Below are 903100 nucleotides of genomic sequence, written 5' to 3'. Positions count from 1 at the left end.
CGCTCGGCACGGTCGTCAAGATCCTCGACGACGACGGCAAGGAGGTGCCGACGGGGCAGACCGGCCGGATCTTCTGCGGCAACGAGCTCGTCTTCGACGGCTACACCAACGGCAACACCAAGGACTTCGTCGACGGGCTCGTCTCGACCGGCGACATGGGGCACGTCGACGACGGGCTCTACTTCGTCGACGGTCGCGATGACGACATGATCGTCAGCGGCGGGGAGAACGTGTACCCCATCGAGGTCGAGGGGCTGCTCGCCGAGCACCCCGCGGTCCGCGAGGTCTCCGTGATCGGTGTCCCCGACCCCGACTTCGGGCAGCGGCTCGCCGCCTTCGTCGCACTCACCGAGGGCCACGAGCTGACCGCCGACGAGATCAAGGAGCACGTCCGCGCGCACCGCGCCCGGCACTGCATCCCCCGCGAGGTCGTCTTCATGGACGAGCTGCCCCGCAATGCCACCGGCAAGATCCTCAACCGGGAGCTGCGCAAGCACTTCGCCTGACCCCCGCCCTTCGCCTGACCCCCGCCCTTCGCCTGCTCCGGGTCGATGTGTCCGGGTGAGCTGGAACGCACCCGGATACATCGATCCGGCGGGCGAAGGGGGATCAGAGCCACTGGCCGAAGGCCAGCGGCTCCCGGGTGAAGCGGTAGGTGGCCCAGTTGAGGTGGGTGACGGTGCCGGAGGCGTCGCGGTTGACCCGCAGCAGCTCACCGCGCTCGTGGCCGGAGACGGTGCGGTAGCGGTCGGTGCCCTCTGCGGTGAAGACCGCGGGCGGCAGCTCCTTGCGCTGGCCGGCGATGCGGGCCTCCAGGGCGCCCTCCCGCACCGACAGCACCCAGTGGGTGCCCTCGGAGTACCAGTGCCCGAGCAGCGGGACGAGGTCCTCGGGCAGCTCGGTCCCGGGCTGCCAGGGCTCGGGCTGCACCGGCTCGCGCTCGATGGCGATCGTCCCGAGCTCGATGGCGGCCGCGGCGGGCGGGACGGGAGCGGAGTTGTTCATCAGGATCAGCCCCGTCGTGGCAGAAGAGCGCTCGGTGAAGACGCCGGTGATCGAGCCGGGCCAGCCGCCGGTGTGGCCCACCCAGGTGCGCCCCTCGTGCCGCACGAGCTGGAAGCCCAGCCCCCAGGCGGAGGTCCACGAAGTGAGGTCGGCCATCACCTGCGGCTGGCACATCTCCTCGAGCGTGTCGGGGGAGAGGACCTCCTCGACCGGGTTGGCGACGAAGCCACCCCACCGGGCCAGGTCGGTGGCCGTCGACCACAGCCCGCCGGCCGGGTCGAGGGCCGCCGCCTCGATGACCGGCTCCTCCCGGGGAACGTCGGCGAAGGGCGGGACGTAGTACCCCTTCGCCCGGCGGCCGGAGGGGGTGGTGCCGGTGCGGGTCAGCTCGAGCGGGTCGAGGATGCGGCGACGGATCGACTCCTCCCACGTGCACCCGTCGAGGCGGCCGATGATCTCCCCGAGGACGCCGTAGGCGAGGTTGGAGTAGTGCCAGCGGTCGTGGGGCCGCCCGACGCGCTCGGCCTGCGACCAGCCGGCGAGCAGGTCCTCGCGGGAGGGCATGACCATGGTGTCGAAGACGTCGCCGACGGGTTCGCGCTGCATGCCGGAGGTGTGCGACAGCAGCTGGCGGATCGTGACGGAGGCATGGGTGCTGTCGGTGAGGTGCTGCTCGACGGTGTCGTCGAGGTCGAGCCGGCCCTCGTCGCGCAGCGCCATGACGGCGACGGCGGTGAAGGTCTTGGAGTTGCTCGCCACGGGGTACTGCGTCTCGTCGTCGGGCGCCTCGCCCGGCGTCGCGACGTCGACCGTGCCGATCCCCGTGGACCACTCCAGCCGGCCGTCGCGGGCGACGCCGGCGACGAGCCCGGGGACCCTCCCTTCGGTCTGCGCGGTGAGGGCGCGGGTGGTGAGGGCGCGGTCGGTCTCGGAGCTGAAGGTCATGACACGACCATAGGGAGGAGCGAAGGGGATGTGGCTCGGGCGGTGCCGTCAGCGCACCGGCGAGGCCTGGTAGACACCGTCGCCGAAGCCGCCGCGTGCCCCGACGATCGAGCGGACGTGGCGGGCCCGGGCCGCGTAGGAGCTGCGGGCCGACGACGACAGCGAGGGGTCCTGCGCGGCGGTGACGAGGTCGACCCAGCGATAGGGCGCGACGTTGGGCGAGTAGCCCGGGATGACGGCGACCGAGCGCACCCGCCACGTCGTGCCGTACTGCCGCTCGAAGTTGAAGCGGGTCATCACCTGCTCGCCGGTGCTCTTGTTGTACTTCGTCGTGCTCGTGGCGAAGGTGTTGCCCAGGCCCCACGCCACCCAGCGGTAACCGACCTTCTCGACCGGCTCGACGACGTGCGCGTGGTGGAAGTAGACGGCGTCGACGAGCCGCGTCGCGTGCAGCCACGAGCGGATCTGCTCCTGCTGCGCGTTGGGCACGTGGCTGTACTCGGTGCCCGCGTGCACGGCGACGACGACGATCTCGGCGCCGGCGGCCTTGGTGCGCTTGACGTCCTCGACGAGGGCCGTGCGATCGAGGGTGTTGACCGACCACCGCCTGTCCCGCGGCACGGGGATGCCGTTGGTGGAGAAGGTCGTCGAGACGATGCCGACCTTGACGCCCTGGACCGTGCGGACGAGCGGCCGGTTGCGCTCGGTCGAGGTGCGGGCGGTGCCGGTGTGCCCGAGCTTGTTGGAGTCGAGGACGTCGAGCGTGCGCGTGATGCCGCGCTGGCCGTCGTCGAGCGAGTGGTTGGAGGCCGTCGTGCACGCGTCGTAGCCGACGCGACGCAGGCTGGTGACGACGTGCGCGGGCGCCTTGAAGAGGGGATAGCCGGTGTAGGGCCCGCCGGCAGGGGCGATCGGCGTCTCGAGGTGGCAGATCGCGAGGTCGGCGGTGCTGATGCGCGGCTTCTGCGCGGCGAGCATCCGGTCGAAGTTGAGGCTCGGGCCGCCGGCCACCGCATCGCGCTTCGCCTGGGCGACGAGGGTCGTGTGGACGAGGACGTCGCCGCTCATGAGGACGGACAGGCGGTCGGTGCGCCCGGTCGTGCCGCTGGTCGTCGCGGAAACCGCCGCCGACGACGCGGCGGGTGCGGCCCCCTTCGCCGTGGCGGTGCCGGTGGTCACGGCCGCAGCCAGGACCGTCGTGATCATGGCGGTGACGAGCAGCCGCCCCCTGCGTCCCCCGAGGCTCATGCCCGCAGGCTAGACCCGCGGGCGCCCCCTGTCACCGGATCGCGGTCAGGCCTTGATGAAGCCGGCCTCCCGCAGCCACGCGATGGCGACGTCCGCCGGGTCCTCGCCGTCGACGTCGACCCGGGCGTTGAGGTCGATGAGCACGTCGTCGGTGAGCTTCTTGACGACCGGGTCGAAGAGGTCCCGGACCGCAGGGTGCTCCTCGACGACCGCCTCGGTGAGCACCGGCGCGACGTTGTACTTCGGGAAGAAGGCCTTGTCGTCCTCGAGCACGGTCAGGTCGAGCGCCTTGATCCGCCCGTCGGTGGTGAAGACCTCGCCGAAGGTGCACGTGCCCTTGTCGGTGGCCTGGTAGATGGCGCCGGTGTCGAGGACCTTGACGTTGCTCTCGGGGAAGCTCGTGCCCTTGGCGAGCCCGTACTTCTTGAGCATCGGGTCGAAGCCGTCGTTGCGGTTGTTGAACTCGGACTCGACGCAGAAGGTCAGCTCGGCCTTGGGGACCTTCGCCAGCTCGGAGAGCTTGGTGATGCCGAGCTTCTTGATCGTCTCGGTCGGCCCGGCGAAGCCGTAGGTGTTGTTCATCGGCGCCGGGTCGAGCCAGACGAGCTGGTGCTCCTCGAGGTCGCGGTCGCGGACGGCTTCGTACTGCTTGCGCTCGTCGGGGATCGGGGTGGTCTCGCCGAGATAGGCGATCCAGGCGGTGCCCGTGTACTCCCACTGCATCTGGACCTGGTCCTCGATCATCGCCTGGCGGGCGCTGGACGAGCCGGGGATGTTGGTCAGGTCCGCCGCCTCGGCGCCGGTCGCGCGCAGCAGGATGACGGCCATCTTGCCCAGGATGAGCTGCTCGGTGAAGTTCTTCGACCCCACCCCGATCGAGGCGCCCGACAGGTCGACGTCGGCGATCGGCCCGGCCGGCTCCCCGGAGGGCACGAAGCCACCGCTCGTGCCCAGGCCGCACCCGGCGAGGGCGAGGCCGAGCGTGCCGGCCCCGCCCAGGAGCAGGGTGCGTCGGGTCAGCTCGGTCGAAGGGAGGTCACGTCGCGTCGTCATGAGGTCCCCTTGGGAGTGAGGAGGAGCTCGAGCACCCGGCCCGCCCAGTCGATGAGCAGCGCGACGACCGCGATGATCACGGCGCCGCTGACGAGGATGGGGTAGCGGAAGAGCGTGATGCCCGTGACGATGAGCGCGCCCAGACCGCCGGCGTTGACGAAGGTCGCGAAGCTCGCGGCGCCGACGACGAGCACGAGCGCGGTGCGCACACCGGCCATGATCACCGGCATGGCGAGCGGCAGCTCGACCCGGCGCAGGACGTCGACGGGGGACATGCCCATGCCGCGGGCGGCCTCGACGAGGGTCTGGTCGACCTGCTGGAGGCCGACGATCGTGTTGCGCAGCACCGGCAGGAATCCGTAGATCGCCAGGGAGATGACGGCGGTGCGCACGCCGAAGCCGAGCCACATCGCCAGGAGCACGATGAGGCCGATGACCGGCGCGGCCTGGCCGGCGTTGGCGACGGCCGTGATCGGCCCGGAGAAGCGGCGGGCCGGGCCGCGGGTGAGCAGGATGCCGATGGGGATCGCGGTGACGAGCACGACGGCGGTCGTGATGAGGGTGAGCGTGATGTGCTCGCGGGTCAGCGTGAGGATCGTGCCCCACGCCAGCTGGCGGGCCTCGATGTCGTCGAGGTCGGCGGTCTGCCGCCAGATCGCCCAGCCGCCGAGGATCGCCGCGCAGAGCAGCGGCAGGCCGACGAGCAGCCCGATCGTCGTGCGGCGGTCCTCGACCCCGGTGTCGGCGGTCGAAGGGGAGGTCCTCACGTCGGTCATGACGTGGCCTCCTGCGTGTCCGGGTCGGACGCGGCGCGGATGTGGTCGGTGACCGCCTCGAAGGTCACGACGCCGAGGAACTCGTCGCGCCGGCCGGTGACGAGGACGCCGCCGTGGGTGCTCGCGAGCATCGAGTCGAGGGCGTCGTTGATCGTCGAGCGCCGGTCGATGACCGAGATGTCCTGCTCGGTGTGGTCGGGCAGGCGGGCCATCCTGGCGGCCTCCTTGAGGCTGTACCAGCCGACCGGCCGCCGTCGGGAGTCGAGCACGATGACGTCGTTCTGCCCGCCGGCGCGGGCGGCGTCGGCGGCTGCCTTCCCTTCGTCACCGACCGCGGCGAGGACCGGGCTCTGCAGCTCGAGCTCGTCGACGCGCGAGAGGCTCAGCTGCTTGAGCGAGGACCCGGCACCGATGAAGTCCTCGACGAACTCGTCGGCGGGGTTGGCCAGGAGGGTGGTCGGGGTGTCGTACTGCGCGATCTGCGCGCCCTCGCGCAGCAGGAGGATCCGGTCGCCGAGCTTGACCGCCTCGTCGATGTCGTGGGTGACGCAGACGATCGTCTTCTGCAGCTCCTCCTGGATGCTCATCAGCTCGTCCTGGAGCCGCTGCCGGGTGATCGGGTCGACCGCGCCGAAGGGCTCGTCCATGAGGAGCACCGGCGGGTCCGCCGCGAGGCCACGAGCGACGCCCACCCGCTGCTGCTGCCCGCCGGAGAGCTCCTTGGGGTAGCGGTCTCGGTAGCGCTTGGGGTCGAGCCCGACGAGCTCGAGCAGGTCGTCGACGCGCTCGGTGATGCGGCGCTTGTCCCACTTGAGCAGACCCGGGACGAGGGCGATGTTGTCGGCGACCGTCATGTGGGGGAAGAGCGAGCCTCCCTGGATGACGTAGCCGATGGTACGGCGCAGCTCGGTCGCGTTCTTGCTGCGGATGTCCTCGCCGCCGATGGTGATCGTCCCCGAGGTCGGCTCGTGGAGACGGTTGATCATCTTCAGGGTCGTCGTCTTGCCGCAGCCCGAGGGGCCGATGAACATGACGATCTCGCCGGCGGGCACGGTGAGGGACAGGCCGTCGACGGCCGGCACCTTCTGCCCCGAGTAGGTCTTGGTGACGTTGTCGAAGACGATCTCGGCGCCGCTCACCCCCCGGTCGGCTGCGTGGTGCTCGGGTGCGGGCTGCTGGTCTGCGGTGGTGGACATCAGGCGCGGATCCCCTTCGAGGTGGTGAGTCGGCTGACGAGCAGCAGGGCGGCGTCGAGGACCAGGGCGAGGACGACCACCCCGAGGGTCCCGACGAGGGCGTAGTTGAGGGCGTTGGCCCCGCCCAGCTGGGCCAGGCCGGTGAAGATGTAGCCGCCGAGACCGGGGCCGAGGGTGTATGCCGCGATCGCGGCCACACCCATGGACATCTGCGCGGACACCCGCAGACCGGCCATGATCACCGGCCAGGCCATCGGCAGCTGCACGCGCAGGAAGCGGGCCGTCGACCCCATGCCCATCCCCTTCGCCGACTCCAGCAGGGTGGGGCTGACGCCGGCGAGGCCCACGACGGCGTTGCGCAGGATCGGCAGCGTCGCGTAGAAGGTGACGGCGACGAAGGGCGACACGGGCCCGATGCCGAAGAGGGGCAGGAGCAGGCCGAGGAGGGCGAAGGAGGGGATCGTCAGGCCGACGGCGCTGATCATGTTGGCCGCGGGCTTCAGCCGCGGCACCCGGGTGACGAGCACCGCGAGGGCGATGGCGATGATCGTCGCGAGGAGGACGGACTGCACCACCAGCGAGAGGTGCTGGAAGGAGCGGAAGAGGATGTCCTGCCACTTGTCTGCGACGAAATCACCCACGGGCATCCTCTCCTCGGCCCCGACTCTCGGGACCAGTCGTCCACTCAACCCCGGGAGGGTGCGGGGCGTGCAGCCCAGCGGCCCTTCGCGACCGACTTGTGACCTTTGCACACACCCTGCCCGGCGCCCGGACTGGCGTGTCGGCACGGTGCCTTAGGGTCGACGGCGTGAGCGAGCACGGGTACTTCATCGCCTTCGAGGGCGGCGACGGGGCAGGCAAGTCGACGCAGGTCGGCCACCTCGTCGAGGCGCTCGAGGCTGCGGGCCGTGAGGTCGTCGTGACCCGCCAGCCCGGGGGGACCTCCCTCGGCGCCGCGCTGCGCGATCTCGTGCTCCACGGCGAGGCGATCACCCCGAGGGCGGAGGCGCTGATCTTCGCCGCCGACAAGGCCCAGCACGTGCAGGAGGTGATCCTCCCTTCGCTCGCCCGCGGAGCGGTGGTCGTCACCGACCGCTACACCGACTCCTCGGTCGCCTACCAGGGCGCCGGCCGCTCCCTCGGGGCCCAGGAGGTCGCCGACCTGCAGACCTGGGCCGTCGGCGGGCTCGCCCCCGACCTCACGGTCCTCGTCGACGTCGACCCCGCGACCGGACGGGCCCGACGCGGCGGCACCCACGACCGGATGGAGTCCGAGGCCGACGGATTCCACGCGGCGGTGCGCGAGCACTTCTTCGCCATGGCGGCAGCGGCGCCCGAGCGCTATCTCGTCGTCGACGGCGGCGCCCCCGCCGACGAGATCGCGGCCGCCGTCCGAGCCCGGCTGGCGCACGAGGGCCTGCTGTGACCGCGGTGGCCGGGTCCGGCCAGGCGCCGATCTGGCGCGACGTCGTCGGTCAGGCCGAGACGATCGCGACCCTCGAGCGGGCCGTCGCCGACCCGGCGGCCATGACCCACGCGTGGCTCTTCACGGGGCCACCGGGGTCGGGGCGCTCGACCGCGGCGCGCGCCTTCGCCGGGGCGCTGCTGTGCCCGACCGGTGGCTGCGGCGAGTGCCGTGAGTGCCGCACCGCGCTCGACGGCACGCATGCCGACGTCGACGTACTCGCGACCGAGGCGCTGTCGATCGGCGTCGCCGCGACCCGCGACCTCGTCCAGCTCGCCGGCCGCTCACCGAGCGTCGGGCGCTACCGGATCATCCTCGTCGAGGACGCCGACCGGCTCACCGAGCAGTCGGGCAATGCCCTGCTCAAGGCGCTCGAGGAGCCGACACCACGCACCGTCTGGCTGCTCTGCGCGCCGAGCCTCGAGGACGTGCTCATCACCGTCCGCTCGCGCTCGCGGCACGTGCGGCTGCGCACGCCGCCCGTGCCCGAGGTGGCCCGCCTGCTCGAGCGCCGCGACGGCGTCGACATCGGCATGGCCACCTATGCCGCCCGCGCCGCGCAGAGCCACATCGGGCTGGCCAAGCGGCTGGCCACCGACGAGGGCGCGCGCATCCGTCGTCGCGACACGATCGCGATGGCCGGGCGCATCCGCGGCGTCTCCGACGCGGTCGGTGCTGCGGCCGACCTGCTGCAGATCGCCGAGCAGGAGCGTGACCGCACGCTCGAGGCGCGCGCCGCGGCGGAGAAGGAACGCCTCCTCGAGACCCTCGGCGCCGACCCGAGCGCCCGAACCCAGCCGCCGCACGTGCGCGCCCAGATCACCTCCTTGGAAAAGGAGCAGAAGACCCGCGCCACCCGGTTCACCCGCGACATGATCGACCGTGCTCTCGTCGACCTGCTGTCGGTCTACCGCGACGCGCTCGTCCTGCACGCCGGCTCGCCCGTCGCCCTGGTCAACGAGGACGCCCGACCGGTCGTCGAGGAGGTCGCGCGGGCCTTCGGCGGCGAGGGTCTGCTCGTGGCGATGGAGGCCATCGCCACGGCCCGCGAGCGCATCGCGGCCAACGTCGCCCCGCTGCTCGCGCTCGAGGCGATGGCGATCTCGCTGCAGCTGCCGACCCGCTGAGCGACATCAGGGGCGAAAGGTAGCGTCTGCGCCATGAGTCGTGCCCGTCGCCCCGTCCGTGTCCTGGCTGCCGCGGCGGCGCTGCTCCTGCCGGTGGCGGGCTGCTCGCTGCTCGAGCCCGACACCCAGCCCACCGGGCTCGGCCCCGGCAACACCGCGCCGCCGGCGGGGACCACGGGGCTCGAGCGCTTCTACGAGCAGCAGCTCGACTGGGGTCCCTGCGAGCGCGGCGACGGCGAGTGCGCCGAGCTCGAGGTCCCGATGGACTACGAGCAGCCCGACGGCCGCACCCTCGAGATCGCGGTGCTCCGGGTCCCGGCGAAGGACGAGGCCGCGGGCTCTGTCGTCGTCAACCCCGGCGGCCCGGGCGGCTCGGGCGTGGACTACGCGGCCGCGGCCGACTTCATCGTCAGCGACCAGATCCGGCGGCACTTCGACGTCGTCGGCTTCGACCCGCGAGGCGTCGGGCGCTCCGAGCCGATCGACTGCCTGAGCGATGCCGAGATGGACGACTACCTCGCCAAGGACCCGACGCCCGACACCCCGGAGGAGAAGGCGGCGGGGGAGCGGGCACAGCAGGACTTTGCCGACGGCTGCGAGGCCAAGAGCGGCGAGCTGCTCGGCCACGTCTCGACCGCCGACGCCGCCCGCGACATGGACGTGCTGCGGGCCGTGCTCGGCGACGGCAAGCTCACCTACCTCGGCAAGTCCTACGGCACCTATCTCGGTGCGACCTATGCCGACCTCTTCCCCGACCGCGTGGGCCGGCTCGTGCTCGACGGCGTGCTGCCGCCCGACGCGACATCGGAAGAGGTCGCGATCGGTCAGGCCAAGGGCTTCGACACCGCGACCCGGGCGTGGGCGCAGGACTGCGTCGACGACGACTGCCCGCTCGGGTCGAGCGCCGACGAGGTCGTCGAGCACGTGCAGGACCAGCTCGAGGCGCTCGACGCCAAGCCGCTGCCCGCGAGCGCCGGGATCAAGCTCACCGAGGGGTGGGCGACGTGGGGCATCGCGCAGGCGATGTACGACCAGGGCATGTGGTCGCAGCTGACCGACGCGCTCGTCGCGGCGAAGGACGGCGACGGTGGTCCGCTGAGCGAGCTCGGCCGCAGCTATGCCGGTCGTGACGCCGGCGGCGTCTACCAGAACAACATGCTCGAGGCCCTGCCCGCCGTCTCCTGCCTCGACACCCCGGACGGACCCGGCGACCCCGACGACCTCGTGGCCCGCGCAGAGAAGGAAGCGCCCATCTGGGGCCGCGCGCTCGCCTCCGAGTCACCGTGCGCGCAGTGGCCGGTCAAGGCCACCAACACGCCGCACGAGGTCGAGGCGAAGGGAGCCGACCCGATCCTCGTCGTCGGCACCACCCGCGACCCGGCGACGCCCTACGAGTGGGCGAAGCGGCTGCACGAGCAGCTCGCCGACTCCGCGCTCGTCACCCACGAGGGCGACGGGCACACCGCCTACATGCGGCAGAACTCGTGCGTCGACAAGGCCGTGGACCAGTACTGGCTGACGGGCGCACTGCCCGATGGTGGCGAGCTCACCTGCAAGGAGTGAGCTTCCCGGTCCCTGAGGAGGTCGGGAAGCGACCGTCTCGAAGGGTCAGCTGGTGACGGTCACCGTGTCGCGCCAGCTCGGCAGCCACGCGCCCGAGCTCGTGTCGCGTCCGCTGAGCACGACCTCGTAGCTGCCGGGCGTGGCCCAGCTGCCGTCGGGCAGCCGGCCGTCCCACGGCACCTCGAGCGTGCCGTCATCGGTGCGCGTGCCGGTGGAGTCGGCGACGACGCCGTGCTCGTCGCTGCTCACCCGCACCCGCCAGGTGATGTCGCCGGTCGTCTGGGCCCGCAGGGTCGACCCGCCGGTGCCCCGCTCGATCCTGCGGGGGCTGGTGCTCGGCTTGTAGATCGCGGTGCCCTGACGCTCGCGGGCGCCGGCGCGGATCTCGCCGAGCCGGGCGTAGAGGTACTGCCCGGGGCAGTCCGTCTGGCCGACGTTGCGGTGCCCGAGCACCGTCGGGCGCCACACGCCACCGATCGTCGCCTTCGCGGTCGGGTCGACGTGGTGGCGGGCGAGCTTCCATGCCGTGAATCGCTCGATGCTCGTCTCCATGACGTCCGGCGCGGCGACGACGTCGTAGTCGCCCATCGCGGAGATGCCGAAGGTCTGGCTGTTGACGCCCTGCGCGTGCGCGCCGATGACGGCCTTGTCCAGGCCACCCGCGCGTCCCTCCCACAGCCGGCCGAAGCGGTCGACGAGGACGTTGTAGCCGATGTCGTTCCACCCGCGGCCGTTGACGTGGAAGTCGTAGATGCCCCGCAGGATCGCCGGGACCTCCTCGGCGGAGTAGCCGTTGACCCCGGCGGTGTGGTGGACGACCGCGCCCCGCACCTGGCCGTACTCGGGGTCGCCCTTGCGGATCGACTCGTCCGCGCCCCACTCGGCCCGGCTGTGGACGGTCGGCTTGGCCTGGGGGTTGGTGCTGGTCGTCGAGCTCGTCGACGTGGCGCTGTCGGCGCTCGACGTGCCGGGCTCGACGAGGTCGACCTCGAGGTCGTGGGGTGCGCCGCCGGCCGACTCGACGCGCACCTGGATCCCGTCGGAGGAATCCGCGATGAGCGGCTGCGTCCCGCCGCGTGTGGCGGCCGCCTCGCTCGTGCCTGCGTCGGGCCCGGCCTCGGCCTGGAGGAGGCTCCAGCCGCTCCACCGCCCGGTCTCGGCGTCCCGGGTGCGCACGAAGGCCTCGACGTCGGAGCGTTCGCCGCTCCACGTGACCCCCGCGACGCGGAAGTCCTGCGTCGCCAACGCATCGGTCATGCCGACCACCCGGTCGCCGGAGCGGCCGGCGGAGGGGACCGTCGGCGCGGCCGACAGGGCGGCTCGGTCCACGCCCCGGATCGGGATCGAGTCGCGTTGCGCCGCAACGGGGCTGGGGGCGGCGGAGGCTGGCGCCGAGCCCATCAGGGAGGCCGCGAGAGCGGCGCTGGTCAGGCAGGGCAGAGCACGACGAAGGGAGCTCACGGGGACACCTCGCAGGGGGTTTGGGTCCGATGGGCCCGGCCCACGCTAGCCGCGGGTGGACGGCCCTGCAGGACGAGCCGGACCCGTTGCGGCACAGGGGAAGCGCCCCCTTCGCCCGGGTCGAGGCCGTGCGAAGGGAGGAGCCTGGGTACGAGTACTCCGGGAGAGCGCGCGGGGTGGGGCCCACAATGCGGAGGTGACCACTCCACGGCAGCTGCTGAAGAACGCCACCGGCTTCGCGCTGGTCTGGGCGGTGGCGAAGCTGGCCCACCGGGTGCGCTTCCGCACCGCGGGGGCCGTGCCGCGCACGGGGCCGGTGATCCTCGTGGCCAACCACCTGACGATGTCCGACCCGCTGGCCGTGGCGCGGGTGGCGATCGGGCACCGGCGCTTCCCGCACTTCCTGGCGATGCAGGAGGTCTTCGGCTGGCCCGTGGTGGGCTCCCTCGCCCGGGCCACCGGCCAGATCCCCGTCGCACGTGGCTCGGCGTCCGCGGCCGGGGCGCTCGACGCGGCCTCCGACCGGCTCGCCCAGGGGCAGCTCGTCGCGCTCTACCCCGAGGGGCGCCTGACGACCGAGCCCGACAAGATGCCCGGCCCGGCACGGACCGGGGCTGCGCGGCTCGCCCTGCGTCACCCCGAGGCCCCGGTCATCCCGGTCGGGACGTGGGGGCCGCAGCAGGGCCACCGGCACCTGTGGCACCGGCACACCGCCTGCCTGTCGGTCGGCGACCCGGTCGACCTGTCGGCGTGGGCGGGGCGGACCGACGACGCCGCGGCCAGAGAGGTCACCGACGCGATCATGGCGGCGATCCGGGCCGAGATCGGTCACGCCCGGCAGATGTGGGAGACCCGCTGACCCCTTCGCCGCGGGTCCCAGCGTCGCCTGGCGTCGTTGATGTCACCCGGTTGCCCGGAGAAGGGGGACCAGGTGACACCAACGACGCCGGGCTCCCAGCACTGAGCCCCGGCGCCCTCGAGAGGCTCGCGTGGGATGGGGTACCAGAGGGGTACCAACCCACGAGCAGTCGTGACCGGACGGGACCCGGAAATGACGAAAACCCCCGATTTCTCGAGGGTTTCGCGTGGAGCCGCCTGTCGGAATCGAACCGACGACCTTCTCATTACGAGTGAGACGCTCTAGCCGACTGAGCTAAGGCGGCATGCGCCCGTGGACGCGAGGCACGAGTATACGGATGAGTGCCCGTGGCGCGTAATCGGCTCAGAGGTCGAAGTGAGCGTCGAGGTCGTCGGTCGTCGTGTTGGCTCCCGAGGACGGCGCGACGACCTCGGTGGTGAGCACCCGCGTGGCCGAGTCGCCAGCGGGATGGGCTTCCAGGCGGACGAAGGCCGAGCGCACGTCGGCCTGGTCACGGTAGGTGCGGGCGACCGCCTCGAGCACGTGCTCGAGCGACGCGGCGACGGCCGTGCGATCGGCGCCCTGCAGGGTCAGCACCCCGCTGATCGTCGTCCCCGCCGAGGCCGAGTCCTGGTACTGGACCTGGCCGTCGACGTACACGGGCAGGGCCTCGACGGCGGACTGCAGCGCCGCCCGCACCGCACCCACGTCGCTGCGACGGCCGCACGCCGCGAGCGACAGGGCGAGCCCGCCCACGAGGACGGCCCGGCGCGTGGCGCGCATCAGCCCGCGAGGGCCTCGGAGCGCCGGGCGCCGACCCGCTCGAGGACGACGTCGGCGATGACCTCGGGGTGGGTCTCCATGAGCCAGTGGCCGGTCTCGAGCGGCCGGATGATCGCCAGCTCGGGCTGGTCGCCGGCACGGCGGCGCAGCTGCTCGACGGTGCGCTCGGTCGCGACCTCGCCGAAGGCCGGGTCCTTCGTCCCCCAGACGTAGGCGGTCGGGATGACCCGGCGGTGCACGCTGCGGCGGGGACCCCCCTTCGACCGGCGCTTGCGCCAGATGAGGGTGGGGGAGAGGGCGGCCCGGTACCACGCGAAGGTGCCCTCCGCCGCGCCCGGCGTCTTGAGCCGGCGGGCGTCGTGGGCGGCGCGGTCGCGGGGCATGCCGATCCGCTCGAGGACCTGCTGGGCGAAGAGCCGGAAGAAGAGCACCGGCAGCACCGGCAGGGCGAAGAGCGCCATGTACCAGGAGTGCTTGAGCTGGTCGCCGGCCCGCATGCCGGCCGCCATCCCGGCCGGGCTGGGCGTCGACAGCACGGTGAGCGTCTCGACGCGGTCGGGCTCGCGGGCCGCGACGGCCCAGGCGAGCGCCCCGCCCCAGTCGTGGCCGACGATGTGTGCCCGCTGCGCTCCGACCTCGTCGAGCAGGGCGATGACGTCGCCGACGATCTCGGTGATCACGTAGTCGAGGTGGTTGCCCGGACGGGCGCCGGGGGAGTAGCCGCGCAGGTCGGGCGCCAGCACCCGCAGCCCGGCATCGGCCAGGCGCGGCGCGACGGAGTGCCACGCCGTGCGGTCCTGCGGCCAGCCGTGGAGCAGGACGACGACGTCACCCTCCTGCGGGCCGAGGTCGTCGATGTCGAAGGTCAGTCCGTCGCGGGAGTAGTAGCGCACGGGGCCAACGTAGTTGACGTGCCCGGGCGGGGAGCAGGATGGGAGCGTGACCGCACCGCATTTCACCTTCCACCACGAGTGGGTGCTCGATGCGCCGCGGGAGGCGGTGGTCGCGGCGCTCGCGGACCCCGAGGGCTATCCGCGGTGGTGGGCGCAGGTGCGCGGCGTCGAGCGCCTCGACGAGACCTCGGGTCGTGCGCGGATCCGCAGCGCGCTGCCGATGACCCTGCACCTCGTGCTCACCCGCGAGATCGAGGACCGCGAAGGGGGTCACCTGCGGGTCCGCCTGGACGGTGACCTCGACGGGTGGGCCGGGTGGACGGTCGTGGACGACCCGCGGGGCGGGGTGCGGGCGACCTTCGACCAAGAGGTGAGGGTCGCCGCCCGGTTGTCCCGGGCGGCGACCCTCGCTCCTGTCGTGCTGCGCGCCAACCACGCGTGGATGATGCGGCAGGGCCGCAGCGGGTTGGCGCGCTATCTCACTCGCTGTCGCTGAGCGGCTTGTCCTTGGTGGCCAGCTCCTCGTGGGCGCGGGCGGACGCGGCCTCGATGTCCTCCGGCGAGTGCGAGGCGTCGGGGTGGGCCTGCGAGTGGCTCGAGCTCGGCATCGTCCAGCGGGCGGTGCTCATGCCGGCGGCCTTGGCGCGCTCGATGGCCTCGGTGACCGTCTTCTCGGCCTCCTCGCGGCCGACCCAGTGGGCGCCCTCGACGGACTTGCCGGGCTCGAGGTCCTTGTAGGTCTCGAAGAAGTGCTGGATCTCCAGGCGCCAGAACTCGCTGATGTCCTCGAGGTCCTTGATGCCCTCCTTGCGCGGGTCGCCCGCGGGGACGCACAGGACCTTGTCGTCGCCGCCGGCCTCGTCGCGCATGTGGAACATGCCGATCGGCCGCGCCCGCACGAGGCAGCCGGGCCAGGTCGGCTCGTCGAGGAGCACGAGCGCGTCGAGCGGGTCGCCGTCCTCGCCGAGGCTGTCCTCGACGTACCCGTAGTCGCTCGGGTAGGCCATGGAGGTGAAGAGCATGCGGTCGAGGCGGATGCGACCGGTCTCGTGGTCGACCTCGTACTTGTTCTTCTGGCCCTTCGGGATCTCGATGGTGACGTCGAACTCCACAGTCGTACCTCTTGTCTGTGACGGGTGAACTATTCTCGGGCACAGTGTTCCACCACCACCGACAAAACACCGCAGGGGGCCGCGCGTGCGACGCACTCTGATCGCCGTGACGTCGGTCGCAGCACTCGCCGTCGGTTACGGCGTGGCCGATGCCTACGACCGCGTGCCGGGCGTCCTCACCATCGACGAGCCGGTCACCGAGCAGACCCCCGCCCCGCGTGAGCCCACCGCGGTCCTGCCCGCCGCCTCGAAGCAGGCGCCGGTCCCGACCGCGTCCGGTCTGGCCCGCACGGTCCGTGACGACGTCGGCGCCTCGGCCCTCGGCCCCCGCGTCGGGGTCGTCGTCCGCGATGCGCTGACCGGCGACACCCTGTGGTCCCAGGACGAGGACCGCCCGCAGACCCCGGCCTCGACGGCGAAGCTGCTCACCGCCGCCGCCGTCTCCGAGACCACCGACCTGTCGACGACGATGAAGACCCGCGTCGTGCAGGGCGAGGGCGACGAGATCGTCCTCGTCGCCTCGGGCGACACGATGCTGGCGAAGGGGGCCGGCGACCCGACCGCGGTCGAGGGCCGCGCGGGTCTGGCCGACCTCGCCGAGCAGGTCGCGACGTCCCTGGGGTCGGACGCGAAGGGGAGGCACTCCCTTCGCCTCGATGCCACCTATGCGGCCGGGGAGCGCTATGCCCCGACGTGGAACATGGCCGACGTCGCCGCCGGCTACACCCAGGGCGTGTCGATGATCGGGCTCGCCGGCGACCGGCCGGAGCCCTTCAAGCCCTCACCCGCGGTGCCCGAGCGGACCGTGCTCAAGGCCTTCGCCAGCCAGCTGAAGAAGGCCGGCGTCAAGGTCACCGTCGACGACTCCTCCCGCACCTGGCGGCAGGCCGCGCCGCAGGGCGCCGAGGAGCTGGGCTCCGTCGAGTCGGCGCCGCTCGGCGACGTGCTCGCCCTCGCGCTCGACGACTCCGACAACGCCCTGACCGAAAACGTCGCCCGCCAGGCCGCCCTCGCCGACGGCGCGGGGACGAGCTTCGCCGAGGTGAGCCGGTGGGTCCACTCGACCCTGCGGGACGCGGGCGTCGACATGACGGGCGTGAAGCTCAAGGACAACTGCGGGCTCAGCTCCGGCCAGGTGATCCCGGCCCGGGTGACCTCCGACGTCATGCAGCTCGGCATCACCGGCAGCGCCCGGAGCATGACCCGCGTGCTGTCCGACCTGCCGATCGCCGGGCTGACCGGCACCCTCCACGACCGCTTCCTCGTCGCCGACTCGCGCGGTGCCTCCGGCATCGCCCGCGCCAAGACCGGCACGCTCACCGGCACCTCGGCGCTCGCCGGCACGACGACGACGCAGGACGGGCGGCTGCTCACCTTCGTGCTCGTCGCCGACCGGGTGCCCTCGACGACCGGCACGCTCGGCGCCCGCGCCGCGCTCGACGCGATCGTCGCCGACATCACCGCCTGCGGCTGCCGCTGAGCCCGCAGCGTCCACGGGGCCAGTCCGTAGGGTGACCTCGTGACCAACTACGTCGACTGGAAGTTCGCCGCATCGGCCGGTGCCCGGCTCGTCCCGCCCGGCCCGGACGTCACCCCCGACGAGGCCGTCGAGGTCGTCGAGGAGATCCGGGCCCTCGCGGCCTCGGCCGTCGAGCCGGTCGCCACGACCGCCCGACTGCGCGCGCCCGACGCGGCCCGCGCCCCGCTCGTCGTCGACCGGCGCACGTGGATCGACGTCAACGCGACGTCGATGTCGGGCATGCTCGACCCGGCCCTCGAGGCGGCCAACCGGCGCAAGGGCAAGGAGCCCTCGGCGGCCGCCCAGGCCGTCGGCTCCAAGATCACCGGGGCCGAGGCCGGCGGCATGCTCGCCTTCCTCTCGACGAAGGTCCTCGGTCAGTACGACCTCGCCCCCGACGGCGACCCCGCGCTGCTGCTCGTCGCGCCCAACATCGTCGCGACCGAGCGCGACATCGAGGCCGTGCCCCGCGACTTCCGCCTGTGGGTGTGCCTGCACGAGGAGACCCACCGGGTGCAGTTCGAGGGCGTGCCGTGGCTGCGCGAGCACGTCATCGACAGCGCCCGCGCGCTGACGAGCGATCTCATGCCCGACGGCGAGGCGCTGCGCGCCCGCCTCGAGCAGATGGCGACCCAGCTGCCGCGCCTCTTCTCCGGCGACAGCCAGGGCCTCACCGAGCTCGTCATCACCCCGGCCCAGCGCGAGCGCCTCGCCGACGTCACCGCCGTGATGTCGCTGCTCGAGGGGCACGCCGACGTCGTCATGGACGACGTCGGCCCCGAGCACGTGCCGACCGTCGCCTCGATCCGCGAACGATTCACCAAGCGCCGCAAGGGTGCCGGTGCCGCCGACCGCCTGTTGCGCCGCCTCCTCGGCCTCGAGGCGAAGATGCGCCAGTACCGCGACGGAGCGGCCTTTGTCCGCGCGGTCCAGGAGCAGGTCGGCGTCGACGGCTTCAACGCCGTCTGGACCTCGCCCGAGACCCTGCCCACCGCCCTCGAGATCACCGACCCCGCCGCCTGGGTGCGGCGGGTCCACGGCTGACGTGGGCGCCGGTCACCCCTCCCAGGCCGACTGCCGAAGGGGGGTCCGCGCGGCCCTCGCAGGTCTGCCGGCCGGCTCGCTGGCGCTCGCCGCGGTGAGCGGGGGAGCCGACTCCCTCGCCCTCGCCGCGGCCCTCGCCGCCGAGGCCCCGGCGCACGACGTGACCGCGGGCGCGATCATCGTCGACCACCAGCTGCAGGAGGAGTCCGCCGACGTCGCGCTGCTCGCGGCGCAGCACTGCGCCGACCTCGGGCTGGCGCCGGTCGCCGTCGTGCCGACCCTCGTGACCGCGAGCGGCGAGGGGCTCGAGGCCGCCGCCCGCGAGGCCCGCTACGCAGCCCTCGCCGAGACCGCCGCCGCGATGGGTGAGGGTCACCCCGCCCACCTCGTCCTGCTCGGGCACACCCGCGACGACCAGGCCGAGCAGGTGCTGCTCGGCCTCGCGAGGGGCTCCGGTGCACGATCCCTCGCCGGCATGGCCGTGCTCGTGGTCCGGGAGGGGACTCCCTTCGCCCGGCCGCTGCTGCACCTGCCGCGGGCCACGACCCGGCGGGCCTGCGAGGAGTGGGGCCTGATGCCCTGGGAGGACCCGATGAACTCCGACCGGGCCCATGCCCGGGTCCGTGCGCGCCAGGCGCTCGCCGGCCTCGAGGGCGACCTCGGGCCCGGCCTCGCCGAGGCGCTCGCCCGCAGCGCCGACCTGCTGCGTGACGACGCCGACCTGCTCGACGACCTGGCCGCGCAGGCCACCCCCGACGACGACCCGGCCGACGGCGTGGCCGTCGCCGACCTCGGGGACCTGGCCCCCGCCCTTCGCTCACGGGTGTGGCGTCGCCTGCTGCTGCGGGCCGGCGCCCCCGCCGGGGACCTCACCGCCGGTCACGTCGCCGCCTGCGACCGGCTCGTCACCGACTGGCACGGGCAGGGTCCGCTCCACCTGCCGGGCGACCTGCGGGTCCGCCGTGACCGCGACCGGGTGCACATCGCACGTGCGCCTGGTGGACAATGAGATCCGCCCGACCCGAGCAAGGAGAGCTGTGGACTCCCAGGACATCCAGGACGACCTCGTCGAGGTGCTCCTCACCGAAGAGCAGATCCAGACCCGACTCGGCGAGCTCGCCGCCGAGGTGTGGGAGCACTACGAGGGCAAGGACGTGCTCCTCGTCGGCGTGCTCAAGGGCGCGGTCATGGTCATGGCCGACTTCATGCGCCACCTGCCCGGCTCCGCCCCGATGGACTGGATGGCGGTGAGCTCCTACGGCTCCGGCACCAAGTCCTCCGGTGTCGTGCGCATCCTCAAGGACCTCGACGCCGACATCACCGACAAGCACGTGCTCATCGTCGAGGACATCATCGACTCCGGCCTGACGCTGTCGTGGATCCGCGCCAACCTCGAGTCGCGCTCGCCGGCCTCGGTCGAGATCCTCACCCTGCTGCGCAAGCCCGACGCGGCGAAGGTCGAGATCGACACCCGCTGGGTCGGCTTCGACATCCCCAACGAGTTCGTCGTCGGCTACGGCCTCGACTTCGCCGAGGGCTATCGCAACCTGCGCGACGTCGCGACGCTCGCGCCGCACGTCTACTCCTGAGGCCCTTCGACACGCTCGTTCCTCGCTCCTGCGGGAGCGGGGGTGGAACGGGGGTGGGCCACGGGGCGGTCGTGCGGGAACACCGCGCTCCGAGTGGTCGTTGACCAGATGGCCGCCGAATGGCGGTGTTCAGGTAGTTTCGTCCTGATCGCCCCGGCCCTGCCGGTGGCCGCCACGTCGTCGAGCCAGGAAGTCCGGGAAGCCCCCGTACCCGTATGAACGCCAAGAAGATCTTCCGTGCCCCCGCCTTCTGGGCGCTGCTGCTCATCGCAGTCTTCGTCCTGATGTTCACCACCCGCGGTGGCGGCGACTACGCGCGCGTGGACACCTCCGCGGCGGAAAAGCTGGTCACCGACGGCAAGGTGGACAAGGCCCACTTCACGACGGACAACCTCCTGCAGCTCGACCTCAAGAAGGGCGAGACCTACTCGGACGGCGAGGCGGTCAAGGACGCCGACAAGGTCGAGACCGAGTTCATCGACGCCCGCGCGGCCCACATGCTCAAGGTCGTCGACGACAACGTCGACGGCGTGCAGAACGACACCGTCGAGCAGCCGAGCGTCTGGTCCAGCCTGCTCCTGTCGCTGCTGCCGCTGCTGCTGCTCGTCGGTCTCTTCTGGTTCATCATCAGCCAGGCCCAGGGCGGCGGCTCCAAGGTCATGCAGTTCGGCAAGTCCAAGGCCAAGCTCGCGAGCAAGGACACCCCCAAGGTGACCTTCGCCGACGTGGCCGGCGCCGACGAGGCCGTCGAGGAGCTGCACGAGATCGTCGAGTTCCTCCGCGACTCCGGCAAGTTCCTCGCCGTGGGCGCCAAGATCCCGAAGGGCGTGCTGCTCTACGGCCAGCCGGGTACCGGTAAGACGCTGCTCGCGCGCGCCGTCGCCGGCGAGGCGGGCGTGCCCTTCTACTCGATCTCCGGCTCGGACTTCGTCGAGATGTTCGTCGGTGTCGGTGCCAGCCGTGTGCGCGACCTCTTCGAGCAGGCCAAGGCCAACCAGCCGGCGATCATCTTCGTCGACGAGATCGACGCCGTCGGTCGCCACCGCGGCGCCGGCCTCGGCGGTGGCCACGACGAGCGGGAGCAGACGCTCAACCAGCTGCTCGTCGAGATGGACGGCTTCGACGTCAAGACCAATGTCATCCTCATCGCGGCGACCAACCGCCCCGACATCCTCGACCCGGCGCTGCTGCGCCCGGGCCGCTTCGACCGGCAGATCGCCGTCGAGAACCCCGACATGCTCGGCCGGCACCGCATCCTCGAGGTGCACGCCGCGGGCAAGCCGATGGCCCCGGGCGTCGACCTGCTGGCCGTCGCCCGCCGCACCCCGGGCATGACCGGTGCCGACCTGGCCAACGTGCTCAACGAGGCGGCGCTGCTCACGGCCCGCTCGGACAAGCAGTTCATCGACGACGCGACCCTCGACGAGGCGATCGACCGCGTCATCGCCGGCCCGCAGAAGCGCACCCGGATCATGAGCGCCCAGGAGCGCAAGATCACCGCCTACCACGAGGGCGGTCACGCGCTCGTCGCCGCGGCGATGAACCACACCGACCCCGTCACCAAGATCACGATCCTGCCGCGCGGTCGGGCCCTCGGCTACACGATGGTGCTGCCCGTCGACGACAAGTACTCGACGACGCGCAACGAGATCCTCGACCAGCTGGCGTATGCCCTCGGTGGCCGCGTCGCGGAGGAGATCATCTTCCACGACCCGTCGACCGGCGCGTCCAACGACATCGAGAAGGCCACGTCGATGGCCCGCAAGATGGTCACCGAGTTCGGCATGAGCGAGCGCATCGGTGCGGTCAAGCTCGGCCAGTCGCAGGGTGAGGTCTTCCTCGGCCGCGACATGGGCCACCAGCGCGACTACTCCGAGACCATCGCCGGCATCGTCGACGAGGAGGTGCGCCGCTTCATCGAGGACGCCCACGACGAGGCCTGGCACGCGCTCAACGACAACCGCGACATCCTCGACCGGCTCGTCCTCGACCTGCTCGAGCACGAGACGCTCAACGCCAAGGAGCTCGCCGAGATCTTCGCCGACGTCGTCAAGCGCCCCAAGCGCCCGACCTGGTTGAGCAGCGAGCACCGCACGATCTCGACGATCCCCCCGGTGCTCACCCCGGCCGAGCGGGAGGCCGTCGCGGCGCGCGAGGCCGAGCAGACGCCTGCCGGCGACAGCACGGTCACCGAGGCGATCGACCGGGCCGCCGAGGAGGGTGCGAGCCTCTACCCGCAGGAGCACCCGACGACCGAGGTGCGCGAGGTGCCCCCGGGCGAGCAGGTCGACGGCGACGGGCACGCCTGAGCCATGACCGACGTCGACCTGCCGCGCATCGAGGCAGCCGTCCGCGAGATCCTCGTCGCCGTGGGGGAGGACCCCGATCGTGACGGGCTCGTCGACACCCCCGCCCGGGTGGCGCGGGCCTACGCGGAGACCTTCTCGGGGCTGCGGGCCGACCCCGCCGAGCTGCTCGCCACGACCTTCGACATCGACCACGACGAGCTCGTCCTCGTGCGCGACATCCCGCTGTACTCGACGTGCGAGCACCACCTCGTGCCCTTCCACGGCGTGGCCCACGTCGGCTACCTGCCCGGTGGCAGCGGCAAGGTGACCGGCCTGTCGAAGATCGCGCGTCTCGTCGACCTCTTCGCCAAACGTCCCCAGGTGCAGGAGCGGCTCACCTCGCAAATCGCCGACGCCCTCGTCGAGCACCTCGACGTCGGTGGCGTCATCGTCGTCGTCGAGGCGGAGCACCTGTGCATGTCGATGCGCGGGGTGCGCAAGCCCGGCGCCCGCACGATCACCTCCGCCGTGCGCGGCCAGCTGCGCGACTCGACGACCCGGGCCGAGGCGATGGCCCTGCTCACCGGGGCCGCCCGGTGACCCACCCGGTCCTCGCGCAGCTCGCGGCGACCGCCGACCGGCCCGGGCCGGTCGTCATGGGGGTCGTCAACGTCACGCCCGACTCCTTCAGCGACGGCGGCCGCTGGATCGAGAGCGACGCGGCCGTCGCCCACGGCCGGCAGCTCGCCGCCGACGGCGCGCTGGTCGTCGACGTCGGCGGTGAGTCCACCCGGCCCGGCGCCACCCGCCCCTCCACCGACGAAGAGCTGCGCCGCGTCGTGCCCGTCGTCGAGGCCCTCGCGGCCGAGGGCGTCGTCGTCTCCGTCGACACGATGCGCGCCGAGGTCGCCGAGGCGGCCCTGGCGGCCGGTGGCGCGATCATCAACGACGTGAGCGGCGGACTGGCCGACCCACAGATGCCCGACCTCGTGGCCCGCAGCGGTGCTCCCTTCGTCGTCATGCACTGGCGCGGCCACGCCCACGACATGCAGACCCGGGCCCACTACGACGACGTCGTCGGCGAGGTGTGCTCCGAGCTGACCGAGCGCGTCGACGCCCTGCTCGCCGCGGGCGCCGACCGGGAGCAGCTCGTCCTCGACCCGGGCATCGGCTTCGCCAAGACCGCGGAGCACAACTGGCAGCTCCTCGCCGGCCTCGAGCAGGTCGTCGACCTCGGCTACCCGGTGCTGCTCGGCACCTCGCGCAAGGGATTCCTCGGCAAGGTCGGCCGCGCCGAGGGGCAGGAGCGCGCCCTCGACGCCCGCGCCGTCGTCACCGCCGCCACGAGCGCCCGCGCCGCCCGCGCGGGGGTGTGGTGCGTGCGGGTGCACGACGTCGTCGCGACGGTCGACGCCATCGACGTCGCTGCCGCGCTGGGGGAGGTCCGGTCCCTTCGAGACGGTCGCTGCGCGACCTCCTCAGGGAACGGGGAGAGCGGTCAGGGAGAGCGCCGATGACCGACCGGATCAGCCTCCTCGGCGTGCGGGCGCGGGGCTTCCACGGCGTCCTGGCCGACGAGAAGCGGGACGGCCAGGACTTCGTCGTCGACGTCGTGCTCCACCTCGATCTCGCGCCTGCGGGCACGAGCGACGACCTCGAGCGCACCGTCAGCTATGCCGAGGTCGGCGCGGACGTCGTCGCGCGCATCGAGGGCCCCTCCCTCGACCTCATCGAGACCCTCGCCGAGCAGATCGCCGCCGACGCGCTGGCCCGACCGCTCGTCCGGGCCGTCGACGTCACCGTGCACAAGCCCTCCGCGCCCGTGGGCGTGCCCTTCGGCGACGTGTCGGTGACCGTGAGCCGCCGTCGTGAGGTGCCCGTCGTCATCGCGCTCGGAGCCAATCTCGGCGACGCCGCCCGCACCCTCGACGCCGCCCTCGACGACCTCGGCGACGCCCTGCACGACGTGCGGCGGGCCCCCTTCGTCACGACGGATCCGGTGGGCGGGCCCGACCAGCCGCGCTACACCAACTCCGTGGTCGTCGCGACGACCTCGCTGGGCCCGGCCGAGCTGATCGCGCGGCTGCACGCCGTCGAGGCCCGCCACGGCCGCGTGCGCGAGGTGCGCTGGGGTGCCCGCACCCTCGACCTCGACCTCGTCCAGTACGGCGACCCGGTCACCGGAGACGACGTCGTGAGTGACGACCCCGCCCTGACGCTGCCGCACCCGCGGGCGCACGAGCGGGGCTTCGTCCTGCAGCCGTGGTCGCGGGTCGACCCCGACGCCGTGCTGCGCGTCGGCGACGCGGCGACGCCGGTCGGCGACCTGCTCGCCGCCCTCGACACGAGCGACATCGAGGAGCTGTGATGCTCGACCGCGGCCTGCGCCTCCACACCGTCCTCGCGGCACTGGCCCTGGCGGGTGTGCTCAGCTGGGGCTTCGGTCGCTGGTGGGTTGCCGGCGGCCACGCACCGCTGCGCATCGGCTGGCTCACCGCCGTGCTGCTCGTCGGCATGGCCGTGATCGTCGTCGCCGCCGGTCGACGGATGTGGCGGATGCGCCGCGGCCGCGCCCACGTGCCGCCGATCGTCGCCGAGCGCATCCTGCGCCTGTCGCAGGCGAGTGCCCTCACCGGCGCCGTCATCGGCGGTCTCTACCTCGGTCAGGCGGTCACCCTCGCGCCGGACATCGGCTATGCCGGTCGCGGCCACCTGGCCCTCGTGTGGGCCGTCGCGGGGCTGGCCGCGCTCCTGCTCACCGGCGCCGGTCTGCTCGTGCAGTCGTGGTGCCGCGTCGACGACGACCGGGAGGACGACGAGGAGTCGTCGGTCAGCTGACCATCTGGTCGGCCCAGACGACCCAGTTGCCCTCGTAGTGACCGGCGTTGATCGGGGTGTCGGGGTCGCAGGTGATCAGGCGCAGCACCGGCTGCGGGTTGTCCCAGTCCCAGATCGAGTCGTCCTGCGGCACGCCCTTCTTCGACGCGGCCTCGGAGCGGGTGATCTTGAACTTCACCGTCCGCCCGGACCCGTAGGTCACGGTGACGACGTCACCGATGCGCACCCGCGGCAGGTTCCAGAAGACGTCGGGGTTGCCGCCGTGGTTGATGTGGCCGACGAGGATGCTCGCACCGGTGTAGCCCGGTTTGGGCCAGCCCGGCTCGGCGTACCAGCCAGCCGTGCCGAAGGGGGGAGCCAGCACCTTCTGCGCGTCGAGCCGCGTCGCCTGGAGCGAGGCGTCGACGATGTCGCGTCCGCCGGAGCGGACCTGGACCCGGGTGGGCTCGCCGGCGGGGGCCTCGGCGGACGTGGGCTGACTGCGCTGGGCGGCAGAGGGGGTGGACGAGGGCGTCGTCGTGCTCGAGGACTTCGAGGAGGTCGACGACGAGGTGGACGAGCGCTTGCGCGTCGTCGAGGAGCTCGTCGGCTGGTAGGAGGGCTCGGTGATCTCGCTCGGCGGGACATAGGTGCCGACCGGCAGGGAGGCCTGGTCGTCCTCGCGCTGGGTCCACCACGCACCGGCCGCGGCTCCGCCGCCGATGACGAGCGCGACGGCTGCCGCGATGAGCCACGTCGTGCGGCGGTAGAGCGCGCGCTCGCGGCCCTTCTGTCGTCGCGTCGGCGGGGTCGTCACACGGTCCTCCCAAGTACATGTGTCGGCGTGTCGTGGTCAACGACGGGGGAGTGCCGGCGGTTCCCCCTGGTGACAACGGTACGGGCCGCCGGGTGGGAGGTGCTCCCGACCCGACGGCCCGTGGCCATGATCACCGACCGTGGCCGGTGGTATCTCAGTGCTGTGCGGCCTGACGGCGGCGGACGAGGACGACCGAGCCGGCGCCCGCACCGGCGAGCAGCGCACCGCCGAGCAGGAAGGCGGCGGTGTTGTCGCCCTCGGGCTGCGCGACCCGGCTGAAGCCGTCGGTCTGGACGACGCCCGGGGTCTCGGGGCCGGAGGAGCCGGTGCCCGCACCGTCGTCGTCGCCGGAGTCGTCGTCGGAGTCGGGGTTGACCCAGGGGGCGTAGTACTCGACGTTGCAGCCGCCGGGGACCGAGCCGTCGTTGCCGTTGGCGTCGACGCAGTCCTCGGAGACCAGACGCACGTAGTCAGTGCCCTCGGCGAAGGGGAAGTCGCGGGTGTTGCTGCCCTCCGTCACGTTCCACTCGATGGTGCGCAGGACCTTCTTGTCGCCGTCGAGCAGGACGACCGTGACGACACCCGCCTGGTCCGCGGTGCCCTTGACGGTGAAGCTCTTGCCGTCGGAGGTGATCGGCAGGCTGGTGGGCTCGGTGAACCAGTCGTTGACCTCGGGAGCCGGGGTCGAGGTGGTGGGCTCGGACGTGGTCGGCTCCGAGGTGGTCGGCTCCGAGGTGGTCGGCTCCGAGGTGGTCGGCTCGGACGTCGTGGGCTCGGACGTCGTGGGCTCGGAGGTGGTGGGCTCTGAGGTGGTGGGCTCCGAGGTGGTCGGCTCGGAGGTCGTGGGGTTGCCGATCGTGACCGTGCCGACGGTGGCGTCAGCGGGCGCGGTGCACGAGACCTTGAGGACGAAGCCCGTGTCGGTCGTGAGCGCAGCGGTGAAGTCGCCGGCCGTGATGTCGAGCTCGGTGTCCTCCATCGGAGCAACCTCGTCGGCGCCGGTGCCGGTGGCGACGACCGTGACGTCTCCAGTCTCCGGCACGTCGACCTTGGCGACGCTCAGCGTGGTGCTGCGCTCGGTCTCGCCGAAGGTGTAGCCGGCGTCGGCGGTGCCCTCCAGGGACTTGATGCTCAGGCTGCGCATCTTCTCGTGCGCGTCGGCGCCCGGGGTGACCTCGGCCGTGATGCTCGGCGCGGTGATGGCGGCCCCCTGCTCGTAGGTCTCGTCGACCCCGAGGGTGAAGGCGACCTGCCACGGGTCCGCGAACTGGATCCCCTGGTCAGGGACGGAGCAGCTGTATGCGAGCTCCCCCGTGACGTCGGCATTGGCCGGGACGCTGACGGCGATGCCCGCCAGCCCCAGCCCGGTGACGAGTGCGGCGCCGGCCGACAGGCGGGCGGTGAGGCGCTTGGCCATGTGAATTGTCTCCCCGAGTTGCGGCGCCATCCCCTTGAAGGCGCCTCCGCCCGGCAACTTACCGATCCGTAGGTGGCCTCACAACCCTTTCCCAGCCACGTTTCACCCGTCGGTCAGGCAGGTGTGGCAGGTCGGGCGGCAAACATTCGGACCCGGTGTCGAACTCTGCAGGACCCTAGGGTCTTGCGGAGTTGGGCCCCGGCGGGCAGGCGGAAATCGGACCCGGCGGACGCGACGAGGCGCCCCGGGCGGATCCCCGGAGCGCCTCGTCGTGGAGCCGCGTGCGGCTGCCCGGCGTGCTCAGCCCTGCGTGCGGCGACGCGCGACGACGACCGTCGACGCGCCGGCAGCGGCGAGCAGGAGACCGCCGAGCGCGATGGCCGTGGGGCTCGTCGCGGACTGGACCGCGTCGTCGGTCTGGACGACACCCGGCACCTCGGGCTCGCCGGCGGGGGCGTCGCCCGCGGGCTCCTCGGCCGGGGCGTCGTCGGCCGGCGCGTCGCCGGAGCCGGCGCCGTCGTCCGTGGCCGGGTCGTCGGTGGCCGGGTCGTCGCCACCGTCGGCCGGGGGCTCCGGCTCCTCGGCGGGCGGCTCGGCGTCGCCGACGGCGACGGTGCCGACCGTGGCGTCCTCGGGCGCGGTGCACTCGATCTTGAAGATGAAGCCGTCCTGGTTGGCGAGCTCGGCGGTGAAGTCGCCCGCCGTGATCGGGACGTTGACGTCCTCGGCGGGGGCGGTCTCCTCGGTGCTCTCACCGGTGGCGTCGACGGACACGGTGCCGGTCGCCGGCACGTCGGTCTTCGGGACGGTGAGGGCCACGTCGCGGGCCTCGCCCCCTTCGCCGAAGGTGTAGGTCGTGGCGGCGGTGCCCTCGAGGGTCTTGACCCCCAGGCCCTGCATCGTCTGCGTGGCGTCGGCGCCGGGCGTGACCGTGGCCTTGATGGCGCCGGCCGGGATCGTCTCGCCCTGCTCGACGGTCTCCGGGACGTCGAGGGTCAGGTCGACGGTCCACGGGTCGGTGAAGGTGATGTTCTGCCCGACCTCCTTGCACGAGTAGTCGAGGCTCCCCGTGACCTCGGCCGAGGCGGGCGTCGCGGCGGCGATCCCGATCATCCCGAGGCCCGTGACGAGGGCGGCACCGGCGGACGCGCGGGTCCTGAAGCTGGTCATGGAACTTCCAATCTCCGATGGTCGTGCCCCCGAGACCGAGGGCGCGGTCGTCCCTGCAACCTACCTGCGGGTAGCAACGAGTACCGGACGAAGGGAGAGGCTGTGGCCCGGCTCACGCCCGGTGCCGGCGGCGGTGCCGCGGGACTACTTGTCGATGTCGCCGACGACGAAGAACATCGAGCCCAGGACCGAGACCATGTCGGCCACGAGGCACCCCGGGAGCAGCTCGCCGAGGACCTGCACGTTGTTGAAGGAGGCCGAGCGCAGCTTGAGCCGCCACGGCGTCTTCTCGCCCCGCGAGACGAGGTGGTAGCCGTTGAGCCCCAGGGGATTTTCGGTCGCGGTGTAGCGCTCGCCCTCGGGCACCTTGAGCACCTTGGGCAGGCGCTGGTTGACCGGACCACGGGGGAGCGAGCGCAGTCGCTCGACGCAGGCGTCGGCGAGGTCGAGGCTCACGTGGGTCTGCTCGAGGAGCACCTCGAGGCGGGCCAGCGAGTCACCCGCGGTGCGGGTGACGACCCGCCCCGGGCCGCCCTCGTCGAAGAGCTCGCCGTAGGCGAGATAGGGCGCGTCGCGCCGCAGGTCGAGGTCGACCCCGCTGGCACGGGCGATGGGGCCGGAGACGCCGTAGGCCTCGGCGAGCGAAGGGGGGAGCACCCCGATCCCGCGGGTGCGGGCCTCGAGGATCTCGTTGCCGACGAGCAGCGCCTCGAGCTGCGGCATCCGGCCGCGCACCGCGGCGACGGCGGCGGTGACGCGGTCGAGCCAGCCCGCTGGCAGGTCCTCCTTGAGCCCGCCGACGCGGTTGAACATGAAGTGCATCCGGCCGCCGGAGATCTCCTCCATGACGGCCTGGATCTCCTCGCGCTCGCGGAAGGAGTAGAAGATCGGCGTCATCGCCCCGAGCTCGAGGGGATAGGAGCCGAGGAACATCAGGTGGTTGAGCACGCGGTTGAGCTCCGCGAGCAGGGTCCGCGCCCACGTCGCCCGCTCGGGGACCTCCATGCCGAGCATCGCCTCGACACCGAGGACGACGCCCAGCTCGTTGCCGAAGGCCGAGAGCCAGTCGTGGCGGTTGGCCAGGACGGTGATCTGCCGGTAGTCGCGGACCTCGAAGAGCTTTTCGGCACCCCGGTGCATGTAGCCGACGACGGGGTCGGCGGAGACGATGCGCTCGCCGTCGAGGACGACCCGCAGCCGCAGCACGCCGTGGGTCGCGGGGTGCTGGGGGCCGATGTTGAGCACCATGTCGGCGCTGGCCAGCGACCCGTCGCCCACACCGACGTCGAGGGTCCGCGTGCCGCGCGTGCCCGGGCTGCTCGTCATGCCCGCCAGTATGCGCCAGCCGGTGCGGCCGTGGCCCTTTGGCACCATGGACGGGTGCCGACCCGACGTGTGCGACGAGCGGGCGCGGGGCTCGTGGCCCTCGCGCTCGCCGCGGCGACCCTCGCCGGCTGCATCGGCGAGCCCGAGGAGCCCTACACCCCGTCCGGGACGGCCGCCGTCGAGGGCGAGGCCGTGCTCGACCCGTGGTTCGAGGCCGTGCGCGGCGACGCGGACGACGCGGCCGACGTCGTCGTCCTCGGCGACTCGGTGAGCGAGGGCTCGGGGCTGCGCGACCACCTCGAGCGGCGGTGGGTCGACCGCCTCCAGGCGCAGCTGCGCGAGCGCTCGGGCACGCCCGACTGCCCGACGACGCCGGGCGGGTGGCAGGGCACGACCTCGCTCGTGCCGGCGTACTACCAGGCCTCGTCGTTGCCCGACCCACAGGTGCGTGGCATGACCACCCTGACGCCCGACCTCGGGCCGGGCGGGCGGGGCATGGCCCTCGAGCCGGGGGCCAGCATCACGTGGAAGGTCCGGGCCGAGTCGGTCGACATCGGGTACCGCACCCGCTTCGGCGGCGGCCCCTTCGAGGTGCGCATCGACGGCGAGATCCCCTACGACGGGCTCGCCGTCCCCACGGACGCCGACGGCGGCGCCGAGCGGCGCACGTGGTCCTCCGGTGACCTCGGCCCCGGCACCCACACGATCACCGTGCGCAACGACGTCAAGGGCAGCACCGCCCGGCGCGCGGTCATCACCGACCTCATGCCCTATCGCGGCGACCGCGACCGCTGCGTCCACGTCCTCGACGCCTCGCGCTCGGGGGTCTCGGCGCGCACCATCTCGCAGACGCCGGGCTACCTGCGCGACTCCCTCTCGCTCGAGCCCGACCTGCTCCTCGTGCCGCTGGGCTTCAACGACCGCCGGACCGGGTCGAGCGCACGTGACTTCGGCGAGAGCCTCGACAGCGTTATCAGCCAGGCGAGGGAGTACGGCTACGACGGCCCGATCCTGCTCGTCGGGTGGTTCACCCCCGCGCCGGTCCGGGGTCAGGCGTCCTGGACCGGGTACCTGCGCGTCATGCAGGGGCTCACCCGGCGCGAGGGCGTCAGCTTCATCGACCTGTCGCCCGTGCTGCCGGCGGCCGACCCGTCGTCGCGCTACTTCCGCGACGGACTGCACCCGTCGGAGCAGGGGCAGCCGCTCATCGCGGACGTGCTGACCGAGGTGCTCGTGCCGCCCGGTGACGGCACCCCGACGACGTCGGGGTCGGCGACCCCTTCCAGCACCTCGGGCACGTCGTCAGCCGACCCGGCGCAGCGCCCAGAGGAATCCTCCGGGACCCCCTGACGTCAGGGCGGCCGCCTGAGAGGCGCGGGAGAGCGCGGCGAGGTAGCCCGCGGGGTCGCTGCGGGCCAGGTCGAGCGGTGGCCGCGCCCCGTCGACCCCCAGCTCGCGCAGCGCCTCGCGCTGGGTGAGCAGCCGGTCGGGCCGAAGGGAGTCCATGGCCACATGCGCGGTGAGGTCGCAGCCACCGTCGGGCACCGGCGTGCAGACCGACCCGTCGACGAAACCGACGAGGCTCCCCGCAGGTGGACGGTCGCCGAGCACGTGGCCGTAGTCGACGGCGACGACGAGGCCGGACCCGGTGCGCCGCACGAGGTCCTCGAAGGCCACGTCGCGAGCTCGTCCCACCTCGACCCGGTCGCCGGGGGAGCCGGGCCCGGGCCACCAGCGGTCGCACCAGTCACGGTTCGGCCCTGTCAGCGGGTCGCCGAGCGACTCGCTGCCGTCGGGCGCGACGTGGACGACCCGCAGGACGCCCTCGTCGTCGACCTCCGCGATGGGGCACGGGACGACGTCGAGCCACTCGTGCGCGAGGATCAGCGCCGCGGTGGGGGAGCCGAGGTCGGGCAGGTCCGCTCCTCCCGGGGAGACGACCCACTCGACTCGCGCGGGCAGGTCGTCGGGGCGGGGCACGACATCGACGCCGACGAGGCGGATCGACGGATCCGCCTGTGCGGCAAGGGCGCTCAGCAGCTCGCCGCGGCCGCAGGCGACATCGACGACGGTGGTGAGGCCCTCCCTTCGCGCCAGCTCGAGGAGGGCTCCGGCGAACAGCTCGGCGGCCGCGCCCTGCGCGGAGGTGGCGAAGTGGCCCGCCGGCCCCTCCGGCCGCCGGTAGAAGCCCTCGGGGCCGTAGAGCGCCGCGTGCCAGGCCTGCTCCCACGTCGGGTCCATGCGCACGACCTTAAGGAAATGCGGCGGGGGGTGCGCACGACCTCAAGCAGATGCGAGGGGGAGATGGGGCGCGGGTAGCGTCGGGCAGGTGAGCCTCCCTGACCTGCCCTCCGGCCGATCGCCCGCGCCCGCTCGGCCGACCCTGCGGGTCGGTGTCGTTGGCGCCGGACGGGTCGGTGCCGTCCTCGGGGCCGCGCTGCGTGCCGCCGGCCACGAGGTGGTCGCCGTCTCCGCCGTCTCCGAGGACTCCCGTGAGCGGGCCGAGGCCCTGCTGCCCGGGGTGCCGGTGTTGCCGGTGCCCGAGGTCGTCGCGGCCGCCCAGCTCGTGCTGCTCGCCGTGCCCGACGACGCCCTGACCGACCTCGTCGCCGGGCTGCACGCGACCGGCGCGTGGCGCCCCGGGCAGCTCGTCGTCCACACCTCGGGCCGGCACGGTCTGGCCCCCTTCGCCCCTGTCGCGGACACGGTGGTGCCGATGGCCATCCACCCCGCGATGACCTTCACCGGCACCAGCCTCGACCTCGCCCGGCTCGCCGAGTGCTGCTTCGGCATCACGACGCCCGAGGCGCTGCGACCCGTGGCCGAGGCCCTCGTCGTCGAGATGGGCGGGGAGCCGGTGTGGGTGCCCGAGGAGGCCCGCGGTCGCTACCACGCGGCCCTGGCCCACGGCAGCAACCACCTCGTCACGCTCGTCGCCCAGGCCATGGAGATCCTGCGCTCGGCGGGCATCGACCCCGCCGACCGGGTACTGCGCCCGCTGCTGCAGGCGAGCCTCGACAACGCCCTGTCCTCCGGTGACGCCGCCCTCACCGGGCCGGTCGCCCGCGGCGATGCCGGTACCGTGGCCGCGCACCTGACGGAGCTCGCCGACCTGCCGGACGACGTCGCCGCCGCCTACCGCGCGCAGGCCCGGGCCACCGCGCTGCGCGCCGAGCGGAGCGGCCGCCTGCGGGCCGACGCCGCCGAGAGCATCCTGACCACCCTCGACGAGGAGACCCGATGACCACCGCCCCCGTCGTCGCCCGCACGCGCGACGAGCTCGTCCCGGCCCGCGCCGCCCTCACCGACGGCGACGTCGCGGTCGTCATGACCATGGGCGCCCTCCACGAGGGCCACGCGCGGCTGATCCGCACCGCCCGCGAGCGGGCGCGGCACGTGCTCGTGACGATCTTCCTCAACCCGCTGCAGTTCGGGCCCAAGGAGGACCTGTCGCGCTACCCGCGCACCTTCGACTCCGACCTCGAGATCTGCACGCGCGAGGGCGTCGACGTCGTCTTCGCCCCCACGCCCGACGTCATCTACCCCGAGGGCGACCCCGGCGTGCGCATCTCGGCCGGCCCGCTCGGCGACGTCCTCGAGGGGCAGTCGCGCCCCGGGCACTTCGACGGCATGCTCACCGTCGTCGCCAAGCTCATGCACCTCACCCGCGGTGACCTCTTCTACTACGGGCAGAAGGACGCGCAGCAGCTGCTGCTCATCAAGCGCATGGTCCGCGACATCGACTTCCCCGGCAGCGTCGTCGCCGTCCCCACCGTCCGTGAGGAGGACGGCCTGGCGATGAGCAGCCGCAACACCTATCTCTCGCCGAGCGACCGCGAGACCGCGCTCGCGCTCTCCCGCGCGCTGCGGGCCGGCGCGGCGCAGGCGGTCGAGGGCCCCTCGGCGATCCGACGGGCCGCGCGCGAGGTGCTCATCGAGGAGCCGCTCGCGCTCGTCGACTACCTCGTGCTCGTCCACCCGACGACGCTCGAGGACGTGCCCGAGTGGTACAAGGGCGAGGCCCTGCTCGCCGTCGCCGCCCGGGTCGGCACGACCCGCCTCATCGACAACGTCCCGGTGCTCGTCGGCCCCGGGGGCGGGGCGCGGGAGACCTTCGCGGAGACGTCCGCCGGCTGATCCCAGTGCGCGGCGAGGGGCACGCACGCGACAGTGAGAGACTGGGGAACGCTCACCCGCCGCCACAGACGAAGGACACTCGCGTGCAGCGCTTCATGCTCCACAGCAAGATCCACCGCGCCACCGTCACCCAGGCCGACCTGCACTACGTCGGCTCGCTGACGATCGACATGGACCTCATGGACGCCGCGGGCATGCTCCCGGGCCAGCAGGTCGACGTCGTCGACATCGACAACGGCAACCGTCTGACGACCTATGCGATCGAGGGCGAGCGCGGCAGCGGCATCGTGTGCATCAACGGCGCGGCCGCCCGGCTCGTCTCGCCCGGCGACCTCGTCATCATCATCGCCTACGCGGCGATGGACGACGACGAGGCGCGCACCTTCGAGCCCAACGTCGTCTTCGTCGACGGCGACAACAAGATCGTCGAGCAGTACCACGACGCCGGCGACGTGCCCGACGGCTACGGGCTGAAGACCTCGGCCGTCACCCACCGCGACGACCGTGCCTGAGACCGCGGGCGCCCCCGCGCCCGTCGTCGTCCCCCGCCGCCTCGGCGCCCCCGAGCCGGGGTGGACGACCCAGGCCGATGTGCTCGTCGTGGGCTCCGGCATCGCCGGACTGACCTGCGCGCTACGGCTGCGCGAGCACGTCGACCGCGTCCTGCTCGTCACCAAGACCCGCCTGTCGGAGGGCTCGACGGCGTGGGCCCAGGGCGGCATCGCCGCGGCCCTCGCCCCCGAGGACTCCCCGGGCGAGCACCTCGACGACACCCTCGTCGCGGGCGTCGGCCTGTGCGACGAGGACGCCGTCGAGGTCCTCGTCACCGAGGGCCCAGCCCGGGTGCGGGAGCTCATCGACCTCGGCGCGCAGTTCGACCGGGACGCCGCCGGTGAGATCACCCTGACGCGCGAAGGGGGCCACCACCGCGACCGCATCGCGCACGCCGGCGGCGACGCCACCGGCGCCGAGATCTCCCGGGCGCTCATCGCCCAGCTCGAGGCCGTGCAGGCCGACCCCGGTATCGAGGTCATCGAGCACGCCCTCGTCGTCGACCTGCTCACCGCGACCGACGGCAGCGTGTGCGGTGCGACCGTGCACGTCATCGGCGAAGGCGAGATCGACGGTGTCGGCGCCGCCCGCGCCCGGGCCGTCGTCCTCGCGACCGGCGGGCTCGGCCAGATCTACTCCGCGACGACCAACCCCTCCGTCGCCACGGGCGACGGCATGGCGGCCGCCCTGCGTGCCGGTGCAGCGCTCGCCGACCTCGAGTTCGTGCAGTTCCACCCCACCGTCATGCACCTGGGCGAGGGCGCGACCGGCCAGCAGCCGCTCGTGTCCGAGGCCGTGCGCGGCGAGGGCGCCGTCCTCATCGACACCTCGGGCGAGGCCTTCATGGCCGGCGTGCACCCGATGGCCGACCTGGCCCCGCGCGATGTCGTCGCCCGGGCGATCCTCGAGCGGATGGAGGCGACCGGCACCGACCACGTCCTCCTCGACGCGCGACACCTGGGCGGCGACTTCCTCGAGCGCCGGTTCCCCACGATCGTCGCCCGCTGCCGCGAGCTCGGGATCGACCCGGCGACCGATCCGATCCCGGTCGCGCCGGCGCAGCACTACGCCTCCGGCGGCGTGCGCACCGACCTGCGCGGTCGCACCAACCTGCCCGGCCTCTACGCCTGCGGCGAGACCTCGTGCACCGGGGTCCACGGCGCCAACCGGCTCGCGAGCAACTCCCTGCTCGAGGGCCTCGTCTTCGCCCACCGCATCGCCGAGGACCTCACCACGCGGCTGGCCGCGGGCGAGCTGCCGCTGCTGGAGCCCGAGGACCCCACCACGACGAAGGGCGCCTCCGGCCTCCTCGACGCCGCCCACCGCCGCGAGGTGCAGCAGGTGATGACCCGTGGCGTCGGCCCGCTGCGCTCCGCCGAGTCGACCGCGGGCGCGCTCGCCGGGCTCGCGGAGCTCGCCGCCCGCCCGACGACCGACGCCGAGCCCGGCCCGCAGACCTGGGAGACGAGCAACCTGCTCCACCTCGGGCAGGCGCTCGCGACGGCTGCGCACCTTCGCGAGGAGACCCGCGGCGGCCACGTGCGCCGCGACCACCCGCACCACGACGACGAGACCTGGGCTGCGCACCTGCTGCACGTGCGCGACCCGCACGACGGGGAGCTCGCGGTCATCAAGCTCGACGTCGAGCTCGCCTGGCCGCAGGACGACGAGCTTGATGACCGCGACGAGGAGCAGGAGGGCGAGCAGTGATCGACGAGCACTTCCCGGACGAGGCCGTGCGACGGGTCGTCGCGACGGCGCTCGACGAGGACCTGGGCCCGCAGTCGCTCGACGTGACGAGTACCGCGACGATCCCGGCCGACCAGCAGGGCGTCGCGCACGTCGTCGCCCGCGCGCCGGGGGTGCTCGCCGGTGGCCCGGCGATCGCGCTCGTGCTCGACGAGGTGGCGGCGCGCACGGAGGGGGCCACCCCCTTCGCCTCCCGTCCCGAGCTCGACCTGCGGATCGCCGACGGGACCGTGCTGGAGCGGGGCGATGTCGTCGCCGAGCTGCGCGGCCCGGTGCGCCAGGTGCTCATGGCCGAGCGGACCGTGCTCAACATCCTCTCCCGCGCCTCCGGCGTCGCCACCCACACGCGGCGGTGGGCCGACGCGCTCGCCGGCACCGGCTGCACCGTCCTCGACACCCGCAAGACGACGCCCGGCCTGCGTGCCCTCGAGAAGTACGCCGTCCGCTGCGGCGGTGGCACCAACAAGCGCATGGGGCTCTACGACGTCGCCATGGTCAAGGACAACCACAAGATCGCGGCCGGGGGAGTGGGTGCGGCCTATGCCGCGATCCGCGAGCAGTTCCCCGACGTGACGATCGAGGTCGAGGTGACCACGACCGCCGAGGCGATCGAGGCGCTCGAGGCCGGATCGCGCTTCCTCATGTGCGACAACATGTCCGTCGACCTGCTGCGCACGACGGTCGCCGCCGCGCGCGAGTGGGCTGCGGCGCGCAGCGAGAGCGTCGAGATCGAGGCGACGGGCGGGCTGACCCTCGAGGTCGCCGCCGACTACGGCGCCACCGGCATCGACTGGATGAGCGTCGGTGGCCTCACCCACTCCTCGCCGATCGTCGACCTGGCGCTCGACCTCGTCTGACGTGCTGCGCGTCCGTGGACTGACCAAGGCCTATGGCGGGCGGACCGTCCTCGACGGCCTCGACCTCGACGTGGCGGCCGGTGAAGTCGTCTCCCTCGTCGGACCCAACGGCGTCGGCAAGTCGACCGCGCTGCGCTGCATCGTCGGGACCGAGTCGCCCGATGCCGGGCAGGTGGACCTCGGCGAGACCCGCCTCGACACCCGGGTGCCGCAGACCCGCCGGGCGCTGTGCACCGTGCTCGGCGACCTCGGGGTCCTGCCCGACCTCACCGTCGCCGAGCACCTCGACCTGCTCGCCCGCGCGCACGGCGTCGACGGGGTCGCGCAGGTCGTCGCCGGGGCCCTCGACGAGGCCCGCATCGAGCACGTCGCCGACCAGCTGCCGAGCACCCTGTCGTCGGGTCAGGCCCAGCGCTTCGCGCTCGCCTCGGCGATGGTGCGGCCGTGGGCGCTGCTGCTCGCCGACGAGCCCGAGCAGCGTCTCGACGACGCCGGCCGCGCCTGGCTGGGTGACTGGCTGGCCGGTCACGCGGCGACCGGGCGTGCCGTGCTCGTGGCCAGCCACGACCCGGAGGTGGTGCGGCGCAGCGGTGCTCGCGTCGTCACCCTGCAGGGCGATGCCTGAGGCGAAGGGAGGTCCCGGGCTCGTCGGTGACCGCGCCGCGGCCCGGGTCGCGCTGCGGGCCCTGCGTGGTGGCGAGCACGCGGCGAGCTGGGGGCAGGTGCTGCAGGACTGGTACGTCGGCCTCTTCGTCGCCGGCACGCTGCTCACGATGGTCTTCGCCGCGACCGGGCCCTCGATCCTGCGGCCGGAGTGCGCGACGACGACCTGTCTCGGTCGCGGCGACCACCTCTGGCTCGCGGGGGGCATGGCGCTGCTCGGTGCCGTCGCGACCTTCGTCGCGCTGCGGGCCGCCGGGCCGGCGTGGGCCGACCGGGGGCGGATGGCCTGGCTGGCCTCGACCCCGGCCGACCGCGGCGTGCTCCTGCGCGGCGGGGTGCTGCGGGTCGGCTTCGTCGCGGTCGTCGCCACGGGCGCGTGGGGTGTCCTCACGGGCTTCGCCCTGGCCGTCGGGCTGGGGCGGGCGGGGGTGCCCGTGCCGACGATCGTCGGGTCCGCGGCCGTCGGCGCCGGGCTCGCCGTGCTGCTCACCGCGGTGACGCTCGCCCGGCAGGGGCGTGGGCGTCCGCTCGCCGCTGCCGTGCGTGGCGTGGCCGATGTCGACCTGCTGCGTGCCGGCGAGGTCACCGGGGCCGTCGGCGCAGCAACCGTCATGCTCGACGGTGCCGCGCTCGAGGTGCTCGGCACCCGCCGGCGGCTGGCCCGTCGGGGGAGCTTCGCCAGTCGTGGCGGTGCCGGGGGAGCGCTCACCGGGATGCTCGTCCACGAGTGCCGGGCGGTGCTGCGCCGATGGGTCCGCTGCCTCGTCGCGCTCGCCGGGTGCCTCGCCGCGCTCGTCGTCGGGCTCCTCCTCGGCCGGCTCGCCGGCGTGGTCGTCACCGCCGTCGCCGTCCTCGCCCTCGTCCGGGCGGTCGGCGGTGGCCCGTCGACCTGGGTGTCGTCGCCGGGGCTGCGCCGGGCCGTCCCGGCCCACCCCGCGGCCGTGGCTGCGGTCCTGGCGGTCCCTCCCTTCGTCATCGGGGTGGTCGGGGCGACGGCGCTCCTCCCGCTGGGCCTTCCCTGGTGGGCACCGCCGGCCCTGGCCCTCGGGGTGACGGCCGCCGCGGTCCGGGCCACCGAGCCGCCGCCCGCGGAGCTCGGGGTCGTCCTCGCCACGCCCGCCGGGCCGCTGTCGAGCGGACTCGTGCGCTCGGTCGTCCACGGCCCCGACCTCGCGATCGCCGTCGGCCTCGCGGTCCTCGCCGCCCACGCCACGGGGGCGGGGCTGCTCGCCGTGGCTGCCACCGCCGGCCTGCTCGTCTGGCAGCTGCTGCGCCCGCGGGACTGACTGCCGGCGCGGGGCCGGGATTCGGGGAAGGGCGGGGCGCGCGGATATCGTGGACCACCGTGAGCGACGCCCCCATCGAGACCCCTGCCGACGACGAGCTGCCGGAGCAGATGCGCATCCGCCGCGAGAAGCGGGACCGGATCCTCGCCAGCGGCCGACAGGCCTACCCGGCCGGCGTCGCCCGCACCCACACCCTCGCCGAGGTCGTGCAGGGCTGGGAGCACCTCGAGACCGGTGAGGAGACGCAGGACGTCGTCACCGTCGCCGGACGCGTGATGTTCGTGCGCAACACCGGCAAGCTCGCCTTCGCGGCGCTGCAGGAGGGCATCGGTACCCGCCTGCAGGTCATGCTCTCGCTCGCCGAGGTCGGCGAGGAGGCCCTCGCGATGTGGAAGGCCGATGTCGACCTCGGTGACCACGTCACCGTCACCGGCCGGGTCATCCGCTCCCGTCGTGGCGAGCTGTCGGTCATGGCGACGAGCTGGGAGCTGGCCTCCAAGGCGCTGCGCCCGCTGCCGGTCCTGCACAAGGAGCTCTCCGAGGAGAGCCGCGTGCGCCAGCGCTATGCCGACCTCGTCGTGCGTCAGGAGGCGCGCGACATGGTGCGCACCAAGGCGGCTGCGCTGCGTGCGGTGCGTTCGACGCTGGACGGCGAGGGATTCATCGAGGTCGAGACGCCCGTGCTGCAGCTCGTGCACGGCGGTGCCGCGGCGCGTCCCTTTGGCACGCACATGAATGCCTTCTCGCAGGACATGTCGCTGCGGATCGCGCTGGAGCTCAATCTCAAGAAGGCCGTCGTCGGTGGCGTCGACAAGGTCTACGAGATGGGCCGCATCTTCCGCAACGAAGGCGTCGACTCCACGCACAGCCCGGAGTTCACGATGCTCGAGGCCTATGAGGCCTATGGCGACCAGCGCACCATCGGTGAGCTGACCCGGCGCATCTACCTCGCGGTCGCCGACGCCATCGGCTCGCGGGTCGTCGAGACCCCGCAGGGCAGCGTCGACCTCGATGGTGAGTGGCGCTGGCTGCCCGTCCACACCGGCCTGTCCGAGGCCGTCGGTCGCGAGATCACCCCCGACACCCCTGTCGACGAGCTGCTCGCGATCGCCGCCGAGCGCGAGATCGAGGTCGACGCCGCGCTGCCGCAGGGCAAGCTCGTCATGGAGCTCTTCGAGGAGCTCGTCGAGCCGACGCTGCTGCAGCCGACCTTCGTCTGCGACTACCCCGCAGAGGCCCAGCCGCTGGCCCGGCGCCACGACGAGGACCCGCGCCTCATCGAGGCCTGGGACCTCATCATCGCCGGCGTCGAGCGGGCGACCGGCTTCACCGAGCTCGTCGACCCGGTGGTCCAGCGCGAGGTGCTCACGGAGCAGTCGCTCGCCGCCGCGGCGGGTGACCCCGAGGCGATGCAGCTCGACGAGGACTTCCTGCGGGCCCTCGAGTACGGCGCCCCGCCGATGGGCGGTATCGGCATCGGCATCGACCGGATGGTCATGTTCTTCACCGGTGTCGGCATCCGCGAGACCATCCTCTTCCCGCACCTCAAGCCCGAGGCCTGATCATGGACTTCATCAACGACTGGTGGCCCTATGCGGCGGCATTGTTGCCGACCGTCGGCGTCGCCTTCCTCTTCTACTGGATCATCCGCTACATGCTCGAGGCGGACCGGCGCGAAAGGAAGGCACTCGCACAATGGAATGCCGAGCACCGGAAGAATGCCGAAGAATCCACAAAGGACAGCGACTGAATAGGTCATTCACGTCATGAATGACTATCGTGGGAATGACATTTCCCCACGAACGGAGAATTCCCATGGCACAGCGCGTCCAGGTCATCCTCGAAGATGACATCGACGGCGGCGATGCGAGCGAGACCGTCACCTTCGGTCTCGACGGAGTGACCTACGAGATCGACCTCAACGACCGCAACGCCGCCGCCCTGCGCGACGCCGTCGCCCCCTATGTCGGTGCCGGCCGCCGCGTGTCGGGCCGCCGCTCGACCGGGTCCGGCTCCGGGTCGCGCACGAGCAGCTCCGAGCTGGCCAAGATCCGCGAGTGGGCCCGGGCCAACGGCCACGAGGTCTCCGACCGCGGTCGCATCAGCCAGAAGGTGCGCGACGCCTACGCCAAGGCCAACGGCTGAGCGCGCTCACGACCGACGAGCTGCAGGCCCTGGCCGTGCAGCTCTCCGGGCATCTCGCCGTCCTCGAGGTCCGGGTCGCCGACACCGGTGACCCGGACCTCGGTGTGTCCCTCTCGGCCGCCGTCGACATCGCGCCGCGGTGGATCGAGACCTATCGCGACCTGACGATCGCGCAGTCCGGCAGCGCGCCGGCGGGGATGCCCGCGGCCTTCGTCCTGCAGTACCTGCTCGACCCGATCGCGTCGACGATCGCCACGGCCGCAGCGGTCAGCCACGTGGTGCTCGACGCGGATGCCGGCCGGTGGTCGATCGGGCTCGACCCGACCTATCTCTACCCGGTCGCCGTCCAGCTGCGTGCTGCGGACGACCGGCTCCTCGTCGACCGGGAGGAGCGGCTCGAGGTCGCCCGGGCCGGCTACCTCGCGACGGCCACCGACATCGCGACGCGGCTGCCGACGCCGACCCGGATGAGCAGCCGGCAGCGCCTCGGCATGGCCGAGGACCTCTGGCAGATGGCCCTCGCCAGGGTCGCGGGCGAGCCTCCGCCGCAGCGGCGCTCGTGCTGCCTGATCTACGCGCTGCCCGGATGCGCCCCGTGCGCGGGGTGCCCGCGTCTGCGCTGAAGAGGCGGCGGCTTCCGCGTGTGCGGGCCCAAGGTTGTGTGTGCAACTGGTAGCTCAGCGGGCCGGCGCGCGCTGAGGAGCGTCGCTGGCGCGCAGGACTACCGGTTCAACACACCTGCATCCGTCGGCGCTGTCTCGGCGGAGGAGGGGCCGCGTCCCGAATGTACGATCTGGGGTACATTCTGAGCGCAAGCGGGCGACAGAACGTCCGTGAGCGCTGGATCTGTACGTCGAGCTGCATCCATGGAGGCTGCTGTGCGCATCGCGATCGTCGGCTGCGGCGAGGTCGGGACGACCTATCTGCGCGCCCTCGCCGAGCACGGCGAGCACGACGTGGTCGTCGTCGATCCGGCACCCCGCGACCCGCTCCGCGAGATCGTCGCCGCCGGCGGGCCGACCCTGCTCGCCGAGCCGGGTGAGGCGCTGTCCGGTGCCGACGTCGTGTGGGTGTGCGTCGCCGGCGACATCGCCCACGAGGTGCTCGCCGGACTGCGCCCGTGGCTGCGGCCCGGTGCGAGGGTGCTCGACCTGACGACCGCGTCGCCCGACGACAAGCGTCGCTCCGCCGGGCTCCTGGCCGACCACGCGACCTATGTCGACGTCGTCATCATGGGCGCCATCGCCATGGGCGGCGTCGCCACCCCGCTCCTGGCGGCCGGCCCGGAGGCGTCGGCCGCGACTGCCGAGCTCGCCGCGATCGGCGCCCCCGCGCGGGTGCTGCCCGGTGCCGGACCCGGCGACGCCGCGGCCCTCAAGCTGCTGCGCAGCATCCTGACGAAGGGGATCGAGGCCCTCGGGGTCGAGTGCCTCGCCGCCGCAGAGGCGCTCGGGGTGCGCGAGGAGCTGCCCGTCGTCCTCGCCGACATCGACACCGGCGGTCTGACCCCCTTCGTCGAGGCGGTCGTGCGCACCCACCCGCAGCACGCCGAGCGTCGGCGCCACGAGGTGCGCCGCGCCGGCCGACAGCTCGCCGACCTCGGCCGACCCTCCGCACTCGTCGACGCCGTCGAGGCGCGCTTCGCCGAGACCGTCGACGCCACCTGACCCACCACCGACAGGAGCACCCATGGACCTCGGGATCACCGGACGGACCGCCCTCGTCCTCGGGGCCGGCAGCGGCCTCGGCGAGGCGATCGCGCACGCGCTCGCGCAGGAGGGGGTCACCGTCGTCGCGGCCGGCCGCACCCTCGCGAAGGTCGAGGCGACCGCCGCCGACATCACCGCCGCCGGCGGCCGCGCGCACGCGCTCGCCTGGGACCTCGCCGAGCTCGACGTCGTCGACGAGCGGGTCCGCGCCGCCGAGGAGCTCGCCGGGGGCAGCATCGACATCCTCGTGAACAACACCGGGGGCCCGCCGCCCGGTGGCGTCCTCGGGCACGAGCAGCAGGTGTGGGAGACGCACTTCCGCTCGATGGTGCTGTCGGTCATCGCGATCACCGACCGGGTCGTGCCCGGTATGCGCGAGCGCGGCTGGGGCCGGGTCGTCACGTCGACGAGCTCGGGCGTCGTCGCGCCGATCCCCGGGCTCGGCCTGTCGAATGCGCTGCGCAGCGCCCTCGTCGGCTGGTCCAAGACCCTCGCCGGCCAGGTCGCCCGCGACGGCGTGACGGCCAATGTCGTCGTCCCGGGCCGGATCACGACCGAGCGCACGGCCTTCCTCGACGCGAGCCGGGCGGAGCGCGAAGGGCGCCCGGTCGAGGAGGTCGCGGCCGAGAGTCGCGCGACCATCCCCGCGGGTCGCTACGGCGAACCGCACGAGTACGGCCAGACGGTCGCCTTCCTCGCGAGCGTGCCGGCCGCCTACGTCACCGGGTCGGTCGTGCGCGTCGACGGCGGCCTCGTCGCGGCGATCTGAGCAGGAGCAGACATGACCACCACCCGCAAGACCATCACCCGCGAGACAAGCGGCGTCTACGCCATCGCGCCGACCCCCTTCGAGCCCGACGGCACCGTCGACCTCACGAGCCTGGACCGGCTCGTCGACTTCTACGGCGAGGTCGGCGTCGACGGGCTGACCGTGCTCGGCCAGCTCGGCGAGGCGCCGAAGCTCGACCAGGACGAGGCCGTCGACATCGCCCGCCGGGTCATCGCCCGCACCGACGTGCCGGTCGTCGTCGGGGTGAGCTCGCCCGGCTTCGCCGCGATGCGCTCGCTGACGGCCGCGGTCATGGACGCCGGTGCCGCCGGCGTGATGATCGCTCCGCCGCGGACCCTGCGTACCGACGACCAGGTCGTCGGCTACTACGCCGGGGCCGCCGACGCCATCGGGACGGACGTCCCCTTCGTCATCCAGGACTACCCGCTGACCTTCGACGTGCAGATGACCCCGGGCGTCATCGCGCGCATCGCGCGGGACACCCCGGGCGCCGTCATGCTCAAGCACGAGGACTGGCCCGGGCTGGACAAGATCAGCGCGCTGCGCGAGCTCGAGGCGAAGGGGGAGATGCCGCGGCTGTCGATCCTCACCGGCAACGGCGGGCTCTTCCTCGACTACGAGATGGAGCGCGGCGCGGACGGCGCGATGACCGGCTACTGCTTCCCCGACCTGCTCGTCGACGTCGTGCGGATGTCGCGGGCGGGGGAGGGCGAGGCCGCGCACGACCTCTTCGACGCGCACCTGCCGCTCATCCGCTACGAGCAGCAGCCCGGCGTCGGGCTCGCCGTGCGCAAGCACGTGCTGCAGCGCCGCGGGATCCTCGCGCACGACGCCCAGCGCACCCCGGCTCGGGGGCTGTCGGCGACGGCGCGGGCCGAGGTCGACCACCTGCTCGAGCGGCTCGCGCGCCACGACCCGCGCGCCGAGCTCTGAGATGGCCCGCAGCGACGAGGTCTACGAGACGCTGCGCGCGCAGATCCTCTCCGGGGAGCGGGCGGCGGGAAGTCACGTGCCCGAGGAGTCCCTGACCGAGACCCTCGGGGTCAGCCGCACGCCGGTGCGAGCCGCCCTGCAGCGCCTCGCCGACGAGGGGCTGGTCGTCGTGCGGGCCCGGCGGGGCGCCTTCGTCGCCGACTTCACCCGCGCCGACGTCGACGAGGTCTTCGAGCTGCGGCGGCTGCTGGAGAGCCGGGCCGCGCAGCGGGCGGCGGCGCACCGCACGGACGAGCAGGTGGCCGGGCTTGGGCGGCTCGTGGACGAGATGGCGGCGCTGCCGACGCACGACCGTGACGCCCTGCACCGCAACAACCGTGACTTCCACGAGCTCGTCCTCGAGGCGGCCGCCTCCCCGCGGCAGCAGCGCATCGTCACCTCGCTCGCGCGCAGCTCGCCGACGCAGGGGACCTTCTTCGACTACGACGACGAGGACATCGCGCGCAGCCTGGACGTCCACCGGCTCATCGCCCGAGCCATCGGTGAGGGGCGCGGCGAGCTCGCGGGCGAGCTCATGGCCGCGCACATCCGGATGGCGCACGAGAGCTTCGTGCGGCGGCGCTTCGCCGAGCAGGGGTAGCGCCCGGGATAGGTCAGGCCGGGTAGACGTGAGGCCGGCAGGGGCCGCGTCGGCCGGCTCAGTCGTCGAGCAGCGGCGCGAGCAGGTCACCGTGCTCGTCGAGGCGGTCGAGCACCTGCTCGATGTCGAGCTGCTCGAGCGCCTCGGGGTCCTCGGCCCCGGCCTCGACCTCGTCCCAGGTGCGCGGCGCCGCGACCCACGGATCGTCCCGTCCGCGCATCGAGTAGGGGCACACGGTCGTCTTGGCCGCGACATTCTGGCTCCAGTCGAGGAAGACCTTGCCCGGGCGCAGCGTCTTGGTCATCTTCCACAGCACGAGGTCGGGGTGCTTGCGCGTCATCTCCTGCGCGAGCTGCTGGGTCAGGTCGCGTACCTGGTCGCTCGTGAGGTCGCCGCCGAGCCGCGCGTAGAGCTGCATCCCCTTGCTGCCCGAGGTCACGGGGTGCAGGTCGAGCCCGAGCCCGCCGAGCCGATCGCGCAGCAGGAGCGCCACCCGTGCGCACTCGTGCAGCCCGGCGGGCTTGCCCGGGTCGAGGTCGATGACGAGGCGGTCGGGGTTGAGCGGCGTGCCCTCGTCGTCGACGCGCCACTGGGGCACGTGCAGCTCGATGCTGTTGAGGTTGACGAGGTAGGTCAGCTGGGCGAGGTCCTCGACGAGCGGGTAGGTGACGTCGTGGACGCGCACCCGCGGCAGCCAGCTCGGGGCGCCGGAGGGCAGGTTCTTCTCGAAGAAGCTCTCCCCGCCCGTCCCGTGCGGCCACCGCACCCGCGTCACGGGGCGGCCCGCGAGGTGCGCGAGGACGGTCTCGCCGGCGCGGGCGTAGTAGCTGAGGATCTCCCCCTTCGTCGTCTCCGTCGCGGGGTACATGACCTTGTCGAGCGAGGTGAGGCGCATGGTGCGGCCGCCGACCTCGACGCGGGTGACGGTGCCCTTGGGGTCAGCCATCGGCGGTCTCCTGCAGGTCGGTGGCGGTGAGGTCGGCGCGCACCCGCTGGAAGGACGGCTGCCGCAGCCGCCCCCCGCTGCTGCGGCCCAGGCTCGCGACGTCGACGACGAGCTGCGGGGTCACCCAGGTGGTTCCGGCAGCGTCCTCGCGCGGCACCTCCGTGGCGAAGGGGGAGTCCGTCACCTCGAGCGGACGCAGCCGCGCCAGCAGGGCGGTGCCGGCCCGGCCCGCGAGGCCGGAGCCGACCCGCCCGACGAAGTCCCACCCCTCGGCGCCCGGCAGCCCGACGAGCACGGCACCCAGGCGGGTGCCGTCGGTCTCGGGGCGCCAGCCGCCGACGACGACCGAGATGCTGTCGCGGTGGGGCAGCTTGAGCCAGTCGGGTGAGCGCCGGCCGGGGGAGTAGGGCGAGGTGCGGCGCTTGGAGACGATGCCCTCGAGGCCCTGCTCGGCGGTCGCAGCGAGCAGACCTTCGCCGTCATCGTGGACGGGTGGGACGTGCACGCGCGGGCCGTCGAGCTCGAGCTGCTCGAGCAGGGCGCGACGGGCCGACCACGGCTGACGGGTGAGGTCCTGACCGAGGAGGCGCACGACGTCGAAGACGACGAAGGTCACCGGGTGCGCGACCGCCGCCCGGGCCGCGCGGCGCGCGTCGCCGATGTGCATCCGCTCGGCCAGGGCGCCGAAGCTGGGCCGCCCGTCGACGAGGGAGACGACCTCGCCGTCGAGGAGCATGTCGTCGTAGAGGTCGGCGAGCGGGACGAGCTCGGGGAAGGAGACCGTCACGTCGCGACCTGACCGGCTCGTCAGGGTGAGGCCACCGCCGCGGACGTCGGCGAGGACGCGCATGCCGTCCCACTTGACCTCGTGCGCCCACTCGGGGCCGCGCGGCACCGCGTCGGCGAGGGTGGCGAGCATCGGGCGCATGGGTCCATCCTGCCCGGTCCGTGGCGTCGAGCCGCGTGGGATGCTGTCGCGCATGCCGACCCACCCGACCCGCCGGATGCTGCTCGCGGCCGGTGCCGCGGTGGGGGCGACCGGCGGGGCCGGGCCGCTGCTCGGCGCGTGCGGGCGCCGGTCGTGGGATGACCTCGAGCCGGCGGAGCTGACGCTCGCCACGGGCAACCCGGGTGGGGTCTTCCACCGATACGGCGAGGCCCTGGCGAAGGCCTGGCAGGAACGACTGCCGGGCATCACCGTCCACACGCGGGGGACCAATGCCTCGGTCGACAACGTGCGCGAGGTCGCTTCCGGGGTGAGCGACGTGGGCTTCAGCCTCGCTGACACCGCCGCCGATGCCCGGCGGGGTCGTGGGGTGTGGAACGAGCCGGTCGACCTGTGGGCGCTCGCCCGTGCCTACGACAGCTTCGTCCACCTCGTCGTGCGTGCCGACTCGGACGTGCGTGCCGTGACCGACCTCGCCGGGCGCCGCGTGAGCCTGGGCGCGAGCGGGTCGGGGACGCGCGGGATCGCGTGGCGGTGCATGCGCGCGGCAGGCCTGACGAGTGATGAGTTCCGGCCCGTCGCGGAGACGCTGCAGCGGTCGGCCGATGCGCTCGCGGCGGACCGGCTCGACGCCTTCTTCTTCGTCAGCGGCCTGCCCAACACCGCTGTGCTGCACCTGTCGCAGGCGCAGGACATCCGGCTCGTGCCGCTCGGCCACCTCGTGCCGCGGCTGGTGCGGCAGCACGGCAGCGAGTTCTCCCGGTCGTCGATCCCTGCCTCGACCTACGACCTCGACCGGGCCGTCGACACCGTCAGCGTGCAGAACTACCTGCTCGTGCGCCGCGACCTCGACGAACGCCTCGTCCACGCCCTCACCCGCGTGCTCTTCGAGGCGCAGCCCCGTGTCGACGAGCTCGCCCACGGCGTGCGTCAGCCCAACATCGGCACCGCCATCTACACCTCGCCGCTGCCGCTGCACTCGGGCGCGCTGCGCTACTACCGGGAGCAGCGCGACTAGGTCGAGCGTCTCGTCGGCTGTGCCGTTGCTCCGTACGGTGAGCAGGGTCGCCGGGCTCGGGTGAGCGTCGGGGCGGGCTGGGCACTCCGCCGTTGCTCCGTACGGTGAGCAGGGTCGCCGGGCTCGGGTGAGCGTCGGGGCGGGCTGGGCACTCCGCCGTTGCTCCGTACGGTGAGCATCCGGTCCTCACCCGCGGTGAGCCAGGTGCATCGGGTCCGATCCAGCCCGGCAGCACGTCCGCCGCTCCGCGTGTGGCGGGCGGTGATGCCGTGCTCGGGGTACGGAGCAACGGCGTAGTGGCCATTTCGCTCGGCCAGTGGCGTCGTGCCGGGTGGTCGTGCTCGGGGTACGGAGCAACGGCGTAGCGGCCCATCCGCCGGCACTGATCGTGTGGGCCGGGCGCTCGTGCTCGGGGTACGGAGCAACGGCGTAGTGGCCCATCCGCCGGCACTGCTCGTCGTGCCGGGTGGCCCCGCCCCGGGCTACGGCGCCGGGAGCACGAGCGTCACGGCGAGCCCGCCGGTGGGGTTCGCGTCGGCGAGGTTCGCGCCGGGCGACGAGGCCGGGCCCACCTCGAGGTCGCCACCGCAGTCGGCGAGGCGGGCGCGGACGATGGCGAGGCCGAGGCCGGTGCCCGGCACGTTCTGGTGGGCCCGGCCGCGGAAGAAGCGCGCGCCGACCTTGGCGACGTCGTCCGGGTGCAGGCCGGGCCCGCCGTCGGCGACCCGCACTCGGACCGTGGGCACGCCCCCTTCGCCTGCGGGGGCCGGGGCGACCTGCACGCTGACGAGGACGGGGGAGCCGGGGGCGAACTTCGCCGCATTGTCGAGCAGCGCGTCCATCGCGGTGTCGACGACCTCGGCGCTGGCCAGGGCGATCGCCGACGGGGGAGTGCGCACCTCGAGCGCGGCGAAGACCGGGTCCCACATCTGGCAGCGGTGGCGCACGAGGGCGGCGACGTCGACGGGCTCGGCGACCACCTGCGTCGCCCCGACCTGGCTGAGGTGCAGCAGCGACTCGACGGTCGCGCTCAGCCGGTCGGTCTCCTCGAGGACCGGCTCGACCTGGTCGCGGTCGACCCCGTCGGAGGCCAGGCCCTCGACGCGCAGCCGCAACGCCGTCAGGGGGTTGCCGAGCTGGTGTGCGGCGTCGGCGACGAGCTCGCGCTGCTGCGCCTGCGAGGCCTCGACGCTGTCGGCCATGTCGTTGAAGGACCGGGCCAGCTCGCGCAGCTCGGGCGGGCCGGTCTCGCTCGCCCGCGCCCCCATGTCGCCCGAGCTGAGCCGGGTCGCCGTGCGGTCGAGCGCGTGCACCGGCCGCAGCACCCACCCGACGAGCGGCCGGATGACTCCGAAGACGGTCAGCAGCAGCGTTGCCAGGGCGAGCGCACCCATGAGCGCCAGGCGCACCGTCACGTCGCTGCGGACGCCGTCGGTCGGGGCGGTGACGATGACGGCGCCGAGGACCTGCGCGTCGCGCCCGACCGGGGAGCCGACGAGCATCGGTTCGTCGCGCCACGGCCACGCGGTGTCGGGTGGCACGGTCGTCGCGCCGGTGAGGGCACGCGTGACGGCCTCGTCGGTGGCCGTGGCGGCGCCTGCACCGCCGGCGCCGGCTTCTCCACCGCCGGCGGCGGCTTCCCCACCGCCGGCGGCGGCATCGCCACCACCGGCAGCCACCACGACGTCGCGGTTGGCGTCGACGACGAGGACCGAGCCGCCGTAGACCTCCGTGTAGCGCTGCAGCTCGCTCTCGAGCGTTGCCGTCTCGTCGGTCTCGATGGCGCTCTCGGCGAGCACGGCGAAGCGCGCGACGTCACCCAGGCGGCCGACGAACTGGTCCTGCGTGCGGTCGGCGGCGTGGGCCGCGAGCAGCGGCACCATGAGCGCCAGCAGCAGCATCGTCAGCAGCGGCAGGGCGATGACGAGCATCCGTCGTCGCACCGCTCACCCCTGCGCGTTGATCCGGTAGCCGACGCCGCGCACGGTCTCGATGAGCCGGGGTCGGTCGAGCTTGGTGCGCAGCGCGGACACGTGCACGTCGAGGGTGCGCGAGGCGCCGACCCACGAGGTGTCCCAGATGGACTCCATGAGCGACTCGCGGGTGACGGCGTCGCCGCCGGCGTCGATGAGGGTCGACAGCAGGTCGAATTCCTTGCGGGTCAGCGTCACCTCCACCTCGCCTGCCCACACGCGGCGGGCGCCGAGGTCGAGGCGCACGTCGGCGACGTGGTCGAGCGACTCGGGGACGCCGTGGCCGGAGCGGCGCATGACGGCGTCGATGCGCGCCATGAGCTCGGCGAGGCGATAGGGCTTGGTGACGTAGTCGTCGACCCCGGCGCGCAGGGCGGAGACGACCGAGGGCTCGTCGCGGCGGGCGGTGACGGCGATGATCGGGACGTCACCCTCTGCGCGGATGCGTCGGCACACCGACAGGCCGTCCTGGTCGGGCAGCCCCATGTCGAGGAGCACGAGGTCGGCCCCCGGCACGGCCGAGAGGGCCTCCGCGGCGGTGCCGGCGCGGGTCACCGTGAGATGGGCTCGGCGCAGGGCGGGGGTCAGGGCCGCCACCACGCGGTCGTCGTCCTCGACGAGCAGGACTCGCATGTCTCTCCGTTGAGCAGTGGTGCAGTCGTGCCGGGGCCCAAGGTCAGATGTATGTAAAGTCCGTGCGGCTCCGGCCCGGGTGTGACCCGGATCGCACCTAACTTACCCGGCATGCCAACGGACAGCGTCGCCCGTGAGCAGCAGCTCACCCCCGAGCCCGTCGACGTCGACACGATCGTCGCCGACTACGACGAGGAGAAGCCCTCGCGGCAGCTCTCGCCGCGCCTCGACCTCCTCGTCGGGGTGTGGTGCTTCCTCGTCGCCCTCTTCGTCCTCAAGCAGGTCTTCGACCCGGTCGAGCAGGGGAGCCAGTACTACCTCGTCCTCTTCCTCGCGGTGACCCTGCCCTTGGTCTTCCTCACCTACCGGATGCGCGGGCGAAGGGAGCGGGCTGCGGACATCGACCCCGGCACCGACACCGTGGGTCGGGTGCCGCAGAAGGACGACCCGGGGATCCTCGACTGGGTGCTCGCGGCCGTCGCGATGCTCGTCGGGCTCTACCCGCTGCTGCCGATCCCGCTCAACGAGCTCGGCTTCGGTGGCTACGAGGGCTTCCTCGACCGGCAGGGCTCGCTGCTGACGATGGACATCGTCGCCGGCCTGATCCTCATGGTCCTCGTCCTCGAGGCCACCCGGCGCACGACCGGCCTCGTCCTGCCCGTCGTCTGCGTCGTCTTCTTCGCCTACGCCTACTACGGCGGCTTCCTGCCCGTCGGCTGGTCGATCAGCCACCTCGGGCTCAACATCGAGCAGATCGTCAACGCGCTCTACAACGAGGCGTCCGGCTTCTTCGGCGTCCCGCTCGACGTCGCGGCGACCTACATCGTCCTCTTCACGATGTACGGCGCGGTGCTCGACCGCATGGGCGCCGGTCGCTTCTTCGTCGAGTTCAGCTTCTCCCTCTTCCGCAAGTCCGCCTCGGCCCCGGGCCGCACGACGGCCCTCTCCGGCTTCCTGCTCGGCACCGTCTCCGGGTCGGGCACGGCGACCGCCGTGACCCTCGGCTCCTTCGCCTGGCCGATCCTCAAGCGAGCCGGCTACCCGAAGGAGGCGGCCGGCGGCATGCTCGCCGCCGCCGGCATCGGCGCGATCCTCTCGCCGCCGACGATGGGCGCCGCGGCATTCATCATCGCCGAGTACCTCGGCGTCTCCTACGTCGAGGTGCTCATCTGGGCGATCGTGCCGACGCTGCTCTACTACCTCGGCATCTTCTTCGCCGTCGAGATCGACGCCCGCCGCTTCGGGGCCAGCCGCGTCGAGCTGGCGATCGTCAACCCCCTTCGCCTGCTCGTGCGCTCCGGCTACCACTTCATCAGCCTCGGCGTCATCGTCTTCTTCCTCGCCATCGACGTCCCGCCCTTCAAGGCGGTCGTCTACGCGACGGCCGTGGCCGCCCTCTTCGGCCTCGCCGAGGCGGTGCTCTCGCGCCGGCGCGTCGTCAGCGGCTTCGACGAGGTCGACGGCGAGCCCGAGCGGCTCGAGCTCGGGGCCTCGCTCAAGGACTTCGGCGTGCGCCTCTACACGGCGCTCAGCTCGGGCATCCGCTCCGCGCTGCCGGTCATCGCGGTCTGCGCCGCGGCCGGCATCATCACCTCGGTCATCGCCAAGACGGGCCTGGGCCAGATCCTCTCCGACGTGCTCGTCAAGGCGGCCGATGCCATCGCCTTCAACGACGCCTCGCTCATCATCCTCTCGGCGCTCTTCTCCGCCGTCGCGATCCTCATCCTCGGCCTGGCCGTCCCGGTCACGGCGTCCTTCATCCTCAGCTGGGTGATCATCGGGCCGGCGCTCATCGCGCTGGGTGTCGAGTCGCCGCAGGTCGCGATGTTCATCTTCTACTACGCGGTGCTGTCGGAGGTGTCGCCGCCGACCGCGCTCGCGGCCGTCGCCTCCGCGGCGATCACCGGGGGCAAGGTCATCCCGACGATGATGCAGGCCTGCAAGTACACGCTGCCCGCCTTCCTCGCCCCGATGGCCTTCGTCGTCACGGACAACGGAGCCTTCCTGCTCGCCGAGGGCGGCTTCGTCGACATCGTGTGGGCCTTCCTCGTCGCCGGCACCGCGGTCGCGGCCCTGGCCGTCGCGACGACCGGCTGGATGTTCGGCCCGACAAGCCGGCTCGAGCGGGCGCTGTGCGTGCCCGCCGCACTGCTCCTGCTCTACCTCGTCCCGCTGTCCATCGCCCTGGGCTTCGCCGTATTCGCCCTCGCCATCGTGCTGCACCTCGTGCGACGACGGGTCGCGGGCGGCTCCACCCCGACACCCGCCACCTGACCTCCCTTCGACCCCGCCACACCCACCCCCTCAGAAAGGCTCGATGATGCGCCGTACCACCACCCTCACCGGACTGACCCTGGCCGCCGCCCTGACCCTGTCCGCCTGCGGCGGGCAGCAGGACCGCAGCGGCGACTCGGGCGCCGCCGCCGACAGCTGCGAGACCGGCCAGGGCCGGCTCAACATCGCGACCGGCAACTCGACCGGCGTCTACTACGTCATCGGCGGCGGCCTGGCCAAGATCGTCAACGACAAGACCGACCTGCAGGCGACCTCCGCCGAGACCGGGGCCTCCGTGCAGAACATCCAGCAGGTCGTGGCCGGCGACTACGACGCCGGCTTCTCCCTCGCCGACACCGCCGCCGACGCGGTCAACGGCTCGGGCTCCTTCACCGAGAAGCAGGACATCCGCACGCTCGGCCGGATCTACTCCAACTACACGCAGGTCGTCGTGCGCAAGAAGTCCGGCATCGACTCGATCTCCGACTTCAAGGGCAAGACGATCTCGACCGGCTCGCCGAAGTCGGGCACCGAGGTCATCGCCAACCGGCTCATCGAGACCTCCGGCCTCGACCTCAAGGACGTCAAGCGCCAGCGGCTCGACCTGACGAAGACCGTCGACGGGATGAAGGACGGGTCCATCGACGGGCTCGTGTGGTCGGGCGGTCTGCCGACGCCGGCCATCACCGACCTCTTCACCTCGATGGGTGACGACGTCGAGTTCATCGACATCACCGACCAGCTCGGCGACATGCAGAAGGTCAACGAGGTCTACGAGGAGTCGACGATCCCCGCCGACACCTACGACCTCGACGCCGACGTGCCGACGATCGCGGTGCCCAATGTCATCGTCGTGCGCGAGGACATGGAGGACAACGTCGCCTGCGCCCTGACGAAGCTCATGATCGACGAGAAGGACGCCCTCGTGAAGGTGCACCCGGCCGCTGAGGAGATCGACGTCAAGACGATGACCGAGACCGGCCCGATCCCGCTGCACGCGGGTTCGGAGCGCGCCCTCGAGGAGGCCAAGTGAGCAACGCCGCCCAGAGCCCGCTCGGGCTCTTCGCGACCGACGAGCTGATCGGTGAGGAGGAGCGCGCGATCCGGGACACGGTGCGGCGCTTCGTCGACGACCGGATCCGTCCGGGGATCGCCGGCTGGTACGAGGAGGGTTCCTTCCCCGTGCGGGAGCTGGCGCCCGAGCTCGGCCGGCTCGGGGTGCTCGGGATGCATCTGGAGGGTTACGGCTGTGCCGGGACCTCCGCGACGGCCTACGGGCTGGCGTGCATGGAGCTCGAGGCCGGTGACTCCGGGCTGCGCTCGCTCGTGTCCGTCCAGGGGTCGCTGGCGATGTTTGCCATCTGGAAGCACGGCAGCGAGGAGCAGAAGCAGGAGTGGCTGCCGCGGATGGCTGCCGGGGAGGCGATCGGGTGCTTCGGGCTGACCGAGCCGGACTTCGGGTCCAACCCGGCGGGTATGCGTACCCGCGCCCGACGCGATGGTGACGACTGGGTGCTCAACGGCAGCAAGATGTGGATCACCAACGGGTCGGTCGCCGACGTCGCGGTGGTCTGGGCGCAGACCGAGGACAAGGTGCGTGGCTTCGTGGTGCCGACGGACACCCCCGGATTCTCTGCCCCCGAGATCAAGCGCAAGGTGTCGCTGCGGGCGTCGGTGACGAGCGAGCTCGTGCTCGACGACGTGCGGCTGCCCGCGGAGGCGGTGCTGCCGGAGGTGGCCGGGCTCTCGGGGCCGCTGTCGTGCCTCAACGAGGCGCGCTTCGGCATCGTCTTCGGTGCGCTCGGCGCGGCCCGTGACTGTCTCGAGACGGCGATCACCTACTCGCGGGAGCGGGAGATCTTCGACAAGCCGCTGGCGGCCTACCAGCTCACGCAGGCCAAGCTGGCGGACATGTCGCTCGAGCTCGGCAAGGGCATGCTGCTCGCCCTGCAGATCGCCCGCATCAAGGACGAAGGGAGGATCCGCCCGGAGCAGGTGTCGCTGGGCAAGCTCAACAACGTCCGCGAGGCGATCGCCATCGCGCGGGAGTCGCGCACGATCCTCGGTGCCGCCGGCATCACGCTGGAGCACCCGATCATGCGGCATGCCAACAACCTCGAGTCGGTCCTGACCTACGAGGGCACGAGCGAGGTCCACCAGCTCGTCATCGGGCGAGCCCTGACCGGAGAGGCCGCCTTCCGTTGATCACCCCCGGTGCCCTCGAGGGCGTGCGGGTCGCCGACTTCAGCCGAGTGCTGGCGGCGCCCTACGCGACCATGCTCATGGCCGACCTCGGGGCGGAGGTGATCAAGGTCGAGCGCCCGGACGGCGGCGACGAGACCCGTGCCTGGGGCCCGCCGTGGTCGGACGAAGGGGAGTCGACGTACTTCCTCTCGGTCAACCGCAACAAGACCTCCCGGGTGCTCGACCTGCGCGACGAGGCCGACCGCCAGGTGGCGCTCGACCTCGTCGCGGGGTGTGATGTCGTGGTGGAGAACTTCCGCAGCGGCACGATGGATCGGCTCGGCCTCGGCTACGACGAGCTGTCCGCCCGGCACCCCGGGCTCGTCTACTGCTCGGTGACCGGATTCGGCTCCGGCGCGGGCGCCGACCTGCCCGGCTACGACCTCGTCGCCCAGGCGGTCGGCGGCCTGATGTCGGTCACCGGGTCGACCGAGTCGGGCCCGATGAAGTCGGGCGTCGCGCTCGTCGACGTCATCACCGGCCTGCACGCGGCGATCGGCGTCCTCGCGGCGCTGCGTCACCGTGACCGCACCGGCGAGGGGCAGCGGGTGGAGGTCAACCTGCTCTCCTCGCTGCTGTCGGCGCTGTCGAACCAGTCGTCCACGCACGCCGTCACCGGCGCGGTGCCGGGGCCGATGGGCAACCTGCACCCGAGCATCGCGCCCTACGAGGTGCTCGCCACCGCCGACCGCCCGCTGGCGATCGCGGCGGCCAACGACAAGCTCTTCCGCCTGCTCGCGCAGGGCGTCGACCGGCCCGAGCTGGCCGACGACCCCCGCTTCGGGAGCAATGCCGACCGGGTCGCGCACCGGTCGGTCCTCGCGGCGGAGCTCGAGGACGCCCTGGCGGAGCACGGCGCGGACCACTGGTTCGACGTGCTGTCGGCGAAGGGGGTGCCCTGCGGACCGATCAACGACCTCGGCCAGGCCTTCGAGCTGGCCCGCAGGCTCGGGCTCGAGCCGGTGCACGAGATCCCTTCCGCCGCAGGCGGATCGGTGGCCACCATCGCCCACCCGATCACCCTGGCCCGCACCCCGGCCACCTATCGCACGGCGCCGCCCCCCTTCGTCGTGCCGGGGGAGGGGGCATGAGCCTGCGCGCGGCCGTCGTCGGCGGCGGCATCATCGGGGCTGCCGTCGCGCGGCACCTCGCCGCCGAGCACGACGCGCAGGTGACGCTGCTCGACAAGGAGGAGCACCTCGCCGGCCACCAGACGGGCCACAACAGCGGGGTCGTCCACGCGGGGCTCTACTACGAGCCGGGCAGCCTCAAGGCGACGCTGTGCCGACGGGGCGTGGGCCTGCTGCAGGACTTCGTGCAGCGGCACGACATCGCCTACGAGGAGTGCGGCAAGGTCGTCGTCGCCCTCGACGACGTGCAGGCGGGGCGGCTCGACGACCTCCATGCGCGCGCCGTGGCCAACGGCGTGCCCGGTGCCCGGCTCGTCGACGCCGACGGGCTGCGCGAGATCGAGCCGGCCGCCACGGGGGTGCGCGCGTTGCACTCCCCGCAGACGGCGATCGTCGACTACCCGGCCGTCACCCGAGCCCTGGGCGGCGAGCTCACCGCCGCCGGCGGGCAGGTCCGCCTCGGGCACGAGGTCGTCGGGCTGGAGGAGCAGGGCACCGAGGTGCGGGTGTCGACGGTGGCGCGCGGGGCGCGCGACACCGGCGCCTTCGACCTGGTCATCGTCTGCGCCGGGCTGCAGAGCGACCGGGTGGCCGGCCTGCTCGGCGAGGACCGTGCCCCGCGGATCGTGCCCTTCTACGGCGACTACTTCGTGCTCCCGAGGGAGCAGCGCGATGTCGTGCGGGGCATGGTCTACCCGGTGCCGGACCCGCGCTACCCCTTCCTCGGGGTGCACGTGACCCCACGCGTCGACGGGGTGCTGACGCTCGGGCCCAATGCCTTCCTCTCCCTGGGGCGGGAGTCCTACCGGCGCTCGCTGCCCGTCCCCGCCGACGTGCTCGACGTCGTGGGTTTTGCCGGCTTCTGGCGCTTCGCCGCGGCCAACCTGTCCGCGGCCGTGCGGGAGTCGCGCACCGCGCTCAGCTCACGCAACTTCGTCGCGGAGGCGCAGCGCTACGTGCCGAGCCTCGACACCTCGGGGGCGGTGCGTGGCACGCGGGGCGTGCGCGCGCAGGCCATGGGTTCCGACGGCCAGCTCGTCGACGACTTCGTCATCACCGGCACCGACCGTGTCGTCATGGTGCGCAATGCGCCGTCACCCGGCGCCACCTCGGCGCTCGCGATCGCCGAGCACGTCGTGGGTGAGGCGCTGGCGCGGCGCGGCGGGCGCTGACCTCAGGTGCAGAGCCCGGGCAGACGTCACTGGCCGTAGGCCTGGAGCGCGAAGCCGCCCTTGCCGGTCCACCCGCCGCGGATGTCGGTGCCGCGGCTGTCGGCGGCCGTGGGGTCGTAGTAGACGTACATGCGGTCGCCGTCGGTGAGGCCACCGATGGAGCGGCCCTTGCTCCCGCACGGGGCGGTCGTCAGCGAGCGGAAGTTCTGGAAGCCCGTCCAGCGCAGCGTCGCGTAGGTGCGCTGGGTCGGTGCCGAGCGCGGGACGCGCAGCTCGCGCAGGGCGCCGCTGGAGACGTTGTGGAGCAGCACGTCGATGGTCTTGCCGCTGACGGCTCCGGAGCGCTCGTAGACGATCGATCGCATGTTGCCGTAGCCCGAGCCGATGCGGGTCGCGCTGCCGACCTTCAGCGAGCCCGTCGAGGTCCAGGAGATGGGGTAACGGGTGAGGTAGCCGCCGTGCAGCCGGTAGAGGTAGCGCCCGTCGGTCGCGAGGGCTCGGGTCCCCGTCCACCCGGAGGACTTGACGGTGCGCGTGCTCTGGGAGACGGCCCACACGCCGTTGCGCTCGACGCCCTTGCGCGTGATCGTCATGAGCTTGCCGCCCTGCGAGGTGGCCACCTGCTCGTTGGTGAAGGAGCCCGTGTCGCCGTAGGCGCCCACCTGGACCTCGGCCGTCGGCCGCCATCCGATGCTGTTGGTGCTGACGCGGGTGGCGGTGGCGCGCTGGTTGGCGTAGGTGTACCAGTAGTAGGCGCCGGTGCTGGTGCTGGCGCCCCAGTGGGCCCGGCAGCTCGTGGGCACGTTGGGTGCGGCGGCCGAGGCGGGAGTGGCGGCGACGGCCGCGGTCGTGCACGTGAGTGCGGCGACGGCGAGCGCGGCGGAGATGCGGCGGGACATCGTGATCTTTTCCCCTGGTGTCGTGGCGAGGTGGCCCCCTGGCCACGGCGCGATCCTAGAGGAGCGCCGCAGTCCGCTCGCGGCGGCTCCGGAGCGCCCTCCTCGAGGACCGTGGGAGGGGCCCCCACCCGCGTAGGCTGGCCGCATGCGCGCGATCTGGAAGGGTGCCGTCTCCTTCGGCCTCGTCAACGTCCCCGTCCGCCTGTACTCCGCGACCGAGAACCACGACGTGCAGTTCCGTCAGGTGCACCGCACCGACGGCGGGCGCATCCGCTACAAGCGCTTCTGCAGCATCGACGGCGACGAGGTGGCCTACGACGACATCGCCAAGGGCTACGAGACCGAGGACGGTCAGATGATCATCCTCACCGACGAGGACATGGCCGACCTGCCGACGCGCAGCAACAAGGAGATCAGCGTCGAGAAGTTCGTGCCCGAGGACCAGATCGACCCGATGCTCCTCGACAAGAGCTACTACCTCGAGCCGGACAAGACGGCGACCAAGCCCTATGTCCTGCTGCGCGAGGCGCTCGAGGCCCAGGGCCGGATGGCGATCGTCACCGTCTCGATCCGCAGCCGGATGACGATGGCCGTGCTGCGCGTGCGCGACGGCGTCATCGTCATGCAGACGATGCTGTGGCCCGACGAGATCCGCGCGGCCGACTTCGCCACCATCGAGGACCAGGAGCTGTCGGACAAGGAGATGTCGATGGCGCGCATGCTCATCGACGAGCTCGCCGGCGACTACGAGCCCGACGAGTTCGAGGACGACTACGCCCTGGCCGTCGAGGCCCTCGTCAAGGCCAAGGTCGACGGGGGAGAGGTCCAGCAGGTCGAGGCCGACGAGGACGAGTCGGGCGAGGTCGTCGACCTGCTCGCGGCGCTGGCCAGGTCCGTCGAGAAGGCGAAGACCGCGCGTGGCGAGAGCACCTCGACGGCGAAGAAGGCGCCGGCGAAGACCTCCGCCTCGAAGGCCACGACGAAGAAGGCCGCCGCCAAGAAGACGACGGCGAAGAAGGCGACGACCAAGAAGGCTGCCGCCAAGAAGACGACGGCCAAGAAGGCCGCTGCGAAGAAGAAGGCGAGCTGAGCCCCCTTCGTCATGCCCGAAGGCCACACCCTCCACCGCATCGCCCGCGACCTGCACGCCACCTTTGCCGGCCAGGTCGTCGAGGTGTCGTCCCCGCAGGGGCGCTTCGCCACCGGCGCGGCGCTGCTCACCGGTCACGAGCTGCTCGAGGCGCGCGCCCACGGCAAGCACCTCTTCGTCGAGCTCGCCGGCGACCGCATCCTGCACGTCCACCTCGGGCTCATCGGGACCTTCACCATCGACGAGGCCGCCTATGTCGGTGAGCGGCCGGTCATCGGGCAGGTGCGCTGCCGCATCGCGACCGACGAGCACGTGGCCGACCTGCGCGGACCGATGACCTGCGCGGTCATCACCCCCGAGCAGGAGGACGCGGTGCACGCGAAGCTCGGGCCGGATCCCTTGCGGGACACCGACGGTGGGCCTGCGTGGGAGCGGATCCGACGCTCCCGCAAGTCGATCGCGGCCCTGCTCATGGAGCAGGACGTGCTCGCGGGCGTCGGCAACGTCTACCGCTGCGAGGTCCTCTACCGGCACCGGATCAACCCCGCGACGCCGGGGGAGCGGCTCAAGCGGGCGTCGTGGGACCTCGTCTGGGCGGACCTGCGGCGGCTGCTGCCGCTCGGAGTGGCCACGAGCCGGATCGTCACCGTCGACGACCAGGTCGAGCAGGTCGAGGCCGCCCTGGCGAAGGGGGAGGACGTGCACCTGACGGAGCGGACGAGCTATGTCTACAAGCGCACCGACGAGGCCTGCGTGGTCTGCGGGTCGAAGGTGCGCTCGAAGGACGTCGCCGGCCGCACCCTCTACTGGTGCGCCAACTGCCAGCGCCGCAGCTGAGCGGCGCGTCGAGCCGCTGGCCGATCGGGCCTTCCCCCGCGCCCCTCGGCGCCACTAGCGTGGTCCGGACCACATCAGGGATCGGGGGATCACATGATCACGCACCACCGCACGCTGTCCGCCACCGTCGCCGCCGTCGCCCTGGCGGCGGCTCTCGTGCCCGCCGCGAGCGCCGCACCGACGTCCGACACCGGGGCCGACGCGGCCTCGGTCGCCTCTGACGACCGGCTCGACTTCACCGAACGACGCATCGGGACGGCGTGGTTCCCGGCGTCGGTGTGGAGCGTCAAGAACTCCGTCAACCCCACCTTCGGCTGGTCCGACGAGACGAGCACCGACCGGGTCGACGGCTGCCTGAGCGACGTCACCGGCAGCACCCACTACTACTCGGCGATCTTCTGGAACGAGGGCGTCGTCGTGCGTGGGGTGTCGCAGACCAAGCCGGTCCGGCTCGACAGCTACGGCGTCTTCACCGCCGCTGCCTCGCGTCAGATCGACCTGCCCTACAAGGTCGGGGTGGGCAACTCCACGACCTATCTCAAGGCGCGCGCCGGGTGGATGCGCGTCGACGACTCGAGCGTCTTCAACGACGGCCGCATCTACAGCCGGGGCAAGGTCTTCTGGTTCATGAACAAGGCCGGCACCCGCGTCGACGAGGTGTGGTTCAACCCCACCTTCTGCGACTGACCGCCCGGTGGTCGCGCCGTCAGGGGCGGCGCGGCCGCGTCAGGCGGAAGACCTCGGGAGAGTGCCCCCACTCGTCGCGCCCGAGACGGGAGACCGGACGCAGCGCGTCGATCGTCGGGCGCCCGTCGGTCAGGGCGTCGCTGCGCACGGTGATCGCCACGACCTCGCCGATGACGAGGTGGCTGTCGCCGAGCTCGGTGCTCGAGTGCAGCCGGCACTCGATCGAGGTCGCCGAGTCCGCGACGCGGGGCACGGGCACGATCTCGCTGGGCTCGAGGCGCACGCCGAGGGCCTGCGCCTCGTCCACCTCCGGGTCGAAGGGGGCGCTGCTCGCGTTGGCGAGCTCGGCGAGGTCCTCCGAGACGAGGTTGACGACGAAGTGCTCGGTCGCGAGGACATTGCGCAGGGTGTCCTTGTGGCCGACGGAGGTGAAGCTGATCATCGGCGGTCGCGCGCACGCGACGTTGAAGAAGGAGTGCGGCGCGAGGTTGCCGACCCCGTCGGCTCCGACGCTCGTGATCCACGCGATCGGCCGCGGCACGACGATGCTCGTCAGCAGGTCGTAGGCATTCGTGTCCGGGTCGGTGGGGTCGAAGACCGTGCGCATGGCGCCAGCCTAGGCAGCGTGTCGAGTTGTCCACAGGCGGGCGCAGCTCGTCGGGCGCGCGGCCGCTCGCGTTCCTAGGTTCGAGGACATGAGCCAGCTGACGACATCTCCCGTCCCGTCGACCCCTGCCCAGCCCAGCCCGCCGGCTCCGCCCGGACCGCCCGTGACGAGCGCGCGTGTGACCGTGGTCGTCGCCGTCGTCTGGACCCTCGTCATGGTCGTGACCGCGGTCATCGCCCTCGTGGCGAAGGGGGACATGCAGGCCTGGGCCGAGGGGACCGGTGGCGACAGCGCCGGTTTCGTGCTGCTCCTGGGCTGTGCCGGCGCCGCGACGCTGTGCATGCCGACCGCGTGGGCCGCGGGGGCGATCTGGCTCTACGGGCTGCGCCGCGTCGCCGAGGCGGTCGCTCCCGGGCACTGGCACCGACGCTCCGTGGTGTGGTCGGTCCTCGGCTGGGGTGTGCCGGTCGTCAACCTGTGGTTCCCGCTGCAGGCGGTCGGCGACGCGATGAGCGCGCTGGGCGTGCGTGCGCGCGGCCTGCTGGCCATCTGGTGGGTCACGTGGCTGCTTGCCTTCTTCGGCATGAACGCGGGGCAGGCCCTCGGTGGTGACCTGATGTCGGCGCAGGACATCGAGCGGTGGGTCATCGGTCACTGCGTCGCCGCGGTCGTCATGGTGCTGGCGCTGCCCGGCTGGATCCTGGTCGTGCGGCGGGCCACGGCGGCCGCCGTCGAGCGGTCCGCGATGGCCGGCGTCCGCTGAGAGCGAACACGGCCGCACCCCCTTCGTCTCGTGGAACAGGGTCGGGGGGAGCGGCGTTGTGACCCCGTGAGAGGCTCGCCCCCCGGCTCAGGGAGCGAGCACGGTTAGCATCGAGGTCTGAGCACCACGTGAAGGGGTAGATCCCATGTTCGAACGGTTCACCGACCGGGCCCGCCGGGTCGTCGTCCTCGCCCAGGAGGAGGCACGCCTCCTCAACCACAACTACATCGGCACCGAGCACATCCTCCTCGGCCTCATCCACGAGGGCGAGGGTGTCGCCAGCAAGGCGCTGGAGTCGCTCGGCGTCTCCCTCGACGCCGTCCGCGAGCAGGTCCAGGACATCATCGGTCCCGGCCAGCAGGCTCCGTCGGGTCACATCCCCTTCACCCCGCGGGCCAAGAAGGTCCTCGAGCTGTCCCTGCGCGAGGCGCTGCAGCTGGGGCACAACTACATCGGCACCGAGCACATCCTCCTCGGCCTGATCCGCGAGGGCGAGGGCGTCGCCGCCCAGGTCCTCGTCAAGCTGGGCGCCGACCTCGGTCGCGTCCGCCAGACCGTCATCCAGCTCATCTCGGGCTACCAGGGTGGCAAGGAGGGCCAGGCCGCTGGCGTCGGCGCCGGCACCGGCCCGGCCGAGGGGCAGCCCGCGGGCTCGCTCGTGCTCGACCAGTTCGGCCGCAACCTCACCCAGGCCGCGCGTGAGGGCCAGCTCGACCCGGTCATCGGGCGTGAGCAGGAGATCGAGCGCGTCATGCAGGTGCTCTCGCGTCGCACGAAGAACAACCCCGTCCTCATCGGTGAGCCCGGTGTCGGCAAGTCGGCCGTCGTCGAGGGCCTGGCCCAGGACATCGTCAACGAGGACGTCCCCGAGCCGCTCAAGGACAAGCAGCTCTACACGCTCGACCTCGGCTCGCTCGTCGCCGGCAGCCGCTACCGCGGTGACTTCGAGGAGCGCCTGAAGAAGGTGCTCAAGGAGATCAAGACGCGCGGCGACATCATCCTCTTCATCGACGAGATCCACACCCTCGTGGGTGCGGGTGCCGCCGAGGGCGCGATCGACGCCGCGAGCATCCTCAAGCCGATGCTCGCCCGCGGTGAGCTGCAGACCATCGGCGCGACGACGCTCGAGGAGTACCGCAAGCACATCGAGAAGGACTCGGCCCTCGAGCGCCGCTTCCAGCCGATCCAGGTCGCCGAGCCCTCGCTGGCCCACGCCATCGAGATGCTCAAGGGCCTGCGTGACCGCTACGAGGCCCACCACAAGGTGACGATCACCGACCCGGCGATCGTGGCTGCCGTGACGATGGCCGACCGCTACGTCAACGACCGCTTCCTCCCCGACAAGGCGATCGACCTCATCGACGAGGCGGGCGCGCGCCTGCGCATCCGTCGGATGACGGCCCCCGCCGACCTCAAGGAGTTCGACGACAAGATCGCCAAGGTGCGCCTCGAGAAGGAGTCGGCCATCGACGGCCAGGACTTCGAGAAGGCCGCCGGTCTGCGTGACGACGAGAAGAACCTGCTCGCGGAGAAGGCCCGCCGCGAGGAGGAGTGGAAGGCCGGCGACATGGACGTCGTCGCCGAGGTCGACGAGGAGCTCATCGCCGAGGTGCTCGCCGCCTCGACCGGCATCCCCGTCTTCAAGCTCTCCGAGGAGGAGTCGACGCGACTGCTCAACATGGAGGGCGAGCTGCACAAGCGGGTCGTCGGCAACGACGACGCGATCAAGGCGCTCTCGCAGGCCATCCGACGCACCCGCGCCGGCCTCAAGGACCCGCGTCGCCCCGGCGGCTCGTTCATCTTCGCCGGCCCCACCGGTGTCGGCAAGACCGAGCTGGCCAAGGCCCTCGCGGAGTTCCTCTTCGGCGACGAGGACAGCCTCATCACCCTCGACATGTCGGAGTTCTCCGAGAAGCACACGGTCAGCCGCCTCTTCGGCTCGCCCCCCGGCTACGTCGGCTACGACGAGGGTGGCCAGCTCACCGAGAAGGTGCGCCGCAAGCCCTTCTCCGTGGTGCTCTTCGACGAGGTCGAGAAGGCACACCCGGAGATCTTCAACTCGTTGCTGCAGGTGCTCGAGGACGGCCGCCTCACCGACTCGCAGGGTCGGATGGTCGACTTCAAGAACACGGTCATCATCATGACGACCAACCTCGGCACGCGGGACATCTCCAAGGGCGCCATGGGCTTCACCTCGAGCACCGACCAGCGCACGGACTACGAGCGCATGAAGGCCAAGGTCACCGACGAGCTGAAGAACCACTTCCGCCCCGAGTTCCTCAACCGCGTCGACGACACGATCGTCTTCCCGCAGCTGAGCCAGGACGAGCTCGTCGAGATCGTCGACCTCGAGGTCGCCAAGCTCGACAAGCGCCTCAAGGACAAGGACATGGGCATCGAGCTCACGCCCGCGGCCAAGGCGCTGCTCGCCAAGCGCGGCTACGACCCGGTCCTCGGCGCTCGTCCGCTCAAGCGCACGATCCAGCGCGAGATCGAGGACGTGCTGTCGGAGAAGATCCTCTTCGGCGAGCTCGTCTCCGGCGAGATCGTCGCGGTCGACGCGACCGGCGAGGGCAAGGACGCCGAGTTCACCTTCAAGGGTGCGCCCAAGGTCGGCGAGCTGGACGTCCCGCTCGTCGAGGCGGGCGACGGTTCCGCCGACTGACCCAGCGCGGACGCTGCAGACGAAGGGGAGGTGGCCAGATCACTGGCCACCTCCCCTTCGCCATCCCCCCTATCTCCGCAAAACCCCAGGGTCTTGCGGAGATCGAGGGCGGTCCGGGCTCAGCCCGCCGGCGGCGCCCAGCGCGGGTCCCGCCCGATGAAGGCGAAGAAGCGCTCCTGGACGCTCGCGTCCTCGGGCACCGACTGCTGCTCTCCGAACTGCCCGGACGCCCGGATCATCTCGGCCTGCGCCTGCATCCCGGCCAGGGCCTCGGCGAGGTAGTCCTCGTCGAGCCGGTCGTCCTGCCCGGTGGCGCGGGCGAGGTCCCAGGTGTGGAAGACGACGTCGCTCGTGAAGAACTGGTCGAGCATCTGCGGCAGCGGCATCCGGCCGATGTGCTCGTGCTCGAAGACGACCTCCTCGGTCGCCGGGTCGTCGAGCAGCGATCGAAGCTGCGCGTCGAGACCGGCCCACGCGCCGACCGGGTCTTCCTCGGCGGACGGCACGGGGTCCAGGCGCACCTCGCAGCCGGACGCCACGAGTGCCGGCAGCCAGGTCGTCAGGTGACCGACGACGTCGCGGGCCCGCCACTGCGCCACCGGTGTCGGCGCGTCCCAGTCGGTCGTGCCGGCGACCCGTCGCGCGAAGCCGTCCGACGCCGACCGGTAGCGGTCGGCGACGGACAGCGACGACAAGGAGGTCACGCGACCTCCCCGGCATCGAGCATCGCGTCGAGTGCTGCATAGCCCTCGTTGATGCCGATCTCCATGCCGGAGGCGAGCATCATCTCGCGCGCCTCGAAGGTCGGCAGGACCGATTGGCCGTGGACGCGCGTCCACCCGTCACCGAGGTCCTCGAAGGTCATCGTGTCGAGCGAGACCCCGTCGGGGAAGCCCTCGAAGGTGAAGGTCTGGACGATCCGGTCGGGGCGCACCTCGTGGAAGCTGCCGAAGAAGTGGAACTCCTGGGTGTCGCCCTGCACGCGCCGCTCGCTGCCCTCCTTCGCGACATTGGTGAAGCGGTAGCTGCCACCGGTGCGCGCGTCCCAGTAGTCGATGATCGTGTCGAGCTCGTCGGGCCCGACCCACCGCTTGTAGAGCTCGGGGTCGGTGTGCGCGCGGTGCAGCTGCGCCGCGGTCGCCTTGAAGTCGCGGGTGATCCGCACGACGGGGACCTCGGGGTCGGCCTCGATCGTCGCGGTCGTGATGTGGTCGGTGCTGGGCTGGGTGCTCATCGGTCTGCTCCTGTGCTCGTGGTGCCCGGGTCGGGCGAAGGGAGGTCGCCGAGGACCTCCTCGAGCCGGGACATGCGTTGCTCGGCTCGCTGCTGGTGCCGCTCGATCCAGCCGGTCATCGTGGCCAGGACATCGGCCTCGAGGTGGACCGGACGGCGTTGGGCCTCCCTGCGCCGGCTGACGAGGCCGGCGTCCTCGAGGACCTTGAGGTGCTTGCTCACGGCCTGGAGGCTGATGTCGTAGGGGGCGGCGAGGTCGTTGACGGTGGCGTCACCGACCGTGAGGCGGGTGACGATGTCCCGCCGGACCGGATCGGAGAGCGCGGCGAAGGCCCGGGAGAGTCGCTCCTCGGGGTGGTCCTCCATCGCGTGCTCCTTATTCAACCAATAGGTTGAATACGACGATAGGCCGGTCGACGTGCCGGGTCAAGGGATGCTGCAGGAGAGGGCGGGGGAGTGGCGATCAGGCCCGCGCCGGGGGTGCGCGTCAGAGACGGCGCTGCATGCCCTTCATCTGGTCGATCTGCTTGGTCTGGGTGACCGAGATGTCGTCGCCGAGCTCGCCGGTGCGCTCGTCGGCGCCCTTGTCTCCCAAGGTCGTGCACATCTCGAGAGCGCCCTCGTGGTGCGCGATCATCAGGTCGAGGTAGAGCCGGTCGACGTCCGCCCCCTTCGCCGTGCGCAGGTCGCTCAGCTGTGCCGGCGTGGCCATGCCGGGCATGTCAGTGTGGTCGTCGTGGCTGCCGTGGCCGCTGCCGCTCGGGTTGCTCGCCTCGATCGGCACCTTCTCGCCCCAGGAGCGCAGGGTCGAGGCCATCCCCTTCATCTCGGGCTTCTGCTCGTCGCTGATCCGGCTGGCCATGGAGCGCACCTTGGCGTCGGTCAGGCGCCCCTTGACGATGTCGCCCATGACGACGGCCTGCGCGTGGTGGCGGATCATGTCCTGCAGGAAGGTCACGTCCGCGTCGTTGTGACTCGACGACGGCGTCGCGACGGCGTCGTCGCCGGTCAGCGACGAGTTCGACTCGCCGGGTGTGCCCGGCTGCAGGACCGGTGCATCGGGCGAGGTGGCCGAGGTCGAGGCGTCGTCGCCGCTGCCCGAGCACCCGCCGAGCACGAGGGCGGCAGCGAGGACGAAGGGGGTCAGACGTGGGCTCACGAGGGCGACGGTAACCCCCCTTCGTCCGTGGTGGGCCGTCACGGGTCGGCCGCGGGTGATCCTGACCAGATCCTGACCAAACCCCGACCCGGAGCGGGGCCGTGGGGCGGCGCCGACACGGAAGGCTTGGCGGATCCCGCGCGGGGCACACCCCGCCCCGGCGGACGCCACCCCGTGGAGGAATCATGCGCAGATCCACCCTGGCCGTCGTCGCGGCCACCGCACTGGTCATGTCGGGGGCGGGCGCCACCAGCGCCCTCGCCGACGGACCCGGTGACCGGATCGGAGTCTCCGGCACCGACCTGGGGACCGACGAGATCGGTCGCAGCAAGAACGTCCAGCACCTGGCCAACATCGCGCCGTCCGGTGCGCTCGCCGAGGGCATCGGCACCGACATCGCCTTCCAGGACGACAAGGCCTTCGTCGGCAACTACGACGGCTTCTCGATCATCGACGTCAAGAACCCGCGCCAGCCCAAGACGATCGTCCAGGTGAAGTGCCCGGGCAGCCAGAACGACATCTCCGTCTCCGGCGACCTGCTCTACCTGTCGACCGACTCCTCCCGCAGCGACGACTCGTGCGCCTCGACCTCGCAGTCGGCCACGGTCAAGGAGAGCTGGGAGGGGATCAAAATCTTCGACATCTCCGACCTGCGCAACCCGCAGTACATCAAGTCCGTCGAGACCGCCTGCGGCTCGCACACCCACACGCTCGTCCCGGGCAAGGGCGCCAACAAGGGCACCGACTACCTCTACGTGTCGAGCTACTCGCCGCGCGCCGAGTACCCGGACTGCCAGACGCCGCACGACCTGATCTCGATCGTCAAGGTCGACAAGGCCGCGCCGACCGATGCGTCGGTCATCGCCACGCCCAACCTCTTCCCCGACGGCGGCAACCCCGGTGGCCCCGGCCCCACGCCGATCGCGGGTCGCTCGGCGACGACCGGCTGCCACGACATCACCGCCCTGCCGAGCAAGGACCTCGCGGCGGGCGCGTGCATGGGTGACGGCATCATCATGGACATCAAGGACCCGGAGGCTCCCCAGGTCATCGAGCAGGTCCGGGACGACGAGAACTTCGCCTTCTGGCACTCGGCGACCTTCAACGCCGACGCGAGCAAGGTCGTCTTCACCGACGAGCTCGGCGGTGGCGGCGCCCCGACGTGCACCGCCGACATCGGGCCCAACCGCGGCGCCAACGCGATCTACGACCTGTCCGAGACCGGTCAGCTGACCTTCCGCTCGTACTACAAGATCCAGCGGCACCAGACCGAGACGGAGAACTGCGTCGCGCACAACGGCTCGATCATCCCGGTCAAGGGCAGGGACCTCATGGTCCAGTCCTGGTACCAGGGTGGCGTGAGCGTGTGGGACTTCACCGACTCGAGCAACCCCAAGGAGCTCGGCTACTTCGAGCGAGGTCCGCTGCCGGCCGACGAGGGCATCGGTGGCACGTGGTCGACGTACTACTACAACGGCCACGTCTACTCCTCGGACATCGCCCGCGGCTTCGACGTGCTGAAGTTCAACGACCCCGCCACGAAGCGGGCCGACACGATCCGGATGGGCGAGCTCAACGTCCAGTCCCAGCCGGAGTACACGGTGCGCTGACCCCCCTTCGCGCCGCCGCTCGCCGAGCGGACCGACCTGCGCCCTCGCCCTCGTGGCGGGGGCGTAGGTTTGTCCGGTGACCGTGACCATCCGCCGCGCCCGCACCCGCGACGTGCGCGACATCCGTGCCCTCGTCGCGCCCCTGGCCGAGCGGCGGGTCCTCGTCAGCAAGGACACCGTCGCCTACTTCGAGGGGCTGCAGGAGTTCCGCGTCGCCGAGATCGACGGTCAGGTCGTCGGCTGCGGTGCGTTGCACGTCATGTGGGACGACCTCGCCGAGATCCGCACCCTCGCCGTCTCCGCCGAGCACCTGGGGCACGGTGTCGGAGGCGCCCTGCTCGAGGCGCTCGCCGAGGACGCCGTCGAGCTGGGGGTCGAGCGGCTCTTCTGCCTGACCTTCGAGGTCGACTTCTTCACCCGGCACGGCTTCACCGAGATCGAGGGCCAGGCAGTCGACCCCGACGTCTACGTCGAGCTGCTGCGCTCCTACGACGAGGGCGTGGCCGAGTTCCTCGACCTCGAGCGGGTCAAGCCCAACACCCTCGGCAACACCCGGATGCTGCGCCAGCTCTGACGGACGAAGGCGCCGTCCTTGGGTCCCACGTTCCGCCTGGGAGGTGCGACGCAGGAGCCTCGAAGGGGGGTGTCCCTCACCCCGGCAGGGCGTATCCGCCGGCCACCGGCTCGACGAGACCGTCCTCGACGAGCCCGGCGAGGCATCGCTCGACCTTCGCCGGGTCGTCCGGCCACGTGGCGTCGACGTCGCGGCGCGAGACCGGGTCCGCGCTCTCGCGCAGCAGCTGCACGATGCGGCCGCGCACCTGGCGGTCGGTGCCGTGCCAGGCCTGACCGCGCCGTGGCGGCCCCTCGTGCTCCGGGCGGCCGGCGAGCTGCCAGGCGCACAGGTGGCTGACCGGGCACTCGTCGCAGCGCGGCGAGCGGGCCGTGCAGACGAGGGCGCCCAGCTCCATCGACGCGGCATTCCACCGGTTGGCCTCGTCCCGGTCGGCCGGCATCGAGGCATCGGCCAGGCGCATCTCGGCAGCGGTGAGTGCCGGTGCCGCGTGCTGCGTGCCGCTCACCGTGCGGGCGAGGACCCGGCGGACGTTGGTGTCGACGACGGTGCGCGGGTCCCCGAAGGCGAAGGACGCGACGGCGGCAGCGGTGTAGGGGCCGACGCCGGGCAGGGCGAGCAGGTCGTCGTGGTCGCGCGGGACCTCGCCGTCGTGGCGCTCGACCATCGCCGCGGCCGACTCCCACAGCCGCAGCGCCCGACGTGGGTAACCCAGGCGGTCCCACATGCGCACCGCCTCGCCGGGGGAGTCCGCGGCCAGGTCGGCCGGCGTCGGCCACCGCTCGAGCCAGCGCTCCCAGACCGGCAGCACCCGGGCGACGGGCGTCTGCTGCGACATCACCTCCGAGAGGTAGACACCCCAGGCGGAGCACCGGGGGTCACGCCAGGGCAGGTCACGACCGTGCTCGTCGAACCACGCGAGCACGGCGGTGCGCAGCTGGGCGCTCGCGGCCTCGCCCGCGCCGCGAGTGGTGTCGGGCAGAGTCATGGCAGCTCGATCTCGGCGAAGCGCGGACGGTAACGCTGCGGGTGGGTGTGGAAGTCGGGCTCGCTCGTCGGTGCCTCGCTCCACGAGACGAGGACCGTGCCCGGCGGGGTCGTGAGGTCCGGGTGGGAGAGCACGGTGTAGCGCACCGTCGACGCGTCGTTGCCGAGCGGTCGCACGCGGTGCTTCGTCCACGGCCCGGTGACCGACGGCGCCTTCCACACGGCGAGCTGGTCTCCTTGGAAGTCGCCCTCCTTGCTCACCGCGAACCACGAGCCGTCGCGCTCGAAGACCCCGAGGACGTGCGAGACGCCCTGGTCGGCGCCGACGAGCTGGGCCGCGGGGGTCTGGGCGGCCGCAGGGTCACCGGCGACCCACGAGCTGCCGTCCCAGTACTCCCAGGTGCGCGCGGAGGCGAGCGAACCGGTCGGGGTGCGGGCGACATGCAGCGACCATCCTGCCGTCGTCTTGCCCTCGTCGCTCGCGGTGCCGAAGACATAGGTCCACGGACCCTCGTCCCACATCGCGGCGCCCCACGTCGGCACCCGCGGGTCGGTGCTGCGTGCGGTGACCGCCCGGTGCGACACGAGCCGCGGCATCCGGTTGGTCGGGACCTCGAAGGTCGCCAGGCCGGTCCCGATCGTCTCGAAGTCGCGCCCGCCGAGTTCGTGCACGGTCGCGGTGAGCACCTGCACCCGGGTGCCCCCGGGCACGGGGTCGGCGCGCAACGACATCGGCCAGTGGCCGAGATCGCCGGTGTCGGGGATGACCGCACCGTCGCCTTCGACGCGCATGGCCTTGAGGCAGCCGCCGTTGGCGACGAGCACCGAGTTGCGCACCATGAAGGGGCCGACGACGTCCGTGTCCCGCACCGTGTCGCCGTAGACGAAGAGCCGTCGGCCGTCGGCGAGCATGACCGAGCCGCCGTGGTCGGCGCCCTGCAGCCGCGGCTCGCCGTCGAGCTGGGTCATGAGGGTGTTCATCCCTGCGGCGTCGGTCGGTGTGGGCAGGTCGCAGGGGCGCCCCGGATCAGTGCCACGCGTGGACAGGGCGGTCGCCGTCGGTGTGGGCGAAGGGGGAGTCCGTTGCCTCGTCGGGATGGGCGCTCCCGCCCGGTCGGCTGCACCAGCCAGCGTCGCCTCGACGTCGGCGCTGCGGGTCCATCCGAACCACGCGCCACCGATCACCAGCCCGCCGGCGAGCAGCGAGACCAGGAATCGGAGCACGTCAGACGTACCGCTCGAGGATCGAGCTCTCCGCGAGTCGTGACAGACCCTCGCGGACGGTGCGGGCGCGCAGCTCGCCGACCCCCTCGACGGCCATCAGGTCGTCGATGCCGGCCGCGAGCAGTCGTTGCAGCGAGCCGAAGTGGAGGACGAGCCGGTCGACGATGGCGCCCGGCAGGCGCGGGATCTTGCCGAGGATGCGCAGTCCGCGTGGGCTGACCGACGCGTCGAGCGACTCTCCCACGATCGCGAAGCCGAGCGACTTGGCGACGTGGCCGAGGTCGAGCAGCTCGGTGGCGTCGAGCGCCGAGAGGTTGTCCATGACCCCTTGGGCGTCGGCGACCGGCCCCTTGGGGTCGAGGTAGTCGAGGATGACCGCGTTGAGGTCGTCGTCGAGGCCAGCCGTCAGCTCCTCGAGCTGGAGGGTGAGCAAGCGGCCGTCGATGCCGAGCTCGAGGACGTACTCGGCGATCTCGGCGTGGATGCGGCGGACCATCTCGAGGCGCTGGAGGACGACGGCGACGTCCCGGACGGTGACGAGGTCCTCGATCTCGAGGGCCGACAGCGAGCCGGTGACCTCGTTGAGCCGGGTCGTGTAGCGCTCGAGCGTCTGCATCGCCTGGTTGGCCTGGGAGACGAGCTCGGGCGTCGTGCGCAGGACGTGCCGTCGGCCGTCGACGTAGAGGGCGATGATGTGCATCGACTGGCTCACCGAGACGACGGGGTGCCCGGTCTGCCGGGCGACCCGCTCGGCCGTGCGGTGCCGGGTGCCGCTCTCGAGGGTCTCGATGCTCGGGTCGGGGACGAGCTGGACCGCGGCCTTGAGGATCTTCGAGACGCCGGAGTCGACGACGACGGCTCCGTCCATCTTCGCCAGCTCGCGCAGGCGGGTCGCGGAGAACTCGATGTTGAGGTCGAAGCCCCCGGTGCACAGGCTCTCGACGAGCCTGTCGTGCCCGAGCACCACGAGGGCGCCGGTGTTGCCCCGCAGGATCCGCTCGAGCCCGTCGCGCAGCACGGTGCCCGGCGCGACCGCGGCGAGGGTCGTCCGGAAGAGGTCGTCGTCTGGGTCGGCCACCCGGCGAGTCTATGACGAGGGGAGTCGGTGGACGGTCCCTCCGGTGTGCCGCTGCCGCATCTCGGAGATCGCCTGCCCGACGTCGGTCACCTCGACGACGTCCATGCCGGCCGGGGGAGCGGCGTCGGCGAGCGCCCCGACGGGGACGAGCGCGGTGCGGAACCCGAGCCGGGCCGCTTCCGTGAGCCGCCGGGCGACACCCACGGCCGGCCGCACCTCGCCGCTCAGGCCGATCTCGCCGAGCGCGAGCAGGGTGTGCGGCACCGGCTCGTCGAGGACGGCGCTGGCGATGGCGATGGCGACGGCGAGGTCGCTGGAGGGCTCGGTGATCTTGACGCCGCCGACCGTCGAGACGTAGGTGTCCTGGGTGCCGATGGGCGCCCCGGCCCGCTTGTCGAGGACGGCGATGACCATGGCGAGCCGGCCGCTGTCGAGACCGACGTTGGCGCGGCGCGGGGTCGGGATCTGCGACGGCGAGACGAGCGACTGCACCTCGACGACGAGCGGTCGCCGCCCTTCGAGCGTGACGGTCGCGCACGTGCCCGGGACGTTGATGTGGCGGCTGGAGAGGAAGAGGCCGCTGGGGTCGGACAGGCCGATGATCCCGGCGTCGGTGAGGTCGAAGCACCCGACCTCGTCGGTCGGGCCGAAGCGGTTCTTCACCGCGCGGACCAGGCGCAGCCGGGTGTGCCGGTCACCCTCGAACTGCACGACGACGTCGACGAGGTGTTCGAGGACGCGGGGTCCGGCGATCGAGCCGTCCTTGGTCACGTGGCCGACGAGCAGGATCGCGAAGCCACCCTCCTTGGCCGCCTGGATGAGTGACCCGGCGACCTCGCGGACCTGGCTGACATTGCCCGCAGCACCGTCGACCTCGGTCGAGGCGATCGTCTGCACCGAGTCGATGACGACGAGGTCGGGCCGCACCTGCTCGATCTGCGCGAGGGCGGTCGCCAGGTCGGTCTCGGCGGCGAGGTAGAGCCCGTCGGTCACGGCCCCGATGCGCTCCGCGCGCCCGCGCACCTGCGCGGCCGACTCCTCGCCGGTGATGTAGAGGACGCGCCGCCCCTCGCCGACACGGGCGGACACGTCGAGGAGCAGGGTCGACTTGCCGATGCCGGGCTCACCGGCCACGAGGACGACCGACCCGGGGACGAGCCCGCCGCCGAGCACCCGGTCGAACTCCGGGACGCCGGTCGAGCGGTGGGTCGCCTGCTCGCCGTCGATCTCGCGGATCGGCACGGCCGGGCGCTGCACCCGGGCGGCCGCGAGGGTGCGCGTCGTCGCGCCGCCGACCTCGTCGACGCTGCCCCACGCCTGGCACTCGCCGCATCGCCCGACCCACTTGACCGTGGTCCAGCCGCACTCGCTGCAGCGGTAGGTCGGTCCGCCCTTCTTCGTCGCCATGGCCGCCAACCTACGTGCCGCCCCCGACACCCCCTTCACGACCTCAAGGAGATGCGAAGGGGGTCAGAGCTCGGCGAGCATCTTGCCGGGGTTGAGGATGCCCAGCGGGTCGAGCGCCGCCTTGACCGCCAGGTGCACCCGCCGGGAGCCCTCGTCGAGCTCGCGGGCCAGCCAGCGGCGCTTGAGGTGGCCGACGCCGTGCTCGCCGGTGATCGTGCCGCCGAGCTCGAGGCCGAGCTCCATGATCGCGTCGAAGGCCGCATCGGCCCGGGCGACGCTGTCGGGGTCGCTCGTGTCGAAGAAGACCGAGGGGTGGGTGTTGCCGTCGCCGGCGTGCGCGACGACCGCGATCGTCAGCCCCGACTCCTGCCGGATCGTCTCGAGCCGGTCGTAGAACTCGGGCAGCCGGGTGCGCGGCAGGCAGACGTCGTCGAGGAGCTGCCCGCCGCCGTGCGCCTGCGCCCACCGCTCGAAGGAGGGCTGGGCCATCCGCCGCATCGCGACGAGCGCGGCGCTGTCGGCGGGGTCGTCGGAGACGGCGACGTCGAGCGCCCCGTGCTCCTGCGCGAAGCGCCCCAGCGCCTCGACCTCGGCCTGCGCGGCATCGCGGCTGCCACCGCCGTCGGACTGCACGAGCAGCATGGCGCCGGCCTGCCCGTCGAGGTCGGTGTGTCCCGTCTCGCGGAGCATCTCCAGGGTCGTGCGGTCCATCGACTCGACGAGGCAGGGCTGCGCCCCCGAGGCCATGAGGTCGGCGACCGTCGCTGCGGCAGAACGGATGTCGGCGAAGGTCGCCACCGCGGTAAGCGGCTCCGGCAGCGTCGGCACCAGCCGCAGGGTCACCTCGACGACGACCCCGAGCGTGCCCTCCGACCCGACGAAGAGGCCGCGAAGGTCGAGGCCGGCGACCCCCTTCGCCGTCGTCGTGCCGAGGGTGGTGAGGGTGCCGTCGGCGAGGACGACGCGCAGCCGGCGCACGTAGTCGCGGGTGACGCCGTAGCGCACGCAGCACAGCCCGCCGGCGTTGGTCGCGACGTTGCCGCCGATCGACGAGATCGCGACAGACCCGGGATCCGGCGGGTAGGACAGGCCGTGCGGCGCGAGCACGTCCTTGAGGTCCTGGTTGATGATCCCCGGCTCGACGGTGACGGTGCGCTCGGCGGCGTCGACCTCGAGCACCCGGTCCATGCGCTCCAGCGAGAGCAGGATGCAGCCGGGCACGGCATTGGCCCCGCCGGACAGCCCGGTCCGGGTGCCCTGCGGCACGACCGGCACCCGGTGCCGCGTCGCGAAGCGCATCGTCGCCTGCACGTCGGCGACCGTGCGTGCCCGCACGAGGGCGACCGCGCCGTCGGCGGGGCAGAAGAGCGCCTGGTCCGTGGAGTAGGACCCCACGACGTCGGCGTCGGTGACGAGCACGCCGTCGCCGAGCTCGTCGGCGAGCTCCGTGAGGTCGAAGGGGGTCACGTCCGCTCCTCGCGTGCGGCCAGCGTGGCCGGGTGGACGAGCAGGGGCAGCAGTGCCCGGCCCGAGGGCGAAGGGCGTCCGTCTCGCGTCGTCGCGGTGGCCGCGGCCACGAGCTCGAGGTGGGCCTCGCAGCGGGCCGCGAGCTCGTCGTAGCCGGACTGCCCCATGAGCTCGATCAGGCCCGGTCGCTCGCTGACGTAGACCGGGTCGGCGGCGACGTGGGCGTCGGGGCTGCCGGAGCAGTACCAGTCGAGCTCGTGGCCGCCCGGGCCCCAGCCGCGGCGGTCGTACTCGCCGATGCTCACCTCGAGATGGCTGCTCCCGTCGGGCAGCTCGACGGTGCGATAGGTGCGGCGGATCGGCAGCTGCCAGCACACGTCCGGCTTGACCGTGTGCGGCTCGACCCCGGTGAGCATGGCGTGCTGGTGCAGCGAGCAGCCGGCGCCGGCGGGGAAGCCCGGGCGGTTCAAGAAGATGCAGGCGCCGTCGACGACCTTCGTCTTGAGGTCGCCGTCCTCTTTCTCCGTCCACGCCGACGTGCGGGTCGTGCCGGGGTGCAGCTCCCACTCGTCCTCGCCGAGCTCGTCGACGACCGCCTTGACCCGGGCGACGTCGTCCTTGTCGGTGAAGTGCGCTCCGAGGACGCAGCAGCCGAAGTCGGGCTGGTCGGCGTCGATGCCGTGGCAGCCGGAGCCGAAGACGCAGGTCCACGACGAGGTGAGCCAGGTCAGGTCGCAGCGGAAGCGCTGGCCCTCGTCGGCCGGGTCGTCGAACTCGACCCAGGTGCGTGCGGTCTGCAGGTCGGTCTCGCCTGGGTGCACGGGGTGGTCGTCGCTCACGCGCGCCACCCTATGCCCCGTCCGCTTCTGGTCGCCGGTGGATCTGCGTCTACTGTTGCCCCCGTGCGCCTGGGTGTCATCGACGTCGGTTCCAACACCGTCCATCTGCTCATCGTCGACGCCCACCACGGTGCGGCGCCGATCCCTGCGACCTCCCACAAGATCCTGCTGCGGCTGTCCGAGCACGTCGACGACGCCGGCCGCATCGACGCCACGGGCGCGGCCGACCTCTCGCGCTTCGTCGCCGAGTGCCTCGAGGTCGCCGAGGACCACGGGGTCGAGGAGATCCTCCCCTTCGCCACGAGCGCGGTGCGCGAGGCGCCCAACGGCGACGAAGTGCTCGCCCGGGTTCGTGCCGACACGGGCGTCGACCTGCGGGTGCTCAGCGGTGAGGACGAGGCGCGCCTGACCTTCCTCGCCGCCCGCCGCTGGGCCGGCTGGTCCGCCGGGCGCCTGCTCGTCATCGACATCGGCGGCGGCTCGCTCGAGCTGACCCTCGGCGACGACGAGGACCCCGACATCGCCAAGTCGCTCCTCCTGGGTGCCGGGCGGGTCACCCGTGACCTGCTGGCGGGCGACCCCCCTTCGGCGCAGGAGATCAAGGCCGCCCGCCGCGCGGTCCGCGCCACCCTGGCCAAGGAGATCCGGCCCTACGCCAAGGCGAGCTCGCCCGACACCGTCCTCGGCACGAGCAAGACGATGCGCTCCCTGGCCCGCATCGCGGGCGCCGCGCCGAGCGCCGACGGGCCCTACGTCGACCGGCGGCTGCGCCTGGAGGACGTCACCGCGACGATCGCCCGGATCTCGACGATGACCGCGCACGAGCGCGTCGGGCTGCCGGGCGTCTCCGCCTCGCGCGCCCACCAGCTGCTCGCCGGCGGCATCGTCGCCGAGGCCGCGATGGACCTGCTCGGCGTGCCGGAGCTGACGATCTGCCCCTGGGCGCTGCGCGAGGGAGTGCTGCTGCGCTACCTCGACCTGATGAGCTGACCCGACCCCGCTGGTCGAGGTGCGAGCTCGCGAGCCACCCGCCAGCGCCTCGCCCCGGGTCTACGCTCGACGCATGGCTTCACGTCACCCGCACATCCCGGTGGGCCTGTCCACCGCCTCGGTCTACCCGGAGGGCGCCGCCGCGGCCTTCGAGATGGCGGCGGACCTGGGCTACGACGGCGTCGAGGTCATGGTCTGGGCCGACCCGATCTCGCAGAGCGCCGGTGCGCTGAGGGCGCTCGCCGACCACCACGGGCTCGACATCCTCTCGATCCACGCGCCGACCCTGCTGCTCACGCAGCGCGTCCTCAGCGCCGACCCGTGGGGCAAGGTCGACGGGTCGATCGAGCTCGCGCAGGAGGTCGGTGCGCCGACGGTCGTGCTCCACCCGCCCTTCCGCTGGCAGAAGGAGTACGCCCGCGGCTTCGCCGAGGGCGTCGCCGAGCGCGAGCACGCCTCCGGCATCACCCTCGCGGTGGAGAACATGTTTCCGTGGGCCGCCCGCGGCCGGCAGGTGCAGGCCTACCTGCCGCACTGGGACCCCGTGCCGCAGCCCTACGACCACGTGACGATCGACCTGTCGCACACCGCGACAGCGCGCAGCGACGCGATGCAGATGGTCCTCGACCTCGGTGGGCGCCTCTCCCACATCCACCTCGCCGACGGCATGCTCACGACGCTCAAGGACGACCACCTCGTCCCGGGCCGCGGCACCCAGCCCTGCGCCGAGGTGCTGCAGCACCTGACGACGAGCGGCTTCGACGGCGCCGTCGTCCTCGAGGTCGGCACCCGCAAGAAGCCCCACGAGCGCGAGGCCGACCTGCGCGAGTCGCTCGACTTCGCCCGACGGCACCTCGGGCAGCTCGCGGACGAGCCGAGCCCCGCCCACGCCGAGTCGGCGTCGTGATGTCGGCCCGCGGTCGTCGGGGCGGCGAGCGGGCTCCCTTCGTCGGCGCGCACGCGATCGAGATCGACGGGCTGCAGGTGACCCGCGGTGGTCGCCGCGTCATCCCCGATCTCTCCCTCCGTGTGCCGAAGGGAGAGATCGTCGGCCTCCTCGGGCCGAGCGGCGGGGGCAAGTCCACCGTCATGCGTGCGGTCGTCGGGGTGCAGCGGGTCGATGCGGGCCGGATCGAGGTCCTCGGCCGGCCGGCCGGGCACCCCGAGCTGCGGCACCGGGTCGGCTACGTCACCCAGGCGCCGAGCGTCTACGGCGACCTCACGGTGGGGGAAAATGTCGCCCACCTCGCCCGGCTCGTCGGCGTGCGGGACCCGCGCAGCGCGGCGCGGGAGGCGATCGCCCGCGTCGACCTGACGAGCCACGTCGACGCGCGCACCGATGCCCTCTCGGGTGGGCAGCGCAGCCGGGTCAGCCTCGCAGCGGCCCTCGTCGGCTCTCCCGAGCTGCTCGTGCTCGACGAGCCGACCGTCGGGCTCGACCCCGTCCTGCGGCGCGACCTGTGGGACCTCTTCCGCGGGCTCGCCGACGACGGCGTGACGCTCCTCGTCTCCAGCCACGTCATGGACGAGGCCTCCCGGTGCGACCGGCTCGTCCTGCTGCGCGAAGGGGAGGTCCTCGCCGACGACACCCCGGCCGGGCTCCTCGAGCGCACCGGCGCCGCCGACGCGGAGGGTGCCTTCCTCGCGCTCGTGGACGAGGTGGCGGCATGAGCCCGCGACTGACCTTCGTCACCGTCGCCCGGGTGCTGCGGCAGCTCACCCGCGACCACCGCACGCTCGGTCTCCTGCTCGTCGTGCCGGTCGTCCTCATGTGCCTGCTCGCGTGGATCTACGCCGACGGCGTGCTCTTCGAGCAGGTCGGGCCGGTGCTGCTCACGGTCTTCCCCTTCGTCGTCATGTTCGTCGTGACGAGCGTTGCCACGCTGCGGGAGCGCACGAGCGGCACCCTCGAGCGGCTGCTCACCACGCCCCTGGGCAAGGCCGACCTCGTCCTCGGCTATGCGCTCGCCTTCGGGCTGCTCGCCGTCGTCCAGGGGGCGGTCGTCACGGCCGTCTCGGTGTGGCTCCTCGGGCTCGACACCGCCGCGACGTCGGCCTGGCTCGTGCTCGTCGTCGTCGCGAGCGGGGTCCTCGGGACCTCGCTCGGACTGCTCGCGTCGGCCTTCGCGGCCACCGAGTTCCAGGCCGTCCAGCTCATGCCGGCCACGGTGCTGCCGCAGTTCCTCCTCTGCGGGCTGCTCGTGCCGCGCGACCGTCTGCCGCGCGCGCTCGAGCTCGTCTCCGACGTCCTGCCGCTGTCCTACGTCGTCGACGCGGCGACCTCGGTCGCCCGGCAGCCCGACCCGGGCGGCGACCTCGTCACCCCGCTGCTCGTCATCGCCGGCTGGATCGTCGTGGCCCTCGCCCTCGGGAGCCTCACCCTGCGCCGCCGGACCGGGTGAGCGCAGGACCGTAGGCTGACGGTCGTGAGACGACTGCTCTTCATCGCCAATGCCTCTGCGGGCAGCTCCGACCGGGAGGCCCAGGAGGCCGCGCTGGCCGTGCTGCGCGAGGGCGGCGACGTCGAGGTCGTCGAGACCGAGTCGATCGACGACCTCACCGAGGCGATCGCCGCGCGCGACGGCCGCGAGGTCGTCGTCGCCGGGGGAGACGGGTCGCTGCACGCCTTCGTCACCGCCCTGTGCCGCACCGGTGACCTCGGCGAGGACCCGCCGACCGTCGGCCTGCTCCCGATGGGGACGGGCAACGACTTCGCTCGTGCGACGGGCCTGCCCAAGGACCCCGCCGAGGCGGCTCGCATCGTCCTGGCCAGCCCGGTGCGCCCGGTGGACGTCCTCATCGACGACGACGACAACCTCGTGGCCAATGCCGTGCACATCGGTGTGGGCGAGGAGGCCGGCCGCATCGCCGCCCCGTGGAAGGAGCGCCTGGGCAAGGTGCACCTGGGGATCCTCGGCTATGCCATCGGCGGCATCTCCGCCGGCGTCGGGCAGCAGGGACGTCACCTCGAGGTGATCGCCGACGACGAGGTCATCGCCGACGGCAGCCGGCGCGTGCTGCAGGTCGCGGCGACGATCGGCACGAGCGTCGGTGGTGGCTCGACGATCGCCCCCGACGCCGAGCCGGGCGACGGTCGCGCCGAGGTCGTCGTCTCCTTCGCCGTCGCCCCGATGCGTCGGCTGCGCTACGCCCTGCACCTCAGCCGCGGGACGCACACCGAGCTCGACGACGTCGTGACCCGCCGGGCCCGGACCGTCAGCGTCCGCGGGGTCAACCACGCCTTCGCCGCCAACGCCGACGGCGAGGAGCTCGCCCCGGCCAGGGAGCGGACCTGGCGGGTCGTGCCCGAGGCCTACCGCCTGCACACCCCGGAGGAGACCACGTGAGTGCCCTCAACCCCGACCACCTGCGCACGCGCCTGCTCGACGCGCTCGTCGCCCCGGGGGCCCGGCAGCGCACCGAGCGGTCGCGGCTGGTCCAGGCCGCTCGGGAGCGGTTCGTCGCCGGCGAGGACGTCGACGACGCCGTCGCCACGGCGGCCTGGCTGCGCCGCACCAACCGCCTGGCGGCCCTCCACCCGCTCCTTCCGGCCGCGACCGACGCCGCGGGTGTCGAGGCGACGGTCACCGAGGCGACGACGGCCATCGAGCGCATCGCCCCCGTCACCGCCGGCGGTGACTACCACTCCGAGCTCTACCTCGCGCCCGAGCACCTCGGCCTGGGGCAGGACGCCGCACGCGCCGAGCAGGCCCTGCGCCGGATCTGCACGGCCGGTGACGACCACCGTGTCGACGTGACCCTGCGCTCCGGCCCCGACCACGCGATGGACGCCCTGCTCGACCTCGTCCAGCGGGTGCGCCTGGAGCACCCGCGCCTGACGACCTCGCTCGTCGCGCGCCGTCACCGCTCCGAGGCCGACGCCGCGATGCTCGCCGCCACCGGCGCACGGGTGCGCCTCGTGCGCGGTGGCACCGGGGAGCCGCAGGTCAGCAGCTGGCAGGACCCGCACGAGGTGGACCTCGCCTTCGCGCGCTGCCTGGCGACCCTGCTCGGCAGCGGCGTCCACACGGTCGTCGCCACCCACGAGCCGGTGCTGCTCGACCTCGCCGACGGGCTCGCCGACCAGTCCGGTCGAGGACCCGAGGGACTGGAGTACCAGTTCTTCCTCGGCGCCGACCCGCAGCTGCAGCTGCGCACCGCCGACGCCGGCCACCGGGTGCGCATCCTCGTGCCCTACGGCCCGATGTGGCTCGAGCACCTGCACGACCTGGCCCGGCGTCCCTCGGGGCTGCGCCGTCTCGCCGAGACGCTCACCGGTCGGTCCTGACCACACCCACGACGACAGGAGCACGGATGACCACCACCGCGATCTACGGAGTCGGAGCGATGGGTGGCGCCATCCTCGACGGCCTCACCGCACACGGCGAAGGGGAGGTCCTCGCCGTCGCGCGCACCCCCGAGCGCGCCACCGAGATGCGCGAGCACTACGCCGACCGGCCCGCGGTCGAGGTCGTCGACGTGACGGCGGCCGCGGCCCGCGCTGACGTCCACCTCGTCGTCGTCAAGCCCTATGCCGTGGCGGACCTGCTCGCGCAGGTGCGCGACTCCCTTCGCCCCGGCTCGGTCGTCGTCTCCCTCGCGCTCGGCGTCTCCCTCGCCGACCTCGCCGCAGCCCTGCCGGACGGGGTCGCCGCTGTCCGGGCCATGCCCAACACCCCGGCCCGCGTCGGCCAGGGGATGACCGTGCTCAGCCCCGCCGCCGATGTCACCGACGGGCAGCTGCAGCTCGTGCGCGACGTGCTCGCGCCGACCGGCGGCACTCTCGTCCTCCCCGAGGCGCAGCAGGGCGCGGCCACGGCCCTGTCCGGGTCGGCGCCGGCCTACTTCTACCTCGTCGTCGAGGCGATGGTCGACGCCGGCGTCGCGCAGGGGCTCACGCGCGCCGACGCCCTCGCCCTCGCCGGGCAGGCGGCCCGCGGGGCGGGCGCGATGCTCGTCGAGACCGGCGAGGAGGCCGCGCTGCTGCGCGCCCAGGTCACCTCGCCGGGGGGCTCGACCGCCGCGGCGCTCGCCCGCCTCGAGGCCCACGGGGTCCGGCACGCGCTCGCCGACGCCGTCGCGGCCTGCGCCGACCGGGCGGGCTGATGGCGACCGACTGGTCGGTCCGTCGCCTCACCGGCGAGGACTGGCAGCTCTACCGAGCCGTGCGGCTGGCGATGCTCCTCGACGAGCCGGCGGCCTACGGCAGCAACTTCGCCCGGGAGGTCGCCTACGACGAGGAGAGGTGGCGCTCGCTCTTCGGGCAGGCGATCTTCCTCGCCGAGAGCGGCGACGGGCTGCCGCTCGGCGCCGCGACGCTCCTGCGGCTCGACCCCGCCGACGTCCCCGAGATCGTCGCCATGTGGGTCGCCGGCCACGCGCGCGGCCGGGGGATCGCCGATGCCCTCGTCGACGCCGCCGTGACCGAGGCAGCAGCCGGGGGAGCGGCGGAGGTGCGGCTGCACGTCATGCTCGACAACCCGCGAGCACTCGCCTTCTACGAGCGGTCCGGGTTCGCCTTCGACGGAGCCAGCGGCGACGCTCCGCGGTGCGACCGGATGAGCCGGGCCCTGTCCTGATCCGCCCGCTCGCGGTTGACGCCTCGCGGCGCGAACTGGCCCGTGGCACACCGGAGGAGGTGAATTCTCCATGACCCGGGGGAGCATTCCGCGGCCCGAGATGAGAGACTCACGCCATGAGTGAGATCACCGTGCGCGCACTGACCGAGGACGAGTGGGAGACCTACCGCACCCTTCGGCTGGAAGCGCTGCAGGAATCTCCCGAGGCCTTCGTCGCCGACCACGACACCGAGGCCGCCGAGCCCGAGGACTTCTGGCGCGCCCGCATGCACCGCAGCGTCCGCCTCGTCGCCGAGACCGAGGGCGAGCAGGTCGGCGTCGTCAGCATCGGCTCCGTGAGCGAGGACAAGGGCGAGACCGCCGGCCAGCTCTTCGGCCTCTGGGTCAACCCCCAGTGGCGCGGCCGCAGCGTCGCCGCCAACCTCGTGCGCCAGGGTGCCCGCATCGCCGCCGACCAGGGCCTGCGCCACCTCTACTACTGGGTCGGCTCGGACAACGGCCGCGCCGTCGCCTTCGCCTCGAGCTTCGGCTTCCGCCCCACCGACGACCGCCGCCCGATGCGGGTCGCCGGCGTGGACGGCGAGGCCGAGGAGGAGATCGCTCTCGTCATGGCCCTCGGCGAGGACCGCGCCTGAGCGCACTCCACGACGCACCGGCGCCCCTGCCCCCTTCGTCCGAAGGGAGCAGGGGCGCCGTCGTGCCCGGGGGGAGCGGAGCTAGGGCCGGGCCGCCATCCGCTCGATGAGCGCGGTCGGGCCGCTGACGATGATGAGGTCGCCGCTGCGCACCTTGGTCTCCGGGCGGGCATAGGTGAAGTCCTGGCCGGGTGACTTCACGCCGACGACCGTCACGCCGTACTTGCTGCGGATCGACGACTGCTCGAGGGTGAAGCCCACGGCCTCCTGCGGCGGCGTCATCTTGACGATCGCGAAGCCGTCGTCGAACTCGATGTAGTCCATGAGGCGGCTGCCGATGAGGTGGGCCAGGCGCTTGCCGGACTCGATCTCGGGGGAGAGGACGTGGTGCACGCCGATCCGGTTGAGGATGCGGGCGTGCTCCGGGCTGACCGCCTTGGCCCAGACCTTCGGCGACTCCCCGTCGATGAGGTTGACCGCGGCGAGGACGCTCGCCTCGATCGACGAGCCGATGGCCAGGACGCTCGCGGAGAAGGTGTGCGGCTTGATCTCCTCGATCGTCGTCACCGACGTCGCGTCGCCCTGGACGATGCGGCCGACGCGGCCCAGATAGCTCTCGGCGAGCCGGGGGTCGAGCTCGAGTGCGGTGACGCGGTTGCCCAGGCGGTGCAGCTCGGTGGCCACCGCCCCGCCGAAGCGGCCGAGGCCGATGACGAGGACGTCCTCGTTGTGCAGGCGCATGCGCGTCACGGTGTCTCCGATCCTCGGATGGTGGGTCGTGACAGACCCTAGCCGGGGTAGCGTCCCGTGCATGAGCTCTCAGGCGTGCGCCATCTGGGGCGAGGACTTCATGAAGTACGACTTCGGGCCCGGTCATCCCATGGCCCCCGTGCGCCTGGATCTGACCGCGCGACTGTGCCGCGAGCTCGGTGTCTTCGACGACGTCGACGTCGTCGACGCCGACGTGGCCTCCGACGAGGTGCTCGCAGGGGTCCACGACCGTGCCTACGTCGAGGCGGTCAGGGCGATCTCCGCCGACCCCACCACCGCCGACGGCACCTGGGGCATCGGGACGGACGACGTCCCCGCCTTCGCCGGGATCCACGAGGCGAGCGCACGGCTGGTCGCCGGGTCGGTCGAGGTCGCCCGGCGGGTCTGGACCGGCGAGGCCGAGCACGGGGTCAACTTCACCGGCGGCATGCACCATGCGATGCGTGACCGTGCCGCCGGCTTCTGCATCTACAACGACATCGCGGCCGCGATCCGCTGGCTGCTCGACCACGGCGTCGAGCGGGTGGCCTACGTCGACGTCGACGTGCACCACGGCGACGGAGTGCAGTCGATCTTCTACGACGACCCGAGGGTGCTCACCGTCTCGGTCCACGAGTCGGGCCGCACGCTCTTCCCCGGCACGGGCTGGCCCGCCGAGACCGGTGGCCCCGGGGCCGAGGGCACCGCGGTCAACGTCGCCCTCCCGCCGGGCGTCACCGACGGGCCCTGGCTGCGGGCGATCACGTCCGTCGCCATGCCGGTCGTGCGGGCCTTCGAGCCGCAGGTGCTGCTCACCCAGCACGGGTGCGACACCCACCGCGAGGACCCGCTGGCCCACATGGCCCTGACCGTCGACGCGCAGCGCCAGGCCGCGGTCAACCTCCACCGGCTCTCCCACGAGGTGTGCGACGGGCGCTGGGTGGCCTTCGGTGGCGGGGGCTACGACGTGTGCGGCGCCGTCCCGCGCACGTGGACCCACCTCACGGCGATCGCCGCGCACCGGCCGATCCCGGCGGCGACCGAGATCCCGGCCGCCTGGCGCGAGCACGTCGACCTCGTCTCGGGGCAGCCGGGGCCGGAGACCATGGGCGACCTGCCCGACAGCGAGCTGCCGATCTGGGTGCAGCCGTGGGCGATGGGCTACAACCCGCACAGCGGCGTCGACCGGGCGATCATGGCCGCCCGGGAGGCGATCTTCCCGCTGCACGGGCTCGACGTCTGGTACGACTAGCGGATTCTTCGCCCCATCACGGCGTGTCGGGTGGACGTGAGTGGGGAAATCTCCCCCTTCGTCTTCACAGTTGTCACATCTGCCCCTATGGTGGTCACCTGCGGGGCTCGTAGACGTCCAGCCGACAGGGGTCGGCTGTGCGACTCCGCGGAGATCGAGGTGATCATGTCGAACGATCGACTGGGTGAGGTGCGCTTCCTCACCGTGGCGGAGGTCGCGTCGATCATGCGGGTGTCGAAGATGACCGTCTACCGCATGGTCCACAACGGTGACCTTCCGGCCGTGCGGGTCGGTCGCAGCTTCCGCGTCCCGGAGGATGCGGTGCACACCTACCTCGAGACCTCGTTCATCGAGACCGCCTGATCGTCCTCGCAGCGCCCCGCGGCACGAGACGCCCGCGGGAGCGGATAGACTCTGTCGTCTGACTCGTAGCTCGGTGGGGCCTGCCCGTGCAGGATCGGCATCGCTCGAGCCACCACCGACAACATCGACCACGACAGCGAAGGACATCGCATGGGTTCTGTCATCAAGAAGCGACGCAAGCGGATGGCGAAGAAGAAGCACCGCAAGCTGCTGCGCAAGACGCGCCACCAGCGCCGCAACAAGAAGTGACCCGTACGAAGGGGGCCCGACCGGCACGATCCGGTCCGGCCCCCTTCGTCGTGCCGTGACGCTCGTCCCGTGATGGCCGTCTCCCCGGACGAGCCGCCGCAGACCGGCAGGCGTGACTAGGCTGCCGACCAGGCCACGTCCACTGTGGCCGGTGCCCACAGGAAGGTGTCCCCGGTGCCCGAGACCGTGCTCGTCGCAGGAGTCTCCCGCCACCTCGGCGGAGCCTTCGCCCGCCGTCTCAGCCGTGACGAGTCGATCGGCCGGATCATCGGCGTCGACGTCGTCCCGCCGCGTCACGGCATCGGCCGGGCCGAGTTCATGCGGGCCGACATCCGCAGCCCCCTCATCAGCCGGATCATCTCCGGCAACGACGTCGACACCGTCGTGCACATGGGCGTCATCGCCACGCCACGTGCCGGCGGCGGGCGCGCGACGCAGAAGGAGGTCAACGTCATCGGCACGATGCAGCTGCTGGCCGCCTGCCAGCGCGCCGAGTCGGTGACCAAGCTCGTCGTGAAGTCCACCGCGGGTGTCTACGGGTCGAGCCCGCGCGACCCCGCGATGTTCACCGAGGACATGTCGGCGAAGCAGATGCCGCGCTCGGGCTGGGCCCGCGACAGCGTCGAGGTCGAGGGCTACGTGCGCGGCCTCTCGCGCCGGCGGCCCGACATCGAGATCACGACGCTGCGCTTCGCCAATGTCATCGGCCCCCGCATCCGCACCGCCTTCACCGACCACTTCAGCCTGCCGGTCATCCCGATCCCGCTCGGCTACGACGCGCGGCTGCAGTTCGTCCACGAGGACGACTGCGTCGACGCAATCGCCCGGGCCGTGACGATCCCCGGCATCGGCTCGGTCAACGTCGCCGGCGAGGGGATCATCACCGCCAGCCAGGCCGCCAACCTCGCCGGCCGCCCCTTCGTCCTCGTGCCCAAGGCGACGACCGGTGCCCTGACCGACGTGGCCCGCAAGTTCGGCCTCGTCGACATCGGCTCCGACCAGCTCGACTTCCTCACCTTCGGTCGTGGTCTCGACACGACCCGCATGCGTGAGGACCTGGGCTTCGAGCCCGCCTACACGACGCGCGCCGCCTACGAGGACTTCGCGCGGGCGACCAAGGGTCGGGTCCTGGACCGCCTCCCCTTCGCGCAGCCCGGCTGGTCGGCGGTCAAGGCCGCCGAGGCCGCGATGCGCTCCGTGTCCGCCCCCGAGAGTGAGAAGTGATGGCCGACAGCACCCCCGCCCCCGGCGCGAAGAAGAAGAGCACCGCGGCGAAGACGTCGACGGCCACGAAGAAGGCCACTCCGGCGAAGACGTCGGCCGCGAAGAAGACGACGCCGGCCAAGAAGTCCACCGCTGCGAAGAAGACCGCCACGAAGAAGCCTGCGGCCAAGAAGGCCAGCGCCGTGGCCGCGGCGGCGGACCGGGCCGGCGGCGAGCGCGCTCGCCGGCGCACGACCCCGCTGCTCACCGGACCCTCCGCCCAGGTCCCCACGACCACCAGCGCGAAGGGGGAGTCCGTCACCTCCTCGCGCTCCTCGACCTCCCGGCCGAAGAAGTCGTCGACGCCGCGCACGCCGCGCCTGACCGTCGTGCCCGGCCCCGACGGCGCGCCTCCGGCGGCCACGCCGACGACGTCGCGACGTCGTCCGCCGGCCCGGCGGAGCACCTCGACCCGCACGGCCGCGACCCGCACCGCCTCGTCGACTGCCGGCTCGCGCGGCTCTCGCACCGCGACGTCGGGTCGTCGACCCGTGGCGCCCGCGGTGCAGCCGGTCCAGCCGACGTCGACCCCGGGCACCCCGGAGAGCGGGCAGGCTCTCGTGCCGGGGCTCGCGGAGCTGCTGTCCGTGCTCCTGTCCGCCGGTCAGATGACCTCGCGCACGCTCGGCCAGGCCGCCGGCGCGGCGGCGGGGGAGGACTGGGAGCGGCGCTTCGCGGAGACGCTCCACTTCCTCCAGCGCCGGGTCAAGGGCGACTACGCCGTCGACGACTTCGGCTTCGACCGCGACTTCACGACGCACACCGTCTTCCCGGTGCTGCGCCTGCTCAAGGACAAGTGGTTCCGCGTCGAGGTCCGGGGCATCGAGAACATCCCGGCCGACAGCGGTGCCCTGCTCGTGTCCAACCACTCGGGCACCGTCGCGATCGACTCGGTCATCACCCAGCTGGCGATCCACGACGCCCACCCGCAGCAGCGCTTCCTGCGCATGCTCGGAGCCGACCTCGTCTTCCAGCTGCCGGTCGTCGGTGACGTCGCCCGCAAGACGGGTGCGACCCTGGCGTCCAATGCCGACGCGGAGCGGCTGCTACGCGGCGGCGAGCTCGTCGGTGTGTGGCCCGAGGGCTTCAAGGGTGTCGGCAAGCCCTTCCGCGAGCGCTACAAGCTGCAGCGCTTCGGTCGGGGTGGCTTCGTCTCCGCGGCGATCCGCTCCGAGGTGCCGATCATCCCGTGCTCCGTCGTCGGGGCCGAGGAGGTCTACCCGATGATCGGCAACATGAAGACGGTGGCCCGTCTGATCGGCGCCCCCTACGCGCCGATCACACCCTTCTTCCCGCTGCTCGGCCCGCTGGGTCTGATCCCGCTGCCGAGCAAGTGGATCATCGAGTTCGGCGAGCCGGTCGACACGGCATCGCTCGGCCCGGCGGCGGCCGAGGACCCGATGCTCGTCTTCGAGCTCACCGACCAGGTGCGCGAGACGATCCAGCAGACGCTCTACTCGGTGCTCGTCACCCGCCGCTCCGTCTTCTTCTAGGAGGTCCGGTGCCCGCACTGCCCGATGCCCGCGTCGTCATGGTCGGCCGCGTGGGCTGCCACCTGTGCGACGAGGCCCGCGCGGTCATCGCGCGCGTCGTCGCCGAGACCGGCGACAGCTTCGCCGAGGTCGACATCGATGCCGACCCGCAGCTCGCGCGCTACACCGAGGAGGTGCCGGTGACCTTCGTCGACGGCCGCCAGCACGACTACTGGCGAGTAGACGAAGGGCGGCTGCGCGCGGCCCTGCAGCGCTGATCCGGGGGTGGTCGCCGGCGGTCCGTCCACGGACCGCGACGACTTTGTGCATTTGTTCACAAGAGCGTAATGTCGGGGCCGTTCGGTCGTTCGGCGCCGCTCGCCCCACGACCGCGAGAGGAGTCGAGCCCAGCCGTGTCCGTCGATCAGGCCGCCAAGCGGGAGATTCCCGACGCAACGGTCGCGCGACTTCCCGGATACCTTCGGGCGCTGGGTCAGCTGACCGCCCAGGACGTCCAGTCGGTCTCGTCCGAGGAGCTCGCGCACAGCGCCGGGGTCTCCTCCGCCAAGCTGCGCAAGGACCTCAGCCACCTCGGCTCCTACGGCGTGCGGGGCGTCGGCTACGACGTCGCCCACCTGACCTACCAGATCTCGCGGGCCCTCGGCCTGACCCACGACTGGCCCGTCGTCATCGTCGGCATGGGCAACCTCGGGCGCGCTCTCGCCTCCTACGGTGGCTTCGCGACGAAGGGCTTCAAGGTCGTGGCCCTGCTCGACCGCGACGAGCAGATCGTCGGCGAGAGCCTCGACGACCTCGTCATCCAGCCGATGGCGGCGCTGTCTGCGCTCGTCACCCCGGGCGAGGCGTGCATCGGGGTCATCGCGACGCCGGCCTCCTCGGCCCAGGCGGTCGCCGACCTGCTCGTCGACGCCGGGGTCAGCTCCATCCTCAACTTCGCCGCGACGGCCATCCAGGTTCCCGAAGGGGTGCACATGCGCAAGGTCGACCTGTCCACCGAGCTGCAGATCCTCGCCTTCCACGAGCAGCAGCGCGTGGGCGTCGCGGACGAGCTCATCGAGGAGGCGGCCGGCCGATGAGTCTGCTCGCCTTCGGGCTCAACCACCGACGTGCGCCCATCTCCGTGCTGGAGAAGGCCGCGCTCGACGAGGTGAGCCTCGACCGGATCCTCTCCGCCGCCGAGGCCAGCCCCGACATCTCGGAGCACCTCGTCGTCGCGACGTGCAACCGCACCGAGATCTATGCCGAGGTCAGCGGGTTCCACGGCGCGGTCGCCGACCTCACCGACGCCATGACGACCTCGACGGGCATCACGCACGACGACCTCAAGGAGCACCTCGACCTGCACTACGGGGATGCCGCCGTCGCCCACGTCTTCAACGTCGCCGCGGGTCTCGACTCGATGGCCGTCGGTGAGTCGCAGATCCTCGGCCAGCTGCGGGACGCGCTCGCCCGCGGCCAGGCGGGCGGTCACGTGGGCCCGAGCATCAACTCGCTCGTCCAGCAGGCCCTGCGCACCGGCAAGCAGGTGCACTCCGAGACGGGCATCGACGAGGTCTCCCGGTCGCTCGTCGGCGTCGGTCTCGATGCCGCCGAGCAGCACGTCGGCCCGCTCGCGCAGGCCCACGTCCTCGTCGTCGGCGCCGGCGCGATGAGCGCCCTCGCGGCGACGAGCAGCGTGCGCCGCGGCGTCGAGCGCCTCACCGTCGTCAACCGCACCCACGAGCGCGGCCTCGCCCTCGCCGAGCGACTCGAGGGCACCGCCCGCCCGCTCGACGAGCTCGCCGAGGCCCTCGCGGACGCCGACATCGTCATCTCGTGCACCGGCTCGACCGGCCTGGCGATCTCGCTCGCCGAGGTCGCCGACGCCCAGGTCTCGCGTGGCGGTCGCCGCCAGGCCTACATCGACCTCGCGCTCCCGCACGACATCGCCCACGAGGTCGCCGGCCTCACGGGCGTCGTCCGGCTGGGGCTGGCCGAGCTCGGTGGGCTGCTCGGCTCCGGTGGCGCCGTGCCCGAGGTCGAGCAGGCCCGCTCGCTCGTCGGCGACGCCGTGACCAAGCACCTGGGGGCCCGGGCCGCCCACGAGGCCGCCCCCACCGTGCGCGCCCTGCGGGCCGCGGCCCAGCAGGTCGTCGAGCGCGAGCTCGCCCGGCTCGACCAGCGGGCCCCCGACATGACCCCCGAGCACCGGACAGAGGTCGACCGCGCCGTGCACCGCATCGTCGACAAGCTGCTCCACCAGCCGACGGTGCGCGCCAAGGAGCTGGCCGTCGACGGCCGCCTCGGCGAGTACCAGGACGCCCTGCGCCAGCTCTTCGACCTGCACTCCGACGGAGGTGCGCTGTGACCTCCCTTCGCCTCGGCACCCGCCGCTCCGCCCTGGCCACGACCCAGGCCGGCCACGTCGCTGACGCCCTGCGGGCCGCCGGCCACGACGTCGAGCTCGTCGAGATCGTCACCGAGGGCGACACCAACCGCGCCTCGCTCGCGAGCATGGGCGGCACCGGCGTCTTCGCCAGTGCCCTGCGCCAGGCCCTCCACGACGGCGAGATCGACCTGGCCGTCCACTCGCTCAAGGACCTGCCGACGGCCCCCGAGCCGGGGCTGGTCATCGCCGCGATCCCGGCCCGGGTCGACCCCCGCGACGCCCTCTGCGCCCGCGACGGGCTCACCCTCGGCGAGCTCGGCGAGGGAGCCGTCGTCGGCACCGGCTCGCCGCGCCGGCGGGCGCAGCTCGCCGCCCTCGGCCTCGGGCTCGAGTTCCGCGACATCCGCGGCAACCTCGGCACCCGCCTCGACATGGTCGGCCCCGGCGACGAGCAGCTCGACGCGATCGTGCTCGCCCACGCCGGCCTGACCCGGCTCGCCATGCGCGAGCGGGTCACCGAGGTGCTCGACCCGATCCAGATGCTGCCCGCGCCCGGCCAGGGCGCCCTGGCCGTCGAGTGCCGGGAGGACGACGAGGCGGTGCTCGCCGCCCTTCGTCCCCTCGACCACGCCGACACCCGCGCCGCCGTCACCGCCGAGCGGGCGATCCTCGCCGAGCTCGAGGCCGGCTGCGCCGCGCCCGTCGGTGCTCTCGCCGAGGTCGTCGACGACGTCGACGGCCCGGTGCTCTCGCTGCGGGCCGTCGTCGCCGCGACCGACGGCACCGCCGACCTGCGTCGGTCGGCAACCGGCCCCCTCGAGCAGGCCGAGGACCTCGGCCGCAGCCTCGCCCGCACCCTCGTCGCCGATGGCGCGCCCGCCATCGCCGACCTGTCCGCCACCCACCCCACGACCGCTTCGGAGCATGCCCAGTGACCCCCCAGCGCACTGCCACCGCCGCCACCACCGCCGCTCGCCGGCCGGCCCGCGTCGCCTTCGTCGGCGCCGGACCGGGTGACGCGTCACTCATGACCGTCGCCGCCGTCGACCTGCTCGGGCGCGCGGACGCGGTGATCACCGACCAGCTGACCAACGAGGCGATCGTCGCCTCGATGACGACCGACGAGGTCGAGGTCGTCGACGCCAGCCACGGCGAACACGGTCAGCAGCTGACCCACGCCTCGCGCGCCAAGCTCGTCGTCAAGACGGCCAAGGCGCACAAGGGCGGGCTCGTCGTGCGACTCATGGACGGCGACCCGGCGACCTTCAACGGCCTCGCCGAGGAGGCGCAGGCCCTGGTCAAGGCGGGCATCGACTTCGACGTCGTGCCGGGCGTCTCCTCGGTGAGCGCCGTGCCGACCTACGCCGGAGTGCCCCTCACGGCGCGGGGGACCGGTGCCCTGCACGTCATCAGCCTGAGCGGTGCGAAGCGTGCCGACCTGTCGGCCTCGGTCTCCGACGACATCACCCTCGTGCTCCTCGGGCTGCCCGAGCACCTCGGGCCCGCCTTCGGCGAGCTCGTCGCCGCCGGCCGCGCCGCCGACACCCCCGTCGCGCTGACCCGGGGCGGCACGACGACGCAGCAGGCCACCCGCCAGACGACGCTCGAGGAGGCCGCCGACGCGCTGCACGATCTCGAGGAGCCGATCCTCGCGGTCATCGGCTCGACCGTCGCCATGCGCGAGGCCCTCTCGTGGTTCGAGACCAAGCCGCTCTACGGCTGGCGCGTGCTCATCCCGCGCACCAAGGACCAGGCCGGCCCGATGACCAAGCAGCTGCTCGGCCACGGCGCGACGAGCGAGGTCGTCCCGACGATCAGCGTCGAGCCGCCGCGCACCCCGCAGGCCGTGGAGCGGGCCGTCCGCGGCCTCGTCACCGGTCGCTACCAGTGGATCGGCTTCACCTCGGTCAACGCGGTCAAGGCGATCCGGGAGAAGTTCGAGGAGTTCGGCCTCGACGCCCGCGCCTTCTCCGGCCTCAAGATCGCCGCCGTCGGTGGCGTGACGGCCGACGCCCTGCGCGAGTGGGGCCTGGAGCCCGACCTCGTGCCGACCGGCGAGATGTCCGCCCGCGGCCTCCTCGAGGAGTGGCCGCCCTACGACGAGGTCCTCGACCCCATCGACCGCGTCTTCCTGCCCCGCGCCGACATCGCGACCGACACCCTCGTCGCCGGTCTGCAGGACATGGGCTGGCAGGTCGACGACGTCACCGCCTACCGCACCGTCCGGGCGACCCCGCCGCCGGCGCCGGTGCGCGACGCCATCAAGCAGGGCGCCTTCGACGCCGTCGTCTTCACCTCCTCCTCGACGGTGCGCAACCTCGTCGGCATCGCCGGCAAGCCGCACCCGTCGACGGTCATCGCCTGCATCGGGCCGGCCACGGCCAAGACCGCCGAGGAGGCCGGCCTGCGGGTCGACGTCCTCGCCCCCGAGGCCACCGGCGACAGCCTCGTCGAGGCCCTGGCCGAGCACGGCCGCGAGCTCGCCGCTGCGGCGGCCGAGTCCGGCGAGGAGCCCATGCGACCCAGCCAGCGGCGCAAGAAGTCCACCGCCCGGCGGAAGGCGAAGGGGTGACCGGGCCCGTCGTCCGGCCGCGACGACTGCGGGGGAGCATCCCCCTTCGTCGTCTCGTGGCGCAGACCCGGGTGCACCCGGCCGACCTCGTCCTGCCGGTCTTCGTCCGCGAGGGCATCGACGCGCCGGTGGAGATCACCTCGATGCCGGGCGTCGTCCAGCACACCCTCGAGTCGCTCGTCGACGAGGCCCGCGCCTGCGTCGAAGCGGGCATCGGCGGGATCATGCTCTTCGGCGTGCCGGAGGCCAAGGACGCCCGCGGTTCCGGCGCCGACGACCCGCAGGGGATCCTCAACATCGCCACCCGCGCCGTCGTCGATGCCGTCGGCGACCGGCTCGTCGTCATGACCGACCTGTGCCTCGACGAGTTCACCGACCACGGTCACTGCGGCGTGCTCACGACGACCCTCGACGGGCGCAGCGTCGTCGACAACGACGCGACCCTCGAGCGCTACGCCGACATGGCGCTCGCCCAGGCGGAGGCCGGCTCCCACGTCCTCGGCCTGTCCGGGATGATGGACGGCCAGGTCGCCCACGTCCGCGCCGCGCTCGATGCGGCCGGCCACACCGACACCCTCGTGCTGGCCTATGCGGCGAAGTACACCTCGGCGCTCTACGGACCCTTCCGCGAGGCGGTGCAGTCCTCGCTGAGCGGCGACCGCGCGACCTACCAGCAGGACCCGGCCAATGCGACCGAGGCGCTGCGCGAGATCGAGCTCGACCTCGCCGAGGGCGCCGACATCATCATGGTCAAGCCGGCGCAGCCGCACCTTGACGTCATCGCCGCGGCCGCCGAGGTCTCGCCGGTGCCCGTCGCGGCCTACCAGATCTCCGGCGAGTACGCGCAGATCGTCGCGGCCGCCGAGCGCGGCTGGATCGACCGCGATGCCGCCGTCATGGAGTCGGTGCTGCACATCAAGCGGGCCGGCGCCCAGATCGTCCTCACCTACTTCGCCCTCGAGCTCGCCGGGCGGCTGTGATGGACGAGGTCTGGCTCGACGACGACCAGCAGAAGCACTGGCGTGCCTACCTGCGCGGCTCGCGTCTGCTCGAGCGGGCGCTCGTCGACGACCTCGCGCCGCTCGGGATCCAGCTCACCGAGTACGAGCTGCTGTCGATGCTCTCGGAGTCGCCCGACCAGCGCACTCGCATGTCGCGCCTGGCCGACGACATCATCCAGTCGCGCTCGCGCGTGACGCACACCGCGGCCCGCCTCGAGAAGCGTGGCTGGGTCGAGCGGTGCCGGTCGACCGACGACGGTCGTGGCGTCGAGATCTCGCTGACCGACGCGGGGCGCGAGGCCCTCGAGAGCATCGCCGAGCAGCACGTCGCCTCGGTGCGCCGTCACCTCGTCGACGTCCTGACGCCCGAGCAGTTCGCCGCTCTCGGGGGCGCCATGGCCGCGCTGCGCGATCAGATGGCGCCGCAGCACCACGAGATCGGGCTCGACGACTGACCCTTCGAGACGGTTGCTGCGCAACCTACTCAGGGAACGTGGGGTGGTGGCGCGCTACCTCGTCCGGGAGCGTGCGGGTGGGGTTTGGGAGACTGGGCGCATGACGTCCTCCACGACCGCATCCCAGGCACTCTTCGACCGCGCGCGCGAGGTGATCCCGGGTGGGGTCAACTCACCGGTCCGGGCCTTCCGCGGCGTCGGCGGGGTGCCGCGCTTCATCGACCAGGCGAAGGGAGCCTGGCTCACCGACGTCGACGGCAACCGCTACGTCGACCTCATCTGCTCGTGGGGCCCGATGATCCTCGGTCACGCCCACCCCGACGTCCTCGACGCGGTGACGCAGGCGGCGGCCAAGGGCTTCTCCTTCGGCACCCCGAGCGAGAACGAGGTGGCCCTCGCCGAGGAGATCGTCGACCGGGTCGCCCCGCTGGAGCAGGTGCGGCTCGTCTCCTCGGGGACCGAGGCGACGATGTCCGCCCTTCGCCTGGCACGTGGTGCGACCGGACGATCGGTCGTCGTGAAGTTCGCCGGCTGCTACCACGGCCACGTGGACGCCCTTCTCGCACAGGCCGGTTCGGGCGTCGCGACCTTCGCCCTGCCCGACTCGGCAGGGGTGCCGGCCTCGGCCGCCGGTGAGACGGTCGTGCTGCCCTACAACGACCTCGGCGCCCTCGAGGAGCTCTTCGCGGTGCGCGGCGAGGAGATCGCGGCGGTCATCACCGAGGCATCCCCGGGCAACATGGGCGTCGTGCCGCCAGCGCCCGGGTTCACCGAGGCCCTGCGCAAGATCACCGCGACGCACGGTGCGCTGCTCATCAGCGACGAGGTGATGACCGGGTTCCGCGCGAGCCGCTCCGGCTGGTACGGCCTCGAGACGTCGGCGCAGGGCGCCCACCCCGGTGGCTACCCGAGCGGCGCCCCCGACCTCTTCACCTTCGGCAAGGTCATGGGCGGCGGCTTCCCGGCCGCGGCCTTCGGCGGCCGCGCCGACCTCATGGCGCGGCTCGCGCCCGACGGTCCCGTCTACCAGGCCGGCACCCTGTCGGGTAACCCCGTCGCGACCGCCGCCGGCCTGGCGACCCTGCGCGCGTGCACCGAGGAGCTCTACCCCCGGCTCGAGACGACGGCCCGCACCATCGCCGACGCCGCCTCCGCCGCCCTGTCCGCCGAAGGCGTCGCGCACACCGTCCAGTGGGCCGGGTCGATGTTCTCGATCTTCTTCCGCGACGAGCCGGTGCGCTCCTTCGCCGACGCGCAGGACCAGGACACGGCCGCCTACGGGCGCTTCTTCCACGCGATGCTCGAGGGCGGCGTGCACCTGCCGCCGAGCGCCTTCGAGGTGTGGTTCGTCTCCGATGCCCTCGACGCCGAGGCCCTCGACACGATCCGCACCGCACTGCCCGCCGCTGCCAAGGCGGCCGCTGCCGGCTGATGCGTCGGGTTGGGTGCCGGCAGGTGGGGCCCGGCGCTGGGCTGGGCCGGACCCCACCTCTCGTCCCGGCGTCGTCTCCCAACGCCTCCTGAGGAAGGTCGCGCGGCGCCCGCCTCGACCAGGTCTCTGCCCGCCTGACGGCGTTGGTGTCACCTGGTCCCCCTTCTCCGGGCAACCGACTGGCGCCACGCTGCCAGGTGACATCAACGCTGTCGGGGGACGCGTGCATCGTGCGAAGGGAGTTGGCCGGGAAACCTGCTGATGGCCCGGACATCCTTGAACGGGCCGAGATGTCTGGAGATGACCGCGCAATTGCCCGGCCACGTCCGTTGATCCCGGCCACGTCAGCTCTTCCCGGCCATCCAGCCAGCGGGGTCAGGTCAGGGGCTGGTGAGGTAGAGGGCGTAGGTGAGGGTGCGCCCTTCGCGCTCGACGTCGAGGAGGACCTCCTCGGTGGTGCCGAGGGGCTCCAGCGCTGCGCGGAGGTCGGGCTCGCGCTGGGCCGCCCAGATGGCGAGGGTGCCGCCGGGGCAGACCTGGTCGAGGGCGGCGCGCAGGGCGTCGGGGGAGTAGATGCGCTCGTTGCCCTCGTGGACGAGGAAGCTCGGGCCGTTGTCGACGTCGAGCAGCACGAGGTCCCACGGGCCGACGGGGGTCGCCTGCCCACGCAGGACCGGTGCGACGTCGCCGGCGTGGACGCTCACCCGGGGGTGTCTGGCCACGAGGCCGAGCGTCGGCGCGAGGCCGAGGCGGGCCCACTCGACGAGGTCGGTCTCGATCTCGACGACGTCGACGTGGCGCACGCGCTTGTCCTTGAGGACCTGCCACGTCGTGAAGCCCAGCCCGAGCCCGCCCACGAGCACCCGCTCGGGGGAGTCGGTGCGGGCGAGGGACTCGAGCGCGAGAGCCGCCTCGGTCGAGGTGTCGAGGCTGTCCATCGCGAAGACGCCGGCGACGACGAGCTCGTGGACGAGCGACCCGCTGCCGTCCGGGTGCGGACGCTCCCGCAGCGCGATCTCACCGCGCGGGGTCGTCGCGGACACGAGGGTCTGCGGGGGTGCGTCGTCCATGGGTCCACCTCTCGCTCAGGCCCGGAATTCCGGGACATTTCTGTTGTCTATTACGTGACGGTAACCGGGGCAACATCACACCGCGAGAGGCGTACCCGGGTGCGTGTCGGCGCTCACAAGGCGGTACCTTGAGCCCGTGGCTACTACGACCCTCCCCGCGAAGAAGAAGGGGGTGGCGTCCTCCTCCATCGGGCTGAAGTTCCTCATGGCGGGCACCGGCGTCATCTTCCTCCTGTACGTCCTGTTGCACATGTACGGCAACCTCAAGGCGCTGGCCGGGCAGGAGGCGTTCGACGAGTACGCCCACCACCTGCGCACCTTCGGTGAGCCGATGCTCCCGTACTCGGGTCTGCTGTGGGTCATTCGGGTCGTGCTGATCCTCGCGCTCGTCGGCCACGTCTACGCGGCGCTCAAGCTCATCGGTCGCAACAACGCCGCCCGGCCGGTCAAGTACCAGGTGAAGAAGAACCTGTCGTCGACCATGGCCTCGCGCACGATGCGCTGGGGCGGTCTGGCGCTCTTCATCTTCGTGATCTTCCACCTCATCCAGTTCACGATCGTCAAGCCGAACCTCTACGGGTCAGGCACGAGCGCGGAGGCGATCAAGGAGTCGCCCTACGTGATGATCAGCGCGGCCTTCGCGATGTGGTGGGTCCTGCTCATCTACGTCCTGGCGATGGTGGCACTGGGGATGCACCTCTACCACGGCGTCTACAGCGCGTCGCAGACGCTGGGCCTCAACGGCACCGCGGTCGCCCGTGCCCGCGCCCGTGCGATCGGGACGGTGCTCGCGGCGGTCATCGTCGTCGGCTTCCTGATCCCGCCGGTCTACATCTTCATCGACAGCCTCTGAGCAGGAGCAACGAACACATGACTGACACGCTCAGCGAGTACTTCACCGAGGGCGCCCCGATCGCGGACGCCAAGGCGCCCGACCAGCCCATCGAGACGATGTGGACCCAGCACAAGTTCGACAACGCGCTGGTCAACCCCGCCAACCGTCGCAAGCTCGACGTCATCATCGTCGGCACCGGCCTCGCGGGTGCCTCGGCCGCCGCGACGATGGGAGAGGCCGGCTACAACGTCAAGAGCTTCTTCTACCAGGACAGCGCCCGCCGCGCGCACTCGATCGCCGCGCAGGGTGGCATCAACGCCGCGAAGAACTACAACGACGACGGCGACTCGACATACCGACTCTTCTACGACACGGTCAAGGGCGGTGACTACCGCAGCCGCGAGACCAACGTCTACCGACTGGCCGAGGTGAGCACCAACATCATCGACCAGTGCGTGGCGCAGGGTGTCCCCTTCGCCCGTGAGTACGGCGGTCTGCTCGACAACCGCTCCTTCGGTGGCGTCCAGGTCGCCCGCACCTTCTACGCCGCGGGCCAGACCGGCCAGCAGCTGCTCATCGGTGCCTACCAGGCCATGGAGCGCCAGGTCGCCAAGGGCACCGTCACGGAGTACAGCCGCCACGAGATGCTCGAGGTCGTCCTCGTCGAGGGCGTCGCCCGCGGCATCATCGCGCGCGACATGGTCACCGGCGAGATCGAGACCCACCTCGCCGACGTCGTCGTCCTCGCGACGGGTGGCTACGGCAACGTCTTCTTCCTCTCCACCAACGCGATGGGCTGCAACGTCACCGCCGCGTGGCGGGCCCACCGCAAGGGCGCCTACTTCGGCAACCCCTGCTACACGCAGATCCACCCGACGTGCATCCCGGTCTCCGGCGACCACCAGTCGAAGCTGACCCTGATGTCGGAGTCGCTGCGCAACGACGGTCGCATCTGGGTGCCCAAGAAGGCCGAGGACTGCGACAAGGACCCGCGCGAGATCCCCGAGGAGGACCGCGACTACTACCTCGAGCGGATCTACCCGGCCTTCGGCAACCTCGTGCCCCGTGACATCGCCTCCCGCCAGGCGAAGAACATGTGCGACGAGGGCCGCGGCGTCGGCCCGCTCGTCGACGAGGTCGACCAGGACGGCAACAAGCGCCAGATGCGCCGCGGTGTCTACCTCGACTTCGCCGCCGCCATCGAGCGCATGGGCCGCGAGACCGTCGAGGAGAAGTACGGCAACCTCTTCGACATGTACGCGCGGATCACGGGGGAGAACCCCTACGAGGTGCCGATGCGCATCTACCCCGCCGTGCACTACACGATGGGTGGCCTGTGGGTCGACTACGACCTGCAGACCTCGATCCCGGGCCTGTACGCGATCGGTGAGGCCAACTTCTCCGACCACGGCGCCAACCGCCTGGGCGCGTCGTCGCTCATGCAGTGCCTCGCCGACGGCTACTTCGTCCTGCCCAACACGGTGCGCAGCTACCTCGCCAAGGGCCCCTTCGACAAGATCTCCGAGGACCACCCGGCCGTCGTCGAGGCCAAGGCAGCGGTGACCGACCGGATCGAGAAGTTCCTCTCGATCAACGGTGAGCGCAGCGTCGACTCCTTCCACCGCGAGCTCGGCCGCATCATGTGGGAGTACTGCGGCATGGAGCGGACCGACGCCGGTCTGCGCAAGGCCATCGGCCTCATCCGTGACCTCAAGCAGGAGTTCTGGACCAACGTCCGGGTCCTGGGCGAGGCCGACACCCTCAACCAGAGCCTCGAGAAGGCCGGCCGCGTCGCCGACTTCCTCGAGCTCGGTGAGCTCATGTGCATCGACGCGCTGCACCGTCGCGAGTCCTGCGGCGGCCACTTCCGCGCCGAGTCGCAGACCGAGGACGGCGAGGCGCTGCGTCACGACGACGAGTTCGCCTACGTCGCCGCCTGGGAGTTCGGCGACGACGCACCCGTCCTGCACAAGGAAGACCTGAACTACAAGTTCATCGAGCTGAAGCAGCGGAGCTACAAGTGAGCATGGAACTGACCCTCAAGATCTGGCGCCAGGCCGGGCCCACGGCGAAGGGCGAACTCGTCACCTACCAGGTGAAGGACATCTCCCCGGACATGTCCTTCCTCGAGATGCTCGACGTCCTCAACGAGCAGCTCATCGCCGAGGGCACCGAGCCGGTGGCCTTCGACAGCGACTGCCGCGAGGGCATCTGCGGCATGTGCGGCCTGATGATCTCCGGCGAGGCCCACGGCCCCGAGCGGACGACCACCTGCCAGCTGCACATGCGCTCCTTCCGCAGCGGAGAGACCATCACCGTCGAGCCGTGGCGGGCCAACGCCTTCCCGGTCGTGCGTGACCTCGTCGTCGACCGCAGCGCCTTCGACCGGATCATCCAGTCTGGCGGCTACATCTCGGTCAACACGGGTGCCGCCCCCGAGGCGCACTCGGTGCCGGTCCCCAAGGACCACGCGGACCGGGCCTTCGACTCGGCCAAGTGCATCGGCTGCGGCGCCTGCGTCGCTGCCTGCCCCAATGCCTCGGGCATGCTCTTCCTCGGCGCCAAGGTCACCCACCTGGGTGAGCTGCCGCAGGGTCAGCCCGAGCGTGGTGGCCGTGTCGTCAAGATGCTCGAGACGCACGACCTCGAGGGCTTCGGCGGGTGCACCAACATCGGCGAGTGCGCCGCGGCGTGCCCCAAGGAGATCCCGCTCGACGTCATCAGCACGCTCAACTCCGACCTGCGCAAGGCGGCCCGCGGCGCTCTCTGAGCCGCGACCGCCGACGATGAGGGGATCGTTGGTTGTGAGCCTGTGTGACCACGCCCGACGGCGCCGGGCCAGCATCCTGCTGGCCGGCGCCGTCGCGCTGTCCCTGACCGGGTGCGACCTCGGAGGGGAGGGGGCCTCCCCTTCGTCGTCGAGCACGAGCCAGGTGCCGCTCGAGACGACCTCGACGACGGAGCCCAGCACCGCCACCACGACGGCGGCCGGCGCGACCCCGTCGGGGACGCGCCCGGCGACGCCCGGCCCGGAGACGCTCATCGACGCGATGCGCTCCTATGCGAGTGCGTCGTCCAGCGTCACGATCACCGGCACCCTGCACGACGCCGAGCGCGACCTGCAGATGAGCATCGTGTCCGAGGGGTCGACCGGTGGTGTCACGCAGCAGAATGCCGACGGCGGCAAGTCGCACAGCACGGTGACCCTTGAGGGCGGCGGCAAGCTCGAGAGCGTCGTCATCGGGATGGAGCACTACGTCAAGGTCGACAAGGCCTGGCTCGACACCCGGGGGGTGCGCCGGGCGAGCCCCATGCGCAAGCGGGTCGGCCAATGGGTGCAGATCCCGCGGGAGCGCTCCGCGGTCGAGATCTTCAAGCCCTATCGGCTGATCAAGAGCAGCTTCTTCGGCGAGGGGCTCACCCCCATCGACGCCCGCTACAGCCCGGCGAGCACGGTCGCCCTCGACGGGGAGTGGGTGCACCTCGTCCAGCTCAACCGGGTCAGCGGGAGCCAGGGCAGCAATGCCGGGCAACGGCAGGTCTACATGACGACCGGGTCGCCGACGAAGCTGCTCGAGATGACCTACGGCCGCTTCCCGGACCGCACGACGCTGAAGTTCAGCAAGTGGGGGTCGACCGACGAGGACTACAAGCGACCCGCCGGGGCGAAGTCCGTCAAGGAGCTCGACGACGGCGACCTGTGAGGGTCACAGCCACCCGACGCGGGTGACGAGCAGGGCATAGCCGACGAAGGCGACGACGTCGATGACCCAGTGGGCGATGACCAAGGGCATGACCCGGCGCACCCGCAGGTAGACGGCGCCGAGCAGCAGGCCCATCGCGATGTTGCCGACGAAGCCACCCAGCCCCTGGTAGAGGTGGTAGCTGCCCCGGACGAGCGCGCTGACGACGACGATCGTCACGGGGCTCCAGCCGGCCTCACGCCACCGGGTGAAGAGGTAGCCGACCATGACGACCTCCTCGAGCACCGCGTTCTGACCCGCCGCGAGGACCAGGACCGGGATCGTCCACCAGGCCTGACCGAGGTCGGAGGCGGCGATCGTCGTGTTGAGGTCGAGGGCGCGGGCGAGCAGGTAGAGCCCGAGGCCGGGGATGCCGATGGTGGCGGCGAGGGCCATGCCCTGGAGGAGGTCACGTGCCGGGGCGCGCCCGTCGAGGCCGACGAGACGTGCGGGGTGCGGGTGCTGCCGAGCCAGCAGGTGCAGGGCCAGCGCGACCGGCACGAGGGCCAGGCCGATGCCGACGAGCTGGTGGGTCAGGTCGAGCCAGGGCTGGTCGGGGGTGACCGACTGGTTCATCGAGGTCACCTGCCCGGAGAGCCCCTCGTCGGCGGTGAGCTTGCGCAGCAGCGACAGTGCCGACCACAGCGCCGAGGCGCCGAGCGAGACACCCAGGACGAGGGCCGTCTCGGTGAGCGCCGTGCGGCGGGGGAGCAGGTCGAGGGCCGGGGCCATGGCCCCAGCGTAGGCGCGCGGTCCGTGGCGTCGTCGCCGGCGTGGACCGCGGGCACGGGAGGCGAAGGGGGAGCCGCGCTGGTCCCCCTTCGATCAGCCGGATCAGCCGAAGGCGACGTGACGGTAGTACGTCGGGATGCTCTCGTGGCGGGCGACGCGGACGGGGCGGTTCTCCGCGAAGAACTGGAAGGCAGCGACGCCGACCGAGACGAGGAGGACCGCCAGCGCGATGCCCACGAGGACGAGGGCGGCGGTGACGAAGCCGGAGATGGTGGCAATGCTCATGGTGTCCAATTCCCTTCTACATCTGTTGAAGACGGTTGAAAAACTACACCCGTAGAAGAGGCTCGTCAAGTCGGTTCCGGCGGGTCGCCGCACCCGCTCGGCGTCGCCCGGCGAGCGGGTACCGTGAGCCGAATGAGCGTCAACGCCACGACGGAGCTCTCGCCCCGCATGCAGCTGATCCTCGAGTCGGCGACGCGAGTCGTCGCGGCCGGAGGGATGCGGGGGCTGACCCACCGGGCGGTCGACGCGGAGGCCGGTCTGCCGCAGGGGAGCACGTCGGGCTACCTGCGCACCCGGATGGCCCTGGTCACCGCTCTCACGGAGTTCATCGCAGCGGGCCTCATCGACAGCGTCGAGGAGCTGAGCCGCCAGCAGCAGGCGGGGGAGGACGACGCGACGCTCATCGACCACGCGCTCGACCTCTTCGCGTCGTGGCTGCGCGAGCCGGAGGCCTGGATGGCCAAGGCGGAACTGACCCAGGAGGCCTCGCGCCAGCCGGAGATCGCGGCCGCCATGGCGCCCGCGCGCGACCGGGTCGACGGGATCGTCCGTCAGATCCTCACCCTCGCCGAGGTCCGTGACGTCGAGACGTCCGCCCAGGCGGTCATCGCCGCGATGGAGGGCGTGCTCACGGCGGCGCTCACCCGACCGGTGGACCAGCGTGAGCCCTTTGTCCGCGAGGTCGGCCGGCGGATCATCGAGGCCTTCCTGCCGGCCTGACTCCCGGCCAGCCCGGGCGTCGCGCGCCCGCGAGGTCGTGCGCGCGGGTCAGGTGGCCGGACGCGCCTGCCGGCGGCGGCGCAGGCGTCGCCACGCGGTGAGGACCCAGATGAGCATCGCCGCCAGGGCGATGAGCACGAGGATCACGAGCACCGGCACGAAGATCGCGACGAGCGCGATGCCGAAGGATGCCCCGTCCTCCGCGGTCGAGACGACCGGGGCGCCGATGCCGGCGGTGCCGGCGTTGATCACCGGCCGGGCCGCGGCTTTGCCGGAGTGGACGAGACCGGCGACGACGATGCCCAGGACGACCCCGACCCACGCGTGCTCCTGCATCCACGTCGACTCGTCGAGACTGCTCGCGCCCGCTGTGGCCGCGCCCATGAGCCCGCCCATGCCGGGGCGGATGAAGCTCTGGACCGCGTCGTTGATGCTGTCGATCGCCGGCACCTTGTCGAGGGTGACCTCGGCGAGCAGCAGGACGGCGCCGATGCCGATGGCCCACCACGACTCCATCCACTCGAAGCCCACCGGAAGGGTGAAGACGTCGGTGAAGCGCGCGAGGAGGGCGACGACGAGGAAGGGGATGTAGGCGTTGAGCCCGGCGGCGGCGCTCAGGCCCATCCCCGTGAGTGCGGCGATCATCGGCGACACCTCTCGCAGCGTGACGGTCACGCCCTTCGTCCTGCGCAGGCTAGCGCCGATGGCGGGCGCCGACGGGGAACCTAGGATGAGGCGCATGAAGGTTCTCTCCGCCGTCGCCTGGCCCTACGCCAACGGTCCCCGCCACCTCGGCCACGTCGCCGGCTTCGGGGTCCCCTCTGACGTCTTCAGCCGGTACATGCGCATGGCGGGGCACGACGTGCTCATGGTGAGCGGCTCCGACGAGCACGGCACGCCGATCCTCGTGCTCGCCGACAAGCAGGGCACGACCGCCCGCGAGCTCGTCGACGCGCACCACGCGACGATCGCCCACGAGCTCGCCGACCTCGGCTGCTCCTACGACCTCTACACGCGCACGACCGCGCGCAACCACTACCAGGTCGTCCAGGACCTCTTCGAGCAGTGCCGGGCCAACGGCTACTTCATCGAGCAGACCCAGCAGGTCGCGCTCGACGCCCGCACCGGCCGCACGCTGCCCGACCGCTACATCGAGGGCACCTGCCCGATCTGCGGTTACGAGGACGCCCGCGGCGACCAGTGCGACAACTGCGGCAACCAGCTCGAGCCGAGCGACCTCAAGGACCCCCGGAGCAAGATCGACGGGTCGACGCCGCAGTTCGGCGAGACGGAGCACTTCTTCCTCGACCTGCCGGCGCTCGCCGACGCGCTGCGCGAGTACCTCGAGGGTCGTGAGGCGACCGGCACGTGGCGGCCCAATGTCATCCGCTTCAGCCTCAACATCCTCGACGACATCCGGCCGCGCGCGATGACCCGTGACATCGACTGGGGCATCCCGCTGCCGGGCGAGCTGGCGACGAAGTACCCGACGAAGCGCTTCTACGTGTGGTTCGACGCCGTCATCGGCTACCTGTCGGCGTCGATCGAGTGGGCGCGCCGCCAGGGCGAGCCGGAGCGCTGGCGCGAGTGGTGGAACGACCCGGAGGCGCTGTCCTACTACTTCATGGGCAAGGACAACATCACCTTCCACAGCCAGATCTGGCCCGCGGAGCTGCTCGCGTACTCCGGCAAGGGCGCGAAGGGGGGCGAGCCCGGCCCGATGGGTGAGCTCAACCTCCCGACCGAGGTCGTCTCGAGCGAGTTCCTCACGATGGAGAGCCGGCAGTTCTCCTCCAGCCGCGGCCACGTCATCGGCGTGCGGCACGTCCTCGAGGCATACGGTCCCGACCCGCTGCGCTACTTCATCTGCGCCGCGGGCCCGGAGAACCAGGATGCCGACTTCACCTGGCCGGACTTCGTCCAGCGCAACAACTCCGAGCTCGTCGCCGGTTGGGGCAACCTCGTCAACCGCACTGCCTCGATGGTCGCCAAGAACTTCGGCGAGATCCCGCAGCCGGGCGAGCTCGAGGAGGTCGACCGGGCGGTGCTCGCGCGGGTCGCCGGGGCCTTCGCCGAGGTCGGCGGGCTGCTCGAGCGGCACCGGCAGAAGGCCGCGCTCGGCGAGGTCATGCGGGTCGTCGGCGATGTCAACAAGTACGTCACCGACACCGAGCCCTTCCGGCTCAAGGGCGAGGACCAGCGTGAGCGGCTGGCGACGGTGCTGCACACGCTCACCCAGTGCGTCAGCGACTGCAACCTGCTCCTCGCGCCCTTCCTCCCGCACGCGGCCAACCGGGTCGACGCGGTCCTCGGTGGCGACGGGCAGCTCGTCCCCATGCCGCACGTCGAGGACGTCGAGGACCTCGACGGTGGCCCCGGCTACCCCGTCATCACCGGCGACTACTCGGGCTTCCCGCGCTGGGAGCCCACGCCGGTGACGGTCGGCACGCCGATCGCCAAGCCGAGCCCGGTCTTCGTCAAGCTCGACCCCGAGGAGGTCGTCGCCACGGAGCGTGCGGCCATGTCGGGGGAGGGCTGATGGCGGATCGCGAGGGCGTCGCGCCGCACCCGGACCCGCTGCCGGTCGCGGTCGTCGACAACCACACGCACCTCGACATCCGTCGTCGTGACGTCGCCGATGCCATCGCTCCCGAAGGGGGCGAGCAGCGGTCCACGGACGACGTCGCCGCGGCCCTGGCGAGCGCTGCTTCCGTGGGCGTGGACCGGGTGGTGCAGGTCGGCTGCGACCTCGAGAGCGCCCGCTTCACCGTCGACCAGGTCGACCGGCACCCGTCGATGCTCGGCGCAGTTGCCTTGCACCCCAACGAGATTCCCGCGCTGGCGGAAGCTGGAGAGCTCCAGTCCGCGTGGGACGAGATCGAGCGTCTGGCCGCGCACCCGCGGGTGCGGGCGATCGGCGAGAGCGGTCTGGACTACTTCCGCACCGGCCCCGAGGGGCACGCGGTGCAGCAGGAGTCCTTCCGCTGGCACATCGACCTGGCCAAACGCACCGGCAAGGCGCTGCAGATCCACGACCGCGACAGCCACGACGACGTGCTGCGCATCCTCGCCGAGGAGGGCGCGCCGGAGACGACGGTGCTGCACTGCTTCAGCGGGGACCTCGCGATGGCGCGCGAGTGCGTCGAGCGCGGCTACCTGCTCTCCTTCGCCGGGACGCTCACCTTCAAGAGCGCCGGCGGGCTGCGCGAAGCGCTGGCCCACACGCCGATCGAGCAGGTGCTCGCCGAGACGGACGCGCCCTACCTGACCCCGACGCCCGAGCGTGGGCGGGCCAATGCCCCCTATCTGCTGCCGCACACGGTGCGCGTCATGGCCCGCACGCTGGGCGTCGACGTGCCGACGATGTGCGCCGCGATCTCGGCCAACAGCGAGCGCGTCTACGGCCCCTGGGCGTGACGCTCGTCGCGTGCCGTTATCAAAACTTGACCTTCGGTTGATGCGTCAGGCAAGGTAGTCCGCTGTTGGCCGGGGCCGGTTTCCCCTGATCTCTTTCGCTGACACAGGTGCCCGCCATCCCTTGGGTCCCCGTGTGCGGACCCACCGGTGCCCGGGAAGTTCAAACATCGGAGCACTGTGAGTTCACCTGCGATCCGCCGCATCACCCAGGCCGGCGTCGTCGGCGCCTTGGCCCTCGGCGTGTCTGGCGTCGTCGTCATGGACAAGTCCGTCGCCCTGTCGGTCGACGGCGAGAAGTCCACCGTCCACGCCTTCGGCGGCACCGTCGGTGACGTCCTGGAGAAGCAGGGCGTCGAGCTCGGCCCCCACGACGTCGTCACGCCGTCGGCCGAGAGCCCCGTGGACGACGGCCAGACCATCGTGGTGCGCTACGGCCGCAAGCTGACCGTCACGGTCGACGGCAAGGAGCGCGAGTACTGGACGACGGCCTCCACCGTCGGCGAGGCGCTCCAGCAGCTCGGGATCCGCAACGGCGACGGCGCCATCCTCAGCGCCTCGCGCAGCCAGACCATCGGCCGCAAGGGCCTCGACCTGCGCGTGAGCACCCCGAAGCAGGTCAAGCTCCTCGTCGGTGGCAAGCGCTCGACCGCGACCGTCACCGCGACGACCGTCGAGGACGCCCTGACCCAGGCCGAGGTCCGCTACGACGGCAACGACCTCATCAAGCCCGGCGCGAAGTCCCGCGTCACCGACGGCATGACGATCCGCCTCGACCGGGTCAACCGCACCGGCGACACCCGGACCGAGGTCATCCCCTACGAGACCGTGGTCAAGAAGGACAGCTCGCTCTACGAGGGGCAGACCAAGCTCCAGCAGGAGGGCCGTGCCGGCTCCCGCACGATCACCTACCGGGTGTCGAAGAAGAACGGCGAGGTCGTCTACTCGCGCCAGACGATGGTCAAGGTCACGGCTGAGCCCGTCGACCGCATCGTCCTGCAGGGCACCAAGGCCCGCCCGGCCCCCAAGCCGGCGCCGAAGCCCAAGGCGACCTCCACGCCGAAGCCGACGCCGACCGCGACGTCCACGCCGAAGCCCTCGACCCCGAGCCCCGAGCCGACGTCGACCCCGTCGAAGACCGCGAGCACCTCGGGTCTCGACCTCTCCCGCGCCGACATGTGGGACCGCATCGCCCAGTGCGAGTCGACCGGCAACTGGTCGATCAACACCGGCAACGGCTACTACGGCGGCCTGCAGTTCGACCTGCAGACCTGGCTCGGCGCCGGCGGCGGCGACTTCGCCTCCCGCCCCGACCTCGCCTCCCGCGAGCAGCAGATCACCGTGGCCAACCGCGTCTACGCCGACCGTGGCCTGCAGCCCTGGGGCTGCGCCCACGCGGCCTGACCGGAGCCACCCTCCGCGCGGCGCGAGCATCGCGCCTCGCCGGTCGAGCCCCCGCCACCCACACCGGGTGCGGGGGCTCACCGCTGCCGTGGCGAGCGCGGCCCCCTTCGATGAATAGAGTCACTCCCATGACGAGCGAGCACCCCACACCGCACCCCGAGGGCGGCGCAGCCGGCCTGCTCGGGGCCGCCCGCATCCGCGAGCTCGCCGAGCGTCACGGCGTGCGACCGACGAAGCAGTGGGGTCAGAACTTCGTCGTCGACGCCAACACCGTGCGCCGCATCGTGCGCGCCGGCGAGGTCACCGCGCAGGACCACGTCGTCGAGATCGGGCCCGGCCTGGGATCGCTCACCCTCGCCCTGCTCGAGGCCGCCGGGCGGGTCACGGCCGTCGAGGTCGACCCGGTGCTCGCCGCCGCCCTGCCCGGGACCGTCGCCGAGGAGGCGCCGGGTGCCGTGGAGCGCCTCGAGGTGGTCCACGCCGACGCCATGACGGTCACCGACCTGCCGGGGCCGCCCCCGACCGCGCTCGTGGCCAACCTGCCCTACAACATCTCGGTGCCGGTCGTCCTGCACTTCCTCGAGACCTTCCCGACCATCGAGCGGGTGCTCGTCATGGTCCAGCTCGAGGTCGCCGAGCGCCTCGCCGCGGGCCCGGGCAGCAAGACCTATGGCGTGCCGAGCGTCAAGGCCGCCTGGTGGACGGACGTCGCGCTCGCCGGCCGCGTCTCCCGCTCGATCTTCTGGCCGGTGCCCAATGTCGACTCCGGTCTCGTGCGTCTCGTGCGCCGCGACCCGCCGACGACGGCCGCGACCCGCGAGCAGGTCTTCGCCGTCGTCGATGCCGCCTTCGCCCAGCGACGCAAGACGCTGCGGGCCTCCCTTCGCTCCATCGCGGGGTCGGGCGAGGTGGCCGAGGCGGCTCTCCTGGCCGCCGGTGTCGACCCGCGCACCCGCGGCGAGCAGCTCGACGTCCTCGCCTTCGCGCGGATCACCGAGGAACTCATGGCTAGGGTGACGCCATGACCTCCGTCCTCGAGTCGCCCGCGCCCGTCACCGTGCGCGCCCCGGCGAAGGTCAACCTGGAGCTCTTCGTCGGGCCGCTGCGCGACGACGGCTACCACGCCCTCTCGACCGTCTACCAGGCCGTCGGCCTGCACGACGAGGTCACCGCCTCGCTCGCCGACGACTGGGGCTGCTCGGTCCGGGGTCGCGACGCCGACAAGGTGCCGACCGACGAGTCCAACCTCGCGCTGCGCGCTGCGCTGGCGCTGTCGGAGCACACGGGCGGTCAGGAGCCGGTGCACCTGTCGATCCACAAGGAGATCCCCGTCGCCGGCGGGATGGCCGGTGGCTCGGCCGACGCCGCCGCGGCCCTCGTCGCCTGCGATGCGCTGTGGGGCACCGCACTGGCGCGCGAGGAGCTCGAGGAGATCGCGGCCGGCATCGGCAGCGACGTGCCCTTTCTCCTCCACGGGGGCACCGCCGTGGGCTCCGGCCGCGGCGAGGTGGTCACGGCCGTGCTGGCGAAGGGGACGTACCACTGGGTCTTCGTGCCCTCCGCCGCGAGCGGCCTGTCGACGCCGATGGTCTACTCGGCCTTCGACCAGCGCACCGCGGGCTCCGCCCTTGACGACCCGACCCCGAGCGCCGCGCTGATGAGCGCGCTGCGGGCCGGTGACCCGAGTGCCCTCGCGCCCGTGCTCGACAACGACCTGCAGGCCGACGCGATCGCGCTGCAGCCGGCGATCGGCGAGGTCGTCGAGGCCGCGATGGGCTTCGGCGCGCTCGCGGCCATCGTCTCCGGCTCGGGCCCGACGGTCGCGATCCTCGCCGAGTCGGCGGAGGGTGCCATCGACCTCGCCGTCGCCCTGACGGCCTCCGGCGTCGCCGGTGACGTGCTGCGGGCCACCGGGCCCGTCCACGGCGCCCAGGTCCTGCCCACGGCGCGAACGACCTGATGGCCACACCCCTGCTGGGAGCGGAGTCGCTCCACCTCGAGTACCCCACGCGCGTCGTCTTCGACTCGGTCAGCCTCGGCATCGAGGAGGGCGACCGGATCGGCCTCGTCGGGCGCAACGGCGACGGCAAGTCGAGCCTGCTCGGCATGCTCGCCGGCACCATCGAGCCGCAGTCCGGCCGGATCACCCGCCGCGGCGGGGTGCGCTTCGGCGTCCTCGACCAGACCGACGACCTCGACCCGGCCGCGACCGTCGGCCACAGCATCGTCGGCGACCGGCCCGAGCACGAGTGGGCCGGCGACGCGCGCGTGCGCGACGTCATCGGCGGCCTCGTCGCCGACGTGCCGTGGGACGCGCTCGTCGGTGAGCTCTCCGGCGGTCAGCGCCGCCGGGTGGCGCTCGCCGCGCTCCTCGTCGGGGAGTGGGATCTCATCGCGCTCGACGAGCCGACCAACCACCTCGACGTCGAGGGCATCGCCTGGCTCGCGCAGCACCTCTCTGGACGCTGGCCGAAGGGGACGGGCGGCCTGCTCGTCATCACCCACGACCGGTGGTTCCTCGACGAGGTGTGCACCGAGACCTGGGAGGTGCACGACGGCATCGTCGAGCCCTTCGAGGGCGGCTACGCGGCCTACGTCCTGCAGCGGGTCGAGCGCGACCGCATCGCCGCCGCGACCGAGCAGAAGCGGCAGAACCTCATGCGCAAGGAGCTCGCCTGGCTGCGCCGGGGCGCGCCCGCCCGCACCTCGAAGCCGAAGTTCCGCATCGACGCGGCCAACCAGCTCATCGAGGACGTGCCGCCGGTGCGCAACCCGATCGAGCTGCAGCGGATGGCCGTCGCGCGCCTGGGCAAGGACGTCATCGACCTCGAGGACGCCGGCGTGGCCTTCGGCGACCGGGTCGTCCTGCGCAACATCACCTGGCGGATCGCGCCCGGCGAGCGCACCGGCATCCTCGGCGCGAACGGCGCCGGCAAGTCGACCCTCCTCGGGCTCGTCGCCGGCACGATCGCGCCGACGAGCGGGCGGGTCAAGCGCGGCAAGACGGTGAAGTTCGGCTTTCTCGACCAGCAGTTCTCCCAGCTGGCGACGATCGGCGGTGACCGGGTGCGCGAGGTGCTCGCCCGGACGAAGACGACCTTCACGATCGAGGGCCGCGACCACACGCCTGCGCAGCTGCTCGAGCGGTTGGGCTTCGCGCGCGAGCACCTGTCGGCGCGCGTCGACGACCTCTCCGGCGGGCAGAAGCGGCGCCTGCAGCTGCTGCTCCTGCTGCTCGACGAGCCCAATGTCATCGCCCTCGACGAGCCGACCAACGACGTCGACTCCGACATGCTCGCGGCGATGGAGGACCTGCTCGACTCGTGGCCGGGCACGCTCATCGTCATCTCCCACGACCGCTACCTGCTCGAGCGGGTCACCGACCAGCAGTACGCGATCATCGACGGCCGGCTGCGGCACGTGCCCGGCGGCGTCGACGAGTACCTGCGGCTACGCGCCGCGCAGGCCGGCACCACGGGTGCCCGTGACGCGGTGGCCCAGGCCACGGCGACCGCGGCGAAGGAGGCAGAGGGTCCCCCTTCGTCATCGGCGGAGCCGACCGTGGACCCGGCGACGCAGCGTGAGGCGCGCAAGGCGATGGCCCGGATCGAGAAGCAGCTGGCCAAGCTCGCGGCCCGTGAGGACAAGCTGCACCACGAGATGGCCGAGTCGGTGCACGACCACACCCGGCTGGCGGAGCTCAACTCCACGCTCGGGGAGCTCGCGGAGGAGAAGGAGATGCTCGAGCTCGAGTGGCTCGAGTGCGCCGAGCTCGTCGGCTGAGCCGGGCGAAGGGAGCGCCCGCTCAGGCCTCGAAGGGGGCGAGCAGCCGCTTGAGGGCGCGGGTGAGGGCGGCGCGCTCGTCGGCGGACATGTCATCGAGCAGCTCGCCCTCGCGGGAGAGCAGGTCGGCCATCGCGGCGTCGACCGCCGTCTGACCCCCCTTCGTCAGGCGCACGATGACGCCGCGGCGGTCGGTGGGTGAGGGGAGGCGCTCGACCCAGCCCTTCGAGGCGAGGCGGTCGATGCGGTTGGTCATCGTCCCCGAGGTCACGAGGGTCTCCTGGACCAGGCGGCCGGGGGAGAGCTGGTAGGGCTCGCCGGCGCGGCGCAGCGCGGAGAGCACGTCGAACTCCCAGCCCTCGAGCTCGTGCCGGGCGAAGGCGCTCGTGCGGTCGAGGTCGAGCAGCCGGGCCAGTCGGGAGACGCGTGAGAAGACGTGCAACGGCTCGACGTCGAGGTCGGGACGCTCGCGGCGCCAGGCCTCGACGATGGCGTCGACGTCGTCGGACGGGTCGTGGCGGCTGCTCATCCGTCAAGAATACCTGCGGTCATGAATCTTGATGTCGAGACATGTGGCCTGTCGTTGGTTAGGCTGCACGGACCCGACCGAGGAGGCACGCACACATGACGGTGACCTGGGACCCGACCCGATACGGCCAGTTCTCGAGCGAACGCTCCCGACCCTTCGTGGATCTCATGGCGCGCGTCGACGCGCGGGAGCCGGGGCTCGTCGTCGACCTCGGCTGCGGCAACGGCCCGCTGACCCTCTCTCTCGCCGAGAGGTGGCCGCAGGCCCGGGTCGTCGGGGTGGACAGCAGCGTCGAGATGCTCGACGCGGCGCGCGCCCTCGACACCGACGGGCGCGTCAAGTGGGTCGAGGCCGACCTCGCCGACTGGGACATCGCCAGCCTGGGCGCGGCGCCCGACGTCGTCGTGAGCAATGCTGCGCTGCAATGGGTTCCGCGTCACCTGCCGCTCATCGAGGGATGGGTCGAGGCGCTCGCCGCCGACGGCTGGTTCGCCCTGCAGGTGCCGGGCAACTACGACGCCCCGACGCACGCGCTCATGCGCGAGACGGCGGTCGATCACCCGCGCAGCGGCGAGCTCGAGGCCGCGAGCAAGAGGTTCGGCGCCGGCGACCCGGCGACCTACCTGCAGGTCCTCGCCGCCCACGGGCTCGCTGTCGACGCCTGGGAGACGACCTACACGCACGTGCTCGACCCAGCCGGCGAGAGCGACAACCCCGTGCTCGACTGGGTGAGTGGCACCGGGCTACGCCCGATGCTCGAGGTGCTCGAGGACGAGGACGAGCGCTCGGCCTTCCTCGCCGCCTATGCCGACAAGCTCACCGCTGCCTACCCGCGCACGCCCGCCGGCGTGCTCCTGGCCTTCCGCCGGGTCTTCGCGGTGGGCCACAAGCCCGCAAAACCCTAGGGTTTTGCAGGGTTGGGCGGGGCCAACTCCGCAGGACCCTAGGGTCTTGCAAGGTTGGCGGGTGGCTCGAGGTGGGCGGAGAGGCCGGACAGGCCGTTCCACGCGAGGTTGACCATGTGCGCCGCGACGACATCCTTGGGAGGGGTGCGGGTCTCGAGCCACCACTGACCGGTGAGCGAGACCAGGCCGACGAGCATCTGGGCGTACATCGGCGCGTAGCGGCTCTCGAGCTCGCGCTGCTCGAAGGCGTCCGACAGGAGGTGGGCCACCTCGGCGGCCACGTCCGACAGGAGCGAGGCATACGTTCCAGACGGCGCCGTGCCGCTGACATCGCGCACGAGGATGCGGAAGCCGTCGGGCGAGTCCTCGATGTAGTCGAGCAGGGCAAGGGCGGCGCGCTCGATGGTCTCGCGGTCGCTGCCGCCGGCGGTCAGGGATGCGGTCACGGCATCGGTCAGGGCCCGCAGCTCGCGGTCGACGACGACGGCGTAGAGGCCCTCCTTGCCGCCGAAGTGCTCGTAGACCACCGGCTTCGACACCCCGGCCGTCGCGGCCAGGTCCTCGACGGAGGTGCCGTCGACCCCCTTCGCCGCGAAGACCCGACGACCGACGTCGACGAGCTGCTCACGCCGGGCCGCCGCGGTCATGCGGGTGCGCCGGGGTGCCGGGTCGGGGCCGGTCTGGGTCTCGCTCATCCCGCCATTGTCCGTGACGAAGGGGGCGCAGGCGTCGACTACCCTGACCGGAGCCGCTTCGGCGGCGTTCCCCGGTTGGTCTGCCGGCAGGGCCCGCCTGACTTTGAATCAGGACTAGCGACGTAGGTTCGACTCCTACCCGGGGAGCCGCGTGACGTCACCCGACGACGGCCCCGGACCCGTGGCGGGTCCGGGGCCGTCGTCGTGGCCGGGAGGGTCAGCGCGTGGCGCCGGCGAGCTCGTCGGCGAGCACGAACTTGCGCGTCGCGTCGGTGAGCTGCTCGACGAGCGTGGTCAGCTCGCCCTCGCGGCGCTCCTCGAGCTGCAGGCCGTTGTCGCCGAACTCGGTGAAGAGGCTCAGCGAGACCTGCTGGCGCACGGCGTGCATCGAGAAGTTGGCGACGACGGTGCGCCAGTGCTCGACCGCGCGCACACCGTTGTCGGCGCCGTAGGAGACGAAGCCGACGGTCTTGCCCATCCACTCGGGGGCGAGGGAGTCGAAGGCGTTCTTGAAGGCACCGGGGATCGAGTGGTTGTACTCCGGCGTGACGAAGATGAAGCCGTCGTAGGAGTCGATGGCCTGGCCCCAGCGGACGACGCGCTCGTCGTCGTAGGCGCGGTTCGCCATGCCCGGCACGGTGGGGGAGGTGAGCAGCGGCAGGTCGAAGTCGGACAGCTCGACGACCTCGAAGGTCACGTCCTCGGTGCGCTCCGCGACGGACTTCACCCACTGGGCGACGGCGCTGGCAGCGCGACCCTGGCGGACGGACCCGACGATGATGCCGATCTTCATGCGTTCACTCCTGTGGTGGTGCGTGGTTGTTGATGCTTCAACCACCGTAAACGAAGGGAGGCCGCCCGCGCATTCCCGCAGGCACGGACGAGCGCGCGCGGGCCGCGGGGGTCCGACACAATGACGCCGTGACCGCGCCCCACGACCTCTCGCCGCAGCCCGGCCCACGCCCGACTGCCCGTGTCCTCAAGATCGTCGGGGCGCTCGTGCTCGTCGCCATGTTCGTCGCCGGCGTCGTCTCCTTCCTGCCGGGAGGGCTGGGCGGGGTCCTCGGCCGCGGCGGCCCGCCCGAGGTCGAGGGCAACATCGTCTGGGACAGCGAGGACCTGGCGGTCCAGCTCGGGCCCGACGGCTGGCTGACCCACCCTGCTGGCGGGGGCGAATACGCGGCGCGCAATGTCCGCACGGGCACGTCGTGGACGATCGGCGACCTCGCCTCGCAGATGTCCATCTCGCAGGAGGGCGTCGTCGTGCAACCCGACGGCACGAAGGTCCTCGTGCAGCGAGAGGGGTCGACCCGCACGGTGACCACGAAGGACATCGCCGACGAGCAGGGGGACGACGACCTGTGGCCGGGCGAGAACGTCGATCTCGTCGCCTTCGGCGAGGAGCACGTCGTCGTCGCGACCTGTCTGGCGCCGAGTCCCTCGCGCCTGCTCGACGAGGTCGAGGGCGGGCACGTGGTCTTCGCGGGTCTCTCGCTCGAGGACGCGTCGATCGCCTGGGTGCGCGACGTGGGTGCGCGCTGCGGCGGTGACTTCTGGCACCCGGGCAAGCCCAAGACCCTCCCGGCGCAGCCCTATGTGCTCCTCGAGCCGAGCGAGGACCACCTCGTCGTCGTCGACGTCGCGACCGGCGAGACGGTGCTCAGCCGCTCCGGTCAGGCCCGCTACAAGATCGCGGTCCACGGCGACCGCGTCCTCGTCGAGGAGGACGAAGGGGAGGTCGCGTGGCGATCGCTGCGCACCGGCAAGGAGATCACCCGGGTGCGCTGCGACGGCGCCCGCGTCGGCTCGACGGGTGACATCTCGCGGCAGGTCCCGCCGGAGGGCACGCCCTTCGTCGAGTGCGCGGACAGCGTGCGCGTCCTCGACGGTGATCGTGTGGTCGAGATCGACGCCCAGCCCCTGGGCCTGGGGGAGGGGCGGCTGCCGGAGGGCCGGGACGTGGCCGTGGGGCGCCATGTCATGCACCGCGAAGGGGAGGTCGTCACCGTGCGGGACGGGCTGGAGGACAAGGAGATCGGGCGGCTCGACGTGCCGGAGGACTTCGAGGTCGCCGGGTGGACGTCGCCGGGCCGGCTCCTCGTCTTCGCGAGCGTCGACACGGGCGGCGAGCGCCCGACCTCGGCCTACCGCGCCTTCGACGCGCGCACCGGCGAGCTCGTCCTGTCGACGAGCGGCGGCATGCGCACGGGCGCCGACGTCTCGCCCGACGGCGTGATCGTCGTCGAGTCCGACGACGAGGACCTCGAGGGCACCCGGCTGTGGGTCGCCGCGACGAAGGAGACCCCGTGAGCCGCACACCGAGCAAGGTCGGCGACCTCACCCGGCTCGTCGCGGTCGTCGTGGCGGCGGCGGTGCTCCTCGGATTCGGGCTGGTCCTCTTCAGCCGTCTGGGCGGCGGAGGTTCCGTCGACGGGAAGGTCCGCTACTCGACCTCGGACCACGCCTACGGCATCCACCTGGGGCCCCACGGGTGGTTCAGCTACACCGACGACGACGGTGACTGGGTGCAGCAGGCGACGACGGGTGACCGCTGGCGCAGCGAGGGCTTCTACGGCGACGGCGCCCTGACCTCGGACGGCACCTCCGTCAGCACGCTCGGTGGGGACGTGCGCATCGAGCGCGAGGGCCGTCAGCTCGAGGCGCGGGGTGCCGACCTGCTCGTCGCCCACGGCGACCGTAGCCTGCGGCCCGGCGAGGAGGCGCAGCTCGTCGGGATGTCGACCCGGCACGCCGCCGTCGTCTCGTGCATGTCCCCCGGCGGGGAGGCCCGTCTCGGCGAGGAGGTCGACGGCGGGCGGCTCGTCGTCTCCGGTGTCGCCCTTGAGGACGCGAGCGTGACCTGGAGCCACGACACCGAGGTCGGCTGCGATGCCGACCTGGCCACGCTCTACCCCGAGGGTCTGCCGGAGCAGCGCTACGTGCTGCTCACCCCGGACGAGGAGACGACTCTGGCGCTCGACCTCGACACGGGTACGGTGGCGCGCACCTGGCGCGACGCCCCGCGTGGGCGGGTCATCGTGCGCGAGGACGTGGCGGTCTCCCGCGAGGGCGACGAGGTGAGGGCACTCTCCCTTCACTCGGGGGACGAGGTGGCGCGCACGTCGTGCCCCGGGGCGCGGCTCGACACCCCCGGCGACTGGGGCGGCCGGCTCGCTGCGGAGGCCACCCCGCTCGTGCGGTGCGGCAGCAGCGTCCGGCTCCTCGACGGCGACCGCTTCGTCACCGTCGACGCCCCTCCGGTGGAGGAGTCGCAGCAGGTCGCCGACGGACGATCGGTCGTGCACGACCGCTTCGAGATCTCGCGCGCCGGCGACACCCTGACCTTCAGGGACGCGCTCGCCGACGAGGTCGTCGGCGACGTCGAGGTGCCCGACGGATTCCGGATCTCGACGAACGACCTGCGTGGTCGGCTCGTCGTCTTCTACCGGCCGGCGGACAAGATCTTCGGCGACGACACGGACACCGAGTTCCGCATCGTCGACACCCGCACGCCGACCCTCGTCGCGACGACCGGCGATGGTCTGTCGCCGGGCGCGGAGGTCTCGACCGACGGCTTCGCCGTCCTCACCGAGCGCGTCGAGAGGCGCCGCAGCCGGTCCTCACGCACCTATGCCTGGGTCGTCGGTGTCGACGAGGTGCGGCGCCGCGACTGACCGCGGTCGCATGGGGCCGTGCGACGGGGCCGGATCAGTCGATCTCTTCTCCCGCAAGGGCCTTCGCCGCGAGGCGCTCCTCCTCGCTCACCTCCCAGACCTCCCACGCGGCGTGCACCGCGATGAGGATGATGAGGCAGCCGAGGACGAGGTCGGGCCAGCCGGAGTCGGTCCACAGCGTGACGACGGCCATCGCGATGACCGCGAGGTTGACGAGCACGTCGTTGCGCGCCGAGAGGAAGGCCGCGCGGCTGAGCGAGCCGCCCGCGTGCCGCACGCCGGCGAGCAGCCAACCGCTCGTGCCGTTGACGACGACGGCGCCGAGCGAGGCGAGGACGACGGGCAGCACCTCGGGCGCCGTCGGGTCGGCGAAGCGCCGGACCGCCTCGACGCCCGCGACGGTCGCCGGCACGAGGATGACCAGGGCCATCGCCTTGCCCATGAGGGCGCGGCGGGCGAGCGGCCACCCCAGCGCGATGAAGATCAGCAGGTTGATCGACGTGTCCTCGAGGAAGTCGACGCTGTCGGCGAGCAGCGACACCGACCCGGCGTAGAGGGCGACGGTGAACTCCACGAAGAAGTAGGCGAAGTTGATCAGCGCGACGACGAGCACGACCCGCCGCAGGCGGTCGGCATCGAGGCGCGCGGGGTTGGCGTCGGTCATGGTCGGGACGATAAACCGCTTGCGCCGCAAGCGCGGCCGGAGCCCAATGGTCGGGTGACCACGACACGGGCCGTCGTCCTCGTCGAGGGCGAGAGCGACCGCGAGGCCCTGCACGGCCTCGCGCCCCGCCTCGGCGTGGACCTCGCTGCGGCCGGGGTCGTGGTCGTCGCCATGGGCGGCGTGACCAACGTGCGCGCCCACCTCCAGCAGTGGCGCCGGCAGGCGCCCGACGTGCACGTCAGCGGCCTCTACGACGTCGCCGACGAGCACCACGTGCGAAGGGGGTTGCTCGCCGGGGGGCTGCCCGTCACCGAGGTCGGTGGTCTCGCCGGTCTCGGGTGGCACGCGTGCGTCACCGACCTCGAGGACGAGCTCCTGCGCGCCCTCGGGCTGCCCGCGGCAGAGGCGGTCGTCGAGGCGGCGGGGGAGGGGCCCTCCCTTCGCCTCCTGACGCAGATGCCCGCGCAGCGAGGCTGGTCGCGCAGGGACCTGCTGCGCCGGTTCCTCACCTCGCAGTCGGGGCGCAAGGCCCGGTATGCGCGGCTCTTCGTCGAGGCGCTCGACCTCGACCGGGCGCCCGCCCCGCTCGTCGCGGTGCTCGAGGACGCAGTCGGGCGGTGACCGTGCGGGGCCGTCTCCCGGGTCGCCGGGGCATCGCTGCGTCATGGCGACCCCACAGCGGACCCACAACCTGCGGGGCTTGGCTTGGGTCCATGACCCGGAGGCAGCGAACGAAGGAGATGGCCATGACGACACCGCGGACCCACGAGGGGCGGGTGCTGCCGAAGCAGGACGAGGAGCTCGTCGACCAGGGACTGCAGTTCGACATCGGCACGCTCTTCGGGCGCCGCCGGATGCTCGGCCTCCTCGGGGCCGGGACCGTGCTGGGCCTCACGGCCTGTGCCGGGAGCGGCGAGGGCTCGAGCAGCAGTGCCACGTCAGCGAGCTCGGGCTCCGGCTCGAGCACGAGCGGCAGCTCGATCTCGCTGACCGAGATCCCCGACGAGACCGCCGGCCCCTACCCCGGGGACGGTAGCAACGGTCCCGACGTCCTCGAGGAGAGCGGCATCGTGCGCCAGGACATCCGCTCGAGCTTCGGCAGCAGCACGACGACGGCCGAGGGGGTCCCGGTGACCCTGACCCTGAAGATCAAGGACCTCGCCCAGGGCGGGGCCGCCTTCGCCGGGGTCGCGGTCTACGTGTGGCACTGCGACCGCGACGGCAACTACTCGATGTACTCGCAGGGGGTCGAGGGCGAGAACTACCTGCGCGGTGTGCAGGTCGCCGACGACAGCGGCACGGTGAGCTTCACGAGCATCTTCCCGGCCTGCTACTCCGGTCGGTGGCCGCACATCCACTTCGAGGTCTATCCCGACGAGGCGAGCATCACCGACGCGTCGAAGGCCATCGCCACCTCGCAGGTCGCGCTGCCCCAGGACGTGTGCACCACGGTCTACGCCACCGACGGCTACGACGCCTCGGTGGGCAACATGTCGAGCCTGAGCCTGACGAGCGACAACGTCTTCGGCGACGACGGGGGCACCAGCCAGCTCGCGGACGTCAGCGGCAGCGTGGCGAAGGGGTACGATGTCACCCTGGTCGTCGGCGTCGACACGACGACCGAGCCCACCGGTGGCGGTGGTGGTGGCGGTCAGCCCGGCGGTGGTCAGCCCGGCGGTGGTCAGCCCCCTTCGCAGGGCTGATCGACCCCGGCCGGACCACGTCCGGGAGGAGGCGCCCACCTGCGTAGCCTGCTGGTGTGCGTCTCCTCCTCATCCGTCACGGCCAGACCCCCCACAACGTCACCGGTGCGCTGGACACCGCATACCCCGGCGCGGGGCTGACCGATCTCGGGCAGCGCCAGTCCGCCGCGGTGCCTGCGGCGCTCGCCGACGAGGACGTGAGTGCGGTCTACGCGAGCCCGCTGGTGCGCACCCAGCTCACGGGTTCGCCTCTGGCGCAGGAGCGCTCGCTCCAGATCGTGGTACGCGAGGGCCTGCAGGAGATCTCCGCCGGTGACGTCGAGATGCGATCCGACCGGGAGGCGGTCGAGGCCTATCTCGGCGGCGTCGCCGCCTGGCTGCACCGCGACCTCGACCACGAGCTCGCGGGCGGTACGACGGGCCACGACTTCATGGACCGGTACGACGCCGCGGTGCGGTCGATCGCGCAGCAGCACGGACGGGACGACACCGTCGCCCTCTTCAGCCACGGTGCCGCGATCCGGGTCTACGCGACGCTGTCGGCCGGCCTCGACGCCGAGGAGGTCGAGGGGATGTGGATCAACAACACCGGCATGGTCATGCTCGACGGCCACCCCGGCGACGGGTGGGACCTCGTGCGCTGGCAGGGCGATCCGCTCGGCGGGCCCGGGCTGGCGAGCGTCCGCGCCCACGACGTGACGGGTGAGGCCATCGACGAGGAGCTCGACGCCGACGACCGGTGACGCCCACCCACTCTCTGCACTGCCCTACGGCAATGCAGCGTCTCCACCCGCTGCGAAGCGGTCGGTGGCCGCGACGAGCAGGCCGTCCATGCCCTCGGCGCCGCTGTGGTCCTCGCCCTCGACGACGTGCAGCTCCGCGAGCGGGAGCCGCTGCACGAGACGGTGGACGACCCCGAGCGGCGCGGCGATGTCGAGCCGTCCGCGAACGAAGACAGCGGGGATGTCGGCGATCGCGTCGAGGTGGCCGCTGATCCCGTCGGGTGGCAGGAACCCGTGGTGACCGAAGAACCGGGTCACGAGCCGGGCGAAGCCCAGGGCGAACTGCGGGTCGGCGTACCGCGGGTTGGGGACGGGGCCCGTGGTCAGCGCCGCGATCCGGTCCTCCCAGTCGCACCAGGCAGCGGCGGCGGGCCGGTGGACGTCGGGGTCGGGGTCCATGAGCAGCGCGTGGACCGCCGCGGGGAGGTTGCCCCCGCGCTCGACGTGGGGCACCACCGAGCGAAGGGCGTCGAAGGCCTCCGGGTACACCTCGCCCATTGTCCAGGTGAGCCAGTCGACCTCCTCGCGGGTGGTCGTCACCGCGCCCCAGAAGACCATCTCGCTCACCCGGTCGGGGTGGGCCACCGCGTAGGCCAGGCCCAGCGTCGAGCCCCACGACCCGCCGAGGACGAGCCACCTGTCCACGCCGTGCAGCTCGCGCAGGGACTCGATGTCGCCGATCAGGTGCTGCGTCGTGATCGTCGACAGATCGGCGCCGGGCTCGCCGGCGAGCGGTCGGCTGCGTCCGCAGCCGCGCTGGTCGAAGAGGGTCACGCAGTACCGCTGCGGGTCGAAGTAGCGCCGCCACCAGGCGGCCGCGCCGGACCCCGGGCCACCGTGCAGGACGACGGCGGGCTTGCCGTCAGGGTTGCCGACCCGCTCCCAGTGGACGCGGTGCCCGTCCGGGGTGTCGAGCAAGCCTGTCTCGAAGGGCTCGGTGAGCGCGTGCCGCGGATCGGTCATCCGGCGATCCTCCCAGACCGGCCGCATCCGCCTAGGTGGATGCAGGGACCCAGGAGCCGGCGCGCATCACCCGGGTGACCGCCAGGTCGTCGTCGAGGACGACGAGGTCGGCGCGGGCGCCGGCCTCGATGCGGCCGACATCGGTCAGCCCGAGCGATGCGGCGGGAGTGGCCGTCGCGGCCGTCACCGCGGCCTCGAGGGTGAAGCCGCTGGACACCGAGTGCCGCACGGCACCGGCCATCGTCAGGGTCGAGCCGGCGATGGCACCGCTCGCCGTGCGGGCGACGCCGTCACGCACCTGCACGTGGATCGGCCCGAGGTGGTAGTCGCCGTCGGCCGCGGCGGCCGCGCCCATCGCGTCGGTGACGAGCACGATCCGCCCGCGCGCCGAGCGCTCGGCCAGTCGCAGCATCGCCGGGTGCACGTGCACGCCGTCGGAGATCAGCTCCACCCACACGCGCTCGTCCTCGAGCAGGGCGGCGATCGGCCCCGGGTGGCGGTGGTGCAGCCCCCGGATCTGGTTGAAGAGGTGCGTGGCCACGGTGGCGCCCGAGTCGATCGCCGCCCGGGCCTGCTCCCACGTCGCGTCGGTGTGCCCGACGCCGACGACGACCCCCGCGTCGACGACCCGGCGCACCGCGTCGAGGGCGCCGTCGAGCTCGGGCGCGATCGTCACCATGCGCAGTGCGTCGCCGCCCGCGGCGAGCAGCCGGTCGACGTCCTCGGGCGAAGGGGGCCGCAGCAGGCTCGGCTCGTGGGCACCGCAGAAGTCCGCGGATAGCCACGGCCCCTCGAGGTGCACCCCGGCGAGCACGCCGTCGTCGACGAGCTCGCCGAGCACCCGCACCGACCGGTCGAGCCGGTCGACCTCGTCGGTGACCAGGCTCGCGACGAGGCTCGTCGTGCCGTGGGCCAGGTGCGCCCGGGCGACGGTCGCGGCCTCGTCGGCGTCACCGACGGTGAAGGACCCGCCGCCACCGCCGTGGCAGTGGGTGTCCACGAAGCCGGGCACGAGGGTGCCCGTGAGGTGGAGGGGTCTCGAAGCTCCGGCCGCGGACGGCCTGCGCTCCTCGACCTGCGCGATCGAGCTGGGGGGACCCCCTTCGCCCACCTGCGCGATGTGCTCGCCCTCGACCTGCACCCACCCCGGGGCGAGCGTGCGCCCCGGGGTGAGGACGCGGTCGGCGGTGACGATCACGCCGAGTCGTCCGCGGTGACGAGCGATTCCTCGCCCTCGTCCTCGCGGCCCGGGGTGCGCAGGTTCCACGTGCGGATGACGAAGCGGAAGAGCACGTAGTAGACGACGGCGTAGCCGAGCCCGATGAGCACGAGCAGCAGCGGCTTCGTCGCGATGTTGTAGTTGAGGACGAAGTCGAAGAGGCCGGCGGAGAAGCCGAAGCCGTCCTTGATGCCCAGGGCATTGGTCAGCGCGAGCGAGGTGCCGGTGAGCACCGCGTGGATGACGTAGAGCGGCCACGCGACGAACATGAAGGCGAACTCGAGCGGCTCGGTGACACCGGTGAGGAAGGAGGTCAGCGCGGCCGAGCCCATGATGCCGCCGACGAGCTTCTTCTGCGCCGGCTTGGCCTCCTGGTAGATCGCCAGGGCGGCGGCGGGCAGGGCGAACATCATGATCGGGAAGAAGCCGGTCATGAAGGCGCCGGCCGTCGGGTCGCCGTTGAGGAAGCGGGCGATGTCACCGGTGACCGGCTTGCCGCCCTCGGGCGTGTACTCGCCGATGAGGAACCACGGGGGGTTGTTGAGGATGTGGTGCAGGCCGGTGGGGATGAGCAGACGGTTGACCGTGCCGTAGACGAAGCCACCGATGACCTCGTTGTCGGCGACCCACTCGCCGAGGCCGGTGATCCCGGCGTCGAACCACTGGTAGACGAAGCTCGTGAGGACCGAGATGACGATCGCGGCGGTCGCCGTGGCGATCGGCACGAAGCGCCGTCCGCCGAAGAAGGCGAGGTAGGCCGGCAGCTTGATCCGGTGGTAGCGCTGCCACAGCCACGCGGCCGTCAGGCCCATGGCGATGCCGCCGAAGACCCCGTAGTTGATCAGCTCCTGCTCCTCTCCCTTCGCCGGCGTCCCGAGGACGAAGGGGGACATTGCGTCACCGACCGCCTTGAAGACGAGGTAGCCGACGACGGCCGCGAGGGCCGTCGAGCCGTCGGCCTTCTTCGCCATGCCGATGGCGATGCCGACGGCGAAGAGGATCGGCAGGTTGTCGAAGAGCGCACCGCCCGCGGCGCCGATGACCGGCGCGACCCGGGTCCAGCCCAGGCCGTCCGCGCCGAGCAGGTCGGGCTGGCCCAGGCGCAGCAGCAGGGCTGCGGCGGGCAGCGCGGCGATCGGCAGCATGAGGCTGCGGCCGAACTTCTGGAGCGGGGCGAGGTTGAGCTTGCGGCGCCCGGAGTCCCCGGACGCGACGGAGCCGTCTGCAGTGGTCACGGCGTGTTCCCTTCGTGTGGCGGTGCCGGCGGTGGGGTGTCGTCCCGGCTCAACGACATGTGCAGCTGGTAGCGGTCTCCGCGATATCGGGAGACGACGTGCTCGACCGGGCGGCCGAGGCTCGTGGACAGGCGGCGGAAGACGAGCAGCGGCGCCCGGTCGGGGCAGGCGAGGAGCTGCGCGACCTGGCCCTCGGCGCACTCGCCCCACAGGGTCTGCTCGGCGGCGTCGATGACGACGCCGTAGGCGTCGGCGAGCAGGGCGTAGATCGAGTCGCCGAGGTCGTGCCGGCCGAGGTCGGGCACGAGGTCGGCGGGGTACCAGCTCTCCTCGAGGGCGATCGGCTGGCCGTCGGCGAGGCGCAGGCGGTCCAGCCGCCAGGCGCGGCCCTCGCCGAGCCACTGGGTGACCTCGGTCGGGGGAGCGGCCAGACGCACGCCGAGCAGCCGGGTCGACGGGGTGAGCCCGCGTCGGCGCATGTCCTGGCTGAAGCTCGCGAGGTGCAGCCGGCTCTCCAGCCGCGGGCGGGCGACGAAGGTGCCCTTGCCGTGGACGCGGTGGAGCATGCCGTCGGCGATGAGCGACTCGATCGCCTTGCGGACCGTGGCGCGGGAGAGGGAGTAGGTCGCCATGAGCTCGCGCTCGGAGGGGATCGCCGCCTCGGGTCCCAGGCCGGCGGCCAGCTCGGCGATCGCCTCGCGCAGCTGGACGTGCTTGGGACGGGGCCCGTGGAGCGGTGCTCGCGACACTTCCCGATCCTCACCTTCGTTGGTACGGTCTGGTACGTACCAGTGAGGATCCACGTCGGGGTGGGAGGTGTCAAGCATCGTGACCGTGATGGCCCGCGAGATCGCCGAGCAGCCGGCGGCCGTGCGACGCGCGCTCGAGGCGCTGCTGCCGCTGCGCGCCGACGTGCGCGCGCTCTTCGCCGACCGTCGCCGCGTGCTGCTCGTCGCCCGCGGGTCGAGCGACCACGCCGCCATCCACGGCCGCTACCTCCTCGAGGCCTGCGCCGGCATCCCGGCCTCGCTCGCCGCCCCGAGCATCGCCACGCACTACCGCGCCGACCTCGACCTCGCCGACACCCTCGTCGTCGCGATCTCCCAGTCCGGCACCACCGAGGAGATCGTCGCCACGGCCGACTGGGCCCGTGGGCACGGGGCCGCCGTCGTCGCCGTCACCAATGTCGAGGGCTCCCTGCTGGCGAAGGGGGCGGACCTCGCCCTGGTCACGCAGGCCGGGCCGGAGCTGGCCGTGCCGGCCACGAAGTCGCACCTCACCCAGCTCGTCGCGGTCGCCGTCGTCGCGGACGCGCTCGGGGCGGAGGTGGACCCGGAGGGGAGCGACGACCAGTGGAGGCGGGTCGCCGAGGAGGTCGCGCTCGCCGTGGAGCGGGCCCAGCTCGTCGAGCCCGCGGTGCCGCTGCTGCAGGCGGCCGAGCACGTCGTCGTCTCCGGCCGCGGCATGTGCCTGGCGACCGCGCTCGAGACGGCGCTGAAGATCGAGGAGACCTGCCTGGTCCCCGTACGCGGCTACTCCTACGCCGACCTGCGGCACGGGCCGATCTCCGTCGTCGGACCCGACGTCGCGGCGGTGCTCGTCGCCGCGCAGGACGGGCCGATGACCGCGGCCATGACCGACGTCGCCGACGACCTGCGCCGCCGGGGGGCGCGGGTCGTCGGCATCGGTGGGGACATCCCCTTCGCCCGGGCCTGCGACGTGCACGTCCCCGGGCCCGACCTGCCCGAGCCGCTCGCGCCGATCGGGCTCGTCGTGCCCGCCCAGCTGCTCGTCGAGCGCCTCGCGCGCGCCCTCGGGCGCGACCCCGACAGCCCCCGCGGTCTGGCCAAGGTCACCCGCACCGACACACACTGATCCCCACCCACCCCACGAGAGGAACCCCCATGGCCAGCAAGGCAGAGCAGATCCTCGCCGCCCTCGGCGGCGCGGACAACGTCGTCGAGATCGAGCCGTGCATCACCCGGCTGCGGACCGAGGTCAACGACGGCTCGAAGGTCGACCAGGCCGCGCTCAAGGCCGCCGGCGCGCACGGCGTCATGGCCCAGGGCACGGTCGTGCAGGTCGTCGTCGGTCCCGAGGCCGACACCCTGGCCGAGGACATCGAGGACCTGATGTGAGCGAGGTGCTCGCCCCCAGCGCCGGTGCCGTCCTGCCGATGACGGCGTGCGTCGACGAGGTCTTCGCCCAGCAGCTCGTCGGGCCCGGGCTCGTGCTCGACCCGCCCGACGGCGAGACGACGGTCGTCGCCCCGATCGCCGGCACGGTCATGAAGGTCCACCCCCACGCCTTCGTCGTCGTGGGGGAGGGGGCCGGCGTGCTCGTCCACCTCGGGATCAACACCGTCAAGCTCGAGGGCGCCGGCTTCGCCGTCCACGTCGAGCAGGGCGCGACCGTCGCCGCCGGCGACCCGATGATCACGTGGGATCCCGCCGCGCTGCCGGGCGAGGTTGCGGGGCAAGCGATCTCGCGCCAAGTGCCCGTCGTCGTCCTCGACGTGCCGGCCGACTCTCTCGATCTGTCCGCCGCGCCGACCGAGGTCGTCGCGGGCGACCTGCTCTTCCGTCTCGCCTGAGCCCCGTCCCGCCGGCCGGGTGGCCCGGCGGGCGGGCGTGCGCTGCGCCCAACACAAACACATGTGACTATCCCTTTACTTGTGTTGTTTCGTCTTCTACGGTGGGTCGTGTTCACCACCGGCACCGGCGCCTTGGGCGCCCGGCAGGACGAGGGAGTCCACTCGATGTACGCACCCGAGCGGCAGCAGCGCATCCTCGAGATCGCGCGCACGCACGGCCGGGTCGAGGTCGTCGCCCTCGCCGACGAGCTGTCGGTGACGACCGAGACCATCCGACGTGACCTCACCGCCCTCGAGCGCCGCGGCGGCCTGCGTCGGGTGCACGGCGGCGCGCTGCCGGTCGAGCGCCTCGAGGTCGAGCCGCCGCTGGCCACCCGCTCCGGTCGGCACTCTCAGGTCAAGCGCCGCATCGCCGCCCGCGCCCTCGACGAGCTCCCCGTGGAGGGGACCGTGCTCGTCGACGGCGGGTCGACGACCCTCGCGCTCGCACAGCTGCTCCCGGACCGCCCCGGCCTGACCGTCGTCACGAGCTCCGTCGACGTCGCCGTCCTCCTCCGGCCGCACGAGCACACCGAGCTCTACGTGCTCGGCGGCCGGGTGCGCGGTCGCACCGGGACGACGGTCGGCACCTGGCTGACCTCTGCCCTCGCCGACGTGTGCGTCGACGTCGCCTTCGTCGGCACCAACGGCTACTCGAGCGCCCGCGGCATGACGACGCCCGACCAGTCCGAGGCCGATGCCAAGCGGGCCATGGTCGCCGCTGCCCGGCTCGTCGTCGTCGTCGCCGACTCCTCGAAGGCGGGCGACGACCACTTCCACCGCTTCGCCGACACGGCGACGATCGACCTGCTCGTCACCGACGACGGGCTCGACGACGAGACCGCCGCCGAGCTCGGCGCCGAGGGCATGGCGGTCGCACGCGCATGATCATCACGCTCACCCCCAACCCGAGCATCGACCGCACCGTCGACCTGGCCGCGCTGCGGCGCGGCCAGGTCAACCGCGCCACCGCCAGCCGGATCGACCCCGGCGGCAAGGGGGTCAACGTCTCCCGGGCCCTGACGGCACAGGGCTCGCCGACCCTGGCCGTGCTCCCCGAGGGCGGGCCCGAGGGCCACCTCATGGCAGAGCTCCTCGACGCCGCCGGCGTGCGCTGCCGTGGGGTCCCGGTGGCCGGTTCGGTGCGGCTCAACGTCACCGCGGTCGAGCCCGACGGCACGACGACCAAGCTCAACGAGCCCGGCCCCACCCTGGACAAAGGGGAGGTCCGTGCCCTCCTCGAGGCCGTCGCCGACGCCGTCCGGTCGGCGGGAGGCGAGCCGGTGTGGGTCGTCGGGTGCGGGTCGCTGCCGCCCGGCGCGCCGGCCGACCTGCTCGCCGGTCTCGTGACCGCCGGCCGCCGGGCCGGAGCCCGCGTGGCCGTCGACTCCTCGGGCGACCCCCTTCGACCGGCGGTGGCCGCTGGACCCGACCTCATCAAGCCCAACCGGGTCGAGCTCGAGGAGCTCGTCGGTGCCGACCTGCCGACGCTCGGGGCGGTCGTCGACGCGGCCCGGGACCTCGTCGCCGGAGGGGTCGGCCGGGTGGCCGTCAGCCTCGGCCGCGATGGTGCGGTGCTCGTCGACGGCGACGAGGTGGTCCACGCCCGGGCGACCATCGCCCGCCCGGTGTCGACGGTGGGTGCAGGCGACTGCATGCTCGCCGGCCTGCTCCACGACCTCGCCGCCGGGGCCCCCGCCGCGCAGGCGCTGTGCACCGGTGTCCGGTGGGGCGCCGCTGCCGTGACCCTGCCGGGCAGCAGCGTCCCCACGCCGCCCGACCTCGCCGACATCGACGTCTCCGTCACCACGACCCCTGACCGCTCCCTCGCCGTCCGCGACTGAGCCCCACCCCCGGAAGGACCGAGCAATGCCGCTCATCACCCCGTCGCAGGTCGTGCTCGACCTCAGCGCAGCAGACTCCCACGCCGCGACCCGGCGGCTGGCCGAGACTCTCGTCGAGAGCGGTCGCACCACCGACGTCGAGGCCTTCCTCGACGACGTGCGGGCCCGGGAGGAGGTCATGGCGACCGGCCTGCCCGGCGGCATCGGCATCCCGCACGCCCGCAGCGCGGCGATCACCGAGCCCTCGCTCGTCTTCGGTCGAGCCACCCGGGGCATCGACTGGGGCGCGAAGGACGGCCCCGCGACGCTCATCTTCCTCATTGCCGCGCCCGAGGGGGGCGGAGAGGCGCACATGCAGGTGCTGCCCAAGCTCGCCAAGGCGCTCATGGACCAGTCCTTCCGCTCGGCCCTCGAGGCCGCGACGACCGAGGCGGAGGTCGTCGCGCTCGTCGAGGAGCGGGTCTCCCTCGACGAGCCGAAGCAGGGCACCCCGCAACCCGTCGCCTCGGCTGCGCCCCCGGCCGTCGAGTCCTCCGATTCCACGCAGTCCTCGGAGCCCACTCACTCCTCGGACGAGGGCGCTGCGGACGAGGCGTCCTCGGGCGGTGCCTCCGCAACGACCGCGGGCGAGGGTTCGCATTCCCTGCACCTCGTCGCGGTGACTTCCTGCCCGACCGGCATCGCCCACACGTACATGGCCGCAGAGGCGTTGCGGACGGCCGCCGAGGAGGCGGGCCACACGATCACCGTCGAGACCCAGGGGTCCGCGGGCTCGACCCCGCTGTCCCGCAGCGAGATCCAGCGTGCCGACGCGGTGATCTTCGCCCACGACCTCGAGGTCAAGGACAAGGGCCGCTTCGCTGGCCTCCCGACCGTCGACGTCGGGGTCAAGAAGGGGGTCTCGGACGCACCCGAGCTCGTCGAGCGTGCCGTGACGCTGGCCGGGCAGTGGGCGGCCGACCCCCAGCGGGCGGCGGCGGCCGCCGCGGCCACCGACCTGGCCGACGGCACCGGGGACGAGGACCCCGAGGTGTCGACCGCGACCAGGGTGCGCCAGTGGCTGATGACCGGGGTGAGCTACATGATCCCCTTCGTCGCGGCCGGTGGGATCCTCATCGCCCTGTCCTTCATGCTCGCCCAGATCGCCATGGGCGAGAAGGGCGCCATCGAGATCACCCAGTACTCGCTGACGGCCGAGGGTGACCTCAACATCGCCAACAGCTTCAGCCCGCTGAGCCTGACCTCGTGGGCGGCGTTGTTCTTCGTCATCGGCGGCGCGGCCTTCGGCTTCCTCGTCCCGATCCTCTCGGGCTACATCGCCTACGCGATCGCCGACCGGCCCGGCCTCGTGCCCGGCATCGTCAGCGGCTGGATCGCCTCGACGATGGGCGCCGGCTTCCTCGGCGGTCTGGCGACCGGTTTCATCGCGGGCTTCGTCGCCCGGTGGGTGGCCGGCTGGAAGGTCCACGCCGGCGTGCGCGGCGTCATGCCCGTCGTGGTCATCCCGCTCCTGTCGACGCTCATCACGGCAGGGCTCTTCATCACCGCGCTCGGCCGCCCGATCACCTGGCTCATGGACTCGCTCACCGCCGGGCTCGAGGGCATGGGTGGCGGCAGCGCGCTGCTGCTCGGCGCCCTCCTCGGCGGGATGATGGGCTTCGACCTCGGTGGCCCGGTCAACAAGGTGGCCTACACCTTCGGCACGACCGGTCTGACGGTCGCGGGCACGGCCACCGACGCCATCCAGCTGAAGATCATGGCCGCCGTCATGGCCGGTGGCATGGTCGCACCGCTCGCCCTCGCCCTGGCCACGACGGTGCGCCCGCGGCTCTTCTCGGAGCCCGAGCGCGAGAACGGCCGGGCGGCGTGGCTGCTCGGTGCCTCCTTCATCTCCGAGGGGGCCATCCCCTTCGCCGCCGCCGACCCGGTCCGGGTCATGGCCAGCTCGGTCGTCGGCTCGGCGATCACCGGCGCCCTCGTCATGGCCGGTGGGGTGACCCTCCGGGCGCCCCACGGCGGCGTCTGGGTGCTGCCCCTCATGGGCAACTTCCTGATGTTCGTCGTCGCCCTCGCCGTCGGCGTCGTCGTCATGGCCGCCATCGTCATCGCCCTCAAGACCATGGGTTCGCGCGCCGCGCAGCCCGAGGGGGACCCGCAGCGGGTCGCCGCCTGACAGGCTGGGTCGCGCACCCGCGGGACCCGGCCCACCAGCACCACCCACATCACCAGAACATCCGCACCGTCCACAGCAAGGAGCCGTCATGGCCAGTCGCACCACCACCATCGCCTCGTCCGTCGGCCTGCACGCGCGACCCGCAGCGCTCTTCGTGCAGAAGGCGTCCGAGTCCGGGCTCGACGTGCAGATCGGCCGCCCCGGCGACGAGCCCGTCGACGCGACGAGCATCCTCGGCGTCATGGCGCTCGGGGCCAAGCACGGCGAGCAGGTCGAGGTGAGCGCCGAGGGCGAGGGCGCCGACGCGGTCCTCGACGAGCTCGTCGCCCTCCTCGAGACCGACCTCGACTCCCAGGAGTGATCGCGATGGCCGACGAGGTCAGCACCCGGCAGGGCATCGGCGTCTCCTCGGGCACCGCGCACGGACCCGTGGTGCTCGTCGCACCACCCGTGCGGGCACCCGAGCGGGAGCCGGCGGCCGCCGACCCCGAGGCCGCCCGCGCGGGCATCGCGCAGGCGCTCGAGGCGGTCGCCGCGGAGCTCGACGCGCGCGCCGCGCGGGTCGAGCCCGCCGCCGCGGAGATCCTCTCGGCCACCGCGCTCATCGCCCGGGACAAGAGTCTGCTCAAGGCCGCCGGTGCGCACGTCGACCGAGGGAGTGGCCCGGCCACCGCCATCGAGGCGGCCGTCGAGGAGTTCGTCACGAAGTTCGAGACGCTCGGCGGCTACTTCGCAGAGCGGGTCACCGACCTGCGTGACGTCGAGTCGCGCGCGGTGGCGGCGGTCCTCGGCGTGCCCGCCCCGGGGGTCCCGGAGCTGACCGAGCCGAGCGTCCTCGTCGCCGAGGACCTCGCTCCCGCGGAGACCGCACTGCTCGACCCCGCGCTCGTCCTCGCCATCATCACCAGCCAGGGCGGACGCACGAGCCACACCGCGATCCTCGCGGCCCAGCGGGGGTTGCCCGCGGTCGTCCGGTGCGAGGGTGCCCTCGACCTGACCCCCGGCGTGCTCGTCGCGGTCGACGGCGACTCCGGTGTCGTGACGATCGCCCCCGGGGACGACCTCGTGGCCGACATGTCTGCCCGGGCGGACCGCCGCCGCGCCGCGCTCGCCGGCAGCAGCGGACCCGGCAGCACGAGCGACGGCCACGCCGTCGCGCTCCTGGCCAACATCGGCGACGTCACCGACGCCGAGTCGGCGGCAGCCCAGGACGTCGAGGGGGTCGGCCTCTTCCGCACCGAGTTCGTCGTGCTGTCGGCGTCGACCGCCCCGACCGTCGACGAGCAGGCCGAGGTCTACCGACGGGTGCTCACCCCCTTCGGCAGCCGGCGCGTCGTCGTGCGCACCCTCGACGCGGGGGCGGACAAGCCGCTCGCCTTCGCCGACCTCGGGCCGGAGGACAACCCCGCGCTCGGCCGACGGGGGCTGCGGCTGTCCATGGCCCGGCCCGACCTGCTCGACGCCCAGCTCGAGGCGCTCGCCGTCGCCGCGCGCGACACGGGGGCCGACGTGCGCGTCATGGCGCCGATGGTCGCGACCGTCGACGAGGCGCGCTGGTTCGCCGCCCGGGTGCGTGGGCACGGGCTGCCCAGCGCCGGCGCGATGATCGAGGTGCCGGCCGCCGCCCTTCGCTCGCGGCACCTGCTCGCCGACCTCGACTTCGCGAGCATCGGGACCAACGACCTGTCGCAGTACGCGCTCGCCGCCGACCGCATGCAGGGGGAGCTCGCCGACCTGCTCGACCCCTGGCAGCCTGCGCTGCTCGACCTCGTCGCCGCCGCGTGCGACGGGGGAGCGGCGGCGGGAGCGCCGGTCGGCGTCTGCGGGGAGGCCGCCGGTGACCCGCTCCTCGCCCTCGTCCTCGTCGGGCTCGGCGTGACGAGCCTGTCGATGGCCCCCAGCCGGGTGCCGATGGTCCGGCTGGCCCTGGCGCGCCACACGCTCGCCGACTGCCGGGCGGCCGCCGAGGCCGCCCGCGGGGCCGAGACCGCAGCGCAGGCCCGCGAAGCCGTCGCCGCCCTCGCCGACCCGGCCCTCGCCGAGCTCCTCTGACCCCCCGCCCCTGACGCCCAACTCTGCAAAACCCTAGGGTCCTGCGGGGTTCACTCTGCAAAACCCTAGGGTTTTGCAGGGTTGAGGCTGCATTCCCCCGGGGGAATGCAGAGCCCGAGGTCGCACTTCCTTGAGGTCGTGCGGGCGGGTGGGGCGGCGGTGACGGGTGAGGTCGTGGGCCGCGGGCGGTGGCCGCTACAGTGGCGACGCGGCCAAGACGGTCCGCCGCGACCCCGACACCCCGGAGAACACCGCGTGAACGACATCCGTCCAGATGCAGTCATCATCCTCGCCGCAGGCGAGGGGACCCGGATGAAGTCGACCCTCCCCAAGGTCCTCCACCCCATCGGTGGGGCCCCGCTCCTCGGGCACGCGATGCGCGCGGCGTCGGGCGCGGGTGCCACGGAGACCGTCGTCGTCATCCGCCACCAGCGCGACCGGGTCGCCGAGTTCATCGAGGACTACGCCACCCGCTCGAGCATCAGCTGCCGCACCGCCGACCAGGACGAGATCAAGGGCACCGGCCGTGCGGTCGAGTGCGGCCTCGAGGTCCTGCCCGCCGACCTCACCGGCACCGTCGTCGTCACCATGGGTGACGTGCCGCTGCTCTCGGCCGAGACGATCAGCGAGCTGACCCGCGCCCACGTCGAGGCGCAGGCCGCGGTCACCGTCATCACCTCGGTCCTCGAGGACGCCAAGTCCTACGGCCGCATCGTCCGAGACCCCGAGGGCGGTGTCGAGCGGATCGTGGAGTTCAAGGACGCGAGCGACGCCGAGCGCGAGATCCGCGAGATCAACTCCGGCATCTACGCCTTCGACGCCCAGGTCCTGCGCCGCGAGCTGGCCAACGTCACGAGCGACAACGCCCAGGGCGAGAAGTACCTCACCGACGTCCTCCAGCTCGCCCGCGCCGCCGGCGGCCGCGTCGCCGCCCACGTCCTGTCCGACCTCTGGCAGACCGAGGGTGTCAACGACCGCGTCCAGCTCGCCGAGCTCGGTCGCGAGCTCAACCGGCGCACCTGCGAGCGGCACATGCGTGCCGGCGTGACGATCGTCGACCCCGCGACGACGTGGATCGACGTCGACGTGACCATCGGCCAGGACACCCGGGTCCTGCCCGGCACCCAGCTGCTCGGCGCGACGAGCATCGGCGCCGAGGCGACGATCGGGCCCGAGGTCACCCTCACCGACTGCGAGGTCGGGGACGGCGCGGAGGTCAAGCGGGCCGAGGGCAACCTCGCCGTCATCGGCGCGGGCGCCACCGTCGGCCCCTACTCCTACCTGCGTCCGGGCACCGAGCTCGGGGCGAAGGGGAAGATCGGCGGCTTCGTCGAGACGAAGAACGCCACGATCGGCGAGGGCGCCAAGGTCCCGCACCTCACCTACTGCGGTGACGCGGTCATCGGAGAGGGAGCCAACATCGGCGCCGGCACGATCTTCGCCAACTACGACGGGGTCAACAAGCACCGGACCGTCATCGGCAAGCACTCCTTCGTCGGCTCCGACTCGGTCCTCGTCGCCCCCGTGACGGTCGCCGACGGCGCCTACGTCGCGGCCGGCTCCGCCCTGACCGACGAGGTCGGCCCCGGCCAGCTCGCCGTCGCCCGCGGGCGCCAGCGCAACATCGACGGCTGGGTCGCCAAGCAGCGTCCCGGCACCGCCACCGAGGCCGCTGCGCAGGCCGCGGCGGCACCCCCTTCGTCCGACCCCACCGCACCCACCGACACCAGCGAGGACTCCCAGTGACCGGCATCAACAAGACGACCGAGAAGAACCTCATGGTCTTCACGGGGCGCACCCACCCCGAGCTGGCCGATGCGGTCGCCGCCGAGCTGGGCACCGACCTCGTGCCGTCGAGCGCCTACGAGTTCGCCAACGGCGAGATCTACGTGCGCTACGAGGAGTCGGTGCGCGGCTGCGACGCCTTCGTCCTGCAGAGCCACAGCACGCCGATCAACGAGGCGATCATGGAGCAGCTGCTCATGGTCGACGCGCTCAAGCGCGCCAGCGCCAAGCGGATCACCGTCGTGCAGCCCTTCTACGGCTACGCCCGCCAGGACAAGAAGCACAAGGGCCGCGAGCCGATCTCGGCCCGCCTCATGGCCGACCTCTTCAAGACCGCGGGTGCCGACCGGCTCATCGCCGTCGACCTGCACACCGACCAGATCCAGGGCTTCTTCGACGGGCCGGTCGACCACCTCATGGCCCGGCCGATCCTCGCCGACTACGTCAAGGACAAGTACGGCGACCGCAAGCTCGCCGTCGTCTCCCCGGACGCCGGTCGGATCAAGGTCGCCGAGCAGTGGTCGCGCCAGCTCGGCGACGTGCCGCTGGCCTTCATCCACAAGACGCGCAACATCGAGCGGCCCAACGAGTCGGTCGCCAACCGCGTCGTCGGTGAGGTCGAGGGCCGCTGGTGCGTGCTCGTCGACGACATGATCGACACGGCCGGCACGATCACCAAGGCCGCCGACGCGCTCATGGCGGACGGCGCCGCCGGCGTCATCATCGCCGCGACGCACGCGATCTTCTCCGGCCCGGCCGTCGAGCGGATGCAGGCCTGCGCCGCCGAGGAGATCATCGTCACCGACACCCTGCCGCTGCGCGACGACCAGCGCTTCGACGAGCTGACCGTGCTGTCGATCGCGCCGCTCATCTCCCGCGCGATCCGTGAGGTCTTCGAGGACGGGTCGGTCACCAGCCTCTTCACCTGATCGCCCGACGACCGGCCCAGCGCACGCACCGCGGCGCTGGGCCGTCGTCGTGCTCAGGCGCGGCGGGACCGATAGGCGGCGGCCGCCAGGCGGTTGCCGCAGCCGCCGTCGCAGTAGCGCTTGCTCCGGTTGCGCGAGAGGTCGACGAGCACGGCGTCGCAGTCGTCGGCGGCGCACACCCGCAGGCGGGAGAGCTCGCCGGCGCGGACGACGTCGACGAAGGCCATCGCGGCCTCCACCTGCATCCGCCGGGCGAAGGGGGCGTCGGTCTCGGTCGCGTGGATGTGCCAGCCGTAGTCGTCGTGGTCGACGAGCTGGGGGAGGGCGTCGCCGGTGCGCAGCAGGTCGTTGACCAGCGCCACCGTGGCGACCGGGTCGTCGGCGGCCTGCCACACGGCGCGCAGCCGGGGGCGCAGGGCCTGCGCCTGCTCGAGCTCGGCCGCGTCCCCGTCGAAGCGCCCGGTCCACCCCCACCCGACGTAGAAGTCGCGCAGCTGCTCGGGCGTCGACAGGGCGTCGCCGTCGTCCTCCCCGCCGGCGGTGTTGACGAGCGCCGCCGCGGTCTGCAGGGCGACGTCCGTGTCATGGGTGAAGACCATGTTGACTCCTGACGATCGGCGGGTCTAGCGTCATCACCAACAGGTTACGTGACTCATGACGCCAGGAGCAGCAGTGCCAGCCCCCTCCACGACCGCAGCGCGGTCGCCCTTCGCCCTCGGGCTGCTCGTCGCCCTCTTCTCCGCGGCGACCTTCGGTTCGTCGGGGACCTTTGGCGCGGCGCTGCTCGAGGCCGGCTGGACCCCCGGCGCGCTCGTCACCGCCCGCATCACCGGGGCTGCGCTCGTCATGGCCGTGCCCGCCGTCATCGCGATGCGGGGGCACTGGCAGCTGCTGCGGCGCAACGTCCCTCGCCTCCTGGCCTACGGCGTCTTCGCGGTCGCGGGCTGCCAGTTCGCCTACTTCATGGCCGTCGACCACCTCTCGGTCGGCGTCGCGCTGCTCCTCGAGTACCTCGCTCCCGTCCTCATCGTCGGCTGGGCCTGGGCCCGCCACGGGCGCCGGCCGAGCCGGCTGACCTCTGCCGGCGTCGGCGCCGCGGTCCTCGGCCTCGTCTTCGTCCTCGACGTCGCCTCCGGCGCCCGCCTCGACGTCGTCGGGGTCCTGTGGGGCCTGCTCGCCGCGGTCGGCCTCGTCGTCTTCTTCCTCGTCGCGGCCGACGAGGACGAGGCGCTGCCGCCGGTCAGCTTTGCCGGGGGAGGGCTGGCCGTCGGTGCGGTCGGACTGCTCGCGGTGGCCGCCGTCGGCTGGCTGCCGATGGCCGCGTCGACCGACCCGGTCGACCTCGCCGGCTGGTCGGCTCCGTGGTGGGTCGCCGTCGTCGAGCTGGCGATCGTCGCGGGTGCGGTGGCCTACGCCTCCGGCATCGCCGCCGCCCGCCTGCTCGGTGGCACCATCGCCTCCTTCGTCGGGCTGAGCGAGGTGCTCTTCGCGATCGTCTTCGCGTGGCTCATCGTCGGCCAGGCGATGTCGCCGGTGCAGGTGCTCGGGGGCGTCGCCGTCCTCGCCGGCGTCGTCATGGTCAAGCTGGGCGAAGGGGAGCGCCCGGGGGCGCCGCTGCCTGCGGACGACGTCGACGCGGCCATCGCGTCGGGCCCGGAGGCCGGTCACGGGACCGACTTGGCCGAGCCGGAGCGGGTCCACTAGTATCTCGGGGTTGCCTCGGCGAGGGACGCTGCACGGTCGCAGCGATCCGTGATCGACGCGGTGCCGTCCTGTGGGCTTGCCCGCGCGTCGACATCCACGTCCGCGCCACGTCCCACGTCGAGGCCACCGCCCCACGAGACACGCCCGCTCCCAGCGCGGGCATTCCCCGACCCTAGGAGCAACACATGTCCAGCGATGAGATCCGTCTGGTCTCCGACAAGCGCACCGAGTTCGGCAAGGGTGCGGCCCGCAAGCTGCGCCGCGCCGACAAGGTCCCCGCGGTCCTCTACGGCCACGGCGAGGCCCCGGTCCACCTGGCCCTGCCCTTCCACGACACCTTCCAGGCGCTGAAGAACCCCAACGCCCTGCTCACCATCGCCGTCGAGGGCGAGGGCGACCAGCTCGCCCTGGCCAAGGACGTCCAGCGCGACCCGATCAAGCCGATCATCGAGCACGTCGACCTCGTCATCGTCAAGCGCGGCGAGAAGGTCACCGTCGAGGTCCCCGTCCACGTCGAGGGCGACGCCGCCCCCGAGACGGTCGTCACCGTCGACAACGCGACCCTCGAGATCGAGGCCGACGTCACCAACCTGCCCGAGGCGCTCGTCGTCTCCGTCGAGGGCCTCGAGGTCGGCACCCAGATCCTCGCCGGCCAGGTCGAGATGCCGTCCGGGGCGACGCTCGCCTCCGACGCCGAGCTGCTCGTCGTCAACATCACCCAGCAGATCTCCGCCGAGGAGCTCGAGGCCGAGCTCGCCGAGGCCGAGGCCGAGGCCGGCATCGAGCACGACGAGTCCGACGCCGAGGCTGCCGAGGCCGCCGAGGGCGAGGGCGAGTCCACCGAGGGTGGCGAGGAGTCCTCCGAGCAGGAGTGACCCACCGGCGCGTTGCGCCATCTCGCCGAAGGGGCGGGACCTCCACCACGGAGGTCCCGCCCCTTCGTCGTGCCGAGGGTGGGCTAGCGGCGGCGATCCCACCAGCCCACGGCTTTGATGATCCGCTCGACAAGGGACCTCGACCGGTCGGGCTCCTCGGCGTCGTAGCGCTGCATCGTCGTGCGCGTGGCCTCGTCGAGTGCCGCCTGGACGGCCTTGGCGAGCTCCATCGCCTCGTCGAGGCGCCGGGTCGCCTGTGCGGGGTCCGCAGACGCTCGCGAGCGGGCTTCGTCGACGAGCCGCGCGGCCCGGGAGACGTGCGAGCGGATCTCGGGGGTGGTCCCTCCGGCCCAGGCGCTGAGGCGCCGGTCGACGCCGGCGACGTAGGCGTCGACGGTGCGCGCCCGCCGCTCGAGCCGAATGGTGGCCCGTCGGTCGCCGCTCTCGGCTGGGGTGGTCTCGGCAGAGTCGATCTCCGAGTGCTGCGTCACGTGGATCCCCTTCCGGCGGTGTCCCTCACCGCCCGCGATCACCCTGCCACCGGGCAGCCGGGTCGGCAGGACGTGCGGGGCGCGGCTGTGGACGACGAGGTGACGGGTCCTCCCTTCGTCATTGCATAGGGTGGGGCCCCGTGAGTGATGACACCTGGCTCGTGGTCGGTCTCGGCAACCCCGGCCCGCAGTACGCCGGCAACCGGCACAACGTCGGCGCGATGGTCATCGAGCACCTCGCCGAGCGCGCCGGAGCGCGGCTGCGCAAGCACAAGGCGGGCGCCGCTGCGGAGTCGGTCCGGCTGGGTCCGGTGCCCGGTAACCGCGCGATCATCGCGGTCCCGAGCTCCTACATGAACCTCTCCGGCGGCCCGACCAAGGCGCTCGCCGGCTTCTTCTCCGTCCCGCCGGAGCGCACGATCGTCGTGCACGACGAGCTCGACATCCCCTTCGGCGAGGTGCGGCTCAAGCTCGGCGGGGGCGAAGGGGGGCACAACGGTCTCCGGTCGATCTCCAGCAGCTTCGGCACCAAGGACTACCTGCGGGTGCGCGTGGGCATCGGGCGTCCGCCGGGTCGCATGGATGCCGCGGACTTCGTGCTCAAGGACTTCTCCTCGACCGAGCGCAAGGAGCTGCCCTTCCTCGTCGACGACGCCGCCGATGCGGTCGAGCTGCTCATCGAGCAGGGACTGACCGACGCGCAGCAGGTCGTGCACGCGCCGCGTCCCTGAGGGCGCGGCACCCCCTCGACAGGAGAAGCCCCCGGTGCGCAGGAGTACCGAACTCCGGCGAAGCGGGGGCTTCTCGGGTCACCCGATGATCGGGTGAGAGGTGGGGCGCCGGACTCAGCCGCCGGTGCCCATGTGGTTGTCGCGGTTGCGGAGGGTCTCGGCGGCACCCTTGCCGTAGCTGCTGTCGAGGTCGGACCCGCTCATCGAGCCGCCCCGCCGGGCGATGACGGCGACGAGCGCGGCACCCACGGCGACGAGGCCGCCCACCAGCCACCACATGGTCAGGCCTTCCCGCGCAGCGCGGCGAGCCGCGCCTCGATCTCGGCGTCCTGGCTGTGGTCCTCGAGCTCGGCGAACTGGTCCTCGAGAGTGGCCGACTGGGCCTCGGCGCGGCCCTGGACGAGGGCCTCCTGCTGGCGGATGCGGTCCTCGAAGCGACCCAGCTCGCTCGTCGGGTCCATGACGTCGATCGAGCCGACGGCCTCCTGGACCCGGGCCTGGGCCTCCGCGGAGCGGGCCCGGGCGACGAGGGCCGAGCGGCGCGCCTTGAGGTCCTCGAGCTTGGTCTTCATGCTCACCAGACCGGACTTGAGCTGCTCGACCTGCGCGTTCTGCGCCTGGATCACCGGTTCGGCCTCCTTGGCCTCGCCCTCGTGCTGGATCTGGCGTTGCAGCGCGACGCGGGCGAGGTTGGTGAACTTCTCCGCGCCGGCGGTGTCGCCCGCCGCCGTGAGCTCGTCGGCCTTCTTCGCCGCGGCGGCCGCCTTGTTGCCCCACTCGGTGGCGGCGTCGCGGTCCTCCTTGAGGTCGCCCTCGGCCATGCGCACGTGCGCGATCGTCTGGGCGACCGCCTCCTCGGCCTCGGCGATGGAGTTGGTGTAGTCCCGGACGAGCTGGTCGAGCATCTTCTCCGGGTCCTCGGCGCGGTCGAGCAGCGCGTTGATGTTGGCCTTGGCGAGCTGGCTGACGCGGCCGAGGATGGTCTGCTTCTGGGTCATGGTGCTGTCCTCCTGGCGGTGGTCCCGCCGGTCGTGGTGCGAGGTGTGCTGATCACGTGCTGGGTCGGGTGACGAAGGGGGGAGCGCCGGTCAGAAGCGACCACCCCCGCCGAATCCGCCGCCACCGCCGAGGCCTCCGCCTCCGAAGCCCCCGCCGAAGCCACCGCTGGACCCGCCCCAGCCGCCGCCGCGGCCGCTGAAGCCCCCGGAGAGAATGCCGCCGAGGACGAGCGAGCCGACGTCGATGCCGCTGCGGCGACCGCCCATGCCGCCCATGCCGCCGAAGCCGCTGAAGTCGTCGGGTCGCTGGATGCCGCTCAGGGCCCGCTCGGCGAGGACCTCGGCCTCGCCGAGCCGCTCGCCGGCGAGGTCGAGGTCGGTGTCGCGGGCGGCGCGGGCCTCGTCGACGAGGCGGGCGGCCTCACGGATCTGGGTGCGCGGGCCGGAGTCGACCCAGCCACGGGCCCGGTCGATCTCGCGCTCGACGGTCGCGACCCGGGCGCGCACGTGCTCGTGCCGGCGGTCGAACTTCGCGAGCCGGTCGGCGGCGCGGGCGGCGTCCTTGCGGTAGCGGTCGAGGGCCTGGTCGAGGAAGTGCTCCGCGCGCTCGAGGGAGCCGAGCGCCCCGATGACGTCGCCGCCGGCGCGCGCCCGGGTGCCGAGCTCGACGGCCCGGCGGGCCTCGCCCACGGCGGAGACGGTCATCTGGTCGTTGGCGCGCAGCCGCTCGGCGTCCACGAGGTCGGAGCTGATCGACGCCAGGGCGGTGTCGAGCGCGGCCGTCGCGTCGGCGAGGACGGTGCGGGCGGTGAGCACGCTCTCGAGCCGGTCGTCTGCCTGGCCGAGGGCGTCCTCGGCCGCCCGGGCTGCGGCCACCGCGGAGGGGCGGTCGCCGGCGGCGACGTGCCCCTCGCCGGTCGTGACGAAGCCCTGTGCCGAGGCGACGAGCCGTACCGCCTGGTCGATGTTGGCCGTGAGGGTCACGAGCGCCTCGCGCGGGTGGGTCGCCGACAGGCCGGCGAGCTCCTGCCGGGCGACCGGCACGCGCGCCTCGACCTCGGTGGCCCGGGTGCGCAGCGAGGCGAGGAACTGCGGGACGGTCGCCTCGAGGTCGCGCAGCCGGGAGAACTCCGCCTCCTGCGCGTCGAGCTCCTCGTCCGCGGCGCGGGTCAGCTCGAGGATCTCGGCGAGCCGGGCCCGCTCCTCGGGCTCGCCGAGCCGCCCGGCGCCGCGGGCGAGGTCGAGCTCCTGCTGGATGCGGAAGGCCTCGTTGATCCGACCCCGCGCCGACTCCAGGGCCCGGGTGAACTGCTGGGTCGCCTGCTCGCCGAACTGTGCCTGGGCGAAGGCGAGCTCCTCGCCGGAGGAGCGGATCGCGTTGTCGAGGTCGACGAGGGCACGACCGACGTCCTGCCGCATCTGGTCGGTCGTCACGCCGGCCATGACCGGCTGGGGCGTGCCCTCCGCCGCCCGGGTCTGGCCACCGCGCAGCCGGCTGACGAGCAGGGGCAGGGCGATGCCGCCGACGACGATCAGCCCGAGGACGAGGTAGATCCACGTGCTCGACGACAGCCCGCCGCCACCGGAGCCCAGGCCCTCGGCCGCCGCGGTGACCGCGCCGGCCCAGTCGTCGTCGGCGAGCGCGGGCTCGACGTCCTCGCTCTGCACGCGGGAGATGTCGTCGGGGCTCAGCCCGGAGTCCTCGGTCGTCCACATGCCGTAGCGCCGGTCCTCGACGGCGACGGCGAGGAGCACGTCGTTGCTCCCCATGCCCGAGGTCTCGTAGGTCTGCTGGGTCCACTGCTCGGGGTCGGTCCCGTCGAAGGAGTCGACGTAGACGACGAAGAGCTGCAGGTCGTGGTCGCGCTGGAGCGCGTCGAGGTCGTCCTGCAGGGTGCCGGTGTCGCCGAGGACGCCGGCGCGGTCGGTGATCTGCTCCGGCACGTCGAAGGGGGCATCGGCCAGGGCGCTCCCGCCACCGAGCAGCACCAGGCCGATGGCTGCGAGCACGGCCGCGAGCAGCCGTGCCGGGTGGAGTGTGCTGCGGGTCCGCGCCACGTGGCCCCCTGGTCCGTGTCGTGTCGGGCCGCCGACCGGCGGCTGTGGGTCGTACGTTGCCACACCGGGGGGACGAAGGGGAGGCCCCTCACCTCGCGGCTGTGGACCGTCGGTGGCATGCGGCAGAATCGAGCCCAGCATGACTTCCTCACTCGCCCCCCTCCTTCGCGCGATCGCCGGCCTGCCCGGGCTCGCCGACATCCCTCGACACCGCGAGAGCAGCGACGTCGTCGACATCGTCGCCCCGACCGGCCTGCGGGCCCCGGTCGTCGCGCTCGCCGGCGGCGACGCCCCCGACACCGCACCCCGGCTCGTCGTCACGTCGACCGCGCGCGAGGCCGACGACATCGCCACGGCCCTCGGCGAGCTCGTCGGGGACGAGCAGGTCGCGACCTTCCCCAGCTGGGAGACGCTGCCGCACGAGCGACTCAGCCCGCGCAGCGACACCGTCGGCCGCCGCCTCGCGGTCCTGCGTCGGCTGCGCCACCCCGACCCGACGGGGGAGGGGCACGCCCGGCCCGCCTTCGTCGTCGCCTCGGTGCGCGCCGTCCTCCAGCCGATCGCCAAGGGCCTGGCCGACCTCGAGCCCGTGCGCCTGCGCGTCGGTGACCAGGCCCCGCTCGAGGAGGTCACCGCCGCGCTGGCGGCCGCGGCCTACGTGCGCACCGACCTCGTCGAGCGGCGCGGCGAGTTCGCCGTCCGCGGTGGCATCCTCGACGTCTTCCCGCCGACCGAGGAGCACCCGGTCCGCGTCGAGCTCTTCGGCGACACCGTCGACGAGATCCGCTGGTTCAAGGTCGCCGACCAGCGCAGCCTCGAGCCGGCACCCGAGCTGTGGGCCCCGCCCTGCCGCGAGATCCTGCTCACCGATGCCGTCCGGCGCCGCGCCGCGACCCTCGCCGAGGAGCTGCCGGGCGTCGCCGACATGCTGCTCAAGGTCGCCGAGGGCATCGCCGTCGAGGGCATGGAGTCGCTGGGCCCGGCCCTCGTCGACGGCATGGAGTCGATCCTCGACGTCCTGCCCGACGGCTCGGGCGTCGTGCTGCTCGACCCCGAGCGGGTGCGCGCCCGCGCGCACGACCTCGTCTCGACGAGCGAGGAGTTCCTCCAGGCCAGCTGGGCCAATGCCGCGGCCGGCAATGCCGTCCCGATCGACCTCGAGGGTGTCCTCGGCACCGCCTCCCACTGGACCCTCGCCGAGGCCCGCGAGCACGCGCTCGACCTCGGCCTGCCGTGGTGGACGGTCACCCCCTTCGCCGTGGACGAAGAACTCGCGGCCATGGACGACCGGGTCGACCACGACCACGTCGGGCTGCGCGCGCCGGCGGAGGAGCCGCCGCACTTCCGGGGCAACACCGAGGCGGCCGTCACCCAGATCACCGACTGGACCCGCGACGGCTGGCGCGTGCTCGTCGCGACCGACGGTCCCGGCCTCGTCGCCCGCGTCGCCGAGGTGCTCGGCACGGCCGGGGTGGCCACGCAGACCGCCGGTCCCGACGAGCAGATCGAGCTGACCGACGGCGTCGTCGCGCTGACCCGGGCGAGCCTGGGCACCGGCTTCGTCGCGCCCGACGCGCGGCTGGCGGTGCTCACCGAGGCCGACCTGCTCGGCACGAGCGGCGCCGGCGCGTCCACCCGCGACATGCGCCGCATGCCGTCGCGGCGGCGCAAGCAGGTCGACCCGCTCCAGCTGCGGCCGGGCGACCACGTCGTCCACGAGCAGCACGGCGTCGGGTCCTTCGTCGAGATGATCCAGCGCACGGTCCAGGGCGCGACCCGCGAGTACCTCGTGATCGAGTACGCCCCCTCGCGGCGGGGTCACCCCGGCGACCGGCTCTTCGTGCCGACCGACCAGCTCGACCAGGTGACCCGCTACGTCGGCGGCGACGCGCCGGCCCTCAACAAGATGGGCGGCAGCGACTGGCAGAAGACGAAGTCGCGGGCCAAGCGGCACGTCAAGCAGATCGCCGGTGAGCTCATCCGCCTCTACAGCGCGCGCATGGCCACGCCCGGTCACGCCTTCGGGCCCGACACCCCGTGGCAGCGCGAGCTCGAGGACGCCTTCGCCCACGTCGAGACCCCCGACCAGCTCGGCACGATCGACGAGGTCAAGGCCGACATGGAAAAGACGGTCCCGATGGACCGGCTCATCTGCGGCGACGTCGGCTACGGCAAGACCGAGATCGCCGTGCGCGCCGCCTTCAAGGCGATCCAGGACGGCAAGCAGGTCGCGGTGCTCGTGCCGACGACGCTGCTCGTCCAGCAGCACCTCAACACCTTCTCCGAGCGCTACGCCGGCTTCCCCGTGACGGTCAAGGCGCTCAGCCGCTTCCAGACCGATGCCCAGGCCAAGGAGGTCATGGAGGGCATGGCCTCCGGCGCGGTCGACCTGGTCATCGGCACCCACCGGCTCCTGGGCACCGAGGTGAAGTTCAAGGACCTCGGGCTCGTGATCATCGACGAGGAGCAGCGCTTCGGTGTCGAGCACAAGGAGCAGCTCAAGGCGATGCGGACCAATGTCGACGTGCTCGCCATGTCGGCCACGCCCATCCCGCGCACCCTCGAGATGGCGGTCACCGGCATCCGCGAGATGTCGACGCTCGCGACCCCGCCGGAGGAGCGGCACCCGGTCCTGACCTTCGTCGGCGCCCACGAGGAGAAGCAGGTGGCCGCCGCCATCCACCGCGAGCTCATGCGCGAGGGGCAGGTCTTCTACGTCCACAACAACGTCGGGACGATCGAGAAGGCCGCCTCCCGCATCCGTGAGCTCGTCCCCGATGCCCGGGTCGAGACCGCCCACGGCAAGATGGGCGAGCACCGGCTCGAGCAGGTCGTCCTCGACTTCTGGGAGCGGCGCTTCGACGTCCTCGTCTGCACGACGATCGTCGAGACCGGCCTGGACATCTCCAACGCCAACACGCTGATCCTCGACCGGGCCGACCGCTTCGGCCTGAGCCAGCTGCACCAGCTGCGTGGTCGCGTCGGACGTGGGCGGGAGCGGGCCTACGCCTACTTCCTCTACCCGCCGGACAAGCCCCTGACCGAGACCGCCCACGACCGGCTGCAGACGATCGCGAGCAACACCGACCTCGGCGCCGGCATGCAGGTGGCGATGAAGGACCTCGAGATCCGTGGTGCCGGCAACCTGCTCGGCGGCGAGCAGTCCGGTCACATCGCCGGCGTCGGCTTCGACCTCTACGTGCGGATGGTCGGCGAGGCCGTCGCCGACTTCAAGGGCGAAGGGGAGACCGCGCCCGCCGAGGTCAAGATCGAGCTGCCGGTCGACGCGCACCTGCCGCACGACTACGTGCCCGGCGAGCGGCTGCGCCTCGAGGCCTACCGCAAGCTCGCGGCCGCGACGACCGAGGAGGAGATCGGCGACATCATCAGCGAGCTCGTCGACCGCTACGGCGAGCTGCCGCAGCCGGTGCGCAACCTCGTCGAGGTCGCCCGCCTGCGGATCATCGTGCGCTCCGCCGGCCTCACCGACGTCGTCGCCGTGGGCAACAACGTGCGCTTCGCGCCGGTCCAGCTGCGCGAGAGCCAGCAGCTGCGCCTGGGCCGCCTCTACCCGCGGTCGAGCTACAAGGAGGGCACGCAGACGGTGCTCGTCCCCAAGCCGACGACCGCGCGGATCGGGGGCACCCCCCTTCGCGACACCGACGTGCTCACCTGGGCCAGCGACCTGGTCCGTCAGGTCATGCTCGATGATGTCATCGTGGACCCAGGGGCGACGGCGCCCCGAGACACCTCGCGCTCGCGCTGAGGACCGGACGAAAGGACCCCCGTGCTCGGTCACCCCATCCGACGCCCCGCCCGTGCTGCCGCGCTCGCCGCGGTGGCGGCGCTCGCCCTGACGGCCTGCGGATCTGACGACACCGACGCGGCGAAGGGGGGCAGCTCGGCCCGGGCGGCGACCGTCGGCGACGAGGAGATCACCGTCGGCGACGTGCAGCGCAGCACCCGTGAGCTCACGGCCTTCGTCTCCGCTCAGGCGCAGGCCTCCGGCCAGCAGCCGCAGCAGCTCGACGCCTCGACGGTCGTCACCTATCTCGTGCAGACGCCGGCGGTGCTCGCCTACGCCGATGAGGAGGGCCTCGACGTCCCCTCGCAGGGAACCGTGCGCCGCGAGATCGAGTCCTTCGTGCCCAACCCGTCCGACATGACCGTCGACTTCCTGCGGGCCAACGACGTCGCGAGCAAGCTCGACGAGCAGGCGCAGCAGGACCTGAGCCAGCTGCTGCAGGAGAGTGACGTCTCGGTGAGCCCGCGCTACGCGAGCGCCGTCGGCGAGGCGCCCGACTGGCTCGAGCAGCTCGAGCCGGAGCAGCAGACCGGCGCCGGCCAGCCGCAGACGCCCTGACCGTGGGTCGCCTGGTCCTGCTCGCGACGAGCCCTCGGGTCTCGCCGGGGCTGCTCAGCCGTGACGCCTGGCGGGCCCTCGACGAGGCCGACCGCGTCCTCGCGGCCGACCTCGACGAGGCGCTGCCGCTGGCCCTCGTCGACGACGGCGTGCAGCTCGTGGCGGCTGACGCGGCGACGCCGCACGAGCGGGCCCGCGAACTCGTCGACGCGGCCCGCAGGGGCGTGGTGCTGTGGGTCGGTTCGCCCGACGGTGACCCCGGGCTGAGCGATGCCATCGCCGCGGAGGTCTCCCGGCTCGACGACGCGCCGGAGGTCGAGGTGCTCGTCGGCTCGTGGGACGTCGAGGGCGGCCGGCTGCTCGACGCGGTCGCCGTCATCGACCGGCTGCGCTCGCCGGGTGGGTGCCCGTGGGTGGCGGCGCAGGACCACGCGAGCCTGGCCCCCTTCGTCATGGAGGAGGCGCACGAGGTGACCGAGGCGCTCGAGGCCGTCGTCGCCGACCCCGACGACGTCGAGCGGCGCGAGGAGCTGACCGACGAGCTCGGTGACCTGCTCTTCCAGGTGATCTTCCACGCCCGGGTCGCCGCCGACCACGCCGGCGCGCCCTTCACCGTCGACGACGTCGCCGCCGCACTCGTCGACAAGCTCGTGCGCCGCAACCCGCATGTCTTCGGCGACGCGCAGGCCGAGACCCTCGAGGAGATCGAGGCGCAGTGGCAGGCGATCAAGGCGCAGGAGCGCGCGGAGCGCGACGCGGGCTGACCCAACCCTGCAAGACCCTAGGGTCTTGCAGAGTTCGGAGCCCGGAATTCCTGCAAGACCCTAGGGTCTTGCAGGGTCTCTAGGCTCGTGCGCATGGACCAGCGGATCAGCTTCGTCACCCTCGCCGTCGCCGACCTCGCGGCGAGCCGCCGCTTCTACCTCGACGGGCTCGGTTGGCGGGCGGACCTCGACGTGCCCGGGGAGGTCCTCATGATCCGCGTCGGCGAGCACCTGATCCTCTCGCTGTGGGACGCCACCGAGTTCGAAGGGGAGGTCGGCCCCCTTCTTCGTGGGGAGGGGCTGGCGCCGATCACCTTGGCGCACAACGTCGCCCGACACGAAGACGTCGACGCGATCCTCGAGCTGGCCCGTGCCGCGGGCTCGCCCGATGTCGCCTCGGCACAGCAGCGTGACTGGGGTGGGTACACCGGCTACTTCGCCGACCCCGACGGCTTCCGCTGGGAGATCGCGGTCAACCCCGGGCCGATCGGCGAGACGGTGCTGCCGCCGGCCTCCCGCGACGAGGTGCGGCTCACTCCCTTCGACCAGCCGATCGGCCCCGCGGTCGACGGCTGGACCCCGCCGCCTCGACCCGAGCTGCCGGCGACCACCGGTCGCTGGTGCACCGTCGAGCCGCTCGCGCCCGAGCACGCCGCCGAGCTGGCGCCCGAGGTCGCCGGGCCCGACCACGACGCCTTGTGGGCCTATCTCAAGGAGGAGCGTCCCGACGACGTCGCCGCCTACGTCGCCGGCCGGCTCGCCGGCGACACCGTCGAGGTGCTCGTCCGCGACGGTGACGGGATCGCCTGCGGGGTGGTGAGCCTCATGCGCATCGACCGGACCCACGGCGTCGTCGAGATCGGCAACGTCGTGCTCGGCCCGCGGCTGCAGCGCACGACCGCCGCGACCGAGGCGATGTCGCTGCTCGCCCGGCACGTCTTCGACCTCGGCTACCGGCGCCTCGAGTGGAAGTGCGACAGCCTCAACGCCCCCTCCCGACGGGCTGCGGAGCGGCTCGGCTTCACCTATGAGGGCACCTTCCGCCGGCACGTCGTGACGAAGGGGAGGTCCCGCGACACCGCGTGGTTCGCCATGACCGTCGACGACTGGCCGCGGGTGCGGGCCGCGCACGATGCCTGGCTGGAGCCGGCCAACTTCGTCGACGGCGTCCAGCAACGACGACTGGCCGACCTGCTCGCGGCGGGCTGACCTCCCTTCGCCCGCGTCCGCGGGGTGGGTCGCAGCACGAAGCGCCGTGGCCGAGCCGTTACGCTCGTGGCGACCTTCCCCGTGTATCGAGCACCACCAAGGAGCCGGCAGTGGCCAGCATCGAAGCAATTGGCGCCCGCGAGATCCTCGACTCCCGCGGCAACCCGACCGTCGAGGTCGAGGTCGCCCTCGACGACGGCACCATCGCCCGCGCCGCGGTGCCGAGCGGGGCGTCGACCGGCGCCTTCGAGGCCGTCGAGCGCCGTGACGGCGACAAGAACCGCTACCTGGGCAAGGGCGTCGAGGACGCCGTCCGCGCGATCGAGGACGACCTGACCCCGCGGCTCGTCGGCTTCGACGCCAGCGAGCAGCGCCTCGTCGACGGCGAGATGCTCGCCATCGACGGCACGGACAACAAGGGCACGATCGGCGCCAACGCGATCCTCGGCGTCTCGCTCGCCGTGGCCAAGGCCGCGGCCGAGTCCGCCGGCCTGCCGCTCTTCCGCTACGTCGGCGGCCCCAACGCCCACGTGCTGCCCGTGCCGATGATGAACATCCTCAACGGCGGCTCCCACGCGGACTCCAACGTCGACATCCAGGAGTTCATGATCGCCCCGATCGGCGCGCCCTCCTTCCGCGAGGCGCTGCGCTGGGGGACCGAGGTCTACCACTCGCTCAAGGCCGTGCTCAAGGACAAGGGCCTGTCGACCGGCCTCGGCGACGAGGGCGGCTTCGCCCCCAACCTCGAGAGCAACCGCGAGGCGCTCGACCTGATCATCACCGCGATCCAGCAGGCCGGCTACGAGCCCGGCACCCAGATCGCGCTCGCGCTCGACGTCGCCGCCAGCGAGTTCTGCGACAACGGCACCTACACCTTCGAGGGCCAGCAGAAGTCCGCCGAGGACATGGCGGCCTACTACGGCGAGCTCGTCGACGCCTACCCGCTCGTGTCCATCGAGGACCCGCTCGACGAGGACGACTGGGCCGGCTGGCAGGAGCTGACCACGCAGCTCGGCGACAAGGTCCAGCTCGTCGGCGACGACCTCTTCGTCACCAACCCCGAGCGGCTCGCCCGCGGCATCCAGGACGGCGCGGCCAACGCGCTCCTGGTCAAGGTCAACCAGATCGGCTCGCTCACCGAGACGATGGACGCCGTCGCCCTGGCCACCCGCAGCGGCTACACCTCGATGATGAGCCACCGATCCGGCGAGACCGAGGACGTCACGATCGCCGACCTCGCCGTCGCGACCAACTGCGGCCAGATCAAGACCGGCGCCCCGGCCCGCTCCGAGCGCGTCGCCAAGTACAACCAGCTCCTGCGCATCGAGGAGGAGCTCGACGACGCGGCGGTCTACGCCGGCGCCGGGGCCTTCCCGCGCTTCAAGGGCTGATCGCCGACATGGCACGCACGCCGCGCCGACGCCCCGCACGCTCCGGTGTGCAGGGCGCGGCGCGGCGACCCAGCACGACGCGCCCCGCCGGGCGCGGCGACCGGCGCACGCGTCCCCGCGGCGGCGCCGGCCGCGAGGCGCAGCAGCGCCGCGCGGTCATGTCGACGAAGCGCTGGGTCGTCGTCGGCTCGCTGCTCCTCCTCCTCGGCGTCATGCTCGTGCCGACCGGCAAGTCCTGGTACGACCAGCGCCAGCGCCTCGCGACCCTGCAGGAGCAGGTCGCGGCGCAGGAGGACAACGTCCAGGACCTCGAGCGACAGCGCGACCTGTGGGAGACCGATGAGTACGTCGAGGCGCAGGCCCGCAAGCGGCTGAAGTTCGTCAAGCCGGGGGAGAGGACCTACACCGTGATCGATCCAGCCGGTGACGACCCCGCGGTCGACCCCGAGACCGGTGCCGTGACGGCACCGTCCACGCAGCCCTGGTACGAGCAGGTCGCCTCCTCCGTGGCCGCGGCCGACGACCCCACCTCGGCGCAGTGAGCCGCGACGATCTGGGCAACGACCTCGACCGCGTCGACCCGCAGGACCTCGAGACCGTCCACCGCCAGCTCGGCCGTCCTGCGCGCGCCACGGCGGAGGTCGCCCATCGCTGCCCGTGCGGCGGCCCGACGGTCCTGCGCACCGAGCCGCGCCTGCCGGGGGGCACGCCCTTCCCCACGACCTACTACGCGACCTGTCCGCGTCTCACCGGCCCGATCTCGACGCTCGAGTCGAGCGGTCTCATGGCGGAGATGTCGCAGCGCCTGCTCGAGGACGAGGACCTCGCCGCGCGCTACCGCGCGGCCCATGAGGACTACCTCGCCCGGCGCGCGGAGCTCGGCGATGTCCCCGAGATCGACGGTATCTCGGCCGGCGGCATGCCGACCCGCGTCAAGTGCCTGCACGTGCTCGTTGCCCACTCACTGGCCGCCGGGCCCGGGGTCAACCCCCTGGGTGACGAGGCCCTCGACCTGCTGCCCGAGTGGTGGCACGCCAGCCCGTGCGTCAGCGCGGACGAAGGGAGCGACGCATGAGGGTCGCAGCGATCGACTGTGGGACCAACTCCATCCGGCTGCTCATTTCGGACGCCGACGAGCAGGGGCCTGAGGACGCGCCGCCGGCACTCACCGAGGTGCTGCGCCGCGCCGAGGTCGTGCGTCTCGGGCAGGGTGTGGACCGCACCGGCCGGCTCGACCCCGAGGCGCTCGAGCGCACCCTCGGGATGTGCCGCGAGTACGCGCAGCAGTGCCGCGATCACGGCGTGCCCGCGGGCAAGGTGCGCTTCGTCGCGACCTCGGCCTCGCGCGACGCGGACAACTCCCACGACTTCGTCGCCGGGGTCCGTGAGGCCTTCGGCGAGCTCGACGTCATGCCCGAGGTCATCACGGGTGCGGAGGAGGCCTCGCTGAGCTTCGCCGGCGCCACCTCCGGGCTGGCCGAGGCCGGCTTCGAGGGGCCCTATCTCGTCGCCGACATCGGCGGCGGCTCGACCGAGATCGTCCGCGGCACCCACGACGTCATCGCCGGCGCCTCGCTCGACATCGGCTCGGTGCGGCTCACCGAGCGGCACCACCGCACCGACCCCCCGACCCAGGAGGTCATCGACGCGGCGCGCTACGACATCGCCGAGGCGCTCGACGTCGCCGAGGCCGAGGTGGGTCTCGGCGGGGTGATGACCGTGGTCGGTCTCGCCGGCTCGGTGACGACCGTCGCCGCCCTGGCTCTCGGGCTGACCTCCTACGATCGCGAGGCGATCCACCTGGCGCGGATCCCCGTCGACGAGGTGATGGTCGCCTGCGAGCGGCTCATCCTCAGCACCCGCGCCGAGCGCGCGGCCCAGCCCTTCATGCACCCGGGGCGCGTCGACGTCATCGGCGCCGGCGCGCTCATCTGGTGGGAGGTCCTCGAGCGGGCCCGGGGCGCCAACGGCCCCGACCTCGTCGTCACCGTCTCCGAGCACGACATCCTCGACGGGATCGCCCAGTCGGTCGTGCGGCCCGTCGTCGTCGAGGACGAGTCCGCCTGACCTCACGGCCATCGGGTCGATGTACGAGGGTGACTCCCAGCGCACCCGGATACATCGATCCGGGGTGGCGGGGGAGTGCGGGCGGTGGGATTCGAACCCACACGTTCGACAGGAATTTTAAGTTCCCCGGCTCGCCAGTTGGCCTACGCCCGCGTGCGTCGCTGCCCGTGCGGGGCGGTCCCAGCCGGGGCAGCCCGGACAGCGTAGCGGCACCCCGGGACCGGCTCCCGAACCGGTAAGGGTAGCCTCAGTTCATGGCTTCTCCTGATCGTCCCGCTCGCCCCCAGCACGAGCTGACCGTCGTCTCCACCGAGCGCGTGGGCCCGCACCTCGTGCGCGTCGTCCTCACCGGCGACTCGCTGGCGGACTTCGGCGCGGCCGAGCACACCGATGCCTACGTCAAGCTGCGCTTCACCGACACCGACGGGCACCCGATCACCCGCACCTACACCGTGCGCGCGGTCGACCGCGAGGCGCGCCTGCTGACCATCGACTTCGTGACGCACGGCGACGTCGGTTACGCCGGTCCCTGGGCCCAGCAGGCGAAGGGGGGAGACCGCATCGTCCTCATGGGGCCGGGCAGCGGCTACGCCCCTGACCCGGAGGCCGACTGGCACCTGCTCGCCGGTGACCTCTCGGCCGTGCCGGCCATCGCCGCCTCGCTCGAGGCGATGCCTGCCGGCGCGAGCGGCGTCGCCCTGCTCGAGGTGGAGGACCCGGGGGACGTCATCCCCCTTCGCGCTCCGGAGCACGTCGACGTGCAGTGGCTCGTCAACCCGGCCACGGACGACGTCGACTACCTGGCCCGCGCGGTCGACGGTGTCGACTGGCGCGACGGCGTCCAGGTCTTCGCCCACGGGGAGCGCGAGTCGATCAAGGCGGTGCGCCGGGTCCTCAAGGACCGGGGCGTGCCCCGCGAGGCGATCTCGATCTCGGGCTACTGGGCGCGCGGTCGCACCGAGGACGCCTTCCAGGCGGAGAAGCGGACGCCGGTCGGGCAGATCGACTGATCGGCGGGGGCGGGGACCGCGGTGTCGGGTGCTGGTGATCCGTGCCACGATGCGGACATGCAGATCGCAGACAACATCTCCGACCTGATCGGCAACACCCCGCTGGTCAGGCTCACCTCCGTCGCCCCCGAGGGGTCCGGGCTGGTCGCGGCCAAGGTCGAGTACCTCAACCCCGGCGGCAGCATCAAGGACCGCATCGCGCGCAAGCTCATCGACGCGGCCGAGGCCTCCGGTGAGCTCAAGCCCGGCGGGACCATCGTCGAGCCGACCTCCGGCAACACCGGCGTGGGGCTGGCGCTCGTCGCGCAGGAGCGTGGTTACCGCTGCATCTTCGTCTGCCCCGACAAGGTCGGCAAGGACAAGATCGACGTGCTGCGCGCCTACGGCGCCGAGGTGCAGATCGTGCCGACCTCCGTCGCGCCCGACCACCCCGACAGCTACTACTCGGTGAGCGACCGGCTGACCGCGGAGATCGACGGTGCGTGGAAGCCCAACCAGTTCTTCAACCTCAACGGCCCGCAGGCGCACTACGAGAGCACCGGCCCGGAGATCTGGGAGCAGACCGACGGTCAGATCACGCACCTCGTCGCCGGCATCGGCACCGGCGGCACGATCACCGGAACCGGCCGCTACCTCAAGGAGATCAGCGAGGGACGGGTCAAGATCATCGGCGCCGACCCTGAGGGCTCGGTCTACTCCGGCGGCACCGGCCGCCCCTACCTCGTCGAGGGCGTCGGCGAGGACATGTGGCCCGGTGCCTACGACCCCTCCGTGCCCGACGAGGTCATCGCGGTCGATGACGCCGAGGCCTTCGCCATGACCCGCCGCCTGGCCCGCGAGGAGGGGCTGCTCGTCGGTGGCTCCAGCGGCATGGCGGTCGTCGCCGCGCTGCGCGTCGCCGAGCGCGAGGGCCCCGACGCCAAGATCGTCGTCCTGCTGCCCGACGGTGGTCGCGGCTACCTGGCCAAGATCTTCGACGACGACTGGATGGCCTCCTACGGCTTCCTGCCCGGCGACGAAGGGAGTGACGCCACCGTCGGCGAGGTGCTCCGTGGCAAGGGCGGCGAGCTGCCCGACCTCGTCCACACCCACCCCAACGAGACGATCCGCGAGGCCATCGACATCCTGCGCGAGTACGGCGTCTCGCAGATGCCCGTCGTCGGTGCCGAGCCGCCGGTCGTCATCGGCGAGGTCGCCGGGGCGGTCACCGAGCGCGAGCTGCTCACCGCCGTCTTCGAGGGGCACGCCTCGCTCGCCGACCCGGTGAGCGCGCACATGGGCGCCAAGCTGCCGCAGATCGGTGCCGCCGAGCCCGTCTCGGCCGCGACCGAGGCGCTCGAGCAGGCCGACGCGCTGCTCGTCGTCGAGGGCGGCAAGCCCCTCGGCGTCATCACCCGGCAGGACCTGCTGGGCCACCTGTCCCACCGAGCGAAGGGCTGACCATGTCCGAGCGCAAGAGCGCGGCCGACGCGCACGCGACCCAGGGGTTCGCCACCCGGGCGATCCACGCCGGCTACGAGCCCGACCCGCTGACCGGCGCGGTCAACGTCCCGATCTACGCCAGCTCGACCTTCGCCCAGGACGGCGTCGGCGGCATGCGCGGCGGCTTCGAGTACGCCCGCACCGGCAACCCGACCCGCCAGGCCCTCGAGGCCAATGCCGCGTCCATCGAGTCCGGCACCTTCGGTCGTGCCTTCGCCTCCGGCATGGCCGCGACCGACGCGATCCTGCGGGCCTCCCTTCGTCCGGGGGACCACCTCGTCATCCCCGACGACGCCTACGGCGGCACCTTCCGGCTCATCGACAAGGTCTTCTCCCAGTGGGGGATCGAGCACACGCCGGCGCCGGTCGGCGACGTCGACGCGATCCGCGCGGCGATGCGCCCGACCACCAAGCTCGTGTGGCTCGAGACGCCGACCAACCCGCTGCTCAACATCGGCGACATCGAGGCCGTCGCCGAGGTCGCCCACGCGGGCGGTGCGCGGCTGGTCGTCGACAACACCTTTGCCAGCCCCTACCTGCAGCAGCCGCTCACGCGGGGCGCCGACGTCGTGCTCCACTCGAGCACCAAGTACCTCGGCGGCCACAGCGACGTCGTCGGGGGCCTGCTCGTCACCGACGACGAGCAGATCGACGCCGACGTCGCCTTCCTGCAGAACGGCTCCGGAGGCGTCCCCGGCCCCTTCGACGCCTACCTGACGATGCGCGGCATCAAGACGCTCGGCGTGCGGATGGACCGGCACTGCGACAACGCCGAGGCGGTCGTCGACCTGCTCTCGAGCCGCTCGGAGATCACCTCGATCCTCTACCCGGGGCTGCCCGAGCACCCGGGCCACGAGGTGGCGGCGCGCCAGATGTCCCGCTTCGGCGGCATGATCTCGGTGCGCATGGCGGGTGGGCGCGAGGCCGCGCAGCAGCTGTGCGCGCGGACCGAGATCTTCACCCTCGCCGAGTCGCTCGGCGGCATCGAGTCGCTCATCGAGCACCCGGGCGCGATGACCCACGCGTCGACCGCCGGCTCGATGCTCGAGGTGCCCGACGACCTGGTGCGCCTGTCCGTCGGGATCGAGGACGTCTCCGACCTGCTCGCCGACCTCGAGCAGGCTCTCGACGGCCTGGGCTGACCCCCCTCGCACGGTCAGGTGGTCGTCGGGTGCTGCATCACGACCGGTGTGCAGCACCAGGCGACCACCTGACGGGGTGCGCTGCGGGGCTTCGCGCCCGGCCCATCGCTTGCGATCCGACAACGGCGTGTGGATCCGGGAACACTGGCCGCATGCCAACCGCTTAGTCTGGTGACACCTCAGCGGCTTCGCGGCCGCGCCAGCCCCATCAGGAGCAGACGATGAGCAACCCGATCCTCGGCCGGGTCGAGCAGGACGCCCAGCGCGGCTACGCCGGCTTCCGTGACACGGGGCAGGTGCCCCAGCAGCAGTACGGCCAGCAGCAGTACGGACAGCAGGCCTACGGCAACCAGGGATACGCGCCCCAGCAGGGCCAGCCCTACGGCCAGCCCCAGCAGTACGGCCAGCCCCAGCAGTACGGCCAGCCGCAGCAGTACGGCCAGCAGCCCTACGGTCAGCCGCAGCCGGGCTACGGCCAGCCCGGGCCCGCCGGTGGCTTCGGCGGCGGTGGCGGCGACAACCGGCCGATCACCCTCGACGACGTCCTGCTGCGTACCGGAGCGCTCTTCGCCGTGCTGCTCGCGGTCTCGGCGATCGGTTGGACCCTGTCGGCGATGGTTCCGGCGGTCGGCGGCCTGATGATGATGGTCGGCCTCGTGGGCACCATCGGCATGAGCCTGTTCATGATGTTCCGCCGCAAGCCCGTCGGCGTCGTCGTCGCGGTCCTCTACGCCGTCCTCGAGGGACTCTTCGTCGGGCCGATCAGCGGCTTCTACCACCAGATCTACGACCCGGTGGGCTCGAGCGTCTTCGAGTCGATCGTCACCCAGGCGATCCTCGCGACGCTCTGCGTCTTCGGCGCGATGCTCATCCTCTACCGCACGGGTGTCATCAAGGTGACGCAGAAGTTCCGAGCCATCGTCAGCATGATGGTCGTCGGCTACTTCGTCTTCTCGCTGATCAACCTCGGCTACATGCTCTTCTTCGACGGCTCGCCCTTCGGGTTCGGTGGCACCGGCTGGCTCGGCATCGGCATCTCGGTCTTCGGCACCGGTCTGGCCGCGGTCACCCTGGCGCTCGACTTCGACAACATCGAGACCGCGATCCGCACCCAGGCGACGGTCAGCTACGGCTGGCACCTGGCGATCGGTCTCCTTGTCACGCTCGTCTGGCTCTACCTCGAGCTGCTGCGCCTGCTGGCCCGGCTCCGCTCGGATTGATCCCCGACGACGTCGCGACCGAGCTCGGCCGCGTGGTCCGCAGGTGGCAGCAGCTGCCGCTGGACCGCGCGGCCGAGCGCGTTGCGGGCGTGCACGAGCTCATGGCCGACCTCGCGGGCGAGCCGCTGCCCGACCTCGGCCCGGCCGTGGTCATGGACCAGCTACGGGTGGTCGTCTTCGACGTCTGCCGGGCCGAAGGGGAGTCCGCTGACCTCGCGCAGCGGCTCGCCTCCCTTCGCCTGACCTGGGCCTGACCCGCGCCCACACCTTCGCATTTCCTCAAGGAAATGCGAACGTCAGGGGCCGGCCTCTGCATTGCCATTGGGCAATGCAGCCCGGTCCGCGCATTGCCGTTGGGCAATGCAGCCCGGTCCGCGCATTGCCGTTGGGCAATGCAGTCCGGCCTGCGCATTTCCTTGAGGAGATGCGGACATCAGGGAGCCGGAGGCACGGGCGGGCTCAGACGTCCGTGACCTCGTGCTCGCCGCGGCGGCGGAGCATGGCCCAGGGGCCGCGGGGGCCGTGGCTGCGGCCGCGCAGCTCGGCGGGGCCGACCTCGGTGCCGGGGGAGGAGGCCGCCCGCTCGGCGGCGTCGTCGAGGGCGCCGATGCCCTCGCCACGTGCCGCCTCCGGCTCGGAGTCGTGGGTCGCGCCCTCGGGCCATGCGTCGACCTCGGCGGCCACCGACGGCAGCAGCGCCGAGGCCACCCGGGCATAGCCCGCGGCCGAGGGGTGGAAGCGGTCCTGGCTGAACATGATCGACGGACTGGCGGCGAACTCCGGCCCGAGAAGGTCGCCGACCGACACGGTCCGTGCCCCGGCGGCGACGGCCGCGACGGTCTGGGCGGCGGCGAGCTCGCGGCTCCACTGGCGCAGCAGCTTGTTGAGCGGGAAGGGCACCGGCTCGACCGTGCCGAGATCGGGGCAGGTCGCGACGACGACCGGGACGTCGAGGGTGCGCAGGTAGCGCACGGTGCGCTCGAGGTGCTGCACGGACACCGCCCGGTCGATGCGGTGGGTGACGTCGTTGGCGCCGATGAGGATGACCGCGACGTCGGGCTGGTCGACCCGGGCGAGCGCCCTGGACAGCTGGGCGCTGAGGTCGGACGACTCCGCGCCGACGACGGCCTCGTTGGTCAGCTCCACCGGCCGGCCCATGATCGCGGCGAGACCGGTCGACAGGATCGCCCCGATGGTCTGGTAGCGGTTGTCCGCACCCATGCCCGCGGCGGTCGAGTCACCGAGCACGAGCAGCTGCACCGGCTCGCCGGGTGCAGCGCCGTAGACGCCGTCGTCGTCGGGCGCTCCGTCGAAGGGGTTGCCGACGATCTTGCGGGTGATCCTGGCCTCGGCCTGGATCAGGCCGTAGCCGAGACCGGCGAGCGTCGCGCTGGCTGCGGCGGTGCCAGCGGCCCCCAGCGCGGCCTTGCCGACGATGCGTCCCAGCTCTGCCATGACTCTCCTCGTGTGGCCGGTCGTGGGCCCAACTGTGTCATCCCGAGGTGACAAAGCCAACGAGCGCTGCGACACCCCCTTCGTCATGGGTACGGTCGGCTCGACGCACGGCACTCGCACGAAGGACCACGATGACCGACTACCCCACGCTCTTCTCGCCGCTCGACCTGGGCTTCACGACCCTGCGCAACCGCACGATCATGGGGTCGATGCACACCGGCCTCGAGGACCGGGCGAGCAACTTCGAGCGGCTTGCGGCCTTCTACGCCGAGCGGGCGAAGGGGGGAGCCGGGCTCATCGTCACCGGCGGCTTCGCGCCGAACATCGAGGGCAGCTTCTACCCCTTCGCCTCGAAGCTCACGACGAGCCGCGAGGCTCGGCGGCACCACCAGATCACCGACGCCGTGCACCGCGAGGGCGGCAAGATCGCGCTGCAGATCCTCCACGCAGGCCGCTACGCCTATCACCCCTACTCCGTCTCGGCCTCGTCCGGGAAGTCGCCGATCACCCCCTTCGCCGCACGCGGCCCGAGCGAGAAGGGCGTTCGCCGCCAGATCCGTGCCTTCGCCCGGGCCGCGGAGCTCGCCCGCTCCGCCGGCTACGACGGCGTCGAGGTCATGGGCTCCGAGGGCTATTTCATCAACCAGTTCCTCGCGCCGCGGACCAACCAGCGCACCGACGGCTGGGGCGGCACGCCGGCCAACCGACGTCGCATCGCCACCGAGATCGTGCGCGCCGTGCGCGCAGCGGTGGGCGAGGACTTCATCGTCATCTACCGGCTGTCGATCCTCGACCTCGTCGAGGGCGGCCAGACCTGGGAGGAGATCCTCGCCCTGGCCACCGAGATCGAGGCGGCCGGCGCGACGATCCTGTCGACCGGCATCGGCTGGCACGAGGCGCGGGTGCCGACGATCGTCACGTCGGTGCCGCGGATGGCCTTCACCGAGGTCGCCGAGCGGCTGCGCCCGCACGTCGACATCCCGGTCGTCACGAGCAACCGGATCAACATGCCCGACCAGGCCGAGCAGGTCCTCGCGGCCGGCCACGCCGACCTCGTCCAGATGGCGCGCCCGTGGCTCGCCGACCCCCAGTGGGGCACGAAGGCCGCTGCGGGGCAGAGCGAGCGGATCAACACGTGCATCGCCTGCAACCAGGCCTGCCTCGACCACACCTTCCAGCGCAAGGTCGCCAGCTGTCTGGTCAACCCCCGCGCCGGCCACGAGACCGAGCTCGTCCTGTCGCCCACCGCCCGTCGCAAGCGGGTGGCCGTCGTCGGCGGTGGCCCGGCGGGTCTGTCCGCTGCCGTGTCCGCGGCCGAGCGGGGCCACGCGGTCGAGCTCTTCGAGGCCGGCGACGACATCGGCGGCCAGTTCGCGCTCGCCATGCGCATCCCGGGCAAGGAGGAGTTCGCCGAGACGATCCGCTACTTCCGCGGCGAGCTCGAGCGGCGTGACGTGACCGTGCACCTGGGCACCCGGGTCGGCGCCGACGACCTCGCGGGCTTCGACGAGGTCGTCCTCGCGACCGGTGTGACGCCACGCGTCCCCGAGATCGAGGGCATCGACCACCCGATGGTCGTCACCTATCCCGAGGCGGTCCTGGGCACCCGCGAGATCGGCGAGCGGGTCGCCGTCATCGGCGCCGGCGGCATCGGTGTCGACGTCACCGAGCTGCTGACGACCGTCGAGTCGCCGACTCTGGACCTCAAGGAGTGGCAGGACGAGTGGGGCGTCGACCCGCTGTCCGCCGACCGTGGTGGGCTCAAGGAGGCCCACCCCGCCGCCTCGCCGCGCACCGTCTACCTCGTCCAGCGCAAGGAGAGCAAGATCGGCGCCGGCCTGGGCAAGACGACCGGTTGGGTGCACCGCGCGGCCATCAAGGCCAAGGGCGTCCACCAGATCACCGGCGCCGCCTACGAGCGCATCGACGACAACGGCCTGCACATCACCGTCGACGGCAAGCCGCGCCTGCTCGAGCTCGACAACGTCGTCGTGTGCACCGGTCAGGAGTCCGTGCGTGACCTCGTCGAGCCGCTGCAGGCGAAGGGGGTCGACGTGCACGTCATCGGTGGCGCCGACGTCGCCGCCGAGCTCGACGCCAAGCGCGCGATCCGCCAGGGCACCGAGTTGGCCGCCAGCCTCTGACGTGCGCACCGTCGGCCTGCTCCTCGCCGCCCTCCTCGCCCTCGCCGGGTGCGGAGGGGGCAGCGGGCCGCAGCCGCCCACGGAGCCGACCAAGAGCGTCGACGAGCGCGGCACCCGCACCGACCTCGAGCCGCTGACATCGCGATTCCCCGACCTCGGTGACCCGGTGTCGGCGACGTGGCAGTCCGGCACCCTCGGCGGCGACCGGACCGCCCCCGGCCCCTCGACCTACTGGATCGACGCCGCGGTGACCGTCGAGCCGGAGGTGGCCGACTCCCTTCGATCGCAGGCGTCGTCGGACCCCGGTCCGCAGATGGACGTCGTCGACGTGGTGCGCGACGAGGTCGACAGCGCCGAGCTCGACCCCGTGACCCTCGCCGGTCCCGAGGGATGGCAGGTCGACGCCTGGGTCGCCGCCGACCGCGACGTCGTGGTCGTCTCCGCCCGCGGGGAGTGAGCCCGGGCCACACTGGGGGCATGGGAGTACCGCCGTACGAAGGGTGGATCGAGCGTCAGATCCGTGAGGCCACCGAGCGCGGGGAGTTCGACGACCTGCCCGGCGCCGGCCGGCCCCTGCGCGGGATCGAGAGCAGCGACCCCGACTGGTGGGTCAAGGGGATGATGGCCCGCGAGGGGCTCGACAGCAGCGACGCGCTGCCGCCCGCGCTGCAGCTGCGACGCGAGGCCGCCGGCTACCCGCAGTCCCTCGTCGACGAGCGCCACGAGGCCGACGTGCGCGAGCTGCTGCGCGACTTCAACCAGCGCGTGCTCGACGAGCGCCGGCGCCCGACCTTCGGGCCGACGGCGCCACCGCTGGCCCCGACGGTCGACGTCGAGCAGATGGTCGCGGCGTGGCGCCGGCTGCGCGAGGAGCGGGCGCTCTCCCCGGAGCCGGAGGAGGCCCAGGTGCCGCCCCCTTCGCCTCGCCGGTGGTGGCGCCGGCTCCTCGGCAGGTGACCGGGGTCAGGCGTCGCGGCCCAGCACCGACTCCTGGCTGGGCACCTCGTCCTGACGCAGGATGCCGACCTGGCAGGTCAGGCCGTTGGGGCCGTGGTTGCAGTAGCCGCCGGGGTTCTTGTGCAGGTACTGCTGGTGGTAGTCCTCGGCATACCAGAAGGTGCCGGCCTCGCTCGCGGGACGCATCTCGGTGACGACCGGCGGCAGGTTGTGCCGCCGCAGCTCCTCGCCGAAGGCCGCGGCCGTCGCCTCGACGGCCGCGCGCTGCTCGTCGGTGGTCCAGTAGATCGCCGAGCGGTACTGCGTGCCGACGTCGTTGCCCTGGCGGTCCGCCGTCGTCGGGTCGTGGTTCTCCCAGAAGGCCTTGAGCAGCAGCTCCGGCCGCGTGCGCTCGGGGTCGTAGGCCACGAGGACGCTCTCGGTGTGACCGGTCAGGCCGGTGCACGTCTCCTCGTAGGTCGGGTGGGGAGTGAAGCCGCCCATGTAACCGGCCGCCGTCGTCACGACGCCCGGCAGCTGCCACATGATCCGCTCCGCTCCCCAGAAGCAGCCCATCGCGATGTGGAGCACCTCGGTGCCCTCGGGCCACGGACCCTCGAGGGGCGTCCCGAGCACCGCGTGCGTCGTCGGCACGGTGAAGGGGCGCTCCGGGCGGCCCGGCAGGGCACTCTCGGCGGTGGGCATGGGCGGGATCGCACGACCGAACATGCCCACATCCTCCCACCCGCACCTGAGGGGAGTCCTCCCCATTGGGGGCGCACGCCGGGACTGCCTAGGGTGGTCCCGACAGCGAAGGGAGGCCGGCGCGTGCGGCACATCAGCCATGGGGCGGACGTCGAGCAGCTCGACGACACCGCCGTGGCCCTGCGACGGCAGGGCGAGAGCATCGCCGCCGTCGGCGACCGCGGGGCCGTCCTGCTCCAGCGTCTGCGGGCCCTCTGGGAGGGGCCCGACTTCGAGAAGTTCGCGAAGGACTGGCGGATCGCGCACCGCAGCCTCGACGACGCCGAGGGTGCGCTGCGACAGCAGAGCCGACGGCTCGCCGACGAGGCAGAGACGCAGCGCCGCGCCTCCGGCATCTTCACCGGGGGCGGCAGTGGTCGCGGGCGAGGCCACTCCGGTGACAGCGGGCTCGCCTTCGAGCGCTACACCCCGGTGGTCCCGGCCCCGCTGCGCATCCACCCGATCGCCGTGCCCCCGGGGCTGGTCGATGACGGCGAGATCCTCGACCCGACGTCGCCGGGCGGCTCGCGCTTCGAGCCGCCGGCGCGGGTCGAGCCGTTGCCGGCCTTCCGTCGCTCCGACCTCCCCGTCGAGCCGCCGGCGCGGGTCGAGCCGCTGCCTGCGGAGAACAACGGCGCCTTCCTCCGCTCCGACGTCCCCCTCGACCCGCGGGACGTCGACCGGGCGCAGCTGCCGGACGACTGGCGCGACCCGGGCCGGTGGCTGCCGCCGCTGCCCTGACCACGACATGACGAAGGGGAGGTCCCGACCGGCTGGTCGGGACCTCCCCTTCGTGCGGAGCCCTGTGGCGTCAGGCCTGGTAGGGCTTCGCCGACAGGATCTTGACCTCGATGGTCTTGCCGTTGGGGGCGTCGTAGGTGGCGGTCTCGCCGACCTTCTTGCCGTTGATCGCGCCGCCGAGCGGGGACTGCTCGGAGTAGACGTCGATGCTGTCGCTGCCGTCGGCGATCTCGCGGGAGCCGAGGAGGAAGGTCTCCTCGTCGCCGAAGAGCTCGACGGTGACGACCATGCCGGGCTCGACGACACCGTCGTCCGGCGGGGCCTCGCCGACGATGGCGGTGTCGAGGATCTGCTTGAGCTGGCGGATGCGGGCCTCCATCTTGCCCTGCTCCTCCTTGGCGGCGTGGTAGCCACCGTTCTCCTTGAGGTCGCCCTCCTCGCGGGCGGCCTCGATGCGCTTGGCGATCTCGATGCGACCCGGGCCCGAGAGCTCACGCAGCTCGGCCTGGAGTCGCTCGTACGCCTCCTCGGTCAGGTACGACGCGGTGGACGCGGTCTGGGTCACGGATCTCTCCTTGCTGTGTAGCCGTGCAGAATCTGCTTCGACCCCCACGGACGGTGAACCGAGGTGCCCCGGATCGTCCGGTGATGCACAAAGGTCTGGACCGATCGGTCCAGACCCACGGTTGCGGTAAAGGACCAGTGTACCGCCAAGTCGACGCAGATGCAGGTGTCAGTCCACCGCGGTGCAGCCCTGGACGGTGGCCGTCACGGCCCGCGTCGTCGTGCGCACCGCGGCCCGCACGCGGGTGGTCCGCTCGTCGGCCGCGGGCACGGCCTGCTCCTTGGTCCCGACCCGCCCGTACTGGCCGTCCATCGCCGTGATCGTGCACGAGAGCGCCGTGCCCTCGGGCCGGGTGACCTCGAAGATCATGACGATCTGGCGCTCGCTCGTGCGCTCGAAGCCGATGTCGGTCGTCGTCACGGCGCCCCGCGTGCTCGAGACGCCGAACCACACCGTGAGCAGCGTCGCGACGACGACGAAGACGATCCCGATGACCCACCAGCGCCGCTGTCCCCGTGCGGGGTTGGCCTCGGCGCTGGCCTCCTCCTGCTCCGGGTCCCAGGCCGGCTGGCTCTCGGGGGAGGCGGTGGTCATGACGGCTCCTGCGGACGAAGGGGGTGGCGCCGGCTGTCGTCGGACCAGTCGGTGCGCGGTGAGAGGATGGGTCCATTGTCCGTGACTCCAGACCGCGCCGGCACACCGGCCCGCGCGGCGCACCTCCCCGGGAGGACCCCAGCAGTGGAAGCACTCAGGCTCATGGCCGTGCACGCGCACCCCGACGACGAGTCGAGCAAGGGCGCGGCGACGACTGCCCGCTATGTCCACGACGGCGCCGAGGTGCTCGTCGTGACGTGCACGGGCGGTGAGCGCGGCGACGTGCTCAACCCCAAGCTCAAGGACGACCCGCACATCCAGCGCGACATCGTCGAGGTGCGCCGCCAGGAGATGGCCCGCGCCCAGGCGGCGCTCGGCGTGCAGCACACCTGGCTCGGCTTCGTCGACTCCGGCCTGCCCGAGGGCGACCCGCTGCCGTCGCTGCCCGACGGCTGCTTCTACCGCGAGCCGCTCGACGTCGCGACCGAGGCGCTCGTGCGCGAGATCCGTCGCTTCCGCCCGCACGTGATCACGACCTATGACGAGAACGGCGGCTACCCGCACCCGGATCACGTGATGACCAACCGGGTGAGCGTCGCGGCCTTCGAGGCGGCCGGCGACCCCGAGGCCTTCCCGCACGCGGGGGAGCCGTGGCAGCCGCTCAAGCTCTACTACATCGGCGGCTTCAGCATCGACCGGATCCACGCCTTCCACGAGGCGCTCGTGGCGAAGGGGCAGGAGTCCCCCTTCGTCGACTGGATCAAGCGCGCCGAGGGGCGCCCGCAGCGCACCCTCACCACGTGGGTGCAGTGCTCCGACTTCTTCGACGCCCGCGACGAGGCGTTGCGCTCGCACGCGACGCAGATCGACCCCGACGGCTTCTTCTTCGCCGTGCCCAACGACGTGCAGGCCGACCTGTGGCCCACCGAGGAGTACGAGCTGGCGATCAGCCTCGTCGAGACCTCGCTGCCCGAGGACGACCTCTTCGCGGGGGTGCCGGCGAGCCTCGCCGAGGCCGACGCCCTGGCCACCCGCAACGACCTGACCGCGGTGCACGACACCCGGACCGCCCCGACCGTGAGGGAGTGGGAGTGAACACCCCGAGCACCGAGGTCGGCCCCGGCTGGTGGGCCTTTGTCGCCTTCTTCGTCCTGGCGCTCGCGCTGTGGCTGCTCATGCGCAGCATGTTCACCCGGCTGCGGCGGATCAACCTCGCCGAGCGTGACCGGGCCGAGGAGGCCCGGCGTCGGGCGGAGGAGACGAAGGCGACGCGCGCGGCCGACGGGTCCGACGAGGGGGAGGCCGACGCGGAGGCCGACCCGTCAGGAGTTGGCGATCGGCCCGAAGAGGGCGAGCGTCGCGGCGACGAAGTGTGAGATGAAGGCCAGCACCGTCAGCGCGTGGAAGATCTCGTGGAAGCCGAACCACCGCGGTGACGGGTTGGGCCGCTTGAGGCCGTAGACGACTGCGCCGGCGGTGTAGAGCGCGCCACCCGCGACGACGAAGGCGAGGATCGTCCAGCCGCCGTGGGTCAGCAGCGGCTTGATGTAGAAGACGGCGACCCAGCCGAGGGCGACGTAGACCGGCACGTAGAGCCAGCGCGGTGCGCCGACCCACAGCACGCGGAAGAGCACGCCGATGATCGCGCCGCTCCAGACGATGACGAGCAGCGTGATCGCCTGGGTGCGCGGCAGCATCAGCGCGAAGGGGGTGTAGCTCCCGGCGATGATGAGGAAGATGTTGGCGTGGTCCCACCGGCGCAGCGCGCCGGCGAGGCGCCCGCCCCAGCGCCCGCGGTGGTAGACCGCGGAGGTGCCGAAGAGCAGGCCAGCGGTGATGGTGAAGACCATCGCGGCGATGCGCCCGCCCTGGGTCGGCGCCATCGAGGTGAGGACGAGGCCGCCGACGAGGGCGAGGGGAGCGGTCACGAGATGGAGCCATCCGCGCAGGTGCGGCTTGACCGCTTCGACGAAGGCGTCGACGTGCTCGCCGACGTCGTCGGCGAGCTCCTTGATCTCCGCGCGGGGTGAATCCATGACGACGACGGTAACCTACGCAGCCGTAGGTTGACCATGCCGCGACCCCCGCGAGAGCGCCCCTGTGAGGGGGCACACGCACCGGCGGTAGGTTGGGCGCGACGACCCGCGCCAGGAAGGGACCCGCGAGTGCGCAACCCGCTGTACACCGCCTACGAGCGCCGCCTCGTGGCCCAGCTCGACGCGGCCTCGGTGCCGCGCCACGTCGGGATGATCGTCGACGGCAACCGGCGCTTCGCCAAGGCCCGCGGCGGCAACGCCGACGACGGCCATCGTGCCGGCGCGGCCAATGTCGGCAGCTTCCTCGAGTGGTGCGAGGACGCTGGTGTCGAGGTCGTCACGCTCTGGCTGCTGTCGACCGACAACCTCACCCGCCCGCCGCAGGAGCTCGACAAGCTGCTGCGGATCATCGAGGGGCTCGTCGCCGACCTCGCCGCCGCCGGGCGCTGGCAGCTGCACGCGGCCGGGGCGCTCGACATGCTCCCGGTCCAGACCGCGGCCGCGCTGCGTCGCGCCGAGGAGGAGACCGCCGAGGTCGAGGGGCTGATCGTCAACGTCGCCGTGGGCTATGGCGGGCGCCAGGAGATCGCCGACGCCGTCCGCTCCCTGCTGCGCACCCGGGCCGCCGAGGGCGCGAGCCTGGCCGACGTGGCCGACGAGCTGACCGTCGAGGACATCAGCGCGCACCTCTACACCAAGGGCCAGCCCGACCCCGACCTCGTCATCCGCACCTCGGGGGAGCAGCGCCTGTCCGGCTTCCTGCTGTGGCAGTCCGCGCACAGCGAGTACTACTTCTGCGAGGTCTACTGGCCCGAGTTCCGCCGGGTCGACTTCCTGCGCGCGCTGCGCGCCTACGCGGACCGGCACCGCCGCTTCGGCGCCTGACCTCCCCTTCGCCCGCCTGCCAGCTCCGCAGGACCCTAGGGTTGTGCAGGGTTACCTCGGGCCAACTCCGTAGGACCCTAGGGTTTTGCAGGGTTACCTCGGGCCAACTCCGCAGAACCCTAGGGTTTTGCAGGGTTGGGGCGAAGGGGGAGGAGTGGCGCGTGGGGCAGGTGTGACGGACGTGGGTTTCCGGCGCGTGAACTTCTCCGTCCGCGCCGCCGACACGCCCCGGACGTGCACGGTCGTGCGTCGGCGCGGTCGTACGTTGACCGTGACGGGTTGCAGACCGCAACGCGTTCGGGAGGCCTCAGGTATGGAGCTGCTGCTCAGCAGGAGGGGCCGGACCCGGCCCCGGCTCACGCCACCGGCCCGGTCCCGGCACCAGCACGGAGAGTAGGCGCGCACGCGCCGGCCGGCGCTGCGCCCAGGAGGAGCCCGACGTGGACGACCTGATCACCCAGACCGTCACCCCCTCTGCCGCGCAGCCCGACGGCGCGCCCGACCCCGTGGAGCTCCCGCCGCGCGACGAAGGCCCTCGCACCTACGTCCTGGACACCTCGGTCCTGCTGTCCGACCCGCGGGCGATGCTGCGCTTCAAGGAGCACGAGGTCGTCCTGCCGGTCGTCGTCGTCACCGAGCTCGAGGGCAAGCGGCACCACCCCGAGCTGGGCTACTTCGCCCGCACCGCGCTGCGCCTGCTCGACGACCTGCGGATCAGCGCCGGTCGTCTCGACGCTCCCGTCCCGGTCGGCGACGAGGGCGGCACCCTGCGCGTCGAGCTCAACCACACCGACCCGATGTCGCTGCCCTCCGGGTTTCGCCTGGGGGACAACGACACCCGCATCCTCGCGGTCGCCAAGAACCTCTCCCTCGAGGGCGCCGACGTCACCGTCGTGTCCAAGGACCTGCCGATGCGGGTCAAGGCCTCGGCCGTGGGCATCGACGCGCAGGAGTACCGCCACGAGCAGAGCCGTTCCGACTCCGGGTGGACCGGCATGGCCGAACTCGACATGAGCGCCGAGGAGGTCGACACCCTCTACGAGACCGGTCGCGTCGAGCACCTCGCCGCCGCCGAGCTGCCCTGCCACACGGGGCTGAAGATCCTCTCGCCCAAGGGAAGCGCCCTCGGTCGGGTCGGTGCCGACAAGCAGGTGCGGCTCGTGCGCGGCGACCGCGACGCCTTCGGCCTGCACGGTCGCTCCGCCGAGCAGCGGATCGCGCTCGACCTGCTCCTCGACCCCGACGTCGGCATCGTCAGCCTCGGCGGGCGGGCCGGCACCGGCAAGAGCGCCCTGGCGATGTGCGCGGGCCTCGAGGCGGTCATGGAGCGGCGCCAGCACCGCAAGGTCGTCGTCTTCCGCCCGCTCTACGCCGTCGGCGGCCAGGAGCTCGGCTACCTGCCCGGCAGCGAGCAGGAAAAGATGGGCCCGTGGGCGCAGGCGGTGCACGACACCCTCGGCGCGCTCGTGTCGAAGGAGGTCGTCGACGAGATCATCGACCGCGAGATGCTCGAGGTGCTGCCGCTGACCCACATCCGCGGCCGCAGCCTCCACGACGCCTTCGTCATCGTCGACGAGGCGCAGAGCCTCGAGCGCAACGTCCTGCTCACCGTGATGTCCCGCATCGGGCAGAACTCCAAGATCGTGCTCACCCACGACGTCGCCCAGCGCGACAACCTGCGGGTTGGTCGCCATGACGGTGTCGCGGCGGTCATCGAGACGCTCAAGGGGCACCCGCTCTTCTCCCACGTGACCCTCACCCGCAGCGAGCGCAGCCCGATCGCGGCGCTCGTCACGGACCTGCTCGAGGGCCTCGACGTCTGACCCCGCCGGCACGAAGGGGGGTCCGCTGGCTGGTGCAGCCGGCGGACCCCCCCCGTCGCGCTGGAGCCGGGGTGTGATCCACACCCCGGCTTTTGCACGCTCACGAGGGCATCGACTAAGGTCTCGAAAAGATAACGGCCGGGTCGATCCCCTGACGATGTCGGCACGCATGCAGCCACTCCTCGTGAGTGGCTGTTTCATGGAAGGAGCTGGTGTCGTGAAGTCGACCGACTACACGCCCAGGCACGGCGCCGCACGCGCCGAGAGCAAGGGCGCCCGACTGCGCGCCGCCGTTCGCCGTCCCGTCGTGGGCGGGGCCCTCGCGGTCGCCATGCTCGGCTCGGTCGGCGCGACCGTCGCCCTCGGCGACCCGTCGCACGATGCCACGGCCCAGGCCGTCGCCGAGACGACCTCGTCGGCGCCGGCCGTTGACGCCGTGACGGCCGACACCACGCGCCTGGCGGACGACCGCCGCGAGACCAACGTCTCCCGCAGCGCCTCCCGTGAGCAGGACCGCCTCTCGACGGCTGCCGCGAAGAAGAAGGCAGAGGCCCAGAAGGCCGCCAAGGCCAAGGCCGAGGCGAAGAAGAAGGCCGAGGCCAAGCGCAAGGCCGCCGCGGACAAGAAGGCCGCCGCCGAGCGCAAGGCCGAGGAGGAGGAGGCCAAGCCGGTCAGCGAGCGCGAGTTCACCGACGACGAGATCGCCGCGATCCAGGCCGACCCCGCGCCCTACGGCAAGGAGCTCGCCGCCGAGTACGGCTGGGGCGACGACCAGTGGTCCTGCCTCGTCAGCCTGTGGATCGGCGAGAGCAACTGGGACTACAGCGCGACCAACTCCTCGTCCGGCGCCTACGGCATCCCGCAGTCGCTGCCCGCGAGCAAGATGGCTTCCGCCGGCCCCGACTGGAAGACCAACCCGGTCACCCAGATGGAGTGGGGCATGGACTACATCAAGACCTCCTACGGCGACCCCTGCGGCGCCAAGGCCTTCTGGGACAGCAACGACCCGCACTGGTACTGAGCCACCCAGCACGAAGCCCCCGCGACCAGGAGGTCGCGGGGGCTTTGTCGTTGGCTGGATGGCGCCGGACGAAAGAAGATGTCGGCGCCCGCCGAAGTCCTTCGTTCATCGATGGCCGGCGGTTGTCGTGACTGACTTCGGCTTGATGTGCGCCGACACCATCTTTCGCCCGTCGCTGTCGCCGCCGACGTCACCATCACCCCGCCGGACCGGCAATGGGTGCCTGACCACGCGGGCTCGGTGGCCCGGCGGCGCTAGAGCTTGCGCAGGCGGATGCGACGGACCTGGTGGTCCGCCCCCTTCGTCAGGACGAGGGTGGCGCGGCCACGGGTCGGCAGGACGTTGTCGAGCAGGTTGGGCTCGTTGATCGTCTCGAAGATGTGCAGGGCGCGGGCGCGGGCCTGCTCGTCGGTGAGCCCGGCGTAGCGGTGGAAGTAGGACGCGGGGTCGGCGAAGGCGGTCTTGCGCAGGCGCAGGAAGCGCTCGACGTACCACTGCCGGATGTCGGCGATGTTGGCGTCGACGTAGACGGAGAAGTCGAAGAAGTCGCTGACGGCCAGGCCGGTGCGCCCGTCGCTGCGGATGCCCGGCGGCTGCAGGACGTTGAGCCCCTCGACGATGAGCACGTCGGGCTGGCGCACGACGATGCGCTCGTCGGGGACGATGTCGTAGGTCAGGTGCGAGTACACCGGGGCGGTGACCTCGGGCTGGCCCGCCTTGATCGCCGAGACGAAGCGCAGCAGCGCCCGCCGGTCGTAGGCCTCGGGGAAGCCTTTGCGCTGGAGCAGGCCACGCCGCTCCAGCTCGGCATTGGGCAGCAGGAAGCCGTCGGTCGTCACGAGCTCGACCTTGGGCGTGTCCGGCCAGCGCTGCATCAGCTCGCGCAGGATGCGGGCGGTCGTCGACTTGCCGACGGCCACGGAGCCTGCGACCCCGATGACGAAGGGGGCCTTGGGCGGGCGTTCGCCGAGGAAGGTCGAGGTGATCCGGTGCAGCCGGGTTGTCGCGGAGACGTAGAAGGTCAGCAGGCGCGAGAGCGGCAGGTAGACCTCCTGGACCTCCTCGAGGTCGATCGGGTCGCTCAGGCCGCGCAGGCGGGCGAGGTCGCTCTCGTCGAGGTTGAGGGGGTGGTTCTCGCGCAGGTGTGCCCAGGCCTGGCGGTCGAGCTCGACGAAGGGGGAGGGCAAGCTCGTCGTGGCGGCGGTGGACACGCACCCCATTGTGTCCCACCTTTTCAGCAGACGGTCACCGGGCGGTTAGCCTGTCCGCCATGTGCGGAATCGTTGGTTACGTCGGCCCCGATGCGGGCGCGCGCCCCCTGGACGTCGTCATGGAGGGCCTGGCCCGCCTCGAGTACCGGGGCTACGACTCGGCGGGTGTCGCCCTCGTCGCCGGTGACGAGGTCTTCACCGAGAAGCGGGCGGGCAAGCTCGAGAACCTGCGCTCGGCCCTCGAGGGCGAGACCGTGCCCGCGGCCGCGACGGCCATCGGTCACACCCGCTGGGCCACCCACGGCGGCCCGACGGACGAAAATGCCCACCCCCACCGCGGTGGCCGGGACGGCAAGCTCGCCGTCGTCCACAACGGCATCGTCGAGAACTTCCACGCCCTCAAGCAGGAGCTGCTCGCGCAGGGCATCGAGTTCACCTCCGAGACCGACACCGAGGTCGCCGCGCAGCTGCTCGCCGCGGCCTTCGCCGAGTCGGGCGACCTCACCGAGGCGATGCGCTCGGTCGTCAACCGCCTCGAGGGCGCCTTCACCCTCCTCGCCGTCCACGCCGACGCCCCGGACACCGTCGTCGCCGCCCGTCGCAACAGCCCGCTCGTCGTGGGTCTGGGCGAGGGCGAGAACTTCCTCGGCTCCGACGTCGCCGCCTTCATCGGCTACACCAAGCAGGCCGTCGAGCTCGACCAGGACCAGATCGTCACGATCACCCCGACCTCGCACACGGTGATGAACTTCGACGGCTCGCCCGCCGAGGGCAAGCCCTACGAGGTGACCTGGGATGCCGCCGCTGCCGAGAAGGGCGGCTACGACACCTTCATGGAGAAGGAGATCAACGACCAGCCGCACGCGGTCGGCGACACCCTCCTCGGGCGCACCGACGCCGACGGCCGTCTCGTCCTCGACGAGCTGCGCATCGACGAGGACCAGCTCAAGCAGGTCGACCGGATCACCATCGTCGCCTGCGGCACCGCCGCCTACGCCGGCATGGTCGCGAAGTACGCCATCGAGCACTGGACCCGCATCCCGGTCGAGGTCTCCCTCGCGCACGAGTTCCGCTACTGCGACCCGATCGTCTCCGAGCGCACCCTCGTCGTCTCGATCAGCCAGTCCGGCGAGACCGCCGACACCGCGATGGCCGTGCGCCACGCCCGCTCGCTCGGCGCGCTCACCGTCTCGGTGTGCAACACGCACGGTGCGACGATCCCGCGCGAGTCCGACGCCGTGCTCTACACGCACGCCGGCCCGGAGATCGCCGTCGCCTCGACGAAGGCCTTCCTCGCCCAGATCACCGCCTGCTACGTCCTCGGTCTCTACCTCGCGCAGCTGCGCGGCGAGACCTACGCCGACGACGCCAAGGCCGTCATGGCCGAGCTGCACGAGGTCCCGGCCAAGATCGAGGCCCTGCTCGGCACGATGGGCCGGGTCGAGGAGATCGCCCGCTTCATGGCCGACACCCGCTCGGTGCTCTTCCTCGGCCGCAACGTCGGCTACCCGATCGCCATGGAGGGCGCGCTCAAGCTCAAGGAGCTCGCCTACATCCACGCCGAGGGCTTCGCCGCGGGCGAGCTCAAGCACGGCCCGATCGCGCTCATCGAGCCCGGTCAGCCGGTCTTCATCGTCGTCCCCGGCCCGGACACCCCCAACGAGCTGCACAAGAAGGTCGTCTCCAACATCCAGGAGATCCGCGCCCGCGGTGCCCGCACGCTCGTCATCGCCCAGGAGGGTGACGACGAGGTGCTGCCCTTCGCCGACGAGGTGATCCGGGTGCCGCACACCTCGCCGCTGCTCCAGCCGCTGCTCACCGTCGTGCCGCTGCAGGTCTTCGCCCTGCACCTGTCGACGGCCAAGGGGCTGGACGTCGACCAGCCGCGCAACCTCGCCAAGTCCGTCACGGTCGAGTGACCTCGTGATCGTCGGGGTCGGCATCGACGTCGTCGACATCGCCCGCCTCGGCGAGCGGCTCGAGCGCACCCCCGCGCTGCTCGACCGCGTCTTCACCGCGGCCGAGCGCGACCTGCCGCTGCAGTCGCTCGCCGCGCGCTTCGCCGCCAAGGAAGCCGTCGGCAAGGCCCTGATGACCCCCGGCGACCTGCCCTGGCAGGGCGTCGAGGTCACCAAGGGTCGGCACGGCGAACCGGTGCTCGCGATCAGCGGCCGCGTCGCCGAGCGCGCCGAGGAGCTCGGCGCCGACCGCCTGCACATCTCCCTGAGCCACGACGGCGGCATCGCGACGGCGATCGTCGTCGCCGAGACCGCCTGACCCCCTTCGTCCACCCACCCCATCGCACAAACTGTGGCTGGCTACATCTTGGATCGTCAGCCGCAGCACGTGCTGTGGCCCACGCGCGAAGGTGTAGCCAGCCACAGTTTGTGGGGTGGTGGGGCGGCGAAGGGAGGAGCGGTAGCGTCGTCGGCGTGATCACCGGCTACTCCGCCCCGACCATCCGCGCCGCCGAGGCGGCCCTGCCCGAGCTTCTCGAGAGCGGTGAGCTGATGCAGCGGGCGGCCCGGGGCATCGCACGCGTGACCGCCGGGCGGATGCGCGAGCGCGGTGCCCGCACCGTCACGGCCCTCGTCGGCCCGGGCAACAACGGCGCCGACGCCCTCTACGCCATCGCCCGGCTGGCCAAGCGGGGCTTCGAGGCGACGGCGGTGTGCATCGACACCACGGCCTCGCAGGTGCAGACCGATGCCGCGGAGCTCGCCCGGCAGCGGGGCGCCACGGTGCTCGCCGCCGACAGCCGCGAAGCGCTCACCGCGATCTCGCGCGCCGAGGTGGTCCTCGACGGCATCACCGGCATCGGGGGGAGGCCGGGGCTGCCTCCCTTCGCCCGGCCGTGGGTCGACGCGATCCGTGACCGGGCCTGGGTCATCTCCGTCGACACCCCGAGCGGGCAGCCGGTCGAGGGCGGCGACGCGCTCGCCGACGCGGTCTTCGCCGACGAGACGGTGACCTTCGGCGCGCCCAAGCCGGTGCACCTGCTGCCGCCGACGGAGGCCGCCTGCGGGGTGCTCACCGTCATCGACATCGGGCTCGACCTCACCGAGGCGACGCCCGCCGTCGTGCGGATCACCCCCGACGACGTGCCGCTGCTGTGGCCGGTGCCCGGGCACGACGAGGACAAGTACTCGCGTGGTGTCCTCGGCATCGTCGCCGGTGGCGAGCAGTACACGGGCGCAGCGGTGCTCACGACGACCGCCGCCGTCACCGCCGGGGTGGGCATGGTCCGCTACGTCGGGACGCAGACGCCGACCGCGCTCGTGCGGGCGGCGGTCCCCGAGGCCGTCCACGGCGAAGGGAGGGTCCAGGCCTGGGTCGTCGGGCCCGGCCTCGACACGACCTCGACGAGTCCCGGCGCCGACGCCCAGCTGGCTGCCGCCCGGGCTGCCCTCGACTCCGACCTGCCCGTGCTCGTCGACGCGGGTGGGCTCGAGCTCATCACCGGCCGACGCGAGGCACCCACCCTGCTCACCCCGCACGCGGGGGAGTGCGCGCGGATGATCACCCGGCTGCGCCAGCGCTCGACCGAGCTGACCCGCGAGGAGGTCGAGGGCTCACCGCTCGAGCACGCCCGGATGCTCGCCGGGCTCACCGGCGCGACCGTGCTGCTCAAGGGCGCCACGACGCTCGTCGTCGACGCCGACGGGCCGGTCCATGTGCAGGACGACGCCCCGGCATGGCTGGCGACCGCCGGGTCGGGCGACGTCCTCGCGGGGCTCGCCGGAGCCCTGCTCGCGGGAGGGCTGGAGCCGGCCGAGGCGGGCTCGCTCGCCGCGCTCGTGCACGGCCGCGCCGCCCACGACGCCAACCCCGGCGGCCCGGTGCGTGCGCTCGCCGTGGCGCACGCGCTCGCCCCGACGGTGGCCGCGCTGCTGCGTTCCTAGCCCCGGGCCGACTCCGCCCACCAGTTGACCCCGCCGTCGACCGCGTGCTCGTCGATGCGCGCGAGCTCCTCGTCGCTGAAGTCGGTGTTGCCCAGCGCGTCGAGGCTGTTGTCGAGCTGCTCGACGGTGCGGGCGCCGACGAGCAGCGAGGTGACCCGCTCGTCGCGCAGCGCCCAGGCCAGCGCCATCTGCGCGAGGCTCTGACCGCGCTCCTGCGCGATGGCGTCGAGCGCGCGGATGCGGGCGATGTTGTCGTCGGTCAGCTGGTCGGCGATGCCGGTGCCCTCGCGCGCGGCGCGCGAGTCCTCGGGGATGCCGCCGAGGTACTTGTTGGTCAGCAGGCCCTGGGCGAGCGGGGTGAAGGCGATCGTGCCGACCCCGAGCTCGTCGACGGTGTCGAGCAGCTCGTCCTCGATCCAGCGGTTGATCATCGAGTAGGAGGGCTGGTGGATGAGCAGGGGAGTGCCCATCTCGCGCAGGATCGCGTGCGCCTCGCGGGTGCGCTCCGAGCCGTAGGAGGAGATGCCGACGTAGAGCGCCTTGCCGGCGCGCACGGCCGCGTCGAGCGCGCCCATCGTCTCCTCGAGCGGCGTGTCGGGGTCGAAGCGGTGGCTGTAGAAGATGTCGACGTAGTCCAGCCCCATCCGCTCCAGCGACTGGTCGAGCGAGGCGAGCAGGTACTTGCGCGAGCCGCCGCCCTGCCCGTAGGGGCCGGGCCACATGTCCCAGCCGGCCTTGGTCGAGATGATCAGCTCGTCGCGGTAGGGGCGGAAGTCCTGCGCGAAGATCGACCCGAAGTTGCGCTCTGCGGCGCCGTAGGGCGGGCCGTAGTTGTTGGCGAGGTCCATGTGCGTCACGCCCCGGTCGAAGGCGCGCCGCAGCACCGCCCGCTGCGTCTCGAGGGGCTCCGCGTCGCCGAAGTTGTGCCACAGGCCGAGCGAGATCGGGGGCAGCGCCAGCCCCGAGCGGCCGCACCGGCGGTAGTCCGTGGCGTCGTAGCGGGTGCGGTCGGCCTGGTAGTCGTCGGTGCGGTAGGTCATGCCTGCCAGTCTGCCCCCCTTCGCCGATCTAGACTCGGTCGGTACCCATGGACATCTCGACCCCGCACCCAGCAATGCCGTCCGTCGCGACCCCCTCGGTCCTGCCGAGCGATGCGCCGACCGACGGCCTGTCCGCGTGGGCGGACATCGACCTCGACGCGATCCGCGACAACGTCGCCCGCCTCGGCGAGCTCGCCGGCGACGCCGACGTCATGGCGGTCATCAAGGGCGATGCCTACGGCCACGGTCTCGTGCCGGTCGCCGGGGCAGCCCTCGCCGGCGGCGCCACCTACCTGGCCATCGCCCAGCTCGGCGAGGCGATGGCGGCCCGGGCGGCGGGCGTCACCGCGCCGATCCTCACGTGGCTCTTCCCGCCCGGCGCCGACCTGGCCGCCGCGGTGCGCGCCGACCTGACCCTGTCGGCCGGTGCCCCGTGGGCGCTCGCCGAGATCGCGGCGGCGGCCCGGGCCACCGGCCAGACCGCACGCATCCACCTCAAGGTCGACACCGGCCTCGGGCGCGGTGGCGCGTGGCGCGAAGATCTCGCGGGCATGCTCGTCGACGCCGCCCGGCTGCAGGCCGAGGGCGTCCTCGACGTCGAAGGCGTCTTCAGTCACTTCGCCTACGCCGACGCCCCCGACCACCCGACGGTGCGGGCCCAGCAGGAGACCTTCGGCGCGATCCTCGCCGACGCCGAGCGCGCCGGTCTGCGGCCGCGCATCCGCCACCTGGCCAACTCCGCGGCGACCCTGACCAACCCGTCCGCGCGCTTCGACATGGTGCGCCCGGGGGTCTCGATCTACGGCCTGTCGCCGGTGCCCGACATCGGGGGTCCCACCCACTTCGGCCTGCGCGAGGCGATGCGCGTCGTCGCCCGCCTCATCAACGTCAAGGACTGCCCGGCCGGCCAGGGCATCTCCTACGGCCACCGGTACACGACGAAGGGGGACACTCGCCTCGGCCTCGTGCCGCTCGGCTATGCCGACGGCATCCCCCGCCACGCCTCGGGCGTCGGGCCGATGCAGGTCCACGGTCGCCGCTACACCGTCGCGGGTCGTGTGTGCATGGACCAGATGGTGCTCGACCTGGGCGCCGACAGCCCCGCCCGGTCCGGCGACGAGGTCGTCCTCATCGGCCGCGAGGCCGACGGAGAGCCGACCGCACAGGACTGGGCGGCCGCGATCGACACGATCAACTACGAGATCGTCACCCGGCTCGGGCCCCGCGTCCCGCGCCGCTACCTCGGAGGCCAGTGATGGACGAGCAGCAGAAGATAGCCCGGGCGAACTCCATGAGCCGGGGTGCCGCAACGGGGCTGGGCCTGGCCGCCGCGGCCGTCGGTGGCGTCGCCATCGCGGGCGCCGGCTACGCCGGCCGCTCCGCGCTGCGCCGGTCGCGCGCCTACGCGGTGACCCACCAGGACGAGGCGCACGTCTTCCCCTTCGCCACGGACAAGATCATGGCCGTGCCGGCCAGCGACGGGGTCGTCCTGCACGTCGAGGTCGACGAACCGGAGGGCTGGACCCCGCAGAGCGGGCCGACCGTCGTCCTCGTCCACGGCTTCGTGCTCAACCTCAGCTCGTGGGTCTTCCAGCGGCGCGCGCTCGTCGACGCCGGCTACCGCGTCGTCAGCTACGACCAGCGCAACCACGGCACCTCGCAGGCCGGCGACCTCGAGCACTGCACCATCGACCAGCTCGGCAAGGACCTGCGCGCCGTCGTGGACGCGACGACCCCTGAGGGTGAGCTCGTCCTCGTCGGCCACTCGATGGGCGGCATGACGATCATGAGCTTCGCCGGGCGCTACCCCGAGGTGACGCGCGACCGGGTCGCCGGCGCCGCGCTCATCGCGACGAGCGCGGGCGGCGACAGCCTCGTGCACATCGGACTCGGGCGTGCTCTCGACGGGCTCATCACCCGGTTCGGCCCGAGCTTCCTCACCGGGCTCGGCCGCCGCGACGGCATGTGGGGCGGCCTGCGCGCCGCCGGCCGTGCCGTCGAGAACTCCGCCATCCAGCGCTACGCCTTCGGCACCCCCATGCCCAAGGAGATGCTGCGCAAGGTGGCGAAGATGATCTTCGGCACGCCGCTCGACGCGATCGGTGCCTTCATCCCCGAGCTCGACGAGCTCGACGTGCGCGAGAGTCTGCCGGGCCTCGTCGACACCCCGGTCATCATCGTCGCCGGGTCCAAGGACGTGCTGACCCCGCCCGCGCACAGCCAGGCGCTCGCCGACGCCCTGCCCGCGGCGGAGCACGTCGTCGTGCCCGGCGTGGGCCACCTGCTCCAGCTCGAGCGACCCGGTCCGGTCACCGACGGCGTCCTCGGGCTGCTCGAGCGCACCCGCGGCGACGACGCGCAGCGCGACGCCGAGCGCGCCGGTGCGGCCGTCGGCGACGGCGTCGGGGAGCGCGTGACGGGGCGCAGCGCGTGAGCGTGCTCCTCACCGATGCCGACACGACCGTCGCGGCCGGTCGGCGCCTGGCCGACCTGCTGCGTGCCGGTGACCTCGTCGTGCTGACGGGTGGGCTCGGGGCCGGCAAGACGACCTTCACCCGCGGGCTGGGCGAGGGGCTCGGCGTGCGGGGTGCCGTGACCTCCCCGACCTTCGTCATCGCGCGGGTCCACCCCTCGCTCGTGGGGGGCCCCGAGCTCGTCCACGTCGATGCCTACCGCCTCGGGGGCGCCGCCGAGCTCGACGACCTCGACCTCGACTCCGAGCTCGACGAGGCCGTCACGGTCGTCGAGTGGGGCGCCGGCCTCGCCGAGGGGCTGGCCGACGAGCGACTCGAGATCACCCTCGTCGCCGACCCGGAGACGGAGTCGCGGACGCTCACCGCCACCGGCGTCGGAGCCCGCTGGGCCGACGTCGACGTCGAGTCCCACCTGCAGGAGGCACCCGACGCGGGGCCCGATGCGACCGACGACGAAGGGGGAGTGCCGTGAGGCTGCTCGCGCTGGACACCGCCACGTCGGCGATCTCGGTCGCCGTCCACGACGGCGAGCGGGTGCTCGCCAGCCGCTCCGTCGTCGACGCCCGCCGGCACACCGAGCTGCTCGCGCCGCTGGTCGTCGAGACCCTCGCGGCGGCGGGCACCGGCGTCGACGAGGTGACCCACGTGGCCGTCGGCACCGGCCCGGGCCCCTTCACCGGGCTGCGGGTCGGTCTCGTCACCGCCCAGACCTTCGCCCACGCGCGCGGTGTGACCGTGCACGGGGTGTGCTCGCTCGACGCGCTCGCCGCCGCGGCTGCTGCCAATGGGTACGAGGGCGAGCTGCTCGTCGCGAGTGACGCCCGGCGCAAGGAGGTCTACTGGGCCCGCTATCGCTGCGCCGCAGGCGAGATCACCGCGCTCGACGAGCCCGAGGTGACCCGGCCCTCTGAACTGCCCGAGGAGGTACGCGCCCTGCCGGCCGTCGGCCGCGGGCCGCTGCTCTACCCGGACCTGCTGACCTCGCTCGCCGGTGGTGACGCTGACGGGCTGCTCGACGTCGACGCCGGTGTCCTCGCCGGCCTGGCCGCCCGGCGCATCGCCGCCGGGGCCGACATGCCGATCGAGCCGCTCTACCTGCGCCGGCCCGACGCGGTCGCGCCCGCGTCCACGGCGCCGAAGTCTGCGCTCAAGCCCTCACCCCGTCAGCAGCAGCGCGACCTGCGGCGGGCCGAGCAGGCCGTCCGGGCCGAGCAGGCCGGCCGGGACGCCGAGGCGAGCCAGTGACCACGGCGACGGTGACCCCCTTCGTCATGAGGGAGGTGCGCTGGCAGGACCTCGAGGTGCTGGCGGACCTGGAGCAGGAGCTCTTCGGGACCGAGGCGTGGAGCCTCGCGTCCTGGTGGGGCGAGCTCGCGGGGCGGCCGCGGCGGGAGTACCTGCTCGCGGAGGACTCCGAGGGCGTCGCCGGATATGCGGGCCTCGACCACGCGGGCGACACGAGTGACGTCATGACCATCGCGACCCTGCCGCGGGTGCGGGGCACCGGCCTGGGTCGGCGGCTGCTCGAGGAGCTCGTCGCGCGCTCGCGGGCCGCGGGCGCCGAGCGGCTGCTGCTCGAGGTGCGCGCCGACAACACCGCGGCGCGGGGGCTCTACGACTCGGCCGGCTTCGGGCTGCTGCAGACCCGGCGCGGCTACTACCCGGGTGGGGTCGACGCGCTCGTCCTCGCTCTCGACCTGACGCAGGAGGCGCAGGCATGACGGATGCACCCCTCGTTCTTGGCATCGAGACCTCGTGCGACGAGACCGGTGTCGGCATCGTCCACGGCACCGAGCTGCTGGTCGATGCCATCGCCTCGAGCGTCGACGAGCACGCCCGATTTGGCGGGGTGGTGCCCGAGGTCGCCTCCCGTGCCCACCTCGAGGCGATGGTGCCGACGATCGAGCGGGCCTGCCGTGACGCCGGCGTCGCGCTGACCGACCTCGACGGCATCGCCGTGACCTCCGGCCCGGGCCTCGCCGGCCCGCTCATGGTCGGCGTCGCCTCGGCCAAGGCGCTGGCCGTCGCCCTCGGGCTGCCGATCTACGGCGTCAACCACCTCGCCAGCCACGTCGCCGTCGACATCGTCGAGCACGGGCCGCTGCCGGAGCCGACGATGGCGATGCTCGTGAGCGGCGGCCACTCCTCGCTGCTGCTCGTCCCCGATGTCACGCACGACATCCGCAGCCTCGGGTCGACGATCGACGACGCCGCGGGGGAAGCCTTCGACAAGGTGGCGCGGGTGCTCGGGCTGCCCTTCCCCGGTGGGCCGCACATCGACCGGGCGGCGAGCGACGGGCAGATCACCATCGACTTCCCGCGGGGGCTCTCCAGCCGCAAGGACATGGAGCGGCACCGCTTCGACTTCTCCTTCTCGGGGCTCAAGACAGCCGTGACCCGCTGGGTCCAGGCCGAGCAGGCCGCCGGGCGCGACGTGCCGGTGGCCGACGTGGCCGCGTCCTTCCAGGAGGCCGTCGTCGACATCCTCACGCGCAAGGCGGTGCTCGCCTGCACCGAGCACGATGTCGCCGCGCTGCAGGTCGGTGGTGGGGTCGCGGCCAACTCGCGCCTGCGGGCGATGGCCCAGCAACGGTGCGATGACGCCGGCATCCAGCTGCGCGTCCCGCGGCCGGGGCTGTGCACCGACAACGGCGCGATGGTCGCCAGCCTCGGGGCCCAGATGATGCTCAAGGGGCGGCCGGCGAGCGACCTCTCGCTCCCCGCCGACAGCTCGCTGCCGGTGACCGACGTGCGCACCGGCCTGCCGGTGCACGTCGACCACGACCACGCGCACTGAGGGCGGGCGGCGAGGGCGCGACCGAGTGCCGTGAGCCGCGCCGGCCGCGGGTGGCGCGGCACCTGTGTGACGATCCGCCCGCCCGTGTCACTCCATGCGGTCACACAGGCGTCACCCTGGTGACACAGGTGCAGCCGGAGCCCACGGTCGAGGCCCGGATCGCTGCCTATGCCGTTGCTCCGTACTTTGAGCCGGACGCGGGGTGGATCGGTGGGGCGACGGGGGTGCGGATGACTGCCTACGCCGTTGCTCCGTGCTCTGAACCGCGGCTCGTCGTACGGAGCAACGGCGTATGGGGCGAGGTGGGCCCGGGCAGTGGGCGAAGGAACTGGCTCGTCGTACGGAGCAACGGCGTAGGGCGTCGCGCGGCACGGGGCCGTGCGGGAGCGTGGCTCGTCGTACGGAGCGACGGCGGGGGCCCATCCACCTGGCCCCGGCCACTCGGCCGCTGACCCGGCGCCACGGCCACTCGGCTCAGCCGCAGCGCAGCAGACCCATGTCCTCCTTGAGCGTGAGCACCCGGGTGACCGACGCGGTGACCTGCTTCGCGAAGGCCGGGTCCCCCTTCGCCTTGGCCTCGATGGCGGAGACCATCGTCGAGACCTGGCTCGGGTCGGCGGTGAGGACGATGTCGCCGCCGGCGGCGATGAACTTCGTGGCCCGCTCGCCGACGGGGGTGGCGGAGACAGCCTTGGCCGCGCCCACGTCGTCGGTGATGACGACCCCGTCGAAGCCCAGGTCGTCGCGGAGCATGCCGTCGACGATCTTCGAGGAAAACAGGGCCGGGGTCTCGCCGTCGATCTGCGAGTAGTGCGCGGAGCCGACCATGACGATCTGGGTGCCGCCGTCGATGGCATCGGCGAAGGGCGTGAGGTGCGAGTCGTCCCGGGTCATCACCGAGTCGGTGATGCCGGTGTCGCGCAGGTCGGTGTTGCCCGTGATCCGCCCCAGACCGGGGAAGTGCTTGACCGTCGGCTCGACGCCCGCGTCCTGCATCCCCTGGGCGAAGGCGAGCGCGCCCTTGCTCGCGGCCTGCGGGGTCGAGCCGTACTGGCGCCCCCACTTGCCGATGGGCTCGTTGGCCCGGCCGATCTCGGCGGGCACGGTGTCCGCGGTCGGGGCGAGGTTGACGTTGACGCCGGCCTGCTTGAGCTCGGCGCCCCACCCCTTGGCAGAGGAGCGCAGGTCGGGCAGCTGGGCCTGCTCGAGGCCCGAGGGCATGGACGTGAAGCCGGAACCGGTGAGCTGCTGCACCTCGCCACCCTCCTGGTCGGCGGCGACGAGCATGCCGACCTTCGTGCCGTCGACGGTCGGGGAGACGTCCTGCAGGTGCTGGCTCGCGGCCGCGACGGTCCCGCTGTCCTTCCAGCCGCCGAGGTAGAGCATCGAGCCCAGACCCTGGGCCCCGATCGGCCCGTCGAGACCGGTCGCGGGTCCCGGCTGCATCGCCGCCATGAGCAGCTGCCCGGCCTGCTGGGTCGGCGTCATCGCCTCGCGCACCTGCTCGACGCAGGCGCCCGCGTCCGGGCCGGAGGCGGTGGCGGAAGTCGTGCGCGAGGAGGAGCTCGCGGACGACGTCTTCGACGAGGACGAAGGGGAGGACGTCGCCGACGTCGAGGTCGTCGAGCTCGACGTCTTCGCACCCGAGGTCGACGAGGAGGAGGTCGAGCTGCCCTCCCCGGAGTCGGCGCCGCACCCTGCGAGGGCGAGGACGGCGAGGCCTGCAGCGGCGCGGGTCAGGTGACTGGCTCGGGTCGGCATGGGGTGCAGGCTACCCGCGGACCCTCAGGTCGCCTCGACGACGAGCACGACCTGCTCACCACCGACGCGGGTGAGCACGACGGTCGCGCTCTCGCCGTCACCGGCGCCGCGCCCGATCTTCAGCTGCTTGCGCAGCTGGTCCTCGTCGAGGCGGATGCCCCGCTTCTTGACCGTCAGACCGGTGATGCCGCGCTCGCGCAGCCAGCCGCGCAGCCCCTTGACCGAGAAGGGCATCGCCTCGAGCACCTCGTAGCGGCGGGCGTGGCCGAGGTCGAGCGCCTCGTCGCTGGTGACGTAGCCCAGCCCGGCCTCGAGCTCCATCCCGCTGACGGCGCCGGTGACCGTGCCGATGAGCCCGGCCCGGTTGACGGCTCGGTCGGCCTCGTAGAGCCATCGCCCCGTCTCGGCGAGCGAGGCGGCCGCGGCGGGGTCCTCCTCGCAGGTGCGCTGGTCCACCTCGACCGGGGGCGCGCCCTTGCGCAGGACGCGGGCGCTGCGTCCGGCCTCCTTGACGAGCGGGCCCCACCAGACGGTGCACTCCAGGACGGTGCCCTGCCACGAGGTCCACTGGGCCTCGGTGCCGAGCGGCGGGATGTCGTGGGGGAGCGAAGGGGAGAGCTTGGCGCCGGTCGCGGGCACGTCGCGGGCCACCGACAGCACGAAGTCCCACGACGGCGAGATCTCGTCGAGCCGGAAGACCCGTCGCGTGCGCCCGCTCCGGTCGGTGACGCCGGGCGTGCGGCGCGCCGGGTCGAGCCAGACACCGGTGCGCGAGTGCAAGGGGTCGAGGGGTGCCTCAAAGTCCTCGGCCACCCCCGTGCGGGCCCGGCTGTCGGGCCAGGGGCGCAGGTTGACGTCGGCGATGGCGGCAGAGAGCGGGTCGGCGTCGACCCCGTGGACGGTGACGCCGAGGGCGCTCATCGCCATCGCGTCGGAGCCGATGCCGCAGCCGAGGTCGTGGACGGTCGCCAGGCTCGCGGTCGCGTAGCGCCCGGCGTGGGTGGCGGCGACCTCGAGGCGGCTGGCCTGCTCGAGCCCGTCGGGGGTGAAGAGCATGCCCTCGGCGAACTCGCCGAACTTCTCCTGCGCGCGAGCCTGCAGACGCTTCTGCGTCAGGAGCGCGGCGACGCGCTCGGCGGAGTGGCCCGCCGCCCGCAGCCGCGAGGCCAGACCGACCGCGTCCGCCTCGCGGTACTCGGGCAGGCCGTGCAGGGACTCGTGCCCCTCGGGGGAGGCCAGCCAGCGCACGGTCGTCGGGTCCACGTGCGCCATTGTCACGCATCGTGCTCGGCACGGCGGACCTATCCGACCGGGCGCTGGCACTCGGGTTGACCGAGTGCCAAACGGCGGCCTAGATTTGCTCTTGGCACTCACCACTGGCGAGTGCCAGATGCCACGGTTGGACGACCCCCGCGACGGCGCCCGGCCCGGCTTCGCCCCAGAACTCACACATTCGTCCCCACAGAAGGAGTCACCGTGTCGGTTTCCATCAAGCCGCTCGAGGACCGGATCGTCGTCAAGGGCATCGAGGCGCAGCAGACCACCGCCTCCGGCCTCGTCATCCCGGACACCGCCAAGGAGAAGCCGCAGGAGGGCGAGGTCGTCGCCGTCGGCCCCGGCCGCTTCAACGACGACGGTGACGAGCGCGTCCCGATGGACATCTCCGTCGGCGACCGCGTCATCTACTCCAAGTACGGCGGCACCGAGATCAAGCACGGCGGCGAGGAGTACCTCATCCTCTCCGCCCGCGACGTGCTCGCGATCCTCGCCTGAGCCTGCGCACGACTCACAGCTGACGCCCCGGGTGCGGCCCTCTCCCGGGCCCTCCGGGGCGTCGCTTTTCCCCCCTTCGTTAGAACCAAAGGACAGACATGGCCAAGGAACTGGAGTTCAACGACTCCGCCCGTGACGCCCTTCAGCGCGGCGTCGACCAGCTCGCCAACGCCGTCAAGGTGACGCTCGGCCCCAAGGGCCGCAACGTCGTCATCGACAAGCAGTGGGGCGCCCCGACGATCACCAACGACGGCGTGACCATCGCCCGCGAGATCGAGCTCGAGGACCCCTACGAGAACCTCGGCGCCCAGCTCGCCAAGGAGGTCGCCACCAAGACCAACGACGTCGCCGGTGACGGCACGACGACCGCGACCGTCCTCGCCCAGGCCATGGTCAAGGAGGGCCTGCGCAATGTTGCCGCGGGCGCCGCCCCGTCCGGCCTCAAGCGCGGCATCGACAAGGCCGTCGAGGCCGTCTCGGCCCGCCTGCTCGAGACCGCCCGTGAGGTCGAGGGCAAGGACGAGATCGCCCAGGTCGCGTCGCTGTCCGCCCAGGACCAGGGCATCGGCGGGATCATCGCCGACGCCTTCGACAAGGTCGGCAAGGACGGCGTCATCACCGTCGAGGAGTCCTCGACCGCCGAGACCGCGCTCGACTTCACCGAGGGCATGCAGTTCGACAAGGGCTACATCAGCCCCTACTTCGTCACCGACCCGGAGCGCATGGAGGGTGTCCTCGAGGACGCCTACGTCCTGATCAACCAGGGCAAGATCTCCAACATCCAGGAGATCCTCCCGGTGCTGGAGAAGGTCGTGCAGTCCGGCAAGCCGCTGCTTGTCATCGCCGAGGACATCGACGGCGAGGCCCTCTCGACGCTCGTCGTCAACAAGCTCAAGGGCGTCTTCAACGTCGCGGCCGTCAAGGCCCCCGGCTTCGGCGACCGCCGCAAGGCGATGCTCCAGGACATGGCGATCCTCACCGGCGGTCAGGTCATCGCCGAGGAGGTCGGCCTCAAGCTCGACCAGGTCGGTCTCGAGGACCTCGGCCAGGCCCGTCGCATCGTCGTCACCAAGGACAACACGACGATCATCGACGGCCAGGGTGCCGCCGACGACGTGACCGGTCGGGTCAACCAGATCAAGTCCGAGATCGAGCGCACCGACTCCGACTGGGACCGCGAGAAGCTCCAGGAGCGCCTCGCCAAGCTCGCCGGTGGCGTCTGCGTCATCCAGGTCGGTGCCCACACCGAGGTCGAGCTCAAGGAGAAGAAGCACCGCATCGAGGACGCGATCTCCGCGACCCGCGCGGCCATCGAGGAGGGCATCGTCGCCGGCGGTGGCTCCGCCCTGGCGCACGCGGTCTCCGCGCTCGACGCCGTGCAGCTCGAGGGTGACGAGCAGGTCGGCGCCAACATCGTGCGCACCGCCGGTGTCGAGCCGTTGCGCTGGATCGCCGAGAACGCCGGCCTCGAGGGCTACGTCGCCGTCGCCAAGGTGCAGGAGCTGACCCCGGGTCAGGGCCTCAACGCCGCGACGGGCGAGTACGGCGACCTCATCGGCCAGGGCGTCATCGACCCGGTCAAGGTCACCCGCTCCGCGCTCGTCAACGCCGCCTCGATCGCGTCGATGGTCCTGACCACCGACACGCTCGTCGTGGACAAGAAGGAGGACGAGGACGAGGGCCACGGCCACTCGCACTGACGTCCTGACCTGAGCGAAGGGGGGCGGCGCACCAACCGGTGCGCCGCCCCCTTCGTCATGCGCCGGTGGTTGAGGTGTGATGGCCCTCTGGTGGTTGTGGTGCGACGAAGGAGCCTCGAAACCACCCCTTGACATGAGTCGGGAGAAGGTGGAGCCTCATGCCATCACACAAGACGGGGGAGGGTTCCATGAAGCGCACGTTGATTGCGGTGGTGGGCGGGGTGGGGTTGGCGCTCATCCCATCAATGGCCTATGCAGTCACGGTGTCGTCGGACGATGGTTCGGGCACCTTTTATGTCCAGGAGTGGTTCACCAAGGGGTATGAGCGCAATGGCTCGCTCAAATCAACCCACGGTGACCCGGTGTACTTCAGCGGAAAGGTTGTCTTCGACAACGAGCCCGACTATAAGTGTGGCCGTTATACACCGGCCACAAGTTCGTTGACCGCTGTCAAGCGGCAGGGTTATCAATGTGTCGTCACGGCCATCTCGACGTCGAGCGAGGGCGGGAGCGATCAGATCTGCCGTGACGTCCCATACTCGCCGGACCCTTGCGGCTCGTGGTCGTCAACGATCCGAAAGTGAGTATTGGGACCCGAGCACTCAGTGTGAGCCGTGGCGGCCGCGAAGTGCTTCGATCCGTTACCTGCGAGTTTCCGCCGGGTTGTACCGTCCTCATGGGCCCCAACGGTGCAGGGAAAACGACCCTCTTCCGGGCGCTCCTTGGTGATATGAGAATCAACAGCGGGAGCGTTCTCCGTGGTGGCCGCCCCGTAGCCTCTTCCCACGACTGGCGAGTCTTGCGCGGTGACCTCGGGTGGTTGCCCCAGTCATTCGGCGCGCCGGATCGGGCCACTGTTTCGAGCATTATCCAGTACGCCGCATGGCTGAAACGCTGCGATGTCGATGTGGAGCGCGTTCTGTCGGCCGTGGGCCTCGCCGGTGTCGCTCGATCCCCTTTTGGACGACTTTCGGGTGGTCAGATGCGCAGGGTGGGAATCGCCTGTGCGCTGGTGGGCAACCCCCGCAGCATTCTCATGGACGAGCCCACAGTGGGTCTCGACCCGGAGCAGCGCGATGATTTTCACCGTAGAATTCGTGGCATTTCTACGGACACCTCGGTGGTGATTTCGACGCACCTTCTCGAGGACGTAGCGGCAGTGGCGCAGCGACTGGTCATCATCCACGATGGCGCGGTCCGGTTTGAAGGCACCCCAGCGGGCCTGACTGGTGTGTCAGCCCCCGAGGTAGCGGACGTGCGTGAAGGGTACCTGCGTGCGATTGCATGATCGTCGATGGGTTCGGCTCGTCATGCTGGATCGTCGAAGTGCGATCGTCCTCGGGTTGACCACTGCCATCGCCTCGGGACTGGTCGCTTGGGGCCGGCGGGAAACTTGGCACGGTGTGTGGACCGAGACCGATGCGATGATCGGCCGGACATTGATCGTGGCCCTTCCCGTGGTCTTGGGGACAGCGAGTTGGCTTGCCGCGTCGCGAGCTCGGAGCGGAATTGATCAGTTGGCAGTCGGCCCGCCGCACGAGCGAGTGAGGGCAGAGCGCCGCTTCGCGGCGGAGGTTGCCGCAGTCGCGACTCTGGGACTGACGACCACGGCTCTAGCGATGTGGGCACTGACGGCTGGAACTGCCACGCACGGACGACCACAGCCACTTGTGCTCATTCCCGCGCTCGGTTGGATCGCCGTCTCCTCAGTTCTCGGAGTCGTGGTTGGGGGCCGTTGGCCTCGTCGTTGGGTCCCTGCCGCGTCCGCCGTGCTGGGTTACGCGGCTGTCGTCCTCGTGCTTTTTCGAGCGGCGGCGCCGCCCTTCGTGGCGGCGCATCCCATCGATTTTCGCTCGATGACACTATTTTTCACGCCGGGCTGGATCTATCTCGTCCAAGCCTTGGTGCCGATCAGTCTGGCCAGTGGGATTCTCGGGTTCTTCCGTTGGATCGCTGCGGGGATCATCTCGATCAGCTTGTCGGGGTCCTTCCTCCTGTCCGACGTCGAACGTCAGCCGGACTGGGCAGCTGCGCGAACGGTGTGCATGACCCGACACCACGTTGAAGTGTGTGTGCCCTCAGTGAAAAGCTACCTGGCCGAAGACATCGCATCGACCTACCGCAGAGTCGTTAACGTCGCGCCATTGGCAGCCCCCGAGCAGGTGGTCCTCGTCGATGACGAAGGCGCTGTCTTCGACAGGAATCACGCAGAGGTGGTCCGCAGCCTGGCGTCAGGGCGGAGGATCTCTTTGTCTGACGCCGGACTGGACCTGTCGGCGCAGACCCGCCCCGATCGTCGCGTTCTGGAGGGTCTGTGGCTCAAGTCGCTGGTACGTCCTGGTGGCGCGGGCGACTCGCGAGCTCAGTGGGTCGTTGAACGTCAGGCATTGCGAGACCTAGGGCTTCCTAGCGACGGCAGCCTCTACCCGGGAGCGGCACCCCTCGATCAGATGCTCGCTGATCCGGAGGTGTCGAGGGTGGCGCGGAAGTGGCAGCAGCGTGGGCCAAGGGCGAGAGGTGAGTGGTTGTCGCGCAACGCCACGGCTTGGCGTGCCGGCGACATCTCACTTAAGGACCTCGGGTGAGGAGCCCGGGCGGCCAGTGGTTGGTGCGAGGTTTCGACGGCCGCTTGGCAGTCGACCTCTTCTTGGCCCTACTCCTCGCTGCGGGGCTCGCGCGTCTGTCAGCTTCGTGGCTGTTCCCCCACGAACCGCGGGGGACCTACGTGGACTCTCTGACCATCGCGGGTGCCTTGGTACCCCTGGCCGTGATGTCCAGGGTATTGGACGAAGCGCTCCCATCGGCGGTGCTCACTCGTTGCCGCTCCCTTGTGTGGCACCGCCTCATGTGGTCCGGTGTCTTCGTGGCGACGACCTGCTTGGGGATGGCCGCGGTGGCGGGCAACGCTCACCTCCCGGTTCCGCACATCATGTTGGTCTCGCTCCTCCTGTCGGGGATGGCGACGATGGCGGCGGCCAGTATCGGAGCCCGCGCCGCGTGGATCGCCCCGGCGTTATTGGTCGCCGTCTCTTCTGTGCCCGGAGTCGTCCCGCTCTCCGCCAACGTTCTCTACTCGCTGAGGTTCGGCGAACAACTCAAGGTCGCCGCAGCCTGCACGGCGCTCGTAGGTCTGGCGCAGTACGCGGTCATGGGTGCTCGTCCCCGGGTCGGGCCCCGAGCCGGGGACTTGGGGGACGGCAACTAACCGGATCAGACCGTGACGATGACGCGGACCTCGACGGTCTCGGGCAGGTCGCGCAGGCGCTGCTCGGTGTCGGCGGGCAGGTTGCTCGCGAGGTCGGTGACGGCGTAGCCGTACTCGCCCTTGGTGCTCAGCTGCTGGCTGTCGATGTTGACGTCGCCCTCGGACAGGATCGTGTTGACCCGGGCGAGGACGCCGGGGACGTTCTTGTGCAGGTGGAGGATGCGGGTGCTGCCCGCGGCGACGGGGGCGGCGACGGCGGGGACGTTGACCGACATCGAGGTCGCACCGGTGTCGGCCCAGTCGCGCAGCTTGCCGGCGACGTAGCGACCGATGTCGTACTGCGCCTCCTCGGTGGAGCCGCCGACGTGCGGGGTGAGGATGACGTTGGGGATGCCCTGCAGGCAGTTCTCGAAGGGGTCGCCTGCCTTCTTGGGCTCGCTCGGGAAGACGTCGACGGCCGCGCCGGCGATGTGCCCGGAGACGAGGTTGTCGCGCAGGGCCTCGAGGTCGACGACGAAGCCGCGGGAGAGGTTGAGGAAGAGGCTGCGCGGGCGCATCTTCGCGAACTGCTCGGCGCCGAAGGTGCCGGCATTGCCCGCGCGACCGTCGACGTGGAGCGTGATCGTCTCGCAGGTCTCGAGCAGCTCGTCGAGGCTGTCGCACTTCTTGGCGTTGCCGAGCGGCAGCTTGTCCTCGAGGTCGTAGAAGGAGACGTGCATGCCGAAGGCCTCGGCGACGACGGACAGCTGGGCGCCGATGTTGCCGTAGCCGACGATGCCGAGGGTGCGGCCGCGGACCTCGTGGGCTCCCTTCGCCGACTTGTCCCAGACGCCGGCGTGGAGCGCGGCATTCTTGTCCGTCAGGTGGCGGGCGAGCGAGATGATCTCGCCGAGGGCCAGCTCGACGACGCTGCGCGTGTTGGAGAAGGGGGCGTTGAAGACGACCGTGCCGGCCTGTGCGGCCGCGTCGAGGTCGATCTGGTTGGTGCCGATGCAGAAGGCGCCGACGGCCTTGAGCTCCGGGCGGGCCGCGATGACGGCCTGGGTGACCTTGGTCTTCGAGCGGATGCCGAGCAGGTCGACCCCCTCGAGGGCGGAGATCAGCTCGGCCTCGTCGAGGGCCCCGGAGCGGGTCTCGACCTCGAAGCCGGCGTCGACGAGCGCGTCGCGGGCGACGTCATGGATGTTTTCGAGCAGCAGCACCTTCACGCGTGCAGGGTATGCCCGGGCCCGGTGCGGCCGGGCAGGCGCCCGCGATGCGAACCACAGGGCGGAACGAAGACCCCACGGGGACAGGGCCGCTGGCTAGGGTGTGGGCCATGCGTCTCCTCGGTGTCCTCGGCGGAATGGGTTGGTCGGCGACGGCGGAGTACTACCGCCGTCTCAACGAAGGGATCGACGCGCGCCTGGGCGGCTTGCACAGCGCCCGCGTCCTCGTCCACAGCCTCGACTTCCAGCCGGTCGACGATGCCGAGAACGCGGGTGACTGGGACGAGATGGCACGGCTGCTCGTCGAGGGCGCCCGCAGCCTGCAGGCCGGGGGAGCGGAGGGCATCATCCTCGCCGCCAACACGATGCACGTCGTGGCGGACCAGGTCGCCGATGCCGTCGACGTCCCCTTCCTCCACATCGCCGAGGCGACGGCCCGCCGGGTCGAGGCCTCCCGCCAGCGCAAGGTCGGCCTGCTCGCGACCCTGACGACGATGTCCGGCGACTTCTACACCACGCCCTTCACCCAGCGCGGCATCGAGGTGATCCTGCCCGAGGAGGCCGAGCGGCCCGAGGTCGACCGGATCATCTACGAGGAGCTCGTGCACGGGGTCATCAAGGACTCCTCGCGCCGGGCGCTGCGCACGGTTCTGCAGGGGATGACCGACCGCGGCGCCGAGTGCGTCGTGCTCGCCGGCACCGAGCTCGGCCTCCTGCTCGAGGAGGACGACTGCCCCGTGCCGCTGCACGACACGACGGCGATCCACGTCGACCAGGCGCTCGACTGGATGCTCACCGAGGGCTGACGCCTCGCACCCGGTCCCTGAGGAAGGTTGCGCAGCAACCGCCTCGAAGGGCTACCAGGGGACGTCGATCTCGGCCTCTCCGGTGACGACCTCGACCTGCTGACCGGCGAAGCCCACGACGCTGCCCGCCCGGACCTGCGCGCCACGACGGGTCTCGACCTGACCGTCGACGCTCACCTCACCGGCAGCGATGACCTCACGGGCCATGACGCCGTCCTCCACGAGCCCGGCGAGCTTGAGCAGCTGGCCGAGGCGGATGGACTCGTCGCGGATGTGGACGGCTTCGGGGGAGGTCACCCCGCCAGCCTAGGACGCGAAGGGGGCACGCTCCGCCCCCTTCGTCGGGACGTGGTTCAGCCGGCGATGCCGGCGGCGGCGATGTCGCGCTCGGTGAGCGCGACCTGGCGCTCGTCCTCGGTCATGCCACCCCAGACGCCGAAGGGCTCGCGGATGGCCAGGGCGTGCTCGCGGCACGCAGCCATGACGGGGCAGCTCGCGCAGATCTCCTTCGCGGCGGCGTCGCGCAGGCGGCGGGCCGCGCCGCGCTCGCCGTCCGGGTGGTAGAAGGACTCGCTGCCCGTCTCGCGGCACGCGCCCTCGAACTGCCACTCCCAGTGGTCCGCGACCGGACCCGGCACCTTGTCTGCGTGCGCCATGTCTACCTCCGTGCTCAGGTGCTGCCGAGGAGGCATGCACCCCCGTCTCTTCTCAGCCAACCTAAGAAGATCGGCGCAAACAGAGGTCGACGAAAAGGTATGGGTTCGCCCTAGGAATCAGCCATTTGGTCAGCAATTGGTCAGGTCCGGGAGCGCCTCGGGGGTGGCTTAGGATAGGGAGATGGATTTCGGTGACCCGACCGCCCGTGACCACACCGGGGGCGCGGCTCCCGACCCCTTCGCCAAGCTCGGCCTGACCTATGACGACGTCCTGCTGCTGCCCGGCTACAGCGAGCTGGCGCCCGGCGACCTCGACACGACGAGCCGCCTGACCCGCGAGATCAGCATCAGGACGCCGCTCATCTCGGCTGCGATGGACACCGTCACCGAGTCGCGCATGGCGATCGCCATGGCGCGTCAGGGTGGCATCGGCGTCCTCCACCGCAACCTGTCCATCGAGGACCAGGCCTACCAGGTCGACCTCGTCAAGCGGACCCAGACGGGCATGATCACCAACCCCGTCGTCATCGGCCCCGACGCGACCCTCGACGACCTCGACCAGCGCTGCGGGGAGTACCGCGTCTCCGGCCTGCCGGTCGTCGACGACGCGGGCGTGCTCATCGGCATCATCACCAACCGCGACCTGCGCTTCACGCCGGTCGCCGAGTGGGCCACGACGCTCGTGCGCGACGTCATGACCCCGATGCCGCTGATCACCGCGCCGGTCGGCATCTCGCAGGAGGACGCGACCCTCCTGCTGCGCCAGCACAAGCGCGAGCGGCTGCCGATCGTCGACGACGCCGGCCGTCTCGCCGGCCTCATCACGGTCAAGGACTTCGTCAAGAGCGAGCAGTTCCCCAATGCGAGCAAGGACGCGCAGGGCCGCCTGCTCGTCGGCGCGGCCATCGGCTACTTCGGTGACGCCTGGGAGCGCGCGACCACGCTCATCGACGCCGGCGTCGACGTCCTCGTCGCCGACACCGCCCACGGCCACGTCAAGCTGCTGCTCGAGATGGTCGAGCGGCTCAAGAGCGACCCCGCGACCCGCCACGTGCAGGTCATCGGCGGCAACGTCGCCACCCGCGAGGGCGCCCAGGCCTTCATCGACGCCGGCGTCGACGGGATCAAGGTCGGCGTCGGGCCGGGCTCCATCTGCACCACGCGCATCGTCACCGGTGTCGGCGCCCCGCAGATCACCGCGGTCCACGACGCCTCCCTCGCCGCGAAGCCGGCCGGGATCCCGGTCATCGCCGACGGCGGCCTGCAGTACTCCGGCGACATCGCCAAGGCGATCGTCGCCGGTGCCGACACCGTCATGGTCGGCTCGCTCCTCGCCGGCTGCGAGGAGAGCCCGGGCGAGCTGATCTTCGTCAACGGCAAGCAGTTCAAGGCCTACCGCGGCATGGGCAGCCTCGGCGCGATGAGCAGCCGCGGCAAGAAGTCCTTCAGCAAGGACCGCTACTTCCAGGCCGAGGTCACGAGCGACGACCAGCTCGTGCCCGAGGGCATCGAGGGCCGGGTCGCCTACCGCGGCACCCTCGCCCAGGTCGCGCACCAGATGGTCGGCGGCCTGCGGCAGTCGATGTTCTACGTCGGCGCCGGCACCATCCCCGAGCTGCAGGCGAAGGGGAAGTTCGTCCGGATCACCTCCGCCTCCCTCAAGGAGAGCCACCCGCACGACATCCAGGGCATCGTCGAGGCGCCCAACTACAGCGCCCACTGACCGTGACCACCTCCGGGCAGGCGGGGTCCGGGGCTCCCGGACCCCGCCGCGGCCCCGCCCCGGGCAGCCTCGTCTGGTGGCTGGTGCAGGTCGTCGGGCTGGCCCTGGCCATGGGCCTGATGCTCGTGCTCGCCGTCGCCCTGATGATGCTCACCCGCATGCTCGTCGAGGGCGAGACCGAGCCGGACGCGCACCTGCCGACCCTGCTCGTGTGGTGGGTGCTGTGCGGAGGCTGGCTCCTGTGGCACCTCGTCCGCGGGTCGTGGCGCGAGCTCAAGGCCGAGGAGGTCCACGTCGACCTCGCGGGCAACGAGCTCACGGTCGACCGCTGGTCGCCGCCGCACGAGCGGGAGCGCTTCGCCGAACGGGTCGCGGCCGACGAGCGGGCCCGGGAGCGCGTGGAGTCCCAGCAGGCGAAGTCCCCGGAGCAGCCCCGGCCCCGGCCCGAGCCGACCGACGACGAGCTGCGTGCCGCTGCCGCCCGTCGTCGCGAGGTCGGTCCCGGCCTGCCGGAATCGGTGCGCGCGGGCCGGTGGGCGGTTCCCCTTCGTCGGCTGCGGCTGGTCGCGGCGATCTGCCTCTACCTCTGGCTGCCGGCGATCGTCGTCGGTGCCCTCGTCTCGCCGCTGGTGGGCCGATTCGTTGCCCGGGAGTGGGCGCTGCTCCCCTTCGTCCTGCTGCCGCTCGGCTGGCTGCTCATGTGGACGCACCACCTGCTCCGGCACCGGTGGCTGCGCACCCGCGAGAGCCGCAGCGACCTCGCCGGGCTCCACCTCGTCACGGCCTTCGTGCTCGTCGTGGTCTTCGTCCTCCTGGCCTTCACCGGTCTCGTCATGCGCGACGAAGCGCTCGGGGTCACCCTCATCAGCATCCCGCTCGCTGCCCTGTGCATCTGGGTCATCCGACACGAGGCGCGGCACCACATCTCCGACGGCTCGGACGACGACGGTCCGACCCCGGACGTCGACCTGACCTTCGTCACCTCCGACTGAGCGTCTCGCGATAGCCCGGCAGGGCAGCCCCGCCGGCATCCGTGTGGTCGACCGAGGCCGCGGCGAGCACCGCCCGGGCGATGGCCCGGCTCACGCAGTCGGCTGCCGCGGTCTGCAGCTCCACGACGTCGAAGGGGGTCGGCGTCACCTCGCCGGGGGTCGACAGCGCGAAGACCGTGTCGCCGTCGAAGGCCGTGTGCACGGGCGAGAGTGCCCGGGCGAAGCCGTCGTGGGCGACGCCAGCGAGCTTCGAGCAGCCGGCCTTGTCGAGCCGGGCATCGGTCGCGACGACCGCGAGCGTCGTCGCGGTCCCCGCGCGCAGCGCCTGCGCCTCGGCCGCCTGGCGCTCCCAGTGGGCTTGCACCGCAACGGGATCGGGCTCGGGGAGGTCGACCTCGCCCGGCACGAGCAGGCGCTCGGCGAGCAGCCGACCATCGGGGGAGAGGGGCGAGCCGACGGCGTTGACCGCGACGAGCGCACCGACCGTCGCGCCCGACGACAGGACGAGGCTCGCCGACCCGACGCCGCCGCGCAGGCCCCCGGCACGGGCCCCGGTGCCGGCGCCGACACCCCCTTCGTCCACCGGACCGTCGCTCGCCGCGAGGTAGGCGGCCCGCCCCTCGTCGGGCCCCGGGTGGTGGCGCCACGCGCCGGCGCGGCCGAGGTCGAAGAGGATCGCCGCGGGCACGATCGGCACGACCTCGCCGGGCCCGGGGCCGACCGGCCAGCCGCGGCCCTCGTCCGCGAGTGCGGCGACGACGCCGTCGGCGGCGGAGAGGCCGTAGGCGCTGCCCCCCGAGAGCACGATCGCGTCGACCGCGTCGACGAGGTTGCGCGGGTCGAGCAGGTCGGTCTCGCGGGTGCCGGGCCCACCACCACGCACGTCGACACCGGCCGTGGTGCCGACTGGTGGGACGACCACCGTCGTGCCGGTCAGCCAACCGGGTTCGTCACGGGTGGCGTGACCGACGCGGACGCCGGGCACGTCGGTGATGGCGTTGTGGGCTCCGGGGCGCATGTCCCCAGCATGCACCCCGGAGCGGGTCAGCAGCCGACCTTCCAGTAGCCGGGAGCGGTCTCCTCGAGCTCGGTCGTGGTGAAGACATTCCACAGGCCCATGGCGTCGCCGGAGCCGTTGGCGAAGGTCATCCCGCCGGACTGGTGGGCGCGGCCGGCCACGGTGTGGTCGTAGTTGCTCGCGGTGACGCACGCGCCGGGCTCCGGGTCGGGGTCACCGGGGTCGCCCGGGTCGACCGGGGCGCTGATGCCGAAGAAGGCCGCGTCGTGCCGCGCGGAGCAGATCGTGTCGAGGAAGTAGGCGCCCGCCTGGCCGCACTGGTCGGCACCGCTGCCGGGGTCGACCGGCGTGCCGTGGCCCATGCCCTGCACGGAGTACTCGACGACCTCGTCGCCGTAGGCGCGTCGGGTCGTGCCACCGCTGAGTGTCGTCGTCTCGGTCGCGGTCCGCGAGACCCCGGCGACGTCGGTGAACTGGTCGACGAGCTCGCGGGCATTGGCCGGCACGACCGTCGTGTCCGACGTGCCGTGCCAGACCGCGACCTTCGGGCGGGGACCGGAGTGGCCCGGATATCCGTCCCGCGCCAGCGCGCCCCACTGCTGCGGCGTCTTGTCCGGCGGGTTGCTCATGCACCCGAAGGCGTCGACCATCGACGTCGCGCACCGGAAGGGCAGGCCGGCGACGACCGACCCGCCGGCGAAGAGATCGGGATAGGTCGCGAGCATCGCCGACGTCATCCCGCCGCCGGCGGACAGGCCGGTGACGAAGGTGTTGTCGCTGCCGAGCGAGTGCGACGAGCGCGCGTGCGTGACCATCTGCGCGATCGAGGCGGCCTCGCCCTGACCGCGCGTGGTGTCGCCGGCCTCGAAGAAGTTGAAGCAGGAGTTGGCGTTGTTGCCCGACGACTGCTGCGGGTAGACGACGGCGAAGCCGTACTCGTCGGCGAGCTGAGACCACCCGGACCCCTGGTGGTAGGCCGCAGCCGACTGGGTGCACCCGTGCAGCGCGACGACCGTGGGCGCCCCGGCCGGCAGTCCGGCCGGCACGTACTCGTACATCGCGAGGTTGCCGGGGTTGGTCCCGAAGCCGGTCACCTGGGTGAGGGACCCAGCCGCGCTCGCCGTCGCCCCGGCCTCGGCTGCCCCGGACCCGGCCGCCCCGGACCCCGCCGCCCCGGGTGGCGCGGACGAGGAGCTCGTCGCCGACGCGGCGACCATCGCCCCGCTCAGCAGGACCGAACCGACGACCACCCGAAGTGCACGCATGTGACGCTCTCCTTGATCTCGCACCGGCGGCCTCGGTGACGCCGGTGTCACTGGTGCGGACCACCGTGGCGAGGCGTCCCCCTTCGGGCAATGTGGTGGTGCCCCACACCGCAGCGGTGCCGGCTGGCGGCCCTGCACGTGTGCTCGGGCCACGATGGTTGACTGGAGCGATGACGACGAGCAGCGAGCCCATCCGCGTCCTCGACGGCCACAACGACCTGCCCTGGCACCACCGCGAGGTGGCGGCCTACGACCTCGAGGCCTGCGACATCGCCGAGCCACAGCCGCACCTGCACACGGACCTGCCCCGGATGCGCGAAGGGGGTCTGGCCGCCCAGCTGTGGTCGGTGTGGGTGCCGTGCTCGATGGAGGGTGAGGACGCGGTCGTCGCGACGCACCAGCAGATCGATTTCGTCGAGGCGATGTGCCGACGCTACGAGGAGATGGTGCCGGCGCGCACGGCCGCCGAGGTCCGCGCCGCGTGGGCCGAGGGCAGGCACGCGGCGCTCATCGGCATGGAGGGTGGGCACAGCATCAACGGCTCGCTGCAGCACCTCGCCAACTTCGCCGACCGCGGCGCGCGCTACATGACGCTCACGCACAACGACAACACCCCGTGGGCCGACTCGGCGACCGACGAGCGGGTGCACGGCGGGCTGACCGACCTCGGGCGCGAGATCGTCGCGCGGATGAACGACCTCGGGGTCATGGTCGACCTGTCCCACGTGAGCGCCGAGACGATGCACGACGCGCTCGACGCGACGCGGTTGCCGGTGCTCTTCAGCCACTCGGGCGCCCGGGCCGTGTGCGACCACCCGCGCAACGTGCCCGACGATGTCCTCGAGCGCATCCCGGGCAACGGCGGGGTCGTCATGGCCAATGTCGTGCCGAAGTTCGTCAACCAGGCCCGCGCCGACGAGGTGCTCGGCCGCACCGACGTCGTGCCGGACCCGGTCGCGACGATCGAGCACGTCGTCGCGCACTTCGAGCACCTGCGCGAGGTGGTCGGCATCGAGCACGTCGGCATCGGCGCCGACTACGACGGGGTGGACGAGACGCCGGTCGGGCTCGAGGACGTCGCTAGCTATCCGCGCCTGCTCGGCGCGCTGGGGGAGCGGGGCTGGAGCCGCAGCGACCTCGAGGCCCTCGCGCACGGCAACGTGATGCGGGTCCTCGAGGCCACGGAGGTCTAGGTCAGAGTCGGCCGTCGGGGTGGACCGTCGAGCTGCGCACGGTCTCGCTGCCGGTGAGGTTCTTCTTCGCCATGGAGGAGAAGCCGGCGATCTGGGAGGTGTACTTCCCCTTCGTGCGGCTGTCGACGAAGCCGGTGGCCGTGTCGATGAACTTGGCGGCCTGCTCGGGGTTGTTGTGCGCCCACTGACGGGCGGCCTCGGCGGCGGTGATGATCACGGCGACGTTCTTGAACTTCGGCATGCGGGGTTCCTTCCCTCGTCGTGGTGTCCATCCTGCCCAACGACGGGGGCCCGGTGTGGATTCCGGACCCCCGTCGTCGCCCCCTTCGCCGCCTGACCCGACTGCCGGGCCCAGACCGTCAGAGGCCCTTGGGCAGGTAGGGCACGTTCCAGCCGGTGTAGCGGTGGGCGATGCTCGGGCTGACGTCCTTCTTGGTGAGCACACCCATCCGGTACCAGCCGCCGTACTTCCAGCCGGCGGAGTAGGAGACCTGGGTGAAGTCGCCGTCGCGGTCGTTGTCGACGGCCTCACGGGCGATCATCTTGGGCGCACCGGATGCCGTCGTCGTGCGCTGGTAGCCGAAGTCGGACCAGACCGACCCGTCCGTGACCCAACGCCACCGGTTGCGCGGGTCCTTGAGCGTCGTCAGGCGCCCGTCGCGGTAGGTGATGACCTGGTAGTAGGCGGTGTGGGCGCCGAGGTCGGTGAGCACGACGATCTCGTAGCCGTCCACGCCGTCGATGCGCGCCGCGCCGCGGTAGTGCTCGCTCGCCGTCGTCATGCTCCGGCTCGTCTCGGTCGTGGTCTGCAGGCGCTCACCGTCGGCGGTGACCACGCGGGTGGTGACCTTGCCCGTCCCGTCGGGCGAGGTCCTCAGGCCCACGGAGTCGGCGGTGCCGTCACCGTCGATGTCGGCGCGGCTGACGATCTTGCAGCCGGCGACCCCGGCGCAGGCATCGGGCGCCGCGCCGGTCCCGGAGTCGGCGGCCTGCGCGCTGCCGGCGAAGCCGGTGGCGAGCAGCGCGAGGGTGATGGCGGTCGTCGTGGTGGTGCGCACGTGCTTCATGTGTCTGTCCCCTGATGCTGCGGTCCCCTGTGGCCCGCGTCATGTCACCAGACGTGCGTCGGGTGCGGCCGGTTGCGTGGTCTGCAAAAAAACTTCCGAGCACGGCGAAGGGGGTCGCTCCCGACACCGGGAGCGACCCCCTTCGTCTGGGGTGGGGCAGAGCCTCAGTGCATGAGGACGGGCGCGCTCTCGCCCGGCTCCTCGTCGAGCATGTGGCTCTCCTCGTGCTTGCGCGGGAGGAAGGCCGCGACGACGAGGGTCGCGAGGCACATGAAGGCGGAGACCCAGTAGGTCGCGGCGAAGGCCTCGGCCATGTCGACGCGCACGGCGTGCATGAGCGCGGCCGCGCCGGCCTGCGGGTCCGAGGCGTACTGGCCCATGATCTGGGCGACCTCGGGCAGCTTCGCGAGGAGCTGCTGGACGGCGCCCGGGCTGCTCGCCTTGGCGCTCTCCTCGGCGAAGACCTGCGCCTGCCCGATGAGCGGGCGGTCCTCGAAGCCGCGCGTGAGGACGACCGAGGCGATGGCGACGCCGAAGGAGCTCGCGACCTGCTGGGTGATGTTGAGCAGGGTCGAGCCGCGGGCCACCTGGTGGGCGGTGAGCGCCTTGAGCGAGCTCGTCATCAGCGGCATCATCGTCGCGCCCATGCCCAGGCCCATGACGAAGAGCGCCGGGATGATGAAGCCCCAGTAGCTCGCGTCGGCGGACAGCTGGGTGAAGGCAAACATGCCACCGGTGATCAGGGCGATGCCGACCGGCACGATGCGGCCGACGGGGTACTTGTCGACGAGCATGCCGGCGATCGGCATCGTCAGCAGCGCGCCCAGACCCTGCGGGATCATCAGGACGCCGGCCATGGTCGTGCTCTCACCGCGCACCTGCTGGAAGTAGGTGGGCATGAGCAGCAGGCCGCCGAAGAAGGCCGCGGCAAAGAGGAACATCGTCAGGGCCGCGATGGAGAACTGCCGGTTGGCGAGCAGCCGCAGGTCGAGCAGCGGGTGCTTGGGGCGCATCGACCACCAGCCGAAGGCGAGGATCAGCACGAGGCCGGCGAGGGCGGTGCCGTAGACCTTGGGCGAGTTGACCGTGCCCTCCTCGGGGATCGAGGAGACGCCGTAGAGGAAGAGCGCGAGGCCGGGCGACATGAGCAGCAGGCCGACGACGTCGAGCGACTCGGTCGGCTCGGTGTGGTCCTTGGGCAGCGCGATGGCCGCGTAGACGAGCGCGATGATGCCCAGGGGCAGGTTGATCAGGAAGATCCAGGTCCAGCTCGGGCGGCCGAGCCAGTGGGCGTTGTCGATGAGCCAGCCACCGAGGATCGGGCCGCCGATGGGGCCCAGGAGCATCGGGACGCCGAGGATCGCCATGAGGCGACCGATCCGGTCCGGGCCCGCCGCGCGGGTCATGATCGTCATGCCGAGCGGCATGAGCATGCCGCCGCCGAGGCCCTGGACGACGCGGGCACCGATGAGCATGCCGATCGACGGGGCGAAGGCGCACAGCACGGAGCCGGCGACGAAGAAGGCGATGGCGGCGAGGTAGAGCCGCTTGGTGCCGAAGCGGTCGGCGGCCCACCCGGTGAGCGGGATGACGGTGGCCAGGGCCAGCGTGTAGGCGGTCACGGTCCACGCGACGGTGGAGTAGTGCAGCGGCTCCGGACCGGTCGCGAGGTCGGTCTGGAAGTGCGGCAGGGCGACGTTGACGACCGTGATGTCGAGGATCGACATGATCGAGCCGAGCACCACGACACCGGCGATCTTGAGCACGGCGGCGTCGATCTTGTCGGGGTACTCCTGTGGCAGCGAGGGGTCATGGGTGGATACGGACACAGGAGTCTCCTGGGATGGTGCGAAGGGGGGAGGCGGCGGCCTCGTCGCCACCCTGGCCGCGCGCGGATAGATGCATGCGTCGGCCAAGCAAGTATGCGCCCTCTGGTCCGCAGGGCCAAGCCCTTTAGGCTGGGCGGGTGAACGAGATCGAGATCGGCCGAGGCAAGCGCGGCCGCAGGGCCTACTCCTTCGACGACATCGCGGTGCTGCCGAGCCGGCGCACGCGCGACCCCGAGGAGGTCTCCCTCGACTGGCAGATCGACGCCTACCACTTCGAGATGCCGGTCATCGCGGCCCCGATGGACTCGGTGATGTCCCCGGCGACGGCCATCGCCTTCGGCGAGGCGGGCGGACTGCCCGTGCTCGACCTCGAGGGGCTGTGGACCCGCTACTCCGACCCGGAGCCGCTGCTCGCGGAGATCGCCTCGCTCGACCCGGTGATGGCGACCGCGCGCATGCAGGAGATCTACTCCGCGCCGATCCAGCCCGAGCTGATCACCGAGCGGCTGCGTCAGCTGCGCGCCGCCGGCGTCACCGTCGCGGGCGCGCTCAGCCCGCAGAACACCCAGCAGCACTGGAAGACCGTCGTCGACGCCGGCGTCGACCTCTTCGTCATCCGCGGCACGACCGTCTCGGCCGAGCACGTGAGCAGCCGCAGCGAGCCGCTCAACCTCAAGCGCTTCATCTACGAGCTCGACGTGCCGGTCATCGTCGGTGGCGCGGCCGGCTACACCGCGGCCCTGCACCTCATGCGCACCGGTGCCGCGGGCGTGCTCGTCGGCTTCGGCGGGGGAGCGGCCCACACGACCCGCCAGGCCCTGGGCATCCACGCCCCGATGGCCAGCGCCGTCGCCGACGTCGCCGCCGCCCGCCGCGACTACCTCGACGAGTCGGGTGGCCGCTACGTCCACGTCATCGCCGACGGCGGCCTCGGCACGAGCGGCGACATCGTCAAGGCGATCGCCTGCGGCGCGGACGCCGTGATGCTCGGTGCCGCACTTGCCCGCGCCGCCGAGGCCCCGGGCCGCGGCTACCACTGGGGCGCCGAGGCCCACCACCCCGAGCTGCCCCGTGGCGCCCGCGTCGAGGTCGGCTCCGTCGCCTCCCTCGACGAGGTCCTCTTCGGCCCCAGCCGGGTCGCCGACGGCACGACCAACCTCATCGGCGCCCTGCGTCGCGCCATGGCGACCACGGGCTACACCGAGGTCAAGGAGCTGCAGCGCATCGAGGTCGTCGTCGCCCCGCACCAGCCGAGCTGACCGGGGTGGTCTGACGATCCCTGAGGAGCTTGCGCAGCAAGCGTCTCGAAGGGCGCGTGCGGACCGGTTTCGCATTTCCTTAAGGTCGTGCGGCCTTCGAGACCCTGACGTTGCTCCGTACTCTGAGCCGCATGCCGGCGATGGGCGGAACGTCGGGCGCGATGACTGCGTACGCCGTTGCTCCGTACGGTGAGCGGCGGCTCAGAGCACGGAGCAACGGCGAAGCGCTGGCCGGCCGGCCGGGTGTGCTGGGTGGGGTGAGCTGCGGACCGTTGTACGGAGCAACGGCGTAGGGCGCGGCGCCGACCGAGGGCGCTGGCGGGGGAGATGCGGTTCGTCGTACGGAGCAACGGCGTCGTGGCGTGGCGTCGGCCCGGGCGGCCTCCGTCTCGGGGACCGGGGTGGCGTGCGTCTCGCCCACGGGCCACCTCTGGCGGGTCGGGGGGCCCCCGGTTACCGTGGGGTAATGACCTCGGAGATCATCGCTGACCCTGACCTCGACCCCACCGCCACATATGCGGTCGACCCGGGGCGGGCCCGGCGGCTGGCGAGCAGGGTGGTCGCGTCGCCGACGGCCGAGACCTTCACCCGGACCTCGCCGATGACCGGGGGTCCGATCGCGGTGCTGCCGCAGTCCACCGTGCAGGACGTCTCCCGTGCCATGACCGCGGCCCGGGCCGCGCAGCCGCGGTGGGCGGCGACCTCCCACGAGGAGCGACGCCGGATCTTCCTGCGCTACCACGACCTCGTGCTGGCGAAGCAGGTCGAGCTGCTCGACCTCGTCCAGATCGAGTCGGGCAAGGTGCGCAAGCAGGCCTTCGAAGAGGTCATCGACGTCGCGCTCGCGTCGCGCTACTACGCCCGCACCGCGGAGTCGCACCTGCGCCGCCGCAAGGTCGCCGGCGCCTACCCGGTGCTCACCCAGACCCGCGTCGACCACCTGCCCAAGGGCGTCGTCGGCGTCGTCTCCCCGTGGAACTACCCGCTGAGCCTGGCCATCAGCGACGCCATCCCCGCGCTCATGGCGGGCAATGCCGTCGTCCTGCGCCCCGACCAGCAGGGCTCGGTCACCGCGCTGGCCGCCGTCGAGCTGCTCGCCGAGGCCGGCCTGCCCGAGGGTGTCCTGCAGGTCGTGCTCGGTCCGGGTCAGGAGGCCGGCCAGGCGGTCGTCGACACCGCCGACTACGTCTGCTACACCGGCTCGACCCCGACCGGCCGCCGCGTCGCCGTGTCCGCGGCCGAGCGCCTCGTCTCCTTCAGCCTCGAGCTCGGCGGCAAGAACTCCGTCTACATCGCCGACGACGCCGACCTCGACCGCGCGGTCGAGGGCGCCGTGCGCGCGTGCTTCTCCAGCGCCGGTCAGCTGTGCATCTCCACCGAGCGCGTCCTCGTCCACGAGGCGATCGCCGACGAGTTCGTCCCGCGCTTCGTCGCGGCGGTCGACGCGATGACGATCGGCACCGGGCTCGAGTTCGGCTACGACATGGGCTCGCTCGTCAGTCAGAGCCAGCTCGACACCGTCACCCGGCACGTCGAGGACGCGGTGGCGAAGGGGGCGACCGTCCTCGCCGGTGGTCGGCACCGACCCGACATCGGGCCCTATGTCTACGAGCCGACCGTCCTCGAGGGCGTCACCGCCGCGATGGAGTGCCGTGACGACGAGACCTTCGGCCCGCTCGTGGCGGTCTACCGCGTCGCCGACGACGACGAGGCCGTGCGCCTGGCCAACGACACCTCCTACGGGCTCAACTCCTCGGTCTGGACCAAGGACGTGGCCCGTGGCCGGCGCATCGCCCAGCGGGTCAAGACCGGCACGGTCAACATCAACGAGTGCTACGCCGCCGCGTGGGGCTCGATGGGTGCCCCGATGGGCGGCATGAAGGACTCCGGCATGGGGCGCCGCCACGGCGCCGAGGGGATCCTCAAGTACACGGAGGCGCAGACCGTCGCGGCGCAGTACCTCCTGCCCATCGCCCCGGCACTGGGCATGAGCGACAAGACCTATGCCAAGGCCCTGACGGCCGGGCTGAAGCTGATGAAGATGGCAGGGATGAAGTGAACGCAGAGCTGACCACCGACACCGACGTCCTGGTCATCGGATCCGGTTTCGGAGGCTCGGTCGCCGCCCTTCGTCTTGCGGAGAAGGGATATCGGGTGACGGTCCTCGAGGCCGGCCGGCGCTTCGCCGACGAGGACTTCGCCGAGACCAGCTGGGACCTGAAGAACTTCCTCTGGGCGCCCAAGGCGGGCATGTACGGCATCCAGCGCATCCACATGCTCAAGGACGTGATGATCCTCGCCGGCGCGGGCGTCGGCGGTGGCTCGCTCAACTACGCCAACACCCTCTACGTGCCGCCGGAGGTCTTCTTCCGTGACCGGCAGTGGGGGCACATCACCGACTGGCAGGCCGAGCTGCTCCCGCACTACGACATGGCGAGCACGATGCTCGGCGTCGTCACCAACCCGTGCGAGAGCGTCGTCGAGGACGCGATGCGTGACGCGGCGCAGGAGATGGGTGTCGCGGACACCTTCCGCAAGACGCCCGTCGGCGTGCTCTTCGGCGCCGACGACTCCGCCGAGGAGCAGGGCCGCACCGTTGCCGACCCCTACTTCGGCGGGGCCGGACCGGCGCGCACGACGTGCACCGAGTGCGGCAACTGCATGGTCGGCTGCCGGGTCGGCGCCAAGAACACCCTGATGAAGAACTACCTCGCGCTCGCCGAGGGCCTCGGCGTGCAGATCGTGCCGATGCGCACGGTCACCCGCGTGGGTGTCGTGCCCGGCACCGAAGGGTTCGACGAGGTCTATCGGGTTCGCCACGAGGCCACGGATGCGTTGGGGGACAAGAGCGCTCGCGTGACCACGGCGCGCAAGGTCGTCGTCGCCGCCGGCACCTGGGGCACGCAGAACCTCCTCCACGAGATGAAGGCCGACGGTGAGCTGCCGGCGATCAGCGACTTCCTCGGTCAGCTGACGCGGACCAACTCCGAGGCACTCGTCGGGGCGCTCGCCGACAGCCCGCCGGAGGGGGAGCACGACCTGACGAAGGGCGTGGCCATCACCTCCTCCTTCCACCCCGATGCGGACACGCACATCGAAAACGTGCGCTACGGGCGCGGCTCGGACGCGATGGGGCTGCTCACGACCCTGCTCGCGCCCCCGCGCACCGGCCGCGCGCCGCGCTGGGCCAAGCTGCTCGCCGACCTGCCGCGCAACCTGCCGGCGCTCAAGGCGTGGTTCCCGCCGGGGACCCACTTCGCCGACAGCACGGTCATCGGCCTGGTCATGCAGTCGCTCGACAACTCGCTGACGACCTACCTGGCGACCGGGCCGGGCGGACGCCGCCGCTTGACGTCGAAGCAGGGCCACGGCGAGGAGAACCCGACCTACATCGCGTCAGGGCACGAGGGCATCCGAGTCCTGGCCGCCAAGCTGGCCGAGCGCATCGGGCGCCCCTTCTACCCGGGAGGCACGTGGAGCGAGGCCTTCGACATCCCGCTCACCGCGCACTTCCTCGGTGGGGCCCCCATCAGCGACTCGCCGGCCACCGGCGTCATCGACCCCTACCACCGTCTCTGGGGCCACCCGGGCATCAGCGTCGTCGACGGCTCGGCCGTCTCGGCGAACCTCGGGGTCAACCCCTCGCTGACGATCACGGCGCAGGCCGAGCGCGCCTTCTCGCTGTGGCCCAACGCCGGTGACGTCGACGCGCGCCCCGCGCAGGGTGATGCCTACCGGCGGCTCGACCCGGTCCCGGCCGACACTCCGGCGGTCCGCGAGTTCACCCACACGAGCTCGAAGGTGTCGCTGCCCATGCCGGCCGTGCGGAGGGCATGAGGGGCGCCCAGATCGCTCACGTAGCCTGACCGGGTGCTCCGGACCGCCCTTCGACCCCGCTGGCTGGGGCTGCTCGTGGTGGCGCTGGCCCTTGTGGTCCTGGGCATCGTCGCCGGTCGGTGGCAGTGGTCCGTCGCCCACGACGTGGCCCGGGCCGACGCGGTCCGTGAGGTGCAGGAGCGGCCGGTGCGGCCGCTCGCGGACGTCATGGCGCCGCACGAGTCCTTCCCCGACGAGGGGTCGGGCCAGCGGGTCACGGCGACCGGCCGCTACGCCGGCGAGCCGCTCGTCGTCGTCGACCGGCGCTACGAGGGGCAGGCCGTCGACTGGGTCCTCGACCGCTTCGTCGTCGAGGGCACCGGTGCCAACCTTGCCGTCGTCCGGGGCTTCGTGCCGACGGGGGAGGACCCCCCTTCGGCCCCGCGGGGAACCATCGACCTCGTCGGCTCGTTGGCGCCACCGGAGGCCCCCGACGAGACCGGGGGCATCGAGGACGGACGGCTGACGTCCGTCGACATCGCCCAGCTGGTCAACGAGTGGCCGGGCGAGATGTACAACGGCTTCGCCTTCGCGGTCACCGAGGACGGTGGCGCGACGGCCGAGGACCTCGAGCGGGTGCCGCCGCCGCTGCCGGACACCTCGCTGCAGTTCCGCAACGTGATGTACGCCTTCCAGTGGTGGATGTTCGCGGTCTTCGCGGTGTGGATGTGGGTGAAGATGGTGCGCCAGGAGGCACGCCGGGAGCAGGCGGGCGAGCCCGCCAGGGAGTTGGAGGAGTCGACGTGAGCGACGAGACGCAGAGCCAGACGCCGAGCCCGAGCACGGGCGCCCCGAGCGCCGACCCGCGGGCGATCGCGACCGCCCTGGGTGTCTTCCGGGTGACGGCGATCCTCGCCGGTCTGGCGATGTTCGTCCTCATCGTCGAGATGGTGCTCAAGTACGGCATGGGCAACGACGCGCTCTCGTGGTGGTCGCCGGTCCACGGCCTGATCTTCATGGTCTTCGCCGTCGCGACGGCCAACCTCGGCTTCAAGGTCGGCTGGTCCGTCGGCCGGATGATCCTCACCCTGCTGCTCGCGTGCATCCCCTTCGTCGCCTTCGTCGAGGAGCGTCGGGTCGTCCGCGAGGTCACGCCGCTCACCACCTGAGGTTGACGAAGGGGGAGTGCCCTCGCCCCGGTAGCCTGTGCGCGTGACGGAATCCCTGAAGACCTCCCCGGTCCTTGTCGTCGACTACGGCGCCCAGTACGCCCAGCTCATCGCCCGCCGCGTGCGCGAGGCGAAGATCTACAGCGAGGTCGTGCCGCACACGATGCCGGTCGCCGAGATCCTCGCCAAGGAGCCGGCCGCCGTCATCCTCTCCGGTGGCCCCTCGTCGGTCTACGCCGAGGACGCCCCCTCGCTCGACGTCACGCTGCTCGAGGCCGGGGTCCCGGTCTTCGGCATGTGCTACGGCTTCCAGGCGATGGTCCAGGCGCTCGGCGGCACCGTCGAGCGGACCGGGCTGCGCGAGTACGGCTCGACCCGCGCGCAGGTGAGCGACCGGGAGTCCACCCTCTTCAACGGCCAGCCCGCCGAGCAGTCGGTGTGGATGAGCCACGGCGACTCGGTGACCGAGGCCCCCGAGGGCATGCGGGTCACCGCGAGCACCTCCGGCGCGCCCGTCGCGGCCTTCGAGGACGACGAGCGTCGCCTCTACGGCGTGCAGTGGCACCCCGAGGTGCTGCACTCGACCTTCGGCCAGCCGGTTCTCGAGAACTTCCTCGTCCGCGGCGCCGGGCTGAGCCCCGACTGGACCGCGGACAACGTCATCGACGAGCAGGTCGAGCTCATCCGCGAGACCGTCGGCGAGGACCGCGTGCTCTGCGCGCTCTCCGGGGGTGTCGACTCCTCCGTCGCGGCCGCGCTCGTCCAGCGCGCCGTGGGCGAGCAGCTCACCTGCGTCTTCGTCGACCACGGTCTGCTGCGGCAGGGCGAGGCCGAGCAGGTCGAGGAGGAGTTCGTCGCGGCGACGGGGGTCAAGCTCGTCGTCGTCGACGCCAAGGAGCGCTTCCTCGGCGCTCTCGCCGGGGTCACCGACCCCGAGGAGAAGCGCAAGATCATCGGTCGCGAGTTCATCCGCGTCTTCGAGCAGGCGGCCCGCGACGTCGTCGGCGAGGGCGACGAGTCCGGTCACCCCGTCAAGTGGCTCGTCCAGGGCACGCTCTACCCGGACGTCGTCGAGTCCGGCGGCGGCACCGGAGCGGCCAACATCAAGTCGCACCACAACGTCGGCGGTCTGCCCGACGACCTGCAGTTCAAGCTCATCGAGCCGCTGCGCGCGCTCTTCAAGGACGAGGTCCGGCAGGTCGGGCGCGAGCTCGGCGTCCCCGACCCGATCGTCGACCGCCAGCCCTTCCCCGGGCCGGGCCTGGGCATCCGGATCATCGGCGAGGTCACCGAGCACAACCTCGACATCCTGCGCCGCGCCGACGCGATCGCCCGAGAGGAGCTCACCGCAGCCGGCCTCGACAAGGAGATCTGGCAGTGCCCGGTCGTCCTGCTCGCCGACGTCCGCTCCGTCGGCGTCCAGGGTGACGGCCGCACCTACGGCCACCCGATCGTGCTGCGGCCGGTCTCGTCGGAGGACGCGATGACCGCCGACTGGACCCGCGTCCCCGGCGACGTCCTCGCCCAGATCTCGACGCGGATCACCAACGAGGTCGAAGAGGTCAACCGGGTCGTGCTCGACGTGACGAGCAAGCCGCCGGGCACCATCGAGTGGGAGTGACCCTCCCTTCGTCCGTCAGGAGCCGAGGAGGGCGCCGCCGAGGCCGCACGCGCAGATGAGCAGCACGGTGGCGACGATGATCGCGATCATCACGCCCAGCCCCTTGCGGGACTGCTGCACGTGCCCGATGGAGCCGGTCGTGAACTGGTGCCACGGCACGGCGTAGAAGCCCGGCACCGTCGTGCCCTGCTGCACGTCGACCTCCATCGAGGCCTGCCCGTAGCGCCGCATCCACTGGGTGTGCACGTCGACGCGGTGCCGCCCCGGGCGAAGGGGGAAGAAGTTGGGTCCGAAGGTGGCCGGCACGACGTAGCCGTCGATCTGGACCGTCGGCGTCAGCCCCGCGGTGAAGCCGTTGCCCTGCAGCGTGAGCAGCAGCGCCCCGTGACCCGGCGGCGGCTGCATGAAGCTCGCCTGCGGGCCGGAGACCGGCATGACGGGCTGCTGGCCGTGGGGCTGGTGCGGGGGAGGAGGCATCGTCATGGGGCCGATGCTTGCCCATGAGCCGGACGGGCGCCAGTCGGGTCCACGGGCGCTGGTTACGCTGGCCGGGTGAGCAGCAAGCCGGCGATGCGCGTCCTCGAGTGGCTCCTGCGACGGGTCATCGTGGGGCCACCGCTCAAGGCATGGCTGCGGCTCGAGGTCGAGGGCGCCGAGCACGTGCCCGAGACCGGTCCGGTGATCATCGCGAGCAACCACCTGAGCTTCGTCGACTCGATGGTCATCCCGCTCGCGGCCGGGCGCAAGGTCGGCTTCCTCGGCAAGGCCGAGTACGTCACCGGCACCGGGGTCAAGGGCTGGCTGAGCCGCCTGTGGTTCGGCGAGTTCGGCGGCATGATCCCCGTCGACCGCGACGACGCGCGGGCGGCCGCACGCTCCATCGAGGTCGCCGAGGAGCACCTCGCGGGCGGTGGCGCCTTCGGCATCTACCCGGAGGGCACGCGCAGCCGCGACGGGCGCCTCCACAAGGGGCGCACCGGCGTCGGGCGCCTGGCCGTCGCCTCCGGGGCCCCGGTCGTGCCGTGCGCGCTCGTGGGCACCGACAAGGCGCAGCCGATCGACGCCCGGGGCATCCGCCCGCACCGGGTGACCGTGCGCTTCGCCCCGCCGGTCGACGTCGCCGCCCTCGAGGCGCAGTACGTCAAGGGCAAGCTGCTGCGCGCGATCACCGACGAGGTGATGGACGCGATCGCCGAGCGCTCGCCCCAGGAGCGCTCGGCCGACTTCGCCGACCGATCCGCCTGAGCGGTGGCCGGGTCGAGCTCTCATGCCAATGCTCGAGCTGGACACAGCGGAGGCTTCGTCGTCGGGCTGACCCGGCTGGGTACGCTGACCCGGTGCTGAAGACCGCAGTCGCCGCATTCGCCGGCAAGGCCGCCCGCCGCGCCGCCCGCCTCCGAGGCGGTGGATCCGGAGGGTCCGCCCTGCCGGGCCTCGTCGCCGAGAAGATCGACCCCGGCTTCCTCGCGCACGCGCTCGGCGACGTGCCGGGCGGGATCGTCGTCGTGTCGGGGACCAACGGCAAGACGACGACGACCAAGATGCTCGTCGCGCTCCTGCGCGCCCACGGCCAGACGGTCTTCACCAACCCCACGGGCAGCAACTTCACCCGTGGCGTCATCTCCGCGCTCCTCGCCGAGCCGCTCCAGCGCGGCCGGCTCCGGGCCGACATCGCCGTGCTCGAGCTCGACGAGGCGCACGCCCTCCACTTCGCCCGGGCCGTCGCGCCGACGCACGCGCTGCTGCTCAACGTCGCGCGCGACCAGCTCGACCGTTTCGCCGAGATCGACCACACCGCAGGCCTGCTCACGCAGCTCGCCGGCATGACGACGCAGGGTGTCGTGCTCAACCGCGACGACCCCTTCGTCAACCGCATCGCCACGACCGTCGGGTCCGGCATGGACATCGCGTGGTTCGGCCTCGACGCCTCGATCGCCGACCGCCTCGGAGAGCTGCAGGAGCACGACTCCCGCGGCGGCGACGCGTGGCAGCCGCCGGCCCTCACCGCCCGCGACGCCCTCCTGCGGCCGGTCGACGAGCAGCAGCTGAGTGTCGTCTTCGGCGAGCAGGGCGAAGGGGGGACCGTCGGCCCGGTCGAGCTGCGCCAGCGCGGCCTCGCCGCGATGATCAATGCCACGGCCGCAACAGCCACGGCCCGGGCACTCCTCGGCGACGGCTTCCGCGCCGAGGCCGCCGAGCAGGCGCTGCGGACGGTGGCACCCCCCTTCGGCCGGGGTGAGGTCGTCGACGCCGACGGGACCCCGCTCGAGCTGGTCCTCGTCAAGAACCCCGCGGGGTTCACCGTGGCGCTGGGCACCTACGGCTCGTCGCCGGTGGCCACGATGGTCGCGATCAACGACGACTATGCCGACGGCCGCGACGTGTCGTGGCTCTACGACGTGAGCTTCGAGTCCTTGCGGGACAAGGGGGTTGCCGTGACCAGCGGTGTGCGCGGCTGGGACATGGCGCTGCGGCTGCAGTACGACGACGTGCCCGTGGCGGCGACCGAGGTCGACCTGGCCAAGGCGCTCGAGCGCTTCCTCGCCAACCACCGTGACGAGCCGAAGCGCATCTTCTGCACCTACACCGCGATGCTCGCGCTGCGCCGCATGCTCGGCGAGCGCTACGACCTGCCCGAGATGGGCGTCGACGCGGACGAGACCCAGGGAGCCCAGCGATGAGTGCAGCCGACCTCGACGTCCCGATCCTCGGTGAGCCGAGCGGGTCCGCGCTGCCCGCCGACCCGGGTGCCGAGGGCAAGGGCGAGATCCACCTCGTCCACCTCTACCCGCGCGAGATGAGCATCTACGGCGACCTGGGCAACACCCGCTGCCTGGCCGCGCGCATCCGCCGGCACGGCTACGTGCCCGTCGTCCACCAGCACCACCCGGGGCAGGACTTCCCCGAGCAGGCGCACCTCGTCGTCGGCGGCGGTGGCCAGGACTCGGGGCAGTCCAAGGTCGAGGAGGACCTCGCGCGGATCGGCGATCGGCTGCGCTCTCTCGCCGCCGACGGCACCCCGATGCTCATGATCTGCGGCATGTACCAGCTCTTCGGCAAGGCCTTCGTCACCGTGCAGGGGGAGCGGCTGCCCGGCCTGGGCATCCTCGACGTCACCACCCAGGGCAACGAGAAGCGGATGATCGGCCCGATCGTGCTGAGCACCGACCACGGCGACGTCGTGGGCTACGAGAACCACTCGGGATCGACCACGCTCGGGGCGGGGCAGGCTCCCTTCGGCCGGGTGCGGCACGGCATGGGCAACAACGGCACGGACGGGACCGAGGGTGCCGTCACCGGCCACGTCATCGGCTCCTACCTCCACGGGCCGATCCTCCCGGCCAACCCGCGCCTGGCCGATGCGCTCATCGGGTGGGCGGCCGAGCTGGCGACCGGACGGGACTTCGAGCCTGCGTCGCTCGACGACGAGGTGGCGCGGCAGGCGCACTCCCGTCAGGTGCGCCGGCTCGTCGGCTGAGCACCGCCCGCCCCGGCCGCGGCGCTGCGCTCAGGCGTCGGTCGCGGCGCGCTCGTCAGCGCTGGCCTTGGGCATCACGCTCCACGCGACCCAGCCGAGGGCGCCGAGGGGGATCTCCATGAAGTGCGTGAAGATCGAGAAGAGCACGACCCCGGCCATCGACGCGGCGGGGTCGGCGCCCCACGCGACGAGGGCGGCGGCGGTGCCGGTCTCGGTGACGCCGAGCCCGCCGGGGGTCACGCCGACGGCGGTGAGCAGCCGGCCGATCGCATAGGCCGCGAAGAGCTGGCCGAAGGGCAGCTCGATGCCGGTCGTCTCCGTGCACAGCAGGAAGAGCACGTAGTAGAGGCCGAAGAACCCGACCATCCCGAGCGTCATCTGGAGCCAGCCGGTGCGCACGGTGTCGGCCACGCGGGCCCGCAGCCCCGACAGGCCGTCCTCGACGGTGCTGCCGTGGCCACGGCGCACGAGCCGGACCAACCGGTCGATGCCGCGGCCGAGGACGCGCGCCCCCTTGTCCGTGGCGATCGCGAGGGTGAAGGCCGCGACGATCGCCGTCCCGGAGAGCACTGCGGCCCAGGCGGCTTCGCGCATCGCAGGCGGCAGATCGGTTGCGCCCCAGGCGAGTCCGACGACGGCGATGATCGGCAGGGCGACGCGGGCGAGGACATTCCACACCCCGGTGACGACGGCCATGGTCGTGACGCTCGCTGCCGAAAATCCCCAGGACTTGGCGATCGAGTAGGTCGCGGCGAGCCCGACGGCACCGCCGCCGGGCAGCAGGTTGGACACCGAAGACCCGCAGACGTTGAGGATGAGGGCGCGCAGGTGGCTCAGTCCCTGCATGGCCCCCGTCATGAGGAAGGTGTAGCAGTACAGCCCGGCGACGACGAGACCCATGAAGAGCGCGGCCTTCCACGCCGGCACGGTGCGCAGGACGTGCCACACCTCGCTCCACGAGGTCTTGGCGAAGTGCGGCAGCCCCCACCACAGCATCGCGACGGCCAGCCCCAGGCCGAGGGTCACCTGCAACCCCCGGACGAAGGGGGAGGTCCGCTTGGTCGCCGGGGCGGGGCCGTGGTCGGCCGGCTCGGTCGTGGCGGTCATGCCAGCCCCGCGAAGACGTCGGTGGCCGCCGTGCCGGGCGCGGCGTCGGGGTCGACGAACCACTCGCGCCCGAAGACGAGGTCGTAGAGCGGGCGGGGGATGCGGACCAGCATCCCGAGGGTGCGATCGCCGCCGCCGGAGTCTGCGGCCTGGCTCGCGTGGGCGCGCATCGACGCGCGCTTGGCCTTCGCGAATCGCCGGACCGGGATGCGGTGGGTGATCTCGGCCGACGAGGAGAAGGCCCGGTCGAAGCTGCTGCGGTCGAACTCGGGCGGGAACCGGTAGACCTTCGCGACCAGGTCGATGGCGCGGCAGATGAGGTCGCGGGGGACGGTCGCCCACAGCACCCGCACCGGCAGGCCGCGCTCGCGGGCCAGCTCGGCGGCCCGGGCGCCGACCTCGTGGACGCGCACGTGGTCGCGGTGGCCGTAGCCGCCGTGGGCGTCGTAGGTCGTCAGGACGTCGGCGCGCTCCTCGACGAGCACGTCGGCCAGGGCGGTGGCTGCTTCGTCCACCGGCACGCGGACGAAGCGTCGGCCACCCGGCGGGTCGGGCCACACCTCGGGGCCGCTGCCGCTGTCGGCGTGGCCGAGCTCGACCGTGCGGGCGACGCCGAGCGCGCGGGCGCTCGCGGCCAGCTCCCGGCTGCGGGTGGCGGCGAGGGCATCTCCCTTCGTGCCGAAGGCGCTCTCGTCGGTGAGCCCGAGCGCGCCGTCCGTGGCGACGACGAGGACGACGCGATGACCCTCGGCCGCAGCGCGCGCCATCGTCCCGGCGGTGAGCAGCGCCTCGTCGTCGGGGTGCGCGTGGAAGACCACGAGAGTGCGGGCTGCGGAGTCCATCGGTGAAACCCTCCCACACCCCGCCGTGGCACCCTTGGACCCGTGAAGGTGGCCCTGCTCTCGGACTGCTACCCGCCGCGCACCGGCGGCATCGAGTCCCAGGTCGGGGACCTCGCGGCGCAGCTGGTGGCGGCCGGGCACGAGGTCGAGGTCTTCACCGCGACGGCGGCGACGCCCGTGGGTCTGGGTGCGAGGCCGCCTGCGGCCGAAGCCTCGAGACCCGACGGGGTGCAGGTGCACCGGCTGGACACCCCGCTCGCGCTGGGCCTGCCGGTCAACCCGCTCGCGCTGCCGGAGGCTCGCCGGCTGCTCGCCGCAGGGGGCTTCGACGTGGCGCACGTGCACATGGGGGTCGTCTCTCCCTTCGCCTGGGACATGGCCGACCTGACCACCGACCTCGGTCTGCCGACGGCCCTGACCTGGCACTGCGTCCTCGACCGGGCCGCGCGGCCGCTCGGCCCGATGGTCCGGCGCTGGGCGGATCGGGGCGCGGTGCTCTCGGCGGTGTCCGGATTCGCTGCCGAGGGTGTGCGACGTGCGGCGAAGGGGGAGCCCGTCGCCGTGCTCCCCAACGGCATCGACCCCAGCCTGTGGGCACCACCGTTGGTCGAGGTGGCCCCATCCCCGTTGGTCGAAGTGCGAGCGCCAGCGAGCCTCGAGACCCGCCCCGTCCGCCTCGTCACCGCCACCCGCCTCGCCCCGCGCAAGCGGGTCGGCGCGCTGCTGTCGGTCGTCGCCGCCGCCCGTCGCCGGATCGGCCCGGGAGCCATGACCCTCGACGTCTACGGCGAGGGACCGCTGCGGCGGTGGCTGGAGGCTCGGGTGAGTGCGCTGGGGCTCGACGACGTCGTGCGCCTGCGTGGCCGCGTCACCCGCCCGGAGCTCGCGGCCGCCTGGGCTCGCGCCGACGGCTACCTGTCCCCGACCCGTCTGGAGGCCTTCGGGATCGCCGCGCTCGAGGCACGCACGGCGGGACTGCCGGTCATCGCGCGCGCCGACTCCGGGGTGCGCGAGGTCGTCACCGACGGGGTCTCGGGGCTGCTCGCCCCCGACGACGCCGGGCTCGCCGACGCGCTCGCGCGGCTCGTCGCCGACGACACCCTGCGCACCCGGATCGCCGCGCACAACCGACGCATCCCGCCCGCCCAGACCTGGGACCGCGTCGTCGCCCTCGCGGTCGACGAGTACCGACGGGCCGGCGCATGAGCGTCGTCGTGGTGGCCGACGGCCCGGACGGCGAGGTCGGGCGCTGGCCGCTCGGGCACGGGCAGGACCCGGCCGACCTGCTCGCCGCACACGAGTGGGCGGGGGAGCCGACGGGCAGCGGCCTCGTGGGCGACGACGTCGAGGTGCGCTGGCGGGTGGCCGCGCTGCCCGGCCCGGTGACGCCGCCGGCTGTCGTGACGGGCAGCCCCGGCGCCACGGTCCTGCAGCGGCTCGCCGCCTATGCCCTCGTCGTCGACGAGGGACGGCTGCTCATGTCGCAGCTCGCCGACTGGGTGGGCGGCGCCGGCGGGCTGTGGACGCTGCCCGGCGGTGGCGTCGACCCGGGCGAGTCCCCGGTCGACGGCGTCGTGCGCGAGGTGCACGAGGAGGCCGGGCAGCACGTCGTCGTCGACGAACTCGTGCAGGTGCAGTCGCGTCACTGGGTGGGCGACGTGACGGCGGGGGAGCGGCACGAGGACTTCCACGCCGTGCGACTGATCCACCGGGCGACGTGTCCGCGACCGACGCCCGCGCACGTCGTCGAGGTCGACGGCTCGACGGGCGCTGCGGCATGGGTCCCGCTGGGCGAGGTGGGGCGACTGCCGCTGGCCGAGATGGTCCGGCTGGCCTGGCCGCACGTGCCGGGCGGCGACTCCTACCCGCTGTAGGAGATGGCCGGTCGGTCGCCTACGCTGTCGGGCATGGACGCCCTGCACCTCATCCTCTACATCCTCCACATGCTCGCCATGCTGGCGATCGTCGTCGGCCCGGCCGTCGCCGGCCGCGGTCACCTGATCCAGGTGTGGGGTGCGCGCCTCCAGCTGCTCATCGGGCTGGGTCTCACCGGCCTCGCCGAGGCGGGCGACGACCCGGTCAACCACGCGAAGATCGGCACCAAGCTCGTCATCATGATCGCCGTCCTCGCCTGCGCCGAGATCGGCAACGCCAAGGCCAAGCGTGGCGAGGCCGCCGCGATCAAGCTCGCCTGGGCCGCCGCCGGTCTGGCGATCGTCAACGCCGCCATCGCCTTCCTCTGGTAGTCGCCGCGCCGGGCCGACCGCGTGTCGTCCTGCAGTTCGGCCTCCGGACCGCTCAGGATCCTCATGTCCTCGTCATGCGATGAGTGAACTGCAGGACGACACGCGCTGTCGCACGACCCAGGCGATGACCTCGCGCACCCAGTCGGGCTTGAACATCACGTGCTCCCAGGCAAACCGGAGCACGACCCAGCCCGCGAGGATCATCTCGTCGTAGCGCCAGCAGTCTCTGCGCACGTCCTCACGCTTCTTGTGGAACTCGTGGCTGTCGGCCTCGAGCGCGACGCGGGTCACTGGGTCGCCCACGTCGGCGTGCAGGGTCCTCCCGTCCCGCAGGGTGATCGGCACCTGGGGGACCCAGCCGCGGTCGTCGGCCTGGACCGCCAGTCCACGCAGCCCTGACTCGAAGGGGTTGACGGCCTTGGCCGACGCGAGGTCGAGCACCCGGCGGGCCGCAACGCGTCCCGTGCGGGGCAGGTCCGCGTCCTTCAGCTGGCGTGGACTGACCAGCCTTGACCGCAGCGCCGAGTCCGCGACAGCCAGAGCCTCTGGGAGGTCGAGGTCGCGGGCGCAGTCGACGACCGTACGCAGCGGGGTGGTCACGCGCACCCCCAGATCATCGGGCGTGAGTGGCCTGAAGCGCAGCGCCACGTCCTCGGGCGCGCTGATGCCGCGGTCCCGCCGCGTGACCATCTCCGGTCTCGTCGGTGCGTGGAGCACACCCAGACCGTGGTGCAGAGCAGCGGACCGGTGACTGAGGTGCACCCCGAGCTCGGCAGCGCGGTGGTGGTCACCGTCGAGCGGCAGCCCGTAGACGCCGCGGCGGTGTCGGACGACGACACCCTCCTCCAGCGCTCTCTGCAGAGCCCAGGGTGTGGTCGCCTCGAGGATCTCGGCGCGGGTGGCGCTGCCGCCGCGCTGGGCCACGAGCAGTGGGATGACTGACATCACCCAAGGCTGGCGCAGACCGCCCGAGTGGCCGCGGGAGTTTCCACAGGGCCACGTCAGGGGACGAGGATGACCTTGCCCGTCGTCTGCCGTCCCTCGAGCGCGCGGTAGGCCTCGGCGGCCTCGGCGAAGGGGTAGGCGTGGTGGATCGCGATGTCGAGTCGCCCGGCGGCGATGTCGGCGAAGACCTCACGCCCGCGCATCAGCAGCTCGTCGCGCTCGACGATGTAGTGGGCCAGCGTCGGTCGGGTGACGAAGAGCGAGCCGCCCGAGTTGAGCCGTTGCAGGTCGACGGGGGGCACCTGCCCCGACGCCGCGCCGAAGAGCACGAGCGTGCCCCGGAGGCGCAGAGAGGCCAGCGACGCGTCGAAGGTCGCCTGGCCCACCCCGTCGTAGACGACGTCGACGCCCGCGTCGGCGCCGAGCCGGCGTGCGGCGGCAGCGATGTCGGCGGCGAGGTCCTCGCTCCGGGCGTAGTTGATGACCTCGGAGGCGCCCCGGGAGCGAGCGATCTCGAGCTTGGCGTCCGACCCTGCGGTCGCGATGACGGTGCCGCCGCGGTTCGTGATCATCTGCGTCAGCAGCTGCCCGACGCCACCGGCCGCGGCGTGCACGACGGCGACGGTGCCCTCCTCGACGCGCACGCAGTCGGTGACGAGTGCGTGCGCGGTCATGCCCTGCAGGGTTGCGGCACAAGCGGTCTGGAGGTCGACGTCGTCGGGCACGGGGAGCAGTCGTGTGGAGTCGGCGAGGACGAGCTCGGCGTGCAGGCCCGAGGTCATCGACCAGGCGACCCGGTCGCCGACGGCCACCGATGCGCCCTTGCCGATCGCGCGCACCGTTCCCGCCGCCTCGAAGCCCGCGACGTACGGCGGCTCGGTCGGGTAGATCCCCTCGCGCTGGTAGACGTCGATGAAGTTGACGCCGCCGGCGGCCACCTCGACGAGCGCTTCGCCCGGCCCCGGCTCGGGCACCTCCCGATCCTCCAGGGCGAGGACCTCGGGTCCTCCGTGGCGGGTGACGACGAGCGCGCGCATGGTGGCCATGACGCCAGCGTAGGACCGCCCCGGTCCCTGAGGAGCGAGGCCGCCCGCGGCCGAGCGTCTCGAAGGGTCAGAGCGACCCGATGACCTCGTCGAGCATCGTCTCGGTGAGCCGGCCGGTCTGGGTGTTGTGCTGGCTCACGTGGTAGCAGCCGACGAGCTCCACCTCGCGTCCCTCGGGCGTGCGCAGCACCGCGCGGGCGCCGTGGCCGAACGTCGGCTTCGGCCGCGGCACCTCCCACCCGGCATGCCGCACCCCGGCGATGGTCGCGTCCCACCCGATCGCACCCAGGCACATGATCGAGCGGACGAAGGGAGCGCTCCTCGCCAGGTCCGCGTCGAGCCACGGTGCGCACGTCTGCTTCTCAGTGGTCGTGGGCTTGTTCTGCGGGGGAGCGCACCGGACCGGCGCGATGATCCGCACGCCGTCGAGGGTCAGTCCGTCCCCGGCCGCCCAGGACTCGGGCTGGCTGGCGTAGCCGGCCCGGTGCAGCGCGGCGAAGAGCCAGTCACCCGACCGGTCACCGGTGAAGTTGCGGCCCGTCCGGTTGGCCCCGTGTGCCGCCGGTGCCAACCCGACGATCACGACCGGGGCGTCGGGCGGGCCGAGCGCCGGCACCGGTCGCCCCCAGTAGGGCTGGTCGGCGAAGGCCGCGCGCTTGCTCGTCGCCACCTCCTCGCGCCACGCGACGAGACGGGGGCAGGCGCGGCAGACCGAGATCCGCGCGTCGAGCTCCTGGTCGGCCGCTCCCTTCGCCAGTCGTCGCACCTGAGCAGCCGTGCGGGCCACGGGCGTCTCCGCGCTCGCGAGGTCGTCCGGCCAGCCGGCCCCGGGCTCCACCGGCGAGGCGAAGGGAGTCCCCGTCACCGGGTGCGGCAGCAGCGGGTCGTCGGTCATCGGTCTGCGATCTCGGTGGTGCGGTCTTGCCGGGTGTGGAGGACCCTGACGACGAGGATGTCGCGGGTGCTCTCGACCCGGTAGAACACACCGAAGGGGATGGCGCGCAACCTGGCGCGGCGAAGACCGCGCATCCCATCGACGGGCGGGGCTCCCGACGGAAACATCAGGATGCGCTCGAACGCGACGTCGACGTCCGCCAAGAATCGGTCTCGGAGGGTCGCGCTGACATCGGCGTAGTGGTCACGGGCACGCAGCAGGTCGTCGGCGGCATGTTGCGTGAGGTGGATCGTCACGGACTGGAGTGCAGCTGCTCGCGGACAGCCTCCCAGTCGTGAACGGCTGCGGGGTCGTCGCGGTGGGCCTCGAGCGCCTCCAGCAGCTGGCGGCGCTCCTCGTCACTCGGGTGGTAGACGGGTTCGCCGAAGTGCGTGCGCAGTGCCTCCTGGACGACCTCTGATCGGCTCCGATGCTCGATCGAGCGGGCCCGCTCGACCACGTCGTAGAGCTCGTCCGGCAGGGTCACGGTCACCTTGCGCATCATCGACGCCACCTCCTGGGTATGACGAAATCATACCGAGCGCCACCTGCTCTGGCAGGGTGGAGTCATGGCCATCGACGAGCACCTCGCCACCCGCGTCCGGTCGGACCTCACCGACCGCGGCATCGAGTGGCAGGAGAAGCGGATGTTCGGCTCCCTGATCTTCATGGTCGGCGGGTCGATCCTCGTCGGGGTGCGCGGCGGGGGAGGGCTGCTCGCGCGCGTCGACCCTGCTGAGAGCGCGGACCTGCTCGCCGATGCCGGCCCGCTCTATGCGCAGGTCGCCGACATGGGTGGCAAGGACATGGGCCCGAGCTGGTTGGACGTGCACCCCGACGCCGTGGCGGACGAGGCCGGCCTGACCCACTGGATCGACGCCTGTCTGCGACGCGGGGCGTAGCCGCCCCGCCGCGATCAGTCGCCGGGGTCGGCCGGGCCCTCGTGCCCGGCGGCCTCGTCACGCTCGGCCCACTCGAGCAGCGGCGTCAGGTCGTGCGCGACGTCGTCGATGCTCGCGTGCAGGTCGCCGACCCGCGCGAAGCGCGCCGGCACGGTCGCGATCGTGCAGTCCTGCGGCTCGACGTCGGCGATCTCGTCCCAGGAGATCGGCGTCGACACCGTCCCGCGGGCATTGCCCCGCACCGAGTAGGCGGCCGCGATCGTGTGGTCGCGGGCATTTTGGTTGTAGTCGACGAAGACCGCCGCCGGGTCGCGGTCCTTGCGCCACCACGTCGTCGTCACGTCCTGCGGCGCGCGCCGCTCGACCTCACGGGCGAAGGCGAGCGCCGCCCTTCGCACGTCGGCGAACTCCCACCGCGGCTCGACCCGCACGTAGACGTGCAGCCCGGACCCACCGCTCGTCTTGGGGAAGCCGACGACCCCGAGCTCGTCGAGGGCCTCGTGGACGACGCCGGCCACCCGCCGCACCCGGTCGAAGGGAGCATCCGGCATGGGGTCGAGGTCGATCCGCCACTCGTCGGGCCGGTCGACGTCGGCGCGGCGGACATTCCACGGGTGCAGCTCGACGGTGCTCATCTGCACCGCCCAGATGATGGCGCCGAGCTCCGTCGGGCACAGCTCGTCGGCGTGCAGGTCGTACCGCGGGAAGTGCAGCCGCACCGTCTCGACCCAGTCGGGCGCGCCCTTCGGCAGCCGCTTCTGGTGGACCTTGGCGCCGCTCACGCCCTTGGGGAACCGGTGCAGCATCGTCGGCCGCTCGCGCAGCGCCCGCAGGATCCCGTCGCCGACGGCGAGGTAGTAGTGCGCGAGGTCGAGCTTGGTCTCACCGCGCTCGGGGAAGTAGACCCGGTCGGGGGAGGAGATGCGCACGTCGCGCCCCCCGACGTCGAGGTGGACGTCGTCGCCGTGCTCGCCGCGGGCCATGCCCCGACAGTACTCACGACGGTCCCTGAGGAGGTCGCGCAGCGACCGTCTCGAAGGGACCCGCCTACCCGATGAGCGCGCCCGCCGGCCGGTCGGTGACGACCGTCGGCACCCAGTAGCGCCGCTTGCCGACCCGCGAGTCCTCGTAGACCCCGCCGGCGCCCTCGATCGTGGCCCGCGAGGCGACGTTGTCCTCGTCGCAGGTGATGAGCACCCGCTCGTGGCCCATCTCGGCGGCGAGCTCCAGGACCTGACGAAGGGCGGTGCTCGCGTGCCCCTGCCGCCGCGCCGAGGGCCGGACCGAGTAGCCGATGTGCCCGCCCTGCTCGAGGAGGAAGTCGGTCAGCTCGTGGCGGAAGGAGATCGACCCGAGATAGGTGTCGCCCTCGGCGATCCACAGATAGGTGCACGGGACGAAGTTCGCCGGGCGCGGCGTCTCCGGCAGCTCGTCGGCGCGGCGGGCCTGCACGAGACGGCGGAACTCCTCGGGGTCCTCGAGCCCCTCACGGGTGAAGTCGTGGCCGGCGAAGCCGGTCGTCGGGTCGGCAGCCAGCTCGAGCATGCCGTCGCCGTCGCGGTGCGCCCCGTCGAACTCGTCGAGAGCTTCGAGGTAGGAGCGCTGGTAGCGGGCGTCGGGTCGCACGATCTGGGTCATGACGGACACCTTAGGCCGACCAATCTCCCACTATGTGAATAGGAGTTTGACGCGAGGGGTGCGCACGTGGTGGGCTCTCGGCATGGACCTCTCGACGCACACCTGGACCCCCTTCGCCGGGGTGCGTCGTCTGCACCTGGACCTCGCGCTCCACCTCGGTGCCCTCTGTCGCCGCTGCGCCTGACCGCAGCCCGCAGACCACCGCACAGAGAGCCGACCCATGTACACGACCCAGTCCACCCCTGTCCGCCCGACGCCCGGCGTCGAGGCCTTCACCCCCGTCCAGCTGTTGCGCCTGACCCAGCTCTTCGCCTCCGACCCGGCCCTGCCCGACACGCTCGGGCCGGACCCCGACCGCCCCGGCGAACGCACCTGGCGGCTGCTCGCCGACAGCCCGCGCCTGCAGGTCTGGCTCATCCGGTGGCCCGTCGGCGCCGGCACCGGCTGGCACGACCACGGCGGCGCGCGAGGCGGGTTCACCGTCGTGCGCGGCACCCTGACCGAGCACACCCGGGAGCGGTCCGTCGCGGCCTCCGAGCTGCACGAAGGGGAGGGGCGCGCCTTCGGCGGCAGCCACCTCCACGACGTCACCAACCTCGGTCGCGAGGTGGCCATCTCGGTGCACGCCTACAGCCCGACGCTGGCGCAGATGACCCACTACGACCTCGTCGACGGCGTGCTGCGGCCCTCCGGCGTCGAGCAGCGGCAGGCGTGGTGAGCGCGATGGCGGCCCAGCACGACGGCATCGACGCCCTCCTCGCCGACGCCCGCTCCCGGCTGACCCGGGTCTCCCCGGTGCAGGCCTGGCGGGAGGTGCGTGACGGCACCGCCCGCCTCGTCGACATCCGTCCGGCGGCGCAACGGCAGGTCGAAGGGGAGGTCGCCAGCGTCCTCGACCCGTGGGTCATCGAGCGCAATGTCCTCGAGTGGCGGCTCGACCCGCGGCAGGAGGCGTCCCTGCCGGGCGTCACCCTCGGTGACCGCGTCATCGTCATCTGCCAGGAGGGCTACACCTCGTCGCTGGCGGCGGACTCCCTGCGCTCCATCGGGATCGAGCTGGCGACGGATGTCGTCGGTGGCTTCGCCGCGTGGCGCGAGCTCGGGCTACCGGTCGCCCGGCTGCGCGCCGCCTGACCCGCGGTCAGGGTGTCGCCGGGTCGACCGGTGTCGGGTAGGCGCCCTCGGGCACCGGGGCGGCCACCTCCGGTGCCCGCAGGGTGCGCACCTCCCGCGAGAGCAGGGCGAGCAGGCAGGAGACGAGGATGATCGCCGCGCACACGAGCAGGGCGGTGTGCGCGCCGAGGTGGACCGCCGCCGGTCCGGCGAGCAGCACCCCGACGGGGCCGAAGAGCATCGACCCGAAGGCGTCGTAGGAGGCCACCCGCGAGAGGGCCTCGGCGGGGACCTCCCGCTGCATCGTCGTCTGCCACAGGACGGTGAAGGTGTCCATGCCCAGCCCCATCGCGAAGCCCGCGACCACGACGAGTGCCAGCGGCGCGCCCAGCCCGAGGAGGAGGTAGGGCAGGGCCGTGAGCGAGGTGAGGAGCACGCCGACGAGGATCGGGCGACGGGGCCGCAGGCGCAGGGCCACGAGCACCCCGACGAGCATGCCGATCGCCTCGCCGGTGAGGATCGCCGACCACGCACCGGCCCCGCCGAGCTCGGCCTCGGCGACCACCGGGCCGAGGACCGTGTGGGCGCCCTGCCAGGCGAGGATGAGCAGGGCGAACTGCGCGACGACCACCCACAGCCACTCGCGGGAGGAGAACTCGACCCACCCCTCCTGCAGCTCGGCGAGGACGGAGGTCCCCCCTTCGCGTCCGGGGCGTTGGGTCGAGCCGATGCGCCACGCGAAGGTGGCGGCAGCGGCGTACACGGCGGCGGCCGTGACGAGCGCCCAGCCGGGGCCGATGAGGACGACGACCGCGCCCGCGGCGACGAGCCCGCCGACGCGAGCGACGTTGGCGCCCACCGCGAGCAGCGCATTGGCCGACTGCAGCCGGTCGGGCGGGGCGACCTCGGGGATGATGCCGGACAGCACCGGCCACACGACCGCGCCGGCGAGACCGGTGAGGACGGCGAAGGCGCACACGAGCGGGATCGGCGCCCACCCGAGGAGCAGCATCGTGCCGATGCCCAGCCACGCGACGAGCGAGAGGCACTCGCCGGTGAACATCACGAGCCGCCGCGGGTAGCGGTCGGCGACGACCCCGCCGAGGAGCAGGCCGAGCACGTGTGGGATCGCCTCCGAGGCGACGACGAGCGAGAGCGTCCCGGCGTCGGCCCCGGGCAGACGCAGGATGCCGAAGGCCAGCGCCACCGGCGCGAAGGCCAGCCCGAGCATCGACAGAGTACGTGCCTCGAAGAGCGACGCGAAGCGCCGCTCCCGCAGCAGGCTCAGGTCCTCGCGCATCCCGCTCACCGGCGCAAGATACTCCGCGCCACCCGACCTCCCGGCTCCCGGGGAGGCCGGGTGACGCGCTGCCGAAGTCCTTCGTTCTCCTGTGGTGGCGTCGTCGTCCACGACTTCGGCTTGACGCCGCGTCACCCGACCTCCCCGTCCGCGGGGCCTGTCACCGCGGCGACGTACGCTGGAGGGCGAGATGAGCAGCCTCTTCGACGACCTCCCTGATGCCCTGCCCGGTGACTGGACCGCGGACGTGACCGATGCCGGGGTGCCGGCGTGGGCGATGTCCGAGGAGGGGCCCACCCGGGCCGCTCACAGCGCACACAAGCGGGCCCCGGAGCGCGACCCCGAGGAACTCGTGGCGGGGCTCAACCCCGCCCAGCGCGAGGCCGTCCTGCACGAGGGCGGCCCGCTGCTCATCGTCGCCGGCGCCGGCTCGGGCAAGACCCGGGTGCTCACCCACCGCATCGCCTACCTGCTCGCCGCCCGCGGCGCGCAGCCGGGGCAGATCCTCGCGATCACCTTCACCAACAAGGCCGCCGCGGAGATGCGCGAGCGGGTCGAGGACCTCGTCGGGCCGCGGGCCAAGGCGATGTGGGTCATGACCTTCCACTCGGCGTGCGTGCGCATCCTGCGCCGCGAGGCGACGAAGGTCGGCATGAAGAGCAGCTTCTCGATCTACGACGCCGCCGACAGCCAACGGCTCATCGCGCTCGTCATGCGCGACCTCGACCTCGACCCCAAGCGCTTCCCGCCGCGGGCCATGGGCCATCGGATCAGCAACCTCAAGAACGAGCTCGTCGACGAGGAGGAGTACGCCCGCCGGGTCGCGGCCGACGAGGACGGGCAGCAGCCGGGCGGCACCCACCAGGACCAGACCCTCTCGCAGGTCTACACCGAGTACCAGCGGCGGCTGCGTCAGGCCAACGCGCTCGACTTCGACGACATCATCATGACGACGGTGCACGTCCTGCAGGCCTTCCCCGACGTGGCCGAGCACTACCGGCGCCGCTTCCGGCACGTGCTCGTCGACGAGTACCAGGACACCAACCACGCGCAGTACCAGCTCGTGCGCGAGCTCGTCGGCGGGGCGGACGGCCAGGCGCAGGGCGAGCACGCCGTCGAGCCGAGCGAGCTTGTCGTCGTCGGCGACGCCGACCAGTCGATCTACGCCTTCCGCGGGGCCTCGATCCGCAACATCATCGAGTTCGAGGAGGACTACCCCGACGCGCGCTCGATCCTCCTCGAGCAGAACTACCGCTCGACCCAGACGATCCTCACCGCGGCCAATGCCGTCATCGAGCGCAACGAGTCGCGCCGCAAGAAGAACCTGTGGACCGAGTCCGGCTCCGGCGAGCCGATCATCGGCTACGTCGGGGACAACGAGCACGACGAGGCCTCCTTCATCGCCACGACCATCGACGAGCTCCACGACGAGCACGGCGTGCGGCCCGGCGACGTCGCCGTCTTCTACCGGACCAATGCGCAGTCTCGCGCCATCGAGGAGGTCTTCGTCCGGGTCGGTCTGCCCTACAAGGTCGTCGGTGGCACCCGCTTCTACGAGCGAAGGGAGGTCAAGGACGCCCTGGCCTACCTGCACGTCGTCGCCAACCCCGCCGACACCGTCAACCTGCGCCGGATCATCAACGTCCCCAAGCGGGGCATCGGTGACCGGGCCCAGGCCGCCGTGGCCCAGCTCGCCGACCGTGAGCGCATCCCCTTCGTCGCCGCCCTCGGCCGCGTCGAGGACGCACCCGGCATCGCGACCCGTTCCGTGACGGCCGTGCGCGGCTTCACCTCCCTCCTGGAGGGCCTGCGCGAGCTGCAGGAGGAGGGGGCCGGCATCGGCGACCTGCTCGCCGCGGTCCTCGAGCGCACCGGCTACGTCGCCGAGCTGCAGGCCAGTCGTGACCCGCAGGACGAGACCCGACTCGAAAACCTGCAGGAGCTCGTCGGGGTCGCCCGCGAGTTCGACGCGACGCGTGAGGCGACCGGCGAGGTCATCAGCCTCGACGACTTCCTCGAGCAGGTGAGCCTCGTCGCCGACGCCGACGAGATCCCCGACGACGAGGCCGACGACCAGGGCGTCGTCACCCTCATGACCCTGCACACGGCCAAGGGCCTGGAGTTCCCCGTCGTCTTCCTCACCGGCATGGAGGACGGCACCTTCCCGCACCAGCGCAGCCTGGGCAAGGAGAGCGAGCTCGAGGAGGAGCGGCGGCTGGCCTATGTCGGCATCACCCGCGCCCGCGAGCGGCTGCACCTGTCGCGGGCGGCGGTGCGCAGCGCCTTCGGCGCGCCGCAGTACAACCCTGCGTCACGCTTCCTCGACGAGATCCCCGAGCACCTCATGCGGTGGGAGCGGACGGGGCCGCCGGTCGGCCCGACCCGCTCGACCCGCACACCGGCCGTCGCCCGCCTCGCGGCCCGCCCCGGCGTGCGCTCGCCCGGCAACCGTCCGGTCATCGCGCTGTCCGACGGTGACAAGGTCACGCACGACAGCTTCGGGCTCGGCACGGTGATCCGGGTCGAGGGTGAGGGCGACAAGGCGATGGCCCACGTCGACTTCGGTGGGGAGGACGGCGTCAAGCGCCTGCTGCTCCGCTACGCCCCGCTCGAAAAGCTCTGAGGCCGCATTGCCGTTGGGCAATGCGGCCTCAGGGCGGACGCAGGTCCCGTCTGACCAACAACTCTGCAAAACCCTAGGGTTTTGCAGAGTTGGGCCCGGCTAACCCTGCAGGACCCTAGGGTTTTGCAGGGTTGGGTACGTGGGGGAGAGGGTCAGCTCAGGCCGCGCTCGGCGAGCCAGCCGGAGGGGTCGATGGCGCCGCCGCCACCGGGGTGGATCTCCATGTGCAGGTGCGGGCCGGTCGAGCGGCCGGTGTTGCCCGAGAGGGCGACGACGTCACCGGGGGAGACCTGCTGGCCGACGGACGCGCTCACCGAGCTCAGGTGGCCGTAGCGCGAGACGGTGCCGTCCCAGTACTTGATGTCGATGTAGATGCCATAACCGTCCATGGGCCCGGCGCCGATGACCTCGCCGCTGCTCATCGCCTTGAGCGGGGTGCCCACGGCGGCGGCGTAGTCCTGGCCGGCGTGCAGGCGACCCCACCGCATGCCGAAGGGAGAGGTGAAGACGGCGTTGTCGAGCGGCGTGACCCAGCCCTGGGCGCCGACCTCGGTCGCGGACTCGCCGTCGGCGGTCGTCGTCTCGCCCGTGCCGGCCGCGCCGGTCGTGGCGGACGAGGACGTCGAGGCGTCGCGCTTCTTCTTCGCCGCGGCCCGGTCGGCCGCGACCTCCTTGCGCGCCTTGTCGCGGGCGACCCGCTGGCGCTCCTGGGTGCGGCCCTGGCTCTCGGCGACGGTGGTCGAGGCGGCTTGGCGGCGCTGGTCGAGGCCGTCGGCCTCGTCGGTGGCGGTCTCGGCCTCGGTGCGGGCGGTGTCGACGACCTCGGGGTCGGACAGCAGCGAGGTGGCGCTCGCAGCGGGCGAGCCGCCGGTGACGAAGGCCGCCTTGGCCGAGTCGGCGGCCTGGCTGGCGAAGGGGGAGGACTGCGCGGCGGTCGCACCAGCAGCCGTCAGCACGAGGGTGACGGCGGCGGCGGTCGGCAGCGCGTAGGCGGGACCGAAGCTCTTGGGAAGGCGGGTGCGGCGCTGCTGGGCGCGGCGCTCGGCGCGGGTGGGCGGCCGGTGTCGACCGGAGTACTCGCTCATGGTGGATGACGTCCTTGCAGGGGATCGGACTTCTTCCCCTGGCAGCGGGGACGGACAAAAATTCGTGGTTACCCTAGCGTGACCGTTTCGTTATGCATAACCGGGGGTGCCCCCGGTCACACGCCGACGGCGCGCAGCCTCGCGTCGCCCGCACCGAGGCGGGCCGGTGGGGGCCGTCATGCGGAGAGGTCGGTGACCGAGGCGGTCTGGTTGCCCTCGCTGTCGATCTGCACGAGGCTCGTCGCGATCTTGTGCACCACCGTGGGCAGGATCGGCAGCGACAGGTGACCGATGCCGCGCAGCCGCACGTTGGTCACGTCGACGCCCTCCTGGTGGAGCGATGCGTTGACCGCCGGCACGATCACCTCGTCGGTGTCGGACCAGAAGGCGATGACCCGGGTGCGGCAGTCGGGGGCGGGGCGGTTGAGCTCCTGCATCAGGCCGCTGCCCGGGCGCAGCTGCCGGGTGAGCGAGGTGGGCAGCAGGTAGGCGGCGAGCGTGCCCGTGTGCGGGGCGCCGAGCGTCGCCAGCGTGTGCACCCGCTCGTCGCCGCCGAGGCGGGTCACGTAGTAGCGGGCCACGACGCCGCCGAGGCTGTGCGCGACGATGTGGATCCGCTCGTAGCCGGTCTCCTCGACGATCGCCTCGACCTCCTCGGCCAGCTGGGCGGCCGCGGTGCGCACGTCCTTGGTGCGCACGGAGTAGTTCATGGCGAAGACCCGGCTGAAGCCTCGACGCAGGAGGCCGCGGCGTAGCACGGTGAAGATCGAGTGGTTGTCGGCGAAGCCGTGCAGCAGCAGGATCGGGGTCCCGCTCTCGGCGAGGCCGGCGACGAGCATGCCGCGCTGCACGGGGTTGAGGTGCTCGATGCGATACCCGTGGCGCGGGCCCCCACGCCGCGGGGCGCGGGTGCCGAAGGGGTAGAGCGAGAAGTGCGTCGTCGCCCAGACGAGCTCGACGGCGGCGAAGACCATCGACTGTCGCGTCGCGAGGCAGCGGACCTGGTCGACCACGCCGAAGCCCCGGCCCGTCGGCGCCGGTGCCGAGCTGCCGTGCTGCGTGGTGCCGTCGTACGGCTGCTGCGAAGCCATGGTGACTTCACAGTAACCCCGGTCACGTGTCCCGTGCGAGACGTCGTGACGAGTCCGTGATCAAAGGCTCAATCACTTCCTCCGGCAGGGCGAAGGGGGGAGCCGCGCGGGGTCGAGACCCCGGCCGTGCGCGGACCGGGCGTGCTCCCCCTTCGTCCGGGGGCTAGTCTCGTCCCGCACCCCGTTACCACAGCAGAGGACGGAATCACCCTCGTGGATCTCTTCGAGTACCAAGCACGCGACGTGTTCGAGAAGCACGGCGTCCCGGTTCTTGCCGGCGCCGTCGCCACCACCCCCCAGGAGGCTCGAGCAGCCGCCGAGACCATCGGCACCAAGAGCGGCGGTGTCACCGTCGTCAAGGCCCAGGTCAAGACCGGTGGCCGCGGCAAGGCCGGCGGCGTCAAGGTCGCCAAGACCGTGGACGAGGCCGAGGCGCACGCCGAGGCCATCCTGGGCATGGACATCAAGGGCCACACGGTCCACAAGGTCATGATCGCCCAGGGCGCCCAGATTGCCGAGGAGTACTACTTCTCGATCCTGCTCGACCGTGCCAACCGCACGTACCTCGCCATGTGCTCCAAGGAGGGCGGCATGGAGATCGAGCAGCTCGCCGTCGAGCGCCCCGAGGCCCTCGCCCGCATCGCGGTCGACCCCAACGTCGGCATCGACGACGCCAAGGCCACCGAGATCGTCCAGGCCGCCGGCTTCGACGAGGCCGACCAGGCCAAGATCGCCGACGTCCTCAAGAAGCTGTGGGTCGTCTACCGCGACGAGGACGCGACCCTCGTCGAGGTCAACCCCCTCGTCAAGACCGAGCAGGGCGACATCGTCGCCCTCGACGGCAAGGTCACCCTCGACGGCAACGCCGACTTCCGTCAGCCGGCCCACGCCGAGCTCGAGGACAAGGCCGCGGCCGACCCGCTCGAGGCGAAGGCCAAGGAGAAGGGCCTCAACTACGTCAAGCTCGACGGCAACGTCGGCATCATCGGCAACGGCGCCGGGCTCGTCATGAGCACCCTTGACGTCGTCGCCTACGCCGGTGAGGACTTCACCGGGGGCAAGGCCAAGCCGGCCAACTTCCTCGACATCGGTGGCGGCGCCTCGGCCGAGGTCATGGCCAACGGCCTCGATGTCATCCTCGGCGACGAGCAGGTCAAGTCCGTCTTCGTCAACGTCTTCGGTGGCATCACCGCGTGCGACGCGGTCGCTGACGGCATCGTCGGCGCCCTCAAGACCCTCGGCGACTCGGCGACCAAGCCGCTCGTCGTGCGTCTCGACGGCAACAACGTCGACGAGGGCCGCCGCATCCTCGCCGAGTTCAACCACCCCCTCGTGACCGTCGAGGCCACCATGGACGGCGCCGCCCGCAAGGCCGCCGAGCTGGCCGCGAAGTAAAGGACGACTGAAACAGACATGGCAATCTTCCTCACCGCTGACTCCAAGGTCATCGTCCAGGGCATGACCGGCTCGGAGGGCATGAAGCACACGACGCGCATGCTCGCCTCGGGCACCAACGTCGTGGGTGGCGTCAACCCCAAGAAGGCCGGCCAGAGCGTCGACTTCCCGGGTGGCCAGTCCGTCCCCGTCTTCGGCTCCGTCGCCGACGCGATCAAGGAGACCGGCGCCGACGTGTCGGTCATCTTCGTGCCGCCGGCCTTCGCCAAGTCCGCCGTCGTCGAGGCCATCGACGCCGAGATCGGCCTCGCCGTCATCATCACCGAGGGCATCGCCGTCAAGGACTCCGCGGAGTTCTACAACTACTCCGTCGGCAAGGCCACGCGCCTCATCGGCCCCAACTGCCCCGGCCTGATCAGCCCCGGCAAGTCCAATGCCGGCATCATCCCGGCGGACATCGCCGGCGCCGGTCGCATCGGCCTGGTCTCCAAGTCGGGCACGCTGACCTACCAGATGATGTACGAGCTGCGTGAGTTCGGCTTCTCCACGGGCGTCGGCATCGGTGGCGACCCGGTCATCGGTACGACGCACATCGACTGCCTCGAGGCCTTCGAGGCCGACCCCGAGACCGACGCGATCGTCATGATCGGCGAGATCGGTGGCGACGCCGAGGAGCGGGCCGCGGCCTACATCAAGGAGCACGTCACGAAGCCGGTCGTCGGCTACGTCGCGGGCTTCACCGCCCCGGAGGGCAAGACCATGGGCCACGCCGGCGCCATCGTCTCCGGCTCCTCGGGCACGGCTGCCGCCAAGAAGGAGGCCCTCGAGGCCGCCGGCGTCAAGGTCGGCAAGACGCCGTCCGAGACGGCCGACCTCATGCGCGAGATCATGCAGGGCCTGGGCAAGTAACCAGCCCGATCCCACGATGAAGGGGAGGGGAGACCGCGAGGTCTTCCCTCCCCTTCGTCATGTCCCGGCAGATCCTGACGAAGGCCTGACCGGACCGGGGGGAGATCGTGGGCTGCCGGACACCTGCGTCGCCTAGCGTCCCGGCGGGCCGGATCTCCCGCCGGCCGCCCCCGACGCCAGGAGTCCCCATGCCCCGCACGACCACCGTGGCCGCGGCAGTGCTCGCCGCCACCGCCCTCGCCGCGTCCGCAGCCACCGCCTCGGCCGCACCCACCCAGGACCGCCCGACCCCCGAGGCCCGCGCGGCCGGCATCACCGAGCCCGGGCAGGCGCAGATGGGCTGGAAGGAGAAGGCGACCGGCCCGTCGAAGGCCACGAGCGAGACGACCGCGGTCACCGCGCCGTCGGGCGTCAAGGGCATCGACGTGTCCAACTGGCAGGGCAGCGTCGACTGGACCGCCCAGTGGAACCTCGGCAAGCGCTTCGCCTACGTCAAGGCGACCGAGGGCACCGGCTACACCAGCCCCTCCTTCGCCCAGCAGTACAACGGCTCCTACAACGTCGGGATGATCCGCGGCAGCTACCACTTCGCGCTGCCCAACAAGTCCTCCGGCGCCACCCAGGCCAACTACTTCGTCGACCACGGCGGCGGCTGGTCGGCCGACGGCAAGACCCTGCCCGGCGCCCTCGACGTCGAGTGGAACCCCTACGGCAGCACCTGCTTCGGGCTGACCCAGGCGAGCATGAAGACGTGGATCAACTCCTTCCTCAACCAGTACAAGGCGCGCACCGGCCGCTACCCGGTGATCTACACCAACACCTACTGGTGGAACCAGTGCGTCGGCCATGACACGACCTTCGCGACGAAGTCGCCGCTGTGGATCGCCCGCTACTCCAGCAGCGCCGGGACGCTGCCGTCGGGCTGGGGCACCTACTCCTTCTGGCAGTACAGCGACAGCCCGATCGACCAGAACGTCTGGAACGGTTCGCTCGACCGGCTGCGCTACTTCGCGAAGAACTGACGCAACCCTCCACGAGGCCCGCACCGCCAGCCGGCGGTGCGGGCCTCCTCGCGTGGTGAGACACACGGTGCCGGTGCAGTGGGGCGGGAGTAGGCTCGTCCTCGTACAGACGTCAGTCGTACGCGTGCTCCGGGGTCGGTGTAATTCCGAGCCGGCGGTGACAGTCCGCGAGCCCGTCCTCTCGAGGCCGGGTTGAGCTGGTGGAACTCCAGCACCGACGGTGAAAGTCCGGATGGGAGGCAGCACGCGACGGCGTGGGCCGTGCCGTGCGGTCACCCTCCCCGGGTGGTCCTTCGGCTGCGGTCGTCACCGGCGACCCCGGTGCGCCCTCGCCGTCGTCACGCCATCGGCGTGCCTCCCTTCGCCCCCGTGGTCCGCGTCGGACCACGGAGAGGCAGATGCAGCAGCAGGTGACCACCGAGCAGGCGATGGCCCGTGCCGTCGAGCTCGCCGCGCGCGGCCTCGGCCGCACCGCCCCCAACCCCGTCGTCGGGTGCGTCGTGCTCGACTCAGCCGGCATCGTCGTGGGCGAGGGTTGGCACGACCGCGCCGGAGGCCCGCACGCCGAGGTCGTCGCGCTCGCCGACGCCGGGGAGGCGGCCCGCGGCGGCACCGCCGTCGTCACCCTCGAGCCGTGCCGCCACACCGGCCGCACCGGCCCGTGCACGACCGCGCTGCTCGAGGCCGGCATCACCCGGGTCGTCGTCGCCGTGCCCGACCCGACCGAGACGGCCGGCGGGGGAGCAGACCTGTTGCGCCGCAAGGGCGTCGACGTCGTCGAAGGCGTCGGGCGCGAGGCCGCCGAGCACGGCAACCGCGCCTGGCTGCACGCCGTGACCACGGGCCGGCCGTGGGTCACGTGGAAGCTCGCCTCGACCCTCGACGGCCGCACCGCGGCTGCCGACGGCACGAGCCGGTGGATCACCGGCCCGACCGCGCGCGAGGCGGTCCACCGGCTGCGCGCCGAGCGCGACGCCGTGCTCGTCGGCGCCGGGACGCTGCGCGCCGACGACCCGCACCTGGCCGTGCGTGGCCTCGACGACGTCACCCAGCCGCTGCGCGTCGTGCTCGACCCGCGCGCCGAGGTGCCGCTGACCGCCCGGGTCCTCGACGACGTCGCCCCGACGCTCGTCGTCGTCGCCGAAGGCACCGACGCCGCCCGGCTCACCGACGCCGGCGTCGACGTCCTCGCTGTGCCGGCGGGGGAGCGGGGCCTCGACCTCGCGGTCCTGCTGGCCGCGCTGCACGCCCGCGGGGTGCACTCCGTGCTCCTCGAGGGCGGCGCCCACCTCGCGGCCTCGGCCGTCGCGGCCGACCTCGTCGACGAGGTCGTCGCCCACATCGCCCCCGCCCTGCTCGGGGCCGGCTCGCCGGTCCTCGCCGACGCGGGGATCACCACCATGCCCGAGGCGCTGCGCCTCACCACCACCGACGTCGCCCGCCTCGGCGACGACGTCGCCGTCACCGCCACCGTGAGGAGGGAGCGCTGATGTTCACCGGGATCATCGAGGAGCTCGGGGAGGTGGTCGCCATCGAGCCGGGCTCCGACTCGAGCCGCATCACCGTCCGGGGCACCGTCACGACGGTCGACCCCGCCCACGGCGCGTCGATCGCCGTCAACGGCGCCTGCCTCACCGTCACCGACCGCGAGGCGAAGGGGGGAGTCGTCACCTTCGACGTCATGGCCGAGAGCCTGCGCCGCACCGTCCTCGGCGACCTCGCCGTCGGCGACGCGGTCAACCTCGAGCGGGCGATGGTCCTCGGTGCCCGCCTCGACGGGCACCTCGTGCAGGGCCACGTCGACGGCACCGCGACGATCCTCGAGCGCCGCCCCGGCGACCGCTGGGAGGAGGTGCGGCTCTCGCTCGCACCCGAGCTGGCTCCCTTCGTCGTCGAGAAGGGATCGATCTGCCTCGACGGGGTGAGCCTGACCCTCAGCGCCGTCGGCGACGAGCACGTCGAGGTCGCGCTGATCCCGACGACGATGGAGCTGACGACCCTGGGCCGCAAGGGCGTCGGCGACCGGGTCAACGTCGAGGTGGACATCCTCGGCAAGTACGTCCAGCGCACGCTCGCGCTGGGGACCAAGGAGCAGTCATGAGCCACGACGAGACCCTGCTCGACCCGATCGAGACGGCGATCGAGGCGATCGCCGCCGGCCAGCCGGTGCTCGTCGTCGACGACGCCGACCGGGAAAATGAGGGTGACATCATCTTCGCCGCCGACGCGGCGACCGACGAGGTCATGGGCGCGACCGTGCGCCTGGGCAGCGGCGTCATCTGCGTCGCGATGACCGGTGAGGACCTCGACCGTCTCGCGCTGCCGCCGATGACGGCGATCAACGAGGACGCCAAGGGCACCGCCTACACGATCTCCGTCGACGCCCGCGAGGGCGTGACGACCGGCATCAGCGCCGCCGACCGGGCCCGCACGGCGCGGCTGCTCGCCGACCCGGGCACCGGCCGGCACGACCTCGCCCGCCCGGGCCATGTCTTCCCCCTGCGGGCGCGTGACGGGGGAGTGCTCGTGCGGCGCGGGCACACCGAGGCGGCCGTCGACCTCTGCCGGCTCGCCGGCCGCCGCCCCGCCGGCGTCATCTGCGAGGTCGTCGAGGAGGACGGCTCGATGTCGCGGCTGCCGCAGCTGCGCCGGCTCGCCGACGAGCGCGGCTGGCCGCTGGTGAGCATCGCCGACCTCGTCGACCTGCGCCGACGCACCGAGTCGCTCGTCGAGCGGGTCGTCTCGACGCGGCTGCCCACGGCGCACGGTGAGTTCACCGCCCACGGCTACCGCAGCGGTGTCGACGGCAGCGAGCACATCGCGCTCGTCCACGGCGACATCAGCGAGGGCACCCCCCTCGTGCGGGTGCACAGCGAGTGCCTGACCGGAGACGTCTTCGGCTCCAAGCGCTGCGACTGCGGCCCGCAGCTCGAGGCGGCCCAGTCGGCCGTCGTGCGGGCCGGGGCCGGCGTCATCGTCTACGTCCGCGGCCACGAGGGTCGCGGCATCGGGCTCGTCGACAAGCTGCGCGCCTACGCCGCCCAGGACGCCGGCGCCGACACCGTCGACGCCAACTCCGAGCTCGGCCTGCCCGTCGACGCGCGGGACTACACGCACGCCGCCCAGGTGCTGCGCGACCTCGGGCTCGGCACCGTGCGCCTGCTGAGCAACAACCCGGCGAAGGTCGAGGCGCTCACCTCGCTCGGCATCGAGGTGTGCGGCCGGGAGCCGTTGCCGCCGAGCATCACCAGCGACAACCTCCACTACCTGCGCACCAAGCGCGACCGGATGGGTCACGACCTCCCGTGGCTGCCGGAGACCCACGACGAAGGGAGCACCCGATGAGCGGGCACGGAGCACCACGGATCGACCTCGGCGACGCCGCCGACCTGAGCGTCGCGGTGGTCGCGTCGAGCTGGCACACGCAGGTGATGGACGGCCTGGTCGCCGGGGCGCAGGGCGCCCTCGCGGAGGCGGGCATCGAGCCGACGCTCGTGCGCGTGCCGGGGAGCTTCGAGCTGCCGGTCGTCGCCGCCGAGCTGGCCCGCACGCACGACGCGGTCATCGCCCTCGGCGTCGTCATCCGTGGCGGGACCCCGCACTTCGACTACGTGTGCGCCGCCGCGACCGACGGGCTCTCCCGGGTCGCGATCGACTCGGGCACGCCCGTGGGATTCGGCCTGCTGACCTGCGACGACGACGCCCAGGCGCTCGACCGCGCGGGCCTGCCCGGCTCGCGCGAGGACAAGGGACGCGAGGCCGCGGAGGCAGCCGTCTCGACGGCCCGGATCCTGCGCGGCCTGCGCGGGTGAGACACCCCGGTGCGGGTGGGTGACGCACACCACACCCGCACCGTGAGGGCCGGGGGCTACCGCCGCTCGCGCGGCGGCCCTAACCTGTCACTCGCAGCGCCGACCCGGTCGATCCCCCCTGCTCCCGGGTCGGCGCTGTCTGCACGATCAGGGCGTCGACGTGGCCGGCGAGTCGGTCGCGACCTCGGCCCGGCCGAGCGCGGTGTCGGCCACCCGCTCCATCTCGTCGACCGTGTAGGTCATGCCCTCGACCTCGGCGACCGACATGTAGGTGAGCGAGCTGCCCCGTGTGGCCTCGATCCACCAGTAGGTCGCGCCGGCGTCGTCGGAGAGGTGCCAGAAGCGGTAGCGCACGTCCTCGGACTTCGGCCGGGTGATCGTCTGGGTGACGTGGTAGGTGCCCTCGCACCGGGTGACGGCCTCGTCGACGGCCTCGGTCGGCGCCGCGGCGCCGTCGGCCGTGCCGATCCACTGGCCGGCGACGACGGTGCCCCCGGCGAGGGTCGCGGTGCTGCGGTCCCAGCTGCCGGTCGTGGGCGTCTCGAAGCACTGACCCTGCGGGTCGGTGCTTCCCTCGGTGCTCGTCACGTCGAGCCCGAGCGCGCCGGACCAGTCGCGCGAGCCGAGCATCCGGATCGGCTCCTGGCTGGTCACGGTGGTCGTCCCGGCGGGAGCCGTGCCCGTGCCCTGCTGGTCGCGGACGACGAGGGCGACGGAGGTGGCGACGACCGCGGCGGCTGCGACACCGGCGATCGCGCCGAGGACGCGGCGACGACGCGAGGACAGCGGCACGACGGTGCCGCCGGTGAGGCGCTCGCCGTCACGGCCCTCGGCGCGGGCGCGGACGAAGGCCGGCTCCGGCAGCGGCTCGGAGCGCACGTCGTCCATGAGCGACATGAGGGCAGCCCGCACGAGCTCGTCGTCCTCGGGGTCCCACGTGGGGTCGTGACGATCAGTCATCGTGGGCCTCCTTGTCGGCGAGGATCTTGGCGAGCTGCGCGCGCCCGCGGTGCAGGCGCGCCTTGATGGTGCCCGGCGGGGTGCCGGTCTGTCGGGAGATCTCCTCGACCGACATGTCGGTGAGGTAGTGGAGCGCGAGCGTCTCGCGCACGTCGGGGCCGAGGGTCCGCAGGGCAGCGACCACCGCCACCCGGTCCTCCGTGGGACCGGCTGGTGCCGGGGTCTCGCCGTGGCGTTCCATCGCCTTCGACCGGTTGGTGTCCTTGCGCCATGCAGAGATCGCGATGCGTCTGGCCACGGTTCGAACCCAGGCGCCCGGCTCGTCCGTGGCGCGGACCTGGTCCCACCGCTGCCACGCCCTGGCGAAGGCCTCCTGGGTGGAGTCCCGCGCCAGCTCGAGGTCACCCGTCGATGCGTAGACGAGGTGGACCACGCGCTGTGCCGTGGAGCGGTAGAAGTCGTCGAACTCGGCCTCCGCCGAGGCGTTGCCTCCCTTCATTCACCCCTCCAGACGCGTCAAGGGGGCACTCGGTTGCCCCCGATCCCGAAATCTTTTCGTGACCCCCGGCTTGCCTCCACCACCGGCCCCGCGTCGTCGGTGACGATGGGGGCGTGACGGTGATCGAGATGATCCGGTCGGCCACGACCGGGGAAGACGCTACCGCCCGACGCCCCGACGTGCGGGCTCTGGGCGGCGGCGCGGCGACCGCGCTCGCCGGCTGGTGCGTCACCGTCGTGCTCGTCCTCCTCGCGGGCCTCGCCGTCCCGCGGGCCTCTGCCGGCGTGGGAGAGGTGCTCGGGGCCGGCAGCCTCCTGTGGCTCGTCCTCGGCGGTGCTCGCCTGCACATCGGTGAGGGCGTCCTCGCGCTCACGCCGCTGCTCGGCCCGCTGCTGCTCGTCCTCACGGCCCGCACCGGCGCTCGCCGCCTGCTGCCCGAGGCCCCGGACCTGCGGCTGCAGGGCGCCTGGCTTGGCGGCTACGCCGGCGTCGGCCTCCTCGTGGCCCTGCTCGGGCTGCTCTCGCCGGTCGGCCCCGGCTGGCTCAGCCTGCTGCTGCCCCTCGTCGCCCTCCCGGCCCTCGGCCTGGCGCTGGCGCACGGCCTGCCCGAGCCGCTCCTCGAGCGCTGGGACCAGGCGCCGCTGTCGCTGCGGCGTGGCCTGCTTCCCGGGGCGAAGGGGGCGGCTGCCCTCCTCGTGCTCGGCGCGGCTCTCGTCGTCGTCGCGACCCTCATCCACATCGGCCGGGTGGCGCACATCCAGTCCGAGCTCGACGCCGGGATCTTCGGCGGGCTGCTGCTCGTCGTCCTCCAGATCGGGCTGCTGCCCAACCTCGGCATCTGGGCGCTGTCCCTCGCTGCGGGGCCCGGCTTCGCGACGACGGGCGGGGCGATGACGACGTGGTCGGGGGCGGAGACCGGCTTGCTGCCGATGGTGCCGGTGCTCGCCGCCCAGCCGCAGCCGGGCGATCTGCCGTGGGTGACCCACCTGCTCGTGCTGCTGCCCCTGCTCGTCGGCGGGCTCGTCGGTCGCTGGGCCCTCGCCGAGGTGCCGCGCCTGGCGCCCACCCAGACCAAGCTCGCCGCCGTGCTCGCCGCGGTCGTCGTCGCCGCCCTCGGTGTCGTCCTGCTCGACGCCCTGGGCGGCGGGTCGATCGGCGCGGTGCGCCTGAGCGACATCGGCGCCCCGGGGCTGCCGCTGCTGCTCGCGCTCCTCGTCGAGCTCGCCCTCGGCGCCCTCGCCGTCGCCGCCCGCGACTGGTGGCAGCTGCGCCGCTGAGCGGACCCCCCTTCGCGCTGGCGGGTCAGGCCCGCGTCGACGGCTGACCGACTCTGCCGCGCATCGCCCCAAGGGTCGGCAGGGTTGGTGGTCCGCAACCCTGCATAACCCCAGGGTTTTGCAGGGTTGGCGGCCCGAAACTTCGCAAAACCCTAGGGTTGTGCAGGGTTCGTGGTCCGCCGCTTCGCACACCCCAGGGGTTGGCTCGTGACCGACCCGTGATGCAACCGGACGGCGGCGACGACCGTCTGGTGGGGTGAGCGGCCCCGCAGGGGGTGCCGCAGAGACAGGGGACACTCCGATGAACCGCACGACCCGACCGATCATGACCGCCGCGGCCAGCGTCTTCGCCGCGCTCTCGCTCGCCGCCTGCGGCGGCGGGGCCGAGGGCGCCGGGGACCAGCCCTCGCAGACGACGGTGACCCACAGCTCGCAGACGACGACCTCGTCGACGACGACCGAGACGGCCGCGCCGGCGAGCACCACCTCGCCCGCGGCGCCGGACGCCAGCGCTCCGAGCAGCACCACCGCGTCGGCCGCGCCCGGCGAGGAGAGCGAGACCGGCACGCAGACCCCGGCCGGGAGCACCCCGTCGACCGGGGGCCCGGGCGAGCCCGAGATCCCGGGTGCCAACCGCCTCGGGCACAAGACCTCCCAGGCGGGCTTCGTCACGCCGAGCGGCAAGATCGCCTGCACCTACTACGCCATGGGTACCAACGAGTTCGCCCGCTGCGACCTGCGCTCCGGCAGCCTGCCCGTGCCGCAGGAGCTCAAGGACGACTGCGAGTTCGACATGGGCGGCAGCATGATCGTCGACACCAAGGGCGCCCGACCCAACTGCGTCAGCGATGTCACCGCGGTGCAGTCGACCGCGCAGGCCCAGGAGGCCCGCTGGTGGACCCCCGAGCTGGGCGCCACCGCCAACGACGAGGCGATCCTGCCCTACAACTACAGCGTCGGCGTGAGCATGACGCGCTGCGAGAGCCGGCCGACGGGCGTGACCTGCCGGGTCGGCGACCACGGCTTCCGGATCAACGACTCCTCCTACACCACCTGGTGACGCTCGCCGGAGCAGGACGAGGGGCGCTCGCCCACGCGACCTAGACTCGCGGGGTGAGCGCCCCCCTTCGTCTCGTCGTCCTCGTCTCCGGCTCCGGCACCCTCCTGCAGGCCCTGCTCGACGCCCAGACCGCCGGCACCCTGCCCGCGCAGGTCGTCGCCGTCGGCGCCGACCAGGAGTGCGTCGGCCTCGAGCGGGCGCGCGCCGCCGGGGTGGCGACCTTCGTCGAGGCGGTGCGCGACCACGCCGACCGAGGCGCCTGGGACGCGGCGCTCGCCGCCCGCATCGCCGAGCACGCGCCTGGCCTCGTCGTCACCGCCGGGTTCATGAAGATCCTCGGCCCGCAGGCGCTCGCCGCCGCGACCTTCGTCAACACGCACCCGGCGCTGCTGCCGGCCTTCCCGGGCGCGCACGGCGTGCGTGACGCCCTGGCCTACGGCGTGACCGTCACCGGGTCGACCGCCCACCTCGTCGACGCCGGCGTCGACACCGGCCCGATCATCGAGCAGCGCACCGTCGCCATCGCTCCCGACGACACCGAGGCGAGCCTCCACGAGCGGATCAAGGTCGTCGAGCGGGAGATGCTCGTCGACGTCGTCACCGCGATGGCCTCCGGCGGCTGGCGCGTCGAGGGCCGTCGGGTGCACGTCGGCTGAGGCCCTAGACTCGGGACCACACGACTGGCGAAGGTGGATCACCACCGGGGAGTGAGAGTCGGGGTGCATCGCCCGCCTGGGTGCACCCGCCGCACCGCAGCAGATCTCCAGGAGTACCTGTGTCAGACCGTCGTCCCGTCCGCCGTGCCCTCGTCTCCGTCTACGACAAGACCGGCCTGGAGGACCTCGTCCGTGGCCTCGCCGACGCGGGTGTCGAGCTCGTCTCCACCGGCGGCTCCGCCGCGACGATCGCCGGTCTCGGCCTGCCCGTGACCAAGGTCGAGGACCTCACCGGCTTCCCCGAGTGCCTCGACGGCCGGGTCAAGACGCTGCACCCGCGCGTCCACGCCGGCATCCTCGCCGACACCCGCCTGCCCGACCACGTGCGCCAGCTCGAGGAGCTGGAGGTCGCCCCCTTCGACCTCGTCGTCGTCAACCTCTACCCCTTCGCCGACACCGTCGCCTCCGGTGCCGGCATCCAGGACTGCATCGAGAAGATCGACATCGGCGGCCCGACGATGGTGCGCGCCGCGGCGAAGAACCACGCCTCCGTCGCCATCGTCACCGACCCCTCGACCTACGGCGACGTCCTCGAGTCGGTGCGCGGTGGCGGCCTCACCCTCGCGCAGCGTCAGCGCCTGGCGACCGATGCCTTCGTCCACACGGCGACCTACGACGTGGCCGTCGCCTCGTGGATGGGCTCGGTGGTCAGCCCGAGCGATGAGACGCCCTTCCCCGGCTGGGTCGGCGGCACCTATGTCAAGAAGTCGGGCCTGCGCTACGGCGAGAACCCGCACCAGTCGGCCGCGCTCTACGTCACCGAGGCCGGCGGCGGCATCGCCGGTGCCGAGCAGCTGCACGGCAAGGAGATGTCGTACAACAACTACATCGACGGTGACGCCGCGCTGCGCGCCGCCCACGACCACGGCGACCAGCCGACCGTCGCGATCATCAAGCACGCCAACCCGTGCGGCATCGCGGTGGGGGAGAGCATCGAGGTCGCCTACGAGCGCGCCCACGCCTGCGACCCCGTCTCCGCCTACGGCGGCATCGTCGCGACCAACCGTCCGGTGACCGCGGCCATGGCCCGTGCCCTCAACGACACCTTCTCCGAAGTCGTCGTCGCGCCCGACTTCGACGCCGACGCCCTTGAGATCCTCCGCGAGAAGAAGAACCGTCGCCTGCTCAAGGCCGCGACGCCCGCCCCGGGCGGCGTCGAGACCCGGCCGGTCTCCGGTGGCCTGCTCGTGCAGCAGCGCGACGCCATCGACGGCGTGGTCGAGGCGAAGGGGGACGACAAGCCCACCCAGGGCCACGGCGACGACCCGAGCGCCTGGGCGCTCGTGACGGGTGAGGCGGCCGACGAGGCAACCCTCGCCGACCTCGCCTTCGCCTGGCGCGCGGTCCGCGCGACGAAGTCCAATGCGATCCTCCTGGCCAAGGACCAGGGCTCGGTCGGCATCGGCATGGGCCAGGTCAACCGCGTCGACTCCTGCCACCTCGCGGTGAGCCGGGCCGGCGAGGAGCGGGCGAAGGGGGCCGTCGCGGCCTCGGACGCCTTCTTCCCCTTCGCCGACGGGCTGCAGGTGCTGCTCGACGCCGGCGTCAGCGCCGTCGTCGCCCCTGGTGGGTCGGTGCGCGACGACGAGGTCGTCGCCGCGGCGCAGGCCGCCGGCATCACGATGTACTTCACCGGCACCCGCCACTTCGCCCACTGACCGGCCCGGCCGACGAGACGGAAGGATGACCTCATGACCGCACAGATCCTCGACGGCAAGGCGGCGCTCGCGTCGATCAAGCAGGAGCTGGCCGCTCGCGTGGCGGCCCTCAAGGAGCAGGGCATCACGCCGGGCCTGGGCACCGTGCTCGTCGGCGACGACCCGGGGAGCTCCTGGTACGTCGCCGCGAAGCACAAGGACTGCGCCGAGATCGGCATCACGAGCATCCGGCGGGACCTGCCCGGGACCTCGACGCTCGAGGAGGTCCTCGACGTCGTGCGTGGCCTCAACGACGACCCGGCGTGCACCGGCTTCCTCGTGCAGCAGCCGACCGGCCTGGACGAAAATGCGATCCTCTCGGCGGTCGACCCGGCCAAGGACGTCGACGGGCTGCACCCGACCAACCTCGGGTGGCTCGTGCTCGGCAAGCCGGCCCCGCTGCCGTGCACGCCGATGGGCTGCATCGAGCTGCTGCGCCGCCACGACGTGCAGATCGCCGGCGCGCGCGTCGCGGTCGTCGGGCGCGGGATCACCGTCGGGCGTCCGCTGAGCCTGATCCTCACCCGCCGCAGCGAAAATGCCACGGTCATCTCGTGCCACACCGGCACGCGTGACCTCGCGGCCGAGGTGCGCCAGGCCGACATCGTCGTCGCCGCGGCCGGTGTGCCGGGCATCATCACGGCCGACATGGTCAAGCCGGGCGCGGCGGTCCTCGACGTGGGCGTCAGCCGCGTCGACGGCAAGATCGCCGGCGACGTGGCCGACGACGTCGCCGAGGTCGCCGGGTGGATCAGCCCCAACCCCGGGGGCGTCGGCCCGATGACCCGCGCGATGTTGCTGACCAATGTCGTCGAGGCCGCGGAGCAGCAGCTGCGATGAGCGAGCCCGAGCAGCCGACGGTCCCGGCCAGGCCGCCCCTCGACGTCCCCGCGCTCGCCGCGTGGTGGGTCGTGGCGGCCGGGGTCGCCGTCGCGATGCTCTTCCTCGCGACCGACCACGTGCTGAGGGCGACCCTCTGCCTCGGGGGGAGCCTGCTGCTCGCGGCCGCGCTGCGCCTGACCGTCCGCGGTTCGACGATGGGGGGCATCGCCGTGCGCGGCCCACTCGTCGACGTCATCACCCTCGTCGTCCTGGGCGCCGCGGTGCTCGTCTCGGGCTTCACCCTCGACCTCACCGCGCGCTGATCCTCGGGGGCTCCGACCCCTTCGTCCGGCGGCCGTCCCCATCGGGGGCGGCCGCCGACCTGTGTCGGCTGGGGTGCGGGCCGGGACCGACCGGCAGCCAACCGGCAATTGCCTGCCACTTCGTCAGCATCTGGTGTGCTCCGAGTCACGGAACAGTAAGTTCGGTGGGTCGGGGTACCGGTTCCCAAGGGGGGTTCTGGGACAGGGCACGTGCACATCCGCCCCGCAGGAGCACGTGTGCGCGGTGGGGGCCGCCCTCGCCGTACGTGGTCACGCAACCACGGGGAGGAACCGCATGTCTGAACGTATGAGCACCCGCACCGCCGCCTCGGCGGGCCTGGCCGCCGGCCTGGCCCTGGGAGGCAGCTTCTTCGTCGTCTCGGCCGCCTCGGCGGCACCGGCCGAGCACATCACCCTCTGCCACGCCACGGGCACCCCCGACGACAACGGCAACGGCTTCATCGTCATCTCCCCGGCGGAGACCGGGGGCGTGCGCGGCCACGCCAACTGGGACTTCAAGGCGCACGAGTACTACGACAACGGTCACACCGCCGACGTCATCCCGCCCTTCACCTACACCGACCAGGACGGCGACCACGCCTTCCCGGGCCAGAACTGGAACGACAACTGGGAGGTCGACGCCGACGGCAAGACGACGGTCGATGTAGAGGCGTCGCAGTGCGAGGCACCGACGGAGCCGACGGAGCCGACCGAGCCGACCGAACCGACCGAGCCGACGGAGCCGACCGAGCCCACGGAGCCGACCGAGCCGACCGAGCCCACGGAGCCGACGGAGCCGACCGAGCCCACGGAGCCGACCGAGCCGACCGAGCCCACGGAGCCGACCCAGCCCACGGTCACCACGACGACCGACACCCCGGTGCCGCCGGTCGACGAGCCCAACGGCCCGTCGACCCCGGGCGTCGTCCAGACCGACGGCCTCGGCGCCGACGGTGGCAACAACCTGCTGGCCGGCCTCGGAGTCGCCGCCCTGCTCGGTGCCGGTGGCGCCGTCGTGACGGTGGGTCTGCGCAACGCCGCCCGTCGCCACTGACGACAGCACGAAGGGGGCCCGTCGCACTATCTGGTGCGGCGGGCCCCCTTCGTGCTCTGGGTCGATGTATCAGGGTGCGTCAGGACTCACCCTGATACATCGACACCGAGCGGGTGCTGGCGTCAGCCCTTGATGAGGCCGAGCTTGGTGACGGCGTCGCGCTCCTCGGCGAGCTCGGCGACCGATGCGTCGATCTTGGCGCGCGAGAAGTCGTCGATCTCGAGGCCCTGGACGATCTCCCAAGCGCCGTCCTTGACGGTGACGGGGAAGGAGGAGATGAGGCCCTCCGGGACGCCGTAGGAGCCGTCGGAGCAGACCGACATCGACACCCAGTCACCCTCGGGGGTGCCGAGCGCCCAGTCACGGGCGTGGTCGACGGTGGCCGACGCGGCGGAGGCGGCGGAGGAGGCGCCACGCGCCTCGATGATCGCGGCGCCGCGCTTGGCGACGGTCGGGATGAAGGTGTTCTCCAGCCACTCCTGGTCGCCCACGGCCTCGGCGGCGTTCTTGCCGGAGACCTCGGCGTGGAAGAGGTCGGGGTACTGGGTCGCGGAGTGGTTGCCCCAGATCGTCATCTTCTTGATCTCGGTGACCGGCACGTCGAGCTTGGCCGACAGCTGGCTGATCGCGCGGTTGTGGTCCAGACGCGTCAGCGCGCTGAAGCGCTCGCGCGGGATGTCGGGTGCGTTGTTCATCGCGATGAGGGCGTTCGTGTTGGCCGGGTTGCCCGTGATCGTCACGTGGACGTCGTCGGCCGCGACCTTGTTGAGCGCCGCGCCCTGCGGGGCGAAGATGCCGCCGTTGGCCTCGAGGAGGTCACCGCGCTCCATGCCCGGGCCGCGGGGGCGGGCGCCGACGAGGAGCGCGTGGTTGACACCGTCGAAGACCTTTTCGGCGTCGTCGCCGATCTCCACGCCGGCGAGCGTCGGGAAGGCGCAGTCGTCGAGCTCCATGACGACGCCCTCGAGGGCCTTGAGGGCCGGGGTGATCTCGAGCAGACGCAGCTCGACCGGGGTGTCCGGGCCGAAGAGCGACCCGCTGGCGATGCGGAAGAGAAGGCTGTAGCCGATCTGGCCGGCGGCGCCGGTGACAGCGACCTTGACGGGAGTGGTGCTCACGAGAAGTCGTACCCCTTCGTGCGGTGGTTGGGGAGCAAGTACGGGATCGACCCTACTCCGAGGCGGTCACCCGGTGTCAGCGGTGTCCGTCAGCCCAGCTCGACGAGCGCCACCGGGTCCGTCGTCGGCTGCCGCGATCCGTCGGCGGGCTCGATGCTCAGGCCCACCCCCTTCGCGGTGGCGACGTCGCCCTCGAGAAGCATCTCGCCGTCGGTGCCCGGGACCATGCCGGCGGAGGTCATCGCGCCTGAGGCGTCCTGCAGCCAAGCCTGGTAGGCGCGACCGCTGCCGGGGTCGGCCAGGCCGGTCACCTGCAGCACCGCCTTGCCCATGCGCTCCGAGCGCACGACCCGCACGGTGCCGCCGTCGGTCGCGGTCACCTGCTCGCCGTGGGCGTCGGGGGCGGCCATGACTTCTTCGGAGATGCTCGTCGTGGCCCGGTCGACGACCTGCCAAGTGACCCCGCCACCGACGACGAGGGCGGCGGCCGCGGCCAGGCCGACCCAGCGTCGCCTCGCCCGCTGACGAAGGGGGAGCACCCGTGCCTCGTCGTCACGGCCGGAGTGCGTCCGCTCGCCGTCCTGCAGGTCGTCGTGCCGCCGGCCGTCGTCCTGTCGGTCGTCAGCCACCGGCGGGGGGTCCTGCCGGGTCTGCGCCGCCTGCCGCAGCACCTCGGCCCGCAGCGCGGGCGGCGGCGTGACGGCGACGGTCTCGGCGAGCAGGGGCGGGACCGTGCCGAAGGAGTCGACCTCGTCGCGGCAGGTCGCGCAGCGGGCGAGGTGCTCCTCGAAGTCGGCGCGCTCGCCCTCGTCGAGGGCGTCGAGGACGTAGGCCCCGGAGAGGCTGTGCAGGTCGTCGCTCATGGGGTCACTCCCAGCTGGTCCCTCAGACGGATGAGTCCGTCGCGAATACGTGTCTTGGCGGTGCCGAGGGGCAGGTCGAGGAGACCGGCGACCTCGGTGTGGGTGTAGCCGCCGAGGTAGGCCAGGCTCACGGCCTCGCGCTGGACCTCGGTCAGGCCCTCGAGGGCCGCCCGCACGCGGGCGGCCTCGATGCGGGCGGTCGCGTGCTCCGCCGTGGTGTCGAAGTCGACCTCCCGCGAGCGGGCGTGCCACCCGTCGTCGCGCACGACGGACGCCTGGCTCGAGCGCACCCGGTCGACCGCGCGTCGGTGGGCCATGGTGAGCAGCCAGCCGATCGCCGACCCGCGCTGCGGGTCGAAGTGGCTCGCCCGGCGCCACACCTCGAGGAAGACCTCCTGGGTGACCTCCTCGGACTGCGCCGGGTTGCGCAGGATCCGCAGCACGAGACCATGCAGGCGCGGTGCCGTCTCGTCGTAGACGGCGGCGAAGGCGGCCTCGTCCCCCTTCGCCACCTGCTTGAGGCGGTGGGCGAGCTGGTCGCCCCCGCGGCCGGACTCCCCGCGGGCGCCCGTGGGGGCGTCCGGGGGATCCTGCTCACGAGGAGGGGGCACGAGGTCCATGATGACGCGTCAGGTCACTTCGCCGTCGGCAGGAGCACCGAGTCGACGATGTAGACCGTGGCATTGGCGGTCTGGACGTTGCCGCAGATCACCGATGCCTTGCCGACGGTGAAGTCCTCGCCAGAGCCCTTGACGGTGAGCTTGTCGCCGGCGAGCGTCTCGTGGGTGCCGGCGAGGTCCTCGGGGGTCAGGCGGCCCTCGACGACGTGGTGGGTGAGCACGGTCGTCAGCAGGCCCTTGGGGTCGCCCATCGCCTTGTCGAGGGTGGCCTGGTCCATCGCAGCGAAGGCGTCGTCGGTCGGGGCGAAGACGGTGATGTCCTCGGCCGAGTTGAGGGTCTTGGCCAGGTCGGCCTCGGTCACGGCCTTGACGAGGGTCTTGAGCAGCGGGTTGTTGCTCGCGGCCGTGGCGACGGGGTCGGTCGACATGCCGTCGAAGGAGCCCTTGCCGTCGGTGGGCACGGATTCGCAGCCTTCGCCGAAGGGAGCGTCCGCCTCCATGGAGTCGGTGGACGAGGACATCGAGTCGTCGGACCCCATCGACTTCGAGCTCGTGGACGAGGAGGCCGAGCCCCCGGCGTCCGAGCCGTCGTCACCGCAGGCGGTCAGGGCGAAGGGGAGCGCGGCTGCGGCGAGCAGGGCGACGGTGCGGGTCGTGGTCATGCGGGACATGTCGTGCCTCCGGTCATCGTGGGTGGCTGTGCGACAAGGGATTCGGAGCCGTCGGGCGTGCGGATGGGTCAGTCCGTCACGGTCACGGCGATCGAGTGCCAGCCGGTGGCGCCCGCGGGGAAGGGGGTGGCCTCCTGACGGGTCTGCACCTCGCCGGTGCCGTCGGTGGCGCGCACGGTGAGGTCGTGCCGACCGGGGGTGGCGTCCCACGGCAGGAACCACTGGCGCCAGCAGTCGACGTCGGCCTCGGTGCCGAGGGTGGCGCGCTGCCAGTCGCCGTCGTCGATGCGCACCTCGACGCGTGAGATGCCCCGTCGCTGCGCCCAGGCAACGCCCCCGATGACGGTGCGCCCGGGGCCGATGCGGCGCAGCGCCCGCGGGGTGTCGATCCGCGCCTGGGTGCGCACCCGGCCGTCGGTCGCCCAGTCGCGGTCGGTCCAGTAGGCGCTCGCCGCGTCGTAGCGGGTGACGGTCATGCGGGTGAGCCACTTCGTGGCACCGACGAAGCCGTAGAGCCCCGGGGTGACGAGGCGAGCCGGGAAGCCGTGCTCACGGGGGAGGGGAGCGCCGTTCATGCCGACGGCGACGAGCGCGTCGCGGCCGTCGAGCAGCGCGGACAGCGGGGTGGAGATCGTCATGCCGTCGGTCGACGTCGACAGCACCTGCAGATCGGGATCCCTCGGGTCGCGGTCGATACCGGCGCGGGCGAGCAGCTCGCGGGTGGGCACCCCGAGCCACCGGGCGGTGCCGATGTAGGGGCCGCCCACCTCGTTGGAGACGCAGTTGAGCGTGATGTCGCGCTCGACCATGGGCGTCGCGAGCAGCTCGTCGATGTCGAGGGTGACCTCGCGCGGCACGTCGCCGTCGATCGTCAGCGACCACTCGCCGGGGTCGACGCGCGGGGCGAGCAGCGCGGTGTCGATCCGGTAGAAGTCGGCATTGGGGGTGACGAAGGGGGAGATCCCCGCCGTGCCGACCTCGACCCCCTTCGGCAGGGGTGGTAGGGGCCGGGCCGGCTCGGGCAGGGTCAGGGTCGGGGGCGTGGAGCGGCCGATGAGGGCCTGGCCGGAACCGCCGATGAGCAGGGCCGCCGCGCCGGTGCCGCCGAGGGCGACGACCCGGCGGCGGGTCGGCTGCGAGGGGTCGGCGTGGGCGGAGCCGGAGGGCAGCACCCGCGCGACGAGCAGGTCGAGGGTGAGCACGCCGACCACGGCGGCGACCACGGCGGGCAGCCAGGCGAGGGGGTCGGCGCTGGGCCGGAGCACGGCCGCGGCGCCGGCGAGCCCGGTGAGCAGCAGGAGCAGCAGGGTCGAGACGAGGCGGGAGCGCGGCCGGACGGCCCCCGCGACGGCCGCGAGCAGCAGCGCGACGACCGCGACCGAGCCGATGAGAATCGGCTTGTCCGCGGTGCCGAAGGTGCCGACCGCCCACTCCTTGACCGGCGTCGGCGTCGCGTCGATCACCTGGCTGCCGACGGCGAGCACGGGGGAGGAGGGCGGCGAGACGAGGGCCGCGACGAGGTGGGCGGCGGCCGTGCCGAGGCCTGCCGCGAGGACTCCGCAGGCGGCGGGGAGTGCGGACCGAGAGCTCATGGACGGGATTCGGTGCCGCCGCCTGCAGCGGATGGTCCGGTCAGACTCCCTCGACGTCGAGGTCGGCGCGGTTGACGCCGGTGATGACGGCATAGGTCGCGCCGGCGATCGCGGCCCCGATGATCGGGGCGACCCAGAAGGCCCACAGCTGACCCGCGGCGCCGTCCTGGAAGAAGGCGACGGCCGTCGAGCGCGCGGGGTTGACCGAGGTGTTGCTGATCGGGATCGAGATGAGGTGGATGAGGGTCAGCCCGAGACCGATGGCGATCGGCGCGAAGCCCACGGGCGCGCGGTCGTCCGTGGCCCCGAGAATGATGTAGAGGAAGAAGGCGGTGAGCACGACCTCGGCGATGAGGACCGCGGCGAGGGTGTAGCCGCCGGGGGAGTGGTCGGCATAGCCGTTGGCCGCGAAGCCGGCGCCGGCGTCGAAGCCGTCCTTGCCCCTCGCGACGGCGTAGAGGACGCCACCGGCGACGAGACCCGCGACGACCTGCGTGATGACGTAGGCCGGCACGTCCTTCCACTCGAAGCGCCGTCCGGTCGCCAGACCGATGGTCACCGCGGGGTTGAAGTGCCCCCCGGAGACGTGCCCGACGGCGTAGGCCATCGTCAGCACGGTCAGGCCGAAGGCGAGGGCGACACCGACGAAGCCGATGCCCAGCCCGGAGTCCTTGCCGTCGACGACGTGCTGGGCGGCGAAGATCGCGGAGCCGCAGCCCCCGAGGACGAGCCAGAAGGTGCCGAGGAACTCGGCGCCGAGTCGGTGGACGAGTGAGTGCTGCATGACCAGTGCTCCTGACGTCGGTGGCGGCCCCCGTGGCCGTCACGGACGAGCCTAGGGAGCACCGGTCACGTCCGCATGACGAGTCGGCTCAGCACGACGAAGGGGGGAGGCCGCACCGGTGTCAGGTGCGGCCTCCCCCCTTCGTGGGGACGGGCTCGGTCAGAGCGCGTCGATGATCGCGTTGAGCGTCGCGCTCGGGCGCATCGCGGCCGAGGCCTTGTCGGCGTCCGGCTTGTAGTAGCCACCGAGGTCGACCGGCGAGCCCTGCGCGCCGATGAGCTCCTCGTTGATCTTCGCCTCGTTGTCACCGAGGTCGGCGGCGACCTGGGTGAAGCGCTCCTTGAGCTCGGCGTCGGTGTCCTGGGCCGCCAGGGCCTGCGCCCAGTAGAGGGCGAGGTAGAAGTGGCTGCCGCGGTTGTCGATCGAGCCGAGCTTGCGGGCGGGGCTCTTGTTCTCCTCGAGGAAGGTGGCGATCGCCGTGTCGAGGGTGTCCGCGAGGACCTGCGCCTTGGGGTTGTCGAAGTGCGTGGCGAGGTGCTCGAGGGAGGCGCCCAGCGCGGAGAACTCACCGAGGGAGTCCCAGCGCAGGTAGTCCTCCTTGACGAACTGCTGCACGTGCTTGGGCGCCGAGCCGCCGGCACCGGTCTCGAAGAGACCGCCGCCCGCGAGCAGCGGGACGATCGAGAGCATCTTGGCGCTCGTGCCCAGCTCGAGGATCGGGAAGAGGTCGGTGAGGTAGTCACGCAGGACGTTGCCCGTGACCGAGATGGCGTCCTTGCCGGCGCGGATCTGCTCGAGGCAGAAGGTCACCGCGTCGACGGGCGCGAGGATCTTGATCTCGAGGCCCTCGGTGTCGTGCTGCGGCAGGTACTCCTTGACCTTGGCGATGACCTGCGCGTCGTGGGCGCGGGCCTCGTCGAGGAAGAAGACGGCCGGGGCACCGGTCGCGCGGGCGCGGGTGACGGCCAGCTTGACCCAGTCCTGGACGGGGATGTCCTTGACCCGGCTCATCCGCCAGATGTCGCCCTCCTCGACGGTGTGCTCGAGGACGACCTCGCCAGCCGAGGTGGTGACGGTGACGGTGCCGGCGGTGGGGATCTCGAAGGTCGTCGGGTGCGAGCCGTACTCCTCCGCCTTCTGCGCCATGAGGCCGACGTTGGGCACGGTGCCGATCGTCGCCGGGTCGAGGGCGCCATTGCGCTTGTGCTCCTCGAAGACGGCGGCGTACATCGGGCCGTAGGAGCGGTCGGGGATCATCGCGAGGGTCTCCTGCTGGCCACCCTCGGCGTTCCACATCTGACCGGAGTCGCGGATGACGACCGGCATCGAGGCGTCGATGATGACGTCGCTCGGGACGTGGAGGTTGGTGATGCCCTTGTCGGAGTCGACCATCGCCAGAGCGGGGCGCTGCTGCGCGAGGGCGTCGATGTCGGCGCGGATCGCGTCGCGGGTCTCGGCCGGCAGCGTGTCGAGCTGGGTGTAGAGCGAGGCCAGGCCGTAGCGCAGGTCGACGTCGGCCTCGCGGAAGGACTCGGCGTGCTTCTCGACGAGGTCGCCGAGCCAGGCGGCGACGCCGTGGCCGAAGAGGATCGGGTCGGAGACCTTCATCATCGTCGCCTTGAGGTGCAGCGACAGGAGCAGCCCCTCGGCGCGGGCCGCCTCGATCTGCGCGTCGTAGAAGGCGCGCAGCGCCGTGGCCGACATGAAGGTCGCGTCGACGATCTCCCCCTTCGTCACCGGGACGGAGTCCTTGAGGACGGTCTCGGTGCCGTCCTGCGCCGTCAGCGTGATCTTCAGGGTGTCGTCGGCGGGGGAGACGATGGACTTCTCGTTGCCGTAGAAGTCGCCCTCGCTCATCGAGGCGACGCGGGCCTTGTTGTCGGCGGTCCACGGGCCGAGCTTGTGCGGGTGCTTCTTCGTGAAGTTCTTGACCGCGAGCGGGGCGCGGCGGTCGGAGTTGCCCTCACGCAGCACGGGGTTGACGGCGGAGCCGAGGACGTTGGCGTAGGCCGCGGCGACCTGCTGCTCCTCGTCGGTGCTCGGGTTGTCCGGGTAGTCCGGCAGGTCGTAGCCCTGCCCCTGCAGCTCGGCGATGGCCGCCTTGAGCTGCGGCACGGAGGCCGAGATGTTGGGCAGCTTGATGATGTTGGCCTCGGGCGTCGTGGCGAGCTGGCCGAGACCGGCGAGGTTGTCGGCGACGCGCTGCTCGTCGGTCAGCCGGTCGGGGAACTGGGCGAGGATGCGGCCGGCGAGCGAGATGTCGCTCGTCTCCAGCTCCACACCGGTGCCCGAGGTGAAGCCCTGGACGATCGGGAGCAGCGAGTAGGTGGCGAGTGCCGGCGCCTCGTCGATCTTGGTCCAGACGATCTTCGCGGTCATGTGTGTCCCTCCGTGGGGTGTGGGGTGGGTCTCCCCAGATCCTCCCACGGGCGCGGCCGGTCCCGGTCTTCGGTCCGACGAAGGGGGGTCACCTCCCTTCGTCGTCGTGGACCGGTGGGATCCGGGGTGGGCCGAAGCGGACGAGGCGCAGCTGCTCGATCGTCTCCTCGAGCAGGACCCGGTTGGTCCGCTGGAGGTCGGCGATGATCAGCAGGGCGAAGGAGAAGAGGGCGCCGACGAGCAGTGCCGTGCCGAAGATCAGGGACTGGATGTGGCCGGCCGAGTCGCCCATCGCCGCGAGGACGAGGAAGCGGACGAAGGGGATGAGCCCCAGGACCATGAGCACGGCGCCGACCAGGCCGAAGAAGGCGTGCGGCTTGAACATGATGAAGGAGCGGATGATCGCCGACGCCGACTTGGCCATGTGCTGCCAGATGCTCGAGAAGAGGCGGGACTCGCGGGTCTTGGCATTGGTCACGACGGGGATCGACTCGATCGCCAGGCGCTTGTGGCCGGCCTGGATGATCGTCTCCATGCAGTAGCTGAACTCGGTGACGATGTTCAGCCGCATGAGCGAGGCGGCGGAGTAGGCACGGAAGCCACTCGCGGCGTCGGGCAGATCGGTGCTCGCGGCCCGGTTGACCACGGCCGAGCCGAAGGCCTGCATCCGGCGCTTGAAGGGGGAGAAGTGGGCGATCGTCGCCGTCTGCCGGTCGGCGACGACGATGTCGGCCCGTCCCGCGAGGATCGGCGCGACGAGGTCGCCGATCCGCTCCTGCGGGTACTGGTTGTCGCCGTCGGTGTTGACGAGGATGTCGGCGTCGTGGCGCAGCGCGAAGTCGGCACCGTCGCGGAAGGAGCGGGCCAGGCCCAGTGGGCGGCTGTGCCGGATGACGTGGGTGACGCCGAGCTCGCGGGCGATCTCCGACGTGCGATCGCTGGACCCGTCGTCGATGACCAGCGTCTCGATGACGTCGACACCGGGGATCTGCGTCGGGATCGTGGCGAGGACGAGCGGGAGGGTCGTCTCCTCGTCGAGGCAGGGGATCTGCACGATCACCTTCATGGTCTGAGCCTCCGACGCCGTCGCTGCTGGTGGTCGCAGCATCTCAAATCCGAAGGGGGTCCGGCGGCACCGGGTCGACGCGTGCGAGCGCTCCGACGCACGATCTGCGGCACGTGACCGCGGCCACGAAAAGGATTTTGGTCAAGGTATGGCAAGAATGGTAAGCGAACGGTAATGTCCCTTTTCGAGATCGTGGCCGGGGAGGTCCACGATCCCGGGGCGGAACCACCGCCCCTCGACACTTCGCTGGGGAGGCGAGTCAGTGCACGTGGAGACCTTCATGTTGCTGGGGTGGGCATCGATACCGGTCGTGGCCTACGGGGTGAGCGCAGCGGCCCTGCGCCACTCGCGGCGGCACGCCGCGCAGCAGCCGCGCACCACCGATCCGTCCGCCCGGCTCGAGGAGCTGAGGCGGCGACCCGTCGAAGGGAGTGTGTCCCGGGGACGGATGGCCGAGGCGATCCGACTGGCCGATGGTCCGGTCGCCGCGTCCCTGACCCACCCGCGGGGTTGAGGTGGCCGGCCTGGCGCGTCTGACCACGGACGTCGGCGCTGGTCGGGCGGCCCTGCGGCCGCTGCAGATCCTCCTCGCGGTCAGCGACCTGCTCGTCATCATGTGGGCGACCTTCGGGGCCCAGGTGGTGCGTTTCGGTGTCGATGGTCGCCCGGACGTCGCGGCGAGCGCCGACAGCTTCTCGATCAGCTACACGTGGTTCAGCCTCGCGCTCGTCGCGCTCTGGTGGCTGGCGCTGCGCTTCCACGGTGCCTACGAGGTGCACATCCTCGGGCACGGGGCGGCCGAGTACCGCCTCGTCACGACGGCCTCGCTGCAGGTCTTCGCCCTCGTCGCGATGCTCGCCTTCGCCCTCCAGGTCCAGGTGGCGCGCGGCTACATCCTGCTCGCCCTGCCGGCAGGGATCATCGGGCTCTGGGTGTCCCGCAGGGTCTGGCGCACCTGGCTGGGGCACCGCCGGGTCCAGGGCGACCTCAGTCACGACGTCCTCGTCGTCGGTGACGTCGCGACGGTGCGTCATCTCGTCGACAGCTTCGCCAGCGTGCCCGAGGCCGGCTACCGCGTCATCGGCGTGTGCACCGGGTCGAGCGCTGACGAGGTCGCCGAGGTCCCGGTGCTCGGCACCGAGCGCGAGGGGGCGCGCGTCGCCATCGAGCTCGGGGTCGACGTCGTCGCCTGCGCCGATGCGCACGCCCTGGGCACCGGTGGCCTGCGGCGCCTCGGCTGGGCGCTCGAGGGCAGTGGCATCGAGCTCGTCGTCTCGCCGGGGCTCACCGAGATCGCCGGTCCGCGCGTGCTCACCCGCCCGGTCGCCGGTCTGCCGCTGCTGCACGTCGAGGCGCCGACCTTCTCCGGCCCGCGGCTGGTGCTCAAGTCGACGATCGACTGGATCGGTGCCCTGCTGCTGATGCTCCTCTTCTCGCCCCTGCTGCTCGTCGTCGCGGTCCTGGTCAAGCTGTCCGACGGCGGCCCGGTCTTCTTCCGGCAGGAGCGGGTCGGCCTGCACGGCGAGACCTTCCGGATGACGAAGTTTCGCTCGATGACGGTCGACGCCGAGCAGCGCCTCGAGGACGTGCGGCAGCGCACCGCCGCCGAGATCGACCGCGGAGTGCTCTTCAAGCGCCAGGACGACCCCCGGATCACGTCGATCGGCCGCTTCATCCGCCGCTACTCCATCGACGAGCTGCCGCAGCTCTTCGACGTGCTCGCCGGCAAGATGAGCCTCGTCGGCCCCCGCCCGCCGCTGCCCTCGGAGGTCGCCCGCTACGAGGGCGACGTCGGTCGCCGCCTGCTCGTCAAGCCGGGCATGACCGGCCTGTGGCAGATCAACGGCCGCAGCGACCTCACGTGGGAGGAGTCGGTGCGCTTCGACCTCTACTACGTGGAGAACTGGTCGGTGGCGCAGGACCTCATCATCCTGTGGCGCACCCTCCACGCGGTGATCTCCAAGGACGGGGCCTACTGAGGACCCGGCGGGACCGTGCTGGTGGACCTCAGATCCGGCGGACCAGGCCGCGCTCGACGAGCTCCGCGACGAAGGCCTCGATGTCGTCGCGCACCTCCTCCTGCGGGTGCGAGGTGACGTGGGCGACCTCGCCGACGACGTCGGGTGCGCCCTCCGCGACAGCCAGCCAGATGAGTGCCGACATGTCCGGCAGCACCGAGATCGGTCCGGCCGGTACCGGCGCGGCGTAGACCACGGGCAGCCCCCACACATCGCGTGCCTCGGTCCAGGCGATGCCCGGGCTCACGGCGTAGTCGACCCCGGCGATCACTGGGCACCTCCCCGTCGCCACATCTCGAGCAGACCCCGGCGCGACCGGTCGACGAAGGCCACGGCGACCTCTCGGCGGGAGGGGCGGTGACCCAGCTGCTTGGCGAGGTGGTCGGTGTTGACCAGAGGCGCACGCAGCAGCAGCTGGAGGCGCTGGCGCCGACTGGGCGCAGCAGCGATGCGGGCACGCCACTCACGCAGGCGGCCGTGGTGGGTGACGGCTCGCCAGAGCTCCTTTTCCGCAGAGGGCGGCAGCGCGTCGAGGTCGCCGGTCCCCGCGGCGAAGGCGATCTGGGCGTGCAGCCGGTCGACCTCGTCGAGGATCTCCCGCTGACGCGCCGCGTCCACCCGGTGCCAGACGTGCTCGACGTCGGCAGCGACCTGACCCCCGTGGGGGTTGCGGCCGGCGTGCATGACGAGCACCGCGGCCTGGGCGGCGAGGGAGGGGACCGGGCACTCCACCGCGGCCAACGTGCGCGACCCGCGCTCGGCCCACAGCAGGTCGAAGGCCTCGTGCGCCGGCAGGCCGATGCCGGGGTAGTGACGGTGCACGTCGAGATAGCCCCACTGCTCGTGCCACAGGGTCTGCGAGTGCTCGAAGGGGGAGCTCGTCGCGAATCGCCCCTCGGGCCGGTAGCCGGCCGCGATGCAGGCCGCCACCAGCGCGTCGACGTGGTCGGGGCGCACGAGCACGTCGGCGTCGGTGGCGAGTCGGTCGGGGTGGGTGAGTGCTGGGTCGAGCGCGTCGCCCTTGATGTGGAGCACGTCGAGGTCGTGCAGGTCGGCAACCCTCTGGATGGCGGCATGGCCGAAGAGCGTGCGGATGTCGATCGGGACCTGGGCCTGCCCTGCTTCGTCGTGGCCGGAGACACGGCCGATGACGTCAGCCATCTCGTTCACCCGGTCCGCCCACGTCGGCACGTCGGGATCGGCGCCGTGGGGGAAGGAGTCGCTCGCCGGCAGCCAGCGAGCGACCTCAGCGGCGAAGTCCTCGGCGGGGACGACCCGGCAGCGCTCGCCGGCGGCCTCGCGGAACCCTGCGACCGGGGTGCTCACGACGGGTCGGCCGACGGCGCGGTACTCGTAGAGCTTGATCGGGTCGAGGCTGTCGGTGAATCCGTCGACGACGTGCGGCACGACGAGCACGTCGGCGTGCTGGAGGTAGGCGGGCACCACGCGGCGGTCCTTGGCGCCCAGGCGCACGACTCCGGCAGCATCGAGTCGGTCACCCTCGTCGCTGGTCAGGGCGTCGGGTCCCACGAGCACGAGGTGCCCGGTGCCCTCGAGGTCCCGGGCGGTGCTCTCGCAGAGGGCGACGTCGAGACGGTCGGAGTGGAGTGTGCCGAGGTAGAGCGCGACCGGGCCGTCGGGGAGGTCGTCGGGGCGGGCGGTCGGCCGGGTGGTCGCGGCGAGGTCGACGGCATTGGGCACGAGGGTGACCTCGCGCTGGGCGGACTTCGAGGCGACCAAACCCGTGGAGCAGACGACGACCTCGCGGGCGCCCTTCATGAGAGCGGCCTCCTGGGCGGCCAGCCGCACCGACGTCGCGGTGTCACGGTCGGCGAGCAGCCAGTCGTCGGTGATGTCGTAGAGGGTCGGCCACCCGGTCCGGTCCATGACGAGTGCGCCACGGGGGTCGTTGACCCAGAGCGTGGGTGCGGGCATGCCGAGCTGTCGTGCCGTGTCGGCGACCTGACCTGCCCACCGGTCGTCCTGCCCGGGGTCGACGCGGCGGGGGAGCAGCTTGGTCGGCTCGAGCAGCCAGAGCGCGTCGGGATCGATGCCGGGCAGGTGAGGTCCACGACGCAGGCCGCGACCCGGTGCCGGGCGGCCACCGAGACGAGCCGTGTGCAGCGGGTCCCGGCCGGGCTCGACGAAGAGGACACGCAGGTCGGGGTCCTGCTGCAGGAGGCCGTGGACCAGGTGTTGGTTGCGCCGCCACACCCGGTCCCACGGCTCGAGGGAGATGACGACGAGGTGGCGGTCCGGCGCGGCGTGCATGTCGGCGAGAGAGCCCGTCGGTGCCATTGCGTGCCGGTAGACCGCGTCCGTGGCCCGTGCCTGGGCGGTCACGGTGAAGACCTCGCGCTGCCGATCCCGCAGCCGGGTGCCGTACGCGTCGAGGCGTGCCGGGTCGTGCGCCAGCTCCGACAACAACCGACCGGCTGCTGTCGCGTCGCCGGCGTCGAAGAGCGCGGGATCAGCGGCACCGCCGACGCTTTCCAGGTGCCCCCCGGCGGCGGTGGCGATGACCGGAAGACCGGCGGCCATGGCCTCGATCACGGTGAGGCCGATGCCCTCGATCGGGCAGGGCGCGAGCAGGACGGCCGCTCTCGCCATGAGCTCGGGGACGTCGTGGCGATGCCCGAGGAAGTCAACGGCACCTGCGATCCCCAATTGGTGCGCGAGCCGACCGAGGGCTGCACGCTCCGACCCGTCGCCGGCGACGGCGAGACGCCACCCCTGCGCGGCCAGCCCCGACTCGGCGAACGCGGCGAACGCGACGTCGGTGCTCTTCTCGGGCTCCAGGCGCTGCGCGACGAGGGCCGTGCGTTCGCGTTCCGACGGTGGGGTCAGGTCGGGGCGGTCAGCGACGCCTGGCAGCACCACGGTCGCGTCGAGGTCGATGGCTCCGGCGATGTACTCGCTGACCGCAACCTGTGCTGTCACGCGTTGGGAGATGGCCGCGGACGCGATCCGTCCGAGCAGGGTCGCGCCCCGCGTCGCGGCGAAGTGCCGCGTGGTGACGAGCGGCACCTCGTGCCGCAGCGGTACGCTCGCGACGGCGGCGGCCTCGGCGGCGGTCATGTGCGTGTGGATGACCATGGGCGCCGGTCCGTCGACGAGACGGCGCAGATGGCGGACCACGTCGAGAGTCGTCCGCGCGGGATACACCGGGACGTCCTCCCGGCCGACCGCTGCAGTCATCCGCGAGGGGTCCCCTCCGATGACCGCAACCTGGTGCCCCTGGTCTCGCTGGGCGGCGGCCAGTCTGGCGACATGCGTCTCGACGCCGGCGAACCCGTCGGATCTGATGGCGTGGACGATCCTCATCGTGACGCCCAACCCCCGGGGACGGGGCGCACCCGGTCGAAGAGCTCGAGGTACGCGCGTGCGACGTCGCTCCACGTGTGCTCCAAGGCGGTGCTGCGGGCGGCCCGCGACATCGCCGTCCGGTCGGCGGTGTCTGCGTCGTGCAGCGCCGAGCGGATGGAGCGTGGGTCGGCCTCGACGACGAAGCCGTTGACACCCGACGTGACGACGTCCGGGACGCACCCCGTGGCCGTGGCCACGACGGGCAGCCCGCAGGCCAGCGCCTCGAGGACGACGAGCCCGTAGGACTCGTAGGCGCTCGGGAAGGCCAGGACGTCTCCGGCGGCCAGATGCGGTCTCGGGTCGGGTGTCGATCCCACGGTGTGCAGCCGTGGCCCCAGGGCCCGCCCGTGCTGCGAGTCGCGCAGCCGGCGCACCATGTCGGGCGTGCCACCGACGACGACGAGGTGCCAGTGATCGGGCCCAGCGGCGACCGCGTCGAGGAGTGCGGGCAGGCCCTTGCGCTCGTACTCGTGGCCGATGAAGACGATCGCCAGGTCGTCGTCGGTCAGGCCCATGTCGGCTCGTGCGCGAGCCCTGGCGTCGGGGTTCGCGGGAGTGAAGCGGTCGGTGTCGACTCCGTTGCCGATGATGGTGGTCGGCGGGATGACGCGAGGGTAGAACCGGCGCAGGTCGCGATCGTCGGCAGCGACGAGGTTGACCACGGCTGCGTGGATGTGGCGACTGCCGTAACGGAGGGTGTCGCGCGCGCCGGTGAAGAGGTGCACCGGGTTGCGCACTGTGCGCCACCACCTCGCTCCGCGAGCCTCCATGGCCGCGTGGACGATGCCGTGGTTGACGTAGACATCGCCCACGAGCGCGTCGTTGTGGCAGATGGTGACGACGTCCTCGCGGCCGGCGAGCGCTCGGCGGGCCATGAGCGCGCCGACGAGGGAAAACCAGACGACGTGCACGATGTGGGCGACCTTGGCTGCGAGCCCGCCCTTCGGGGTCGGGATCCAGCCCCCGTGCGCCTCGGTCATCGTGAAGCGCTCGGTGGCGATGCCGAGCTGCTGCCACTCCCGCTCGAGGTTGGCTGCCACGGCAGCGACTCCGCTGCCCTCCTCGATGACAGGAGCGATCTGGATGATGGTCTTCATGCGGCCGGTGCGTCCTCTCCCACGAGAGATCCGCGTGGGGCGGATTCCGCGTCCGCCGACGCCTTGGCGCCCAGGCAGATCCCGACGACGGCGAAGGCGAGGGAGATCTGGACGGCCACCCAGAAGAGGTCGAACTGGCCCTGGACGAAGCGGCTGAGGACCGCGACGAAGGCGACGGTGCCGTAGAGCGGCTCCACGCGCCAGAGGATGACGAGGGTCCCGACCATGAGGACGATGAAGCCGGCGAGACCGAGCAGGCCCGCCGAGGTGAGGACCTCCAGCTCGGCATTGGGCGGTTGGAACCGCTCGGGGGCGCGGTCGGTGTACCACCAGCGCAGACCTATGCCCGTGATGGGGCTGCTCAACCACAGGTCCCAGGACTCCGCAAACCAGGTGAGCCGCTGGCTCGTCGAGTTGTGGACGTTGCCGCTTGCCAGCTCGCTGCGCGCGAGCGAGATGACGACCCAGACCGCGGGCACTGCGGCGAGCAGGATCAGCTTCGATCGACGTCGTGCCTGGCCGGAGCGCACGACGATGACACCGACCGCGACGGCCAGGGCGATGATGGCCTGACCGGACTGGCTGAGCAGCACCGCGAGGGTGCACCACCAGAAGAGAGCCGTGGCGATGGCCCGCCGCGGGATGAGCCACGGGGGAGCGGCGAAGGCCACGGCTGCGACGATGCCGAGGGTCGTGCCCGTGAAGTTCTTGTGCATGGGGTAGGGCCACTGCACGTAGACGGCCTCGAAGGACCCCTGTCCGACGTTGATGACGAACTGGACGACGACCGCCAGGCCGATCAGGCTGGCGACGGTCGCGACGAGCGCCATGGCGGTTCGAGCCCACCCTGCGCGCCCCACACCCCATCCGACGACGAGGGCTCCGCCGGTGAGGAACCAGGCGTGCACCCACTCGACGAGATTGGCGGCGTAGGCGTTGGCGATGACCGTGAAGAGGGTGCTGGCCTGGTAGACCACGGTCAACCACATGAGGTTGCGCATCGACGGGGAGTAGGGGCGAACCCCGAGGAGAGCGGCGGGCAGGACCGCGGCGGCCAGGGCGGCGTCGGACACGGACAGGTCGACCCCGCCCAGGTCGAGCCGCGCCACCACCAGCAGCGTGGGCAGGACCAGCAGCGGGATCACCATCGGGCGGAGGGCGCTGAGCCCGATGGCGAGCACGGCGACGGCGACGACCAGGGCGGGCACGGGCTGGCGCACGGCCGCCGCTCCGACGAGGAGGGCAAGGGCCGCCAGCGCTGCGTAGAGGAGCACGACCGGCAGGCCACGTCCGAGGCGACCCGGTACGGAGGTCACGACGCACGCTCTCGGCGGACGGACTGCTCCAGGCGAAGGGGGCCGCGCACGTAGCGCACGAGCCGCGCCTTGGCGTCGTGGCCCCGCTGGCCACGCAGCACGAGCCAGCGGATGGCCGAGCCGACGATGACCGCCGCGCGCGTGACCGCCCAGCCGGACGCACCGAAGTGCTTGCGGTGGTAGCGCTCCTGCGAGGCGTGGAAGTAGGTCTCACGCAGCGTCGAGTCGGAGCTCGTGGCGCCGCCGAGGTGCTGGGCGGTGACGGTGGGCACGAGCGCGTGGCGCCACCCGAGGTCGGCGGCACGTCTCGCCCAGTCGGTCTCCTCGGCGTAGAGGAAGAAGGACTCGTCGAGGCCACCGACCTGCTCCAGTGCCTCGGCCCGCAGGAGCAGGACGGACCCGATGACGAAGTCCTCGGCCCGCCGCAGCCGGCCCAGGCCGACGGCCTCGACGACCGCACCCCACGGCGTCGGGAAGGGCCAGGCGACGCGGCCGGGATGGCCCTCGCCGTCGACCTGTCGCGGGCCGACACTGGCCAGCCGCGGGTCGGCGCGAAGGGCGGTGTGCAGCTCGCGGATGCCGGCCTCGTCGATCACCGCATCCGGGTTGAGCAGGAGCACGTCCGCTCCGGGCACGGCACGGTCAGCGAGGGCGCGGTTGACGCCGGCTGCGAAGCCACCGTTGCGGCCCGGGTCGAGGTAGCGCACGCCCACGTCCTCGCAGACCGCGCGAACCTCGGGGTCGGACGAGTTGTCGACGACCGTGACGGGCAGGTGCGCGATCTGGGTGAGGCTCTCGCGCACGAGGTCGGGCCGGTGGTAGGCGACGACGACGACCTCCGGGGGGCCGGTGGGCGTGTCAGGACCGCGCGCCGCCATGTCCTCGTACAGCTCCACGTAGTCCCCCCCGATCACGTCCCAGTCGAATTCGCGCGCTCGCGCGATCCCCTCCGAGCGCATTGTGGCCGACAGGTCGGGGTCGGTGCCAGCACGTCCGAGCGCCTCGGCCAGGGCGGCCGGGTCGCCGGGCGGGACGAGCAGGCCGGCGCCGCGCACCACGTCGGGCAGGGCGCCGCTGTCGCTGGCGACCACCGGGGTGCCGCAGGCCATCGCCTCGACAACCACCCGGCCGAACTGCTCGATCCAGCCCGGGGTCGTCAGCGAGGGCACCGCGAGGACATCGAGCCCGCGGTAGAAGTCGGGCAGCGCCGCCTTGTCGACCGGGCCGAGCAGCTCGACACGGCCCGCCAGGTCGGGGGCCCCCGCCCGTCGGCGCAGGTCCTCCTCCTGGGGACCCGCGCCCGCGATCGCCACGTGCAGCCGCGGGTCGGCAGCGGCCGCCTCGAGCAGCACGTCAACGCCCTTGTGGGCCGCGAGCCGCCCGGCGTAGCCGACCCGGATGGTTCCGGTGGGCGAAGGGGGTCGCGCCGGTCCGGGGGAGAAGGTCTCGGGGTCGATGCCCAGGCCGATGACGACGGCACGACCGCCGAGCCCCTTGCGGGTGACGATCTCGGCCGCCTGCGCGTTGCATGCGCTCACCGCGGCGGCGTGGCGCAGCGACCAGCGCTCCAGCCAGCGGAAGGGGATCGGGTAGCGCTTGTCGATGTTCTGCGCCGAGTAGAGGCAGTAGGGCGCGCGGGACCGCCTCAGGGCCCGCAGCAGCAGCACCTCGGCCGTGGCGAGGGCGAAGGGCTCCTCGTGCAGGTCGAGCACGTCCCAGTCCTGCCCGAGCAGCCGCCACAGGGGGAGGGGGTCGTAGACGAAGAGGGCGGGGTGACGGCCCAAGGTGCGCACACCGACCACGTCCTCGCCCGGACGGGGCTCGAGGGGGACGTCGCGCCCCCCTTCGTCCCAGACCTGCGCCGTGACCGACGTGACCTCGTGGCCGAGGCGGCGCGTGACCCGCTCGCGCTCACGCCAGGCATCCACGACACCGCTGTGGGAGATCCGCAGGACGCGCACCTTATACACTCCTCGCAGCGGGTGGGGGACGTCACATCGGACCTTACCTTCGGCGCACCGAGGGGGTACGTCGTCCGCCGGCGGGTCAGGAGTCGACAGTGCAGTTCAGCGAGTTGTTGGGCGTCATCAGGCAGCGGTGGCGGCTCATCGTCGCGTGTGTCGTGCTCGCCGTGGCCGCGGCGGTCGCGGTGACCCTCACGACCACCCCCGTCTACGAGGCACAGGCGCGGATCTACATGAGCGCCGAGCGCACGAGCGGGAGCTCCAACGGCAGTGTCTTCGTCCTCACCTCCGAGGACCTCGACACCTATGTCTCGATCCTCGACACCCCGGCGGTCCTCGGCCCGCTGCGCAGGGAGCTCGGCCTCGAGCCCGGCCACCCCATCCAGGTGAGCGCCCAGACCTCCGGCTCGACGTCGATCCTCAACATCACCGCGCGCGCCTCCGACGGGGAGGAGGCTGCGGACGTGGCCAACGAGGTCGGCCCGCAGCTCGGCAAGGTCGCCGGCGAGTTCTCCACCCTGCTGAAGTCGTCGGGGCAGAAGGTCGTCTCGACGCCGATCCAGCCGGCGACCGCGCCCTCGCGACCCGTCTCCCCGGACCCCGTGCGCAACATCGGCCTCGGCCTGCTCGCCGGGCTCGTCCTCGGCCTGGGGCTCGCCTTCATCCGCCACGCCCTCGACACCAAGGTCCGTGGGGAGGAGGACATCCGGGCGCACTCGGACGCGCCGATGCTCGCGGGGCTGCCCCTCGAGAGCCGCGGGTCCAAGCGCGGCCTGATCAGCGTCGAGGAGGACCCCCACGGGCGGCACGCCGAGGCCGTGCGCCGCCTGCGCACCAACCTGATGTTCGTCGACGTCACGACCGGCCGGCACTCCTTCGTCGTCACCTCGGCGGTGCCCGGCGAGGGCAAGACGACGACGGCGGTCAACCTCGCGCTCGCGATGGCCGACTCGGGCCGCCGCACCCTGCTCGTCGACGCCGACCTGCGCAACCCGTCGGTCGCCAAGACCCTCGGCATGGAGGGCAGCGTCGGCCTGACGACCGTGCTCCTCGGCGATGCCGACGTCCACGACGTCATCCAGACCTGGGGCAGCGCGGGCATGGACGTGCTGCCCGCAGGCGCGATCCCGCCCAACCCGAGCGAGCTCCTCGGCTCCGCGCCGATGGAGGCACTGCTCACGCGCCTGGTGCAGGAGTACGACTTCGTGCTCATCGACTCACCGCCGGTCGTGCCGGTCATCGACGCGGTCGTCATCGAGCGCCTCACCGGCGGCCTGCTCATGGTCGTCGGTGTCGACCGGACGAAGAAGAAAGACCTCACCGCGGCGCTCAAGCAGCTGGGCACCGTCGGTGCCCACGTGTCCGGCTTCGCGCGCAACTTCGTCGTGAGCAAGGGCAGCGACTACCGCTACGGCTACCACTCCTACGAGGAGCAGGTCACCAAGGACCGGCGCAGCGCACGGCGCGAGCAGGTCAAGTCGCGGGCGAAGTCGCGCCAGCGGGCCGGCTCTCGTTCCTGACGGGCCGTAGCGCCGGTCACCACGCCGCCGGACGACGAAGGGCGCCACCCGAGAGAGTCTCTCGGGTGGCGCCCTTCGTGCGTGGCGTCAGTCGGTCACGGTGCGGTGGTCGACGTGGGGGCCGGCTCCGCAGTGGGCGAGGTGGTCTCTATGGGCGTCGGTGCGGTGGCGGTCTTCTTGGCCGACGTCGACGTGGACGAGGAGGACGTCGAGCTCGAGGAGGAGCTCTTGGCCGCCTCTTCCTTGGCGGCGGCCGCCTTGGCCGCAGCCGGGTCGGCGGGCGGGTTGCAGTTGTCGCAGGGGATGGTGCCGTCGATGTGGATGGTCGAGACCAGCGGGTCGCTGACGTGGTCGCGGTCGCCCGCGGGGTTCGCGGTGTGGCCCCACTGGAAGCGGACGGTGAGGTCGAAGACGAGGTTGGCGCTGTCGTCCTGCCCGCTGACCCCGAGGAGGAAGATGACGGTGCCGCCGGCGGGCACCGGGATGTGCGTGCCCGGCGCGTAGTAGGTGCCGCCGATCCGGCCACCGGAGTAGACGAGCGGCAGGCCCGCGGTGTTGGTGATCTGCGGGCCGTAGTTGGGGTAGGTCCCACCCGTGTAGAGCCAGATGTCCTTGGCGCTGGTGTTGGTGATGGTGAACTTCATGACGTAGCCCTTGTTGATGCCATAGGGCTTGGAGCCGGAGTCGCAGCTGTTGCCGGGCTGCTTGCAGGCGGACCCCGGGACGATGGTCGGCTTGCCACCCGAGGCTGCGTAGGCAGGTGCGGCGACACCGCCGAGGATCACCGGCGCGGTCCAGGCGGCGCCCTTGGCCACCGTCCTGCGCGAGATGGGCTTGCTCGTTGCCTCGGTCATGGACGTTCCCCTCAGTGTGAAGTGCCGGAGTTGGACCTCCCCCGCACGTTGACCAAAACCTTACTGATGAACCTGTGATATTGGCAATATGCTGACGGTTGGATTCCAGGGACCGGTACGCAGGGGAGCGACGTCGTGGACGAGGGGGTCGTGCAGCGCCCGGGGAGGCTTGCCGCGGGGTGCGTCGTCGGGCTGGTCCTCGTCTACGTGACGGCCGTGCTCACCGTGCCGGGCCAGTGGCTGGACGACGAGGTCTTCGGCCTCGCCCAGGACCTCCCCTTCGCCCCGCTGCGGCCGATCCTGCCAACACTCGGCCGGCGGGTCGTGCCGGCTGTGGGGCTGGCCGTCGTCGCGGGTGTCGGGGTGTGGGCCCTGATGGTGCGTCGGTGGATGCAGGTCGGCCGAGCGGTCGCCGTCGTCGTCCTGGGCGTCGCCCTCGCCCGCGGCCTGCGGGTCGTGCTGCCACGACCCGACCACGGCTACTCCTACGACGCCAACACGCTCCCTTCGACGCATGTGGCCCTCGTGGCGGCCTGCGTGGTGGCCGTGCTCATCATGTGGCCCACCCATCGCCCCGGCTGGCTGGCGCTGGTGGGCACGGCTCTCGTGTGGGTGGCCTGCGTCGGCAGCGTCTTCGGGTACGCGCACCGGCCGAGCGACGTCGTGGCCTCGGTCCTGCTCGTCGGAGCCGTCGCGTGCGCGGTTCTGGCCGTGCCCACGCCGGAGGTGCCCGAGGGCACTCCCGTCTCCACCCGGCCGGAAGGGGGCAGACGGATACGCTGACCCGGAACGTCGACGGCGCTCTGCCGCACACGGGGGAGCCACGGACAAGGAGACGCAGTGACTGCAGGACTGGTGGAGGCGATGGTGCCCAAGCGGGTCATGGTGACCGGAGGAGCCGGCTTCATCGGCTCGCACATCACCGAGCGGCTCCTCGGCCAGGGGCACGAGGTGCTCGTCGTCGACAACTACTACTCGAGCACCCGGCGCAACCTCACGCACCTGCTCGACCACCCGAGCCTCGAGGTCATGCGGCACGACGTGACCTTCCCCCTCTACGTCGAGGTCGACGAGATCTACCACCTCGCCTGCCCGGCGAGCCCGATCTTCTACCAGCGTGACCCCGTCCAGACGACGAAGACGAGCGTCCACGGCTCGATCAACATGCTCGGTCTGGCCAAGCGGACCAAGGCGAAGATCCTGCTGTCGTCGACCTCGGAGGTCTACGGCGACCCGCAGGTGCACCCGCAGACCGAGGACTACTGGGGCAACGTCAACCCCATCGGCATCCGCTCCTGCTACGACGAGGGCAAGCGCTGTGCGGAGACGCTCTTCTTCGACTACCGCCGCCAGCACGACCTCGCGATCAAGGTCGCGCGCATCTTCAACACCTATGGCCCGCGCATGCAGCCGGACGACGGCCGGGTGGTCTCCAACTTCATCGTCCAGGCCCTCGCCGGTGAGCCGCTGACCATCTACGGCGACGGCAGCCAGACCCGCTCCTTCTGCTTCGTCGACGACCTCGTCGACGGGCTCATGGCGCTCATGGCGACGCCGCACGAGGTCACCGGGCCGATCAACATCGGCAACCCCGTCGAGTTCACGATGATCGAGCTCGCCGAGCTCGTCCTCGAGCTCACCGGCAGCAGCTCGCAGATCGAGCACCGGCCCCTGCCCCAGGACGACCCGACACGTCGCCGCCCCGACATCGGCCAGGCTCAGTCGGTTCTCGGGTGGGAGCCGCGGACCCGCCTGCGTGAGGGGCTGGAGCGGACGATCGCGCATTTCACGGAGTCGGCGAAGGTCTGAGGGTCGGTCAGCCGGCGACCGAGGCCCAGACCTGGGCGTGGGCGCGCAGGCTCCGCTCCCAGGTGAATTCGCTGGCTCGCTCCCGACCGCGGGCAGCCAGGCGGTGCGTCTCCGGATCGTCCGACGTGGCGTCCACGATCCCCTGCGCGATGCCGTCGGGGGTGGGATCGACGAGGAGCGCTCCGTCGCCGACGACCTCGGGGAGTGAGCTGGTGCGGGCCGCGACGACCAGCGTCCCGGCGGCCATGCCCTCGAGAGCAGGGAAGCCGAAGCCCTCGTAGAGGGATGGAACGACGACGGCCTCGGCAGCCGCCATGAGCCCGGGGACGACAGCGTCGTCGACAAGGCCGGCGAGCACCACTCGGGGAAGCCCCGCGAAGAGAGACGTCCGCCGCGGGTGGGGCGGGCCGGTCAGGACGAGGGACAGGTCGGGGCGAGCTTTGGCGACGTCGGCCCAGGCCCCGGCGAGTCCGGCGAGGTTCTTGCGCTCGGAGGCGCCGCCGGTTGTCAGGACGAAGGGGGTGGTGATGCCCAGGTCCCGGAGCTCGGCCCTGCTGGCTGCCTGGGCGTCGATGAACCGCGTGTCGACGCCGTGGTGGATGACGTGGGGTGTGTCGATGCCAAGGAGGTCGACGGCCTCGCCGGCGCTGAACGCGGACACGCAGACCACGGCTGCGGCGCGCCGGATCTCCTCGACGGCAGCGGCCACGGGGGCGGACTCGTCGCCGAACTTCCACGCCACGACGTCGTGGAGGGTGATGACGTCACGAGGGCCCGGCGGCAGCTCCAGACGCATCCGGTGGACGACCGCGTCGCGGGGGTAGATCGTGCGGCCCACGATCGAGCGGACGACCCGTGGCGCGGTGGCGACGCGAGACAGCGGGAGCCGGTGAGTCCCCTCGAGAGGTGAGCGCAGTGACCGCACCCGGACCTCGTCGGTGGTCCAGTGGTCGGGCAGCGCGTCGGCGGCCCGAGCAGACACCTGACGCTCGTAGACCCCGGTCCCGAGGAGGGACTCGGCGGCGACGCGGGCAACGGTGAGGTGCGGCACGGTGTCGACTCCTGTCGGCGGCTGCCATGATGAGCCCCGAGGTGTCGGGGCGAAGGGGGATCCGTGGGCAAGGGTAGGCCGAGACGTGTGGCGTTGGTGGCTTCGTCCTTCCACCCCCACACAGGCGGCGTCGAGACCCACGTCCGGCAGGTTGCCCGCGAGCTCGCCAGCGCGGGAACCGCTGTCGAGGTGTGGACCGTCGATCGGGGCGAACATCTCGGGACGACGACGGTCGACGGCATCACCGTGCGCTACCTGCCCACACCCCTGCCGGCTCGACGTCTCTCGTCCCTCGTGCGGCTGGCCGGCACTCTTCCACGGGCAGCACTCCGGTGGCGGGAGGCGAGCGCGTCCTTCGAGCCCGACGTCCTGCACGTGCAGTGCTTCGGGCCCAATGGTGTGTACGCGCTGGCGCTTCACCGACTGACGGGTACGCCGCTCGTCGTCACCTCGCACGGGGAGACCTTCGCCGACGACCACGGCGTCTACGACCGTTCGGCTCTGCTGCGCAAGGCTCTACGTGCGGCGATCGTGAGGGCCCAGACCGTCACGGCGCCCACGGAGTTCGTGCTCGAGGGTCTGCGCGCGCGCTTCGGCCTCGACGGGGGTGTCGTCGTGCCCAACGGGATCGAGCGCCAGGCGCCGCCCGCGGAAGCGGTGGAACTCCCCGCCGGTCGACCGCTCGTGGTGGCCGTGGGGCGAGTCGAACGGATGAAGGGCTTCGACCTTCTCCTCGACGTGCTGACGCAGCCGGGACTCGAGCACGTGCACGTGGCCATCGGGGGAACGGGCTCGCAGATCACGGCCCTTCGCGAGCAGGCTCGGGCGGCAGGCACTGCTGACCGCGTACACCTGCTGGGAGAACTGAGTCCGGGGCAGGTCGCGGCGGCCATGGCAGCCGCCGACGCGGTGGTCGTGCCGAGTCGGCATGAGGCCTTCGGAATTGTTGCGCTTGAGGCGTGGCGGGCCGGCACACCACTCATCGGCACAGTCAATGGAGGAATGCCGGAATTCGTCACGGATGGTGTTGACGGACTTCTGATCGATCCTCGGGAGCCAGATGCACTGGCGGCAGTTCTCTCGCGAGTTCTCGTCGACAGAGAGCTGACTCGCCGCCTGACGGCAGCCGGGAAGGGCGCTGCGCAACGTCTGACGTGGGGGCAGGTGACCCGACAATACGTACACCTGTATGAGTCGGCGAGGTCCGACCGCACTGGCCGACCTGACCACTGAACGCCTACGGGCCCTAGCCTTTGGTGCGTGGAAGACTTCCCCGTGGACCTGATCGTGAACGTTTTCGAGCGCACGTACCGCGATGTTCTCGTGCCCGGGTGGTTCACAGACGTGGTGCGGCAGAACGGCCGCGAGTTCGAGCGCAGGGTTGTGCTGATCAACAACGTCGACGACATGGCTGACGCGGTGGTCCGAGCAACACATCTGGTGGAGTCTGGCGAGATCACCGAATTCGTCCGGGTTGACGAGCGATTGCCGGCTGCGCTCGCGGCTGTGGGGTTGCGGCCCAGAGATCTGGGTGTCTTGCCCCACTTCACGGACTGTGCGCTCGTGGCGATCCATCTGAAAGGCAGCGACTTGCTCGTCTATTGGGACGTTGATGTGAAGCTCAGTCAACCCATCGACTGGGTGACACCTTCGGTCGAGCTCATGCGCTCGCACAGACGAGTCGTGGTGGCCAACCCGAGCTGGGACGCTGTAGAGGCTCGTGCTGAGTCGACCCACGAGGTTGGGGACTTCGTGCTCGGATACGGGTTCAGCGACACAGCTTTCCTTTGCCGCCGCAGCAGGTTCACGCACCGCGGCTACCGCAGGGTGGTCCCTGCGTCGTGGCGGTATCCCTTGGCGCACGTCGTGCCCGTATTCGAACAGCGGGTTGACTCGTGGATGAGACGCGAGCGCCTCTTGCGGGCTACATACCTTCCCGCGTCTATCGAGCACAGGGGCCCGGTCGGTACGCAGTATCCGACTGCGACGATTCGACAGCGGTTGCGGCGGTCGGTTCAGGCGCGTGTGGGACGGTGGCTGGCGATCGCGTTTCCCACAGACCCGAGATTCGCTCACTACGGACCGGATGATGCCCCGTTGAACTAACTGCGAACGTCGTCGTGCCGCACCAGCAGGGCCATGGCCTTGGTCGCTGCGGGCACCAGGCGTCGAGGGAGACTGCGAACTACGGCGTCGCAGTCCTGCGGCCGCAGTCCTGTCTTGGTCACTTTGAGGCCGATCCACAGGACCAGCGTGGACACGCAGCTCGAGAGAACGGCCGTCATCAACACCCCAATGGGCAGCCAATCGACCACGGACCAGGCGACTCCACAAGCGACGGGCGCGGTCAGCACAGGGGTAAGCATGCGGGCCACTTCCCGTCTGGAGAGGCCCAATTCCTGGCGCTCGCTCTCGAGGATGACACCCAATTGGACCAACACCGCACCGGCATTCGCGATGACGGCGCCCCACATGCCAAAAAGGGGGATCAGTGCGATGGCCAACACCAGGTCGGCGCAGAGGGCTGCGGCGTTGGCTATCAACAGGCGCCGCGCGGATAGCCGTGCCATGACAAAGGCCGAGATTGGTCCCGCTAGAACGCCGATGCCACCGACCAGTCCGAGAGCGAGGAGGGCGGTGGAGGCACCTGCGTACTCGCCTCCGTAGAGGAGTGGCACCAGGGCAGCGAGTGCCGGCAGTGCGATGACAGTGAGCGCGGCAATGACCACTGCTACGGAGCGGAGCGCGCGCTCGAATGCTTCCGCGACCTGGGCGGAACCGACTTCCTTCAAACCCGACACGGCGGGGATCAATGGGCCCGTCAACGCGTGCGCAGGGCCGAAGATGTGCGAGCTGACGCCGAAGGCGAGGGCGTAGAGTCCCACTTGCTCCGGCGAGGAGAGCCAGGTGAGGAAGACTACTTCGGTACGCGAGAGGGCTAGGTCGCCGATCAGGGCGGCGATCCCAGTGGGGACGGCGAATCGCCAGAACCCCGCCGGGAACCCCTTGGGGAGGCGTGGGCGCAGGACGGCTCGTCGGTAGTCGGACGAGATGGCCACGAAGGCCATGGCGATCACGCCTGCTGACAACACCACTCGCGCCGCCCAGACGGAGTCTGCGGTTCCCACCCACAGCACGGCACCGACGACACCGGCCTGGACGAGGACGTTGGAGACCATTGCGATCTTGGCCGCCTCCGCGCTCTTGTTCTCGATCGAGAGCGTGATCGTCGCGCCGTCCAGGGCTGCTGGGACCCAGACGCCGAAGGCCACCGCCAGCACCAAGAGAGGGATGGGGACATCCACGATGAAGACAATGAGGGCCGTGAGGATCGGGGCAACGACGAGGAGCCGGAAGCCTTGGGACGCCGACAGGATCTTTCGGACTTCGCTGGTTCTGCCAGCGGCATGGGCCCGAGCGCCGAACTGGATCATCGCTGAGGAAAGGCCTAGGGCGACGATGCTGCTGGCGATGCCGATGAGCGTGGTGAGGAAGGCCAGACGTCCGTAGCCGGCCGGAGCCAGAACTCGCGCGAGGAGGAGGTTGACCGCGAATGCGACGGGCACGGAGACGATGGTGTGGATCATTGTCCAGGCCACGCCCTTGACCGCCCGGTCCTGCAGTTGGGCACTGTTGAGAGCGGTGCGTGCCGATTCAGTCGGCTCCGTCATTAGTCTTCTCCTCGGTGGGCTCCTGGAGCCACCGGTCAGTATGGCGCGGAACTGGCAGGATGCCGGTCATGAGACCGAGGTTGGGTGCCTACCTGTTGCCAGGAGACCCTGTGTGGCTGCGTTCCAGCCTGCGGCGCTACTACGAGTTACTCGACGACCTCGTGGTGGTTGTCCCGGTGCCTGCGACTGGGTGGACTGGCCGACCCTTGCCGGTGGATCAGTGTCTGGACATCATTTCCGAGGTAGATGTCCGCGGGATTGCACGTCGGGTGGATGGACATTGGGAGGACCTCGACCAGCCGATGCGAGCCGACACAGCTCAGCGGCAGGCCGGACTTGACGCCCTCCGCGGGCGCGTCGACTGGGTGCTCCAGATCGACAATGACGAGGTGGTGCCGGATCCTGGCTTTCTCGTCGACTCGCTGCAGGCGGTCGCCGACGACGTGGTCGGCATCGAGTGGCCGCTTCGGGTGCTCTACCGGCGTCTGTCCGACCGGACCTTCGTGGCTGTGAGCGGAGCAGCCGGTGAACCTGTTGTCGAGTACCCCGGAAGCACGGTTGTCAGGCCAAACGCGACGCTCGTCGACGCTCGGCGCCCCGGCGAAGGCAAGATCATCAGACATGTCGTGAAGGGCGACAAACAGTCACTGCAGATCGCCCGCCCACCCGGACCAGAGGAACTGCGCGTCGAGGGCCTCGCCGTCGAACAGGTCATTCTCCACAACTCGTGGGGGCGGACCCCTGCTCAGATCATGCAGAAGACGCGCAGTTGGGGCCATGCCTCTGGCGCCAGGGGCCTCGTGTACTTCGCAACGCGATGGTGGCCGTCGCGATGGACGTGGCGGTGGCAGCGCAACCTGCACCCCTTCGCCGACGGGCTGTGGCCCAGGCTGGCCAAGGTCTCGGTGCCGGCAGAGTTGCTCGATGCCCACGACTGACGAGCCCGGTCAGACGAATCTCTTGGCGTAGCCCAACCGGTATCGCAGATCCTCGTTGCGCTTGCGGATCGGTCGCGCGGGGTTGCCACCGACGACGGTGAAGGGCTCGACGTCCTTGGTGACGACGGCGCCCGCCGCGACCACGGCGCCCTGACCAATGGTGACGCCGGGCAGGACGATGGCGTGGCTCGCCACCCATGCGTGATCCCCGATGGCCACTGGCCCGCCTGTTTCCGCGAAGGTGGGGGAGTCGACGTCGTGCTCTCGGGTGTAGATGTGCACTCGGCTTCCGAGATTGACGCTGTCCCCGATGCTCAGACCTGAGCGACCATCGAGGAAGCAGGTGTCGCCGATAGTCACGTTCTCACCGATGACGATGCGCTCCGGTGCGTAGAACTCCGCTCGCCAGTGAATTGCAGAGGACGTCGGCAGGCGCATTCCGCAATTGCGATAGATGACCTTGCGAGCACGGTGCGAGGGGATGCGGCCCGCGCTGGTCAGCAATCGAAGCCGAAGGTCGCCCCAGACATCACGACGCCACGCCGCCGCCCGGAGAACAGGGGCAGGTGCATGGCGCTTCAGCGTGGCCTTGAGGGTCATGAAGGGTCCTCACGGGGTGGGCGGGTCTCCTCTAGTGTGTCACCGTGGCGGAGGAACACGGGCCTACCGACGGGGGCGGGAAAGACGCTGTTGTCGTACTCAACTTCCACGGTCGCTCGGACACCGAGAGATGCGTTGAGTCGCTGGTCGCGGGCTCGCCGGATGTACTCGTCGTCGTGGTGGACAACGGGTCGTATGACGGGTGTCTTGAGGTAGTGTCGCGACGCTGGCCGCAGGTCTGGACGCTGCAAAATCGGGAGAATCTCGGCTTTGCCGGCGGAATGAACACCGGCTTGAGATGGGCTATGGATCGAGGCGCCGCTACCGTCACAGTCCTCAACAACGACACGATCGTCCCATCCGGTGCGCTTCGCCAGCTATCTGGTGTTGCCCGACGAGGCCACGCGGTAAGCCCGGTCGTGGAGTACGCGGATGGCTCCGGTCGCGTCTGGTTCGGCGGCGGCGCGATCGACGCTGAAACCGGTCTCGCGCGTCATCTCTCCGACACCGAACTGGCCGCCGACCCTGTCGGTGACGACGGACTTCGTGTTACGACCACTTTGGCTGGGTGTTGTGTCACCGCCTCGTCCGCGACCTGGCGATCGGTTGGGCTCTTCGACGAGCGGTACTTCCTGAACTTCGAGGACTCCGACTGGAGCCTGCGAGCCTCCGCCGAGGGGATCTCTCTCGTCGTCGACACCGGCGTGGTCATCGAGCATCAGGTGTCGGCATCGTTCACCGGTGCCTACTCCTATTTGGGCTTGTTCTACTACGCGCGCAACGGACTGATGTTCATCTCCCACCGACTTCAAGGGACGACCACGCAGCGATACCGATTCATTCGACGTCACGTGGTTCCCGCGGTCACACGACACCTCCGTCGTCGGGAATGGAGAGAGGCTGCACGCCGTGGCCTGATCGCGGCGGCGGCAGTGGGCTCGTGGGGGACGCGACGGTACGGGCGGGCTCCCGGGTGGCTCGAACGTCGAGCCACGGGTTGGAGCGCCCCGCGTACGTAAGCCGACCGGTCCATAGACTCCACCGCATGGGGGAGCAGCAGAGGCCGGTCCGCGTCGCGATCCTCGACCACACCGCCCAGCTCGGCGGGGTCGAGCTGGCGCTCGTGCGCCTCATGGACACCCTCGCCACGCGGGACGACGTCGACGTGCGCGTCCTGCTCTTCGCCGACGGCCCGCTCGTCGGGCGCCTGCGGGAGCGGGGGCACACGGTCGAGGTGCTGCCCCTCGACGAGGGGATCGGCACGACCACCCGCGAGCAGGCGGCGGGGCTGCGGACGGCGGCGCGGTCCGCGGTGGGGGCCGCCCCCTTCGTCCGGAGGCTGGCGGCACGGCTGCGCGAGCTCGACGTCGACGTCGTCCACACGACGACCCTCAAGGCCGACCTGCTCGGGGTGCCGGCTGCGCGCCTGGCCCGCCGCCCGCTCGTCTGGCACATCCGTGACCGCATCGCCCCCGACTACCTGCCCGCTCCGCTCGTGCGCCTCATGCGCCAGATCGCCACGTGGGGCCCGCAGCGCGTCATCGCCAACTCCCGCGCCACCGCGGCGACCCTGCCCGGGGTCGAGGTCACCGTCGCCCACCCCGGCCTCGTGCCGGCGCAGATCCGCCCCGAGCCGCGCCCCCGACCTGCCGATCCGGTCGTCGGGCTCCTCGGGCGCATCAGCCCGACCAAGGGTCAGCTCGAGCTGGTCCGCGCCGCAGCGCAGGTCGTGCGCCGCCACCCGGAGACGACCTTCCGCATCATCGGGTCCCCGATGTTCGGTCATGAGGAGCACGAAGGGGAGGTCCGTCGCGAGATCGAGCGGCTGGGACTGGGCGAGCACGTCCAGCTCGTCGGCTTCACCGACGACCCGGCCGCAGAGCTCGACGCGATGACCGTGGCCGTCCACGCGTCGCCGGTGCCCGAGCCCTACGGCCAGGTCGTCGCCGAGGCGATGGCCCGCGGGGTGCCGGTCGTCGCGACCGACGCCGGGGGAGTGCCCGAGATCGTCACCGGTGGCCCGGCGTCCGTCGGCTGGCTCGTCCCGCCCGGTGACGTCGACGCCCTGGCCGCCGCCATCACCGCAGCCCTCGACGACCCCGACGAGGCCGAGCGCCGCGGCGCCGCCGGCTGGCAGCGGGCGCGCACCGACCTCGGCATCGGCCCGAGCACCGACACCATCGTGGGGGTCTGGCGCGAGGTGGCCGGCAGGACCGGGACGAGCACGCACGAGCGCACCCGCGTGGCCATCGCCCACGACTACCTCACCCAGCGCGGCGGAGCGGAGCGGGTCGTCTTGGCCCTCCTGCAGGCTTTCCCCGACGCGACCGTGCACACGACGCTCTACGACCCCGAGGGCACCTTCCCCGAGTTCCGCGACGTCGACATCCGGGTCAGCCCGCTCAACCTCGTCGGCCCGCTGCGGCGCCACCACCGCGCGGCGCTGCCCTTCCTTCCCTTCGCCTCGAGCGCGCTGCGCATCGACGCCGACCTCGTCGTCGCCAGCAGCAGCGGCTGGGCCCACGGGTTCCCCACCACCGGCCGCACCCTCGTCTACTGCCACGCACCCGCCCGCTGGCTCTACCAGAGCGAGCGCTACCTCGGCGGCGACCCGCGGCGCTCGCCGACCGGGCTCGCGCTGCTCGCGCTGCGTGCCCCCCTTCGCCGCTGGGACCGCCGCGCCGCTGCCCGCGCCGACGCCTATCTCGCCAACAGCCACGTCGTGCGCGAGCGCATCGGTGAGGCCTACGGCATCGACGCCGAGGTGCTGCCGCCCCCCTTCGCCGTCGACACGACCGGGGAGCAGGAGGCGGTGCCCGAGGCCGCCGACTGGTGCGAGGGCTACCACCTCGTCGTCTCCCGCCTGCTGCCGTACAAGAACGTCGACCAGGTGGTCGAGGCATTCCGCGGGCTGCCCGAGCACCTGCTCGTCATCGGCGCCGGCCCGCTGCTCGCGCCGCTGCGGGCCGCCGCGCCGGACAACGTGCGCATCGCGACCGACCTCACCGACGCCCAGATGCGCTGGGCCTATGCCCACGCCCGCGCGCTCGTCGCCGCGAGCCACGAGGACTTCGGTCTCACCCCGCTCGAGGCGGGCGCCTTCGGCCGGCCGACGCTCGCGCTGCGTGCCGGCGGTTACCTCGACACCATCGCCGACGGGGTCAACGGCGCCTTCTTCGACGAGCCGACGGCCGACGCGATCCGGGCCGCCGTCGTCGCCGACCGGGGCCGCACGTGGGACCCCGCGGCGATCCGCGCCCACGTCGAGGCCTTCTCTCCCAAGCGATTCGTCGAGCGCGTGCGAGCCGCCGCAGCCCGGCTGGCATCATGACCCCCATGACCAGCCCTGCACCTGACCGGCCCCGGATCCTCTCCGGGATGCAGCCCACGAGCGACTCCCTCCACCTCGGCAACTACCTCGGTGCGCTCGTCAACTGGGTCGGTCTGCAGGAGGACTTCGACGCCTACTACTTCGTCGCCGACCTGCACGCGCTCACCGTGCCCACCGATCCGGCCGACATCACCCGCCGCAGCCGCGTCACCGCCGCCCAGTACATCGCCGGCGGCGTCGACCCCGAGCGCTCGGCGATCTTCTGCCAGAGCCACGTGCGCGAGCACACCGAGCTCATGTGGGTCCTCGCCTGCCAGACCGCCTTCGGCGAGGCGAGCCGGATGACGCAGTTCAAGGACAAGACGGCCAAGGGGCACAACGCCAACGTCGGCCTCTTCACCTACCCGATCCTCATGGCCGCCGACATCCTCATCTACGACGCGGCCCGCGTGCCGGTCGGCGACGACCAGCGCCAGCACCTCGAGATCACCCGCGACCTCGCCGAGCGCTTCAACGCCCGCTTCGGCGACACCCTCGTCGTGCCCGAGCCGCACATCCTCAAGGAGTCGGCGCGGATCATGGACCTGCAGGAGCCCACCGGCAAGATGAGCAAGTCGAGCTCCTCGGACAAGGGCCTGATCTCGCTGCTCGACGACCCCAAGCGCATCGCGAAGAAGATCCGCTCCGCCGTCACCGACGTCGACGGCGAGATCCGCTACGACGTCGACGCCAAGCCGGGGGTGTCCAACCTGCTGTCGATCCACTCGGCACTGTCGGGCACGTCGATCGCCGACCTCGAGGCCCACTTCGCCGGTCAGGGCTACGGCGCCCTCAAGCAGGAGGTCGCCGACGTCGTCGTCAGCGCCATCGAGCCCTACCAGCGCCGCATGGACGAGCTGATGTCCGACCCGGCCGAGCTCGACAGCATCGTCGCCAAGGGCGCGGCCCGCGCCGCCGAGATCGCCTCCGCGACCCGCGACCGCGTCTACGACCGCGTCGGCCTGCTCACCCCCCGGGCCTGATCGTGCCCGTCCACGGCGTGTCCATCGAGATCCCCGAGCCCTGGGGGTCGCAGCTGCAGCAGCAGCGGGAGGACGTCGGTGACCCGATGGCGCGGGCGATCCCGCCGCACGTCACGCTCATGCCGCCGACGGAGGTGCCCGAGGCCGAGCTGCCCGTCTTCGTCCACCACCTCGAGTCGGTGGCTGCCGCGCACGGGCCCTTCATGATGCAGCTGCGCGGCACCGGCACCTTCCGGCCGGTGAGCCCGGTCGTCTTCGTGCAGGTCGCCCAGGGCATCCCGATGTGCGAGCGGCTGGAGCAGGCCGTGCGTCGCGGTCCGGTCGTGCGCGACCTCGAGTTCCCCTACCACCCGCACGTGACGATCGCCCACCAGGTGAGCGACGCCCAGCTCGACCGCGCCTTCGGCGACCTGGCGACCTTCGACGCGTCCTTCGAGGTGACCAGCTTCCACCTCTACGACCACGGCGCCGACGGCGTGTGGCGCCCGCAGACGGGCTTCGAGCTCAGTGGGGAGCCTCTGCGGCCTTCATCGTGAGGTGCCCCTCCGGGTCGAGCCGGTCGAGGACCGCGGTGCAGATCTCGGAGAGCTGACCCACCTGCTCGGGCGTCAGGGCGTCGAAGACCTCCTCGCGCACGAGCGTCACGTGCCCGGGGGCCGCAGCGACGATGACCTCCATGCCGGCGTCGGTGAGCGTCGCATCGGTGGCCCGCGCGTCCGTCTGGCTCGGGCGCCGCACGAGCAGGCCGCGCCCCTCGAGGCGGCGGGCGACGTGCGAGAGCCGGGGGAGCGTCGCCTGGGTGCGCTGGGCGAGCCATGACATGCGCAGGGTTCGCTCGGGCGCCTCCGAGAGCATCGCGAGGACCTGGTACTCGAAGTGCGTCAGCTCCGCGTCGCGGCGCAGCTGGGCGTCCAGTCGCGACGGCAGCAGCTCCGCCAGGGCGATGAGGCGCAGCCACGCCGTCAGCTCGTCGTCGGTGAGCCAGCGGGGTTCCATGGCCGCAGTCTCCCAGACCGGACGGCCGGAGACCGGTCGGGCCCGGCCCGCCTCAGGCGGCGTGGGCCGAGGCCGCGCGCTCGTAGTGGCGGACGAGCTGCTCGGTGAGGCTGCTCCACGATCGGTGGGCGACCATCTCGGGACCGGCGGCGGCCATCGACGCCCGCAGGCTCGGCGAGTCGACGAGCTCGGCGACCCAGCGGGCGAGGTCGCCGCGCACCTGCGGGTCGAAGAGGTATCCCGAGCGGCCGTGGTCGACGAGGTCGAGCGGGCCGCCGACGGCGGGGGCGACGACCGGCAGCCCGGCGGCCGCGGCCTCCTGCAGCGTCTGGCCGAAGGTCTCCTTGGTCCCCGTGTGCACGAAGACGTCGAAGGTCGCGTAGGCGCGGGCCAGGTCGGCACCCGTGCGCGGGCCGAGGAAGGCCGGCGGCAGGTTGGGTCGGCCGGAGCTCGCGGCGACGGCCTCGGCGAGCCGCGCACCGAGCTCGTTGCGGCTCGGGCCCTCTCCGACGAGGACGAGCCGGGTGCCCGGCAGCTGGGCCAGCTCGGCGAGGCGGTGCAGCTCCTTCTCCGGCGCGAGCCGGCCGACGTAGCCGAGGAGGACCTCGCCGTTGGGGGCGAGCGCGTGCTTGAGGGCGAGCGTCTCCGGGTCGTCCTTCCACTCCGGGCGGAAGAGCGCGGTGTCGACGCCCCGGCCCCACAGGTCGGTGCGCGGGATGCGGTGCTCGCGCAGCTCCTCGAGCGTCGGGCGGCTAGGCGCGAGCGTGAGATCGGCCCGCTCGTGCAGCCGGCGCACCCACTCCCACGTCAGCGAGGAGGCGCCCCGGCCGATGGCTCCGGGGCCGTGCTGCTTGACGTAGTTGGGCATGTCGGTCTGGTAGATCGCGACCGTCGGCAGGTCGAAGGTCTCGGCGTTGTGCAGCCCCCGCGCCCCGACGAGGAAGGGGGAGGCGACGTGCACGACGTCGGGCCGGAAGTCGCGCAGCGCCCGGCGCACGGCACCCGTCGGCAGGCCGGCGCGGAAGCCGCGGACGGGCACCGCCGGCAGCGTCCGCACGACGTGCCCCGCATAGGTGGCCGGCGCGGGGCCGGGGGCGATGATCATCGCCTTGTGGCCCTGCTCGCGCAGGTTCTCGGCCACGCGGCAGACGCTCGTCGTGACGCCGTTGAGGCTGGGCAGGAAGGACTCGGTCGCAATAGCCACTCGCACGGTCTCCAATGTGGAGGTGCCGCCACCCCCCTTCGGTGTCGTCGAGGGGGGTGTCCGGTGATCATCAGGTGACGACTTGGTCGAAGGGGGGACCCGCCCCCGTCACGAGGCGGTCTCCTCGGGCGTGCCGGGTACGGTGCACGACATGACGACGACAGGGGATCTCGACCGCTTCTGGGCCGTGGTGCCCGCCGGGGGAGCGGGCACACGGCTGTGGCCGGTGTCGCGGGCCGGCTCGCCGAAGTTCCTCCACGACCTGACCGGCAGCGGCCGCACCCTCATCCAGGCCACGGTCGACCGCCTGCGGGTCCTCGCCGGAGAGCGGGTCCTCGTCGTCACCGGCGCCGCGCACGCCGCCGCGGTCCACGAGCAGGTGCCCGACCTGCCCGACGACCTGCTGATCGCCGAGCCCTCGCCGCGTGACTCGATGGCGGCGATCGGCCTCGCCGCGGCCGTGCTCGAGCGGCGCGACCCCGACGCGATCATCGGGTCCTTCGCCGCCGACCACGTCATTGCCGACCAGGAGGCCTTCGGCGCCGCCGTCGTCGAGGCCGTCGGCGTCGCCCGCCGCGACGACCTCGTCGTGACGATCGGCATCGAGCCGACCTTCCCCTCGACCGGCTTCGGCTACATCCAGATGGGTCCGCGGCTGCGCGCCCACCCGAGCGCCGCCCGGGTCCGCCAGTTCGTCGAGAAGCCCGACGCCCGCCGCGCCGCGTCCTACCTGGCGACTGGCGAGTTCCGCTGGAACGCCGGCATGTTCGTCGTCCGCGCCGCGACCCTGCTCGACCTGCTGGCCCAGTGGCACCCAGACCTGGCCGCCGGGCTGCGCGAGATCGCGGCCGACCCCGACCTGCTCGAGAGCCGCTGGGAGGGGCTGGAGAAGATCGCCATCGACCACGCCGTCGCCGAGCCCGCCGCCGACGAGGGTCTCGTGGCCGTCGTGCCCGGCAGCTTCGACTGGGACGACGTCGGCGACTTCAAGTCCCTCTCCTGCCTGCTGCCCCCCGCCGAGGGGGCGATGACCGTCGTCGGCGACCCCGCCCAGGTCCAGGCCATCGACTCCGGCGGCCTCGTCGTCTCCGAGTCCGGCCGCATGGTCGCCGTCGTGGGTCTCGAGGACGTCGTCGTCGTCGAGACCGACGACGCCCTGCTCGTCGCCAGCCGGGAGCGGGCCCAGGACGTCAAGCTCGTCGTCGAGGCCCTCAAGGCGGCCGGGCGCACCGACCTCGTCTGACGTCGAGCGTTCATCCGGTGGGCGCCTCCACGTCCGCAGGCGGTCGCCTCGGTAGAGTCGCACCGCCATGACTGCACCTCTCGCCCCGACGCTGCTGCGCGTCATCGACCGGCTGCTGCCCGAGCTGATCGACTTCCGGCGGGACCTGCACGCCCACCCGGAGATCTCCTTCCAGGAGCACCGCACGACCGCGCGGCTGCGCGAGCGGCTCGAGGCCGCCGGGCTCGAGCCGCGGTCGCTGAGCGAGACCGGGCTCGTCGTCGACCTCGGCGCGAGCGAGCCGCGCCGCCGCGTCGCCCTGCGCGGTGACATCGACGCGCTGCCGGTCCGCGAGCGCAGCGGCCTCGACTGGACCTCGACCAACGACGGTGTCTGCCACGCCTGCGGGCACGACGTCCACACGACCGCCCTGCTCGGCGCCGGCCTGGCGCTCGCCGAGGTCGCCGACGAGCTCGCCGCCCGCCACGTCGGCGTCCGGCTGATCTTTCAGCCCGCCGAGGAGCAGATGCCCGGCGGCGCGCTCGCCTTCGTCAAGGCCGGCGTCATGTCGGGCGTCGACACCGTCTACGCCGTGCACTGCGACCCCTCGCTCGACGTCGGCGAGATCGGCCTGCGCGAGGGGCCGCTCACGGCGGCCGCCGACCAGGTGACGGTGACCCTCCGCGGCCGCGGCGGCCACACCTCGCGGCCCTTCCTCACCGAGGACCTCACCTATGCCCTGGGCAAGGTCGTCACCGACGTGCCCGCGGTCCTCAGCCGGCGGGTCGACCCGCGGGCCGGGCTGGTCGTCGTGTGGGGCCGGGTCTCCGCCGGCGAGGCGATCAACGTCATCCCCTCCACCGGTGTCGCGCAGGGCACGCTGCGCATGCTCGACGTCGGCCTCTGGGAGGAGATCGGCCCGCTGCTCCACGAGGTCGTCGCCGACGTCGTGCGTCCCTACGGAGTGACGGCCGCCGTCGACCACATCCGTGGCGTGCCGCCGGTCGTCAACGACTCCGCCGCGGTCGCCGCGCTCGGTCGGGCGAGCATGGCCGCGGGCCTGCGCCCGGTGCCGACGCCGCACAGCCTCGGCGGCGAGGACTTCGCGTGGATGCTCCACGAGGCCGAGGGCGCCATGGCGCGCCTGGGCACCCGCACCCACGGCGGGCGCACCTTCGACCTGCACCAGGGCGACCTCGTCGTCGACGAGGGCGCCGTGCGCAACGGCACCGCCCTGCTCACCCTCGCCGCGGCGGGGGAGTGGACCCGCGTCGAGGACGCCTGACCCCGGCCCTGCGCCCGGGTGAGGGTTTTCCCCCTTCGATCCCGGTCTCATAACAGTTGGTCCCACCGATCACATCGGCCTCTGTTGGTGCCCCAACCGGGACGTAGCATCCCCCGATGGCACGAAGGTGCCCCGATACCCCTGTTGAGAAGGAGAGCGCCTTGCGTCACACCGTGAAGGTCGCATCGATCATGTCCGTCGCCGCTCTGGCCCTGACCGCCTGCGGCAGCAGCGACTCCGGTGGCGACTCCACGTCCGCCGAGGGCGGCAGCGACGTCAAGGCCTGCCTTGCCTACGACGTGGGTGGCCGTGGCGACCAGTCGTTCAACGACTCCGCCGCCAAGGGCCTGGACCAGGCCAAGGACGAGCTCGGCATCGAGACCGACGAGGTCGAGGCCAGCCAGGGCGAGAACGACGCGGCCCGCGAGGACCGTCTCAACCAGCTCGTCGACGCCGGCTGCACCAACGTCATCGGCGTCGGCTACATCTACGCCAAGGCGATCGGCGCCGCGGCCAAGGACAACCCCGACATCAGCTTCGCGATCATCGACGACGCCTCCGACGACTCGAAGGGTGACAACGTCGCCCAGCTGACCTTCTCCGAGCAGGAGGGCTCCTTCCTCGTCGGTGCGGCTGCCGCGCTGAAGTCGAAGAGCGGCAAGGTCGGCTTCATCGGTGGCGTCGACGTCCCGCTGATCAACAAGTTCGAGGCGGGCTTCAAGGCCGGCGCCAAGGCAGTCGACCCCAAGATCGACATCCAGACGAAGTACCTCGCCGAGGACGGCTCCGGCTTCGCCGACCCGGCCAAGGGCCAGACCGCCGCCGAGGGCATGTACGACAAGGGCGCGGACGTCGTCTACCACGCCGCCGGCGCCTCCGGCAGCGGCGTCTTCAAGGCCGCCGCGGCGGACAAGAAGATGGCCATCGGTGTCGACTCCGACCAGGCCAAGACCGCCGACGCGAGCGTCCGCGACGTCATCATCACCTCGATGGTCAAGAACGTCGACGTCGCCGTCTTCGACTACATCAAGTCCGCGACCGAGGGTGACCCGATCTCCGGCCCGACCGTCTTCGGTCTCAAGGACGACGGCGTCGGCTACTCGACGACCGGCGGCAAGATCGACGACATCACCGACAAGCTCGACGACTACAAGAAGCAGATCATCGACGGGAAGATCACCGTTCCCGCCAAGTGACGCAGCCCCACCCACGAGGCCCGGTCGCGCACCTCGCGCGGACCGGGCCTCGTGGCCGTCCGGGGCGTTAGTCTTCGCCTGCGTGCCCTGACGGGCCGTGGACGCACACCGGAGGAATCATGAGCAGCACCGATCCGCACCGCCCTCCCGCGGCGACCCCCTCGGCGGGCGATCTCGCGGTCGAGGTCGAGGGCATCACCAAGAGGTTCCCGGGCGTCGTCGCCAACCGCGACGTCACCTTCGGCGTGCGCCGCGGCACGGTCCACGCGATCGTCGGGGAGAACGGCGCCGGCAAGTCGACCCTGATGAAGATGCTCTACGGCGTGCAGAAGCCGGACGAGGGCACGATCCGCATCGACGGGCAGGCCGTGTCGATGTCGAGCCCCTCCGACGCGATCAAGCACGGCGTCGGCATGGTCTTCCAGCACTTCATGCTCGCCGACAACCTCACCGTGGCCGAGAACGTCGTGCTCGGCGCCGAGAAGCTCCACGGCATCGGCGGGGGTGCGCGCACGGAGATCCGCCGCATCTCCGACGAGTACGGCCTCGACGTCGACCCGGACTCGCTCGTCGCCGACCTCGGCGTCGGCGCGCGCCAGCGGGTCGAGATCCTCAAGGTGCTCTACCGCGGTGCCCGCACGATCATCCTCGACGAGCCGACCGCGGTCCTCGTGCCCCAGGAGGTCGACGAGCTCTTCGACAACCTGCGCGAGCTCAAGCGCGAGGGCATCACCGTGCTCTTCATCTCGCACAAGCTCGACGAGGTGCTCTCCGTCGCCGACACGGTCACCGTGATCCGTCGCGGCACGACGATCGACACCGTGCTGCCCCAGGACGTCACCGCGCGCCAGCTCGCCGAGCTCATGGTCGGCTCCGAGCTGCCGACCCCCGAGACCGAGGAGTCGACGGTCACCGACCGGGTCGTGCTCTCGATGCGCGGCATCACCCTCGGCGGGTCGGGGCGCAGCGTCCTCGAGGACATCAGCCTCGACATCCACGCGGGCGAGGTCCTCGGCATCGCCGGCGTCGAGGGCAACGGCCAGGCGGAGCTCGTCGAGGTCATCATGGGCATGATCGAGCCGGTCTCCGGCACGGTGCACCTCGAGGGTGACGACATCTCCGACTGGGACGTGCGGCGCATCCGCGAGGCCGGCGTCGGCTACATCCCCGAGGACCGCCACCGTCAGGGCCTGCTGCTCGACGCACCGCTGTGGGAGAACCGGATGCTCGGTCACCAGACCCAGGCTCCCGCTTCCCGCCGGGGTCTGCTCACCTCGTCGGCCGCCAAGGCGGACACCGAGCGGATCGTGCGCGACTACGACGTGCGCACCCCGAGCATCCACGTCTCCGTCGGCTCGCTCTCCGGCGGCAACCAGCAGAAGCTCATCGTCGGCCGCGAGATGAGTCACGACCCCAAGGTGCTCATCGCCTCGCACCCGACCCGCGGCGTCGACGTCGGCGCCCAGGCGGCGATCTGGGACCTCATCCGCGAGGCCCGCCGCGAGGGCCTGGCCGTGCTGCTCGTCAGCGCCGACCTCGAGGAGCTCATCGGGCTCTCCGACACGATCAAGGTCATCCTGCGAGGGCGGATCACCGGCGAGTTCGACCCCGACTCCGTGACCAGCCAGGAGCTCGGCAGCGCGATGACCGGCGCCGGGAAGGACGCATCATGAAGCTGACCCTGCGCCGTCTGGCGCTCACCCTCGCGGCGCCGCTGCTGGCCGTGCTCGTGGCCTTCGTCGTCACGTCTGCGGTGCTCATCGCCGTCGGCGACCCGGTGGGGCTCGTTTGGGAGACCCTGCTGTCGGAGCCGAAGCCGCGCACGATGGTCAACATCATCAACAGCGGCATCACCTACTACATCGCCGCGATCGCCGTCGCCATCGGCTTCAAGATGAAGCTCTTCAACATCGGTGTCGACGGGCAGTACCGCATCGCGACCTTCGCCGCGGCGATCATCGCCGGTCACGGCTGGCTCCCGGGCCCGCTCAACATCGTCCTCGCGCTGCTCGTCGCCATGCTCGTCGGTGGTGTCTGGGCCGGCATCGCCGGCTGGCTCAAGGTCACCCGCGGTGTCTCCGAGGTCATCTCGACGATCATGCTCAACGCGATCTCCGGCGGCCTGGTCGCCTGGGGGCTGCGCAGCTGGGGCGAGCGGGCCGAGGGCAGCAACACCCGCAGCACGCAGGAGATCCCGGCCTCGAGCCAGCTCGAGGGCCTCTCGCTCGTCCCCGACGCCACCAACCGCGTCTACACCCTGCTGATCCTGGCGGTCGTGCTCGGGCTGCTCTACTGGTTCATCGTCAACCGCACCCGCTTCGGCTTCGACGTGCGGGCCACCGGTGAGTCCGAGTCCGCGGCCGTCGCCAGCGGCGTCAAGGTCCCCCGCATGGTGCTGACCGCGATGGTGCTCTCGGGCGCGGTCGCGGGCCTCATCGGCATGCCGGCCTTTTTCGGGGCCGACCACTCCTACGGGCTCAACTTCCAGTCCGGTGTCGGCTTCATCGGCATCGGTGTCGCGCTCCTCGGGCGCAACCACCCGGTCGGCATCGCCTTCGCCGCGCTGCTGTGGTCGTGGTTGGAGAAGGCGAGTGACGGTCTGCAGCTGCGCGCCGACGTCTCGCCCGCCCTCGTCTTCATCATCCAGGGCGTCATCCTCCTCGCGGTCGTCATCGCCTACGAGGTCGTCCACCGCATCGAGCAGCGCATGGAGCAGCGGCAGGTCGCCCGCGAGCTCGATGCCGGCGTCACCATCGAAGGAGCCTCGGCATGACCCTCAGCGTCGGTACCGAGAGCGAGGTCGCCCCCACGCGGCCCACCCGCCGCATCCCCTTCTGGGTGTGGCCGCTCGCGCTCGCCGCGATCCTCGTGGTCCTGTCCGTCATCCGCATCGTCACCGGCCAGGGGGACATCGCCTCCTCCGGCACGCTCAGCGCGGCCCTCGCCTGGGCGATGCCCCTGGCCCTCGCCGGTCTCGGCGGCCTGTGGGCAGAGCGTGCGGGAGTCATCAACATCGGGCTCGAGGGCATGATGATCCTCGGCACGTGGGGCGCCGCCTTCGGCGCCCTCCACGGCGGCCCGTGGATGGGTGTCGTCGGCGCGCTCGTGTGCGGCGCCCTCGGTGGCCTCGTCCACGCCCTGGCGACGGTGACCTTCGGCGTCGACCACATCGTCTCCGGTGTGGCGCTCAACATCGTCGCCGTCGGTGTGGCCAGCTATCTCGCCGCCCGCTTCTTCGGCGGCCTCGAGGGCGGCAGCGACGTGCAGTCCCCGGCCCTGCCGCACCTGCCGAGCATCGGCATCCCCGGCATCGCGGACCCGCTCGCGACGATCGAGGACAAGGACTGGTTCTTCGTCTCCGAGCTCGCCGCGCTGCTCAAGGCGGCGACGACCGGGCTGTCCGCGCTCACCGTCCTCGGCCTGCTGCTCTTCGTCGGCACGTGGTGGGTGCTGTGGCGCACCCCCTTCGGCCTGCGGGTGCGCAGCTGTGGTGAGTCGCCGGTGGCCGCCGAGACCCTCGGCGTCAACGTCTACCTCTACAAGTACATCGCCGTCGTCACGTCCGGTGCCCTCGCCGGCCTCGGTGGCGGCTTCCTCGCGATGGTCGCCTCCGACACCTACCGCGAGGGTCAGACCGGCGGCCGCGGCTACATCGGTCTCGCCGCGATGATCTTCGGCAACTGGCGCCCCGGCGGCGTGCTCATGGGTTCGGGCCTCTTCGGCTACATGGACGCCCTCCAGCTGCGCGGCGGAGGCGCGGCGCTGCACGCGCTGCTGCTCCTCGTCGCGCTGCTCCTGCTCGGCATCGGGATCTGGCAGATCCTGCGCCGCCAGGCCTACGTCCAGGGCACCTTCGCGGTCGTCGTCGGCATCCTCGTCGTCGTCTACTGGTTCCTCTCCGACCAGGTCCCCAGCGAGGTCACCCCCTTCGCCCCGCACCTGACGACGCTGCTCGTCCTCGCCTTCGCCAGCCAACGCCTGCGGATGCCGGCGGCCAACGGCAAGGTCTACCGACGAGGCGAGGGGCACTGACATGGCCGGCCCCATCGCCGCAGCCGACTGGGAGCGCTTGCGCGAGAGTGCGGTCGAGGCGATGGGGCGGGCCTATGCGCCCTACTCCAACTTCCCCGTCGGGGTCGCCGGCCTCGCCGACGACGGGCGCCTGCTGAGCGGCTGCAATGTCGAAAATGCCTCGTACGCGGTCGGCCTGTGCGCCGAGTGCGGCCTGATCAGCGACCTCGTGCGCACCGGGGGCGGCCGGCTCGTCGCCGTGTGGTGCGTCGACGCCCGGGGTGAGACGCTCATGCCGTGCGGTCGCTGCCGCCAGCTGCTGTGGGAGCACGGCGGTGCGCAGTGCCGCATCCAGACGCCGGAGGGCGAGCGGGGTCTCGCCGAGATCCTGCCCCAGGCCTTCGGCGCCGACGACCTGACGAAGGGAGCACCGTGACCGAGCAGCACGACGCCGTCGACATCATCCGCACGAAGCGGGACCGCGGGGAGCTGAGCCCCGAGCAGATCGACTGGGTCATCGACGCCTACACCCGCGGGGTCGTCGCCGACGAGCAGATGTCATCGCTCGCGATGGCGATCCTGCTCAACGGCATGACCCGCCCGGAGATCGCCCGGTGGACCGCGGCGATGATCGCCAGCGGTGAGCGCATGGACTTCTCCTCGCTGAGCCGGCCGACCTCCGACAAGCACTCGACGGGTGGAGTGGGCGACAAGATCACGCTGCCGCTCGCGCCCCTCGTCGCCGTCTTCGACGTCGCCGTGCCGCAGCTCTCCGGTCGCGGGCTCGGCCACACCGGCGGCACCCTCGACAAGCTCGAGTCGATCCCCGGCTGGCAGGCCGACCTGACCAACGAGGCGATGCTCGCCCAGCTCGACGACGTCGGGGCGGTCATCTGCGCGGCCGGTGCCGGGCTGGCCCCCGCGGACAAGAAGCTCTACGCCCTGCGCGACGTCACCGGCACCGTCGAGGCGATTCCGCTCATCGCCAGCTCGATCATGAGCAAGAAGATCGCCGAGGGCACCGGCGCGCTCGTCCTCGACGTCAAGGTCGGGTCGGGTGCCTTCATGAAGACCCGGGAGGACGCGACCGAGCTCGCCCGCACCATGGTCGACCTCGGGACCGACGCGGGGGTCAACACCGTCGCGCTCATCACCGACATGTCCGTCCCGCTCGGCCTGACGGCGGGCAATGCCCTCGAGGTGCGCGAGTCGGTCGAGGTCCTCTCCGGCGGCGGTCCGCAGGACGTCGTCGACCTCACCGTCGCCCTCGCCGACGAGATGACCCGCGCCGCGGGCAAGGACGTGGGGGCCGACGAGCTGCGCGCCGCCCTCGCCGACGGCCGGGCCATGGACGTGTGGCGCCGGATGATCTCCGCCCAGGGCGGCGACCCCGACGCCGAGCTGCCCACCGCAGCCGAGACCGAGACCATCACGGCGGACGCCGACGGCTACCTCGAGCACGTCGACGCGCTCGCCGTCGGTGTCGCCGCGTGGCGCCTCGGCGCCGGGCGGGCCCGCAAGGAGGACCCGGTGCAGGCCGGGGCCGGCGTCGAGCTGCACGCCCGACCCGGTGACCGCGTCAGCGCGGGCCAGCCGCTCATGACGCTGCACACCGACACCCCCGAGCGCTTCGCGAGGGCCCAGGAGTCGCTCACCGGCGCCTGGCGGATCAGCGACGCGGCCCCGGCGCCGCGCGAGGTCGTGCTCGACCGGATCACCGCCCAGGAGGCCTGACGTGCCCGAGCTCAACGACGCCCCGTCGATCATCGACGTGCCGGGCGGCAAGGTCATCGCCGAGCACGTCGGCCGGGTCGCGACCGGCAGCGCGGCGATGTCGGTCGCCCACATGAAGGCGCCGGCCGGCTGGTCCGAGCCGGCCCAGCGGCCCGACTTCGACGAGGTGACGCTCGTGGTCGCGGGGACGGTCCTCGTCGAGCACGACGGCGGCACCACCGAGGTGCACGCCGGCCAGAGCATCGTGACCAGGGCGGGGGAGCGGGTGCGCTACTCGACCGGGGACGCCGGCGCCGAGTACGTCGCCATCTGCACGCCCGCCTTCGCCCCCGAGACGGTCCACCGGGAGGACGACGAGTGAGCCTCGACGAGGCGAGCATCCGCGCGCTGCCCAAGGTGGTCCTTCACGACCACCTCGACGGCGGCGTGCGCCCCCAGACCGTCCTCGAGATCGCCGACGAGGTCGGTCACGAGCTGCCGGTGAGCGGTGCCGACCGGTCGGCCGAGGGACTGGCGCGGTGGTTCCGCGAGTCGGCCGACTCCGGCTCGCTCGTGCGCTACCTCGAGACCTTCGAGCACACCGTCGGCGTCATGCAGACGGCACCCGCGCTGCGCCGCGTGGCGCGCGAGTCGGTCCTCGACCTCGCCCGCGACGGCGTCGTCTACGCCGAGTCGCGCTATGCCCCCGAGCAGCACCTGGGCGCCGGCCTGAGCCTCGAGCAGGTCGTCGAGGAGGTCGACGCCGGCTTCCGCGAAGGGGAGGAGGAGGCCGCGGCGGAGGGACACCCGATCGTCGTGCGGGGCCTGCTCACCGCGATGCGGCACGCCGCGAAGTCCCGGGAGATCGCCGAGCTCGCGGTGCGCTACCGCGACCGTGGGGTGGCCGGCTTCGACATCGCGGGGGCAGAGGCGGGGCACCCGCCGAGCCGGCACCTCGACGCCTTCGAGTACCTGCGCCGCGAAAATGCGCACTTCACGATCCACGCCGGCGAGGCCTTCGGCCTGCCGAGCATCTGGGAGGCGCTGCAGTGGTGCGGCGCCGACCGGCTCGGGCACGGGGTGCGGATCGTCGACGACATCGGCTTCCGCGGGGCGACCGTCACCGACGACCCGCTCGCGGCGAACCAGGCGGCGCGCGAGGACCCCTCGCAGCTTCGGCTGGGGCGGCTCGCCGCCTATGTCCGCGACACCCGGGTGCCGCTCGAGATGTGCCCCCACAGCAATGTGCAGACCGGCGCGGCGCCCTCGATCGCAGCGCACCCGATCACCCTCCTCGCGCGGCTGCGCTACCGGGTCACGCTCAACACCGACAACCGGCTGATGTCGGACACCTCGATGACCCGGGAGATGCTCGCCCTGGTCACCGAGGCCGGCTGGGACCTCGAGGACCTGCGCTGGGTGACGACGAACGCGATGAAGTCCGCCTTCCTCCCCTTCGACGAGAGGCTGGAGCTCATCGAGGGGCGGATCAAGCCCGCCTACGCGGCCCTTGCCTGAGCCCGCTGTGCCTGGTGGCCTTGGTGCCACCTGGTGGCGTTGGTGCCACCCGGCTGGCCCGAGACGGGCAACCAGGTGGCCTCAACGACGACGGGTGCGCACAGCGACACCCGCCTCGCCTCAGTAGGTGTCGCTCGGACCCGCGTCCGCGGTCTGACCCGGCTGCGGCACGACGAGGCCCGCGGGCCCGACCTGCTCGGCGCCGGCCAGCAGGGCCGCCGTGCTCGAGGTGCCGATGCGGGTGACGCCCTCGGCGAGCATCGCGAGGAGCGTGGGGATGTCGCGCACGCCGCCGGAGGCCTTGACCTCCATGCTCTCGGGGGTGTTGGCCCGCATGAGTGCCACGTCGGCGAGGGTCGCGCCCCCGCCGGCGAAGCCCGTGGACGTCTTCGTGAAGTCGGCCCCCGCGTCGGCGCTCGCCCGGCAGGCGTCGACCTTGGCGCGCTCGTCGAGCAGCGCAGTCTCGAAGATGACCTTGACCAGGGCGCCAGCCTCGTGACCCACCTCGACGACGGCCGCGATGTCGTCGCGCACCGCGGTGATGTCACCGCCGCGCAGCCGGCCGATGTTGAGCACCATGTCGAGCTCGGTCGCGCCGTCGGCCAGGGCCTGCCGCGACTCGGCGACCTTCGCCGCCGTCGAGGTCGTGCCGTGGGGGAACCCGATGACCGTGCACACCCGGGTCGGGCTGCCGTCGACCGCCGCGATGGTCTCCGCGGCGAGGGCGACGTCGCTCGGGCGCACGCAGACGCTCCAGATGCGCTGGGCCGCGAGCTCGCGAACGGAGGCGGCCACTTCGTCGGGGGTCAGCTCCGGCTTGAGCAGCGCGTGGTCGACGAGGTCGGCGACGTCCTGGACGGTGAGCGTCGTGCCGGGGGCGAAGGGGGGACGGCGAGTCATGTCCTCAGCCTAGGGCGTCGACCCAGCGCGACCCCACCTCGCGCAGCCGCCCGGAGCCGGCGGTCAGCTCCGCGACGAGGGGCGTGAGCCCGGCGACCTCGGTGGCCGGGACCCCGAGCGTCAGGGTGACCTCGGCGGCGTAGTCGGCGTCGACGACGTGCACGCCCCGCGAGCGAAGCTCGTTGTCCACGCGCCCCGCCTCGACGTGCGACACGACGAGCTCGTGCTCGACGACGAGCTCGCGCCGCAGCGTGCCCACCGACTCCAGCCCGGCGCGCACCGCGTCGCCGTAGGCCCGCACGAGACCGCCGGTGCCGAGCAGCACCCCGCCGAACCACCGGGTGACGACCGCGACGACATCGCTCACCTCGTGCCCGGTGAGGACCTCGAGCATCGGGGCGCCGGCCGTGCCCGACGGCTCGCCGTCGTCCGACGAGCGGGCCACCCCGCGGTCCGGCCCCAGGACGAAGGCCGAGCAGTGGTGCCGGGCGTCCCAGTGCTGCTTGCGCAGCCGCTCGACGACGGCACGGGCGCTCCCTTCGTCCTCGACCCGCTGGAGGGTGCACAGGAAGCGCGACCGCTTGACCTCGATCTCGACCTCGCCGTCGCGGGCGACGGTGAGGTAGGACGTCGTGGCCATCGCCGACCTCAGGCGCCGGCGAGCTCGCGCTCGGCCTGGCGGGGGGTGGCGCAGCGGGCGCCGAGCTCGACGTGCCGGGCGACGACGCGCGGCTCGTCGCGCATGAGGACCAGGCCGCGGCGCACGAGGGTCAGCGGTGGCTTGCGGCGCTCCTTGAGGTCGCGCGCCAGCCGCAGCACGAAGGTCTTGAGCCGGTGGTGACGGATGCACCAGGCGGAGTGGAGCAGACCGGCCTCGCGCAGGGCCGGGATCGCCTCGGCCGCGAAGATCCCCTCGGCGACGACGAGGTCGTCCGGCCGCGCGGTCACGGTGTGCTCGCCCGTGGCCCGCGAGACGCTGATGTCATAGATCGGCATCGCCGCCGTCCCGGTCGCCAGGAGGGTGCTCAGCGCGGCGATCGCCGCCGCCTCGTCCCAGCTGTCGGGGTGGTCCCAGTCGACCATCCCGAGCTCTTCGCTGCGGGGCAGGCCGGGGGCGTCGAGGTCCTTGTAGAAGTCGTCGAGGCGCACGACCGGCCACCCGTGGTCACGGTGCAGGCGGGCGGCGAGACGGGACTTGCCGGACCCGCTCGGCCCGGCGAGGACGACGACACGTCCGGTCGAAGGGGGCAGGGCTGGCGTCGGCACGAAGGGAGAGTCTAGAGCGCCGTGAGCGACTCCATCGCCGCCCGCACCCGGCCGAGGCGCTCGGCGGCCCGCTCACGTGCCGCCGACAGGTCGTCCGGGGAGGCGACCGGCTCGATCGCCTCGAGGTAGACCTTGAGCTTCGGCTCGGTGCCGGAGGGGCGAACGATGATCCGCGAGTCGTCGTCGAGCAGGTAGCGCAGCCCGTCGGTCGGCGGCAGCCCGCCGGCGCCGACCGAGAGGTCTTCGGCGCTCGCGACGGGGGAGTCGGCGACCTCGGTCGGCGGCTCCTGGCGCAGCCGGTCCATGATCCGCCCGATGTCGGTGAGGTCCTCGACGCGGATCGAGAAGGCATCGGTCGCGTGCACACCGAGCTGGCGGTGCAGGTCGTCGAGGACGTCGAGCAGGGTGCGACCCTCGGCCTTGAGGATCGCGGCGAGCTCGGCGACGAGCAGCGCGGCCGAGACGCCGTCCTTGTCGCGCACGAGGTCGGGGGCGACGCAGTAGCCGAGCGCCTCCTCGTAGCCGTAGTGCAGCCCCTCGACCCGGGCGATCCACTTGAAGCCGGTGAGCGTCTCCTCGTGCGCCACCCCGGACAGCCGGCACATCGCGGCGAGCAGCCGGGAGCTGACGATCGAGTTGGCCATCCGGCGGCCCTTGGGCACGCCGCGCATGATCAGGTGCGAGGCGAGCAGGACGCCGAGCTCGTCGCCGCGCAGCAGCCGCCAGCCGCCGTCGACCGCGGGGTCGGGCACGGCCACGGCGCAGCGGTCGGCATCGGGGTCGTTGGCGATGACGAGGTCGGGTGAGGTCGCGCGGGCGGCCGCCAGGGCGGCGTCGAGCGCACCGTCCTCCTCGGGGTTGGGGAAGGCGACGGTGGGGAAGTCGGGGTCAGGTGCCGCCTGCTCGGCGACCTTGGCCGGCGCGGCGAAGCCGGCCCGCTCGAAGGCGCGCTCGACCGTCGTGTCGCCGACCCCGTGGAGCGCGGTGTGCAGCACGGAGAGGTCGCGCGGGGTGTCGAGGCCGACGACTCCCGAGACGGCGTCGAGGTAGGCCTCGAGCACTTCGTCGCCGAGGACCTCCCAGCCGGACTCGGCGCGCGGCACCGACGCGACGCTCGCGACCTGGTCGATCTTCGCCGCGATCTGCGCATCGCTCGGCGGCACGATCTGGCTGCCGTCGCCGAGGTAGACCTTGTAGCCGTTGTCCTGAGGCGGGTTGTGGCTGGCCGTGACCATGACGCCCGCGTCGGCGCCGAGGTGCCGGATGGCGAAGGCGAGCACCGGCGTCGGCAGCGGCTCCGGCAGCAGCACCGCGCGCCCGCCGGCGGCGGTGACGACCGCCGCCGTGTCGATGGCAAAAGCGTCGGAGTTGTACCGCGCGTCGCGGCCGATGACGACGAAGGGAGCGGAGCTCGCCTCCTGCAGGTGGGCCACGAGGCCCGCGGCGGCGCGGATGACGACGGCCCGGTTCATGCGATGGGGGCCGGCGCCGAGGGCGCCGCGCAGGCCGGCGGTGCCGAACTGGAGCAGCCCGGTGAAGCGGTCGGCGAGGTCGGCGACGGCGGCCGGGTTCCCCCCTTCGGCAGCGGAGACGACCGTCAGGAGCTCCCCCCGGGTCGCCGGGTCGGGGTCGTCGGCAGCCCACTCGCGCGCGGCGGTGAGCAGGTCGTCGGAGACGTCGGCGGCGTGGCGGGAGGTGTAGCTCATGGGCGTCCTCAGATCTTGGCGACGATGCTGGCGAGGAGGGTGCCGCACCGCTCGGCAGCGGCCTGACCGGCGGCGACGACCTCGTCGTGCGCCAGCGGGGTCTCGCTGATGCCGGCGGCGGCATTGGTGACGAGCGAGACGCCGAGGACCTCGAGCCCGGCCTCGCGGGCGGCGATCGCCTCGAGCGTCGTCGACATGCCGACGAGGTCGGCGCCGAGGATGCCGGCCATGCGCACCTCGGCGGGGGTCTCGTAGTGCGGTCCGCGGAACTGCGCGTAGACGCCCTCGTCGAGGTCGGCGTCGACCTCGCGGGCCAGCTCGCGCAGGCGGGGGGAGTAGAGGTCGGTGAGGTCGACGAAGTTGGCGCCCTCGATCGGCGAGGTCGCCGTGAGGTTGATGTGGTCGCTGATGAGGACCGGGGTGCCCGGGCCCCACTTCGGCCGCAGCCCGCCGCAGCCGTTGGTGAGGACGATCGCGCGGCAGCCGGCGGCCGCCGCCGTGCGCACCGCGTGGACGACGGCGCGCACGCCACGCCCTTCGTAGAAGTGCGTGCGGGTGCCGAAGACGAGCGCCCGGCGGCCGGTGTCGGCGATCTCGACGGAGCGCAGCTGCCCGGAGTGGCCGGCGACGGCCGCCGCGGTGAAGCCGGGCACCTCGGCCTGCTCGACGGTGGCGACGGTGCGGCCGACCCGGTCTGCGGTCTGGCCCCAGCCGGAGCCGAGGACGAGGGCGACGTCGTGGGTCGCGACGCCGGTGCGCTCGGCGATGACGGCCGCTGCGTCGCGGGCGAGGGCGAAGGGGTCCTGGGTGTCAGCGGTCTGGGTCACAGGCGCAATCTACAAGGGTGGTTGGATGGGAGGCGTGACTCGAACGAACTCTGTTGTGATCCTCGGCGGCGGCCCGGGCGGCTACGAGGCGGCCCTCGTGGCCGCGCACCTGGGGGCGTCGGTCACCGTCGTCGACCGGGACGGCATCGGCGGGGCCGCGGTGCTCACCGACTGCGTCCCGAGCAAGACCCTCATCGCGACGGCCGACTACCTCGGCGGCATCGAGACCGCCTCCGACCTCGGCGTGCACCTCGAGGACCACGAGGGCGACGTCGCGACCGAGACGGTCGCCGAGCTCGACGCGATCAACCGCCGGGTGCGCAACCTCGCGGCCGCGCAGTCCGCCGACATCACCGCCCGGCTGCAGGAGGTCGGGGTGCGGGTCGTGCCCGGCACCGGCCGGCTCGCCTCGCCGAGCGAGGTCGTCGTCGAGGGTCCCGACGGGGGCACCGAGACGATCGCCGCCGACGTCGTCCTGCTGAGCACGGGCGCCACCCCGCGGGTGCTGCCGACGGCGCAGCCCGACGGTGAGCGGATCCTCACCTGGCAGCAGATCTACGAGCTGCCCGAGATCCCCGACAAGCTCATCGTCGTCGGCTCGGGCGTCACCGGCGCCGAGCTCGCGCAGGCCTACCTCGGCCTGGGCACCGACGTCACGTTGATCTCCTCGCGCGAGCTCGTCCTGCCGGGCGAGGACCAGGACGCGGCCGCGGTCATCGAGGACGTCTTCCGCCGCCGGGGCATGACGGTGCTCAACCGCTCGCGCATGGCCTCCGCCGAGCGGCGCGGCGACGGCGTCGTCGTCACCCTCGAGGACGGCCGTGAGGTCGAGGGCAGCCACGTGCTCATCGCCGTCGGCGCCGTGCCCAACACCCGCGACATCGGTCTCGAGGAGGTCGGCGTCGAGCTCAGCGACTCCGGCCACATCGTCACCGACCGTGTCTCGCGGACCTCGGTCCGCGGCATCTACGCGGCGGGCGACTGCACCGGCGTCTTCGCGCTCGCCTCCGTCGCGGCGATGCAGGGCCGCACGGCCATGGCGCACGCTCTGGGCGACGCGGTGACCCCCCTTCGGCTCTCGGCGGTGTCGGCCAATGTCTTCACCGATCCCGAGATCGCGACGGTCGGCATGAGCGCCGCCGACGCGGCCGACAACTCCGACGTGGAGGCCGTGATGATGCCGCTCTCGCGCAACCCGCGGGCCAAGATGCTCGGCATCGAGGAGGGCTTCGTCAAGCTCTTCGCCTACCGGGGGACCGGCACGCTGCTCGGCGGGGTCGTCGTCGCGCCGCGCGCCTCGGAGCTGATCTTCCCCGTGGCCATCGCCGTGCAGAACAGGCTCTCCGTCGACCAGGTCGCCTCGACCTTCACCGTCTACCCCTCGCTCACCGGCACCCTCGCCGAGGCAGCCCGACGGCTGCACCCCCTGCACGGGGAGTGAGCGCAGCCGGCGCGCTGGCATCGGTGCGCCGCTAGGGTCGAAGGGGGCCGATCCGCGGCCCGCGACGAAGGAGCCGAGGATGAGCAACAGCCCGCAGCAGTTCAACGGCGGCGAGTACGTCGACAAGGCGCGCGACGCGGCCCGGGACCACCCCGACCAGGCGCGCGGTGCGATCGACAAGGTCCAGGAGGCCGTCGACAAGCGCACCGGCGGCAAGTTCACGTCGATCATCGACAAGGCCGGCGACTTCGTCGAGGACAAGCTCGGCCTGCCGGAGGGGAAGAAGGCGGAGCCCAAGGCGGACTCGGCCCCCAAGGCCGACACGGAACCGAAGGCCGACGGCTCGACCGGCGGCGGGGCCCTGCCCGGCTGATCCAGCGCGCCGCGCCGGTCGTCAGTCGACCGGCGCGGTCACCGTCGCCGCCTGCAGCTGCAGGTCGGTGCGCACGGCCGACCCACCGACCACGACGGTCCGGGTGACGATGGCGCTCGTGGACCGGTCGACGGCGGTGACGACATAGGTGCCCTCCTTGGGCACCGGCAGGTCGTAGCGCCCGTCGGGGCCGGTGCGCATCCAGTCGACCGACCCACCGGCCCGGCGGGTGACGACGACGGAGACGTCGCACGCCGGCTGCCCGTCGACCCCGGTCACCGTGCCCGAGATGCTCATCCGGTCGCGCAGGACCAGCGGCGGCACCTTCGGCCCCTGCTCCAGGTCGACGTAGGCGCTCACGGGCGCCCAGCCGGGGGCGGTGACGACGAAGAGGTGCTTGATCGGGCCGCCCGTCGCCACCGAGTAGTCGCCGGCCGAGTCCGTGTGCGACCAGTCGACGTGGGAGCCCTGGCCACCGAGCACCGTGACGACGGCCCCGGGGAGAGGCTGCCCCGCAGCGTCCGTGATCCGGCCGTGGACGACGTGGTCGGCCTTCTGCTCCTCGACGTCGGGGCGGCCCGGGACCTCGGCGGAGCGCTGCCGCAGGAAGGGCAGGATCAGCCCGAGGCTGATGAGCGAGGCGGCCGTCGCCAGGCCGAAGACGGTGGCCATGCCGGTGTAGGTCGGGAACCCGGTGGCCGTGATCGTCGCCGCGAGCACAGCGGTGGTCACCGCACTCGCCGTGGACGTGCCGACGGAGCGGAGCAGCGTGTTGAGCCCGTTGGCCGCCGCGGTCTCGGTGACCGGCACCGAGCGCATGATGAGGGTCGGCAGCGCCGAGTAGGCCAGCGCGGTGCCGATGGTCACGGTGATCGTGCCGAGCACGACGAGCCCGATCGAGTGGCTGAAGGGGATGCGCGCGAGGTAGGAGACCGCCATGATCGCCGCGCCGGCACCGATCGCCATCTCGGGGCCGAAGCGGCGGGTCACCCAGCCCGAGAGCGGCGCGAGCAGGCCGAAGGCCACGGCGGACGGGGCCATCCACAGCCCGGCGTGCAGCGCGTCGAGCCCCAGTCCGTAGCCGGTCTCCTCGGGGGTCTGCAGCAGCTGTGTCGACACGAGCATGTTGACGAACATCGCGAAGCCCATGAAGACCGAGATCGTGTTGGCCGCGATGACGACCGGCTGCGAGGCGGTGCGGATGTCGACGAGCGGGTTGGGGATGCGCAGCTCGAGCGGGACGAAGAGGCCGAGCAGCAGCAGACCCGCGGCGAAGCAGCCGAGCGTGCGCACGTCGAGCCAGCCCCAGTCGCTCCCCTTGGAGACGGCGAGGAGCAGCAGCACGAGCGCCAGGCTGAGCAGGACCGCGCCGCGCACGTCGAAGGCGCCCGCGGTCCGCACGCTCGACTCCGAGACGGTCAGCAGGACGAGCGCGATCATCAGCAGCGCGAGGACACCGGGCAGCCAGAGCACGACGTGCCAGTCGAAGGCCTCGGCGAGGTAGCCCCCGAGAGGCAGCCCGACGCCGGCGCCGATCGCCAGGGTCGCGCTCATCAGGGCGACGGCGAGCGGCACCTGCTCGGGGTCGAGCTCGTCGCGCATCGTGGCGATGCCGACCGGCACGAGCGCCATGCCCATGCCTTGCAGGGCGCGGGCGAGGATGAGGAAGGGCAGCGAGGGGGCGAATGCCCCGACGAGGGCGCCGAGCGAGACGATGCCGAGCGTCACGAGGATCATCCGCCGCTTGCCGTACATGTCGGCCATGCGCGAGATGACCGGCGTCGCGACCGCCCCGGCGACGAGCGTGGCCGTGACCATCCACGAGGCATTGCCGGCGCTCGTGCCGATGAGGTCGGGCAGCTCGGGGACGAGCGGCAGCACCATCGTCTGCTGGAGCGAGACGATGGTGCCGCAGAGGGCGAGGACGGCGATGACGACGCCGCCCCCGGCACGCCGGGGAGGCGTGCCGGGGGCGGCGTCGGTGGTCACGTCCGTGGCGATGATCAGTCCTTGATCTCGGCGAGGACCGCACCGTTGCTCACGGTGGCCCCGACCTCGGCCTGCAGGCCGGTGATCGTGCCGGCCTTGTGGGCGTTGATCGGCTGCTCCATCTTCATCGCCTCGAGGACGACGACGAGGTCACCCTCGGCGACCTCCTGGCCCTCCTCGACGGCGAGCTTGACGATCGTGCCCTGCATGGGGGCGGTGAGGCTGTCGCCGGAGGCCGCGGCGCCGCCGCCACCCCCGCCGGAGCGCTTGGGGGCCTTCTTCTTGGCCGCGGCGCCACCGCCGCCACCGAGCGAGAGGCCACCGGGCAGGACGACCTCGAGGCGCTTGCCGCCGACCTCGACGGTGATCTTCTGGCGCTCGCCGTCGTCCTCGGCCGCCTCGCCGACCTCGCCGCCGTAGGGGGCGATCTGGTTGTCGAACTCGGTCTCGATCCAGCGGGTGTAGACGGAGAAGGGGGCGTCACCCTCGGGAGCGAAGGCCGGGTCGCGGACGATCGCCTGGTGGAACGGCACGACCGTCGGCATGCCGTCGACGACGAGCTCGTCGAGGGCGCGGCGGGAGCGCTCGAGCGCCTGCTGGCGGGTGGCTCCGCTGACGATGAGCTTGGCGATCATCGAGTCGAAGGCACCGGCGACGGTGTCGCCCTCCTCGATGCCGGCGTCCCAGCGGACACCGGGGCCCTGGGGGACGCGCATCCTGGTCACGGTGCCGGGGGCCGGCATGAAGTTGCGGCCGGCGTCCTCGCCGTTGATGCGGAACTCGAAGGAGTGGCCGCGGGCGATCGGGTCGTCGTAGCCGAGCTCCTCGCCGTCGGCGATACGCAGCATCTCGCGGACGAGGTCGATGCCGGTGACCTCCTCGGTCACGGGGTGCTCGACCTGCAGGCGGGTGTTGACCTCGAGGAAGGAGATGGTGCCGTCCTGGGCGACGAGGTACTCGCAGGTGCCGGCACCGACGTAGCCGGCCTCCTTGAGGATCGCCTTGGAGGCGCGGACGAGCTCGGCGTGCTGCTCCTCGGTGAGGAAGGGGGCGGGGGCCTCCTCGACGAGCTTCTGGTTGCGGCGCTGCAGCGAGCAGTCACGCGTCGAGACGACGACGACGTTGCCGTGCTGGTCGGCGAGGCACTGGGTCTCGACGTGGCGCGGCTTGTCGAGGAACTTCTCGACGAGGCACTCGCCGCGGCCGAAGGCCGTGACGGCCTCGCGGACGGCGGACTCGTAGAGCTCCGGGATCTCCTCCATCGTGTAGGCGACCTTGAGCCCGCGACCGCCACCGCCGTAGACGGCCTTGATGGCGATGGGCAGGCCGAACTCCTCGGCGAGGGCGACGACCTCGTCGGCGTCCTTGACCGGGTCGTTGGTGCCGGGGGCCAGCGGCGCGTTGGCCTTGACGGCGATGTGCTTGGCCTTGGCCTTGTCACCCAGCGCGTCGATGGCCTGGGGGCTCGGGCCGATCCAGATCAGCCCGGCGTCGAGGACGGCCTGGGCGAAGTCGGCATTCTCCGCGAGGAAGCCGTAGCCCGGGTGGACCGCGTCGGCGCCGGCGTCCTTGGCGACCTGCAGGAGCTTGTCCTGGAGCAGGTAGCTGTCGGCGGGCGTCTGGCCGCCGAGGGCATAAGCCTCGTCGGCGACCTTGACGTGCAGGGCGTCACGGTCGGGCTCGGCGTAGACGGCGACGGAGCCGATGCCGGCGTCGGCGCAGGCACGGGCGATGCGGACGGCGATCTCGCCGCGGTTCGCGATGAGGACTTTGCTGATGGCCATGGGCCGCAGACTACTGCGTGCCTGCCACCCCCGGCGGGTCGCCCGCATCGTGGCGCCGCACACCCCCTTCGCCCACCCCCTGCGGAGGCGAAGGGGGGTGCCCGTCACCTCGACCAGCCGCGGGAGTCGGTGCACCGGGTCGGGTCGTCGTAGCGCTGCCGGATCTCGTCGGCGCGGGAGCGGGCGAGGTTCCATCCGGCGAGGGTGTCCTCGTCGCCGGCGCCGTACACCTGGTGCATCGACAGCGCGCACTGCTTGATGTGCGCGGGCAGGGCGCTCGACTCGATGGTCGGCACGGCGTCGGCGGGCAGGCTGCTGAGGTACCAGGTGTCGATCTTGCCCGTGGACTGCCACCGCTCGATGTTGCGGTCGGCGACCCAGGCGCTCGTGTTGCCGACGGTGCCGACGATGGTGAGCACGGCGGCCGCGACGAGGACCGCGCGGCCGAGCCAGCGCCGGGTCGGGGTGAAGAGGGAGACGAGCACCGCGAGGACGACGAGCCCGAGCCAGATCTCGAAGAGGTCGGCGTTGATCCGCAGCGTCGTGTAGCCGTAGGCGTCCTGGTAGAGCGCCATGCGGCGCAGCGCGGAGGCGACGACGAGCAGGGTGAGGACGCACAGGGTCGCGTTCATCGCGGTCATGACCCGGCGGTCGCGGTCGGTGCTCGTGCGGCCGAGCGCTCGAACCCCGGCGACGAGCAGCAGGACGAGCGCGGTGGCGACGGTGAGCTGGCCGAAGCCCTGCCGGGCCGACTCGGCATAGGTCACGCCCGCCGTGCGCACGACGTAGTCGTGCCCGCCGACGACCGCCGCGGCCTGGGCGACGACGAAGGCGACGAAGATCGCGATGACGACGCCGAGCGGGACCTGCCACTCGCGCTCCGGGATGCGAGGCGACAGGCGTGCCCCGTCGACGGTCGGCGGGTTGATCGCGAGGTAGAGACCGGCGAGCGTGACGCCGGCGAAGAAGACGAGCACGAAGACGCGGAAGATCGCCATGTCGCTGATGTCGGGCACGAGGGCCGAGGCCCAGGAGCCGAGGACGGCGTCGGCCGAGGAGAGCAGCCCGCCGAAGACGAGGAGCAGCGCGAGGCTGACGACCCCGGTGCGCAGCACCGACCACGCGCTGCCGCGGCGGGCGAGCGTGCGGATCGTCCGGTCGAGCAGGGGCAGCCCGCGCAGCGCGGAGAGCGGCCAGGCGATGACCGAGGCGATCATGCCGGTGACCGTGCGCGCGTCGGTGCACGCGGCGGCGGCGAGCACCCCGGCGACGGCGACGGCGAAGAAGCTCATCACCGGGTCGTCACGCAGGACCGTCGTCAGGCCGAGGGGGAGGGCCAGGGCGGCGGTGACCCACGACCACGGCTTCGCCCGGCGGGCCGAGGCGAGCCACAGGGCCGCACCTCCGGCGGTGAGCACGACGAGCAGCCCGAGCCCGATCGCGTTGCCCGGCAGCAGGATCGCGGCGAGCAGGCCGACGGCGAGCGCGGCGAGCAGCAGCCGCGGCTGCCCCTGCGTGATCCGCTCGGGCCACCACCGCGACAACGAGAGTCCCGTTCCCTGCCCTTCGAGACGGCGCTGGCGCGCCTCCTCAGGACCCGGTGCGAGGCCGTTCGCGGCCGAGCCTCGAAGGGGGTCGTGCGCGGGCTGTGCAGCAGTCATGACGGTCTCCTGGGTGGTGAGCGGTGCGGGCGAAGGGGAGGTCGGCGGGGTGAGCGGGAGGCGGAGCTGGAGCCGGGCCCCGGACCCCTCGAGACGCTCGCCCGCTGCGCGGACTCGCTCCTCAGGGAGTGGGGTGGGCAGCGCCCGGATGGTGCCGCCGTGCATCGAGGCGACCCACGCGGCGATGGCGAGGCCGAGGCCGGTGCCACCCCCTTCGTCCCCGCCGGGACGGAAGCGGTGGAAGAGCCGCTCCGCCCGCTCCGGGGTCAGGCCGGGTCCGTCGTCGGCGACGGTGAGGGTCCACGCGTCGTCGCTGGCGCGGGCGGTGAGGGTGACGGTGCCGCCGCTCGGGCTGTGCCGCACCGCGTTGTCGAGGAGGTTGGCGGTGACCTGGGCGAGGCGCGCGCGGTCGCCGGTGACGACGAGGTCGGCGGGCTCGACATCGGCGACGAGTGCGACGTCCCGGCCCTGGAGGGTGGTCTCGCCGATGGCGTCGTCGAGCAGGTCACCGACGCGGATCCGGCTGGGGGAGAGGGGGATTCCCCTGCCGTCGGGCCTGGAGAGGTCGAGCAGGTCGGTGACGAGCGACCCGAGGCGCTCCGACTGGGCGAGGGCGGCGCGCAGGGTCGCCTCGTCGGGGGTGGTGACGCCGTCGGCGAGGTTCTCGAGCAGGGCCTGCTGCGCCGACAGGGGCGTGCGCAGCTCGTGGGCGACGGTGGCGACGAGACGCCGTCGGTGCTCCTCGCCCTGCTCCAGCTCGGCGGCCATGCTCGCGAAGGCACGGGCCAGCTCACCGACCTCGTCCTGGCTCGACGTCGTGATCCGGGCGCCGTAGTCCCCCTTCGCCATCCGCCGTGCGGCCTCGGTCATCTGGGTGAGCGGGGTCGTCATGCCGGTCGCCAGCCAGCGGGTGACGACGAGGGCGAGGCCGATCGTCGCGGGCAGGCCGATCCACAGGGGGACCCCGGCATCGGTGCCGACCGTGCCGACGACCGCCGCGACGACGACGCTCACGCCGACGAGGACGGCGAGGCGGGTGCGGATCGAGGTGAGCTCGAGTAGTGGAGCGGAGCGGTTCATCGGTCGTTCCCGTCGTCGAGGGCGTAGCCGACGCCGTGGACCGTGCGGATCCGGTGGCTGCCGACCTTGGCCCGCAGCGACTTGACGTGGCTGTCGAGGCTGCCGCGGCCGAGACCGTCGTCCCAGCCCCACAGGTCGGCAACGATCCGCTCGCGGCGCAGCACCGCGCCGGGCTCGCGGGCGAGGAGGGCGAGCAGGTCGAACTCCGTCGGCGTGAGGTGGACCGCGTGGCCGTCGACGGTGCACCGACGGGTGCGCTCGTCGAGGGTGAGCCCGGCGTGGTGGGTGATCGTCTCGGTGGGGCGCCCGAGCTCGGCAGCGCGCTCGACGCGGCGCAGCAGGGCCCGGACCCGGGCGACGACCTCGCGCATGCGAAATGGCTTGGTGAGGTAGTCGTCGGCGCCCACCCCGAGCCCGACGATGATGTCGCTCTCGTCGTCGCGGGCGGTGAGCATGAGCACCGGCACGGGGCGGTCGGCCTGGATCCGGCGGCACACCTCGAGCCCGTCGAAGCCGGGCAGCATGAGGTCGAGCACGACGACCGCGGGGTCGTGCTCGGCGTGGGCGGCGACCGCCCCCGGCCCGTCGTGCGCCTGCACCACCTCGAAGCCCTCCGCCGTGAAGCGGTCGGCCAGGGCCTGGTTGATCGTCGGGTCGTCCTCGACGACGAGCACGCACGGTGCGGGAGCGGTCATGGGATCAGGCTAGGGAGCCCCACCGGTGGATCCCCGGTGGGAGATCTGGAGATCCTCTGCAGATCTGGACGAAGGGGTAGTGGCCTCAGCCCACCGGCAGGCGGGAGACGAACTGCCGCAGCTGCTCGATGTTGCGCACCTCGTGCATGTCGACGACCTCGGCGTAGCGACTGGCCACGGAGTCGCCGGTGTCCCACATGCGGGCGGACTCGGGGTTGAGCCAGGCGGCGTACCGGGCACGGGAGACGAGCTCGCGCAGGGCGTCGACCTGCGGGTTGGTGCCGTTGGTCCGGGCGTCGCCGAGGACGAGGACCGTCGACCGCGGACCGATGGCGTCGAGGTGGTGGTCGACGGCGTCGACGAAGGCGGCGCCGTAGTCGCTCGACCCGTGCCAGCGCGTCATCTGCGCCTCGCGGGCGACGCGCTCGCTGATGTCCTCGCCGAACTGCGCCTCGCGCACCAGCTCGGTGATGTCGTCGCACGTGTTGACGAAGCCGATGAACCGCACCCGGCGGAAGGTCCCCGCGAGCGACTGCAGCAGCAGCATCGTGAACCGGGAGAAGCCCGCCACCGACCCGGACATGTCGCACAGCAGGACGATGTCGGCCCGGCTGCGGGTGCGGCGCTTGTAGGCCGGGCGCACCGGCACCCCACCGGTCGACATCGCCGCGCGCAGGGTCCGGCGGATGTCGATGGTGCCCCGCGACTGCCGCCGCTGGCGGGCGGCGAGCTTGGCCGCGAGCTTGCGCGACAGGGGAGCGATGACCGCGTGCAGCTCGGCCGCCTCGGTCTTGCCGGTGAGCAGGAAGTCCTTGCGCTCCAAGGGGTCTCGCACGCCGTAGCGCGAGATGCGGTCGCGTCCGCGGACCTCGGCATTGCGTCGCGCCGACTCGGTCTCGATCTTGCGACGGAAGGCGCCGACCCGGCGCCGGATCTCGTCGCGGTCGTAGCGGTCGCTCAGCTGCTCGGGCCGCCAGGCGCTGCCCGCGCCGCCGCCACCGCTGCCGGTGGCGCCGCCGCTCCCTTCGCCCGATCCGCCCGAGCCCTCGCCGGACCCGCCGGTGACGTCGCCGGCGTCGCGGGCCCGCTGCAGGGCCGCCGCGATCGCGGTCTGCGGGGCGAGCCGCTCGATGGTCTGGTTGGCCGACCAGCCGCCGGTCGACGACTCGTTGGCCAGCCGGCCCAGCTCGCCGACCGCCCGCGCGGCGAGCCGGTCGAGCTCCTGCTGGTCACCGCGCGCGAGGGCCTCGACGAGCTCCTCGCGGATCGCGGCCGCGCGCTCGCGGGCGCCCGCGGTGTCCGTCGGCTCGAGGTCGGCCGCGTCGCCGGTGCGGTGACCCACGGCAGGGGGGAAGTGGATGTCGAAGAGCTGGTCGAAGACGGCCCGGTCCGCGGACCGTCGCATCATCGTCGCGGCGAGACCGGTGCGCAGGCGCTCGCGGTCGTCGAGGCCGAGCGCCCTTGCGGCAGAGGCGGCGTCGGCCACCTCTGAGGTCCCGACCGTCACGCCGTGCCGGCGCAGCGCCCGGGCGAGGTCGACGAGCCGCTCGCCGAGCGGGTCAGGCGAGGGCACGGTCCAGGTCCAGGGTCTGCACCGCGAGCTCGATGTCCTCGCGGTGCTTGAGGACGACGCCGAGGGTCGAGCGCACGAGCTCCGGCTGCAGCTCGCCGTCGGTGCCCAGGCTGACGAGCGTGCGGGCCCAGTCGATGGTCTCGGCGACCGAGGGCGACTTGCGCAGCCGCATCTCGCGCAGCGCGCCGACGAGCCGCACGACGGAGGCGGCGAGCGTCTCGTCGAGGTCGGGCACGGTCAGGCGCACGATCCGCAGCTCGAGGTCGGACTCGGGGTAGTCGATGTGCAGGTAGAGGCAGCGTCGGCGCAGGGCCTCGGACAGCTCACGGGTGGCATTGGAGGTCAGGACGACGAAGGGGGTCTGGCTCGCCCGGATCGTCCCGAGCTCGGGCACGGTCACCTGGAAGTCGGAGAGCACCTCGAGCAGCAGCCCCTCGATCTCGACGTCGGCCTTGTCGAGCTCGTCGATGAGCAGCACCGTCGGGTGCTCGTTGCGGATCGCGGTGAGCAGCGGCCGGGAGAGGAGGAACTCGTCGGTGAAGATGTCCTCCTTGACCGACGTCCAGTCCGCCTCGTCGGCGCCCGCGGAGTCGTGGTGGGCGCCTGCGGCGGTGATGCGCAGCAGCTGCTTGGCGTGGTTCCACTCGTAGAGCGCGCGCGCCTCGTCGACGCCCTCGTAGCACTGCAGGCGCACGAGCTCGCCGTCCGTCGCCGCCGACACGGCCGCGGAGAGCGCGGTCTTGCCGACACCCGCCGGGCCCTCGATGAGCAGCGGCTTGCCGAGCTGGTCGGCGAGGTAGACGGTCGTCGCGATCTCGTCGGAGGCGAGGTAGCCGTGCTCGGCCAGGCGCTCCGTGACGTCGTCGACCGAGGCGAAGCGGGGGGTGTGCGTCATGCCCGCAGTCTGCCGGACCGCGTCCGTCGGTAGCGTGTGCCCCCATGAGCCCGAGGGTGATCCACACCGCACAGGCGCTCGTCGACGTCGTCGTCGAGGTGCCCGACCTGCCCCGCCGCGGCGGCAACTCGATGGCCACCTCCGTGGCGCGCTACGCCGGGGGAGCGGTGACGATCCTGCTCGCGGCCGTGCGCTCCGGCGCCGCGGCCGTCCATGCGGGGGCCCACGGGCGCGGCCCGAACGGTGACCTCGTCCGCGAGACCCTCACCGCCGACGGCGTCACGCTCTCGGCCCCCGTCGTCGAGGACCTCGACACGGGTGTCTGCATCGTCATGGTCGAGCCCTCCGCGGAGCGGACCTTCGTCACGACGCAGGAGGCCGAGCGGCACATCAGCGTCGAGTCGCTCGCGACGAGCGCGCCGGTCGCGGGGGACCTCGTGTGCGTCAGCGGCTACAGCCTCGTGGGCCGCACCCGCGACCCGCTCCTCGCCTGGCTGGAGTCGCTGCCCGACGAGGTCCTCGTCGTCCTCGACCCCGGTGCGGTCTTCGCCGAGCTGGAGCCCTCCCTTCGCTCCCGGGTCGTCGCGCTCACCGACGTGTGGACCGGCAACGCCGAGGAGTCCGAGGACTTCGGCGGGGCGAAGGGGATGGGGCCGGCCGCCGAGGCCGTGGCCGCACTGCTGAAGCCGGGTGCCGTCGCCGTCGTCCGTGACGGTGAGCAGGGGTGTGCGGTGCACACCGACGGCGTGACGACCGTCGTGCCCGGGTACCCCGAGACGCCGGTTGACACCAATGGCGCCGGCGACACCCACACCGGAGTCCTGCTCGCGGAGGTGGCGAAGGGGGTGGCCTGGCCCGATGCCTGCCGCCGGGCCAATGCGGCCGGGGCCATCAAGGTCACCCGCAAGGGCCCGACGACCGCCCCCACCGCGGCGGAGATCGACGCCTACCTCGCCCAGCGGGGCTGAGCGCGGGTCTCGAGACGCTTGCTGCGCACGCTCCTCGACCAGCGCGAGGGTGTGGCCCCGACCGCCGTTGGCTCAGCGCTCGTCGACGAGCTCGGCGTAGACCACGACATTGTCGACGTGGTGACCCGTCTCGCCGTCGAAGTGACCGCCGCAGGTGATCAGCCGCAGTGCGGCGTGGTCGACCTCCCCGTAGACCTCGTCGGTGGGAAAGTCCGTCTTGGGGTACTGGCCGACGTCGGTCACCTCGAAGACCGCGGTCGACCCGTCCGCGCGGGAGACCTCGACCCGCTGCCCGTCGCGCATCGAGCCCAGCTCGAAGAAGACCGCGGGCCGCTTGTCCCACGTGACGTGACCGGCGAGGACGGCCGGACCGAGCTCCCCGGGGGTGGGGCTGCCGGTGAACCACCCGGTGCTCGTGGCGTCCTGGGGCACCTCCATGGTGTCGTCCGGTTGCAGGCCGAGGTCGATGACCGAGCTGGTGACCCCCAGCGAGGGGATGGACACCGACGTCGGCCGCGAGCGGGCCATCCGTGCGGTGGTGGCCGGTGCGGCCGCGCTCGGGCTCGCCGGGCTGCTCGTCCCCGGGCCCATGTGGTGCCCCGCGTGGCCGGACCCGGAGGTCGGGCTGGCCGACGGTGACGAGCTCGTGCTCGAGCGGCCGTGCCCGGCGTGCCCGCCCTCGGACACGGCGGCCGGCGGGGGCATGCGGGTCTCCTGCTGCGACAGGCCGAAGGCCGTCAGGCTGCCCCCGACGACGGCGAGGGCCACGACCGCGACCGTCACGACCTGCGCGCGACGGCCGCGGCCCCGGGTGCGCTCACGCACGACCGGCTCAGCTCTCCCGCGTCAGGCGACGGCGGTAGGCGAGCAGGCCGACCGCGCCGACCATGGCGAAGGCGCCGGCGCCCAGGGCGCCCTTCGCCTCGACACCCTCGGTGCTCCCGCCGCCCGTCTCGACGCCACCCGTGGGCGGAGCGCCGACGGCCGCGCCGGTGACCGTGCCGCACGTCGCCGGGTTGGTGGCCTCCTCGGGGATGCCCTTGACCCCGACGGACTTCGCGAAGCTCGACTCGCCGAGCGCGTCGAGGTCGTACTTGTCGTTGCCGTTGGCGTCGAGGCCGTGCTGCACGATGTGCAGGTTCTTCAGCTTGGCGCCGGCGCCCTCGGGCAGGGTGATCGTGCGCGAGTACGACAGGTTGCCGTTCGCGTCGGCGGTCGGCATGCGGTCGACGGCGAGACCGCTGTCAGGGCTCGTGTCCCCCTTCGTCGTCAGCGAGATCATGATGTCGCCGTAGGTCGGCAGGCCCTCCTCGGTGTTGACCTGGCCGTCGCCGTCCGCGTCGGCAGCCGACGTCGGGCAGGTGAAGTCCTTGTTCTCGTCGAAGGACCCGTGGAAGTGCTGGGCGTGGGGCGAGTTGGGGGTGAACCCCGTGCCCGTGATGTCGACCGTCAGCTGGTCGCCGGCGAGCGACAGCTGTGCGGTCGACGAGGACCCGCTGTCGTTGCCCATCGTGTCGGTGAGCTTCATCGTCCACTTCTCGTCGGCGCTCGCGCCGTTGGCTCCCGCGAGGAGGATCGCGCACGCGGCCGGGGTGGCGAGGGCGGCCTTGGTGAGGGTGTGCATACCTGACTCCTTCGTCGTGGCCGGCCGATCTCGGATGACCGGAGGCCTCGTGGCAGGAGTTCGGGGCGAAGGGAGGAACGGATGGGTCAGCGCGTGCGGAGCTCGGTGCGGCAGCGCTGCTCGAAGGTGTCGAGCTCGGCGAGCGCGTCGTCGATGTCGCGCCGCCGCTGCTCCAGGTCCGCGCGGCGCTCGTCGATCTGGCCGAGCACGTACTCGAGCTGGCTGCGGCGACCGCGCGGTGCGTCGTAGAGGTCGATGATCTTGGCGATCTCGTCGAGCGGGAAGCCGAGCCGCTTGCCGCGCAGCACCAGAGACAGCCGGGTGCGGTCGCGCCGGTGGAAGAGGCGCGTCGTGCCCTGCCGCTCGGGCGAGATGAGCCCGATGTCCTCGTAGTGCCGGACCGTGCGCGTGGTGATGCCGAACTCGTCGGCGACCTCGCGGATCGTCCACGTCCGCGCGTGCTCGTCGGGAGCATCTGCGCTCGGGGGAGTCGCCCCCTTCGTCCGGCTTGTCATGACCCGAGATGATGCTTTACGTTGACGTCAACGTCAAGCAATGGTGCTGCCGGTGACCCCGGGGCGCCGGGAGAGGTCGGCCATGTTCGAGCTGTCGCAGGACCACGAGGACTTCCGCGCGAGCGTGCGCGACTTCGCCGAGCGCGAGGTGGAGCCGCACGTGGCCCAGTGGGACAAGGACCACCACCTGCCGCTCGAGGTCGTGCACCGCATGGGCGACCTCGGCCTCTTCGGGCTCGTCGTCCCCGAGCGCTGGGGCGGGTCGGCCGAGACCGTCGACGGCGTCGTCCAGTCCGACTTCACCGCCCTGTGCGTCGCGATCGAGGAGCTCGGCCGCATCGACCAGTCCATCGGCATCACGCTCTCCGCCGGCGTCGGCCTGGGCATCAACCCGATCCTCACCTACGGCACCGACGAGCAGCGCGACCGCTGGCTCCCCGACCTCGTCGCCGGGCGCGCGCTCGCCGGCTTCGGTCTCACCGAGCCCGACGCCGGCTCCGACGCCGGTGGCACCCGCACGACGGCGAAGCGCGACGGCGACGAGTGGGTCATCGACGGCGCGAAGTCCTTCATCACCAACTCCGGCACCGACATCACCTCGCTCGTCACGGTGACCGCCCGCACCGGCACGAGCGCGGAGGGTCGCCCGCAGATCTCCGCGATCATCGTCCCCAGCGGCACGCCCGGCTTCACCGTCGAAGCGCCCTACGACAAGCTCGGGTGGAACATCTCCGACACCCACGGGCTGAGCTTCGCCGGCTGCCGCGTCCCCGCCGACCACCTCGTCGGGCAGGAGGGGCAGGGTTTCCGTCAGTTCCTCAAGACGCTCGACGACGGCCGCATCGCCATCTCGGCGCTCGCCACCGGCCTGACCCAGCGGATGCTCGAGCTGGCCACCGACTACGCGCAGACCCGCACCGCCTTCGGCCGGCCGATCGGCGTCAACCAGGGCGTGAGCTTCCAGGTCTCCGACCTCGCCGTCATGGCCGAGACCTCCCGCGTGCTCACCTACAAGGCCGCCTGGCTCAAGGACGAGGCCGACCGCGGTCGTCGCTCGACGCAGGAGGTCGCCAAGGCCGCCTCGATCGCCAAGCTCTACACCTCCGAGGCCGCGGTGAGCGCGACGCGCATCGCCACGCAGGTCTTCGGCGGCAACGGCTTCATGGAGGAGTACCCCGTCGCGCGCTTCTACCGCGACGCCAAGATCCTCGAGATCGGCGAGGGCACCTCCGAGGTGCAGCGCATGGTCATCGCCCGCCACCTCGGCCTGCCGGTCTGAGCCGCCCGGACGAAGGAGAGTCCCAGTGAGCAGCTATCCGCTCGACCCCGCGGTCGAGGACGTCCGCCGCCGTATCCGCGAGGCGCACGAGGCCTCCGAGCGCCCGACCGACAAGGCCGCGGCGAAGCTCGAGTCCCAGGGCAAGCTCTACGTCCGCGACCGCATCGCACTGCTCGTCGACGAGGGCAGCTTCGTCGAGGACGGGCGCTATGCCAATGCGCTCGCGCCCGGGCTGCCGGCCGACGGCGTCGTCACCGGCCGCGGGCTCGTCGACGACCGGCCGGTCATCGTCATCGCCAACGACCCGACGGTCAAGGCCGGCTCGTGGGGCGCCCGCACGGTGGAGAAGATCGTGCGCGCCACCGAGACCGCGCTGCGCGAGGAGCTGCCGGTCTTCTGGCTCGTCGACTCCGCGGGCGCGCGCATCACCGACCAGGTCGAGATGTTCCCGGGACGCCGCGGCGCCGGGCACATCTTCCACAACCAGGTCGCCCTGTCGGGCAAGGTCCCGCAGATCTGCTGCCTCTTCGGCCCGAGCGCCGCCGGCGGCGCCTACATCCCCTCCTTCACCGACCTCGTGATCATGGTCGAGGGCAATGCGTCGATGTACCTCGGCAGCCCGCGCATGGCCGAGATGGTCGTCGGCGAGCGGGTCTCCCTCGATGAGATGGGCGGCGCCCGCATGCACTGCACCGTGAGCGGTGTCGGTGACGTGCTCGTCGCCGACGACACCGAGGCCATCGAGGCGGCCCGCCTGTGGCTGAGCTATCTGCCGCAGAACTGGCACAGCGACCTCCCTTCGTACCAGCCGGAGGAGCCGGCCGCGCCGCTCACCGCCGCGACCATCCCCGAGCGCGAGTCGCAGCCCTTCGACGTGCACGACGTCATCGACGGCCTCGTCGACGACGACTCCTTCTTCGAGGTCAAGGAGCTCTTCGCGACCGAGCTGGTCGTCGGCCTCGGCCGGATGGCGGGGGAGACCGTCGGCATCGTCGCCAACAACTCGATGGCCAAGGGCGGCGTGCTCTTCACCGACAGTGCCGACAAGGCCGCGCGCTTCATCTGGCTGTGCGATGCCTACTCGATCCCGCTGATCTACCTCGCCGACGTCCCGGGCTTCATGATCGGCTCCGAGGTCGAGCGCGGCGGGATCATCCGCCACGGCGCGAAGATGGTCTCGGCCGTCGCCTCGGCGACCGTCCCGCAGTTCTGCGTCATCGTGCGCAAGGCCTACGGCGCCGGTCTCTACGCCATGGGCGGGCCCGGCTTCGCCCCCGACGCGACGATCGCGCTGCCCACCGCCCGCGTCGCGGTCATGGGTCCGGAGGCCGCGGTCAACGCCGTCTACGCCAACAAGATCGCGCAGATCGAGGCCGACGAAGGGGAGGCCGCCCGCGACGAGTTCATCGCCGCGCGTCGCGCCGAGTACCTCGAGGACGTCGACCTCGAGCGGCTGGCCGCGGACCTCGTCATCGACCAGGTTATCGAGCCCGAGGCCCTGCGCGAGGAGCTGCTCGCCCGCCTGCGGCACGCCCGTGGTCGCGACCGCCGCTTCTCAGAGCGTCGGCGGGGAATCCCGCCGGTCTGACCGGCCGTGGCCGTGAGGTCGGGGCGAAGGGGGCGTGACCCAGGCCTCGCCGGCTCGCGCTGCGGAGGCGCCGCCTCGTCGTTACCTTGGGGTAACCAACGTTCCCTGACGAAGGACACCTCGATGAAGACCTGGACCGCCCCCTTCGCCGCCGCTGCCTGTGCGGTCGGCCTCGTCGTCACCGCCGGCTCGGCCGGTGCCGCCACCGACGATCCGCTGCGCGACAAGCTCTACGGGCTGGACCAGGTCCATGCCGAGCAGGCCTGGTCGAGCAGCCGCGGTGCCGGCACCGTCGTCGCCGTCGTCGATACCGGTGTCGACCTCGGTCACCCCGACCTGCAGGGCAGGCTCGTGCCGGGCGCCGACTTCGTCTGCGGCGAGCAGGCCGGCTCGTGCGGCGACGGCAGCTGGAAGGGCCAGGACGGCGAGGGCCAGGAGCCCGACGTCCACGGCACCCACGTCGCGGGCACCATCGCCGCCACCGCTGACAACGGGATCGGCGTCGCCGGTGTCGCCCCCGACGCCAAGGTCATGCCGATCAAGGTCCTCGAGGACGGGTCGGGCACCGCCGAGGACATCGCCGAGGGCATCCGCTACGCGGCGGACAACGGTGCCGACGTCATCAACCTCAGCCTGGGTGGCCTGCCGGGCACCCAGATCTTCTCCATCCTCGGTCTCGACACGACGATGAAGGACGCGATCCAGTACGCCCGCGACAAGGGCACCCTCACGGTGGCCGCGGCGGGCAACACCTCGACCCTGCTGTGCAACGACCCGGCCTTCAGCAGCGACTCGATCTGCGTCGGGGCCACGGACAAGAACGAGATGAAGTCCTACTTCTCCGAGCTGCCGGTCAAGCTCAGCGGCACGGGCGTCGCGGCACCGGGCGGCTCCGGCCGACTCCTCGGCGGCGACTGCTCCGAGGACATCCTCTCGACCGTGCCGCGCGGCACCGGCACCGACGAGTGCGGTGAGGGCAAGGACTACGCGGCCTTCGCCGGCACCTCGATGGCCACCCCGCACGTCGCCGGGGTCGCCGCGATCCTCTTCGGCCAGGGCCGCAGCATGGCCAACGTCGAGCAGGCGATCCTGTCGACCTCGCGGCACCCGCTGCTCGGCACCCGCGGCGGCTACAGCGCGCTCTACGGCCGCGGCATCGTCGACGCCGAGGCCGCGGTGGCCTACGCCCGCGACTGAGCCACCGACCACCAGTCGGTGCCAAGGTCGGTGAGCAGCCGACGCAGCAGGGGCAGGCACAGCCCGACGACGGTGCTCGGGTGGCCCTCGATCGACTCGACGAAGGGAGCGCCCAGCCCGTCGAGGGTGAACCCGCCGGCCACGTGGAGCGGCTCGCCCGTCGCGACGTAGCCCTCGACCTCGGCATCGGTCACCGATGCGAACCTGACGGTCGCACTCGCCGGACCCCCGGCGGTGCGGCCGTCACGCATGTCGACGAGGTGGTGGCCGGTGTGCAGGACCGCCGAGCGGCCACGCACCTGCTCCCACCGCTCGCGGGCGACCTCGGGCGTGCCCGGCTTGCCGTGGACCTGCCCGTCGACCTCGAGGACCGAGTCGCAGGCGAGGACGAAGGGGGTCTGCCCGGCCAGGCGCGAGGCGACGGCCGCTCCCTTCGCCTCGGCCAGCAGCTGCGCCAGCTGCACCGGAGACAGCTGCGGATCCCGTTGCCGCGCAAGGGACTCCACCGCGTGCTCGTCGACATCGCTGACGACGACATCAGGGGCAATGCCGCTGGCACGCAAGAGTCCCAGACGGGCGGGGGAGGCGGACGCGAGGACGAGGGAGACCATGCCCACAGCATGCACCGGTTGCCGGGATGTGACTCGTAGGTAACCATGGTCGTCGCCACACCCGAGGCCATCCCGGTCAGGCGCGCCATCGTCGGCTGGGGAAGGTCTCGTCCCTTCCCTTCCCACGACAGGACTCGCATGTTTTCAAAGAAGAAGCGTGCCGTTGCGGCTGCGGCACTCGCCGTCGCCGTCGGCCTCCCGCTGGCCGGCAATGCCGTCGCCGGACCCCACGACGTCCCGGGCACCGCTGGGGCCAAGACCCTGACCGACACCCCCGAGGCCGCTCGCCCCGCCTTCTACGAGCCGCCGGCGACGATCCCGAGCACGCCCGGCACGATCATCCGCAGCGAGCCGGCCCCGCTGCTGCTCGACCCCTTCGACCTGTCCTCGTCGGTCGTCACCGCGACCCGCATCATGTACTCCTCCACCGACGCCGACGGCACCCCGATCGCCGTCACGGGCACGGTCTTCGTCCCCAAGACGAGCTACGTCGGCGCCTCCCAGCGCCCCCTGATCTCCTATGCGCCCGGCACCCAGGGCATGGGCGACTCCTGCGCCCCGTCGCGGCAGATGGAGAGCTTCTTCGAGTACGAGGGCATCGGTGTCGGCCGGGCCGTCGCCCGTGGCTACGCGGTCGGCATCACCGACTTCCAGGGCCTCGGCACGCCCGGCTCGCACACCTACATGGCCCGCGAGCCCCAGGGCCGCGCGACCCTCGACCTGGCTCGCGCCGCCAAGAACCTGCAGGGCAGCGGCCTCGACAACAAGACCCCGATCGGCCTCATGGGCTACTCCCAGGGTGGCGGCGCCGCGGCTGCTGCGGCCGAGCTGGCGCCGAGCTACGCTCCGGAGCTGAACATCAAGGGCTCGGCCATCGGCGCCCCGCCGGCGGACCTGGCCAAGGTCGGGGCCAACATCGACGGCACGACCTACTCGCTCTTCGCCCTCTTCGCCACCCTCGGCGTGGCCACGACGGAGCACGTCGACCCCAAGCCCTTCCTCAACGCGCAGGGTCTGGAGCTCGCGAGCAAGGTGGAGAGCGCCTGCGTCTTCGACCTCTTCTCCTACGCCAATCTCGACTCCTCGAAGTACACGACGAGCGGCAAGAAGCTCTCGGAGCTGCTCGACGAGGAGCCCTTCAAGTCGGCGATCGCCGAGCAGCGGATCGGCAAGCGCAAGCCCAACGCGCCGGTGCAGATCAACCACTCGCTGGGTGACGACGTCATCCCCTACGCGGTCGGCAAGCAGCTGGCCAGCGACTGGTGCGACAAGGGCACCCGCGTCTCCTTCAACGCCGGCGTGACGCCCACCCACGTCGGTGGCTTCCTCCCGCACGTGGAGAAGTCGATGCTCTTCTTCGAGGCCCGCTTCGCCGGTCTCAACCAGGCGAGCAGCTGCTGGCGCCTCTGATCAGCGCCACGCACGGCGAAGGGGGTGGGACCGGTCGACCGGTCCCACCCCCTTCGTCATGCCGTCAGGTGAGCGAGGCCCCGGTGATGCCGTCCTCGGCGCCGAAGGAGACACGTGACGGGTCGAGGGTGAGCACGAGCGTGCCGCCCTCGCGGTCGGTGTAGGTGGCGCTCGTCGCGGTGCTCGAGGTCCGCGACCAACGGGGGCCGCCGGAGGGGTGGGCTGCGCCGAAGCCGGACTCGACGCCATCGGTGGCATAGGTCCACGCGCTCGAGTCGCCCTTGCCCCAGGCGCGCACGAAGGCATCGGCGTAGGCGGTGGTCGACGTCGGCAGCCCGGCGCCGGAGGTGTCGTCGCCGTTCTCGCCACCGTCGGTCACGTCGAGGGAGGCGCTGGTGACGGCGTGCTCGCCGCCGGAGGCGGCGGTGCCCGCGTCGATCCGCACGGTGAGCACGTCGGAGCCGTCGCCGTAGGTGACGACCATCGAGCCGCCGTCACCGGACATGCCCCGACGCTGCCAGCCGCCCCCGCCCGAGGAGCGCTGACCGAAGAGCGAGCTCACGGCGGTGGGGGTGCCGTAGGTCGAGGCGACGGCCCGGTCACCTCGCCCCCACGCCCGCACGAAGGTGTCGGCGTAGGCGCCGATGTCCTTGGGCGGGGACGACGGGGCGTCGGTGCTCGTCGGCCCGCCGGGTGATGCGTCGGGCCCGCCGGTGCTGGTGCCCGATGAGTTGCCGGGCGGGCCGTTCGTGCTCGCGGCGTCGGGCGAGGTGCCCCGGCCCCCGCCGGGGGAGGGCGAGCTGGTCACCGTCTGGGTCGTCGGTGCATTGCTCGTCGAGCTGGAGTAGGTCACCGTCACGGTGCTGGACGCCTCGCGCTCGTCGGGTCCCGACGAGCAGGCGGTGAGCAGCGCCGCGGCGGCGACGACGGACACGGTCCCCCTGATGTGCTTCACGCGAAGCATGGTAGGCCCACCGCGCGGGCTCGTGGATGGGTAGCCGTGCTCAGCGCAGGACGGCAGCGCGCAGGGTGTCGAGGCCGACGCCGCCGATGTCGAGGGCGCGGCGGTGGAAGGCGCGCAGGTCGAAGTCGGCGCCCTCGCGCCGGGCGGTCTCCTCCCGCAGCTGCAGCCACAGCCGCTCGCCGATCTTGTAGCTCGGCGCCTGGCCGGGCCACCCGAGGTAGCGGTCGAGCTCGAAGCGCAGGAAGCCCTCGTCCATGTTGGCGTGCGCCGAGAGGAATTCCCAGGCCTTGTCGTAGGTCCACGCGCCACCACCGACCTCGGCGGGCGCCTCGAAGCCGCAGTGGACGCCGACGTCGAGGACGACGCGGGCGGCGCGCAGCGACTGCCCGTCGAGCAGACCCATGCGGTTGCCCGGGTCGTCCATGTGCCCGAGCTCGGCCATGAGCCACTCCGCGTAGAGCGCCCAGCCCTCGCCGTGCCCGGAGGTCCACGACGCGAGGCGGCGCCACCGGTTGAGCAGCTCCTTGCGGTGGACGGTCTGGCCGATCTGGAGGTGGTGGCCGGGGACGCCCTCGTGGTAGACGGTCGTCAGCTCGCGCCAGGTGCCGAAGTCGGTGACCCCCTTGGGCACCGACCACCACATGCGCCCGGGCCGGGAGAAGTCGTCGCTCGGCCCGGTGTAGTAGATGCCGCCGGTCTCGGTCGGCGCGATGCGGCACTCGATGGTGCGCACCGGCTCGGGGATGTCGAGGTGGCCGTCGAGCAGCTCGATGGCCTCGTCGGCCTTGCCCTGCATCCACTCGCGCAGCGCGTCGGTGCCGTGCAGCTGGTAGCGCGGGTCGGCGTCGAGGGCCTCGACCGCCTCGCGGACGGTGGCGCCGGGTCGCACCTGCTCGGCGACGGCGGCCATCTCGGCGGTGATCCGGGCGAGCTCCTCCTGCCCCCACGCATAGGTCTCCTCGAGGTCGATCGTCGCGCCGAGGAAGGAGCGCGAGTACAGCTGGTAGTGCTCGCGTCCGCACGCGTCGGCCTCGGGCGCCCGCTCCCGCAGGGGCGTCAGCTGCGTGGCCAGGTCGCGGTAGGCGCCGGCGGCGGCCTCGACGGAGCGGCGCAGGTCGGTGGCGAGGGCCTCGGGCAGGGGAGCGCCGTCGACGCTCGCGCCGGCGAGCACCCCGGCGAAGTAGCCGTCGGGTGCGGTGAGGTCGGCGCACTGCTCGATGCACCGGTCGTACTGACGAAGGGGGGAGACCTGCCCCCGGTCGGCGGCGACGGTGAGCGACTGCACCCACTGCCCGAGGGCGGCGGGCACCTTGGCCATCCGGCTGGCGAAGGTCGCCCAGTCGTCGGTCGTCGCCGTCGGCATGATGTCGAAGACGTCGCGCACGCCCTGCAGCGGCGAGGCGATGACGTTGAGCTCACCGAGGTCGAGGCCGGCCTCGTGGATCTCCTCGGCGAGGCCGAGGCGCTCTTGCATCGCCTCGACGGTCACCCGGTCGACGTCGTCGACGGGTGTGGCGTCGGCGAGGGCGGCGAGGGTCTGGCGGCGCAGGCGCGAGTGCGCGGCATGGCCGTCGGGGGACAGGTCGTCGAGGTCGGCGTCGTGGCCCGGCAGCCCGAGGTGGGTCGCGGAGATGGGGGAGAGGGCCACCTCCGCGTCGAGGTGGGCCTCGGCGATGCGGTCGACGTCGGTCTGCGGGCGGTGGGTCTCGGCGGTCACACCGGGACGCTACCTCCCTTCGGCCGGGGGTGGGCTCACTGCACGAGGGTCTCGTCGACGAAGCACCAGCGCCACGCCTCGCCCGGCTCGAGGGAGCGCATGACGGGGTGTCCGGTGCGCTCGAAGTGCGTCGTCGCGTGCCCGTGCGAGGAGTCGCAGCAGCCGACGTGGCCGCAGGTCAGGCACACCCGCAGGTGCAGCCAGGTCGTGCCCTCGAGCAGGCACTCCTCGCATCCCTCGGGCTCGCGGGGGACGACGCACTCGGGCAGCTGCTGCTGGTGGGTGCACTCGCCGGTGACGCTCGGGGGCGCGACGAGCTGCGTGCCGCGCAGCGCCTCGGCCCGGGCGCCGATCGACTCGAGGGTGGACTCCTCGACGTCGAGGGCGGCCAGGACCGTCGTGAGCACCTCGTGGTCGACGAGCCCCTCGTCGCGGATGCGCAGCAGCTCGGCGCGCTCGGCCTGGAGCATCGGCAGCCGCAGCCGCCGATAGGTGTCGCTCGGCGACTCCGCGTCGCCGTGGCCGAGGCGTTCCCACACCCGGTTGACCCGCATGCGGGCCTGCTCGCGCAGGCGGTCGGCGACGTCCCGGTCGACGTCGGGCAGCTCGTCGAGACGACGCAGCCCGGCGCCGACGGCGGCCTGGGTCACCGTGGCCTCCTGCAGCGCGTCCTCGCGCGGGTCGGGGCCGCTGACGCCGAGGGCCCGGGCGAGGGCGGGCAGGGTCGTGCCCTGGATGAGCAGCGTGCCGATGGTGACGACCATGGCGATGAGCACGAGGGTCGGTCGGTGCGGGGTGTCCGGGGGCAGGAGCAGGGCGGCGGCCAGGGTGACGACCCCTCGCATGCCGGCCCAGCTGACGACCGCGCCCTCGCCGGCCGGGGCGAGCCGGTCGCGCTCCCGGCGGGAGGCCATGGCGCGCAGCCAGCGGAAGGGAAAGACCCACAGGGGTCGCAGCACCAGCACGGTGACGAGGATCGCCAGGCCCACGAGGAGGGTCCGGCCGAGGCCGAGCTGCGAGTCCTGCACGTCGGTGACGAGCGAGCTCAGCTGGAGGCCGATGACGAGGAAGACGGCATTTTCGAGGATGAACTGCACGCTCGCCCAGTTCCACCGCTCGGCGAGGCGGGAGCGGGCATTCTGCAGGACCGGGGCGCGGTGGCCGAGCAGCAGGCCGGTCGTGACGACCGACAGGACCCCGGAGGAGTGCAGCAGCTCGGCGGGCAGGTAGGCGGCGAAGGGGGCGATGAAGCTCAGCGTCGTGTCGGCCACCGGTGCGTTGACGTGCTTGCGCACGACGGCGAGGACCTTGTAGGCGACCATGCCGATGAGCACGCCGCCGACGGCGGCGCGCACGAAGTCGATGCCCACCGAGGTCACCGTGACCTCGAAGGCGCCATGGCTGCCGTGGCCCGCGGCCAGGCCGGCGGCGGTCAGCGCGGTGCGCAGCGAGACGAGGGCGGTCGCGTCGTTGAGGAGGGACTCGCCCTCGAGGAGGGTGACGGCCCGGCGCGGCAGCCCGATCGCCCGGGCGACCGCCGTCGCGGCGACCGCGTCGGGCGGGGCGACGATCGCGCCGAGCGCGAAGGCCAGGGCGAAGGAGATCGGCAGCAGCGCGCTCGCGACAACCGCGACGCCGAGCGCCGTGAAGAGCACGAGCCCCACCGACAGGCCCGCGATCGCCACCCGCTGCGCCTTGAGGTCGACGAGCGAGGTCGAGATCGCCGTCGCGTAGAGCAGCGGGGGCAGCAGCCCGATGAGGACGACCTCGGACGAGAGGGTGACCTCGGGGACCCACGGGACGAAGGAGGCCGCCGCGCCGGCGGCGAGGAGCAGCAGCGGGGAGAGCGCGCCGAGCCGCGAGGCCAACCCGTGGACCAGCAGGGAGGCGACGGCGACGGCGAGGAGGGTGAGGGCGAGGTCCACGAAGGCATTGTCGTCCTCCGGAGGGCGTCTCGGGATGCGACGGCGCCTCGGGCCGTCGCCGGACCGGTGCCACGATCGCTGGATGACCCGCTACCTCCACGGCCATGCCGCTCCGGTCGTGTCCTCGCACGCGGCCCGCACCGCCGAGACCTCCGCCGGCTACCTCCTGCCGCACCTGCGGCCGGGCCAGCGGGTCCTCGACGTCGGGTGCGGCCCCGGCTCGATCACCCTCGACCTCGCGCAGCGGGTCGCGCCGGGTGAGGCGGTCGGCGTCGACGCGTCGGCCGAGGTCGTCGAGACTGCCCGGGCCGCCGCCCGCGAGGCCGGGGACGAGCGCACGAGCTTCGAGGTGGCGGACGCGATGGCGCTGCCCTGGGCGGACGACTCCTTCGACGTCGTGCACGCCCATCAGGTGCTCCAGCACGTGGTCGACCCCGTGGGGCTGCTGCGCGAGATGGCGCGGGTGACCCGTCCGGGTGGTCTCGTCGCCGCGCGCGATGCGGACTACGAGGCGATGACCTGGGCGCCGGCGCACCCGGGGCTCACCCGCTGGCTCGAGCTCTACCGGGCGGCAGCGCGGGGCACCGGGGCCGAGCCCGACGCCGGCCGCCACCTGCTCGGGTGGGCGCACGCCGCCGGCCTCACCGACGTCACGGCGACGGCCTCGGTGTGGTGCTACGCCGACGACGAGGCGCGTGAGTGGTGGGGCGGGCAGTGGCAGCGCCGGGCGGTCGAGTCCGGGTTCCACGACGAGGTCCTGCGCCAGGGCCTGTCCGACGCAGCGGGCATCGCCGACGTCGTCGAGGGGTGGCGGGCGTGGACGCACTCGCCCGACGGGTGGTTCGTCGTCGTGCACGGCGAGGTGCTCGCCCGGGTGTCTGCCGCCGACTGACGACCCCGGTGCGATACTCGGGGCCGCCCGTGACCCCCCTTCGTCCTCCTGGAGTGCCTGCATGACGATCACCGCCGCCGTTGACGGCTCCGCCCTCGGCAACCCCGGCCCGGCCGGCTGGGGCTGGTACATCGACGAGGACCGATGGGCGCGCGGAGGCTGGCCGCACGGCACCAACAACATGGGCGAGCTGACCGCCGTCCTCGACCTGCTGCAGCAGACGGCGCACCTCGACGAGGAGCTGCACGTCATCTGCGACAGCAAGTACGTCATCAACTCGATCACCCAGTGGATGCCCGGCTGGAAGCGCAAGGGCTGGCGCAAGAAGGACGGCAAGCCGGTCCTCAACGTCGAGATCATGCAGGCGCTCGACGCGGCGATGCAGGGCCGGCGGGTGAGCTTCGAGTGGGTCAAGGGGCACGCCGGCCACGAGCTCAACGAGCACGCCGACCGGCTGGCCACGAGCGCCGCCGCTGCCTGGTCGAAGGGGGCTGCCCCCGAGCCCGGCCCCGGCATCCCGGGCGCCGGGTCGGGTCCTGCGACGCCGGCTCCCTCGGCCGAGCCCACCACCACCGAGGCGCCGGACGAGCCGCTGTCGCTCTTCTGAGGGTCCGGGGTCAGAGCCGGCCGAGCAGCTCCTCGCGGCGGTGCTCGGCGAGGGTGCCGGAGTCGATGGCGAGCCGGGTGGCGTCCCGGTCACCGAGGAAGGCGCGCAGCAGGGTCGGCACGTCGAGGCCCGAGCCCGACGGGGTCACGGTGATCTGGTCGCCCGGTCGGATCTCGCCGGATTGCACGACCTGAAGGTAGGCGCCGCTGCGGCCGTGCGCGGCGAAGCGCTTGACCCAGCCCCGCTCGCCCATCCGCTCGGCGAAGGTCGCGCAGGGCACGCGGGGCCCGCGCACCTCGAGCACGGCGCTCCCGACGTGCCACACGTCGCCGATCTCGCTCGCGTCGACGTCGAGGCCGCTCGTCGTGAGGTTCTCCCCGAACATGCCATCGGGCAGCTCTCGTCCCAGGGCTGCCGCCCAGGCATCGAGCTCCTCGCGGGCGAAGGCGTAGACCGCCTGGTCGCTCCCGCCGTGGTGGCGTCCGTCGCCGATGTGGTCGCCCTCGACGCCGGAGACTCCTGCGCCGTCCTCGACGCGCTTGGGCCCGGGGTCGGCGACGGTGATGACGTCGACGGGCTGCTTGCCGATGCCGGTGGGCCTCCCCTTCGGCACGCGCTGGAGCATGGGTCGGCCGACGTTGACGCTCAGGACGCGGGGGAGGGGCACCCGTGGAGCCTACGTCTCGGGCGGTCGCCGTCCCGGCCCGACCTCGCCTCCGGGTCGAAGAAGGAACGCTCGCTCGAGCGAGCGTTCCTTCTTCGAAGGGGGATCCACAGCCCGGATCGAGGGCTGGGCGACATCCACATGTTGGTCCCCGTGGAGGACTCGGTGCGTGCCGGGGCGCCATCGTGGCGGCTGTGGGAGACAAGCCAGCGAGCCGGACGGAGACCGCGGCCGCGCTGCGGGCGGCCGCCTGCGATGCTGCCCTCGCCAGCGACGGGCTGCTCGCGCGTGCGCAGCTGCGAGAGCTCGGGATCGACCGCAACCGCGTGGCGCGTGAGGTGTCCGCCGGGCGGTGGCGCCTGCACGGGCGGCAATCGGTGGCCGTGCACACGGGCGAGCTCTCCACGACGGCGCGAGCGTGGTCGGCCGTGCACGAGAGCGGAGGAGATGCACTCGTCGACGGGGTCACCAGCTTGCAGCTTGCCGGGGTGCGGGGACTGACCGATGAGGCCGTCCACGTCTCGTTGCACCACCTGTGCCAGACGCGGCAGATCGCGGGCGTCGTCCAGCACAAGGTGTCCCGACGGGTCGAGGGCGAAGGGGTGAGCGCCGGTGTCCCTCGGACGCCACCGGCCCTGGCGGCCGTTCGCGCTGCGAGCTGGGCTGCCTCGGACCGGCAGGCGGCTCTCTTCCTCGTGATGCCCGTGCAGCAGCGCATCATCACGGGTGGCCACCTCGTCGCCGCCGCGGAGCTCTACCGGGGCAGGCGCCGGTGCGCGGTCATCCGCGACCTCGTCGCCGACATCGCCGACGGCGCCCACTCCCTGGGGGAGCTCGACATCGGGCCGTGGCTGCGCGCTCGGGGTCTGCCGATGCCCAGCCGGCAGTCCGTGCGTGCGGTCGGGGGCCGCACCAGGTACCTCGACGTGTGCTGGGACGACGTGGGGTTGGCGCTCGAGATCGACGGCGCGGCCCACACCGAGGGCCTGGAGGTGGCGCACGACCATCTGCGGCAGAACTCGCTGGTCATGGATGACCACCTCGTCCTGCGGATGAGTCTGATCGGGCTGCGCGTCGTCCGCGAGGAGTTCCTCGACCAGGTGGTCGAGGCCTACCGGATGCTCAGGGAGCGGTCGCGCAGGAGTGCCTGAATCGAAGAAGGAACGCCCGCTCGAGCGGGCGTTCCTTCTTCGAATGCGCGGCCCCTGGGCAGCAGCGGGCCGGGTGAATCGGGTGTCAGGTCAGCGGGGGAGGGCGGAGGCCGCCCAGCCGCCTCGCGAGGGGTGCACCGCCGGGCGGACCAGCCGCTCGGGCGAGGACCAGCGCGAAGGGGGACCCGCCGGGGCCTCCTCCTCGCCGCCACCCAGCCCGGACAGGACCGCGACGAGCGCCGCGACCTGCTCCGGCGAGGCGTCGCCGAGGACCTCGATGCGCGGGCCCGCGGGCGCCGCAGCCTCGGGCTGCTCGCCCTGCTCGGACGACTGCTCCTGCGAAGCCATCACAGCGGAATGTTCCCGTGCTTCTTGGGCGGCAGGGTCTCCCGCTTGGTGCGCAGGGCCCGCAGCGCCTTGGAGATGTTCATCCGCGTGTTGCTCGGCGTGATGACGGTGTCGATGTAGCCACGCTCGGCGGCGACGTAGGGGTTGGCGAGGGCGTCCTCGTAGGCGGTGATGAACTCCTGCCGGGCCGCCTCGACGTCGCGGCCCTCGGACTCGGCCGCGGCGATCTGCTTGCGGTAGAGGATGTTGACCGCGCCCTGCGCGCCCATGACGGCGATCTGGGCGGTCGGCCACGCGAGGTTGATGTCGGCGCCGAGGTGCTTGGAGCCCATGACGTCGTAGGCGCCCCCGTAGGCCTTGCGGGTGATGACCGTGACGAGCGGGACGGTCGCCTCGGCGTAGGCGTAGATGAGCTTCGCGCCGCGGCGGATGATGCCGTTCCACTCCTGGTCGGTGCCGGGGAGGAAGCCGGGGACGTCGACGAAGGTGAGGACCGGGACGTTGAAGGCGTCGCAGGTGCGCACGAAGCGGGCGGCCTTCTCCGAGGCGTCGATGTCGAGGGTGCCGGCGAACTGCATCGGGTTGTTGGCGACGATGCCGACCGACTGGCCCTCGACGCGGGCGAAGCCGCAGATGATGTTCGGCGCGAAGAGCGGGTGCACCTCGAGGAACTCGCCGTCGTCGACGACGGTCTCGATGACGGCCTTCATGTCGTAGGGCATGTTCGCCGAGTCGGGGATGATCGTGTCGAGCGCCAGGTCGGTGTCGTTGACCGCGAGGTCGAGCTCGCCGCCGAAGACGGGCGCCGTCTCGAGGTTGTTGCTCGGCAGGTACGACAGGAGCGCCTTGACGTAGTCGATGGCGTCCTCCTCGTCGGTGCCCATGTAGTGCGCGACACCCGACTTGGTGTTGTGCGAGCGGGCGCCGCCGAGGTCCTCGAACTCCACGTCCTCACCGGTGACGGTCTTGATGACGTCGGGGCCGGTGATGAACATGTGCGAGGTCTGGTCGACCATGACGGTGAAGTCGGTGACGGCGGGGGAGTAGACGGCGCCGCCGGCGCAGGGGCCCATGATGAGCGAGATCTGCGGGATGACGCCTGAGGCGTGCACGTTGCGCTTGAAGATCTCGCCGTAGAGACCGAGGGAGACGACACCCTCCTGGATGCGCGCGCCGCCGGAGTCGTTGAGCCCGACGACGGGGCAGCCGATCTTCATCGCGAAGTCCATGACCTTGGTGATCTTCTCGCCGAAGACCTCACCGAGGGACCCGCCGAAGACCGTGAAGTCCTGCGCGAAGACCGCGACCTGACGACCGTCGACCGTGCCGTAGCCGGTGACGACGCCGTCGCCGTAGGGGCGGTTGGCCTCCTGGCCGAAGGCGGTCGAGCGGTGGCGCGCGTACTTGTCCATCTCGACGAAGCTGTCCTCGTCGAGGAGGAGCGCGATCCGCTCTCGGGCGGTCTTCTTGCCGCGGGCGTGCTGCTTCTCGATGGCACGCTCGGATCCGGCATGCGCGACCTCGGCCACCCGACGCTTCAGGTCGGCGAGCTTGCCGGCCGTCGTGTGGATGTCGATGCCGTCGGGGACGTCGGTGCCACCGATCGCCTGAGCGTCAGTGGTCTCGGTGCTCTGGGACATGACGCGCAGCCTAGCCTTGCGCGCATGCTCCCTCCGATCGACGTCCAGCGTCTGACCACGGCGTTACCCACCTCACAGGGGTGGGGTGCGGTCGTGCACCGCGAGGTCACCGGATCGACCAATGCCGACGTCCTCGAGCGCGCGGTGCCGTGGTCCCCGGTGCTCGCCGACCTGCAGACGGCCGGCCGCGGACGTCTCGGTCGCGCCTGGCAGGAGGTCCCCGGTGCCGGGCTGGCGATGTCGGTGCTCGTCCCGACCGTCCCTGCACCCGGCTGGCTGCCCCTGGCCGCCGGGCTCGCCGTGCGTTCCGCGCTGACCGAGGTCGGCGTGGCCGCCGAGCTCAAGTGGCCCAACGACGTCCTCGTGCCCGCCGACGGTGACCGCAAGGTCTGCGGCGTCCTGTGCCAGATGCTCCCGTCCGGCACCGGCGTGGTCGTCGGCATCGGGATCAACGTGCACCACGAGCGCGACCAGCTGCCCGTGGCGACGGCGACCTCCCTTCGCCTCGTCGGTGCACAGGTCGACCGCACCGACCTCGCCGCCTCCGTCCTCCGCGGGCTCCGCGGGCTGCATGCCGACCTCGCGACAGGCGACGAGCGGGCGAAGGGGGTCCACCTCGCCTATCGCGAGGCCTGCGGCACCATCGGTCGCCTCGTCGACGTCCACCGGCCCGACGGCTCCGTGGTCACCGCGACGGCCACCGGTGTCGACGACGACGGGAGGCTGGTCGTCAGCGCCGACGGGCGCTCGGATACGGTGGCGGCAGGTGACGTGCAGCACATCCGCCCCGCGGGCACGTCGCCTCGTCCGTGACCGGGGGCCGGTCACGCGTCCCCCGGAGCGTGGAGGTGGCAGTGTCGAGCGATCCCACTGACGACCCCACCGCCGCGGCGGCGGCGCACGCCGACGGACACGACCCCGGGCACGACCCGGCGCTCGAGGCCTTCGAGCGGGCGATGCTCGGTCGGCCCGCGAGCATGGGGCGACGCGAGGTCTCCCGCGAGGCGGGCGTCTCGATACGCTCGGCTCGCAAGTTCTGGCACGCCATGGGGTTCCCGGTCGTCCAGGAGGGCGACACGATGTTCACCGAGGCCGACCTCGAGGCGCTCACGCGGGTGGCGACGATGGTCCGCGAGGACGACATCCCCGAGGAGTTCGCGCTCGCGATGACCCGGGCGATCGCACGCACGATGGACCGGCTCGCCGCCTGGCAGGGGCAGCTGGTCAGCGAGGAGATCGCCCGCCAGCGGCAGGGTGACGGCGAGTCGACCGGTGACGACTCCGGCCAGGCCCCGTCGGGGGCCGAGGACGACGCGACCCCGCTCGGTGCGGCCGCCGCGTCGACCCGCGATGCCGAGGCCGCCGCCACCTGGCTCGCCGACCTGTCCGACGAGCTCGAGCCGCTCGTCGTCTACGTGTGGCGCCGCCAGCTCACGGCGACGATCCAGCGCCTGCTGACCGTCGAGGAGGACGGCAGCCGTGCCTCGGTCATCGGCTTCGCCGACCTGGTCAACTTCACGTCCGTCGTGCGTCGACTCACCGAGCGCGACCTCGCCCGCATGGTCCAGCGCTTCGAGGACCTGTGCACCGACGTCGTCACCGCCCACGGTGGCCGCGTCGTCAAGACCGTGGGCGACGAGGTGCTCTTCCAGACCTTCGAGGTCGCGCCCGCCGCGGCCATCTCGCTCGACCTCGTCGAGGCGATGAGCGAGGACGACCTGCTCCCGTCGGCGCGCGTCGGCATGGCCCACGGGCCGGTCGTGCGGCGTCTGGGCGACGTCTTCGGAACGACGGTCAACCGCGCCAGCCGGCTCACCGCGGTCGCGCCGCCCGGTGGTGTCTTCGTCGACGACGCGCTGGCCCGCCTGCTGGAGCCGCTCAGCGGATTTTCGACCCTGCCGACCCGCCCGCGCTCGCTGCGTGGCATCGGCGAGGTCGCCCCCAGCCGGCTCGTGCGGGTCACCGGTGTGCGCGGCCCTGCGCATGTCACCGCGCACGTCTGAGCTGCAGTTCCTATGATCCGACCCATGACACGAGTGCTGCTGGCCGAGGACGACGCTGCCATCTCCGACCCCTTGGCCCGGGCCCTCGTCCGCGAGGGCTACGAGGTGACGGTCCACGAGGACGGGCGCGATGCGCTCGATGCGGCGATCGGCACCCCGCCCGACCTGCTGGTCCTCGACCTCGGGCTGCCCACGCTCGACGGCCTCGAGGTGTGCCGTCGGATGCGCGCCACCGGCTCCGACGTGCCGGTGCTCATCCTCACCGCGCGGGCCGACGAGGTCGACACCGTCGTGGGTCTGGACGCCGGCGCCGACGACTACGTCACGAAGCCCTTCCGCCTCGCCGAGCTCATGGCGCGGGTGCGTGCGCTGCTGCGTCGTCGCTCCGACGACACCGTCGAGCCGACCGGTCCGCTGCGCATCGACGTCGACAGCCGACGCGTGTGGTTCCACGGCGAGGAGCTGGCCCTGACGGCCAAGGAGTTCGCGGTCCTCAGCGTCCTCGTCCGGGAGGCCGGCCGGGTCGTCACCCGTGAGCAGCTCATGGGTGAGGTCTGGGAGACCGAGTGGTACGGCTCGACGAAGGCGCTCGACATGCACATCTCTGTCCTGCGCCGGAAGCTCGGTGACGACGTCGCCGACCCGCGCCACATCGCGACGGTGCGTGGCGTCGGCTTCCGCTTCGACTCGTGACCTTCGCGGGTCAGGCCCGTCGGCTCCTCCTCGCGGCGGTCATCGGGGTCGCTGTCGTCACGGCTCTCGTGCTCGGGAGCGTGGCGCTGGTCTCCGGTGACGGGGGCGAGCACGTCCTCGGTCTCGACCTCGTCGGCTGGACGGTCGTCGCCCCCTTCGTCGGGGTCGTCACCGTCGGTGGCGGCGCCTTCCTCGTCCTGCGGGTCCTCGAGCGGCGCCGGGCGGAGGGCATGGCCTTCATCGAGCGCCAGGTGGCGGCGATCCGCGACGGTGACGGAGCGCTGCCGCGCTCGGTCGTCGGGCTGCGCGACATCGACCAGGTCACCGGCGACCTCGCCCGGCTCGCCGGCGAGCTGGCGCGGCAGCGGGCCCTCGACCGCGACTTCGCCGCCGACGCCTCGCACCAGCTGCGCACGCCGCTGACGGCACTGCTCATGCGGCTGGAGGAGATCGGCCAGACCGACGACCTCGCCGCGATCCGCGACGAGGCGGCTGTTGCCGTCACCCAGGTCGAGCGCCTCACCGGCGTCGTCGACACGATGCGCACGAGGTCGAAGGGGGAGGAGGCCCAGCTGCCCGAGATCTCCCTCGACTCCGTTCTCGCCGGCCTTCAGCGCGAGTACCAGCCGGCCTTCACCGCCGCTCGTCGCGCCATGCGTGTCGACGGTCCGCCCGGGCTCGCCGTGCGCGCCTCGCCGGTCGACCTGTCGCAGATCCTGCAGACCCTGATCGAAAATGCGCTGGCCCACGGCGCCGGTCGGGTCGAGATCGAGATCCGCAGCTCGGGGACCTCGGTGGTCATCGAGGTGAGCGACGAGGGAGAGGGGATCCCTGCAGCGATCGCGCCGCACATCTTCGAGCGCTCGGTGACCTCGCACGGCTCGGGCCTCGGGCTCGGCCTCGCGCGCCAGCTCGCCGAGCGCAACGGTGGCCGTCTCGAGCTCGTCCAGGCCCAGCCGGCGGTCTTCTGCGTCTTCCTCTCCGGCCCCGGCAGCCGCTGACAGGCCCGAAGCCGTAAGACTCCGCAAAACCCTAGGGTCTTGCGGAGTTGGACCCGGTGAACTCTGCAAGACCCTAGGGTCTTGCAGAGTTGTCAGGTGGGGGAGTCGTCGCTCTCGAGGGGTGAGGTGTCGACGTCCATCGGTTCGTTGGCGAAGACGAAGCGCCGGTAGGTCCAGAAGCGGAAGAGCGTGCCCAGGCCGATGCCGATGACCGTCGCGATGTTGTCCGCGAGCCGGGTCTCGAAGCCCAGGACGTAGTGCGAGATGACGAGGCAGGCCGTCGAGATGACCAGGGCCAGGCCGTTGACGACGAAGAAGAGCGTCACCTCGTGGTGGACCGGGCGGGAGCGCCGGTGCGCGAAGGTCCAGCTGCGGTTGCCGAACCACGCGAAGAGGGTCGCCGCGACGCCGCTGAGGAGGCGGGCCGTCGTCGGCTTGCCCTCGAGGACGGTGTGGGTCAGCAGGTTCATCCCACCGAGGTCGATGACGAAGGAGATCGCGCCGACGAGGCCGAACTTCGCGACCTCGTGCCAGATCGTGTCGACGAGGCGCCCGAGGCCGCCGCGGCGGCGTGCCGGGGTCACGTCGTCCGCGGTGTCGGGGGCCGCCTGGGTGGAGTCGGGCATCTCGTGCAGGGTAATCCGCGACGGTGACACTTGGTGGCACCGTATCCTCGGCACGTGTCGATCCCCCCACGTGCCCCCGGAGGTTTCCCAGTCGTCGGTGTGATCGGTGGTGGTCAGCTGGCGCGGATGTGCGCCGGCCCCGCGGCCGAGCTCGGCGTGACGCTGGCGGTCCTCGCCGAGGCGAGCGATGCCTCGGCGGCGCTCGTCACCCCCTTCGCCCCGGTCGGGGACCACACCGACGTCGAGACGGTCCGCGACTTCGCCCGCCACTGCGACGTGGTCACCTTCGACCACGAGCACGTGCCCGCGCCGGTGCTGCAGTCCCTCGTCGCCGACGGCGTCGCCGTCCACCCGACCCCCGAGGCCCTCGTGCACGCGCAGGACAAGCTCGTCATGCGGCGGGCTCTCACCGACGCCGGCGTCCCCTGCCCGCGGTGGGCCCCGGCGGAGAGCGAAGGGGAGGTCCTCGCCTTCGCGGAGGAGGTCGGCTGGCCGGTCGTCGTCAAGACCCCCCGCGGCGGCTACGACGGCAAGGGCGTGCTCGTCGCCGACGGCATCGACGACGTGCGCGACTGGCTCGCCGCTGCGGCCGAGCGCGGCGAGCAGCTGCTGCTCGAGGAGGCCGTCCCCTTCGTCCGTGAGCTCGCGGTGCTCCTCGCCCGCAGCCCCTCCGGTCAGGCCGCCGCCTGGCCCGTCGTCGAGACCGTGCAGACCGACGGGATCTGCACCGAGGTCATCGCCCCGGCGCCGGACCTGCCGGCCGAGGCCGCCGAGGCGGCCACCCTCGTCGGGCTCGACATCGCCGCGGCCCTGGGCGTCACCGGGGTCATGGCCGTCGAGCTCTTCGAGCTCGCCGACGGCTCGGTCGTCGTCAACGAGCTCGCGATGCGTCCGCACAACTCCGGCCACTGGAGCATGGACGGGGCGGTGACCGGGCAGTTCGAGCAGCACCTGCGGGCCGTGCTCGACCTTCCGCTCGGCTCGCCGCGTGCCCGCGAGCCGTGGACCGTCATGGGCAATGTCCTCGGCGGCGAGCCCACCGACCTCTACCCGACCTACCGGCACCTCATGGCCCGCGACCCGGAGCTCAAGGTGCACCTCTACGGCAAGGCCGTGCGCCCCGGCCGCAAGATCGGCCACGTCAACGTCAGCGGCACCGACCTGGCGGACCTGCGCGAGCGGGCCCGTCACGCGGCGGACTACATCCAGGGAGTGATCACCGAATGACCAGTGACAGCAGCAGCCCGCGCGTCGGTCTCGTCATGGGCAGCGACAGCGACTGGCCGACGATGGAGGCGGCCGCCGAGGTGCTCGAGGACTTCGGCATCGCCTTCGAGGCCGATGTCGTCTCCGCGCACCGCATGCCCACCGAGATGGTCGAGTACGGGCAGCAGGCCGAAGGGAGGGGCCTGCGGGTGATCATCGCCGGCGCCGGCGGCGCCGCGCACCTGCCCGGCATGCTCGCGTCGGTGACGACCCTGCCGGTCGTCGGCGTGCCCGTGCCCCTCAAGCACCTCGACGGCATGGACTCGCTGCTGTCGATCGTGCAGATGCCGGCCGGCATCCCCGTGGCGACGATGGCCGTCGGGGGAGCCCGCAACGCGGGGCTGATGGCCGTGCGCATCCTCGCCGCCGGCGAGGGCGAGGAGGCGCAGCGTCTGCGGTCGGCCCTGGCGAACTTCGCCGCGGACCTGTCGGCCCAGGCCCATGCGAAGGGGGAGCGCCTGCGTCAGCGGGTGGCCGCCGGTCGTGCGCCGGCGCCGGAGACCTCCGAGCGGGCCTGACCCCCTTCGCTCGGGTCGGTCAGCGCGCGGCGCCCTCGTTGCGCAGCTGGCGCCACTCGATCTTGGGGCAGGTGTTCATGACGACCTGCAGGCCGGCCTCCTTGGCGCGGTCGGCCGCGGCCGGGTCCTCGACGCCGAGCTGCATCCAGATGGCGTCGATCTGGAGGCGGTCCTTGTTGGCGATCGCCTCGTCGACGAGGGCGCCGACCTCGCCGCTGTTGACGAAGAGGTCGATGACCTTGACGTCGCCGTCGGGGATGTCGGAGATCGAGGCATATCCCTGGTCGCCGTCGACCGCCTCGGCCGAGTGGTGCACGGGGATGATCGCCTTGTGCATCTCGTACTTCAGCCAGCGGGCCACGCGGTAGGCATCGCGGTCGGTGTTGCTGCTCAGGCCCACGACCACCCAGGTGCCCGGGTCCGCGATGAGGCGCCGCATGATCTCCGTGTCGTTCTTGTGCGTCAGGCTCATGTGACCCATCCAACGCCCCCGCGCCGGGGGAATCAACGGCCCACGCCACGCCGGGACGCGGAATGTCATGCCGGTCGGACATAATGCGCCCGGGAGTACACCCCAGACCCGAGCGCAGTGAGGAATCACGTGACTACCAAGATCGCCGTCGTCGGGACCGGTTATGTCGGCCTGTCCATGGCCGTCCTGCTGGCCCAGCACAACGAGGTGGTCGGTTTCGACATCGACGCACGCCGCGTCGAGATGCTCAATGCCGGCACCAGCCCGATCCAGGACGAGAAGATCATCGACTTCCTCGCCCACCGTGAGCTCGACCTGACCTTCACCCTCGACAAGGAGCAGGCCTACGCGGGCGCCGACTTCGTCGTCATCGCGACGCCGACGGACTACGACCCGGACACCAACTACTTCAACACCAGCTCGGTCGAGGGCGTCGTGCGCGACGTCATGGAGATCAACCCCGACGCCGTCATGGTCGTCAAGTCCACGATCCCCGTCGGCTTCACCGCCGGTCTGCGGGAGAAGCTCGGGACCGACAACCTGATCTTCAGCCCCGAGTTCCTGCGCGAGGGCAAGGCCCTGGAGGACAACCTCCACCCCAGCCGCATCGTCGTCGGCGAGGTGAGCGACCGCGCGCAGCGCTTCGCCGACCTGCTCGTCGAGGGCGCCGAGGACACCGACACCCCGGTGCTGCTCACCGACTCCACCGAGGCCGAGGCGATCAAGCTCTTCGCCAACACCTACCTCGCGATGCGCGTCGCCTACTTCAACGAGCTCGACACCTTCGCCGCGACGCACGGGCTCAACACCCGCCAGATCATCGACGGCGTCGGCCACGACCCGCGCATCGGCACGCACTACAACAACCCGTCCTTCGGCTACGGCGGCTACTGCCTGCCCAAGGACACCAAGCAGCTGCTGGCCAACTACCAGGACGTCCCGCAGAACCTCATGCAGGCGGTCGTCGACTCCAACCGCACCCGCAAGGACTTCGTCGCCGAGGACATCCTGCGTCGCCAGCCCAAGGTCGTCGGCGTCCACCGCCTGATCATGAAGTCCGGCTCGGACAACTTCCGCGCCTCCTCGATCCAGGGGATCATGAAGCGCCTCAAGGGCAAGGGCGTGCAGGTCGTCATCTTCGAGCCCGCCCTGCAGGAGGACGAGTTCTTCGGGTCGAAGGTCTACCGCGACCTCGAGGACTTCAAGTCCGTCTCCGACGTCATCATCGCCAACCGCCGCACCGCGGACCTCGAGGACGTCGCCGACAAGGTCTACACCCGCGACCTCTTCGGCACCGACAGCTGAGCCGTTTCGCCGTCCCCCCTTCGCTCCGGTTGCTCCGGTCGAAGGGGGACGGCTGCGCCCGCCGAAGTCCTGCGTTGCGTACATGCCTCACGGTGGCGTGACCGACTTCGGCTTGATGTGCGCAGCCATCCCCCTTCGACCTGCGCCTGATCATGACTGGCGTCGGCGTGTTGTGGGTAGGCGACAGACGTCGTCGTGGGTCTTGTCGTTGAACACCTGTGCAAGGCCGTTGGGGCGGCCGGTAGCATCACGGCCGTGAGCGCGAATCCCGACTTCGACATGTTCCGTACCTCCGAGGACCACGAGGCGATCCGTGAGGCCGTCAGGGCCGTCGCGGAGGCGAAGATCAAGCCCTTCGCCGCCGAGGTCGACGAGGAGTCCCGCTTCCCGAAGGAGGCCAACGAGGCCCTCATCGCGAGCGACTTCCACGCCGCCCACGTGGCGGAGGAGCACGGCGGCGTCGGTGCCGACGCCCTCGCCGTGTGCATCATCATCGAGGAGGTCGCCCGCGTCTGTGCGTCGTCCTCGCTCATCCCCGCGGTCAACAAGCTCGGCTCGATGCCGGTGATCCTCGGCGGGTCCGAGGAGATCAACGCCCGCTACATGCCGCGCCTGGCGAAGGGGGAGGGCTTCAGCTACGGCCTCTCCGAGCGTGAGGCCGGCTCCGACACCGCGGGCATGAAGTGCAAGGCCACCAAGGACGGCGACGACTGGATCCTCAACGGCCAGAAGGCCTGGATCACCAATGCCGGCGAGTCCGAGCTCTACACGGTCCTCGCGGTCACCGACCCCGACGGCCCGCGCGGCAACAACATCTCGGCCTTCGTCGTCGAGAAGTCCGACGAGGGCTTCGGCTTCTCGGAGAAGGAGCGCAAGCTCGGCATCAAGGGCAGCCCGACGCGTGAGCTGCACTTCGACAACTGCCGCATCCCCGGCGACCGCATCGTCGGCGCCGAGGGCGAGGGCCTGAAGATCGCCCTGCGCACCCTCGACCACACCCGCGTGACGATCGGCGCCCAGGCCGTCGGCATCGCCCAGGGCGCGCTCGACGAGGCGCTGGCCTACGTCAAGGAGCGCCAGCAGTTCGGCAAGCACATCGCCGACTTCCAGGGCATCCAGTTCATGCTCGCCGACATGGCGATGGAGCTCGAGGCCGCCCGCCAGATGGTCTACGTCGCGGCGGCGAAGTCCGAGCGCCACGACGCCGACCTGTCCTTCTTCGGTGCCGCGGCGAAGTGCTTCGCCTCGGACGTCGCCATGAAGGTCACGACCGACGCCGTCCAGCTGCTCGGCGGGGCGGGCTACACCCGCGACTTCCCGCTCGAGCGGATGATGCGCGACGCCAAGATCACCCAGATCTACGAGGGCACCAACCAGGTCCAGCGGGTCGTCATGGCGCGGCAGCTGCTCAAGGGTCTGCCCACCGCGCGCTGACTACGCGCCCCCGCGCGGGGCGAGATCCCCGGCGCCGCCCGGCGCACGACGAAGGGCCCGAGTCCATCCGGACTCGGGCCCTTCGTCGGTCTGACGGTGTGGGCGGGGCTCAGCCTTCGTAGGTGTAGAAGCCGCGACCGGCCTTGCGGCCGAGGAGGTTGGCGTCGACCATGCGCTGCAGGAGCGGCGGGGGAGCGTAGAGCGGCTCCTTGAACTCCTCGTAGAGCGACTGGGCGACGGCCATCGTCGTGTCGAGACCGATGAGGTCGGCGAGGGCGAGCGGGCCCTGCGGGTGCGCGGCACCGAGCACGAAGCCCTGGTCGATGTCCTCGGCGGTGGCGAAGCCCGACTCGTACATACGGATCGCGCTGAGGATGAAGGGGATGAGCAGGCTGTTGACGACGAAGCCGGCGCGGTCCTGGCAGGTGATGGCGTGCTTGCCGAGGTCACCGTCGACGTAGGCCCGGGCGCGCTCGACCGTCTCGTCGGCGGTCATGAGCGAGGGCACGAGCTCGACGAGCTTGAGGACCGGCACGGGGTTGAAGAAGTGGACGCCGAGCACGTTGGCCGGGCGCTTGGTGACCGTCGCGAGCTTCATGATCGGGATCGAGCTGGTGTTGGACGCGAGGATCGCCTCGGGCGAGGAGACGATCTCGTCGAGCTGCTTGAAGAGCTCGACCTTGGCCGCCTCGTCCTCGAGGATCGCCTCGACGACCATCTCGCGGTCGGCGAGCTCGGTGAGCTCGGTGACGACCCGGATCCGGCCCAGCACCTCGTCGGCCGACTCGATGCGGCCGCGCTCCTGCGCGCGTCGCAGCGACTTCTCGAGGCGGCCGCGCCCGGCGTCCGCCCGCTCCTGGTCGGACTCGACGACGACGACGTCGGAGCCGGCTCGGGCGCACACCTCGGCGATGCCGGCACCCATGAGGCCGCACCCGACCACCCCGATCTTCTGCAGCGTGTTGTCCATGCGCTCACGGTATCCGGTGTGTGACACCCCTCACCCACCGGGATCCGGGCATAGCCTGCAGGGGAGGTCACCACCGTCGAGGAGGTCAGATGAGAGTCGCCCTCATGGCCACGTGCATCGGGGACACGATGTTCCCGGACGTCGCGAAGGCCACCGTCCGACTGCTGGAAAGGTTGGGAGTGGAGGTCGACGTGCCACCGGGGCAGACCTGCTGCGGCCAGCCGATGATCAACACCGGCTACTTCGACGAGGCCGAGCCCGTCGTGCGCTCCTACGCGAGCACCTTCGCCGACTACGACGCCGTCGTCCTCCCTTCGGGCTCCTGCGCCGGAAGCGTCCGCCACCAGCACGAGATCATCGCGCGGCGCTCCGGCGACGCGGAGCTCGTCGCCGCGGTGGAGCGCCACGGACCGCGTGCCCACGAGCTGTCGGAGTTCCTCGTCGACGTCCTCGGGGTCACCGACGTCGGAGCGTCCTTCCCGCACTCGGTCGCCTACCACCCGACCTGCCACTCGCTGCGGATGCTCGGTGTCGGGGACCGGCCACGACGGCTCCTCGAGGCGGTCCGCGGCCTCGAGCTGCGCGAGCTGCCGCAGGAGCGGGAGTGCTGCGGCTTCGGCGGCACCTTCGCCGTGAAGAATGCCGACGTCTCCGCCGCCATGGGGCAGGACAAGGCGGCCCACGCCATCGAGTCCGGCGCCGAGGTGCTCGTCGCCGGGGACTCCTCCTGCCTCATGCAGATCGGCGGGATCCTCTCCCGTCAGGGGTCGCCAGTGCGCACGATGCACCTCGCCGAGGTGCTCGCCGCGACCGAGGAGGTGCCCGCATGAGCGCCACCTTCCTCGGGATGCCGCCCTTCCCGGAGGCGGCCGTCGACGCGCTGGCCGACGACCAGCTGCGGCGCAACCTGCACAAGGCCACCCACACCATCCGTGACAAGCGCGCCGACGTCATCGGCGAGCTCGACGACTGGGAGGGCCTGCGCACGCGGGCCGCGAGCCTCAAGGACCGCGCCCTGCACGACCTCGACACCCAGCTCGTGCGGCTCGAGGAGCGGCTCACCGAGCGCGGGGTGACCGTGCACTGGGCCCGCGACGCCGAGGAGGCCTGCCGGATCGTCGGCGACATCGCCGAGGGCCACGGCGTCGACGAGGTCGTCAAGGTCAAGTCGATGGCCACCCAGGAGATCCAGCTCAACGAGGCCCTCGAGGCCCGCGGGATCTCCGCGTGGGAGACCGACCTCGCCGAGCTCATCGTCCAGCTCGGGCACGACCTGCCGAGCCACATCCTCGTGCCCGCGATCCACCGCAACCGCACCGAGATCCGCGACATCTTCACCCGCGAGATGGGGCAGGTCGGCCGGCCGGCCCCCGACGACCTCACCGACGACCCGGCCGCGCTCGCCGAGGCCAGCCGGCTGCACCTGCGGGAGAAGTTCCTACGGGCCAAGGTCGCCGTCTCCGGCGCCAACTTCGCTGTCGCGGAGACGGGCTCGCTCGTCGTCGTCGAGTCCGAGGGCAACGGACGGATGTGCCTCACGCTGCCCGAGGTCCTCGTCAGCGTCGTGGGGATCGAAAAGGTCGTGCCCACCTGGGACGACCTCGACGTCTTCCTCCAGCTGCTGCCGCGCTCGAGCACGGGTGAGCGGATGAACCCCTACACCTCGACCTGGTCGGGGGTCACCGAGGGCGACGGCCCGCAGCAGTGTCACGTCGTGCTGCTCGACAACGGCCGCACCCGGGCGCTCGCCGACGAGGTCGGCCGGCAGGCCCTGCGCTGCATCCGCTGCTCGGCCTGCCTCAACATCTGCCCCGTCTACGAGCGCACCGGCGGCCACGCCTACGGCTCCGTCTACCCGGGGCCGATCGGCGCGATCCTCAACCCGCTGCTCAAGGGGGTCGGCGAGAGCGAGCAGGTGGACTCCCTCCCCTTCGCCTCCAGCCTGTGCGGTGCCTGCTACGAGGTCTGCCCGGTGAAGATCGACATCCCGAGCGTCCTCGTCGACCTGCGCGCGCAGGTCGTCGACGCCCACCGGGAGGATCGGATCCCGGGTCCCGAGGCGGCCGCGATGAAGGCCACGGCCTGGGCCTTCTCCGATGCTCGCCGGCTCTCGCTCGGGCAGCGCGCGAGCGGGCTCGCCGGCCGGGTGCTCGACCGGGTCAGCCGACGCGACAACGCCTCCGGCAGACCGATGCTCGGCTGGCTGCCCTCGGTGGGGCACAAGTGGACGCAGTCACGGGACATGCCGGTCCCGCCCCGGCAGTCCTTCCGGCAGTGGTGGAAGGGGAGGTCGCGATGAGCAGCGCACGTGAGGAGATCTTGGCCGCGGTGCGTGACGCGGTCCGCGGGGCCGAGCAGGTCGAGGCCCCCGAGCCGCAGCCGACCCTGCCGCCGCCCGACCCGGGGCAGATGCTCGACCGCTTCGCCGAGCTGGTGAGCGACTACCGGGCGACCGTCGTGCGCTGCCGCTCCCACGACGTGCCCGTGCAGGTGCTCACCGCGTTGCGCGGCGCCGAGCGGGTCCTCGTCCCCGACGGGGTCCCCGACGCCGTCCGTGAGGCGGTCGTCGGCCGGCTGGGCGAGGACGCGGTGTCGACGGGAGATGTCGACGACCACGACGTCGAGGGCTTCGACAGCGTCGTCACGACGTGCGCCGCCGGCATCGCCGCGACCGGCACCGTCGTGCTCGACCACGGCGAGGGCCAGGGGCGTCGGGCGCTCACCCTGCTGCCCGACCGGCACGTCGTCATCGTGCGCGCCAGCCAGGTCGTCCCCGACGTGCCCCACGCCGTGCGGCGCCTGGACCCCCTTCGCCCGCAGACGTGGATCAGCGGGCCCAGCGCCACGAGCGACATCGAGCTGAGCCGCGTCGAGGGCGTGCACGGACCGCGCACCCTCGTCGTCCTGCTCGTCGGCGACTGAGGCGCTCCCTTCGAGACGGCCGCGGGCGGCCTCCTCAGGGAGCGGGTGGTGACGGCCGCGGGCGGCCTCCTCAGGGAGCGGGTGGGTGACACCCGCGGGCGGCCTCCTCAGGGAGCGGGTGGGCTCAGCTGTCGTCGGGCTCGACGGTGATCGACCGGTCGTTCTTCAGGTCGTCGAAGAGCTTCGGCGCCTGCTCCTCGTCCCACTGCACCGCCGAGCCGACGGGCGTGGGCAGGTTGTTGTTGGAGATCGGCACGGTCACCGAGTTGCCGTCGCCCTTGGCGATGCTGCGGAAGGCCCAGAAGGCACGCGCCGTGCCGAACATCGAGTCGTCCTCGCCGACGGTGAGGGCGCCGGCGCTGTCCTTGCCGAGGGAGTGGATCTTCCACGGCTGCAGCACCGTCGAGGGCGTGGCGATCTTGCCCATGAGGGCACCGAGGAACTGCCGCTGCCGCTTCGCCCGCCCGAGGTCACCCTCGGGGTCGGAGTAGCGGGCGCGCACATAGCCCAGGGCGGTCTTGCCGTCCATGTCCTGGCAGCCCTTCTTGAGGTTGATGTGCGCCTTGGGGTCGTCCATGTCGTTCTTGACGCAGATGTTGACCCCGTCGACCGCGTCGACGACCTGCGCGAAGCCGCCGAAGCCGATCTCCATGTAGCCGTCCATCTCGAGCCCGGTGTTGTGCTCGATGGTCTGGCTGAGCAGCTTGGGCCCGCCGATGCTGAAGGCGGCATTGATCTTGTTCATGCCGTTGCCCGGGATCTCGACGTAGGAGTCGCGGGGGATCGACAGCAGCGTCGACTTCCCGCCGCCGGTGTGCAGCACGAGGATCGAGTCGGTGCGGGCCCCGCCGGTGTCGGAGCCGGTGCCGAGCTCGCGACGCTCCTCGTCGGTCAGACCGGCGCGGGAGTCGCTGCCGACGAGCAGGACATTGCGCCCCTCGCTGTCGGGGTGCGGCCCGGGCGGGGTGGCGTCGACCTTCGCGACGTTGGACCAGGCGCTGTTGACCGCCCAGACCATCGCGCCGCCCCACACGAGGGCGAGGACGAGGACGCAGATCCCCAAGGTGCGCAGCGGGCGGCGCCGTCGGCCGGGTCCGCCGGTGTCCGCGGGGCGGGCTGCCGGGCGGCGGGGACCTCCGGGTGCCTTCGGGCCGGCGGGACCACCGCTGGCCGGACGACGGGGGCGCTCCACCGCGGGGCGCGAAGGGGGAGTCCCGGCGGGCATGACCCGCGTCCGGGGCTCCTCGACGGGCCGGCGGGACGAGGCCGCGGCCGGGCGGGGGCGCCCCTGGGCAGCCGGCTGCTGGCGCGGGCGCTGCTGGAGGGCGGGGCGCTCGCCGGAGGCGGGGACGGGCGGCCGGGTGCGCGCCGCTTGCCGGTCGGGATGGCCCGCGCGGTCTCGTCGTCGGCACGGCCGCGACGGACGTCGAAGGTCATCGCGTCGTCGTCGGGCCGACGGCCGGACGAGCGGTCGCCGGAGGGCCGACGCGGGCGGGAGGGGCGTTCAGGCATGCCGACGAGGATAAGAGCAAAGGCTGGCAGGTCGCCGGACGAGAGCGGCGAGTCCGAGATGAAGCGACGGTGACGACCTTCATACTGGAGCGCGTGTCCCCCCGAGTCAGCGTCGTCATGCCCGTGCTCAACGAGGAGCGTCATCTCGCCGACTCGGTCCGGATGGTCCTCGGTCAGGACTGGCCCGGCGAGCTCGAGGTCGTCCTCGCGCTCGGGCCCTCCTCCGACCGCACGGACGAGGTCGCGGCCCGGCTGGCGGCGGCCGACGCGCGGGTGCGCACCGTCGCCAACCCCAGCGGCCGCACCCCGGACGCGCTCAACGCGGCGATCGGCGTGTCGACCGGTGAGGTCGTCGCCCGGGTCGACGCGCACGCCGAGATCCCCGTCGACTACCTGAGCCGGGCTGTCGCCGCCCTCGAGGAGACCGGGGCCGACAACGTCGGCGGGATCATGGACGCCGTCGGCACCACTCCGCTGGAGCGGGCGATCGCCTGCGCGATGAAGAGCCCCCTCGGCGTCGGGGGAGCGCGCTTCCACACCGGCGGTGGCGCCGGCGAGGCCGACACGGTCTACCTCGGCGTCTTCCGTCGCTCGGCGCTGGAGCGGGTCGGCGGCTACGACCCGCACTTCGCCCGTGCCCAGGACTGGGAGATGAACCACCGCATCCGCGAGAGCGGTGGTCGCGTGTGGTTCACCCCCGAGCTCGTCGTCACCTATCGCCCGCGGTCCTCCCTTCGCCGGCTGGCCGACCAGTACCTCAACTACGGCCGCTGGCGCCGGGTCGTCGCCCGCCGCCACCCCGGCACGGCCAGTGCCCGCTATCTCGCGCCGCCGACGATGGTCGCCGGCACCCTCGCCGCGACGGCGCTCGGTGCCGCGTGGCGTCCCGCCTGGCTCGTGCCGGCCGGGTACGCCGCGGCCGTGACCGTCGGTGGATGGATCATCTCGAAGGGGGAGGACCCCGCCGTGCGCGTGCGGGTCCCGGCCGCCATCGCGACGATGCACTGGGCGTGGGGCATCGGCTTCCTCACGAGCCCCGCGCACCTGTCCGAGGGTCTTCCGCCCCGGACCTGAGGGGAGGACACTCGGTCCATGGACAGGCTCGGCGCCGGCCGTACGGCACGCTCCGTGGTCGCGGCGGTGGGGTCACTCGTGATGACCGCCGTGCTCGCGACCCCGGTCGTGGCTTCCGCACGTCCGACTGGTGCCGCGACCGGCGCGGCCGGCTCGGCTGCTGCCAGGAGCGCCGCGACCTCGGCGGCCCCCGCGTCCTGGACGCTGTCGGGCAGCGGCTTCGGCCACGGGGTCGGCATGAGCCAGTACGGCGCGCTCGCCCAGGCCAAGGCCGGCCGCAGTGCAGGGCAGATCCTCGCGAGCTACTACACCGGCACGACCTACGACCAGGTGCCCGACACCCAGACGATCCTCGTCAACATCGTCAGCGGGGCGACGACGACGACCGTGAGCGGCCGCTCCACCGGCACCAACGGCGGGAAGCTGACCGTCACCGCCGGCGGCCGCACGCTCACCGCGCCCGCGGGCCAGTCGGTCACGCTGCGCCGCAGCGGCAGCGCGGTCGCCGCCACGTGCTCGACCTGCTCGACGACCTCGGTGAGCGGGACCTCGGTGCAGGTGACCTGGGACCAGTCACGCACCGACCTCGGGCTCGGCACGAGGAGGTACCGTCACGCCCCCTTCGTCGTCACGCCGACACCGGGTGCGGCCACGATCCAGGGTGTGCTGCAGCTGCGGCTGGCCGACGAGTACCTCGACCAGGTGCGCGAGGTGCCGTGGGCCTGGCCCGAGGCGGCCCTCGAGGCGCAGGCGGCCGCGGCCCGCAGCTATGCCCTGCGCAAGGTCCAGGCCGGCGTGCGAGCGGAGTGCGCCTGCCACGTCGTCGACGGCGTCGGTGACCAGGTCTACGGACCCGTGCCCGAGGGCAGCGAGGCCTCCTTCTGGCCCCGCTGGCAGACGGCGGTGCGGGCGGGCGGCAGCGCGACGACCGGCTTCGTCCCCCGCTACGGCGGGCAACTCATCGAGGCGCTCTACTCGTCCTCCTCCGGAGGCCGCACCGTCAACAACGAGGACGCCTTCCCCGGCGCGACGCCCGTGCCCTACCTGCGCTCGGTGAGCGACCCGTGGAGCACGACCGCGGACAACCCCCGGCGCCGCTGGACGACGACGGTGACCGGGGCCCAGCTCGCCCGGGCCTTCGGGCTGACCGACGTCGTGCGGCTCGACCTGTCCCAGCGCACCTCGGCAGGGACCGTGCGCACGGCCGTCGCGACCTCGTCGACCGGTGCCGTGCGCAGCCTCGGCGGTGAGGCGCTGCGCCGGGCGCTCGGCCTGTCCTCCTCGTCGATCCACCGGGCGACCGAGCGGGTGGGCGGCAGCAGCGCGAGCGACCTCGCCGCGGCCACCGCGCGGGCGGCGCCGAGCACGGCGTCGACGGTCGTCATCGCCAGCACCTACGAGGAGGACGTCGCCCACCTCGTCATGGCCCGGCCCCTGGCCGGTGCCCTGCGGGCGCCGCTCCTGCTCTCGGGGCGGGGGCAGCTGACCTCGGCGACGGTCCGCGAGCTCGACCGTCGCGGCTCGCGGATCACCCGCGCCTACGTCGTCGGGGGATCGACCCTCGTCGGGTCGCCCGTCGTCAGCCAGCTGCGGGCGCGCGGCATCACCGTCACCCGGGTCGGCCAGGCGGACAAGGACGCCACGGGTGCGGCCGTCGTCGACCTCATGCGCCAGCAGGGGCCGATCACCGTCGCGGGCGTCTCGACGCAGGCGAGCGTGCCGGCTGCCGGAGCCTTCGGCGCCGTCGCGGGGCCGCGGCGCGAGCCGGTCGTGTGGGCGGGCGCCACCCGCGTCGGGTGGCAGTCGCGGGCGGCGCTGCGCCGCGCCGGGGTGACGACGGTGCGTCTGCTCGGCCCGTCGAGCCGGATCTCCACCGCGGTCGCCCAGGACCTCACGGGTCACGGGCTGCGGATCATGCGCTTTGCCGGCGCCGGGCACGGCGACGTCTCCGCGGAGCTGGCCGAGTACTTCCGCAACTCCTACACCGGCACCCGCGTCGTGCTCGCCCGCACCTCGTCGGACCGCACGAGCGATGCCGCGCTCGCGGCGGGCTACCGCGCGCCGGTCCTCGTCGTCACGACCGCTCCGGGAGCGTCGGTCACCACCCTCGTCCAGCGCCAGCCTCAGTGGCCCACCGTCGTGGCCTTCGGTCCGAGCGCTCGGGTGGGATCGACGACGCTCACCCGGGTCAGGGATGCCTGACCCGGGTGAGCGTGGCGCGGGCCGTGCCCGCCGTGCGGGTGCGACCCGCGGTGTGTCGGTGGCTCGTCAGTCGAGCTCGATGCGCAGGGGGGCGCCCGTGCGCTCGACGACCTCGTCGACGGTGACGCCCTCGGCGACCTCGCGCAGCACGAGCCCGTCGGGCGTGACGTCGATGACGGCGAGGTCGGTGATGATCCGCTGGACGACGCCCTTGCCGGTGAGGGGCAGCTCGCACTCCTGCAGGATCTTGTGCGAGCCGTCCTTGGCGACGTGCTCCATGAGGACGAAGACCTTGCGGGCGCCGTGGACGAGGTCCATCGCGCCGCCCATGCCCTTGACCATCTTGCCGGGGATCATCCAGTTGGCGATGTCGCCGTTGGCGGCCACCTGCATCGCGCCGAGGATCGCCGCGTCGACCTTGCCGCCGCGGATCATGCCGAAGCTCGTGGCGGAGTCGAAGATCGAGGCGCCCTTGCGCAGGGTCACCGTCTCCTTGCCCGCGTTGATGAGGTCGGCGTCGACGTCCTCGTCGGCGGGGTAGGCCCCGACCCCGAGGATCCCGTTCTCGGACTGCAGGACGATCTCGACGTCGTCGGGCACGTAGTTGGGCACGAGCGTGGGCAGCCCGATGCCGAGGTTGACGTAGTCGCCGTCGGACAGCTCCGCGGCGGCGCGGGCGGCCATCTGCTCACGGGTGCGCGCCATGTCAGGCACCTTCCTTCGTCGCGTCGGTCTTCGTCGTCACGGTGCGCTTCTCGATGCGCTTGTCGGCGGCCTGCTCAGGGGTCAGGGGCACGACCCGCTGGACGTAGATGCCGGGCAGGTGGATCGCGTCGGGGTCGAGCTCGCCCGGCTCGACGAGCTCCTCGACCTCGGCGACCGTCAACCGCCCGGCCATGGCGCACAGGGGGTTGAAGTTGCGCGAGGTCGTCCGGAAGACGAGGTTGCCGTGACGGTCGCCCTTCCAGGCGCGCACGAGGGCGAAGTCGGTGGCGATGGCCTCCTCGAGGACGAACTCGTGGTCCTCGGTCACCGTCGTGCCGTCGGCCTGACGCGAGGCGACGGCGAAGCTGCGGGTCTCCTTGGCGGGGGAGGCGATCGCGATGTTGCCCGCGTCGTCGTAGCGCCACGGCAGGCCGCCGTCGGCGATCTGGGTGCCGACGCCCGTGCGGGTCCAGAAGCCGGCGATGCCGGCGCCGCCGGCGCGCAGCTTCTCCGCCAGGGTGCCCTGGGGGGTCAGCTCGACCTCGAGCTCACCGGAGAGGTACTGCCGGGCGAACTCCTTGTTCTCCCCGACGTAGGAGGAGACCATCCGGCGGATCTGGCCGCCCTGGAGGAGCAGGCCCAGGCCCCAGTCGTCGACGCCGCAGTTGTTGGAGACGCACTCGAGCTCCTTCACCCCCTTCGCCTGCAGCTGGGCGATGAGCACGCTCGGGATCCCGCAGAGCCCGAAGCCGCCCACCGCGAGCGTGGCACCGTCGGGGATGTCCGCGACGGCCTCGGCTGGTGAGGAGACGACCTTGTCCATGGTCCCGACCGTAGTCCCTCGCCACGTGGCCACGGATGGGGCCCCGCCACACCGATCCCGGGGCGAAGGGGGCTCCCGCGCCACTCGTCGTCGACGGCCGGGGTCGCCGCCGCACCCAAACCACAGGGACGTAATTAGCTCAGTGGGGCTGGCGTGTCTTGTGTGACTCGTGGAATAAGAGTGACTGGCTGTGATGTCTGGGATCGCTGTGACGAGTGTGACGAGACGGTCGGGACGAGACACCACGCCACCGCCCGTCGGGTTCCCCTGCCCGCTTCCCACCCAAGGAGCCTCCGCGTGTCACGTTCCGTCCGCCTGGTCGGTGCCGCTCTCATCCCGGCCTTCACCCTGCCCGCGGCCACTGCGGCCACCGCCCGGACCAGCGCCGTCCCGGAGCCTCCCGTCAACAACAACCTGCCGAAGGAGCTGGATGTCGCCTCGCCATACATCCCGCAGTCGGTGTGCGACCCGGACCCCAAGCCCGGCGTCACCGCCTTCGCCCGGCTCATGGCCAACCACTACGACGAGTTCAACTACGGCATCTCCCGGGCCTGCAACTACGGCCTGACCGAGCACTCCGAGGGCCGTGCCCTCGACTGGATGCTCAACGCCTACGACCCCCACGAGCGGGCGGTCGCCGATGGCGTCATCACCTGGCTGCTCGCGCCCGACGCCGAGGGCCGCCCGGCGGCCATGGCGCGCCGCTTCGGGATCATGTACATCATCTGGAACCGCCAGATCTGGGGGACCTACAACATGAGCGCCGGCTGGCGTGCCTACAACGGCGTCAGCCCGCACACCGACCACATCCACTTCTCCTTCAGCTGGGACGGCGCGATGCAGCGCACGTCGTGGTGGACCGGCAAGGCCTGGACCGGGGTGACGACGACCCCGGGTGGCCCCGCCGGCCCGGTCGTCGACCCGGACTCCTACCCGACCCTGAGGGTGGGCGCCTCCGGCCCCGACGTGCAGCTGGCCCAGGGCGTCATCGGCGTCACCGCCGACGGTGTCTTCGGCCCGGCGACCGAGTCGGCCCTCAAGACCTGGCAGAAGGCCAACGGCGTGCCCGTCACCGGCGTCCTCGACGAGGCGACGTGGAACCGCATGGTCCTGCTCGGCAAGATCCCCGCCCGCGGCGACGACAAGGGCGGCGACCTCGCGGAGCACATGAACACCTCGATCCGCCTCGGGTCGACGGGCGAGGCGGTCAAGGCCCTGCAGCGCACCCTGCGGATCACCGTCGACGGCGCCTTCGGGCCCGCGACGGAGAAGGCCGTGCGCAACTTCCAGACCGACAAGCAGCTGCGCGTCGACGGCATCGTCACCAACAACGTGTGGAAGGCGCTCGCCGGCGTCCCCTACACGAAGAACGGCACGCCCCCGGCCACCGAGGACACGACCGAGCACCCGAAGATCACCACGCCCAAGGGCTCGGCGCCGCCGGCCTCGGCGGTCGTCGTCACCAGGACCGAGTTCGCCGACCTGCGCTCGACGGTCCTGGCCACCGGCGCGCGCGGCGCCGCGGTCAAGGTGCTGCAGCGCGCTCTCGGCGGCGTGGCCGTCGACGGCGCCTTCGGCAGCGGGACGGAGCGGGCGGTCCGCAGCTTCCAGAAGTCGGCGGGCCTGCGCGAGACGGGCATCGTCGAGGAGCGCACCTGGGCAGCCCTCGAGGCGAGGCAGTACCCCTTCCTCTCCTACCGCCGCACGGTGCTCAAGCCCGGCTCGACCGGCTACCCCGTCGAGCTCGTGCAGCGCTACCTCGGACTGCCCGCGGACGGGAAGTTCGGCACCGCCACCCAGGACGCCGTGCGTGCCCTGCAGGGCCGCCACGGGCTCTCCCGCACCGGCTACGTCGGGGCCGTCACGTGGCAGGCCCTCGAGCGCGAGGTCCGCGCGCGTCGCGGCTGAGCCACGGCACGGCACCCCGACGGAGGGCGTCACCGCTCAGGCGGTGACGCCCTCCGTCTGCGCCCGGCGGGCGAGGGTCTCCTCGTCGACCGCACCGAGGTGGACGACGAGCGAGCCGCCGGCGGACCACACCGCCAGGGCCGTGACGAGCAGGGCCTGGGCCGAGGGGTCGACGAGCTGCACCCGGGCGCCGTCGTCGATCGTCGAGCCGGAGCGGGCCATGTCGACGACGTCCGCGTAGGAGGTCTCCTCGTCGGCCAGACGAAGGGCGGTGTCGTCGCCCTCGGGCTCGGCCCAGGGCGTGAAGAGGTCGCCGTGGGTCGCGAGGTCGGCGGCCTCGTCCATCACCCCGTCGGGGACCGGCGCGTCCGCGCGGCGGGCCAGGGCTGCCCGGGTCACGAGCACTGCGGGTGCGTCGTCGGGCAGCCGCTCGGGGTCATCGGTGACGACGAGGTCGGCGGGGCCGGCGCCCTCGAGGTCGACGACCGCGCCGACGGACCACGCGGCCCACGCCCAGTAGAGGAGGCGCCAGTGCGGGCGCATCGCGAGCCGCACGACCGAGCCGGGCTCGAGGTCCCACTCCTCCTGCATCGCATTGGCCGCCTTGCTCACCCAGGTGCCGAGCACGCGGCCCGACAGCTCGACCCGCTCTCCGGCCGTCGGGCCCGGCTGGTCGTCGTAGCAGGTGATCCGCGGGGCGGCGGAGTCGGTGCGGTTGACGGTGGCGAGGACCTCTGCGGGAGTGGGCATGCGCCCAGCCTACGAACCGCGCCCACCCGCGCCGGATAGCGTGGCCGCCGTGGACCCCGCCCCGCGTGATCTCGCCCCGCCGCTCGAGCGTCTCGTCGTCACCGCGGCGCTGTGGGTCCTCCTCCTCGGCTTCGCCGGGGCGGTCATCGCCTGGCTGGGTGCCTGGGTGCCGCTCGTGGGCCTGCTCACCGCGCTCATCGCCGCGGCCCTCGCCTGGCGCCTGTCGGCGCTGCTCCCGCGGCCCGGGGGGACCCCCCTTCGTCCTGCGCCGGCCGCGGCCCTCGTCGTCGGGGTGCTCGCCGTCACCGTGTGGACCGGCGTGACGCACTCCGAGCAGGTCATGCCGCGGCGCGACTCCGCGAGCTATCTGCAGGCGACGATCTACCTCGCCGAGACCGGGGTGCGGCCGGTCGCGATCGACCCCGAGACGATCGGCGGACCGCAGACGCTCGCCGACGAGGGGCTGACCCTGGAGTCGCCGGCCTTCTACGAGACCGGGTCGCCGCAGGACCCGACGGTCCAGCCGCAGTTCATGCCCGGCCCCGCGCTCGTCTACTCGCTGCCGTGGTGGGCCGGGGGAGCGACCCCGACCCTGTGGGCGCCGGCCGTCCTCGGAGGTCTCGCCCTGCTCGCGATCGGGCTGCTCGTCGCCCGGACGGTCGCGCCGTGGGCGGCGCCGGTGGCCGCTGTGCTCGTCGGGCTCTGCTTCCCGTGGTTGCACACCTCGCGCTCGACCTACTCCGAGCCGCTGGCGGGGCTGACCCTGGCCGCGGGCTTCCTCGCCCTGACGCTCCTCGCCCGCGCCGCCGACGAGCCCCACACGTCGCAAGACCCCAGGGTCTTGCGACGTTCCGGGACCACGACATCGCAAAACCCTAGGGTCTTGCGGGGTTCGGGGGCGTGGGCCGGAGCGGCGGTGCTCGCGGGCGCGCTCGTCGGCGGCACCTCGATCGTGCGCATCGACGCCCTGCGCGAGACGATGCTGCTCATCCCCGTCGCCGCCGCCCTCCTCGCCCGCGGGCGTGGCTGGGGGCGGCACCTGCTCGTCGGCGCCATCGGGACGACGCTCGCCGGCTTCGCCGTCGCCGGGGCGATGAGCTGGCGCTACCTCGGCGAGATCGGCGCCTCCCTCGTCCCGCTCGTCGGGCTCGTCGTCCTCATGTCCCTGCTGTGCTGGTGGCTGCTACGGCGCTCGCGGCGCGGCTGGTCGCTGCCGGTCGCGGTGACGTCGAGCCTGCCGGTGCTCCTCCCGGCCCTCGTCGTCCTCGTCGGGGTGGGGCTCTCCCTTCGCCCGCTCGTCATGACGGTGCGGCAGGACCCCCGCGACCCCGGCGCGATGTACGTCGCCCGGATGCAGGCCGAGCTGGGCCTGCCCGTCGACGGCGGCCGCACCTATGCCGAGCACTCCGTCGACTGGCTCGCCTGGTGGGTCGGACCCGCGGCCGTGGTCATCTCGCTCGTCGTCCTCGCCGGCCTGTGGCGTGCCCTCGGTACCTGGTGGGCGAAGGGGGTACCCCTCCCGTCGTGGGGTCCGGCCCTCGTCGTCACGACCGGCTCGACGCTGCTCACGCTGTGGCGCCCGGGGATCACCCCCGACCACCCGTGGGCGGACCGGCGCCTGCTCGTCGCGCTGCCGCTCGCGATCGTCCTGGCCGTCGCCGGCGCCGTGTGGGCCGGACGGTGGGCCGGTGCCCGGCACGGGCGAGCCATCGGCGGCGCGGTCCTCGCCGTCGCGCTCGCCGTCACCGCCGTGCCCACGGCCCTGGCGACCTGGCCGCACCGCACGGAGCGCGTCGAGGACGGGGGACTGGCGGCCGCCCGGACCTATTGCGACGCCCTCGCGCCGGGCGACGTCGTCCTCGCCGTCGACGACTGGGCGGTCAACCACTGGACCCAGATCACTCGCGGCATGTGCGGCGTGCCGAGCATCGCGACGACGGGCCGGCTGCGCGACGACCCGCAGCAGGTGCGGGCCGCAGCCGAGCGGCTCGACGAGCGGGTGCGCGAGCGGGGTGGCCGGCTGCTCCTCGTGGCCCACCGGGAGCGCGCCAGCCTGGACGACATCGGCGCGACGGACGTGCGCACGGTGCTCGACACGACCCTCATGGAGGACCCCCACGTGCTGACGACCCGCCCCGAGCGGCTGGACCCGTTGCACCTCACCGTGTGGACGGGTCGTGTCGCCCGGTGACCCGGGGGACCGTCGCATAGGCTGCCCACGACATGGATGACGCCACGTTGAAGATCGCGGTCGTCGGGCCGACGCACCCCTACAAGGGCGGCGTCGCCTCGCACACGACGACCCTCGCCCACGAGCTCGAGGCGGCCGGTCACGACGTGACGCTCGTGTCGTGGAGCCACCTCTACCCGAGCTTCTTCTACCCCGGCGAGCAGTCCGTGCCGAGCTCGGGGGACCCGGACGTGCCGCCCTTCCCCCGCACGGTGCGGGCGCTGTCGTGGGCCCGCCCCGACTCGCTCGTGCGGGCCGGGCGGCGGCTGCGCGACGTCGACATCATCGTCGTCGTGCACGTCATCCCGCCCGTCGTGCCGCTGCACCTCACCCTGCTGCGGGCCGCCGGCGTCGGGCGCACCGCGATGACCGGGCGCGGGCCGCGCAGCGTCGTCATCGCGCACAACGTCCTGCCGCACGAGCCGCACCCCGGTGACGCGGCGCTCATGCGCACCTTCTTCCGCCGGGTCGACGCGGTCGTCGTCCACTCCGCCGAGCAGTCCCGGCTCGCCCGCGAGCTCGACGCCGAGCACGTCGTCGTCACCGACCTGCCGCCGCACCTGCCGGGCGGCGAGCCCGTCGAGCGCCCCGAGCACCGCGGCCCGGCCCGGCTGCTCGCCCTCGGCCTCGTGCGGGGCTACAAGGGCATCGACGTCCTCATGCGGGCGATGCTCCGCGTGCCCGACGTGACGCTCACCGTCGCAGGGGAGATCTGGGGCGACGCCGGCGACGAGATCCGGCGGCTGGCCGAGCACCGCAGCCTGCGCGACCGGGTGCAGATCCACAGCGGCTACGTCCCCGCCGAGCGGATCGCCCCGCTGCTCGCGCAGCACGACGTGCTCTCCCTCACCTATCGCAGCGCCACCGCGAGCCAAAATGTCCTGCTCGCGCACCAGCACGGGCTGGCCGTCCTCGCCTCCGACGTGGGGACCTTCGGCGACCAGGTCGACGACGGCGTCGACGGGCACCTCGTGCCGCCCGAGGACGAGGACGCGATCGTCGCCGTGCTCGAGCGGCTGCGCGACCCCGACGAGGTCGCCCGCCTGCGCGCCGGGGTCACCCCACCCGACCTGCAGGCCCCCTGGGCCCGCTACGTCGGCACCCTCGAGGCCCTGAGCGCCCCCGACGTCCTCGCCGACCCGACGCTCGCCGCGCCCGTGCGACGCCAGTCGCGCCTGGGGCGCGTCGCCGACCGCGCCGAGGACGTCGTCGCCCTCGCCCGGCTCGCCCGCGACCGGCGGCGCCCGCGCCTCGAGCTGACCCCCGGCGACTTCCCCTCGTGGTTGCGCGCCACCGACGTCCTCGCCCACGACGACGAGGCCCGCCGCGCCCGCGAGCTGGCCCGCGACCTCGGCCTGCCGCGCGGCGCCGACGAGATCAGCGAGTGGGCCGCGCTCGGTGCCCTCGAGGTGCTCATCGGCATGCGCGACGAGGGCCGGCGCGAGGCCCTGATCATCGACGCATCCGGCAGCGGGTCCCCCTTCGGCCGCTGGGCCCGGGCCGCCGGCTACGCGCCGGTCGAGGTCGAGCTCACCGGCGCCCGCTCGTCGATGACGCTGCTCGACGTCGACACCGCGACCCTCGACGTCGTCACCCGGCTGCACCCGGACGACGCCTCCGCCGCCGACATCGACGAGACCTTCACCCAGGCCGGGTGGGCGCTGCGCTCCGGCGGCCTGCTGTGCCTGACCCTGCCCGTGGGTGGTCAGGGCGACGACGTCATCGGCGGAGCGGCCGACCTGCGGGCGGTCATCGCGCGCGCGGCCGACGTCGGCTTCGCCCTCGTCGGCGACGTCGACGGAGACCTCACGGCCCGGCTGCGGCACGCCTCGCGCGTGAGCGCCGACCCCGACGCGGCGCACGCCCTCGTCCGGCTCACCCTGCGACGCCGATGAACCGCGACGAGGCGGGGGCGCCCCCGGCGCCCGGGCGCACGACGCGCAAGCGCGCGCTCGACGTGCTGCGCATCGGCTTCCTCGTCCTCGTCCTCGTCGCCGTCGGCATCGCGCTGTGGCGCAACTGGGCCGAGGTGCGCGGCGACCTCGGACGCATCGGACCCGTGACCCTCCTCGCCGCGACCGGCCTGGCGATGCTCTCGCCCTTCTTCACGGTGCTCGGGTGGCGGGTGCTGCTCGCCGACCTCGGCTCACGGCTGCACATCGCGCCGGCGAGCGGGGTCTTCTTCGTCGGCCAGCTCGGCAAGTACCTGCCCGGCTCGGTGTGGTCGGTCGTCGTCCAGACCGACATGGCCCACCGGCTCGGCGTGCCCCGGCGACGCACGGCGATCGTCGGCCTGCTGACGATCGCCCTCTCCGCGCTCACCGGCATGATCCTCGGCCTGCCGGCACTGCCGGTGCTGCTCACCCGCGGCGACGCGGTCGTGCCGTGGTGGGTCCTGCTGGCCATCATCGCCGTCCTCGGGGTGCTGCTGTGGCCCCCGGTGCTCAACCTCGGCATCCGCACGATGCTTCGCCTGCTGCGCCGCGACCCGCTCGAGCACGACCTCACCCACGCTGCGGTCGGCCTGTCGAGCCTGTGGTTCGCCACCTCGTGGCTCGTCGGCGGCCTGTCGGTGTGGGTCATGGCGCGCAACCTCGCGCCCGACGACGCCGACGCCTCCCGCCTGCTCCTCGTCGCCGTCTCGGGCTACCTGCTCGCGGCCGGGATCGGGATGTTCAGCATCGTCGTGCCCGCCGGCGTCGGCGTGCGCGACGTCGTCCTCGTCGTGCTGCTGGCGACGACGATGCCGGTGTCCGCGGCGACGGCCGTCGTCGTCGTCGCCCGATTCCTCACCGTCCTCGCGGACGTCGTGTGGGCGGCCATCGGCTGGCTCTGGGCGAAGACGCACCATCTGCTCCCTTCGTCCCCCGGGACGGCGGGCCCCGACCCGACACCCTCCCCGCAAGGAGACTGACCATGTCCGATCCCACGACCTCCGGCCAGGTCGCGGCGCCCCCCGGCGGGCGTCTGCTGGCCGTCGCCAAGCGCGGGGCCGAGCACCTCCTGTGGGGTCGGGTCGCCGTCCAGCGACGGCTCGAGGCCCGGGCGAAGGGGGGTCGTCCCGCGCCGACGACCGTGCCGCCGACCGCCGTGCTCACCGACGGCGCGACGTGGCGGCGGGCCGTCGCCGAGGCCAAGCGCCTGCGCCTGCCGCTGCACCGTGACCTGCCGAAGAACTGGGACGCCCTCGGCGCCGTCGCCGCCGTCCTCGACCTCGCCGACGACGGCACCCGCAGCGCGCGGGTCATGGACGCCGGCAGCGCCCGCTACTCGCCGGTGCTGCCGTGGCTGCGGCTCTACGGTTTCGGTGCCGCGCCCGGCTCGCTCATCGGCATCAACCTCGAGTTCGGGTCGCAGGTGACCCGCGACGGGGTGGCCTTCCGCTACGGCGACGTCACCGACACGGGTCTGCCGACGGCCCACCTCGACGCGATCACGTGCATGTCGGTCATCGAGCACGGCGTGCCGCTCGAGGGCTTCGTCTCCGAGTCGGCGCGCCTGCTGCGCCCCGGTGGCGTGCTCGTCGTCTCGACCGACTACGACCAGGACCCGCCGGACACGACGGGCAAGGTCATCTACGGCTCGCAGGTCCACATCTTCTCGCCCGAGGAGATCCGCGAGCTCGTCGCGCTCGCCGACCGCCACGGTCTCGAGCTCGTCGGCACCGTCGACGACGCGACGCTGGCGCACAGCGAACGCCCGGTGCACTGGTCGAGGGTCGACCTCGACTACACCTTCATCCTGCTGACCTTCCGCAAGCGCTGACCAGACCGACCCGTGTCACCCTCTGCGCGCCCGCGTCACCGTTTGGGGTGACACGGGCCCGCGCGGGGTGACACGGGTCAGCGCGCACTCCTCGCGAGCAGCGAGCCGAGTGCCGACTCGTAGGCGGGCAGGTCCGCCGGTCGGTCGCTGAGGAGGCGGAAGATCGCCGCCCGCAGCATCGCCTGCCCGCGCCGACCGGTGGCCCACTCGTCCATGACGTGTGCGGGTGCGAGGGAGCGCATGACCGCGTCGAGCACCGCGACGGCCTGCGCCCACAGCGCCGGCCGCCAGTAGGGCGAGACGTCGATGACGACCGGGGCCCCCTGCGGGTCGAGCAGGACGTTGCCGGCGAGGTCGCCGTGGACGAGCTGCGCGGGCCCGAGGTCGGTGTCGTCACGGGCTGCGGCCAGGCGGGCGAGCAGGTCCCGGCCCTCCGCGTCGAGGGCGTCGTCGGGGAGCGGGCGTTCGCCGAAGGCCACCCGCTCGGCCACGGCCCAGCGTCCTATCGGTGGCTCGTCGCCGAGGGGCCACGCGGTGACCGCCCGGGCGAGCTCCGCGTGCAGCACGGCACCGACCGCGAGCGTGGCCGTGAGGTCGGTGAGCGGGAGGGTGCCGGGCTCGTAGCGCGTGGCGGCCCACCCGTCGACGACCCAGCTGCCGTCGCGCGCGGGCACCGGCATCGCGATCCGCAGGTCCCGGTGGTCCCGCCCGGGCCGGGTGTCGAGCTCGACGGCGAGCCGGGCGAGCGGTGGGCTGAGCCGGTCCTGGACGCGCGGCTCGCGGCCGGGGGAGAGGAGCAGGTCGCCGGCGCGCACACTGCGGCCCTGCCCGCCGGTCACGGGCTCGAGGGCGCCCGGCACCGCGAACATGTCGAGCACGTGCTCGGTCGGTCGCATGGCCTCACGCTATGTCACCTGCGACCGGCACAATCGTCGGCGTGACCAGCCACCCCGACCCGACGACGCGGTGCCACCGCCCGCCCGCGCCCGTCGACCTCGGACTGGTGCTGCCCCCCTTCGTCCGGGGTGGCGGTGACCCGACGAGCCACCGGGCGGGCCGCGACTGGTGGTTCGCGTGGACGACGCCGGCGGGCACGGTGACCCTGCTCCTGACCGACGAAGGGGGTGAGGTCGTCGCCTCGGCGTGGGGAGACGGTGCCGACTGGATCCTCGACCGGCTGCCGGACCTCGTCGGGGGGCGCGACGACCCGAGCGGCTTCGTCCCGCACCACGACCTCGTCGCGCGTGGGTGGCCGCGGCTGCGCACCTGGCGGGTCCCGGCCAACGGGCTCGTCGCCCAGATGCTCGTGTGCTCCGTCCTCGAGCAGAAGGTCACCGGTCGCGAGGCCTTCAGCAGCCAGCGGCAGCTGGTGCGGCGCTTCGGCTCGCCGGCGCCCGGGCCGGGGGAGGAGCTCGGTCTCGTCTGCCCGCCGACCGCCGCGGAGTGGGCCCGGATCCCGTCGTGGGCGTGGCTGCGCGCCGGCGTCGACGGCGCCCGCTCGCGGGTCGTCGTCACCGCGATGCGGGTCGCCGGTCGCCTCGACGAGTGCGCCGACCTGCCGCTGGAGCAGGCCCACGCGCGGATGCGCTCGCTCCCCGGCGTCGGCGTCTGGACCGCTGCGGAGGTCGCCCAGCGGGCACTGGGCGACGCCGACTCACCGAGCTTCGGCGACTACCACGTCGCCAAGGACGTCACCCTCGCCCTCGACGGCGTCGTCGGCGACGACGCCCGCATGGCCGAGCTGCTCGAGCCCTACGCCGGTCAGCGCTACCGGGCCCAGGTCGTCATCACCGCCACCGCCGGCCACCGACCCCGACGCGGCCCGCGCCGCTCCCTGCCCACGCACCTCCCGACGCGCTTCTGAGCCCGGGTCGGATCGGTCTCCGTCGCGGACGACGACCGGGGTGGCCCTAAGGACGAAGCCGGCGGGTCTCCCCGCAGCGTGCGTCGGTCCGTCGGCCGGCTTCGCCCATGAGTCGGGCCACCCCGGTGTCGTCCGCTCCTTCAGCTGCACCCGCGGGTCAGGCGTGCGTGAGGACGTCGGCGGGGGAGGCGTCGGCGGGGAGCCAGGTGGCGCGCAGGTCGCGGTACAGGGCGGAGACGGCGTCGGCGGTGGGCTCGAGGCCGACGGCGGCGAGGGAGGGGCCGAGGTCGGTGAGGTCGGGGGTGACGCCGACGATCTTCGCCGAGGTGCCGCGCAGGGCATCGCGGACGCCGGGGACACCGAGGACGATGCCGATCGACAGCACGGGGTCGCCGGGGGCGAGGACGACGAGGTCGGCCTCGCGGACGGCGTCGAGGACGCCGGGGGCCGCGGCGGCGCGGTCCATGCCCGCGACGACGAAGCGCGTGGCGGCGGGGCGGCCGAGCTCGTGACGCCACTGCTGCACGTGGACGGCGCTCTGGCCCTCCTCGTCGTCGAGGACGACGTGCGTCTCGACGGGGACGTCGCTCATCGGCAGCAGCCGGACCCCCTTCGCCGGGAGGCCGTGCCGCTCGGCCAGGCGTGCGGTGACCTCGCTCGGGGTGGCGCCCCGGCCCAGCCAGGCGGTGCGGGCGAGGTGGGTGGCGACCTCGCGGTCGGCGACCGGGAACCACGCCGGCAGGACGCCGAGGGCGCCGAGCTCGTCGGTGACCACGGAGGTATCGGCGGTCGACGGGACGTCGGAGAGCGCGGCGAGCAGGCCGTCGACGTCGGGGGACAGGCGCAGCCCGCCGAGCGAGATGTCGTCGCCGGTGTTGGCCACCACGGTCACCTCGTCGGCGCCGGGCGAGGTGGCGAGGTGGTCGGCGAGGCCGCGGACGAAGGGGGCGCCGGCGGGCCCGCCGGAGATCACGGTGATGCGCATGGGAGACATGTTCTCAGCCGGGCGTCGGAGGCCAGTGCAGCGGTGGACCGTTCGCCGCTCCATAGCCTGCTCGGCTTGACGACGCACGCATGACACGCATGTAATTACAGACATGTCAGGCCGCCAGACGGTGTGACGTGAAGTACAGGGTCGAGTGCCGAGGTCGAGGAGGGACCATGCACGAACTTCAGCTGATCACCGGTGGTGACATCGACGACGAGTCCACGGAGCTGTCTTGGCAGGAGCGTTCGCTCTGCGCCCAGACGGACCCGGAGGCCTTCTTCCCGGAGAAGGGCGGCTCCACCCGCGAGGCCAAGAAGGTCTGCGTCGGGTGCGAGGTGCGCCAGGAGTGCCTCGAGTACGCCCTCGAGCACGACGAGCGCTTCGGCATCTGGGGCGGCCTGTCGGAGCGAGAGCGCCGCAAGCTCAAGAAGCGCGCGGTCTGACCGTCGGCGAGGTCGTGACGCAGCCCAGCCCCACGTCAACCCCCGCCACCCCCTCTCGGCGGACGACGGCCCCACCGGCGACCGTCACCGCGGTCGTCGTCGCACGCACCCGTGAAGCCACCGGCCAGGTCCTGAGCGCCCTCCTCGCCCAGGACCGACTGCCGGACCGACTCCTCCTCGTCGACGGCGCCATCGACGGGCTCGGTGACACGAGCGACCTCCTCGCTCCGGTCGACGAGGCCGGCATCGACGTCCTGACGACGACGCTGGGCCCCCGCCGCGGTCTGCGGCGCATCCTCCCCGCGATGATCGACCGGCTCCCGAAGGCCGACGTCGGACGCGACCTCGTCTGGATCCTCACCTCGCGGGCACGCCCCCACCCCGAGGCGCTGCGCCGCCTCGTCGCGGCGACCGGCCGCGGGGTCGGCATGACTGCTCCCAAGCTCGTCGACGAGCGCGACCCGAGCCGGATCGTGCGGATGGGCCTTCAGGTGACCCGCGCCGGGCGGATCGTCCCGCACCCGGTCGCCGGCACGACCGACCAGGGCCAGCACGACGCCGACATCGACGCGATCGCCGCCCCGCTCGACGGGCTGCTGCTCGACCGCGAGACCTACGAGCGTCTCGACGGCCACGACCCCGCGCTCGGCGACCTCGGGGGCGACCTCGACCTCGGCTGGCGCTCGCAACGCGCGGGTCGACGAGTCGTCATCGTCCCCGAGGCCAAGGTCGCGGTGCGGCCCACGGCCGCGGAGCGCCGCCCGACGACCGAGCACCGCCGCCAGGCGCGACGGGCCGCGCTCACCCGCGCCCACGTGGCGACCGCGCCCTTCCTCGCGCTGTGGATCGCCCTGTCGAGCCTCGTCGTCGGCCTCGGGCTCGTCGTGCTCAAGCGGCCCGGCATGGGTGCCGACGAGCTCGCCTCGCTGCCGGCCGCCCTCGACCTGCGCACGCTGCGCTCGCGGCTGCGTGGGCGGGCGCCCCGCGAGGTCTCTCGCAGCGACCTCGACGCCCTCTTCGTCACCCCGGCCGACGCCCGACGACGCATCGTCGACGACGCCCGCAGCGGTGTCGGCCGCGACCCCGTCGTCGACGCCCGCTCGCTCGAGGTCGAGCGCAAGGGCGGCTGGCTGACCCACCCCCTCCCGTGGCTCGTGCTCCTCGCCGGCGGCCTGTCGATGTGGTCGGCACGGCACATCACCGGCGAGCTGCGCCACCGCACCGACTTCGGCCTCGTCGGCGGCGAGCTCCTCGGCGGGCGCGCGACGGCGGGCCAGCTGTGGGACAGCTGGTGGATGGCCTGGCACGGCCAGGGCTGGGGCTCCGGCACGGAGCAGAGCCCCGCGCTCGTCGTGCTCTCGCTGCTCTCGCGCCTCGTGTCGTGGATCCCCGGTCTCGGGGCCAGCCACTCGCCGGCCGGCGTCGTGCTGGCCCTCCTCGTCGTCACCGCCCTGCCGCTCGCCGCGGCCACCGCCTGGACGGCGGGCCGCACCTGGTCGACGCACCGCTGGGTGCGCGCGGCCGCCGCACTCGCCTGGGTGACGACCGCGCCTGCCGCACTCGCCGTGGGCGAAGGGCGGATCGGCGCGCTCCTCGCCCTCGTGCTGCTGCCGCGGATCGCGGCCGGTCTCGTGCGGGCCGGCCGACGCACGACCACCTACAGCGACACCGTGCGCACCGCCCTGTGGGGCGCCCTGCTCGCGACCGTCGTGCCGGTCGTGGGAGTGGTGCTCGTCGCCGTCGGTCTCGTCCTGCTCGTCGGCGGTGACTCGCGTCGCCGGGCCCGCGGGATCACGCTCGCCGTCGTGCCGCTCGCCCTCGCCGGTCCGTGGCTGCTCGCCCTGCAGGAGCAGCCGCGCCGGCTGCTCACCGGGTGGGGCATGACCGACGTCCAGCTGAGCACCTCCGCGACCGACCTGGCCCTCGGGCAGCTGCCCGGTGGCGCCCCGACCACGTGGTGGACCGCGGCCGTCCTCGCGATCGGCCTGCTCGCCCTGCTCGTGCCCGGCCGTCGTGCCGGGTCGTGGCTCGCGGGTCTCGTCGGCCTGCTCGGCCTCGCCTGGGCCCTCGGCGCGCCCCACCTCGTCCTCGGCCATCGCCCGGCTGGGGCGCCCGACCCGAGCGCAGCGCTCACCGCCTGGGCCGGCCTCGGGCAGATCGTCCTCGTCGGCGCCGCCCTCGTCGCGGTGCTCATCGCCTCCGACACGCTCCCGGACCGACTGCGCGGCAGCGGTGCTCGCGCCTGGCTGGCCCTGCCGGCCCTCGCGCTGCTCGTCGCCGCCGTCGGCAGTGGTGTCGTCGTCGGCCAGCACTCCTACGGCGACGACCTGACCACGTGGCGCGAGCCGCGGCCGCTCGTGGCCGTCGCCGCCGCCGAGGGGTCGCTCGGGTCGCGCGCACTCGTCGTCGAGCCGACCGACGAGGGCGTGGTCTACCGCCTCGTCGGCGACGAGCCCGGCGCCCTCGTGCGCGACCTGCCCGTGGTCGGCGAACCGGTCCCCGGGGAGGAGGAGGTCGCTGCTGCGGTGGCCCAGCTCCTGGGCGCGGGGGAGGGCACGCGTGCCGCGAGCGACGTCCTTGCCGAGCACGCCGTCTCGCACCTCGTCGTCGTGGACCCGACGCAGGCGCAGCGCCGCCTCGTCGACGCCTCGCCCGGCCTGAGCCGGCTCGGGTCGAGTGCCGGCACGACGACCTGGGCCGTGCGCTCCGAGGTCACCCACGAGTCGGTGCCCTCGCGGGTGCGCGTGACGACCGCGCGCACGAGCGACGCCGTGGCCGTCGAGGGTCCGCACGGCGACACCGGTGGCGACGTCGCGATCGCGAAGGCCGACATTCTCACCGTCGCCGAGTCGCTCGACTGGAGCGACCGGGTCCAGGTGCGCGCCGATGGTCGACTGCTGCGGGCGCAGACCCACAGCGCCGTCCCGACCTACGAGCTGCCCGAGGGCACCGACGAGGTGAGCGTCGCGGTCGGGGCCGGACACCCGTGGTGGAAGGCCGCCCAGGGCCTGGCCCTGCTCCTGGCCCTCTACCTCGCCCTGCCGACCGAGCGCCGTCCCGACCCCGAGGAGGAGGACGAGCGATGAGCGAGTCCCGACCGTGGGCCGCCCCCGTGGCCCGAGGAGTCGTCGTGGCGGCTGCCGCCGCCGGCCTCGTCGTCGGCGCCGACCGACTCGGCGCCGCGCCGGACGCCACCCCACCGTCCGGCGGCGCGTCCAGCGCGGCGACGACCCTGACGACGAGCTACTGTCCGGGCGACCCCTTCGCCGGCGGTGACGACGAGACCCCTGATGTCGACGTCAGCGGGTCCGTCGACGCCCACGCCGCGCCTGCGGACGTGCTCGAGGGCGTCGTGCGGCCCGCCGACGACCCCGGCCGGATCACCATCGACCCGCTGTCCAAGGCGGCCAGCGGCGTCCCGCGCGACTCCTCGACGAGCGGCCCGACCGACGTCTCCGACGACGACCTGCGGTCCGACCCCCTTCGTGTCCGTGGCACCGGCGAGCGGGCGCCCGGGCTCGTCGCGACGCAGAGCCTCACCGCGACCGACGGCGACGTCCAGGGCCTCGCCGCGCTCCCGTGCACCGCGCCGACCGCCGACGCCTGGCTCGTCGCCGGCGGCGGGGACAAGGGGCGCCAGGAGCGGCTCGTCCTGACCAACCCCGGCGGCAATGCCGTCACCGTGCAGGTCGACGTCGTGGGCGCGAAGGGGGGCGGCTCCGACGGTCCCGGCCGCTCCGTCGTCGTCCCCGCGGGCGGACGCAACGTCGTCCTCCTCGACAGCATCGGTGGGACGGCCGCGCCCCAGGCCGTGCACGTGACGAGCACGGGCGGGCTCGTCTCGCCCGCGATCGTCGACCACCACCTCGACGGCCTGACGCCGGCGGGCCTCGACGTCGTCGGCCCCACGGCGGCGCCGGCGCGCCGACTCGTCCTACCGGGCAATGCCAACGGCTCCGGGCGCGGCATCGTCATCGCCGCACCCGGCGACCGGGAGGCCGTCGTGCAGGTCCGCCGGCTGAGCGAGGACCCGGCACGCAGCGCCAAGGTCGTCACGGTGCCGGCGGGCGAGGCCGTCGACGTCGAGCTGCCGCTCGCCGACGGCATGCGCTCGTGGGTCGTCGAGTCCGACGAGCCGGTCGTGGCCGCGGCGTGGACCGAGACCACCGGTGCGGGGGAGCGCCGGGACATGGCCTGGTCGGTGGCGACACCGGCCTTCGGCTCGCTCGGCGGGGCGGCCCTGCCCCGGGTGCCCGAGGACGTCTCGCGGCGCTTCGTCGAGGTGACCGCCGCGGACGGGCCGGCGCAGGTCGACGTCCTCGTCTCCCGCGACGGCGAGGTGACGACCGAGGAGCTCGAGCTCGACGACGCGCACAGCCAGGCGCTGCCCCTGGGTGACGCGGACGCCGTGTGGGTGCGGCCGGACGAAGGCCGGGTCCACGCCGCCGTGCTCTACCTCAGCCCGCCCGGGGCCCAGACCGTCGGCGCCGCGTCGGTGCCGCTGCTGCCCTCGCGCGTCGCCGTCCGCGACGTCCCCGTCGTCCGCGCCCGCTGACGCGCGCGCCCGCGGCTCTCGGCGCTGGGTCGATGTATGGGGGTGCGCTGGGGCCCACTCGTATACATCGACTCGCGGCCCCTGGCGCTGGGTCGATGTATGGGGGTGCGCTGGGGCCCACTCGGGTACATCGACCCAGCCGCCGCCGCGGGGTCAGCGGGGCGGGTCGACCTCATCCGGGTCGACGCCGAGGAGCCGGGCCACCTGCTCGACCATCACCTCGTGGACGACCTCGGCCTGGTCGGCGCCACGGGAGATCGTCTCGACCGGGCGGCGGTAGACGACGATGCGCGCCGGCAGCAGGCCCTGCTGGGGCCACAGCCGGGCGAGCGGGACACCTTCCTCCCAGCCCTGCGGGTCGGACGGCGGGATGTCCTCGACGGCGAACTCGACATCGCCCCACCGGCGACCGAGCACCCCACGGAAGCGCTGCGCCGTGTCGATGACGAGGTCGTCGAAGGCCTCGGCGCGGGTCGCCATCGCCGGGACGACGGGGTGGGCCAGGGGCCCGCGCAGGCCCCGGCCACGACGATCACGATGACGGCTCACCCTCCCGATCGTAGGTGTCGGGCGACGGCGTGGCGTCGCGCATCGGGCCGATCGTGGCCTAGCCTGCACGGGTGTCCGTCTCTCGCCAGTGCTCCCGTGCCGCGTGCCCGCGACCGGCGGCCCGGACCCTGACCTACGTCTACTCCGACTCCACGGTGGTCCTCGGCCCGCTCGCGACCTACGCGGAGCCCCACGCCTACGACCTGTGCGACGACCACGCCGCCCGACTCACCGCCCCGCGCGGCTGGGACGTCGTGCGCCTGGCCGCCGACCAGCCCGCGCCCGCGACGCACGACGACCTCGTCGCGCTCGCCGAGGTCGTGCGTCGCCGGCCCGAGCCGACGACCGACTCAGAGCGCACCCGCCACGTCGCGACGAACGCCCGCCCCGAGCCGACGAGCATCACCGAGACGGGGCGCCGCGGCCACCTGCGCGTGCTCCGCGACCGCGACTGATCCCGCATCCGCCGCCCGCCCCTGCGCGGCATAGGCTGGCGCGGTGACCATCACGCTCTCTGACTTCGTCAAGGCCTACGACGTCCGCGGCCTCGTCCCGGACCAGCTCAACATCGACGTCGCCCACGCGCTGGGGGCCGCCTTCGCCGAGGTCATCGCGCTCGCCGAGGGCGCGCCGGCGGTCGTCATCGGCCACGACATGCGACCCAGCTCGCCCGAGCTCGTCGACGCCCTGGCCCGGGGCATCACCGCCCGCGGTGTCGACGCGATCCTCATCGGTCTCGCGAGCACCGACGGGCTCTACTACGCGAGCGGCGCGCTCGGCCTGCCCGGCGCGATGTTCACCGCCAGCCACAACCCCGCCCGCTACAACGGCATCAAGTTCTGCCGCGCCGGCGCCCGCCCCGTCGGGCAGGACAGCGGCCTGGCCGACATCCGCGACCTGGCCCAGAGCCACCTCGACGGAGGAGTGTCCGCCTTCGACGGGGTGCGCCCCGGCAAGATCACCCAGCGCGACGTCCTCGTCGACTACGCGGCCTTCCTCCGCGGCCTCGTCGACCTGTCGGGCAGCCGCCCCCTTCGCGTCACGGTCGACGCGGGCAACGGCATGGGTGGGCTCACCGTCCCCGCCGTGCTCGGCACCGGCAGCGGCCTGCCGCAGCTGCCGCTCACCATCGACCCGATGTACTTCGAGCTCGACGGCACCTTCCCCAACCACGAGGCCAACCCCCTCGACCCCAAGAACCTCGTCGACCTGCAGGAGCGGGTGCGCAGCCACGGCGCCGACATCGGCATCGCCTTCGACGGTGACGCCGACCGCTGCTTCGTCGTCGACGAGCGGGGCGAGCCGGTCAGCCCGAGCGCGATCACCGCGATGATCGCCCGCCGCGAGATCGACCGCGAGGTCGCCGCCGGGCGCGACGCCGGCGAGGTCGCGATCGTGCACAACGCCATCACCTCCGCCGCGGTGCCGCAGATCATCGCCGAAGGGGGTGCCCGGCCCGTGCGCACCCGCGTCGGTCACTCCTACGTCAAGGCGGTCATGAGCGAGCACGACGCCGTCTTTGGCGGCGAGCACTCCGCGCACTACTACTTCCGCGACTTCTGGTTCGCCGACACCGGGATGCTCGCGGCGATGCACGTGCTCGCCGCCCTCGGCGAGACCGACGCCCCGCTCAGCGAGGTCATGGCGCCCTACGAGCGCTACGTCGCCTCCGGCGAGATCAACTCCACCGTCGCGGACGCCCCGGCCGTCACCGAGGTCGTCCGGCAGCGCTGGGCGACCGACGGGGTCGACGTCGACGAGCTCGACGGCCTGACCCTGACGCATGCCGGCGACGACACGACGCCGATGTGGTGGTTCAACCTGCGCCCGAGCAACACCGAGCCGCTGCTGCGGCTCAACGTCGAGGCCGCCGACGAGGCGACCATGGCGCGGGTGCGCGACGATGTCCTGACGACGATCCGAGAGGCCTGAGATGAGCGACACCACGATCGAGCCCTGGCTCCGCGAGATCCTGCGCTGCCCCGCCTGCCGCAGCGAGCTGCGGGACGAGACCGGCTCCGCGGGCCCCGAGCTCGTGTGCACGAGCGGCACCTGCGGCCTCGCCTACCGCGTGGAGGACGGCATCCCCGTGCTCCTCGTGGACGAGGCCCGGCCGCGGGCCTGAGGCGACGATGTCCCCCTTCGACGAGACGCTGCTCGACGACGAGGGGCAGCGCCGTGCCGTCGACAGCACGGACATGCTCCGTGCGCTCGCCGGTGCCGGCGCCCAGGTGCGCCGCGCGGTCACGACGGTCGCCGAGAGCGACCTGACCGACCTGACCCGTGACCGGCCGCGGGCGGTGCACGTCGCCGCCGTCGGGGGAGCGGAGGCCGTCGGCGCGGTCCTGCGCATGCTCGTCTCCCGGGGCGGCCCGGTGCTGCTCTCCGCCGAGGGCTCGGGCCCGCTGCCGGGCTGGGTGGGCACGCTCGACCTCGTCATCGCGGTCTCCCTGTCGGGGCGTGCCGAGGGGCCGGTGCGACAGGCCCGCGAGGCCGGCCGCCGCGGCGCCCGCCTGGTGACGATCGGCGCCCCCGACAGCCCGCTCGCCGACGCCGCGGCGCACGCCCGCGGGGTCCACCTGCCGGTCGAGGTGCCCGGTGGTCACTCGCGCACCGCCATGTGGGGTCTGGTGACCGCAGCCGTCCTGGCGACGAGCGCCGCCCGCATCACCGACGTGCGTCCCGAGGTGATGGCCGGCGTCGCCGACCGCCTCGACGAGCAGGCGGAGCGGTTCCGCCCCGACGCCGAGTACTTCGTCAACCCCGCCAAGACCCTCGCGCTCGACCTGTCGCAGGTCGCGCCGGTGGCGCTCGGCGACGGCCCGGTCACCGGGGTCGCCGCCCACCGCACGAGCGCGATGCTCGCCCGCACGGCGCGCACGCCCGCGACGTGGGGGAGGCTGCCCGATGCCGCCGCCCAGGTCGTCGCCTGCCTCTCCGGCCCCCTGGCCGGGGGGCCGCGGACCGCCGACGGCGAGCGCGACGTCTTCGCCGACCCCTACCTCGACGGCCCGGCTGGTCCTCAGCTCGGGCTGCTCCTGCTGCGCGACCCCGTGCCGGAGGTCGGCGACGACCCGGCGGAGCTCGAGCGGCACAACACCGCGCAGTCGGTCGCCGACCACGCCGAGGCCACCGGCGTGCGGCTCCTCGAGCACACGGCCTCGCCCGGGCACCCCCTCGAGCGCCTCGCCGAGCTCGTCGCGCTCACCGACTTCGCCGCGACCTACCTCGCCATCGGCCACGGGCTCGACCCCGCGACCGTCCCCGGCATCTCCGACCTCCACCTGCCCAGGAAGGCCTCAGAGTGATCGACGTCGACATCGCTGTCATCGGCAGCGGATCCGGCAACAGCCTGCTCATCGACGACCTGTCGGACCGCACCTTCGCGATGATCGAAGGGGGTGCCGTCTTCGGCGGCACGTGCCTCAACGTCGGGTGCATCCCGACGAAGATGTACGTCCACGTCGCCGAGGTGGCCACCTCCGTGCGCGAAGGGGGCCGGCTCGGTGTTGACGCCACGCTCGAGCGGGTGCGCTTCACCGACGTGCGTGACCGCGTCTTCGGCCGGATCGACCCGATCTCCGCCGCCGGCGAGGCCTACCGGCGCGACGGCGAGGGGGTGCACCTGCTGCGTGGACGGGCCCGCTTCACCGGGCCGCGCGAGCTCGAGGTCGACCTGCTCGACGGCGGCACCGAGCGGGTGCGGGCCGGGCAGGTCGTCGTCGCCACCGGGTCACACGCCGTCATCCCCGACGACCTCGCGGCCGCGGCACAGCGCGAGGGCATCACGCTGCACACCTCCGACACCGTCATGCGGCTCGACGAGCAGCCGGAGCGGATGCTCGTCGTCGGCGGTGGCTACATCGCCATGGAGATGGCGCACGTCTTTTCGGCCTTCGGCACGCAGGTCGTCGTCACCGCCCGCGGCGACCGGCTCCTGCGCCACCTCGACGACGACATCTCGGCCGCCTTCACCACGGCCGCCACCGAGCAGTGGGACGTGCGGCTCGGCACGCAGGTCACCGACCTGCACCGCGGCGACACCGGCATCACGGCCACCCTCACCGACGGGTCGACCGTGGAGACCGACGTCGTGCTCGTCGCGACCGGCCGCCGACCCAGCACCCAGGACATGGGCCTCGACCTCGCCGGCGTGCAGGTGCACGACGACGACCGCGTCGTCGTCGACGAGCACGGCCGCACCACCGCCGACGGGGTGTGGTCCCTCGGGGACGCCAGCTCCCCCTTCCAGCTCAAGCACGTCGCCAACCACGAGGCGCGCATCGTCGCCCACAACCTCGCCCACCCCGACGACCTGCAGTCCTTCACCCACACGGCGGTGCCGGCCGCGGTCTTCACCCACCCGCAGATCGCCTCCGTCGGCCTCACCGAGGAGGAGGCCCGCGAGCAGGGGCTCGACGTCCGCGTCAAAGTGCAGCAGTACGGCGACACCGCCTACGGCTGGGCGATGGAGGACACGACGAGCATCTGCAAGGTCATCGCCGACCGCGCCACCGGTCGCCTCGTCGGCGGTCACCTCCTCGGGCCCCAGGCGTCCACCCTCGTCCAGCCGCTCATCCAGATGATGGCCTTCGACCAGCCGATCGCCGAGATGGTCCGCGGCCAGTACTGGATCCACCCGGCGCTGACCGAGGTCGTCGAAAATGCCCTGCTCGGCCTCGACCTCAACCCCAGCGAGGACTACGTCGAGTCGCCGCCGCTCGCCTGAGCGCACGGGCCGCCCTGCTCCCATACGCTGTCCCCGTGCTGACGACCCACGAAACCACCGGGCCCCTGCGATGAGCGGCGGCCTCTTCGCGCTCCTCGACGACATCTCCGTGCTCGCCCGCGCAGCGGCGGCCTCGATCGACGACGTCGCGGCCGCCTCCGGGCGCGCGAGCGTCAAGGCGGCAGGAGTCGTCGTCGACGACACTGCCGTGACCCCGCGCTACGTCGAGGGGCTCGACCCCAAGCGTGAGCTCCCGATCATCAAGCGGATCACCATCGGGTCGCTGCGCAACAAGCTCCTCTTCATCGTCCCGGCGATCCTGCTGCTCAACGCCTTCCTACCGTGGGCGCTGTCGCCGCTGCTCATGCTCGGCGGCACCTACCTGTGCTTCGAGGGAGCCGAGAAGATCTGGGAGAAGGTGTCTGGGCACGGCCACCACGCCGGTGACGAGGAGCAGGTCGGCGACGAGGACGCGATCGTCAAGGGCGCGGTGACGACCGACTTCATCCTCTCCGCCGAGATCATGGTCATCTCGCTCAAGGCCGTGCTCGACGAGGGACTCGACGACTCCTTCTGGTACCTGCTCGCGGTGATGCTCGTCGTCGCCATCGTCATCACGCTCGTCGTCTACGGGACGGTCGGCCTCATCGTGAAGATGGACGACATCGGCCTGGCCCTGTCGAAGCGCGAGTCCGGTCTGTCGCAGACCATCGGCCAGGGCCTGGTCGCCGGCATGCCCAAGCTGCTCACCGTGCTGTCCGTCGTCGGCGTCGCCGCGATGCTCTGGGTCGGTGGCCACATCATCCTCGTCGGCCTCGAGGAGACCGGCTGGCTGCCGCAGCCGTACGAGTTCGTCCACCACCTCGAGGAGCAGGTCCACCACGCGACCGGCGCCCTGGGCGGCGTCCTCGGCTGGCTGACCAACACTGTCGCCTCCGCGATCCTCGGCCTGGTCGTCGGCGCGATCGTCGTCGCGGTCATGCACGTGCTCCCCTTCGGCAAGGACGAAGGGGAGGTCGCCGGGGCCCACTGATGGTCACCACCATCGCTCCCCTCGTGCTCGACGATGCCGCCGTCCTCGGCCGGCTGCACAACGCCCTGTGGCGCTCCACCTACGCGGGTCTGCTGCCCGCTGCGGTCCTTGCCGCGCGGGACGACGCGAGCAACGTGCACCGGTGGCAGGAGCGGGCCCGGGCCCACGAGGAGTCGGGTGTCTCGCGCGAAGGGGGCCGGACCCTGGTCGCGCACGACCGGGCAGGTGCGCCGATCGGCTGGGCCACCGTCGGGCTCCCACGTGATGCGTCGCCCCCCACACCCGTCGAGCTGTGGTCCCTCTACGTCGCTGCGGAGCACCACGGACGAGGCGTCGCCCAGGTGCTCGTGGCAGCGGCCCTCCCGGACGCGCAGGCCGCTCACCTGTGGGTCCTCGTGGGCAACGAGCGGGCCATCTCCTTCTACCGCAAGGTGGGCTTCGCGCCGGACGGCGTGACGCAGCACGACGACACGGTCGGGGCCGACGACCTGCGCATGGTTCGAGGGGTCTGAGCGGCGTGGCGATGGGTCGAAGAAGAAGCGCCCGGAGATGCGGGCGATTCTTCTTCGACCCACCCCGCTGGGCTCCCCGGGGGCCGTCGTCGACGGTCACGCCGCCTACACTGGCGGGTGCCGGCGTGGGTGATACCCCGCGACAGACCCAGAAGGGTCGCGCCGGGTCCGATCCCACACCTGTCACAGGAGTACGCATGTCCTTCGACTACAAGGTCGCCGACCTGGGCCTCGCCGAGGCCGGCCGTCACCAGATCCGCCTCGCCGAGCACGAGATGCCCGGCCTGATGAGCCTGCGCGAGGAGTTCGGTGAGTCGCAGCCGCTCAAGGGCGCGCGCATCGCCGGCTCGCTGCACATGACCGTGCAGACCGCCGTCCTCATCGAGACCCTCACCGCGCTGGGCGCCGAGGTCCGCTGGGCCAGCTGCAACATCTACTCGACGCAGGACGAGGCCGCCGCGGCGATCGTCGTCGGCGCCGGCACCCCCGAGGACCCGAAGGGTGTCCCGGTCTTCGCGTGGAAGGGCGAGAGCCTCGAGGAGTACTGGGACTGCACCGAGCAGATCCTCACCTGGGCCGACGGCGGGCCCAACATGATCCTCGACGACGGTGGCGACGCCACGATGCTCGTCCACAAGGGCAAGGAGTGGGAGGCCGCCGGTCAGGTGCCGCCCACGACCGACGAGGACTCCGAGGAGTTCGGCGTCTTCAAGGCGCTCGTGCGTCGCACCCTCGAGACCGACCCGCAGAAGTGGACCACGGTCGCCGCCGGCATCAAGGGCGTCACCGAGGAGACCACGACCGGCGTGCACCGCCTCTACCAGCTCGCCGAGGCCGGCGAGCTGCTCTTCCCGGCGATCAACGTCAACGACGCGGTCACCAAGAGCAAGTTCGACAACAAGTACGGCACCCGCCACTCCGTCCTCGACGGCCTCAACCGCGCCACCGACGTGCTCGTCGGCGGCAAGGTCGCCGTCGTCGCGGGCTACGGCGACGTCGGCAAGGGCGTCGCCAGCGCGCTCGCCGGCCAGGGAGCCCGCGTCGTCGTCACCGAGGTCGACCCCATCTGCGCGCTGCAGGCCGCGATGGAGGGCTTCGAGGTCACGACGATGGACAAGGCCGCGACCTACGGCGACATCTTCGTCACGACGACCGGCTGCTACGACGTCATCACCGCCGAGCACATGTCGTCGATGAAGAACAAGGCGATCGTGTCCAACATCGGTCACTTCGACAACGAGATCGACATGGCCGGCCTCGCCCGCACCGAGGGCATCACCAAGACCGAGATCAAGCCGCAGGTCCACGAGTGGACCTTCGCCGACGGTCACTCGATCATCGTGCTGTCCGAGGGCCGCCTGATGAACCTCGGCAACGCCACCGGCCACCCGAGCTTCGTCATGTCGAACTCCTTCGCCAACCAGACGATCGCCCAGATCGAGCTCTTCGACAAGGCCGAGGACTACGTCGACGACGACGGCAAGCCGACGGTCACCACGCTGCCCAAGCACCTCGACGAGAAGGTCGCCCGCCTGCACCTCGACGCCCTCGGCGTCGAGCTGACCGAGCTGACCAAGGGTCAGGCCGAGTACCTCGGCGTCGACGTCGCCGGGCCGTACAAGCCGGAGCACTACCGCTACTGACTCTTCGCGGTGAGCCCACCGCTCGCCTGTCGTCGCGCGGTCCGGAGGACCACGGCGGCGCTGGGGAAAAGCCCGGACCCTTGCACTCGCTCGTCCTGAGAGGTGCTGGATCCGGGCTTTTCCTTGAGTCGCGCCGCCATGGTCTCCGGACCTCGCTGCGTCCCCGACGCTTCCCCGGTGGCTGAGGTGCGACGTAGGAGCCTCGGAGCCCCGGCCGCTCAGGGGTGGAGGGAGGCGAGGGCGGCGTCGCTGTCGGCGAGGGCGGCGCGGTCGTGGGTGGAGGCGAAGACGACGAGCTCGTCGGCGCCGGTGCGCTCGACGAGGCCGGTGAGCTGCTCGGCGACGTCCTCGCTCGTGCCGTGGACCGTGGCGGCGAGGTGCTCCTCGACCCGGGCCTGCTGGCGGGCGGTGAGGCGCATCGCCGGCTCGGGACGAAGGGGAGGGAAGGCACCTGTCGTCCGTGACTCCACCATGGCCCAGGCCTCCGGCATCGCCAGCTCGCGGGCCCGCTCGCGGGTGTCGGCGACGAGGACGTCGACGCTGACGAGCACGCTCGGGGCGTCGCCGGGGCGCTGCGGGCGGAAGCCCGCGCGGTAGTCCTCGAGGGGACCGAGGTCGCCGCGCAGGAGGGGGCCACCGACGACCACCGGCAGCCCGAGGCGGGCCGCGACGGTCAGCCCGGAGCCGGTTGCCAGCACCAGGACCGGGGGAGCGGGCACTCCCTTCGGCATGGCCGTGACGGGCGCGGTGCCCGCGAGCAGGGCGGTGAGCTCCTCGAGGGCGCGGGCGAAGTGCTCCGGCCCGTAGTCGTGCACGCCGAGCGCATCGCGCACGGGCGCGGTGAAGCCGAGCGACCGGCCCACGCCGAGGTCGATGCGGCCGGGGTGGAGGGCCGCGAGCATCTTCGCCTGCTCGGCCACGACGATCGGTCGGTGGTTGGGCAGCATGACCCCGGCGGAGCCCACCCGGATCCGCTCGGTGCGGGCCGCGATCGTCGCCATGAGCAGCGGCGGGCTGCCACTGGCGATGCCGGGGACGGCGTGGTGCTCGGCCACCCAGATGCGGCGGTAGCCGAGCTCCTCGGCCCGCCGCGCCCGCGCCACCGTGTCGTGCAGAGCGGTCCCCGCGTCGTCGCCGGCGCGGGTGCGCGAGCGGTCGAGCAGGCTGATCGGGACGGGGAGAGTGCTCACCCGCACGACCTTAGGCAGATGCGTCGTCGTCGGGGTCGGGCGAAGGGAGGAGCTTGAGTCCCACGACGGCCGCGACGATGCCCGCGATGAGCAGTGCCTTGACCGGCGACCAGGGCTCGGCGCCGGTCGCCATCGCCCACACGACGGTGAGGGCGGCGCCGACACCGGTCCAGATGGCATAGCCCGTGCCGATCGGGATCGTGCGCACGGCGAGGGCGAGGCCGCCCATGCTCAGGGCGAGGGCGACGAGGAAGACGATCGTCGGCACGGGGTCGGTGAGGCCTGCGGAGCGGCCCAGAGCGGTCGCCCACACGGCCTCGAGGACGGCACTGACGAGGAGCAGGACCCAGGGCATGTCAGGACACCGCCTTCAGGCCCGCGACGCAGGCGACGAGCAGGACGACGAGGGCGATCCGGCTGCGGGAGGCGACCTCGTCCCCCTTCGCCATGGACCACACGACGGTGAGGCTGGCGCCGATGCCGACCCACACCGCATAGGCCGTGCCGGTCGGGATGGTCGTCATCGCCCAGGCCAGTCCGGCCATGCTGGCGACGAGCGCCGCGGCGAAGAGCAGGGTGGGGCGCAGGCGGGTGAAGCCGTGCGACGCGGACAGGGCTGCCGCCCAGACGGCCTCGAGCATCCCCGAGACGATGAGCACGATCCAGGACATGGGACTCCTCCGATGAGTCCGTCTTGTCGTGGTGCGGGTACGGCTCCCTCGTCCGCAGGCCCCGGACCGGGGCCTCGTCACCCAGCGTAACCGCGGTGTCTCCCGGGTGTCGCACCGTCCCTGTGTGATGATGAGCGGGCAGTTGCACACCCCGTGGGAAGGCAAGACCGTGAAGGGACGTGTCCTCGTCGTCGACGACGACCAGGCGCTGGCGGAGATGCTCGGGATCGTCCTGCGCAAGGAGGGTCTCGACGTGGCGCACGTCGCCGACGGCGCCCGGGCCATCGACGCCTTCCACGAGACGCGACCCGACCTCGTCCTGCTCGACGTCATGCTCCCCGGGATGGACGGCATCGAGATCTGCCGCCGCCTGCGCCAGGAGTCGGGCGTGCCGATCGTCATGCTCACCGCCCGCACCGACACCGTCGACGTCGTCGTCGGCCTCGAGTCGGGTGCCGACGACTACATCGTCAAGCCCTTCAAGCCGCAGGAGCTCATCGCCCGCCTGCGTGCGCGGCTGCGCCGGGGCGACGAGCCGGAGCCGGAGCGCCTGACGATCGGCGACCTGACGATCGACGTCGCAGGCCACTCCGTCAAGCGGGGCGAGCAGGCCCTCGGCCTGACCCCGCTCGAGTTCGACCTGCTCGTCGCCCTCGCCCGCAAGCCGTGGCAGGTCTTCAGCCGTGAGGTCCTCCTCGAGCAGGTGTGGGGCTACCGGCACGCCGGCGACACCCGGCTGGTCAACGTCCACGTCCAGCGCCTCCGCTCGAAGATCGAGCACGACCCCGAGAACCCCCAGATCGTCGTCACCGTCCGCGGCGTCGGCTACAAGGCAGGGCCGTCCTGACGATGACCTCGGCCCTCGAGACCGAGGACGCCGGGGCCCAGGAGTCGGTCAGCGACGGGGCGACCGGCGAGGACGACCGTCCCCGCGAGTGGTGGCTGGTCCGGTGGGTGCGCGCACTCGTCGACCTGTGGCGGCGCTCGCTGCGCTTCCGTGTCGTCACAAGCACCCTCATCCTCGGTCTCGTCGTCGTCTCGATCATCAGCCTGACGATGTACCGCTCGATCGCCGACGGCCTCGTCGACGACCGGATCGACCGCGCCCAGGCGGAGTCGCGCGACCTGACCAACGACGCCCAGTCGCGCTTCAACAGCTATGCCGGGACCCCCGCGGCGCCGGAGCTGTCGGTCTTCGCCAACACGGTCGTCAACACGACGCTCAAGGCGCCGGCTGGTGACGACAGCCGCTACGTCGTCTTCACCCGCAGCCTCGACAACACGACGGACCTGCGCATCCCCAGCGAGGAGTCGGACGACGTCTCGCTCGAGGCGATCCCGAGCTCGCTGCGCCAGTCCGTCTCCGCAGACCCCTCCCGGCAGTCGACGATGACCATCGACCTCGAGCGCGCCCCCCAGGACGGGGTCGGCTCCGAGCTGCCCGGAGCGCAGCCCCGGTCCGACGTCGTGCCGGCGGTCGTCGTCGGGTCGCAGGTCGAGGTGCCGAGCGCCGGGCCCTACGACATCTACCTCATCTACCCGATGGACCAGGAGCAGTCGACGCTCGCGACGATCTCGCGCTCCTTCATCCTGGGTGCGCTCTTCCTCATCGCCCTGGTCTCCGCGATCGCCTACATCGTGACGAGCATGATCGTCACCCCGGTGCGCCGGGCGGCGGCAGCCGCCGAGCGGCTCTCCTCCGGCCACCTCAACGAGCGCATGTCCGCGCGCGGCCACGACGACCTCGCCCTGCTCGGTCAGTCCTTCAACGACATGGCCGACAACCTCCAGACCCAGATCCGCCAGCTCGAGGGCCTCTCCCGGGTTCAGCAGCGCTTCGTCTCCGACGTCTCGCACGAGCTGCGCACCCCGCTGACGACGATCCGCATGGCCGCCGACCTGCTGCACTCCTCGCGCGACGAGATGGACCCGGTCGCCGGGCGCTCCGCGGAGCTCCTCCACGACGAGCTCGACCGCTTCGAGGAGCTGCTCGCCGACCTGCTCGAGATCAGCCGCTACGACGCGGGTGCGGCGGTGCTCGAGCAGGACCCCGTCGACCTCTTCGCCATCGTCGACCGGGTCGTCGACTCGACGGCGTCGATCGCCGACGCCCGGGGGAGCGAGGTCACCGTCCACCAGTCCCCGGGTCAGACGGCCGTCGCCGAGGTCGACGCGCGCCGCATCGAGCGCGTCCTGCGCAACCTCGTGGTCAATGCCATCGAGCACGGCGAGGGCCGCCCCGTCGACATCTGGGTCGACGCCGACGACGAGGCGGCCGCGGTGCTCGTCGAGGACCACGGCGTCGGGCTCAAGGCCGGCGAGGCCTCGCTCGTCTTCAACCGCTTCTGGCGCGCCGACCCGGCCCGGACCCGCACGACCGGCGGGTCCGGCCTCGGCCTCGCCATCGCCCTCGAGGACGCCCGGCTCCACCACGGGTGGCTGCAGGCATGGGGAGAGACCGGTGAGGGATCCCGCTTCCGCCTGACCGTGCCCCGCTCCGCCGGCGGCCCGCTCAGCTCCTCGCCCCTGCCGCTGACCCCCCGGGAGGGGGACCTGCCGGGGAGCTCGCGGTGAGCTCGCGCGGGTGGGAGCCGGACGGTGCGAGCCGTCGCGGCGGCACGTCACGAGGCGGCACGTCACGCGACGTCACCCGGCGCGGCTTCCTCGGCATCGCGGCGGCCGGCGCGCTCGCCGGCTGCGGGCTCGGCTCCGACCCGACGATCCGACCGGGCCTCGCCGTCGACGGTGAGCCGCCCGCGCCGCTCAACCGCATCCCCAACCGCCCCGAGGACGGCGCCACGCCGCAGGAGATCATCCTCGGCTTCCTCCACGCCGGGGCGACGAGCGGCGAGCGGCTCGACATCACCCGCTCCTACCTGACCGACGACATGGCGCGCGGGTGGATCCCCGACAGCAGCACGGTCATCTACGACGACGCCGAGCCCCGCGTGCGCGCGGTCAAGGGGACGCCGCGGCTCTACCGGCTCAAGGTGCACGTCGCGGCGGTCATCGACAGCGAGGGGCGCTACTCGGTCGCGCCGCCCAACCTCTGGCAGACCTTCGAGTTCCGCGTCACCCGGGAGGACGGGCAGTGGCGCATCGACACGCTCGACGAGGGCTTCGGCCGGCTGCTGCAGGAGCAGGAGGTCGGCTACATCTTCCGCGACTTCCCCGTCCACTACCCGGCGATCGGGTGGAACACCCTCGTCGTCGACCAGCGCTGGTTCCCGCAGGACCAGCTCGCCACGCGTCTCGTGCGCGCCCAGCTCGGCCGCGTGCCCGAGTACCTCGAGGACGCGGTCTCGACGGACAACGGCGCGCGCCTCGTCGTCGACGCGGTCCCGGTGCGCGAGGGCGCCGCGCGGGTGGACCTCGACTCGGAGTCGGTCGCCGACGACCAGACGACCCGCAAGCAGCTGGCCGCCCAGCTCGTCGCCACGCTCATGTCGCTGCCGCAGGTGACCGAGGTGGTCATCACCCTCTCGGGCAACCCCCTCGAGCTCGGCATCGACGGGGCGCTCACGTCGCCCGAGCAGCTCGGCTTCGTCGACCGTAGCCAGGGCGAACCGGAGATCCTCGCCCGCGCCGGGACCAAGGTCGTGCGGGTCGGCGACCGGCTCTCGTCGGTGTCGGCGCAGCACATGGAGGCGGCCGCCACGCAGTTCGCGCCCGTGCCCTCGGACGCCCCGAGCATGGGGCTGCGGGCCGACGGCAAGGAGCTCGCGGTGGTCGACCGGCTCGGGCGCGAGCTCGCCCGCTACCGCGACGACGGCACGCACGTCGACGTCGCGCCCTTCGCCGCCGACCTGACCCGTCCCTGCTACGACTACTTCGGTGTCCTGTGGGTCGGCGGCTCCGGCCTCGGCCGCGAGGCCGGCCGTCGCCTGTGGGGGATCAACGCCACGGCCGACACGGACGACGCCACGGCAACGGCGCCCAAGCACGTGCCGACCCCGTGGCTCGGGCGTCGCTACGTGCGGTCCGCGGTCGTCTCCCCGGAGGGCAGTCGGATCGCGGTGATCTCCGAGGAGAGCCCGGGCACGGGCAGCATCCTCGAGGTCGCCGGCGTCGTCCGCCAGGCCAACGGCCTGCCGCTGAAGACCTCGCCCCGGACCTTCCGCATCGGTGCCTCGCTCGTCGAGATGGTCGACGCCGTCTGGGTCGGCGAGAGCACCTTGGCCGTCATCGGTCGACGTGACAAGCAGTCGGTGCTCCAGCCTCACCTCGTGCACGTCGGCGGCGCGGTCGAGGAGATGGCGGAGCGCCCCGGAGCCGTCCGCGTCACGACGACCGGCGACGAGCGCGACGTCGTGCTCATCACGAAGAGCGAGCGCGTCTTCCAGCGCTCCGGCGGACGGTGGCAGGAGCTGTCGGCGCTCACCGGGGTGGCCACCGGCGGGCGGTGAGGTCGCCCCCCTTCGTCCACAGCCCGAAGGGGGTGACCCGCACCGTCCACAGGTGGTCGCCGTGGGGTCCGGTCGGCGATGGCGTCGCCCAGGCTGGCGGCATGACAGGTGGTCTGGCCGGAGCACTCGGGGCGGCACGCGGTCTCGTCCTCTCCCGCACCTGCGCCGGGTGCGGTGCGCCGGACGTCGGCCTGTGCTCGCCCTGCCGGGCCGAGCTCGCCGACCTGGCGCTGGGCGTGCGCGGTCCGGTGGCCCCCTCGCCGGTGCCTCCCGGCTGGCCCGGCTGTCACGCCACCGTGCGCTACGAGGGGGTCGCGACGCGGCTGGCGACGGCCTTCAAGGACGAGGAGCGTCGCGACCTCGCCGGTCCGCTGGGCCGGCTGCTCGCCGACGCGGTCGCCCGCGCTCTGCTCGCCTCCGGCCACGCCCGGGAGCGTCCGGTGCTGCTCGTGCCGGTCCCGTCGTCCGCGGCGGCGGTCCGGCGCCGGGGAGACCGGCCCATGTTGCTGCTGGCCCGCCACGCCGCGCGTCATGTCGGCCCGGCCGTCGAGGTGGCCCCGGTGCTCTCGATGGTGCGACGGACCGCCGACCAGGCCGGTCTGGACCGTCTCGGCCGCCTGGCCAATCTGCGCGGGGCGATGGTCGTGCCCCGCTCGGGCCGGGTCGTCGGACGGCACTGCCTGATCGTCGACGACGTGCTCACCTCCGGCGCGACCCTGTCCGAGGGGCAGCGCGCGCTGTTCTCGGCGGGGGCCGCGACGGTGACGATGGCGGCCGCGATGGTCACCCCGCGCAGGTCGCCGGATGTTCACCTATCTTTCCGTCCGCCCGCGGACTAACGTGTCGTCATGGGTCCCTCGTTCGACCGGCACGGCCGGCGTGACGCAGGGGCCTTCCGCGTCCTCGGGCGGCGGCCCGACGACGACCTCGGCCCGCGACGGGAGGTGGTGCCCCGGCTGTGACGCCCTCGCCAGGCGGTCTACCCAGCACCACCCGACGTCCCCAGGAGGACTCCGTGGAAATTGCCATCACCGGACGCCATGTCAACGTCTCCGATCGACTGCGTGAGTACCTCGACAGCAAGCTGTCGAAGGTCCCGCAGCTCGACCCGCGCGTCCAGCGGATCGAGGTCATGGTGAGTCACGAGCCCAACCCCCGTCAGTCGAAGGTCAGCGAGCGCGTCGAGATCACGTGCCGGTCCAAGGGACCGGTCATCCGCGCCGAGGCCTGCCACGACGACCGGCAGGCCGCCGTCGACCTCGCCGTCGACAAGCTGCTCGAGCGCCTGCGCCGGGCCCACGACAAGCGGCACGTGCTGCGCGGCCGGCGCCGCACGTCCGTCGCGGCCGCGACCGCCGATCTCACCGAACCGCTGGCGACGGACCTCACGAACGAGAGCGGGGCCGAGGAGACCGACCAGTTCGGCACCATCGGCGACAGCCCGGTCGAGGTCCGCGAAAAGGTCCACGAGAGCGCCCCGATGCCGCTCGCCGAGGCCGTGCGCCGCATGGAGCTCGTCGGCCACGACTTCTTCCTCTTCCACGACTCCGACAACGACCGGCCGAGCGTCGTCTACCGCCGACGCGGCTGGTCCTACGGCGTCATCCACCTCGACGTCCAGGACGACGTCAACGGCACCGCCGTCAACGGCACCAGCGTCGGGGAGCCCGTCTCCGTCCGCTGACGCTCCACCGTCGAGCACGACCCGCACGGCCTCCGCGCCGTGCGGGTCGTGCTGTCTGTCGGTGGGGTACGGCAGGCTGGGGTGATGCGCACACTGACGCCGGCTGCGGCCCGACGGATCGCGCTCGCTGCGCAGGGCTTCGGCCGGGCGCGTCCCGAGAGGGCCCCGACGATGCGCGACCTGCAGCGGGTCGTCGACACGGTCGGACTCGTGCAGATCGACAGCGTCAACGTGGTGACCCGCAGCCATTACCTGCCCTTCTTCTCCCGGCTCGGGCCCTACGACCCCGCACTGCTGGACCGGATGCGCGACCGAGCGCCGCGCCGGCTCGTCGAGTACTGGGCCCACGAGGCGAGCCTGCTGCCGCCGAGCACCTGGCCCCTCATGGAGCACCCACGCATGCGCCGGGCGCTCGACGACTCCTGGGGTGGCATCCAGCGCGTGGCGCGCGAGCACCCCGAGCTCGTCGCGGCGGTGCGCGAGGAGGTCGAGGCCGGACGCCCGCGCACCGCCCGCGAGATCGAGGCCGCCCTCGGGCACGAGCGCAGCGGCGACAAGGAGCACTGGGGGTGGAACTGGTCGCTCGTCAAGCACGCCCTCGAGCACCTCTTCTGGGCCGGTGCGATCAGCTCGGCGGGCCGGACCCAGCAGTTCGAGCGTCGTTATGCCGCCCTGGCGCGCGTCGTCCCTCCCCGCGAGGCCACCCCGTGGCTCGACCCGAGCGCCCGACCGTCCGAGGAGGCGGCCTACACCGAGCTGGTGCGCATCTCCGCCCGTGCGACGGGTGTGGCGACCGAGGCCGACCTCGCCGACTACTTCAGGCTCAAGCGAGTCCACGTGCGCCCCGCGATCGAGCGTCTCGTCGCCGCCGGCGAGCTCGAGGCGGTCGAGGTGCGCGGGTGGGGGCAGCCAGCGTGGCTGCACGCCGGCGCGCGACGTCCCCGAGCCGTCGACGCGCGGGCTCTGTTGTCCCCCTTCGACAGCCTCGTCTGGTGCCGACCGCGCGTGGAGCGGATCTTCGACTTCCACTACCGCATCGAGATCTACACGCCCGCGGAGCAGCGGGTCCACGGCTACTACGTGCTGCCCTTCCTCCTCGGCGACGCCCTCGTCGGGCGGGTCGACCTCAAGGCCGACCGCGCCGCCGGCGCCCTGCTCGCCCGGCAGGTCACCTGGGAGCCGGGGCGCGGGGGAGCCGACGACCGACGCGAGCTGGGCGAGGAGCTCGGCCGGATGGCGACCTGGCTGGGGCTGACGCAGGTCGTCGGCGCCTGAGCCGTCCGAGGTCGCGGGTCAGGCCAGCCGCTCCCAGTGGACCGCCGGCCCGACCGATCCGTCGGGGGCGTCCGCAGCGGCCTCACGGCCCCACTCGGTGAAGCCGGCGCCGGCGAGGGCCCGGTTGCTCGCGGTGTTGTCGGCCGCCGTCTCGGCGACCAGCCGTCGCAGCCCGAAGCCGCCGTCGTCGACCGGCCGCAGGGCCAGGTCCGCCGCCAGCCGGGCGGCCCGGCCCGCGACACCGCGCCCACGGGCGCTCGGCCGCACGGAGTAGCCGAGCTCGGCCGTCCCGCCCACGGCGAGGCCGCCGTCGCGGACGAAGACGAGGACCTCGCCGAGCGGCTCGTCGGAGTCGGCGTCGGCGATGCACCAGTTGCTGCCGCGGCCGATCGACATCGACTCTCGGCGGCGCAGCAGCCAGTCGTCGAAGGTCTCGGGGGTCGGCACGGCGCGCGCCGGCAGGTGGTGCGGCGGGTGGTCGTGCGGCTCGGCGATCGCCGTGTCGTCGTCGCGCAGCGGGCGCAGCCGCAGGCCGTCGGCCTCGACGACGGGCGGCACGACCCACGGCTGCCGGGGGCTCAACGCGTCGTCGGGCAGCAGCGAGGCGCACCACGCGTCGGCCGTGCCGTGGCGTACCGGCACCCGCTGGGGGAGGGTGCCGTGGTGGGTGAACCCGCACGAGTGGGCGACCCGCCACGAGGCGAGATTGCCGCGGGCGGCGTACCAGTAGAGGCTCGGCGCGCCGTGCTCGAAGGCCCACCGGGCGCCCAGCCGCAGCGCGGCCGACATGATGCCCCGCCCACGGGCCGCGGGGTGCAGGGCGAAACCGACCTCCCACGGCAGCTCCGCCCGTTCGCCGGGCCGCAGGTCGAGGACCCCGGCGCAGGGCGGGCCGGCAGCGTCGTCGACCGGCTCGATGGCCCAGTAGCGCCGACCACGGGCTCTCGCCCAGCCCGCGGCGTGCTCCTCGAGGAAGGAGCGCGCGTCCGCGAGCCCGTAGGGCTGCGGGACCGTGGTCCAGCGGGCGCTCTCGGCATCACCGCACATCTCCACGACGAAGGGGAGGTCCGCTGCGGTCATCGCGCGCAGCCGCGCGGTGGAGTCCTCGAGCACCGGCACGATGCCGGGGAAGACGCCGTGCGGAACCTCGTCGGCGGGGTGCTCGTTCACCGGGTCAGAGTGCCCGGTCCGTGATCGGGCCCGCAAACGATTAGCCTGTGGGCAGACTGCTCCGGGGCGGCGACGCTGTGCCGTGCCCGGATCGACCACGTCAGGAGTTCAGGTTCGTGAAGATCGTCGAGCGCATCCTCCGCGCCGGAGAGGGCCGCACCGTCAAGCGGCTCGAAGGCATCGCCGCCCAGGTCAACGCCATCGAGGAGGACTTCGAGAAGCTCACCGACGCCGAGCTGCGGGCCGAGACCGATGTCTTCCGCAAGCGCCTCAAGGACGGCGAGACCCTCGACGACATCCTCCCCGAGGCCTTCGCCGCGGTCCGTGAGGCGAGCCGTCGCACCATCGGCAAGCGCCACTTCGACGTGCAGATCATGGGTGGCGCCGCGCTGCACATGGGCAATGTCGCCGAGATGAAGACCGGTGAGGGCAAGACCCTCGTCGCGACCCTCCCTTCGTACCTCAACGCCATCGAGGGCAAGGGCGTGCACGTCGTCACGGTCAACGACTACCTCGCCGAGTACCAGGCCGAGCTCATGGGCCGCGTGCACCGCGCGCTCGGTCTGGAGACGGGCGTCATCCTCTCGTCGATGAACCCCGAGCAGCGTCGTGCCGAGTACCTCAAGGACATCACCTACGGCACCAACAACGAGTTCGGCTTCGACTACCTGCGCGACAACATGGCGTGGAACACCGAGGAGCTCGTCCAGCGCGGCCACAACTTCGCGATCGTCGACGAGGTCGACTCGATCCTCATCGACGAGGCCCGCACGCCGCTGATCATCTCCGGCCCGGCCGACCAGCCGACGAAGTGGTACGTCGAGTTCGCCAAGATGGTGCGCAAGCTCGAGCGCGGCCACGGCGCCGACCTGATGAAGGGCATCCAGGCCGAGGGCGACTACGAGGTCGACGAGAAGAAGCGCACCGTCGGCATCCTCGAGCCGGGCATCGAGAAGATCGAGGACCTGCTCGGCATCGACAACCTCTACGAGAGCGTCAACACCCCGCTCATCGGCTACCTCAACAACGCGATCAAGGCCAAGGAGCTCTTCACCCGCGACAAGGACTACGTCGTCATGAACGGCGAGGTCCTCATCGTCGACGAGCACACCGGCCGCATGCTGGCCGGCCGTCGCTACAACGAGGGCATGCACCAGGCGATCGAGGCGAAGGAGGGTGTGGAGATCAAGAACGAGAACCAGACCCTCGCGACGATCACCCTGCAGAACTACTTCCGCATGTACGACACCCTCTCGGGCATGACGGGTACGGCCCAGACCGAGGCGGGCGAGCTCAACTCCATCTACGGCCTCGGCGTCGTGCCGATCCGCACCAACCGCCCGATGATCCGCAAGGACCAGGCCGACCTCGTCTACCGCACCGAGAAGGCGAAGTTCAACGCCGTCGTCGACGACATCGCCGAGCGTCACGAGACCGGCCAGCCGGTCCTCGTCGGCACGACGAGCGTCGAGAAGAGCGAGTACCTCTCGCAGGAGCTGAAGAAGCGCAAGATCAAGCACGCGGTGCTCAACGCCAAGCACCACGAGAGCGAGGCCGCGATCGTCGCCGACGCGGGTCGCAAGGGCGCGGTCACCGTCGCGACCAACATGGCCGGTCGAGGCACCGACATCATGCTCGGTGGCAACCCCGAGTTCCGCGCGGTCGCCGAGCTGCGCAAGCGAGGCCTGGACCCCGAGGAGACCCCGGAGGAGTACGAGGCCGCGTGGGAAGACGCGCTCGCCGCCGCCGAGGAGGCGGTCAAGGCCGAGCACGAGGAGGTCACCGAGCTCGGTGGTCTCTACGTCCTGGGCACCGAGCGCCACGAGTCGCGCCGCATCGACAACCAGCTGCGTGGTCGCTCCGGCCGTCAGGGTGACCCGGGGGAGTCGCGCTTCTACCTCTCCCTCGAGGACAGCCTGATGCGCCTCTTCAACGCCGGCTTCGTCGACCGTGTCATGCAGACGGCGAAGATCGACGACGAGACGCCCATCGCCGGCAAGATGCTCACGCGGTCGATCGAGGGCGCGCAGAGCCAGCTCGAGGGTCAGAACTACGAGACCCGCAAGAACGTGCTCAAGTACGACGACGTGCTCAACCGTCAGCGCACGGTCGTCTACGACGAGCGTCGCCGGGTGCTCAAGGGTGAGGACCTCGAGGAGCAGATCCGCCACTTCATGACCGATGTCGTCGGCGGCTACGTCGACGCCGAGACGGCGGGCGGCTTCTCCGAGGACTGGGACCTCGAGCGTCTCTTCACCGCGCTCAAGGCGGTCTACCCGACGACGATCACGCCCGAGGCGCTCATCGACGGCGCCGGGTCGCGTGCCGGCCTGACCGCTGCCGGCCTGCGCGAGGAGGTCGTCACCGACATCCACGAGGCCTACGACCGTCGCGTGGCCGAGCTCGGCGAGCCGGTCGCCCGCGAGCTCGAGCGCCGCGTCGTGCTGTCGGTCCTCGACCGCAAGTGGCGCGAGCACCTCTACGAGATGGACTACCTCAAGGAGGGCATCGGTCTGCGCGCGATGGCCCAGCGCGACCCGCTCGTCGAGTACCAGCGCGAGGGCTTCCAGCTCTTCGAGGCGATGAACGACGCCATCAAGGAGGAGTCGGTCGGCTACCTCTTCAACAGCGAGGTCCAGGTGCCGGAGGTGCCGCAGTCGGCGACCCAGCCGCGCAGCGCCGCCGAGATGTTCGGCGAGCCGAGCGAGGGCGCCCGCCCGCAGGTGACGGCCAAGGGACTCCAAGACGGCTCCCGCCAGCGCAACCTGCACTACTCCGCACCGTCGGAGGACGGCGGGGTCGACGAGCACGACGAAGGGAGCCCCACTGGGGGCACCCGCGCCGAGCGTCGCGCCGCGGCCAAGAAGTCGAAGAAGGCGGCCAAGAAGGGTCGCTGACCGTCGCCGCACGCCAGCGGCGACACCTGGAGGTGCCCCCGACCGGATCTCCGGTCGGGGGCACCTCCATGTGTGCTCGGGGGTGGGGGCCGCCGGCGGTGACCTCGCCTCAGCCGATCTGCAGCGCCTCGACGACCCAGCGGTGGTCCCGTCCGACGAGACGCAGGGCGAGGGCGCGCACCCGACCGCCGTCGACGAGCACGACCGCGGCCTCGACGACGTCGTCGGCGGGCTCGCACACGTGGACGCGCAGCACCCGGGTGCGGTGGGCGGCACCGCTCGAGGTGCGCCGTCGCCCGGCGCGGGAGCCACGGCGGGCGACGACCGCGTAGACCTCGGGCGTGGTCCACCGCATCACCTGGCTCGGCGGGCGCACGCCGTGCATGACCTCGACGAGCCCCTGGGCGATGTGGGCGGCCCACAGGCGCGGGTCGGGCAGCTCGTGCGCGCGGGTGACCTGCGGTCCGAAGACCTGCTCGTCGCTCGCCGCCGCGAAGTCGACGGCGAGGGCGTCCTGCACGTACGGCGTCGCGGCCGTGCGCGTGGACCGGCCGCCCTGCGCGTGCGTCGGCAGCGGCACGCCCGGCGGGGTGTGGCGCGGTGCGGGCAGTACCTGCAGCGGGCTGGCGGTGGTGGTCATCGGGTCCCCTCGGTGGCCGGGACGGTGCCCGGGGCGTCGTGGTCGGTCGGTGGTGCCAGGCGGACGCCGGGCAGGAGCAGGTGCGGGTCGGGGCCGATGACGGCCGCATTGGCCGCGTGCCAGCGGGGCCAGGTGGCGGCGATCTCGGCAGCTGTCGCCCCGGGGCCCAGGCGGGCGGCGACGATGCTCCACAGGGTGTCGCCACGCCGCACGACGACCTCGGACGAGCTCGCCGGTCGCGGTCGCCCCGTGAGCAGCGTGGGGTCGGTGCGCTGGCGGGCCGGGGGTCGGCTCGGGGTCCATCCGGGCGTTGGGGGCGTCACCGTCACCCGTCTCGCGGGATGCGTCGTGGGCGATGCGGTGGGTGACGTCGTCGGCGACGCCGGCGATGAGGAGGACGGCGAGGTCTCCGGGGCGGTCGTGGGAGTCGCGGCGGTCGTGGGGGAGGGCGTGGCCGTCGGACGCGGGGCCCAGCCCGGGGCCGGTGCCGTGCTGGGCCCGGACGTGGTTCCCGGCGACGCGGACGACGGTGATGCGGATGACGAGGGTGACGCAGACGGCGGTGTGGACGACGACGGTGCCGCTGCGGGGCGCCAGCCGGGGGAGGGCGGCTCGCTCGCCTCGACGACCCGGACGGCGGCGACCGCGGTGCCGGGGACGACGGTCGCCGTGACCGAGGCGCCGAGGACGATCGCCGCCCAGCGCCGCACGATCGCGGGGGTCACCCGGTCGCGGGCTATGCGGGCCAGGGCGCCGGCGCGACCGGGCAGGCCGGCCAGCAGGACGAGCGCGAGCGAGAGGGTGAGCCACCCGGCGATGATCGCGGCGATGAGGGCCGCGAGCCCGGCGATCGCAGCGGCCGGGTCACCGCCGGGGCCGCTCGCCCCGATGACGAGGCGCCAGCCCCCGGTTGAGGTGGCGACGGTGAGGGCGATGCCGCCCGGCAGCGCGGCAACCGTCACGAGGGCGCCGAGCACCCCGCGTACCGCGTCCCGGGCACCACCGGGCGCGCTGCCGGCGCGGCTGCCTCCGGCCTCGTCCACCCCGTCGCCGGGCACGCCCGCCCGCGGGCCCCTCGCCCTCGTGCCCGTCGATCCGTGCACTGCGTCCACGGTCGTCCCCCTTCGTCATCGACTTCGATGTCGGAACGTCTCATCCAATGCTCATTGATGTCGTTTGATGCTGTTTGCTGTCGAACGACAGCAAACCATGGCAAACGGCACCTGGCAACAGGTCGGGCTGCGGTGCGCCGGAGGGAGACCTAGATTGGGCGCGTGCGCTGGGACCGGCTCTTCGACGACCTCGAGGCGCAGCTGGCTGCCCGGGCGCGGCTCGAGCTCGACGCCGAGGTCGCCGAGCGGACCCGCACCGAGCGCTCGAAGATCACCCTCGGCGAGCGGGTCGTCGGTGCCACCGGATCGGCTCTCGTCGTGCGGCTGCGCGGCGGCACGGTGGTCCGCGGGGTCCTCGAGGACAGTGGTGACGGGTGGTTGCTGCTCGTCGAGCCGACCGGCCGTCAGACGATCGTCGCGACCGGCGCCGTCCTGGGCATCTCCGGGCTCCGGCGGCCCCGCGACGACACCCGGGCGCGGCGATTCGGCATCGGATCCGCGCTGCGGGGTATCAGCCGGGACCGTCGTGCGGTGGTCGTCGTCGACGTCGACGGTGGCACCGTGCAGGGCACGATCGATGCGGTGGGCGCCGACGCCTTCGAGATCACCGAGCACCCGGTGGACAGCCCGCGGCGGGCCGAGCACGTGCTGGGGGAGCGGGTCGTCCCCTTCGCGGCCGTCGCCCTCGTCGGGTCGGCCTGACCGATCAGGCCTCGCGGCCGCCCTTGGCGACGAACTCGCGGGTCTGCGCGTACATCCGCTCGATGTAGGCGTCGAGCTCGTCGACCTCGACCCGCCACTGCCCGCGGCCACCGACCTTGATCGCCGGCAGCTCACCGCTGCGCACGAGGGCATAGGCCTGTGCGGCGGAGACCCCGAGGACCTCGGAGACCTCGGTGAGCGGGACGAACTTGCGTGGCATGCGGACCAGTCTGCCACCGCCGAGGCGCACCTTCCCGCACCCCCTGTGGACAGCCGACGGGCGAGGTCGGCCCTCCCGGGGCATGATGCTGGCAGCCCGCCACCCCGAGCCGAAGGACCACCGTGAGCGCCCTGCCCACACCCACCGCGCGCCGTCTGACCAAGCCGTCGTGGAAGGACACCCGCCTGCTCGTCGGGATCCTGCTCGTGCTGCTCTCGATCGTCATCGGTGCCGTGGCCATGAGCGCGGCCGACGACCGCGTCGGCATGTGGGCCGCCGCCGGTCCGCTCACCCCCGGTCAGACGATCGAGGAGGGCGACCTCCAGCGGGTCGACGTCCAGCTCGGCGACGCGCAGGGCGACTACCTGATGTCCAACGAACGCCTGCCCAACGGCGCCGTCGTCGACCGCGAGGTCCGCGAGGGCGAGCTCGTGCCGCGCGCGGCGGTGGTCAACCCCACCGAGCTCGATGTGCAGCGGGTCGCGGTCCACGTCGACCCCGCCTACCTGAGCAACCTCGTCAAGGGGTCGCGGGTGACCGTCTTCACCGCCACCCCCCAGGCGAAGGGGGAGGACGCGCCGGCCGGCAGCGACGAGCCCGAGTACGAGGAGTTCATCCGCCGTGCCACGGTCCACGAGCTGCCCCGCAGTGGCGGTGTCATGAGCAGCGGGTCGCGCTCGTCGGTGATCATCGTCGTGCCGGCGGACAAGGTCACCGAGCTGCTCTCCCGCGACACCCGGGACACACCGATCCGCCTGGCGATCGAGGCCGGCAGCCCCGAGGCCCGCGACTGATGGCAACCACGGTCCTCACCGCCCTCGGCCACGACTGGGAGGGGCGCATGGTCGAGGTCGTCGGCCAGCTGCCCGGCGTGACCGTCGGCCGCCGCTGCGTCGACCTCGCCGACCTGCTCGCCGCCGCCTCCGCCGGACTGGGCGACGTCGCCCTCGTCTCGGCCGACCTGCGCGGCCTCGACCGCGACGCGCTGGCCCACCTGCGCGCGGCGGGCGTCGCCGTCGTCGGCGCCGGACCGGACGGGCAGGAGGCCCCCGAGCGGCACCTGCGCCAGCTCGGCATCGAGCGATACGTGCACGTGGGCACCCCGCGCGAGGACCTCGTCGACGTCCTCACCTCGGCCGCGGTGACGGGGGCTCCCTTCGCCGGTGGAGAGCAGGAGACGTGGCCGGGGGAGGACCCGCCGACCGCACCCATCGTCCCCGTCACCGAGGCGACGCCCGACCCGCAGGAGCCGCCCGCACGCGGCCGCATCATCGCGGTCTGGGGACCGACCGGGGCACCCGGGCGCAGCACCCTCGCGGTCAACCTCGCCAGCGAGCTCGCCGCCCTCGGCCGACCCGTCGTGCTCGTCGACCTCGACACCTACGGCGCCGCGGTCGCCCAGCTGCTCAGCGTGCTCGACGAGGCCCCCGGCATCGCGGCCGCGGCCCGCGCCTCGGAGCTCGGCACGCTCGATCTGCCCGCCCTGGCCCGGCTCGCGGTCGAGGTCTCGCCACGGTTTCGCGTCGTCACCGGCATCCCGACCCCGAGCCGCTGGCCGGAGGTGCGGGCCGCGGCGGTCGAGCAGATCATCGAGCTGTGCCGGTCGCTGGCTCCCTTCGTCGTGCTCGACTGCGGCTTCGGCATCGAGGACGACGAAGAGCTCAGCTACGACACCACCGCGCCACGCCGCAACGCGACGACGCTGACCGCGCTCGCCGAGGCCGACGAGCTGCTGCTCGTCGGCGCCGCCGACCCGGTCGGCCTGCAGCGCATGGTGCGGGCCGTGCAGGCCGTCGGCCAGGTCGCCTCGCCGACGCCGCGGCCGGTGGTCAACCGGCTGCGCGCGGGGTCCGTGGGCCCCGACCCGCGGCGCCGGGTCGCCGAGTCGATGGAGCGCTTCGCGGGGCTCGAGGACATCACCTTCCTGCCCGACGACCAGGCGAGCGTCGACGCCGCCGTGCTCGCCGGTCACACCCTCGCCGAGGCCGCCCCGGGCAGTCCGCTGCGGGCGGCGATCGCCGGTCTCGCCGCCGACCTGCTCGGCGTCGCGGCGCCCTCGGCGCCCGCTCGTCCGCGGCGTCGGCTGCTGCGGCGCGCCTGAGTGCGGCCGCCCGCGAGGTCGCTCCGCCCGAGCCGCGCGTGGGTACGACGCGGATCACTCGTCGTGGTCGGGCCTGCCAGCGGTGCGGCGCACGTGCCACGATGAGCCCGTGGTGAACAGACTCGGAGCCCTCGACGCGTCCTTCCTCTACCTGGAGGAGCCGACGCTGCCCATGCACGTGGGGTCGGTCATGGTCTTCGAGCCGTCCGCCGAGGGCTTCGACTACGACCGCTTCGTCGCCGTGGTCGGGGACCGCATCGCCGGGCACTCGCGCTACCGCCAGCGCATCCGCGAGGTGCCGGCGAGGATCGACAACCCCGTGTGGGTCGACGACGCGCACTTCGACATCGGCTACCACGTGCGTCGCTCGGCGATCCCGGCGCCGGGTGGCGCGGCCGACCTCGAGGACTTCATCGGCCGGATCATGGCCCGACCGCTCGACCGTGACCGTCCGCTCTGGGAGGCCTACTTCGTCGAGGGCCTCGAAGGCGGCCGCTTCGCCGTCGTGACGAAGGCGCACCAGGCGATGGTCGACGGCATCCACGCGGTCGACCTCGCCCAGCTGCTCATCGACCCCGACGCCGTGCCCGTCGACGAGCGGGCCGGCGAGCCGCGCAAGGCCCCCTCCGACGTGCGCATGGTGACCGACGCGCTGCTCGGCTCGGTCCTCAACCCCGCACGTGTCGTGCGCGGCATCGGCTCCGGCCTCCGCGACGTCTCCCAGACCGGTCGGGACCTCACCGCGACGGCCGGCCGGGTCGCCTCGACCCTCGCCCGCGTCGGGACCCGTCCCGCCCCGAGCTCACCGCTGCGCACCACCGTCGGGGCTGCTCGGCGCTATGTCATGGTGCAGACCGACCTCGACGACTACCGCAAGATCCGCAGCCGCCTCACCCGCGGCCGCTACGTCGACGACGTGTCGATCAACGACGTCGTCCTCGCGACGATCACCGGCGCCCTGCGCGCCTGGATGCAGACCCGCGGTCTGCCGGTCACCGCGACGACGACCCTGCGGGTCATGGTGCCGCTGAGCATCGTCGACGGGTCCGGCGACCCGCTCACCGACAACGCCATGGCCGCGTGCTTCATCGACCTGCCGATCGGGGAGAACACGCCGTCGATGCGGCTGCACCAGATCGCCTTCGCCATGCGCCAGCAGATCGAGTCGACCTCCGTCGAGGGGGTCGGTGCGACGTCGCTGGCCGGCATCGGAGGCTTCGCCCCGCCGACCCTGCACACGCTCGGGGCCCGGCTCGGCAGTGCCATGAGCCGACGGCTCTTCAACCTCGTCATCACCAACGTCCCCGGCCCCCAGCAGTCACTGGAGGTCGAGGGCTGCCAGCTCATCGAGACCTATCCGGTCATGCCGCTCGGTCGCGGCCAGGGCCTGTCGATCGGCCTGACCTCCTACGACGGCAAGGTCTACTACGGGCTCACGGGTGACCGTGACTCGATGGCCGACCTCGACGTGCTCGCCCGCTCCATCGACGACGCGCTCGCCGAGCTGCGCTCGGCCCCGAGGGGGCGTGCCTGATGCGCGTCTACGTGCCGATGCTCCTCGGTGAGCTCGCGGCGGTGCCGGCCCCGGGACGACTGCCGGAGCGCGCCCCCTTCGCCGTGACGGACGCGGTCCGCGCCCTCGACCCGACGGCCGACGAGGAGGACCTCGAGTTCGAGGCGATGTGCCAGGCGCTCGACGCCGCCCGCGACCTCGGCCCCGGGCGTCGCGTCGTCGCCTCGGCGGACCTGCCGGACGCGCCGGGCACCGGTGACACCGGCCGGCTCGACGCGGCCGTCGTCGTCGAGCTCGCCGACATCGTGAGCTTCCACGTCGAGGAGGACGAAGGGGAGGTCGGCGCCGGCTACGACGACCTGCTCTGGTACGACGTCACCGAGCTCACCGAGCTCGCCGCCGAGTAGGCCCCCCGCGCGACGGCGAAACCCTGCAAAACCCTAGGGTCTTGCAGGGTTTCGCCATCGTGTGGCGCGGGCGAGTCAGGCGAGGCGCTCGGTCAGCAGGCGGACCTCGGCGTCGATCGAGTCGACGACGGCCGGCTGGGCCGCCTGCTCGACCTTCTTGCCCATGAGCGGGATCGAGCAGGTCAGGTCGCCGGCGAAGGCCAGGCGCGACCCGGCGCCGGCGGGGGAGAGATCGATGGTGCCGCGCATGCGCAGCGGCACCCCGGCGACCGTGAGGTCGATGTCGGCGTGCCGCGAGCCGTCGGCGGTCGGCGGGTGCCAGGTCTGCTGCTCGTCGATCCGCAGCGTGTCGCCGACCATCGAGACGACCGGGCCCGGCATTCCGGCCGTCGGCAGCACCCGGGTGGTCTGGACGACGACGTCGTCGCCGGTGCGCGTCACCGTCGCCGTCGATCCGGGGAGCGGCTCGACCTTGGCCTCCTGGTAGTCCTGCGACTCGACGACGGCGAAGGCGTCCTCGACGCCGGCGGGCAGGGCGGCCTCACGGGTGATCCTCATGGGCACACGCTAGCGCTGCGGGCCCCGGAGTCAGGAGCGCAGCGCTGTGCTCGTCGAGCGCAGCAGCTCGCTCGCCCGAGCGCACTCGGCCGCGAGCAGCGCGCGGTGGCGGCCGAGGACCGACACGACCTGGTGGATGCGCTCCTGCAGGGACTCGCGCAGTCGCTCGGACTGCTCGACCGAGCGGGCGTCGGCGACGCCCGCGATGCCCCAGCCACGCTCGACCGAGCCGTCACGCACGGCCAGGCCAGCGGCCTGTGCCTCCTCCTCGATCGCCCGCAGGCGGGCGATCGCCTCGGCGAGCTCGGTGGCGGTCGAGTGCAGGCTGCGGCCGCACGCGTCCATGGCGTCGGCCGTGGCCGACGTGGCCTCGGCGAGCTGCTCGGCCCGCCGGCGTCGCTCGAGGGCGGTCGGACCGCGCCAGCCCGCCGAGGCATCGGCCAGAGCCAGGCGCAGGGCCTGCGCATCGGCGTGCAGCACCACGGCGCGGCTCCGCAGGGAGGCGGCCAGGGCGCTCAGCGAAGCGGGGTCGCCCAGCAAGGGGTGGCTCATCGCAGCTCCCGCACCTGCGGTCGGGCCCCTGTGTCCGTGGCACGGTCGGAGGCGCTGGCCCGGGTGGCCACCGGTCCGAGGGAGAGCGCCAGCTCGCGGCAGCCCGCCGAGATCTCGCGGAGGCCGTCGACGGCGTCGTCGACCAGGCCGTCGAGCGCCTGCTGGGTCGCGTGGTCCCCGACCGTCACGAGGTGGTCGAGCAGCAGCTCGCCGGCGGACGCAGTGTGCTCTCCCGTGGCGGACAGGGCGTCGGCGAGCACCTGGATGTCCTCGGGGCGAGGGTGCGAAGGGGGCATGGTCCGGTCAGCCTATCGACGCGCGAGGTCCCCGGGACGGAGGCCGTCCACAGGCCCGCGGCGGACCTCCCTTCGCTCCGGCGGGACGGGCCTCAGGGGGTGTACGTGACGCGCGTCATAGGGGGCTACGCTCGTCGTGAGCGGGACGACGAGGTCCCGCGACACGTGACGATGCGACCGAGGACGCCCACCCATGGCACAGCTGCCTGCCCACCCCGCCACCGACCTCGAGGGAGTGCTCGCCGACGCCGCCACCGCGGCCGGTGACGACGCCCCCTTCGTCGAGCGGTACCTGCGACATGTCGACGCGACGGCCCTGAGTGGCCGCTCCGCCGACGACCTGGTGGCGATGGCCACCAGCCATCGTGAGGTGGCGGCGACGCGGGCGCCGGGCGAGTCGATCGTCCGGGCTGCCGACGGCGTGCTGCACATCGTGACCTCGGACCGGCCCTTCCTCGTCGACTCGGTCCTCGGTGAGCTCGGGGCCGAGGGCATCGGGGTCTCCCTGCTCATCCACCCGCTCTTCGTCGTCCGCCGCGACGCCGACGGTCGGCTCGTCGAGGTGCTCGACGCCGACCCGCGCACGCCGCACCCCGACGCCGACCTGCACGACGAGTCGTGGATCCGCATCGAGCTCGCCGACCGCTGCGACATGGCGATCGTCGAGGACCGCGTCTCCGAGGTCGTCGACGCGGTCGCCGCCGCGGTCGACGACTGGGACCAGATGTCGGCGGCGGTGGGGGAGCTCGTGACCGCGCTCGACGAGGGGCGCGGCGTCGGCAGCAGCGAGTCGCAGACCGCGGCCGCAGAGTTCCTGCGCTGGCTCGTCGACGACCACTTCACCTTCATCGGCTCGCGCGACCACACCGTCGACGGCGGCGAGATCACTCCCATGGCCGGCAGCGGACTGGGCGTGCTGCGCGAGGACACGACCGCCGAGGCGATCACGCCGCTCGGGGGAGGCGGCGAGGACGTCGACTGCCTGGCGATCGGCAAGTCGCACGCCGTGCTGCCGGTGCACCGCGTGGCCCACCCCGACCTCATCGCCGTGCGCTTCCGCGACGCCGAGGGCCGGCTCGTCGAGCGCCGTCTCGCCGGGCTCTTCGCGTCCACCGCCTACACGAGCTCGGTGCTGACGATCCCGCTCATCTCCGACAAGGTGCAGCAGATCCTCGCCGACTCCGGCTGGGCCCGCGACAGCCACTCGGGCGCCTTCGCGATGCGCCTCTTCGAGACCTTCCCCCGCGACGAGCTCTTCCAGGCGCCGGTCGACCACCTCAGCCAGGTCGTCACCTCGATCCTCAAGATGGTCCACCGGATGCGCACGGCGACCTTCCTGCGTCTCGACACCGGCGGGCAGTTCGTCTCCGCGATCATCTACCTGCCCCGCGACCGCTACACGACGACGGTGCGGCACCGCGTCGAGGACGAGCTGCGCGAGGCGACGGGCGCCGACGAGGTCAGCTTCACCGCGCACGTCTCCGAGGAGCCGATGGCCCGGCTCTACTACATCCTGCGCGGCTCGCAGGGCGTCCACATGCCCATCGGCGAGGCCCAGCGCCACCTCGAGCGTGCGGTCGCCGACGCGACCCTGACGTGGGAGGAGCGCCTCGTGCGTCGCGCCGACGAGCTCGTCGGGTCCGAGGTCGCGGGCGAGCTCATCGCCCCGTGGGCCGGCGGATTCCCCGTCGACTACGAGGACGACTTCGACGCCGCCCAGGCCGTGGCGGACCTGAAGAACCTCGTCCGCCTCGGTACGGACACCCCCTTCGCCTGTGCTCTCTACGACCCCCGTCGCGGCCACGGCGGCGGCGAGGACCCGCGCATCCGCCGGATCAAGCTCTTCAGCCTCGACGAGCTGATCCTCGACGACCTCATGCCGATCTTCCGTGACCTCGGCACCAAGGTCATCGAGGAGGAGCCCTACACGCTCACCCGGGCCGACGGGGTCACCGCAGGCGTCTACGACATGAGCCTGCGGGTACCCGACGCCGCCCTGTGGGAGTCGCGCAGCCACGAGGACCTGCGCGAGCTCGTCGAGTCCACGGTCATCGCCGTGCGCGCCGGGCGCACCGAGTCCGACGGCTTCAACGCGCTCGTCATCCGCGCCGGGCTCACCTGGCGGCAGGTCGCGCTGCTGCGCGCCATCGGCCGCTACCTGCGCCAGGCCGGCGGCAGCTGGGGGCAGACCAGCCTCGAGGCCGCGCTCGTCGACAACCACGAGATCGCCCGCGACCTCGTCGAGCTCTTCGAGACCCGCTTCGACCCCGAGCGCTTCGGCGGCCTCGCCGACGACGAGCGGACCGCTGCCGAGGCCGAGGTGACCCAGCGCATCCACGACGCGCTCGAGGAGGTCACCTCCCTCGAGCACGACCGGATCATCCGGGCCTTCGTCGGCGTCATGGCTGCGACGCTGCGCACGAGCTACTTCGTCCGGGACGCGCAGGGGGAGCCGCTGCCGCGGATCTCGCTCAAGCTCGAGCCGGCCCGCGTGCCCGACATGCCCAAGCCGCACCCGGCCTTCGAGATCTGGGTGCACAGCCCGCAGGTCGAGGGCGTCCACCTGCGCTTCGGCGCGGTGGCCCGCGGCGGCCTGCGCTGGAGCGACCGGCGCGACGACTTCCGCACCGAGGTCCTCGGCCTCGTCAAGGCGCAGATGGTCAAGAATGCCGTCATCGTCCCGACGGGCAGCAAGGGCGGCTTCTTCGGCAAGCAGCTGCCCGACCCGTCGGTCGACCGCGAGGCGTGGATGGAGGCGGGCCGCTCGGCCTACCGGGCCTTCATCTCCGGCCTGCTCGACGTGACCGACAACCGCGTCGACGGCGCGATCGTGCCGCCCGAGCGGGTCGTGCGGCACGACGGTGACGACTCCTACCTCGTCGTCGCCGCCGACAAGGGCACGGCGACCTTCTCCGACCTGGCCAACTCGATCGCCCGTGAGTACGGCTTCTGGCTCGACGACGCCTTCGCCTCCGGCGGCTCGGTCGGCTACGACCACAAGGGCATGGGCATCACCGCCCGCGGCGCGTGGGAGTCGGTCAAGCGGCACTTCCGCGAGCTCGGCCACGACACCCAGACCGAGGACTTCACCGTCGTCGGCATCGGCGACATGAGCGGCGACGTCTTCGGCAACGGCATGCTGCTGTCCGAGCACATCCGCCTCGTCGCTGCCTTCAACCACCTGCACGTCTTCATCGACCCGCAGCCCGACGCGGCAGCCTCCTTCGCCGAGCGCCGCCGGCTCTTCGACCTGCCGCGCAGCACGTGGGACGACTACGACCGCTCCCTGATCAGCGAGGGCGGCGGGGTCTGGTCGCGCAGCGCGAAGGCGATCCCCGTGAGCGAGCAGGCAGCGGCCGCGCTCGGACTCGACGGGGCGACGTCGATGACGCCCACCGAGCTGATCCACCTCATCCTCCAGGCGCCCGTCGACCTGCTGTGGAACGGCGGCATCGGCACCTATGTCAAGGCCGCCGACGAGTCCCACACCGAGGTGGGGGACCGGGCCAACGACGCCATCCGCGTCGACGGAGGGCAGGTCCGTGCCCGCGTCATCGGCGAAGGGGGCAACCTGGGTGCCACCCAGCGCGGCCGGATCGAGGCGGCCGGGGCGGGCGTGCGCGTCAACACCGACGCCGTCGACAACTCCGCCGGCGTCGACACCTCCGACCACGAGGTCAACATCAAGATCCTGCTCGGCGAGGCGATCCGCCGCGGCTCCCTCGACGAGGACGCCCGCGTCGAGCTGCTCGCGTCGATGACCGACGAGGTCGCCGACCAGGTCCTGCGCGACAACTACGAGCAGAACGTGCTGCTCGGCAATGCCCGCGCCCAGCACGGCGACATGCTCGTCGTCCACGAGCGGCTCATGGAGTCCCTCACCGAGCGGGGCGAGCTCGACCGCGGGCTGGAGTTCCTCCCGAGCAGCTCCGAGGTGCACGACCGCCTCGACGCCGGTCAGGGCCTGTCCTCGCCGGAGCTGTCGGTCCTGCTCGCCTACTCGAAGCTGGCGCTCAAGTCCGACCTGCTCGACTCCGACCTGCCCGACGACCCGGCGACCGAGCGACAGCTGACGGACTACTTCCCGACGCCGCTGCGCGAGCGCTTCCACGACGAGCTGCAGGCACACCCCCTTCGTCGGGAGATCGTGACGACCGCCGTCGCCAACGACCTCGTCAACCGGGGCGGCATCACCTTCGTCCAGCGGGCCGTCGAGGAGACGAGCGCGACGTCAGCGCAGGTGGCGCGAGCCTTCCTCGTGGCCCGGCAGATCTTCGGCCTCGACGACTTCGTCGCCCGAGTCGAGGCGCTCGACAACGTCGTGCCGACGCAGACCCAGACCCGGCTCTACCTCGAGCTGCGCCGGCTCATGGACCGCGCGGTGCGGTGGTTCCTCGCCAACCGCGCGGGCAAGCTCGACGTGACCGGCGAGATCGAGCGCTTCGGCGAGCCGGTCTCGACGCTGGCGCCGCAGATCCCCGACCTGCTGCGCGGCTCCCAGGCGGAGCGTCTCGGGCGCAAGACGCAGGACCTCGTCGACGCGGGCGTGCCGAGCGACCTCGCCCGGCGCACCGCGATCCTGCTCGACCTCTACTCCGTGCTCGACATCGTCGACATGGCGCACGAGAGCGGCCGCGAGCTGCTCGAGGTCGCCGAGACCTACTACCAGGTCTCCGAGACCTTCGGCATCGACGAGCTGCTCATCATGGTCACCCGCCTGCCCCGTGATGAGCAGTGGGATGCCATGGCCCGCGGCGCCCTGCGCGACGACCTCTACGCGACCCTCCAGTCGCTGACGAGTGCCGTGCTCGAGCGTGAGGGCGGCGACGCCTCGGCCCGGCTCGCGGAGTGGTCGCGCGAGCACGACGAGGCCGTCGAGCGCGTGCAGACCCAGCTCGCCGGGATCCGCCAGCTGCCCTCGCCGGGGGTCGCCGCGCTCTCGGTCGCGCTGCGCACTCTGCGCTCGGTCACCCGCTGATCACCCGGTCCGGCAGTGTCCGCACGTCACTAGGATCGCGACGTGCGGACACTGTCGGACTTCCTGCGGACCACCCCCGGCCTCGAGGCTGCGGACACCGAGTGGCTCCACCTGCTCGTCGAGGACTGGCACCTGCTCGCCGACCTGTCCTTCAGCGACCTCGTGCTGTGGCTCCCGCGCGAGGAGGGGTGGGTCGCCGCCGCGCACACCCGCCCCATGACCGGCCCGATGGTCTTCGTCGAGGACATCGTCGGCCAGGGTGAGGCGGCGGTCTTCGGGGACCTCGTGAGCCGGGCGGTGCGCGACGGGCAGAGCGAGCACGTGCGCGAGCGCGGGCAGGACCTGCTCCACGAGCGGGCTCGCCCGGTGCGTCGGGCCGGTCGCATGATCGGCGTGCTCAGCGTGCACGACCAGCTCGACAGCGGTCGGCCGCAGACGCGCCTCGAGGAGAGCTACGGTCACATGAGCGACGAGCTCTTCCTCATGGTCGCCGAGGGCACGTGGCCGACGACCGGGTCACCGAGCGGTGCCCGCCGGGGCGCACCCCGCGTCGGTGACGGCGTCATGCGGCTCGACGTCGCGGGTGTCGTGCACTACGCCTCGCCCAATGCGCTCAGCGCGATCCGCAAGCTCGGTCACCAGGGCCCGATCGAGGGCGAGGTCCTGCTCCAGGTGATCAGCGGTGTCGCCGGGCAGCCGGGGCAGCTCGACGAGGGGCTGGCCCTCGTCGCCATGGGTCGGGCCGCGTGGCGCTCCGATCTCGCCGCCAACGGCGCTGCGCTCGCGCTGCGGGCGGTGCCGCTCATGCACGGCCGCGAGCGGCACGGCGCGATCGTCCTCGCGCGCGACGTCTCCGAGCTGCGGCGGCGCGGCGACGAGCTGATGACCAAGGACCAGACGATCCGGGAGATCCACCACCGGGTCAAGAACAACCTGCAGACCGTCGCCGCCCTGCTGCGGATGCAGTCGCGACGGGTGCCCGACGGGGTCGCCCGCACGGCCCTGGACGAGGCGGTCCGTCGGGTCGGGGTGATCGCCATGATCTACGAGGCGCTGAGCACCGGATTCGCCGAGGCGCTGGACTTCGACGACGTCGCGGTGCGCGGTCTGCGTGCGATCGTCGAGGTGGCGCGCACGACGGGGGCGATCGACTCCCGCTTCGCGGGGTCCTTCGGGATGATGCGGGCCGAGGACGCGACGGCCGTCGGGCTGATCCTCAGCGAGCTGATCCAGAACGCCGTCGAGCACGGGGTGCCCGAGGGCGGAACGGTCTCGGTCGAGGCCGAGCGCAGCACCGAGGGCGACGTCGATATCCTGCGGGTCACCGTCGTCGACGACGGGCAGGGTCTGCCGACGGGATTTCGCCCGAGCAAGGCGGGCCTGGGCACGCGCATCGTCACCTCGATGGTCCACGACCTCGGCGGGCAGATTCGCTGGGACGATGCCGAGCCCCGCGGCACCCGGGTGCGCTTCAGCGCGCGGCTGCGGCCGGTCGACGGCTGACCTGGCACCGTCGCGGACATGACGAAACCGCCCCCGAGCGGGTGCTCGGAGACGGCGCGGTCAGGGGGTGGACGTCAGCCGGCGCGGCGGGCGCGGGCCTTGCGACGCTTGAGCGCGCGGCGCTCGTCCTCGGAGAGGCCACCCCAGACGCCGGCGTCCTGGCCGGACTCGATGGCCCACTTCAGGCAGGTGTCGACGACCTCGCACCGGCGGCACACCTTCTTGGCCTCTTCGATCTGCGCGATCGCTGGGCCGGTGTTGCCGATGGGGAAGAAGAGCTCGGGATCTTCGTCGAGACACGCTGCGCGGTCGCGCCAATCCATGGGGGTGGTGCTCCTTGTCGTCGGGGAGGTCGTGCACGCTGTGTGTTGCTGGCCGGGGCCGACGTTGGGTCATGCCCGCCGGGGGCGTCCACGACCCAAAACACACATCATTGTTCACGCTACTGCGGCGTATGCCAACAGTGTGGGACGACAGCTTTGTTCCCGCACGGCGTGTGTTGGGTCACCTACGCTGCAGGACGTGACCCCGAGCAACCCCCCTTCGCGCCCCACACCACCTGCCCTCGCCGCCGCCGCGGTGAGCGCCGTCGAGGCCCTCCTGCTCCTCGCGACGGCCGCGATCTACGGGCTCGAGCTGGCCGACGGGCGGGCCGAGGACCCGAGCACCGCGTCGATGTCGATGGTCGTCGCGATCATCTTCGCGATCCTGCTCGCCGTCCTCGCCGGGGCATGGGTCAAGGGCGCGCTGTGGCCCCGCAGCCCGACGATCGTGTGGAACGTCCTGCTCCTGCCCGCCGCCTGGACCCTGGCCCAGACCAACGGCCTGTGGTTCGGCCTCGGGCTCGCGGCCCTGGCGCTCGCCGGGGCCGTCGCGGCGCTCATGGCGCCCTCGCCGCACCTGCCGGACGGGGTGGCGTGATGGGCTTCGACGTCGTCGAGGCGAGCATCGCCTCCCTTCGTGCTGCGCTGGAGTCGGGGGAGACGACGAGCGAGGAGCTGGTCCGCGCCTACCTGGCCCGCATCGAGGCCTACGACTCCGCCGGCCCACGGCTCAACGCCGTCGTCGTGCCCAACCCCGCGGCCCTCGACGATGCCCGCGCCAGCGATGCCCGCCGGGCGAAGGGGGAGACCCTCGGCCCGCTCGACGGCATCCCCTACACGGCCAAGGACTCCTACCTCGCCACCGGGCTCACCTGTGCCAGTGGGTCGCCGGCCTTCGCCGACCTCGTTGCGCAACGCGATGCCTTCACCATCGAGCGGCTGCGCGGCGCCGGTGCCGTGCTCATCGGGCTCACCAACATGCCGCCCATGGCCAACGGCGGCATGCAGCGCGGGGTCTACGGGCGGGCCGAGAGCCCCTACAACGGCGACTACCTCACCGCGGCCTTCGGCTCCGGCAGCTCCAACGGCTCCGGCACGGCGACGGCGGCGAGCTTCGCGGCCTTCGGCCTCGGGGAGGAGACGTGGTCCTCGGGTCGGGCGCCGGCGAGCAACAACGCGCTGTGCGCCTACACCCCCTCGCGGGGCGTGATCTCGGTGCGGGGCAACTGGCCGCTCGTGCCGTCGATGGACGTCGTCGTGCCGCACACGCGCACGATGGCCGACCTGCTCGAGGTGCTCGACGTCGTCGTCGCAGACGACCCGGACACCACGGGTGACCTGTGGCGGACCCAGCCGTGGGTCGAGGTGCCCGCGGCCTCGCGGGTGCGGCCGGCGTCCTATCGGGCGCTCGCCGCGGATGGTGCCGCGCCGCTGCGTGGGCTGCGGCTCGGCGTGCCGCGGATGTACCTCGGCACCGACGAGGAGGCGGGCACCGGCGTCGGCTTCGGCGGGCCGATCGGCGAGCGGATCGTGCCGCGACCGAGCTCGCTGGAGCTCTTCGCGGCGGCGAGGGCGGATCTCGAGGCGGCGGGGGCGGAGGTCGCCGAGACCGACTTCCCCGTGGTGTCCAACTACGACGGCGACCGTGCCGGTGCGCCGACGATCGCGACGCGTGGGCTGCTGCCGGAGGGCTATCTCGAGGAGGAGATCTGGGAGCTGTCGATGTGGGGGTGGGAGACCTTCCTGCGGGCCAACGGCGACCCCGCGCTGCACCGGCTCGCCGACGTCGACGGCCCGCGGATCTTCCCGCACCCGGCGGGTGCGCTGCCCGACCGGTACGGCGAGCTCGACTTCGACCTTGCCGACTACGTCACCCGGGCGCGCGAGGTCGGCGTCGTCGAGGAGGTCACGAACCTGCCCCTGCTCGAAGGGGGTCTGCGCGGCCTCGAGGAGACCCGCCGGGTCGACCTCGAGGAGTGGATGGACGAGCTCGGGCTCGACGCGGTGATCTTCCCGGCGGTCGCCGACGTCGGGCCGGCCGACGCGGACGTGCGTGAGGAGTCGGCAGACCTCGCGTGGCGCAATGGCGTGTGGGTGGCCAACGGCAACCTCGTGCCCCGTCACCTCGGGATCCCGACGGTCACCGTGCCGATGGGCACGATGAGCGACATCGGCATGCCGATCGGGCTGACCTTCGCCGGTCGCGGCTGGGACGACAACCGCCTGCTGACGATCGCTGCGGCCTTCGAGTCAACGGGTCAGCGGCGCACCGAGCCCCCGCGCACGCCGCGGCTGGAGTGAGCGCGCCGGCCCCCGGCTGAGTGGGTCGAGGTATCCCCGACCGTCTATCCGGTCGCTGTTACCTCGACCCGCGGAAGCGCGACCTGCACCTCATCCGCTGGCCCGTCGACGACGAGGTATCCCCGACCGGCCACGCGCGGCAGGGGCGGGACCCGCAGGCCGAGCGCGTCGCCGTCTGACCGGGCCGACGGCTGGAGGAGCAGGCCGGTGCGGGTGCGCGCGAGGTCGGAGACCAGCCCGCGCACCTGGCCGACGGCCGTCTGGGTGGCCGTCGCGCCGATGACCAGCCCGCGGTCGGCGTCGAGACGACGCAGGATCTCCTTGAGCACGTCGGCGACGGGTGCGCCCTCGAGCCGGTCGAGGTCGTCGGCGATGACCGCGAGGTCGGGGTGCTGCTGGCGCAGGGCGATCAGCTCGTCCCGGTCATCCGCACCGAGGACCGGGCAGTCGAGCCCGTCGGCGATCGCCCCCGAGCCGATGACGACGAGTGGCTGCCCGGAGGCGACCACCTGGCGGGCGAGCAGTGACAGCGCCGTCGATCGACCGCTGCGCGGCGGGCCGCAGACGAGGAACCGCCGCGCGCCGTCGGTGCGCCACACCACCGGGTCGCGACCGGAGCCGCCGAGCCCGAGCGGGATCCGCTCCCGCGCCGCTGCGGGCAGCACGTCGAGCGGCACCGACCCGGGCAGCTCCTCGACGACCCACGGGGGTGCGGCCGCTTCGCCCCCTCCAGAGGGGGCAAGTGACGGCAGCGCCACCTGCACGAGGTCGCCGCCCGGCTGGAGCCGAGCCCGACCGGGGACGAGCCGGTCCGAGACCTCGTTGCGGGTGAGTCCGGCCAGGGCGGCATCGCCCCGGTCGCTCAGGTGCAGCACGAGGCGGGTGCCGACGAGGGAGGAGACCCGGCCGGACAGCAGCTCGCGGCCACCTGCGACGACGACGCGCAGCCCGAGGGCGACGCCGTCGCGCATGAGCGTCTCGAGGGTCTCGGCCGTCTCACCAAGGTCGAGCGAGCCCCGCGGCCGCGTCACCCGGCCCCAGCCGTCGATCGCCAGGAGCAGGTGCGGCGGGGGAGGCGGACCCCCTTCGCGCTCGTGGGTGGCCCACCACGCGTCGAGGGTCGGGTGACCGCTGGCCCGCAACGCTGCTCGCCGCGCCGAGAGGTCGGACTCGAGGCGCTCGAGGAAGCGGCCTACGACTGTCGCCTCCTCCCCGTCGACGATGCTCCCGACGTGCGGCAAGGCGGACAGCCCGGCCAGCCGCGCGGACCCGTCACCGACGACCTGCACCTGCAGCCGGTCCGCCGACCACCGTTGCGTGGCAGCGGTGACGAGCGAGGCGAGGGCCGTGGTCCGACCGGAGCCGGGACCGCCGACGAGCATCCAGTGACCGTCGGTGGTCGCCCACTCCAGCGGTGACTGGCGCTGCTGCGCCGGCAGGTCCACGAGGCCGAAGGGAGCCCCCGTCACCTCGTCGTCGGGCAGCCGCGCCGCGTCGATGGCCTCCGGCAGCGGTGGCAGCCAGGGTCGGTGGGGTGCCGGGATGGCCAGCGACTGCGCCACCCGGGTCATCGTGCGCACGAGACGCTGCAGGTCGGTCGGCCCGAGGTCGTCGACGACGGGCGGCGTGGGCCAGGCCTCGCCGGGGCGGCGCACGAGCAGCGCCCCGCCGACACCGGCGGCGTGCCCGGCGACCCGGCCCGTCTGGAAGGCGCGCGGCGGACCGCCGCCGGTGCTCGCCAGAGCCCGGCCGGGGGCCGTCTCGGGGATCTCGGCCGCGTCGGGGCAGCCGATGACGTCGTCGCTGTCGGCGCGGTCGCGCACGCGCAGCGCGATGCGCAGGTTGACGTTGGCCTTGATGTCCGCGGAGACGATGCCGCCGGGTCGCTGGGTCGCGAGTACGAGGTGCACGCCGAGCGAGCGGCCGACGGCGGCGATGCGCATGAGGTGGGCCATGACGTCAGGCTGCTCCTCGGCGAGCATGCGGAACTCGTCGATGACGATCATCAGCCGGGGCAGCGGGTCGCCGCGGTGGTCGTCGATGTCCTTGGCCCCCGACGCGGCGAGGACGTGCTCGCGGCGGGTCAGCTCGGCGTCGAGGCTGGTCAGGGCGCGTTCGGCCGCGGCCGGGTCGAGGTCGGTGAGCATGCCGACCGTGTGCGGCAGCCGCGCGCACTCGGCGAAGGCCGCCCCGCCCTTGTAATCGACGAGGACGAAGGTCATCTCCTGCGGCGACAGGTGCGCCGCGAGGGAGGCGACCCAGCTCTGGAGGAACTCGGACTTGCCCGATCCGGTCGTGCCCGCGACGAGCGCGTGCGGCCCGTCGCGCCGCAGGTCGATGCGGAAGTCCCCGTCGCCCGCCGCCCCGACGGTGACCTCGAGATCCACACTTCGTTCCCTGAGGAGGCCACCCGCGGCCGTCTCGAAGGGTCCGTGCCACCTGTCTCGAATCGCATCCGCGTCGTCGGGGGAGAGGTCGAGCAGGTCGACGAGCCGTGCGCCGCCGGGCAGCGCCCCGCCCTGCGCGTCGGGGGTGGCGTCGCGCAGCGGGGTCAGGGCCGCGGCGAGGCGCCGTGCCCACGCATCACCGGTGCCGTCGACGACACCGCTCGCCGCCTCCTGACCGGCGACGAGCAGCCGCACCCGGTCGCCGTCGAGGGCGGCGACAGCGCGGGCCTCGTGCGGCAGCTGGTCGAGGGTGTCGGCGAGGGCGATGACGAGGACGCGGGCGGGACCCCCTTCGCTCATGATCGTGCGCAGGCCGGGGTCGGTGCGCCGGTCACCGACACCGTCGACCACGACGACGTGGGCCACGGGCACCGGGTCGCCCTCGCGACGGCGCTCGGGTGCGGTGGCGGCACGTTCGGCGGCGACGTGGGCCAGGCCGGCGAGCAGCGCGGCCCCGGACTCGCGGCCGGTGGCGACGCGTGCCGACCCGGGCACGTCGTCGTGGGCCCGCAGGTGGACCAGCCCGGCGAAGGGGGACCACCACCCGTCGTCGTCCCCGACGACGCTCACCTGCACGTCGTGGTGCGAGTGGAGCGTGGTGAGCTGGCCGAGCAGGTGCCGGGCGAGCCGGTCGCGGGTGGCCCGCGGGCCGGCGATGCCGAGCACGCCGACCTCGGCGAGGTCGACGCACAGGGGCACGTCGTCGAGCACGGGGTGCTCGCGGGCACCGGCACGGTGCTCGACCTCGATCGTCGCGGGCAGGGCGCCGAGGCCGAGCCGCAGGCACAGGTGCTCGTCGTGCTGGGGGCGCCTCTCCCACAGGCGTGCCGAGTCCCCGCGGGCCGCGTCGAGCAGCGCCGACGCGTCGGGTGCCGACCGCAGACGATGGTGTCGTTCGGCGCGCAGGGCGGCGGCGAGCCGCTCTCCCGTGGCGGCCCGGTCGCGGACCCACTGGGCGTGGGCCTCGCGGTGCTCGCGTCGCGAGGTCGTGCGGTCGGACAGGGTGGAGCCGAGGACGAGCAGCGGTGAGAGCAGGCCGAAGAGCAGCATCCGCGGCCCGAAGAAGACCGCGAGCAGCCCGGCGAAGGGCAGCGGCAGCAGCACCATGAGCCACGGGATGCGGCGGCGCGCCGCCGCGGTCGGCTCGGGCGGGACCCGGATGGTCGCGGGTGCCGTCGGCTGGGGCAGGTGCGGCGTGGGGTTGACCGCGAGGGTCCCGTCGCCGCTCGGGGTGCGTCTGGCGGGTCGGGGGCGGTGGGCCTCGACGGCGAAGGTCGTGTGCCCGGCGACCACCCGGCTGCCGGAGCGGACGCGGGCGCCGTCGGTGGGCAAGGGGGCGTCGTCGACGGAGGTGCCGTTGGTCGTGCCGAGGTCGCGGACGTGGACGCCGTCGCGGTCGACGGTCAGCTCGACGTGCTCCCGGGAGAGGGCGTCGTCGGCGACCCGCATCGTCGCGGCATCGCCCCGGCCGATGGTGTGCCGACCGGGCGTGAGCTCCAGGGTGCGTCCGGCGTCGGGTCCGCTCACCGACACCAGGCGAAGGGGGGACCGGCTCGCCTCTGCCGCAGCGGGATCCGCGGCGCCGACGATGAGCTCGGCCCCGTCGAGCAGGGGCGGTAGTCCGAGGGGAGCGTCCGGGACGAGGGCCTCGCCGCGGACGCTGGCGGTCGCGGCGGCGTGCCCGGTCGCGGCGAGCAGGTCGCCGAGCGTGTGGTGCGCCTCGGCGCGCACGTCGATCGTCTCGGGCCCCCCGCTGCCGGTGTCGATGATCGTCATCCGCAGCTGCATGACGGCACCGTAGGGCGATCCGGGTCAGCGCCGCCGAGAGTTGTCCACAGGCTCAGTCGTCGAGGCCCCGCGCGGCCAGCGCATCACCCATCGCATCCGCTCGCCGCAGCGCGCCGACGATGAGCGGCACGGCGAAGGCGCGTGGGCTGGCAGCCAGACCCCGCGCGTGCTGCGCCTCGCGCACGCGCCGCCCCAGGTCGATGACCTGCGGCACGGCGCGGATCGCCAGCTGCAGCATCAGGCCCACCCGCTCGGGGTTGACCCCGACCCGCCGCAGCGGGCCGCTCGCCCGCACGACGACGTCGATGAGCTCGCTCGTGCGCGTCGTCAGCGTCACGAGGTTGGCGAGCAGCACGAGCGCGACGAGCACCCCGACGATGACGACCGCTCGCTGCCACCCCGCCACGACCGTCTGGAAGACCGCCAGCGGCACCATGACGAGCAGCAGCGGCCGCAGCATCTGCAGCAGCACCCGCACCGGCATCCGCGCCACGGCGTAGCCGGCCAGCACGACGAGCAGCGCGCCGCCGGTGACCAGCGGCGAGCGGACGAAGGGGGAGGCCACACCCACGAGCAGCAGCGCGAGGAGCTTCGCCCCGGCCGGCAGCCGGTGCAGGAGAGAGTCGCCCTCGCGGTAGAGCCCGATCACCGGTCGTCGTCCATGAGCCCGAGGTAGTGGGCGATCGCGTCGGCGGGAGTGCCGTCGTGCACGAGCCGGCTGCGGTCGAAGACGAGCACCCGGTCGAAGTCAGCGAGCAGGTCGAGGTGGTGGGTCACGAGGACGACCTGCTGGGGCAGGCCCCGCACGACCTCGGCGACCCGCCGCGCGTTGCGGATGTCGAGCAGCGTCGTCGGCTCGTCCATGACGAGCAGGTCGGGCTCGGTGACGAGCACGGCCGCCAGGGCGAGCAGCTGCTTCTGCCCGCCGCTCAGCAGGTGCGCCGGGTGGTCGCCGCGACCGGCGAGGCCGTGGGCGGCCAGGGCCGCCTCGACCCGGGCGTCGACCTCGGTGCGGGTCAGCCCCCTTCGTCGGAGGGAGAAGGCGACGTCCTCGGCGACGGTCGGCATGACGATCTGCGCGTCGGGGTCGGTGAAGCAGAAGCCGACCCGCCGCCGCACCTCCTTGCCCTGCCGCGCGGTGTCGAGACCGTCGAGCGTCACCGTGCCCTGCTCGGGCACGACGAGTCCGTTGAGCATCCGGGCGAAGGTCGACTTGCCCGACCCGTTGGCCCCGATGACCCCGACCCGCTGCTCGGTCAGCCGCACGGTCACGTCGCGGAGCACCGGCGCGCCCCCGTCGAAGCCGTGCGTCACGTCGCGCACGTCGATCAGCATGCCTGCACCACCATCGCCACTCCCTGCCCGCCGCCGGCGGCGATCGCCGCGAGGCCGAGTTCGCCGGGGGCCAGCTGGTGGAAGAGCCGCACGACGAGCATGGCCCCGGAGGCTCCCCACGGGTGGCCCAGCGCCAGCGCCCCACCCTCGGCACACACGCGAAGGGGGTCGACGCCCAGCTCGTCGCAGCACGCCAGCACCTGCCCGGCGAAGGCCTCGTTGATCTCGATGGCGTCGAGGTCGTCGAGCCCGATCCCGCTGCGCTGCAGCGCGATCCGCGTGGCGGGGACGAGCCCGCGGCCGGGGCGGTTCGGCTCGACGCCGGCCGTCGCCGTGGCGAGGATGCGCAGCCCCGGCACGCCCAGCCGCTCGTGCGTCGCCGCGTCGACGACCGCGACGGCGGCGGCGCCGTCGCTGATGCCGCAGGAGTTGCCGGCGGTCACGCTCCCTTCGTCGCGGAAGGCCGGCCGCAGCCGCGCCAGCTTGTCGACCGTGAGCGTCGGCTTGGGCCGGTCGTCGCGGGTCACGCCGGCGACGGCGACGACCTCCGCGTCGAAGGCACCCGCATCCCGGGCGGCCACGGCCCGCGCGTGCGACCGGGCCGCGTACTCGTCCTGGCGCTCGCGGGTGACGCCGGCCTCCTGCGCGAGCAGGTCGTTGGCTACACCCATCTCGGGGTCGTCCCACCCCGCCGGCGCGAAGGGGGCCCGTTCGTAGCGCACCAGATCGGCACCGTCGACGGGCGGCCAGTGCCGCCACGGGGCCGTGCTCACCGACTCCACGCCGCCCGCGAGCACGGCGCTGGCGCCCCCGCGCACGAGCGAGGCGGCGACGTCGATCGCGGCCAGGCCGCTCGCGCACTGCCGGTCGACGGTGAGCGCGGGGACGGTGACGGGCAGCCCGGCCGCCAGCGACGCGGAGCGGGCCACGTCACCGCCGGGGCCCATGCAGTTGCCGAGCACGACGTCGCTGACGTCATCCGGTGCCAGGCCGGAGCGGGCGAGGGTCGCGGCGAGGACGGGGCCGGCGAGCTGGTCGGCGGTGACCCCGGCGAGCGAGCGCCCGGCGGTGCCGATGGCTGAGCGGGCCGCGGCGACGATCACGGGAGAGCTCATCGGGTCGCCTCCAGGGCCTCGCGGACGGCGTCGCGGTCGACCTTGTCGTGCCGGGTGCGGGGGAGCGGGTCGAGGTGCAGCCAGCGGCGGGGCCGCTGGGCGGGCGCGAGGTGCTCGCGGGCGAGGGAGGTGAGGCGCTGCACGTCACCAGCATCGGTCACGGCGGCGGCGACGACCTCACCGAGGTCGGGGTGCGGCAGCCCGACGACGACCACGTCACCGTGCGCGAGGGGACGCAGCACGCCCTCGATGTCGGCGACCCGCACGGTCGCGCCGGCCGTCGTGATCCCGCCAGCGCGTCCGTGCACGACGACGCGACCGTCGACGACCTCGCCGCGGTCGCCGACGGTGACCCAATCCCCTTCGTGCCTCAGCTCGTGGCCCCGCTCGAGGTAGCCGGCGCTGACATAGGGGGAGCGGACCCACAGCTCGCCGTCGCGTGCCTGCACGTCGACGCCGGGGAAGGGCCGCAGGTCGCCCGCGTGCTCGCCCCACGCGACGAAGGACAGCTCCGCCGCCCCGTAGTAGTGGTGCAGCCGCCCACCCGCGGCCGTCACCGCGGCGGCGGTCGCCTCGTCGACCCGGTCACCGGCGACGACGAGGGTGCGGCCGTCGAGGTCGGCCCCGTCCGCCAGCAGCCGACGAAGGGAGGTCGGCGTCAGGTGCGCATGGGTCGCCTCGGCGAGGCTCGGGGCGAGGCGCGCGCCGGCCCAGCGGGCGTGGACGGTGGCGAAGAGGTTCATCGTCGCGGTGACCGGGCCGGGCACCCACACCCGGCTCGCGGCGGTGGTGCCGGTGAGCCCGGCGACCGAGGCGAAGGAGCCGGTCCACGACGCCGTCGTCCGCACGACGGTCCGGGGGCGACCGGACGTGCCGGAGGTCGGCAGGGCGACGAGCCGCGCCTGCCGGTCGGCCTCGACGAAGGCCGCGACCGGGTCCTCCGCGGCCAGGACGTGGACCTCAGACGAGGGCATCCTCTCGGGCCGTGCGTCGGGCGCGGATCAGACCCGGGTAGGCCGCGTGCACCCCCTTCGCCACGACGGCGGCGATGACGGCCTTGGCGAGGTCACCCGGGACGAAGGGGGCCGCGGCGACGAGTGCGGCGCTCACGGACAGGTCGGCGCGCAGGACCATGCCGATGACGCCGAGGAGGTTGAGCAGGAGGACGCCGCCGAGGACGTTGATCCCGATGCCGACGGCGGTGCGATAGGGCGTGCCCATCGCCTGGGTCATCGCACCGACCGCCCACGCCGCGATCGGCCAGCCGATCAGGTAGCCGACGCTCGGCCCGGCGAAGACCGCCAGTCCGCCGCGCCCGCCGGCGAGCAGCGGCAGGCCGAGCGCGACGAGGGCGAGCAGGACGAGGACGGCCAGCACGCCGCGGCGGGCGCCGAGGATCGCGCCGGCGAGCATGATGCCCAGCGACTGCGCGGTGATCGGGACGGCATTGCCGAAGGGGGCGATGGCCGGGATCAGCCCGAGGACGGCGATGATGCCGGCGAAGACGGCGACCTGCGCCAGATCACGGCCGGTGGAGCGCTGGGTGGACACGGTGGGCCTCTCGGTCGGGGGTTCGGCGCCGATCATGGCACGGTTCGGGACCGCATTCGAACGCCGTTCAGCAGGCGGGTCGTGTGGCCTGTGGATTCTCGAGATGCGGATCGCGCTCAATTCAGTACCGTCGTGGCCCAGTGGACCGGGGAGGTCCGCGAGCACGACGCCACACGACGAAGGGGGGATCAGCCGATGGACGCTGTCAAGACGGTCGAGACCGAGGTCCGCGAGCTCATCCGCCGATCCGGCCTCGACCCGATCCGCGAGACGGCCGAGGTCGCCGACCTCGTGCGCGCCGCCGTCTCCGACTACGACGAGCGCAGCACCCTCGGTGGGCTGCCGATGCTCGGCAACCTCGAGGACGCGGTCAAGTCCGTGCTCGACACGGTCGCCGGCTTCGGGCCGCTGCAGCGCTACTTCGACGACCCCCAGGTCGAGGAGATCTGGATCAACAGCCCGAGCCAGGTTTTCGTCGCGCGCAATGGTGTTGCCGAGCTGACCTCGACGGTGCTGACCTCCGACGAGGTCCGCGACCTCGTGGAGAAGATGCTCAAGTCCTCGGGGCGACGGATCGACCTGTCCTCTCCCTTCGTCGACGCAACGCTGCCCGACGGCTCGCGGCTGCACGTCGTCATCCCCGACATCACCCGGGAGCACTGGGTCGTCAACATCCGCAAGTTCGTCGTCAAGGCCGACCACCTCGACGACCTCGTGCGGCTGGGCACGCTGACCAAGGAGGCGGCGACCTTCTTGCAGGCCGCCGTGGCCTCGGGGCTCAACGTCCTCGTCGCGGGAGGAACACAGGCTGGCAAGACCACGCTCCTCAACTGCCTGTCCGCGGCGATCCCGCCGCGGGAGCGGGTCGTGACCTGCGAAGAGGTCTTCGAGCTGAAGATCCCGCTGCGTGACGTCGTGTCGATGCAGTGCCGCCAGTCCAACCTCGAGGGCCTGGGCGAGGTGCCGCTGCGCCGCCTCGTCAAGGAGGCGCTGCGCAGACACACATGTCCAGTTCTCGCACCATGAATCCTGCGTTCGAGGGTCAGTCCGCAGCGTAAAGCGCAGGGCGCCTGTCCCGACTTCCAGGTACGGTCATGCGACCACAGAAGGGGCGGGGAAATGACCGACGGTAAGGGTGTGAGCCTGCCGGATATCCCGGGCTCGGGCGACGAGCTCGAGGACTACATCGCTGCGCTGTTCCAGGCGTCAGGGCACTTCGTTGAGAAGCAGATCGTCGAGGCCGATCCGGCTGACCTCCTCGAGCTCGACATCTTCGCGACCGACTACGCGCCCGACGAAGTGGTGCGGCGGCTAGTCGAGGTGAAAGGTGGCAAGTGGGGCTACACCGATCTCTTCAAGGTCGTCGGTTGGATGACGTATCTCGAGCTCGAGCGAGGAGCCTTCTTCCACACCAGGTGGGACGACCGCGAGACAGCCCCTACGCGCATGGGGCCACTCGGCCTCGACGTTGTCTGCTTCGACGACTTCTCGAGCGCGCCCGCTCACTTCGAGGCGCAGGGGTTCGGGTCCTTCGTAGACCCGGGACTCATCGGCCTGTGGCGACACTCCTACGGCGTCGAGCGCAAGCTCGTGAAGTTGATCCTCGAGCGAGCCAAGTCTGGTTCGGATGGCGCTAGGGAGGCCAAGACTTACTACCGACTCATCAACAACGGCACCTTCTTCGCGCGGACGCCCGAAGAGTCGCTGGCGATGCTCTACGAGGCCTACATGAACCACCCCAAGCTCACTCTCGGGTACGGGCTTGAGGTCGATGGCGGCACCTTCGACCCGCACACCCCGACGACCCCCAGCACGAGCGTTCAAGCCGCTATGAGGGACGGCGAGCATGCCGTCCTGCAGGCATGCATGTACTTCGAGCACAGGGCACGCCTCTCGATCCTCCAGGCCGCCGTCGACTACGCGATCGCCCATCCAGAGGGTCCGCCGTCGCTCGTCTCGGAGGACGGCAAGCTCATCGTCCGTGGTCTGACCTACCACAGCCTCCCCGCGTCGTTCCAGCAGGGAATGGACTGGCTCCGCGAGCAGCCCAACTTCCGCCGCTATGCAACGTTCTGGCAGCAGTTCCTGTGGGGCTGGGGCGGGTTCTACCTCGAGGACAGGAAAGACAAGGAGTTCGAGTGGATGTCCTCGTACTCCGGCATCCCGGCCGCTGAGATCCCCACAGCTCTCGAGGCCTTCGACCATTTCTTCCCGGTGCCTTCTGGATGGTTCGTGACCGCAGGGTGGACCGACGTACGCATGGTCAAGATGGTCCCGCCGGTCTTCCAAGGCATCGGCGCCCATCACCGACGGGGGCAATACGGCCTGGGCGGCAAGATCTCCGCATTGAACGCGAGCTCGCAGTACACGCACAGCGACCTTGCGAAGCGAATCAACGGCACCGTTGAGTTCTTGCTTGCAGACCTGAAGGACCTCTGAGCGTCGCCCGACGCTGGCTCGACTTCGATACCTGGGCGAAGAGTGACGGATATCGTCCGGGCATGGCCCTTGTCAGAAGTCTCACTCGCGACGCCCGATCGACCAGCAGGCCGCATCCTACGGAGGTTGACTGCCGCTGGCAGGTCATCGTCGGCCCGCACGGAGCATCGCTCTTCCAACTCAGCACCTACGGTTCCGACGGTCGCGAGTCCGAGCCGAAGGTCAGCCAGACGATCCAACTGGACCGCGACATGGCGGCCCAACTCGTGGCGAGGTTGCGTGAGACCTTCGACTTGCAGTGACCCCGGTTCGGACAGCGTGGGCCAGCCTCCCGGAACTCGGTAGTCGACTCCCTTAGTGTCGACGGGTGCCAGCGTCCGCCCACTTCGTGCTCTCGTTCACGAAGGCCATGACGGATCAACTCTCCGACCTTCTCGCCGAGTTGGAGCCCGCGCCCCTGACGCCTGCTTCCCTCGACCAGCTCGAACGGCTGCCCGGCGTCTACGAGCTACTGCAGGAGGGCTCAGACGGCGTGCGGCGAGTGATGTACGTCGGGAAGGCAGACCGTTCCCTGCCTGATCGGCTCGCTGATCACTTCCGCAAGATCAGTGCCCGACACAACATCGACATTCGCGACATGTACTTCGTCTGCGCGTACGTCGAACGAGACCTGCACGCGGTCGCGCCCGAGGCCATGCTCATCGACCATCGCCGTCGCGCTGGCGACGCCCCCTGGAACGGCCGAGTCGGCTTCGGCCCTCATGACCCTGGGCGTGAGCGAGACACCCAGGATCCGCCACCTTGGGACCTCGAGCATCCCATCCGAATCGACGACGTTCTGGGATTCCCGCGAGGCGAGTACGACCTCACCGAGTACCTGTACGCCCTGAAGGACGCCCTGCCCTTCCTGTTCCGGTTCGAGAGGGTCGACAACCGACGCGGGTCCGGCCATCCGGACTACGAGGGTCTGACCGTGCGCATCCCGGCGGATCTGACGGCGCGCGAACTCCTGGTCTTCCCATCCGTCGTCCTGCCGGTCGGCTGGCGAGTCACGATCCTTCCCGGCTACGCGATCATGTACAAGAACAGGCCGCGCTCGCCCGTGACGTACGCCGAGTACGAGTCGGGACCTGGGCCGGGTCGGCGAGCCGGGTTCCTGGACCGTCGGTGACCGTGGCTAAGAGACACGCCCGAGACGGTGTGCAGGCAGAGTTACAACGAGGTAATCTGCCCGCGTGCGCTCTGTAGAACTCTTCGCCGGTGCTGGCGGTCTCGCTCTGGGCTGTGAGCTCGCGGGCTTCGAGCCACAGATCGTGGTCGAGTGGGACCGATGGGCCTGCGACACCGTCCGCGAGAACCAGGCCCTGGGCTACCCGCTGGTGGATGGCTGGAAGGTCCACGAGGGCGACGTCCGGGCTGTCGACTGGTCCCAGATCACCGAGCCTGTCGATCTCGTCACCGGTGGCCCGCCGTGCCAGCCGTTCAGCATGGGCGGGAAGCACCGCGCCGCCGACGACAAGCGCGACATGTTCCCGGCGGCCATCGAGGTCATTCGGACCCTGAGCCCCAAGGCCTTCATCCTCGAGAATGTCAGAGGCTTGACCCGCTCCACGTTCGCGAACTACTACCAGTACATCCTGCTGCAGTTGGAGCACCCCGAGGTCACGAGCCGCGAGGGCGAGTCGTGGTTCGACCACTACCAGCGCCTGCAGGCTGAGCACACGAACGCCAGCTGTGGCGAGGCCCTGACCTACAAGGTCGTGCCCACTCTCGTGAACGCCGCCGACTACGGCGTTCCCCAGCAGCGCCACCGAGTCTTCATCGTCGGCTTCCGCTCCGACCTCGAGGCCGAGTGGTCCTTCCCCGACGCGACCCACTCGTACGACGCCCTGCTCCACTCCCAGTGGATCACCGGCGCTTACTGGGAGCGGCACAAGGTGGCGAAGAAGAACCGCCCCGAGATGAGCCCCCGCGTCGCCTCGCGCGTCGCGTCGCTTCGCCATGTCCCCGCCGAAGAACTCGCGCTGCCCTGGCGCACCGTCCGCGACGCGATCAGCGACCTGCCCGAGCCGACGCTCAGCGGGAGCCGGAAGCACCACAACCACATCCTGCAGCCCGGCGCTCGGTCGTACCCCGGCCACACCGGGAGCCACATCGACATGCCCGCGAAGACCCTCAAGGCTGGCGGTCACGGCGTGCCCGGCGGCGAGAACATGCTCCTGCGAGTGGATGGCTCGATCCGATACTTCTCCATCCGCGAGAGCGCTCGCCTGCAGACGTTCCCCGACCGCTACGAGCTCCACGGCGCCTGGGGCGAAGCCATGCGCCAACTCGGCAACGCGGTGCCCGTGCTCCTGGCGCAGAAGGTCGCTGGCAGCGTCGCTGAGCACATCGCCCTGGCCGACTTCCGGGCCGCCCATGCTGCCCAGCGAAGCGGCGACCTGCGAGCGGTGACCGCGTGACCAAGGCCTACAACCCGCTCGACATGGAGAACCTGGGGCACAGCGTCGAGAACGCGCTGCTGGCTTCCACGCCGACGCGCATGGACCAGATGCAGCGGTTCACCGGCGCGGGCGTCTACGCGATCTACTACACCGGCGACGAGTCGCCCTACGAGTCGCTCGGCAAGGTCAACCAGAACGACGCCTTCGAGATCCCGATCTACGTCGGCAAGGCCGTGCCCAGCGGCGCTCGCAGGGGTGTCGCCGTCTCCACCGGAGGGACGCCGCTCTTCTCCCGCCTCAACCAGCATGCCAACAGCCTCAGTGCCGCGACGAACCTCGACATCGAGGACTTCTACGCGCGCTGGCTGGTCACCGAGCCGATCTGGATTCCCCTCGGTGAGTCCATCCTGATCGGACGCTTCGCCCCCGTGTGGAACAGCATCGTGGACGGCTTCGGCAACCATGACCCCGGCGCCGGTCGACGAGCAGGCATGGTCTCGCGGTGGGACGTCCTCCACCCGGGGCGCGCCTGGGCGGTCAACTTCCAGCAGAGGAACGAGGCGCGCGCTGACATCGAGGCGGATGTCCACCAGTACCTCGCGGCGCGGATCGCTCTGCCCTGAGCATGGACTCCACCATCGTCGTCGCCGGGATCTCCGGCGTCTCGGGCGTCATCGTGGGCTTCCTCGGTGGCTGGTTCGGTCGACCGGCAGCCAAGGGCAAGGTCGACGAGGAGGCGCTCAAGAGGCAGCAGCAGCGGAAGATCCTTGCCGACGCGCGCCAGATGGTCGCCGAGGCAACGCAGAAGAACCTGCCGAAGCACGCCCTCGCCAACGACCCCCGGCTGCTCGCCGTGCGATCGCAACTCGACCCCGGCGTCCTGACGCCCTACAAGCACAACCCGTTGCCCGGTCGGGCTCCCCGCGTCCTCCCGATCCAGGAAGACCACACCCCCCTCCTCGCGAATCTCGACCGGCTCGAGAAGAAGTGGGAGTTGGTCTAGCGCCCGTAGAGGCGCTCCCAGGCTTCGAGGCGCTCTTCGCGGGTCGCCTCCTCGACGGCTTCGCGCCGTGGTCGTCGGGCATTGACGGCGGTCATGATCCGCTCGGCTGCCTCGTCGGGGTCGTCGTGCTCCCAGACGACGATCACGAGCCAGCCAGCCTCAGTGAGGCGACGCTCGCTGTCCTCGTCGCGGGCGATGTTGGCCTCGAGCTTCGCGTTCCACCAGGCCGAGTTCGCGGAGCCCCGTCGGCAGTGGTCGGGGCATCCGTGCCAGAAGCAACCCCGCACGTCGACCGCGACCTTGGCGCCCATGAAGACAATGTCCGTCGTACGGCGCCGGTCCTCGAGCAGTGGTCGGTGCAGGCGGTAACCGACCCGTCGGGCGGTCAGTGCTCGTCGGAGCCGCATCTCGGGCTCGGTGTCCTTCACGCGCTGCTGCTGCATCGCGCTGCGTCGCCCAGGGGTGGGCGGTGTGAGCGGTTCGGGCGTCATGCTCGCCTCGTCGCCTAGCGATCCTTCCGGCCGACGACGCCCGGCGTCTTCTCGGGCAGCCCGGCGTAGGCGATGAGGGCACGGCGGATCACATCGGACACCTTCTCGCCCTTCTCAGCAGCCTTCTCGGTGGCGGCCGTCCAGACCTCGTCACTGCACCGGAACGTGTGGGACGAGACGCCGTCGGCGGCGCGGTCGCCCGTCCGGGCGTAGCGGGTGTCTGGCTTGCTCATGGTCGACATCATCCCGCGTCGTAATGGTCGGCCGTGACCCAGACCCAGCCGGTGAGGTCGTAGAGCGGGGTGCCGTCGGCGGTCTCGCCAGCACGTGGGAACTCGTCGGCGGGCTCGTCGGAGTCGATCACCGAGCAGACCAGGGTGTCGCCGACCTCGGACGCGTAGCCCCAGATCCCGTTCGGGTCATTGGCGCGCCAGGCATCGAGGAACTCCCCGAACGCATCGGCGGTCGCTAGTGGTCGGAGCCAGCCGTTCCAGCGCTCCTCGAGCACGCGGTCGGCCTTGAGGGCGAGCTCGGGGGTGATGTTCTCGGGCGCGGAGTCGATGTAAACGTCCACGGGCACATCCTTCATCACAGGGACCTGAGAGCACGGTCCATGGCTCGATCGTGTCGCTCCTGGGCGATGGCTCGGGCTCTCGCCTGCCGGGCTCGGACGATCGCACGGCGGCGCCTGTCTAGGTGCAGGTTGAGGATCGCGAAGAGGGCGAAGGGCGCCAGAGGCGGGCAAGCGAGCGTGACGATGACGGTCACGATGACGGCGAAGGTGGGCATCGGTCAGGCCTCCTCTCGACTCGTCGGAGCGCTGCCCTCGATGAGGACGGCCTGCACTCGGGCGCTGTCGATGTCGGCGACGAAGCGGCTCGGGCCGTCGTCGGTCTCGGTGTCGGGCGAGCCGAGCGACCAGAGGCCGTCCTCGGCCTGCACGGCCATGACGTCGGCGAGGCAGTAGAGCGGGTCGAGGTAGGTCGCGACCTCGGCAGGCGTGCCCGCGACGCGGAGCCGGATCACGAGGTCGACGGTCGTCGTCTGGTTGGTCATGGTGGGTCCTCTCAGTAGGGTTCCGGGAGGCACCGGGGAGATATCCGCTCCCCGGTGCCGCTGTGTCGGGGAGCGGGTCAGAGCGAGCGGAAGACGAAGACGCCGCCGCCGGGCGCCGGGTGGGTCGTGTAGTCGTAGGCCAGGTCTCGAGCCCAGGCGCGCATGTCGAATTAGGGAGCCAGGTGCTCGGGCATCTCGGCGCCGTAGCCGAGATCGTCGAAGAGTTCGGCGGCGTAGTCCTCGAAGGTGTCCCACTCGCCCGCGTAGCGCTCCTCGAAGTCGGGCAGGCTCGGCAGGTCGCCGCGACCCTCGGCGATGTAGTCACCGGACGCGACCCAGGCGGCCAGTGCGTCGCGCTGCCACTCGTCGACCTCGGCGAGCAGGGCGCTCCACTCGCCAGCCTCGGCGGGCGACATCTCGCGGGAGATGGGCAGCCCGTCGGTGTCCATTACCCAGAGTTCTTCGCAGCCCCAGCGGACGCCGCCAGCGTGGGCGTGGACCTCCTCGAGCGTGATGTCCTCGGCGCCCTCGGCGGCGAACCACTCGCCGACGAGTCGGCCGTCGTTGTAGCAGGCCAGGCAGCCGATCCAGACGCGCGGCGTGGTGGCGGTGATCGTGTTCATGGTGGGTCCTCTCGGGTCGTGCGGGGTTGGTGGGTGTCAGTTGTCGGCGCCGGTCAGCGCCATGAGGTCGCGGGCGTTGTCGTCGCACCACGCGCGGGCTTGCCGCCAAGTGATCTCGCCGCGCTGGTACTCCCCGGCGATGGCGGCGAGCCGGTCCCACCCGTGGCCGTGGGGGTCGAGGGCGTAGGCGTCGGATCGGTAGGGATCGGCGTAGTCGAAGACGCGGGCGTAGCGGGTCGGGGTCGTCATGGCTCAGGCCTCGAGCACGATTGCCCAGAGCCGATAGGCGTAGGCGTCCTGACGCTCTCGGCACCCGTCGCAGGTGAACCCGCTCGAGGGCTGCCCGCTCTCGCCCGTGAGGACCGTGTGAGCGGGCACCGTGGGCGCTGGGTGGGTGTGGCCGTAGTAGTCGCGACATCCGCTGTCGTCGCCGTTGGCGATCACCAGGGCGCAGCACTCACACAGGCTGAGCGTGGTGTCTGAGGTGGTCATGGGGTGTCCTCTCATCAGGTGGTGTATGTACACCAGGATGGGAGGAAGGTAGTGGTGTATGTACACCATGTCAAGCCCTGGGGTCCAACTGCTTCGGCGTCAGCGTCGGCGCCGCACTGAACGGGCGCGCGAGCCGTCGGCTGCTGGGCATGCATGGGCTGACCACCTGGGGTGCTTCGTCCTGCACGGAGGGTGAACTCGTGCGACGATCCGTGACCATGAAGATTTCGGGGACCTTCATCCTGCTAGTGGCCGCACTTTGCTTCGCCCTAGCCGTGATGGTCGTCTTCTAGGGAGGACGCTCGCTCGTCCATCGTGGGAAGACGCAACAGCCACCACTCGAGCAAGCGCGCGCGATTGCGCAGCTCCTGTCGAGGGAAGCCGTGGAGGCCGTGGGCATCACGCAGCGTCCGCTGGATGATCGCCAACTGTTGATGGGCCCTCTGCCGCAGGACGGACGCACGAGTGCGGCAGGTGGTCGAGCAGTAGAGATTTGGGGGGCCCACTCCGATGTAGTCGACGGGGGAGGTGCACTCCGGATTCATACAGGGGGCAGACGTGCCTACAGGGCTGTGGTCCATCTCGAGCGACATCTGTGCGAGACGAGCCTCCGGGTCGCTGATGTCGTCCCCTGGAAGGGGGCCAATGATGCCGGAGGGATAGCGCGCCATGAGTGGACAGTAGCGAGCACTCGTCCTGCAAGGTTGCCTGACGTTGCTTAGCGTCGGTGCCCATGAGTCGTCTGTCGCGTCGGATCCGGTCAGCGATCGTGGGAGTGGGTGTGGTGACGCTGGCAGGCGGATGCTCCCAACAACGGGAGGAGCCGCCGCCGAAGCCGTCGACGACAGTGATGCCGACGGCGGCTCCGACGTCGTCGTCGACCACGACGACACCGTCGAGTTCGACCTCGAGCTCGGAGATCACAAGCACCCCGACCAAGGCGAAACCGACTGACCCGACGGTGCGCGTGAGGAAGGGTTGGCTGTCGTTCAAGATCATCTGCACCTACGTGCCGGACTCTCAGATGGACTTCACAGTCCAGAACGGTGAGTTGATGGACACGTTCGAGGTCGACGAAGACTGGGAGCGCTACAACGATTTCGGCCTCCCACTGGCCAGCTATCGAGCCCTGACCTAAGGCTTCTTCCACAGCGGACCGAGGCCGACACGTCACAGGGTCGAGGTCGATGACCTCAGCAGACTGACTTTGACCGTCACCGTCGTTGACACGCCCGAGTCATGGAATGTCTCCAAGCGGCTAGCCACCCTCTACGCCACGATGACCCAGAACGCCGGCACGATCAGACCTCCGAGGCCAGGCGTGTGCACGGCGCCTCAGTCAGCCGAGCACCTGCCTCCGCAGCGTCTGAACGTTCCCGACGACCGGAACCAGGCCGGTTAGGTCACGTCTCGCAGGCAACCCCGTCGCCGTCGCGGTCGAGGTGATCGCCAAATCCGGGCTGGCCCCTGTAGATCGGAGCGGCGCCGGCGGCCCTCACGGCGTCGCAATTCTCGTAGGCGTCTTGGACCGGAGGGGCCACCGGCGCGGGGCTCGCCGTTGTGGTCGTCGGCGCGGGCGGCGGCGTCGTCGTAGTCGGCTGCGGCGCAGGCGTGCTCGTCGAGGCCGGGCTCGGCCGCGTCGTCGTCTTCTTGGGCTTGGGCGACGATGAGCGGGTGGTGCTCGACGTCCCGGTCGTCTTCGGCGTGCGGCCGTCACCATCCTCTTCGCCATGTTCCCGGGCCTCGGCTTCTTCCAGTTCCAGATGTGACCGACCAGCACGCCACCAAGGAGAAACACCATGAACGACCAGCTCATCAAGGCGCACGTCCGCCTCACCGATGCCGTGCGGCGGGCCACTGCGCGGCTCGACGACGAGACGGGCGACGTGCCCGGCTGGGTCCTCATCACCCTCATGACCGCGGCCCTCGTCACCGGCATCTGGGCCATCGCGGGTGAGCAGCTCAAGGGCATGTTCGAGCGCGCGATCACCGGGGTCACCGGCCCCGACCAGGTCCACAATTGATCGGTGCCGCGAGGCTGCACGACGATCGTGGGTCGGCCGTCGCCGACTTCACGATGACCTCTGCACTGCTGCTCTTCGTCTTCCTCGGGGTCTTCCAGCTCGGGCTGACGCTGCACGTGCGCAACACCCTCATCTCGTGCGCCTCGGAGGGGGCTCGCTACGGCGCACGCGAGGGGTCGACGCCCCAGGAGGGCGCCGGCCGGACCGAGGACCTCATCGGCCGCAGCCTGTCCGCCCGCTTCGCGGGTGACGTGACGGCGCGGGTCGACACCACGGCCGCGGCCCTCGACGCGACGGACGACAGCGCCAAGCTCGTCTACGACCGCGGTCTGGGCACGGACCTGCCGCTCGACGACGCGACCGTGCAGGCGAGCGCCGCCGACCACCTCGCCGGGCGCTCCCGGCCCCACGGCCTGGAGAGCTGGAAGGTCGCGAGCGGGACCGGCAGCCCCGACGGCCGGACAGCGGTGGTGCGCCTGTCCGGCGAGGCGGACCTGCCGCTCATCGGGGGACTGCTGCGGACCATAAGCGGCTCTGTCACCGTGACCGTCGAGTCCCGGGCCCGGGCCGGCGTGACACCCGGGTAGCCGGGCGGGTCAGGGAGCCTGCGTGTCGGGGTGGGTTCGGCGTGCCCAGTCGGCGACGGCGGCACCGACGATCGCGGGCTGCTCGAGGTGGACGTTGTGCCCGGCCGCGTCGACGACGAGTGCGCTCGCACGCGGGTAGTGGGGGAGCAGCCGCAGCTGGTCCTCGTAGCCGACGACGTGGTCCTGCCGTCCGGCCACGAGGAGTGTCGGCCCCCGAAAGGTGGGGCCGCTCTCCTCTGGGACGGTGCCGAGCGCGTAGTCGGCGCCGAGCCGCTGCATCGCGGCCGGGTCGGCTGCGCGTACACCCGGCAGCGCCCAGCGCTCGAAGGCAGCCCACGAGTCACGGGTCTGCCGCACCGCCATGCCGGTGAACTCGTCACGGTCCGCATCCGTCAGCTCGGCGAGGAGCTCCTCGTCGCGGTCGACGACGGTGCGCTCGGGCCGGGTGCGGCGGGAGGCGTCGGGGTCGACCACGGGTGCGATCAGGGCCAGTCCGAGGACCTGGTCGCCGAACTGGGCCAGGAGGTGCCGGGCGAGCAGTCCGCCGAGGGAGTTGGCGACGAGCGCGAAGGGGGCCGAGCCGACCAGTGTGGAGGTGGTCTCGGTGAGCCACTGCGCGAGGTGGGGCAGGCCCCCTTCGCCGGTCAGGGCCGGGGTGCTGCCGAAGCCGGGCAGGTCGAGGTAGGTGCGCTCCCAGGCGCCGCCCTCGGCCAGGGAGTCGTCCAGGGCGAGGAGCAGGCGGTGGTCGACACCGTTGCCGTGGACCGCGATGAGGGGGACTCCGGTTCCGTGGCGCACAACGTGTGGGTGGGTCATGCGAGCAGCCAAGCACAGGGCCGACGGCCCGTCGTGCTCGTCGGGGGCTGACGGCCCTACTCCCATACGGCCCCCCGAGGTGACACGATGAGCCGGCGGGGAGACCGCACCATCTCGTCCAGGAGGATGCACGCGTGGAGCAAGAACGGTCGGGGGAGGACGCGCAGCCGGACGGTGTCGAGGCCGATGTCGTCGAGGCGCCCGTTCACGAGGAGCCCGACGCGGAGCCGGACAAGGTGACGGACCCCCCTTCGGATGTCGCTTCGAGACGCTCGCAGAGCGAGCTCCTCAGCGACCGGGATGGGGACTCTCAGAGCGAGCTCCTCAACGACCGGGATGGGGAGGACGAGGTCGTCCAGACCACCGACGGGGAGGTGCGGCCGGCCGACGAGGCCGACGACGACGCCGAGACCATCCCCGTCGCCGCGACGCGCACACCCGACCCGACCCATGAGCACGAGGCGCCCGAGGAGGAGTCGCGGGTGCGGGTGTCGCTGTCGCCGACCCTGACGATCCTGCTCGGGCTGGCCGCCGGAGCCGTGGCGATCTCCGGCCTGCGGGAGGTGTCGGGCATCATCGCGCCGACCTTCCTCGCGATGACCCTGATCATCGCCGTCTACCCGGTCTACAAGGTCCTGCGCCGCTTCCTCGGCTCGATCATCTCCGGGCTGCTGCTCATCGTCATGCTCTACGGGATCCTCGCCTTCCTCGGAGCGTCCATCGGCCTGGCGGCGAGCCGCTTCGCGACCGAGCTGGCCAGGCCGGAGTACACGAGCACCTTCACCGGGCTGGTGCGCGACGGACGCGATCTGCTGCTCGAGCAGGGCATCGAGGCCCAGGAGATCGACGAGGCGATCTCGAACTTCGACCTGCGCAACCTCACCGGCCTGGCGACGTCGCTCGCCAACACGATCACCGGCCTGACGACGACGATGCTCTTCCTGCTGACGGTGATGATCTTCCTCGTCATGGACGCCGGCGGCTTCAAGGGGCGCTTGTCGGCCATCCACCGGCACAAGCCCGACGTCGCCGACGCCCTCGTCGACTTCGGCTACCGGGTGCGCAAGTACTGGATCGTCTCGACCGTCTTCGGCATCATCGTCGCCGTCATCGACTACTTCGCGCTCGTCTGGCTGGGGGTGCCGTTGGCGATGACCTTCGGTCTGCTCGCCTTCGTCACCAACTACATCCCCAACATCGGCTTCGTCCTCGGCCTCATCCCACCGGCCTTCATCGCGCTGCTGTCGGGCGGGGTGTCGACGATGATCTGGGTCATCGCGATCTACTGCGTCGTCAACTTCGTCATCCAGTCGATCTTCCAGCCGAAGTTCACCGGTGACGCGGTCGGCATCAACGCGACGACCGCCTTCCTCTCCCTCGTCTTCTGGGCCTACGTCTTCGGTGCGCTGGGTGCCCTCCTGGCGATCCCGTGCACCCTGCTCGTCAAGAGCCTGCTCATCGACCGCGACCCCCGGGCGCGGTGGATCAACCAGTTCATCGCCAGCGACCCGCGGGAGAGCCGCAGCGCCCAGCCGACGTAGGGAAGCGGGCTGCTCCTGCCGTAAGGTGACCTGTCGTGGCTGTCGACTTCGAGACCGAGATCAAGCACCTGCGCACGACCATGGGGTCGGTGCGGGAGGTGTCCGACGTCCCTGCCCTCGAGGCGCAGATCGCGGAGCTCGAGCAGCAGGCCGCCGCCCCCGACCTCTGGGACGACCCCGAGTCCGCCCAGGTCGTCACCTCCAAGCTCTCCCGGGCGAACGCCGAGCTCGACCGGATCAATGCGATGGACGCGCGCATCGACGACCTCGAGGCGCTCGTCGAGCTCGGGACCGAGGAGGGCGACGCCGACACCCTCACCGAGGCCGAGGGTGAGTTGGCCAAGGTCGCCAAGGCGGTCGGCCAGCTCGAGGTGCGCACTCTGCTGTCTGGCGAGTACGACGAGCGCGAGGCCGTCGTGACGATCCGCGCCGGCGCCGGTGGCGTCGACGCCGCCGACTTCGCTGAGATGCTCATGCGCATGTACCTGCGCTGGGCCGAGCGCCACGGCTACCCGACGAAGGTCATGGACACCTCCTACGCCGAGGAGGCGGGCCTGAAGTCGGCCACCTTCGAGGTCAACGTCCCCTACGCCTACGGCAACCTCTCGGTCGAAGGGGGGACCCACCGTCTGGTGCGCATCTCTCCCTTCGACAACCAGGGCCGGCGCCAGACCTCCTTCGCCGCGGTCGAGGTCATCCCGCTCATCGAGGGCACCGACTCCATCGAGATCCCGGACAACGAGCTGAAGATCGACGTCTTCCGCTCCTCCGGTCCCGGCGGCCAGTCGGTCAACACGACCGACTCCGCCGTGCGCATGACGCACATCCCGACGGGCATCGTCGTGTCGATGCAGAACGAGAAGTCGCAGATCCAGAACCGCGCCGCCGCGCTGCGCGTCATGCAGTCGCGACTGCTCCTGCAGAAGAAGGCCGAGGAGGCCGCCGAGCGCAAGGAACTGGCCGGCGACGTCAAGGCCAGCTGGGGCGACCAGATGCGCTCGTACGTCCTCAACCCCTACCAGATGGTCAAGGACCTGCGGACCGAGCACGAGACCGGCAACCCCTCCGCCGTCTTCGACGGTGACATCGACGGCTTCATCGAGGCCGGCATCCGCTGGCGCATCGAGCAGGCCAAGTCCGAGGACTGATCCTCCCGCTCCGTGAGATGAGCGGCCGCCCGCGGCCGAGCCGCGGATGGGGAGTTCTCCCCGCTGCGTGATGCGCGCGATGCGCCTACGGTGGTCGACGGACCATCAGGGGGCGGCATGGACCCGAAGGGGACGGCCGTCAAGGCGACGGCCATCAGTCGTGAGGCCTGGGACGTCGTGCTCGACGCCGGGCGCCGGCCGGGGGCGTCGAGCGGCGTCTGGGCCGAGCTGGGTGAGCGGGGCATGGCGAAGGGGCGAGACCGGTCGACATGTCCCGAAGAAGAGCGACGACGTGTCCGAGGTCAGCGGCAGCAAGGTCGTGATCGTCAAGGATCCCAACATGCCCAAGGGCTACCGGATCCTGACCTCCCATCCCACACCGTGGAGAGGTTGCACATGTCACTGGAGGAGAAGTACCCCGCGCTGCGGAACCTGATGTCTGCCGGGTTCAACCAGGACTTCTGGGACATCGACGGGTCGCCCGAGGGCGTCGTCAGTGCCTTCACCCACAACCCCCTCTTCTGCGCCCGCATCCCCGGGGAGGTCGAGCGCCTCCTGTCAGAGTTTCGTGGCGAGGACCTGGACGACGCTCTCACGGCCATGGGCAACACCTACGACTACACCGAGGACGGCCTCACCGCGTCCCAGTGGCTGACTGCCGTCGCCGACCAGGTGAGGTCCGAAGTGCCCGATGTCGCCTACGTCGACGTGCTCTGGGGGAGGACGATCACCACCGTGGAGTGGCAGGGTCCGGTGGCCTTGGTCTCCGACGGTGTACGAGTGGTCTTCGAGTCGGGCGTGAGTTTCTACGCGGCTGATGATGGCGGGACTTCCGGCCCGGGTGAAGCAGCGCCAGGGCTGCAGCGTCTCGTCGGTGAGTCGATCTTGACCGCCTACGTGGCCGATCAGCGGTTGCGGCTCGGCACGGCCAACGTTGCGCTGGTCAGCGAGCCGTCGGAAGGGGCTGCCGGGTGGAGGATCGAACTCGATCCGGTCACCTCGTGAAGCGCCTGAAGATCAACGCGCATTGGACTGCTGCCTGACACGGTGAGGACGACACATGGATCTTGAGCTCGAGTACCCGGCGCTGGCCGACCTGCTGACGGGCGGCTTCAACCAGGACTACGAAGACATCTTCGGCGATGCGGAGGACGTCATCGCCATGTACACGGCGGACCCGGTGTTCTGCGCGCGGGTGCCTCGGGAGGTCGATCAACTGCTCTCGACCAACGCAGAGGTGCCCCTCGACGCGGTGCTTGCAGCCTTGCACAACGGGTACGCATACGAGGCCCACGGCCAGACCGGCCGAGACTTCCTTGGCATGGTCGCCGAGCGGGCTCTGGAGCGCGCGGTCGTCCCGGTCGCCCCGTATTCAGATCTGGTGGGTCAGCAGGTCAGCGCGGTGGTGGAGGGCCCGCCGGTGGGCGTGGTCGTCGGTGACACGGTGGTCGTTTTCACCTCCGGGATGATGTGCTCTGCGTCTGGGGGACGTGGTCTCACCGATGTCGACCAGGCACGTCTCGCGATCGGCCAGCCCGTGTTGTGGGTGGGGGAGAGCAACGGCAGGATCAGCATTGCCACGCCCCGGGTGCGGATGTTCACGCCAGCGGGTCCGGACGCGCCGGAGCCGTCCTTCGAGATCCGGCAGTCCGCGGGACAAGGGCTCCTGCGAAGGGAGGCGGACAACCGGTGAGGCGATTCGATGCCATGGAGGACCCCACGGTTGCAGCTTGGGTCAACGGACTCGAGCCGCCCGGGAACGTGGGCTTGTACGTCAAGTACAAGGTGGGAGTGGCTGGTCTTGTCGCTGTCGCAGACATCGCCTTCCCAGAGCTCATCGAAGTCGACGGGCTGGTGTTCATCAAGGCTCGATATTCGGGCTTCTCCCAGAAGACGCTCGATGACTGGCGTGAGCGTCTGGGAGACGATCGAGCAGCCTTGTCCCGTGTGGTCAACCACTTCGTTGTCTGGGACGAGCTCGAGGTGGAAGGGGAGGGCCCTGACGACAGCGACAACATGGCGGCTGAGTTCATCGCCGAGTGCTGGCGGGCGAGGGCAGCAGCCGACTTCCCTGACCGCAACATCGTCGTCGAAGTCATCGAGCAGTACGGGCCCACCGTGGTGATGTACGAACCGAACGCCTAGCGGGATGGGGCCAGATGCCATGAATGACGAACTCGGAGTCCTGGACAAGACATACTCGGCGCTCTTCGACACCTTCCTCAACGGTGCCGTCGAGGCTGCGGCCTTCCGGTCCCAGTTCTACGCGACGATGACATCGGACGCCCGCCTCGGGACGACGTTCGCTACGCGATCCTCCAGCGGGTCCTCTTCGGCCTCGAGGATCTCGTGCTCGATGCGGATCCTGCCCACGGCGAAGATCGCGATGACGACCAGATCGACGTGGTCGAGTTCCGTGAGATCGCGGCCAACGCCGCCCACGATCTCAAGCATCGACCCGACGACTGCGAGAGCAACCACACCGCCTGACCAGGGGCCCTAGCCTGACCTCATGCACCTGCAGCTCGCCGACGACGCCGATGGCCTGCGACTTGAGCTGGACGACGACGCCCGCCGCTTCCTGCGGGCCAACATCATCGAGGCCATGCAGGAGCTCGGCGAGGACGAGTACGACACCCGGACGGGGTTCACCCTCGAGGAGGCCCGCCAGGTCGCTGACCTTCTGCGCCCGGCCGTCCCGGGCGCCGCGAGCCCGTCCTGACCGCCACCTAACGCGCCGAGGTCACGCGGGTGTCACGGGCTCGCAGCGAAGCGACATATCCTGCAGGCGGCCGTTTGCCCCCCTTCGTCCGCGTAAGGCCCCGAGCACCTGATGATCCGTTTCGAGAACGTCACCAAGAGATATCCCAACCAGAGTCACCCCGCGCTCGACGAGATCGATCTCAACATCGACCGCGGGGAGTTCGTCTTCATCGTCGGTGCCAGCGGCTCGGGCAAGTCCACGCTCATGCGCCTGGCGATCCGCGAGGAGGTCGTCACCTCCGGGCGTCTGCTCGTCGGCGGCCACGACCTGCGCCGCATGCCGCAGCGCAAGGTGCCGCAGTTGCGCCGCCAGGTGGGCACGATCTTCCAGGACTTCCGCCTGCTGCCCAACAAGACCGTGCAGCAAAACGTCGCCTTCGCCCTGCAGGTCATCGGCCGCCCGCGCCGCGCGATCCGCGCCCTCGTCCCCGAGACCCTCGAGCTCGTCGGCCTCGCCGGGATGGAGAAGCGCATGCCGCACGAGCTCTCCGGTGGTGAGCAGCAGCGCGTCGCGATCGCCCGTGCGGTGGTCAACAAGCCGCCGGTGCTCCTCGCCGACGAGCCCACGGGCAACCTCGACCCCGCGACAAGCCTCGAGATCGTCAAGCTGCTGCGTCGCATCCACGACTCCGGCACGACGATCGTCATGGCCACGCACGACAACGTGATCGTCGACGAGATGCAGAAGCGGGTCGTCGAGCTCGAGGACGGCATCATCATCCGCGACGAGGAGGGCGGCAGCTACGTGCCCAAGGTCGTCGACTCCCGTGACCGCGACGAGCGTGAGGCCGAGCGCCACGACGACCACCACGACGAAGGGGAGGTCCCGCCTCCCGACGACCGCCCGATCGGTGAGGTGCATGCGATGGACGACTGGGACGACGACGCGGAGGACCTGCTGCGATGAAGCCCTCCGTCTTCGCCGACGCCTGGGACGGCCTGCGGCGCAACAAGTCGATCGCCGTGTCGGTGATCCTCGTGACCATGATCTCGCTCTACCTCCTCGGCGTCGGCCTGCTCGCGCAGCGCCAGGTCGATGCGATGAAGGGCTACTGGTACGACCGCGTGCAGGTCTCGGTCTACATGTGCACCGACACCAGCGCGCAGCCCAACTGCTCGACCGGCGCGGCCACCCAGGACCAGAAGGAGTCCGTCGCCGCCCAGCTCGAGGAGATGCGCCCGCTCGTCAAGGACGTCTACTACGAGTCCGAGGAGGAGGCGTACAAGCGCTTCAAGCAGGACTACAAGAACTCCCCGCTCGCCGGTCACATCCGCGTCGGTGACATCCCGCCGAGCTATCGCGTGCAGCTGTCCGACCCCGAGGAGTTCGAGACCGTCGCCTCGGCCTTCGAGGGCGCCCCGGGTGTGGCGAGCGTGCCCAACCTGCGCGAGGTCTTCTCCCCGCTCTTCCGGGCGATCAACATCATCACCGCCGTCATGGTCGGGCTCGCGGCACTGACCCTCGTCTCCGCCGTGCTGCTCATGGCGACGACCATCCGGCAGGCGGCCTTCACCCGTCGCCGCGAGATCGCGATCATGAAGCTCGTGGGTGCGTCGAACCGCACCATCCGCACACCCTTCATCATCGAGACGGTCGCGTCGGGCCTCATCGGGGCGGTGATGGCGATCGGCCTGCTCTGGGTGTCGGCCTGGGCCCTCTTCGACAGATATCTCCTGCAGGAGAACTCCGGGACGGCGTTCATCTCGTCCAACGACGTGTGGGTCATCGCCCCCTTCCTGCTCGTCGGCGTCGTCGTCCTGGCGGTCGGCACGTCGACCGTCACCCTCTGGCGCTATCTCAAGGTCTGAGTCGGGCCACGCCGAGGTCCCCCGGGGTGCTGTTCACCGGGGGACTTCGCGTCTACCGTTGGCCTCGATGCCTCGCCCTGCCCGTCGCCTTGTCTCTCGCCGAGCCCGCGCCCTCACCGGTGCGGCCCTCGTCGTGTGCCTCGCGTCCGGTGCGGGCTACGCCTTCGCCGCGGACCCCGACCCGCAGGACCAGAAGAAGGCCGTCGACGGCAAGCTCTCCGACGCCCGCGTCGACCTGCACGAGACCTCGCAGGACCTCGTCAGCGCCTACACCCGCCTGAAGTCGACCCGGGCCAAGCTGCCCGGCGCCCGCAGTGCCGCCAAGGCCGCGGAGGACGCCGAGACGACGGCGAAGGGGGAGTACGACGACGCGGTCGCCGCCTACGACCTCGCCAAGGCCAACGAGGACAAGGCGGAGAAGGACCTCAAGGAGACCAGCTCCAAGATCACCAGCTCCCGGCGCGCGGTCGCCGGCTTCGCTGGCGAGGTCTACCAGCAGCAGGGTCTGGGCAGCATGTCGGTGGCCGTGGGCAGCGAGGACCCGGGCGCCTTCGTCGACAAGATGATCATGGCCGAGTCCGTCGGCGACACGCAGAGCTCGGCTCTCGAGGAGCTGAGCACCTCGAGAGCCAACCTCGTCTCGACCGGCGACAAGCTGTCGGCCCTGCGCAAGAAGACCAGTGACGCCAAGGCGACCAAGGAGAGCAAGCTCTCCGCCGCCCGCACCGCGAGCGACCGCGCCGACCGCAAGCAGCGCACTCTCGAGACCCTCGAGAGCGACCAGACGAGCGCCGCCGCCGACCTGCGCGACGCGAAGCGCGAGGACCAGCGGCAGGTCGACAGCCTCCAGGCGCAGTCGGACAAGCTCACCAAGATCCTCGAGGAGCGGGCCCGCAAGCAGCGCATCCGCGAGGCCGCGATCCGCAAGGCCCGCGAGGAGCAGGCCCAGCGCGAGGCCGATGCCCGGGCCCGTGCCGCACGGTCGGCACCCTCGACCGACACGACCTCCGACGACACGAGTTCCGACTCCGGGGGCGCCTCGGCGCCCGACCCCAACCCGCCGGCCCCGACGAGCAGCGGTGTCCTCCAGGCGCCGAGCAATGCCCCGGTGAGCTCGGAGTTCGGCCTGCGCTTCCACCCGATCCACCAGACCTGGCGCCTGCACGCCGGCCGTGACTACGCGGGGGCGTGCGGTTCGCCGGTCTACGCCGCCGACAGCGGCACGATCATCTCCGCCCTGCCGCCGAGCTCGACCGGTGGCTACGGCAACCAGATCGTCATCGACCACGGCGTCAAGCGGGGCACCTCGCTCGCGACGACCTACAACCACCTGCAGTCCTTCGCGGTCCGCAGCGGTCACGTCTCGCGCGGCCAGGTCATCGGCTACGTCGGCACGACCGGCACGTCCACCGGCTGCCACCTGCACTTCGAGACCCGGGCCAACGGCACCCCGGTCGACCCCCGCGGCTGGCTCTGACCCCCCTTCGGGCACAAAACCGGTGGTGGACCGGTTGTCCCCTCGGGGTACCGTGACCCCTCGACCACCACGAGCAGCGAAGGGGGAGACCACCATGGCCAAGAAGACCGAGCAGGGCGAGCTCGTCGTCGCGCGCAACCGCAAGGCACGCCACGACTACCACATCGAGGACACCTACGAGGCGGGTCTCGCCCTCATGGGGACCGAGGTCAAGGCGCTGCGCATGGGCCGGGCCAGCCTCGTCGACGGCTTCGCGATCTTCTACGGCGACGAGCTGTGGCTCGAGGGCGTGCACATCCCCGAGTACGTCCAGGGCACGTGGACCAACCACACGCCGCGCCGCCGCCGCAAGCTCCTGCTCCACCGGGCCGAGCTCGACAAGATCATGGTCAAGGCGCAGGGGAGCGGGCGGACCATCGTGCCGCTGTCGCTGTACTTCAAGAACGGCCGGGTCAAGGTCGAGATCGCCCTTGCGACGGGTAAGAAGGCCTACGACAAGCGGCACACGCTGCGCGAGCGGCAGGACCGCCGCGAGGCCGAGCGGGCGATGTCCGACCAGTTCAAGCGTCGCCGCTAGGGAATGTGTTTGGACCCGGCCACCGTTGAGTCCATACTGAGTGACCACAACTGAACAGCGTGACGTGTCCATCCCATGGGGGTGATCGGTTTCGACATTGGCCGGTCCTTCAGGGGAAGCGGGTCGAGGATGCACGGTCATCTCGTCAACGCCCCGTGCAAACCCAATAGGTGCCAATTCCAAGCGCACCGACTTCGCCCTCGCCGCCTGAGCGAGCCCGAAGTCCGTTGGCCTAGGTGTGATCTCGACCTAGATCCCAGCGTCAGCTAGAGATCTTGCTGCGATGTCAGGTCACGGGACATCGCGGGACTCCTACGTGACTGGGCCTGTCGGGGAACGTGTGCGCGCGAGCCCCGGGGCCGAGAAAATCCATAGCGCACTGCACCCGGAGAAGCCCTGTTTGTCTGCCAGTGGACGCGGGTTCGATTCCCGCCACCTCCACCATCTTGGCCACGTCGCGCATCCCTTCGAGACGCTTGCTGCGCAAGCTCCTCAGGGAACGGAGGAATGCCGAAGGGCGGGACCGTTGCGGTCCCGCCCTTTGGCCATGTCTGTGGTCAGCCGATCACTTGAAGGCGTCCTTGACCTTCTCGCCGGCGGCCTTGAGGTCGCCCTTGGTCTCCTGGACCTGGCCCTCGGCCTGCAGGTCCTCGTTGTCGGTGGCGTCGCCCGCGGCACCCTTCGCCTTGCCGGCGAGCTGGTCCTTGGCGTTCTCGATCTTGTCGCCGATGCCCATGCGTCCTCCTGATGTGGTGGGTGGTCCTCCAGCCCACCACAGATCGAGGGTGCGCACCACCCCCTTCGCGCCGGATCAGGGCGAAGGGAGGTGACCTCGCGGGATCAGCCCTGCGAGGTCTCGCGGGCGGCGACCTGCGCCTTGACCTCGTCCATGTCGACGTCCTGGACGGCGTCGAGGAGCTGGTCGAACTGCGCCTTGGGCAGCGCGCCGGCGCTCTGGTGCAGCAGGATGCCGTCGCGGAAGGCCATGAGGGTCGGCACGGAGGAGACATTGGCCATCGAGGCCAGCTCCGGGTTGTCGTCGATGTCGACCTTGCCGAAGGTGATGTCCTCCCGGGTGTCCGCCGCAGCCTCGAAGACCGGGGCGAACTGACGGCACGGGCCGCACCAGCTCGCCCAGAAGTCGACGATGACCGTTCCCTCGCCGGTGACGGCGGAGCGGAAGCTCTCGAGATCCAGATCGGTGATCTTGCTCATGACTTCCACTGTAGGACGGTCCGGCGTGCGAGGCCCCATCGGCCGTGTGCTGTGCTGGCCCGATGACCTCCACGCCCACGCGCCGGCTGATCGTGCCGGCGATGCTCGTGGCCGCCCTCGCCCTCCAGGTCGCCGTGCTCTACGCACCCGAGGCGCCCGGCCCCCCGTCGCCGATTCCCCACGGGGACAAGGCGGTCCACGCGCTGGTCTTCGCCCTGCCGGTGCTCGTCGCCGGTCTGGGACGAAGGGGGTGGTGGCACCTCGTCGCGCTGGTGTGCGCCCTGCACGCTCCTGTGAGCGAGATCATCCAGCACGTCGTGCTGCCGCACCGCTCCGGTGACCCGTGGGACGTCGCCGCCGACCTCGTCGGCGTCGGCGCCGCCTCAATAGGGGTACTATTAGTGGTTCGGCGACCGCGTCGTCGCCGCCTCTAGGAACTCGCACGATCGCACTCGACCTCGGATGTCGCCCGCGCCTGCGTTGCGTGTTCGCCCATCCACCTCCCCCTGAGCGAGAGAGTCGACCCGTGCCTGCGAAGAAGAAGCCCCGCTGGACCACTGCCCAGAAGAATGCTGCCAAGAAGAAGGCCGTGACCAAGGGCCCGAAGAAGCCCTATCACCGCGGCCAGGCTCCGACCGAGGCCCCCCGGGGCAAGGACCGCTGGCGCGACCGCGACGACGTGCCCGCCGGCGACCGCCCCAAGCGGGTGCGCCGCGACGGCACCGAGGACCGGGGCCAGCGCACCTGGGAGCGCCGCGAGGACCGCGGCGGTCGGCGAGACGACCGGGGCGGCTACCAGCGCCGCGATGACCGCGGTGACCGCGGCTTCCAGCGTCGCGATGACCGCGGTGACCGCGGCTTCCAGCGTCGTGAGGACCGGGGCGAGCGCGGCTTCGAGCGTCGTGACCGTGATGACCGCGGTGGCTACCAGCGTCGTGACGACCGCTCCGAGGAGCGCGGTGGCTACCAGCGTCGTGACGACCGCGGTGACCGCGGCTTCCAGCGTCGTGACGACCGCGGTGACCGCGGCTTCCAGCGTCGTGACCGTGATGACCGTGGTGGCTACCAGCGTCGTGACGACCGGGGTGAGCGGCGCCGGGGAGCGGCCCCGCGCTTCGAGCGCGAGCAGCAGCGTCGCGGCTTCGCGCCGCGCGTCGAGCAGGTCGAGGACCCGGACGTGCTGCGCCAGGAGGCCGACACCTGGACCTCCTCCGCCCGCACCTCGCTGAGCGGACCCGTCGCGATCGCCGAGGACAACGGCTTCGCCGCGCTCGGTCTGCCCGAGGTGCTCGTGGAGCGGCTCGCCCGCGATGCCATCACCACCCCCTTCGCCATCCAGGCCGCTGCGATCCCCGACGCCCTCGCGGGCAAGGACGTGCTCGGCCGCGGGCAGACCGGCTCGGGCAAGACGCTGGCCTTCGGCCTGCCCATGCTCGCCCGCCTCGCCGGCGGTCGGGCCCGCAGCCGCAAGCCGCGCGGTCTCGTCCTCGTGCCGACCCGTGAGCTGGCCATGCAGGTGAGCGACTCGCTCGAGCCGCTCGTCCACGTGAGCGGGCTGCGGATCAAGCTCGTCGCCGGTGGCCTGTCCTACACCGGTCAGACCGCGGCGCTCGACAAGGGCGTCGACGTGCTCATCGCCACCCCGGGCCGCCTCGTCGACCTGCTCGACCGCGGCGCCCTGACCCTCGACGAGGTCGAGGTCGCGGTGCTCGACGAGGCCGACCACATGGCCGACATGGGCTTCCTGCCCGACGTCACCCGCATCCTCGACGACTGCGCGCCCGACGGTCAGCGGCTGCTCTTCTCGGCGACCCTCGACCGTGGTGTCGGCGACCTCGTCGAGCGCTACATGGACGACCCGGTGACCCACAGCACCGACGAGGCCGCGGCGAGTGTCTCGACGATGGACCACCACCTGCTGCTCATCGAGCCGAGCATCAAGAAGCAGATCACCGCCCGGATCGCCTCGCGCCCCGGCCGCACGGTGATCTTCGCCCGGACCAAGCTCGGCTGCGAGCGGATCGCCGGCGAGTTGCGCGACGCCGGTGTGGCCGCGGCGCCGCTGCACGGCGGGCTGAGCCAGTCGCAGCGCAACAAGACGATCGGTGCCTTCCGCACCGGGGCGCTGCCCGTGCTCGTCGCGACCGATGTCGCCGCGCGCGGCATCCACGTCGACAACGTGTCGCTCGTCATGCAGGTCGACCCGCCCGGCGACCACAAGGACTACCTCCACCGCGCGGGCCGCACCGCGCGGGCCGGCGAGGCCGGCGTCGTCGTGACGCTGGTCCTGCCGCACCAGCGCAAGGAGGTCATCCGGATGGCCGAGCAGGCCGGCATCGAGGCGCGGCCCACGAAGACCGCGCTCGACGACGAGTCCCTCAGCGCGATGGGTGCCACCGAGCCCAGCGGCGAGCCGATCTCCGACGCCGACTTCCGCAAGCTCGTCGACCCCAAGCCGGCGCGTCGCCACTCGGGCACCCGTGGTCCCCGCGGCGCACGCGACCACCGTGGCGGCGGCCGCGGAGGACGTGGCGGTGCCGGCGGCGGTCGTGGTGGCCGACAGGGTGGTCACCGGGGTCGCCCGCGCGACTAGGGTCGGACCATGGACTCCTCGCTCGCCGGCAAGCTGCTCGTGGCGACGCCCGACCTGACGGACGACCTCTTCGCCCGCAGCGTCGTGCTCGTCCTGCAGCACGACGACGAGACGGCCGAGGGCATCATCCTCAACCGTCCGCTCGACACCCCCGTCGACGACGTCCTGCCGGGCTGGCAGGCCGGGGCGAGCGCGCCCCAGCGCGTCTTCCAGGGCGGCCCGGTCCAGCTCGACTCGGCGATCGGCATCGCCGGGCTGCCCGGCGACGAGGAGCCGCCGCCGGGCATGAAGCGTCTCTTCGGTGCGATCTCGCTCGTCGACCTCGACTCCCCGCAGGAGATCGTCTGGCCGCAGGTGAGCGCCCTGCGCATCTTCGCCGGGTACTCCGGCTGGAGCGCCGACCAGCTCGCCGGCGAGCGGGCGCGCGGCGGCTGGTACGTCGTCGACGCCGAGGTCGGTGACGTCTTCGACGGCGAGCCGGCCACGCTGTGGCGCCGCGTGCTGCGACGCCAGGGTGGCTCGCTCGGCTGGGTCTCGACCTATCCCTCGGACCCCGACCTCAACTGACCCTTCGAGACGGTCGCTGCGCGACCTCCTCAGGGAGCGGGGAAGACGGCCAGGGACGGCTCGGCAGCGTTGCTGTCACCCGTCGGCCTTGGCGCCACCTGGTTGCCCGGATAAGGGGGACCAGGTGACACCAACGCCGTCAGGCTGACCGGGAGACCCGCGCGGCGGCCGGCGGGCCCTCGCAGGGGAAGTGGAGCGGGGCGCGTCCTACGATGGAGGGCATGAGCACGCCTGCCGACCCCAGTCAGCCCGGAGGCCCGATCGCCGAGCCCGGTGGCCCCTCGACGTCGACCTCGGTCCTCGAGCGCACCGAGCCGACGCCGCAGCTGGCCGAGCCGGGTGACCACGAGCGGTTCAGCCACTACGTGCGCAAGGAGAAGATCCTCGAGAGCGCCCTCTCCGGCGAGCCGGTCAAGGCGCTGTGTGGCAAGACGTGGGTGCCCGGGCGCGACCCGGAGAAGTTCCCCGTCTGCCCGATCTGCAAGGAGATCTACGACGGTCTGCGCGACCCCCAGGACGGCGAGGACTGATCGGCGACGTGGGCTCCTTCTACCGGCAGGTCGACGAGCGCACCTTCGACTCCCTTCGCGCCACGGCCGGTCCGTGGTCGCCGCACGCCCAGCACGCCGGCCCACCAGCCGCGCTGCTCGCGCGGGCGATGGAGCGCCACGAGCCCGCGCCGGGGACGCGGCTCGCGGACGTCCGCCTGGACATCCTCGGCCCGATCCCGGTCGCGCCGCTGACCGTCGACGTCACCGTGCTCCGCGGCGGCCGCTCGATGCAGCTGCTCGAGGCGACGGCCAGCGCCGACGGGCGACCCGTGGCGATCGCCCGCGGCTGGCGCATCGTGCGGGCCCCCGACGACTTCCCCCGGCTCACGGGTCTGCGCGAGAGCGGCACCGACCCGGTGCCCGAGGCTGCCGACGACTCGTCGCGGCTGGAGCTGCCCGGCATGCACGCCGACGGCTACCTCAGCGCCATCGAGTGGCGCTTCGTCTCCGGGGGAGTGGGCACCGGCGGCACCGCCGTGGCCTGGGGCCGGCAGCTGGTCCCGCTGCTGCCCGACGAGGAGCCGAGCCCGTGGGAGCGGGCCCTCGTCCTCGCCGACTCCGGTGGCGGCATCACCCTGACCGTCGACCCGCGGCAGCACACCTACATCAACTGCGACCTGCACGTCGTGCTCGACCGCGACCCCGACGGCGAATGGGTGCGCATGAGCTCCCAGGCGCTCGCGAGCCCCGGCCACGGCGGCACCGTCCACACGACGCTCGCGGACCAGCACGGTGACCTGGGCACCGGGGTGCAGACGATGGTGCTCCAGGACGCGCGGTCCTGACCCCGGCCGTTTGTGAGGTCGTCACCCCGGCGATCTAAGGTGACCCTGCGATGAGTCAGTCTGCTGCGTCCCACCTGTCACCCGCCTTCCCCCGGAGGGCCGCGTGGGGTACCGCCGGAGCGCTGCGCGCCTGGCAGGCCGACGCCCTGAAGAAGTACCTCTCGTCGGGCGCACCCGACTTCCTCGCCGTCGCGACGCCCGGCGCCGGCAAGACGACCTTCGCCCTGCGCGTGGCGACCGAGCTCCTGACCGCCGGCGAGGTCACCGCCGTGACCGTCGTGGCGCCGACCGAGCACCTCAAGACCCAGTGGGCCGACGCGGCCGCCCGCGTCGGCATCCACCTCGACCCGAAGTTCTCCAACACCACCGCGGTGACCTCGAGCGACTACGACGGGGTGGCCGTCACCTACGCCCAGGTGGCGTCCCGCCCTTCGGTCCACGAGGACCGGACGAAGGCCGAGCGCACGCTCGTCATCCTCGACGAGATCCACCACGGCGGCGACAACAAGTCGTGGGGCGACGGGATCCGGCAGGCCTTCGAGCCGGCCACGCGGCGGCTCTCCCTCACGGGGACGCCCTTCCGCTCCGACACCAACCCCATCCCCTTCGTCGGCTACGAGTACGGCGAGGACGGGATCCTGCGCTCCAGCAGCGACTACGCCTACGGCTACTCCGACGCGCTGCGCGACGGCGTCGTCCGACCGGTGCTCTTCATGGCCTACGGCGGGGCGATGCGCTGGCGCACCCGCGCCGGCGACGAGGTGGCCGCACGGCTCGGCGAGCCGATGACCAAGGACCTCGTGGCCCAGGCCTGGCGCACCGCGCTCGACCCGAAGGGGGAGTGGATCCCCTCGGTCCTCGCCGCCGCCGACAAGCGCCTGACCGAGGTCCGGCGCGGCGTGCCCGACGCCGGCGCCATGGTCATCGCGACCAACCAGACCCAGGCCCGCGCCTATGCCCGCATCCTCACCGAGCTCACGGGGGAGAAGCCGACCGTCGTCCTCTCCGACGACAACGGCGCGTCGCAGAAGATCGAGGACTACTCCGCGAGCACCTCGCGCTGGCTCGTCGCCGTGCGCATGGTGAGCGAAGGGGTGGACGTGCCCCGGCTGTGCGTCGGCGTCTACGCGACCTCGACGTCGACGCCGCTCTTCTTCGCGCAGGCGGTCGGGCGCTTCGTGCGGGCCCGTGCCCGCGGCGAGACCGCGAGCGTCTTCCTGCCGAGCGTTCCGGTGATCCTCGCCCACGCGGGCACCCTCGAGGAGCAGCGCGACCACGCCCTCGACCGGCCCGAGGCGGCGCAGGACGAGGCGCCGCTGTGGTCCGAGGAGGAGGGCATGCTCGCCGCGGCCAACCGTGACGAGGGCGCCAGCGACGACCTGCTCGGCAGCTTCGAGGCGCTGGAGTCGGACGCGCACTTCGACCACGTGCTCTACGACAAGCAGCAGTTCGGCCTGCACGCCGAGGTCGGCTCCGAGGACGAGCAGGACTACCTCGGGCTGCCCGGGCTGCTCGAGCCCGACCAGGTGCACGCCCTGCTCAGCGAGCGGCAGACGAAGCAGTCCAAGAAGACCGGCCGCACCCGCCAGGACCAGGACGCCCCGATCGCTGCCCACCGGGCGCTCGCGGCCCAGCGCAAGGAGCTCAACAAGCTGGTGGCCGCCTATGCGACGAAGACCGGCTCCCCGCACGCCAACATCCACATGGACCTGCGGCGTGCGTGCGGCGGGCCCGAGCTCGCCCAGGCGACGAGCGAGCAGGTGACCGAGCGGATCGAACGGATCCGCCGCTGGTTCGTCGGGCGGCGCTGACATGACCCCGGCGGCCAGGGGGCGCGCCGGCACGTGGTTCTTCCTCGTGCTCGGTCCGGTCTTTGCCGCGTCCTACGCCTGGCTGGCGCTCGACAACGCGCTGCCCGGGCTCCTCGCCGGCGTGCCGGTCGCGCTCGCCGGCACCGGCCTCCTCACGCTCGCGCAGGTGCGCTGGCACCGCATGGCCGAGCCCGACGGCCAGGGCTGGCTCAGCGCGGCTGGCATCGCGCTGGTCGTCGGCTCGATCTGGGCCGCCTTCATGACGTCGAACGCGCTGGCGTGACGGCTCGCAGCTTCTGGCGCGGCGTGTGGGCCGACGACCGGCACGGGTTCGCCTTCGTCCTGGGCATGTGCGTCTTCTGGTTCGGGCCGCTGCTCTTCGGAGCCATCGCCCTCATGGCGCCGGGCACGATCTGGACGATGCTCGGCGGCGCCGTGATGGCCTTCGCGGGGTGGGTCCTCGCGTGGGTCGTGATGATCGGCAGGGCGCGAAGGGCGGCGCCCGGGGGCGACGTGGACCTCACCCCGACCCGGCCGATGCTGCTGCCCGCGGCGCTCATGGTCGGCGGCGTGGTCGTCTGCCTCCTGTCCTTCTGACCACCCGACGTCCCCCTATCGGGGCGGTGGCGCGGGCATCATGGGGACATGACCGTCTTCGCGTGGATCCTCGTGGCCCTGGGCGTGCTCGTGCTCGTCCTGACCCCGCTCCGGCTGCGGCGCTCGAAGGGCGAGCGCGGGATGACCGACTTCTCCGGGTGGGTGCTCAACGCCCACTCGATCACGCTCTTCATCGGCCTGGGGCTCATCTCGCTCCGGCTGCTCGACGTGCACACGTCGACGGCCGCGGCCTGGCTGGCCATCATCTGCATGGTCATCGCCTCGCTCATCGGCCTGAGCTTCCTCGGCCGGTGGCGTCGGACCGGCTCGCGGCACTCCGAGGCCTTCCAGGGCGACTCGTGGACCCGCGGGCCCTGGCTGTCGCAGATCGCGCACATCGGGGTGATGGTCGGGACGATCATCCTCGCCTGGATGCTGCTCGCCGACAAGATCTGAGAGAGCGCAGCCCACGGCCGGCCCGCGCTCACTGCCGGTGCGCGGCCGCCTCGACGAGGGGGCCGGTGCGCATCTCCATGTGGGTCACGAGGCAGATCGAGGTGCTCGCCCGCACGACATGCACGTCGTCGATGATCATGTCGATGACCCGCCCCAGGTCGGCGTTGTCCGTCGCGACGATGCGGATGATGAGGTCGCCGACGCCCGTCGTGCTGTGGATCTCGAGGACCTCCGGGATCGCCGTCAGGTGGTCGACCACGGCCTGGTGGCCGAGGCGCTGGCGGATCTCGAGGGTGCACAGGGCGGTGACCGGATAGCCCAGGGCCGCCGGGTCGATCGTCGGGGCCAGGGTGCGGATCACCCCCTTCGTCCTGAGGCGGTCGAGACGGGCCTGGACCGTCCCGCGGGCCACCCCGAGCTCACGGGAGGCGCCGAGGACACCGATCGTCGGGCTCGCGGACAGCAGGGCGATGAGGCGGGCGTCGAGGTCGTCGACGACCCGGGACGGCGTGGGCACGGTGCTCATGTGCAGATTGTCCCGTGAGTCATCGTGGACTAGCAACATATTGCGCAGCGTGTGCAGACGGATGAGGTGCCGTTGCACACCCTCCGCGACGCCGTCATCCTGACGCCATGTCCAACACCGCGGTTGAACTCACCAGGCAGGAGCGCGAGGCCGAGCTCGACCTCGACCAGCTCAAGCAGCTCGTCGGGCTCGTCGAGTACGACGAGGAGCGCGATCCCTTCCCCGTCACGGGCTGGGACGCGATCGTCTTCGTCGTCGGCAACGCGACGCAGACGGCGCACTACTACCAGAGCGCTTGGGGCATGGAGCTCGTCGGCTACTCCGGCCCCGAGCACGGCAACCGCGACCACAAGGCCTTCGTCCTCAAGTCCGGCTCGATCCGCTTCGTCGTCAAGGGCGCGGTCAGCCCCGACAGCCCGCTCATCGCCCACCACGCCAAGCACGGCGACGGCGTCGTCGACATCTCCCTCGAGGTGCCCGACGTCGACAAGTGCATCGCCCAGGCCAAGGCGGCCGGCGCCACCGTCCTGCAGGAGCCCGAGACGGTGAGCGACGAGCACGGCTCGGTGCGCATCGGCGCGATCGCGACCTACGGCGAGACCCGGCACACCCTCGTGCAGCGCACCGTCGACGGCCGGACCTACGGCGGGGCCTACCTGCCGGGCTACGTCGAGCGCTCCTCGGCCTTCGTCAAGCGCGATGGCGCCCCCAAGCGGCTCTTCCAGGCCCTCGACCACATCGTCGGCAACGTCGAGCTGGGCAAGATGGACGAGTGGGTCGCCTTCTACAACCGGGTCATGGGCTTCGTGAACATGGCCGAGTTCGTCGGTGACGACATCGCGACCGAGTACTCGGCGCTGATGTCGAAGGTCGTCGCCAACGGCAACCACCGCGTGAAGTTCCCCCTCAACGAGCCCGCGATCGCGAAGAAGAAGTCGCAGATCGACGAGTACCTCGAGTTCTACACCGGCCCCGGCGCGCAGCACCTGGCGCTCGCGACGAACGACATCCTGCGCACGGTCGACGAGCTGACCAAGGAGGGCGTCGAGTTCCTCGACACCCCCGACGCCTACTACGACGACCCCGAGATGCGTGCGCGCATCGGTGAGGTCCGCGTGCCGATCGAGGAGCTGAAGGCGCGCAAGATCCTCGTCGACCGCGATGAGGACGGCTACCTGCTGCAGATCTTCACCAAGCCGCTGGGGGACCGGCCGACGGTCTTCTTCGAGATCATCGAGCGGCACGGCTCGCTCGGCTTCGGCAAGGGCAACTTCAAGGCGCTCTTCGAGTCCATCGAGCGCGAGCAGGACAAGCGCGGCAACCTCTGAGTCGTCACCGGACGTCGCTGGTGCGGGAGCGGGGAGTGGTTGGTCCACCCCCCGCTCCCGCACTGTTGTCGCCGAGACCGCGCGGATAGGATGAGGTAACCCTCACCTCACCCGGGAGACCTCATGGACCAGCCCTTGTCGACGGCCCTGCGGACCGAGACCGCGTCGGCCCACGAGGACGCCGAGGGGTCGGCCTTCGTCGAGCAGCTCATGGGCGGACTCGCCTGTCGCCCGGCCTTCGTCGCCCTGGTGGCGCAGCAGCTGGTCATCTACCGCGCGCTGGAGGAGGTGCTGTGGTCGGAGTACGCCGACCACCCCTTGCTGTCGCCCGTCATGGACCACCGCCTCGACCGCGTGCCCTCCCTCGAGCAGGACATGCGCTTTTTCGCCGGCGACGGCTTCGAGGCGCGGCTGGCGACGGGGGAGATCCACGTCGTGCCGGCGGCGGCGGACTACGCGACCGGGCTGCGTGAGGGGCACACCCCGGAGGCGATGCTCGCCCACCACTATGTGCGCTACCTCGGTGACCTCTCGGGCGGGCAGATCATCGCGCGGATGGTCCAGCGCCACTACGGCATCGCGCCCGAGGGGCTGAACTTCTACCACTTCGAGCAGATCCCCAAGCCCAAGCCCTACAAGGACGCCTACCGCGCCGCGCTCGACTCCCTCGAGGTCGACGAGCCGACCCGCCGGCGCAGCCTCGACGCGGCGGTCGACAGCTTCGAGCTCAACCGGCGGGTCTTCGCGGACCTGGGTGCGGCGCGTGCCCCGGAGCATGCTGCCGCCGGTGCCCCCACGTGACCTGGTCCCAGTTCCTGCCCACCTTCGGCGGGCTGTTCGTCATCGTCATGCTGCGGGCCAATGCCACCTACTGGCTCGGACGTGGTGCCGCCGCCGGTGGCCGCCGCTGGAGTGGGGCCGAGCGCGAGGCCGCTCCCGCGTGGCGGAAGGCCCGCGAGCTCGTCAACCGCTGGGGCCCGATCGCCGTCGTCCTGTGCTTCTTCACGGTCGGCATCCAGACCGCCGTCAACGCGACCGCGGGCCTCACGCGCATGCCCCTGCGCCGCTACCTGCCCGCAGTGACCCTCGGGTCGATCGTCTGGGCGACGATCTACGCGACCATCGGCCTGGCTGCGGCGCGGGCATGGCTCGCGGCTGCGGCCCGCTCGCCGGTCGGCGCCACGCTCGCCGCCGTCGCGGTCGTCCTCGCGGTGGTCGCGATCGTCTGGGCCCGCAGCCGACGCCATCGCGTCGACTCGTCCCACACCGCCGACTCGGGCGTGCTGCGGGACGAGTCGAGCGCCATGAGATCGTGAGGGCATGAGCACCCCCGAGCGCGCCGGCTGGTACGACGACCCCGACGACGACTCCCGGCTGAGGTACTTCGACGGCATCATCTGGAGCGACCGCACCGAGCCCAAGCAGACCCGGCAGCCGCGACCTCCGGCGGGCCCCACGAGCGGTGGTGACCCGACCGGATCGCCGTCTGCCGGCGCATCGGGCGGCCCGGCGGCCGGGCAGCCTCGACCCGGGACGGACGTCTTCGGCCGGCCCACCCCGACCGAGACCCACGGTCAGTGGCAGGGTCACGGCCAGTGGCAGGGGCAGCACCAGTGGCCGGGCCACGGTGGCCACCAGCCCGCTGGCCACGGCTACGCCCAGCCCGAACCGACGACGGCCGACGGGCAGCCGCTGGCGAGCTATGGTCCGCGGGTCGGCGCCTACATCGTCGACGGCCTGATCGTCGCGGTGCTCAACCTGCTCGTCGCCGGCTGGGCCTGGTGGCTGTGGCTGGCGGACTACTGGAACTTCGTCTACGACGCCGCCTTGCGCGGCGACCAGGGCGCCATCGAGGGCCTGACCCCCGGTGAGCTCACCGCGATGTTCGACTGGACCTACTTCTTCATCGCAACCGGACTGTCGCTCCTGGTCCAGTGCGTCTACCACGTCGGCTTCCTCAGGGCGCGCAACGCGACGCCCGGCAAGATGATGCTCGGGCTGTCGGTGCGCCGCGTCGACCAGCCCGGGCGCCTCGCGGTGGGCACGGCCTTCATGCGGATGCTGCTGCCCCTGGGCGTGGGACTGCTGTCGATGGTGCCCCTGCTGAGCTATCTCGTCTTCTTCGTCACGCTCGCCGACCTGCTATGGCCGCTGCGGGACCCGCGTCGGCAGGCGCTGCACGACAAGATCGCCGGCACCCAGGTCGTGCGGGGGCGTCAGCCGCGCTGAGCGGCGTCGGCGCCGTCGCCGTAGTGCAGCAGGACCGCGCGGATCAGCGCGCCCATGCGGCTGCGCTCGGGGACGAGCGGCTCGACCCCCTTCGCTCGTAGCGGCGCGGCGGTGACCGGACCGACGGCCGCGACGAGCAGATCCTCCTCGCGGGTGCGGCGCACGATCTCGTCGGCGACCCCGGCCTCCTCGGCGGCGGCCCACCACGAGGCGACGGCCGGTGCCGAGGTGAAGACCACGACGTCGACCCGGCCGTCCGCCGCGTCCCGGGTCGAGGCCGTCACCGCCGCGGGGTTCGGCGCGGGACCCCAGCGGTAGACGACGAAGGGAGCGACCCTGGCCCCGGCCTGTGCCAGGGCGTCGTCGATGCCGTCGGAGCCGCTGCCGTGGTGCTGGACCGCCACGGTCGTGCCGGCGACGCCCCGCTCGAGCAGGTGCTCGATGATCTCCGCGGCGGTCTCCGACTCGGCGACCCAGTCGGCGCGCAGACCGCGGGAGATGAGCGCGCCCTTGGCCTTCGGCCCGCGAGCGACGACGTAGGCGTCGGCCAGGGCCCGGCGCAGGTCCTCGTCGAGCCCGGCGACCTCGGCGGCCTCCATCCACCCGCGCAGGCCGGCCCCCGTGGTGATGACCAGGGTGTCGGGCGGGTCGGCGATCAGGGCGCGGGTGTCGTCGACGAGCTGCTCGTCGTCGCTGTGGTGGACGATCGTCATCGCGGGTGCGTGGTGGATCGTTGCGCCCCGCCGGGCGAAGGCATCGGCGAGGTCGTCGCTGCGGCGGTCGGCGGTGATCAGGACGGTGCGCCCGGCCATGACCGGGGGGAGGCCGCTCACGAGCCGTCCGTCGTGGCCCCGGCGGCCGCCATCTCCGCGAGCGCGTCGCGAGTCGTCTCGGGGGCGACACCGGCGATGGCGTCGGTGAGCAGCCGCACGGCGAATCCCTCGCGCAGCGCGTCCAGGACCGTGGCCCGCACGCAGTGGTCGGTCGCGATGCCGGCCACGTCGAGGTCGGTGATGCCGTGGTGGCGCAGCCACGCGCTCAGGCCGGTGCGACCGTCGCCGGCGCTGATGCCCTCGAAGCCGCTGTAGGCCGCGTCCGTCATCCCCTTGCGGAAGACCTCGTCGACGTGGGCCAGCGCGGGCTCGAGCGCGGGGTGGAAGTCGGCGCCCGGGGTGTCGGCAGCGCAGTGGACCGGCCAGGTCGTCGCGTAGTCGGGCTCGCCGTCGGTGGCCCAGTGCTCGCCGGGGTCGTGGTGCCAGTCGGCCGTGGCGACCACGGCCGCGTAGTCGCGGTGCCCGAGGTCGTGGCCCTGCCAGTCGTCGAGCACGCGCTCAGCCGCCCGTGCGGCGACTGCGGCTCCACCCGTCACGGCGAGGGAGCCCCCTTCGCAGAAGTCGTTCTGGATGTCGACGAGGACGAGTGCGCGGCCCATGCCAGTGAAGGATGCCATGCCGCTCAGCCGAAGAGGCTCCAGAAGCCGTCGAAGGCCGTGATCGTCGCGGGGGACTCGACCGTGACCGCCGTGGCGAGGAAGGCCGCCCTGCCCGTCGCCGGATCGGCGTAACCGATGGTGCCGAGCCCGCCGGCCCAGCCGATGACGCCCGTGGAGCGCACCTCGACGGCAAGGCCCCAGTCGCTGTCGGGCTCGACGAACCCCGCTGCGGTGCGCCGCTGCTCGTCGGTGAGCGACCCGGTGCGCAGGGCCGCGAGGGACGCGGGCGACAGGACCGTGGGTCCGCCCACGAGAGAGTGCAGGAAGGCCAGCTGGTCGGGCACGGTCGAGACGAGTCCGGTGGCGAGCGAGGCACAGGCAGGCGGCTCGACGTAGGTGCCCGCCGGGAGCTCGACGGGCTTGATCCCTCCCTCCTCGGGAGCCAGCGGTGGCGCGAGACGGCCGGGGTCGGCGGTGTAGCCCGTGCCCGTCATCCCGAGCGGCCGCAGCACGTGCTCGGCGAGCAGCTCGGGGACGCTCGACCCGGTGGCCCGGGCGAGCAGGACCCCGAGGACGTCGCTTCCCGTGTGGTAGCGCCAGGCCGTGCCCGGCTGGTCGGCCAGCGGCAGGCTGCCGAGTCGCCGCACGAAGTCGTCGGGTGACATGGGCGGGCACCAGGGGCCGGGGGCGACCTGCTCACGGGCGAGGGCATCGGCGAGGGGGCCGGGCTCGCTCACCCAGCCGAAGCCCGGGGTCATCGTCAGCAGGTGCCGCAGCGTGATCGGTCGCTCGGCGGGGACGGTGGCGGACAGATCGGCCGAGGGGTCGACGAGCACCCTCGGGTCGGCCAGCTCGGGCAGCCACGCCGCCACGGGGTCGTCGAGGGTGAGGACGCCGAGCTCGACCAGGCGCAGTGCGAGGACGCCACCGATGGGCTTGGTGCACGAGCTGAGGGCGACCTGGGTGTCCCGCGTCATCGGTGCTCCGCCGGGGGAGCGGGCCCCACCCACGCGCAGGCGGGCTCCGTCGGCATCCGCCACGCCGACCGCCCAGCCCGCGAGCTCGCCGGCACCCTGCAGCCGGTCGAGGGTGCGGGTGAGGTCCTCGAGTGCGTTCATCGCCCCACCGTGGCACGGATCTGCCGGGCGCGGCGAAGGGGGAGCGGCCCCCTTCGGCAGCACACTGGAGCCATGACCTCGTGCACGATCCCCGACCTCCCCGAGCTGCACCCGACGCTGGCCCACCGCTTCAGCCCGGTGCGCTTCCGGGAGGACGCCGTGGTCGAGCGCGCGCACGTCGAGACGATGCTCGAGGCCGCTCGGCGGGCGCCCTCCGCGGGCAACTCGCAGCCGTGGCGCTTCGTCGTGGGGGTGCGGGGGGACGACGTGCACGAGCGCATCGTGCGCCACCTGGCCCGTAGCTCAGGGGCGTGGGCGCCCGCCGCGTCGGCGATCGTGGTCAACCTCGCCGTGGTGGGCATCGAGGACGCGCCGGGCTGGGAGTACTCGGAGTTCGCGACCTATGACCTCGGTCAGGCGGTGGCGCACATGTGCGTCCAGGCGCTGACCATCGGGCTGGACAGCCACCAGTTCCGGGCCTTCGACCGCGAGGGGGTGGCGGCGGAGCTTGCCGTCCCGCCGCACCTCGAGGTCGTCTCGATGACGGCCTTCGGCGTGGCCGATCATCGCCCGGGCGAGATCCCGTCACCCGGGACCAGTCGGGAGCGGCTCGCTCTCGAGGAGATCGTCTGGCTCGAGGCCGACGACGGGGCCTGATCAGTCCCGGGCGGCCAGCTCACCGTCGGACCTCAGCACGCAAAACAGGTTGCCCTCCGGGTCGACGAGGGTCACCCACCCGGTGCCGGGACCGTAGTGCCCGCGAAGGTCGGCGTGGAGGCTCGCGCCGTGGGCGAGCAGGCGCTCGACCTCCTCGGCCTGCGTCAGGTCGGTCGGCCGCAGGTCGTAGTGCATCTTGGTCTTGCCCGGCGTGGGGTCCGGGACCTCGATGAAGAGCACCCTGTGCCCCGTGACCGGGTCGACGAGCATGCACTCCTCGTGCCCGGGGCGGTTGGGGTCGCCGGGCACGTCGGTGTAGCCGATGACGCCCTTCCACCACTCGCTGAGGGCGTAGGCGTCGCGGCAGTCGAGGGTGGTGTGCGAGATGCGGGAGGTCATCCGCTCACCCTCGCGGCAGGTCAGCGGAGCCGCAAGCGGATTGCGTCAGGCCGTCGCGAGCCGGTAGCCCCGCTTGACGACCGTCTCGACGACCCGTCGGTCCCCGATCGCCTCACGCAGCCGTCCGACGGCCACCTCGACGGCGTGACCGCTCGCGGAGTCGCCCGGCAGCACCTCGAGGACGTCGGCACGGGTGACGACATCTCCCTTCGCGTCGATGAGCAGATGGAGCACGGACAGGCCGCTCGGGGAGATGGCGAGCACCCGGTCGCCGAGGAGCGCGGCGGTGCTGCGCAGCTGCAGCGGTCCGGCGACGGTCTCGACGGCGGTGGCCATCACCGCCTCGTAGTGGCCGACCACGGCTCGCACGAGCGACCCCAGCCGGGCCCGCTCCGGGAGCAGCGGGCTGATGCCGACGTGCTCCAGCGGGCGCGCGGTGACCGGCCCGACGGCCGCGACGACGAGACGGCCGGTGCGGACCCGGCCGACGATCGACGGCAGGACGCCGGCGTCCCGAGCCGTGTCGAGCCAGGCCGCCGCAGCCGGCGCGGAGGTGAAGACGACGACGTCGATGTCACCCACGGCCGCCTGCTCGACGCCGCAGGTCACCGCGTCGGCATCCGGTGGTGGCCCCCAGCGGTAGACCACGAGAGAGGTCACCGTGGCACCGGCGGTCGCCAGATCGACGTCGAGCTCGTCGCACCCTGCGCCGTGGTGCTGGATCGCGATGCGTTGTCCCGCAACGCCTTCGGTGATGAGGACGTCACGGATCTCAGCGGAGGTCTCCGACTCGGCGACCCAGTCCGCGTCGTGCCCGGCCGCTTGGATCGCGCCGCGCGCCTTGGGGCCGCGGGCGACGATCCGGGTTCGGCCCAGGACCTCGTGCAGCTCCTCTCCGAGACCTGCGGCGTCGGCCGCCTCCACCCACCCGCGGAACCCGATCGCCGTCGTCACCACGACGACGTCGGGCGGTGCGGCGAGGAGGGTCCGCGTCCGCTCCACGAGCTCCGCGTCCGCGGTGTGGGGCACGATCGTGAGCGCCGGCGTGTGCAGCACCCGGGCACCGCGCCGCTCGAGGGCGGCGCGCAGGTCGCCGGCGCGTCGGTCCCCGGTGACGAGGACGACGCACCCGGCGAGCAGCTGCGGCAGGCTCACGTGACGCTGCGGTCGAAGGGAGGTCCCGTCACCTCGTCGCCGAACGGCTCGACCCAGACCTCGCCGTCGACGACCGTCACGGGCCAGGTGCGCAGGTCGACCGGCTCGCTGCCGGCCCCGTCGAGGCAGGTGCCGGTGCGCAGGTCCCACACCTGCTTGTACATCGGCGAGATGACGGTCGGGACCCCACCACGCGTGCCGACGAGGCCGCGGGCGATGACGTGCGCGCCGCTGTAGGGGTCGCGGTTGGCGATGCCGTGGACCTCGTCGTCATGCGTGCGGACCAGCGCGACCTGCACACCATCGACGAGGGCGACCGCGCCGCGCTCGGGAACGAGGTCGGTGAGGGCGCACAGGCGCACGCGGGCCTGTGGGGGAGCAGCGGTCATGAGCGGACCTCCAGAGTCGTGCCGGCGATGAGGACGGACCCGGAGGTGCGCTCCTCCGGGGTGGCGGGACGGGCCTGGCCGCGCTCGCCGACGTAGGCGAGCGAGTCGTCGACCGCGTCCGGGGCATTGACGAAGGACGCGAAGCGGGCCAGCTTGTCGGGGTCGGCGAGCGTGGCCGCCCACTCGTCGCGGTAGTTGCCGACGTGCGCGGCCATCGCGGCGTCGAGGTCGTCGGCGATGCCGAGGCTGTCGTCCATGACGACGGCACGGATCGCGTCCAGACCCCCTTCGTGCTCCTCGACCCAGGGGGCGGTGCGCTGCAGCCGGTCAGCCGTGCGCACGTAGTACATGAGGAAGCGGTCGATGGTGCGCACGAGCGTCTCGGTGTCGAGGTCCTCGGCGAGCAGGCGGGCGTGCTTGGGGGTGAATCCGCCGTTGCCGCCGACGTAGAGGTTCCACCCCTTGTCGGTGGCGATGATGCCGACGTCCTTGCCGCGGGCCTCGGCGCACTCACGGGCGCACCCGGAGACGCCGAGCTTGATCTTGTGCGGCGAGCGGAGCCCGCGGTAGCGCAGCTCGAGGTCGATCGCGAGGCCGACGGAGTCCTGCACGCCGAAGCGGCACCACGTCGAGCCGACGCAGGACTTCACCGTACGCAGCGACTTGCCGTAGGCGTGACCCGACTCGAAGCCGGCGTCGACCAGCCGCCGCCAGATGCCGGGCAGCTGGTCCATCCGGGCACCGAAGAGGTCGATCCGCTGGCCGCCGGTGATCTTCGTGTAGAGGCCGAACTCCCGGGCCACCTCGCCGATCGCGATGAGTCCTTCGGGCGTCACCTCGCCGCCGGGGATGCGCGGGACGACCGAGTAGGAGCCGTCCTTCTGCAGGTTGGCCATGACGTGGTCGTTGGTGTCCTGCAGGGTCGCCTGCTCGCCGTCGAGGATGTGGCCGGTGCCCAGCGAGGCGAGGATCGAGCCGATGACCGGCTTGCAGATGTCGCAGCCGCGACCGGTCCCGTGGCGCTCGATGATCTCGCTGAAGGTCCGCAGCCCCTGGACCCGGACGATGTCGAAGAGCTGGGCCCGCGACTGCTCGAAGTGCTCGCACAGCGCACTGCTCACCTCGACGCCGGCGGCGGCGAGCTCGCTCGTCACGAGCTTCTTGACCAGCGGAAGGCAGGAGCCGCAGCTCGTGCCCGCGAGGGTGCACGCCTTGACGCCGGCGAGGTCGGTGCAGCCCCCTTCGCCGACGGCACAACGGATCTCGCCCGCGGTGACGTTGTTGCACGAGCAGACGGCGGCCTCGTCCGGCAGGTCCCCGGCGGGCGCCGCCGCTGCGCCCTCGGGCAGCAGGTAGGCCGCGGGGTCGCCGCCGAGCTCACGGCCGACCATCGGGCGAAGGGAGGAGTAGGCACTGGCGTCGCCGACGAGGATGCCGCCGCGCAGGGTGCGGGCGTCGTCGCTCATGACGAGCTTCTTGTAGACCCCCGCGACCGGGTCGGAGATGACGACCTCGAGCGAGCCGGGCTCCTGCGCGAAGGCATCGCCGAAGCTCGCGACGTCGACGCCCAGGAGCTTGAGCTTGGTCGACAGGTCGGCGCCGGGGAAGGTCCCGGCGCCGCCGAGCAGCCGGTCGGCGACGATCTCGGCCATCGTGTACCCGGGGGCGACCAGGCCGAGGCAGCGACCGCCGATGCAGGCGACCTCGCCGATCGCGTGGATCGCGGGATCGGCTGTGGCACAGGCGTCGTCGACGACGACGCCCCCGCGCTCGCCGATCTCGAGGCCGGCCTCGCGGGCGAGCTCGTCACGCGGGCGGACACCCACGGCGAAGACGACGACGTCCACGTCGAGCGCGGGGCCCTCGCTGAACTTCATCCGGGAGACGGCGCCCCGCTCGCCGACGATCTTCGACGTCGCGGTCGAGGTGCGCACCGAGACCCCGAGCCCCTCGATGAGCCGCTTGAGCCCCTCGCCGCCACCCTCGTCCACCTGCAGCGGCATGAGTCGCGGCGCGAACTCGACGACCGTCGTCTCGACCTCGAGGGCTCGCAGGGCGCCGGCCGCCTCGAGGCCGAGCAGGCCGCCGCCGACGACCGCGCCGCGGACCGGCCGGTCGAGCTCCTCCCGGCGGGTCTCGACGAACTCCCGCAGGTCGGCGACGTCGTCGATCGTGCGGTAGACGAAGGCCCCGCGCAGGTCCTTGCCGGGCACGGGCGGCACGGCGGCGTAGGAGCCGGTCGCGAGGACGAGCGAGTCGTAGGGCAGGACCTGGCCGCTGCTCGTCGTCACCGTCCTGGCGTCGCGGTCGATGCTCTCGGCCCGCACACCTCGGCGCAGCGTGACGAGCGGGTCGTCCCACAGCTCCTGCCCGCCGAGGGCGAGGTCCTCGGGGTGACGCCCGGTGAAGTAGGAGGTGAGGGCGACGCGGTCGTAGGGCGCGCGCGGCTCCTCGCACAGCAGCGTGACGGCCCAGCGCCCGGCGTCGTCCCGGGCGCGCAGCGCGTCGACGAGCCGGCGGGCGACCATGCCGCCGCCGACGACGACGAGCTGCTGCGGCTCGGTGGTGGAGGTCGTGGTCTCTGGCATGGCGCTCAACTTAGGAAGCCCTCGTTTCGGCTCGGTCTTGGTCGTGTTTCCCCGGTGTGAACCCGTCCTCACCGGGCGAGGTCGCGGGCTGTGAGTGGGCCCCGTCGGCGCCGAGCCAGTCGAGGATCCCGCACACCGCGTCGGTGCACCCGCCGCAGCCGGTCGTCGCCCTGGTGCTCGCGGCGATCTGCTCCACCGTCGTTGCGCCAGAGGCGAACTCGGCGCGGATGTCCCCCTTCGTCACGCCGTTGCAGCGGCAGATCGTCGCCCGGTCCGGGATGAGCGAAGGGGAGTCCCGTCGCGTCGTCGTGGCGGCCGGCGCGATGGCCGGCAGCAGCAGTCGCGCCGGGTCCGCGGGCAGGGGAGTGCGACGGGTGTAGGTCGTGATCAGGTCGGTGCCGACGCGACCCGCGCCGACGGTCGTGGCGCCCACGAGCAGGCCGTCGCGCACGACGATCTCGAGGTGCCGGCCGGCCGAGGGGTCGCTGAGCCGCACGACGCGCAGGCCGGGGTCCTCGACCCGGCCGCTGCCGCACACGCCCATCGTCACGATGTCGACACCGTGGGTCTTGGGCTTGACGACGTCGCCGACGCCGGTGGTCACGGACCCCGGGTCACGACCGGTGAGCAGGTCGGCGAGACGACGGGCCTGCTCCCACCCCTGGGCGACGAGGCCGGTGGCGCCGCCGGGAGGTTGGGCGCAGTCACCGATGGCGTGCACGTGCGGGTCGCTCGTCGTCAGGTCGGCGTCGACGAGGATGCCGCGGTCGACGTCGATCCCGGCCGCCTCGGCCAGCTGGGTGCTGGGCACGGTGCCGGTCGACAGCACGAGCAGGTCGGCGGCGAGCACCTCGCCGTTCGTCAGGTGCACCCGTCGCAGCCGGCCCTCCTCGATGACGACCTCCTGCGCCCCGACGCCGACGCGCTGGTCGACACCGGTGCGGCGCAGCGTCGACTCGACGACGCGGCTGGCGGCCTCGTCGAGCTGACGCTCCATGAGGGCGGGGGAGGGGTGGACGACGGTGACGGCGAGGTCGCGTCGGGCGAGCCCGCTCGCGGCCTCGAGACCGAGCACGCCGCCGCCGAGGACGATGGCGCGTCGGGCGTTGAGCGTGGCCGCGATGATCTCGCGGGCGTCGTCGATGGAGCGCAGCACGTGCACCCCGCTCGGCAGGTCACCGCTGCCGGGACCGTCCCCGAGACCCGGGACCGCTGGGACCCTGGCCGCCGCACCCGTGGCGATGACGAGCTCGTCGTAGGGGACGCGTGTGTCGTCGGCGAGCACGACGTCGCGGCGCTCGCGGTCGATCGCCCGCACCGCGACGCCGCGCTGCACCGTGACGCGCGGGTGGTCGGGCGCGGGCAGGGTGATCGCCGAGAGGCCGCGCGTGCCCGCGACGACGTCGCTGAGCAGCACCCGGTTGTAGGGCTCGCAGGCCTCGTCGCCGAGCACGGTGACGAGGTGTTCGCCGGCGTGGTCGGCGGCCGTGAGGTCCTCGACGAAGCGGGACCCGACCATCCCGTAGCCGATGACGACGATGTGGCTCATGCGCTGACCTCCAGCGGCTCGGGGACGAGATCGGTGGTGCTGGCGGCGACGTCGACGGCGCACACCTTGAACTCCGGCATCGACGAGATCGGGTCGACCGCGTCGTTGGTCGCCCGGTTGACGCTCCCGGCGCCGGCGAAGTGGAAGGGCATGAAGACGGTGTCCGACCGGACCCGGTCGGTGATCCGCGCGGGAGCGGTGACCGTGGCCCGCGCGGTGCGCAGGTCGAGTGGGTCACCCTCCTCGATGCCCAGGCGGTGGGCGAGGAGCGGGTGCACCTCGACGAAGGGGGTCGGTTGCGCCGCGAGGAGCGCTGCCACCCGGCGGGTCTGTGCCCCCGACTGGTAGTGCTCGAGGACGCGCCCGGTGATGAGGAAGAGCGGGGCATCGCGCCGCAGGTCCTCGGCCGGACCGACGTGGTCGACGGGCACGAGCCGGGCACGGCCGTTGGGCGTGGGGAAGTCGTCGAGGAAGGCGCGCGGGGTGCCCGGATGAGGTGCCTCCCCTTCGCCGCTGGCGGGGCAGGGCCAGTGCAGGTCGCTCTCGCGGTCGAGGCGGGCGTGGCTGAGCCCGGAGTAGTCGGCGCGGCCGCCGGCGCTCGCCCTGGCCAGCTCGTCGAAGACCTCCGACGGGACCGTCGACCACGTGCCCGGGGCATCGAGGCGAGCGGCGAGCTGCGACCACACCCACAGCTCCGAGACGACTCCCTCGGGCGGGTCGATCGCCTTGCGGCGCCGGATGATCCGGCCCTCGAGGTTGGTCATCGTGCCCTCCTCCTCGGCCCACTGCGTGACGGGCAGCACGATGTCGGCGAGGGCGACGGTCTCGGAGGGGACGACGTCGCACACGACGAGCAGGTCGAGGGCGCGCAGTCGCTCAGCGACCGCGTCCGCCCGGGGCGCGCTCACGACGGGGTTGGCCCCGTGGACGAGGAGTGCTCGGGGTCCGCCGGGGGTGCCGAGGGAGCGCAGCAGCTCGACGGCCGGCAGGCCGGGGCCGGGCAGGTCGTCGGCGTCGACGCCCCAGACCGCGGCGACGTGCTCGCGGGCGGCCGAGTCGGCGATCATCCGGTAGCCGGGCAGCTGGTCCGCCTTCTGCCCGTGCTCGCGCCCACCCTGGCCGTTGCCCTGACCCGTGAGGGCGCCGTAGCCGCTCCCTTCGCGTCCGACGAGGCCGAGCGCGAGGGCGAGGTTGATCGCGGCGGTGACCGTCGCGGTGCCCTGGCTGGACTGCTCGACACCGCGCCCGGTGAGGACGTGCGCGCCCGCGCCGCCCCGGGAGGGGCTGGCGGCCGCGAGCAGCCGGGCGGTGGCCCGCAGGTCGTCGGCCGGGACCCCGCAGACCTGCTCGGCCCGCTCAGGCCACCACGAGGCGACCGAGCGGGCGACGTCGTCGAGCCCGCTCGTCCGCTCGGCGAGGTAGGTCTCGTCGGCGAGCGACTCGGCGAGGACGACGTGCAGCAGCGCCTGGAGCACGACGAGGTCGGTCCCGGGGACGGGCTGCAGGTGGACGCCCTGCCCGTCGTCGGTGAGGTCGGCCGTGGCCGACCGGCGCGGGTCGACGACGACGAGCCCACCGGCGGCGCGGGCTCCCGCGAGGTGCCCGACGAAGGGAGGCATCGTCTCGGCGACGTTGCTGCCGAGGAGCAGGATCGCGCCGGAGGTGTCCAGGTCGGTGATGGGGAAGGGCATGCCCCGGTCCATGCCGAGCGACCGGTTGGCGGCAGCCGCCGCCGATGCCATGCAGAAGCGGCCGTTGTAGTCGATGTGCTTGGTGCGCAGGGCGATCCGGGCGAACTTGCCGAGCTGGTAGGCCTTCTCGTTCGTCAGCCCGCCACCTCCGAAGACGGCCACCGCGTCGGGTCCGTGCTCGGCCGCGATCTCACGGAGCCGGCCGGCGAGGAGGTCGAGCACCTCGTCCCAGCCGACCGGGTGCAGCTCGCCGTCGGAGCCGCGGACCAGGGGAGTGGTGAGCCGGTCGGGGGCGCGGAGCACCTCGGCCGACGTCCACCCCTTGCGGCACATGCCGCCCCGGTTGGTCGGGAAGTCGCGGGCCGTGACCTCGACCCGCTCACCCTCTGGCTCCAGACTCATCGCGCACTGCAGCGCGCAGTAGGGGCAGTGGCTGTCGACCATCAGATGCCCTCGTCGGCCAGGCGCGCGCCGCGGCGGACGTAGACCGCCCACGTGAGCGTCGCCATGAGGACGTAGGCCGCGATGAAGACCCCGATCGCCGGCACCAGCGAGCCGAAGCCCGTCGTCGACATCGCGAAGCCACGCGGTACGAGGAAGCCGCCGACGGCACCGACCGCACCGGCGATCCCGATGCAGCCGGCGGCGCTGCGGCGCGCGATGGCGAGCTCCTCGCCGTCGCGCACCCCGGCCCGGAAGACGGCCGGGATCATCCGATAGGTCGCGCCGTTGCCGATGCCGGCCCCGGTGAAGAGCACGAGGAAGGCGAGGAGGAAGAGGACGAAGGAGTGCGCGGAGAGGGCGAGGATCGCCAGCCCCGCGGCGAGCCCCATGACGACGAAGGCCGCGATGGTCACCCGTGCGCCGCCGAGTCGGTCGGCGATGGTCCCGCCGAGCGGCCGGCTCGCGGCACCGAGGACCGCGCCGACGAAGGCGATCGACGTCGTCACCTCGGGGAACTGGCTCGTGAGCAGCGTCGGGAAGGCGGCCGAGTAGCCGATGAAGGAGCCGAAGGTGCCGATGTAGAGGAAGGAGATGATCCACGTGTGGGGGTGGGTCGCGGCCTTCGCCCAGCTGCGGTGGTCGGACCGCGCGGTGCTGAGGTTGTCCATGCCGCGCCAGGCGCCGAGCGCGGCGAGCAGCACGAGCGGCACGAAGAGCAGGCCGGCCCGCTCGAGGTGGATCCCGGCGCCGATCGCGATGACGGCGGGGACGACGAGCTGCACGATGCCGGTGCCGAGGTTGCCGCCGGCTGCGTTGAGCCCCAGCGCCTTCCCCTTCTCCGCCTCGGGGAAGAAGAAGGAGATGTTGGTCATCGACGACGCGAAGTTGCCTCCGCCGAAGCCGGCGAGTGCGGCGATGCCGAGGAGCAGCGCGAAGGGGGTCTCCGGCCGGCCCACGACCCAGGCGAGGGAGAGAGTGGGCAGCAGGAGCAGCAGCGCCGAGATGATCGTCCAGTTGCGCCCGCCGACGAGCGGGACCATGAAGGTGTAGGGGACGCGCAGGAAGGCGCCGATCAGGCTCGGCACCGCGATGAGCCAGAACTGCTGGTCCAGGGTGAGCGCGAAGCCGACGCCGTTCAGCTGCGGGACGACGACGCTCCACAGTGCCCACACGCAGAAGCCGAGGAACTCGGCGAGCACCGACCAGCGCAGGTTGCGGTGGGCTACTGCACGTGCGCCGCCCTCCCAGAAGCCCCGGTCCTCCGGGTCCCATTGGTCGATCCACCGTCCGGCCCGACGAATCGGACCGGCGGGGGCGGTGGCGTCAGCGGTGCTCGTGGGCAGCGTCGTGGTCATGCCGGGAGGCTCGCAAGGCCGTGTTTCGCGCCCGGTCTGCGGACGTAAAGCCCGCGTTACCCTGCCCGCACATCCGGGGGCGGGGTGCTGTGAGGGACGTCCTAGGGGGTGTCGGTGAGGAAGACCGTCTCCACCGCGGGCTGACCCTGGCTCAGCTGGTGCGCCGAGCGCGGCAGCTCGGCCACGGATGCCTCGTGCCGGGCACGCGCGCCCTCGAGGCTCGCGTGCTCGCGCCCGACGACCTCGCCGCCCTTGACGAGCCGCACGAGCAGGTCGCGGTCGTCGGCGTCACCGACCGGCTGCTCGCCGATGCCGAGGACCTCGGCCTCGACGACGCCGAGCGGGTTGCGCCGACGCAGCGCGTACTTGCGCCCACCGACCGACTGCTTGTCCTTGCTCTTCTTGGCGACGCCGATCATCCGCCCTTCGTCGTCCTCGCGGGCGACGAGCTTGTAGACCATCGACGCCGTCGGGTGGCCCGACCCGGTGACCACGCGCGTGCCGACGCCATAGGTGTCGACGGGGGCGGCCGCCAGCGCCGCGATGGCGTACTCGTCGAGGTCGGAGGTGACGACGATCTTGGTCTCGGTCGCGCCCAGCGCGTCGAGCTGCTCACGGACCTCGCTCGCCTGGACCACGAGGTCACCCGAGTCGAGACGCACGCCGCCGAGGGAGGTGCCGGCGACCTCGACGGCCGTCCTCACCCCTTCGGTCACGTCGTAGGTGTCCACGAGCAGGGTGGTGCCGGCACCCAGCGACGCCACCTGCGCCTCGAAGGCCTCCCGCTCGCTCTCGTGCAGCAGGGTGAAGGCGTGCGCCGCGGTGCCACCCGTGGGCACGCCGTGCCGCCGCCCTGCCTCGAGGTTGGAGGTGGAGGAAAATCCGGCGATGTAGGCCGCGCGCGCCGCCGCGACCGCCGCCTCGTCGTGCGTGCGGCGGCTGCCCATCTCGATGACCGGCCGCGACCCGGCGGCACCGGTCATCCGCGACGCGGCCGAGGCCACGGCGGAGTCGTGGTTGAGGATCGACAGGATCACCGTCTCGAGGATCACGCCGTGGGCGAAGTCGGACTCGACGACGAGCACGGGGGAGTAGGGGAAGTAGGTCTCGCCCTCCGCATAGCCCCAGACGTCGCCGTCGAAGCGGTAGTCGGCGAGGAAGCCGAGGGTGTCCTCGTCGACGACCTGGCGCTCGCGCAGGTCCCGCAGCTCCTCCGGCCCGAAGCGGAAGTCCTCGATGGCGTCGAGCACGCGACCCGTGCCGGCGAGGACCCCGTAGCGACGCCCGCTCGGCAGCCGCCGGGCGAAGGTCTCGAAGACGCAGCGCCGTGACGCGGCCCCGCTGCGCAGGGCGGCCTGGAGCATCGTCAGCTCGTAGTGATCGGTGAGCAGGGCGGTGCTGGGTCGGATCGTCACGCCGGCCACTCTAGGGTGGAGGGCGTGTCCATCGCCCCCGCCGAGCAGCAGACGAGCGAGCCCGACGTCGTCGAGGCCGTCGACACCCCGTGGATCACGTTGGTGTGGAACGACCCCGTCAACCTCATGTCGTACGTGACCTGGGTCTTCCAGACGCACTTCGGCTATCCGAAGCAGCAGGCCGAGAAGCTCATGATGGACGTGCACCTCAAGGGCCGCGCCGTCGTCGCGCACGGCCCCAAGGAGCAGATGGAAGCCGACACCGAGGCGCTCCAGGGCTACGGCCTGTGGGCGACCTTCCAGAAGGACGCCTGATGGCCACCGCCTTTGCCGCGGACGGGGACGAGCTCGTCGCGATCATGGACGACAGCGAGCGGGCGGTCGTTGCCGGCCTGTGCCTGCAGGTCATGGACCTCGTCGCCCCCGCCTCCGTGACGAAGGGGGAGCACGCCGACCCCTTCGAGGCGATCGTCGCGGGGCTGGGTGACCTCGCCACGGACACCGAGGAGGGTGCTGCGGGCGTCGGGGTCCCCGACCGGGCCTTCGGCCTCGACGAGGACCGTGACCCGGCGCTCGACCGGCTCTTCCCGACGGGCAACCGCGAGGACGAGCAGGAGGCGGCGGAGTTCCGCCGCTTCACCGAGCAGGGCCTGCGGCAGCGCAAGCACGCCGGTCTGGCGGCGACGGTGCGGCTGCTCGAGGAGGCCGAGGACGAGCGGTGGGTCGTGCCCCGCCGCGAGGCGCCCCTCGTGCTCGTCGCCCTGACCGACGTGCGGCTCGTCATGGGCGAGCGGCTCGGGCTGCGCACCGACGAGGACGCGACCCGGCTCGAGGAGCTCGTCGAGTCGCTGCCCTCCGACGACCCGGCGATCTTCGCGCTGAGCGTCTACGACTTCCTCACCTGGCTGCAGGAGTCGCTCACCCGCGCGCTCACCGGCGAGGACGTCGACCTCCTGCTGCCCGACGACGAGGACGACGCAGAGGACGACGCAGAGGACGAGGGCGAGTGAGCGACCCGTCGACCGCTGCCCAGCCGATCGGCATCTTCGACTCCGGCTTCGGGGGGCTGACCGTCGCCCGCGCCGTCATCGACCAGCTGCCCCACGAGTCGGTCGCCTACCTCGGTGACACGGCGCGAGCGCCTTACGGCCCCAGGCCGATCGCGCAGACCCGCGAGTTCGCCCTCGAGTGCCTCGACCGACTCGTCGACCACGGGGTCAAGCTGCTCGTCATCGCGTGCAACACCGCGAGCGCAGCCGTCCTGCACGACGCGCGCGAGCGCTACGACGTGCCCGTCATCGAGGTCATCCGCCCGGCCGTGAGGCGCGCGGTCCTGGCCACCCGCAACCACCGCGTCGGGGTCATCTCGACCGAGGGCACCCACCGCTCGCGCGCCTACCTCGACGCCTTCGCCGCGGCGCCGCACACGCAGGTCTTCTCCCAGCCCTGCCCGCGCTTCGTCGAGCTCGTCGAGGCCGGCACGACGTCCGGGCCGGAGGTGCTCGACGTCGCTCACGGCTACCTCGACCCCCTTCGTCGGGCCGAGGTGGACACGCTCGTCCTCGGCTGCACCCACTACCCGCTGCTCACCGGCGCCCTGTCCTACGTCATGGGCGAGGGTGTCACCCTCGTCTCATCTGCCGAGGAGACGGCCAAGGACGTCTACCGTGTTCTTGCGGACCACGACCTGCTGCGTCCCGAGTCGCTGCCGGCTCCGGGGCACGGGTTCACCACGACGGGGGACCCGGAGCGCTTCCGGTCGCTGGCCCGTCGCTTCCTCGGACCCGAGGTGGCGGACGTCTTCGGCAACATGGGGGAAGAGTCGTGAGGCTCACCGTCGTCGGGTGCTCCGGGTCCTTCGCGGGACCCGAGTCGCCCGCTTCCTGCTATCTCGTGACGGCCGAGCACGAGGGGCGCACCTGGCGCATCGTGCTCGACCTGGGCAACGGCGCGCTCGGCGCCCTGCAACGGCACATCGACCTCGCCGACCTCGATGCCGTCGTGCTCAGCCACCTGCACCCGGACCACTGCATCGACCTCACCGGCATGTACGTCACCCGCACCTACCGACCCGAGGGCGCGCTCACCGAGCGCCTGCCGGTCTACGGCCCCGCGGGCGCGGCCGAGCGACTCGCCGCGGCCTACGAGGGCATCGACGAGGCCGGGATGACCGGGGTCCTCGACTTCCGCCGCGTCTCCACGAGCGTGCCGACGCACATCGGGCCCTTCGTCGTGCGGCCCTTCCTCGTCAACCACCCCGTCGAGGCCTACGGCTTCCGCGTCGAGGCCGACGGTCGGGTGCTCGCCTACAGCGGCGACACCGACTCCTGCGACGCGCTGACCCCGCTCTTCGCCGATGCCGATCTCGTGCTCGTCGACTCCGCCTTCGTCGAGGGGCGCGACGAGGCCCGCGGCATCCACCTCACCGGGCGCCGGGCCGCCGAGGCCGCGGTCGCCGCCGGGGGAGTGGAGCGCCTCATGCTCACCCACATCCCCGCGTGGAACGACCCCGAGGTCTGCCGCGCCGAGGCCGCCGCCGTGTGGCCGGGTGAGGTCGAGCTGGCCCGGCCGGACGCCACCTACGACATCTGAGCGTGCACAACAGGTCGTCCTGATGCATGTCGCGGCGTTCATCGGCCCTTTCGTGCACGAGGACGACCTGTTGTGCACGCGCTCCCGGGCTCAGACGAGGTCGAGCAGCGGCAGCAGCGACTCCTCGAGTCGGTCGGGGTGCGCGCTGGCGAGCGTGGCCCGGTCATGGGTGGCCTCCGGGCGGCACACGGCATAGGTCTGAAGCCCCGCGGCCGCACCCGCGTGCACGTCGTGCGTCGTGTCGCCCACCATCCACGTGCCCTCCGCGTCCAGAGCGGACAGTGCCCGCTCGATGACGTCCGGCGCCGGCTTGGCGGGGAAGCCGTCGGTGCCCTGGACGTGGTCGAGGTGGTCGGCGAGCCCGAGCGCGGCGACGAGGTCGCGTGCCATCTCGCTGCGCTTCGTCGTCGTCACCGCGAGCAGATAGCCCTTGGCCCGCAGGGCCTCGAGCACCTCGATGGTGTCGACGAAGGGAGCGGATCGCTGGGTGAAGCGGGCCGGGTAGATCCGGCGGTACGACGCCGCGAGGGCGGCGACGTCCCCCTCGGGAGCGAGGGCGGTGAACATGTCCTCGAGGGGGAGGCCGACGAGCGCGCGGACCGGCGGGTCGCCCGGGTCGGGCAGCCCGTGCTCGACCATCGCGGCCGTGATGCTCCCGATGATGTCCGGCAGGGAGTCGACGAGCGTGCCGTCGACGTCGAAGCAGATGGCTCGTCGCGTCATGTGCCGCAATCTAACTCGACGCGGTGGCCGGTCACTGGTGGACTGGGGGCATGGACGCGCGCCTGCCCGCCCCCCTTCGCCCCGGTGACACGATCGCGGTCACCGCACCCAGCTCCGGGGTCCCGCCGACCCTGCAGCCCCGCCTCGACCTGGCGATCGCCGGTCTGCGGCGGCGCGGCCTCGAGGTCGTCGAGGGGGTCTGCCTGCGCGACACGACCGACACCCACGTGAGCGCCTCGCGCGAGGCCCGCGCCGACGAGCTCATGGCCCTGCTCGTCGACCCCGACGTCCACGCGGTCATCCCGCCATGGGGTGGTGAGACCGGCATCGACGTGCTGCCGTGGCTCGACCTCGACCTGCTCGCCGAGTGCGACCCGACCTGGTACGTCGGCTTCTCCGACACGGCGACGACGATGCTGCCGCTCACCCTGCGCGCCGGGTGGGCGACCCTCCACGGCAGCAACCTCATGGACACGCCCTACGCGCCCGCCCCCGGCCACCTGCACTGGCTCGACGTGGCGACCGCCGAGGGCGGCGAGCTCACCCAGACCGCCGCCACGCACCGCCGCGCCGCGGGTTGGGACGACTACGAGGGTGACCCCGGCGTCGACGAGATGACGCTCACCGAGCCGACCCGGTGGTCGCTGCTCGAGGGGGAGGCGGCCAGCTTTGCGGGACCGCTCGTCGGTGGCTGCATCGAGGTGCTCTCGCCGCTGGCGGGCACCGCCTTCGGTGACGTGTGGTCCTGGGCGCAGGTGCAGGAGCAGCCGCCCGTCGTCCTGCTCGAGGCCGCGGAGGGCAATGCCTTCGAGATCGCCCGCTGCCTGCACGGACTGCGGCTGGCGGGGTGGTTCGACCGGTGCGCCGGCGTCGTCATCGGCCGCACGCCTGCGCCCGACGCACCGACCCTGACGCAGCACGAGGCGGTACGCGACGCCCTCGACGGTCTCGGCGTGCCGGTCGTGCTCGACGCCGACGTGGGGCACCAGCAGCCGCAGATGCCGCTCGTCCTCGGCGTTCCCACTCGGGTCGAGGTCGGCCCGGAGGCGCAGCGGGTCACCCAGGAGCTCGTCCGACCGGAGTGCTAGCATCGAGAGCGGGAGATGATAGCGATGGCAGCGATCACCGTTCGCAACCTCGATGACGACGTCCGTGACCGACTGCGCCTGATGGCGGCGGAGCACGGTCACTCGATGGAGGCAGAGGTCCGCTCGATCCTGACGGCGGCGGCCGGCCACCGGCAGCAGCGGCCCAATGCCCTGATGGATCTGTACTGGGCAGGTCGTGGCGACGTGGTGGTCGAGATGGAGTCCGACCTGGAGCCGCCCCCACGTGAGTCCGACCCACCTCGCGTCGATTTCACCGACCCGGCCTTCGGATGATCGCGGTCGACACCAACGTCGTCTCCGAGCTGATGAGACTGCAGCCCGAGGCCGAGGTCGTGAGATGGGCGGCCTCGGTCGCCGACGCCGACCTCGCCGTGCCCGCCGTCGTCGTCGGGGAGCTCCTGCACGGGCTGGGGCGAATGCCCGCGGGTGCTCGGCGGCAGCGGCTGGAGGGCGCGCTCGATGCGTTCTTCCAGCGGCTCGGCGACGACCGGGTCCTCCCTCTCGACGGGCCGGCGGCCGTGGCCTATGCCCATGTCATGTCCGGCCGAGAGCTGTCCGGCCGGCCCGTGAGCACCGTGGACGCACTCATCGCCGCGACGTGCCGGGCCCACGGAGCCTCCCTGGCCACGCGCAACACCAAGGACTTCACCGGTACCGGCATCGAGCTGATCGACCCCTGGTCGGCAGGCCGGGCTCGCTGACCGGTCCGTCTGCGGTCCTCAGGGTCGTGCGCGCTCGCCGACCCGTCCGGTGACCCAGGCGGCGATCCGCTCACCGATCATCTCGGGGGAGCGGGCGAAGCTGTAGTGGTTCACCGGCTTGCCCGGGTCGCCCACCGCCTTGGCGAAGGTGAAGCGCTCGACGTCGGCACTCGCGAAGAGCCCGACCAGCTCGTCGACGGCGGCCGGCGGAGCGAGGGTGTCGTTGTCGAGGTCGACGGCGAGCAAGGGCAGCGAGCGCCCGGCGAGCCCCGCCGCGATGTCTCGGCCCCCGGGAGCCAGACGCCCGGTGCGGGAGAAGGCCGCCCACTCGCGCATCAGCGTCCGCGCCTGCGTCCCGCCGAAGCCGAGGCGCACGCCGGGCCAGTAGCCGCACAGCCGTGAGACGACCGCGATGAGCTGGGTCTGCGCGAGGGTCTTGAGTCCCTGCTGCGCGCGCCAGTGGGGCGTCCCCGACCCGATGAGCACGGCGGCGTCGACCGCGGGCGTCGGGCCGGCGAGGTGGGCGGCGAGGAGGTGGCCGCCGAGGGAGTGCCCGAGCGCCACGACGGGGCCGTCGTGCTGCTCGCGGACCCGGTCGACGACCGCCGGCAGCCAGCCGTGGGCGAGGTCGTCGTAGCCGAGGTCCCGTCCACGGCCGACGTGCGGCGTCGCATCGCCCTGCCCGGTGTAGTCGGCGACGCCGGCGGCCACGCCGTGCCGCGCGAGCTCGTCGACGAAGGGGCCGTAGTAGCCCGCCGGCACCCCCATGGCCGGCATGACGAGGACGAAGGGCGCCGACGTCGCGTCGGTCCCGGCGGCGTGCAGGGTCGTCGTCCCGCCACCGGGCAGGCTGATCTGGCTGTGCTGGTCCACGGCGGGAGCCTAGGGCGTCGAGGGGCCCCCATCGCGCAGCGACGCCACGACGGCGGCGACCTCCGAGCGCTGGTCGGCGGACTGCGGCGCCGTGAGCAGCATCCGCTTGACGAAGGGGAAGCCCGCCGCCAGGAGCGCTCGCCAGCCGTGCAGGGAGAGGTCGACGTCGAGCGGGAGTCCGAGCTCGTCATGGGTCCAGCCGCTCTCGCGGGTCAGGTCGGCGGCATCGACGGTGGTGGTGAGCCCGATCTCGTAGGCCTCGACGACCGCACGCTTGGACTCCAGCGGGCGCACCCGCGCGAAGAACCCCGCGAGCGGCTCGCGGGCGAGCGCGCCACCACGGACCGCGAGCAGATAGCTCTGCAGGTGCTCCGCCGGGTGGTGGTTGGCGGTCGCCGCCCAGACATCGCTCGTACCGGCGTCGATGCGACGGATGAGCTCGTCGAGCGGCCCGAGCGGGCCGACGAGGGAGTCGTTGGTCAGGACGACGAGGTTCTTGCGCGCCACCGCCGGCCAGGTCGCCAGGGCGTGCGCCCACGAGCCGAAGTCGTAGGCGGTGTTGCGCCGCCGCACGAGCGCGGCGCCCGCGGGCAGGTCGGGTGCGGCCAGCCGCACCCACGGGTCGCGGGCCGCGACGACGAGGACACCGAAGCCCCCTTCGGCCCAGGCCGTGGCCGCAGCCAGGGCGTCCGGCCTCACCCGGGCACCGGGAGACCACTCCGCGAGGACGACGACCCGGTCCCTCGCGAGGACGTCTGCGATGTCGCCGGCCACGACGCCCTCCCGCCCGGGCAGGCGGTCGTTGGCCGCCCCCTTCGCCCGCCAGCGCAGGTCCCGCACCCGCACCCGGGTGCGCGACTCCCACTCCTGCACCCGGTCGGTGAGCGTCGGCGCGCCGGCCTCCGGCGGGCGCTCGTGGGTGCCGCGGGCGGTCCACGCGGTGGCCTCGACCCACTTCGTCAGCTCGCCGGGGTGGGCCGCCCACAGCCGGGCGAGCCGGCCGAGCTGGGTGGCCCGTCCGCGCAGCAGCCGGGCTCGCCCCGGAGTCGCGTCGTAGCCGAGGTGGAGGTCGAAGCGCTCGGCGACGACCCGCGGGTGCACCCGCACGCCGTTGACGATGTTGGCGAGGTTGGTGCCGTGCAGCACCTGCGCCCACATGACCGGCGCGCGCACCTCGCGCAGCGGACCGTGGCCGCGGGCGCGGGCGTGCTTGGCGACGAAGACCGTGTCCGGCAGCCGGCCCTCCTCGCGGGCCTCGATGAGAGAGAGGAAGGGGCTCGAGAGGATCGTCGCCCGGTGCACGGCACCGCTGCGGTCGATCTGGATGCCGCGGGGGAAGTTGACGAAGAGCCGCTCCTGCTCGGCGAACTGCGCCTGCACCGAGGCCATGAGGTCGACCGCCATCGCGTCGTCGCTGTCGATCCGGGTCGTGATGACGAAGGGGGAGTGGCACCGGTCGGCGACGTGCTGGGCGAAGCCGTCGCGGGTGAAGGGGGCATGCGTCCAGATCGGGGTGAAGGCGCCCTCGGCGAGCTCCTCGACCTGCGTCCGGAAGTCCGCGGAGCACCGGTCGTCGAAGATCACCAGCCACTCGAAGGGCTGCGCGCCGCGCTGCGAGAGCACTGACGGCAGGCAGGCGTCGACGAAGAAGCCGAGCCGGTAGAAGAGCCAGTCCTCGTCGGGCGGCGGCGCTTCGGGGTGCAGCACCGCGCTGAAGCGGGTGAGCAGGACGTGGTCGAAGGACGGCCTCACCCGAGCCATCCTGTCGGATCGTTAGCCTTGCCCCATGACTGACACCACCCCCCGGCACGACGGACGCACCCCCGAGCAGCTGCGCGAGGTGCGCATCACCCGCAACTGGCTCGACCACGCCGAGGGCTCGGTGCTCGTGGAGTTCGGCCGCACCCGGGTGCTCGTCGCCGCGAGCTTCGAGGCGGGGGTGCCGCGCTGGCTCAAGGGGCAGGGCACCGGCTGGGTCACCGCCGAGTACGAGATGCTGCCGCGCTCGACCAACACCCGCAGCGGGCGCGACTCGCGCAAGGGCAAGGTCGGCGGTCGCACCCACGAGATCTCCCGCCTCATCGGCCGCAGCCTGCGCGCCGTCATCGACACCAAGGCGCTGGGGGAGAACACGATCGTCCTCGACTGCGACGTCCTGCAGGCCGACGGCGGCACCCGCACGGCGGCCATCACCGGCGCCTACGTCGCCCTCGTCGACGCCGTCGAGGACGCCCGCAGCCGTGGCCTGATCCCGGCCGGCGCGACGCCGCTCACCGGCTCGCTCGCCGCGGTCTCGGTCGGCGTCGTCGACGGCCGCGCGGTCTGCGACCTCGACTACCCCGAGGACTCCACCGCCGAGACGGACATGAACGTCGTCATGACCGGCACCGGCGAGTTCATCGAGGTGCAGGGAACGGCGGAGGGCGCTCCCTTCGACCGGGCGCTGCTCGGTGAGCTGCTCGACCTCGCGACCACCGGCTGCGCCGCGCTCACCGCCAAGCAGCAGGAGGCCCTCGCCGAGACCCCGCGCGAGCGTGTGCTGTGACCCAGCGGGTCGTCCTCGCGACGCACAACGAGCACAAGGTCCACGAGCTGCAGCAGATCCTCGGCGAGGCCGAGCTGGGCCTCGAGATCGTCTCGATGGCCGCCTTCCCCGAGGTCGGCGAGATCCCGGAGACCGAGGTGACCTTCGCCGGCAACGCGCGCCTCAAGGCCGAGCACGTCGCGCTGCGCACCTCGCTGCCCGCGCTCGCCGACGACTCCGGCCTGGCCGTCGAGGTGCTCGGCGGCAGCCCGGGCATCTTCTCCGCGCGGTGGTCGGGTCTGCACGAGGGGGCGGACCTGCCCCGGGCCGAGAAGGACCGTCGCAACCTCCAGCTCCTGCTCGACCAGCTCGCCGACGTGCCCGACGAGCACCGCCGCGCGGCCTTCCGCTGCGCCGCGGTCCTCGCGATCCCCGGTGGTGCCACCGTGACGAGCGAAGGGGAGGTCCCCGGCGTCGTCGTGCGGGAGCCGGTGGGGGACAACGGGTTTGGCTACGACCCGATCTTCCGTCCCGACGGCGACACCCGCACCCTTGCGCAGTACACGGACGTGGAGAAGAACGCGATCAGCCACCGCGGCCGCGCCTTCCGCGCCATGGTGCCGCTGCTGCGCGAGCACCTGGCCTGACCCGATCTCTGCAAAACCCTAGGGTCTTGCAGAGTTCAGGACGCTCAACGTCGCAAAACCCTAGGGTTTTGCGACGTTGGGTGGGGTGCCGAAGGCGGGACTTGAACCCGCACGCCCTTGGGCACGTGGACCTAAACCACGCGCGTCTGCCAATTCCGCCACTTCGGCTCGGTCAGGCAGTCTAGGCGGGTGAGCGACCACTCCTTCACCACGACCCTCGCCTGGTCGGGATCCACGGGTGTCGGCTACGACGCCTACTCCCGCGAGCACGAGCTGACGATGGCCTCGACGACGACGCGGGCGAGCAGCGACCTCGCCTTCCGGGGTGACGCATCGCTGCCCAACCCCGAGCAGCTGCTCGTCGCGGCGGCGAGCAGCTGCCAGATGCTCTCCTTCCTGGCCGTCGCCGCCCGGGCCCGGCTCGACGTCGTCGACTACCGGGACGAGGCCGTCGGGGAGATGCCGGAGGGCGAGCGGCCGATGTGGGTGACGCGCATCGTCCTGCGTCCGCACATCACCCTCGCTGCCCCGGCCCCCCGCGCCAAGGTCGAGCGGCTCGTCGAGGTCGCCCACCGGGAGTGCTTCATCGCGCAGAGCCTGCGCAGCGAGATCCTCCTCGAGCCGACCCTCGTCGGCATCAGCGACTGATCGCACCGGTCAGCCGCGCGTGCGCCCCGGCACCGACCGCGGGTCGAAGCCGTAGGGCAGCTCCAGCCGGTGCGCCGCCATGAGCTCGCCGTCCGAGAGCACCTCGCGCGTCGCGGCGTCGGCGACCATCCTCCCTTCGGAGAGCACGACCGAGCGCTCGCACAGCTGGAGGGCGTACGGCAGGTCGTGCGTCACCATGAGCACCGTGATGTCGAGGCCGTCGACGATCTCGGCGAGCTCGCGACGCGAGGCCGGGTCGAGGTTGCTGCTCGGCTCGTCGAGCACGAGGATCTCCGGTCGCATCGCGAGCACGGTCGCGACCGCGACGCGCCGCTTCTGCCCGAAGGACAGGTGGTGCGGGGGCCGGTCGGCGACCTCGAGCATCCTGACCGCGGAGAGCGCCTCGTGCACCCGCGCCTCGACCTCGGCAGCGGGCAGCCCGAGGTTTTGCGGACCGAATGCCACGTCCTGGGCCACCGTCGTCATGAAGAGCTGGTCGTCGGGGTCCTGGAAGACGATGCCCACCCGGCGCCGCACGTCGAGCAGGTGCGCGTGGCTCACCGGCACCCCCGACACCGAGATCGAGCCGCTCGTCGGGGTGAGGATCCCGTTGAGGTGCAGCACCAGCGTCGTCTTGCCGGCGCCGTTGGGGCCGAGCAGGGCGACCCGCTCGCCGGGATGCACGTGCAGATCGACACCGTCGAGCGCGCGGTGCCCATCGGGGTAGACGTGATCCACGCCGCGCAGGTCGATGACGGGAATGCTCATGCGCCCAGCCTCGCAGCCGCGAGGACGATCGTCGCGCCGACGGGCAGGAGCATCGCCACGGCCCACGTCGAGCCGGCGACAGGTGTCCGCTCGACGTGGGTCCGTCCGTCGAACCCGCGCGCGAGCATTGCCAGGTGCACGCGTTCACCCCGCTCGTAGCTGCGGACGAAGAGCGACCCCGCGGTGCTCGCGAGCGCTGGCCACGCGCGTAGTCCGCGGCCGCTGAAACCGCGCGACTCCCGGGCCACCCGCATCGCCTGCAGCTGCCCGCTGATGACCTCGGTGTAGCGGACCATGAAGCCGAGGATGAGCACGAGCTGCGCCGGCAGACGTAGCCGAGCCAGCCCGGCGACGACGTCGGAGGGGGTGGTCGTCGCCGCGAGCACCAGTGAGGCACCGACGCCGAGTGTGCCCTTGACCAGGAGGTTCCACCCGCCCCAGAGCCCCGCCTCTGACAGCGACAGCGGCCCGACGTCGACGCGGGGGCCAGTCGCGACGAAGGGCATGAGTACGGCGAAGAGGACGAAAGGCACCTCGACGAGCAGCCGAGGAGCGAGGTGCCGCAGCGGCACCCTGCTCACCAGGACGACGCCGAGCAGGAGCAGTGCCTGCAGCCCGAGCGCCCACACCGCCTCCCGCGGGGTGAGCACGACGGCGATGACGTAGAGCATCGCCGCGACGATCTTGAGGTGCGCCGGGAACGCGTGGAGTCTCGTGGGGGAGTGCAGGCTCAACGCGTGGCGGTGGGGGTTGGCCACCTCAGCCGCGACGACGGGCGAGTCGGAGCAGGACCCACATGAGGGCACCCGTGAGTAGCACGCCCACAAACCCCGCCAGACCGCCGGAGAGGAAGCCGTCACCGATTCCCTTTGTCCCGTAGTCGGCGAACGGGGAGCCGGATGCGCCGTGGTCGCCCGCGGCACCGGCGAAGCCGAGCGTCTCGGCCACGTGCTCGAGCCCGTCGGGGTGCCCGGAGGCCCAGAAGCTCACGACGGAGGAGAGGATGAGGCAGACGACCAGTCCGCCGAGGACGAAGGCGCGGGTCGAGACGCGGGCCTTCATCGGGTCGCTCTCATGCTCTCGCGGGGCACGTGTGCCGAGGGTGAGAGGTGCTCCGCACCGCGCACGAGGTCAGGCCGCACCCCGACGACCGCCGAGACGACGAGGAAGGTGATGGCCGCCTCGCCGAGGCCGATGAGCAGGTGCCAGCTCACCATGGCGGTGAGCAGGGCGCCGGCGTCGACGGACGCGGTGCCACCGACCATGAAGAGCCCGGCGAAGACGACCGCGGCGCAGGGCACGGACGCAAAGGCGCCGATCGCGGCGGCCACGGGGATGCTGGCCGGCCGCGCCGGCAGGAGGCGTCGCGCGAGGACGAAGACGACCCAGCCGACCCACACGCCGACGAGCGCCATGAGTGTGACGTTGGTTCCGAGGGCGGTGAGGCCGCCGTCAGCGAAGACGAGCGCCTGGACGAGCAGGACGACGGTGATGCACAGGGTGGCGGTCCACGGTCCCACGAGGACTGCCGCGAGTGCACCGCCGAGGAGGTGGCCGGAGGTGCCGCCGGCGACGGGGAAATTCAGCATCTGGGCGGCGAAGACGAAGGTGGCGACGAGACCGGCGAGCGGGGCCACCCGGTCGTCGAGATCGCTCGGGGTTCGTCGCAGCGCTAGGGCCACCCCCGCGATCGCCACACCCCCCGTGGCGAGGGAGGTCGGAGCATCGAGGAAAGCATCGGGCACGTGCATAGGTCACTCCTACGTGACTCTGCCCCTGGGAGGATAGGTTGGGGTGACCATACTGCATTCCGCCGAGACAGGAGATGCGATCCGTGGGCGAGAGACTCACCCCGGGCGATGCGGCCCCCGACTTCACCCTCCCCGACGACACCGGCGCGGAGGTCTCCCTGAGCGACTTCCGCGGCAAGCAGGTCATCGTCTACTTCTACCCGGCGGCGATGACCCCCGGCTGCACGAAGCAGGCGTGCGACTTCAGCGACTCGCTCGAGGCCCTGCGCGCCGCCGACACCGAGGTCATCGGCATCTCGCCGGACCAGCCGGCGAAGCTCGCGAAGTTCCGTGAGCGTGACGGGCTGACGATCACCCTGCTGTCCGATGCGGACAAGTCGGTGATGACGGCCTGGGGCGCTTATGGTGAGAAGAAGTTGTACGGCAAGGTCGTCGAGGGAGTCATCCGCTCGACGGTCGTCGTCGGACCGGACGGCGTGGTGACCCACGCCCAGTACAACGTCAAGGCGACGGGCCACGTGGCCCGCATCCGCCGCGACCTCGGCATCGAGTAAGGACGGAACCCCCACGTGAGCAACGACACCCCGAGCATGACCAAGCTCGAGAACGACATCATCACGACGCGTGACCGGCTCGCCCAGACCATCGACGAGCTGAGCGTGCGCGCCGCGCCCAAGAACGTCGTCGCCCGGCAGAAGGAGCAGGCCAAGGCCTCCTTCACCGCCGCGACCCGCACCGAGTCCGGCGAGCTGCGCATGGACCGCGTCGCGATCGCCGCCGCGGCCGTCGTCGGCCTCGTCGTGCTCAAGGTCATCTCGAGCAACCGCAAGGCCAAGAAGTGGGAGCGCCAGCGCGCCAAGCGCTCCTGGTGACGTCACCACGGCAGTGACGAAGGGGGGTGGCACCGACCGGTGCCACCCCCCTTCGGCGTCGTGGCAGGAGGTGGACCGCACCGCGGCAGGGCGCCGATCGAGGCGCCAAGAGCCCTGTCCCGGAGTCGATTTCGCCCTCCGCCATCGTGGTGCTAATGTTTCTCCTCGCGCGCCAATAGCTCAATTGGCAGAGCAGCTGACTCTTAATCAGCGGGTTCGGGGTTCGAGTCCCTGTTGGCGCACCACCCACGAAGGGCCCCACCGCACTGCGGTGGGGCCCTTTCGTCGTACCCGGGCGGTCACCCCGGCCGACCGGAGCCGGCCGGGGTCGACGGGTCAGCCGCGCCACTCCTCGAGGTCGACCTGCTCGTCCTCCTCGGCGTGGCGCCGGCGGCCCAGGAGCAGCCCGACGCCGGCGATGACGACGAGCAGGGCGCCGACGAGGACGGCCCAGCCCCAGGCGGGGAAGCCGCCGTCGCTGCTCGCGTCGTCGCCCTCGACGGGCGCGGCGGTGGAGCTCGACGAGCTCGAGGCGCTGCTGGGCTCGCTCTCGCCGTCGCCCGAGGTCGTCGACGACGAGGTCGACGAGGAGGTGGTGCTCGACGAGCTGGGCTCGGTCGTGCTGCTCGGCGCCGAGGTGCTCGACGGCTCGCCCGCGGAGCTGCTCGACGACGTCGGAGCCGTGGAGCTCGAGGCGGTGGGGGAGTCGCTGCCCGACGTGGTGCTCGAGCTGCTGCCCGACCCGCCGTCGCTCGTCGTCTCGCTGCCGCTCGGGCCGGTGTCGCCACCGGGCGGGGCGTAGGTGAAGGAGTAGGACCCACTGATCGGGTGCCCGTCGGCGCTGACGACCTTGTAGGACACCGTGTAGGAGCCGGCCGGCAGCGAGGACTTCAGCGGCTGGTAGACGGTGCCGCCGTCGACCTCGAGGTCGCCGTCGGTCGCGTCGGTTGAGCCGGTGCGCACGCTCACCTCGTTGAGCCCGGACTGGATCGGCTCGTTGAAGCGCAGCATGATCTCCGGCGGAGTCGCGGTGAGGGTCGAGCCCTCCTTCGGGCTCGAGGCCTCGAGCCGGGCGTGCGCCGAGGCGGGGGCGGCCAGGCCCACCGTCGTCGCGAGCAGCGCTGCGAGAGCGAGGATCGCGGTGGCGGCACGGGCGAAGGGGGTGGCTGTCCGGGGTGTCGTCGTCACCCGCCCATCGTGCCCGATGGGCGTGTGCGGGCGCTGGAGGTGGGTGGTCATGAGCACCCTCTCGGAGCAGGTACGATGGTCCGCGCTGCCCGATGAGGTGGCACTTGGTGGGTATAGCTCAGCTGGTAGAGCACCGCGTTGTGGTCGCGGGTGTCGCGGGTTCAAGTCCCGTTACTCACCCCAAGGATGAAGGGCCCCGGGGATCGTCCCGGGGCCCTTCGTCGTCCCCGGTCCTCAGCGTGGCGTCCATCACCGATTGGACACTATCCGGCACGTCGATTTAACCTTCGCGCCCCTTTCAGGCCATTATTGGTCGGATGCAGACCGTTCGCAGCTGGCCCTACACCGTCGCTGTGGTCGTCTCGATCCTCGTCGGGGCGACCGCACTCGTCGGGACCCACTCGCTCGGGATCCCGCTCAAGGACCCCGAGGGATTCCTCGGTCCTGCCTACGTGCGCCTCCCCGCACTCGCCCTCCTGCTCTTCGGCATCGGACTGGTCATCGCGGGCCTGCGCCGCGCCGGGTGGCGCGAGCTGCCGCGCGGCATGGCCGAGGTCGCCCGCCACGAGTGGAGCCTGCGGCGCATCGTCTACATCGCGACCGGTCTGATCACCTTCTACGTCTGCTACGTGGGCTACCGCAACCTCAAGAGCGTGCTGCCGGTCTACCGGCAGGACGTCCTCTTCGACAACCAGCTGCTCGACGTCGACCGCGTCCTCTTCGGCGGTGCCGACCCGGCGGCGGTCCTGCACACGATCCTGCCGCCGGACCTCGCGGCCCCGGTGCTGTCCTTCGTCTACCTGCTCTACCTGCCCCTCGTGCCGGTCTCGCTCATGGCGGTCCTCGTCCTGTGCCGCGACCTGTCCGTGGGCGCCTGGTACGCCACCTCGCTCAGCCTCAACTGGGTGCTCGGTGCGGTGAGCTACTACATCCTGCCCGCGCTCGGCCCGGTCTACGTGCGGCCCGACCTCTTCGCCGGCCTGCCCGACTCGGGTGTCGGTGAGCTGCAGACCGCGCTCCTGCGCAACCGTCTGGAGTTCCTCGCCGACCCGCGCTCGAGCGACGTCATCCAGGGTGTCGCGGCCTTCGCGTCGCTGCACGTGTCGGTGACCTTCGCCCTGGCGCTCTTCCTGCAGCGCACGGCCTCGACCCGCTCGCTGCGCATCGGCGCGTGGACCTTCTTCGGTCTGACCTTCCTCGCGACGATCTACTTCGGCTGGCACTACGTCCTCGACAACATCGCCGGCATGCTCATCGGCTACATCGCCGTCGTCGTCGGCGGCTGGGCCACCGGTCAGCGTCGGCGCGGCAACCAGGCCGTCGTCGTCACGGGCGAGACCGAGGGCTCGCGGTCGCTCGCCAGCGCCTGAGCACCGCCGGCGTCCGGCGCCGGACCCCGTGCAGCAGCGTCCGACGCCGGACGGCGCCTGACCTGCCGGCTGTGTACGGTGGCCGCTCGTGAGCGCACCACTCGTCACCTCGACCACCGAGGACCGCAGCGGCTACGTCGCCGTCCTCGTCTTCCCCCTGCTCATCGTCGCCGGGGGAGTGGTCGGCTACTTGGCCGCCGACACGGTGTCGGGGGCGGCCCCCTTCGTCAACCCGCTGCTCGGGCTGGTGATGTTCACGATGGGCCTGACGCTGCGGCCCGTCGACTTCGGCCTCGTCCTGCGGCGCCCGCTGCCGGTGCTGCTGGGGGTCGTCGCGCAGTACGTCATCATGCCGCTGGTCGCCGTGCTCGTGGTGACGGTGCTCAGCCTGCCGCCCGCCCTGGCCGCCGGTGTCATCCTCGTCGGCTGCGCACCCGGGGGGACGGCGTCCAACGTCGTGTCCTACCTCGCCCGCGGTGACGTGGCGCTGTCGGTGACGATGACCTCGGTCTCGACGCTGCTCGCGCCCTTCCTCACGCCGCTGCTCACGCTGTGGCTGGCCGGGCGCTACATGCCCCTCGACGGAGCCGGCATGGCCCGCACCATCGTCACGATCGTCCTGCTGCCGGTCCTCGCCGGTCTCGTCGTGCGCCTGCTGCTCGCGCCGCTCGCCGAGGCGCTCCTGCCGGCCCTGCCGTGGCTGTCGGTGGCCGCGATCTCGGTCATCGTGGCGATCGTCGTCTCGGGCAGCGCCGACGCGATGCTCACCGCGGGCCCCCCTCGTGCTCTTGGCCGTCGTCGTGCACAACGTGCTCGGCATGGGCCTGGGCTACCTGGCCGCCAGGGTGGCCCGGCTCCCGGTGCCCGCTCGGCGCACGACCGCCATCGAGGTGGGCATGCAGAACTCCGGGCTCGCTGCGGGCCTGGCCGCGCAGTACATGGAGCCGCTCTCGGCCCTGCCGGGCGCGGTCTTCTCGGTGTGGCACAACGTCTCCGGCGCGCTCTTCGCCGCGTGGTGCCGGCGCCGCGACCGCCCGTAATGACGCGAGGCCCGTGCCCGGTCAGCCGACCTGGTGGCGCGCGGCGATCTCCTTGAGCTCGGCCGTCTCGAGACCGGGCTGGGGGCGGAAGACCGCCTCGCGGTAGTAGCGCAGCTCGGCGATCGACTCCGTGATGTCGGCGAGGGCGCGGTGGCCGCCGTTCTTGTCCGGGGAGGCGAAGTAGGCCCGCGGGTACCAGCGGCGCGAGAGCTCCTTGATCGAGGAGACGTCGATCATCCGGTAGTGCAGGTGGCCCTCGAGGGCCGGCATGTCCCGCACGAGGAAGGCGCGGTCGGTCGCGACGCTGTTGCCGCCGAGCGGTGCCTTGCCGGCGTCGGGGACGTGCTCCGTGATGTGGGCGAGGACGGCCTCCTCGGCCTCGGCGAGGGTCGTGCCCTCGGCCAGCACGTCGAGCAGTCCCGAGGTCGTGTGCATGTCGCGGACGAAGTCGTTCATCTGCATCAGCGCCGCCTCGGGCGGGCGGACGACGATGTCAATGCCCTCGTCGAGCTGGTTGAGCTCGTAGTCGGTGACCAGGGCCGCGACCTCGATGAGGGCGTCGTGCTCGAGGGAGAGGCCGGTCATCTCGCAGTCGATCCAGACGATGCGCTCGGAGGAGGGAGTCGAAGAAGTCACGTCTTCCACCATATCCAGACCGCTGGATGGGTAGTCCTCCCCACCGACGCGAGGCCGTTGCCGCACTACCGTGGCGGCCATGAGCTCCACGCCGCCTCCTCCGCCCGCCGGGCAGCCCCCCGCTCCCGCCGGTCCTCCGCCGCCACCGCCCGCATCGTCCGGGAGCCAGCAGCCTCCCGCCCCGCCCGCTCCGCCGGCGCCCCCGACCACCCCGAAGCCTCCCGCGCCGCCCGTCGGCCAGCCGCCGGCGCCGCCCGCGCCCCGCTCGACGCCGTCCGAGGACACCCTCAGCCGCCGGATGCTGCGCCGCAGCGCACCGGAGGAGCCCGAGTGGTATCGCACCGCCACCCGCTCGGTCCTGCTCGCCGAGGAGGCGGCCCGCACCGACTCCCGTCAGCAGGTGCTCGCGCAGCAGCAGGCCTACGAGGAGCAGCAGCGCCTGGCCCAGCAGGCCCGGGCGCAGCAGCAGGCGCAGGCCGCCTACGCGCACCAGCAGCCCGGTGCCCAGCACGCGGGCGCCCAGCAGCAGGCCAGCGCCGCCTGGGCCCACCAGCAGGCCCAGCACGCCGCGTGGCTACAGCAGCAGAGCTACACCGCCCACTACGTGCCGGCCCAGGCGCAGGCCAACCCGACCCCGCGCCCCACGCTGCGCACCTGGCTGCTCGGCGGCACCGTGGTCGTCGGCTCCCTCGTCCTCGCCCTGATCTTCGCGCTCTACTTCGGGCTGAGCTTCGGCATCCTGACCACCCTCATCGGCCTCGTCTTCGCGCTCATCCCGCTGGCGATCGTCGTGCCGATCTTCCTGTGGCTCGACCGCTTCGAGGCCGAGCCGTGGCGCTACCTCGTCACGGCCTTCCTCTACGGCGCGCTCGGCTCGACGCTCATCTCGCTCGTGCTCAACACCATCGGCGGGGTCTTCCTGCTCGGCGTCACCGACCCGGAGTCGGCCAACGTGCTCGGCGCCGTCATCGTCGCCCCGCTCGTGGAGGAGACCTTCAAGGGGGTCTTCCTGCTCGTCATGTGGTGGTTCATGCGCAAGGAGTTCAACGGCCTGACCGACGGCATCGTCTACGCCGGCATCGTCGCGGCGGGCTTCGCCTTCACCGAGAACATCCTCTACCTCGGCCGCGCGCTCACCGAGGGCGGGACGCCGGCCTTCGTCGTCACCTTCGTGCTGCGCGGCATCATCAGCCCCTTCCTCCACCCGATGTTCACGACGATGACCGGTATCGCGGTCGGCATGGCGGCGCTGTCGCGCTCGACGCCGGTCAAGGTCGTCGCGCCGATCATCGGCTGGTGCGCCGCGGTCCTGCTCCACGGGCTGTGGAACCTCAGCGCCTCCTCCGGCACGACCGGCCTGATCCTCGGCCTGTGCTTCGGCTTCGTCGCCTTCGTCTCCTTCGTCGCCTTCGTCATCTGGACCCGCTCGCGGGAGGGCAAGGTCATCGGTGAGCACCTGCTGCCCTATGCGGACTCCGGGTGGATCTCCCGCGACGAGGTCGCGATGCTCGCGTCGATGAAGGAGCGGCGGGTGGCCCGCCGCTGGGCCCGCGCCAGCGGCGGAGCGGTCAGCCTGCAGTCCATGCGGGCCTTCCAGGACTCCGCGTCCGAGCTGGCGCTGCTGCGCTTCCGCAAGCTGCGCCACGAGGCCGACCACGATGCGCTCCAGCAGGAGCGGGTCCTCCTCGACTCGATGACGGCCAGGCGAAGGGAGTTCGCCGGCGCCTGATCGTCGGGCCGGGCAGGTGGGTGCTGCGGAGGCGTCCCACCTGCCCGTGTCCGGTCAGGCCGGCTCGACCACGAGCTGCTCGTCGGTCAGGGCGGCGACGGCGGCCCGGTGGTCGTCGGTCGTGACGTCGACGTCGGCGAGGGAGATCTGCGCGGGGCGCGGCTCCTCGGCCCGCCAGTCGACGAGCCGCGCCGGCTCGCCGGGCCCGGAGACGAGGACCTCGGAGGGGTCGACGACGAGCCCGCGGCCGGTCGCCTTGAGGACGGCCTCCTTGCGCGCCCACACCCGGGCGCGGGCGACGAGCAGATCGTGCCCGTCGAGGCTGCCGAAGCCGGCGACCTCGTCGGCCGCGAGCGTCGTGCGCGCGAAGCCCTCGAAGTCGGCGTCGGTGAGGTCCTCGATGTCGACGCCCACCTCGACGCCCTGGGCGACGGCGACGATCGCGCCGGCACCGGTGTAGGAGAGGGAGAAGTGCCAGCCGGGGGCGTTTACGAGGCTGGGCTTGCCGTGCTGGTCGCTGCCGCAGGTGGCGCAGCGCCGGGCGAACTCGAGCGCCGCCGGGTCGCGGTCGAGCAGCTCGCCGAGGACCCGCCGCACGAGGGCGTGCCCGGTGACGAAGGGAGCGGCCTCCCGCTTGCGCCCGGCGCGGGCGCGCTCGCCCGCGCCGAGGATCGCCAGGTCGTCGGGGGAGTCGGAGACCCCCGCCTCACGCACGGTGATCCGGACAGGCATGGTGCCGATCATGGCAGGTCGGGCCCCTCACTACACTGATGCCGCCCGGGTCGTGGACATGTCCCGTTCACCCGGGCGTGCCTCCGTAGCTCAGCTGGACAGAGCAAGGGCCTTCTAATCCCTAGGTCGCAGGTTCGAGTCCTGCCGGGGGCGCCGACCGTCCGCGAGGGCGACGCCGGGCCGGGTGCGACCCGCCGGGCGCATCGCCCCCGGGTGACCCTGCCGGACGCGCGTCGCTGGATAGGGTGGGCCGCATGGGTGAGATGCCGAGGGGACGCGACGACGGCAGCCTCCTGACCCGCGTGACCGCCCTGCGTGACGAGGTCGAGCGGAGCCGGCTGGTGCTCGACCTGCCGAGCACGCGGCAGGCGCGCGGGGAGCGTCAGGCGCTGCTCGACCAGCTCGACGACTACGTCATCCCCAGACTCGAGTCGATGGACGCCCCGCTGCTCGCGGTGGTGGGCGGCTCGACCGGCTCCGGCAAGTCCACGCTGGTCAACTCCATCCTCCGTCGCGAGGTGAGCCGCTCCGGCGTGCTGCGCCCGACGACGACCAGCCCCGTGCTCATCCACCACCCCGACGACGAGCGCTGGTTCCGCGACGCGCGGGTCCTCCCTTCGCTCGCCCGGGTCACCGGTGGCGAAGGGGAGCCGCAGCCCGGCACGGTGCGCCTCACCCCGTCGACGGCGCTGCCGCCGGGCATGGCGATCCTCGACGCACCCGACATCGACTCGGTCGTCTCGGCCAACCGCGAGCTGGCGACCCAGCTGCTCGCGGCGGCCGACCTGTGGCTCTTCGTCACGACCGCCGCGCGCTACGCCGACGCGATCCCGTGGCGGCTGCTGCGGCAGGCCTCCGAGCGCGGCACCGCCGTCGCGATCGTCCTCGACCGCGTCGACCGGCCGGCGATGGCCGACGTCCGCACCCACCTCGTCGAGATGCTGCGCGAGCAGGGTCTGGAGACGGCGCCGGTCTTCACCGTCCCCGAGACCGACCTGACGGCCGACGGGCTGATCCCCGATGCCGACATCGAGCGGGTGCGCAGCTGGCTCACGGCGCTCGCCGGCGACCAGCGGGCCCGCACGATCATCATCCGCCAGACGCTGCAGGGCGCCCTGCGGTCGCTCGACGGCCGGGCCACCTCGGTCATCGAGGCGGCGCAGGCCCAGCGCGAGCAGGCCAGCTCGCTCACCCAGGTCGCCTACGACGCCTACGACGCGGCCGAGCAGGGCGTCACCGACGGGATGAAGGACGGGCAGCTGCTGCGCGGCGAGGTCCTCGCCCGGTGGCAGGAGTTCGTCGGCACCGGCGAGTTCTTCCGCAAGGTGGAGACGGGAGTCTCGCGCCTGCGCGACCGGGTCACCTCCGCCGTCGCCGGTGGGCCGCCGCCGGCGGCCGAGCTCGACCAGGCCCTGCACACCGGGGTGAGCGCGCTGCTCATCGCCGAGGCCGATGCGGCGGCCGCGACGATCGCCCGCACCTGGCGGGGCACCGAGGCCGGCCCCCTCGTCCTCGAGGCACACCCCGAGCTGGCCCGCTCCTCGCGGGGCCTCGAGAGCGAGGTCGAGCGCCTCGTGCGCGACTGGCAGGGCGACGTGCTCGACATCGTGCGCTCGGAGGGCGGCAACCGTCGCACCAACGCGCGCATCGCCGCCTACGGGGTCAACGGCATCGGCCTCTTCCTCATGCTGGTCTCCTTCGCCCACACCGGCGGCGTGCTCGTCGCCCCCGAGGTGGCCATCGCCGGCGGCACGACCGCACTGGCGCAAAAGGTGCTCGAAGCGATCTTCGGCGACCAGGCGGTGCGCGACATGGCCCGCAAGGCGCGCCAGCTGCTCCTCGACCGGGTCGAGACGCTCTACGAGGACGAGCGCGACCGCTACACCGCCGTCACCGGCGAGCTGAGCGTGAGCGAGGCGCAGATCCGTCGACTCCAGCAGGCCGCCGCCGCGGTCGGTGAGGAGGCGCGATGAGCCCGCGCAACCGCCTTCGTCGTGGGACGCAGGGCGCTCTCACGGCCGACGAGCTGACCGCCCGCGCCGACGCCCTGGCCACCGCGCTCGACACCGGGGCCGACCGTCTCGACCCACGGGCCGCGGGGCGTGCCCGCGAGGTCGTCGACAAGGTGCACGAGCGCACCGCCCTCGTCGGCGGGCACACGGTCGTCGCGCTCGCGGGGGCGACCGGCTCGGGGAAGTCGTCACTCTTCAACGCACTCGCCGGTGCCGACGTGGCGACGGTGGGGCAGCGTCGCCCGACGACCTCGACCCCGACCGCCGCGGTCTGGGGGAGCGAGCCCGCGGGCGCGCTGCTCGACTGGCTGTCCGTCGGCACGCGCCACCAGGTACCTGACCCCGGCGACCTCGAGGGGCTCGTCCTCGTCGACCTGCCCGACTTCGACTCCCGCGAGTCGGCCAACCGCGAGGAGGCGCGCCGGGTGCTCGAGCTCGTCGACGTCTTCGTCTGGGTGACCGACCCGCAGAAGTACGCCGACGCCGTCCTCCACGACGACTACGTCGCCGTGCTGCGCGAGTACGGCGCCGTCACCCTCGTCGTGCTCAACCAGGTCGACCGGCTGCCGGCCGGGGGGCAGGAGCAGATCGCCGCCGACCTGACCCGCCTGCTCGAGCGTGACGGCCTCGACGAGCACGAGGTCGTCGGCACCTCGACCCGCAGCGGAGCGGGTCTCGACGACCTGCGCGCCCGCCTGCACGACGCCGTCGAGCACGCCGATGCCGCCCGCCACCGCCTCGGTGCCGATGTGCGCACCGCCGCCGGCGAGCTGCTCGACTCGGTCGGCGAGCAGGGCGCCGGGGTGTCCGACCGGGCGCGTGCCGAGCTCGTCGACGCCCTCGCCCGCAGCGCGGGGGTGCCGACCGTCGTCGATGCCGTCGCACGCGACTTCCGGATGGAGTCGTGGGCGCGTACCGGCTGGCCCTTCACCCGGTGGGTCCGCGCCTTCCGTCCCGCTCCGCTCAAGCGGCTGCGGCTCGACCGCGACGTCGCCGGGTCGCCGGACATCACCGAGCAGGACGTGCGTGCCGTGCTCGGACGCTCGTCGATCCCGCCGCCGGCACCCGCGGCCCGGGCAGCGGTCGACCTCGCGGCCCGGCGGATCGGATCGAGCGCCGGCGAGGGCCTGCCCACGCGCTGGGCCGATGCCGTCGCCGACGCCGCCCGTCCCTCCGACGCCGACCTCGCCGACGAGCTCGACCAGGCGGTGCTGCGCACCTCGCTGCGCGGACGCAAGCCGGCGTGGTGGGCGGTCTTCAGCCTGCTACAGATCCTCCTGGCGCTCGCAGCCGTCGTCGGGCTCGTCTGGCTCGTCGTCATCGCGCTCGCCGGGTGGCTGCAGCTGCCTGAGGTCCCCACGGTGGACGTCGGGCCCTTCGCGATGCCCTTCCTGCTGCTCGTCGGCGGTCTGCTCGGCGGGCTGCTGCTCGCCGCCATCGCCCGCTGGCTGGCCGGCATCGGCGCCCGCAAGCGCGCCGCGACGGTCGACAAGCGGCTGCGTCGGGCCATCGGCGAGGTCGGTGATGCTCGCGTCGTCGAGCCCGTGACGCAGGTGCTCGCCGAGCACGAGCGCACCCGCGCGGGGATCGAGCGGGCTCTCGGCCGGACGCGCTAGGCCGCCGGCGGGAGCAGCGACACGCCCTCGCCGGTCAACCCGCGTGCGGCGCGGGCCCGGCCCGCGCACACCATGAGCAGCTCGAGGACCGGGCCGGTGAGCTCCGGCCCGTCACCGCGGACCCAGTCGACGTCGGTCGCGACCATGCGCACGCTGCGCAGCAGCCGGCGGCCGCCGAGCAGCGGGCTGAGCAGACGGCACCGGTCGGCCGCCACCACGGCCGCCGTCGGGTCCGGCGAGTGCTCGAGGCCGAGGGGACGCAGGATGTCCTGGTGGTGGACGATCGCGTCGACGAGGGGCTCGACGGCCGTCGTCGTGGGCACGTGACGTGTCGACCCCCGATATCGCTCGAAGTCGGCGAGGACCGACTGCGGGGTCTGGGTCGCGCCGAGCCGCTGGACCTCGCGCTTGATCATCCCGTTGTAGCCGTGACCGAGGTTGCGGGCGACCAGGCCCGGCATCTGGGCCCAGCCGATCTGGGGGTTCGAGATGACGTGGGCGGCGACGTCCTTGACGCTCCACCCGTCGCACAGCGAGGGGTGCTCCCAGGCCTGCGGGGGCAGGGACGTCAGGGTCGCCTCGAGGGCCGCCCGCTCGGCATGGGTCCAGCGCCACACCGTGGCCGTGTCCATGGCGACGATCATCCTCGTCCACAGGCTCGCGCGCCAGACCCTCGTCGTCCACATCCTGCTCCGGGTGCGGCTGCGCCCCCTTCGCCTCGGTGAGGCTGGATCCACGGGCCCACCGACCGCGGTGGGCGGGGAGTGAGGACAGCACCATGAACGAAGTCGAGATCACCGTCGCCGGCCGGGTCGTCGCCGACCCGGAGCACCGCCAGACGACGCAGGGTCGGCAGTTCACGACCTTCCGCGTCGCGTCGACCGTGCGCCGGCGCAACCGCGAGGGCGTCTTCGTCGACGTGTCGACGAGCTTCTACAACGTCGCGGCCTTCCGCTCGCTGGGGATGAACGCGCACCTGTCCCTGCACAAGGGTGACCCGGTCGTCGTGCACGGGCGGCTGACGATCAACTCCTGGCAGCGGGCGGACGAGTCGTGGGGGAGCTCTGCGGACATCGAGGCGGTGAGCGTCGGGCACGACATGACCTTCGGCACGAGCGACTACGCCAAGGTCAGCCGCGGCGTGACCGACTCGCCCGCCCAGGAGGCGGGGGTCGAGGGGCTGGTGGCCCTTGCCGACCGCGTCGCGAGCAGCGACGAGCCGACCTGGGCGGGGTCCGCGTCGCCCGCGGAGTCGCCCGAGCACGAGGACGAAGGGGAGGAGGCTCCCGTCCCGCAGCCGGTCTGAGGTGCCGGGCGGGGCAGGGCGCGCAGGGAGGATTCGGGCGCGGGGGCAGGAGTGGATAGCCTGCCCCCATGGCCGACTACATCTACACCATGGTCCGTGCGCGCAAGGCGCACAACGAGAAGGTCATCCTCGATGACGTCTCGATGTCCTTCTTCCCCGGAGCCAAGATCGGGATGGTCGGGCCCAACGGGGCCGGTAAGTCGACCATCCTCAAGATCATGGCCGGGCTCGACCAGCCGAGCAACGGCGAGGCGCAGCTCAAGCCGGGCGCGACCGTGGGCATCCTGCTCCAGGAGCCGCCGCTCAACGAGGACAAGACCGTCCTGGGCAATGTCGAGGAGGGCGCCGGCGAGATCAAGGCCAAGCTCGACCGGTACAACGAGATCTCCGAGCTGATGACCGAGCCCGACGCGGACTTCGACGCGCTCATGGAGGAGATGGGCAAGCTCCAGGAGGACATCGACCACGCCGACGCCTGGGACCTCGACTCCCAGCTCGAGCAGGCGATGGACGCCCTGCGCTGCCCGCCGCCGGACGCCGACGTCACCGTGCTCTCCGGTGGTGAGCGCCGCCGCGTCGCGCTGTGCAAGCTGCTCCTGCAGAAGCCCGACCTGCTCCTGCTCGACGAGCCGACCAACCACCTCGACGCCGAGTCCGTGCTCTGGCTCGAGCAGCACCTCGCGTCCTACCCGGGCGCCGTCGTCGCCGTGACGCACGACCGCTACTTCATGGACAACGTCGCGCAGTGGATCGCCGAGGTCGACCGTGGCCGGCTCTACCCCTACGAGGGCAACTACTCGACCTACCTGGAGAAGAAGCAGGAGCGTCTGCAGATCCAGGGCAAGAAGGACGCCAAGCTCGCCAAGCGCCTGAAGAACGAGCTCGAGTGGGTGCGCTCCAACCCCAAGGCCCGCCAGACGAAGAACAAGGCGCGCCTCGAGCGCTACGAGGAGATGGCGGCGGAGGCCGACCGGACCCGCAAGCTCGACTTCGAGGAGATCCAGATCCCGCCGGGCCCGCGCCTGGGCAGCAAGGTCATCGAGGTCAAGGGCCTGAAGAAGGGCTTCGACGACCGCGTGCTCATCGAGGACCTGTCCTTCTCCCTGCCGCGCAACGGCATCGTCGGCATCATCGGTCCCAACGGCGTCGGCAAGACCACGCTCTTCAAGACCATCGTCGGCATCGAGGAGCCCGACGCGGGGGTCGTCGACATCGGTGACACGGTCAAGCTCTCCTACGTCGACCAGAACCGCGGCGGCATCGACCCGGAGAAGAACGTCTGGGAGGTCGTCTCCGACGGGCTCGACCACATCCAGGTCGGCCAGGTCGAGATCCCCTCGCGCGCCTACGTCAGCCAGTTCGGCTTCAAGGGCCCGGACCAGCAGAAGAAGTCGGGCGTGCTCTCCGGTGGCGAGCGCAACCGCCTCAACCTCGCGCTGACCCTCAAGCAGGGTGGCAACGTGCTGCTCCTCGACGAGCCGACCAACGACCTCGACGTCGAGACCCTCGGCTCGCTCGAGAATGCGCTGCTCGACTTCCCGGGCTGTGCCGTGGTCATCTCCCACGACCGGTGGTTCCTCGACCGCGTCGCGACGCACATCCTCGCCTACGAGGGCACCGAGGAGAACCCCGCGAGCTGGTACTGGTTCGAGGGCAACTTCGAGGGCTACGAGGCCAACAAGATCGAGCGCCTCGGCGAGGAGGCGGCGCGTCCGCACCGCGTCACCCACCGTCGCCTCACCCGCGACTGAGACGCCGCTGCACGACGACGGGCGCTCGCCCCCACCACGGGGGCGAGCGCCCGTCGCGCGTCGCTACCGCAGCTCGGCCTCGACGAGGTCGGCCGCCCGCGAGGTGCCCCCTTCGGCCCGTGCCGCGTGTGCCAGCTCGGCCAGCCGCGCGGGAACCTCGCGGTCCGCGAGGAGCTCGTCGCCGGCGGAGCGCAGGGCGGCGGCGCTCGCCTCGGCGGTGTCGAGCCGTCGGGTCACGCCGAGCCCGACGAGGGTGTCGGCATTGGCGAACTGGTCGACGTCCTGGGGGACGGCGACCATGGGCGTCGCTGTGAGCAGTCCTTCGCCGCACCCACCCATGCCGGCGTGCGTGACGAAGAGGTCGGCCTCGCGCAGGATCGCCATCTGGGGCACCCACCGGTGGACCTCGACCCCCTCGGGGATCGCGCCCAGCGCGTCGAGGTCGATCCGTCGCCCGACCTGCAGCACCAGGTGCCAGCCCGTGCGGCCGCCGAAGGCGGCGAGGCACTGGCGGTAGAAGTCCGGCTGGTCGGTGTAGCTCGAGCCGAGCGAGACGAGGACGACGACCTCGGCACCGTCCGGGCGCTGCCACGAGCCCTGGTCGACGCGCTCGCCGATGCAGGGTCCGACGAAGGTGACCCGCTGCTCGTCGACCCGGTCGGCGTGCGGCTGCATTGCCCGGGGGACCAGGGCCAGGGCCCGCGGCGGGATGCCGGCGAAGGCGTCCGGGTCGTGCGTGGTGGCCCCGGCACGCTCGAGCCAGGCGGCGAAGTCCGCTCGGTACTGCGCGGCTCCGGGCCGGGCCATCACCTGGTCGCCGACCTCCTGCGCATAACCCTCCCAGGCGACATAGGTGGGCGAGAGCTGGACGAAGGGGGCTCCCTGCGCCTCGGCGAGCACCCGCCCGCCGTAGCCGCCGATGTCCGCGAGGTACAGGTCGGCGGGGTCGCGGGTGAAGTGCTCCCGGACCTGCTCCAGACCCTGCATCGCGTCCTCGAGGAAGGTGCGCATGGCCGCGATCGGGTCGCTGGGCCAGTCACCGTCCGGCAGGGTCGAGGTGCACGGCACGAGGCGGGCCCCGGTGCCCTCGACGAGCTCGCGCTGGTGCGGGTCGTTGACGACGCTCACCCGGTGCCCGCGCGCGACGAGCTCCCGAAGGATCTCCAGGCTGGGCAGGATGTGGCTGACGGCATCGACGCCGAACATCGCGAGGTGGGCCATGCCCTCGATGATCGCCTCGGCTCGCCACGTGACGCCAGCGAGTTTCGTCCCGGCCGGTTGTCGCCACGCCTCGGTAGCGTGCCGCCATGCCCTCACTCCTGGACCAGGTCGCCGGCCGCACGAGCGTCGTCGACGAGGTGCTCACCGGTTCGCTGGACGAAGGGGAGGTCCTCACCGGTGTCGAGCTGGTCGGGTGCACCCTGCGCGGCGGGTCCCTCGCCGGCGCGAGCCTCGCGGGGGTGCGGCTCGAGGGGTGCACCGTCGAGCAGGTCGACCTCTCGCGCGTGCGGCTGCCCGACTCGGTGCTCGACGGGTGCACCTTCACCGGCTGCAAGGCGCTCGCCACGTCGTGGTCGATGCTGCGCGAGCCGGTGCTCGCGCCCGACCCGTGCACGTGGGTCGACTGCCAGCTGTCGCTGGGCAGCTTCGGCGGGCTCGACCTGACGGGCGCGCGCTTCGAGCGGTGCGTCCTCACCGACGCCGACTTCGACGGGGCGGTGCTGCGCGAGGCCGTCGTCGACGACTGCTCGCTGGCCGGGGCCCGTCTCGTGCGGGTCGACCTGCGCGAGGCCGACCTGCGCACCGCGCGCGACTACGTCGTCGATGCACGCGATGCGCAGCTGGCCGGGCTGCGCGTCGACCCCGTCGGCGCGCTCGGGCTGCTCGCTCCCTTCGGCGTCGTCGTGGAGTGATGCGCGGTCAGCCGTGGTCGCGCGCCTGCCGTGCCGACCACGCGCGGTCGGCCGCGAGCACGCTTGCGGGAGAGTCGATGTCGACGCCGGCACGAGCCGCCGCCTGGCGCACTCGAGGGCTGTCGAGGTCGGGCAGACGCACCGTCTTCGGCTCGATGGTGCGGTCGACGTCGGCACGCGCACGCTGCCGCCGCGCCTGCTCGTCGGCCCCGGCCGTGGCCCGCTCGATCGTGCTCGCGGTGACCTGCTGCGTCGCGCCGGTGATCGGGCCCGACACGAGGGGCGCGTAGCCGTCGCGGTGCCCGGCGACATTGGGGTGGTAGCTCTCGACGATCGGGTCGGACAGGCCGTTGAGCCACTCGGGGTCGTCGCAGACGGCGTGTCCGGTGAAGGCGCTCGTCGGGTTGACGAAGGTGTAGCCGGCCTCCTGTGCAGCCGTGCGCAGGCGGGAGTTGAGCAGGTCGGCCATCTCGTTGAGCCGGGTCTGCTCCTCGGGGGCGAACCACGTCAGGGCATTGCAGTCCTCGCCCATGAAGATGCGCGGGTAGCCCACGACGACGACCGCGGCATTGGGGGCCTTGCTGCGGATCGAGGAGTAGAGGGTCGTCAGCCGGCCGGGCAGCGTGGTGCTGACGAAGCTCTGCGCCCCGTCGATCGCGCCCTGGCAGTCGCTCGCCCAGCCCGGCATCGCGCACTCGGTGAGCACGTCGGCGAAGCCCGCGTCGTTGCCGCCGACGGAGATGCTCACCCGGTCGGTCCCGGTGGACAGGGCCGACAGCTGGGTGGTGGTCACGTCGGAGATCGTGGCGCCGCTGCAGGCCCGCAGGTCGAGGTCGAGGTCACCCGAGGCGGCGACGAGCGAGGGGTAGGCGAGTGTCGAGCGCAGGCACTCGGTCCCGTCGGAGATGTACTGGCGCGTCCCCGTCCCCGAGGAGTAGGAGTCGCCGAGCGCGACATAGCTGTCGCCGGGCGCGGCGGTCGCCGGCGACGGGGCCGCGACCGCGGCGAGGGCGAGGGCGATGGCGGTGGTCGCCATGGGGCGGGACGGGTGCATGCGGACTCCTCGGTGTGGGGTGGGCCACATCGCACGCTAGGGCTGGGCCGAGCCCGGTGCGTCCCGAGCTGACGAAGTCCGGTGGGAGTCCTGACGAGTTGTCGACGAAGGGGGTGGGTCAGCTGGCGCGCGCCCCGACGAGGCGCAGGGCCAGGGCGCCGTAGGTGCGCCCGATCTGCTCGGGCGTCGTGCGCTTGATGCCCGGGTGGTACCAGCGGGCGACGTCGACGACGAGGGAGAGGGCGGCCAGGGCCGTGGCGCGCACGTCCTCGACCTCGAAGTCGCCGGCCTCGACACCGGCCGCGATGATCTGCTCGACGACGCCGTCGATCTCGCGGCGCAGCGTGAGGACCTCGCGCTGGTGCTCGGGGGAGAGGTGGCGGAACTCGTACTGGACGATCCGCGCGACCTGGTGCTGCTCTGCGTGCCAGCGGGCGAAGGCCGAGATGACGTGGGCGAGGGCCTCGGTGGGGGAGTCGGCGCGGGCTGCTGCGGCGGCGAGGTCGTCACGCGCCCCCTCGTGGCCGACGCGGCTGAGCTGGAAGAGCAGGTCCTCCTTGCTCGCGAAGTGGACGTAGACACCCGCCGGGGACAGACCGGCGCGCGAGGCGATGTCGCGCGTCGTCGTCGCGTGGAATCCCTTGTCGGCAAAGGCGTCCGCGGCCGCCTCGAAGAGACGCACGACCGTCGGGTTGCTGTGCTCGGGCAGGGAGGGTGTCGGCGTCGTCACGGTTGACAGCATGCCTGCTGGGCACGAGACTAAGCAAGCGCTTAGTCCGTTCCGCACGTCACGTCCCAGAAGAGGTGGACACATGCCCCGCAACATCTACGACGAGGACCACGAGGCCTTCCGCAGCTCCGTCAAGGAGTTCGTCGACCGCAACCTCGTGCCCCGCGCCGAGTCGATGATCGCCGAGCACTCGATCCCGCGTGAGGTGTGGCTCGAGGCCGGCAAGCAGGGCTTCTTCGGTCTGACCATCCCCGAGGAGTTCGGCGGCGCCGGCATCGACGACTACCGCTTCAACGCCGTCCTCGCCGAGGAGCTGTCGAAGTTCAACGTCGCGGTCTCCTCGTGCTTCGGCATCCACGCCGACATCACCGCGCCCTACATCGTCGCGCTGGGCACCGAGGAGCAGAAGCAGCGCTGGCTCCCGCAGGTCGCCACCGGCGAGAAGATCCTGTCCATCGGCATGACCGAGCCCAACGGTGGCTCCGACCTCGCCGCCCTCAAGTCCTCGGCGGTCAAGGCCGACGACGGCTCCGGCGACTGGATCATCAACGGCTCGAAGACCTTCATCACCAACGGTCACCAGTGCGACCTGGCGGTCGTCGCGATCCGCACCGACCCGAGCAAGGGTGCCAAGGGCATCTCGCTCTTCGTCCTCGAGAAGGAGGACGAGGGCTTCACCAAGGGCAAGCCGCTCGACAAGGTCGGCCAGCCCGAGTCCGACACCTCCGAGCTCTTCTTCGACAACGTGCGCGTCCCTGCGGACCGGCTCCTCGGCCCCGAGGGCATGGGCTTCATCTCGATGATGCAGAAGCTCCCGCAGGAGCGTCTGGGCAATGCCATCGGCTGTGTCGCCCACGCTGCGCAGATCCTCGAGGAGACGATCGAGTACACCAAGGAGCGCAAGGCCTTCGGTCAGCCGATCGGCTCCTTCCAGCACAACAAGTTCAAGATCGCCGAGCTCGTCACGAGCATCGAGGTGGCCCAGGCCTACGTCGACGACTGCGTCGCGGCGCACGCCGAGGGCAAGCTCTCCGCCGTCGACGCCGCCAAGGCGAAGTGGTGGGCGGCCGAGACCCAGAGCAAGGTCCTCGACGAGTGCGTCCAGCTGCACGGTGGTTACGGCTACATGAACGAGTACCGCGTGGCACGCGCCTGGCGTGACGCCCGGATCAACAAGATCTGGGCCGGCACCAACGAGATCATGAAGGAGCTCATCGGCCGCGACCTGGGTCTCTGAGATTCTCTGACCGACGGCCGGTCGCACCAGTCCATGGTGCGGCCGGCCGTCGCGCTACCCGCCGAGTTTGAGAGACTGGACGACACGTCAACGAAGGGAGCCCGGTGAGCACGTCGCACGTCATCACCGTGTCCGATCGGGTCAGCGGCGGCGAGCGCGAGGACCTGTCAGGTCCCGCCGCCGTCGAGCTGCTCGAGGCCGCGGGCCACGACGTGACGACGAGCGTCGTCCCCGACGGCGCCGCCGAGGTCGAGGCCGTCCTGCGCGCATCCCTCGCCGCGGGCCACCGCCTCGTCGTCACCACGGGCGGCACCGGCGTGACGCCCCGGGACCGCACCCCCGAGGGGACCGCCCCCGTGCTGGACCGGGAGGTGCCCGGGCTCGCCGAGTTGCTGCGGGCCGAAGGGGCGCGGCAGACCCCCTTCGCGGCGATCTCGCGGGGTCTCGTCGGGGTCGTCGACGCCACCCCCGACCAGCCCGGTGCCCTCGTCGTCAACCTCCCCGGCAGCGCGAAGGGGGTCCGCCAGGGCCTCGAGATCCTCCTCCCGCTCGTCGACCACGTCCTCGACCAGCTGACCGGCGGTGACCACTGATGACGGCCTCCGCCTGGGTGTCCGCCGAGCCCATCGACCTGCCGGCCCTGCTCGCCCGGGTCGACGCCCCGACGCACGGCGCGGTGACGAGCTTCGTCGGGCAGGTGCGCGACCACGACCCCGAGGCCAGTGGCCGGGTCGTCGCGCTGCGCTACACCTGCCACCCCGACGCACCCGCCCTCATCGAGCAGATCGTCGCGCGGACCGTCGCCGAGCACGACCCCGCGGGCGAGGCGGACGTGGCGGCGACGCATCGCGTGGGTGACCTCGACGTCGGTGACCTCGCCCTCGTCGTCGCCGTCGGCAGCGCCCACCGTGACCTGACCTTCACGCTCTGCCGTGCGGTCGTCGAGGCGATCAAGCACGAGCTGCCGGTGTGGAAGCAGCAGTTCGAGGCCGACGGCTCCCACGCCTGGTCCGGGTTGGGGTGCTGACGGTGCGCGAGCTGCTCGACACCCACGGCCGGGTCCACCGCGACCTGCGGGTCTCCCTGACCGACAAGTGCAATCTGCGCTGCACCTACTGCATGCCCGCCGAGGGGCTGCCCTGGCTGCCCAAGGACGAGCTGCTCACCACCCCAGAGCTGCTCACCCTCGTCGAGGCCGCCGTCCACGCCGGCATCACCGAGGTGCGCCTGACGGGTGGAGAGCCGCTCGTGCGCCCCGACGTCGTCGACATCGTCGCCGGGATCAGCGCGATGGAGGGCCCGGGCGGCCAGCCCGAGGTGTCGATGACGACCAACGGCCTGGGCCTGGCCAAGGTCGCCGGCGCGCTGGCCGATGCCGGCCTGGCGCGGGTCAACATCAGCCTCGACACGCTCCAGCCGGAGCGCTTTGCGGAGATCACCCGTCGCGACCGCTTCGACGACGTCGTCGAGGGGCTCGCCGCGGCGGACGCCGCCGGGCTGCGGCCGGTCAAGGTCAACTCCGTGCTGCAGCGGGGGATCAACGACGACGAGGCCGTCGACCTCACCCGGTGGGCGGTCGAGCGCGGCTACGAGCTGCGCTTCATCGAGCAGATGCCGCTCGACGGCGGGCACACCTGGCAGCGCACCGAGATGATCACCGGCCAGGAGATCCTGGCGTCCCTGCGCTCGGCCTTCGACCTGACGGAGGTCCCCGGCCGTGGCGCGGCGCCCGCCGAGCGCTTCCTCGTCGACGGCGGCCCGGCCACGGTGGGGGTCATCGCCTCGGTGACCATGCCCTTCTGCGGTTCGTGCGACCGGCTGCGCCTGACGGCCGACGGGCAGCTGCGCAGCTGCCTCTTCGCGCGGGGCGAGACCGATCTGCGCGGCCCGCTGCGTGCGGGCGCGAGCGAGTCCGAGATCCACGCGCTCGTCCACGAGTGCCTGCAGGGCAAGCGCCCCGGGCACGGCATCGACGAGCCCGGATTCCTCCAGCCGCCGCGACCGATGAGCGCCATCGGCGGCTGAGCCGTCATCATCCCCCGGCCCGATCAGCCCCCGGCGAAGGGCGGCAGCACGTCGATCGTCGCGCCGTCCGTGACGGGGGTGTCGTCGTCGTCGACGTAGCGGCCCGCGTGCAGCACGGAGCACCGCTCGAGGACCTCGGCGAGGCGGTCGTCGTGCGCGCGGCGAGCAGCGGCCAGCACCTCGCCGATGGTCGCTCCGTCGAGCTGCTCCTCGTCGGTGCCGGCGGCCTCCGCGGCCCCGGCGAAGTAGCGGATCGTGGCCCGGCTCATCGGTGCTCCTGCGGCTCGTCGGTGTCGTCGGCCCCCGGCAGGGTCGCCTCCAGCGTGATGCGCAGGGCGTCGAGGTCGACGGGGCGGCCCTGCTCCTGCAGCCGGCCCACGGCGAGACCGAGGACGTAGGCACCGACCGGCGCCATCGGGCGCTCGAAGCCGTGGGCGATCGTCTTCGTCATGTCGAGGATGCTGCGAACGTCGACCGACTCGGGGTCGAGCCCCAGTGCGGCACAGGCTTGCTCGATCCAGTCGGCCCAGCGCTCCTGCGCCTGCTGGTCCTCGGTCTGCGGGCTCATCGCTCCTCCTGCTGCCCGGGCTCCGACGCGGGCTCCTGCGGGTGCTCGAGCCGCTCGGCCCACCGGGCCAGCTCGGCCCAGGTGTCGATGTCGGCGACGTCGTCGCGGCTCGCCGGCAGGGTGACGAGCGTCGCCTCCGCGAAGAGCTCGCGCAGCGACCGGTCGCGCGGCGAGCCGAGTCGCTCGAGCCCCTGGCGCAACGCGCTCGTGCGGTGGATGCCGAGCAGCCACTGGGGACGGTCGTCGGCGTCGGCGAGGCACCAGCCGTCGTGCTCGTCGGTGGTGACCTCGTCGCTGCGGACCGCGAAGGACCACGCCGCGAGCAGCCGCCCGAGTGCCGGGAGGGGGTTGGCGAGGTCGCACGAGGCGAGCAGCGTCCACTCGGCCGTCGAGCCGGCGGCCTCGAGCGCGGACAGACCGGCGGCGAGCCCGGCCACCGGCCCGCCCCGCGGCGGGTCCTCGACGGTGCGGTGCACCCCGTCGGGCACGTCGACGTCACCGACGACGGCGATATCCTGCGCATCGGCCACCGCGACGAGCACCCGGTCGAGCAGGCGCTGCCCGTCGAGCTCGAGGTCGGCCTTGCTCGCCCCGCCGAGACGGGAGCCGGTGCCGCCGGCGAGGATGACGGCGTCGAAGGGGGTGGGGTCGCTCATGAGTCCTCCCGGGTCCAGGTGCCGCTGCGGCCGCCGGTCTTCTCCAGCAGCCTGATGTCGGTGACGTGGGCGCTGCGATCGCGCCCCTTGACCATGTCGATGACGGCGAGGGCGGCGACGCTGACGCTCGTCAGGGCCTCCATCTCGACGCCGGTGCGGTCGGCGGTGCGCACGGTCGCGGTGATGTCGACGCCGGTGTCGGTGATCGTCAAGTCGACGACGGCGCCGTGCACGCCGATGACGTGCGCGAGAGGGAGCAGCTCGGGGTCTTCTTCGCCGCCTGGATGCCGGCGATGCGCGCGACGGCGAGCACGTCCCCTTCGGCACGGCGCCGTCCCGCAGCAGCGCGACGGTCTCGGGGGAGGTGACGACGCGACCGGCAGCGGTGGCAGCGCGCACGGTCGGCTGCTTGTCGGTCACGTCGACCATCCGGGCGCGGCCGGACTCGTCGAGGTGGGTCAGCGGGTGCTCCATCTACAGGCTCCTGATCTCGAGGAGGTCGCCGGGCGTGACGGTGTCGGTGTCCTCGGCCACGACGGCCAGCGCGTCGGCGCCGGCCAGGGAGGTCACGAGGTGCGATGCCGAGCCACGTCGGTGGGTCGGGGTGGCGACGAGGCGACCGGTCTCGTCGCTCGTCAGGTGCACGGGCACGTGCTGACGACGACCGGCGGGGGAGCGCCAGCCGGACCCGGCGACTGCCGTGGTCGGGCCGGCCACCGGCGTGCGACCGAGCAGGTGGTCGACGAGCGGCCGGCCGAAGACCTCGAAGCTGATCGCCGTGCTCATGGGGTTGCCCGGCAGCGCCAGCACCGGGACACCACGCCAGCGGGCCCACCCCTGCGGCTTGCCGGGCTGCATCCGCACGTGGCGGAACGTACCGCCGGCGTCGCGCTCGAGGACGATCCGCGAGACGTCGAAGTCGCCGACGCTCACCCCGCCGGTGAGCAGGACGAGGTCGGCCCCCTCGGTGAGCGCGTCGAGGCCGGCGACGAAGTCCTCGGCGTCGTCGGCGAGCACCTGCGTGGCGCGCACGTCGGCACCGAGCTCGGTGAGGGTGGCCGTCAGGTGGGTGCCGTTGGACTCGAAGATCTGCCCGCGCGCGAGCTCACCGCCGGGGGAGACCAGCTCGTCGCCGGTCGCGGCGACGGCGACGACCGGCCGTCGCCGCACGAGGACCGAGCCGGCGCCGGCGGCCGCGAGCGACCCGAGGACGCGGGCGGTGACGGTCGTGCCGGCGCCGGCGATCGTCTGACCGCCGCGCACGTCCTCGCCGGCGCCGCGCACGTGTGCCCCGCGCTCGCCGACCTCGTCGATGCGGACCACGTCCGTGCCCGCGTCGGTCCGCTCGACCGGCACGACGGTGTCGGCGTCGGTGGGCAGCGGGGCGCCGGTCATGATCCGGACGCACTCGCCCGGGGCGATCGCCGGGTCGTCGGGCGACCCGGCGGGCACGTCGCCGACGACCCGCAGGGTGGCCGGCAGGCTCGTCAGGTCCGCCAGCCGCACGGCATAGCCGTCCATCGCCGAGTTGGCGAAGGCCGGCACGTCGCCGCGCGCGGTCACCGGCTCGGCGAGCACGCGGCCGAGTGCCTCGGTCAGGGGCACCGTCTCGGTCTGCGCGATGGGGCCCGCCCCGGCGAGCAGGTCGGTGAGCAGCTCGTCGAGGTACTCCTCGACGGTGAGCAGCAGGCGCTGCGTCGTCATGTCGTCTCCTCGTGCGGCACGGGGTCGGGCCACGTGAGCATCCCACCATCGAGGACGAGCAGGCGCTCGTGACCCCGCGCCCGCAGCGCAGCGGCGGCGAGCCGGGCGCGGGGACCGGCACGGCAGACGAGCACGACCTCGCGGTCGCTCGGGACGTCGCGGGTCGAGGCGGGGTCGGAGAGCAGGTCGGCCACCGGGATGTGCACGGCTCCGGCGACAGTGCCCTCGGCCAGCTCGTGGGCGTCGCGCACGTCGATGACGAAGGGGGCCTCGCCCCCGGCGAGGCGAGCGGCCAGCTCGGCGGGGGAGACGTGCTCGACGTCGGTGGGCGTCGACTCCTCGACGTCGGTGGCGGCGTCGGTGGGCGACGACGCAGGGGCGCGGCGCGGGCGGTCGTGCCGGGGCAGGAGCGGGATCTCCCGCTGGGTGGCGGTGAGCACGTCCACGAAGAGGAGCCGTCCCAGCAGGGGCTCGCCGCAGCCGGTGATGAGCTTGATCGCCTCCGTCGCCATCATCGAGCCGATCTGCCCGACGAGCGGGCCGAGCACACCGGCGTCGCCGCAGGCGGGCACGCTGCCGGGTGCGGGCGGCACGGGGAAGAGGTCGCGCAACCCCGGCGCGGGGACGCCCTCGGGGGCCGCGGTCCAGAAGACGGTGACGTGGGCCTCGGTGCGCAAGACCGCGGCCCAGACGAGCGGCAGCCCGAGGGCATCGCAGGCGTCGGCGACGGCATAGCGCGTGTCGAAGCTGTCGCTCCCGTCGAGGACGAGGTCGTGACCGGCGAGGATCTCCCGGGCGTTCGTCGGGTCGAGCCTCCGGTCGACCGGGGTGACCGCCACGTCGGGGTTGAGCGCGCGCAGCCGCTCGACGGCGCTGTCGGTCTTGGCCCGCCCGATGTCGTCGGCGGAGTGCAGCACCTGCCGCTGCAGGTTGGACTCCTCGACGACGTCGTCGTCGATCAGGGTGATCGACCCGACGCCCGCGGCGGCGAGGTAGAGGAGCGAAGGGGAGCCCAGGCCCCCCGCGCCGACGATGGCGATGCGGGCGGCGAGGAGGCGACGTTGACCCCCTTCGCCGATGGCAGGCATGAGCAGGTGGCGCGAGTAGCGGGCCACCTGGTCGGCCGTGAGGGCCGGCCCGGGAGAGACGAGCGGGGGGAGCGTCATGCCGAGACCGTCACCCTGTCACGGGCCAGCGGTCTGGGCGCCGGGACGCTGCTTGATGCGGACCATCGCCTCCTGGGCGATCGTCGCGACGAGGACACCCGTCTCGGTGTAGACCTTGCCCACCATGAGCCCGCGGCCGGAGCGCGTGGAGGGCGACTCCTGCTCGTAGAGCAGCCACTCGCCGGGGTCGACGGGGCGGTGGAACCAGATCGTGTGGTCGATCGTCGCCGGGGTCAGGCCGGGCTGGGTCCAGGACAGCCCGTGGGCCCGCAGCATCACGTCGATCGGCGTGTAGTCGGAGGCGAAGGCCAGGACCGCACAGCGGGTCAGCTGGTCGTGCGGCAGCTGGGCGACGGTGCGGAACCACACCCGCTGGCGGCCCTCGTGGTCGGGCGCGGGGACCGCGAGGATGTCGCCGTCGACATAGCGGTGGTCGACGGGTCGCGTGGTGATGTACTTCGCCCGCGGGTGATCGACGCCGGCGTACTTGTCCGAGACCGACACCAGCTCGTCGGGCCCGGGGACGTCGGGCATCGGCAGGTGGTGGTCGAGACCGTCGGAGGGGTCCTGGAAGGACGCGGTCATCGACAGGATCGGACGGCCGTGCTGGAGCGCGTGGACCCGGCGGGTCGAGAAGGAGCGCCCGTCGCGCATCCGCTCGACGGCGAAGCGGATCGGCAGGCTCGAGTCGCCCGGACGCATGAAGTAGGCGTGCAGCGAGTGCGGCATGCGGTGCGGCAGCTCGTCGTTGACCGTGCGGCCGGCCGCGACGAGGGCCTGGGCGAGGACCTGCCCGCCGAAGACCCGTCCGTGCGGCATCGCGATGCTCTCACCCTCGTAGACGTCGGCCGAGCTGGCGCCGAGCTCGCCGACCCCCTCAGGACCCTCGACGCGGATCGTCGCGTGGCCGACCTCCTCGAGGTCGAGCGTGGACAGGGCGGTGCTCAGGGCAACGCGCTGGGCGTGCTCGATCGACTCGTCGGCCATGCTGCTCCTCGCTCGGGGTGGACGTCGTGAGCCTACTCAGCCGTCCAGCCCCAGGACGAAGGGGAGGACCTCGTCGACCCCGGCGCGGCGCAGTGCCCGGGCGGCGACGGTGAGCGTCCACCGGGAGTGGGCCACGTCGTCGACGAGCAGCACCGGCCCCGCGACGGACGACAGGGCCCCCGCGAGGTCCGGGCCGACGACCAGCCGCTCCCAGACATTGCTCAGGCGGTAGGCGGAGTTGCCCCCGGGCTCGCCGACGGGTCCGCCCTCGGCGAGGTCGAGAGCGCCGAGCACCGGCAGCCGCCCGATCTGGCCGAGCTGCTCGGCGAGCGAGGTGACGAGGGTCGGACGGGAGCGGGAGGGCACCGTGACGATGCCGACCGGGCGCGTCTGCCAGCCCCACTCGGCGAGCACCCGGACGCAGGCGCGCACGGCACCCTCGGGCACCGGCTGGTCGGTCGCGAGGAGCTCACGCACCCGGGGGCCCCAGCCCAGGTCGGTGACGCGGGCGAGGGCGCGGCCCTGGGACATGGCCTCCGCGGGCGGGATCTTGCCCTTGACCGGGACCCCGAGCCGGTCCATGCCGGTCGGCCACTGGGCGCGGGGGTCGAGGTCGACGCCCGCGCGGTCGAGGGTGGAGCGCGCCGAGCCGAGCGCGTCGTCGCCGACCTCGGCGTCGATCCACGCGCTCGCGCACCGGTCGCAGCGGCCGCAGTCGTGGGCGGTCGGGTCGTCGAGGGTGCGCTGGAGGAAGGCCATGCGGCAGTCGGGGGTCGAGATGTAGTCGAGCATGTGCTGCTGCTCGGCCTCACGCGCCGCGGCGACCCGCTCGTAGCGCTCCGCGTCGTAGACCCATGGCTGCCCGGTGCCGATCCAGCCACCGCTCACCCTCTGTACGGCGCCGTCGACGTCGAGCACCTTGAGCAGCAGCTCCAGCCGGGTGCGCCGGATGTCGACGATCGTCTCGAGGGCGGCCGTCGACAGGGGACGCCCCGCCTCGGCGAGCGCGGTGATGACGGCCGCGGCCTGGTCCTCGCGGGGCATCGACGCCGAGGCGAAGTGCTTCCAGATCGACACGTCGTCGTGCCCGGGCAGCAGGACCACGTCGGCCCGCTCCGTGGCGCGGCCCGCACGACCGACCTGCTGGTAGTAGGCGACGGGGGAGGAGGGCGCCCCGAGGTGGACGACGAAGCCGAGGTCCGGCTTGTCGAAGCCCATGCCCAGCGCGCTCGTCGCCACGAGGGCTTTGACCCGGTTGTGCCGCAGCGCCTCCTCCATCGCCGCCCGCTCCTCGGCGTCGGAGCGGCCGGTGTAGGCGGCGACCTCGTGGCCCGCGGACTGCAGTGCGGCGGCGACGTCCTCGGCCGCGCTCACGGTGAGGGTGTAGACGATGCCGCTGCCCTCGAGCTGGCCCAGGTGGGTCGCGAGCCAGGCGAGGTGGCGGTCCATGCCGGCCCGGGGGAGCACGGCCAGCCGCAGGCTGTCGCGCGCGAGCGGGCCCCGGACGGTCAGCACCTCGCTCTCGGCGCCGGCGGCGAGCTGCTCGGCGACGTCGTGGACGACGCGCTCGTTGGCCGTGGCGGTCGTCGCGAGCACCGGCGTGCCCTGCGGCAGCTCGCCGAGCAGGTCCTTGATCCGGCGGTAGTCGGGTCGGAAGTCGTGGCCCCAGTCGCTCACGCAGTGCGCCTCGTCGACGACGAGCAGGCCGCACCGGCGGGTGAGGTCGGGCAGCTGCTCGGCCCGAAACCGTGGGTTGTTGAGACGCTCCGGGCTCACGAGCAGGACGTCGACCTCGTCGCGGGCCAGCCGCCCGCGAACGTCGTCCCACTCCTGCGCGTTGGCGGAGTTCATCGACACCGCGCGCACGCCGGCCCGCTCGGCCGCGGCGATCTGGTCACGCATGAGCGCGAGCAGAGGCGAGACGATGAGCGCCGGCCCGGCGCCCCGCGCCCGCTGGAGCCGGGAGGCGACGAAGTAGACGGCCGACTTGCCCCACCCGGTGCGCTGCACGACGAGCACGCGGCGCCCCTCCCCGACGAGCGCCTCGATCGCCTCGAGCTGCCCGTCGCGGAAGTCGACGTCGTCACGGCCGACGAGGCGGCGCAGGACGGCGGTGGCGTCGGCGGCCAGGGTGCTGGCGGGTGAGGTGGTCATGGCCTCCACCGTAGGCGAGCGGTCCGACGACGCCCGAGCGTCGGGACGGCTGGGGACGAGCGCCCCTGCCGGTGCGAGGATGTGGACATGACGAGCGAGACCATCGAGCCGCGGGCCTTCACGGCCGAGATCTCCCTGCGCTGGGGCGACATGGACGCCTACGGCCACGTCAACAACGTGCAGTACCACCGGCTGCTCGAGGAGGCCCGCATCCGGGCCTTCGGCGAGTGGTTCCACGCCAGCGGCGGCGACAGCATGCTCCGCTCGGGGGTGCTCCTCGCCCGGCAGGAGATCGAGTTCCTCGAGCAGCTCGTCTACCGCCCGGAGCCGGTCCTCGTCGACATGTGGGTGACCTCGCTCGGCGGTGCCAGCTGGGACATGGGCTACACGATCCGCGACGAGGAGGCCGTCTTCGCCCGCGCGGAGTCGACGCTCGTCGCCTTCGACGTCGCGGCGCAGAGCGCCCGTCGACTCACCGATGAGGAGCGCGACGCGCTGCGCGCGGGGCTCGGCGACCCGGTGCCGATGCGGCGCCGGCGATGACCCCCCTTCGCCTCGCCGACGAGCAGACCGCGGCCGACCTCGTGACCTATCTGACCCGGGCCAAGCGCCTCGACGACGAGGGCGACGTCCGGCTCCAGGCGGTCGGGTCCGTCCTCGCCGCCTGGACCTGCGTGCTGCCGGGCCGCGGGCTCGGCAGCAGCGGCCTCGTCCTCGGCCTGCGGACCTGCGCCCTGGCGGAGCCGGCCACGTGGGACACCTGCGTCCCCATCGCGGCCGTGACCGATCGCCTCGCCCGGGGCAGGACCCAGCTCGAGGCGCCGCCGGTCACCTCGCAGCCGACCTGGCGTGCGCTCACCCCGCCCCGCTCGGGCTGGGAGCCCGTCGGGCTCGTCGCCGACACCGACCTGCTGGCCGTCGCCCGGGAGGGGATCGCCGAGGTCGCCCAGGGGGCTCCGGAAGGCTCCGGTGCGTCAGCCGTCGGCGACCTGCGCTCGCGGGTGTGGGGCAGGTCGACCGCCACCGTCCCGCCGGTCCCGGCGGGCACCGCCTTCGGCCTGCACGCACTGGGCTTCCTGCGGCCGGAGGCCGGCGCGCAGGCTCAGGTGCACACGATCGGGCCGTGGACGCGGGTGGCGACCGACCGCGGCTTCGTGCTCACCCGCTGACGCATAGTGTGGGGCGCGTGGACGACCATCTCACTGACCTCGACCACCTCACCGACCTCGACGACGCCGCGCTGGCCGCAGCGCTGGCCCGTGACGCGGCGCGGCTCGCCGCGCGCATGCGCACCGAGGGGCTGCAGGCACAGCACAAGACGTCGATCTCCGATGTCGTCACGGCGGCCGACCACGCCGCCGAGGAGCTCGTCGCCGGCACGCTGGCCCGGCTGCGTCCCGACGACGGGATCGTCGGCGAGGAGGGGGCCGAGGCCGAGAGCCGCTCCGGTCGCACGTGGGTCATCGACCCCGTCGACGGGACCTACAACTTCCTCTCCGGCCTGGGCACCTGGTGCAGCGCGCTCGCGCTGCGCGACCACGCCGGGCTGGCTCTCGGGGCCGTGCACCAACCTGCCGTCGACGAGGCGTGGCTCGGTGGTCGCGACCTGCCGACGGCGCTCAACGGCTCACCCGTCGGCGAACTCGCCGACCTGCCCCTGGCCGAGGTCGCCATGGCGACCTATCTCCACCCCGCGCGCCTGCCCGACGCCACGCTGCGCGAGCCCTGGCTGGCCGCGATCGAGGGCGCGGCGACGGTCCGCATGTTCGGCTCCGGCTCGTGCGACCTCGCCGCGGTCGCCGCCGGCCGCATCGGCGTCTGGGCCCAGCAGGCGGTGCCCGAGTGGGACTGGCTGCCCGGCGCCGCGCTCGTCACGGCCGTCGGCGGCCGGGCCGAGCAGGTCCAGGTCCGTGGGCACGTGTGGAGCGTCGCCGGGCGTCCCACCGCCGTCGAGCAGGTCCTCGCCGCGCTGCAGTCCTGACCTGCCGCGACTACCGGCGAAGGGGGTGACCCCGCTCCGCGAGCACGTCCCGCAGGGTGTCGATCCGGTCGGTGACGATGCCGTCGACGCCGAGGTCGAGCAGGCGATGCATCTCGTCGGCGTCGTCGATCGTCCACACGTGCACCTGCTTGCCCAGCCGGTGCGCCACCTCGACCAGCCGGGGCACGACGACCGTCACCGACCTCGGCCCGACGGCGTGGGTGACAGGGATCTGCAGCGCCTGGGCGGGGGAGTGGACGAGCCGGGAGAGCACCCCCGGGAGCAGCCGGAGCGAGGCGACGCCGACCGGGCCGGCAGACGTCGCGAGGTCGGGGCCGAGCGCGCGGCGCACCCGACGCAGCCGCGCGTCGCTGAAGGACCCGATGCACACCCGCTCGACGGCGTCGTGTCGTCGGATCGCCTCGACGAGCGGGACGACCGCGCCGTCGGCCTTGACGTCGATGTTGAAGCGCGCCTCGGGGAAGGTCTCGAAGAGCTCGTCCATCAGGGGCACGGCGTCGATCCCGTGGATCCGCGCCTGCGACACCTGCGCCCACGGCAGCCCGGCGATGGCTCCCTGCGCGTCCGTCACCCGGTCGAGGACCTCGTCGTGGAAGGCGACGAGCCGACCGTCGGCCGTCGCGTGCACGTCGGTCTCGAGGTAGCGGTAGCCCATGTCGACCGCCTGGTGGAAGGCGTGGACGGTGTTCTCACGACCGAGGTTGGGCTCGAAGGTCGACCCGCCCCGGTGGGCGAGGGCGATGGGGGTCTCGTCGCTGAAGTATGCGTAGTCGCGCGCGGGCCTCACCCGCTCACCGTACGCGCGCCCGTCAGTGGTTGGCGACGCAGAACTCGTTGCCGTCCGGGTCGGCCATCGTCACCCAGCGGAAGTCGCCCATCTGCCGCTGCGCGACGACCGTTGCGCCCACGCCGGTGAGCCGCTCGACCTCGGCATCGAGGTCGGGCGCACCGAGGTCGAGGTGCAGCCGGTTCTTGCCGGGTGTCGGGTCGTCGACCCGCTGGAAGGCGAGCAGCGGCCCGCCGGGCAGCTGCACGGTGACGAACCAGCCGTCGTTGGTCTCGACGACCTCGCCGCCGGTCTGCTCGGCCCACCAGGTGGCCAGGGCGGCGGCATCGGTCGTGTCGGTCGTGATCATGCCGAGGGTCAGAGCCATGGTGGCGACGCTAGTGCGGTCCGCCGACAGCGCACCACCCCCGAGCTGACCGTCCTCAGCGGAGGAAGGCGTCGATCCGCTCGACCGTCGCGCCGGTCGCCGCCACGTCGTAGCCGGGCAGGTCGGGGTCGGCGAAGAGGTGCCCGCGACCGGGCGTCACGTGGTCCTCGAAGGGGGCCCCGCTCGCCTCGACCGCGGCGCCGAGCACGACGACGTCACCCGGGGCGATCCACGGGTCGTCCTCGCGCCGGTGGACCTGGACGGGCACGCCCGACCAGTCGTGTCGGGGCGCGGCGACCGAGTGCATGAGGATCGCCGCCCGGGCGCGGGGCCTGCGCGCGGCCAGCCGCTGGGCGAAGAAGGACCCGAGCGACATGCCGATCAGGGCCGTCTCCGGCGGCAGCTGCGCCGCGAGCTCGCGGACCGCCTCGAAGTACTCGGGGTGGGCGTCGCGGTGCGCGATGCCGGGGGCCTCCTGCTCGAAGACGTGCCCCTCGTAGTAGTCGGGCACGACGACCTCGTGGCCGAGCGCGCGCAGGCGGTCGGCGAAGGCGTGCACCCCCGGCCGCAGCCCGAGCGCGGAGTGGAGCAGCAGGATGTCGGCCATCAGGCCAGGTCCGCCCACACCGCGGTGTCCGTCGGCACCCGGCCGTCGTCGAGGTCGCCGGATGCGACGAGCAGCCGGGCGCCCTCGGGCAGCGCCACCGGCTCGGTGCCGAGGTTGGCCACGACGAGGGTGCGCGTGCTGTCGGGTGAGGTCGCGACGTAGCCGACGACGTCCTCGCCCAGGCCCTCGACCTCCTCGAGCCCGGCGAGGCCGAGCCGGCGCTCGCGCCGCAGCGCGAGCAGCGAGCGGTAGAGCTCGAGGGTCGAGCCCGCGACGCCGGTCTGCGCGTCGACGGCGAGGTCGGAGTAGGCGGGCGGCTGCGGCAGCCACGCGGCGCCGGTGGGGGAGAAGCCCAGTGCCGGCGCCCCTTGCTCCCACGCCATCGGCACGCGGCAGCCGTCACGACCGAGCTCGAGCCCTCCGGTGCGGGCGAAGGTCGGGTCCTGGCGGACTGCGTCGGGGAGGCTGGTGTGCTCCGGGAGCCCGAGCTCCTCGCCCTGGTAGACGTAGGCGCCGCCGGGCAGCGCGAGCATGAGCGTCGTGGCCGCCCGCGCCCGGCGCAGCCCCACCTCGGCGTCCGGCTGGGGGTCGTCGGCGCCGATGCCGTTGGGACGCGGCTGGCCGACGGGCAGGCCGAAGCGGCTGGCGTGGCGCAGCACGTCGTGGTTGCTGAGCACCCACGTCGACGGCGCGCCGACCGAGTCGTTGGCCTCGAGCGAGCGACGCACGACCGTGCGCAGGTCGGCCGCCCGCCAGGTCGTCTCGAGGAAGTCGAAGTTGAAGGCCTGGTGGAACTCGTCGGGACGCACGTAGCGGGCGGCGCGGTCCGCCGGCGCGACCCACGCCTCGGCGCACATGATGCGGGCGGGCTCGCCGTAGGAGTCGAGCAGCTCGCGCCAGGCGCGGTAGATCTCGTGGACGCCGTCCTGGTCCCAGTAGGGCGCCTCGTGGGTGACCTCCATGAGCCCGCCGGGGTGCTTGCCGAAGGGCGGGAAGGTCGGGTCCTTGACCAGCCCGTGGGCGACGTCGACGCGGAATCCGTCGACCCCCCGGTCGAGCCAGAAGCGCAGCGTCGTCTCGAAGTCCTCGCGCACCTGCGGGTTGGTCCAGTCGAGGTCCGGCTGGCTCGGGTCGAAGAGGTGGAGGTACCACTGTCCGGGCGTGCCGTCGGGCTCGGTGACACGCGTCCAGGCGCCGCCCCCGAAGTTGGCCAGCCAGTCGGTCGGCGGCTGCGACCCGTCATCGCCGAGGCCGTCACGGAAGACGTAGCGCTCGCGCTCGGGGCTGCCCGGCCCGGAGCCCAGTGCCGCCTGGAACCACGGGTGGTCGGAGGAGGTGTGGTTGGGCACGAGGTCGACGACGACGCGCAGGCCGAGCTCGTGGGCCCGGGCGATCATGGCGTCGGCGTCGTCGAGGGTCCCGAAGAGCGGGTCGACGTCACGGTGGTCGGCGACGTCGTAACCGGCGTCGCGCTGCGGCGAGCGGTAGAAGGGGGAGAGCCACACCGCGTCGACGCCGAGGTCACGCAGGTGCTCCAGCCGCGAGGTGATGCCCGGCAGGTCACCGACACCGTCGCCCGAGGCGTCGGCCCACGAGCGCGGGTACACCTGGTAGATGACGGCATCGCGCCACCACGGGGCGTCCGCCGGGTCGGGGGTGTGCAGCCCGACGGTGCGGTCGAAGGGGGTCGGTCCGGTCGTCACAGTCGCTGCCCGTCCTCGTCGGAGTTGACGAGCATGTCCGCCGCCCGCCGGAAGTAGTCACGCATGGCCGAGTCGTGCGACTCGGGCAGGTCGAGCGTGTCCATCGCGGCGAGCATGTGCTGCATCCACCGGTCGCGCATGTCGGGGGTCACGGCATAGGGCACGTGCCGCATCCGCAGGCGCGGGTGACCACGCTCCTGGCTGTAGGTGCCGGGGCCGCCGAAGTACTGCTCGAGGAACATCCGCAGGCGCACCTCGGCGGGGCCGAGGTCCTCCTCCGGGTAGAGCGCGCGCAGCGGCTCGTCCTGGGCCACACCCTCGTAGAAGGCGCGCACCAGGCGCACGAAGGTCTCGTGACCTCCGACCTGCTCGTAGAAGCTGTCTCCGGGCTGGGCGAACATGCCCGTCAGTGTGTCAGGCGTCGCCCTCGTCCTTGCGGCGGGGACGCTTCCACGGCATCTCGACGAGCGGCCGGGTGTCGGCCTCGTCGCGGGCCTTGCTCTTCTTCGTGCCCGTACGCCACGAGTTGAGGATGTGGATCAGCCCGAGGGTCTCGCCCGTCGATGCGCCGGACGCGGTCCCGATGACCGCACCGACCTGCAGGTTGCTGCAACCCCGGCAGGCCGGCTTGCCGATCGTCGACCTGTAGACCTTGCCCTGGATCCTGCGTCCGCACGAGTAGCACGCGGTCATGAGCCTCCCCCTTCGTCGGTGGTGTCGACCCTACTCAGATCTGGTGCCCACCACCGGACATCGGGATCGGGGGACCCGCGATGCCCTCGCGGTCGAAGGTCTCCTTGACCCGCCGTCGGATCTCGCGCTGGATGCCCCAGTTCTCGTCGGGGGCGCAGCGGGCGAGGACGCGCACGGTGACCGTGCCGCCGGTGATCGACTCGACGCCGAGGACCTGGAGGTCCTCGCGCAGCACCTCGTGCCAGTGCGGGTCGTCGTCGATCTGCCCGACGGTGTCGCGGATGATCCCCAGGACTCGCTCGATGTCCTCGCGGTAGCTGAAGGGGATGTCGACGAGGACCGTCGACCAGCCCTGGCTGCGGTTGCCGATCCGGATGATCTCGCCGTTGCGGACGTACCACACGACGCCATCGGGGTCGCGCAGCCGGGTGACGCGCAGCGTCACTTCCTCGACGGTGCCGACGGCCTCGCCGGTGTCGATGAGGTCGCCCACGCCGTACTGGTCCTCGAGGATCATGAAGATCCCGGAGAGGAAGTCCTTGACCAGGGCCTGCGCGCCGAAGCCGAGCGCGACACCACCGACTCCGGCGGAGGCCAGCAGCGGCGCGAGCGGGATCCCGAGGAGCGACATCACGGTGAGCACGGTGATGACGGCGATGGCGAAGGTCGCGATGCTGCGCAGCAGCGAGCCCATCGTCAGCGTTCGCTGGCGATAACGCTCCTTGGCGGCGGACGCGGGGATCCCGCTGCTGCGCTCACGCTTGGCGCGGCTGGCCTCGCTGCGGGCGATCGACGCGTCGACCGCTTTGGTGATCGCCCGGTGGGCGAGCCACCGGCCGAGGAAGGCGACGACGACCGTGACGAGAATCTGCAGGGGCGCACCGAGGACCCAGTCGAGGGCGGACTCCCAGGTGAGGTCGATGGCAAGCGGGTGGGGCACGTCGATCATCCGACGGAGTCTGCGTCACGCTCCTGAGCAGCAACTGCACGCGCCACCGTGTCGCGGCTCTCGGCGACGGTGCGCCGCAGGCCGGCCGGGGCGGAGGCATGCTCGTCGAGCCACGTCTGGGTCGCGGTGAGCAGCTCGGGCCCCGCCAGCGCCATCGGGTAGAAGCCGATGACGATGCCCTCGGCGATGGCGTGGGTCCGCTCGGACCAGACCTGCTCCAGCGCCTCGTGGTAGCGCTGGACGAAGGGGGTGAGCAGCGCCGTGTCGCCGGTGCGGCCGAAGCCGAGCGCGTGGGCGTCGACGACGGAGTTGGGCGTGTCGGTGGCGACGACGCCGGCCTGCCACGCGGCCTCCTTGGCCTCGGCCGTGGGGATGCTCGCCGCGGCCCGGGCCGCGCGCTCGCGACCGGTGGCGGTGTTGTCCCCTTGGGCCTCCGTGGCCACGGCATCGGCGTCGGCGACCCCGGCCGCGGCCAGGCCGGTGAGCAGGGTCCACCGCATGTCGGTGTCGACCGCCAGGCCCTCGAGCGTCGTGCTGCCGTCGAGCAGGCCGGCGACCCACGTCGTGTCGTCGCCGGGGGCCAGGAGGTTGGCGTGGCCGGTGACGAGCTGGAGCTGGGCGTCGCTGCCCGGAGCGGCGCGCTGCGCCAGGGCGGCCAGGTGCGTGACGACCTGCTGGCGCAGCTGCTCGCGGTGCTCGGGCGCGGAGTAGGTGAGCACGGCGGTGCTGACCTGGGCGACGAGCGTGCGCAGCAGGGTCGAGTCGGACAGCCCGTCGAGCACGGGCAGGACGAGCTCGACGTAGTCGCTCGCCGGCATCTCGGCGTCACGCGTCATGTCCCAGGCCGAGGCCAGCGCCAGCGACGCCGGCAGCGAGTCCTCGAAGGCCGTCGGGTGGGCGAGCAGCGTTGCGAGGGAACGCTCGTCGAGGCGCAGCTTGGCGTAGGTCAGGTCGTCGTCGTTGAGCAGCAGCAGGTCGGGCTGGCGCTGACCGACGAGCTGGGGGAGCGGGGTGCGCTCGCTGTCGACGTCGACCTCGATGCGCTCGCGGCGCTGCAGCGTGCCGTCGACGAGGTCGTAGAGACCCACGGCGAGGCGGTGCGGGCGGATCGTCTCGAAGCCCTCGGCGAAGCTCTGCTCGATGACCGCGTCGACGTAGTGGCCGCGGTCGTCGACCTCGACCTGCGGGCGAAGGGTGTTGACGCCCGCCGTCTCGAGCCACAGCTTCGACCAAGAGCGCAGATCGCGACCCGAGGTGGCCTCGAGCTCGTCGAGCAGGTCATCGAGCGTGGTGTTGCCCCACGCGTGCTTGGCGAAGTAGGCGCGCAGGCCGTCGCGGAAGGGCTCACGCCCGACATAGGCGACGAGCTGCTTGAGCACCGACGCGCCCTTGGCATAGGTGATGCCGTCGAAGTTGACCTCGACGTCGGCGAGGTCGCGGATCGGGGCGACGATCGGGTGGGTCGAGCTCAGCTGGTCCTGGCGGTAGGCCCAGGCCTTCTCGTGGGTGCAGAAGGTCGTCCACGCGTCGGCCCACTCGGTCGCCTCGGCCTGGCAGGTCGTCGAGGCCCACTCGGCGAAGGACTCGTTGAGCCACAGGTCGTTCCACCACTTCATCGTCACGAGGTTGCCGAACCACATGTGGGCCAGCTCGTGCAGCACGGTGAGGGCGCGGCGCTCGACGAGGGCGTCGGGCACCTTCGAGCGGAAGACGTACATCTCGTGGAAGGTCACGCACCCGGCGTTCTCCATCGCGCCCATGTTGTACTCCGGCGTGAAGACCTGGTCGTACTTCGTGAAGGGGTAGGCGTGGTCGAACTCCTCCTCGAAGAAGGCGAAGCCCGCCTTGGTCAGGGCGAAGAGGTTGTCGGCGTCGAGGTACTGCGTGAGCGACTTGCGGCAGAAGATGCCCAGGGGCACCTCCTTGTCCCGCGAGGTGAGCGAGTCGCGCACGACGTCGTAGGGGCCGGCGACGAGCGCGGTGATGTAGCTGCTCATCCGCTCGGTCGGGGCGAAGGCCCAGGTCGCCACGCCCTCCTGACCCTCGACGGGGGTCGGCTCGGGGGTGGGGGAGTTGCCGATGACCTGCCAGTGGGCCGGCGCGGTGACGGTCAGCGTGAAGCTCGCCTTGAGGTCCGGCTGCTCGAAGACGGGGTACATGCGGCGGCTGTCGGGCACCTCGAACTGCGTGTAGAGGTAGACCTCGCCGTCGACCGGGTCGACGAAGCGGTGCAGGCCCTCGCCGGTGTTCATGTAGCGACCGGTCGCCGCGATCGTCACGACGTTGTCCTCGGCGAGGTCGTCGAGGCGGATCCGGTGGTCGGCGAAGATCGCCGCGGCGTCAAGCTGGGTGCCGTTGAGCTCGACGCCCTCCACGGACTCGCCGATGAAGTCGACGAAGGTGGAGGCGCCCCCCTTCGCGCTGAAGCGGATGGTGCTCGTCGTCGCGAAGGTCGTCTCCGAGGTCGTCAGGTCGAGCGTGATCTCGTGGCTGTCGACCGTGACGAGGGCCGCGCGCTCCGCGGCCTCCTCACGGGTGAGGTTCTTCCCGGGCACGTGCTGCTCCTTCGCGTGGGACGTTTTGGCGCCATGCTGTCACAGCACGACGACAGGTCTGAGACGATGGCGCCATGACGCAGACCGTGGAGATGTGGTTCGACCCGCTGTGCCCTTGGGCCTGGATGACGAGCCGGTGGCTCATGGAGGTCGAGCAAGTGCGTGACCTGGAGGTCACCTGGTCGCAGATGAGCCTGTCGGTCCTCAACGAAGGGCGTGACCTCCCCGACGAGTACCGCGAGATGATGGACCGTGGCTGGGCCCCGGTCCGGGTCATCGCCGCCGCGCGCAAGGCGCACGGCGACGAGGTGACCAAGCCGCTCTACGACGCCATCGGGACCCGCCTGCACCTCGGTGGCGAGCGCGACCTCGTCGCCGCCACGGCCGCCGCGCTCGCCGAGGTCGGCCTGCCGGCCGAGCTCATCGAGGCCGCCGACACCGACGAGCACGACGCCTTCCTGCGCGAGAGCCACGACCGCGCCATCGCCCTCGTCGGCGACGACGTGGGCACGCCCGTGATCTCCGTGGCGGACACCGCCTTCTTCGGCCCGGTCGTCTCGCCGGCGCCCAAGGGCGAGGCCGCCGGCCGACTGTGGGACGGCTGCGTCCTCGTCGCCGGCACCGACGGCTTCTTCGAGCTCAAGCGCTCCCGCACCCGCGACCCGATCTTCGACTGAGAGGCACTTCCTTGCGCGTCCACATCGGCGGCGACCACGCCGCCTTCGAGCTCCACCAGGAGCTGCTCACCTTCCTCGCCGACGAGGGCCACGAGGTCACCGACCACGGGCCCTTCGCCTACGACGCCCTCGACGACTACCCGGTCTTCGTCATCCGTGCAGCCCAGGCCGTCGCGGCCGACCCGGGCAGCCGCGGCATCGTCCTCGGTGGTTCCGGCAACGGCGAGCAGATGGCGGCCAACAAGGTCGCCGGCATCCGAGCGGCCCTGTGCTACAACGCCGAGCTGGCCCGCCTGGCCCGCGAGCACAACGACGCCCAGGTGCTGTCGATGGGTGGCCGCATGCAGTCGGTCGAGGAGGCCAAGGAGATGGTCCGCGTCTTCCTCGCCACCGACTTCACCGGCGAGGAGCGCCACCAGCGCCGCATCGACATGGTGAGCGCCTTCGAGGCCGACGGCACGGTCCCGCCCCTGCCCTGACCGCGGATCCCATAGCACCAGAGACCCGTCGCACGGTGTGTGCGGCGGGTCTCTGATTGGTCACAACCCTTCACAGACAGGCGAATCGGCGCCTAGGGTGCGGTCAACGGTCCCGGACGGGGCCGTGACGAACGACCGGGGAGAAGACGTTTGTCCGCCATCCTGCCCAGCCGGACCCTGTGGTCCGAGCGACGCCAGCCGTCGTGGGCGATGTCATCGACCAGCAGCACCCCTCTCGTTGTCGGTGTCGTCGCCGCCGTCGTGATCGTCGCGGCCGCCCACGTCGTCTGGCCGGAGGCGGTCCCGCTCGTCGCGCTCGTGCCGCCGTGCCTGCTCGCGGCCACCCTCTGCCCGATCGGCCAGGTCCGCGTCGTCTTCGCGCTCGTCCTCGCCTACCTCCTGTGGTCGACGGTCGCCTCGGGCGAAGGGGTGGCCCGGCACCTTCCCCTGCTGCTCTCGCTCGGCCTGATGTACGCCATCGCCGCCTCGCGCTCCAGCCACGGCGTCGCCGCCTTCGCCGGTGACCGCATGCTCGGCGACCTGCGCTCGCGACTGCACGGCATGGGCGCGATCCCGACCCTGCCGCGTGGTTGGCACGCCGAGCGCTCCTTCGCCACCGCCCACGGCAGCGCCTTCGCCGGCGACTTCAACGTCGCGACGACGAGCCGCTGCGGCAACACCCTCGAGATGGTCCTCGCCGACGTCAGCGGCAAGGGGCAGGAGGCCGGCACCCGCGCGCTCGTCCTCGCCGGCGCCATCGGGGGAGTCATCGGCGGCAGCGCCCCGCAGGAGGTCCTGCCGATGGCCAACGAGTTCCTCGAGCGTGACGGCTGGGACGAGGGATTTGCCACCGCCGTGCACGTGCACATGGACCTCGTGACCGGCGAGACCCTCGTCTTCACGGCCGGCCACCCGCCGGCGATGCACTACGACGCGGGCTGCGGCCGGTGGTCGGCGCTCGACGACCAGCGAGGCCCGGCCCTGGGCCTGCTGCCCGGCACGCACTACACCCCCGCCCACACAGTCCTGCAGCGCGGCGACGCGCTGCTCGTCTACACCGACGGCATCATCGAGTCGCGCCAGCGCGACCTCGACGACGGCATCGACTGGATGCTCGGGCAGGCGGAGGCCCGTGTCGCGCAAGGCTTCTCGGGTCTGGCCAAGCGGCTCGTCGCCGGCGGCCGCGCCGGGGTCGAGGACGATCGCGCCGCCGTCCTCGTGTGGCGCGACTGACCCCCCTTCGTCCCGCGTCGGCGATCTGACGGTGCCGCCGCGCCGTATCCTTGCGGCCGTGACCTCCGAGCCCGACCCGCACAAGCTGCCCCTGACCGACACCCCGCGCACCGCGGACGGCCGGTACCGGGCGACCGTGCGCACCTTCACCCCGCGCTGGCGGATGTCGCCGCGGGTCGAGGAGCTCATGGAGCGGCTCCTGCCGCGCTACGCCGTCCCGACGACGCCCCTGGACCCGATCCAGATCTTCGGCCGAGACCTGCCCGTCGTCCTCGAGATCGGGTCCGGCTACGGCGAGGCCGCGGTGGCCTACGCCCGCGAGCACCCCGAGCACGGGATCATCGCGGCCGAGGTGCACGTGCCGGGCGTGGCCACGCTGATGGAGAAGGCCGAGCGCGAGGGGCTGGACAACGTGCGGACCTTCCGCGGCGATGCCCTGGAGTACCTCATCGAGTGCGTCGGCCGCGATCAGCTCGAGGCCGTGCACCTCTTCTTCCCCGACCCGTGGCCCAAGGCGCGCCACGCCAAGCGGCGCTTCGTCCAGCAGGACACCCTCGACCTCGTGCTCGAGCGACTGCGGCCCGGTGGCCACCTGCTCGTCGCCACCGACCACGCGCGGTATGCCGAGCACGTGCGCGAGCAGCTCGCGCAGCACCCGCGGGTGGCCGTCGTCGAGGGTGAGCGTCCCGCGTGGCGCCCGTCGGCGGGCTTCGAGGACAAGGGCCGTGCGGCCGGCCGCGAGATCCACGAGTTCCGGGTCACCGAGCGAGGGTGACCGGGCCCGTGGCGGTCCGGCGGCCGGCCGGAGGCGTCACCAGGTGTGCGCGACGTCGATGACGAGACGCGAGCGGTCGCCGGGGCCGGCGAGCTCGGTGACCTTGAAGGGCAGGCGGGCCCGCGTGCCGATGCCCAGCGTGGACTGGCCCTCCCAGCTCCCGCCCCAGGCCACCTGGCGGAAGGTGCGGTAGCCCGAGGTGTCGACGAGCTCCGTGCGGTCGGCCGGCGAGTAGGTCGGGTCGAAGTCCTCGTCGTAGGCCGGCGTGCGCACGACGACCTGCAGCTTGGCCCCACCGCGAAGGGGGATGACCTTGCCGCTGCCGTCCTCGGAGAAGGTCGGGACGTAGCGGACGTCGTAGGACAGCGAGCGGCGCGGCCGGTCGACGTCGACGACGAGCCGGTCGAAGCACGTGTGCCGCCCGGAGCGGACGTCCGAGAGCGTGCCGAGGCTGTAGTGCGTGCCCCGGGCCTTGGCGAGCGAGCCCCACGTGGTGCTGCAGGCGGTGGTGGCCGAGGTCGCTGGTGCGGCCGCGGGCGCGGTGAGCAGCAGGGCCGCGGCCGCTGCGCTCACCCCGAGACGGATCCGGGTGTGCGTGCGAGTGGTCATCAGAGTCCCCCTTCGTCCGACGGGGCCGCGTTGCCCGCGTCATGGATCAAGACGCACGAGCCGGCTCGAGGGTTGCCCCGGGCCGGGTCACGACGTCGCGAAGAGCGCCTGCCCGATGTACTCGCCCTCACCAGCGCCCGGGGGCACGGCGAAGAGCGCGGAGCCGGTGAACTTCAGGTACTCCATCATCGCGTCGTTCTTGGCCATCGCCGTCTGCATCGGGATGAAGCGGGTCGAGGGGTCGCGCACGTAGGCGAGGAAGAACAGGCCGGCGTCGAGCGTTCCGAGGTCGGTCGACCCGTCGACGAAGTTGTACCCCCGGCGCAGGATGCGCACGCCGTCGTTGTGGTCGGGGTGCACGACGGCGACGTGCGAGTCCGTGGGCACGATCGGGCCGCCGCGACCGGGCATCGTGAAGTCGGGGTCGGCGTGCTCCTCGCCGCCGGACAGCGGGGCCCCCGAGGACTTGGTGCGGCCGATGACCGCCTCCTGGTCGGCCAGGCCCTGCCGGTCCCAGGTCTCGATGACCATGTTGATCCGTCGGACGGCGAGGTAGGACCCGCCGGCGAGCCACCGCGCGCCGTCGTCCTCGGGCTGGACCCACACGTGCTCGTCGAGCGCGTCGGTCTCCTCGGCAAGGATGTTCTTCGTCCCGTCCTTGAAGCCGAAGAGGTTGCGGGGAGTCGCCTGCCCGCTTGTCGTGCTCGAGGTGCGGCCGAAGCCGAGCTGCGACCAGCGCACGGCGACGGTGCCCATGCCGACTCGGGCCAGGTTGCGGATCGCGTGGACAGCCACCTGCGGGTCGTCGGCGCAGGCCTGGACGCACAGGTCGCCGCCGCTGCGCGCGGGGTCGAGGAGGTCGCCGGGGAAGTGGGGGAGCGGCTCGAGCGCCGCCGGCCTCCGGTCTGCCAGGCCGAAGCGGTCCTTGCCGTCCGCGTCGGCGAAGAGCCCCGGGCCGAAGCCGAAGGTGATCGTCAGGCGCGAGGGCGGCAGCCCGATCGCCTCACCGGTGTCGTCAGGGGGCAGGCGGTAGTCGCCCTCCACGGGACCGATCGGCCCCGCGGAGCCGCCCGCCATCATCCGCTCGGCGGCCTCGGTCCACTCCTTGAGCAGCGAGATCAGCCGCGCCCGCGACGTCGTCGTGACGTCGAAGGCCGCGAAGTGCAGCCGGTCCTGGACCGGGGTCGTGATCCCCGGCTGGTGGGCACCCCGCAGGGCGAAGGGGGAGGAGGTCGCCCCCTTCGTCGACTCGGCCGCGGTGGCCCGGCCCGCGCCGAAGCCGCCGGCGACGCCCACGGCGGCCGCGACCGCGCCCGTGCCGAGCATCGCCCGACGCGAGGGGGTGTGCCCCGCACGCTCCTGCGGCTCCTCGGGCGACTCCTGCGGCGGGTCCTCGTGCGGCTGCTCGCGCGGCTCCTCGCTCATCGTCAGACGACCGCCGCGGTGAGCTTGGACAGCGGCTCGGACAGCGCGTTGACCGCGTCGGACAGCTCCTTGACCTCGTCCTTGCTCAGGTCGGTGTAGGAGACGAAGCCGTCGCCCTTCTTGTGCTCGTCGAGCAGGTCCTGCAGCTCCGCGAAGCGGGAGTCGAGCTGCCTGGCCAGGGCGGAGTTGCCGTTGTCCATGAGGATCGGCCGGACGCCGTCGTAGCCGACCTTGGCGCCGTCGACATTGGCCTGGAAGTCCCACAGGTCGGTGTGCGACCAGGCCTCCTCCTCGCCGGTGACCTTGCCGGTCGCGACCTCCTCGAGCAGGCCTCGGGAGCCGTTGGCGATCTGGTCGACGGTGAAGCTCATCTTCTGGATGCGGCTGTCGAGGGTCTTCGTGTTCTTCAGCAGGTCGTCGCCGAAGGTCGTGCGCTCGGCGTCGGTGAGCGGCGTGTAGTCCTTGGCCTCCTGCGGCCACAGGTCCTTCTCGATCCGGTGCCAGCCGGTCCACTTCTGGCCGGGCTCGAGGTCGGCCTCGCGGGCGTCCATCTTGGGGTCGAGGTCGCCGAAGGACTCGGCGACGGTCTCGATGCGCTCCCAGTGGACCCGGGCCTGCGCGTAGAGCTCGCGCGCCTCGTCGTCCTTGCCGGCCTCGTAGAGGTCGACGAACGTCGTCGTCTTGGTGAGCAGCTGGTCGGACTGGTCCTTGACGTAGGCCGCGTAGTTCTTCTCCGCCTGGGCGACGGTGGCCTGGTCACCGGCGGCGACGGTGGAGCCCTTCGACGTCGCGACGGTGAAATCGGCGCGGATGCCCTCGCCGACCATGCCGGGCTTGCAGGCCGTCGTGTAGCTGCCGGCCGGGACGTTGACGACGAGGTCGCGGGCGAGGTCGGGCCCGATGTTCTCCACCTCGCCGACGATCCGCAGCCCGTCCTCGCCGAGCAGGTAGAACTCCGTGACCTTGGTCCCGGCGTTCTTGACCTTGAAGGTCAGGGCGCCCTCGGGCACCTCGGCGGTCGAGACCTCGCAGCCGTCGTCGGTGGACGTGACGGCGATGGTGCGCTCGTCCCCCTTCGCGTCGCCGGAGGGGGAGTTGGAGGTGCAGGCGGCCAGGGCCGACACGAGCAGGGCGACGGCGGTGAGGTGGCGGAGGGTCATCGGGCGTCCTTGGAGGGGGTCGTGGTGGCGAGCGAAGGGGAGGCCGGTGCGGCCGGGCGGATGCGTCGGCGGGCGCCGACGAGGAAGAGCGTGAGCACGGGGACGACGTAGGCGACCCAGGCGATGGCCTGCAGCACGGTCGTCTGCGGGGTGAAGTTGAAGATCCCCTTGAGCAGGGCGGCGTACCAGGTGTTGGGGTCGACGATGTGCGAGACGTCGAAGGCGAGGTCGTGCAGCCCGGGCAGGAAGCGCGCCTCCTGCAGGTCGTGGATGCCGTAGGCGAGGACGCCGGCGGCCACGACGACGAGGAAGGCGCCGGTCCAGGTGAAGAAGGTCGACAGGTTGATCGAGATGGCGCCGCGGTAGATCAGCCAGCCGAGGACGACGGCCGTGGCCAGGCCGAGCACGGCCCCGAGGAGCGGGGTCCACGTCGAGCCGCCGTCGCTGCTCGTGGCGCGGGAGGTCGCCCACAGGAAGAGCGCGGTCTCGAGGCCCTCGCGACCCACCGCGAGGACGGCGACGAGGACGAGGCCCCAGGCGCTGCCCTCGGACGCGGCGTCGATCCGGCCGCGCAGCTCGCCGCCGAGCCCCCGGGCGGTGCGGGCCATCCAGAAGACCATCCAGGTGACGAAGCCGACCGCGACGATCGAGAGCCCGCCTCCGATGAGCTCCTGGGCCTCGAAGGTCAGGCCGCGCGGGCCGAAGGTCAGCAGGGCGCCGAAGCCGAGGCTGACGAGCACGGCCGCGGCGACGCCGAGCCAGATGCGGGAGAGGAGGTGGCGTCGGTCGCTCTTGACGAGGTAGGCCACGAGGATGCTGACGACGAGGGCCGCTTCAAGGCCCTCGCGCAGTCCGATGAGGTAGTTGGCGAGCACGAAGCAGGAATGTACTCCTGCTTAGGTGAGCCTCACCTAAGGCCGGGCGAATGTCTCACGAGATGATCGCCACGGCGTGTGGAGCGGGCGACGGGAATCGAACCCGCGTAGCCAGTTTGGAAGACTGGGGCTCTACCATTGAGCTACGCCCGCGCGCTCCCCTCGAGCACGCCTGGGGCGCAGCCGTTGGAAGAGCAGGCGTTAGCCTAGTGCCCGCTCGTGGCCCGGTCACAATCGGGGCGCGCGGGGTATGGCGCAGGTTGGTAGCGCGTCCGCTTTGGGAGCGGAAGGCCGTCGGTTCGAATCCGGCTACCCCGACCATCTGAGGTCTCAGGACGACCGCTCCAGCAGCCGCTCGCGGAAGAGGTCGAGGACCTGGTCGAGGGCTGCGCGGGTCGGCTCGCCCTCGCGGTCGACGAGGTGCGTGGTCAGGACCGAGTGCGGCGCGCCGAAGCCGTCGGGGTTGGCCGCGTCGTCCGGCAGCTCGACCGCCACGAAGGCGTCGCCCAGCCGTCGCCGTAGCGTCGCGAAGCGCGACCCCGGTGAGACGCGATCTCCCTCGAAGCGCACCCCGAGCACCTGCAGCCCTGCGGCACAGCGCTGCTCGACGATCGCGAGGTCCTCCTCGCTGATGTCCGTGGTCTCGCTGCGTCGGCGGCCGACGGGCAGGGGGAGCGAGGGCTGGGAGAGCACCGGGGCGAGGACGCTCTCGTCCGTCGCCATGGCCAGGGCGAAGCCGCCGGTCAGGCACATGCCGACGGCGCCGACCCCGGGGCCACCGCACCGGGCGTGCTCGGCGCGAGCGAGGGCCCGCAGCCACGGGATCACCGGCGAGGTGCGCCCGAGCGCGAGGAGGGAGAACTCCCGGCTGACGCACACCTGCGCCGCCGTGCGGACACCACCGGCCGCGATGCGAAGGGAGGACCCGGCCAGCGCGTCGCGCCCGGCGACGCCGAAGAGGTCGGGCAGGACGACGGTGCAGCCGAGGTCGCGCACCCTCCGGGCGAAGGCCGCGACCTGCGGCGTGATACCGGGGAACTCGGCGATGACGACGACGGCCGGGCCGGTGCCCGAGCGCAGCACCGCGTGGTCGGTGCCCTCGTGGTCGAAGCCCTCGCGGGTGAAGTCGATCAGGGGGTCGTCGGCCACGTCATGCCTCGCTCGGACTCGCGCGCTGCCGCAGGTCGGCCGGTCAGTACTGCTGGACGCCGGGGGTGGCGGCGCCGCCGCCCACGACCTCGGAGAGGCGAGAGCGGCCCCCTTCGCGGTCGAGGCTGCGCTCGAGGCGGGCCGCGACCCGGCGGGTGGGCCACACGTGCCAGGCCATGGACAGCAGCGCCCAGAACCCGCCGACGAGGTAGGCCCACGCCGACCCGGTCGTGAAGGCCCAGGCGAGCGACAGGAGCGCGGGCGCCTCGATGATGGCGAAGCGGGTGATGGTCGTCTGCTGGAGGGCGTCGAGCCCGATCCGCAGGGCGGTGTCCTCGTCGGCGTCGCGGGGGACCGCCGGGGTCCGGTAGCCGACGACCTCGACGATGACGAAGGCCGCGACGTTGATCGCGAAGAGCGCCGCGGCCGTGACCGGCGACGGGTACTCCTCGAGCCCGAGGACGACGACCGCGACGACGGCGAAGATCACCAGGGCCCCGATGAGCGATCCGGCGATGATGCGCAGGCTCTGCAGGCGGGTGCGGACGAAGGACTCGCGGTCGGCGCTCATGGGGCCAAGGTAGCGGCGCATTCGGCCTGCGGGCGGGCAGCGGATAGAGTGACTGCTTGTGTCCCGGACACCCGGGACGGTGCGTGCGCGCCGGAGGGCCGTCCAGCGGACCCGACAGCCTGCGCCGCAACCCCCTTCGTCGTCCAGATCGTGTGGAGTGCCTGCAGTGAAGAGTGCCGTCGAGAACCTCAGCCCGACCCGGGTCAAGCTGACCGTCGAGGTCCCGAGCGAGGAGCTCCAGCCGCACGTCGACGCGGCCCTGAAGTCCATCGGGTCCCAGATCAACGTGCCCGGCTTCCGCCAGGGCAAGGTGCCCACCCGCATCATCGAGCAGCGGGTCGGCAAGGGCGCGGTCATCCAGGAGGCCGTCAACGAGGCCCTTCCCGAGTTCTTCGGCCAGGCCGTCGACGAGACCGGTGTCGAGCCGATCGGCCAGCCCGAGGTCGACATCACCGAGGTCCCGATGACCGACGGCGAGCAGCTGAAGTTCACCGTCGAGGTCGACGTGCGCCCCGAGGTCACCCTCCCCGACTACGACGGCATCGAGATCCAGGTCGACAACCTCGAGGTCACCGACGAGGACGTCGAGGCCAAGCTCACCGAGCTGCGCGAGCGCTTCGGCACCCTGGTCGGCGTCGAGCGCGCCGCCCAGACCGGCGACTTCGTCTCCATCGACCTCAAGGCGACGATGGACGGCGAGGACGTCGACGCCGTCGAGGGCGTCTCCTACGAGATCGGCTCCGGCAACATGCTCGAGGGCCTCGACGAGGCGCTCGTCGGCATGTCGAAGGGCGAGACCAAGGACTTCTCCGCCCCGCTCGCCGGTGGCGACAAGGCCGGCCAGTCCGCCGACTGCACCGTCACGGTCCAGTCGGTCAAGGAGCGCGAGCTGCCCGAGGTCGACGACGACTTCGCCCAGATGGCGAGCGAGTTCGACACCGCCGAGGAGCTGCGCGCCGACCTCGCGAAGCAGGCCGAGCAGTCGAAGAAGTTCGAGCAGGGCATCCAGGCCCGCGACAAGGTCCTCGACCACCTGCTGTCCAACACCGAGATCCCGCTGCCCGAGGGCATCATCGAGGCCGAGGTCAACCAGCACCTCGAGCAGGAGGGTCGTCTCGAGGACGACGAGCACCGCGCCGAGGTCGACGAGTCGACCCGCTCGACGCTCAAGACCCAGTTCCTGCTCGACGCCCTCGCCAAGACCGAGGAGATCGAGGTCGGCCAGCCCGAGCTCGTCGAGTACCTCATCATGCAGTCGCAGCAGTACGGCATGGACCCCAACCAGTTCGCCCAGCTGCTCGACCAGCAGGGCCAGGTCCAGTCGATGGTGGCCGAGGTCGCCCGCCGCAAGGCGCTGGCCGCGGCTCTCGACAAGGCCAAGATCGTCGACGCCGACGGCAATGCCATCGACCTCGACGACATCGTCCCCGAGGGCGAGCGCACCGGTGACGTCGAGGAGCTCGACGACGAGGCCACCGAGGCTCCGGCCGAGGAGACCGCCGAGACGGCCGACGAGCAGGCCTGACCCCCAGCACCACCCCGACGAAGGGGGGTCGCCGCCACGTGCGGTGACCCCCCTTCGTCCGTGCCAGAAGGGAGCCCGCCATGGCGACCACCACCGCACGCAATGCCGTGCTCGCGACCTTCGCGGTCTCCGGGCTGGCCTTCTCGACGTGGGCGGCGCGGATCCCGGCCATCCGCGCCCAGCTCGACCTCACGCCCGGTGAGCTCGGCCGCACGCTGCTCTTCGGCGCCCTCGGCTCGGTCGTCTCCCTGCCCCTCGCCGGGCGGGTCATCACGGCCGTGGGTGCCGCCCGCGCGGTGATGATCGGCGTGGTCGTCGTCGTGCTCGGCCTCCTCGGGCTGGGACTGGCCGTCGACGTGCTCGCGAGCGCGCCCACGACGGCTGCGGCGATCTTCGTCATCGCCGTCGGCATCTCGCTGTGGGACGTGTCGATGAACCACGAGGGGGCGGCCGTCGAGCAGCAGCTCGGCCGCACCGTCATGCCGATCTTCCACGCCTTCTTCTCCGGCGGCACCGTGGTCGGTGCGCTCGCCGCGGCGGGCATCGTCCGCGCCGGTGTCCCGGTCCTCGCCCACCTCGCCGTCGTCGCCGCTCTCGTCCTCGTCGTCGGGCTGTGGATCCCGCGCGGCTTCCTGCCCCGCCGGCTCGAGACGGGGGAGGAGGGCGACGTCGCGGAGCGACCCGGCAGCGCCTGGCGCGAGCCGCGGACCCTGGCCATCGGCCTCGTCGTCCTCGTCGCCGCCCTCACCGAGGGCACGGCCAACGACTGGATCGCCCTGGCGGTCACCGAGGGCCACGACCAGCCGGAGGAGATCGGGGTGCTCGCCTTCGCGACGTTCCTCGCGGCGATGACCGCCGGTCGGCTCCTCGGGGTGCGACTGCTCGACCGGTATGGCCGGGTCGTCGTGCTGCGGGTCCTCTTCGCGCTGGCTGCGGTCGGCTCGCTGCTCGTCGTCCTCGGGACGACGGCGACGGCCTTCGTCGGCGTCGTGCTGTGGGGAGTCGGCGCGAGCCTGGGCTTCCCCACCGGCATGAGTGCGGCCGCCGACGACCCGCGCCGGGCCGCGTCCCGGCTGTCGGTGGTCTCGACGATCGGCTACCTCGCCTTCATCGTCGGACCGCCCCTGCTCGGTGTGCTCGGCGACCACGTCGGCGTCCTGCGCTCGCTGCTGCTCGTCGGCCTGCTCGCCGTGCCGGCGGTGCTCGCCGTCCCCGCCGTCCGCGAGCGCGGCGCGGCGCGCGGCTGAGCTGCCCCGACCACCGACCTGAACCCGCATTACCCTAGGGTGATGCGGAGATTGAACGCGTGTTCAACCGCCACCCACGAGGAGGACGCATGACGGACGGCACCTTCCCCTCGCCTTTCCCCGTCGAGGACCCGCAGGCCCTGGCCGAGCTCGAGCGGGCGCAGGGCGACCTCGCCCGTGCCGTCGGTCGGCTCGTCGACGCGACCGTGCGCACCCGTCACGAGGGTCCGGTCCTCGACGAGGTTGCCGCCGAGGTCGACGTGCTCGTGGCCCGGCTGCTCGAGCGGTCGCAGGAGGGTCCGCTCGGCGTCGAGACAAGCAGCGACGGTCGCCTGCGCGACCACGCCAACCCCATGGTCGGCATGCGCAACCCCATCGCCCCGCCCCTCGTCATGACCGATGACGAAGGGGGAGTGGCGTGCACCTTTTCCCTCGGAGCCGCCTACGAGGGACCGCCCGGGTGCGTGCACGGCGGCTTCGTCGCCTCGGTCCTCGACCAGGTCCTCGGCACGGCCGCGGCCAAGCGCGGGGTGCCCGGCCTGACGGCCTACCTCAACACCACCTACCGCCGGCCGACGCTGCTGGGGACCGACCACGTCTGCCGCGCCCGCGTCGACCGGCTCGAGGGGTGGAAGGTCTTCGCCAGCGGCGAGATCGTCGACCCGCAGGGACGGGTGACGGCCGAGGCGGAGGCGCTCTTCGTCGTCCCGCGGTGGGCCCGTGAGCACCTGGGCACGCCGACCGGTGACGCCGGGGACTTCGACCCGCCGGCGGGTGCGTCGGTCGAGGGCAGCACCGACGCGGCGGAGGGCACCGCCACGTCGTAGCGTTGGCGGACATGAGCGATCGCGACCAGGTGTCCGCCGACCAGGTGCCCGCTGACCACGAGACCGTCGAGGTCGAGGCCCTCGAGGTCGAGGACCCGGGCGAGCCCAACTTCGCGCAGGTCTTCTTCCCCGCCCGCCCGCGGGCGCTGCGGCCCCGTGCCCGGCTGCGTCCGCAGGGCGCTCCCTCGGCAGCGCAGGTGCGCTCGGGGGAGCCGCTGGGGTCCAACCCCGTCTACGTCGAGTGGCTGCGGGGGCAGTCGATGCTCCAGGACGCCAAGGAGATCGCGGCGCAGTTCACCGGGCAGGGGTCGATGTGGCAGAACCCCTTCGCCCAGCCCGACCCCCGGGCGGCCGTGCAGACGGCGTCGGTGTGGTTCACCGCCTACCCGATCTCGATGATCACCCGCCCGGGCACCTCCTTCCTCGCCTCGCTCGCCGACCCGGTCCTGTGGCAGACCTTCCAGGAGATCGGCATCCACGCGCTGCACACCGGGCCGGTCAAGCGGGCCGGTGGGCTGTCGGGCTGGAGCCCGACCCCGAGCGTCGACGGGCACTTCGACCGGGTGGGCACGCACATCGACGAGCTCTTCGGCAGCGAGGACGACTACCGCGAGATGTGCCGGGTCGCGGCCGACCACGACGGCACGGTCATCGACGACATCGTCCCCGGTCACACGGGCAAGGGGGCCGACTTCCGGCTCGCCGAGATGGGCGTCGGCGACTACCCGGGGATCTACCACATGGTCGCCATCCCGCAGGAGGACTGGCACCTGCTGCCCGACGTGCCCGAGGGGCGGGATTCGGTCAACCTCGACGAGGCCGCCGAGGCGGCGCTGGCCGACGCCGGGCTCATCGTCGGCGAGATGCAGCGGGTGATCTTCCACGTGCCGGGCCTCAAGGACACCAACTGGTCGGTGACCGCCCCGGTGACCGGACCCGACGGGGTGACCCGCCGCTGGGTCTACCTGCACTACTTCAAGGAGGGGCAGCCGTCGATCAACTGGCTCGACCCCACCTTTGCCGGGATGCGACTCGTCATCGGCGACGCGCTGCACAGTCTCGGTGACCTCGGCTCCGGCGGTCTGCGGCTGGACGCCAACGGATTCCTCGGCGTCGAGCGCACCCTCGAGGGCCCGGCGTGGTCCGAGGGGCACCCGCTGTCGCAGGCGGCCAACCAGCTCATCGGGTCGATGGTGCGCAAGGTCGGCGGCTTCACCTTCCAGGAGCTCAATCTCTCGATCGAGGACATCCGCGACACCGCCGCGGGCGGTGCCGACCTGTCCTACGACTTCGTCAACCGACCCGCCTACCACCACGCCCTCGCGACCGGCGACACCGAGTTCCTCCGGCTGACGCTGCGGCAGGCGCACGAGCTCGGGGTGGACGCGGCCGGACTCGTCCACGCCCTGCAGAACCACGACGAGATGACCTACGAGCTCGTCCACTTCGCCAGCCGGCACCGCGACGACGAGTTCGACTTCCGGGGCGAGGTGACGACGGGGGAGGGGCTCGCCGCGACGATCCGTGAGGAGCTGACCGAGGCCCTCACCGGCGACGCGGCGCCCTACAACCTCGTCTTCACGACCAACGGCATCGCCTCGACGACCGCGTCCGTCATCACCGCCGCCCTCGGTCTGCGCGACCTCGACGCGCTCACCGACGAGGACGTCGAGCGGGTGACGCGGGCGCACCTGCTGCTCGCGATGTTCAACGCATTGCAGCCGGGCGTCTTCGCCCTGTCGGGGTGGGACCTCGTCGGGGCGCTGCCGATCCCCGCCGACGAGATCGAGCCGCTGCTGCGCGAGGGCGACACCCGCTGGGTCCACCGACCGGCCTACGACCTGCTCGACGTCGCTCCGGGGGCGACCGGGTCCGCCTCCGGCATGCCGCGGGCCCGGACGCTCTACGGCCCGATCGACGCGCAGCTGCAGGACCCGCGTTCCTTCGTCCGGCGCCTGAAGGACCTGCTCCACCTGCGCGGCTACTTCGCCATCGCGACGACCCGGCAGGTCGACGTGCCGGAGGTGGCGCACCGGTCGATGCTCGTCATGGTGCACGACTACGAGCAGGTCCCCGGTCAGCTGCAGGTGACGGTGCTCAACTTCAGCGGGGAACCGATCAGCGGCACCGTCATCAGCGAGCACCTCGAGCCCGGCTCGCGCCTGATGGACATGGGCGACGGCTCGACCTTCGGCGAGGTCGACCAGCTCCACGGCTTCCACGTCGAGCTCGAGGGCTTCGCCGGCCTGTCGCTCCTGGTGACGCCGGCGAAGGGGTGAGCTCCCCCCTTCGCCATGGTGTTGCGCTCACGGCGAACACGGCCGGGAGGCGGGAAACATGCGCGGGGAGCGGGCGTTAGGGTCAGTGAAAGTCGTGAACACGAGAGCAACCGCCGACACGGCGGAGAAGCGAGTGAGCGTGAGCAACAGCAGCGAGATCGTCGCAGCCGGCCCGCAGGGCGGGATGGGTCTCGACGACCACATCTACCAGCGCCTCCTCAAGGAGCGCATCATCTTCCTCGGCTCCGATGTGCGTGACGACAACGCCAACGCCATCGCCGCCCAGATGCTGCTCCTCGCGGCGGAGGACCCCGAGAAGGACATCTGGCTGTACATCAACAGCCCCGGTGGCTCGATCTCCGCCGGCATGGCGATCTTCGACACGATGAAGTGGATCCCCAACGACGTCGCGACGGTCGCCATGGGTCTGGCCGCCTCGATGGGCCAGTTCCTGCTGTCGGCCGGCACGAAGGGCAAGCGCTACGCGACCCCGCACGCGAGGGTCATGATGCACCAGCCCTCCGGCGGCATCGGCGGTACCGCCTCGGACATCAAGATCCAGGCCGAGCAGATGCTCTTCGTCAAGACGCAGATGGCCGAGCTCATCGCCGAGCACACCGGCCAGACCGTCGAGCAGATCCACAAGGACTCCGACCGCGACCGGTGGTTCGGCGCCCAGGAGGCCAAGGAGTACGGCTTCGTCGACCACGTCTTCGAGCGCTCCGACCAGGCCGGTCGCCCGACCGACAACCCGATCAGCGACTGAGCCGACCCCGAGCCTTCCAGGAGACACCATGAACTTCGACGCACAGCTGCGTACCCACCAGCCGGGCTCGGCCCCCCTTCGTCCCGGGCCGTCCAGCCGCTACATCCTGCCGAACTTCGAGGAGCGCACCTCCTACGGCATGAAGCGGATGGACCCGTACACCAAGCTCTTCGAGGACCGGATCATCTTCCTCGGCGTGCAGGTCGACGACGCCTCCGCGGACGACATCATCGCCCAGCTGCTCGTGCTGGAGTCGATGGAGCCCGAGCGCGACATCCTCATGTACATCAACAGCCCGGGTGGCAGCTTCACTGCCATGACGGCGATCTACGACACGATGCAGTACATCCGTCCCGACATCCAGACCTTCGTCATCGGTCAGGCCGCGTCGGCGGCGGCGGTGCTCCTCGGCGCCGGTGCCCCGGGCAAGCGCTTCGCCCTGCCCAACAGCCGCATCCTCATCCACCAGCCGGCGCTCGCCGGCGGTGAGTACGGCCAGGCCTCCGACATCGAGATCCAGGCCAACGAGGTGCTGCGCATGCGCACCTGGCTCGAGGAGACCTGGGCCAAGCACTCCGGCAAGACGGCCGAGGAGGTGCGCGAGGACATCGAGCGCGACAAGATCCTCTCGGCGCAGGAGGCCAAGGACTACGGCCTCATCGACGAGGTGCTCACCCCGCGCAAGGCCTCGCTCGAGGACTGACCGCGGCGACAGAGCCACCACGACCGCAGGGCCCCGGAGAGCGATCTCCGGGGCCCTGCGTCGTGCCGCGCCGGCCGTGGAACCGAACCAGGGTGGGAGACGTCCAAGGACCATGCGACGTCTGCTCCTGCCGCTCCTGGCGGCTCTGCTGGCCCTGCCGGTCGTGGTCCTCACCGCGCCCGCGGCCCAGGCCTGCTCGTGCGCCGTGAGCAGCCCGGCACGTCTCGTCGACCGCGCGGCGCTCGTCGCGCGGGTCGAGGTCGCCGCCCGCGACGAGCACACGAGCGCCGACGGGATGGCCGGCTCGCGCTACGACGTCGTCGTGCGAAGGGAGTGGAAGGGACCCGGGCAGCAGCGGGTCACCGTCGTCAGCCGCGACGACTCCGCCTCGTGCGGCGTGCGGCTGGGAGTCGGGCGGGAGTACCTGGTGCTGGCCACGCGTGCGGGCGACGCCTGGCGGGTCGAGCTGTGCGGCGGGACGACGGTGCTGACCTCGGGCCCCCCGCAGGGTGCGGTCACGGTTGCCGACGTCGAGGAGCGGCTCGGTGCCGGGACGACACCGGTGGCGGCCTCCCCTTCGTCCGCGCCGACGTCCGACGAGGACTCCGACGGGTGGTGGCGGCCTCGCGAGGCCGCGTGGCTGTGCTTCTCGATCGTCCTGGCGCTCGTCGTGGGCATCGCGCAGATCATGCGGGACGACGACGAGGCCGACGACTGACGGGCGGTGGGGCGGTCGGGCGGTTGCGCTGTCAGCGGAACGGCGCGACGCGCCCCCGTCGGTCGGTGTCCAATGGGAGACGACCGGCACCCACTTGGGTACGGTCGAGGCACGCGACCCACGTGGTCGACCCGGGATCGAGAGGACACCTGACGTGGCACGAGTCGGAGAGAGCGGCGACCTGCTCAAGTGCTCCTTCTGCGGCAAGTCCCAGAAGCAGGTGAAGAAGCTCATCGCCGGGCCCGGTGTCTACATCTGCGACGAGTGCATCGACCTGTGCAACGAGATCATCGAGGAGGAGCTCACCGACTCGGGTGACCTCGGCCTCGACGAGCTGCCCAAGCCGCGCGAGATCTACGACTTCCTCGAGACCTACATCATCGGTCAGGACAAGGCGAAGAAGGCGCTCGCCGTCGCCGTCTACAACCACTACAAGCGGATCCAGGCCGACGAGGGCGCGGTCGCCAAGCGCGACGAGGACCACGTCGACATCGCGAAGTCCAACATCCTGCTCATCGGCCCGACCGGCTGCGGCAAGACCTATCTCGCGCAGACCCTCGCCCGCATGCTCAACGTCCCCTTCGCGATCGCCGACGCGACCGCCCTGACCGAGGCCGGCTACGTCGGCGAGGACGTCGAGAACATCCTCCTCAAGCTCATCCAGGCCGCCGACTACGACACGAAGAAGGCCGAGCAGGGGATCATCTACATCGACGAGATCGACAAGGTCGCCCGCAAGTCGGAGAACCCCTCGATCACCCGTGACGTCTCCGGCGAGGGTGTGCAGCAGGCGCTGCTGAAGATCCTCGAGGGCACGACGGCGTCGGTGCCCCCGCAGGGCGGGCGCAAGCACCCGCACCAGGAGTTCATCCAGATCGACACGACCAACGTGCTCTTCATCGTCGGCGGCGCCTTCGCCGGCCTGGAGAAGATCATCGAGTCGCGCGTCGGCAAGAAGGGCCTGGGCTTCGGCTCCGAGCTGCACAAGGCGACCGACCTCGCCGAGGCGATCACCGACGTCATGCCCGAGGACCTGATGAAGTTCGGCCTCATCCCCGAGTTCATCGGCCGTCTGCCGATCATCACGACGGTCACCCCGCTCGACCGCGAGGCCCTCGTGCAGATCCTCGCCGAGCCCAAGAACGCTCTCGTCAAGCAGTACCGCAAGATGTTCGAGATCGACGGCGTCGAGCTGGAGTTCACCGACGACGCCCTCGAGGCGATCGCCGACTCCGCCATCGCCCGCGGCACGGGAGCCCGTGGCCTGCGCGCGATCATGGAGGAGGTCCTCATGCCGGTCATGTTCGACACCCCGAGCGACGACGGCATCAAGCAGATCGTCGTCAGCGCCGAGGTCGTGCGCGACAACGTCCTGCCGACGATCGTGCGCCACGAGGAGAGCGGCAAGCGCAAGCACAAGCGCTCCGCCTGACACCCCCCGCTGGCTGAGGAGGTCGTCCGCGGCCGTCTCGAAGCCACCACGCTGGCTGAGGAGGCCGTCCGCGGCCGTCTCGAAGCCTGACAGGATGTCGGTGTGAACGCGCCCTTCCGCCTCGTGCAGGGATCGTCCGGGCCACGGCAGCAGAGCCCGACGACGTGCGGGTCCGCGTGCGCGACGGTCGCCCGGATGCTCGTCGACGCTCCCTTCGCCCGCTGGGTCGCCACCGGTGAGGGGCACCCGGTGCCGGGCGCCGAGGGTGCCACCGCAGCGGAGCGCTTCGCGGCCTGGGAACGGCTCGTCCACGCTCGCACCAACGGCTGGCGCGGCCCCGGCGGCGGCTTCACCCTCGCGTGGCCGCAGGCGCTCGGCACGCCCCCGTGGGGCCTCGCGCACGAGCTCGAGCACGGCGGCTCCCGGCCGGGCACGCGCTATCGGATCATCTCCGTGCGAGCCCACTCCGAGGAGTCGCTGCGCGCCCGCTACCGGCGGCTGCTCGACCTCGTCGTCGACGGTGAGCCGGCCGCGCTCTACGTCGGCAGCCGCCTGCTGCCGCGGCACGTCACGCTCGTGCTCCCGGGCGAGCGGCCGGACGTGCTCCACGTCTACGAGCCGGCGAGCGGTTCGGTGCAAGTGCTCGAGGAGGACGCCTTCGCCACCCGCCGGCTGCGCCTCGGCGGCTGGGCCGTGCCGTGGATCCTCGTCCAGCCGACCGGTCACCGACGTGTGCTCGACGGATCGGCGGCCACGGCCGCCTGGCGGGTGCCCCGGCTGGCCCCCGAGCCGTCGACCGACCTGCTGCGCGAGGCTGACCCCGACACCGTCTGACGACGCAGGGCCCGCCTCCCTCGGGGAGTCGGGCCCTGCGTCGTCAGGTCGTCAGTTCTTCGGCGGCTTGACGAAGGGGATGAGCTCGACGTCGCGCAGGACGACCTCGTCGCCCTCGGCGTAGTCGAAGCTCCCCGTCAGGCGGCCGGCCGCCCGCAGGTCGGGCTCGCCCGCGCGCACCCGGTCGGCGGTCGCGGCCGGAGCCACGAGCGTCGCTGCGGTGATCTCGCTGCGCATGCCGACCTTGGCGTCGGACTTGGCCTTGCGTACCTGGCTCAGGGCCGTGCCGACGGCTGCGAGGACCTGCGGGTCACCGGCCTCCGCGAGGGCCAGCTCGGTGGCCTCGGGCCAGGTCGCGCGGTGCACCGACCCCTCCTGCCACCACGACCAGACCTCCTCGGTCGCGTAGGGGAGGAAGGGCGCGAGCAGGCGCAGCACGACCGACAGCGCGAGCCGCAGCGCGGCGCGTGCCGACGGGTCGCCACCGTGGGCGCGGTCCTTGACGAGCTCGATGTAGTCGTCGCAGAAGGTCCAGAAGAAGGTCTCGGTGACGTCGAGCGAGCGGGTGTAGTCCCACGCCTCGAAGCCGCTGGTCGCATCGCCCACGACCTGCTGCAGGGCCGCGATCATCGCCCGGTCGAGCGGCTCAGTGATCACCGAGGCCAGCCCCTGGCGGTCGTCGAGCTCGGGCTCGCCGAAGCCGAGGGCGAACTTGCTGGCGTTGAGCAGCTTGATCGCCAGACGGCGGCCGATCTTCATCTGACCGGTGTCGTAGGCCGCGTCGGTTCCCAGGCGACCGGACGCCGCCCAGTAGCGCACGGCGTCGGCGCTGTGCTCGACGACGACGTCCTCGGGCGTGACGACATTGCCCTTCGACTTGCTCATCTTCTTGCGGTCGGGGTCGAGGATCCACCCGGAGATCGCGGCGTTCTTCCACGGGGCGCTGCCGTGCTCGAAGTGCGCGCGCACGACGGTCGCGAAGAGCCAGGTGCGGATGATGTCGTGGCCCTGCGGGCGCACGTCCATCGGGAAGACCTTGCCGAAGAGGTCGCTCTCGCCACGCTCGCCCGCGAGCCAGTCGCCGGCGATCTGCGGGGTGAGCGAGGAGGTCGCCCAGGTGTCCATGACGTCGGGGTCGCCGGTGAAGCCGCCGGGCTGGTCGCGCTGGTCCTCGGTGTAGCCGGTGGGCACCTGCGCCATCGGGTCGATGGGCAGCTGCTCCTCGGTCGGCACGAGCGGGCTGTCGTACTGCGGCTGGCCATCGCCGTCGAGGGCGTACCAGACGGGGATCGGGATGCCGAAGAAGCGCTGGCGCGAGATCAGCCAGTCGCCGTTGAGCCCGGCCACCCAGTTCTTGTAGCGCGACTTCATGAAGTCGGGGTGGAAGTCGATCTCGTCGCCGCGCGCCTGCAATGCCTGGTTGAGATCGGCATCGCGGCCGCCGTTGCGGATGTACCACTGGCGCGAGGTGACGATCTCTAGGGGCTTCTCGCCCCGCTCGTAGAAGTTGGCCTTGCGCTGGGTCTTCTGGGGCTCGCCGTCGAGGTCACCCGAGGCGCGCAGCGCCTCGACGACGACCTCGCGGGCGGAATGCACCGTCTTGCCGGACATCTCCGCGAAGGTCGCGGCGCCCCCTTCGCTCTGGATCCACTCGGGGGTCTCGCCGAGGATCCGGCCGGCGCGGGTGACGACGGAGCGGGTCGGCAGCTGCAGCTCGCGCCACCAGGTGACGTCGGTGAGGTCACCGAAGGTGCAGCACATCGCGATGCCGGCGCCCTTGTCCATCTCCGCGGACGGGTGGGCGACGACCGGCACCTCGACCCCGAAGAGCGGGGAGGTGACGGTGGAGCCGAAGAGGCCCTGGTACCGCTCGTCGTCGGGGTGGGCGATGAGGGCGACGCAGGCCGGCAGCAGCTCGGGACGGGTGGTCTCGATGTGGACCGGGCCGTCGGCGCCGTGGAAGGCGACGCGGTGGTAGGCACCCGGGTAGTCGCGGGCCTCGAGCTCGGCCTGCGCGACGGCGGTCTGGAAGGTCACGTCCCACAGGCCGGGGGCCTCGGCGGTGTAGGCCTCGCCGCGGGCGAGGTTGCGCAGGAAGGCGGTCTGCGCCGTCGCGCGGGAGCGGTCGTCGATGGTGCGGTACTGGATGTTCCAGTCGAGGCTGAAGCCGAGGCGGCGGAAGAGGGACTCGAAGGCCTCCTCGTCCTTGACCGTCAGCTCGTCGCACAGCTCGATGAAGTTCTGCCGGCTGATCGGGACCTGGTCGGCGGCCTTGATGGTCTTCGTCGTGCCCTCGAAGGGGGGCGTGAAGTCCGGGTCGTAGGGGAGCGAGGAGTCGCCGCGCACGCCGTAGTAGTTCTGCACCCGCTTCTCGGTCGGCAGGCCGTTGTCGTCCCAGCCGATCGGGTAGAAGACGTTGAGCCCGCGCATGCGCTTGTAGCGAGCCATGCAGTCGGTGTGCGTGTAGCTGAAGACGTGCCCCATGTGCAGCGACCCGCTGGCAGTCGGCGGCGGGGTGTCGATGGAGAAGACCTGCTCCCGGGCACCCTCGCGGTCGAAGGCGTAGGTGTCCTGCTCACGCCATACGGCGCCCCACGTGTCCTCGAGGCCGTCCAGCGAGGGACGGTCCGGGATGCGGGCTGCGTCGGGGGCGGGGGAGTGCTCGGTCATGGGGTGGATCTTCCCATCACCGGTGTGGCGCGGACCAATCGGTCCGTGCCTGCTCCGGCGACCTACGAGACCGTAGGCTGCAGTCATGCGCCGACCCGAGCCCCTGTACCGCGCGATCATCATCGTCGCGCGGACCATCTTCCTCATCAACGGCTACCGCTTCACCATCAAGGGCGACCGCAACGTCCCCAAGCGTGGCGGCGCGGTCATGGCGATCAACCACACCGGCTACATCGACTTCGTGCTCGCCGGGCTGGGAGCACGCCGCAGCCAGCGGTGGGTGCGCTTCATGGCGAAGAAGTCGATCTGGCAGCACAAGGTGGCCGGGTTCTTCATGCGGGGGCTGAAGCACATCCCGGTCGACCGGCATGCGGGTGGGGCTGCCTTCAAGGAGGCCGTGGCCAAGCTCAAGGACGGCGAGGTCGTCGGGGTCTACCCCGAGGCGACGATGTCGCGCTCCTTCGAGATCAAGGAGCTCAAGAGCGGCACCGCCCGGATGGCGCAGGAGGCGGGCGTGCCGATCCTCCCGACGATCGTCTGGGGCGCGCACCGGATCTGGACCAAGGACGTGCCCAAGCGTCTGGGGCGCACCAACTTCCCGATCCACATCACCATCGGCGACCCGATCCACGTCGGGCCCGACGACGACGTCAACGAGATCACCGAGCGGCTGCGCGAGGTCATGAAGCAGCTCCTCGACGAGACCATCGCCGCCTACCCGCCCCTGACGGGCGACGAGCTGCGCTTCCAGCCCGCCCGCCTGGGCGGCACCGCCCCGACCTACGAGGACGCCTGGGCCAAGGACCACAAGGACATGACCCGCACCAAGGACCAGTTCACCAAGGACTGAGCCCGACGAGCGGGTATGTTGAGGGCATGCTCACTCGTCTCGAGGTGACGGGGTTTAAGAACCTCATTGATTTTTCCGTCGACTTTGGTCCGTTTACGTGCATTGCTGGCCCCAATGCAGTGGGCAAGTCGAACATATTCGACGCCATCGAGTTTCTGTCGCTCCTCGCAGACAAGTCGTTCATGGAAGCGGCTCAGTTGCTGCGCTCCGATGGTCCGGCTGGCGGTGACCCTCGTGCCCTCTTCTGGAGGAACGCTGAAGGTGAGAGCCCAGCGATGGTGATTGCGGCAGAGATGATCGTTCCTAGTGAAGTGGAGGACGATTTCGGGCGCACTACCCGACCGACAATGACTTTCCTGAGGTATGAACTCGAACTTGGCTATGTTCGGCCGCAGGGCGGAAGTTTTAGTAGACTCGGGAGAATTGAACTGCGGCGAGAGTCTTTGGTTCACATTACCCATGGTGAAGCGCCCTCGCACATTAAGTGGCCCCACAGCAAGAGGAACTTTCGCGACGCGGTGCTCAAAGGTCGCCGTTCTGGCGTCGCCTTCATCTCAACTGACCATTCGATGGATGAGGCGACCATCCGGGTGCATGCGGACGGCGGCAGTCGCGGCCAGCCGCGCACGTCTCCTGCTGCTAACGCGCCCCGAACTGTTGTAAGTACAACGACAGCGTACGACGACCCCACGATTCTTGCTGCGCGTCGTGAAATGCAGCAGTGGAGACAGTTGGCACTAGAGCCAAGTTCGATGCGCACTCCCGACTCGGCGAACGATCCGGATCACATTGCGTCGGATGGAGGCCACTTGGCGTCTAGTCTCTATCGTCTCGCACGGACGAAGGGGGAGCAGGTCTACGCAGAGATCGCAGCCTCTGCCGCCGCCCTCACCGACGTTCGAGAGATTGCCGTGGACATTGACGAACGCCGCGAGCTCTTAACTTTAGAGGCGCGGATGGGATCCGGCCTCATGTTGCCCGCAAGGTCGATGTCGGACGGGACGCTGAGGTTTCTTGCGCTCTGCATCATGGCTCAAGACGACGAGGTTGGCGGGCTCATCTGCATGGAGGAACCCGAGAACGGGATACACCCGGCAAAGATCCAAGAGATGGTCGAGCTCGTGCGGGATCTTGCAGTCGACCCAACAGAAGCACCGGGCCCCGACAACCCCTTGAGGCAAGTAATGGTGAACACCCATTCACCCCATTTCGTTCAGTTCCAAGAGGAAGCGGACCTGCTACTGGCAGTTCCGCTAACGGTGCGTACAGGCGAAGGGCCGCAAACCACCGTCGGTCTGATGCACCTGGCCGGGACGTGGAGAGGCGACAGTGTCGAGAGAACGATTTCGCGGGCCACGATAATGGACTACCTCACGCTCCCGGACGATGCGCCCCTTACGCTCGACTTCTAATCATGGCTGATCTAGAGGTTAATTTCGTCTTCCTTCGAGAAGGAACGTCGGACGACGGTCTCATTCCTCATTTGAGGTCTTTGCTATCGCGGGCCGGAGCGGATTCGGCTGTCGGAAGTTCTCGTGCGTACTCAGGGTCCGTCGCTGAACGTCTTGAGCGCGTTCTGAATGAGGAGTCTCGGCCGAGCCTGATCTTCGTACATAGAGATTCCGACAGTTCCGATGCGACCGCTAGGCGTAGTGAAATTTTGGACTCTGCTCGGAAGCTTGGACTGGCTATGCCGATTGTCCCGGTTGTGCCGGTGCAAGAGTTGGAGGCGTGGCTGCTGCTCGATGAGGCAGCGATCAGAGAGGTGGCTGGGAACCCTGCAGGTAGGGTGTCGCTCGACTTGCCCAAGATCTCTGCCATCGAAAGATGTGCATCGCCAAAAGAAGTCCTCGAGCGCGCGCTAATCGCATCCAGTGGGAAGTCTGGGCGGCGGCTGAAGAAGGAGAAGCGGTCCTTCACCTCTCGGCGGGAGGTCCTTCTACAGCGGCTGGACTTGGACGGGAACTTGCCTCAACTGCCGGCGTGGCAGCGCCTAGTCGATGATGTGAACAATGCCGTCGCTGGCCTGAGGCAGAACAGGGATTGAGCTGATCAGCCGCGTTGGCGGGGCGAGCCCGGCCCGGCACCGAACTGGGGTCACCGAATCCGGTCACGGCATAGAGGTAGGTCTGCAGATGAACCTCATGCAGTGAGGGCGAGGTCCTCCCCGGCGAGCCGGGCGTAGGCGCCGCCCCGGGCGAGCAGGGCGAGGTGCTCGCCCCGCTCGGCGACCCGCCCGCCCGCGAGCACGAGGATCTCGTCCGCGGACTCGATGGTGCTCAGTCGGTGGGCGATGGTGATCGTCGTCCGGCCGCGGGCCAGCGCGTCGAGGGCGGCCTGCAGCTCACGCTCGGTGTCGTTGTCGAGGGCGCTCGTCGCCTCGTCGAGGACGAGGACGGCCGGGTCGCGCAGCAGGGTGCGGGCGATGGCGATCCGCTGCTTCTCCCCACCGGAGAAGCGGTGCCCGCGCGCGCCGACGACCGTGTCGAGCCCCTCGGGCAGCGCCGCGACGAGGTCGGCGGCCTGGGCGGTCGCGAGGGCCTGCCACAGCCGAGCCTCGGTGGCCTCGGGGTCGGCGAGCAGGAGGTTGGCGCGCACCGTGTCGTGGGCGAGGTAGGTCTCCTGGGTGACGATGCCGATGACCTGGGTGAGGGTCTGGGGGTCGATGTCGCGCAGGTCCACCCCGTCGACGGTGATCCGCCCGCTCGTCGGGTCGGCGAGCCGGACGAGCAGCGAGGCGAGGGTCGACTTGCCGCTGCCGGTGGCGCCGACGAGCGCGAGGTGGGCGCCGGCGGGGACCGTCGCTTGGACGTCGGCCAGGGCGAGCCGGTGGCCGTCGGGATAGCGGTAGGAGACGCCCTCGATGCGCACGTCGCCGCGCACGGTCGCGGGGTCGAGGTCCACCGGGTCGGCCGGGGCGACGACCTCGGGCTCGAGGTCGAGGTAGCCGAAGACCCGGCTGAAGAGGGCCATCGAGGCCACCCACGAGGCACCGACGTTGAGCAGGCCCATGATCGGCCGGAAGATGCCCGACTGCAGCGTCGTGAAGGCGATGATCGTGCCGATGGTCATGCCGCCGCTCGTCGCGGGGAAGCCGGCAGCGAGGTAGATCAGGGCCGGGATCGCGGCGAAGACGATCGACATCGTCGCCATCCGCCAGCGGCCGGCGAGCTCGCTGCGCACCTCGAGGCCGACGAGGTCGGTCGAGGTCTGGGTGAACTCGCGGGCTCCGCGCCCGGACGTGCCCAGCGTCTTGGACAGCAGCGCACCGCTCACCGACAGCTCCTCGGTGACCTGGGCCTGCAGGTCGGACAGCCGGCGCTGCCGCTGGGAGGTGATCTCTAGCCGGGCCAGCGCCACCTTGCGGGTGGTCCAGATCGCCGGCGGCAGGACGAGGAGCGAGAGGAGCGACAGCCGCCAGCTCAGGGCGGCCATGGCGACGGCGGTGGCGACCGCGGTCGTGAGGTTGGAGGCGATCGAGACGGCCGTGCTCGTCACGATCGACTGCATGCCACCGATGTCCTGGGTGATGCGCGAGGTGATCTCGCCGGAGCGGGTGCGGGTGAAGAAGCTCATCGACTGCCGCTGCAGGTGGGTGAAGACGTCGGTGCGCAGCCGGTGCATGACGGCCTGGCCGACGCGCGTGGAGATCCACGTCTGCTGCACGCCGATGAGTGCGGTGGCGATGGTGACGAGCAGCATGCCGCCGACGGCGAGCAGGAGCAGGCGCACGTCCTGGTGGGGGAGCGCATCGTCGATGACGGTGCGCAGGAGGAAGGGGGAGGCCATCGAGATCAGCGAGCTGGCCACGATGAGCGCCACCACCGCGGCGACCTGCCAGCGGTAGGGGCGGAAGTAGGCGATGACCCGCCGCGCGCTCACGGGGCTCTCGGCGAGCTGGGCGCGGTCGCGCGGGTCGATGCGGCGGGGTCCGTGCCCGCCACCGGTCTTGGGGGATGTCGTCGGGGTGTCCATGCGGGCCCCTTTCATTCGTCTCAGTTCGTGATGCTGAGGTTACCTCACTATGAGGGAAGGGAGCAACTCGGCTACCGTGGTCGTCATGACGAAGCGGGTGGCCGGGTCGGCCTCGGAGGACCTCGGCGAGCAGCTGCTGCGCGTGGCCCGTGGCCTGCGCCGGGCGTGGATGGTCGACCTGTCGGAGCACGACCTGTCACCCCACGAGGCCCGCGCCCTGCGCGTGGCGGCGGACCGCGCGGAGGCGCCGCGGCTGCGCGACCTGGCCGACTCCCTTCGCATCGCCCCGCGGTCGGTGACCGACGTCGTCGACGCCCTCGAGGGCAAGGGGTATGTCAGCCGCGAGCCGGACCCGCACGACCGCCGGGCGAGCGTCGTCGTCGTCACCGACGCCGGGCGCGCGGTGCGCGCCGCCGTGCACGAGGCCCGCCGACGCAGCGTCGGTGACCAGATGGGAGCGCTCAGCGCCGAGCAGCGCGCGGCGCTCGCCGACGCGCTGACGACCCTCGAGGAGGGGCTGGACTGAGTCAGACTGAGCTGTGCCCCAGGTGGGCCAGCGCCTGCCGCAGCAGCGCCCCGTGGCCACCCGACATCTCGGCGAGCAGCCCGGTCTCGCCGGCCTCCTCGGGCGTCAGCCAGGCCAGGTCGAGGGCATCGTGCTGGGGCGCGCAGTCGCCGCGCACCGGCACGATGAAGCTCAGGGCCACGGCGTGCTGGCGCGGGTCGTGGAAGGGCGTGACCCCCGGCGTGGGGAAGAACTCGGCGACGGTGAAGGGCGCCGGGGAGGCCGGCACGCTCGGCAGGGCCATCGGACCGAGGTCCTTCTCGAGGTGGCGCACGAGGGCGTCGCGCACCCGCTCGTGGTAGTTGACCCGGCCGGCGATGAGCTCGCGCTCCATCGTGCCGGTGTCGGAGGCGCGCAGCAGCAGCCCGACCGACGTGACGTCGCCGTTGTCGGCGACCCGCACGGGCACCGCCGCGACGTAGAGGATCGGCACGCGGCCGCGCACGTTGTCGAGCTCCTCGCGGCTGAGCCACGCTTCCTGACGGTCGAGGTCGGTCGGCATGGCGCCATCCTCGCACGCGGTTTCGAGCCTCCGTCGGTGCGTCCTACACTGGTGCCACAGGCGTCTGAGCCGTCATCAGCGGCGAGCCTCCGGCAGAACGGGAGCGGCAGTTCCTCACTAGACCCGGACGGGTGGTCACGTCACGACCGATGGACCAAGGAGCGGTCCACTCCCTTCGTCGCGAAGGGGGTGGACAAGCGGGGTGGTACCGCGGAGGCCGACCGGCCGCCGTCCTCGTGGCAGTTGACGAGTTGACCCGCCGAGTACCCCGGAGCCGCCGCGATGACCTATCCCAAGGTCTCCACCACCGACGCGACCACCGTCGCCTCCTCCCCGAGCTTCCCCGACATCGAGAAGCACGTGCTGAACTACTGGGAGGCGGACGGGACCTTCCAGGCCTCCATCGACGCCCGTGACGCCGGCACGGACGGCAGCAACGAGTTCGTCTTCTACGACGGACCCCCCTTCGCCAACGGTCTGCCGCACTACGGCCACCTGCTCACCGGCTACGTCAAGGACGTCGTCCCGCGCTACCAGACGATGCGCGGCAAGCGGGTCGAGCGGCGCTTCGGCTGGGACACCCACGGACTGCCCGCCGAGCTCGAGGCGATGCGCCAGCTCGGGCTGAAGACGACCGACGAGGTCCGTGAGCTCGGCATCGAGAAGTTCAACGCCGCCTGCCGCGAGTCGGTGCTCAAGTACACCGGCGAGTGGCGCGACTACGTCACCCGCCAGGCGCGCTGGGTCGACTTCGACAACGACTACAAGACGCTCAACCCGACCTTCATGGAGTCGGTCATCTGGGCCTTCAAGTCGATGTACGACCAGGGCCTGGTCTACGAGGGCTTCCGCGTGCTGCCGTACTGCTGGCAGGACGAGACGCCGCTGTCCAACCACGAGCTGCGCATGGACGACGACGTCTACCAGATGCGCCAGGACCCGGCCGTCACCGTCGGCCTGCGGATGGACACCACCGGCGAGGACCCGGTGCTCGAAGGTGCCCACCTGCTCGTGTGGACGACGACCCCGTGGACCCTGCCGAGCCACCTGGCCGTCATGGTCGGCTCCGAGATCGACTACGTCGTCGTCGAGGCGCCCGTGCCCGGTGTCGAGGGTGCCACCGCGAAGTACGTCCTCGCCGAGGCACGACTGGGCCACTACGCCCGCGAGCTCGGCGACGAGCCGACGGTCCTCGGCCGCTACACCGGTGCACAGCTGCTCGGCCGCACCTACACCCCGCCGATGTCCTACTACGCCGGCCACGAGGGTGCCTTCCGCGTCGTCGCCGCCGACGACGCCGTGACGACGACCGACGGCTCGGGCCTGGTCCACACCGCCGGCGCCTTCGGTGAGATCGACAAGGAGGTCACCGACCGCGAGGGCATCGCCGCCGTCATGCCGGTGGCCAAGGATGGTCGCTTCACCGCGCCGGTCACCGACTACGAGGGCATGCTCGTCTTCGATGCCAACGGCCCGATCATCGACGCGCTCAAGGCGACGACCCGGGGGGAGCGGGCCGACTCGGTCAGCGAGGGCACGATCCTGCTGCGCCGCGAGTCCTACGAGCACTCCTACCCGCACTGCTGGCGCTGCCGGCAGCCGCTGATCTACAAGGGCGTCGAGTCGTGGTTCGTCGAGGTCACGGCGATCAAGGACAAGATGCTCGCCAACAACGAGCAGATCACCTGGACACCCGACCACGTCAAGCACGGCCAGTTCGGCAAGTGGCTCGAGAACGCGCGTGACTGGTCGATCACCCGCAACCGCTTCTGGGGCAGCCCGGTGCCGGTGTGGAAGTCCGACGACCCGGCCTACCCGCGCATCGACGTCTACGGCTCCTTCGAGGAGATCGAGCGCGACTTCGGGCGGCTGCCGCTCGGCGAGGACGGCGAGCCCGACCTCCACCGTCCCTTCGTCGACGAGCTGACCCGGCCCAACCCCGACGACCCGACCGGCAAGAGCACGATGCGGCGCGTCGAGGACGTGCTCGACGTGTGGTTCGACTCCGGGTCGATGAGCTACGCCCAGGTGCACTACCCCTTCGACAACGCGGAGTGGTTCGAGCAGCACTTCCCGGCCGACTTCATCGTCGAGTACATCGGCCAGACCCGCGGCTGGTTCTACACGCTGCACATCCTCGCGACCGCGCTCTTCGACAAGCCGGCCTTCTCCTCGGTCATCAGCCACGGCATCGTCCTGGGCAACGACGGGCAGAAGATGTCCAAGTCGCTGCGCAACTACCCCGACGTCTCCGAGGTCTTCGACCGCGACGGCGCCGACGCGATGCGCTGGTTCCTCATGAGCAGCCCGATCCTGCGCGGCGGCAACCTCGTCGTCACCGAGCAGGGCATCCGCGAGGGCGTGCGGCAGGTGCTCATCCCGCTGTGGAACAGCTACTCCTTCTTCGCCCTCTACGCCAACGCCCTCGGCGACGGCTACGAGGCGACGTGGTCGACGGGCTCCACCGACCCGCTCGACCGCTACCTGCTGGCCAAGCTGCGCGAGTTCGTCGAGGACGCCACCGCGCGGATGGACGCCTATGACATCGCCGGCGTCTGTGACAGCACCCGCAGCTTCACCGACGTGCTCACCAACTGGTACATCCGGCGCAGCCGGGAGCGCTTCTGGGCGACGGGTGCCGACCGGGCCGACGCCGAGGCTGCCTGCGACACCCTCTACACGGCACTCGAGGTGCTCTGCCGCGTCGCCGCCCCCCTTCTGCCGCTGATGACCGAAGAGGTCTGGCGCGGGCTCACGGGGGGGCGGTCGGTGCACCTGGCCGACTGGCCCAAGGCGGAGGACCTGCCGGCCGAGCACGACCTCGTCGTCGCCATGGACACCGCCCGCGCGGTGTGCAGCTCGGCCAGCGCGCTGCGCAAGGCCAACAAGCTGCGCAACCGCCTGCCGCTGCGTGACCTGACGGTCGTCGTGCCCGACGCCGCGAAGCTCGCGGACTTCGGCGCGATCGTCGCCGACGAGGTCAACGTGCGCCAGGTGAGCCTGCTCGACATCGCCGACCCGGCGGCCGCGGACTTCGGCGTGAGCCAGAAGCTCACCGTCAACGCCCGTGCGGCCGGACCGCGCCTGGGCAAGCAGGTCCAGGTCGCGATCAAGGGCAGCAAGTCGGGCGACTGGTCCGTCGCCGACGACGGCACCGTGACCTCCGGCGGCATCGCGCTGGTCGAGGGCGAGTACACGCTCGAGACCGTCGCGGCCGATGACGAAGGGAGCCACCGCGCCACCGCGATGCTCCCCGGGTCCGTGGGCGGCTTCATCGTGCTCGACACCGAGGTCACCGACGAGCTGGCGGCCGAGGGTCTGGCGCGTGACGTCATCCGCGCCGTCCAGGAGGCGCGCAAGCAGGCCGGGCTCGAGGTCTCCGACCGGATCAGTCTGACGATCACCGGCTCGCAGCAGGTGTGGCAGGCGACCGTCGCCCACCAGGGCCTGATCGTCGACGAGACGCTCGCCGGCCAGTTCGGCTCCGCTCCCAATCTCGAGGCGCTGCCGCTCGTCGACGGCGTCGTCGAGACCGAGCTCTCCGGCAGCGAGAGGGTCCGGGTCAAGGTCACGCGCCTGTGAGCCGCCGATGATCAACGGGATCCTGTGGGTCCTCGGCTGCCAGCTCGTCGGGGAGGTCTTCGTCCGGGTCCTCGGGCTGTCGATCCCCGGGCCGGTCGTGGGGATGGTGCTGCTCTTCGCGGTGCTGTCCGTGCGCCGGCCGGGGGAGGTCTCGGGGACGCTGCGCTTCTCCGACGGGCTGCTGCGACACCTGCAGCTCTTCTTCGTCCCGGTGACGGTCGGGATCATGGTGCACGCGTCGGAGCTGGGGCGGCAGTGGCTGCCGGTCACCGGCGGGCTCGTCCTGTCGTGGGGGCTCGGCCTGGTGACCGTCGCCGGCTTGGCCTCGTGGCTGCAGGGGCGCCGGGGAGTGCGGGTGCGCTCGCATGACTGAGGCGATCGACTGGCTGCGTGATTCGCCGCTCACCTGGGTCTTCCTCACCCTGCTCGCCTACCGGGCCGGTGTGTGGGTGCGTGACCGCACCGGCGGGCACCCGCTCGCGCAGCCGGTGCTCGTCGCCGCGGCGCTGCTCATCACGCTGCTCGCCGTCCTCGGCATCGACTACGACACCTACATGACCGGCGGCGCGCTCATCCATCTCGTGCTCGGCCCGGCGACCGTGGCGTTGGCGGTGCCGTTGCACCGGCAGGCGCACCACCTGCGCGAGATGGCGCTGCCGCTGGCGGTCGCCCTGCCGGCGGGTGCTCTGGTCTCGATCGGCTCGGCCGTGCTCACGGTGCGCGCCCTCGGCGGGTCCGAGGCGCTCGAGCACACGATCGCGCCCAAGGCTGCGACGACGCCCGTCGCGATCGCCATCGCCGACCACATCGGGGGAGTGCCGGCGCTCGTCGCCGCCTTCACGATGCTCGCCGGCATGCTCGGGGCGGTCTTCGGTCCGTGGCTGCTCGACCGGCTGTCGGTCCACGACCGGAGGGTGCGCGGGCTGGCCATGGGCGCGGCCTCCCACGGAGTCGGCACCTCGCGCTCGCTGCACGACGACCTCACGGAGGGGGCCTTCGCCGGCCTGGCCATGGGCCTGACCGCGCTGCTGACGAGCGTCCTCGTGCCGCTCGTCATCGCCCTCCTCTGACCCCCCTTCGTCCGCGCCCTCCCAACTCTGCAAGACCCTAGGGTTTTGCAGAGTTGGGGGAGGGCCGCACGAGGCCGGTCAGGCGGCGCCGTCGGCCGCGTGCGGCTCCATCGGGGCGCCCGTCTCGAGGACGGTCTTGATGCCCGAGAGCACCCAGGGCCAGCCGCCGCCCCCTTCGTTGCTCGGGTCGGGGTTGCCCGCCACCTGCTCGGCCGTCGTCGGCCGGCCGGTGAGGTCGTGGGTGAGGGTCAGGCGGACCGCGCCGTGGGCGCTCGGCTCGATCTCCCAGGTGAGGGTGCCCGGCTCCTCGTCCTCGATCCACACCGGTGCCCAGGTCTGGACGAGGCGGCGCGGCGGGTCGGCCTCGAGGACCTCGCCGGTGACGACGACGTCGGGCATGCCGACCACCTTCATGTCCTCGCCGGCCCGGTGCTCGAAGTGGCCACCCGGCTGCAGGTCGTAGTCGACCTCGCCGGCGTAGCCGTAGAGCCGGCTGAACTCCGGCGACGTGATGGCCGCCCACACCCGCTCGGGCGTGGCATTGATGAAGATGCGGTGGATCTGGATCTCGGTGTCGCTCATGACTCGTCGTCCTCCAGGACTCGCTTGAGATCGAGGAGCGCGGAGGTCCGCGCCGCCGTGTACTTGCCGATCCACCGGTCGTGGATCGCGCGGATGGGGACGGCGTTGAGGTGGTGCAGCCTGGTCCGCCCCTCCTTGCGGGTGACGACGAGGTTCGCTTCCTCGAGCAGCCGCAGGTGCTTGGCCACCCCGAACCTCGTCATCTCCGTGTGCTCGCGCACGACCTTCTCGAGCTCGGACTGGCTGCGCCCGTCCCGCTCGAAGAGTGCGTCCAGCAGCAGCCGGCGTATCGGGTCCGCCAGGGCCTTGAAGACGAGGTCGTCATCGCTCACCAGATCACCATAGGTGACCATATGGTCACCTATCAAGGCCTAGGGTCGGAGTCATGGACACGACTCTGCACTCCGTCTCCGGCCTCCTCGACCTCGCGCCGACGAGCGAAGGGGGTCGCCCCGGCGTCAAGAAGGCGCTCGTGGGCCACGGCTGCCGGGTGGTGATGTTTCGTTTCGCGGCCGGTCAGGTGCTCGCGGAGCACACGGCGGCCTTCCCGATCCTCGTCCAGTGCCTCTCCGGCACCGTGGAGTTCGCCGCGGGGGAGCAGGTGGTGACCCTCGGTCCCGGAGCCGTCGCCAACCTCGACGCGCGCGTCCCCCACGAGGTGCGCGGCGTCACCGACGCCGTCTTCCAGCTGGTCATGCTCGACCCGGCGGCGAGGCCGGACTGAGCTGTCGACAGGCGCACGAGTCATCGACTGCCGCACCAGGTATTTCTCGCGCCTGCTTCGATGACCCGCGCGCGAGTCGAAGTCCGGCGCGCCGTCGGGTGGCGCGGGCTGACGGGTCAGGGCGTGAGCGGCTGCTGACGCACGTGGGGGACGACCATCGGCGTGCCCGACTGCGGGTCGTCGACGACGTCGCACGCCAGGCCGAATACCTCCTCGACGAGCTCGCTCGTCAGCACCTGCGCGGGTGGACCGTCGCCGCGGATCCTCCCTTCGTGCATGACGACCAGACGTGAGGCGAAGCGCGCCGCCTGGTTGAGGTCGTGGAGCACGGCGACGATCGTGCGGCCCTCGCGGTTGAGCCCGGCGAAGAGCTCGAGCAGCTCGTACTGGTGCGCGATGTCGAGGAAGGTGGTGGGTTCGTCGAGGAGGATCACCTCGGTGTCCTGCGCGAGAACCATCGCGACCCAGGCCCGCTGCCGCTGACCGCCGGAGAGCGTCGCGACCGGGGTGTCGGCGAGATCGGTGAGGTGGGTGCGATCCAGTGCCGCGGCGATCGCCCGATCGTCGTCCGGCGACCACTGCCGCAGCAGGCTGTGGTGGGGGTGCCGGCCGCGCGTCACGAGCTCGCCCACGGTGATCCCCTCCGGGGCGATCGCGCTCTGCGGCAGCAGCGAGACCCGTTGTGCCACAGCGCGTCCGCGCATCCTGTGCAGGTCGTCGCCGCCGAGCTCGACCCGGCCATCGGACGGCTGGTTGACCCGGCAGAGCGCCTTGAGCAGCGTCGACTTGCCGCAGCCGTTGGGCCCGACGACGACGGTGAAGTCGCCGCGGGCGATGTCGAGGTCGAGCCCGCGGATCACCGGCTCCCCGCCGTAGCCGACGGTGATCTGGCGGGCGCTGACGAGCGAAGGGGAGGTCATGTCGCCTTCTTCCATTCGGAGACGAGCAGGGCGCCGAGGTAGACGCCGCCGATCGCGAGCGTGAGGATGCCGACGGGCAGCCCGTCGAAGAGCGGCACCTGCTGGGTGGCCAGGTCGGCCGCCGACAGGAGCAGAGCGCCGGTGACGGCGGACAGGCCGAGCAGCGGCCGGGCGCTGCGGGCCAGCCGCCGGGTGACGTGCGGAGCGGTGAGCGCCACGAAGGCGATCGGCCCGGCGACCGCCACCGCCCCGCCGGCGAGCAGCACCGACAGGAGCACCGCCCTTCGGCGCACGGCACCGGAGTGCACGCCGAGCGAGGCGGCCACCTCGTCGCCCATCTCGGTGAGGCCGAGGGGGACCGACAGCAGCGCGAGCGGCACCGCGGCGACCGCGAGGACCAGCCAGATCGTCACGACGTGGTCCCAGCCGCGCGCGTTGAGGCTGCCGTTGAGATAGGCCGACAGGACCGTCGCCTTGTCGCGCGCGACGACGTAGACGACGTACTGGGTGAAGGCGTAGGCCATCGCCGAGACCCCGATGCCTGCGAGGACCATGCGCATCGGGTTGGACAGCCCGGTCCCGGTGCTCACGGCGACGAGCCCGACGGCCAGCGCCGCGCCAGCCACCGAGCCGAGGACGATGGACGTGGCGCCGGGCAGGAGCAGCCCGACGAAGGCGGCTCCGGCACCCGCGCCCGCGCTCACACCGATGACATCGGGGGAGCCGAGCGGGTTGCGGGTCACGGACTGGAAGAGCGCGCCCGAAGCACCGAGCGCGGCGCCGGCACCCAGCGCGACGAGCAGGCGCGGGCCGCGCAGGTGACCGAGCACGAAGTTGGCCTTGCCCGTCGCCTCGCCACGAGCCACCTCGACGATGCCGGCCGGCAGGTCCGCCAGTGCCACGCCGAGGCCGCCCATCGTCAGTGTTGCCAGGGCCGTCGCGACGACGAGCCCCACGAGGACGAGGCCGAGCGCACTCGCCCGACGGCGGGCCGGAGCGAGGGTGCTCATGCCTGTGCCTTCCGGCCGAGCCGGCGGACCGCGAGGAGCAGCACGGGAGCCCCGACGAAGGCGGTGACGACCCCGACCATGAGCTCCTGCGGTCGCAGCACGATCCGGCCGATGATGTCGGCGCCGAGCAGCAGCGTCGGGCCGACGACGAGGCAGCCGAGCAGCTGGGCGCGCACGTCGAGCCCGACGAGGGCACGCACGATGTGCGGCACGGCGAGACCGACGAAGGCGATCGGCCCGACGGCCGCGGTCGCCGCCGCGCACAGCAGCGTCGCGGCCCCGAGGGCGGCGGTGCGCACCAGCGCGGTGTTGACCCCCAGGCCCGCGGCCGCCTCCGTCCCGAGGGCCAGCGCGTTGAGGCTGCTCGCGCAGAGCAGCGCGAGCACCAGCCCCACGACGACGAAGGGGGCGACCGCCCGCAACTGGTCGAGGCCGCCGTCGCCGAGCGAGCCGACGACCCAGAAGCGGTAGTTGTCGAAGTGCCTCGGCAGGGACAGCGCGATCGCCTGGACGTAGGCGGTGAGCACCGCCGCCACGACGGCACCGGCGAGGACGAGCCGGACCATGCTGGCGCCGGTGTCGCCGGCCGTGCCGATGGTGTGGACGACGAGGGCGGCGGTGCCGCCCCCGAGCAGGGCGACCCATGCGGAGGCGACCGTGCCGGTGGAGATGCCGAGCCACACGCTGGCGCTCACCATCGCCGCGGCGGCGCCCGCGTTGATGCCGAGCAGGCCGGGGTCGGCGAGCGGGTTGACGGTCACCGCCTGCATGAGCGCGCCGGAGACCGCCAGGGCCGCGCCGACCCCCATGGCGAGCAGGGTGCGCTCGATCCGGGCGTCGAGCACCGTCGCGAGGTAGGCGTCGGGGCGGCCGGTGAGGGCGTCGACGACCTCGGGCAGCGACGTGGACTTCGAGCCGACGGCCAGCGAGGTCAGGGCGACGAGGGCGAGCACGGCAACGCACCCCACGAGGACCAGGGCGGTCCGTGGGGTGCGTCGTGCCGTGGGGCGTGAGGTCACGCGGCGGAGGTTACTTCTTCTCGGCCTTGGCGATGGCCGCGTCGATCATGTCCGGGTACGTCTTGAGGGCGTAGGGCACGGTGAGCGGGTTGATCATCGACGAGGCGGTGACGAAGGAGTTGTCCTCGCTGGAGACGACGGCGCCGGCCTTGATCGCCGGGATCGAGGCGTAGAGCTTGTTGTCGAGCGCCTGCTTCTTCGCCTTGGGGTCGCTGTAGAAGGTGAAGATCAGGTCGCTGCCGCCCAGCTTGTCGGCGTTCTCGTAGCCGATGACCGCCGAGTCGGTGCCCTCGGTCTCCTTCATCTTGTCGATCGCCGGGTCGCTCTTGAGCCCGAGCTTGCGCACCATGTCGGCACGCTGCTCGGTCGGCTTGAAGACGCCGAGGGTGTCGGGTGTCGTGTAGACGTAGCTGAAGCTGTAGTTCTTCCAGTCCGGGTGCTTCTTCGCCTCGTCGGCGAGCTGCTTCTCGAGGTCGTCGACGAGCTTGTCGGCGTCCTCCTCCTTGCCCAGGGCGGTCCCGATCGTCTCGATCTGCTCGTCCCAGTCGATGCTCCACGCCTGGTCGGGGTAGGCGACCGTCGGGGCGATCTCGCTGAGCGAGTCGTACTGCTCCTGGGTGATGCCCGACCACGGGGCGAGGATCACGTCGGGCTCGAGCTCGACGATCTTCTCCATGTCGAGTTCCTCGCCGGCGCCGACGAACTCGGGCAGCTCGCCCCCTTCGTCCGTGACGGCCTCGTGGACCCACGGGGTGTAGCCGGTCTTGTCCGCGGCCCAGGCGTACTCCTCCATGCCGACGGGGATGGTGCCGAGGGCGATCGAGGTCTCGGTGGAGCCCTGGCCGAGCGTGACGACCTTCTTCGGCTCCTCGGGGATCTCTGCGGTGCCGAGGGCGCTCTTGATGGAGACGGGGAAGGCGTCGCTCCCGCCACCGGACGTCGCGTCGGCGTCCGAGCCGGAGTCGGAGCCGCAGCCGGCGAGGGCGAGCGGGGCGGCGAGCAGGAGCGCGGTCGTGGTCGCGCGCAGGCGGGTCAGGGGCATCGTCGTCGTCCTTGCGAAGGGGAGGCCGGTCCCGTGACCGGCTCGAACGTTAGGAGACCCTAACCTAACCTTCGGTGGCCACGACGCAGGGGGTCAGTCCGTGGCGCCATCACGTCGGTGGACCCGGTGCCCGTCCGGGTCGAAGATCATGACGACCTCGGCCGGGCCGTCGACCGCGACGAAGGCGTGCGGCGTCATCGTCTCGAACTGCGCTGCCTCGCCGGCCTCGACGCGCACGACGCGCTCGCCGAGGGTCAGCTCGACGCTGCCCTCGAGGACGAAGAACCAGTCGTGACCCGGGTGCACCCGTGGCTGCGGGCGGGGGCCGGGCTCGAGGCGCACCTTCATCGCCGTCGTCGTCGCCGTCGCCTTGGTGAGCACCCACGTGGTGCGGCCGTGCTCGCGGGTCGGTGTCGGGCGGATGACGACGTCCTCGTCGTCGTCCTCGGCGAGCAGGGTCTCGACGTCGGTGCGCAGGGCGCGGGCCAGGGGGAGCAGGACATCGAGGCTGATCGCTCGCTTGCCGGTCTCGATGCGACTGATCGTCGAGGGGCTGAGGTGGGAGCGCTCGGCGAGGTCGTCGAGCGAGAGCGACTGGGCGCGGCGCAGGCCGCGCAGTCGGGTCCGGACGGTCTGCTCGATCTCGCTCACGGTGCTCCTCGGGTGTCGATGAAGTCTTGCAGATTCTGCAAGCAAGTATGCACTATCCGTCAGACGCATCTACGGTGGACGTCATGAGCGCACAGCCCGAGCACCCCGCCGCCCACGACTCCGCCGGCCACGACCACCACGCGAGCCACCCCGTCATCGAGCGCCATGTCGACGTCGCCGTCGTCGGTGGCTCCGCCGCCGGCCTCGCGGCCGCCCTGCAGCTGTCGCGGCAGCGTCGCTCGGTGCTCGTCGTCGACTCCGGCGAGCCGCGCAACGCCCCGGCCGCGCACATGCACAGCTACCTCGGGCACGAGGGGCGGCCGCCGGCCGACTTCCTGCGCATCGCCCGCGAGGAGGTGCGCTCCTACGGGGCCGAGGTCCTCACCGGTCGGGTTCTCGAGGTCACGCGCGAGGAGGACGGCTTCCGCCTCGGCCTCACCGGCGGCCACGTCGTCCACGCGCGCCGCGTCGTCGCCGCGACCGGCCTGACCGACGAGCTGCCCGACGTGCCCGGTCTCGCCGACCACTGGGGCGGCGCGGTCATCCACTGCCCCTTCTGCCATGGCTACGAGGCACGCGACGGGCGGATCATCGCGCTCGTCACCTCGCCCATGGGGCTGCACCCGCTCCCGCTGCTGCGCCAGCTCACCCCCGACCTCACCGTGCTCGTCCACGCCGGGGTCGACGCCGACGAGCCCGAGCTGCAGGCGCTGCGTGCCGCCGGCGTGACCGTCGTCGTCCAACCGGCCGAGGCCGTCGTCAGCGACGCGACCGGTGGCCTGCGCGGCATCCGGCTCGCCGACGGGTCCGAGATCGCGGCCGACACGATCCTCGTCGGGACGCGTCTGCACGCCCGGGTCGCTCCCTTCGCCGGGGTCGGTCTGGAGGCGGTCGCACACCCCAGCGGGGTCGCGACCCACGTCGTCGCCGACCCGATGACCGGCGCCACCGACGTGCCCGGCCTCTACGCGGCCGGCACGCTCGCCGAGCCGATGCTCCAGGTGCTGCCGACCGCGGCGGCGGGCAGCCGGGTGGGCTCGATGGTCAGCTTCGACCTTGCGCAGCAGGACCTCGAGCGGGCTGCCCGGCCCAGCGCCCACGCCGCCGACTGGGACGGCCGCTACGGCGGCGACCTGCAGTGGAGCGGCAACCCCAACGGCTCGCTCGTCGCCGAGGCCACCGGGATGACCCCCGGCACCGTCCTCGACGTCGGCGCCGGCGAAGGGGGAGACGCCATCTGGCTCGCGGAGCAGGGCTGGCAGGTGACCGCCAACGACATCTCCGCTCTCGCCCTCGACCGGGTGCGGGTGGCCGCGGCCGGCCGCGGCCTCGAGGTGGGTCTGGTGCAGGCCGACGCCAACGCTGCGGCCCCCTTCGGCGCCGAGCGCTACGACCTCGTCACCGCCGCCTATGCATCGATCCCCCGCACGCCCGACGGCCGCGGCATCGCCAACCTGCTCGGCGCGGTGGCCCCGGGCGGCACCCTGCTCGTCATCGCCCACGACCAGCACGACATGGGGTTGGCGGCGGTCGCCCCCGAGCAGACCCGCCCCTTCGACCACGAGGCGTATGTCGACACGGACGCCATCGCGGCAGCCCTGGCCGGTGCGCCGGGCTGGGCGGTCGAGGGCCACGAGCAAAGGAAGCGGCCCGCCGGCGCCGTGTCGACCCACCACGTGCACGACGTCGTCCTGCGGGCCCGGAGGGTCGGCTGACGGGTGCGACAATCGGGCCCATGAGTCCCGCCCCCGACGCCGCCCAGCGGCAGGCCGCCGCCTCCCTCGAGCTGCGCAAGCGCATGCGCCTGGTCGAGGACGAGATCCTCTCCCGCGCCCCCGAGCACGACCTCGAACCGAGCCTCGACCGCATCCGCGCGGTCATGGACCTGCTCGGGGAACCGCAGCGCACCTTCCCCGTCATCCACGTCACGGGGACCAACGGCAAGACCTCGACCGCCCGGATCATCGAGTCGGTGCTGCGCGAGGCAGGCCTGAAGACCGGGCGCTTCACCTCGCCGCACCTGCAGGACATCCGGGAGCGGATCACCATCGGCGGCGAGCTGATCAGCCGAGAGGCCTTCCTCGACGCATGGGCTGACATCGCTCCCTTCGTCGACGCCGTCGACACCCGCTCGGTCTCCGAGGACGGGCCGCGGATGACCTACTTCGAGGTGCTCGTCGCGCTCGCCTACGCGGCCTTCGCCGACGCGCCCGTCGACGTCGCGATCGTCGAGGTGGGCATGGGCGGCTCGTGGGACGCGACGAATGTCGTCGAGGCCGACGTCGCGGTCATCACGCCCGTCGGCATCGACCACCAGCACTTCCTCGGCAACTCGATCGAGGAGATCGCGACCGAGAAGTCGGGGATCATCCACCCCGATGCCATCGCCGTGAGCGCACCGCAGGAGCCCGAGGTGCTGGCGATCCTGCGCGACCGCGCCGAGGAGGTCGGCGCCCGGCTGCTCGTCGAGGGGCTCGACTTCGGGGTCCTCGAGCGCGACGTCGCCGTGGGCGGCCAGATGATCTCGCTGCGCGGGATCGCCGGCGACCACCCCGACCTCCTGCTCAACCTCCACGGCGAGCACCAGGCGAGCAATGCCGCGCTCGCCGTGGCCGCGGTCGAGGCCTTCCTCGGTGGCGGCGAGCAGCCGCTCGGCGAGGAGGTCCTCGCGGCCGGGCTCGCCGCGGCGACCTCGCCCGGTCGTCTCGAGATCGTCCGGCGCAGCCCGACGGTCATCGTCGACGCGGCCCACAACCCCCACGGCGCCACGGTCCTCGCGACGGCGCTCAAGGACTCCTTCACCTTCACCCACCTCGTCGGCGTCGTCTCGATCTTCAAGGACAAGGACGTCGTCGGGATCCTCGAGGCCCTCGAGCCGGCGCTCGACGAGGTCGTCGTCACCCGCTCGACGTCGCCGCGCGCGATGCGACCGGACCGCCTCGGCGAGATCGCCGCAGAGGTCTTCGGCGACCACCGGGTCACCGTCGTCGAGGAGCTGCCCGACGCGCTCGACCGCGCCGCCCAGCTCGCGGACGACGGGGGAGTGGCCGGTGGTGTCGTCGCCACCGGCTCGATCGTCACCGTCGGCGAGGTCCGGCTGCTGCTCGGCGTGACCGACGTCGAGGCGCCCGTCGCGCCGCCGGTCGAGGTGCCCGTCGAGGTCGAGGACGAGGGCTGACCTACCCTTGTCGACCGTGACTCCCGACCAGCCACCGCGCCCGCAGGGCAAGTTCACCTGGCGGATGCTCGCCACCGTCCTCGGCGCGCAGTCGCTCGTCATCTTCTTCGGTGCCCTGACCAGCCGGGGCCTGGACCCCGACCAGGAGCCGGTGGCGGTGGGGCTGACCCCCTTCGTCCTCATGTGCGTCCTGGCCGTCGTCGCCCTCGTCGGCGCCGGCCTGATGAAGCGGCCCTTCGGCATCGCCTTCGGATGGGGCGTTCAGGTTCTTTCCATCCTCTGCGGGGTCTTCGTGCCCATGATGATCCTCGTCGGCGTGATGTTTGCGGTGCTCTACGGCTACTGCCAGCGGATCGGCCGCCGCATCGACCGTGAGCAGGCCGCCCAGGCCGCGACCCAGCAGGAGAGCTGACACCCGTGGACTTCTTCACCGCGATCATCCTCGGCCTCGTCCAGGGGCTGACCGAGTTCCTCCCGATCAGCTCGAGCGCCCACGTCTCGATCGTCGGGCAGCTCATGGGGCAGGAGGACCCCGGCGCCGCCTTCACGGCGATCACCCAGCTCGGCACCGAGGCCGCCGTCGTCATCTACTTCTGGCGTGACATCACGACGATCATCCGCAAGTGGTTCCTCGCGCTCGCGGGCAAGGTCGCCAAGGACGACCCCGACGTGCGCATGGGCTGGCTCGTCATCATCGGCACCATCCCGATCGGTCTGCTCGGTCTGCTCTTCCAGGACCAGATCGAGTCGACCCTGCGCAGCCTGTGGATCACCGCGACGATGCTGCTCGTCTTCGCCCTCGTCATCATGGCGGCCGAGCGGGTCGGCACCCAGCGCCGCGAGCTCACTGACCTGACGTGGAAGCACGGCATCCTCTACGGCCTCTGGCAGGCGCTGGCGCTCGTCCCCGGCGTCTCCCGCAGCGGCGGCACGATCGCCGGTGGTCTCTTCATGGGCTACACGCGCAAGGCCGCGGCCCGCTACAGCTTCCTCCTCGCGATCCCGGCGGTCATCGCCTCGGGTGGCCTGCAGGTCGTCAAGATCGCCGGCGGTGAGGGCACCGGCGAGACCGGCTGGGGCCCGATCCTCGTCGCGACGGCGATCGCCTTCGTCGTCGGCTACGCCGTCATCGCGTGGTTCATGAAGTTCATCGAGACCCACACCTTCACGCTCTTCATGGTCTACCGGATCGTCCTCGCGCTCGTGCTCTTCGCCCTGCTGGGTACGGGTGTGCTCGCGGCGTGACTACGCTGACCCCGTGACCGAGACTGTGCAGACCGAACGTTCCCTCATCCTCGTCAAGCCCGACGGCTTCCGCCGCGGCCTCACCGGCGAGGTGATCCGCCGGATCGAGGCGAAGGGGTACACCCTCGCGGCCCTCGCCGTCGTCACCCCGACGCGTGAGCAGCTGGCCGCCCACTACGCCGAGCACGAGGGCAAGCCCTTCTACGAGCCGCTCCTCGACTTCATGTCCTCCGGCCCGGTCGCGGCCGTCGTCATCGAGGGCCAGGAGTGCATCAAGGGCTTCCGCTCCCTCGCCGGCGCGACGAAGCCGACCGAGGCCGCCCCCGGCACGATCCGCGGCGACCTCGGTCGCAAGTGGGCGGGCACCGTGGACGAGAACATCGTCCACGGCTCCGACTCCCCGGAGTCCGCTGCCCGCGAGATCGGCATCTGGTTCCCGAGCCTCTGACGTGGGCACGGGAGCGCGAGAGGCGCGCCCGCGGGCGCGGCCGCGCTTCTCGCGCGACCTGGCCATCGACCTCGGGACGGCCAACACCCTGATCCACCACCAGGGGCGCGGCGTCGTCCTCGACGAGCCGAGTGTCGTCGCGGTGAGCGCCGAGACCGGTGAGCTCGTGGCCGCCGGGACCCGGGCCAAGGAGATGCTCGGGCGCACCCCCGGCGCCGTGCGCGCGGTGCGACCACTGCGCGCCGGGGTCATCAGCGAGCCCGACGCCGCCGAGCAGATGCTGCGGTGGTTCACCGACCGGGTGGGCATGTCGAGCGTCTTCCGCCCGCGCGTCGTCGTGTGCATCCCGAGCGACATCACCGGCGTCGAGCGGCGCGCGGTCGAGGAGGCCGCGCTGCGCGTCGGCGCCCGCCGGGTCTACCTCGTCGAGGAGCCGATGGTCGCGGCGATCGGGGCGGGTCTGCCCGTCACGGACACCGAGGCCTCGATGGTCGTCGACATCGGCGGCGGCTCCACCGACGTCGCCGTCATCGCCCTCGGCGGCATCGTCGCCTCGCGCAGCACCCGCACGGCCGGTGACGCCGTCGACGACGCGATCGTCGACCACGTGCGCCGCAACCTCTCGCTGCTCCTCGGCGAGCGCAGCGCCGAGCACATCAAGATCGAGGTCGGCTCCGCCTTCCCGCTCGCCCGTGAGGTGAGCACCCGCGTCCGCGGCCGCGACCTCGTCACCGGCCTGCCCAAGACCGTCGACGTCGGCTCCGCGGAGATCCGGCGGGCCATCGCCGGGCCGGTCGGGGAGATCGTGCAGCTCGTGCGCGACGTGCTCGACCGCTGCCCGCCCGAGCTCGCCGGCGACGTCCTCGAACGCGGCGTGACGCTCACCGGCGGCGGAGCGCTGCTGCGTGGCCTCGACGCCCGGCTGCGCCACGAGCTCGGGGTGCCGGTGCGAGTGGCCGAGGCGCCCCTGCGCGCCGTCGTGCGTGGCGCCGGCCGCTGCGTCGACGACTTCGCCGCGCTGCAGCCCGTGCTCGTCGACGGCCACCGCTTCTGATGCGACGCCGTGCCCTGCCGGCGCTGCTGGTGCTCACCGTCCTCGTCCTGCTGGCGGATCTCGCGGGCGCGCCCCTGGGTCCGGTGCGGGGCGTCGGCGACGCGGTCCTCGGTCCGGTCGAGCGGCTCGTGGCGCCCCGCCCCGACGACACCGACCGGGTGCGGGCCGACAACATCCGCCTGACCGAGGAGGTGCGCCGGCTGCGGGACCGCGAGGACACGTCGGCGCAGGCCGAGCAGCTCGACACCGGCGATCTCCCGACGGTCACCGCGCGGGTCGTCGCGCTCGACCGCGCCGGTGCCTCCGGCCCCGAGCGGATCACCCTCGACGTCGGCCGCCGCGACGGGGTGCGTGCCGGCGGTGCGGTCATCGCTCCCGGCGGCCTCGTCGGTCGGGTGGTCTCGGTCGGCGAGTGGAGCGCCGACGTCAGCGTCATCGGGGCTCCCGGCTCCGGCGTCGGCGTGCGCACCGGCTCGAAGGGGGTCATCGGCACCCTGTCGGGCTCCGACCCGACGACCGCGCACGGCGCCGACGAGCTCGTCATCACCCAGCTGACCCGTGACCGTGTGCGGCCCGGCGATGCCGTGACGACGCTCGGCAGCCCCGGTGCCCGTCCCTACCCGCCCGGCGTCGCCGTCGGCGAGGTCACCCGCGTCGAGCGGGCGCCGGGACGCCTCACCGACACCGCCGTCGTCCGCCCGGCCGTCGACCTGGCCACCGTCGACGTCGTCGCGGTCGTCACCGGGCCCGGCCGCACGAGCGGGCGCACGTCGTGACCGGGCTGCGCTGGCCGGTGCGCCTGCTGCTGCTCGCCGCGGGGCTCGTCGCCGTGCTCGCGCTCGGCGCCCGTGGGGTGCTCGCCCCGCCCGACCTCGTCGTCATCCTCGTCGTCGGGGTCGCGCTGTCGGCCGGGTCGACCTCCGGCGCCGTCCTCGGCCTCGTCGGCGGCTGGTTGCTCGACCTGGCGCCCCCGGTCTCCAGCCCGCTCGGCCTGACCGCCCTCGGCTACGCCGCGGCCGGCTGGGTCGCGGGTCTGGCCCGCCGCCGCTCGGGGCACCCCTGGTGGTGGCCAGTGCCCGTCGTCGCCCTCGCCGTGGTCGTGACCCGGGTCGCGCCCGTCCTCGTCGACCTCGGCAGCGCGCGACCGATCGCGTGGGGCTCGCTCGCCTGGCAGGTCCTCGCGACGGCCACCCTCGGCCTCGTCCTCGTCGGGCTCGTCGAGCGGCTCGAGGCCACCATGGTCACCCGCAGGTGGGCATGAGACGGCGCGGGTCGCGGCTCCAGGTGAGGATGCTCGCCTCCCTCGCGGTGCTCACCCTCCTCGCGGGCGTGCTCATCGGCCGGCTCGGCCAGCTGCAGCTCACCGACCACCCGGCCGGGGACGCGGTCGTCGCCGGCCCGGGCACCGCGACCGTGCACCTGCCCGCCCTCCGCGGGCGCATCCTCGACCGCGACGGACGCCCCCTCGTCGACAACGCCGTGCGCACGGACGTCACCATCGACCGGCGGACCCTCGCCGACGCCGAGGACGGGGGCCGGGCGACGGTGCGCCGCCTCGCGCAGGCGCTGGACCTCCCCTTCGACCGGCTGTGGGGACGCACGACGCTGTGCGGGGCGCCCGGGGCCGCCGACCCGCCGTCGTGCTGGTCCGGCTCCGCGCTCGTGCCGGTGCCGGTCGCCGAGGACGTCAGCGCGCGCGACGCGGCAACCCTCACCGAGCGGCCCGAGCTCTACCCGGGCGTCGCCGTGACGACGCAGCCGGTGCGGGCCTACCCGCGCGCGTCCGGTGGCGGCGCACCGCAGACGACCGGTTATCTGGCCCGGGCCGACCCGCAGACCGTCGAGGAGTCCGACGGTGCGATCACGGCCGACGACCTCGTCGGCGTCACCGGTCTGGAGCGGCAGTACGACGCGCAGCTGCGGGGCACGCCGGGGGAGCGGGTCGTGCGGGTCGACGGGCGCGGCGTGGCGGTCGAGGAGGTCTCGAGCACCGACCCGGTCCCGGGGGCCGATCTCGTCACGACCCTCGACCTACCCGTCCAGCGCACCACCGAGCGCGCGCTCGCCGACGGCGTGCGCGAGGCCCGTGACCGCGGCCACCGCGCCGACACGGCCGCGGCCGTCGTGCTCGACCTGCGGGACGGCGGGATCGTCGCCTCCGCGAGCGTCCCGACCTATGACCCCTCGGTGTGGTCCGAGGGGGTCTCGCAGCGGGAGTACGAGCGGCTGACGACGGGGGAGCGCAGCCCGCTCATCGACCGGGTCACCGGGGTGGCGCAGCCGCCGGCCTCGACCTTCAAGGCGGTCACGCTGCCCGGGGCGGTCGCGGCCGGCACCGACCTCGACGACGAGGTCAACTGCTCCGCCTCGCACCGCATCGGCGACCGGGTCTTCAACAACTTCGAGTCGCGGGCCTACGGCTGGATCACCTGGCGCGAGGCGCTCAAGGTCTCCTGCGACACCGTCTTCTACCGGGTCGCCGAGGACGTGTGGCGTGACCAGGGTGGCCTCTCCGCGCGGGACGACGCCGGCGACCCCCTCATCGACACCGCCCGCGACCTCGGGCTCGGCGAGGCGACCGGCATCGACCTGCCGGCCGAGGCCACCGGCCGCATCCCCGGGCGCGCGTGGAAGCGCGAGTGGTGGGAGTCGACGAAGGACGCGTCCTGCCGCGAGGCGAAGCGCGGCCACCCCGAGATCGCCGATCGCACCCGGCGTGCCTATCTCACCGCCCTGGCCGAGGAGAACTGCGAGAGCGGCTACCAGTTCCGCCCCGGCGACGAGGCCAACCTCTCGATCGGCCAGGGCGATGTGACCGCGACGCTGCTCCAGATGGCTAGGGTCTACGGCACCATCGCCACCGATGGCGACGAGCCCAGCCCGCACCTCGGACGCGCGACGGTAGCGCCCGACGGCACCCGCAGCCGCATCGACGTGGCCGACGGCCGCGAGGTCGAGCTGCCGAAGGGAGCCGGGGCCCTGCTGCGGACCGCGCTCGGCGACGTCGTCAGCGCCCCCGGCGGCACCGCCCACTCCGCCTTCGTCGGCTTCCCGCTTCGTCAGTGGCCCGTGGCGGGCAAGACCGGCACGGCCGAGGTCTACGGCAAGCAGGACACCGCGTGGTTCGTCTCGTGGGCGCCGACGAGCCGGCCGCGCTATGTCGTCGCGGTCTCGGTCTCGCAGGGCGGCACGGGCGGCGCGACGGCGGCGCCGATCGCCCGCGAGATCCACGAGGAGCTGCGCCGGCACTGAGCGGCCCCGGTCGTTCACCCGGGCATCACCTGGTCGTCCCCACCACGCCACCGGCCCGCCGGGTGCGCAGGGTGACCTCCTCCCCGTGCCCACGCCACGCCTGACGAGCCTCCTCGCGCTCGGACTCTCCGCGACCCTGACCACCGTGATGCTCCCGTCCTCGACGGCAGCGCCCTCGCCGCAGCCGGGGGGTGAGCGCGCGGACGGCCGGTCCTTCCACCGGCTGGCCACGGTCCCGGCCTATGCCAACACGTCGAAGGACCAGCAGTCGGTCGCCGAGATCTCGACCGTGACCGCCGACGGCAACACCGTCGTCTACACCGACGCCGCGTCCGAGGGCATCGGCTTCGTCGACATCACCGACCCGGAGCACCCGGCGCCCGATGGCTTCGTCGAGGTCCCGGGTGAGCCCACGAGCGTCTTCGCCACCGACGACCGGCTGCTCGTCGTCGTCGACACCTCCGAGAGCTTCACCGACCCCTCGGGCGTCGTCATCGTCCTCGACCCGCAGACGCGCGAGGAGCTCGGCCGTCTCGACCTCGGCGGCCAGCCCGACTCCGTCGACGTGACGAAGGGGGGAGAGCGCGCCTTCATCGCGATGGAGAACCAGCGTGACGAGGAGGCCGGCGACGGCGGTCTGCCCCAGGAGCCGGCGGGCGACCTGGCGATGATCGACCTGACGCAGGACGTCGCCGACCTCGCTGTCGAGCACGTCGACCTCACCGGCCTGGCCGGCATCGACACCCCGCAGGACCCAGAGCCCGAGTACGTGAAGATCTCGCCCGACGGCAGCCGGCTCGCGCTCACCCTGCAGGAGAACAACGCGGTCGTCATCCTCGACGCCGAGACCGGCGAGGTCCGCAACCACTTCTCCGCCGGCTCGGTGGCCCTCACGGGCGTCGACGACGAGGAGGACGGCGACCTGCGCCTCGACGGCTCCACCGAGGCCGCGCCCCGCGAGCCCGACGCCATCGCATGGGTCGACGACGAGCACGTCGCGACGGCCAACGAGGGCGACTGGAAGGGCGGCACCCGCGGCTGGACCGTCTTCGACGCCGCGACCGGTGACGTGGCCTGGGACGCGGGGACGAGCTTCGAGGACCTCGCCCACCGCTACGGCCAGTACCCGGAGCACCGGGCCGGCAAGAAGGGCACCGAGCCCGAGGGCATCGCCGTGGCCACCTACGACGGCACGCCCTACGCCTTCGTCGGGTCAGAGCGCGGCAACTACGTCGCGGTCTACGACGTGAGCGACCCCGCGCAGCCGGTCTTCACCCAGCTCGTCCCGTCGACGGTCGGCCCGGAGGGCATCCTGCCGATCCCGAGTCGCGACCTGCTCGTCATCTCCTCCGAGGAGGACAGCGCCGAGGACCTCGTCCGCGGCACGATCCAGGTGCACCGGCTGCAGGACGGCCCGGCGGCCTCGCCGACGCTGAAGTCCGCCGACGCGCGCCCCGCCGACTCCGGCGGCCGTGAAGGAGCGCCCATCACCTGGTCGGCGCTCGGCGCCCTGTCCGCGGTCCCGGGCACGGACGACGAGGTCTACGCGGCCCCGGACAATTTCCTCTCCCCGTCGCGGATCTACACCGTCGACACCGCCTCGCAGCGCGAGGGCGGGCCGGCGACGATCACCGACCAGCTCGTCCTCAGCAAGGACGGCGAGCCCGTCGGCTACGACGTCGAGGGCCTGTGGGCTGACGCGGACGGCAGCTTCTGGCTGGCCGTCGAGGGCACGGCCGTCAAGGGCGGCGGGTCCGAGGGCAACCGACTGGTCCACGTCGACGCGCAGGGCGCGGTGACCGAGGAGGTCGACCTGCCCGTCGGCGTGGCCGCCGGGCTGGGTGGCCAGGGCTTCGAGGGCGTGACCGGCTACGGCACCGGCGACGATGCGGTCCTCTACGCCGCGGTCCAGCGCGCCTCGTCCACCGACCCGAAGGGGGTCACCCGCATCGGCCGCTACACGGTCGCCACCGGCAGGTGGGAGTGGTTCGGATACGAGCTCGAGTCCACCGAGACCGAGGGCGACTGGATCGGCCTGAGCGAGATCACGGCGGTCGACGAGGACACCCTCGCGGTCATCGAGCGCGACAAGCTGGGCGGCCCGGACGCGAAGCTCAAGGCGGTCTACGCCGTCGACCTGCCGAAGCGCAAGAGGGCGCAGGCCGACCGTGCGCGCCTGCCCGTCCTCGACAAGGAGCTCGCGGTGGACGTCCTGCCGCGCCTGCAGGGGCTCAACGGCTGGACCCAGGAAAAGCTCGAGGGCCTGACGATCGCGGGAAACGGCAACCTCTACTCCGTCACCGACAACGACGGTGTCAAGGACGCGAGCGGGGAGACGGTCTTCCTCGACCTGGGATCGGCTGACGAGATCTTCGACCTGCAGGACGACCGCCGGGGCGGACCGGGCCGCGGCCGGGGCCCCCGGGCGCACGTCCGCTGAGCGCACCCGGGGCCCGCGTCAGCAGCAGCGGGTCCCGGGGTTGCGCTCCTGCTGCGCGTAGTGCTCCCGCCAGAAGTCGGCGCGCGAGGGCACCGGTCGCTCCGGGTGGACCCGCTGCAGGTGCTCGACGTAGCGCTCGTAGCGGTCGGCCCCGGTCACCCCGGACACGAAGCGGCCGATCCGCCGCGCCACGGCGAAGGGGGTGCCCGTCGCGGTGCTCATTAGTGGCCGCCCTTGGCGGCGGGGGAGGGCTCCAGGCCCGCCTCCCGCCACTCGGCGAGGACCTGCTTCTCCTCGGGGGTGGCGAGCGGCCCCGAGGGAGCGAAGATCCGCGAGGGCACGCCCTCGGTCTCGCTCGTCGGCAGTCCTCCGGCCCGGGCCGCGCGCACCATGACGACCACCGCGGCGACGACGACGATGATGACGAGCACGGCGAAGACGATCGACAGGGTGCCCTGGACGAGCGAGTTGAAGATGATCTTGTCCATGTCGGCCGGCGACGCGGCGCCGGTGAGCAGCTCGCCCTTGTCGCGCGCCTCCACGAAGGCGTCACGCTGCGCGAAGTAGCCGATCTTGGGGTTGCTGCTGAAGATCTTCAGCGCCGACGCCCACAGGGTGATGACCAGGTCCCACACGAGCGCGACGCCCGGGATCCACGCCCAGCGCAGGTTGCCCTGCTTGACGATCACCGTGGTGACGACCGCCAGGGCGATCGCCGCGAGCAGCTGGTTGGCGATGCCGAAGAGCGGGAAGAGGGTGTAGATCCCGCCGAGCGGGTCGAGGATGCCCATGACGAGGATCGACCCCCACCCGGCGACGACGATGAGGCTGCACAGCCAGGCGCCCGGGCGCCACGACGGGTCCTTGAAGCGGCCCATGCCGGGCACGTTGCCCAGGGCGTCGGAGAACATGAAGCGCGCGACGCGGGTGCCGGCGTCGACCGTGGTGAGGATGAAGAGCGCCTCGAACATGACGGCGAAGTGGTACCAGAAGGACTTCAGCGAGTCGCCACCGAAGACGCTCATCACCTCGCTCATGCCGAAGGCGAGCGTCGGGGCGCCGCCGGTGCGGGAGATGATCGTCTCCTCGCCGACGCTGCTCGCAGCCTGCTGGAGCGTGGCCGGGTCCACCGGCGGCACGGGGCCGCCTGCCGGGGTGCTGAGCGCCAGACCGTTGACGTAGTCGGCGGCGCTGCCCGGCTCGCCGCCGGTGAGGGCCACCGGTGCATTCATCGCGAAGTAGATGTGCTGGTCGATGCTCACCGCCGCGACCATCGCCATGACGGCGACGAAGGACTCGGTGAGCATGGAGCCGTAGCCGATGAAGCGGGCCTGGCTCTCCTTCTCGATGAGCTTGGGCGTCGTGCCCGACGAGATGAGCGCGTGGAACCCGGAGAGGGCGCCGCACGCGATGGTGATGAAGAGGAAGGGGAAGAGCGAGCCCGCGAAGGCCGGCCCGGTGCCGGTCGAGGCGAACTCGGTGACGGCCGGCATCTTCACCTCGGGGCGCGCGACGAGGATGCCGATCGCGAGGAGCGCGATCGTCCCGACCTTCATGTAGGTCGACAGGTAGTCGCGCGGGGCGAGCAGCAGCCACACCGGGAGCACCGACGCGGCGAAGCCGTAGCCGATGAGCAGCCAGGCCAGCGTGATCGGCTCGAGGGTGAAGGTCTCCGACAGCGTCGGGTGGTCGGAGACCCAGCCGCCGGCGATGATCGCCGCGACGAGCAGGACGACACCGATGAGCGAGACCTCGCCGACGGCGCCCGGGCGCAGGTAGCGCAGGTAGAGGCCCATGAAGAGCGCGATCGGGATCGTCATCGCGATCGAGAAGACGCCCCAGGGGGAGTGGGCCAGGGCGCCGATGACGACGATGCCCAGGACGGCGATGAGGATGAGCATGATGGCGAGCACGCCGACGATCGCGGCGGTGCCGCCGACCCGGCCGAGCTCGTCCCGGGCCATCTGCCCGAGGCTGCGGCCGCCGCGGCGGATCGACAGGTGCAGGACCATGTAGTCCTGCACGGCCCCGGCGAAGACCACGCCGACGACGATCCACAGCGTGCCGGGCAGGTAGCCCATCTGGGCGGCGAGGACCGGTCCGACGAGCGGGCCGGCTCCGGCGATCGCGGCGAAGTGGTGCCCGAAGAGCACCCGCCGGTCCGTCGGCATGAAGTCCTTGCCGTTCTCGAACTCCTCTGCGGGAGTGGCGCGCTCGTCGCGCGGCTTGAGCACCTTGTACTCGATCAGGCGCGCGTAGAAGCGGAAGCCGATGATGTAGGTGCACACGGCCGCGAAGACGAACCAGACGGCGTTGACGTGCTCGCCACGGACCACCGCGATCATCGTCCAGCCGACCGCCCCGAGCAGGGCGATGAGCGCGAAGACGAGCTTCTCCCTTCCGCTCACGGTGTGCGGGGTCCGCACCGCGACCGGCGGCCGATCCAGGTCGGTCCGCACCGTCGTCACGCCGTCCCGCTCCTCCATGAGGGTGCTCGACCCACTCTCTCGGCTCATCTCGTCCTTCGTCCACGTCGTCGTGATCAGGGCTGTGTGTCGAACGTAACGCAGTCATGACTAGGCTGTCGGACATGGCTGATTTCGACGTCGTTGTGCTCGGTGCTGGACCCGGTGGCTATGTGGCGGCGATCCGCGCCGCGCAGCTCGGCAACAAGGTCGCGGTGATCGAGAAGAAGTACTGGGGCGGTGTCTGCCTCAACGTGGGCTGCATCCCCAGCAAGGCGCTCATCAAGAACGCCGAGCTGGCGCACACGCTGACCCATGACAAGAAGAAGTTCGGCATCGAGGGCGACGCCACGATGTCCTTCGGCCCGACGCACGCCCGCTCCCGTCAGGTGAGCGCCGGCATCGTCAAGGGCGTCCACTTCCTCATGAAGAAGAACAAGATCACCGAGATCGACGGCTGGGGCACGATCACCTCCGCCAACACCGTCGACGTCGCCCTCAACGACGGCGAGACCAAGACCGTCTCCTTCGACAAGCTGATCATCGCCGCCGGCGCCACCACCCGCATGCTCCCGGGCGTCGAGGTCAGCAAGAACGTCGTCACCTACGAGGAGCAGATCCTCGACGACGACCTGCCGGGCTCGATCATCATCGCCGGCTCCGGCGCTATCGGCGTCGAGTTCGCCTACGTGCTCAAGAACTTCGGCGTCGACGTCACGATCGTCGAGTTCCTCGACCGCATGGTCCCGACCGAGGACGCCGACGTGTCCAAGGAGCTGGCCAAGCACTACAAGAAGCTCGGCGTCAAGGTCATGACGGGCACCAAGGTCGAGTCCGTCGAGGACACCGGCTCCGGCGTCAAGGTCACCGTCACCCCGGCGAAGGGGGGCGACGCGCAGGTCCTCGAGGCCGACCGCCTCCTCTCCGCGATCGGCTTCGCCCCGCGCACCCAGGGCTACGGCCTGGAGTCGATCGGCGTCGAGCTCACCGAGCGCGGTGCCATCGCGATCGACGAGTACTGCCAGACCAACGTCGACAACGTCTACGCCATCGGTGACTGCACGGCGAAGCTCATGCTCGCCCACGTCGCCGAGGCCCAGGGCGTCGTCGCCGCCGAGCACATGAACGGCGCCGAGACGATGCCGGTCGACTACGACTTCATCCCGCGCGCGACCTACTGCCACCCGCAGATCGGCTCCTTCGGCTACTCCGAGGAGCAGGCCAAGGAGAAGGGCTTCGACGTCAAGACGGCGACCTTCCCCTTCACCGCCAACGGCAAGGCCATGGGCCTGGGCGACGCGGTCGGCTTCGTCAAGGTCGTCGCCGACGCGGAGCACAACGAGATCATCGGCGCCCACATGATCGGCCCCGACGTGACCGAGCTGCTCCCGGTCCTCACCCTCGCGCAGAAGTGGGACCTCACCGCCGACGAGGTCGCCCGCAACGTCTTCGCCCACCCGACGCTGTCCGAGGCGGTCAAGGAGGCCGTCGAGGGCATCGCGGGGCACATGATCAACCTCTGACGACCGACGCGTCGAGCAGCCACGGCGCCCCCTTCGCCCGGATTATGGGCGAAGGGGGCGCCGCTGCTAATCTTCACGGGTTGCCGTGAAAATCGGCCGCGGATCCACAGAGCCCCGGTGAACCAGCCCGGGCGCGCCGCGCAACAACCCAGAGAAGGAGCAGTGTCGCAGCATGCCGCTGACCGCTGACGTCAAGAAGCAGATCATGGCCGAGTACGCCACCGTCGAGGGCGACACCGGCTCCCCCGAGGTGCAGGTCGCGCTGCTCACCCAGCGCATCAAGGACCTCACCGAGCACGCTCGTGAGCACAAGCACGACCACCACAGCCGCCGCGGCCTGCTGCTGCTCGTCGGTCGTCGCCGCCGCCTCCTGCGTTACCTGGAGAGCACCGACATCGAGCGCTACCGTGCGCTGATCAAGCGCCTCGGCCTTCGCCGATAACAGCTTCGTGGAGAGCGGTTCCCGCCCAAGGGGACCGCTTCTTCGCGTATCCGGGGGGAATCTCCCTTCGGCACAACTGAAGAGATCGACAACTGAAGATCGTCACCGCAGAAGACCTACCGGGGCACAACGACGATGCTCCCGGTTCGCAGAGAGAAAAGGAGGACCCGATGGAGGGTCCTGAGATCACCGCCACCGAAGCCACCATCGACAACGGCTCGTTCGGCACCCGCACCATCCGGTTCGAGACCGGTCGCCTCGCCAAGCAGGCTGGAGGCGCGGTCAGCGCCTACCTCGACGGCGAGACCATGCTCCTGTCGACCACCACGGCCGGCAAGACCCCGAAGGACCACTTCGACTTCTTCCCCCTGACGGTGGACGTCGAGGAGCGCATGTACGCCGCCGGTCGCATCCCCGGCAGCTTCTTCCGCCGCGAGGGTCGTCCCGGCACGGACGCGATCCTCACCTGCCGCCTCATCGACCGCCCGCTGCGCCCGACCTTCAAGAAGGGTCTGCGCAACGAGGTCCAGGTCGTCATCTCCGTGCTGTCGGTCCACCCGGACCACCAGTACGACGTCCTCGCGATCAACGCCGCGTCGGCCTCGACGCAGATCTCCGGTCTGCCCTTCTCGGGCCCGATCGGTGCCGTCCGCGTCTCGCTCATCGACGGCCAGTGGGTCGCCTTCCCCAACTTCAGCGACATCGAGCGCTCGACCTTCGACATGGTCGTCGCCGGCCGCGTCGTCGATGGTGGTGACGTCGCGATCATGATGGTCGAGGCCGAGTCCACCGAGTCGACGTGGAACCTCGTGAAGAACGAGGCCAAGACCGCGCCGACCGAGGAGGTCGTCGCCGAGGGCCTCGAGGCCAGCAAGACCTTCATCAAGGTCCTGTGCGACGCCCAGGCCGAGCTGGCCCAGCAGGCCGCGAAGCCGGTCGAGGACTTCCCGATCTTCCTCGACTACCAGGACGACGCCTACGCCGCCGTCGAGAAGGCCACCTCGGCCGACCTCGCGACCGCGCTGACGATCGCCGGCAAGCAGGAGCGCGAGGACCGTCTCGACGAGATCAAGGACGCCATGAAGGCCTCCCTCGCGGGCACCGAGGAGGCTCCCGGTGAGTTCTTCGGTCGCGAGAAGGAGCTCTCCGCGGCCTACCGCTCGGTGCAGAAGGCGCAGGTCCGCCAGCGCATCCTGCGCGACAAGGTCCGCATCGACGGCCGTGGCCTCGCCGACATCCGCGCCCTCGGCGCGGAGGTCGAGGTGCTGCCGCGCGTGCACGGCTCGGCGCTCTTCGAGCGCGGCGAGACCCAGATCATGGGTGTCACCACGCTCAACATGCTCAAGATGGAGCAGCAGATCGACTCGCTCGGGCCGGTCACCAAGAAGCGCTACATGCACAACTACAACTTCCCGCCCTACTCGACCGGTGAGACCGGCCGGGTCGGCAGCCCGAAGCGTCGCGAGATCGGCCACGGTGCGCTCGCCGAGCGTGCGCTCCTGCCGGTGCTGCCCCCGCGCGAGGAGTTCCCCTACGCGATCCGTCAGGTCTCCGAGGCTCTCGGGTCCAACGGCTCGACGTCGATGGGCTCGGTCTGCGCCTCGACGATGTCGCTGCTCAACGCCGGTGTGCCGCTGCGCGCCGCCGTCGCCGGCATCGCCATGGGTCTGGTCTCCGACGAGGTCGACGGCCAGACGCAGTACGCGGCCCTGACCGACATCCTCGGCGCCGAGGACGCCTTCGGTGACATGGACTTCAAGGTCGCCGGCACCCGCGAGTTCGTCACGGCGATCCAGCTGGACACCAAGCTCGACGGCATCCCGGCCTCCGTGCTCGCCGGCGCGCTGACCCAGGCCCGTGACGCGCGGATGCACATCCTCGACGTCATGAACGAGGCCATCGACGCGCCCGACGAGATGGCGCCGACCGCGCCGCGGATCATCACCGTCCAGGTGCCGGTCGACAAGATCGGTGAGGTCATCGGCCCCAAGGGCAAGATGATCAACCAGATCCAGGACGACACCGGCGCCGACATCAGCATCGAGGACGACGGCACCGTCTTCATCGGTGCGGTCGACGGCCCGTCCGCGGACGCTGCGCGCAATGCGATCAACGCGATCGCCAACCCGCAGATGCCCGAGGTCGGCGAGCGCTTCCTCGGCACCGTCGTCAAGACGACGACCTTCGGCGCCTTCATCTCCCTGACGCCGGGCAAGGACGGCCTGCTGCACATCTCCGAGGTGCGCAAGCTCGTCGGCGGCAAGCGCATCGACGCCGTCGAGGATGTCCTCGGCGTGGGCCAGAAGGTCCAGGTCGAGCTCAAGGAGATCGACCCGCGCGGCAAGCTCAGCCTCGCCGCGGTCCTCACCCCGGAGCAGGAGGCCGAGCTGGCCTCCGGTGCGAAGGGTGACGACGAGGGTGGTCGTGGCGGTCGCCGTGAGGGCGGTCGCGACGGCGGTCGTGAGGGTGGCCGCGACGGCGGTCGTCGTCGCCGTCGCCGCAGCGACAACGACTCCGGCGAGTCCTCCGAGACCGAGTCGGCCCCGGCCGACGGTGGCGAGTCGCAGGACGACTGACCACAGGTCCCTGACGCAGGGGGCCGGCTCTCCCACGGGAGGGTCGGCCCCCTTCGTCATGCCTGTGGACAACCGACGGGCGAAGGGGGCGGACCTCGCCTAGCGTGGGCGCAGCCGCCCACGGGCGGTGACCTGATCACGCCACACCAAGGGGACCCATGAAGGCACTGCGCCTGCTCACCGGACTCGTCGCGACCCTGCTCCTGCTCGGAGGGGTCGCCGTCGCCATCCTGCTCGGACCGGACGACACGTGGGGAGGTGAGCCCGCAGCACTGCCCGACAGCGCGCCGGTCATCTCGACGGCGCCGCAGCTGCTCAACGTCGCGGGCATCGACCTGGTCGTCTCGGCACGTGCGAGCACGGGGGAGGTCTTCGTCGGGGCCGGGCACCCGGTGCACGTGCAGGACTACCTCGACGGCGTCACGCACACCGAGATCGACGAGCTGTCGGCCGACGGTGTCGGGGGGAGCCAGCCGCGTGACGGTGACCGCGCCTACCCGGCGGCCCCGCCCGCAGACCTGGACGTCTGGGAGGAGCAGCAGGTGGCGCAGGACGTGACCGTGGCCGTCCCGCTCACCGAGGAGGCGCCGGTGCAGGTCGTCGTCCTGCCCGCGAAGGCCGGGGGAGCCGCTCCCGAGGTGGGCATCGGCTACGGCCTGCCCGGAGCCTTCGTCGCGGGTCTCGTCGCGGCCGTCGTCGGTCTGCTCCTGCTCGTCGGCACCGTCGTCTGGGGCCGTCGCGCGAAGCGAGCCCGTCGCACGGCACCCGCCACCGCCCCCGAGGCGCTTGCCGAGTCCGCCCCGGCGCAGGCCACCACCGTGATGCGGGGAGCGACCCGCGTCGCCGCCGTCGGCGTGATCGCCGTGCTCGCCGCCGGGTGCTCGATCCCGCAGCAGGTCGACCACGGCGAGGCGCCCGGGGTCGTCCCGCTCGAGGCCGCGGACGCGCAGGCGGTGCTCGACGACTACGACGTGCGCAACAACGCGGCGATCAAGGCCTCGCACACGGGTGACGGCAGCCGGTGGAGGGCCGCGGATACGGGGCCCGTCCTCGCCAAGGACCTGGTCGAGGCCAAGACCAATGCCGTCGACCGGCCCACGACCAAGGCGGTGACCTTCACCCACGAGGTCGAGGAGACCTTCGCCGCGCCGCAGTCGGCCTATCCGCAGTGGTTCGTCGTCTCCTACACGAGCTCCCCCGACCCCGAGTCGAAGGGGGTCGGGCTGTCCCTCCAGACCAGAGACCACGTCACGGAGCCGTGGCGCGGCTACTCGTCGGTCTGGGTGGACGAGGGCGCGCCGACGCCGCTGCCGCCCGCGCAGGCCGCGCCGAGCGCCGACGACCTCGAGCGCGCCGAGGAGGTCGACGACCTCCTGGCGACCTGGGTTGAGGAGGGGGAGGCCCCTGGGCTGCAGGTGACGAAGGAGCTGGCTGACCACCGCGCCGAGATGAACACGACGAGCCGGGGCGTGAGCCGCTTCGCCAACTCGTCCGATCCGTGGGGTGGTGCCGAGGATCGCACCGCACCCGGGGGATCGGTTCGGGCCGTGCGCGTCAAGGAGGGCCTGCTCGTGCTCACGGATCAGGAGTGGGAGAACCGCGGGTACCTCGAGGCCGACTTCCAGTGGAGGCTGGATGCGACGGACAAGAAGGTCTTCCCGCAGCAGGACGAGACCAATGTCTACGGCCGCGACTTCGCCCTGAGCGCCGCGATCCTCGTCCCCGACTCGGGCGACGCTCGTGTGCTGGGCGCTCGGGCTCCCCGGGTGCTCGGCTTCCCCCGCTGACGCTCACCTCGGGGTCGTGACCCCATGACGAAGCCCCCGGCACCGTGCGGTGCCGGGGGCTTCGTGGTGCAGGGGCGGGCGGTCAGGCCGCGCGGCGGGCGCTGCGACGGGACTCGTCGATCCAGCGCATCTCCATGCGGGTCCGGCCGTCCGCGCCGCGCACGGGGACCCAGGTGCAGGTCAACTTGGGCGCGGGACGCGCGGTCTTCATCGGTGAAACGGTCATCTCGGACACCTCCTGTTCACGTTCTGTTCACCTACGACTTTAGCAGCAAAGTGAACGGAAGGTGAACGACGCGCCGGTGGGTGCCTCACCGGAAGGGGCTTCGTAGGCTGGCCCCATGACGACGAAGGTGGCAGTGATCGGCGCCAAGGGGCGCATGGGTGCGACGGCGTGCGAGGCGGTCGAGGGGGCCGACGATCTCGAGCTCGTCGGGCGCTTCGACGAGGGTGACGAGCTGGGTGACCTCGGCGGCGCCGAGGTCGTCGTCGACTTCACCGTCCTGGCCGCGAGCGAGTCCAACGTGCGCCACTGCGTCGAGCGCGGCGTCCACGTCGTCGTCGGCACGTCGGGGTGGACCGACGAGCGCGCGGCCCGGCTGCGCGCCGAGGTCGAGGCGAAGGGGGGAGTGGGCGTGCTCATCGCGCCGAACTTCGCCATCGGCGCCGTGCTCATGATGCAGTTCGCCAAGCAGGCCGCCCGCTTCTACGAGTCGGTCGAGGTCGTCGAGCTGCACCACCCGCGCAAGGTCGACGCCCCCAGCGGCACCGCCACCCGCACCGCCGAGCTCATCGCGGCCGCCCGGGAGGAGGCCGGGCTGGGTGCCGTGCCCGACGCGACGACCGACGACCCGGACGGTGCGCGCGGTGCGAGCGTCGAGGGGATCCCGGTGCACGCCGTGCGGCTGCGCGGCCTCGTCGCCCACCAGGAGGTGCTCCTCGGCAACGAGGGCGAGATGCTGACGATCCGCCACGACTCCTTCGACCGCGTCTCCTTCATGCCCGGTGTCCTCGCCGGCGTCCGCGAGGTCGCCAAGCACCCCGGAGTCACCGTCGGTCTGGAGCACGTGCTGGGGCTCTGACCTCCCGGTCAGCTCAAGCCGGTCGGCTCAGGCAGCCCAGCCGAGGGCCCGCAGCACGGCTGCGAGGGCGGCCGCGCCGAAGATCACGACGACGAAGTTGGCCCGAAGCCACATGAGGACGACGGCCAGGGCGACGGCAGCCAGCCGGGCGTCGAGCACGATCCCGTCGCCACCGCCGACGGTCTGGGTCACGAGGAGGCCGGCGAGCAGCGCGACCGGCAGCAGCCCGATGACGCGGGAGCGGCGTGGCCCGTCGACGAGCGACTCGGGCGCGAGGTAGCCGGCGTACTTCGCGGCGAAGCCGAGCGCGCACGCGGCGAGCACGGTGATCCACAGGGCGGTGGCACTCACAGCAGGTCTCCCTCGGGCTGCTCGATGTCGTGCGCGCCGCTCGGCGTGCCGCCGAGCAGCCCGACGACGACGGCTGCGATCGCGGCGAGCAGCACCGGCACACCGGCGGGGGTGGGGACGAGGGTGATGAGGGCGATCGCCGCCGCCAGCAGTGCGGTGACCCTGCCGGTGCGGTCCTTCAGCCGGGGCCAGATGAGCGCGACGAAGGCCGCGGCGGCCGCCGCATCGAGGCCCCACACCCGCGGGTCGCCCAGGGCATTGCCGAGCACCGCGCCGAGGAGCGTCGAGAGGTTCCAGAAGACGAAGACCCCGATCCCGCCGGCCCAGAAGCCGGCCCGGCGTCCTTCCGGTGTGCTCTGGGCGAGCGAGATGGCGGTCGACTCGTCGATCGTCAGGTGCGCGGCCGCGGCCCGGCGCCATCCGGTGAGGCGCAGGATGCGGGCGAGCTGCAGGCCGTAGAGCCCGTTGCGGATGCCGAGCAGGGTGGACGTCGCGACGGCGGTGACGGGATTGCCGCCGGAGCCGATGATGCCGACGAGGGCGAACTGCGAGCCCCCGGTGAAGAGCAGCAGGGACATCGCCATCGTCTGCCACAGGTCGAGCCCGGCGGCGATGGACAGCGCGCCGAAGCTGATGCCGTAGGTGCCGCTCGCGATCCCGATCGACAGGCCCTGCTTGCGGGCCTCGGCGATCTCGCGCTCGGCGATGCTCATGGGGTCGAAGGGGGGTGGGTCACCGCCGCGGTCAGCCGCACCTCGCGTGCGGTCGCACCGTCGGGGGAGACGACCCGGTCGCGGTAGGCGCCGTCGGGCGCCAGCCCGGCGCCGGTGAGGAAGGAGCGCAGGGGCTCGTGCTCGACGAGGCACCAGACCGCGACGTGCTCGGCGCCGGCCTCGCGCAGGATGTCGACGGCGGCATTGACCAGACGCGAGCCGTGCCCCTGGCGCCGGTGGCCGGGGTGCACGCCGAGCGCGGTGATCTCGCCCGTGGTCTGCCCCGCGTCGGGGTCCTGGCTCGGTCCGATCGCGGCGAAGCCGACGACCTCGTCGCCGGCGCACGAGACGAGCAGTCGGTGCACCCCCGCGGGAGGAGTGCGAAGGGAGTCGCGCCAGGCGGCCTCGAAGGCCCGCGGGTCGAAGGCGGCGTGGACCTCGGGCGGGACGATGCCGTCGTAGGCCTCCTGCCACACGAGGGCCTGCACCCGGCCGACGGCGGTCGCGTCGTCGGCAGCGGCGGTGCGCACGCTGGCGTCGGCGGAGGTCATCAGCGCCCCACGAACTGCGGGGAGCGGCGCTCGCCGAAGGCGCGCTGACCCTCGGCGAGGTCCTCGCTCGCCCAGGCTCGGGCGAAGGCCTCGGCATAGGCGGGGTCGGCCCCGGGGGTGGCGTTCATCCCGAGCTTGGACCCGGCCTGCGAGAGGGGCGCGAGCGGTACGGCGGTACGAGCGAGGTCGAGGGCCGCGTCGAGGTCGCCCCGCCGCTGGGCGAAGCCGAGTCGCCAGGCGTCCTCGCCGTCGAGCACGGCCGCCGTGAGCACCATGTGGCGGGCGGCGCCCTCGCCCCAGAATCGGGCGACCCGGTCGAGCGTCCACCTGTCGACCATGAGGCCGAGCTTGGCCACCGGCACCGCGAAGCGGGCGCGCTCGCCGACCACGCGCAGGTCGCAGGCGACGGCGAGCTGCATGCCCAGGCCCATGCACGAGCCGGAGATCGCGGCGATCGTCGTGATCGGCACGGCGGCGAGGTGCTGCAGGACCTCGGCGAGACGCTCGGTGAAGGAGACGTCCTCGAGCTCGGTGAGGTCGGCGCCGGCGCAGAAGTGCCCCTCGGCGCCGGTGAGGACGAGGGCACGGGCCCCGGCGTCGACCGCGGCGACGACGGCGGCGTGCAGCTCCTCGAGGGCGGTCAGGTCGAGCGCATTGCGCCGGTGCGTGCGGTCGATGGTGATGACGGTGACGGCGTCGTGGGTCTCGCTGAGGATGGGCACGTCGCCAGCATACGGAGGGCGTCATCCCTCCCCGGACGCCCGCTCGTCCTGCAGGATCGATCGGCCGTTGCTACGGTCGACGGCAGGGACAGCAGCAACCCGTAGGGGTCTGCAGGACAAGGGATCTGGTGCGGGTGACGTCCTCCCACACACCCACCTCACCCATGCCTGTTAGGGGATCCAGCATGCCCATGTCACGCCTCACCACGTCCGTCGCCGCCGTCGCCGCGGGCGTCCTCCTCCTCGGCGCCGCCGGGGGCACCTTCGCCCAGTGGAAGGAGTCGGAGACGGTCGACGGTGGGACCGTCACCGTCGGCCACCTCGACATGGAGGTGACCCCCGGGACGTGGTTCGACACGAAGGGGACGCCTGACGACACCTCCGACGACACCGAGCTCGACGCCGCCAGCTTCCGCATCGTCCCCGGCGACGTCATCGAGTACCGCGCGACGATCACCCCCGACCTCGTCGGTGACAACCTCGAGGCGGAGCTGTCGAGCGACCTGTCGACGGCCACCGGCGACCTCGCCGACTTCGTCACGACCGAGTCGACGCTGGACGGGGCACCGACCCAGACGCTCACCCCGGCCGACAACGGCACGAGCTTCGACGCGATCGTGCGCGTCGAGATGCCCTACGGCGAGGGCACGGTGACCGACCCCGACGGCGGTGAGGACACCTCCCTCGACCTCAGCTCGATGGAGATCGCGCTGGTCCAGACGCCGAACCCGTGACCCCCACCGGCCGCCTCGCGCGCGCCGGAGTGGCTTGCGCCCTGGGTCTGCTCGTCCTCACCGGGGCGGGCGGGACCGGGGCGAGCTGGGTCCATCGCGTGGAGCGCGAGCCCGGGGCGATCACGGCCGGCGGGGTGTCGGTGACGCCGGGTGCGCAGCGGGTCGAGCTGCACTCGCGGCAGCCGGCGGGCTCGCGGACCTACGCGTCCTCGTCGTCGTGCACCGCAGCCCCGGGGTACACGGAGTGCCGGGTCATCACCGACACCGTGGCCCAGGAGGCGCTCATCCCCGGCGACCGCGTCGTCGTCGTCGACCGGGCGACGGTCGCGGCCCGGGGGACCAACCTCGCCGGCACGCTCGACGTGCGGGTGCGGCCCCTGACGTCGTCGGCCCTCTCGGCCTTCAGCGGCACGGCGACCGCCACGACGACGATCACCCCGCCGACGGGCAGCGCGGTCACGGGCGAGACGGGCAGCTTCCCCGTCTCCCGCTCGACGGGCGCCGGGCTCGGCGACTACACCATCCGCACGGTGATCACCACGCCACCGACCGGACCCACCGGTGACTGGGGGACCGCACTCACCGGACAGCGCCTCTACGACGGCGCCTACACCTACACCTTCACCCAGTCGTGAGGAGGGCGACGATGGCACTCACCCGAGGGCGCACGACGGCGCTCGCCGGTGCGGCGGTGACGGTTGCCCTCGTCGTGACCCTCGCCCCCTCCGGTGACAGCCGGGCCAGGTGGCGGGAGACGGCGTCGACCACGGCGAAGGGAGCGAGCTCGGACGGCTTCGGCATGACGGCGACCAATGTCCCTGACTCTGCCGCGATGCCGTGGCCCAACGGCCGCTGGGCGAGCTCGCCGCAGATCACCCTGACCAACCAGTCCGCGCGGCACTCGTCGTGGACCAACGTCAAGAGCACGAAGCTGGCGAAGGTCGTCGCGGGTGACACCAACTCCGTCGTCTCCGTGGCCGCGCTGGCCTACACCCACGGCACCGGCACGTGCAGCGCCGGAGGTCAGGGCAGCTACTGGTCGGCGCGGGCCGCCGGCCAGGTCGTCGACGGCACGACCTACACGCGCAGCCAGTCGAAGGTCGGGGGAGCCACGATGTCGCCGGGGCAGAGCCGGACCCTGTGCCCGGTGGTGACTCTCGACTACCCGAGCACGACGGCCGGTCAGCGCACGGCGCTGCTCAACCACGCCGGGCGCGCCCTCGACATCACGACGGTCGTCGGCCAGCGCTCGGAGGCGCCGGCGACGTGGAGCTCGCCCGACCGCACCGTCGTCAGCAGGTACCGCATCGCGATGCCGCCCCCGGCCACGCCGAGCTCGGATGTCTGCCAGCGCACCCTGTCCAACGGGACCCCGTCCTCGGTCGGCTACTACGGCGGATTCTTCTGGGGGTGGCCCGACCCGGTGACGAGCACGGCGACGGCCACACCCGCCATGGCCGGGGGGTGGGACATCATGCGCCGGTCGCGGACGGGCGCATGGGAGGTCTGGAAGTCCATCGCCTCCGGCAACGAGCGCAGCCTCGCCGGGATCAACAGCAGGGACATCAGCGACCAGCGTGACGAGGTCCGCGAGTTCAAGCTGCGGGGCTACCCCTTCGCCGGAGACCGGACCCGCTACGTCGAGTCCGCCTGGATCGCCCGGGCGCGCAACGACTGGTCGCTGCTCACCGACCGGTGGACGTGCGACAGCCCGCTGCCGAACCCCGACGCCGGACCGACCAACCTGCCATGACCACCACCCTTCGTCGTCTCACGACCTGGCTGCTCGCCGGGGTCCTCGTCGTGCTCCTGCTCGTCCTCGTCGTCACGGTCGCCTACCCGAGGGTGCGTGGCTACGTGCCGCTGACGATCCTCACCGGGTCGATGGAGCCGACCTATGCCCCCGGGACGCAGGTCTTCGTCGAGCCGGTCGAGGGCGCGGACGAGGCGCAGGAGCGCATCGGGGTCGGCTCGATCATCACCTTCATGCCCTACCCGGACGACCCGACGCTCGTGACGCACCGCGTCGTCAAGGTGTCGCACGGCACCGACGGCGCGCCCCGCTACACGACCCAGGGCGATGCCAACTCCGCCCCCGACGAGACCCGGGTCGGGACCCAGCAGCTGCGAGGCGTCGTGCGCTACGACGTGCCGTGGGTCGGCCACGTCGCCTCGAGCATCGGCGCGCAGCGCAAGGCGGAGCTCGGCAAGGGGCTGGCCGTCCTGCTCTTCGGCTATGCGGCGTGGAACGTCGCGGGCGCGGTTCGCGACCGGCGCCGCCAGTCGACCCAGGAGATGGGTGTCGATGCGGACTGAGCTGCTGCTCGCGATGGTCGGTCTCGTGCTCCTCGCGCCGCCCGCCGTCGCGGACGGGCCCGGCATCGAGCTCTCTCGAGACGGCCGGTCCTGGAGCAGCGCGCTGAGCGCCCCGCTCCTTGACGAGGACGTGCGCATCGTCCCGGGCGGGGCGACCCGCTCCGACCTGTGGCTGCGCAACTCCTCGGGTCGGTCGACGACCTTGACGGTCGCGACCGGGCCGGTGCGCTCGACGATGCCGGAGGGAGTGTCGCCGCTCGACGACTTCCGGGTGCGGGTCGGCGGGACCCGGCTGACGAGCGACTCCCCGAGGCGCTGCGTCGTCGTGGTGCGTCAGACCCTCGATCCGGGGGAGCGGGTCCGCGTGCCGGTGTCCGTGGCGCTGCCGAGCACCTCGCGCCGGGTCAGCGAGCGGCGATCGGTGGCCGTGCCGCTGCGGCTGCACCTGACCGAAGGGGGAGCCGCGGACGCCTGCTCGGGTGCGCCGACGAACCCGACGAACCCGACGAACCCGACGAACCCGGGGACTCCGTCGAACCCGGCGGATCCACCCGAGACGCCGGGGTCCGTCCAGACCGACGGTGGCCCCTGGGAGCAGGGTGCGGTCGCGGACCTGGGGCTCGTGGCCCTGCTGTCGGTGGCGCTGGCCGTGGCCCTCAGGAGGCGAGCAGCAGGGCGCCGAGGGCGACGAGCCAGCTGACAAAGCTGCCGACGAGGAAGTACTCGGTGACCTTGTCGATGTCGGACGGGCGACGGCTGTCGTCGCTGCTCGCGTGCGACCTCAGCTCGGGCCAGCGGATGAGTCCCTTGGCCGCGATGACGAGGCCGGCGGCAGTGAGCTCGCCCGCGAGGCCGAGGCCGAGGATGAAGAGTCGCTCGAGCGGCCCGAGCAGCCGCCCGCCGCGCAGCTCGCCGTCGACGCCGCCGGCCACGGGTCGCGCGGGGAGCGCGCCGGTCGTCACGAGCACGAGGCGCACGAGGCGGTTGCCCGTCGCCAGCTGGACGAGGACCAGGCCGGCGAGCAGCAGCGCGTGGTCTGGCGTGGGCTGCCACGGCAGGTCGCTCCACGCGAGCCAGTCGGCGAGCAGGCCGCCGACGGGTGGGGCCCAGCCCGAGCCCGCGAGCTGGACGAGCAGGGCGGCGGCGAAGGTGGACAGCGCCAGCCCGTGACCCGACCCGGCGTCGGCGCGCTCGGCGGCGACGGTCCAGGCGAGGAGGCCGGCGGCGGCCAGTGCGGTGAGCGCGACCCCGCCCCACGTCCCGAGCAGGCCGGCGGTGGCGGTGACGACGAGCAGCAGGAGCAGTCCGAGGGCGGGCAGCCCGCGGGTCTCGCGGGCCGTCGCCGGGTGTGGGCCGAGGCTGCGCAGCAGGTCGACGGACCCGATGGTGACGAGGAGGGCGGCGAGCACGCTCATGGCAGGGCTCCGAGCTCGGCGTCGAGGGCGACCAGCTGGTCGAGGGCGTCGCGGTGCACCCGGCGGGAGACGGCCGTCGGGCTGATCTCCTCCACCTCGGCGAGCTCGCGCTGGGTCGTGCCGTCGAGCAGCCCGCGCAGGAGGCGCTGGGAGCGCTCGTCGAGGTCGGCGACGAGCAGGTCGCGGTGCCGCAGCGCCGCGTCGAGGGCCAGGCCGACGGGGGAGTCCTCGACCCACCGGGTGCGCACGACGCGCCCCCGGCTGCCCGCCGACTCCTCGTCTCCCTTCGCCCGGGTGATCGCCTCCCGGGCCTGCCACCACCCGGGGCCGTCCTGGACGAGGCCGTCGTCGCTGAGCGCGGTGACCTCGCCGTGGCCGAGTCCGTAGCGGGTCTCGACCTCGGGCAGGAGGCTCAGCCGCAGCAGCAGGGCGGCGTGCACGGCCTCGCCCCGCCTGGCCCAGGCGCCCTGGAACTCGTCGCCCACGGTCACGCGCAGCGGCTGGAGGGGATCGGTCCTGGCGTTGACGAGCGCGATGACCTCTTCGAGCCGTGCATGCAGCGCACGTCGGTCGGCGGCCGCCCGGCTGCGGACGACGTCGCCGATGAGGGTCGCGATCGCGGTCATGTGAACACCATAGATCACTTCAGTCCAAAATGAACCGATATGGTTGATATGGAGGTGAGTGAACCCATCGAGTCACCTCTCGTAGGTGACGAAGGCGAAGCCCTCTCGTGGGCTGCGGGCGACCTCACGCCACCCGGCGTCGACCTCGGGGAAGAAGACCTCGGCCTGCGGCGAGGCGTCGATCTCGGTCAGCTCCAGGCGCGAGGCCAGGTCGATCGTCTGCCGGTAGATCTCACCGCCCCCGACGACGAAGACCTCGCCCGGACCGGCCGCCACGAGGGCCTCGGCCAGCGAGTGGACGACGACCGCCCCGGGCGCGCTCCACGCGTGGTCGGACGTGACGACGACGGTCGTGCGGCCGGGCAGGGCGCGTCCGATCGAGTCCCAGGTGCGGCGGCCCATGACCATCGTGCCGCCCATGGTCAGGGCCTTGAAGTGCGCCAGGTCCTCGGGCAGGTGCCACGGCATGCCGCCGTCGACGCCGATGGCGCGGTTGGCCCCGAGCGCGGCGACGAGGACCAGGCGCTGGTCGTGGCCGAGCTCGACGAAGGGGGGCAGCGTCCCCTCCCGCAGCCCCTCGAGCACCACCCGCTCGTGCGGCACGACCTGCGCCGGCAGGTCGTCGAGTCGCCACCACCGCAGGTCCGCCGCCTTGTCGGGCTCCTGCAGCGAGGGCTCGCCCGACCACGCGGTGACGTGGAAGAAGAAGTCGGCCCGCTGCTCGATCGGACCGAGCAGGCTCGTGCGCTGCACGGTCGTCAGCGGCGCGGCGGTCTCGACGCGCACCCCGAGCTCCTCGTCGACCTCGCGGTGCAGCGCCTCGCTCGGCGCGCTCGCGTCCTCGACGTGGCCGGCGGCGCCGCAGGCCCACCAGCCGTCCATGAACCCGGTGCCCCGGCGCAGCTGGAGCAGCACCTCGGTGCCCTGCCCGCCCTCGCGGGTCATCACCGCGTAGGACGCGGCGACGAGCGGGACCCGACCGCGCAGGTCGTCGGGGACGCGACGCGGCAGGCTCATACGGCGATCGGCGCCTTGATGCTCGGGGCGGCCTCGTAGCCGACGAGGGTGAAGTCCTCGATCTCGTAGGCGTCGATGGACTCGCGCGGCGTGATCTCCATGCGTGGCAGCGGGCCGGGGGAGCGGGTCAGCTGCTCGTCGGCCTGGTCGAGGTGGTTGCTGTAGAGGTGCGCGTCGCCGAGGGTGTGGACGAACTCGCCCGGCTCCATGTCGACCTGCTGGGCGACCATCATCGTCAGCAGCGCGTAGGAGGCGATGTTGAAGGGCACGCCGAGGAAGATGTCGGCGCTGCGCTGGTAGAGCTGGCACGACAGCCGGGGGCGACCCCCTTCGCTCGCCGGCGTGACGTAGAACTGGAAGATCGTGTGGCAGGGCGGCAGCGCCATCGAGTCCACCTCGGCGACATTCCACGCCGAGACGATGTGCCGGCGGCTGTCGGGGTTGGTCCGCAGGCCCTCGATGACCTTGCTGATCTGGTCGATCGTGCCGCCCTCGGGGGTCGGCCACGAGCGCCACTGGTGCCCGTAGACCGGGCCGAGGTCGCCGTGCTCGTCGGCCCACTCGTCCCAGATGCTGATGCCGCGCTCCTGCAGCCAGCGCACGTTGGTGTCGCCGCGCAGGAACCACAGCAGCTCGCCGATGATCGAGCGCAGGTGGAGCTTCTTCGTCGTCAGGACCGGGAAGCCCTCCGAGAGGTCGAAGCGCATCTGGTGGCCGAAGACGCTGCGGGTGCCGGTCCCGGTCCGGTCCGACTTGTCGACGCCGTGGTCGCGGACGTGCTCGAGGAGGTCGAGGTACTGACGCATGGCGCCACGATAGACGCCACCACCGACGGCTACGCTGAGCCGCATGACGACTTCCCCCTTCGGACGGGTGGTCACCGCGATGGTGACGCCCATGACCCCAGACGGCGCCGTCGACGCGAAGGGCGTCGCCGCCGTCGTCGAGCACCTCGTCGCCAGCGGACACGACGGTGTCGTCGTCAACGGCACCACCGGCGAGTCCCCGACCCTCAGCTCCGCGGAGAGCATCGCGATGGTCGAGACGGTCAAGCAGGCCGCGGGCGACCGCCTCGCCGTGACCGCGGGTGTCGGGTCCAACAACACCGCGCACGCCATCGAGATGGCCACGGCCGCGACCCGGGCCGGCGCCGACGGCCTGCTCGTCGTCTCGCCCTACTACAACAAGCCCACCCAGGCCGGTCTGCTCGCCCACACGCGGGCCATCGCCGACGCGGCGAAGCTGCCGATCATGCTCTACGACATCCCCGGGCGCACCGCCGTTCCCTTCGCCGTGGAGACCCTCGTGGCGCTCGCCGACCACGAGCGCATCGTCGCCGTCAAGGACGCGAAGGGGGACCTGTGGGCCTCCTCGCAGGTCATGGCCGAGACCGACCTGCTCTGGTACTCCGGCGCCGACGAGTACAACCTCGCCCACCTCGCCCAGGGGGCGCACGGTGTCGTCTCCGTCGTCGGCCACGTCGCCGGCCGGCAGTACGCGGACATGATCGCCGCCGTCGACGCCGGTGACCTCGCGGCCGCCCGCGAGATCCACCACCGACTCATCCCCGTGACCAATGCCCTGATGTCGACCTCGCAGGGCGCGATCATGGCCAAGGCCGCGCTCGTCGAGCTCGGCGTCATCGACCACGCGACCGTCCGCCTGCCCTACGTCGAGGGGCCGGCCGAGCACCTCGACGTCCTGCGCAAGGGCCTGGCCGCGTCCGGCATCGGAGGAGGCGCATGAGCCACCCGCACCCCGACCTGCAGCTCCCGCCCCCGCTCGCCGACGGCGCCCTGCGGGTCGTCCCGCTCGGCGGTCTCGGCGAGGTCGGCCGCAACATGGCGGTCGTCGAGCACGACGGTCAGCTGCTCATCATCGACTGCGGTGTGCTCTTCCCCGAGGACCACCAGCCGGGCGTCGACCTGATCCTCCCGGACTTCGAGTACATCCTCGACCGCCTCGACGACGTCCAGGCGATCGTCCTCACGCACGGCCACGAGGACCACATCGGCGCCGTGCCCTACCTGCTCAAGCACAAGCCCGACATCCCGCTCGTCGGCTCGATGCTCACCCTCGCCCTCGTCGAGGCGAAGCTCAAGGAGCACCGCATCAAGCCCTACACCCTCGGGGTGCGCGAGGGCGGGCGCGAGAGCTTCGGCGTCTTCGACTGCGAGTTCATCGCGGTCAACCACTCGATCCCCGACGCGCTCGCCGTCTTCGTGCGCACCGCGGGCGGCACCCTGCTGCACACGGGCGACTTCAAGATGGACCAGCTGCCGCTCGACCGGCGCCTGACCGACCTGCGGGCCTTCGCCCGGGTGGGCGAGGAGGGGGTCGACCTCTTCCTCACCGACTCGACCAATGCCGAGGTCCCCGGCTTCACCACCCCCGAGCGCGAGATCGGGCCGGCGATCGACACGGTCTTCCGCAAGGCCCAGCGCCGGATCATCGTCGCGTGCTTCTCCAGCCACGTGCACCGGGTCCAGCAGGTCCTCGACGCCGCCGAGCGCAACGGCCGCAAGGTCGCGATGGTCGGCCGCTCGATGGTGCGCAACATGGGGATCGCCGCCGACCTGGGCTACCTGCACGTGCCCGACGGCGTGCTCGTCGACGTCAAGAAGCTCGACAACTTCCCCGACGACGAGGTCGTGCTCATCTGCACGGGCAGCCAGGGGGAGCCGATGGCCGCCCTCTCGCGCATGGCCAACCGCGACCACCGCATCGACGTCGGTGACGGCGACACCGTCCTGCTCGCCTCGAGCCTGATCCCGGGCAACGAGAATGCCGTCTACCGGGTCATCAACGGCCTCATGCGCCTGGGCGCCGACGTCGTGCACAAGGGCAATGCCAAGGTGCACGTCTCGGGTCACGCCAGCGCCGGCGAGCTGCTCTACTGCTACAACATCGTCAAGCCGCGCAATGTCATGCCGGTCCACGGCGAGTGGCGCCACCTCGTGGCCAATGCCGACCTGGCGATCGCGACCGGTGTCGACCCCGACCACGTCGTCCTCGCCGAGGACGGGGTCGTCGTCGACCTCGTCGACGGCCGTGCCCGGATCGCCGGCGCCGTGCCCTGCGGCTACGTCTACGTCGACGGCTCGAGCGTCGGCGGGACGACCGAGGAGCTGCTCAAGGACCGCCGCATCCTGCGCGACGAGGGCTTCATCTCCGTCATGGTCGTCGTCGACTCCTCGACCGGCAAGGTCGTCGCCGGTCCGGAGATCACCGCCCGCGGCTTCGCCGAGGACGACGAGATCTTCACCCAGGTCAAGCCCAAGATCATCGCCGCGCTCGACGAGGCGGCCCGCAAGGGCACGACCGACACCCACCAGCTCCAGCAGGTCGTGCGCCGCGCCGTCGGCGGCTGGGTCGGTGGCAAGATCCGCCGCCGCCCGATGATCATCCCCGTGGTCGTCGAGGCCTGAGCGGGCAGGTCCTCACCCGCCCCCCGGTTTGCGGGTCACCCGAAGAAACTGCCCCTTCGCAAGGGTTCCGAACCCTTGCGAAGGGGCAGTTCTTCTTGTTGGGCCGAAGGGGGCCTGCCGGGTCCCCCCTTCGCCCCACCCGAGGAGGGTCAGAGCGAGCGCAGTGCGCCGAGGAGTCGGTCGATGTGCTCGGGCGTCGTGCCCAGGCCGGCGCTGATCCGCACGGCGGTCTCGTGCTCGGTCTCCGAGAGGAGGTCGTCGACGAGCAGGTGCGCGCAGAACTTGCCGTCGCGCACCCCGATGCCGTGGTCGTCGCCGAGGATGCGCGCGACCTCGCTGCTGTCGTGGCCGTCGACGGTGATCGTCGCGACCGGCGCGCCGTCGACGCCGCCGAAGAGGGTGTGCACACGCACGCCGGGGATCTGCTGCAGGCCGGCGAGCAGGCGGATGCGCAGGGCCTGCTCGTGGTCGATGATCGCCGCCTCGTGCTCGGTGATGAGCTCGCACGCGGTGGCCAGCGCGACGGCTCCCAGGACATTGGGGGAGCCGGCCTCGTGACGCGCCGGGCCACAGGTCCACTCGGTCTCGTCGAGCCCGACGCGGGCGGTGGCCCCGCCTCCGGCGAGGTAGGGCTGCGCCTCGTCGAGCCAGTCGCTGCGCCCGACGAGCACGCCGGCGCCGAAGGGGGCGTAGACCTTGTGCCCGGAGAAGGCGACGTAGTCGACGCCGAGCGCGTCGATGTCGACCCGGCGGTGCGGCGCGACCTGGGCCGCGTCGAGCGCGAAGCGCGCGTCGTGCTCGTGCGCCAGGGCGGCGATCCGCTCGATCGGCCAGTGCTCGCCGGTGACGTTGGACGCGCCGGTCGCCACGACGAGGCGGTGCTCGGCCGGGTGGTTGCGCAGCGCCTGGTCGAGCAGGTCGAGCGCCTCGTCGTGGCTGTGCGGCACCGGCAGGCGCAGCACGTCGCCCCACGGCAGCAGCGCCGCGTGGTGCTCCGAGGCGAAGACGAAGACCTTGGTCCCGGTGGGCAGCGCCCGGGCCAGCAGGTTGAAGGAGTCGGTGGTGTTGCGGGTGAAGACGACGTGGTCGTCCTCGCGGGCGCCGACGAAGGCGGCGACGGCCTCACGGGCGGCCTCGTAGCGCGAGCTCGTGACCCGCGAGGCGAAGCCCGCGCCGCGGTGCACGGACGAGTAGGTGACGGCCGCGGCGGCGACCTCGTCGGCCACGGCGGCGAAGGCCGGGGTGGTTGCGCCGTGGTCGAGGTGGGCGTACTCGATGCTCGCACCGTGCTCGTCGCGGTACGCCAGACCCGCGGAGACGAGCTGGGGCAGGGCGGTGGTCGTGCGGTGCAGGTCGGAGATGGTCATGACGGTGCTCCTGGTCCGTTGGGACCCGAGGTGTCGACCGCGAGTCCGCGCTTGCCGGGCGACGGTCTGTCGCCGGCCAGGTCGTCACCCGGAGCACCCCACCGCGGAAGGAGGGTTGCCGACCAGCTAGCCGGGGCTTGTCGCTGGTACTCGTGACCTTGGCTCAGACCATAACCGACCGACCACGGCTGCTGTCGACCCTCTGCGGGGCGCGTCTCGCCCCGTGGACATCAGGCCAGCGCGACGGCGAGCACGGCCCCGGCGACGAGATAAGGGCCGAAGGCGAGGTGGGTCGAGCGCTGCGCGCGGCGGGTGACGAGCAGCCCGGCGGCCACGAGGCCGCCGATGACGAAGCCGAGCCAGACCCCCACGGCGAGCGTGCTCCAGCCCAGCCAGGCGAGCGTCGGCGCGATGGAGACCATGAGCTTGGCGTCGCCCATGCCGATCGACCTGCCGAAGAGGACGAAGGCGAGCAGCACCGTCCCACCACCCACGAGCAGCGCCGCCAGACCGGCGCGGGCGAAGGCGCCCCAGTCGCCGGTCGTGGCCGACGCGACGGTGAGCAGTACGGCCTGGACCGGCACGAGCGGCAGCGTGATCGCGTTGGGCAGGCGGTGGACGTCGGCGTCGACGGCGGCGAGGACGAGTCCGGCGAGGGCCAGGGCGAGCGGCGCGAGCAGCACCGGCCAGGTCCGGTCGACGAGCCCGCGCTCCACGACGAGACCGACGAAGGGAGCGACTCCGGCGACCCAGAGGTGGCGGGGGAGGGGGGCTCCTTCGTCCGGCCGGCGGTAGCGACCGGTGCGCAGCCAGCGCCACCCGAGCACCCCGCAGGCGGCCGCGAGGAGCACGACGAGGAGGGTCCGCGAGTCCACGGGGCGAGGCTAACCGCTGCGATCCGTGGCCCGTGGTGCGCGTGTGACGCGTGTGTCGGGGGTGGCTTTCGCCTACCCTGCGAATCATGGCCACTCGTCCGTCGACCACCTCGCGCAGCAAGGGCGCCAGCTCCCGACCCAAGGGCTCCACCCGCCCGTCGGGTCGCAAGGCACCCGCCAAGAGCAGCGCGAAGGGGAGGACCTCCTCCCGCAAGCCCGCCTCCGGCGGCGGTCTGCCGCTGCCCATCGCGGCGGTGCAGCGCACCTGGATGGGGGTCGCGCACGCGACCGGCTCCGGCGTGCGCCGGATCGGCACGAGCGCCGGCCAGATCGAGCCGGAGCACCGCCGGGACGGCTGGGGCTTCCTCGCGATCGCCCTGGCCCTCGTCGTCGCCGTCCGCGAGTGGTGGGGCCTGAGCGGCCTCTTCGGCGACATCGTCCACGCGGTCGCGGCCGGCACCTTCGGCCGGGTCGCCTATGCGCTGCCGATCGTCCTGCTCCTGCTCGGCGTGCGCCTGCTGCGCTCGGCGAGCGAGCCGGCGGCCGACGCCCGGCTGGGCTTCGGCACCGTCATGCTGCTCTTCGCGGCGGCGGGCCTGACCCACATCGCCAAGGACATCCCGCAGCCACCGGACGGCGCGGGACCGATGCGTGACGCCGGCGGCATCGTCGGCTTCCTCGCCTCCGACCCGCTGTCGACGGCGGTCACCGAGTGGCCGGCGACGATCCTGCTCGTCCTCCTCGGGCTCTTCGCCCTCCTGCTCCTCACCGGCACCCCGCTGCACGAGGTGCCGCAGCGACTGGCCTACGTGCGCGCCGCCTTCACCGGCGAGGTGCCCAGCCACGTCACCGCGGCCGACGTCGACGCCCGCCACGACGCGCCCAAGGCGGCGGTGAGCCGCGCCCGGCGCCGCCGCACCATCGACGCCGAGGACGAGCAGTCCGGCGAGCGCGACGGCGACACCGCCTACGACCAGGCCGCCGTCGTCCAGCCGGTCGGCAAGGGGCGTCGCAAGAAGCCGGCGGCCCCCGTCGAGGCCGAGGAGGCGGCCGAGACCCCGCAGGCCGAGGCCGGCGGCCCACGCCCGGGCGAGAAGCGCCCGACGAAGAACCCTGCCGTCGCGCCGATCGCGAGCGGCAAGACCGAGCTGCAGCCCCCGCCGACGACCCAGCTGCCGCAGCGGGTCGAGCAGCTGGCCCTCGCCGGCGACGTCACCTACACGCTGCCCGACAGCCAGTACCTCAAGCCCGGCGCGCCGCACAAGGAGCGCTCGGCGGCCAACGACAAGGTCGTCGAGGCGCTCACGGGTGTGCTCGACGAGTTCGGCATCGACGCCCAGGTCACCGGCTTCCACCGCGGCCCGACCGTCACCCGCTACGTCGTCGAGCTCGGCCCGGGCGTCAAGGTCGAGCGCGTCACCGCGCTGTCGAAGAACATCGCCTATGCCGTCGCCTCCGCCGACGTGCGCATCCTCAGCCCCATCCCCGGCAAGTCGGCCATCGGCATCGAGATCCCCAATGCCGACAAGGAGATGGTCTGCCTCGGCGACGTGCTGCGCTCCGACGTGGCCCGCAACAACGAGCACCCGATGGTCATGGGTGTCGGCAAGGACGTCGAGGGAGGCTACGTCATCGCCAACCTCGCGAAGATGCCGCACATCCTCGTCGCCGGCGCGACCGGCTCCGGCAAGTCGTCCTTCGTCAACTCGATGATCACCTCGATCCTCATGAGGGCGACGCCCGACGAGGTGCGCATGGTGCTCGTCGACCCCAAGCGGGTGGAGCTGACGGCCTACGAGGGCATCCCGCACCTCATCACGCCGATCATCACCAACGCCAAGAAGGCCGCCGAGGCCCTCCAGTGGGTCGTGCGCGAGATGGACATGCGCTACGACGACCTCGCGACCTTCGGCTACAAGCACGTCGACGACTACAACAAGGCTGTCAAGGCGGGCAAGGTCGAGCCGATTCCCGGCAGCGAGCGGGTCATCCAGCCCTATCCCTACCTCCTCGTCATCGTCGACGAGCTCGCCGACCTGATGATGGTCGCGCCCCGCGACGTCGAGGACTCGATCGTGCGCATCACCCAGCTCGCGCGCGCCGCCGGCATCCACCTCGTCCTCGCGACCCAGCGCCCGTCGGTCGACGTCGTGACCGGCCTGATCAAGGCCAACGTCCCCTCGCGCATGGCCTTCGCCACCTCGTCGCTCGCCGACTCGCGCGTCGTTCTCGACCAGCCCGGCGCGGAGAAGCTGCTCGGCCAGGGTGACGCCCTCTTCCTGCCGATGGGCAAGTCCAAGCCGATGCGAGTCCAGGGCGCCTGGGTCACCGAGTCGGAGATCGAGCACGTCGTCGGGCACGTCACCGGCCAGCTCAAGCCGACCTACCGCGAGGACGTCGCCCCCGAGACGCCCAAGAAGCAGATCGACGAGGACATCGGCGACGACCTCGACGTGCTGCTGCAGGCGACCGAGCTGGTCGTCACGACGCAGTTCGGCTCGACGTCGATGCTCCAGCGCAAGCTGCGCGTCGGCTTCGCCAAGGCCGGCCGGCTCATGGACCTGCTCGAGTCGCGCGGCGTCGTCGGCCCCTCCGAGGGCTCCAAGGCGCGCGACGTGCTCATCACGCCCGAGGACCTGCCGACGACCCTCGCCCTGATGAAGGGGGAGGAGCCCCCGGCTCCCGATGGCGCCGCGCCCGCGGATGCCGAGGGTGACGACGTCGAGGGCGACACGACCCCGGTGGGCCAGCCCGCGGGGCAGGTCTCCACCGACACCGACGTCATCGACCTGCGCGAGGGCTCACCGGCCGCGTCGCAGGACCGCTACGCGGAGGACCCGATCGGCACCGAGGTCGTCGAGGAGTGGACCGAGGACGACGACGAGGACGCCTGGTCGCTCACCGACCGTCGGTGACGCCCACCTCGGCCTCGTCGGTGACGTCCTCCGGCGCCGCCACCACACCCGCCTCGACGAGCTCGGCGCGCACGTCGTCGTAGAACTCCTGCACGGCGGCCGTGCCCTCGACCGGGCCGCCGGCGAGCATGCCGTCGGCCCCGAGGAGGACCGCGCCGGGCGTCCCGACGCGGAAGATGCGGGACGTGATGGCCGACGGGTCCTGCAGCACCCGGCCGGCGAGCGTCGGCTCGGCAGCGACGACGTCCTCGAGCGCGGTGTAGACGACCGCCCGCACCCGCACCGGTCCCAGCCCCTCGTCCCATACCTCGACCTGGTCGATGACCGGTCGGCACGAGCCGCACGTGGGGGAGACGAAGAGCAGGAGCACCGCGCCGCCGGCGGTGAGCTCGTGCATCGTCGTCTCGTGGCCCGACTCCTCGACGAGGGTGGCGAAGGGGATGGGCTGACGGGCGTAGTCCGCGTCCTCGTCGTCCTGCGCGCCGGCCACCTCGCCGGTGCCGATGACGCCGGAGGAGGTCACCCCCTTCGTCCCGCCGAAGGTGACCACGACGACCGCGACGGTGAGCACGACCAGGCCCAGCCAGACCCAGGTCTGCGCCGAGGCCTCGAGCAGGCGGGCCGCCACCGAGGCATCGGCCGTCGCCGACCACACGCCGAGGGCGGCGACGACGACGAGCAGCACATTGCGCAGCGCGGTCCGGCGCGTCACCTCGCCCAGCCCGAGCCGGCCGAAGCAGCTGCACGTCACCGGGAAGTCGAAGCCGAGGGCCCGCACGACGACGGCGAGGTAGACGGCGAAGAGGACGAGCGCGAGGACCGCCACGACGAGGGCGAAGGGGGGCGGCGTCACGATGATCGCCACGGCGAGCACGATCTCGGCCCATGGCAGCAGTGCGGGCGCGGGGGAGTCGGTGAGGGCCCGCGGCACCTGCAGCTCGCCGAAGGCGCTGCGCGTCTCCTCGGGGTGACGGACCTTGGCGATGCCGCTCACGACCAGCAGGAGGGCGGCGAGGAGCGGGGGCAGCAGCAGCGGGGCGTCGAGCACAGCGCGAGTCTAGGGTTGCCCCATGACGAAGGCCTGGTACGAGCTCGACAGCCGCCCGACGGGAGTCCGCTACTGGGCGGCTGTCGTCCGCAAGCAGCCGTCGGCGATCCTCGTCGGCATCCAGCTCCTCGCGATCGTGCTGCTGCCGTGGGTGGAGTCGGAGAACTGGGGCCGGGCGGTCATCACCTCGCTGTCGCTCTTCGCGGTGACCTTCGGCATCTGGGTCGTGCGCTCCACGCCGGCGCTCACCTGGCTGGCGCTGGGCATCGGCTTCCCGGCCTTCGTGCTCGAGGTGTGGTCGGTCATCGACCGGAGCAACGTGCCGGTGACCTTCGCCGCGCACCTGATGCTGGCCGTCTTCTACATGTACGTCGCCTACGGCCTGGTGGCCTACATGTTCGCCGACACGTGGGTGACCAAGGACGAGCTCTTCGCGGTGGGGGCGGCCTTCACCGTCCTGCTCTTCGGCTTCACCTACCTCTTCGTCGCGATCCAGACGCTCGAGCCGGGGTCCTTCGACGGGCACACGGGCATCGGGCCGAAGTCCTTCCTCGAGCTGCTCTACTTCTCCGCGGCCAACCTCACGAGCGTCGGCCTGTCGGACATCGTGGCGATCGAGCCCCACGCCCGGGCCGCGACGATCATCGAGCAGCTGGGCGGGGTGCTCTACGTCGCCATGGTCATCTCGCGTCTCGTGGCCCTGACGGTCAGCCGCGCGCGCAGCTGAGCGATCGCGTCGTTTCGGTCGAGCCACTCCCGGCCGCCTAGAGTGGGGTCCATGTCCACCCCTGCCCGTAGCGTCGCCCTCGTCACCCTGGGGTGCACCCGCAACGACGTCGATTCCGAGGAGCTCGCCGGCCGCCTGTCCGCAGAGGGGTGGACCCTCGTCGACGACGCCGCCCAGGCCGATGTCGCGGTCGTCAACACCTGTGGCTTCATCGAGCAGGCCAAGAAGGACTCGATCGACGCGATCCTCGAGGCCAATGACCTGCGCGAGCACGGTCGGACGCAGAAGGTCGTGGCCGTCGGCTGCCTCGCCGAGCGCTACGGCAAGGAGCTCGCCGACGAGCTGCCCGAGGCCGACGCGGTGCTCGGCTTCGACTCCTACACCGACATGAGCGCCCACCTGCGCGCGGTCCTCGACGGCCACGCCCCCGAGGCCCACGTGCCCAGTGACCGCCGCAAGCTGCTGCCGATCTCCCCGGTCGACCGCGACGCGAGCGAGGTGGCCCTGCCGGGGCACAACGCCTCCGACCTGCCGCGCGCCCGCCTCGACGACCGGCCGTGGGCGCCGCTGAAGATCGCCTCCGGCTGCGACCGCCGCTGCGCCTTCTGCGCGATCCCGACCTTCCGTGGGGCCTTCGTCTCCCGGCGCCCCAACGACGTCGTGGCCGAAGGGAGGTGGCTCGCCTCCCAGGGCGTGCGCGAGCTCTTCCTCGTGAGCGAGAACTCGACGTCCTACGGCAAGGACCTCGGTGACCTCGACCTGCTCGAGCAGCTGCTGCCCGAGCTCGTCGCCATCGAGGGCGTCGAGCGAGTGCGCGTGTCCTACCTGCAGCCAGCCGAGATCCGTCCCGGCCTCCTGCGCGCCATGGCGAGCATCCCGGGCGTCGTGCCCTGGTACGACATCTCCTTCCAGCACGCGGCCGGGCCGCTGCTGCGGCGGATGCGCCGGTTCGGCGACACCGAGTCCTTCCTCGGCCTCATCGAGGGCATCCGTGAGCGGCAGCCCGAGGCCGGTATCCGGTCCAATGTCATCGTCGGCTTCCCCGGCGAGACCGACGAGGACGTCGCCGAGCTGGAGCGCTTCCTCGTCGCCGCTCGTCTCGACGTCGTCGGCGTCTTCGGCTACTCCGACGAGGACGGCACCGAGGGCGAGCTGCTCGACCACAAGGTCGACCCCGACGTCATCGCCGAGCGGGTCGACCGGCTGACCCGGCTCGTCGAGGAGCTGACCGCCCAGCGGGCGGAGGAGCGCATCGGTGAGACCGTCACCGTCCTCGTCGAGGAGGTCGACGAGGAGAGCGGCGAGGTCGTCGGACGAGCCGCCCACCAGGGGCCCGACGTCGACGGCGTCACCCTGCTCACCGGCGACGTCGAGGGCTTCGAGGTCGGGGCGCTCGTCGTGGCCGAGGTCGTGGGCACCGAGGGCATCGACCTCGTGGCGGAGGTGCGCGCATGACCACCGAGCAGACGACTCCCGCTCCCAGCCCGTGGAACCTGCCCAATGCGCTGACGGTCATGCGCATCCTGCTCGTGCCGGTCTTCGTCTGGCTGGTGCTCAGCCACGGCGGCGACGACACCAGCACGAGGTGGTGGGCCTGGGGTGTCTTCGCCATCGCCATCATCACCGACCGCATCGACGGCGACCTGGCCCGGGCCAAGGGTCTCGTGACCGACTTCGGCAAGGTCGCCGACCCGATCGCCGACAAGGCGCTCACCGGGGCCGGCTTCATCACCCTGTCGATGATCGGCGAGATCCCGTGGTGGATCACCGTCGTCATCCTCGCCCGCGAGCTCGGCATCACGCTCATGCGCTTCTGGGTCATCCGGCACGGCGTCATGCCGGCCAGCCGCGGCGGGAAGATCAAGACCTTCCTCCAGGCCCTGGCGATCGGCCTCTTCGTCATCCCGCTGAGCACCCTGCCCCTGGAGATGGTGTGGCGCGGCCTGGCGTGGGTCATCCTCGTGGCTGCCCTCGTCGTCACTGTCGCGACGGCCGTCGACTACGTCATGAAGGCCCTCACCCTGCGCTCCACGAGCGAGCGCGCGCAGATGAAGCGGGAGCGCAAGGCGACGCGTGATCGCTGACGGTGCTGGCTCGGCCGACGCCGCCGAGGTGCTCGCGGCCCTCGCCCGCCGCGGCTGGACCCTGGGGACCGCGGAGTCGCTGACCGGGGGGCTGCTCGCCGCGACCGTCGTCGAGGTCCCCGGTGCGTCGTCGGTCTTCGCCGGCTCGGTCGTCGCCTACGACCCCGCCGTCAAGATCTCGCTCCTGGGCGTCGACCCGGCCCTCGTGGACCGTGTCGGCACCGTCGACGAGCAGGTCGCGACCCAGATGGCGCAGGGTGCCCGTCGGGCGCTCGGGGTCGACCTGGCCCTCGCGACGACCGGGGTCGCCGGTCCGGGGCCGAGCGAGGGACACCCGGCCGGGACCGTCTGGCTCGCCTGCGCGTCGCCGTCGGGACTACGCACGCGCCGTCTGGCGTTGACCGGGGAGCGTCCCGCCGTGCGGGCGGGCGCGGTGCAGGCCGCGCTCGACCTGGCGCGTGACGCCCTGCTGACCGTCGGCGGGGACACGCCTGACCGTTGACGGTCGGGCGGGGTACGGTGGACCCAGACGTGAGAGAGATGTCGAGGAGGTGACCCATGGTGGTGCTGCTGCGTGAAGAGCTCGGTGACGTGCTGCGCGATGCGCGCCGCTCGCAGGGTCGCACCCTGCGAGACATCTCGGCCAAGGCGTCGGTCTCCCTCGGCTACCTGAGCGAGATCGAGCGTGGGGAAAAGGAAGCCAGCTCCGAGCTGCTCGCCTCGATCTGCGCGGCCCTCGAGATGCCGATGTCGCACGTCTTCACCGAGATCGCCCAGCGGGCCGACCGCGCCGAGCGCTCCACCGCCCCGGTTACCCTGCCCGTCGCCTCCCGCGATGACGAGGTCGTCTCCGCCGCCTGACCCAGAGGCGTCCCTGCCGCCTGACGCCAGAGGCGTCCTTGCCGCCCGACCCCCACGCGCGTCACTCACGGTCGTGCGCGTCGGCGCGAGCCCAGAGGTCCCTGCGGTCGCCCGTCATCGGTCGGGGCGAGCCCGCCCTGGCAGGTCGGGCAGGAGAAGAAGACCCGATCGACCCCGGCACGCCCGAGCGGAGCCACCCGGACCGTGGTCCCGCAGCGGCGGCAGGGGCGCCCCGAGCGCCCGTGGACCCAGCTGCGCTGGTCGGCTCGCAGAACCCCGGTCGAGGACTGCACGGCGTGCTCCTTGCCCCGGTCCATGAGCTCGTGGACCCGGGCCACGAGCGCCGCGCGCTCGTCGGGGGTCAGGTCGGCAGCTGCCCGCCACGGGTGCAGCCGCTGGACGAAGAGCGCCTCGCTGGCCCAGAAGGTGCCCACCCCGGCGAGCACCCGCTGGTCGAGCAGCGCCGCCGCGATCGAGACGCCAGCCGGCTGCTCGCCCAGACGGCGGGCGACGACCTCTGGCTCCCAGTCGGCGCCGAGGACGTCAGGCCCGAGGTGCCCGACGAGCCGGTGCTCCTCGGCGCGCGGCACGACGTCGAGCTCGCCCAGACGCAGTCCGAGGGTGGTCCACTCGTCGTTGCCGATCGCGGCGCGCAAGTCGGGTCGGCGAAGGGAGCGTGCCGCCGCCTGCGAGTCAGCAGCCTCGACCCGCCAGGAGCCCTCCATGCGCAGGTGCGTGTGCAGGGTCCAGCCGGAGGCGAAGCGGTGGAGCAGGTGCTTGCCACGCGGTACGACCTCGTCGACGACCGCACCGGTCAGGGGTGCCTCGTCGACCTCGCCCCACCGCAGGTCGACGAGCCCTGCGGGACGGCCGGCCAGCGCCGCGTGCAGCCGCTGGGCGGTCCGCCAGACCGTGTCGCCCTCGGGCACCGTCAGCGCCGCCCGCCGGGCCGCAGTCGCAGCCCTCGGGGAGTCATGGTGAAGCCCGCACCCGTGAGCGCGAGGGCCAGCGGCTCCTCGGACCCGAGCACGGCGGCCCCGTCGGCGCGCTGCACCGTGAGTCGGCCCAGCGCGCCACGGCGCACGGCGTCGGCCAGGCCGCGGGCGGCCTCGGCGAGGACCTCCTCGTCGCTCTCCCAGGAGAGCAGGGTGCGTCCGCCCCGCTCGACGTAGAGGACCAGCTGCCCGTCGACGGCGACGACGAGCGCCCCGGCCTTGCGCCCGGGCTGGTGCCCACCCGCTGCCCGCTCCGGCCAGCGCAGGGCGGCACCCCACGGGTTGGCCGGATCGGTCGCGGCGAGCACGACCGCACCGTCGGGTGACGTCGCGGAGCGGACCTCGTCGACGGCGCCCGGCACGGCGAACTGGGAGGCCCCCAGGCCCTCGATGAAGTAGCCGCGGCGCACCTGGCCGGCCTCCTCGGCCACGCCGAGCACCCGGTGGATCGCCGCGAAGCCGCCCTCGACCTCCTCGGCGACGACGGCGCCGCGGGTGACGACACCGTGGCGGTCGAGCAAGCCCTCGGCGGCGGCGTGGATGCGCAGCGTCGGGTCGGTCTCGGCCGCGGGCAGTGCGGACCAGCGGCCGGCGGCGCGGGGCGGGCCACTGCGCTGGGGGGCGGTGGGGCGACCCAGACGTGGCCGGCCGCCGTAGCGGCTGCGCGGTGCCGGGCGGTGCTGCGGCTTGTGGGCCGTGCGCCCACCGGCGAGCAGCCCCCGCACCGGGGCGAGGGTGTCGCCGGTGACCAGCCCGCGGTGCGCGAGCGACCAGAGCACGTCGGCGAGCTCCTCGTCGTCGATCCGCTCCTCGCCCTCGGTCCGCTCGCGGGCGAGTGCGTCGGCGAGGTCGCGGAAGAAGTAGGCGCCGCCACCCGCGAGCGCTTGGCGCACCCGGGTCTCGATCTCACCCAGCCCGGCTGCGTCGGGCACCGGCAGGGTCGTCGCGGCGCCGTCGGCGAGGTGCAGGCTGACCCACGCGTCGTCCCCGGGCAGGCTGCCGTGGGCGGCCCACAGGACCTCGCCCGTCGCCATGAGGTCGTCGAGGATCGGCGCGATCGCGTCGTCGACGCGCGCGGGCAGGACGAGGGACTCGAGGGCGCTCGCGGGGACCGGGACGCCGCTCAGCTGCTCCACGGCCCGCAGCACACCGTCGCGCCCGCGCATCCGGCGCCCCACGCCCTGCCACCCGGGCAGGAATCGTGCGTACTGCCGCGGCTCGACGGGCTCCACCTCGTGCCGTAGCGCGGCGAGCGAGCGGCGGCGCAGGGTGCGCAGCACCTCGGCGTCGCAGAACTCGCCACCTCGTCCACCGCACTCGACCGGCAGCAGGTCGCCCTCGACGAGCCGGCCGGTCTGCACGAGGCGGCGCAGGGCATCGGTCGCCACGGCGCGACCGATGCCGTAGTGCGCGGCGAGGTCGGTGGCGGCGAAGGGGACATGGGTGCGGGCGTAACGCGTGACGAGGTCGCCGAGCGGGTCGTCCGTCGGCTGCAGGGCCGCCTCGGCGAGCCCGGGCGGCAGGCTGACCCCGAGGGCATCGCGCAGGCGGGCAGCGTCCTCGGTGCTCGCCCAGCAGTCTCCGCCCGCCATGCGCACCGGGATGACCTGGCGGCTGCTCTCGAGATCGGCCAGGGCGCTGCGGACGGCGTCGGAGTCGAGGCGGCTGCGGGCCCGCAGGTCCTCGGCCGACAGCGGCCCGAGGACGCGCAGCAGGTCGAGCAGGTCCTCGCCGTCCCGTGCGGCCCGCTCGGGGGTGAGGCACTGCAGCTCCGCGGCCGTGCGCTCGACGGCGGCCGGGTCGAGCAGGTCGGCCAGGGCAAGCTGCTCGCCGCGGCCGAGCAGGTCGGCGAGCAGGCTGGGGTCGAGCGTCAGCGCGGCGGCCCGGCGCTCGGCGAGCGGGGAGTCGCCCTCGTAGAGGAACTGCGCGACGTAGCCGAACATCAACGACGCGGCGAAGGGGGAGGGGCGCGGGCTCTCGACGTCGACGAGCCGCACGCGGCGTCCCGCGACGTGGGTCATGAGGTCGGTGAGGGCCGGCACGTCGAAGACGTCCTGGAGGCACTCGCGCACCGCCTCGAGGACGATCGGGAAGTCGGCGTGCCCGCTCGCGACCTCGAGCAGGGCTGCCGCCCGCTGCCGCTGCTGCCACAGCGGCTGGCGGCGATCGGGGCGCCGCCGGGGGAGCAGCAAGGCGCGCGCGGCGCACTCGCGGAAGCGGGCTGCGAAGAGCGCCGAGCCGCCGATCTCGTCGGTGACCGCCCGCTCGACGTCCGCAGGGTCGAAGGTGATGAGGTCGAGGAGCAGTCCTCCCACCGCGGACGGGTCGTCGAACTCCACGTCGGGCAGGCGCAGCACGATCCCGTCGTCGCCGTGCATCGCTTGCACGTCCACGCCGAAGCGCTCGCGCATCCGACCCGCGATCGCCAGCGCCCACGGGGCGTGGACCTGCGCGCCGAAGGGGGAGTGCAGCGCGACCCGCCAGTCGCCGATCTCGTCGCGGAATCGCTCGACGACGATCGTGCGGTCGTCGGGCAGGTGGCCGGTGGCGGTGCGCTGCTCGTCGAGGTAGCCGAGCAGGTTGTCCTGGGCCCACTCGTCGAGGCCGGCCTGCGCGAGGCGAGCGCGGGCCCCCTTCGCATCGAGACCACCGACCTCGCGGACGAAGGCGCCGACGGCCGCGCCGAGCTCTGCCGGACGGCCGAGCTGATCGCCGTGCCAGAAGGGCAGCCGGCCGGGCTGCCCGGGCGCGGGCGTCACGAGGACCTGGTCGTGGGTGATGTCCTCGATCCGCCAGCTGCTCGTGCCGAGCGTGAAGACGTCGCCCACGCGCGACTCGTAGACCATCTCCTCGTCGAGCTCGCCGACCCGGCGGCCCGGCCCGTCGCCGGCCGCGAGGAAGACGCCGTAGAGCCCGCGGTCGGGGATCGTGCCGCCGCTCGTCACCGCGAGCCGCTGCGCGCCGCGTCGCCCGACGATGGTGCCCGCGACGCGGTCCCACGTGATCCGTGGCCGCAGCTCGGCGAAGTCCTCGGAGGGGTAGCGCCCGGCGAGCATGTCGAGCGTCGCGTGCAGGAGGGTGGTCGGCAGGGAGGCGAAGGGGGCCGCTCGCCGCACGAGTGACTCCACCTCCGTCACCTGCCAGTCGTCGAGCGCGCACATCGCGACGACCTGCTGGGCGAGGACGTCGAGCGGGTTGGCGGGGACGTGGAGGGCTTCGATGTCACCGGCGCGCATCCGCTCGACGACGACGGCGGACTGGACGAGGTCGCCGCGGAACTTCGGCAGGACGACACCGTGGCTCACGGCCCCGACCTGGTGGCCGGCGCGGCCGACGCGCTGGAGGCCGGAGGCCACCGAGGGCGGCGACTCGATCTGGACGACGAGGTCGATGGCCCCCATGTCGATGCCGAGCTCGAGGCTGCTCGTCGCGACGACGCAGGGGAGCCGGCCGGCCTTGAGGTCCTCCTCGATGAGGCCGCGCTGCTCCTTGCTCACCGAGCCGTGATGGGCCCGGGCGAGCACGGGAGGTGCGCCGGCCGAGGCGCCCGACTGGGCCATGACCTCGGCGGGCGCACGAGCCGGTGCGGTCGGCTCCGGTGCGTCCGGGGGCGCGACCCGCTCGGCGTGGATCTCGTTGAGCCGGCCCGTGAGCCGCTCGCCGAGGCGGCGGCTGTTGACGAAGACGAGGGTCGAGCGGTGCTGCTCGACGAGGTCGACGACCCGCTCCTCGACGTGCGGCCAGATCGACGCCCGTCGCTCCTCGCCCGCCGCGGCGCCGGAGAGGTCGCCCGTCGGCTCGCCGAGCTCGGTGAGGTCGGCGACCGGGACGACGACGTCGAGCTGCCACTGCTTCGTCGACTCGGGCTGGACGATCTCGACCGGTCGGCCACCGGCGAGGAATCGTGCGACCTCGTCGACCGGACGCACCGTCGCCGAGAGGCCGACGCGCTGGGCGGGTTGCTCGAGCAGGGCGTCGAGGCGCTCGAGCGAGAGGGCGAGGTGGGCGCCCCGCTTGGTCCCGGCCAGGGCGTGGATCTCGTCGATGATGATCGTGTCGACCCCGCGCAGGGCATCGCGCACCCCGGAGGTGAGCATGAGGAAGAGCGACTCGGGGGTCGTGATGAGGACGTCGGTCGGCGCCTTGGCAAAGGCGCGCCGCTCGCTCGCGGGGGTGTCTCCGGAGCGGACCGAGACTGACACCTGGGGGGCGGGGAGCCCGAGCCGGTCGGCCGCGTGCCCGATGCCGACGAGGGGAGCGCGCAGGTTGCGCTCGACGTCGACGGCCAGCGCCTTGAGCGGCGAGATGTAGAGGACACGACAGCGGGCCTGCGGGTCCTCCGGGGGAGGGCTCGACGCGAGCCGGTCGAGCGCCCAGAGGAAGGCGGAGAGCGTCTTGCCCGAGCCCGTCGGCGCGACGACGAGCGCATGGCTACCGGCGCTGATCGCCCGCCACGCGCCCGCCTGGGCGTCGGTGGGCGCCGCGAAGCTGTCGCGGAACCACGTCGCGGTCGCGGGGGAGAAGCTCTCGAGGATGTCGGCCATGTCGGGATCAGCCTGCCACCGACCACCGACAGGTCAGCGCTGCAGGAGGTCGATCACTCGGTCGATCTTCGTCTCGACCGAGCCCACCTTCGTCTCGAGGGAGCCGACCTTCGTGTCCAAGGAGCCCACCTTGGTCTCGAGCGAGCCCACCTTCGTCTCCAGGGAGCCGACCTTCGTCTCCAGGGAGCCGACCTTCGTCTCCAGGGAGCCGAACCTGCTCTCCAGCGAGCCCATTCGGTCGGCGAGGGCACCGACATCCTCGGTCAGCTCGTCGAAGCGGTTGGAGTGACGACGCTGCGTGTTCTGGATGTCGGCGATCATCGTGTAGAGCGCCGAGATGTCGTTGTCGTGCTGCCGCACCTTGCGCTCGAGGTCCATCGCCGTCATCCCTCGACGATACGCGTCCCGGACCGACACGCCGAGGGCCTGTCGCACATCTGTGGACAACCCTCAGCGGTGCCTGTCCGGCTCGAGCCGCAGGGTCATCAGCGTCGTCGCGAGCATGTCGTAGTGGCCGACGAGCAGGAGCAGCTCGATCGACTCGCGCTCGCTGGCGACGGACCTGAGGCGGTCCCACTGCGCATCGTCGAGGTCCTTCGTCACCACGAGCGTCTGGGCGCTCTCGCGCAGCACCCGCTCGCGCGGGGAGAGCGAGTCGACGACCGTGTCGGCGAGGATCCCCTCGATCTCGTCCGACGTCAGTCCGGCCCGCTGACCCAGCAACCGGTGGTGCTCGCGCTCGTAGTCGCAGCCCCGTGCGGTGGCGACGGTGAGGATCACCAGCTCCGACTCCCTTCGCTCCAGGGAGCCGAAGGGCATGAGGCGCCCGGCGAAGTGCAGCCAGCCGGTGAAGAGACCTTTGGTCCGTCCGAGCGTGGTGAAGATCGCCGGCGGCTCGGTGCCGGTGACCCGCCCGGCGGCCCGGGCGAAGCCCCACCGCAGCGGTCCGAGCTCGCGCAGGTTGCCGGGACCGATCCGCGCGGTCACGAGCCCAGCGTCCGGGTGGTGCCGGTCGGCTGCTCGGTCGTGTAGGCGACCTGCTCGCTGCGGGCGATCTCGAGCGACTCCTCGAGGTCGGGCATCGGCTTGAGCTCGATGACCCGCTGGGCCACGTGACGAAGGGGGACCACCGGCGGCACCCAGCCCGGCGCGGCGATGCGTCGCGACCGCTTGGCGATGCCGCGCTCGAGGGCGCGCAGGCCGGCCTCGACCGGCGCGACGCCGCTGACCGTGCCACCGCCGGTGAGCTTCTTGCCCGCGACGGTGTCGAAGCCCCGGCTGGTCATGTCGGTCGCGAGCTCGGAGTAGTACGCGACGCCGACCTTGGCCCCGCTGGGCTTGACCTCCTGGCGGAAGGTGTTGCCGATCGCCTCGACGGCCGCCTTGCTCGCGCTGTAGGCCCCGAGCAGCGGGAGGTGCACGGCGGCGGCGAGCGAGGCCGTGGCCAAGGCGTAGCCGCTCGGGTGGGTGATGTGCGGGCCGGCGGCGCGCAGGGTGTAGAAGACGCCGAGCGTGTTGACCCGCAGGTGGGCCTCCATGACGTCGGGCTGACCGCCGATGATCGGCAGCTGCTTGGCGATGCCGGCATTGGCGACGACGACGTCGAGGCCACCGAGCTCGGTGACGAGCTCCTCGACGGCACGGTCGACCTGGTCGGGGTCGGAGACGTCGCACTCACGCCACGGGGCGTGGTTGCGCTGCGCCACCTCGGCGAGCAGGTCGGGCTCCAGCCCGGCCAGCGCCACGCGGGCGCCGTGGGCGGTGAGCAGGTCGGCGAGACCGGCACCGATGCCGCGCGCCGCACCCGTGATGAGGACGCGACGGCCACGCAGGGCCGGGGTGTACTTCGGGCGGGGTGAGAGGCTCATTACCCGACGGTAACAATGATCACCCGGTCCCGCGACCCCTCAGCCCTCGTCGCCGGTGACCTTCGTCGTGGCGATCTCGTCGATCGTCCAGATCCGGTCGCCGCTGGCCTGCGAGACGACCGCGTAGACGTCCTCGCCCGCCGCCCTGACCTGAACGGACGAGGACGCGTCGGCCATGTCGAGGGCGGCCCACTGCCATGCCTTGCCATCGCGGGTGAACCACACCACGGGTCCGGTGTGCTCGGCGGTGTCCAGCCACCCGGGGGCGACGAGCCCGCCGTCGGCCTCGACGGGGACGCCGCGATACCTCCCGCGGGGCAGGTGGTCGCCGGCGGTGAAGGTCTTGCCGTCCTTGGTGGTCCACTCGGTGCCGTCGCCATCGACAGATCCGCTGACGACGGTGACGTCGCCGGTCGTGGCGCACGAGTAGATGGAGGCGCCCTCACCTCCGAGTCGGGGTACGTCGATGTTCCACCGACCGTCCCGGTGAGTCCACGTCGTGGCGTCGCTCTCGGCATTGGGGTCGCTCTGGCTGGACCCCACGGCGAAGGGGGTGCCGTCCGGGAGCTCGCAGACCGACTCGATGGCAGAGGCAGAATCCGGGTGACGCGTCCAGTCGCCTCGGTCGGGCGTCCAGGAGGCTCCGTCGGTCGACGAGTAGAGCCGCGCCTGCCGGTGGCGCGTGTTCGTCTCTTCCTCCTCGATTTCGAGCCGCAGGCGGAAGGCGTCGCCAGCCCACTCGACACCGAGGGCCGACTCGTACCAGAAGCGGCCCAGCCCGCTGCCCGACGTCCAGCTGCCGTTGGTCTCGGCCATCGTGGCCGCCGAGAAGTCCTTGTCGTAGCGTGTCCCGGCCGCGACAGTGGTCCGGCCGCGGGGGTCAGAGGCCGTCGCCAGATCGGACCACTGCCCCAAGGCCTTCGGGCGCCATTCCTGCTTCTTCAGCCGTCCGTCGATGACGAAGGGGGTGGTCTTGGTCATTGTGTGCCACTGGTTGTCGCCGTCTTCGGCCGTGAAGGTGAAGCGGCCGACGGGCACGAGCACCGTGTCGCCGACCTTTTCGACGGGCTGGACCTCGCCGGGGATCTCACCCCGGATGAGATCGCGGACTCGGCCACCGTCGAAGATCCGCAGAGTTCCGTGCTCCTGACGGATCCCTGCGCTGCGACCCGGCAGCTGTGCGGTGTCCGGCCCGGCTGCCTCGATCTGCTTCTGGTTGTCGGTGACCTCGGGCTTGCCAGCTCCCGACATCTCGTGGCGGGTGGTCCACGTGCAGCTGTCGCACGTCTGGTCGAAGACTGCTCGGCCACCCACCAGTGAGGGCGCCGAGAGGTGGAAGTCCTCGGTGACCGGGACGTTGTCGGCCCAGGAGATCGGGGTGGTGCGCTGTCGACTCCACGACCTGCCGTCCCCAGAGCTCCAGACCATGCCACTCGTGCCGATCGGGGCCTTCCTGTCCGCCCACCCCGTCGCGACGAGGTGCGTGCCCGTGCTCACCACTCCAGCGATGCCGTAGCTCCCCTTCGGTCCCGGCAGCTGTGGACCACGATCCCAGGTCTTCCCCCCGTCCGCGGAGGTGAGCACTCGGGTGACCGACTCGCCGCCGCGCTTTCCTTCAGAGGCCAGGAGCACGAGCTCCGCCCGGTGCTCGACGAGACCGATGGGTGAGATCTCCTGTCGCTTCGCGGCTGGGATGTCGTGGACGGACCAGTCGTTGCCGTCCCGCCGCATGAGGACCTCGCTGCCGTCGGGCTTCTCCGCGATGACGAGGGGATCGTCACCGTCGAGCCCGACCTCGGAGAACGACCAGCCCGCGTCCGGGTAGCTGATCGGCACGTCCCGCCACGTCTTCAGGTCGGACGAGACGCGCACGAAGGGCGTGCGCTTGTGGTCTGTGGACACGTCACCCGCGACGACCGCAGCCTTGTCGTTGGCTGCCTGCTCCCAGTCGATGGGGGCGGTGACGTCGAGGGCTGTCCGGCTGCGGGTCTGCGGGTCCACGGCATACACCTGCGTGGGTTTGCCGTCGGAGCCCGTCAGCTCGGCGATGACGGCCGACCGCTTGCCGGAGACGACGGTGGTCCAGCCACCGACGACCGTGGTCTCGGGCCGGAGGGCCTCGGTCCCCTTGACCTCGGTCATCTCGACCGTGGTCCGCGAGCCGTCCTTGGTGGAGGTGCCGGTCCCGTCCTTGTCGGGGGAGTCGTCGGTGCAGCCGACGAGTCCGAGCGTGAGCAGGGCGGCCATCGCCGCAGTCAGGTGTCGTGGTGTCCCCATGTCCACGAACGTATGCGGAAATCCGTCATCCCGCCCGTCGGTTGTCCACAGCCCCACGCAGCCGTGGACGTCAGCCCTCCTCGCGCAGCCCGTGGACGAGCAGGCCCAGCGCTGCCGTGTAGGTCGTGAGGATCACGACGGACGAGATCGCCTGCGCCCGAGGGGTCTTCGCGTACTGCTGGCCCACGATGATCGCCGCGTCGGACACGAGGAAGAGCGCGCCGCCCAGCGCGACGGGCCGACCCTTGCGCGGACGCTCACCGTCGCCCATGGCCAGCGCGGACATCGATCCGAGGAGCAGGCCGTAGCCGGTGAGCACCGGGTCGGGCGCACCGCCGTCGGTGTCGAGCACCGCGAGGCCGGCGAGGGTCGCCGCGGTGACGGCCACCGGCCGCCGGTGCGGGCGCGCGCCGTCGCGCAGCAGCAGCGCGACGAGCCCGGCCTGCTGCACCCCGAAGGCGCTCGCCCCGATCCGCATGAACCGTCGGGACTCGTCACCCTCGCTGCGGCTGGATCGGTACATGAACCAGTCACCCACGGTCGACCCGGCGAGCGCCGCGAGCAGCGTGCCGGTGCGTCCGGCACCACGCTGCGAGCGCGTGGCCAGGACACCCGCGGCGAGCGTCGGGGCGAGCGCCACCTTGGTCGTGACGTGCGCCCGATCGCGACCGAGCACGTCGGCGGCGGTCGTCGCCAGCGCAAGGGGGGCATAGGCGAGCAGGTCCGCGCGCTCGCGGACGAAGGACGAGAAGCTCATGCGGACTCCGGTTGCTGCTGGGTGATGCAGTGGATGCCGCCGCCCCGGTCGAAGAGCGGCCGGGCGTCGACGCCGACGACCTCGCGCCCCGGGTAGACCGAGCGCAGCACCTCGAGGGCGCGCTCGTCGTGCGGGTCGTCGAAGACGCAGGCCACGACGCCGCCGTTGCAGACGAGGTGGTTGACGTAGGACCAGTCGACCGGCCCCTCGTCGTCGGTGAGGGTCTGCGGCGCCGGGATGCGCGTCACCTCGAGGCGCCGCCCGGCGGAGTCGGTCGCGGCGAGCAGGACCTGCTCGATCTCGCGGCTCACCGCGTGGTCGGGGTGCGACTCGTCCTCCTGCCAGTGCAGCAGCACGTGGCCGGGCGAGGTGAAGGTCGCGACGATGTCGACGTGCCCGCGGGTGCCGAACTCGTCGTAGTCCCGGGTCAGCCCACGGGGCAGCCAGACGAAGGTGTCGACCCCGAGCTGCCGACCGATCTCGGCCTCGATGTCCCCCTTCGTCGCCGAGGGGTTGCGACCGGGGTCGAGCTGGACGGTCTCGGTGAGCAGCACGGTGCCCTCGCCGTCGACGTGGATCCCGCCGCCTTCGTTGACGATCGACGACGGCAGGTGGTGGGCTCCGGCCGCGTCGGCGACCTGTGCCGCGATCCGCGCGTCGAGGTCCCACGTGGCCCAGGCCTGGGCTCCCCAGCCGTTGAAGATCCAGTCGACCGCGCCGAGCCCGCCGTCGGGGGAGAGGACGAAGCTCGGCCCGATGTCGCGCATCCACGCGTCGTCGAGGTCGGCGATGACGATGTCGATGGGGTGGGCGGTGTCGTTGCGCAGGTGCTCGCGGCACCGGTGGATGTCGCTCGGGGCGACGACCATGGTCACCGGCTCGAAGCGCGCGACCGCCCGGGCCACCGCCGCCCACGTCTGCCGCGCGCTGGCGACCTCCTCGGGGGTGTCGCCCAGCGTGTAGCCGTTGCTGGGCCAGGCCATCCACGTGCGCTCGTGGCCGGTCCACTCGGCGGGCATGCGCCACCGGGTCTGCTCGCGCATCGAGCGCCTCCTCGTCGTCGTGGCTGCAGTATGCCTGCCGGCAGGCACCTACACTCGCCGAGTGCGGCTGAGTCACTTCTGGACCCTCATGGAGGACGAGTTCGGGCAGGCCTATGCCCACACGCTGGCGCGAGGCCACGTGGTCCAGGCGCTCGGTGACCGCACGGTCGCCGCCGCCCTGGACGAAGGGGAGTCCCCTCGCCTCGTGTGGGAGGCCCTGTGCGAGGACCTCGACATCCCGACGCACCGCCGGCTCGGGGTCGACCGCGAGCCGATGCCCGTCCCGCCCGAGATCGCCAACGAGGTGCCGGAGTGAGCGGTGGTCTCGAGGCTCGTGCCTCGCACCTCGACCAGCGGGGTGGTTCCGACGTCCTGCTGAGCGCCTCCGGCCTGACCAAGACCTTCGGCGACTTCACCGCGGTCGACGGCATCGACGTCGAGGTCACCCGTGGTGAGTCCTTCGGCTTCCTCGGCCCCAACGGCGCCGGCAAGTCCTCGACGATGAAGATGGTCGCCGCGACCTCGCCGCCGACCGGGGGAGACCTGCGGATCTTCGGCCTCGACCCGGTGACCGACGGCGCCGCGGTGCGCGCGCGCCTGGGCAACTGCCCGCAGCAGGACAACCTCGACGAGGAGATCACCGTCGAGGAGAACCTGCATGTCTACGGCCGCTACTTCGGCCTGCCGCGCAAGGTGATCCGCGAGCGCGCCGACGAGCTGCTCGACTTCGCCCAGCTCACCGAGCGGCGCAAGGACAAGGTCGAGCCGCTCTCCGGCGGCATGAAGCGTCGCCTGACGATCGCCCGCTCGCTCATCAACAACCCCGAGATCCTCCTGCTCGACGAGCCGACGACCGGCCTGGACCCGCAGGCCCGGCACGTGCTCTGGGACCGGCTCTTCCGCCTCAAGCGCCAGGGCGTCACGCTCATCATCACGACGCACTACATGGACGAGGCCGAGCAGCTGTGCGACCGACTCGTCGTCATGGACCGTGGCCGGATCGTCGCCGAGGGCTCACCTCGCTCGCTCATCGAGACCCACTCCACGCGAGAGGTGCTCGAGCTGCGCCTGCCGGTCGACGACCACCTGCACGCCGCCGACCTCGTCGAGGGCGTCGGCGAGCGCGTCGAGGCCCTGCCCGACCGCCTGCTCGTCTACACCGACCACGGTGACGGTGCCCTCGAGGCGGTCCACGCCCGCGGTCTGCAGCCGGTCTCCTCGATCGTGCGGCGCTCCAGCCTCGAGGACGTCTTCCTCCACCTCACCGGCCGCACCCTCGTCGACTGATGGCGACCGTGGAGACGACGGCCCCCACCGGGCGCCACGTGCACGGCGAGCGGTCCCCCCTTCGTCCGGCGGAGCGGGTGGCGGCGGTGGCCGGCTACTTCGGTCTCGTCTACCGGCGTACGTGGATGGGGTCGGTCTTCAGCCGCTTCGTCATGCCGCTGCTCTTCCTGCTGGCCATGGGGATCGGGCTCGGCTCGCTCGTCGACGACGCGTCCGGCGGGGTCGACGGCGTGCCCTACCTGCTCTTCGTGGCGCCGGCGATGATCGCGGTGCAGGCGATGATGACCGCGGTGAGCGAGTCGACCTACCCGGTCTACGGGCTCTTCACGTGGAACCGCATGTACCACTCGATGCTCGCCACCCCGCTCACCGTGAGCGACCTCCTCCTCGGTCACCTCGGCGTCATCGCCGCGCAGGGCGGGTTCGCCGCGGCCGCCTTCGTGCTCGTCGCCGCGCTCTTCGGCAGCTTCACGTCGTGGTGGGTGCTGCTCGCCGTGCCGATCGGGGTCCTCGTGACGCTGGCCTTCGCGGTACCGCTCTTCGGCTTCACGGCCCGGGCGAAGGGGGACTCCGCCTTCAACGTCGTCTACCGCCTCGTCATCACGCCCCTCATGCTCTTCTCGGGCGCCTTCTTCCCCGTCGAGCGCCTGCCGCTGGTCCTCGAGGTACTCGCCTGGGTGACCCCGCTGTGGCACGGCGTGGAGCTGTGCCGGGCCGCGGCCCACGGGAGCTTCGCCCCCGTCGACCTCGTGCACCTGGCGGTGCTCGTGCTCTTCGTCGGCGCCGGCTGGGTCTACGCCCGCACCGGCATGACCCGCAGGCTCGTCTCGTGAGCACCGGTGTCCTCACGCCCGGCCTGGCGATGTGGCGCTCGGTCGTCGAGCGCAATGTCGTCGGCTTCCGGCGCCAGTGGGCCGCCTTCGTCACCGGCTTCGCCGAACCGGTCTTCTACCTGCTCTCCCTCGGCATCGGGGTCGGGTCGCTCGTGCCCGTCGTCGTGACCGACGGCGGGCAGGAGGTCGGCTACGCGGCCTTCGTCGCGCCCGCCATGCTCGCCGCGTCGGCGATGAACGGCGCGATCATGGACTCGACTTTCAACGTCTTCTTCAAGCTGCGCTACGCCCGCATCTACGACGCGATGCTCGCGACACCGCTCGGCCCGCGCGACATCGCCGTCGGCGAGGTCGTCTGGTCGCTCATCCGGGGCGGGGTCTACGCGCTCGTCTTCTACCTCGTGGCGCTCGCGGTCGGCGTCGTCGAGTCGTGGTGGTCGCTCCTCGCGGTGCCCGCGGCGGTCTTCATCGGGCTGGCCTTCTCGGCCGTCGGCATGTTCGCGACGACCTTCATGCGCTCGTGGGTCGACTTCGACTGGGTCATGCTCGTCATCCAGCCGCTCTTCCTGCTCTCGGCGACCTTCTTCCCGCTCGCGACCTATCCGGGGTGGGCGCAGCCGATCGTCCAGGCGACGCCGCTCTACCACGGGGTCGCGCTCGAGCGCGGGCTCATGCTCGGCGAGGTCGGGTGGGGCCTGCTGTGGCACGTCGCCTACCTCGTCGTCCTCGGTGCGGTGGGTATCTGGGCGACCTCGCGGCGGATCGAGACCCTCCTGCGGTCCTGACGTAGGGACGAAGGGGAGGAGTGCGCGGCGTGTCGGCGCGTCACCTCCCATGTCTCGAACAGGTGTTCGGTAGTGTCGTCCACAGGTGCCCGACCGGCAGCGCCGGTGTCCACAGCCCCACGGCAGCTGCGGACGGTTGTCGGTGGCGGCTCCTAGCGTCTGACCAGACAGCACGACACGTCCGACCGTGTGGGACCTGGTCGCCGGTGGACGCGCACGACACGATGACAAGGAAGGTGTGGCATGGCTGAGGTCACCGCCATCGACAGCAAGCTCCACGAGCAGAAGCTCAAGTCCCTCGACAACGTCATGGGCCAGATCGAGAAGGCCCACGGCAAGGGCGCGGTCATGCGTCTGGGTGACGACGTGCGTCCCCCGATCGCGGTCATCCCGACCGGTGCGATCGCCCTCGACGTCGCGCTCGGCATCGGCGGCCTGCCCCGCGGCCGCGTCGTCGAGGTCTACGGCCCGGAGTCCTCCGGTAAGACGACCGTCGCCCTGCACGCGGTGGCCAACGCCCAGCGGGCCGGCGGCATCGCCGCCTTCATCGACGCCGAGCACGCGCTCGACCCCGAGTACGCCAAGAAGCTGGGTGTCGACACCGACGCCCTCCTCGTCAGCCAGCCGGACACGGGTGAGCAGGCGCTCGAGATCGCCGACATGCTCATCCGCTCGGGCGCGCTCGACATCATCGTCATCGACTCCGTCGCGGCGCTCGTGCCCCGCGCCGAGATCGAGGGCGAGATGGGTGACAGCCACGTCGGTCTGCAGGCCCGCCTGATGAGCCAGGCGCTGCGCAAGATCACCGGTGCGCTCAACTCCTCGGGCACGACGGCGATCTTCATCAACCAGCTCCGGGAGAAGATCGGTGTCATGTTCGGCTCGCCCGAGACGACCACCGGTGGCAAGGCGCTGAAGTTCTACGCCTCGGTCCGTCTCGACGTCCGCCGCATCGAGACGCTCAAGGACGGCACCGAGCCGGTCGGCAACCGCACCCGCGTCAAGGTCGTGAAGAACAAGGTCTCCCCGCCCTTCAAGCAGGCGGAGTTCGACATCCTCTACGGCCAGGGCATCTCCCGCGAGGGCGGGCTGATCGACATGGGCGTCGAGCACGGCTTCATCCGCAAGGCCGGTGCCTGGTACACCTACGAGGGCGACCAGCTGGGTCAGGGTAAGGAAAATGCCCGCAAGTTCCTCAAGGACAACCCCCAGCTCGGCGAGGAGATCGAGTCCAAGATCAAGACGAAGCTCGGCATCGGCGTGCAGCCGGAGGTCGAGGAGGAGGCCCCGGCCGAGGTCCCGGTCGACTTCTGATCGTCATGCCGGAGCGTCACGACGACGAGACCGCCGCGGGCCAGCTCGAGAGCTTGCGCGCGGCGGTCTCCGCCATCGAGTCCGTCCCGCCGCCCGACCCGCAGGGGCCGCAGGCTGACCCCGAGGCCGACGAGCACGCGGTCGCGCGAGCCGTCGTCCTGCGTCAGCTGACCGGCGCGCCCAAGAGCCGCAAGCAGCTGCAGGACGCCCTGACCCGCAAGGGCTGCCCGCCCGATGTCGCGAGCGAGGTCCTCGACCGCTTCGAGGAGGTCGGTCTCGTCGACGACGAGGCCTACGCCCAGGCGCTCGTGCGCTCCCAGCAGGCCGGCCGTGGGCTCGCCCGACGGGCCCTGTCGCACGAGCTGCGCAAGCGCGGTGTCGACGAGGAGCTCGCCGCCTCGGTGCTCGAGGACGTCGACCCGGAGGCCGAGCGGGCCCGCGCGCACGAGCTCGTCGCGAAGAAGCTGCGCACCATGCACGGGCTGGACCGGGCCACCCAGACCCGGCGTCTGGCGGGCCTGCTCGCCCGCAAGGGCTATGGCCACGACGTCGCCCGGGTGGTCATCACCGAGGCCCTCGACTCGCAGCCGGAGCACCAGCGGGACTAGCAGCCCCGGCCGGGGGCTTCGGGTGCGCACCACAGGGGGTGTCGCGTGCGTAGGGTGGGCGTCGTGACTGACAGCGACTCTCTCTTCGGGACATACGCACGCGGTGCGGCGTGGGACGAGATGCTCGACGACGCGGGCGATCCCAGGCAGCCCTACAAGCCGATCCACCACACGCTGCGCGCGATGGCGCCCGACGAGCTCAAGGAGCGGGCCGACGCGCTGGCCCGCATGTTCTTCGAGCAGGGCGTGACCTTCGACCACGCCGGTGAGGAGCGGCCCTTCCCGCTCGACGCGGTGCCGCGCGTCATCGACGCCGAGGCCTGGCACACGGTCGAGGAGGGCGTGGCCCAGCGGGTCAAGGTCCTCGAGGCCTTCCTCGACGACATCTACAGCCGGCCGAGCGGGCTGCCGCGGGCGGTCGAGGACGGCATCGTCCCGTGGAAGCTGATCTCCACCTCGAGCCACTACCACCGCGCGGTCACGGGGCTGCGGCCGCCGGGTGGCGTGCGCGCCCACGTCAGCGGCATCGACCTCATCCGCGACGAGGAGGGCACCTTCCGCGTCCTCGAGGACAACGTGCGCGTGCCCTCGGGCGTCTCCTACGTCATCGCCAACCGCCGGGCGATGACCAATGTCTTCCCCGAGGCCTTCGCGACGATGCGCATCCGGCCGGTCCACGACTACCCCCGCATGCTGCTGCGCGCGCTGCGGGCCTCGGCTCCCGAGGGCCGGGCCAACCCCACGGTCGTCGTGCTCACCCCGGGCGTCTACAACAGCGCCTACTTCGAGCACACCCTCATCGCCCGGATGATGGGAGTCGAGCTCGTCGAGGGACGTGACCTCGTCGTGCGCGGCGGCGAGGTGCGCATGCGCACGACCCACGGCGAGGAGCGCGTCGACGTCATCTACCGACGCATCGACGACGACTTCCTCGACCCGGTGCACTTCCGCCGCGACTCGATGCTCGGCGTCACCGGGCTCATCTCGGCAGTGCGGGCCGGCCGGGTCACCCTGGCCAATGCCATCGGCAACGGCGTGGCCGATGACAAGCTCGTCTACTCCTACGTGCCGGACCTGACCCGCTACTACCTCGACGAGGACCCGATCCTGCCCAACGTCGACACCTACCGGTGCAACGAGCCCGACGCGCTGCAGGAGGTGCTCGCTCGCCTCGACGAGATGGTCGTCAAGCCCGTCGACGGCTCGGGTGGCAAGGGCCTGGTCATCGGGCCCAAGGCCACCGGAGCCGAGCTCGACGAGCTGCGGGGCAAGCTGCAGGACGACCCGCGTGGGTGGATCGCCCAGCCGGTCGTCCAGCTCTCGACGGTGCCGACGCTCATCGACGGTCAGCTGCGCCCGCGCCACGTCGACCTGCGCCCCTTCGCCGTCAACGACGGCCAGGACGTCGAGGTCCTGCCCGGTGGCCTGACCCGGGTCGCGCTGCCCGAGGGGCAGCTCGTCGTCAACTCCAGCCAGGGCGGCGGCTCCAAGGACACCTGGGTGCTCGCCGGCCGCTACAACCGTCTGCCCCACGACATGGAGGAGCGCGAGGTGATCTTCCTCGGCACCGGCTCCGGTTCGCACGAGCGGGGTGACGTGCAGACCCAGGGCCAGACGCAGAGCCAGACCCAGACGCAGGACCAGCACGAGGACGAGGAGGGCATCTGATGCTCAGCCGGATCGCCGACTCGCTCTTCTGGATCGGTCGCTACGTCGAGCGCGCCGACGGCACGGCCCGGATCGTCGACGTGCTGCGCCTGCAGCTGCTCGAGGACCCGGCCGCCGACGAGCAGACCGCCTGCACGATGGTGCTGCGCGGGATCATGGGCTACGACGACGTGGGCGAGGTCGACTACGAGGGGACGAGCCGCATGCTCGTCTTCGACGCGACGAACCCCAACTCGGTCACCGGCTCGTGGCACGCGGCCCGCGAGAACGCGCGGCGGGCCCGCGAGACGGTCTCCACCGAGATGTGGGAGGCCATCAACACGACCTACCACCGGTTCAACTCCTTCCGCCGCGGCCCCGCCACCCAGCACCACCTGGGCTACGTCCGCGAGCGCTCGGCCCTCGTCGACGGGCTGGCCGACACGACGATGAGCCACGACGACGCCTGGGACTTCCTCGTCCTCGGTCGCGCTCTCGAGCGGGCCGACATGACGGCCCGGCTCGTGGCGACGGGCGCGAGCGACTTCGGCCCCGGGTGGGGCTCGGTCCTCGCCAGCTGCGGTGCCCAGCAGGCGATGCTGCGCACGATGCGCGGCGTCGTCACCGATCGCACGGCCGCGGCCTTCCTCACCCTCGACCGACGCTTCCCGCGCTCGGTCATCGCGGCCCTGCGCGAGGCGGAGGAGCGCCTGACGGTCCTCTCGCCCGACGACGACCGGGTCGGCTTCTCCGACGAGGCCCGACGCATCCTCGGGCAGGCCCGCACCTCGCTGGAGTTCAGCAACCCCGACTCGGTGCTGCAGGACCTCCACGGGCGCATGCAGGAGGTCCAGGACGCAGTCGTGGAGGCATCCGACGCGATCGGCGCGCGCTACTTCATGTCGGCGCCGGTCCAGGAGTGGACGGGAGAGATCCTTTGAGCACCAGGCGACACCGCATCGTCCACCGCACGATGATGCGCTACGACGGCGAGGTCACCGCAGCGCACAACGAGCTGCGGATGATCCCGGTCACCGAGCCCGGCCAGGCGACCCTCGAGGCGCGCGTGCGGGTCAAGCCCCTCACGTGGAGCCATGTCTACGAGGACCACTGGGGCACCCAGGTCATGGCGATGGAGTCGCAGACCCCGCACGACGTCCTCGAGATCGAGGCGACGAGCACGGTCGAGCGCTCCGAGCTGCCCGTGCACGTCGAGGCGAGCGGTTGGGGCGCCGTGCGTGAGGAGTCCACCCGTGACCGGCTGAGCGAGTACCTCGCGCAGACCGGCCGCACCGAGCCGCCGGCGCAGGTCGTCGCCCTCGCGCAGGAGTTCGCCGATGCCGCGACCCCGCGCCAGGCGGCGATGGACATCGTCCAGCGGATCCACGACGCGATGACCTACGAGCGCGGCATCACCGGGTGGCAGGCGACGGCGGCCGACGTCTGGGAGGGTCGCCGCGGCGTCTGCCAGGACTTCGCCCACGTCGTCCTCGGTGCGCTGCGCGCCATCGAGGTCCCGGCCCGCTACGTCAGCGGCTACCTCACCGTCGACGAGGCCGAGATCGAGCGCGGCACGACGGTGCCGGCGCGCAACCACGCGTGGATCGAGCTGTGGGACCGCGGCTGGCACCCGATCGACCCGACGAACCTCGGGCCGGTCGGCCTCGACCACGTCGTCGTCGGCCGTGGCCGCGACTACGACGACGTCGCGCCCTTCCGCGGCATGTTCGTCGGCCCGCAGGTCACCGACCTCGAGCTCGACATCACCTACACCCGCATCGGGTGACGACGGACGAAGGGGGTGGGGCACCCCCTTCGTCCCGACGTACCCTTGTCGGGTCATGACTGCGACTGCCAAGACCTACGACGTGCGCACCCACGGGTGCCAGATGAACGTGCACGACTCCGAGCGGCTCGCCGGCCTCCTCGAGACCGCCGGGTACGTCGACCTCGCGAGCCTGCCCGCCGACGAGCGCGGTGAGGTGGCCGACGTCGTCGTCTTCAACACCTGTGCGGTGCGCGAAAATGCGGACAACAAGCTCTACGGCAACCTCGGCCAGCTGCGCCCGCTCAAGCAGCGCAACCCCGACCTGCAGATCGCCGTCGGCGGCTGCATGGCGCAGAAGGACCGCGCGACGATCGTCGAGCGCGCCCCGTGGGTCGACGTCGTCTTCGGCACGCACAACATCGGCAGCCTGCCCGCGCTGCTCGACCGCGCGCGGCACAACGAGGAGGCGCAGGTCGAGATCCTCGAGGCCCTCGAGACCTTCCCCTCGACCCTGCCGACCCGCCGTGACTCGGCCTACTCGGGCTGGACCTCGATCTCCGTCGGGTGCAACAACACCTGCACCTTCTGCATCGTCCCGGCGCTGCGGGGCAAGGAGAAGGACCGCCGTCCCGGCGAGATCCTCGCCGAGGTGGAGGCGCTCGTCGCGCAGGGCGTCGTCGAGGTCACCCTCCTGGGCCAGAACGTCAACAGCTACGGCGTCGAGTTCGGCGACCGGCTCGCCTTCGGCAAGCTGCTGCGGGCCTGCGGCGACATCCACGGCCTGGAGCGGGTGCGCTTCACCAGCCCGCACCCCGCCGCCTTCACCGACGACGTCATCGACGCGATGGCCGAGACGCCCAATGTCATGCCGAGCCTGCACATGCCGCTGCAGTCCGGATCCGACCGCGTGCTCAAGGCCATGCGTCGCAGCTACCGCTCCGAGCGCTTCCTCGGCATCCTCGACCGGGTGCGCGAGCGCATCCCCGACGCGGCGATCACGACGGACATCATCGTCGGCTTCCCCGGCGAGACCGACGCCGACTTCGAGGAGACCCTGCGCGTCGTGCGCGAGTCCCGCTTCTCCTCGGCCTTCACCTTCCAGTACTCGATCCGCCCCGGTACCCCGGCGGCGACGATGGACGACCAGGTGCCCAAGGAGGTCGTCCAGGAGCGCTACGAGCGGCTCGTCGCCCTGCAGGACGAGATCTCGTGGGCGGGCAACCGCGAGCAGGAGGGCCGCGAGCTCGAGGTCCTGGTCGCGACGGGGGAGGGGCGCAAGGACCGCGAGACCGCCCGGCTCAGCGGGCGCGCCCCCGACAACCGCCTCGTCCACTTCGCCCTGCCCGAGGACCTGCCCGAGGCCGAGCGTCCGCGCCCCGGTGACATGGTCACCGTCGGCGTCACCTACGGCGCCCCGCACCACATCGTCGCCGACTCGGCGATCGAGGGCGGGGTCTTCAGCGTGCGCCGCACGCCGGGCGGCGATGCCTGGGCGGCTCTGCAGGAGGGCGCTGCCGCGGGCACCGTCTCCAAGCCCGCGGTGAGCCTGGGCCTGCCGAGTGTCGGCGCCCCGCCGCCGGTGGCGACCGCCGGCCCGGCCTGCGGGGCCTGAGAGCGCCACCGCACCACCCGGGCACGACGAAGGGGGCTGGTCACCGTCACGGTGACCAGCCCCCTTCGTGCTGTCAGTGAGGCAGCCTCACTCGCCGATCTTGCCGTCGAGGAAGTCCTTGCCCTTGTCGGCGTGTTCGGAGCTGGCACCCTTGCCCTCGGCGAACTCGCCGGCCTTGTCGAGGCCCTGGTCGCTCACCTGCTCGACCTTGTCGCTGTTCTCGCCCAGCGAGTCGGTCGCCTTGCCCTTCAGATCGTCGAACCCCATGGTGTTCTCCTTCGTGTCGGGTTGCCCGGTGACGGGCCGTACGTCCAGCCAAACACGTCAGCCCGCGCGCTTCAACCGCTGACGGCGTAGCGTGTACATTTCGTTGAAAAACCAATAGTTGACACGACAACCAATTGCCCCTAATGTAAGTGGTGCACCAAGAGACCACCCCGATCGCCAAGGAGCACGACATGACCGAGTCCACCGCCATCACCCCCCTCGCCGACCTGGCCGCCGGCACGTACGTCCTCGACGCCAGCCACTCCGAGGTCGGCTTCGTCGCCCGCCACGCGATGGTCACCAAGGTCCGCGGCTACTTCCGCGAGCTCGAGGGCACGATCACCGTCGCCGAGGACTTCGCCGCCTCGACCGCGAACGCCACGATGCAGGTCGCCTCGATCGACACCGGCTCCGCCGACCGCGACGGCCACCTGAAGTCGGCCGACTTCTTCGACGTCGAGAACAACCCGGTCATCACCTTCGCCAGCACGGGCATCAAGGACGTCAAGGGCGAGGAGTTCACCCTCGTCGGCGACCTGACCATCAAGGGCGTCACCCGCCAGGTCGAGCTGGCCGCCGAGTACGAGGGCACCGCACAGGACCCCTTCGGCAACGTCCGCGCCGGCTTCACCGCCCGCACCGACGTCGACCGTGAGGACTTCGGCCTGACCTGGAACGCCGCGCTCGAGACCGGCGGCGTCCTCGTCTCGAAGAAGATCACGCTCACCCTCGACCTCTCGGCCATCAAGCAGGCCTGAGGCCCACAGACCGTCCGGCGTCCCTGACGCCGGACACCCCCGGCGGCGCCGGGACCGGAACCCCCTGTCCGGTCTCGGCGCCGCTCTGCGTCTCCCCGTGCCCGCCCGCCGGCCGGTCCTGGGTGCCGTGGGTCGCCGCGCGGCGACCTAGGATGCCGCTCATGACGATCCACGCCATCACCATCTGCGGCGAGCCGGTCCTGCACACCCGTTCGGAGCCGGTCACGACCTTCGACGCCGAGCTGCGCACCCTCGTCGAGGACATGTACGAGACCCAGGAGGCCGCGCACGGCGTCGGCCTGGCCGCGCCGCAGATCGGCGTGGGGCTGCGGATCTTCACGTGGAGCATGGCCAACGACGACGGCGTCCCCGCCCTCGGCCACGTCATCAACCCCTACGTCAAGGCGAGCAAGCCCGCCGTCGGCGAGCCCGACCGCGACCACGAGTCCGAGGGCTGCCTGTCCGTGCCGGGCTACTCCTACCCGCTGCGGCGTGGTGAGCGGGCCGAGGTGAGCGGCTACGACTGGGACGGCAACGAGATCTCCTTCTCGGCCACCGGCTGGTTCGCCCGCTGCATGCAGCACGAGTACGACCACCTCAACGGCTTCCTCTACGTCGACCGCCTCGGCGACAAGTGGAAGAAGAAGGCCCGCAAGGCGATCAAGGCCGAGGGCTGGGGCGTCGCCGGCCTGACGTGGATGCCGGGCGAGGGCCCGGACCCCTTCGGTCACGACGACGACGAGGAGTGAGCGGGACGCACCGCCCCGAGGTCGTCGCCGTCGTCGGGGCCACGGCCACCGGCAAGTCCGACCTCGCGCTCGACCTCGCGGAGCAGCTCGGCGGCGAGGTGGTCAACGCCGACGCCATGCAGCTCTACCGCGGCATGGACATCGGGACCAACAAGCTGCCGGTGGGGGAGCGGCGCGGCATCCCGCACCACCTCCTCGATGTCCTCGACGTCACGGACGAGGCCACCCTCGCGGACTTCCAGGCCCGGGCCGAGGCGGCGATCGTCGACATCCGCGACCGCGGGCTCGTCCCGGTCCTCGCCGGTGGCTCCGGCCTCTACGTGCGGGCCGCGCTCGACCACCTCGACATCCCGCCGACGGATCCCGCCGTGCGGGCCCGGCTCGAGGACCGGGCGCAGGACGAAGGGGGGCGCGCCGCCCTTCGTCATCGGTTGCGTGAGGTCGACCCGGCCGCCGCCGAGGCCATCGAGCCCAACAACATCCGGCGGATCATCCGCGCCCTCGAGGTCGTCGAGATCACCGGCCGGCCCTTCTCGGCGACAGCGCCCACGAAGCGCTACCGCCGCCCTTCGCTCGTCATCGGGCTGCGCGACGACTGGGACGCCCTGACCGACCGGATCGACCGCCGCACCCGCGCGATGTGGGAGGCCGGCCTGCTCGACGAGGTCCGCCGGCTCGATGCCGCCGGGCTGCGCGGCGGCCGCACCGCCTCGCGGGCCATCGGCTACGCCCAGGCCCTCGGCGAGCTCGACGGCCGCTGGGGGCGGGAGGAGGCGATCGCCGACACGGCCCGCGCCACCCGACGCTATGCCCGACGGCAGGAGTCGTGGCTGCGGCCCGACCCGCGCGTGGAGTGGCTCGACGCCGCGTCCCACGACCTGCGGAGCAGGGCGCTGGAGCTCGCGGTGCGTCCGACACAATGGACCCCATGACGCTGCGATTCACCAAGGGCCATGGGACCGAGAACGACTTCGTCCTCGTCCCCGACCTCGACGGCGAGCTCGACCTCACCCCCTCGCAGGTCGCGCTCCTCGCCGACCGGCAGGCCGGCATCGGCGGTGACGGCGTCATCCGGGTCGTGCGCACCGAGCACGCCGCCGAGGAGGAGGTCCGGGCTCTCGCCGGCGAGGCGGAGTGGTTCATGGACTACCGCAACCACGACGGGTCGCTGGCCCAGATGTGCGGCAACGGCACGCGCGTCTTCGCGACCTGGCTGCGCCGCGAGGGGCTCGTCGGCGACGAGTTCAGCATCGCCACCCGGGCGGGGCTCAAGGGGATCCGCTTCGAGGGTGACCAGGTCGTGACGCACATGGGCCGATGGCGCTTCGTCGATGAGGCGAAGGCCCAGGCGCAGGGCTTCGACGCGCTCGTCCACGTCGAGGAGGCCGAGGACATCACCGAGCCCTACTCGGCGCTCTCGCTCGACCTCGGCAACCCGCACACCGTCGTGGCGCTGCCGCCCAACGTCAACCTCAACGGCCTGCGCCTGCGCCGCCCGCCGGCGGTCAACCCCGTGCCGTCCGAGGGCAGCAACGTCGAGTTCGTGCGGGTGCTCGGCCCCGGCCGGATCTCGATGCGCGTCCACGAGCGCGGCGTCGGCGAGACCCGCTCGTGCGGCACCGGCGTGTGCGCCGCCGCGATCGGCACCGCCTTCTGGTCCGGTGACGTCGACGCCTCGAGCGAGTACACCGTCGAGGTGCCCGGCGGCACGCTGCGGGTGCGCCTGCTGCCCGGCCGCGAGGTGGAGCTCGCCGGCCCGGCGGTGCTCGTGGCCGACGGGACGACGACGCTCGTCTGACCCCCTTCGTCCGGGGTGGTCCTCGGGGAGGCTCGCGCTGCGCGTGAGGCCGATCACACCTAGCGTGGATGCATGGGACGCGCCACACCGACCTTGATCAGCACGCTCGCGGCCGGGGCCCTGGCCCTGACCGCCGCCACCGGGGGCACCGCCACGGCGGACCCCGGCCCGCCGCCCGTCGGCCACGACCTGCCCAAGGTGCCCGTCATGCGGGGCGGAGGCGGAGCGGTCGCCTCCGTCGACCCGATCGTCAGCCAGATCGGCATCGACGTGCTCGAGCGCGGTGGCAATGCCGCCGACGCAGCGGTCGCGATGGCCGGCGCCGTCGGGGTCGTCGAGCCCTACAGCTCCGGGCCGGGCGGTGGTGGCTTCTTCGTCCACTACGACGCCAAGACCGGCAAGGTCGAGACCATCGACGGCCGGGAGACGGCACCCGCGAGCTTCGACGAGACGGTCTTCACCGAGAGCGACGGGAGCGCGATGGACTTCGACACCGTCGTCAACTCCGGTCTCTCCGTGGGCGTCCCGGGCACGCCCGCGACCTGGGAGATGGCCGCCGAGCGCTACGGCACGATGTCGCTCAACCAGCTGCTCAAGCCGGCCGAGAACACCGCGCGCAAGGGCTTCGTCGTCGACCAGCCCTTCCACGACGCGACGGTCGACAACGCCGAGCGCTTCGCGAAGTTCCCCGACACGGCGAAGATCTACCTGCCCGGCGGCGAGCCGATCAAGGTCGGCGCCGTCCTGCGCAACCCCGACCTGGCCAAGACCTATCGCCTGCTGCGCACCCACGGCGCCGACGCGATGCAGCGCGGCGCGATCGGTGAGGCGGTCGTCGACACCGCCCGCAACCCGCGCACCGCGCCCGGCGTCACGGTGCCCAAGGGCGAGATGACCCGGGCGGACATGCGCTCCTACAAGGCCCTGGTCAAGGCGCCCACGCACAGCGAGCACCGCGGCCTCGACATCTACGGCATGGCGGCGCCCAGCTCCGGTGGCATCGCCGTCGGCGAGATCCTCAACCTGCTCGAGTCATACGAGGAGCGCACCGGCAAGCGCACCCAGGACCTCAGCGACGCGGAGTGGGCGCACTGGTTCGCCGAGGCGTCGGCGACCTCCTTCGCCGACCGCAACCGCTGGGTCGGCGACGTGCCCGACGTGCCGACCGACGAGCTGCTGTCGCAGGATTTCGCCGACGAGCGCTCGTGCCTCTTCGGTGAGGACTCGGCGATGGCCCGCCCCGTCCCCTTCGGCCAGCCGGACGGCTCCTACGGCGACTGCCAGACCTCGACCGACACCACCGCGGTCGGGTCGGAGGACCAGCACACGACCTCGCTCACGGCTGTCGACAAGGACGGCAACACCGTGACCTACACGCTGACGATCGAGCAGTACGGCGGCAGCGGCATGGTCGTGCCGGGTTACGGGTTCCTGCTCAACAACGAGCTGACGGACTTCAACTTCACGCCCGTGACGAAGGGGGTGCCCGACCCCAACCTGCCCGGTCCCGGCAAGCGGCCGCGCTCGTCGATGGCCCCGACCATCGTCCTCGAGGACGGCAAGCCGTGGATGACCGCCGGCAGCCCCGGCGGCGCGACGATCATCACGACCGTCGCCCAGCTCGTCGGCGGGGTCGTCGACCGCGACATGGCCATCGGCGACGCGCTCGCGGCGCCGCGGGTCTCCTCGCGCAACGGCGCGGCCACCGAGCTCGAGCCGGCGCTCGCCGACGGCGACGTCGGTGACTACCTGCGTTCGCTGGGCCACGCGACCAAGAAGGTCGACCGGATCGGCAATGCCACGGGGATCCGGGTCCACGGGCTCGACGACCTCGAGGCCGCGGCCGAGCCGACGCGTGCCGGTGGCGGGTCGGCGATGGTCGTCGACGAGGACCGGTGACGCCGCAGCACACAGCGCATAACCCGTCGTAGCCTCCCGGTGTGGAGGTGATCAGGGAGGTGTCGTGCGGCGCCTGGCTGCGTGAGCGGGTCGGTGACTGGGCGCGGGTCGGAGGGGTCGCGGGCGCGGGCTTCGAGGCCTACGCCCGCATCCTGCACCCGGTACCGGTGCACCGTGAGGACCTCACGGTCGCCGACCGGTGGGGCATGCACCCGGTGCTGGAGGAGGGGCGCTGGCCGTGGTCGCGCGTGGCGGCCCGACAGGGGCTGACGATGCACCCACTCGTCCAGTGGAACCGGTTGGCGGACCTCCACCAGGGGGTCGACTTCGCCGACGGCTGGCGGGTCGGGAAGTCGCGCGACGGATCACTGGACGTCGATCTGCTCGCCGGGCTGACCGGGCACCTGCGGGATGCCACGCGCTCGCCCGAGCAGCTCGTCGTCGGCATCTGGGCGGGGTGGAGCGAGCTCAGCGGCACGACCGTGGTCCACGCGCGCGCGGAGGACGGCGACGCGGACACGGACGCCGAGGTGGAGGCCGACGCACGGATGCGGCGTCACCTCGAGGAGCAGCGGACCTCGGTCGCCTCCGATGTCGCCACGGCGGCGCGCCGCGGCCCGCTCCTGGAGCTTCCCGGTCGCGAGTACGTGCTGTTGGCGACCGGCTGCGACGAGCTGGCCGACGAGACGTGGCCGCACCGGGCGGGCATCGGGTGGACGTCGGTCTTCGACGGGCCGCTCCCGCAGCTCGTCTGGCCTGCGGACCGCTCCTGGGTGGTCGCGACCGAGATCGACTGGGACAGCACGATCGTGGCCGGCTCCCGGGCACTCGTCGATGCGGTGCTCACGGACGACCGCTACGAGGCCTTCGAGGTCGACGAGGACAGCGACCTCACCTGGGAGGGAGACCTGGTCAACCCGCCGCGGGCCGGCTGGTCCGCAGGACCCTGAAGCCCTTGCTCGACCCGACCCGCTCCGTCGGCAGGCCCAGCTCGGTGCTGATCCAGCGCTGGTAGCCGTCGGCGCCGAGGTTCTTGCCGATGACGAGGTGAGCGTCGGCTCCCGGCGCGAGGCGGGGTAGCCAGGTGCGCAGCAGCTCGTGGACGGCGGGCTTGCCGATGCGGATCGGCGGGTTGGACCAGATGGCGGCGAAGGGGAGATTCGTCGGCACCTCGTCCGGACGGGCGGTCCGCACGTTGGTCAGCCCGAGGGCGGCCGCATTGCGACGGGTGAGGTCGAGCGCCCGCTCCGTGACGTCGACGGCCCAGACCGTGGCGTCGGGGGCCCGGAGCGCGAGGGTGAGGGCGATCGGGCCCCAGCCGCAGCCGATGTCGAGCAGGTCTGCGGCAGAGGGGGGTTGGGGCACCGCGTCGAGCAGGACCGCCGTCGCCTTGTCGAGACCGGTGGGGGAGAAGGTGCCACCTGCGGTCTCCACCGTGACCTCTCGGCCGGCGAGCGTGACATCCAGCGGGCGTCGCTCGGCATCGGTCGCGGCAGGGGAGTCGGTGAAGTAGTGGTCGGTCACGGGACAACCCTAGGTGCGCTGGCGGTGGTGGGTGACAGGCTGATGCTGTCGACGGGGGTGCTTCGGCCGGGGTGGTTGCGGCGGGACAGTTCTTGGCTCACCCTGCCATCTATCGAACAGGTGTTCGATGGATGGCAGGGTGAGGAGGCGCGATGACCGAGACGACAGTGCGGGGCAGTGGCGAGTGCGACGCCAGCAGTGAGGCGCGCTTGCCCGACGCACTGGCGGCGTCGCTGGCGGCGAGCGGGCTCGATCCGGGCGGGGGGAGGCCCCATGAGGTGGTCCACGGCACCCCGACCGGCGTCGAGTACCGCAGCCTGGCCCCACCACCCCTCGGTCACGGCCGTGGGTCGATCGGGCAGGTGTCTACCGGCCCGGCGCCTGCAGGTCCGATGGAGGTGTCACACCCGGACGTGCTGTGGTCGCCCCTCGAGGTGCGCCTCGGTGAGCTCTTCGCCGCCTGATCAGTCGACGTCCTCGTCCACCCAGTCGAGGGTCTTGGAGATGGCCTTGGTCCAGTTGCGGTGCAGCCGCTCGACCTCGTCCTCGTCCATCGCCGGCGACCATCGCTTCCCCTCGGACCAGTTGTCGACGATCTCGTCCGTCGATTCCCAGTAGCCGACGGCCAAACCGGCGGCGTAGGCGGCACCCAGGGCCGTGGTCTCGGCGATCTGCGGCCGCACGACGTCGACGCCGAGCATGTCCGCCTGGAACTGCATGAGCGTGTCGTTGGCGACCATCCCCCCGTCGACCTTGAGCTCGGTCAGCCGCCCGCCAGCCCGCTCGGCGTCGGCCTGCATCGCGTCGAGCACGTCACGTGTCTGGTAGGCCGTCGACTCCAGCGCCGCACGCGCGATGTGGGCCTTCGTGGCGTAGCGGGTCAGCCCGAGGATCGCGCCGCGTGCGTCTGGCCGCCAGTGCGGGGCGAAGAGCCCGGAGAAGGCCGGCACGAAGTACACCCCGCCGTTGTCCTCGACGCTGCAGGCGAGCGCTTCGACCTGGGGTGCCTCCTTGATGAAGCCGAGGTTGTCGCGCAGCCACTGGATCAGCGACCCGGTCACGGCGATCGACCCCTCCAGGGCGTAGACCGCGTCCTGCTCGCCGAGCTGGTAGCAGACCGTCGTCAGCAGGCCGTTGTCGCTGGAGACGATCTCGGTGCCGGTGTTGAGCAGCATGAAGTTGCCGGTGCCGTAGGTGTTCTTGGCGGTGCCCGGCGTCAGGCAGGCCTGACCGAAGGTCGCGGACTGCTGGTCGCCGAGGATCCCCGCGATCGGCGTGCCGTTGAGGACGCCGGGCTTGCACTCGCCGTAGACCTCTGACGAGGAGCGGATCTCCGGCAGTACCTGGACCGGCACCCCGATGGCCTCGCAGGTCGCCTCGTCCCACTGGAGCGTGCGCAGGTCCATGAGCATCGTGCGCGAGGCATTGGTGACGTCCGTGACGTGCACGCCGTCGTTCTCGCCGCCGCCGGTGAGGTTCCACAGCACCCAGGTGTCCATCGTCCCGGCGAGCAGCTCGCCAGCCTCGGCGCGCTCGCGGGCGCCCTCGACGTGGTCGAGGATCCACGCGATCTTGGGCCCGGCGAAGTAGGTCGCGAGCGGCAGCCCGCAGACCTCCTTGAAGCGGTCGAGCCCGCCGTCGGCCGCGAGCTCGTCGACGATTCCCTGGGTGCGGGTGTCCTGCCAGACGACCGCGTGGTGGATGGGCTGGCCGGTCGCCTTCTCCCACACGACGGTCGTCTCACGCTGGTTGGTGATGCCGACGGCCTCGATGTGGCCGCTGTTGAGGTTGGCCTTGCCGAGTGCCCCGCCGATGACCCGGCGGGTGTTGCCCCAGATCTCCAGCGCGTCGTGCTCGACCCAGCCGGCCCGCGGGAAGATCTGCTCGTGCTCGATCTGGTCGCTCGCGACGACCCGTCCCTCGCGGTCGAAGACCATGGCCCGGGTGCTCGTCGTCCCTTGGTCGATGGACAGCACGTACGTCGTCGCAGCACTCATGGGCGGCATCCTGTCAGGTTGGCTGCATGCATGGGCGCCGAGCCGACTACCGTTGTGCCATGCCACTTCCCACGCCGCTCGACCCCCAGCAGCGCGCCGCGGCCTGGCGCCGCATCGCCGACGAGGACCTGGACGTCCTGGTCGTCGGTGGTGGCGTCACCGGTGCCGGCGTCGCGCTCGACGCCGCGACCCGTGGTCTCAAGGTCGCCCTCGTCGAGCAGCGCGACTTCGCCTCTGGGACCTCCTCGCGCTCCAGCAAGCTCTTCCACGGCGGCGTCCGCTACCTCGAGCAGCTCAACTTCGCGCTGGTCCGCGAGGCCCTCCAGGAGCGTGAGCTCATGCTCACCCGCATCGCGCCGCACCTGGTCAAGCCGGTGAGCTTCCTCTACCCCCTCTCTCACCCGGTCTGGGAGCGGCCCTACGTCACCGCGGGCCTGACCCTCTACGACACGATGGGCGGCGGCCGCTCGGTGCCCCGCACCAAGCAGATGACGAAGGGGGGAGTGCGCCGGATCGCGCCGGGCCTGAAGCCCTCCGCGCACCACGGCGGCCTGCTCTACCACGACGCCCAGTGCGACGACGCCCGCCACACCCTCACCGTCGTGCGCACGGCAGCGGCCTACGGCGCCACCGTGCTCAACTCCGCCAAGGTCACCGGCCTGCTCCATGCGGGCGAGCGGGTCGTCGGTGCCCGGGTGCTCGACGTCGAGACCGGCGACGAGGTCGAGGTCAACGCGTCGGTGGTCATCAACTGCACCGGCGTGTGGACCGACGACATCCAGACCATGGCCGGCGGTCGCGGCCGCTTCCACGTGCGCGCGAGCAAGGGCGTGCACATCGTCGTCGCCCGCGACCGGGTCAACTCCGAGACCGGTCTGATCCTGCGGACGGAAAAATCGGTCCTCTTCTGCATCCCGTGGGGCACCCACTGGATCATCGGCACGACCGACACCGACTGGAACCTCTCCCGGGCGCACCCGGCCGCGACGGCCGCGGACATCGACTACATCCTCGAGCAGATCAACGGCGTGCTGCTCACCCCGCTGACCCGCGACGACATCCAGGGGGTCTACGCCGGTCTGCGTCCGCTGCTCGCGGGGGAGTCGGAGGAGTCCTCGCAGCTCAGTCGCGAGCACGCCGTCGCCCGCCCGCAGCCGGGCCTGATCTCCATCGCCGGCGGCAAGTACACGACCTATCGGGTCATGGCCGCCGACGCCGTCGACGCCGCCCGCGAGGACCTCTCGCCCGGCGTGCCCGAGAGCGTCACCGCGCACATCCCGCTCGTCGGGGCCGAGGGCTACCAGGCGCTGGTCAACCAGCTCGACACCCTCAGCCGCCGACACGACCTCCCGGTCTGGCGGGTGACCCACCTGCTCGACCGCTACGGCTCGATGGCCGTCGACCTCTTCGCCATGATCGACGAGGACCGCTCTCTCGCAGAGCCGCTCGCCGGCGCGGAGGAGTACCTGCGGGTCGAGGTCGTCTACGCGGCACGCCACGAGGCGACGCTCCACCTCAACGACCTGCTGACCCGTCGGATGCGCATCTCCATCGAGACGCCCGACCGCGGCGTCGAGGCGGCCGAGCCCGCCGCGCGCATCCTCGCCGCCGAGCTCGGCTGGGACGAGGAGCGCGCGACCTCGGAGGTCGAGCACTACCTGCGCCGGGTCCAGGCGGAGATCGAGAGCCAGCAGATGACCGAGGACGAGCGGGCGGACGCCGAGCGCACCGAGGCGACCGACATCCGCGTGCTGGCGAAGGGCTGACCCACCGGCCACCTGCCGGTCACCAGCAGCCCACGTCGGCGCCACCCGGCACCCACGTGCCCGCCACGTCACGCTGCCACCCTCGGGCCCATGCCCGAGATCTCGCGTCGCGTCGTCCTGTCCTCCACCGTCGCCGCTGCCGGTGCGGCGGCGCTCCAGCCGTCGGCCGTCGCCGCGCCCTTCCAGGTGCACCGCAGCCGTCCGCTGCTGACCTCCGGCGTCTCGTCAGGTGACGTCACGACCGACTCGGCGGTCCTGTGGGCCCGGGCGGACCGCCCTTCGCGCATGGTCGCCACGATCACCGGACCGGGCCGCTCCCGCCGGACCGTCCGCGGGCCGTGGGTCACGCCCGGCACCGACCACACGGGCAAGATCGACCTGCGGCACCTCGCGCCGGGCCGGCGCCACGAGATCGAGGTCGGCTTCGAGGACGACGAGGGGCGAAGGGGGCAGACCGCGGACCTGTCCTTCGCGACGGCCACGCAGGGCCGGGGCGGTCAGTCCTTCGTGTGGACCGGTGACACCGCCGGCCAGGGGTGGGGGATCAACCCCGACCTCGGCGGCTACGTCGCCTACCGGGCGATGCACGAGACCCGCCCCGACTTCTTCGTCCACGCCGGCGACACGATCTACGCCGACGGACCGATCGAGGCACAGGTCACCGAGCCCGACGGGCAGGTGTGGCGCAACCTCGTCATCCCGGAGGTCGAGCAGCGGGCGCAGAGCCTCGCGGAGTTCCGCGGGCGGCACCGCTACAACCACCTCGACGACAACCTGCGGGCGATGTACGCCGACGTGCCGGTCATCGCCCAGTGGGACGACCACGAGACGACGAACAACTGGTACCCCGGTGAGATCCTCACCGACCCGGCCTACGACCGTGAGCGTCGCGTCGACGTCCTCGCGCGCTGGGCGAAGCGGGCGTGGTGGGAGTGGCAGCCGATCAGCAACGGCCAGGACCGCCCCGACGGGCAGCGGATCCACCGCAAGGTCTCGCGCGGCCGGCACCTCGACGTCTTCTGCCTCGACATGCGCACCCACAAGGACCCCAACACGGCGGGGACCGAGCGGGAGCGCACCTCGCTCATGGGGGAGGAGCAGGTGCGCTGGCTCGCGAGCGAGCTCAAGCGGTCGCGCGTCACGTGGAAGGTGATCTCCGCCGACCTGCCGATCGGGATCGTCGTGCCCGACGGCGAGGCCCAGGAGTCGCTGTCCAACCGTGACCCGGGCGCCCCGCTGGGCAAGGAGCTCGAGATGGCCTGGCTGCTGCGCGAGATCAAGGACGTGCCCGGCGTCGTGTGGATCACCGCCGACGTGCACTACTGCGCCGCGCACCACTACAGCCCGGAGCGAGCGGCCTTCACCGACTTCTCGCCCTTCTGGGAGTTCGTCGCCGGCCCGATCAACGCCGGCACCTTCGGGCCCAACGAGATGGACGCGACCTTCGGTCCCCGGGTCGACTTCATCAAGACGGCGGACTACCCCAACCAGTCGCCGCGGGGCGGCAACCAGTTCTTCGGGCACGCCGACATCGCCGACGACGGGCGGCTGACGGTCACCCTGCGCGACGCGCAGGGCACGGTGCTCTACACCCGGGAGCTGTCGCCGGAGAGGTGATCGGCCTCCTCGAGGACGATCGGCGCGCGCCCTTCGTCCCGCACGAAGGTGAACCACGCGATCGTGAGGAGCACCAGCGCACCCGCCCCGACGTAGAAGGCGTCGCGCCCGGAGTCGGTCGTCGCGAGCAGCACGATGACGCCGACCATGAAGGCCATCGCGATGACGTTGAGGACCGGGAAGAAGGGCATCGCGAAGCCCGTGGGCCGCAGGCCCTCGCGCGCCATCCGGGTGCGCATCCGCAGGTGCGCGAGCAGGATCATCAGCCAGGTGAAGACCGTGGCGAAGGACGCGATCGCCGCGACGAAGAAGAAGAGCCGGTCCTCGATGACGAGGAAGAGCACGAGTCCGACCGCGCCGGCGCCGAACATGCACAGCACCGGGTAGATCGGGATGTGCGCTCGCGGTGACAGGTGGAGGAAGGAGCGAGGTGCGTGGCCCTGCTCGGCGAGGCCGTACATCGTGCGCGAGCAGGCGTAGAAGATCGCGTTCATCGCCGACAGGGCAGCGGTGAGGACGACGAAGTTCATCACGTGCTGGGCCGCCGGGACCTGGAGCGCGGCGAAGACCTCGACGAAGGGGGAGGACTCACCGGTGACCTCGTCCCACGGGATGATCGACATGATGACCGCGAGCGCCGCGACGTAGAAGAGCAGGATGCGGAAGGGCACGGTGTTGACCGCGCGCCCGATCGAGTGCTCCGGGTCGTCGGCCTCGCCGGCCGTCATGCCGAGCGTCTCGATGCCGCCGAAGGAGAAGACGACGACGCTGAAGCTCATGATGATGCCCCACAGGCCGAAGGGGGCGAAGCCGTCGTGGCTCCACAGGTGCGCGACGTCCGGGGTCGTGCCGCCGACCTCGCGCCCCCAGAGGATGAGCGCCAGACCACCGACGACGAGCGCGATGATCGCGGTCACCTTGATGAGGGAGAACCAGAACTCCATCTCGCCGAAGACCCGCACCGCCATGAGGTTGAGGGCACCGATGAGGGCGATGGCCGCGGCCATCCACACCCAGCCGGGGACACCGGGGAACCACAGGCCCATGTAGGTCGCGACGGCGGTCATGTCGGCGATGGCGACGACCGCGAGCTCGAGCCAGAAGACCCAGCCGACGATGAAGCCGGCGTAGGGGCCGAGGAAGGAGCCGGCGTACTGCGCGAAGGAGCCGGCGACGGGGTGGCGCACGGCCATCTCACCGAGGGCCCGCATGACGATGTAGACCATGAAGCCGGCGACCGCGTAGGCGACGAGGACGGCCGGGCCGGCGGCCTGGATCGTCTCGGACGAGCCGTAGAAGAGGCCCGTGCCGATGGCAGTGCCCAGTGCGATGAACTGGACGTGGCGGGGGTTGAGGCCGCGGTCGAGGTGCTCGTGGTCGGGCACGGCGCCCGCGGTCGAAGAGGTGGAGGGCACGGGCGAGCACCCTACCCGGTGCCCGTGCTGACCTCCTCCACCTCGCCGTCGAACCGGGCGCCGGCGAGGGCCAGGCCGGAGAGCGCGAGGTCGATGTCGGCCTGCGGCACCCGCGGCGAGGTGGTGAGCGCCAGCGCGTAGCCGCCGAGCTCGGGGACGGGGGCAGGAGCGCACTCCGGGTGGGCCGCCGGGAAGGTGTGCGGGTGCGCGGGCCAGAAGACCAGCCGCAGCATCCGCAGGCCCAGCAGACGCGAGTGCTGGACCTGCAGCGAGACGCGGCCCACCTCGGGCCAGGCCAGCGCGAAGGCGAGCTCTCGGCTCCCTTCGACCCGCAGGCCGTGGCGGTCGAGGACGACGACGGCCCCGGTCTCGCGGACCTCGAGCGGCGCGAAGGTCATGGCGTCGATCGTCGGGGCGGTGGGCTGGTCCGCGGAGCGCCCGAGGAGCCGCCCGGCGAAGGCATCGCCGACGGTGCCGCTGGCGAACTGCCACACCGACCGGGCGAAGGCCGTGGCCGAGGGCTTCACGGTCCGCACCGGCACGCGCACCTCGTCGCCGGAGGGCCGCTCGACAGGGGGCGGTGGCTCCATGGCGACCGACTGTAGCCGGGCAGAAGGGACTATCGGCTGGCCTGCAGGCGTTGCAGAGTGCGATCCTGAGGAGAACATGACCGAACCACTGCACAGCGCGCGCGACGACGCCGACGACACCAACCCCAGCCCGACGATCGACCGGGTGCTCTCGAGGCGCGCGCAGGCGCTGGCCGACCCCGGCGACGGCTTCCTCGAGCCGGCCGGCGACATCGACTACGACGGCGACCAGCTCGACCGCGAGGAGCGCTCCGCCCTTCGCCGTGTGCAGGGTCTGTCGACCGAGCTCGAGGACATCACCGAGGTCGAGTACCGCCAGCTGCGGCTGGAGCGGGTCGTCCTCGCGGCCGTCTGGAGCGACGGGACCGCCGCCGACGCCGAGAACTCGCTGCGCGAGCTCGCCGCGCTCGCGGAGACCGCCGGCTCCGAGGTGCTCGCCGGCGTCCTGCAGCGGCGCCAGACCCCCGACCCGGGCACCTATCTCGGCTCGGGCAAGGCGCAGGAGCTCAAGGACATCGTCGTCGCCGAGGGGGCGGACACCGTCGTGTGCGACACCGAGCTGGCCCCGAGCCAGCGGCGTGCGCTCGAGGACGTCGTCAAGGTCAAGGTCATCGACCGCACCGCCCTGATCCTCGACATCTTCGCCCAGCACGCGAAGTCCCGTGAGGGCAAGGCCCAGGTCGAGCTCGCCCAGCTGCAGTACCTCCTGCCCCGCCTGCGTGGCTGGGGTGAGTCGATGTCCCGGCAGGCCGGTGGCCAGGCGGCCGGCGGTCAGGGCATGGGCTCGCGCGGTCCCGGTGAGACGAAGATCGAGCTCGACCGCCGCCGGATCAACTCCCGCATCGCCAAGCTCAAGCGCGAGCTCGCGGGCATGAAGACCCACCGCGACACCCGCCGGGCCGCCCGCGCGCACCGCCAGGTGCCTGCCGTGGCCATCGCCGGCTACACCAATGCCGGCAAGTCGACCCTGCTCAACCGCCTCACCCACGCAGGTGTCCTCGTCGACAACCAGCTCTTCGCCACCCTCGACACGACGGTGCGGCGGGCCGAGACGCCCGACGGGCGTGAGTACACGCTCACCGACACCGTCGGCTTCGTCCGGGCGCTCCCGCACCAGCTCGTCGAAGCCTTCCGCTCGACGCTCGAGGAGGTCGCCGACGCCGACCTGCTCCTGCACGTCGTCGACGGCTCGCACCCCGACCCCGAGGGCCAGATCTCGGCCGTGCGCGCCGTGCTCGCCGACGTCGACGCGACCGACGTCAAGGAGGTCGTCGTCGTCAACAAGGCCGACGCGGCCGACCCCGAGGTCGTCGACCGGATCCTGCGGCACGAGAAGCACTCGATCGCCGTCTCGGCGCGCACCGGCGCCGGGGTCCAGGAGCTGCTCGAGCTCGTCGCCGAGGAGCTGCCCAAGCCCGACATCGACGTCGAGGTCCTCGTGCCGTATGCGCGCGGTGACCTCGTCAGCCGTCTGCACGACGAGGCGGAGATCGTCTCCGAGGAGCACCTCGAGCGGGGCACGCTCGTCGTCGCCCGGGTGCACGGTGACCTCGCGGCCGAGCTGACCCCCTTCGCCACGACGCCGGCACCTGCCGCCGGCTGACGGAGCCACTCACCGCACGAGCAGCAGCACCGCCAGCCCGATCATCGTCAGGCCGATGACCCCGTCGAGGACGCGCCACGTGCCGGGCCGGCCCAGCGGACCGGCGAGGGCCCGGGCGCCGAGGCCCAGGGCGGTGAACCACACGACGCTGCCGATCGACGCACCCGTCGCGAAGGCCCAGCGCTGCTCGCCGTGACCGTTGGCGATCGACCCGAGCATGAGGACGGTGTCGAGGTAGACGTGCGGGTTGAGGAAGGTGATCGCCAGCGTCGTCGCGATGACCGAGCCCCGTCCGGCGGGGGCGGCCGCGTCGAGGCCGGTGGGGGAGGCGGCCCGGCGCAGCGCCACGAGGCCGTAGCCGACGAGGTAGGCCGCGCCGAGCCAGGTGACCACGCGCACCGCACCCGGGTGATCACTCACCAGCGCGCCGACGCCGGCGGTGCCGAGGGCGATGAGCAGGGTGTCGGCGGCGATGCAGATGAGCACGACCGGGGCCAGATGCTCGCGGCGGATGCCCTGCCGCAGGACGAAGGCATTCTGCGCCCCGATGGCGACGATGAGGGTGAGGCCGGTCAGCAGGCCGGCGACGGCGGAGACGATCACGAGGAGACCGTAGGCGGAGCCGACCGCTGAAGGCCAACGACAGATCCTGCACGATCATTAGCATTGCTTCATGCAGATCGATCAGCTCCGTGCCCTCCTGGCCGTCGTCGACGAGGGGACCTTCGAGGCGGCAGCGGGTGCCCTGTCCATCACGCCGTCGGCCGTGAGCCAGCGGATCAAGGCGCTCGAGGCCGCCGCGGGCCGCGTCCTCGTCGAGCGGAGCACGCCGGTGCGGGCGACGATCGCCGGGACCGGGGTCGTGCGCACCGCCCGCCAGATGGTCCTGCTCGCCGACCAGCTGCGCTCCGACCTGGGCGAAGGGGGGTCCGCCCCCGTCGACCTGCCGGTCGCGGTCAACGCCGACTCGCTCGCGACGTGGTTCGAGCCGGTGCTCGGCGTGGCCGCGGGGTGGGACGACACCCGCCTGCACCTCGAGGTCGAGGACGAGGAGTACAGCGCCGACCACCTGCGTCGCGGCGCGGTCGTCGGGGCGGTGACCGCCGACCCGGTGCCCGTCGCCGGCTGCCGGACCGAGCCGCTCGGGTCGATGCGCTACCTGCCGGTCGCGGCGCCGGAGCTCGCGGAGCGGCACGCGCGTGGACGTGGGTACGACTGGTCGGCGATGCCGGTGCTGCGCTTCAACGCCAAGGACGACCTGCAGCACGGGGTGCTGCGCGACCTCGGTGTCGTCACCGCGCCGCCGGTCTCGCAGGTGCCCTCGTCGGAGGGCTTCGCCGCCGCGGTGCGGGCCGGGCTCGGCTGGGCGATGCTGCCCGAGGCGCAGTGCGGCGAGGACCTCGAGAGCGGGCGCCTGGTGCTCCTGCGGCAGCGGGCGCACCGCGACGTCCCGCTCTTCTGGCAGGTGTGGCGGCTGCAGACTCCTCGGGTCGAGCGTCTGGGCGAGGCGGTGCACGCTGCCGCTCACCGATTGAGGCCTCCGGCTGTCGGCGGTCGGATCTAGCGTCGGGTCATGGCTTCGAAACTCAACCCGTACCTCAACTTCGACGGCAACGCCCGCGAGGCGATGGAGTTCTACCAGTCGGTCCTCGGCGGTGAGCTGCTCGTCCACACCTTCGGCGACAGCATGCCCGATGCCGGCGAGATCGCCGACCAGGTGATGCACGCCAGCCTCGTCACCGACGCCGGCTACACGATCTTCGCCAGCGACACCCCGCCGGGCATGACCCGCACCCTCGGCACCCAGATCACCGTGAGCATCAGCGGTGACGAGACCGAGCTGCTGCGCGGCTACTGGGCCGGCCTCACCGAGGGCGCCCAGGTCGAGGTGCCCCTCGAGATGCAGATGTGGGGTGACGAGTACGGCTCCTTCACCGACCGCTACGGCATCCCGTGGATGGTCAACATCGCCGGGCCCGGGCAGCAGGGCTGATCAGCGCGCGGCGAGCACCGCAGCGCTCGTCGAGACCTCGATCTGCGGCGAGTAGAGGCTCATCACCTGCAGGGCGGCCTCGTGGTTGTCCTGGGTCGAGCCCGCGCAGGCGTCGGCCGCCACGACCACCGTGGCGCCGGCATCTGCTGCGGGCAGGGCCGTCGAGATGACGCAGCAGTCCGTCGAGACCCCGGCGAGCACGATGGTCGGGGTCTCGCCGATGATGCGCGTGAGCGGCTCGCCCCACTTGCCGAAGGTCGACAGGTCGATCGACCCACGGCTGCTCCAGCCGGCGGCCGGGGTGACGAGGTCGAAGACCGGGTCGGTGGCCGGTCGGTCGGCGAAGCCCCACCGTTCGAAGTAGGGACCCCACGAGCCCGGACGCTCCGGGCCCGGCACCCAGCGGGTGACGATGGTGCGCGCCGCACCGAAGCCGGAGCGCAGCGACTTGATCGGCCCGAGGGCGGCGTCGAACATCGGCGACCCCCACTCGGACGTCGGGTCGGCGAAGATGCGCTGCGGGTCGACGACGACGAGCCAGGCGTCGTCGAGGTCGGGGAGGGCCGGGGTGTCGGGGGTCTGCTCGCTCATCGCTCCTCCTGCCGGCGCACGACGCCGCGGCGGGCGACGTAGGTGATGACGAAGGCCAGGACGAGCGCGGCGATGACGCCGAGGTTGGCGTAGGACCAGTCGCCGGCCCAGTAGCTGCCGGCCGGGTCCTCGACGAGCTCGGTGCCCATGAAGGCCTTGAGCAGGTAGCCCTGCCAGTTGTTCCACGTCGAGTCGGGCATCGCATTGGTCACCAGGCCCCAGCCGATGACCGAGGTGAGCACCATCGTGCCGATCGAGATCCAGTCGACGGAGCCGTACCGTCCGCGGGCGTCGAAGAGCGCCTCCTCGTCGTAGTCGCGTCGGCGCAGGGCGAGGTCGGACAGGAAGATGCCCGCCCAGGCAGCCAGCGGCACGCCGAGGGTGATGAGGAAGGACTGGAAGGGTCCGAGGAAGTTCTCCGCGAAGAAGACGACGTAGATCGTGCCGAGGGTCAGCAGCAGCCCGTCGATGCCGGCGGCGGCCGGCCGAGGGATGCGCACGCCGAGGCTGAGCAGCGTCAGGCCCGAGGAGTAGATGCCGAGCACGGCGCCGGAGACGAGCGCGAGCACCGCGGCGATGCCGAAGATCACGAGGTACCAGGTCGGCAGGATCGTCGCGAGGGTGCCGACCGGGTCGGCGACGATGCCGGCACGCAGGGTCTCGTCGGAGCCGGCGAGGCCGATGCCGTAGGCGACGAGCAGGGCGGGGGCGAGGGCGCCGCCGAAGGTGTTCCACGCGACGATCGCGCCCGAGGAGGCCTCGCGGCTCTGGTAGCGCGACCAGTCGGCGGCGATGTTGATCCAGCCGAGGCCGAACCCGGTCATGACCATGATGAGGGCGCCGATGACCTGCTGGAAGGAGCCGCTCTCGAGGGCGGTCAGGGCCGACCAGTCGATGTGGCTGACCGTCAGGGCGACGTAGACGATCGTCGCGAGGCCGGTGAGCCAGGTGAGCCATGACTGCAGCCGCATGATCAGGTGGTAGCCGGCGACCGACGCGGTGACGATGAGGGCGGCGACGACGAGCATCGCGACGACCTTGGTCGGCGTGCCGCCGCCCCAGCCGAGCTCGCGCATGACGGTCGCCGTCGCGAGCGTCGCCATGATCGCCAGGAAGGTCTCCCAGCCGATCGAGACGATCCACGAGACGACGCCCGGCAGCTTCTGCCCCTGGACGCCGAAGGCCGCCCGCGAGATGACCATCGTCGGGGCCGAGCCGCGCTTGCCGGCGACGGCGACGAGGCCGCAGAGGAGGAAGGAGACGACGATGCCGATGACCGAGACGAGCAGCGCCTGCCAGAAGGAGATGCCGAAGTCGAGGACGAAGCTGCCGTAGGAGATGCCGAAGACCGACACATTGGCCGCGAACCACGGCCAGAAGAGGTCGGCGGGGCGGGCGGTGCGGTCCGCCTCGTCGATGATCTCGATGCCGGTGGTCTCGACGCCGGCGCGTCGGACCTGGTCGAGGGTGCCGCCGGAGGAGTCAGCGCTCATTGCGGCACAATCCCACGGTGGACACCTTGCGTGATCGATGGCTCGCCGATGTCGCGGGACTCGATGTGGTCACGGATCAGCGCGCCGTCACCGCACTGCGCGAGGAGCTGCTCGCCCGCTGGGGTGAGCCGCACCGCAGCTATCACGACCCCGTGCACCTGGCCGAGGTCCTCGCGGCCCTCGACGAGCTGGCCGAAGGGGGACACCTCGCCGGTCGTGACCGGCACCTGGCCGCGATGGTCGGGTGGTTCCACGACGCGGTCTACGAGACGGGCGGGGCCCCGGGGGCGAGCGAGGAGGCCTCCGCGCGTCTGGCGGAGGAGCGGCTTACGGCCCTCGGCCTGCCGCCCGCCGATGTCGCGACCATCGCCCGGCTGGTGCGGGAGTCGGCGACCCACGAGATGAGTGCGGGCGACCCGGTGTCGCAGGCCTTCCACGACGCCGACCTGTGGATCCTGTCGGCTCCGGCCGACCGCTTCGACGGCTACTGCGCCCAGGTGCGCATCGAGTACCGGCAGGTGCCGGCCGCGGACTTCGCGCGGGGCAGGAGCGCGGTGCTCACTCCCTTCGTCGAGCGGGAGCGCCTCTACCTCACCGACCACGCGCACGAGCACTGGAGCGGTCGAGCCCGCGTCAACCTGCGACGCGAGCTCGACCGGCTCCGGGGTGGCCCGTGAGGGCCGCAGGTCAGGGCGTGTAGGCGGAGTTCTCCAGCGACAGGTTGTACTGGATCTGGTCGCCGACCACTGCTGCCCAGTCGACCGTGATGGTCAGCCGGGTGACATTGCCGTTGGAGTCCATCCACGAGCACTTCTGGGTCTCGTTGGCGACGAGCACGATGCCGCCCATGCACGACAGGGTCACGTCCGGGGGGACCTGGCTGTCGGTGTGGGCCTCGACCTTCTCCGTCAGGGTGTTGACGTCGATCGACTTCGAGGTGTCGGTGTTGGGCGTGGACCCCGCAGGTGGGGTGTTGGTCACGTCGCTCGAGCTCGCCGTGGAGCTCTCGGTGGGGTCCTCCGTCGTGCTTGCCGTGGAGGTCGGCGTCGTGGTGGTGCTCTGAGCCGTGGGCTCGGAGGTCTGGCTCTGGTCCTGCGAGGACTCGGTGACCGTCACGGTCGAGTCGCCGTCGCCGTCGCCGAGGGCGCCGCAGGCGGACAGGCCGAGAGCGGCGATCGCGACGAGCGCGCAGGATCGGGCGGTGGTCAGGTGCTTCCCCATGCTGAAATGTCCCCTTTGTGTCTGGTGCGTGTTGCGTGGTGCGTGGTGTCGCTGCGTGGTGCGCCACCCAGCCTAGGAGTTCGGTCGCGACCTCGCCTGTCGACCTGCAGAGGGCGCGCGGGTCAACCTGCGTCGGGAGCTCGACCGGCTCGCTCGGCGGCCGTGACCCGCAGGCCGCTGCGGATGAGGCGGCGGATGAGCTCTGCTCCGGTCACCTGCGTCGCGCCGGCGGCGACGACCTCGTCGTAGCGCTCGACCGGCACGTCGTAGTGGTCCTCGTCGAAGAGCTTGCGGGGGATGCCCAGCCGCTGCGCGAAGGCGTGCAGCTCCTCGATCGAGGCGTCCGAGACGAGATGGCTCCACGTGCGACCCCAGCCGGGCCACGTGGGCGGGTCGACGAGGATCACGGCGTCACAGCGGGTCGAGGATGCGCTGGAGGAAGCTGCGGGTGCGCTCGGCCTGCGGGTCGAGGATCACCTGCTCGGGCGCGCCCCGCTCGACGACGACCCCGCCGTCGATGAAGAGGACCTCGTCGGCCACCTGCCGGGCGAAGCGGATCTCGTGGGTGACGACGACCATCGTCCAGTGCTGCTCGGCGAGGTCGCGCATCACCTGCAGCACCTCGCCGACGGTCTCGGGGTCGAGCGCCGAGGTCGGCTCGTCGAAGAGGACGACCGAGGGCCGCAGCGCGAGCGCCCGGGCGATGCCGACCCGCTGCTGCTGACCGCCGGAGAGCTGGAAGGGGTACTTGTCGGCGTGCTCGCGCAGCCCGACCTGGTCGAGCAGCGCCAGCGCCCGCTCGCGCGCGGCCTCCGGGTCCTCGCCCTGCACGACGACCGGGCCCTCGGTGATGTTGTCGAGGGCGGTCTTGTGGGCGAAGAGGTTGTGCCCCTGGAAGACGAAGCCGCTCTGCCGACCGAGCGCGGTCAGCTGCTCGCGCTGACCCCGGGGGAGCCGGTCGTGACGGCCGGGCGTCAGCTGGGCGAAGTCGACGCTCGCGTCGCCGACCGTGATGACGCCGGCATCGGGACGCTCGAGCCCGCCGAGGGCGCGCAGCAGGGTCGTCTTGCCCGAGCCCGACGGGCCGAGGACGACGGTCACCTCGCCGGGGCCGACCTCGAAGGAGATGTCGCGCAGGACCTCCTTGTCCCCGAAGCTCTTGCGGACGTGGGCCGCGGAGACGACCATCTCAGGCTGCGACATAACGGCTGAACCTCTCCTCGGCACGGTCCTGGAGGAAGGACAGGATCGTGCAGATGATCCAGTAGTAGAGGGCGGCGAGCGCGAACATCGGCATGTACTGGAAGGTCGGCGCCGCGGCGAAGCGGGCGGTCTGGGTCAGCTCGACGACGAGGATGATCGAGGTGAGCGAGGTGTCCTTGAGCAGCGAGACGAGGGTGTTGGACAGCGGCGGGATCGCCGTGCGGGTCGCCTGCGGCAGGATGATCCGGCGCAGCGCCGTGCGTGGCCCCATGCCGATCGTCTGCGCCGCCTCCCACTGCCCCTTGGGGATCGACTCGATGGCCGAGCGGATCACCTCGGCCGCGTAGCCGCCGACGTTGAGAGACAGGGCGATGACGGCGGCGACGAAGGGCGGCAGGTCGATGCCGACCTCGGGAAGCGCGTAGAAGATGAGGAAGAGCTGCACGAGCAGCGGCGTGCCCCGGATGATCGAGATGTAGGCGCGGGCGATGCCCCGCGGGACGGCCGAGGTCGACATCCGGCCGATGGCGGCGACGAGGGCGAGCACGAGGCCGATGGCGAAGGAGATCGCCGTGAGCGGGATGGTCACCTTGATCGTCGCCCAGGCCATGGGCCCGGCGTTGTCCTTGACGAGGTCCCAGGCGCTCGGGGCGGCCTGGTCCGCCGAGAAGTACTTGTCGTAGATCGCCTGGGTGGTCCCGTCCTCCTCCATCTCCGCGAGGGCCTTGTTGATCTCCGGCATGTAGCCGGTGCCCTTCTTCGCGGCGAAGACCGACTGGGCCTGGTCGTCGGTCTCGGCGACGATCTTGACCCCGGGGTCGGGGCTGGTCGCGATGTAGTTGCGCACGGCGAGCTTGTCGTTGACGATCGCGTCGACCCGGCCCTCCTTGAGGCTCGACATCGCCTCGTTCATGCCGTCCACGCCGACGATGTCGGCGCCGTTGTCCTTGGCCACCTCGGCCCAGCTGCTCGTGAGGTTCTCGGCGGCGCGCTTGCCCTTGAGGTCGGAGAGCTTCGTGATGTTCTCCGGGTTGTCCTCGGCGACGACGAGCACGCCGGCGGTGTCGACGTAGGGGTCGGAGAGGTCGTAGAGCTTCTCGCGCTCGGGGTTGACGTTGACCTGGTTGGCGACGACGTCGAAGCGCCCCGCTGCGAGGGCGGCGAACATCGAGTCCCACGGCGTCGCGACGAACTCCACCTCGACCCCGAGCCGCTCGCCGACGGCCTTCATCACCTCGACGTCGAAGCCGGTGAAGTCGTCACCCTGCTTGATGGAGAAGGGGGCGTACACCCCTTCGGTCCCGACGCGAAGGGGGTCGGGGACCTTGGACGCGGACGCGTCGGCGGGAGCGGACGCGGAGGCCGAGGGGGCGGACAGCAGCGCCGGGCCGAGCGCGACGGCCAGGGCGAGCAGGAGGTGGGCGAGACGCCGGGGGAGCGTGATCATCAGGTCGTCAGGATATGCCCGCGGTCACAGCCGGCGCAGCGCCGTGGCGAGCACGACCGCCTCGCCGACCCGGTCGGAGGCGTCGAGGTCGACGAGGGCCTCGACGACCCAGTCGCCGTCGCCCTCGGGGTCGGCGAGGGTCTGGCGCACCTCCCACAGACGCACGTCCGCGGCGTCGTCGCCGTCGTCACGTCCGGGCGCCGGGCCACGCACCTCCTCGACGTGCAGGTGCTGGGGCCCGCGGGCGTCCTGGTCGGTGCCGATCCGGTCGTGCTCCTCCCAGTAGTCACCGAGCGCGACGTCCCAGTCGTCGTAGCGCATGACCGGCGCGCGCCCGTCGTCGGCGAGCTCGGCCGCGGCCTGCTCGATGGCGGCCAGGGCCGACAGGTCGTCGCGGGCGGCGCGCTCGACGCGCTGCCACAGGGCGCCGCGCACCATCGCGCGGAAGGGGCCGGTGCGCGCCGACAGCGGCCGCGGCGGCGGGGCCGCCTCGCGGTCCTCGGCGAGTCGCGCGGCGGCGTCCGGGTCGGCCAGGGCCTCCCACTCGTCGAGCAGCGAGGAGTCGGTCTGGCGCACCGTCTCGCCGAGCCACTCGACGATCTCGCGCAGCTCGGGGGAGGAGTGCGCCTCCGGCACGGTGCGGGTGAGCGTGCGGTAGGCATCGGTGAGGTAGCGCAGCACGAGCCCCTCGCGCGGGGCGAGGGTGAATCGGCGCACGAAGTCGGCGAAGGACATCCCCTCCTCCCACATGAGGCGCACGACCGACTTCGGCACGAGCGCCTCCTCAGGCAGCCACGGGTGGCTCTGCCGATAGGTCTCGAAGGCCGCGGCCAGCTCCTCGGCGAGCGGGCGCGGCCAGGTGATCTCCTCGAGCAGCCGCATCCGCTCCTCGTACTCGATGCCGTCCGCCTTCATCTCGGCGATCGCCTCGCCGCGGGCGGCGTGCTGCTGCGCGACGAGGACGGCCATCGGCGCCTCGAGCACGGCCTCGATCGTCGAGACGACGTCGAGGGCGTGCGTGGGGGAGTCGGGGTCGAGCAGGTCGAGCGCCGCCAGCGCGAAGGGGGCGAGCGGCTGGTTGAGCGCGAAGTCCGGGGGCAGGTCGAGCGTCAGCGCGACGGTCCGCCCCGTCCCGTCCGGCTCCGGGAGGCGCTCCAGCACACCGGAGTCCAGGAGGCTGCGCCCCAGACGGATCGCTCGTCGGGCGAGGCGAGCCCTCCCCTTCGCGTCCTCGTGGTTGTCCCTCGTGAGCCGGGAGAGCGCGGTGACCGGGTCGCCGGGGCGGGCGACGACGTTGAGGATCGTCGAGTTGTCGACCTTCATCCGCGACCGGAGGGTCTCGGGGGCATTGGTCGTCAGCTTGGTGAAGGTGTCCTCGGTCCACACGACGAATCCCTCCGGGGGCTTCTTGCGCTGGACCTTCTTGCGCTTCTTCTCGTCGTCGCCGGCCTTGAGCAGCGCGCGGTGGTTGTCGATGACGTGCTCGGGGGCCTGGACGACGACGTAGCCCTCGGTGTCGTAGCCGGCGCGGCCGGCCCGCCCGGCGATCTGGAGGAACTCGCGCACCCGCAGCACGCGGTGGCGCGAGCCGTCGAACTTCGTCAGCGAGGTGAAGAGGACGGTGCGGATCGGCACGTTGATGCCGACGCCGAGGGTGTCGGTGCCGCAGATGACCTTGAGCAGGCCCTCCTGCGCGAGCTGCTCGACCAGGCGCCGGTAGCGCGGCAGCATGCCGGCGTGGTGCACGCCGACGCCACGACGCAGCATCCCGCCGAGGGTGCGGCCGAAGCCGGCGGAGAAGCGGAATCCGGCGAGCCGGTCGGCGATCGCCGCCTTCTCGTCCTTGTCGAGCAGCTTGAGCGTCTGCACGAGCCGGGCGTGCTCGGCGGCATTGGCCTGGGTCTGGTGCACGACGTAGACCGGCGCGCGGCGCCACTCGAGGATCTCCTCGATCGTCTCCTGCAGCGGGGTGAGGGCCCAGCGGAAGGTCAGCGGCACGGGTCGCTCGGCGTCCTTGACGACGACGACGTCGCGCCCGGTGCGCTCGGCGAGGTCCTCCTCGATGGCCTTGGTGTCGCCGAGGGTCGCCGACATGAGGAGCATCTGCGCCTGCGGCAGCTCGAGCAGCGGGACCTGCCAGGCCCAGCCGCGCTCCGGCTCGGCGTAGTAGTGGAACTCGTCCATGACGACGAGGCCGACGTCGGCCTCGCGGCCCTCGCGCAGCGCGAGGTTGGCGAGCACCTCGGCGGTGCAGACGATGACCGGGGCGTCGGCGTTGACCGACGCGTCGCCGGTGAGCATGCCGACGTTGTCGGCGCCGAAGGTCGCGCAGAGGTCGAAGAACTTCTCCGAGACGAGGGCCTTGATCGGCGCGGTGTAGAAGGCGACCTCGTCCTTGGCCATCGCGTGGGCGATGGCCCCGGTCGCGACGAGGGACTTGCCGGAACCGGTGGGCGTGGCGAGGACGACGTGGTCGTCGCCGAGGAGCGCGAGCAGCGCCTCCTCCTGGTGCGGGTAGAGCGTCAGGCCGCGATCGGCCGTCCATGCCTGGAAGCGCTCGAAGAGCTCGTCGGGGTCGGTGCCGACGGGCACGGAGAGCGGATCAGTCATCTGCCCATCGTCCCAGCGCGGTGAACGGGGTGTCACCATGGGGTCCGTGACCGCCCCTCGCACCATCACCTCAGACGACCTCAGCCTGCTCCCGCCCGTCGAGGACGACGCCGCTCTCGTCGCCGAGCTCATGGGGCTCCCGGCCGACGCCGGCCGGCCCGCCGAGATCGTGCGGGCCTGGCGCGAGCACTGGGAGGAGCACGGCTACGGCACGTGGATCATCAGCGGTCCCGCCGGCCGCGCCGTCGGCTTCGTCGGGCTGCGGGCGCACACCGACTTCATCCGCGTGACGATCCGCGTCGTCGACGGCGAAGGGGGTGACGAGCTGGCCTCCCGGGCGCTGCGGCTCGTCGTCGCGTACGCCCTCGAGTGGCTGCCGGAGCTGCCGCTGCGGCTGCGGGTCGCGCCGGAGGACGTCGGCACCCGCTTCGTCGCCGAGTCCGCGGGCATGGAGCACGCGCCCGACCTCGACCACGTCTCCGGGGAGGACGAGTGGCTCGTCCTCGAGCTGCCCTGGGTGCGCGTCACCGATCGCATCCCCGCGCGGGCGCGCGAGGCGATGCTGCGCATGTGGGTGCGGGTCAACGACGCCGGGGGAGCGGTCGGCTTCCTGCCCGGGGCGAGCGAGGACGAGGTCGCGGCCGTCCTCGACGGCTACGCCGAGCGTCTCGAGCGCGGCTCCGCCACCCTCGTGGCGCTCAACTCCCCGGGCGGCGACCTGCTCGGCTTCGGCTTCGTCGCCCGCCCGTCGGGGGCGACCGTCGCCCACACCGCCAACCTCGAGCGGATCATGACCGACCCCGACCGCCGGGGGACCAACCACGGCGCCCTGCTCATGGCCGGCCTGCACCGGGCGGCCCGTGACGCGGGCGTCGAGGTGGCCACCCTCGACTACCGGGGTGGGACCGGGCTGGGCGAGTTCTACACCCGCTACGGCTACACCGAGGTCGGGCGCGTGCCCGGCGCCGTGCGGGTCGGCCCCGACGACGACCGTGACGGCGTCATCATGGCCCGCTCGCTGTGAGCGGGCTCGAGCCCTTCGGCCCGGGCAGCGCCTGGCTGGCCGTCCGCGACCGGACGCAGGCCGATGTCGCCGAGGCCCTCGGGCTGACCGACGGACGAGCTGCCGACCCGGGTGATGCCGCCGCGGCCGGGACCCGCACCGTCATCCTCCCGCCCCTGCCCGGCGTCGGCGGGAGCTGGACCCTCGCCGTGGGCGACCGGCTCGCGCGGACCTCGCCGCGCCGCCTCGAGACGCTCGCGGCGATGCTCGGCACCGAGGTGCAGCTCCACGACGCCCTGGCCGCCGACGACGCACCCGAGGTCCTGCGCCGCGCGGCCGCGGGCAGCATCGACCCGTCGACCCTCGCGGGGCCCTACCGGGGCAACGTCCTGCTCTTCGACGACGTCGACGAGGGGCCGCCGCCGCGGGAGCAGGTCAAGACGCCCTCGCGCACCCCGTGGCTGTGGACCAGGCTGACCCGGCGCAGGGCTACGATCGCCCCTCGTGACGACATCTGACCCGACCCGGCCCCCCGCCCCCTTCGGCCTCGGCTGGACCGTCCACGGTGACGGTCGCGAGGTGCGGCCCGGTGAGGTCGTGCGGCCCGGCGAGCGCCTGTCCTGGCCCCGCACGATCGGTCTCGGCGCGCAGCACGTCGTCGCGATGTTCGGCGCGACCTTTCTCGTGCCCCTCATCACCGGGCTGCCGCCGGCGACGACCCTCTTCTTCAGCGGCATCGGCACGATGCTCTTCCTGCTCATCACCGCGGGGCGGGTGCCGAGCTACCTCGGCAGCTCCTTCGCCTTCATCGCACCGCTGGCCGCGGCGTCGAAGAGCCACGACATGCCCACCGCTCTCGGCGGCGTCGTCATGGCCGGCCTCGCGCTCGCGCTCATCGGAGTCGTCGTCCAGATGGCCGGCGACCGGTGGCTGCGGGCGCTCATGCCGCCGGTCGTCACCGGCGCCATCGTCGCGCTCATCGGGCTCAACCTCGCGCCGAGCGCCAAGGTCAACTTCATGAAGTCCCCGGTGACCGCCCTCGTGACGGTCGTCGTCATCCTGCTCGTCACCGTCGCGACGCGGACGCTCTTCTCCCGCATCGCGATCCTCGTCGGTGTCGCCGCCGGCTACGCCACCGCGCTGCTGCGTGACGAGGTCAGCTTCGCCCGGATGCACGAGGCCGACTGGCTCGGGGCACCGGACTTCCACGCGCCCCACTTCGAGCTCGCGGTCGCCGGTCTCTTCATCCCGGTCGTCCTCGTCCTCGTGGCGGAGAACGTCGGGCACATCCGCTCGGTCGCCTCGATGACGGGGGAGGACCTCGACCCGCTGACGGGCAGGGCGCTCATCGCTGACGGCCTCGCCACGACCCTGGCCGGAGCCGGCGGTGGATCGGGCACGACGACCTACGCCGAGAACATCGGCGTCATGGCCGCCACCCGCGTCTACTCGACCGCCGCCTACTGGGTCGCCGCGCTCGTCGCGCTGCTGCTGTCCTTCTCGCCGAAGTTCGGCGAGGCCATCGCCACCGTGCCCCCGGGGGTCCTCGGCGGGGCGGGCGTCGTCCTCTACGGCATGATCGGCCTGCTCGGGGCGAAGATCTGGGTCGAGGCCAAGGTCGACTTCGGCAACCCGATCAACCTCATGACCGCTGCCGTGGCGCTGATCATCGGCATCGCCGACTTCACGTGGAAGGTCGGGGACCTGCAGTTCGCGGGCATCGCCCTGGGCACCGTCGCGGCGCTGCTCGGCTTCCACGTCATGCGTGGGGTCAACCTCGTGACCCGCGCCGTGCCCGACCCCTTGATGAAGGCTTCTTCATCCGACGCTCATCCGGGACTCACACCCCCTTCGTAACCTCGAGGCATGACTCCCGCACCCCGCCGCAGGCTCGGCCGGGACGGCATGCTCCTCGCGGTCATGCTGTCCGTGCCGGTGCTCGTCCTGCTCGGCTTCCGCGTGGCCGCGGCGCCGGCGGACCCCCCGCCGGTCGAGGAACGTCCGCTGCAGCTGACGACCGACGGCACCTCGTCGACGCCCACCCCGTCGTCGACCAGCACGGGGCCGACCAGCACGTCCTCGACCAGCACGCCGACGAGCAGCTCGACCTCCGACCCCACGTCCACCACGACCACCCGGCCGTCGACCAGCGCGAGCACGCGCCCCACGTGGACCCCCACGCCGTCGTGGACCTCGCGCACCGATGCGCCGGCGCCCACCTACGACGATGATGACGCCGGTGACGACGACGGCGCGGACGACGACGAGTACGACGATGACTGATGGCGGCTGAGCGCGGCCGTCCACGGCTGGCCCGCGACACCATCGTCGGCTGGATGGTGCTCGTGCTCTTCGTCAGTCTGCTGTCGGTCGTCATCGTCGTGCGCGAGAGCCTGCACGTGTCGGTCACGGAGCGGGCCAACGCCGACGTGACCCAGGAGATCGAGGAGTTCCGCACCTTCACCCGCACCGGCGTCGACCCCGAGACCTCCCGTCCCTTCACGACGGCGGAGCGGCTGCTCACCGTCTACCTCTCCCGGCAGCGGCCGGGCAGTGGCGAGGTGATCGTCGGCTACGTCGGGGAGTCGGGCGTCGTGACGACGTCCTACGGCGCCGGGGCGCCGGACGTCGACGAGTACGACCTCACCCGGGACCCGGCCGTGCTGCGCGCGGCCGAGCAGGGGACGTCGGGCACCCTCGACACCCCCGCCGGCGAGATGCGCTGGGCCCGCACCGTCGTCGACGTGCGGGGCGGCGACGACGCGATGCTGCTCGTCGCCGTCTTCACGGGGGAGGGCACGGCCGAGGCCGACCGCACGGTGCGCATGCTCACCCTCGTCTCGCTCGGGACCCTGCTCCTCGCGGGCGTCATCTCGTGGCTCGTCGCCGGGCGGATCCTGCGGCCGGTGCGGCAGGTGCAGGAGGCGGCGGCCGAGATCACCGAGCACGACCTCACCCGACGGATCACCGTGGGCGATGACGACGTGTCGGGTCTGGCGGCGACCTTCAACCGCATGCTCGACCGGCTCGAGGAGGCCTTCCGCGCGGAGCAGCGCTTCGTCGACGACGCCGGCCACGAGCTGCGCACGCCGATCACCGTGATCCGTGGTCACCTCGAGCTCATGGACGACGACCCGGCGTCGCGGGAGGTGACGATGCGCATCGTCACCCAGGAGCTGGACCGGATGAGCCGGATCGTCACCGACCTGCTCGCCCTGGCCAAGGCCGACCGACCGGACTTCGTGCGGCTCGGCGAGGAGGTCGACCTGCCGGCGCTGACCATCTCGCTCGAGGCCAAGGTCTCGGCGCTCGCCGACCGCAGCTGGCGGCTCGCCCACGTCGCCGAGGGCACGGCCCGGCTCGACACCCAGCGCGTCACCCAGGCCGTGCTCCAGCTGGCGCACAACGCCGTGCAGCACACCGCCGACGGCGACGCGATCACCCTCTCCTCGGACGTCGTCGTCGACCCCGATCTCGGTCCCGCTCTGACGATCAGCGTGGCCGACACCGGGCCCGGCGTGCCGGTCGCCGAGCGGGAGCACATCTTCGAGCGCTTCGCCCACGGCGAGCCCCCGGACGGACGCCGCCACAGCGGCGCCGGCCTCGGGCTGTCGATCGTCCGAGCCATCGCCGAGGGCCACGGCGGGCGGGTCGACGTCGGCGGCACGCCCGGCGAGGGTGCCGTCTTCACCCTCGTGCTCCCCACCCACACCCCTGCCAGCCACGACCACCCGGAGCAGACATGAGCGCCATCCTCATCGCCGAGGACCACGACGAGATCGCCAGCTTCATCGACAAGGGGCTGCGGGCCAGCGGCTACCGCACGACGATCGTCGGCGACGGCCGGCAGGCCTGGGCGCTCGCCTCGACCGGGGCCTTCGACCTGCTCGTGCTCGACGTCGGCCTGCCCGGGCTCGACGGCTTCGAGGTGCTGCGCCGGCTGCGCGGCGACGACGTCGACCTGCCCGTCATCATCCTCACGGCACGAGACGGGGTCGACGACACCGTCGCGGGTCTCGAGGGCGGGGCCAACGACTACATGACCAAGCCCTTCCAGTTCGCCGAGCTGCTCGCCCGCGTCCGGCTGCGGCTGCGCGAGGGCGGGGCGGCCCCGGCCGACGACGGGGCGCTCGTCGCGGGCGACCTCAGCCTCGACGTCCGCCGACGCACCGCGCGCGTCGCCGGCCGTGAGGTGGAGCTGACGGCCCGCGAGTTCTCCCTGCTCGAGGCCTTCGTCGAGCACGTCGAGCAGGTGCTCTCCCGCGAGCAGCTGCTCGGCATGGTGTGGGACATGGACTTCGACCCGGGGTCCAATGTCGTCGACGTCTTCGTCCGCTCGCTGCGGGCGAAGATCGGGGCCGAGCGGATCACCACCGTCCGTGGGGTCGGCTACCGGCTGCGGGCCGAGGCCCGGGGCGGTGCCGGCGACGCGGCGGCACGCGACTAGCGCAGCAGCCCGTCCTCACGCGCCCGCGCCACGGCGGCGGTGCGCGAGTCGACGTCGAGCTTGGTGTAGACGTGCACGAGGTGCGTCTTGACCGTCGCCTCCGAGATGACGAGGGCGCGGGCGATCTCGCGGTTGGACAGGCCCTGCGCGACGAGGCCGAGGATCTCGACCTCGCGGGCGGACAGGTCGGCCTGCGGGCGGGAGATGCGTGCGACCACCCGCTGGGCGAGGTCGGGGGACAGGACCGTCTGGCCGCTGGCAGCGCGGGCCACGGCGTCGGTGATGACGGCGGGGTCGGCGTCCTTGAGCAGGTAGCCCGCAGCACCCGCCTCGACCGCCCGCACGATGTCACGGTCGGTGTCATAGGTCGTGAGCACGAGCACCGCCGGCGCGGGTCGCCGGGCGCGCACCGCCTCGGTGACCCCGACGCCGTCGAGACCGGGGCCGAGGCGCAGGTCGGTGACGACGACGTCGGGCAGCTCGCGGGAAGCGGCGACCACGCCCTCCTCGCCGGTGCCGACGTCGGCGACGACCGTGATCCGGGGGTCCTGCCCGAGCAGGGCGACGACGCCCATGCGGGTCACCGGGTGGTCCTCGACGACGACCACCCGCACCGGGCTCCCGGCCCCGCCGGTCGTGCCCGTCGTGCCGGTCGTGCCGATGCTCGTCTCGCTCATGCGTCCTCCACCGGTCGTCCGATCTCCACCCAGCCCGACACGGCGGTGCCCTCGCCGGGCGCCGACTCGACGGACAGGCCGCCGCTGAGCTCACGCAGCCGGGCGCGGGTCGCGCGCAGGCCGTATCCCCCTTCGCCGCTCGTGGGGGAGGGCTGGTCCCACCAGCCCTGCGGGTCGAAGCCGACCCCGTCGTCGACGACGTCGACCCGCACGGTCGTGCCGGCCTCCTCGAGGCTGACGGTGACCGTGTGCGCGGCCGCGTGGGTCCGGACATTGGCCAGGGCCCCCTGGACCAGCCGCAGCAGGGCGACCTCGACGGTCGTCGGGACCGCCGGCAGCGTCGGCGACGCGGTGACGGTCGCGGCCACGCCGGTCTCGTCGGCGAAGCGCTCGGCGACCCGCCGCACGGCCGCCGGCAGGCTGCCCTCGTCGAGGTCGGCCGGGGCGAGCGCCCCGACGATGCGGCGCGACTCCTCGAGGCCCTGGGCCGCGCCCGACTCGATGTGCTCGAGCAGCTGCGACCGCCGGTCGGTGTCGCTCTCGGCCCGGGCGGCGCGGGCGAGCAGGAGCAGCGAGCTGAAGCCCTGGGCGATGCCGTCGTGGATGTCGCGGGAGAGCCGGGTGCGCTCGCTCGTCACGCCCTGCGCGCGCTGCACGCGGGCCAGCTCGTCGGTGAGGGCGGCGCTCTCCTCCTGCGCGGCGTAGAGCGAGGCGATGAGCCGCTGTCGCTCGATGCCGTCGCGGACGAGCGCCTGCTGCGCCTTGGCCACGCCGAGGGCGACGACCATGCCGATGAAGGGCCCGATGATCGCCGCGAAGGAGGCCTGCCCGCTCTGCCGCACCGGCTCGAGCGCGACGACGACGAAGACGAGCAGCGAGGTGACCACGGCCGGCAGCAGCGGCAGCACGTGACCGGCGAGGAGCCATAGGGGGAAGGCGAGCCAGACGTTCTCGGGGGAGACGAGCACGAGCAGGCCCCAGAGGAGGACGAGTCCGACGAACCAGCCGGTGCCGTCACGGCCGAGCCGGGCCAGGCGGGGACCGACGGCGTACCAGCCGGCGAAGAGCGCCAGGGCCCCGATCTCGGCGAGCGGGTGCGCGCCGTCCGCGACGGCACGCACCGCGCAGAGGGCGGCGAGCACTGCGAGCAGGGCGTGCTGGCCCAGCCGCAGCCACCGGCCGGTGCCCGTGGGGTCGCTCGTGCTGCTCGTCACGGGCGCGACGCTACCCGCCCGGGCCACCAGAAGCGCTCGCCGAGGAGGGCGGTGGCGGCGGGCACGACGAGGGTGCGCACGACGAGCGTGTCGAGCAGGACCCCGAGGCCGACGACGAGGCCGAGCTGGCCGAGGACGACGAGCGGCAGCACGCCCAGCGCCGCGAAGACGGCGGCAAGCACGACACCCGCGCTCGTGATGACCGCGCCGGTGCGGGCGACCGCCCGGGCGACGCCCTCGCGGGTGCCGTGGTCGGCGGCCTCGGCACGCGCCCGGTGCATGAGGAAGATCGTGTAGTCGATGCCCAGCGCCACGAGGAAGAGGAAGGCGACGAGCGGGACCTGCACGTCGAGCGCCGGGTGGCCGAGCAGGTGCTCGTCGAGCCACGCGCCCAGGCCGAGCGCGGCGAGCGCGCTCAGCGCGTTGAGCGCCAGCAGGACGAGCGGACCGACGAGGGCGCGGAGCAGGACGACGAGCACGACGAGGCTGACGAGCAGCACGAGCGGGACGACCGTGCGCAGGTCGGCGTCGGCGGCCGTGCGGGCGTCGAGCAGCTCGGCCGAGGCACCGCCGACGTGGGCGTCGGCGCCGGTGACATCGTGGGCCGCGGTGCGCAGGTCGCTCGCGAGCTCGAGGCTCGCCGGGCTGCCCGGCGCGGGCTCACCGATGACCGTCAGTCGGGCCAGGCCCTGCCCGTCGGTGCCGGAGGGCACGACGGTGGTCACGCCCGGCACGGACTCGACGGCGGTGGTCACCGCGTCCGTCCGGCTCGCGTTCGTCGTGATGACGAAGGGAGCCGCGGAACCGGCCGGGAAGTGCTCACCGACCGTCACGAGACCGTCTGCGGACTCCGACGCGGTGCGGAAGGAGTCGGCCTGACTCAGCCCGACTCGGGCGCCGAGCAGGCCGGAGGCGAGGACGACGAGGACGGCGAGACCGCCGGCGAGGAAGACCGCGGGGCGACGCACGACGCTGCGGGCGACGCGCGCCCAGATGCCCTCGTGCGACAGGTCGTCGCCGGGGCGGGGGACGAAGGGCCAGAAGACCTGTCGGCCGACGAGCGCGAGTGCCGCGGGCAGCACGAGGACGCCCGCGGCGAGGGCGATGACGAGGCCGACGGCGGAGGCCAGCCCGAGCCCGCGGGTGCCCGGGACGGCGGCGAGCAGGAGGGTTGCCAGGGCGAGCACGACGGTCGCATTGCTCGCGACGATGGCCGACACGGTGGCCCGCCACGCGGCGCGCAGCGCGACGCGGTGGTCGTCGTGCTCGTGCAGCTCCTCGCGGTAGCGCGAGATGAGCAGGAGGGCGTAGTTGGCCCCCGCGCCGAAGACGAGGACGGAGACGATGCCTGCGTCGAAGGGGAGGCCGCTCGCCTCCCCGACGGCAGCGGTCACCCGCCCGGCCACCTGGTCGGCGATGCCGACGACGGTGAGCGGGACGAGCCACAGGACGGGGGAGCGGTAGGTGAGCAGGAGCAGCAGCGCGACGACCCCGATGGTCACCGCGAGGAGGGTGAAGTCGGCGCCGTCGAAGGCCGAGGCGATGTCGGCGCCGAAGGCCGGGCCGCCGGTCACCTGCACGTCGAGCTCGGCCGGTGCGTGGTCGGCCACCTCGGCGCGCAGGTCCTCGATGGTCGCGACCTGGGTGGCGCTGTCCTCGCTCACCTCGACGGGCACGGTGACCGTCGCGGCCATCCCGTCCTCGCTCACCTGCGGGCGCGCCCTGCCGGCGCCGAGGTCGGCCGCCAGCTTGCCGAGGGCGCGCTCGTCGGCGCTCGTCAGGCGGGCGTCGCCCCCCTTCGTCGCGACGAGCAGGACCGGAGCCGTGTCGCTGCCGGGGAAGCCCTCAAGCTGCTCCGCCACGACCGCCGACTCCGCCGACGCCGGATAGGCATCGCCCCGCGGCGGCGCCTCCGCGGACCCCAACAGCGCCGACGCCAGCCCCACGACGAGCACGGCGAGGACGAGCACGAGTGACGCCCCCCGCCGGCCGAGGATGCGCTGGACGAAGGGAGCACGGGTGGACACGGGAGAAGGCTGGGATGGCGCTGGACGCAGGGAGGTCGACATGCCATCCAGTTCACCGGCGAAGGGGGTCCCGCCACATCGCGCACGAGGTTGGTCCTGCGATCAACCTTTCGGTGGATGCCACGACGCACACGGAGCGGACGGCAGGGGAGGTCGGCGCAGCATCAAGCCGAAGTCGAAGACGACAACGCACCCACACGACAAGGAAGGACTTCGGCAGCGCGCCGGCCTTCCGTGCCGGGAGCGGGGGCGAGCGCCAGCCTCCTTCGTCGGGAGCGCCGGGAGCGGGAGGCAACGCCGGACACGAGCTGTGGATGGCCCGCCGTGATCGTCGGTGGGGGCGCATAGGGTGGAGCGGTGTCGTCGTCCGTGGAGTCCCTGCTCGCCGCTGCCGTCGGGGGAGTGGGTGGCTCGACCAGGCCCGGGCAGGTCGAGATGGCACTCGCCGTCGCGCGTGCCATCGACTCCGAGAAGCACCTGCTCGTGCAGGCCGGCACCGGCACCGGCAAGTCGCTCGCCTACCTCGTGCCGGCGGTCGAGCACGCGCAGCGGGTGGGAAAGCCGGCGGTCGTCGCGACCGCGACCCTCGCGCTGCAGGGCCAGATCGTCGACCGCGACATGCCGCGCCTGGCCGACGCCCTGACGCCCCACCTGAAGCGGCGTCCGACCTACGCGATCGTCAAGGGCCGGCGCAACTACGTGTGCAAGCACAAGATCGAGGGCGGCTTCCCCGACGACGAGGACGGCCTCTTCGACGTCGGCGAGGCCGACGCGCAGGCCGGCTGGCTCGGCAAGGAGGTCGTCCGGGTCCGCGAGTGGGCCGACGAGACCGAGTCGGGTGACCGCGACGAGCTCGTCCCCGGCGTCTCGGAGAAGGCCTGGCGCCAGGTGTCGGTCTCGGCGCAGGAGTGCCTCGGCTCGAAGTGCCCGATGGTCGCCGAGTGCTTCGTCGAGAGCTCGCGCGAGGCGGCCAAGGACGTCGACGTCATCGTCACCAACCACTCCTTCATGGCGATCGACGCCTTCGAGGGGCGCCCGATGCTGCCCGATCACGACGTGCTCGTCGTCGACGAGGCCCACGAGCTCGTCGACCGGGTGATCTCGACGGTCACCGACGAGCTCGCGCCCGGCGGGTTGCGGGCCGCGGCGAAGCGGTCGCGCAAGTTCGCCGACTCGGCCGAGGTCCTCGACGACCTCGGGTCCGATCTCGAGGCCGTGCTCGAGGAGGCACCGGAGGGGCGCCTGGCCACGGGCATCCCCGACGCGCTCGCGGCCGTGCTCGGCCGCTGCCGCGACGTCGCCCGCTCGCTCCTGACGGAGATGAAGCCGCCGAAGGGGGAGCAGGTCGACGGCACCCGTCAGGTCGCCCTCGTCGCCGTCGAGGAGGTGCACGACACCGCCGCCCGGATGCTCGAGGAGCACGAGCTCGACGTCATCTGGGTCAGCCGCGACCTGCGCCGCGGCCCGCTGCTGCGCGTGGCGCCGATGAGCGTCGCGATGCGCATGCGGGAGCGGATCTTCGGCACCGGCGCCAGTGACGACGACGAGGCGGTGCGGGACCGCACGGTCGTGCTCACCTCGGCGACCCTCGAGCTCGGCGGCACCTTCGACGCCGTCGCCGGCACGCTCGGGCTGCGTGGGCCGGGAGCACCCGAGTGGACCGGCCTGGACGTCGGGTCCCCCTTCGACTACGCCCAGCAGGGCATCGCCTACGTGGCCGAGCACCTGCCGGCGCCGGGGCGCGACGGGCTGGCCCCGCAGACCCTCGACGAGATCGAGGCCCTCGTGAGGGCCGCCGGTGGCCGCACGCTTGGGCTCTTCTCGTCGATGCGCGCGGCCAAGGAGGCGACCGAGGCGATGCGCGAGCGGCTCGGCGACGACTTCCCGGTGCTGTGCCAGGGCGAGGACATGATCGGCACCCTCGTGCGCGACTTCGCCCGCGACCCGCGCACGATCCTCTTCGGCACGCTCACGCTGTGGCAGGGCGTCGACGTCCCCGGCAGCAGCTGTCAGCTCGTGCTCATCGACCGCATCCCCTTCCCGCGACCCGACGACCCGCTCTCCTCGGCGCGCACCCAGGAGATCGCCCGGCGCGGGGGCAACGGCTTCATGGCCGTCTCCGCCACCCACGCGGCGCTCCGCCTGGCCCAGGGCGCCGGGCGGCTGATCCGCCGCGGGGACGACCGGGGCGTCGTCGCCTTCCTCGACCACCGGATGATCAAGGCGCGCTACGCGGGCTTCCTCCAGCGCTCGCTGCCGCCCTTCTGGCCGACGACCGACCGCGATCTCGTGCTCGGTGCGCTGCGCCGGCTTGACCAGATCGCGCCCCCGCCGCAGCCGGTCGCCGAGCCCGGCCGGCGCGGCATGACCGGCCAGGCGAGCGCGCCGGTCGCCGACCCCGGTCCGGCCGACGGGGCGCGCACGGCCGTCGTCCGTGGCGAGGGCTGGTCCGCCCAGGACGACGACGAGCTGCGCGACGGGGTCGACCTCGGGCTGCCGCTCACCGAGCTCGCCGAGTCCCTCGACCGCGACGAGGACGCCGTCGCCGCCCGGGCCCAGACGCTCGGTCTGGCTGTCCCACCCCGCGGCTAGCCTGTCGCCCATGGAACTTCGTCGTCTCGGCCGCTCCGGTCTCACCGTCTCCGCCGTCGGGCTGGGGTGCAACAACCTCGGCCGCGAGGGCACCGCCAGCCGGACCCAGGAGGGGTCGGACGCGGTCGTGCACGCCGCGCTCGATGCGGGCATCACCCTCTTCGACGTCGCCGACACCTACGGCGCCGAGCCCGGCCTCTCCGAGACCATGCTCGGCCGGGCCCTGGGCAGCCGCCGCGACGAGGTCGTCGTCGCGACGAAGTTCGGCATGGACGTGCGCGGGGCCAACGGCCCCGACTTCGGTGCCCGCGGGTCGCGGCGCTACATCACGACCGCGGTCGAGGCCTCCCTTCGTCGGCTCGGCACGGACCGCATCGACCTCTACCAGCTGCACACGCCCGACCCGCTGACCCCCGTCGAGGAGACGCTCGACGCGCTCGACGACCTCGTGCGCGCGGGCAAGGTGCGCTACATCGGCCACTCCAACCTCGCCGGCTGGCAGATCGCCGACGCCGAGCACACCGCGCGCGCCCGCGGGGGAGCGCGCTTCATCTCGAGCCAGAGCCACTACAACCTCCTCGATCGCCGGGCCGAGCTCGAGGTGACCCCGGCGGCCGAGCACTTCGGGCTCGGTGTGCTGCCCTACTTCCCGCTCGCCAGCGGGCTGCTCACCGGCAAGTACTCGTCGGGCTCAGCGCCCGAGGGCAGCCGGCTGACCCACTCGCGCCAGTACCTGCTCGAGGAGGCCGACCTCGACCAGCTGCGTGCCTTCGGCGACTACGCCCGGGCCCGCGACCTCACCGAGCTCGAGGTCGCCTTCTCGTGGCTCGCCTCGCGCCCGGCCGTCACGAGCGTCATCGCCGGTGCGACCCGCCCCGAGCAGATCGCAGCGAATGCCGCGGCCGTCTCCTGGGTGCCGACCCCCGACGACGAGGCCGAGCTCGACGAGATCTTCCCGACGGTGCCGCGGGTGGCGCTGTTTTGAGCACGCCCCCCTTCGTCCTCGTCCAGGGACCCGAGACCGTCCTGGCGGACCGCGCCGTCGAGCAGGTCATCGCCGACGTGCGGGTGACCTCGCCCGAGCTCGAGGTCGTCACCCTGCGGGCCGAGGGCTACGAGGAGGGCGCGCTCACCGTCCAGGCCAGCCCCTCGCTCTTCGGCGAGGACAAGCTCATCGTCGTGCGCGACCTGCACCAGGCGCCCGACGCGCTGCAGGTCGACCTGCTCGCCTACCTCGCCGACCCCGAGGACTCGGTGACCCTCGTCGTCACCCATGCCTCGGGCAACAAGGGCAAGAAGGTACTCGACACGCTCAAGAAGGCCAAGGCGCTCGTGCTCGAGGCCCCGGCGATCAAGAGCGACCGCGACAAGGCCGACTTCGTGACCAACGAGTTCCGCCGCAGCCGTCGCAAGGCGACGAGCGAGGCCGTCCAGGCGCTCGTCGAGGCGGTCGGCAAGGACGTGCGCGAGCTCGCCTCCGCCTGCCAGCAGCTCGTCGACGACACGACCGGCACGATCGACGCCGATGTCGTCGAGCGCTACCACGGGGGTCGGGTCGAGGCGACGGGGTTCAAGGTCGCCGATGCCGCGGTCGCCGGGCAGACCGGCGAGGCGCTGCGGCTGCTGCGCCATGCGGTCAACGTCGGCGTCGACCCGGTGCCGATCGTCGCCGTCCTCGCCCAGCAGCTGCGTCAGCTCGCCAAGGTCGGGGGAGCGGGCCGTGGCCGCAGCGCCGACCTCGCTCGCGACCTCGGCATGGCGCCCTGGCAGGTCGACAAGGCACGCCGATCGCTGCAGGGCTGGACCGGTGCCGGGCTGGGCCGCAGCATCCAGGCCGTCGCGGCCGCCGACTTCGAGGTCAAGGGCGGCGGACGCGACCCCGTCTACGCCGTCGAGAAGGCGATCCTGACGATCACCCGCGAGTTTGGCCGCGACCGGAGCCGCTGATAGATTTGTCGCTTGCGTGCGCGCATGGTCGTGCGCGCACGACAGCACGACCCAGGGCGTCTCTCCCACGGTGTCCCCACGCCGGTCCCGAGACGTCTTGCCGCCCTCTAACGGCAACCTTCGACCGAACCAGAAAGAACTCTCGTGGCAAACATCAAGTCCCAGATCAAGCGCGTCAAGACGAACGCCGCCCGGACCGAGCGCAACCGCGCCTACAAGTCCGAGCTGCGCACGTGGATCCGCAAGGTCCGCACGGCCGCCGACGCCGGCGACGCCGAGGCTGCCCAGGCTGCCCTCGTCACCGCCGGCAAGAAGCTCGACAAGGCCGTGAGCAAGGGTGTCATCCACGCCAACCAGGCCGCCAACAAGAAGTCGGCCCTGGCCAAGCGCGTCAACTCGCTCTGAGCTGACAACCTGTCGAAGGGGGCCGGTCACCGCGAGGTGACCGGCCCCCTTCGCCGTGTCCGCACGTCGTCGAGGACGGGCGGTCACACGGGGTCGTCGTCGTAGTCGCGGCCGGACGCGACCGCCCGCACCGCCTCGACGACGGCGTCGAAGACCCGCTCGTCGAGGACCGCGCCCTCCCGGCGCACCGCGGCGGGGTCCAGGCGCAGCACACGGTTGACCCGCGCCTCGCTGCGCCGGCCGCGCCCGTCCCACGCGCCGGAGCCGACGTCGATCCAGCGCCGCCCGGCCGCAGCCTCCTGCTCGGCGTCGAGGTCGTGGTCGTGGCTCGTCAGCTGCAGGCCGAGCAGCCAGTCGCCGTCGCGACCCACGAGCAGGACCGGTCGGTCCTTGCCCTGGGTGTGGTCCTCCTCGTAGGGCACCCAGGCCCAGACGACCTCGCCGGGGGAGGGCGTCGGGTCCTCGGGGGTCGGGGCCCACTGCATCGTCGGCACACCCGTGAAGTCGCCGGGGTAGTCGCTCATGCCGGCCACGCTAGCGCTCCCGCGTGAGCAGCCTCACGAACTGACCGGCGAGGAAGTTACCCGCGAGGTCACCCGCCGTACACCCACCGCCGACAGGCTCTGCGCCATGCCCTCGGACGCCACACCTCATACCCCCCTGCCCGGACCCGCCCGACGTGACGTCGTGCGCGGGGCCGCCGTCGGGGCCGTCGCCGCCACCGCGACCGTCACCCCCTTCGCCCTGTCGGCGGCGCACGCCGCACCGACCACCGGATTCCTCCACGGCGTCGCCTCCGGAGACCCGCTGCCCACCGCCGTCGTCCTGTGGACCCGCGTGACGCCGACGGCCGACGCCGTGCCCGGCTCCGGCCGGGGCCCCCGGGTCAAGGTCACGTGGGAGGTCGCGACCGACGACGACTTCACCCGGATCGTGCGTCGGGGGCAGATCGCCACCGGCACCGAGCGCGACCACACCGTCAAGGTGGACGCGAGCGGGCTGACGCCGGGCACGCGCTACGCCTACCGCTTCCGCAGCGGGGGAGCCACCTCGCCGACGGGCTGGACCCGCACGGCGCCCGCGCCGTCGAGCACCCCGAGCCGACTGCGGCTGGGCGTCGTCTCCTGCTCCAACTGGGAGGCCGGATGGTTCTCCGCCTACCGCCACCTCGCCGCACGAGGCGACCTCGACGCCGTGCTCCACATGGGCGACTACCTCTACGAGTACCCGACCGGTGAGTACGGGGCGGGCGAGACGGTCGTCCGCACGACGCAGCCGACGCACGAGATCGTCACCCTCGCCGACTACCGGGTGCGGCACGGTCACTACAAGACCGACCCCGACCTGCAGGCGTTGCACGCGGTCGCCCCGTGGATCACCACGTGGGACGACCACGAGAGCGCCAACGACGCGTGGATCGACGGCGCGGAGAACCACCAGCCGGAGACCGAGGGCGCCTGGGCCGACCGCGCGGCCGCCTCGCGGCGCGCCTACGACGAGTGGATGCCGATCCGGTTGTCCGGCACCGCGACCCTCGGCGACGGCAACCAGGTCTACCGGGAGCTGTCCTTCGGCACGCTCGCCGACCTGCGCATGCTGGACCTGCGCAGCTATCGCAGCGAGCAGGCCTCCTACGCCGCCCTCGGCCAGGTGGGCTCGCCCGACCGCACCATCGCCGGCGACGCGCAGATGGGCTGGCTCAAGGAGTCGCTGAGCGGCTCGAGCGCGACGTGGAAGCTCGTCGGCAACCCGGTGATGATCTCGCCGGTGACCTTCGGCGCCGTCGACGCCGAGGTCGGGCAGGCGCTCAACGACATGGGCGGGCTCGTCCCGCCGGAGGGCATCCCCTACAACGTCGACCAGTGGGACGGCTACACCGCCGACCGCCGCGAGCTCATCGACCACCTCGCCGACCACGCGATCCCCAACACCGTCTTCATCACCGGCGACATCCACTCCGCGTGGGCCTGCGACCTGCCGAAGAATGTCGGCACCTACCCCTTCAGCCCGAGCGTCGCGGTCGAGTTCGTCGGCACGTCGGTCACCTCCGACAACCTCGACGACATCCTCCAGGTCGCGCCCCGCACGGTCTCGCTAACCGTCGAGGCCGCGATCCGCACCGCCAACCCGCACGTGCGCTACCTCGACTTCGACCGCCACGGCTTCAGCGTCCTCACCCTGACCCCGAGCCGGGCCCAGATGGACTGGTACGCCCTCGCCGACCGCACCGACCCGGCCTCGCCGGTCCGGTGGAGCGCCGGCTTCGAGACCCTGCCCGGCACCCAGCGCGCCCGCCGCGTCTGGTACCCCGCCACCTGACCGGAGAGACCATGACCACCCCGTCCCACCCCTCCCGCCGCACCCTCCTGCGCTTCGCCGCCGCCAGCGGTGCGACCGTCGCCATCTCCGGCGCGCTCGGGGCCCCCTGGGCCTCGGCCGCGTCGAAGGGGGAGCAGCCTCGCGTCTACGTCCTGGTCACCGACGGGCTGCGCCCGGACGAGATCACGCCCGAGTGCACCCCGCACCTCCACGCCCTGCGCACCGGGGGCACCTGGTACCCCAACGCCCGGTCCCTGCCGGTCATGGAGACGATCCCCAACCACGTGATGATGATGACCGGCGTGCGGCCCGACCGCAGCGGCGTGCCGGCCAACAAGATCTACGACCGTGGCCTCGGCGAGGTCCGCGACATGGACCAGCCGAGCGACATCAAGGTCGCGACCCTCGTCGAGCGGCTCAACGCCCGCGGCCTGACGACCGGCACCGTGCTGTCGAAGGACTACCTCTACGGGGTCTTCGGCGACCGCGCGACCTATCGGTGGGAGCCCAAGCCGCTCATGCCGATCACCGACCACGCGCCCGACGGCTACACCTACGACGCGCTGGTCAAGATGGTCGACGAGGCCGACCCGCACCTCGTCTTCGTCAACTTCGGCGACATCGACCGGGTCGGTCACGCCGACCTCGGGGGCACGATCAGCCTGCCCGCGATGCGCTATGCCGCCCTGGCCAACACCGACCGTCTCGTCGGCGACTTCGTCGAGCACCTCAAGGCGAAGGGGGCGTGGGAGCGTTCGGTCATCATCCACCTCGCGGACCACTCGATGGACTGGTCGATGGCGTGGAAGGTCATCTCGCTGGGCGCCCCCATCTGGTGGGACACCACGCTGCGCGGCAAGGTGGAGATCGCGCAGAACGGTGGCGCCGACTGCCTCTACTGGACCGGCCCCGCGGGGGAGCGGGCCGCCGGCCTGCAGCGGCTGCGCACGCTCGTCGAGCGGCAGGCGGGGGTGCTGTCGGTGCACACGCCGGCCGAGCTGCGTCTGGGCGCCAACGCCGGCGACCTCGTCGTCTACTGCAAGCAGGGCTGGCGCTTCTCGGACCCGACGATCTTCGACAACCCGATCCCCGGGAACCACGGACACCCGACGACGGCTCCCATCCCCTTCGTCATCGGCGGTGGCTCCCCGCTCGTCCGGCCGGGCACGCGCACCGCGACCGCCCACACGCTCGACGTCGCGCCGACCGTCGGCGCGATCTTCGGCCTGCCCTCGCTGCCGGGTGGCTACGACGGGGTCAGCCGGCTCTGACAGGCCGCCCCGACCCCGTGGGCCGTGGGTGAAGGACTTCTCATGGAGCCTTCACGCACGGCTCATGGGGGCTTCCTAGCGTGACGTGCGTCGCTCGGGCACAGGGCACCGAGCCGTCACAGGGAGAGCCACCATGAACCGCCTCGCCACCGCCACCGCCGTCCTCGCCGTCGCCGCCGGAGGGGTCGTCGCCACCGCGGCCCCCGCCTCGGCCGACGACCGCACCTGCCGCGGCACCATCTCGAAGCAGACGATCAGCGGCGACCTCGTCGTCCCGAGCGGCGCGAGCTGCCGGGTCAACAGCCTCGACGTCAAGGGCAATATCAAGATCGCCCGGGGCGCCACCCTGCGCTCCTACCACTCGAGCGTCGACGGCAACATCCAGTCCCAGGGTCACGCCTACGTGCGCTTCACCTACGGCTGGGTCGACGGTGACATCCAGCTCGAGGACGGGGCCAGCCACCACCTGCGCAATGCCTTCGTCGACGGCAACATCCAGCTCGAGGGCAACCGCGGCTACGCGCAGAACGTCATCCGCTCGCGCACCGACGGCGACATCCAGCTCTTCTCCAACCCGGCGGGCACGAAGTACGTCTACGACAACCGGGTCCACGGCAACCTGCAGTGCAAGAGCAACACCCCCGCCCCGAAGGGCTGGGGCAACCGCGTCTCGGGCGACAAGGAAGGCCAGTGCGCCCGGCTCTGACGTGACGCCTCGGGGGCGTGGGATGATGGGCGGACGTCCACCCGCTCCCACGCACCCCGAGGTCCGCCACCCGTGTCACCCCAGGCCCGTGAGGCCCTGCCGCCCAACGCGACCCCGCCGGCGCAGATCCGCAACTTCTGCATCATCGCCCACATCGACCACGGCAAGTCGACGCTCGCCGACCGGATGCTCGGCATCACCGGCGTCGTCGAGGCCCGGGCGATGCGCGCGCAGTACCTCGACCGCATGGACATCGAGCGCGAGCGCGGCATCACCATCAAGTCGCAGGCCGTGCGCATGCCGTGGGAGCACCAGGGGCAGACCTTCTGCCTCAACATGATCGACACCCCGGGGCACGTCGACTTCACCTACGAGGTCTCCCGCTCACTCGCCGCGTGCGAGGGCGCGATCCTGCTCGTCGACGCCGCGCAGGGCATCGAGGCCCAGACCCTGGCCAACCTCTACCTGGCGATGGACAACGACCTGACGATCATCCCGGTGCTCAACAAGATCGACCTGCCGGCCGCCCAGCCGGAGAAGTACGCCGAGGAGATCGCTGGCCTCATCGGCTGCGAGCCCGAGGACGTGCTCCGGGTGAGCGGCAAGACGGGCGAGGGCGTCGAGGCCCTGCTCGACAAGATCGTCGCCGAGCTGCCGCCGCCCGAGGGCGACGCCCAGGCGCCCGCCCGGGCGATGATCTTCGACTCCGTCTACGACAACTACCGCGGCGTCGTCACCTATGTCCGGGTCGTCGACGGGGCGCTGCACCCCCGCGAGAAGATCGCGATGATGTCGACCAAGGCGACCCACGAGCTGCTCGAGATCGGGGTCATCTCGCCGGAGATGATCCCGAGCAAGGGCCTGGGCGTCGGTGAGGTCGGCTACCTGATCACCGGCGTCAAGGACGTGCGCCAGTCCAAGGTCGGTGACACCGTGACCAATGCCGCGGCGCCCGCGGCCGACGCGATCGGTGGGTACAAGGACCCCAACCCGATGGTCTTCTCGGGGCTCTACCCGATCGACGGGTCCGACTACCCGACGCTGCGCGACGCCCTCGACAAGCTCAAGCTCAACGACGCCGCGCTCGTCTACGAGCCGGAGACCTCCGCTGCCCTCGGCTTCGGCTTCCGCTGCGGCTTCCTCGGCCTGCTCCACCTGGAGATCGTGCGCGAGCGCCTCGAGCGCGAGTTCGACCTCGACCTCATCTCGACCCAGCCCAATGTCGTCTACGAGGTGACGATGGACGACGGCTCCGAGATCCTCGTGACCAACCCCAGCGAGTTCCCCTACGGCAAGGTCGCCGAGGTGCGCGAGCCGGTCGTCAACGCGACGATCCTCGCGCCGAGCGAGTTCATCGGCGCGATCATGGAGCTGTGCCAGGGCAAGCGCGGCCAGCTCGGCGGCATGGACTACCTCTCCGAGGACCGCGTCGAGATGCGCTACACGCTGCCGCTGGCCGAGATCGTCTTCGACTTCTTCGACCAGCTGAAGTCCAAGACCCGTGGCTACGCCTCGCTCGACTACCAGGAGGCCGGCGACCAGGCTGCCGACCTGGTCAAGGTCGACATCCTCCTGCAGGGCGAGACCGTCGACGCCTTCAGCGCCGTCGTCCACAAGGACAAGGCCTATGCCTACGGCACGATGATGGCCGGCAAGCTCAAGGAGCTCATCCCGCGGCAGCAGTTCGAGGTGCCGATCCAGGCAGCCATCGGCGCGCGGATCATCGCCCGCGAGAACATCCGCGCGATCCGCAAGGACGTGCTCGCCAAGTGCTACGGCGGTGACATCTCCCGCAAGCGCAAGCTGCTCGAGAAGCAGAAGGAGGGCAAGAAGCGGATGAAGAACATCGGCACCGTCGAGGTGCCGCAGGAAGCCTTCATCGCTGCGCTCTCCTCCGACGACAGCGCGGTGGACAAGGCGAAGAAGTAGCGGCGCGCTGCTGACGTGACGCAGGCGACGCCGGGGACCCTTCCCGGTCACTAAGCGCTGGCTTAGTGTGGCGGTCATGGCCCAGCAGACCTTCGCCCTCTACCAGCGCATCGCGAGCCTCCCGGCGGGCAAGCGACTCTTCTCGCTGCTCTACTCCGTCAAGGCGCCCTACTTCGCCACCGTGCGCCCGCAGGTGCGCGAGGTCCGCGCCAACCACGCGGAGCTGTCGATCCGTAACCGCAAGCGCGTGCACAACCACATCGGCACCCTGCACGCGATCGCCGTCTGCAACGGTCTCGAGGCCGCCATGGGTCTGCTCGCGGAGGCGACCTGCCCGAGCGACCAGCGGTGGCTGCCGCGCGGCCTGCAGGTGAGCTACCTGGCGAAGTCGACGACCGACCTGCTGTGCGTCGCCGAGACCGACCCCGAGCAGTGGGCGGGCGAGGCTCCCTACGACGTCGACATCCGGGTCAAGGCCGTGCGCACCGACGGGGTCGTCGTCGTCGAGGGCGTCATCCCGGTCTACGTCACCGCCAAGCCGAAGAAGGCCTGAGCCTCACCCGACGAGCCGGTCGCGCAGCCGCGCGACCTGCTCCCGCGACCACTCCGCGGCCTCGAGCCACCCCTCGGCACCGCCGAACTCCGACTCGAGGTGCGCGAGCACGGCCTCCATCGACTCGCGCCGTGGCAGCTGGTCCTCGAGGCTGTGCGTCGGCAGCGTGCGCGCATAGGGCTCGACGCTCGAGAGCCGGTCCATGATCCGCTCGAGGCGCTCGGCCGTGCGCACGTAGTCGTCGATGACGACCTCGGCGGGCACGCCCGCGACGACGAGAGCCATGCCGACCACGGTGCCGGTGCGGTCCTTGCCCGCCGCGCAGTGGACGACCGTGGCGCCCGTGCTGTCGCGGACGGCAGCCAGTGCCGCCGCCACCGAGTCGGGCCGGGCCGTGAGGTAGCCCGTGTAGTGCCGGGCCCAGAAGGCGCCGTCCCGGGGCGAGTGGTCCTGCCGGCCCCACCGGACGGCCAGGGCCTGCTCGATCGTCTCGTCGGGGTCGCGGTCCTCGCGCAGCAGGCTGTGGTGGTGGTGCGTCAGCGCGGTGGCGCGCAGCGGACCCGCTCCGGTCACCTCGTACTCGACGTGGCTGCGCAGGTCGACGACGTCGCTCACCCCGAGCTCGTCGACGAGGCGACGCACGTCCCCTTCGCTCAGGTCCTGCAGGTTGTCGCTGCGGATCAGCCGGCCCTCGCGGGTGGTGCGTCCGTCGCGGGTGGGCAGCCCGCCGAGGTCTCGCATGTTGACGACGCCGTCGAGCTCGATCCACCGGGTCATGGCGCCCACGCTATCGGTGGGAGGATGAGCCGGTGCGTCCCCCCTTCGGCATCTACCTGCACGTGCCCTTCTGCACGGTCCGGTGCGGGTACTGCGACTTCAACACCTACACCGCCACCGAGCTGGGCCCCGTCGGCGGGGCGAAGGGGGCGAGCGTCGCCACCTATGTCGACGCCGCGATCGCCGAGCTCGACCTCGCGGTGCGGTCCGTGGGTGACGACCGGCCGGTCTCGACGGTCTTCGTCGGCGGGGGTACCCCGACGCTGCTGCCGCCGCAGGACCTCGTGCGCTTCCTCGACGCCGTGCGCGAGCGGTGGGGGCTGGCCGACGACGTCGAGGTGACGACGGAGGCCAACCCCGACAGCGTCACCGAGGAGTCGCTGCGGGTCCTCGCGGACGGGGGCTTCACCCGGGCGAGCATCGGCATGCAGTCGTCGGTGCCGCAGGTGCTCGCGACGCTCGACCGCACCCACGACCCGGCCAACGTCTCCCGGGCCGTCGCCGCGGCCCGTGCCGCCGACCTGGCCGTGAGCCTCGACCTCATCTACGGCACGCCGGGGGAGAGCCTCGAGCAGTGGCGCACCTCCCTCGAGACCGCGGTGGGCCTGGCGCCCGACCACCTGTCGGCCTACGCGCTGACCGTCGAGGACGGCACCAAGATGGCCGCCCGGGTGCGCCGCGGCGAGCTGCCGATGCCGACGGGCGACGACGAGGCCGACAAGTACGAGCTCGCCGACGAGCTGCTCGCCGACGCCGGCTACGCCTGGTACGAGATCAGCAACTGGGCCCGCACGCCCGCCGACCGGTGCCGGCACAACATCGCCTACTGGCGCAGCCACGACTGGTGGGGCGTCGGGCCCGGCGCGCACGGCCACGTCGACGGGGTGCGCTGGTGGAACCTCAAGCACCCCGCGACCTGGGCCAAGGCGCTGGCCGAGGGTGACCCGGCCGCGGAGCGCGAGGAGCTGACGCCGGAGCAGCGGGCCGACGAGGAGGTCCTGCTCGGGGTGCGGCTGCGCGAGGGCCTGCCGACCGATCGCCTCACGCAGCAGGGTCGCCGGGCCGTCGCCGGACTCGTCGCCGACGGACTCGTCGACGGTCGCGAGGCCGTACGGGGGAGCGTCGTGCTCACCCGTCGCGGGCGGCTGCTCGCCGACACCGTCGTCCACCACCTCGTCGGGGGTGCCGGTGCCTGACGTGCCCGAGATCCCCGACCTCATCGCCTTCGTCGACCTGCTCGGTGTCTTCGCCAACGGCCTGCTCGGCGGAGCCGTCGCCCGCCGCTACCAGCTCGACCCCGTCGGCTTCTCGGTGCTGGCCGTCGTCTCCGCGCTCGGCGGCGGCGCGATCCGCGACGTGCTGCTCAACGTGCAGCCGGTCGCCCTGACCGACCTGCGCTACCTGACGGTGGCCCTCGTCGCGGCGGCCATCTCCTTCCTCGTCCCGCTCGAGGGGCGCCGGTGGCGTCAGGTCTTCCCCTGGATCGACGGCGTGGCCCTCGGCACCTGGGCGGTCGTCGGCACGCAGAAGGCGCTGCTCGCCGACATCCACTGGTTCCCGGCCATCCTGCTCGGCGTCATCACCGCCTGCGGTGGCGGCGTCGTGCGCGACATGATGCTCGGCAACGTGCCGGTGATCCTCCAGCGCTCCGAGCTCTACGCCACGGCGGCCTTCGCCGGGGGCGCGACCCTCGTCCTGCTCCACCTCATGACCACCGGACCGCTCGCCTCGCTCGGCGCGCTCGTCGTCGGCGGCGGGGTCTGCCTGCTCGCGCGCAAGCGTGGCTGGATGCTCCCGACCGAGCCGCGGTGGCCGGCGAGCCGCATCCGCCGGCGGTGACCGGTCGGCGGACGCCCCTGTGCGGCACCGGATCCCATGACGCACGATGAGGGCATGACCACGACTCGCACCGCCATCGTCACCGGGGCCGCGCGCGGCATCGGCCGCGCCATCGCCCTTCGTCTCGCCACCGACGGTCACCACGTGGCCGTCCTCGACCTCGACGAGTCGGCCTGCCAGGTCGTCGTCGACGAGATCACCGAAGGGGGTGGCACCGCCCTGGCCGTGGGCGTGGACGTCTCCGACGCCGAGCAGGTCGAGGCGGGCGTCGCCCGCGTCGCCGAGGAGCTCGGTGCCCCGACGCTGCTCGTCAACAACGCGGGCATCATCCGCGACAACATGCTCTTCAAGATGTCCGTCGACGACTGGGACTCGGTCATGGCGGTCCACCTGCGTGGTGCCTTCCTCATGACCAAGGCGGCCCAGGCCCACATGACCGCGGAGAAGTACGGCCGCATCGTCAACCTCAGCTCGACCTCGGCCCTCGGCAACCGCGGCCAGACGAACTACTCCGCCGCCAAGGCCGGCATGCAGGGCTTCACCAAGACCCTGGCCATCGAGCTCGGCAAGTTCGGCGTGACCGCCAACGCGATCGCCCCCGGCTTCATCCAGACGGACATGACGGCCGCGACCGCCGAGCGCATCGGCGTGCCCTTCGAGGACTTCCTCGCCCACGCGGCCAAGGAGACCCCCGTCGGCCGTGTCGGCCAGCCCGAGGACATCGCCGCCACCGCCTCCTTCCTCCTGTCCGAGGAGGCCGGCTTCGTCTCCGGCCAGGTCATCTACGTCGCCGGCGGCCCCAAGGACTGATCCTTCGGGCGAAGGCTCCGGCGGGAGACGGGTCCGGTGGGCGAAGGGTCCGGTGGGCGAAGGGGGACGTCGGCGCCCGCCGAAGTCCTTCGTCTTCCTGGGACGCACGTTGTCGTGCCTGACTTCGGCTTGATGTGCGCCGACATCCCCCTTCGCTCGCCGTCCTGAGCCGAGTCACCTTGGCCGGGAAGCTCGTCCGTGGCCGGGAAGTCTGCTGGTGACCGCGCAATAGCCCGGCCACCAGCAGGTTTCCCGGCCGGACTCGGACTTCCCGGCCAGGCCGGCATCGAGGCGTGCTGGCGCTCGCTCCTCAGCCCTCGGGGGCGGTGACGAAGTCGATGAGCTCCTCGACGCGGCCGAGGAGGGCGGGCTCGAGGTCGGCGTAGGAGCGGACCGTGCCGAGGATCTGCTTCCAGGCGCGGGCGATGTCGGCCTGGGAGTCGTGGGCCCAGCCGAGGTGCGCGCAGATGCCGCGCTTCCACTCCATGGAGCGCGGGATCGTCGGCCAGGCGTCCATGCCGAGGCGCTGGGGGCGCACCGACTGCCACACGTCGACATAGGGGTGGCCGAGGACGAGCACGTGCTCGGGCGCGACCTTGTTGGCCTCGGCGACGATCCGGGACTCCTTGCTGCCGGGCACGAGGTGGTCGACGAGCACGCCCATCCGGCGGCCCCTGCCCGGTGCGAAGTCGCGGATGGCGGCGGCGAGGTCGTCGACACCGTCGAGCATCTCGACGACGACACCCTCGACCCGCAGGTCGTGGCCCCACACCTTTTCGACGAGCTCGGCGTCGTGGCGGCCCTCGACGAAGATCCGCGACCCGATGGCGACCCTGGCCTTGGCGTCGTGGACGGCGACGGAGCCGCTCGCGGTGCGGGAGGCCTGCTGCTCGGCCGCGGCGAGGGCGGCGCGCTGGGCTCCCTTCGGTGCCGTGAGCGATACCGGGGCGCCGTCGACGAGGAAGCCGCCGCCGAGCGGGAAGGCCCTCACCTTGCCGCGGCGGTCCTCGAGGTGGACGACGTGCACGCCGCCCGCCTTCTCCACCGCGACGACGGCGCCGACCCACCCGGTCTCGACGTCCTCGACGACCGTTCCGCGGGTGGCCTCGAGGGCACGGGAGGTGGGCCGCGCCAGCCTGCCCTTCGACTTCCAGTCGCCGGAGAGCACGTCCTTGCCGTATCGATCGCTCACGAGGGGTGACCGTAGGCGCACACCGGGGGAGTGGTCGGCGCGGCACGCCGGGGTCGTTGGAATGCCTCCGACGGTCGTAGACTTGGCACTCAGGTGGACCGAGTGCCAGCGGTCCCGGAGTGGGTGACGAAGGAGGACGTCATGAGCCAGGAGCGGCGGATGGCCGTGCTCAGCGCCATCGTGGAGGACTACGTGCAGACCTCGGAGCCGGTCGGCTCCAAGGCGCTGCTCGACCGCCACCAGCTCAACGTCTCGGCGGCGACCGTGCGCAACGACATGGCCGCCCTCGAGGACGAGGGACTGATCATCGCGCCGCACACCTCGGCCGGGCGCATCCCCACCGACGCCGGCTACCGGCTCTTCGTCGACCGGCTCCAGGCGATCCGCCCGATGTCGCGCGGCGAGCGGGCGGCGATCACCGACTACCTCGAGGGCGCCGACGAGCTCGACGTCGTCCTCGAGCGCACCGTGCGGCTGCTGTCGACCCTGACCCGCCAGGTCGCGGTCGTGCAGTACCCCTCGCTCACCCGCAGCACGGTCAAGCACATCGAGCTCGTCCCGATGAGCGAGACCCGGCTCATGGTCGTCGTCATCATGGGCACCGGCCGCGTCGAGCAGCGCATCGTGCCGACGAGCGTCGACTACCTGAGCAGCCAGGGCGCCGAGGCCCTCGCACGTGCGCGCGGCCGGATCAACGCCGCGACCCGCGACCTGCGGCTCGCCGACGCGATCACCGCGCTGCGCACCCTGGCCGGCGAGGACGACGAGACCGAGGATGCCCTGACGGCCGGGGTCATCGCGGCCGTCGAGGACGCCCTCGCGCAGGAGCGCGTGACCAAGGTGACGCTCGCCGGCACCGCCAACCTCGCGCGCAGCTCGAGCGACTTCCCGATGACCCTCGAGCCGGTGCTCGACGCGCTCGAGCAGCACGTCGTCCTGCTCAAGCTGCTGAGCGTCGAGGCCGGTCAGACCGCGGCCGGCGTCTCGGTGCGCATCGGCTCCGAAAATCCCGTGTCCGGGCTGCAGGGCACCTCGCTCGTCACCTCCGGCTACGGCTCCGGCGACGAGCAGGTCGGCGCCGTCGGTGTGCTCGGCCCCACCCGCATGGACTACCCGGCGGCCATGGCGCAGGTGCGCGCCGTCGCCACCTATCTCTCGCGGATCGTGGACGCCTGACGGGCGACCGCACCGCGCACAACCACCCGACCCCCACCACCCACCGAGGACGTCACGCGTGAACGACTACTACGAGGACCTGGGCGTCAGCCGCGAGGCGACGCCCGAGGAGATCAAGCGGGCCTACCGCAAGCTGGCCCGCACCCTGCACCCCGACGTCAACCCCGGCCCGGAGGCCGAGGAGCAGTTCAAGCGGGTCTCGCAGGCCTACGACGTCCTCTCCGACGAGACGAAGCGCCGCCAGTACGACATGGGCGGTGACCCCTACGGCGGCCAGCACGACGGCTTCGGCGCCGGCTTCACCTTCAGCGACATCATGGAGCAGTTCTTCGGGCAGGCGGCCGGCGGCGCCGGGCGCGGTCCGCGCTCCCGCTCGGCGCGCGGCCAGGACGGACTCGTCGGCCTCGAGATCGACCTCGCGACCGCGGTCTTCGGCGGCCAGGAGGAGCTGACGATCGACACGGCCGTCGTCTGCGGCTCGTGCAGCGGCGACGGCGCCCAGCCGGGCACCGGCCGACGCACCTGCGACACCTGTGGCGGCCGCGGCGAGGTTCAGCAGGTCCAGCGCTCCTTCCTCGGCCAGGTCATGACCAGCCGTCCGTGCCCCACCTGCCAGGGCTTCGGCGAGGTCATCCCCAACCCCTGCCACGAGTGCTCCGGCCAGGGCCGGGTGCGCAGCCGCCGCTCGATGAAGGTGCGCATCCCCGCCGGCGTCGACGACGGCACCCGCATCCACCTCGAGGGCGAAGGGGAGGTCGGTCCCGGTGGTGGGCCGGCCGGCGACCTCTACGTCGAGCTGCGCGTGCGTCAGCACGAGACCTTCACCCGCCGTGGCGACGACCTGCACGCCTCGGTCGCCGTGCCGATGACCGCAGCCGCCCTCGGCGTGACGATGAGCTTCGCCACCCTCGACGGCGAGCAGGAGATCACCATCAAGCGCGGCACCCAGCCGGGCGACACGATCGTCCTGCCCGGGCTCGGTGTGACGCACCTGCGGCGCGAGGGCCGCGGCGACCTCGTCATCCACGTCGACGTGCGCACGCCGACCCGCCTCGACGACGAGCAGGAGCGCCTGCTCCGCGAGCTCGCGGCAGCCCGTGACGAGGAGCAGCCCGACGGCGAGCTCGACGACGTCGACTCCGGCTTCGTCGGGCGCCTGCGCCACGCCTTCAAGGGTCGCTGACCCCGGTGACCGCACCGCTCTTCCTCGTCGACCCCGGTGCCCTCGACGGCCTCGCCCCTGACGCGCTCGTCGAGCTCACCGGCCCCGAGGCCCACCACGCGGCGACCGTCGTCCGTCTCGGCGTGGGCGAGGAGGTGCTCGTCGCCGACCGGCACGGGGCGCGGGTGCTCACCGAGGTGACCGAGGTCGGTCGCGACCTCGTGCGCCTGCGGGTGCTGGGGCGGGCCGACGAGCCGGAGCCCTCCCTTCGCCTCGTGCTCGTGCAGGCCCTGGCCAAGGACGGCCGCGACGAGGACGCCGTCGAGGCGGCCACCGAGCTCGGCGTCGACGCCGTCGTGCCGTGGCAGGCCGACCGGTCGATCGTGCGGTGGAAGGGGCCCAAGGTCGACAAGGGCCGGCGCAAGTGGACCCATGTCGTCGAGCGCGCTGCCAAGCAGTCGCGCCGCGGCCGCTGGCCGCACGTCGAGGAGCTCGTCGGCAGCGCGGGGCTCGTCGAGCGCTTCGCCGGGGCCACCCCCTTCGTCCTGCACGAGGACGCCACCCTCCCGCTGGCCACGGCGGACCTGCCGGGCGCAGGGGAGGTCCTCCTCGTCGTCGGGCCCGAGGGCGGGATCTCGCCGCAGGAGCTCGAGCGATTCGTCGCCGCCGGTGCGCAGCCGGTGCGGCTGGGCAGCGAGGTCCTGCGCGCCTCCACCGCAGGCCCGGCAGCCATCGCCGTGCTCAGCGCGATGGGCCGCTGGCGATGATCGCCCCGGCGCCGAGCCCGTAGAATCAGCAGCACGATGCCCTCATCAGACCAGCCCGACCTGCGCGCCCTCGACGCGATCACCGACGACCCCCGCGCGGGTGCCCCCGGCACCGCCCCCCGGGTCCAGCAGACCATCGTCCTGCCCGACAACATCCAGATGGTCAGCCTCCTCGGCCCGACCGACGAGCTCCTGCGGACGATGGAGCGAGCCTTCCCGCGCACCGAGATCCTCGTGCGCGGCAACGAGTTCCGCCTCCAGGGGCCGAGCGGTGACCTCGAGGTCATCGACCGCCTGCTCGACGAGCTCATCGAGATCCTCGAGGCCGGGCAGCCCCTCAACAGGGACGCCGTCGAGCGCTCGATCACCATGCTGCGCGGCCAGACCCGCGAGCGGCCCGCCGACGTGCTGACGACCAACATCGTCTCCAACCGCGGCCGCACGATCCGGCCCAAGACGCTGGGGCAGAAGCACTACGTCGACGCGATCGGCGACAACACCGTCGTCTTCGGCATCGGCCCGGCCGGCACCGGCAAGACCTATCTCGCCATGGCCAAGGCCGTGGCGGCCCTGCAGGCCAAGCAGGTCAACCGGATCATCCTCACCCGGCCGGCGGTCGAGGCGGGGGAGAAGCTCGGCTTCCTGCCCGGCACGCTCAACGACAAGATCGACCCCTACCTGCGCCCGCTCTACGACGCGCTGCACGACATGATCGACCCCGAGACGATCCCGCGGCTCATGGCCGCCGGGACCATCGAGGTGGCGCCGCTGGCCTTCATGCGCGGTCGCACGCTCAACGACTCCTTCATCATCCTCGACGAGGCGCAGAACACCTCGCCCGAGCAGATGAAGATGTTCCTCACCCGCCTCGGCTTCGGCTCCAAGATGGTCGTCACGGGGGACACCAGCCAGGTCGACCTGCCCGGCGGCACCCAGTCCGGGCTCAAGGTGGTCCAGCGCATCCTCACCGACATCGACGGCGTGCACTTCGCGCACCTCGACGCCGCCGACGTCGTGCGCCACCGCCTCGTCGGCGAGATCGTCGGTGCCTACGACCGCTACGACGCCACGAAGGGGGAGCGCGCATGAGCATCGACGTGCTCAACGAGACCGACCACGTCGTCGACGAGACCGAGTTCGTCGACATCAGCCGCTATGTGCTCGAGCAGATGCGGGTGCACCCGCAGGCCGAGCTGTGCATCCGCTTCGTCGACGAGGCGACGATGACCGTCCTGCACGAGCAGTGGATGGACCTCGCGGGCCCGACCGACGTCATGAGCTTCCCCATGGACGAGCTGCGGCCCGGGCGCGAGGGCGAGGCGCCGATGGAGGGCGTCCTCGGCGACATCGTGCTGTGCCCCTCCGTCGCCGAGAAGCAGGCGGTGACGGCCGGTCACGCTGCGATCGAGGAGATGCTGCTGCTCACGACCCACGGCATCCTCCACCTGCTCGGCTACGACCACGCCGAGCCGGAGGAGGAGCGCGAGATGTTCGAGCTGCAGCGCCAGCTCCTGCTCACCTTCCTCGCCGGGCGGGGCCGGGAGGCCGAGGCGTGACGAGCCTGCTCGTCGGCGCGGTCGCCGCGATCGTCGCCGCCTTCGTCCTCACCCTCGCCGACGCCGCGATCATCTCCGCGTCGCGGGTCGCGGCCGACGAGGCCGAGAGCGAAGGGCGGCGCGGCGCCGCGGCCCTGCGCCAGGTCCTCGCCGACAGCGCGGGGCACATCTCCGTGCTCGCCTTCCTCCGCGCGACCGCCGAGGCGAGTGCCGCCGTGCTCATCACGCTCGTCGTCGTCGAGGAGGTCGAGCGCACCTGGGTGGCGCTGCTCGTGTCGGCGGCGATCATGGTCGTCGTGACCTTCGTGCTCGTCGGCGTCTCGCCGCGCACCCTGGGCCAGCAGCACAGCACCGCGGTGGCCCTGGCGGCCGCCCCCTTCGTCGTCGGGCTGCGGCGGGTCCTCGGGCCGGTTGCCCGCCTGCTCGTCACCATCGGCAATGCCGTCACGCCGGGCCGTGGCTACCGTGACGGGCCCTTCCGCTCCGAGGCGGAGCTGCGTGACCTGCTCGATCTCGCGGGGGAGTCGGAGCTCATCGAGGACGAGGAGCGCGACATGCTCCACTCGGTCTTCGAGCTCGGTGACACCCTTGCCGGCGAGGTGATGGTGCCGCGGACCGACATGATCACCATCGAGTCGGACAAGCCGGCGCGCAAGGCGCTCAACCTCTTCATCCGCTCGGGGTTCTCCCGGGTCCCGGTCGTCGGGGAGTCGAGCGACGACATCGTCGGCCTGCTCTACCTCAAGGACGTCGTGCGCCGGCTGCTCGCCGACGAGGAGGTGCGCGACCGGGCCGTCGAGGACTTCATGCGGCCGGCCCCCTTCGTCCCCGACAGCAAGCCCGTCGACCAGCTGCTGCGCGAGATGCAGCGCGACCAGATCCACGCCGCGATCGTCGTCGACGAGTACGGCGGCACCGCCGGCCTGGTGACGATCGAGGACATCCTCGAGGAGATCGTCGGCGAGATCACCGACGAGTACGACCGCGAGGGGCCCGGGGTCGAGGAGCTCGACGACGGCCGCACGCGGGTGCCGGCCGGCATGCACGTCGACGACCTCGCCGAGCTCTTCGAGGTGACGATCGACGAGGAGGAGGTCGACACCGTCGGCGGCCTCATCGGCAAGATCACCGGACGGGTGCCGATCGTCGGCGCCCGCTGCGAGGTGGGCGGTCTCTCCCTCACGGCTGAGAAGATGTCGGGACGACAGCACCGCATCGCGACGGTCATCGTCGAGCGGGTCGACCCCGCCGACGACCAGGCACGCGAGCACGACCAGATCGGGGCATGAGCATGGACGAGCAGACCCAGGGCCAGTGGCGCGCGGGCTTCGCCTGCCTCGTCGGGCGGCCCAATGCCGGCAAGTCGACGCTGACCAACGCGCTCGTCGGCGACAAGGTGGCCATCACCTCCAGCAAGCCGCAGACGACCCGGCACACGATCCGTGGCATCGTCACGCGCGACCACGAGCAGCTCGTCCTCGTCGACACACCCGGGCTGCACAAGCCGCGCACGCTGCTCGGCGAGCGGCTCAACGACCTCGTCCGCGAGACCCTGCTCGAGGTCGACGTCATCGGCTTCTGCCTGCCGGCCGACCAGCGGATCGGGCCCGGAGACACCTTTATCGCCAAGGACCTCGCCGAGCTGCAGCGGGCCAAGCGGGTGCCCGTCGTCGCCATCGCGACCAAGAGCGACTCCGTCGACCGCGAGCGGCTCGCCGAGCACCTCATCGCCATCGACCAGCTCGGCGACTGGACCGCGATCGTCCCGTGCTCGGCCGTGCGCGGCGACCAGGTCGACGACGTGCTGCGGGTGCTCGCCGAGCACCTGCCGCCCTCGCCGGCCCCGCTCTACCCCGAGGACCAGCTGACCGACGAGGACGAGGAGAAGATGATCGCCGAGCTCGTCCGCGAGGCGGCCCTCGAGGGCGTGCGCGACGAGCTCCCGCACAGCCTGGCCGTCGTCGTCGAGGAGATCGTGCCCCGCGAGGGTCGGCCCGAGGACGACCCGATGCTCGACGTGCGGGTCAACGTCTTCGTCGAGCGCGACAGCCAGAAGGCGATCATCATCGGTCGGGGAGGCTCGCGGCTGCGCGAGGTCGGCACGACGGCCCGCCAGGGGATCGAGCGGCTGCTGGGGGAGAAGGTCTTCCTCGACCTGCACGTCAAGGTGGCCAAGGACTGGCAGCGCGACCCGAAGCAGCTGCAGCGACTGGGCTTCTGAGGTCACGAAAAGGTCACGACGGTTTGGGTTCTCTGACCTCCTCGGGCCAAGGTGGAGGGTCGCCCGGGTGATTCTCGAGCGGCATACGCCATCTCAATCGCCTACGGGAGGAGTGGCCCGCGTGTGCGCTGGGCCCACCTGACACGTGACTGAACCTACGCAGACCTCGACCTCCGGACGCAACGCGCCGCCGCGCGACACCCGCCGGGTGGACCACCCGGCTCTCGAGCCCCGGATCATCCGCAAGCAGGACAAGCTGGGGATCGACTGGATCGTCTTCGGCATCACCGCCGTGCTGTCCCTCGCCTTCGTGCTCTGGGGCGTCATCAGCACCTCGTCGCTGTCCGATGCCTCGGCCAGCGGCCTGGACTGGGTCGTGACCAACACCGGCTGGCTCTTCGCCCTCGCGTCCACCGGCTTCGTCTTCTTCGTCATCTGGCTCGCGGCGAGCAAGTACGGCAACATCCCGCTCGGCGCCGACGGCGAGGAGCCGGAGTTCCGCACCATCTCGTGGATCGCGATGATGTTCTCCGCCGGCATGGGCATCGGCCTGATGTTCTGGGGTGCGGCCGAGCCGCTGGCCCACTACATCACCCCGCCGCCCGGCACCGGTGAGGCGGGCAACGACAGCTCGACCCGCACCGCGATGGCGACCACGCTCTTCCACTGGACCCTGCACCCGTGGGCGATCTACACGGTGGCCGGTCTGGCCATCGGTTACGGCGTCTTCCGCAAGGGCCGCGGCCTGACGATCAGCGCGGTCTTCGAGCCGCTCATCGGCAAGCGCCAGGTCAACGGCCCGGTGGGCAAGGTCATCGACATCTTCGCGATCTTCGCCACGCTCTTCGGCTCGGCGACCTCGCTGGGCCTGGGCGCCCTGCAGATCGCCTCCGGTGCCAAGATCGTCGGCTGGGCCGACGACGTGACCAACACGGTGCTCGTGCTGATCATCGTGGTGCTGACCATCTGCTTCATCTTCTCCGCCGTGTCCGGCGTCGAGAAGGGCATCCAGTGGCTGTCCAACACCAACATGGTGCTGGCCTTCGTCCTGGCGCTCTTCGTCTTCGTCCTCGGCCCGACGATCTTCATCCTCAACCTCGTCCCGACGTCGCTCGGCACCTACTTCCACCACCTCATGGAGTACTCCGCGCGCACCAACGCGCAGGGCGAGCACGGCATCAAGTCGTGGCTGTCCGGATGGACGATCTTCTACTGGGCCTGGTGGGTCAGCTGGACCCCCTTCGTCGGCATGTTCATCGCCCGCATCTCCCGCGGCCGCACCATCCGTGAGTTCGTCACCGGCGTCCTGCTCGTCCCGAGCACGGTGAGCCTCATCTGGTTCGCGATCTTCGGTGGCGCCGCCATCAAGGCGCAGGAGATGGGCGCGACGCTCGACAAGTTCGGCGACGGCGAGGAGAGCACGCTCTTCGCGCTCCTCGACTCGATGCCCTGGGCGGGGGTCACCTCGATCCTCGTCATGGTCCTCGTGGCGATCTTCTTCGTCTCGGGTGCCGACGCGGCCTCGATCGTCATGGGCTCGCTGAGCGAGCGCGGCACGCTCGAGCCCAACAAGTTCACGGTCGTCTTCTGGGGTGTCGCCACGGGTGCGGCCGCGGCGATCATGCTCACGATCGGCGGCGAGGACTCACTGACCGGTCTGCAGCAGATCACGATCATCGCGGCCCTGCCCTTCGTGCTGATCATGATCGGCATGGCGGTCGCACTGGTCAAGGATCTGCAGACCGACCCGATGGCGGTGCGCCGCGCCTACGCCCGCGAGGCCCTCAAGCAGGCCGTCGTCGCGGGGGTCAAGGAGCACGGCGACGACTTCGTCCTGTCGATCGACCATGCCGAGCCCGGCGCGGGCATCGACCGCGACAAGGTCGTGCCGGTCGTCGCCAACGGTGGCCCCTCGACGACCACCGAGCAGGGCGACACGGACACGCGGACGGACGACACGCCGACCGCCTGACCTGCTCCACCGCGTCCGGGGCCTGAACACGATGTGGGTGTTCAGGCCCCGACGCCTATCCTTGGCCCATGCACATCGGAGTCTTTGGAGCCACCGGCCAGGTCGGACAGGTCATGCGCACGCTGCTCGAGGAGCGGGACTTCCCCGTCACCTCGATCCGCTACTTCGCCTCTGCCCGGTCCGCAGGGTCGACCCTGCCGTGGAAGGGCGAGGAGGTGACCGTCGAGGACACCGCGACCGCCGACTTCTCCGGTCTCGACATCGCGCTGTTTTCCAACGGCGGGTCCACGAGCAAGGAGTGGGCGCCCAAGGTCGCGGCCGCCGGCGCCACCGTGGTCGACAACTCGAGCGCCTGGCGCAAGGACCCCGAGGTCCCGCTCGTCGTCTCCGAGGTCAACTCGGGCGACCTCGACGACCTGCCCAAGGGCATCATCGCCAACCCCAACTGCACGACCATGGCCGCGATGCCGGTGCTCAAGCCGCTGCACGACGAGGCGGGCCTGGTCGCCCTTCGCGTCGCCACCTACCAGGCCGTCTCCGGCTCCGGCGGCGCCGGCCTGACCGAGCTCGACAGCCAGCTGCGCGGCGGCTACGCCTCCGGCGACCCCAAGGACCTCGCCCGCGACGGCAGCGCCCTGACGCTGCCGGCCCCGCAGGTCTACGAGGTGCCCGTCGGCTTCAACGTCGTCGCGATCGCCGGGTCCGTCCAGGACGACGGCACCCTCGAGACCGACGAGGAGCAGAAGCTGCGCAACGAGTCGCGCAAGATCCTGCACATCCCCGACCTGCGCGTCTCCGGCACCTGCGTGCGCGTGCCCGTCTTCAGCGGCCACTCGCTGGCGATCCACGCCGAGTTCGAGCGCCCGATCACGCCCGAGCGCGCGACCGAGATCCTCGAGGCCGCCGACGGCGTCGTCGTCACGGCCGTGCCCAACCCGCTCGAGGCCACCGGCAAGGACGAGGTCTTCGTCGGTCGCATCCGCGCCGACCAGTCGGTCGCCGACGGCAAGGGCCTGACGCTCTTCGTCGTCGGGGACAACCTGCGCAAGGGCGCCGCCCTCAACGCGGTCCAGATCGCCGAGGCGCTGGTGGCACGCCAGGGCTGACCCGCAACCCCACGGGCCGCACGATTCTCGGGTGACCCGGAAAACTGCCCCTTCGCACGAGTTTGGAACTCTTGCGAAGGGGCAGTTTTTCTTGTCGAGCGGTGGGTCGCGGCCTCAGCGCGGAGGCTTGACCGCCAGCACCGGGCAGGTGGCGTCGAGCAGGATCCGCTGGGCGGTCGAGCCGAGCAGGAGCTTGCCGACCGGCGTGCGGTGCCGCAGGCCGATGACGATGAGCGAGGCGCCGACCCGCTCGGCCTCGTCGAGGACGAGGTCGGCGATGTCGGGTCCCATCGGCTGGCTGATCTCGAAGGTGAGACCCGACGCCTCGAGCTGCTCGCGGACCCGGGCGATGTCGCCCTGCTGGCCGTAGCGGGTGTCGACGAAGGCGTCTCCCTTCGTCGCGTTGACGAGGAGCACGTCCTCGCCGCGCAGCCGGGCCTCGGTCAGGCCGCGCTCGAGAGCCTGGGCGCTGGCCGGCTCCGGGGTGTATCCGATGACGATGGTCATGCCGAGACCTCCGAGGTCGTGGTGTCCTTGCGGCCACGGACGAAGCCCGCGACCACCATGCCGATGAAGCCGATGACGATGATGCCGTAGACGACGACCGCGGCGGGCTCGCTGAAGAGGCCGCTCCAGTCGCCGCTGGACAGCAGCAGCGTCTTGCGCAGGTTCTCCTCCAGGCGGGGGCCGAGGATGACGCCGATGATCAGCGGCAGCACCGGGATCGCGAAGCGCCTCATGCCCAGGCCGACGAGGCCGAAGAAGAGCAGCAGGGCCAGGTCGAACCACTGCAGGTTGACCGCGAGCGCGCCGAGCGAGGCGAAGAAGAGGATGCCGGCGTAGAGGTACGGACGCGGGGTGCGCAGCAGCTTGGCCCACAGGGGCGCGAGCGGCAGGTTGAGCACGAGCAGCAGGAAGTTGCCGATGAAGAGGCTCGCGATGAGCGTCCACACGAGAGTGCTCTCGGACTCGAAGAGCGCGGGTCCGGGCTGGATGCCGTAGCCCATCATCGCGGCGAGCATGATCGCGGCCGTCGCATTGGTCGGCAGACCGAGGGCCAGCATCGGCACGAGCGTGCCGGCGGCGGAGGCGTTGTTGGCGGCCTCCGGACCGGCGACACCCTCGATGGCGCCCTTGCCGAACTCCTCGGGGTGCTTCGAGAGCTTGCGCTCGGTGATGTAGGAGAGGAAGGTCGGCAGCTCCGCGCCACCGGCCGGCACCGCGCCGAAGGGGAAGCCGAAGGCGGTACCGCGCAGCCACGGCTTCCACGAGCGCTTGAAGTCGTCCTTGCCCATCCACGGCCGGCCCACGGGGATGATCTCCTGGGGCCGGCGGCGCAGGAAGGCCGCGACCCACAGGGCCTCGCCGATGGCGAAGATCGCGACGGCCACGACGACGATGTCGATGCCGTCGCCGAGCAGCGGGATCCCGAAGGTCGCGCGGCTCTGACCGGTGAGCGAGTCGATGCCGACGATGCCGACGGCCAGGCCGAGGAAGAGCCCGATGAACCCGCGCAGCTTCGAGCTGCCGAGGACCGCGGTGACGGCCACGAGGGCCAGGACCATGATCGCGAGGTAGGACGGGTCGCCGAGCTTGACGGCCTGCACCGCGATCCACGGCGCGAAGAAGGTCAGCAGCGCCGTGCCGATCGCGCCGGCGATGAAGGAGCCGATGGCCGCCGTGGCCAGGGCTTGGGCCGCCCTGCCGGCCTTCGCCATCTTGTTGCCCTCGATGGCGGTGATGACCGACGAGGACTCTCCGGGGGTGTTGAGCAGGATCGAGGTGGTCGACCCGCCGTACATGCCGCCGTAGTAGATGCCGGCGAACATGATGAAGGCGCTCGACGGCTCGACGTTGTAGGTGATTGGGAGCAGCAGTGCCACGGTCATGGCCGGGCCGATGCCGGGCAGGACGCCGACCGCGGTGCCGAGGAGCACGCCGACGCAGGCGAAGAGCAGGTTGGTCGGCGTGAGCGCCGAGCCGAAGCCGTCGATGAGGTGGGTGAGGTTGTCCATCAGAGGATCCCGTCCAGGATGCCCGCCGGCAGCGGGACGCCGAGGGCGACGTAGAAGGCGTAGAAGGTGCCCACCGACAGGAGGGCGCCGATGACGAGGTCGCGCACCCAGGTGCGGCTGCCGAGGGTCAGGGAGCAGCCGGCGAAGAAGAGCGCGCCGGAGATCGCCCAGCCGAGCAGGTCGACGGTGGCGATGAGGAAGACGAAGACGGCGACGAGCTTGAGGACCGTGAGCCAGTCGGGGCGCTGGTCGAGGTCGACGTCCTCACCCCCTTCCTCCTCGGGCAGGGAGCCGCGCAGGATCGCCACGCTCAGCAGGGCCGCGGTGAGGTAGAGCATCGCGGCGACGAACCACGGGAAGAACTTCGGCCCGACCGGGTCGGTCTCGGCGAAGTCGTTGCGCAGCCCGGCCGCGTCGACGACGAGGAAGGTCGCGACGATCGCGAGGAAGGCGACGACGACGAACTGGGTCAGGTCGCGCTCGCGCTCGGGCGCGGGGGTGGTGGGGGTCTGGATCGTGTCGCTCACAGCAGGCCCAGCTCCTTCAGGGTCGTCTCGACGCGCTTGTCCTGGGAGGCGAGGAAGTCGCCGAACTCGTCGCCGGTCATCCACGCGTCGTCCCAGTTGTTCTTGGTGAGCACGTCCCTCCACTCCGGGGTGTCGTGCATCTGCTGGAGCAGGTCGATGAGCTGATCGCGCCGCTCCGCGGAGATCTCCGGCGGGGCGAGGATCCCGCGCCAGTTGATGAAGGTCAGGTCGATGTCCGACTCCTTGAGCGTCGGCGCGTCGATGCCGGACATGCGCTTCTCGCCGGAGACGGCGAGCACCTTGACCTGGCCCTTCTTGATCTGCTCGGCGTACTCGCCGAGGCCGCTCATGCCGGCCTTGATCTTCGAGCCGAGGAGGGCGGGGAGCAGGTCACCGCCACCGTCGTAGGTGACGTAGTTGACCTCGCGCGGGTCGATGCCGACCGCCTTGGCGAACTCCATGGGGAAGAGATGGTCGGGGCCGCCGGGGGAGGAGCCGCCACCGATGCTCACCGCCTTGGGGTCCTTCTTCCAGGCGGCGACGAGGTCGTCGATGGTCTTGTGCGGGGAGTCGGCGGGCACGATGACGCCCTCGGACTCCTGGACGAGCCGGGCGAGCGGGGTCATCCCGGACACGCGTGCCTGGGACCTGTTGGTCAGGGTCGCGCCGACGACGCCGAGCCCCATCGACATCATGAGGTCCTCGTTGCCGCGCTCGTTGGCCAGCCGCGCCATGGCGACGGTGCCGCCCGCGCCGATGACGTTGAAGACCTCGAAGCGCTTGGTGATCTCGGTGTCCTCCATGACGCCGACCGCTCGGCGGCCGGTGAGGTCGTAGCCGCCGCCGGGGGAGTTGGGGATCATCATGCGCAGCCGTGTCGAGCCGGCGTCGTCGCCTCGCGTCACGCCGCACGCGGCGAGCGAAGGGAGCGCCAGCGCGCCGAGCGAGGCGAGCAGCACGGTGCGGCGTCGGGGTCCGGGGGTCATGTCCGGCACGCCTTCCTGTGGATGGTGAAAGATGGGCACGCTCGATGGTGGCCCCCACGTGTGCGCCCCGTCACCATTGCGAACACAAAGGAGGTTGTGGTCTTTGCGGTCACGGTCCCGGTGGAGCCTCGCGGCCCAGTTGCTCGTGTGGCAGGTGGTCGCGCTGCTCCTCGTGCTCGTCGTGGTCGCCGCGATCACCGTCCAGCAGTCGACCTCCGACTTCCGCTCCTCACGGCAGACCCGCATGCTCGCGGTCGCCGAGTCCCTCGCCGCAACGCCCGTCGTGCGTTCCGAGCTGGTCGAAGGGGGTAACCGTCGCGCCCTCGAGGCCCAGCTGGGGCGGGCGGCGAGCCTGTCCGGTGCCCGGCACGTGCAGCTCGTCGGCCGCGACGGCACGGTCTTCGCCTCGACCGATGCCACCGACCTCGGGACGCGGGCGACCCTCGGCGTGCCGGTCACCGACGGTCGTTCGTGGTCGGGCGACATCGTGCTCGACGGGGACAAGGGCGTCGGTGGCCAGGCACCGGTCATCGGCGACGACGAGCAGGTGCAGGGGGTCGCGCTGGTCGTCGAGGACTACCCGCCGTGGTCGGAGCGGTTGCTCGACGCGGCGCCCGACCTCGTGCTCTTCCTCGGTGCGGCCGCCGCGCTCGGACTGGCGGGCGCCTTCGGGCTCTCCCGCTTCATCCGGCGGCAGACGCGCGGCCTCGAGCCGGCCGAGATCGCCCGGCTCGCCGACCACCAGGAGGCCCTGCTCACCGGCATCCACGAGGGCGTCGTCGGGGTGAGTGCCACAGGCCAGCTCACGCTCGTCAACACCTCCGCCCGGCAGCTGCTCGGTGTGGGGGAGTCCGCCATCGGGCGACGGGTGATCGACCTCGACCTGCGCGGCGGGCTCGGCGCCTTCCTCGCCAGCGAGGGTGACAGCGACCCGACCCTGCTCGTCGTCGACGACCGGACCCTCGTGCTCACCCGACGGCGCACCTTCTTCGACGACAAGCCGGTCGGCACGGTGACGACGATGGTCGACCGCAGCGACCTGCTCGCGCTGCAGAGCCAGGTCTCGGCCCAGGCGAGCATCACCGATGCGCTGCGGGCGCAGACCCACGAGTTCGACAACCGGCTGCACACGATCTCGGGGCTGGTGCAGCTGGGGGAGTACGACGAGGTCGTCGCGCTCATCGCCGACGTCAACCGTCGCCGCACCGAGATCAGCGAGACGGTGACGCGCTACGTCGAGGACCCCCGGGTGGCCGCGCTGCTCATCGCCAAGGTCACCGCCGCCTCCGAGATCGGCATCGACCTGTCGATCGAGCCCGAGTCGCACCTGCCGCGCCTGGCGCCCGACACGGCCGCCGACGTCATCACCGTGCTCGGCAACCTCATCGACAACGCGCTCGACGCGACCCGGGCCAATGGCGGCCACGAGACCTCGGTGCGCCTGACGACGGACGAGACCGGGCCGCTCGTGCGGGTCGCCGACACGGGCGCAGGCATCCCGCCGGAGGACGTCGACCGGGTCTTCGAGCGCGGGTGGTCGACGAAGCCGAGCGGGGCCGCCGGTCGGGGCATCGGCCTCGCGCTCGTGCAGGCCGTATGCTCCCGGGGCGGTGGCCGGGTGTCGGTCGCCCAGGGTGACTTCGGGGCCGTCTTCACCGCGTCCCTGGGCGCCGCGCGCAGCGAGGAGCAGTGATGGAGCAGCTCGACGTGGTCGTCGTCGACGACGACTTCCTCGTGGTCAAGGTGCACACCCGCTTCGTCGAGATGGTGCCCGGCTTCCGCGTCGTCGCGACCGCCGCGACGGGCCAGCAGGCGCTCGACGCCGTCGACGAGCACGACCCGCACCTCGTCCTGCTCGACGTCCACCTGCCCGACATGACCGGCATCGAGGTGCTGCGTCGGCTGCGTGCGGCAGGCCACGACGTCGGTGTCCTCATGGTGACCGCGGCCCGTGAGGTCGAGCAGGTGCGGGCGGCGCGCACGGGCGGCGCCTTCGGCTACCTCGTCAAGCCCTTCGGCCAGCCCGACCTCGCGGCTCGGCTCGCGGACTTCCGCGCCGAGCTCGAGCGGCTCGCGCAGGTCGACGAGGAGGCCGGGCAGGAGGACATCGACTCGATCTTCGCCGGCGGTCCGGCCTCGGCCCCGCGGCCGACGACCCTGCCCAAGGGCCTGAGCGCCGACACGGGCGAGCTCGTCCTCGCGGCGGTCCGCGAGACGCCCGACCTGTCCGCCGCCGAGTGCGGCGAGGCGGTCGGTCTCTCCCGGGTGACCGCCCGGCGCTACCTCGAGCACTTCGTCGGCACGGGCGAGCTCGAGGGCCGGCAGCAGTACGGCAGGGTCGGTCGGCCGGAGAAGCGCTACCGCCACGTGAGGTGACGGGACCCCCTTCGTCCGCATCGTGACCCGGGTCATGGTCACCCGAGGCGAGGAGTATCGTGCTGGGCATGCGGACGGACCTGCTCCTTCTCTGCCGCGGCGAGGCCTGACAGACGGCCACCTCGTCGCGGAGTTCGTGGTGCCGACCAGCGCAGACCCCACGTGACGAAGGACGAAGCATGATCCACCCCCAGCAGGCCACCGCGATGCCGGTGAGCAAGTACATCCCTTTCCAGGAGCAGATCGCCGTCGAGCTGCCCGACCGCACCTGGCCCGACCGGGTCATGACGCAGGCCCCGCGCTGGTGCGCGGTCGACCTGCGCGACGGCAACCAGGCCCTCATCGACCCGATGGACGCCGAGCGCAAGCTGCAGATGTTCCAGCTGCTCGTCAAGATGGGCTACAAGGAGATCGAGGTCGGCTTCCCGAGCGCGAGCGAGACCGACTACAACTTCTGCCGCGAGCTCATCGACGGTGGCCACATCCCCGACGACGTGACGATCCAGGTGCTCACGCAGTGCCGTGACCACCTCATCGAGAAGACCTTCGACGCCATCGCCGGCAGCAAGACCGCGATCGTCCACTTCTACAACTCGACGTCGGTGCTGCAGCGTCGGGTCGTCTTCAACAGCGACCAGGACGGCATCATCGACATCGCGCTGCAGGGCGCGCGGCTGTGCAAGAAGCTCGAGGAGACCATCCCCGACACCGACGTCTACTACCAGTACTCGCCGGAGTCCTACACGGGCACCGAGCTCGACTTCGCGGCGCGGATCTGCAACGAGGTCATCGACGTCATCGACCCGACGCCGGACCACAAGATGATCATCAACCTGCCGGCGACGGTGGAGATGGCCACGCCCAACGTCTACGCCGACTCGATCGAGTGGATGAGCCGCCACATCGAGCGTCGCGAGTCCGTCGTGCTGTCGCTGCACCCGCACAACGACCGTGGCGAAGGGGTGGCTGCCGCCGAGCTCGGCTACCTCGCCGGGGCCGACCGGATCGAGGGCTGCCTCTTCGGCAACGGCGAGCGCACCGGCAACGTCGACCTGGTGACGCTGGGGATGAACCTCTTCAGCCAAGGCATCGACCCGCAGATCGACTTCTCCCAGATGGACGAGATCCGTCGCACGGTCGAGCACTGCACCCAGCTGCCCGTGCACCCGCGCCACCCGTGGGGCGGCGACCTCGTGTACACCGCCTTCTCCGGGTCGCACCAGGACGCGATCAAGAAGGGCTTCGAGGACATGGAGGTGCGGGCCAAGCAGGCCGGCACCGACGTCAACGGCATCGACTGGGGCGTGCCCTACCTGCCGATCGACCCGCACGACATCGGCCGGTCCTACGAAGCGGTCGTACGCGTCAACAGCCAGTCCGGCAAGGGCGGCGTCGCCTACCTGCTGAAGTCCGAGCAGGGTCTGGACCTGCCGCGTCGCCTGCAGATGGAGTTCTCTGCCGTCGTCCAGCGCAAGACCGACGCCGACGGTGGCGAGATGAGCGGTCTGGCCCTGTGGGAGGTCTTCAACGACGAGTACCTGCACAGCGAGGACAAGGACGGCTGGGGTCGCTTCCAGCCGGTCCGCTCCACGCTCACCGGTGAGGACTCGGGCCTGGACCGCATCGAGGGGCACATCCTCGACGGCGGCCAGGAGGTCGAGATCTCCGGCACCGGCAACGGCCCGATCGCTGCCTTCCTCGATGCCCTCGCCCCGCTCGGCGTCGACGTGCGCGTCCTCGACTACGCCGAGCACGCCCTCTCGGCCGGTGGTGACTCCAAGGCTGCCGCCTATGTCGAGTGCGCCGTCGGCGACCGGGTGCTGTGGGGCGTCGGCGTGCACGACTCGATCGTCAAGGCCTCGCTGCGCGCGATCCTCTCGGCGGTCAACCGTGCTGAGCGGGATGCGCAGGGCGTCGAGGCCTGAGCGGGGCCGCACCCGCGTCATCCGGGCGCGAGGTCAGGCGGTCCGTGCGGGATCGCGTCGCCGGTGGATGGCGGCGCCCAGGAGACTCGTGAGCAGGAGCACCACGCCTGCCACGAGGAGAGCGCCGGCCACGCCGAGCGACCCCTCGCCGAGGTCGAAGGCGGCCTGGGTGCTCGATGCCGTCGCTGTCACGACGCCGACCGCCAGATGGGGCCAGGCCCGAGTCGCCGCGTACCCGGCGAGTGCCACGACGGCCAGCAGGCCGAGGGCGAGGTAGGCGGGCGTGAGGTTGTCCCAGACGCCGTAGAGCGCCTGGGCGGCACCTGCGGCGAGGGCCCCGGCGGTGAGGCGACCCGTCTGTCGCGTGTAGAGGTGACCCGACTCCGCAAGTGCGACGAGGGCCACTGCTGCGATCAGGAGCAGCGCGCTGAAGAGCGCGTAGCTGAAGGACCATTCCCGGCCGGTGGCCAGAGAGGTCCCGAGGCCGACCCACGCCCCGGCGCCAGCGAGCAGACCCACGACAGTGGGGGAGAGCAGGTAGCCCAGCAGGAGGACGGCGAGGCCCACACCGAACCCGAAGACCTCGATCCGCGGGCCTTCGTGACCCAGCACCTGGGTGACGACGATGTGTGCGGCCCACCCGGCCAAGGTGCCGGCGCCCACGAGCAGGGCGCCGGCCAACCGCCGACGCGCGGCAGCCCGGGACCTGCGGATCTGCCCGGGGCCGTGGGCGAGCGCGACGACGGCACCAGCCGCAGCCGCGAGGACCGCCGCCGCGCCAGCCACGAGGCCGGCACGGGTGCCGGAGGTCAGGTGGGACCACTGGGTGCCGATGAAGAGGGCTGCGGCGGTGAAGACGAGCACCCCACCGACATAGGCGCTGATCTCCCCGGCCAGCCGGCCACGCCCCGTGCTGCCCTGACCGGTGCCGCTGATGACGCTGAGCGCTCGGTCACGATCTGCCGGGTCGATGATGCCTGCGGCCACGAGCTCGTCGACGGCCGCCACCGTGTGGTCCGGGTGCTGATGAACGGACATGGGATCCTCCTGCCCTGATGGGGCTCGGACGAGCGCCATGACCCATCATCTCGGCACCGCGTCGCGGGCGGAATGGGTGGGATCACTCACCCGGCTCAGCGGACTCCGGCCACGCGGAACTGGATCGAGACGCGGGGCCCGACGGCGGCCGAGGTCTTGGGCACGGCGTGGTCCCAGGTCCGCTGGCAGGCGCCGCCCATGACGACGAGGTCTCCGTGGCCGAGCGAGACCCGTTGCGAGACACCGCCATCGCGAGGGCGAAGGGAGAGGTGCCTCGCCGAGCCGAGGGAGACGATGGCGATCATCGTGTCCTGCTCGCGGCTGCGGCCGATCCGGTCGCCGTGCCACGCGACGGAGTCCTCGCCGTCGCGGTAGAGGCACAGGCCGGCGGTGACGAAGGGCTCGCCGAGCTCGATCGCGTAGTGGGCCGAGAGCTGCTCGCGCATGTCGGTGAGCAGCGGGTGGGGGAGGGCCTCCCCTTCGCCGTAGAAGCACTGCAGGCGAGGCACGTCGACGACGGAGTCGTACATCTGCCGGCGCTCGGCCCGCCACGGCACCTCGTGCAGCAGCGTCGTCAGGACCTCGTCGCTGCCGCAGGCCCACCCGGGCAGCAGGTCGAGCCAGGCGGTGCCGTCGAGGAAGCGGCGGTGCCGCCGGTCGAGGTCACCGAGCGTCGGGGAGTCGGCCGTGTCGAAGAGCGAGGACTGGAGCGCCTGCATGGACCGAGCGTAGCAGCGGGTCGAACGTGTGTTCGAGAGGTTGGACTCGGCGTGGGGGTGCGTGTCGTGTCGGTGCGAAGGGAGACAATGGCCCGGTGCCCCTCTACCGCGACTCCGGGGTCGTCCTGCGCACCCACAAGCTGGGTGAGGCCGACCGGATCATCACCGTGCTCACGCGCGGCCGGGGCAAGGTCCGCGCAGTGGCGAAGGGGGTCCGCCGCACGAAGTCGAAGTTCGGCGCCCGCCTCGAGCCGGGCATGCACGTCGACCTCCAGTGCTACGAGGGGCGCAACCTCGACACCGTGACCCAGGCCGAGTCGCTCGACCCGTGGGGTGACCAGATCGCCCGCGACTACTCGCGCTGGACCGCTGCCTCGGCGATGCTCGAGACCGCCGACCGGCTCACCGAGGAGGGCGAGATGGCGGTGCAGCAGTTCCTCCTGCTCGCCGGCGCGCTGCGCTCGCTCGCCCACGCCGAGCACGCCCCCGAGCTCAGCCTCGACGCCTACCTCCTGCGTGCCCTGGCCGTCGCCGGCTGGGCGCCGAGCTTCCACGACTGCGCCCAGTGCGGCGAGCCGGGCCCGCACCGCGCCTTCCACGTCGCCCACGGCGGCGTGCTCTGCCGCAGCTGCCGCGTGCCCGGCGCCTCCGCGCCCGCACCCGAGACCCTCGAGCTGCTCGCCGCCCTGCTCACCGGCGACTGGGCAGCCGCTGACACCTCCCTCGACCGCCACCGGCGCGAGGGCTCCGGCCTGACCGCGGCCTTCCTCCAGTGGCACCTCGAGCGCGGGGTGCTCTCCCTTCGTCACGTCGACCGCACCCGCCCCGACCCCACCCCATCGCAGAGGACCGGATGAGCCGCTACGAGACCCCGTTCGCCCACCCGAGCGGAGCGACGCCCCCGCCCGTGCCCGCCGACCTCGTGCCCGGGCACGTCGCGATCGTCATGGACGGCAACGGCCGCTGGGCCAACCAGCGCGGCCTGCCGCGGACCAAGGGCCACGAGGCCGGCGAGGGGGCGCTGCTCGACGTCGTCGCCGGCGCGCTCGACATCGGGGTCAAGCACCTGTCGACCTATGCCTTCTCCACGGAGAACTGGCGCCGTTCGCCCGAGGAGGTGCGCTTCCTCATGGGCTTCAACCGTGACGTCATCCGCCGCCGCCGCGACCAGCTGCACGCATGGGGCGTGCGCATGCGCTGGGTCGGTCGGCGTCCGCGGCTGTGGAGCTCGGTCATCAAGGAGCTCGAGATCGCCCAGGAGATGACCCGCGACAACGACGCGCTGACGCTCTACTTCTGCGTCAACTACGGAGGTCGCGCCGAGATCGCCGACGGCGTGCGGCGCATCGCCGAGGACGTCAAGGCGGGCCGGCTCAAGGGCTCGGGCATCGACGAGCGCACCATCGCGCGCTATCTCACCGAGCCGACCATGCCCGACGTCGACCTCTTCCTGCGCAGCTCGGGGGAGCAGCGCACGAGCAACTTCCTGCTCTGGCAGTCGGCCTATGCCGAGATGGTCTTCCAGGACACGCTGTGGCCCGACTACGACCGCCGCCACCTGTGGGAGGCCATCGAGACCTACGCCCAGCGCGAGCGGCGGTACGGCGGCGCGGTGGACGCGCCCACCACGGGGAGCGCCTGAGCGTCACCTACGCTGGCGAGACCGTGCGCCGACGCACGGTGAGCCGTCACGGAGAGGTCGCACATGTGTCGAGTCCTTGCCTACATCGGGCCGGAGACCCCGCTGGAGAGCCTGCTGCTCACGCCGGACAACAGCCTGGTCAACCAGGCGCTCGACCCGGAGCGGCACCCCGAGCTGCAGCTCGCGGGCTGGGGGTTCGGCGCGTGGGGCGACCACCTGCTCAAGCCGCACGAGCCCCTCATCTACCGCCGGCCGATGGCGGCCTTCTACGACGACAATGCCGCGAGCCTGATCCCCAGCCTCCAGGCCAACACCCTGCTGGCGCACGTGCGGGCGGCGGCCTACGACTCCCAGGTCGTCCTCGCTGACGAGAACTGCCACCCCTTCTTCTTCGAGGGGGCGCCGTGGCTCATCGCGCAGAACGGCTACCTGCCGGGCTGGCAGGTCCTGCAGCGCGAGCTGCTGCAGCACTGCGCGGACGAGTACCTCCAGCAGATGCGCGGCACGACCGACACCGAGTTCCTCGCCGTGCTCCTGCTGTCTCTGCTCGAGGGCAACGGCGACGAGGACGTCCAGCGCGCGGTCGAGCAGCTGCTGCGGCTCGTGGCCGATGCCATGAGGACCCTGCAGCTCCCCGGGCTGACCAAGCTCAAGATGGCCCTGGTCTCGCCGGGGCGCATCATCGGGATCAACTGGGGGCTCGGGCACCGCGGCGAGGTGGACCCGCCGGGGGACTGGCGCGAGCTGCGCGAGGCTCCCGCCGGCAGCGACGACTTCGACCTCGGGATGCTCCTCGAGCCGATGTACCTGCTGCTGGGACGCAACTTCGAGCAGGCCGAGGGGACCTACGGCTTCGAGGAGTGCACCGAGGAGGACGCCACCGCGGCGGTCTTCGCCTCCGAGCCCCTCACCGAGGACGGCGAGGGCTGGCTGTCGCTCGACTACGGCTCGATCACCTTCCTCGAGAGGCAGGACGACGGCCGGATCACCAGGTCGGCCCGCGAGCTCGCCCTGCCGGAGGCGCCCTAGCCGCAGTCCGCGCAGCGCCCGAAGAGCTCGAGCGTGTGCGACACGTCGGTGAAGCCGTGCTCGGCGCTCACCTTGTCGGCCCACCGCTCGACCGCCGGGCCCTCGACCTCGACCGTGCGGCCGCAGTCGCGGCAGACGAGGTGGTGGTGGTGGCCGGTGCTGCACCGGCGGTAGACGATCTCCCCGTCGTCGGTGCGAAGGGAGTCCAGCGCGTCCTCGTCGACCATCGCCTGGAGCGTCCGGTAGACCGTCGCCAGACCGATCTTGTCGCCGCCGGCGACGAGGCTCGCGTGCACCTCCTGGGCCGAGCGGAACTCGTCGGACCGGTCGATGTCGGCCTCGATGGCGGTGCGCTGCCGGGTGGGGCGGCGGGTGCGGGTGTCGGTCATCGGGGGCTCCCCTCGAGGGTGGTCTCCGTGTGGTGGTCGGGATCGTGCTCGTCCCAGTGGTCACCGTGGCGGGCGTGCCGGTGTCCGTCGTGCAGGTAGTCGACGTGGTCGCCGTGGAGGACGACGTCGTGACCGCACTCCTCCCAGTGGACGTGCTCGTGCGCCTCGGCCGTGTGGTGCCGACGGCGCCCGAGGGCTCGCACGACGGTGGCGCCGGCAGCCGACGTGACGAAGACCGCGATGGCGAGCAGGACGATCGTCGCGCCCGAGGGGGTGTCGGCGTAGAAGCTCGTGACGACGCCGCCGACGCTGGTCAGCGTGCCGACGAGCACCGCCCAGACCAGGCCGCCGCGGAAGGATCGGCCGAGGTACTGCCCGGTCGCATTGGGCAGGATCATCAGGGCGCTGATGAGCAGCAGGCCGATGACCCGCATCGAGATGACGACGGTGACGCCGGTGAGCACGGCGAGCAGGATGTTGGTCGCGAGCACGGGCAGGCCCGAGGCCCGGGCGTACTCGTCGTCCTGGGCGACGGCGAAAAGACGCTCGCGCAGCACGAGCACGGTGAGCACGACGACCGCCGCGAGCACGGCGAACTGGACGAGGTCGCTCGGCGAGACCGTCGTCAGGGCGCCGAAGAGGAAGCCCTGCAGGTTGGTCGCGGACCCGGACGGCGCCTTGGCGATGATGACCACGCCCGCGGCCAGGCCGCCGTAGAACATCACCGCGAGGGCCAGGTCGCCCCCGGTGCGCCCGAGGTGCCGCAGCAGCTCGATGGCCACCGCGGCGAGCACGACGACGACGAGTGCGGTGAGCACGGGGGAGGTGCTCGTCAGCACGCCGATGCCGACGCCGGCGAGGGCGACGTGGCCCATGCCGTCGCCGATGAGCGACATGCCGCGCTGCACGAGGAAGACGCCGACGAGCGGCGCCGACGCCCCGACGAGCAGGGCGGCGATGAGGGAGTTGCGCATGAACTCCAGGGCGAGCAGGTCCATCAGCGGGTCCCTCCCGGCGTGATCATCGTCGTCGGCACGGCGGCGGGAGGTGGCGTCCCCTCGTCGGAGTGGTGAGTGTGGGCCTCCTCGCCGGCGGCGAGCTCGCCCGGCGCGCAGTCCTGCTGGATGCCGCCGCCGCGCACGACGACGGTGCGGGTGACGATCTCGGCGAGGGCGTCGAGCTCGTGGGTGACGATGACCAGGGTCGCGCCGCGCTCGACGAGCCGGCGCATGACGGCGACGAGCACGGCCTGGTGGCCGCGGTCGACGCCGGCGGTCGGCTCGTCCATGAGGAAGACGTCGGGCCGGCTGGCCAGGGCGCGGGCGATGAGCACGCGGCGCTGCTGGCCGCCGGAGAGGGTGGCGACGTCGTGGCCGGCCAGGTCGGCGAGGCCGACGACGGACAGCGACTCGCGCACGAGGTCGCGACTCGCCGCGTCGTGGATGCGCCACGGCGCCCACCAGGGGGTGCGCACGGTGCGGCCCATGGTGACGATCTCGGCGGCGGTCGCACGGACGGCGGAGGCGAGCGTGTGCCGCTGCGGCACGTAGCCGATGCCGGCGCGGGCTCCCGGGGTCGCGACGTCGTGGCCGAGGACCCTGGCCCGGCCGGCGTGCAGCTCGGAGAGGCCGAGCAGTCCCTTGACGAGGGTCGACTTGCCCGAGCCGTTGGGGCCGAGCACGGCGACGACCTCACCGCGCTGCACGGTGAGGTCGAGGTCGCGCACGATGGTGCGGTCCTCGTAGCCGAAGGCGGTGCCCTCGAGCTCGATGACGGGTGCGGGGTCGGTCACGAGCATCCCTGGCCCTTCTCCACGGTCGCGAGGTTGCTGCGCATGACCGAGACGTAGTCGTCGCCGTCGGAGGCGTCGGTCAGGCCCTCGATCGGGTCGAGGACGGCGACCTCGGCCCCGGTGTCGCGAGCGATCGTCTCCGCGGTGTCGCGGGGGACGAGCGTCTCGGCGTACACGGTGGTGATCTTCTCATCCTTGATGTGCTCGATGAGGTCGGCGAGCGCCGTGGGGCTCGGCTCGGCGCCGGGCGTCAGGCCGCTCACCGACTCCTGGTGGAACCCGTAGCGGTCGGCGAAGTAGGCGAAGGCGGAGTGGCCGGTGACCAGGTCGTGGTTGGTGCACTCGGCGAGCCCGGCCTTGAGGTCCTTGTCCAGTGCCTTGAGTTCGCCGGCGAACTCCTGGGCATTGGCCCGGTAGTCGGCGGCGTGGTCGGGGTCGGCCTCGGCGAAGCGCTCGCCCATCGCCTCGACGACATCGGCGTAGCGGGTCGGGTCGAGCCAGAAGTGCGGATCGGTGTCGCCGTGGCCGTGGCCTTCGTGTCCCCCTTCGCCCTCGTGCTCGTCGTGCGCCGCCTCGATGTCGAGCCGGGCGAAGGGGGCGACGTCCATCGCGCTGTCGCCGGCCTCCTGCGCCGCGTCGTCGACCGACGGCTGGAAGTCCTTGAGGTAGATCAGCGCGTCCGCACGGCTGGCCTCGAGCACCTGCTTGGGCGTCAGCTCGAGGTCGTGGGGCTCGGCGCCCGGCTTGGTGAGGTTGGTGACGCTCGCATGGTCGCCGCCGACCCGCTCGGCCGCCTCCTGGAGCGGGTAGAAGGAGGCGGCGACGGTGAGGGAGGCGTCGCCCTGGGCGTCACCGTCGGTACCCGTCCCGCAGCCGGTGACGGCGAGGACGAGGGCGGCGACGGCGAGGGGGAGGCGGTGGCGAAGCGGCATGAGAACGATTCTCAGCGAAACTGAGAACCGTTGTCAACTGAGGGTCAGCGGGGGACGATCTTGACGATCGTCAGGGCGACGACGAGCAGGATGACGGCGACCCGCATGAGCCGCTCGGTGCCGGTCAGTCGGGGCCAGCTCAGGGCGAGCATCCACAGCAGGAAGAGGGCGACGAGGCCCAGCGGGATCGCGCCCCATGAGCCGATGAAGGCGCCGACGAGCACGAGCGCGAGGACGACGAGGACCGGCACGGCGGGAGGCAGCCCGGCGATGACGCGGGTGACCGGGAGGCTGGCGCGCTCGAAGGCGGTGGTCGCGACGGGCTCGGGACGGCGGGAGGAGCTGCTGGACACCCCCACAGGGTAAGCGGGCCGATGCGGTCGCTCGGCACCGCGCCGGATAACCTCTCCCACATGGCCAAGCAGACCTCCACCGTGGACACCGTCGTCAACCTCTGCAAGCGCAGGGGCTTCGTCTTCCCGTGCGGTGAGATCTACGGCGGTACCCGCTCCGCGTGGGACTACGGACCGCTCGGTGTCGAGCTCAAGGAGAACATCAAGCGCCAGTGGTGGCGCTCGATGGTCACCGGCCGCGACGACGTCGTCGGCCTCGACTCCTCGATCATCCTGCCGCGCGAGACCTGGGTCGCCTCGGGTCACGTCGGCACCTTCACCGACCCGCTCACCGAGTGCCTCAGCTGCCACAAGCGCCACCGCCAGGACCACCTGCAGGAGGCCGTGGCCGACAAGGCGGCGAAGAAGGGTCAGGAGATCGACCCCGACAGCATCCCGATGAGCGAGATCGTCTGCCCCGACTGCGGCACGCGCGGCCAGTGGACCGAGGCCCGCGAGTTCAACATGATGCTCAAGACCTATCTCGGCGTCATCGAGGACGAGTCCGGGCTGCACTACCTGCGCCCCGAGACCGCCCAGGGCATCTTCATCAACTTCAACAACGTCCTGCAGACCTCGCGCAAGAAGCCGCCCTTCGGCATCGCGCAGACCGGCAAGTCCTTCCGCAACGAGATCACGCCGGGCAACTTCATCTTCCGCACCCGCGAGTTCGAGCAGATGGAGATGGAGTTCTTCGTCAAGCCGGGCGAGGACGAGGACTGGCACCAGTACTGGATCGACGAGCGCACCCGCTGGTACACCGATCTGGGCATCAACCCCGACAACCTGCGCCACTTCGAGCACCCGCAGGACAAGCTGAGCCACTACTCCAAGCGCACCGTCGACATCGAGTACCGGTTCAACTTCGCGGGCAGCGAGTGGGGCGAGCTCGAGGGCATCGCCAACCGCACCGACTACGACCTGACGAGCCACAGCAAGCACTCGGGTACCGACCTCGTCTTCTACGACCAGGCCAACAACGAGCGCTACACGCCCTACGTCATCGAGCCGGCGGCCGGTCTGTCCCGCTCGATCATGACCTTCCTCGTCGACGCCTACGCCGAGGACGAGGCCCCCAATGCCAAGGGCGGCGTCGACAAGCGCACCGTGCTGCGCCTCGACCACCGGCTCGCCCCGGTCAAGGCCGCGGTCCTGCCGCTGTCGCGCAACGCCGACCTCTCGCCCAAGGCGCGCGACCTCGCCGCGCAGCTGCGCAAGAGCTGGAACGTCGACTTCGACGACTCGCAGGCCATCGGCAAGCGCTACCGCCGCCAGGACGAGATCGGCACGCCCTACTGCATCACCGTCGACTTCGACACCCTCGAGGACAACGCGGTCACCATCCGTGAGCGCGACACGATGGCGCAGGAGCGGGTCTCCATCGACCAGGTCGAGGCCTGGCTCGCGCCCAGGCTCCTCGGCTCCTGATCGCATGAGCCGAGCCGGGGCGCCGATCCGACTCCTGCTGGTCCACGGCAGTCGGCTCAACGCCGCGGCGTGGATCCCGCTCGAGGAGGCGCTCCTCGGGCGGATCGTGTGCCACCACGTCGACCTGCCCGGCCACGGGCTGGCCGCGGAGCTGCCCTTCACCATGGTGGGGGCGCTCGAGGCGGTCAGCCGGGGCGTGGCCGAGCTCGACCCCGGCCGGCACCGGGTGGTGCTCGCGGGCCACAGCCTCGGCGGGTACGTCGCGATGGAGTGGGCCGCGCAGCACCACATGGTCCTGGCCGGTCTGGTGCTCATGGGCTCGACCGCCGAGCCGAGCTCCCGGCTCGCGGGCGTCTACCGGTCGATGGCCTCCGCGCTGCGGACCGGTTTGGGTGACGAGCGGCGCGCCCCGCGCATCCGCGAGGCGGATGCCGCGTCGCTGCGTCGGATCATCGGTGAGCGGACCGCTACAGCCGTCCTCGAGCGCGGGCCGGGCCTCGCGGCGATCCCCGACGCGTGGGACGCGGTCATCGACGAGGTCGACCTGGGGTCGCTCACCGATGTCGACGTGCCGATCCTCGCGGTCAACGGCGAGTTCGACCAGTTCCGCGTCGGCGAAGGGAGGGCCCGTCGCCTGCGTCAGGACCTCGAGGTCGTCCACGTGCCAGGGGCCACGCACTTCGCGCCGATGACCCACCCGCTGCCCGTGGCCCGGGCGATCGCCGAGTTCGTCGCCGGCCTGCCGGCCTGAGCCGGCGCGGCGGCTCAGGCCGGCGGGAGCTGCTCGGCGAGCCACTCGCCGGTGTGCGCCCAGGCCTCGGCGGAGGCCTGTGGGTGGTGGAAGACCGGGGTGGGATTGTCGAAGGCGTGCCCGGCACCCTCGTGCCGCACGAAGGTCGTCGCATCGCCCCGCGTGGCGGCCTCGACGGCGGCGACCCCCTCGACGGGGATGAACTGGTCGGCGGTTCCCCAGTGGTGCAGCTGCGGGACCCGCACGAGGTCGGCGAGCTCGAGCAGGGTCGGGATCTGGGAGCCGTAGTAGGCGACGAGCGCCGCCGGCGGCTCACCGGCCTGCGTGAGCGCAGCCGTCGTCGCCCAGGCGAGTCCGCCGCCGAAGCAGAAGCCGAGCAGCCCCACCGGGCCGGTGACCTCGGGGCGCTCGCGCAGCACCCGGGTCGCGGCGACGGTGTCGGCGACGGTCTGCCCCCAGTCGAGTCTCCCGGCGGCGCCCATGGCCTCCTCGAGGTGGTCGGCGTCCTCGCCGATCACCGGGCTGCCCAGGCGCCAGTAGGACTCGGGCACGAGCACGACGTAGCCGAGGTCGGCGAGGTCCCGGGCCCGGGAGCGGATGTAGTCGGTGACGCCGAAGATCTCCTGGCAGACGACCAGACCCGGTCCGCTGCCGCTCGGCGGCAGGAAGACCTGGACGGGCAGCTCGCCCCCGTCGACGGGGACGACGGTGCGCTGGTCAGGAGTCACGGAGCCCATCCGGCCACTCTAGGACCGCGGCTCAGGCGCCGGTGGCGACCGGGCGGCCCGGGTCGGTGATCCACTCGCTCCAGCTGCCGACGTAGACGTCGGCGTCGACGCCCGCCTCGTGCAGGGCGAGGGCGGTGTGGGCCGCGGTGATTCCCGAGCCGCAGTAGGTACCGACGACGGTCACCTCGTCGATGTCCTCGCGGGCGAAACGCTCGCGCAGCTCGCGCGCCGGCCGCAGCCGCCCGTCGGGCTGCACGAGGTCGCTCATCGGCACGTTGACGGCGCCGGGGATGTGGCCGGCGACCGGGTCGATCGGCTCGCTCTCGCCGCGGAAGCGCTCCGGCGAGCGGGAGTCGATGAGCACCCCGAGCTTGGCCGTGGCGACGGCGTCCTCGGCGTCGAGCTCGACGAGCTGTTCGGCCTCGAGGTGGACCTCGCCCGGCTCCGGGCTCACCGGCTCGGTGACCACGGTGCCGCCGGCGGCGCGCCATGCGGCCAGTCCGCCGTCGAGGACGCGCACGTCCTCGACCCCGGCCCACCGCAGGACCCACCACGCCCGGGCGGCGCCGAGCGAGGTGCCCTGGTCGTAGACGACGACGCGCGAGTCGTCGTCGAGACCGGCCGCGCGCAGGCCGGCCTGCAGCGTCTCCACGTCGGGCAGGGGGTGCCGCCCCCCTTCGCCCGCGGGGCCGGCGAGGACCGTGTCGAGGTCGACGAAGGGAGCGCCCGGCACGTGGCCCTCGGAGTAGAGGCGAGGCCCGTCGCCGGTGAGCGTGTACTGGACGTCGAGGACGACGAGGTCGTTCTCGGTGATCTCGTGCTGCAGGTCGTCGGCGGTGATCAGGGCGGTCACGGGGTCTCCTCGGATTCGGGGGTCAGGGGTCGGATCGGGACCTCGTAGTCGCCGAAGTCGTCGTAGGCGCGCGGGTCCTCTCGGGGCTCGATGTGGGTCGTCACGGACAGGTCCTCGAACTCCGCCTCGAGAGCGCGCTCGATCTCCTCGACGTGGTCGTGGGCGCGACGCACCGACCAGGCTCCCGGGACGAGCACGTGCATCTCGGCGAAGGACAGGTGCCCGGCGCCTCGGGTGCGCAGCCCGTGGATGTCGATGTCGTCGCTGCGGTGCCGGTCGAGGGCCGCCGCGATGCGGGCATTGGTCTCGGGGGAGAGGGACTCGTCCATGAGGCCGCGGCTGGACTCGCTGACGAGCTTCCACCCCGTCCAGATGATGTTGGCGCCGACGAGCAGGGCGACGACCGGGTCGAGCCAGTCGATGCCGGTGAGCACGACGAGCAGCACGCCGACGACGACACCGACGGAGGTCCACACGTCGGTGAGCAGGTGCTGGCCGTCCGCCCGCAGGGTGATGGACCGGTGCTCTCGGCCGGCCCGCAGCAGCACCACGGCGACCGCGCCGTTGATGACCGATGCGACCACCGAGATCGCCAGACCGGTGCCCGCCTGCTCGATCGGCTGCGGGGTGAGCAGGCGACCGACGGACTGCCAGATGATGAAGGTCGCGGCGACGAAGATCATCCCGCCCTCGATGGCCGCCGAGAAGTACTCCGCCTTGCTGTGGCCGAAGTGGTGGTTGTCGTCGGCAGCGCGCGCCGCGACCCGCAGGGCGACGAGTGCGGCGATCGCGGCGACGAGATTGACGATCGACTCGGCGGCGTCGGCGAGCAGGCCGACCGAGTCGGTGATCCACCACGCGCCGGTCTTGAGCGCGATCGTCGCGAGGGCCGCGGCGACCGACAACCAGGCATAGCGCTCGAGGTTCGGGCGCGGGGTGGCGGTGTTCATGTCCGCGATTGTCCCTCCTCGCCACTGCGGTGAGACACTGGGTGGCGCGATGACCACCCAGATCCTTGACCCCACCGCCCCCGCCACCACGGGGGAGCGCGTGCTGCCTCCCCTTCGCATCGGCCGGCACGTCATCGACTCGCCGGTCGTCTTGGCACCGATGGCCGGCATCACCAACCGCGCCTTCCGTCGCCTGTGCCGGGAGGCCGGCGACGCCGGGCTCGCCGCGAGCGGGCTGACCGGCGCGAGCAGCCTCTACGTCAACGAGATGGTCACCTCGCGCGCGCTCGTCGAGCGCACGCCGGAGTCGATGCGCCTCATCGAGCACGACGAGGACGAGCGGCCGCGCAGCGTGCAGCTCTACAGCGTCGACCCGGCGACGACCGCCGCCGCCGTGCGGATGCTCGTCACCGAGGACCGGGCCGACCACATCGACCTCAACTTCGGCTGCCCGGTGCCCAAGGTGACCCGCAAGGGCGGGGGAGCGGCACTGCCGTGGAAGCGTGACCTCTTCCGCGCCATCGTCTCCGCCGCCGTCACCGAGGGGGCGAAGGGGGACGTCCCCGTCACCGTGAAGATGCGCAAGGGCATCGACGACGAGCACCTGACCTACCTCGAGGCCGCCCGCGCTGCCGTCGACGAGGGTGTCGCCGCGGTCGCCCTGCACGGTCGCACCGCCTCGCAGGCCTACTCGGGCCAAGCCGACTGGTCGGCGATCAAGCTGCTCAAGGAGACGATCACCGAGGTGCCGGTCCTCGGCAACGGTGACATCTGGTCGGCCGAGGACGCACTGGCGATGGTGGAGCAGACCGGCTGCGACGGGGTCGTCGTCGGTCGCGGCTGCCTCGGCCGACCGTGGCTCTTCGCCGACCTGTCCGCCGCCTTCGCGGGGGCGCAGGTGCGTGTCACGCCGACCCTCGGCGAGGTCGCCGCGACGCTGCGCCGGCACGCCGAGCTGCTCACCGACTTCTACGCCGGCGACGAGCTGCGCGCCTGCCGCGACATCCGCAAGCACATCGCGTGGTACCTCAAGGGGTTTCCCGCCGGCTCGACCGTGCGCAACCAGCTCGCGCTCGTCGACTCGCTCGCCGCGCTCGACCGGCTCATCGACACGATGGACCTGTCGAGCCCCTGGCCGGGGGAGGCCGCCGAGGGCCAGCGTGGTCGTGCCGGATCCTCGCGCGTCGTCGCCCTGCCGGAGAACTGGCTGGCCTCGCGCGAGCTCGACGAGGCCCAGCGGGCGCAGGTCGCCGCCGCCGAGCAGTCCGTCGCCGACGGCGGCTGACCCTCACTCCACGACGACGAGCAGGTCGCCCCCTTCGACCTGCTGGCGTGCGCCGACCGCGAGCCGGCGCACCGTGCCCGCCACGGGGGTCGTGATGCCGGCCTCCATCTTCATCGCCTCGATCGTCGCGACGGTGGCGCCCGCCTCGACCTCGTCGCCCTCGGCGACCTGAACCGTGACGACCCCGGCGAAGGGGGCCGCGACCTGACCGGAGGCGCCCGGGTCGGCCTTCTCGGCCGCGACGACCTCTGCGTCGACGCCGCGGTCGCGGACCTGGACCGGCCGCAGCTGACCGTTGACCGTGCCCATCACGGTGCGCATCCCGTGCTCGTCGGGCTCGCTCACCGAGCTCAGGCCGATCGTCAGGGTCTTGCCCGGCTCGATCTCGACCTCGTCGTCGCGCCCCTGCTCGAGGCCGTGGAGAAAGAGGCCGGTGTCGAGCACCGAGGTGTCGCCGAAGCTCGCCCGGGCGGTGCGCATCTCCTGGGTAGGGCCGGGGAAGAGCAGCTCGTTGAGCGTCTCGCGCGGGGCGTCGCGCAGTGCCTGCTCCTGCTCGGGGGTGAGGTCGGCGGTCGGAGGCTGCTCGCGCCGACCCTCGAGCGCCTTGCTGCGGAAGGGCTCGGGCCACCCGCCGGGCGGGTCGCCGAGGTCACCACGGAGGAACCCGATGACCGAGTCGGGGATGTCGAAGCGGGCCGGGTCGGCCTCGAACTGCGCCGGGTCCGCACCGAGGCCGACGAGGGAGAGCGCGAGGTCGCCGACGACCTTGCTGCTCGGCGTCACCTTGACGATGTGGCCGAGCATCGCGTCGGCCGCCGCGTACATGTCCTCGACCTCCTCGAAGCGCTCCCCGAGCCCGAGCGCGATCGCCTGCTGGCGCAGATTGGACAGCTGCCCGCCGGGGATCTCGTGCCGGTAGACACGGCCGGTGGGGGAGGCCAGCCCGGACTCGAAGGGCGCGTAGAGGCGCCGCACGCCCTCCCAGTAGGGCTCGAGCGCGAAGACCTGCTCGATGTCCAGGCCGGTCGGCCGGTCCGTGCCGTCGGTCGCCGCGACGAGGGCGGACAGCGAGGGCTGCGAGGTGGTGCCGGCCATCGTCGCGCTCGCCGCGTCGACGGCGTCGACGCCGGCCCCGATCGCCGCGAGGAGGGTGCCGATCTGGCCGCCTGCGGTGTCGTGGGTGTGCAGGTGCACCGGGAGGTCGAACCGCTCGCGCAGCGCGGTCACCAGGCGGGCCGCCGCGGGGGCGCGCAGCAGCCCGGCCATGTCCTTGATCGCCAGGACGTGCGCGCCGGCGTCGACGATCCGCTCGGCCAGGCGCAGGTAGTAGTCGAGCGTGTAGATCTCCTCGCCCGGGTCGAGGAGGTTGCCGGTGTAGCACAGGGCGACCTCGGCGACCGCGGTGTCGGTCGCGAGCACAGACTCGATCGCGGGGCGCATCTGGTCGACGTCGTTGAGCGCGTCGAAGATGCGAAAGATCGACAGGCCGGTGCGGGCGGCCTCGGCGACGAAGGCGTCGGTGACGCTCGTCGGGTAGGGCGTGTAGCCGACGGTGTTGCGCCCGCGCAGGAGCATCTGAAGGGCGACGTTGGGCATCGCCTCGTGCAGGGCCGAGAGCCGCTCCCACGGGTCCTCGTGGAGGAAGCGCAGGGCGACGTCGTAGGTCGCGCCGCCCCAGGCCTCGACGGACAGCAGCTGCGGGGTGAGCCGGGAGACGTGCTCGGCGACGTGGAGCAGGTCACGGGTGCGCACCCGGGTGGCGAGCAGCGACTGGTGGGCGTCGCGGAAGGTCGTGTCGGTCACCGGGACGTCGGTGCGGGAGCGCAGGTCGGCGGCGAATCCGGCGGGGCCCAGACGCAGGAGGCGGTCACGGCTACCCTCGGGGCGCTCGCCCTCGGGCAACGTCGGCAGCTTGGTCCGGGGGCGCAGGTCGCTCGTGCGCGGGCCGTGCGGCTGGTTGACCGTGACGTCGGCGAGGTAGGTGAGCAGCTTGGTCGCCCGGTCCTTGCCCGTGGGGGCCGCGAGCAGCTCGGGGCGCTCGTCGATGAAGCTCGTCGTCACCCGGCCGGCCTGGAAGTCGGGGTCGGCGAGCACCGCTTCGAGGAAGGGCAGGTTGGTCGCCACCCCGCGGACGCGGAACTCGGCGAGCGCCCGCCGGGCCCGACGGACCGCGAGCGGGAAGGTGCGGGCGCGGCAGGTGAGCTTGACGAGCATCGAGTCGAAGTGGGCGCTCACCTCGGCGCCGACGAAGGTCGTGCCGCCGTCGAGGCGCACCCCGGAGCCGCCGGCGGAGCGGTAGGCGGAGATCGTGCCCGAGTCCGGGCGGAACCCGTTGGCCGGGTCCTCGGTCGTGATCCGACACTGCAGGGCGAAGCCGTGCGTGCCGATGTCCTCCTGGCGCATGCCGAGCTCGGCGAGGGTCGCGCCGGCCGCGATCCGCAGCTGCATGACGACGAGGTCGACCTCGGTGACCTCCTCGGTCACGGTGTGCTCGACCTGGATGCGCGGGTTCATCTCGATGAAGACGTAGCGGCCGTCCTCGCCGAGGAGGAACTCGACGGTGCCGGCGTTGACGTAGCCGATGGACTTCGCGAAACGCACCGCGTCGGCGCACATCCGCTCGCGCAGGTCGGGGTCGAGGTTGGGCGCCGGGGCGATCTCGACGACCTTCTGGTGGCGCCGCTGCACCGAGCAGTCCCGCTCGAAGAAGTGGAGGACCTCACCGCTGGCGTCACCGACGACCTGGACCTCGATGTGCCGCGGGTTGACCACGGCCTCCTCGAGGTAGAGCGTCGGGTCGCCGAAGGCCGACTCGGCCTCGCGCTGGGCGGCCTCCAGCGCGTCCCGGAGGTCCTCCCTTCGCTCGACCCGGCGCATGCCGCGACCGCCACCGCCGCTCACGGCCTTGACGAAGACCGGGAAGCCGATCTCCTCGGCGGCCGCCGCGAGGGCGTCGAGGTCCGTCGTGGCCTCGGCACCGCGCAGCGTCGGCAGACCGGCGGCCCTGGCCGCCGCGATCGCACGCGCCTTGTTGCCGGTGAGCTCGAGGACCGTGGCCGGGGGACCGATGAAGGTGATGCCGTGCCGGGCGCACTCCTCGGCGAGCTGGGGGTTCTCCGACAGGAACCCGTACCCGGGGTAGATCGCGTCGACCCCGGCCTCACGAGCCACGCGCACGACGTCCTCGTGGTCGAGGTAGGCCCGGACCGGGTGCCCCTCCTCACCGATGAGGTAGGCCTCGTCGGCCTTCATCCGGTGCTCGGAGAGCCGGTCCTCGATCGGGTAGACCGCGACGGTGGTCGCGTCGAGCTCGGTGGCGGCGCGGAAGGCGCGGATGGCGATCTCGCCTCGGTTGGCGACGAGGATCTTGTGGAACACGGGGGACCTCCGGGGGTGTGGCGGGCGTCACCCGAGGCTACTGACCTGCCGGACCCGGTGATCGGGGGTTCCGCGAAGGGAGACGGCGCGCCGGGCCGTAGGCTCGCCAGCGTGAGCAGCCTGAGCGACCGCGAGCGGTGGGTCTCCGAGGACCCGGTGCACAAGCGGGCCGACCGTGACGACTTCGCCCGTGACCGCGGCCGGCTGATCCACTCCGCCGCGCTGCGGCGACTGTCGGCCAAGACGCAGGTGCTCGGGCCCGGCAGCGACGACTTCGTCCGCAACCGGCTGACGCACAGCCTCGAGGTGGCCCAGATCGGGCGTGAGTTCGGCGGGGCGCTGGGCTGCGCGGCCGACGTCGTCGAGGTGGCCTGCCTCGCGCACGACCTGGGGCATCCCCCCTTCGGCCACAACGGCGAGACGGCGCTCGACGAGGTCGCCGCGGACATCGGTGGCTTCGAGGGCAATGCGCAGACCCTGCGCATCCTCACCCGGCTCGAGCCCAAGCGCGTGCACCCCGACGGACGCCCGGCCGGGCTCAACCTCACCCGCGCCAGCCTCGACGCGGCGACCAAGTACCCGTGGCGGCGCGGCCACGGGCCGGCGCCCACGCCGAAGTTCGGGGTCTACGAGGACGACCTGCCGGTCTTCGACTGGATGCGCGAAGGGAGCCCCGGTGGCCTCGTGCGCTGCCTCGAGGCCGACGTCATGGACTGGTCGGACGACGTCGCCTACTCCGTGCACGACGTCGAGGACGCCGTCGCCTCCGGTCGGCTGGACCTGCGCCGGCTGCGGGCCGCCGACGACGCGGCCGCGGTCATCGAGGTCGCGGCGCGGCACTTCGCCCGGGACCTCGGGCCCGACGCGCTCGCCGAAGGTCTCGAGCGGGTGCTCGCGACCGGTGCCGTGCCCGACGGCTACGACGGCTCGCGGGCCGGGCTCGCGGGGCTCAAGGACATGACCTCACGACTCATCGGGCGCTTCGTCCACGCGGCGGAGCAGGCGACCCGTGCCGTGCACGGGCCCGGCGACCTCGGCCGCTACGACGCCCGCCTCGTCGTGCCCGAGGACTCGCGCGCCGAGGTCGCGGTGCTCAAGGCGGTGGCCGCCCACTTCGTCATGTTCACCGGTGAGCGGGACGACGAGTACGCCCACCAGCGGCAGGTCGTCGCCGACCTCGCGGCGTGGTTCGCCGCCGACCCCGAGGGAAGGCTCGACGCCGACCTGCGCAGCGACCTCGCTGCGGCGCCCGACGAGGCGGCCCGTCTACGGGTCGTCGTCGACCAGGTGGCGGGCCTGACCGACGTGCGGGCGCTGGCACTGCACGCGCAGCACTGCCACTAGGGGGAGTGCTCCCCCTCGTCTCGGCAGTGTGGCGTCGCTAGTCTCCTGATCACACAGACAGGGGACCAGGATGACACTGACCGACGGCATGGACGTGGCGCGCATGCGCCAGATCGCCGAACAGCTCGTGCTGCAGTCGAAGCAGCTCACCGGCGTGGCACAGGACGGATCGGCCTCGATGAGCAGGCTCGTCGAGGCGTGGCAGGGGCCGGACACGGAGTTCTTCTCGCAGGGGTGGACGCAGGCGGGGCGTCAGTGCGACGAGACGGCCGAGACGCTGCGCTCCTTCGGGGAGCGGATGCGCGCCCAGGCCGACCAGCAGGACGAGGCCAGCGGCAACCGCCGAGGCGGCGGAGGCGGCGGGGGAGGCCCTCGAGGCCCCGGTGGGGACGGCGACGGTGTCAGCTCCTCCAACCCCGACATCAAGGACGACACCAAGGACGCCGAGTACAAGGACGTCGACGGCCCGCTGATCGACGCGGGCGGGGTCGAGCCCGACGACGTCAAGCAGGGTGCCCTGGGTGACTGCTGGCTGATCAGCTCGATGAAGGGCATCGCCGGCACGCCCTCGGGCCAGGAGCTGATCGAGAAGAACATCAAGGACAACGGGGACGGGACCTACGACGTCACCCTCTACCGCGATGGGGAGCCGGTCGTCGTCACGGTCGACGGCAAGCTGCCGGTCGGTCCCAACGGCGAGCCGGTGTATGCCAACAACGACGGCGGCGGACGCGAGATGTGGCCCCTGCTCTACGAGAAGGCCATGGCCAAGGAGTTCGGCGGGGACTACGAGGACCTCGACGGCGACTGGCCCGCCAAGGCCATCGAGGCCATGACGGGCAACGAGGTGGAGACCTACGACGAGGGGCTCATGCCCTGGGACGACAAGGACTTCCCCGGCGCCTCGGACCTGCAGGCGAAGCTCGACGACGGCGGCGTCATCGTCGCCTCGACCGACGGCGACGGCAAGAAGCACTCGGACGGCGACCTCGTGAGCAACCACGCCTACACCGTCACCGACGTCAACCCCGAGACCGGCGAGGTCACCGTGCAGAACCCGTGGGGCAAGGGTGAGGCACCGATCACCATGAGCTACGAGGAGTTCGAGAAGAACTTCGCCCGTCTCGACGTCGGGTCGACCAAGTGAGTGCAGGAGAGGCCATGGACACGACGATCACGCTGCAGCAGAACATCCCTACCCCGGCATGGGGCATGCGCCTCATCGCCGCCAACGTCCACGAGGGGGCGGCCACGGTCATCGTCGAGCCGCCCGGTGAGCCGATGGTCAAGCACCAGGTCGGGGCGGGCGACACGGTGCCCTTCGGGGATCGCGCCCTGCACGTCGACGAGATCACCGGCGGCGGCGACGCCGGGCGGCCGGGGCGTGCGTCCGGTCGCGTCACCCTCTCCGTGGTCGACGGTGCCGCCCGGTGAGCACGGTGCGGGGAGTGCGGGCGCTCGCTCTCGTGCCACTGGTGGCCCTGACGGTCGCCGCGTGCGGTGACGACGGGGACTCCGCCCCCGAGAGCACGCCCGAGGGCGCCGTCGTGCTGGTCGAGAACCAGCCGGGCACCGTGGACGGGACGTCCGTGGTCGCCACCGACGTCGAGGGTGACGACGCGACGCTGCGCATCACCGTCGACGGCCCGTCGGAGGCGACGGACGTGAGCGAGGGAGCAACCGTGGACATCGCCGGGGCGAGCTATCGCATCGAGGCGGTGTGGTCCGAGGAGGACGGCGACAGCCCGGGCAGCATGGGTGGGCACGTCATGGTGGTCCCGGCCGACGGCTGACCTCCGCGTCGTCAGGCCATCCGCCTACACTCGACCCCACGAGCGAGAGGGAGCGAGGTGGCCCGTGGCGGGACGGATCCGCGCGGAGGACGTGCAGGCGGTCAAGGAGCGCTCCTCGATCACCGACGTCGTCCGTGAGCACGTCACCCTGCGCCCGGCGGGCATCGGCTCGATGAAGGGGCTGTGCCCCTTCCACGACGAGAAGACGCCGAGCTTCACCGTGCGCGAGACCGTCGGCGCCTTCCACTGTTTCGGGTGCGGGGAGGGCGGCGACGTCATCTCCTTCGTGCAGAAGCTCGACCACCTCACCTTCGCCGAGGCCGTCGAGCGCCTCGCGGGCAAGCTCGGCATGGAGCTGCGCTACGAGGAGGGCGGCGGTCCGCGCGACGGGGTCGGCCTGGGCAAGCGCGGCCGACTGCTCGAGGCGCACCGCGCGGCGGCGGAGTTCTACCACGAGCGGCTGCTCGGCTCGCCCGAGGCGCGCATCGGGCGGGACTTCCTGCGGGAGAGGGGCTTTGCCTCGCCCGAGGCAAAGCTCTTCGGCATCGGCTACGCGCCGCGTGGCGGCGAGGAGCTGGCCCGGCACCTGCGGGGCAAGGGCTTCACCGACGACGAGCTGACCATCGGCGGGCTCTGCGGCAAGGGCTCGCGGGGGCTCTACGACCGCTTCCGTGGCCGGCTCATCTGGCCGATCCGCGACATCACCGGCGACACGATCGGGTTCGGCGCGCGGCGCCTCTACGACAACGACCGCATCGGGGCCAAGTACCTCAACACCACCGAGACCCCGATCTACAAGAAGTCGAATGTCCTCTACGGGCTCGACCTGGCCAAGAAGGCGATCCGCGACGAGCGCCAGGTCGTCGTCGTCGAGGGCTACACCGACGTCATGGCGGCACACCTGTCCGGGGTCGAAGGGGCGGTCGCGACGTGCGGCACGGCCTTCGGCGAGGACCACATCAAGGTCATCCGGCGCATCGTGCGCGACGAGGCGGACCTGGCGCCGGCCAAGGTGGTCTTCACCTTCGACGGTGACGCCGCGGGGCAGAAGGCCGCGATGAAGGCCTACGCCCAGGACGACAAGTGGGCCAGCCAGAGCTTCGTGGCCGTGGCCCGCGAGGGCATGGACCCCTGCGACCTGCGGCTGCGGGAGGGTGACCTCGCGGTGCGCGAGCTCGTCGCCGACGCCGTGCCGATGTTCGAGTTCGCCGTGCGCACGACGCTGACCCGCTTCGACCTCGACACCGCGGAGGGCCGGGTGCGGGGCATGGGCGCCGTCGCGCCGATCATCAACAGCATCCGCGACTCCTCCCTTCGCCCGGAGTACGTGCGCACCGTCGCCGGCTGGGTCGGGGTCGAGGTCGAGCAGATGCGCGATGCCGTGACCCGCGCCGGGCGGATCCAGGCGCGCGACGAGGCGAAGGGGGAGCACCGCACCCAGCAGGAGGCCCCCGAGCCGACGGCCGCGGAGGCGGCCGGCGGCGTGCCGGCACCCGACCTGCGCGACCCGATCGTCATGGCCGAGCGCCAGCTGCTCCAGTCGATCCTGCAGCACCCCTCGCTCTTCACGTCCGCCGACCTCGATGCCGTCGAGCCGGAGACCTTCACGGCCCCGGCGCACCGGGCGGTCTTCGACGCGATCCGCTCCGTCGGACCGCTGCTCGAGGGGCAGGCGCACACGGCGTGGCACGCCCTCGTCGACGAGGCGACGCCGCTCGCCGTCTCCTCGCTGCTCGCCGAGCTGTCGGTGGCGCCGCTGCCGGTCGTCCACGACCAGTCGACGGGCCTGCCGCCGGCGAGCTACACCCGCTCGTTGCTCGTGCGGGTGCGCGAGGTGGCCGTCAGCCGACGCATCTCCGACGCGATGTCGCAGATGCGCCGCCTGGCGGCCGACCCGAGCGCCGACCCCTCAGCGCTGCGTGACCTGTCCCTGTCCCTGCAGTCGCTCGAGCGGCAGCGCGCCGCGCTGCGCGAGGAGATCGTGTGAGTCCCGTGTGGTCCCGGTGGCAGCGCTCACGAGCGGTGCCCGTCCCCCCAGGTGTCGAGCTCGGCCGCGGCGAGCGGGTCCTCGCGACGGCGGCGGCCGGTGAGGAGGTCGTCGTCATCACCTCGTTCCGGCTCGTGGTCACCGGTGGTCCGCTGGCCGAAGGGAGGGCCTGGCACCTCGTCGACCGCGGCCGGTGGGACCCCGAGACCGACGTCCTCACCGTGACCTGGGTCGACGGCGGGCCGGCCGGCAGCTGGACGATCCCCGAGGCCGGCGGGGTGCCCGACGCCTTCCACGAGCGGGTGCAGGCGAGCGTCGTGCTCGTCGAGGAGGTCACGCTCGACCGGGCGCGCCGAGCGCGCGTCGTCCTGCGCAAGGACCTCGCGTCCGGACGGGTCCTCGCCCAGACGATCGTCGGCCGCGGCTGCGACCCCGACGACCCCCAGCTCGTGGCCGCGACCGAGGAGGTCGCAGCGCGACTGGCGGAGCAGGTCGGGCGCGAGGCCTGATGACAGTCAACGGGCTGCCCGTCCTCGACCTGGCCGATCTCTACGGCGGCCCGGAGGCGGTCGAGCGCTTCCGTGACGAGCTGCGTCGAGCGACCCACGAGGTCGGCTTCTTCCACCTGCGCCATGGCATCGACCGCGCGGTCGTCGACGAGCTCTTCGACACGGCGCGGGCCTTCTTCGCGCTCCCCGAGGAGGACAAGCGCGCGATCGAGATGACCAGGAGCGCACAGTTTCGCGGGTGGACGCGTCTCGGGGGTGAGCTGACCCAGGGGCAGGTCGACCACCGGGAGCAGATCGACATCGGCCCGGATCGGCCGACGCCGGTCGTCGCGGACCCGCCCTACCTGCGCCTCGACGGGCCCAACCAGTGGCCCGCCGCGCTGCCGCGGCTGCGCACGGTCATCGAGGCCTGGACCGAGCGCCTGGGCCACATCGGCCGACGCCTGATGGCCGAGTGGGCGCTCTCGCTCGGGGCGCCGGCCGACCACTTCGCGTCGACCTTCGACCAGGCGTCGACGCTGCTCAAGCTCGTGCGCTACCCGGGCGCCGCCGGCGCCTCGCAGGGCGTGGGCGGACACAAGGACCCCGGCTTCCTCACCCTGCTGCTCATCGAGCCGGGCAAGGCCGGTCTGCAGGTCGAGACCGACGACGGCTGGATCGACCTGCCCCCGACCGACGACTGCTTCGTCGTCAACATCGGCGAGCTCATGGAGGCCGTCACCGACGGCTACCTGCGGGCGACGTCGCACCGGGTGACGGCGCCGCCCGTCGGCACCGAGCGGCTGTCCATCCCCTTCTTCTTCAACCCCGGCCTCGACGCCGAGGTGCCGGTCGTCCCCCTTCGTCCGGAGCTGGCGCAGGCCGCCCGTGGCATCACCCAGGACGCGTCCAACGTCATCTCCGCGCGCTACGGCGACAACCTGCTCAAGGCCCGTCTGCGGGCCCACCCGGACGTCGCGGCGATCCACCACCCCGACCTGGTGGGCACGCCGGACTGATCCGGCCCCCCGTTTTCGTGTCGCGGCCACCTTCTTGCTATGGTGGCGCAGCGCTTCGGCGCGATCCCCTGTAGCTCAATTGGCAGAGCATTCGGCTGTTAACCGGAGGGTTGTTGGTTCGAGTCCAACCGGGGGAGCCAGCACGAGAGGCCCGCACGTCCACACGGACTGCGGGCCTCTCGCATGCCGCCTCAGCTCGAGGTCGGAGGGCCGTCGGACCCGCTCGGGCTGGGGGAGCGCGGAGCGGGGCAGTCGCCCAGCGTCGGGGGAGTAAGGGTGCGGGTCGGCAGACTCCAGCTGGTGCCGAGGTTGGCGCGCACTGCCCGCCGCCACGCACCGGTCTCGACCATGTCCGCGAGCGCATCATTGACGTCCTCGCACAGGACGGTGTCCTCGCGCCGCATGGCGACGCCCCAGCGCTCCTGGGTGAAGAGCCGGCCGGTCAGGCGCAGCCGGTCACGTCCCCTCGACTCCCGGGCGAAGGGGAGGAGGATCGCCGCGTCGGACGTGACCGCCTTGACCTTGTCCTGCTGCAGCATGGCGACGCAGTCGGAGATCGTCGGCTGCACGGTCAGGTGCAGGCCCGGGTAGGCGTCGACGAGCTCGTCGGTCGAGCGTGACCCCTGGACGGTGCAGACGGTGAAGCCACGCAGCTGCCGTGGCGAGCTGATCGTGCTGCGGGCGCGCACGAGCAGGTCCTGCCCGGTCGCCAGGTAGGGCCCGGCGAAGGTCACGTCGTCGGCTCGCTCCGGCGTCATCGAGTAAGCCGCGAGGACGAGGTCGGCCTGACCGGTCTCGAGGAGCGTCTCGCGCTGGTCGGTGACGGCCCGGACGAAGCTGATCCGCGAGATGCCGAGGTACTGCGCGACGTAGCGGGCGACGTCGACGTCGAGCCCGCTGTAGCTGCTGCCCTCGCGCAGGCCGACGCCCGGCTGGTCGTAGGAGATGGCCACCCGCAGCGTGCGGGGCAGGTCGGTCGCGTGGAGGCTGGGGCTCGGTCCCGGCGTGCTCGACGGCGTGAGCGTCGAGGTGGACCCGGTCTCGGGGGGCTGGCCGCTGCCCGTCGGGTCGACGTCGACGGGTCGCACGCACGCGGTGAGCAGGGCAGCGCCGATGGCGGCGGCAGCCAGCGCACGGACACGGCGCACGTCGTCCCCCTTCGTCGGACGTGCCCATCCTCGCAGCCCGGTGACTAGGCTGCAGGTGTGACCACGACACTCGTCCTCTCCGTCATCGGCGACGACCGCGCCGGACTCGTCAAGGCTCTCGCCGACGTCATCGAGACCGGCGGTGGCAACTGGGAGCGCAGCCACCTGAGCGAGCTCGCGGGCAAGTTCGCCGGCATCGTCGTCGTCTCGGTGCCGAGCGACCGGGCCGACGCGCTGCGCACCGCGCTCGAGCCCCTGCAGGGTTTGCTCGACGTCACCGTGCACGACGGCAGTGCGCCCGCCGACCCGGCTGGGGGCGGCCAGGACGTGCGGGTCGAGCTGCTCGGCAACGACCGCCCCGGCATCGTCGGTGCGGTCTCGGGGGTGCTCGCCCAGCACGGGCTGAGCGTCGCCGAGCTGGTGAGCACGACGAGCGACGCGCCGATGGCGGGCGGACGGCTCTTCGAGGCGATCGCCGTCGCGACGGTGCCCGCCGGCACCGACCTCGACGCGCTGCAGGCCGACCTCGAGCGGCTCGCCACCGAGATCATGGTCGACCTGACCCTCAGCCCCCACGACGACGAGGACTGAGGGACAGGCCGATCCGCGTCAGCGCTTGGCCGACGAGGAGGCGCGACCCCACGTGGTGCTGGTGTCGGCCGTCGCGAGCTGCCAGTAGCGCGCGGTGGAGGCATAGGCCTTGAGCGTCACCCGGCCGTAGCGGTCGGTCGTGCCGGACTTGACCCACTTCCAGGAGCAGGAGGAGCAGGTCTTCTGCCGGAGGGTGACCTTGGTGCCCGACCAGGCGCGGAACTGGTCCGCGTTGGGGGAGAAGCGGGTCGCGGTGCCCTTGACGGTGACATAGCTGCCGGCGCGGCTGGTGCTGATCGTCTGGCGGGCGCCGAGCTTGACCGTCATCTTCGTCGTGTTCTGGGTCATGTCGTTGTAGTTGTAGTCGAAGGCGCCCTCGGGCTGAACCGTGTAGGTGCCGAGCGGCTCCCAGCTGTACCAGTCGAGGGACTCGCTGGACGCACCGTCGAACCAGAACATGTCCTCGGGGCCCTGGGTCGGGTGGACGACGCTCCACGCAGCGTCCTCCGCGTACAGGAGGCACCCCTGGCTGTACTTGCCGGTGATCGTCCGGTAGTAGCTGGTGATCGAGACCTTGCTGGGGACGGTGACCCCGCAGGAGTAGGCGGCCTGGGCCGGGACCGCGGTGACCGCGATGGGGACGAGGGAGAGGGCGGCGGCAGCCGCGGCGCGCTTGAGCATGGGTGGATGACCTCGGATGAGCGAAGGGAGTGTGGCGGGGCAGCCCCCCGACCGAGGAGAAGATTAGAGCCAGCCGCCGACAACCACCAGACCCCATCGGGATCTTTGTCGGACGCCTCGGTCAGGAGGCCACTCACCCCCCGCTGCACGTGCTCAGTGCGCGGCCGGTCACCAGGTGTGCGCGACGTCCACGACGAGTCGCGAACCTCCCGTCGTGGGCGTGATGAAGGCGCGCATCGGCAGGCGGGCCCGCGTGCCGATGCCGAAGGTGCTCTGCCCCTCGAAGCTGCCCGCGAAGGCGATCTGGCGGAAGGTCCGGAAGCTGGTCACGTCGACCGCGTTGAGCTTCGAGCGGGGGTCGTAGGTCGCCCGACCGCGACTGTCGTAGGCCGGGCCGCGCACGATGACCCGCAGGTCGGCGTCGCCCTTGAGCCACACCCGCTTGCCCTGGCCCTCGGTGTAGACGGGCGCGTAGCGCACGTCGTAACCGCGCAGCGTTCCGCGCAGGTCGACGACGAAGCGGTCGAAGCAGGTGTGCCGACCGGCTCGTGCGTTGGTGATCTGCGACCACGACATCGTCGGGGCCTGCTTGGCCCAGGAACCCCAGCTGGTCGAGCACGCCGTGCTCGTCTGCGCCGCAGTCGGTTTCGCCTGCGCCGGTGCGCTCGCCAGAGCGCCTCCCGCGACGGCCATCGCCGCCGCGCACGTCGCGGCTGCCAGCCGCGCTCTCATCGATCTCGTCCTGCTCATGACGCCCACATCCCCTGACTCGGGCGGCGGCACCGTTGTCGCCGCATCCACCAAGGATGCTCCCGGCCGTGCCGGTGCGCGAGAGGCTGTCGCCGAACGGCAACTCCGCAAAACCCTGGGGTCTTGCGGAGTTGGAGACGGTGAGTGTGGTGGGGCGACTGGGGCTTGAACCCAGGACCGACGGATTATGAGTCCGCTGCTCTGACCGACTGAGCTATCGCCCCCTTCGCCCGCAGGCGACGGCGTGAGGTTACCCCGTCACGCCGCGCGACACGTGGTGAGGGAGGGGCCACGGTGAGGGCTGGTGCTCCTGTGGTAGTTGGGGCACAATGGCCGCACAAGCACGTTCGCGTGCACATATCGCTCGAGCAGCACGCCGCAGAGTGTCATTGCGCCGCAGCCGTTCGGTCCTTGCAGGGAGTGCCTGGCGTTGGGGAAGACGTCCATCGCACTCAAGGAGGATCAGGATGTCTGCAGGAAAGCGCATCAGCACCCGAGGTGTGGTGTTCATCCACAGCACCCCGACGGCCCTGTGCCCCCACATCACGTGGGCGCTCGAGTCCGTGCTGGATCAGGCTGTGTCACTGGACTGGACCGAGCAGCAGCTCGGCCGGTCGCTCAAGCGTGCCGAGTTCTCCTGGACGGGGGAGCCCGGCACCGGCGCCAAGCTGGCTTCCGCCCTTCGCGGCTGGGACAACGTGCGCTATGAGGTCACCGAGGAGCCCACGCCGGGGCTCGACGGCTCCCGCTGGAGCCACACGCCCACCCTCGGCATCCACCACGCGACGATCAGCGCGTCCGGCGACGTCGTCCTGCACGAAAACCGCCTGCGTGAGGTCATGACCCTCGCCCAGGGCGCCGGTGAGGCCGTCGAGGACATGCTCGGCGAGCTGCTCGGCGACGCCTGGGACGCCGAGCTCGAGCCATTCCGCCACGCGGGCGACGGTGCCCCCGTCCGGTGGCTGCACAAGGTCGGCTGACCGGACCCACCCACGCCCCATGCACGAAGGGGGCTGCGCACCCTCCTTGGCGCAGCCCCCTTCGTGCTGCCCTTCGAAGCGCCCTTCGAGGCGGTCGCTGCGCGACCTTCCACAGGGAGCGGGAGATAGCTGCCTCAGGGACCGGGGGAGCGGCTCCGTGACCTGACATGCCGGTAGCGCGATGGATTTACAGGTGATTCACACACCACCCGTCCACGTCACCGTGCCGAAACCCGTTGCGCGAGACCAAGAAACGCGGCCTCCATAGCGTCATCGCACCCAACCACAGGAGTGCTGATGATCGACTCGACCTCACGTCGTACCGTCCTGCAGGCAGGCGGGCTCACCGCCGGCCTGGCCGCCCTGACCGCCGCCGTCGGCTCGCCCGCCCACGCCGTCGAGACCCCCGACTTCACCCCGCTCAGCGGGTCACGAGGCAAGGGGACCAAGGTCGTCGTGCTCGGCGGGGGGATCGCGGGCCTGACCGCGGCCTACGAGCTGCGCAAGGGTGGCTACGACGTCACGGTCCTCGAGGCCATGGACCGGCCCGGCGGACGCAACTGGACCGTCCGCGGCGGCACGAGCGCGACGGACACCCAGGGACGCACGCAGCGGGCGTCGTTCTCCCGCGGGGAGTACATGAACGCCGGCCCCGGCCGGATCCCGCAGCACCACGTCACCCTCGACTACTGCCGCGAACTCGGCGTGGCCATCGAGCCCTTCGTCAACGTCAACGCCGAGGCGTACCTCTGGCGCCCCGGCACGGCGCTCGACGGTGAGCGGATCAAGCACCGGGCGGCCAAGTCCGACGTCCTGGGCTACATCAGCGAGCTGCTCGCCCAGGCGACGACGTCAGGCTCCCTCGACTCGAGCCTGTCCGCGGCCGAGAAGACCGCGCTGCTGCGCCTGCTCACCGGTCTCGGTGGCCTCAACAGCAGCTACGCGTACACCGGAGGCGGTCGGCGAGGCTACTCCGAGGAGCCGGCCGAAGGCCTGCAGGCGGGCGTCCCGCTCGACCCGTGGTCGATGAGCGACGTGCTGCTGAGCGGCATCGGCAACTACTTCCCCTTCGAGCTCAGCTGGGACCAGTCGATGATGATGTTCCAGCCCGTCGGGGGCATGGACCGCATCGCCTACGCCCTGGAAAAGGCCGTCAGCAAGGGCAACATCACCTACCAGGCCGTCGTCACCGACATCCGCACCTCGGCCGACGGCGTCGAGGTGGCCTACCGGACCAAGGGCGGCACCCGCCGCATCACGGCCGACTACTGCGTCGCCGCGATGCCCCCGCACATCACCGCCAAGATCAGCTCCAACCTGCCCAAGGACGTCGTCGCGGCCATGAAGTCGGCCAGCGTGAGTGACGCCGGCAAGATCGGCATCGAGTACTCGCGACGCTGGTGGGAGCAGGACCACGACCTCTACGGCGGCATCACCAACTCCTCCAACGAGCTGGCCAACATGTGGTTCCCCTCGCACGGCTTCCAGGGCGATGGCGGCGTCGTCATCGGCTACTACAACACCGGCGCCTCCGCCCGCACCTACGGCCAGCTCTCGCCGGCCGCCCGCCAGGCCAAGGCCGTCGCCCAGGGCGCGGAGATCTTCGGTCCGACCTACGCCGAGGGCGTGCAGTCGGCCTTCTCCGTCGACTGGATGAGGGTGCCGCACATCGAGGGCGCGTGGGTCAGCTGGCCCGACGGCCAGGGCCCCGGCACCCCCTACGCCAAGCTTCTCGAGCCGAGCGGCCGCGTCCACTTCGCCGGTGACCACCTCTCGCACGCCATCGCCTGGCAGCACGGGGCGATGACCTCCGCCCGCGCCGCGGTCGCGGCGATCCACACGAGGGTCACCTCGTGACCCCGAGCCACACCCCCCGCACCGGCACCACCCCTGCACAGCACCGCCACACCACCACGAAGGGCACCACCATGCGTCGTCGCTCCACCATCGCCATCGCCACCGTCTGCGGTCTCGCCGTCGGTCTCCCCGCCGGGGCCGCGACCTTCAAGGCCGTCGGCCCGCCGAAGCCGACCGAGTACACCCGCGTCCTGCCGGCCGGCCAGGACAACCCGATGATCGCCGACGGCGTCGCGCTCGGCTCCAACCTCTCGACGTACCAGGCGAGCGGCCTCGGTCCGACCTCCGCCAACCCGAGCGCTCCGGCCGGGTCCGCCGAGCGCTACATCGACGCGGCGACCTTCCCCGGCGGCACCCTGCCGCAGGGTGTGACGGTCACCGAGGCGCAGGGCCTCAACGTGCTCGAGGCCATCGGCAACAATCTCGAGCGCGCCGGTCTGGACTACGACGACGTCACGACGATGCGCGTCTTCCTGTCCAACCCGGAGGGCGCCGAGACGGCCGACTTCAACGGCTGGAACCGGGCCTACCGCCAGTACTTCGCCAACACCAGCCTGTCCACGGGCAAGCCGATCCCGGTCTCGATGGGCACCGCCGCACCGAAGAACCCGATCGTCACCAACTCCGCCCGCCCGTCGCGCTTCGCGGTCGAGGTGGAGAACCTGCCGGTCCAGGGCTGGCTCGTCGAGGTCGAGGTGACCGCCGCCTACCCCAAGGGCAACGGCAAGAAGTGACCCGGCCCCGGAGGTGCCGTCACGTGGGGTGACGGGACCACCGGCATGACGAAGGGAGGGGACGCGCGAGTCGCGCGTCCCCTCCCTTCGACCGTCTCGTGGGGAGGAGGCGTCAGTCGTCGGCGGCGGCTCCGGCCACGGTCGGGGCTGTCGCCAGAGCATCGCCAGCGGTGCGTCCACGACGGTTGATCCGCCGCTCGAGCAGGCCGGCGAGCGAGGTCAGGCCCCAGTTGACGAGGATGAAGACGATCGCGACGACGACGAGCGCGGCGAAGATGTTGGAGTGCAGCGACGAGAGGTTCTGCCCCTGCTGCAGCAGCTCCGGATAGGTGATGACGGTGCCGAGCGCGGTGTCCTTGAGGATGACGACGAGCTGGCTGACCAGCGCCGGCAGCATGGCGGTGACCGCCTGTGGGATCTGGATCGAGCGCAGCACCTGACCCGGCGACAGCCCCACCGCCAGGCCGGCCTCGCGCTGGCCGGAGGGCAGCGAGTGCACGCCCGAGCGCAGCAGCTCGGCCATGACCGCACCGTTGTAGAGGGTCAGCGCCGTGACGACCGCGGCCAGCGGGTTGATCTCCGCCGAGAAGACGCCGTTGTAGGCGTAGATCCCGAAGAAGAAGATCATCATGATCAGCACGGGGATCGCGCGGAAGAACTCGACGACCGCGCCGCTGAGCCAGCGGATGACCCGGTGGCCCGACAGCCGGCCCGAGCCGAAGACGAAGCCGAAGATGCTCGCGCCGAGGACCGACAGCGCGGCCGCCTTGACCGTGTTCCACAGCCCGAGGAGCAGGTAGTAGCGCCAGGTCTCCCAGGTGGCCATGGGCGACCACTTCGCGCCGGAGAACTCCTCGTACTCGTTGAGCTTGCCGACGACGACCCACAGGATCGCGGCGGCGACGAGCAGGCCGAGCACGGCGATGATCCGGTAGCGCATCCGCGCCCTGGGGCCCGGGTTGTCGAAGAGGACGGTCTGGGTGCTCATCGCTTCACCGCCATTCGTCGCGACAGGCTCGTCAGCCCGATGCCGATCGGCAGGGTGAGGAGCAGGAAGAAGCCGGCCACGAGGGCGAAGGTCACGTAGTTGAGGTCGGCCCGCAGCTCGATCGCCTCGCTCATGAAGGCCGCGGTCTCGGCGACGCCGATGGCCGCCGCGACGGTCGTGTTCTTGATGAGCGCGATGGTCACCGACGCCAGGGGCGCGATGGACCCGCGAATCGCCTGCGGCAGCACGACGTGGCGCAGGTTCTGCGTGAAGCCCAGGCCAATCGAGCGGGCGGCCTCGGCCTGGCCCGGCGGCACGGTGTTGATGCCGCTGCGGATCGCCTCGCAGACGAAGGAGGCGTGGTAGACGACGAGTCCGACGATCGCCCAGCGCACGCCGTTGTCGGTGATCGACGTCGGGCTGTTCTCGTCGGCGAGGTTGATGCCCAGGTCGTAGAGCATGACCATGATCGTGAAGGTGAGGATCAGCGTCAGCGGGGTGTTGCGCACGATGTTGACGTAGGCCGCCCCGGCGAAGCGGAAGATCGCCACCGGCGAGACCCGCATGATGGCGATGATCGTGCCGAGCACGAGAGCCCCCGCGAGGGAGAAGACGGCCAGCTTGATCGTCAGCCAGAAGGCTCCCCACACGTCGAACTGCTGGAAGAGCTCGCTCATCCACTACTCCTTGTCGATGGCGTCGTCAGCGGTGGGACGAAGGGGGCCGAGCGCACCTCGCGCAGGTGGCCGGCCCCCTTCGTCCACCCGGTCAGGAGCAGGCGTCGAGCTTCGGCGGGTTGGTCTTGGCGTCGACCTTGAAGTTCGCCGGACCGAAGTTCTTCTCCACCGCCTTGTCCCACTCGCCGTCGTCGACCATCTTGGTCAGGGCCTTGTTGACGTCCTCGCAGAGCGCGGTGTCGCCCTTCTTCAGGCCGACGCCGTAGCGCTCCTCGGAGAAGGGCGCGCCGACGACCTTGAGCTTGCCCTTGTACTGCTCCTGCGCTGCGTAGCCGGCGAGGATCGTGTCGTCGGTCGTCAGGGCGTCGAGCTGGCCCTTGGAGACGGCCTCCGCGCACTTGGAGTAGGTGTCGAACTCCTGGAGGTTGACGCCCGGGACCTCCTTCTTGACGTTGTCCGCCGACGTGGAGCCGGTGACCGAGCACAGCTTCTTGCCGTCGAGGTCCTTGGGCCCGGTGATCTTGGCGTCGGTGGCGACGAGCAGGTCCTGGCCGGCGATGAAGTACGGCCCGGCGAAGGAGACCTTCTCCTTGCGCTCGTCGGTGATCGAGTAGGTGGCGAAGATCAGGTCGACCTGGCCGGTGGCGATGAGGTCCTCGCGCTGCTTGCTCGGGGCCTGGACGAACTGCACGTCCGTCTTGCCGAGCTCCTTGGCCACGTAGTTGGCGACGTCCACGTCGAAGCCGGAGTAGGTGTTGCCCTCCTTCAGGCCGAGACCCGGCTGGTCGAACTTGATGCCGATCTTGATGCTGCTGTCGTCTCCGGAGCCACCGGATCCGCTCCCGCCCCCGCTGTCGCCGCCGCAGGCCGCCAGGCCCAGGGCGAGGACGAGGGTTGCTCCTGCTGCGCCGAGTCGTCGCGTCATCATGGTTGTTCCTCCTGGTTGGGTCGTGCGCTGGTCAGTGGCTGAGGATCTTGCCGAGGAAGTCCTTGGCGCGATCGCTGCGAGGGTTGGTGAAGAACTCCTCGGGCGTCGCCGTCTCGACGATCTGCCCGTCGGCCATGAAGACGACCCGGTCGGCCGCGCGCCGGGCGAAGCCCATCTCGTGGGTGACGACGATCATCGTCATGCCGGTCTGCGCGAGCTGGGTCATGACGTCGAGGACCTCGTTGATCATCTCGGGGTCGAGGGCCGACGTCGGCTCGTCGAAGAGCATGACCTTGGGGTCCATGGCGAGGGAGCGGGCGATGGCGACGCGCTGCTGCTGGCCGCCGGAGAGCTGGGCGGGGTACTTCGAGGACTGGGCGTCGACGCCGACCCGGGTGAGCAGCTCCTTGGCCCGGGCGGTCGCCTCGGCCTTGGACTTCTTGCGCACCTTGATCGGGCCGAGCGTGACGTTGTCGAGGATCGTCTTGTGCGCGAAGAGGTTGAAGGACTGGAAGACCATGCCGACGTCGGCGCGCAGCCGGGCCAGCTCCTTGCCCTCCTCGGGCAGGGGCTTGCCGTCGACGGTGATGCTGCCCGACTCGAAGGTCTCCAACCGGTTGATCGTGCGGCACAGCGTCGACTTGCCCGACCCGGACGGCCCGATGACGACGACGACCTCGCCTCGGCCGACGGTGAGGTTGATGTCCTTGAGCACGTGGAGCTGCCCGAAGTGCTTGTTGACGTCGGTGAGGACGACGAGGGGCTCGTGGGTCCCGGTCTCGCGGGGCGCGGTGTCGCTCGGCATGCGACCGAACCTATCCCGCCCGAGTGTGCCCGTGGTCACGCACGCGCGCCGACGTGACCTGAGTGAGACACTCCGGTCACGCCGGCGCGGTGTGGGCTGGGCTCGTCAGAGCGGGATGTTGCCGTGCTCGCCGCGGCGAGCAGGCGCCTCCGCGAGGGCCGTCGCGACGGCCGAGCGGGTGCGGGTGGGCTCGACGATCTCGTCGACGACACCGATCTCGACCGCCCGCGGCAGACCGCCCGAGAGCCGGTCGTGCTCGTCGGCGAGCTGCTGCTCGACCTCGGCGACCTCCGACTCGTCGACCTCGGCGAGCCGTCGGCGGTGCAGGATGCGGATGGCCGCGACCGAGCCCATGACGGCCACGTGCGCCTCCGGCCAGGCGAAGACCTTCGTCGCGCCGAGCGAGCGCGAGTTCATCGCGATGTAGGCACCGCCGTAGGTCTTGCGGGTGACGACGGTGACCCGGGGGACGACGGCCTCGGCGAAGGCGTGCAGGAGCTTGGCCCCCCTTCGCACGACGCCGTCCCATTCCTGGCCGACGCCGGGCAGGTAGCCGGGCACGTCGACGAGGACGACGAGCGGGACGCCGAAGGCATCGCACATGCGCACGAAGCGCGCCGCCTTCTCCGCCGACGACGAGTCGAGGCAACCGCCGAGGCGCATCGGGTTGTTGGCGATGACGCCGACGGTGCGTCCGCCCATGCGGCCGAGCGTCGTGACGATGTTGGGCGCCCACCGGCCGTGCAGCTCCTGCACCTCGCCGCTGTCGAGCAGCTGCTCGACGAGGGGGTGCACGTCGTAGGCCCGCTTCGCCGACTCCGGCAGCTGCTCGGCGAGGTCGACATCGGTGACGGCCGCGAGGTCGAAGTCGCCCTGGTCGCTCAGCAGGCGGCACAGGGTGCCGGCCCGGCCGTAGGCGTCGTCGATGGACTCGGCGAGCACGTGGACGACGCCGGAGCGGCGACCGTGCGGCTCGGGACCACCGAGGCGAAGGGCGTCGACGTCCTCGCCCGTGACCGACCGGACGACATCGGGTCCGGTGACGAAGATGCGCCCCTCCGGGGCGAGGATGACGATGTCGGTGAGGGCGGGACCGTAGGCGGCACCGCCGGCCGCGGCGCCGATGACGACGGAGATCTGCGGGATCTTGCCCGACGCGCGGGTCATGATCGCGAAGACCTCGCCGACGGCGTGTAGCGAGACGACCCCCTCGGGCAGGCGCGCCCCGCCGGAGTGCCACAGGCCGACGACGGGGACGCCGTCGGCGAGGGCGCGCTCGTAGGCGGCGACGACGACCTTGCAGCCGGCGACGCCCATGGCGCCGCCCATGATCGTCGCGTCGGAGGCGAAGACGACGACCGGCTGGCCGCCCACGGTGCCCGTCGCGGCGAGCATGCCCGAGTCGTCGTCAGGGGTGAGGAGCTCGACCGAGCCCTCGTCGACGAAGTCAGCGATCCGGTGGTTGGGGTTGCGCGGGTCCTGCTCGCGGGGCACCTTGACGCGCTTGCCGACCGCGGCGGAGGCGGCATTGGGCTGGCGGGTCACGAGTGCGTCCCGAAGGCGAGGGCGACGTTGTGCCCGCCGAAGCCGAAGCTGTTGTCGAGGACGAGCAGATCACCGTCGCCGAGCTGGCGGGGGGTGTCGCGGACGATGTCGAGGTCGACCGCCGGGTCGAGGTTGTCGATGTTGATCGTCGGCGGCGCGACCCGGTCGCGCACGGACAGCGCGGCGAAGATCGCCTCCAGGGCCCCGGCGGCCCCCAGGAGGTGGCCGGTCATGGACTTCGTGCCGCTGATGGCCATGTGGTCGGCGTCGGCGCCGAAGGCCCGGCGGATCGCGGCGACCTCGGCGACGTCGCCGACGGGCGTCGACGTCGCGTGCGCGTTGATGTGCACGAGGTCGGCCGGGGTGGCCCCGGCGTCGCGGACCGCGTCGGCCATGGCGCGGGAGGCGCCGGCGCCCTTGGGCTCGGGGGCCGCGATGTGGTGCGAGTCGGCGCTCACGCCGAAGCCGGCGAGGGTGCAGATGATGTCGGCGCCGCGGGCGCGGGCGTGCTCCTCGGACTCGAGGACGAGGATCGCGCCGCCCTCGCCGAGGACGAAGCCGTCACGGTCGGAGTCGTAGGGGCGCGAGGCGGTCTCGGGGGAGTCGTTGCGCGTCGAGAGCGCCTGCATCGCGGCGAAGCCGGAGATGGGCAGCGGGTGGATCGAGGCCTCGGAGCCGCCGGCGATGACGACATCGGCCTTGCCGTCGCGGATGAGCTGGGCGCCGTAGCCGATCGACTCGGCGCCGGAGGAGCAGGCGGAGACGAGGGTGTGCGCACCGGCCCGGGCGCCGAACTCCAGGGAGACCGTGCCCGACGCCGAGTTGGGCATGAGCATCGGGATGGAGAGCGGGTAGACGCGTCGAGGACCCTTGGTGCGCAGGGCCTCCCACGCGGTGAGCAGGGTCTGCACGCCACCGATGCCGGTGCCGACGGCACTGGCGAGGCGCTCCGGCTCGACTTCGGGGGAGCCGGCATTGGCCCACGCCTCACGGGCGGCGACGAGGGCGTACTGGGCGAAGGGGTCGAGGCGCTTGGTCTCGACCTTCTTGAGCACCTCGGACACGGGGGTCGTCAGCTGCGCGGCGAAGCTCACCGGCAGCTCGAACTCCTCGACCCAGGAGGCGTCGAGGGCGCGCGCGCCGGGACGGCCGGCGAGCAGTGCCTGCCAGGTCTCCTCGGCGGTGCCGCCGAGCGGGGTCGTGGCTCCGACGCCGGTGACGACGACGGTGGGTCGGGGAGAGGACATGCGGGGCTCCTGTGGGTCGGTGGACGAGGCCGGGCGGTTCCCCCCTTCGCTCGTGACGAAGGGGGGAACGTCACCGGGTCAGGCCGGCTGGTTGGCCTTGATGAAGTTGACGGCGTCGCCGACGGTCTTGAGGTTCTTGACCTCCTCGTCGGGGATCTTGGCCCCGAACTTCTCCTCGGCGGTGACGGCGATCGTCATCATCGACAGCGAGTCGACGTCGAGGTCGTCCGTGAAGGTCTTGTCGGCGGTCACCTCGGACGCGTCGACACCGGTCTCCTCCGAGACGATCTCGGCGAGGCCGTCGAGGATCTCCTGGTCGCTGAATGCCATGGAACTGCTCCTTCGTGTTGCGGGTTGGGGCGGTGTGCTGGCCCGATGACCCGTCGGACCGACGGGTGAACTAGGGGAGGGTCACGACCTGCGCGGCCCAGACGAGACCGGCACCGAAGCCGATCTGGAGCGCCAGACCGCCGGGCTCGACCTCGCCTTCGCGGAGCATGCGCTCCATCGCGAGGGGGACCGAGGCCGCGGAGGTGTTGGCCGTGGTGACGATGTCGCGGGCGATCGGCAGGTCGGCCGGCAGACCCAGGGTCTTGGCCATCTGGTCGATGATCCGCACGTTGGCCTGGTGGGGGATGAAGGCGGCGAGCTCGTCGGCGCGGACCCCGGCGACGTCGAGCGCTCGCTGGGCCTCCTTGGCCATCGACCACACGGCCCAGCGGAAGACGCTCGGACCCTCCATGATGATCGCCGGCCAGCGCAGGTCCCGGTCGTCCCGCAGCTCGGTCCAGGCATCGCGCTGCGTGATGAAGCGGTGCTTGTCGCCGTCGCTGCCCCACACGGTCGGGCCGATGCCCGGGGTCTCGCTGCGGGAGACGACAGCGGCACCGGCGCCGTCGCCGAAGATGAAGGCGGAGCCGCGGTCCTGCGGGTCGGTGAAGTCGAGCAGCTTCTCGACCCCGACGACGAGGACGTGCTCGGCGGTGCCGACACGGACCATGTCGTTGGCCACGGAGATCGCGTGGCAGTAGCCCGCACACGCGGCGGAGATGTCGAAGGCCGCTGCGCCGGAGCCGAGCCGGGCCGCGAGGATCGGGGCGGCGGCGGGCGTCTGGTAGGGGTGGGTCACCGTGGCGACGAGCACGGCGTCGACCTGGTCGGCGCCCAGGCCGGCGTAGTCGAGGGCCGCGCGCGAGGCGTGCTCGGCCATGTCGACGACGCTCTCGTCCTCGGCCGCCTTGTGGCGCGAGGCGATGCCGGAGCGCTCGCGGATCCACTCGTCGGAGGAGTCGATCGCCTCGATGATCTCGCTGTTGGGGACGACCCGCTCGGGGCGGTAGGCGCCGATGCCCGTGATGCGCGCGTGGTGCAGGACGTCGGGGACGCCCAGGGTCGAGGCGCTCACGCGATCGACCCCTCGGGGTGCAGGCGCAGCAGGGGCTGGCCGGGGGAGACCGGGTCGCCGTCCTCGACGAGCCACTCGACGACGGTGCCGCCGTGGTCGGCCCGCACCTCGAGCGTGTCGCGAAGGGAGGAGATGCGGGCGACGACGTCGCCCGGGGTGACGGCCGCGCCGGGAGCGCTCGAGCCGACCTCGACGGTGCCCTTGACCGGCGCGGTGACCAGGCGCCAGGTCGGCTGGGAGGCCGACCGCGCCGAGCCGTGCTCGCGCACCATGCGGTGGGCGGCCTCGAGGTCGTCGGGCGTCTTGAGGGCGAGCACCTCGACACCCTTGAGGCCGCGCTTGGCCAGACCGGTGAGGGCACCGGCCGGAGGGATCTCGATGACGCCGGTGACGCCGAGGTCCTTGAGCGTCTCCATGCACAGGTCCCAGCGCACCGGGTTGCTCACCTGGCTGACGATGCGCGAGAGCACCTCGCGGCCGGAGTGGATGACGGCACCGTCGACGTTGGAGACGAGCGGGACCCGGGCGTCGTGGGTCGAGACGGCTCGGGCGAGGCGGCCCATCTCGGCGACGGCGGGGGACATGTGCTCCGTGTGGAAGGCGCCGGCAACCTTGAGGGGCATGACCCGCGCCTTGGCCGGCGGGGCCTCGGCCAGGGCCGCGAGCTGCTCCATCGTGCCGGCGGCCACGACCTGACCGGCGCCGTTGACGTTGGCCGGGGTGAGGCCGTGCTGCTCGAGGACGGTGAGCACCTCGTCGGGGTCGCCACCGAGGACGGCGCTCATGCCGGTGGGGGTGGCCTGTGCCGCGGCGGCCATGCCGCGACCGCGCTCGCGGACGAGGACCATGGCCTGCTCGGCGGAGATGACGCCGGCAGCCGAGGCCGCGGTGATCTCACCGACGCTGTGGCCGGCACCGGCGCCGACGACGCGGAAGCCGTCGGCCGGGTGCTCGAAGAGCGCCAGCAGCGACAGCAGGCCCGCGGCGACGATGAGCGGCTGCGCGACCGCCGTGTCCTTGATCGTCTCCTCGTCGCTCGTCGTGCCGTGGGTGGCGAGGTCGATGCCGGCGACGGCGGACAGCCAGTGCAGGCGGTCGGCCACGCCGGGCAGCTCGAGCCATGGAGAGAGGAAGCCGGGCGTCTGGGAGCCCTGACCGGGGCAGGTGATGGCGAGCACCCATCCAGAGTCGCGGGCGAAGGGCGGCGCGGGCGAGGTCGACCACGCCAGAGAATCACCCGTCGGAGTTGGAGGGTTCCTCCAAAATGGCGCCGAGGGTCAGGGCGACACGCACGGTGAAGGCCTCGTGCGGGTCGGTGAGGTCGTAGCCGGTGACCTCGCTGATCCGGCCGAGGCGGTAGCGCACCGTGTTGACGTGGACGATGAGGGCGCGGGAGGTCGCCTCGAGACCGGGGGAGTCGAGGTGGGTGCGTGCGGTCTCGAGCAGGCTCGGGTGCTCGGCGAGCCGGTGGTGCACCTGCTCGACGAGGGCGGCGTGGGCGAGGTCGTCGCCGGCGACGGCTCGCTCCCCGAGGAGGTCGTCCGCGGCGACCGGTCGGGGTCGGCCGGGCCAGCCCGGGGCGGCGACGTGCCCGGCGACGGCGGCGTGGGCCGAGACGGCACCTTCGGTGAGGTCGGTGACGAGGGGGCCGTGGACGAGATCGCCGTCGGCGAAGCAGCCGGCGAAGTCGGCGGCCGTGGCGGCCGGGTCGCTGACGGAGCCGACGACTGCGACGAGGCGGCTGCCCTGCACGCCGGCGAGCACCGGCAGGTCGAGACGCTGTGCCGTGCGGTGCACCTCGGCCACGGCGGCGGTCGGGTCGTCGTCATCCTCGTCGCTGCGGGGCGAGCCGCCTACGAGGACAACGACGTCGGTGACATCACCCCACCCCAGCGCCGCTGCCCTCGTGCGGATCGACTCGTCGACCTCGCCGCGCATGACCGCGTCGATGACGAGGGACTCGAGGCGGGCATCCCAGGCCCCTCGCTGCTCGGCAGCATGGGCGTAGACCTGGGCGGCGCCGAAGGCGATCTCGCGCGAGTAGCGCAGCACCGCGATGCGCAGGTCGGTGACGTCAGCAGGCTTGGCGAGCTCGTCGACGTGCTCCTCGACGACGTCGACCACGGAGCGGGCGAGCTCGAGGGTCTGGGCGAGGCTGATCGTGCGCGTCAGCTCCCGTGGTGCGGCGCCGAAGGTCGTGCGGGTGTCGGCCCGCTCGGTGCCGTCGAGCCACTCGATGAAGTTGGCGATCCCGGCCTGCGCGACGAGCGCCACCCAGGAGCGCTCCTGGGCGCTGAGCGTGGCGTACCAGTCGTGCGTCGCCTCGAGCCGCTGGGTCGCCGCCCGGGCCAGGTCGCCGCCCCTGCGACGGACCTGCCGACGGGTGGTCAGGGAGACGAGGCCACGGCGCGACACCCCGTCATCCTATGTGTGAAGACCACAAGAGGTCTCACGGGTCGCGAGCAGAACGGACGAAGGGAGGGTGCGGCCACATCGGCCGCACCCTCCCTTCGGGAGTGGTGCTCCTCCGCGGGCTCAGTCGGTGCCGAACTCCATGGCCGCGCGGTCGAGGGCGTCGTCCTCGTCGTCGACGTTGGCCGCGGCCGGGTTGGAGGCGATCTGGTCGCCACCGCCGGCCTCGAGCTCGCCCATGATCTCGAGGTAGCCACCGGAGAGCTGGTCCTGCGCGGCGTAGACCTCGAGCTTGCTGCGGCTGTCGGCGATGTCGAGGTTGCGCATCGTCAGCTGGCCGATGCGGTCGACCGGGCCGAAGGCGGCATTGTCGGTGCGCTCCATCGACAGCTTGTCGGGGTGGTAGCTGAAGTGCTCGCCCACGGTGTTGACGATCGTCCAGTCCTCGCCGCGGCGCAGGCGCACGGTGACCTCGCCGGTGACGACGGAGGCGACCCAGCGCTGCAGCGACTCGCGCAGCATGAGCGCCTGCGGGTCGAACCAGCGGCCCTCGTAGAGCAGCCGGCCGAGGCGGCGGCCCTCGGCGTGATAGCTCGCGATGGTGTCCTCGTTGTGGATCGCGTTGAGCAGGCGCTCGTAGGTGAGGTGCAGCAGAGCCATCGCCGGGCCCTCGTAGATGCCGCGGGACTTCGCCTCGATGATGCGGTTCTCGATCTGGTCCGACATGCCCAGGCCGTGGCGACCGCCGATGGTGTTGGCGGCCATGACCAGGGCGACGGCGTCGCCGCCGAAGTCGTCACCGTTGATCGCGACCGGGCGGCCGCGCTCGAAGCGCACGGTGACGTCCTCGGCCTCGATGGCGACCTGCGGGTCCCAGAAGCGCACGCCCATGATCGGCTCGACCGTCTCGAGCGAGACGTCGAGGTGCTCGAGGGTCTTCGCCTCGTGGGTGGCGCCCCAGATGTTGGCGTCGGTGGAGTATGCCTTCTCCGCGCTGTCGCGATAGGGCAGGCCGCGCTCGGTGAGCCACTCGGACATCTCCTGGCGGCCGCCGAGCTCGGTGACGAAGTCGGCGTCGAGCCACGGCTTGTAGATGCGCAGGCCGGGGTTGGCCATGAGGCCGTAGCGGTAGAAGCGCTCGATGTCGTTGCCCTTGAAGGTCGAGCCGTCGCCCCAGATGGAGACGCCGTCCTCCTTCATCGCCCGCACGAGCAGCGTGCCGGTGACGGCGCGGCCGAGCGGGGTGGTGTTGAAGTAGGTGCGCCCGCCGCTGCGGATGTGGAAGGCGCCGCACGCGATCGCGGACAGGCCCTCCTCGACGAGCGGGCCCTTGCAGTCGACGAGGCGGGAGAGCTCGGAGCCGTACTGGCCGGCGCGACCGGGGATCGACTCGATGTCGTCCTCGTCGTACTGGCCGAGGTCGGCGGTGTACGTGCACGGCACCGCCCCCTTCTCGCGCATCCACGCGACGGCCACCGAGGTGTCGAGACCGCCGGAGAAGGCGATGCCGACACGTTCACCAACAGGGAGGGAAGTCAGTACCTTGGACACGCCCCCACCCTAGGACCTCGGCAGCCCGTCGCCGTCCCCGGTCCGGGACTCGGAGGCGAAGGGGGACTCCCGTGCGTTCATCGACTGGTCACGACGGCGACACGGTGATGTCGGCAGATGGTGAGCACGACGCCCCTACCGTCCCCGACATGCACCCCACGAAGATCGCCACCGGACTCCTGGCTGCCGCCGCGCTCGTCGCGCCGCTGGCCACCTCGACCGCCGCCACCGCGGCCCCTGACGCCCAGGTCCAGGCCGCGTCGGGCAACCCCGGCTACCGGGAGAAGAACATGGCCGACCCGCTCGTCCTCGCCCACCGCGGCGCCTCGGGTTACCGCCCCGAGCACACCCTCGCCGCCTACGACCTGGCCGTCGAGCAGGGCGCCGACTACATCGAGCCCGACCTCGTCATGACCAAGGACGGCGTCCTCGTCGACCGCCACGAGCCGGAGATCTCGGGCACCACCGATGTCGCCGACCACCCGGAGTTCGCCGACCGCAGGACGACGAAGAACCTCGACGGCACGCAGGTCACCGGCTGGTTCGTCGACGACTTCACCCTCGCCGAGCTGAAGACGCTGCGCGCCAAGGAGCGCCTGGGTGACATGCGTCCGGAGTCCCGGGGCTATGACGGCCAGTTCGAGGTGCCGACCTTCGAGGAGGTCCTGGCCAAGCGAGAGACCCTCTCTCGCAAGACCGGTCGCGTCATCGGCATCATCCCGGAGATCAAGCACTCGACCTACCTCCACGACGAGGGCTTCGACCCCGAGGCCGAGGTCGCCCGTCTGGTGACGACGTACCACCTCAACCACCCCAAGGCCCCGCTGTGGGTCCAGTCCTTCGAGCTCACCGCGCTCAAGGACCTGCGCGACGAGCACGGCTACAAGGGCAAGAGCACCTTCCTCACGACGGTCAAGGGCGGCCCCTACGACCTGCACGAGCAGGGCACGACCTATGCCGAGCTGACCACCGCTTCGTCGATGCAGGACCTGTCGCAGTGGATCGACGGCTTCGGCCCGGAGAAGAACGCAGTCATCGCCCGCAACTCCGACGGCAGCCTGGGTGAGCCGACGAGCTTCGTCGAGGACGCCCACGCCGCGGGGCTGAAGGTCACGCCGTGGACCTTCCGCGCCGAGAACACCTTCCTCCCGACGGACTACCGGATCGGCACCGACCCGGCCGCCCACGGTCGGATGGCCGACGAGGTCACCCGCTTCTACGAGGTCGGCATCGACGGCGCCTTCTGCGACCAGCCCGACATCTGCGTCGAGGCCCGCGAGGACTTCCTCGCCGACAACTGATCCACCTGACGAAGGGAGGTCCGCACCCGGTGCGGACCTCCCTTCGTCGTGCGCGGTGGACGCAAGGAGCCTCGGAACCTCCTCAGGTGGTCACCGCTGGTCAACTGACCTCGGCGGGCGGGTCAGACGGGGACGAGCGGGGTGTGCGGCTCGGGCGGCAGCACGACCTCGATCGGGTCGCCCGGGCGCACGCTGCCGCCGACCTCGACGACCGACATCACGCCGGCCCGCCGCTCGATGCCGACGCCGTCGAGGGCCTGCACGCCGCCCGTGGGGCCCAGCTCGACCTGCGAGTCGGTGCGGGTGGCCACGCCGTCGACGCGCCGGACGACGACCTTGAGCAGCCCGTGCGAGTGCTCGTCGATCTGCCGGCAGGGGTTGCGCAGCCCGGTGAGCCGCACGACGGCCTCACCCAGGTGCAGGCGGGTGCCCTCGGGCAGGGCGAGCAGGTCGACTCCGTCGGTGAGCACGTTCTCGCCGAGAGAGCCCGGGCCGATGTCGTGCCCGGCCGCTCGGGCCTCCTCGAGGAGGTCGGCCTGGATGAGGTGGACCTGGCGCAGGTTGGGCTGGTTGGGGTCGCGCCGCACCCGGGACCGGTGCTGCACGAGGGTCCCGGCGTGGGCATCACCGCGCACGCCAAGGCCGGCGACGAGCTCGATGGCCGCGCGCGGTTGCTTGCTGAAGCGGTGCAGCTCGTCGCTGCTCACGGACCTGACGAAGGGGGTGCCCACGCGGAGATCCTGCCATGCGTGGGCACACCCCCAGTCCCGTCAGACGGTCCAGCCGAACCAGGCATTGCCCGTGATCCAGACGGTGGCGCCGCCGAGGTTGCCGCGGGCGTCCGCTGTCGACCACGCGTAGTGCCCGTCAGCACCCAGCGGCTCGGCCGTCTTCCCGGCGACGAAGGTCAGGTCGGCGGAGACCGCGCGTCGGTACCCGGTCGCCCTGTTGGTGCCGACGAGCTTGTCCGTGCGGAAGACGCCGGACCGGCCGGTCGAGCTGATCCACGCCGTCGGCGGGTTGCCCCACTGCGGACGCAGGTCCTGGGTCAGCAGGTGGGTGCAGCGCTGCGACGCCCAGGAGTCGGTGAAGGGTGCGTCCTCGGGACAGGTGTAGGAGCGCAGGTACCCGGTCGCCGGGCCCTCGCCGTCGAGCAGGTAGAGGTGGTGCCGGTTGCCCGGCGTGCCGGCGACGCTCCCACGGAGCGCGTCGTGGAAGCCGAAGAGCAGGCTGTCCGAGTCGGGCGGCGTGGCCGCAACCTCGGTGGTCGTGGCCGTGGCAGTGGGTGCCATCGTCGCGATGAGCGCGGCCGCGAGCGGCAGCGTGGCCAGAGCCAGTCGTCGAGTGTTCATGAGTGTCCCCTCTCGATCGTGGGTGACCTCGTTGTCGCCCACACCAGAGCAGAAGGCTGTCGCCGGGACATGGTTCGGGGAGGCCACCGATCGTGACCTCCCCGTGACGGTGGACGCAGCTGTCAGTCCGTCCAGCCGAAGAGGCTCGAGGTGCCCTGCGGCGTCCCCTTCACCCACACGTCGGCACCCGAGACGTCGCCGGAGAAGGTGGCCGTCGACCACACGGTCGTGCTCTCGCCGTCGGAGGGTGCCGGGTCGCGGTCGGCCGTCGCGCCGGTGCCGGCCCGCATCGTGAGGTCGACCGTGAAGGAGCGCTGCCACCCCGTCGTGCGGTTGACCCCGACGAGCTTGCCCGCGATGACGCCCGAGCGCCCGGTCGAGCTCACTCGCGCCTGCGGCGGGGCGCCCCACTGCTCCCGCAGGCTGAAGGTCGACCGGTGCGTGCACGACGGCGAGACCCAGCGGGTGGTCACCGTCGCCTCCGACGGGCAGGTCCAGGACTGGACGAAGCCGGTGGTCCGGCCGTCGACCTGGGCGACCCGCACGCGGTGCCGGTTGCCCGCGATGCCCTCGAGGTGGCCCGAGTAGACGTCGGCGACCTGCACGAGGAGCTCGGCGTCGGCGGGCGGTGTCGTCGCGGCGCTCGCCTGCGGCGCCGCGGCCAGGGCCAGGCCCAGCGCGAGCGGAGTCGCTGCGAGCAGTGCGGTGGTGGTGCGTGATGTCATCGTGTGTCCCCTTGCATCAGGGGTGGCGGTGGTGCCACCCGATGCCGCAGACGTCGCCGGGCACTCGCGGGTTGCTGCGGCGCCCGCGTCGAGACCGGGTCGTGACCTCCCTTCGCGCTCACGACGAAGCCCCGGCCACCGCGTCTCCGGGTGGAGACGCCATGGCCGGGGCCCGTGTGGTGCCGGGGGCGGTGCCTCAGGCGTCGCCGCCCGCGTTGCCGGAGGTGCCGGCGCTGACGTCGAGCAGGCGGTACTTCTCGGCGGCCTTGCCGGGGACGTCCTCGGCGACCCAGCCGCGGTCGGCGAGCATCTGCAGGGCTCGCACGGCCATCGACGGGCCGTCGACGTGGAAGTAGCGTCGCGCCGCGGCCCGGGTGTCGGAGAAGCCGAAGCCGTCGGTGCCCAGGGCCGAGAACTCCTCGGGGATCCACGGCCGGATCTGGTCCTGGACCTGCTTCATGTAGTCGGAGACGGCGACGACCGGGCCGACCGTCCCCTCGAGCTGCTGGGTGACGAAGGGGGTCCGCCGCTCCTGGTCGGGGTGCAGGAAGCGCTGCTCGTCGCACGCCATCGCCTCGCGGCGCAGCTCGCTCCAGCTCGTCACCGACCACACGTCGGCGACGACGCCCCAGTCGTCCCGCAGCAGCTGCTGCGCCTCGAGCGCCCACGCCATGCCCACGCCGCTGGCGAGCAGCTGGCAGCGCGGCGGGGTGTCGCCGAGGCCGGAGGCGTCACCGGCGGAGTAGCGGTAGATGCCCTTGAGCAGGCCGTCGACGTCGAGGTCCTCGGGCTGCTGCGGCTGGACGATCGGCTCGTTGTAGAGCGTGAGGTAGTAGATGACGTTGCGACGGGCGTCCGACTGCGGGGCGTCGCCGCCGTACATCGTCTCCAGGCCCTGACGCATGATGTGCGCGATCTCGAAGCCGTAGGCCGGGTCCCAGGAGACGACCGCGGGGTTGGTCGCGGCGAGCAGCTGCGAGTGGCCGTCGGCGTGCTGCAGCCCCTCGCCGGTGAGGGTCGTGCGCCCGGCCGTGGCGCCGAGGAGGAAGCCTCGGGACATCTGGTCGGCGGCCGCCCAGATGCTGTCGCCGGTGCGCTGGAAGCCGAACATCGAGTAGAAGATGTAGACCGGGATCATCGGCTCGCCGTGCGTGGCATAGCTCGTCGCCGCGGCGGTGAAGGCCGCGACCGAGCCGGCCTCGTTGATGCCGGTGTGGACGATCTGGCCCTGCTCGGACTCGCGGTAGGCGAGCATGAGGTCGGCGTCGACCGAGGTGTAGTTCTGCCCGTGCGGGTTGTAGATCTTCTTCGTCGGGAAGAAGGAGTCCATGCCGAAGGTGCGCGCCTCGTCGGGGATGATCGGCACGATCCGGTCGCCGAAGCCCTTCTCGCGCATGAGGTCCTTGAGCAGGCGGACCCAGGCCATCGTCGTGGCGATCTCCTGCTTGCCCGAGCCCTTGGCCATCTGGCTGTACTTGTCGTCGCCCGGCAGCTGCGGTGCCGTGTACTCGACCCGCCGCGAGGGCAGCCCGCCGCCGAGCTTGCCGCGGCGCTCGCGCATGTACTGGATCGCCTCGTCGTCCTCACCGGGGTGGTAGTAGGGCGGCAGGTAGGGGTTGGCCTCGAGCTGCTCGTCGGTGATCGGGATCTTCAGCCCGTCGCGCAGCCCCTTGAGGTCGTCGAGGGTGAGCTTCTTCATCTGGTGGGTCGCATTGCGCCCGGCGAAGTGCGTGCCCAGGCCGTAGCCCTTGATCGTCTTCGCGAGGATGACCGTCGGCTGACCGGTGTGGTGCATCGCGGCGCGGTAGGCGGCGTAGACCTTGTTGTAGTCGTGGCCACCGCGCTTGAGCTTCCACCACACGTCGGCGTCGGACCAGTCCTCGACGAGCTTGCGGGTGCGCGGGTCGCGGTTGAAGAAGTTCTCCCGCACGTAGGCGCCGTCGTTGGCGCGGAAGGTCTGGTAGTCGCCGTCGGGCGTCTGGTTCATGAGGTTGACCAGCGCGCCGTCGCGGTCGGCGGCGAGCAGCGGGTCCCAGCCGCGGCCCCAGACGACCTTGATGACATTCCACCCGGCGCCGCGGAACTGCGCCTCGAGCTCCTGGATGATCTTGCCGTTGCCGCGGACCGGCCCGTCGAGACGCTGGAGGTTGCAGTTGACGACGAAGGTGAGGTTGTCGAGCTCCTCGAAGGCGGCCGTCTGCAGCAGGCCACGGCTCTCCGGCTCGTCCATCTCGCCGTCGCCGAGGAAGGCCCACACGTGCTGCTGGGAGGTGTCCTTGATGCCGCGGTTGTGCAGGTACTTGTTGAACTGCGCCTGGTAGATCGCGTTCATCGGGCCGATGCCCATCGAGACCGTAGGGAACTCCCAGAAGTCCGGCATCAGGCGCGGGTGCGGGTAGGAGGGCATCCCGGTCTGGCCCTGCCCGGCGAGCTGGGCGGCCTCCTGGCGGAAGCCGTCCATCTGCTCCTCGCTGATGCGGCCCTCGAGGAAGGCGCGGGCGTACATGCCAGGGGAGGCGTGGCCCTGGAAGAAGATCTGGTCGCCGCCACCCGGGTGGTCCTTGCCCCGCCAGAAGTGGTTGAAGCCGACCTCGTAGAGGGTCGCCGCGGAGGCGTAGGAGGAGATGTGGCCGCCGACCCCGACGCCGGGGCGCTGGGCGCGGTGGACCTGGATCGCGGCATTCCAGCGGATCCACGCGCGGTAGCGGCGCTCGACCTCCTCGTCACCGGGGTACCACGGCTCGTCCGCCGGGCGGATGGTGTTGACGTAGTCGGTCGTCGTCAGCGACGGGACCCCGACGTTCTTCATGCGAGCGCGCTCGAGCAGGCGCAGCATGACGTAGCGGGCGCGCTCGCGGCCCGAGTCGTCGATCAGCGCGTCGATGGAGTCCAGCCACTCGGCTGTCTCCTCCGCGTCGATGTCCGGCAGGTGGGTGGGGATGCCGTTGAGGATGGGGCCGTCGCTGAGGTGATCCGCTGAGCCGGGCACGAGTGTCGTCCTTTCACAAGACCTGTCCGCACGTGGTGACGACGGACACACCCATCCTCTCGCGTGGGTGTCAGGCGTCACAAACCGGGTTCGGACTCCGGGATGCGGTGGGCGTGCGTGTAGACGGTCGTGCGCGGCTCGCGGACGAAGCCGAGCAGCGTCAGCCCGGCCCGGTCGGCGACCTCGACGGCCAGGGAGGTCGCGGCCGAGACGCACGCGAGGACGGGCACGCCGGCGACCGCCGCCTTCTGCGCGATCTCGAAGCCGGCCCGCGACGACACGAGCAGGGTGTGACCCGTCAGCGGCAGCCGGCCCTCGCGGGCGGCCCACCCGAGCACCTTGTCGACGGCGTTGTGCCGGCCGATGTCCTCGCGCACGACGAGCAGGTCGCCGTCGGGGCCGAGGAGCGCGGCCGCGTGGACCCCTCCGGTCGCCTCGAAGACGCGCTGCCGCTCGCGCATCGCCGCCACGCCCGCGTGGATCGTCGCGAGGTCGACCCGCACGTCGTCGTCGGCGGGGGAGGCGGGCATGGCCGCGAGCAGGTCGTCGACGGTCGCTGAGCCGCACACCCCGCAGGCACTCGTCGCGATCTCGGTGCGCTCGGTGACCCGCCGCTGCAGCTGCACCCCCGCGGCGAGGGTCACCTCGACGACGTTGAAGGTCGGCGACCCGTCGGACCCGGTGTCGGTGCAGTGCATCATCGTCGCGACCGCCTCGCCGTCGGCGACGAGTCCCTCGGCGACGAGGTGCCCCAGGGCGAGGTCGAAGTCGTCGCCGGGCAGCCGCATCGTCGTCGTCACGGTCGTCGACGGCGGACGAAGGGGGGCGCTCCCCGCGGCCACACCGCGCTCCGGCAGCTCGGCGACCCGGATCTCGAGCGGCTCCTCGACGGCGACCGACTCGATGCGACGCAGGGTGCGTCCGTCGCGTCGCTCCACCTTGAGCCGTTGCGTCACCCGACCCATCGGGCACCTCCACGTCGCACGTCCACCACGACCCCAGCCTACGGAGCCCGTCTGGTGAGATGGTGCCGTGGACGAGCAGCCGACCCCGCCCCCTTCGCTCCCGTCCGTGCTGCCGCTGCGCGGCGACCACGGCGCGCACTGGCACCCGGTCTCGCCGGCGCTGGCCCGGGTGCGCCGCACCGCGTCGACCCTCGTGCTGCTGCCGGTCGCCATCGCCTTCGGCGTCGCGGCGGCGCTGCTGTGGCCGTGGCTGGTCGTCGGCACGGTCGTGGTGCTCCTCGTGTGGGTCTGGTGGATGTGGCTCGTCGGCGTCCAGGTGCGGGCGATGAGCTGGGCCGAGCTGCCCGAGGAGATCGCCATCCGCCGCGGGCGGATGTGGCGGCGCCTGGTGACCGTGCCCTACGGCCGCATCCAGTACGTCGACCTCAGCTCCGGCCCGCTCATGCGCCGCGCCGGTCTGGCCGCCATCGAGGTGCACACCGCGTCACCGGTCAGCTCCGCCGGCCTGCCCGGTCTGCCGGCGCCCGTCGCCGAGGAGCTGCGCACCCGCCTCGCCGGTCGCGGCGAGGCCCAGCGGGCGGGGCTGTGAGCGAGCCCGACGAGGGCTTCGTCCGGGTCCACCCGGTCTCGCCCTTCATCCGGGGCGGGCTCGTCGTGCTCGGTGTCCTCGGCTACCTCGTGAGCCAGCAGATCGACACCCTCGCTGCGGCCTTCGGCGGTGGGGACGACGACTCGGGCCCGGGCGGACCCGCTGGCGCGGTGCCGGGTGTGGGGACGCTCCTGCAGGCCGGCGCCGTCGGGCTCGTCGTGCTCGGCGCTGTCCTGCTCGGCCTGGTGTCGTGGTGGTTCACCCGCTACCGGCTCGGCGACGACAGCATCGAGATGCGCACCGGCGTGCTCTTCCGCCAGCACCGGCAGGTCCGCTACGACCGCATCCAGGCCGTCGACCTCGTCCGGCCGCTCCTCGCCCGCCTGTGCGGCCTCTCGGAGGTGCGGGTCGAGTCGGCGGGCGGCGGCGACTCGCACCTGTCGATCGCCTACCTGCGCGTCGCCGACGCCGAGTCGGTCCGCGAGCGCCTCCTCGGCCTGGCCCAGGAGGCGAGCGCCACGCCCCGGACCGCAGCGGGCGAAGGGGGACCCGCCGCCGGTGCCGTGGGCGGGAGCGAACCCGCGCCAGGACTCGACCACGCCTCGCGCGCGGCGCAGGCCACCGAGGAGCGGCTGCTCGTCGTGCCGCCCGCGCGGGTGGTCGCGTCGGTGCTGCTGAGTGGCGAGGCGATCTTCGTCGCCCTCATCGGTGTCGTCGCGGTCGTCCTCGCGCTCGTTGGCCTCGCGCCGGCAGTCACCGGGCTCTTCCCCGTCGTCGTGGTGGCCGGTGGTCGCGCGCTGCTGCGCCTCACCCGGTGGTGGGGCCTGGTCATCGGGCGGCGGGGGAGCACCCTCACGAGCCAGCGCGGGCTCACCGACACCCGCACCTCGTCCGTCCCGCTGCACCGCGTGCAGGCCGTGCAGGTCGACCAGCCGTGGCTGTGGCGGCGAGCGGGGTGGTGGTCGCTGACGGTCAACGTCGCCGGCGCCGAGATCGGCTCGGCCGCGGAGTCGGCCGACCCCGTCCTCGTCCCGGCGGCGACGACGCCGGAGGTGCTGCACCTGCTGCACGTCGTCACCGGCGACGCCGGGACGACGCGTGAGGTCCGGGACCTGATGACCACGACCCCGACCGGCTTCGTGGGCCAGCCGCGGCGCGCGAGGTGGGTCCACCCCTTCGCCCACCGCCACATCGGCTACCTCGCAGGGCAGGCAGCGCTGCTCGACCGGAGCGGGTGGCTCGACCGCAGGATCCGGGTCGCGCCCTGGGGACGCATCCAGTCGCTCACCGTCTCGCAGGGGCCGCTCGCCCGGCGCCTCGACCTCGCGACGGTCCACGCGGTGAGCACCGTGGGGCCCGTGGACCCGGGTGTCTGCCACCTCGACCGGGCGCACGCCGAGGCCCTGCGGGGGCTCGTCGAGGCCCACGCGAGCCCCGCGCGACGCGACGACGACGGTGGACCTGCTTGCAACCGGGCGCCGGACGCGGTGGACTATGACGGATGAGTGAGCAGCGAGCAGCAGAGAGGACCAGTGTCGTGACGGGGGAGTCGCGGTCCGCAGGAGCGGACCTCGCCGAGGCCGCAGTCGAAAAGCTCGGCTTCAGCACCGGGCAGATCGTCCAGGAGTACGGCTGGGACGATGACGTCGACGAGGACCTGCGTGCAGCGGTCCAGGACGTCATCGGCGAGGAGCTCGAGGACGAGGACTACACCGGTGTCGTCGACGCGGTGATCCTGTGGTGGCGCGACGGCGACGGTGACCTCACCGACGCGCTCGTCGACACCTTGGGCACCCTCGCGGAGGGTTCCTCGATCGTGCTGGTCACGCCCCGCCCCGGTCAGGAGGAGGAGGTCGACCCGAGCGAGGTCGACGAGGCCGCGACGACGGCCGGCCTGCACACCTCCGGCTCGGTCATGTGCTCCGACGCCTGGGTCGCCACCCGCCTGGCCGCTCCCAAGGGCTCGCGCTGAGCCTGTCGGTCGGGAGCACCGCACCCGACTTCGTCCTGCGCGACCAGTACGGCCGTGACGTCTCGCTCGCCGAGCTGCGGGCCGACCGCGCCGTGCTGCTCGTCTTCTACCCCTTCGCCTTCTCGGGCATCTGCACCGGTGAGCTCGGGGAGATCCGCGACGACCTCGGTCGCTTCGAGTCCGAGCAGGTGACGACGGTGGCGATCTCCTGCGACCCGATGTTCAGCCTGCGGGCGTGGGCCGATCAGGAGGGCTACTTCTTCCCGCTGCTGTCGGACTTCTGGCCGCACGGGCAGGTCGCACGCGACTACGGCGTCCTCGACGAGGAGCAGGGCATGGCCAAGCGCGGCACCTTCCTCGTCGACCGCGACGGCCGCATCGCGTGGCAGCTGGTCAACCCCACGGGGCAGGCGCGCGACTTCGCCGGCTACCACGCCGCCCTCGACGCCCTCGGGGGTCCCGCCCGGGCCTGAGTCGCGGGTAGTCTTCGCCCTCATGAGCGACGACATCCTCGAGGTGGACCTGCTGGCCTTCGAGTCCGGGGACGGTGAGCGCGCGCGAGCCGTCGTCGACGGGCTGATGACGTCGCTGGAGACCGGCTTCGTCTACGTCAAGCACGACCTGTCCGAGGACCTCATCGACAGCGCCTACGGCATGCTCGAGGAGTTCTTCACCGCCGAGCGCGAGGTCAAGGAGCAGTTCGTCGCGCCGGGCACCCACGGCCAGACCGGCTACACCGGCCTGCTGGTCGAGACGGCCGCGACCGCCGACGTCGCGGACTGGAAGGAGATGCTCAACTGGGGTCCCGCGATCCCGGCCGGGCACCCGCTGCGCACCCGCTACCCGCACCGCTACCACGACCCGGTGCTCCCGGAGTCGGCCGTGCCGGGCATCAGCGAGACGCTGACGACCTTCCACCGCTCGGTCGCCGACCTGCAGCGACGGGTCCTGCGGATCATCGCGACCGGTGTCGGTGCCCACCCCGACTACTTCGAGAAGATGCTCGTCGACGGGCCGACGCTCTCGCGCGCGATCCACTACCCGGCCATGGACTCGGCCCCCGAGGCGCCCCACGTCTGGGCCGCCGAGCACGCCGACATCAACCTCATCACCGCGCTGCCCCGCGCGACCGCCGCCGGCCTGCAGGTGCGGCTCAAGGACAGCGGCGAGTGGATCGACGCCATCGCCCCCGAGGGCGGCGCGATCATCAACACCGGCCTCATGCTCGAGGTCGTGACCAACGGCGTCATCGAGCCGGGCATCCACCGCGTCGTCGCCGCCCCCGGCCAGGAGGGCGACCGCTACTCCGTCGTGCAGTTCACCCACCCGACGCCGTGGACCGTCCTCAGCCCGCTCGTGTCGACGGTCACCGAGCAGACGCCGCAGCGCTTCTCGCCGATCAGCGCGGCCGACGCGCTCGACCTCGTCCTCTACGAGATCAACCTCATCGAGGACGCGCGCCGCGTCTGAGGGCGGCGACGGGCCCGCGCCGCGTCCGAGGCGCGGTCGCGGGCCTGACACAATGTCGCCCGGCGCCGCGTGCGCCAGGGGCCTGTAGCTCAGGTGGTAGAGCACCGCGTTTACACCGCGGGTGTCGTCGGTTCGAGCCCGGCCGGGCCCACATGAGCCACCTCCGCCTCCGGGACGTCCTGGCGGTCCTCGAGCAGACCTTCCCGGTCGACTCCGCCCAGTCGTGGGACCGCGTCGGCCTCGTCACCGGCGACCCCGACCAGCCCGTCCGTCGCATCCACGCGGCCGTCGACCCGACCCTCGCGGTCATCGAGGAGGCCCGTGACGCGGGGGCCGACCTGCTCGTCACGCACCACCCGCTGCTGCTGCGCGGCGTGCACTCCGTCGCCACGACGAGCGCGAAGGGAGCGGCCGTCACCTCCCTCGTCGTGGGCGACGTCGCCCTCTACGTCGCCCACACCAATGCCGACGTCGCCGAGCCCGGGGTCAACACCGCGCTCGCCCGGGCCTGCGGCCTCACCGGGACCGAGCCGCTGAGCATCGAGGAGGGCCGCCCCATGGGGCGCGTCGGTGACCTCGACGCACCGGTGAGCCTCGCGGACTTCGCCACGCGACTGGCGGGGGCGCTCCCTTCGGCACCGGCGGGGATCCGCGTGGCCGGACCGGCGGACGGGCAGGTGCGCCGCGTGGCCCTGCTCGGCGGGGCCGGCGACGGGCTGCTCGACGCCGCAGCTGCCGCGGGTGCCGACGTCTACGTGACCTCAGACCTGCGCCACCACCCCGTCCTCGAGGCCCGCGAGGAGGCGGCCGCCCGGGGCGGGACCCCCTTCGTCGTCGACGCCGGCCACTGGGCCACCGAGTCGCTGTGGTTGCAGGAGATGCTCGACCGGCTCGGTGAGTCCCTCGCGGCGGCGGGCCACGATGTGATGGGCTTGGAGTCCCACGTGAGCACCATCTGCACCGACCCGTGGAGCTTCACCGTCGGCGCACGACCCGACCAAGGAGACCCACAGTGAAGGCAGATCCCTTCGTCCAGGCCCGGCTGCTCGAGCTGCAGGCCCTCGACACCCGGCTGCAGCAGATCGACCACGCCCGCGGTCGCGTGCCGCAGATCGCCGCCCTCGCCGAGGCCGGTGGCCGGCTGCAGCAGGTGTCCGACGACGTCGTGCGCGTCGAGACCGGCCTCTCCGACATCCGCCGCGAGGTCGACCGCGCCGAGGCCGACGTGCAGCAGGTGCGCGACCGGGCCGCCCGCGACCAGGCCCGCCTCGACGCCGGCACCGGCATGACCTCGCGCGACCTCACCTCGCTCCAGCACGAGCTCGAGACCCTCGCGCGGCGGCAGTCCGCCCTCGAGGAGGTCGAGATCGAGGTCATGGAGCGCCAGGAGAGCGCCGAGGCGCGGCTGGCCGAGCTCACCGCGAGCCGCGACGAGGCCCAGGCCGAGGTCGACCGCCTCACCGCCGAGCGTGACGCAGCCATCGCCGAGCTCGACGCGGAGCGCACCGAGGTGGTGCGCCCGCGGGCCGACCTCGCCGGCGGCATCGACGACAAGCTCCTCGCGCTCTACGACCGCATCCGTGACAGCTCGGGCGGTCTCGGGGCGGCCGAGTTCACGCACGGCCGGTGCGGTGGCTGCCGGCTCGAGCTCAACCCGGTCGACGTCTCGGCCATCGAGCGGGCCGCGAGCGACGAGGTCGTGCGGTGCGAGGAGTGCGGTCGCATCCTCGTGCGCACCCACTCCGGGGACTGATGGGACGCAGTCTTCGGGTCGAGGCGGACGGAGGGTCACGCGGCAACCCCGGCGTCGCCGGCTACGGCGCGCTCGTGCGTGACGATGCCGGCACCGTGCTCGTCGAGCTCGCCGCGCCGATCGGCACCGCGAGCAACAACGTCGCCGAGTACCGCGGCATGCTCGCCGGTCTGGCGGCCGCCCGGCGGATCGCCGCGGATGCCCGGGTCGTCGTCGCCATGGACTCCAAGCTCGTCGTCGAGCAGATGTCCGGCCGCTGGAAGATCAAGCACCCCGACATGCGCGAGCTCGCGGAGCAGGGGCGTGCCCTCGTCGCCGAGATCACCGCTGCCGGCGGCTCGGTCGACCTCATCTGGGTGCCGCGCGCGGACAACTCCGCCGCCGACGCCCTGTCCAACCGGGGCATGGACGGCGAGACGGTCGAGGACTGGCACGCGTCGGAGCAGTCGCGCGACGACCTCGCCCCCTCGCGCGACAGCGAGCAGGAGCCGGTGCGGCCGTGGAGCGGCCACGGGAGGCCCACGCGAGTCGTCCTCGTGCGCCACGGCGTCACCGAGTTCACCGAGCAGGGCCGCCTCGACGGGCGCGGGGGGAGCGACCCCGACCTGACGCAGGCCGGGCGCGAGCAGGCCGCGCGGGCCGCGCAGCTCGTCGCCGAGCTCGTCGGTGACGACCCCGTGCAGGTCGTCACGTCCGACCTCGCCCGGGCCCGGCAGACGGGGGCCGTCATCGCCGACCGTCTCGGGGTGGCCGCCGAGGTCGACCGTGACTGGGACGAGCAGTCCTTCGGTGACTGGGACGGGGCGAGCGTGAGCGACCTCGTCGCCCAGGCGGCCGACGACTTCCGCGCGCTGCGCGACGACCGGGGCTACGCACGGCCCGGTGGCGAGAGCCACGACGTGATGGTCGAGCGGGTGACCGCCGCGTGGGAGCGGGTCGTCGCGCGCGGCGGCACCGTCGTCGTGGCGAGCCACCGCAAGCCGATCCTCGCCGTGCTCACCCTCGTCCTCGGCCTGCCCCACGAGCACATGTGGCGCCTCGCGGGGTCGCCCGGCTCGCTCACCGGCATCGAGGCGTGGCCCGACGGCCGGGCCGTCGTCGCCTTCACCAACCGGATCTGAGGCAGCCATCGACGACCTGCCCTCCTGGCTCACGGCCTCTGGCCTCGTCGGAGCCGTGCTCTTCGGGCTGCTCTCGGCCTACTTCCCGCCGCTCAACGCGGAGATCTACGCCGTCGCCGCTCCGGTGATCTTCCCCGAGGCCTGGGTGCTCCACGTCAGCGCGATGACCGGCGGCCTCGTCGTCGGCAAGATGACCCACTTCGTGGCCGCGGCGAAGGGAGCGGAGGCCTACAGCCGTCGCCGTGAGGCCAAGGAGGCCCGCGAGGCGCAGGAGGACCGGCAGCCGGCCGGCCCCGTGCGGGAGCGGCTCACCCGGTGGAGCGCCGCGATGATCGGCGTCCTCGACCGCCCGCGGCTCGGCCCCCTCGTCATGCTCGCGAGCTCGGGCATCGGCTTCCCGCCGCTGGCCGTCGTCACCGTCGCCGCCGGGATCAAGCGGGTCAGCACGGTCACCTTCCTCGTCGTGACGACGATCGGCTGCCTCGCGCGCTTCCTCGTCACGGCCTGGCTGGTCAGCCACGGGGTCGCGCTCGGGCAGTGACGGGGCGGCAGCCGGTCCCTGGTGACGTCTCGGGTGCTGACCCGGCGGCGGGAGCGGTCCGGGGCGGCGTCTAGCCTGACGCCCATGACCCAGCACGCAGACCTCACCCCCCGGCAGGCCTGGGAGCGCCTCGAGAGCGACCCCGACGCCGTGCTCGTCGACGTGCGCACCTCGGCGGAGTGGTCCTTCGTCGGGCTGCCCGACCTGACCTCCGTCGGCAAGCGGGTCGTGCCCATCGAGTGGACGACCTTCCCCGACGGCGCGCCCAACCCGCGATTCCTCGACGACCTGCGGGCGAGCATCCCGACCGACGACACCCCGGTGCTCTTCCTCTGCCGCTCGGGCGCCCGCTCGGCCGCCGCGACGGCGGCGGCCACCGCGGCCGGGTACACCGCGGCGCACAACGTCGCCGAGGGCTTCGAGGGAGACCTCGACGCGCAGGGCCACCGCGCCGTCAACGGCTGGAAGCAGGCCGGCCTGCCGTGGAGGCAGGGGTGAGCGCGACTCCCTTCGGTCCCGGTAACCCGCGCCCCTACCTCGACCCGGAGGGGCTCTCGCCGCAGACCCTCGCCATCCGTGGCGGGCAGGCGCGCTCGACCTTCGACGAGACGTCCGAGGCGCTCTACCTGACCTCCGGCTTCGTCTACGGCAGCGCCGAGGAGGCGGAGGCAGCCTTCACCGACGAGGTGGAGAAGTTCGTCTACTCCCGCTACGGCAACCCCACCGTCGCGATGCTCGAGGAGCGGCTGCGCCTGCTCGAGGGGGCCGAGGCTGCCTACGCGACGGCGTCCGGCATGTCGGCCGTCTTCACCGCCCTCGCCGCGCTGCTCGGCAAGGGTGACCGCGTCGTCTCCTCGCGTGGCCTCTTCGGCAGCTGCTTCGTCATCCTCGACGAGATCCTGCCGCGGTGGGGTGTCGAGACCGTCTTCGTCGACGGCCCGGACCTCGACCAGTGGCGTGAGGCGCTCTCCGAGCCGACGACCGCCGTGTTCTTCGAGACGCCGAGCAACCCCATGCAGGAGCTCGTCGACATCGCCGCGGTGAGCGAGCTCGCGCACGCTGCCGGGGCCCAGGTCGTCGTCGACAACGTCTTCGGCACGCCCGCCTTCTCCCGGCCGCTCGAGCACGGCGCCGACATCGTCGTCTACTCGGCGACGAAGCACATCGACGGCCAGGGCCGGGTCCTCGGCGGCGCGATCCTCGGGCCGCAGGACTACATCGACGGGCCGGTCCGCAACCTCATCCGGCACACCGGACCGTCGTTGTCGCCCTTCAACGCCTGGGTGCTGCTCAAGGGCCTGGAGACGATGGACCTGCGGGTGCGGCGGATGGCCGAGTCCTCGCTCGCCGTCGCCCGGGCCCTGCAGGAGCACCCCCGGGTGGCGCGGGTCATCCACCCGTGGCTGCCCGATCACCCGCAGCACGAGCTGGCGCAGCGGCAGATGAGCGGGGGCGGCACGGTCGTCACCTTCGACGTCGTCGGCGGCAAGGCCGAGGCCTTTGCGGTGATGAACGCGCTGCGCACCGTCGACATCTCCAACAACCTCGGCGACTCCAAGTCGCTCATCACCCACCCGGCGACGACGACGCACCGTCGCATGGGCGAAGAGGCGCGGGCCGCGATCGGCATCACCGACGCCACGCTGCGCATCTCCGTCGGCCTCGAGGCCGCCGACGACCTCGTCGCCGACCTGCGCCGCGCGCTGGGGTGACCCGCGCGCACCTTCGCCGCGTGGGCGAGGACGTCGGCCACGCGGCTGCAGGTCAGGTCCGGTGGACACCTGGGTCAGCCGGGCCGCTGGGCCCTCTGACCGTGGTTGTGTGTTGAACCAGTAGTCCTGCGCGCCCGCAGCCGCTGGTGGGGCCCGCCGGCAGGCTGGGCTACCACTTCAACACACAACCATCGGGCGGTCAGGCCGCCAGCACGACCAGGGCCGCGCCGCCCGCGACGAGGGCGACGGCGAGGCCCTGGGCCACCAGGGCGCCGGGGCCGATGCGTACGCCCGCGGCCCGGACGCGGTGCAGCCACAGCAGCGTGGCGAGCGAGCCCCACGGCGTGACGATCGGGGTGACGTCGGTGCCGATGAGCAGGGCCATCAGGCGGGTCGGTGACGTGCCGGCTGCGCTCTCGAGGGCGAGGTAGGCGGGCAGGTTGTTGAGCAGGTTGCCCGCGACGGCGCCCAGGCCGGCAACCCGTGCGAGGTCGCCGAGGCCCTCGCCGCTGCCGGCGAGGCGGGCGAGCAGGTCGCCCGCGCCGGCGTCGACGACGAGCTGGACGACGACGAAGAGCCCGGTGACGACGAGTGCCATGCCCCACGGCGGACGGATCCGTCGCAGCAGGTGCGGAGCGCGCCACCACAGCGTCCCGACGAGGACGAGGGCGGCGACGCCGGCGACGAGCCATGGGGCGGCACCGAGCGCGAAGAGCGGGCCCGTCGTCAGGCAGGTCAGGGCGGCGGTGCGCATGAGCACCTGGTCGTGCGGCGCGGCCGGCGGCTCCACGGCGAAGTGCCCGCGCAGCGCCCGCCGGTGCACGACCCCGAGGACGAGCAGGGTCCCGGCGACCGCCGCCAGGCCCGGCCCGACGGCGAGCGCGACGTAGTCGGCGTGGCTGCCGCCGAGGGTGGCCATGTGCTGCACCGCGAGGAGGTTGGTGAGGTTGGAGACGGGCAGGAAGAGCGAGCCGGTGTTGGCAAGGAAGAGCGTCGTCAGGGCGAAGGGAGCCGGCGGCACCCCGACCTGACGGGCCACCTTCAGGGCGACCGGCGTGAGCAGGACCGCGGTCGTGTCGAGTCCGAGGAAGGTCGTGACGAGGACCGCCAGCGCGGCGAGGAGCAGCCACAGGACGACGACCCGGTGGCCGGCCAAGCGGGCGGTCGCGTGGCCCGCGACGTCGAAGACCCCGGCGAGGTCGCACACCTCGGCGACGACGGTGATCCCGACGAGGAAGGCGATGACCGGCAGGGTCCGGGCGAGGAGGTCGAGGACCTCGTGCGGGCTCATCTCACGGTGGTGTCGAGCACCCAGGGCTGTCCAGGTCGTGCCGGCTCGGTGAGCGCGACGTCGAAGGCCGGCTCGAGGGCGCGGGCGAGGGCCGCGGGGGTGCGCGGCTCGCGGTCGACCCCCAGGAGGTGTCGCGCGACGAGACCACGGGTGTGCTTGGCCATGTGCGTCGCCCCGGGCACCCGGATGTGCACCCAGCGGCGGGCGGTCTCGCCGGTGGGGGTCCAGGCCGCGGCATAGGTGCTCGAGCGGCAGTCGACGACGAGCCCGGTCCCCGCCGCGGCGGTCAGCTCGTCGTCGAGAGCGGGGCGCCAGTGCCCGGCGAGTGGGCCCACCCCGGGCAGGTTGACCGCCATCGACAGGCGGTAGGGCGGGATCCGGTCGGTGGGCCGGACTGCGCCGAAGAGCGCGGAGACCACGACGAGCCAGCGGTTGGCCCGTCGGCGCTGCCCGGGGGTGAGATCGCCGAGGTCGAGGGCGTCGTAGAGGACGCCGGTGTAGACCTGCGCGGCCGGGGGAGCGGGAGTGGTCGTCAGTACGGTGTTGCGGGCGACCTCGTCGACGAGGTTGGGGCTGACCCCGAGCACCGCGTGGGCGTCGTCGGCCGAGCTCGTCGCGGCGACCGCCTCGAGCACCTGCTCTCGGGCCGCCGTCAGCGCGGGGAAGGACAGCGAAGCCAGGTCGAGGGCCTTGCCGCGGGAGCGGCCGGTCTTGGACTCCGAAGGGGGCAGCAGCACGAGCACCCGACGGACGATACGTCAGCCCTCTAGGGTGGCGGGCATGGCAGCCGCACACCGAACCGTCACCCTGCGCCCGACCGATCCCGAGGCGGGTGAGGTGGTCGCCGCCGCCGGCCTGACGCAGCGCTTCGACGCGATCCGGGCCGAGCAGGAGGTGCCGGAGGAGTTCCCCGCCGACGTGCTCGCCGAGGCCGAGCGAGTTGCGGCCCAGCCCCTCTCGCGACCGGAGACCGACCTGACGGACCTCCCCTTCGTCACCATCGACCCGCCCGGCTCGATGGACCTCGACCAGGCCATGCACCTGTCCCGGGAGGGCGACGGCTACCGCGTGCGCTACGCGATCGCCCACCTCGAGTCCTTCGTCGAGCCGGGTGGTGCGATCGACGCCGAGGCGCGACGCCGCGGGCAGACGATCTACGCCCCCGACACCCGCACGCCGCTGCACCCGCCCGTGCTCAGCGAGGGTGCGGCGAGCCTGCTGCCCGACGAGGTGCGCCCGGCCTACGTCTGGGACATCCGCCTCGACGCGACGGGCAAGCACACCGCGGCTGAGGTCCACCCGGCGCTCGTGCGCAGCGTCGAGCGCTTGGAGTACACCGCCGTGCAGGCAGCGGTCGACGGCGGCACCGACGACGAGCGCCTGCTGCTGCTCAAGGAGATCGGTGAGCTGCGGATCGCCCTCGAGCAGCAGCGCGGCGGCGCCTCGCTGCCCATGCCTGACCAGGAGGTCGAGGAGGTCGAAGGGGGCTTCCGCCTGCACCTGCGCCCGCTCGTGCCGTCGGAGGACTGGAATGCCCAGATCTCCCTGCTCACCGGCATGGTCGCCGCCGAGATGATGCTCGAGGCGCGGGTGGGCATCCTGCGCACCATGCCCGAGCCCGAGGAGCAGGCGGTCACCCAGCTGCGCCGCATCGCGGGGGCGCTCGGTGTCGAGTGGGCCGAGGGCACCGCGCACGGCGCCTTCCTGCGGTCGCTCGACGGGTCCGACCCCAAGCACCTGGCCCTGATCCACGAGTCGACCGTGCTCTTCCGCGGGGCCGGCTACACGGCCTTCGACGGGCAGCAGCCCGAGATCGTCGAGCAGGCCGCGATCGCCGCCCCCTACGCCCACGTCACCGCGCCGCTGCGCCGTCTCGTCGACCGCTTCGGCCTGGCGCTGTGCGCGGCGGTGAGTGCGGGGCAGGAGGTGCCGCAGTGGGTGCGTGAGGCGCTGCCGCTGCTGCCCGAGCTCATGGAGATCTCGGACCGTCGCGCCGGCGCCGTCGAGCGCGCGACGACCGATGCCGTCGAGGCCGCGACCCTCGCCGACCGCGTCGGGCAGACCTTCGCCGCCGTCGTCGTCGACACCCCCGACGCGGGCGTCAAGGGCGGCCACCTCGACGTCCAGCTCGTCGACCCGCCCGCCCTGGCCACGGCGAAGGGGAGCGCGGACCTGGGCGCCGAGGTCACGGTGCGCCTGACCGGCGTCGACCTGTCGACGGGCAAGGTCGACTTCGAGGTGGCCTGACTTTCATCCCCTTCGTGCCGTCGGCTAGGGTGTGCCGCAGCGAAAGGGAGTAGTCCCCAACAGGTGTGTCGACACACTGAGCCTCGGCCTCGGCCCCGGCTCCGGCACATCGGGCCAGCACCACTGGCGGACGAGACTTTCGACCGGTTTGTCATACGACGATCCCGGTCGAGGCTCGTCGCACGCAGACTCCTCGTCCGGGCTGGACGAGGAGTTTTTTCATGTTCTCAGCACTGGTGCTCAGCACCGTGGTCATCTTCGTCGCCGAGCTCGGCGACAAGAGCCAGCTCATGGCGATGACCTTCGCGACCCGCTACCGGGCCCGCGACGTCATCCTCGGCATCACCGCCGCCACCGCCCTCGTGCACCTGGCGTCGGTGGGCATCGGCTACTTCATCGGCGCGAGCTTCGAGAAATACCAGAGCCCCATCGCGATCCTCGCCGGCATCGCCTTCCTCGGCTTCGCGGCCTGGACCCTGCGCGGGGACGAGCTCACCGACGAGGAGGCGCAGAAGGCGCGCAAGGCCAAGGGCTCCGCGCTCCTGGCGGTCGGTGTCGCCTTCTTCCTCGCCGAGCTCGGTGACAAGACGATGCTCGCGACGATCACCCTGGCCGTGCGCGAGAACTGGCTCGGCACGTGGATCGGCTCGACGGTCGGCATGGTGGCCGCGGACGCCCTCGCCATCGGTGTCGGCGCGATCCTCGGCCGCAAGCTCCCGGAAAAGGTCATCACCTACGGTGCCGCCGCCGCCTTCGCGATCTTCGGCCTGATCCTCATCGCCGAGGGTCTGGGCTGGCTGGGCTGACACCACGCCGTCCCGACCGGCGAAGGGGAGGTCCCCTCACCCCGTACACTGCTCGACGGATGAGTCGGCCGGACGGCTGCGTCACCGCCTCGGCGGTGTCGAGGAAAGTCCGGGCTCCACAGGGCAGGGTGGTGGCCAACAGCCACCCGGGGTGACCCGCGGGACAGTGCCACAGAAAGCAGACCGCCTCGACGACCTCGGTCGTCGCGGTAAGGGTGAAACGGTGGTGCAAGAGACCACCAGCGATCCGGGTGACCGGATCGGCTCGGTAAACCCCACCCGGAGCAAGTCCAGACAGTGTGCGTCCGAGGGCTGCCCGCCCGAGCACACGGGTAGGACGCTGGAGGTCGTCGGCAACGGCGACCCGAGATGGATGGCCGTCACCCCGGCGCGGGCAACCGCGCCGGGGGACAGAACCCGGCTTACAGGCCGACTCATCCCCACTCCTATGGCGATGGTGGCGTTTCGCCCGGAACGACTGGGAATGTGCAGGGGTCACTGGGCTCTCGGGGTATCGCGGGACGGGCCAGAGGCCGACCTGGTCGGGCTCGGACGGACCAGAGACGGACCCACCCCGGAACGGGGCTTCAGTGAGCGTGTTGTTTGTGAGTGGGCGAGAGACCCTTCCTCGGCTACCGAAAATTGCTGCTGAGCCGTCTAGGGTTGCTGGTGCCGGCCGGGCTGTCAGGCCCCGGTGGGTCGCGACCGTGACAGTGGCGACCACCTTGCACACCTACGAGCGCTCAAGGGGTCGGCCAAGCACATCGCGCAGCAGGCAGCCGAGAAGGACGAGGGGACGTAGTGCAGAAGTCAAGGCACCCGAAGAACCACCGCTTGGCCGACATGTCGACACCAGAGCCTGCGTGGGAGTACTCGCCGCCGAAAGGTGGGGAAGTCATTGAGTACCAAGTGGTTCTCGCGCCAGAGCACCAACTGCACGTTCGACAGACCATCTACCGGAAGATGGTCGTCGACTTCGCCATCATGCAGTTCTTCGTGCAAGAGTGGCGAGCCGAGGTGCACCGAACCGATTGCTGCCATGGGGAAGTCCACGCCCACCAGTTCTTTCAGGGAGTAGACTCCGAGGAGCGCTCCGTGATCTGTGTCATCGACAGAGTTGATGCATGGAAGACCGTGGACCGTAACTTTGTCGAGTGCAATGATCGAGCTGTCGAATCGTTCGCTACCTACTATGACCGCTGGAGGGCCAGATGACAGTTGCGTCAGAACGACTGCAAACGGCGCGTGCCATCGGCCGTGTGCTTGGCACGGTAGAGGGGCGAGACTTCCTCGTGCACAACGGGCATGTTTCTGGAACGCCCATCATCGCGTGTGAGTGGGACACCTCACTGGATGAGGTCATCCAGAATCTGCGCGCCGCCAACCCGCAAACGGCTCAGGCTGCTGTGGCGATCCGCCGAGGAGAGGGCCTCCACTGGATGGGGATTTCACCTTCCAGCGCGAGTGACGCGGGCAAGGATGGCGACGTGCACGCCGGCTCCACCATGGGAATGCTCTACCAAGCGCTCCAAGAGAGTGGCCTGTCCCTGCGCGTGACGAATCTGTCTGTGGCTCGAGCCATGGTGCTTGCCTGAAGAGTGGTTGCCCACCGGCGCGTGATCCGCGCGGTCCGCACACGCCGTCACTCCCGCGTCGTGTGCCGGACCCACCCGATGAAGGCGCCGATCGCGAGCACGACGGCACCGGTGACCACCGACTGCCAGGGCAGGAGCACGGCCACGGCGACGCAGCCGAGCAGGCCGAGCGCCGAGACGACGCGCAGCAACGGGCTGCCGGGCAGGGTGAGCGCACTCGCATTGGCCACCGCGTAGTAGACGAGCACGCAGAAGCTCGAGAAGCCGATGACCCCGCGCAGGTCGACGAGCACGACGAGCACGATGATGAAGCCGGCGACGACGCACTCGGCGCGCCGCGGCAGGTGGTGCGGGCCGTCGAGCCGGGCGAGCGACGGCGGCAGGTGGCGGTCGCGCGCCATGGCGAGCACCGTGCGCGAGACCCCGAGCGTCAGGGCGAGCAGCGCACCGCCCGCCGCGACGACGGCCAGGACCCGCAGGGCCGGCCCGAGCCAGGGCCAGGCCGAGATCTCCGCGGCCTCGGCGAGCGGAGCCTCCCGGGCCGCGACCCACCCGGCCCCGAGGGTGTGGGTGAGCGCGAGGCTGATGAGCACGTAGAGCGCGAGCACGATGCCCAGGGAGATCGCCACGGCGCGGGGGATCGTGCGGCGCGGCTCGACGACCTCCTCGCCGAGGGTGGCCACGCGGGCATAGCCTGCGAAGGCGAAGAAGAGGAAGCCCACGGCCTGGGCGACGCCGAGCACGCCACCGGAGCCGGGCGGCGTCGGCGGGGGCGTGTCGGCGGTGACCGGCGGGCTGGTGAGCAGCACGACGACGAAGACGAGGACGAGCGCGATGACGGTCAGGGCGATGACCCGCGCGACGCCGGCCGAGCGCTGGATGCCCTGGAGGTCGAGCGCGAGGACCGCGAGCACGACGACGACCGCGACGGCCTGCGACCACCCCGGGGCGATGTGCACGCCGATCGTCAGGGCCATCGCGGCGCACGAGGCGATCTTGCCGCTGATGAATCCCCAGCCCGCGAGGTGACCCCACTTGACCCCGAGTCGCTCGCGGCCGTAGACGTAGGCGCCGCCCGACTCCGGGTAGAGAGCCGCCAGCCGTGCGGTGGAGGTCGCATTGGCGGTGGCGAGCAGCCCCGCGACGACGACGGCGACGAGCAGCAGCGAGCCGGCCTGGGCGGCGGCCGGGGCGAAGACGACGAAGAGCCCGGCCCCGAGCATCGAGGCCAGGCCCACACCCACGGCGTCGGTGAGCCCGAGCCGGCGGGAGAGGGCCTGGGAGGAGGCGCCCGGCGAGGTCGTCATGTCCCCAGCCTGCCGCATGGCCCGGTGGCGGGGCGGCGGGACGCGACCGGTCGAGACCGGATCGTGGTCTGCCGCCGAGCCGTCGAGACCGCCGGGAGCGCGCGCCTCAGGAGCCCTTGGCCGCCAGCCGGGCGGCACCGATGATGCCGGCCTTGTTCTTCAGCTTCGCCGGCACGATCGGGGTGCGCAGGTCGAGCAGCGGCAGGAAGGTGTCGGCCTGCTTGCTGACGCCGCCTCCGACGACGAAGAGGTCCGGCCACAGCAGCGCCTCGAGCCGCGAGTAGTAGGCCTGCAGGCGCTCCGCCCACTGCTCCACCGTCAGGTCGTCGCGCTCGCGCACGGACTCGGCGGCGCGGGTCTCCGCGTCGTGGCCGTTGACCTCGATGTGCCCGAGCTCGGTGTTGGGCACGAGCCGACCGTCGACGATCAGGGCGGTGCCGATGCCGGTGCCGAGGGTGGTGAGGACGACGGTGCCCTTCTCTCCCTTCGCCGCGCCGTAGTAGCGCTCGGCGACCCCGGCGGCGTCGGCGTCGTTGACGAGGTGGACCTCGCGGCCGAGCCGGTCGCTGAAGAGCTGGTCGGCGTCGACGCCGATCCACGACTTGTCGATGTTGGCCGCGGTCTGGACGACGCCGTGCATGACGACCGCGGGGATCGTGATGCCCAGAGGCAGGTCCTTCTTCACCGCGAAGTGGTCGGCGATCTGGGCGACGACGTCGCACAGCGCCTCGGGGGTGGACTCCTCCGGCGTCGCGATGCGCAGCCGGTCGTCGGTGAAGCTGCCCTTGTCGAGGTCGACGGGGGCACCCTTGATGCCGCTGCCGCCGATGTCGATGCCCAGGGCGTCGGGCTTCTTGCTCATCGTGTGCCTGCCTTCAGGGGAGGGTGAGGATCTCGTTGCCGTCGTCGGTGATGAGGATCGTGTGCTCGAACTGCGCCGAGGGCCGCCGGTCGCGGGTGACGACGGTCCAGCCGTCGTCCCACAGGTCCCAGTCGGGGGTGCCGAGGTTGAGCATCGGCTCGATGGTGAAGGTCATGCCGGGCTCGATGACCGTCGCGTGCTCCGGGGCCGCGTCGTAGTGCGGCACGACGAGCCCGGAGTGGAAGCTCGTGCCGATGCCGTGGCCGGTGTAGTCGCGCACGACGCCGTAGCCGAAGCGGGCCGCGTAGCGCTCGATGACCCGGCCGATGATGTTGATCTGCCGCCCCGGCAGGGCCGCCTTGATCCCGCGCAGCATCGCCTCGTGGGTGCGCTCGACGAGCAGCCTCGACTCCTCGGCGACGTCACCGGCGAGGAAGGTCGCATTGGTGTCGCCGTGCACGCCGCCGACATATGCGGTGATGTCGATGTTGACGATGTCGCCGTCCTCGATCCGCCGCGAGTCCGGGATGCCGTGGCAGACGACCTCGTTGACCGAGGTGCACAGCGACTTCGGGAAGCCCCGGTAGCCCAGGGTCGACGGGTAGGCGCCGTGGTCGAGGAGGTACTCGTGACCGACCCGGTCGACCTCATCGGTCGTCACGCCGGGAGCGACGGCGGCGCCGGCCGCGGCCAGGGCCTGCGCCGCGATCCGCGACGCGTGCCGCATCCGCTCGATGGTCTCGGCGTCCTTGATCTCGCTGCCGTCGAAGGGGGCCGGTGCCGGGCGGTCGACGTACTCCGGCCGACGGATCGTGGCGGGCACGGACCGACGGGGGGAGACCTCACCGGGTGTCACGGTTGCGGCAGCGGCAGGCATGCGGTGAAGTCTAGGCAACGAGCGCGCGACGGATGCGCTCCGGTCCGCGGCCACCCGCGAGAGAGGACGGCACGACAGATGGCGTACTGGTTCAACATCGAGACCAAGCAGGTCGAGACCGACGACAACCGCTCCCAGGGCGAGGACGTCATGGGGCCCTACGAGACCGAGGCCGAGGCCGCGGCCGCGCTCGCCACCGCCGCGGCCAAGACCGAGGCCTGGGACGAGCAGGACCGCAAGGACCGCGAGTGGGAGACCGGCGACGCCGGCGCCTGACCGCTCCTGCCGACGACATGACGAAGGGAGGGCCCGCACCGGGGTGCGGGCCCTCCCTTCGTCATGTGTGCAGTCAGCGGGGCCGGTGCACCGTGAGGGCGTAGGAGCCGTCACCCGGCCAGCGCTGCGCGTCCCACGTCGCGTAGCGCTGCACGAGGGAGAGGTCGGCGGCGAAGGCCGCCTGCTCGTAGTCCTCGGCCGAGACGGCGGCGGCGCCCTGCGGCTGGTGCCCCGGCAGGGACCAGCCGGCGACGAGCCGACCGTCCGTCGCCAGGTGCGCACGCATCCGGCGCAGCACGTCGACGAGGGTGCCGTCGGCGAGGAAGGGCACGACATTGCCCGCGAGCAGCACGACGTCGAAGGTCTGCGTCGACAGCGACAGCGTCGCGAGGTCGGCGTGGACGAAGCGCGTGACGACATCGCGCTCCCGGGCGACCTCGACCATCGCCGCATCGGCATCGACCCCGACGACGTCGTGCCCGAGGCGGGTCAGCTCGGTCGCGACCCGGCCGGTGCCGCACCCCGCGTCGAGGATGCGGGCAGGCGGCTCGTGCAGCGCGTGGACGAAGCGGGCCTCGCCGTCGAGGTCGGCACCGCCGCTCGCCAGCTCGTCGAAGCGCCGCTGGTAGGCGTGCGCGGCATCGATCCCGCCCGACACCTCCGACCACCGGGTGCGGATCTCGGGCAGGTCGTCGGGAGCCATCGTCAGCTCTCGAAGGAGTGCTCTGCCGCGGGGAAGCTGCCGTCGGCCACGTCGGCGGCGTAGGCACGGGCGGCGTCGCCGAGCACCGTCGCGAGGTCGGCGTAGCGCTTGACGAAGCGCGGTGCCTTGCCGGTGCGCAGGCCGGCCATGTCCTGCCAGACGAGCACCTGGGCGTCGCAGTCGGGGCCGGCGCCGATGCCGATGGTCGGGATGCGCAGCTCGCGGGTGACCTCGGCTGCGGAGGGCGCCGGCACCATCTCCATGACGACGGCGAAGGCGCCGGCCGCCTGCACGGCGTGGGCGTCCTCGAGCAGCTTCGCCGCGGCCTCGCCGCGGCCCTGGACGCGGTAGCCGCCCAGGGTGTGCTCGCTCTGCGGGGTGAAGCCGATGTGCGCCATGACGGGGATGCCCCCCTTCGTCATCCGCTCGATCGTCGGCGCCATCTCGGCGCCGCCCTCGAGCTTGACCGCGTGCGCCAGGCCTTCCTTCATGAGACGGGCCGCGGAGAGGTAGCCCTGCTCGGGAGAGGCCTGGTAGGTGCCGAAGGGGAGGTCCGCCACGATGAGCGCGCTCGCCGCCCCGCCGGCGACGGCGCGGGTCAGCGGGATCATCTCGTCGAGGGTCACGGGGACGGTGGTCTCGTAGCCGTAGACGTTGTTGCCGGCGGAGTCGCCGACGAGCAGCACGGGGATGCCGGCGCCGTCGAAGACCTGCGCGGCGTACATGTCGTAGGCGGTGAGCATGGCCCAGCGCTCGCCGCGCTCCTTCATCGCCTGCAGGTGGGGGATGCGCACCCGCTTGGGGGCGATGGGGGCCGGGGAGGACCCGGAGCCGTAGGGGGCGGTCGTCTCGCTCATGGCACCACCCTAGGGCCCGGGGGTCGTCCCCCTTCGTCGTCCTCGCTCAGGGGCGTTGCGACGGACGGTGAGGCCCGAAGAGTAAAGATTCCTTCAGGAAATCCGGTGGAGTCTCCCAAAAGCCGTCAGATCTTGATTGGGTGCGCATACCCCTGTGGCAGGAGCCACATCATTCCCCTGGAGGATTCGTGAAGAGACGTCACACCCACGTCGTGTCAGGTCTCGCCGCGTCCGCTCTCGTGCTCACCCTCGCGCCCATGGCCGCGAGTGCTGGGACGACCGCCGGCGTGGCGCCCGAGGACCCTGCTGCCTCGACCGCCCGGCACGACGACCTGCCCAACCCGCTCGGTGATGCGCAGCGCGAGCTGCGCAAGGACGCCGTCGACCAGCTGCTGGCCGGCGAGGCCAAGGTGGTCACCAAGAACGGCACCAAGGTCATCGAGGTCAAGAGCAAGGACAAGGCGGAGCGGCACACCACCGCCGCGGGTGTCACCAAGGACAAGGGCCCCAAGGGGCGCACGAAGTACGTCCAGTACGACGTCAACCGCGAGGCCTCGGTCTTCACGATCCTCACGGACTTCGGCGACCAGACGATCCCGGAGGCCGGCGGCGAGGCCGGCCCGGTCAACAACGAGATCCCCGAGCCGGACCGCGCCAACAACAACTCGACGATCTGGGACGACAACTTCGGTCGCGACCACTACCTCGACCTGATGTTCGGCGAGGGCAAGGAGTCCTTCAAGGACTTCTACCTCAAGCAGTCCAACGGTCGCTTCCTCACCAAGGGCGACGTCAGCGACTGGGTGACCGTCCCCTACAACGAGGCCCGCTACGGCTCCAACGAGCTCGCCTCCGAGGCCGACGGCTACTGGAACTACGTCAAGGACACCGCGCAGGCCTGGTACGACGACCAGGTCGCCCAGGGCAAGTCCAACGCCGAGATCCAGGACTACCTCGCGCAGTTCGACGTCTGGGACCGCTACGACTTCGACGGTGACGGCGACTTCAACGAGCCCGACGGCTACATCGACCACTTCCAGGCGATCCACGCCGGTGAGGGCGAGGAGGCCGGCGGCGGTGCCCAGGGCGAGGACGCCATCTGGAGCCACCGCTGGTACGCCTACAGCAACAACGCCGGCAAGACCGGCCCCGCGCAGAACAAGCTCGGCGGTGTGCCGCTGGGTGACTCCGGTATCTGGATCGGTGACTACACGACCGAGCCCGAGAACGGCGGTCTGGGTGTCTTCACCCACGAGTTCGGCCACGACCTCGGTCTGCCCGACCTCTACGACACCGCGGGTGGCGACAACGGCACCGGCTTCTGGACCCTGATGTCCGGTGGCTCGTGGCTCAACGACGGCACCGAGGACATCGGCTCCAGCCCGGGCTACATGGGTGCCTGGGAGAAGCTGCAGCTCGGCTGGCTCGACTACACGACGGTCAACCCCGGCGAGAAGAAGAACTTCAAGCTCGGCCCGGCCGACCGTGACGACGCCAAGCTCGCGCAGGCCGCTGCGGTCGTCCTGCCCAAGGAGACCGTCGAGACCGACTACAACACCCCGCACTCGGGCAGCTACGAGTGGTGGTCCGGGTCGGACAACGACCTCAACACCTCGCTCACCCGCGAGATCGACCTCACCGGTGCGACGTCGGCCGACCTGACCGCTCAGCTGGCCCTGAGCACCGAGGCGGACTACGACTACCTCTACACCGAGGTCAGCACCGACGGCGGTTCCTCGTGGGAGGAGCTGTCCGCGGACGACGGCGGCGACCTGTCGTGGAACGAGGTCTCCCACGACCTGAGCGCCTACGCCGGCAAGAAGATCCTCTTCCGCTGGCGCTACCAGACCGACGGCGGTGTCTCGGAGAAGGGCGCCTTCGTCGACGACATCACGATCACCGTCGACGGTGCGACCGTGCTGTCCGACGACGTCGAGTCCGGTGACAACGGCTGGACGGCCGACGGCTGGACCCGCATGTCGGGCTCCACGTCCGAGGAGGTCCAGAGCTACTACCTCGCCGAGAACCGCGTGTACTCCGGGTACGACAAGAACCTCAAGACCGGTCCGTACAACTTCGGCTGGGCCACGACCCGTCCCGACTGGGTCGAGCGCTTCCCGTACCAGGACGGCCTGCTCGTCTGGTACATCAACAACGCCTACGCCGACAACAACACGAGCACGCACCCCGGCTACGGCCAGGTCCTGCCCGTGGACGCGCGACCGACCCCGGTCACCTTCCCGAACGGCGCGCTGCTCGGCAACCGTCGTCAGCCCTTCGACGCGACCTTCGGGACGCAGCGCACCGACGCGGTGACCTTCCACAACAAGGGCGTCGCGAGCCAGGTGCCGTCGCAGCCGGCGATCACCACCTTCGACGACTCCGACCCGGACCGCTACTGGTCCGAGCAGAACCCGTGGAGCTCGACGAAGGTGGCCGGTTCGGGCACGACCATCAGGGTCAAGAGCCAGTCCGGTGACAACGTCAACCTCCAGGTCCAGGCGGGCACCCGCTGATCTGAGCGTCACCAGGACGGCCCGTCCCACCCCCTTCGTCGGGGTGGGGCGGGCCGTTGCTCGTGCGGCGCGGACCGGCCTGCGGACAACGGCGGCCATCGGTGGTTATGGTCGGCAGGGTGAACGCCGACGCCGACGTCCCGAGCCAGCCGTCCTCCCCGGTCGAGCGGGCCCTCGTGGCCCGCGGCTGGGCCGACATCGACCTCGTCGAGCGGCTCGGGCCCGGGCCCTCCCGCCGGGCCCGCGAGGCGGTCATGGTCGCCGACCGCGACCGCGCCCGGGCCTGGTACCGGCCCCCACAGCGCGAGCACTCGGCCGAAGGGGAGGTCCCGCCGGCGTCCGAGTCCAATGTCGTGCGCTTCCGGCGCGTCGTCGGCTTCATCTCGCCGGGGGAGCGGATCTTCGAGGTGGGTGTCGGGCAGGGCGTCCTCGCGACCCTCATGCTGCGTGACGGCGAGGCCGCGAGCTACCGCGGCATCGAGCTCGAGCAGCGATGGGTGGACGCCACCCGCGCCATGCTCGCGACCAACGGGCTCGCCGACCGCAGCTCGGTCGACCTCGGCAACCTCTACGACCTCACCCGGGCCGACGTCGAGGCGAGCGGGGCGAGCCTCGTCGTGTGCTGCGAGGTCGTCGAGCACGTGCCCGACCCCGACGAGGCCGTGCGCACGCTCGCCCGTGCCCTGCCCGAGGGCACGGACCTGCTCTTCTCGGTGCCGCTCGTCGGCCGTCTCGAGGGCGTGTGGGGGCACACCCAGGCCTTCGGCGCCGCACGGCTGCACCGGCTGCTCGGCCAGGCGGGTCTGGTCGCCCACCACGTCGAGGTGCTCCACGACACCTGGGCCTTCGTCCTCGCCTCGACGAGCACCGATCCCTCGCCGCGGGCGGCGCGCATCCTCGAGGCCGAGAGCGGTCCGGACCCGCAGCGCTTCCTCGAGCCGTCCTTCACGGCCATGGACAACGTGCCGGTGACCGAGCTGGAGCGGCGCGAGCCGCACTGGGTCAAGCGGGTCGAGGACCTGGCCGTCGAGCCCTGCCTGCGGGAGGCGCACCGCCCCGAGGGGCCGGTCGACGGGCTGCGCGTCACCGGGCGATCGGGCTACGTCTTCAAGGGGCCCGGTCGCGGGTGGTCCTCGTACGCCGGGCTCGCCTTCGCCGTGCCCAGCGGTGTGCAGGGGGCGCGGCTCCAGCTCGATGTGCCCGACCTCGACGCCGCCGACGAGGTGCGGGTCGAGTGGCGCCGCGATGGCGAGCGCTGCGGGCTGTGGGTGTGGAAGCCCCGCGAGGACCGGCCCGCAACCCGCTACCCGACCTTCCTCATCGCCCCCGACCGGCAGGGCGCCATCCTGCGTCGCACGCCCGGCTCCCGGGTCGTGGGGGCCGACGAGGTCGAGGTCGTCGTGCGGGCGCACGAGGACGCGCCGATTGACTTCGCCGTCCGGCGGTGGGCCTGGGTGAGCTGAGCGCCTCGCGTGGGGCAGGATGGGCCGCATGGATCGTCAGCAGGAGTTCGTCCTCCGCACCATCGAGGAGCGGGACATCCGGTTCGTCCGGTTGTGGTTCACCGATGTCCTCGGCACGCTCAAGTCGGTCGCCATCGCCCCCGCGGAGCTCGAGGGCGCCTTCGGCGAGGGGATCGGCTTCGACGGGTCGGCCATCGAGGGCTTCACCCGCGTCTACGAGGCGGACATGCTCGCCCGCCCCGACCCCTCGACCTTCCAGGTGCTGCCGTGGCGCGGTGAGCACCCCGGCACCGCCCGGATGTTCTGCGACATCCAGCTGCCCGACGGCAGCCCGGCCCTCGCCGACGCGCGCTACGTGCTGCGCCGCACCCTCGGCAAGGCCGCCGACATGGGCTTCAGCTTCTACACCCACCCCGAGATCGAGTTCTTCCTGCTCAAGCAGGGCACGCCCCGCGGGGAGCGGCCGGAGCCGGTCGACGAGGGTGGCTACTTCGACCACGTGCCGAAGGGGGAGGCCCACGACTTCCGTCGTGCCGCCATCACCATGCTCGAGTCGGTGGGCATCTCCGTGGAGTTCAGCCACCACGAGGGGGCCCCGGGGCAGAACGAGATCGACCTGCGCTACGCCGACGCGCTGTCGATGGCGGACAACATCATGACCTTCCGCACCGTGGTCAAGGAGGTGGCCCTCGAGCAGGGGGTCTACGCGACCTTCATGCCCAAGGTCTTCGCCGAGCACCCCGGCAGCGGGATGCACACCCACCTCTCGCTCTTCGAGGGCGACACCAATGCCTTCTACGAGGCCGGTGCCCCCTACCGGCTGAGCAAGGTCGGCCGTCAGTTCATCGCCGGCCTGCTCCACCACGGTCGCGAGTTCACGGCCGTGACCAACCAGTGGGTCAACAGCTACAAGCGCCTGTGGGGCGGCGGCGAGGCGCCGGCGCACCTGACATGGGGCCACAACAACCGCTCGGCGATGGTCCGGGTGCCGATGTACAAGCCCAACAAGAGCAACTCCAGCCGGGTCGAGCTGCGCAGTCTCGACGCGGCGTGCAACCCCTACCTCGCCTTCGCCGTCACCCTCGCCGCAGGGCTCAAGGGCATCGAGGAGGGCTACGAGCTGCCGGCGGAGACCGAGGACGACGTGTGGAGCCTCACCGACCGCGAGCGCAAGGCGATGGGCATCAAGCCGCTGCCGTCGAGCCTCGCCGAGGCCATCGAGGCGATGGAGGAGAGCGAGCTCGTCGCCGAGACCCTGGGCGAGCACGTCTTCGACTTCTTCCTGCGCAACAAGCGCCAGGAGTGGGCCGACTACCGCAACCAGGTCACCCCCTTCGAGCTGGAACATCTGCTGCCGCGACTGTGAGGACCGCGTGACACCACCCGCCCGACCCGGCCCCAGCATCTCCCGGCGAGGCTTCGACGACACCCGTCGGGCCGAGTCGCTGCTGGCTGACCCCGCACTCGCGCCGCTCGCCGAGGTCCGTGACGACCTCGTCGCGGCCCTGACGCGAGCCGCAGACCCCGACAGCGCGCTGCTCGGGCTCGTCCGGGTCGTCGAGGCAGCCGGCGACGAGGTCGAGGCGCTGCTCGCTGCGCTGCGGGACGACCCGGCGGCGCGGGCCAGGATCATCGGGGCCATGGGCGTCTCGACGGCGCTCGTCGACCACCTCGTCGCCCACCCGGAGCAGTGGCGCGACGCCGTCGACGCCCGGGAGATGACGCCCGAGGAGCGCACCGAGGCGCTCCTCGCCGAGATCGCCGAGCCCGGTGACCTCGAGCCGCAGGACGCGCTGCGAGTGGGTTACCGCCGCCAGCTGCTCGGCATCGCGGCCCGAGACACGACGGCCGACGACCCGGTCGAGTTCCTCCCCGAGGTCGCCCGCGCCCTGGCCGACCTCGCCGGCTCCGCCCTCGAGGGGGCGGTGCGCATCGCGATCGACGAGCTGGGGGAGGAGGGGCAGACCTGCCGCTTCGCCGTCATCGGCATGGGCAAGGCGGGTGGCCGCGAGCTCAACTACGTCTCCGACGTCGACGTCATCTTCGTCGCCGAGCCCGTCGAGGGTGCCGACGAGGCCGCCGCGCTCGAGGTCGCGACGAAGGTCGCGACGCGGATGATGCACGCCTGCTCCGACGCCACGGCGCACGGGACCCTGTGGCCGGTCGACCCGGCGCTGCGCCCCGAGGGCAAGCAGGGCCCGCTCGTGCGCACGGTGGCCAGCCACCGCACCTACTACGAGCGCTGGGCCAAGACGTGGGAGTTCCAGGCCCTGCTCAAGGCCCGTCACCTGGCCGGCGACGCGAGCCTGGGCGCCGAGTACCTCGCGGCGGTCCAGCCCATGGTCTGGGAGGCCGCCTCGCGGGAGGACTTCGTCGACGACGTGCAGGCCATGCGCCGGCGCGTGGAGGAGCACATCCCGTCCGCGGAGGCCGCGCGCCAGCTCAAGCTCGGGCCGGGCGGTCTGCGCGACGTCGAGTTCTCCGTCCAGCTGCTCCAGCTGGTCCACGGCCGCACCGACGAGAGCCTGCGCTCCGGCACGACTCTCGATGCCCTCGCGGCCCTCTCGGCGGGCGGCTACGTCGGTCGTGCCGACACGGCGGTCCTCACCGAGGCCTACAAGGTGCTGCGCACGCTCGAGCACCGGATCCAGCTGCACCGGCTGCGCCGGACCCACCTGATGCCGACCGCCGAGGCGGACCTGCGCCGTCTGGGCCGGTCCGTCCACCTGTGGGACCAGCCGGACAAGCAGGTCGTGCGGCTGCGCACGGAGCACTCGCGCGAGGTGCGGCGCCTGCACCAGCGTCTCTTCTACCGTCCGCTGCTGTCGGCGGTGGCCAAGCTCAGCCCCGACGAGGCCCGCCTGACGCCCGATGCCGCCCGTGAGCGGCTGAGCGCGCTCGGCTACCGCGACCCGGCCGGTGCCCTGCGCCACCTCGAGGTCCTCACCGACGGGGTCAACCGCACGGCGGCCATCCAGCGGCAGCTGCTGCCCGTCATGCTCGAGTGGTTCGCCGAGATGGCCGACCCCGACGCCGGTCTGCTCGCCTTCCGCAAGGTGAGCGAGGAGCTCGGCACGACGCACTGGTACCTGCGGCTGCTGCGTGACGAGGGCGAGGCCGCGCAGATCCTCGCCCACACGCTGGGGGCGAGTCGGTTTGCCGGGGACCTGCTGCTGGCCAGCCCCGAGGCGGTGCAGATGCTCGGCGACGCCGACGGACTGCGCCCGCGCGAGCGGGACGAGATCCTCAAGCGGATGCGGGCTGCCGCGAGTCGTCGGGACGAGGCCGATGCGGCCGTCGCGTCCATCCGCGCCATCCGGCGAGCCGAGATCTTCCGCGTCGCGGTCGCCGACCTGCAGGGGCGGATCAACCTCGAGCAGGTGGGTCACGCGCTCACCGACATCAGCGAGGCGGTCATCCAGGCCTCCCTCGAGGTCGTCGTGCGCGCCGTCGAGGCCGATCGAGGGGCGCCGGTCGGCACCGACCTGCTCATCGTCGGCATGGGCCGACTCGGCGGCAGCGAGATGGGCTACTCCTCCGATGCCGACGTCCTCTACGTGCACGAGCCCCACGAGGGCACGGACGACCAGGCCGCCCAGGAGGCCGCACTCGCCGTCGTCGGTGAGCTGCGACGCCTGCTCGGCGCCCCGGGGTCCGACCCGCCGCTCGGTCTCGACGCCGACCTGAGGCCCGAGGGCAAGAGCGGGCCGATGGTGCGCTCGCTGGCGTCCTACGCGACCTACTACGAGCGCTGGTCCGAGACGTGGGAGGCGCAGGCCCTGCTGCGCGCCCGTCCGGTGGCAGGCGACCCCGGGCTGGGGGAGCGCTTCACCGCCCTCATCGATCCCATCCGCTGGCCCGCCGAGGGGCTCGACGCGACGCAGGTGCGCGAGGTGCGCCGACTCAAGGCCCGCATGGAGGCCGAGCGGCTGCCCCGCGGCGCGGACCGCAAGGCGCACTTCAAGCTCGGCATGGGCGGTCTCTCCGACGTCGAGTGGACCGTCCAGCTGCTCCAGCTGGAGCACGCGCACGACCACGAGGAGCTGCGCACGACCCGGACCCTGCCGGCGCTCGGGGCGGCGGTCGAGGCCGGGCTCGTCGGGGGCGAGGACGCCGTGGTCCTGCGCGAGGCCTGGTCGATGGCCTCGCTGCTGCGCAATGCCGGCATGCTCTTCCGCGGTCGGGCGGTCGACTCGGTGCCGTCCAACCTGCGCGAGGCCGACGGCGTCGGCCGCATCGTCGGCATGGCACCGCAGTCGGGGCTGGCCCTCGCCGAGTCCTACCGCCGCACCGCCCGCCACGCGCGCCAGGTGGTCGACCGGATCTTCTACGGCGAGGTCTGACCCCGACGCATGAGACGCCGGTCAGGAGCCGGCGCGGACATACCTAGACTTGGGGCATGCTCGCGACGATCGACCTGCGCTCACAGCCCCTCGGCGCCCGGCAGCTGCGTGCCGTCCTGCCGCGGGCCGAGTACGACGTCGAGGCCGCCCTGGACGCGGTCCGGCCGATCAGCGACGAGGTCCATGACCGCGGGGCCGCTGCCCTCTACGACCTCGCCGAGCGCTTCGACGGAGTGCGGCCGTCCTCCCTTCGCGTCCCGCAGGAGGTCCTCGAGGCCGCTGTCGACACGCTCCACCCGGCCGTGCGCACGGCCCTCGAGGTCGCCATCGAGCGCACCCGGGCCGTCCACGCCGACCAGCGCCGCACCGACACCACGACCGACCTCGGTGGTGGCGGCACCGTCACCGAGCGCTGGGTCCCCGTCGAGCGCGTCGGCCTCTACGTCCCCGGCGGCCGGGCGGTCTACCCGTCGTCCGTCGTGATGAACGTCGTGCCCGCGCAGATCGCCGGGGTCGGGTCGCTCGCCGTCGCCAGCCCGCCGCAGAAGGAAAATGTCGGCGTCTTCGCCGGCTACCCCCACCCGACGATCCTCGCCGCCTGCGCCCTGCTCGGCGTCGACGAGGTGTGGGCCATGGGCGGCGCCCAGGCCGTGGCGGGCTTCGCCCACGGCTTCGAGGACGAGGCCGCGGGGGAGCGCGGCGAGTGCCTCCCGGTGAGCCTCGTGACCGGCCCGGGCAACATCTACGTCGCCGCCGCCAAGCGCCTGCTCAAGGGGATCGTCGGCATCGACGCCGAGGCCGGCCCCACCGAGATCGCCGTCCTCGCCGACGCCACGGCCGACCCCGAGCACGTCGCCGCCGACCTCATCAGCCAGGCCGAGCACGACCCCATGGCCGGGTCGGTCCTCGTCACCGACTCCACCGAGCTCGCCGACGCCGTCGCCGGTGCGGTCGAGCGACGAGCCGCCGCGACGAAGCACAGCGAGCGTGTCGGCGAGGCCCTCTCCGGCCGGCAGTCGGCGATCGTGCTCGTCGACGACCTCGACGCCGGCCTGCGGGTCGTCGACGCCTATGCCGCCGAGCACCTCGAGGTCATCACCGCCGACGCTCCCGGGGTCGCGGCCCGGGTGCGCAATGCCGGCGCGATCTTCGTCGGGGCGCACTCCCCGGTGAGCGTGGGCGACTACGTCGCCGGGTCGAACCACGTGCTGCCCACCGGCGGCAGTGCCGCGCACAGCAGCGGCCTGTCCGTCCAGTCCTTCCTCCGCGGCATCCACGTCGTCGAGTACTCCGAGCAGGCCCTCGCCGAGGTCGCCCCGCACGTCCTCGCGCTCTCCGAGGCCGAGGACCTGCCGGCCCACGGCGAGGCCGTCACCGCGCGCACCGGGGAGGTCCTGCGATGAGCGAGATCGAGCAGCTGCTGCGTCCCGCGCTGCGCGGTCGCACCCCCTATGGCGCGCCGCAGCTCGACGTCGACGTCCAGCTCAACACCAACGAGTCCTCCTACCCGGTGCCGCCCGAGGTCGTCTCTGCCATCGTCGCCGAGCTGGAGGAGCAGCTCGGGGGGCTCAACCGCTATCCCGACCGCGAGTTCACCGACCTGCGCAAGGCGCTCGTCTCCTACCTCGAGGACCGCAGCGGGGTCTCCCTTCGTCCCGAGCAGGTGTGGGCCGGCAACGGCAGCAACGAGGTGCTCTCCCACCTCGTCCAAGCCTTCGGCGGACCGGACCGCATCGCCTTGGGCTTCACCCCCGCCTACTCGATGCACCCGATCATCAGCGAGACCCTCGGCACGACCTGGGTCGACGGCCAGCGTGACCGGGAGTCCTTCGACCTGACCGTCGAGTCGGCCGTCGAGCAGGCCCGCCGCGTCGACCCGCACCTCGTCTTCCTCTGCTCGCCCAACAACCCCACCGGCACCGCACTGCCCTTCGACGTCATCGAGGCGATGCTCGAGGCCGCACCGCGGGCGATCGTCGTCGTCGACGAGGCCTACGCGGAGTTCGCCCGGCCGGGCACGCCGAGCGCCCTGTCGCTGCTCGCCGCCCACCCGCGGCTCGTGGTCACGCGCACGATGAGCAAGGCCTTCGCGCTCGCGGGCGGCCGCCTGGGCTACCTCGCCGCCGACCCGCAGGTCGTCGACGCGCTGCGCCTGGTCCGCCTGCCCTACCACCTGTCGGCCCCCACGCAGACGATCGCCCGGGTCTCCCTCGAGCACGCCGACCGGCTCCTCGAGACCGTCGACGCCATCAAGGAGCAGCGCGACCGGCTCGTCGCCGAGCTCACCGCCATGGGCCTGCGGCCCGTGCCGAGCGATGCCAACTTCGTGCTCTTCGGCGGGCTCGCCGACGCGGCGGCGACATGGCAGGCTCTGCTCGACCGGGGGGTCCTCGTCCGTGACGTCGGCATCCCGCACCACCTGCGGGTCACCGCCGGGACCCCCGAGGAGACGGGGCGCTTCCTCACGGCGATGACCGAGCTCGTCCCCCCCCACGCACTGACCGAGGAGACCTCGTGAGCACACCGTCCCGCACCGCCACCGTCACCCGGGGCACGTCGGAGAGCCGCGTCGAGGTGAGCGTCGACCTCGACGGCACCGGCAAGGGTGACGTCTCCACGGGCGTGCGGTTCTACGACCACATGCTCCTCTCGCTCGCCAAGCACAGCCTCATCGACCTCACGGTCCGGGCCGACGGCGACGTCGACGTCGACGCCCACCACACCGTCGAGGACGTCGCGATCGTCCTGGGTCAGGCGGTGCGCGAGGCACTCGGCGACAAGTCCGGCATCAGCCGCTTCGGCGACGCGACGGTGCCGCTCGACGAGGCTCTCGTCCACGCGGTCGTCGACGTCGCCGGGCGCCCCTACGTCGTGCACTCCGGCGAGCCGGCCGGCCAGGAGTACGTCATCATCGGCGGCAACTTCGTGGGGTCGCTGACCCGGCACGTCCTCGAGTCCTTCGCCTACAACGCCGGCATCGCGCTGCACGTGCGCGTCCTCGCCGGACGCGACCCGCACCACGTCGTCGAGGCGCAGTTCAAGGCGCTGGCCCGGGCCCTGCGCGCGGCCGTCGAGCCCGACCTGCGCGTCGTCGGCATCCCCAGCGCCAAGGGCGCTCTGTAGAGGATGCGATGACCCAGCAGGGCAGGGGAGTGGTGCTGCTCGCCGCCCCCGCGGCGCGGGCGGTCGAGTGGGTGCGTGGCGGCGTCGTGCCGTGCCACGTCCTCGAGCACGCCGCGTGGTCGATCATCGTGCCCGCGGCGACGACCAGCGTCACGGCAGCCCCCTACGACGACGCGCTCACCGTGCTCGCGTCCCGGCACGCCGGGCCACGGCTCACCCCGGCGATCGGGCTCTTCGTCATCGACGACACCGCGGTGCTCACCGCTCGGTCCGGCCGCAGCCCGGTGCGCTGGGCGCTGCGCTCGGCCGACCGCGAGATCGTCCGCGGCCCGCGCCTGCCTCCGCTCGCGCCCGAGGACCTGCACCGGACGCTCGCGGGCAACCCTGCAGTCCGCGAGGTGCCGATTCGTGAGGTGCGCGCCCTGTGGGGGCGCACCGACCTGACCCACGTCGAGTGGCTCGTCGAGGTCGCCACGGTCCTCGGTCTGCCCGGGAGCCGCGTCCTCGACGGTGCCGACGACTCGCTCGGCCCGGTCATCTCGCCCGACGAGAGCGCCGTGCGAGCCTTCGAGTCCGTCGTCAAGGATGTGCACCAATGACCAGTCCCCACGTCGTCGTCCTCGACCACGGTTCCGGCAACGTCCACTCCGCGGTGCGGGCCCTGACCCACGTCGGGGCCCGGGTGGAGCTGACCGCTGACCGTGACGCCGTCCTCGCCGCGGACGGCCTCGTCGTCCCGGGTGTCGGCAACTTCCACGCGTGCATGGCCGGCCTGCGAGCCGTGGGTGCGCCCACGCTCGTCGACCTGCGGCTGAGCGGCGGCCGTCCGGTCCTGGGCGTGTGCGTCGGCATGCAGGTGCTCTTCGACGGCTCCGACGAGCCCAGCGGCTCGCAGCCCACGGAGCAGGGGCTGCAGCAGTGGCCCGGCACCGTCGCCCGGCTCGAGGCGCCCGTCGTGCCGCACATGGGGTGGTCGACGGTCGAGGCGCCCGCGGGCACCCGCCTCTTCGACGGGGTCGAGGACGAGCGCTTCTACTTCGTGCACTCCTACGGCGTCCGGTCCTGGGACCTGCCCGTCGCCGACGGGGCGATGGCCCGCTCCACCCCGCGCGTCACGTGGAGCGAGCACGGGTCCCCCTTCGTCGCGGCCGTCGAGAACGGCCCTCTGTCCGCCACGCAGTTCCACCCCGAAAAATCCGGGGATGCCGGGCTGCACCTCCTGAAGAACTGGGTGATGTCACTGTGACCACGACCGAGAGCCCCCGCCTGGAGCTCTTGCCCGCCGTCGACGTGCGCGAAGGGCGGGCCGTCCAGCTGCAGCAGGGGGTCGCCGGGTCCGGATGGGACTTCGGCGACCCGCTGGAGGCCGCCCGGGCCTGGCAGGAGCAGGGCGCCGAGTGGATCCACCTCGTCGACCTCGACGCGGCCTTCGGCACGGGCAACAACCGCGACCTGCTCGCCGGCATCGTCGGTGGGCTCGACATCAAGGTCGAGCTGAGCGGTGGCATCCGTGACGAGGAGTCGCTGCGCTCGGCGCTCGACTCCGGCTGCGCGCGGGTCAACCTCGGCACCGCCGCCCTGGAGAACCCCGAGTGGACCGCGCGGGCCATCGCCGAGCACGGCGACCGGATCGCCGTCGGTCTCGACGTGCGGGGCACCACCCTCGCCGCCCGCGGGTGGACCCAGGAGGGCGGCGACCTGTGGGAGACGCTGGCCCGCCTCGATTCCGAGGGGTGCGCGCGCTACGTCGTCACCGACGTCGCCAAGGACGGCATGCTCGCCGGACCCAACCTCCAGCTGCTCCAGGACGTCTGCGCCGCGACCGACGCGGCCGTCGTCGCCAGCGGTGGCGTGACCACGCGGGATGACGTCGTCGCGCTGCGTGGGCTCGTGCCCGCCGGCGTCGAGGGCGCGATCATCGGCTCGGCGCTCTACAAGGGCACGGTGACCCTGAGCGACGCGCTCGACGCGGCAGGTCGACCGTGACCGGCGCGGGGCCGGAGAGCCTGCCGGGCGGATCGGACTCCGCCGGGGTGCCGTGGCAGGGACGCGAGCTGCCGACCGGGGGCTTCGCGGGTGACACCGGCGAGGCCGACCCGGCGCTGCGGCGGGCACTGACCTCCGCCGGCGAGGCAGAGGTGGTCGAGCACCTCGCGGCGGCCCGGCTCTTCGTGCCGGTCAAGGCGGTCGCCACCGACACGGCCGAGGGCGAGCACGGCGTCGTCTCCGACAAGGAGGCCGACATGGCCGTCGTCCTGCTCGAGCACCCCGACGGGCGGACGGCGCTGCCGGTCTTCTCGTCCATCGCCGACATGACGGCCTTCGACACCTCCGCCCGACCGGTGCCGGTCGAGGCGGCCCGCGCCGCCCAGGCCGCGGTGGGGGAGCAGGCCGACCTCATGGTGCTCGACTGCGCGAGCGAGCACGCCTTCGAGGTGCGCGCCTCGATGGTGTGGGCGCTGGCCCAGCAGCGGGCCTGGCTGCCGGCGCACGAGGACCCCTTCGTCGCCGACTCCGTCGCCCGGGTCGTCGCCCGTCACGACGAGGTGACCGACCACGACCTCGCGGCCGGCGTGCCCGACGGGCAGGGCGTGCTCCAGGTGCGGCTGACCCTCGTGCCGGGGCTCGACGAGGAGGGCGTGCGCGCCCTGGTCACCGCGATCGCCGAGGCCCTCGCGACCGACGGCGAGCTGCGGGCCCGGGTCGACGGGCTCTCCTTCACCGTCGTCTGACCCGCGGGCACCGTCGCCCAGCTCGGCGGCGCGGGCCCCGCGACATGCCGTGGGGTCGATTTCGGCCCGGCGGGGGTGCGCTGGTACCGTGGTCGTCGACCGGTCATCGTCCCCGTGACGGTGACGCAAGAGGAGCCCCGCTTCCACCCGCGTCGACCACAGGTTCGTCAGGACCGCCAGGTTGCCGGGTCACAGGTCTCGACGCGGTTCCCGACCGCTGGAGGTGCACCGTCACCCCCTTCGTCCGGGCGCATCCGATGTCGTGCTCTGGTGAGGCTCCTCGCGATCGGCGAGGAGCCTTTCTTCGTCGGTGGCCAAGGAGTCTTACACCGAGCCAAGGAGAAGCACATCAGCGAGCCTCGCATCAATGACCGTATCCGCGTCCCGGAGGTGCGGTTGGTCGGCCCCAACGGGGAGCAGGTCGGCATCGTCCGCGTGGAGGACGCCCTTCGCCTCGCCGCAGAGGCGGACCTCGACCTCGTCGAGGTCGCTCCGATGGCCAAGCCCCCGGTGGCCAAGCTCATGGACTTCGGCAAGTACAAGTACGAAGCCGCCATGAAGGCGCGCGAAGCGCGCAAGAACCAGGTCAACACGGTCATCAAGGAGATCAAGCTCCGACCGAAGATCGACAGCCACGACTACGGCACCAAGAAGGGCCACGTCGAGCGCTTCCTCGGCGCCGGCGACAAGGTCAAGGTGACGATCATGTTCCGTGGTCGCGAGCAGTCCCGCCCCGAGCTGGGCTTCCGACTGCTGCAGCGTCTCGCGGAGGACGTCGTGGAGCTCGGCACCGTCGAGTCGGCCCCCAAGCAGGACGGCCGCAACATGGTCATGGTGCTCGCACCGACGAGGAAGAAGTCCGAGGCCCGCGCCGAGGCGCGACGCAAGAAGGACGAGCAGAAGGCGGCTTCGGCCGCTGCCCCGGCCGAGGCGGTCGAGACCCCCGAGGTCGAGGCCACCGAGGCCCCGGCCGAGTCCTGAGCCGGCCCCAGACCAGCACAGCAACGAGAAGGAGATCGGCGACATGCCGAAGAACAAGACGCACTCCGGTGCGAAGAAGCGCTTCCGGGTCACCGGCTCGGGCAAGATCATGCGCGAGCGCGCCAACCACGTCCACAAGTTCCACGAGAAGACCCCGCAGCACGCGCGTCGTCTCGCGAACGACGTCCTGGTCTCCAAGGCCGACGAGAAGAAGATCAAGAAGCTGCTCGGTCGCTGACCTGAGCCTCTTGTCCCCACACACTGAAGGAGTCATCACGTGGCACGCGTGAAGCGGGCGGTCAACGCCCACAAGAAGCGCCGGGTCGTCCTCGAGCGCGCCAGCGGCTACCGGGGCCAGCGGTCCCGCCTCTACCGCAAGGCCAAGGAGCAGGTCACCCACAGCGCGGTCTACAGCTACCGTGACCGTCGCGCCAAGAAGGGCGACTTCCGTCGCCTGTGGATCCAGCGCATCAACGCCGGCGCCCGCGCCAACGGCATGACGTACAACCGCTTCATCCAGGGCCTGCGCGCCGCGGAGATCGAGGTCGACCGTCGCATGCTCGCCGAGCTCGCCGTCAACGACGAGGCCGCCTTCGCCGCGCTCGTCGAGGTCGCCAAGGCCAACGTGCCGGCGACCGCTGACGCCAAGGTCGAGGCCTGAGCGACCACACCGGACGCCGGGAGCGCCCTGCGCTGACCAATCCCTCCTCGGAGCGGGTGCGGTCGGTGCGTGGGCTCTCCCGGCGTTCTGCGCGTCGGCGCACCGGCCGGGTCCTCGTCGAGGGGCCGCAGGGGGTGCGCGAGGCGGTGCGCTTCGCACCCGAGCGGATCGTCGACCTCTACGTGACCGCCGAGGCGGAGCAGCGCTACGCCGAGTTCGTCGAGCCGGCCCGTGAGGCGGGCGTCTTCGTCCACGAGGTGACCGACGAGGTCCTCGCCGCGATGTGCGATGCCGACACCCCGCAGGGCACGGCTGCCGTCGTCGAGTGGGCGCCGAGCGACCTGCCCGGCGTCCTCGCCGCCGACCCGCGGCTGCTCGTCCTGCTCACCCACGTGCGTGACCCCGGCAACCTCGGCACGGTCATCAGGGGTGCGGACGCGGCAGGTGCCGACGCGGTGCTCGTCAGCGACGCCTCGGTCGACGTCACCTCGCCCAAGGTCGTGCGCTCGACCGCCGGCTCGCTCTTCCACCTGCCGGTCGTCACCGGGCTGTCGATCCCCGAGACGCTGACGGCGCTCGGCGCGGCCGGGGTGCGGCGGCTGGCCGCCGACGGTGCAGGGGAGTCGACGACCGAGGACGCCGACCTCGCCGGTCCGCACGTGTGGGTCATGGGCAACGAGGCCTGGGGTCTCGAGGAGGCCACCCTCGCTGCGTGCGACGAGGTCGTCCGGGTCCCGATCCACGGTCACGCCGAGTCGCTCAACCTCGCGATGGCGACGACGATCTGCCTCTACGCCTCGGCCCGTCAGCAGCGCGCCTGACCCGGCAGACGGTCCGGCTCCCGCAGCCGACGACATGACGAAGGGCGCCGCCCCCCGTGAGGGGAGCGGCGCCCTTCGTTGTGCCGATGCGGTCAGGCGTTGGCGCCGGAGCGGGCGTTGGTCTCCTGCCCGCGCAGGATCTCGCCCGGGTCGGTCGGCGACTCCGCGGCGGCCTTGACCCCCTCGGCGATGCGGGAGCCGACGTCGCCGTCGATGTTGCTCCAGTACTGCAGGGCCTGCGAGAGCACCGGCTCGACCACCCCTGAGAGGGCGCCGACGACGGTGTCGACGAGACGGTCGCGCTGCGCGTCGTCGAAGACCTCACGCACGAGCGTGCCTGCCTGGCCGAAGTCGTCGTCCTCGGCGTGCAGCTCGTAGGCGGAGCGGACGATCTCGCCGTCGGCCTCCCACCCGTCGTCGACCGGGCCCTGCTCGTCGGCGTGCGGCCGGCCGAAGCTGTTGGGCTGGTAGACGGGGGCGTCACCGGAGTGCTCGTAGCGCATCGGCCCGTCGAAGGTGAAGTGGTTCTCCTGGGCCACGGCCGGGCGGTTGACCGGCAGCTGGTGGAAGTTCGGGCCGATCCGGGCGCGGTGGGCGTCGGCGTAGGCGAAGACCCGGCCGAGCAGCATCTTGTCGGGCGAGAAGCCGATCCCCGGCACCGTGTTGCTCGGGGCGAAGGCGGCCTGGTCGATCTGCGCGAAGAAGTTGACCGGGTTCTCGTCGAGGGTCATCGTGCCGACCTCGATGAGCGGGTAGTCCTCGTGCGACCAGGTCTTCGTCAGGTCGAAGGGGTTGAAGCGGTAGGTCTTGGCGTCCTCGTAGGGCATGACCTGGACCGACAGCTTCCACTGCGGGTGGTCGCCGCGGGCGATGGCGTCGAAGAGGTCGCGACGGTGGAACTCCGCGTCCTCGCCGGCGAGACGTCCCGCCGCGTCGTTGGTCAGGCCCTCGACGCCCTGCTGGGTGTGGAAGTGGTACTTGACCCAGAACTTCTCGCCGGAGGCGTTGACCCACATGTAGGTGTGGCTGCCGTAGCCGTTCATGTGGCGCCACGAGCGGGGCAGGCCGCGGTCACCCATGAGGTAGGTGACCTGGTGGGCCGACTCCGGGTTGTTGGTCCAGAAGTCCCACTGCATCGTGTTGTCGCGCAGGCCCGAGTCGGGCAGGCGCTTCTGGCTGCGGATGAAGTGGGGGAACTTCAGCGGGTCGCGCAGGAAGAAGATCGGGGTGTTGTTGCCGACGAGGTCGAAGTTGCCCTCGCTCGTGTAGAAGCGCAGCGCGAAGCCGCGCACGTCACGCCAGGTGTCGGGGGAGCCGAGCTCGCCGGCGACGGTGGAGAAGCGAGCGAGCATCCGGGTGGTCGTGCCCTGCTGGAAGACCGCGGCCTTGGTGTACTGCGACACGTCGGCGGTCGTCTCGAAGTGGCCGAAGGCACCGGAGCCCTTGGCGTGCGGCTTGCGCTCGGGGATGTTCTCCCGGTTGAAGTGGGCGAGCGTGTCCACGAGGTGCGTGTCGTGGAGCAGCAGGGGGCCGTTGCTGCCGACGGAGAGGCTGTTGCGGTCGCTGACGGTCGGGGCGCCGTTGACCTGAGTCGACGGGCCGGACGTGTCGAGGGTGCCGCGCGCGTCCGAGCGCGGGGCCGGGGTCTCGGGGGTGGATGACATCTGCTGCTCCTCTTTCTCTTCGGGGTGGGGTGCAGTGCTGATCAGTGGGTCGCGGCCTCCGCGCAGGCGGGGCAGGTGCCCCAGTAGATGACCTCGGCCTCGTCGATGGCGAAGCCGTGGTCGTCGGCCGCGTCGAGGCAGGGGGCGGCGCCCGGTGCGCACTCGACGTCGAGCATCGTGCCGCAGGTGCGGCAGACGAGGTGGTGGTGGTTGTCGCCGAGCTCGAGCTCGTAGCGGGCGGGGTGGCCGGCCGGCTCGAACTTGCGCACCATGCCCTGGGCGGCGAGCGCCCCGAGGATGTCGTAGACGGCCTGGGTGCTCACCGAGCCCAGGCGTTCGCGGGTGGCGCGGGTGATCGTGTCGACATCGGCGTGCGGGTGCGCCGAGAGCTCGCGCAGCACGGCCACCCGGGGGGCCGTGACGCGCAGCGAGTGCTCCCGCAGCAGGTCCGCCGCGGCGTCGGTGTCGATCATCGTGCTCATCGCCACCAGAGTCCCACCAGAACTTGAATGAGTCAAGAAAAGGACGGTGCCGCCGGCGGGGGGACGAAGGGGGTCCCCGGCACCCGCCGTAGGGTGCCGGGCATGAGGATCTGGCAGACCGTGCAGCGGTGGCGCGGCCGACGCCCGTGGAGCCGCTGGCGCACGAGGGGTGTGTCGCGGGCTGACCTCGAGGACGGACCGGTCATCCCCTTCGTCCCGGGTGGGGCCGAGGTGCCGCAGGGGCTGGGTCACGACCCGGAGCGGGACGAGCTCGTCTACACCTTCTACGACGTGCGCGACTCCCGCCGTGGGCTGCTCGTCATCGCCGACGCGGAGGGCGAGGTGACCGCCAGGGTGGGCCTGACCGGCCTCGACCACTACGGCGGGGTCGCGGTCCTCGACCGGTGGACCTATGTCAGCGGTGCCGGACGGCTGCAGGTGCACGAGACCGAGTGTCTGCGCGGGGGACTGAGCGAACCCGTCGCCACGGTGCGCGTGCGGGCGAGCTCGACGGTCACCGCCCACGACGGCGGGCTGTGGGTCGCCCGCTTCGTCGTCGACGGACCCGGCCGGGCGCACCGCTACCGGATCACGGCCGACGGCCGGCCGGAGCCGACGGGGGAGGAGCTCGTCGTGCCGCCGCGCACCCAGGGCCTGGCCTTCGACGACGACCGGGCGGTGTGGTTCTCCCGCAGCTGGGGGCGCACCGCGCCGTCGGTGCTCACGCGGGTCGACGCCGCCGACCTGGCCCGGGACGGTGGGTGGACCCCCGCGACGGGTCGCGACTGGCTGCTGCCTCCCATGGCGGAGGGCTCGGTCATCGTCGACGGGCGCCTGCTCCAGCTCTACGAGTCGGCCGCCGGACCCTACCGGCAGCACCGCCGCGGACCCCGGCCGGTGATGAACCTGCTGCTCGGGCGGCTCGAGCCCCGGGAGTACCTGACCGTGCACGATCTGGACTGAGCCGGGCCCGTAGACTCGGGCCTCGTGTCAGGACCCAACACCAACTACGACCCGGTCGAGGTCGCCGCGCTCGACCCGCAGGTGATCGACGAGGCCGTCCAGGCCGCGCTCGACGCCGCGGCGGGCGCCACGACCCTCGACGAGCTCAAGCGGATCCGGGGGGCGCACCAGGGCGACAAGAGCCCGCTCGCCCTCGCCAACCGCGAGATCGGTGCGCTGCCGCCGAGCGCCAAGGCCGAGGCCGGCAAGCGCGTCGGCCAGGCCCGTGGCCGAGTGGGGCAGGCCTTCGCCGCCCGCCAGGCCGAGCTCGAGGCCGAGCGCGACGAGCGGATCCTCGTCGAGGAGACCCTCGACCTCACGGTGCCGAGCCCGTACCAGCGGCTCGGCGCCCGGCACCCGATCAGCCTGGTCACCGAGCGCGTCGAGGACATCTTCGTCGGCATGGGCTGGGAGATCGCCGAGGGTCCCGAGATCGAGTCCGAGTGGCTGACCTTCGACGCGCTCAACATCGGTCCGGACCACCCGGCCCGCGGTGAGCAGGACACCTTCTTCGTCGAGCCGGCCGACGCCGGCGTCGTGCTGCGCACGCACACCTCGCCGGTGCAGATTCGCACCATGCTCGACCGCGAGCCGCCGATCTACGTGCTCTGCCCGGGCAAGGTCTTCCGCACCGACGACCTCGACGCGACGCACACGCCGGTCTTCCACCAGTTCGAGGGTCTGGTCGTCGACAAGGGCATCACCATGGCGCACCTGCGCGGGGCGCTCGACGCCTTCGTCCAGGGTCTCTTCGGCGAGGGCGTCGTCACGCGGCTGCGTCCGAACTACTTCCCCTTCACCGAGCCGAGTGCCGAGATCGACTGCCGCTGCTGGGTCTGCCGCGGCGAGGACTCGGCCTGCCGCACGTGCGGCGGCACCGGCTGGATCGAGCTCGGTGGCTCCGGCATGGTCAACCGTCGCGTGCTCGCGGCCGCCGGGATCGACCCCGACGAGTACACCGGCTTCGCCTTCGGCCTGGGCATCGAGCGCTCGCTCATGCTGCGCCACGGCGTCGCCGACATGCGCGACATCATCGAGGGAGACGTCCGCTTCTCGGCGGCGTTCGGGATGGAGATCTGATGCGGGCCCCGATCGAGTGGCTGCGTGAGCTGACCGAGGTCGAGCCGGGGGCGAAGGGGGCGGACGTCGCCGCCACGCTCGTGCGCGTCGGCCTCGAGGAGGAGGACATCCTCGGTGGCGAGGTGACCGGTCCTCTCGTCGTCGGCAAGGTGCTCGAGCGCACCCCCGAGGAGCAGAAGAACGGCAAGACGATCAACTGGTGCCAGGTCGACGTGGGTGCCGCCAACGGCACCGGCGAGCCGCAGGGCATCGTGTGCGGTGCGCACAACTTCGACGTGGGCGACCTCGTCGCGGTGATCCTGCCCGGCGGCGTGCTGCCGGGGAACTTCGAGATCTCGGCGCGCAAGACCTACGGCCACGTGAGCGCCGGCATGATCTGCTCCGCGATGGAGCTGGGCCTCGGCGAGGACCACGACGGCATCATCGTGCTCACCGAGCAGCTGCCGGCCGACGTCGTCGGTGCCCTCGCGCCCGGCGACGACCTCATCCCCGTGCTCGGCCTCGACGCCGAGACGGTCGAGGTCAACGTCACCCCGGACCGCGGCTACTGCTTCTCCATGCGCGGCATCGCCCGCGAGTACGCCCTGTCGGAGGGCACCCCCTTCGTCGACCCGGCGGACCTGACCGTCGCGACCGCGACCGGCCCCGGGCACGAGGTGCGCCTCGTCGACGACGCGCCGGTCGACGGTGTGCCCGGCTGCGACCGCTTCGTCGCCCGGGTCGTGCGCGGCATCGACGCGACCGCAGAGTCGCCCGAGTGGATGCGCCGCCGGCTCACCGAGGTCGGCATGCGGCCGATCTCGCTCGCCGTCGACGTCACCAACTACGTGATGATGCTGCTCGGCCAGCCGCTGCACGCCTACGACCTCGCCAAGCTCGACGGGGCCATCGAGGTGCGGCGCGCCCGTGCCGGCGAGCGCCTCACGACCCTCGACGACGTCGAGCGCGAGCTCGTCCCCGAGGACCTGCTCATCACCGACGGCGGCACGACGCCCCTGGCCATCGCGGGCGTCATGGGTGGCGCTTCGAGCGAGGTCGACGACGCGACGACCGACGTCCTCGTCGAGGCCGCGCACTTCGACGCCGTGAGCGTGGCGCGCTCGGCGCGACGTCACCGCCTGACGACCGAGGCGTCCAAGCGCTTCGAGCGGGGCGTCGATCCCGCGGTCACGGCCGCGGCCGCGCAGCTCGCCGTCGACCTGCTCGTCGAGCACGGTGGGGGCACGGCCGACGACACCGCGACCGACGTGGGCACTCCGGCACCGCCGGCGGCCATCCCCTTCGACCCGACCCTGCCTAGCCGCTACATCGGCCTCGACTACCCCCGTGAGGAGGTCGTCGCGACCCTCACCGCGATCGGCTGCGCCGTGGCGGACGAAGGGGAGTCCCTCCTCGTCACGCCGCCCACCTGGCGCCCCGACCTCGCCGACGGTCCCGACCTCGTCGAGGAGGTCGCCCGGGTGCGCGGCTACGACCAGATCCCGTCGGTCGTGCCGCGGGCCAGCGCCGGACGTGGTCTGACCAAGGGGCAGCGGGACCGCCGCACGGTCGCCCGCACGCTCGCCGCGACCGGGCTCGTCGAGGTGCTGTCCTACCCCTTCACGTCCGAGGGGCGCTTCGACGCACTCGGCTACCCGGCCGACGACGCGCGCCGCACGACGGTGCGCCTGGCCAACCCGCTGCAGGACGAGGCGCCGCTCATGCGCACCTCGATCCTCGACACCCTGCTCGACACCCTGCGGCGCAACGTCTCCCGCGGGCACCGCGATGCCGCGCTCTACGAGATCGGCCTCGTGACGGCGGGCGGGATCACCCCGCTGCCGGTGCCCCCGGGTGGGGCACTGCCCTCGACCGAGGACCTCGAGCGGATCACGACCGGGGTCCCGGCCCAGCCGCGCCACGTCGCGATCGCGGCGGCGGGCGCCGCCGTGCCCGCCGGCCCGCACGGTCCCGCGCGTGCCGTCGGCGCGAGCGATGTCGTCGGCTGGTCGCTCGCGGTGGGTGCCGCGCTCGGTCTCGACCTGCAGGTCGAGGCGGCGCAGCGCGAGCCCTTCCACCCCGGGCGGTGCGTCGCGGTGACCCTGGCCGATGGCTCGGTCGTCGGGCACGCGGGTGAGCTGCACCCGAAGGTCTGCACGGCCCTGGAGCTGCCCGAGCGCACCGTCGCCGCCGAGCTCGACCTTGACGCGATCATCGCGGCCGCCGGTGACCCGGTGACCCCGGCGCAGCTGTCGACCCAGCCCCCGGCCAACACCGACGTCGCGCTCGTCGTCGACGAGGGGGTCCCTGCGGCCGCCGTTGCCGCGGCCCTGCGTTCGAGCGCGGGCGACGACCTCGAGTCGCTGACGCTCTTCGACGTCTTCCGTGGCGACCAGGTGGGGGAGGGGCGCAAGTCGCTGGCCTACCGGCTGACCTTCCGCGCCGACCGCACCCTCACAACCGACGAGGTCAGCGCCCTGCGGGACAAGGCCGTCGCGTCGGCGGCCTCGGCGACGGGTGCCCAGCAGCGCTGAGTCGTGCATCCCGGGGGGACGCTCGGGTGACCCGAGAATCCTCGCGGGACGGGTTTGCATGAAACTTCGCATCTGCGTATGGTCATGCAGGTGATCAAAGCAGCCATCGCCGGAGCCAGCGGCTACGCAGGAGCCGAGATCGCTCGGCTCCTGCTCGGCCACCCAGACGTCGAGATCGGCGCACTCACCGCGTCGGGCAACGCGGGCACCCGCTTCGGTGACCTCGCGCCCCACCTGCAGGCCCTCGCCGACCGGGTCCTCGAGCCGACCGACGCGCAGACCCTCGCCGGGCACGACGTCGTCTTCCTCGCGCTGCCGCACGGACACTCCGCCGCCATCGCCGAGCAGCTGCCCGACGACGTGACCGTCGTCGACTGCGGGGCGGACTTCCGGCTCGACGACGCCGGTGACTGGGACGACTACTACGACACCCCCTTCGCCGGGACGTGGCCCTACGGCCTGCCGGAGCTCGTCCGGGCCGACGGCACGAAGCACCGCGACGCCCTCGTCGGCGCCCGGCGGATCGCCGTCCCCGGGTGCTACCCGACGGCGGCGAGCCTGGCCCTCGCGCCCGGTCTGGCTGCCGGAGTGGTCGAGCCCGACGACGTCGTCGTCGTGGCCGCCTCCGGCACCTCCGGCGCAGGCCGCTCCGCCAAGCCGCACCTCATCGGCTCCGAGGTCATGGGGGCCATGAGCCCCTACGGCGTCGGTGGCGTCCACCGCCACACGCCGGAGATCGAGCGCAACCTCGCCCGCGCCGCCGGCCGCGATGCCACGGTCTCCTTCACCCCGACGCTCGCGCCCATGCCGCGCGGGATCCTGGCCACCGTCACCGCCCGGGCGGCTGCCGGTGCCACCGCCGCGACGGTCCGGGCCGCGTGGGAGCAGGCCTACGCCGACGAGCCCTTCGTCCACCTGCTGCCCGAGGGGCAGTGGCCGCACACCGGCAGCGTCGTGGGCTCCAACCTCGTGCACGTGCAGGTCGTCCTCGACGAGCGCAGCGGCCGCGTGGTCGCCATCGCGGCGGAGGACAACCTGACGAAGGGGACGGCCGGCGCCGCCGTGCAGTCCATGAACCTCGCCCTGGGTCTGCCCGAGACCACGGGGCTGCCGACGACGGGAGTGGCACCGTGAGCACGACGACCCCTGCTGGATTTCGCGCCGCCGGCGTGACCGCCGGCCTCAAGCCGAGCGGTCGCCCCGACGTGGCGCTCGTCGTCAACGACGGCCCCGACCGTCACGCGGCCGCGGTCTTCACGACCAACCGCGTGGAGGCCGCTCCGGTCACCTGGTCGCGCCAGACCCTCGTCGACGGGCGCGCCGATGCCGTGATCCTCAACTCGGGCGGTGCCAATGCCTGCACCGGCGCGCAGGGCTTCCAGGACACCCACGCGACCGCCGAGCACACGGCCGAGGCCCTCGGGGTCTCCGCCGGCGACGTCGTCGTGTGCAGCACCGGCCTCATCGGCGAGCTGCTCCCGATGGACAAGCTCACCGCCGGCGTCACCGCCGCCGCGACGGTCCTCGACGAGGACGGGGGAGCGGCGGCCGCCGAGGCGATCATGACGACCGACACCGTGCCCAAGACCGCCGCGGCGACGCGTGACGGTTGGAGCGTCGGCGGCATGGCGAAGGGGGCGGGCATGCTCGCCCCGGCCCTCGCCACGATGCTCGTCGTCGTGACGACCGATGCCGTCACGAGTGCGGCCGACCTCGACGCCGCGCTGCGCGAGGCGACCCGCACCACCTTCGACCGGATCGACTCCGACGGCTGCATGTCGACCAACGACACCGTCCTTGTGATGGCCTCGGGCGCCTCGGGCACGACCGTCGCGCGCGAGGACCTCGCCGAGGCGCTGCGCGAGGTGTGCGCCGACCTGGCACGCCAGCTCATCGGCGACGCAGAGGGAGCCGCCCACGACATCGAGATCGTCGTGCACCACGCGGCGAGCGAGGCCGATGGTCTCGAGGTCGCGCGCAGCATCGCGCGCAACAACCTCTTCAAGTGCGCGATCTTCGGCAAGGACCCCAACTGGGGTCGGGTGCTCGCCGCTGTCGGCACGACGGGCGCGGTCTTCGAGCCGGCCCAACTCGACGTCTCGATCAACGGCGTGCAGGTCTGCCGCGCCGGTGGCGTCGGCGAGGACCGCACCCTCGTCGACCTCGAGGCCCGCGAGGTGCGCGTCGAGGTCGACCTCCATGCGGGGGACGACGAGGTCACGGTGTGGACCAACGACCTCACCCACGACTACGTCCACGAGAACTCCGCCTACTCCACCTGATCGGAGGCCGGCATGACTGCCGAGTCCACCCTGCGCGGCGCCATCGACGCGGCCGCCCTGCGCGTCGCCCAGGCCAAGGCGACGACCCTCGTCGAGGCGCTGCCCTGGCTCGAGCGCTTCCGCGGCGCCCTCGTCGTCATCAAGTACGGCGGCAATGCGATGACCGACGACGCGCTCAAGGCGGCCTTCGCCGAGGACATCGTCTTCCTGCGCTACGCCGGGCTGCGGCCGGTCGTCGTGCACGGCGGCGGCCCGCAGATCCAGGCGATGCTCGACCGGCTCGGCCTCGAGAGCGAGTTCAAGGGCGGGCTGCGCGTCACCACCCCCGAGGTCATGGACGTGGTGCGGATGGTCCTCACCGGTCAGGTCGGCCGCGAGCTCGTGGGCCTGCTCAACCAGCACGGACCCGTCGCCGTCGGCCTCTCCGGCGAGGACGCGAGCCTCTTCGGCGGCCGCCGCAAGGGCATCGTCGTCAACGGTGAGCCGGTCGACATCGGGCTCGTCGGCGACGTCGAGTCCGTCGACCCCGCCGCGGTCCTCGACATCGTCGACGCCGGCCGCATCCCGGTCGTCTCGACGATCGCCCCGGACCTCGACGTCGACGGGCAGGTGCTCAACGTCAACGCCGACACCGCGGCAGCGGCGCTGGCGGTCGCCCTGCGGGCGCACAAGCTCGTCGTCCTCACCGACGTCGACGGCGTCTACGCCGACTGGCCCGACCGCGACTCGCTGCTGTCTCACCTCACGGCGTCCGGGGCGCGCGACCTGCTGACCCGCGTCGACTCCGGGATGATCCCCAAGCTCGAGGCGTGCATCCGGGCCGTGGAGCACGGCGTGCCCCAGGCTCACGTCGTCGATGGCCGCCAGCCGCACTCGATGCTCCTCGAGCTCTTCACGTCCGAGGGCTTCGGCACGATGATCCTGCCGGACCCCGCCGACACCGACGACGAAGGGGAGGGCAGCCCCTCATGAGCACCCCCAGCGAGCAGCACCAGGCCCTGCTCGAGCGCTACCGCGCCAGCCACATCGGCGTCTTCGGCCTCCCCGGCCTCGTCCTCACCCGCGGTGAGGGCGCCTGGGTGTGGGACGTCGACGGCACGCGCTACCTCGACCTCCTCGGCGGCATCGCGGTCAACGCGCTCGGTCACGGTCACCCCGAGCTCGTCGCCGCGATCTCGAAGCAGGCCGGCGAGCTCGTCCACGTGAGCAACTTCTTCACGACCCCCGCGCAGATCGAGGCGGCCGAGGCGCTGCTGCGCGTCGCGCAGGCGCCGCAGGGGTCAGGCGTCTTCTTCTGCAACAGCGGATCCGAGGCCGTGGAGACGGCGATCAAGCTCTCCCGGCGCACCGGCCGCACGGGGATCGTCGCCGTCGGCGGCGCCTTCCACGGCCGGACCACCGGAGCGGTGAGCCTGACCCACAAGGAGGCATACCGTGCTCCCTTCGAACCGCTCCTGCCCGGGGTGACGCACGTGGCGCCCGGTGACGTCGAGGCGCTGCGTGCCGCCGTCGGCCCCGACACCGCGATGGTCCTGCTCGAACCCATCCAGGGCGAGGCCGGAGTGGTGACGCCCCCGGAGGGCTATCTCGCCGCAGCCCGCCAGATCACCCGCGAGGCCGGCGTCCTGCTCGTCCTCGACGAGATCCAGACCGGGGTCGGTCGCACCGGTGCGTGGTTCGCCCACCAGCTCGACGGCGTCGTGCCCGACGCGATCACCGTCGCCAAGGGTCTCGGCGGGGGAGTGCCGATCGGTGCCCTGGTGACCTTCGGGCCGGAGACCACCGGGCTGCTCACCGCGGGCCAGCACGGCTCGACCTTCGGCGGCAACCCGCTCGCCTGCAGCGCAGCCCTCGCCGTGCTGTCGACCATCGAGTCCGAGGGCCTGGTCGAGCACGCGGTCACCGCCGGTGAGCTGCTCGTCGAGCGGGTCACGGCGCTGGAGCACCCGCTGGTCGCCGGGGTGCGCGGGGCCGGGTTGCTCCGTGCCATCGCGCTGACCGAGCCGATCGCCCCTGCGGCGGCGCTCGTGGCCCGCCGTCACGGCTTCATCATCAACCCGGTCGCGCCCGACGCGCTGCGTCTCGCGCCGCCGCTGACCATCACCACCGACCAGCTCACGAGCTTCGTCGACGCCCTGCCGGGGATCCTCGACGAGGCCGCCAAGGAGTCCGCATGACCGTCCGACACCTGCTCGCCGACGACGACCTCACGGCCGAGGAGCAGTCGCAGGTCCTCGACCTCGCGGCCGCGCTCAAGGCCGACCGGCACGCCGAGCAGCCGCTCGCGGGGCCGCAGGCCGTGGCCATCATCTTCGACAAGCCGACCTTGCGCACCCAGCTGTCCTTCACCACGGGTGTCGCCGAGCTCGGCGGCTACCCGATGGTCGTCGACGGCAACCTCGCCCAGATCGGCACCCGCGAGTCCATCGCCGACGTGGCCCGGGTCGTGGGGCGACAGGTGAGCGCCATCGTCTGGCGCACGCACGGCCAGGACCGGCTGCAGGAGCTGGCCGACCACGTCGACGTGCCGGTGGTCAACGCGCTGACGGACGACTACCACCCCTGCCAGCTGCTCGCCGACCTGCTGACGATCCGCGAGCACAAGGGCTCGACGGCCGGCAGCACCATCGCCTACGTCGGCGACGGGGCCAACAACATGGCCCACTCCTACCTGCTCGCGTGCTCCCTCGCCGGGATGCACGTGCGCATCGGGACCCCGGCCAGCCACCAGCCCTCGGCCGACGTCCTCGCCCGCGCCACGCGGATCGCTGCCGAGCAGGGTGGATCGGTCCTCGTCACCGACGACCCCACGGCCGCAGTGACGGGAGCCGACGTCGTCGCGACCGACACCTGGGTGTCGATGGGCATGGAGGAGCAGAAGGGGGACCGCACCGGGCAGACCTCGCCCTTCGCCCCCTTCGCCGTGACGACGGATCTGCTGGGCCACGCCGCGGCCGACGCGATCGTCCTGCACTGCCTGCCCGCCTACCGGGGTCTGGAGATCGCCGCCGACGTCATCGACGGGCCGCAGTCGGTCGTGTGGGACGAGGCGGAGAACCGGCTGCACGCGCAGAAGGCGCTGCTCACCTTCCTGCTGCGCGCCTCGTCATGATCGCCGCGACCCGACCCGGCCGGCAGGCGCGGATCGTCGAGCTGCTGCGCGAGCACGCCGTGCGGAGCCAGCCCGAGCTCCTCGAGCTCCTCGCTGCCGACGGGATCGAGATCACCCAGGCGACCCTCTCGCGCGACCTGCTCGAGCTGCGTGCCGAGAAGGTCCGCGTGGGCCGTGACCTCGTCTACGCCATCCCCGGCGAAGGGGGTGACCGCACCCCGCGCGCGGCCGTCGACCCGGCGGAGTACGACGACCGGCTGCGCCGGCTGTGCGAGGAGCTCCTCGTCACGGCTCGGGCGAGCGCCCAGCTCGTCGTCGTGCGCACGCCCCCCGGCGCCGCCAACTACCTCGCCTCGGCGATCGACCACGCACGCCTCACGGGAGTGCTGGGGACGATCGCGGGGGATGACACGATCATGATCATCACCGGTGGCCCCGACGAGGGTGCCGCCGTCACCGCACAGCTGCTGGGCCTGGCCCAGACCACCGACAGCCAGGAGGCACCGTGACCCAGGACGAGACCGCGACGACCGGTGAGCGGGTGAGCCTGTGGGGTGGCCGCTTCGCCGGGGGGCCGAGCGACGCGCTGGCCGCCCTGAGCAAGTCGACGCACTTCGACTGGCGTCTGGCTCCCTACGACATCGCCGGCTCCCGCGCTCACGCGCGTGTCCTCCACGGCGCCGGCCTGCTCGACGACGCGACGCTCGACGCGATGCTCGACGCCCTGCGACGGCTCGCCGACGACGTGACCAGTGGGGCCTTCGAGCCGGCGCTCGACGACGAGGACGTGCACACCGCACTCGAGCGGGGGCTCATCGAGCGGGCGGGTGCCGACGTCGGCGGGCGCCTGCGCGCCGGACGCTCGCGCAACGACCAGGTCGCCACGCTCTTCCGCATGTACCTGCGCGACCACGCCCGGATCGTCTCCGGTCTCGTCCTCGACGTGGCGCGGGCGCTCCTCGACCAGGCGCGGGCCAACATCGACGTCGCCATGCCCGGGCGCACCCACCTCCAGCACGCCCAGCCGGTCCTGCTGAGCCACCACCTGCTCGCGCACGTGTGGCCGTTGCTGCGCGACGTGCAGCGCTTCGTCGACTGGGACGCGCGCACCGCGCTCAGCCCCTACGGCTCCGGCGCTCTCGCGGGCTCCTCGCTCGGGCTCGACCCCGAGGCGGTCGCCACCGACCTCGGCTTCGCCGGGGCGGTCGACAACTCCATCGACGGCACGGCCTCGCGCGACTTCGTCGCGGAGTTCTGCTTCGTCGCCGCGATGACCGCCGTCGACATCTCGCGCCTGGCCGAGGAGGTCATCCTCTGGGCGACGAAGGAGTTCTCCTTCGTGACGCTCGACGACGCCTTCTCGACCGGGTCGAGCATCATGCCGCAGAAGAAGAACCCCGATGTCGCCGAGCTCGCCCGCGGCAAGGCCGGTCGTCTCGTCGGTGACCTCGCCGGTCTGATGACGACGCTCAAGGCGCTGCCGCTGGCCTACAACCGCGACCTCCAGGAGGACAAGGAGCCGGTCTTCGACGCCGTCGACACGCTCGAGGTCCTGCTGCCGGCCTTCTCCGGGATGATGGCGACGATGACCTATCACGGCGAGCGGATGGCCTCCCTTGCGCCGCAGGGGTTCTCGCTCGCGACCGACATCGCCGAGTGGCTCGTGCGCGAGGGCGTGCCCTTCCGCGTGGCCCACGAGGTCGCCGGGGCCTGCGTGCGGGTCTGCGAGGAGCGCGACATCGAGCTGTGGGACCTCTCCGACGAGGACCTCACCGGGATCAGCGAGCACCTGACGCCGGGAGTGCGCGAGGTGCTCTCGGTCGAGGGCTCGCTCGCCTCGCGCGATGCCAAGGGCGGCACCGCCCCGGCCCGGGTGCGCGAGCAGCTCGACAACGCGGCGGCAGTGCTCGACGAGCTCGAGACCTTCGCCGGCAGCCGCATCGAGGCCCGCTGACGTGACGACCGGGGGCCGTCGCCTCGTCAGGTCCGACCTGGCGGGCGACCCCCTGTCCGTCGCGCCCCTGCTCCTCGGGGCGTGCCTCGTCGTCGGCGAGGTGACCCTGCGCCTGACCGAGGTCGAGGCCTACTGGGGGAGCAACGACCCCGGGTCCCACGGCTACCGCGGCCCGACCCCGCGCACCGAGGTGATGTTCGGCCCGCCCGGCCACCTCTACGTCTACCGGTCCTACGGCGTCCACTGGTGCGCCAACGTCGTCGTCGGGACGAAGGGGGAGTGCGCTGCGGTGCTCCTGCGCGCCGGCGAGGTCGTCGACGGCGTCGACGTCGCATCGTCCCGCCGGCCGGGCGCCTCGGAGCGCGACCTGGCGCGGGGCCCGGGCCGACTGACGAAGGCGCTCGGGCTCACGGGGGAGGACAACGGCGCCGGCGTGGTCGGCCGGGGTGCTCCCTTCGCCCTCGTGGCACCGGAGCACGCACTCGACCCCGCGCTCGTGAGCACGGGGCCGAGGGTGGGGGTGTCGGGGCCGGGAGGCGCTGGTGATGCCTACCCGTGGCGCTTCTCGATCGCCGGTGAGCCGACGGTGTCGGCCTACCGCCCGGGCAGGCCGAGGGTCAGGCGGGGTTGACCCCGACGTCGACCTGCTGGGCGAGGTAGTTCTCCTGGCCGACGCGGGCGATCGCGTCGAGCTGCGCCTCGAACCAGTCGGCGTGGCCCTCCTCGTCGCGGGCCATCTCCTCGAAGACCGCCGCGGTCGCGTGGTCACCGAGCTCGTGGCACTCCTTGGCCCCGGCGTTGAACTGCTTGACGGCGACGATCTCGCTGGCGAGGGCCAGCTCGAGCATCTCCTTGGCGTCCTCGCCGATCTGGATGTTGTTGAGCTTCTGGACGTTGGGGTGACCGTCGAACATGAGGATCCGCTCGATGAGCTCGTCCGCGTCCTTCATCTCGCCGATGGACAGGTCGTAGAAGACCTTGCCCAGGCGGGGCAGGCCCCAGTTGTCGAGCATGCGGGCGTGCAGGAAGTACGTGTTGACGACAGTCAGCTCGAGGGTGAGCGCGTCGTTGAGGAGCGTGATGACTCGGGGGTCAGCTGGCTGCACGGTCTACCTCCGCGGGAGATGGGAAGAGGCCGTTGTCGACCTCGCTCCCGACACTCTCGCAGAGGATCCGCCGTACTGAGAAGACACACGCGCCGCAATCGCGGCCGGCTCCGGTGCTCGCGCACACCCGGGAGAGGGTCGTGGCACCCGCGGCGGCGGCGTCGGCGATCTGGCGTTCGCCGACCACGGCACAGTGACAGACGATCACGCCCGGTCTCCCTTCGTCTTCATGAGGTGAGGCATACCTTAGCCCGACGAAGGGGGGAGATGTCACCGGGTGTTCCACATGGCGGATCGGGGGTGGTCGGGACCGGTGCGCCTGCCGGGGGACCGGTGCGTCCGTGGCAGGCTGTGACGGGGCCCGTGACCGCGGGCCCCGTACCTCCCGGAAGGACCGAGACGACCGTGACCGACATCCTCGACGAGCTGCAGTGGCGCGGAGCGGTGGCGCAGACCACCGACGAGAGCGCGCTGCGACAGGCCCTCGCCGACGGACCGATCACGGTGTATTGCGGCTTCGACCCGACGGCCCCCTCACTGCACTTCGGCAACTTCGTCCAGCTCGTCGCCCTGCGACGGCTCCAGCAGGCCGGCCACAAGGTGATCTGCCTCGTCGGCGGGTCCACCGGGCTCATCGGTGACCCCAAGCCGACGAGCGAGCGCCAGCTGCGGACCAAGGAGCACACGGCGCACAACGTCTCCCGGATCAAGGAGCTCGTGCGGCCCTTCCTCGACTTCGACGGGAGCAGCGGCGTCGCGCACCCGGCGATCCTCGTCGACAACCTCGACTGGACCGCACCGATGACCGCGCTCGACTTCCTGCGCGACATCGGCAAGCACTTCCGGGTCAACCAGATGATCCGCAAGGACGCGATCTCGGCCCGGCTCGAGAGCCAGGAGGGCATCTCCTACACGGAGTTCAGCTACCAGTTGCTCCAGGCGCTCGACTACCTCGAGCTCTACCGGCTCCACGGATGCACCCTCCAGCTCGGTGGGTCCGACCAGTGGGGCAACCTCACCGCGGGTGTCGACCTCATCCACCGGACCGAGGGGGCCTCGGTGCATGCGCTGACCTCGCCCCTGCTCACGGACTCCCACGGGGTGAAGTACGGGAAGTCGGAGGGCAATGCCATCTGGCTGTCGGCGGACATGACGAGTCCGTACGCCTTCTACCAGTACTTCCTCAACGTCGAGGACGCCTCGGTGGTCAAGCTGCTCAAGGTCTTCACCGACCGCAGTCGCGAGGAGATCGACGAGCTCGAGCGGCTCGTGGCCGACGAGCCCTACCGTCGTGCAGCGCAGCGGGCGCTGGCTGCGGACATGACCTCCCTCGTGCACGGGGAGGAAGCGACGGCGTCCGTCCAGGCGGCGTCCGAGGCGCTCTTCGGCAAGGGCGATCTCACCGCGCTTGATGCCAGCACCCTCGTCGACGCCACCGCCGAGCTGCCTGGAGCTGACGTGCCGGCAGGCACCGGGTTGCTCGAGGCCCTGGTCGCGACGGGGCTGGTCGACTCCAAGAAGGCGGCTCGGCGAGCCATCGCGGACGGCGCGGTCTCGATCAACGGCACCAAGATCTCCGACGAGCAGCTCGCGCTCGGTCCCGGGGACTACCTCCACGGTCGGGTTGCCGTGCTCCGTCGGGGGCGCAAGAACCTCGCCGCCGCACGCCAGAGCTGAGCCGCACCACCACGTCCGACGGGGTCGGATCGCCCGGATTCTCGGGGGATCCGACCCCGATTTGGTGAAGTGGAGATCCGTGACCTAATGTTCTCGATGTCAGCCCGAGAGGGAGGAACGGACACCACGCGGCAGCCCTTGCAGGGTTGCACCAAGCAGGCCGGTCCCACGAGTTGACACCCACTCCCAGTGAGAGTTCCACAGGCACTTCGCTGCCGCGGGAAGCGAGTTGGAAGCGAGCAGGTCACCTGCTAGAGTGGGAGATCGCCGCAGGCGACAAACCCCTTTCGATCCACCAGGACGAGCGAGTTTGACCCTGTAGCAATCACAGTAGTAAGTTGAAGAAGTTGCCCCTTGAAGCATCTGGCCGGAGACGGTGGGTGGTGATGGGTGTGCGTGTGAATCTTGAGAACTCAACAGCGTGTCAAAAATCGATGCCAATACCTCGTCTTGGCTGGTTGTGCCTGGTCCTGCGTTCGTGGGGTTGGGTGTGATTGGTCGGATGAATTTTTTCCTTTGGTTGACAATGAATGAACTCAGCGATTGCGCTGGTTGTTCTTGCTCAGTCATGGTTCAGCCCTTTGTTGGGTTACTGATTGGCTCTGATGCTCGCTTCGGTGGGTGTTGGGGTTTTTAATCATCAACGGAGAGTTTGATCCTGGCTCAGGACGAACGCTGGCGGCGTGCTTAACACATGCAAGTCGAACGGTGAAGCTCCAGCTTGCTGGAGTGGATCAGTGGCGAACGGGTGAGTAACACGTGAGCAACCTGCCCCAGACTCTGGAATAAGCGCTGGAAACGGCGTCTAATACTGGATACGAGATCAAGCCGCATGGTTATGGTCTGGAAAGTTTTTCGGTTTGGGATGGGCTCGCGGCCTATCAGCTTGTTGGTGAGGTAATGGCTCACCAAGGCGACGACGGGTAGCCGGCCTGAGAGGGCGACCGGCCACACTGGGACTGAGACACGGCCCAGACTCCTACGGGAGGCAGCAGTGGGGAATATTGCACAATGGGCGAAAGCCTGATGCAGCGACGCCGCGTGAGGGATGACGGCCTTCGGGTTGTAAACCTCTTTCAGCAGGGAAGAAGCGAAAGTGACGGTACCTGCAGAAGAAGCACCGGCTAACTACGTGCCAGCAGCCGCGGTAATACGTAGGGTGCGAGCGTTGTCCGGAATTATTGGGCGTAAAGAGCTTGTAGGCGGTTTGTCGCGTCTGCTGTGAAAATCCGGGGCTCAACCCCGGACTTGCAGTGGGTACGGGCAGACTAGAGTGTGGTAGGGGAGACTGGAATTCCTGGTGTAGCGGTGAAATGCGCAGATATCAGGAGGAACACCGATGGCGAAGGCAGGTCTCTGGGCCACTACTGACGCTGAGAAGCGAAAGCATGGGGAGCGAACAGGATTAGATACCCTGGTAGTCCATGCCGTAAACGTTGGGCGCTAGGTGTGGGACTCATTCCACGAGTTCCGTGCCGCAGCTAACGCATTAAGCGCCCCGCCTGGGGAGTACGGCCGCAAGGCTAAAACTCAAAGGAATTGACGGGGGCCCGCACAAGCGGCGGAGCATGCGGATTAATTCGATGCAACGCGAAGAACCTTACCAAGGCTTGACATATACCGGAAACTTCCAGAGATGGTTGCCCCCTTTGGGTCGGTATACAGGTGGTGCATGGTTGTCGTCAGCTCGTGTCGTGAGATGTTGGGTTAAGTCCCGCAACGAGCGCAACCCTCGTTCTATGTTGCCAGCACGTCATGGTGGGGACTCATGGAAGACTGCCGGGGTCAACTCGGAGGAAGGTGGGGATGACGTCAAATCATCATGCCCCTTATGTCTTGGGCTTCACGCATGCTACAATGGCCGGTACAAAGGGCTGCGATACCGCAAGGTGGAGCGAATCCCAAAAAACCGGTCTCAGTTCGGATTGGGGTCTGCAACTCGACCCCATGAAGTCGGAGTCGCTAGTAATCGCAGATCAGCAACGCTGCGGTGAATACGTTCCCGGGCCTTGTACACACCGCCCGTCAAGTCACGAAAGTCGGTAACACCCGAAGCCGGTGGCCCAACCCTTGTGGGGGAGCCGTCGAAGGTGGGACTGGCGATTGGGACTAAGTCGTAACAAGGTAGCCGTACCGGAAGGTGCGGCTGGATCACCTCCTTTCTAAGGAGCACTGGCCACCGTTTGGTGGTCCAGAGCCTAGCTGCCGGCGAGTGTCTGGCAGTAGGTGCTCGGGTGGAACATCGATTATTTGACGCTTGCCTGGTGTGGCTGTTGTTAGTACCGATCACCTGCTCTTGTTGGAGTGGTGACAGTGGAACGCATGAGCTGCCTGGGTGGGTGTCTGGCACGTTGTTGGGTCCTGAGGGTTCACGCGAGTGAAGCTTCATGGACCACGACCCCGATGATTACGGTTGTTGGGGTTGGGTTGTGGGCCTTGCCTGGTCGTATACCGCGCTCGTTGTGGGTGTGGGTGTGATCATCTGGTGGGGTTGCCGCCCGTATGTTGAGAACTACACAGTGGACGCGAGCATCTTTATCTTTGTGGCTCAAGTTTTTAAGGGCGCACGGTGGATGCCTTGGCACCAGGAACCGAAGAAGGACGTAGGAATCTGCGATAAGCCTCGGGGAGTCGATAACCAGACTTTGATCCGAGGATTTCCGAATGGGGAAACCCGGCTGGAGGCAAGTCCAGTCACTCCTGTCTGAATATATAGGGCAGGTAGAGGGAACGCGGGGAAGTGAAACATCTCAGTACCCGCAGGAAGAGAAAACAATAGTGATTCCGTGAGTAGTGGCGAGCGAAAGCGGATGAGGCCAAACCGAGCTTGTGTGATAGCTGTCAGGCGTTGCAGGTTCGGGGTTGTGGGATTTTCTGTCTCAGGACTGACATTCTGGGCTGGAGTAAGAAATTCATGTCATAGTCGAAGAGTCTTGAATGGCTCGGCACAGAGGGTGCGACCCCCGTAGACGAAATGGTGTGGACTCCGGATGATTTTTCCCAAGTAGCACGGGGCCCGAGAAATCCCGTGTGAATCTGGCGGGACCACCCGTTAAGCCTAAATATTCCCTGGTGACCGATAGCGGACAAGTACCGTGAGGGAAAGGTGAAAAGTACCCCGGGAGGGGAGTGAAATAGATCCTGAAACCGTGCGCTTACAATCCGTCGGAGCCTCCTTGTGGGGTGACGGCGTGCCTTTTGAAGAATGAGCCTGCGAGTTAGTGCTCAGTGGCGAGGTTAACCCGTGTGGGGAAGCCGTAGCGAAAGCGAGTCCGAATAGGGCGTTCAGTCGCTGGGTCTAGACCCGAAGCGGAGTGATCTACCCATGGCCAGGTTGAAGCGACGGTAAGACGTCGTGGAGGACCGAACCCACTTAGGTTGAAAACTGAGGGGATGAGCTGTGGGTAGGGGTGAAAGGCCAATCAAACTCCGTGATAGCTGGTTCTCCCCGAAATGCATTTAGGTGCAGCGTCACGTGTTTCTTACCGGAGGTAGAGCTACTGGATAGCTAATGGGCCTCACCAGGTTACTGACGTTAGCCAAACTCCGAATGCCGGTAAGTGAGAGCGTGGCAGTGAGACTGCGGGGGATAAGCTCCGTAGTCGAGAGGGAAACAGCCCAGATCACCAGCTAAGGTCCCTAAGCGTGTGCTAAGTGGAAAAGGATGTGGAGTTGCCGTGACAACCAGGAGGTTGGCTTAGAAGCAGCCACCCTTTAAAGAGTGCGTAATAGCTCACTGGTCAAGTGATTCCGCGCCGACAATGTAGCGGGGCTCAAGCACACCACCGAAGCTGTGGCATTGACACACTGCTCGGCACCCTTGTGGTGTCCAGGCGTGTTGATGGGTAGGGGAGCGTCGTGTGGCGAGTGAAGCGGCGGAGTGATCCAGTCGTGGATGCCACACGAGTGAGAATGCAGGCATGAGTAGCGAATGACGGGTGAGAAACCCGTCCGCCGAATAACCAAGGGTTCCAGGGTCAAGCTAATCTGCCCTGGGTAAGTCGGGACCTAAGGCAAGGCCGACAGGCGTAGTCGATGGACATCCGGTTGATATTCCGGAACCGGCGAAGAACCGCCCATGATGAATCCAGTGATGCTAAGCGCCTGAAGCTCATCGTTAGTGACCCTTCGGGGTTGCGCTGGTGAGTGGAACGCGTGACCCGAGCTGGTAGTAGTCAAGTGATGGGGAGACGCAGGAAGGTAGCCTCCGCGTGGCGATGGTTGTCCACGTCCAAGGGTGTAGGGAGTCAGGTAGGCAAATCCGCCTGGCATGTTCCTGAGACCTGATGGTGACCTCTTTTGAGGGAAGCAGGGTGATCCTATGCTGCCGAGAAAATCCTCTAGCGAGGTTCGAGCCGCCCGTACCCCAAACCGACTCAGGTGGTTAGGTAGAGAATACCAAGGCGATCGAGTGAATCGTGGTTAAGGAATTCGGCAAAATGCCCCCGTAACTTCGGGAGAAGGGGGCCCGGACCCTGAAGCTCTTTACGGGCTAGGGGAAAGGGCCGCAGAGACCAGGGAGAAGCGACTGTTTACTAAAAACACAGGTCCGTGCGAAGTCGCAAGACGATGTATACGGACTGACGCCTGCCCGGTGCTGGAAGGTTAAGAGGACCGGTTAGCCCCTTGTGGGCGAAGCTGAGAATTTAAGCCCCAGTAAACGGCGGTGGTAACTATAACCATCCTAAGGTAGCGAAATTCCTTGTCGGGTAAGTTCCGACCTGCACGAATGGCGTAACGACTTCTCCACTGTCTCAACCGCGAACTCGGCGAAATTGCACTACGAGTAAAGATGCTCGTTACGCGCAGCAGGACGGAAAGACCCCGGGACCTTCACTATAGCTTGGTATTGGTGATCGGGACGGCTTGTGTAGGATAGGTGGGAGACTGTGAAGCATGCACGCCAGTGTGTGTGGAGTCATCGTTGAAATACCACTCTGGTCGTTCTGGTTATCTAACCTCGGTCCGTGATCCGGATCAGGGACATTGCCTGGTGGGTAGTTTAACTGGGGCGGTTGCCTCCTAAAATGTAACGGAGGCGCTCAAAGGTTCCCTCAGCCTGGTTGGCAATCAGGTGGCGAGTGCAAGTGTACAAGGGAGCTTGACTGCGAGACAGACATGTCGAGCAGGGACGAAAGTCGGAACTAGTGACCCGACGGTGGCTTGTGGAAGCGCCGTCGCTCAACGGATAAAAGGTACCCCGGGGATAACAGGCTGATCTTCCCCAAGAGTCCATATCGACGGGATGGTTTGGCACCTCGATGTCGGCTCGTCGCATCCTGGGGGTGGAGTAGCTCCCAAGGGTTGGGCTGTTCGCCCATTAAAGCGGCACGCGAGCTGGGTTTAGAACGTCGTGAGACAGTTCGGTCCCTATCCGCTGTGCGCGTAGGAAACTTGAGAGAGGCTGACCTTAGTACGAGAGGACCGGGTTGGACGAACCTCTGGTGTGTGAGTTGTTCTGCCAAGGGCACCGCTCATTAGCTACGTTCGGGAGTGATAACCGCTGAAAGCATCTAAGCGGGAAGCATGTCTCAAGATGAGGTTTCCATGGAGCTTAGCTCCGAGAGGCTCCCAGTAGACGACTGGGTTGATAGGCCAGATGTGGAAGTGCAGCAATGCATGTAGCTGACTGGTACTAATAAGCCGATAACTTGATACACACACAACCTTCGTGTTGCGTAAAAAAGAACGATGTTCGCGTCCACTGTGCAGTTCCCGAGATACGGTCGGGACACAATGCACGTCCACTGTATTTCCATAGAGTTTCGGCTGTCATAGCGAAGGGGAAACGCCCGGTCCCATTCCGAACCCGGAAGCTAAGCCCTTCAGCGCCGATGGTACTGCACTGGTGACGGTGTGGGAGAGTAGGACGCAGCCGGACAAACATTCACAAGAAGCCCCCCAGCGACTCGCTGGGGGGCTTCTTGCATTCCCGGACCAGGCGTTCCAGGTGCAGGTGCAGCCGGTGCGAACCGGGATCCGCTGACGGGGAAGAATCGTCGGTGGTGTTGCGTTGAGAGCCCGGGTCGGGAGAGTCTGATCCGAGGCAACAGGTCAAGAGAGGTTGATGTCGTGGACGAGAGGTCGAGCAGGCCGGATCGTGGGCGTGGAGGCGCTGCCGGTCGCGGGGGCCAGGGTCCCCGGGGCGGTTCGGGCGGTGGTCGCGGCGGTTCCGGTGGTCGTGGGCGATCTGGCGGTCGCCCGGACCGGGACGGGTCGTCGGGCCGTCCGCAGCGGGGTGGCCGTCCCGACCGCGGGGACCGCTTCGACCGATCCGATCGTCAGGGTCGTCCCGAGCGAGGAGGCCGTCCGGAGCGCGGTGGGGCCTCGCGTGACGCGGACGCCGAGAGCCGCAGCGGCTCGCGGCTCGTCCCCAAGGAGGGCCGCAAGCCGGAGCCGGCGATCGCACCGGACGTCACCGGCGCGGAGCTCGACCGGAGCGTACGGCAGCAGCTGCGCACCCTGAGCAAGGAAAATGCCGACGGCGTCGCCCAGCACCTCGTCATGGTCGCCGCCCTGCTCGAGGCTGAAGATCTTGACGGTGCCCTCGCCCACGCGGAGACGGCCGTACGTCGTGCCGGTCGCGTGCCGGCCGCCCGCGAGGCCCTCGGTTTCGTGGCCTACCGGATGGGCGACTACGCCCGGGCCCTCACCGAGTTCCGGACCGTGCGGCGACTCAGCGGCTCCTCCCACCTGCTCCCGCTCATGGTCGACTGCGAGCGTGGCCTCGGCCGCCCGGCCCGGGCGCTGGAGCTGCTGGGCTCGCCCGAGGCCCGTCAGCTCGGCCAGGAGGAGCAGGTCGAGCTGCTGATCGTCGGGTCCGGGATCCGTCGCGACATGGGTCAGCCCCAGGCCGCAGTGCTCGCGCTGCAGGGCCAGGTCGACAAGGTCAAGAACAAGCCGTGGGCGGCGCGTGTCTGGTATGCCTACGCCGACGCACTGCTCGAGGTCGACCGCACGGATGACGCCCGGGCATGGTTCGCCAAGGCCGCCGTCGCGGACCAGGACGGCGAGACCGATGCCATTGAGCGCGTCGAGGAGCTCGACGGGGTGAGCCTGCACGAGGTCGTCGACGACGTGCCCGGTGAGGGTGCCGACCCGGCCGCCGACGAGTGACGACACCCCCTTCACCTGACACGCTCGCCGGGGCCCACGACGCCCTGGTCTGCGACATCGACGGTGTGGTCGTCGCCGGCCCAACGGCCATCGACCACGCCGTCGACGTGCTCAACGCGCTGTCGATCCCGGTCCTCTTCGCGACGAACAATGCCTCGCGCACCCCGGCCGCTGTCGGGGAGCACCTTCGCGCGCGCGGGGTCGTCGTCGAGGACGACCACGTCCTCACGAGCTCGCTGGCGGCTGCCCGTGAGCTCGCGGCGCGGCTGCCCGCTGGCGCCGAGGTCATGGCGATCGGTGGCGAGGGGGTGAGTGCCTCCCTTCGTGCTGTGGGACTGACCCCGGTGACGAAGGGGGAGCCCGCAGCGGTGCTCCAGGGCTACGGACCTCATGTCACCGCGACAGACCTCGCGGAGGCCGCGCACGCGGTGCGGGCCGGCGCCGCGTGGGTGGCGACCAACACCGACCGCACGCTGCCGACCGACCGGGGTCCGGCCCCCGGCAACGGCGCACTCGTGGCGGCCGTGCGTTCGTGCGTCGACGTCGCCCCCGAGGTCATCGGCAAGCCGCACCCCCCGATGTACCGGCTCGCGGCGAGCGCGCTCGGGGCGAGCCCCGACCGGGTGCTGGCCGTGGGGGACCGGCTCGAGACCGACATCGAGGGAGCCGTGGCGACGGGGATGCCCGGCGTGCTCGTGCTCACCGGTGTCCACGGTCTGGCGGATGCAGCGGCTGCGCCGGTGGAGCGGCGTCCGAGGTATGTCATCGCGGACCTGCGCGGTCTGCTGCAGCCCTACCCGTCGGCGCAGACCGAGGGCGCTTGGTGCCTGCGGGGCGACGGCCGGGCTCGGGTGGTCGACGGGCGACTCGAGGTCCACGGCGTAGGGATCGACGCCGACCGGGCTGCGCTCGACGCCCTGTGGGCCGCCGTCGACGGCGGCCTGCTCGACGCGGGGCAGGCGGGGCGCACCATGACCAGCCGGTAGCGTGGGACGACCCCGACCCGAGGAGTGACGTGGACCCCGTACGTGGACTGATCCATCTGGGCCTGAAGACGACCGAGACGACCCTGGACCGAGCGCTCGAGGTCGTCCGACTGGTCGACACCCTGCTCGTCGCGGGTGCCGTGCCGCCGGTGCGCGAGCAGAGCGACGACGCGCACGCGTGGCCTGCGGAGGAGGAGGGCGACCTCGACGCGCTGAGCACCGCGTTGCGGGAGCGTTCGGCGCTCGACGAGGTCTCGACCGTGCCTGTGGCGCCGGCCAAGAAGGCGACGGCCAAGCCGACCACCGCGAAGGCGCCGGCGAAGAGGGCGCGGGCCACGAAGGCGCCCGCGAAGAAGGCACAGGCCAGGCCGACCACCGCGAAGAAGTCCACCGCGAAGAAGTCCACCGCCAAGAAGGCGCCCGCGAAGAAGGCGACCGCGGGCAGCGCCACGACGAAGGCTGCCACGAAGAAGGCCGCCACGAAGAAGGCCGCCCCGAGGAAGACGACGGCCAAGAAGGCGGCGTCGAGCCAGCCCGCATTCCCGGCTCCGCAGACCCTGGCGGTGCTGCCCGATGCCTGAGCAGGCCACGCCCACGCCACCGGTCCCCAGCCCCGGTGACCTCGCGCCCAAGGCGCCCGAGCCCATGCCCGAGGGCACGCCCGCGACCGATGACCTCGTCGTCGATGCCGCCCTTCGTGACCTCTCCGCCGTCGACCCCGACGACCTCGACGCCGTCCTGACCGCCGGCGAGTCCGTGCACGCCACCCTGACGTCGCGGCTGTCGGACCTCGGGACCTGACGGGTGCCCGAGACCAGCCGGCTCGACGTGGCGCTCGTCGAGCGCGGGCTCGCCCGCAGCCGTACGCGGGCGCGTGAGCTCGTCGAGGCGGGAGAGGTGCGCATCGCAGGCGCGACCGCGACGAAGACCTCGCAGCAGGTGGGCCCCGACACCCTCGTCGAGGTGACGACCGGCGCCGACCACTGGGTCGGGCGTGCGGCCGGCAAGCTGCTCGGGGCCCTGGAAGCCTTCGACGTCGCGGTCTCAGGACGCCGCTGCATCGACATCGGTGCGTGCACCGGAGGCTTCACCCAGGTCCTGCTCGAGCACGGGGCCGAGCACGTCGTGGCCCTCGACGTCGGTCACGACCAGCTCGCCCCCGAGCTCGTCGCCGACCACCGCGTCGACGACCTGAGCGGCACGACGATCCGGGGGCTGGCCCCGGCAGACATCGGCGGTTCGGTGCAGCTGGCCGTGGGTGACCTGAGCTTCATCTCCCTTCGCCTGGTGCTCGAGGAGATCGCCGGCCTGCTCACGGACGACGGCGAGGCGGTGCTGCTCGTCAAGCCGCAGTTCGAGGTGGGGCGGGCCCGGCTCGGCAGGCGAGGCGTGGTGACCGACCCGGCCGCCCGCGCGGATGCGATCACCGGCGTGCTCGAGCGCGCCGCCGAGGTCGGGCTGTCGGTCCTCGGGATCACGCGCAGCCCGCTGCGCGGGGGAGAGGGCAACCACGAGTACCTCGTGCACCTGACCCGTCGCACCGGTGTCGGTCTGGCATGGCAGGCTCAGACCCGGATCACCCACGACCTGGTGCAGGAGGAGGACCGATGACCCCGCGGCGCGTGCTGCTCATGGCTCACCCGAGCCGGCCCGAGGCCCTCGAGGTCGCCATGGGTGTCGCGGACAAGCTCGCCCAGGCGGGCATCGAGGTGCGTCTGCCCGCGGGTGAGCTCGGCGAGAGCGTCCTGGGCCAGCACCCTGTCGTCGTCGTCCACGACGGTGACGACCCCGCAGAGGGCGTCGAGCTCGTCGTCGTCCTCGGCGGCGACGGCACGATCCTGCGCGGCGCCGAGGCAGCCCGCGGCAGCGGCGTCCCCCTGCTCGGGGTCAACCTCGGCCACGTCGGCTTCCTCGCGGAGGCCGAGCGGGAGGACGTCGACGCGACCGTCGAGCACATCGTCGAGCGCCGCTACGAGGTCGAGGAGCGCATGGCTCTCGACGTCGTCGCCACCCTCGACGGGCAGGAGATCGCCCGCAGCTGGGCGCTCAACGAGGTGACGGTCGAGAAGGCCTCGCGCGAGCGGATGCTCGTGCTCACCGTCGAGATCGACGGACGTCCCCTGTCCACGTGGGGCTGCGACGGTGTCGTCATGGCGACGCCGACCGGCTCGACCGCCTATGCCTTCTCCGCCGGGGGCCCCGTCGTGTGGCCCGGCGTCGAGGCGATGCTCGTCGTGCCGATCAGCGCGCACGCGCTCTTCGCCCGACCGCTCGTCGTCGCGCCGACCTCCGCGATGGCCGTCGACCTCGTCCCCGGCACCGAGGGCCACGGAGTGCTGTGGTGCGACGGCCGCCGCGCCGTCGACCTGCCCCCAGGAGCCCGCATCGAGGTCTCCCGCTCGCCCGAGCCGGTGCGTCTGGCCCGGCTGAGCAGCTCACCCTTCACCGACCGCCTCGTCGCGAAGTTCGACCTGTCCGTCCACGGGTGGCGCGGCCGCACCCGGCCGGGAGCCTGACGTGCTGCGAGAGCTGCGCATCCGCGACCTCGGCGTCATCGAGGACGCCACCCTCACCCTCGACCCCGGGCTGACCGTCGTCACCGGCGAGACCGGCGCCGGCAAGACGATGGTCGTCACCGGGCTGGGCCTCGTGCTCGGTGGCCGCGCCGACGCCTCGCTCGTGCGCTCCGGCCGGGACGATGCTCTCGTCGAGGCCGAGCTCGAGCTCGCCGACGACCACCCCGCCCGGAACGTCGCCGCCGAGGTCGGCGGCATCGCCGACGAGCCCGAGCTGCTGCTCTCACGCACCGTGTCCGCGAGCGGCCGCAGCCGCGCCCACGTCGGCGGTCGGCGGGCGCCGGTGGGCACCCTGACCGACCTCGGCGAGGGTCTGGTGGCCGTGCACGGCCAGGCCGACCAGTGGCGCCTCAAGCGCCCCTCCCAGCACCGGGCCCTGCTCGACGCCTTCGGTGGAGACGAGGTGGCCGGCCCCGCGGAGGAGGTCGCCCGGGCGCACCGCGCCTGGCAGGAGACGAAGGGGGAGCTGGCTCGCCTCGTCGAGGGCGAGCGCTCGCGACTGCAGGAGGTCGAGCTGCTCACCCACCAGCTCGAGCAGATCGACGCCGTCGAGCCGCAGCCCGGCGAGGACGTGCAGCTGGCGCAGGAGGCCGAGCGCCTCGGGCACGCGGAGGAGCTGCGCACCGGCGCCGACACCGCCCACCGGCTGCTCTCCGATCCCGACAGCTTCGACGGCGACGACGTCGTCGGCCGGGTCGCCCGGGCGGGCGACGAGCTCGAGCGGCTCGTCGGCCACGACCCGCAGCTGGCCGACCTGCGTCGCCGGCTCGCCGAGGTGGGCGTGCTGGCCGCCGAGCTCGCGACCGAGCTGTCGGGCTACACCGCCGACATCGAGGCCGACCCCGCCCGCCTCGGAGCCGTCGAGGAGCGTCGTGCCGCGCTCCACGAGCTGACCCGGCGCTACGGCGAGGACATCGAGGCCGTGCTGCGGCACCGCGACAGCTCGCGCGAGCGACTGCTGGGCCTGCTCGGTGCCGACGAACGGATCGAGCAGCTGACCGCGCAGGCCGAGGCCGCGGAGCAGGAGCTCGCGGCAGCGGCCACGCGGCTCACCGCGGCCCGGACCGCGGCCGCTGCGCGACTGGCGTCCGCCGTCGAGGAGGAGCTCTCGCACCTGGGGATGGCCAAGGCCCGCGTCGAGGTGGCCGTCGAGCCGCGCACCGACGAGTCGGCGGCAGAGGTCGCGTCCGACGGCGCCAGTCTGCGGGTCGGACCGGACGGAGCGGACGTCGTCGAGGTTCGCGTCGCGGCCAACCGTGGCGAGCCCCCGCGCTCGGTGGCCAAGGCCGCCTCCGGCGGTGAGCTCAGCCGGATCATGCTCGCCATCGAGGTCGCCACCGCGGGGTCGACGGGCAGCCAGGTGCCCACCTTCGTCTTCGACGAGGTCGACGCCGGAGTCGGTGGTCGTGCCGCGCTCGACGTCGGTGCCCGCCTCGCCGCGCTGGCCCGCACGAGCCAGGTCATCGTCGTCACCCACCTCGCCCAGGTCGCCGCCCACGCCGACCGCCACCTCGTCGTGCACAAGGCGCACGGCGACCAGGTGACCGCGAGCGGTGTCCGGCTCGTCGAGGGCGACGAGCGCCTCGGCGAGCTGTCGCGGATGATGGGCGGCGACGACTCGAGCGTCGGCCTGCGCCACGCGCAGGAGCTGCTCGAGCAGTGCCGCCGCTGATCCGCCACGGCTTCGTGGGACGATGCACCGGATGGCCCTTCGACTGACCCGCGACACGTCCCGCGAGCCGGCGCTGCCCGGCGTGCGCGGCCGCGTGCGGGTCGATCGACGCACCAAGAACCTCACCAAGCGGCTGCAGCCCGGCGACATCGCCGTCATCGACCACACGGACATCGACCGGGTGAGCGGGGAGGCGCTCGTCGCCTGCCGGCCCGCCGCCGTCGTCAACGCCGGCGCCTCGATCAGCGGCCGCTATCCCAATGTCGGGCCGGAGATCATCGTCGGTGCCGGGATCCCGCTGATCGACGTCGACGACGACGAGCTGCTCGGCCGGCTCAAGGACGGCCAGCCCGCGAGCGTCGACGGCGACTCCCTCCACCTGGCGAAGGAGTCGCTCGACGGCACCCGCTGGGAGCTGCCGCAGCTGCACGCCGCGATGGAGTCGGCCCGGGCGGGCCTGGGGACCCAGCTCGAGGCCTTCGCGGCCAACACGATGACCTACCTGAGCCAGGAGCGGGACCTGCTCTTCGACGGGGTCGGCGTGCCCGACATCGCGACCGACCTGCAGGGCCGGCACGCGCTCATCGTCGTGCGCGGCTACCACTACAAGGAGGACCTCGCCGCCCTTCGCCACTACATCCGCGAGTACAAGCCAGTGCTCATCGGGGTCGACGGGGGAGCGGACGCGCTCGTCGAGGCCGGCCACCGGCCCGACCTCATCGTCGGCGACATGGACTCCGTCTCCGACCGGGTCCTGACGAGTGGTGCCGAGGTCGTCGTGCACGCCTACCGCAGCGGCGAGGCGCCCGGCGTCGCCCGGGTCGAGTCCCTCGGTGTCACCCCCGTGGTCTTCCCGGCCACCGGCACGAGCGAGGACATCGCCATGCTCCTCGCCGACGACAAGGGCGCGGACCTCATCGTCGCCGTCGGCACGCACGCGACGCTCGTCGAGTTCCTCGACAAGGGGCGGGCGGGCATGTCGAGCACCTTTCTCACCCGGCTGCGGGTCGGCAGCAAGCTCATCGACGCGAAGGGGGTCAGCCGGCTCTACCGGACCCGCATCTCCTCGTGGTCGCTGGTCGGCCTGGGCCTCGTCTGTCTCCTCGCCCTCTTCGTCGCCCTGTGGTCGACCCCGACAGGGCAGGCCACCCTGCAGCTGCTCGGGGCCCGCTGGGACGACCTGTGGGCCTTCGTCGAAGGACTGCTCACGTGATCGACTTCAGGTACCACCTCGTCTCCCTCGCGGCCGTGCTCATCGCGCTGTCGATCGGGATCGTGCTGGGGGCCGGGCCGCTCAACGACAACATCGGCAGCACGCTCTCGGGCGAGGTCACCAAGCTGCGGCAGGAGAAGGAGGACCTGCGCCGGCAGGCCAACGAGGACCGGCAGGCCATAGAGGGGCGCGACGCCTATGACGAGCAGACCCTGCCGCAGGTCGTCGGGAGCCGCCTCTCCGACGACACCGCGACGGTCGTCGCCCTGCCGGAGGCCTCCGACGACGACGTCGCCGCGGCCCGATCGGTGCTCGAGCAGGCCGGGGCCAGCGTCGCCGACACCGTCGAGGTCACGGCCGACTGGGCCGACGCCGACGCCACGGCGAGCCGCGAGCGTGACGCCGTGGGCGACGACGCACTGGGCGAGCTCGGGGTCACCTCGACCGTTCCCGACGGTGCCCAGCCGATCGACCAGGCACTCGCCGTCGTCCTCACGGGCGCCCGAGAGCCCGGGGACGCCACGCGCGTCGACCGCACCCCGCGCGGCTCCGCCTGGACGCGGCTGCGCGACGCCGGGCTCGTCGACGGGCCGCGCGATGCGCCCGCCGCCGCTGATGTCGTCGTCATCGTCGGGGGTCCCGTCGCTGCGACGTCGGCCACCGCCACCGACTCCGTCGACCGGGGTGCCGAGCGCACCGCCGCGACCTGGGTCGCCCTGAGCCACGTCGTCGACACCCACGCCGACGGGGCCGTGCTCGCCGCGCAGGAGGCGGAGCAGGGGACCGCCGATGCCTCGCCGGTGACGGTCGCCCGCACCCCGGGCAGCCTCGCGAAGGGGCTCTCCACGGTCGACGACCCCGAGATCCCGATGGGCCGCGCCGCGATCGTCCTGGCCCTCGACGAGCGACTCGACGGCCGCTCCGGCCACTACGGGCTCGGTGCCGGTGCTGATGCCCCCGTGCCGCAGGCACCGTGAGCAGCACAGCCGCAGGCGTCGTGACCACCAGGGCCCTCGTCACCGCCGGCGTCGGCCTCGCCGCTGCCCGGCTGCTCACCCGCGCGTCCCGGCGTCTGCCCGCCGACGTGCGGCGCCCGTGGGAGCGGCACAACCACGCGGGAGCCACGGTCACCCTGCTCGAGGGACCGGTCTCGGTCGGCGCAGCCACCCTCGCGGTCGCCATCGGGTCGCCGTCGCCGTCGAGCCTGATCGTCGTCGTCGCGCCGGGTCTGCTCGGGGGGCTGGACGACCTCACCGGTGACACCGGGACCAAGGGCCTGCGCGGGCACCTCGGCGCCCTCCGGAGCGGCCGGGTGACCACGGGTGCCCTCAAGGTCGTCGGCCTCGGGGCCACCGCGGCCTGCGTCGCGCTGCTCGAGGGGGCCTCCCCTTCGAGCCACGGCCCCGGGGCGGGACGGCTGGGCCGCGCGCTCGTCGACACCGTCGTCATCGCCGGCACGGCCAACCTCGTCAACCTCCTCGACCTGCGACCCGGACGCGCGCTCAAGGTGACCACGGCCGCGGGGACGCTGCTGCTCGCGCCGCCTGTCGCACGTCCCCTGGCGGCGGGGCTCGTCGGTGTCGGCGGCGGGGTGCTGCCCGAGGACCTGGCGGGGGAGTCGATGCTCGGGGACTGCGGAGCCAACGCGCTCGGTGGCCTGCTCGGTCTCGCGCTCGTGCGCGGGCTCGCCCCCGGTGGCCGGCTCGGGGCCGCTGCGCTCGTCACCGGCCTGACCCTGCTGTCGGAGCGGGTGAGCTTCACCCGGGTCATCGAGTCGACGCCCGTCCTGCGTGAGATCGACGCCTGGGGTCGGCGCCGGTGACGCCCGGACCGCAGCCCACCGCGGGAGGCGTCGCGCGCGATGCCGGCACCGTGGCCGTCGTGACGGCGCTGTCGCGGGTCGTGGGCTTCGCCCGCTGGCTCGTCTTCGCGTGGGCGGTCGGCGCGACCGGCGTCGGCACGGTCTACCAGAGCGTCAACACGGTGCCCAACATCGTCTACGAGATCGCCGCCGGCGGCATCCTCGCCGCCGTCGTCGTCCCGCTCGTGGCCGGCCGCCTCGGGAGCGCGGAGGGGGAGCGCGCCGACGAGGTCGCCTCCGCACTGCTCACCCGCACCGTCGCCGTGCTGGTGCCGCTCGCCGTCCTCGTGGCGCTCGCCGCTCCCTTCGCCAGTCGTGCCCTGCTCGGGGACCTCGAGGTCGACGGCGCGGTGGCGCTCGGCACCCGGCTGCTGCTCGTCTTCAGCCCGCAGGTGCTCCTCTACGGCATCGGCATCGTCGTCTCCGGGGTGCTCCAGGCGCACCGGAGATTCCTCGCCGCGGCGCTCGCACCGCTGCTGTCGAGCCTCGTCGTCATCGCCACCTATGTCCTGTGGGCCCTCGCCGTGCCGCCCGGCACCCGCCCCGACGCGGTGACGACGAGCGAGCTGCTGCTGCTCGGTGGCGGCACGACCCTCGGCGTCGCCGCGCTCTCGCTGCCCCTGCTCGTCGTCGCCGAACGCGCCGGCATCAGGCTGCGCCCGCGGTGGCGGCTCGCGACCGGGACGGCGGCCCGGGCCCGCACCCTGGCCGGCGCCGGGGTCGTCGCCCTCGTCGCGCAGCAGCTGAGCGTGCTCGTCACCCTCGCCGTCGCCAACCGCTCCGGCGGGGACGGCAGCCTCGTCGTCCAGAACTACGTGCAGGCCCTCTACCTGCTGCCCTACGCCGTGCTGGCGGTGCCGGTCGCGACCGCGGTCTTCCCGGTGCTCGCCGCGACGGCGGGGGAGCCGGAGGACCAGCGTGCCGGTGCCGTGGGCACCCTCGCGGCGTCGCTGCGCGCCGTCGTCGTCCTCGCCGCCGCGGCGGTCGCCGGTCTCGTCGCCGCGGCCGCGCCGGTCGGCACGGTCTTCGCGCAGATCGATCGTCACGGCGAGGGGTCGGATGCGTTGGCCGCCATGCCTGACGCCCTCGCCGCGATGGCGCCCGGCCTGCTCGGCTTCAGCATCGCGGCGGTGGCCCTGCGGGCGCTCTACGCCCGTGGGCGGGCGCTCGTCGCCGGCGCGACGATGGCGCTCGGCTGGCTCGTCGCCGCGGTCGTCCCGGTGCTCGTCCTCGACGAGGGGGCCGGGGCCCACCGCACCCTCGTCGTCCTCGGTCTGGCGATGACCCTGGGCATGTGGGTCGCCGGCGCCGGGCTGCTCGTGCGGGTGCGCCACGACTGGGGTCCCGCGGCCCTCGCCGGGCTGCCCCGAACCCTCGTCCTGGCCCTCCTCGCCCTCGGGCTCGGGCTGGCGGCGCACCGTCTCGCCCACGGGCACTGGCCCGAGGATGCGCTCGCCGCGACCCTCGTCGGCGCGCTGGCCGCCGTCGTCGTCGCGGGCGTCGTGCTGCTCGTCGGGCTGTGGATCGACCCCACGGCACGCGCCCGCGTGCCCGGGTTGCGCGGGCGGGCGGTGGCCCGGTGAAGGTCCTGCTCTGCCTCGCCTCCGCCGCCGGCGGCATCGGCACCCACGTGGCCGACCTCGCCCGGTCGATGCACGCCGCCGGGCACACGGTGCAGGTCGCGACCGATGCCGCGACGCGGGCGCGCTTCGACCTACCGGGGCAGGCGCCGCTCACCGTGGCGGCCGTGCGGGAGCTGGCTCGCGGCGCCGACGTCGTGCACGCCCACGGCTTCCGCGCCGGGCTCGTGTCGGCTGTGGCGACGGGAGCTGTGGCGACCACGGCCACGGCCCCGCCCACCGTCCGCCGCAGACGAGGTGGCGAGCCGGGCGGCCGGGTGCCCCTCGTCGTCAGCCTGCACAACCCCGTGCGTGGTGCCGGCCTGTCACCGCGTCGGCTCGTCGGTGGGCTGGCGGCCCGGGCGGTCATGCGTCGGGCCGACCTCGTGACCGGCGCGAGCAGCGACCTCGTGACCGACGCGCTCGCCCTCGGGGCCTCGCGGGCGGAGCTCGCCGAGGTCCCCTCGCCGCGGGTGCCGGCGCTGCTCGCCACCGACCGCGCGGCGTGGCGGGCGAAGCACCGCGACGCGCTGCTCGCTGCGCACGAGGTGAGCGGTGCCCCCTTCGTCCTGACCATCGCGCGGGTCGCCCCGCAGAAGGGCATCGACGTGCTCGCCGCGGCCGCCGACGGCGCCCCGGGAACGTGGGGGCTCGTCGGACCGGGCCAGGAGACGCTGACGACAGGGGGAGCACTGCACCTGCTCGGGGAGGCCGCCGACGTCACGCCGTGGCTGCTCGCCGCCGACGTGCTCGTCGTGCCGAGCGAGTGGGAGGCGCGGGCGCTCGTCGTGCAGGAGGCGATGGCGGCCGGCACACCGGTCGTCGCCCGCCGGGTCGGCGGGCTGCCCGACCTGCTCGACGGTGTCGGGCTGCTCGTCGACGGTCCGCAGACGGAGGCGGCCGGACCGCTCGCCCACGCCGTCGGGGCGGTCCTCCATCATCCCGAGCGGGCGGCGCGCACCGCGGAGGCCGCCCGGGAGCGGGCGCGTGGCTGGGACGGGCTCGAGTCCAGCGCGACTCGCTGGGTGCTGCGTTACCGAGCACTCGCCCACGTGACGTAGATTGGAACCCCGTGGTGGCACTGACGAAACACATCTTCGTGACCGGAGGAGTCGTCTCCTCACTCGGCAAGGGACTGACGGCCTCGAGCCTCGGGCACCTGCTTCGAGCGCGTGGCCTCTCGGTCACGATGCAGAAGCTGGATCCCTACCTCAACGTCGACCCGGGGACGATGAACCCCTTCCAGCACGGTGAGGTCTTCGTCACCGAGGACGGGGCCGAGACCGACCTCGACATCGGGCACTACGAGCGCTTCCTCGACACCAACCACGACGGCTCCGCCAATGTGACGACCGGTCAGGTCTACAGCCGGGTCATCGCCCGCGAGCGCAAGGGCGAGTACCTCGGCGACACCGTCCAGGTCATCCCGCACATCACCAACGAGATCACCTCGCGGATGCGGGCACCCGCCGCCGGCAGCCCCGGCGTCGACGACGCGAGCGCGCCCGACGTCATCATCACCGAGATCGGTGGCACCGTCGGCGACATCGAGTCGCTGCCCTTCCTCGAGGCCGCTCGCCAGGTACGCCACGAGCTCGGCCGCGACAACTGCTTCTTCCTGCACGTCTCGCTCGTGCCCTTCATCGCGCCGAGCGGCGAGATGAAGACCAAGCCGACGCAGCACTCCGTCGCTGCCCTGCGCCAGGTCGGCATCCAGCCCGACGCGCTCGTGCTGCGCGCCGACCGCGAGATCCCCGCCGACATCAAGCGCAAGATCTCGATGTCGTGCGACGTGGAGAAGGACGGCGTCGCTGCGTGCGTCGACGCCCCGAGCATCTACGACATCCCCAAGGTGCTGCACCGCGAGCACCTCGACACCTTCGTCATCCGTCGCCTCGGGCTCAACTTCACCGACGTCGACTGGGGCAGCTGGGACACCCTGCTGCGGCGCGTGCACCAGCCCCGCCACGAGGTCGAGGTCGCGCTCGTCGGCAAGTACATCGACCTGCCCGACGCCTACCTCTCGGTCACCGAGGCGTTGCGCGCGGGTGGCTTCCACAACGACGCCAAGGTGCGCATCCGCTGGGTGCCCTCCGACGACTGCCAGACGCCGGCCGGGGCGAGCAAGGCCCTCGGCGGGGTCGACGCGGTCCTCGTGCCGGGCGGCTTCGGCGTGCGCGGCATCGAGGGCAAGCTCGGTGCGCTGCGCTGGGCTCGCGAGCAGCAGGTGCCCACGCTCGGCATCTGCCTGGGCCTGCAGTGCATGGTCATCGAGTACGCCCGCAACGTCGCCGGCATCGCGGGTGCGAGCTCGACCGAGTTCGACCCCGCCTCGAGCGCGCCGGTCATCGCGACGATGGAGGAGCAGAAGTCCTTCGTCGACGGGGCCGGCGACCTCGGCGGCACGATGCGCCTGGGCTCCTACCCGGCCGACCTGCGCGAGGGCTCGGTCACCGCGCAGGCCTACGGGTCGACCCAGGTCACCGAGCGGCACCGCCACCGCTACGAGGTCAACAACACCTACCGCGATCAGCTCGAGCGGGCGGGCCTCGTCGTGAGCGGCACCCACCCGCAGCTCGGGCTCGTCGAGTTCGTCGAGCTCCCACGCGAGGTGCACCCCTACTACGTCTCGACCCAGGCGCACCCCGAGTTCAAGTCGCGGCCCGACCGTGCGCACCCGCTCTTCATCGGGCTCATCGGTGCGGCCGTGCAGGCCCAGCGTGACGCGCGCCTGGTCGAGGTCGAGCCGCCGGTGGAGGCGGCCGAGGCGGAGACCGCGGACGTCGAGGCCTGATGGCCGACGAGACGGTGCCGTTGCGCGACGAGCTGCTCACCCGCTCGGTGACCTCCAGCGAGGTGGTCTTCGAGGGCGCGGTCTGGGATGTGCGTCGTGACACCTTCGAGCTCGAGGGCGAGACCCTGGTGCGCGAGGTCGTCGACCACCCGGGTGCCGTCGCCGTCCTGGCCCTCGATGAGCAGGACCGCGTGCTGCTCATCCGGCAGTACCGTCACCCCGTCTCGGCCAACGAGTGGGAGATCCCCGCCGGCCTGCTCGACATCGCGGGTGAGGACCCGCTCGTCGGCGCGCAGCGCGAGCTGGCTGAGGAGGCCGACGTCACGGCCGACGAGTGGGCGGTCCTCGTGGACTACTTCACCTCGCCCGGTGGCATGGACGAGGCGATCCGCGTCTACCTCGCGCGGGGGCTGCGTCCCGTGCCCGAGGGCGAGCGGCACCAGCGAGAAGGGGAGGAGGCGCACTTGCTCCAGCGGCGCGTCCCCCTCGACGAGGTCGCCGCGGCGGTCCTCGCCGGGGACCTGCACAACTCCACCCTCGTCATCGCGACGATGACGGCCCGGGCGTCCCGAGAGGGCGGCTGGACCTCCCTTCGTCCTGCCGACAGCCCGTGGCCCGAGCACCCCGGCCGCAGGGAGGGCCCGACCGGCTGATCAACCCGTTGGCCCGGCACCCGCCGGGCTCCGTAGGATGGACCGGCCCGCGCGACCCGCCGGGCGACCCGAAGGACAAGGAAGAACACCCCGTGCTCCGCACCCACGACGCCGGCACCCTGCGTGCCGAGCACTCCGGCCAGACCGTCACCCTCACCGGCTGGGTGGGCCGCCGTCGTGATCACGGTGGCGTGGCCTTCCTCGACCTGCGCGACGCGTCGGGCGTCGCCCAGGTCGTCGCCCGCGACGAGGTGCTCACGGGTGCGGCGCACGACCTGCGCAACGAGTACGTCATCAAGGTCGTCGGCGAGGTCGCCCCGCGCGACCCCAAGGACGTCAACCCCAACGTGCCGACCGGCGAGATCGACGTCGTCGCCAGCTCCATCGAGGTGCTCTCCGAGGCCGCCCCGCTGCCCTTCCAGATCGACGAGCGCGTGAGCGTCGGCGAGGAGGCCCGCCTCAAGCACCGCTACCTCGACCTGCGCCGCCCGGGCGCCACGAGCGCCGGCGCCGGTCTGCGCCTGCGCAGCAAGGTCAACGCCGCGGCCCGCTCGGTGCTCGCCGAGCGCGACTTCGTCGAGATCGAGACCCCGACCCTCACCCGCTCCACGCCCGAGGGTGCCCGCGACTTCCTCGTGCCGGCCCGCCTGGCGCCGGGCGAGTGGTACGCCCTGCCGCAGAGCCCGCAGCTCTTCAAGCAGCTGCTCATGGTCGCCGGCATGGAGCGCTACTACCAGATCGCCCGCTGCTACCGCGACGAGGACTTCCGCGCCGACCGGCAGCCGGAGTTCACCCAGCTCGACATCGAGATGTCCTTCGTCGAGCAGGACGACGTCATCGAGCTCGGCGAGTCCATCGCCAAGGCCGTGTGGGCGACCATCGGTGTCGACCTGCCGACCCCCTTCCCGCGGATGACCTATGCCGAGGCCATGGAGCGCTACGGCTCCGACAAGCCGGACCTTCGCTTCGGGGTCGAGCTCGTCGACTGCACGGAGTACTTCGCCAACACCCCCTTCCGCGTCTTCAAGAACGACTACGTCGGCGCGGTCGTCATGCCCGGTGGCGCCAGCCAGCCGCGGCGCCAGTTCGACGCCTGGCAGGAGTGGGCCAAGCAGCGCGGTGCCAAGGGCCTGGCCTATGTCACCGTCGGCGAGGACGGCGAGCTCGGTGGGCCGGTCGCCAAGAACATCTCCGACGAGGAGAAGGCCGGCCTGGCCGCCCACGTCGGCGCGGCTCCCGGTGACTGCATCTTCTTCGCGGCGGACAAGGCCAAGGCGGCTCGGGCCCTGCTCGGTGCTGCCCGTCAGGAGATCGCGCAGCGCTGCGAGCTCATCGACGAGACCGCGTGGTCCTTCCTCTGGGTCGTCGACGCGCCCCTCTTCGAGCCGGCCGGTGACGCCGTCGCCGCCGGTGACGTGGCGGTCGGTGCCGGCGCGTGGACCGCGGTCCACCACGCCTTCACCAGCCCGAAGGAGGAGTTCCTCGACACCTTCGACACCGACCCCGGACCGGCGCTCGCCTATGCGTACGACATGGTCTGCAACGGCAACGAGATCGGTGGCGGGTCGATCCGTATCCACCGCAAGGACGTGCAGGAGCGCGTCTTCAAGGTCATGGGCCTGGACGAGGAGTCGGCGCAGGAGAAGTTCGGCTTCCTGCTCGAGGCCTTCAAGTACGGCGCCCCGCCGCACGGCGGCATCGCCTTCGGCTGGGACCGGATCTGCATGCTCCTGCTCGGTGCCGACTCGATCCGCGACGTCATCGCCTTCCCCAAGTCCGGCGGCGGCTACGACCCGCTGACCGACGCGCCTGCCCCGATCACCGCGGAGCAGCGCAAGGAGGCGGGCATCGACGCCACGCCGAAGCGTGACGAGGACGAGCAGGCGGGGGCCTGATCCGATGAGCCGGCCGGTCGACGTGCTCCTGTGGGACTGCGACGGCGTCCTGCAGCACGGGCGCTTCGACTGGCGCGAGCGGCTCGACGGTGCGGTGCGTCCGGGCTTCGCCAGGCGCGTCTTCGAGGCCGAGCTGCCCGCGCTGCGGGGCGAGCGGTCGCTGCGCGCGGTGCTCGAGGAAATGCTCAGCCTCGAGCAGGAGCAGACCGGCCACGTCCCGCTGACGGTCGACGACCTGCTCTCGATCTGGGAGCAGTTCGACCTCGACCCCGAGGCGGTCGCGGTGCTCACCGCCGTGCGTGACCTCGGGGTGCCGTGCATGCTGGCGACCAACCAGCAGGACCACCGCGTGCAGCACATGCGCGAGGTGCGTGGTTACGACGACCTCGTCGACGGCTCCTACTACTCGAGCGAGATCGGGGCGATGAAGCCCGACCGGGTCTTCTTCGAGCGGGTGCTCGACGACCTCGGCCTGCCTGGGGAGCAGGTGGGCTTCGTCGACGACGTGCCGGCCAATGTCGAGGCGGCCCGGTCCGTCGGGATCCGCGCCGTGCTCCACGACCCGGAGTCCGGCGCCGAGGGACTCGTCGCGGATCTCACCCCGCTCGTGCCCGAGCTGGCCGACCTGGCCGCACGACCTTAGGGAGATGCGGACTCGAGGCGATCGAGGAAGGCCGTCTGGGCGGCGACGACGAGCTCTCGGGCGGCGTCGAGATCGTGCCACTCGCCCCTGTCGAGCTCGGGGAAGGACTGGCGCCGACCGGACCTCGGAGGCCACTCCAGCTCGAAGCTGTTGCTCTCGACGAGTGTGACGTCCGCCCCCTTCGTCACCTCGATGGCCCAGGCGTGCACGACCTTGCCGCCGGACTGGCGCACCTGACCGAGGGGCAGGCGCGGTCCGTCCGGGGCGGTCGCGCCGGTCTCCTCGGCGAACTCCCGCTCGGCGGCGGCGAGCAGGTCCTCGTCCGGCTCGACCTCGCCCTTGACGATGGTCCAGCCGCGGGGCCGGCGGGCCCACAGCGGGCCGCCCATGTGGCCGAGCCAAACCTGCGTCCCGCCCTCGCCCCGGACGAAGGGGAGCAGTCCGGCACTCGTGCGCGGCACGTCAGGCCTCGGCCAGGATCGTCTGGACCCGCCGCAGGTCGGCGGTGATCTCGTCGGCCGAGCGGTGGCGGGTCACGGGGTGGCGGGTGAGGCCGGACAGGGCCTCGCGGGCCTGGGCCATGACCTCGCTCTGGCCGCGGACGCGGGGGTTCCACGTGGCGCCGAGGACCTGGTAGCCGATCGCAGCGAGCACCTGCTCCATCCGGCGGTAGGGCGCGACGGCCTCGGGAGCGTCGGCGTGGGCTCGGGCGGCCACCCGGTCGGACTCGAGCAGCTCGACGTAGAGCTGCTTGCAGTGGTCGAGGTGCGCGGCCATGCCCTCGTCGGTGCGCGTGCGCCGCTCGGCGAGGTCGGCGAGGACGTCGTCGAGAGCGAGCACGACGCGGCGGGCGTGGGCGCGCAGCAGCAGCTCGGGCCGACCGAGGCGGCTCGAGACGACGAGCACGACGACGGCCGCGCCGACGCCGATGAGGGTGTCGACGGCTCGGTCGAAGACGATCGTGTCGGGGTCCATGCCGGTCACCGACTCGGAGATCTGCAGGGCCAGGGGGGTGAGGAAGATGACGGCAAGCGCGTAGTTGCGTGTGATGAGCAGCTCGACGAGCAGCTGGAAGCCGATGATGATCGCGATGATCCACCAGTGGCCCGGGTCGAGCCGCAGGAGCAGGGCGAAGACGAGCAGACCGGCGGCGGTGCCGATGGTGCGCTGGAAGGCCCGGTGGAACTGCACCGAGCGGGTGCCCCCCGTGTGGACGACGAGCACCGCGAAGGCGGCTGCCCAGTAGGCGTGGGCGTTGTCCATGGCCAGCGCGATGCCACCGGCGAGGAGGGTCGCTGCGGCGACCCGAGCGGCGACGAGGAGGTCTTCGCTGGGCCAGCGCAGGGCCTGCCGCAGGGACCACGCGCCGCGTGGACGGCCGAGCGAGACCTGGCGCACCCGTGCCGCCTCGTGCAGCGCGAGCTCGGCGGTCACCTCGGCGTCCGGTCCGTCGACGGCTCGGGAGACGGCGCTGGCATATCGACTGTGCACACGCTGCAGCCGGCCGCCGAAGCGGTCGTCGGAGCCGCCGTCGGTCACCGCGGTCCACGCGTCGTTGAGTGCCCGGGCCGCGCTGCGGCGGGCGGACGCGACCCGAGCCGGGTCACGCTCCTCGAGGTAGGCCTCGACGACCTGCTCGGCGTGGGTCACCGCCGCGTCCTCGATGCCGTGGGCCCGCAGCCAGAAGTCGGAGGTGCCGACCACGATGGCCGACAGGACACCGGTGCCGGCGATGCCGAGGAGGGTCGTGGCCGGGGTGCCGTGGCTCGCTGCGAGGTTGCCGATCCCGCAGACGAGCGCGAAGAAGAAGCCCCCGGGTGGGCCGACCTGGAGGGTGTAGGTGAGCACGGCGGCCACCGTCGCGGCGAGCGCCATCGCGATGATCGCGAGGACCGCATGACCGGCGAGGGCGATGCCGAGGGCCATCGAGGCCAGCAGGCCCAACCCCGCGAGCGGCGTGATGACGAAGCGCCGTCGGACGGGGGCCGAGGCGCCGTAGAGCACGGCGAAGACGCCCATGCCGGCGAGGAATCCCTGCTGGGCGTGACCGGCGAGAGTGAAGCCGACGAGTGGCAGGGCGACGGCGATCGCGGCTCGCCCGGCGACCCAGCGGCGCTGCGGTCCGGGGTTCCAGCCGACGAGCGGGCGCAGGTACTCGCTGACCACTCCGGCCATCAGGCCAACCTCCCGCTGCTCCACTCGGCGTGCACGACGTATCCCAGTGAACGGTAGATCTCGCGCGCCCGGTCGTTGCGCGAGTACATGCCGAGCGTGGACCACCCGTGCTCGGCCACCGCGACACGGGTCAGCTCGGCGGTCACGGCCCGCCCGAGACCGAGCCCGCGCGCGGACGGGACGACGGTGATGCCGGCGAGGACGGGGGCTCCGGAGGACTCCGGCTCGCAGCAGCCGACGGCGAGGAGGGCGCCGCGCTCGTCGCGCACCCCGACCCACCGCTGGCGAGGTCGGGCGAAGGGCTGCCCGTCGGTCCCGGGGTTGTGCTCGTCGAGCAGGGCCTGGATCTCGGCCCGGTCGGCGGCCGGCAGCTCGACGAGCCCGCGGGGCGCGGCCACCGGGACCACCTCGGTCGTCGACATGAACTCCCAGCGCGAGGGCTCGCCGGCGATCAGCCCGAGGTCCTCGGCCGTGCGCGGCAGGGTGACGGCGTTCGCTCCCTTCGCCCGGGCCCGGTCCGACCACGAGGCGAAGGGGGAGGACGCCGCGAGCTCACGAAGGAGGGGTGCGTCGCCCCGGAGCATGAGGGAGATGCCGTGCGTGTGGGTGGGGCGCACGAAGGCGACGGCCCAGCGGCCGTCGCGGCGCAGCCCGAGCGCGGGCTCGTCGACGGTCGGGGTGGCCTCGGCGCGCACGGCCGGGTCCTGGTCGGTGAAGCTGAGCAGGCGGTCCATCGGGACCTCGGTGAGGGTGGTCTGGTCGGGGTGTCTGCTCACCGGGATAGCGTGCCACTCGTGGTCTCCGACGATCTCTTCGCCTCCGCCAACGACAACACGGAACCCACCGGCGCCGATCTCAACGCGCCGCTGGCCGTGCGCATGCGTCCGCGCACCCTCGACGAGGTGCGTGGGCAGCGCGAGGTGCTGCGCCCCGGCTCGCCGCTGCGGCGGCTCGTGGAGGGCAGCGTCAACGCGGTGGCGGGCCCGATGTCGGCGATCATCTGGGGCCCGCCGGGCACCGGCAAGACGACCCTGGCGCACCTCGTCGCGACGGCGGCGGACCGGGACTTCGTCCAGCTCTCGGCGGTGACGGCGGGCGTCAAGGACGTGCGGGCGGTCATGGAGCGCGCGGCGACCAACCGCTCGATGTACGGCCGGCAGACGGTGCTCTTCCTCGACGAGATCCACCGCTTCAGCAAGGCGCAGCAGGATGCGCTGCTGCCCGGCGTGGAGAACCGCGAGGTGGTCCTCGTCGCCGCGACGACGGAGAACCCGTCCTTCTCGGTCATCGCCCCGCTGCTCTCGCGCTCGATCCTCGTCACCCTCGAGTCGCTGACCCGTGAGGAGGTCGGCGAGGTGCTCGACGCCGCGGTCGCCGACGAGCGCGGTCTGGCCGGGGGCTACGAGCTGGCCGACGACGCCCGCGAGCACCTCGTCGCGATCGCCGGTGGCGATGCGCGGCGCGCGCTCACCTCGCTCGAGGCGGCCGCCGGCGTGGCCGCCGGCGACGTCCCCTTCGGTCCGGACGCGCCGAAGGCCGCGCCGATCACCCTCGCGCAGGTCGAGCAGGCGGTGGCACGGGCAGCGGTGCGCTACGACCGCACCGGTGACCAGCACTACGACGTCGCCTCCGCCTTCATCAAGTCGATGCGCGGGTCGGACGTCGACGCCGCCCTGCACTACCTCGCCCGGCAGCTCGAGGCGGGGGAGGACCCGCGCTTCATCGCTCGGCGGATCGTCATCTCGGCCTCCGAGGACGTCGGCATGGGTGACCCGACGGCGCTGCAGACGGCGGTCGCGGCGATGCACGCCGTCGCCCAGATCGGCATGCCGGAGGCGCGGATCATCCTCGCCCAGGCGGTCGTCCACAACACGCTCGCGCCCAAGTCCAACGCGGCCTACACGGGCATCAACGAGGCGGTCGCCGACGTGCGGGCCGGCAAGGTGCAGGCGGTCCCGCCGCACCTGCGCGGCTCCGGCTACACCCAGGCGTCGGACCGGGCGAAGGGAGCGGTCGGAGGTGCGAAGGTCGAGGGCTATGTCTACGCCCACGACCAGCCGGACGGGGTCGCGGCCCAGCAGTACCTGCCCGACGACCTGCACGCCGAGCTGGCGGACCGCTCCTACTACCGACCGACGGACCGCGGCTTCGAGGCGCGGCTGCAGGAGCGGTGGTCGTGGCTGCGCGGACGGCTGCGCGGCAAGGGCTGAGCCGTCTCAGGCGGGGCGCGCCGCCTCGGGCGGAGTGACCCCGACGTCGGTCCACACCTCGGTCATCTCGGTGATCAGGCCGCCGGCGCACGTCGCGAAGCTGGCGACGACGAACCGCTGCTCGCCGGACTCGTCGCGGCCGGTGACGTGGCAGCGGGCGACGGCCCGGTCTCCCGCGCCGACGAGGTCCTCGATCGTCAGTCGCTCGAAGCCCGGGTAGTCGGCGTTGAGCCGCACCCACTCGTCCCGGCCGAAGGTCTCACCCGTGTGCACGAAGTGGACGGTGAAGTCCTGCGCCAGCAGCGCCGGGAGGTCCTCCCAGCGGTGCTCGTCGATGGTCGTGCACAGGGTCCGCAGCAGCTCGGTGGCGTCCATGGCCAGAACCTACGCGGGCGCCCCGACATCGCCCTCGTCGTCGCGGTCCTCGGCCATCAGCTCGCGCACCAGCGGGACGACCCGCTCGCCGTAGAGCCGGATCGACGACATCCGCAGGTCGTGGGGGAGGCGGCCGTTGGAGTACTTCAGCTGGAAGCGGGTGGCGCCGAGGACCCGCAGGGTCGCGGCGATCTTGTGCGCGACGGTCTCGGGGGACCCGCAGTAGACCGCGCCCTCCGGTGAGAACTGCGCCCGGGCTTGGGCCTCGGTCATGGGCGGCCAGCCGCGCTCGGACCCCAGCTTGCGCATCTGCTCGACGAAGTGCGGCAGGTACTCCTGCGCGGCCTGCTCGTCGGTCTCGGCGATGTGGCCGGGGGAGTGGACCGCGATCGGCAGTCCGAGGTGGCCGGCCTCGTCGCACGCCCGGCGGTAGAGGTCGGCGAGCGGGGCGAACTGCGCCGTCGCGCCGCCGATGATCGCGATGACGATCGGCATCCCGTAGCGCGCGGCCCGGACGACGGACGCGGGGGTACCGCCGACGCCGACCCAGGTGGGGAGGCGCCCGGACTCGGTGGGCGGCATGATGCGGTCGACCTGCACCGGCGGGCGCACGGAGCCCTCCCAGCGGACGGGCTGCTCCGTGAGGACCTGGGCGAGCAGGTCGAGCTTCTCCGAGAAGAGCACCTCGTAGTCCTCGAGGTCGAGACCGAAGAGCGGGAAGGACTCGATGAAGGAGCCCCGCCCGACGGTGATCTCGGCGCGTCCGTGCGAGAGCGCGTCGACCGTCGAGAACCGCTCGAAGACCCGGATCGGGTCGTCGGAGCTGAGGACCGTGACCGAGGTGCCGAGACGGATCCGCTCGGTCGTCGTGGCGAGACCCGCGAGCAGCGTGTCGGGCGCGGAGATCGCGTAGTCGGCGCGGTGGTGCTCACCGACGCCGAAGACGTCGAGGCCGAGCTCATCGGCGAGCTGCCCCTCCGCGAGGACCTCGCGCACGACGGTGGCCGCCGGCAGCGGTTGCCCGTCGGCGTCGAGGGCGATGTCACCGAAGGTGTCGAGACCGAGCTGGATCGGCTGGATCGTCATGACGATCAATCTAGGGCCGGGGTCGTCGCGACGCGAGAGACTGCCGCCATGACCGACGCCTCCGTCGCCGAGCACGCCGATGCGCTGCGGGCCCACCTCACCCGGTACCGGCCGACCGAGGGCTTCGCCCTGCTCGGGGTCCGCGAGGAGGGTGACGAGGTAGCCGTCGTCTTCAGGTGGCGGCGCAACCCACACCACTTCGTCGTCCGTTTCGGTCGGGACTTCGCGGCGTTCTTCGCGGAGGAGGAGGGAGCCGGTCTCGACGCGTGGTGCGAGGACGTCGGGTTCTGGCTCATGGAGGAGCTCGACACGGGACTTCTCGCGAGAGCCGACCGGCAGTGCGCGGGCGCGGAGGTCGTCCTCACCTCGCCGTCGGACCGGCACCGTCCGACGGAAGTCTCGGTCCACGACGTCCCCCAGTTCGAGCCCGAGGTGCGGCTGCCGTGGCGGCTGCGTGCCCGCTTGGCGGTGCGGGGAACGATCGCCCGCTGGCGCGGACGACCAGCCACCTACGAGTGGGCCGCCTGGGCGCCCACGGACCAGGCTCCCGGCGACGGGCGGCGAGACGGTGAGTGGCTGGAGGAGGTCGGGCTCGACGCGGCCGGGGTCCGGGCGATCCGGGACGAAGGGGGCTTCCTGGCCTGGTTGCAGGCGTGGGGGAGCGAACCCGGCAGGGTGGTCGTGGGGCAGTGCGCCGTCGCCGCGACATCCGACCCGGACGTGGCTGCGGTCGTGGTCCTCGGAGTGACGGACGGCGCGCCGAGCGGGGCCAGGCAGGAGCTCGTCGTCGCGGCCGTGCATACGGCCGCCGACCAGGGGGCGCGCACCGTCCTCGTCCCGACAGCCGATGGCGGCACCGAGGCCGTCGACACCGCGCTGTGCTGAGGCCGGTCGCGGACCGGTGGGTAAGGTAGGGGCCATGACCGTGCCTCTCGGACGGCCGCGCCGGATCACCGCGCGGCGAGCTACCTCGGGGTCGGCCCGCGCCTGACGCGCCGGTCGCCCCCTTCGCTCCTGCCCCGAGAACCCCCTGCACCACTGATTGGACACGAGACACCCATGGAAACTGCCGAGATCCGGCGCCGTTGGCTCACCTTCTTCGAGGGCAAGGGACACGCGGTCGTCCCCTCCGCCCCGCTGATCCACGAGGACCCCAACCTCCTCTTCGTCAACGCCGGCATGGTCCCCTTCAAGCCCTACTTCCTCGGGCAGGAGACGCCTGCCTGGACCCGCGCCACGAGCGTGCAGAAGTGCGTGCGCACCGGTGACATCGACGAGGTCGGCAAGACCTCCCGACACGGCACCTTCTTCCAGATGAACGGCAACTTCTCCTTCGGCGACTACTTCAAGCGCGACGCAATCGCCTTCGCCTGGGAGCTGCTCACCACCCCCCAGCCCGAAGGGGGCTACGGCCTGGACCCGGAGCGGCTGTGGGCGACGGTCTACACCGACGACGACGAGGCCGAGCAGCTGTGGCTCGAGCTCACCTCGATCCCCAAGGAGCGGATCGTGCGTCGTGCCGAGGCGGACAACTACTGGTCGATGGGTGTGCCCGGCCCGGGCGGCCCGTGCAGCGAGATCTTCTACGACCGCGGCGACGAGTACGGCCGCGAGGGTGGGCCCGAGGTCGACGAGGACCGCTACATGGAGATCTGGAACCTCGTCTTCATGCAGTACGAGCTCTCGGCCGTCCGCTCCAAGGCGGACTTCGACGTCGCCGGCCCGCTGCCGGCGCAGAACGTCGACACCGGCATGGGCCTGGAGCGGATCGCGAGCATCCTCCAGGGCGTCGACAACATGTACGAGATCGACGAGGTCTACCCGGTGCTGGAGAAGGCCGCGGAGATGACCGGCCGCACCTACGGCACCCAGTCGGGCCAGACCGCGGGCGACTCGCACCCCGACGACGTCCACCTGCGCGTCGTCGCCGACCACGTGCGCTCCTCGCTCATGCTCATCGGTGACGGCGTCACCCCGGGTAACGAGGGTCGCGGCTACGTGCTGCGCCGCATGCTGCGCCGTGCGGTGCGCGCGATGCGCCTGCTCGGCTACGAGGACCCGGCGCTGCCGCACCTGCTGCCCGTCTCGATGGAGCGGATGAGCGCGTCCTACCCCGAGCTGCGGACCGGCTTCGACCGGATCGCGCAAATCGCCTACGCCGAGGAGCAGGCCTTTCGCCGCACCCTCGCGCAAGGCACGACGATCCTCGACACCGCGGTGACGCGCACCAAGGACAGCGGCGGCGACACCCTCGCCGGCGAGCAGGCCTTCGCGCTGCACGACACCTACGGGTTCCCCATCGACCTCACCCTCGAGATGGCGGCGGAGCAGGGGCTCAAGGTCGACCGTGAGGGCTTCGTCCGCCTCATGGACGAGCAGCGCCAGCGCGCCAAGGCCGACGCCAAGGCGAAGAAGGGCGGCCACGCCAACACCGAGGTCTGGAAGGACCTGCGCGCGCTCGGCGCGACGGACTGGCGTGCCTACGAGGAGCTGACGACGACCGGCTCGGTCGTCGGCCTCGTGCGCGACGGCGCCCGCGTCGAGGAGCTCGAGCCCGGCCAGACCGGCCAGGTCGTGCTCGACCGGACGAGCTTCTACGCCGAGTCCGGCGGTCAGATCGCCGACTCCGGCGTCATCGTCGTCGACGGCGCGCGCCTGCTCGTGCGCGACGTCCAGCGCCCGGTCAAGGGCCTCGTCGTCCACACCGTCGAGGTCGCCGACGGCGCGGTCCGCGTCGGCCAGGACTCCTCGGCCGAGGTCGACCCGCAGTGGCGCATCGACGCCTGCCAGGCTCACTCCGGCACGCACGTCGTCCACGCGGCGCTGCGCCAGGTGCTCGGCCCGTCGGCACTGCAGTCCGGCTCCTACAACAAGCCCGGCTACCTGCGCCTCGACTTCGCGTGGAACCAGGCGCTGTCCGGCGACGCCCGCGCCGAGATCGAGCACGTCGCCAACCTCGCGGTCCGCGACGACCTGCCGGTCTCCGCGGACTGGATGACCCTGCCCGAGGCGCGCGAGCGCGGGGCGCTCGCCCTCTTCGGCGAGACCTACGACGAGCAGGTGCGCGTCATCGAGATCGGCGGCGAGTGGTCGCGCGAGCTGTGCGGTGGCACCCACGTGCGCCACTCCAGCCAGATCGGTGCCCTCACCCTCACCGGCGAGTCCTCGGTCGGCTCCGGCGTGCGGCGCCTCGAGGCCTATGTCGGCATGAACGCCCTGCAGCACCTGGCGACCGAGCGCGCGCTCGTCGCCGAGCTGTCGAGCATCGTCAAGGCGCCGGCTGGCGACCTGCCGGAGCGCGTCTCCGAGCTCGTCACCCGCCTGCGCGAGGTCGAGAAGGAGCTGGAGAAGGTGCGCCGCGAGCAGGTCGCGGCCTCTGCGGGCTCGCTCACCGACGCCGCGAGCGACGTGGCGGGCGTGACCTATGTCGGCGTCCACATCGCAGGCGGTGCGCCGGACGACCTGCGTCAGATGGTCACCGACACCCGCGCCCGGCTCGGCGAGGAGCGCCCGAGCGTCGTCGCTCTCACCGGTGACGGTCCCGGCAAGCCGGTCGTCGTCGTCGCCACCAACGAGGCGGCCCGGGCGAAGGGGGTCAAGGCGGGCGCTCTCGTGCGCGTCGCGGCCCAGGTGCTCGGCGGCGGCGGTGGCGGCAAGGACGACCTCGCCCAGGGTGGCGGCCAGGACGCCACGAAGGTCGAGGACGCCCTGGCGGCCATCGAGCGGGAGCTCGGTGCCTGACGCCGGGACGACCGTGCCGGAGCCCCGTCGAGGGGTCCGGCTCGGCATCGACGTGGGCGAGGCCAGGGTGGGGGTCGCGATGAGCGACCCCCACGGCCTGCTCGCGACGCCCGTGGAGACGGTGGCACGTGATCTCCAGCACGGCCGTGACGTCGATCGGGTCGTCGAGATCGCCACCGAGGTCGAGGCGATGGAGGTCGTCGTCGGTCTCCCGCGCTCCCTCGACGGCTCCGAGGGCCCGGCCGCGGCGAAGGCGCGCTCGTGGGCCAAGAGCTTGGGTCTGGCCCTGCGCGAGGCGCCGATCGGGAACACGCCGATCCGCCTCGTGGACGAAAGGCTCACGACAGTGGATGCTCATCGGGGCCTGCGGGACAGCGGTGTGGCCGGTCGTCGCCATCGGGACGTGGTCGACCAGGCGGCCGCGGTGCTGATCCTGCAGACTGCGCTGGACACGGAGCGCGCAACCGGTAGACCCCCAGGGGAACGGGTAGGTCGGCCGCGCCGACGCACACCGCGGAAGGGCAACGACGCATGAACCAGCTCGACGACGACATCTTCGACGACGGGCCGCACGATCGCTCGCACACGCGCCGTCAGCGGCGGGCCACGGAGGCGCGCACCACGCGGCGCGGCGGAGCCGGCTGCCTGGCCATGCTCCTCGCGGCTGCGGTCGTCGTGGTCGCCATCGTCTTCGCCTTCGGCTCCCTGCGGTCGCTGATCCCCGGCGGGTCCGGCTCGAAGGACTTCGAGGGACCGGGACACGGCAAGGTCGAGGTCGAGGTCGCCTCGGGTCAGTCCGGCTCCGAGATCGGCGAGTCCCTCGTCGAGGCGGGCGTCATCAAGTCGACGAGCAGCTTCACCGAGGTCGCGGCCGCCCAGCCGGACAAGGCCTCCTCGATCCAGCCGGGCACCTACGCGATGCTCAAGGAGATGCCGGCGGCCGACGCCTTCGACCGGCTCATCGATCCCAAGAACCGCGTCGCCAAGGGCATCACGATCCCCGAGGGCCTGTGGCGCTCGGAGATCTACAAGCGCCTGTCGGAGGGCACCGGCGTGCCGGTGTCGCAGTACGAGAAGGCCGAGAAGTCGGCGCAGCTGAAGCTGCCCGAGCAGGCCGGTGGCGACCTCGAGGGCTGGCTCTTCCCGTCGACCTACGAGTTCGACAAGGACACGAGCGCCGTCGCCCAGCTCAACGCGATGATCACCATGACGACCGACGAGCTGAAGAAGGCCAAGGTCCCGCAGGACACGTGGGAGCGCACCCTCACCGTCGCCTCGATCGTCGAGGGCGAGTCCGGTGCGGCCGACCGGGGCAAGGTCGCCCGGGTCATCGAGAACCGCCTGGCGGACGTCAACGGCCCGACCGTGGGCATGCTCAACATGGACAGCACCGTCCACTACGTCTTCCAGGAGCGTGGCAAGGCGGGCACGACCGACGAGATGCGCAACTCGGACAGCCCCTACAACACCTACAAGCACACGGGTCTGCCCCCGGGGCCGATCAACAACCCCGGGGCCGAGGCGATCAAGGCTGCCGGCAACCCCGACGAGGGGGACTGGCTCTTCTTCGTCACCGTCGACCCCGACACCGGCGAGACGAAGTTCGCCGAGACGCAGCGCGAGCACGACAACAACGTCAAGGAGTTCGAGCAGTGGTGCGCGGACAACCAGGACCGGTGCTGACGAGCGAGACGACCCGGCACGCGGGCGTCCTCGGCAGCCCGATCCGGCACTCCCTCTCGCCGACCCTCCACACGGCCGGCTACGAGGCGGCCGGCCTCGCCGACTGGGACTACACGCCCCACGAGGTCGACGAAGGGGGACTGGCCCCCTTCGTCGCCGGCCTCGACGTCATGTGGCGCGGCCTGAGCCTGACGATGCCGCTCAAGGTCGCGGCCTTCGACGTGGCCGACGAGGTGAGCGAGCTGGCCCGCAGGGCCGGGGCGATCAACACCCTCGTGCGCACCGACGCCGGCTGGATCGCGGACAACACCGACGTCTACGGGATCCGGGCCGCGCTGCGCGAGGCGGGGGTGACCGCGCCCGCGAGGACCCTCGTGCTCGGCTCCGGCGCGACGGCTCGCTCGGCGGCGCTCGCGATGCACGAGCTCGACGCCGAGCAGGTCGGCATCGCCGCCCGCGACGAGGCCAAGGCCGCCGCCCTCGCCGAGGCCGTGCCGGGTGTGGTCACCGGTGGGACCGGCCCGCTTCGCTCGTGGACCTCGACCGGTCCGCAGGTCGTCGTGAGCACCGTGCCGGGCGGCGCGGCCAACGAGGCCGTGGCGGCCACGATCGACGGGGCCGACCTCGAGGGGGTCGTCCTGCTCGACGTCGTCTACGCCGACTGGCCGACACCACTGGCTCGCGCCGCGAGGGAGCGTGGCGCCACCGTGGTCTCCGGGCTCGAGATGCTCGTCCACCAGGCAGCACGGCAGTTCGAGCTCTTCACCGGAGAGCCGGCGCCGGTGGCGGCGATGCAGGCCGCCGGTCGGGCAGCGCTCGGCCACACCCCGGACGCCTGACGGGACCTCGCCCGCGGGATGGGAAGATGCCAGACATGTTGCGTTGGTTGACTGCTGGTGAGTCGCACGGCCAGGCCCTCGTGGCGACCCTCGAGGGACTGCCGGCCGGGGTCGAGGTCACGACCTCGGACGTCGCGGGTGCCCTCGCCCGTCGTCGACTCGGCTACGGCCGCGGTGCCCGGATGAAGTTCGAGCAGGACCAGGTGACCTTCCTCGGCGGCGTGCGCCACGGCAGCACCCTCGGCTCGCCGCTCGCCGTGATGATCGGCAACACCGAGTGGCCCAAGTGGGAGACGGTCATGAGCGCCGACCCCGTCGACGCCGCCGCCTTCGCCGCGTCCGACGACGTCAACGCGGAGAAGGAGATCGCCCGCAACCGGCCGCTGACCCGTCCGCGGCCCGGTCACGCCGACCTCGTGGGGATGCAGAAGTACGGCTTCGACGAGGCCCGTCCCGTGCTCGAGCGCGCCTCGGCCCGCGAGACCGCGGCCCGCGTGGCCCTCGGCGAGATCGCCGAGCGCTTCCTCGAGCAGGCCTACGGGATCCGGCTCGTCGCGCACACGGTCGCGATCGGCGAAGGGGAGGCCCCCGCCGACGGTCCGCTGCCGACCCCCGACGACACCGCGACCCTCGATGCCAACCCCGTGCGCGCGATGACCCGCGAGGGCACCGACGCGATGGTCGCCGAGATCGAGGCGGCGAAGAAGGACGGGGACACCCTCGGCGGCGTCGTCGAGGTCCTCGCCTACGGCCTGCCGCCGGGCCTGGGCAGCCACGTCCACTGGGACCGTCGCCTCGACGCGCGCCTGGCCGGCGCCCTCATGGGCATCCAGGCGATCAAGGGCGTCGAGGTCGGCGACGGCTTCACCACCGCCCGCCGCCGCGGCTCCGCCGCCCACGACGAGATGGAGCGCGACGGCGACGGCGTGATCCACCGCCGCACCGGTCGCGCCGGCGGCACCGAAGGGGGCATGAGCACCGGTGACGTGCTGCGCGTGCGCGCCGCGATGAAGCCGATCAGCACGGTCCCGCGGGCCCTCGAGACCATCGACGTCGCCGGCACCGACCCGGCGACCGCGATCCACCAGCGCTCCGACGTGTGCGCCGTCCCGGCCGCGGGCGTCGTCGCCCAGGCGATGGTCGCGCTCGTCCTCGCCGAGGCCTGCGTCGAGAAGTTCGGCGGCGACTCGGTCGCCGAGACCGCGCGCAACCACCGCGCCTACCTCGACGCGATCCCCGAGCTCATGCGGACGTGGGAGGCGTGAGCGGCGCTCCCTTCGTCGTCGTCATCGGACCGCCCGGGGTCGGCAAGTCGACCGTCGCGGCGCAGCTCGCCGAGCGTCTCGGTCGGAGGTACGTCGACTCCGACGCCCTCGTCGAGGAGCGCGAGGGCCGCAGCATCTCCGATCTCTTTGTCGACGAGGGCGAGGACTACTTCCGCGCCGCCGAGCAGCGGGCCGTCCTCGACGCCCTGACCGAGGACGGCACCGTCCTCGCGCTCGGTGGGGGAGCACCGATGATCCCCGCGCTCACCGAGGCGCTGCGCGCCCACCGGGTGCTCTTCCTCGACATCGGCATCGCCGACGCAGCGAAGCGGATCGGCTTCGACAAGAGCCGGCCGCTGCTGTCGGTCAACCCGCGCCAGAGCTGGATCAAGACGATGGAGGCGCGGCGCCCGACCTACGAGGCCCTGGCGACCCACCGGGTCGACACGGCCGGCCGCGACGTCGAGACCGTCGTCGCGCAGGCCCTCACCGTGCTCGAGGAGGGCGCATGAGCCCCTCCGATGTGACCACGATCCCCGTCGGGGACGACTACGACGTGCTCGTCGGTCATGGGGTCTCAGCCCGGGTGGTCGACTTGCTGCCGGACGACGTCGCCCGCGTCCTCGTCGTCCACGGCGAGCCTCTCGCCCGTCTCGCCGAGCCCGTCGTCGACGCGCTGCGCGCCGCCGGGCTCGACGTCCACGTCGCCGCAGTGCCCGACGCCGAGGCGGCCAAGACCGTCGAGGTCGCCGCCGGGCTGTGGGCGGTCATGGGGCAGGCCGGGTTCACCCGCACCGACGCGGTCGTCGCCGTCGGCGGTGGCAGCGTCACCGACCTGGGTGGCTGGGCCGCGGCTGCGTGGCTGCGCGGGGTGGCCGTCGTCCACGTGCCGACGACCGTGCTCGGCATGGTCGACGCGGCCGTCGGCGGCAAGACGGGCATCAACACCGCCGAGGGCAAGAACCTCGTCGGCGCCTTCCACACGCCCGCGGCGGTGCTCTGCGACCTCGACCACCTCGCGACCCTGCCGCCGGCCGACCTGTCGGCCGGGTTGGCCGAGGTCGTCAAGGGCGGCTTCATCGCCGACCCGCGCATCCTCGAGATCGTCGAGGAGGAGGAGTCGGCCGTGCAGGAGCCCGGCACCGCACAGCTGCGCGAGGTCATCGAGCGCAAGATCGCCATCAAGGCCGAGGTCGTCGCCGCCGACCTGCGCGAGTCCAACCTGCGCGAGATCCTCAACTACGGGCACACCCTCGGCCACGCGATCGAGCACCACGAGGGCTATCGCATGCGGCACGGCGAGGCGGTCGCGATCGGCATGGTCTACGCCGCCGAGCTCGCCCACCGCACCGGTCGGATCGACGCCGCCCTGCTCGAGCGGCACCGCTACGTCCTCGGTCTGCTGGGCCTGCCGACGACCTACTCGGCGGCGACCTTCGACGAGCTGCTCGCCGCCCTGCGCCGCGACAAGAAGACCCGTGGTGCGACGCTGCGCTTCGTCGTCCTCGACGGTCTGGCGCAGCCGACCCGGTTCGAGGGCCCGGACGAGAGCCTGCTGCGCGAGGCCTACGCCGCCCTCGCCTGACCCCCCCCCTTCGCCCGGCTGCGACTCCGCAAGACCCTAGGGTTTTGCAGAGTTCAGCCGGCGTCGAGGTCGGCCTCGTGGACGGTGATCGCGACCTGCACGCGGTTGTCCGCGCCGAGCTTGTCGAGGATGCGGCCGACGTGCGCCTTGACCGTCGCGACGCTCAGGTAGAGGCGCGCGGAGATCTCGGCATTGGACAGACCGGCGCCGACGGCCCGGGCGACCTCGAGCTCGCGCTCGGTGAGGGACGTCAGGCGGGTCCGGGCCTCGTCGCGGGCGGCGTGCTGCGCAGCGCCGCCGGAGGCCGAGCGCACCGACTGCAGCACCGAGGCGGTGACGCCGGGGGAGAGGATCGACTGGCCCGCGGCGACGAGCCGCACGGCCTCGACGAGACGGTCGGGCGGGGTGTCCTTGAGCAGGAAGCCGTCGGCCCCGTGCTGCAGCGCCCGCATGACGTCGTCGTCGGCGTCGAAGGTCGTCAGGACGATGACCTTGCTCGGCGACCCGCTGCGGACGAGCTCGTCGGTTGCGGAGAGACCGTCGAGGCGCGGCATGCGGATGTCCATGAGGACGACGTCGGGGGAGTGCTCGGCGATGACCGAGAGCCCCTGGCGTCCGTCCTCGGCCTGGCCGACGACGGTGATCTCCGGCGCGCCCCCGAGGATCATCGACAGCGCGGTGCGGACCATGGCGTCGTCGTCGACGAGGACGACGGAGATCGGGGCCCGGCTCGAGTCGTTCACACCGGCCACGGTAGCCACACCGCCAGCCGGTGCCGTCCGTCGGGTGCCCAGCCGTGCTCGATGCGCCCGCCGGCGAGCTCGACGCGCTCGGAGAGCCCGAGCAGGCCGGTGCCGGAGCCGGGCACGGCCGCGCCGGTCGCCTGCACGGAGCGCGGGTTCGTCACGGTCACCTCCAGCCCGTCGCCCGGCCGTCCGGCGAGGCGCACGTCGACGCCGGCCCCGGGGGCGTGCTTGCGGGCATTGGTCAGCCCCTCCTGCACCACCCGGTAGGCGGCGCGGCTGGCGGTCTCCGGCACCGCCGCGATGTCGACGCCGCCGTCGTCGAGCGTGACGCGGCTGCCGGCTGCTCGCGCCTCGTCGAGGAGCTCCGGCAGGTGCACGAGCGAGCTCTGCGGACGAAGGGGGGCGCCCCCGTCCTCGGCGCGCAGCACCCCGAGCACCTCGCGCAGGTCGGTGAGTGCGGCGCGCGCATTGGCGTCGATGGCCGCGACGGCCGCCCGCCGCTCGTCCTCGGGCAGGTCCTCGCGGTAGGCGAGCACGCCGGAGTGCATCGTGACGAGCGAGATGCGGTGGGCGAGGACGTCGTGCATCTCGCGGGCGATGCGGCCGCGCTCGGCGGTCTGGGCCTGGGCGACCCGAGCCCGCTGCTCGGACTCGGCCGTCCGGGCCCGGTCGACCCACGAGCGCACGAGGGCCCGGCGCGAGCCGATGGAGACACCGACGGCGACGAGGACGGCGAGCACGAGCAGGCTGAAGAGCGTCTCCGCCCACAGCGGCAGGGGGTCGGGGTCCGGGTAGACGATCCGGGAGGCGAAGGTCCCGGTGACGACGGCGAGCAGGGTGACCGGGACGAGCTCGCGCCAGCGCTGCCGGGTGGCGAGCGAGACCATCGCCACCGCCTGGGCACCGGCCGCGACGACGGACACGCCGCTGAGCAGGGTCGTGACGGCCGCCGTCGTCACCGGCAGGCGGCGACGCAGCAGGAGCAGGGCCGCGGCGACCAGACCGAGCGCGGGGTCGACGAGCACCAGCCAGAAGGTGCGCAGGCCCTCCGGCAGGTCCGCGTCGGGATCGGGATAGGTGATCGCGAAGGTCAGGATCCACAGGGTGAGGCCGATCAGCAGGGCGAGGCCGAGGCGCCAGGTCGTGCCCCACCAGGTCAGGCGGTCGGGGTGGCGCTCGTCGGGCGCGGGTCGGCTCGTCACGGCCCCACCGTAGGCGGTGCCCGACCCGCCCGGCATCGGCCGGGAGTCGCTGCTGCAGGGGGTCACCCCCCTTCGGAAGTCGTAGTCACCCTCGAGACCACCGGGCGATGTGGGGACGGGTCGCCCACCGGCAGCGTGGAGCCCATGATCACCGCCACCCACCTCACCAAGCGCTACGGCGACGTCGCCGCCGTCTCCGACGTGACCTTCACCGCCCGACCCGGCCGCGTCACGGGGTTCCTCGGGCCCAACGGCGCCGGCAAGTCGACCGTCATGCGGATGCTCACGGGCCTCACGCCACCGACCTCCGGCGAGACGAGCGTCCTCGGGCACCGCTACCGCGACCTGCCCAACCCCGGCCGACACGTCGGCGTCATGCTCGACGCCTCCGCCCAGCACCCGGGCCGCACCGGCCGGGAGGTGCTCGGCCTCGCGGCACGCACGACCGGTGTCGGGTCGGCCGCCGTCGGCACCGCGCTGTCCAGGGTCGGGCTCACCGATGCCGAGGCGGGCCGCCGCGTGCGCGGCTACTCGCTGGGCATGCGGCAGCGCCTCGGCCTGGCGACCGCCCTCCTCGGCGACCCGCAGGTGCTCGTCCTCGACGAGCCGGCCAACGGCCTGGACCCGCAGGGCATCCACTGGATGCGCGGGCTGCTGCGCGACTTCGCCGACGCGGGCGGGACCGTCCTGCTCTCCTCGCACCTGCTCCACGAGGTGCAGGTCATCGCCGACGACCTCGTCATCATCGGTCGCGGCCGGATCGTCGCCGAGGGCACGACCGAGGAGCTGCTGCAGCGGCAGGGGACCCGGGTGGCCTCGCTCGACGACGACGAGCTGACCATCGCCCTGCGGGCCGCCGGCATCGAGGTGACGCAGACCCCGACCGGTCTGCTCGCTGCCGCCGAGGCGGCGACCGTCGGCCGGGTCGCGCTCGACGCGCGCATCGTGCTCACCGACCTGGCTGCCGGCTCCGCCGGCGGCCTCGAGGACCTCTTCCTCAGCCTGACCGCAGACCACTCCCGAGGAGATGCCGCATGACCACCCGCACCGACACCGCCTCCGCTGATCCGGCCACCGACGCGGCCGCGGCCGCGGACATCCCCGCCACGCCGCCGCTGGACACCAGCGGCGACCACATCCCCTTCGCCCGGCTCGTCGACGTCGAGCTGCGCAAGATGGTCGACACCCGCGCCGGCCTGTGGATGCTCGTCGTCATGGCGGCGATCAGCGTCCTCGTCTCGGCGGTCCTCGTCATCTGGGGGAGCCCCGCCGACCAGACCTTCGCCACCTATCTCGGCATGATCTTCATCCCGCTCACGGTGCTGCTGCCCGTCCTGGGCATCATGTCCGCCACCCAGGAGTGGAGCCACCGCACCGGCCTGGCGACCTTCACCCTCGTACCGCGACGCGGGCGGGTCCTCACCGCCAAGGCCGTCGCCGCACTCGCCCTGACGCTCGGTCTGCTCGTCGTCGCCGCCGCCGCGTCCGCCGTCGCGACGGCGATCTCGGGCGGGACCTTCTCGCTCACCGGGCTCTCGCTCGTCGGGGTCGTGCTCACCGCCCTGCTCCTCACGCTGCAGGGGGTGGCCTTCGGCGCGGCCCTGCTCAACACCCCCCTGGCCATCGTGGCCATCCTCGTGCTGCCGACGGTGTGGATGGTCCTCACCTCGTCGATCAGCTGGATGAGCGATGCTGCCCGCTGGCTCGACCTGACGATCGTCACCGAGCCCCTCACCGAGGGCACGATGACCGCGGAGGCGTGGGGCCAGCTCGCCACGAGCAGCGCCGTGTGGGTGCTCCTGCCCCTGGCCATCGGCACCCGCCGCGTGCTCACCCGCGAGATCTCCTGAGCGGCGTGTCACCCCTCCCGTGGTGCTGGGCCGCGGGAGGGGCGCGTTACCGTCGTGGTCATGTCACGTGTGCGTCCCGCAGCCCTCGCCCTCACCGCTGCCCTCACCCTGACCGCCTGCGCGGGCGCGTCGGGTGGTTCCTCGAGCTCGAACGCCTCCGACGGCTCGTCGTCGAGCAGCGCCAGCCCGTCGTCGAGCCCGAAGGGCTACACCCCGGCGCCGGAGGAGAAGGCCGCGATGGTCATCAAGGGCGACGACTTCCCTTCGCTCGACACCAAGGCGAAGCTGCCGCGTGATGTCACGTCCGCCCAGCTCAAGACCTGGGTCGACGAGGGCAGGCTGCCCGTCGGGCGCACCCACGGGGCCTACTTCGAGACGATGATCAACAGCATCACCCAGGCGAAGGAGGCGCCCGACGTCGTCTTCTTCGGCGACTCGATGACCCAGCAGGGCGTCGACCCGCAGGTGCTCGGCAAGGAGCTGACCAGGGCGAAGGGGAGTGACGTCACCGTCTTCAACGCCGCCAGCAGCCGCGCCCGCTGGGGGATCAACAAGATGGTCGCCGAGTACCTCGTCAAGGAGGACAAGGTCCCCGACGTGGCGGTCCTGATGCTCTCCACCCGGGCGGCCGAGGACGACGGCTTCTACGAGAGCGAGGTCCAGAAGACCGGATTCTCCGCGATGGTCCAGGGCTGCGACCGGCCGACCACCAAGGAGTGGGGGGCCGCCGAGGTCAAGGACTGCGAGCGCTACCACTCCGACCTGCGCTACCGCTTCCGCGATGCCGGTGGTCAGGTGGAGCGGGCGCAGGAGGGCGAGATGCCGCAGACGAGCCTGGCCATCGGGTCCAAGGGCTTCCTGCGCTCCGACGGCTTCATGATCCACCCGGGGATGCCCCTCGACGAGGTGCGCGAGACGAGCGCCAAGCGGGTGGCCCGCGGCAACCCCGGCCTGCCGCACGTCGGCGAGCAGGCGACGAAGGACTTCGACGCCACCGTCGAGCTGCTGCGCGAGCACGGCGCGACGGTCGTCTCCTCGACGATTCCCTACTCGCCGGCCCACCAGGACAACCTCGAGAAGCGCTGGCGGGGCTACGACACCCGCCGTCAGAAGGCTGCGAAGGAGATCACGGCGACGGCCGACGTGCCGCTCTTCGCGATCAACCGCTTCGGCTCCTGGTACGGCGACGGCAGCGGCCGTGACGCGATCCACCTCGCGCCCGAGGGCGCCGCCGACTTCTCGCGGCAGATGGCGAAGACCCCCGGCTTCGCGGACACGGTCACCGAGGCGGTGGACTGAGCCGCGGCCCCCTGACGCGCGGGCCCGCGCTCAGGAGCGGCCGCGCGGGGCCGAGGCGGACATGATCTCGGTGATCGCCGCCTCGTCCTCGTCGCTGAGGCGACCCCAGCCGGGCGCGTACTCGTAGACCTCGCCGAGCGGGGTGGCCCTGCGGTTGCCCAGGAGCAGCTCGACGTCGTCGACGGTGAGCAGGCCCGGGTGCCAGACGCCGCAGGCCTCCGAGACCTTGAGCAGGTCGCGGCGCAGGGTGCGGATGTAGTTGTCGACCCGGTGCGCCTTGAGCGCCGGGTCGAGGCCGCGGGAGAGCCAGGGGTTCTGCGTCGCGACGCCGGTGGGGCAGTGGTCGGTGTGGCACTTCTGCGCCTGGATGCAGCCGATGGCGAGCATCGCCTCACGCGCGACGTGGACCATGTCGACGCCGAGGGCGAAGGCGACGAGGGCATTTTCGGGCAGGCCGAGCTTGCCGGACCCGACCCACGTGACGCGGTCGGCGAGGCCCGCCCGGGCGAAGACGCCGTAGACGCGGGTGAAGGCGAGCCGGAAGGGCAGGGCGACCGCGTCGCTGAAGACGAGGGGAGCCGCACCGGTCCCCCCTTCGCCTCCGTCGATGACGATGAAGTCCACGCCCCGCGTGCCGTCGGCCATCGCCTCGGCCAGCTCCTCCCAGAAGGTGAGGTCGCCGACCGCGGACTTGATGCCCACCGGCAGACCGGTCTCGTCGGCGACCCGCTCCACGAAGTCGAGCAAGGAGTCGACGTCGTCGAACTCGGTGTGTCGTGACGGGCTGGCGCAGTCCTTGTCCTGCGGGATCCCGCGAGTCTGCGCGATCTCGGCGGAGATCTTCGCCGCGGGGAGCATGCCGCCCAGACCGGGCTTCGCGCCCTGGCTCAGCTTGATCTCGATGGCGCGCACCGGCGCCGAGGCCGCGACCTGCTTGAGCCGCTCCATGTCGAAGCGGCCCTCCTCGTCGCGGCAGCCGAAGTAGGCCGTGCCGATCTGGAAGATGATGTCGCCACCCTGGCGGTGGTACTCCGACAGCGAGCCCTCGCCCGTGCAGTGCAGGGCGCCGGCGAGGCGGGCGCCCTCGTTGAGCGCGGTGATCGCGTTGCCCGACAGCGAGCCGAAGCTCATGCCGGAGATGTTGACGCACGACTGCGGGCGGAAGGCGTGCCGTCGCCCGCGCGGGCCGCCGAGCACCTTGGCCGACGGCAGCACGACGTCCTCGGCGCTGTGCGGGCTCGACGGCGCCGCCACGGAGGAAAAGGTGCGGTGCTTGAGGACCGGGTAGCCCTCGAGCTGCTCGACGTCGTTGTCCGTGCCGAAGCCAACGTAGTTGTTCTCCATCTTCGACGAGGCGTAGACCCACGAGCGCTGGTCGCGGCTGAAGGGCCGCTCCTGGTCGTTGCTCGTCACGATGTACTGCCGCAGCTCCGGACCGATCTTCTCGAGCAGGTAGCGGGCGTTGGCGACGACCGGGAAGTTGCGCTTGAGCGAGTGCTGCTTCTGCAGCAGGTCGCGGGCAGCGAGCCCGGCGGTGGCGGCGAGGACGGTGGCGACGGCGGCCTTCGACTTCATGCCCGCCATCCTGCACCTTCCTCCTCGGGTCTGCGTGGATGCCGCCGCCGCACGCCGGGCCGGGTGCGCGCGTGGGTGGATCCTCCCTTCGCCGGTTAAGATGCTGGGCGGCCCGCGCGCGCCCTCCGGCGCAGCGGCGGGAGACCACCTGACGACGACGCGAAGGCGAGCACATCCGTGGCAACGACGAATGACCTCAAGAACGGCATGGTCCTCAACATCGACGGCCAGCTCTGGAGCGTCGTGGAGTTCCAGCACGTCAAGCCCGGCAAGGGCCCGGCCTTTGTCCGGACCAAGCTGAAGAACGTCACGAGCGGCAAGACCGTCGACAAGACCTTCAACGCCGGCACCAAGGTCGAGACGTCGAACGTCGACAAGCGGACGATGCAGTACCTCTACAACGACGGCACCGACTTCGTCTTCATGGACCCCGACACCTACGACCAGATCCCGGTCACGCCCGAGGTCGTCGGCGACGCCGCGAAGTACATGCTCGAGAACCAGGAGGCGGTCATCGCCCGCCACGACGGCAACGTGCTCTACGTCGAGCTGCCGGCCTCGGTCGTCCTCGAGATCACCTACACCGAGCCGGGCCTGCAGGGCGACCGCTCGACCGGCGGCACCAAGCCCGCGACCCTCGAGACCGGCGCCGAGATCTCCGTGCCGCTCTTCCTCGAGCAGGGGACCAAGGTCAAGGTCGACACCCGCGACGGGTCCTACCTCGGTCGAGTGAGCTGAGTGGGAGCCCGGACCAAGGCTCGTCGTCGCGCGGTCGACCTGCTCTTCGAGGCGGAGTCCCGAGGGGTCAACGCCGGTGACCTCGCGCGCGAGCGCGCGCAGACGCCGGTGACCCCGGCCCCGCTCAACGAGTACACCGTCGCCGCCGTCCAGGGAGTCGTCGCCCACTGGAGCGACATCGACGACGCGCTGACGACCTACAGCCAGGGCTGGAGCCTCGAGCGGATGCCCGACGTCGACCGCGCGATCCTGCGCCTGGGCGCCTGGGAGATCCTCTTCAACGACGAGGTCCCCGACGGCGTCGCCGTCAGCGAGGCCGTGACCCTGGCCACCGAGCTGAGCACGGACGAGTCCCCGAAGTTCGTCAACGGCCTGCTGGCCCGCATCGTCGAGGTCAAGCCCACCCTCGTCTGAGGAGAGACATTGAGCACAGCGCACGACCCGGCGCAGGAGCCGGCGACCACCGTCGACCGAGGCACCGTCATCGGTGAGGGCTTCACGTGGCTGGCGCGCTGGTCGTGGCGCCTGCTGCTCGTCTCCGCCGGCGCCGCCGTCCTCTGGTGGGTCCTCGCCAAGCTGTGGGTCGGGGTCTTCCCCGTCCTGCTCGCCCTCATCGTCGCGACCGTGCTGTGGCCACCGACGCGGTGGCTGCGGTCCACGGGGCTGCCCGCAGCGCTCGCCGCGGTGATCGTGATCCTCGGTGCGCTCATCGTCTTCTTCGGCGTGCTGGGAGCGATCACCCCGTCGCTCATCAGCCAGTCCGGCGACCTGGCCGACTCGGCCTCCAAGGGTCTGTCGGAGCTGCAGCAGCGGGCGGCCAAGCCGCCCTTCAACCTCGACAACCAGACGATCGACGACGCGGTCCACACGGCCCGGACCTGGCTGCAGGACCGGGGCGGCCAGATCGCCACCGGTGCCCTCGCCGGCGCCTCGGCGGTCGGCTCCGGTGCCGTGACCCTCGTGCTCGTCCTCGTGCTCGTCTTCTTCTTCCTCAAGGACGGGCCGGCGTTCCTCCCCTTCGTCCGTCGCGTCAGCGGACCGCGGGCCGGCGCCCACCTCACCGAGGTGGCCACGCGGTCGTGGGCCACCCTCGGGGGCTTCATCCGCACCCAGGCGATCGTCTCCGCCGTCGACGCCGTGCTCATCGGCGTCGGTCTCGTCGTGCTCGGCGTGCCGCTCGCCTTCGCGCTGGCCGTGCTCACCTTCTTCGGTGGCTTCATCCCGATCGTCGGTGCCTTCGCCGTCGGCTTCCTCTCCGTCCTCGTCGCCCTCGTCGCCGAGGGGCCGACGACCGCCCTGCTCGTGCTCGCGCTGATCATCGCCGTGCAGCAGATCGAGGGCAATGTCCTGCAGCCCTTCCTCCAGGGCCGGTCCATGGAGCTGCACGCCGGGGTCATCCTGCTCGCCGTGACGATCGGCGGCACGGTCTTCGGCATCGTCGGGGCCTTCCTCGCGGTGCCGGTGGCCGCCGTGGGCGCGGTGATCCTGCGCTACCTCAGCGAGCAGGTGGCCCTGCGGGCAGGTGAGATCACCGCCGACGAGGCGGAGTCGGAGACCGAGGAGGGCGCCGAGGTCGCCGAGGTCGAGCAGGACGCCGCGGTCACCGAGTGAGCGTCCTCCCGCGGCCCGCCGTCAGCGTCATCCCGCTGCGGGACGGTGCGCGTGGCCCGGAGGTCTTCGTCCAGCACCGTCAGCCGACGATGGACTTCGCGGCGGGCGCCGTCGTCTTCCCCGGCGGCCGCTGCGACCCCGGCGACGTGGCGAAGGGGGCCGACCTCGCCCTGTCGTCCGCGACCGTGGCCGACCACGTCCACCGGTGGCGGCACGTGCCCGTCGACGGCGACCGTGCCGCCGATGCCCGCACCCTCGTCGCGACGGGGCTGCGCGAGCTCGCGGAAGAGACCGGGCTGGTCACCCCGCCGGAGTCGCTCGTGCCCTGGGACCGCTGGGTGACGCCCGAGGGGCCACCCAAGCGCTTCGACGTCTCCTTCTTCGTCCTGCCGGTCCCGGCCTCCGCGCCCGGCCAGCCCGTGCACCTGACGACCGAGGCGGTCGACTCGGAGTGGGACGCGGTCGAGGCGCTGCTCGCGGCCGGCGCGGCCGGCCGTCTGCGGCTGATGACGCCGACCCGGGTCATCCTCCAGGAGCTGCTCGACCTGGGCAGCGTCGAGGCTGTGACACGACTGCGGCCGGTCATCACGGGTGTCCGTGACGACCGGCCGGGGTCGCGCCCGCGGGTCACCGACGTGGTGCCCGGGGGCTGAGCGGGGTCAGAAGGCGGGCAGGACCTCGCCCTGGGGCCAGGTCTCCTCGATGTAGGCCTTGACCTCGGGGGAGTGGAGCAGCTCGTCGAGCTTCTTCAGGCCGGCGTTGTCCTCGTTGGCCTTCTGCACGGCGAGGAAGTTGGCGTAGGGGTTGTCCTTGGCCTCCTCGACGGCGAGGGCGTCGTCGAGCGACAGGTCCGCCTCGATGGCGTAGTTGCCGTTGATGATCGCGGCGTCGAGGTCCTGCAGCGAGCGGGCGAGCTGCGCGGCGTCGGTCTCCTTGAACTCCAGGTCCTTGGGGTTGTCCTCGACGTCGAGGATCGTCGCGTTGGTCGCGTCCTTGCCCTTCTTGAGGGTGATGACGTCGTTGTCCGCGAGCAGCTGCAGCGCCCGGCCCTGGTTGGACGGGTCGTTGTTGATGCCGATCTGCCCGCCCTCGGGCAGGTCCTTGATGTCCTTGACCGAGTCGGAGTAGAGGGCGAAGGGCTCGATGTGGATGCCGTCGTAGTGCGCGAAGTCGTAGCCGCGGTCCTCGACCTGCTCCTCGTAGTAGGGCAGGTGCTGGAAGTAGTTGGCGTCGAGCGTGCCCTCGGAGAGCTGGACGTTGGGCTGCACGTAGTCGTCGAAGGTCTTGATGTCGAGGTCGAGCTTCGCCTCGGGGGCCAGCTCCTTGTCGACGTACTCGAGGATCTTCGCGTGCGGCGTGGGGGAGGCGCCGACGGTGATCTTGGTGATGCCGTCGCCGTTCTCGGTGGGGCCCTCGGCGTCGCCCTTCATCAGGCCGCACCCGGACAGGGCCAGGGCGGAGACGGACAGGACCGCGGCGGCGCGGGTGGCGGTGCGGACGGGGGACATGCGGGTTCCTTTCAGCGGGCGGCCCGGGGGCCGGTGGTGCGTGGGTGTGGCGAAGGGGAGGGACGTCGCGTGGAGCAGGTGGCGGCTCACCGGCGGTCGAGCCGCCGTGCGACGAGGTCACCGACGAGCTGGACGACCGTGACGATGGCGACGAGCAGCACGACGCAGACGACCATGACGTCGGTCTCGAAGCGGTTGTAGCCGTAGGACATCGCGACCGCGCCCAGGCCGCCGCCGCCGACGGCGCCGGCCATGGCGGTGTAGCCGATGAGGGCGATGATCGTCGTCGTCAGCCCGGCGACGAGGCCGGAGCGGGCCTCGGGCAGCAGCACCTTGCGGGTGATCTCGCGGCGGGTGGCGCCCATCATCGTCACCGCCTCGACCTTGCCGCTCGGCACCTCGCGCAGCGAGGTCTCGACGAGTCGGGCGTAGAAGGGGATCGCGCCGACGGTGAGCGGCACGACCGCTGCCTGCCAGCCGATCGAGGTCCCGACGACGAGCCGGGTGAAGGGGATGATCGCGATCATCAGGATGAGGAAGGGCAGCGAGCGGCCGATGTTGACGACCGCGCCGAGCACCCGGTGGAGCAGGGGATGGGGCGCGATGCCGCCCGGCGAGGAGTTGTGCAGGAGCACGCCGACGGGGATGCCGATGATCGCCGTGATGATGCTCGCGAGGGCCGTCATGGCGAGGGTCTCGAGGACGGCGGTCGGGACGATCTCCCGGATGACGGGGTTGTCGAGCCACCCCTCGGCGGCGGCGGTGCCCAGACTGGCGAGGGCGCTCATGCGGCCACCTCCGGGGAGAGGTGGGCGGCCTCGAGGACGCGCACGGCCTCGGCGGTGCGGGCGGGGTCGACCTCGAGCTGGATGCGGCCGACCCGGCGGCCGGCGATGGTCTCGAGGGTGGCGGCGGCGACCTCGGCCGGCACGTCGGCCGCGCGCAGCAGGTCGAGGACCGCGTCGACGCTCGTCGTCGCGGCGCGGGAGTCGCCGAGGGCGACCTCGACGTAGCCGGCGGTGTGGCCGAGGGGGAGCGGGGGAAGGGGGATGAGGTCGCGGTGCAGCCGGCCCGCGGGGTCGGCGACGACCTCGCCGATGCTGCCGGTCTCGAGGACCCGGCCCTCGCCGAGCAGGGTCACCGCGTCGCAGACCTCGCGCACGACGGCGGGCTCGTGGGTGATGATGACGACGGTGATGCCCAGGCGATCGCGCAGGTCGCGCAGCAGCCCGAGGATCTGGCGGGTCGTCGCGGCGTCGAGCGCGGAGGTCGGCTCGTCGCACAGGAGGATGTCGGGGCGCGTCGCGAGGGCGCGGGCGATGCCGACGCGCTGCTGCTGGCCGCCGGAGAGCTGACCGGGGTGGTTGTCGGCCCGGTCGGCGAGCCCGACGAGGCCGAGCAGCTCGGCGACCCGGGCCGATCGCTCGTCCGCCGACCAGCCGGCGATCTCGAGCGGCAGGGCGATGTTGTCGGCGGCCGAGCGGGAGTCGAGCAGGTTGGCGTGCTGGAAGACCATGCCGAAGCGGCGACGGGCCGCCCGCAGCTCGGCACCGCGCAGGCCGGGGATGTCGGTGCCGTCGAGGACGACGGTCCCGGCGGTCGGCTGCTCGAGCCCGGTGAGGCAGCGGATGAGCGTCGACTTGCCGGCGCCGGAGCGGCCGACGATGCCGTGGATGGAGCCCTGGGGGATCGACAGGGTGATGTCGTCCAGGGCGACGACGGGGCCGCGGGCGGAGGCGAACTCCTTGCGCAGGCCGCGCACGTCGAGCAGAGCGGGGGTGTCGGTCACCGGAAGATAATAGGAAGTTATGGAACGCATAAGCAAAACGCCTGCGTCACTCTGCAAGACCCTAGGGTCGTGCAGAGTTGGGCCAACCCAACCCTGCACGACCCTAGGGTGATGCAGGGTTGGTGAGACGGGTTCGGCCGAGCGGTCGGGCGCGGGTAGAGTCGGGGCCGATCGACATCCTTTAACCACTGTCCCGTGAGGCAGAGAAGGAGGTCTTGAGACACCCATGTGTCCGGACACGCCCCCAGAGGACGGCCAGCAGCCGCCCGCCCGTGAGGTCATGAGCACCTCCGACGTCGGCAGAGCGCTGCGCCGCATCGCCCACGAGATCGTCGAGCGCAACAAGGGGGCCGCGGACGTCGTCCTGCTCGGCATCCCCAGTCGCGGCGTCGAGCTCGCCCACCGCCTCGCCGACCTCGTCGCCGAGATCGAGGGCAGCTCCGTGCCGGTCGGCTCCCTCGACGTCACGATGTACCGCGACGACCTGCGCGCGCGGCCCACGCGGGCGCCGCAGCAGACGACCTTCCCCGCCTCCGGGGTCGACGACAAGATCGTCGTCCTCGTCGACGACGTGCTCTACTCCGGCCGCACCGTGCGCGCGGCCCTCGACGCGCTCGCCGACTACGGCCGCCCCCGCGCGGTGCGGCTGGCGGTCCTCGTCGACCGTGGCCACCGCGAGCTGCCGATCCGCGCGGACCACGTCGGCAAGAACCTGCCGACCTCCCAGGCCGAGCGGGTCACCGTGCGCCTGGCGGAGCACGACGGTGTCGACGACGCGGTGACGATCTCCGGGGGTGGTGAGCGATGACCCGCCACCTGCTCTCCGTCGCCGACCTCGACGACGACGCCCTGCGGGCGGTCCTCGACACCGCCGCCGAGATGCACGAGGTGCAGCACCGCGAGGTCAAGAAGATCCCGACCCTGCGCGGGCGCACCGTCATCAACCTCTTCTTCGAGGACTCCACCCGCACCCGCTCCTCCTTCGAGATCGCGGGCAAGTGGATGAGTGCCGACACGATCAACATCACCGGCAAGGGCTCCAGCACGTCGAAGGGGGAGTCCCTCCGCGACACCGTGCGCACCATCGCGGCCATGGGGGTCGACGCGATCGTCATGCGCCACCAGGCCTCCGGTGCGGCCCACCAGGTCGCGCGGTGGTTCGACGAGTCGAGCACGCCGACGAGCGTGGTCAACGCCGGCGACGGCACCCACGAGCACCCCACGCAGGCACTGCTCGACGCCTACACGATCGAGCGCCGGCTGGGTTCGCTCGAGGGCAAGCGGGTCGCGATCGTCGGCGACGTGACGCACAGCCGCGTCTTCCGCTCCAACGTGCTGGCCCTGCCCCGCATGGGTGCCGAGGTGACCGTGGTCGCCCCGCCGACGCTCATGCCGAGCGGCGCGACCGCGTGGGCGCAGGCCGAGGGCTTCGCCCTGAGCGACGACCTCGACGAGGTCATCGCCTCCGGGGTCGACGCGCTGATGATGCTGCGCGTGCAGCGCGAGCGGATGTCCGGCGGCTTCTTCCCCACGGCCCGCGAGTACACGGTCGGCTACGGCCTGACCCGCGACCGCCTCGCCGCGCTGACGGCGGCCAACCCCGAGGCGGTCATCTGCCACCCCGGCCCGATGAACCGTGGCCTCGAGATCGCCGCCGACGCGGCCGACGCGGCGAGCAGCCTGGTCCTCGACCAGGTGAGCTCCGGCGTCGCCGTGCGGATGAGCGTCCTCTACCACCTGCTGGCCTCCGGCCCGACGACGAAGGGGGGCGCGGCATGAGCGACCTCGACACCCGCGACCTGCTCATCACCGGTGCCTCGCTGCTCGGCGCGACGACCGCCGACGTCCTCGTCCGCGACGGCGTCATCGCAGCCGTCGGAGCCGACGCCGCGGCAGGTGCCGGCACCGACACCCACCGGGTCGACGGCGACGGCCTCGCCCTCCTGCCCGGTCTGGTCGACCTGCACACCCACCTGCGCGAGCCCGGTCGCGAGGACGCCGAGACGGTCGCGACGGGCTCCGCCGCGGCCGCCGCGGGCGGATTCACCGCGGTGCTCGCCATGGCCAACACGAGCCCGGTGACCGACACCGCCGAGGCCGCCGAGCGCGTGCTCGACCTCGGAGTCGCCGCCGGTCACTGCGACGTGCAGCCGATCGGCTCGGTGACCAAGGGGCTCGAGGGCGCCGAGCTCGCCGAGCTCGGCCTGATGCACCGCTCCCGCGCCCGGGTGCGCGTCTTCTCCGACGACGGCCGCTGCGTCCACGACGCGCGGGTCATGCGCCGGGCGCTCGAGTACGTGCGCGCCTTCGACGGCGTCATCTCGCAGCACAGCCAGGACCCGGCGCTCGCCGGCCCGGCGGCCTGCTGCCACGAGGGCGAGCTCAGCGGTCGGCTCGGCCTGACCGGCTGGCCCGCCGTCGCCGAGTCGAGCATCATCGCCCGCGACGCCGAGCTCGCTCTGCACACCGGCTCCCGGGTGCACGTCGCCCACGTCTCGACGGCCGAGGGCGTCGAGGCCGTGCGCTGGGCCAAGCGCCGCGGCGCCCGGATCACCGCCGAGGTCACGCCGCACCACCTCGTGCTGACGACCGACCTGCTCACCGGCTACGACCCGGTCTACAAGGTCAACCCGCCGCTGCGCCCCGCCGAGGACGTCGAGGCCCTGCGCGAGGCCCTCGCCGACGGCACGATCGACGCGGTCGCCACCGACCACGCCCCGCACGCTCGCCACGACAAGGAGCACGCCTTCCCCGACGCGGCCTTCGGCATGCTCGGCCTGGAGACCGCCTTCGCCGTCGTCCACGACGTCATGGTGGACTCGGGTCGGATCGACCTGGCGACCCTCGCCGAGCGGATGTCCCACGCGCCGGCGCGCATCGCCGGCCTCACCGACCACGGTCGCGCGATCGAGGTGGGCGCCCCCGCCAACCTCGTCCTCGTCGACCCGACCGACCGGATCACCGTCGACCCGGCCGCGTCGCACTCCCTGTCCCGCAACACCCCCTTCGCCGGGCACACCCTCACCGGGCGCGTCCGCACGACGATCCTGCGCGGCCGCGTCACGGCCGCCGACGGAGAGGTCAGCAATTGAGCACGCACAGCAGCACCGGTGACACCGCACCGGCCGTCCTCGTCCTCGAGGACGGACGCACCTTCGCCGGCACGGCCTACGGGGCCGTCGGCGAGACCGTCGGCGAGGCGGTCTTCAGCACCGGCATGACCGGCTACCAGGAGACCCTCACCGACCCGAGCTACCGTGGCCAGGTCGTCGTCATGACGGCCCCGCACGTCGGCAACACCGGGTGGAACGACGAGGACGACGAGTCCTCCCGCATCCACGTCGCGGGCTACGTCGTGCGCGACCCCGCGCTGCGCCCGAGCAACTGGCGCTCGCGCCGCACCCTCGAGGACGAGCTGACGACGCAGGGTGTCGTCGGCATCGCCGGCATCGACACCCGGGCCCTGACCCGTCACCTGCGCGAGCGCGGGGCCATGCGGGTCGGCATCTTCTCCGGCGAGGCCGTGACCGACGACGCCGCGATGCTCGAGCGGGTCACCGCGGCCCCCGAGATGGCCGGCTCGGCCCTCGCCGCCCAGGTGAGCACGAGCGAGCCCTATGTCGTCGAGGCGAAGGGGGACAAGCGCTTCACCGTCGCGGCCCTCGACCTCGGCATCAAGACGATGACCCCGACCCGCCTCGCGGAGCGCGGGATCGAGGTGCACGTCCTGCCAGCCACGGCGACGATCGAGGACGTGCTGGCGGTCTCCCCGGACGGGCTCTTCTTCAGCAACGGCCCCGGCGACCCGGCGACCGCCGGTGACCAGGTCGAGCTGCTCCAGGAGGCGCTGCGCCGGGGGCTGCCGTACTTCGGCATCTGCTTCGGCAACCAGCTCTTCGGCCGGGCGCTCGGCTTCGGCACCTACAAGCTCAAGTACGGCCACCGGGGCATCAACCAGCCGGTCTTCGACCGGACGACCAACAAGGTCGAGGTCACCGCGCACAACCACGGCTTCGCCGTCGACGCACCCCTCGACGAGGCGACGCAGACCCCCTTCGGCAGGGCCACCGTGAGCCACGTGTGCCTCAACGACGACGTCGTCGAAGGTCTCGAGCTGCACGACGACGGGGGCCGGCTGCTCGGCTTCTCCGTCCAGTACCACCCGGAGGCCGCGGCCGGCCCGCACGATGCCGCCTACCTCTTCGACCGCTTCACCGACCTGCTCAGCACGAAGGAGGCGCAGGCCTGATGCCCAAGCGCGACGACATCTCCAGCGTCCTCGTCATCGGCTCCGGCCCGATCGTCATCGGCCAGGCCTGCGAGTTCGACTACTCCGGCACCCAGGCGTGCCGCGTCCTGCGCGAGGAGGGCATCCGGGTCATCCTCGTCAACTCCAACCCCGCGACGATCATGACCGACCCGGAGTTCGCCGACGCGACCTACGTCGAGCCGATCACCCCCGAGGTCGTCGAGAAGATCATCGAGCGCGAGCGCCCCGACGCCGTGCTCGCCACCCTCGGTGGCCAGACGGCCCTCAACGCCGCGATCTCGCTCCACGAGGCCGGCGTGCTCGAGAAGTACGGCTGCCCGCTCATCGGTGCGAGCGTCGAGGCCATCGAGCTCGGCGAGGACCGCGAGCGCTTCAAGGGCGTCGTCGAGCGCTGCGGCGCCGAGTCGGCCCGCTCGGTCATCTGCCACACGATGGACGAGTGCCTCGCGGCCGCCGAGGAGCTGAGCTACCCGGTCGTCGTGCGTCCCTCCTTCACGATGGGCGGCCTGGGCTCGGGCTTCGCCTACGACGAGACCGACCTGCGCCGCATCGCCGGCGCCGGCCTGCAGTACAGCCCGACGACCGAGGTGCTGCTCGAGGAGTCGATCCTCGGGTGGAAGGAGTACGAGCTCGAGGTGATGAGGGACACGGCGGACAACGTCGTCGTCGTCTGCTCGATCGAGAACTTCGACCCGGTCGGCGTGCACACCGGTGACTCGATCACCGTCGCCCCCGCCCTGACCCTCACCGACCGCGAGTACCAGCGCATGCGCGACGTCGGCATCGCGGTCATCCGCGAGGTCGGGGTCGAGACCGGCGGCTGCAACATCCAGTTCGCGATCAACCCCGCCGACGGCCGGATGATCGTCATCGAGATGAACCCGCGCGTCTCGCGCTCCTCGGCGCTGGCGTCGAAGGCCACCGGCTTCCCGATCGCGAAGATCGCGGCGAAGATGGCCATCGGCTACACCCTCGACGAGGTGCCCAACGACATCACCGAGGAGACCCCCGCGGCCTTCGAGCCGAGCCTCGACTACGTCGTCGTCAAGGTGCCGCGCTTCGCCTTCGAGAAGTTCCCGGCCGCCGACCCGACCCTCACGACGACGATGAAGTCCGTCGGCGAGGCGATGGCCATCGGGCGCAACTTCACCGAAGCCCTGCAGAAGGCGCTGCGCTCCGCCGAGCGCTCGGGCGCCGCCTTCCACTGGGACGGTGACCAGCCGACGCTCGAGCAGGGCCGGGCACTCCTCGAGGCGGCGAAGGTGCCGACCGACGGGCGGATCGTCCAGGTCCAGCAGGCCATGCGTGCGGGTCTGTCGGTCGAGGAGGTCCACGAGGCGACGAAGATCGACCCCTGGTACCTCGACCAGATGGAGCTGATCAACGAGGTCGCCCAGCAGGTCCACGACGCCCCGGAGCTCAACCCGCAGGTGCTGCGCCTGGCCAAGCGCCACGGGTTCTCCGACGCCCAGATCGCCCGGCTGCGCCGGATGGACGAGGCCGTCGTGCGCGGGGTCCGGCACGCCCTCGGGGTCCGCCCGGTCTTCAAGACGGTCGACACCTGCGCCGCGGAGTTCGCCGCGCGCACGCCCTACCACTACAGCTCCTACGACGAGGAGACCGAGGTCGAGCCGCGCGAGCGGCCGGCGGTCATCATCCTCGGCTCGGGCCCCAACCGCATCGGCCAGGGCGTGGAGTTCGACTACTCGTGCGTGCACGCGAGCTTCGCCCTGCGCGATGCCGGCTACGACACGGTCATGGTCAACTGCAACCCCGAGACGGTCTCGACCGACTACGACACGAGCAGCCGCCTGTACTTCGAGCCGCTCACCCTCGAGGACGCCCTCGAGGTGATCCACGCCGAGACCCAGGCCGGACCGGTGGCCGGCGTCATCGTCCAGCTCGGCGGGCAGACGCCTCTCGGCCTGGCCGACCAGCTCAAGGCCGAGGGTGTGCCGATCGTCGGCACCTCGCCCGAGGCGATCGACCTGGCGGAGGACCGGGGCCACTTCGGCCGGGTCCTGCACGAGGCCGGGCTCAACGCCCCCAAGCACGGCACCGCCTTCAGCGCGGAGGAGGCCGTCGAGATCGCCCGCGAGATCGGCTACCCGGTCCTCGTGCGGCCGTCCTACGTCCTCGGTGGCCGCGGCATGGAGATCGTCTACGACGACGCGACCCTCTCGGAGTACGTCACCCGGGCGGCGATCGCCAGCCCCGAGCACCCGATCCTCGTCGACCGCTTCCTCGACGACGCGATCGAGATCGACGTCGACGCGCTCTACGACGGCACCGAGATGTACCTCGGCGGGATCATGGAGCACATCGAGGAGGCCGGCATCCACTCCGGTGACTCCAGCTGCACCCTCCCGCCGGCGACGCTCGGCACCTCCGAGCTGCAGCGCGTCCGCGAGGCGACCCTCGCCCTCGCCGAGGGCATCGGCGTACGCGGCCTGATGAACGTGCAGTTCGCCCTGGCGCAGGACGTCCTCTACGTCCTCGAGGCCAACCCGCGCGCCTCGCGGACCGTCCCCTTCGTCGCCAAGGCCACGGGCGTGCCGCTCGCCAAGGCCGCGGCCCGCGTCATGCTCGGCGCGAGCATCGCCGAGCTCAAGGCCGAGGGCATGCTCCCGCGCGATGCCGACGGTGGTTCGATGCCGGCGCACGCGCCGATGTCGGTCAAGGAGGCCGTGCTGCCCTTCAAGCGCTTCCGGACGAAGGAGGGCGACGTCGTCGACTCCCTCCTCGGCCCCGAGATGCGCTCCACGGGCGAGGTCATGGGCATCGACGCCGACTTCGGCGCGGCCTTCGCCAAGAGCCAGCTCGGCTCGCTGGCGAGCGGCCTGCCGACGAACGGCAATGTCTTCGTCTCCGTCGCCAACCGCGACAAGCGGGCGATGATCTTCCCGATCAAGCGCCTGGCCGACCTCGGCTTCACGATCCTCGCGACGGAGGGCACGGCCGACGTGCTGCGCCGCAATGCCGTCGAGTGCGAGGTCGTCACCAAGCACTCCGAGCGCGGCGAAGGGGAGTCGAGCATCGTCGACCGGATCCTCGCGGGCGACGTCGACATCGTCTTCAACACCCCGTCGGGGCAGCACGCCCGGGCCGATGGCTACGCGATCCGCGCGGCGACGACGGCGATGGACAAGCCGATCGTCACGACGGTCCAGCAGCTCACCGCCGCGGTCCAGGCCATCGAGGCGCGGATGCACGGCGAGCTGCGGGTCAAGCCGCTGCAGGAGCACGCGCGCGACCTCGACCTCTACGGGGTCCGGCGGTGACCGCCCGCACCGTCGCCGCCCGCGAGGGTGCGGGCGTCGTCCAGGTCGAGGCCGAGGTCCTCGGCAATGTCGCGGTCGGTGCCTACCGGCACCTGACGCTCGTCACGCCCGGCCTGGCGGAGATCGCCCGACCGGGGCAGTTCGTCGCGCTCGCCGTCGGTGACGGCACGAGCTCGATGCTGCTGCGGCGCAGCTTCTCGATCCACCGGGTCAGCCCGGTCGGCACCTACGGCGGCACGACCGAGATCGTCGTCGCCGCCCACGGCCCCGGCACCCAGATCCTCACGGCCCTGGAGCCGGGGGAGTCGGTGAGCGTCGTCGGCCCGCTGGGTCGCGGCTTCCCGCTGCCCTCGCAGCCGGTGCCGTGCATCCTCGTCGGCGGTGGCTACGGCTCCGCGCCGCTCTTCTGGCTCGCCGAGCAGCTGCGCGAGCGCGGCTGCCCGGTCGAGATCGTCCTCGGGGCCGCCTCCGCCGACCGGCTCTTCGGGGTCGTCGAGGCCCGCCGCGTCGCCGACGGGGTCACCGTGACCACCGACGACGGGTCCGCCGGGACGCAGGGCTGGGTCTCCGACGTGCTGCCCGACCTCATCGCCCGCACCGGGGCCGGTGTGCTCTACGGCTGCGGCCCGATGGGCATGCTGCGCTCGATGAGCGACATCGCCGCCGACCACGGCATCGTCGCCCAGGTCGCCGTCGAGGAGGCCATGGCCTGCGGTGTCGGCATCTGCATGACCTGCGTCATGCCCGTGCGCGATGCCCGGGGCACGACGAAGATGGTCCGCAGTTGCCTCGAGGGCCCGGTCTTCCGCGGCGACCGCGTGCGCTGGGATGCCTTCGAGGACGGCCTGTGCCACGTGCCCGCCGACGCCGTCGGCGCCCCGAAGGAGGCCCGATGACCACGCCCGCTGCACCCCCTTCGCCTGTGGACATGTCCGTCGACCTCGCCGGGGTCCGCCTGCCCAACCCGATGATGACCGCCAGCGGGTGCGCGGCCAACGGCCGGGAGATGCACCGCTTCATCGACGTCGCCCAGCTGGGTGCCTTCGTCACCAAGTCGGTCAAGGCCCAGCCGGTCTCCGGGCGCGGCACGCCCCGCATGGCCGAGACGCCCTCCGGGATGCTCAACTCGATCGGCCTGCAGGGCCCGGGGGTGCAGGCCTTCGTCGACGAGGACCTCGCCTGGCTGCATTCGATCGGTGCGCGTGTCGTCGTCTCGATCGCCGGCAACACCGCCTCGGAGTTCGCGGGCGTCGCCCGCGCCGTCGTGCGCAGCCGCTACGCGAGCGCGGTGGCCGCCATCGAGGTCAACATCTCGTGCCCCAACGTCGCCAACCGCGGGCTCGTCTTCGCCTGCGACCCGGCGAGCTCCCACAAGGTGATGACCCTCGTGCGAGAGGAGGTCCCGCGGGGCCTGCCGATGCTCGCAAAGCTCAGCCCCGATGTCACCGACATCGTCGAGATCGCCGACACGGTCCTCAAGGCCGGCGCCCACGGCCTGACGATGATCAACACCACCCTCGGGGTGGCCATCGACGTCGACCGGTTGCGGCCGCACCTCATCGCCGCGACCGGAGGGCTCTCCGGCCCGGCGATCCGGCCGATGGCCGTGCGCGCCGTCTGGCAGGTCGCCGGGGCGATGCGGGCCGGGCGGATCAAGACCGCGCCGATCGTCGGTGTCGGGGGAGTGCGCAGCGGCCGTGATGCCCTCGAGCTGGTCGCCGCCGGTGCGAGCGCGATCCAGGTCGGCACCGCGGCCTTCAACGACCCGACCGCCCCCGAGCGGGTCGGTCGCGAGCTCGAAGCGCTCGTCGCAGAGCGTGGCTTCACCCGTCTCGCCGACGTCGTCGGCATCGCCCACGAGAGGTTCACGCCATGAGCACCGAGACCACCCTTCGTGGCGACTCCGTCGCACCTCAGGGAACGTTCGGGGAGCGCCTGCGGGCCGCGATGGACGAGCACGGTCCGCTGTGCGCGGGCCTCGACCCGCACCGGGCCCTCGTCGAGTCGTGGGGGCTGACCTACGACCTCGCCGGGCTCGAGCGCTTCACGATGACCTGCGTCGAGGCCTTCGGTGGCTCGGTGGCCGCGGTCAAGCCCCAGTCGGCCTTCTTCGAGGTCTTCGGGGCGCAGGGGGTGGCCATCCTCGAGCGGGCCCTCACCGACCTGCGTGACGCCGGCACCCTGACCCTCCTCGACGTCAAGCGCGGCGACATCGGCACGACCGTCGACGCCTACGGCGAGGCCTTCCTCGGCAAGGACGCACCGGCCGCGGCCGATGCGATCACCCTGAGCCCCTATCTCGGCTACGGCTCGCTGCGCCCGGCGATCGACCTCGCCCACGCGACCGGTCGCGGGGTCTTCGTCCTCGCGCTGACCTCCAACCCCGAGGGGGCGAGCGTCCAGCACGCGCGGCTGGCCGACGGGCGCTCGGTCGCCGGCGCGGTCGCCGACGAGGCCGCCGCCGACAACGCCGCCGCCCGCGAGGCCGGCGAGCTCGGCAGCATCGGGCTCGTCGTCGGTGCGACGGTCGGTTCGGCCGTGCGCGACCTGGGCGTCGACCTGCCGGCCATGGCCGGGCCGATCCTCGCTCCCGGCCTGGGGGCGCAGGGTGGCACCGCGCAGGACGTGCGCGACGTCTTCGCCGGCGCGCTCCCGCAGGTCCTCGCCAGCAGCAGCCGCGACGTGCTGCGTGCGGGACCGGACGTCTCCTCCCTTCGCTCCCGGGCCCGTGAGGTCGCGACCGAGGTGGCCCGCATCACCGCGGCGTGAGAAGGTGACGGCACCCCGTCCCCGGTCGCCCTGGAGGAGCAGTGTCCGTCCCGAGCCTCAGTGCGCAGCAGCGTGCCCGGGCGCTCGAGCAGGCCGCCGAGGCCCGGCGGCAGCGCTCGCTGCTGCGTGACCGGCTCAAGCACGGGCGCACCACCCTGGCCGAGGCCCTCGCCGCGGCCGACGACGACCCGGTCCTGAGCCGCACCCGGGTCGCCACCGTGCTCGAGTCCCTGCCCGGCGTGGGCCCGGCCCGCGCCCGTCGGGTGATGGACGAGCTCGACATCGCCGACTCGCGCCGACTGCGCGGGCTCGGTCCCCGCCAGCGCGCCGCACTCCTGGAGAGGTTCACATGAGCAGCCCCCGCCTCACCGTCCTCGCCGGCCCGACCGCCGTCGGCAAGGGGACCGTCGCCGCGTGGATCCGCGAGCACCACCCCGAGGTGTGGCTCTCGGTCTCCGCGACGACCCGACCGCCGCGGCCGGGCGAGGTCGACGGCGTGCACTACTGCTTCATCAGCGGCGACGACTTCGCCGACATGGTCACGCGCGGCGAGATGCTCGAGTGGGCCGTCGTCCACGGTCGGGCCTCCTACGGCACGCCGCGCGGGCCCGTCGACGACGCGCTCGAGGCCGGCCGGCTGCCGCTGCTCGAGATCGACCTGCAGGGGGCACGTCAGGTGCGGGCCTCGATGCCCGACGCGCGTTTCGTCTTCCTCGCGCCCCCGTCGTGGGAGGAGCTCGTCGGTCGGCTCGAGGGTCGGGGGACCGAGACGGCCGAGGAGCGAGCCGTCCGGCTGGAGACCGCGAAGGTCGAGCTGGCGGCCCAGGGCGAGTTCGACCACGTCATCGTCAACGACGACATTCGTCGTGCGGCGGAGGAACTCGTATCATTGATGAGATCGACCACCTGACCCCGACGACAAGGACCACCTCGACGTGTCCGGCACCCAGGCCAACCCCATCGGCATCACCAACCCGCCGATCGACGACCTCCTGACCAAGGCGGACTCCAAGTACGCCCTCGTCATCTACGGCGCCAAGCGCGCCCGTCAGATCAACGCCTACTACTCCCAGCTGCAGGAGGGCCTGCTCGAGTACATCGGCCCCCTCGTCGACGCGCAGGTCCACGACAAGCCGCTGTCGATCGCGCTGCGCGAGATCAACGAAGGTCTGCTGACCAAGGAGGCCACCCCCGAGGAGGGCGCCGCGCCCGCCGCACCGGTCGCCGAGGCGCCGGTCGACGAGGCCTGACGGGTCCCCCTTCGTGCGCATCGTCCTCGGTGTCGCGGGCGGCATCGCCGCCTACAAGGCTGCCCTGCTGCTGCGCCTGCTCACCGAGGGCGGGCACGAGGTGACGGTCGTCCCGACCGAGGCCGCGCTGCGCTTCGTCGGGGCCCCGACGTGGGAGGCCCTCTCGGGTCGCCCCGTCCAGACCGACGTCTGGAGCAACATCACCGACGTGCCGCACGTGCGTCTGGGCCAGACCGCCGACCTCGTCGTCGTCGCGCCCGCGACGGCCGACCTGCTCGCCAAGGCCGCGCACGGCCTCGCCGGTGACCTGCTGACCAATGTCCTGCTCACCGCCCGCTGCCCGGTCGTCATGGCCCCGGCCATGCACACCGAGATGTGGGAGCACGCGGCGACGCGGGCCAATGTCGCCACCCTGCGCGAGCGCGGGGTCACCGTCGTCGAGCCCGACTCCGGCCGGCTGACCGGCGCCGACACCGGCCCCGGGCGCCTCCCGGAGCCCGAGGTGATCCACGCCGCCGCGATGGCCGCAGTCGAGGCGAGCGCTTCGTCGCCGACCCGCGACCTCGAGGGACGCCGGGTGCTCATCAGCACCGGCGGCACCCGCGAGCCGCTCGACCCGGTGCGCTACCTGGGCAACCGCAGCTCCGGCAAGCAGGGCCTGGCCCTCGCCGAGACCGCCGCGGCCCGGGGTGCCCGGGTCACCCTCGTCGCGGCCAACCTCGACCTGCCGGTGCCGGACGGCATCACCGTCGTGCCGGTGCAGACCGCGCTCGAGCTCGAGACCGAGATGACGGCCCGCGCCACGGAGCACGACGTCGTCGTCATGGTGGCTGCGGTCGCCGACTTCCGCCCGGCGGAGTACGCCGAGAGCAAGATCAAGAAGACGCACGACCCGGCCGACCCCGACGCGGCACCGACGATCCGGCTCGTGCGCAACCCCGACATCCTCGCCGGGCTCGTCGCGGCCCGCGGCGAGGCCAGCTCGCCGATCATCGTCGGCTTCGCCGCCGAGACCGGCGATGCGACCGGCTCCGTCCTCGAGCTCGGCCGCGCCAAGCTCGCGCGCAAGGGCTGCGACCTGCTCGTCGTCAACGAGGTCGGCGTCGACAAGACCTTCGGCGCCGACGAGACGACGGTGCACGTGCTCACCCGGGGCAGCGCTGGCGCCGTCGACATCGGCCCGGCGAGCAAGTCGGTCGTCTCGCACGGGATCTGGGACGTCGTCGTGGGATCCACCGTCGCCGACTGAGCCCGGGTGCTTAGACTGGCCGGGCCCGTACCGGGCGGTCACCACGATCGTCCGTCCACGACCATGGGAGTGCTGCGTGTCCGGACGTCTCTTCACCTCGGAGTCGGTGACCGAGGGTCACCCCGACAAGATCTGCGACCAGATCTCCGACTCGATCCTCGACGCGATGCTCGAGGCCGACCCGCGCAGCCGCGTCGCCGTCGAGACGATGGTCACCACGGGCCTGGTCCACATCGCCGGTGAGGTCTCCACCGAGGCCTATGTCGAGATCCCGCAGCTGGTGCGCAAGGTCATCGCCGAGGGCGTCGGCTACGACTCGTCGGACAAGGGCTTCGACGGTCGCTCCTGCGGTGTCTCGATCTCGATCGGCGCGCAGAGCCCCGACATCGCCCAGGGCGTCGACACGGCCTACGAGAACCGCACCGGTGGCGTCGACCCCAAGGACAAGCAGGGCGCCGGCGACCAGGGCCTGATGTTCGGCTACGCCTGCGAGGACACGCCCGAGCTCATGCCGCTGCCGATCTTCCTCGCCCACCGGCTCTCGCAGCGCCTCACCGAGGTGCGCAAGTCGGGCGAGCTCGACTACCTGCGCCCCGACGGCAAGACCCAGGTGACCATCGACTACGACGGTGACCGCGCCGTGCGCCTCGACACCGTCGTGCTCTCGACGCAGCACTCCGCCGAGATCGACCACGAGCGCCAGCTGCCGGCCGACATCAAGGCGCACGTCTTCGAGCCGGTCATGGCCGCGCTCAAGGAGTCCGGCGTCGAGCTCGACACCTCCGACTACCGCACCCTGATCAACCCGACCGGCAAGTTCGTCATCGGCGGCCCCATGGGCGACGCCGGCCTCACCGGTCGCAAGATCATCGTCGACACCTACGGCGGCATGGCCCGTCACGGTGGCGGCGCCTTCTCGGGCAAGGACCCGTCGAAGGTCGACCGCTCCGCCGCCTATGCCATGCGCTGGGTCGCCAAGAACGTCGTCGCCGCCGGCCTCGCCGGTCGCTGCGAGGTCCAGGTCGCCTACGCGATCGGCGCCGCCCAGCCGGTCGGCCTCTACATCGAGACCTTCGGCACCGAGAAGGTCCCGGTCGACAAGATCCAGGCGGCCGTCAACGCGGTCTTCGACCTGCGGCCGCTGGCCATCGTGGAGGAGCTCGACCTGCTCCGCCCGATCTACGCGCCGACCGCCGCCTACGGCCACTTCGGTCGCACCGAGGCCGCCGGCTACGACAACCCCTTCCCGTGGGAGCAGACGACGAAGGTCGAGGCCCTGCAGGCCGCGGTCCGCTGATCCCCGTGACGTCCGAGAGGGACGTCCGTCCCCGCCCGCACGTCGTGCGCCGGGGGACGGGCGTCCCTCTCGTCATGGTCCACGGCAACGGCGTCGACCACCGCCTGCTCCTCGAGCTCGACGAGGTCTTCGCCGCCCCGGGGAGGTGGGAACGGATCTACGTCGACCTGCCCGGCTTCGGCCGCAGCCCGGCGCTCGAGGGGCGCGGCGGTCTCACCGACCTCGCCGACTGGCTCGACGCGTGGGTCGGCGAGACCGTGGGGGAGACCCCCTTCGCCGTCGTGGGCAACTCCATGGGTGGCCTGCTGGCGGCAGACCTCGCCGCCCGCCGGGCCGGGCAGTGCCTCGGGCTGGCGCTGCTGGCCCCCGTCGTCGTCGCACAGCATGACCGGCGGAGGCGGGCGCGCGCCCAGGTCCGCGAGGACCCGCAACTGCTCGCGTCGCTCGACCCGGCCGACGCCGTGGAGTACGCGGCCGTCGCCATCGACCAGACCCGGCAGGGCTGGGAGGCCTTCCGCCGGGCGGTCCTGCCGGGGCTGCGGGCGGGCGACCCAGAGGCCGGGAGGCGCCTCGCGGCCGCCTACGCGCTGCCGATGCCCTCGCCCGGCGACCTCGACTTGCCCGTCCTCGTCGTCACCGGGCGCCAGGACGCGATCGTCGGGGTCGACGACCAGTGGGACTGGGCCCGTGGGCTGCCGCGGGGGAGCACCGCGTCGCTGGACCGGGCCGGTCACAACGTGCACCTCGACCGCCCCGAGGTGGTCGCCGCGCTGCTCGCCGACTGGGCTCGGCAGGTGCACCCGGCCGGCTGACACACCGCCCGGTTACGTTTGTCCCCGTGCGCGTCGCCCAGGTCCTCGTCGACTCGGGGCTGGTCCATCTCGACCGGCCCTTCGAGTACCTCGTGCCCGAGGAGCTCGACGAGGCCGCGCAGCCGGGCGTGCGGGTCAAGGCGCGCTTCGCCGGGCGTGACCTCGCCGGCTACGTCGTCGAGCGCAGCGACGTCGCGGAGCACACCGGGCGGCTGGCCCCGATCCGCACCGTCGTCTCGCCGGAGGCCGTGCTCACGCCGCAGGTCCTCGAGCTGGCCCGTCGGGTCTCCCGCCACCAGGCCGGCACGGTGATGGACGTGCTGCGGCTAGCGATCCCGCCCCGGCACGCCCGCGCCGAGAATGCGCTGCCCGTCGAGCCGCCGGCGGCCGACGAGACCGCGGCCGACGAGTCGGCGACGGACGAGCAGAGCGAAGGGGAGGATCTCCCTTCGCCTGCAGCCGTGCCCGAGGTGTGGGCCGGGTACCGCGCCGGTGCGGCGTGGTGGTCACGTGTCGCGGCGGGGGAGTCGCCCCGCGCGGCCTGGCTCGCCGGCCCCTCGCGGCCGGCCGAGAGCGACTGGCCGCGGGCCCTCGCCGAAGCAGCTCGTGCCGCCCTGCTCTCCGACCGGGGCACGGTCATCGTCGTGCCCGACCAGCGCGACGTCGCGCGGGTCGACGCGGCCCTGACGGAGGTGCTCGGCCGTGACCAGCACGTGCGGCTGACGGCCGACCAAGGCCCGCAGGCGCGGTACACCGCGTGGCTCAAGGTGCTGCGCGGCCACGTCCGGGTCGTCGTCGGAACGCGCGCCGCTGCCTACGCGCCCGTGCGCGACCTCGGCCTCGTCGCGTGGTGGGACGACGGCGACGACCTTCACGAGGAGCCGCGCGCGCCCTATGCGCACGTGCGAGAGGTGCTGTCGACCCGGGCCGACGTCGAGGGCTGCGCCCTGCTCGTCGGTGGTCTGGCCATGTCGACCGACGTCGCGGCGCTCGTCGACGCCGGTCGGGTGCACCTCGTCGGGGGAGCGACCCCACGGCGCGAGGCTCCGCGGGTGCTCGTCGCCGGAGAGGGACTCGACGAGGAGCGCGACGGGCCGGGCGCGCGGGCCCACATCCCCTCGTCGGCCCACCGGGCCGCGTCGGCGGCGCTGCAGCAGGGGCCGGTCCTCCTGCAGGTGCCGCGGCGGGGTTATCTGCCCGCGATGTCCTGCGCCACCTGCCGGGCGCCGGCCCGCTGCCCCGAGTGCCGTGGACCGCTCGCCCTGCCGGCTCCCGACCAGCCGCCCCGCTGCGGCTGGTGCGGCAAGAGCCCGCGCGGCTTCGAGTGCCCGCACTGCGACGGCGACCGGCTGCGTGCCGGGATCATCGGCGCGCGCCGCACGGCCGAGGAGATCGGCCGTTCCTTCCCCGGCACACGCGTCATCACCTCCGGCGCGGGCGAGATCCACGAGGGTGTCGGGAGCGAGCCCGCGATCGTCGTGGCCACGCCGGGCGCCGAGCCGGTGGCAGCGGGCGGCTATGCCGCCGTGCTGCTCCTCGACGCCTGGGCCAGTCTCGACCGGCCCGACCTGCGGGCGGCAGAGGAGGCGGTGCGCCGGTGGGTGGCGGCGGCCGGGCTGGCTCGCTCGTGGAGCGACGGGGGCGTCGTCGTCCTGTGCGGCGCGCCCTCGCACGTGACGATCCCCGCCGTGGAGGCCCTGGTGCGGTGGGACCCGGAGTGGTTTGCCGCGCGCGAGCTGGCCGAGCGGGCCGAGCTGTCGCTGCCCCCGACGACGTGGACCGCCGAGGTCGTCGCCGACCGCAAGCGGGTCGAGCCGATCGAGCACGCGGTGCGGGCGGCCGCGACGCATGCGCAGCTGCTGGGGCCGCTGCCCGTCACGGGCTCGCAGGACAAGCGTCGACTCGTCGTCACCGCTCCCTTCGCCGACGGCCCGCTCGTGGCCGCGGCCCTCAAGGACGTGCGGGCGGGCGAGAGCGCGCGCAAGGCGCCGGACCTGACCTCGGTCAAGGTCGGGCACCTCACTGCCGGGTGAGGCTGTCGGCGGCCCTGCGACCATCCCGGCATGAAGGTCTACGTCGCAGCGCCCCTGGCTGCGGTCACCGAGGTCCAGGCCGTGCAGGCGGCAGTCGTCGCGGCTGGTCATCAGCTGACCTTCGACTGGACCCGGAGCGAGGACATCGACGTGGGGGACAGCGGCTACGCCGACGCTCCAGAGGCTGCGATGCGCATTGCCACGAACGACCTCGACGGAGCGCTGGCTGCCGACGCCGTCCTCGTCCTGGCCACGGAGCACGAGGGACGTGGCACCTATGTCGAGCTCGGGGCGGCGCTGGCGCGCGCGAGCTCTGGTCAGGCGGTCGACGTCGTGCTCGTCGGGGAGGTCCACCACGACAGCGTCTTCCACCACCACCCGTTGGTCCGCCAGGGGCATCTAGACTTCGCCGGGTGCGACTGATCTTTGCCGGGACCCCCGAGGTCGCCGTCCCCTCCCTTCGTGCCCTGCTCGACTCCGACCACGAGGTCGTCGCCGTGGTCACCCGACCCGATGCCCGCGTCGGGCGCGGCCGTCGGCTCGAGCCCTCCCCGGTCAAGGTGGCCGCGCTGGAGGCCGGTCTCGAGGTGCTCACGCCGACCCGGCCGACGGACGAGGACTTCGTCGCCCGGCTCACCGAGCTCGAGCCCGACTGCTGCCCGGTCGTCGCCTACGGCGCGCTGCTGCCGGCACGGCTGCTCGACATCCCGTCCCACGGCTGGGTCAACCTGCACTTCTCCCTGCTCCCGGCGTGGCGCGGCGCGGCTCCCGCCCAGCGGGCCCTCATCGCCGGTGACGAGATCACCGGCGCGAGCACGTTCCTCATCGAGACCGGCCTCGACACCGGACCGGTCTTCGGCACGATGACCGAGCGGATCCGCCCCGACGACACCTCCGGGGCGCTCCTTGACCGGCTCGCCGACGCCGGTGCGCCGCTGCTCGTCGCGACGCTGGACGGCATCGCCTCCGGCGACCTCGAGCCTCAGCCCCAGCCGGGCGAGGGCGTCAGCCATGCTGCCAAGCTCACCGTCGACGACGCCCGGATCGACTTCGGTCACCCGGCGCTCGCCGTCGACCGGCTCGTGCGCGGCTGCACGCCGGCGCCGGGTGCGTGGACGACCTTCCGCGGGGAGCGGCTCAAGGTCGGGCCGGTGACGATCACCGACGAGAGCCTGCCCGTCGGGACCGTCGAGGCCCGCAAGCGCGAGGTCCTCGTCGGCACGGCCGACCGCGCGGTGCGCCTCGGCGAGGTGACCCCGCTCGGCAAGAAGCCGATGGCCGCCGCGGACTGGGCCCGTGGGGTCCGGATCGACGCCGGTGAGCGTCTCGGGGAGGAGTCGGCATGAGCGAGCGACGTGACGGAGGGCGCGGGCAGCGCGGCGGCCAGCGCGACCAGGGTGGGCACCGCGGACCGCGGCAGAAGTCCCGGACCGCACCCTCGGCGCGCTCCCGCCAGGGGGAGGTGCCGCGCACAACCGCGCTGCGCGTGCTGCGGGCGGTCTCGCACGAGGGCGCCTATGCCAACCTCGAGCTGCCCAAGGCGCTGCGCCGGGCGCGGCTGAGCGGCCGTGACGCCGGGTTCGCCACCGAGCTGACCTACGGGACCCTGCGCATGCAGGGCCTCTACGACGCGATCATTGCCGAGGCCGCGCAGCGCCCCGTCTCGAAGCTCGACGGGGGAGTCCTCGACGTCCTGCGGATGGGGGCCCACCAGGTGCTCGGCATGCGGGTGCCCGAGCACGCCGCCGCCGACCAGTCGGTCGCGCTCGCCCGCTCCGTCGCGGGGCAGGGCGCAGCCGGCCTCGTCAACGCCGTGATGCGCCGCATCGGTGAGCGCAGCCGCGACGCCTGGCTCGAGGCCGTCGTGCCCGCCGAGCCGGTCGTCGAGCGCCTCGCGGTCGCGCAGTCGCACCCGATCTGGGTCGTCAAGGCGCTGCGCCAGGCGCTCATCGGCCACGGTGCGGCGACGCCCGAGAGCGCCGACGACGTCCTCGCCGACCTGCTCGCCGCGCACAACGTGCCCGCCGACGTCTCGCTCGTCGCCCGCCCCGGCCTGGCCACGATCGACGAGCTCCTCGCCGCCGGTGCGCAGCCCGGGCGGTGGTCCCCCTTCGCCGCGGAGTTGGAGTCGGGTGCCCCCGGTGACCTCGAGGCGATCCGTGATGGTCGCGCCGCGGTCCAGGACGAAGGGAGCCAGCTGCTGGCTCTCGCGCTCGCCGCCGCGCCGGTCGCCCCGCGCAGTGACGGTGCGCCCGAGCGGTGGCTCGACCTGTGCGCCGGCCCCGGCGGCAAGGCCGGTCTCCTCGCGGCCCTCGCGCTGCAGCAGGGCGCGGACCTCGTGGCCAACGAGGTGAGCGAGCACCGTACCGAGCTCGTCCGGCAGAGCCTGCGACCGGCGGTGGCCGCCGCGGCCGACGCCGGTCGCGAGATCGTCGTGCGCACCGGTGACGGGCGCGAGGTCGGCGTCGACGAGCCGGAGGTCTACGACCGGGTGCTCGTCGACGCGCCGTGCACCGGCCTCGGCGCGCTGCGCCGTCGGCCCGAGGCCCGCTGGCGCCGCCAGCCCGGTGACCTGGCTGCGCTCGGGCCGCTGCAGCGTGACCTGCTCGCCGCCGGGATCGACGCGACCCGCCCCGGCGGTGTCGTCGCCTACGCGACGTGCAGCCCGCACCTGTCGGAGACGACCTTCGTCGTGCGTGACGTCGTCAAGAAGCGCGACGACGTCGAGGTGCTCGACGCCCGCGAGCTGCTCGCCGGCGCGGCGGTCGCCGACCTCGGTGCCCTCGGCGACGGCCCGCACGCCCAGCTGTGGCCGCACGTGCACGGCACGGATGGCATGTTCCTGTCCCTCCTGCGGAAGAAGGCCTGACCGTGCGCGTCCTCGTCGCCGGCATCCACGTCAACGACGGCCCCAAGGCCTACGACTTCTACACGCAGGTCCTCGGCTGGCGCGACGCCCTCGTCGTCCACTCCGAGCAGCTCTACATCCTCGGCCCGAGCACCGGGTGGGAGATGGGCTGTCAGATCAACCTCGAGCCGATCACCGACGAGATCACCCGCCGCTTCCAGGAGCACCAGTTCCGGGAGGGTCTGACCGCGCTCATGCTCGCCGTCCACGACGTCGAGGCGGAGTACGAGCGGCTCCGCGCGCGCGGTGACATCGTCTTCCGCCTCGAGCTGACGCACGACGCGATCGGGAAGCACTTCCAGATCGAGGACACCGTCGGCAACGTCCTGTCCATCCACCAGAGCTGACCGCCCTTCTCCCACAAGGAACTTCGTGCAGATCTCCCCGAGCATCCTGTCCGCCGACTTCGCCAACCTGCAGTCCGAGCTGCAGGCGATCGACAACGCCGACTGGGCGCACGTCGACGTCATGGACGCGCACTTCGTCCCCAACCTCACCCTCGGGCTGCCGATCGTCGAGTCGCTGCTCAAGGTCAGCCCGATCCCGATCGACTGCCACCTGATGATCGAGGACCCCGACCGGTGGGCACCGCCCTACGCCGAGGCGGGCGCGCAGAGCGTGACCTTCCACATCGAGGCCGCCAAGGACCCGGTGACGCTCGCCCGCGACATCCGGGCCCAGGGCGCCCGGGCGTCGATGGCGATCAAGCCGGGGACCCCCTTCGCCCCCTACGAGGAGCTCCTGCCCGAGCTCGACATGGTGCTCGTCATGACCGTCGAGCCCGGCTTCGGCGGGCAGTCCTTCATGGCCGACCAGATGCCCAAGGTCGCGCAGGTGCGCGAGGCCGTGAAGAAGCACGGCGGTGACATCTGGGTCCAGGTCGACGGCGGCGTCTCGGCGAAGACCATCGAGCAGTGCGCCGAGGCCGGCGCCGACGTCTTCGTCGCCGGGTCGGCCGTCTACGGGGCCGAGTCGGCCGCCGCGGCGGTCGACGAGCTGCGCGAGCTGGCCCGGGCGCACGCGCACTGACCTGGTATCCGGCCCGCGGCCGTCACCCGTGTGATGGAGCGGGCAGCGGCGGGCGGACAGGGGCCTGCGCAGTTGGGAGCGTTGGTGCCACCTGGTCCCCCTTCTCCGGGCAACCAGGTGGCACCAATGCCGTCGGGTGACGTCAACGCCACCACCTTCCTTCGAGACCCTGCGGCCGCGGCCGGGTCAGCGCCCCCGGAACCGTGGGGCGCGAGGCAGCCAGCGGCTGCGCTCGATGAAGAGCTCGTCGCCGTATGCTTCGTCGACCGCGTGGATGCGCACGTCGTGCACGATCCCGGGTCGCGGACCGCCGACAGCGTGGATCTCGACGCAGATGCCCGTGGCCGCGTCGAGCGCGACGTCGTGAGCCGACGGGTACTCGCGCCCCGGGACGAAGGGGGACCCCTCCTCGTCGTGCTCGAGCCGGTCCGCGACCTCGCTCGGCAGCAGCGGGCAGCAGCTGCACCGCGGCTCGTAGGCCCACGTCGGCACGACCCGCGCCCACCACGTCGCCCGACCGTGCCGGTCACCGGCACGCAGGTCGGACACGAGCGTGCCCGGGACCGGGACACGCGTCGGCCGGTCCAGCTCGGGGTAGGGCTCGGGGGCCAGCGGTGGCGTCTCGACGTCGGCGCCGGTCGCGGGGTCCCGCCACGGCGAACCGTCCGCGAGCTCGACCGGGTCGAGCATCGCCACCCAGTCGTAGGACTGCCACATCGGGTCGTCGAGACCCACCACTGCACTGTCCGGACGGACGCGCACCAGGCCGTCGGCGTCGAGCACGGGCTTGACATCGGCGGCCGTGGGCACGTCGACGGGGCCACTCCTGCCGTCGCGCGTGTAGGGCGCGACCCGCGTCGGTCCGTCCCGCACCACGTGCACCTCGCCGTCGGCGACCACCCGCATGAGGTGCGGTCGCCGGATCACGGCTTCGACGTCCCCTTCGCCCACGGGGCCGCCGACCTCGCGCACGAGGTGCACGGAGCGCCACCGCCACGGCGAGCTGCGCGCCAGCGCACGGAAGGACTGCTCGGTCAGCTCCATGGGCCCAGTGTGCGGGTGTCGCGTTTCACGGCACCACCGAATTGCCGCGCGGACCCTCCCTTCGGACAATGGTCGTGCACGTGCCACGTGACGCGGTGAAACTCCGCACCGGCGGTGAGAGCCCGCGACCCGACTGCTGCGGCAGGCGGTGAACTCCGGTAACAGAACCCCGGGGCCGACGGTGACAGTCCGGACGGGAGCGGCGCGCGCGGATCGGATCACCCATGTCCATCATCGAATGGATCTACTCGGCCGGCGTCGACATCGCCGGCTACCGGCTCTCCCTCATGGAGGTCATCGGCATCGGCTTCGGCTTGGCCTCGGCGGTCGGCGGCATGCTCCGCAAGGTCTGGGCCTGGCCGATCGGGATCGTCGGCAACGTCATCCTCTTCTTCGTCTACATCGGCATCACGCTGGGCGTCGACGACAAGGCGCCGCTCTTCGGCCAGTCGGCCCGGCAGATCTTCTTCATCATCACCTCGGTCTACGGCTGGTGGCGCTGGCGGCAGGTCAAGCGCGAGCAGCACACGGGTGACGCCCACGCGATCACCCCGCGGTGGGCCACGTGGGGCGAGCGCGCCGGCCTGGCCGTGATGATGGTCATCGGCATCGCGGTGGCCCAACAGGTCTTCACGATGCTCGGCGCCGGGTGGCCCGCCCCGCGCTGGTACCACGTGGCCGATGCGTGGATCTTCATGGGCTCGCTCCTGGCGACCTATGCGATGGCCCGCGGGTGGAACGAGTTCTGGCTCATCTGGATCGGCGTCGACCTCGTCGGCGTGCCGCTGCTGTGGACGAGCGGCTACCTGCCGACGGCCGTCCTCTACGCCGTCTACGCGGGCTTCGTCCTCTACGGCTTCGTCGTGTGGCTGCGTGCCTCGCGCACGGAGCGTCCGGACCGTGAGCCCGTGGACGAGTCCACCGTGCTCGCCAACTAGTCTGGGGCCCTGTGAAGACCTTCGAGAGCCTCTTCGACGAACTCACCCGCAAGGCAGCCGAGCGGCCCGAGGGCTCGGGCACCGTGGCCCAGCTCGACGCGGGGACCCATGCCATCGGCAAGAAGGTCGTCGAGGAGGCCGCCGAGGTGTGGATGGCGGCCGAGTACCAGAGCAAGGAGGAGCTGGCCGAGGAGATCAGCCAGCTGCTCTACCACCTGCAGGTCCTCATGATCGACGGTGGGCTCACCGTCGAGGACGTCTACACCCACCTCTGAGAGGACTCCCGTGCGCATCGCCGTCCCCAACAAGGGCTCCCTGTCCGAACCGACCGTCGAGATGCTCCGCGAGGCGGGCTACCGCGTCCGCCGCGACAGCAAGGAGCTGATCGTCGCCGACCAGGACAACGACGTCGAGTTCTTCTACCTGCGTCCGCGTGACGTCGCCCTCTACGTCGGCAAGGGCCAGGTCGACGCCGGCATCACCGGCCGCGACCTGCTCCTCGACTCCGGCTCCACGGCCACCGAGGTCATGGGTCTGGGCTTCGGCGGCTCGACCTTCCGCTTCGCCGGCCGCCCCGGCGAGGCGAGCAGCGCCGCCGACCTCGACGGTCGTCGCGTGGCCACCTCCTATGCCGGCCTCGTGCGCTCGCACCTCGAGGCGAAGGGGGTCACCGCCGACGTCGTGCGTCTCGACGGCGCCGTCGAGACCGCCATCACCCTCGGCGTCGCCGACGCGATCGCCGACGTCGTCGAGACCGGCACGACCCTGCGCCAGCAGGGGCTCGAGGTCTTCGGCGAGCCGATCCTGCGCAGCGAGGCCGTGCTCATCCGCCGCGCGGACGCGAGCGAAGGGGGAATCGACGTCCTCCACCGTCGCCTCACCGGCGTCGTCACGGCCCGCGAGTACGTCCTGCTCGACTACGACTGCCCGGCCGCCATCGTCGAGCAGGCGGTGCAGCTGACACCGGGCCTCGAGTCGCCGACGGTCAGCACCCTGCACGACGAGAGCTGGTGCGCGGTGCGCTCGATGGTGCCCCGGGGTCGGACCAACCGGATCATGGACGAGCTCTACGACCTCGGCGCCAGGGCCATCCTCGTTACCGAGATCACCGCGTGCCGACTGTGACCGCCCCCGACCGCGCCGCCGCCGCCGTCTTCCGTCCCACCCGCGGGCGGTGGGTCGCGACGGTCCTCGGCGTCGCGACCCTCGTCGGGTCGGTGCTGCTCGCGCTCAGCCTGCCCGACCGCTACGAGATCATGGACCAGCTGACGTGCATCGGCATCGGGGTCGGTGTCGCCGCGCTCATGTCGCGCTACGCGACGATCCACGCCCGGCCGACCGCCGAGGGGCTCTACGTGCGCAACCTCGGGCCCGGCGAGCTCGTGCCGTGGGAGCAGATCACGGCCGTGCGCTTCTCCCAGGGGATGCCGTGGCCGCGCATCGACCTCGCCGACGGCCTCGACATGGCGGTCATGGCGATCCAGCGCTCTGACGGCGCGGGCTCGGTCGACGAGGCACAGCGCCTGGCGGACCTCATCGACCGCTGAGCGGCTCCAGCACCAGGTGGGCCCGGTTGCGGGTGCCGTCCGCCCCGAAGACCGCCTCCTCCTGCGCGGCCCACATCTCCCAGTGGGCCTCGAAGACCGCTCCGTCACGCGCGATCGCCCGCGCCCGGCGCAGCTCCGGCGCCCCGTCGAGCCACACCCGCGTGCCGGCGAAGGGGGCCGCCGCGCCCACCGTGCTCCCGCAGCCCTCGACGACGAGCCGCGCGTCGACCTCGAGCGGGATCCGCGGGCCGGGTCGGTCGGCGAGCCAGTCCCACGTCGGGACGATCGGGTCCTCGCCGCGGGTCAGGGGGAGCAGCACGTGCTCGACGAGCAGGCCCGTGGCAGCGGCCAGCCCGGACCAGCCGGGATAGATCGAGTCCATCGAGACCACCGGCGCCTCCCACGCGGCTGCGACCTCGCGGGCGAGGGAGGTCTTGCCGGAGCCGCTGCGCCCGTCGACGGCGATGACGTGGACCCGGCCGCACGAGGGCGGTGCCGTGGCGGCGTGGTCGAGGACCTGACGAAGGGCGGGCACCGCACGGAGCGTAGCCGCCGGCCCGGCCCACCACGTGACCGGCGGCGGTGCTCCCTTCGCCCTGCTAGGTAGGCTGCCCCGCGTGTCTCTCGCCGTGCGTGTCATCCCGTGCCTCGACGTCGACGCCGGACGGGTCGTCAAGGGCGTCAACTTCGAGCACCTGCGTGATGCCGGTGACCCTGTCGAGCTCGCCCGGCGCTACGGGCAGCAGGGGGCCGACGAGCTGACCTTCCTCGACGTCACGGCGAGCAGCTCCGACCGGGCGACGACCTACGACGTCGTGACGCGCACGGCCGAGGAGGTCTTCATCCCGCTCACGGTCGGCGGGGGAGTGCGCACCGTCGACGACGTCGACCGGCTGCTGCGCTGCGGCGCCGACAAGGTCGGGGTCAACACGGCCGCCATCGCGCGGCCCGAGCTCATCAGCGAGGTCGCCGACCGCTTCGGCGCCCAGGTGCTGGTGCTGTCGGCCGACGTGCGCCGACGCACCCGCGAGGACGGCTCTGCCGCAGGCGGGTTCGAGGTGACGACCCACGGCGGTCGGACCCGCACGGGGCTCGACGCCATCGAGTGGTGCGCCCGCGCCGCCGAGCTCGGGGCGGGGGAGATCCTGCTCAACTCCATGGACGCCGACGGCACCAAGGCGGGCTTCGACCTCGAGCTGATCCGGGCCGTGCGCGCCGAGGTGGGCATCCCGGTCATCGCCAGCGGTGGGGCCGGCGCCGCCGAGCACATGCCGCCGGCGGTCGAGGCCGGGGCCGATGCGGTGCTCGCGGCGAGCATCTTCCACTTCGGCGAGGTGACGATCGGTGAGGTCAAGGACGCCCTCGACGCGGCCGGGCACCCGGTGCGGCGCGGCCGCGCCGACTGAGCCGCGCCGACCGGCTGCTCAGACCTCGTAGCTGCCGGTGCGGACCGTCTCGACCGCATCGGGCGGGCCGATGAGCTCGACCTCCGCGACCGCCTGCCGGCCGTAGCCGAAGAGCAGGATCTCGCCGGGTCGGCCGTGGATCTCGACGACCGGGCCGTTGCCCGAGCCGACCTTCGTGCGCCGCTTGGCGGTGACGAGGGCGAGGTCGACCCCCTTCGCACTGCGGAAGAGCATCCGGCCCATGAGGCCCAGGCGGTCACCGAGGGCCGAGGTCATCTCGCTGCTGAGGGTGCGCCGGGGCGCGCCGAGCTGCGCCCGCAGGACGTCCTCGTGGTGGATGAACATCTCGACGAGGTTCATCTGCTCGTCGACGGCCGGCACCCGCGCCGGGTGCAGGCGCGGCGGCCCCTGGCGCAGCCGCTCGACGAGGTCACCGAAGTCGTGCTTCGCCAGCAGGCCGGCCATCGCGGCCTCGGTGCGGCCGGCCAGCGGAGCGGCGAAGATCCCCGCGGCCAGGTCCGGGCGCCCCTCGCGGACGAGGAGGTGGGCCAGCAGGTCGGCGCTCGTCCACGTGCCGCACAGGGTCGGCACGTCGGGGCCGACCTCGAGGAGGGTGTCGCACAGGGCGAGGCGCTCGGCGCGTGCATGGCGGATCACGTGGGCCTCCTCGGCCGGTGGACGGTCTGTCTGACGTCGCAGGGTAACCCCGGGCACCTCGGCGACGCGACGCGAGCGAGTGCCAGAATGCGGGGGTGTCCACCCCTTCGACCTCGCCCCTGCCCCCCGAGATCGCCGACCGGCTGAGCCGGGACCCCGCCGGTCTCGTCGCCGCGATCGTCCAGCAGCACGACACCCGAGAGGTGCTCATGCTCGGCTTTATGGACGACGAGGCCCTGCACCGCACGCTGACGAGCGGTCGGGTGACCTTCTGGTCCCGCAGCCGGCAGGAGTACTGGCGCAAGGGCGACACCTCGGGCCACGTGCAGCACGTGCGCTCGGTCGCCCTCGACTGCGACGGCGATGCCCTCCTCGTGCAGGTCGACCAGGTCGGCGCGGCCTGCCACACCGGCGACCGCACCTGCTTCGACGCCGGCGACCTCGGTGCGAGCGTGGGGGCGACGGCGTGACGGCACCGCAGACGGAGGTGCCAGACCTCACCCCCGGACGCACCTGGCCCGACCTCGACACCTTCAGCGTCCTCGCCCGGGACCGTCGGGTCGTGCCCGTCGTGCGACGCCTCGTCGCCGACGGCGAGACCCCGGTCGGCGTCTACCGCAAGCTCGCGGGGGACGCGCCCGGCACCTTCCTCCTCGAGTCGGCCGAGCACGGCGGCGTGTGGTCGCGGTGGTCGATCATCGGCGCGCAGAGCCGCGCGACGCTCACCGAGCGCGACGGGCAGACGCACTGGATCGGCGAGCCGCCCGTCGGCGTGCCCACCGACGGCGACCCCACCGCTGCGCTGCGGGCGACCCTCGAGGCCCTGTCGACCGACCCCATCGACGGGCTGCCGCCCCTGACCGGCGGCATGGTCGGCGCGATCACCTACGACGCCGTGCGCCGGTGGGAGCGGGTGCCGAGCGAGCTGCCCGACGTGCTCGGCGTGCCCGAGCTCGGCATGGTCCTCGCCACGGACGTCGCCGTCCTCGACCACAGCGACGGCTCGCTCCTGCTCGTGGCCAATGCGATCAACTACGACGACACCGACGAGCGGGTCGAGGAGGCCTGGCAGGACGCCGTCGCCCGACTCGACGCGATGACCGAGCGGCTCGCGGCCCCGGCCCCGAGCACGGTCGCGACCGTCGACCCGGAGGCAGCGGCCGCGGCCCGCAGGGAGGTCGAGAGCGACGTGACGGTCGAGCGCTTCGAGGAGATCGTCGAGCAGGCCAAGGAGGACATCCGCTCCGGCGAGGTCTTCCAGGTCGTGCTGTCGCAGCGCTTCAGCACCCCCTGCCCCGTCGATGCGCTCGAGGTCTACCGCGCGCTGCGGCGGTCCAACCCGAGCCCGTACATGTACTTCGTGCGGCTGCCGCACCCCGACGGGTCGGTCTACGAGGTCGTCGGCTCCTCGCCGGAGGCGCTCGTCAAGGTGACCGGCCGCCGGGCGATCACCCACCCCATCGCCGGCACCCGTCCCCGGGGCAAGACCCCGGAGCAGGACCTCCAGCTCGAGGAGGACCTCATCGAGGACCCCAAGGAGCGAGCCGAGCACCTCATGCTCGTCGACCTCGGCCGCAACGACCTGCAGCGGGTCTGCTCAGCCGGCACCGTCGAGTGCGTCGAGTTCATGAACCTGCGCCGCTACAGCCACGTCATCCACCTCGAGTCGACCGTCGTCGGCGAGATGGCGAAGGGGGTCAACGCCTTCGACGTCCTCGTGGCCACCTTCCCCGCCGGCACGCTCTCGGGTGCGCCCAAGCCGCGCGCCCTGCAGCTCATCGAGCACTACGAGCGCAGTCGCCGCGGGGTCTACGGCGGGGTCGTCGGCTATCTCGACTTCCACGGCGACATGGACATGGCCATCGCCATCCGCACCGCGCTCGTCAAGGACGGGCGGGCCCACGTGCAGGCCGGTGCCGGCATCGTCGCCGACTCGGTGCCGAGCCTCGAGCAGGAGGAGACGGTGCACAAGGCCGGGGCCGCGCTCGCCGCGGTCGCGTCCGCGCGCGCCGTGCGACCCGTCGGGGGTGCCTCGTGAGGCTGCTCACCCGCAAGCCCGTCGTCGTCCTGCTCGCCATCGCGGCCGGGATCGTCCTGCTCGCCGCCGGTCGCGCCGACTGGATCACCGGCACCGTCGACGGTGTCGCCGGCCCGGTGCGCAGCAGCGCCACCGGCTCGGAGGCCGCCCCGGGTCTCGCCGGCATCGCGCTCGTCGCCATGGCCGCGGCCATCGCCGCCACGACCTCGGGCCGGATCGCCCGCTGGATCTGCCTCGCCGTGCTCGGCCTCGTCGCCGCCGGGGTCGTCGCCCTCTCCCTGAGGGCCGTCCTCGACGCTCCCGCGGTCCTCGGGTCCGTCGCGGCCACCCACTCCGGCGGGACCGGCGCCCTCGAGGCGACCGGATCGGCGACGACCTGGCCCTGGGTCGCCGTCGTCGCGGCCGGGCTCCTCGCGATCTCCTGCGTCGGCGGGGTCGTCGGTGGTCGTCGGTGGGGCGGTCTCGGCGGCAAGTACGAGCGCCCGGGCGGCGACCCGGACGCCGGTGACGTCAGCGGGGCGCGCGGGGAGCGGGTCGCCTCCGACTGGGACCGGGTCACCCTCGGGGACGACCCGAGCGTCGACTAGCCTGTCGGCATGCCCAGCGTCCTCGACCAGATCATCGACGGCGTCCGTGAGGACCTGGCCGGGCGCGAGGCGCAGACGTCGCTCGAGCGCCTGCAGCGCCAGTGCGACGGACTGCCCGCCCCACGCGACGCCGAGGCGCTCCTGCGGCGCCCCGGCCTGAGCGTCATCGCGGAGGTCAAGCGCTCCAGCCCGAGCAAGGGCGCCCTCTCGGACATCCCCGACCCGGCGGCGCTCGCGAGCGCCTACGCCGAGGGTGGGGCGAGCGCGATCTCCGTGCTCACGGAGCAGCGCCGCTTCGGCGGCAGCCTCGACGACCTCGACGCCGTCCGCGCCGCCGTCGACCTGCCGGTCCTGCGCAAGGACTTCATGGTCAGCGAGTACCAGATCTGGGAGGCGCGGGCCCACGGCGCCGACATCATCCTGCTCATCGTCGCCGCGCTCGACGACCGGCGCCTGGCCGACCTCATGGGCCTGGCCGGCAGCCTCGGCCTGACCGCGCTCGTCGAGGTCCACGACGAGGCCGAGACGACCCGCGCGGTGGACGCCGGCGCCACCGTCATCGGCGTCAACAACCGCAACCTCAAGACGCTCGACGTCGACACCGACACCTTTGCCCGCCTCGCCCCGCTCATCCCCCCTTCGTGCGTCCGGATCGCCGAGTCCGGCGTCACGGGACCGCAGGAGGCCGAGCTCTTCGCCCGGGCCGGGGCCGACGCGATCCTCGTCGGCGAGGCTCTCGTCGTCGGCGGAGACCCCGCCGGCGGGGTGCGCGCGATGATCGCCGCAGGCCAGCAGTGACGACCGGAGGACCCATGACCGACCAGACCACCCCCGAGCCCGCGGCGGGCCGCTTCGGCCGCTTCGGCGGGCGCTACGTCCCCGAGGCGCTCATCCCGGCGCTCGAGGAGCTCGACGAGGCCCGGCAGAAGGCCGCCGTCGACCCCGAGTTCGTCGACGAGCTCGCCCGGCTGCACCGCACCTACACGGGCCGGCCGAGCATCATCACCGAGGTGCCGCGCTTCGCCGAGCACGCCGGTGGCGCCCGGATCATCCTCAAGCGCGAGGACCTCAACCACACGGGCAGCCACAAGATCAACAACGTGCTCGCCCAGACGCTGCTCACCAAGCGCATGGGCAAGACCCGGGTCATCGCCGAGACGGGCGCCGGGCAGCACGGTGTCGCGACGGCGACCGCCGCGGCCCTCATGGGCCTGGAGTGCACCGTCTACATGGGCAAGGTCGACACCGAGCGGCAGGCGCTCAACGTCGCCCGCATGAAGATCCTCGGCGCCGAGGTCGTCGCGGTCGAGCACGGCAGCGCGACCCTCAAGGACGCGATCAACGAGGCCATGCGCGACTGGGTGACCAACGTCGAGCACACCCACTACGTCCTCGGCACGGTGACCGGCCCGCACCCCTTCCCCGAGATGGTCCGTGATTTCCACAAGATCATCGGCGAGGAGGCCCGTGAGCAGGTGCTCGAGCTCACCGGGCGCCTGCCCGATGCCGTCATCGCGTGCGTCGGCGGCGGGTCCAATGCCATGGGCATCTTCCACCGCTTCGTCGGCGACGAGGGCGTCCGCCTCGTCGGCGTCGAGGCCGGCGGCGAGGGCATCGAGACCGGTCGGCACGCCGCGCGCTTCGCGACGGCCGAGCCGGGTGTCCTCCACGGGGCGATGAGCTATCTCATGCAGGACGACGAGGGCCAGACCCTCGAGACGCACTCGATCTCCGCGGGCCTGGACTACCCGAGCGTCGGCCCCGAGCACTCCCACCTGCGCGACTCCGGCCGGGCCGAGTACCGCTATGCCACCGACGAGCAGGTGATGCACGCCTTCCAGCTGCTCTGCCGCACGGAGGGCATCATCCCGGCGCTCGAGTCCTCGCACGCGTTGGCGGCAGCCCTCGAGGTGGGTCGCGAGCTCGGCCCCGAGGCGCTGCTCCTGGTGAACCTCTCCGGCCGGGGCGACAAGGACATGCACACGGCGGCGCAGTGGTTCGGCCTCGTCGACGACGAGGAGGGACAGGCATGAGCGCGCTGCAGGGTGTCTTCGAGCGGTGCCGGGCCGAGGGGCGTGCGGCGCTCATCGGCTACCTGCCCGTCGGCTACCCCGACGTCGAGGGATCGATCGCGGCCGTGGCCGCGCTCGCCGAGGCCGGCGCCGACATCGTCGAGGTCGGCATGCCCTACAGCGACCCGGTCATGGACGGCCCGGTCATCCAGCGCGCCGCCACCGAGGCCCTCGCGAAGGGAATCCACGTCGACGACGTCTTCCGGGCCACCGCCGCCGTGCGCGGCGCGGGTGCCGTGCCGGTCGTCATGTCCTACTGGAACCTCGTGCTGCGCCGCGGCGTCGACCGCTACGCCGCCGACCTCGCGGCCGGGGGCGGCGCCGGCATCATCACGCCCGACCTCGTGCCCGAGGAGGCGGGGGAGTGGATCGAGGCGAGCGACCGTCACGGCCTCGACCGGATCTTCCTCGTCGCCCCCAGCTCGACGCCCGAGCGGCTCGCGACGGTGACCGCTGCGTGCAGCGGCTTCGTCTACGCCGCCTCGACGATGGGCGTCACCGGAGCCCGGGGCGCCGTCGGCTCGGCGGCGCCGGGCCTCGTCGAGCGCGTGCGCGCCGTCACCGACCTGCCCGTGTGCGTCGGCCTGGGCGTCGGCACGGGTGCCCAGGCGGCCGAGGTCGCCTCCTTCGCCGACGGGGTCATCGTCGGCAGCGCGCTCGTGGCCACCCTGCTCGACCGCGGCCGTGACGAGGGGCTCGCCGCGCTGCGGGAGCTGACCGCCGAGCTCGCCGAGGGCGTGCGGGGCCGGGCGTGAGCCGGGCCGCCCTGCGCGACCACGTCGGGCTGCTCGCCCGGCTCGTCCTCGGGGTCGTGCTCGTCGTCGCCGGCGCGCTCAAGGTCGGCAACCCGCTCGGCGCGGCCCGGGCCGTGCAGGCCTACGACGTCCTGCCCTTCGAGCTGGCGCGCTGGATCGGCTATGCCCTGCCGTGGGTCGAGATCGTCGTCGGCGTGCTGCTCGTCCTCGGGCTCTTCACCCGGGTGTGCGCGGTCATCGGGACCGTGCTCATGCTCGCCTTCGTCATCGGCATCGCGCAGGCGTGGGCCCGCGGGCTGAGCATCGACTGCGGCTGCTTCGGAGGCGGCGGTCAGGTGGCTCCCGAGCAGACGAAGTACGGTCGCGAGATTGCGCGCGACCTCGGCCTCGCCGTGTGCGGGGCATGGCTGGCCATCCGGTCGAGATCGACCTGGAGCCTCGACCGGCTCCTCTTCGGGGACAAGGAGATGCAGTGAGCACCAACGACCGCAAGGCCAAGGCGCAGGCCGCCGCCCGGGGCACCGGGGGCGGCGCCAACGTCATCGTCGTCGCCGGCATCGTCGCCGTCCTGGCGATCGCCCTCGTCGTGGGCGGTGTCATCTGGGCCAGCCGCGACGGCGGCGGCTCGGGCGGCGGCGCGAGCCAGCTGCCCGACGGCGTGACGAAGGGGGAGCCCATCGAGCCCTTCGCCTCGGCGAAGCCGGCCGAGGACGCCCCGGTCGTCGATGTCTACGAGGACTTCCGCTGCCCGATCTGCCGGACCTTCGAGTCGTCGATGGGCGACTCGATCAACGAGCTGGCCAAGGACGGCAAGATCCGCCTGCGCGTCCACCTCAAGACGGTCATCGACACCAACACCGGCGGCGACTCGTCGGCCGTCGCCGGGTCGAGCGCCGTCTGCGCCGCGGACCAGGGGAAGTGGGAGGAGTACCACCAGGCGCTCTTCGCGCTGCAGCCCGAGGAGGAGACCCGCGAGGGCTTCCCGACGAGCGACTACACCAAGGCGGCGAAGGAAGCCGGGCTCTCGGGGGACGCCATGTCGTCATGGCAGCAGTGCACCGACAAGGAGACCTACGTCGACTACGTGCAGAGCGTCGACGACCAGAGCGTCAAGGACGGGATCACCGGCACGCCGGTCATCGAGGTGGAGGGCACCCAGCTCAACTGGGGGTCGCTCCTCGACCAGGGCTCCATGACCGCCGACACCCAGCGCCTCGAGGAGATTCTCACGAGTGGCAAGGTCCCGCAGGACCTGGTGGCCACCCCGTGACGACTCCGGCGCTCCTCCCTTCGCCCACCGTCGGGGTCCTCGAGCTGGGGCCGCTGACGATCCACGCCTACGCCCTGTGCATCCTCGCGGGCATCGCCGCGGCGATCTGGATCGGTGACCAGCGTCTGCGCGCCCGCGGGGGCGAGGAGGGTGCGGTCCTCGACGTCGCCATGTGGGCGGTGCCCTTCGGCATCGTCGGCGGCCGGATCTACCACGTCATCACCACGCCCCAGCCCTACTTCGGCGAAGGGGGGCACCCTCTCGACGCCCTGAAGATCTGGGAGGGCGGGCTCGGCATCTGGGGTGCGGTGGCGCTCGGCGCCGTCGGTGCCTGGATCGGCTGCCGGCAGTTCGGGGTGTCCTTCCTCACCTTCGCCGACGCCGTGGCGCCCGGCATCCTCGTGGCCCAGGCCATCGGCCGGTGGGGCAACTGGTTCAACAACGAGATCTACGGCCCCGAGACCGATCTGCCGTGGGGCCTGGAGATCCATCGCTGGGCGGGTGGTCGCGCGGCGGTCGACGCGGCGGGGGACCCGATCGTCCTGGGCACCTTCCACCCGACCTTCCTCTACGAGTCGCTCTTCCTGCTCGTCCTCGCCATCGTGATCATCGCCGTCGACCGGCGGGTGCGGCTGGCGCCGGGGCAGGTCATGGCCCTCTACATCGCGGGCTACCCCGTGGGGCGCTTCTTCATCGAGATGCTGCGCACCGATGCCGCGAACACGATCCTGGGACTGCGCGTCAACATCTGGACGAGCCTCGCCGTCTTCGTCCTCGGTGTGGTTCTGTACATCGTCCTCGGCCGGCGCGCACGCTCGGGCGAGGAGACGAATATCTCAGATAGTGAGAAGTCGCCTCTCAGTAGGTAAGACAGGCGCTGTTACACTTCCACTCGCCGTGGCCGTCGACGTCCGCGGATGCCCCTGAAACAGGTACCCGTCGACCCGGCACCGGAGTCCCGGGTACCTCCCCGAACCTTCACACCCGAGGACGGTGACCGACGTGACCGATGTGTCCTTCTCCCCTTATGAGCGCTGGTCCGCCCTGCCGCCCGACACCGGTCTCTACCGCCGTGACACCGAGAAGGACGCCTGCGGCGTCGCCATGGTCGCCACGATGCGCGGTCACGCCGGTCACGACATCGTCGACCACGCCCTGCTCGCCCTGACCAACCTCGAGCACCGTGGCGCCACCGGCGCCGACCCGCTCGTCGGAGACGGTGCCGGCATCCTCAGCCAGGTCCCCGACCGGTTCTTCCGGGAGGTCGTCGACTTCGAGCTGCCCGAGGCCGGGCACTACGCCGTCGGCACCGCCTACGTCCCGACGGACGCGGCCGAGCGCGAGGCGATGACCCAGCGCATCGACGAGATCGTCCGCGAGGAGGGCCTGCAGGTCCTCGGCTGGCGTCAGGTGCCGGTGGAGCGAGAGATCGTCGGCCAGATGGCCCGCGACTGCATGCCCGACTTCTGGCAGCTCTTCGTCGCCGCCCCCGGCGGCGAGGTCTCCGGCCTGACCCTCGAGCGCCTCGCCTTCGTCGCCCGCAAGCGCGCCGAGCGCGAGACCGGCGTCTACTTCGCCTCGCTGTCGGCCCGCACGATCGCCTACAAGGGCATGCTGACCACCGCGCAGCTCGAGCCCTTCTACCCGGACCTGTCGGACGAGCGCTTCGAGAGCGAGCTCGCGCTCGTCCACTCGCGCTTCTCGACCAACACCTTCCCCAGCTGGCCGCTCAGCCACCCCTTCCGGTTCATCGCGCACAACGGCGAGATCAACACGGTCAAGGGCAACCGCAACTGGATGCGGGCGCGCGAGTCCCTGCTGAGCAGCGACATCATCCCCGGCGACCTGCAGCGGATCATGCCGATCTGCGCCCCGGAGGCGTCGGACTCGGCGTCCTTCGACGAGGTGCTCGAGCTGCTCCACCTCGGTGGCCGCTCGCTCCCGCACGCCGTGCTGATGATGATCCCCGAGGCGTGGGAGAACCACGCGACCATGCCGCAGGAGCTCAAGGACTTCTACGAGTTCCACTCCATGTTCATGGAGCCCTGGGACGGCCCGGCCTGCGTGACCTTCACCGACGGCAGCCTCGTCGGCGCGGTCCTCGACCGCAACGGCTTGCGTCCCGGTCGCTACTGGGTCACCGACGACGGCCTCGTCGTCCTCGCCTCCGAGTCGGGCGTGCTCGACCTCGAGCCCGAGCACGTCGTCCAGAAGGGGCGTCTGACGCCGGGCCGCATGTTCCTGGTCGACACCGCCGCCGGGCGGATCGTCGAGGACGCCGAGATCAAGGGCCAGCTCGCGGCCGAGCACCCCTACGGGCAGTGGCTCGACGAGGGCCGGATCATGCTCGGCGACCTACCGCCGCGCGAGCACATCCTGCACACGCCGGCCTCCGTCGCCCGCCGCCAGCAGACCTTCGGCTACACGCAGGAGGAGCTGAAGATCCTGCTCACGCCCATGGCGGAGAAGGCCATGGAGGCGCTCGGCTCGATGGGCACCGACACCCCGGTGGCGGTCCTGTCGGAGAAGCCGCGGCTGATCTTCGACTACTTCACCCAGATGTTCGCCCAGGTGACCAACCCGCCGCTCGACGCGATCCGCGAGGAGCTCGTCACCGCGCTCGGCACGGCGATCGGCCCGGAGGGCAATGTCCTCGATGCCGACCCCGACCACGCCCGCCAGGTCGTCCTGCCCTTCCCCGTCATCGACAACGACGAGCTGGCCAAGATCGTCCACATCGACGCCGACGGCGAGCTGCCGGGCAAGGCGACGCACGTCGTGCGCGGTCTCTACGACGTGACCGGGGGAGAGGAGGCGCTGCGCGCCACCCTGACCCGGATCTGCACCGAGGTCTCCGACGCGATCGCCGAGGGCGCCCGGTTCATCGTGCTGTCCGACCGCGACTCCGGTCGTGACCTCGCGCCGATCCCGTCGCTGCTGCTCACCTCGGCCGTGCACCACCACCTCATCCGGGAGCGCACGCGGACCCAGGTCGGCCTGATCGTCGAGACCGGTGACGTCCGCGAGGTGCACCACGTCGCGCTGCTCATCGGCTACGGCGCCGCCGCGGTCAACCCCTACCTGGCCATGGAGTCCGTCGAGGACATGGTCCGTCGCGGGGTCATCACCGCTGTCGACGAGGAGACGGCGGTCCGCAACCTCATCAAGGCGCTCGGCAAGGGCGTGCTCAAGGTGATGTCGAAGATGGGCATCTCCACCGTGGCCTCCTACCGCGGCGCCCAGGTCTTCGAGGCGCTCGGCCTGAGCCAGGAGCTCGTCGACGAGTACTTCACCGGCACGGTGAGCCAGCTCGGCGGCATCGGTCTCGACGTCATCGCGGCCGAGACCGCGGCCCGGCACGCGCGGGCCTACCCGCCGGAGGGCATGCGCCCGCCGCACCGGGTCCTCGAGGTCGGTGGCGAGTACAAGTGGCGTCGCGAGGGCGAGCCGCACCTCTTCGACCCGGAGACGGTCTTCCGTCTCCAGCACTCCACCAGGGCGCGGCGCTACGACATCTTCAAGCAGTACACCGACCGGGTCAACGAGCAGTCCGAGCGGCTGATGACCCTGCGCGGGCTCTTCGCCCTCGCTGACGACCGCCCGTCGATCCCCATCGACGAGGTCGAGCCGGTGAGCGAGATCGTCAAGCGCTTCTCCACCGGTGCGATGAGCTACGGCTCGATCAGCCGCGAGGCCCACGAGACCCTCGCGGTCGCGATGAACCGCCTCGGTGCCCGCTCCAACACGGGTGAGGGGGGCGAGGACCTCGAGCGCCTCATGGACCCCGAGCGTCGCAGCTCGATCAAGCAGGTCGCTTCGGGCCGCTTCGGCGTCACGTCGGCCTACCTGACCAACAGCGACGACATCCAGATCAAGATGGCCCAGGGCGCCAAGCCGGGCGAAGGGGGGCAGCTCCCGGGCCACAAGGTCTACCCGTGGGTCGCGAGCACCCGTCACTCGACCCCGGGTGTCGGCCTGATCAGCCCGCCGCCGCACCACGACATCTACTCGATCGAGGACCTGGCGCAGCTGATCCACGACCTGAAGAACGCCAACCCGCAGGCGCGCGTGCACGTCAAGCTCGTCAGCGAGATCGGTGTCGGGACGGTCGCGGCGGGCGTGAGCAAGGCGCACGCCGACGTCGTGCTCATCTCGGGTCACGACGGCGGCACCGGTGCCTCGCCGCTCACCTCCCTCAAGCACGCCGGTGGTCCGTGGGAGCTCGGCCTCGCGTCGACCCAGCAGACCCTCGTGCTCAACGGCCTGCGCGACCGCATCGCGGTGCAGGTCGACGGGCAGATCAAGACCGGCCGCGACGTCCTCATCGGCGCGCTGCTCGGTGCCGAGGAGTTCGGCTTCGCGACGGCACCGCTCGTCGTCAGCGGCTGCATCCTCATGCGGGTGTGCCACCTCGACACCTGCCCGGTCGGCATCGCGACGCAGAACCCCGAACTGCGCGAGCGCTACTCGGGCCAGCCGGAGTTCGTCGAGACCTTCTTCGAGTACATCGCCGAGGAGGTGCGTGAGCTGCTCGCCGAGCTCGGCTTCCGCACCCTCGACGAGGCCATCGGCCGGGTCGACCTGCTCGACACCCGCAAGGCGGTCGAGCACTGGAAGGCCTCGGGTCTCGACCTGGGCCCGATCTTCGCCAAGGTCAGCTCCTTCGACGGCTCGGGCGTGCGCCACGCGCGGGCCCAGGACCACGGCCTCGACAAGGCGCTGGACCACGAGCTCATCGCGGCGGCGCAGCCGGCCCTCGAGGGTGGCGAGCACGTCGCGGCGGAGTTCGCGGTGCGCAACGTCAACCGCACGCTCGGGACGATGCTCGGCCACGAGGTGACCAAGCGGCACCCGGAGGGCCTGCCCGACGGCACGATCGAGCTGACCCTCACCGGCTCGGCCGGTCAGAGCCTCGGCGCCTTCCTGCCCGCAGGCATCACCGTGACGATGGTCGGCGATGCCAACGACTACGTCGGCAAGGGCCTGTCCGGTGGTCGCATCATCGTGCGGCCCCCGGAGGACGCGAAGTACGTCGCCGAGGACAACGTCATCGCCGGCAACGTCATCGGCTACGGCGCCACCTCGGGCGAGATCTTCCTCCGTGGTGTCGTCGGCGAGCGCTTCTGCGTCCGCAACTCCGGCGCCACCGCCGTCGTCGAGGGCGTCGGCGACCACGGCTGCGAGTACATGACCGGTGGCACGGTCCTCGTCCTCGGGCCGACCGGCCGCAACTTCGCGGCCGGCATGTCCGGGGGCAATGCCTTCGTGCTCGATCTCGACGAGTCCCTCGTCAACCCCGAGCTCGTCGATGTCACCCCCCTTCGCGAGGGCGACCGGGAGGTCGTGAGTGGTCTGCTCCAGCAGCACCTCGAGCGCACCGGCTCCGCCGTCGCCCAGCGTCTGCTCGACGAGGGTGGTGCGGGCCTGGACCGCATCAAGCTCGTCCTGCCCCGCGACTACCAGCGCGTCCTCGACGTGCGGGCGGACGCCGAGGCCGAGGGCCTCGACGTCGACGGCTCCGTCGTCTGGGACCGGATCATGGAGGCTTCCCGTGGCTGACCCGCACGGCTTTCTCAACACCCGCGAGCGCGAGCTCCCGCAGCGTCGCCCCGTCGACGTGCGCATCAAGGACTGGAAGGAGGTCTACGAGGAGCAGGAGCGCGGCCAGCTGCAGCGCCAGGCCGGCCGCTGCATGGACTGCGGCATCCCCTTCTGCCACTCGGGCTGCCCGCTGGGCAACCTCATCCCGGAGTGGAACGACCTCGCCTGGCGCGGCGACTGGCACGACGCCATCGAGCGGCTGCACGCGACCAACAACTTCCCGGAGTTCACCGGTCGCCTGTGCCCGGCGCCCTGCGAGACCGCCTGCGTGCTCGGCATCAACCAGCCGGCCGTGACGATCAAGCAGATCGAGGTGCGCACGATCGAGGAGGCCTTCGGCCGCGGCGACGTGCCCCCGCAGATCCCCGACCGGCTCACCGGCAAGACCGTTGCGGTCGTCGGCTCGGGCCCGGCCGGCCTGGCCGCGGCCCAGCAGCTGACCCGCGCCGGTCACACCGTGGCCGTCTACGAGCGCGCGGACGCCCCGGGCGGCCTGCTGCGCTACGGCATCCCGGAGTTCAAGATGGAGAAGCGGGTCCTCGACCGGCGCATCCAGCAGATGACCTCCGAGGGCACCCGATTCCGCTCCGGTGTCGACATCGGCAACGAGATCACCGGCCAGCAGCTGCGGGACCGCTACGACGCCGTCGTCCTCGCGATCGGTGCGACCGTGCCCCGCGACCTGCCGGTCCCGGGCCGGGAACTCGACGGTGTCGTCCAGGCGATGGACTTCCTCCCGCCGGCCAACCGGGTCGCGCTCGGCGAGGAGGTCGAGGGCCAGGTCACCGCCGAGGGCAAGGACGTCATCATCATCGGTGGCGGCGACACCGGCGCCGACTGCATCGGCACCTCCATCCGTCAGGGCGCGAAGTCCGTGACGAGCCTGGAGATCATGCCGCAGCCGGGCACGGAGCGTCCGGGCAGCCAGCCGTGGCCGACCTACCCGATGCTTTTCCGCGTCGCCTCGGCGCACGAGGAGGGCGGCGACCGGGTCTACGCCGTGTCGACGACCGAGATCATCGGCGACGACGAGGGCAAGGTCTCCGGCCTGCGCCTGACCGAGGTCGAGCGCACGGACCAGGGCTTCGAGCCGGTCGAGGGCACCGAGCGGGTCCTGCCGGCCCAGCTCGTCCTGCTCGCCATGGGCTTCCTCGGCCCCGACCCCGAGGGTGTCGTGGCGCAGCTCGGGCTCGAGACCGACGAGCGCTCCAACATCGTGCGCGGCAAGGACTACCAGACCGGTGTCCCGGGCGTCTTCGTCGCCGGTGACGCTGGCCGCGGGCAGTCGCTCATCGTGTGGGCGATCGCCGAGGGCCGCGCCGCAGCCAACGGTGTGGACACCTATCTCATGGGCCGCTCGCAGCTGCCGCGCCCGATCAACCCCACGGACCGTCCGCTCGTCGTCTGAGCCGGCACGGCCGACGAAGGGGATGACCGTCTCGGCGGTCATCCCCTTCGTCCGTGGTGACGTCGCGGTCATAGGGTGGTGACATGCGTCGCGCCAAAATCGTGTCCACCCTCGGTCCCTCGACATCCACCCCCGAGCGCATCCGTGAGCTGGTCTCGGCCGGCATGGACGTCGCCCGGCTCAACCTCTCGCACGGCGAGTACGCCGTCCACGAGGCCAACTACCGCAGCGTGCGCGAGGCGAGCGACGCGACCGGCCACGCCGTGGGTGTGCTCGTCGACCTGCAGGGGCCCAAGATCCGCACCGGGCGCTTCGCCGACGGTCCGATCACCCTTGCCGCCGGCGACCACTTCACCATCACCACCCGGGACGTGCCCGGTGACCAGGAGGTCGTCGGCACGACCTATGCCGGGCTGGCCGGTGACGTGAGCGCGGGCGACACGATCCTCGTCGACGACGGCAAGATCACCCTCGCGGTCCACGACGTCGACGAGACCGACGTGCGGTGCGTCGTCGTCTACGGCGGCCCGCTGTCGGACAACAAGGGGATCAACCTGCCGGGTGCCGCGGTGAGCGCGCCGGCGCTGTCCGACAAGGACGAGCAGGACCTGCGGTGGGCGCTCGGCCTGCGAGCCGACTACATCGCGCTGAGCTTCGTGCGCTCGGCCGACGACATCGCCCGCGTGCACGAGATCATGGACGAGGTCGGCGTGCGCCTGCCCGTCATCGCCAAGATCGAGAAGCCGCAGGCCGTCGAGGCCCTCGAGGAGATCATCGACGCCTTCGACGGGATCATGGTCGCCCGCGGCGACCTCGGCGTGGAGCTGCCCTTGGAGCAGGTGCCGCTCGTGCAGAAGCGGGCCGTCGAGCTGTGCCGGCAGAAGGCCAAGCCGGTCATCGTGGCCACCCAGGTGCTCGAGTCGATGATCGACAACTCGCGACCCACCCGCGCCGAGGCCTCCGACGCCGCCAATGCCGTCCTCGACGGTGCCGACGCGTTGATGCTGTCGGGGGAGACCGCGGTGGGCAAGTTCCCCATCGAGGTCGTCAAGACGATGTCCAAGATCATCGAGACGACCGAGGAGGAGGGCCTGAGCCGCATGCGCGACCTCATGGCCCCGCCGACCACCCAGGGTGGGGTCATCGCGGCAGCGGCGGCCGAGACGGGGGAGGCCCTCGGGGTCAAGTACCTCATCGCCTTCACCCAGCTCGGGGGATCGGCCCGGCGACTGGCGCAGGTGCGCTCCGGCCTGCCGATGCTCGCCTTCTCCCCGGTGCAGGACACCCGGTCGCAGCTCTCGCTCGTGTGGGGCATGCAGACCTTCCTCACCCCGCCGGTCACCCACACCGACCAGTACGCGCTGATGGTCGACGAGCAGCTGCTCGACCTCGGCTGGGTCGAGGAGGGCGACCGGGTGGTCATCGTCGCCGGCTCGCCGCCCGGCGTGCCGGGCTCGACCAATGCCCTGCGCGTGCACCGCATCGGGGACGCGCGCAACAAGACGGCCGTGGCCTACCGCGACGGGCACGAGCCGCCTACGGGGGCGCTGCCCGGCGGCATGGGCTGAGTCGGGGGTCACGCCTCCCGATCGGTATGCTGACCACGCCCCGGCCGGGGTGGTGGAATGGCAGACACGGAGCACTCAAAATGCTTTGCCCGCAAGGGCGTGCGGGTTCAAGTCCCGCCCTCGGCACCACAGCACAACCAACCACGAAGGGTGCAGCATGACCGCGCAGACCGACTCCCCCCAGGGGCAGCGAGTGCTGCTCGCCGAGGACGAGGCGCTGATCCGCCTCGACCTCGCCGAGATGCTCACCGACGCCGGCTACGACGTCGTCGGTCAGGCGAGCAACGGCGAGGAGGCGGTCTCGCTCGCCGAGTCGCTGCAGCCCGACCTGATCATCATGGACGTCAAGATGCCGGTGATGGACGGGCTGCAGGCGGCCGAGACGATCGGCGAGAAGCGCATCTGCCCGGTGATCATGCTCACCGCCTTCTCCCAGAAGGAGCTCGTCGAGCGGGCCCGTGACGCGGGCGTCATGGCCTACATCGTCAAGCCCTTCACCGTCTCCGACGTCACGCCGGCCATCGAGGTCGCGACCTCGCGCTGGGCCGAGCTCAAGGCCCTCGAGTCCGAGGTCGCCGACCTCGGGGAGCGGCTCGAGACGCGCAAGGCGGTCGAGAAGGCCAAGGGCGTGCTGATGAAGAAGCTCAAGATCAGCGAGGCCGAGGCCTTCCGCTGGATCCAGAAGACCGCCATGGACCGCCGCCTCGGCATGCGCGAGGTTGCCGACGCCGTCGTCGCCGGGATGGACAAGGCCTGACCCGACCTCCCGGGGCACGCGCCCCGGTACGGCGTCGGGCTCCCGGCCCGGCGCCTCAGCCCAGCGTGATGACCAGCTGGGTGAGCAGCGGCGCCACGAGCAGGGCCGGCAGCATGTCGCCGACCGGGATCTGGCGGATCTGCAGCAGCCGCAACGAGATCCCGACGAGCACGAGCCCTCCCGTGGCCGTGAGGGCGGCGATGTGCGCCTCCGGCAGGAGGGCGCCGAGCGCGACGCCGAGCAGGGTCAGCGACCCCTGGACGACCGCGACGCTCACCGCCGACATGAGCACCCCGATGCCGAAGGTCGAGGCGAAGGCGAGGCTGGCGAAACCGTCGAGCACCGACTTGAGCGCCAGCTTGTCGATGCCGCGACCGAGCCCGTCGTCGAGGCTGCCGAGGATGGTGAGCGGCCCGACGCAGAAGAGCAGGCTGGCGGTGAGCCACCCCTCGACGAAGCGCTCCCGACCCGCGGCGTCGTCGCGCCGCGACCCGACGAAGGCCTGCACCCGCCCCGCGAGCAGCTCGAGCCGCTCCTCGATGCGCAGCAGCGAACCGCAGATGCCGCCGACGAGCAGCGAGCCGAGGACGATGAGCACCGGCGCGCCGGAGCCGACGGCGTCGGCTAGGGCCGGGGAGGTCACGTCCATGGCCGACAGCCCGGCCATGAGCAGCGTCACCAGGCCGAGGCAGTCCGTGACCACCTGCCGGGTGTGCCCGGGCAGGCGCCCGCCGACGGCCATGCCGGCCAGCGAGCCGGCGACCACCGCGAGCACGTTGATGACCGTGCCCGCACCGATGAAGTCCACGTCGTCGCCCTTCGCTCAGCTGCCGGGGTCACGATAGACGCCGATCGTGCCCTCGCGGTGCTCGAGGGGGATCGTCGCGACCTGCCGGGCTCCGGCCGGGACGTCGTCGGCGAGCTCCGGCTCCGCGGTGTCGGTGAGCAGGACGACGTCGGTGCCCTCCGGTGCCGTGCCGGCCCACAGGTGCTCGGCGTCCTCGGCGAAGGGCCACGGCGTCAGGTAGTGCGGCTGCCAGCCCTGCCGGTGAGCCTGCCACGCGACGGCCGGCGAGGCGCTCAGGGTGGGCACGAAGCCCAGGCCGTTGATCTGGACGTGTCGCCCCTCGCCCGGGCCGAGGTCGTCCGCCGTGGCGGTCGCCACGCGGGTGATCGACGTGTACTCGGCCCAGGCCGGTTGCAGCGCAAGGACGCTCGCGGCGACCCCGCCGGCCACGAGGCCGGCCCCGAGGGGGCGGGCGATGCGCAGCGGCAGTCGCGGCGTCGCCGACTCGAGGTAGGCCAGAACGCGCCAGGCGAGGGCGCACCACGTGAAGGCCGCGACCGGCAGCCAGGTGACGACCCAGTAGGGCGCGAGCGGCCACTCCGGCAGCCGGGAGGCCGTGGCCAGCATCCCGAGGTTGGCGACGAGGGCGACCCGGGCCGGCCAGGCGCTGCTCGCACGCCCTTGGGGGACGCGGTAGCCGGTGGCGATGACCGCGAGGAGGACGAGGAGCCCGATGCCCAGGACCGTGGCGAAGCCGCCACCGTCGACGAGCAGGTCGGGGGAGTTGCGGCGGAAGCCGCCGGGGCCCGGAGCGATGAGGTCGAGGTGCCCGATGCCGGCCGCGAGACCGATGGGATCACCGGTGCCGGAGGTGGCCCAGCGCACGAGCTGGCTGAGGTTGTTGGGGTGGTGCACGACCAACTCGACGAGACTCGGCAGCCACACGAGCACCCCGAGTCCGAGGGCCCACCGGTGCGCCGTGCGGTCACCCGGGTGCCGTCGTCGACGGGTCCGGGCGAGGCGTGGCCGCAGCACGAGGCCGGTGGCCAGCGCGGCGAGGGCCACTGCGAGCGGCAGGAAGGCCAGGTTGGACTGGGCGATGAGCGAGACGGCGACGACGAAGGGAGGCAGCGCCCGGCGATCGTCCTGCGCCAGCGCCCACAGCAGGAGGAGGGCGAGGAAGGTCGGCAGCAGCGGGGCGTAGGGGTTGAAGGGACGGAACATCCCTTCGGCTCCGATGGCCCACTGGGTGAGCAGGACGCCGGAGGCGAAGACGGCGACCCCGAGGTCGCCACCGAGCCGACGGGCCCACACGACGGACAGCACGGAGGCGGTCGCCGCGACGAGGGCACCGCCGACGACGGGGCCGGCGGCCGAACCGCCGGCGAGGGCGAGCGGGAGCGCGAGCAGGTAGAACTGCAGCGGGCCGAGGTGGTGGGTCGCGAGGGACTGGTCGCCGCCGTCGCCGGAGGTGCTGCGCATGCCGGTGACCGGCAGGTGCCCGTCGAGGATGCCGGCGGTGCGCAGCGCGACGGTCGCGTCGTCACCGGTCGGCTGCCAGCCGTGGGCGATGGCCTGGACGGCGGCCGCGACGGGGGCGACGAGAACGGCCAGGATCGCGACCGCGACGAGCCGGTCGGTCGTCGTCCACCCGCGGGGGTCGAGTCGCTCCGGCAGGTCGGCGAGACGACGAAGGGGGGCGTCCTTGCGCGGTCCCAAGCGTCAGGCGCCCGGCGCCGCGGCACGCAGGATGCAGGTGATGCGCGAGGTGCAGGTGCGCCGGCCGGAGTCGTCGACGATCGTCACCTCGTAGCAGGCCACGCTGCCACCGAGCGTCACCGGGACCGCCGTGCCGGTGACCCAGCCCTCGCGGGCGGCCCGGTGGTGGGTGGCGTTGATGTCGAGACCCACGGCGATCTTGCCGAGGGTGTGGGCGTGCAGGGCAGATCCGATGGATCCGAGGGTCTCCGCGAGGACGACGCTCGCGCCCCCGTGGAGGATCCCGTAGGGCTGGGTGTTGCCCTCGACCGGCATCCGGGCCACGATCTTGTCCGCCGCGGCCTCGAGGACCTCGATGCCCATGCGCTCGGCGAGGGCACCCCGGTGCGCGGAGAGGGCTTCGCCCTCCAGCGTCGGCGCAGCGGGACGGTCGGGGGACTGGGTCATCAGGCTCTCCTGCGGAGTGGGGTCGGACGTCTCGGGTCAGCCTGCCACGGGGGCGGGTCGTCGGTGCAAACACCTAGGGTGTGCCGTGTGAGTCGACTACTGCTGCTGGACGGACACTCCCTCGCCTACCGCGCCTTCTTCGCGCTGCCTGCCGAGAACTTCTCGACGAGCACGGGCCAGCACACCAACGGCGTCTACGGCTTCGTCGCCATGCTCATCAACGTCCTGCGCGACGAGGAGCCCACGCACGTCGCCGTCGCCTTCGACGTCTCCCGCGCGACCTTCCGCAGCGAGGAGTACGCGGAGTACAAGGCCGGTCGCAGCGCGACCCCCGACGCCTTCTCCGGGCAGATCCCGCTGCTCAAGGAGGTGCTCGACGCGCTCAACATCACGCACGTCGAGCTCGAGGGCTTCGAGGCGGACGACATCATCGCGACGCTGGCGACCCAGGGGCGCGAGGCCGGCATGGACGTGCTCATCTGCTCCGGTGACCGCGACACGCTCCAGCTCGTCGACGAGCGCACGACGGTCCTCTACCCGCGCAAGGGTGTCTCCGACCTCGTGCGGATGACGCCGGAGGCGGTCGCCGACAAGTACGGGGTCGGGCCCGATCGCTACAGCGATCTCGCCGCGCTCGTCGGCGAGGCGAGTGACAACCTGCCCGGGGTCCCCGGCGTCGGCCCCAAGACGGCGGCGAAGTGGATCAACGCCCACGGCGACCTGCAGGGCATCGTGGCCTCGGTCGACCAGATCGGCGGCAAGGCCGGCCAGTCGCTGCGCGACCACCTCGACCAGGTCCTGCGCAACCGTCGGCTCAATGCCCTGCTGCGCGACGTCGACCTGCCCGTCGGCGTCGACGACGTCGCCCGGCGCGAGTGGGACCGCGAGCAGGTCCACACCCTCTTCGACAGCCTCGAGTTCCGGGTCCTGCGCGACCGGCTCTTCGCGACCTTCGACACCCAGGAGTCGGAGGTCACCGGTGGGGTCGAGGTCGACGGCCGGGTGCTCGGTGCCGGCGAGGTCGGCCCCTGGCTCGAGGAGCACGGCACCGACCGGCTCGGCGTCGACGTCGTCGGTGAGTGGGGCCGGGGCGGCGGCGAGGTGCTCGGGCTGGGGCTGGCCACGGTCGCGGGCGAGGCCGCCCACGTGCCGGTCACCGACCTCGCCCCCGACGACGAGTCCGCCTTGCGCACCTGGCTCGCCGACGCCGAGCGACCCAAGGTCATGCATGACGCCAAGGGCCCGATGCTCGCCCTCGCCGCCTCCGGCCTGCCGCTCGACGGACTGGCCGTCGACACGGCCATCGCCGCCTATCTCGTGCGCCCCGACCAGCGTTCCTACGACCTCGCCGACCTCGCCGTGCGCCACCTCGGCCGCGACCTCACCGCAGGTGCGGAGGAGTCCGACCAGGGCATGCTCGACTTCTCCGGCGACGACTCCGAGGCCGGCCGCTCGTCCATGGTCCGCGCAGCGGCGGCCGTGGAGCTGGCGCCCGTCCTCGAGGAGCTCGTCGAGGAGACCGGCGGCACCCACCTCATGCGTGAGGTCGAGCTGCCCGTCGTCGGGGTCCTCGCCGCCATGGAGGCAGCGGGCATCGCCGTCGACAGCGACGCGCTCACCGGCCTCGAGGCCGTCTTCGCCGACAAGGTCGCGACCGCCCAGGCCGACGCGTGGGCCGCCATCGGTGACGAGCAGATCAACCTCGGCTCGCCCAAGCAGCTGCAGACGGTGCTCTTCGAGACCCTCGGGCTGCCCAAGACCCGGCGGACCAAGACCGGCTACACGACCGACGCGGACGCGCTGGCCGACCTGTACGCCAAGACCGAGCACCCCTTCCTCGAGGCGCTGCTGCGCCACCGCGACGCCACCCGCCTGCGGGTGACGGTCGAGGGTCTGATCAAGTCGGTGGCCGACGACGGCCGCATCCACACGACCTACCAGCAGACCATCGCCGCCACCGGACGACTCTCGTCGACCGACCCCAACCTGCAGAACATCCCGATCCGCACCGAGGAGGGCCGGCGCATCCGCGAGGTCTTCGTCGTCGGGCCGCAGCACGAGTCGCTCATGTCCGCCGACTACAGCCAGATCGAGATGCGGGTCATGGCCCACCTGTCGGGCGACGAGGGGCTCATCGAGGCCTTCCGCACCGGTGAGGACCTGCACCGCTTCGTGGGCGCGCGGGTCTTCGGCGTCGAGCCGCAGGACGTGACGAGCGAGATGCGCAGCAAGGTCAAGGCGATGTCCTACGGCCTCGCCTACGGGCTGAGCGCCTTCGGCCTGAGCAAGCAGCTGGGCATCTCGACGGGCGAGGCGAGCGACCTCATGGACGAGTACTTCGTGCGGTTCGGCGGGGTGCGTGACTACCTCGAGGAGGTCGTCGACCGGGCCCGGGCCACGGGCTACACCGAGACGATGCTCGGTCGGCGCCGCTACCTGCCCGACCTGACGAGCGACAACCGTCAGCGTCGGCAGATGGCCGAGCGGATGGCGCTCAACGCGCCGATCCAGGGCTCCGCGGCCGACATCATGAAGCTCGCGATGCTGCGTGTCGACCGGGAGCTCGGCGCGGGTGACCTGCGCTCCCGCGTGCTCCTGCAGGTGCACGACGAGCTCGTCATCGAGATCGCGAGCGGTGAGGCCGAGGCCGTGGAGGCCCTCGTGCGCGAGCAGATGGGCGCGGCCGTCGAGATGGACGTCCCGCTCGACGTCTCGGTGGGGCTCGGGCGCAGCTGGCACGACGCCGCCCACTGACCGGCGGGCGCGCTCAGGCGCCGGCGACCTCGTCGGAGCCGAGGGCGGCGTCGGTCAGGGTCGTGCCCGCACCGATGCGAGCCCGCCGACCGACGACGCTGCGGGTGACCCGCGCGCCGGCACCGACCTGACCACCCTCGAGGACGATTGCCGCGTCGAGCCGCGCTCCGTCGCCGACGACCGCCCCCGGGTGCACGACCGAGCCGCCGAGGAGTGCGGCCGTGGGGGAGACCTCCGCGCCGTCGAGGACGAGCGCCTCGCCGAGCGGTGTCGGGGCGGCTCCGGGCCAGGGGTCGAGCAGCAGGTCGCGGGTCGCGGTGACGAGCGCTGCCGGTGTCCCGACGTCGAGGAAGTAGGCGTCCTCCCGGTGCGCGACGAGCGCGCCCTGCGCTGCCAGGGCGGGGAAGGCGTCGCGCTCGACCGAGGCCGACCCCGAGTCGGGCAGGTGGGTCAGCAGCGAGGGGCGCACGACATAGGTGCCGGCGTTGACCGTGAGCGACGGTGGGGTGGGTGACTTCTCGACGAAGGCCGTGACGATCCCGTCGGGACCGACGACGACGCTGCCGTAGGGACGTGCGTCCTCGACGTCCCGCACGTGGACCGAGGCGACGACGTGCGAAGGGGAGTCCACCAGCCCCTCGACCTGGGCAGCGATGTCGTGGCCGCTCAGCAGGTCACCGTTGAGCACGACGACCGTGTCGGCGTCGGGCAACCGGCGCAGGGCCTCCCGCAGACCGCCACCCGTGCCGAGCGGGGTCTCCTCCACGACCATCGTGAGGTCCACCCCCTTCGCCCGGCAGCGCTCGACGAGCGGGAGGAAGTCCTCGTGGCGGTAGCCCGTGGACAGCACGACCCGGCGGATGCCTGCCCGCTCGAGGGCGCTCAGCTGGTGCTCGACGAGGGTCCACGGGCCGACGGGCAGCAGAGGTTTGGGGCAGTCGGCCGTCAGCGGGTGCATCCGACTGCCCACGCCACCGGCGAGGACGACCGCGGCGACGCCGGTCAGGACGGGTCCTCGCCGCGGGCGATCGCCTGCACCTGCGGGGCCAGCCAGCGCCAGAAGATCGGACCGGACTCGCTCGTGAAGTGGATCGAGTCCTCGTAGAGCGGGACGCCGTTGACCGTGTCGTGCATCTTGTCGCCGGCGCAGAGCAGGGAGTACTGGTCGATGACCGGGACGTCGTGCTTGTCTGCCCAGGCGGTCACGGTGCGGTTCACGATCTTGACGTAGCGGATGTCGTTGACCCGCTCCAGCTCTTCGTTGTTGAAGGTGGGCATCGAGTGGCAGGCGAGGTTGACGATGGCGAACTTCCCCTTGCCGGACGCAGACAGTGCCGCGTCCAGGTTGTCCTCGATGAGCGCATCCCACGTCGGGGTGCCGACGACGACCCTCTTGTTGTCGACCATTCGATCGGTGACCAGGGTGTGGGCGACGAAGTAGAGGACGACGTCTGCGTCCTGCTCGGCTCCGGGCTCCTGCCAGGTCGCCCGCCACTCGTCGCATCCCGGGGCCTGGGGCTGGCGTTGCCCATTGATGATCTTCTGCGCGGGGAGGGGGTCGCAACCGATGTGGGTCTGGTCGATCAGTCGGAGGTCCGGCTGATCGGACGACCGGGCAGTGGTGATGAGGCTCTCCGGCACAGAGTTGCCGATGAGTGCGACCTCTGTGATGCGGGGGGCGGGCCGGTACTGGGGCTTGTCGACTGCGACATCGCCCGAGGCCTGCAGCGTCGGTGAGACGGCCCGTGACGCGGCCGGGAGGGCGAGGGCGCCGACGACGAGCAGCGGTGCGCTGGCCCAGCACACGATCCGGCTCACCCGGGGGACGCGGGGGATGAGTGCGGCCACCCCCTTGCGGCGCACCGGCCGCTCGACGAAGCGGTAGGACAACCAGGACAGCAGGACCGTGAGCAGGACCTGGATGGCGACAATCGCCGCCGTCGGCAGGGGCAGCACCTGGTCGTTGAGGAAGACGACGATCGGCCAGTGCCACAGGTAGAGGCCGTAGGAGATCATGCCGATCCGGCGCAGCGGCTCGAGCGCGAGCACGCGTTGGGTGATGGAGCCGACGGGGCTCGTGGCGGCGACGAGGACGACGGTGATGAGCAGCGAGAGCGGGACGGCCAGCCCCTCGAGGATCACGCTCTGCGCGCGGTCGGCCCACCAGAAGGTGGACACCACGACGAGCAAGGCCGGCATCGCCAGACGGCGGCACCACATGTCGACGGTCCGCACGAGGTCGCGTGGGACGGCGCCCGGCCCGCCGCTGATGAAGGCCGCGACAGCCGCACCGACGAGCAGCTGGTGGACCCGGGTGTCGGTCCCGTAGTAGACCCGGCTCGGCTCGAGCCCCGGGTGGTGCAGGACCGCCATGAGCAGGGCCGAGGCGGCCGCGAGGCCGGCGAGCACCCAGGCGAGCGTGGCGCGGCGCCGGAGCATGGCCAGCAGGACGACGAGCAGCAGCGGGTAGACGATGTAGAACTGCTCCTCGACCGCCAGTGACCAGGCGTGCCGCAGCGGCGAAGGGGAGGCCACCTGCCCGAAGTAGGCCTCGTCACCGAAGACGAAGCGCCAGTTGGCGACGTAGAAGATCGTGGCCAGCACGTCGCCGGCCACGCTGCCCCGACGCCCCGGGAGGGTGAGGAAGGCGGCCGCGACGAGGACCGCGGTGAGGACGAGGAAGAGCGCGGGCAGCAGGCGTCGTGCGCGGGCCAGCCAGAAGTCGACGAGGTCGATGCGACCGCGGTTGCCGCGGTACTGCGCGAGGAGCAGCGAGGTGATGAGGAAGCCGGAGATGACGAAGAAGATGTCGACCCCGAACCAGCCGCCCGGAGCCGACCGCGGGTAGACGTGATAGGCGATGACGGACACCACCGCCAGGGCCCGCAGACCGTCGATGGCGGGGCGGTAGGGCAGGGAGGCGTGCTGCGTTGCTCTGGACATGTCCTGCTTCCGAAGGGGGCGGCCCATTATGACCCAACTCGTGGGTAATATGACGGCCATGACCGACCACACCGAGGCGACCTCGCCCACGCGGCAGTTCGCGCCCCTGGCCATCATCCTCGGCATCCCGCTGATCTTCGCGGCGATCTTCTTCTACACCAGTCCGGTGACCCTCGTGACCGGTGGTGACCAGGGCATCTTCAAGTGTGGTTCGCCCAGCTCGCCCAACACCGACGCCGACAACGTCTGCGCCCAGCCGGAGAAGGCTGCCCGCAACAAGGCGATCTACTCGGGCCTCTCCGGCGTGGCCCTCGTGGGCCTGGGTGCGGGGTGGCTCCTTCGTGGTCAGCGTCGGGACGACGAGGACGAGTGGGACGACGAGCGTCCGCGCCGCCGCCGTGGTGACGACATCGACCTGCGTTCCGACGACGGGGACCGTCGTCGGGGTGAGGGCGAGCTGCGCGGTGCCCGCCGGGAGCGTCGGGAGCCCGACGAGGACCGGGACACCACCGACACGCGTGCCGAGCGCGACCTCGATCTCGACGAGACCCGCTCCTCGCGACGCGAGGACGTGCGCCGCAGCCGGCGTGACGACGATCTCGACCTGGACTCGCGCAGCCGGCGCCGGGACGACGACTGGTCCTCGGACGGCTGGCGCTGATGCGGGTCGAGGACTTCCTCACCGAGGTCGAGCGCTCCTTCGACGGTGACCCGCAGACCAGCGACCCCGTCGACCCGGTCTTCGCGCACATCGCCGAGACGGTCAACGGCTACACCGCCGTCAACGAGCTGGCGGTGCTCAACGCCGCGGCCCGGGCGCTGCCCGAGGACGAGTGCTACCTCGAGGTCGGCAGCTACAAGGGCCGCTCGATGTCCGCCGCCGTGCAGGGCATCTCCGGCAAGACCTTCTACGTGGTGGAGAACTACCTCGAGTTCGGCATGCAGGGGCAGGAGGCCCGCGAGGAGCTCGACCGCAACCTCGCGACGCACGCCCGCGACGTCGACGTGCGCCTGCTCGAGGGCAACTGCTTCTCCCTGCTGCACCGCCCCGGGGTGATCGACCGTCCGGTCGGCGTCTACTTCTACGACGGCGAGCACACCGGCCTGTCGCACTACCTGGCCCTCGGCATCATCGAGCCCTGGCTCGCGGACGAGGCGGTCGTCCTCGTCGACGATGCGACCTACCCGATGGTGACCGACGCCCACGACGCCTTCGTCGCGGCGCACCCGCAGTGGCGCATCGAACGCCGCTGGGATGCTGCGTCCAACAACGACCCGCGCTGGGCCAACGGCCTGCACGCACTGAGCTTTCGCCGCGACGAGGCCACCGCCCGCGGTGCGCAGGAGCCGTGGGACGTGCGTTGGCGTCGGCTGGCCTACCTCGCGTCGCTCGGGCCGGGGCAGAAGGCCGCGTGGAAGGCGATCCACCGCTTCCCCGAGCTCATCCCGCTCGCCAAGAAGCTCTACCCGTCGAAGAAGGCCAGCTCCATCGACTGACGGCGCTCACTCCCGGGTCAGGCCGAGCGCCTCGCTCGTCTCGGCCGACCCGGGGCCCGGCGTCACCTCGTCGCCCGGCACGCGCAGCAGCCCGACGAGGGCGACGACCGCTGCCGTGCCGCCGACGGCCGTCAGCACCTGGGCGGGGGAGTCGTGCAGCCACAGCAGCACGAGGGCGCTCTGCACGCCCGCGGCCACCCACACGACGAGGGTCATGACGTGGTCGTCGCGGCTCATCCCGGCGAAGAGCCAGACCTGGATGACCGCCCACAACGTCCCGATGAGGGCGAACCACACGAGCAGCGGCTCCGCGTCGACGAAGGCGTTGCCTCCGGTGATCGCGACGAGCGGCCCCGGCAGGACGGCGCAGCCAAGTGCCACGACGAGGCCGATGGCGAGCACTCCTGCGGCGGAGCGGTGCAGGGTGGCCCGCACGTGCCCCCCTTCGTCCGCCCCCGCCACCGACGGCACGACGGCGAGCGCGACGAACTGGGTGCCCCAGAAGACGACCTTGCCGAAGAGCGCGGCCAGCGCGTAGGCGCCGCTGTCGTGGTCGCCGAGGACGGAGCGGGCCAGGACGACGTCGAGGCTGGACAGGGCCATGAGGCCGGCGAGGGCGATGTTGCTGCGGACGAGGTCGGCGAGGAGCACGAGCGGGCGCGGTGCGGCCCGGCCGGTCGTCAGGTCGGCACGGGTGAGGACCAGGGCCACGACGAGGGTCACGAGCGACGCGGTGAAGATCGACGCGAAGACCTCGACCACCGTGAAGTCGAGCCCGGTGGCGGCGAGGGCGGCGACCACCCGGGTCCCGGCGGTGACGAGGTAGACCGTCGAGAGCCGCCCGTAGGACTCGCGTCCGAGGAGCACTCCCTGCAGCGCGCCGGTGACGGTCATCGGGGGCAGCATGAGCGCCATCCACACGACCGACCACGCGCTGTCGAGCCGCAGCCCGTCGCGGATGAGGGGCGAGACGGCGATCGTGGCGGCAGCGAGGGTGCAGCCGACGGCCAGCGCCGGGAGGAGTCCGGTCACCTGCGAGCCGATCTCACGGTCGGTCGTGGTCTGGCGTCGGGCGACGACGACCTGGAAGGCACCAGCCGGCATCGCGAGCAGCACGCCGTAGGTGTTGAGCGCGGAGAAGCCACCGAAGTCGGCCGGCCCGAGCGTCGAGGAGACGAGCGCCACGAAGACGTAGCTCATGACATTGGCCAGCCCCATGGCCACCCCGAGCGTCAGCCCGGCGAAGGGCAGGACACGTCGAGCACGCGTGGGCATGGTGCTCCTGACGGTCGTGGACGAAGGGGTCGGATGTGACCGCCACGATGTTACGCCCCGGTAGCGCGTGGGTGTCCGTCGGTTAGGATCGGCCGGGTCCGGCGTGCTGCAGGTGCGTCATCCTGACGACGACGAGAGGAGGCGTCCCGGTGCGCAGCCGGTTCCGGTTCCCTCGTGCCCGCTCGACCCGCAGGCGCCCCTCGCGAAGCCCGCGATCGGCCTCCTGGCTGGCCCGCTTCGGCACCTCACGCGCCGTCGCGCTGCTGCTCCTCGTGCTCCTCGGCGTCGTCGTCTTCGCCAACAGCTGGGGCGTCTTCCAGACCGACATCAAGCCCGAGGTCTACCTCGCGCCGGGGGAGATGCTGCCGCGCTACCTGTCCGCGTGGACCTCCTCGCCCTACCTGGGCTCGCCCAACTTCAACGTCGGCCTCGTCCCGGTGCTCGTCGTCACCGCGCTGCTGCGCGCGATCGGCCTCGACGCCGAGATGGCCTTCAAGGTCTACCACCTGATCCTCTGGGCGCTGGCCGCCTGGGGTGCCAACCGGCTGCTGCGCACCCTCGTGCCCCGCGCCGGAGTCTGGGCCGGTCTCGTCGCCGGTGCCGCGTACATCGCCAACCCCTACGCGGTGGCCGCCGGTGGCACCCTGGCGATCGCCCTGCCGATGGCGCTGCTGCCCTGGCTGCTCGTCGCCGTCACCCGGTCCCTGCGCGAGCCCTCGGGCTGGGCCTGGCCGGCAGCGGTCGGGCTGGTCTTCTTCGGCATGAGCGGGATGAACGTCGGCGTCGTGCCCGTCTTCCAGCTGCTGCTCATCGTGCCGCTCATCTTCTTCGTGCGGGCCGAGCGCGGCCTGACGATGCGCGAGATCGTCACCGCCCTGGCCAAGTGCGCGCTCTTCGTCGTCGTCGTCTCGCTCTACTGGCTCATCCCGGGCGCTGCCGCGAGCGGCACCGGTGGGCAGATCGCCGAGAGCTCCGAGTCCCTCGACGGCATCGCCCGGACGAGCTCCTTCGTCGAGGTGCTGCGCGGCCTCGGGCTCTGGTCCTACTACGGCTCTTCCGACGCCGGGCCCTGGCTGCCCCAGTACGCCGTCTACTTCACGAGCGGCGTCATCATCCTGCTGACGATGCTGTGGCCGGCTGCCGCCATGCTCTCGCTGCGGGTGGTGCCGGCCAGGCTCGCCCGGCTGGCGGCCGCCGGGGCGGGCATCGCCGCCGTGATCATGGTCGGCCTGTACCCCGGGGGCAACGGCGGGTCGCCCTTCTCCTGGCTGCTGCGTCTGGTGCTGGAGCACGTCGGCCCGCTCGTCGCCTTCCGCACGACCAACAAGATCGGCGCGGGGCTCGCCCTCGCCTTCGCCCTCGTCATCGGCTGGGCGCTGGTGCACGCCCTGCCGCGGCTGCTGCGCGGCCGCATCGCCGCACCCGTCGTCGGCGCTGCGGGCGCCGCCGTGGTCGTCGCCCTCGTCGCCCCGGCCGTCACCGGCAACCTCTACGTCTCGCCCCTCGACGTCCCTGACTACTGGCGGCAGGCTGCCAAGGAGGTCGACAAGGGGGACCCGGACAAGCGCGTGCTCCTCCTGCCGGGCCAGACGCGATCGAGCTACCGGTGGAGCCTCGAGCGACCGGACGACCTGCCCAACTCGCTCTTCACGCGAGACGCGGTGATCCCCGAGACGCTGCCCAACACCTCGGCCAGTGGCGGCAACTTCCTCGCCGCCCTCGACGACACGTTGCAGTCCGGAGTCTCCGGCAGCCGTGACGTCTCTCCCTTCGCCCGCTACCTGGGGGCCGACCAGGTCCTGCTGCGGCACGACGTCGAGTGGGAGGGCGACGGCGGCGCCCGCCCGGCCGAGACCGCGCGTGCGCTCGCCGGTGACCCCGGGCTGCGTGGCCTCGGCAACTACGGCGAGCCGGGGCACAACATGTTCACCCGCTCGGTGCCGCCGCAGTCGCAGGAGGAGGCGGTGCTCTCGCCGCTGCAGCTCTACGGCGTGCGTGACTCGCGCGCCGCCGTGCGGGCGACCCCCGCGAGCGGAACCCTCGTCGTCGCGGGCGACGGTTGGTCGGTCCCGGCGATGGACCGGGCCGGCCTGCTCGAGGAGTCGCCGGCGATCCGCTACGCGCAGGACGTCACCCCCGACCAGCTGCGACGGCTCATCGCCGCTGACTCCCGCATGGTCCTCACCGACACCAACCAGCGCCGCTCGGCGATCACCAACCGGCTGCGCTCCGGCCAGGGTGCCGTGCTCGCGGCCGACGAGGACCCCGGCGTCACCCGGGCCCTCGGCAATGCCGACGACCAGAGCACCCTCGTGCGCGAGGGGGTGCGGGTCAAGGCCTCCTCGACCGGTGGTGCCTTCTTCGACCTGCCCCACGGGGTCGCCGAGAATGCCATCGACGGAGACCCGTCGACCTCGTGGCTCTTCGGTGACTTCCGACGCGCACCCGGCACGACCCTGACGCTGAAGCTCCCGCGGGCACGCACCCTGGACACGATGACCGTCGACACGACCGCGCTCGGCGACGTGCGCATCGCCGACCTCGACGTGCGCGCCGGCGACACCCGCACGACGGCGAAGGTCGACGAGGACGGCGTGGCGAAGGTCGACCTCGAGGGTGCCCACACCGACACGATCACGCTGACCGTCGGCGACCTGCGCGGCGAGGGGTTTAGCCTCGTCGGTGTCTCGGAGATCGACCTCGGCGACCCGGACCTCGTCGCCACGCGCACGACCCGGCTGCCGAGCACCCTGACCGACCTCTACGGCGAGCTGTCGTCGACGGAACGCTCGACCTTCGCGCAGACGCCCCTCGACGTCTTCCTCACCCGGGTCACCAACACCGACGACACGGCCGACGACGCCGAGCAGGGGCTGCGCCGCGACTTCACGCTGCCCGACGACCGCACCTTCGCCACGAGCGGACGGGTGCGGGTCGAGGGCAACCGCGAGGAGCTCGCCGACGAGCTCTCGGGTCTGGACACGACCTATCGCGCGCGCTCGAGCTACACCTACTTCGACTCCCTGGCCAACCGCGCCTCCCAGGCCGCCGACGACTCGGACCGGACCGCGTGGGTGCCGGGCGGCGAGATGACCGAGTCGTGGTGGCAGATGACCGGCCCTCGCCGGGAGATCCCGCAGGTCACGGTCACCCAGGAGCGCGGGCCCGGAGACGAGGGCGACACCGCCTGGGCGACGCGGGCCACCGTGCTCGTCGACGGCGAAGAGGTCGCCGAGGGAGAGCTCGGCCGCGGCACCTCGACGATCGAGCTGCCCGCCGGCACGAGCGGGCGCACCGTGCGGCTGCGCATCGACGAGTCCGACGACTCCGACGGCGAGCGGCCGCCGCGCTTCACGACGATCGACACCGGGGCCACGATCGACCGGGGCCCGCAGTCGCGGCCCTGCACGACCGTCGCCACGCTCGACGGCGAGCCCGTGCGGATGCGACCCGAGGACCCCGAGCTCATCAACGGCCCCTCCGGCCCGGCGACCAGCTGGGTCGGCTGCGGGAACCTCGACGTCCCCTGGGGGGAGCACCGGGTGCGGCCCGTCGACGGCGTGCAGGTCGACGGCCTCTCGCTCGAGGACCGCCAGCGCGATGCGGCCGAGGCGGTCCCAGCCCCCGTCGTCGAGGTGCACCGCAGCGCGGTGTCGTCGTCGATGACCGTCGACGTCGGCCCGTCTACCGGGCCCTACTTCCTGTCCATCGGCCAGGGGCAGGACCCTCGGTGGAAGGCCACCCTCGCCGACGGCACCGACCTCGGCGCCCCCGTGGTCGTCGACGGCTACGCCGCCGGGTGGTACGTCGACAGCCGCGAGGCACAGCAGATCACCGTGCGCTACGGCCCGCAGACCCGCGCCGACATCGGTCTCGTCCTGTCCGGTCTCGGGCTGCTCGCCGCCCTCGTCATCTTCTTCCTCCCGCTCGCCCGTCGCCGCATCGGCGAGGTCCGCGCCGGCCGTGAGGACGAGTGGGAGACGCCCGCGGCGCAGGTCGACAGCGACGCGCGGCCGGCGGACGCCCCGCAGGCCACCCGGACCGCCACCACCGACCCCGACGACGAGTGGGCGGACGAGCTCGACCTCGTCGTCGCCCCGACCCGGACGGCCACGGCTGCCCTGCCCCCTTCGTCCACCGCCGTCGACGAAGGGGAGGCCCCGGCACCTCGCGCGGGCCTGCCCTTCCGCGGGCTGGGCACGGCCCTTGCGGAACGCACCGGTCGTCGTCGCCTCGGCCTCGAAGCCTCCGTCGTGCTCGTCGCGGGCGTCTTCGCCGGGCTCGGCGGCGCCCTCGCCGCGGTGCTCGCCCTCGTGCTCGTGCGCCGGTGGGGCCCTCGCCCCGGGCGGCTCATCGCGCTGGGGGCCGGCCTGCTCGTGCTCGCCGCCCTGGCCTTCGTCGCCCAGCTGGCCTGGGTCGACGGCACGCTCGGGTCGGTGAGCGCCGACTCGGTGCGCTCGGCCCTCGTCCCGCACCACATCGCCGGCGCCGGCCTCGTGCTCGCCATCATCGGCACCTATCTGCGCCCTGACCCACCGGAGGAGATCGACCCGTGACCGACCGTCAGCCGGAGGAGACGACGGAGTCCGTCACCGTCGTCGTCCCGACCCGCAACAACATCCGCACGATCGAGGCCTGCCTGCGCTCGGTCGTCGAGCAGAGCCACCCCGACGTCGAGCTCATCGTCGTCGACAACCACAGCACCGACGGCACCCCGCAGGTCGCCGAGCGCCTCGCCGACCGGGTGATCACGGCCGGGCCGGAGCGCTCCGCGCAGCGCAACACCGGCATCGAGGCGGCGCGCGGCGAGTGGGTCCTCTGGCTCGACAGCGACATGATCCTGCCGCCCCGGACCATCGCGCTGGCCCTCGAGACCGCCCGGGCGACCGGCGCGACGGGCATCGCCCTGCCCGAGCGCACCATCGGCGAGGGCTTCTGGACCGCCTGCCGGGCCCTGGAGCGCGAGTGCTATCTCGACGACCCGTGGCTGCACAACCCCCGCCTCGTCCGGCGCGAGTACCTCCTCGGCGAGGGCGCCTTCCATACCGACATGTCCGGTCCCGAGGACGCCGACCTGCGGATGAAGATGCGCGCGACCGGCGCGGGCATCGAGCTGGCCCCGATCATCGTCGACCACGACGAGGGGCGCCTCACCGTCCGCGACGTCATGGGCAAGCGCTACTACTACGGGCGCAGCATCCCCGCCTTCGCGCAGGAGCACGAGGGCGCCGTCGGTGCCCAGGGCAAGGCCGTGCTGCGCTCCTACGTGCGCAACCACCGTCGCCTGCTGCAGGACCCGGTGCACGCCGCCGGCATGGTCGCCCTGCGCGCGATGGAGGCCGGGGGCTATGCCCTCGGCGCCCGTCGCGGTCGACGCGACCGGCGGGACCGGGCGGCGTCGTGAGCGAGGCCCTGCGCCGCATGCTCTGGGTCTCGCTGCCCGACCAGCGAGCCCGGCGCGAGCTCTACTGGATGTCGCGGATGCCCGGCACCCGCGTGCGGGCCATGGCCCAGCAGGAGCCCGTGGGTGACATCGACTGGATCCCGAGCACCTACCGCCGGCCGATCAAGCGCTTCATCGAGGCCGGGGCCCTCGCCTGGGTGCGCGGCCTCGACGAGCAGCCGGCCGGCGAGTACGACTGGGTGACCTCCCTCGAGCTGTGCTCCCTCGTCACCGGACAGGCGTCCCGCTGGCGCCGGCGGGCTCGCCGCGGGGGAGCGGCCCGTCCGCTCCAGGCGGTCATCACGTGGGAGAACCTGCCCGACCAGCCGCTCTACAAGGTGCCGCCCTACCGTCAGGCGCTCAACTCCTGCCGGGACGCCGACCTCCTGCTGTGCATGGTCGACGCAGCACGCGACCACCTGCTGGCCAACGACTTCGACGACGAGCTGATCCGGGTCGTCAAGCCCGGGGTCGACACCGAGCTCTTCCACCCCGCGGACCGGCCGGTCGAGGACCCCGTCGTCGTCTTCGCCTCGCCGCTCGCGGACAACAAGGGCATCGACCGCCTCCTCGACGCCATGTCGATCGTGCGCCGCGAGATCCCCGAGGCCCGGCTCAAGGTCGCCGGCCGCGGCCACCTCGAGCCGCTCGTGCGCGAGGCGGCGGCACGCCCCGGCTCCGGCGTCGAGCTCGTCGGGTCGCTCGACACGGCCGGCGTCGCCGACCTCATGCGCTCGGCCGCGGTCTTCGCCACCGCACCCCGCCCGACGTGGAAGTGGACCGAGCAGCTGGGCCTGGCCTACCTGGAGGCCCAGGCCTGCGGGCTGCCCGTCGTGACGACCCGGTGCGGGACCAACGACGAGGCGGTGCAGGCGCTCAACGCGCTCGTCGACGACGACGTCGAGGCCCTTGCCGATGCGCTCGCGGGATTCCTGCGTGACCCCGCCCACCGGGCCGAGGTCGGCACGGCCAACCGGGAGCACGTCCTGACCCACCACGACCTGGCGACCCAGTGCGTCGCGATGGGCGAGGCCTTCGCCGAGATCGAGGCGCTGCACTCACGGTGAGCGATCGACGAGGGCTCGCGCGCCCCGGCGTCGTCGGGGCGCTCACCGGTGCCCTCGCGGGGCTCGTCGTCCTCGGGCCGGCCCTCGCGCCCGGCTACACGCTCCACTACGACCTCGTCTTCGTCCCCGACCTGCCGCTGTCGCCGCGCACCCTCGGCACCGATGGCAGCGTGCCGCGGGCGGTGCCCAACGACCTCGTCGTCGCCCTGCTCGGCCTCGTGCTCCCGGGGTGGCTCGTGCAGAAGGTGCTGCTCCTGCTCGCCTTCGTCGTCGGCGGGGCCGGCGCCGGGCGGCTGGCGCGCACCGTCCCCGGGGCCGTCGCGGCGGCACTGCTGTGGTCGTGGAACCCCTGGCTCGGCGAGCGCCTGGGCATCGGTCACTGGGGGTACGTCCTTGGCGCCGCGCTCCTGCCGTGGGTGCTTGCGGCCGCGAGCCGGCGGCGCGGCGACCTCCGCAGCCAGGCCGGTCTCGTCCTCGCCCTCACCCTCGCCTCGCTCGGTGGCTCGACCCCCGGCGTGCTGGCCACCCTGCTCGCCGTCACCGTCGTCGCGGTCGGGGGTGGCCCCCTTCGCCTCGTCGTGCGCGACCTCTCTGTCGTCGTCGTGACGGCGCTGCTCGCCAATGCCGCGTGGTGGTGGCCCTTCCTGCGGGCTTCGTCGCGGGCCGCCGACCCCGGTGGGGCGAGCGCCTTCGCGGCCGGCGCCGACACGCCCCTCGGTGTCCTCGGCTCGCTTCTCCTCGGCGGTGGGCTGTGGAACGACCGGACGTGGTTCGTCGAGCGCACGACCTGGCCGGTCGCCGTCGTGGCGCTGCTCGCCGTCGTCCTCGTGCTCGTCGTCGCGGGGCGCAGCCCGGGCTGGTGGCGTGACCCACGTACCCGGGGTGCGAGCCTCGCCGGGCTCGTCGGTCTCGCCGTCGCGGCGCTGGCGGCGCTGCCCGGCGGCCGCACGCTCCTCGAGTGGGTCGTCACCACCGTTCCCGGCGGGGGACTGCTGCGTGACGGGCAGAAGTTCGCGGTGCTGTGGGTGCTGCTGCTCACCCTCGCGTCCGCCGTCGTCGTCGACCGACTCCGGGAGCGTGGCCTGCCCGGTGTCGTCACCGTGGTGGCCGTGCTGTGGCCGGTCGCCACCCTGCCCTCGCTCGCGTGGGGGCACTCCGGTGCCTGGGGCAGCGTCGACTACCCCGACGACGTGCTCACGGTGAGCCGGGAGCTGAGCGAGAGCGGCGACCCCGTGGCCGTCTTCCCGTGGTCGACCTATCGCCGGTATGCCTGGGACGACGACCGCGTCGTGCTCGACCCGTGGAACCGGCTCCTGCCGCAGGAGGTCGTCGCGGACGACCGGCTGCCGCTGCGGGATCGCGTCGTCGCGGGGGAGGACCCCGCCGCGAGCGCCGTGGCCTCCGCCCTGGCCGAAGGGAGGGACGTCACCGCCGTCCTGCGCCGCCACGGCGTGCGGTGGGTCGTCGTCGCCACCGACCAGCCGGTACCGGAGGGCAGCCTCCCCGACCTCGCGGGCACCCCGTCGCGCACCGTCGGCGACCTCGAGGTCCACGACCTCGGGCCGGTGACGACCTCGCGGGCGCCGGCCGACCCCGCCCGGTGGCTCGGCCTGGCCGGCACCGCGGCCGCCGTCATCGGTTCGCTGGCGCTCGCCCTGGTCGCTCTCCGACATGAGACCCGCGCGACACCGTGACGACTCGCCTCAAGTGACCGCCCGGTATAGAGTGGCCTGCGAACTACACACCGCCAACGGAGGACTTCGAAGTGAACACCGGCTCCAAGAAGGTCGCCTACAACGTCGGCGGCACCGTGCTCGGCGCACTCCTCGCGGCCCTGGCCATCTTCGGCATCGTCCAGGTGCAGAACGGTCAGTCGATGCCGCAGGAGAACCAGCAGGTCATCAACTACAACAGCTGAGGCACCCCGCCCCACGACGAAGGGGGCGTCCGCTCGGTCGAGCGGACGCCCCCTTCGTCGTGCCCGGGGTGGGCCGGAGGCTCAGGAGGCGACGGCCGCCAGGCGCGCCGTGCCCTCGGGGCGGGAGGAGATGAGGGCGTCGAGGTCGATGACGTCGTCCTGGTAGCGGTCGGCGAGACCGAGCACGGAGCGGATCACTGACTCCAGACGTCGGCCGGTGCGCCCCCAGTCGAAGGAACTCGCGTAGAGCCGTGCGGTGCGGCCGAGCTCGCGGCGCAGCGCGTGGTCGTCGACGAGGCGGATGACGTGGTCCTCGAACTCGCTGACCGAGTCGGCGAGCAGGCCGGTGCGGCCGTGGACGATCGACTCGCTCGGGCCGCCGGCGAACTCGTAGGCGACGGCGGGCGTGCCGTGCAGGCCGGCCTCGACGATCGTCAGGCCCCAGCCCTCCTTGTGCGAGGGCATGACGACGACCCAGGCGCGGGCGAGCAGCTCGTGCTTGCGGCTCTCCTCGACGAAGCCGTGCAGGTGGACCCGGTCGGCGACGCCGCGGGCACGCGCGTGCTCGGCGATGGCGTCCTCCCAGTAGCCGCCGCCGACGACGTGCAGCTCGAGGTCGGGGTGGGTCATCGCCCGCGAGGCGAGGATGTCGACGGCCTGCTCGACGTGCTTGTGGGGCACGAGCCGCCCGAGGAAGAGCATCGTCGGCACCTCGGTGCGCTCGAGCCGGGCATAACCGTCGAGGTCGGAGGGGCGGTCGTTGCCGGAGTAGACGAGGTCGACGCGGCCGGGGTCGACGCCGAGGTCCTCGAGCTCGCTGCGGGTGGACTTGGAGACCGTGACGTAGCGGCTGCGCCGATAGACGAAGGGGGCGACCCGGGACTCGAGGAACCACCCCAGGTGGGCGACCTTGGCCCCGAAGACCGCGGCCCACTGGTCCCGGTGGACGTGGTGGACGATGTTGACGACCGGGGTGCGGCCGGCGACGAGCGGGGCCCAGAAGGGCACGCCGTTCTGCACGTCGAGGATGACGTCGTAGTCGTCGCGGTGGCGCAGCACGTGCCACATGCCGTGGAGGTAGACGCTGAACTTCGACCCGCGACGCACGACGTCGACGTCACCGTGCCGAGTGCGCGGGCTCGACCCGGCGAAGGCGGCGGTGAAGATCGTCACCTCGTGACCCTGCTGGGTGAGCACCTCGGAGGTGCGCTCGGTGAAGGTCTCGGCGCCACCCGCCTCGGGGTTCTCGCGGTCACGCCAGGACAGGTAGAGCACCCGCAGCCGCTGCGTCGGGGTGGTCGTGCTCTGGGTCATCATCGCTCCTTGCCGGCCACGTGGGTGTCACGGGCCGACGGATAGGCTAACGCCGTGAGTTACCCAACGGTAGGCGTAGGCCCCGATCGCCGGTGTGAGATGTGCGGCGCTCCCGTGCGCGGGCAGGCGCTGCGCGGAGGTTGCGTCGTCGAGCGCTGCGAGCGCTGCGGCCACCTCGAGCGCGACCTCGAGCGCTGCCCGGCGCACCACCGCGACCTCGCCTACGGCGGCGAGCCGACCCTCGACCGCATCCGGCTCGACCTGACCTACCGCGAGCTCGTGCGCGACGGCGTGCCGAGCCGGGTCTTCGAGGTGGGCTTCGGCGCGGGCTCGATGCTGCGCCGCTTCCTCGACGACGGGGCACAGGTCGCCGGCGTCGACCCGGACCAGCTCGGCATCGACGTCGACGAGCTCGTGCGGGCGCAGGGCGACCTGCGCACCGGCGGCATCGAGGACGTCACCGACCTGCCCGGCGAGCAGGACCTCGTCTACGGCATCCACGTGCTCGAGCACGTCACCGACCCGCACGCCGCGCTGCGCTCGTCGCTGGAGCTGCTGCGCCCCGGCGGACGGGCGAGCTTCATCACGCCCGCCGGCGACAGCAGCGGTGTCGACCGCTACGGGGCCGCCTGGTGGATGCTCGAGGACCCGACGCACATCCGCTTCTTCACCGCCGACTCGCTGGCGCGGGCGGCTGAGCGGGCCGGCTTCGTCGACATCGAGGTGCGCCGTCTGCTGCTCGACAGCCTGAGCGTCGACGCCGCGAGCCTCGCTCGGGCGGTGCGCCCCGGCGAGCGCCCGCGAGGTGTCCTCGGCTCGAGGTCCGTGCTCGCGGCGGCGGTGGCCAGCGTGCCCCTCGTCATCGGCCAGCGGGTCGTGGCACCGCGCAGCCGTCCCACGCTGCAGCTTCTGGCGCGTCGTCCATGATGGTGGGGTGCCGATGACCCCCGCCCCGATGCAGCGCCGTGGGCTGCGCCGGTCGGTCCGCCTCTTCCGCGCCTTCCTCCTCGAGCAGACGCAGCCGGAGGTCTTCTACTCGACCCTCGCGAGCGACTCGATCGCCCTGCTGCGTGAGCACACCGACCTCGCCGGCCGCACCGTCCTCGACGTCGGCGCCGGGCCGAGCGAGTTCGCCCGCGCCTTCCGTGCCGAGGGCGCGCGCTACGTCCCGGTCGACCACGATGCCTCGGTCGCGTCGGTGCGTGACGGGGGAGTCGTCGGCGACGCCCTGCGCCTGCCCCTGGCCGACGGCAGCGTCGACGTCGTCTTCTCGAGCAACATGTGGGAGCACGTGCCGGACCCGGAGGCCGTGGCCGACGAGATGCTGCGCGTGACCCGGCGCGGTGGTGTCGTCCTGCTGTCGTACACCAACTGGCTCTCCCCGTGGGGTGGGCACGAGACCTCCCCGTGGCACTGGCTCGGCGGCGAGCGGGCGATCCGCCGCTACGAGCGCAAGCACGGGCACCTGCCCAAGAACCGCGTCGGCGAGACCCTCCATCGGGTGAGCGTGCGCCAGGGCCTGGACTGGGCGAAGGGGGCGGACGCCCAGGTTCTCGTGGCCCGGCCGCGGTATCTGCCCGACGGCTGCGCCGCCCTCCTGCGGGTGCCGGGTCTGCGCGAGGTCGTCACGTGGAACCTCCTGCTCGTCCTGCGTCGCCGATGACCGCGGTCGAGGCGGTCAGGTCACGCATCCAGCGCCTCGCCGCGACCCTGCTCGTCGCCGTCCTGCCCTGGCTCGTCGCGCCGGGCACGCTCCAGCCGGACACCAAGACCGACCTCGTGCTCTCCCCGGCCCGCTACCTCGGCCGTGCCCTGTGGGCGTGGAACGACCACACCGGCATCGGTGAGCTGCAGAACCAGGCCTACGGCTACCTCTTCCCGATGGGGCCGGTCTTCCTGCTCGGCGACGCGGTCGGCGCACCCGGCTGGGCCGTCCAGCGGGTGTGGTGGACGCTTCTGCTCGTCGTCGGCTTCGTCGGTGCGGAGCGGGTGGCCCGGCGTCTCGCGGGCCTGCCGACGATCCCCGCGCTGCTCGTCGGCGGCGCCTTCGCCCTGTCGCCCCGGGTACTGACCGTCCTGTCGGAGATCTCCGTCGAGGTCTGGCCGCAGGCGGTCGCGCCGTGGTTGCTCCTCGTGGCGGCGAAGGGGGTCGCCCCCGGAACGACGGCCGGTGACCGGCGTCGGATGGCCGTGGTCACCGGGCTGCTCGCCGCCTGCCTCGGCGGGGTCAACGCGACCGTCTCGCTCGTCGCGCTCGTGCCGGCAGCCATGTGGCTGCTGCTCGCTCCCGCCGGGCGGCGCCGCGTGCGCGCGCTCGCGTGGTGGTGCCTGGGTGCGGCAGCGGGGGCTGCGTGGTGGCTCGGGCCGCTGCTCGTGCTCGGCCGCTACTCCTACCCTTTCCTCGACCACATCGAGGTCGCCTCGACGACGACCGCCGTGGCCTCGGTGACCAATGTGCTGCGCGGCGCCAACCACTGGATCGCCTACATCCTCACGGCGGGGGAGCACCCGACCTGGCAGTCCGGCTGGGTCCTCGCCCAGTCCGTCGACGCGATCATCGCGACGTCGGTGCTCGCCGGCCTGGGGCTCGCCGGGCTCGTGCGGCGGCGCCCCGAGCGCGAGGACGCGCACCTCACCCGGTGGGCCCTGGCACTCGTCCTCCTC

Annotated in this window: 873 protein-coding genes, 13 tRNA genes, 3 rRNA genes, 2 other RNA genes, 4 pseudogenes and 4 riboswitches (2 of these 899 cut by a window edge); of the genes and pseudogenes, 565 read left to right on the top strand and 330 right to left on the bottom strand. The window is 72.1% G+C overall.

The window, feature by feature from the left end:
- Positions 1-506, top strand: partial view of an AMP-binding protein gene (locus tag NMQ01_RS13060; protein WP_255184353.1) — the 3' end only. Its footprint begins 1063 nt before the window's first position; 506 of the gene's 1569 nt are visible here — the last part of the coding sequence; the start codon falls outside the window, past its left edge; its stop codon occupies positions 504-506.
- Positions 507-609: 103 nt separating this feature from the next.
- Here the strand turns inward: NMQ01_RS13060 and NMQ01_RS13055 are convergent, their stop codons facing one another.
- The 6 genes from NMQ01_RS13055 to NMQ01_RS13030 are packed head-to-tail and all read right to left on the bottom strand — an operon-like array spanning position 610 to position 6864.
- Positions 610-1950 (bottom strand): serine hydrolase, encoded by a 1341-nt coding sequence (locus NMQ01_RS13055; RefSeq protein ID WP_255184352.1) that lies wholly within the window; start codon positions 1948-1950, stop codon positions 610-612.
- A gap of 48 nt (positions 1951-1998) precedes the next feature.
- Positions 1999-3198, bottom strand: a complete 1200-nt coding sequence (locus NMQ01_RS13050; RefSeq protein ID WP_255184351.1) for a CapA family protein — start codon at positions 3196-3198, stop codon at positions 1999-2001.
- A 45-nt stretch (positions 3199-3243) separates the two neighbouring features.
- Positions 3244-4251, bottom strand: a complete 1008-nt coding sequence (locus tag NMQ01_RS13045) for a glycine betaine ABC transporter substrate-binding protein (RefSeq protein ID WP_255184350.1) — start codon at positions 4249-4251, stop codon at positions 3244-3246.
- Complete coding sequence (locus NMQ01_RS13040; protein ID WP_255184349.1) at positions 4248-5027, bottom strand: ABC transporter permease; 780 nt, start codon at positions 5025-5027, stop codon at positions 4248-4250. The genes NMQ01_RS13045 and NMQ01_RS13040 overlap by 4 nt, the downstream gene beginning before the upstream one ends.
- Positions 5024-6223, bottom strand: coding sequence for an ABC transporter ATP-binding protein (locus tag NMQ01_RS13035; protein WP_255184348.1), 1200 nt, complete (start codon positions 6221-6223; stop codon positions 5024-5026). The genes NMQ01_RS13040 and NMQ01_RS13035 overlap by 4 nt, the downstream gene beginning before the upstream one ends.
- On the bottom strand, positions 6223-6864 hold the full coding sequence (locus tag NMQ01_RS13030) for an ABC transporter permease (protein WP_255184347.1): 642 nt from the start codon (positions 6862-6864) through the stop codon (positions 6223-6225). The genes NMQ01_RS13035 and NMQ01_RS13030 overlap by 1 nt, the downstream gene beginning before the upstream one ends.
- Positions 6865-7031: 167 nt before the next feature.
- On the opposite strand from NMQ01_RS13030, the gene tmk reads away from it, so the two are divergent.
- Genes tmk through NMQ01_RS13015 form a run of 3 tightly spaced genes read left to right on the top strand, consistent with a single transcriptional unit; the run spans position 7032 to position 10378 of the window.
- On the top strand, positions 7032-7649 hold the full coding sequence (gene tmk, locus NMQ01_RS13025; RefSeq protein WP_255184346.1) for a dTMP kinase: 618 nt from the start codon (positions 7032-7034) through the stop codon (positions 7647-7649).
- Positions 7646-8815 (top strand): DNA polymerase III subunit delta', encoded by a 1170-nt coding sequence (locus NMQ01_RS13020; protein WP_255184345.1) that lies wholly within the window; start codon positions 7646-7648, stop codon positions 8813-8815. The genes tmk and NMQ01_RS13020 overlap by 4 nt, the downstream gene beginning before the upstream one ends.
- 33 nt (positions 8816-8848) lie before the next feature.
- Entirely contained in the window at positions 8849-10378 is a 1530-nt protein-coding gene (locus tag NMQ01_RS13015) for an alpha/beta hydrolase (protein ID WP_255184344.1), read from the top strand.
- A 45-nt stretch (positions 10379-10423) separates the two neighbouring features.
- Here the strand turns inward: NMQ01_RS13015 and NMQ01_RS13010 are convergent, their stop codons facing one another.
- On the bottom strand, positions 10424-11839 hold the full coding sequence (locus tag NMQ01_RS13010; protein ID WP_255184343.1) for a peptidoglycan recognition protein: 1416 nt from the start codon (positions 11837-11839) through the stop codon (positions 10424-10426).
- A gap of 196 nt (positions 11840-12035) precedes the next feature.
- On the opposite strand from NMQ01_RS13010, the gene NMQ01_RS13005 reads away from it, so the two are divergent.
- Positions 12036-12698, top strand: coding sequence for a 1-acyl-sn-glycerol-3-phosphate acyltransferase (locus NMQ01_RS13005; RefSeq protein WP_255184342.1), 663 nt, complete (start codon positions 12036-12038; stop codon positions 12696-12698).
- 227 nt (positions 12699-12925) lie between these two features.
- Here NMQ01_RS13005 and NMQ01_RS13000 read toward each other — a convergent pair.
- The 3 genes from NMQ01_RS13000 to NMQ01_RS12990 all read right to left on the bottom strand — a co-directional run bounded on the left by NMQ01_RS13000 (position 12926) and on the right by NMQ01_RS12990 (position 14374).
- Positions 12926-13002: transfer RNA gene (locus tag NMQ01_RS13000), tRNA-Thr, on the bottom strand.
- A 59-nt stretch (positions 13003-13061) separates the two neighbouring features.
- Complete coding sequence (locus NMQ01_RS12995) at positions 13062-13481, bottom strand: hypothetical protein (RefSeq protein WP_255184341.1); 420 nt, start codon at positions 13479-13481, stop codon at positions 13062-13064.
- Positions 13481-14374 (bottom strand): alpha/beta fold hydrolase, encoded by an 894-nt coding sequence (locus NMQ01_RS12990; RefSeq protein WP_255184340.1) that lies wholly within the window; start codon positions 14372-14374, stop codon positions 13481-13483. The genes NMQ01_RS12995 and NMQ01_RS12990 overlap by 1 nt, the downstream gene beginning before the upstream one ends.
- Before the next feature lie 46 nt (positions 14375-14420).
- Here NMQ01_RS12990 and NMQ01_RS12985 point away from each other — a divergent pair, with 46 nt between their 5' ends.
- Entirely contained in the window at positions 14421-14870 is a 450-nt protein-coding gene (locus NMQ01_RS12985; RefSeq protein ID WP_255184339.1) for an SRPBCC family protein, read from the top strand.
- Here NMQ01_RS12985 and NMQ01_RS12980 read toward each other — a convergent pair.
- On the bottom strand, positions 14854-15486 hold the full coding sequence (locus tag NMQ01_RS12980) for an inorganic diphosphatase (RefSeq protein ID WP_255184338.1): 633 nt from the start codon (positions 15484-15486) through the stop codon (positions 14854-14856). The two genes, NMQ01_RS12985 and NMQ01_RS12980, sit on opposite strands and share 17 nt — an antisense overlap.
- 85 nt (positions 15487-15571) lie before the next feature.
- Here NMQ01_RS12980 and dacB point away from each other — a divergent pair, with 85 nt between their 5' ends.
- From dacB to NMQ01_RS12935, 9 genes are all read left to right on the top strand, one after another.
- Positions 15572-16966: a D-alanyl-D-alanine carboxypeptidase/D-alanyl-D-alanine-endopeptidase gene (gene dacB, locus NMQ01_RS12975; protein WP_255184337.1), complete on the top strand. Its 1395-nt coding sequence runs from the start codon at positions 15572-15574 to the stop codon at positions 16964-16966.
- A 39-nt stretch (positions 16967-17005) separates the two neighbouring features.
- Positions 17006-18049, top strand: coding sequence for a zinc-dependent metalloprotease (locus NMQ01_RS12970; RefSeq protein WP_255184336.1), 1044 nt, complete (start codon positions 17006-17008; stop codon positions 18047-18049).
- Position 18050: 1 nt separating this feature from the next.
- Positions 18051-19058 carry a tRNA lysidine(34) synthetase TilS gene (gene tilS / locus NMQ01_RS12965; RefSeq protein WP_255184335.1) on the top strand — a complete coding sequence of 336 codons (1008 nt, stop codon included), beginning with the start codon at positions 18051-18053 and terminating at the stop codon, positions 19056-19058.
- Between the two features lie 28 nt (positions 19059-19086).
- Complete coding sequence (hpt, locus tag NMQ01_RS12960; RefSeq protein ID WP_255184334.1) at positions 19087-19638, top strand: hypoxanthine phosphoribosyltransferase; 552 nt, start codon at positions 19087-19089, stop codon at positions 19636-19638.
- Between the two features lie 215 nt (positions 19639-19853).
- Complete coding sequence (ftsH, locus tag NMQ01_RS12955) at positions 19854-21947, top strand: ATP-dependent zinc metalloprotease FtsH (RefSeq protein ID WP_255184333.1); 2094 nt, start codon at positions 19854-19856, stop codon at positions 21945-21947.
- Between the two features lie 3 nt (positions 21948-21950).
- Positions 21951-22526, top strand: a complete 576-nt coding sequence (folE, locus tag NMQ01_RS12950) for a GTP cyclohydrolase I FolE (protein ID WP_255184332.1) — start codon at positions 21951-21953, stop codon at positions 22524-22526.
- Positions 22523-23443: a dihydropteroate synthase gene (folP, locus tag NMQ01_RS12945; protein ID WP_255184331.1), complete on the top strand. Its 921-nt coding sequence runs from the start codon at positions 22523-22525 to the stop codon at positions 23441-23443. Before folE ends, folP begins: the two co-directional genes overlap by 4 nt.
- Entirely contained in the window at positions 23440-24294 is an 855-nt protein-coding gene (gene folK, locus NMQ01_RS12940; protein WP_255184330.1) for a 2-amino-4-hydroxy-6-hydroxymethyldihydropteridine diphosphokinase, read from the top strand. Before folP ends, folK begins: the two co-directional genes overlap by 4 nt.
- Entirely contained in the window at positions 24294-24764 is a 471-nt protein-coding gene (locus tag NMQ01_RS12935; protein WP_255184329.1) for a DUF3180 family protein, read from the top strand. Before folK ends, NMQ01_RS12935 begins: the two co-directional genes overlap by 1 nt.
- Here NMQ01_RS12935 and NMQ01_RS12930 read toward each other — a convergent pair.
- The 4 genes from NMQ01_RS12930 to NMQ01_RS12915 form a co-directional block, all read right to left on the bottom strand.
- Positions 24757-25560: a class F sortase gene (locus NMQ01_RS12930; RefSeq protein WP_255184328.1), complete on the bottom strand. Its 804-nt coding sequence runs from the start codon at positions 25558-25560 to the stop codon at positions 24757-24759. The genes NMQ01_RS12935 and NMQ01_RS12930 overlap by 8 nt on opposite strands.
- A gap of 154 nt (positions 25561-25714) precedes the next feature.
- On the bottom strand, positions 25715-26977 hold the full coding sequence (locus tag NMQ01_RS12925; RefSeq protein ID WP_255184327.1) for a hypothetical protein: 1263 nt from the start codon (positions 26975-26977) through the stop codon (positions 25715-25717).
- Between the two features lie 300 nt (positions 26978-27277).
- Entirely contained in the window at positions 27278-28147 is an 870-nt protein-coding gene (locus NMQ01_RS12920) for a DUF6801 domain-containing protein (protein ID WP_255184326.1), read from the bottom strand.
- A 144-nt stretch (positions 28148-28291) separates the two neighbouring features.
- Positions 28292-29473 carry an NADH-quinone oxidoreductase subunit D gene (locus NMQ01_RS12915; RefSeq protein WP_255184325.1) on the bottom strand — a complete coding sequence of 394 codons (1182 nt, stop codon included), beginning with the start codon at positions 29471-29473 and terminating at the stop codon, positions 28292-28294.
- Positions 29474-29527: 54 nt separating this feature from the next.
- On the opposite strand from NMQ01_RS12915, the gene NMQ01_RS12910 reads away from it, so the two are divergent.
- Positions 29528-30823 carry an SGNH/GDSL hydrolase family protein gene (locus NMQ01_RS12910; RefSeq protein ID WP_255184324.1) on the top strand — a complete coding sequence of 432 codons (1296 nt, stop codon included), beginning with the start codon at positions 29528-29530 and terminating at the stop codon, positions 30821-30823.
- On the opposite strand, the gene NMQ01_RS12905 is transcribed toward NMQ01_RS12910, so the two are convergent.
- On the bottom strand, positions 30776-31714 hold the full coding sequence (locus tag NMQ01_RS12905; RefSeq protein ID WP_255184323.1) for an SAM-dependent methyltransferase: 939 nt from the start codon (positions 31712-31714) through the stop codon (positions 30776-30778). The genes NMQ01_RS12910 and NMQ01_RS12905 overlap by 48 nt on opposite strands.
- An 88-nt stretch (positions 31715-31802) precedes the next feature.
- Here NMQ01_RS12905 and NMQ01_RS12900 point away from each other — a divergent pair, with 88 nt between their 5' ends.
- The 15 genes from NMQ01_RS12900 to NMQ01_RS12830 all read left to right on the top strand — a co-directional run bounded on the left by NMQ01_RS12900 (position 31803) and on the right by NMQ01_RS12830 (position 44934).
- On the top strand, positions 31803-32717 hold the full coding sequence (locus tag NMQ01_RS12900; protein ID WP_255184322.1) for a Rossmann-like and DUF2520 domain-containing protein: 915 nt from the start codon (positions 31803-31805) through the stop codon (positions 32715-32717).
- Positions 32714-33610 carry a pantoate--beta-alanine ligase gene (panC, locus tag NMQ01_RS12895; protein ID WP_255184321.1) on the top strand — a complete coding sequence of 299 codons (897 nt, stop codon included), beginning with the start codon at positions 32714-32716 and terminating at the stop codon, positions 33608-33610. The genes NMQ01_RS12900 and panC overlap by 4 nt, the downstream gene beginning before the upstream one ends.
- An 83-nt stretch (positions 33611-33693) precedes the next feature.
- Positions 33694-34122, top strand: coding sequence for an aspartate 1-decarboxylase (panD, locus tag NMQ01_RS12890; protein WP_255184320.1), 429 nt, complete (start codon positions 33694-33696; stop codon positions 34120-34122).
- Positions 34115-35872: an L-aspartate oxidase gene (locus tag NMQ01_RS12885; RefSeq protein WP_255184319.1), complete on the top strand. Its 1758-nt coding sequence runs from the start codon at positions 34115-34117 to the stop codon at positions 35870-35872. The genes panD and NMQ01_RS12885 overlap by 8 nt, the downstream gene beginning before the upstream one ends.
- On the top strand, positions 35869-36768 hold the full coding sequence (nadC, locus tag NMQ01_RS12880) for a carboxylating nicotinate-nucleotide diphosphorylase (protein ID WP_255184318.1): 900 nt from the start codon (positions 35869-35871) through the stop codon (positions 36766-36768). Before NMQ01_RS12885 ends, nadC begins: the two co-directional genes overlap by 4 nt.
- Position 36769: 1 nt before the next feature.
- Complete coding sequence (locus tag NMQ01_RS12875; RefSeq protein ID WP_255184317.1) at positions 36770-37393, top strand: ABC transporter ATP-binding protein; 624 nt, start codon at positions 36770-36772, stop codon at positions 37391-37393.
- Positions 37386-38717, top strand: a complete 1332-nt coding sequence (locus tag NMQ01_RS12870; protein ID WP_255184316.1) for a hypothetical protein — start codon at positions 37386-37388, stop codon at positions 38715-38717. The genes NMQ01_RS12875 and NMQ01_RS12870 overlap by 8 nt, the downstream gene beginning before the upstream one ends.
- A 110-nt stretch (positions 38718-38827) precedes the next feature.
- Complete coding sequence (gene lysS, locus NMQ01_RS12865; protein WP_255186377.1) at positions 38828-40279, top strand: lysine--tRNA ligase; 1452 nt, start codon at positions 38828-38830, stop codon at positions 40277-40279.
- 2 nt (positions 40280-40281) lie between these two features.
- Positions 40282-40467, top strand: a complete 186-nt coding sequence (locus NMQ01_RS12860) for a lysyl-tRNA synthetase (RefSeq protein ID WP_255184315.1) — start codon at positions 40282-40284, stop codon at positions 40465-40467.
- 65 nt (positions 40468-40532) lie between these two features.
- Entirely contained in the window at positions 40533-40862 is a 330-nt protein-coding gene (locus NMQ01_RS12855; RefSeq protein ID WP_255184314.1) for an Lsr2 family protein, read from the top strand.
- Between the two features lie 35 nt (positions 40863-40897).
- The gene (locus NMQ01_RS12850) at positions 40898-41485 is read left to right on the top strand and encodes a (2Fe-2S)-binding protein (RefSeq protein ID WP_255184313.1); all 588 of its coding nucleotides are present in this window, start codon (positions 40898-40900) and stop codon (positions 41483-41485) included.
- A gap of 243 nt (positions 41486-41728) precedes the next feature.
- Positions 41729-42529, top strand: a complete 801-nt coding sequence (locus tag NMQ01_RS12845; protein ID WP_255184312.1) for an NAD(P)-binding domain-containing protein — start codon at positions 41729-41731, stop codon at positions 42527-42529.
- Positions 42530-42551: 22 nt separating this feature from the next.
- Entirely contained in the window at positions 42552-43340 is a 789-nt protein-coding gene (locus NMQ01_RS12840) for an SDR family oxidoreductase (protein WP_255184311.1), read from the top strand.
- A 12-nt stretch (positions 43341-43352) separates the two neighbouring features.
- Entirely contained in the window at positions 43353-44294 is a 942-nt protein-coding gene (locus tag NMQ01_RS12835; RefSeq protein WP_255184310.1) for a dihydrodipicolinate synthase family protein, read from the top strand.
- Position 44295: 1 nt separating this feature from the next.
- Positions 44296-44934, top strand: a complete 639-nt coding sequence (locus NMQ01_RS12830; RefSeq protein WP_255184309.1) for a GntR family transcriptional regulator — start codon at positions 44296-44298, stop codon at positions 44932-44934.
- Positions 44935-44992: 58 nt separating this feature from the next.
- Here NMQ01_RS12830 and ligD (NMQ01_RS12825) read toward each other — a convergent pair whose 3' ends face one another.
- Together ligD (NMQ01_RS12825) and ligD (NMQ01_RS12820) are read right to left on the bottom strand one after the other, a co-directional pair.
- Positions 44993-45880, bottom strand: coding sequence for a non-homologous end-joining DNA ligase (ligD, locus tag NMQ01_RS12825; protein ID WP_255184308.1), 888 nt, complete (start codon positions 45878-45880; stop codon positions 44993-44995).
- Positions 45873-46808, bottom strand: a complete 936-nt coding sequence (gene ligD / locus NMQ01_RS12820; RefSeq protein ID WP_255184307.1) for a non-homologous end-joining DNA ligase — start codon at positions 46806-46808, stop codon at positions 45873-45875. Before ligD (NMQ01_RS12820) ends, ligD (NMQ01_RS12825) begins: the two co-directional genes overlap by 8 nt.
- Before the next feature lie 52 nt (positions 46809-46860).
- On the opposite strand from ligD (NMQ01_RS12820), the gene NMQ01_RS12815 reads away from it, so the two are divergent.
- Positions 46861-47844 carry a TAXI family TRAP transporter solute-binding subunit gene (locus NMQ01_RS12815; RefSeq protein WP_255184306.1) on the top strand — a complete coding sequence of 328 codons (984 nt, stop codon included), beginning with the start codon at positions 46861-46863 and terminating at the stop codon, positions 47842-47844.
- 482 nt (positions 47845-48326) lie between these two features.
- On the opposite strand, the gene NMQ01_RS12810 is transcribed toward NMQ01_RS12815, so the two are convergent.
- Together NMQ01_RS12810 and NMQ01_RS12805 are read right to left on the bottom strand one after the other, a co-directional pair.
- Positions 48327-49787 carry a HAMP domain-containing sensor histidine kinase gene (locus NMQ01_RS12810; RefSeq protein ID WP_255184305.1) on the bottom strand — a complete coding sequence of 487 codons (1461 nt, stop codon included), beginning with the start codon at positions 49785-49787 and terminating at the stop codon, positions 48327-48329.
- 3 nt (positions 49788-49790) lie between these two features.
- A complete protein-coding gene (locus tag NMQ01_RS12805; protein ID WP_255184304.1) occupies positions 49791-50450 on the bottom strand; it encodes a response regulator transcription factor in 660 nt (219 codons plus the stop codon).
- 111 nt (positions 50451-50561) lie between these two features.
- Between NMQ01_RS12805 and NMQ01_RS12800 the strand changes: the two genes are divergently transcribed.
- The 5 genes from NMQ01_RS12800 to lhgO are packed head-to-tail and all read left to right on the top strand — an operon-like array spanning position 50562 to position 57270.
- Positions 50562-52724, top strand: coding sequence for a TRAP transporter fused permease subunit (locus NMQ01_RS12800; protein WP_255184303.1), 2163 nt, complete (start codon positions 50562-50564; stop codon positions 52722-52724).
- Between the two features lie 43 nt (positions 52725-52767).
- Positions 52768-53757 carry a TAXI family TRAP transporter solute-binding subunit gene (locus NMQ01_RS12795; RefSeq protein ID WP_255184302.1) on the top strand — a complete coding sequence of 330 codons (990 nt, stop codon included), beginning with the start codon at positions 52768-52770 and terminating at the stop codon, positions 53755-53757.
- The gene (locus NMQ01_RS12790; protein WP_255184301.1) at positions 53754-54929 is read left to right on the top strand and encodes an acyl-CoA dehydrogenase family protein; all 1176 of its coding nucleotides are present in this window, start codon (positions 53754-53756) and stop codon (positions 54927-54929) included. The genes NMQ01_RS12795 and NMQ01_RS12790 overlap by 4 nt, the downstream gene beginning before the upstream one ends.
- On the top strand, positions 54926-56059 hold the full coding sequence (locus NMQ01_RS12785) for a CaiB/BaiF CoA-transferase family protein (RefSeq protein ID WP_255184300.1): 1134 nt from the start codon (positions 54926-54928) through the stop codon (positions 56057-56059). The genes NMQ01_RS12790 and NMQ01_RS12785 overlap by 4 nt, the downstream gene beginning before the upstream one ends.
- Positions 56056-57270 carry an L-2-hydroxyglutarate oxidase gene (lhgO, locus tag NMQ01_RS12780; protein WP_255184299.1) on the top strand — a complete coding sequence of 405 codons (1215 nt, stop codon included), beginning with the start codon at positions 56056-56058 and terminating at the stop codon, positions 57268-57270. The genes NMQ01_RS12785 and lhgO overlap by 4 nt, the downstream gene beginning before the upstream one ends.
- A gap of 26 nt (positions 57271-57296) precedes the next feature.
- Here the strand turns inward: lhgO and NMQ01_RS12775 are convergent, their stop codons facing one another.
- The gene (locus tag NMQ01_RS12775) at positions 57297-58169 is read right to left on the bottom strand and encodes a hypothetical protein (RefSeq protein ID WP_255184298.1); all 873 of its coding nucleotides are present in this window, start codon (positions 58167-58169) and stop codon (positions 57297-57299) included.
- A 145-nt stretch (positions 58170-58314) separates the two neighbouring features.
- Here NMQ01_RS12775 and NMQ01_RS12770 point away from each other — a divergent pair, with 145 nt between their 5' ends.
- The 3 genes from NMQ01_RS12770 to NMQ01_RS12760 all read left to right on the top strand — a co-directional run bounded on the left by NMQ01_RS12770 (position 58315) and on the right by NMQ01_RS12760 (position 60783).
- Positions 58315-59259 (top strand): Ku protein, encoded by a 945-nt coding sequence (locus tag NMQ01_RS12770; RefSeq protein ID WP_255184297.1) that lies wholly within the window; start codon positions 58315-58317, stop codon positions 59257-59259.
- Between the two features lie 12 nt (positions 59260-59271).
- Positions 59272-60096, top strand: a complete 825-nt coding sequence (locus tag NMQ01_RS12765) for an Fpg/Nei family DNA glycosylase (protein WP_255184296.1) — start codon at positions 59272-59274, stop codon at positions 60094-60096.
- 93 nt (positions 60097-60189) lie between these two features.
- Positions 60190-60783 carry a hypothetical protein gene (locus NMQ01_RS12760; protein ID WP_255184295.1) on the top strand — a complete coding sequence of 198 codons (594 nt, stop codon included), beginning with the start codon at positions 60190-60192 and terminating at the stop codon, positions 60781-60783.
- Positions 60784-60802: 19 nt separating this feature from the next.
- On the opposite strand, the gene NMQ01_RS12755 is transcribed toward NMQ01_RS12760, so the two are convergent.
- On the bottom strand, positions 60803-61390 hold the full coding sequence (locus NMQ01_RS12755) for a flavin reductase family protein (protein WP_255184294.1): 588 nt from the start codon (positions 61388-61390) through the stop codon (positions 60803-60805).
- An 88-nt stretch (positions 61391-61478) separates the two neighbouring features.
- Between NMQ01_RS12755 and NMQ01_RS12750 the strand changes: the two genes are divergently transcribed.
- Both NMQ01_RS12750 and NMQ01_RS12745 read left to right on the top strand, forming a co-directional pair.
- Positions 61479-62153: a DUF4328 domain-containing protein gene (locus NMQ01_RS12750; RefSeq protein WP_255184293.1), complete on the top strand. Its 675-nt coding sequence runs from the start codon at positions 61479-61481 to the stop codon at positions 62151-62153.
- Between the two features lie 145 nt (positions 62154-62298).
- On the top strand, positions 62299-64818 hold the full coding sequence (locus NMQ01_RS12745; protein WP_255184292.1) for an ATP-dependent Clp protease ATP-binding subunit: 2520 nt from the start codon (positions 62299-62301) through the stop codon (positions 64816-64818).
- A gap of 119 nt (positions 64819-64937) precedes the next feature.
- On the opposite strand, the gene NMQ01_RS12740 is transcribed toward NMQ01_RS12745, so the two are convergent.
- The 4 genes from NMQ01_RS12740 to NMQ01_RS12725 all read right to left on the bottom strand — a co-directional run bounded on the left by NMQ01_RS12740 (position 64938) and on the right by NMQ01_RS12725 (position 67210).
- Complete coding sequence (locus tag NMQ01_RS12740) at positions 64938-65522, bottom strand: TIGR03086 family metal-binding protein (protein WP_255184291.1); 585 nt, start codon at positions 65520-65522, stop codon at positions 64938-64940.
- Positions 65519-66052 (bottom strand): SRPBCC family protein, encoded by a 534-nt coding sequence (locus NMQ01_RS12735; protein WP_255184290.1) that lies wholly within the window; start codon positions 66050-66052, stop codon positions 65519-65521. Before NMQ01_RS12735 ends, NMQ01_RS12740 begins: the two co-directional genes overlap by 4 nt.
- Entirely contained in the window at positions 66049-66417 is a 369-nt protein-coding gene (locus NMQ01_RS12730) for a helix-turn-helix transcriptional regulator (RefSeq protein ID WP_255184289.1), read from the bottom strand. Before NMQ01_RS12730 ends, NMQ01_RS12735 begins: the two co-directional genes overlap by 4 nt.
- Before the next feature lie 121 nt (positions 66418-66538).
- Positions 66539-67210, bottom strand: a complete 672-nt coding sequence (locus NMQ01_RS12725; RefSeq protein WP_255184288.1) for a DUF305 domain-containing protein — start codon at positions 67208-67210, stop codon at positions 66539-66541.
- A 185-nt stretch (positions 67211-67395) separates the two neighbouring features.
- Here NMQ01_RS12725 and NMQ01_RS12720 point away from each other — a divergent pair, with 185 nt between their 5' ends.
- A complete protein-coding gene (locus NMQ01_RS12720; protein WP_255184287.1) occupies positions 67396-68820 on the top strand; it encodes an LVIVD repeat-containing protein in 1425 nt (474 codons plus the stop codon).
- Positions 68821-68896: 76 nt separating this feature from the next.
- Positions 68897-69394: an amino-acid N-acetyltransferase gene (locus NMQ01_RS12715; RefSeq protein WP_255184286.1), complete on the top strand. Its 498-nt coding sequence runs from the start codon at positions 68897-68899 to the stop codon at positions 69392-69394.
- A gap of 76 nt (positions 69395-69470) precedes the next feature.
- Here the strand turns inward: NMQ01_RS12715 and NMQ01_RS12710 are convergent, their stop codons facing one another.
- The 6 genes from NMQ01_RS12710 to NMQ01_RS12685 all read right to left on the bottom strand — a co-directional run bounded on the left by NMQ01_RS12710 (position 69471) and on the right by NMQ01_RS12685 (position 76396).
- On the bottom strand, positions 69471-70382 hold the full coding sequence (locus NMQ01_RS12710) for an A/G-specific adenine glycosylase (RefSeq protein ID WP_255184285.1): 912 nt from the start codon (positions 70380-70382) through the stop codon (positions 69471-69473).
- A complete protein-coding gene (locus NMQ01_RS12705) occupies positions 70379-71605 on the bottom strand; it encodes a hypothetical protein (RefSeq protein ID WP_255184284.1) in 1227 nt (408 codons plus the stop codon). Before NMQ01_RS12705 ends, NMQ01_RS12710 begins: the two co-directional genes overlap by 4 nt.
- 1 nt (position 71606) lies before the next feature.
- On the bottom strand, positions 71607-72683 hold the full coding sequence (gene disA, locus NMQ01_RS12700) for a DNA integrity scanning diadenylate cyclase DisA (protein ID WP_255184283.1): 1077 nt from the start codon (positions 72681-72683) through the stop codon (positions 71607-71609).
- A gap of 9 nt (positions 72684-72692) precedes the next feature.
- Positions 72693-74090 (bottom strand): DNA repair protein RadA, encoded by a 1398-nt coding sequence (radA, locus tag NMQ01_RS12695; protein ID WP_255184282.1) that lies wholly within the window; start codon positions 74088-74090, stop codon positions 72693-72695.
- Positions 74091-74153: 63 nt separating this feature from the next.
- Complete coding sequence (locus NMQ01_RS12690; protein WP_255184281.1) at positions 74154-75557, bottom strand: FAD-binding oxidoreductase; 1404 nt, start codon at positions 75555-75557, stop codon at positions 74154-74156.
- Positions 75554-76396 carry a hypothetical protein gene (locus tag NMQ01_RS12685; RefSeq protein WP_255184280.1) on the bottom strand — a complete coding sequence of 281 codons (843 nt, stop codon included), beginning with the start codon at positions 76394-76396 and terminating at the stop codon, positions 75554-75556. The genes NMQ01_RS12690 and NMQ01_RS12685 overlap by 4 nt, the downstream gene beginning before the upstream one ends.
- A gap of 63 nt (positions 76397-76459) precedes the next feature.
- Between NMQ01_RS12685 and NMQ01_RS12680 the strand changes: the two genes are divergently transcribed.
- From NMQ01_RS12680 to NMQ01_RS12640, 9 genes are all read left to right on the top strand, one after another.
- On the top strand, positions 76460-77386 hold the full coding sequence (locus NMQ01_RS12680) for a Ppx/GppA phosphatase family protein (RefSeq protein WP_255184279.1): 927 nt from the start codon (positions 76460-76462) through the stop codon (positions 77384-77386).
- Positions 77387-77459: 73 nt separating this feature from the next.
- Positions 77460-78293, top strand: a complete 834-nt coding sequence (locus NMQ01_RS12675; protein ID WP_255184278.1) for a sugar phosphate isomerase/epimerase — start codon at positions 77460-77462, stop codon at positions 78291-78293.
- On the top strand, positions 78293-79057 hold the full coding sequence (locus NMQ01_RS12670; protein ID WP_255186376.1) for an ABC transporter ATP-binding protein: 765 nt from the start codon (positions 78293-78295) through the stop codon (positions 79055-79057). The genes NMQ01_RS12675 and NMQ01_RS12670 overlap by 1 nt, the downstream gene beginning before the upstream one ends.
- Entirely contained in the window at positions 79054-79788 is a 735-nt protein-coding gene (locus NMQ01_RS12665; protein ID WP_255184277.1) for an ABC transporter permease, read from the top strand. Before NMQ01_RS12670 ends, NMQ01_RS12665 begins: the two co-directional genes overlap by 4 nt.
- Before the next feature lie 24 nt (positions 79789-79812).
- A complete protein-coding gene (locus NMQ01_RS12660) occupies positions 79813-80733 on the top strand; it encodes a diacylglycerol kinase family protein (protein WP_255184276.1) in 921 nt (306 codons plus the stop codon).
- Complete coding sequence (locus NMQ01_RS12655) at positions 80730-81674, top strand: hypothetical protein (protein ID WP_255184275.1); 945 nt, start codon at positions 80730-80732, stop codon at positions 81672-81674. The genes NMQ01_RS12660 and NMQ01_RS12655 overlap by 4 nt, the downstream gene beginning before the upstream one ends.
- Before the next feature lie 26 nt (positions 81675-81700).
- Positions 81701-82492, top strand: a complete 792-nt coding sequence (gene proC, locus NMQ01_RS12650) for a pyrroline-5-carboxylate reductase (RefSeq protein ID WP_255184274.1) — start codon at positions 81701-81703, stop codon at positions 82490-82492.
- On the top strand, positions 82492-82965 hold the full coding sequence (locus tag NMQ01_RS12645) for an N-acetyltransferase (RefSeq protein WP_255184273.1): 474 nt from the start codon (positions 82492-82494) through the stop codon (positions 82963-82965). Before proC ends, NMQ01_RS12645 begins: the two co-directional genes overlap by 1 nt.
- Before the next feature lie 116 nt (positions 82966-83081).
- Positions 83082-83600 (top strand): GNAT family N-acetyltransferase, encoded by a 519-nt coding sequence (locus NMQ01_RS12640; protein WP_255184272.1) that lies wholly within the window; start codon positions 83082-83084, stop codon positions 83598-83600.
- Positions 83601-83681: 81 nt separating this feature from the next.
- Here NMQ01_RS12640 and NMQ01_RS12635 read toward each other — a convergent pair whose 3' ends face one another.
- A complete protein-coding gene (locus NMQ01_RS12635; RefSeq protein WP_255184271.1) occupies positions 83682-84350 on the bottom strand; it encodes a TrkA family potassium uptake protein in 669 nt (222 codons plus the stop codon).
- A 61-nt stretch (positions 84351-84411) separates the two neighbouring features.
- On the opposite strand from NMQ01_RS12635, the gene NMQ01_RS12630 reads away from it, so the two are divergent.
- The 13 genes from NMQ01_RS12630 to hemL all read left to right on the top strand — a co-directional run bounded on the left by NMQ01_RS12630 (position 84412) and on the right by hemL (position 96798).
- Entirely contained in the window at positions 84412-85602 is a 1191-nt protein-coding gene (locus NMQ01_RS12630) for an acetoin utilization protein AcuC (RefSeq protein ID WP_255184270.1), read from the top strand.
- A 165-nt stretch (positions 85603-85767) separates the two neighbouring features.
- Positions 85768-85965: a helix-turn-helix domain-containing protein gene (locus tag NMQ01_RS12625; RefSeq protein WP_255184269.1), complete on the top strand. Its 198-nt coding sequence runs from the start codon at positions 85768-85770 to the stop codon at positions 85963-85965.
- A 150-nt stretch (positions 85966-86115) separates the two neighbouring features.
- The gene (locus tag NMQ01_RS12620) at positions 86116-86214 is read left to right on the top strand and encodes a 30S ribosomal protein bS22 (RefSeq protein WP_003792170.1); all 99 of its coding nucleotides are present in this window, start codon (positions 86116-86118) and stop codon (positions 86212-86214) included.
- A 174-nt stretch (positions 86215-86388) separates the two neighbouring features.
- A complete protein-coding gene (locus NMQ01_RS12615; RefSeq protein ID WP_255184268.1) occupies positions 86389-87438 on the top strand; it encodes an NAD-dependent epimerase/dehydratase family protein in 1050 nt (349 codons plus the stop codon).
- Positions 87438-88970 carry a 1-acyl-sn-glycerol-3-phosphate acyltransferase gene (locus NMQ01_RS12610; protein WP_255184267.1) on the top strand — a complete coding sequence of 511 codons (1533 nt, stop codon included), beginning with the start codon at positions 87438-87440 and terminating at the stop codon, positions 88968-88970. The genes NMQ01_RS12615 and NMQ01_RS12610 overlap by 1 nt, the downstream gene beginning before the upstream one ends.
- Before the next feature lie 38 nt (positions 88971-89008).
- Positions 89009-89227 carry a glutaredoxin family protein gene (locus NMQ01_RS12605; protein WP_255186375.1) on the top strand — a complete coding sequence of 73 codons (219 nt, stop codon included), beginning with the start codon at positions 89009-89011 and terminating at the stop codon, positions 89225-89227.
- 135 nt (positions 89228-89362) lie between these two features.
- Entirely contained in the window at positions 89363-90046 is a 684-nt protein-coding gene (locus NMQ01_RS12600) for a redox-sensing transcriptional repressor Rex (RefSeq protein WP_255184266.1), read from the top strand.
- Positions 90043-91317, top strand: coding sequence for a glutamyl-tRNA reductase (locus NMQ01_RS12595; protein WP_255184265.1), 1275 nt, complete (start codon positions 90043-90045; stop codon positions 91315-91317). The genes NMQ01_RS12600 and NMQ01_RS12595 overlap by 4 nt, the downstream gene beginning before the upstream one ends.
- Positions 91314-92273, top strand: coding sequence for a hydroxymethylbilane synthase (hemC, locus tag NMQ01_RS12590; RefSeq protein ID WP_255184264.1), 960 nt, complete (start codon positions 91314-91316; stop codon positions 92271-92273). The genes NMQ01_RS12595 and hemC overlap by 4 nt, the downstream gene beginning before the upstream one ends.
- Positions 92270-93910 (top strand): uroporphyrinogen-III synthase, encoded by a 1641-nt coding sequence (locus tag NMQ01_RS12585; RefSeq protein WP_255184263.1) that lies wholly within the window; start codon positions 92270-92272, stop codon positions 93908-93910. The genes hemC and NMQ01_RS12585 overlap by 4 nt, the downstream gene beginning before the upstream one ends.
- Positions 93907-94890 (top strand): porphobilinogen synthase, encoded by a 984-nt coding sequence (gene hemB / locus NMQ01_RS12580; protein WP_255184262.1) that lies wholly within the window; start codon positions 93907-93909, stop codon positions 94888-94890. The genes NMQ01_RS12585 and hemB overlap by 4 nt, the downstream gene beginning before the upstream one ends.
- The gene (locus NMQ01_RS12575) at positions 94890-95366 is read left to right on the top strand and encodes a MarR family winged helix-turn-helix transcriptional regulator (protein ID WP_255184261.1); all 477 of its coding nucleotides are present in this window, start codon (positions 94890-94892) and stop codon (positions 95364-95366) included. The genes hemB and NMQ01_RS12575 overlap by 1 nt, the downstream gene beginning before the upstream one ends.
- 100 nt (positions 95367-95466) lie before the next feature.
- Entirely contained in the window at positions 95467-96798 is a 1332-nt protein-coding gene (gene hemL, locus NMQ01_RS12570) for a glutamate-1-semialdehyde 2,1-aminomutase (protein WP_255184260.1), read from the top strand.
- A 380-nt stretch (positions 96799-97178) separates the two neighbouring features.
- Here hemL and NMQ01_RS12565 read toward each other — a convergent pair whose 3' ends face one another.
- Entirely contained in the window at positions 97179-97868 is a 690-nt protein-coding gene (locus NMQ01_RS12565) for a hypothetical protein (protein ID WP_255184259.1), read from the bottom strand.
- 136 nt (positions 97869-98004) lie between these two features.
- On the opposite strand from NMQ01_RS12565, the gene NMQ01_RS12560 reads away from it, so the two are divergent.
- The 4 genes from NMQ01_RS12560 to NMQ01_RS12545 are packed head-to-tail and all read left to right on the top strand — an operon-like array spanning position 98005 to position 102407.
- Positions 98005-98721 (top strand): succinate dehydrogenase cytochrome b subunit, encoded by a 717-nt coding sequence (locus tag NMQ01_RS12560; RefSeq protein WP_255184258.1) that lies wholly within the window; start codon positions 98005-98007, stop codon positions 98719-98721.
- Positions 98722-98738: 17 nt separating this feature from the next.
- Complete coding sequence (locus NMQ01_RS12555; RefSeq protein WP_255184257.1) at positions 98739-100727, top strand: fumarate reductase/succinate dehydrogenase flavoprotein subunit; 1989 nt, start codon at positions 98739-98741, stop codon at positions 100725-100727.
- 2 nt (positions 100728-100729) lie between these two features.
- The gene (locus NMQ01_RS12550; protein ID WP_255184256.1) at positions 100730-101473 is read left to right on the top strand and encodes a succinate dehydrogenase/fumarate reductase iron-sulfur subunit; all 744 of its coding nucleotides are present in this window, start codon (positions 100730-100732) and stop codon (positions 101471-101473) included.
- A 34-nt stretch (positions 101474-101507) separates the two neighbouring features.
- Positions 101508-102407 (top strand): hypothetical protein, encoded by a 900-nt coding sequence (locus NMQ01_RS12545; RefSeq protein WP_255184255.1) that lies wholly within the window; start codon positions 101508-101510, stop codon positions 102405-102407.
- 3 nt (positions 102408-102410) lie between these two features.
- Here the strand turns inward: NMQ01_RS12545 and NMQ01_RS12540 are convergent, their stop codons facing one another.
- A complete protein-coding gene (locus NMQ01_RS12540) occupies positions 102411-103178 on the bottom strand; it encodes a CPBP family intramembrane glutamic endopeptidase (protein WP_255184254.1) in 768 nt (255 codons plus the stop codon).
- Positions 103179-103280: 102 nt separating this feature from the next.
- Positions 103281-103463 (bottom strand): hypothetical protein, encoded by a 183-nt coding sequence (locus tag NMQ01_RS12535; protein ID WP_255184253.1) that lies wholly within the window; start codon positions 103461-103463, stop codon positions 103281-103283.
- A 132-nt stretch (positions 103464-103595) separates the two neighbouring features.
- On the opposite strand from NMQ01_RS12535, the gene NMQ01_RS12530 reads away from it, so the two are divergent.
- A complete protein-coding gene (locus NMQ01_RS12530; protein WP_255184252.1) occupies positions 103596-104183 on the top strand; it encodes a TetR/AcrR family transcriptional regulator in 588 nt (195 codons plus the stop codon).
- A gap of 48 nt (positions 104184-104231) precedes the next feature.
- Here the strand turns inward: NMQ01_RS12530 and NMQ01_RS12525 are convergent, their stop codons facing one another.
- Positions 104232-104828 carry a DUF4126 domain-containing protein gene (locus NMQ01_RS12525; protein ID WP_255184251.1) on the bottom strand — a complete coding sequence of 199 codons (597 nt, stop codon included), beginning with the start codon at positions 104826-104828 and terminating at the stop codon, positions 104232-104234.
- Between the two features lie 94 nt (positions 104829-104922).
- Between NMQ01_RS12525 and metG the strand changes: the two genes are divergently transcribed.
- The 6 genes from metG to NMQ01_RS12490 all read left to right on the top strand — a co-directional run bounded on the left by metG (position 104923) and on the right by NMQ01_RS12490 (position 112784).
- Complete coding sequence (metG, locus tag NMQ01_RS12520; protein ID WP_255184250.1) at positions 104923-106722, top strand: methionine--tRNA ligase; 1800 nt, start codon at positions 104923-104925, stop codon at positions 106720-106722.
- The gene (locus NMQ01_RS12515; protein ID WP_255184249.1) at positions 106722-107600 is read left to right on the top strand and encodes a TatD family hydrolase; all 879 of its coding nucleotides are present in this window, start codon (positions 106722-106724) and stop codon (positions 107598-107600) included. The genes metG and NMQ01_RS12515 overlap by 1 nt, the downstream gene beginning before the upstream one ends.
- A 177-nt stretch (positions 107601-107777) precedes the next feature.
- Positions 107778-109001 (top strand): resuscitation-promoting factor, encoded by a 1224-nt coding sequence (locus NMQ01_RS15915; RefSeq protein WP_303707892.1) that lies wholly within the window; start codon positions 107778-107780, stop codon positions 108999-109001.
- A 128-nt stretch (positions 109002-109129) separates the two neighbouring features.
- Positions 109130-110026 (top strand): 16S rRNA (adenine(1518)-N(6)/adenine(1519)-N(6))-dimethyltransferase RsmA, encoded by an 897-nt coding sequence (gene rsmA / locus NMQ01_RS12500; protein WP_255184248.1) that lies wholly within the window; start codon positions 109130-109132, stop codon positions 110024-110026.
- Positions 110023-110961, top strand: a complete 939-nt coding sequence (locus NMQ01_RS12495) for a 4-(cytidine 5'-diphospho)-2-C-methyl-D-erythritol kinase (RefSeq protein WP_255184247.1) — start codon at positions 110023-110025, stop codon at positions 110959-110961. The genes rsmA and NMQ01_RS12495 overlap by 4 nt, the downstream gene beginning before the upstream one ends.
- Positions 110961-112784, top strand: coding sequence for an ABC-F family ATP-binding cassette domain-containing protein (locus tag NMQ01_RS12490; RefSeq protein WP_255184246.1), 1824 nt, complete (start codon positions 110961-110963; stop codon positions 112782-112784). The genes NMQ01_RS12495 and NMQ01_RS12490 overlap by 1 nt, the downstream gene beginning before the upstream one ends.
- A 22-nt stretch (positions 112785-112806) precedes the next feature.
- Here NMQ01_RS12490 and NMQ01_RS12485 read toward each other — a convergent pair whose 3' ends face one another.
- Positions 112807-113313: a MarR family winged helix-turn-helix transcriptional regulator gene (locus NMQ01_RS12485; protein WP_255184245.1), complete on the bottom strand. Its 507-nt coding sequence runs from the start codon at positions 113311-113313 to the stop codon at positions 112807-112809.
- A gap of 95 nt (positions 113314-113408) precedes the next feature.
- Between NMQ01_RS12485 and NMQ01_RS12480 the strand changes: the two genes are divergently transcribed.
- On the top strand, positions 113409-114218 hold the full coding sequence (locus NMQ01_RS12480; RefSeq protein WP_255184244.1) for a methyltransferase domain-containing protein: 810 nt from the start codon (positions 113409-113411) through the stop codon (positions 114216-114218).
- Positions 114219-114256: 38 nt separating this feature from the next.
- Here NMQ01_RS12480 and NMQ01_RS12475 read toward each other — a convergent pair whose 3' ends face one another.
- Positions 114257-114865 carry a TetR/AcrR family transcriptional regulator gene (locus NMQ01_RS12475; RefSeq protein WP_255186374.1) on the bottom strand — a complete coding sequence of 203 codons (609 nt, stop codon included), beginning with the start codon at positions 114863-114865 and terminating at the stop codon, positions 114257-114259.
- Positions 114866-114981: 116 nt separating this feature from the next.
- Between NMQ01_RS12475 and NMQ01_RS12470 the strand changes: the two genes are divergently transcribed.
- Positions 114982-115060: transfer RNA gene (locus NMQ01_RS12470), tRNA-Gln, on the top strand.
- 70 nt (positions 115061-115130) lie between these two features.
- On the opposite strand, the gene NMQ01_RS12465 is transcribed toward NMQ01_RS12470, so the two are convergent.
- Positions 115131-115706 carry an NADPH-dependent FMN reductase gene (locus NMQ01_RS12465; RefSeq protein ID WP_255184243.1) on the bottom strand — a complete coding sequence of 192 codons (576 nt, stop codon included), beginning with the start codon at positions 115704-115706 and terminating at the stop codon, positions 115131-115133.
- Between the two features lie 128 nt (positions 115707-115834).
- Here NMQ01_RS12465 and NMQ01_RS12460 point away from each other — a divergent pair, with 128 nt between their 5' ends.
- Complete coding sequence (locus NMQ01_RS12460) at positions 115835-117223, top strand: hypothetical protein (protein ID WP_255184242.1); 1389 nt, start codon at positions 115835-115837, stop codon at positions 117221-117223.
- Positions 117220-118587 carry a hypothetical protein gene (locus tag NMQ01_RS12455; RefSeq protein WP_255184241.1) on the top strand — a complete coding sequence of 456 codons (1368 nt, stop codon included), beginning with the start codon at positions 117220-117222 and terminating at the stop codon, positions 118585-118587. The genes NMQ01_RS12460 and NMQ01_RS12455 overlap by 4 nt, the downstream gene beginning before the upstream one ends.
- Before the next feature lie 34 nt (positions 118588-118621).
- Here the strand turns inward: NMQ01_RS12455 and NMQ01_RS12450 are convergent, their stop codons facing one another.
- A complete protein-coding gene (locus NMQ01_RS12450; protein WP_255184240.1) occupies positions 118622-119251 on the bottom strand; it encodes a cation transporter in 630 nt (209 codons plus the stop codon).
- 54 nt (positions 119252-119305) lie between these two features.
- On the opposite strand from NMQ01_RS12450, the gene NMQ01_RS12445 reads away from it, so the two are divergent.
- From NMQ01_RS12445 to NMQ01_RS12435, 3 genes are all read left to right on the top strand, one after another.
- Positions 119306-119872: a TOPRIM nucleotidyl transferase/hydrolase domain-containing protein gene (locus NMQ01_RS12445; protein ID WP_255184239.1), complete on the top strand. Its 567-nt coding sequence runs from the start codon at positions 119306-119308 to the stop codon at positions 119870-119872.
- A 125-nt stretch (positions 119873-119997) separates the two neighbouring features.
- Positions 119998-120954 carry an intradiol ring-cleavage dioxygenase gene (locus NMQ01_RS12440; RefSeq protein WP_255184238.1) on the top strand — a complete coding sequence of 319 codons (957 nt, stop codon included), beginning with the start codon at positions 119998-120000 and terminating at the stop codon, positions 120952-120954.
- A gap of 56 nt (positions 120955-121010) precedes the next feature.
- The gene (locus NMQ01_RS12435) at positions 121011-121697 is read left to right on the top strand and encodes a histidine phosphatase family protein (RefSeq protein ID WP_255184237.1); all 687 of its coding nucleotides are present in this window, start codon (positions 121011-121013) and stop codon (positions 121695-121697) included.
- A 24-nt stretch (positions 121698-121721) separates the two neighbouring features.
- Here NMQ01_RS12435 and NMQ01_RS12430 read toward each other — a convergent pair whose 3' ends face one another.
- Genes NMQ01_RS12430 through NMQ01_RS12415 form a run of 4 tightly spaced genes read right to left on the bottom strand, consistent with a single transcriptional unit; the run spans position 121722 to position 125902 of the window.
- On the bottom strand, positions 121722-122699 hold the full coding sequence (locus NMQ01_RS12430; RefSeq protein WP_255184236.1) for an alpha/beta fold hydrolase: 978 nt from the start codon (positions 122697-122699) through the stop codon (positions 121722-121724).
- Between the two features lie 31 nt (positions 122700-122730).
- Complete coding sequence (nagA, locus tag NMQ01_RS12425) at positions 122731-123897, bottom strand: N-acetylglucosamine-6-phosphate deacetylase (protein WP_255184235.1); 1167 nt, start codon at positions 123895-123897, stop codon at positions 122731-122733.
- Positions 123894-125153 (bottom strand): PTS transporter subunit EIIC, encoded by a 1260-nt coding sequence (locus NMQ01_RS12420; protein WP_255184234.1) that lies wholly within the window; start codon positions 125151-125153, stop codon positions 123894-123896. The genes nagA and NMQ01_RS12420 overlap by 4 nt, the downstream gene beginning before the upstream one ends.
- Positions 125150-125902, bottom strand: coding sequence for a GntR family transcriptional regulator (locus NMQ01_RS12415; protein ID WP_255184233.1), 753 nt, complete (start codon positions 125900-125902; stop codon positions 125150-125152). Before NMQ01_RS12415 ends, NMQ01_RS12420 begins: the two co-directional genes overlap by 4 nt.
- 88 nt (positions 125903-125990) lie before the next feature.
- Between NMQ01_RS12415 and NMQ01_RS12410 the strand changes: the two genes are divergently transcribed.
- The 10 genes from NMQ01_RS12410 (at position 125991) to NMQ01_RS12365 (ending at position 136568) form a co-directional block, all read left to right on the top strand.
- Entirely contained in the window at positions 125991-127028 is a 1038-nt protein-coding gene (locus NMQ01_RS12410; protein WP_255186373.1) for an SIS domain-containing protein, read from the top strand.
- Between the two features lie 29 nt (positions 127029-127057).
- Positions 127058-127291, top strand: coding sequence for a glucose PTS transporter subunit EIIB (locus NMQ01_RS12405; RefSeq protein ID WP_255184232.1), 234 nt, complete (start codon positions 127058-127060; stop codon positions 127289-127291).
- Positions 127288-127746 (top strand): PTS glucose transporter subunit IIA, encoded by a 459-nt coding sequence (locus tag NMQ01_RS12400; RefSeq protein WP_255184231.1) that lies wholly within the window; start codon positions 127288-127290, stop codon positions 127744-127746. The genes NMQ01_RS12405 and NMQ01_RS12400 overlap by 4 nt, the downstream gene beginning before the upstream one ends.
- 165 nt (positions 127747-127911) lie before the next feature.
- On the top strand, positions 127912-128673 hold the full coding sequence (locus NMQ01_RS12395) for a DeoR/GlpR family DNA-binding transcription regulator (protein WP_255186372.1): 762 nt from the start codon (positions 127912-127914) through the stop codon (positions 128671-128673).
- Entirely contained in the window at positions 128670-129629 is a 960-nt protein-coding gene (gene pfkB / locus NMQ01_RS12390; RefSeq protein ID WP_255184230.1) for a 1-phosphofructokinase, read from the top strand. The genes NMQ01_RS12395 and pfkB overlap by 4 nt, the downstream gene beginning before the upstream one ends.
- Positions 129630-129654: 25 nt before the next feature.
- A complete protein-coding gene (locus NMQ01_RS12385) occupies positions 129655-131802 on the top strand; it encodes a fructose-specific PTS transporter subunit EIIC (protein ID WP_255184229.1) in 2148 nt (715 codons plus the stop codon).
- Between the two features lie 88 nt (positions 131803-131890).
- On the top strand, positions 131891-132163 hold the full coding sequence (locus tag NMQ01_RS12380; RefSeq protein WP_255184228.1) for an HPr family phosphocarrier protein: 273 nt from the start codon (positions 131891-131893) through the stop codon (positions 132161-132163).
- Positions 132164-132168: 5 nt separating this feature from the next.
- Entirely contained in the window at positions 132169-133854 is a 1686-nt protein-coding gene (gene ptsP / locus NMQ01_RS12375; protein ID WP_255184227.1) for a phosphoenolpyruvate--protein phosphotransferase, read from the top strand.
- A 255-nt stretch (positions 133855-134109) separates the two neighbouring features.
- A complete protein-coding gene (glmU, locus tag NMQ01_RS12370; RefSeq protein WP_255184226.1) occupies positions 134110-135600 on the top strand; it encodes a bifunctional UDP-N-acetylglucosamine diphosphorylase/glucosamine-1-phosphate N-acetyltransferase GlmU in 1491 nt (496 codons plus the stop codon).
- Entirely contained in the window at positions 135597-136568 is a 972-nt protein-coding gene (locus tag NMQ01_RS12365; RefSeq protein WP_255184225.1) for a ribose-phosphate diphosphokinase, read from the top strand. Before glmU ends, NMQ01_RS12365 begins: the two co-directional genes overlap by 4 nt.
- Before the next feature lie 53 nt (positions 136569-136621).
- Here the strand turns inward: NMQ01_RS12365 and NMQ01_RS12360 are convergent, their stop codons facing one another.
- Complete coding sequence (locus NMQ01_RS12360) at positions 136622-137167, bottom strand: ABATE domain-containing protein (RefSeq protein WP_255184224.1); 546 nt, start codon at positions 137165-137167, stop codon at positions 136622-136624.
- A 73-nt stretch (positions 137168-137240) separates the two neighbouring features.
- On the opposite strand from NMQ01_RS12360, the gene NMQ01_RS12355 reads away from it, so the two are divergent.
- Both NMQ01_RS12355 and NMQ01_RS12350 read left to right on the top strand, forming a co-directional pair.
- Positions 137241-138272, top strand: coding sequence for a DMT family transporter (locus NMQ01_RS12355; protein WP_255184223.1), 1032 nt, complete (start codon positions 137241-137243; stop codon positions 138270-138272).
- 185 nt (positions 138273-138457) lie between these two features.
- On the top strand, positions 138458-139147 hold the full coding sequence (locus tag NMQ01_RS12350) for a 50S ribosomal protein L25/general stress protein Ctc (protein WP_255184222.1): 690 nt from the start codon (positions 138458-138460) through the stop codon (positions 139145-139147).
- Between the two features lie 83 nt (positions 139148-139230).
- Here the strand turns inward: NMQ01_RS12350 and NMQ01_RS12345 are convergent, their stop codons facing one another.
- Positions 139231-139638: a hypothetical protein gene (locus tag NMQ01_RS12345; protein WP_255184221.1), complete on the bottom strand. Its 408-nt coding sequence runs from the start codon at positions 139636-139638 to the stop codon at positions 139231-139233.
- A gap of 140 nt (positions 139639-139778) precedes the next feature.
- Between NMQ01_RS12345 and pth the strand changes: the two genes are divergently transcribed.
- On the top strand, positions 139779-140369 hold the full coding sequence (pth, locus tag NMQ01_RS12340) for an aminoacyl-tRNA hydrolase (protein ID WP_255184220.1): 591 nt from the start codon (positions 139779-139781) through the stop codon (positions 140367-140369).
- 114 nt (positions 140370-140483) lie between these two features.
- Here pth and NMQ01_RS12335 read toward each other — a convergent pair whose 3' ends face one another.
- The 3 genes from NMQ01_RS12335 to NMQ01_RS12325 form a co-directional block, all read right to left on the bottom strand.
- Positions 140484-140648: a hypothetical protein gene (locus tag NMQ01_RS12335; protein WP_255184219.1), complete on the bottom strand. Its 165-nt coding sequence runs from the start codon at positions 140646-140648 to the stop codon at positions 140484-140486.
- A 2-nt stretch (positions 140649-140650) separates the two neighbouring features.
- On the bottom strand, positions 140651-141367 hold the full coding sequence (locus NMQ01_RS12330) for a PspA/IM30 family protein (protein ID WP_255184218.1): 717 nt from the start codon (positions 141365-141367) through the stop codon (positions 140651-140653).
- 90 nt (positions 141368-141457) lie between these two features.
- The gene (locus tag NMQ01_RS12325) at positions 141458-143425 is read right to left on the bottom strand and encodes a TPM domain-containing protein (protein WP_255184217.1); all 1968 of its coding nucleotides are present in this window, start codon (positions 143423-143425) and stop codon (positions 141458-141460) included.
- Between the two features lie 139 nt (positions 143426-143564).
- On the opposite strand from NMQ01_RS12325, the gene mfd reads away from it, so the two are divergent.
- The 8 genes from mfd to NMQ01_RS12280 all read left to right on the top strand — a co-directional run bounded on the left by mfd (position 143565) and on the right by NMQ01_RS12280 (position 153219).
- On the top strand, positions 143565-147191 hold the full coding sequence (gene mfd / locus NMQ01_RS12320; protein ID WP_255184216.1) for a transcription-repair coupling factor: 3627 nt from the start codon (positions 143565-143567) through the stop codon (positions 147189-147191).
- Between the two features lie 21 nt (positions 147192-147212).
- Positions 147213-147788 (top strand): SurA N-terminal domain-containing protein, encoded by a 576-nt coding sequence (locus NMQ01_RS12315; RefSeq protein ID WP_255184215.1) that lies wholly within the window; start codon positions 147213-147215, stop codon positions 147786-147788.
- Positions 147789-147790: 2 nt separating this feature from the next.
- Positions 147791-148552 carry a MazG nucleotide pyrophosphohydrolase domain-containing protein gene (locus NMQ01_RS12310; protein WP_255184214.1) on the top strand — a complete coding sequence of 254 codons (762 nt, stop codon included), beginning with the start codon at positions 147791-147793 and terminating at the stop codon, positions 148550-148552.
- 93 nt (positions 148553-148645) lie between these two features.
- Positions 148646-149761 carry a GNAT family N-acetyltransferase gene (locus NMQ01_RS15980; RefSeq protein WP_369694815.1) on the top strand — a complete coding sequence of 372 codons (1116 nt, stop codon included), beginning with the start codon at positions 148646-148648 and terminating at the stop codon, positions 149759-149761.
- Between the two features lie 110 nt (positions 149762-149871).
- The gene (gene eno, locus NMQ01_RS12295) at positions 149872-151152 is read left to right on the top strand and encodes a phosphopyruvate hydratase (protein ID WP_255184213.1); all 1281 of its coding nucleotides are present in this window, start codon (positions 149872-149874) and stop codon (positions 151150-151152) included.
- A gap of 8 nt (positions 151153-151160) precedes the next feature.
- Positions 151161-151694 carry a septum formation initiator family protein gene (locus NMQ01_RS12290; RefSeq protein WP_255184212.1) on the top strand — a complete coding sequence of 178 codons (534 nt, stop codon included), beginning with the start codon at positions 151161-151163 and terminating at the stop codon, positions 151692-151694.
- Positions 151691-152227, top strand: a complete 537-nt coding sequence (locus NMQ01_RS12285) for a DUF501 domain-containing protein (protein ID WP_255184211.1) — start codon at positions 151691-151693, stop codon at positions 152225-152227. Before NMQ01_RS12290 ends, NMQ01_RS12285 begins: the two co-directional genes overlap by 4 nt.
- Positions 152224-153219 (top strand): Ppx/GppA phosphatase family protein, encoded by a 996-nt coding sequence (locus NMQ01_RS12280; protein ID WP_255184210.1) that lies wholly within the window; start codon positions 152224-152226, stop codon positions 153217-153219. Before NMQ01_RS12285 ends, NMQ01_RS12280 begins: the two co-directional genes overlap by 4 nt.
- Positions 153220-153295: 76 nt before the next feature.
- On the opposite strand, the gene NMQ01_RS12275 is transcribed toward NMQ01_RS12280, so the two are convergent.
- A tRNA-Leu gene (locus NMQ01_RS12275) sits at positions 153296-153372 on the bottom strand.
- A gap of 101 nt (positions 153373-153473) precedes the next feature.
- On the opposite strand from NMQ01_RS12275, the gene NMQ01_RS12270 reads away from it, so the two are divergent.
- The 5 genes from NMQ01_RS12270 to NMQ01_RS12250 all read left to right on the top strand — a co-directional run bounded on the left by NMQ01_RS12270 (position 153474) and on the right by NMQ01_RS12250 (position 158327).
- The gene (locus tag NMQ01_RS12270; protein ID WP_255184209.1) at positions 153474-154229 is read left to right on the top strand and encodes a siderophore-interacting protein; all 756 of its coding nucleotides are present in this window, start codon (positions 153474-153476) and stop codon (positions 154227-154229) included.
- A 57-nt stretch (positions 154230-154286) separates the two neighbouring features.
- The gene (locus NMQ01_RS12265) at positions 154287-155669 is read left to right on the top strand and encodes a cystathionine beta-synthase (RefSeq protein ID WP_255184208.1); all 1383 of its coding nucleotides are present in this window, start codon (positions 154287-154289) and stop codon (positions 155667-155669) included.
- 2 nt (positions 155670-155671) lie between these two features.
- The gene (locus NMQ01_RS12260) at positions 155672-156853 is read left to right on the top strand and encodes a cystathionine gamma-synthase (RefSeq protein ID WP_255184207.1); all 1182 of its coding nucleotides are present in this window, start codon (positions 155672-155674) and stop codon (positions 156851-156853) included.
- 221 nt (positions 156854-157074) lie between these two features.
- Positions 157075-158073, top strand: coding sequence for a Bax inhibitor-1/YccA family protein (locus NMQ01_RS12255; RefSeq protein ID WP_255184206.1), 999 nt, complete (start codon positions 157075-157077; stop codon positions 158071-158073).
- Between the two features lie 32 nt (positions 158074-158105).
- Entirely contained in the window at positions 158106-158327 is a 222-nt protein-coding gene (locus tag NMQ01_RS12250; protein ID WP_255184205.1) for a hypothetical protein, read from the top strand.
- Between the two features lie 205 nt (positions 158328-158532).
- Here the strand turns inward: NMQ01_RS12250 and NMQ01_RS12245 are convergent, their stop codons facing one another.
- Positions 158533-159528, bottom strand: coding sequence for an SGNH/GDSL hydrolase family protein (locus NMQ01_RS12245; protein WP_255184204.1), 996 nt, complete (start codon positions 159526-159528; stop codon positions 158533-158535).
- A gap of 131 nt (positions 159529-159659) precedes the next feature.
- On the opposite strand from NMQ01_RS12245, the gene NMQ01_RS12240 reads away from it, so the two are divergent.
- Genes NMQ01_RS12240 through NMQ01_RS12230 form a run of 3 tightly spaced genes read left to right on the top strand, consistent with a single transcriptional unit; the run spans position 159660 to position 162629 of the window.
- Positions 159660-161672, top strand: a complete 2013-nt coding sequence (locus tag NMQ01_RS12240) for an NADPH-dependent 2,4-dienoyl-CoA reductase (protein ID WP_255184203.1) — start codon at positions 159660-159662, stop codon at positions 161670-161672.
- Position 161673: 1 nt separating this feature from the next.
- A complete protein-coding gene (locus tag NMQ01_RS12235) occupies positions 161674-162129 on the top strand; it encodes a hypothetical protein (RefSeq protein WP_255184202.1) in 456 nt (151 codons plus the stop codon).
- 20 nt (positions 162130-162149) lie between these two features.
- Entirely contained in the window at positions 162150-162629 is a 480-nt protein-coding gene (locus NMQ01_RS12230; protein ID WP_255184201.1) for a DUF1992 domain-containing protein, read from the top strand.
- Between the two features lie 6 nt (positions 162630-162635).
- Here the strand turns inward: NMQ01_RS12230 and msrA are convergent, their stop codons facing one another.
- Positions 162636-163337, bottom strand: a complete 702-nt coding sequence (msrA, locus tag NMQ01_RS12225) for a peptide-methionine (S)-S-oxide reductase MsrA (protein ID WP_255184200.1) — start codon at positions 163335-163337, stop codon at positions 162636-162638.
- Positions 163338-163436: 99 nt separating this feature from the next.
- Between msrA and NMQ01_RS12220 the strand changes: the two genes are divergently transcribed.
- Positions 163437-164093 carry a WXG100 family type VII secretion target gene (locus NMQ01_RS12220; protein WP_255184199.1) on the top strand — a complete coding sequence of 219 codons (657 nt, stop codon included), beginning with the start codon at positions 163437-163439 and terminating at the stop codon, positions 164091-164093.
- A 70-nt stretch (positions 164094-164163) separates the two neighbouring features.
- Here NMQ01_RS12220 and greA read toward each other — a convergent pair whose 3' ends face one another.
- Both greA and NMQ01_RS12210 read right to left on the bottom strand, forming a co-directional pair.
- The gene (greA, locus tag NMQ01_RS12215) at positions 164164-164658 is read right to left on the bottom strand and encodes a transcription elongation factor GreA (protein ID WP_255184198.1); all 495 of its coding nucleotides are present in this window, start codon (positions 164656-164658) and stop codon (positions 164164-164166) included.
- A gap of 168 nt (positions 164659-164826) precedes the next feature.
- A complete protein-coding gene (locus NMQ01_RS12210) occupies positions 164827-165252 on the bottom strand; it encodes a DUF4307 domain-containing protein (RefSeq protein WP_255184197.1) in 426 nt (141 codons plus the stop codon).
- Positions 165253-165414: 162 nt separating this feature from the next.
- On the opposite strand from NMQ01_RS12210, the gene mca reads away from it, so the two are divergent.
- Positions 165415-166347 carry a mycothiol conjugate amidase Mca gene (gene mca, locus NMQ01_RS12205; RefSeq protein ID WP_255186370.1) on the top strand — a complete coding sequence of 311 codons (933 nt, stop codon included), beginning with the start codon at positions 165415-165417 and terminating at the stop codon, positions 166345-166347.
- Positions 166344-166628, top strand: coding sequence for a hypothetical protein (locus tag NMQ01_RS12200; RefSeq protein ID WP_255184196.1), 285 nt, complete (start codon positions 166344-166346; stop codon positions 166626-166628). Before mca ends, NMQ01_RS12200 begins: the two co-directional genes overlap by 4 nt.
- Here the strand turns inward: NMQ01_RS12200 and NMQ01_RS12195 are convergent.
- Positions 166575-167288 (bottom strand): hemolysin III family protein, encoded by a 714-nt coding sequence (locus NMQ01_RS12195; RefSeq protein ID WP_255184195.1) that lies wholly within the window; start codon positions 167286-167288, stop codon positions 166575-166577. The genes NMQ01_RS12200 and NMQ01_RS12195 overlap by 54 nt on opposite strands.
- A 129-nt stretch (positions 167289-167417) precedes the next feature.
- Here NMQ01_RS12195 and NMQ01_RS12190 point away from each other — a divergent pair, with 129 nt between their 5' ends.
- The 3 genes from NMQ01_RS12190 (at position 167418) to NMQ01_RS12180 (ending at position 171017) form a co-directional block, all read left to right on the top strand.
- The gene (locus tag NMQ01_RS12190) at positions 167418-168173 is read left to right on the top strand and encodes an isoprenyl transferase (protein ID WP_255184194.1); all 756 of its coding nucleotides are present in this window, start codon (positions 167418-167420) and stop codon (positions 168171-168173) included.
- Positions 168174-168679: 506 nt separating this feature from the next.
- Positions 168680-169996, top strand: a complete 1317-nt coding sequence (locus tag NMQ01_RS12185) for a PhoH family protein (protein ID WP_255186369.1) — start codon at positions 168680-168682, stop codon at positions 169994-169996.
- Between the two features lie 217 nt (positions 169997-170213).
- A complete protein-coding gene (locus NMQ01_RS12180; protein WP_255184193.1) occupies positions 170214-171017 on the top strand; it encodes a hypothetical protein in 804 nt (267 codons plus the stop codon).
- A 254-nt stretch (positions 171018-171271) separates the two neighbouring features.
- On the opposite strand, the gene coaA is transcribed toward NMQ01_RS12180, so the two are convergent.
- The gene (gene coaA / locus NMQ01_RS12175) at positions 171272-172237 is read right to left on the bottom strand and encodes a type I pantothenate kinase (RefSeq protein WP_255184192.1); all 966 of its coding nucleotides are present in this window, start codon (positions 172235-172237) and stop codon (positions 171272-171274) included.
- Positions 172238-172287: 50 nt separating this feature from the next.
- Here coaA and glmS point away from each other — a divergent pair, with 50 nt between their 5' ends.
- The 3 genes from glmS (at position 172288) to NMQ01_RS12160 (ending at position 176130) form a co-directional block, all read left to right on the top strand.
- Positions 172288-174147 carry a glutamine--fructose-6-phosphate transaminase (isomerizing) gene (gene glmS / locus NMQ01_RS12170; RefSeq protein ID WP_255184191.1) on the top strand — a complete coding sequence of 620 codons (1860 nt, stop codon included), beginning with the start codon at positions 172288-172290 and terminating at the stop codon, positions 174145-174147.
- Positions 174148-174151: 4 nt separating this feature from the next.
- Complete coding sequence (locus NMQ01_RS12165) at positions 174152-174505, top strand: holo-ACP synthase (RefSeq protein WP_255184190.1); 354 nt, start codon at positions 174152-174154, stop codon at positions 174503-174505.
- Positions 174506-174660: 155 nt separating this feature from the next.
- The gene (locus NMQ01_RS12160) at positions 174661-176130 is read left to right on the top strand and encodes a bifunctional ADP-dependent NAD(P)H-hydrate dehydratase/NAD(P)H-hydrate epimerase (RefSeq protein ID WP_255184189.1); all 1470 of its coding nucleotides are present in this window, start codon (positions 174661-174663) and stop codon (positions 176128-176130) included.
- Here the strand turns inward: NMQ01_RS12160 and mgrA are convergent.
- Complete coding sequence (gene mgrA / locus NMQ01_RS12155; protein WP_255184188.1) at positions 176127-177170, bottom strand: L-glyceraldehyde 3-phosphate reductase; 1044 nt, start codon at positions 177168-177170, stop codon at positions 176127-176129. The genes NMQ01_RS12160 and mgrA overlap by 4 nt on opposite strands.
- Before the next feature lie 47 nt (positions 177171-177217).
- On the opposite strand from mgrA, the gene alr reads away from it, so the two are divergent.
- Genes alr through tsaD form a run of 6 tightly spaced genes read left to right on the top strand, consistent with a single transcriptional unit; the run spans position 177218 to position 182441 of the window.
- Entirely contained in the window at positions 177218-178426 is a 1209-nt protein-coding gene (gene alr / locus NMQ01_RS12150; RefSeq protein WP_255184187.1) for an alanine racemase, read from the top strand.
- Positions 178426-179604: an alpha/beta fold hydrolase gene (locus NMQ01_RS12145; RefSeq protein ID WP_255184186.1), complete on the top strand. Its 1179-nt coding sequence runs from the start codon at positions 178426-178428 to the stop codon at positions 179602-179604. Before alr ends, NMQ01_RS12145 begins: the two co-directional genes overlap by 1 nt.
- Positions 179601-180116, top strand: a complete 516-nt coding sequence (gene tsaE, locus NMQ01_RS12140; protein ID WP_255184185.1) for a tRNA (adenosine(37)-N6)-threonylcarbamoyltransferase complex ATPase subunit type 1 TsaE — start codon at positions 179601-179603, stop codon at positions 180114-180116. The genes NMQ01_RS12145 and tsaE overlap by 4 nt, the downstream gene beginning before the upstream one ends.
- On the top strand, positions 180113-180889 hold the full coding sequence (gene tsaB, locus NMQ01_RS12135) for a tRNA (adenosine(37)-N6)-threonylcarbamoyltransferase complex dimerization subunit type 1 TsaB (protein ID WP_255184184.1): 777 nt from the start codon (positions 180113-180115) through the stop codon (positions 180887-180889). The genes tsaE and tsaB overlap by 4 nt, the downstream gene beginning before the upstream one ends.
- A complete protein-coding gene (rimI, locus tag NMQ01_RS12130) occupies positions 180886-181365 on the top strand; it encodes a ribosomal protein S18-alanine N-acetyltransferase (protein ID WP_255184183.1) in 480 nt (159 codons plus the stop codon). The genes tsaB and rimI overlap by 4 nt, the downstream gene beginning before the upstream one ends.
- Positions 181362-182441, top strand: a complete 1080-nt coding sequence (gene tsaD / locus NMQ01_RS12125) for a tRNA (adenosine(37)-N6)-threonylcarbamoyltransferase complex transferase subunit TsaD (protein ID WP_255184182.1) — start codon at positions 181362-181364, stop codon at positions 182439-182441. Before rimI ends, tsaD begins: the two co-directional genes overlap by 4 nt.
- Before the next feature lie 474 nt (positions 182442-182915).
- On the opposite strand, the gene NMQ01_RS12120 is transcribed toward tsaD, so the two are convergent.
- Positions 182916-183929 carry a glycoside hydrolase family 3 N-terminal domain-containing protein gene (locus NMQ01_RS12120; RefSeq protein WP_255184181.1) on the bottom strand — a complete coding sequence of 338 codons (1014 nt, stop codon included), beginning with the start codon at positions 183927-183929 and terminating at the stop codon, positions 182916-182918.
- On the opposite strand from NMQ01_RS12120, the gene NMQ01_RS12115 reads away from it, so the two are divergent.
- Positions 183895-184185 (top strand): hypothetical protein, encoded by a 291-nt coding sequence (locus NMQ01_RS12115; RefSeq protein WP_255184180.1) that lies wholly within the window; start codon positions 183895-183897, stop codon positions 184183-184185. The genes NMQ01_RS12120 and NMQ01_RS12115 overlap by 35 nt on opposite strands.
- A 41-nt stretch (positions 184186-184226) precedes the next feature.
- Here the strand turns inward: NMQ01_RS12115 and NMQ01_RS12110 are convergent, their stop codons facing one another.
- Positions 184227-185465 (bottom strand): class I SAM-dependent methyltransferase, encoded by a 1239-nt coding sequence (locus tag NMQ01_RS12110; RefSeq protein WP_255184179.1) that lies wholly within the window; start codon positions 185463-185465, stop codon positions 184227-184229.
- 213 nt (positions 185466-185678) lie between these two features.
- Between NMQ01_RS12110 and groES the strand changes: the two genes are divergently transcribed.
- The 5 genes from groES to NMQ01_RS12085 all read left to right on the top strand — a co-directional run bounded on the left by groES (position 185679) and on the right by NMQ01_RS12085 (position 190260).
- A complete protein-coding gene (groES, locus tag NMQ01_RS12105; RefSeq protein WP_007924339.1) occupies positions 185679-185975 on the top strand; it encodes a co-chaperone GroES in 297 nt (98 codons plus the stop codon).
- Between the two features lie 98 nt (positions 185976-186073).
- A complete protein-coding gene (gene groL, locus NMQ01_RS12100) occupies positions 186074-187675 on the top strand; it encodes a chaperonin GroEL (protein WP_255184178.1) in 1602 nt (533 codons plus the stop codon).
- Between the two features lie 188 nt (positions 187676-187863).
- Positions 187864-188259, top strand: a complete 396-nt coding sequence (locus tag NMQ01_RS12095) for a hypothetical protein (protein WP_255184177.1) — start codon at positions 187864-187866, stop codon at positions 188257-188259.
- A complete protein-coding gene (locus tag NMQ01_RS12090; RefSeq protein ID WP_369694814.1) occupies positions 188235-188963 on the top strand; it encodes an ATP-binding cassette domain-containing protein in 729 nt (242 codons plus the stop codon). The genes NMQ01_RS12095 and NMQ01_RS12090 overlap by 25 nt, the downstream gene beginning before the upstream one ends.
- A gap of 481 nt (positions 188964-189444) precedes the next feature.
- Positions 189445-190260, top strand: a complete 816-nt coding sequence (locus tag NMQ01_RS12085) for a hypothetical protein (protein WP_255184176.1) — start codon at positions 189445-189447, stop codon at positions 190258-190260.
- A gap of 625 nt (positions 190261-190885) precedes the next feature.
- Here NMQ01_RS12085 and serA read toward each other — a convergent pair.
- Positions 190886-192088, bottom strand: coding sequence for a phosphoglycerate dehydrogenase (gene serA, locus NMQ01_RS12080; RefSeq protein ID WP_255184175.1), 1203 nt, complete (start codon positions 192086-192088; stop codon positions 190886-190888).
- 110 nt (positions 192089-192198) lie between these two features.
- On the opposite strand from serA, the gene NMQ01_RS12075 reads away from it, so the two are divergent.
- Entirely contained in the window at positions 192199-192894 is a 696-nt protein-coding gene (locus NMQ01_RS12075; protein WP_255184174.1) for an aspartate/glutamate racemase family protein, read from the top strand.
- 51 nt (positions 192895-192945) lie between these two features.
- On the opposite strand, the gene NMQ01_RS12070 is transcribed toward NMQ01_RS12075, so the two are convergent.
- The gene (locus NMQ01_RS12070) at positions 192946-193191 is read right to left on the bottom strand and encodes an RNA-binding S4 domain-containing protein (protein ID WP_255184173.1); all 246 of its coding nucleotides are present in this window, start codon (positions 193189-193191) and stop codon (positions 192946-192948) included.
- 56 nt (positions 193192-193247) lie between these two features.
- A complete protein-coding gene (locus NMQ01_RS12065) occupies positions 193248-193550 on the bottom strand; it encodes a WhiB family transcriptional regulator (RefSeq protein ID WP_255184172.1) in 303 nt (100 codons plus the stop codon).
- A gap of 181 nt (positions 193551-193731) precedes the next feature.
- On the opposite strand from NMQ01_RS12065, the gene guaB reads away from it, so the two are divergent.
- The gene (gene guaB / locus NMQ01_RS12060; RefSeq protein ID WP_255184171.1) at positions 193732-195273 is read left to right on the top strand and encodes an IMP dehydrogenase; all 1542 of its coding nucleotides are present in this window, start codon (positions 193732-193734) and stop codon (positions 195271-195273) included.
- A gap of 2 nt (positions 195274-195275) precedes the next feature.
- Positions 195276-196265: a hypothetical protein gene (locus tag NMQ01_RS12055; RefSeq protein WP_255184170.1), complete on the top strand. Its 990-nt coding sequence runs from the start codon at positions 195276-195278 to the stop codon at positions 196263-196265.
- On the opposite strand, the gene NMQ01_RS12050 is transcribed toward NMQ01_RS12055, so the two are convergent.
- Positions 196252-197283 (bottom strand): P1 family peptidase, encoded by a 1032-nt coding sequence (locus NMQ01_RS12050; RefSeq protein ID WP_255184169.1) that lies wholly within the window; start codon positions 197281-197283, stop codon positions 196252-196254. The two genes, NMQ01_RS12055 and NMQ01_RS12050, sit on opposite strands and share 14 nt — an antisense overlap.
- Positions 197284-197309: 26 nt before the next feature.
- Positions 197310-198548 (bottom strand): PHB depolymerase family esterase, encoded by a 1239-nt coding sequence (locus NMQ01_RS12045; RefSeq protein ID WP_255184168.1) that lies wholly within the window; start codon positions 198546-198548, stop codon positions 197310-197312.
- A gap of 170 nt (positions 198549-198718) precedes the next feature.
- Between NMQ01_RS12045 and NMQ01_RS12040 the strand changes: the two genes are divergently transcribed.
- On the top strand, positions 198719-199741 hold the full coding sequence (locus NMQ01_RS12040) for a dipeptidase (RefSeq protein ID WP_255184167.1): 1023 nt from the start codon (positions 198719-198721) through the stop codon (positions 199739-199741).
- Position 199742: 1 nt separating this feature from the next.
- Here NMQ01_RS12040 and NMQ01_RS12035 read toward each other — a convergent pair whose 3' ends face one another.
- The 3 genes from NMQ01_RS12035 to NMQ01_RS12025 all read right to left on the bottom strand — a co-directional run bounded on the left by NMQ01_RS12035 (position 199743) and on the right by NMQ01_RS12025 (position 202637).
- Positions 199743-199982, bottom strand: a complete 240-nt coding sequence (locus NMQ01_RS12035; protein ID WP_255184166.1) for an antitoxin — start codon at positions 199980-199982, stop codon at positions 199743-199745.
- Positions 199983-200100: 118 nt separating this feature from the next.
- On the bottom strand, positions 200101-200808 hold the full coding sequence (locus NMQ01_RS12030) for a hypothetical protein (protein ID WP_255184165.1): 708 nt from the start codon (positions 200806-200808) through the stop codon (positions 200101-200103).
- A gap of 164 nt (positions 200809-200972) precedes the next feature.
- Positions 200973-202637: a DHA2 family efflux MFS transporter permease subunit gene (locus NMQ01_RS12025; protein WP_255184164.1), complete on the bottom strand. Its 1665-nt coding sequence runs from the start codon at positions 202635-202637 to the stop codon at positions 200973-200975.
- Positions 202638-202774: 137 nt separating this feature from the next.
- Between NMQ01_RS12025 and NMQ01_RS12020 the strand changes: the two genes are divergently transcribed.
- The 6 genes from NMQ01_RS12020 (at position 202775) to guaA (ending at position 210502) form a co-directional block, all read left to right on the top strand.
- Positions 202775-203896 (top strand): GuaB3 family IMP dehydrogenase-related protein, encoded by a 1122-nt coding sequence (locus NMQ01_RS12020; protein ID WP_255184163.1) that lies wholly within the window; start codon positions 202775-202777, stop codon positions 203894-203896.
- 466 nt (positions 203897-204362) lie between these two features.
- Positions 204363-205955: a succinic semialdehyde dehydrogenase gene (locus tag NMQ01_RS12015; protein WP_255184162.1), complete on the top strand. Its 1593-nt coding sequence runs from the start codon at positions 204363-204365 to the stop codon at positions 205953-205955.
- Positions 205952-207733 carry an FAD-dependent oxidoreductase gene (locus tag NMQ01_RS12010; protein ID WP_303707886.1) on the top strand — a complete coding sequence of 594 codons (1782 nt, stop codon included), beginning with the start codon at positions 205952-205954 and terminating at the stop codon, positions 207731-207733. The genes NMQ01_RS12015 and NMQ01_RS12010 overlap by 4 nt, the downstream gene beginning before the upstream one ends.
- Positions 207734-207766: 33 nt before the next feature.
- Positions 207767-208519, top strand: a complete 753-nt coding sequence (locus NMQ01_RS12005) for an SURF1 family protein (RefSeq protein ID WP_255184161.1) — start codon at positions 207767-207769, stop codon at positions 208517-208519.
- The gene (locus NMQ01_RS12000) at positions 208516-208881 is read left to right on the top strand and encodes a DUF3817 domain-containing protein (protein ID WP_255184160.1); all 366 of its coding nucleotides are present in this window, start codon (positions 208516-208518) and stop codon (positions 208879-208881) included. The genes NMQ01_RS12005 and NMQ01_RS12000 overlap by 4 nt, the downstream gene beginning before the upstream one ends.
- Positions 208882-208924: 43 nt before the next feature.
- The gene (gene guaA, locus NMQ01_RS11995) at positions 208925-210502 is read left to right on the top strand and encodes a glutamine-hydrolyzing GMP synthase (RefSeq protein WP_192910702.1); all 1578 of its coding nucleotides are present in this window, start codon (positions 208925-208927) and stop codon (positions 210500-210502) included.
- A gap of 15 nt (positions 210503-210517) precedes the next feature.
- Here guaA and NMQ01_RS11990 read toward each other — a convergent pair whose 3' ends face one another.
- Positions 210518-210985, bottom strand: a complete 468-nt coding sequence (locus tag NMQ01_RS11990) for a hypothetical protein (protein WP_255184159.1) — start codon at positions 210983-210985, stop codon at positions 210518-210520.
- A gap of 69 nt (positions 210986-211054) precedes the next feature.
- Here NMQ01_RS11990 and NMQ01_RS11985 point away from each other — a divergent pair, with 69 nt between their 5' ends.
- The 3 genes from NMQ01_RS11985 to NMQ01_RS11975 all read left to right on the top strand — a co-directional run bounded on the left by NMQ01_RS11985 (position 211055) and on the right by NMQ01_RS11975 (position 213980).
- Entirely contained in the window at positions 211055-211747 is a 693-nt protein-coding gene (locus tag NMQ01_RS11985; RefSeq protein ID WP_255184158.1) for a 1-acyl-sn-glycerol-3-phosphate acyltransferase, read from the top strand.
- Positions 211748-211839: 92 nt separating this feature from the next.
- Complete coding sequence (locus NMQ01_RS11980) at positions 211840-213183, top strand: Mur ligase family protein (RefSeq protein ID WP_255184157.1); 1344 nt, start codon at positions 211840-211842, stop codon at positions 213181-213183.
- Complete coding sequence (locus NMQ01_RS11975) at positions 213180-213980, top strand: type 1 glutamine amidotransferase (protein ID WP_255184156.1); 801 nt, start codon at positions 213180-213182, stop codon at positions 213978-213980. The genes NMQ01_RS11980 and NMQ01_RS11975 overlap by 4 nt, the downstream gene beginning before the upstream one ends.
- A 30-nt stretch (positions 213981-214010) precedes the next feature.
- Here the strand turns inward: NMQ01_RS11975 and NMQ01_RS11970 are convergent, their stop codons facing one another.
- The gene (locus NMQ01_RS11970; RefSeq protein WP_255184155.1) at positions 214011-215087 is read right to left on the bottom strand and encodes a lysylphosphatidylglycerol synthase transmembrane domain-containing protein; all 1077 of its coding nucleotides are present in this window, start codon (positions 215085-215087) and stop codon (positions 214011-214013) included.
- Complete coding sequence (locus tag NMQ01_RS11965) at positions 215084-215929, bottom strand: PIG-L deacetylase family protein (protein ID WP_255184154.1); 846 nt, start codon at positions 215927-215929, stop codon at positions 215084-215086. The genes NMQ01_RS11970 and NMQ01_RS11965 overlap by 4 nt, the downstream gene beginning before the upstream one ends.
- Before the next feature lie 42 nt (positions 215930-215971).
- Here NMQ01_RS11965 and NMQ01_RS11960 point away from each other — a divergent pair, with 42 nt between their 5' ends.
- Genes NMQ01_RS11960 through NMQ01_RS11950 form a run of 3 tightly spaced genes read left to right on the top strand, consistent with a single transcriptional unit; the run spans position 215972 to position 218175 of the window.
- Complete coding sequence (locus NMQ01_RS11960; protein WP_255184153.1) at positions 215972-217135, top strand: glycosyltransferase family 4 protein; 1164 nt, start codon at positions 215972-215974, stop codon at positions 217133-217135.
- The gene (locus NMQ01_RS11955) at positions 217132-217803 is read left to right on the top strand and encodes an NUDIX hydrolase (RefSeq protein ID WP_255184152.1); all 672 of its coding nucleotides are present in this window, start codon (positions 217132-217134) and stop codon (positions 217801-217803) included. Before NMQ01_RS11960 ends, NMQ01_RS11955 begins: the two co-directional genes overlap by 4 nt.
- Before the next feature lie 33 nt (positions 217804-217836).
- The gene (locus tag NMQ01_RS11950) at positions 217837-218175 is read left to right on the top strand and encodes a hypothetical protein (RefSeq protein ID WP_255184151.1); all 339 of its coding nucleotides are present in this window, start codon (positions 217837-217839) and stop codon (positions 218173-218175) included.
- A 72-nt stretch (positions 218176-218247) separates the two neighbouring features.
- On the opposite strand, the gene NMQ01_RS11945 is transcribed toward NMQ01_RS11950, so the two are convergent.
- The 5 genes from NMQ01_RS11945 to NMQ01_RS11925 all read right to left on the bottom strand — a co-directional run bounded on the left by NMQ01_RS11945 (position 218248) and on the right by NMQ01_RS11925 (position 221605).
- Complete coding sequence (locus NMQ01_RS11945; RefSeq protein WP_255184150.1) at positions 218248-219120, bottom strand: endonuclease domain-containing protein; 873 nt, start codon at positions 219118-219120, stop codon at positions 218248-218250.
- A 56-nt stretch (positions 219121-219176) separates the two neighbouring features.
- Positions 219177-220166 carry a quinone oxidoreductase gene (locus NMQ01_RS11940; RefSeq protein ID WP_255184149.1) on the bottom strand — a complete coding sequence of 330 codons (990 nt, stop codon included), beginning with the start codon at positions 220164-220166 and terminating at the stop codon, positions 219177-219179.
- A gap of 67 nt (positions 220167-220233) precedes the next feature.
- Positions 220234-221061: a uracil-DNA glycosylase gene (locus NMQ01_RS11935; RefSeq protein WP_255184148.1), complete on the bottom strand. Its 828-nt coding sequence runs from the start codon at positions 221059-221061 to the stop codon at positions 220234-220236.
- Positions 221058-221357: a type II toxin-antitoxin system RelE/ParE family toxin gene (locus NMQ01_RS11930; RefSeq protein ID WP_255184147.1), complete on the bottom strand. Its 300-nt coding sequence runs from the start codon at positions 221355-221357 to the stop codon at positions 221058-221060. Before NMQ01_RS11930 ends, NMQ01_RS11935 begins: the two co-directional genes overlap by 4 nt.
- Entirely contained in the window at positions 221354-221605 is a 252-nt protein-coding gene (locus NMQ01_RS11925; protein ID WP_255184146.1) for a ribbon-helix-helix protein, CopG family, read from the bottom strand. The genes NMQ01_RS11930 and NMQ01_RS11925 overlap by 4 nt, the downstream gene beginning before the upstream one ends.
- Before the next feature lie 64 nt (positions 221606-221669).
- Between NMQ01_RS11925 and NMQ01_RS11920 the strand changes: the two genes are divergently transcribed.
- Entirely contained in the window at positions 221670-222002 is a 333-nt protein-coding gene (locus tag NMQ01_RS11920; RefSeq protein WP_255184145.1) for a TfoX/Sxy family protein, read from the top strand.
- Between the two features lie 14 nt (positions 222003-222016).
- Here the strand turns inward: NMQ01_RS11920 and ligD (NMQ01_RS11915) are convergent, their stop codons facing one another.
- The gene (gene ligD, locus NMQ01_RS11915; RefSeq protein WP_255184144.1) at positions 222017-222985 is read right to left on the bottom strand and encodes a non-homologous end-joining DNA ligase; all 969 of its coding nucleotides are present in this window, start codon (positions 222983-222985) and stop codon (positions 222017-222019) included.
- Positions 222986-223049: 64 nt separating this feature from the next.
- The gene (locus NMQ01_RS11910) at positions 223050-223640 is read right to left on the bottom strand and encodes a GNAT family N-acetyltransferase (RefSeq protein WP_255184143.1); all 591 of its coding nucleotides are present in this window, start codon (positions 223638-223640) and stop codon (positions 223050-223052) included.
- A gap of 220 nt (positions 223641-223860) precedes the next feature.
- On the opposite strand from NMQ01_RS11910, the gene NMQ01_RS11905 reads away from it, so the two are divergent.
- Complete coding sequence (locus tag NMQ01_RS11905; protein ID WP_255184142.1) at positions 223861-224358, top strand: cysteine dioxygenase family protein; 498 nt, start codon at positions 223861-223863, stop codon at positions 224356-224358.
- Positions 224359-224363: 5 nt separating this feature from the next.
- On the top strand, positions 224364-224774 hold the full coding sequence (locus NMQ01_RS11900; RefSeq protein ID WP_255184141.1) for a rhodanese-like domain-containing protein: 411 nt from the start codon (positions 224364-224366) through the stop codon (positions 224772-224774).
- A 7-nt stretch (positions 224775-224781) separates the two neighbouring features.
- Here NMQ01_RS11900 and NMQ01_RS11895 read toward each other — a convergent pair whose 3' ends face one another.
- Complete coding sequence (locus tag NMQ01_RS11895; protein ID WP_255186366.1) at positions 224782-226053, bottom strand: MFS transporter; 1272 nt, start codon at positions 226051-226053, stop codon at positions 224782-224784.
- 190 nt (positions 226054-226243) lie between these two features.
- Here NMQ01_RS11895 and pcrA point away from each other — a divergent pair, with 190 nt between their 5' ends.
- Positions 226244-228676, top strand: a complete 2433-nt coding sequence (gene pcrA, locus NMQ01_RS11890) for a DNA helicase PcrA (protein WP_255184140.1) — start codon at positions 226244-226246, stop codon at positions 228674-228676.
- A gap of 152 nt (positions 228677-228828) precedes the next feature.
- Here the strand turns inward: pcrA and NMQ01_RS11885 are convergent, their stop codons facing one another.
- Together NMQ01_RS11885 and NMQ01_RS11880 are read right to left on the bottom strand one after the other, a co-directional pair.
- The gene (locus tag NMQ01_RS11885; protein ID WP_255184139.1) at positions 228829-229761 is read right to left on the bottom strand and encodes a M23 family metallopeptidase; all 933 of its coding nucleotides are present in this window, start codon (positions 229759-229761) and stop codon (positions 228829-228831) included.
- Positions 229762-229937: 176 nt separating this feature from the next.
- Positions 229938-230852 carry a triacylglycerol lipase gene (locus NMQ01_RS11880; protein WP_255184138.1) on the bottom strand — a complete coding sequence of 305 codons (915 nt, stop codon included), beginning with the start codon at positions 230850-230852 and terminating at the stop codon, positions 229938-229940.
- Positions 230853-231065: 213 nt separating this feature from the next.
- Here NMQ01_RS11880 and sucC point away from each other — a divergent pair, with 213 nt between their 5' ends.
- From sucC to ribH, 7 genes are all read left to right on the top strand, one after another.
- Positions 231066-232247 carry an ADP-forming succinate--CoA ligase subunit beta gene (gene sucC / locus NMQ01_RS11875; protein WP_255184137.1) on the top strand — a complete coding sequence of 394 codons (1182 nt, stop codon included), beginning with the start codon at positions 231066-231068 and terminating at the stop codon, positions 232245-232247.
- Between the two features lie 18 nt (positions 232248-232265).
- Positions 232266-233156 (top strand): succinate--CoA ligase subunit alpha, encoded by an 891-nt coding sequence (gene sucD, locus NMQ01_RS11870; RefSeq protein ID WP_255184136.1) that lies wholly within the window; start codon positions 232266-232268, stop codon positions 233154-233156.
- A 188-nt stretch (positions 233157-233344) separates the two neighbouring features.
- Positions 233345-234178: a lysozyme gene (locus NMQ01_RS11865; protein ID WP_255184135.1), complete on the top strand. Its 834-nt coding sequence runs from the start codon at positions 233345-233347 to the stop codon at positions 234176-234178.
- Positions 234179-234298: 120 nt separating this feature from the next.
- Positions 234299-234428: riboswitch (FMN riboswitch) on the top strand.
- A 148-nt stretch (positions 234429-234576) separates the two neighbouring features.
- The gene (gene ribD, locus NMQ01_RS11860; protein WP_255184134.1) at positions 234577-235668 is read left to right on the top strand and encodes a bifunctional diaminohydroxyphosphoribosylaminopyrimidine deaminase/5-amino-6-(5-phosphoribosylamino)uracil reductase RibD; all 1092 of its coding nucleotides are present in this window, start codon (positions 234577-234579) and stop codon (positions 235666-235668) included.
- Positions 235668-236279 carry a riboflavin synthase gene (locus NMQ01_RS11855; RefSeq protein ID WP_255184133.1) on the top strand — a complete coding sequence of 204 codons (612 nt, stop codon included), beginning with the start codon at positions 235668-235670 and terminating at the stop codon, positions 236277-236279. The genes ribD and NMQ01_RS11855 overlap by 1 nt, the downstream gene beginning before the upstream one ends.
- Positions 236276-237523, top strand: a complete 1248-nt coding sequence (locus NMQ01_RS11850) for a bifunctional 3,4-dihydroxy-2-butanone-4-phosphate synthase/GTP cyclohydrolase II (protein WP_303707868.1) — start codon at positions 236276-236278, stop codon at positions 237521-237523. Before NMQ01_RS11855 ends, NMQ01_RS11850 begins: the two co-directional genes overlap by 4 nt.
- Complete coding sequence (ribH, locus tag NMQ01_RS11845; protein ID WP_255184132.1) at positions 237520-237990, top strand: 6,7-dimethyl-8-ribityllumazine synthase; 471 nt, start codon at positions 237520-237522, stop codon at positions 237988-237990. Before NMQ01_RS11850 ends, ribH begins: the two co-directional genes overlap by 4 nt.
- Positions 237991-238137: 147 nt before the next feature.
- Here the strand turns inward: ribH and NMQ01_RS11840 are convergent, their stop codons facing one another.
- Both NMQ01_RS11840 and NMQ01_RS11835 read right to left on the bottom strand, forming a co-directional pair.
- Positions 238138-238950: a hypothetical protein gene (locus NMQ01_RS11840; protein WP_255184131.1), complete on the bottom strand. Its 813-nt coding sequence runs from the start codon at positions 238948-238950 to the stop codon at positions 238138-238140.
- Positions 238943-239449: an RNA polymerase sigma factor gene (locus tag NMQ01_RS11835; protein WP_255184130.1), complete on the bottom strand. Its 507-nt coding sequence runs from the start codon at positions 239447-239449 to the stop codon at positions 238943-238945. Before NMQ01_RS11835 ends, NMQ01_RS11840 begins: the two co-directional genes overlap by 8 nt.
- A gap of 113 nt (positions 239450-239562) precedes the next feature.
- On the opposite strand from NMQ01_RS11835, the gene NMQ01_RS11830 reads away from it, so the two are divergent.
- From NMQ01_RS11830 to NMQ01_RS11800, 7 genes are all read left to right on the top strand, one after another.
- Positions 239563-240726 (top strand): DUF6350 family protein, encoded by a 1164-nt coding sequence (locus NMQ01_RS11830; protein WP_255184129.1) that lies wholly within the window; start codon positions 239563-239565, stop codon positions 240724-240726.
- A gap of 301 nt (positions 240727-241027) precedes the next feature.
- Positions 241028-241786, top strand: coding sequence for a hypothetical protein (locus NMQ01_RS11825; protein WP_255184128.1), 759 nt, complete (start codon positions 241028-241030; stop codon positions 241784-241786).
- Between the two features lie 53 nt (positions 241787-241839).
- On the top strand, positions 241840-242442 hold the full coding sequence (gene purN / locus NMQ01_RS11820) for a phosphoribosylglycinamide formyltransferase (protein ID WP_255184127.1): 603 nt from the start codon (positions 241840-241842) through the stop codon (positions 242440-242442).
- A 10-nt stretch (positions 242443-242452) separates the two neighbouring features.
- Positions 242453-242531: riboswitch (ZMP/ZTP riboswitch) on the top strand.
- A gap of 30 nt (positions 242532-242561) precedes the next feature.
- Positions 242562-244160, top strand: coding sequence for a bifunctional phosphoribosylaminoimidazolecarboxamide formyltransferase/IMP cyclohydrolase (gene purH, locus NMQ01_RS11815; protein ID WP_255184126.1), 1599 nt, complete (start codon positions 242562-242564; stop codon positions 244158-244160).
- Positions 244161-244193: 33 nt separating this feature from the next.
- Complete coding sequence (locus NMQ01_RS11810; RefSeq protein WP_255184125.1) at positions 244194-245039, top strand: bifunctional methylenetetrahydrofolate dehydrogenase/methenyltetrahydrofolate cyclohydrolase; 846 nt, start codon at positions 244194-244196, stop codon at positions 245037-245039.
- Positions 245036-245344 (top strand): DUF3017 domain-containing protein, encoded by a 309-nt coding sequence (locus NMQ01_RS11805; RefSeq protein ID WP_255184124.1) that lies wholly within the window; start codon positions 245036-245038, stop codon positions 245342-245344. Before NMQ01_RS11810 ends, NMQ01_RS11805 begins: the two co-directional genes overlap by 4 nt.
- Positions 245345-245639: 295 nt before the next feature.
- Entirely contained in the window at positions 245640-246398 is a 759-nt protein-coding gene (locus tag NMQ01_RS11800; RefSeq protein ID WP_255184123.1) for a hypothetical protein, read from the top strand.
- Positions 246399-246520: 122 nt separating this feature from the next.
- Here the strand turns inward: NMQ01_RS11800 and NMQ01_RS11795 are convergent, their stop codons facing one another.
- From NMQ01_RS11795 to NMQ01_RS11760, 8 genes are all read right to left on the bottom strand, one after another.
- Positions 246521-247516 (bottom strand): malate dehydrogenase, encoded by a 996-nt coding sequence (locus NMQ01_RS11795; protein ID WP_255184122.1) that lies wholly within the window; start codon positions 247514-247516, stop codon positions 246521-246523.
- A gap of 89 nt (positions 247517-247605) precedes the next feature.
- The gene (locus NMQ01_RS11790; protein WP_255184121.1) at positions 247606-248379 is read right to left on the bottom strand and encodes an anti-sigma factor domain-containing protein; all 774 of its coding nucleotides are present in this window, start codon (positions 248377-248379) and stop codon (positions 247606-247608) included.
- Entirely contained in the window at positions 248376-248990 is a 615-nt protein-coding gene (gene sigK, locus NMQ01_RS11785; protein WP_255184120.1) for an ECF RNA polymerase sigma factor SigK, read from the bottom strand. Before sigK ends, NMQ01_RS11790 begins: the two co-directional genes overlap by 4 nt.
- Positions 248991-249013: 23 nt before the next feature.
- Entirely contained in the window at positions 249014-249670 is a 657-nt protein-coding gene (locus NMQ01_RS11780) for a fasciclin domain-containing protein (protein ID WP_255184119.1), read from the bottom strand.
- A 68-nt stretch (positions 249671-249738) separates the two neighbouring features.
- Positions 249739-251262 carry a molybdopterin-dependent oxidoreductase gene (locus tag NMQ01_RS11775; RefSeq protein WP_255184118.1) on the bottom strand — a complete coding sequence of 508 codons (1524 nt, stop codon included), beginning with the start codon at positions 251260-251262 and terminating at the stop codon, positions 249739-249741.
- A 40-nt stretch (positions 251263-251302) separates the two neighbouring features.
- Positions 251303-252046 (bottom strand): aquaporin Z, encoded by a 744-nt coding sequence (gene aqpZ, locus NMQ01_RS11770; RefSeq protein ID WP_255184117.1) that lies wholly within the window; start codon positions 252044-252046, stop codon positions 251303-251305.
- Positions 252047-252205: 159 nt separating this feature from the next.
- Positions 252206-254425 carry an NADP-dependent isocitrate dehydrogenase gene (locus tag NMQ01_RS11765; protein WP_255184116.1) on the bottom strand — a complete coding sequence of 740 codons (2220 nt, stop codon included), beginning with the start codon at positions 254423-254425 and terminating at the stop codon, positions 252206-252208.
- An 88-nt stretch (positions 254426-254513) separates the two neighbouring features.
- Complete coding sequence (locus tag NMQ01_RS11760) at positions 254514-255491, bottom strand: glycosyltransferase (RefSeq protein ID WP_255184115.1); 978 nt, start codon at positions 255489-255491, stop codon at positions 254514-254516.
- Positions 255492-255771: 280 nt separating this feature from the next.
- On the opposite strand from NMQ01_RS11760, the gene NMQ01_RS11755 reads away from it, so the two are divergent.
- Positions 255772-256005 carry a hypothetical protein gene (locus tag NMQ01_RS11755; RefSeq protein WP_255184114.1) on the top strand — a complete coding sequence of 78 codons (234 nt, stop codon included), beginning with the start codon at positions 255772-255774 and terminating at the stop codon, positions 256003-256005.
- A 1-nt stretch (position 256006) separates the two neighbouring features.
- Positions 256007-257470, top strand: coding sequence for a sugar transferase (locus NMQ01_RS11750; protein ID WP_255184113.1), 1464 nt, complete (start codon positions 256007-256009; stop codon positions 257468-257470).
- Positions 257471-257498: 28 nt separating this feature from the next.
- On the opposite strand, the gene NMQ01_RS11745 is transcribed toward NMQ01_RS11750, so the two are convergent.
- The 5 genes from NMQ01_RS11745 to NMQ01_RS11725 are packed head-to-tail and all read right to left on the bottom strand — an operon-like array spanning position 257499 to position 265249.
- Entirely contained in the window at positions 257499-257780 is a 282-nt protein-coding gene (locus NMQ01_RS11745) for a PqqD family protein (protein ID WP_255184112.1), read from the bottom strand.
- Positions 257777-260833 carry a glycosyltransferase gene (locus NMQ01_RS11740; protein WP_255184111.1) on the bottom strand — a complete coding sequence of 1019 codons (3057 nt, stop codon included), beginning with the start codon at positions 260831-260833 and terminating at the stop codon, positions 257777-257779. Before NMQ01_RS11740 ends, NMQ01_RS11745 begins: the two co-directional genes overlap by 4 nt.
- Positions 260830-261972: a glycosyltransferase family 4 protein gene (locus tag NMQ01_RS11735; RefSeq protein WP_255184110.1), complete on the bottom strand. Its 1143-nt coding sequence runs from the start codon at positions 261970-261972 to the stop codon at positions 260830-260832. The genes NMQ01_RS11740 and NMQ01_RS11735 overlap by 4 nt, the downstream gene beginning before the upstream one ends.
- Positions 261969-263288: an O-antigen ligase gene (locus tag NMQ01_RS11730; RefSeq protein WP_255184109.1), complete on the bottom strand. Its 1320-nt coding sequence runs from the start codon at positions 263286-263288 to the stop codon at positions 261969-261971. The genes NMQ01_RS11735 and NMQ01_RS11730 overlap by 4 nt, the downstream gene beginning before the upstream one ends.
- On the bottom strand, positions 263285-265249 hold the full coding sequence (locus tag NMQ01_RS11725) for a glycosyltransferase (protein WP_255184108.1): 1965 nt from the start codon (positions 265247-265249) through the stop codon (positions 263285-263287). Before NMQ01_RS11725 ends, NMQ01_RS11730 begins: the two co-directional genes overlap by 4 nt.
- 98 nt (positions 265250-265347) lie before the next feature.
- Here NMQ01_RS11725 and NMQ01_RS11720 point away from each other — a divergent pair, with 98 nt between their 5' ends.
- Positions 265348-266772: a polysaccharide biosynthesis tyrosine autokinase gene (locus NMQ01_RS11720; RefSeq protein WP_255184107.1), complete on the top strand. Its 1425-nt coding sequence runs from the start codon at positions 265348-265350 to the stop codon at positions 266770-266772.
- 95 nt (positions 266773-266867) lie between these two features.
- On the opposite strand, the gene NMQ01_RS11715 is transcribed toward NMQ01_RS11720, so the two are convergent.
- Complete coding sequence (locus NMQ01_RS11715) at positions 266868-267626, bottom strand: hypothetical protein (RefSeq protein WP_255184106.1); 759 nt, start codon at positions 267624-267626, stop codon at positions 266868-266870.
- Between the two features lie 135 nt (positions 267627-267761).
- On the opposite strand from NMQ01_RS11715, the gene NMQ01_RS11710 reads away from it, so the two are divergent.
- Together NMQ01_RS11710 and NMQ01_RS11705 are read left to right on the top strand one after the other, a co-directional pair.
- A complete protein-coding gene (locus NMQ01_RS11710; RefSeq protein WP_255184105.1) occupies positions 267762-268409 on the top strand; it encodes a phosphatase PAP2 family protein in 648 nt (215 codons plus the stop codon).
- Positions 268410-268466: 57 nt separating this feature from the next.
- Positions 268467-269435, top strand: a complete 969-nt coding sequence (locus tag NMQ01_RS11705) for a UDP-glucuronic acid decarboxylase family protein (protein WP_255184104.1) — start codon at positions 268467-268469, stop codon at positions 269433-269435.
- A gap of 7 nt (positions 269436-269442) precedes the next feature.
- On the opposite strand, the gene NMQ01_RS11700 is transcribed toward NMQ01_RS11705, so the two are convergent.
- Positions 269443-270486, bottom strand: a complete 1044-nt coding sequence (locus tag NMQ01_RS11700) for a glycosyltransferase family 1 protein (RefSeq protein ID WP_255184103.1) — start codon at positions 270484-270486, stop codon at positions 269443-269445.
- A 63-nt stretch (positions 270487-270549) separates the two neighbouring features.
- Here NMQ01_RS11700 and NMQ01_RS11695 point away from each other — a divergent pair, with 63 nt between their 5' ends.
- A complete protein-coding gene (locus tag NMQ01_RS11695) occupies positions 270550-271719 on the top strand; it encodes a glycosyltransferase family 4 protein (protein WP_255184102.1) in 1170 nt (389 codons plus the stop codon).
- Between the two features lie 27 nt (positions 271720-271746).
- Positions 271747-272592: a hypothetical protein gene (locus NMQ01_RS11690; RefSeq protein WP_255184101.1), complete on the top strand. Its 846-nt coding sequence runs from the start codon at positions 271747-271749 to the stop codon at positions 272590-272592.
- Here the strand turns inward: NMQ01_RS11690 and NMQ01_RS11685 are convergent.
- The gene (locus tag NMQ01_RS11685) at positions 272589-274157 is read right to left on the bottom strand and encodes an oligosaccharide flippase family protein (RefSeq protein WP_255184100.1); all 1569 of its coding nucleotides are present in this window, start codon (positions 274155-274157) and stop codon (positions 272589-272591) included. The two genes, NMQ01_RS11690 and NMQ01_RS11685, sit on opposite strands and share 4 nt — an antisense overlap.
- A gap of 110 nt (positions 274158-274267) precedes the next feature.
- Between NMQ01_RS11685 and NMQ01_RS11680 the strand changes: the two genes are divergently transcribed.
- Positions 274268-275095 carry a hypothetical protein gene (locus NMQ01_RS11680; RefSeq protein WP_255184099.1) on the top strand — a complete coding sequence of 276 codons (828 nt, stop codon included), beginning with the start codon at positions 274268-274270 and terminating at the stop codon, positions 275093-275095.
- A 9-nt stretch (positions 275096-275104) separates the two neighbouring features.
- Here the strand turns inward: NMQ01_RS11680 and NMQ01_RS11675 are convergent, their stop codons facing one another.
- Positions 275105-275695, bottom strand: coding sequence for a DapH/DapD/GlmU-related protein (locus tag NMQ01_RS11675; RefSeq protein WP_255184098.1), 591 nt, complete (start codon positions 275693-275695; stop codon positions 275105-275107).
- 44 nt (positions 275696-275739) lie between these two features.
- On the opposite strand from NMQ01_RS11675, the gene NMQ01_RS11670 reads away from it, so the two are divergent.
- From NMQ01_RS11670 to NMQ01_RS11650, 4 genes are read left to right on the top strand one after another with little or no spacing between them, the layout of a single operon-like run.
- Entirely contained in the window at positions 275740-276714 is a 975-nt protein-coding gene (locus NMQ01_RS11670; RefSeq protein WP_255184097.1) for a glycosyltransferase, read from the top strand.
- Between the two features lie 26 nt (positions 276715-276740).
- A complete protein-coding gene (locus NMQ01_RS15975) occupies positions 276741-279026 on the top strand; it encodes a glycosyltransferase (protein ID WP_369694813.1) in 2286 nt (761 codons plus the stop codon).
- Between the two features lie 5 nt (positions 279027-279031).
- On the top strand, positions 279032-280048 hold the full coding sequence (gene trpS, locus NMQ01_RS11655; RefSeq protein ID WP_255184096.1) for a tryptophan--tRNA ligase: 1017 nt from the start codon (positions 279032-279034) through the stop codon (positions 280046-280048).
- A 17-nt stretch (positions 280049-280065) separates the two neighbouring features.
- On the top strand, positions 280066-280584 hold the full coding sequence (locus tag NMQ01_RS11650; RefSeq protein WP_255184095.1) for a 2'-5' RNA ligase family protein: 519 nt from the start codon (positions 280066-280068) through the stop codon (positions 280582-280584).
- Here NMQ01_RS11650 and NMQ01_RS11645 read toward each other — a convergent pair.
- Together NMQ01_RS11645 and NMQ01_RS11640 are read right to left on the bottom strand one after the other, a co-directional pair.
- On the bottom strand, positions 280553-281044 hold the full coding sequence (locus NMQ01_RS11645) for a MarR family winged helix-turn-helix transcriptional regulator (protein ID WP_255184094.1): 492 nt from the start codon (positions 281042-281044) through the stop codon (positions 280553-280555). The two genes, NMQ01_RS11650 and NMQ01_RS11645, sit on opposite strands and share 32 nt — an antisense overlap.
- A gap of 52 nt (positions 281045-281096) precedes the next feature.
- On the bottom strand, positions 281097-282254 hold the full coding sequence (locus tag NMQ01_RS11640; RefSeq protein ID WP_255184093.1) for a glycosyltransferase family 1 protein: 1158 nt from the start codon (positions 282252-282254) through the stop codon (positions 281097-281099).
- A gap of 145 nt (positions 282255-282399) precedes the next feature.
- Here NMQ01_RS11640 and NMQ01_RS11635 point away from each other — a divergent pair, with 145 nt between their 5' ends.
- The 10 genes from NMQ01_RS11635 to NMQ01_RS11590 all read left to right on the top strand — a co-directional run bounded on the left by NMQ01_RS11635 (position 282400) and on the right by NMQ01_RS11590 (position 293193).
- Positions 282400-283491, top strand: a complete 1092-nt coding sequence (locus NMQ01_RS11635) for a mannose-1-phosphate guanylyltransferase (protein WP_255184092.1) — start codon at positions 282400-282402, stop codon at positions 283489-283491.
- Between the two features lie 67 nt (positions 283492-283558).
- Positions 283559-284755, top strand: a complete 1197-nt coding sequence (locus NMQ01_RS11630) for an amidohydrolase (protein WP_255184091.1) — start codon at positions 283559-283561, stop codon at positions 284753-284755.
- A 161-nt stretch (positions 284756-284916) separates the two neighbouring features.
- Positions 284917-285951, top strand: a complete 1035-nt coding sequence (locus NMQ01_RS11625) for a BMP family protein (protein ID WP_255184090.1) — start codon at positions 284917-284919, stop codon at positions 285949-285951.
- Between the two features lie 119 nt (positions 285952-286070).
- On the top strand, positions 286071-287624 hold the full coding sequence (locus NMQ01_RS11620; RefSeq protein WP_255184089.1) for an ABC transporter ATP-binding protein: 1554 nt from the start codon (positions 286071-286073) through the stop codon (positions 287622-287624).
- Entirely contained in the window at positions 287621-288724 is a 1104-nt protein-coding gene (locus NMQ01_RS11615; protein WP_255184088.1) for an ABC transporter permease, read from the top strand. Before NMQ01_RS11620 ends, NMQ01_RS11615 begins: the two co-directional genes overlap by 4 nt.
- Positions 288721-289983 (top strand): ABC transporter permease, encoded by a 1263-nt coding sequence (locus NMQ01_RS11610; protein WP_255184087.1) that lies wholly within the window; start codon positions 288721-288723, stop codon positions 289981-289983. The genes NMQ01_RS11615 and NMQ01_RS11610 overlap by 4 nt, the downstream gene beginning before the upstream one ends.
- Before the next feature lies 1 nt (position 289984).
- Positions 289985-290398, top strand: coding sequence for a cytidine deaminase (locus NMQ01_RS11605; RefSeq protein ID WP_255184086.1), 414 nt, complete (start codon positions 289985-289987; stop codon positions 290396-290398).
- On the top strand, positions 290395-291696 hold the full coding sequence (locus tag NMQ01_RS11600) for a thymidine phosphorylase (protein WP_255184085.1): 1302 nt from the start codon (positions 290395-290397) through the stop codon (positions 291694-291696). Before NMQ01_RS11605 ends, NMQ01_RS11600 begins: the two co-directional genes overlap by 4 nt.
- A gap of 1 nt (position 291697) precedes the next feature.
- On the top strand, positions 291698-292057 hold the full coding sequence (locus NMQ01_RS11595) for a cupin domain-containing protein (RefSeq protein ID WP_255184084.1): 360 nt from the start codon (positions 291698-291700) through the stop codon (positions 292055-292057).
- Positions 292054-293193, top strand: a complete 1140-nt coding sequence (locus tag NMQ01_RS11590; RefSeq protein ID WP_255184083.1) for an adenosine deaminase — start codon at positions 292054-292056, stop codon at positions 293191-293193. The genes NMQ01_RS11595 and NMQ01_RS11590 overlap by 4 nt, the downstream gene beginning before the upstream one ends.
- Before the next feature lie 120 nt (positions 293194-293313).
- On the opposite strand, the gene deoC is transcribed toward NMQ01_RS11590, so the two are convergent.
- Genes deoC through NMQ01_RS11565 form a run of 5 tightly spaced genes read right to left on the bottom strand, consistent with a single transcriptional unit; the run spans position 293314 to position 297892 of the window.
- The gene (deoC, locus tag NMQ01_RS11585; protein WP_255184082.1) at positions 293314-294093 is read right to left on the bottom strand and encodes a deoxyribose-phosphate aldolase; all 780 of its coding nucleotides are present in this window, start codon (positions 294091-294093) and stop codon (positions 293314-293316) included.
- Positions 294094-294097: 4 nt separating this feature from the next.
- Complete coding sequence (locus tag NMQ01_RS11580; protein WP_255184081.1) at positions 294098-294733, bottom strand: YigZ family protein; 636 nt, start codon at positions 294731-294733, stop codon at positions 294098-294100.
- Between the two features lie 8 nt (positions 294734-294741).
- Complete coding sequence (locus tag NMQ01_RS11575) at positions 294742-295359, bottom strand: uridine kinase (protein ID WP_255184080.1); 618 nt, start codon at positions 295357-295359, stop codon at positions 294742-294744.
- Between the two features lie 11 nt (positions 295360-295370).
- The gene (locus tag NMQ01_RS11570; protein WP_255184079.1) at positions 295371-297065 is read right to left on the bottom strand and encodes a phospho-sugar mutase; all 1695 of its coding nucleotides are present in this window, start codon (positions 297063-297065) and stop codon (positions 295371-295373) included.
- Positions 297066-297073: 8 nt separating this feature from the next.
- Positions 297074-297892 carry a purine-nucleoside phosphorylase gene (locus NMQ01_RS11565; RefSeq protein WP_255184078.1) on the bottom strand — a complete coding sequence of 273 codons (819 nt, stop codon included), beginning with the start codon at positions 297890-297892 and terminating at the stop codon, positions 297074-297076.
- Positions 297893-297917: 25 nt separating this feature from the next.
- On the opposite strand from NMQ01_RS11565, the gene NMQ01_RS11560 reads away from it, so the two are divergent.
- A complete protein-coding gene (locus NMQ01_RS11560) occupies positions 297918-299333 on the top strand; it encodes an NAD(P)H-quinone dehydrogenase (protein ID WP_255184077.1) in 1416 nt (471 codons plus the stop codon).
- A 79-nt stretch (positions 299334-299412) separates the two neighbouring features.
- Positions 299413-299706: an antitoxin gene (locus NMQ01_RS11555; RefSeq protein ID WP_255184076.1), complete on the top strand. Its 294-nt coding sequence runs from the start codon at positions 299413-299415 to the stop codon at positions 299704-299706.
- Positions 299707-299727: 21 nt separating this feature from the next.
- Here NMQ01_RS11555 and NMQ01_RS11550 read toward each other — a convergent pair whose 3' ends face one another.
- The 6 genes from NMQ01_RS11550 to NMQ01_RS11525 all read right to left on the bottom strand — a co-directional run bounded on the left by NMQ01_RS11550 (position 299728) and on the right by NMQ01_RS11525 (position 309383).
- Positions 299728-301695 (bottom strand): MFS transporter, encoded by a 1968-nt coding sequence (locus NMQ01_RS11550; protein WP_255184075.1) that lies wholly within the window; start codon positions 301693-301695, stop codon positions 299728-299730.
- 14 nt (positions 301696-301709) lie between these two features.
- The gene (locus NMQ01_RS11545) at positions 301710-303479 is read right to left on the bottom strand and encodes a biotin carboxylase N-terminal domain-containing protein (RefSeq protein WP_255184074.1); all 1770 of its coding nucleotides are present in this window, start codon (positions 303477-303479) and stop codon (positions 301710-301712) included.
- Between the two features lie 104 nt (positions 303480-303583).
- Positions 303584-306220 carry a DUF4153 domain-containing protein gene (locus NMQ01_RS11540; RefSeq protein WP_255184073.1) on the bottom strand — a complete coding sequence of 879 codons (2637 nt, stop codon included), beginning with the start codon at positions 306218-306220 and terminating at the stop codon, positions 303584-303586.
- Positions 306217-306915 (bottom strand): response regulator transcription factor, encoded by a 699-nt coding sequence (locus NMQ01_RS11535; RefSeq protein WP_255184072.1) that lies wholly within the window; start codon positions 306913-306915, stop codon positions 306217-306219. The genes NMQ01_RS11540 and NMQ01_RS11535 overlap by 4 nt, the downstream gene beginning before the upstream one ends.
- A gap of 85 nt (positions 306916-307000) precedes the next feature.
- Complete coding sequence (locus tag NMQ01_RS11530) at positions 307001-308488, bottom strand: VWA domain-containing protein (RefSeq protein WP_255184071.1); 1488 nt, start codon at positions 308486-308488, stop codon at positions 307001-307003.
- A complete protein-coding gene (locus NMQ01_RS11525; RefSeq protein ID WP_255184070.1) occupies positions 308475-309383 on the bottom strand; it encodes a MoxR family ATPase in 909 nt (302 codons plus the stop codon). The genes NMQ01_RS11530 and NMQ01_RS11525 overlap by 14 nt, the downstream gene beginning before the upstream one ends.
- Before the next feature lie 44 nt (positions 309384-309427).
- Between NMQ01_RS11525 and NMQ01_RS11520 the strand changes: the two genes are divergently transcribed.
- Complete coding sequence (locus NMQ01_RS11520) at positions 309428-310351, top strand: PfkB family carbohydrate kinase (RefSeq protein ID WP_255184069.1); 924 nt, start codon at positions 309428-309430, stop codon at positions 310349-310351.
- A 72-nt stretch (positions 310352-310423) separates the two neighbouring features.
- Here the strand turns inward: NMQ01_RS11520 and NMQ01_RS11515 are convergent, their stop codons facing one another.
- The 3 genes from NMQ01_RS11515 to NMQ01_RS11505 all read right to left on the bottom strand — a co-directional run bounded on the left by NMQ01_RS11515 (position 310424) and on the right by NMQ01_RS11505 (position 312490).
- Positions 310424-311176 (bottom strand): class F sortase, encoded by a 753-nt coding sequence (locus NMQ01_RS11515; RefSeq protein ID WP_255184068.1) that lies wholly within the window; start codon positions 311174-311176, stop codon positions 310424-310426.
- A 7-nt stretch (positions 311177-311183) separates the two neighbouring features.
- The gene (locus NMQ01_RS11510; protein ID WP_255184067.1) at positions 311184-311975 is read right to left on the bottom strand and encodes a hypothetical protein; all 792 of its coding nucleotides are present in this window, start codon (positions 311973-311975) and stop codon (positions 311184-311186) included.
- Between the two features lie 86 nt (positions 311976-312061).
- Entirely contained in the window at positions 312062-312490 is a 429-nt protein-coding gene (locus NMQ01_RS11505) for a MerR family DNA-binding transcriptional regulator (RefSeq protein ID WP_255184066.1), read from the bottom strand.
- Positions 312491-312572: 82 nt separating this feature from the next.
- Here NMQ01_RS11505 and NMQ01_RS11500 point away from each other — a divergent pair, with 82 nt between their 5' ends.
- From NMQ01_RS11500 to NMQ01_RS11490, 3 genes are all read left to right on the top strand, one after another.
- Positions 312573-313769, top strand: a complete 1197-nt coding sequence (locus NMQ01_RS11500; protein WP_255184065.1) for an acyl-CoA dehydrogenase family protein — start codon at positions 312573-312575, stop codon at positions 313767-313769.
- A gap of 25 nt (positions 313770-313794) precedes the next feature.
- A complete protein-coding gene (locus NMQ01_RS11495; protein WP_255184064.1) occupies positions 313795-315357 on the top strand; it encodes an acyl-CoA carboxylase subunit beta in 1563 nt (520 codons plus the stop codon).
- A gap of 123 nt (positions 315358-315480) precedes the next feature.
- A complete protein-coding gene (locus tag NMQ01_RS11490; protein WP_255184063.1) occupies positions 315481-316554 on the top strand; it encodes a S8 family serine peptidase in 1074 nt (357 codons plus the stop codon).
- On the opposite strand, the gene NMQ01_RS11485 is transcribed toward NMQ01_RS11490, so the two are convergent.
- Complete coding sequence (locus NMQ01_RS11485; protein WP_255184062.1) at positions 316539-317165, bottom strand: nucleoside triphosphate pyrophosphatase; 627 nt, start codon at positions 317163-317165, stop codon at positions 316539-316541. The two genes, NMQ01_RS11490 and NMQ01_RS11485, sit on opposite strands and share 16 nt — an antisense overlap.
- A 138-nt stretch (positions 317166-317303) precedes the next feature.
- Between NMQ01_RS11485 and NMQ01_RS11480 the strand changes: the two genes are divergently transcribed.
- Positions 317304-318575 carry a lipase family protein gene (locus NMQ01_RS11480; RefSeq protein ID WP_255184061.1) on the top strand — a complete coding sequence of 424 codons (1272 nt, stop codon included), beginning with the start codon at positions 317304-317306 and terminating at the stop codon, positions 318573-318575.
- Between the two features lie 64 nt (positions 318576-318639).
- On the opposite strand, the gene NMQ01_RS11475 is transcribed toward NMQ01_RS11480, so the two are convergent.
- The 3 genes from NMQ01_RS11475 to NMQ01_RS11465 are packed head-to-tail and all read right to left on the bottom strand — an operon-like array spanning position 318640 to position 323181.
- On the bottom strand, positions 318640-319530 hold the full coding sequence (locus tag NMQ01_RS11475) for a hypothetical protein (protein WP_255184060.1): 891 nt from the start codon (positions 319528-319530) through the stop codon (positions 318640-318642).
- A 49-nt stretch (positions 319531-319579) separates the two neighbouring features.
- Positions 319580-321256: a DUF885 domain-containing protein gene (locus tag NMQ01_RS11470; RefSeq protein WP_255184059.1), complete on the bottom strand. Its 1677-nt coding sequence runs from the start codon at positions 321254-321256 to the stop codon at positions 319580-319582.
- Between the two features lie 35 nt (positions 321257-321291).
- Positions 321292-323181, bottom strand: coding sequence for a cation:proton antiporter (locus NMQ01_RS11465; protein ID WP_255184058.1), 1890 nt, complete (start codon positions 323179-323181; stop codon positions 321292-321294).
- A gap of 82 nt (positions 323182-323263) precedes the next feature.
- Between NMQ01_RS11465 and NMQ01_RS11460 the strand changes: the two genes are divergently transcribed.
- Both NMQ01_RS11460 and NMQ01_RS11455 read left to right on the top strand, forming a co-directional pair.
- Positions 323264-324073, top strand: a complete 810-nt coding sequence (locus NMQ01_RS11460) for a methyltransferase domain-containing protein (protein ID WP_255184057.1) — start codon at positions 323264-323266, stop codon at positions 324071-324073.
- Positions 324074-324134: 61 nt separating this feature from the next.
- A pseudogene (locus tag NMQ01_RS11455) lies at positions 324135-324587 on the top strand (ribonuclease H); the annotation flags it as partial.
- Between the two features lie 103 nt (positions 324588-324690).
- Here the strand turns inward: NMQ01_RS11455 and NMQ01_RS11450 are convergent.
- Positions 324691-325347, bottom strand: a complete 657-nt coding sequence (locus tag NMQ01_RS11450; protein ID WP_255184056.1) for an MOSC domain-containing protein — start codon at positions 325345-325347, stop codon at positions 324691-324693.
- A 191-nt stretch (positions 325348-325538) separates the two neighbouring features.
- Between NMQ01_RS11450 and NMQ01_RS11445 the strand changes: the two genes are divergently transcribed.
- Entirely contained in the window at positions 325539-326495 is a 957-nt protein-coding gene (locus NMQ01_RS11445; protein WP_255184055.1) for a hypothetical protein, read from the top strand.
- A gap of 90 nt (positions 326496-326585) precedes the next feature.
- Here NMQ01_RS11445 and NMQ01_RS11440 read toward each other — a convergent pair whose 3' ends face one another.
- Both NMQ01_RS11440 and NMQ01_RS11435 read right to left on the bottom strand, forming a co-directional pair.
- On the bottom strand, positions 326586-326843 hold the full coding sequence (locus NMQ01_RS11440; protein ID WP_255184054.1) for an acyl-CoA carboxylase subunit epsilon: 258 nt from the start codon (positions 326841-326843) through the stop codon (positions 326586-326588).
- Positions 326843-328483: an acyl-CoA carboxylase subunit beta gene (locus NMQ01_RS11435; protein WP_255184053.1), complete on the bottom strand. Its 1641-nt coding sequence runs from the start codon at positions 328481-328483 to the stop codon at positions 326843-326845. Before NMQ01_RS11435 ends, NMQ01_RS11440 begins: the two co-directional genes overlap by 1 nt.
- A 24-nt stretch (positions 328484-328507) precedes the next feature.
- Here NMQ01_RS11435 and NMQ01_RS11430 point away from each other — a divergent pair, with 24 nt between their 5' ends.
- Genes NMQ01_RS11430 through NMQ01_RS11415 form a run of 4 tightly spaced genes read left to right on the top strand, consistent with a single transcriptional unit; the run spans position 328508 to position 332180 of the window.
- A complete protein-coding gene (locus tag NMQ01_RS11430) occupies positions 328508-329296 on the top strand; it encodes a biotin--[acetyl-CoA-carboxylase] ligase (RefSeq protein WP_255184052.1) in 789 nt (262 codons plus the stop codon).
- Between the two features lie 41 nt (positions 329297-329337).
- Positions 329338-330486 carry an adenylate/guanylate cyclase domain-containing protein gene (locus NMQ01_RS11425; RefSeq protein WP_255184051.1) on the top strand — a complete coding sequence of 383 codons (1149 nt, stop codon included), beginning with the start codon at positions 329338-329340 and terminating at the stop codon, positions 330484-330486.
- 24 nt (positions 330487-330510) lie between these two features.
- Positions 330511-331179, top strand: coding sequence for a response regulator transcription factor (locus NMQ01_RS11420; protein ID WP_255184050.1), 669 nt, complete (start codon positions 330511-330513; stop codon positions 331177-331179).
- A complete protein-coding gene (locus NMQ01_RS11415; protein WP_255184049.1) occupies positions 331176-332180 on the top strand; it encodes a sensor histidine kinase KdpD in 1005 nt (334 codons plus the stop codon). The genes NMQ01_RS11420 and NMQ01_RS11415 overlap by 4 nt, the downstream gene beginning before the upstream one ends.
- 92 nt (positions 332181-332272) lie before the next feature.
- Here NMQ01_RS11415 and NMQ01_RS11410 read toward each other — a convergent pair whose 3' ends face one another.
- The gene (locus NMQ01_RS11410; RefSeq protein WP_255184048.1) at positions 332273-332806 is read right to left on the bottom strand and encodes a GtrA family protein; all 534 of its coding nucleotides are present in this window, start codon (positions 332804-332806) and stop codon (positions 332273-332275) included.
- Between the two features lie 54 nt (positions 332807-332860).
- On the opposite strand from NMQ01_RS11410, the gene NMQ01_RS11405 reads away from it, so the two are divergent.
- Together NMQ01_RS11405 and purE are read left to right on the top strand one after the other, a co-directional pair.
- On the top strand, positions 332861-334033 hold the full coding sequence (locus tag NMQ01_RS11405) for a 5-(carboxyamino)imidazole ribonucleotide synthase (protein WP_255184047.1): 1173 nt from the start codon (positions 332861-332863) through the stop codon (positions 334031-334033).
- Positions 334030-334590 (top strand): 5-(carboxyamino)imidazole ribonucleotide mutase, encoded by a 561-nt coding sequence (gene purE, locus NMQ01_RS11400; protein ID WP_255184046.1) that lies wholly within the window; start codon positions 334030-334032, stop codon positions 334588-334590. The genes NMQ01_RS11405 and purE overlap by 4 nt, the downstream gene beginning before the upstream one ends.
- A gap of 19 nt (positions 334591-334609) precedes the next feature.
- Here purE and NMQ01_RS11395 read toward each other — a convergent pair whose 3' ends face one another.
- Positions 334610-335062, bottom strand: a complete 453-nt coding sequence (locus NMQ01_RS11395) for a CoA-binding protein (RefSeq protein ID WP_369694812.1) — start codon at positions 335060-335062, stop codon at positions 334610-334612.
- Between the two features lie 129 nt (positions 335063-335191).
- Here NMQ01_RS11395 and NMQ01_RS11390 point away from each other — a divergent pair, with 129 nt between their 5' ends.
- The gene (locus tag NMQ01_RS11390) at positions 335192-336367 is read left to right on the top strand and encodes a nucleotide sugar dehydrogenase (RefSeq protein WP_255184044.1); all 1176 of its coding nucleotides are present in this window, start codon (positions 335192-335194) and stop codon (positions 336365-336367) included.
- A 255-nt stretch (positions 336368-336622) separates the two neighbouring features.
- Positions 336623-337801, top strand: coding sequence for an acyl-CoA dehydrogenase family protein (locus tag NMQ01_RS11385; protein ID WP_255184043.1), 1179 nt, complete (start codon positions 336623-336625; stop codon positions 337799-337801).
- A gap of 109 nt (positions 337802-337910) precedes the next feature.
- Here NMQ01_RS11385 and NMQ01_RS11380 read toward each other — a convergent pair whose 3' ends face one another.
- A complete protein-coding gene (locus NMQ01_RS11380) occupies positions 337911-338771 on the bottom strand; it encodes a 3-hydroxybutyryl-CoA dehydrogenase (protein ID WP_255184042.1) in 861 nt (286 codons plus the stop codon).
- Between the two features lie 89 nt (positions 338772-338860).
- Between NMQ01_RS11380 and NMQ01_RS11375 the strand changes: the two genes are divergently transcribed.
- The 3 genes from NMQ01_RS11375 to NMQ01_RS11365 are packed head-to-tail and all read left to right on the top strand — an operon-like array spanning position 338861 to position 341693.
- Positions 338861-339601 (top strand): (Fe-S)-binding protein, encoded by a 741-nt coding sequence (locus NMQ01_RS11375; protein ID WP_255184041.1) that lies wholly within the window; start codon positions 338861-338863, stop codon positions 339599-339601.
- Complete coding sequence (locus tag NMQ01_RS11370; protein WP_255184040.1) at positions 339598-341070, top strand: lactate utilization protein B; 1473 nt, start codon at positions 339598-339600, stop codon at positions 341068-341070. The genes NMQ01_RS11375 and NMQ01_RS11370 overlap by 4 nt, the downstream gene beginning before the upstream one ends.
- Positions 341067-341693, top strand: coding sequence for an LUD domain-containing protein (locus tag NMQ01_RS11365; protein ID WP_255184039.1), 627 nt, complete (start codon positions 341067-341069; stop codon positions 341691-341693). The genes NMQ01_RS11370 and NMQ01_RS11365 overlap by 4 nt, the downstream gene beginning before the upstream one ends.
- 124 nt (positions 341694-341817) lie before the next feature.
- Here NMQ01_RS11365 and NMQ01_RS11360 read toward each other — a convergent pair whose 3' ends face one another.
- Entirely contained in the window at positions 341818-342918 is a 1101-nt protein-coding gene (locus NMQ01_RS11360; RefSeq protein ID WP_255184038.1) for an LCP family protein, read from the bottom strand.
- A gap of 380 nt (positions 342919-343298) precedes the next feature.
- On the opposite strand from NMQ01_RS11360, the gene NMQ01_RS11355 reads away from it, so the two are divergent.
- The gene (locus tag NMQ01_RS11355; RefSeq protein WP_255184037.1) at positions 343299-344279 is read left to right on the top strand and encodes a glycosyltransferase family 2 protein; all 981 of its coding nucleotides are present in this window, start codon (positions 343299-343301) and stop codon (positions 344277-344279) included.
- Between the two features lie 18 nt (positions 344280-344297).
- Positions 344298-346481, top strand: a complete 2184-nt coding sequence (locus NMQ01_RS11350; RefSeq protein ID WP_255184036.1) for a SpoIID/LytB domain-containing protein — start codon at positions 344298-344300, stop codon at positions 346479-346481.
- A 66-nt stretch (positions 346482-346547) separates the two neighbouring features.
- Here NMQ01_RS11350 and NMQ01_RS11345 read toward each other — a convergent pair whose 3' ends face one another.
- Both NMQ01_RS11345 and NMQ01_RS11340 read right to left on the bottom strand, forming a co-directional pair.
- Complete coding sequence (locus tag NMQ01_RS11345) at positions 346548-347186, bottom strand: CoA transferase subunit B (RefSeq protein WP_255184035.1); 639 nt, start codon at positions 347184-347186, stop codon at positions 346548-346550.
- A gap of 1 nt (position 347187) precedes the next feature.
- Entirely contained in the window at positions 347188-348009 is an 822-nt protein-coding gene (locus NMQ01_RS11340; RefSeq protein WP_255184034.1) for a CoA transferase subunit A, read from the bottom strand.
- Between the two features lie 297 nt (positions 348010-348306).
- Between NMQ01_RS11340 and NMQ01_RS11335 the strand changes: the two genes are divergently transcribed.
- Entirely contained in the window at positions 348307-349917 is a 1611-nt protein-coding gene (locus tag NMQ01_RS11335) for a peptidoglycan-binding protein (RefSeq protein WP_255184033.1), read from the top strand.
- A gap of 36 nt (positions 349918-349953) precedes the next feature.
- Here NMQ01_RS11335 and NMQ01_RS11330 read toward each other — a convergent pair whose 3' ends face one another.
- Positions 349954-350667, bottom strand: a complete 714-nt coding sequence (locus NMQ01_RS11330; protein ID WP_255184032.1) for a TIGR03089 family protein — start codon at positions 350665-350667, stop codon at positions 349954-349956.
- 49 nt (positions 350668-350716) lie between these two features.
- On the opposite strand from NMQ01_RS11330, the gene NMQ01_RS11325 reads away from it, so the two are divergent.
- Genes NMQ01_RS11325 through NMQ01_RS11310 form a run of 4 tightly spaced genes read left to right on the top strand, consistent with a single transcriptional unit; the run spans position 350717 to position 356662 of the window.
- Entirely contained in the window at positions 350717-352858 is a 2142-nt protein-coding gene (locus NMQ01_RS11325) for a hypothetical protein (protein WP_255184031.1), read from the top strand.
- 32 nt (positions 352859-352890) lie between these two features.
- Positions 352891-354792 carry a glycosyltransferase gene (locus tag NMQ01_RS11320; protein ID WP_255184030.1) on the top strand — a complete coding sequence of 634 codons (1902 nt, stop codon included), beginning with the start codon at positions 352891-352893 and terminating at the stop codon, positions 354790-354792.
- On the top strand, positions 354789-355811 hold the full coding sequence (locus tag NMQ01_RS11315; protein ID WP_255184029.1) for a lysylphosphatidylglycerol synthase domain-containing protein: 1023 nt from the start codon (positions 354789-354791) through the stop codon (positions 355809-355811). Before NMQ01_RS11320 ends, NMQ01_RS11315 begins: the two co-directional genes overlap by 4 nt.
- A 2-nt stretch (positions 355812-355813) precedes the next feature.
- Complete coding sequence (locus NMQ01_RS11310) at positions 355814-356662, top strand: methyltransferase domain-containing protein (protein ID WP_255184028.1); 849 nt, start codon at positions 355814-355816, stop codon at positions 356660-356662.
- A 77-nt stretch (positions 356663-356739) separates the two neighbouring features.
- Here the strand turns inward: NMQ01_RS11310 and NMQ01_RS11305 are convergent, their stop codons facing one another.
- Positions 356740-357558 carry an aminoglycoside phosphotransferase gene (locus NMQ01_RS11305; RefSeq protein WP_255184027.1) on the bottom strand — a complete coding sequence of 273 codons (819 nt, stop codon included), beginning with the start codon at positions 357556-357558 and terminating at the stop codon, positions 356740-356742.
- 41 nt (positions 357559-357599) lie between these two features.
- Between NMQ01_RS11305 and NMQ01_RS11300 the strand changes: the two genes are divergently transcribed.
- Positions 357600-358526 (top strand): DNA-3-methyladenine glycosylase, encoded by a 927-nt coding sequence (locus tag NMQ01_RS11300; RefSeq protein WP_255184026.1) that lies wholly within the window; start codon positions 357600-357602, stop codon positions 358524-358526.
- A 157-nt stretch (positions 358527-358683) separates the two neighbouring features.
- Here NMQ01_RS11300 and NMQ01_RS11295 read toward each other — a convergent pair whose 3' ends face one another.
- Complete coding sequence (locus tag NMQ01_RS11295; protein ID WP_303707806.1) at positions 358684-359511, bottom strand: 2-phospho-L-lactate transferase CofD family protein; 828 nt, start codon at positions 359509-359511, stop codon at positions 358684-358686.
- A gap of 176 nt (positions 359512-359687) precedes the next feature.
- Here NMQ01_RS11295 and NMQ01_RS11290 point away from each other — a divergent pair, with 176 nt between their 5' ends.
- From NMQ01_RS11290 to NMQ01_RS11280, 3 genes are read left to right on the top strand one after another with little or no spacing between them, the layout of a single operon-like run.
- Complete coding sequence (locus NMQ01_RS11290) at positions 359688-359957, top strand: WhiB family transcriptional regulator (RefSeq protein ID WP_255184025.1); 270 nt, start codon at positions 359688-359690, stop codon at positions 359955-359957.
- Between the two features lie 14 nt (positions 359958-359971).
- The gene (locus NMQ01_RS11285) at positions 359972-363043 is read left to right on the top strand and encodes a glycosyltransferase (RefSeq protein ID WP_255184024.1); all 3072 of its coding nucleotides are present in this window, start codon (positions 359972-359974) and stop codon (positions 363041-363043) included.
- The gene (locus tag NMQ01_RS11280) at positions 363040-364512 is read left to right on the top strand and encodes a DUF5719 family protein (RefSeq protein ID WP_255184023.1); all 1473 of its coding nucleotides are present in this window, start codon (positions 363040-363042) and stop codon (positions 364510-364512) included. Before NMQ01_RS11285 ends, NMQ01_RS11280 begins: the two co-directional genes overlap by 4 nt.
- Positions 364513-364665: 153 nt before the next feature.
- On the opposite strand, the gene NMQ01_RS11275 is transcribed toward NMQ01_RS11280, so the two are convergent.
- Positions 364666-365061: a metallopeptidase family protein gene (locus NMQ01_RS11275; RefSeq protein WP_255184022.1), complete on the bottom strand. Its 396-nt coding sequence runs from the start codon at positions 365059-365061 to the stop codon at positions 364666-364668.
- 71 nt (positions 365062-365132) lie between these two features.
- Here NMQ01_RS11275 and NMQ01_RS11270 point away from each other — a divergent pair, with 71 nt between their 5' ends.
- The 8 genes from NMQ01_RS11270 (at position 365133) to ahcY (ending at position 372978) form a co-directional block, all read left to right on the top strand.
- Positions 365133-365516 (top strand): DUF3499 domain-containing protein, encoded by a 384-nt coding sequence (locus NMQ01_RS11270; RefSeq protein ID WP_255184021.1) that lies wholly within the window; start codon positions 365133-365135, stop codon positions 365514-365516.
- Positions 365517-365559: 43 nt separating this feature from the next.
- Positions 365560-366993: a phosphomannomutase/phosphoglucomutase gene (locus NMQ01_RS11265; protein ID WP_255184020.1), complete on the top strand. Its 1434-nt coding sequence runs from the start codon at positions 365560-365562 to the stop codon at positions 366991-366993.
- Between the two features lies 1 nt (position 366994).
- Positions 366995-367186 (top strand): Trm112 family protein, encoded by a 192-nt coding sequence (locus NMQ01_RS11260; protein WP_255184019.1) that lies wholly within the window; start codon positions 366995-366997, stop codon positions 367184-367186.
- Between the two features lie 7 nt (positions 367187-367193).
- Entirely contained in the window at positions 367194-368369 is a 1176-nt protein-coding gene (locus NMQ01_RS11255) for an SIS domain-containing protein (protein WP_255184018.1), read from the top strand.
- On the top strand, positions 368366-369790 hold the full coding sequence (locus tag NMQ01_RS11250) for a mycothione reductase (RefSeq protein ID WP_255184017.1): 1425 nt from the start codon (positions 368366-368368) through the stop codon (positions 369788-369790). The genes NMQ01_RS11255 and NMQ01_RS11250 overlap by 4 nt, the downstream gene beginning before the upstream one ends.
- A gap of 70 nt (positions 369791-369860) precedes the next feature.
- The gene (locus tag NMQ01_RS11245; protein WP_255184016.1) at positions 369861-370823 is read left to right on the top strand and encodes a DUF808 domain-containing protein; all 963 of its coding nucleotides are present in this window, start codon (positions 369861-369863) and stop codon (positions 370821-370823) included.
- A complete protein-coding gene (locus tag NMQ01_RS11240; RefSeq protein ID WP_255184015.1) occupies positions 370823-371335 on the top strand; it encodes a GNAT family N-acetyltransferase in 513 nt (170 codons plus the stop codon). The genes NMQ01_RS11245 and NMQ01_RS11240 overlap by 1 nt, the downstream gene beginning before the upstream one ends.
- 197 nt (positions 371336-371532) lie before the next feature.
- Complete coding sequence (gene ahcY, locus NMQ01_RS11235; protein WP_255184014.1) at positions 371533-372978, top strand: adenosylhomocysteinase; 1446 nt, start codon at positions 371533-371535, stop codon at positions 372976-372978.
- 218 nt (positions 372979-373196) lie between these two features.
- On the opposite strand, the gene NMQ01_RS11230 is transcribed toward ahcY, so the two are convergent.
- The 3 genes from NMQ01_RS11230 to NMQ01_RS11220 are packed head-to-tail and all read right to left on the bottom strand — an operon-like array spanning position 373197 to position 374839.
- A complete protein-coding gene (locus NMQ01_RS11230; RefSeq protein ID WP_255184013.1) occupies positions 373197-374168 on the bottom strand; it encodes an MsnO8 family LLM class oxidoreductase in 972 nt (323 codons plus the stop codon).
- Positions 374169-374178: 10 nt separating this feature from the next.
- Positions 374179-374523 carry a multidrug efflux SMR transporter gene (locus tag NMQ01_RS11225; RefSeq protein ID WP_255184012.1) on the bottom strand — a complete coding sequence of 115 codons (345 nt, stop codon included), beginning with the start codon at positions 374521-374523 and terminating at the stop codon, positions 374179-374181.
- 1 nt (position 374524) lies between these two features.
- Entirely contained in the window at positions 374525-374839 is a 315-nt protein-coding gene (locus NMQ01_RS11220) for a multidrug efflux SMR transporter (protein ID WP_255184011.1), read from the bottom strand.
- 11 nt (positions 374840-374850) lie between these two features.
- Positions 374851-374917, bottom strand: a riboswitch (guanidine-III (ykkC-III) riboswitch).
- Positions 374918-375008: 91 nt separating this feature from the next.
- On the opposite strand from NMQ01_RS11220, the gene mtrA reads away from it, so the two are divergent.
- From mtrA to NMQ01_RS11190, 6 genes are all read left to right on the top strand, one after another.
- Positions 375009-375686: an MtrAB system response regulator MtrA gene (gene mtrA / locus NMQ01_RS11215; RefSeq protein ID WP_369694811.1), complete on the top strand. Its 678-nt coding sequence runs from the start codon at positions 375009-375011 to the stop codon at positions 375684-375686.
- A 2-nt stretch (positions 375687-375688) separates the two neighbouring features.
- A complete protein-coding gene (mtrB, locus tag NMQ01_RS11210; RefSeq protein ID WP_255184009.1) occupies positions 375689-377413 on the top strand; it encodes an MtrAB system histidine kinase MtrB in 1725 nt (574 codons plus the stop codon).
- Positions 377410-379245, top strand: coding sequence for a GerMN domain-containing protein (locus NMQ01_RS11205; protein ID WP_255184008.1), 1836 nt, complete (start codon positions 377410-377412; stop codon positions 379243-379245). Before mtrB ends, NMQ01_RS11205 begins: the two co-directional genes overlap by 4 nt.
- Positions 379246-379346: 101 nt before the next feature.
- Complete coding sequence (locus NMQ01_RS11200; protein WP_255184007.1) at positions 379347-380084, top strand: ComF family protein; 738 nt, start codon at positions 379347-379349, stop codon at positions 380082-380084.
- A 176-nt stretch (positions 380085-380260) separates the two neighbouring features.
- Positions 380261-380929 carry a ribosome hibernation-promoting factor, HPF/YfiA family gene (gene raiA, locus NMQ01_RS11195; protein ID WP_255184006.1) on the top strand — a complete coding sequence of 223 codons (669 nt, stop codon included), beginning with the start codon at positions 380261-380263 and terminating at the stop codon, positions 380927-380929.
- Between the two features lie 84 nt (positions 380930-381013).
- On the top strand, positions 381014-382204 hold the full coding sequence (locus NMQ01_RS11190) for a winged helix-turn-helix domain-containing protein (protein ID WP_255184005.1): 1191 nt from the start codon (positions 381014-381016) through the stop codon (positions 382202-382204).
- An 18-nt stretch (positions 382205-382222) separates the two neighbouring features.
- Here NMQ01_RS11190 and NMQ01_RS11185 read toward each other — a convergent pair whose 3' ends face one another.
- The gene (locus NMQ01_RS11185) at positions 382223-383374 is read right to left on the bottom strand and encodes a GNAT family N-acetyltransferase (RefSeq protein ID WP_255184004.1); all 1152 of its coding nucleotides are present in this window, start codon (positions 383372-383374) and stop codon (positions 382223-382225) included.
- Between the two features lie 116 nt (positions 383375-383490).
- Between NMQ01_RS11185 and secA the strand changes: the two genes are divergently transcribed.
- Entirely contained in the window at positions 383491-386271 is a 2781-nt protein-coding gene (gene secA / locus NMQ01_RS11180; RefSeq protein WP_255184003.1) for a preprotein translocase subunit SecA, read from the top strand.
- A gap of 109 nt (positions 386272-386380) precedes the next feature.
- Here secA and NMQ01_RS11175 read toward each other — a convergent pair whose 3' ends face one another.
- Together NMQ01_RS11175 and NMQ01_RS11170 are read right to left on the bottom strand one after the other, a co-directional pair.
- The gene (locus tag NMQ01_RS11175) at positions 386381-386911 is read right to left on the bottom strand and encodes an Rv3235 family protein (RefSeq protein ID WP_255184002.1); all 531 of its coding nucleotides are present in this window, start codon (positions 386909-386911) and stop codon (positions 386381-386383) included.
- Positions 386908-388023: a LysM domain-containing protein gene (locus NMQ01_RS11170; RefSeq protein ID WP_255184001.1), complete on the bottom strand. Its 1116-nt coding sequence runs from the start codon at positions 388021-388023 to the stop codon at positions 386908-386910. Before NMQ01_RS11170 ends, NMQ01_RS11175 begins: the two co-directional genes overlap by 4 nt.
- 162 nt (positions 388024-388185) lie before the next feature.
- Here NMQ01_RS11170 and NMQ01_RS11165 point away from each other — a divergent pair, with 162 nt between their 5' ends.
- Entirely contained in the window at positions 388186-388725 is a 540-nt protein-coding gene (locus NMQ01_RS11165) for a hypothetical protein (RefSeq protein WP_255184000.1), read from the top strand.
- Positions 388726-388729: 4 nt separating this feature from the next.
- On the opposite strand, the gene NMQ01_RS11160 is transcribed toward NMQ01_RS11165, so the two are convergent.
- The gene (locus NMQ01_RS11160) at positions 388730-388945 is read right to left on the bottom strand and encodes a helix-turn-helix domain-containing protein (protein ID WP_255183999.1); all 216 of its coding nucleotides are present in this window, start codon (positions 388943-388945) and stop codon (positions 388730-388732) included.
- A gap of 122 nt (positions 388946-389067) precedes the next feature.
- On the opposite strand from NMQ01_RS11160, the gene NMQ01_RS11155 reads away from it, so the two are divergent.
- The 4 genes from NMQ01_RS11155 (at position 389068) to NMQ01_RS11140 (ending at position 392966) form a co-directional block, all read left to right on the top strand.
- Complete coding sequence (locus NMQ01_RS11155) at positions 389068-389739, top strand: SAF domain-containing protein (RefSeq protein ID WP_255183998.1); 672 nt, start codon at positions 389068-389070, stop codon at positions 389737-389739.
- Entirely contained in the window at positions 389739-391046 is a 1308-nt protein-coding gene (locus tag NMQ01_RS11150) for a P-loop NTPase (protein ID WP_255183997.1), read from the top strand. Before NMQ01_RS11155 ends, NMQ01_RS11150 begins: the two co-directional genes overlap by 1 nt.
- A 112-nt stretch (positions 391047-391158) precedes the next feature.
- Positions 391159-392580, top strand: a complete 1422-nt coding sequence (locus NMQ01_RS11145) for a wax ester/triacylglycerol synthase family O-acyltransferase (RefSeq protein WP_255183996.1) — start codon at positions 391159-391161, stop codon at positions 392578-392580.
- On the top strand, positions 392580-392966 hold the full coding sequence (locus NMQ01_RS11140) for a hypothetical protein (protein WP_255183995.1): 387 nt from the start codon (positions 392580-392582) through the stop codon (positions 392964-392966). The genes NMQ01_RS11145 and NMQ01_RS11140 overlap by 1 nt, the downstream gene beginning before the upstream one ends.
- Before the next feature lie 75 nt (positions 392967-393041).
- Here the strand turns inward: NMQ01_RS11140 and NMQ01_RS11135 are convergent, their stop codons facing one another.
- The 3 genes from NMQ01_RS11135 to NMQ01_RS11125 are packed head-to-tail and all read right to left on the bottom strand — an operon-like array spanning position 393042 to position 394372.
- Positions 393042-393524 carry a DUF2505 domain-containing protein gene (locus tag NMQ01_RS11135; protein WP_255183994.1) on the bottom strand — a complete coding sequence of 161 codons (483 nt, stop codon included), beginning with the start codon at positions 393522-393524 and terminating at the stop codon, positions 393042-393044.
- A gap of 30 nt (positions 393525-393554) precedes the next feature.
- Complete coding sequence (locus tag NMQ01_RS11130; protein ID WP_255183993.1) at positions 393555-394076, bottom strand: hypothetical protein; 522 nt, start codon at positions 394074-394076, stop codon at positions 393555-393557.
- Complete coding sequence (locus NMQ01_RS11125) at positions 394073-394372, bottom strand: hypothetical protein (protein WP_255183992.1); 300 nt, start codon at positions 394370-394372, stop codon at positions 394073-394075. Before NMQ01_RS11125 ends, NMQ01_RS11130 begins: the two co-directional genes overlap by 4 nt.
- 193 nt (positions 394373-394565) lie before the next feature.
- On the opposite strand from NMQ01_RS11125, the gene NMQ01_RS11120 reads away from it, so the two are divergent.
- Both NMQ01_RS11120 and NMQ01_RS11115 read left to right on the top strand, forming a co-directional pair.
- Entirely contained in the window at positions 394566-399350 is a 4785-nt protein-coding gene (locus NMQ01_RS11120; RefSeq protein ID WP_255183991.1) for an NAD-glutamate dehydrogenase, read from the top strand.
- Positions 399351-399392: 42 nt separating this feature from the next.
- On the top strand, positions 399393-400853 hold the full coding sequence (locus tag NMQ01_RS11115) for a sensor histidine kinase (protein WP_255183990.1): 1461 nt from the start codon (positions 399393-399395) through the stop codon (positions 400851-400853).
- A gap of 74 nt (positions 400854-400927) precedes the next feature.
- Here NMQ01_RS11115 and NMQ01_RS11110 read toward each other — a convergent pair whose 3' ends face one another.
- Positions 400928-401176, bottom strand: a complete 249-nt coding sequence (locus NMQ01_RS11110; protein ID WP_007925026.1) for a WhiB family transcriptional regulator — start codon at positions 401174-401176, stop codon at positions 400928-400930.
- A gap of 199 nt (positions 401177-401375) precedes the next feature.
- On the opposite strand from NMQ01_RS11110, the gene NMQ01_RS11105 reads away from it, so the two are divergent.
- A complete protein-coding gene (locus tag NMQ01_RS11105) occupies positions 401376-401774 on the top strand; it encodes a hypothetical protein (protein ID WP_255183989.1) in 399 nt (132 codons plus the stop codon).
- Positions 401774-403477: an amidase gene (locus NMQ01_RS11100; RefSeq protein WP_255183988.1), complete on the top strand. Its 1704-nt coding sequence runs from the start codon at positions 401774-401776 to the stop codon at positions 403475-403477. The genes NMQ01_RS11105 and NMQ01_RS11100 overlap by 1 nt, the downstream gene beginning before the upstream one ends.
- Positions 403478-403521: 44 nt before the next feature.
- Here the strand turns inward: NMQ01_RS11100 and NMQ01_RS11095 are convergent, their stop codons facing one another.
- The 6 genes from NMQ01_RS11095 to NMQ01_RS11070 are packed head-to-tail and all read right to left on the bottom strand — an operon-like array spanning position 403522 to position 411713.
- On the bottom strand, positions 403522-407712 hold the full coding sequence (locus NMQ01_RS11095) for an FtsK/SpoIIIE domain-containing protein (protein WP_255183987.1): 4191 nt from the start codon (positions 407710-407712) through the stop codon (positions 403522-403524).
- A gap of 52 nt (positions 407713-407764) precedes the next feature.
- Positions 407765-408361, bottom strand: coding sequence for an energy-coupling factor transporter transmembrane protein EcfT (locus tag NMQ01_RS11090; RefSeq protein ID WP_255183986.1), 597 nt, complete (start codon positions 408359-408361; stop codon positions 407765-407767).
- The gene (locus NMQ01_RS11085) at positions 408358-409047 is read right to left on the bottom strand and encodes an energy-coupling factor ABC transporter ATP-binding protein (protein ID WP_255183985.1); all 690 of its coding nucleotides are present in this window, start codon (positions 409045-409047) and stop codon (positions 408358-408360) included. Before NMQ01_RS11085 ends, NMQ01_RS11090 begins: the two co-directional genes overlap by 4 nt.
- Entirely contained in the window at positions 409041-410162 is a 1122-nt protein-coding gene (locus NMQ01_RS11080; RefSeq protein WP_255183984.1) for a thiolase family protein, read from the bottom strand. The genes NMQ01_RS11085 and NMQ01_RS11080 overlap by 7 nt, the downstream gene beginning before the upstream one ends.
- Positions 410159-411136 carry an AMP-binding protein gene (locus NMQ01_RS11075; RefSeq protein ID WP_255183983.1) on the bottom strand — a complete coding sequence of 326 codons (978 nt, stop codon included), beginning with the start codon at positions 411134-411136 and terminating at the stop codon, positions 410159-410161. Before NMQ01_RS11075 ends, NMQ01_RS11080 begins: the two co-directional genes overlap by 4 nt.
- Positions 411123-411713: a biotin transporter BioY gene (locus tag NMQ01_RS11070; protein WP_255183982.1), complete on the bottom strand. Its 591-nt coding sequence runs from the start codon at positions 411711-411713 to the stop codon at positions 411123-411125. Before NMQ01_RS11070 ends, NMQ01_RS11075 begins: the two co-directional genes overlap by 14 nt.
- A gap of 195 nt (positions 411714-411908) precedes the next feature.
- Here NMQ01_RS11070 and NMQ01_RS11065 point away from each other — a divergent pair.
- The 7 genes and pseudogenes from NMQ01_RS11065 to NMQ01_RS11035 form a co-directional block, all read left to right on the top strand.
- Positions 411909-412709: pseudogene (locus NMQ01_RS11065) on the top strand (CpaF family protein); the annotation flags it as partial.
- A 123-nt stretch (positions 412710-412832) separates the two neighbouring features.
- A complete protein-coding gene (locus NMQ01_RS11060) occupies positions 412833-414152 on the top strand; it encodes a hypothetical protein (protein ID WP_255183981.1) in 1320 nt (439 codons plus the stop codon).
- Positions 414153-414214: 62 nt separating this feature from the next.
- Entirely contained in the window at positions 414215-414454 is a 240-nt protein-coding gene (locus tag NMQ01_RS11055) for a hypothetical protein (RefSeq protein ID WP_255183980.1), read from the top strand.
- Positions 414455-414519: 65 nt separating this feature from the next.
- The gene (locus tag NMQ01_RS11050; RefSeq protein WP_255183979.1) at positions 414520-415323 is read left to right on the top strand and encodes an Eco29kI family restriction endonuclease; all 804 of its coding nucleotides are present in this window, start codon (positions 414520-414522) and stop codon (positions 415321-415323) included.
- 64 nt (positions 415324-415387) lie between these two features.
- Entirely contained in the window at positions 415388-416614 is a 1227-nt protein-coding gene (locus NMQ01_RS11045) for a DNA cytosine methyltransferase (RefSeq protein WP_255183978.1), read from the top strand.
- Positions 416611-417219: an Eco29kI family restriction endonuclease gene (locus NMQ01_RS11040; RefSeq protein WP_255183977.1), complete on the top strand. Its 609-nt coding sequence runs from the start codon at positions 416611-416613 to the stop codon at positions 417217-417219. The genes NMQ01_RS11045 and NMQ01_RS11040 overlap by 4 nt, the downstream gene beginning before the upstream one ends.
- A 2-nt stretch (positions 417220-417221) precedes the next feature.
- Complete coding sequence (locus tag NMQ01_RS11035) at positions 417222-417599, top strand: hypothetical protein (protein ID WP_255183976.1); 378 nt, start codon at positions 417222-417224, stop codon at positions 417597-417599.
- On the opposite strand, the gene vsr is transcribed toward NMQ01_RS11035, so the two are convergent.
- From vsr to NMQ01_RS11000, 7 genes are all read right to left on the bottom strand, one after another.
- Positions 417596-418090 carry a DNA mismatch endonuclease Vsr gene (vsr, locus tag NMQ01_RS11030; RefSeq protein ID WP_255183975.1) on the bottom strand — a complete coding sequence of 165 codons (495 nt, stop codon included), beginning with the start codon at positions 418088-418090 and terminating at the stop codon, positions 417596-417598. The genes NMQ01_RS11035 and vsr overlap by 4 nt on opposite strands.
- 14 nt (positions 418091-418104) lie before the next feature.
- Entirely contained in the window at positions 418105-418323 is a 219-nt protein-coding gene (locus NMQ01_RS11025; protein WP_255183974.1) for a hypothetical protein, read from the bottom strand.
- Positions 418324-418331: 8 nt separating this feature from the next.
- On the bottom strand, positions 418332-418664 hold the full coding sequence (locus tag NMQ01_RS11020; protein WP_255183973.1) for a hypothetical protein: 333 nt from the start codon (positions 418662-418664) through the stop codon (positions 418332-418334).
- Positions 418665-418882: 218 nt separating this feature from the next.
- On the bottom strand, positions 418883-419146 hold the full coding sequence (locus NMQ01_RS11015) for a hypothetical protein (RefSeq protein ID WP_255183972.1): 264 nt from the start codon (positions 419144-419146) through the stop codon (positions 418883-418885).
- Between the two features lie 170 nt (positions 419147-419316).
- Positions 419317-419769 carry an antirestriction protein ArdA gene (locus NMQ01_RS11010; protein WP_255183971.1) on the bottom strand — a complete coding sequence of 151 codons (453 nt, stop codon included), beginning with the start codon at positions 419767-419769 and terminating at the stop codon, positions 419317-419319.
- 36 nt (positions 419770-419805) lie between these two features.
- A complete protein-coding gene (locus NMQ01_RS11005) occupies positions 419806-420018 on the bottom strand; it encodes a hypothetical protein (RefSeq protein WP_255183970.1) in 213 nt (70 codons plus the stop codon).
- Between the two features lie 3 nt (positions 420019-420021).
- Complete coding sequence (locus tag NMQ01_RS11000) at positions 420022-420261, bottom strand: hypothetical protein (RefSeq protein ID WP_255183969.1); 240 nt, start codon at positions 420259-420261, stop codon at positions 420022-420024.
- A gap of 733 nt (positions 420262-420994) precedes the next feature.
- Between NMQ01_RS11000 and NMQ01_RS10995 the strand changes: the two genes are divergently transcribed.
- The gene (locus NMQ01_RS10995) at positions 420995-421399 is read left to right on the top strand and encodes a hypothetical protein (RefSeq protein WP_255183968.1); all 405 of its coding nucleotides are present in this window, start codon (positions 420995-420997) and stop codon (positions 421397-421399) included.
- Between the two features lie 265 nt (positions 421400-421664).
- Here NMQ01_RS10995 and NMQ01_RS10990 read toward each other — a convergent pair whose 3' ends face one another.
- Positions 421665-421802 (bottom strand): excalibur calcium-binding domain-containing protein, encoded by a 138-nt coding sequence (locus tag NMQ01_RS10990; RefSeq protein ID WP_255186363.1) that lies wholly within the window; start codon positions 421800-421802, stop codon positions 421665-421667.
- 258 nt (positions 421803-422060) lie between these two features.
- Between NMQ01_RS10990 and NMQ01_RS10985 the strand changes: the two genes are divergently transcribed.
- A complete protein-coding gene (locus NMQ01_RS10985) occupies positions 422061-422285 on the top strand; it encodes a hypothetical protein (RefSeq protein WP_072625131.1) in 225 nt (74 codons plus the stop codon).
- Positions 422282-422872, top strand: coding sequence for a TadE/TadG family type IV pilus assembly protein (locus tag NMQ01_RS10980; protein ID WP_255183967.1), 591 nt, complete (start codon positions 422282-422284; stop codon positions 422870-422872). Before NMQ01_RS10985 ends, NMQ01_RS10980 begins: the two co-directional genes overlap by 4 nt.
- 9 nt (positions 422873-422881) lie before the next feature.
- Here NMQ01_RS10980 and NMQ01_RS10975 read toward each other — a convergent pair whose 3' ends face one another.
- Positions 422882-423688, bottom strand: coding sequence for an alpha/beta fold hydrolase (locus tag NMQ01_RS10975; RefSeq protein ID WP_255183966.1), 807 nt, complete (start codon positions 423686-423688; stop codon positions 422882-422884).
- A 134-nt stretch (positions 423689-423822) separates the two neighbouring features.
- Between NMQ01_RS10975 and NMQ01_RS10970 the strand changes: the two genes are divergently transcribed.
- The 6 genes from NMQ01_RS10970 to NMQ01_RS10950 are packed head-to-tail and all read left to right on the top strand — an operon-like array spanning position 423823 to position 428522.
- Entirely contained in the window at positions 423823-425229 is a 1407-nt protein-coding gene (locus NMQ01_RS10970; RefSeq protein WP_255183965.1) for an AI-2E family transporter, read from the top strand.
- Between the two features lie 35 nt (positions 425230-425264).
- The gene (gene prfB / locus NMQ01_RS10965) at positions 425265-426377 is read left to right on the top strand and encodes a peptide chain release factor 2 (protein WP_255183964.1); all 1113 of its coding nucleotides are present in this window, start codon (positions 425265-425267) and stop codon (positions 426375-426377) included.
- Between the two features lie 46 nt (positions 426378-426423).
- Positions 426424-426813 carry an RNase A-like domain-containing protein gene (locus NMQ01_RS15970; RefSeq protein WP_369694810.1) on the top strand — a complete coding sequence of 130 codons (390 nt, stop codon included), beginning with the start codon at positions 426424-426426 and terminating at the stop codon, positions 426811-426813.
- Positions 426774-427382 (top strand): contact-dependent growth inhibition system immunity protein, encoded by a 609-nt coding sequence (locus NMQ01_RS10960; RefSeq protein ID WP_255183963.1) that lies wholly within the window; start codon positions 426774-426776, stop codon positions 427380-427382. Before NMQ01_RS15970 ends, NMQ01_RS10960 begins: the two co-directional genes overlap by 40 nt.
- 55 nt (positions 427383-427437) lie before the next feature.
- Entirely contained in the window at positions 427438-428070 is a 633-nt protein-coding gene (locus NMQ01_RS10955; protein WP_255183962.1) for a contact-dependent growth inhibition system immunity protein, read from the top strand.
- Positions 428067-428522 (top strand): hypothetical protein, encoded by a 456-nt coding sequence (locus tag NMQ01_RS10950; protein ID WP_255183961.1) that lies wholly within the window; start codon positions 428067-428069, stop codon positions 428520-428522. Before NMQ01_RS10955 ends, NMQ01_RS10950 begins: the two co-directional genes overlap by 4 nt.
- A 117-nt stretch (positions 428523-428639) precedes the next feature.
- On the opposite strand, the gene NMQ01_RS10945 is transcribed toward NMQ01_RS10950, so the two are convergent.
- On the bottom strand, positions 428640-428831 hold the full coding sequence (locus tag NMQ01_RS10945; RefSeq protein WP_255183960.1) for a hypothetical protein: 192 nt from the start codon (positions 428829-428831) through the stop codon (positions 428640-428642).
- Positions 428832-428889: 58 nt separating this feature from the next.
- Between NMQ01_RS10945 and NMQ01_RS10940 the strand changes: the two genes are divergently transcribed.
- From NMQ01_RS10940 to ssrA, 6 genes are all read left to right on the top strand, one after another.
- Entirely contained in the window at positions 428890-429099 is a 210-nt protein-coding gene (locus tag NMQ01_RS10940; protein WP_255183959.1) for a hypothetical protein, read from the top strand.
- A gap of 111 nt (positions 429100-429210) precedes the next feature.
- A complete protein-coding gene (gene ftsE, locus NMQ01_RS10935) occupies positions 429211-430047 on the top strand; it encodes a cell division ATP-binding protein FtsE (protein ID WP_255183958.1) in 837 nt (278 codons plus the stop codon).
- Entirely contained in the window at positions 430044-430949 is a 906-nt protein-coding gene (ftsX, locus tag NMQ01_RS10930) for a permease-like cell division protein FtsX (RefSeq protein ID WP_255183957.1), read from the top strand. Before ftsE ends, ftsX begins: the two co-directional genes overlap by 4 nt.
- A gap of 67 nt (positions 430950-431016) precedes the next feature.
- Positions 431017-432426 (top strand): M23 family metallopeptidase, encoded by a 1410-nt coding sequence (locus NMQ01_RS10925; RefSeq protein ID WP_255183956.1) that lies wholly within the window; start codon positions 431017-431019, stop codon positions 432424-432426.
- Between the two features lie 94 nt (positions 432427-432520).
- The gene (smpB, locus tag NMQ01_RS10920) at positions 432521-433003 is read left to right on the top strand and encodes an SsrA-binding protein SmpB (RefSeq protein ID WP_255183955.1); all 483 of its coding nucleotides are present in this window, start codon (positions 432521-432523) and stop codon (positions 433001-433003) included.
- 77 nt (positions 433004-433080) lie between these two features.
- Positions 433081-433447: a transfer-messenger RNA gene (ssrA, locus tag NMQ01_RS10915) on the top strand.
- A 121-nt stretch (positions 433448-433568) separates the two neighbouring features.
- On the opposite strand, the gene NMQ01_RS10910 is transcribed toward ssrA, so the two are convergent.
- Entirely contained in the window at positions 433569-433739 is a 171-nt protein-coding gene (locus NMQ01_RS10910) for a CsbD family protein (RefSeq protein WP_255183954.1), read from the bottom strand.
- A 104-nt stretch (positions 433740-433843) separates the two neighbouring features.
- Positions 433844-434218, bottom strand: a complete 375-nt coding sequence (trxA, locus tag NMQ01_RS10905; RefSeq protein WP_255183953.1) for a thioredoxin — start codon at positions 434216-434218, stop codon at positions 433844-433846.
- A 62-nt stretch (positions 434219-434280) separates the two neighbouring features.
- On the opposite strand from trxA, the gene NMQ01_RS10900 reads away from it, so the two are divergent.
- The 9 genes from NMQ01_RS10900 to NMQ01_RS10860 all read left to right on the top strand — a co-directional run bounded on the left by NMQ01_RS10900 (position 434281) and on the right by NMQ01_RS10860 (position 441578).
- Positions 434281-434652, top strand: coding sequence for a VanZ family protein (locus NMQ01_RS10900; protein WP_255183952.1), 372 nt, complete (start codon positions 434281-434283; stop codon positions 434650-434652).
- Between the two features lie 92 nt (positions 434653-434744).
- Complete coding sequence (locus NMQ01_RS10895) at positions 434745-436811, top strand: DEAD/DEAH box helicase (RefSeq protein WP_255183951.1); 2067 nt, start codon at positions 434745-434747, stop codon at positions 436809-436811.
- Between the two features lie 9 nt (positions 436812-436820).
- The gene (locus NMQ01_RS10890; RefSeq protein WP_255183950.1) at positions 436821-437378 is read left to right on the top strand and encodes a YqgE/AlgH family protein; all 558 of its coding nucleotides are present in this window, start codon (positions 436821-436823) and stop codon (positions 437376-437378) included.
- A 221-nt stretch (positions 437379-437599) separates the two neighbouring features.
- Complete coding sequence (locus NMQ01_RS10885; protein WP_255183949.1) at positions 437600-437908, top strand: DUF3039 domain-containing protein; 309 nt, start codon at positions 437600-437602, stop codon at positions 437906-437908.
- A gap of 8 nt (positions 437909-437916) precedes the next feature.
- Positions 437917-438714, top strand: a complete 798-nt coding sequence (locus NMQ01_RS10880; RefSeq protein WP_255183948.1) for a thioesterase family protein — start codon at positions 437917-437919, stop codon at positions 438712-438714.
- Positions 438715-438764: 50 nt separating this feature from the next.
- Positions 438765-440525: a DEAD/DEAH box helicase gene (locus NMQ01_RS10875; protein ID WP_255183947.1), complete on the top strand. Its 1761-nt coding sequence runs from the start codon at positions 438765-438767 to the stop codon at positions 440523-440525.
- A 1-nt stretch (position 440526) separates the two neighbouring features.
- Complete coding sequence (locus tag NMQ01_RS10870; RefSeq protein WP_255183946.1) at positions 440527-440808, top strand: hypothetical protein; 282 nt, start codon at positions 440527-440529, stop codon at positions 440806-440808.
- The gene (locus tag NMQ01_RS10865) at positions 440805-441122 is read left to right on the top strand and encodes a hypothetical protein (RefSeq protein ID WP_255183945.1); all 318 of its coding nucleotides are present in this window, start codon (positions 440805-440807) and stop codon (positions 441120-441122) included. Before NMQ01_RS10870 ends, NMQ01_RS10865 begins: the two co-directional genes overlap by 4 nt.
- Positions 441123-441170: 48 nt before the next feature.
- On the top strand, positions 441171-441578 hold the full coding sequence (locus NMQ01_RS10860; RefSeq protein WP_255183944.1) for a hypothetical protein: 408 nt from the start codon (positions 441171-441173) through the stop codon (positions 441576-441578).
- Between the two features lie 28 nt (positions 441579-441606).
- On the opposite strand, the gene NMQ01_RS10855 is transcribed toward NMQ01_RS10860, so the two are convergent.
- A complete protein-coding gene (locus NMQ01_RS10855) occupies positions 441607-442104 on the bottom strand; it encodes an Lrp/AsnC family transcriptional regulator (RefSeq protein ID WP_255183943.1) in 498 nt (165 codons plus the stop codon).
- A gap of 107 nt (positions 442105-442211) precedes the next feature.
- Here NMQ01_RS10855 and hppD point away from each other — a divergent pair, with 107 nt between their 5' ends.
- The 4 genes from hppD (at position 442212) to NMQ01_RS10835 (ending at position 445661) form a co-directional block, all read left to right on the top strand.
- Positions 442212-443432, top strand: coding sequence for a 4-hydroxyphenylpyruvate dioxygenase (hppD, locus tag NMQ01_RS10850; RefSeq protein ID WP_255183942.1), 1221 nt, complete (start codon positions 442212-442214; stop codon positions 443430-443432).
- Between the two features lie 123 nt (positions 443433-443555).
- Positions 443556-444233 (top strand): heme oxygenase (biliverdin-producing), encoded by a 678-nt coding sequence (locus NMQ01_RS10845; RefSeq protein WP_255183941.1) that lies wholly within the window; start codon positions 443556-443558, stop codon positions 444231-444233.
- Positions 444230-444748 (top strand): DedA family protein, encoded by a 519-nt coding sequence (locus tag NMQ01_RS10840; protein ID WP_255183940.1) that lies wholly within the window; start codon positions 444230-444232, stop codon positions 444746-444748. Before NMQ01_RS10845 ends, NMQ01_RS10840 begins: the two co-directional genes overlap by 4 nt.
- 4 nt (positions 444749-444752) lie before the next feature.
- Complete coding sequence (locus NMQ01_RS10835) at positions 444753-445661, top strand: RDD family protein (RefSeq protein WP_255183939.1); 909 nt, start codon at positions 444753-444755, stop codon at positions 445659-445661.
- Here NMQ01_RS10835 and NMQ01_RS10830 read toward each other — a convergent pair.
- The 3 genes from NMQ01_RS10830 to NMQ01_RS10820 are packed head-to-tail and all read right to left on the bottom strand — an operon-like array spanning position 445649 to position 448211.
- Positions 445649-446494 (bottom strand): uroporphyrinogen-III synthase, encoded by an 846-nt coding sequence (locus NMQ01_RS10830; protein WP_255183938.1) that lies wholly within the window; start codon positions 446492-446494, stop codon positions 445649-445651. The two genes, NMQ01_RS10835 and NMQ01_RS10830, sit on opposite strands and share 13 nt — an antisense overlap.
- Complete coding sequence (locus NMQ01_RS10825; RefSeq protein ID WP_303707749.1) at positions 446491-447111, bottom strand: isochorismatase family protein; 621 nt, start codon at positions 447109-447111, stop codon at positions 446491-446493. Before NMQ01_RS10825 ends, NMQ01_RS10830 begins: the two co-directional genes overlap by 4 nt.
- A 5-nt stretch (positions 447112-447116) precedes the next feature.
- Complete coding sequence (locus NMQ01_RS10820; RefSeq protein ID WP_255183937.1) at positions 447117-448211, bottom strand: serine hydrolase; 1095 nt, start codon at positions 448209-448211, stop codon at positions 447117-447119.
- Positions 448212-448283: 72 nt separating this feature from the next.
- On the opposite strand from NMQ01_RS10820, the gene NMQ01_RS10815 reads away from it, so the two are divergent.
- Positions 448284-448868: a nitroreductase family protein gene (locus tag NMQ01_RS10815; protein ID WP_255183936.1), complete on the top strand. Its 585-nt coding sequence runs from the start codon at positions 448284-448286 to the stop codon at positions 448866-448868.
- Here NMQ01_RS10815 and NMQ01_RS10810 read toward each other — a convergent pair whose 3' ends face one another.
- The 8 genes from NMQ01_RS10810 to NMQ01_RS10775 form a co-directional block, all read right to left on the bottom strand.
- Entirely contained in the window at positions 448869-449267 is a 399-nt protein-coding gene (locus NMQ01_RS10810; protein ID WP_007928179.1) for a VOC family protein, read from the bottom strand.
- A 45-nt stretch (positions 449268-449312) separates the two neighbouring features.
- Entirely contained in the window at positions 449313-450422 is a 1110-nt protein-coding gene (locus NMQ01_RS10805; protein WP_255183935.1) for a uroporphyrinogen-III synthase, read from the bottom strand.
- On the bottom strand, positions 450419-450811 hold the full coding sequence (nirD, locus tag NMQ01_RS10800) for a nitrite reductase small subunit NirD (RefSeq protein WP_007928184.1): 393 nt from the start codon (positions 450809-450811) through the stop codon (positions 450419-450421). Before nirD ends, NMQ01_RS10805 begins: the two co-directional genes overlap by 4 nt.
- Positions 450808-453399, bottom strand: coding sequence for a nitrite reductase large subunit NirB (gene nirB, locus NMQ01_RS10795; RefSeq protein WP_255183934.1), 2592 nt, complete (start codon positions 453397-453399; stop codon positions 450808-450810). The genes nirD and nirB overlap by 4 nt, the downstream gene beginning before the upstream one ends.
- A 10-nt stretch (positions 453400-453409) precedes the next feature.
- Complete coding sequence (locus tag NMQ01_RS10790) at positions 453410-454918, bottom strand: FAD-dependent oxidoreductase (RefSeq protein ID WP_255186361.1); 1509 nt, start codon at positions 454916-454918, stop codon at positions 453410-453412.
- Between the two features lie 26 nt (positions 454919-454944).
- Complete coding sequence (locus NMQ01_RS10785; RefSeq protein WP_255183933.1) at positions 454945-457083, bottom strand: molybdopterin oxidoreductase family protein; 2139 nt, start codon at positions 457081-457083, stop codon at positions 454945-454947.
- Positions 457083-458438, bottom strand: coding sequence for an MFS transporter (locus tag NMQ01_RS10780; RefSeq protein WP_255183932.1), 1356 nt, complete (start codon positions 458436-458438; stop codon positions 457083-457085). Before NMQ01_RS10780 ends, NMQ01_RS10785 begins: the two co-directional genes overlap by 1 nt.
- Positions 458439-458539: 101 nt before the next feature.
- Positions 458540-459862, bottom strand: coding sequence for a nicotinate phosphoribosyltransferase (locus tag NMQ01_RS10775; protein WP_255183931.1), 1323 nt, complete (start codon positions 459860-459862; stop codon positions 458540-458542).
- A 15-nt stretch (positions 459863-459877) separates the two neighbouring features.
- Here NMQ01_RS10775 and clpS point away from each other — a divergent pair, with 15 nt between their 5' ends.
- The 4 genes from clpS to NMQ01_RS10755 are packed head-to-tail and all read left to right on the top strand — an operon-like array spanning position 459878 to position 462445.
- Positions 459878-460168, top strand: coding sequence for an ATP-dependent Clp protease adapter ClpS (clpS, locus tag NMQ01_RS10770; protein ID WP_072625094.1), 291 nt, complete (start codon positions 459878-459880; stop codon positions 460166-460168).
- A complete protein-coding gene (locus tag NMQ01_RS10765) occupies positions 460168-460863 on the top strand; it encodes a DUF2017 family protein (protein WP_255183930.1) in 696 nt (231 codons plus the stop codon). Before clpS ends, NMQ01_RS10765 begins: the two co-directional genes overlap by 1 nt.
- The gene (gene murI, locus NMQ01_RS10760) at positions 460860-461681 is read left to right on the top strand and encodes a glutamate racemase (RefSeq protein ID WP_255183929.1); all 822 of its coding nucleotides are present in this window, start codon (positions 460860-460862) and stop codon (positions 461679-461681) included. The genes NMQ01_RS10765 and murI overlap by 4 nt, the downstream gene beginning before the upstream one ends.
- On the top strand, positions 461678-462445 hold the full coding sequence (locus NMQ01_RS10755) for an MBL fold metallo-hydrolase (protein ID WP_255183928.1): 768 nt from the start codon (positions 461678-461680) through the stop codon (positions 462443-462445). Before murI ends, NMQ01_RS10755 begins: the two co-directional genes overlap by 4 nt.
- Positions 462446-462535: 90 nt before the next feature.
- Here the strand turns inward: NMQ01_RS10755 and NMQ01_RS10750 are convergent, their stop codons facing one another.
- Entirely contained in the window at positions 462536-463168 is a 633-nt protein-coding gene (locus NMQ01_RS10750; protein WP_255183927.1) for an HAD family hydrolase, read from the bottom strand.
- 50 nt (positions 463169-463218) lie between these two features.
- On the opposite strand from NMQ01_RS10750, the gene NMQ01_RS10745 reads away from it, so the two are divergent.
- From NMQ01_RS10745 to NMQ01_RS10735, 3 genes are read left to right on the top strand one after another with little or no spacing between them, the layout of a single operon-like run.
- Positions 463219-464256, top strand: a complete 1038-nt coding sequence (locus tag NMQ01_RS10745; protein WP_255183926.1) for a S66 peptidase family protein — start codon at positions 463219-463221, stop codon at positions 464254-464256.
- Positions 464257-464280: 24 nt separating this feature from the next.
- Positions 464281-464550, top strand: a complete 270-nt coding sequence (locus tag NMQ01_RS10740; protein ID WP_255183925.1) for a toxin-antitoxin system — start codon at positions 464281-464283, stop codon at positions 464548-464550.
- Complete coding sequence (locus NMQ01_RS10735) at positions 464547-464978, top strand: type II toxin-antitoxin system VapC family toxin (protein WP_255183924.1); 432 nt, start codon at positions 464547-464549, stop codon at positions 464976-464978. The genes NMQ01_RS10740 and NMQ01_RS10735 overlap by 4 nt, the downstream gene beginning before the upstream one ends.
- A gap of 18 nt (positions 464979-464996) precedes the next feature.
- On the opposite strand, the gene NMQ01_RS10730 is transcribed toward NMQ01_RS10735, so the two are convergent.
- Positions 464997-465851: a serine aminopeptidase domain-containing protein gene (locus tag NMQ01_RS10730; RefSeq protein WP_255183923.1), complete on the bottom strand. Its 855-nt coding sequence runs from the start codon at positions 465849-465851 to the stop codon at positions 464997-464999.
- A 9-nt stretch (positions 465852-465860) separates the two neighbouring features.
- The gene (locus tag NMQ01_RS10725) at positions 465861-467603 is read right to left on the bottom strand and encodes a glycosyltransferase (protein ID WP_255183922.1); all 1743 of its coding nucleotides are present in this window, start codon (positions 467601-467603) and stop codon (positions 465861-465863) included.
- Between the two features lie 34 nt (positions 467604-467637).
- On the opposite strand from NMQ01_RS10725, the gene rph reads away from it, so the two are divergent.
- Both rph and rdgB read left to right on the top strand, forming a co-directional pair.
- The gene (rph, locus tag NMQ01_RS10720; protein WP_255183921.1) at positions 467638-468396 is read left to right on the top strand and encodes a ribonuclease PH; all 759 of its coding nucleotides are present in this window, start codon (positions 467638-467640) and stop codon (positions 468394-468396) included.
- Positions 468393-469022, top strand: a complete 630-nt coding sequence (gene rdgB, locus NMQ01_RS10715) for an RdgB/HAM1 family non-canonical purine NTP pyrophosphatase (RefSeq protein ID WP_255183920.1) — start codon at positions 468393-468395, stop codon at positions 469020-469022. Before rph ends, rdgB begins: the two co-directional genes overlap by 4 nt.
- Positions 469023-469108: 86 nt before the next feature.
- Here the strand turns inward: rdgB and NMQ01_RS10710 are convergent.
- Positions 469109-469190, bottom strand: a tRNA-Leu gene (locus NMQ01_RS10710).
- A 21-nt stretch (positions 469191-469211) separates the two neighbouring features.
- Between NMQ01_RS10710 and NMQ01_RS10705 the strand changes: the two genes are divergently transcribed.
- The gene (locus NMQ01_RS10705; RefSeq protein ID WP_255183919.1) at positions 469212-469670 is read left to right on the top strand and encodes an OsmC family protein; all 459 of its coding nucleotides are present in this window, start codon (positions 469212-469214) and stop codon (positions 469668-469670) included.
- A gap of 9 nt (positions 469671-469679) precedes the next feature.
- Here the strand turns inward: NMQ01_RS10705 and NMQ01_RS10700 are convergent, their stop codons facing one another.
- The 4 genes from NMQ01_RS10700 to NMQ01_RS10685 are packed head-to-tail and all read right to left on the bottom strand — an operon-like array spanning position 469680 to position 472189.
- Entirely contained in the window at positions 469680-470438 is a 759-nt protein-coding gene (locus NMQ01_RS10700; protein ID WP_255183918.1) for an energy-coupling factor ABC transporter ATP-binding protein, read from the bottom strand.
- A complete protein-coding gene (gene cbiQ / locus NMQ01_RS10695) occupies positions 470435-471172 on the bottom strand; it encodes a cobalt ECF transporter T component CbiQ (protein ID WP_255183917.1) in 738 nt (245 codons plus the stop codon). The genes NMQ01_RS10700 and cbiQ overlap by 4 nt, the downstream gene beginning before the upstream one ends.
- A 25-nt stretch (positions 471173-471197) precedes the next feature.
- Positions 471198-471500, bottom strand: coding sequence for a PDGLE domain-containing protein (locus tag NMQ01_RS10690; RefSeq protein ID WP_255183916.1), 303 nt, complete (start codon positions 471498-471500; stop codon positions 471198-471200).
- A complete protein-coding gene (locus NMQ01_RS10685; protein ID WP_255183915.1) occupies positions 471497-472189 on the bottom strand; it encodes an energy-coupling factor ABC transporter permease in 693 nt (230 codons plus the stop codon). The genes NMQ01_RS10690 and NMQ01_RS10685 overlap by 4 nt, the downstream gene beginning before the upstream one ends.
- Positions 472190-472272: 83 nt before the next feature.
- Between NMQ01_RS10685 and bcp the strand changes: the two genes are divergently transcribed.
- From bcp to NMQ01_RS10670, 3 genes are all read left to right on the top strand, one after another.
- On the top strand, positions 472273-472743 hold the full coding sequence (gene bcp / locus NMQ01_RS10680; protein ID WP_255183914.1) for a thioredoxin-dependent thiol peroxidase: 471 nt from the start codon (positions 472273-472275) through the stop codon (positions 472741-472743).
- 15 nt (positions 472744-472758) lie between these two features.
- Positions 472759-473061: a DUF3618 domain-containing protein gene (locus NMQ01_RS10675; protein ID WP_255183913.1), complete on the top strand. Its 303-nt coding sequence runs from the start codon at positions 472759-472761 to the stop codon at positions 473059-473061.
- A gap of 169 nt (positions 473062-473230) precedes the next feature.
- Positions 473231-473306: transfer RNA gene (locus NMQ01_RS10670), tRNA-Lys, on the top strand.
- Between the two features lie 91 nt (positions 473307-473397).
- Here the strand turns inward: NMQ01_RS10670 and NMQ01_RS10665 are convergent.
- A complete protein-coding gene (locus NMQ01_RS10665; protein ID WP_255183912.1) occupies positions 473398-474300 on the bottom strand; it encodes a copper resistance protein CopC in 903 nt (300 codons plus the stop codon).
- 56 nt (positions 474301-474356) lie between these two features.
- Here NMQ01_RS10665 and NMQ01_RS10660 point away from each other — a divergent pair.
- The 3 genes and pseudogenes from NMQ01_RS10660 (at position 474357) to NMQ01_RS10650 (ending at position 476659) form a co-directional block, all read left to right on the top strand.
- Positions 474357-474432: transfer RNA gene (locus tag NMQ01_RS10660), tRNA-His, on the top strand.
- 134 nt (positions 474433-474566) lie between these two features.
- A complete protein-coding gene (locus NMQ01_RS10655; RefSeq protein WP_255183911.1) occupies positions 474567-475619 on the top strand; it encodes a phosphatase PAP2 family protein in 1053 nt (350 codons plus the stop codon).
- Positions 475620-475707: 88 nt separating this feature from the next.
- Positions 475708-476659: pseudogene (locus tag NMQ01_RS10650) on the top strand (bile acid:sodium symporter family protein).
- A 21-nt stretch (positions 476660-476680) separates the two neighbouring features.
- On the opposite strand, the gene orn reads toward NMQ01_RS10650, so the two are convergent.
- The gene (orn, locus tag NMQ01_RS10645) at positions 476681-477307 is read right to left on the bottom strand and encodes an oligoribonuclease (protein WP_255183910.1); all 627 of its coding nucleotides are present in this window, start codon (positions 477305-477307) and stop codon (positions 476681-476683) included.
- 286 nt (positions 477308-477593) lie between these two features.
- Between orn and NMQ01_RS10640 the strand changes: the two genes are divergently transcribed.
- Positions 477594-479024, top strand: a complete 1431-nt coding sequence (locus tag NMQ01_RS10640; RefSeq protein ID WP_255183909.1) for a PrsW family intramembrane metalloprotease — start codon at positions 477594-477596, stop codon at positions 479022-479024.
- A 54-nt stretch (positions 479025-479078) separates the two neighbouring features.
- On the opposite strand, the gene NMQ01_RS10635 is transcribed toward NMQ01_RS10640, so the two are convergent.
- A complete protein-coding gene (locus tag NMQ01_RS10635) occupies positions 479079-479756 on the bottom strand; it encodes a 4'-phosphopantetheinyl transferase superfamily protein (RefSeq protein WP_255183908.1) in 678 nt (225 codons plus the stop codon).
- A gap of 79 nt (positions 479757-479835) precedes the next feature.
- Here NMQ01_RS10635 and NMQ01_RS10630 point away from each other — a divergent pair.
- From NMQ01_RS10630 to NMQ01_RS10620, 3 genes are all read left to right on the top strand, one after another.
- Positions 479836-479909: transfer RNA gene (locus NMQ01_RS10630), tRNA-Arg, on the top strand.
- Positions 479910-480010: 101 nt separating this feature from the next.
- A complete protein-coding gene (locus NMQ01_RS10625) occupies positions 480011-481729 on the top strand; it encodes a GTPase domain-containing protein (protein WP_255183907.1) in 1719 nt (572 codons plus the stop codon).
- Positions 481726-483384 (top strand): GTPase family protein, encoded by a 1659-nt coding sequence (locus tag NMQ01_RS10620; protein WP_255183906.1) that lies wholly within the window; start codon positions 481726-481728, stop codon positions 483382-483384. Before NMQ01_RS10625 ends, NMQ01_RS10620 begins: the two co-directional genes overlap by 4 nt.
- Here NMQ01_RS10620 and NMQ01_RS10615 read toward each other — a convergent pair.
- A complete protein-coding gene (locus NMQ01_RS10615; RefSeq protein ID WP_255183905.1) occupies positions 483381-484016 on the bottom strand; it encodes a maleylpyruvate isomerase family mycothiol-dependent enzyme in 636 nt (211 codons plus the stop codon). The two genes, NMQ01_RS10620 and NMQ01_RS10615, sit on opposite strands and share 4 nt — an antisense overlap.
- On the opposite strand from NMQ01_RS10615, the gene NMQ01_RS10610 reads away from it, so the two are divergent.
- The 3 genes from NMQ01_RS10610 to ettA all read left to right on the top strand — a co-directional run bounded on the left by NMQ01_RS10610 (position 484015) and on the right by ettA (position 486441).
- On the top strand, positions 484015-484152 hold the full coding sequence (locus NMQ01_RS10610; protein ID WP_255183904.1) for a hypothetical protein: 138 nt from the start codon (positions 484015-484017) through the stop codon (positions 484150-484152). The genes NMQ01_RS10615 and NMQ01_RS10610 overlap by 2 nt on opposite strands.
- A 10-nt stretch (positions 484153-484162) precedes the next feature.
- The gene (locus NMQ01_RS10605) at positions 484163-484690 is read left to right on the top strand and encodes a single-stranded DNA-binding protein (RefSeq protein WP_255183903.1); all 528 of its coding nucleotides are present in this window, start codon (positions 484163-484165) and stop codon (positions 484688-484690) included.
- 68 nt (positions 484691-484758) lie between these two features.
- Positions 484759-486441 carry an energy-dependent translational throttle protein EttA gene (gene ettA, locus NMQ01_RS10600; protein WP_255183902.1) on the top strand — a complete coding sequence of 561 codons (1683 nt, stop codon included), beginning with the start codon at positions 484759-484761 and terminating at the stop codon, positions 486439-486441.
- Positions 486442-486504: 63 nt separating this feature from the next.
- Here ettA and NMQ01_RS10595 read toward each other — a convergent pair whose 3' ends face one another.
- Positions 486505-487662 carry a macrolide family glycosyltransferase gene (locus NMQ01_RS10595; RefSeq protein ID WP_255183901.1) on the bottom strand — a complete coding sequence of 386 codons (1158 nt, stop codon included), beginning with the start codon at positions 487660-487662 and terminating at the stop codon, positions 486505-486507.
- 86 nt (positions 487663-487748) lie between these two features.
- Here NMQ01_RS10595 and NMQ01_RS10590 point away from each other — a divergent pair, with 86 nt between their 5' ends.
- Positions 487749-488354 (top strand): pentapeptide repeat-containing protein, encoded by a 606-nt coding sequence (locus tag NMQ01_RS10590; RefSeq protein WP_255183900.1) that lies wholly within the window; start codon positions 487749-487751, stop codon positions 488352-488354.
- Between the two features lie 7 nt (positions 488355-488361).
- Here the strand turns inward: NMQ01_RS10590 and NMQ01_RS10585 are convergent, their stop codons facing one another.
- Both NMQ01_RS10585 and NMQ01_RS10580 read right to left on the bottom strand, forming a co-directional pair.
- Positions 488362-489408 (bottom strand): SGNH/GDSL hydrolase family protein, encoded by a 1047-nt coding sequence (locus NMQ01_RS10585; RefSeq protein WP_255183899.1) that lies wholly within the window; start codon positions 489406-489408, stop codon positions 488362-488364.
- Between the two features lie 118 nt (positions 489409-489526).
- Positions 489527-490138: a TetR/AcrR family transcriptional regulator gene (locus NMQ01_RS10580; RefSeq protein ID WP_255183898.1), complete on the bottom strand. Its 612-nt coding sequence runs from the start codon at positions 490136-490138 to the stop codon at positions 489527-489529.
- Between the two features lie 82 nt (positions 490139-490220).
- Here NMQ01_RS10580 and NMQ01_RS10575 point away from each other — a divergent pair, with 82 nt between their 5' ends.
- From NMQ01_RS10575 to moaA, 4 genes are all read left to right on the top strand, one after another.
- Positions 490221-491375 (top strand): acyl-CoA dehydrogenase family protein, encoded by a 1155-nt coding sequence (locus NMQ01_RS10575; RefSeq protein WP_255183897.1) that lies wholly within the window; start codon positions 490221-490223, stop codon positions 491373-491375.
- A 104-nt stretch (positions 491376-491479) separates the two neighbouring features.
- Positions 491480-491968, top strand: coding sequence for a molybdenum cofactor biosynthesis protein B (locus NMQ01_RS10570; protein ID WP_255183896.1), 489 nt, complete (start codon positions 491480-491482; stop codon positions 491966-491968).
- Positions 491968-492402, top strand: coding sequence for a molybdenum cofactor biosynthesis protein MoaE (locus tag NMQ01_RS10565; protein ID WP_255183895.1), 435 nt, complete (start codon positions 491968-491970; stop codon positions 492400-492402). The genes NMQ01_RS10570 and NMQ01_RS10565 overlap by 1 nt, the downstream gene beginning before the upstream one ends.
- Positions 492399-493400, top strand: a complete 1002-nt coding sequence (moaA, locus tag NMQ01_RS10560; RefSeq protein ID WP_255186360.1) for a GTP 3',8-cyclase MoaA — start codon at positions 492399-492401, stop codon at positions 493398-493400. The genes NMQ01_RS10565 and moaA overlap by 4 nt, the downstream gene beginning before the upstream one ends.
- A gap of 23 nt (positions 493401-493423) precedes the next feature.
- Here moaA and NMQ01_RS10555 read toward each other — a convergent pair whose 3' ends face one another.
- From NMQ01_RS10555 to NMQ01_RS10520, 8 genes and pseudogenes are all read right to left on the bottom strand, one after another.
- A complete protein-coding gene (locus NMQ01_RS10555; RefSeq protein WP_255183894.1) occupies positions 493424-493669 on the bottom strand; it encodes a MoaD/ThiS family protein in 246 nt (81 codons plus the stop codon).
- Entirely contained in the window at positions 493666-493968 is a 303-nt protein-coding gene (locus NMQ01_RS10550) for a DUF6457 domain-containing protein (RefSeq protein ID WP_255183893.1), read from the bottom strand. Before NMQ01_RS10550 ends, NMQ01_RS10555 begins: the two co-directional genes overlap by 4 nt.
- Positions 493965-494624 (bottom strand): molybdenum cofactor guanylyltransferase, encoded by a 660-nt coding sequence (locus tag NMQ01_RS10545; protein WP_255183892.1) that lies wholly within the window; start codon positions 494622-494624, stop codon positions 493965-493967. Before NMQ01_RS10545 ends, NMQ01_RS10550 begins: the two co-directional genes overlap by 4 nt.
- Positions 494621-495098 (bottom strand): annotated as a pseudogene (gene moaC / locus NMQ01_RS10540) (cyclic pyranopterin monophosphate synthase MoaC). The gene NMQ01_RS10545 and the pseudogene moaC overlap by 4 nt, the downstream one beginning before the upstream one ends.
- On the bottom strand, positions 495099-496328 hold the full coding sequence (glp, locus tag NMQ01_RS10535) for a gephyrin-like molybdotransferase Glp (protein ID WP_255183891.1): 1230 nt from the start codon (positions 496326-496328) through the stop codon (positions 495099-495101).
- Entirely contained in the window at positions 496325-497494 is a 1170-nt protein-coding gene (locus tag NMQ01_RS10530) for a ThiF family adenylyltransferase (protein WP_255183890.1), read from the bottom strand. The genes glp and NMQ01_RS10530 overlap by 4 nt, the downstream gene beginning before the upstream one ends.
- An 18-nt stretch (positions 497495-497512) precedes the next feature.
- Positions 497513-498481 (bottom strand): acyl-CoA thioesterase II, encoded by a 969-nt coding sequence (locus NMQ01_RS10525; RefSeq protein ID WP_255183889.1) that lies wholly within the window; start codon positions 498479-498481, stop codon positions 497513-497515.
- Positions 498482-498517: 36 nt separating this feature from the next.
- On the bottom strand, positions 498518-500635 hold the full coding sequence (locus tag NMQ01_RS10520) for an ATP-dependent DNA helicase RecQ (RefSeq protein ID WP_255183888.1): 2118 nt from the start codon (positions 500633-500635) through the stop codon (positions 498518-498520).
- Positions 500636-500722: 87 nt separating this feature from the next.
- Here NMQ01_RS10520 and NMQ01_RS10515 point away from each other — a divergent pair, with 87 nt between their 5' ends.
- Genes NMQ01_RS10515 through NMQ01_RS10505 form a run of 3 tightly spaced genes read left to right on the top strand, consistent with a single transcriptional unit; the run spans position 500723 to position 502616 of the window.
- Positions 500723-501178: a thioesterase family protein gene (locus NMQ01_RS10515; protein WP_255183887.1), complete on the top strand. Its 456-nt coding sequence runs from the start codon at positions 500723-500725 to the stop codon at positions 501176-501178.
- Complete coding sequence (locus NMQ01_RS10510; protein WP_255183886.1) at positions 501175-501804, top strand: hypothetical protein; 630 nt, start codon at positions 501175-501177, stop codon at positions 501802-501804. Before NMQ01_RS10515 ends, NMQ01_RS10510 begins: the two co-directional genes overlap by 4 nt.
- A 17-nt stretch (positions 501805-501821) precedes the next feature.
- Entirely contained in the window at positions 501822-502616 is a 795-nt protein-coding gene (locus NMQ01_RS10505) for an inositol monophosphatase (RefSeq protein WP_255183885.1), read from the top strand.
- 10 nt (positions 502617-502626) lie between these two features.
- On the opposite strand, the gene NMQ01_RS10500 is transcribed toward NMQ01_RS10505, so the two are convergent.
- The 8 genes from NMQ01_RS10500 to pepN are packed head-to-tail and all read right to left on the bottom strand — an operon-like array spanning position 502627 to position 510298.
- Positions 502627-503424 (bottom strand): glycerophosphodiester phosphodiesterase, encoded by a 798-nt coding sequence (locus NMQ01_RS10500; RefSeq protein ID WP_255183884.1) that lies wholly within the window; start codon positions 503422-503424, stop codon positions 502627-502629.
- Between the two features lie 22 nt (positions 503425-503446).
- Positions 503447-503791: a VOC family protein gene (locus NMQ01_RS10495; protein WP_255183883.1), complete on the bottom strand. Its 345-nt coding sequence runs from the start codon at positions 503789-503791 to the stop codon at positions 503447-503449.
- Between the two features lie 55 nt (positions 503792-503846).
- Positions 503847-504398 carry a dienelactone hydrolase family protein gene (locus tag NMQ01_RS10490; RefSeq protein WP_255183882.1) on the bottom strand — a complete coding sequence of 184 codons (552 nt, stop codon included), beginning with the start codon at positions 504396-504398 and terminating at the stop codon, positions 503847-503849.
- On the bottom strand, positions 504398-506062 hold the full coding sequence (locus NMQ01_RS10485; protein WP_255186359.1) for a glycoside hydrolase family 13 protein: 1665 nt from the start codon (positions 506060-506062) through the stop codon (positions 504398-504400). Before NMQ01_RS10485 ends, NMQ01_RS10490 begins: the two co-directional genes overlap by 1 nt.
- A 35-nt stretch (positions 506063-506097) precedes the next feature.
- Complete coding sequence (locus NMQ01_RS10480) at positions 506098-506502, bottom strand: globin (protein ID WP_255183881.1); 405 nt, start codon at positions 506500-506502, stop codon at positions 506098-506100.
- Positions 506503-506515: 13 nt separating this feature from the next.
- On the bottom strand, positions 506516-506794 hold the full coding sequence (locus tag NMQ01_RS10475; protein WP_255183880.1) for a hypothetical protein: 279 nt from the start codon (positions 506792-506794) through the stop codon (positions 506516-506518).
- A gap of 34 nt (positions 506795-506828) precedes the next feature.
- Positions 506829-507743 (bottom strand): mechanosensitive ion channel family protein, encoded by a 915-nt coding sequence (locus tag NMQ01_RS10470; RefSeq protein WP_255183879.1) that lies wholly within the window; start codon positions 507741-507743, stop codon positions 506829-506831.
- Complete coding sequence (gene pepN, locus NMQ01_RS10465) at positions 507740-510298, bottom strand: aminopeptidase N (RefSeq protein ID WP_255183878.1); 2559 nt, start codon at positions 510296-510298, stop codon at positions 507740-507742. Before pepN ends, NMQ01_RS10470 begins: the two co-directional genes overlap by 4 nt.
- Positions 510299-510372: 74 nt before the next feature.
- Here pepN and NMQ01_RS10460 point away from each other — a divergent pair, with 74 nt between their 5' ends.
- From NMQ01_RS10460 to trmB, 4 genes are all read left to right on the top strand, one after another.
- Complete coding sequence (locus NMQ01_RS10460) at positions 510373-510975, top strand: DsbA family protein (protein ID WP_255183877.1); 603 nt, start codon at positions 510373-510375, stop codon at positions 510973-510975.
- A gap of 11 nt (positions 510976-510986) precedes the next feature.
- Positions 510987-511454 carry a ribose-5-phosphate isomerase gene (locus NMQ01_RS10455; protein WP_255183876.1) on the top strand — a complete coding sequence of 156 codons (468 nt, stop codon included), beginning with the start codon at positions 510987-510989 and terminating at the stop codon, positions 511452-511454.
- A gap of 210 nt (positions 511455-511664) precedes the next feature.
- Positions 511665-512687 carry a PP2C family protein-serine/threonine phosphatase gene (locus tag NMQ01_RS10450; protein ID WP_255183875.1) on the top strand — a complete coding sequence of 341 codons (1023 nt, stop codon included), beginning with the start codon at positions 511665-511667 and terminating at the stop codon, positions 512685-512687.
- A gap of 58 nt (positions 512688-512745) precedes the next feature.
- Positions 512746-513462, top strand: coding sequence for a tRNA (guanosine(46)-N7)-methyltransferase TrmB (trmB, locus tag NMQ01_RS10445; RefSeq protein WP_255183874.1), 717 nt, complete (start codon positions 512746-512748; stop codon positions 513460-513462).
- 36 nt (positions 513463-513498) lie between these two features.
- On the opposite strand, the gene NMQ01_RS10440 is transcribed toward trmB, so the two are convergent.
- The 5 genes from NMQ01_RS10440 to NMQ01_RS10420 all read right to left on the bottom strand — a co-directional run bounded on the left by NMQ01_RS10440 (position 513499) and on the right by NMQ01_RS10420 (position 517684).
- Positions 513499-514071, bottom strand: coding sequence for a hypothetical protein (locus NMQ01_RS10440; protein WP_255183873.1), 573 nt, complete (start codon positions 514069-514071; stop codon positions 513499-513501).
- 87 nt (positions 514072-514158) lie between these two features.
- The gene (efeB, locus tag NMQ01_RS10435; RefSeq protein ID WP_255183872.1) at positions 514159-515496 is read right to left on the bottom strand and encodes an iron uptake transporter deferrochelatase/peroxidase subunit; all 1338 of its coding nucleotides are present in this window, start codon (positions 515494-515496) and stop codon (positions 514159-514161) included.
- 2 nt (positions 515497-515498) lie between these two features.
- Positions 515499-516656 (bottom strand): iron uptake system protein EfeO, encoded by a 1158-nt coding sequence (efeO, locus tag NMQ01_RS10430; protein WP_255183871.1) that lies wholly within the window; start codon positions 516654-516656, stop codon positions 515499-515501.
- Positions 516653-517531, bottom strand: a complete 879-nt coding sequence (gene efeU, locus NMQ01_RS10425) for an iron uptake transporter permease EfeU (RefSeq protein WP_255183870.1) — start codon at positions 517529-517531, stop codon at positions 516653-516655. Before efeU ends, efeO begins: the two co-directional genes overlap by 4 nt.
- A 79-nt stretch (positions 517532-517610) precedes the next feature.
- A tRNA-Gly gene (locus tag NMQ01_RS10420) sits at positions 517611-517684 on the bottom strand.
- A gap of 91 nt (positions 517685-517775) precedes the next feature.
- Here NMQ01_RS10420 and NMQ01_RS10415 point away from each other — a divergent pair.
- A tRNA-Pro gene (locus NMQ01_RS10415) sits at positions 517776-517852 on the top strand.
- 9 nt (positions 517853-517861) lie between these two features.
- Here NMQ01_RS10415 and NMQ01_RS10410 read toward each other — a convergent pair.
- Entirely contained in the window at positions 517862-518680 is an 819-nt protein-coding gene (locus NMQ01_RS10410) for a dienelactone hydrolase family protein (protein ID WP_255183869.1), read from the bottom strand.
- A gap of 43 nt (positions 518681-518723) precedes the next feature.
- On the bottom strand, positions 518724-519251 hold the full coding sequence (locus NMQ01_RS10405; RefSeq protein ID WP_255183868.1) for a hypothetical protein: 528 nt from the start codon (positions 519249-519251) through the stop codon (positions 518724-518726).
- Positions 519252-519417: 166 nt separating this feature from the next.
- Between NMQ01_RS10405 and tig the strand changes: the two genes are divergently transcribed.
- From tig to NMQ01_RS10360, 9 genes are all read left to right on the top strand, one after another.
- The gene (gene tig / locus NMQ01_RS10400) at positions 519418-520776 is read left to right on the top strand and encodes a trigger factor (protein WP_255183867.1); all 1359 of its coding nucleotides are present in this window, start codon (positions 519418-519420) and stop codon (positions 520774-520776) included.
- An 80-nt stretch (positions 520777-520856) separates the two neighbouring features.
- On the top strand, positions 520857-522023 hold the full coding sequence (locus tag NMQ01_RS10395; RefSeq protein WP_255183866.1) for an MFS transporter: 1167 nt from the start codon (positions 520857-520859) through the stop codon (positions 522021-522023).
- A gap of 89 nt (positions 522024-522112) precedes the next feature.
- Positions 522113-522850, top strand: a complete 738-nt coding sequence (locus NMQ01_RS10390; RefSeq protein ID WP_255183865.1) for a PaaI family thioesterase — start codon at positions 522113-522115, stop codon at positions 522848-522850.
- 11 nt (positions 522851-522861) lie between these two features.
- Positions 522862-525129 (top strand): maltose alpha-D-glucosyltransferase, encoded by a 2268-nt coding sequence (gene treS, locus NMQ01_RS10385; RefSeq protein WP_255183864.1) that lies wholly within the window; start codon positions 522862-522864, stop codon positions 525127-525129.
- A gap of 184 nt (positions 525130-525313) precedes the next feature.
- Positions 525314-525895, top strand: coding sequence for an ATP-dependent Clp protease proteolytic subunit (locus NMQ01_RS10380; protein WP_255186358.1), 582 nt, complete (start codon positions 525314-525316; stop codon positions 525893-525895).
- A gap of 28 nt (positions 525896-525923) precedes the next feature.
- Positions 525924-526598, top strand: a complete 675-nt coding sequence (locus tag NMQ01_RS10375) for an ATP-dependent Clp protease proteolytic subunit (RefSeq protein ID WP_072625038.1) — start codon at positions 525924-525926, stop codon at positions 526596-526598.
- A 112-nt stretch (positions 526599-526710) separates the two neighbouring features.
- On the top strand, positions 526711-527316 hold the full coding sequence (locus NMQ01_RS10370) for a hypothetical protein (RefSeq protein WP_255183863.1): 606 nt from the start codon (positions 526711-526713) through the stop codon (positions 527314-527316).
- Between the two features lie 154 nt (positions 527317-527470).
- A complete protein-coding gene (clpX, locus tag NMQ01_RS10365; RefSeq protein ID WP_255183862.1) occupies positions 527471-528748 on the top strand; it encodes an ATP-dependent Clp protease ATP-binding subunit ClpX in 1278 nt (425 codons plus the stop codon).
- Positions 528749-528850: 102 nt separating this feature from the next.
- On the top strand, positions 528851-529582 hold the full coding sequence (locus tag NMQ01_RS10360; protein WP_255183861.1) for a hypothetical protein: 732 nt from the start codon (positions 528851-528853) through the stop codon (positions 529580-529582).
- Positions 529583-529633: 51 nt separating this feature from the next.
- On the opposite strand, the gene valS is transcribed toward NMQ01_RS10360, so the two are convergent.
- Positions 529634-532252, bottom strand: a complete 2619-nt coding sequence (gene valS, locus NMQ01_RS10355; RefSeq protein WP_255183860.1) for a valine--tRNA ligase — start codon at positions 532250-532252, stop codon at positions 529634-529636.
- Between the two features lie 85 nt (positions 532253-532337).
- Between valS and NMQ01_RS10350 the strand changes: the two genes are divergently transcribed.
- Genes NMQ01_RS10350 through NMQ01_RS10340 form a run of 3 tightly spaced genes read left to right on the top strand, consistent with a single transcriptional unit; the run spans position 532338 to position 535149 of the window.
- Positions 532338-533102, top strand: a complete 765-nt coding sequence (locus NMQ01_RS10350) for a 1-acyl-sn-glycerol-3-phosphate acyltransferase (protein WP_255183859.1) — start codon at positions 532338-532340, stop codon at positions 533100-533102.
- Between the two features lie 26 nt (positions 533103-533128).
- Positions 533129-534514, top strand: coding sequence for an AAA family ATPase (locus NMQ01_RS10345; RefSeq protein ID WP_255183858.1), 1386 nt, complete (start codon positions 533129-533131; stop codon positions 534512-534514).
- Positions 534515-534516: 2 nt separating this feature from the next.
- Complete coding sequence (locus NMQ01_RS10340; protein WP_255183857.1) at positions 534517-535149, top strand: DUF4276 family protein; 633 nt, start codon at positions 534517-534519, stop codon at positions 535147-535149.
- 95 nt (positions 535150-535244) lie between these two features.
- Here NMQ01_RS10340 and NMQ01_RS10335 read toward each other — a convergent pair whose 3' ends face one another.
- Positions 535245-537077 carry an ABC transporter ATP-binding protein gene (locus NMQ01_RS10335; RefSeq protein ID WP_255183856.1) on the bottom strand — a complete coding sequence of 611 codons (1833 nt, stop codon included), beginning with the start codon at positions 537075-537077 and terminating at the stop codon, positions 535245-535247.
- An 85-nt stretch (positions 537078-537162) separates the two neighbouring features.
- On the opposite strand from NMQ01_RS10335, the gene NMQ01_RS10330 reads away from it, so the two are divergent.
- Positions 537163-537603, top strand: a complete 441-nt coding sequence (locus tag NMQ01_RS10330; protein WP_255183855.1) for a MarR family winged helix-turn-helix transcriptional regulator — start codon at positions 537163-537165, stop codon at positions 537601-537603.
- A 1-nt stretch (position 537604) separates the two neighbouring features.
- Here NMQ01_RS10330 and NMQ01_RS10325 read toward each other — a convergent pair whose 3' ends face one another.
- Positions 537605-538144, bottom strand: a complete 540-nt coding sequence (locus NMQ01_RS10325) for an NUDIX hydrolase family protein (RefSeq protein WP_255183854.1) — start codon at positions 538142-538144, stop codon at positions 537605-537607.
- A gap of 282 nt (positions 538145-538426) precedes the next feature.
- Between NMQ01_RS10325 and ileS the strand changes: the two genes are divergently transcribed.
- The 3 genes from ileS to NMQ01_RS10310 are packed head-to-tail and all read left to right on the top strand — an operon-like array spanning position 538427 to position 542796.
- Positions 538427-541726, top strand: coding sequence for an isoleucine--tRNA ligase (gene ileS, locus NMQ01_RS10320; RefSeq protein ID WP_255183853.1), 3300 nt, complete (start codon positions 538427-538429; stop codon positions 541724-541726).
- A gap of 7 nt (positions 541727-541733) precedes the next feature.
- A complete protein-coding gene (locus NMQ01_RS10315) occupies positions 541734-542099 on the top strand; it encodes a CidA/LrgA family protein (protein WP_255183852.1) in 366 nt (121 codons plus the stop codon).
- The gene (locus NMQ01_RS10310) at positions 542092-542796 is read left to right on the top strand and encodes an LrgB family protein (protein WP_255183851.1); all 705 of its coding nucleotides are present in this window, start codon (positions 542092-542094) and stop codon (positions 542794-542796) included. The genes NMQ01_RS10315 and NMQ01_RS10310 overlap by 8 nt, the downstream gene beginning before the upstream one ends.
- Positions 542797-542874: 78 nt before the next feature.
- Here NMQ01_RS10310 and NMQ01_RS10305 read toward each other — a convergent pair whose 3' ends face one another.
- Together NMQ01_RS10305 and NMQ01_RS10300 are read right to left on the bottom strand one after the other, a co-directional pair.
- Positions 542875-543378 carry an SRPBCC family protein gene (locus NMQ01_RS10305; RefSeq protein ID WP_255183850.1) on the bottom strand — a complete coding sequence of 168 codons (504 nt, stop codon included), beginning with the start codon at positions 543376-543378 and terminating at the stop codon, positions 542875-542877.
- Positions 543375-543710: a helix-turn-helix transcriptional regulator gene (locus NMQ01_RS10300; RefSeq protein WP_255183849.1), complete on the bottom strand. Its 336-nt coding sequence runs from the start codon at positions 543708-543710 to the stop codon at positions 543375-543377. Before NMQ01_RS10300 ends, NMQ01_RS10305 begins: the two co-directional genes overlap by 4 nt.
- 53 nt (positions 543711-543763) lie before the next feature.
- Here NMQ01_RS10300 and NMQ01_RS10295 point away from each other — a divergent pair, with 53 nt between their 5' ends.
- Complete coding sequence (locus tag NMQ01_RS10295; RefSeq protein WP_255183848.1) at positions 543764-544102, top strand: cupin domain-containing protein; 339 nt, start codon at positions 543764-543766, stop codon at positions 544100-544102.
- 116 nt (positions 544103-544218) lie between these two features.
- Here NMQ01_RS10295 and NMQ01_RS10290 read toward each other — a convergent pair whose 3' ends face one another.
- The 5 genes from NMQ01_RS10290 to NMQ01_RS10270 all read right to left on the bottom strand — a co-directional run bounded on the left by NMQ01_RS10290 (position 544219) and on the right by NMQ01_RS10270 (position 548744).
- Positions 544219-545022 carry an ABC transporter ATP-binding protein gene (locus NMQ01_RS10290; RefSeq protein WP_255183847.1) on the bottom strand — a complete coding sequence of 268 codons (804 nt, stop codon included), beginning with the start codon at positions 545020-545022 and terminating at the stop codon, positions 544219-544221.
- The gene (locus NMQ01_RS10285) at positions 545019-546032 is read right to left on the bottom strand and encodes an iron chelate uptake ABC transporter family permease subunit (RefSeq protein WP_255183846.1); all 1014 of its coding nucleotides are present in this window, start codon (positions 546030-546032) and stop codon (positions 545019-545021) included. Before NMQ01_RS10285 ends, NMQ01_RS10290 begins: the two co-directional genes overlap by 4 nt.
- Positions 546029-547051 carry an iron ABC transporter permease gene (locus tag NMQ01_RS10280; protein WP_255183845.1) on the bottom strand — a complete coding sequence of 341 codons (1023 nt, stop codon included), beginning with the start codon at positions 547049-547051 and terminating at the stop codon, positions 546029-546031. The genes NMQ01_RS10285 and NMQ01_RS10280 overlap by 4 nt, the downstream gene beginning before the upstream one ends.
- A gap of 10 nt (positions 547052-547061) precedes the next feature.
- Positions 547062-548093, bottom strand: coding sequence for an iron-siderophore ABC transporter substrate-binding protein (locus tag NMQ01_RS10275; protein ID WP_255183844.1), 1032 nt, complete (start codon positions 548091-548093; stop codon positions 547062-547064).
- Between the two features lie 93 nt (positions 548094-548186).
- Positions 548187-548744, bottom strand: coding sequence for a helix-turn-helix domain-containing protein (locus NMQ01_RS10270; protein ID WP_255183843.1), 558 nt, complete (start codon positions 548742-548744; stop codon positions 548187-548189).
- Between the two features lie 83 nt (positions 548745-548827).
- On the opposite strand from NMQ01_RS10270, the gene NMQ01_RS10265 reads away from it, so the two are divergent.
- From NMQ01_RS10265 to NMQ01_RS10220, 10 genes are all read left to right on the top strand, one after another.
- On the top strand, positions 548828-550459 hold the full coding sequence (locus tag NMQ01_RS10265; protein ID WP_255183842.1) for a bifunctional NAD(P)/FAD-dependent oxidoreductase/class I SAM-dependent methyltransferase: 1632 nt from the start codon (positions 548828-548830) through the stop codon (positions 550457-550459).
- Positions 550460-550479: 20 nt separating this feature from the next.
- Positions 550480-551922 carry a folylpolyglutamate synthase/dihydrofolate synthase family protein gene (locus NMQ01_RS10260; RefSeq protein ID WP_255183841.1) on the top strand — a complete coding sequence of 481 codons (1443 nt, stop codon included), beginning with the start codon at positions 550480-550482 and terminating at the stop codon, positions 551920-551922.
- 16 nt (positions 551923-551938) lie between these two features.
- Positions 551939-552334, top strand: a complete 396-nt coding sequence (locus tag NMQ01_RS10255) for a DUF4233 domain-containing protein (protein ID WP_255183840.1) — start codon at positions 551939-551941, stop codon at positions 552332-552334.
- A 5-nt stretch (positions 552335-552339) separates the two neighbouring features.
- Positions 552340-553167 carry an undecaprenyl-diphosphate phosphatase gene (locus NMQ01_RS10250; protein ID WP_255183839.1) on the top strand — a complete coding sequence of 276 codons (828 nt, stop codon included), beginning with the start codon at positions 552340-552342 and terminating at the stop codon, positions 553165-553167.
- 25 nt (positions 553168-553192) lie between these two features.
- Entirely contained in the window at positions 553193-553615 is a 423-nt protein-coding gene (gene ndk, locus NMQ01_RS10245; RefSeq protein ID WP_255186357.1) for a nucleoside-diphosphate kinase, read from the top strand.
- 1 nt (position 553616) lies between these two features.
- The gene (locus NMQ01_RS10240) at positions 553617-554669 is read left to right on the top strand and encodes a rod shape-determining protein (RefSeq protein WP_255183838.1); all 1053 of its coding nucleotides are present in this window, start codon (positions 553617-553619) and stop codon (positions 554667-554669) included.
- A complete protein-coding gene (mreC, locus tag NMQ01_RS10235) occupies positions 554669-555445 on the top strand; it encodes a rod shape-determining protein MreC (protein WP_255183837.1) in 777 nt (258 codons plus the stop codon). Before NMQ01_RS10240 ends, mreC begins: the two co-directional genes overlap by 1 nt.
- Positions 555442-555930: a rod shape-determining protein MreD gene (gene mreD / locus NMQ01_RS10230; protein WP_255183836.1), complete on the top strand. Its 489-nt coding sequence runs from the start codon at positions 555442-555444 to the stop codon at positions 555928-555930. The genes mreC and mreD overlap by 4 nt, the downstream gene beginning before the upstream one ends.
- Positions 555931-555959: 29 nt before the next feature.
- Entirely contained in the window at positions 555960-557921 is a 1962-nt protein-coding gene (locus NMQ01_RS10225; protein WP_255183835.1) for a penicillin-binding protein 2, read from the top strand.
- A gap of 85 nt (positions 557922-558006) precedes the next feature.
- Entirely contained in the window at positions 558007-560361 is a 2355-nt protein-coding gene (locus NMQ01_RS10220) for an esterase-like activity of phytase family protein (RefSeq protein WP_255183834.1), read from the top strand.
- 18 nt (positions 560362-560379) lie between these two features.
- Here NMQ01_RS10220 and NMQ01_RS10215 read toward each other — a convergent pair whose 3' ends face one another.
- Positions 560380-560583 (bottom strand): YbdD/YjiX family protein, encoded by a 204-nt coding sequence (locus NMQ01_RS10215; RefSeq protein WP_255183833.1) that lies wholly within the window; start codon positions 560581-560583, stop codon positions 560380-560382.
- Positions 560583-562877, bottom strand: a complete 2295-nt coding sequence (locus tag NMQ01_RS10210) for a carbon starvation CstA family protein (protein ID WP_255183832.1) — start codon at positions 562875-562877, stop codon at positions 560583-560585. The genes NMQ01_RS10215 and NMQ01_RS10210 overlap by 1 nt, the downstream gene beginning before the upstream one ends.
- A 74-nt stretch (positions 562878-562951) precedes the next feature.
- Here NMQ01_RS10210 and lpdA point away from each other — a divergent pair, with 74 nt between their 5' ends.
- The 4 genes from lpdA (at position 562952) to NMQ01_RS10190 (ending at position 569154) form a co-directional block, all read left to right on the top strand.
- The gene (gene lpdA / locus NMQ01_RS10205; protein WP_255183831.1) at positions 562952-564349 is read left to right on the top strand and encodes a dihydrolipoyl dehydrogenase; all 1398 of its coding nucleotides are present in this window, start codon (positions 562952-562954) and stop codon (positions 564347-564349) included.
- Between the two features lie 172 nt (positions 564350-564521).
- Positions 564522-564791 (top strand): 30S ribosomal protein S15, encoded by a 270-nt coding sequence (gene rpsO / locus NMQ01_RS10200; protein ID WP_255183830.1) that lies wholly within the window; start codon positions 564522-564524, stop codon positions 564789-564791.
- Positions 564792-564961: 170 nt separating this feature from the next.
- A complete protein-coding gene (locus NMQ01_RS10195; protein WP_255183829.1) occupies positions 564962-567367 on the top strand; it encodes a polyribonucleotide nucleotidyltransferase in 2406 nt (801 codons plus the stop codon).
- A 158-nt stretch (positions 567368-567525) separates the two neighbouring features.
- Positions 567526-569154: a hypothetical protein gene (locus tag NMQ01_RS10190; RefSeq protein ID WP_255183828.1), complete on the top strand. Its 1629-nt coding sequence runs from the start codon at positions 567526-567528 to the stop codon at positions 569152-569154.
- Positions 569155-569236: 82 nt separating this feature from the next.
- On the opposite strand, the gene NMQ01_RS10185 is transcribed toward NMQ01_RS10190, so the two are convergent.
- On the bottom strand, positions 569237-569380 hold the full coding sequence (locus tag NMQ01_RS10185; RefSeq protein ID WP_255183827.1) for a hypothetical protein: 144 nt from the start codon (positions 569378-569380) through the stop codon (positions 569237-569239).
- Between the two features lie 115 nt (positions 569381-569495).
- On the opposite strand from NMQ01_RS10185, the gene dapB reads away from it, so the two are divergent.
- Positions 569496-570236 (top strand): 4-hydroxy-tetrahydrodipicolinate reductase, encoded by a 741-nt coding sequence (gene dapB / locus NMQ01_RS10180; RefSeq protein WP_255183826.1) that lies wholly within the window; start codon positions 569496-569498, stop codon positions 570234-570236.
- A gap of 27 nt (positions 570237-570263) precedes the next feature.
- Here the strand turns inward: dapB and NMQ01_RS10175 are convergent, their stop codons facing one another.
- Genes NMQ01_RS10175 through NMQ01_RS10160 form a run of 4 tightly spaced genes read right to left on the bottom strand, consistent with a single transcriptional unit; the run spans position 570264 to position 572573 of the window.
- Positions 570264-570587 carry an AzlD domain-containing protein gene (locus NMQ01_RS10175; RefSeq protein ID WP_255183825.1) on the bottom strand — a complete coding sequence of 108 codons (324 nt, stop codon included), beginning with the start codon at positions 570585-570587 and terminating at the stop codon, positions 570264-570266.
- Complete coding sequence (locus NMQ01_RS10170) at positions 570584-571300, bottom strand: AzlC family ABC transporter permease (RefSeq protein WP_255183824.1); 717 nt, start codon at positions 571298-571300, stop codon at positions 570584-570586. Before NMQ01_RS10170 ends, NMQ01_RS10175 begins: the two co-directional genes overlap by 4 nt.
- On the bottom strand, positions 571297-571851 hold the full coding sequence (locus NMQ01_RS10165) for a GNAT family N-acetyltransferase (RefSeq protein WP_255183823.1): 555 nt from the start codon (positions 571849-571851) through the stop codon (positions 571297-571299). The genes NMQ01_RS10170 and NMQ01_RS10165 overlap by 4 nt, the downstream gene beginning before the upstream one ends.
- Positions 571851-572573 (bottom strand): enoyl-CoA hydratase-related protein, encoded by a 723-nt coding sequence (locus tag NMQ01_RS10160; RefSeq protein WP_255183822.1) that lies wholly within the window; start codon positions 572571-572573, stop codon positions 571851-571853. The genes NMQ01_RS10165 and NMQ01_RS10160 overlap by 1 nt, the downstream gene beginning before the upstream one ends.
- A 185-nt stretch (positions 572574-572758) precedes the next feature.
- On the opposite strand from NMQ01_RS10160, the gene NMQ01_RS10155 reads away from it, so the two are divergent.
- From NMQ01_RS10155 to NMQ01_RS10135, 5 genes are read left to right on the top strand one after another with little or no spacing between them, the layout of a single operon-like run.
- Complete coding sequence (locus NMQ01_RS10155; RefSeq protein ID WP_255183821.1) at positions 572759-573307, top strand: alternate-type signal peptide domain-containing protein; 549 nt, start codon at positions 572759-572761, stop codon at positions 573305-573307.
- Positions 573304-573942: a hypothetical protein gene (locus NMQ01_RS10150; RefSeq protein WP_255183820.1), complete on the top strand. Its 639-nt coding sequence runs from the start codon at positions 573304-573306 to the stop codon at positions 573940-573942. The genes NMQ01_RS10155 and NMQ01_RS10150 overlap by 4 nt, the downstream gene beginning before the upstream one ends.
- Positions 573943-573953: 11 nt before the next feature.
- A complete protein-coding gene (locus NMQ01_RS10145) occupies positions 573954-575060 on the top strand; it encodes a hypothetical protein (RefSeq protein ID WP_255183819.1) in 1107 nt (368 codons plus the stop codon).
- Complete coding sequence (locus NMQ01_RS10140; RefSeq protein WP_255183818.1) at positions 575057-575623, top strand: signal peptidase I; 567 nt, start codon at positions 575057-575059, stop codon at positions 575621-575623. The genes NMQ01_RS10145 and NMQ01_RS10140 overlap by 4 nt, the downstream gene beginning before the upstream one ends.
- Positions 575607-576323, top strand: coding sequence for a hypothetical protein (locus tag NMQ01_RS10135; RefSeq protein WP_255183817.1), 717 nt, complete (start codon positions 575607-575609; stop codon positions 576321-576323). Before NMQ01_RS10140 ends, NMQ01_RS10135 begins: the two co-directional genes overlap by 17 nt.
- On the opposite strand, the gene NMQ01_RS10130 is transcribed toward NMQ01_RS10135, so the two are convergent.
- The 4 genes from NMQ01_RS10130 to NMQ01_RS10115 form a co-directional block, all read right to left on the bottom strand.
- Complete coding sequence (locus NMQ01_RS10130; RefSeq protein WP_255183816.1) at positions 576280-577038, bottom strand: hypothetical protein; 759 nt, start codon at positions 577036-577038, stop codon at positions 576280-576282. The genes NMQ01_RS10135 and NMQ01_RS10130 overlap by 44 nt on opposite strands.
- A complete protein-coding gene (locus NMQ01_RS10125) occupies positions 577035-577664 on the bottom strand; it encodes a SatD family protein (RefSeq protein WP_255183815.1) in 630 nt (209 codons plus the stop codon). Before NMQ01_RS10125 ends, NMQ01_RS10130 begins: the two co-directional genes overlap by 4 nt.
- A gap of 72 nt (positions 577665-577736) precedes the next feature.
- Positions 577737-578681: a dihydrofolate reductase gene (locus NMQ01_RS10120; RefSeq protein ID WP_255183814.1), complete on the bottom strand. Its 945-nt coding sequence runs from the start codon at positions 578679-578681 to the stop codon at positions 577737-577739.
- Positions 578678-579487 carry a thymidylate synthase gene (locus tag NMQ01_RS10115; RefSeq protein ID WP_255183813.1) on the bottom strand — a complete coding sequence of 270 codons (810 nt, stop codon included), beginning with the start codon at positions 579485-579487 and terminating at the stop codon, positions 578678-578680. Before NMQ01_RS10115 ends, NMQ01_RS10120 begins: the two co-directional genes overlap by 4 nt.
- 43 nt (positions 579488-579530) lie before the next feature.
- Here NMQ01_RS10115 and dapA point away from each other — a divergent pair, with 43 nt between their 5' ends.
- Both dapA and NMQ01_RS10105 read left to right on the top strand, forming a co-directional pair.
- Positions 579531-580427: a 4-hydroxy-tetrahydrodipicolinate synthase gene (gene dapA, locus NMQ01_RS10110; protein WP_255183812.1), complete on the top strand. Its 897-nt coding sequence runs from the start codon at positions 579531-579533 to the stop codon at positions 580425-580427.
- The gene (locus tag NMQ01_RS10105; RefSeq protein ID WP_255183811.1) at positions 580424-582109 is read left to right on the top strand and encodes a ribonuclease J; all 1686 of its coding nucleotides are present in this window, start codon (positions 580424-580426) and stop codon (positions 582107-582109) included. Before dapA ends, NMQ01_RS10105 begins: the two co-directional genes overlap by 4 nt.
- A 149-nt stretch (positions 582110-582258) precedes the next feature.
- On the opposite strand, the gene NMQ01_RS10100 is transcribed toward NMQ01_RS10105, so the two are convergent.
- Together NMQ01_RS10100 and NMQ01_RS10095 are read right to left on the bottom strand one after the other, a co-directional pair.
- Positions 582259-583476 (bottom strand): aminotransferase class V-fold PLP-dependent enzyme, encoded by a 1218-nt coding sequence (locus tag NMQ01_RS10100; RefSeq protein ID WP_255183810.1) that lies wholly within the window; start codon positions 583474-583476, stop codon positions 582259-582261.
- 42 nt (positions 583477-583518) lie between these two features.
- A riboswitch (SAM riboswitch) is annotated at positions 583519-583634 on the bottom strand.
- A gap of 72 nt (positions 583635-583706) precedes the next feature.
- The gene (locus tag NMQ01_RS10095; protein WP_255183809.1) at positions 583707-584351 is read right to left on the bottom strand and encodes an A24 family peptidase; all 645 of its coding nucleotides are present in this window, start codon (positions 584349-584351) and stop codon (positions 583707-583709) included.
- Positions 584352-584437: 86 nt separating this feature from the next.
- Here NMQ01_RS10095 and NMQ01_RS10090 point away from each other — a divergent pair, with 86 nt between their 5' ends.
- The gene (locus tag NMQ01_RS10090) at positions 584438-587266 is read left to right on the top strand and encodes a DNA translocase FtsK (protein ID WP_255183808.1); all 2829 of its coding nucleotides are present in this window, start codon (positions 584438-584440) and stop codon (positions 587264-587266) included.
- On the opposite strand, the gene NMQ01_RS10085 is transcribed toward NMQ01_RS10090, so the two are convergent.
- Positions 587250-588314 carry a MauE/DoxX family redox-associated membrane protein gene (locus NMQ01_RS10085; protein ID WP_255183807.1) on the bottom strand — a complete coding sequence of 355 codons (1065 nt, stop codon included), beginning with the start codon at positions 588312-588314 and terminating at the stop codon, positions 587250-587252. The genes NMQ01_RS10090 and NMQ01_RS10085 overlap by 17 nt on opposite strands.
- Before the next feature lie 22 nt (positions 588315-588336).
- Between NMQ01_RS10085 and NMQ01_RS10080 the strand changes: the two genes are divergently transcribed.
- Genes NMQ01_RS10080 through NMQ01_RS10060 form a run of 5 tightly spaced genes read left to right on the top strand, consistent with a single transcriptional unit; the run spans position 588337 to position 591986 of the window.
- Positions 588337-589041, top strand: coding sequence for an ion channel (locus tag NMQ01_RS10080; protein WP_255183806.1), 705 nt, complete (start codon positions 588337-588339; stop codon positions 589039-589041).
- Between the two features lie 51 nt (positions 589042-589092).
- A complete protein-coding gene (gene rimO / locus NMQ01_RS10075) occupies positions 589093-590496 on the top strand; it encodes a 30S ribosomal protein S12 methylthiotransferase RimO (protein ID WP_255183805.1) in 1404 nt (467 codons plus the stop codon).
- Positions 590493-591125 (top strand): CDP-diacylglycerol--glycerol-3-phosphate 3-phosphatidyltransferase, encoded by a 633-nt coding sequence (gene pgsA / locus NMQ01_RS10070; protein ID WP_255183804.1) that lies wholly within the window; start codon positions 590493-590495, stop codon positions 591123-591125. The genes rimO and pgsA overlap by 4 nt, the downstream gene beginning before the upstream one ends.
- Complete coding sequence (locus tag NMQ01_RS10065) at positions 591115-591627, top strand: CinA family protein (RefSeq protein ID WP_255183803.1); 513 nt, start codon at positions 591115-591117, stop codon at positions 591625-591627. Before pgsA ends, NMQ01_RS10065 begins: the two co-directional genes overlap by 11 nt.
- Positions 591628-591686: 59 nt before the next feature.
- Positions 591687-591986, top strand: coding sequence for a helix-turn-helix domain-containing protein (locus NMQ01_RS10060; RefSeq protein ID WP_303708388.1), 300 nt, complete (start codon positions 591687-591689; stop codon positions 591984-591986).
- A gap of 65 nt (positions 591987-592051) precedes the next feature.
- On the opposite strand, the gene NMQ01_RS10055 is transcribed toward NMQ01_RS10060, so the two are convergent.
- The 8 genes from NMQ01_RS10055 to NMQ01_RS10020 form a co-directional block, all read right to left on the bottom strand.
- Complete coding sequence (locus NMQ01_RS10055) at positions 592052-592915, bottom strand: Fpg/Nei family DNA glycosylase (RefSeq protein WP_255183801.1); 864 nt, start codon at positions 592913-592915, stop codon at positions 592052-592054.
- A gap of 2 nt (positions 592916-592917) precedes the next feature.
- Entirely contained in the window at positions 592918-597525 is a 4608-nt protein-coding gene (locus NMQ01_RS10050; RefSeq protein ID WP_255183800.1) for an ATP-dependent helicase, read from the bottom strand.
- Positions 597526-597558: 33 nt separating this feature from the next.
- The gene (locus NMQ01_RS10045) at positions 597559-597912 is read right to left on the bottom strand and encodes a hypothetical protein (RefSeq protein ID WP_255183799.1); all 354 of its coding nucleotides are present in this window, start codon (positions 597910-597912) and stop codon (positions 597559-597561) included.
- A gap of 63 nt (positions 597913-597975) precedes the next feature.
- Positions 597976-598512, bottom strand: a complete 537-nt coding sequence (locus NMQ01_RS10040) for a carboxymuconolactone decarboxylase family protein (RefSeq protein WP_255183798.1) — start codon at positions 598510-598512, stop codon at positions 597976-597978.
- Positions 598509-599393, bottom strand: coding sequence for an SDR family NAD(P)-dependent oxidoreductase (locus NMQ01_RS10035; RefSeq protein ID WP_255183797.1), 885 nt, complete (start codon positions 599391-599393; stop codon positions 598509-598511). Before NMQ01_RS10035 ends, NMQ01_RS10040 begins: the two co-directional genes overlap by 4 nt.
- Positions 599394-599432: 39 nt before the next feature.
- Positions 599433-601670: a hypothetical protein gene (locus NMQ01_RS10030; protein WP_255183796.1), complete on the bottom strand. Its 2238-nt coding sequence runs from the start codon at positions 601668-601670 to the stop codon at positions 599433-599435.
- 70 nt (positions 601671-601740) lie between these two features.
- Entirely contained in the window at positions 601741-602427 is a 687-nt protein-coding gene (locus NMQ01_RS10025; protein ID WP_255183795.1) for a lysoplasmalogenase, read from the bottom strand.
- Positions 602424-603470, bottom strand: coding sequence for an agmatine/peptidylarginine deiminase (locus NMQ01_RS10020; protein WP_255183794.1), 1047 nt, complete (start codon positions 603468-603470; stop codon positions 602424-602426). The genes NMQ01_RS10025 and NMQ01_RS10020 overlap by 4 nt, the downstream gene beginning before the upstream one ends.
- 61 nt (positions 603471-603531) lie before the next feature.
- Here NMQ01_RS10020 and NMQ01_RS10015 point away from each other — a divergent pair, with 61 nt between their 5' ends.
- The 10 genes from NMQ01_RS10015 (at position 603532) to miaB (ending at position 613324) form a co-directional block, all read left to right on the top strand.
- Positions 603532-603786 carry a DUF3046 domain-containing protein gene (locus NMQ01_RS10015; RefSeq protein WP_255183793.1) on the top strand — a complete coding sequence of 85 codons (255 nt, stop codon included), beginning with the start codon at positions 603532-603534 and terminating at the stop codon, positions 603784-603786.
- Positions 603783-604757, top strand: a complete 975-nt coding sequence (locus NMQ01_RS10010; protein WP_255183792.1) for an ABC transporter ATP-binding protein — start codon at positions 603783-603785, stop codon at positions 604755-604757. The genes NMQ01_RS10015 and NMQ01_RS10010 overlap by 4 nt, the downstream gene beginning before the upstream one ends.
- On the top strand, positions 604757-605590 hold the full coding sequence (locus NMQ01_RS10005) for an ABC transporter permease (RefSeq protein WP_255183791.1): 834 nt from the start codon (positions 604757-604759) through the stop codon (positions 605588-605590). Before NMQ01_RS10010 ends, NMQ01_RS10005 begins: the two co-directional genes overlap by 1 nt.
- Positions 605587-606375 (top strand): ABC transporter permease, encoded by a 789-nt coding sequence (locus NMQ01_RS10000; RefSeq protein WP_255183790.1) that lies wholly within the window; start codon positions 605587-605589, stop codon positions 606373-606375. The genes NMQ01_RS10005 and NMQ01_RS10000 overlap by 4 nt, the downstream gene beginning before the upstream one ends.
- 243 nt (positions 606376-606618) lie before the next feature.
- On the top strand, positions 606619-607689 hold the full coding sequence (gene recA, locus NMQ01_RS09995; protein ID WP_255183789.1) for a recombinase RecA: 1071 nt from the start codon (positions 606619-606621) through the stop codon (positions 607687-607689).
- A gap of 5 nt (positions 607690-607694) precedes the next feature.
- A complete protein-coding gene (locus NMQ01_RS09990) occupies positions 607695-608297 on the top strand; it encodes a regulatory protein RecX (protein WP_255183788.1) in 603 nt (200 codons plus the stop codon).
- A gap of 120 nt (positions 608298-608417) precedes the next feature.
- Positions 608418-609965 carry a circularly permuted type 2 ATP-grasp protein gene (locus tag NMQ01_RS09985; RefSeq protein ID WP_255186356.1) on the top strand — a complete coding sequence of 516 codons (1548 nt, stop codon included), beginning with the start codon at positions 608418-608420 and terminating at the stop codon, positions 609963-609965.
- The gene (locus tag NMQ01_RS09980; RefSeq protein ID WP_255183787.1) at positions 609965-610885 is read left to right on the top strand and encodes an alpha-E domain-containing protein; all 921 of its coding nucleotides are present in this window, start codon (positions 609965-609967) and stop codon (positions 610883-610885) included. The genes NMQ01_RS09985 and NMQ01_RS09980 overlap by 1 nt, the downstream gene beginning before the upstream one ends.
- A complete protein-coding gene (locus NMQ01_RS09975) occupies positions 610882-611730 on the top strand; it encodes a transglutaminase family protein (protein WP_255183786.1) in 849 nt (282 codons plus the stop codon). The genes NMQ01_RS09980 and NMQ01_RS09975 overlap by 4 nt, the downstream gene beginning before the upstream one ends.
- A gap of 55 nt (positions 611731-611785) precedes the next feature.
- Entirely contained in the window at positions 611786-613324 is a 1539-nt protein-coding gene (miaB, locus tag NMQ01_RS09970; RefSeq protein ID WP_255183785.1) for a tRNA (N6-isopentenyl adenosine(37)-C2)-methylthiotransferase MiaB, read from the top strand.
- An 87-nt stretch (positions 613325-613411) separates the two neighbouring features.
- Here miaB and NMQ01_RS09965 read toward each other — a convergent pair whose 3' ends face one another.
- Positions 613412-613591 carry an Rv0909 family putative TA system antitoxin gene (locus NMQ01_RS09965; RefSeq protein WP_255183784.1) on the bottom strand — a complete coding sequence of 60 codons (180 nt, stop codon included), beginning with the start codon at positions 613589-613591 and terminating at the stop codon, positions 613412-613414.
- Positions 613592-613782: 191 nt separating this feature from the next.
- Between NMQ01_RS09965 and NMQ01_RS09960 the strand changes: the two genes are divergently transcribed.
- From NMQ01_RS09960 to NMQ01_RS09935, 6 genes are all read left to right on the top strand, one after another.
- Positions 613783-614349, top strand: coding sequence for a YceI family protein (locus NMQ01_RS09960; RefSeq protein WP_255183783.1), 567 nt, complete (start codon positions 613783-613785; stop codon positions 614347-614349).
- 161 nt (positions 614350-614510) lie between these two features.
- Positions 614511-615098 (top strand): peptide deformylase, encoded by a 588-nt coding sequence (gene def / locus NMQ01_RS09955; RefSeq protein ID WP_255183782.1) that lies wholly within the window; start codon positions 614511-614513, stop codon positions 615096-615098.
- The gene (gene miaA, locus NMQ01_RS09950) at positions 615095-616030 is read left to right on the top strand and encodes a tRNA (adenosine(37)-N6)-dimethylallyltransferase MiaA (protein ID WP_255183781.1); all 936 of its coding nucleotides are present in this window, start codon (positions 615095-615097) and stop codon (positions 616028-616030) included. Before def ends, miaA begins: the two co-directional genes overlap by 4 nt.
- A complete protein-coding gene (dapF, locus tag NMQ01_RS09945) occupies positions 616027-616896 on the top strand; it encodes a diaminopimelate epimerase (protein WP_255183780.1) in 870 nt (289 codons plus the stop codon). Before miaA ends, dapF begins: the two co-directional genes overlap by 4 nt.
- 72 nt (positions 616897-616968) lie before the next feature.
- Positions 616969-618795, top strand: coding sequence for a gamma-glutamyltransferase (gene ggt, locus NMQ01_RS09940; protein ID WP_255183779.1), 1827 nt, complete (start codon positions 616969-616971; stop codon positions 618793-618795).
- Between the two features lie 41 nt (positions 618796-618836).
- Entirely contained in the window at positions 618837-619745 is a 909-nt protein-coding gene (locus NMQ01_RS09935) for a hypothetical protein (protein ID WP_255183778.1), read from the top strand.
- On the opposite strand, the gene NMQ01_RS09930 is transcribed toward NMQ01_RS09935, so the two are convergent.
- Positions 619708-620319: a class I SAM-dependent methyltransferase gene (locus NMQ01_RS09930; protein ID WP_255183777.1), complete on the bottom strand. Its 612-nt coding sequence runs from the start codon at positions 620317-620319 to the stop codon at positions 619708-619710. The two genes, NMQ01_RS09935 and NMQ01_RS09930, sit on opposite strands and share 38 nt — an antisense overlap.
- Before the next feature lie 152 nt (positions 620320-620471).
- Here NMQ01_RS09930 and NMQ01_RS09925 point away from each other — a divergent pair, with 152 nt between their 5' ends.
- Complete coding sequence (locus tag NMQ01_RS09925) at positions 620472-620783, top strand: hypothetical protein (RefSeq protein WP_255183776.1); 312 nt, start codon at positions 620472-620474, stop codon at positions 620781-620783.
- Here the strand turns inward: NMQ01_RS09925 and glpK are convergent, their stop codons facing one another.
- A complete protein-coding gene (gene glpK / locus NMQ01_RS09920; RefSeq protein WP_255183775.1) occupies positions 620784-622316 on the bottom strand; it encodes a glycerol kinase GlpK in 1533 nt (510 codons plus the stop codon).
- A 59-nt stretch (positions 622317-622375) separates the two neighbouring features.
- Between glpK and NMQ01_RS09915 the strand changes: the two genes are divergently transcribed.
- The gene (locus NMQ01_RS09915; RefSeq protein WP_255183774.1) at positions 622376-624082 is read left to right on the top strand and encodes a glycerol-3-phosphate dehydrogenase/oxidase; all 1707 of its coding nucleotides are present in this window, start codon (positions 622376-622378) and stop codon (positions 624080-624082) included.
- 90 nt (positions 624083-624172) lie between these two features.
- Positions 624173-625699 carry an alkaline phosphatase gene (locus NMQ01_RS09910; RefSeq protein ID WP_255183773.1) on the top strand — a complete coding sequence of 509 codons (1527 nt, stop codon included), beginning with the start codon at positions 624173-624175 and terminating at the stop codon, positions 625697-625699.
- Here NMQ01_RS09910 and NMQ01_RS09905 read toward each other — a convergent pair.
- Together NMQ01_RS09905 and NMQ01_RS09900 are read right to left on the bottom strand one after the other, a co-directional pair.
- Complete coding sequence (locus NMQ01_RS09905) at positions 625669-627114, bottom strand: amino acid permease (RefSeq protein WP_255183772.1); 1446 nt, start codon at positions 627112-627114, stop codon at positions 625669-625671. The two genes, NMQ01_RS09910 and NMQ01_RS09905, sit on opposite strands and share 31 nt — an antisense overlap.
- A gap of 11 nt (positions 627115-627125) precedes the next feature.
- On the bottom strand, positions 627126-627704 hold the full coding sequence (locus NMQ01_RS09900; protein WP_255183771.1) for a hypothetical protein: 579 nt from the start codon (positions 627702-627704) through the stop codon (positions 627126-627128).
- 76 nt (positions 627705-627780) lie between these two features.
- On the opposite strand from NMQ01_RS09900, the gene hflX reads away from it, so the two are divergent.
- Positions 627781-629307, top strand: coding sequence for a GTPase HflX (gene hflX, locus NMQ01_RS09895; protein WP_255183770.1), 1527 nt, complete (start codon positions 627781-627783; stop codon positions 629305-629307).
- Positions 629308-629316: 9 nt separating this feature from the next.
- Here hflX and NMQ01_RS09890 read toward each other — a convergent pair whose 3' ends face one another.
- Positions 629317-629910: a LysE/ArgO family amino acid transporter gene (locus NMQ01_RS09890; protein ID WP_255183769.1), complete on the bottom strand. Its 594-nt coding sequence runs from the start codon at positions 629908-629910 to the stop codon at positions 629317-629319.
- A 70-nt stretch (positions 629911-629980) separates the two neighbouring features.
- On the opposite strand from NMQ01_RS09890, the gene NMQ01_RS09885 reads away from it, so the two are divergent.
- Together NMQ01_RS09885 and NMQ01_RS09880 are read left to right on the top strand one after the other, a co-directional pair.
- A complete protein-coding gene (locus tag NMQ01_RS09885) occupies positions 629981-630871 on the top strand; it encodes a LysR family transcriptional regulator ArgP (RefSeq protein ID WP_255183768.1) in 891 nt (296 codons plus the stop codon).
- Positions 630872-630880: 9 nt separating this feature from the next.
- Complete coding sequence (locus NMQ01_RS09880) at positions 630881-631300, top strand: VOC family protein (protein ID WP_255183767.1); 420 nt, start codon at positions 630881-630883, stop codon at positions 631298-631300.
- On the opposite strand, the gene NMQ01_RS09875 is transcribed toward NMQ01_RS09880, so the two are convergent.
- Together NMQ01_RS09875 and NMQ01_RS09870 are read right to left on the bottom strand one after the other, a co-directional pair.
- Positions 631301-631891, bottom strand: coding sequence for a cysteine hydrolase family protein (locus tag NMQ01_RS09875; RefSeq protein WP_255183766.1), 591 nt, complete (start codon positions 631889-631891; stop codon positions 631301-631303).
- On the bottom strand, positions 631888-633384 hold the full coding sequence (locus NMQ01_RS09870; protein ID WP_255183765.1) for a cytosine permease: 1497 nt from the start codon (positions 633382-633384) through the stop codon (positions 631888-631890). Before NMQ01_RS09870 ends, NMQ01_RS09875 begins: the two co-directional genes overlap by 4 nt.
- A 65-nt stretch (positions 633385-633449) precedes the next feature.
- On the opposite strand from NMQ01_RS09870, the gene NMQ01_RS09865 reads away from it, so the two are divergent.
- The gene (locus tag NMQ01_RS09865; protein WP_255183764.1) at positions 633450-634061 is read left to right on the top strand and encodes a hypothetical protein; all 612 of its coding nucleotides are present in this window, start codon (positions 633450-633452) and stop codon (positions 634059-634061) included.
- Between the two features lie 10 nt (positions 634062-634071).
- Here the strand turns inward: NMQ01_RS09865 and NMQ01_RS09860 are convergent, their stop codons facing one another.
- The 5 genes from NMQ01_RS09860 to NMQ01_RS09835 form a co-directional block, all read right to left on the bottom strand.
- A complete protein-coding gene (locus NMQ01_RS09860; RefSeq protein ID WP_255183763.1) occupies positions 634072-634605 on the bottom strand; it encodes a hypothetical protein in 534 nt (177 codons plus the stop codon).
- A 122-nt stretch (positions 634606-634727) separates the two neighbouring features.
- Entirely contained in the window at positions 634728-635012 is a 285-nt protein-coding gene (locus NMQ01_RS09855) for a DUF4031 domain-containing protein (protein ID WP_255183762.1), read from the bottom strand.
- A gap of 4 nt (positions 635013-635016) precedes the next feature.
- Positions 635017-635808 (bottom strand): amino acid ABC transporter ATP-binding protein, encoded by a 792-nt coding sequence (locus tag NMQ01_RS09850; RefSeq protein ID WP_255183761.1) that lies wholly within the window; start codon positions 635806-635808, stop codon positions 635017-635019.
- Positions 635795-637255: an ABC transporter substrate-binding protein/permease gene (locus NMQ01_RS15965; RefSeq protein ID WP_369694809.1), complete on the bottom strand. Its 1461-nt coding sequence runs from the start codon at positions 637253-637255 to the stop codon at positions 635795-635797. The genes NMQ01_RS09850 and NMQ01_RS15965 overlap by 14 nt, the downstream gene beginning before the upstream one ends.
- A gap of 24 nt (positions 637256-637279) precedes the next feature.
- Entirely contained in the window at positions 637280-639865 is a 2586-nt protein-coding gene (locus tag NMQ01_RS09835; protein WP_255183760.1) for an RNA helicase, read from the bottom strand.
- A 46-nt stretch (positions 639866-639911) separates the two neighbouring features.
- Here NMQ01_RS09835 and NMQ01_RS09830 point away from each other — a divergent pair, with 46 nt between their 5' ends.
- The 6 genes from NMQ01_RS09830 to NMQ01_RS09805 are packed head-to-tail and all read left to right on the top strand — an operon-like array spanning position 639912 to position 645315.
- Positions 639912-640889 (top strand): GNAT family N-acetyltransferase, encoded by a 978-nt coding sequence (locus tag NMQ01_RS09830; RefSeq protein WP_255183759.1) that lies wholly within the window; start codon positions 639912-639914, stop codon positions 640887-640889.
- Complete coding sequence (locus NMQ01_RS09825) at positions 640886-641386, top strand: hypothetical protein (RefSeq protein WP_255183758.1); 501 nt, start codon at positions 640886-640888, stop codon at positions 641384-641386. The genes NMQ01_RS09830 and NMQ01_RS09825 overlap by 4 nt, the downstream gene beginning before the upstream one ends.
- Positions 641373-642725 carry a uracil-xanthine permease family protein gene (locus NMQ01_RS09820; RefSeq protein ID WP_255183757.1) on the top strand — a complete coding sequence of 451 codons (1353 nt, stop codon included), beginning with the start codon at positions 641373-641375 and terminating at the stop codon, positions 642723-642725. Before NMQ01_RS09825 ends, NMQ01_RS09820 begins: the two co-directional genes overlap by 14 nt.
- 9 nt (positions 642726-642734) lie before the next feature.
- Entirely contained in the window at positions 642735-643151 is a 417-nt protein-coding gene (locus NMQ01_RS09815; protein ID WP_255183756.1) for a hypothetical protein, read from the top strand.
- Positions 643151-644614 carry a cell wall metabolism sensor histidine kinase WalK gene (locus NMQ01_RS09810; RefSeq protein WP_255183755.1) on the top strand — a complete coding sequence of 488 codons (1464 nt, stop codon included), beginning with the start codon at positions 643151-643153 and terminating at the stop codon, positions 644612-644614. The genes NMQ01_RS09815 and NMQ01_RS09810 overlap by 1 nt, the downstream gene beginning before the upstream one ends.
- Positions 644611-645315, top strand: a complete 705-nt coding sequence (locus NMQ01_RS09805) for a response regulator transcription factor (protein WP_255183754.1) — start codon at positions 644611-644613, stop codon at positions 645313-645315. The genes NMQ01_RS09810 and NMQ01_RS09805 overlap by 4 nt, the downstream gene beginning before the upstream one ends.
- Here the strand turns inward: NMQ01_RS09805 and NMQ01_RS09800 are convergent.
- From NMQ01_RS09800 to NMQ01_RS09790, 3 genes are read right to left on the bottom strand one after another with little or no spacing between them, the layout of a single operon-like run.
- A complete protein-coding gene (locus NMQ01_RS09800; RefSeq protein WP_255183753.1) occupies positions 645312-645992 on the bottom strand; it encodes a response regulator transcription factor in 681 nt (226 codons plus the stop codon). The two genes, NMQ01_RS09805 and NMQ01_RS09800, sit on opposite strands and share 4 nt — an antisense overlap.
- On the bottom strand, positions 645989-647206 hold the full coding sequence (locus NMQ01_RS09795) for a sensor histidine kinase (protein WP_255183752.1): 1218 nt from the start codon (positions 647204-647206) through the stop codon (positions 645989-645991). Before NMQ01_RS09795 ends, NMQ01_RS09800 begins: the two co-directional genes overlap by 4 nt.
- Positions 647203-649233: an MMPL family transporter gene (locus NMQ01_RS09790; protein WP_255183751.1), complete on the bottom strand. Its 2031-nt coding sequence runs from the start codon at positions 649231-649233 to the stop codon at positions 647203-647205. Before NMQ01_RS09790 ends, NMQ01_RS09795 begins: the two co-directional genes overlap by 4 nt.
- Before the next feature lie 357 nt (positions 649234-649590).
- On the opposite strand from NMQ01_RS09790, the gene NMQ01_RS09785 reads away from it, so the two are divergent.
- The 4 genes from NMQ01_RS09785 to rpsT all read left to right on the top strand — a co-directional run bounded on the left by NMQ01_RS09785 (position 649591) and on the right by rpsT (position 654177).
- Entirely contained in the window at positions 649591-651825 is a 2235-nt protein-coding gene (locus NMQ01_RS09785) for an ATP-dependent DNA helicase (protein ID WP_255183750.1), read from the top strand.
- 10 nt (positions 651826-651835) lie between these two features.
- Positions 651836-652810: an aldo/keto reductase gene (locus NMQ01_RS09780; RefSeq protein WP_255183749.1), complete on the top strand. Its 975-nt coding sequence runs from the start codon at positions 651836-651838 to the stop codon at positions 652808-652810.
- Positions 652807-653772, top strand: a complete 966-nt coding sequence (gene holA, locus NMQ01_RS09775) for a DNA polymerase III subunit delta (protein WP_255183748.1) — start codon at positions 652807-652809, stop codon at positions 653770-653772. Before NMQ01_RS09780 ends, holA begins: the two co-directional genes overlap by 4 nt.
- Before the next feature lie 144 nt (positions 653773-653916).
- The gene (gene rpsT / locus NMQ01_RS09770; RefSeq protein WP_192910458.1) at positions 653917-654177 is read left to right on the top strand and encodes a 30S ribosomal protein S20; all 261 of its coding nucleotides are present in this window, start codon (positions 653917-653919) and stop codon (positions 654175-654177) included.
- An 83-nt stretch (positions 654178-654260) separates the two neighbouring features.
- On the opposite strand, the gene NMQ01_RS09765 is transcribed toward rpsT, so the two are convergent.
- Complete coding sequence (locus tag NMQ01_RS09765) at positions 654261-654701, bottom strand: type II toxin-antitoxin system PemK/MazF family toxin (protein ID WP_369694808.1); 441 nt, start codon at positions 654699-654701, stop codon at positions 654261-654263.
- Between the two features lie 163 nt (positions 654702-654864).
- Between NMQ01_RS09765 and NMQ01_RS09760 the strand changes: the two genes are divergently transcribed.
- The 5 genes from NMQ01_RS09760 to NMQ01_RS09740 all read left to right on the top strand — a co-directional run bounded on the left by NMQ01_RS09760 (position 654865) and on the right by NMQ01_RS09740 (position 660955).
- Positions 654865-656496, top strand: a complete 1632-nt coding sequence (locus tag NMQ01_RS09760) for an alkaline phosphatase (RefSeq protein ID WP_255183747.1) — start codon at positions 654865-654867, stop codon at positions 656494-656496.
- A gap of 11 nt (positions 656497-656507) precedes the next feature.
- Positions 656508-657767 (top strand): alkaline phosphatase family protein, encoded by a 1260-nt coding sequence (locus tag NMQ01_RS09755; protein ID WP_255183746.1) that lies wholly within the window; start codon positions 656508-656510, stop codon positions 657765-657767.
- 133 nt (positions 657768-657900) lie between these two features.
- Positions 657901-658473: a hypothetical protein gene (locus tag NMQ01_RS09750; protein ID WP_255183745.1), complete on the top strand. Its 573-nt coding sequence runs from the start codon at positions 657901-657903 to the stop codon at positions 658471-658473.
- Positions 658474-658545: 72 nt separating this feature from the next.
- Positions 658546-660402: a translation elongation factor 4 gene (gene lepA, locus NMQ01_RS09745; RefSeq protein WP_255183744.1), complete on the top strand. Its 1857-nt coding sequence runs from the start codon at positions 658546-658548 to the stop codon at positions 660400-660402.
- Between the two features lie 76 nt (positions 660403-660478).
- The gene (locus NMQ01_RS09740) at positions 660479-660955 is read left to right on the top strand and encodes a hotdog fold domain-containing protein (RefSeq protein WP_255183743.1); all 477 of its coding nucleotides are present in this window, start codon (positions 660479-660481) and stop codon (positions 660953-660955) included.
- 3 nt (positions 660956-660958) lie between these two features.
- Here NMQ01_RS09740 and NMQ01_RS09735 read toward each other — a convergent pair whose 3' ends face one another.
- Complete coding sequence (locus NMQ01_RS09735) at positions 660959-661732, bottom strand: tyrosine-protein phosphatase (RefSeq protein WP_255183742.1); 774 nt, start codon at positions 661730-661732, stop codon at positions 660959-660961.
- A gap of 32 nt (positions 661733-661764) precedes the next feature.
- Here NMQ01_RS09735 and hemW point away from each other — a divergent pair, with 32 nt between their 5' ends.
- Genes hemW through fabG form a run of 3 tightly spaced genes read left to right on the top strand, consistent with a single transcriptional unit; the run spans position 661765 to position 664381 of the window.
- A complete protein-coding gene (gene hemW / locus NMQ01_RS09730; protein ID WP_255183741.1) occupies positions 661765-662928 on the top strand; it encodes a radical SAM family heme chaperone HemW in 1164 nt (387 codons plus the stop codon).
- A 1-nt stretch (position 662929) separates the two neighbouring features.
- Positions 662930-663571 (top strand): trimeric intracellular cation channel family protein, encoded by a 642-nt coding sequence (locus tag NMQ01_RS09725; RefSeq protein ID WP_255183740.1) that lies wholly within the window; start codon positions 662930-662932, stop codon positions 663569-663571.
- Between the two features lie 54 nt (positions 663572-663625).
- Positions 663626-664381, top strand: coding sequence for a 3-oxoacyl-ACP reductase FabG (fabG, locus tag NMQ01_RS09720; protein WP_255183739.1), 756 nt, complete (start codon positions 663626-663628; stop codon positions 664379-664381).
- Positions 664382-664691: 310 nt separating this feature from the next.
- Here fabG and NMQ01_RS09715 read toward each other — a convergent pair whose 3' ends face one another.
- On the bottom strand, positions 664692-665573 hold the full coding sequence (locus NMQ01_RS09715) for a DUF3097 domain-containing protein (protein WP_255183738.1): 882 nt from the start codon (positions 665571-665573) through the stop codon (positions 664692-664694).
- A gap of 141 nt (positions 665574-665714) precedes the next feature.
- On the opposite strand from NMQ01_RS09715, the gene hrcA reads away from it, so the two are divergent.
- The 9 genes from hrcA (at position 665715) to NMQ01_RS09670 (ending at position 675533) form a co-directional block, all read left to right on the top strand.
- Positions 665715-666749 (top strand): heat-inducible transcriptional repressor HrcA, encoded by a 1035-nt coding sequence (gene hrcA, locus NMQ01_RS09710; protein ID WP_255186354.1) that lies wholly within the window; start codon positions 665715-665717, stop codon positions 666747-666749.
- Between the two features lie 58 nt (positions 666750-666807).
- Positions 666808-667932: a molecular chaperone DnaJ gene (dnaJ, locus tag NMQ01_RS09705; RefSeq protein ID WP_255183737.1), complete on the top strand. Its 1125-nt coding sequence runs from the start codon at positions 666808-666810 to the stop codon at positions 667930-667932.
- A gap of 5 nt (positions 667933-667937) precedes the next feature.
- Positions 667938-668678, top strand: coding sequence for a 16S rRNA (uracil(1498)-N(3))-methyltransferase (locus tag NMQ01_RS09700; RefSeq protein ID WP_255183736.1), 741 nt, complete (start codon positions 667938-667940; stop codon positions 668676-668678).
- Positions 668679-668714: 36 nt separating this feature from the next.
- Entirely contained in the window at positions 668715-669767 is a 1053-nt protein-coding gene (locus NMQ01_RS09695) for a PhoH family protein (protein WP_255183735.1), read from the top strand.
- Entirely contained in the window at positions 669764-670234 is a 471-nt protein-coding gene (gene ybeY / locus NMQ01_RS09690) for an rRNA maturation RNase YbeY (protein WP_255183734.1), read from the top strand. The genes NMQ01_RS09695 and ybeY overlap by 4 nt, the downstream gene beginning before the upstream one ends.
- Complete coding sequence (locus tag NMQ01_RS09685; protein WP_255183733.1) at positions 670231-671523, top strand: hemolysin family protein; 1293 nt, start codon at positions 670231-670233, stop codon at positions 671521-671523. Before ybeY ends, NMQ01_RS09685 begins: the two co-directional genes overlap by 4 nt.
- A gap of 2 nt (positions 671524-671525) precedes the next feature.
- The gene (era, locus tag NMQ01_RS09680; protein WP_255186353.1) at positions 671526-672455 is read left to right on the top strand and encodes a GTPase Era; all 930 of its coding nucleotides are present in this window, start codon (positions 671526-671528) and stop codon (positions 672453-672455) included.
- A 208-nt stretch (positions 672456-672663) separates the two neighbouring features.
- Positions 672664-674427, top strand: coding sequence for a BCCT family transporter (locus NMQ01_RS09675; RefSeq protein WP_255186352.1), 1764 nt, complete (start codon positions 672664-672666; stop codon positions 674425-674427).
- Between the two features lie 68 nt (positions 674428-674495).
- Entirely contained in the window at positions 674496-675533 is a 1038-nt protein-coding gene (locus tag NMQ01_RS09670; protein WP_255183732.1) for an aspartate-semialdehyde dehydrogenase, read from the top strand.
- 114 nt (positions 675534-675647) lie between these two features.
- Here NMQ01_RS09670 and NMQ01_RS09665 read toward each other — a convergent pair whose 3' ends face one another.
- The 4 genes from NMQ01_RS09665 to NMQ01_RS09650 are packed head-to-tail and all read right to left on the bottom strand — an operon-like array spanning position 675648 to position 679061.
- The gene (locus NMQ01_RS09665; RefSeq protein ID WP_255183731.1) at positions 675648-676040 is read right to left on the bottom strand and encodes a universal stress protein; all 393 of its coding nucleotides are present in this window, start codon (positions 676038-676040) and stop codon (positions 675648-675650) included.
- Complete coding sequence (locus NMQ01_RS09660; protein WP_255183730.1) at positions 676037-677548, bottom strand: tripartite tricarboxylate transporter permease; 1512 nt, start codon at positions 677546-677548, stop codon at positions 676037-676039. The genes NMQ01_RS09665 and NMQ01_RS09660 overlap by 4 nt, the downstream gene beginning before the upstream one ends.
- The gene (locus NMQ01_RS09655) at positions 677548-678075 is read right to left on the bottom strand and encodes a tripartite tricarboxylate transporter TctB family protein (protein ID WP_255183729.1); all 528 of its coding nucleotides are present in this window, start codon (positions 678073-678075) and stop codon (positions 677548-677550) included. The genes NMQ01_RS09660 and NMQ01_RS09655 overlap by 1 nt, the downstream gene beginning before the upstream one ends.
- On the bottom strand, positions 678072-679061 hold the full coding sequence (locus NMQ01_RS09650) for a tripartite tricarboxylate transporter substrate binding protein (RefSeq protein ID WP_255183728.1): 990 nt from the start codon (positions 679059-679061) through the stop codon (positions 678072-678074). Before NMQ01_RS09650 ends, NMQ01_RS09655 begins: the two co-directional genes overlap by 4 nt.
- A 145-nt stretch (positions 679062-679206) precedes the next feature.
- On the opposite strand from NMQ01_RS09650, the gene NMQ01_RS09645 reads away from it, so the two are divergent.
- The 3 genes from NMQ01_RS09645 (at position 679207) to leuA (ending at position 683362) form a co-directional block, all read left to right on the top strand.
- Positions 679207-680754 carry an ATP-binding protein gene (locus NMQ01_RS09645; RefSeq protein WP_255183727.1) on the top strand — a complete coding sequence of 516 codons (1548 nt, stop codon included), beginning with the start codon at positions 679207-679209 and terminating at the stop codon, positions 680752-680754.
- Positions 680754-681437: a response regulator gene (locus NMQ01_RS09640; RefSeq protein ID WP_255183726.1), complete on the top strand. Its 684-nt coding sequence runs from the start codon at positions 680754-680756 to the stop codon at positions 681435-681437. Before NMQ01_RS09645 ends, NMQ01_RS09640 begins: the two co-directional genes overlap by 1 nt.
- 179 nt (positions 681438-681616) lie before the next feature.
- Complete coding sequence (leuA, locus tag NMQ01_RS09635; RefSeq protein WP_255183725.1) at positions 681617-683362, top strand: 2-isopropylmalate synthase; 1746 nt, start codon at positions 681617-681619, stop codon at positions 683360-683362.
- Between the two features lie 33 nt (positions 683363-683395).
- On the opposite strand, the gene NMQ01_RS09630 is transcribed toward leuA, so the two are convergent.
- Positions 683396-684400, bottom strand: coding sequence for a DUF2157 domain-containing protein (locus NMQ01_RS09630; protein ID WP_255183724.1), 1005 nt, complete (start codon positions 684398-684400; stop codon positions 683396-683398).
- Positions 684401-684495: 95 nt separating this feature from the next.
- On the bottom strand, positions 684496-685119 hold the full coding sequence (locus NMQ01_RS09625; RefSeq protein ID WP_255183723.1) for an alpha-ketoglutarate-dependent dioxygenase AlkB: 624 nt from the start codon (positions 685117-685119) through the stop codon (positions 684496-684498).
- Between the two features lie 95 nt (positions 685120-685214).
- Between NMQ01_RS09625 and recO the strand changes: the two genes are divergently transcribed.
- The 3 genes from recO to NMQ01_RS09610 all read left to right on the top strand — a co-directional run bounded on the left by recO (position 685215) and on the right by NMQ01_RS09610 (position 687790).
- The gene (recO, locus tag NMQ01_RS09620) at positions 685215-685976 is read left to right on the top strand and encodes a DNA repair protein RecO (RefSeq protein ID WP_255183722.1); all 762 of its coding nucleotides are present in this window, start codon (positions 685215-685217) and stop codon (positions 685974-685976) included.
- Entirely contained in the window at positions 685973-686761 is a 789-nt protein-coding gene (locus NMQ01_RS09615) for an isoprenyl transferase (RefSeq protein ID WP_255183721.1), read from the top strand. Before recO ends, NMQ01_RS09615 begins: the two co-directional genes overlap by 4 nt.
- Positions 686762-686824: 63 nt before the next feature.
- Positions 686825-687790 carry a class II glutamine amidotransferase gene (locus NMQ01_RS09610; protein WP_255183720.1) on the top strand — a complete coding sequence of 322 codons (966 nt, stop codon included), beginning with the start codon at positions 686825-686827 and terminating at the stop codon, positions 687788-687790.
- Here the strand turns inward: NMQ01_RS09610 and NMQ01_RS09605 are convergent.
- Genes NMQ01_RS09605 through NMQ01_RS09585 form a run of 5 tightly spaced genes read right to left on the bottom strand, consistent with a single transcriptional unit; the run spans position 687787 to position 691256 of the window.
- Complete coding sequence (locus NMQ01_RS09605) at positions 687787-688179, bottom strand: Fur family transcriptional regulator (protein ID WP_255183719.1); 393 nt, start codon at positions 688177-688179, stop codon at positions 687787-687789. The genes NMQ01_RS09610 and NMQ01_RS09605 overlap by 4 nt on opposite strands.
- Entirely contained in the window at positions 688176-689180 is a 1005-nt protein-coding gene (locus NMQ01_RS09600) for a metal ABC transporter permease (protein WP_255186351.1), read from the bottom strand. The genes NMQ01_RS09605 and NMQ01_RS09600 overlap by 4 nt, the downstream gene beginning before the upstream one ends.
- Positions 689177-689977 carry a metal ABC transporter ATP-binding protein gene (locus NMQ01_RS09595; protein WP_255183718.1) on the bottom strand — a complete coding sequence of 267 codons (801 nt, stop codon included), beginning with the start codon at positions 689975-689977 and terminating at the stop codon, positions 689177-689179. The genes NMQ01_RS09600 and NMQ01_RS09595 overlap by 4 nt, the downstream gene beginning before the upstream one ends.
- Positions 689968-690903, bottom strand: coding sequence for a metal ABC transporter substrate-binding protein (locus NMQ01_RS09590; RefSeq protein WP_255183717.1), 936 nt, complete (start codon positions 690901-690903; stop codon positions 689968-689970). Before NMQ01_RS09590 ends, NMQ01_RS09595 begins: the two co-directional genes overlap by 10 nt.
- Positions 690904-690947: 44 nt before the next feature.
- Positions 690948-691256: a DUF6703 family protein gene (locus NMQ01_RS09585; protein ID WP_255183716.1), complete on the bottom strand. Its 309-nt coding sequence runs from the start codon at positions 691254-691256 to the stop codon at positions 690948-690950.
- A 60-nt stretch (positions 691257-691316) separates the two neighbouring features.
- Here NMQ01_RS09585 and NMQ01_RS09580 point away from each other — a divergent pair, with 60 nt between their 5' ends.
- Both NMQ01_RS09580 and NMQ01_RS09575 read left to right on the top strand, forming a co-directional pair.
- Entirely contained in the window at positions 691317-692723 is a 1407-nt protein-coding gene (locus NMQ01_RS09580) for a glycine--tRNA ligase (RefSeq protein WP_255183715.1), read from the top strand.
- Between the two features lie 4 nt (positions 692724-692727).
- Positions 692728-693474, top strand: a complete 747-nt coding sequence (locus NMQ01_RS09575; RefSeq protein WP_255183714.1) for an alpha/beta fold hydrolase — start codon at positions 692728-692730, stop codon at positions 693472-693474.
- Between the two features lie 14 nt (positions 693475-693488).
- Here NMQ01_RS09575 and NMQ01_RS09570 read toward each other — a convergent pair whose 3' ends face one another.
- Genes NMQ01_RS09570 through NMQ01_RS09560 form a run of 3 tightly spaced genes read right to left on the bottom strand, consistent with a single transcriptional unit; the run spans position 693489 to position 696005 of the window.
- A complete protein-coding gene (locus NMQ01_RS09570) occupies positions 693489-694211 on the bottom strand; it encodes a dienelactone hydrolase family protein (protein WP_255183713.1) in 723 nt (240 codons plus the stop codon).
- A gap of 22 nt (positions 694212-694233) precedes the next feature.
- A complete protein-coding gene (locus NMQ01_RS09565; protein WP_255183712.1) occupies positions 694234-695055 on the bottom strand; it encodes a sulfurtransferase in 822 nt (273 codons plus the stop codon).
- A complete protein-coding gene (locus NMQ01_RS09560) occupies positions 695052-696005 on the bottom strand; it encodes a cation diffusion facilitator family transporter (RefSeq protein ID WP_255183711.1) in 954 nt (317 codons plus the stop codon). The genes NMQ01_RS09565 and NMQ01_RS09560 overlap by 4 nt, the downstream gene beginning before the upstream one ends.
- 49 nt (positions 696006-696054) lie before the next feature.
- On the opposite strand from NMQ01_RS09560, the gene dusB reads away from it, so the two are divergent.
- The gene (gene dusB / locus NMQ01_RS09555; RefSeq protein ID WP_255183710.1) at positions 696055-697290 is read left to right on the top strand and encodes a tRNA dihydrouridine synthase DusB; all 1236 of its coding nucleotides are present in this window, start codon (positions 696055-696057) and stop codon (positions 697288-697290) included.
- Between the two features lie 3 nt (positions 697291-697293).
- Here the strand turns inward: dusB and NMQ01_RS09550 are convergent, their stop codons facing one another.
- Positions 697294-700668, bottom strand: coding sequence for a pyruvate carboxylase (locus NMQ01_RS09550; RefSeq protein WP_255183709.1), 3375 nt, complete (start codon positions 700666-700668; stop codon positions 697294-697296).
- A gap of 111 nt (positions 700669-700779) precedes the next feature.
- On the opposite strand from NMQ01_RS09550, the gene NMQ01_RS09545 reads away from it, so the two are divergent.
- From NMQ01_RS09545 to NMQ01_RS09510, 8 genes are all read left to right on the top strand, one after another.
- The gene (locus NMQ01_RS09545) at positions 700780-702012 is read left to right on the top strand and encodes a deoxyguanosinetriphosphate triphosphohydrolase (protein ID WP_255183708.1); all 1233 of its coding nucleotides are present in this window, start codon (positions 700780-700782) and stop codon (positions 702010-702012) included.
- 70 nt (positions 702013-702082) lie between these two features.
- Positions 702083-703159 (top strand): C2 family cysteine protease, encoded by a 1077-nt coding sequence (locus tag NMQ01_RS09540; protein WP_255183707.1) that lies wholly within the window; start codon positions 702083-702085, stop codon positions 703157-703159.
- A gap of 14 nt (positions 703160-703173) precedes the next feature.
- Entirely contained in the window at positions 703174-703446 is a 273-nt protein-coding gene (locus NMQ01_RS09535) for a DUF6406 domain-containing protein (RefSeq protein ID WP_068316676.1), read from the top strand.
- Positions 703443-703805, top strand: coding sequence for a hypothetical protein (locus NMQ01_RS09530; protein ID WP_255183706.1), 363 nt, complete (start codon positions 703443-703445; stop codon positions 703803-703805). The genes NMQ01_RS09535 and NMQ01_RS09530 overlap by 4 nt, the downstream gene beginning before the upstream one ends.
- Before the next feature lie 64 nt (positions 703806-703869).
- The gene (gene dnaG, locus NMQ01_RS09525; RefSeq protein ID WP_255183705.1) at positions 703870-705792 is read left to right on the top strand and encodes a DNA primase; all 1923 of its coding nucleotides are present in this window, start codon (positions 703870-703872) and stop codon (positions 705790-705792) included.
- Complete coding sequence (locus NMQ01_RS09520) at positions 705789-706301, top strand: hypothetical protein (protein WP_255183704.1); 513 nt, start codon at positions 705789-705791, stop codon at positions 706299-706301. The genes dnaG and NMQ01_RS09520 overlap by 4 nt, the downstream gene beginning before the upstream one ends.
- Positions 706301-707299 (top strand): isopenicillin N synthase family oxygenase, encoded by a 999-nt coding sequence (locus tag NMQ01_RS09515; RefSeq protein ID WP_255183703.1) that lies wholly within the window; start codon positions 706301-706303, stop codon positions 707297-707299. Before NMQ01_RS09520 ends, NMQ01_RS09515 begins: the two co-directional genes overlap by 1 nt.
- A 64-nt stretch (positions 707300-707363) precedes the next feature.
- Positions 707364-707439 (top strand) — tRNA-Asn (locus NMQ01_RS09510).
- A gap of 51 nt (positions 707440-707490) precedes the next feature.
- Here NMQ01_RS09510 and NMQ01_RS09505 read toward each other — a convergent pair.
- A complete protein-coding gene (locus tag NMQ01_RS09505) occupies positions 707491-708447 on the bottom strand; it encodes a transporter substrate-binding domain-containing protein (RefSeq protein ID WP_255183702.1) in 957 nt (318 codons plus the stop codon).
- A gap of 57 nt (positions 708448-708504) precedes the next feature.
- Between NMQ01_RS09505 and NMQ01_RS09500 the strand changes: the two genes are divergently transcribed.
- Positions 708505-709038 (top strand): glycine cleavage system protein R, encoded by a 534-nt coding sequence (locus NMQ01_RS09500; RefSeq protein WP_255183701.1) that lies wholly within the window; start codon positions 708505-708507, stop codon positions 709036-709038.
- Between the two features lie 18 nt (positions 709039-709056).
- Here NMQ01_RS09500 and NMQ01_RS09495 read toward each other — a convergent pair whose 3' ends face one another.
- From NMQ01_RS09495 to NMQ01_RS09485, 3 genes are all read right to left on the bottom strand, one after another.
- Positions 709057-709719 carry a hypothetical protein gene (locus NMQ01_RS09495; protein WP_255183700.1) on the bottom strand — a complete coding sequence of 221 codons (663 nt, stop codon included), beginning with the start codon at positions 709717-709719 and terminating at the stop codon, positions 709057-709059.
- A 168-nt stretch (positions 709720-709887) separates the two neighbouring features.
- Positions 709888-710469: a hypothetical protein gene (locus NMQ01_RS09490; RefSeq protein ID WP_255183699.1), complete on the bottom strand. Its 582-nt coding sequence runs from the start codon at positions 710467-710469 to the stop codon at positions 709888-709890.
- Positions 710470-710616: 147 nt separating this feature from the next.
- Positions 710617-710693: transfer RNA gene (locus NMQ01_RS09485), tRNA-Ile, on the bottom strand.
- 243 nt (positions 710694-710936) lie between these two features.
- On the opposite strand from NMQ01_RS09485, the gene NMQ01_RS09480 reads away from it, so the two are divergent.
- The 3 genes from NMQ01_RS09480 (at position 710937) to NMQ01_RS09470 (ending at position 714040) form a co-directional block, all read left to right on the top strand.
- On the top strand, positions 710937-711449 hold the full coding sequence (locus NMQ01_RS09480) for a DUF3145 domain-containing protein (protein WP_255183698.1): 513 nt from the start codon (positions 710937-710939) through the stop codon (positions 711447-711449).
- A gap of 297 nt (positions 711450-711746) precedes the next feature.
- Positions 711747-713306, top strand: coding sequence for a flavin monoamine oxidase family protein (locus NMQ01_RS09475; RefSeq protein ID WP_255183697.1), 1560 nt, complete (start codon positions 711747-711749; stop codon positions 713304-713306).
- Between the two features lie 71 nt (positions 713307-713377).
- The gene (locus tag NMQ01_RS09470; protein WP_255183696.1) at positions 713378-714040 is read left to right on the top strand and encodes a Rid family hydrolase; all 663 of its coding nucleotides are present in this window, start codon (positions 713378-713380) and stop codon (positions 714038-714040) included.
- A 112-nt stretch (positions 714041-714152) separates the two neighbouring features.
- On the opposite strand, the gene NMQ01_RS09465 is transcribed toward NMQ01_RS09470, so the two are convergent.
- The 11 genes from NMQ01_RS09465 to argG all read right to left on the bottom strand — a co-directional run bounded on the left by NMQ01_RS09465 (position 714153) and on the right by argG (position 725598).
- Complete coding sequence (locus tag NMQ01_RS09465; RefSeq protein ID WP_255183695.1) at positions 714153-715028, bottom strand: amino acid ABC transporter permease; 876 nt, start codon at positions 715026-715028, stop codon at positions 714153-714155.
- On the bottom strand, positions 715025-715705 hold the full coding sequence (locus tag NMQ01_RS09460; RefSeq protein WP_255183694.1) for an amino acid ABC transporter permease: 681 nt from the start codon (positions 715703-715705) through the stop codon (positions 715025-715027). Before NMQ01_RS09460 ends, NMQ01_RS09465 begins: the two co-directional genes overlap by 4 nt.
- Before the next feature lie 91 nt (positions 715706-715796).
- Positions 715797-716633, bottom strand: a complete 837-nt coding sequence (locus tag NMQ01_RS09455; protein ID WP_255183693.1) for a glutamate ABC transporter substrate-binding protein — start codon at positions 716631-716633, stop codon at positions 715797-715799.
- Positions 716634-716664: 31 nt separating this feature from the next.
- On the bottom strand, positions 716665-717438 hold the full coding sequence (locus tag NMQ01_RS09450; RefSeq protein ID WP_255183692.1) for an amino acid ABC transporter ATP-binding protein: 774 nt from the start codon (positions 717436-717438) through the stop codon (positions 716665-716667).
- 105 nt (positions 717439-717543) lie between these two features.
- On the bottom strand, positions 717544-718932 hold the full coding sequence (locus tag NMQ01_RS09445) for an acyl-CoA carboxylase subunit beta (RefSeq protein WP_303708386.1): 1389 nt from the start codon (positions 718930-718932) through the stop codon (positions 717544-717546).
- Between the two features lie 47 nt (positions 718933-718979).
- On the bottom strand, positions 718980-720230 hold the full coding sequence (fabF, locus tag NMQ01_RS09440) for a beta-ketoacyl-ACP synthase II (RefSeq protein ID WP_255183690.1): 1251 nt from the start codon (positions 720228-720230) through the stop codon (positions 718980-718982).
- Between the two features lie 78 nt (positions 720231-720308).
- On the bottom strand, positions 720309-720560 hold the full coding sequence (locus NMQ01_RS09435) for an acyl carrier protein (RefSeq protein ID WP_255183689.1): 252 nt from the start codon (positions 720558-720560) through the stop codon (positions 720309-720311).
- Between the two features lie 70 nt (positions 720561-720630).
- Positions 720631-721635: a beta-ketoacyl-ACP synthase III gene (locus NMQ01_RS09430; RefSeq protein ID WP_255183688.1), complete on the bottom strand. Its 1005-nt coding sequence runs from the start codon at positions 721633-721635 to the stop codon at positions 720631-720633.
- The gene (locus NMQ01_RS09420) at positions 721632-722813 is read right to left on the bottom strand and encodes an acyltransferase domain-containing protein (protein ID WP_369694806.1); all 1182 of its coding nucleotides are present in this window, start codon (positions 722811-722813) and stop codon (positions 721632-721634) included. Before NMQ01_RS09420 ends, NMQ01_RS09430 begins: the two co-directional genes overlap by 4 nt.
- A 55-nt stretch (positions 722814-722868) precedes the next feature.
- Entirely contained in the window at positions 722869-724050 is a 1182-nt protein-coding gene (locus NMQ01_RS09415; protein WP_255183687.1) for a CdaR family transcriptional regulator, read from the bottom strand.
- Between the two features lie 120 nt (positions 724051-724170).
- Positions 724171-725598 carry an argininosuccinate synthase gene (argG, locus tag NMQ01_RS09410; protein ID WP_255183686.1) on the bottom strand — a complete coding sequence of 476 codons (1428 nt, stop codon included), beginning with the start codon at positions 725596-725598 and terminating at the stop codon, positions 724171-724173.
- A gap of 149 nt (positions 725599-725747) precedes the next feature.
- On the opposite strand from argG, the gene NMQ01_RS09405 reads away from it, so the two are divergent.
- On the top strand, positions 725748-726899 hold the full coding sequence (locus NMQ01_RS09405; protein WP_255183685.1) for a glycerophosphodiester phosphodiesterase family protein: 1152 nt from the start codon (positions 725748-725750) through the stop codon (positions 726897-726899).
- A 122-nt stretch (positions 726900-727021) separates the two neighbouring features.
- Here the strand turns inward: NMQ01_RS09405 and NMQ01_RS09400 are convergent, their stop codons facing one another.
- The 5 genes from NMQ01_RS09400 to fdhD all read right to left on the bottom strand — a co-directional run bounded on the left by NMQ01_RS09400 (position 727022) and on the right by fdhD (position 732930).
- The gene (locus NMQ01_RS09400; protein ID WP_255183684.1) at positions 727022-727630 is read right to left on the bottom strand and encodes an MOSC domain-containing protein; all 609 of its coding nucleotides are present in this window, start codon (positions 727628-727630) and stop codon (positions 727022-727024) included.
- A gap of 39 nt (positions 727631-727669) precedes the next feature.
- The gene (locus tag NMQ01_RS09395; RefSeq protein ID WP_255183683.1) at positions 727670-728251 is read right to left on the bottom strand and encodes a hypothetical protein; all 582 of its coding nucleotides are present in this window, start codon (positions 728249-728251) and stop codon (positions 727670-727672) included.
- A 122-nt stretch (positions 728252-728373) separates the two neighbouring features.
- Positions 728374-728976 carry a hypothetical protein gene (locus NMQ01_RS09390; protein WP_255183682.1) on the bottom strand — a complete coding sequence of 201 codons (603 nt, stop codon included), beginning with the start codon at positions 728974-728976 and terminating at the stop codon, positions 728374-728376.
- 196 nt (positions 728977-729172) lie between these two features.
- The gene (gene aceE, locus NMQ01_RS09385) at positions 729173-731965 is read right to left on the bottom strand and encodes a pyruvate dehydrogenase (acetyl-transferring), homodimeric type (RefSeq protein WP_255183681.1); all 2793 of its coding nucleotides are present in this window, start codon (positions 731963-731965) and stop codon (positions 729173-729175) included.
- Positions 731966-732042: 77 nt separating this feature from the next.
- Positions 732043-732930: a formate dehydrogenase accessory sulfurtransferase FdhD gene (gene fdhD, locus NMQ01_RS09380; protein ID WP_255183680.1), complete on the bottom strand. Its 888-nt coding sequence runs from the start codon at positions 732928-732930 to the stop codon at positions 732043-732045.
- 67 nt (positions 732931-732997) lie between these two features.
- Between fdhD and NMQ01_RS09375 the strand changes: the two genes are divergently transcribed.
- The 12 genes from NMQ01_RS09375 (at position 732998) to NMQ01_RS09320 (ending at position 742088) form a co-directional block, all read left to right on the top strand.
- Complete coding sequence (locus tag NMQ01_RS09375; RefSeq protein WP_255183679.1) at positions 732998-733519, top strand: PH domain-containing protein; 522 nt, start codon at positions 732998-733000, stop codon at positions 733517-733519.
- Positions 733516-735024 carry a PH domain-containing protein gene (locus NMQ01_RS09370; protein ID WP_255183678.1) on the top strand — a complete coding sequence of 503 codons (1509 nt, stop codon included), beginning with the start codon at positions 733516-733518 and terminating at the stop codon, positions 735022-735024. The genes NMQ01_RS09375 and NMQ01_RS09370 overlap by 4 nt, the downstream gene beginning before the upstream one ends.
- Complete coding sequence (locus NMQ01_RS09365; protein ID WP_255183677.1) at positions 735021-735491, top strand: DUF3052 domain-containing protein; 471 nt, start codon at positions 735021-735023, stop codon at positions 735489-735491. Before NMQ01_RS09370 ends, NMQ01_RS09365 begins: the two co-directional genes overlap by 4 nt.
- Positions 735437-735964: a peroxiredoxin gene (locus NMQ01_RS09360; protein WP_255183676.1), complete on the top strand. Its 528-nt coding sequence runs from the start codon at positions 735437-735439 to the stop codon at positions 735962-735964. Before NMQ01_RS09365 ends, NMQ01_RS09360 begins: the two co-directional genes overlap by 55 nt.
- Before the next feature lie 22 nt (positions 735965-735986).
- Positions 735987-736961: an isopenicillin N synthase family oxygenase gene (locus NMQ01_RS09355; protein WP_255183675.1), complete on the top strand. Its 975-nt coding sequence runs from the start codon at positions 735987-735989 to the stop codon at positions 736959-736961.
- Between the two features lie 78 nt (positions 736962-737039).
- Positions 737040-737112 (top strand) — tRNA-Val (locus tag NMQ01_RS09350).
- A gap of 1 nt (position 737113) precedes the next feature.
- A complete protein-coding gene (locus NMQ01_RS09345; protein ID WP_255183674.1) occupies positions 737114-737977 on the top strand; it encodes a Nif3-like dinuclear metal center hexameric protein in 864 nt (287 codons plus the stop codon).
- Positions 737974-738714, top strand: a complete 741-nt coding sequence (locus NMQ01_RS09340; protein ID WP_255183673.1) for a zinc ribbon domain-containing protein — start codon at positions 737974-737976, stop codon at positions 738712-738714. Before NMQ01_RS09345 ends, NMQ01_RS09340 begins: the two co-directional genes overlap by 4 nt.
- Positions 738714-739835 carry a bifunctional RNase H/acid phosphatase gene (locus NMQ01_RS09335; protein WP_255183672.1) on the top strand — a complete coding sequence of 374 codons (1122 nt, stop codon included), beginning with the start codon at positions 738714-738716 and terminating at the stop codon, positions 739833-739835. Before NMQ01_RS09340 ends, NMQ01_RS09335 begins: the two co-directional genes overlap by 1 nt.
- Positions 739836-739890: 55 nt before the next feature.
- Positions 739891-740376 carry a hypothetical protein gene (locus NMQ01_RS09330; RefSeq protein ID WP_255183671.1) on the top strand — a complete coding sequence of 162 codons (486 nt, stop codon included), beginning with the start codon at positions 739891-739893 and terminating at the stop codon, positions 740374-740376.
- Positions 740377-740460: 84 nt separating this feature from the next.
- The gene (locus NMQ01_RS09325; RefSeq protein ID WP_255183670.1) at positions 740461-740874 is read left to right on the top strand and encodes a rhodanese-like domain-containing protein; all 414 of its coding nucleotides are present in this window, start codon (positions 740461-740463) and stop codon (positions 740872-740874) included.
- Positions 740871-742088 carry an O-succinylhomoserine sulfhydrylase gene (locus NMQ01_RS09320; protein WP_255183669.1) on the top strand — a complete coding sequence of 406 codons (1218 nt, stop codon included), beginning with the start codon at positions 740871-740873 and terminating at the stop codon, positions 742086-742088. Before NMQ01_RS09325 ends, NMQ01_RS09320 begins: the two co-directional genes overlap by 4 nt.
- A gap of 199 nt (positions 742089-742287) precedes the next feature.
- Here the strand turns inward: NMQ01_RS09320 and NMQ01_RS09315 are convergent, their stop codons facing one another.
- Together NMQ01_RS09315 and NMQ01_RS09310 are read right to left on the bottom strand one after the other, a co-directional pair.
- Entirely contained in the window at positions 742288-743379 is a 1092-nt protein-coding gene (locus tag NMQ01_RS09315) for an SLC13 family permease (protein WP_255183668.1), read from the bottom strand.
- Positions 743376-744122, bottom strand: a complete 747-nt coding sequence (locus NMQ01_RS09310) for a YaaA family protein (RefSeq protein ID WP_255183667.1) — start codon at positions 744120-744122, stop codon at positions 743376-743378. Before NMQ01_RS09310 ends, NMQ01_RS09315 begins: the two co-directional genes overlap by 4 nt.
- A gap of 28 nt (positions 744123-744150) precedes the next feature.
- Between NMQ01_RS09310 and NMQ01_RS09305 the strand changes: the two genes are divergently transcribed.
- The 5 genes from NMQ01_RS09305 (at position 744151) to NMQ01_RS09285 (ending at position 748027) form a co-directional block, all read left to right on the top strand.
- Entirely contained in the window at positions 744151-745626 is a 1476-nt protein-coding gene (locus NMQ01_RS09305) for an RNB domain-containing ribonuclease (RefSeq protein WP_255183666.1), read from the top strand.
- 221 nt (positions 745627-745847) lie between these two features.
- Entirely contained in the window at positions 745848-746432 is a 585-nt protein-coding gene (locus NMQ01_RS09300) for a TMEM165/GDT1 family protein (protein WP_255183665.1), read from the top strand.
- Positions 746433-746492: 60 nt separating this feature from the next.
- Positions 746493-746873, top strand: an RNA gene (rnpB, locus tag NMQ01_RS09295) — RNase P RNA component class A.
- A 393-nt stretch (positions 746874-747266) separates the two neighbouring features.
- Positions 747267-747647 carry a hypothetical protein gene (locus tag NMQ01_RS09290; protein ID WP_255183664.1) on the top strand — a complete coding sequence of 127 codons (381 nt, stop codon included), beginning with the start codon at positions 747267-747269 and terminating at the stop codon, positions 747645-747647.
- Positions 747644-748027, top strand: a complete 384-nt coding sequence (locus NMQ01_RS09285; RefSeq protein ID WP_255183663.1) for a hypothetical protein — start codon at positions 747644-747646, stop codon at positions 748025-748027. The genes NMQ01_RS09290 and NMQ01_RS09285 overlap by 4 nt, the downstream gene beginning before the upstream one ends.
- Before the next feature lie 47 nt (positions 748028-748074).
- Here the strand turns inward: NMQ01_RS09285 and NMQ01_RS09280 are convergent, their stop codons facing one another.
- The 3 genes from NMQ01_RS09280 to map form a co-directional block, all read right to left on the bottom strand.
- Complete coding sequence (locus NMQ01_RS09280; RefSeq protein WP_255183662.1) at positions 748075-749334, bottom strand: APC family permease; 1260 nt, start codon at positions 749332-749334, stop codon at positions 748075-748077.
- 106 nt (positions 749335-749440) lie between these two features.
- Positions 749441-750196, bottom strand: coding sequence for a polyphosphate--glucose phosphotransferase (gene ppgK / locus NMQ01_RS09275; protein ID WP_255183661.1), 756 nt, complete (start codon positions 750194-750196; stop codon positions 749441-749443).
- 13 nt (positions 750197-750209) lie between these two features.
- A complete protein-coding gene (gene map, locus NMQ01_RS09270; RefSeq protein ID WP_255183660.1) occupies positions 750210-751073 on the bottom strand; it encodes a type I methionyl aminopeptidase in 864 nt (287 codons plus the stop codon).
- A 78-nt stretch (positions 751074-751151) separates the two neighbouring features.
- Between map and NMQ01_RS09265 the strand changes: the two genes are divergently transcribed.
- Complete coding sequence (locus NMQ01_RS09265) at positions 751152-751349, top strand: methionine aminopeptidase (protein ID WP_255183659.1); 198 nt, start codon at positions 751152-751154, stop codon at positions 751347-751349.
- Positions 751350-751422: 73 nt separating this feature from the next.
- Here the strand turns inward: NMQ01_RS09265 and NMQ01_RS09260 are convergent, their stop codons facing one another.
- The gene (locus tag NMQ01_RS09260) at positions 751423-752052 is read right to left on the bottom strand and encodes a bifunctional 2-polyprenyl-6-hydroxyphenol methylase/3-demethylubiquinol 3-O-methyltransferase UbiG (RefSeq protein ID WP_255183658.1); all 630 of its coding nucleotides are present in this window, start codon (positions 752050-752052) and stop codon (positions 751423-751425) included.
- Between the two features lie 2 nt (positions 752053-752054).
- Complete coding sequence (panB, locus tag NMQ01_RS09255) at positions 752055-752909, bottom strand: 3-methyl-2-oxobutanoate hydroxymethyltransferase (RefSeq protein WP_255183657.1); 855 nt, start codon at positions 752907-752909, stop codon at positions 752055-752057.
- Positions 752910-753097: 188 nt separating this feature from the next.
- Here panB and NMQ01_RS09250 point away from each other — a divergent pair, with 188 nt between their 5' ends.
- The 15 genes from NMQ01_RS09250 (at position 753098) to NMQ01_RS09180 (ending at position 769549) form a co-directional block, all read left to right on the top strand.
- Entirely contained in the window at positions 753098-755425 is a 2328-nt protein-coding gene (locus NMQ01_RS09250) for an immune inhibitor A domain-containing protein (protein ID WP_255183656.1), read from the top strand.
- 119 nt (positions 755426-755544) lie between these two features.
- On the top strand, positions 755545-756888 hold the full coding sequence (locus NMQ01_RS09245) for a methyltransferase domain-containing protein (RefSeq protein WP_255183655.1): 1344 nt from the start codon (positions 755545-755547) through the stop codon (positions 756886-756888).
- Between the two features lie 28 nt (positions 756889-756916).
- Positions 756917-758254: a glutamine synthetase family protein gene (locus NMQ01_RS09240; protein WP_255183654.1), complete on the top strand. Its 1338-nt coding sequence runs from the start codon at positions 756917-756919 to the stop codon at positions 758252-758254.
- Positions 758255-758261: 7 nt separating this feature from the next.
- A complete protein-coding gene (locus tag NMQ01_RS09235) occupies positions 758262-761231 on the top strand; it encodes a bifunctional [glutamine synthetase] adenylyltransferase/[glutamine synthetase]-adenylyl-L-tyrosine phosphorylase (protein WP_255183653.1) in 2970 nt (989 codons plus the stop codon).
- A gap of 56 nt (positions 761232-761287) precedes the next feature.
- On the top strand, positions 761288-762634 hold the full coding sequence (gene hisD / locus NMQ01_RS09230; RefSeq protein ID WP_255183652.1) for a histidinol dehydrogenase: 1347 nt from the start codon (positions 761288-761290) through the stop codon (positions 762632-762634).
- A complete protein-coding gene (locus NMQ01_RS09225; RefSeq protein WP_255183651.1) occupies positions 762631-763749 on the top strand; it encodes a histidinol-phosphate transaminase in 1119 nt (372 codons plus the stop codon). Before hisD ends, NMQ01_RS09225 begins: the two co-directional genes overlap by 4 nt.
- Complete coding sequence (gene hisB, locus NMQ01_RS09220; protein WP_255183650.1) at positions 763746-764354, top strand: imidazoleglycerol-phosphate dehydratase HisB; 609 nt, start codon at positions 763746-763748, stop codon at positions 764352-764354. Before NMQ01_RS09225 ends, hisB begins: the two co-directional genes overlap by 4 nt.
- Before the next feature lie 8 nt (positions 764355-764362).
- Positions 764363-764953 carry a hypothetical protein gene (locus NMQ01_RS09215; RefSeq protein ID WP_255183649.1) on the top strand — a complete coding sequence of 197 codons (591 nt, stop codon included), beginning with the start codon at positions 764363-764365 and terminating at the stop codon, positions 764951-764953.
- Positions 764950-765600 (top strand): imidazole glycerol phosphate synthase subunit HisH, encoded by a 651-nt coding sequence (hisH, locus tag NMQ01_RS09210; RefSeq protein ID WP_255183648.1) that lies wholly within the window; start codon positions 764950-764952, stop codon positions 765598-765600. Before NMQ01_RS09215 ends, hisH begins: the two co-directional genes overlap by 4 nt.
- Positions 765597-766340, top strand: coding sequence for a bifunctional 1-(5-phosphoribosyl)-5-((5-phosphoribosylamino)methylideneamino)imidazole-4-carboxamide isomerase/phosphoribosylanthranilate isomerase PriA (gene priA / locus NMQ01_RS09205; RefSeq protein ID WP_255183647.1), 744 nt, complete (start codon positions 765597-765599; stop codon positions 766338-766340). Before hisH ends, priA begins: the two co-directional genes overlap by 4 nt.
- On the top strand, positions 766337-767086 hold the full coding sequence (locus NMQ01_RS09200; RefSeq protein ID WP_255183646.1) for an SseB family protein: 750 nt from the start codon (positions 766337-766339) through the stop codon (positions 767084-767086). Before priA ends, NMQ01_RS09200 begins: the two co-directional genes overlap by 4 nt.
- A 348-nt stretch (positions 767087-767434) precedes the next feature.
- Positions 767435-768067 (top strand): translation initiation factor IF-3, encoded by a 633-nt coding sequence (infC, locus tag NMQ01_RS09195; protein ID WP_303708385.1) that lies wholly within the window; start codon positions 767435-767437, stop codon positions 768065-768067.
- Positions 768068-768110: 43 nt separating this feature from the next.
- Positions 768111-768305, top strand: coding sequence for a 50S ribosomal protein L35 (gene rpmI, locus NMQ01_RS09190; protein WP_007925928.1), 195 nt, complete (start codon positions 768111-768113; stop codon positions 768303-768305).
- A 39-nt stretch (positions 768306-768344) separates the two neighbouring features.
- On the top strand, positions 768345-768728 hold the full coding sequence (gene rplT, locus NMQ01_RS09185) for a 50S ribosomal protein L20 (protein WP_255183644.1): 384 nt from the start codon (positions 768345-768347) through the stop codon (positions 768726-768728).
- Between the two features lie 56 nt (positions 768729-768784).
- Positions 768785-769549, top strand: coding sequence for an RNA methyltransferase (locus tag NMQ01_RS09180; protein ID WP_255183643.1), 765 nt, complete (start codon positions 768785-768787; stop codon positions 769547-769549).
- 92 nt (positions 769550-769641) lie between these two features.
- Here the strand turns inward: NMQ01_RS09180 and NMQ01_RS09175 are convergent, their stop codons facing one another.
- Positions 769642-771213, bottom strand: coding sequence for a catalase (locus NMQ01_RS09175; RefSeq protein WP_255183642.1), 1572 nt, complete (start codon positions 771211-771213; stop codon positions 769642-769644).
- A gap of 41 nt (positions 771214-771254) precedes the next feature.
- On the bottom strand, positions 771255-771695 hold the full coding sequence (locus NMQ01_RS09170; RefSeq protein WP_255183641.1) for a Fur family transcriptional regulator: 441 nt from the start codon (positions 771693-771695) through the stop codon (positions 771255-771257).
- A 102-nt stretch (positions 771696-771797) separates the two neighbouring features.
- Between NMQ01_RS09170 and NMQ01_RS09165 the strand changes: the two genes are divergently transcribed.
- From NMQ01_RS09165 to NMQ01_RS09115, 11 genes are all read left to right on the top strand, one after another.
- Entirely contained in the window at positions 771798-772658 is an 861-nt protein-coding gene (locus NMQ01_RS09165; protein ID WP_255183640.1) for a hypothetical protein, read from the top strand.
- A gap of 24 nt (positions 772659-772682) precedes the next feature.
- Positions 772683-773777, top strand: coding sequence for a phenylalanine--tRNA ligase subunit alpha (gene pheS / locus NMQ01_RS09160; protein WP_255183639.1), 1095 nt, complete (start codon positions 772683-772685; stop codon positions 773775-773777).
- On the top strand, positions 773777-776290 hold the full coding sequence (pheT, locus tag NMQ01_RS09155) for a phenylalanine--tRNA ligase subunit beta (RefSeq protein WP_255183638.1): 2514 nt from the start codon (positions 773777-773779) through the stop codon (positions 776288-776290). Before pheS ends, pheT begins: the two co-directional genes overlap by 1 nt.
- Positions 776291-776374: 84 nt before the next feature.
- A complete protein-coding gene (gene argC, locus NMQ01_RS09150; protein WP_255183637.1) occupies positions 776375-777424 on the top strand; it encodes an N-acetyl-gamma-glutamyl-phosphate reductase in 1050 nt (349 codons plus the stop codon).
- On the top strand, positions 777421-778572 hold the full coding sequence (gene argJ, locus NMQ01_RS09145) for a bifunctional glutamate N-acetyltransferase/amino-acid acetyltransferase ArgJ (RefSeq protein WP_255183636.1): 1152 nt from the start codon (positions 777421-777423) through the stop codon (positions 778570-778572). Before argC ends, argJ begins: the two co-directional genes overlap by 4 nt.
- A gap of 12 nt (positions 778573-778584) precedes the next feature.
- Positions 778585-779544, top strand: coding sequence for an acetylglutamate kinase (gene argB / locus NMQ01_RS09140; protein WP_255183635.1), 960 nt, complete (start codon positions 778585-778587; stop codon positions 779542-779544).
- Positions 779541-780749 (top strand): acetylornithine transaminase, encoded by a 1209-nt coding sequence (locus NMQ01_RS09135; protein WP_255183634.1) that lies wholly within the window; start codon positions 779541-779543, stop codon positions 780747-780749. Before argB ends, NMQ01_RS09135 begins: the two co-directional genes overlap by 4 nt.
- Positions 780746-781684 (top strand): ornithine carbamoyltransferase, encoded by a 939-nt coding sequence (gene argF, locus NMQ01_RS09130; RefSeq protein ID WP_255183633.1) that lies wholly within the window; start codon positions 780746-780748, stop codon positions 781682-781684. The genes NMQ01_RS09135 and argF overlap by 4 nt, the downstream gene beginning before the upstream one ends.
- Positions 781681-782193: an arginine repressor gene (locus NMQ01_RS09125; protein ID WP_255183632.1), complete on the top strand. Its 513-nt coding sequence runs from the start codon at positions 781681-781683 to the stop codon at positions 782191-782193. Before argF ends, NMQ01_RS09125 begins: the two co-directional genes overlap by 4 nt.
- Positions 782190-783638, top strand: coding sequence for an argininosuccinate lyase (gene argH / locus NMQ01_RS09120; RefSeq protein ID WP_255183631.1), 1449 nt, complete (start codon positions 782190-782192; stop codon positions 783636-783638). Before NMQ01_RS09125 ends, argH begins: the two co-directional genes overlap by 4 nt.
- Before the next feature lies 1 nt (position 783639).
- Positions 783640-784269: a DNA-3-methyladenine glycosylase gene (locus NMQ01_RS09115; RefSeq protein ID WP_255183630.1), complete on the top strand. Its 630-nt coding sequence runs from the start codon at positions 783640-783642 to the stop codon at positions 784267-784269.
- Here NMQ01_RS09115 and bfr read toward each other — a convergent pair.
- Together bfr and NMQ01_RS09105 are read right to left on the bottom strand one after the other, a co-directional pair.
- A complete protein-coding gene (gene bfr / locus NMQ01_RS09110) occupies positions 784256-784744 on the bottom strand; it encodes a bacterioferritin (RefSeq protein WP_255183629.1) in 489 nt (162 codons plus the stop codon). The genes NMQ01_RS09115 and bfr overlap by 14 nt on opposite strands.
- Positions 784731-784952 (bottom strand): bacterioferritin-associated ferredoxin, encoded by a 222-nt coding sequence (locus tag NMQ01_RS09105; RefSeq protein ID WP_255183628.1) that lies wholly within the window; start codon positions 784950-784952, stop codon positions 784731-784733. Before NMQ01_RS09105 ends, bfr begins: the two co-directional genes overlap by 14 nt.
- 197 nt (positions 784953-785149) lie before the next feature.
- Here NMQ01_RS09105 and tyrS point away from each other — a divergent pair, with 197 nt between their 5' ends.
- From tyrS to NMQ01_RS09005, 20 genes are all read left to right on the top strand, one after another.
- On the top strand, positions 785150-786421 hold the full coding sequence (gene tyrS, locus NMQ01_RS09100) for a tyrosine--tRNA ligase (protein ID WP_255183627.1): 1272 nt from the start codon (positions 785150-785152) through the stop codon (positions 786419-786421).
- Between the two features lie 640 nt (positions 786422-787061).
- Positions 787062-788583 (top strand): 16S ribosomal RNA (locus NMQ01_RS09095).
- A 384-nt stretch (positions 788584-788967) separates the two neighbouring features.
- A 23S ribosomal RNA gene (locus tag NMQ01_RS09090) occupies positions 788968-792080 on the top strand.
- A 105-nt stretch (positions 792081-792185) separates the two neighbouring features.
- A 5S ribosomal RNA gene (gene rrf, locus NMQ01_RS09085) occupies positions 792186-792302 on the top strand.
- Together the 16S, 23S and 5S rRNA genes form the textbook arrangement of a ribosomal RNA operon.
- 191 nt (positions 792303-792493) lie before the next feature.
- A complete protein-coding gene (locus NMQ01_RS09080) occupies positions 792494-793537 on the top strand; it encodes a lipopolysaccharide assembly protein LapB (protein ID WP_255183626.1) in 1044 nt (347 codons plus the stop codon).
- On the top strand, positions 793534-794523 hold the full coding sequence (locus tag NMQ01_RS09075) for an HAD-IIA family hydrolase (RefSeq protein WP_255183625.1): 990 nt from the start codon (positions 793534-793536) through the stop codon (positions 794521-794523). Before NMQ01_RS09080 ends, NMQ01_RS09075 begins: the two co-directional genes overlap by 4 nt.
- A gap of 29 nt (positions 794524-794552) precedes the next feature.
- The gene (locus NMQ01_RS09070) at positions 794553-795104 is read left to right on the top strand and encodes a hypothetical protein (RefSeq protein WP_255183624.1); all 552 of its coding nucleotides are present in this window, start codon (positions 794553-794555) and stop codon (positions 795102-795104) included.
- Positions 795097-795324 (top strand): hypothetical protein, encoded by a 228-nt coding sequence (locus NMQ01_RS09065; protein ID WP_255183623.1) that lies wholly within the window; start codon positions 795097-795099, stop codon positions 795322-795324. The genes NMQ01_RS09070 and NMQ01_RS09065 overlap by 8 nt, the downstream gene beginning before the upstream one ends.
- Before the next feature lie 3 nt (positions 795325-795327).
- A complete protein-coding gene (locus NMQ01_RS09060; protein WP_255183622.1) occupies positions 795328-796134 on the top strand; it encodes a TlyA family RNA methyltransferase in 807 nt (268 codons plus the stop codon).
- Positions 796131-797039, top strand: coding sequence for an NAD kinase (locus tag NMQ01_RS09055; protein ID WP_255183621.1), 909 nt, complete (start codon positions 796131-796133; stop codon positions 797037-797039). Before NMQ01_RS09060 ends, NMQ01_RS09055 begins: the two co-directional genes overlap by 4 nt.
- 1 nt (position 797040) lies before the next feature.
- Positions 797041-798771 (top strand): DNA repair protein RecN, encoded by a 1731-nt coding sequence (gene recN / locus NMQ01_RS09050; protein WP_255183620.1) that lies wholly within the window; start codon positions 797041-797043, stop codon positions 798769-798771.
- Positions 798772-798802: 31 nt separating this feature from the next.
- Positions 798803-799984 (top strand): putative cytokinetic ring protein SteA, encoded by a 1182-nt coding sequence (gene steA / locus NMQ01_RS09045; RefSeq protein WP_255183619.1) that lies wholly within the window; start codon positions 798803-798805, stop codon positions 799982-799984.
- Positions 799981-800961, top strand: a complete 981-nt coding sequence (locus NMQ01_RS09040; protein ID WP_255183618.1) for a copper transporter — start codon at positions 799981-799983, stop codon at positions 800959-800961. Before steA ends, NMQ01_RS09040 begins: the two co-directional genes overlap by 4 nt.
- A 20-nt stretch (positions 800962-800981) precedes the next feature.
- Positions 800982-801806 carry a hypothetical protein gene (locus NMQ01_RS09035; RefSeq protein ID WP_255183617.1) on the top strand — a complete coding sequence of 275 codons (825 nt, stop codon included), beginning with the start codon at positions 800982-800984 and terminating at the stop codon, positions 801804-801806.
- Positions 801803-803428: a murein biosynthesis integral membrane protein MurJ gene (murJ, locus tag NMQ01_RS09030; protein ID WP_255183616.1), complete on the top strand. Its 1626-nt coding sequence runs from the start codon at positions 801803-801805 to the stop codon at positions 803426-803428. Before NMQ01_RS09035 ends, murJ begins: the two co-directional genes overlap by 4 nt.
- Positions 803425-804525, top strand: coding sequence for a glycosyltransferase family 4 protein (locus tag NMQ01_RS09025; protein WP_255183615.1), 1101 nt, complete (start codon positions 803425-803427; stop codon positions 804523-804525). Before murJ ends, NMQ01_RS09025 begins: the two co-directional genes overlap by 4 nt.
- A gap of 11 nt (positions 804526-804536) precedes the next feature.
- A complete protein-coding gene (locus NMQ01_RS09020; RefSeq protein ID WP_303707553.1) occupies positions 804537-806258 on the top strand; it encodes a CTP synthase in 1722 nt (573 codons plus the stop codon).
- Positions 806258-806911, top strand: coding sequence for an NUDIX hydrolase (locus NMQ01_RS09015; RefSeq protein ID WP_255183614.1), 654 nt, complete (start codon positions 806258-806260; stop codon positions 806909-806911). The genes NMQ01_RS09020 and NMQ01_RS09015 overlap by 1 nt, the downstream gene beginning before the upstream one ends.
- 92 nt (positions 806912-807003) lie before the next feature.
- On the top strand, positions 807004-808806 hold the full coding sequence (gene aspS / locus NMQ01_RS09010) for an aspartate--tRNA ligase (RefSeq protein ID WP_255183613.1): 1803 nt from the start codon (positions 807004-807006) through the stop codon (positions 808804-808806).
- Positions 808807-808810: 4 nt separating this feature from the next.
- Positions 808811-809449 (top strand): HAD family hydrolase, encoded by a 639-nt coding sequence (locus NMQ01_RS09005; protein ID WP_255183612.1) that lies wholly within the window; start codon positions 808811-808813, stop codon positions 809447-809449.
- Here NMQ01_RS09005 and NMQ01_RS09000 read toward each other — a convergent pair.
- From NMQ01_RS09000 to NMQ01_RS08990, 3 genes are read right to left on the bottom strand one after another with little or no spacing between them, the layout of a single operon-like run.
- Positions 809446-809910, bottom strand: a complete 465-nt coding sequence (locus tag NMQ01_RS09000) for an NUDIX domain-containing protein (RefSeq protein ID WP_255183611.1) — start codon at positions 809908-809910, stop codon at positions 809446-809448. The genes NMQ01_RS09005 and NMQ01_RS09000 overlap by 4 nt on opposite strands.
- A 1-nt stretch (position 809911) precedes the next feature.
- Positions 809912-811624 (bottom strand): FUSC family protein, encoded by a 1713-nt coding sequence (locus tag NMQ01_RS08995; protein WP_255183610.1) that lies wholly within the window; start codon positions 811622-811624, stop codon positions 809912-809914.
- On the bottom strand, positions 811624-812400 hold the full coding sequence (locus NMQ01_RS08990; RefSeq protein WP_255183609.1) for a GNAT family N-acetyltransferase: 777 nt from the start codon (positions 812398-812400) through the stop codon (positions 811624-811626). Before NMQ01_RS08990 ends, NMQ01_RS08995 begins: the two co-directional genes overlap by 1 nt.
- Before the next feature lie 18 nt (positions 812401-812418).
- Here NMQ01_RS08990 and NMQ01_RS08985 point away from each other — a divergent pair, with 18 nt between their 5' ends.
- Positions 812419-813834 carry a replication-associated recombination protein A gene (locus tag NMQ01_RS08985; protein WP_255183608.1) on the top strand — a complete coding sequence of 472 codons (1416 nt, stop codon included), beginning with the start codon at positions 812419-812421 and terminating at the stop codon, positions 813832-813834.
- 6 nt (positions 813835-813840) lie between these two features.
- Here NMQ01_RS08985 and NMQ01_RS08980 read toward each other — a convergent pair whose 3' ends face one another.
- Both NMQ01_RS08980 and NMQ01_RS08975 read right to left on the bottom strand, forming a co-directional pair.
- Positions 813841-814209, bottom strand: coding sequence for a nuclear transport factor 2 family protein (locus tag NMQ01_RS08980; RefSeq protein WP_255183607.1), 369 nt, complete (start codon positions 814207-814209; stop codon positions 813841-813843).
- 9 nt (positions 814210-814218) lie between these two features.
- Complete coding sequence (locus NMQ01_RS08975; protein WP_255183606.1) at positions 814219-815295, bottom strand: LLM class flavin-dependent oxidoreductase; 1077 nt, start codon at positions 815293-815295, stop codon at positions 814219-814221.
- A gap of 48 nt (positions 815296-815343) precedes the next feature.
- On the opposite strand from NMQ01_RS08975, the gene NMQ01_RS08970 reads away from it, so the two are divergent.
- From NMQ01_RS08970 to aroB, 8 genes are all read left to right on the top strand, one after another.
- Entirely contained in the window at positions 815344-816180 is an 837-nt protein-coding gene (locus NMQ01_RS08970; RefSeq protein ID WP_255183605.1) for a hypothetical protein, read from the top strand.
- Positions 816181-816354: 174 nt separating this feature from the next.
- Positions 816355-819036 (top strand): alanine--tRNA ligase, encoded by a 2682-nt coding sequence (alaS, locus tag NMQ01_RS08965; protein WP_255183604.1) that lies wholly within the window; start codon positions 816355-816357, stop codon positions 819034-819036.
- 79 nt (positions 819037-819115) lie between these two features.
- A complete protein-coding gene (gene ruvX / locus NMQ01_RS08960) occupies positions 819116-819571 on the top strand; it encodes a Holliday junction resolvase RuvX (protein ID WP_255183603.1) in 456 nt (151 codons plus the stop codon).
- Positions 819568-820719: an endolytic transglycosylase MltG gene (gene mltG / locus NMQ01_RS08955; protein WP_255183602.1), complete on the top strand. Its 1152-nt coding sequence runs from the start codon at positions 819568-819570 to the stop codon at positions 820717-820719. The genes ruvX and mltG overlap by 4 nt, the downstream gene beginning before the upstream one ends.
- Positions 820713-821558: a shikimate dehydrogenase gene (locus tag NMQ01_RS08950; protein WP_255183601.1), complete on the top strand. Its 846-nt coding sequence runs from the start codon at positions 820713-820715 to the stop codon at positions 821556-821558. The genes mltG and NMQ01_RS08950 overlap by 7 nt, the downstream gene beginning before the upstream one ends.
- 35 nt (positions 821559-821593) lie before the next feature.
- A complete protein-coding gene (gene aroC, locus NMQ01_RS08945; RefSeq protein WP_255183600.1) occupies positions 821594-822823 on the top strand; it encodes a chorismate synthase in 1230 nt (409 codons plus the stop codon).
- On the top strand, positions 822820-823335 hold the full coding sequence (locus tag NMQ01_RS08940) for a shikimate kinase (protein ID WP_255183599.1): 516 nt from the start codon (positions 822820-822822) through the stop codon (positions 823333-823335). The genes aroC and NMQ01_RS08940 overlap by 4 nt, the downstream gene beginning before the upstream one ends.
- On the top strand, positions 823332-824408 hold the full coding sequence (gene aroB / locus NMQ01_RS08935; protein ID WP_255183598.1) for a 3-dehydroquinate synthase: 1077 nt from the start codon (positions 823332-823334) through the stop codon (positions 824406-824408). Before NMQ01_RS08940 ends, aroB begins: the two co-directional genes overlap by 4 nt.
- 53 nt (positions 824409-824461) lie before the next feature.
- On the opposite strand, the gene NMQ01_RS08930 is transcribed toward aroB, so the two are convergent.
- A complete protein-coding gene (locus NMQ01_RS08930) occupies positions 824462-825160 on the bottom strand; it encodes a response regulator transcription factor (protein ID WP_255183597.1) in 699 nt (232 codons plus the stop codon).
- Positions 825148-826356, bottom strand: a complete 1209-nt coding sequence (locus tag NMQ01_RS08925; RefSeq protein ID WP_255183596.1) for a sensor histidine kinase — start codon at positions 826354-826356, stop codon at positions 825148-825150. The genes NMQ01_RS08930 and NMQ01_RS08925 overlap by 13 nt, the downstream gene beginning before the upstream one ends.
- 144 nt (positions 826357-826500) lie before the next feature.
- On the opposite strand from NMQ01_RS08925, the gene NMQ01_RS08920 reads away from it, so the two are divergent.
- Genes NMQ01_RS08920 through NMQ01_RS08910 form a run of 3 tightly spaced genes read left to right on the top strand, consistent with a single transcriptional unit; the run spans position 826501 to position 829505 of the window.
- Positions 826501-827394 (top strand): ABC transporter ATP-binding protein, encoded by an 894-nt coding sequence (locus NMQ01_RS08920; RefSeq protein ID WP_255183595.1) that lies wholly within the window; start codon positions 826501-826503, stop codon positions 827392-827394.
- Positions 827391-828206: an ABC transporter permease gene (locus NMQ01_RS08915; RefSeq protein ID WP_255183594.1), complete on the top strand. Its 816-nt coding sequence runs from the start codon at positions 827391-827393 to the stop codon at positions 828204-828206. The genes NMQ01_RS08920 and NMQ01_RS08915 overlap by 4 nt, the downstream gene beginning before the upstream one ends.
- A gap of 60 nt (positions 828207-828266) precedes the next feature.
- Positions 828267-829505: a hypothetical protein gene (locus tag NMQ01_RS08910; RefSeq protein ID WP_255183593.1), complete on the top strand. Its 1239-nt coding sequence runs from the start codon at positions 828267-828269 to the stop codon at positions 829503-829505.
- Between the two features lie 30 nt (positions 829506-829535).
- On the opposite strand, the gene NMQ01_RS08905 is transcribed toward NMQ01_RS08910, so the two are convergent.
- On the bottom strand, positions 829536-831080 hold the full coding sequence (locus NMQ01_RS08905) for an FMN-binding glutamate synthase family protein (protein ID WP_255183592.1): 1545 nt from the start codon (positions 831078-831080) through the stop codon (positions 829536-829538).
- Between the two features lie 177 nt (positions 831081-831257).
- Here NMQ01_RS08905 and efp point away from each other — a divergent pair, with 177 nt between their 5' ends.
- The 4 genes from efp to NMQ01_RS08885 are packed head-to-tail and all read left to right on the top strand — an operon-like array spanning position 831258 to position 834082.
- The gene (gene efp / locus NMQ01_RS08900) at positions 831258-831818 is read left to right on the top strand and encodes an elongation factor P (protein WP_255183591.1); all 561 of its coding nucleotides are present in this window, start codon (positions 831258-831260) and stop codon (positions 831816-831818) included.
- Positions 831819-832232 (top strand): transcription antitermination factor NusB, encoded by a 414-nt coding sequence (nusB, locus tag NMQ01_RS08895; RefSeq protein ID WP_255183590.1) that lies wholly within the window; start codon positions 831819-831821, stop codon positions 832230-832232.
- A 9-nt stretch (positions 832233-832241) separates the two neighbouring features.
- Positions 832242-833429: an AI-2E family transporter gene (locus tag NMQ01_RS08890; RefSeq protein WP_255183589.1), complete on the top strand. Its 1188-nt coding sequence runs from the start codon at positions 832242-832244 to the stop codon at positions 833427-833429.
- Complete coding sequence (locus tag NMQ01_RS08885; protein ID WP_255183588.1) at positions 833426-834082, top strand: NUDIX domain-containing protein; 657 nt, start codon at positions 833426-833428, stop codon at positions 834080-834082. Before NMQ01_RS08890 ends, NMQ01_RS08885 begins: the two co-directional genes overlap by 4 nt.
- Before the next feature lie 6 nt (positions 834083-834088).
- Here NMQ01_RS08885 and NMQ01_RS08880 read toward each other — a convergent pair whose 3' ends face one another.
- The 3 genes from NMQ01_RS08880 to NMQ01_RS08870 all read right to left on the bottom strand — a co-directional run bounded on the left by NMQ01_RS08880 (position 834089) and on the right by NMQ01_RS08870 (position 836708).
- Positions 834089-834937, bottom strand: a complete 849-nt coding sequence (locus NMQ01_RS08880; protein WP_255183587.1) for a MetQ/NlpA family ABC transporter substrate-binding protein — start codon at positions 834935-834937, stop codon at positions 834089-834091.
- Between the two features lie 86 nt (positions 834938-835023).
- A complete protein-coding gene (locus tag NMQ01_RS08875; RefSeq protein WP_255183586.1) occupies positions 835024-835725 on the bottom strand; it encodes a methionine ABC transporter permease in 702 nt (233 codons plus the stop codon).
- Positions 835722-836708, bottom strand: coding sequence for a methionine ABC transporter ATP-binding protein (locus NMQ01_RS08870; protein ID WP_255186348.1), 987 nt, complete (start codon positions 836706-836708; stop codon positions 835722-835724). Before NMQ01_RS08870 ends, NMQ01_RS08875 begins: the two co-directional genes overlap by 4 nt.
- Positions 836709-836952: 244 nt before the next feature.
- Here NMQ01_RS08870 and pyrR point away from each other — a divergent pair, with 244 nt between their 5' ends.
- From pyrR to rpe, 20 genes are all read left to right on the top strand, one after another.
- A complete protein-coding gene (gene pyrR, locus NMQ01_RS08865) occupies positions 836953-837534 on the top strand; it encodes a bifunctional pyr operon transcriptional regulator/uracil phosphoribosyltransferase PyrR (RefSeq protein WP_255183585.1) in 582 nt (193 codons plus the stop codon).
- On the top strand, positions 837531-838505 hold the full coding sequence (locus tag NMQ01_RS08860; RefSeq protein WP_255183584.1) for an aspartate carbamoyltransferase catalytic subunit: 975 nt from the start codon (positions 837531-837533) through the stop codon (positions 838503-838505). Before pyrR ends, NMQ01_RS08860 begins: the two co-directional genes overlap by 4 nt.
- On the top strand, positions 838502-839818 hold the full coding sequence (locus NMQ01_RS08855; RefSeq protein ID WP_255183583.1) for a dihydroorotase: 1317 nt from the start codon (positions 838502-838504) through the stop codon (positions 839816-839818). The genes NMQ01_RS08860 and NMQ01_RS08855 overlap by 4 nt, the downstream gene beginning before the upstream one ends.
- Positions 839815-840975 (top strand): glutamine-hydrolyzing carbamoyl-phosphate synthase small subunit, encoded by a 1161-nt coding sequence (gene carA / locus NMQ01_RS08850; protein ID WP_255183582.1) that lies wholly within the window; start codon positions 839815-839817, stop codon positions 840973-840975. Before NMQ01_RS08855 ends, carA begins: the two co-directional genes overlap by 4 nt.
- Positions 840975-844277 carry a carbamoyl-phosphate synthase large subunit gene (gene carB / locus NMQ01_RS08845; protein ID WP_255183581.1) on the top strand — a complete coding sequence of 1101 codons (3303 nt, stop codon included), beginning with the start codon at positions 840975-840977 and terminating at the stop codon, positions 844275-844277. Before carA ends, carB begins: the two co-directional genes overlap by 1 nt.
- Positions 844274-845173, top strand: a complete 900-nt coding sequence (locus NMQ01_RS08840; protein ID WP_255183580.1) for a dihydroorotate dehydrogenase electron transfer subunit — start codon at positions 844274-844276, stop codon at positions 845171-845173. Before carB ends, NMQ01_RS08840 begins: the two co-directional genes overlap by 4 nt.
- Entirely contained in the window at positions 845170-846153 is a 984-nt protein-coding gene (locus tag NMQ01_RS08835; protein ID WP_255183579.1) for a dihydroorotate dehydrogenase, read from the top strand. Before NMQ01_RS08840 ends, NMQ01_RS08835 begins: the two co-directional genes overlap by 4 nt.
- Positions 846150-847046, top strand: coding sequence for an orotidine-5'-phosphate decarboxylase (pyrF, locus tag NMQ01_RS08830; protein ID WP_255183578.1), 897 nt, complete (start codon positions 846150-846152; stop codon positions 847044-847046). The genes NMQ01_RS08835 and pyrF overlap by 4 nt, the downstream gene beginning before the upstream one ends.
- A gap of 41 nt (positions 847047-847087) precedes the next feature.
- Positions 847088-847399, top strand: a complete 312-nt coding sequence (mihF, locus tag NMQ01_RS08825; protein WP_255183577.1) for an integration host factor, actinobacterial type — start codon at positions 847088-847090, stop codon at positions 847397-847399.
- The gene (gmk, locus tag NMQ01_RS08820; RefSeq protein ID WP_255183576.1) at positions 847396-847956 is read left to right on the top strand and encodes a guanylate kinase; all 561 of its coding nucleotides are present in this window, start codon (positions 847396-847398) and stop codon (positions 847954-847956) included. The genes mihF and gmk overlap by 4 nt, the downstream gene beginning before the upstream one ends.
- 25 nt (positions 847957-847981) lie before the next feature.
- Entirely contained in the window at positions 847982-848296 is a 315-nt protein-coding gene (rpoZ, locus tag NMQ01_RS08815) for a DNA-directed RNA polymerase subunit omega (protein ID WP_168635252.1), read from the top strand.
- A 13-nt stretch (positions 848297-848309) separates the two neighbouring features.
- Positions 848310-849545: a bifunctional phosphopantothenoylcysteine decarboxylase/phosphopantothenate--cysteine ligase CoaBC gene (gene coaBC, locus NMQ01_RS08810; protein WP_255183575.1), complete on the top strand. Its 1236-nt coding sequence runs from the start codon at positions 848310-848312 to the stop codon at positions 849543-849545.
- A 76-nt stretch (positions 849546-849621) separates the two neighbouring features.
- Entirely contained in the window at positions 849622-850842 is a 1221-nt protein-coding gene (gene metK / locus NMQ01_RS08805) for a methionine adenosyltransferase (protein WP_255183574.1), read from the top strand.
- Positions 850843-850847: 5 nt separating this feature from the next.
- The gene (locus tag NMQ01_RS08800; RefSeq protein WP_255183573.1) at positions 850848-851654 is read left to right on the top strand and encodes an alpha/beta fold hydrolase; all 807 of its coding nucleotides are present in this window, start codon (positions 850848-850850) and stop codon (positions 851652-851654) included.
- Between the two features lie 26 nt (positions 851655-851680).
- The gene (locus NMQ01_RS08795) at positions 851681-853687 is read left to right on the top strand and encodes a primosome assembly protein PriA (RefSeq protein WP_255183572.1); all 2007 of its coding nucleotides are present in this window, start codon (positions 851681-851683) and stop codon (positions 853685-853687) included.
- A gap of 30 nt (positions 853688-853717) precedes the next feature.
- The gene (locus NMQ01_RS08790; protein ID WP_255183571.1) at positions 853718-854110 is read left to right on the top strand and encodes a hypothetical protein; all 393 of its coding nucleotides are present in this window, start codon (positions 853718-853720) and stop codon (positions 854108-854110) included.
- On the top strand, positions 854101-855033 hold the full coding sequence (fmt, locus tag NMQ01_RS08785; protein WP_255183570.1) for a methionyl-tRNA formyltransferase: 933 nt from the start codon (positions 854101-854103) through the stop codon (positions 855031-855033). Before NMQ01_RS08790 ends, fmt begins: the two co-directional genes overlap by 10 nt.
- Positions 855030-856556 (top strand): RsmB/NOP family class I SAM-dependent RNA methyltransferase, encoded by a 1527-nt coding sequence (locus NMQ01_RS08780; RefSeq protein WP_255183569.1) that lies wholly within the window; start codon positions 855030-855032, stop codon positions 856554-856556. Before fmt ends, NMQ01_RS08780 begins: the two co-directional genes overlap by 4 nt.
- Positions 856557-856558: 2 nt before the next feature.
- The gene (locus tag NMQ01_RS08775) at positions 856559-856942 is read left to right on the top strand and encodes a VOC family protein (protein WP_255183568.1); all 384 of its coding nucleotides are present in this window, start codon (positions 856559-856561) and stop codon (positions 856940-856942) included.
- A 25-nt stretch (positions 856943-856967) separates the two neighbouring features.
- Entirely contained in the window at positions 856968-857624 is a 657-nt protein-coding gene (rpe, locus tag NMQ01_RS08770) for a ribulose-phosphate 3-epimerase (protein WP_255183567.1), read from the top strand.
- Positions 857625-857810: 186 nt separating this feature from the next.
- Here rpe and NMQ01_RS08765 read toward each other — a convergent pair whose 3' ends face one another.
- Positions 857811-858668: a hypothetical protein gene (locus NMQ01_RS08765; RefSeq protein ID WP_255183566.1), complete on the bottom strand. Its 858-nt coding sequence runs from the start codon at positions 858666-858668 to the stop codon at positions 857811-857813.
- 224 nt (positions 858669-858892) lie between these two features.
- Between NMQ01_RS08765 and pnuC the strand changes: the two genes are divergently transcribed.
- Genes pnuC through NMQ01_RS08745 form a run of 4 tightly spaced genes read left to right on the top strand, consistent with a single transcriptional unit; the run spans position 858893 to position 861153 of the window.
- Positions 858893-859606, top strand: a complete 714-nt coding sequence (pnuC, locus tag NMQ01_RS08760) for a nicotinamide riboside transporter PnuC (protein ID WP_255183565.1) — start codon at positions 858893-858895, stop codon at positions 859604-859606.
- 11 nt (positions 859607-859617) lie between these two features.
- Positions 859618-859881 (top strand): phosphoribosyl-ATP diphosphatase, encoded by a 264-nt coding sequence (locus NMQ01_RS08755; protein ID WP_255183564.1) that lies wholly within the window; start codon positions 859618-859620, stop codon positions 859879-859881.
- 10 nt (positions 859882-859891) lie between these two features.
- Positions 859892-860731, top strand: coding sequence for an ATP phosphoribosyltransferase (gene hisG / locus NMQ01_RS08750; protein ID WP_255183563.1), 840 nt, complete (start codon positions 859892-859894; stop codon positions 860729-860731).
- Complete coding sequence (locus NMQ01_RS08745; RefSeq protein WP_255183562.1) at positions 860719-861153, top strand: PH domain-containing protein; 435 nt, start codon at positions 860719-860721, stop codon at positions 861151-861153. Before hisG ends, NMQ01_RS08745 begins: the two co-directional genes overlap by 13 nt.
- Here NMQ01_RS08745 and NMQ01_RS08740 read toward each other — a convergent pair.
- On the bottom strand, positions 861140-861688 hold the full coding sequence (locus tag NMQ01_RS08740) for a hypothetical protein (RefSeq protein ID WP_255183561.1): 549 nt from the start codon (positions 861686-861688) through the stop codon (positions 861140-861142). The genes NMQ01_RS08745 and NMQ01_RS08740 overlap by 14 nt on opposite strands.
- A gap of 82 nt (positions 861689-861770) precedes the next feature.
- Here NMQ01_RS08740 and hisF point away from each other — a divergent pair, with 82 nt between their 5' ends.
- Positions 861771-862559: an imidazole glycerol phosphate synthase subunit HisF gene (hisF, locus tag NMQ01_RS08735; RefSeq protein ID WP_255183560.1), complete on the top strand. Its 789-nt coding sequence runs from the start codon at positions 861771-861773 to the stop codon at positions 862557-862559.
- Positions 862560-862577: 18 nt separating this feature from the next.
- On the opposite strand, the gene NMQ01_RS08730 is transcribed toward hisF, so the two are convergent.
- Positions 862578-863216 (bottom strand): TIGR03085 family metal-binding protein, encoded by a 639-nt coding sequence (locus NMQ01_RS08730; RefSeq protein ID WP_255183559.1) that lies wholly within the window; start codon positions 863214-863216, stop codon positions 862578-862580.
- Between the two features lie 95 nt (positions 863217-863311).
- Between NMQ01_RS08730 and hisI the strand changes: the two genes are divergently transcribed.
- From hisI to NMQ01_RS08660, 14 genes are all read left to right on the top strand, one after another.
- A complete protein-coding gene (gene hisI / locus NMQ01_RS08725; protein ID WP_255183558.1) occupies positions 863312-863686 on the top strand; it encodes a phosphoribosyl-AMP cyclohydrolase in 375 nt (124 codons plus the stop codon).
- Positions 863683-865254, top strand: a complete 1572-nt coding sequence (locus tag NMQ01_RS08720; protein ID WP_255183557.1) for an anthranilate synthase component I — start codon at positions 863683-863685, stop codon at positions 865252-865254. Before hisI ends, NMQ01_RS08720 begins: the two co-directional genes overlap by 4 nt.
- A complete protein-coding gene (locus NMQ01_RS08715) occupies positions 865251-865841 on the top strand; it encodes a Trp biosynthesis-associated membrane protein (RefSeq protein ID WP_255183556.1) in 591 nt (196 codons plus the stop codon). Before NMQ01_RS08720 ends, NMQ01_RS08715 begins: the two co-directional genes overlap by 4 nt.
- Before the next feature lie 9 nt (positions 865842-865850).
- Positions 865851-866639, top strand: coding sequence for an indole-3-glycerol phosphate synthase TrpC (trpC, locus tag NMQ01_RS08710; RefSeq protein ID WP_255183555.1), 789 nt, complete (start codon positions 865851-865853; stop codon positions 866637-866639).
- Positions 866640-866653: 14 nt separating this feature from the next.
- Positions 866654-867874, top strand: coding sequence for a tryptophan synthase subunit beta (gene trpB, locus NMQ01_RS08705; protein ID WP_255183554.1), 1221 nt, complete (start codon positions 866654-866656; stop codon positions 867872-867874).
- The gene (gene trpA, locus NMQ01_RS08700) at positions 867871-868668 is read left to right on the top strand and encodes a tryptophan synthase subunit alpha (protein ID WP_255183553.1); all 798 of its coding nucleotides are present in this window, start codon (positions 867871-867873) and stop codon (positions 868666-868668) included. The genes trpB and trpA overlap by 4 nt, the downstream gene beginning before the upstream one ends.
- On the top strand, positions 868665-869144 hold the full coding sequence (locus NMQ01_RS08695) for a MauE/DoxX family redox-associated membrane protein (protein ID WP_255183552.1): 480 nt from the start codon (positions 868665-868667) through the stop codon (positions 869142-869144). The genes trpA and NMQ01_RS08695 overlap by 4 nt, the downstream gene beginning before the upstream one ends.
- Positions 869141-869938: a thioredoxin domain-containing protein gene (locus tag NMQ01_RS08690; RefSeq protein WP_255183551.1), complete on the top strand. Its 798-nt coding sequence runs from the start codon at positions 869141-869143 to the stop codon at positions 869936-869938. The genes NMQ01_RS08695 and NMQ01_RS08690 overlap by 4 nt, the downstream gene beginning before the upstream one ends.
- The gene (gene lgt / locus NMQ01_RS08685; RefSeq protein WP_255183550.1) at positions 869935-870807 is read left to right on the top strand and encodes a prolipoprotein diacylglyceryl transferase; all 873 of its coding nucleotides are present in this window, start codon (positions 869935-869937) and stop codon (positions 870805-870807) included. The genes NMQ01_RS08690 and lgt overlap by 4 nt, the downstream gene beginning before the upstream one ends.
- 124 nt (positions 870808-870931) lie before the next feature.
- Positions 870932-875497 carry a glutamate synthase large subunit gene (gene gltB, locus NMQ01_RS08680; protein WP_255183549.1) on the top strand — a complete coding sequence of 1522 codons (4566 nt, stop codon included), beginning with the start codon at positions 870932-870934 and terminating at the stop codon, positions 875495-875497.
- Positions 875490-876947, top strand: coding sequence for a glutamate synthase subunit beta (locus NMQ01_RS08675; RefSeq protein WP_255183548.1), 1458 nt, complete (start codon positions 875490-875492; stop codon positions 876945-876947). The genes gltB and NMQ01_RS08675 overlap by 8 nt, the downstream gene beginning before the upstream one ends.
- Before the next feature lie 83 nt (positions 876948-877030).
- The gene (gene pyk, locus NMQ01_RS08670; RefSeq protein WP_255183547.1) at positions 877031-878515 is read left to right on the top strand and encodes a pyruvate kinase; all 1485 of its coding nucleotides are present in this window, start codon (positions 877031-877033) and stop codon (positions 878513-878515) included.
- Between the two features lie 43 nt (positions 878516-878558).
- Positions 878559-878644: transfer RNA gene (locus NMQ01_RS08665), tRNA-Leu, on the top strand.
- 28 nt (positions 878645-878672) lie between these two features.
- Complete coding sequence (locus NMQ01_RS08660; protein ID WP_255183546.1) at positions 878673-879272, top strand: ANTAR domain-containing response regulator; 600 nt, start codon at positions 878673-878675, stop codon at positions 879270-879272.
- Positions 879273-879327: 55 nt separating this feature from the next.
- Here NMQ01_RS08660 and NMQ01_RS08655 read toward each other — a convergent pair whose 3' ends face one another.
- From NMQ01_RS08655 to NMQ01_RS08645, 3 genes are read right to left on the bottom strand one after another with little or no spacing between them, the layout of a single operon-like run.
- Entirely contained in the window at positions 879328-880080 is a 753-nt protein-coding gene (locus NMQ01_RS08655; protein WP_255183545.1) for a DUF554 domain-containing protein, read from the bottom strand.
- Positions 880081-880095: 15 nt separating this feature from the next.
- Positions 880096-881778, bottom strand: a complete 1683-nt coding sequence (locus tag NMQ01_RS08650) for a hypothetical protein (protein WP_255183544.1) — start codon at positions 881776-881778, stop codon at positions 880096-880098.
- Positions 881779-881781: 3 nt separating this feature from the next.
- Positions 881782-882225 carry a hotdog fold thioesterase gene (locus NMQ01_RS08645; protein ID WP_255183543.1) on the bottom strand — a complete coding sequence of 148 codons (444 nt, stop codon included), beginning with the start codon at positions 882223-882225 and terminating at the stop codon, positions 881782-881784.
- 87 nt (positions 882226-882312) lie between these two features.
- Between NMQ01_RS08645 and polA the strand changes: the two genes are divergently transcribed.
- The gene (polA, locus tag NMQ01_RS08640; protein WP_255183542.1) at positions 882313-884979 is read left to right on the top strand and encodes a DNA polymerase I; all 2667 of its coding nucleotides are present in this window, start codon (positions 882313-882315) and stop codon (positions 884977-884979) included.
- Positions 884980-884992: 13 nt separating this feature from the next.
- Here polA and NMQ01_RS08635 read toward each other — a convergent pair whose 3' ends face one another.
- On the bottom strand, positions 884993-885985 hold the full coding sequence (locus NMQ01_RS08635) for a sugar phosphate nucleotidyltransferase (RefSeq protein ID WP_255186347.1): 993 nt from the start codon (positions 885983-885985) through the stop codon (positions 884993-884995).
- Positions 885982-887922 carry an acyltransferase family protein gene (locus NMQ01_RS08630; protein WP_255183541.1) on the bottom strand — a complete coding sequence of 647 codons (1941 nt, stop codon included), beginning with the start codon at positions 887920-887922 and terminating at the stop codon, positions 885982-885984. Before NMQ01_RS08630 ends, NMQ01_RS08635 begins: the two co-directional genes overlap by 4 nt.
- 58 nt (positions 887923-887980) lie before the next feature.
- Between NMQ01_RS08630 and NMQ01_RS08625 the strand changes: the two genes are divergently transcribed.
- Together NMQ01_RS08625 and NMQ01_RS08620 are read left to right on the top strand one after the other, a co-directional pair.
- A complete protein-coding gene (locus NMQ01_RS08625) occupies positions 887981-888583 on the top strand; it encodes a hypothetical protein (protein WP_255183540.1) in 603 nt (200 codons plus the stop codon).
- Positions 888583-889419 carry a class I SAM-dependent methyltransferase gene (locus tag NMQ01_RS08620; RefSeq protein ID WP_255183539.1) on the top strand — a complete coding sequence of 279 codons (837 nt, stop codon included), beginning with the start codon at positions 888583-888585 and terminating at the stop codon, positions 889417-889419. Before NMQ01_RS08625 ends, NMQ01_RS08620 begins: the two co-directional genes overlap by 1 nt.
- Before the next feature lie 6 nt (positions 889420-889425).
- Here the strand turns inward: NMQ01_RS08620 and NMQ01_RS08615 are convergent, their stop codons facing one another.
- A complete protein-coding gene (locus tag NMQ01_RS08615) occupies positions 889426-890694 on the bottom strand; it encodes a lipopolysaccharide biosynthesis protein (protein WP_255183538.1) in 1269 nt (422 codons plus the stop codon).
- A 149-nt stretch (positions 890695-890843) separates the two neighbouring features.
- On the opposite strand from NMQ01_RS08615, the gene NMQ01_RS08610 reads away from it, so the two are divergent.
- From NMQ01_RS08610 to NMQ01_RS08590, 5 genes are all read left to right on the top strand, one after another.
- Positions 890844-895250 (top strand): alpha-(1->3)-arabinofuranosyltransferase family protein, encoded by a 4407-nt coding sequence (locus NMQ01_RS08610; protein WP_255183537.1) that lies wholly within the window; start codon positions 890844-890846, stop codon positions 895248-895250.
- A complete protein-coding gene (locus NMQ01_RS08605) occupies positions 895247-896098 on the top strand; it encodes a glycosyltransferase family A protein (RefSeq protein ID WP_255183536.1) in 852 nt (283 codons plus the stop codon). The genes NMQ01_RS08610 and NMQ01_RS08605 overlap by 4 nt, the downstream gene beginning before the upstream one ends.
- Entirely contained in the window at positions 896095-897204 is a 1110-nt protein-coding gene (locus tag NMQ01_RS08600) for a glycosyltransferase family 4 protein (RefSeq protein WP_255183535.1), read from the top strand. The genes NMQ01_RS08605 and NMQ01_RS08600 overlap by 4 nt, the downstream gene beginning before the upstream one ends.
- A complete protein-coding gene (locus NMQ01_RS08595) occupies positions 897201-898898 on the top strand; it encodes a hypothetical protein (protein ID WP_255183534.1) in 1698 nt (565 codons plus the stop codon). Before NMQ01_RS08600 ends, NMQ01_RS08595 begins: the two co-directional genes overlap by 4 nt.
- Before the next feature lie 71 nt (positions 898899-898969).
- On the top strand, positions 898970-899122 hold the full coding sequence (locus NMQ01_RS08590) for a hypothetical protein (RefSeq protein ID WP_255183533.1): 153 nt from the start codon (positions 898970-898972) through the stop codon (positions 899120-899122).
- A gap of 81 nt (positions 899123-899203) precedes the next feature.
- Here the strand turns inward: NMQ01_RS08590 and NMQ01_RS08585 are convergent, their stop codons facing one another.
- Positions 899204-900436 (bottom strand): glycosyltransferase family 4 protein, encoded by a 1233-nt coding sequence (locus NMQ01_RS08585; RefSeq protein WP_255183532.1) that lies wholly within the window; start codon positions 900434-900436, stop codon positions 899204-899206.
- A 99-nt stretch (positions 900437-900535) separates the two neighbouring features.
- On the opposite strand from NMQ01_RS08585, the gene NMQ01_RS08580 reads away from it, so the two are divergent.
- The 3 genes in view from NMQ01_RS08580 to NMQ01_RS08570 are tightly spaced (at most 13 nt apart) and all read left to right on the top strand, a layout consistent with a single transcriptional unit that may run on beyond the window.
- Positions 900536-901363, top strand: coding sequence for a class I SAM-dependent methyltransferase (locus NMQ01_RS08580; protein ID WP_255183531.1), 828 nt, complete (start codon positions 900536-900538; stop codon positions 901361-901363).
- 13 nt (positions 901364-901376) lie between these two features.
- Positions 901377-902099, top strand: a complete 723-nt coding sequence (locus tag NMQ01_RS08575) for a class I SAM-dependent methyltransferase (RefSeq protein ID WP_255183530.1) — start codon at positions 901377-901379, stop codon at positions 902097-902099.
- Positions 902066-903100: the 5' end (the start) of an alpha-(1->3)-arabinofuranosyltransferase family protein gene (locus NMQ01_RS08570; protein ID WP_255183529.1), read on the top strand. Its footprint extends 3000 nt past the window's final position; only the first 1035 of its 4035 coding nucleotides appear in the window; it begins with the start codon at positions 902066-902068; the stop codon falls past the right edge of the window. Before NMQ01_RS08575 ends, NMQ01_RS08570 begins: the two co-directional genes overlap by 34 nt.

The organism is Janibacter sp. CX7 (assembly GCF_024362365.1).
Lineage (GTDB): Bacteria > Actinomycetota > Actinomycetes > Actinomycetales > Dermatophilaceae > Janibacter.
Note: the sequence above shows the minus strand (reverse complement) of the source record. Positions and strands in the feature narration are given on the sequence as shown.

Bases quoted from the DNA above. Each gene is read 5' to 3' on its own strand.
- hflX (WP_255183770.1), top strand. From the start codon at position 627,781: ATGACCGAACCACTGCACAGCGCGCGCGACGACGCCGACGACACCAAC.
- dapF (WP_255183780.1), top strand. From the start codon at position 616,027: ATGACGCTGCGATTCACCAAGGGCCATGGGACCGAGAACGACTTCGTC.
- NMQ01_RS12925 (WP_255184327.1), bottom strand. From the start codon at position 26,977: ATGGCCAAGCGCCTCACCGCCCGCCTGTCGGCCGGCGCCGCACTCGTC.
- NMQ01_RS11295 (WP_303707806.1), bottom strand. From the start codon at position 359,511: ATGCGCATCACCGTGATCTCCGGCGGGCCCGCCGGCGCCCCCTTCGTC.
- NMQ01_RS09470 (WP_255183696.1), top strand. From the start codon at position 713,378: ATGCGTCGTCGCTCCACCATCGCCATCGCCACCGTCTGCGGTCTCGCC.
- NMQ01_RS10380 (WP_255186358.1), top strand. From the start codon at position 525,314: ATGGGTCTCGACGACCACATCTACCAGCGCCTCCTCAAGGAGCGCATC.
- NMQ01_RS09005 (WP_255183612.1), top strand. From the start codon at position 808,811: ATGAGCCGGCCGGTCGACGTGCTCCTGTGGGACTGCGACGGCGTCCTG.
- NMQ01_RS08835 (WP_255183579.1), top strand. From the start codon at position 845,170: ATGACCACGCCCGCTGCACCCCCTTCGCCTGTGGACATGTCCGTCGAC.
- NMQ01_RS15970 (WP_369694810.1), top strand. From the start codon at position 426,424: ATGGGGAGTTCTCCCCGCTGCGTGATGCGCGCGATGCGCCTACGGTGG.
- orn (WP_255183910.1), bottom strand. From the start codon at position 477,307: ATGGTGGAAGACGTGACTTCTTCGACTCCCTCCTCCGAGCGCATCGTC.
- NMQ01_RS09460 (WP_255183694.1), bottom strand. From the start codon at position 715,705: ATGAGCGAGCTCTTCCAGCAGTTCGACGTGTGGGGAGCCTTCTGGCTG.
- NMQ01_RS09925 (WP_255183776.1), top strand. From the start codon at position 620,472: ATGACCGAGACGACAGTGCGGGGCAGTGGCGAGTGCGACGCCAGCAGT.
- ribH (WP_255184132.1), top strand. From the start codon at position 237,520: ATGAGCGGGCACGGAGCACCACGGATCGACCTCGGCGACGCCGCCGAC.
- NMQ01_RS11950 (WP_255184151.1), top strand. From the start codon at position 217,837: ATGGACGCCCTGCACCTCATCCTCTACATCCTCCACATGCTCGCCATG.
- NMQ01_RS10395 (WP_255183866.1), top strand. From the start codon at position 520,857: ATGGCGACCACCACCGCACGCAATGCCGTGCTCGCGACCTTCGCGGTC.
- NMQ01_RS09465 (WP_255183695.1), bottom strand. From the start codon at position 715,028: ATGAGCACCCAGACCGTCCTCTTCGACAACCCGGGCCCCAGGGCGCGG.
- NMQ01_RS11850 (WP_303707868.1), top strand. From the start codon at position 236,276: ATGAGCCACGACGAGACCCTGCTCGACCCGATCGAGACGGCGATCGAG.
- dusB (WP_255183710.1), top strand. From the start codon at position 696,055: ATGACCACCCAGATCCTTGACCCCACCGCCCCCGCCACCACGGGGGAG.
- NMQ01_RS12795 (WP_255184302.1), top strand. From the start codon at position 52,768: ATGATGCGCCGTACCACCACCCTCACCGGACTGACCCTGGCCGCCGCC.
- ahcY (WP_255184014.1), top strand. From the start codon at position 371,533: ATGTCCTTCGACTACAAGGTCGCCGACCTGGGCCTCGCCGAGGCCGGC.
- glmS (WP_255184191.1), top strand. From the start codon at position 172,288: ATGTGCGGAATCGTTGGTTACGTCGGCCCCGATGCGGGCGCGCGCCCC.
- NMQ01_RS11490 (WP_255184063.1), top strand. From the start codon at position 315,481: ATGAAGACCTGGACCGCCCCCTTCGCCGCCGCTGCCTGTGCGGTCGGC.
- NMQ01_RS11635 (WP_255184092.1), top strand. From the start codon at position 282,400: ATGACGACGACAGGGGATCTCGACCGCTTCTGGGCCGTGGTGCCCGCC.
- aroB (WP_255183598.1), top strand. From the start codon at position 823,332: ATGAGCCCCTCCGATGTGACCACGATCCCCGTCGGGGACGACTACGAC.
- NMQ01_RS10615 (WP_255183905.1), bottom strand. From the start codon at position 484,016: ATGGACACGGCCACGGTGTGGCGCTGGACCCATGCCGAGCGGGCGGCC.
- pyk (WP_255183547.1), top strand. From the start codon at position 877,031: ATGCGTCGCGCCAAAATCGTGTCCACCCTCGGTCCCTCGACATCCACC.
- NMQ01_RS11630 (WP_255184091.1), top strand. From the start codon at position 283,559: ATGACTGCACCTCTCGCCCCGACGCTGCTGCGCGTCATCGACCGGCTG.
- NMQ01_RS11880 (WP_255184138.1), bottom strand. From the start codon at position 230,852: ATGGCTTCGCAGCAGCCGTACGACGGCACCACGCAGCACGGCAGCTCG.
- NMQ01_RS12860 (WP_255184315.1), top strand. From the start codon at position 40,282: ATGGACTTCATCAACGACTGGTGGCCCTATGCGGCGGCATTGTTGCCG.
- deoC (WP_255184082.1), bottom strand. From the start codon at position 294,093: ATGACTCGCCGTCCCCCCTTCGCCCCCGGCACGACGCTCACCGTCCAG.
- NMQ01_RS12720 (WP_255184287.1), top strand. From the start codon at position 67,396: ATGCGCAGATCCACCCTGGCCGTCGTCGCGGCCACCGCACTGGTCATG.
- NMQ01_RS10685 (WP_255183915.1), bottom strand. From the start codon at position 472,189: ATGCACGTGCCCGATGCTTTCCTCGATGCTCCGACCTCCCTCGCCACG.
- NMQ01_RS10785 (WP_255183933.1), bottom strand. From the start codon at position 457,083: ATGGTCGACAGCCACTGCCCCTACTGCGCGCTGCAGTGCGCGATGAGT.
- NMQ01_RS10155 (WP_255183821.1), top strand. From the start codon at position 572,759: ATGCCCATGTCACGCCTCACCACGTCCGTCGCCGCCGTCGCCGCGGGC.
- pgsA (WP_255183804.1), top strand. From the start codon at position 590,493: ATGACCACCGAGCAGACGACTCCCGCTCCCAGCCCGTGGAACCTGCCC.
- guaB (WP_255184171.1), top strand. From the start codon at position 193,732: ATGGATTTCGGTGACCCGACCGCCCGTGACCACACCGGGGGCGCGGCT.
- NMQ01_RS10860 (WP_255183944.1), top strand. From the start codon at position 441,171: ATGACCGTCTTCGCGTGGATCCTCGTGGCCCTGGGCGTGCTCGTGCTC.
- NMQ01_RS08660 (WP_255183546.1), top strand. From the start codon at position 878,673: ATGACCGCGCAGACCGACTCCCCCCAGGGGCAGCGAGTGCTGCTCGCC.
- NMQ01_RS09490 (WP_255183699.1), bottom strand. From the start codon at position 710,469: ATGAGCAGGACGAGATCGATGAGAGCGCGGCTGGCAGCCGCGACGTGC.
- NMQ01_RS08630 (WP_255183541.1), bottom strand. From the start codon at position 887,922: ATGTCCAGAGCAACGCAGCACGCCTCCCTGCCCTACCGCCCCGCCATC.
- NMQ01_RS12805 (WP_255184304.1), bottom strand. From the start codon at position 50,450: ATGCGAGTCCTGCTCGTCGAGGACGACGACCGCGTGGTGGCGGCCCTG.
- NMQ01_RS11245 (WP_255184016.1), top strand. From the start codon at position 369,861: ATGAGCGGCGGCCTCTTCGCGCTCCTCGACGACATCTCCGTGCTCGCC.
- NMQ01_RS11000 (WP_255183969.1), bottom strand. From the start codon at position 420,261: ATGACCACCTCAGACACCACGCTCAGCCTGTGTGAGTGCTGCGCCCTG.
- radA (WP_255184282.1), bottom strand. From the start codon at position 74,090: ATGGCGACGAAGAAGGGCGGACCGACCTACCGCTGCAGCGAGTGCGGC.
- NMQ01_RS11525 (WP_255184070.1), bottom strand. From the start codon at position 309,383: ATGACGCACACCCCCCGCTTCGCCTCGGTCGACGACGTCACGGAGCGC.
- NMQ01_RS08620 (WP_255183539.1), top strand. From the start codon at position 888,583: ATGCGGGTCGAGGACTTCCTCACCGAGGTCGAGCGCTCCTTCGACGGT.
- NMQ01_RS11885 (WP_255184139.1), bottom strand. From the start codon at position 229,761: ATGAGCGAGTACTCCGGTCGACACCGGCCGCCCACCCGCGCCGAGCGC.
- efeO (WP_255183871.1), bottom strand. From the start codon at position 516,656: ATGACCCTCCGCCACCTCACCGCCGTCGCCCTGCTCGTGTCGGCCCTG.
- NMQ01_RS10340 (WP_255183857.1), top strand. From the start codon at position 534,517: ATGGCTGATCTAGAGGTTAATTTCGTCTTCCTTCGAGAAGGAACGTCG.
- NMQ01_RS10745 (WP_255183926.1), top strand. From the start codon at position 463,219: ATGGACGCGCGCCTGCCCGCCCCCCTTCGCCCCGGTGACACGATCGCG.
- NMQ01_RS12555 (WP_255184257.1), top strand. From the start codon at position 98,739: ATGACTGACACGCTCAGCGAGTACTTCACCGAGGGCGCCCCGATCGCG.
- NMQ01_RS11790 (WP_255184121.1), bottom strand. From the start codon at position 248,379: ATGAGCGACGACCTGCACAGCCTCTCCGGGGCCTACGTCCTCGACGCC.
- NMQ01_RS11330 (WP_255184032.1), bottom strand. From the start codon at position 350,667: ATGCCCACTCCCGCAGAGGTCCTCGCCACCGTCAACCGCACCGACTCC.
- NMQ01_RS09595 (WP_255183718.1), bottom strand. From the start codon at position 689,977: ATGCTCGTGACCGACCCCGCACCCGTCATCGAGCTCGAGGGCACCGCC.
- NMQ01_RS11675 (WP_255184098.1), bottom strand. From the start codon at position 275,695: ATGACCCTCAAGGCCACGCTGAAGCGCCATGCACCTGCCCCTGTTCTC.
- NMQ01_RS08915 (WP_255183594.1), top strand. From the start codon at position 827,391: ATGACCACCCGCACCGACACCGCCTCCGCTGATCCGGCCACCGACGCG.
- NMQ01_RS10375 (WP_072625038.1), top strand. From the start codon at position 525,924: ATGAACTTCGACGCACAGCTGCGTACCCACCAGCCGGGCTCGGCCCCC.
- ruvX (WP_255183603.1), top strand. From the start codon at position 819,116: ATGAGCGACCCCCACGGCCTGCTCGCGACGCCCGTGGAGACGGTGGCA.
- NMQ01_RS11765 (WP_255184116.1), bottom strand. From the start codon at position 254,425: ATGACCGCGAAGATCGTCTGGACCAAGATCGACGAGGCGCCGGCACTC.
- fdhD (WP_255183680.1), bottom strand. From the start codon at position 732,930: ATGGGTCGGGTGACGCAACGGCTCAAGGTGGAGCGACGCGACGGACGC.
- NMQ01_RS11290 (WP_255184025.1), top strand. From the start codon at position 359,688: ATGCACGAACTTCAGCTGATCACCGGTGGTGACATCGACGACGAGTCC.
- NMQ01_RS09965 (WP_255183784.1), bottom strand. From the start codon at position 613,591: ATGGGGTTCGACGATCTGAAGGGCAAGGCGACCGACTCGCTGGGCGAG.
- NMQ01_RS09315 (WP_255183668.1), bottom strand. From the start codon at position 743,379: ATGAGCCCGCACGAGGTCCTCGACCTCCTCGCCCGGACCCTGCCGGTC.
- carB (WP_255183581.1), top strand. From the start codon at position 840,975: ATGCCCAAGCGCGACGACATCTCCAGCGTCCTCGTCATCGGCTCCGGC.
- NMQ01_RS11685 (WP_255184100.1), bottom strand. From the start codon at position 274,157: ATGACGGAGCCGACTGAATCGGCACGCACCGCTCTCAACAGTGCCCAA.
- NMQ01_RS11755 (WP_255184114.1), top strand. From the start codon at position 255,772: ATGTTGCTGGGGTGGGCATCGATACCGGTCGTGGCCTACGGGGTGAGC.
- NMQ01_RS11965 (WP_255184154.1), bottom strand. From the start codon at position 215,929: ATGGACTCCGCAGCCCGCACTCTCGTGGTCTTCCACGCGCACCCCGAC.
- NMQ01_RS09435 (WP_255183689.1), bottom strand. From the start codon at position 720,560: ATGGCATTCAGCGACCAGGAGATCCTCGACGGCCTCGCCGAGATCGTC.
- NMQ01_RS11460 (WP_255184057.1), top strand. From the start codon at position 323,264: ATGACCCGCTACCTCCACGGCCATGCCGCTCCGGTCGTGTCCTCGCAC.
- ligD (WP_255184144.1), bottom strand. From the start codon at position 222,985: ATGGCCCGCGGCGAGCACGGCGACGACGTCCACCTCGACGTCGGGGGG.
- NMQ01_RS09535 (WP_068316676.1), top strand. From the start codon at position 703,174: ATGGACACGACGATCACGCTGCAGCAGAACATCCCTACCCCGGCATGG.
- NMQ01_RS09850 (WP_255183761.1), bottom strand. From the start codon at position 635,808: ATGTCGCAGCCTGAGATGGTCGTCTCCGCGGCCCACGTCCGCAAGAGC.
- groL (WP_255184178.1), top strand. From the start codon at position 186,074: ATGGCCAAGGAACTGGAGTTCAACGACTCCGCCCGTGACGCCCTTCAG.
- NMQ01_RS09055 (WP_255183621.1), top strand. From the start codon at position 796,131: ATGACCCCGCGGCGCGTGCTGCTCATGGCTCACCCGAGCCGGCCCGAG.
- NMQ01_RS09915 (WP_255183774.1), top strand. From the start codon at position 622,376: ATGCCACTTCCCACGCCGCTCGACCCCCAGCAGCGCGCCGCGGCCTGG.
- NMQ01_RS11350 (WP_255184036.1), top strand. From the start codon at position 344,298: ATGGACAGGCTCGGCGCCGGCCGTACGGCACGCTCCGTGGTCGCGGCG.
- NMQ01_RS11945 (WP_255184150.1), bottom strand. From the start codon at position 219,120: ATGTCAGTCATCCCACTGCTCGTGGCCCAGCGCGGCGGCAGCGCCACC.
- NMQ01_RS11855 (WP_255184133.1), top strand. From the start codon at position 235,668: ATGTTCACCGGGATCATCGAGGAGCTCGGGGAGGTGGTCGCCATCGAG.
- NMQ01_RS11310 (WP_255184028.1), top strand. From the start codon at position 355,814: ATGTCCGATCCCACGACCTCCGGCCAGGTCGCGGCGCCCCCCGGCGGG.
- NMQ01_RS11715 (WP_255184106.1), bottom strand. From the start codon at position 267,626: ATGACCGAGGCAACGAGCAAGCCCATCTCGCGCAGGACGGTGGCCAAG.
- NMQ01_RS11340 (WP_255184034.1), bottom strand. From the start codon at position 348,009: ATGGACAAGGTCGTCTCCTCACCAGCCGAGGCCGTCGCGGACATCCCC.
- NMQ01_RS09455 (WP_255183693.1), bottom strand. From the start codon at position 716,633: ATGATGACGCGACGACTCGGCGCAGCAGGAGCAACCCTCGTCCTCGCC.
- trxA (WP_255183953.1), bottom strand. From the start codon at position 434,218: ATGAGCAAGATCACCGATCTGGATCTCGAGAGCTTCCGCTCCGCCGTC.
- dapA (WP_255183812.1), top strand. From the start codon at position 579,531: ATGACGACTTCCCCCTTCGGACGGGTGGTCACCGCGATGGTGACGCCC.
- NMQ01_RS10550 (WP_255183893.1), bottom strand. From the start codon at position 493,968: ATGAGCCCGCAGACCGAGGACCAGCAGGCGCAGGAGCGCTGGGCCGAC.
- NMQ01_RS09395 (WP_255183683.1), bottom strand. From the start codon at position 728,251: ATGAACACTCGACGACTGGCTCTGGCCACGCTGCCGCTCGCGGCCGCG.
- NMQ01_RS10940 (WP_255183959.1), top strand. From the start codon at position 428,890: ATGCACCTGCAGCTCGCCGACGACGCCGATGGCCTGCGACTTGAGCTG.
- NMQ01_RS11940 (WP_255184149.1), bottom strand. From the start codon at position 220,166: ATGGCCACCATGCGCGCGCTCGTCGTCACCCGCCACGGAGGACCCGAG.
- NMQ01_RS09875 (WP_255183766.1), bottom strand. From the start codon at position 631,891: ATGAGCGAGCAGACCCCCGACACCCCGGCCCTCCCCGACCTCGACGAC.
- efeB (WP_255183872.1), bottom strand. From the start codon at position 515,496: ATGAGCGAGGAGCCGCGCGAGCAGCCGCACGAGGACCCGCCGCAGGAG.
- NMQ01_RS10335 (WP_255183856.1), bottom strand. From the start codon at position 537,077: ATGGACACCCCGACGACATCCCCCAAGACCGGTGGCGGGCACGGACCC.
- NMQ01_RS11910 (WP_255184143.1), bottom strand. From the start codon at position 223,640: ATGACCCAGATCGTGCGACCCGACGCCCGCTACCAGCGCTCCTACCTC.
- NMQ01_RS09240 (WP_255183654.1), top strand. From the start codon at position 756,917: ATGGATCGTCAGCAGGAGTTCGTCCTCCGCACCATCGAGGAGCGGGAC.
- argC (WP_255183637.1), top strand. From the start codon at position 776,375: ATGCAGGTGATCAAAGCAGCCATCGCCGGAGCCAGCGGCTACGCAGGA.
- ribD (WP_255184134.1), top strand. From the start codon at position 234,577: ATGCAGCAGCAGGTGACCACCGAGCAGGCGATGGCCCGTGCCGTCGAG.
- ftsH (WP_255184333.1), top strand. From the start codon at position 19,854: ATGAACGCCAAGAAGATCTTCCGTGCCCCCGCCTTCTGGGCGCTGCTG.
- NMQ01_RS11895 (WP_255186366.1), bottom strand. From the start codon at position 226,053: ATGCGCGAGGACCTGAGCCTGCTGCGGGAGCGGCGCTTCGCGTCGCTC.
- NMQ01_RS09065 (WP_255183623.1), top strand. From the start codon at position 795,097: ATGCCTGAGCAGGCCACGCCCACGCCACCGGTCCCCAGCCCCGGTGAC.
- NMQ01_RS10105 (WP_255183811.1), top strand. From the start codon at position 580,424: ATGAGCCACCCGCACCCCGACCTGCAGCTCCCGCCCCCGCTCGCCGAC.
- NMQ01_RS12775 (WP_255184298.1), bottom strand. From the start codon at position 58,169: ATGTCCCGCCGCATCTCCGCCGCGCTCGCCGTCGCCGCACTCACGTGC.
- rpmI (WP_007925928.1), top strand. From the start codon at position 768,111: ATGCCGAAGAACAAGACGCACTCCGGTGCGAAGAAGCGCTTCCGGGTC.
- NMQ01_RS08625 (WP_255183540.1), top strand. From the start codon at position 887,981: ATGACCGACCACACCGAGGCGACCTCGCCCACGCGGCAGTTCGCGCCC.
- nirB (WP_255183934.1), bottom strand. From the start codon at position 453,399: ATGCCAGAGACCACGACCTCCACCACCGAGCCGCAGCAGCTCGTCGTC.
- NMQ01_RS09280 (WP_255183662.1), bottom strand. From the start codon at position 749,334: ATGACGACCTCGCCGGGCGCCTCCTCCCAGGCCCTCTCCCGCCGGCTC.
- pfkB (WP_255184230.1), top strand. From the start codon at position 128,670: ATGATCATCACGCTCACCCCCAACCCGAGCATCGACCGCACCGTCGAC.
- NMQ01_RS12675 (WP_255184278.1), top strand. From the start codon at position 77,460: ATGGCTTCACGTCACCCGCACATCCCGGTGGGCCTGTCCACCGCCTCG.
- NMQ01_RS10545 (WP_255183892.1), bottom strand. From the start codon at position 494,624: ATGAGCGACCCCACCCCCTTCGACGCCGTCATCCTCGCCGGCGGCACC.
- NMQ01_RS11420 (WP_255184050.1), top strand. From the start codon at position 330,511: ATGACACGAGTGCTGCTGGCCGAGGACGACGCTGCCATCTCCGACCCC.
- NMQ01_RS12065 (WP_255184172.1), bottom strand. From the start codon at position 193,550: ATGGCGCACGCAGACAAGGTGCCGGGTCCGGTCGCGGACCACTGGGAG.
- NMQ01_RS09960 (WP_255183783.1), top strand. From the start codon at position 613,783: ATGACCGAGTCCACCGCCATCACCCCCCTCGCCGACCTGGCCGCCGGC.
- NMQ01_RS12480 (WP_255184244.1), top strand. From the start codon at position 113,409: ATGACGGTGACCTGGGACCCGACCCGATACGGCCAGTTCTCGAGCGAA.
- NMQ01_RS11840 (WP_255184131.1), bottom strand. From the start codon at position 238,950: ATGACTGATCGTCACGACCCCACGTGGGACCCCGAGGACGACGAGCTC.
- trpA (WP_255183553.1), top strand. From the start codon at position 867,871: ATGAGCGCGCTGCAGGGTGTCTTCGAGCGGTGCCGGGCCGAGGGGCGT.
- NMQ01_RS10460 (WP_255183877.1), top strand. From the start codon at position 510,373: ATGACGCAGACCGTGGAGATGTGGTTCGACCCGCTGTGCCCTTGGGCC.
- NMQ01_RS12640 (WP_255184272.1), top strand. From the start codon at position 83,082: ATGAGTGAGATCACCGTGCGCGCACTGACCGAGGACGAGTGGGAGACC.
- argF (WP_255183633.1), top strand. From the start codon at position 780,746: ATGACCGTCCGACACCTGCTCGCCGACGACGACCTCACGGCCGAGGAG.
- NMQ01_RS12465 (WP_255184243.1), bottom strand. From the start codon at position 115,706: ATGAAGATCGGCATCATCGTCGGGTCCGTCCGCCAGGGTCGCGCTGCC.
- NMQ01_RS10605 (WP_255183903.1), top strand. From the start codon at position 484,163: ATGAACGAAGTCGAGATCACCGTCGCCGGCCGGGTCGTCGCCGACCCG.
- valS (WP_255183860.1), bottom strand. From the start codon at position 532,252: ATGACCGAGCACTCCCCCGCCCCCGACGCAGCCCGCATCCCGGACCGT.
- def (WP_255183782.1), top strand. From the start codon at position 614,511: ATGACGATCCACGCCATCACCATCTGCGGCGAGCCGGTCCTGCACACC.
- NMQ01_RS11435 (WP_255184053.1), bottom strand. From the start codon at position 328,483: ATGTCCCAGAGCACCGAGACCACTGACGCTCAGGCGATCGGTGGCACC.
- NMQ01_RS11160 (WP_255183999.1), bottom strand. From the start codon at position 388,945: ATGCCACGCAAGTTCGTCCCGCTCACCGAGGTCTCCGAGGTCCTCGGG.
- NMQ01_RS11740 (WP_255184111.1), bottom strand. From the start codon at position 260,833: ATGAGGATCGTCCACGCCATCAGATCCGACGGGTTCGCCGGCGTCGAG.
- NMQ01_RS10100 (WP_255183810.1), bottom strand. From the start codon at position 583,476: ATGACCATCTCCGACCTGCACCGCACGACCACCGCCCTGCCCCAGCTC.
- NMQ01_RS09805 (WP_255183754.1), top strand. From the start codon at position 644,611: ATGAGCGCCATCCTCATCGCCGAGGACCACGACGAGATCGCCAGCTTC.
- NMQ01_RS12605 (WP_255186375.1), top strand. From the start codon at position 89,009: ATGGTCGGCCGCGTGGGCTGCCACCTGTGCGACGAGGCCCGCGCGGTC.
- metG (WP_255184250.1), top strand. From the start codon at position 104,923: ATGAAGGTTCTCTCCGCCGTCGCCTGGCCCTACGCCAACGGTCCCCGC.
- trpC (WP_255183555.1), top strand. From the start codon at position 865,851: ATGCCCAGCGTCCTCGACCAGATCATCGACGGCGTCCGTGAGGACCTG.
- NMQ01_RS12210 (WP_255184197.1), bottom strand. From the start codon at position 165,252: ATGACCACCGCCTCCCCCGAGAGCCAGCCGGCCTGGGACCCGGAGCAG.
- NMQ01_RS08905 (WP_255183592.1), bottom strand. From the start codon at position 831,080: ATGAAGTCGAAGGCCGCCGTCGCCACCGTCCTCGCCGCCACCGCCGGG.
- ileS (WP_255183853.1), top strand. From the start codon at position 538,427: ATGACCTATCCCAAGGTCTCCACCACCGACGCGACCACCGTCGCCTCC.
- alaS (WP_255183604.1), top strand. From the start codon at position 816,355: ATGGAAACTGCCGAGATCCGGCGCCGTTGGCTCACCTTCTTCGAGGGC.
- NMQ01_RS10595 (WP_255183901.1), bottom strand. From the start codon at position 487,662: ATGGCCCACCTCGCGATGTTCGGCGTCGATGCCGTCAGCCACATCCTG.
- NMQ01_RS11480 (WP_255184061.1), top strand. From the start codon at position 317,304: ATGTTTTCAAAGAAGAAGCGTGCCGTTGCGGCTGCGGCACTCGCCGTC.
- NMQ01_RS10610 (WP_255183904.1), top strand. From the start codon at position 484,015: ATGGCGACGATCATCCTCGTCCACAGGCTCGCGCGCCAGACCCTCGTC.
- NMQ01_RS11865 (WP_255184135.1), top strand. From the start codon at position 233,345: ATGCCCCGCACGACCACCGTGGCCGCGGCAGTGCTCGCCGCCACCGCC.
- NMQ01_RS15965 (WP_369694809.1), bottom strand. From the start codon at position 637,255: ATGATCACGCTCCCCCGGCGTCTCGCCCACCTCCTGCTCGCCCTGGCC.
- NMQ01_RS10185 (WP_255183827.1), bottom strand. From the start codon at position 569,380: ATGACCGTTTCACCGATGAAGACCGCGCGTCCCGCGCCCAAGTTGACC.
- NMQ01_RS10870 (WP_255183946.1), top strand. From the start codon at position 440,527: ATGACCCCGGCGGCCAGGGGGCGCGCCGGCACGTGGTTCTTCCTCGTG.
- NMQ01_RS12595 (WP_255184265.1), top strand. From the start codon at position 90,043: ATGAGTCTGCTCGCCTTCGGGCTCAACCACCGACGTGCGCCCATCTCC.
- NMQ01_RS09985 (WP_255186356.1), top strand. From the start codon at position 608,418: ATGCTCGACGACGCGGGCGATCCCAGGCAGCCCTACAAGCCGATCCAC.
- NMQ01_RS09575 (WP_255183714.1), top strand. From the start codon at position 692,728: ATGAGCCGAGCCGGGGCGCCGATCCGACTCCTGCTGGTCCACGGCAGT.
- NMQ01_RS12075 (WP_255184174.1), top strand. From the start codon at position 192,199: ATGCGTCTCCTCGGTGTCCTCGGCGGAATGGGTTGGTCGGCGACGGCG.
- NMQ01_RS08980 (WP_255183607.1), bottom strand. From the start codon at position 814,209: ATGGACGCCACCGAGCTGCTGCGGACCCTGTGCACGACCATCGACGAG.
- hrcA (WP_255186354.1), top strand. From the start codon at position 665,715: ATGAGCCAGGAGCGGCGGATGGCCGTGCTCAGCGCCATCGTGGAGGAC.
- NMQ01_RS09765 (WP_369694808.1), bottom strand. From the start codon at position 654,701: ATGAGCGACTACCCCGGCGACTTCACGGGTGTGCCGACGATGCAGTGG.
- NMQ01_RS10740 (WP_255183925.1), top strand. From the start codon at position 464,281: ATGGCAGCGATCACCGTTCGCAACCTCGATGACGACGTCCGTGACCGA.
- NMQ01_RS11805 (WP_255184124.1), top strand. From the start codon at position 245,036: ATGAGCGAGCCCGAGCAGCCGACGGTCCCGGCCAGGCCGCCCCTCGAC.
- NMQ01_RS09365 (WP_255183677.1), top strand. From the start codon at position 735,021: ATGAGTGAGCAGCGAGCAGCAGAGAGGACCAGTGTCGTGACGGGGGAG.
- NMQ01_RS09740 (WP_255183743.1), top strand. From the start codon at position 660,479: ATGGCCCAGCAGACCTTCGCCCTCTACCAGCGCATCGCGAGCCTCCCG.
- NMQ01_RS10835 (WP_255183939.1), top strand. From the start codon at position 444,753: ATGAGCACCCCCGAGCGCGCCGGCTGGTACGACGACCCCGACGACGAC.
- NMQ01_RS09580 (WP_255183715.1), top strand. From the start codon at position 691,317: ATGGCCAAGCAGACCTCCACCGTGGACACCGTCGTCAACCTCTGCAAG.
- NMQ01_RS08765 (WP_255183566.1), bottom strand. From the start codon at position 858,668: ATGGAGCTGACCGAGCAGTCCTTCCGTGCGCTGGCGCGCAGCTCGCCG.
- NMQ01_RS09475 (WP_255183697.1), top strand. From the start codon at position 711,747: ATGATCGACTCGACCTCACGTCGTACCGTCCTGCAGGCAGGCGGGCTC.
- NMQ01_RS12475 (WP_255186374.1), bottom strand. From the start codon at position 114,865: ATGACCGCGGCGGCCCGGCGTGAGCAGCTCGTCGACGTCGGTCGTCGG.
- NMQ01_RS09480 (WP_255183698.1), top strand. From the start codon at position 710,937: ATGTCTGCAGGAAAGCGCATCAGCACCCGAGGTGTGGTGTTCATCCAC.
- NMQ01_RS08970 (WP_255183605.1), top strand. From the start codon at position 815,344: ATGACCGACGCCTCCGTCGCCGAGCACGCCGATGCGCTGCGGGCCCAC.
- NMQ01_RS11990 (WP_255184159.1), bottom strand. From the start codon at position 210,985: ATGACGATGCCTCCTCCCCCGCACCAGCCCCACGGCCAGCAGCCCGTC.
- NMQ01_RS11225 (WP_255184012.1), bottom strand. From the start codon at position 374,523: ATGCCCTGGGTCCTGCTCCTCGTCAGTGCCGTCCTCGAGGCCGTGTGG.
- NMQ01_RS11545 (WP_255184074.1), bottom strand. From the start codon at position 303,479: ATGGCCATCAGCAAAGTCCTCATCGCGAACCGCGGCGAGATCGCCGTC.
- NMQ01_RS09285 (WP_255183663.1), top strand. From the start codon at position 747,644: ATGACAGTTGCGTCAGAACGACTGCAAACGGCGCGTGCCATCGGCCGT.
- NMQ01_RS11095 (WP_255183987.1), bottom strand. From the start codon at position 407,712: ATGCAGCTGCGGATGACGATCATCGACACCGGCAGCGGGGGGCCCGAG.
- NMQ01_RS08780 (WP_255183569.1), top strand. From the start codon at position 855,030: ATGAGCGAGCGACGTGACGGAGGGCGCGGGCAGCGCGGCGGCCAGCGC.
- smpB (WP_255183955.1), top strand. From the start codon at position 432,521: ATGGCCAAGAAGACCGAGCAGGGCGAGCTCGTCGTCGCGCGCAACCGC.
- NMQ01_RS12620 (WP_003792170.1), top strand. From the start codon at position 86,116: ATGGGTTCTGTCATCAAGAAGCGACGCAAGCGGATGGCGAAGAAGAAG.
- NMQ01_RS12630 (WP_255184270.1), top strand. From the start codon at position 84,412: ATGAGCTCTCAGGCGTGCGCCATCTGGGGCGAGGACTTCATGAAGTAC.
- NMQ01_RS12755 (WP_255184294.1), bottom strand. From the start codon at position 61,390: ATGCGCACGGTCTTCGACCCCACCGACCCGGACACGAATGCCTACGAC.
- NMQ01_RS11800 (WP_255184123.1), top strand. From the start codon at position 245,640: ATGTCTGAACGTATGAGCACCCGCACCGCCGCCTCGGCGGGCCTGGCC.
- NMQ01_RS08585 (WP_255183532.1), bottom strand. From the start codon at position 900,436: ATGACCCAGAGCACGACCACCCCGACGCAGCGGCTGCGGGTGCTCTAC.
- NMQ01_RS11120 (WP_255183991.1), top strand. From the start codon at position 394,566: ATGGCACAGCTGCCTGCCCACCCCGCCACCGACCTCGAGGGAGTGCTC.
- mca (WP_255186370.1), top strand. From the start codon at position 165,415: ATGGCCGTGCACGCGCACCCCGACGACGAGTCGAGCAAGGGCGCGGCG.
- NMQ01_RS11835 (WP_255184130.1), bottom strand. From the start codon at position 239,449: ATGAAGGGAGGCAACGCCTCGGCGGAGGCCGAGTTCGACGACTTCTAC.
- NMQ01_RS10845 (WP_255183941.1), top strand. From the start codon at position 443,556: ATGGACCAGCCCTTGTCGACGGCCCTGCGGACCGAGACCGCGTCGGCC.
- NMQ01_RS10030 (WP_255183796.1), bottom strand. From the start codon at position 601,670: ATGGGGACACCACGACACCTGACTGCGGCGATGGCCGCCCTGCTCACG.
- NMQ01_RS11075 (WP_255183983.1), bottom strand. From the start codon at position 411,136: ATGCCCTCGTCTGAGGTCCACGTCCTGGCCGCGGAGGACCCGGTCGCG.
- NMQ01_RS11970 (WP_255184155.1), bottom strand. From the start codon at position 215,087: ATGACCGCCACGACCGAGCCGGCCGACCACGGCCCCGCCCCGGCGACC.
- NMQ01_RS12835 (WP_255184310.1), top strand. From the start codon at position 43,353: ATGACCACCACCCGCAAGACCATCACCCGCGAGACAAGCGGCGTCTAC.
- NMQ01_RS10290 (WP_255183847.1), bottom strand. From the start codon at position 545,022: ATGACCTCCCCTTCGCTCGTCAGCGCCCGCCAGATCACCGTCGGCTAC.
- NMQ01_RS10525 (WP_255183889.1), bottom strand. From the start codon at position 498,481: ATGGCCGACGAGTCGATCGAGCACGCCCAGCGCGTTGCCCTGAGCACC.
- NMQ01_RS10305 (WP_255183850.1), bottom strand. From the start codon at position 543,378: ATGAGCGACACCGAGATCCAGATCCACCGCATCTTCATCAATGCCACG.
- NMQ01_RS12145 (WP_255184186.1), top strand. From the start codon at position 178,426: ATGGACGAGCAGCAGAAGATAGCCCGGGCGAACTCCATGAGCCGGGGT.
- NMQ01_RS11500 (WP_255184065.1), top strand. From the start codon at position 312,573: ATGTTCGAGCTGTCGCAGGACCACGAGGACTTCCGCGCGAGCGTGCGC.
- ligD (WP_255184308.1), bottom strand. From the start codon at position 45,880: ATGGCTGACCCCAAGGGCACCGTCACCCGCGTCGAGGTCGGCGGCCGC.
- NMQ01_RS09570 (WP_255183713.1), bottom strand. From the start codon at position 694,211: ATGGGCTCCGTGACTCCTGACCAGCGCACCGTCGTCCCCGTCGACGGG.
- NMQ01_RS12935 (WP_255184329.1), top strand. From the start codon at position 24,294: ATGCTCGACCGCGGCCTGCGCCTCCACACCGTCCTCGCGGCACTGGCC.
- fabF (WP_255183690.1), bottom strand. From the start codon at position 720,230: ATGTCCTCTCCCCGACCCACCGTCGTCGTCACCGGCGTCGGAGCCACG.
- NMQ01_RS11370 (WP_255184040.1), top strand. From the start codon at position 339,598: ATGAGCGCCACCTTCCTCGGGATGCCGCCCTTCCCGGAGGCGGCCGTC.
- NMQ01_RS10925 (WP_255183956.1), top strand. From the start codon at position 431,017: ATGCCTCGCCCTGCCCGTCGCCTTGTCTCTCGCCGAGCCCGCGCCCTC.
- NMQ01_RS09515 (WP_255183703.1), top strand. From the start codon at position 706,301: ATGACAGTCAACGGGCTGCCCGTCCTCGACCTGGCCGATCTCTACGGC.
- NMQ01_RS10315 (WP_255183852.1), top strand. From the start codon at position 541,734: ATGATCAACGGGATCCTGTGGGTCCTCGGCTGCCAGCTCGTCGGGGAG.
- NMQ01_RS12240 (WP_255184203.1), top strand. From the start codon at position 159,660: ATGACCGACTACCCCACGCTCTTCTCGCCGCTCGACCTGGGCTTCACG.
- NMQ01_RS12030 (WP_255184165.1), bottom strand. From the start codon at position 200,808: ATGAAGCACGTGCGCACCACCACGACGACCGCCATCACCCTCGCGCTG.
- NMQ01_RS11645 (WP_255184094.1), bottom strand. From the start codon at position 281,044: ATGGAACCCCGCTGGCTCACCGACGACGAGCTGACGGCGTGGCTGCGC.
- NMQ01_RS12485 (WP_255184245.1), bottom strand. From the start codon at position 113,313: ATGAGCAGCCGCCACGACCCGTCCGACGACGTCGACGCCATCGTCGAG.
- NMQ01_RS12050 (WP_255184169.1), bottom strand. From the start codon at position 197,283: ATGCGCCCCGGAGCCCACAACGCCATCACCGACGTGCCCGGCGTCCGC.
- NMQ01_RS11130 (WP_255183993.1), bottom strand. From the start codon at position 394,076: ATGAGCCACCCCTTGCTGGGCGACCCCGCTTCGCTGAGCGCCCTGGCC.
- NMQ01_RS12405 (WP_255184232.1), top strand. From the start codon at position 127,058: ATGGCCAGCAAGGCAGAGCAGATCCTCGCCGCCCTCGGCGGCGCGGAC.
- NMQ01_RS11125 (WP_255183992.1), bottom strand. From the start codon at position 394,372: ATGCCCCCTTCGCACCCTCGCCCCGAGGACATCCAGGTGCTCGCCGAC.
- NMQ01_RS12495 (WP_255184247.1), top strand. From the start codon at position 110,023: ATGACCTCCGTCCTCGAGTCGCCCGCGCCCGTCACCGTGCGCGCCCCG.
- NMQ01_RS11955 (WP_255184152.1), top strand. From the start codon at position 217,132: ATGAGCGTCGTCGTGGTGGCCGACGGCCCGGACGGCGAGGTCGGGCGC.
- NMQ01_RS11410 (WP_255184048.1), bottom strand. From the start codon at position 332,806: ATGCCCGACTCCACCCAGGCGGCCCCCGACACCGCGGACGACGTGACC.
- NMQ01_RS10165 (WP_255183823.1), bottom strand. From the start codon at position 571,851: ATGACCTCCGCCGACGCCAGCGTGCGCACCGCCGCTGCCGACGACGCG.
- NMQ01_RS12575 (WP_255184261.1), top strand. From the start codon at position 94,890: ATGGACGAGGTCTGGCTCGACGACGACCAGCAGAAGCACTGGCGTGCC.
- NMQ01_RS09540 (WP_255183707.1), top strand. From the start codon at position 702,083: ATGACACTGACCGACGGCATGGACGTGGCGCGCATGCGCCAGATCGCC.
- NMQ01_RS10405 (WP_255183868.1), bottom strand. From the start codon at position 519,251: ATGAGCGCCGACCGCGAGTCCTTCGTCCGCACCCGCCTGCAGAGCCTG.
- era (WP_255186353.1), top strand. From the start codon at position 671,526: ATGGACGAGCAGACCCAGGGCCAGTGGCGCGCGGGCTTCGCCTGCCTC.
- NMQ01_RS11025 (WP_255183974.1), bottom strand. From the start codon at position 418,323: ATGAGCAAGCCAGACACCCGCTACGCCCGGACGGGCGACCGCGCCGCC.
- panB (WP_255183657.1), bottom strand. From the start codon at position 752,909: ATGAGCGAGACGACCGCCCCCTACGGCTCCGGGTCCTCCCCGGCCCCC.
- NMQ01_RS12440 (WP_255184238.1), top strand. From the start codon at position 119,998: ATGACGACACCGCGGACCCACGAGGGGCGGGTGCTGCCGAAGCAGGAC.
- NMQ01_RS11775 (WP_255184118.1), bottom strand. From the start codon at position 251,262: ATGAGCTCTCGGTCCGCACTCCCCGCCGCCTGCGGAGTCCTCGCGGCA.
- NMQ01_RS12195 (WP_255184195.1), bottom strand. From the start codon at position 167,288: ATGGATTCACCCCGCGCGGAGATCAAGGAGCTCGCCGACGACGTCGGC.
- NMQ01_RS08910 (WP_255183593.1), top strand. From the start codon at position 828,267: ATGTCACGTGTGCGTCCCGCAGCCCTCGCCCTCACCGCTGCCCTCACC.
- NMQ01_RS10475 (WP_255183880.1), bottom strand. From the start codon at position 506,794: ATGACCGCGTGCTACTCGTGCGGACGCAGGATCCAGGGCAAGGTCTAC.
- NMQ01_RS09325 (WP_255183670.1), top strand. From the start codon at position 740,461: ATGACCCAGCACGCAGACCTCACCCCCCGGCAGGCCTGGGAGCGCCTC.
- NMQ01_RS11900 (WP_255184141.1), top strand. From the start codon at position 224,364: ATGGCGGCCCAGCACGACGGCATCGACGCCCTCCTCGCCGACGCCCGC.
- NMQ01_RS10700 (WP_255183918.1), bottom strand. From the start codon at position 470,438: ATGAGCATTCCCGTCATCGACCTGCGCGGCGTGGATCACGTCTACCCC.
- lysS (WP_255186377.1), top strand. From the start codon at position 38,828: ATGCGCATCCGCCGCGAGAAGCGGGACCGGATCCTCGCCAGCGGCCGA.
- NMQ01_RS12760 (WP_255184295.1), top strand. From the start codon at position 60,190: ATGATCACGCACCACCGCACGCTGTCCGCCACCGTCGCCGCCGTCGCC.
- NMQ01_RS12770 (WP_255184297.1), top strand. From the start codon at position 58,315: ATGCGCGCGATCTGGAAGGGTGCCGTCTCCTTCGGCCTCGTCAACGTC.
- NMQ01_RS11610 (WP_255184087.1), top strand. From the start codon at position 288,721: ATGACCCTCAGCGTCGGTACCGAGAGCGAGGTCGCCCCCACGCGGCCC.
- NMQ01_RS10470 (WP_255183879.1), bottom strand. From the start codon at position 507,743: ATGATCGACGTGCCCCACCCGCTTGCCATCGACCTCACCTGGGAGTCC.
- NMQ01_RS11605 (WP_255184086.1), top strand. From the start codon at position 289,985: ATGGCCGGCCCCATCGCCGCAGCCGACTGGGAGCGCTTGCGCGAGAGT.
- NMQ01_RS09335 (WP_255183672.1), top strand. From the start codon at position 738,714: ATGGGACGCAGTCTTCGGGTCGAGGCGGACGGAGGGTCACGCGGCAAC.
- NMQ01_RS10140 (WP_255183818.1), top strand. From the start codon at position 575,057: ATGACCACCACCCTTCGTCGTCTCACGACCTGGCTGCTCGCCGGGGTC.
- purE (WP_255184046.1), top strand. From the start codon at position 334,030: ATGACCAGTGACAGCAGCAGCCCGCGCGTCGGTCTCGTCATGGGCAGC.
- NMQ01_RS12565 (WP_255184259.1), bottom strand. From the start codon at position 97,868: ATGGACGACGCACCCCCGCAGACCCTCGTGTCCGCGACGACCCCGCGC.
- lpdA (WP_255183831.1), top strand. From the start codon at position 562,952: ATGGCTGATTTCGACGTCGTTGTGCTCGGTGCTGGACCCGGTGGCTAT.
- NMQ01_RS13040 (WP_255184349.1), bottom strand. From the start codon at position 5,027: ATGACCGACGTGAGGACCTCCCCTTCGACCGCCGACACCGGGGTCGAG.
- map (WP_255183660.1), bottom strand. From the start codon at position 751,073: ATGCCTGCCGCTGCCGCAACCGTGACACCCGGTGAGGTCTCCCCCCGT.
- NMQ01_RS10750 (WP_255183927.1), bottom strand. From the start codon at position 463,168: ATGACGCGACGAGCCATCTGCTTCGACGTCGACGGCACGCTCGTCGAC.
- NMQ01_RS12450 (WP_255184240.1), bottom strand. From the start codon at position 119,251: ATGACCGACGCCAACCCCGCGCGCCTCGATGCCGACCGCCTGCGGCGG.
- NMQ01_RS11190 (WP_255184005.1), top strand. From the start codon at position 381,014: ATGCGCACACTGACGCCGGCTGCGGCCCGACGGATCGCGCTCGCTGCG.
- NMQ01_RS10640 (WP_255183909.1), top strand. From the start codon at position 477,594: ATGCTGCGCCGCAGCGCACCGGAGGAGCCCGAGTGGTATCGCACCGCC.
- NMQ01_RS12515 (WP_255184249.1), top strand. From the start codon at position 106,722: ATGGCGGATCGCGAGGGCGTCGCGCCGCACCCGGACCCGCTGCCGGTC.
- NMQ01_RS10195 (WP_255183829.1), top strand. From the start codon at position 564,962: ATGGAGGGTCCTGAGATCACCGCCACCGAAGCCACCATCGACAACGGC.
- NMQ01_RS09125 (WP_255183632.1), top strand. From the start codon at position 781,681: ATGATCGCCGCGACCCGACCCGGCCGGCAGGCGCGGATCGTCGAGCTG.
- NMQ01_RS10330 (WP_255183855.1), top strand. From the start codon at position 537,163: ATGACGAAGCGGGTGGCCGGGTCGGCCTCGGAGGACCTCGGCGAGCAG.
- NMQ01_RS11975 (WP_255184156.1), top strand. From the start codon at position 213,180: ATGAGTGCAGCCGACCTCGACGTCCCGATCCTCGGTGAGCCGAGCGGG.
- NMQ01_RS10495 (WP_255183883.1), bottom strand. From the start codon at position 503,791: ATGGCTCTGACCCTCGGCATGATCACGACCGACACGACCGATGCCGCC.
- NMQ01_RS08580 (WP_255183531.1), top strand. From the start codon at position 900,536: ATGTGCGGCGCTCCCGTGCGCGGGCAGGCGCTGCGCGGAGGTTGCGTC.
- NMQ01_RS12610 (WP_255184267.1), top strand. From the start codon at position 87,438: ATGGCCGACAGCACCCCCGCCCCCGGCGCGAAGAAGAAGAGCACCGCG.
- NMQ01_RS10590 (WP_255183900.1), top strand. From the start codon at position 487,749: ATGCCCTCACTCCTGGACCAGGTCGCCGGCCGCACGAGCGTCGTCGAC.
- NMQ01_RS11535 (WP_255184072.1), bottom strand. From the start codon at position 306,915: ATGACCGCTCCCGCACCGTGCGTGCTCGTCGTCGAGGACGACCCGACG.
- NMQ01_RS12730 (WP_255184289.1), bottom strand. From the start codon at position 66,417: ATGGAGGACCACCCCGAGGAGCGACTCTCCCGGGCCTTCGCCGCGCTC.
- NMQ01_RS10585 (WP_255183899.1), bottom strand. From the start codon at position 489,408: ATGCACCCGTCCCGCCCCATGGCGACCACCGCCATCGCCCTCGCCCTC.
- NMQ01_RS10765 (WP_255183930.1), top strand. From the start codon at position 460,168: ATGGCCACCGCCTTTGCCGCGGACGGGGACGAGCTCGTCGCGATCATG.
- NMQ01_RS10080 (WP_255183806.1), top strand. From the start codon at position 588,337: ATGACGAAGGCCTGGTACGAGCTCGACAGCCGCCCGACGGGAGTCCGC.
- rpsO (WP_255183830.1), top strand. From the start codon at position 564,522: ATGCCGCTGACCGCTGACGTCAAGAAGCAGATCATGGCCGAGTACGCC.
- NMQ01_RS10210 (WP_255183832.1), bottom strand. From the start codon at position 562,877: ATGAGCCGAGAGAGTGGGTCGAGCACCCTCATGGAGGAGCGGGACGGC.
- NMQ01_RS12015 (WP_255184162.1), top strand. From the start codon at position 204,363: ATGACCTCGGAGATCATCGCTGACCCTGACCTCGACCCCACCGCCACA.
- fabG (WP_255183739.1), top strand. From the start codon at position 663,626: ATGACCACGACTCGCACCGCCATCGTCACCGGGGCCGCGCGCGGCATC.
- NMQ01_RS12265 (WP_255184208.1), top strand. From the start codon at position 154,287: ATGCAGATCGCAGACAACATCTCCGACCTGATCGGCAACACCCCGCTG.
- NMQ01_RS12490 (WP_255184246.1), top strand. From the start codon at position 110,961: ATGGCCACACCCCTGCTGGGAGCGGAGTCGCTCCACCTCGAGTACCCC.
- NMQ01_RS10910 (WP_255183954.1), bottom strand. From the start codon at position 433,739: ATGGGCATCGGCGACAAGATCGAGAACGCCAAGGACCAGCTCGCCGGC.
- NMQ01_RS12335 (WP_255184219.1), bottom strand. From the start codon at position 140,648: ATGTGGTGGCTGGTGGGCGGCCTCGTCGCCGTGGGTGCCGCGCTCGTC.
- NMQ01_RS09300 (WP_255183665.1), top strand. From the start codon at position 745,848: ATGTTCTCAGCACTGGTGCTCAGCACCGTGGTCATCTTCGTCGCCGAG.
- NMQ01_RS12040 (WP_255184167.1), top strand. From the start codon at position 198,719: ATGACGACGAGCAGCGAGCCCATCCGCGTCCTCGACGGCCACAACGAC.
- NMQ01_RS10345 (WP_255183858.1), top strand. From the start codon at position 533,129: ATGCTCACTCGTCTCGAGGTGACGGGGTTTAAGAACCTCATTGATTTT.
- NMQ01_RS10020 (WP_255183794.1), bottom strand. From the start codon at position 603,470: ATGCGCGAGCAGACCCGGTGGCGCATGCCCGCCGAGTGGACCGGCCAC.
- NMQ01_RS09390 (WP_255183682.1), bottom strand. From the start codon at position 728,976: ATGACATCACGCACCACCACCGCACTGCTCGCAGCGACTCCGCTCGCG.
- NMQ01_RS10635 (WP_255183908.1), bottom strand. From the start codon at position 479,756: ATGCCTGTCCGGATCACCGTGCGTGAGGCGGGGGTCTCCGACTCCCCC.
- NMQ01_RS13045 (WP_255184350.1), bottom strand. From the start codon at position 4,251: ATGACGACGCGACGTGACCTCCCTTCGACCGAGCTGACCCGACGCACC.
- NMQ01_RS10390 (WP_255183865.1), top strand. From the start codon at position 522,113: ATGACGGACGGCACCTTCCCCTCGCCTTTCCCCGTCGAGGACCCGCAG.
- NMQ01_RS12535 (WP_255184253.1), bottom strand. From the start codon at position 103,463: ATGAGCATTGCCACCATCTCCGGCTTCGTCACCGCCGCCCTCGTCCTC.
- ybeY (WP_255183734.1), top strand. From the start codon at position 669,764: ATGAGCATCGACGTGCTCAACGAGACCGACCACGTCGTCGACGAGACC.
- NMQ01_RS10225 (WP_255183835.1), top strand. From the start codon at position 555,960: ATGCTCGCCTCCCTCGCGGTGCTCACCCTCCTCGCGGGCGTGCTCATC.
- NMQ01_RS11175 (WP_255184002.1), bottom strand. From the start codon at position 386,911: ATGACCACCACCGCCAGCCCGCTGCAGGTACTGCCCGCACCGCGCCAC.
- NMQ01_RS11320 (WP_255184030.1), top strand. From the start codon at position 352,891: ATGGATGACGCCACGTTGAAGATCGCGGTCGTCGGGCCGACGCACCCC.
- NMQ01_RS12665 (WP_255184277.1), top strand. From the start codon at position 79,054: ATGAGCCCGCGACTGACCTTCGTCACCGTCGCCCGGGTGCTGCGGCAG.
- NMQ01_RS09885 (WP_255183768.1), top strand. From the start codon at position 629,981: ATGCAGATCGATCAGCTCCGTGCCCTCCTGGCCGTCGTCGACGAGGGG.
- NMQ01_RS12410 (WP_255186373.1), top strand. From the start codon at position 125,991: ATGGCCCGCGAGATCGCCGAGCAGCCGGCGGCCGTGCGACGCGCGCTC.
- NMQ01_RS10050 (WP_255183800.1), bottom strand. From the start codon at position 597,525: ATGGCCGACATCCTCGAGAGCTTCTCCCCCGCGACCGCGACGTGGTTC.
- mltG (WP_255183602.1), top strand. From the start codon at position 819,568: ATGAACCAGCTCGACGACGACATCTTCGACGACGGGCCGCACGATCGC.
- NMQ01_RS09345 (WP_255183674.1), top strand. From the start codon at position 737,114: ATGAGCCACCTCCGCCTCCGGGACGTCCTGGCGGTCCTCGAGCAGACC.
- NMQ01_RS13055 (WP_255184352.1), bottom strand. From the start codon at position 1,950: ATGACCTTCAGCTCCGAGACCGACCGCGCCCTCACCACCCGCGCCCTC.
- NMQ01_RS12905 (WP_255184323.1), bottom strand. From the start codon at position 31,714: ATGGACCCGACGTGGGAGCAGGCCTGGCACGCGGCGCTCTACGGCCCC.
- NMQ01_RS12290 (WP_255184212.1), top strand. From the start codon at position 151,161: ATGGCACGCACGCCGCGCCGACGCCCCGCACGCTCCGGTGTGCAGGGC.
- NMQ01_RS11620 (WP_255184089.1), top strand. From the start codon at position 286,071: ATGAGCAGCACCGATCCGCACCGCCCTCCCGCGGCGACCCCCTCGGCG.
- NMQ01_RS10170 (WP_255183824.1), bottom strand. From the start codon at position 571,300: ATGAGCATCGCCGAGCGCGAGATCGCCGAGGCCCGCAAGCAGGGCCTG.
- NMQ01_RS10115 (WP_255183813.1), bottom strand. From the start codon at position 579,487: ATGCGTCAGTACCTCGACCTCCTCGAGCACGTCCGCGACCACGGCGTC.
- NMQ01_RS10350 (WP_255183859.1), top strand. From the start codon at position 532,338: ATGCGCCGACCCGAGCCCCTGTACCGCGCGATCATCATCGTCGCGCGG.
- NMQ01_RS10625 (WP_255183907.1), top strand. From the start codon at position 480,011: ATGGGTGAGATGCCGAGGGGACGCGACGACGGCAGCCTCCTGACCCGC.
- NMQ01_RS12270 (WP_255184209.1), top strand. From the start codon at position 153,474: ATGGCTTCTCCTGATCGTCCCGCTCGCCCCCAGCACGAGCTGACCGTC.
- tsaD (WP_255184182.1), top strand. From the start codon at position 181,362: ATGACGGATGCACCCCTCGTTCTTGGCATCGAGACCTCGTGCGACGAG.
- NMQ01_RS11360 (WP_255184038.1), bottom strand. From the start codon at position 342,918: ATGCCCGCCGGGACTCCCCCTTCGCGCCCCGCGGTGGAGCGCCCCCGT.
- ftsX (WP_255183957.1), top strand. From the start codon at position 430,044: ATGAAGCCCTCCGTCTTCGCCGACGCCTGGGACGGCCTGCGGCGCAAC.
- treS (WP_255183864.1), top strand. From the start codon at position 522,862: ATGAGCGATCGCGACCAGGTGTCCGCCGACCAGGTGCCCGCTGACCAC.
- rimO (WP_255183805.1), top strand. From the start codon at position 589,093: ATGTCCACCCCTGCCCGTAGCGTCGCCCTCGTCACCCTGGGGTGCACC.
- NMQ01_RS11825 (WP_255184128.1), top strand. From the start codon at position 241,028: ATGAACCGCACGACCCGACCGATCATGACCGCCGCGGCCAGCGTCTTC.
- lhgO (WP_255184299.1), top strand. From the start codon at position 56,056: ATGAGCCTGCGCGCGGCCGTCGTCGGCGGCGGCATCATCGGGGCTGCC.
- NMQ01_RS08575 (WP_255183530.1), top strand. From the start codon at position 901,377: ATGACCCCCGCCCCGATGCAGCGCCGTGGGCTGCGCCGGTCGGTCCGC.
- NMQ01_RS10265 (WP_255183842.1), top strand. From the start codon at position 548,828: ATGAGCGCACAGCCCGAGCACCCCGCCGCCCACGACTCCGCCGGCCAC.
- NMQ01_RS11365 (WP_255184039.1), top strand. From the start codon at position 341,067: ATGAGCAGCGCACGTGAGGAGATCTTGGCCGCGGTGCGTGACGCGGTC.
- NMQ01_RS11920 (WP_255184145.1), top strand. From the start codon at position 221,670: ATGGCCATCGACGAGCACCTCGCCACCCGCGTCCGGTCGGACCTCACC.
- NMQ01_RS10790 (WP_255186361.1), bottom strand. From the start codon at position 454,918: ATGGTCGGGTCCCGCTTCGTCGAGGACCTCACGGCCGCCGACCACGCC.
- ettA (WP_255183902.1), top strand. From the start codon at position 484,759: ATGGCCGACTACATCTACACCATGGTCCGTGCGCGCAAGGCGCACAAC.
- hppD (WP_255183942.1), top strand. From the start codon at position 442,212: ATGTCCAACACCGCGGTTGAACTCACCAGGCAGGAGCGCGAGGCCGAG.
- NMQ01_RS09135 (WP_255183634.1), top strand. From the start codon at position 779,541: ATGAGCACCCCCAGCGAGCAGCACCAGGCCCTGCTCGAGCGCTACCGC.
- NMQ01_RS10490 (WP_255183882.1), bottom strand. From the start codon at position 504,398: ATGGCCGACATCCTGCTGCTCCACTCCGCGCTCGGGCTGCGGCCGGGG.
- NMQ01_RS10035 (WP_255183797.1), bottom strand. From the start codon at position 599,393: ATGAGCCTCTCACCCCGCCCGAAGTACACCCCGGCCCTGCGTGGCCGT.
- ptsP (WP_255184227.1), top strand. From the start codon at position 132,169: ATGGCCGACGAGGTCAGCACCCGGCAGGGCATCGGCGTCTCCTCGGGC.
- NMQ01_RS09815 (WP_255183756.1), top strand. From the start codon at position 642,735: ATGACTCCCGCACCCCGCCGCAGGCTCGGCCGGGACGGCATGCTCCTC.
- NMQ01_RS09880 (WP_255183767.1), top strand. From the start codon at position 630,881: ATGGCTTCGAAACTCAACCCGTACCTCAACTTCGACGGCAACGCCCGC.
- NMQ01_RS11615 (WP_255184088.1), top strand. From the start codon at position 287,621: ATGAAGCTGACCCTGCGCCGTCTGGCGCTCACCCTCGCGGCGCCGCTG.
- NMQ01_RS10480 (WP_255183881.1), bottom strand. From the start codon at position 506,502: ATGTTCGCCCAGCCCGGAGACAGCTTCTACGAGCAGGTCGGAGGTCAC.
- NMQ01_RS11345 (WP_255184035.1), bottom strand. From the start codon at position 347,186: ATGGCGCGCACCCGTGAGCAGATGGCCGCCCGCGCCGCCGCGGAGCTG.
- NMQ01_RS09170 (WP_255183641.1), bottom strand. From the start codon at position 771,695: ATGAGCACGATGATCGACACCGACGCCGCGGCGGACCTGCTGCGGGAG.
- NMQ01_RS10955 (WP_255183962.1), top strand. From the start codon at position 427,438: ATGGATCTTGAGCTCGAGTACCCGGCGCTGGCCGACCTGCTGACGGGC.
- NMQ01_RS12120 (WP_255184181.1), bottom strand. From the start codon at position 183,929: ATGACGCCGACCCAGCAGGCCGGGCAGCTGCTCATGGCGGCGATGCAG.
- pnuC (WP_255183565.1), top strand. From the start codon at position 858,893: ATGTCCATCATCGAATGGATCTACTCGGCCGGCGTCGACATCGCCGGC.
- NMQ01_RS10555 (WP_255183894.1), bottom strand. From the start codon at position 493,669: ATGAGCCGGGCCACGATCCGCTACTTCGCCGGGGCCGCGGAGGCCGCC.
- NMQ01_RS09225 (WP_255183651.1), top strand. From the start codon at position 762,631: ATGAGCGAGATCGAGCAGCTGCTGCGTCCCGCGCTGCGCGGTCGCACC.
- NMQ01_RS09610 (WP_255183720.1), top strand. From the start codon at position 686,825: ATGTGTCGAGTCCTTGCCTACATCGGGCCGGAGACCCCGCTGGAGAGC.
- NMQ01_RS12385 (WP_255184229.1), top strand. From the start codon at position 129,655: ATGCCGCTCATCACCCCGTCGCAGGTCGTGCTCGACCTCAGCGCAGCA.
- pheT (WP_255183638.1), top strand. From the start codon at position 773,777: ATGCGGGCCCCGATCGAGTGGCTGCGTGAGCTGACCGAGGTCGAGCCG.
- NMQ01_RS11485 (WP_255184062.1), bottom strand. From the start codon at position 317,165: ATGGTCTCCCTCGTCCTCGCGTCCGCCTCCCCCGCCCGTCTGGGACTC.
- NMQ01_RS10120 (WP_255183814.1), bottom strand. From the start codon at position 578,681: ATGAGCCTGCCGCGTCGCGTCCCCGACGACCTGCGCGGTCGGGTCCCG.
- NMQ01_RS12815 (WP_255184306.1), top strand. From the start codon at position 46,861: ATGCCGACCCACCCGACCCGCCGGATGCTGCTCGCGGCCGGTGCCGCG.
- NMQ01_RS12830 (WP_255184309.1), top strand. From the start codon at position 44,296: ATGGCCCGCAGCGACGAGGTCTACGAGACGCTGCGCGCGCAGATCCTC.
- NMQ01_RS12035 (WP_255184166.1), bottom strand. From the start codon at position 199,982: ATGCCGAAGTTCAAGAACGTCGCCGTGATCATCACCGCCGCCGAGGCC.
- alr (WP_255184187.1), top strand. From the start codon at position 177,218: ATGGACATCTCGACCCCGCACCCAGCAATGCCGTCCGTCGCGACCCCC.
- NMQ01_RS11140 (WP_255183995.1), top strand. From the start codon at position 392,580: ATGCGCGTCTACGTGCCGATGCTCCTCGGTGAGCTCGCGGCGGTGCCG.
- proC (WP_255184274.1), top strand. From the start codon at position 81,701: ATGACCACCACCGCGATCTACGGAGTCGGAGCGATGGGTGGCGCCATC.
- glp (WP_255183891.1), bottom strand. From the start codon at position 496,328: ATGACGACGCAGCGCCTGCTGCTCACCGTCGAGGAGTACCTCGACGAG.
- NMQ01_RS11430 (WP_255184052.1), top strand. From the start codon at position 328,508: ATGCTCCCTCCGATCGACGTCCAGCGTCTGACCACGGCGTTACCCACC.
- NMQ01_RS12750 (WP_255184293.1), top strand. From the start codon at position 61,479: ATGAGCCAGCTGACGACATCTCCCGTCCCGTCGACCCCTGCCCAGCCC.
- NMQ01_RS09625 (WP_255183723.1), bottom strand. From the start codon at position 685,119: ATGCAGGCGCTCCAGTCCTCGCTCTTCGACACGGCCGACTCCCCGACG.
- NMQ01_RS12710 (WP_255184285.1), bottom strand. From the start codon at position 70,382: ATGACTCTGCCCGACACCACTCGCGGCGCGGGCGAGGCCGCGAGCGCC.
- pyrR (WP_255183585.1), top strand. From the start codon at position 836,953: ATGTGTCCGGACACGCCCCCAGAGGACGGCCAGCAGCCGCCCGCCCGT.
- NMQ01_RS12280 (WP_255184210.1), top strand. From the start codon at position 152,224: ATGAGGGTCGCAGCGATCGACTGTGGGACCAACTCCATCCGGCTGCTC.
- recA (WP_255183789.1), top strand. From the start codon at position 606,619: ATGGCTGAGGTCACCGCCATCGACAGCAAGCTCCACGAGCAGAAGCTC.
- msrA (WP_255184200.1), bottom strand. From the start codon at position 163,337: ATGTTCGGTCGTGCGATCCCGCCCATGCCCACCGCCGAGAGTGCCCTG.
- NMQ01_RS08790 (WP_255183571.1), top strand. From the start codon at position 853,718: ATGAAGGTCTACGTCGCAGCGCCCCTGGCTGCGGTCACCGAGGTCCAG.
- NMQ01_RS09900 (WP_255183771.1), bottom strand. From the start codon at position 627,704: ATGGAGCCACCGCCCCCTGTCGAGCGGCCCTCCGGCGACGAGGTGCGC.
- NMQ01_RS11440 (WP_255184054.1), bottom strand. From the start codon at position 326,843: ATGGCTTCGCAGGAGCAGTCGTCCGAGCAGGGCGAGCAGCCCGAGGCT.
- NMQ01_RS11010 (WP_255183971.1), bottom strand. From the start codon at position 419,769: ATGAACACGATCACCGCCACCACGCCGCGCGTCTGGATCGGCTGCCTG.
- NMQ01_RS10295 (WP_255183848.1), top strand. From the start codon at position 543,764: ATGGACACGACTCTGCACTCCGTCTCCGGCCTCCTCGACCTCGCGCCG.
- NMQ01_RS09630 (WP_255183724.1), bottom strand. From the start codon at position 684,400: ATGTCCGTTCATCAGCACCCGGACCACACGGTGGCGGCCGTCGACGAG.
- NMQ01_RS11780 (WP_255184119.1), bottom strand. From the start codon at position 249,670: ATGTCCCGCATGACCACGACCCGCACCGTCGCCCTGCTCGCCGCAGCC.
- NMQ01_RS12395 (WP_255186372.1), top strand. From the start codon at position 127,912: ATGTACGCACCCGAGCGGCAGCAGCGCATCCTCGAGATCGCGCGCACG.
- NMQ01_RS10520 (WP_255183888.1), bottom strand. From the start codon at position 500,635: ATGACCACCTCACCCGCCAGCACCCTGGCCGCCGACGCCACCGCCGTC.
- NMQ01_RS12550 (WP_255184256.1), top strand. From the start codon at position 100,730: ATGGAACTGACCCTCAAGATCTGGCGCCAGGCCGGGCCCACGGCGAAG.
- NMQ01_RS10045 (WP_255183799.1), bottom strand. From the start codon at position 597,912: ATGACGGCGATGGACCTCGAGCGCAAGGTGCGGCAGCACGACAACGAC.
- NMQ01_RS12625 (WP_255184269.1), top strand. From the start codon at position 85,768: ATGTCGAACGATCGACTGGGTGAGGTGCGCTTCCTCACCGTGGCGGAG.
- NMQ01_RS10985 (WP_072625131.1), top strand. From the start codon at position 422,061: ATGAACGACCAGCTCATCAAGGCGCACGTCCGCCTCACCGATGCCGTG.
- NMQ01_RS12350 (WP_255184222.1), top strand. From the start codon at position 138,458: ATGTCCAGCGATGAGATCCGTCTGGTCTCCGACAAGCGCACCGAGTTC.
- NMQ01_RS09215 (WP_255183649.1), top strand. From the start codon at position 764,363: ATGACCCAGCAGGGCAGGGGAGTGGTGCTGCTCGCCGCCCCCGCGGCG.
- NMQ01_RS12840 (WP_255184311.1), top strand. From the start codon at position 42,552: ATGGACCTCGGGATCACCGGACGGACCGCCCTCGTCCTCGGGGCCGGC.
- rsmA (WP_255184248.1), top strand. From the start codon at position 109,130: ATGACGAGCGAGCACCCCACACCGCACCCCGAGGGCGGCGCAGCCGGC.
- NMQ01_RS11305 (WP_255184027.1), bottom strand. From the start codon at position 357,558: ATGCGACCGACCGAGCACGTGCTCGACATGTTCGCGGTGCCGGGCGCC.
- NMQ01_RS10690 (WP_255183916.1), bottom strand. From the start codon at position 471,500: ATGAAGGCCCGCGTCTCGACCCGCGCCTTCGTCCTCGGCGGACTGGTC.
- hisH (WP_255183648.1), top strand. From the start codon at position 764,950: ATGACCAGTCCCCACGTCGTCGTCCTCGACCACGGTTCCGGCAACGTC.
- NMQ01_RS12915 (WP_255184325.1), bottom strand. From the start codon at position 29,473: ATGACGAGCAGCCCGGGCACGCGCGGCACGCGGACCCTCGACGTCGGT.
- NMQ01_RS11560 (WP_255184077.1), top strand. From the start codon at position 297,918: ATGGGAGGCGTGACTCGAACGAACTCTGTTGTGATCCTCGGCGGCGGC.
- NMQ01_RS10820 (WP_255183937.1), bottom strand. From the start codon at position 448,211: ATGAACGCACTCGAGGACCTCACCCGCACCCTCGACCGGCTGCAGGGT.
- pyrF (WP_255183578.1), top strand. From the start codon at position 846,150: ATGAGCACCGAGACCACCCTTCGTGGCGACTCCGTCGCACCTCAGGGA.
- NMQ01_RS08920 (WP_255183595.1), top strand. From the start codon at position 826,501: ATGATCACCGCCACCCACCTCACCAAGCGCTACGGCGACGTCGCCGCC.
- NMQ01_RS10530 (WP_255183890.1), bottom strand. From the start codon at position 497,494: ATGACGCTCCCCCCGCTCGTCTCTCCCGGGCCGGCCCTCACGGCCGAC.
- NMQ01_RS10900 (WP_255183952.1), top strand. From the start codon at position 434,281: ATGACCTCCACGCCCACGCGCCGGCTGATCGTGCCGGCGATGCTCGTG.
- NMQ01_RS09800 (WP_255183753.1), bottom strand. From the start codon at position 645,992: ATGAGCGAGACGAGCATCGGCACGACCGGCACGACGGGCACGACCGGC.
- argB (WP_255183635.1), top strand. From the start codon at position 778,585: ATGACTGCCGAGTCCACCCTGCGCGGCGCCATCGACGCGGCCGCCCTG.
- NMQ01_RS10190 (WP_255183828.1), top strand. From the start codon at position 567,526: ATGAAGGCACTGCGCCTGCTCACCGGACTCGTCGCGACCCTGCTCCTG.
- NMQ01_RS11280 (WP_255184023.1), top strand. From the start codon at position 363,040: ATGAGCGAGTCCCGACCGTGGGCCGCCCCCGTGGCCCGAGGAGTCGTC.
- dapB (WP_255183826.1), top strand. From the start codon at position 569,496: ATGACGACGAAGGTGGCAGTGATCGGCGCCAAGGGGCGCATGGGTGCG.
- NMQ01_RS10810 (WP_007928179.1), bottom strand. From the start codon at position 449,267: ATGACCTCCCGCATCTCGCACACCACCCTCGACTGCCGCGACGCCTAC.
- trpB (WP_255183554.1), top strand. From the start codon at position 866,654: ATGACCGACCAGACCACCCCCGAGCCCGCGGCGGGCCGCTTCGGCCGC.
- hisD (WP_255183652.1), top strand. From the start codon at position 761,288: ATGCTCGCGACGATCGACCTGCGCTCACAGCCCCTCGGCGCCCGGCAG.
- NMQ01_RS09695 (WP_255183735.1), top strand. From the start codon at position 668,715: ATGCCCTCATCAGACCAGCCCGACCTGCGCGCCCTCGACGCGATCACC.
- NMQ01_RS09860 (WP_255183763.1), bottom strand. From the start codon at position 634,605: ATGGGGAAGCACCTGACCACCGCCCGATCCTGCGCGCTCGTCGCGATC.
- hemL (WP_255184260.1), top strand. From the start codon at position 95,467: ATGACGTCCTCCACGACCGCATCCCAGGCACTCTTCGACCGCGCGCGC.
- NMQ01_RS11060 (WP_255183981.1), top strand. From the start codon at position 412,833: ATGACCGACGGTAAGGGTGTGAGCCTGCCGGATATCCCGGGCTCGGGC.
- NMQ01_RS11150 (WP_255183997.1), top strand. From the start codon at position 389,739: ATGGCAACCACGGTCCTCACCGCCCTCGGCCACGACTGGGAGGGGCGC.
- NMQ01_RS08855 (WP_255183583.1), top strand. From the start codon at position 838,502: ATGAGCGACCTCGACACCCGCGACCTGCTCATCACCGGTGCCTCGCTG.
- NMQ01_RS15975 (WP_369694813.1), top strand. From the start codon at position 276,741: ATGGGGGAGCAGCAGAGGCCGGTCCGCGTCGCGATCCTCGACCACACC.
- NMQ01_RS12245 (WP_255184204.1), bottom strand. From the start codon at position 159,528: ATGGCAGAGCTGGGACGCATCGTCGGCAAGGCCGCGCTGGGGGCCGCT.
- NMQ01_RS10025 (WP_255183795.1), bottom strand. From the start codon at position 602,427: ATGAGCTTCTCGTCCTTCGTCCGCGAGCGCGCGGACCTGCTCGCCTAT.
- NMQ01_RS10145 (WP_255183819.1), top strand. From the start codon at position 573,954: ATGGCACTCACCCGAGGGCGCACGACGGCGCTCGCCGGTGCGGCGGTG.
- NMQ01_RS08995 (WP_255183610.1), bottom strand. From the start codon at position 811,624: ATGGCCGGAGTGGTCAGCGAGTACCTGCGCCCGCTCGTCGGCTGGAAC.
- NMQ01_RS10815 (WP_255183936.1), top strand. From the start codon at position 448,284: ATGACCTCGTGCACGATCCCCGACCTCCCCGAGCTGCACCCGACGCTG.
- glpK (WP_255183775.1), bottom strand. From the start codon at position 622,316: ATGAGTGCTGCGACGACGTACGTGCTGTCCATCGACCAAGGGACGACG.
- folK (WP_255184330.1), top strand. From the start codon at position 23,440: ATGACCGACCGGATCAGCCTCCTCGGCGTGCGGGCGCGGGGCTTCCAC.
- NMQ01_RS12525 (WP_255184251.1), bottom strand. From the start codon at position 104,828: ATGATCGCCGCACTCACGGGGATGGGCCTGAGCGCCGCCGCCGGGCTC.
- NMQ01_RS10665 (WP_255183912.1), bottom strand. From the start codon at position 474,300: ATGACCACCCACCTCCAGCGCCCGCACACGCCCATCGGGCACGATGGG.
- NMQ01_RS10440 (WP_255183873.1), bottom strand. From the start codon at position 514,071: ATGACCACTCGCACGCACACCCGGATCCGTCTCGGGGTGAGCGCAGCG.
- NMQ01_RS09265 (WP_255183659.1), top strand. From the start codon at position 751,152: ATGGCGTACTGGTTCAACATCGAGACCAAGCAGGTCGAGACCGACGAC.
- NMQ01_RS11200 (WP_255184007.1), top strand. From the start codon at position 379,347: ATGACAGGTGGTCTGGCCGGAGCACTCGGGGCGGCACGCGGTCTCGTC.
- NMQ01_RS12380 (WP_255184228.1), top strand. From the start codon at position 131,891: ATGGCCAGTCGCACCACCACCATCGCCTCGTCCGTCGGCCTGCACGCG.
- NMQ01_RS12670 (WP_255186376.1), top strand. From the start codon at position 78,293: ATGTCGGCCCGCGGTCGTCGGGGCGGCGAGCGGGCTCCCTTCGTCGGC.
- mgrA (WP_255184188.1), bottom strand. From the start codon at position 177,170: ATGACCTACCGCACCGACGACTACCAGGCCGACCGCACCCGCTACGAC.
- NMQ01_RS11240 (WP_255184015.1), top strand. From the start codon at position 370,823: ATGGTCACCACCATCGCTCCCCTCGTGCTCGACGATGCCGCCGTCCTC.
- NMQ01_RS10945 (WP_255183960.1), bottom strand. From the start codon at position 428,831: ATGCTTGAGATCGTGGGCGGCGTTGGCCGCGATCTCACGGAACTCGAC.
- NMQ01_RS10310 (WP_255183851.1), top strand. From the start codon at position 542,092: ATGACTGAGGCGATCGACTGGCTGCGTGATTCGCCGCTCACCTGGGTC.
- NMQ01_RS12255 (WP_255184206.1), top strand. From the start codon at position 157,075: ATGAGCAACCCGATCCTCGGCCGGGTCGAGCAGGACGCCCAGCGCGGC.
- NMQ01_RS11935 (WP_255184148.1), bottom strand. From the start codon at position 221,061: ATGACCGACGACCCGCTGCTGCCGCACCCGGTGACGGGGACTCCCTTC.
- NMQ01_RS11380 (WP_255184042.1), bottom strand. From the start codon at position 338,771: ATGGACAACACGCTGCAGAAGATCGGGGTGGTCGGGTGCGGCCTCATG.
- NMQ01_RS10995 (WP_255183968.1), top strand. From the start codon at position 420,995: ATGAGTCGTCTGTCGCGTCGGATCCGGTCAGCGATCGTGGGAGTGGGT.
- NMQ01_RS09615 (WP_255183721.1), top strand. From the start codon at position 685,973: ATGAGCCGCTACGAGACCCCGTTCGCCCACCCGAGCGGAGCGACGCCC.
- NMQ01_RS09735 (WP_255183742.1), bottom strand. From the start codon at position 661,732: ATGACCCGGTGGATCGAGCTCGACGGCGTCGTCAACATGCGAGACCTC.
- mfd (WP_255184216.1), top strand. From the start codon at position 143,565: ATGACTTCCTCACTCGCCCCCCTCCTTCGCGCGATCGCCGGCCTGCCC.
- coaA (WP_255184192.1), bottom strand. From the start codon at position 172,237: ATGGGGTGCGTGTCCACCGCCGCCACGACGAGCTTGCCCTCCCCCTTC.
- NMQ01_RS11925 (WP_255184146.1), bottom strand. From the start codon at position 221,605: ATGATGCGCAAGGTGACCGTGACCCTGCCGGACGAGCTCTACGACGTG.
- NMQ01_RS10975 (WP_255183966.1), bottom strand. From the start codon at position 423,688: ATGACCCACCCACACGTTGTGCGCCACGGAACCGGAGTCCCCCTCATC.
- NMQ01_RS11110 (WP_007925026.1), bottom strand. From the start codon at position 401,176: ATGGATTGGCGCGACCGCGCAGCGTGTCTCGACGAAGATCCCGAGCTC.
- NMQ01_RS12115 (WP_255184180.1), top strand. From the start codon at position 183,895: ATGAGCAGCTGCCCGGCCTGCTGGGTCGGCGTCATCGCCTCGCGCACC.
- mreC (WP_255183837.1), top strand. From the start codon at position 554,669: ATGCGACGCCGTGCCCTGCCGGCGCTGCTGGTGCTCACCGTCCTCGTC.
- NMQ01_RS12855 (WP_255184314.1), top strand. From the start codon at position 40,533: ATGGCACAGCGCGTCCAGGTCATCCTCGAAGATGACATCGACGGCGGC.
- NMQ01_RS09495 (WP_255183700.1), bottom strand. From the start codon at position 709,719: ATGCTCAAGCGCGCCGCGGCTGCCGCCGCCCTCTCCCTCGTCCCCATC.
- ligD (WP_255184307.1), bottom strand. From the start codon at position 46,808: ATGCGCCCGATGCTCGCCACCCTCGCCGACGCGGTGCCGCGCGGCCCC.
- NMQ01_RS11260 (WP_255184019.1), top strand. From the start codon at position 366,995: ATGAGCGACACCACGATCGAGCCCTGGCTCCGCGAGATCCTGCGCTGC.
- NMQ01_RS09605 (WP_255183719.1), bottom strand. From the start codon at position 688,179: ATGACCGACACCCGCACCCGCCGCCCCACCCGGCAGCGCACCGCCATC.
- NMQ01_RS11905 (WP_255184142.1), top strand. From the start codon at position 223,861: ATGTACACGACCCAGTCCACCCCTGTCCGCCCGACGCCCGGCGTCGAG.
- NMQ01_RS09650 (WP_255183728.1), bottom strand. From the start codon at position 679,061: ATGACCCCCGGACCCCGACGCCGCACCGTGCTGCTCGCCTCGCTCGGC.
- NMQ01_RS10285 (WP_255183846.1), bottom strand. From the start codon at position 546,032: ATGAGCACCCTCGCTCCGGCCCGCCGTCGGGCGAGTGCGCTCGGCCTC.
- NMQ01_RS10450 (WP_255183875.1), top strand. From the start codon at position 511,665: ATGTCATCGACCAGCAGCACCCCTCTCGTTGTCGGTGTCGTCGCCGCC.
- NMQ01_RS11255 (WP_255184018.1), top strand. From the start codon at position 367,194: ATGTCCCCCTTCGACGAGACGCTGCTCGACGACGAGGGGCAGCGCCGT.
- NMQ01_RS11220 (WP_255184011.1), bottom strand. From the start codon at position 374,839: ATGTCCTGGATCGTGCTCATCGTCTCGGGGATGCTCGAGGCCGTCTGG.
- NMQ01_RS11520 (WP_255184069.1), top strand. From the start codon at position 309,428: ATGAGCCCGAGGGTGATCCACACCGCACAGGCGCTCGTCGACGTCGTC.
- NMQ01_RS11735 (WP_255184110.1), bottom strand. From the start codon at position 261,972: ATGAAGACCATCATCCAGATCGCTCCTGTCATCGAGGAGGGCAGCGGA.
- aqpZ (WP_255184117.1), bottom strand. From the start codon at position 252,046: ATGCAGCACTCACTCGTCCACCGACTCGGCGCCGAGTTCCTCGGCACC.
- NMQ01_RS12540 (WP_255184254.1), bottom strand. From the start codon at position 103,178: ATGGCCCCGGCCCTCGACCTGCTCCCCCGCCGCACGGCGCTCACCGAG.
- NMQ01_RS09260 (WP_255183658.1), bottom strand. From the start codon at position 752,052: ATGGCTCCCGACGACCTGCCCGAGATCCGCACCCGGTGGTCGGAGGTG.
- NMQ01_RS10780 (WP_255183932.1), bottom strand. From the start codon at position 458,438: ATGACCACGACGCTGCCCACGAGCACCGCTGACGCCACCGCCCCCGCC.
- folE (WP_255184332.1), top strand. From the start codon at position 21,951: ATGACCGACGTCGACCTGCCGCGCATCGAGGCAGCCGTCCGCGAGATC.
- NMQ01_RS11035 (WP_255183976.1), top strand. From the start codon at position 417,222: ATGGACTCCACCATCGTCGTCGCCGGGATCTCCGGCGTCTCGGGCGTC.
- NMQ01_RS10620 (WP_255183906.1), top strand. From the start codon at position 481,726: ATGAGCCCGCGCAACCGCCTTCGTCGTGGGACGCAGGGCGCTCTCACG.
- NMQ01_RS09355 (WP_255183675.1), top strand. From the start codon at position 735,987: ATGAGCGACGACATCCTCGAGGTGGACCTGCTGGCCTTCGAGTCCGGG.
- NMQ01_RS12260 (WP_255184207.1), top strand. From the start codon at position 155,672: ATGTCCGAGCGCAAGAGCGCGGCCGACGCGCACGCGACCCAGGGGTTC.
- steA (WP_255183619.1), top strand. From the start codon at position 798,803: ATGGCCCTTCGACTGACCCGCGACACGTCCCGCGAGCCGGCGCTGCCC.
- NMQ01_RS10125 (WP_255183815.1), bottom strand. From the start codon at position 577,664: ATGACCGCGATCGCGACCCTCATCGGCGACGTCGTCCGCAGCCGGGCG.
- NMQ01_RS11570 (WP_255184079.1), bottom strand. From the start codon at position 297,065: ATGAGCTACACCTCCCGCCACGCCGCCGACGTCTCCGACGACCTGCTC.
- NMQ01_RS10960 (WP_255183963.1), top strand. From the start codon at position 426,774: ATGTCACTGGAGGAGAAGTACCCCGCGCTGCGGAACCTGATGTCTGCC.
- NMQ01_RS10575 (WP_255183897.1), top strand. From the start codon at position 490,221: ATGCCCCGCAACATCTACGACGAGGACCACGAGGCCTTCCGCAGCTCC.
- NMQ01_RS11580 (WP_255184081.1), bottom strand. From the start codon at position 294,733: ATGGCCACGACGTCCTACCTCACCGTCGCCCGCGACGGCGAGGTCGAG.
- ggt (WP_255183779.1), top strand. From the start codon at position 616,969: ATGGGACGCGCCACACCGACCTTGATCAGCACGCTCGCGGCCGGGGCC.
- NMQ01_RS09175 (WP_255183642.1), bottom strand. From the start codon at position 771,213: ATGTCATCCACCCCCGAGACCCCGGCCCCGCGCTCGGACGCGCGCGGC.
- NMQ01_RS12430 (WP_255184236.1), bottom strand. From the start codon at position 122,699: ATGACCGATCCGCGGCACGCGCTCACCGAGCCCTTCGAGACAGGCTTG.
- NMQ01_RS10515 (WP_255183887.1), top strand. From the start codon at position 500,723: ATGACGAGCGAGACCATCGAGCCGCGGGCCTTCACGGCCGAGATCTCC.
- NMQ01_RS10890 (WP_255183950.1), top strand. From the start codon at position 436,821: ATGGACTCCTCGCTCGCCGGCAAGCTGCTCGTGGCGACGCCCGACCTG.
- NMQ01_RS12330 (WP_255184218.1), bottom strand. From the start codon at position 141,367: ATGACCCAGAAGCAGACCATCCTCGGCCGCGTCAGCCAGCTCGCCAAG.
- vsr (WP_255183975.1), bottom strand. From the start codon at position 418,090: ATGACGCCCGAACCGCTCACACCGCCCACCCCTGGGCGACGCAGCGCG.
- NMQ01_RS12230 (WP_255184201.1), top strand. From the start codon at position 162,150: ATGGGAGTACCGCCGTACGAAGGGTGGATCGAGCGTCAGATCCGTGAG.
- NMQ01_RS11810 (WP_255184125.1), top strand. From the start codon at position 244,194: ATGACCGCACAGATCCTCGACGGCAAGGCGGCGCTCGCGTCGATCAAG.
- NMQ01_RS10510 (WP_255183886.1), top strand. From the start codon at position 501,175: ATGACCCCCCTTCGCCTCGCCGACGAGCAGACCGCGGCCGACCTCGTG.
- NMQ01_RS09780 (WP_255183749.1), top strand. From the start codon at position 651,836: ATGGAACTTCGTCGTCTCGGCCGCTCCGGTCTCACCGTCTCCGCCGTC.
- nirD (WP_007928184.1), bottom strand. From the start codon at position 450,811: ATGACCGCTGCTCCCCCACAGGCCCGCGTGCGCCTGTGCGCCCTCACC.
- NMQ01_RS12645 (WP_255184273.1), top strand. From the start codon at position 82,492: ATGGCGACCGACTGGTCGGTCCGTCGCCTCACCGGCGAGGACTGGCAG.
- sucD (WP_255184136.1), top strand. From the start codon at position 232,266: ATGGCAATCTTCCTCACCGCTGACTCCAAGGTCATCGTCCAGGGCATG.
- NMQ01_RS12745 (WP_255184292.1), top strand. From the start codon at position 62,299: ATGTTCGAACGGTTCACCGACCGGGCCCGCCGGGTCGTCGTCCTCGCC.
- NMQ01_RS09015 (WP_255183614.1), top strand. From the start codon at position 806,258: ATGGCCGACGAGACGGTGCCGTTGCGCGACGAGCTGCTCACCCGCTCG.
- NMQ01_RS11375 (WP_255184041.1), top strand. From the start codon at position 338,861: ATGAGAGTCGCCCTCATGGCCACGTGCATCGGGGACACGATGTTCCCG.
- NMQ01_RS08880 (WP_255183587.1), bottom strand. From the start codon at position 834,937: ATGTCCCCCGTCCGCACCGCCACCCGCGCCGCCGCGGTCCTGTCCGTC.
- NMQ01_RS09870 (WP_255183765.1), bottom strand. From the start codon at position 633,384: ATGAGCGCTGACTCCTCCGGCGGCACCCTCGACCAGGTCCGACGCGCC.
- NMQ01_RS08615 (WP_255183538.1), bottom strand. From the start codon at position 890,694: ATGCCCACGCGTGCTCGACGTGTCCTGCCCTTCGCCGGGCTGACGCTC.
- panC (WP_255184321.1), top strand. From the start codon at position 32,714: ATGACCACCGCCCCCGTCGTCGCCCGCACGCGCGACGAGCTCGTCCCG.
- rph (WP_255183921.1), top strand. From the start codon at position 467,638: ATGACTGACACCACCCCCCGGCACGACGGACGCACCCCCGAGCAGCTG.
- NMQ01_RS11015 (WP_255183972.1), bottom strand. From the start codon at position 419,146: ATGACCAACCAGACGACGACCGTCGACCTCGTGATCCGGCTCCGCGTC.
- NMQ01_RS10005 (WP_255183791.1), top strand. From the start codon at position 604,757: ATGGCGACCGTGGAGACGACGGCCCCCACCGGGCGCCACGTGCACGGC.
- NMQ01_RS10565 (WP_255183895.1), top strand. From the start codon at position 491,968: ATGACGGCCTCCGCCTGGGTGTCCGCCGAGCCCATCGACCTGCCGGCC.
- NMQ01_RS08860 (WP_255183584.1), top strand. From the start codon at position 837,531: ATGACCCGCCACCTGCTCTCCGTCGCCGACCTCGACGACGACGCCCTG.
- pcrA (WP_255184140.1), top strand. From the start codon at position 226,244: ATGAGCAGCCTCTTCGACGACCTCCCTGATGCCCTGCCCGGTGACTGG.
- NMQ01_RS10885 (WP_255183949.1), top strand. From the start codon at position 437,600: ATGAGCACGCCTGCCGACCCCAGTCAGCCCGGAGGCCCGATCGCCGAG.
- aroC (WP_255183600.1), top strand. From the start codon at position 821,594: ATGTTGCGTTGGTTGACTGCTGGTGAGTCGCACGGCCAGGCCCTCGTG.
- NMQ01_RS12045 (WP_255184168.1), bottom strand. From the start codon at position 198,548: ATGCGTGCACTTCGGGTGGTCGTCGGTTCGGTCCTGCTGAGCGGGGCG.
- mtrB (WP_255184009.1), top strand. From the start codon at position 375,689: ATGACCTCGGCCCTCGAGACCGAGGACGCCGGGGCCCAGGAGTCGGTC.
- NMQ01_RS09560 (WP_255183711.1), bottom strand. From the start codon at position 696,005: ATGAACACCGCCACCCCGCGCCCGAACCTCGAGCGCTATGCCTGGTTG.
- NMQ01_RS11005 (WP_255183970.1), bottom strand. From the start codon at position 420,018: ATGACGACCCCGACCCGCTACGCCCGCGTCTTCGACTACGCCGATCCC.
- NMQ01_RS11135 (WP_255183994.1), bottom strand. From the start codon at position 393,524: ATGAGGATCACCCGTGAGGCCGCCCTGCCCGCCGGCGTCGAGGACGCC.
- ppgK (WP_255183661.1), bottom strand. From the start codon at position 750,196: ATGAGCAAGAAGCCCGACGCCCTGGGCATCGACATCGGCGGCAGCGGC.
- NMQ01_RS10370 (WP_255183863.1), top strand. From the start codon at position 526,711: ATGCGACGTCTGCTCCTGCCGCTCCTGGCGGCTCTGCTGGCCCTGCCG.
- NMQ01_RS09590 (WP_255183717.1), bottom strand. From the start codon at position 690,903: ATGCCGCTTCGCCACCGCCTCCCCCTCGCCGTCGCCGCCCTCGTCCTC.
- NMQ01_RS10825 (WP_303707749.1), bottom strand. From the start codon at position 447,111: ATGGCATCCTTCACTGGCATGGGCCGCGCACTCGTCCTCGTCGACATC.
- ftsE (WP_255183958.1), top strand. From the start codon at position 429,211: ATGATCCGTTTCGAGAACGTCACCAAGAGATATCCCAACCAGAGTCAC.
- NMQ01_RS10875 (WP_255183947.1), top strand. From the start codon at position 438,765: ATGAGTCAGTCTGCTGCGTCCCACCTGTCACCCGCCTTCCCCCGGAGG.
- NMQ01_RS09990 (WP_255183788.1), top strand. From the start codon at position 607,695: ATGCCGGAGCGTCACGACGACGAGACCGCCGCGGGCCAGCTCGAGAGC.
- NMQ01_RS12995 (WP_255184341.1), bottom strand. From the start codon at position 13,481: ATGCGCGCCACGCGCCGGGCCGTCCTCGTGGGCGGGCTCGCCCTGTCG.
- gmk (WP_255183576.1), top strand. From the start codon at position 847,396: ATGAGCAGCCCCCGCCTCACCGTCCTCGCCGGCCCGACCGCCGTCGGC.
- NMQ01_RS11510 (WP_255184067.1), bottom strand. From the start codon at position 311,975: ATGCACACCCTCACCAAGGCCGCCCTCGCCACCCCGGCCGCGTGCGCG.
- NMQ01_RS10090 (WP_255183808.1), top strand. From the start codon at position 584,438: ATGGCCACTCGTCCGTCGACCACCTCGCGCAGCAAGGGCGCCAGCTCC.
- NMQ01_RS11080 (WP_255183984.1), bottom strand. From the start codon at position 410,162: ATGAGCTCTCCCGTGATCGTCGCCGCGGCCCGCTCAGCCATCGGCACC.
- NMQ01_RS12765 (WP_255184296.1), top strand. From the start codon at position 59,272: ATGCCCGAAGGCCACACCCTCCACCGCATCGCCCGCGACCTGCACGCC.
- NMQ01_RS11100 (WP_255183988.1), top strand. From the start codon at position 401,774: ATGGGCTTCGACGTCGTCGAGGCGAGCATCGCCTCCCTTCGTGCTGCG.
- NMQ01_RS10215 (WP_255183833.1), bottom strand. From the start codon at position 560,583: ATGAGCACCGCGACGGGCACCCCCTTCGCCGTGGCGCGGCGGATCGGC.
- NMQ01_RS09450 (WP_255183692.1), bottom strand. From the start codon at position 717,438: ATGCCGAGCGACACCGCGCCCCGCGAGACCGGGACCCACGAGCCCCTC.
- NMQ01_RS11085 (WP_255183985.1), bottom strand. From the start codon at position 409,047: ATGCTGATCGACGTGCGCGACGTGACGCACGGCTTCGACGGGGGCGCG.
- NMQ01_RS12845 (WP_255184312.1), top strand. From the start codon at position 41,729: ATGGAGGCTGCTGTGCGCATCGCGATCGTCGGCTGCGGCGAGGTCGGG.
- NMQ01_RS12360 (WP_255184224.1), bottom strand. From the start codon at position 137,167: ATGGTCTTCACCCATGACACGGACGTCGCCCTGCAGACCGCGGCGGCG.
- NMQ01_RS12735 (WP_255184290.1), bottom strand. From the start codon at position 66,052: ATGAGCACCCAGCCCAGCACCGACCACATCACGACCGCGACGATCGAG.
- NMQ01_RS11055 (WP_255183980.1), top strand. From the start codon at position 414,215: ATGGCCCTTGTCAGAAGTCTCACTCGCGACGCCCGATCGACCAGCAGG.
- NMQ01_RS10655 (WP_255183911.1), top strand. From the start codon at position 474,567: ATGCAGACCGTTCGCAGCTGGCCCTACACCGTCGCTGTGGTCGTCTCG.
- NMQ01_RS09750 (WP_255183745.1), top strand. From the start codon at position 657,901: ATGAACCGCCTCGCCACCGCCACCGCCGTCCTCGCCGTCGCCGCCGGA.
- NMQ01_RS10275 (WP_255183844.1), bottom strand. From the start codon at position 548,093: ATGCCCCTGACCCGCCTGCGCGCGACCACGACCGCGCTCCTGCTCGCC.
- NMQ01_RS15980 (WP_369694815.1), top strand. From the start codon at position 148,646: ATGGACCAGCGGATCAGCTTCGTCACCCTCGCCGTCGCCGACCTCGCG.
- NMQ01_RS10260 (WP_255183841.1), top strand. From the start codon at position 550,480: ATGAGTCCCGCCCCCGACGCCGCCCAGCGGCAGGCCGCCGCCTCCCTC.
- NMQ01_RS10325 (WP_255183854.1), bottom strand. From the start codon at position 538,144: ATGCCGACCGACCTCGACCGTCAGGAAGCGTGGCTCAGCCGCGAGGAG.
- NMQ01_RS09660 (WP_255183730.1), bottom strand. From the start codon at position 677,548: ATGGACAACCTCACCCACCTCATCGACGGCTTCGGCTCGGCGCTCACG.
- NMQ01_RS12800 (WP_255184303.1), top strand. From the start codon at position 50,562: ATGCCAACGGACAGCGTCGCCCGTGAGCAGCAGCTCACCCCCGAGCCC.
- NMQ01_RS08645 (WP_255183543.1), bottom strand. From the start codon at position 882,225: ATGACCCAGTCCCCCGACCGTCCCGCTGCGCCGACGCTGGAGGGCGAA.
- NMQ01_RS11760 (WP_255184115.1), bottom strand. From the start codon at position 255,491: ATGAAGGTGATCGTGCAGATCCCCTGCCTCGACGAGGAGACGACCCTC.
- NMQ01_RS12095 (WP_255184177.1), top strand. From the start codon at position 187,864: ATGAAGCGCACGTTGATTGCGGTGGTGGGCGGGGTGGGGTTGGCGCTC.
- NMQ01_RS09835 (WP_255183760.1), bottom strand. From the start codon at position 639,865: ATGACTGATCCGCTCTCCGTGCCCGTCGGCACCGACCCCGACGAGCTC.
- NMQ01_RS13015 (WP_255184344.1), top strand. From the start codon at position 8,849: ATGAGTCGTGCCCGTCGCCCCGTCCGTGTCCTGGCTGCCGCGGCGGCG.
- NMQ01_RS09980 (WP_255183787.1), top strand. From the start codon at position 609,965: ATGCTCAGCCGGATCGCCGACTCGCTCTTCTGGATCGGTCGCTACGTC.
- NMQ01_RS09165 (WP_255183640.1), top strand. From the start codon at position 771,798: ATGAGGATCTGGCAGACCGTGCAGCGGTGGCGCGGCCGACGCCCGTGG.
- NMQ01_RS11555 (WP_255184076.1), top strand. From the start codon at position 299,413: ATGAGCAACAGCCCGCAGCAGTTCAACGGCGGCGAGTACGTCGACAAG.
- NMQ01_RS11395 (WP_369694812.1), bottom strand. From the start codon at position 335,062: ATGAGCCTGACGCACAAGAACGACACGGAGATCATGCGGCGCCTCATC.
- NMQ01_RS09755 (WP_255183746.1), top strand. From the start codon at position 656,508: ATGACCACCCCGTCCCACCCCTCCCGCCGCACCCTCCTGCGCTTCGCC.
- NMQ01_RS13050 (WP_255184351.1), bottom strand. From the start codon at position 3,198: ATGAGCCTCGGGGGACGCAGGGGGCGGCTGCTCGTCACCGCCATGATC.
- NMQ01_RS09910 (WP_255183773.1), top strand. From the start codon at position 624,173: ATGCCCGAGATCTCGCGTCGCGTCGTCCTGTCCTCCACCGTCGCCGCT.
- NMQ01_RS09810 (WP_255183755.1), top strand. From the start codon at position 643,151: ATGGCGGCTGAGCGCGGCCGTCCACGGCTGGCCCGCGACACCATCGTC.
- trpS (WP_255184096.1), top strand. From the start codon at position 279,032: ATGACCAGCCCTGCACCTGACCGGCCCCGGATCCTCTCCGGGATGCAG.
- NMQ01_RS08875 (WP_255183586.1), bottom strand. From the start codon at position 835,725: ATGAGCGCCCTCGCCAGTCTGGGCACCGCCGCCGCCGAGGGGTGGCTC.
- leuA (WP_255183725.1), top strand. From the start codon at position 681,617: ATGATCCACCCCCAGCAGGCCACCGCGATGCCGGTGAGCAAGTACATC.
- NMQ01_RS09405 (WP_255183685.1), top strand. From the start codon at position 725,748: ATGCACCCCACGAAGATCGCCACCGGACTCCTGGCTGCCGCCGCGCTC.
- NMQ01_RS11540 (WP_255184073.1), bottom strand. From the start codon at position 306,220: ATGAACCGCTCCGCTCCACTACTCGAGCTCACCTCGATCCGCACCCGC.
- NMQ01_RS08975 (WP_255183606.1), bottom strand. From the start codon at position 815,295: ATGACGATCCAGCCGATCCAGCTCGGTCTCGACACCTTCGGTGACATC.
- NMQ01_RS12870 (WP_255184316.1), top strand. From the start codon at position 37,386: ATGCCTGAGGCGAAGGGAGGTCCCGGGCTCGTCGGTGACCGCGCCGCG.
- NMQ01_RS13035 (WP_255184348.1), bottom strand. From the start codon at position 6,223: ATGTCCACCACCGCAGACCAGCAGCCCGCACCCGAGCACCACGCAGCC.
- NMQ01_RS11315 (WP_255184029.1), top strand. From the start codon at position 354,789: ATGAACCGCGACGAGGCGGGGGCGCCCCCGGCGCCCGGGCGCACGACG.
- miaB (WP_255183785.1), top strand. From the start codon at position 611,786: ATGACTGCGACTGCCAAGACCTACGACGTGCGCACCCACGGGTGCCAG.
- NMQ01_RS12920 (WP_255184326.1), bottom strand. From the start codon at position 28,147: ATGACCAGCTTCAGGACCCGCGCGTCCGCCGGTGCCGCCCTCGTCACG.
- NMQ01_RS09670 (WP_255183732.1), top strand. From the start codon at position 674,496: ATGCACATCGGAGTCTTTGGAGCCACCGGCCAGGTCGGACAGGTCATG.
- NMQ01_RS12530 (WP_255184252.1), top strand. From the start codon at position 103,596: ATGAGCGTCAACGCCACGACGGAGCTCTCGCCCCGCATGCAGCTGATC.
- NMQ01_RS09665 (WP_255183731.1), bottom strand. From the start codon at position 676,040: ATGACCATCGTCATCGGATACACCCCGGAGCCGGCCAGCGCCCAGGCT.
- NMQ01_RS11505 (WP_255184066.1), bottom strand. From the start codon at position 312,490: ATGACAAGCCGGACGAAGGGGGCGACTCCCCCGAGCGCAGATGCTCCC.
- NMQ01_RS10130 (WP_255183816.1), bottom strand. From the start codon at position 577,038: ATGAGCGTGCTCGCCGCCCTCCTCGTCACCATCGGGTCCGTCGACCTG.
- NMQ01_RS10855 (WP_255183943.1), bottom strand. From the start codon at position 442,104: ATGAGCACCGTGCCCACGCCGTCCCGGGTCGTCGACGACCTCGACGCC.
- NMQ01_RS10735 (WP_255183924.1), top strand. From the start codon at position 464,547: ATGATCGCGGTCGACACCAACGTCGTCTCCGAGCTGATGAGACTGCAG.
- NMQ01_RS09640 (WP_255183726.1), top strand. From the start codon at position 680,754: ATGGAGCAGCTCGACGTGGTCGTCGTCGACGACGACTTCCTCGTGGTC.